Annotated in this window: 743 protein-coding genes, 16 tRNA genes, 7 rRNA genes, 3 pseudogenes, 5 riboswitches and 2 other annotated features (1 of these 776 only partly in view); of the genes and pseudogenes, 632 read left to right on the top strand and 137 right to left on the bottom strand. The window is 43.8% G+C overall.

The window, feature by feature from the left end:
• Positions 1 to 673 precede the first annotated feature (673 nt).
• The 12 genes from rpmH (at position 674) to MKY99_RS30315 (ending at position 12,099) form a co-directional block, all read left to right on the top strand.
• On the top strand, positions 674 to 808 hold the full coding sequence (rpmH, locus tag MKY99_RS30370) for a 50S ribosomal protein L34 (protein ID WP_039295761.1): 135 nt from the start codon (positions 674 to 676) through the stop codon (positions 806 to 808).
• Positions 809 to 1,099: 291 nt separating this feature from the next.
• Positions 1,100 to 1,450, top strand: coding sequence for a ribonuclease P protein component (rnpA, locus tag MKY99_RS30365; protein ID WP_042193070.1), 351 nt, complete (start codon positions 1,100 to 1,102; stop codon positions 1,448 to 1,450).
• 86 nt (positions 1,451 to 1,536) lie between these two features.
• Entirely contained in the window at positions 1,537 to 2,403 is an 867-nt protein-coding gene (locus MKY99_RS30360; protein ID WP_042193068.1) for a YidC/Oxa1 family membrane protein insertase, read from the top strand.
• Positions 2,400 to 3,134 (top strand): RNA-binding cell elongation regulator Jag/EloR, encoded by a 735-nt coding sequence (gene jag, locus MKY99_RS30355; protein WP_042193066.1) that lies wholly within the window; start codon positions 2,400 to 2,402, stop codon positions 3,132 to 3,134. The genes MKY99_RS30360 and jag overlap by 4 nt, the downstream gene beginning before the upstream one ends.
• A 109-nt stretch (positions 3,135 to 3,243) precedes the next feature.
• Entirely contained in the window at positions 3,244 to 4,620 is a 1,377-nt protein-coding gene (gene mnmE / locus MKY99_RS30350) for a tRNA uridine-5-carboxymethylaminomethyl(34) synthesis GTPase MnmE (RefSeq protein WP_339268042.1), read from the top strand.
• 39 nt (positions 4,621 to 4,659) lie between these two features.
• Positions 4,660 to 6,546, top strand: coding sequence for a tRNA uridine-5-carboxymethylaminomethyl(34) synthesis enzyme MnmG (gene mnmG / locus MKY99_RS30345; protein ID WP_339268040.1), 1,887 nt, complete (start codon positions 4,660 to 4,662; stop codon positions 6,544 to 6,546).
• Between the two features lie 3 nt (positions 6,547 to 6,549).
• Positions 6,550 to 7,275 carry a 16S rRNA (guanine(527)-N(7))-methyltransferase RsmG gene (gene rsmG, locus MKY99_RS30340; protein ID WP_339268038.1) on the top strand — a complete coding sequence of 242 codons (726 nt, stop codon included), beginning with the start codon at positions 6,550 to 6,552 and terminating at the stop codon, positions 7,273 to 7,275.
• Between the two features lie 410 nt (positions 7,276 to 7,685).
• Complete coding sequence (noc, locus tag MKY99_RS30335; protein WP_076285062.1) at positions 7,686 to 8,501, top strand: nucleoid occlusion protein; 816 nt, start codon at positions 7,686 to 7,688, stop codon at positions 8,499 to 8,501.
• Between the two features lie 209 nt (positions 8,502 to 8,710).
• Complete coding sequence (locus MKY99_RS30330) at positions 8,711 to 9,472, top strand: AAA family ATPase (protein WP_042131728.1); 762 nt, start codon at positions 8,711 to 8,713, stop codon at positions 9,470 to 9,472.
• Positions 9,465 to 10,307: a ParB/RepB/Spo0J family partition protein gene (locus tag MKY99_RS30325; RefSeq protein ID WP_042193054.1), complete on the top strand. Its 843-nt coding sequence runs from the start codon at positions 9,465 to 9,467 to the stop codon at positions 10,305 to 10,307. The genes MKY99_RS30330 and MKY99_RS30325 overlap by 8 nt, the downstream gene beginning before the upstream one ends.
• Before the next feature lie 110 nt (positions 10,308 to 10,417).
• A complete protein-coding gene (locus MKY99_RS30320) occupies positions 10,418 to 11,578 on the top strand; it encodes an aminotransferase class V-fold PLP-dependent enzyme (protein ID WP_339268036.1) in 1,161 nt (386 codons plus the stop codon).
• A 20-nt stretch (positions 11,579 to 11,598) separates the two neighbouring features.
• Complete coding sequence (locus tag MKY99_RS30315) at positions 11,599 to 12,099, top strand: DUF4446 family protein (protein WP_042193049.1); 501 nt, start codon at positions 11,599 to 11,601, stop codon at positions 12,097 to 12,099.
• Here the strand turns inward: MKY99_RS30315 and yyaC are convergent.
• Positions 12,074 to 12,679 carry a spore protease YyaC gene (gene yyaC, locus MKY99_RS30310; protein WP_042131724.1) on the bottom strand — a complete coding sequence of 202 codons (606 nt, stop codon included), beginning with the start codon at positions 12,677 to 12,679 and terminating at the stop codon, positions 12,074 to 12,076. The two genes, MKY99_RS30315 and yyaC, sit on opposite strands and share 26 nt — an antisense overlap.
• A 118-nt stretch (positions 12,680 to 12,797) precedes the next feature.
• On the opposite strand from yyaC, the gene MKY99_RS30305 reads away from it, so the two are divergent.
• The 4 genes from MKY99_RS30305 to MKY99_RS30290 all read left to right on the top strand — a co-directional run bounded on the left by MKY99_RS30305 (position 12,798) and on the right by MKY99_RS30290 (position 14,439).
• Positions 12,798 to 13,049: a DUF3343 domain-containing protein gene (locus MKY99_RS30305; protein ID WP_339271843.1), complete on the top strand. Its 252-nt coding sequence runs from the start codon at positions 12,798 to 12,800 to the stop codon at positions 13,047 to 13,049.
• Between the two features lie 15 nt (positions 13,050 to 13,064).
• Positions 13,065 to 14,093: a mechanosensitive ion channel domain-containing protein gene (locus MKY99_RS30300; RefSeq protein WP_339268033.1), complete on the top strand. Its 1,029-nt coding sequence runs from the start codon at positions 13,065 to 13,067 to the stop codon at positions 14,091 to 14,093.
• Complete coding sequence (locus tag MKY99_RS30295) at positions 14,093 to 14,305, top strand: DUF951 domain-containing protein (protein WP_042193044.1); 213 nt, start codon at positions 14,093 to 14,095, stop codon at positions 14,303 to 14,305. The genes MKY99_RS30300 and MKY99_RS30295 overlap by 1 nt, the downstream gene beginning before the upstream one ends.
• A 43-nt stretch (positions 14,306 to 14,348) precedes the next feature.
• Positions 14,349 to 14,439 (top strand) — tRNA-Ser (locus MKY99_RS30290).
• 382 nt (positions 14,440 to 14,821) lie between these two features.
• On the opposite strand, the gene MKY99_RS30285 is transcribed toward MKY99_RS30290, so the two are convergent.
• On the bottom strand, positions 14,822 to 15,019 hold the full coding sequence (locus MKY99_RS30285; protein ID WP_042131720.1) for a YjzC family protein: 198 nt from the start codon (positions 15,017 to 15,019) through the stop codon (positions 14,822 to 14,824).
• Between the two features lie 215 nt (positions 15,020 to 15,234).
• Here MKY99_RS30285 and rpsF point away from each other — a divergent pair, with 215 nt between their 5' ends.
• The 21 genes from rpsF (at position 15,235) to MKY99_RS30180 (ending at position 38,865) form a co-directional block, all read left to right on the top strand.
• Positions 15,235 to 15,519 carry a 30S ribosomal protein S6 gene (rpsF, locus tag MKY99_RS30280; protein ID WP_036677776.1) on the top strand — a complete coding sequence of 95 codons (285 nt, stop codon included), beginning with the start codon at positions 15,235 to 15,237 and terminating at the stop codon, positions 15,517 to 15,519.
• A 48-nt stretch (positions 15,520 to 15,567) separates the two neighbouring features.
• Positions 15,568 to 16,074: a single-stranded DNA-binding protein gene (ssb, locus tag MKY99_RS30275; RefSeq protein WP_036677780.1), complete on the top strand. Its 507-nt coding sequence runs from the start codon at positions 15,568 to 15,570 to the stop codon at positions 16,072 to 16,074.
• Between the two features lie 21 nt (positions 16,075 to 16,095).
• Positions 16,096 to 16,368: a 30S ribosomal protein S18 gene (gene rpsR, locus MKY99_RS30270; RefSeq protein WP_036651767.1), complete on the top strand. Its 273-nt coding sequence runs from the start codon at positions 16,096 to 16,098 to the stop codon at positions 16,366 to 16,368.
• A gap of 550 nt (positions 16,369 to 16,918) precedes the next feature.
• Positions 16,919 to 18,874, top strand: a complete 1,956-nt coding sequence (locus MKY99_RS30265) for a DNA mismatch repair protein MutS (protein WP_339268031.1) — start codon at positions 16,919 to 16,921, stop codon at positions 18,872 to 18,874.
• A gap of 191 nt (positions 18,875 to 19,065) precedes the next feature.
• Positions 19,066 to 20,796 (top strand): oligopeptide ABC transporter substrate-binding protein, encoded by a 1,731-nt coding sequence (gene opp4A, locus MKY99_RS30260; RefSeq protein WP_339268030.1) that lies wholly within the window; start codon positions 19,066 to 19,068, stop codon positions 20,794 to 20,796.
• Positions 20,797 to 20,870: 74 nt separating this feature from the next.
• Positions 20,871 to 21,815 (top strand): D-alanyl-D-alanine carboxypeptidase family protein, encoded by a 945-nt coding sequence (locus MKY99_RS30255; protein ID WP_339244147.1) that lies wholly within the window; start codon positions 20,871 to 20,873, stop codon positions 21,813 to 21,815.
• 316 nt (positions 21,816 to 22,131) lie between these two features.
• A complete protein-coding gene (locus tag MKY99_RS30250) occupies positions 22,132 to 23,172 on the top strand; it encodes an LCP family protein (RefSeq protein ID WP_339268028.1) in 1,041 nt (346 codons plus the stop codon).
• Between the two features lie 193 nt (positions 23,173 to 23,365).
• Positions 23,366 to 23,791, top strand: a complete 426-nt coding sequence (locus MKY99_RS30245; RefSeq protein ID WP_042193039.1) for a CBS domain-containing protein — start codon at positions 23,366 to 23,368, stop codon at positions 23,789 to 23,791.
• Between the two features lie 212 nt (positions 23,792 to 24,003).
• Positions 24,004 to 24,306 (top strand): MazG-like family protein, encoded by a 303-nt coding sequence (locus MKY99_RS30240; protein WP_170880353.1) that lies wholly within the window; start codon positions 24,004 to 24,006, stop codon positions 24,304 to 24,306.
• 6 nt (positions 24,307 to 24,312) lie between these two features.
• A complete protein-coding gene (locus MKY99_RS30235; protein WP_076298104.1) occupies positions 24,313 to 25,230 on the top strand; it encodes a DUF2232 domain-containing protein in 918 nt (305 codons plus the stop codon).
• A gap of 11 nt (positions 25,231 to 25,241) precedes the next feature.
• Complete coding sequence (locus MKY99_RS30230) at positions 25,242 to 27,248, top strand: DHH family phosphoesterase (RefSeq protein WP_339244144.1); 2,007 nt, start codon at positions 25,242 to 25,244, stop codon at positions 27,246 to 27,248.
• On the top strand, positions 27,245 to 27,691 hold the full coding sequence (gene rplI / locus MKY99_RS30225; RefSeq protein WP_042193036.1) for a 50S ribosomal protein L9: 447 nt from the start codon (positions 27,245 to 27,247) through the stop codon (positions 27,689 to 27,691). The genes MKY99_RS30230 and rplI overlap by 4 nt, the downstream gene beginning before the upstream one ends.
• A 1-nt stretch (position 27,692) precedes the next feature.
• Positions 27,693 to 29,060 (top strand): replicative DNA helicase, encoded by a 1,368-nt coding sequence (dnaB, locus tag MKY99_RS30220; RefSeq protein ID WP_042131710.1) that lies wholly within the window; start codon positions 27,693 to 27,695, stop codon positions 29,058 to 29,060.
• A gap of 209 nt (positions 29,061 to 29,269) precedes the next feature.
• Entirely contained in the window at positions 29,270 to 30,556 is a 1,287-nt protein-coding gene (locus MKY99_RS30215; protein WP_339268025.1) for an adenylosuccinate synthase, read from the top strand.
• Positions 30,557 to 30,718: 162 nt separating this feature from the next.
• Complete coding sequence (locus MKY99_RS30210; RefSeq protein WP_076285056.1) at positions 30,719 to 31,369, top strand: hypothetical protein; 651 nt, start codon at positions 30,719 to 30,721, stop codon at positions 31,367 to 31,369.
• A 309-nt stretch (positions 31,370 to 31,678) separates the two neighbouring features.
• Positions 31,679 to 33,223 carry a M23 family metallopeptidase gene (locus MKY99_RS30205; RefSeq protein ID WP_339268022.1) on the top strand — a complete coding sequence of 515 codons (1,545 nt, stop codon included), beginning with the start codon at positions 31,679 to 31,681 and terminating at the stop codon, positions 33,221 to 33,223.
• A gap of 189 nt (positions 33,224 to 33,412) precedes the next feature.
• Complete coding sequence (gene yycF / locus MKY99_RS30200; RefSeq protein ID WP_042193032.1) at positions 33,413 to 34,144, top strand: response regulator YycF; 732 nt, start codon at positions 33,413 to 33,415, stop codon at positions 34,142 to 34,144.
• Positions 34,144 to 35,973: a cell wall metabolism sensor histidine kinase WalK gene (gene walK, locus MKY99_RS30195; protein WP_042193031.1), complete on the top strand. Its 1,830-nt coding sequence runs from the start codon at positions 34,144 to 34,146 to the stop codon at positions 35,971 to 35,973. Before yycF ends, walK begins: the two co-directional genes overlap by 1 nt.
• Positions 35,970 to 37,262, top strand: coding sequence for a two-component system activity regulator YycH (gene yycH, locus MKY99_RS30190; protein ID WP_042193030.1), 1,293 nt, complete (start codon positions 35,970 to 35,972; stop codon positions 37,260 to 37,262). Before walK ends, yycH begins: the two co-directional genes overlap by 4 nt.
• A gap of 38 nt (positions 37,263 to 37,300) precedes the next feature.
• Entirely contained in the window at positions 37,301 to 38,041 is a 741-nt protein-coding gene (gene yycI, locus MKY99_RS30185) for a two-component system regulatory protein YycI (protein ID WP_042193029.1), read from the top strand.
• Positions 38,042 to 38,055: 14 nt separating this feature from the next.
• Complete coding sequence (locus tag MKY99_RS30180; protein ID WP_042193028.1) at positions 38,056 to 38,865, top strand: MBL fold metallo-hydrolase; 810 nt, start codon at positions 38,056 to 38,058, stop codon at positions 38,863 to 38,865.
• Here MKY99_RS30180 and MKY99_RS30175 read toward each other — a convergent pair.
• Positions 38,831 to 39,040 (bottom strand): hypothetical protein, encoded by a 210-nt coding sequence (locus tag MKY99_RS30175; protein ID WP_042193027.1) that lies wholly within the window; start codon positions 39,038 to 39,040, stop codon positions 38,831 to 38,833. The two genes, MKY99_RS30180 and MKY99_RS30175, sit on opposite strands and share 35 nt — an antisense overlap.
• 374 nt (positions 39,041 to 39,414) lie before the next feature.
• Here MKY99_RS30175 and MKY99_RS30170 point away from each other — a divergent pair, with 374 nt between their 5' ends.
• The 8 genes from MKY99_RS30170 to MKY99_RS30135 all read left to right on the top strand — a co-directional run bounded on the left by MKY99_RS30170 (position 39,415) and on the right by MKY99_RS30135 (position 48,144).
• Complete coding sequence (locus tag MKY99_RS30170; RefSeq protein ID WP_042193026.1) at positions 39,415 to 40,659, top strand: trypsin-like peptidase domain-containing protein; 1,245 nt, start codon at positions 39,415 to 39,417, stop codon at positions 40,657 to 40,659.
• Between the two features lie 419 nt (positions 40,660 to 41,078).
• Entirely contained in the window at positions 41,079 to 41,279 is a 201-nt protein-coding gene (locus tag MKY99_RS30165; RefSeq protein WP_019914582.1) for a cold-shock protein, read from the top strand.
• Between the two features lie 92 nt (positions 41,280 to 41,371).
• Positions 41,372 to 41,602: a cold-shock protein gene (locus tag MKY99_RS30160; RefSeq protein WP_042131698.1), complete on the top strand. Its 231-nt coding sequence runs from the start codon at positions 41,372 to 41,374 to the stop codon at positions 41,600 to 41,602.
• Positions 41,603 to 41,825: 223 nt separating this feature from the next.
• A complete protein-coding gene (locus tag MKY99_RS30155; protein ID WP_339268018.1) occupies positions 41,826 to 43,220 on the top strand; it encodes a cytochrome ubiquinol oxidase subunit I in 1,395 nt (464 codons plus the stop codon).
• Positions 43,217 to 44,233, top strand: a complete 1,017-nt coding sequence (cydB, locus tag MKY99_RS30150) for a cytochrome d ubiquinol oxidase subunit II (protein ID WP_042193024.1) — start codon at positions 43,217 to 43,219, stop codon at positions 44,231 to 44,233. Before MKY99_RS30155 ends, cydB begins: the two co-directional genes overlap by 4 nt.
• Positions 44,233 to 45,999: a thiol reductant ABC exporter subunit CydD gene (gene cydD, locus MKY99_RS30145; RefSeq protein ID WP_339268016.1), complete on the top strand. Its 1,767-nt coding sequence runs from the start codon at positions 44,233 to 44,235 to the stop codon at positions 45,997 to 45,999. The genes cydB and cydD overlap by 1 nt, the downstream gene beginning before the upstream one ends.
• The gene (gene cydC / locus MKY99_RS30140; RefSeq protein WP_339268014.1) at positions 45,996 to 47,747 is read left to right on the top strand and encodes a thiol reductant ABC exporter subunit CydC; all 1,752 of its coding nucleotides are present in this window, start codon (positions 45,996 to 45,998) and stop codon (positions 47,745 to 47,747) included. The genes cydD and cydC overlap by 4 nt, the downstream gene beginning before the upstream one ends.
• Positions 47,748 to 47,976: 229 nt before the next feature.
• Positions 47,977 to 48,144, top strand: coding sequence for a CxxH/CxxC protein (locus MKY99_RS30135; protein WP_076120603.1), 168 nt, complete (start codon positions 47,977 to 47,979; stop codon positions 48,142 to 48,144).
• Positions 48,145 to 48,243: 99 nt separating this feature from the next.
• On the opposite strand, the gene MKY99_RS30130 is transcribed toward MKY99_RS30135, so the two are convergent.
• Positions 48,244 to 49,656, bottom strand: coding sequence for an MFS transporter (locus tag MKY99_RS30130; protein ID WP_339268013.1), 1,413 nt, complete (start codon positions 49,654 to 49,656; stop codon positions 48,244 to 48,246).
• Positions 49,657 to 49,796: 140 nt separating this feature from the next.
• Between MKY99_RS30130 and MKY99_RS30125 the strand changes: the two genes are divergently transcribed.
• The 5 genes from MKY99_RS30125 (at position 49,797) to MKY99_RS30105 (ending at position 54,217) form a co-directional block, all read left to right on the top strand.
• A complete protein-coding gene (locus MKY99_RS30125; protein WP_076285050.1) occupies positions 49,797 to 50,147 on the top strand; it encodes a helix-turn-helix transcriptional regulator in 351 nt (116 codons plus the stop codon).
• Between the two features lie 123 nt (positions 50,148 to 50,270).
• Entirely contained in the window at positions 50,271 to 50,750 is a 480-nt protein-coding gene (rlmH, locus tag MKY99_RS30120) for a 23S rRNA (pseudouridine(1915)-N(3))-methyltransferase RlmH (RefSeq protein ID WP_042131690.1), read from the top strand.
• A 94-nt stretch (positions 50,751 to 50,844) separates the two neighbouring features.
• Complete coding sequence (locus MKY99_RS30115; protein WP_339268010.1) at positions 50,845 to 52,380, top strand: Eco57I restriction-modification methylase domain-containing protein; 1,536 nt, start codon at positions 50,845 to 50,847, stop codon at positions 52,378 to 52,380.
• Positions 52,381 to 52,416: 36 nt separating this feature from the next.
• The gene (locus tag MKY99_RS30110) at positions 52,417 to 53,529 is read left to right on the top strand and encodes a DUF262 domain-containing protein (RefSeq protein WP_339268008.1); all 1,113 of its coding nucleotides are present in this window, start codon (positions 52,417 to 52,419) and stop codon (positions 53,527 to 53,529) included.
• Positions 53,522 to 54,217, top strand: coding sequence for an MAE_28990/MAE_18760 family HEPN-like nuclease (locus MKY99_RS30105; protein ID WP_339268007.1), 696 nt, complete (start codon positions 53,522 to 53,524; stop codon positions 54,215 to 54,217). The genes MKY99_RS30110 and MKY99_RS30105 overlap by 8 nt, the downstream gene beginning before the upstream one ends.
• A gap of 201 nt (positions 54,218 to 54,418) precedes the next feature.
• On the opposite strand, the gene MKY99_RS30100 is transcribed toward MKY99_RS30105, so the two are convergent.
• Positions 54,419 to 55,330, bottom strand: a complete 912-nt coding sequence (locus tag MKY99_RS30100) for a YafY family protein (protein ID WP_339268006.1) — start codon at positions 55,328 to 55,330, stop codon at positions 54,419 to 54,421.
• Positions 55,331 to 55,430: 100 nt separating this feature from the next.
• Between MKY99_RS30100 and MKY99_RS30095 the strand changes: the two genes are divergently transcribed.
• Positions 55,431 to 56,375, top strand: coding sequence for an alpha/beta hydrolase (locus MKY99_RS30095; protein WP_339268004.1), 945 nt, complete (start codon positions 55,431 to 55,433; stop codon positions 56,373 to 56,375).
• A gap of 717 nt (positions 56,376 to 57,092) precedes the next feature.
• Here MKY99_RS30095 and MKY99_RS30090 read toward each other — a convergent pair.
• From MKY99_RS30090 to MKY99_RS30080, 3 genes are read right to left on the bottom strand one after another with little or no spacing between them, the layout of a single operon-like run.
• Positions 57,093 to 57,332: a hypothetical protein gene (locus MKY99_RS30090; RefSeq protein WP_339268002.1), complete on the bottom strand. Its 240-nt coding sequence runs from the start codon at positions 57,330 to 57,332 to the stop codon at positions 57,093 to 57,095.
• A 5-nt stretch (positions 57,333 to 57,337) separates the two neighbouring features.
• The gene (locus tag MKY99_RS30085; RefSeq protein WP_339268000.1) at positions 57,338 to 57,535 is read right to left on the bottom strand and encodes a hypothetical protein; all 198 of its coding nucleotides are present in this window, start codon (positions 57,533 to 57,535) and stop codon (positions 57,338 to 57,340) included.
• Positions 57,492 to 57,659: a hypothetical protein gene (locus MKY99_RS30080; protein WP_339267998.1), complete on the bottom strand. Its 168-nt coding sequence runs from the start codon at positions 57,657 to 57,659 to the stop codon at positions 57,492 to 57,494. The genes MKY99_RS30085 and MKY99_RS30080 overlap by 44 nt, the downstream gene beginning before the upstream one ends.
• A gap of 63 nt (positions 57,660 to 57,722) precedes the next feature.
• Here MKY99_RS30080 and MKY99_RS30075 point away from each other — a divergent pair, with 63 nt between their 5' ends.
• A complete protein-coding gene (locus MKY99_RS30075) occupies positions 57,723 to 59,966 on the top strand; it encodes a DUF3656 domain-containing protein (RefSeq protein ID WP_339267996.1) in 2,244 nt (747 codons plus the stop codon).
• A 571-nt stretch (positions 59,967 to 60,537) separates the two neighbouring features.
• On the opposite strand, the gene MKY99_RS30070 is transcribed toward MKY99_RS30075, so the two are convergent.
• The 3 genes and pseudogenes from MKY99_RS30070 to adhP all read right to left on the bottom strand — a co-directional run bounded on the left by MKY99_RS30070 (position 60,538) and on the right by adhP (position 62,892).
• Complete coding sequence (locus tag MKY99_RS30070; RefSeq protein WP_339267995.1) at positions 60,538 to 61,008, bottom strand: pyridoxamine 5'-phosphate oxidase family protein; 471 nt, start codon at positions 61,006 to 61,008, stop codon at positions 60,538 to 60,540.
• 203 nt (positions 61,009 to 61,211) lie between these two features.
• A pseudogene (locus MKY99_RS30065) lies at positions 61,212 to 61,722 on the bottom strand (alpha/beta hydrolase).
• Between the two features lie 153 nt (positions 61,723 to 61,875).
• Positions 61,876 to 62,892 (bottom strand): alcohol dehydrogenase AdhP, encoded by a 1,017-nt coding sequence (adhP, locus tag MKY99_RS30060; RefSeq protein ID WP_339267994.1) that lies wholly within the window; start codon positions 62,890 to 62,892, stop codon positions 61,876 to 61,878.
• A gap of 197 nt (positions 62,893 to 63,089) precedes the next feature.
• Positions 63,090 to 63,170: riboswitch (glycine riboswitch) on the top strand.
• A gap of 135 nt (positions 63,171 to 63,305) precedes the next feature.
• Here adhP and MKY99_RS30055 point away from each other — a divergent pair.
• Both MKY99_RS30055 and MKY99_RS30050 read left to right on the top strand, forming a co-directional pair.
• On the top strand, positions 63,306 to 64,664 hold the full coding sequence (locus tag MKY99_RS30055) for an amino acid permease (protein WP_339267992.1): 1,359 nt from the start codon (positions 63,306 to 63,308) through the stop codon (positions 64,662 to 64,664).
• A gap of 138 nt (positions 64,665 to 64,802) precedes the next feature.
• The gene (locus MKY99_RS30050; RefSeq protein ID WP_339271840.1) at positions 64,803 to 65,255 is read left to right on the top strand and encodes a helix-turn-helix transcriptional regulator; all 453 of its coding nucleotides are present in this window, start codon (positions 64,803 to 64,805) and stop codon (positions 65,253 to 65,255) included.
• Positions 65,256 to 65,333: 78 nt separating this feature from the next.
• On the opposite strand, the gene MKY99_RS30045 is transcribed toward MKY99_RS30050, so the two are convergent.
• Positions 65,334 to 66,797: a DHA2 family efflux MFS transporter permease subunit gene (locus MKY99_RS30045; protein WP_339267990.1), complete on the bottom strand. Its 1,464-nt coding sequence runs from the start codon at positions 66,795 to 66,797 to the stop codon at positions 65,334 to 65,336.
• 166 nt (positions 66,798 to 66,963) lie between these two features.
• Here MKY99_RS30045 and MKY99_RS30040 point away from each other — a divergent pair, with 166 nt between their 5' ends.
• Entirely contained in the window at positions 66,964 to 67,518 is a 555-nt protein-coding gene (locus tag MKY99_RS30040) for a TetR-like C-terminal domain-containing protein (protein ID WP_339267989.1), read from the top strand.
• A 172-nt stretch (positions 67,519 to 67,690) separates the two neighbouring features.
• Here the strand turns inward: MKY99_RS30040 and MKY99_RS30035 are convergent, their stop codons facing one another.
• A complete protein-coding gene (locus MKY99_RS30035; protein WP_339267987.1) occupies positions 67,691 to 68,842 on the bottom strand; it encodes a metallophosphoesterase in 1,152 nt (383 codons plus the stop codon).
• 127 nt (positions 68,843 to 68,969) lie between these two features.
• On the opposite strand from MKY99_RS30035, the gene MKY99_RS30030 reads away from it, so the two are divergent.
• The 10 genes from MKY99_RS30030 to MKY99_RS29985 all read left to right on the top strand — a co-directional run bounded on the left by MKY99_RS30030 (position 68,970) and on the right by MKY99_RS29985 (position 84,418).
• On the top strand, positions 68,970 to 71,240 hold the full coding sequence (locus MKY99_RS30030; RefSeq protein WP_339267985.1) for an AraC family transcriptional regulator: 2,271 nt from the start codon (positions 68,970 to 68,972) through the stop codon (positions 71,238 to 71,240).
• A 144-nt stretch (positions 71,241 to 71,384) separates the two neighbouring features.
• Positions 71,385 to 74,147, top strand: a complete 2,763-nt coding sequence (locus MKY99_RS30025; protein WP_339267984.1) for a glycoside hydrolase family 3 N-terminal domain-containing protein — start codon at positions 71,385 to 71,387, stop codon at positions 74,145 to 74,147.
• Between the two features lie 15 nt (positions 74,148 to 74,162).
• Entirely contained in the window at positions 74,163 to 76,511 is a 2,349-nt protein-coding gene (locus MKY99_RS30020) for a glycoside hydrolase family 3 C-terminal domain-containing protein (protein ID WP_339267982.1), read from the top strand.
• 73 nt (positions 76,512 to 76,584) lie between these two features.
• Entirely contained in the window at positions 76,585 to 77,202 is a 618-nt protein-coding gene (locus MKY99_RS30015; protein ID WP_339267981.1) for a hypothetical protein, read from the top strand.
• A gap of 192 nt (positions 77,203 to 77,394) precedes the next feature.
• On the top strand, positions 77,395 to 78,435 hold the full coding sequence (locus MKY99_RS30010; RefSeq protein ID WP_339267979.1) for an alcohol dehydrogenase catalytic domain-containing protein: 1,041 nt from the start codon (positions 77,395 to 77,397) through the stop codon (positions 78,433 to 78,435).
• A 36-nt stretch (positions 78,436 to 78,471) separates the two neighbouring features.
• Positions 78,472 to 80,412, top strand: a complete 1,941-nt coding sequence (locus MKY99_RS30005; RefSeq protein WP_339267978.1) for an alpha-amylase — start codon at positions 78,472 to 78,474, stop codon at positions 80,410 to 80,412.
• A gap of 15 nt (positions 80,413 to 80,427) precedes the next feature.
• Positions 80,428 to 81,564 (top strand): extracellular solute-binding protein, encoded by a 1,137-nt coding sequence (locus tag MKY99_RS30000; protein ID WP_076285030.1) that lies wholly within the window; start codon positions 80,428 to 80,430, stop codon positions 81,562 to 81,564.
• 21 nt (positions 81,565 to 81,585) lie between these two features.
• Positions 81,586 to 82,245 carry a dihydrofolate reductase family protein gene (locus MKY99_RS29995; protein WP_042193005.1) on the top strand — a complete coding sequence of 220 codons (660 nt, stop codon included), beginning with the start codon at positions 81,586 to 81,588 and terminating at the stop codon, positions 82,243 to 82,245.
• Positions 82,246 to 82,319: 74 nt separating this feature from the next.
• The gene (locus MKY99_RS29990) at positions 82,320 to 83,684 is read left to right on the top strand and encodes an MATE family efflux transporter (RefSeq protein WP_339244100.1); all 1,365 of its coding nucleotides are present in this window, start codon (positions 82,320 to 82,322) and stop codon (positions 83,682 to 83,684) included.
• Between the two features lie 194 nt (positions 83,685 to 83,878).
• Entirely contained in the window at positions 83,879 to 84,418 is a 540-nt protein-coding gene (locus MKY99_RS29985; protein WP_339267977.1) for a hypothetical protein, read from the top strand.
• Between the two features lie 12 nt (positions 84,419 to 84,430).
• On the opposite strand, the gene MKY99_RS29980 is transcribed toward MKY99_RS29985, so the two are convergent.
• Together MKY99_RS29980 and MKY99_RS29975 are read right to left on the bottom strand one after the other, a co-directional pair.
• Complete coding sequence (locus MKY99_RS29980; protein WP_339267976.1) at positions 84,431 to 85,855, bottom strand: HAMP domain-containing sensor histidine kinase; 1,425 nt, start codon at positions 85,853 to 85,855, stop codon at positions 84,431 to 84,433.
• Positions 85,852 to 86,541: a response regulator transcription factor gene (locus MKY99_RS29975; protein WP_188114545.1), complete on the bottom strand. Its 690-nt coding sequence runs from the start codon at positions 86,539 to 86,541 to the stop codon at positions 85,852 to 85,854. Before MKY99_RS29975 ends, MKY99_RS29980 begins: the two co-directional genes overlap by 4 nt.
• Positions 86,542 to 86,738: 197 nt before the next feature.
• On the opposite strand from MKY99_RS29975, the gene MKY99_RS29970 reads away from it, so the two are divergent.
• The gene (locus tag MKY99_RS29970) at positions 86,739 to 87,941 is read left to right on the top strand and encodes a macrolide family glycosyltransferase (RefSeq protein ID WP_339267974.1); all 1,203 of its coding nucleotides are present in this window, start codon (positions 86,739 to 86,741) and stop codon (positions 87,939 to 87,941) included.
• Positions 87,942 to 87,996: 55 nt separating this feature from the next.
• Here the strand turns inward: MKY99_RS29970 and MKY99_RS29965 are convergent, their stop codons facing one another.
• Positions 87,997 to 88,755: an SDR family NAD(P)-dependent oxidoreductase gene (locus MKY99_RS29965; RefSeq protein ID WP_339267972.1), complete on the bottom strand. Its 759-nt coding sequence runs from the start codon at positions 88,753 to 88,755 to the stop codon at positions 87,997 to 87,999.
• 138 nt (positions 88,756 to 88,893) lie between these two features.
• On the opposite strand from MKY99_RS29965, the gene MKY99_RS29960 reads away from it, so the two are divergent.
• Positions 88,894 to 89,280 carry a MerR family transcriptional regulator gene (locus MKY99_RS29960; protein ID WP_339267971.1) on the top strand — a complete coding sequence of 129 codons (387 nt, stop codon included), beginning with the start codon at positions 88,894 to 88,896 and terminating at the stop codon, positions 89,278 to 89,280.
• 103 nt (positions 89,281 to 89,383) lie between these two features.
• On the opposite strand, the gene MKY99_RS29955 is transcribed toward MKY99_RS29960, so the two are convergent.
• From MKY99_RS29955 to MKY99_RS29945, 3 genes are read right to left on the bottom strand one after another with little or no spacing between them, the layout of a single operon-like run.
• On the bottom strand, positions 89,384 to 90,289 hold the full coding sequence (locus MKY99_RS29955) for a DUF5643 domain-containing protein (protein WP_339267969.1): 906 nt from the start codon (positions 90,287 to 90,289) through the stop codon (positions 89,384 to 89,386).
• 20 nt (positions 90,290 to 90,309) lie between these two features.
• Positions 90,310 to 91,467 (bottom strand): DUF4179 domain-containing protein, encoded by a 1,158-nt coding sequence (locus MKY99_RS29950; RefSeq protein WP_076285020.1) that lies wholly within the window; start codon positions 91,465 to 91,467, stop codon positions 90,310 to 90,312.
• Positions 91,460 to 92,002, bottom strand: a complete 543-nt coding sequence (locus tag MKY99_RS29945; protein WP_339267966.1) for a sigma-70 family RNA polymerase sigma factor — start codon at positions 92,000 to 92,002, stop codon at positions 91,460 to 91,462. Before MKY99_RS29945 ends, MKY99_RS29950 begins: the two co-directional genes overlap by 8 nt.
• Positions 92,003 to 92,354: 352 nt before the next feature.
• On the opposite strand from MKY99_RS29945, the gene MKY99_RS29940 reads away from it, so the two are divergent.
• Complete coding sequence (locus tag MKY99_RS29940) at positions 92,355 to 96,413, top strand: glycosyl hydrolase 53 family protein (protein WP_339271838.1); 4,059 nt, start codon at positions 92,355 to 92,357, stop codon at positions 96,411 to 96,413.
• A gap of 308 nt (positions 96,414 to 96,721) precedes the next feature.
• The gene (gene helD / locus MKY99_RS29935) at positions 96,722 to 99,145 is read left to right on the top strand and encodes an RNA polymerase recycling motor HelD (protein ID WP_339271836.1); all 2,424 of its coding nucleotides are present in this window, start codon (positions 96,722 to 96,724) and stop codon (positions 99,143 to 99,145) included.
• Here helD and MKY99_RS29930 read toward each other — a convergent pair.
• Positions 99,109 to 99,591, bottom strand: coding sequence for a VOC family protein (locus tag MKY99_RS29930; RefSeq protein WP_339267965.1), 483 nt, complete (start codon positions 99,589 to 99,591; stop codon positions 99,109 to 99,111). The genes helD and MKY99_RS29930 overlap by 37 nt on opposite strands.
• 158 nt (positions 99,592 to 99,749) lie before the next feature.
• Between MKY99_RS29930 and MKY99_RS29925 the strand changes: the two genes are divergently transcribed.
• From MKY99_RS29925 to MKY99_RS29895, 7 genes are all read left to right on the top strand, one after another.
• Positions 99,750 to 100,184, top strand: a complete 435-nt coding sequence (locus MKY99_RS29925) for an Lrp/AsnC family transcriptional regulator (protein ID WP_076285015.1) — start codon at positions 99,750 to 99,752, stop codon at positions 100,182 to 100,184.
• A gap of 100 nt (positions 100,185 to 100,284) precedes the next feature.
• Positions 100,285 to 102,021 (top strand): histidine kinase, encoded by a 1,737-nt coding sequence (locus tag MKY99_RS29920; protein ID WP_339267963.1) that lies wholly within the window; start codon positions 100,285 to 100,287, stop codon positions 102,019 to 102,021.
• Positions 102,022 to 102,032: 11 nt separating this feature from the next.
• Entirely contained in the window at positions 102,033 to 103,607 is a 1,575-nt protein-coding gene (locus MKY99_RS29915; RefSeq protein ID WP_339267962.1) for a response regulator, read from the top strand.
• A gap of 169 nt (positions 103,608 to 103,776) precedes the next feature.
• The gene (locus MKY99_RS29910; RefSeq protein WP_042192982.1) at positions 103,777 to 104,697 is read left to right on the top strand and encodes an ABC transporter permease subunit; all 921 of its coding nucleotides are present in this window, start codon (positions 103,777 to 103,779) and stop codon (positions 104,695 to 104,697) included.
• A gap of 39 nt (positions 104,698 to 104,736) precedes the next feature.
• Complete coding sequence (locus MKY99_RS29905; protein WP_076285013.1) at positions 104,737 to 105,618, top strand: carbohydrate ABC transporter permease; 882 nt, start codon at positions 104,737 to 104,739, stop codon at positions 105,616 to 105,618.
• Between the two features lie 53 nt (positions 105,619 to 105,671).
• On the top strand, positions 105,672 to 107,267 hold the full coding sequence (locus tag MKY99_RS29900) for an ABC transporter substrate-binding protein (protein WP_042192978.1): 1,596 nt from the start codon (positions 105,672 to 105,674) through the stop codon (positions 107,265 to 107,267).
• A 238-nt stretch (positions 107,268 to 107,505) separates the two neighbouring features.
• Positions 107,506 to 108,090, top strand: a complete 585-nt coding sequence (locus tag MKY99_RS29895; protein ID WP_339267960.1) for a Crp/Fnr family transcriptional regulator — start codon at positions 107,506 to 107,508, stop codon at positions 108,088 to 108,090.
• 8 nt (positions 108,091 to 108,098) lie between these two features.
• On the opposite strand, the gene MKY99_RS29890 is transcribed toward MKY99_RS29895, so the two are convergent.
• The 3 genes from MKY99_RS29890 to MKY99_RS29880 all read right to left on the bottom strand — a co-directional run bounded on the left by MKY99_RS29890 (position 108,099) and on the right by MKY99_RS29880 (position 111,154).
• Entirely contained in the window at positions 108,099 to 108,818 is a 720-nt protein-coding gene (locus tag MKY99_RS29890; protein WP_339267958.1) for a DUF4386 domain-containing protein, read from the bottom strand.
• A 106-nt stretch (positions 108,819 to 108,924) separates the two neighbouring features.
• Positions 108,925 to 109,887, bottom strand: a complete 963-nt coding sequence (nudK, locus tag MKY99_RS29885) for a GDP-mannose pyrophosphatase NudK (protein WP_339267956.1) — start codon at positions 109,885 to 109,887, stop codon at positions 108,925 to 108,927.
• Between the two features lies 1 nt (position 109,888).
• Positions 109,889 to 111,154: a MerR family transcriptional regulator gene (locus MKY99_RS29880; protein WP_339267954.1), complete on the bottom strand. Its 1,266-nt coding sequence runs from the start codon at positions 111,152 to 111,154 to the stop codon at positions 109,889 to 109,891.
• 146 nt (positions 111,155 to 111,300) lie between these two features.
• Between MKY99_RS29880 and MKY99_RS29875 the strand changes: the two genes are divergently transcribed.
• The 4 genes and pseudogenes from MKY99_RS29875 (at position 111,301) to MKY99_RS29860 (ending at position 112,868) form a co-directional block, all read left to right on the top strand.
• Positions 111,301 to 111,585, top strand: coding sequence for a small, acid-soluble spore protein, alpha/beta type (locus MKY99_RS29875; protein WP_339267953.1), 285 nt, complete (start codon positions 111,301 to 111,303; stop codon positions 111,583 to 111,585).
• Positions 111,586 to 111,776: 191 nt separating this feature from the next.
• A pseudogene (locus MKY99_RS29870) lies at positions 111,777 to 111,992 on the top strand (YiaA/YiaB family inner membrane protein); the annotation flags it as partial.
• A gap of 24 nt (positions 111,993 to 112,016) precedes the next feature.
• A complete protein-coding gene (locus tag MKY99_RS29865; protein WP_306035596.1) occupies positions 112,017 to 112,253 on the top strand; it encodes a YiaA/YiaB family inner membrane protein in 237 nt (78 codons plus the stop codon).
• Positions 112,254 to 112,280: 27 nt separating this feature from the next.
• Positions 112,281 to 112,868 (top strand): DUF1349 domain-containing protein, encoded by a 588-nt coding sequence (locus tag MKY99_RS29860; RefSeq protein ID WP_339267952.1) that lies wholly within the window; start codon positions 112,281 to 112,283, stop codon positions 112,866 to 112,868.
• 98 nt (positions 112,869 to 112,966) lie between these two features.
• Here MKY99_RS29860 and MKY99_RS29855 read toward each other — a convergent pair whose 3' ends face one another.
• Positions 112,967 to 113,569 carry a TetR/AcrR family transcriptional regulator gene (locus tag MKY99_RS29855; protein ID WP_339267950.1) on the bottom strand — a complete coding sequence of 201 codons (603 nt, stop codon included), beginning with the start codon at positions 113,567 to 113,569 and terminating at the stop codon, positions 112,967 to 112,969.
• Positions 113,570 to 113,705: 136 nt separating this feature from the next.
• Between MKY99_RS29855 and MKY99_RS29850 the strand changes: the two genes are divergently transcribed.
• The 3 genes from MKY99_RS29850 to MKY99_RS29840 all read left to right on the top strand — a co-directional run bounded on the left by MKY99_RS29850 (position 113,706) and on the right by MKY99_RS29840 (position 117,139).
• The gene (locus tag MKY99_RS29850) at positions 113,706 to 114,968 is read left to right on the top strand and encodes an MFS transporter (protein ID WP_339267948.1); all 1,263 of its coding nucleotides are present in this window, start codon (positions 113,706 to 113,708) and stop codon (positions 114,966 to 114,968) included.
• Positions 114,969 to 115,095: 127 nt separating this feature from the next.
• A complete protein-coding gene (locus MKY99_RS29845) occupies positions 115,096 to 115,686 on the top strand; it encodes a spore coat protein (RefSeq protein ID WP_339271834.1) in 591 nt (196 codons plus the stop codon).
• A gap of 142 nt (positions 115,687 to 115,828) precedes the next feature.
• A complete protein-coding gene (locus MKY99_RS29840; RefSeq protein ID WP_339267946.1) occupies positions 115,829 to 117,139 on the top strand; it encodes an amino acid permease in 1,311 nt (436 codons plus the stop codon).
• A gap of 4 nt (positions 117,140 to 117,143) precedes the next feature.
• Here MKY99_RS29840 and MKY99_RS29835 read toward each other — a convergent pair whose 3' ends face one another.
• From MKY99_RS29835 to MKY99_RS29815, 5 genes are all read right to left on the bottom strand, one after another.
• Positions 117,144 to 117,917: a YqcI/YcgG family protein gene (locus tag MKY99_RS29835; RefSeq protein WP_339267944.1), complete on the bottom strand. Its 774-nt coding sequence runs from the start codon at positions 117,915 to 117,917 to the stop codon at positions 117,144 to 117,146.
• Between the two features lie 92 nt (positions 117,918 to 118,009).
• Complete coding sequence (locus tag MKY99_RS29830; protein WP_076285001.1) at positions 118,010 to 118,636, bottom strand: LysE family transporter; 627 nt, start codon at positions 118,634 to 118,636, stop codon at positions 118,010 to 118,012.
• A 92-nt stretch (positions 118,637 to 118,728) separates the two neighbouring features.
• A complete protein-coding gene (locus MKY99_RS29825; RefSeq protein ID WP_339244073.1) occupies positions 118,729 to 119,319 on the bottom strand; it encodes an urea carboxylase-associated family protein in 591 nt (196 codons plus the stop codon).
• Positions 119,320 to 119,467: 148 nt separating this feature from the next.
• Complete coding sequence (locus MKY99_RS29820; RefSeq protein ID WP_339267941.1) at positions 119,468 to 120,856, bottom strand: HAMP domain-containing sensor histidine kinase; 1,389 nt, start codon at positions 120,854 to 120,856, stop codon at positions 119,468 to 119,470.
• A 1-nt stretch (position 120,857) separates the two neighbouring features.
• On the bottom strand, positions 120,858 to 121,568 hold the full coding sequence (locus tag MKY99_RS29815) for a response regulator transcription factor (RefSeq protein WP_339244069.1): 711 nt from the start codon (positions 121,566 to 121,568) through the stop codon (positions 120,858 to 120,860).
• A gap of 176 nt (positions 121,569 to 121,744) precedes the next feature.
• Between MKY99_RS29815 and MKY99_RS29810 the strand changes: the two genes are divergently transcribed.
• The 6 genes from MKY99_RS29810 to MKY99_RS29785 all read left to right on the top strand — a co-directional run bounded on the left by MKY99_RS29810 (position 121,745) and on the right by MKY99_RS29785 (position 128,082).
• Positions 121,745 to 122,611, top strand: coding sequence for a sugar ABC transporter permease (locus MKY99_RS29810; protein ID WP_256716186.1), 867 nt, complete (start codon positions 121,745 to 121,747; stop codon positions 122,609 to 122,611).
• A gap of 14 nt (positions 122,612 to 122,625) precedes the next feature.
• Positions 122,626 to 123,483, top strand: coding sequence for a carbohydrate ABC transporter permease (locus MKY99_RS29805; RefSeq protein WP_339267938.1), 858 nt, complete (start codon positions 122,626 to 122,628; stop codon positions 123,481 to 123,483).
• A 10-nt stretch (positions 123,484 to 123,493) separates the two neighbouring features.
• Positions 123,494 to 124,603 carry an efflux RND transporter periplasmic adaptor subunit gene (locus MKY99_RS29800; protein ID WP_339267936.1) on the top strand — a complete coding sequence of 370 codons (1,110 nt, stop codon included), beginning with the start codon at positions 123,494 to 123,496 and terminating at the stop codon, positions 124,601 to 124,603.
• A gap of 15 nt (positions 124,604 to 124,618) precedes the next feature.
• On the top strand, positions 124,619 to 125,977 hold the full coding sequence (locus MKY99_RS29795) for an extracellular solute-binding protein (protein WP_339267934.1): 1,359 nt from the start codon (positions 124,619 to 124,621) through the stop codon (positions 125,975 to 125,977).
• 147 nt (positions 125,978 to 126,124) lie between these two features.
• Positions 126,125 to 127,036: an HPr(Ser) kinase/phosphatase gene (gene hprK / locus MKY99_RS29790; protein ID WP_076298055.1), complete on the top strand. Its 912-nt coding sequence runs from the start codon at positions 126,125 to 126,127 to the stop codon at positions 127,034 to 127,036.
• Between the two features lie 164 nt (positions 127,037 to 127,200).
• Positions 127,201 to 128,082 carry an SMI1/KNR4 family protein gene (locus MKY99_RS29785; protein WP_042192935.1) on the top strand — a complete coding sequence of 294 codons (882 nt, stop codon included), beginning with the start codon at positions 127,201 to 127,203 and terminating at the stop codon, positions 128,080 to 128,082.
• A gap of 115 nt (positions 128,083 to 128,197) precedes the next feature.
• Here MKY99_RS29785 and MKY99_RS29780 read toward each other — a convergent pair whose 3' ends face one another.
• Positions 128,198 to 128,635: a MarR family transcriptional regulator gene (locus MKY99_RS29780; RefSeq protein WP_076284992.1), complete on the bottom strand. Its 438-nt coding sequence runs from the start codon at positions 128,633 to 128,635 to the stop codon at positions 128,198 to 128,200.
• A 121-nt stretch (positions 128,636 to 128,756) separates the two neighbouring features.
• Between MKY99_RS29780 and MKY99_RS29775 the strand changes: the two genes are divergently transcribed.
• Positions 128,757 to 129,344 (top strand): NAD(P)H-dependent oxidoreductase, encoded by a 588-nt coding sequence (locus MKY99_RS29775; RefSeq protein WP_042192931.1) that lies wholly within the window; start codon positions 128,757 to 128,759, stop codon positions 129,342 to 129,344.
• A 24-nt stretch (positions 129,345 to 129,368) separates the two neighbouring features.
• Here MKY99_RS29775 and MKY99_RS29770 read toward each other — a convergent pair whose 3' ends face one another.
• The 4 genes from MKY99_RS29770 to MKY99_RS29755 form a co-directional block, all read right to left on the bottom strand.
• Positions 129,369 to 129,881 carry a DinB family protein gene (locus MKY99_RS29770; protein WP_339267930.1) on the bottom strand — a complete coding sequence of 171 codons (513 nt, stop codon included), beginning with the start codon at positions 129,879 to 129,881 and terminating at the stop codon, positions 129,369 to 129,371.
• Positions 129,882 to 130,045: 164 nt separating this feature from the next.
• Entirely contained in the window at positions 130,046 to 131,152 is a 1,107-nt protein-coding gene (locus tag MKY99_RS29765) for an undecaprenyldiphospho-muramoylpentapeptide beta-N-acetylglucosaminyltransferase (RefSeq protein WP_339267928.1), read from the bottom strand.
• Positions 131,149 to 132,135 (bottom strand): SDR family NAD(P)-dependent oxidoreductase, encoded by a 987-nt coding sequence (locus MKY99_RS29760; RefSeq protein WP_339267926.1) that lies wholly within the window; start codon positions 132,133 to 132,135, stop codon positions 131,149 to 131,151. The genes MKY99_RS29765 and MKY99_RS29760 overlap by 4 nt, the downstream gene beginning before the upstream one ends.
• Positions 132,136 to 132,275: 140 nt before the next feature.
• Positions 132,276 to 133,841, bottom strand: a complete 1,566-nt coding sequence (locus tag MKY99_RS29755; protein ID WP_339267924.1) for a catalase — start codon at positions 133,839 to 133,841, stop codon at positions 132,276 to 132,278.
• A gap of 199 nt (positions 133,842 to 134,040) precedes the next feature.
• Here MKY99_RS29755 and MKY99_RS29750 point away from each other — a divergent pair, with 199 nt between their 5' ends.
• A complete protein-coding gene (locus MKY99_RS29750) occupies positions 134,041 to 135,453 on the top strand; it encodes an alanine/glycine:cation symporter family protein (RefSeq protein ID WP_339267922.1) in 1,413 nt (470 codons plus the stop codon).
• Between the two features lie 126 nt (positions 135,454 to 135,579).
• Here the strand turns inward: MKY99_RS29750 and MKY99_RS29745 are convergent, their stop codons facing one another.
• Entirely contained in the window at positions 135,580 to 135,981 is a 402-nt protein-coding gene (locus tag MKY99_RS29745) for a Rid family hydrolase (RefSeq protein ID WP_076298049.1), read from the bottom strand.
• A gap of 410 nt (positions 135,982 to 136,391) precedes the next feature.
• On the opposite strand from MKY99_RS29745, the gene MKY99_RS29740 reads away from it, so the two are divergent.
• The 3 genes from MKY99_RS29740 to MKY99_RS29730 all read left to right on the top strand — a co-directional run bounded on the left by MKY99_RS29740 (position 136,392) and on the right by MKY99_RS29730 (position 138,912).
• Entirely contained in the window at positions 136,392 to 136,958 is a 567-nt protein-coding gene (locus MKY99_RS29740; protein WP_042192916.1) for a TetR/AcrR family transcriptional regulator, read from the top strand.
• Positions 136,955 to 137,491, top strand: a complete 537-nt coding sequence (locus MKY99_RS29735; RefSeq protein WP_339267919.1) for a DUF2798 domain-containing protein — start codon at positions 136,955 to 136,957, stop codon at positions 137,489 to 137,491. Before MKY99_RS29740 ends, MKY99_RS29735 begins: the two co-directional genes overlap by 4 nt.
• A 239-nt stretch (positions 137,492 to 137,730) precedes the next feature.
• Positions 137,731 to 138,912, top strand: a complete 1,182-nt coding sequence (locus MKY99_RS29730; RefSeq protein ID WP_339267917.1) for a multidrug effflux MFS transporter — start codon at positions 137,731 to 137,733, stop codon at positions 138,910 to 138,912.
• A gap of 102 nt (positions 138,913 to 139,014) precedes the next feature.
• Here MKY99_RS29730 and MKY99_RS29725 read toward each other — a convergent pair whose 3' ends face one another.
• From MKY99_RS29725 to MKY99_RS29710, 4 genes are all read right to left on the bottom strand, one after another.
• Entirely contained in the window at positions 139,015 to 139,905 is an 891-nt protein-coding gene (locus MKY99_RS29725) for a diacylglycerol kinase family protein (RefSeq protein WP_339267916.1), read from the bottom strand.
• A gap of 135 nt (positions 139,906 to 140,040) precedes the next feature.
• The gene (gene guaC, locus MKY99_RS29720; RefSeq protein WP_042192907.1) at positions 140,041 to 141,024 is read right to left on the bottom strand and encodes a GMP reductase; all 984 of its coding nucleotides are present in this window, start codon (positions 141,022 to 141,024) and stop codon (positions 140,041 to 140,043) included.
• A 242-nt stretch (positions 141,025 to 141,266) separates the two neighbouring features.
• Positions 141,267 to 141,881 carry a LysE/ArgO family amino acid transporter gene (locus tag MKY99_RS29715; protein ID WP_339267914.1) on the bottom strand — a complete coding sequence of 205 codons (615 nt, stop codon included), beginning with the start codon at positions 141,879 to 141,881 and terminating at the stop codon, positions 141,267 to 141,269.
• 82 nt (positions 141,882 to 141,963) lie between these two features.
• Complete coding sequence (locus MKY99_RS29710; protein WP_339267912.1) at positions 141,964 to 142,194, bottom strand: hypothetical protein; 231 nt, start codon at positions 142,192 to 142,194, stop codon at positions 141,964 to 141,966.
• 164 nt (positions 142,195 to 142,358) lie between these two features.
• On the opposite strand from MKY99_RS29710, the gene MKY99_RS29705 reads away from it, so the two are divergent.
• The 8 genes from MKY99_RS29705 (at position 142,359) to MKY99_RS29670 (ending at position 151,481) form a co-directional block, all read left to right on the top strand.
• Positions 142,359 to 143,537: a PQQ-binding-like beta-propeller repeat protein gene (locus MKY99_RS29705; protein ID WP_339267910.1), complete on the top strand. Its 1,179-nt coding sequence runs from the start codon at positions 142,359 to 142,361 to the stop codon at positions 143,535 to 143,537.
• Between the two features lie 187 nt (positions 143,538 to 143,724).
• Positions 143,725 to 145,512 (top strand): hybrid sensor histidine kinase/response regulator transcription factor, encoded by a 1,788-nt coding sequence (locus MKY99_RS29700; protein WP_339267907.1) that lies wholly within the window; start codon positions 143,725 to 143,727, stop codon positions 145,510 to 145,512.
• Between the two features lie 196 nt (positions 145,513 to 145,708).
• The gene (locus MKY99_RS29695) at positions 145,709 to 146,305 is read left to right on the top strand and encodes a sensor domain-containing protein (protein ID WP_339267906.1); all 597 of its coding nucleotides are present in this window, start codon (positions 145,709 to 145,711) and stop codon (positions 146,303 to 146,305) included.
• 26 nt (positions 146,306 to 146,331) lie between these two features.
• A complete protein-coding gene (locus tag MKY99_RS29690; protein ID WP_339267903.1) occupies positions 146,332 to 146,934 on the top strand; it encodes a polysaccharide deacetylase in 603 nt (200 codons plus the stop codon).
• Positions 146,934 to 147,698, top strand: coding sequence for a polysaccharide deacetylase family protein (locus MKY99_RS29685; protein ID WP_339267902.1), 765 nt, complete (start codon positions 146,934 to 146,936; stop codon positions 147,696 to 147,698). Before MKY99_RS29690 ends, MKY99_RS29685 begins: the two co-directional genes overlap by 1 nt.
• 44 nt (positions 147,699 to 147,742) lie before the next feature.
• Positions 147,743 to 149,380, top strand: a complete 1,638-nt coding sequence (locus MKY99_RS29680; protein ID WP_339267900.1) for a methyl-accepting chemotaxis protein — start codon at positions 147,743 to 147,745, stop codon at positions 149,378 to 149,380.
• A 110-nt stretch (positions 149,381 to 149,490) separates the two neighbouring features.
• Positions 149,491 to 150,714, top strand: coding sequence for an amidohydrolase (locus MKY99_RS29675; protein WP_339267898.1), 1,224 nt, complete (start codon positions 149,491 to 149,493; stop codon positions 150,712 to 150,714).
• 20 nt (positions 150,715 to 150,734) lie between these two features.
• Entirely contained in the window at positions 150,735 to 151,481 is a 747-nt protein-coding gene (locus MKY99_RS29670) for a uracil-DNA glycosylase family protein (RefSeq protein WP_339267896.1), read from the top strand.
• A gap of 91 nt (positions 151,482 to 151,572) precedes the next feature.
• Here the strand turns inward: MKY99_RS29670 and MKY99_RS29665 are convergent, their stop codons facing one another.
• Positions 151,573 to 152,487 (bottom strand): phosphatidate cytidylyltransferase, encoded by a 915-nt coding sequence (locus tag MKY99_RS29665; protein ID WP_042192888.1) that lies wholly within the window; start codon positions 152,485 to 152,487, stop codon positions 151,573 to 151,575.
• 95 nt (positions 152,488 to 152,582) lie between these two features.
• Here MKY99_RS29665 and MKY99_RS29660 point away from each other — a divergent pair, with 95 nt between their 5' ends.
• The gene (locus MKY99_RS29660) at positions 152,583 to 153,125 is read left to right on the top strand and encodes a hypothetical protein (RefSeq protein WP_339244026.1); all 543 of its coding nucleotides are present in this window, start codon (positions 152,583 to 152,585) and stop codon (positions 153,123 to 153,125) included.
• Between the two features lie 14 nt (positions 153,126 to 153,139).
• The gene (locus MKY99_RS29655; protein WP_339267894.1) at positions 153,140 to 153,895 is read left to right on the top strand and encodes a class I SAM-dependent methyltransferase; all 756 of its coding nucleotides are present in this window, start codon (positions 153,140 to 153,142) and stop codon (positions 153,893 to 153,895) included.
• Positions 153,896 to 154,103: 208 nt separating this feature from the next.
• Here the strand turns inward: MKY99_RS29655 and MKY99_RS29650 are convergent, their stop codons facing one another.
• A complete protein-coding gene (locus tag MKY99_RS29650; RefSeq protein ID WP_339267892.1) occupies positions 154,104 to 154,670 on the bottom strand; it encodes a TetR/AcrR family transcriptional regulator in 567 nt (188 codons plus the stop codon).
• 365 nt (positions 154,671 to 155,035) lie between these two features.
• On the opposite strand from MKY99_RS29650, the gene MKY99_RS29645 reads away from it, so the two are divergent.
• From MKY99_RS29645 to MKY99_RS29615, 7 genes are all read left to right on the top strand, one after another.
• Positions 155,036 to 155,797, top strand: coding sequence for an SDR family oxidoreductase (locus MKY99_RS29645; protein WP_339267890.1), 762 nt, complete (start codon positions 155,036 to 155,038; stop codon positions 155,795 to 155,797).
• Between the two features lie 120 nt (positions 155,798 to 155,917).
• Complete coding sequence (locus MKY99_RS29640) at positions 155,918 to 156,712, top strand: alpha/beta hydrolase (protein WP_042192872.1); 795 nt, start codon at positions 155,918 to 155,920, stop codon at positions 156,710 to 156,712.
• 40 nt (positions 156,713 to 156,752) lie between these two features.
• On the top strand, positions 156,753 to 157,742 hold the full coding sequence (locus tag MKY99_RS29635; RefSeq protein WP_339267888.1) for a sensor domain-containing diguanylate cyclase: 990 nt from the start codon (positions 156,753 to 156,755) through the stop codon (positions 157,740 to 157,742).
• Positions 157,743 to 157,813: 71 nt separating this feature from the next.
• Positions 157,814 to 158,497 (top strand): response regulator transcription factor, encoded by a 684-nt coding sequence (locus MKY99_RS29630; protein WP_339267886.1) that lies wholly within the window; start codon positions 157,814 to 157,816, stop codon positions 158,495 to 158,497.
• A gap of 1 nt (position 158,498) precedes the next feature.
• Positions 158,499 to 159,467 (top strand): HAMP domain-containing sensor histidine kinase, encoded by a 969-nt coding sequence (locus tag MKY99_RS29625; protein ID WP_339267884.1) that lies wholly within the window; start codon positions 158,499 to 158,501, stop codon positions 159,465 to 159,467.
• 82 nt (positions 159,468 to 159,549) lie between these two features.
• Positions 159,550 to 160,221 (top strand): ABC transporter ATP-binding protein, encoded by a 672-nt coding sequence (locus MKY99_RS29620; RefSeq protein WP_339267882.1) that lies wholly within the window; start codon positions 159,550 to 159,552, stop codon positions 160,219 to 160,221.
• Between the two features lies 1 nt (position 160,222).
• Positions 160,223 to 162,763 carry an FtsX-like permease family protein gene (locus MKY99_RS29615; protein ID WP_339267880.1) on the top strand — a complete coding sequence of 847 codons (2,541 nt, stop codon included), beginning with the start codon at positions 160,223 to 160,225 and terminating at the stop codon, positions 162,761 to 162,763.
• Positions 162,764 to 162,829: 66 nt separating this feature from the next.
• Here the strand turns inward: MKY99_RS29615 and MKY99_RS29610 are convergent, their stop codons facing one another.
• Entirely contained in the window at positions 162,830 to 163,681 is an 852-nt protein-coding gene (locus tag MKY99_RS29610; RefSeq protein ID WP_339267878.1) for a leucine-rich repeat domain-containing protein, read from the bottom strand.
• A gap of 25 nt (positions 163,682 to 163,706) precedes the next feature.
• Here MKY99_RS29610 and MKY99_RS29605 point away from each other — a divergent pair, with 25 nt between their 5' ends.
• From MKY99_RS29605 to MKY99_RS29585, 5 genes are all read left to right on the top strand, one after another.
• The gene (locus tag MKY99_RS29605; protein ID WP_339267876.1) at positions 163,707 to 163,877 is read left to right on the top strand and encodes a hypothetical protein; all 171 of its coding nucleotides are present in this window, start codon (positions 163,707 to 163,709) and stop codon (positions 163,875 to 163,877) included.
• A gap of 49 nt (positions 163,878 to 163,926) precedes the next feature.
• A complete protein-coding gene (locus MKY99_RS29600; RefSeq protein ID WP_339267874.1) occupies positions 163,927 to 164,910 on the top strand; it encodes an EAL domain-containing protein in 984 nt (327 codons plus the stop codon).
• A gap of 109 nt (positions 164,911 to 165,019) precedes the next feature.
• Entirely contained in the window at positions 165,020 to 165,592 is a 573-nt protein-coding gene (locus MKY99_RS29595; RefSeq protein ID WP_231573362.1) for a hypothetical protein, read from the top strand.
• A gap of 157 nt (positions 165,593 to 165,749) precedes the next feature.
• Positions 165,750 to 165,836, top strand: a riboswitch (cyclic di-GMP riboswitch).
• Positions 165,837 to 165,990: 154 nt separating this feature from the next.
• Positions 165,991 to 171,804 carry an NPCBM/NEW2 domain-containing protein gene (locus tag MKY99_RS29590; RefSeq protein WP_339267871.1) on the top strand — a complete coding sequence of 1,938 codons (5,814 nt, stop codon included), beginning with the start codon at positions 165,991 to 165,993 and terminating at the stop codon, positions 171,802 to 171,804.
• 437 nt (positions 171,805 to 172,241) lie between these two features.
• Positions 172,242 to 172,877, top strand: coding sequence for a response regulator transcription factor (locus MKY99_RS29585; RefSeq protein ID WP_339267869.1), 636 nt, complete (start codon positions 172,242 to 172,244; stop codon positions 172,875 to 172,877).
• Positions 172,878 to 172,974: 97 nt separating this feature from the next.
• Here the strand turns inward: MKY99_RS29585 and MKY99_RS29580 are convergent, their stop codons facing one another.
• A complete protein-coding gene (locus tag MKY99_RS29580) occupies positions 172,975 to 174,807 on the bottom strand; it encodes a patatin-like phospholipase family protein (RefSeq protein ID WP_339267867.1) in 1,833 nt (610 codons plus the stop codon).
• Positions 174,808 to 175,037: 230 nt separating this feature from the next.
• On the opposite strand from MKY99_RS29580, the gene MKY99_RS29575 reads away from it, so the two are divergent.
• Positions 175,038 to 180,116: an AAA family ATPase gene (locus MKY99_RS29575; protein WP_339267865.1), complete on the top strand. Its 5,079-nt coding sequence runs from the start codon at positions 175,038 to 175,040 to the stop codon at positions 180,114 to 180,116.
• Positions 180,113 to 180,766 carry a response regulator transcription factor gene (locus tag MKY99_RS29570; protein ID WP_042192856.1) on the top strand — a complete coding sequence of 218 codons (654 nt, stop codon included), beginning with the start codon at positions 180,113 to 180,115 and terminating at the stop codon, positions 180,764 to 180,766. Before MKY99_RS29575 ends, MKY99_RS29570 begins: the two co-directional genes overlap by 4 nt.
• Positions 180,767 to 180,778: 12 nt before the next feature.
• Here MKY99_RS29570 and MKY99_RS29565 read toward each other — a convergent pair whose 3' ends face one another.
• Together MKY99_RS29565 and MKY99_RS29560 are read right to left on the bottom strand one after the other, a co-directional pair.
• Positions 180,779 to 181,084, bottom strand: a complete 306-nt coding sequence (locus tag MKY99_RS29565) for a DUF2752 domain-containing protein (RefSeq protein WP_256716193.1) — start codon at positions 181,082 to 181,084, stop codon at positions 180,779 to 180,781.
• Positions 181,085 to 181,169: 85 nt separating this feature from the next.
• On the bottom strand, positions 181,170 to 181,508 hold the full coding sequence (locus MKY99_RS29560) for a DUF4234 domain-containing protein (RefSeq protein WP_052404459.1): 339 nt from the start codon (positions 181,506 to 181,508) through the stop codon (positions 181,170 to 181,172).
• 218 nt (positions 181,509 to 181,726) lie between these two features.
• On the opposite strand from MKY99_RS29560, the gene MKY99_RS29555 reads away from it, so the two are divergent.
• Positions 181,727 to 182,068: a zinc ribbon domain-containing protein YjdM gene (locus MKY99_RS29555; RefSeq protein WP_042131582.1), complete on the top strand. Its 342-nt coding sequence runs from the start codon at positions 181,727 to 181,729 to the stop codon at positions 182,066 to 182,068.
• A 73-nt stretch (positions 182,069 to 182,141) separates the two neighbouring features.
• Here the strand turns inward: MKY99_RS29555 and MKY99_RS29550 are convergent, their stop codons facing one another.
• Together MKY99_RS29550 and MKY99_RS29545 are read right to left on the bottom strand one after the other, a co-directional pair.
• Positions 182,142 to 183,797: a diguanylate cyclase gene (locus tag MKY99_RS29550; protein WP_339267862.1), complete on the bottom strand. Its 1,656-nt coding sequence runs from the start codon at positions 183,795 to 183,797 to the stop codon at positions 182,142 to 182,144.
• Between the two features lie 48 nt (positions 183,798 to 183,845).
• Positions 183,846 to 185,273, bottom strand: coding sequence for a bifunctional diguanylate cyclase/phosphodiesterase (locus MKY99_RS29545; protein WP_339267860.1), 1,428 nt, complete (start codon positions 185,271 to 185,273; stop codon positions 183,846 to 183,848).
• A gap of 522 nt (positions 185,274 to 185,795) precedes the next feature.
• On the opposite strand from MKY99_RS29545, the gene MKY99_RS29540 reads away from it, so the two are divergent.
• The 10 genes from MKY99_RS29540 (at position 185,796) to hmpA (ending at position 195,047) form a co-directional block, all read left to right on the top strand.
• Complete coding sequence (locus tag MKY99_RS29540; RefSeq protein WP_042192850.1) at positions 185,796 to 186,854, top strand: LLM class flavin-dependent oxidoreductase; 1,059 nt, start codon at positions 185,796 to 185,798, stop codon at positions 186,852 to 186,854.
• 76 nt (positions 186,855 to 186,930) lie between these two features.
• Entirely contained in the window at positions 186,931 to 187,386 is a 456-nt protein-coding gene (locus tag MKY99_RS29535; RefSeq protein WP_339267857.1) for a RidA family protein, read from the top strand.
• 153 nt (positions 187,387 to 187,539) lie between these two features.
• Positions 187,540 to 188,574: a stalk domain-containing protein gene (locus MKY99_RS29530; RefSeq protein WP_339267854.1), complete on the top strand. Its 1,035-nt coding sequence runs from the start codon at positions 187,540 to 187,542 to the stop codon at positions 188,572 to 188,574.
• 67 nt (positions 188,575 to 188,641) lie between these two features.
• Positions 188,642 to 189,322, top strand: coding sequence for a YdeI/OmpD-associated family protein (locus MKY99_RS29525; RefSeq protein WP_339267852.1), 681 nt, complete (start codon positions 188,642 to 188,644; stop codon positions 189,320 to 189,322).
• A 101-nt stretch (positions 189,323 to 189,423) separates the two neighbouring features.
• Positions 189,424 to 190,431, top strand: a complete 1,008-nt coding sequence (locus tag MKY99_RS29520) for a sigma-70 family RNA polymerase sigma factor (RefSeq protein WP_339267850.1) — start codon at positions 189,424 to 189,426, stop codon at positions 190,429 to 190,431.
• A gap of 126 nt (positions 190,432 to 190,557) precedes the next feature.
• Positions 190,558 to 191,253, top strand: a complete 696-nt coding sequence (locus tag MKY99_RS29515; RefSeq protein ID WP_042192843.1) for a response regulator transcription factor — start codon at positions 190,558 to 190,560, stop codon at positions 191,251 to 191,253.
• A 124-nt stretch (positions 191,254 to 191,377) separates the two neighbouring features.
• Positions 191,378 to 192,232: a M15 family metallopeptidase gene (locus MKY99_RS29510; RefSeq protein ID WP_339267847.1), complete on the top strand. Its 855-nt coding sequence runs from the start codon at positions 191,378 to 191,380 to the stop codon at positions 192,230 to 192,232.
• Between the two features lie 29 nt (positions 192,233 to 192,261).
• Positions 192,262 to 192,753 (top strand): VanZ family protein, encoded by a 492-nt coding sequence (locus tag MKY99_RS29505; RefSeq protein WP_052404457.1) that lies wholly within the window; start codon positions 192,262 to 192,264, stop codon positions 192,751 to 192,753.
• A 45-nt stretch (positions 192,754 to 192,798) separates the two neighbouring features.
• Positions 192,799 to 193,635: a YitT family protein gene (locus MKY99_RS29500; protein ID WP_042192837.1), complete on the top strand. Its 837-nt coding sequence runs from the start codon at positions 192,799 to 192,801 to the stop codon at positions 193,633 to 193,635.
• 206 nt (positions 193,636 to 193,841) lie between these two features.
• A complete protein-coding gene (hmpA, locus tag MKY99_RS29495; RefSeq protein WP_339267844.1) occupies positions 193,842 to 195,047 on the top strand; it encodes an NO-inducible flavohemoprotein in 1,206 nt (401 codons plus the stop codon).
• Positions 195,048 to 195,108: 61 nt separating this feature from the next.
• On the opposite strand, the gene MKY99_RS29490 is transcribed toward hmpA, so the two are convergent.
• Together MKY99_RS29490 and MKY99_RS29485 are read right to left on the bottom strand one after the other, a co-directional pair.
• Positions 195,109 to 196,215: a DUF4163 domain-containing protein gene (locus MKY99_RS29490; protein ID WP_339267842.1), complete on the bottom strand. Its 1,107-nt coding sequence runs from the start codon at positions 196,213 to 196,215 to the stop codon at positions 195,109 to 195,111.
• A gap of 182 nt (positions 196,216 to 196,397) precedes the next feature.
• Positions 196,398 to 197,249 carry a metallophosphoesterase gene (locus MKY99_RS29485; RefSeq protein ID WP_339267841.1) on the bottom strand — a complete coding sequence of 284 codons (852 nt, stop codon included), beginning with the start codon at positions 197,247 to 197,249 and terminating at the stop codon, positions 196,398 to 196,400.
• A 106-nt stretch (positions 197,250 to 197,355) separates the two neighbouring features.
• Here MKY99_RS29485 and MKY99_RS29480 point away from each other — a divergent pair, with 106 nt between their 5' ends.
• The 3 genes from MKY99_RS29480 to MKY99_RS29470 all read left to right on the top strand — a co-directional run bounded on the left by MKY99_RS29480 (position 197,356) and on the right by MKY99_RS29470 (position 199,795).
• Entirely contained in the window at positions 197,356 to 198,177 is an 822-nt protein-coding gene (locus tag MKY99_RS29480) for a methyl-accepting chemotaxis protein (protein WP_076284952.1), read from the top strand.
• A gap of 78 nt (positions 198,178 to 198,255) precedes the next feature.
• On the top strand, positions 198,256 to 198,534 hold the full coding sequence (locus MKY99_RS29475; protein ID WP_076284951.1) for a hypothetical protein: 279 nt from the start codon (positions 198,256 to 198,258) through the stop codon (positions 198,532 to 198,534).
• A 148-nt stretch (positions 198,535 to 198,682) separates the two neighbouring features.
• Positions 198,683 to 199,795, top strand: coding sequence for a nitric oxide synthase oxygenase (locus MKY99_RS29470; protein ID WP_339271831.1), 1,113 nt, complete (start codon positions 198,683 to 198,685; stop codon positions 199,793 to 199,795).
• Positions 199,796 to 199,853: 58 nt separating this feature from the next.
• On the opposite strand, the gene MKY99_RS29465 is transcribed toward MKY99_RS29470, so the two are convergent.
• Positions 199,854 to 200,495: a helix-turn-helix domain-containing protein gene (locus MKY99_RS29465; protein WP_081382675.1), complete on the bottom strand. Its 642-nt coding sequence runs from the start codon at positions 200,493 to 200,495 to the stop codon at positions 199,854 to 199,856.
• A gap of 188 nt (positions 200,496 to 200,683) precedes the next feature.
• On the opposite strand from MKY99_RS29465, the gene MKY99_RS29460 reads away from it, so the two are divergent.
• Together MKY99_RS29460 and MKY99_RS29455 are read left to right on the top strand one after the other, a co-directional pair.
• Positions 200,684 to 201,436, top strand: a complete 753-nt coding sequence (locus tag MKY99_RS29460; protein ID WP_076284950.1) for an SDR family NAD(P)-dependent oxidoreductase — start codon at positions 200,684 to 200,686, stop codon at positions 201,434 to 201,436.
• A gap of 508 nt (positions 201,437 to 201,944) precedes the next feature.
• Entirely contained in the window at positions 201,945 to 203,360 is a 1,416-nt protein-coding gene (locus tag MKY99_RS29455) for a hypothetical protein (RefSeq protein WP_339267838.1), read from the top strand.
• A 62-nt stretch (positions 203,361 to 203,422) separates the two neighbouring features.
• Here MKY99_RS29455 and MKY99_RS29450 read toward each other — a convergent pair whose 3' ends face one another.
• A complete protein-coding gene (locus MKY99_RS29450; protein WP_339267836.1) occupies positions 203,423 to 204,913 on the bottom strand; it encodes a peptide MFS transporter in 1,491 nt (496 codons plus the stop codon).
• Between the two features lie 310 nt (positions 204,914 to 205,223).
• Here MKY99_RS29450 and MKY99_RS29445 point away from each other — a divergent pair, with 310 nt between their 5' ends.
• The 6 genes from MKY99_RS29445 (at position 205,224) to MKY99_RS29420 (ending at position 210,287) form a co-directional block, all read left to right on the top strand.
• Entirely contained in the window at positions 205,224 to 205,781 is a 558-nt protein-coding gene (locus MKY99_RS29445; protein ID WP_339267834.1) for a TetR/AcrR family transcriptional regulator, read from the top strand.
• A gap of 98 nt (positions 205,782 to 205,879) precedes the next feature.
• Entirely contained in the window at positions 205,880 to 206,854 is a 975-nt protein-coding gene (locus tag MKY99_RS29440) for an NAD-dependent epimerase/dehydratase family protein (protein ID WP_339267832.1), read from the top strand.
• An 85-nt stretch (positions 206,855 to 206,939) separates the two neighbouring features.
• Positions 206,940 to 207,296 (top strand): nucleotide excision repair endonuclease, encoded by a 357-nt coding sequence (locus MKY99_RS29435; protein ID WP_042192814.1) that lies wholly within the window; start codon positions 206,940 to 206,942, stop codon positions 207,294 to 207,296.
• Positions 207,297 to 207,423: 127 nt separating this feature from the next.
• Complete coding sequence (locus tag MKY99_RS29430) at positions 207,424 to 208,086, top strand: glycosyltransferase (RefSeq protein WP_339267830.1); 663 nt, start codon at positions 207,424 to 207,426, stop codon at positions 208,084 to 208,086.
• Positions 208,087 to 208,263: 177 nt separating this feature from the next.
• On the top strand, positions 208,264 to 208,986 hold the full coding sequence (locus MKY99_RS29425; protein ID WP_042192810.1) for a hypothetical protein: 723 nt from the start codon (positions 208,264 to 208,266) through the stop codon (positions 208,984 to 208,986).
• A gap of 5 nt (positions 208,987 to 208,991) precedes the next feature.
• Positions 208,992 to 210,287: a polysaccharide deacetylase family protein gene (locus MKY99_RS29420; protein ID WP_339267828.1), complete on the top strand. Its 1,296-nt coding sequence runs from the start codon at positions 208,992 to 208,994 to the stop codon at positions 210,285 to 210,287.
• Positions 210,288 to 210,310: 23 nt separating this feature from the next.
• Here MKY99_RS29420 and MKY99_RS29415 read toward each other — a convergent pair whose 3' ends face one another.
• Positions 210,311 to 211,372 carry an endonuclease/exonuclease/phosphatase family protein gene (locus tag MKY99_RS29415; protein WP_339267825.1) on the bottom strand — a complete coding sequence of 354 codons (1,062 nt, stop codon included), beginning with the start codon at positions 211,370 to 211,372 and terminating at the stop codon, positions 210,311 to 210,313.
• A 156-nt stretch (positions 211,373 to 211,528) separates the two neighbouring features.
• Here MKY99_RS29415 and rlmN point away from each other — a divergent pair, with 156 nt between their 5' ends.
• The 4 genes from rlmN to MKY99_RS29395 all read left to right on the top strand — a co-directional run bounded on the left by rlmN (position 211,529) and on the right by MKY99_RS29395 (position 214,742).
• The gene (gene rlmN / locus MKY99_RS29410) at positions 211,529 to 212,599 is read left to right on the top strand and encodes a 23S rRNA (adenine(2503)-C(2))-methyltransferase RlmN (RefSeq protein ID WP_339267823.1); all 1,071 of its coding nucleotides are present in this window, start codon (positions 211,529 to 211,531) and stop codon (positions 212,597 to 212,599) included.
• A gap of 77 nt (positions 212,600 to 212,676) precedes the next feature.
• The gene (locus MKY99_RS29405; protein ID WP_042192802.1) at positions 212,677 to 212,964 is read left to right on the top strand and encodes a DUF6509 family protein; all 288 of its coding nucleotides are present in this window, start codon (positions 212,677 to 212,679) and stop codon (positions 212,962 to 212,964) included.
• A gap of 217 nt (positions 212,965 to 213,181) precedes the next feature.
• Positions 213,182 to 213,661 (top strand): transcription elongation factor GreA, encoded by a 480-nt coding sequence (gene greA / locus MKY99_RS29400; protein ID WP_042131553.1) that lies wholly within the window; start codon positions 213,182 to 213,184, stop codon positions 213,659 to 213,661.
• 151 nt (positions 213,662 to 213,812) lie between these two features.
• The gene (locus MKY99_RS29395; protein ID WP_339267820.1) at positions 213,813 to 214,742 is read left to right on the top strand and encodes an AEC family transporter; all 930 of its coding nucleotides are present in this window, start codon (positions 213,813 to 213,815) and stop codon (positions 214,740 to 214,742) included.
• Between the two features lie 76 nt (positions 214,743 to 214,818).
• On the opposite strand, the gene MKY99_RS29390 is transcribed toward MKY99_RS29395, so the two are convergent.
• From MKY99_RS29390 to rpiA, 4 genes are all read right to left on the bottom strand, one after another.
• Entirely contained in the window at positions 214,819 to 215,661 is an 843-nt protein-coding gene (locus MKY99_RS29390; protein ID WP_339267818.1) for an aldo/keto reductase, read from the bottom strand.
• 57 nt (positions 215,662 to 215,718) lie between these two features.
• Positions 215,719 to 216,927: an MFS transporter gene (locus MKY99_RS29385; protein ID WP_339267816.1), complete on the bottom strand. Its 1,209-nt coding sequence runs from the start codon at positions 216,925 to 216,927 to the stop codon at positions 215,719 to 215,721.
• 235 nt (positions 216,928 to 217,162) lie between these two features.
• Positions 217,163 to 218,131 carry a Gfo/Idh/MocA family oxidoreductase gene (locus tag MKY99_RS29380; RefSeq protein ID WP_339267815.1) on the bottom strand — a complete coding sequence of 323 codons (969 nt, stop codon included), beginning with the start codon at positions 218,129 to 218,131 and terminating at the stop codon, positions 217,163 to 217,165.
• A 33-nt stretch (positions 218,132 to 218,164) separates the two neighbouring features.
• Positions 218,165 to 218,833 (bottom strand): ribose 5-phosphate isomerase A, encoded by a 669-nt coding sequence (gene rpiA / locus MKY99_RS29375; RefSeq protein WP_339271829.1) that lies wholly within the window; start codon positions 218,831 to 218,833, stop codon positions 218,165 to 218,167.
• Positions 218,834 to 218,975: 142 nt separating this feature from the next.
• Here rpiA and MKY99_RS29370 point away from each other — a divergent pair, with 142 nt between their 5' ends.
• From MKY99_RS29370 to MKY99_RS29360, 3 genes are all read left to right on the top strand, one after another.
• On the top strand, positions 218,976 to 219,923 hold the full coding sequence (locus MKY99_RS29370; protein ID WP_339267814.1) for a sugar-binding transcriptional regulator: 948 nt from the start codon (positions 218,976 to 218,978) through the stop codon (positions 219,921 to 219,923).
• A 116-nt stretch (positions 219,924 to 220,039) separates the two neighbouring features.
• A riboswitch (purine riboswitch) is annotated at positions 220,040 to 220,143 on the top strand.
• Positions 220,144 to 220,314: 171 nt separating this feature from the next.
• The gene (locus MKY99_RS29365) at positions 220,315 to 220,929 is read left to right on the top strand and encodes a xanthine phosphoribosyltransferase (protein ID WP_076284939.1); all 615 of its coding nucleotides are present in this window, start codon (positions 220,315 to 220,317) and stop codon (positions 220,927 to 220,929) included.
• On the top strand, positions 220,923 to 222,242 hold the full coding sequence (locus MKY99_RS29360; RefSeq protein WP_042192787.1) for a nucleobase:cation symporter-2 family protein: 1,320 nt from the start codon (positions 220,923 to 220,925) through the stop codon (positions 222,240 to 222,242). The genes MKY99_RS29365 and MKY99_RS29360 overlap by 7 nt, the downstream gene beginning before the upstream one ends.
• A 213-nt stretch (positions 222,243 to 222,455) precedes the next feature.
• Here MKY99_RS29360 and MKY99_RS29355 read toward each other — a convergent pair whose 3' ends face one another.
• The 3 genes from MKY99_RS29355 to MKY99_RS29345 form a co-directional block, all read right to left on the bottom strand.
• Complete coding sequence (locus tag MKY99_RS29355; protein WP_339267812.1) at positions 222,456 to 223,592, bottom strand: glycerate kinase; 1,137 nt, start codon at positions 223,590 to 223,592, stop codon at positions 222,456 to 222,458.
• Positions 223,593 to 223,633: 41 nt separating this feature from the next.
• Positions 223,634 to 224,902 (bottom strand): GntP family permease, encoded by a 1,269-nt coding sequence (locus tag MKY99_RS29350; RefSeq protein WP_339267810.1) that lies wholly within the window; start codon positions 224,900 to 224,902, stop codon positions 223,634 to 223,636.
• Positions 224,903 to 225,063: 161 nt separating this feature from the next.
• Positions 225,064 to 226,230 (bottom strand): sugar diacid recognition domain-containing protein, encoded by a 1,167-nt coding sequence (locus MKY99_RS29345; RefSeq protein ID WP_339267808.1) that lies wholly within the window; start codon positions 226,228 to 226,230, stop codon positions 225,064 to 225,066.
• A gap of 281 nt (positions 226,231 to 226,511) precedes the next feature.
• On the opposite strand from MKY99_RS29345, the gene MKY99_RS29340 reads away from it, so the two are divergent.
• From MKY99_RS29340 to MKY99_RS29250, 19 genes are all read left to right on the top strand, one after another.
• Positions 226,512 to 227,867, top strand: a complete 1,356-nt coding sequence (locus MKY99_RS29340; RefSeq protein ID WP_339267806.1) for an MFS transporter — start codon at positions 226,512 to 226,514, stop codon at positions 227,865 to 227,867.
• 67 nt (positions 227,868 to 227,934) lie between these two features.
• Positions 227,935 to 228,150 carry a hypothetical protein gene (locus tag MKY99_RS29335; RefSeq protein ID WP_042192779.1) on the top strand — a complete coding sequence of 72 codons (216 nt, stop codon included), beginning with the start codon at positions 227,935 to 227,937 and terminating at the stop codon, positions 228,148 to 228,150.
• 27 nt (positions 228,151 to 228,177) lie between these two features.
• The gene (locus MKY99_RS29330) at positions 228,178 to 228,864 is read left to right on the top strand and encodes a hypothetical protein (protein ID WP_042192777.1); all 687 of its coding nucleotides are present in this window, start codon (positions 228,178 to 228,180) and stop codon (positions 228,862 to 228,864) included.
• The gene (locus tag MKY99_RS29325) at positions 228,861 to 230,063 is read left to right on the top strand and encodes a glutathionylspermidine synthase family protein (RefSeq protein ID WP_076284934.1); all 1,203 of its coding nucleotides are present in this window, start codon (positions 228,861 to 228,863) and stop codon (positions 230,061 to 230,063) included. The genes MKY99_RS29330 and MKY99_RS29325 overlap by 4 nt, the downstream gene beginning before the upstream one ends.
• A 39-nt stretch (positions 230,064 to 230,102) precedes the next feature.
• Entirely contained in the window at positions 230,103 to 230,696 is a 594-nt protein-coding gene (locus MKY99_RS29320) for a hypothetical protein (protein WP_179085796.1), read from the top strand.
• Positions 230,693 to 231,085 (top strand): DUF350 domain-containing protein, encoded by a 393-nt coding sequence (locus MKY99_RS29315; protein ID WP_042192771.1) that lies wholly within the window; start codon positions 230,693 to 230,695, stop codon positions 231,083 to 231,085. The genes MKY99_RS29320 and MKY99_RS29315 overlap by 4 nt, the downstream gene beginning before the upstream one ends.
• A 123-nt stretch (positions 231,086 to 231,208) precedes the next feature.
• Positions 231,209 to 232,222: an ion channel gene (locus tag MKY99_RS29310; RefSeq protein ID WP_339267802.1), complete on the top strand. Its 1,014-nt coding sequence runs from the start codon at positions 231,209 to 231,211 to the stop codon at positions 232,220 to 232,222.
• A 138-nt stretch (positions 232,223 to 232,360) separates the two neighbouring features.
• Positions 232,361 to 234,409 (top strand): catalase, encoded by a 2,049-nt coding sequence (locus MKY99_RS29305; protein WP_339267801.1) that lies wholly within the window; start codon positions 232,361 to 232,363, stop codon positions 234,407 to 234,409.
• A gap of 173 nt (positions 234,410 to 234,582) precedes the next feature.
• Positions 234,583 to 235,722: a glycosyl hydrolase family 8 gene (locus MKY99_RS29300; RefSeq protein ID WP_339267799.1), complete on the top strand. Its 1,140-nt coding sequence runs from the start codon at positions 234,583 to 234,585 to the stop codon at positions 235,720 to 235,722.
• Positions 235,723 to 235,753: 31 nt separating this feature from the next.
• A complete protein-coding gene (locus MKY99_RS29295; RefSeq protein WP_339267797.1) occupies positions 235,754 to 237,304 on the top strand; it encodes a hypothetical protein in 1,551 nt (516 codons plus the stop codon).
• Entirely contained in the window at positions 237,301 to 238,866 is a 1,566-nt protein-coding gene (locus MKY99_RS29290; protein WP_339267795.1) for a hypothetical protein, read from the top strand. The genes MKY99_RS29295 and MKY99_RS29290 overlap by 4 nt, the downstream gene beginning before the upstream one ends.
• Before the next feature lie 19 nt (positions 238,867 to 238,885).
• Positions 238,886 to 240,136: a glycosyltransferase family 2 protein gene (locus MKY99_RS29285; protein ID WP_339267793.1), complete on the top strand. Its 1,251-nt coding sequence runs from the start codon at positions 238,886 to 238,888 to the stop codon at positions 240,134 to 240,136.
• Positions 240,137 to 240,188: 52 nt separating this feature from the next.
• A complete protein-coding gene (locus MKY99_RS29280) occupies positions 240,189 to 242,285 on the top strand; it encodes a cellulose biosynthesis cyclic di-GMP-binding regulatory protein BcsB (RefSeq protein WP_339267791.1) in 2,097 nt (698 codons plus the stop codon).
• Positions 242,275 to 243,129: a diguanylate cyclase gene (locus tag MKY99_RS29275; protein ID WP_042192759.1), complete on the top strand. Its 855-nt coding sequence runs from the start codon at positions 242,275 to 242,277 to the stop codon at positions 243,127 to 243,129. Before MKY99_RS29280 ends, MKY99_RS29275 begins: the two co-directional genes overlap by 11 nt.
• A 207-nt stretch (positions 243,130 to 243,336) precedes the next feature.
• Entirely contained in the window at positions 243,337 to 243,585 is a 249-nt protein-coding gene (locus MKY99_RS29270) for a type B 50S ribosomal protein L31 (RefSeq protein WP_042131530.1), read from the top strand.
• 132 nt (positions 243,586 to 243,717) lie between these two features.
• On the top strand, positions 243,718 to 244,239 hold the full coding sequence (locus tag MKY99_RS29265; protein WP_339267789.1) for a YcxB family protein: 522 nt from the start codon (positions 243,718 to 243,720) through the stop codon (positions 244,237 to 244,239).
• 92 nt (positions 244,240 to 244,331) lie between these two features.
• A complete protein-coding gene (locus MKY99_RS29260; RefSeq protein WP_339267787.1) occupies positions 244,332 to 245,906 on the top strand; it encodes a diguanylate cyclase in 1,575 nt (524 codons plus the stop codon).
• A 17-nt stretch (positions 245,907 to 245,923) separates the two neighbouring features.
• Positions 245,924 to 246,631: a DNA alkylation repair protein gene (locus MKY99_RS29255; RefSeq protein ID WP_339271827.1), complete on the top strand. Its 708-nt coding sequence runs from the start codon at positions 245,924 to 245,926 to the stop codon at positions 246,629 to 246,631.
• A 252-nt stretch (positions 246,632 to 246,883) separates the two neighbouring features.
• On the top strand, positions 246,884 to 249,601 hold the full coding sequence (locus MKY99_RS29250) for a CHASE3 domain-containing protein (RefSeq protein WP_339267786.1): 2,718 nt from the start codon (positions 246,884 to 246,886) through the stop codon (positions 249,599 to 249,601).
• Positions 249,602 to 249,709: 108 nt separating this feature from the next.
• On the opposite strand, the gene MKY99_RS29245 is transcribed toward MKY99_RS29250, so the two are convergent.
• Positions 249,710 to 250,750, bottom strand: a complete 1,041-nt coding sequence (locus tag MKY99_RS29245) for a copper amine oxidase N-terminal domain-containing protein (protein ID WP_339243932.1) — start codon at positions 250,748 to 250,750, stop codon at positions 249,710 to 249,712.
• A 158-nt stretch (positions 250,751 to 250,908) separates the two neighbouring features.
• On the opposite strand from MKY99_RS29245, the gene MKY99_RS29240 reads away from it, so the two are divergent.
• Both MKY99_RS29240 and MKY99_RS29235 read left to right on the top strand, forming a co-directional pair.
• Positions 250,909 to 253,476: a DUF2339 domain-containing protein gene (locus MKY99_RS29240; protein WP_339267783.1), complete on the top strand. Its 2,568-nt coding sequence runs from the start codon at positions 250,909 to 250,911 to the stop codon at positions 253,474 to 253,476.
• A gap of 15 nt (positions 253,477 to 253,491) precedes the next feature.
• Entirely contained in the window at positions 253,492 to 254,223 is a 732-nt protein-coding gene (locus MKY99_RS29235) for an HAD family hydrolase (RefSeq protein ID WP_339267782.1), read from the top strand.
• A gap of 86 nt (positions 254,224 to 254,309) precedes the next feature.
• On the opposite strand, the gene gdhA is transcribed toward MKY99_RS29235, so the two are convergent.
• Positions 254,310 to 255,695 (bottom strand): NADP-specific glutamate dehydrogenase, encoded by a 1,386-nt coding sequence (gene gdhA / locus MKY99_RS29230; protein ID WP_339243929.1) that lies wholly within the window; start codon positions 255,693 to 255,695, stop codon positions 254,310 to 254,312.
• A 239-nt stretch (positions 255,696 to 255,934) separates the two neighbouring features.
• Between gdhA and MKY99_RS29225 the strand changes: the two genes are divergently transcribed.
• The 3 genes from MKY99_RS29225 to MKY99_RS29215 all read left to right on the top strand — a co-directional run bounded on the left by MKY99_RS29225 (position 255,935) and on the right by MKY99_RS29215 (position 257,021).
• A complete protein-coding gene (locus MKY99_RS29225) occupies positions 255,935 to 256,213 on the top strand; it encodes a hypothetical protein (protein ID WP_060626091.1) in 279 nt (92 codons plus the stop codon).
• A gap of 258 nt (positions 256,214 to 256,471) precedes the next feature.
• Positions 256,472 to 256,672, top strand: coding sequence for a cold-shock protein (locus MKY99_RS29220; protein WP_019914790.1), 201 nt, complete (start codon positions 256,472 to 256,474; stop codon positions 256,670 to 256,672).
• Between the two features lie 118 nt (positions 256,673 to 256,790).
• Positions 256,791 to 257,021: a cold-shock protein gene (locus MKY99_RS29215; RefSeq protein WP_042131520.1), complete on the top strand. Its 231-nt coding sequence runs from the start codon at positions 256,791 to 256,793 to the stop codon at positions 257,019 to 257,021.
• A gap of 104 nt (positions 257,022 to 257,125) precedes the next feature.
• On the opposite strand, the gene MKY99_RS29210 is transcribed toward MKY99_RS29215, so the two are convergent.
• The 6 genes from MKY99_RS29210 to MKY99_RS29185 all read right to left on the bottom strand — a co-directional run bounded on the left by MKY99_RS29210 (position 257,126) and on the right by MKY99_RS29185 (position 262,735).
• On the bottom strand, positions 257,126 to 257,587 hold the full coding sequence (locus tag MKY99_RS29210; protein ID WP_339267780.1) for a VOC family protein: 462 nt from the start codon (positions 257,585 to 257,587) through the stop codon (positions 257,126 to 257,128).
• 44 nt (positions 257,588 to 257,631) lie between these two features.
• A complete protein-coding gene (locus tag MKY99_RS29205; RefSeq protein ID WP_339267778.1) occupies positions 257,632 to 258,099 on the bottom strand; it encodes a VOC family protein in 468 nt (155 codons plus the stop codon).
• A complete protein-coding gene (locus MKY99_RS29200; protein ID WP_339267777.1) occupies positions 258,096 to 258,659 on the bottom strand; it encodes an NADPH-dependent FMN reductase in 564 nt (187 codons plus the stop codon). Before MKY99_RS29200 ends, MKY99_RS29205 begins: the two co-directional genes overlap by 4 nt.
• A 151-nt stretch (positions 258,660 to 258,810) precedes the next feature.
• A complete protein-coding gene (locus tag MKY99_RS29195) occupies positions 258,811 to 259,503 on the bottom strand; it encodes a response regulator transcription factor (RefSeq protein ID WP_339267775.1) in 693 nt (230 codons plus the stop codon).
• A gap of 16 nt (positions 259,504 to 259,519) precedes the next feature.
• Positions 259,520 to 261,196 carry a GAF domain-containing sensor histidine kinase gene (locus MKY99_RS29190; protein ID WP_339267773.1) on the bottom strand — a complete coding sequence of 559 codons (1,677 nt, stop codon included), beginning with the start codon at positions 261,194 to 261,196 and terminating at the stop codon, positions 259,520 to 259,522.
• Between the two features lie 147 nt (positions 261,197 to 261,343).
• Positions 261,344 to 262,735, bottom strand: coding sequence for an MATE family efflux transporter (locus MKY99_RS29185; RefSeq protein ID WP_339267771.1), 1,392 nt, complete (start codon positions 262,733 to 262,735; stop codon positions 261,344 to 261,346).
• Positions 262,736 to 262,998: 263 nt separating this feature from the next.
• Here MKY99_RS29185 and hxlA point away from each other — a divergent pair, with 263 nt between their 5' ends.
• The 3 genes from hxlA to MKY99_RS29170 all read left to right on the top strand — a co-directional run bounded on the left by hxlA (position 262,999) and on the right by MKY99_RS29170 (position 264,659).
• Positions 262,999 to 263,631 carry a 3-hexulose-6-phosphate synthase gene (gene hxlA, locus MKY99_RS29180; protein WP_042192727.1) on the top strand — a complete coding sequence of 211 codons (633 nt, stop codon included), beginning with the start codon at positions 262,999 to 263,001 and terminating at the stop codon, positions 263,629 to 263,631.
• Positions 263,632 to 263,638: 7 nt separating this feature from the next.
• Positions 263,639 to 264,196: a 6-phospho-3-hexuloisomerase gene (gene hxlB / locus MKY99_RS29175; RefSeq protein WP_339267769.1), complete on the top strand. Its 558-nt coding sequence runs from the start codon at positions 263,639 to 263,641 to the stop codon at positions 264,194 to 264,196.
• 85 nt (positions 264,197 to 264,281) lie between these two features.
• The gene (locus MKY99_RS29170) at positions 264,282 to 264,659 is read left to right on the top strand and encodes a helix-turn-helix domain-containing protein (protein ID WP_036682121.1); all 378 of its coding nucleotides are present in this window, start codon (positions 264,282 to 264,284) and stop codon (positions 264,657 to 264,659) included.
• Between the two features lie 95 nt (positions 264,660 to 264,754).
• Here the strand turns inward: MKY99_RS29170 and pepT are convergent, their stop codons facing one another.
• The 4 genes from pepT to MKY99_RS29150 all read right to left on the bottom strand — a co-directional run bounded on the left by pepT (position 264,755) and on the right by MKY99_RS29150 (position 269,307).
• Positions 264,755 to 265,987 carry a peptidase T gene (gene pepT / locus MKY99_RS29165; protein ID WP_339267767.1) on the bottom strand — a complete coding sequence of 411 codons (1,233 nt, stop codon included), beginning with the start codon at positions 265,985 to 265,987 and terminating at the stop codon, positions 264,755 to 264,757.
• Between the two features lie 96 nt (positions 265,988 to 266,083).
• The gene (locus tag MKY99_RS29160) at positions 266,084 to 266,737 is read right to left on the bottom strand and encodes a class D sortase (RefSeq protein WP_339267765.1); all 654 of its coding nucleotides are present in this window, start codon (positions 266,735 to 266,737) and stop codon (positions 266,084 to 266,086) included.
• Between the two features lie 31 nt (positions 266,738 to 266,768).
• Positions 266,769 to 267,818, bottom strand: coding sequence for a hypothetical protein (locus tag MKY99_RS29155; RefSeq protein ID WP_339267764.1), 1,050 nt, complete (start codon positions 267,816 to 267,818; stop codon positions 266,769 to 266,771).
• Positions 267,819 to 268,293: 475 nt separating this feature from the next.
• A complete protein-coding gene (locus MKY99_RS29150; protein WP_339267762.1) occupies positions 268,294 to 269,307 on the bottom strand; it encodes an LLM class flavin-dependent oxidoreductase in 1,014 nt (337 codons plus the stop codon).
• Between the two features lie 256 nt (positions 269,308 to 269,563).
• Here MKY99_RS29150 and MKY99_RS29145 point away from each other — a divergent pair, with 256 nt between their 5' ends.
• The 5 genes from MKY99_RS29145 (at position 269,564) to pgmB (ending at position 277,721) form a co-directional block, all read left to right on the top strand.
• A complete protein-coding gene (locus MKY99_RS29145) occupies positions 269,564 to 270,568 on the top strand; it encodes a LacI family DNA-binding transcriptional regulator (protein ID WP_339267760.1) in 1,005 nt (334 codons plus the stop codon).
• 332 nt (positions 270,569 to 270,900) lie between these two features.
• Complete coding sequence (locus MKY99_RS29140) at positions 270,901 to 272,325, top strand: ABC transporter substrate-binding protein (protein ID WP_042194681.1); 1,425 nt, start codon at positions 270,901 to 270,903, stop codon at positions 272,323 to 272,325.
• Between the two features lie 136 nt (positions 272,326 to 272,461).
• Positions 272,462 to 273,550, top strand: a complete 1,089-nt coding sequence (locus tag MKY99_RS29135) for a sugar ABC transporter permease (RefSeq protein ID WP_042194677.1) — start codon at positions 272,462 to 272,464, stop codon at positions 273,548 to 273,550.
• Complete coding sequence (locus MKY99_RS29130) at positions 273,550 to 274,641, top strand: carbohydrate ABC transporter permease (RefSeq protein ID WP_094868352.1); 1,092 nt, start codon at positions 273,550 to 273,552, stop codon at positions 274,639 to 274,641. The genes MKY99_RS29135 and MKY99_RS29130 overlap by 1 nt, the downstream gene beginning before the upstream one ends.
• Positions 274,642 to 274,715: 74 nt before the next feature.
• Positions 274,716 to 277,721 carry a beta-phosphoglucomutase gene (gene pgmB / locus MKY99_RS29125; RefSeq protein ID WP_339267757.1) on the top strand — a complete coding sequence of 1,002 codons (3,006 nt, stop codon included), beginning with the start codon at positions 274,716 to 274,718 and terminating at the stop codon, positions 277,719 to 277,721.
• 61 nt (positions 277,722 to 277,782) lie between these two features.
• On the opposite strand, the gene MKY99_RS29120 is transcribed toward pgmB, so the two are convergent.
• The 3 genes from MKY99_RS29120 to MKY99_RS29110 are packed head-to-tail and all read right to left on the bottom strand — an operon-like array spanning position 277,783 to position 281,115.
• On the bottom strand, positions 277,783 to 279,174 hold the full coding sequence (locus MKY99_RS29120; RefSeq protein ID WP_339267755.1) for an aldehyde dehydrogenase: 1,392 nt from the start codon (positions 279,172 to 279,174) through the stop codon (positions 277,783 to 277,785).
• Between the two features lie 31 nt (positions 279,175 to 279,205).
• The gene (locus MKY99_RS29115; RefSeq protein ID WP_339267753.1) at positions 279,206 to 280,180 is read right to left on the bottom strand and encodes an aldo/keto reductase; all 975 of its coding nucleotides are present in this window, start codon (positions 280,178 to 280,180) and stop codon (positions 279,206 to 279,208) included.
• Between the two features lie 2 nt (positions 280,181 to 280,182).
• Positions 280,183 to 281,115, bottom strand: coding sequence for a LysR family transcriptional regulator (locus MKY99_RS29110; protein ID WP_339267751.1), 933 nt, complete (start codon positions 281,113 to 281,115; stop codon positions 280,183 to 280,185).
• A gap of 60 nt (positions 281,116 to 281,175) precedes the next feature.
• Between MKY99_RS29110 and MKY99_RS29105 the strand changes: the two genes are divergently transcribed.
• A complete protein-coding gene (locus MKY99_RS29105) occupies positions 281,176 to 282,063 on the top strand; it encodes a DMT family transporter (protein ID WP_076284906.1) in 888 nt (295 codons plus the stop codon).
• Between the two features lie 114 nt (positions 282,064 to 282,177).
• Here the strand turns inward: MKY99_RS29105 and MKY99_RS29100 are convergent, their stop codons facing one another.
• Complete coding sequence (locus MKY99_RS29100) at positions 282,178 to 283,275, bottom strand: FUSC family protein (protein ID WP_339267748.1); 1,098 nt, start codon at positions 283,273 to 283,275, stop codon at positions 282,178 to 282,180.
• 307 nt (positions 283,276 to 283,582) lie between these two features.
• Here MKY99_RS29100 and MKY99_RS29095 point away from each other — a divergent pair, with 307 nt between their 5' ends.
• From MKY99_RS29095 to MKY99_RS29065, 7 genes are all read left to right on the top strand, one after another.
• Positions 283,583 to 284,692 carry an ABC transporter ATP-binding protein gene (locus tag MKY99_RS29095; RefSeq protein WP_042194671.1) on the top strand — a complete coding sequence of 370 codons (1,110 nt, stop codon included), beginning with the start codon at positions 283,583 to 283,585 and terminating at the stop codon, positions 284,690 to 284,692.
• Positions 284,682 to 285,494: an ABC transporter permease gene (locus tag MKY99_RS29090; RefSeq protein WP_042192705.1), complete on the top strand. Its 813-nt coding sequence runs from the start codon at positions 284,682 to 284,684 to the stop codon at positions 285,492 to 285,494. Before MKY99_RS29095 ends, MKY99_RS29090 begins: the two co-directional genes overlap by 11 nt.
• Complete coding sequence (locus MKY99_RS29085; protein WP_042131492.1) at positions 285,484 to 286,317, top strand: ABC transporter permease; 834 nt, start codon at positions 285,484 to 285,486, stop codon at positions 286,315 to 286,317. Before MKY99_RS29090 ends, MKY99_RS29085 begins: the two co-directional genes overlap by 11 nt.
• Positions 286,314 to 287,387, top strand: a complete 1,074-nt coding sequence (locus tag MKY99_RS29080; RefSeq protein ID WP_076284904.1) for an ABC transporter substrate-binding protein — start codon at positions 286,314 to 286,316, stop codon at positions 287,385 to 287,387. Before MKY99_RS29085 ends, MKY99_RS29080 begins: the two co-directional genes overlap by 4 nt.
• A gap of 209 nt (positions 287,388 to 287,596) precedes the next feature.
• The gene (locus tag MKY99_RS29075; protein WP_339267747.1) at positions 287,597 to 288,271 is read left to right on the top strand and encodes a response regulator transcription factor; all 675 of its coding nucleotides are present in this window, start codon (positions 287,597 to 287,599) and stop codon (positions 288,269 to 288,271) included.
• A complete protein-coding gene (locus tag MKY99_RS29070) occupies positions 288,268 to 289,635 on the top strand; it encodes a HAMP domain-containing sensor histidine kinase (RefSeq protein ID WP_339267745.1) in 1,368 nt (455 codons plus the stop codon). Before MKY99_RS29075 ends, MKY99_RS29070 begins: the two co-directional genes overlap by 4 nt.
• Before the next feature lie 202 nt (positions 289,636 to 289,837).
• Positions 289,838 to 290,818 carry an alpha/beta hydrolase gene (locus MKY99_RS29065; protein ID WP_339267743.1) on the top strand — a complete coding sequence of 327 codons (981 nt, stop codon included), beginning with the start codon at positions 289,838 to 289,840 and terminating at the stop codon, positions 290,816 to 290,818.
• 71 nt (positions 290,819 to 290,889) lie between these two features.
• Here the strand turns inward: MKY99_RS29065 and MKY99_RS29060 are convergent, their stop codons facing one another.
• From MKY99_RS29060 to MKY99_RS29050, 3 genes are all read right to left on the bottom strand, one after another.
• Positions 290,890 to 291,711, bottom strand: coding sequence for a class I SAM-dependent methyltransferase (locus MKY99_RS29060; RefSeq protein ID WP_339267741.1), 822 nt, complete (start codon positions 291,709 to 291,711; stop codon positions 290,890 to 290,892).
• 293 nt (positions 291,712 to 292,004) lie between these two features.
• Positions 292,005 to 292,856: a 1,4-dihydroxy-6-naphthoate synthase gene (locus MKY99_RS29055; RefSeq protein ID WP_042192692.1), complete on the bottom strand. Its 852-nt coding sequence runs from the start codon at positions 292,854 to 292,856 to the stop codon at positions 292,005 to 292,007.
• The gene (locus MKY99_RS29050) at positions 292,856 to 293,518 is read right to left on the bottom strand and encodes a futalosine hydrolase (RefSeq protein ID WP_149645415.1); all 663 of its coding nucleotides are present in this window, start codon (positions 293,516 to 293,518) and stop codon (positions 292,856 to 292,858) included. Before MKY99_RS29050 ends, MKY99_RS29055 begins: the two co-directional genes overlap by 1 nt.
• Positions 293,519 to 293,805: 287 nt before the next feature.
• On the opposite strand from MKY99_RS29050, the gene MKY99_RS29045 reads away from it, so the two are divergent.
• The 7 genes from MKY99_RS29045 to mprF all read left to right on the top strand — a co-directional run bounded on the left by MKY99_RS29045 (position 293,806) and on the right by mprF (position 301,188).
• Positions 293,806 to 294,279, top strand: coding sequence for a MarR family transcriptional regulator (locus MKY99_RS29045; protein WP_076284899.1), 474 nt, complete (start codon positions 293,806 to 293,808; stop codon positions 294,277 to 294,279).
• 140 nt (positions 294,280 to 294,419) lie between these two features.
• Positions 294,420 to 294,821, top strand: coding sequence for a DoxX family protein (locus MKY99_RS29040; RefSeq protein WP_042192683.1), 402 nt, complete (start codon positions 294,420 to 294,422; stop codon positions 294,819 to 294,821).
• 17 nt (positions 294,822 to 294,838) lie between these two features.
• Positions 294,839 to 295,789, top strand: coding sequence for a ring-cleaving dioxygenase (locus MKY99_RS29035; protein WP_339267738.1), 951 nt, complete (start codon positions 294,839 to 294,841; stop codon positions 295,787 to 295,789).
• Positions 295,786 to 296,406 (top strand): alpha/beta hydrolase, encoded by a 621-nt coding sequence (locus tag MKY99_RS29030; protein WP_339267736.1) that lies wholly within the window; start codon positions 295,786 to 295,788, stop codon positions 296,404 to 296,406. Before MKY99_RS29035 ends, MKY99_RS29030 begins: the two co-directional genes overlap by 4 nt.
• Positions 296,407 to 296,560: 154 nt before the next feature.
• Positions 296,561 to 297,793, top strand: a complete 1,233-nt coding sequence (locus tag MKY99_RS29025; RefSeq protein ID WP_076284895.1) for a multidrug effflux MFS transporter — start codon at positions 296,561 to 296,563, stop codon at positions 297,791 to 297,793.
• A gap of 110 nt (positions 297,794 to 297,903) precedes the next feature.
• Positions 297,904 to 298,254 (top strand): FlxA-like family protein, encoded by a 351-nt coding sequence (locus MKY99_RS29020; RefSeq protein WP_339267734.1) that lies wholly within the window; start codon positions 297,904 to 297,906, stop codon positions 298,252 to 298,254.
• Positions 298,255 to 298,536: 282 nt separating this feature from the next.
• Positions 298,537 to 301,188 carry a bifunctional lysylphosphatidylglycerol flippase/synthetase MprF gene (gene mprF, locus MKY99_RS29015; protein WP_339267733.1) on the top strand — a complete coding sequence of 884 codons (2,652 nt, stop codon included), beginning with the start codon at positions 298,537 to 298,539 and terminating at the stop codon, positions 301,186 to 301,188.
• Between the two features lie 537 nt (positions 301,189 to 301,725).
• Here mprF and MKY99_RS29010 read toward each other — a convergent pair.
• Together MKY99_RS29010 and MKY99_RS29005 are read right to left on the bottom strand one after the other, a co-directional pair.
• Positions 301,726 to 303,198, bottom strand: coding sequence for an alpha-amylase (locus MKY99_RS29010; RefSeq protein ID WP_339248695.1), 1,473 nt, complete (start codon positions 303,196 to 303,198; stop codon positions 301,726 to 301,728).
• A gap of 138 nt (positions 303,199 to 303,336) precedes the next feature.
• On the bottom strand, positions 303,337 to 304,929 hold the full coding sequence (locus MKY99_RS29005; RefSeq protein ID WP_339267731.1) for a histidine kinase N-terminal 7TM domain-containing protein: 1,593 nt from the start codon (positions 304,927 to 304,929) through the stop codon (positions 303,337 to 303,339).
• Positions 304,930 to 305,212: 283 nt separating this feature from the next.
• On the opposite strand from MKY99_RS29005, the gene MKY99_RS29000 reads away from it, so the two are divergent.
• From MKY99_RS29000 to MKY99_RS28975, 6 genes are all read left to right on the top strand, one after another.
• Complete coding sequence (locus MKY99_RS29000) at positions 305,213 to 305,995, top strand: ABC transporter ATP-binding protein (protein ID WP_076284892.1); 783 nt, start codon at positions 305,213 to 305,215, stop codon at positions 305,993 to 305,995.
• A 2-nt stretch (positions 305,996 to 305,997) separates the two neighbouring features.
• Positions 305,998 to 306,810 carry an ABC transporter permease gene (locus MKY99_RS28995; protein ID WP_339267729.1) on the top strand — a complete coding sequence of 271 codons (813 nt, stop codon included), beginning with the start codon at positions 305,998 to 306,000 and terminating at the stop codon, positions 306,808 to 306,810.
• On the top strand, positions 306,810 to 307,727 hold the full coding sequence (locus MKY99_RS28990; RefSeq protein WP_339267727.1) for an ABC transporter permease: 918 nt from the start codon (positions 306,810 to 306,812) through the stop codon (positions 307,725 to 307,727). Before MKY99_RS28995 ends, MKY99_RS28990 begins: the two co-directional genes overlap by 1 nt.
• Positions 307,728 to 307,968: 241 nt before the next feature.
• Positions 307,969 to 309,069 (top strand): ABC transporter substrate-binding protein, encoded by a 1,101-nt coding sequence (locus MKY99_RS28985; RefSeq protein WP_339267725.1) that lies wholly within the window; start codon positions 307,969 to 307,971, stop codon positions 309,067 to 309,069.
• Positions 309,070 to 309,173: 104 nt separating this feature from the next.
• Positions 309,174 to 310,637 (top strand): CoA-acylating methylmalonate-semialdehyde dehydrogenase, encoded by a 1,464-nt coding sequence (locus tag MKY99_RS28980; RefSeq protein WP_339267723.1) that lies wholly within the window; start codon positions 309,174 to 309,176, stop codon positions 310,635 to 310,637.
• Between the two features lie 31 nt (positions 310,638 to 310,668).
• Positions 310,669 to 312,027: an aspartate aminotransferase family protein gene (locus tag MKY99_RS28975; RefSeq protein ID WP_339267721.1), complete on the top strand. Its 1,359-nt coding sequence runs from the start codon at positions 310,669 to 310,671 to the stop codon at positions 312,025 to 312,027.
• Here MKY99_RS28975 and MKY99_RS28970 read toward each other — a convergent pair.
• Positions 312,002 to 313,690 (bottom strand): PucR family transcriptional regulator ligand-binding domain-containing protein, encoded by a 1,689-nt coding sequence (locus MKY99_RS28970; protein WP_339267719.1) that lies wholly within the window; start codon positions 313,688 to 313,690, stop codon positions 312,002 to 312,004. The genes MKY99_RS28975 and MKY99_RS28970 overlap by 26 nt on opposite strands.
• A 318-nt stretch (positions 313,691 to 314,008) precedes the next feature.
• On the opposite strand from MKY99_RS28970, the gene MKY99_RS28965 reads away from it, so the two are divergent.
• The 4 genes from MKY99_RS28965 to MKY99_RS28950 are packed head-to-tail and all read left to right on the top strand — an operon-like array spanning position 314,009 to position 318,415.
• Entirely contained in the window at positions 314,009 to 315,400 is a 1,392-nt protein-coding gene (locus MKY99_RS28965; protein ID WP_339267717.1) for an NAD(P)-dependent oxidoreductase, read from the top strand.
• A 44-nt stretch (positions 315,401 to 315,444) separates the two neighbouring features.
• Positions 315,445 to 316,734 (top strand): NAD-dependent dihydropyrimidine dehydrogenase subunit PreA, encoded by a 1,290-nt coding sequence (preA, locus tag MKY99_RS28960; RefSeq protein WP_339267715.1) that lies wholly within the window; start codon positions 315,445 to 315,447, stop codon positions 316,732 to 316,734.
• A 2-nt stretch (positions 316,735 to 316,736) separates the two neighbouring features.
• On the top strand, positions 316,737 to 318,164 hold the full coding sequence (gene hydA / locus MKY99_RS28955) for a dihydropyrimidinase (RefSeq protein WP_339267713.1): 1,428 nt from the start codon (positions 316,737 to 316,739) through the stop codon (positions 318,162 to 318,164).
• Positions 318,164 to 318,415 carry a hypothetical protein gene (locus MKY99_RS28950; RefSeq protein WP_339267711.1) on the top strand — a complete coding sequence of 84 codons (252 nt, stop codon included), beginning with the start codon at positions 318,164 to 318,166 and terminating at the stop codon, positions 318,413 to 318,415. Before hydA ends, MKY99_RS28950 begins: the two co-directional genes overlap by 1 nt.
• A gap of 334 nt (positions 318,416 to 318,749) precedes the next feature.
• Here MKY99_RS28950 and MKY99_RS28945 read toward each other — a convergent pair whose 3' ends face one another.
• Positions 318,750 to 319,253 (bottom strand): GNAT family N-acetyltransferase, encoded by a 504-nt coding sequence (locus MKY99_RS28945; RefSeq protein WP_339243882.1) that lies wholly within the window; start codon positions 319,251 to 319,253, stop codon positions 318,750 to 318,752.
• A 182-nt stretch (positions 319,254 to 319,435) separates the two neighbouring features.
• On the opposite strand from MKY99_RS28945, the gene MKY99_RS28940 reads away from it, so the two are divergent.
• A complete protein-coding gene (locus tag MKY99_RS28940; protein ID WP_042192646.1) occupies positions 319,436 to 320,053 on the top strand; it encodes a TVP38/TMEM64 family protein in 618 nt (205 codons plus the stop codon).
• Between the two features lie 44 nt (positions 320,054 to 320,097).
• A complete protein-coding gene (locus tag MKY99_RS28935) occupies positions 320,098 to 321,012 on the top strand; it encodes an aldo/keto reductase (protein ID WP_339271824.1) in 915 nt (304 codons plus the stop codon).
• An 8-nt stretch (positions 321,013 to 321,020) separates the two neighbouring features.
• Here MKY99_RS28935 and MKY99_RS28930 read toward each other — a convergent pair whose 3' ends face one another.
• Positions 321,021 to 322,532, bottom strand: a complete 1,512-nt coding sequence (locus MKY99_RS28930) for an aminotransferase class V-fold PLP-dependent enzyme (protein WP_339267709.1) — start codon at positions 322,530 to 322,532, stop codon at positions 321,021 to 321,023.
• Between the two features lie 343 nt (positions 322,533 to 322,875).
• Between MKY99_RS28930 and MKY99_RS28925 the strand changes: the two genes are divergently transcribed.
• Positions 322,876 to 325,113, top strand: coding sequence for a stalk domain-containing protein (locus MKY99_RS28925; protein ID WP_339267707.1), 2,238 nt, complete (start codon positions 322,876 to 322,878; stop codon positions 325,111 to 325,113).
• A gap of 77 nt (positions 325,114 to 325,190) precedes the next feature.
• On the opposite strand, the gene MKY99_RS28920 is transcribed toward MKY99_RS28925, so the two are convergent.
• Entirely contained in the window at positions 325,191 to 325,913 is a 723-nt protein-coding gene (locus MKY99_RS28920) for a helix-turn-helix domain-containing protein (protein WP_042192637.1), read from the bottom strand.
• A 188-nt stretch (positions 325,914 to 326,101) separates the two neighbouring features.
• Between MKY99_RS28920 and MKY99_RS28915 the strand changes: the two genes are divergently transcribed.
• From MKY99_RS28915 to MKY99_RS28900, 4 genes are all read left to right on the top strand, one after another.
• A complete protein-coding gene (locus MKY99_RS28915) occupies positions 326,102 to 327,397 on the top strand; it encodes an ABC transporter substrate-binding protein (protein WP_339267705.1) in 1,296 nt (431 codons plus the stop codon).
• An 83-nt stretch (positions 327,398 to 327,480) separates the two neighbouring features.
• Positions 327,481 to 328,359, top strand: coding sequence for a sugar ABC transporter permease (locus MKY99_RS28910; RefSeq protein WP_231573358.1), 879 nt, complete (start codon positions 327,481 to 327,483; stop codon positions 328,357 to 328,359).
• Positions 328,359 to 329,207 carry a carbohydrate ABC transporter permease gene (locus tag MKY99_RS28905; protein WP_076284877.1) on the top strand — a complete coding sequence of 283 codons (849 nt, stop codon included), beginning with the start codon at positions 328,359 to 328,361 and terminating at the stop codon, positions 329,205 to 329,207. Before MKY99_RS28910 ends, MKY99_RS28905 begins: the two co-directional genes overlap by 1 nt.
• Positions 329,208 to 329,229: 22 nt before the next feature.
• Positions 329,230 to 331,506: a glycosyl hydrolase family 65 protein gene (locus tag MKY99_RS28900; protein WP_339267702.1), complete on the top strand. Its 2,277-nt coding sequence runs from the start codon at positions 329,230 to 329,232 to the stop codon at positions 331,504 to 331,506.
• Positions 331,507 to 331,592: 86 nt separating this feature from the next.
• Here MKY99_RS28900 and MKY99_RS28895 read toward each other — a convergent pair whose 3' ends face one another.
• From MKY99_RS28895 to MKY99_RS28885, 3 genes are all read right to left on the bottom strand, one after another.
• Positions 331,593 to 332,069, bottom strand: a complete 477-nt coding sequence (locus MKY99_RS28895) for a DsrE/DsrF/DrsH-like family protein (protein ID WP_042192628.1) — start codon at positions 332,067 to 332,069, stop codon at positions 331,593 to 331,595.
• Positions 332,070 to 332,312: 243 nt separating this feature from the next.
• The gene (locus MKY99_RS28890; protein WP_042192626.1) at positions 332,313 to 332,630 is read right to left on the bottom strand and encodes a hypothetical protein; all 318 of its coding nucleotides are present in this window, start codon (positions 332,628 to 332,630) and stop codon (positions 332,313 to 332,315) included.
• A 54-nt stretch (positions 332,631 to 332,684) separates the two neighbouring features.
• Entirely contained in the window at positions 332,685 to 333,308 is a 624-nt protein-coding gene (locus tag MKY99_RS28885) for an acetate uptake transporter (RefSeq protein ID WP_339267700.1), read from the bottom strand.
• Positions 333,309 to 333,643: 335 nt separating this feature from the next.
• On the opposite strand from MKY99_RS28885, the gene MKY99_RS28880 reads away from it, so the two are divergent.
• The 4 genes from MKY99_RS28880 (at position 333,644) to MKY99_RS28865 (ending at position 337,619) form a co-directional block, all read left to right on the top strand.
• Entirely contained in the window at positions 333,644 to 334,561 is a 918-nt protein-coding gene (locus MKY99_RS28880) for a prenyltransferase (RefSeq protein ID WP_339243873.1), read from the top strand.
• A gap of 133 nt (positions 334,562 to 334,694) precedes the next feature.
• Positions 334,695 to 335,471 (top strand): DUF6081 family protein, encoded by a 777-nt coding sequence (locus MKY99_RS28875; RefSeq protein ID WP_339267698.1) that lies wholly within the window; start codon positions 334,695 to 334,697, stop codon positions 335,469 to 335,471.
• 38 nt (positions 335,472 to 335,509) lie between these two features.
• The gene (menA, locus tag MKY99_RS28870) at positions 335,510 to 336,463 is read left to right on the top strand and encodes a 1,4-dihydroxy-2-naphthoate polyprenyltransferase (protein ID WP_076287081.1); all 954 of its coding nucleotides are present in this window, start codon (positions 335,510 to 335,512) and stop codon (positions 336,461 to 336,463) included.
• A gap of 160 nt (positions 336,464 to 336,623) precedes the next feature.
• Complete coding sequence (locus MKY99_RS28865; RefSeq protein WP_042131449.1) at positions 336,624 to 337,619, top strand: Gfo/Idh/MocA family oxidoreductase; 996 nt, start codon at positions 336,624 to 336,626, stop codon at positions 337,617 to 337,619.
• Positions 337,620 to 337,709: 90 nt separating this feature from the next.
• Here MKY99_RS28865 and MKY99_RS28860 read toward each other — a convergent pair whose 3' ends face one another.
• Positions 337,710 to 339,068, bottom strand: a complete 1,359-nt coding sequence (locus tag MKY99_RS28860; RefSeq protein WP_042194660.1) for a dicarboxylate/amino acid:cation symporter — start codon at positions 339,066 to 339,068, stop codon at positions 337,710 to 337,712.
• Positions 339,069 to 339,480: 412 nt separating this feature from the next.
• Between MKY99_RS28860 and MKY99_RS28855 the strand changes: the two genes are divergently transcribed.
• Positions 339,481 to 340,263 (top strand): hypothetical protein, encoded by a 783-nt coding sequence (locus tag MKY99_RS28855; RefSeq protein ID WP_339267695.1) that lies wholly within the window; start codon positions 339,481 to 339,483, stop codon positions 340,261 to 340,263.
• A 73-nt stretch (positions 340,264 to 340,336) separates the two neighbouring features.
• Positions 340,337 to 344,065 carry an S-layer homology domain-containing protein gene (locus MKY99_RS28850; protein WP_339267694.1) on the top strand — a complete coding sequence of 1,243 codons (3,729 nt, stop codon included), beginning with the start codon at positions 340,337 to 340,339 and terminating at the stop codon, positions 344,063 to 344,065.
• Between the two features lie 60 nt (positions 344,066 to 344,125).
• Here the strand turns inward: MKY99_RS28850 and MKY99_RS28845 are convergent, their stop codons facing one another.
• The gene (locus MKY99_RS28845; protein ID WP_042192608.1) at positions 344,126 to 345,139 is read right to left on the bottom strand and encodes an NAD(P)-dependent alcohol dehydrogenase; all 1,014 of its coding nucleotides are present in this window, start codon (positions 345,137 to 345,139) and stop codon (positions 344,126 to 344,128) included.
• Positions 345,140 to 345,253: 114 nt separating this feature from the next.
• On the opposite strand from MKY99_RS28845, the gene MKY99_RS28840 reads away from it, so the two are divergent.
• The 4 genes from MKY99_RS28840 to MKY99_RS28825 all read left to right on the top strand — a co-directional run bounded on the left by MKY99_RS28840 (position 345,254) and on the right by MKY99_RS28825 (position 350,543).
• The gene (locus tag MKY99_RS28840) at positions 345,254 to 345,646 is read left to right on the top strand and encodes a helix-turn-helix domain-containing protein (RefSeq protein ID WP_339267692.1); all 393 of its coding nucleotides are present in this window, start codon (positions 345,254 to 345,256) and stop codon (positions 345,644 to 345,646) included.
• A 201-nt stretch (positions 345,647 to 345,847) separates the two neighbouring features.
• On the top strand, positions 345,848 to 346,648 hold the full coding sequence (locus MKY99_RS28835; RefSeq protein WP_339267690.1) for an ABC transporter ATP-binding protein: 801 nt from the start codon (positions 345,848 to 345,850) through the stop codon (positions 346,646 to 346,648).
• Positions 346,641 to 348,299, top strand: coding sequence for a hypothetical protein (locus MKY99_RS28830; protein ID WP_339267688.1), 1,659 nt, complete (start codon positions 346,641 to 346,643; stop codon positions 348,297 to 348,299). Before MKY99_RS28835 ends, MKY99_RS28830 begins: the two co-directional genes overlap by 8 nt.
• A gap of 228 nt (positions 348,300 to 348,527) precedes the next feature.
• Positions 348,528 to 350,543 carry an EAL domain-containing protein gene (locus MKY99_RS28825; protein WP_042192600.1) on the top strand — a complete coding sequence of 672 codons (2,016 nt, stop codon included), beginning with the start codon at positions 348,528 to 348,530 and terminating at the stop codon, positions 350,541 to 350,543.
• A gap of 95 nt (positions 350,544 to 350,638) precedes the next feature.
• On the opposite strand, the gene MKY99_RS28820 is transcribed toward MKY99_RS28825, so the two are convergent.
• A complete protein-coding gene (locus MKY99_RS28820) occupies positions 350,639 to 352,333 on the bottom strand; it encodes a methyl-accepting chemotaxis protein (protein WP_339267685.1) in 1,695 nt (564 codons plus the stop codon).
• Positions 352,334 to 352,580: 247 nt separating this feature from the next.
• Here MKY99_RS28820 and MKY99_RS28815 point away from each other — a divergent pair, with 247 nt between their 5' ends.
• Entirely contained in the window at positions 352,581 to 353,012 is a 432-nt protein-coding gene (locus tag MKY99_RS28815) for a MarR family transcriptional regulator (RefSeq protein WP_339267683.1), read from the top strand.
• Positions 353,013 to 353,100: 88 nt separating this feature from the next.
• Here MKY99_RS28815 and MKY99_RS28810 read toward each other — a convergent pair whose 3' ends face one another.
• The gene (locus MKY99_RS28810) at positions 353,101 to 354,960 is read right to left on the bottom strand and encodes an LTA synthase family protein (RefSeq protein ID WP_339267681.1); all 1,860 of its coding nucleotides are present in this window, start codon (positions 354,958 to 354,960) and stop codon (positions 353,101 to 353,103) included.
• A gap of 283 nt (positions 354,961 to 355,243) precedes the next feature.
• On the opposite strand from MKY99_RS28810, the gene MKY99_RS28805 reads away from it, so the two are divergent.
• Both MKY99_RS28805 and MKY99_RS28800 read left to right on the top strand, forming a co-directional pair.
• Positions 355,244 to 357,550 (top strand): helicase C-terminal domain-containing protein, encoded by a 2,307-nt coding sequence (locus tag MKY99_RS28805; RefSeq protein WP_339267679.1) that lies wholly within the window; start codon positions 355,244 to 355,246, stop codon positions 357,548 to 357,550.
• A 53-nt stretch (positions 357,551 to 357,603) separates the two neighbouring features.
• Positions 357,604 to 358,572, top strand: a complete 969-nt coding sequence (locus MKY99_RS28800) for a Gfo/Idh/MocA family oxidoreductase (RefSeq protein WP_042131437.1) — start codon at positions 357,604 to 357,606, stop codon at positions 358,570 to 358,572.
• A gap of 76 nt (positions 358,573 to 358,648) precedes the next feature.
• On the opposite strand, the gene MKY99_RS28795 is transcribed toward MKY99_RS28800, so the two are convergent.
• Positions 358,649 to 359,332, bottom strand: coding sequence for a CidB/LrgB family autolysis modulator (locus tag MKY99_RS28795; protein ID WP_076285611.1), 684 nt, complete (start codon positions 359,330 to 359,332; stop codon positions 358,649 to 358,651).
• Positions 359,326 to 359,700, bottom strand: a complete 375-nt coding sequence (locus MKY99_RS28790) for a CidA/LrgA family holin-like protein (RefSeq protein WP_076285612.1) — start codon at positions 359,698 to 359,700, stop codon at positions 359,326 to 359,328. The genes MKY99_RS28795 and MKY99_RS28790 overlap by 7 nt, the downstream gene beginning before the upstream one ends.
• A 112-nt stretch (positions 359,701 to 359,812) precedes the next feature.
• Between MKY99_RS28790 and MKY99_RS28785 the strand changes: the two genes are divergently transcribed.
• The 8 genes from MKY99_RS28785 to MKY99_RS28750 all read left to right on the top strand — a co-directional run bounded on the left by MKY99_RS28785 (position 359,813) and on the right by MKY99_RS28750 (position 369,574).
• Positions 359,813 to 360,745 carry a LysR family transcriptional regulator gene (locus MKY99_RS28785; protein WP_076285613.1) on the top strand — a complete coding sequence of 311 codons (933 nt, stop codon included), beginning with the start codon at positions 359,813 to 359,815 and terminating at the stop codon, positions 360,743 to 360,745.
• Between the two features lie 112 nt (positions 360,746 to 360,857).
• Positions 360,858 to 361,097, top strand: a complete 240-nt coding sequence (locus MKY99_RS28780) for an aspartyl-phosphate phosphatase Spo0E family protein (protein ID WP_076285614.1) — start codon at positions 360,858 to 360,860, stop codon at positions 361,095 to 361,097.
• Between the two features lie 195 nt (positions 361,098 to 361,292).
• Complete coding sequence (locus MKY99_RS28775) at positions 361,293 to 362,693, top strand: DNA-binding protein (RefSeq protein ID WP_339267676.1); 1,401 nt, start codon at positions 361,293 to 361,295, stop codon at positions 362,691 to 362,693.
• Positions 362,647 to 362,769 (top strand): hypothetical protein, encoded by a 123-nt coding sequence (locus MKY99_RS28770; RefSeq protein ID WP_262495583.1) that lies wholly within the window; start codon positions 362,647 to 362,649, stop codon positions 362,767 to 362,769. The genes MKY99_RS28775 and MKY99_RS28770 overlap by 47 nt, the downstream gene beginning before the upstream one ends.
• 204 nt (positions 362,770 to 362,973) lie before the next feature.
• Positions 362,974 to 363,495, top strand: coding sequence for a MarR family transcriptional regulator (locus tag MKY99_RS28765; RefSeq protein ID WP_081382663.1), 522 nt, complete (start codon positions 362,974 to 362,976; stop codon positions 363,493 to 363,495).
• Complete coding sequence (locus tag MKY99_RS28760) at positions 363,488 to 365,248, top strand: ABC transporter ATP-binding protein (protein WP_042192573.1); 1,761 nt, start codon at positions 363,488 to 363,490, stop codon at positions 365,246 to 365,248. The genes MKY99_RS28765 and MKY99_RS28760 overlap by 8 nt, the downstream gene beginning before the upstream one ends.
• A complete protein-coding gene (locus tag MKY99_RS28755; RefSeq protein WP_339267673.1) occupies positions 365,245 to 367,134 on the top strand; it encodes an ABC transporter ATP-binding protein in 1,890 nt (629 codons plus the stop codon). The genes MKY99_RS28760 and MKY99_RS28755 overlap by 4 nt, the downstream gene beginning before the upstream one ends.
• A 211-nt stretch (positions 367,135 to 367,345) precedes the next feature.
• A complete protein-coding gene (locus MKY99_RS28750) occupies positions 367,346 to 369,574 on the top strand; it encodes an MMPL family transporter (protein ID WP_339267671.1) in 2,229 nt (742 codons plus the stop codon).
• Positions 369,575 to 369,742: 168 nt separating this feature from the next.
• On the opposite strand, the gene MKY99_RS28745 is transcribed toward MKY99_RS28750, so the two are convergent.
• The 3 genes from MKY99_RS28745 to MKY99_RS28735 form a co-directional block, all read right to left on the bottom strand.
• Positions 369,743 to 370,060, bottom strand: coding sequence for an antibiotic biosynthesis monooxygenase (locus tag MKY99_RS28745; protein WP_339267669.1), 318 nt, complete (start codon positions 370,058 to 370,060; stop codon positions 369,743 to 369,745).
• Between the two features lie 755 nt (positions 370,061 to 370,815).
• Positions 370,816 to 371,535 (bottom strand): 3-ketoacyl-ACP reductase, encoded by a 720-nt coding sequence (locus MKY99_RS28740; RefSeq protein ID WP_042192563.1) that lies wholly within the window; start codon positions 371,533 to 371,535, stop codon positions 370,816 to 370,818.
• A gap of 172 nt (positions 371,536 to 371,707) precedes the next feature.
• A complete protein-coding gene (locus tag MKY99_RS28735; RefSeq protein WP_339267667.1) occupies positions 371,708 to 373,255 on the bottom strand; it encodes an FAD-dependent oxidoreductase in 1,548 nt (515 codons plus the stop codon).
• A 157-nt stretch (positions 373,256 to 373,412) separates the two neighbouring features.
• On the opposite strand from MKY99_RS28735, the gene MKY99_RS28730 reads away from it, so the two are divergent.
• The 18 genes from MKY99_RS28730 (at position 373,413) to MKY99_RS28645 (ending at position 395,028) form a co-directional block, all read left to right on the top strand.
• Positions 373,413 to 374,771 (top strand): spore germination protein, encoded by a 1,359-nt coding sequence (locus tag MKY99_RS28730; RefSeq protein WP_339267665.1) that lies wholly within the window; start codon positions 373,413 to 373,415, stop codon positions 374,769 to 374,771.
• The gene (locus MKY99_RS28725; protein ID WP_042194655.1) at positions 374,771 to 375,871 is read left to right on the top strand and encodes a GerAB/ArcD/ProY family transporter; all 1,101 of its coding nucleotides are present in this window, start codon (positions 374,771 to 374,773) and stop codon (positions 375,869 to 375,871) included. Before MKY99_RS28730 ends, MKY99_RS28725 begins: the two co-directional genes overlap by 1 nt.
• The gene (locus tag MKY99_RS28720) at positions 375,868 to 376,965 is read left to right on the top strand and encodes a Ger(x)C family spore germination protein (protein WP_339267664.1); all 1,098 of its coding nucleotides are present in this window, start codon (positions 375,868 to 375,870) and stop codon (positions 376,963 to 376,965) included. The genes MKY99_RS28725 and MKY99_RS28720 overlap by 4 nt, the downstream gene beginning before the upstream one ends.
• A gap of 91 nt (positions 376,966 to 377,056) precedes the next feature.
• Complete coding sequence (locus MKY99_RS28715) at positions 377,057 to 377,452, top strand: transcriptional repressor (protein ID WP_042131422.1); 396 nt, start codon at positions 377,057 to 377,059, stop codon at positions 377,450 to 377,452.
• A gap of 236 nt (positions 377,453 to 377,688) precedes the next feature.
• Complete coding sequence (locus tag MKY99_RS28710) at positions 377,689 to 379,674, top strand: methyl-accepting chemotaxis protein (protein WP_339267662.1); 1,986 nt, start codon at positions 377,689 to 377,691, stop codon at positions 379,672 to 379,674.
• Positions 379,675 to 379,795: 121 nt separating this feature from the next.
• On the top strand, positions 379,796 to 380,608 hold the full coding sequence (locus tag MKY99_RS28705) for a uroporphyrinogen-III synthase (protein ID WP_339267660.1): 813 nt from the start codon (positions 379,796 to 379,798) through the stop codon (positions 380,606 to 380,608).
• Between the two features lie 206 nt (positions 380,609 to 380,814).
• The gene (locus tag MKY99_RS28700; protein ID WP_042192549.1) at positions 380,815 to 381,453 is read left to right on the top strand and encodes a ThuA domain-containing protein; all 639 of its coding nucleotides are present in this window, start codon (positions 380,815 to 380,817) and stop codon (positions 381,451 to 381,453) included.
• A 95-nt stretch (positions 381,454 to 381,548) separates the two neighbouring features.
• Positions 381,549 to 381,896, top strand: coding sequence for a phasin family protein (locus MKY99_RS28695; protein ID WP_042131416.1), 348 nt, complete (start codon positions 381,549 to 381,551; stop codon positions 381,894 to 381,896).
• Entirely contained in the window at positions 381,897 to 383,564 is a 1,668-nt protein-coding gene (locus MKY99_RS28690; RefSeq protein ID WP_339267658.1) for an AarF/ABC1/UbiB kinase family protein, read from the top strand.
• Positions 383,565 to 383,958: 394 nt separating this feature from the next.
• Positions 383,959 to 385,764, top strand: a complete 1,806-nt coding sequence (locus tag MKY99_RS28685) for a DEAD/DEAH box helicase (protein WP_339267656.1) — start codon at positions 383,959 to 383,961, stop codon at positions 385,762 to 385,764.
• Between the two features lie 199 nt (positions 385,765 to 385,963).
• Positions 385,964 to 386,827 (top strand): M15 family metallopeptidase, encoded by an 864-nt coding sequence (locus MKY99_RS28680; RefSeq protein WP_339267654.1) that lies wholly within the window; start codon positions 385,964 to 385,966, stop codon positions 386,825 to 386,827.
• A gap of 147 nt (positions 386,828 to 386,974) precedes the next feature.
• Entirely contained in the window at positions 386,975 to 387,451 is a 477-nt protein-coding gene (locus MKY99_RS28675) for a glutathione peroxidase (protein WP_339267652.1), read from the top strand.
• 250 nt (positions 387,452 to 387,701) lie between these two features.
• Positions 387,702 to 389,336: a formate--tetrahydrofolate ligase gene (locus MKY99_RS28670; protein ID WP_339267650.1), complete on the top strand. Its 1,635-nt coding sequence runs from the start codon at positions 387,702 to 387,704 to the stop codon at positions 389,334 to 389,336.
• A gap of 337 nt (positions 389,337 to 389,673) precedes the next feature.
• Positions 389,674 to 391,038, top strand: coding sequence for an FAD-dependent oxidoreductase (locus MKY99_RS28665; RefSeq protein ID WP_339267648.1), 1,365 nt, complete (start codon positions 389,674 to 389,676; stop codon positions 391,036 to 391,038).
• Positions 391,039 to 391,313: 275 nt separating this feature from the next.
• Positions 391,314 to 392,141 (top strand): formate/nitrite transporter family protein, encoded by an 828-nt coding sequence (locus tag MKY99_RS28660; RefSeq protein ID WP_042131410.1) that lies wholly within the window; start codon positions 391,314 to 391,316, stop codon positions 392,139 to 392,141.
• Between the two features lie 433 nt (positions 392,142 to 392,574).
• On the top strand, positions 392,575 to 393,795 hold the full coding sequence (locus MKY99_RS28655) for an MFS transporter (protein WP_076297928.1): 1,221 nt from the start codon (positions 392,575 to 392,577) through the stop codon (positions 393,793 to 393,795).
• A gap of 77 nt (positions 393,796 to 393,872) precedes the next feature.
• Positions 393,873 to 394,403, top strand: a complete 531-nt coding sequence (locus MKY99_RS28650) for a GNAT family N-acetyltransferase (RefSeq protein WP_339267645.1) — start codon at positions 393,873 to 393,875, stop codon at positions 394,401 to 394,403.
• Entirely contained in the window at positions 394,384 to 395,028 is a 645-nt protein-coding gene (locus MKY99_RS28645; RefSeq protein WP_339267644.1) for an MOSC domain-containing protein, read from the top strand. Before MKY99_RS28650 ends, MKY99_RS28645 begins: the two co-directional genes overlap by 20 nt.
• Before the next feature lie 93 nt (positions 395,029 to 395,121).
• Here MKY99_RS28645 and MKY99_RS28640 read toward each other — a convergent pair whose 3' ends face one another.
• The gene (locus MKY99_RS28640) at positions 395,122 to 395,670 is read right to left on the bottom strand and encodes a GNAT family protein (RefSeq protein ID WP_339267642.1); all 549 of its coding nucleotides are present in this window, start codon (positions 395,668 to 395,670) and stop codon (positions 395,122 to 395,124) included.
• Between the two features lie 230 nt (positions 395,671 to 395,900).
• Here MKY99_RS28640 and MKY99_RS28635 point away from each other — a divergent pair, with 230 nt between their 5' ends.
• Positions 395,901 to 397,607: a glutamine--tRNA ligase/YqeY domain fusion protein gene (locus tag MKY99_RS28635; RefSeq protein WP_339243816.1), complete on the top strand. Its 1,707-nt coding sequence runs from the start codon at positions 395,901 to 395,903 to the stop codon at positions 397,605 to 397,607.
• An 81-nt stretch (positions 397,608 to 397,688) separates the two neighbouring features.
• Here MKY99_RS28635 and MKY99_RS28630 read toward each other — a convergent pair whose 3' ends face one another.
• Positions 397,689 to 398,912 (bottom strand): MFS transporter, encoded by a 1,224-nt coding sequence (locus MKY99_RS28630; protein WP_262495582.1) that lies wholly within the window; start codon positions 398,910 to 398,912, stop codon positions 397,689 to 397,691.
• Between the two features lie 378 nt (positions 398,913 to 399,290).
• On the opposite strand from MKY99_RS28630, the gene MKY99_RS28625 reads away from it, so the two are divergent.
• From MKY99_RS28625 to MKY99_RS28610, 4 genes are all read left to right on the top strand, one after another.
• Entirely contained in the window at positions 399,291 to 401,147 is a 1,857-nt protein-coding gene (locus MKY99_RS28625) for an ABC transporter ATP-binding protein (protein WP_339267641.1), read from the top strand.
• Positions 401,077 to 401,754, top strand: coding sequence for a response regulator transcription factor (locus tag MKY99_RS28620; protein ID WP_076285637.1), 678 nt, complete (start codon positions 401,077 to 401,079; stop codon positions 401,752 to 401,754). Before MKY99_RS28625 ends, MKY99_RS28620 begins: the two co-directional genes overlap by 71 nt.
• Positions 401,751 to 402,803, top strand: coding sequence for a HAMP domain-containing sensor histidine kinase (locus MKY99_RS28615; RefSeq protein ID WP_339267638.1), 1,053 nt, complete (start codon positions 401,751 to 401,753; stop codon positions 402,801 to 402,803). Before MKY99_RS28620 ends, MKY99_RS28615 begins: the two co-directional genes overlap by 4 nt.
• Positions 402,804 to 402,933: 130 nt before the next feature.
• The gene (locus tag MKY99_RS28610) at positions 402,934 to 406,356 is read left to right on the top strand and encodes an S-layer homology domain-containing protein (protein WP_339267636.1); all 3,423 of its coding nucleotides are present in this window, start codon (positions 402,934 to 402,936) and stop codon (positions 406,354 to 406,356) included.
• Positions 406,357 to 406,447: 91 nt separating this feature from the next.
• Here the strand turns inward: MKY99_RS28610 and moaA are convergent, their stop codons facing one another.
• Complete coding sequence (gene moaA, locus MKY99_RS28605; RefSeq protein ID WP_076285640.1) at positions 406,448 to 407,449, bottom strand: GTP 3',8-cyclase MoaA; 1,002 nt, start codon at positions 407,447 to 407,449, stop codon at positions 406,448 to 406,450.
• A 415-nt stretch (positions 407,450 to 407,864) separates the two neighbouring features.
• On the opposite strand from moaA, the gene MKY99_RS28600 reads away from it, so the two are divergent.
• A complete protein-coding gene (locus tag MKY99_RS28600; protein WP_042192508.1) occupies positions 407,865 to 408,557 on the top strand; it encodes a molecular chaperone TorD family protein in 693 nt (230 codons plus the stop codon).
• A gap of 383 nt (positions 408,558 to 408,940) precedes the next feature.
• Here the strand turns inward: MKY99_RS28600 and MKY99_RS28595 are convergent, their stop codons facing one another.
• The 3 genes from MKY99_RS28595 to MKY99_RS28585 all read right to left on the bottom strand — a co-directional run bounded on the left by MKY99_RS28595 (position 408,941) and on the right by MKY99_RS28585 (position 413,324).
• A complete protein-coding gene (locus MKY99_RS28595; RefSeq protein ID WP_339267633.1) occupies positions 408,941 to 409,138 on the bottom strand; it encodes a hypothetical protein in 198 nt (65 codons plus the stop codon).
• A complete protein-coding gene (locus MKY99_RS28590) occupies positions 409,131 to 412,292 on the bottom strand; it encodes an efflux RND transporter permease subunit (protein ID WP_149645356.1) in 3,162 nt (1,053 codons plus the stop codon). The genes MKY99_RS28595 and MKY99_RS28590 overlap by 8 nt, the downstream gene beginning before the upstream one ends.
• Positions 412,293 to 412,406: 114 nt before the next feature.
• Entirely contained in the window at positions 412,407 to 413,324 is a 918-nt protein-coding gene (locus tag MKY99_RS28585; RefSeq protein WP_339267631.1) for a TetR/AcrR family transcriptional regulator, read from the bottom strand.
• A gap of 227 nt (positions 413,325 to 413,551) precedes the next feature.
• Between MKY99_RS28585 and cls the strand changes: the two genes are divergently transcribed.
• Positions 413,552 to 415,060 (top strand): cardiolipin synthase, encoded by a 1,509-nt coding sequence (gene cls / locus MKY99_RS28580; RefSeq protein ID WP_042192502.1) that lies wholly within the window; start codon positions 413,552 to 413,554, stop codon positions 415,058 to 415,060.
• Positions 415,061 to 415,117: 57 nt separating this feature from the next.
• Here cls and MKY99_RS28575 read toward each other — a convergent pair whose 3' ends face one another.
• Positions 415,118 to 416,647 carry a phospholipase D family protein gene (locus MKY99_RS28575; protein WP_339267629.1) on the bottom strand — a complete coding sequence of 510 codons (1,530 nt, stop codon included), beginning with the start codon at positions 416,645 to 416,647 and terminating at the stop codon, positions 415,118 to 415,120.
• A 187-nt stretch (positions 416,648 to 416,834) separates the two neighbouring features.
• Between MKY99_RS28575 and fni the strand changes: the two genes are divergently transcribed.
• The 96 genes from fni (at position 416,835) to MKY99_RS28095 (ending at position 525,317) form a co-directional block, all read left to right on the top strand.
• A complete protein-coding gene (fni, locus tag MKY99_RS28570) occupies positions 416,835 to 417,974 on the top strand; it encodes a type 2 isopentenyl-diphosphate Delta-isomerase (protein WP_339267627.1) in 1,140 nt (379 codons plus the stop codon).
• Positions 417,975 to 418,013: 39 nt separating this feature from the next.
• Complete coding sequence (locus MKY99_RS28565) at positions 418,014 to 418,487, top strand: GNAT family N-acetyltransferase (protein ID WP_231573354.1); 474 nt, start codon at positions 418,014 to 418,016, stop codon at positions 418,485 to 418,487.
• 168 nt (positions 418,488 to 418,655) lie between these two features.
• Positions 418,656 to 420,008: a S41 family peptidase gene (locus MKY99_RS28560; protein ID WP_339267625.1), complete on the top strand. Its 1,353-nt coding sequence runs from the start codon at positions 418,656 to 418,658 to the stop codon at positions 420,006 to 420,008.
• 143 nt (positions 420,009 to 420,151) lie between these two features.
• A complete protein-coding gene (gene ychF, locus MKY99_RS28555) occupies positions 420,152 to 421,252 on the top strand; it encodes a redox-regulated ATPase YchF (protein WP_060625988.1) in 1,101 nt (366 codons plus the stop codon).
• 235 nt (positions 421,253 to 421,487) lie between these two features.
• On the top strand, positions 421,488 to 422,561 hold the full coding sequence (prfA, locus tag MKY99_RS28550) for a peptide chain release factor 1 (RefSeq protein ID WP_042192496.1): 1,074 nt from the start codon (positions 421,488 to 421,490) through the stop codon (positions 422,559 to 422,561).
• Positions 422,554 to 423,552 carry a peptide chain release factor N(5)-glutamine methyltransferase gene (gene prmC, locus MKY99_RS28545; RefSeq protein ID WP_339267622.1) on the top strand — a complete coding sequence of 333 codons (999 nt, stop codon included), beginning with the start codon at positions 422,554 to 422,556 and terminating at the stop codon, positions 423,550 to 423,552. The genes prfA and prmC overlap by 8 nt, the downstream gene beginning before the upstream one ends.
• Before the next feature lie 140 nt (positions 423,553 to 423,692).
• Entirely contained in the window at positions 423,693 to 424,877 is a 1,185-nt protein-coding gene (locus MKY99_RS28540; RefSeq protein WP_076285646.1) for an FtsW/RodA/SpoVE family cell cycle protein, read from the top strand.
• Positions 424,878 to 425,068: 191 nt separating this feature from the next.
• Positions 425,069 to 426,253 carry an FtsW/RodA/SpoVE family cell cycle protein gene (locus MKY99_RS28535; RefSeq protein ID WP_339267620.1) on the top strand — a complete coding sequence of 395 codons (1,185 nt, stop codon included), beginning with the start codon at positions 425,069 to 425,071 and terminating at the stop codon, positions 426,251 to 426,253.
• Positions 426,254 to 426,336: 83 nt separating this feature from the next.
• Positions 426,337 to 427,092 (top strand): stage II sporulation protein R, encoded by a 756-nt coding sequence (spoIIR, locus tag MKY99_RS28530; protein WP_339267618.1) that lies wholly within the window; start codon positions 426,337 to 426,339, stop codon positions 427,090 to 427,092.
• A 207-nt stretch (positions 427,093 to 427,299) separates the two neighbouring features.
• A complete protein-coding gene (locus tag MKY99_RS28525; RefSeq protein WP_339271822.1) occupies positions 427,300 to 428,541 on the top strand; it encodes an L-threonylcarbamoyladenylate synthase in 1,242 nt (413 codons plus the stop codon).
• Positions 428,542 to 428,668: 127 nt separating this feature from the next.
• Complete coding sequence (locus MKY99_RS28520; protein WP_042192488.1) at positions 428,669 to 429,241, top strand: manganese efflux pump; 573 nt, start codon at positions 428,669 to 428,671, stop codon at positions 429,239 to 429,241.
• 47 nt (positions 429,242 to 429,288) lie between these two features.
• On the top strand, positions 429,289 to 429,876 hold the full coding sequence (locus MKY99_RS28515; protein WP_339267616.1) for a low molecular weight protein arginine phosphatase: 588 nt from the start codon (positions 429,289 to 429,291) through the stop codon (positions 429,874 to 429,876).
• A 48-nt stretch (positions 429,877 to 429,924) separates the two neighbouring features.
• Positions 429,925 to 430,007: riboswitch (ZMP/ZTP riboswitch) on the top strand.
• 74 nt (positions 430,008 to 430,081) lie between these two features.
• Positions 430,082 to 430,666, top strand: a complete 585-nt coding sequence (locus tag MKY99_RS28510; RefSeq protein WP_339267614.1) for a TIGR01440 family protein — start codon at positions 430,082 to 430,084, stop codon at positions 430,664 to 430,666.
• Positions 430,667 to 430,779: 113 nt separating this feature from the next.
• Positions 430,780 to 432,027 (top strand): serine hydroxymethyltransferase, encoded by a 1,248-nt coding sequence (gene glyA, locus MKY99_RS28505; protein WP_042192482.1) that lies wholly within the window; start codon positions 430,780 to 430,782, stop codon positions 432,025 to 432,027.
• A 423-nt stretch (positions 432,028 to 432,450) separates the two neighbouring features.
• The gene (gene upp, locus MKY99_RS28500; RefSeq protein WP_042131376.1) at positions 432,451 to 433,080 is read left to right on the top strand and encodes a uracil phosphoribosyltransferase; all 630 of its coding nucleotides are present in this window, start codon (positions 432,451 to 432,453) and stop codon (positions 433,078 to 433,080) included.
• 60 nt (positions 433,081 to 433,140) lie between these two features.
• Complete coding sequence (wecB, locus tag MKY99_RS28495; protein WP_042192480.1) at positions 433,141 to 434,301, top strand: UDP-N-acetylglucosamine 2-epimerase (non-hydrolyzing); 1,161 nt, start codon at positions 433,141 to 433,143, stop codon at positions 434,299 to 434,301.
• A gap of 177 nt (positions 434,302 to 434,478) precedes the next feature.
• Positions 434,479 to 434,712, top strand: a complete 234-nt coding sequence (locus tag MKY99_RS28490) for an AtpZ/AtpI family protein (protein ID WP_042192476.1) — start codon at positions 434,479 to 434,481, stop codon at positions 434,710 to 434,712.
• Positions 434,705 to 435,082, top strand: coding sequence for an ATP synthase subunit I (locus MKY99_RS28485; protein WP_076285650.1), 378 nt, complete (start codon positions 434,705 to 434,707; stop codon positions 435,080 to 435,082). The genes MKY99_RS28490 and MKY99_RS28485 overlap by 8 nt, the downstream gene beginning before the upstream one ends.
• A gap of 29 nt (positions 435,083 to 435,111) precedes the next feature.
• Positions 435,112 to 435,879 (top strand): F0F1 ATP synthase subunit A, encoded by a 768-nt coding sequence (gene atpB, locus MKY99_RS28480; RefSeq protein ID WP_042192471.1) that lies wholly within the window; start codon positions 435,112 to 435,114, stop codon positions 435,877 to 435,879.
• Positions 435,880 to 435,983: 104 nt separating this feature from the next.
• A complete protein-coding gene (atpE, locus tag MKY99_RS28475) occupies positions 435,984 to 436,199 on the top strand; it encodes a F0F1 ATP synthase subunit C (RefSeq protein ID WP_060625974.1) in 216 nt (71 codons plus the stop codon).
• Positions 436,200 to 436,296: 97 nt separating this feature from the next.
• A complete protein-coding gene (atpF, locus tag MKY99_RS28470) occupies positions 436,297 to 436,785 on the top strand; it encodes a F0F1 ATP synthase subunit B (RefSeq protein WP_060625973.1) in 489 nt (162 codons plus the stop codon).
• Positions 436,782 to 437,333, top strand: coding sequence for a F0F1 ATP synthase subunit delta (locus MKY99_RS28465; protein ID WP_042192468.1), 552 nt, complete (start codon positions 436,782 to 436,784; stop codon positions 437,331 to 437,333). The genes atpF and MKY99_RS28465 overlap by 4 nt, the downstream gene beginning before the upstream one ends.
• Before the next feature lie 11 nt (positions 437,334 to 437,344).
• A complete protein-coding gene (gene atpA / locus MKY99_RS28460) occupies positions 437,345 to 438,856 on the top strand; it encodes a F0F1 ATP synthase subunit alpha (protein ID WP_042131369.1) in 1,512 nt (503 codons plus the stop codon).
• Between the two features lie 147 nt (positions 438,857 to 439,003).
• On the top strand, positions 439,004 to 439,873 hold the full coding sequence (gene atpG, locus MKY99_RS28455) for an ATP synthase F1 subunit gamma (RefSeq protein ID WP_042131368.1): 870 nt from the start codon (positions 439,004 to 439,006) through the stop codon (positions 439,871 to 439,873).
• Positions 439,874 to 440,134: 261 nt separating this feature from the next.
• Positions 440,135 to 441,535 (top strand): F0F1 ATP synthase subunit beta, encoded by a 1,401-nt coding sequence (gene atpD, locus MKY99_RS28450; RefSeq protein ID WP_042192466.1) that lies wholly within the window; start codon positions 440,135 to 440,137, stop codon positions 441,533 to 441,535.
• Positions 441,536 to 441,638: 103 nt separating this feature from the next.
• On the top strand, positions 441,639 to 442,055 hold the full coding sequence (locus tag MKY99_RS28445) for a F0F1 ATP synthase subunit epsilon (protein WP_042131365.1): 417 nt from the start codon (positions 441,639 to 441,641) through the stop codon (positions 442,053 to 442,055).
• 196 nt (positions 442,056 to 442,251) lie between these two features.
• Positions 442,252 to 442,509, top strand: a complete 258-nt coding sequence (locus tag MKY99_RS28440; protein WP_339267610.1) for a DUF1146 family protein — start codon at positions 442,252 to 442,254, stop codon at positions 442,507 to 442,509.
• A 200-nt stretch (positions 442,510 to 442,709) separates the two neighbouring features.
• Positions 442,710 to 444,086: a UDP-N-acetylglucosamine 1-carboxyvinyltransferase gene (gene murA, locus MKY99_RS28435; RefSeq protein ID WP_339243784.1), complete on the top strand. Its 1,377-nt coding sequence runs from the start codon at positions 442,710 to 442,712 to the stop codon at positions 444,084 to 444,086.
• 335 nt (positions 444,087 to 444,421) lie between these two features.
• Entirely contained in the window at positions 444,422 to 445,573 is a 1,152-nt protein-coding gene (spoIID, locus tag MKY99_RS28430; RefSeq protein ID WP_339267608.1) for a stage II sporulation protein D, read from the top strand.
• 61 nt (positions 445,574 to 445,634) lie between these two features.
• Positions 445,635 to 446,369 carry a M23 family metallopeptidase gene (locus tag MKY99_RS28425; protein WP_042192459.1) on the top strand — a complete coding sequence of 245 codons (735 nt, stop codon included), beginning with the start codon at positions 445,635 to 445,637 and terminating at the stop codon, positions 446,367 to 446,369.
• Between the two features lie 276 nt (positions 446,370 to 446,645).
• The gene (gene spoIIID / locus MKY99_RS28420; RefSeq protein ID WP_019915029.1) at positions 446,646 to 446,933 is read left to right on the top strand and encodes a sporulation transcriptional regulator SpoIIID; all 288 of its coding nucleotides are present in this window, start codon (positions 446,646 to 446,648) and stop codon (positions 446,931 to 446,933) included.
• Positions 446,934 to 447,062: 129 nt separating this feature from the next.
• On the top strand, positions 447,063 to 448,061 hold the full coding sequence (locus MKY99_RS28415; RefSeq protein WP_042192456.1) for a rod shape-determining protein: 999 nt from the start codon (positions 447,063 to 447,065) through the stop codon (positions 448,059 to 448,061).
• Positions 448,062 to 448,108: 47 nt separating this feature from the next.
• Entirely contained in the window at positions 448,109 to 448,987 is an 879-nt protein-coding gene (locus MKY99_RS28410) for a flagellar hook-basal body protein (RefSeq protein WP_339267605.1), read from the top strand.
• 52 nt (positions 448,988 to 449,039) lie between these two features.
• On the top strand, positions 449,040 to 449,861 hold the full coding sequence (locus MKY99_RS28405; protein ID WP_076285654.1) for a flagellar hook-basal body protein: 822 nt from the start codon (positions 449,040 to 449,042) through the stop codon (positions 449,859 to 449,861).
• A gap of 10 nt (positions 449,862 to 449,871) precedes the next feature.
• Positions 449,872 to 450,108 carry a DNA-directed RNA polymerase subunit beta gene (locus MKY99_RS28400; protein ID WP_339267603.1) on the top strand — a complete coding sequence of 79 codons (237 nt, stop codon included), beginning with the start codon at positions 449,872 to 449,874 and terminating at the stop codon, positions 450,106 to 450,108.
• Positions 450,109 to 450,365: 257 nt separating this feature from the next.
• Entirely contained in the window at positions 450,366 to 450,788 is a 423-nt protein-coding gene (gene fabZ, locus MKY99_RS28395) for a 3-hydroxyacyl-ACP dehydratase FabZ (protein WP_076285655.1), read from the top strand.
• Between the two features lie 47 nt (positions 450,789 to 450,835).
• Positions 450,836 to 452,557 (top strand): phospho-sugar mutase, encoded by a 1,722-nt coding sequence (locus MKY99_RS28390; RefSeq protein WP_339267600.1) that lies wholly within the window; start codon positions 450,836 to 450,838, stop codon positions 452,555 to 452,557.
• Positions 452,558 to 452,691: 134 nt separating this feature from the next.
• A complete protein-coding gene (locus MKY99_RS28385) occupies positions 452,692 to 454,728 on the top strand; it encodes a DUF5693 family protein (protein ID WP_339267598.1) in 2,037 nt (678 codons plus the stop codon).
• Positions 454,704 to 455,840, top strand: a complete 1,137-nt coding sequence (gene csaB / locus MKY99_RS28380) for a polysaccharide pyruvyl transferase CsaB (protein ID WP_339271820.1) — start codon at positions 454,704 to 454,706, stop codon at positions 455,838 to 455,840. Before MKY99_RS28385 ends, csaB begins: the two co-directional genes overlap by 25 nt.
• Positions 455,841 to 455,846: 6 nt before the next feature.
• Complete coding sequence (locus tag MKY99_RS28375; RefSeq protein ID WP_339267596.1) at positions 455,847 to 456,602, top strand: WecB/TagA/CpsF family glycosyltransferase; 756 nt, start codon at positions 455,847 to 455,849, stop codon at positions 456,600 to 456,602.
• Positions 456,603 to 456,718: 116 nt separating this feature from the next.
• On the top strand, positions 456,719 to 457,846 hold the full coding sequence (locus tag MKY99_RS28370; RefSeq protein WP_042131352.1) for an MraY family glycosyltransferase: 1,128 nt from the start codon (positions 456,719 to 456,721) through the stop codon (positions 457,844 to 457,846).
• A 159-nt stretch (positions 457,847 to 458,005) separates the two neighbouring features.
• Positions 458,006 to 461,968, top strand: a complete 3,963-nt coding sequence (locus tag MKY99_RS28365; RefSeq protein ID WP_339267593.1) for an S-layer homology domain-containing protein — start codon at positions 458,006 to 458,008, stop codon at positions 461,966 to 461,968.
• Positions 461,969 to 462,187: 219 nt separating this feature from the next.
• A complete protein-coding gene (locus MKY99_RS28360) occupies positions 462,188 to 462,529 on the top strand; it encodes a hypothetical protein (RefSeq protein WP_042131350.1) in 342 nt (113 codons plus the stop codon).
• 824 nt (positions 462,530 to 463,353) lie between these two features.
• A complete protein-coding gene (locus tag MKY99_RS28355; RefSeq protein ID WP_339267592.1) occupies positions 463,354 to 466,020 on the top strand; it encodes a hypothetical protein in 2,667 nt (888 codons plus the stop codon).
• A gap of 87 nt (positions 466,021 to 466,107) precedes the next feature.
• Positions 466,108 to 466,644 (top strand): hypothetical protein, encoded by a 537-nt coding sequence (locus tag MKY99_RS28350; protein ID WP_076285661.1) that lies wholly within the window; start codon positions 466,108 to 466,110, stop codon positions 466,642 to 466,644.
• Between the two features lie 153 nt (positions 466,645 to 466,797).
• The gene (locus MKY99_RS28345) at positions 466,798 to 467,064 is read left to right on the top strand and encodes an alpha/beta-type small acid-soluble spore protein (RefSeq protein WP_042192433.1); all 267 of its coding nucleotides are present in this window, start codon (positions 466,798 to 466,800) and stop codon (positions 467,062 to 467,064) included.
• Positions 467,065 to 467,408: 344 nt separating this feature from the next.
• Positions 467,409 to 468,611, top strand: coding sequence for a methionine adenosyltransferase (gene metK / locus MKY99_RS28340; protein ID WP_042192431.1), 1,203 nt, complete (start codon positions 467,409 to 467,411; stop codon positions 468,609 to 468,611).
• Positions 468,612 to 468,812: 201 nt separating this feature from the next.
• Positions 468,813 to 472,853 (top strand): Ig-like domain-containing protein, encoded by a 4,041-nt coding sequence (locus MKY99_RS28335; protein WP_339267589.1) that lies wholly within the window; start codon positions 468,813 to 468,815, stop codon positions 472,851 to 472,853.
• A gap of 228 nt (positions 472,854 to 473,081) precedes the next feature.
• Positions 473,082 to 475,814: a stalk domain-containing protein gene (locus MKY99_RS28330; protein ID WP_339267587.1), complete on the top strand. Its 2,733-nt coding sequence runs from the start codon at positions 473,082 to 473,084 to the stop codon at positions 475,812 to 475,814.
• A gap of 57 nt (positions 475,815 to 475,871) precedes the next feature.
• Positions 475,872 to 477,032, top strand: a complete 1,161-nt coding sequence (locus MKY99_RS28325; RefSeq protein WP_042131343.1) for a sensor histidine kinase — start codon at positions 475,872 to 475,874, stop codon at positions 477,030 to 477,032.
• Positions 477,033 to 477,036: 4 nt separating this feature from the next.
• Complete coding sequence (locus MKY99_RS28320; RefSeq protein ID WP_042131342.1) at positions 477,037 to 477,759, top strand: response regulator transcription factor; 723 nt, start codon at positions 477,037 to 477,039, stop codon at positions 477,757 to 477,759.
• A gap of 237 nt (positions 477,760 to 477,996) precedes the next feature.
• Complete coding sequence (locus MKY99_RS28315) at positions 477,997 to 478,443, top strand: glycosyltransferase family A protein (RefSeq protein WP_076285666.1); 447 nt, start codon at positions 477,997 to 477,999, stop codon at positions 478,441 to 478,443.
• A 1,011-nt stretch (positions 478,444 to 479,454) separates the two neighbouring features.
• Positions 479,455 to 480,585, top strand: coding sequence for a helicase-related protein (locus tag MKY99_RS28310; RefSeq protein ID WP_339267584.1), 1,131 nt, complete (start codon positions 479,455 to 479,457; stop codon positions 480,583 to 480,585).
• Complete coding sequence (locus MKY99_RS28305; protein ID WP_339267582.1) at positions 480,582 to 481,400, top strand: ComF family protein; 819 nt, start codon at positions 480,582 to 480,584, stop codon at positions 481,398 to 481,400. Before MKY99_RS28310 ends, MKY99_RS28305 begins: the two co-directional genes overlap by 4 nt.
• A 170-nt stretch (positions 481,401 to 481,570) precedes the next feature.
• Positions 481,571 to 481,981: a TIGR03826 family flagellar region protein gene (locus MKY99_RS28300; protein ID WP_339267580.1), complete on the top strand. Its 411-nt coding sequence runs from the start codon at positions 481,571 to 481,573 to the stop codon at positions 481,979 to 481,981.
• A 102-nt stretch (positions 481,982 to 482,083) separates the two neighbouring features.
• Positions 482,084 to 482,368 (top strand): flagellar biosynthesis anti-sigma factor FlgM, encoded by a 285-nt coding sequence (flgM, locus tag MKY99_RS28295; protein ID WP_339267578.1) that lies wholly within the window; start codon positions 482,084 to 482,086, stop codon positions 482,366 to 482,368.
• Between the two features lie 12 nt (positions 482,369 to 482,380).
• Positions 482,381 to 482,881: a flagellar protein FlgN gene (locus tag MKY99_RS28290; RefSeq protein ID WP_042192416.1), complete on the top strand. Its 501-nt coding sequence runs from the start codon at positions 482,381 to 482,383 to the stop codon at positions 482,879 to 482,881.
• 54 nt (positions 482,882 to 482,935) lie between these two features.
• A complete protein-coding gene (gene flgK / locus MKY99_RS28285) occupies positions 482,936 to 484,519 on the top strand; it encodes a flagellar hook-associated protein FlgK (RefSeq protein WP_339267576.1) in 1,584 nt (527 codons plus the stop codon).
• Between the two features lie 15 nt (positions 484,520 to 484,534).
• On the top strand, positions 484,535 to 485,452 hold the full coding sequence (flgL, locus tag MKY99_RS28280) for a flagellar hook-associated protein FlgL (protein WP_339267574.1): 918 nt from the start codon (positions 484,535 to 484,537) through the stop codon (positions 485,450 to 485,452).
• A 14-nt stretch (positions 485,453 to 485,466) separates the two neighbouring features.
• Positions 485,467 to 486,033, top strand: coding sequence for a DUF6470 family protein (locus MKY99_RS28275; RefSeq protein WP_339267572.1), 567 nt, complete (start codon positions 485,467 to 485,469; stop codon positions 486,031 to 486,033).
• Positions 486,034 to 486,151: 118 nt separating this feature from the next.
• A complete protein-coding gene (locus MKY99_RS28270) occupies positions 486,152 to 486,598 on the top strand; it encodes a flagellar assembly protein FliW (RefSeq protein WP_339267569.1) in 447 nt (148 codons plus the stop codon).
• A 1-nt stretch (position 486,599) separates the two neighbouring features.
• Positions 486,600 to 486,842, top strand: a complete 243-nt coding sequence (csrA, locus tag MKY99_RS28265) for a carbon storage regulator CsrA (protein ID WP_339267568.1) — start codon at positions 486,600 to 486,602, stop codon at positions 486,840 to 486,842.
• 230 nt (positions 486,843 to 487,072) lie between these two features.
• Positions 487,073 to 487,885: a flagellin gene (locus MKY99_RS28260; RefSeq protein ID WP_339267566.1), complete on the top strand. Its 813-nt coding sequence runs from the start codon at positions 487,073 to 487,075 to the stop codon at positions 487,883 to 487,885.
• An 87-nt stretch (positions 487,886 to 487,972) separates the two neighbouring features.
• Complete coding sequence (locus tag MKY99_RS28255) at positions 487,973 to 488,785, top strand: flagellin (RefSeq protein WP_339267564.1); 813 nt, start codon at positions 487,973 to 487,975, stop codon at positions 488,783 to 488,785.
• Between the two features lie 83 nt (positions 488,786 to 488,868).
• The gene (locus MKY99_RS28250) at positions 488,869 to 489,930 is read left to right on the top strand and encodes a glycosyltransferase family 2 protein (protein WP_339267562.1); all 1,062 of its coding nucleotides are present in this window, start codon (positions 488,869 to 488,871) and stop codon (positions 489,928 to 489,930) included.
• A 90-nt stretch (positions 489,931 to 490,020) separates the two neighbouring features.
• A complete protein-coding gene (locus tag MKY99_RS28245) occupies positions 490,021 to 491,922 on the top strand; it encodes a glycosyltransferase family 2 protein (RefSeq protein ID WP_339267560.1) in 1,902 nt (633 codons plus the stop codon).
• A gap of 24 nt (positions 491,923 to 491,946) precedes the next feature.
• Positions 491,947 to 494,040 carry a glycosyltransferase gene (locus tag MKY99_RS28240; RefSeq protein ID WP_339267558.1) on the top strand — a complete coding sequence of 698 codons (2,094 nt, stop codon included), beginning with the start codon at positions 491,947 to 491,949 and terminating at the stop codon, positions 494,038 to 494,040.
• A gap of 11 nt (positions 494,041 to 494,051) precedes the next feature.
• The gene (locus MKY99_RS28235) at positions 494,052 to 494,747 is read left to right on the top strand and encodes a WbqC family protein (protein WP_339267556.1); all 696 of its coding nucleotides are present in this window, start codon (positions 494,052 to 494,054) and stop codon (positions 494,745 to 494,747) included.
• 13 nt (positions 494,748 to 494,760) lie between these two features.
• A complete protein-coding gene (locus tag MKY99_RS28230) occupies positions 494,761 to 495,615 on the top strand; it encodes an NAD(P)-dependent oxidoreductase (protein ID WP_339267554.1) in 855 nt (284 codons plus the stop codon).
• A 113-nt stretch (positions 495,616 to 495,728) separates the two neighbouring features.
• Entirely contained in the window at positions 495,729 to 496,586 is an 858-nt protein-coding gene (locus tag MKY99_RS28225; RefSeq protein ID WP_339267552.1) for an ATP-grasp domain-containing protein, read from the top strand.
• The gene (locus tag MKY99_RS28220) at positions 496,567 to 497,232 is read left to right on the top strand and encodes a metallophosphoesterase family protein (RefSeq protein ID WP_339267550.1); all 666 of its coding nucleotides are present in this window, start codon (positions 496,567 to 496,569) and stop codon (positions 497,230 to 497,232) included. Before MKY99_RS28225 ends, MKY99_RS28220 begins: the two co-directional genes overlap by 20 nt.
• A 26-nt stretch (positions 497,233 to 497,258) precedes the next feature.
• A complete protein-coding gene (locus MKY99_RS28215; protein WP_339267548.1) occupies positions 497,259 to 497,984 on the top strand; it encodes a class I SAM-dependent methyltransferase in 726 nt (241 codons plus the stop codon).
• A 71-nt stretch (positions 497,985 to 498,055) separates the two neighbouring features.
• On the top strand, positions 498,056 to 499,021 hold the full coding sequence (locus MKY99_RS28210) for a glycosylase (RefSeq protein WP_339267547.1): 966 nt from the start codon (positions 498,056 to 498,058) through the stop codon (positions 499,019 to 499,021).
• A gap of 20 nt (positions 499,022 to 499,041) precedes the next feature.
• On the top strand, positions 499,042 to 499,992 hold the full coding sequence (locus MKY99_RS28205; RefSeq protein ID WP_339267545.1) for a hypothetical protein: 951 nt from the start codon (positions 499,042 to 499,044) through the stop codon (positions 499,990 to 499,992).
• 18 nt (positions 499,993 to 500,010) lie between these two features.
• Complete coding sequence (locus MKY99_RS28200; RefSeq protein ID WP_339267543.1) at positions 500,011 to 500,760, top strand: class I SAM-dependent methyltransferase; 750 nt, start codon at positions 500,011 to 500,013, stop codon at positions 500,758 to 500,760.
• Between the two features lie 19 nt (positions 500,761 to 500,779).
• The gene (locus MKY99_RS28195; RefSeq protein WP_339267541.1) at positions 500,780 to 501,877 is read left to right on the top strand and encodes a DegT/DnrJ/EryC1/StrS family aminotransferase; all 1,098 of its coding nucleotides are present in this window, start codon (positions 500,780 to 500,782) and stop codon (positions 501,875 to 501,877) included.
• A 193-nt stretch (positions 501,878 to 502,070) separates the two neighbouring features.
• The gene (locus tag MKY99_RS28190; protein ID WP_339267539.1) at positions 502,071 to 502,454 is read left to right on the top strand and encodes a flagellar protein FlaG; all 384 of its coding nucleotides are present in this window, start codon (positions 502,071 to 502,073) and stop codon (positions 502,452 to 502,454) included.
• A 21-nt stretch (positions 502,455 to 502,475) separates the two neighbouring features.
• Positions 502,476 to 503,969 (top strand): flagellar filament capping protein FliD, encoded by a 1,494-nt coding sequence (gene fliD, locus MKY99_RS28185; RefSeq protein ID WP_339267537.1) that lies wholly within the window; start codon positions 502,476 to 502,478, stop codon positions 503,967 to 503,969.
• A 22-nt stretch (positions 503,970 to 503,991) separates the two neighbouring features.
• Positions 503,992 to 504,381: a flagellar export chaperone FliS gene (gene fliS, locus MKY99_RS28180; protein ID WP_339267535.1), complete on the top strand. Its 390-nt coding sequence runs from the start codon at positions 503,992 to 503,994 to the stop codon at positions 504,379 to 504,381.
• Positions 504,374 to 504,709, top strand: coding sequence for a hypothetical protein (locus tag MKY99_RS28175; RefSeq protein WP_339267533.1), 336 nt, complete (start codon positions 504,374 to 504,376; stop codon positions 504,707 to 504,709). The genes fliS and MKY99_RS28175 overlap by 8 nt, the downstream gene beginning before the upstream one ends.
• Before the next feature lie 234 nt (positions 504,710 to 504,943).
• Complete coding sequence (locus MKY99_RS28170; protein ID WP_019915069.1) at positions 504,944 to 505,141, top strand: cold shock domain-containing protein; 198 nt, start codon at positions 504,944 to 504,946, stop codon at positions 505,139 to 505,141.
• A 387-nt stretch (positions 505,142 to 505,528) separates the two neighbouring features.
• Entirely contained in the window at positions 505,529 to 506,965 is a 1,437-nt protein-coding gene (locus tag MKY99_RS28165; RefSeq protein ID WP_339267531.1) for an S-layer homology domain-containing protein, read from the top strand.
• A gap of 229 nt (positions 506,966 to 507,194) precedes the next feature.
• The gene (gene raiA / locus MKY99_RS28160; RefSeq protein WP_042131328.1) at positions 507,195 to 507,743 is read left to right on the top strand and encodes a ribosome-associated translation inhibitor RaiA; all 549 of its coding nucleotides are present in this window, start codon (positions 507,195 to 507,197) and stop codon (positions 507,741 to 507,743) included.
• A gap of 279 nt (positions 507,744 to 508,022) precedes the next feature.
• Positions 508,023 to 510,530 carry a preprotein translocase subunit SecA gene (secA, locus tag MKY99_RS28155; RefSeq protein WP_076297896.1) on the top strand — a complete coding sequence of 836 codons (2,508 nt, stop codon included), beginning with the start codon at positions 508,023 to 508,025 and terminating at the stop codon, positions 510,528 to 510,530.
• 367 nt (positions 510,531 to 510,897) lie between these two features.
• Positions 510,898 to 512,011, top strand: a protein-coding gene (prfB, locus tag MKY99_RS28150; protein WP_339267529.1) for a peptide chain release factor 2 whose coding sequence is annotated in 2 segments (ribosomal slippage) — positions 510,898 to 510,969 and positions 510,971 to 512,011 — 1,113 coding nt in all. Because the reading frame shifts where the segments join, the coding sequence is not laid out codon by codon here.
• A 152-nt stretch (positions 512,012 to 512,163) separates the two neighbouring features.
• Entirely contained in the window at positions 512,164 to 513,048 is an 885-nt protein-coding gene (locus tag MKY99_RS28145; RefSeq protein WP_042131326.1) for a YitT family protein, read from the top strand.
• Positions 513,049 to 513,229: 181 nt separating this feature from the next.
• Positions 513,230 to 514,279, top strand: a complete 1,050-nt coding sequence (gene argC, locus MKY99_RS28140; RefSeq protein ID WP_218640883.1) for an N-acetyl-gamma-glutamyl-phosphate reductase — start codon at positions 513,230 to 513,232, stop codon at positions 514,277 to 514,279.
• 20 nt (positions 514,280 to 514,299) lie between these two features.
• The gene (gene argJ, locus MKY99_RS28135) at positions 514,300 to 515,532 is read left to right on the top strand and encodes a bifunctional ornithine acetyltransferase/N-acetylglutamate synthase (protein ID WP_339267527.1); all 1,233 of its coding nucleotides are present in this window, start codon (positions 514,300 to 514,302) and stop codon (positions 515,530 to 515,532) included.
• 41 nt (positions 515,533 to 515,573) lie between these two features.
• A complete protein-coding gene (gene argB / locus MKY99_RS28130) occupies positions 515,574 to 516,404 on the top strand; it encodes an acetylglutamate kinase (RefSeq protein WP_339267525.1) in 831 nt (276 codons plus the stop codon).
• 70 nt (positions 516,405 to 516,474) lie between these two features.
• A complete protein-coding gene (locus MKY99_RS28125) occupies positions 516,475 to 517,761 on the top strand; it encodes an acetylornithine transaminase (RefSeq protein WP_339267523.1) in 1,287 nt (428 codons plus the stop codon).
• Positions 517,758 to 518,726, top strand: a complete 969-nt coding sequence (gene argF, locus MKY99_RS28120) for an ornithine carbamoyltransferase (RefSeq protein ID WP_036678521.1) — start codon at positions 517,758 to 517,760, stop codon at positions 518,724 to 518,726. The genes MKY99_RS28125 and argF overlap by 4 nt, the downstream gene beginning before the upstream one ends.
• 311 nt (positions 518,727 to 519,037) lie before the next feature.
• Entirely contained in the window at positions 519,038 to 520,273 is a 1,236-nt protein-coding gene (locus MKY99_RS28115) for an argininosuccinate synthase (RefSeq protein WP_042192353.1), read from the top strand.
• Between the two features lie 94 nt (positions 520,274 to 520,367).
• Positions 520,368 to 521,783 (top strand): argininosuccinate lyase, encoded by a 1,416-nt coding sequence (argH, locus tag MKY99_RS28110; RefSeq protein ID WP_060625918.1) that lies wholly within the window; start codon positions 520,368 to 520,370, stop codon positions 521,781 to 521,783.
• A gap of 146 nt (positions 521,784 to 521,929) precedes the next feature.
• Positions 521,930 to 523,129 carry a phosphoenolpyruvate hydrolase family protein gene (locus MKY99_RS28105; protein WP_339267521.1) on the top strand — a complete coding sequence of 400 codons (1,200 nt, stop codon included), beginning with the start codon at positions 521,930 to 521,932 and terminating at the stop codon, positions 523,127 to 523,129.
• 99 nt (positions 523,130 to 523,228) lie between these two features.
• Positions 523,229 to 524,437 (top strand): Tm-1-like ATP-binding domain-containing protein, encoded by a 1,209-nt coding sequence (locus tag MKY99_RS28100; RefSeq protein ID WP_076285686.1) that lies wholly within the window; start codon positions 523,229 to 523,231, stop codon positions 524,435 to 524,437.
• 43 nt (positions 524,438 to 524,480) lie between these two features.
• Complete coding sequence (locus MKY99_RS28095; RefSeq protein ID WP_339267520.1) at positions 524,481 to 525,317, top strand: phosphoenolpyruvate hydrolase family protein; 837 nt, start codon at positions 524,481 to 524,483, stop codon at positions 525,315 to 525,317.
• 136 nt (positions 525,318 to 525,453) lie between these two features.
• Here MKY99_RS28095 and MKY99_RS28090 read toward each other — a convergent pair whose 3' ends face one another.
• Entirely contained in the window at positions 525,454 to 526,242 is a 789-nt protein-coding gene (locus tag MKY99_RS28090) for an alpha/beta hydrolase family protein (RefSeq protein ID WP_339267518.1), read from the bottom strand.
• 188 nt (positions 526,243 to 526,430) lie between these two features.
• Between MKY99_RS28090 and MKY99_RS28085 the strand changes: the two genes are divergently transcribed.
• The 3 genes from MKY99_RS28085 to MKY99_RS28075 are packed head-to-tail and all read left to right on the top strand — an operon-like array spanning position 526,431 to position 529,316.
• Positions 526,431 to 526,982 carry a type II secretion system protein gene (locus tag MKY99_RS28085; protein ID WP_339267516.1) on the top strand — a complete coding sequence of 184 codons (552 nt, stop codon included), beginning with the start codon at positions 526,431 to 526,433 and terminating at the stop codon, positions 526,980 to 526,982.
• Positions 526,966 to 527,502 carry a prepilin-type N-terminal cleavage/methylation domain-containing protein gene (locus tag MKY99_RS28080; protein ID WP_339267514.1) on the top strand — a complete coding sequence of 179 codons (537 nt, stop codon included), beginning with the start codon at positions 526,966 to 526,968 and terminating at the stop codon, positions 527,500 to 527,502. Before MKY99_RS28085 ends, MKY99_RS28080 begins: the two co-directional genes overlap by 17 nt.
• Before the next feature lie 14 nt (positions 527,503 to 527,516).
• Positions 527,517 to 529,316 (top strand): hypothetical protein, encoded by a 1,800-nt coding sequence (locus tag MKY99_RS28075; RefSeq protein ID WP_339267512.1) that lies wholly within the window; start codon positions 527,517 to 527,519, stop codon positions 529,314 to 529,316.
• 86 nt (positions 529,317 to 529,402) lie between these two features.
• Here MKY99_RS28075 and MKY99_RS28070 read toward each other — a convergent pair whose 3' ends face one another.
• Positions 529,403 to 533,983 (bottom strand): DUF5057 domain-containing protein, encoded by a 4,581-nt coding sequence (locus MKY99_RS28070; RefSeq protein ID WP_339267510.1) that lies wholly within the window; start codon positions 533,981 to 533,983, stop codon positions 529,403 to 529,405.
• 375 nt (positions 533,984 to 534,358) lie between these two features.
• Between MKY99_RS28070 and MKY99_RS28065 the strand changes: the two genes are divergently transcribed.
• The 8 genes from MKY99_RS28065 (at position 534,359) to MKY99_RS28030 (ending at position 542,833) form a co-directional block, all read left to right on the top strand.
• Positions 534,359 to 536,023, top strand: coding sequence for an ATPase, T2SS/T4P/T4SS family (locus MKY99_RS28065; RefSeq protein WP_149645302.1), 1,665 nt, complete (start codon positions 534,359 to 534,361; stop codon positions 536,021 to 536,023).
• Between the two features lie 43 nt (positions 536,024 to 536,066).
• Entirely contained in the window at positions 536,067 to 537,116 is a 1,050-nt protein-coding gene (locus MKY99_RS28060; protein ID WP_339267508.1) for a type IV pilus twitching motility protein PilT, read from the top strand.
• Complete coding sequence (locus tag MKY99_RS28055; RefSeq protein WP_339267506.1) at positions 537,116 to 538,321, top strand: type II secretion system F family protein; 1,206 nt, start codon at positions 537,116 to 537,118, stop codon at positions 538,319 to 538,321. Before MKY99_RS28060 ends, MKY99_RS28055 begins: the two co-directional genes overlap by 1 nt.
• Before the next feature lie 167 nt (positions 538,322 to 538,488).
• The gene (locus tag MKY99_RS28050; RefSeq protein ID WP_042131308.1) at positions 538,489 to 538,968 is read left to right on the top strand and encodes a type II secretion system protein; all 480 of its coding nucleotides are present in this window, start codon (positions 538,489 to 538,491) and stop codon (positions 538,966 to 538,968) included.
• Between the two features lie 88 nt (positions 538,969 to 539,056).
• The gene (locus tag MKY99_RS28045; protein ID WP_339267504.1) at positions 539,057 to 539,806 is read left to right on the top strand and encodes a prepilin peptidase; all 750 of its coding nucleotides are present in this window, start codon (positions 539,057 to 539,059) and stop codon (positions 539,804 to 539,806) included.
• A 14-nt stretch (positions 539,807 to 539,820) separates the two neighbouring features.
• The gene (gene pilM / locus MKY99_RS28040; RefSeq protein ID WP_339267502.1) at positions 539,821 to 541,446 is read left to right on the top strand and encodes a pilus assembly protein PilM; all 1,626 of its coding nucleotides are present in this window, start codon (positions 539,821 to 539,823) and stop codon (positions 541,444 to 541,446) included.
• A complete protein-coding gene (pilO, locus tag MKY99_RS28035) occupies positions 541,430 to 542,035 on the top strand; it encodes a type 4a pilus biogenesis protein PilO (RefSeq protein WP_339267501.1) in 606 nt (201 codons plus the stop codon). Before pilM ends, pilO begins: the two co-directional genes overlap by 17 nt.
• Positions 542,036 to 542,230: 195 nt before the next feature.
• A complete protein-coding gene (locus MKY99_RS28030; RefSeq protein ID WP_339267499.1) occupies positions 542,231 to 542,833 on the top strand; it encodes a DL-endopeptidase inhibitor IseA family protein in 603 nt (200 codons plus the stop codon).
• 45 nt (positions 542,834 to 542,878) lie between these two features.
• Here MKY99_RS28030 and MKY99_RS28025 read toward each other — a convergent pair whose 3' ends face one another.
• Positions 542,879 to 543,280, bottom strand: coding sequence for a CBS domain-containing protein (locus MKY99_RS28025; protein WP_339267497.1), 402 nt, complete (start codon positions 543,278 to 543,280; stop codon positions 542,879 to 542,881).
• 151 nt (positions 543,281 to 543,431) lie between these two features.
• Positions 543,432 to 544,859, bottom strand: coding sequence for a VanW family protein (locus MKY99_RS28020; protein WP_339267495.1), 1,428 nt, complete (start codon positions 544,857 to 544,859; stop codon positions 543,432 to 543,434).
• Positions 544,860 to 545,088: 229 nt separating this feature from the next.
• Here MKY99_RS28020 and ftsE point away from each other — a divergent pair, with 229 nt between their 5' ends.
• The 5 genes from ftsE (at position 545,089) to MKY99_RS27995 (ending at position 551,339) form a co-directional block, all read left to right on the top strand.
• Positions 545,089 to 545,775 carry a cell division ATP-binding protein FtsE gene (gene ftsE, locus MKY99_RS28015; protein WP_042192319.1) on the top strand — a complete coding sequence of 229 codons (687 nt, stop codon included), beginning with the start codon at positions 545,089 to 545,091 and terminating at the stop codon, positions 545,773 to 545,775.
• Positions 545,765 to 546,679 (top strand): permease-like cell division protein FtsX, encoded by a 915-nt coding sequence (gene ftsX, locus MKY99_RS28010; RefSeq protein ID WP_042192317.1) that lies wholly within the window; start codon positions 545,765 to 545,767, stop codon positions 546,677 to 546,679. The genes ftsE and ftsX overlap by 11 nt, the downstream gene beginning before the upstream one ends.
• 30 nt (positions 546,680 to 546,709) lie before the next feature.
• Complete coding sequence (locus MKY99_RS28005) at positions 546,710 to 548,011, top strand: peptidoglycan DD-metalloendopeptidase family protein (RefSeq protein WP_339267493.1); 1,302 nt, start codon at positions 546,710 to 546,712, stop codon at positions 548,009 to 548,011.
• 125 nt (positions 548,012 to 548,136) lie between these two features.
• On the top strand, positions 548,137 to 549,603 hold the full coding sequence (locus tag MKY99_RS28000) for a S41 family peptidase (RefSeq protein WP_042192313.1): 1,467 nt from the start codon (positions 548,137 to 548,139) through the stop codon (positions 549,601 to 549,603).
• Between the two features lie 425 nt (positions 549,604 to 550,028).
• On the top strand, positions 550,029 to 551,339 hold the full coding sequence (locus MKY99_RS27995; RefSeq protein WP_339267492.1) for a PDZ domain-containing protein: 1,311 nt from the start codon (positions 550,029 to 550,031) through the stop codon (positions 551,337 to 551,339).
• A 53-nt stretch (positions 551,340 to 551,392) separates the two neighbouring features.
• On the opposite strand, the gene MKY99_RS27990 is transcribed toward MKY99_RS27995, so the two are convergent.
• Together MKY99_RS27990 and MKY99_RS27985 are read right to left on the bottom strand one after the other, a co-directional pair.
• The gene (locus MKY99_RS27990) at positions 551,393 to 552,046 is read right to left on the bottom strand and encodes a response regulator transcription factor (RefSeq protein WP_339271817.1); all 654 of its coding nucleotides are present in this window, start codon (positions 552,044 to 552,046) and stop codon (positions 551,393 to 551,395) included.
• Positions 552,047 to 552,103: 57 nt separating this feature from the next.
• Positions 552,104 to 553,261 (bottom strand): sensor histidine kinase, encoded by a 1,158-nt coding sequence (locus MKY99_RS27985; RefSeq protein WP_339267490.1) that lies wholly within the window; start codon positions 553,259 to 553,261, stop codon positions 552,104 to 552,106.
• A gap of 166 nt (positions 553,262 to 553,427) precedes the next feature.
• Between MKY99_RS27985 and MKY99_RS27980 the strand changes: the two genes are divergently transcribed.
• The 6 genes from MKY99_RS27980 to MKY99_RS27955 all read left to right on the top strand — a co-directional run bounded on the left by MKY99_RS27980 (position 553,428) and on the right by MKY99_RS27955 (position 561,790).
• The gene (locus MKY99_RS27980) at positions 553,428 to 554,363 is read left to right on the top strand and encodes an ABC transporter ATP-binding protein (RefSeq protein ID WP_339267488.1); all 936 of its coding nucleotides are present in this window, start codon (positions 553,428 to 553,430) and stop codon (positions 554,361 to 554,363) included.
• A gap of 16 nt (positions 554,364 to 554,379) precedes the next feature.
• Positions 554,380 to 555,552 (top strand): ABC transporter permease, encoded by a 1,173-nt coding sequence (locus MKY99_RS27975; RefSeq protein ID WP_042192302.1) that lies wholly within the window; start codon positions 554,380 to 554,382, stop codon positions 555,550 to 555,552.
• Positions 555,545 to 556,705, top strand: a complete 1,161-nt coding sequence (locus MKY99_RS27970) for an ABC transporter permease (protein ID WP_076285708.1) — start codon at positions 555,545 to 555,547, stop codon at positions 556,703 to 556,705. Before MKY99_RS27975 ends, MKY99_RS27970 begins: the two co-directional genes overlap by 8 nt.
• Positions 556,706 to 556,822: 117 nt before the next feature.
• Positions 556,823 to 557,146, top strand: a complete 324-nt coding sequence (locus tag MKY99_RS27965; protein WP_042192298.1) for an L-rhamnose mutarotase — start codon at positions 556,823 to 556,825, stop codon at positions 557,144 to 557,146.
• A gap of 222 nt (positions 557,147 to 557,368) precedes the next feature.
• Complete coding sequence (locus tag MKY99_RS27960) at positions 557,369 to 558,523, top strand: cation:proton antiporter (protein WP_042192295.1); 1,155 nt, start codon at positions 557,369 to 557,371, stop codon at positions 558,521 to 558,523.
• Between the two features lie 252 nt (positions 558,524 to 558,775).
• Positions 558,776 to 561,790, top strand: coding sequence for an efflux RND transporter permease subunit (locus MKY99_RS27955; RefSeq protein ID WP_339267487.1), 3,015 nt, complete (start codon positions 558,776 to 558,778; stop codon positions 561,788 to 561,790).
• 499 nt (positions 561,791 to 562,289) lie between these two features.
• Here the strand turns inward: MKY99_RS27955 and gcvPB are convergent, their stop codons facing one another.
• The 3 genes from gcvPB to gcvT all read right to left on the bottom strand — a co-directional run bounded on the left by gcvPB (position 562,290) and on the right by gcvT (position 566,319).
• Positions 562,290 to 563,750, bottom strand: a complete 1,461-nt coding sequence (gene gcvPB, locus MKY99_RS27950; RefSeq protein ID WP_339267485.1) for an aminomethyl-transferring glycine dehydrogenase subunit GcvPB — start codon at positions 563,748 to 563,750, stop codon at positions 562,290 to 562,292.
• A complete protein-coding gene (gcvPA, locus tag MKY99_RS27945) occupies positions 563,747 to 565,099 on the bottom strand; it encodes an aminomethyl-transferring glycine dehydrogenase subunit GcvPA (RefSeq protein WP_339267483.1) in 1,353 nt (450 codons plus the stop codon). Before gcvPA ends, gcvPB begins: the two co-directional genes overlap by 4 nt.
• Positions 565,100 to 565,206: 107 nt before the next feature.
• Positions 565,207 to 566,319 carry a glycine cleavage system aminomethyltransferase GcvT gene (gene gcvT, locus MKY99_RS27940; protein ID WP_042192287.1) on the bottom strand — a complete coding sequence of 371 codons (1,113 nt, stop codon included), beginning with the start codon at positions 566,317 to 566,319 and terminating at the stop codon, positions 565,207 to 565,209.
• 185 nt (positions 566,320 to 566,504) lie between these two features.
• A riboswitch (glycine riboswitch) is annotated at positions 566,505 to 566,603 on the bottom strand.
• 179 nt (positions 566,604 to 566,782) lie between these two features.
• Here gcvT and gcvH point away from each other — a divergent pair.
• On the top strand, positions 566,783 to 567,175 hold the full coding sequence (gene gcvH, locus MKY99_RS27935) for a glycine cleavage system protein GcvH (RefSeq protein ID WP_076286985.1): 393 nt from the start codon (positions 566,783 to 566,785) through the stop codon (positions 567,173 to 567,175).
• Positions 567,176 to 567,631: 456 nt separating this feature from the next.
• On the opposite strand, the gene MKY99_RS27930 is transcribed toward gcvH, so the two are convergent.
• Together MKY99_RS27930 and MKY99_RS27925 are read right to left on the bottom strand one after the other, a co-directional pair.
• Positions 567,632 to 568,468, bottom strand: a complete 837-nt coding sequence (locus tag MKY99_RS27930) for a flagellar motor protein MotB (RefSeq protein WP_339267482.1) — start codon at positions 568,466 to 568,468, stop codon at positions 567,632 to 567,634.
• Positions 568,465 to 569,247 carry a flagellar motor protein gene (locus MKY99_RS27925; RefSeq protein WP_076286986.1) on the bottom strand — a complete coding sequence of 261 codons (783 nt, stop codon included), beginning with the start codon at positions 569,245 to 569,247 and terminating at the stop codon, positions 568,465 to 568,467. The genes MKY99_RS27930 and MKY99_RS27925 overlap by 4 nt, the downstream gene beginning before the upstream one ends.
• A gap of 277 nt (positions 569,248 to 569,524) precedes the next feature.
• On the opposite strand from MKY99_RS27925, the gene uvrB reads away from it, so the two are divergent.
• From uvrB to MKY99_RS27895, 6 genes are all read left to right on the top strand, one after another.
• Positions 569,525 to 571,516, top strand: coding sequence for an excinuclease ABC subunit UvrB (gene uvrB / locus MKY99_RS27920; RefSeq protein WP_339267480.1), 1,992 nt, complete (start codon positions 569,525 to 569,527; stop codon positions 571,514 to 571,516).
• 433 nt (positions 571,517 to 571,949) lie between these two features.
• A complete protein-coding gene (gene uvrA, locus MKY99_RS27915) occupies positions 571,950 to 574,823 on the top strand; it encodes an excinuclease ABC subunit UvrA (RefSeq protein ID WP_042192277.1) in 2,874 nt (957 codons plus the stop codon).
• Between the two features lie 1,057 nt (positions 574,824 to 575,880).
• The gene (locus tag MKY99_RS27910; protein ID WP_042192275.1) at positions 575,881 to 576,090 is read left to right on the top strand and encodes a hypothetical protein; all 210 of its coding nucleotides are present in this window, start codon (positions 575,881 to 575,883) and stop codon (positions 576,088 to 576,090) included.
• A 131-nt stretch (positions 576,091 to 576,221) separates the two neighbouring features.
• Entirely contained in the window at positions 576,222 to 577,352 is a 1,131-nt protein-coding gene (locus tag MKY99_RS27905; protein WP_339267478.1) for a trypsin-like peptidase domain-containing protein, read from the top strand.
• A 27-nt stretch (positions 577,353 to 577,379) separates the two neighbouring features.
• On the top strand, positions 577,380 to 579,293 hold the full coding sequence (locus tag MKY99_RS27900) for a stalk domain-containing protein (RefSeq protein ID WP_339267476.1): 1,914 nt from the start codon (positions 577,380 to 577,382) through the stop codon (positions 579,291 to 579,293).
• 206 nt (positions 579,294 to 579,499) lie between these two features.
• Positions 579,500 to 582,022 carry a U32 family peptidase gene (locus tag MKY99_RS27895; protein ID WP_339267474.1) on the top strand — a complete coding sequence of 841 codons (2,523 nt, stop codon included), beginning with the start codon at positions 579,500 to 579,502 and terminating at the stop codon, positions 582,020 to 582,022.
• Positions 582,023 to 582,501: 479 nt separating this feature from the next.
• On the opposite strand, the gene rfbC (MKY99_RS27890) is transcribed toward MKY99_RS27895, so the two are convergent.
• On the bottom strand, positions 582,502 to 583,056 hold the full coding sequence (gene rfbC, locus MKY99_RS27890) for a dTDP-4-dehydrorhamnose 3,5-epimerase (protein WP_339267472.1): 555 nt from the start codon (positions 583,054 to 583,056) through the stop codon (positions 582,502 to 582,504).
• 17 nt (positions 583,057 to 583,073) lie between these two features.
• Entirely contained in the window at positions 583,074 to 583,952 is an 879-nt protein-coding gene (rfbA, locus tag MKY99_RS27885) for a glucose-1-phosphate thymidylyltransferase RfbA (protein WP_076286991.1), read from the bottom strand.
• A gap of 996 nt (positions 583,953 to 584,948) precedes the next feature.
• On the opposite strand from rfbA, the gene galU reads away from it, so the two are divergent.
• Positions 584,949 to 585,836 (top strand): UTP--glucose-1-phosphate uridylyltransferase GalU, encoded by an 888-nt coding sequence (gene galU, locus MKY99_RS27880; RefSeq protein WP_339267470.1) that lies wholly within the window; start codon positions 584,949 to 584,951, stop codon positions 585,834 to 585,836.
• Positions 585,837 to 585,907: 71 nt separating this feature from the next.
• Here galU and MKY99_RS27875 read toward each other — a convergent pair whose 3' ends face one another.
• On the bottom strand, positions 585,908 to 588,661 hold the full coding sequence (locus tag MKY99_RS27875; RefSeq protein WP_339267468.1) for an O-antigen ligase family protein: 2,754 nt from the start codon (positions 588,659 to 588,661) through the stop codon (positions 585,908 to 585,910).
• A 198-nt stretch (positions 588,662 to 588,859) separates the two neighbouring features.
• On the opposite strand from MKY99_RS27875, the gene MKY99_RS27870 reads away from it, so the two are divergent.
• The 27 genes and pseudogenes from MKY99_RS27870 to MKY99_RS27740 all read left to right on the top strand — a co-directional run bounded on the left by MKY99_RS27870 (position 588,860) and on the right by MKY99_RS27740 (position 623,789).
• Positions 588,860 to 589,657, top strand: coding sequence for an ABC transporter permease (locus tag MKY99_RS27870; protein WP_076286931.1), 798 nt, complete (start codon positions 588,860 to 588,862; stop codon positions 589,655 to 589,657).
• Between the two features lie 15 nt (positions 589,658 to 589,672).
• The gene (locus MKY99_RS27865; RefSeq protein WP_076286930.1) at positions 589,673 to 590,869 is read left to right on the top strand and encodes an ABC transporter ATP-binding protein; all 1,197 of its coding nucleotides are present in this window, start codon (positions 589,673 to 589,675) and stop codon (positions 590,867 to 590,869) included.
• A 39-nt stretch (positions 590,870 to 590,908) separates the two neighbouring features.
• Positions 590,909 to 594,157 (top strand): glycosyltransferase, encoded by a 3,249-nt coding sequence (locus tag MKY99_RS27860; RefSeq protein ID WP_339267465.1) that lies wholly within the window; start codon positions 590,909 to 590,911, stop codon positions 594,155 to 594,157.
• Between the two features lie 23 nt (positions 594,158 to 594,180).
• On the top strand, positions 594,181 to 594,777 hold the full coding sequence (locus MKY99_RS27855) for a hypothetical protein (protein ID WP_339267463.1): 597 nt from the start codon (positions 594,181 to 594,183) through the stop codon (positions 594,775 to 594,777).
• A gap of 26 nt (positions 594,778 to 594,803) precedes the next feature.
• Positions 594,804 to 596,480: a glycosyltransferase gene (locus tag MKY99_RS27850; RefSeq protein WP_339267461.1), complete on the top strand. Its 1,677-nt coding sequence runs from the start codon at positions 594,804 to 594,806 to the stop codon at positions 596,478 to 596,480.
• Between the two features lie 881 nt (positions 596,481 to 597,361).
• Positions 597,362 to 599,452: a hypothetical protein gene (locus tag MKY99_RS27845; RefSeq protein WP_339267459.1), complete on the top strand. Its 2,091-nt coding sequence runs from the start codon at positions 597,362 to 597,364 to the stop codon at positions 599,450 to 599,452.
• Positions 599,453 to 599,478: 26 nt separating this feature from the next.
• Positions 599,479 to 601,527 carry a hypothetical protein gene (locus MKY99_RS27840; protein WP_339271815.1) on the top strand — a complete coding sequence of 683 codons (2,049 nt, stop codon included), beginning with the start codon at positions 599,479 to 599,481 and terminating at the stop codon, positions 601,525 to 601,527.
• Entirely contained in the window at positions 601,527 to 602,213 is a 687-nt protein-coding gene (locus MKY99_RS27835; protein ID WP_339271813.1) for an HAD-IA family hydrolase, read from the top strand. Before MKY99_RS27840 ends, MKY99_RS27835 begins: the two co-directional genes overlap by 1 nt.
• A 5-nt stretch (positions 602,214 to 602,218) precedes the next feature.
• Positions 602,219 to 603,289 (top strand): class II aldolase/adducin family protein, encoded by a 1,071-nt coding sequence (locus MKY99_RS27830; protein WP_339267458.1) that lies wholly within the window; start codon positions 602,219 to 602,221, stop codon positions 603,287 to 603,289.
• Between the two features lie 6 nt (positions 603,290 to 603,295).
• Positions 603,296 to 604,951: an NTP transferase domain-containing protein gene (locus tag MKY99_RS27825; protein WP_339267457.1), complete on the top strand. Its 1,656-nt coding sequence runs from the start codon at positions 603,296 to 603,298 to the stop codon at positions 604,949 to 604,951.
• Complete coding sequence (locus MKY99_RS27820; protein ID WP_076286920.1) at positions 604,951 to 605,355, top strand: GtrA family protein; 405 nt, start codon at positions 604,951 to 604,953, stop codon at positions 605,353 to 605,355. The genes MKY99_RS27825 and MKY99_RS27820 overlap by 1 nt, the downstream gene beginning before the upstream one ends.
• 1 nt (position 605,356) lies before the next feature.
• Positions 605,357 to 606,043: a glycosyltransferase gene (locus tag MKY99_RS27815; RefSeq protein WP_339267454.1), complete on the top strand. Its 687-nt coding sequence runs from the start codon at positions 605,357 to 605,359 to the stop codon at positions 606,041 to 606,043.
• The gene (locus tag MKY99_RS27810) at positions 606,021 to 606,608 is read left to right on the top strand and encodes a hypothetical protein (RefSeq protein ID WP_076286919.1); all 588 of its coding nucleotides are present in this window, start codon (positions 606,021 to 606,023) and stop codon (positions 606,606 to 606,608) included. Before MKY99_RS27815 ends, MKY99_RS27810 begins: the two co-directional genes overlap by 23 nt.
• 66 nt (positions 606,609 to 606,674) lie before the next feature.
• A pseudogene (gene rfbC, locus MKY99_RS27805) lies at positions 606,675 to 607,190 on the top strand (dTDP-4-dehydrorhamnose 3,5-epimerase); the annotation flags it as partial.
• Positions 607,191 to 607,225: 35 nt separating this feature from the next.
• On the top strand, positions 607,226 to 608,248 hold the full coding sequence (gene rfbB / locus MKY99_RS27800; RefSeq protein ID WP_042192239.1) for a dTDP-glucose 4,6-dehydratase: 1,023 nt from the start codon (positions 607,226 to 607,228) through the stop codon (positions 608,246 to 608,248).
• A gap of 8 nt (positions 608,249 to 608,256) precedes the next feature.
• Complete coding sequence (gene rfbD / locus MKY99_RS27795) at positions 608,257 to 609,120, top strand: dTDP-4-dehydrorhamnose reductase (protein ID WP_339271811.1); 864 nt, start codon at positions 608,257 to 608,259, stop codon at positions 609,118 to 609,120.
• A 118-nt stretch (positions 609,121 to 609,238) separates the two neighbouring features.
• Positions 609,239 to 610,261: a glycosyltransferase family 2 protein gene (locus MKY99_RS27790; RefSeq protein ID WP_339267451.1), complete on the top strand. Its 1,023-nt coding sequence runs from the start codon at positions 609,239 to 609,241 to the stop codon at positions 610,259 to 610,261.
• Between the two features lie 103 nt (positions 610,262 to 610,364).
• Positions 610,365 to 611,315 (top strand): glycosyltransferase family 2 protein, encoded by a 951-nt coding sequence (locus MKY99_RS27785; RefSeq protein ID WP_339267449.1) that lies wholly within the window; start codon positions 610,365 to 610,367, stop codon positions 611,313 to 611,315.
• Complete coding sequence (locus MKY99_RS27780) at positions 611,312 to 612,718, top strand: undecaprenyl-phosphate glucose phosphotransferase (protein WP_339267447.1); 1,407 nt, start codon at positions 611,312 to 611,314, stop codon at positions 612,716 to 612,718. Before MKY99_RS27785 ends, MKY99_RS27780 begins: the two co-directional genes overlap by 4 nt.
• Before the next feature lie 121 nt (positions 612,719 to 612,839).
• Positions 612,840 to 613,706: a phosphatidylinositol-specific phospholipase C/glycerophosphodiester phosphodiesterase family protein gene (locus MKY99_RS27775; RefSeq protein ID WP_339267446.1), complete on the top strand. Its 867-nt coding sequence runs from the start codon at positions 612,840 to 612,842 to the stop codon at positions 613,704 to 613,706.
• Positions 613,707 to 613,877: 171 nt separating this feature from the next.
• Positions 613,878 to 614,588 carry a heptaprenylglyceryl phosphate synthase gene (locus tag MKY99_RS27770; RefSeq protein WP_339271810.1) on the top strand — a complete coding sequence of 237 codons (711 nt, stop codon included), beginning with the start codon at positions 613,878 to 613,880 and terminating at the stop codon, positions 614,586 to 614,588.
• 160 nt (positions 614,589 to 614,748) lie between these two features.
• Positions 614,749 to 617,088, top strand: coding sequence for a DNA helicase PcrA (gene pcrA / locus MKY99_RS27765; protein WP_339267444.1), 2,340 nt, complete (start codon positions 614,749 to 614,751; stop codon positions 617,086 to 617,088).
• A gap of 78 nt (positions 617,089 to 617,166) precedes the next feature.
• On the top strand, positions 617,167 to 619,179 hold the full coding sequence (ligA, locus tag MKY99_RS27760; RefSeq protein ID WP_339267442.1) for an NAD-dependent DNA ligase LigA: 2,013 nt from the start codon (positions 617,167 to 617,169) through the stop codon (positions 619,177 to 619,179).
• Between the two features lie 202 nt (positions 619,180 to 619,381).
• Positions 619,382 to 620,089, top strand: coding sequence for a response regulator transcription factor (locus MKY99_RS27755; RefSeq protein ID WP_339267440.1), 708 nt, complete (start codon positions 619,382 to 619,384; stop codon positions 620,087 to 620,089).
• Positions 620,090 to 620,108: 19 nt separating this feature from the next.
• Positions 620,109 to 621,221: a HAMP domain-containing sensor histidine kinase gene (locus tag MKY99_RS27750; protein ID WP_339267438.1), complete on the top strand. Its 1,113-nt coding sequence runs from the start codon at positions 620,109 to 620,111 to the stop codon at positions 621,219 to 621,221.
• A 64-nt stretch (positions 621,222 to 621,285) separates the two neighbouring features.
• Complete coding sequence (locus MKY99_RS27745; RefSeq protein ID WP_339267437.1) at positions 621,286 to 621,885, top strand: hypothetical protein; 600 nt, start codon at positions 621,286 to 621,288, stop codon at positions 621,883 to 621,885.
• Positions 621,882 to 623,789 carry a PBP1A family penicillin-binding protein gene (locus MKY99_RS27740; RefSeq protein WP_339267436.1) on the top strand — a complete coding sequence of 636 codons (1,908 nt, stop codon included), beginning with the start codon at positions 621,882 to 621,884 and terminating at the stop codon, positions 623,787 to 623,789. The genes MKY99_RS27745 and MKY99_RS27740 overlap by 4 nt, the downstream gene beginning before the upstream one ends.
• A gap of 12 nt (positions 623,790 to 623,801) precedes the next feature.
• On the opposite strand, the gene MKY99_RS27735 is transcribed toward MKY99_RS27740, so the two are convergent.
• Positions 623,802 to 625,058, bottom strand: coding sequence for an MFS transporter (locus tag MKY99_RS27735; protein ID WP_339267434.1), 1,257 nt, complete (start codon positions 625,056 to 625,058; stop codon positions 623,802 to 623,804).
• Between the two features lie 413 nt (positions 625,059 to 625,471).
• Here MKY99_RS27735 and MKY99_RS27730 point away from each other — a divergent pair.
• The 76 genes from MKY99_RS27730 to MKY99_RS27355 all read left to right on the top strand — a co-directional run bounded on the left by MKY99_RS27730 (position 625,472) and on the right by MKY99_RS27355 (position 690,452).
• A 16S ribosomal RNA gene (locus MKY99_RS27730) occupies positions 625,472 to 627,029 on the top strand.
• Between the two features lie 101 nt (positions 627,030 to 627,130).
• Positions 627,131 to 627,206: transfer RNA gene (locus tag MKY99_RS27725), tRNA-Ala, on the top strand.
• 181 nt (positions 627,207 to 627,387) lie between these two features.
• Positions 627,388 to 630,316: ribosomal RNA gene (locus MKY99_RS27720) — 23S ribosomal RNA — on the top strand.
• A 146-nt stretch (positions 630,317 to 630,462) separates the two neighbouring features.
• Positions 630,463 to 630,579 (top strand): 5S ribosomal RNA (gene rrf / locus MKY99_RS27715).
• The 16S, 23S and 5S rRNA genes sit together here with 1 tRNA gene alongside, the layout of an rRNA operon.
• A gap of 420 nt (positions 630,580 to 630,999) precedes the next feature.
• A complete protein-coding gene (locus tag MKY99_RS27710; protein ID WP_339267432.1) occupies positions 631,000 to 632,172 on the top strand; it encodes a GNAT family N-acetyltransferase in 1,173 nt (390 codons plus the stop codon).
• 386 nt (positions 632,173 to 632,558) lie between these two features.
• The gene (locus MKY99_RS27705; RefSeq protein WP_042131251.1) at positions 632,559 to 633,020 is read left to right on the top strand and encodes a CtsR family transcriptional regulator; all 462 of its coding nucleotides are present in this window, start codon (positions 632,559 to 632,561) and stop codon (positions 633,018 to 633,020) included.
• A 30-nt stretch (positions 633,021 to 633,050) separates the two neighbouring features.
• Complete coding sequence (locus MKY99_RS27700; protein ID WP_042192214.1) at positions 633,051 to 633,575, top strand: UvrB/UvrC motif-containing protein; 525 nt, start codon at positions 633,051 to 633,053, stop codon at positions 633,573 to 633,575.
• Between the two features lie 28 nt (positions 633,576 to 633,603).
• A complete protein-coding gene (locus tag MKY99_RS27695) occupies positions 633,604 to 634,668 on the top strand; it encodes a protein arginine kinase (RefSeq protein WP_042131249.1) in 1,065 nt (354 codons plus the stop codon).
• A gap of 35 nt (positions 634,669 to 634,703) precedes the next feature.
• Positions 634,704 to 637,172 carry an ATP-dependent protease ATP-binding subunit ClpC gene (gene clpC / locus MKY99_RS27690; protein ID WP_042131248.1) on the top strand — a complete coding sequence of 823 codons (2,469 nt, stop codon included), beginning with the start codon at positions 634,704 to 634,706 and terminating at the stop codon, positions 637,170 to 637,172.
• 192 nt (positions 637,173 to 637,364) lie between these two features.
• Complete coding sequence (gene radA, locus MKY99_RS27685) at positions 637,365 to 638,732, top strand: DNA repair protein RadA (protein ID WP_042131247.1); 1,368 nt, start codon at positions 637,365 to 637,367, stop codon at positions 638,730 to 638,732.
• 14 nt (positions 638,733 to 638,746) lie between these two features.
• Complete coding sequence (disA, locus tag MKY99_RS27680; RefSeq protein ID WP_042131246.1) at positions 638,747 to 639,823, top strand: DNA integrity scanning diadenylate cyclase DisA; 1,077 nt, start codon at positions 638,747 to 638,749, stop codon at positions 639,821 to 639,823.
• A gap of 64 nt (positions 639,824 to 639,887) precedes the next feature.
• Entirely contained in the window at positions 639,888 to 640,625 is a 738-nt protein-coding gene (gene pssA / locus MKY99_RS27675) for a CDP-diacylglycerol--serine O-phosphatidyltransferase (RefSeq protein WP_042192208.1), read from the top strand.
• Positions 640,626 to 640,804: 179 nt separating this feature from the next.
• Complete coding sequence (locus MKY99_RS27670; RefSeq protein WP_339267430.1) at positions 640,805 to 641,893, top strand: PIN/TRAM domain-containing protein; 1,089 nt, start codon at positions 640,805 to 640,807, stop codon at positions 641,891 to 641,893.
• 95 nt (positions 641,894 to 641,988) lie between these two features.
• Positions 641,989 to 642,687 carry a 2-C-methyl-D-erythritol 4-phosphate cytidylyltransferase gene (gene ispD, locus MKY99_RS27665; RefSeq protein ID WP_042192206.1) on the top strand — a complete coding sequence of 233 codons (699 nt, stop codon included), beginning with the start codon at positions 641,989 to 641,991 and terminating at the stop codon, positions 642,685 to 642,687.
• Complete coding sequence (gene ispF, locus MKY99_RS27660; protein WP_042192203.1) at positions 642,684 to 643,172, top strand: 2-C-methyl-D-erythritol 2,4-cyclodiphosphate synthase; 489 nt, start codon at positions 642,684 to 642,686, stop codon at positions 643,170 to 643,172. Before ispD ends, ispF begins: the two co-directional genes overlap by 4 nt.
• A 53-nt stretch (positions 643,173 to 643,225) precedes the next feature.
• Positions 643,226 to 644,689, top strand: coding sequence for a glutamate--tRNA ligase (gene gltX / locus MKY99_RS27655; RefSeq protein ID WP_339267428.1), 1,464 nt, complete (start codon positions 643,226 to 643,228; stop codon positions 644,687 to 644,689).
• 511 nt (positions 644,690 to 645,200) lie between these two features.
• On the top strand, positions 645,201 to 645,893 hold the full coding sequence (gene cysE, locus MKY99_RS27650; protein WP_042192199.1) for a serine O-acetyltransferase: 693 nt from the start codon (positions 645,201 to 645,203) through the stop codon (positions 645,891 to 645,893).
• A 49-nt stretch (positions 645,894 to 645,942) separates the two neighbouring features.
• The gene (gene cysS, locus MKY99_RS27645; protein WP_042192197.1) at positions 645,943 to 647,352 is read left to right on the top strand and encodes a cysteine--tRNA ligase; all 1,410 of its coding nucleotides are present in this window, start codon (positions 645,943 to 645,945) and stop codon (positions 647,350 to 647,352) included.
• On the top strand, positions 647,349 to 647,783 hold the full coding sequence (locus MKY99_RS27640) for a Mini-ribonuclease 3 (RefSeq protein WP_042192194.1): 435 nt from the start codon (positions 647,349 to 647,351) through the stop codon (positions 647,781 to 647,783). The genes cysS and MKY99_RS27640 overlap by 4 nt, the downstream gene beginning before the upstream one ends.
• Before the next feature lie 37 nt (positions 647,784 to 647,820).
• Positions 647,821 to 648,585: a 23S rRNA (guanosine(2251)-2'-O)-methyltransferase RlmB gene (rlmB, locus tag MKY99_RS27635; RefSeq protein WP_042131237.1), complete on the top strand. Its 765-nt coding sequence runs from the start codon at positions 647,821 to 647,823 to the stop codon at positions 648,583 to 648,585.
• A 2-nt stretch (positions 648,586 to 648,587) separates the two neighbouring features.
• Positions 648,588 to 649,109, top strand: a complete 522-nt coding sequence (locus tag MKY99_RS27630) for an NYN domain-containing protein (RefSeq protein ID WP_076286854.1) — start codon at positions 648,588 to 648,590, stop codon at positions 649,107 to 649,109.
• Positions 649,110 to 649,267: 158 nt separating this feature from the next.
• Positions 649,268 to 649,912: an RNA polymerase sporulation sigma factor SigH gene (sigH, locus tag MKY99_RS27625; protein WP_036680496.1), complete on the top strand. Its 645-nt coding sequence runs from the start codon at positions 649,268 to 649,270 to the stop codon at positions 649,910 to 649,912.
• Between the two features lie 391 nt (positions 649,913 to 650,303).
• Positions 650,304 to 650,453: a 50S ribosomal protein L33 gene (gene rpmG / locus MKY99_RS27620; RefSeq protein ID WP_076099620.1), complete on the top strand. Its 150-nt coding sequence runs from the start codon at positions 650,304 to 650,306 to the stop codon at positions 650,451 to 650,453.
• Positions 650,454 to 650,473: 20 nt separating this feature from the next.
• Positions 650,474 to 650,665 (top strand): preprotein translocase subunit SecE, encoded by a 192-nt coding sequence (gene secE, locus MKY99_RS27615; RefSeq protein ID WP_036680497.1) that lies wholly within the window; start codon positions 650,474 to 650,476, stop codon positions 650,663 to 650,665.
• Positions 650,666 to 650,686: 21 nt separating this feature from the next.
• Positions 650,687 to 651,220: a transcription termination/antitermination protein NusG gene (nusG, locus tag MKY99_RS27610; protein ID WP_036680499.1), complete on the top strand. Its 534-nt coding sequence runs from the start codon at positions 650,687 to 650,689 to the stop codon at positions 651,218 to 651,220.
• A gap of 75 nt (positions 651,221 to 651,295) precedes the next feature.
• Positions 651,296 to 651,721 (top strand): 50S ribosomal protein L11, encoded by a 426-nt coding sequence (gene rplK, locus MKY99_RS27605; protein WP_042131235.1) that lies wholly within the window; start codon positions 651,296 to 651,298, stop codon positions 651,719 to 651,721.
• Positions 651,722 to 651,803: 82 nt separating this feature from the next.
• Positions 651,804 to 652,496, top strand: a complete 693-nt coding sequence (gene rplA, locus MKY99_RS27600) for a 50S ribosomal protein L1 (RefSeq protein ID WP_339267424.1) — start codon at positions 651,804 to 651,806, stop codon at positions 652,494 to 652,496.
• Positions 652,497 to 652,563: 67 nt separating this feature from the next.
• Positions 652,564 to 652,716: a sequence feature (ribosomal protein L10 leader region), on the top strand.
• Between the two features lie 64 nt (positions 652,717 to 652,780).
• Positions 652,781 to 653,284: a 50S ribosomal protein L10 gene (gene rplJ / locus MKY99_RS27595; RefSeq protein WP_042192187.1), complete on the top strand. Its 504-nt coding sequence runs from the start codon at positions 652,781 to 652,783 to the stop codon at positions 653,282 to 653,284.
• Between the two features lie 66 nt (positions 653,285 to 653,350).
• Entirely contained in the window at positions 653,351 to 653,710 is a 360-nt protein-coding gene (gene rplL, locus MKY99_RS27590) for a 50S ribosomal protein L7/L12 (RefSeq protein ID WP_036680508.1), read from the top strand.
• Positions 653,711 to 653,921: 211 nt separating this feature from the next.
• On the top strand, positions 653,922 to 654,521 hold the full coding sequence (locus MKY99_RS27585) for a class I SAM-dependent methyltransferase (RefSeq protein ID WP_339267422.1): 600 nt from the start codon (positions 653,922 to 653,924) through the stop codon (positions 654,519 to 654,521).
• A 423-nt stretch (positions 654,522 to 654,944) separates the two neighbouring features.
• A complete protein-coding gene (rpoB, locus tag MKY99_RS27580; RefSeq protein WP_042131231.1) occupies positions 654,945 to 658,490 on the top strand; it encodes a DNA-directed RNA polymerase subunit beta in 3,546 nt (1,181 codons plus the stop codon).
• Between the two features lie 114 nt (positions 658,491 to 658,604).
• Positions 658,605 to 662,216 (top strand): DNA-directed RNA polymerase subunit beta', encoded by a 3,612-nt coding sequence (rpoC, locus tag MKY99_RS27575; RefSeq protein WP_042192182.1) that lies wholly within the window; start codon positions 658,605 to 658,607, stop codon positions 662,214 to 662,216.
• Positions 662,217 to 662,395: 179 nt separating this feature from the next.
• Complete coding sequence (locus tag MKY99_RS27570; protein WP_042131229.1) at positions 662,396 to 662,647, top strand: ribosomal L7Ae/L30e/S12e/Gadd45 family protein; 252 nt, start codon at positions 662,396 to 662,398, stop codon at positions 662,645 to 662,647.
• A gap of 133 nt (positions 662,648 to 662,780) precedes the next feature.
• On the top strand, positions 662,781 to 663,200 hold the full coding sequence (gene rpsL, locus MKY99_RS27565) for a 30S ribosomal protein S12 (protein WP_036680518.1): 420 nt from the start codon (positions 662,781 to 662,783) through the stop codon (positions 663,198 to 663,200).
• A gap of 44 nt (positions 663,201 to 663,244) precedes the next feature.
• On the top strand, positions 663,245 to 663,715 hold the full coding sequence (rpsG, locus tag MKY99_RS27560) for a 30S ribosomal protein S7 (protein ID WP_036680520.1): 471 nt from the start codon (positions 663,245 to 663,247) through the stop codon (positions 663,713 to 663,715).
• 47 nt (positions 663,716 to 663,762) lie between these two features.
• Positions 663,763 to 665,841: an elongation factor G gene (fusA, locus tag MKY99_RS27555; RefSeq protein ID WP_042192180.1), complete on the top strand. Its 2,079-nt coding sequence runs from the start codon at positions 663,763 to 663,765 to the stop codon at positions 665,839 to 665,841.
• Between the two features lie 109 nt (positions 665,842 to 665,950).
• A complete protein-coding gene (gene tuf, locus MKY99_RS27550; protein ID WP_042192178.1) occupies positions 665,951 to 667,141 on the top strand; it encodes an elongation factor Tu in 1,191 nt (396 codons plus the stop codon).
• Between the two features lie 283 nt (positions 667,142 to 667,424).
• The gene (locus tag MKY99_RS27545; RefSeq protein ID WP_339267418.1) at positions 667,425 to 668,750 is read left to right on the top strand and encodes a globin-coupled sensor protein; all 1,326 of its coding nucleotides are present in this window, start codon (positions 667,425 to 667,427) and stop codon (positions 668,748 to 668,750) included.
• Positions 668,751 to 668,976: 226 nt separating this feature from the next.
• A complete protein-coding gene (rpsJ, locus tag MKY99_RS27540) occupies positions 668,977 to 669,285 on the top strand; it encodes a 30S ribosomal protein S10 (RefSeq protein ID WP_017692074.1) in 309 nt (102 codons plus the stop codon).
• Positions 669,286 to 669,327: 42 nt separating this feature from the next.
• Positions 669,328 to 669,951 (top strand): 50S ribosomal protein L3, encoded by a 624-nt coding sequence (rplC, locus tag MKY99_RS27535; protein WP_076286852.1) that lies wholly within the window; start codon positions 669,328 to 669,330, stop codon positions 669,949 to 669,951.
• Positions 669,952 to 669,976: 25 nt separating this feature from the next.
• The gene (gene rplD / locus MKY99_RS27530; protein ID WP_042192174.1) at positions 669,977 to 670,600 is read left to right on the top strand and encodes a 50S ribosomal protein L4; all 624 of its coding nucleotides are present in this window, start codon (positions 669,977 to 669,979) and stop codon (positions 670,598 to 670,600) included.
• Positions 670,600 to 670,893, top strand: a complete 294-nt coding sequence (gene rplW / locus MKY99_RS27525) for a 50S ribosomal protein L23 (RefSeq protein ID WP_036680537.1) — start codon at positions 670,600 to 670,602, stop codon at positions 670,891 to 670,893. The genes rplD and rplW overlap by 1 nt, the downstream gene beginning before the upstream one ends.
• Positions 670,894 to 670,920: 27 nt before the next feature.
• The gene (gene rplB, locus MKY99_RS27520; protein WP_042192171.1) at positions 670,921 to 671,751 is read left to right on the top strand and encodes a 50S ribosomal protein L2; all 831 of its coding nucleotides are present in this window, start codon (positions 670,921 to 670,923) and stop codon (positions 671,749 to 671,751) included.
• Positions 671,752 to 671,827: 76 nt separating this feature from the next.
• Positions 671,828 to 672,106, top strand: coding sequence for a 30S ribosomal protein S19 (gene rpsS / locus MKY99_RS27515; protein WP_036652940.1), 279 nt, complete (start codon positions 671,828 to 671,830; stop codon positions 672,104 to 672,106).
• Positions 672,107 to 672,139: 33 nt separating this feature from the next.
• A complete protein-coding gene (gene rplV, locus MKY99_RS27510) occupies positions 672,140 to 672,472 on the top strand; it encodes a 50S ribosomal protein L22 (protein ID WP_036680546.1) in 333 nt (110 codons plus the stop codon).
• A 13-nt stretch (positions 672,473 to 672,485) separates the two neighbouring features.
• On the top strand, positions 672,486 to 673,151 hold the full coding sequence (gene rpsC / locus MKY99_RS27505; RefSeq protein WP_042192169.1) for a 30S ribosomal protein S3: 666 nt from the start codon (positions 672,486 to 672,488) through the stop codon (positions 673,149 to 673,151).
• Positions 673,152 to 673,153: 2 nt separating this feature from the next.
• Positions 673,154 to 673,588 (top strand): 50S ribosomal protein L16, encoded by a 435-nt coding sequence (gene rplP, locus MKY99_RS27500; protein ID WP_042131224.1) that lies wholly within the window; start codon positions 673,154 to 673,156, stop codon positions 673,586 to 673,588.
• On the top strand, positions 673,578 to 673,775 hold the full coding sequence (gene rpmC / locus MKY99_RS27495) for a 50S ribosomal protein L29 (protein ID WP_019908232.1): 198 nt from the start codon (positions 673,578 to 673,580) through the stop codon (positions 673,773 to 673,775). The genes rplP and rpmC overlap by 11 nt, the downstream gene beginning before the upstream one ends.
• 43 nt (positions 673,776 to 673,818) lie before the next feature.
• Positions 673,819 to 674,085, top strand: coding sequence for a 30S ribosomal protein S17 (gene rpsQ, locus MKY99_RS27490; RefSeq protein ID WP_042131223.1), 267 nt, complete (start codon positions 673,819 to 673,821; stop codon positions 674,083 to 674,085).
• A 38-nt stretch (positions 674,086 to 674,123) separates the two neighbouring features.
• Entirely contained in the window at positions 674,124 to 674,492 is a 369-nt protein-coding gene (gene rplN, locus MKY99_RS27485; protein ID WP_036680556.1) for a 50S ribosomal protein L14, read from the top strand.
• A gap of 49 nt (positions 674,493 to 674,541) precedes the next feature.
• Positions 674,542 to 674,895 carry a 50S ribosomal protein L24 gene (gene rplX, locus MKY99_RS27480; protein WP_076286851.1) on the top strand — a complete coding sequence of 118 codons (354 nt, stop codon included), beginning with the start codon at positions 674,542 to 674,544 and terminating at the stop codon, positions 674,893 to 674,895.
• Between the two features lie 31 nt (positions 674,896 to 674,926).
• A complete protein-coding gene (rplE, locus tag MKY99_RS27475) occupies positions 674,927 to 675,469 on the top strand; it encodes a 50S ribosomal protein L5 (protein ID WP_042131222.1) in 543 nt (180 codons plus the stop codon).
• A gap of 49 nt (positions 675,470 to 675,518) precedes the next feature.
• Positions 675,519 to 675,704 carry a type Z 30S ribosomal protein S14 gene (locus MKY99_RS27470; protein WP_013312154.1) on the top strand — a complete coding sequence of 62 codons (186 nt, stop codon included), beginning with the start codon at positions 675,519 to 675,521 and terminating at the stop codon, positions 675,702 to 675,704.
• A gap of 32 nt (positions 675,705 to 675,736) precedes the next feature.
• Entirely contained in the window at positions 675,737 to 676,135 is a 399-nt protein-coding gene (gene rpsH / locus MKY99_RS27465; protein WP_036680560.1) for a 30S ribosomal protein S8, read from the top strand.
• Positions 676,136 to 676,165: 30 nt separating this feature from the next.
• Positions 676,166 to 676,708: a 50S ribosomal protein L6 gene (gene rplF, locus MKY99_RS27460; protein WP_042192166.1), complete on the top strand. Its 543-nt coding sequence runs from the start codon at positions 676,166 to 676,168 to the stop codon at positions 676,706 to 676,708.
• An 84-nt stretch (positions 676,709 to 676,792) separates the two neighbouring features.
• Positions 676,793 to 677,161, top strand: a complete 369-nt coding sequence (gene rplR / locus MKY99_RS27455; protein ID WP_042131220.1) for a 50S ribosomal protein L18 — start codon at positions 676,793 to 676,795, stop codon at positions 677,159 to 677,161.
• Positions 677,162 to 677,188: 27 nt separating this feature from the next.
• Positions 677,189 to 677,686: a 30S ribosomal protein S5 gene (gene rpsE / locus MKY99_RS27450; RefSeq protein WP_036652980.1), complete on the top strand. Its 498-nt coding sequence runs from the start codon at positions 677,189 to 677,191 to the stop codon at positions 677,684 to 677,686.
• Between the two features lie 14 nt (positions 677,687 to 677,700).
• On the top strand, positions 677,701 to 677,886 hold the full coding sequence (gene rpmD / locus MKY99_RS27445) for a 50S ribosomal protein L30 (protein WP_036680567.1): 186 nt from the start codon (positions 677,701 to 677,703) through the stop codon (positions 677,884 to 677,886).
• Between the two features lie 40 nt (positions 677,887 to 677,926).
• On the top strand, positions 677,927 to 678,367 hold the full coding sequence (gene rplO / locus MKY99_RS27440; RefSeq protein WP_036680569.1) for a 50S ribosomal protein L15: 441 nt from the start codon (positions 677,927 to 677,929) through the stop codon (positions 678,365 to 678,367).
• Positions 678,367 to 679,665 (top strand): preprotein translocase subunit SecY, encoded by a 1,299-nt coding sequence (secY, locus tag MKY99_RS27435; RefSeq protein ID WP_042131218.1) that lies wholly within the window; start codon positions 678,367 to 678,369, stop codon positions 679,663 to 679,665. The genes rplO and secY overlap by 1 nt, the downstream gene beginning before the upstream one ends.
• Positions 679,666 to 679,761: 96 nt before the next feature.
• Positions 679,762 to 680,406 carry an adenylate kinase gene (locus tag MKY99_RS27430; protein WP_042131217.1) on the top strand — a complete coding sequence of 215 codons (645 nt, stop codon included), beginning with the start codon at positions 679,762 to 679,764 and terminating at the stop codon, positions 680,404 to 680,406.
• 4 nt (positions 680,407 to 680,410) lie between these two features.
• A complete protein-coding gene (map, locus tag MKY99_RS27425) occupies positions 680,411 to 681,163 on the top strand; it encodes a type I methionyl aminopeptidase (protein WP_042192159.1) in 753 nt (250 codons plus the stop codon).
• Positions 681,164 to 681,174: 11 nt separating this feature from the next.
• Positions 681,175 to 681,483: a KOW domain-containing RNA-binding protein gene (locus MKY99_RS27420; protein WP_339243631.1), complete on the top strand. Its 309-nt coding sequence runs from the start codon at positions 681,175 to 681,177 to the stop codon at positions 681,481 to 681,483.
• 2 nt (positions 681,484 to 681,485) lie between these two features.
• Entirely contained in the window at positions 681,486 to 681,701 is a 216-nt protein-coding gene (gene infA / locus MKY99_RS27415) for a translation initiation factor IF-1 (RefSeq protein WP_036652996.1), read from the top strand.
• Between the two features lie 53 nt (positions 681,702 to 681,754).
• Positions 681,755 to 681,868: a 50S ribosomal protein L36 gene (gene rpmJ, locus MKY99_RS27410; protein ID WP_003322638.1), complete on the top strand. Its 114-nt coding sequence runs from the start codon at positions 681,755 to 681,757 to the stop codon at positions 681,866 to 681,868.
• Positions 681,869 to 681,887: 19 nt separating this feature from the next.
• Positions 681,888 to 682,256, top strand: coding sequence for a 30S ribosomal protein S13 (rpsM, locus tag MKY99_RS27405; protein WP_036680583.1), 369 nt, complete (start codon positions 681,888 to 681,890; stop codon positions 682,254 to 682,256).
• 19 nt (positions 682,257 to 682,275) lie between these two features.
• Complete coding sequence (gene rpsK, locus MKY99_RS27400; RefSeq protein ID WP_019908251.1) at positions 682,276 to 682,671, top strand: 30S ribosomal protein S11; 396 nt, start codon at positions 682,276 to 682,278, stop codon at positions 682,669 to 682,671.
• Positions 682,672 to 682,801: 130 nt separating this feature from the next.
• Positions 682,802 to 683,746: a DNA-directed RNA polymerase subunit alpha gene (locus tag MKY99_RS27395; protein ID WP_036680585.1), complete on the top strand. Its 945-nt coding sequence runs from the start codon at positions 682,802 to 682,804 to the stop codon at positions 683,744 to 683,746.
• Positions 683,747 to 683,779: 33 nt separating this feature from the next.
• Positions 683,780 to 684,145 (top strand): 50S ribosomal protein L17, encoded by a 366-nt coding sequence (rplQ, locus tag MKY99_RS27390; RefSeq protein WP_019908254.1) that lies wholly within the window; start codon positions 683,780 to 683,782, stop codon positions 684,143 to 684,145.
• Positions 684,146 to 684,445: 300 nt separating this feature from the next.
• On the top strand, positions 684,446 to 685,240 hold the full coding sequence (gene truA / locus MKY99_RS27385) for a tRNA pseudouridine(38-40) synthase TruA (protein WP_339267413.1): 795 nt from the start codon (positions 684,446 to 684,448) through the stop codon (positions 685,238 to 685,240).
• A 217-nt stretch (positions 685,241 to 685,457) separates the two neighbouring features.
• On the top strand, positions 685,458 to 685,895 hold the full coding sequence (gene rplM, locus MKY99_RS27380) for a 50S ribosomal protein L13 (protein WP_036680589.1): 438 nt from the start codon (positions 685,458 to 685,460) through the stop codon (positions 685,893 to 685,895).
• 20 nt (positions 685,896 to 685,915) lie between these two features.
• The gene (gene rpsI, locus MKY99_RS27375) at positions 685,916 to 686,308 is read left to right on the top strand and encodes a 30S ribosomal protein S9 (RefSeq protein ID WP_025706574.1); all 393 of its coding nucleotides are present in this window, start codon (positions 685,916 to 685,918) and stop codon (positions 686,306 to 686,308) included.
• A 235-nt stretch (positions 686,309 to 686,543) separates the two neighbouring features.
• Positions 686,544 to 687,236, top strand: a complete 693-nt coding sequence (locus MKY99_RS27370; RefSeq protein ID WP_042192155.1) for a phosphoadenylyl-sulfate reductase — start codon at positions 686,544 to 686,546, stop codon at positions 687,234 to 687,236.
• A 37-nt stretch (positions 687,237 to 687,273) separates the two neighbouring features.
• Positions 687,274 to 688,443, top strand: a complete 1,170-nt coding sequence (sat, locus tag MKY99_RS27365) for a sulfate adenylyltransferase (RefSeq protein WP_339267412.1) — start codon at positions 687,274 to 687,276, stop codon at positions 688,441 to 688,443.
• Positions 688,444 to 688,521: 78 nt separating this feature from the next.
• The gene (gene cwlD / locus MKY99_RS27360) at positions 688,522 to 689,262 is read left to right on the top strand and encodes an N-acetylmuramoyl-L-alanine amidase CwlD (protein WP_076286844.1); all 741 of its coding nucleotides are present in this window, start codon (positions 688,522 to 688,524) and stop codon (positions 689,260 to 689,262) included.
• Positions 689,263 to 689,351: 89 nt separating this feature from the next.
• Positions 689,352 to 690,452 carry an Mrp/NBP35 family ATP-binding protein gene (locus MKY99_RS27355; protein WP_339267410.1) on the top strand — a complete coding sequence of 367 codons (1,101 nt, stop codon included), beginning with the start codon at positions 689,352 to 689,354 and terminating at the stop codon, positions 690,450 to 690,452.
• Between the two features lie 58 nt (positions 690,453 to 690,510).
• On the opposite strand, the gene gerD is transcribed toward MKY99_RS27355, so the two are convergent.
• Complete coding sequence (gene gerD, locus MKY99_RS27350) at positions 690,511 to 691,182, bottom strand: spore germination lipoprotein GerD (protein WP_042192146.1); 672 nt, start codon at positions 691,180 to 691,182, stop codon at positions 690,511 to 690,513.
• A 129-nt stretch (positions 691,183 to 691,311) separates the two neighbouring features.
• Here gerD and MKY99_RS27345 point away from each other — a divergent pair, with 129 nt between their 5' ends.
• Complete coding sequence (locus MKY99_RS27345) at positions 691,312 to 691,902, top strand: KinB-signaling pathway activation protein (RefSeq protein WP_042132517.1); 591 nt, start codon at positions 691,312 to 691,314, stop codon at positions 691,900 to 691,902.
• A 344-nt stretch (positions 691,903 to 692,246) separates the two neighbouring features.
• Complete coding sequence (locus MKY99_RS27340) at positions 692,247 to 693,068, top strand: PPK2 family polyphosphate kinase (RefSeq protein WP_042192144.1); 822 nt, start codon at positions 692,247 to 692,249, stop codon at positions 693,066 to 693,068.
• Between the two features lie 50 nt (positions 693,069 to 693,118).
• Here MKY99_RS27340 and pdaB read toward each other — a convergent pair whose 3' ends face one another.
• The gene (gene pdaB / locus MKY99_RS27335) at positions 693,119 to 693,922 is read right to left on the bottom strand and encodes a polysaccharide deacetylase family sporulation protein PdaB (protein ID WP_042192142.1); all 804 of its coding nucleotides are present in this window, start codon (positions 693,920 to 693,922) and stop codon (positions 693,119 to 693,121) included.
• Between the two features lie 108 nt (positions 693,923 to 694,030).
• On the opposite strand from pdaB, the gene MKY99_RS27330 reads away from it, so the two are divergent.
• From MKY99_RS27330 to MKY99_RS27235, 20 genes are all read left to right on the top strand, one after another.
• Entirely contained in the window at positions 694,031 to 694,642 is a 612-nt protein-coding gene (locus tag MKY99_RS27330; protein ID WP_339267407.1) for a stage II sporulation protein M, read from the top strand.
• Positions 694,643 to 694,894: 252 nt separating this feature from the next.
• Positions 694,895 to 695,125 carry a hypothetical protein gene (locus tag MKY99_RS27325; RefSeq protein ID WP_036680631.1) on the top strand — a complete coding sequence of 77 codons (231 nt, stop codon included), beginning with the start codon at positions 694,895 to 694,897 and terminating at the stop codon, positions 695,123 to 695,125.
• Positions 695,126 to 695,483: 358 nt separating this feature from the next.
• Positions 695,484 to 697,041: ribosomal RNA gene (locus MKY99_RS27320) — 16S ribosomal RNA — on the top strand.
• A 124-nt stretch (positions 697,042 to 697,165) separates the two neighbouring features.
• A 5S ribosomal RNA gene (rrf, locus tag MKY99_RS27315) occupies positions 697,166 to 697,282 on the top strand.
• 45 nt (positions 697,283 to 697,327) lie between these two features.
• A tRNA-Ile gene (locus MKY99_RS27310) sits at positions 697,328 to 697,404 on the top strand.
• A 20-nt stretch (positions 697,405 to 697,424) separates the two neighbouring features.
• Positions 697,425 to 697,500: transfer RNA gene (locus tag MKY99_RS27305), tRNA-Ala, on the top strand.
• A 140-nt stretch (positions 697,501 to 697,640) separates the two neighbouring features.
• Positions 697,641 to 700,566: ribosomal RNA gene (locus MKY99_RS27300) — 23S ribosomal RNA — on the top strand.
• A gap of 73 nt (positions 700,567 to 700,639) precedes the next feature.
• Positions 700,640 to 700,756: ribosomal RNA gene (gene rrf / locus MKY99_RS27295) — 5S ribosomal RNA — on the top strand.
• A gap of 6 nt (positions 700,757 to 700,762) precedes the next feature.
• A tRNA-Asn gene (locus MKY99_RS27290) sits at positions 700,763 to 700,838 on the top strand.
• Position 700,839: 1 nt separating this feature from the next.
• Positions 700,840 to 700,915: transfer RNA gene (locus MKY99_RS27285), tRNA-Thr, on the top strand.
• 11 nt (positions 700,916 to 700,926) lie between these two features.
• Positions 700,927 to 701,001 (top strand) — tRNA-Glu (locus MKY99_RS27280).
• Positions 701,002 to 701,041: 40 nt separating this feature from the next.
• Positions 701,042 to 701,117 (top strand) — tRNA-Val (locus MKY99_RS27275).
• Positions 701,118 to 701,160: 43 nt separating this feature from the next.
• A tRNA-Gln gene (locus MKY99_RS27270) sits at positions 701,161 to 701,235 on the top strand.
• Between the two features lie 5 nt (positions 701,236 to 701,240).
• Positions 701,241 to 701,313 (top strand) — tRNA-Lys (locus MKY99_RS27265).
• Positions 701,314 to 701,328: 15 nt separating this feature from the next.
• A tRNA-Leu gene (locus MKY99_RS27260) sits at positions 701,329 to 701,412 on the top strand.
• 6 nt (positions 701,413 to 701,418) lie between these two features.
• Positions 701,419 to 701,493 (top strand) — tRNA-Gly (locus MKY99_RS27255).
• Between the two features lie 8 nt (positions 701,494 to 701,501).
• A tRNA-Arg gene (locus MKY99_RS27250) sits at positions 701,502 to 701,578 on the top strand.
• Between the two features lie 31 nt (positions 701,579 to 701,609).
• Positions 701,610 to 701,683 (top strand) — tRNA-Pro (locus MKY99_RS27245).
• An 11-nt stretch (positions 701,684 to 701,694) separates the two neighbouring features.
• A tRNA-Gly gene (locus MKY99_RS27240) sits at positions 701,695 to 701,768 on the top strand.
• 14 nt (positions 701,769 to 701,782) lie between these two features.
• Positions 701,783 to 701,856: transfer RNA gene (locus tag MKY99_RS27235), tRNA-Pro, on the top strand.
• A gap of 101 nt (positions 701,857 to 701,957) precedes the next feature.
• On the opposite strand, the gene MKY99_RS27230 is transcribed toward MKY99_RS27235, so the two are convergent.
• Entirely contained in the window at positions 701,958 to 702,371 is a 414-nt protein-coding gene (locus tag MKY99_RS27230; RefSeq protein WP_339271807.1) for an ImmA/IrrE family metallo-endopeptidase, read from the bottom strand.
• 31 nt (positions 702,372 to 702,402) lie between these two features.
• Positions 702,403 to 702,831: a helix-turn-helix domain-containing protein gene (locus MKY99_RS27225; RefSeq protein ID WP_339267405.1), complete on the bottom strand. Its 429-nt coding sequence runs from the start codon at positions 702,829 to 702,831 to the stop codon at positions 702,403 to 702,405.
• Between the two features lie 284 nt (positions 702,832 to 703,115).
• Between MKY99_RS27225 and MKY99_RS27220 the strand changes: the two genes are divergently transcribed.
• The 25 genes from MKY99_RS27220 (at position 703,116) to MKY99_RS27100 (ending at position 719,036) form a co-directional block, all read left to right on the top strand.
• The gene (locus tag MKY99_RS27220; protein WP_339267403.1) at positions 703,116 to 703,613 is read left to right on the top strand and encodes an ArpU family phage packaging/lysis transcriptional regulator; all 498 of its coding nucleotides are present in this window, start codon (positions 703,116 to 703,118) and stop codon (positions 703,611 to 703,613) included.
• Positions 703,614 to 704,036: 423 nt separating this feature from the next.
• Positions 704,037 to 704,450 carry a DUF6838 family protein gene (locus tag MKY99_RS27215; RefSeq protein WP_339267401.1) on the top strand — a complete coding sequence of 138 codons (414 nt, stop codon included), beginning with the start codon at positions 704,037 to 704,039 and terminating at the stop codon, positions 704,448 to 704,450.
• On the top strand, positions 704,447 to 704,626 hold the full coding sequence (locus MKY99_RS27210; protein ID WP_339267399.1) for a hypothetical protein: 180 nt from the start codon (positions 704,447 to 704,449) through the stop codon (positions 704,624 to 704,626). Before MKY99_RS27215 ends, MKY99_RS27210 begins: the two co-directional genes overlap by 4 nt.
• Positions 704,626 to 705,948 (top strand): phage tail sheath family protein, encoded by a 1,323-nt coding sequence (locus tag MKY99_RS27205; RefSeq protein ID WP_339267397.1) that lies wholly within the window; start codon positions 704,626 to 704,628, stop codon positions 705,946 to 705,948. Before MKY99_RS27210 ends, MKY99_RS27205 begins: the two co-directional genes overlap by 1 nt.
• Position 705,949: 1 nt before the next feature.
• Entirely contained in the window at positions 705,950 to 706,420 is a 471-nt protein-coding gene (locus tag MKY99_RS27200) for a phage tail tube protein (protein WP_076285579.1), read from the top strand.
• A 113-nt stretch (positions 706,421 to 706,533) separates the two neighbouring features.
• Positions 706,534 to 706,956 carry a phage portal protein gene (locus MKY99_RS27195; RefSeq protein ID WP_042131197.1) on the top strand — a complete coding sequence of 141 codons (423 nt, stop codon included), beginning with the start codon at positions 706,534 to 706,536 and terminating at the stop codon, positions 706,954 to 706,956.
• A gap of 26 nt (positions 706,957 to 706,982) precedes the next feature.
• Positions 706,983 to 707,135 carry a hypothetical protein gene (locus MKY99_RS27190; RefSeq protein WP_179085817.1) on the top strand — a complete coding sequence of 51 codons (153 nt, stop codon included), beginning with the start codon at positions 706,983 to 706,985 and terminating at the stop codon, positions 707,133 to 707,135.
• Between the two features lie 11 nt (positions 707,136 to 707,146).
• On the top strand, positions 707,147 to 709,015 hold the full coding sequence (locus tag MKY99_RS27185) for a hypothetical protein (RefSeq protein WP_339267395.1): 1,869 nt from the start codon (positions 707,147 to 707,149) through the stop codon (positions 709,013 to 709,015).
• A 1-nt stretch (position 709,016) separates the two neighbouring features.
• Positions 709,017 to 709,769, top strand: coding sequence for a LysM peptidoglycan-binding domain-containing protein (locus MKY99_RS27180; RefSeq protein WP_076300990.1), 753 nt, complete (start codon positions 709,017 to 709,019; stop codon positions 709,767 to 709,769).
• A gap of 9 nt (positions 709,770 to 709,778) precedes the next feature.
• Positions 709,779 to 710,741 (top strand): hypothetical protein, encoded by a 963-nt coding sequence (locus tag MKY99_RS27175; RefSeq protein WP_339243621.1) that lies wholly within the window; start codon positions 709,779 to 709,781, stop codon positions 710,739 to 710,741.
• Positions 710,742 to 710,746: 5 nt separating this feature from the next.
• On the top strand, positions 710,747 to 711,043 hold the full coding sequence (locus tag MKY99_RS27170; protein ID WP_076301021.1) for a DUF2577 domain-containing protein: 297 nt from the start codon (positions 710,747 to 710,749) through the stop codon (positions 711,041 to 711,043).
• Positions 711,040 to 711,471 (top strand): DUF2634 domain-containing protein, encoded by a 432-nt coding sequence (locus tag MKY99_RS27165; RefSeq protein ID WP_339267392.1) that lies wholly within the window; start codon positions 711,040 to 711,042, stop codon positions 711,469 to 711,471. The genes MKY99_RS27170 and MKY99_RS27165 overlap by 4 nt, the downstream gene beginning before the upstream one ends.
• Positions 711,464 to 712,522 (top strand): baseplate J/gp47 family protein, encoded by a 1,059-nt coding sequence (locus tag MKY99_RS27160; RefSeq protein WP_339267390.1) that lies wholly within the window; start codon positions 711,464 to 711,466, stop codon positions 712,520 to 712,522. The genes MKY99_RS27165 and MKY99_RS27160 overlap by 8 nt, the downstream gene beginning before the upstream one ends.
• A gap of 1 nt (position 712,523) precedes the next feature.
• Positions 712,524 to 712,937, top strand: coding sequence for a phosphoglucomutase (locus MKY99_RS27155; RefSeq protein WP_076300994.1), 414 nt, complete (start codon positions 712,524 to 712,526; stop codon positions 712,935 to 712,937).
• Position 712,938: 1 nt separating this feature from the next.
• Positions 712,939 to 713,961 carry a DUF2793 domain-containing protein gene (locus tag MKY99_RS27150; RefSeq protein ID WP_339267388.1) on the top strand — a complete coding sequence of 341 codons (1,023 nt, stop codon included), beginning with the start codon at positions 712,939 to 712,941 and terminating at the stop codon, positions 713,959 to 713,961.
• An 11-nt stretch (positions 713,962 to 713,972) separates the two neighbouring features.
• Positions 713,973 to 714,308: a hypothetical protein gene (locus MKY99_RS27145; protein WP_076300996.1), complete on the top strand. Its 336-nt coding sequence runs from the start codon at positions 713,973 to 713,975 to the stop codon at positions 714,306 to 714,308.
• 2 nt (positions 714,309 to 714,310) lie between these two features.
• A complete protein-coding gene (locus MKY99_RS27140; protein ID WP_339267386.1) occupies positions 714,311 to 714,922 on the top strand; it encodes a putative phage tail protein in 612 nt (203 codons plus the stop codon).
• An 11-nt stretch (positions 714,923 to 714,933) separates the two neighbouring features.
• On the top strand, positions 714,934 to 716,418 hold the full coding sequence (locus MKY99_RS27135; protein WP_339267385.1) for a hypothetical protein: 1,485 nt from the start codon (positions 714,934 to 714,936) through the stop codon (positions 716,416 to 716,418).
• 14 nt (positions 716,419 to 716,432) lie between these two features.
• Positions 716,433 to 716,876 (top strand): XkdW family protein, encoded by a 444-nt coding sequence (locus MKY99_RS27130; protein ID WP_339267383.1) that lies wholly within the window; start codon positions 716,433 to 716,435, stop codon positions 716,874 to 716,876.
• A gap of 23 nt (positions 716,877 to 716,899) precedes the next feature.
• Positions 716,900 to 717,118 (top strand): hypothetical protein, encoded by a 219-nt coding sequence (locus MKY99_RS27125; RefSeq protein WP_339267381.1) that lies wholly within the window; start codon positions 716,900 to 716,902, stop codon positions 717,116 to 717,118.
• A gap of 92 nt (positions 717,119 to 717,210) precedes the next feature.
• The gene (locus MKY99_RS27120) at positions 717,211 to 717,492 is read left to right on the top strand and encodes a hypothetical protein (RefSeq protein ID WP_076301001.1); all 282 of its coding nucleotides are present in this window, start codon (positions 717,211 to 717,213) and stop codon (positions 717,490 to 717,492) included.
• 2 nt (positions 717,493 to 717,494) lie between these two features.
• On the top strand, positions 717,495 to 717,695 hold the full coding sequence (locus tag MKY99_RS27115; protein ID WP_036681274.1) for a hypothetical protein: 201 nt from the start codon (positions 717,495 to 717,497) through the stop codon (positions 717,693 to 717,695).
• Positions 717,688 to 718,077, top strand: coding sequence for a hypothetical protein (locus MKY99_RS27110; protein WP_339267378.1), 390 nt, complete (start codon positions 717,688 to 717,690; stop codon positions 718,075 to 718,077). The genes MKY99_RS27115 and MKY99_RS27110 overlap by 8 nt, the downstream gene beginning before the upstream one ends.
• The gene (locus tag MKY99_RS27105) at positions 718,049 to 718,741 is read left to right on the top strand and encodes a M15 family metallopeptidase (RefSeq protein WP_339267376.1); all 693 of its coding nucleotides are present in this window, start codon (positions 718,049 to 718,051) and stop codon (positions 718,739 to 718,741) included. Before MKY99_RS27110 ends, MKY99_RS27105 begins: the two co-directional genes overlap by 29 nt.
• Before the next feature lie 13 nt (positions 718,742 to 718,754).
• Positions 718,755 to 719,036: a holin gene (locus MKY99_RS27100; RefSeq protein ID WP_339267374.1), complete on the top strand. Its 282-nt coding sequence runs from the start codon at positions 718,755 to 718,757 to the stop codon at positions 719,034 to 719,036.
• 103 nt (positions 719,037 to 719,139) lie between these two features.
• Here the strand turns inward: MKY99_RS27100 and MKY99_RS27095 are convergent, their stop codons facing one another.
• The 4 genes from MKY99_RS27095 to MKY99_RS27080 form a co-directional block, all read right to left on the bottom strand.
• The gene (locus MKY99_RS27095) at positions 719,140 to 720,450 is read right to left on the bottom strand and encodes an MBL fold metallo-hydrolase (protein WP_339267372.1); all 1,311 of its coding nucleotides are present in this window, start codon (positions 720,448 to 720,450) and stop codon (positions 719,140 to 719,142) included.
• Positions 720,447 to 722,126: an iron ABC transporter permease gene (locus MKY99_RS27090; protein WP_339267370.1), complete on the bottom strand. Its 1,680-nt coding sequence runs from the start codon at positions 722,124 to 722,126 to the stop codon at positions 720,447 to 720,449. The genes MKY99_RS27095 and MKY99_RS27090 overlap by 4 nt, the downstream gene beginning before the upstream one ends.
• Before the next feature lie 5 nt (positions 722,127 to 722,131).
• Positions 722,132 to 723,211 carry an ABC transporter substrate-binding protein gene (locus MKY99_RS27085; RefSeq protein ID WP_339271806.1) on the bottom strand — a complete coding sequence of 360 codons (1,080 nt, stop codon included), beginning with the start codon at positions 723,209 to 723,211 and terminating at the stop codon, positions 722,132 to 722,134.
• Between the two features lie 86 nt (positions 723,212 to 723,297).
• Entirely contained in the window at positions 723,298 to 724,266 is a 969-nt protein-coding gene (locus tag MKY99_RS27080) for an ABC transporter ATP-binding protein (RefSeq protein WP_339267367.1), read from the bottom strand.
• Positions 724,267 to 724,432: 166 nt separating this feature from the next.
• On the opposite strand from MKY99_RS27080, the gene MKY99_RS27075 reads away from it, so the two are divergent.
• The 33 genes from MKY99_RS27075 to MKY99_RS26915 all read left to right on the top strand — a co-directional run bounded on the left by MKY99_RS27075 (position 724,433) and on the right by MKY99_RS26915 (position 764,456).
• Positions 724,433 to 725,326, top strand: a complete 894-nt coding sequence (locus MKY99_RS27075) for a LysR family transcriptional regulator (RefSeq protein ID WP_042192084.1) — start codon at positions 724,433 to 724,435, stop codon at positions 725,324 to 725,326.
• Positions 725,327 to 725,562: 236 nt separating this feature from the next.
• Positions 725,563 to 728,355 (top strand): phosphoenolpyruvate carboxylase, encoded by a 2,793-nt coding sequence (gene ppc / locus MKY99_RS27070; protein ID WP_339267365.1) that lies wholly within the window; start codon positions 725,563 to 725,565, stop codon positions 728,353 to 728,355.
• Positions 728,356 to 729,506: 1,151 nt separating this feature from the next.
• Positions 729,507 to 730,073: an RNA polymerase sigma factor SigW gene (gene sigW / locus MKY99_RS27065; RefSeq protein ID WP_042192081.1), complete on the top strand. Its 567-nt coding sequence runs from the start codon at positions 729,507 to 729,509 to the stop codon at positions 730,071 to 730,073.
• Between the two features lie 121 nt (positions 730,074 to 730,194).
• On the top strand, positions 730,195 to 730,809 hold the full coding sequence (locus MKY99_RS27060) for a zf-HC2 domain-containing protein (protein WP_042192079.1): 615 nt from the start codon (positions 730,195 to 730,197) through the stop codon (positions 730,807 to 730,809).
• Between the two features lie 218 nt (positions 730,810 to 731,027).
• Complete coding sequence (cdaA, locus tag MKY99_RS27055) at positions 731,028 to 731,858, top strand: diadenylate cyclase CdaA (protein ID WP_042192076.1); 831 nt, start codon at positions 731,028 to 731,030, stop codon at positions 731,856 to 731,858.
• A complete protein-coding gene (locus MKY99_RS27050) occupies positions 731,851 to 733,308 on the top strand; it encodes a CdaR family protein (protein ID WP_339267363.1) in 1,458 nt (485 codons plus the stop codon). The genes cdaA and MKY99_RS27050 overlap by 8 nt, the downstream gene beginning before the upstream one ends.
• A 111-nt stretch (positions 733,309 to 733,419) precedes the next feature.
• Positions 733,420 to 734,760 carry a phosphoglucosamine mutase gene (gene glmM, locus MKY99_RS27045; RefSeq protein WP_042192071.1) on the top strand — a complete coding sequence of 447 codons (1,341 nt, stop codon included), beginning with the start codon at positions 733,420 to 733,422 and terminating at the stop codon, positions 734,758 to 734,760.
• A gap of 638 nt (positions 734,761 to 735,398) precedes the next feature.
• Entirely contained in the window at positions 735,399 to 737,231 is a 1,833-nt protein-coding gene (gene glmS, locus MKY99_RS27040; RefSeq protein ID WP_042192067.1) for a glutamine--fructose-6-phosphate transaminase (isomerizing), read from the top strand.
• A 138-nt stretch (positions 737,232 to 737,369) separates the two neighbouring features.
• Entirely contained in the window at positions 737,370 to 737,600 is a 231-nt protein-coding gene (locus MKY99_RS27035) for a hypothetical protein (protein ID WP_339267361.1), read from the top strand.
• A 521-nt stretch (positions 737,601 to 738,121) separates the two neighbouring features.
• On the top strand, positions 738,122 to 738,676 hold the full coding sequence (locus tag MKY99_RS27030) for an RICIN domain-containing protein (protein ID WP_339267359.1): 555 nt from the start codon (positions 738,122 to 738,124) through the stop codon (positions 738,674 to 738,676).
• 412 nt (positions 738,677 to 739,088) lie between these two features.
• A complete protein-coding gene (locus MKY99_RS27025; RefSeq protein WP_339267357.1) occupies positions 739,089 to 739,874 on the top strand; it encodes a helix-turn-helix domain-containing protein in 786 nt (261 codons plus the stop codon).
• Positions 739,875 to 739,898: 24 nt separating this feature from the next.
• Positions 739,899 to 741,074 (top strand): MFS transporter, encoded by a 1,176-nt coding sequence (locus MKY99_RS27020; protein ID WP_339267355.1) that lies wholly within the window; start codon positions 739,899 to 739,901, stop codon positions 741,072 to 741,074.
• A gap of 264 nt (positions 741,075 to 741,338) precedes the next feature.
• A complete protein-coding gene (locus MKY99_RS27015) occupies positions 741,339 to 741,710 on the top strand; it encodes an iron chaperone (RefSeq protein ID WP_339267353.1) in 372 nt (123 codons plus the stop codon).
• 295 nt (positions 741,711 to 742,005) lie between these two features.
• Positions 742,006 to 743,757, top strand: coding sequence for a sensor histidine kinase (locus MKY99_RS27010; RefSeq protein ID WP_339267351.1), 1,752 nt, complete (start codon positions 742,006 to 742,008; stop codon positions 743,755 to 743,757).
• Positions 743,754 to 744,557 (top strand): response regulator, encoded by an 804-nt coding sequence (locus tag MKY99_RS27005; protein ID WP_339267349.1) that lies wholly within the window; start codon positions 743,754 to 743,756, stop codon positions 744,555 to 744,557. The genes MKY99_RS27010 and MKY99_RS27005 overlap by 4 nt, the downstream gene beginning before the upstream one ends.
• A gap of 66 nt (positions 744,558 to 744,623) precedes the next feature.
• Entirely contained in the window at positions 744,624 to 745,880 is a 1,257-nt protein-coding gene (locus MKY99_RS27000) for an extracellular solute-binding protein (RefSeq protein WP_339267347.1), read from the top strand.
• 202 nt (positions 745,881 to 746,082) lie between these two features.
• Positions 746,083 to 747,489, top strand: coding sequence for a carbohydrate ABC transporter substrate-binding protein (locus tag MKY99_RS26995; RefSeq protein ID WP_339267345.1), 1,407 nt, complete (start codon positions 746,083 to 746,085; stop codon positions 747,487 to 747,489).
• Positions 747,490 to 747,551: 62 nt separating this feature from the next.
• Positions 747,552 to 748,538, top strand: coding sequence for a sugar ABC transporter permease (locus MKY99_RS26990; RefSeq protein WP_339267342.1), 987 nt, complete (start codon positions 747,552 to 747,554; stop codon positions 748,536 to 748,538).
• Positions 748,528 to 749,382: a carbohydrate ABC transporter permease gene (locus tag MKY99_RS26985; protein WP_339267340.1), complete on the top strand. Its 855-nt coding sequence runs from the start codon at positions 748,528 to 748,530 to the stop codon at positions 749,380 to 749,382. Before MKY99_RS26990 ends, MKY99_RS26985 begins: the two co-directional genes overlap by 11 nt.
• 196 nt (positions 749,383 to 749,578) lie before the next feature.
• Complete coding sequence (locus tag MKY99_RS26980) at positions 749,579 to 750,544, top strand: glycoside hydrolase family 43 protein (RefSeq protein ID WP_339267339.1); 966 nt, start codon at positions 749,579 to 749,581, stop codon at positions 750,542 to 750,544.
• Positions 750,545 to 750,691: 147 nt separating this feature from the next.
• Entirely contained in the window at positions 750,692 to 751,732 is a 1,041-nt protein-coding gene (locus MKY99_RS26975) for a DUF5677 domain-containing protein (RefSeq protein WP_339267337.1), read from the top strand.
• A gap of 666 nt (positions 751,733 to 752,398) precedes the next feature.
• On the top strand, positions 752,399 to 753,181 hold the full coding sequence (locus MKY99_RS26970; RefSeq protein WP_339267335.1) for an SHOCT domain-containing protein: 783 nt from the start codon (positions 752,399 to 752,401) through the stop codon (positions 753,179 to 753,181).
• A 181-nt stretch (positions 753,182 to 753,362) separates the two neighbouring features.
• The gene (locus MKY99_RS26965; RefSeq protein ID WP_339267333.1) at positions 753,363 to 753,599 is read left to right on the top strand and encodes a hypothetical protein; all 237 of its coding nucleotides are present in this window, start codon (positions 753,363 to 753,365) and stop codon (positions 753,597 to 753,599) included.
• A 338-nt stretch (positions 753,600 to 753,937) separates the two neighbouring features.
• Positions 753,938 to 754,843, top strand: a complete 906-nt coding sequence (locus tag MKY99_RS26960; protein ID WP_339267331.1) for an NAD(P)/FAD-dependent oxidoreductase — start codon at positions 753,938 to 753,940, stop codon at positions 754,841 to 754,843.
• 104 nt (positions 754,844 to 754,947) lie between these two features.
• Entirely contained in the window at positions 754,948 to 755,448 is a 501-nt protein-coding gene (locus tag MKY99_RS26955) for an isochorismatase family protein (RefSeq protein ID WP_339271804.1), read from the top strand.
• Positions 755,449 to 755,554: 106 nt separating this feature from the next.
• Positions 755,555 to 756,223, top strand: coding sequence for a Type 1 glutamine amidotransferase-like domain-containing protein (locus MKY99_RS26950; protein ID WP_339267329.1), 669 nt, complete (start codon positions 755,555 to 755,557; stop codon positions 756,221 to 756,223).
• A 213-nt stretch (positions 756,224 to 756,436) separates the two neighbouring features.
• The gene (locus MKY99_RS26945; RefSeq protein WP_339267327.1) at positions 756,437 to 756,925 is read left to right on the top strand and encodes a DUF2199 domain-containing protein; all 489 of its coding nucleotides are present in this window, start codon (positions 756,437 to 756,439) and stop codon (positions 756,923 to 756,925) included.
• A gap of 548 nt (positions 756,926 to 757,473) precedes the next feature.
• Positions 757,474 to 758,316, top strand: a complete 843-nt coding sequence (gene yidC, locus MKY99_RS26940; protein WP_339267325.1) for a membrane protein insertase YidC — start codon at positions 757,474 to 757,476, stop codon at positions 758,314 to 758,316.
• A 331-nt stretch (positions 758,317 to 758,647) separates the two neighbouring features.
• Entirely contained in the window at positions 758,648 to 758,806 is a 159-nt protein-coding gene (locus tag MKY99_RS26935) for a DUF6678 family protein (protein WP_339267323.1), read from the top strand.
• Complete coding sequence (locus MKY99_RS26930) at positions 758,803 to 759,207, top strand: GNAT family N-acetyltransferase (protein WP_339267321.1); 405 nt, start codon at positions 758,803 to 758,805, stop codon at positions 759,205 to 759,207. Before MKY99_RS26935 ends, MKY99_RS26930 begins: the two co-directional genes overlap by 4 nt.
• A 70-nt stretch (positions 759,208 to 759,277) precedes the next feature.
• On the top strand, positions 759,278 to 759,706 hold the full coding sequence (locus MKY99_RS26925; RefSeq protein WP_339267319.1) for an SRPBCC domain-containing protein: 429 nt from the start codon (positions 759,278 to 759,280) through the stop codon (positions 759,704 to 759,706).
• Between the two features lie 246 nt (positions 759,707 to 759,952).
• The gene (locus MKY99_RS26920; RefSeq protein WP_042192030.1) at positions 759,953 to 760,450 is read left to right on the top strand and encodes an LURP-one-related family protein; all 498 of its coding nucleotides are present in this window, start codon (positions 759,953 to 759,955) and stop codon (positions 760,448 to 760,450) included.
• A 436-nt stretch (positions 760,451 to 760,886) separates the two neighbouring features.
• Positions 760,887 to 764,456 carry an alpha-amylase family glycosyl hydrolase gene (locus MKY99_RS26915; RefSeq protein WP_339267316.1) on the top strand — a complete coding sequence of 1,190 codons (3,570 nt, stop codon included), beginning with the start codon at positions 760,887 to 760,889 and terminating at the stop codon, positions 764,454 to 764,456.
• An 82-nt stretch (positions 764,457 to 764,538) separates the two neighbouring features.
• On the opposite strand, the gene MKY99_RS26910 is transcribed toward MKY99_RS26915, so the two are convergent.
• Both MKY99_RS26910 and MKY99_RS26905 read right to left on the bottom strand, forming a co-directional pair.
• Complete coding sequence (locus MKY99_RS26910) at positions 764,539 to 765,132, bottom strand: YdeI family protein (protein ID WP_339267314.1); 594 nt, start codon at positions 765,130 to 765,132, stop codon at positions 764,539 to 764,541.
• 188 nt (positions 765,133 to 765,320) lie between these two features.
• Positions 765,321 to 766,241, bottom strand: a complete 921-nt coding sequence (locus MKY99_RS26905; protein ID WP_339267313.1) for a phosphotransferase — start codon at positions 766,239 to 766,241, stop codon at positions 765,321 to 765,323.
• A 202-nt stretch (positions 766,242 to 766,443) separates the two neighbouring features.
• Here MKY99_RS26905 and MKY99_RS26900 point away from each other — a divergent pair, with 202 nt between their 5' ends.
• The 13 genes from MKY99_RS26900 to MKY99_RS26840 all read left to right on the top strand — a co-directional run bounded on the left by MKY99_RS26900 (position 766,444) and on the right by MKY99_RS26840 (position 779,141).
• Complete coding sequence (locus tag MKY99_RS26900) at positions 766,444 to 767,322, top strand: aminoglycoside phosphotransferase family protein (RefSeq protein ID WP_339267311.1); 879 nt, start codon at positions 766,444 to 766,446, stop codon at positions 767,320 to 767,322.
• Positions 767,323 to 767,551: 229 nt separating this feature from the next.
• A complete protein-coding gene (gene ahpC / locus MKY99_RS26895; protein WP_042192019.1) occupies positions 767,552 to 768,115 on the top strand; it encodes an alkyl hydroperoxide reductase subunit C in 564 nt (187 codons plus the stop codon).
• 14 nt (positions 768,116 to 768,129) lie between these two features.
• On the top strand, positions 768,130 to 769,659 hold the full coding sequence (ahpF, locus tag MKY99_RS26890; RefSeq protein ID WP_042192017.1) for an alkyl hydroperoxide reductase subunit F: 1,530 nt from the start codon (positions 768,130 to 768,132) through the stop codon (positions 769,657 to 769,659).
• Between the two features lie 225 nt (positions 769,660 to 769,884).
• Positions 769,885 to 770,706, top strand: a complete 822-nt coding sequence (locus MKY99_RS26885) for a methyl-accepting chemotaxis protein (protein ID WP_339267308.1) — start codon at positions 769,885 to 769,887, stop codon at positions 770,704 to 770,706.
• Between the two features lie 114 nt (positions 770,707 to 770,820).
• On the top strand, positions 770,821 to 771,537 hold the full coding sequence (gene deoD / locus MKY99_RS26880) for a purine-nucleoside phosphorylase (RefSeq protein ID WP_149644832.1): 717 nt from the start codon (positions 770,821 to 770,823) through the stop codon (positions 771,535 to 771,537).
• A 270-nt stretch (positions 771,538 to 771,807) separates the two neighbouring features.
• Complete coding sequence (locus MKY99_RS26875; RefSeq protein ID WP_339271802.1) at positions 771,808 to 772,785, top strand: cation diffusion facilitator family transporter; 978 nt, start codon at positions 771,808 to 771,810, stop codon at positions 772,783 to 772,785.
• A 73-nt stretch (positions 772,786 to 772,858) separates the two neighbouring features.
• The gene (locus MKY99_RS26870; RefSeq protein ID WP_042131123.1) at positions 772,859 to 773,179 is read left to right on the top strand and encodes a metal-sensitive transcriptional regulator; all 321 of its coding nucleotides are present in this window, start codon (positions 772,859 to 772,861) and stop codon (positions 773,177 to 773,179) included.
• A gap of 107 nt (positions 773,180 to 773,286) precedes the next feature.
• Complete coding sequence (locus MKY99_RS26865; protein WP_339267307.1) at positions 773,287 to 773,523, top strand: glutaredoxin family protein; 237 nt, start codon at positions 773,287 to 773,289, stop codon at positions 773,521 to 773,523.
• A gap of 104 nt (positions 773,524 to 773,627) precedes the next feature.
• On the top strand, positions 773,628 to 773,957 hold the full coding sequence (locus MKY99_RS26860; RefSeq protein ID WP_042192011.1) for a four-helix bundle copper-binding protein: 330 nt from the start codon (positions 773,628 to 773,630) through the stop codon (positions 773,955 to 773,957).
• Positions 773,958 to 774,164: 207 nt separating this feature from the next.
• Positions 774,165 to 776,597, top strand: a complete 2,433-nt coding sequence (locus MKY99_RS26855; protein WP_339267306.1) for a heavy metal translocating P-type ATPase — start codon at positions 774,165 to 774,167, stop codon at positions 776,595 to 776,597.
• 32 nt (positions 776,598 to 776,629) lie between these two features.
• Positions 776,630 to 777,253, top strand: coding sequence for a nitrite reductase (locus tag MKY99_RS26850; RefSeq protein ID WP_339267305.1), 624 nt, complete (start codon positions 776,630 to 776,632; stop codon positions 777,251 to 777,253).
• A gap of 238 nt (positions 777,254 to 777,491) precedes the next feature.
• Positions 777,492 to 778,490, top strand: a complete 999-nt coding sequence (locus tag MKY99_RS26845; protein WP_042192005.1) for a globin-coupled sensor protein — start codon at positions 777,492 to 777,494, stop codon at positions 778,488 to 778,490.
• 33 nt (positions 778,491 to 778,523) lie between these two features.
• Positions 778,524 to 779,141, top strand: a complete 618-nt coding sequence (locus tag MKY99_RS26840) for a dihydrofolate reductase family protein (RefSeq protein ID WP_339267304.1) — start codon at positions 778,524 to 778,526, stop codon at positions 779,139 to 779,141.
• 64 nt (positions 779,142 to 779,205) lie between these two features.
• On the opposite strand, the gene MKY99_RS26835 is transcribed toward MKY99_RS26840, so the two are convergent.
• Positions 779,206 to 779,376: a hypothetical protein gene (locus MKY99_RS26835; RefSeq protein WP_156113190.1), complete on the bottom strand. Its 171-nt coding sequence runs from the start codon at positions 779,374 to 779,376 to the stop codon at positions 779,206 to 779,208.
• A gap of 209 nt (positions 779,377 to 779,585) precedes the next feature.
• On the opposite strand from MKY99_RS26835, the gene MKY99_RS26830 reads away from it, so the two are divergent.
• The 11 genes from MKY99_RS26830 (at position 779,586) to arsC (ending at position 788,421) form a co-directional block, all read left to right on the top strand.
• Entirely contained in the window at positions 779,586 to 779,846 is a 261-nt protein-coding gene (locus tag MKY99_RS26830; RefSeq protein ID WP_143759589.1) for a hypothetical protein, read from the top strand.
• Positions 779,824 to 780,480, top strand: coding sequence for a response regulator transcription factor (locus MKY99_RS26825; protein WP_076300947.1), 657 nt, complete (start codon positions 779,824 to 779,826; stop codon positions 780,478 to 780,480). Before MKY99_RS26830 ends, MKY99_RS26825 begins: the two co-directional genes overlap by 23 nt.
• A gap of 62 nt (positions 780,481 to 780,542) precedes the next feature.
• Complete coding sequence (locus MKY99_RS26820) at positions 780,543 to 781,070, top strand: DinB family protein (protein WP_339267301.1); 528 nt, start codon at positions 780,543 to 780,545, stop codon at positions 781,068 to 781,070.
• A gap of 16 nt (positions 781,071 to 781,086) precedes the next feature.
• A complete protein-coding gene (locus MKY99_RS26815; protein ID WP_179085821.1) occupies positions 781,087 to 781,230 on the top strand; it encodes a hypothetical protein in 144 nt (47 codons plus the stop codon).
• Between the two features lie 370 nt (positions 781,231 to 781,600).
• Positions 781,601 to 783,562 (top strand): ATP-binding cassette domain-containing protein, encoded by a 1,962-nt coding sequence (locus MKY99_RS26810; RefSeq protein ID WP_339267298.1) that lies wholly within the window; start codon positions 781,601 to 781,603, stop codon positions 783,560 to 783,562.
• A 27-nt stretch (positions 783,563 to 783,589) separates the two neighbouring features.
• On the top strand, positions 783,590 to 784,258 hold the full coding sequence (locus MKY99_RS26805) for a response regulator transcription factor (protein WP_042191977.1): 669 nt from the start codon (positions 783,590 to 783,592) through the stop codon (positions 784,256 to 784,258).
• On the top strand, positions 784,259 to 785,584 hold the full coding sequence (locus MKY99_RS26800; protein WP_339267296.1) for a HAMP domain-containing sensor histidine kinase: 1,326 nt from the start codon (positions 784,259 to 784,261) through the stop codon (positions 785,582 to 785,584).
• Positions 785,585 to 785,633: 49 nt separating this feature from the next.
• Positions 785,634 to 786,182, top strand: a complete 549-nt coding sequence (locus MKY99_RS26795; RefSeq protein WP_339267294.1) for a GNAT family protein — start codon at positions 785,634 to 785,636, stop codon at positions 786,180 to 786,182.
• An 82-nt stretch (positions 786,183 to 786,264) separates the two neighbouring features.
• Complete coding sequence (locus tag MKY99_RS26790; RefSeq protein ID WP_339267292.1) at positions 786,265 to 786,591, top strand: metalloregulator ArsR/SmtB family transcription factor; 327 nt, start codon at positions 786,265 to 786,267, stop codon at positions 786,589 to 786,591.
• A 100-nt stretch (positions 786,592 to 786,691) separates the two neighbouring features.
• Positions 786,692 to 787,981 carry an arsenic transporter gene (locus MKY99_RS26785; protein ID WP_339267290.1) on the top strand — a complete coding sequence of 430 codons (1,290 nt, stop codon included), beginning with the start codon at positions 786,692 to 786,694 and terminating at the stop codon, positions 787,979 to 787,981.
• A 20-nt stretch (positions 787,982 to 788,001) separates the two neighbouring features.
• Positions 788,002 to 788,421, top strand: a complete 420-nt coding sequence (gene arsC, locus MKY99_RS26780) for an arsenate reductase (thioredoxin) (RefSeq protein WP_339267289.1) — start codon at positions 788,002 to 788,004, stop codon at positions 788,419 to 788,421.
• An 89-nt stretch (positions 788,422 to 788,510) separates the two neighbouring features.
• Here the strand turns inward: arsC and MKY99_RS26775 are convergent, their stop codons facing one another.
• Positions 788,511 to 789,722, bottom strand: coding sequence for an oxalate decarboxylase family bicupin (locus tag MKY99_RS26775; protein ID WP_339267287.1), 1,212 nt, complete (start codon positions 789,720 to 789,722; stop codon positions 788,511 to 788,513).
• Positions 789,723 to 789,891: 169 nt separating this feature from the next.
• On the opposite strand from MKY99_RS26775, the gene MKY99_RS26770 reads away from it, so the two are divergent.
• The 9 genes from MKY99_RS26770 (at position 789,892) to MKY99_RS26730 (ending at position 800,012) form a co-directional block, all read left to right on the top strand.
• Complete coding sequence (locus MKY99_RS26770) at positions 789,892 to 790,746, top strand: copper amine oxidase N-terminal domain-containing protein (protein ID WP_339267285.1); 855 nt, start codon at positions 789,892 to 789,894, stop codon at positions 790,744 to 790,746.
• 49 nt (positions 790,747 to 790,795) lie between these two features.
• Entirely contained in the window at positions 790,796 to 792,352 is a 1,557-nt protein-coding gene (locus tag MKY99_RS26765; protein ID WP_339267283.1) for a tetratricopeptide repeat protein, read from the top strand.
• Between the two features lie 68 nt (positions 792,353 to 792,420).
• Positions 792,421 to 792,681: a binding site (T-box leader), on the top strand.
• Positions 792,682 to 792,861: 180 nt separating this feature from the next.
• A complete protein-coding gene (locus MKY99_RS26760) occupies positions 792,862 to 794,541 on the top strand; it encodes a glutamine--tRNA ligase/YqeY domain fusion protein (RefSeq protein ID WP_339267281.1) in 1,680 nt (559 codons plus the stop codon).
• 74 nt (positions 794,542 to 794,615) lie between these two features.
• Positions 794,616 to 794,822: a DUF2933 domain-containing protein gene (locus tag MKY99_RS26755; RefSeq protein WP_339267279.1), complete on the top strand. Its 207-nt coding sequence runs from the start codon at positions 794,616 to 794,618 to the stop codon at positions 794,820 to 794,822.
• Positions 794,823 to 795,089: 267 nt separating this feature from the next.
• Entirely contained in the window at positions 795,090 to 796,349 is a 1,260-nt protein-coding gene (locus MKY99_RS26750; protein ID WP_042194556.1) for an Nramp family divalent metal transporter, read from the top strand.
• Positions 796,350 to 796,430: 81 nt separating this feature from the next.
• Entirely contained in the window at positions 796,431 to 797,066 is a 636-nt protein-coding gene (locus MKY99_RS26745; RefSeq protein WP_231573348.1) for a TrkA C-terminal domain-containing protein, read from the top strand.
• A gap of 195 nt (positions 797,067 to 797,261) precedes the next feature.
• Positions 797,262 to 798,401 carry an ABC transporter ATP-binding protein gene (locus MKY99_RS26740; protein WP_339267277.1) on the top strand — a complete coding sequence of 380 codons (1,140 nt, stop codon included), beginning with the start codon at positions 797,262 to 797,264 and terminating at the stop codon, positions 798,399 to 798,401.
• Positions 798,398 to 799,054 carry an ABC transporter permease gene (locus MKY99_RS26735; protein ID WP_339267275.1) on the top strand — a complete coding sequence of 219 codons (657 nt, stop codon included), beginning with the start codon at positions 798,398 to 798,400 and terminating at the stop codon, positions 799,052 to 799,054. Before MKY99_RS26740 ends, MKY99_RS26735 begins: the two co-directional genes overlap by 4 nt.
• A gap of 43 nt (positions 799,055 to 799,097) precedes the next feature.
• Positions 799,098 to 800,012, top strand: coding sequence for a glycine betaine ABC transporter substrate-binding protein (locus MKY99_RS26730; protein WP_339267273.1), 915 nt, complete (start codon positions 799,098 to 799,100; stop codon positions 800,010 to 800,012).
• A gap of 67 nt (positions 800,013 to 800,079) precedes the next feature.
• On the opposite strand, the gene MKY99_RS26725 is transcribed toward MKY99_RS26730, so the two are convergent.
• The gene (locus MKY99_RS26725) at positions 800,080 to 801,231 is read right to left on the bottom strand and encodes an N-acetylmuramoyl-L-alanine amidase (RefSeq protein ID WP_339267271.1); all 1,152 of its coding nucleotides are present in this window, start codon (positions 801,229 to 801,231) and stop codon (positions 800,080 to 800,082) included.
• 157 nt (positions 801,232 to 801,388) lie between these two features.
• Between MKY99_RS26725 and MKY99_RS26720 the strand changes: the two genes are divergently transcribed.
• Positions 801,389 to 802,396: a TIR domain-containing protein gene (locus MKY99_RS26720; protein WP_042191948.1), complete on the top strand. Its 1,008-nt coding sequence runs from the start codon at positions 801,389 to 801,391 to the stop codon at positions 802,394 to 802,396.
• The gene (locus MKY99_RS26715) at positions 802,393 to 802,629 is read left to right on the top strand and encodes a hypothetical protein (protein WP_076285512.1); all 237 of its coding nucleotides are present in this window, start codon (positions 802,393 to 802,395) and stop codon (positions 802,627 to 802,629) included. Before MKY99_RS26720 ends, MKY99_RS26715 begins: the two co-directional genes overlap by 4 nt.
• Before the next feature lie 369 nt (positions 802,630 to 802,998).
• Here the strand turns inward: MKY99_RS26715 and MKY99_RS26710 are convergent, their stop codons facing one another.
• The gene (locus tag MKY99_RS26710; RefSeq protein ID WP_339267268.1) at positions 802,999 to 804,084 is read right to left on the bottom strand and encodes an LLM class flavin-dependent oxidoreductase; all 1,086 of its coding nucleotides are present in this window, start codon (positions 804,082 to 804,084) and stop codon (positions 802,999 to 803,001) included.
• Between the two features lie 242 nt (positions 804,085 to 804,326).
• Here MKY99_RS26710 and MKY99_RS26705 point away from each other — a divergent pair, with 242 nt between their 5' ends.
• The 10 genes from MKY99_RS26705 to MKY99_RS26660 all read left to right on the top strand — a co-directional run bounded on the left by MKY99_RS26705 (position 804,327) and on the right by MKY99_RS26660 (position 814,959).
• Entirely contained in the window at positions 804,327 to 805,664 is a 1,338-nt protein-coding gene (locus MKY99_RS26705; RefSeq protein WP_339267266.1) for a PQQ-binding-like beta-propeller repeat protein, read from the top strand.
• Positions 805,665 to 805,830: 166 nt separating this feature from the next.
• Complete coding sequence (locus MKY99_RS26700) at positions 805,831 to 807,114, top strand: ArsB/NhaD family transporter (RefSeq protein WP_339267265.1); 1,284 nt, start codon at positions 805,831 to 805,833, stop codon at positions 807,112 to 807,114.
• Between the two features lie 181 nt (positions 807,115 to 807,295).
• Positions 807,296 to 808,072 carry an ABC transporter ATP-binding protein gene (locus tag MKY99_RS26695; RefSeq protein WP_076300681.1) on the top strand — a complete coding sequence of 259 codons (777 nt, stop codon included), beginning with the start codon at positions 807,296 to 807,298 and terminating at the stop codon, positions 808,070 to 808,072.
• A gap of 104 nt (positions 808,073 to 808,176) precedes the next feature.
• Positions 808,177 to 808,980, top strand: coding sequence for an ABC transporter permease (locus tag MKY99_RS26690; RefSeq protein WP_339267262.1), 804 nt, complete (start codon positions 808,177 to 808,179; stop codon positions 808,978 to 808,980).
• 36 nt (positions 808,981 to 809,016) lie between these two features.
• Positions 809,017 to 809,904 (top strand): ABC transporter permease, encoded by an 888-nt coding sequence (locus tag MKY99_RS26685; RefSeq protein ID WP_052404425.1) that lies wholly within the window; start codon positions 809,017 to 809,019, stop codon positions 809,902 to 809,904.
• A 23-nt stretch (positions 809,905 to 809,927) separates the two neighbouring features.
• The gene (locus MKY99_RS26680; RefSeq protein ID WP_339267259.1) at positions 809,928 to 811,535 is read left to right on the top strand and encodes an FAD-binding protein; all 1,608 of its coding nucleotides are present in this window, start codon (positions 809,928 to 809,930) and stop codon (positions 811,533 to 811,535) included.
• On the top strand, positions 811,532 to 811,864 hold the full coding sequence (locus tag MKY99_RS26675; protein WP_076285505.1) for a ferredoxin family protein: 333 nt from the start codon (positions 811,532 to 811,534) through the stop codon (positions 811,862 to 811,864). The genes MKY99_RS26680 and MKY99_RS26675 overlap by 4 nt, the downstream gene beginning before the upstream one ends.
• Positions 811,865 to 811,912: 48 nt before the next feature.
• Entirely contained in the window at positions 811,913 to 812,971 is a 1,059-nt protein-coding gene (locus MKY99_RS26670; RefSeq protein ID WP_339243516.1) for an ABC transporter substrate-binding protein, read from the top strand.
• A 39-nt stretch (positions 812,972 to 813,010) separates the two neighbouring features.
• A complete protein-coding gene (locus MKY99_RS26665) occupies positions 813,011 to 814,621 on the top strand; it encodes an FAD-binding protein (RefSeq protein WP_339267258.1) in 1,611 nt (536 codons plus the stop codon).
• A complete protein-coding gene (locus tag MKY99_RS26660; RefSeq protein WP_076285502.1) occupies positions 814,618 to 814,959 on the top strand; it encodes a 4Fe-4S binding protein in 342 nt (113 codons plus the stop codon). Before MKY99_RS26665 ends, MKY99_RS26660 begins: the two co-directional genes overlap by 4 nt.
• 205 nt (positions 814,960 to 815,164) lie before the next feature.
• Here the strand turns inward: MKY99_RS26660 and MKY99_RS26655 are convergent, their stop codons facing one another.
• The gene (locus tag MKY99_RS26655) at positions 815,165 to 815,710 is read right to left on the bottom strand and encodes a glutathione peroxidase (protein ID WP_042191922.1); all 546 of its coding nucleotides are present in this window, start codon (positions 815,708 to 815,710) and stop codon (positions 815,165 to 815,167) included.
• Positions 815,711 to 816,390: 680 nt separating this feature from the next.
• Here MKY99_RS26655 and MKY99_RS26650 point away from each other — a divergent pair.
• The 6 genes from MKY99_RS26650 to MKY99_RS26625 all read left to right on the top strand — a co-directional run bounded on the left by MKY99_RS26650 (position 816,391) and on the right by MKY99_RS26625 (position 822,694).
• On the top strand, positions 816,391 to 817,467 hold the full coding sequence (locus tag MKY99_RS26650) for a bifunctional 3-deoxy-7-phosphoheptulonate synthase/chorismate mutase (protein ID WP_076285501.1): 1,077 nt from the start codon (positions 816,391 to 816,393) through the stop codon (positions 817,465 to 817,467).
• 258 nt (positions 817,468 to 817,725) lie between these two features.
• Positions 817,726 to 819,102, top strand: coding sequence for a SulP family inorganic anion transporter (locus MKY99_RS26645; protein ID WP_256716398.1), 1,377 nt, complete (start codon positions 817,726 to 817,728; stop codon positions 819,100 to 819,102).
• Positions 819,103 to 819,290: 188 nt separating this feature from the next.
• Complete coding sequence (locus MKY99_RS26640) at positions 819,291 to 819,773, top strand: Rrf2 family transcriptional regulator (RefSeq protein WP_042191916.1); 483 nt, start codon at positions 819,291 to 819,293, stop codon at positions 819,771 to 819,773.
• Positions 819,774 to 819,794: 21 nt separating this feature from the next.
• Positions 819,795 to 820,793: an LLM class flavin-dependent oxidoreductase gene (locus MKY99_RS26635; protein WP_076285499.1), complete on the top strand. Its 999-nt coding sequence runs from the start codon at positions 819,795 to 819,797 to the stop codon at positions 820,791 to 820,793.
• Positions 820,794 to 820,981: 188 nt separating this feature from the next.
• Positions 820,982 to 821,755, top strand: coding sequence for a hypothetical protein (locus tag MKY99_RS26630; RefSeq protein WP_339267255.1), 774 nt, complete (start codon positions 820,982 to 820,984; stop codon positions 821,753 to 821,755).
• Between the two features lie 105 nt (positions 821,756 to 821,860).
• Positions 821,861 to 822,694 carry a prohibitin family protein gene (locus MKY99_RS26625; RefSeq protein ID WP_042191910.1) on the top strand — a complete coding sequence of 278 codons (834 nt, stop codon included), beginning with the start codon at positions 821,861 to 821,863 and terminating at the stop codon, positions 822,692 to 822,694.
• Positions 822,695 to 822,769: 75 nt separating this feature from the next.
• On the opposite strand, the gene MKY99_RS26620 is transcribed toward MKY99_RS26625, so the two are convergent.
• Complete coding sequence (locus tag MKY99_RS26620) at positions 822,770 to 823,762, bottom strand: 3-oxoacyl-ACP synthase III family protein (protein ID WP_339267253.1); 993 nt, start codon at positions 823,760 to 823,762, stop codon at positions 822,770 to 822,772.
• A gap of 10 nt (positions 823,763 to 823,772) precedes the next feature.
• Positions 823,773 to 824,114, bottom strand: coding sequence for a hypothetical protein (locus MKY99_RS26615; protein WP_042191906.1), 342 nt, complete (start codon positions 824,112 to 824,114; stop codon positions 823,773 to 823,775).
• 322 nt (positions 824,115 to 824,436) lie between these two features.
• Between MKY99_RS26615 and deoC the strand changes: the two genes are divergently transcribed.
• The 6 genes from deoC to MKY99_RS26585 all read left to right on the top strand — a co-directional run bounded on the left by deoC (position 824,437) and on the right by MKY99_RS26585 (position 831,918).
• Positions 824,437 to 825,114, top strand: coding sequence for a deoxyribose-phosphate aldolase (gene deoC / locus MKY99_RS26610; protein ID WP_339267252.1), 678 nt, complete (start codon positions 824,437 to 824,439; stop codon positions 825,112 to 825,114).
• A 312-nt stretch (positions 825,115 to 825,426) separates the two neighbouring features.
• Complete coding sequence (locus MKY99_RS26605) at positions 825,427 to 826,719, top strand: homocysteine synthase (protein ID WP_042131076.1); 1,293 nt, start codon at positions 825,427 to 825,429, stop codon at positions 826,717 to 826,719.
• A 211-nt stretch (positions 826,720 to 826,930) separates the two neighbouring features.
• Positions 826,931 to 828,007, top strand: a complete 1,077-nt coding sequence (locus MKY99_RS26600) for a hypothetical protein (RefSeq protein WP_339267250.1) — start codon at positions 826,931 to 826,933, stop codon at positions 828,005 to 828,007.
• Positions 828,008 to 828,552: 545 nt separating this feature from the next.
• Complete coding sequence (locus tag MKY99_RS26595) at positions 828,553 to 830,517, top strand: heavy metal translocating P-type ATPase (protein ID WP_339267249.1); 1,965 nt, start codon at positions 828,553 to 828,555, stop codon at positions 830,515 to 830,517.
• 156 nt (positions 830,518 to 830,673) lie between these two features.
• A complete protein-coding gene (gene trxB, locus MKY99_RS26590) occupies positions 830,674 to 831,615 on the top strand; it encodes a thioredoxin-disulfide reductase (RefSeq protein ID WP_042191901.1) in 942 nt (313 codons plus the stop codon).
• A gap of 69 nt (positions 831,616 to 831,684) precedes the next feature.
• The gene (locus MKY99_RS26585) at positions 831,685 to 831,918 is read left to right on the top strand and encodes a glutaredoxin family protein (protein ID WP_042191899.1); all 234 of its coding nucleotides are present in this window, start codon (positions 831,685 to 831,687) and stop codon (positions 831,916 to 831,918) included.
• 265 nt (positions 831,919 to 832,183) lie between these two features.
• Here MKY99_RS26585 and MKY99_RS26580 read toward each other — a convergent pair whose 3' ends face one another.
• Together MKY99_RS26580 and MKY99_RS26575 are read right to left on the bottom strand one after the other, a co-directional pair.
• On the bottom strand, positions 832,184 to 832,384 hold the full coding sequence (locus MKY99_RS26580; protein ID WP_042191897.1) for a hypothetical protein: 201 nt from the start codon (positions 832,382 to 832,384) through the stop codon (positions 832,184 to 832,186).
• 215 nt (positions 832,385 to 832,599) lie between these two features.
• The gene (locus MKY99_RS26575; protein ID WP_339267246.1) at positions 832,600 to 833,760 is read right to left on the bottom strand and encodes an ROK family transcriptional regulator; all 1,161 of its coding nucleotides are present in this window, start codon (positions 833,758 to 833,760) and stop codon (positions 832,600 to 832,602) included.
• A gap of 376 nt (positions 833,761 to 834,136) precedes the next feature.
• Here MKY99_RS26575 and xylA point away from each other — a divergent pair, with 376 nt between their 5' ends.
• The 9 genes from xylA to MKY99_RS26530 all read left to right on the top strand — a co-directional run.
• Positions 834,137 to 835,453, top strand: coding sequence for a xylose isomerase (gene xylA / locus MKY99_RS26570; RefSeq protein ID WP_339267244.1), 1,317 nt, complete (start codon positions 834,137 to 834,139; stop codon positions 835,451 to 835,453).
• 336 nt (positions 835,454 to 835,789) lie between these two features.
• Positions 835,790 to 837,286 carry a xylulokinase gene (gene xylB, locus MKY99_RS26565; protein WP_339267242.1) on the top strand — a complete coding sequence of 499 codons (1,497 nt, stop codon included), beginning with the start codon at positions 835,790 to 835,792 and terminating at the stop codon, positions 837,284 to 837,286.
• A gap of 217 nt (positions 837,287 to 837,503) precedes the next feature.
• Positions 837,504 to 839,291, top strand: a complete 1,788-nt coding sequence (locus MKY99_RS26560) for a sensor histidine kinase (protein WP_076285491.1) — start codon at positions 837,504 to 837,506, stop codon at positions 839,289 to 839,291.
• The gene (locus MKY99_RS26555; RefSeq protein WP_076300668.1) at positions 839,288 to 840,829 is read left to right on the top strand and encodes a response regulator transcription factor; all 1,542 of its coding nucleotides are present in this window, start codon (positions 839,288 to 839,290) and stop codon (positions 840,827 to 840,829) included. Before MKY99_RS26560 ends, MKY99_RS26555 begins: the two co-directional genes overlap by 4 nt.
• A gap of 788 nt (positions 840,830 to 841,617) precedes the next feature.
• On the top strand, positions 841,618 to 842,553 hold the full coding sequence (locus MKY99_RS26550) for an ABC transporter permease subunit (protein ID WP_231573511.1): 936 nt from the start codon (positions 841,618 to 841,620) through the stop codon (positions 842,551 to 842,553).
• A 65-nt stretch (positions 842,554 to 842,618) separates the two neighbouring features.
• On the top strand, positions 842,619 to 843,524 hold the full coding sequence (locus MKY99_RS26545; protein ID WP_042131063.1) for a carbohydrate ABC transporter permease: 906 nt from the start codon (positions 842,619 to 842,621) through the stop codon (positions 843,522 to 843,524).
• Positions 843,525 to 843,670: 146 nt separating this feature from the next.
• On the top strand, positions 843,671 to 845,428 hold the full coding sequence (locus tag MKY99_RS26540; protein ID WP_076285489.1) for an ABC transporter substrate-binding protein: 1,758 nt from the start codon (positions 843,671 to 843,673) through the stop codon (positions 845,426 to 845,428).
• Between the two features lie 118 nt (positions 845,429 to 845,546).
• Positions 845,547 to 847,919, top strand: coding sequence for a glycoside hydrolase family 95 protein (locus MKY99_RS26535; RefSeq protein ID WP_339267239.1), 2,373 nt, complete (start codon positions 845,547 to 845,549; stop codon positions 847,917 to 847,919).
• Between the two features lie 140 nt (positions 847,920 to 848,059).
• On the top strand, positions 848,060 to 848,608 hold the beginning of the coding sequence (locus MKY99_RS26530) for a transglutaminase domain-containing protein (protein WP_339243509.1). It continues 591 nt past the right edge of the window; 549 of the gene's 1,140 nt are visible here — the first part of the coding sequence; its start codon is at positions 848,060 to 848,062; its stop codon lies beyond the right edge, outside the window.

The following is an 848,608-nucleotide window of genomic DNA, read 5'->3' as shown; positions in this document are numbered from 1 at the left end:
AGACTGTCACTCCTTTAAATCTTCCAAATGTGGCATCAGCCATGAAGTGGAAATGTCGAAGAAAATAGGTTGGTGCTGATATTTATCCCCAGTAGGCAATATGAAGAGACAAAAAAATATGGATAAATTTGATTTGTTCACAACTTTATCCACAGCTTGTTGATAATTAAGAGAACAAACAAATCTATTCACATTCAAAAGTAATACCATCATAGCAAAACGCCCCTTATTTTTCAATGAGCAGGGCTATTTTATCCACAAATTCAAGCACTTGTGTACAATTATTAGGAACACCACTACATATTGTTGATAATTTGTTTACGGTTCGACACTTTACGCCAAAGCTTCGATAATTTTATACACAGGTTGTGCTCATCTGTGAGTAGTCGACTTTATTTTTTGATCACAGGTGGATAACTGTCATATCTTGTGGATTACTTTTTTTCTAATGGGAGTTGTGGATAAGCGGCTTGAATTAGAGGGAGGGTCTGGAGCCAGCAGTAGGTTGACTTTTGCGCATAAAATATGTTTAAATATATAAAGGTGTTTTCTGTAAGGATATGTCTCGATAATTAAATGATGATTCATGTAGATACTGTCCCTACTATAAGGACGGCTTAGACCGTTTCTGCTTATATGACAGTAATTAAGTTCCTGTAAGGGAGGTGCAATTATGAGACCGACATTTAGACCAAATGTGAGCAAACGCAAGAAGGTTCACGGTTTCCGTAAAAGAATGAGCACGAAAAACGGCCGTAAAGTGCTGGCAGCTCGCCGCTTGAAAGGCAGAAAAGTTTTGAGTGCGTAAGTTAGGCCACTAAGGGACCACTCCGGTGGTCTTTTTTTACTGCTTTTTATTATTATTTGCTCTGCAAACGACTAGGATCTCGCTTAATGCGCTAGCTACACTTTGCGGGGCTATTTAACGTATATACAGAATTATTTTGTGAGAAGTTGAGAATATTTTTCTTTCTATAATATAGAAGGGAAATTTCAGCGTTGTAGTCGCGGTCGTTTATGGCGACATCCAAATGACTATACTATTAGAAGAAAAAAATTCGGAACGATACTTTTAACCGGATTTATGAAGGAGATTCCCGTGCACAAAAAGTTACGATTACGAAACCGTGCCGACTTCAGTCGTGTATATCGCCATGGGAAGTCATTTGCGAATCATCAATTTGTAGTGTATTGGTTTAGCAAAAAAGAGGTAGAGCGATTTAGAGTTGGGGTATCGGTCAGTAAAAAGGTTGGAAACGCGGTTGTCCGTAACCGAATGAGAAGATTGGTGAAGGAAATCGTTCGTCATCATGAACCTGAAATTGCAGGTGGACTCGATATGGTGTTTATCGTAAGAAAAGGAGCGCTTTCCATGGAATACGCAGAGCTCGAAAAAAGCGTGCTGCATGTACTGCGCAAAGCCAAGCTACTCAAGGCTTCCCGCAAATAAAGGACGCATAAGAGGCTTGTTTATTTGTATTCATAATTATGGTATGATTTACGGTGGAATGGAATGTTCAAGAGAGGGGTTTTGAAGTGTCTCTAATGAAGACTAGACGGGGAAAATGGTTTCTCCTCATCACAGTGATGGTGTTGTCGTTAGCTGTTCTGTCGGGATGCGCTCCGTCAGCTGCTGTTACGCACACTACGGAGGATTTAAAGAATGGAGGCTTCTGGCAAAGTAATGTAGTGTATTATTTCGCCATTGCCTTGGACAAGTTTGCTGATTGGTTTAACGGAGAATATGGTTTAGCCGTACTTGTGATGGTTATTATTGTCCGCACGTTGATTCTTCCGCTTACGATTAAACAGGTGAAGAGCTCGCGGGCAATGCAAGCCATTCAACCGGAACTCCAAAAGATCCAGAAAAAATATAAAGACACACCTGAAAAGGTGCAGCAAGAAACGATGCGTTTGTTCCAAGAGAATAAGGTTAATCCAATGGCGGGTTGTTTACCGCTGATCGTACAAATGCCTATCTTTATCGCTCTCTACAACTCGATCTACTATAATCCACATCTACGGGAGCACTCCTTCTTATGGCTGGAGCTAGGTAAGCCGGATCATCTGTTTATCTTACCAGTGCTTGCAGCATTAACAACATTTATACAAACTAGAATGATGACTAAAATGAACCCGATGCAACAACAAGGGCCAATGCAGTTCATGATGATGATCTATCCAGTTCTGATTTTCGTTATGTCCTACAACTTCCCAGCAGCATTGCCGCTATACTGGGTTTACAGTAACATTTATACTATTGTTCAGAACTATTTCTTATATCGCAACAACGATAAACATAAATTGGCAATCGCAAGTGCTGTGAAAAGTACAGATGACTCAACTGCTGTGAAGAGCAAAGGCGGCAGTAAAGCATCGAAGGGAGCCAAAAAGTCAAAATGAGCAAAGTCGTCGCAACAGGGAAAACCATTGAAGAAGCTGTAGAACGGGGACTAACCCAGCTTGGAGTTCAAAAGGACCGGGTAACGGTCAACGTACTTGAGCAGCCATCAAGAGGATTCCTGGGATTGATCGGTGCGAAAGGTGCCAAGGTTGAGTTAACCTTGATAGCCGAAGCCGCACCGGCATCAGCGGCGAGTGCTCCGTCACTGCCTCAGCAGTCAACAAGAGAGAGCAAACAGGAGGCTAACGGCGGTGTGCCACGCCAAGATTCCGGACAACCGGTGGAGGAAGCTTACCAAGAAGCCGTTCATTTCATTGTGGATGTCGCTAAGAGCATGGGGCTCGAAGTGGAAGTCGAAATCGTCCACACTAAGGAATCCACGATTCTGCAGATATCAGGTCCAGATTTGGGACTGTTGATTGGTAGAAGAGGACAAACTCTCGATGCTCTGCAGTATTTGGCTAATATCGTAGCTAATCGTTACTCCGACAGTTTTATACGGCTTGTGCTAGATGCGGAGAACTTCCGTGAGCGGCGTAAAAAAACTCTCGAAGAGCTGGCTGATCGTTTAGCCAGTCGTGTCATTCGGACTCGTAAAGAGGTAGTACTGGAACCGATGTCACCTCAGGAGCGGAAAATTATTCACTCCAGATTACAGGATCATCGGCAAGTGAATACCCTTAGTAAGGGCGAAGAGCCAAATCGCCGCGTCGTTATAACTTTGAAGTAAAGACTATATGATGCAATGACTCCTTGACCAATGTAAGGGGTCATTGCTTTTTTAACAATATAAGACCGTTTATGATCAAAAAAATATAGGTTTTGGGGTGAAAAACAGCATGCTTAGTGACACCATTGCTGCCGTATCGACGGCATTAGGCGAGGGAGGAATTGCTATTATTCGGGTAAGTGGCCCTCAGGCTATTACCCAAGTGGCGCCTTTGTTTCGTAGCCGAGTTCCGTTAACTGAAGCGGAATCGCATACCGTTCATTATGGGCATATCGTTAGTCCGGATAACGGAGAGAAGATGGAAGAAGTACTTGTAACCGTAATGAAGGGCCCACGTTCTTTTACGACCGAGGATGTAGTAGAGATCAGTGCTCATGGGGGTGTAATTTCTGTAAGAAGGGTGATGGATTTACTTCTTCAGCAGGAGATAAGGTTAGCCGAGCCGGGTGAGTTCACCAAGCGTGCTTTCTTGGGTGGACGTATTGATTTATCACAGGCTGAGGCGGTTATTGATCTCATTCGTTCGAAGTCGGATCGTGCGTTTTCTGTGGCTTTAAAGCAGGTTAGTGGATCCTTGTCGGATCGAATTCATGCTTTGCGCCATACACTTATTGAGATGCTGGCCCATATCGAAGTGAATATAGATTATCCAGAGCATGATGTAGAATCCATGACAGCTGAATTTATTAAAGATAAAAGCAGTGAAGTGATGGAAGGAATCACAAAGCTTCTTAAGACTTCTAATGAAGGAAAAATTCTTCGTGAGGGGATAACGACAGCTATAGTTGGTCGTCCCAATGTTGGTAAATCTTCTTTATTAAACGCGTTAGCACGTGATAACAAAGCGATTGTAACAGATATTCCTGGTACAACACGTGATGTCATCGAAGAATATATAACGATAAACAACATTCCGCTTAAGCTGCTTGATACGGCGGGAATTCGTGAAACGATGGACGTAGTGGAGAAGATTGGCGTAGAACGTTCCAAGGCGGCAGTTAGTGATGCGGATCTGATTCTACTTGTGCTAAATGCTAACGAAGAGCTGCATGAGGACGAATTGGCATTGATGGAACAAATCCACGGTAGACAATGCCTAGTGATCATGAATAAAATGGACTTACCGCCCAAACTGGATAAGGATAAGTTGCTCTCGTTCTTTGAGGAGTCCAACATCGTACCGATGTCTGTTCTGGAAGAGGAAGGTCTAGACAAACTTGAAGATGCCATTTCGACACTCTTTTTTGGTGGAAAGCTGGAATCGGGTGACTTGACATATGTAAGTAATGTGAGACATATTGCACTGCTTAAAAAAGCCTATAAATCACTACAGGATGCATACGATGCGGCGGAACAGTATATTCCAATTGATATGATTCAAATTGATGTACGGCTAGCATGGGAACAACTCGGTGAAATTATTGGCGATACGGCAGCGGATTCGTTGTTAGATCAAATATTCTCACAATTTTGTTTAGGAAAATAGGTTTTACATTTTAATATAACATTTAGGGGGAAACAGGACATGAGTTATGATGGAGGCAACTATGACGTAATCGTCATTGGCGCCGGTCATGCCGGTTGCGAAGCAGCTCTAGCGTCAGCACGAATGGGCTGCAGCACGTTGATGATCACAATTAACCTGGATATGGTTGCATTCATGCCCTGCAATCCGTCCATAGGCGGACCTGCCAAAGGACATGTGGTGCGTGAGATTGATGCGCTAGGCGGAGAAATGGGCCGTAATATAGATAAGACTTTTATTCAGCTTCGTATGCTTAACACAGGGAAGGGACCTGCGGTGCATGCATTGCGTGCACAAGCTGATAAGTTCTTGTACCAACATACAATGAAGGAAACGATGGAGAAAACGCCTAATTTGACGCTTCGTCAAGGGATGGTTGAGCGTTTAATCGTTGAGGATGGACGTTGTGCAGGTGTAGTTACGAAGACAGGAACAGAATACCATAGTAAGACAGTTATCCTGACTACAGGTACTTACCTGCGTGGTAAAGTGATCATGGGTGAACTGACATATGAGAGTGGACCTAACAATCAGCAGCCATCAGTGAAGCTGTCTGAGAATTTGCGGGAGCTTGGTTTTGAATTGGTGCGTTTTAAGACAGGTACACCACCACGTGTACATCGCGATACGATCGATTTCTCGAAGACAGAAATTCAACCCGGCGACGATGAGCCTAAATTCTTTTCGTTTGAAACGAAATCATCGAACAATGAACAGCTTCCTTGTTGGTTAACTTATACCTCTGAGGTTACTCATCAGATTATTAATGACAACCTTCATCGTGCGCCGATGTTTACGGGTATTATTGAAGGAACAGGTCCACGTTATTGCCCATCTATTGAAGATAAAGTAGTAAGATTTAGTGATAAATCTAAGCATCAGATCTTTTTAGAGCCAGAAGGAAAAAATACATCGGAATACTATGTACAAGGTCTGTCGACTAGTCTTCCTGAGGATGTACAGCTAGCGATTCTGCGTTCCATCCCTGGTATGGAAAAGGTAGAGATGATGCGTAACGGCTATGCTATTGAATATGATGCAATGGTTCCTACACAGCTATGGCCATCTCTTGAAACTAAACGTCTACCAGGTCTTTTCACTGCTGGACAAATCAATGGTACTTCCGGTTATGAAGAAGCCGCTGGACAAGGTGTAATGGCTGGAATTAATGCAGCGCGCAAAGTGCAAGATAAAGAACCCGTAATCTTAGATCGTTCACAGGGATACATTGGTGTGCTCATTGATGATCTGGTGACTAAAGGCACTAATGAACCTTACCGTCTGCTTACTTCACGTGCAGAATATCGGTTATTGCTTCGCCATGACAATGCAGATCTAAGACTTACACCTATTGGTTACGATATTGGTTTGATCACAAAGGAACGATTTGATAACTTCACGGATAAAAAAGAACGGGTGGAGCGTGAAATTGTTCGTCTGCAAGAGACAAAGGTTAAACCTGTTGAGGTAAATCATGTACTAGCACAATATGAATCGGCACCTATTGTAGACGGCAGCAATTTGCTTGTTCTGATGCGTCGTCCAGAGCTTGTATATAGCTTCGTAGATCAAGTCTCTCCATCACCGGAGCTGCTCGATGCAGAAATGAAGGAACAAGTTGAAATCCAAATTAAATATGCCGGTTATATTGAAAAACAGCTTCAACATGTGGAGCGCCTGCAAAAGATGGAAAAGAAGAAAATTCCAGATGACATTAATTATAATGAAATCCATGGATTAGCGATGGAAGCACGGCAGAAGCTGACTAAGATCCGTCCAATCTCTATCGGGCAGGCCTCTCGGATTGCGGGAGTCACACCTGCCGACATTTCTATTCTCCTCGTATATCTCGAGCATTACAACCGGGTAACCGCGGCGAAAGGATAATCTATGGATAATACGGAAGTTCAATTCACACAGCTTTTACAAGAAAGAGGCATTACACTTACAGCAGAACAATTGGAGCAATTCGATCTTTACTATAAGGAACTCGTATCCTGGAATGAAAAAATGAATCTCACTGGAATAACAGAGCGTGAGCAGGTTTACACGAAACATTTTTATGATTCGATCTCTCTAGCCTTTTTCCTTAATATCAATGAGATAAACAATTTGGCAGATATCGGTTCGGGAGCCGGGTTTCCAGGTATTCCGCTTAAGATTTGTTTTCCACATTTGAAACTTACGATCATTGATTCATTAAGTAAAAGAATCTCTTTTCTGCAGCATGTCTGTACTACGTTGAAATTAACTGATGTGCAATTGATTCATGGGCGTGCGGAGGATATTGCCCGGCAATTCAAGCATCGTGACGCCTATGATTTGGTGACTGCGCGTGCGGTGGCAAGATTATCCTTGTTGAATGAGTTTTGTCTTCCTTTCACACGTAAGGATGGAGTTTTCGCTGCCATGAAGGGAAGCGATCCATCAGAAGAATTAAGTGAGGCGAAGTACAGCTTAAAAGAGCTTCGTGCTCAACTTGGTAAAGTAGAGTCGTTCAGCTTGCCTGTGGAAGAGTCGGCGCGACATATTGTCATTATTCGTAAGACAGGTGCCACTCCTGCTAAGTACCCACGAAAAGCGGGAATTCCTGCCAAAACACCACTTATCAAATAATGTTTCACGTGAAACATTATAGATTGGCAAATATATTTAAGGTCATCTTCTTTTTAGAGGATGACCTTTTTTGAGTGGAATTGCGATAACGATCTTAAATGAACGTTAATTAAAAGATAAACTAATTTGATATGTTTATTAAGCGGCTATCATTATGAAAATGCAGGAAAAATAGGTCTTTACGGAGAATATGATTATGTAGAGAAAAGTGATAGAATAGCATAGTAGACTTTTAATTTTGTATATAACTCCTTCTCTGTACTCTTGTTCGAAAGAAGGAGAGATTATGATGCCTGATAGCTGCAGGCCATTTCATAATATCAGAATGTTTTTTATTGCTGTACGATACGCTTTCCGAGAAGAAGGTCAAGAAGATCGTACTATAACGAAATTAGGTGGTTATGAACGGAATGAAAGAACAATTTACCAAGCTATTTGGATTTACCGAGCGGAGCAGCGGAGAAGAAATTAAACAAATACCAGTTCATGAGGTCATTAGCAGTCCTTACCAACCACGGACGATATTCGATGACGACAAGATCGATGAGTTGTGCCAGACGATTAAAACTCATGGGGTCATTCAACCCATAGTTGTACGCATGCGAGATTCCGTGTACGAGATCATCGCAGGTGAACGACGCTGGCGTGCGGTCAAAAAGCTTGGTTTAGAGACGATTCCAGCCATTGTTCGTGAATTCAATGATTCACAAGCCGCATCTATTGCGCTTATAGAAAACTTACAGCGTGAGGGCTTGACCTCTATTGAGGAAGCTGTTGCTTATCAAAAGTTAATTGATCTTCATCAATTGACGCAAGAAAGCTTAGCACAACGACTAGGTAAAAGTCAGTCTACCATAGCTAATAAAATTCGCTTACTTAATTTACCTGAAGAGGTTAAGACGGCGTTAATGGAGCGTCAGATTTCTGAAAGACATGCACGTTCATTATTATCACTCGATAGTGTGGAGATGCAACTGAAAGTGTTGGCAGAAATCATTTCAAAAGGCTTAAATGTTAAACAAACAGAAGCTCGTATTGCTTTCTACAAACAAGTCTCACAAACTAAAAAATCAAAGCGGGTCTCCTATACCAAGGATGTTCGTCTAGCTCTTAATACAATTCGTCAATCTATTGATATGGTGTCAGGCTCAGGGATGGAAATCAAAACGTCAGAAAATGACCGTGGTGACCATTACGAGATTGTAATCCAAATCCCCAAAAGATAAATTGTTTCAAAAGCTAAAGGCGGCCTTGAGGTGATTGGCCGCCTTTGGTGTGGCTAGAACCGGGATGTGTTGGCCAGGCCTGTAATTTAAAGTTCCAGTATATAATAGTTGTCTATATTCTTCATAAAGTGTGACGCTATCTCAGCGTCAGGAACATTTGTACTTGCGATCTACGAGAAGATTCTTCCTAACTATTCGAGGTGAAATAAGTGTCCAAGATTATTGCCATAGCAAATCAAAAAGGCGGTGTCGGTAAAACAACAACCTCCGTGAACCTAGGTGCCGGTATGGCTACATTAGGAAAAAGAGTGCTTCTAGTTGATATCGATCCTCAAGGTAACACTACTAGCGGCGTTGGCGTCAACAAGGCGGACGTGGCGAATTGTATATATGACATTCTTATAAATGAGGTAAATCCTCTAGAAACCATACTGGAAACTCAAAATGAAGGACTGCATATCATTCCGGCGACCATTCAATTAGCGGGTGCGGAAATCGAGTTAGTATCGACGATTTCCAGAGAGCTAAAGCTAAAAAAGGCGCTGAATGCGGTTAAAAACAATTATGATTATATTATCATCGATTGTCCTCCTTCACTTGGCATTTTAACAATCAATTCCCTTACTGCAGCGGATTCGGTAATCATCCCGATCCAGTGTGAATATTATGCGCTTGAGGGTTTGAGTCAGCTCTTAAACACCGTTCGTCTGGTGCAAAAAAATCTCAACCCGCATCTGAAGATAGAGGGAGTATTATTGACTATGCTTGATGCCCGGACCAATCTGGGAATTCAAGTGATAGAAGAGGTTAAGAAGTATTTCCAAGAAAAAGTATATCGAACGATTATCCCTCGGAATGTCCGGTTAAGTGAAGCGCCGTCACATGGACAATCCATTATTACTTATGATCCTCGCTCTAAAGGAGCGGAAGTGTATTTAGAGTTGGCAAAGGAAGTGATTTCTTATGAGTAAACGATTAGGAAAAGGTCTGGATGCGCTAATTCCATCTTTATCAATTAATGAAGATGACAAGGTAGTTGAGATCCCTTTAGCTCAACTTCGGGCTAATCCATATCAACCGCGCAAAGACTTTAATGAAGAGGCCATTCAAGAACTAGCAGAATCGATCAGACAACATGGCGTGATTCAGCCGATCATTGTTCGTAGCGTATTGAAGGGGTATGAGATCATTGCCGGCGAACGCAGATTCCGTGCCTCGCAGTATTGTGGCAAAGCTACAATTCCAGCAGTCGTTAGAAATCTTAGTGATCAGCAAGTCATGGAGATTGCATTAATCGAGAACTTGCAACGTGAGAACCTAAATGCAATGGAAATTGCAGTGGCTTACCAAGGCTTAATGGATCAGTTTTCACTCACGCAGGAAGAACTCTCGCTTAAGGTAGGAAAGTCCAGATCTCATATCGCCAACTTCCTGAGATTGCTTTCTTTACCTGAAGAAGTAAAAGAATATGTTTCACGTGGAACAATGTCAATGGGGCATGCGCGGGCAATTGTTGCTTTAAAGGATCCAGAAGTAATTAAACAACTGGCCGAACAATGCGTGGAACAACAGTGGAGTGTAAGAGAACTAGAAGAAACAGTGAAGAACTTGGACCGAAAACCTACTAATGGAGTTAAGGTCAAAGTTGTTAAACGTGATCCCTATATTGATAATGTAGAGGAAGTATTGCGTGAACGTTTTAAAACAACGGTGAAAATTAAACAGGGTAAGGAAAAAGGGAAGATTGAACTGAATTACTACAGTGCTCAGGATTTAGAAAGATTGTTGGAATTATTGGGTAACTAAATGGGTATCTATGCCAAGAACATATCCTGAGATATCCTTAATCGGATAATTAGGGGTATGTTTTTTTGAATAAGTTGATTAAAAAAGGGTAATAGACGAGGAGCGAGGTTATGGAAGACTTCGTATATCTGGATCATGCAGCTACTTCGTGGCCGAAACCACCAGAGGTTGCATCTGCGATGATGAATGCTCTGCAGTCAGGAGCAAATGCTGGTAGAGGTAATTACTCGCTAGCGATAGGAAGCGGTCGAGTGTTAGTAAGGACGCGGAGTGTGCTGGCGGGATTGTTCGGTGTATCTAATGCGCAAGATATAGCTTTTACCCATAATACTACGATGAGTTTGAATATGGCGATCAGAGGGACGCTTAAAGCGGGAGATCACGTGATTTCAACGATGACAGAACACAATTCTGTGAGACGGCCGCTGGAATACTTGCGTAAGACACTTGGGATAAAAGTTGACTATCTAAAAGTGGATCGTGAAGGGCAATTGGATTTAAAAGAACTCAAAAATGCTTTCCAGCCGAATACCAAAATGGTGATCTGCAATCACAGCTCCAATTTACTAGGAAGTATACTCCCTATCGGTGATATTGGTGATATCGTTAAATCGCATGGTGCTGTGTTTCTATTGGATGCAGCTCAAAGTGCAGGCTCACTTGATATTGATGTTAAAAAAATGAATATAGACTTATTGGCATTTCCGGGGCATAAAGGGCTGCTTGGACCACAAGGAACTGGCGGACTTTATATATCACCTGATTTGGATCTTGAACCCTTAATGCATGGAGGGACAGGTAGTCAATCTGAAAATAGTGAACAGCCCTCTGTTCGTCCAGATCGGTATGAAGCGGGGACGCAAAATACGGTAGGGATTGCCGGTTTACTAGCAGGTGTTCAAAAGGTACAATCTTTAGGGACGAACGTTATCCATGAGAGTGAATGGACATTAACTCAAAAGCTAATGGAAGGGTTGTCCAACATCCCAGGCATTAGAATATTAGGACCCTCTCTAGGGGCTCCGAGAACTGGCATTGTATCTTTTGTGGTAGATGGAGAAGAATCGGCGAATATTGCTCACCGTCTAGATCGTGATTATAAAATAGCGGTCAGAGCGGGTATGCATTGTACCCCTTTGGCACATAAGGCGGTTGACACGCTAGAGAGTGGTGCTGTTCGGGCGAGTGTAGGTGTAGATACGACAGAGCATAATATAAGCAGAATGCTGGCTGCTATGGATGAGTTATATGGCAATGCCCGCAGCAGATGAATAAAAAGGATGGTCCATTCATGTCTGAATTAAATCAATTAATTAGTGAGCAGTTGCAGTGGTTTGTGTTTGGTTTTACAGTAATTATGTTAGTGCTGATAATCACTGTGATCGCCCAGGGGGCTAAGCTGCGTGCTATGCGGCGTAAATATGAGGCCATGATGGCTGGGAGCGGTGTGGAGGATCTGGAAGGCCTTCTAATTGATCTGAAGAACCAAAGCGACATGCTGGAAGAAGAACAACGTGAGCAAAAAACCGTATTAGAAGCAACTCAAACTAGAATGCGTGGCATGAAGTCCAATATTGCGCTGAAGCGTTATAATGCCTTTGGTGAACGTGGCAATGATCTGAGTTTCTCAGTCGCTATACTGGATGACAACAGTAGTGGTATTGTATTAACCAGTCTTCATAATCGTGAGAATTCTTACATTTACTCTAAACCTATGCAGAATGGCGAATCACAATATGTCTTATCACCTGAAGAAAAAGAAGTAGTTACTCTCGCGTTGCAGCGGACCTAGCATGAAGATTCCATTGCTTTAAGGCAGAATATAGACTCGTAGCTATAATATCAGATAATCGCATAACTAAACTTAATCGCGTGTTCTGTAATACAAAATACTCCATAAAGCCGCCGACATTAACGATTCCTGTCAAATGGATATCACCTACCGGCGGCAATTGTTTATTTACGCCAGCACCTGGTCTCAAAGGCCCTTCAACGACTTGGATGCATCCCACACTAGTAGAGTGACCTAAACAAGCATCTATACCGATGATAAAGGGGTTACTATATCTTTCGTTGATTAGGGATAGAGTTTCCTCAAGGTTAACGGCATGGACAGGCTCCTCAAGAGTTCCATATAAATGAAACAACGGACTATGAAAACGCGACAATGCAGTGCCAACAAGAGGGCCAAGAGAGTCTCCTGTGGATCGGTCCGTACCTACACAAATGACGACAATCTGTGTTTCCGGGCGTGTACGTGCAAAGTGAAACAGTAGCCGGTGAGTAATAGCAGAATAGATATCGGGATCGGTATGTGATATTTTTAAACAGGACGTTTCTTGCGCTGATGTAGCTTTGGATGAAAAATTCATACCATCTTCCTTTCTGAAGCTGATTCTATTTGATGGTATCTAGTATATGGATAGAAGAGGGGTTTTATACTACAGCGGCAAGAGATAGGACGATAAACCTATGGGAGGCGTAACGTATATGCAGGAAGAGATGTTGATCGCGTTTGACTCTACCCAGCAGGCGCTTCGTGCTGAAATGCTGCTTGAGTATTCGGAAATTGAAATTGATATATTTCCAACCCCGAAAGAGATCACGGCAGGATGCGCGATATCGATTCAGTTTTATCAAAGTGCACTGGAAGAGGTACAAAGGATAGTAACGGAACAGAATATCGAAATACGCGGTATCTACGGAAAACACAACGAGAACTACATACTGATTGAGAGGTAGGGAGGACTATACAATATGAATAGGTGGATATTAGAGGCTACTACTCCCGGTGATGCTGTAAAAGAAGCCTTGCGTTTTAAAGATAAGGTATGGAATTGGTTTACCGATGCTGATATGTGGGCCAATGTCTTATTCTCAGGACTACGAATTCTTATTATTTATCTCTTAACTAGGGTTATTATTAAGATTGTTTCTAATATTATTGATCGTTCGCTTGAACGTAAAACCGGCGGCAGAATTCTGTCTAACACACGAAGGTTTACTACGGTAGGGGAATTGATGAAAAATGTAGTAACGGTTATCTGTAATTTTGTGATGATCATGCTCGTTCTTTCAGAGCTCCACTTCGATTTGGCACCCTTGTTGGCCGGAGCGGGTGTGCTTGGTCTTGCAGTAGGTTTTGGAGCGCAAAGCCTGGTGAAGGATGTTATTACAGGGTTCTTTATTATTTTGGAGGACCAATTTGCGGTTGGTGATGTAATTCAGACAGGTACTTATAAAGGGACTGTAGAATTAATCGGATTGCGAACAACAAGACTGTTAAGTGCAACCGGAGAAGTATTTATTATCCCTAATGGACTAATTACGAATGTGACGAACTATTCTCTTTCCAATGCATTGGCTGTAGTTGATGTTCCTGTTAAAATGGAGCGAAGCTTGGAAGCCACGTTAGGATTAATTGGCGAGGCGCTAAAAGGAATAGAAGAACGTAACTCCAATGTGCTTGCTTACCCTAACGTGCTCGGAATACAGTCCATGAGTACCTCGGAATATGTGATTCGTATAGCTGCCAGCTGTGCTCCTAATGCAAGAGATGCAGCGGAGAGACAAATTCAAAACGACATAAAGCAGGCATTAGAGAAACAGAGCATGCTGGAACTGGCTCAAGCTGAAGAAGAAGCAAGTAAGAAGGCAGAGGCAGAGGCGAAGGCTCAAATAGATCTTGCAAAAACAGAACATGCACTAGAAGTTACAGGGTCGGCAAGCACTGGATCAAGACGGCAAATCGCAGCTACACAAGAAGGAGAAGAGGGGGAAGAATAGTGGAACGTAAAGTTTTTCAGCTTGGGGATATAGTGCAAATGAAGAAGCAGCATCCTTGTGGATCTAATGAGATGGAAATCATTCGCATGGGGATGGATATCCGAATTAAATGTACAGGCTGTCAGCATAGTGTTCTGATTCCCCGTGCTAAATTCGAGAAGAATATGAAGAAGGTACTGCGCTCTGCGGAGGAAAATACAGACAATAATTAAGCTTGCAAATGGCATGTCTGCATGATACAATTATTTTTGCTGCGGAGAGGTACCCAAGAGGCCCAAGGGGGCTGACTCGAAATCAGTTAGGCGTGTCAAAGCGTGCGTGGGTTCGAATCCCACCCTCTCCGCCACTTCAGCATATATAACATTTAATGATTCCTTCGTTCCTGTAACGGAGGTTTTTTTGTGTCTATAATAGCCGATAAACAGGATAATATACAACTCAAAAAGAAGGGCCCTTTCGGGTCCTTCTTCAGGAGGCAGTACATCAATGATGTTTGGAATTTCTCTGTTTATAGCGACTAAAGTGATTTAGGCGTTGCTGAGGCTAATGCTTTTTTAAGGCAATAACCCACTACTCTTCCCAGCTTACAATAGATGCTGAATCAGATCTCCTGTGATTGTGTTCGTCTACGACGGCCAACGGAACCACACCTCTCTTTTGTACTGCCTGAGTATAGTATGTGTAATGTCGTTTTTTTTATACACATTTATTTTTTTAATATGCTCGAACTAGTGTACGCGTGCTTTTTCAACCTTTTTCCACTTTCGATTTTTGTTGGTGGTCTCAGGGAAGGTGTCCCCTTTTTCCATTTTAATGTGCTGTGGATTCGAAATCTCAGTATGGAAGCTTCGCGCTTCGCCTACCTCTGTGTACATGCCTGGATTGGGGGCCTTGTCGCCTTCTTCATATTCCGTTTTCTCACCCATCATTATTCCTCCTTTTTTAGTGTAGATGAATTCGTAATTATTGTGCGCAGGTAGTGATTTTTTCATGTAAAAAGAGGGGGAGGAGTTGTCCTGTATTAATATTGCTTGCACTCTGCTGTTCATTTTGGTATATTAATCAGGTGCGAGTCTATGTTTGTGCTCGTTCCTTGCTCCTGACGTGATTAGGGGCCTCAGACCATAAGGAGGTGAAAATTATGCGCAAATATGAAGTGATGTACATTATTCGTCCTGACATTGAACAAGAAGCCGTTCAAGCAGCAGTCGATAAATTCCAAGGCATCATCTCCAATGGCGGGGAAATTACAAAGCACGAAGTGCAAGGTAAACGCCGTCTTGCGTATGAGATCAAGAAATTCCGTGATGGCGTTTATGTTTTGGTTAACTTCAATGCAGAACCTGCAGTAGTTACTGAATTAGAACGTCTTATGAAGATTTCTGACGAAGTTATTCGTTATCTCATTACGAACGACGTTGCTTAAGATCTTGACAAGCTTTGTAATGAATCGCTCTAAAGGAGGGGACCAGAATTGTTGAACCGTATCATTTTGATCGGACGGTTGACCCGTGACCCGGAACTTCGTTATACTCCCGCTGGTGTTGCCGTAACGCAATTTACGCTAGCCGTAGATCGTAACTTTACGGGCCAGAACGGTGAACGTGAGGCAGACTTCATCCCGGTTGTAACCTGGAGACAGCTAGCAGAAACCTGTGCCAATTACTTGCGCAAAGGTCGTCTGACAGCAGTGGAAGGACGCATCCAAGTGCGGAATTATGAGAATAACGAAGGCAAACGTGTATACGTAACTGAAGTTATTGCTGATAATGTTCGTTTCCTGGAATCTTCACAGAGCCGTGAAGGTGGAAATACTTCAAGTGGTGCAAGTAGTATGCCTGAAGAGCCAGCATATGGTGGCGGTGGTAACGCTGGACGCGGAAATAACAACAATAATTTCTCGCGTAACAACAATACTCAAGATCCTTTTTCGGGCGATGGTAAACCGATTGATATATCGGATGATGATTTGCCATTTTAATTAGGAAGGACTGAAAAGAATATGGCTTTTAAACCAAGAGAAGGCGCTGACAACGACAAAAGACCAGCACGTCGTGGTGGACGCAACAAGCGTAAAAAAGTTTGCTTTTTCACTGTGAACAAGATTACTCACATTGATTATAAAGATACCGAACTTCTTAAGAAGTTCATCAGCGAACGTGGAAAGATTTTGCCACGTCGTGTAACAGGTACAAGTGCAAAATACCAACGCGCTCTTACCATTGCTGTAAAACGCTCGCGTCAAATCGCGTTGCTTCCTTACACAACGGAATAGGACGTTTTATAAAAGCAGTCGGGAAACCGGCTGCTTTTTTTGTATGCAGAAAAGGAACCGTTAATAGTAGGGTAAGCATGAAATCGAATTATTTGGGCGTTGAATCGTTTGACGTTGGCACTTTATTATGTTAAATTACAGCTATCCTATAACTAAAGGGGAAATTTTGATGTTGGTGACCGTTCTTAACTAGCAATTTCATAACACTTGATTAGGAAGGCTTTAGCAGGCTCGTCATGAGGCGATTACGTGCTCTATTTGAGTTCGTATTACGCAGCAGTCTGTTGTTCCTTACGGGTGGATGATTTAGTTAAGAACACACGAAGCGTCAAATGGCCTCTTTACGGCTGTTGTTCTCTTTGTAATTAACCGTGCTCTTATTGCACGGTTTTTTTGTTTTTCGGCACCAGTTCTCATTTCGGGGCCTTAGGACGATAGAGGGCATCAGTATAAAAAGAAGGGCAAGGACTGCCATAGTGGCATTCTTTGCCCTTCTTTGCGTTATGGAGAATTAGGTCCAAACCAATAGATACTTGAAGGAGGATTTGCTGTGAATTTACAAAGTCTAAACACGCTGGAATACGAAATCATTAAAACCGAGCTTGGGCGCCACGCAGTATCTTATGTAGGAAAAAAAGCTGTAGAAGAGCTTATGCCAATGACCTACTTGCCGACGATTCAAAGAGCAATGGAGGAAACTTCAGAAGCTAAAGAACTGCTGGAACGAGGATCGAGTGTACCCATTCCTTCATTAGAAGGCATTGAGTGGATCATGTCATTAATGGGGACGGGATATTTGTACAGTGAGCAAGATTTCACTGCGGTTGCTATATTTCTTAAGAGCTGTAGTCAACTGCGCAAATATATGGCCTCTAAAGAACAGAGCGCTCCACGGATTGCTGCATATGCATCCTCGTTAATGGAGTTAAATCACGTGAGGGAGGCTATTGATCGCTGTATCCGTTTTGGTGCGATTGATGATGGAGCAAGTAAGGGGTTAGAGCGAGTTCGTAAACGGATTGTAGTGGCTAAAGAACGTCTTCATAAAAAAATCGACGGAATTATGTCACGCCATCAATCGATTTTGCAGGAGAATATTTATAGTCAGCGAGGTGGACGTTACGTTATCCCCGTAAAACGGGAATATCATAAACAAATAAAAGGATCGGTGCTTGATCAATCCACAAGTGGACAGACGGTATTTATTGAACCAGACGAGATCGCTGCTCTCCAAATTGAGCTTGATTTGCTTTTGGGTGAAGAGGCGCGAGAAGAAGCCGTAATCCTCAGCATGCTGACTAGCTTGGTAGAACAGGAACAGGCTGCCCTGCACCTTAATATTGAGGCTACGGGCACGTATGATTTTATTTTTGCTAAAGCTAAATATGCACGAACACTGGGGGCATCTTCTGTTACGCTGAATGCGAAAGGCTTTCTAAAGATGAATGGAGGCAGGCATCCCATGCTGAAGGGGATGATTCCGATCAATCTGGAGGTTGGTAAGGGGTATGAATCCCTTATCATTACAGGCCCAAATACAGGTGGTAAAACTGTGGTCCTTAAGACACTAGGGCTGCTGACGATCATGGCTCAATCGGGGCTGTTGATTCCGGTCGAGGAGGGTAGCGAATTCACTATTTTTACGGATGTAATCAGTGTAATTGGCGACGGACAAAGTCTGGCACAATCCCTCAGCACATTCTCGGCGCAAATGAAGAGTATTGAGGGAATGCTGAGAGATGCATCTAAAGGGGTGCTGCTGCTCATTGACGAGCTGGCGGCTGGTACGGATCCCGGGGAAGGCATTGCGCTCTCTATCGCGATTCTGGAAGAGCTGAGCCGTAAAGGGGCGAATATTATTGTTACTACACATTTTAATGAGCTAAAAGCCTTTGCAGCCGCAACGACGGGCTTTCAAAATGCGCGAATGGAATTTGATAAAGAAACGCTACAGCCGTTGTATCGATTGACGATTGGAGAAGCGGGGGAAAGTTACGCTCTGCAGATCGCTAAAAAGCTGGGGATACAGGATAACGTTATTAAGAGATCATGGGAAATCGTAGAGGCGCAGCAACAAAGGCTACAGAAAGGCAGCGGAGAGGCATGGGGAAGTTTTTTGAGCAAAGAAGATGGAGAGCAAGAATATGCTGCACTTCCAGAAAAGGAACATGGCAACGCAGAAGAAGAGGCTGCTCCATCTGACCGCAGCAAGGAGAAGCTGATTCAATTTGAAATTGGAGATGCAGTTGTGGTAACGTCACTCGGCCGGACAGGGATCGTATATGAGAAGAGAGATCATTTAGGAATGGTTGGGGTGATGATCCAGAAGCAAAAAATGAAAATTAACCATAAGCGGTTGAAGCCCTATCTTTCAAAAGAAGAGCTATACCCGGAGGAATATGACTTTGATATTATTTTTGAGAGTAAGGATACACGTAAAAAGCGCAAGTTGATGCAGCGTAAACATGTTGAGGGTTTAACGATTACGCACAGAGATGAAGAATAGATTCAATGAAGATCTGTCCACGAGACAGGTCTTTTTTTATAGTTATAACGAAATAAGTGAATTTCAAGCAGGAGTAAAGGCCTAGGGCTTAGAAGTTATTGTAACCACCATAAAACTTTGTTACAGTAAAAATATTTATGTTCCATAACTTAAATGTAGATATACGTTCAACTAGAGAAGGGAAGAAACACATGAATAATAAGAAAATATGCAGGTTGTTGTTAACGCTGCTCGTGATGGCAACTCTATTGTCAGCATGTAGTAGAACAACTTCTAGCAGTAATCCATTATCTTCGCGCCATAATATAGTAGACGATAAGCCACAAGCTGGTGGAGTAGTTACCTACGGATTCTCCTCACCATTTACGGGTTTGTTTGAGCCTGCTTTTTATGAAGGTGAAGATGATTTTCATGTGCTGGAATTTATTACTGAGCCGATGTTTCAGGTAAATGATGAACTAGTGACGGTTCCTAATATCGCCTCTTGGCAGGAATCTGATGATCATAAAGTATTTACCTTTAAAATTAAACCGGGAATCCGTTGGCATAACGGTGATGAATTAACGGTAGAGGATTGGAAATTCGCAATTGAAACTATTGCTAGTCCAGATTATACGGGCTCGCATTATTATAGTGTTGAAATGATTCAGGGTGCAGAAGCCTATCATGAGGGAGAAGCGAAGGGCATATCCGGATTGAAGGTTATAGATCCTTATACTTTGAAAATAACTGTAACTGCTGCACGGGTAAACACCATCGATAGTCTGTGGCCCTATCCGATGAATAAAAAATACTATACTGGAATTGCTGTTAAAGATATGCCTGAAAGTGACCAGATGCGAAAATCTCCTATAGGTATTGGCCCTTTTGAGGTTGAACATATTCAGCCTGGCCAGAGGGTAGAAATGAAACGTTTTGATCAATATTACAAGGGCAAAGCGCTATTGGATGGGATAGTGTATAAGGCATTTGATGATAAGGAAGTGGCTGAACGCTTTAAAACAGGAGAGATTGACATAGAGTCAGCCCCTCGGGATGTTTATGATGATCTAAAAGAACTGGATAATATTAACATTCTGCAAACTGCTGAGCTAGGCTATGAATATATAGGTTTTAAATTCGGGCATTGGGATACGGAAACCGAGACCATCGTAATGGATAACCCTAAATTTGAAGACAAAAGATTACGGCAAGCTATGTATTATGCTTTAGATCGTGAAGGGATCATCAAAGCATATTCCCACGGTTTAGCTGAGCCTGTAGAGACTCCAATATCTAGCACTAGCTGGGCGAAGATCCCTGATACTGAGATTAATGCTTATCTGTATAATCCTACAAAGGCCAAGGAACTGCTGGATGCTGCTGGGTTCTTGGATCTAGACGGTGATGGATTACGGGAAGACCCAAAGGGCCAGAAGCTGATGATCCATTTTGATTCTATGCTAGGCAGTCAAACAGCAGAGCTACGTACTAATGCCATTTTAAGAAATTGGCGTGATGTTGGACTCGATGTACAGCTGAACGGTGGAGCCTTAAAGGAATTCCATGCTTTCTACGACGCAGTGGAAGCCGATGATCCGTCTATCGAACTATTTTATGGAGTATGGGGGCTAGCGAGTGATCCCGATCCAACAGGTCTATGGAGAGAAAATGATCTATGGAACTATCCCCGTTGGTCTTCCGAGCGGAATGAAGAGCTGATTCGTGAAGGCGTAAGTATGAAGGCATACGATATGGATTATCGTAAAGAAATATACTATGAGTGGCAGAAGCTGGTTAATGAAGAGGTGCCTATGATCTTTTTTGCCGAACGAAAAGCGATAGTTCCAGTAAATAAGCGCCTACAGGGCGTTCGCGTGAATTCAATGAGTACGATTATTGACCCTTATAAATGGTGGATTAAGGAAGAGGACGAAAAATAAAATAATAATTTTTTGTGAAAAGTGAAATCAAATTGTAGTTTCATTCGTCATATATAGTATGGAGGATGACGACGATGAAGAGACGGATAGTAGTAGGGGCAATCGCAGCTGTATTAGTCGTTGTCTTAATTGCGGTATGGAGGCCAACTGGGCTTGGTTTTAAACCGAATATTGACGCGGAATCAGCAGTGCTTCTAGATATGGATACCGGAGATATATGGGTGGATATTAATGGTGATGTACCCATGCCACCGGCCAGTGTATCTAAATTAATGACAGAAATGATTGTGCTGGATCAAATCTCCTCTGGAATGATTAGATGGGAGGATAGAGTCCCAATTAGTGCCTATGCAAGTAAAATGGGCGGCACAAGTCTCTCATTGAAGCGGGGAGAATTCTATACTATAAGAGAATTATTCGAAGGAGTCACTATTTATTCTGCCAACGATGCTACTGTTGCATTGGCTGAGTATATGGCTGGTTCAGAAGCCTCTTTTGTGCTCATGATGAACGACAAGGCACATAGTCTAGGCTTATCTTCTCGTACAATATTTACTAATGCAACGGGCCTATCAGGTAAGGATCTTGGTTTCACTGATCCGAATATGCATATCAGCGGTGAGACTATGATGACAGCTCGTGATACCGCTAAATTGGCTGCCGCACTAATCTATCATCATCCGGATATTCTCAATATTTCCAGCCGTACACAAATGCATTTGAAGAATAAGGGGCTATATGTAAGTAATAGCAATTTCATGTTGCCAGCTATGGGTGGCATTTACGCTTATGAGGGTACAGATGGTTTAAAGACTGGACATAATAACCGGGCAGGATACTGTATTGCAGGCTCGGCTCAGCGGGATGGGCATAGGCTTATTGCAGTCGTTATGGGGGCAAAGACTTATGAGAGCCGATTTGAAGGGGCAGCAAAATTATTTGATTACGGATTTTTCCGTGGTTTACAATCCGGAGATCGGGTTAAACATATGATGAATCCGCTCAGAATTAGGAACTAAAGTCGGAGCGCCATACCAGTATTTATTACTTGGTTTGGTGCTTTTTCCCTATTCATGTCGTTATTTGTGGTTTCTTTTTATCCATTTAGTGATTACAATAGAAATATTGTTTTAGTCCACATTATTTTAGAACCGCAAAAAACTTTTTTTTCTATAATTTTGAATGACCTGAATTTCTTGAAAGGGGGGACAATAAGATAATGGAATAAGGGTCAGTTGATCGCCGTGAGAAATAAAGTCATGACTGCCTGATAAAGATTCAGGAAGCATTATATATATGGCAAGCAATTATTCTACAATAAAGAAGGAATCAAAAATGAAGGAATCAAAGATGAAAAAAATAAAGAAAAGATATATCGCCCTCATTGTTCTTGTTGTTATTATAGCGGGAGGCTTTCTGTTTCGTAATTCCCTGGCTGTATTAGCCTTCGACCTCTTTTTGTCTGATCGGGTTGAAACTAAGCTAAAGGAAGAATCTTACCAGCCGCTTAAGGATGATAATAAGGTTAAGCCAGAACCGGTTGTGTACAAGAGCGATCCGTTCTCAATTATGCTCTTAGGTACCGATCAACGTGATAATGAAACGGCACGTTCAGATACCATGATGTACGCTGTTGTTCGGCCTGAGGACTATAAGATCCTGCTCATTTCTATTCCGCGTGATACGTATACGGAAATTATAGGTCATAAGGATAATAAAAAGGATAAGATTACACATGCCTATGCTTTTGGGGGGCAACAGATGGCCAAGGATTCTCTAGAAGCTCTGCTTGGTCATGATATTCAATATTATGCGACAATAAATTTCCAAGGACTCAAGGATGCTGTAGATGCTATTGGAGGCGTTCCGCTGCCGATTAAGAAAGACATTGTGAACAAGGGTAAGGATCATGAAAAGTTTACAATTGAAGCTGGAAAGTCGCTTTATAACGGACAAGAAGCACTGAACTATACGCGTTATCGTGAGGATAGTGACTTTAACCGCACCAAACGCCAACAGGTTTTTATTGATGTTGTAGCGAATAAAATGTTATCGATCAGTCAAATTGGCAACATTCCGAAGTTGCTGGATATTATGGGAGATAATTTCAAAACCGATATAGAGCCTTCGATGATCATTAGTCTAGCCAAAAAATTCATGGGCGGAAAAGGCATGGATATCTCAAGCTTCACAGTTATGGGTGAAGGTAAACGTATGGATGGTATTTACTATGATATCGTTGATGAAGAGGATTTGAGTGAAGCTAAGGCGATGATCGACAACTGGATGAGTGCAGCAACACCTGTAGATCAACTAATTGAGCCGGGAAAAGCAAGTAATGCACTGGAGCCTAAATCAACAGCAGTTACGCAATAATTCTAAAGTGGAGTTCAAACTCATATAATTAATTGCAGCAGCCATTCACATTCTTATGGCTGCTGCTTACTGTCTTCATGCTATAATGTATTGGAACGCTTATTAAGCTGCCACGTATTAATAATTTTGTATGGTAGTAAAAGGAAGTTAAAGAACCGTAATTCCTTCGGAACTCTTTGAGGAGGATCAAGAGATGAATATTGCATTTTTTTTACTTCCGAAACAGGAAGTCGCTTGCGTAACGATCGATTCAACGCTACGCCAAACGTTGGAGAGGATGGAGTATCACCGTTATACTGCTGTCCCTATTCTGAACCGAAATGGAGAATACGCTGGTACGGTTACAGAGGGTGATCTGCTCTGGTATATGAAGGAATCCGAGGGCAAGGTTACTTTCGAGAACGCTTCAAAATTCTTGCTTAAAGATTTGCCGTTGAGGATGAATAACAGACCTGTCTCGATTGATGCGGATATGGAAGATCTGATTAATTTGGCTAAGGTACAGAACTTTGTTCCTGTAGTCGATGATATGAACCGGTTTATTGGCATCGTTCGCCGGAGTCAAGTCATAGAATATTGTGAGAAATTTGTATCAAAACAATCTCAAGAGTCATTATAGCCCAATTTATTCGCGGTAATAGAAGCAATCGGAACAAGGCCTGTATTTCCGGCGATAACGGAAAGCAGGTCTTTTTTAAAAATGAAAGAAGTACTAGTTCATCCCTTGTTTAAGCATACTTAAGGTGCGCGGGGCGCCTTGTGTGACACGGAATTTTTTATGCTATAATGGAGAATAAAGCTTTTTGCCGGAGGTAGAGAGACGTGTCCAATGTGCCGAAGGATCTGGATGTCGCTAAACGCGCCAAGGTAATTGAATGGTTAAAAACAGAAGTGATTGACCAAGTTTCACGGTTATTTAAAGCGTTATGGGAAGGCAGTACTACCCGTGTGGGCGACAGCCTGGCTAGTTTGATTATGAGCTCTTATATTTTGGGCCGCAGACTAGGGATTCCCTATCGTCAATTAGATGACTTGCTACTCGAGAAGCTCAGAAAGCATAAGCAGGAAGGGCATCAACTGGAAGAATGGTATCAAGATATATCTGCTTTAGAAGAACATATGCGTAAGAGGTGAATACTGTTGAAATTTCGCTGGTCATCTGTGGCTTGGAGCGTAGTATATTTACTTTTGCTGCTTAGTTTAACGACTCCACTGCTCATCATCACTACCCTATTTATGATTGTTCCGGCAGTAGTGTTATTCACTACGCTGAACACCAAACAATTCGTTCTACACGTATTGCCGGTGTTGCTGATTGTTGGTCTGATTACACCTATTTATGTGCTGATCGCGGCGTATTTCTTAATACCTGCTCTGGTTATGGGACGTTGGTATAAAAGACATGCTTCAGCAGTATCTACCGTGATTGCAGGTACGGTTACGATTCTTGGAGAATTCCTGTTACTCTTATTACTCGGTACGGCGTTATTTAACTTTGATTTGTCTAACTATGTGAACGATGTGCTGCAGATGGTTAACTCGCCTCTGTCTGATCTTGGTACTGCTAATCCACTGTTTACTGATCTTGGATTTACGACTGAGGATGTAAACAAGCTAAGTCATATGACGGTTCAAATGATCCCAATGACTCTAATCGTAAGCTCTTTTATGATAGCTGTCATTACGCATTCTATTGTTCGTCCGATTCTGAACAGTATGAATTATGCAGTGCCTAAGATGAAGCCTGCTCGTGAATGGAGACTTTCGAGATCGTTTATTTGGTATTATTTGATTGGTGTGGTTCTTCAGCTCTTCTTCTCAGGATCAGAGAATAATTACATCCTCATGATTTCTGCCAATCTACTGCCGTTGCTACGAATTGGCTTTATGATTCAGGCGATTGGATTTTTCTTCTTCCTGGCGCATGAACGCAAATGGAACAAGATGGTTGCCATTCTGCTAGCAATACCGGTCATTTTGCTGCCGCCGCTACGCATTATTGGTATTATTGATCTTGCTTTCCCACTGCGGGAGTATGTGACGAAATCGAAACGATAGGGTGAGAGTTCATGCCTAAATTTCTGCAAAGACGCTGGCACGGCTATCATACCGTATGGGCGTTCATGCTGCTGTTGGCCCTTATTATAATTGTTAGTATTTATAACTGGGCTCTTGGGGTCGTTAGCCTGTTTCTGGCAGGTACATTATGCTTCTATATGCTGAAGACGGAAATTTCGTTCCGCCGTAATCTGGTGGAATATATTAATGGATTAACTTTTCGTATTAAGCGAGTGGAGGGAGAAGCAGTGAGTATGCTGCCCCTCGGAATCATTCTGTTTAGCGAAGATCGAACAGTAGAATGGAATAACCGCTATGCTGGTGATATTTTTGCGCGCAAGTCTTTAGTTGGGGAACCGCTACTGGAATTGCTGCCGGATATGCAGTCTTTTTTTACGACGAATGTATCGGGAAAAAGGGATGTTCACAAAGATGGCGTATTGCATGACACTCGCCTTGAGCTCACTGTGGATGAACGATTTTATCAAGCTGTCATTATTCCAAGTGAACGTATTCTTTACATGTATGATATCACTGAGCTTGTGGTGCTACGTGAACGTTATGAGGATGAGAAGCTGGCGATTGGCATAGTGATGATGGATAATCTAGATGAATCTGCTCAAGGAATGGATGATCAACAGCGTACTTCTCTGATCGCTAAGGTAGCGAGTGAGATCACCGAATGGAGTAAACAGTTTGATGTTTATCTGCGTCGTCTGTCGTCTGAGCGTTATCTAATGCTACTTAATCATCGTAGTCTGCAAGCACTGGAAGAAAGTCGATTCGTTATTCTCGATGAGATTAGGGAAATGACGGCCGACCTTAAAGTGCCTATGACACTGAGTATTGGTATGGCATTTGGAGCGGACTCTGCAAGCGAGCTAGGTGCCTTAGCACAATCAAGTTTGGACATGGCGCTCGGCCGAGGTGGAGATCAGGCTGCTGTAAAAGCAGGTCAGAGGTTGTCTTTCTACGGTGGAAAGAGTAATGCTGCGGAGAAGCGTACACGAGTGCGGGCACGAGTCATTGCGCATGCGCTGCGTGATTTAATGCAGGAGAGCGACCGTGTGCTGATCCTCGGCCACCGCACACCGGATATCGATGCTGTTGGTGCTGCGATTGGCCTTCTGAGAGCCGCACAGATGTATAATGTAGAGGCTAGCATTGTGATGGAGACTCCTAATCCTTCCATAACGAACATGATGGAGCAGATTCGGAAAGATGATGAATTGTTTAAGTCGTTCATCACAACGGAGCAGTCTTTACAAGTGATGACGGAGCATACACTGCTTATTGTTGTAGATACCCATAAGGCATCTATGACAATGGAACCGCGGCTTGTGCAATATGCGAGTAGAATTGTGGTGGTGGATCATCACCGTAGAGGTGAAGAGTTCATCAACGATGCTGTACTTGTCTATTTAGAGCCTTATGCTTCATCGACCTGTGAGCTGGTGACAGAGTTGCTTCAATATATCCATGAGAAGGTAAAGATTAGTCCATTGGATGCTACAATGCTTTTAGCGGGAATTACTGTAGATACGAAGCACTTTGCACTGCATACAGGCTCACGTACATTTGAAGCTGCAGGGTTTCTGCGCCGAAATGGTGCGGATACCGTTCTTATTCAGCGTATGCTGAAGGAGGATTTACAGGAGTATATTTCAAAAGCCGAAATTATCAAACATGCGCGTATGATTTATGATCAAATCGCATTGGTCGTTACGGCACCAGGTATGAAGATTCCACAGCTACTTATCGCTCAGACTGCGGATACATTACTTGGGATGACGAACGTAGTCGCTTCATTTGTCATTAGTGAGCGACCAGACGGCCTGATAAGCATTAGTGCTCGATCACTTGGGCGTATGAATGTACAGGTCGTGATGGAAAAAATGGGTGGTGGTGGGCATCTATCGAACGCCGCGGTACAGCTAGAAGGAACATGTAAAGAAGCAGAAGCCAGACTGCTGCAAGTGCTGGCTGAAATCGAATCGAAAGAGGGTTTATTCGAATGAAGGTCATTTTCATAAAAGATGTTAAGGGTCAAGGTAAAAAAGGTCAGGTTAAAGAGGTATCCGAAGGTTATGCTTCGAACTTCCTATTACCACGTGGATTAGTTCGTCCGGCAACGGAAGGCAATGTGAAGACGCTTGAGAATCAAGCAGCTGCTGAACAACGCCGTAAAGATAACGAAAAAGAAGAAGCTCAGCAACTGGGCAAGAAGATAGATGAGCTTACCCTGACTATGAAAGCAAAAGCAGGTGAAGGCGGCCGTCTATTCGGCGCAATCACGAGCAAACAAATTGCTGAAACGCTAGCTTCCACTCAAAGCATTTCCATCGATAAGCGCAAGATTGAGCTAGGAGAGCCGATTCGTCATTTGGGAGTGTTTCAAGTAAGTATAAAACTACACACTGAAGTAAAGGCTACCCTTAAGGTTCAGGTAACGGAGGAGTAACATGGGTGGAGATCTCTTTTTCGATCGGGTTCCCCCGCAGAATCTTGAGGCGGAGCAAGCGGTAATTGGTGCTGTTCTGTTGCAGGATGAAGCGCTCATTACTGCAATGGAACGGGTGAATACCGAAGACTTCTACGATAAGGCGCATCAAATGATTTTTGAGGCGATGGTGCAGCTCGGAGAAGAGAGCCAGCCGATTGATCTTGTTACGCTTACTTCTAGACTGCAGGACAAGGGAGAGCTCGAAGATATTGGTGGTGTTAGCTACCTAGCTAAGCTGGCGCATGCTGTGCCTACTGCGGCTAACGTAGAATACTACGCGCAGATTATTGAAGAAAAGGCTATGTTACGGCGTTTGATTCGTACAGCGACGCAAATCGTAAGCGAGGGTTACACCGGCGGCGAAGATGTAGCCGATATGCTGAGTGATGCAGAACGGCGAATTCTTGAAATCTCTAACCGGCGCAGCGGCAGTGGATTTATCGCAATCCGTGATGTTTTGATGGAAGTATTTGATAAGGTTGAACTCCTCCATCAGAATAAAGATAAGGGCGGCATGTCAGGTATTCCAACGGGATTTGTGGATTTAGACCATATGACTAATGGATTCCAGCGCAATGATTTGATTATTGTTGCAGCCCGTCCTTCTGTAGGTAAGACAGCATTCGCGCTAAATATTGCTCAGAATGTGGCCGTACGTGCCAAAGAGACGGTTGCCATATTTAGTCTGGAAATGTCTGCGCCGCAGCTAGTACAGCGGATGATTTGTGCCGAAGCTAATCTGGATGCGAATACTATGCGTACCGGTGACTTTAAGAGTGATGATGATTGGTCGAAGCTGACTATGGGCATTCAGTCCCTATCGGAGGCGGAGATTTATATCGATGATACAGCAGGGATTACTGTAACGGATATTCGTGCGAAATGCCGGAGGCTCAAGAAGGAAAAGGGCCTGGGGATGATCGTCATTGACTACTTGCAGCTCATTCAGGGCCGCGGTAAAGGCGGGGAAAACCGTCAACAGGAAGTATCGGATATATCCCGTACATTGAAGCAGATCGCTCGTGAATTGGACGTGCCGGTTATCGCCCTGTCGCAGCTTAGCCGGGGTGTGGAACAACGTCAGGATAAACGACCGATGATGAGTGACTTGCGTGAATCCGGTTCTATCGAGCAGGATGCCGACATTGTTGCGTTCTTGTATCGTGACGACTATTACAATCAGGACACTGAGAAGAAAAATATTATTGAAATTATTATAGCTAAACAGCGTAATGGTCCCGTTGGGACAGTAGAGCTTGTATTCCTCAAAAACTTCAACAAGTTCGTTAACTACGAGCGAGCACATGCAGAACCATTTGCTGGGTAACCTGTCATGTATGATATCCGAACGATTGCACATTTCTTTGTGTAATCGTTCGTTTTATTTGACTTTGAAAAAAACGGCTGTTACACTGAGTATTGTCCTTTAGTGGGTAAATCCGCTTGGAGTCCGGAGGGCTACGTACATAAGAATGACGTACAGGGCCCATATTATGAAAAATAATGGTGCTTGCTAGCACCTACGGAGGAATGAACATGTCAACGGTAGTCGTCGTGGGAACACAATGGGGAGACGAAGGTAAAGGGAAAATCACTGACTTTCTAGCGGAAAGTGCAGATGTGGTTGCCCGTTATCAAGGGGGCAATAATGCCGGTCACACGATTCTGATTGACGGTGAGAAGTTTAAGCTCAGCTTAATCCCTTCTGGTGTATTTTATAAAGAAAAGACTTGTGTAATTGGTAACGGGATGGTTATTAATCCAGCTGCCTTGATCCAAGAAATTAATTATATTCACGAGAACGGCTTTGACACTAAAAACTTAGTGATCAGCGACCGGGCTCATGTTATTATGCCTTATCACATGGTACTGGATGCTCTGGAAGAAGACCGCAAGGGTCCGAACAAGATTGGTACAACACGCAAAGGCATCGGTCCATGTTACATGGATAAGGCTGCACGTAACGGTATCCGTATTGCTGACCTGATGGACGCTGAGGAATTCGAATTGAGACTTCGTCACTTGATGGAAGAGAAGAACCAAGTGATTACTCAAGTATATGGCGCGGAAGCTCTTGATGTTGAAGAGATTCTGACTCAGTACCTGGAATATGCGGAAGTGCTACGTAATTATGTGACAGATACGTCGGTCATTCTTAATGAAGCTATTGATGCAGATCGCAAAGTATTGTTTGAGGGTGCACAAGGGGTAATGCTTGATATCGATCAAGGTACGTATCCGTTTGTTACTTCTTCTAACCCTTCTGCAGGTGGCGTATGCATAGGTTCTGGTGTTGGACCTTCTAAGATTAAACAGGTTATCGGGGTTGCTAAAGCCTACACTACTCGTGTTGGAGATGGCCCGTTCCCTACAGAACTGAACGATAAAACTGGTGATTATATCCGTGAAACAGGTCATGAATATGGAACAGTTACAGGACGTGCTCGCCGTGTAGGTTGGTTTGACAGTGTTGTTGTAAGTCACGCTCGTCGTGTAAGTGGAATCACAGGCTTGTCTCTTAACTCGCTGGATGTGCTGAGTGGACTTGAGACTGTGAAGATCTGCACAGGCTACAAATACCGTGGTGAAGTAATCACGCATTACCCAGCTAGCCTTAAGATGCTGGCAGAGTGCGAAGCGGTATATGAGGAGCTTCCAGGTTGGAGCGAAGATATTACTTCTGCAAAAACATTGGATGATCTACCAGCGAACACACGTAGATATGTTGAACGTGTATCTGAGCTTACAGGGATTCCGATCGCCATCTTCTCAGTAGGCCGTAACCGTGAGCAGACGAATCAAGTAATGCCAATTTATATCTAAATATATTTAGTCATTTATAAGGGACCTCGCGAGAGGTCTCTTTTTTATGTTTACTTTTATGTGTATGTTTCCCGAAGCCGGTTCTAGTCAATACTGGGAGTATAGAAAAACATGGAAAAAATATACCAGATAGACTTGAACATAGGTGAGAGGAGAGAAGAAATGAAGATCGTGAAGCGTGCACTGGGAGTATGTCTAATTGTAGTACTCGCAAGTACACTTTCAATTCTAACTACGGGCGTGGTTGTAAATGCTTATATTCAGTCGGTGCTGGCGAGCTTCGATATTAAAGTGGATAGTCCAGGCCCAGGTTTAGGTGGGATGGTCAAGAGCATTATTGGCATGGATAGCCAATCGGACTCCAATAAAGCGAATAAAGAAGCGACGACAACAGGCAGCGCGGTAAACAAGGATAAAGATAACAGTAAGGATACACCTGAAAAAGGGGAGCCGGTGGAGGAAAAAGTACCCGAGGATGCTTTACCGGTTATGGGCCAAGCCTCAAATGAGTCTTCTACTAACGAAAGCCAGAGTGGAATTTCAGAGGACCAGAAATTGGTAATGACACCTGAGGCAATAGGTGACTTAAAAGATAATCTCCCTTCAGCGGAGAAGGTAAATATATTCAATATCTTGATGTCCAAACTACCGCAGGATGAGATGCAGAAAATCTCCACGGCGATGGAGGATGGTCTAACGGAGGATGAGGTTAAGGAGCTGCAACAAGTCATTGCCAAATATGTTGATCCCGATGAATACGAGAGTATAATGAAAATGCTTACACCAACTACAGAAACTCTACAGCAACCATAGTAATTGTCAATTTCTAGACACAAGAAAAAGGCTAAATTTTCATATTTGCGCAAAAAACCCGCGTATTTCGTGGGTTTTTTTATGTGTACAAAGTTGAAATTTTCCGCTCAGCTATGGTACATTAGACAAGGATGTTCAAAGGGTTAATTTTTTGTAACCAATTGTAACCTTTTTGAGGGTCCATTAGAAGCAGGAAATTAGAACTAGGATAAGTGGAAATATTCATGGTCGTAATCTATATACTCGAGATCGTATAACTAGCTTGGCCGCTCGTCTCGGATGACCGAGCGGACTGAAAGGGAGAGTTTCATGAAGGGATTTAAGTTCATGCGCCGGATGGGGAAACTGCAGGATAGCGACACAGCAGAATCCGGAGCAGATGTTCAGCAGAGCCACAATTTAGATCACGACTCCACACACTTTCATCAAGAAAAAGGAACTCGTAGATTCCGGCACTCTTGGATTTTGGGAGCTGTTGGTTTAGTACTTCTAACCACTGTGTTGATTGGTGCAGAGAAAAAGTATGTAGCAGCCAATACTGAAACCTTCTATCAAGTGTTGGTGAAGGGTAAGGAGATCGGGAAGCTTAACGATCAGGCACAGCTTAATCAGCTGTATGATAAGAAGCAACAGGAATATCAGGACAAGTATCCAGATTCAACGATGGTGCTTCAGACAGAAGGCATTACAATTAAACAGGAGAAAGCGTACAAGCCGGAAGTTGATAGTGAAGCAACGCTTAATAAACTAGATGGAATGCTGAAGGCCTATGCCGTAGGTGTACAATTATTGGTAGATGGCAAGGTGGTTGGCATTGTTAAGGATCAAGAGACCGCAAATGCGGTGCTTGAAGGGGTAAAGAATCATTATGTTCCGCAAACTAAAGTAGCAACGGCTAGTAAGCTCACAAGAACAGCAGCCTCAAGTTCAAGTGCTGCGAAAGCAAAAGCTCCTAACCAAGTGGAGTCAGTCAAAATTAGTGAAGAAGTTGCTATTGTTCCAGTGAAGACAGATCCTAACAAAGTGTTGGATGTGAAGGAAGCGGTCAAAACTCTTACCGAGGGTAAAGAAGCACCACTTCTTTATACCGTTCAAGAGGGCGATACGATTTCGGGGATTGCCAAACGGTTTGAAATTACACAAAAAGAGATCTATAGTAACAACCCGGATGTGAAAGAGCTAACGTTGAAGATTGGAGATACACTGAAGCTGAAGGTACCACAGCCAGATGTTACAGTTGTTACTGTAGAGCAAGTGTCAGAGCAGGTGGTTACTGAGCCTGAAGTGATCGTGCGGAAAAGTGACCAGTTACCAGCAGGCAAAAGTAAGGTCGTTCGTCCAGGACAAACGGGCCTTAAAGAAATGCAGTATCGGTTAACAAAGAAAAACGGAATGGTCGTACAAGAAGAGTGGTTGGGTCAGACCGTTATTAAATCTTCTCTCCCTGAAGTGGTTTATCGGGGTACGAAGGTAGTTGGTGAAGGAACAGGCATGTTCAGTTGGCCAGTAAGCGGAGCAACCCTTACTAGTAGTTTCGGTGAGCGCTGGAGCCGTGCTCATAAGGGTCTAGATATGGTATCTGGCAACCGGAGCATTAAAGCCTCTGATGCCGGAACTGTAATCTTTGCTGGTGTGAAGAGTGGATATGGAAATGTGGTTATCGTGGATCACCGTAACGGATACGAAACCTATTATGGCCACTTAAACAGCATCTCCGTTTCTACGGGACAGCGTTTGGAGCAAGGCGCCAAAATTGGCGTAATGGGCAATACTGGACGCTCTACGGGAACACATCTGCATTTTGAGATTCGGAAGAATGGCACTGCAGTAAATCCAATGAAGTATTTGCGATAATTCATACTTTAACCTCAACTGCTCGATTAAACTCGAGCGGTTTTATTTTTTTTAATAAAGGGATGACGATATAGCTGTTTCTTTTTGTTGGGGAAGCCGATTCCTTATTTCGTAGGATGTGACGGTAAGACAGGTATGTTAAAATAAAGGAATGATCTTTAAGTAGGGATAGGAAGGTGAAGCTGAGACATGCAGATGGGAACGATTCTGGTAGTAGACGATGAACAGCCTATTGCTGATATATTGAAGTTTAATCTAGAAAAAGAAGGCTACGAGGTTATTTGTGCTTTTGATGGTAACAGTGCAGTAGAATTGGCATTGTCCAAAAAGCCTGATCTTATGCTGCTTGATCTTATGCTGCCTGGTAAGGACGGGATGGATGTTTGTCGTGAGGTTCGTTCTGCACATTTGGACATTCCTATCATTATGCTTACTGCTAAAGACGGAGAGATTGATAAGGTGCTTGGTCTAGAGCTTGGTGCGGATGACTATGTGACCAAACCTTTTAGTACACGTGAGCTACTCGCCAGAGTGAAGGCCCAAATGCGGAGACAGCACAAACCGTCACCGCCGGGAATGGCGAATGAACCTGCAGAGACCAGACAGGGTATATACCATTTTGATCTATTTATTGATACAGATATGTATCTGGTTTATAAGGGTGGGGAGCCGCTTGATTTGACCCATCGTGAATATGAGCTGCTCTACTATATGATTAAACATGCGGGTAAGGTGATGACCCGGGAGCATTTACTGCAGGCTGTGTGGGGATTCGAGTATTTCGGCGATGTGCGGACCGTAGACGTGACGATCCGTCGTCTAAGAGAGAAAATTGAGGAGAATCCCAGCAAGCCGGAATATATTTATACTCGGCGCGGACTTGGCTATTTGATGCATAGCCCTAAAAGCGGAGGACTGTGATGAAGTGGTGGTCCTTTTTCCGGACAATTCAGGCCAAGCTTATTATTATTTATGTGCTGCTGATTCTGATAGCTATGCAGTTAATTGGAGTCTATTTTGTCAGCTCGATGAAGAACTCGTTAACGGATAACTTCACGAAGGATCTTAAAGCACGTGCGGAGATGCTGTCCATCCTGACTGCTGATAAATTCGGTAGTGAGGCTGGTACCGTTGACGAGGAAACGGCTGTAGAAAGTCTGCGTGGTATGGTTAATAATCTTTACATTAACGGGGCCGAGATTCAGGTGCTTGATGCCAGCGGCAAAATCATCACCACCTCCGTGCCCTCTCAGAATGACTATGTCGGACAGCGCAACACTCAGACCGTAGTCAATCGCGCCTTGCAGGGGATCAGCGATAATGAAGAATATATTATTGCTGATGATAATGTGCGAAAAAAGGTTGTGGCCAAGCCGGTACTTTCCGGTGACAAGGTAGTAGGTGCAATCTATATTGCTGCTGACATGAAAGATTTATATGCGACCATGGGGAGGATCAACAGTGTATTCATCTCTGGTTTGCTGTTAGCCTTGGGACTGACAGTTGTCCTATGTGTTATTCTTGCACACACCATTACGCAGCCGATTAAAGAAATGACTAGGCATGCAACAGCTGTTGCTGAGGGGCGGTTCAATCGAAAAATGCCCGTGCTCGGCAACGATGAAATTGGACAACTCAGTCAGGCATTCAATTATATGACCGGCAGATTGCGTGAGGCGCTCTCTCAGAATGAGGAAGAGAAAGAGAAGCTTACCTCTATTCTGACGAATATGAGTGACGGTGTGGTAGCCACGGATGAGAATGGTGTAGTCATTCTTATGAACCTTCGAGCAGCACTTATGCTGGGAACAGAAGGTCCGTTGCCGGAAGGTGCGCCACTGGATAAATTGCTAGGTCTTGATTATGAGCAGAGTGGTTCCTTGGCTAAAGGAAATGCCCAGTCTGCAATGCTTCATCTGACACATATGGGTGGAGAAGATTCTAATATCGTGAGAGTTACGTTTACTCCGATTCATCGCCGTGAAGGTGGGATTGCCGGTACTATTGCCGTGCTGCAAGATGTAACTGAGCAAGAGAACCTGGAGGAATCACGCCGAGAGTTCGTCGCGAACGTTTCGCATGAGCTAAGAACACCACTTACAACGATTAAAAGCTATGTGGAGGCACTTGATGATGGAGCGCTTGAGGACCCGCAGTTAGCGGTTCGTTTTGTTGGGGTTATTCGTAACGAAACCGAGCGTATGATTCGTCTGGTTACGGATCTACTGCATCTGTCGCGTCTGGATTCCAAGGAGGCACTTCTCAGAATTCAGCAGACGGATATTACTGAAATGCTAGAGGATGTAGCAGACCGCTTTTCTTTTCAGATTCGGCAGAAGCGGATCGACATTAGTACAAGGGTCCGTAGGGATGTCAGCACAGCATGGCTCGATCGTGATCAAATCGATCAGGTCTTGGGGAATTTGGTCTCCAATGCATTAAAATATACGCCAGAAGGCGGTACGATTGAATTGGAAGCCTTGAAAAGTGAGGATGGAATGCTCTCCATTTCTGTACGTGATTCCGGGATTGGTATACCGAAGAAAGACATCGAGCGGATCTTTGAACGTTTTTATCGGGTGGATAAGGCGCGTTCACGGAATATGGGAGGCACCGGACTTGGCCTTTCCATTGCCCGGGAAATTGTGAAAGCCCATGGAGGCTCTATTTCCCTGCAATCCGAGCTTAATGAAGGCTCTAAGGTAACCTTTACACTACCTCTGAATGCGCAAAGGGGGAGTGAGGCATGAAGGAGAGATTGAAGTCATGGATTCTAGCCTTGCTCGTGCTGGGAAGTCTTGTTGAGAGTTACTATTTGATTTATCGCTTGCCTGGTGCAGACTCAGCGGTACTCTCCGAGAATCTATATGTGAAGACAGACAATATGGGACCGGAGGAAAAGGTTGAGAACCTGCTGTACCCTGATAAAATGATCATCCATATGGGCGATAACAAGCATACGCTTTTTTATCCAGACTCAACGTTCTATAGCTTGATTATGAATCGGTTAAAAGGGCGTGGATTTGAAAGCTTCCAGCGGCACTCGGTACAGGATTATGATTGGGATAAGATTCGAAATGAGAATCCGGGGATTGAGCTTTCGTTCGGATCCGGCATTCCGGTAACGTTACTTCAGCGGGTTATGCAGCTCTCACCTGATTCCCTATTTGAAGGAGAAAGCATTGATCGCATTTGGATCTATAACATTAAGAATGACTCCAAAGCGCATGCCATTTTCTTCAGTACGAGAGGCGACATTATATATGAAGCGGCAAAAGCGGATTTAACTGTGCAAGACGTGCAGCAGCATGTGGATTTCGGCAAGAACTGGACGCCTTACAAGTCCGTAGATGGTGATTATTATGTGCCAGACAGCAAGATTTCTCTGGTTCAGGTTGAGATGCCTTCAGGCATGTATACCATAGAACAAATGCAGAACAATCTTTTCTTCGATGTTGGAAGCACTAGATATATTCGCGAGAAAAATGGCTCGGAGATTTATACGGATAGCAAACGGAGTCTTCAGGTCGATAAGGAACGGAATTGGATGAGCTATAGCGATCCTGCCGCACTTCCAGCCGGAGACAGTACACCTGCCAAGGATGCGCTTGAAGCTGTAGAATTTGTGAACCAACATGGTGGATGGAATGGAACCTATCGTCTTGAAGCCACCGAGGAGGGGAGACAGGAGAGAAAGGTCTCTTTTCAACAATATTATGGTTCCTATCCATATGGCTCCTATCCGATCATGAGTAACTCGCAGCTGCAGTATGGTGTAATTAATCTGGAATTGCAGCAAGGCACCGTATCCTCTTATGAACGCTCGTTAATCTATATTGATGAGAGTAAGGCAGAGAAGAAAATCGTAGAGCTATCTGGAGGCGTGGAGCTAGAGAATCAATTGTCTGCGGTTAGCAAAACTTCGGCAGTGAAGGATTTAACGCCTGCGTATGTACCTGTAGTGAAAGAAGAGAAGCTGCAACTACTTCCAGTCTGGAAGGTTACGCTTATTGACGGCAGCGTTCTTACATTAAATTAATGTACAAGTTGTTCATATAACATTTAGGAGGTAAGGGTATGGATTGGGGAAGAGCCAAAAATGTACTAATTTGCGCCTTTTTAGGTCTAAATCTGCTGCTATGTTATCAGCTGTGGATTGATTTGCGCGATCAGGTTAGTGCCAATCTCGATTTCACTTCCCTGTCCGAAGAAACCCAGGCGGTCATGGAGCAGAAAGGGATTCGTGTGTTGTGTCCCATTCCGGCTTCTACCCCGCAGCTTCCTAATATAACTTATCGATATTCTGCTGAAGAGCAGAATGAACCACCCATTAAATTAGATGTTCCTATAGACAGCAAGCTGATCTATTCTTCCTTCACTGACCTTAGCAAGGCGCTTGAGAGTCAAATACCGGATATCGCAAATTATCGTTTTGATTCTCAAGAAAGTGAAGTTGGGAAGTTCGTGCTTCACCCGCTAGTTCAGAATCAGTGGTCGCTATTCCGAGTTAGGTTAGAGTTGATTAATAGTGATCAGAAGATTGTAGCTTTCCGCTCACCTAAGATTGAGATAGGGGCAAGCAGTAGCGATAAGGAACAGAAGGTACTGCCGGCATCGCAAGCGCTTAGCAGTTTGATTGAAAAATATTTTCCGGCAGACTCCGTAGTAAAGGAGATTGAGCTTGGTTATTATGGTGAGTTGTTCAACTCCGAAAGTCAGGTAGCGTCGCCAATGTGGCGGTTCATGCTGGAGAACGGCAATGCCTATTATGTGGATGCTATAAGTGCGGATATCATTAGTCCGAAGACAACAGATTAGAAGGAGTAAGGAAAATGGGGATTTCATTTACAGTACTGTCCAGTGGTTCTACCGGAAATGTAACGGTGGTTCGGAACGGGGAGACAACACTTATGATTGACGCGGGACTAAGTGCCAAGCGGATCGATGAGCTGTTGGCCATGCGCGAGCTAACGGGTAATGATATAGACGGGATTCTAGTCACACACGAGCATTCCGATCATATTAAAGGACTCGGGGCAATGGCCCGTAAATACGATCTTCCGATTTATGCGAACACCAATACCTGGGGAGCCATCGAAAAAGGCATTGGAAAAATACCCGACTATAACCGAATCATTATGGAGTCGGGACAGCATAGGGATTTTGGTAGTCTGCGTGTAGAATCGTTTGCAATTTCTCATGATGCGGCGGAGCCGGTGGGTTACAATTTTTATGATGGAAAAGAAAAACTGTGTGTAGCTACAGACCTGGGGTATGTTAGCGACAAGGTAAGAGATGCAATTTCAGAGGCCGACGTATTGGTGCTGGAGGCGAATCATGATATTGAAATGCTGAGGATGGGACGTTATCCGTGGAATACGAAACGACGCATACTTGGCGACATGGGTCACCTTTCTAATGAAGCAGCCGGAGCAGCACTAAGTGAAATTCTCACAGGACGGACTAAACGTACCTATTTAGCGCATTTAAGCCGGGATCATAATATGATGGATTTGGCTAAAATGTCGGTACGTTGCGCAATGGAGGATCGGGGCTGTTTCTTTAAAGATAGTGAGTTTAAGCTTTGCGATACGTATTATGACCAACCTACGCCATGGGATAAGTTGAGCCAGTTGTCATAAGCTGATCAAGCTCAGCAGTCTTTCGTTCTAATTCTTGGCGGGAGATCAGGCCTTTATCGATCATCAATTCGATCATAGCACTGAAGGCAAGGGTCATATGGTAGTGTTCATCCTTCAAATCGCCAAGCTTACCGATAAACTCCACCAGATCCATACTTGTGGAAAAAGAATTCATAATTATACCTCCTTATGTAGTAAAAACAGAACTGGAGTTGTAAAAAATTCGCAGGCTTTTTACCTCAGGAAAATCACGAATTGAGGGTTGCCTGTGATACAATTATAGACGTGATAAGCAAACTCTAAATTTATGGAACCTTTCTATTAGTGTAGTCTTTTAAGTTACAAAATATTCCTAGTAGAGAAGATATATTGAAAGATTCTAAAATTCTTTCGATTAACTGAAACTATTGTGTGGTTAATGGATAAAGTGAAACTTTTTAGTGATTGTTGGAGTCTAAAGGATGCAGAGGTATATGCTTGGAACGTGATTGCTAGAGGTTCAGGTTTTAGATACTGTGAACGGTTGGCAATAGAAGGGGGAGATTTTCGGTGGGATTGTTTGATGACGATTTCTATTCAACTAAAGTATCACGGTCCAGAGGGGATGAAGCATCAAAGGGATCATTTGCTAACCGCAAGCATTCTGTGCGAAGATCGCGCAAGGGCTTATCCACTTGGCAAATATCCGCCGTCTGCTCCTTAATCAGTGCTGTGGTGGCAGTGTTTTTATTCAGTATGCTTACTGGACAAATGAGTCACGAAACTGCCCCGAAGTCGGTAGTAACAACTGGGGAGGTTGCCCCAAGCAGAGATCCGTTTGACCGTATCATTCAAGCCGCTGCTACGGTTCGTCCTGCAGTAGTAAGTATTATCAATCATAAAGAAGATAATAAAGAATTGAACATTCTGGATGAGTCAGCATTAGGCTCTGGAGTGATTTATAAAAAGGTAGATAATAAAGCATTTATCATTACTAATAACCATGTCATCGAAGACTCTAGCAATCTTGAGGTCGTAACAGTAGATGGCGAGACACGTAAAGCTACACTCGTTGGAACGGATAAAGTGAGTGACATTGCGGTGCTTTCTATTGATGCCAAGGGTATCAATACAATCGCAGAGCTCGGGGATTCCTCGAAGCTTCGTTTAGGTGAAACGGTCATTGCCATCGGAAACCCGTTGGGACTTGGTGACACATTGACTTCAGGTATTGTCAGCTATACTGAACGGAAGGTTCCCGTATCCTTGAATCAGGACGGCGTATATGATTGGGAGCAAGAGGTCATTCAGACCGATGCAGCAATTAATGAAGGCAATAGCGGCGGGGCGCTTGTAGATCTGGATGGTAAAGTCATCGGTATTAACACGATGAAAATCTCCGATGCAGGTGTAGAAGGGCTGGGTTTTGCTATTCCAGCTAACCATGTGATAGATACCGCTAATGAACTGGCTGAGAAAGGGCGAATTGCCCGTTCCTACTTAGGCGTATATTCGGTAGATTTAAACAATCCTTACATTCCTCTCGCAGAGGACCAACGCAAGGAATTGAACCTACCGAACAATGTTAAGGATGGGGTTGTCGTTCTGGATGCTGTTGGACCTGCACAAGAAGCGGGAATACAGTTCAATGATGTAATTACGAAATTTAATGATGAACCTATTACATCCACGCTTTCCCTTCGCAAGTATTTATATAATCAGACGAAGATTGGTGAGGATCTGAAGATTACCTATTATCGAAATGGGAAAGTCAATCAGACTACAGTAAAACTTCTTGAAAAACCAGAGGAATAATATGCTGGAAGTCGGCATATAATGATATAGCAGTAATGACAAGTAGAGCGGACTACCCCTTCGGTTGAGAAGGTAGAGCTTCCTGAAATAGCGATACTCTGTATCGCTATCGGGGATCTATTTCTTCTAAAGTTTTGATAAATATGGCAATTATAAGCTCATTTAATCAATTTTGGGCTGACTGGCAACCCTTACATTGGAAGGTAATACTTATTAGGGTAGAAACGGATATATACGGATGCCAGCTTGCCTTTGCTAATCAGGTGTGGTAATATGATATCAATCATACATTTAGTCCCTAATTTTCGCATTGAAAAGGGCTGTTATATTCGGTAATACAACCTTTTTCAATGTGTGAATTTTTTCTTTGTTTGAAGATAAAAAGAACATATTAATTTAAATTTGTGGAGGTAACACACATGCAAACAGGTACAGTTAAATGGTTCAACGCAGAAAAAGGATTCGGATTTATCGAAGTTGAAGGCGGAAGCGACGTATTCGTTCACTTCAGCGCAATCACTGGCGACGGCTTCAAAACTTTGGACGAAGGCCAACGCGTTGAATTCAACGTTGTTCAAGGCAACCGTGGACCACAAGCCGAAAACGTTGTAAAACTGTAATAATAGAAGAAACCGTCCCAGCTTGTGAAAGTTGGGACGGTCTTTTTATATCTAGTTAGTCACTATTGACTTACAGGATGGGAGGAACGGCAATGAACTACCGGAAGAAACCTTTGGAAGAAATACCGGAAGAAAATACCGCGATTTGGGCGTGTACCAATGATGGATGCAACGGATGGATGAGGGATAATTTCGCATTTGAACATGCGCCTTCTTGCCGTCTATGTGACTCTCCAATGGTTCGCAGCACGAAGATGCTACCACAATTGCTTAATTCGAATGGCGATCTCAAATCGCTGAAGAAGGGTATTTCCATTACCTAACCAATGCCTTTATGAGTCAAGCTTGTTATAGAACAGTGAACAACTTCAAGACGGTCAAACCGTCTTATTTTTTTTGCTTTTTTTAAGGTAAATTGTGATTTTTGTCACAAATCATTTGAATTTCACCGTTAAAAGCACCCCTTTGTGTGACATTTATCACAAAATGACGTCTAAATTTTTGACACAATATAATTAACGAAAAGGGGAGAAGGAAGGGAAAAATATGGATACAGTAATGCTGTCGCGTATACAATTTGCGTCGACGACAATATTCCACTATTTCTTTGTACCGGTATCAATCGGACTAGCGCTCTTGATTGCGATCATGGAGACCATGTACGTTAGAAAAGGCAATGAAGAGTACAAAAGAATGGCACAGTTCTGGGGAAAGCTGTTTCTCATCAACTTTGCAGTAGGGGTAGTTACAGGTATTTTGCAGGAATTTCAGTTCGGGATGAACTGGTCTGATTATTCACGTTTTGTGGGTGATGTCTTCGGGGCTCCGCTTGCAGTTGAAGCATTGGCAGCCTTTTTTCTGGAGTCTACTTTTATTGGGATCTGGATATTCGGCTGGGACAAAGTGTCCAAAAGAGTGCACTTGTTATCCATCTGGCTGGTAGCATTCGGTACGATGTTATCCGCTTTCTGGATTCTAGCAGCGAACTCCTTTATGCAGCATCCTGTGGGCTTTGCGATAAATAATGGACGGGCAGAAATGAATGATTTCTTCGCGCTCATTACGAACGGACAATTGCTGGTTGAATTCCCGCACACGGTTCTTGCTGCGTATGCAACAGGCGCCTTCCTCGTAACGGGTATTAGTGCGTATAAGATATTGAAGAAACAAGATGTATCTTTCTTTAAGAAATCTTTTCAAATTGCAGCAATCGTAGGTATCATTTCTTCTATTGGTGTAGCCGTGGCAGGCCATGCGCAAGCACAGTATTTGGTTGAAACTCAACCTATGAAGATGGCGGCTTCTGAAGGACTGTGGGGTAAGAGTGGTGACCCAGCGCCTTGGACCGTATGGGCTAACATTGATCCTGACAAGCAGGAAAGTTCTGGAGAATTTCAAATTCCGTATATGCTAAGCTTCCTTTCATACAGTAAATTTTCCGGTGAAGTTAAAGGTATGCTTGAGCTGCAAGCTGAGTATGAGCAAACCTATGGCCCCGGTGACTATATCCCGCCAGTACGTACGACATTCTGGAGTTTCCGGATCATGGTTCTAGCAGGAACATTGATGATTGTACTGGGTATGTACGCAATGTATTTAATGTGGCGCAAAAAGATGGACCGTCCAAACACTTGGTTTATGCGGTTTATGTTATGGGGACTATTGCTTCCTCCAATCGCGAATACAGCGGGTTGGGTCATGACCGAATTCGGGCGTCAGCCATGGACGGTATTCGGACTGATGACAACGGAAGACAGTGTGTCGCCTAATATTACGAGTGGTCAGGTTCTATTCTCTGTTATTTCTTTTACAGCGATTTACGCCATTCTCGGATTAGTTCTTATTGGTTTGTTTATGAAAGTGATTAAAAAAGGTCCTTATGCGATGGATAACGATCACGGGGATTCGCATGATCCATATAACGAGGAGGGCGCCCAATGATGTCTCTTAATGAATTGTGGTTTGTGCTCATTGCAGTTCTGTTTATAGGGTTCTTCTTCCTGGAGGGTTTCGATTTCGGCGTAGGGATGGAAACACAAATTCTCGCTAAGAATGATACAGAGCGCCGAATATTGATTAACTCGATCGGACCCTTCTGGGATGGAAACGAGGTATGGTTAATTACTGCTGCGGGTGCAATGTTTGCGGCTTTCCCTGAGTGGTATGCAACGTTGTTTAGCGGATTTTACATTCCCTTTGTCTTTGCTTTATTAGCTTTGATTGCACGTGGTGTTGCTTTTGAATTTAGAGGTAAACGGGATTCCGTAGCTTGGAAAAAAACTTGGGATGTTTGTATCTTTTTCGGCAGCTTCCTCCCACCGTTCCTCCTTGCTGTGGTGTTCGCCAGCTTCATCAAAGGTTTGCCGATTGATGGGGATATGCAAATGTACGCAGGTTTTACAGATATCGTAAATGTGTATACCGTAGTAGCTGGTGTGACTGTTGTCCTTCTTTGTTTGGTACATGGTCTCATGTTCACAACGTTGCGTACAGTGGGTGATCTACAGGCTCGCGCTCGAAAAATGGCGCAAAGATTGCTTTTGCCACTTGGGGCTCTATTGCTCGCTTTCGTGGTAATGACTTATTATATGACTGATATTTTCGAACAACGTGGTTTAGTTCTTATGATTATAGTAGCGCTGGGAATTATCGCGTTCATATTATCGGGTTATTTCATGACGAAGAAGAAGGATGGCTATGCTTTTGGTATGACAGGAGCGGTAATAGCATTGTCCGTAACTTCCATCTTTGTAGGATTGTTCCCACGTGTTATGATTAGTTCAATCGATCAAGCCTTCAATTTGACAATTACCAATGCGGCTTCGGGACATTACTCTTTAAAGGTAATGACGATTGTGGCGCTGACCATCCTTCCATTCGTATTGGGATATCAAATTTGGAGTTACTTTGTCTTTCATAAACGCGTTCACGAGAAGGAGCATCTTGAATACTAATGGATAAAAATTTGCTTGGGTATAAAGGAGTTAAGCCGGTATTTCTGATCGTTGGCCTCCTTACCCTGGTGCAAAGCATGTCCATACTTCTGCTGGCCAAATGGCTGGCAGAAGTCATCTCTGCGCTATTTGCAGGAGAACCTCTGAAGGAACAATGGGCTACTTCGCTATTGTTCCTTCTTGCATTTCTAGTGCGCCATGCTTGCGCCATGCTGATGAGCCGTATCTCTTACCGCTTTGCGGAAGCAACGGGCAGCAATATGCGGAGGGAAATGATGGATAAGCTCTTCCAGCTTGGACCCAGAATGGTGGGCGGGCGTGGAACCGGGGATCTTGTCACACTTGTGCTGGAAGGCGTAACAAAGTTCCGCACATATTTAGAAGCGATTATCCCTAGAATGGTAGGGATGTCAATTACACCGATTTTGGTGCTTATTTATATCTACAAGATGGATACCGCGAGTGGGATAATTCTAACGATCACTATGCCGATTATTATTGTTTTTATGATCTTGATCGGGATGACGGCTCGCAAGCAGATGGACCGTCAGCTGAAATCTTATCGTACCTTATCTAATCATTTCGTAGACTCCCTCCGTGGGCTAGAAACGCTGAAATTTCTGGGCCGCAGTCGTAGTCATAGCACGAGTATTGCTACCGTCAGCGATCGGTATCGCTCGGCGACGATGCGTACACTGCGAGTAGCCTTTTTGTCTTCGTTCGCGCTGGACTTCTTTACGATGTTATCCGTTGCTTCCGTCGCGGTAAGTCTCGGCCTGCGTCTGGTCAACGATCAGATGACACTGGTTACGGGCTTAACCATTCTGATCTTGGCACCGGAATATTTTTTGCCTGTACGATTGGTAGGTTCCGATTTCCATGCTACTCTCGATGGTAAGGAAGCCGCTGAGGCAATGAAAAGCATTATAGATCAGGATGAAGTGAAAGCTGAAGTAGTAGGTTCTAATGGTGACCAAGCATTGAGATCAGCATCGAAAACACCAGAAGAGATATTCACTTGGCATAAAAATAGCGTACTTACATTAAATGATGTCAGTGTGAAATACGAGGAAGCTGGTCTTTCTTCGCTGGAAGCGGTGAACCTACAATTTAAAGGAGCAAGCAAAATTGGGATTATCGGAGAGAGTGGGGCCGGTAAATCTACACTAGTCGATATCTTGGGTGGTTTCTTACACCCTACTTCAGGAAGTATCACAGTAAACGGTACAACGGTTAGCGCATTAACGGATGAGGCTTGGCGAAAGCAGACCTCGTATATCCCGCAGCGCCCTTATATTTTTAGTGGTACATTGGCTGATAATATTCGCTTCTATTACCCTGAAGCTTCTATGGAAGCTGTGGCTGCAGCTGTGAAAGCTACTGGATTATCAGAGCTGGCGGCAACCCTTCCGAATGGCTTGGATGAGATGATCGGCGGCGGAGGTCGTTCGTTCAGTGGCGGGCAGGAGCAGCGGGTTGCGCTGGCTCGAGCTTTACTCAGCAGTCGTCCGATTATGTTATTGGATGAGCCGACGGCACATCTGGATATTGAGACGGAATATGAGCTTAAGGAGACGATGGTGCCTCTTTTTGAAGGAAAGCTGGTCTTTCTGGCTACACATCGCCTGCACTGGATGCTTGATATGGACATTATTGTAGTAATGAAACAAGGAAAAGTGGCAGAAATCGGTACCCATCAGGAATTGCTTGCCCGCAAGGGTGCGTATTATGAGTTGATTGGGTCGCAATTGGAGGGAATCCATTGAAACGTGAAGGATGGTTTGCTCCGTATGTATCGTCGTATTTTTGGCGTTTTGTGCTTATTATCGTGCTTGGGGCGTTGACGATTTTTACAGCCTCATCATTAATGTATACTTCAGGATTTCTGATCTCAAAAGCGTCTACACCCGTCGAAAATATTCTAATGATTTATGTACCGATTGTAGGTGTGCGTACGTTCGGAACGAGTAGGGCTGTCATTCATTATGTAGAACGTTTAGTTGGGCATGACACGATTTTGCGAATTCTATCTAAGATGCGTGTGCGTCTGTACAATATTTTGGAGCCACAGGCTTTGTTCCTGTCGTCACGCTTCCGCACTGGGGATATTCTCGGGATGCTTGCAGATGACATTGAATATTTGCAAAATGTATATCTGCGCACCGTGTTTCCAAGCATTATTGCTTTGCTGATTTATGGAGCAGCTGTGATTGCACTGGGTACTTTTGATATCGCCTTTGCGCTATTGATGGCTCTGTATATATTGGTGTTAGTAGTGGTGTTGCCGTTCTTATCTCTATTGTTCACACAGAAACGCCAACGTGAAGTGAAAGTAGAGCGTAATCGTCTCTATCAAAAGCTGACTGACGCCGTACTTGGTATGGGTGACTGGGTCATTAGTGGACGACAAAGCCAGTTCGTAGACACTTATGAAGCAGATGAGAGAAAAGTAGCCAAAACCGATGCAGCGCTGCGCAGCTGGGCACGTATTCGTACGTTCATTGGGCAAGCGGTAATTGGGATTGGTGTGCTTTCTATGCTATATTGGGCCGCTGGAGAGTTTGCAGATGGTGCTATTGCGGGTACATTGATTGCGGCGTTCGTATTGGTTGTTTTTCCTGTAGCAGATGCCTTTCTGCCAGTGTCTGAAGCGGTGGAGAAAATCCCGCAGTACCGTAACTCCTTAGAGCGATTGTCTGGTGTAAATGGAACTGAGCAGAACATCGTCTCTGAAAAAGCAACTGTAGTCGATGCTCTACCTCAGGCCATGAAGAGTGCTCACATCAAGCTCGAAAATGTAGGTTACCACTATGGTTCAGAGGCTAACTGGTCGGTTCGCGATCTCAGCCTCGATATTCCACAAGGTAAAAAGATTGCGATCATCGGCCGAAGTGGTGCGGGTAAATCGACGTTATTAAAGGCTATTCAAGGTGTTATTGAACCTTCTGAGGGCTCGGTTATGATTAATGGAATCGCTGCAGATGCCTATGGCGAGCATATTCCTTCTATTATAGCGGTGCTTAATCAGAGTCCACATTTATTCGATACTACGGTAGCTAACAATATTCGTATGGGTGATCCGAAGGCTTCCGAACAAGCCATTAAAGAAGCTGGCGCCTTAGCCAAAATGGATACGTTGATCTCCTCGTTGCCAGATGGATATGATACCTTTGTCCGTGAAGCAGGGCAACGATTCTCTGGTGGAGAGCGTCAGCGGATAGCGTTAGCTCGTATTTTGCTGCAAAATACCCCTGTTGTCATACTCGACGAACCGACTGTAGGGTTGGACCCGCGGACGGAACGTGATCTTTTGAAGACAATGTTCGAAGCCATGAAGGGTAAGTCACTAATTTGGGTAACGCATCATTTGGTCGGTGCGGAGCAGATGGATGAAGTGATTTTTATGGAAAATGGCTCGGTAGAAATGCGTGGAACCCATGCGGAGCTGATGAAAAAAGAACCACGTTATCGCAGATTATATGAGCTGGATCGTCCGGTGGAGTTTCTAGGGTAGGATGGAGAGTTTGAAATAATATTTATAGAAAATAGAGAGAGATAAGTGATGAGATTCCTTTTGCCTTTCGGGGTGGGAGGAATCTTTTTTTGGTGAAGGGCAAGAATATAGACAAGGGATGAACAGATCGCTGGAATGGATAGATAGGAGTTCCATTTTCGTGGGAAGTATGGTAGAACAATAGAAGGAGTATTAGGCCGTAGCGGCACAGAAAGGGATGCTTGGTTGAATGTATGTAGTATGTAAAGAACATGTAGAATTAGCTATTGATTTGTTTGTGGACGAGTATGAAGATGCACCAGATGTAGTGGATTTGAAGGAAACGGAATTCTCTGACTGGGACCCGCCGGCAAAGTGCACCCAATGTGAGAAGAACGCTGAATATTTGGTGGTCTAAAGGACCTTTAAGACTTATAAAAAAACACCTTGCAGTCCCGGAAATGGGCCGCAAGGTGTTTTTGCGTGGAATAATTATAGGTGCATTGGAGGATTAATTTTATGCATCTGCTGCATCTGCCATATTGGTCAGGGAGCTACCTCGGTTGTTCTTGCGGTAGACAATGGCTGAGATGATGGCAAGCATTGCTGCAATAGAGAGTCCCCAGTAGATGTTTGAGTAAGCGGCCCGGAGCGGCAGTCCACGCTGCCATTCCAATGCACTTGCGGCCATAGCTACGCTGAAGGCGCCACTAAAGAATTGCAGTAACTGGAACAGTCCCATCCCGGAGCCGATTTGTGAGGAAGGAAGAATCCGTGAGATTTCATTGGATACACTACTGGACAACGTCGTGAAGGCAAGACTCATAATCATATAGATGAGCATGACGGCAATCCAGGATCGTCCCGCAAAAACAGCGAACAGGACGGTAGCAGTCAGCACAAGCAGTGGAGCGAAACGCAATATCCCCGCATTGCCATAACGGTCGATGATTCGTCCGACGGAACGGGAAACGAAGATTGCGAGCAGCGATCCCGGAAAGATCACAAGCCCGGCATGACTTGCACTGAAGCCAAAGCGATGAGTTAAAATCTGCGGCAGCAGGAACAAGGTGGCGAAGCTGCACAGATAGGAGGCTATTCCGACCACCGCCAGCACGAGATATGAGCGGTTAAGGAATAGCGCGGGCATTACAAATGGGTCGGGCGTGCTGCGGATGCGGCCAACAAATAAAGCGATGGCGACAAGTCCGGCGACCAAGGCCACCCACAGCCCACTAGTCAGGAACAGCAGCAGACCGGTGGTACCCACGCCCAAGAGCAGCCCACCAAGCACATCAAAGGAGCCGCGGGTGGGCACCTCTTTAGGCAACAGGATAAGGAACAATGGCACGAGAAGCAAAATAGCTGCCGTTACAGCGAATAACCAGATCCAGCCGAGATATTCTACGATGGCTCCGCCCGCGACCGGACCAAGGCCTAGGCCGAGTGAAACGGCTGACATAATCGTCGCCATCGCTTTGCCGCGACGGGCTTGCGGGACATAGCGGGTAAATAGAACAAGAGATAAGGACATTACTGCGCCCGCGCCCGACGCCTGTAGAATGCGCACGATAAGCAGAAAGATAAAGTTGGTGCTGAAGAAGCCGGCCACAGCCGCAAAGCCTAGCGTCAACAAGCCTATCACCAGCAGGCGGCGGATCGGCAGAAAATCAGAGAGCCGGCTGTACGTGATTGAGGCAATCGAAAACATAATGGAATACCCGGTAACAATCCAAGAAGCAGATGCAGCTGTAATGCCGAAGGCTTCGGTTACATCAGGCAGTGCCAGATTGAACATGGCTGTATTCATGATGACAAGAACCACAGCGATGCTGAACAGCAGTGTCAGCAGGCCTTCCCGTGGAAGAGTCGCTTCCGGAGCGGAGGCTTCATGATCCGCATTCGCGGAAAGGTTATTTACAGAAGTCATGTGCGAAGCACTCCTTTTATTATTGTTTAATAGTTCGATTACTTACGAACAATTGAAATATAGCATGCGTTGATATAAAATGCAATTAGGAACACCAATATTTTTTCGCATTAAAAGTAGGACAAAGGGGATAATCATCCATGAAAATACTATTTCATCCGGACCGCAAGGACATTCAGCTTGCTTCCGTATTGTATGCGCTCAGCGATCCGATTCGCCTCCATATCGTATCGGATATTCATAGAAATGGAGAACAGGCTTGCAACGGCTTCAACGTTCCGATCGCCAAATCCACCATGTCTCACCATGCCCGTACGCTGCGCGAGTCAGGGGTTGTGTTTACGCGGGTGCAAGGAACCCAGCGTATACTGTCGCTACGGACAGAGGATCTGAGCGCACGTTTCCCAGGATTGCTGGATTCTATATTGAGTGCTTATGAAGCTGGGGAAAAGCCGGATTTTGCAATGGAGGAGCGGGAGGAGAGTAAGTAGGGGATGGATTGTCTGAAGAATAGGACATTTAAGGAATGCGAAAAGGTACTTACTAAAACTACAGGGGACGCCCAGTGCGCGTCCTTTTGCTATTTCAATAGAGGACTATAACAGGAGGCACTTATGCTTATTCAAATTATTGGCGTAGGAAAATTGAAGGAAAAGTACTTGATTAATGGCATCGCGGAGTATGCTAAACGGCTGACACCCTACCTGAAATTTCAGGTGATTGAGGTGGCAGATGAAAAAGCACCCGACTCTCTAAGCGAAGCAGAGGTCGGTATTGTTAAGGCACGCGAGGGGGAACGCATCCTCGCGCACATAAAGAGCGAGGCGCATGTCATTGCGCTCGCGATTGACGGCAAGCTGTGGAGCTCGGAAGAGCTTGCCGCAGAAATTGACCGGCTCGGCACCTATGGGACGAGCCATGTCGTGTTCGTCATCGGAGGGAGCCATGGGCTCTCCGACGAGGTCATGCGCCGCGCGCAGCAGCGCATGAGCTTCGGGCGCATGACGCTGCCCCATCAGCTCATGCGCCTGGTGCTGGTGGAGCAGATTTATCGCGCGGTGAAGATAAATCGGGGGGAACCGTATCATAAGTAGAGCGAAATTGTACTTTGTGAAGTTGAATTTACAAAGACTGAAATGATTAGTGTATAATAAAGTTGGTTCTTTGTTTGTAAGGAGAAGGTAAATTATGCACTTCAAAAATAGTGTTTTTGATAAGAAAAAATTTCTTCAATTAGTTGATAAAATTCGTAGAGATTCCAGTACTTCGATTGAAAATGATAAACAAATAGAGCTAGGACAGTACTTCACCAATTCTAAAATTGCTTGTCTTATGGCATCTATGTTTGATGAAGGTAGAAGTAAAATTAGATTACTCGATGCAGGAGCTGGAGTAGGCTCCTTAAGCGCAGCATTTATTGCAGAAATGTGTTGTTGTGAAGATGGACCTAAAGAGATCTCAATTGTTGCATATGAAAAAGACCCAGTACTTTTACCTTATTTATTTAAAACCAGAGAAATTTGCTACGATGTTTGTAATCGTTTAGGAATAAAGCTGGATTGGGAAATTTTGAATAGAGATTTCATTAAGGAAAGCATAAACCTTTTAGAGAATAGTAAGGTGGAAGACCTAGAAATTCAACGTTTTGATTGTGCGATTTTGAATCCGCCTTATCGTAAAATTCATAGTAGTTCCTTAGAAAGAAAATTTTTGAAAAGAATCTCAGTAGAAACATCTAATCTATACTCTGCCTTTGTAATTTTAACATTACGTCTTTTAAAGAGTGATGGTGAGTTGGTAGCAATTACACCTAGAAGCTTTTGTAACGGTCCATATTTTAAGTCTTTTCGACTAGAAATGTTGAAAGAATCAACATTTTGCCGGATTCATACATTTGATTCAAGAAGGAGTACGTTCAGTGATGATGGAGTACAACAGGAAAATATAATTTTTAAATTAATAAAAAGAGAACCAAAAAATAGTAGTAAAGTATCGATTACGTCTAGTTCTGAAAATACAAATGAAATTGCTAAGTATAGTATACGTTATGATCAATTTGTACATCCCAATGACAAACAGTTGTTTATAAGAATATTAAAAAATGATGCAGGTTATCAAATATCGGATCAAATAGATAAATTAGGAAACACCCTGGAAGATCTGGGGATTTCAGTATCTACGGGTAGAGTAGTAGATTTTAGATCTAAAGATTACCTGCGTAATCAGTCACTACATGGAACAGTGCCATTAATTTACCCTTTTCATTTTGAGGATGGATTTGTAAAGTGGCCTAAACTAAACAGCAAGAAACCAGACTCTATTTTTCAGAATTGTGTTACTGAAAGCCTTCTACTACCTTCTGGTTATTATGTATTAGTTAAGAGGTTTTCTTCAAAAGAAGAACGAAGAAGAGTAGTTGCAGCTATCTATGATCCCGGAAGAGTAATGCTTTCAAAAATAGGATTTGAAAATCATGTGAATTACTTTCATCTTAACGGAAAAGGCCTGACTGAGAGAATAGCTAAAGGATTAACTGTCTTTTTAAATTCTTCATTAATTGACTCATATTTACGTCAATTCAATGGTCATACACAAGTAAATGCAACTGATTTAAGAAATTTGAAATATCCTCGTATAGAACAGTTAGAGGACATAGGTAAAAGAATAGGTACTAAATTACCAGAACAAGATGAAATTGACTCAATGATAAACGAATTATTCTGAAATATTGTAACCATAAACAATTGGGAGGGATAGGAAGTGTCATTACAAGAAGAGATAGATAATAAAGCAAAAGAAATTCAAGCTGATGGATATCCAATGTCAATTGGGGAATTGGCGAATATGTATAAGGATGGCGAATTAAAAGTTAATCCTGAATTTCAAAGGTTTTTTAGATGGTCGGACTCTCAGAAAACTAAATTAATTGAATCAATACTGTTAGGAATACCAATACCACCAATATTTGTTTCTCATGGTGAGAAGGGAATATGGGACGTTATTGATGGGCTTCAGAGACTATCTACAATATTTGAATTTATGGGATTATTAAAATCTCCTGATGATACATTGAAGCCGCCTAGTAAATTATTAGGCACTAAGTTTTTACCGTCTCTAGAGAATAAAGTATGGGATAATTCTGATGATCTTGAAAATTCATTTACTCAAGAGTTAAGAATTGATTTTAAAAGATCTAAACTTGATATTAAAATTATTAAAAAAACCAGTGATAAAGATGCAAAGTACGAACTTTTTCAAAGAATTAACACAGGCGGTTCAAAACTATCGGACCAAGAAATTAGAAATTGTCTATTAATAATGGTTAATAGGGATTTTTATTTGTGGGCAGCAGAACTAGTGAAATATCAGTCTTTTGTTAATTGCATTCCACTCTCAGAAAAACAACAATTAGAACAGTTCAATATGGAAATTTTCATGCGTTATTTAGTTATTAGGCATGCAGATTTAAGCAAAATCAAAGGTAACGAAGATATGGGAGAATATATTTCGGAGGAAATTATTAATATAGCTGAAAACAGATCATTAGATCTACAGAAAGAAGAAGATATATTTCGCAAGACCTTTGATTACCTTGATAGGATTCTCTCAGATGATATTTTTCGAAAGTTTGATCATGAAAAGGGTAAATTTAGGGGTGCCTTTTTGATGCCAGCATTTGAAGTGATAACTACAGGTATAAGTGAAAATATAGATGAAATTAATACAAAGGCCCAAGAGCATACGATTCAAATAATTAAAGACATATATAAATCCCCGCAATATCTAAGTCTTACAACTAGAGGGGGGCCCCGCCCTATCACGAGGTTGAAAGAACTAGCTATTTTAAGCAAGGGAGTATTTATGAATGGCTGAGTACTCACTTGAGAAGTTCCAGTCAAAACTCGATAAAAACATTTCTTGGAGAAAACGTGAGCTTACGATACTTAAAAATAATGTCGATGCAGCAGAGGGAAATTTATTGGTTACCTCAATAAGGTCAGGAATAACATTATTATATGGTCATTGGGAAGGATTTATTAAAACAACTGCTCGAGAATATTTAAAATATTTAAACAGTCAAAATATAAGATGTATTGATATGAATGATAATTTTATTACTCTATCAATGAAGAAAACAATAGTTAACTCAAGGCAATCTAATAAATGTTTATCACATTCTGAAATAATTAGTGAGCTATTATATGAATCCGATAGAATATTTAATGTTGATGAGATGGACAAACTTATTGTAGATACTAATTCAAACTTAACCTATGAAATATTAGAAGATATATTATTCAGTTTGGGTTTGGACAGTGAGGATTTTGAGATGAAGGATAACTTTATAAAGGATAATTTAGTGCTAGAGCGAAACAAAATTGCTCATGGTGAATACGTGTTGATCGTAGACCCAAGAAAAGATAAAAGGGATGAAGAAAAGCGAGCGAAAGAAGAATTTGAAAATCTATATCATGAGATTCTAATACTTATGGAGAAGTTTAAAGAGTTAGTATTTGATGCTGCTTTTAGGAAAAAATATTTAAAGCAGGTTACATGTTAATTGTTAGTTGAAATTATATTAGATAAGGTCATCCAAGTGGGTGACCTTAAGCTTCGCTATTAGAGTGATACGGTGAACCGTATCATAAGTGACGGCGAAAAGTTGAGTTGAGGGTTGAAGCTTCAATGCTAAATCTATTAAGAAGCGCGTTAAGACCTAACTCATGTGGAATTGGTCATATATGTCGAGACGAGACTTTTATCAGGAATAGTTCTCCACCATTTGATATAAATAATTTCGAAAGTCTTCAACATAGGTTTTGGGCTCTACAACTTTTAGATGAGTGCCAAAGCTTGCTAAAAGTTGAAATCCCATATAATTTTGAGGGACATATATGGTTGCTAATAAAAGTCCAGAACCATGGTCTTCAATACTTCGTCGACCATACCTTTCGATAATTTGATCTTTTATGCTAGGCGATATCCATGCCTTAATCGTGACGAATTGCGGTAGATAACTTGCTTCGTGTCCTTGCTCAGACCAATTGTCTCTAGGATGAAACGCGCGTTCATCCATAGTAATATGATCGATCCGGGATAACTTGAATGTTCGAGATCCCTGTCGATGTAAACAGAATCCTTTCAAGTACCAACTCGATTCGCTAAAATGCAGCTCATAGGGCTCAACCATTCTATCCGTTACAGCCCCGTCTTTATCTGTATAATCAAACGAAACCAGCCTTTTCTTTGATATGGATTCTTGACATGTCTTTAAGGTTTCAAGAATCTCGGACCGACCTTCCCAATCATAAAACGACAGTTGAATGGAACGATTCAGAGACAATGGACTAACCATTGCCTCTATTTTTTTTATCGTTCTTTCCACTTCTTCAGTAAGGAGGAGTTGTTCCAATCCGCCGAGCGCAGCCAATATATTCTGTAAATCGGAGCTGCTTAGAAGGCGTTTATCGACCTTGTATTCGTCCATTATGCCGTAGCCGCCTTTGACGCCATTGACAGAGTAGATCGGGATGTTACATAAGCTCAATGTTTCCATATCGCGAAGGATCGTTCTTTTGGAAACATGGAATAGTTGTGAGAATTCCGTTGTAGAAACAATCTCTTTCCTCAGCAATATCATGATAATCGAAATGAGTCTCTCCACTTTGTTCATAATTGCCCTCTTTTTTCTACATGAATTCAGAACGGTGACAATAAGATGTCACCGTTTATCCATTATACTACATGTATCACAAGAAGGAGGTTTTGATTTAATGTTTAATCCAACCGATTTTCCCAAGCCCACCCTTATTTCAGTCAATGGTGTGGAACTCGAAGTGTTTGAAGCAGGCCAAGAAAACGTAGGAAAACCTATTGTACTCTGCCATGGCTGGCCAGAGCATGCCTTTTCTTGGCGCCATCAGATGGCCGCCCTTGCCGCAGCGGGCTACCATGTCATCGTCCCCAACCAGCGGGGTTACAGCAACTCATCCCGTCCGACCGAAGTAACAGACTATGACATTGAACACTTGTCAGGTGATCTCATCGCGCTTCTCGATCACTATGGATACGAGGACGCTACCTTTGTCGGTCATGACTGGGGTGCATTTGTCGTTTGGGGACTGACCTTGTTGCATCCAAACCGCGTCAATAAAGTGATAAATCTAAGCTTGCCTTACCAAGAGCGCGGAGAAAAACCCTGGATCGAGTTCATGGAAGAAATACTTGGCGGCGATTTCTATTTCGTCCACTTCAATCGACAACCAGGCGTCGCGGACGCCGTATTCGAAGACAATACATACAGGTTCCTTCGCAACCTGTACCGGAAGAACGAGCCTCTCAGAGCACCTGAGTCAGGTATGGCGTTGATCAATCTCGCCAGAGCAGAAACACCACTCGGTGAGCCCGTAATGAGCGAAAGCGAGCTGGCCGTTTACGTCTCCGCTTTTGAAACATCAGGATTCACGGGCAGCATAAATTGGTACAGGAACCTTGACCGCAACTGGCGATTATTGGCGAAAGTGAACCCAATCATCCAGCAGCCGACCCTCATGATCTACGGCGACCGGGATGTGGTTGCGAAGTCTGAAAACCTGACAAAGTTCGTACCAAATGTGGAAGTGGTCAATCTGGATTGCGGTCATTGGATCCAGGAAGAAAAGCCGGAAGAAACAAACCAAGCGATTTTGAGATGGCTGGAAAAGCAGAATGCCATCTAGTCCCAAGAGCGTTTCAAGGCTGAGCCTGCCCTACGGCTTGACCGGAGGGTGGAATGAGACGCGGCCACCGTCTTTGAGGTGACTGATTGGGCACCGCAACCCCGGTTGGGCTAGTACGTGTCTTCAATGGTGTGGCGGTCGTGAGCCATGCGGGTGGCGTTCGGTGTGGTCAGCGTGTTGAAGGAGGGCAAGGGGCATGATCAGGTCATGGGTCTGATCTCCGAGTACTTCGTCTCTTGGATAGAAGTGGGCTCGATCCCGCCGCACGCGGTGCACGGCGGTACAATACTTGTATAACAACATTCTTAGCAATCTACCGGCTGACACAGTGCAAGCCGCGATGATGCTGAATAGAGTCGCTTAGCAAGCGAAACATAGAAGGACAATAAGGGCACCCTAAGAGGGTGCTTCTTGATTTCACGCTATTAAAAATACATAGAAAAAACAACAAAAATTTGTAAAATGGTTTAATATGGAAAAAATACAACCTTTTAAATCAAAGTCTAACAACTGAAGTGCCTCAGCTTGACCTGGATCCCCTGGCGAATCTAGAAAAACATGTGAGATGGGCGATGTATCGACACCTGACCATATTCACACACCACCTTACCCCACACTTTAACAAGCCACACAAAGGAGAAAGTCCATCGTAGGTGTTCTCTTTTTCATTACGCATGATATTCTATTGCCTCTCTTGCTACTTGCTGTGCATAGGCTTTACCCGAGCCGATAGATTGGTAATACGCCGCGCATCAAAGTATCAATAAGCTCGATCACTACATCATGCTGTCCAACGCCAACGGTGAAGGCTTCCTTAATCGATTCTTTGAAAGCTGCTCCGTTATCACTATGGCTCAACCGCTTCTGTATTCGCTTTACAGTCTGACGCACATAAATTTGTTCCATCTTATTTTCACCACCGTTTTTTAAATTGTATTGGTCTATTGGCATGCTCAATCAATTCATGGCCTCCATCTGCCGGCATGCTTCACCTCTAGGCCAATTGAATCATAGTAAGCCCGCGTCACATCCTCCATGCGCTGGGTCACAGCATCATACTGCTCCATCGGGATAAACTCAAGAATAGCTATGGTGATGGCCTGTTCGCGCGCTGCCTCATGCACCTTGATCTCTTTCCAGGCCGTAGAGCGTATAGCCACCTGTGCCCCCGTTGAATAGCTTGTGCTTCATCTCAATCGCCTTGATTGCGGTGGCGGGACTGATCACTTCCATCAGTCCAAGCGTCATGAAGCCCTTCTGGATAATCTCCTTCAGCAGCTCCATGTTACGGAGAACGTATCACAAGAACTACAATTTTTTTATTTTATGGGTCATAAGGAGGAAAAAATGACTGAATTACTAGCTCCAGCAGGAAATATGGAAGCTTTAAAAGCTGCAATATCTAATGGTTGTGATGCAGTATACTTAGGAATGCAAAAATTTGGTGCGCGTGCATACTCATCTAATTTTGATTTAGAATCGTTAAAAGAGGCTGTTGCGTATGCGCACCTGAGGAATGTTAAAATCTATGTTGCAATGAATACCATCGTTTTTGAAAACGAAGTTGAAGAGATGAAAGAGCAGATACACGAATTAAATAATATCGGTGTTGATGGCATTATCGTTCAGGACCTGGCTGCTTTCGATTATATCGTTAATAACTTTCTTGATATGGAAGCACATTGTTCAACTCAAATGGGAATAGACGATTTAGACGGAACTTTATTATTTAAAGAACTTGGTGCTAAAAGAGTTGTTCTGTCCCGTGAGGTTGAGATTGAAAAAGTAAAAGAGATCAAAAGGATAGCTGAGATACCTTTAGAAATTTTCGTTCACGGTGCTTTATGTGTATCTTACTCGGGAAACTGTCTAATGTCAGGATTAATCGGCTATCGATGCGCAAATCGCGGAAGATGTGTTGGTTCGTGCCGTAAGGAGTATGAACTAATGGACAAGACATCAGATACATCTTTAGGGAAAAACCATATTCTATCTACTAAGGACTTAAACACAATCGATTATATCCATGATTTAAAAGAAATCGATTCTTTAAAAATAGAGGGTCGAATGAAAGTGCCTACGTATGTTGCTAATGTTGTATCCAAATATCGCATGGCCTTAGATAATAAAATAACCGAAGAAGATAAAGAAAATTTGAAAAAAACATTCAATCGAACATTTACTAAAGGATATTTATTTCGCGAAGATAAGAGGAATATTACAAACATCTTAAGACCTAATAACTTTGGTTATGAAATTGGAACAATTAGCAAGATTGTTAAAGACATGTATGAAATAACACTTACACGTACTTTAAATCAAAACGATACCATCCGAATAAGTCACATCAATGAAGATGTTAATTTAACTGTTGTAAAACTGTACGATAAAGATGGCGAATTAATCAACAAAGCAGATGATGTCTGCTATATCAAAATCAAAGAAAAGGTGTCTAAGGGAGATTTAGTATATAAAACGAAGGATTATTTCTATAGCAAAGAATTAGAATCATCACTGGAAAAAGAATTTAAGCGGTTTAACCTCGATATTAGAGTATATGCATGTCCAGATTCAAAGCTTTTCATAGATGCGGAGGGCTTAGGCTTTAATTATTCATATGAAAGCGAGGAAATACTAGGCGAAGCCATTAATAATCCAACAACAAAAGACCAGGTAATAAAGCAATTTTCAAGATTAAATGATACGATATTCGAACTTAATCATGTGGATTTTGAGGAATGTAATGCATTTATACCAGCTAAACTGTTAAATGCAGCAAGAAGAGATATTGTACTGGGCTTATATGACTTAAAGCTTAACAGCCAAAAGAAAAGAACCAAGGCTTTGAAAGCAAAAGAAAAAATAAGCTTTGCCTCTGAAAAACCATACCTTACGGCCTCTGTAACGACTAGGGAGCAGTACGATGCTTGCGTGAGCTGTGGAATTAAGGAAATCTATTTTAAAAACGTTGTTAGAAGAAATCAGAATGATTATAAGGAAAAAGAAGGGCAGCTACTGATCGGAGGATATGGTGGAATTTATCACTACAGAGAAACTAATCCGTTTGTTACGGACTATTCTCTAAATGTTGTTAATGCTACTAGTTGCTATGAATTATATAAATTAGGTGCAAAACGAGTCACTTTATCTTATGAATTGAATAAGAGCCAAATTGAAGATTTAATGAATGCCTATTATGAAGAAAATGACGGCTATCCTGCACTGGAAATGATTGTATATGGTAAGGTTCCTTTGATGTTTACAAAATATTGTCCGATGAAAAAAATGAATCAATGCAGAATTTGCAAAACGAAGAGCTATGAGTTAAAAGATGAGCACGGAACGTTCCCTATAATTTCCCATAATGATTGTACAACGACTCTCCTTAATGGGAAGACGCTTAATCTTTTAGATGAGCTACAAAACATCAAAGGAATCGAGGCGCTCAGATTAAACTTCACAGTTGAATCAAAAGAGCAGGTTATGAAAGTCATTAATATGGCTTCAGGTAAATTAAATGGCTCAATGAATAATGCTGTCTTTAATCAGGAAACAGAAACAAGAGGACATTTTAATAAAGAGATTTTGTAGGTAGTCAAAGGGATGGTTCTGCTGATATCATGGCGGGAGCGAATCCAACAGCGTCAGCGGTCAGATTATGTTGTACATAAATGCCCGGACGGCAGACTCTGCGATTGGGTATTCCGCGTATAGAGTTTTGCATGTTGGTTAATAGTGGAAATTATTTTTGTATTGCTGACCAGTATATCACTGTCTTCCTTGCTAATCGTTCAGCTTAACATAAAAGAATAAGAAAGAGCCGCCCAGTACTGGGCGGCTCTAAAACTTGCCGCTTCAACCATTACAGTGGAACGTGTCAGAAGTAAGGAAAAGTCTTTTTGAGAGACCGACCCTTTTCAGCAGAAATCCCTTTATCGTTGAATCTACATTGGTTTCTACATTGGTTAGTTGTAGAAATCTTAGGATCGAAGTAGACGATAGACTAGGTCCAAAATATCGAACTTCCAAGTTAAGAAGCTTAGGTACATTATCGATAGATCATTTCTAAATCTCCATTCTCCAGTACAAGTCTTTCAAAACTTCATTCGCCCTTCTCATAACTCTTTTTATATCCTCAAAATATTGAAACCACATAGACCCCTTAACTTGCCGTCTTATTGACAAAATCAATCTCATTTCTGATCCCTTTATGGGCGTCATTCCACAGGCCCTTTGTCAGGCGAATGCGCAGCAGGCATGTGTTAGGGTCTTCGTCGTTATTGGCTTCGTTATACCAATCGGCGAATATTGTGCGCAGCTTTGTCATCATCTCAGCGTTTTTCTCGTCACATACCCAGCCCAGGTTTTCACCGATACCATCGGCCGTAAAGTTTTCGACGATGATACAAACGGCGACTTCGGGGTTTTGGGCGATCTGCTGCATCTTGCCTGAGGTTGCGTAGGTGACGGTGTAGAACGCGCCGTCCTCATAATAGGCGTCCACAATGCGGGAGGCGGGACGGCTTTTGCCATCGGCCCCTGGTTCCAGCGCGATAGTGGACAGAGAGATCAGGCCATCCTTGTTACCCACTTGTTCTTCCAGCAGCTTCATGGCTTCGTCGTACTTGCTCATTATATTACCTCCTAAAGTGTCATAAGGCATACAATATTAAGCTTATCATTGTGAAATCTTAGTGCATGTGAGGAATAATACGATAAATATTAAATCGTTATCATAATCCTCTGTTCGACTTAGGTATGGTTTAACTGAAAAGAGCAAGAAATAAAAAAACACTAAGAATCAACTTAGTGTTTTTCGTTATAGAAAGGAAAGCCTCAATTGTCCTCGAGGATCCACTTGCTTAGCTCTTTGTCAAAGGTTCGAGGTTCTTCAAACATCGGGTTGTGACCACTATGCTCAAAGATCACTTTTTTGACGTGCTTATAGGTTTCATTAACAGAATTCCAAAGTGAAACAGGCGCTACCAAATAATCATACCTGCCTAAACCGATAAATACTGGTTTGTTGAAGTTAGTGAGTGATTGTATAAGATTCAATTCTCCGAATACTTCCCTCCACAGATGATCGATAATTGGCATATTCGTATATACATCTTCCCACATGTAAGCTGCGTCAAATGTATAATCATAAAAGCTTTGGGCTCCCATCCGGCTTCACAAATCCTCTATGATCAAGGAAAATAAACTGAAATGTATCATATAAATCTTCTGAGAATAGTTGAGGATAATAAACACTGCTGCCTATCACCAAAATAGATTTCCCAGTTCCTTTTACACAATAATTCAGTTCAAATCCATCGCTATTTATAGTTTGGTACTTATTCATTTTCATAATCATCCTTTTTTCATTTTTATTTTACACATCACTCCTTCCCTTCACGGATTCCATTACATTCTCCATAGAACGCTCTAACATTCCGATCACCTCAAATTTTGTGGCTTGCAATAAATATTATGGTAGCATACTTTTTATTATTGATCATTTCGTCATATCAAGGACGATTCGACCATTGATTTTGCCTTCTAACATAAGATCGTAGATCTCATTAATATCTTCTAGTTTACGTGTCTCAATAATGGTTTTTATTTTTCCTTCTGCAGCGAATTGTAATGTTTCTTGTAAATCTTTGCGAGTGCCGACAATCGAACCGACCACCTTTGTTCCATTTAATACTGTATCAAAGATTGGGACATCCATGGATTCAGGAGGCAGCCCAACCATCACGCAGGTACCGCCGCGACGAATGGCCCGGTAGGCTTGGTCGAATGCTTTTTTCGCAACTGCTGTACAAACTACACCATGCACTCCACCGATTTCTTTTTGAATCCAGTCTGCGGCATCTTCTTTTAATGCGTTTACGGTTTTGTCTGCGCCAAGCTGTTTGGCAAGCTCCATCTTTTCATCCGACGTGTCGATGGCCACTACGTTCATTCCCATCACCTTTGCATATTGTACACCAAGATGACCCAATCCTCCGACGCCGAAAATGGCTACCCATTCACCTGGCTTTACACCTGATACTTTCAAAGCTTTATAGGTCGTAACGCCAGCGCAAAATAAAGGTGCCGCTTCGATGAAGCTTAAATTATCAGGTACCTTCACTACATAATCGGCAGCTGCCATACAATATTCTGCATATCCACCATCTACGGAATATCCGGAATTTTGCTGATCGAGACAAAGAGTCTCTCTTCCTGTAAGACAATACTCACAATGACCGCAGGCTGAGTATAGCCATGGAATTCCTACTCGGTCTCCTACCTTTAAGTGTGTAACTCCTTCACCTATTTCTTCAATAATTCCAACGCCTTCATGTCCTGGAATAAGAGGGAGTTTCGGTTTGACGGGCCAATCGCCATGAGCAGCATGCAAATCAGTATGACACACTCCGCACGCCTGAATGTGAACAAGGATTTCTTTGTGTCCGGGTTTTGGTTTAGGAACGTCTTGTAGCTCTAACTTTTCTTTGAATTTCTTAACTACAGCGGCTTTCATCAGCATACTCCTTTAGTTTTTTGCTTTTCAAAAAGTAGTATGTTCATGAGGCTAACTTTAAATTCTTGAGACTTTTATCACTGATTAACACTCACATCACAAGTAATATGTTAGAATATCAGAACAGCTTTACTGCGTTACCGCTTTATCAACTTCATAATTCACGAGCTATGATGGCTAAGGATTACACTTTAGCTGGAGCAGCTTCTGGAGAGACTGCGGAAATTCCGCGGCGCCGAAGGGTTCACAATCTCAGGCAAAAGGACAGAAGAGTACTGAATATGTATTTGTCATGCTGATCGCCATCAGTAGGGCGAATATTATTTGATATTCTTACGATCTGGGAGATTGGATGACATCCAATCTCTCTTTTTTTTATTCCAATTTATTGTACTCACAAGGGGGAACTAGGTATGGCACAACCAGAATTAAAGAGAGAGCTGGCTAATCGGCATGTTCAACTTATTGCAATTGGCGGCACCATTGGTACAGGATTATTCTTGGGATCAGGCAAGGCGATAGAGAAGGCAGGCCCATCCATTATGATCACGTATTTAATCGTGGGTATTGCTGTGTTTTTTGTAATGAGAGCACTGGGAGAACTCCTATTATCTAAAGCGGGCTATCAATCGTTTACGGATATTGCTGAAGACTACCTTGGATCACGGGTCGCGTTCATTACTGGTTGGACCTATTGGTTTTGCTGGATCATGACGGCTATGGCTGATGTCATTGCTGTTGGCGTATATGTACAGTACTGGTTTGATATCCCGCAGTGGGTTCCTGCCATCGCCTGTCTAGTCGTGTTATTAGGACTTAATCTATTAACTGTAAAGAGCTTTGGGGAACTCGAATTTTGGTTCGCTTTAATTAAGGTAATTACGATTCTCGCCTTGATTGGTCTTGGGGTCATTTTACTGATCATTGGGTTTAAGACGGATGCAGGATCGGTGACGATACGAAACCTATGGGAGCATGGGGGCTTTTTTCCGAACGGTATATCAGGCTTCTTATTTTCTTTTCAAATGGTTGTATTTGCTTATGTCGGCGTGGAGTTGGTGGGGGTATCGGCAGCGGAAACAGCGGATCCGGAGAAAAATATTCCGTCTGCAATTAATAAAATTCCTTTACGGATTCTATTTTTCTATGTCGGTGCGCTTTTCGTCCTGCTATGCATTAACCCTTGGACGGAGCTCAGCCCGGCAGAGAGTCCTTTTGTAAAAACCTTTACTTTAGTAGGGATTCCAATTGCCGCAGGGATTATTAATTTTGTTGTACTAACTTCAGCGGCTTCCGCTTGTAATAGTGGGATGTTCTCGACCAGCCGAATTCTCTATAATTTGAGTAGAAATAACCAAGCGGCACCTCGTTTGGGCAAACTGAATAAAAACCATGTTCCAGGTAACTCGTTATTCATTTCTACAATTGTTATATCTGTGGGTGCACTTTTGAGTAAACTTATTCCGGAGCAGGCTTTTGGAATCGTGACAACGATTAGCGCCATTTGTTTTATATGGGTGTGGGGCATTGTTCTTATCTGCCATATTAAGTATAAGAAAACCCGGCCAGACTTACAGGCGAAATCCAAATTCAAAGCACCGTTCACACCGGCTATTAATTATATTGTCTTAAGCTTGTTCGCTGGAATACTGATCATTATGCTGTTCGCTGGAGAGACACGGCCGGCTTTATTGTGTACTCCGATCTGGTTTATTTTATTATTCATCTTGTATTCGATTAGAAGTAAAAAGGGGAGAAGTAATCAAGCCTGAGTGAGGTCAACATCAACTAGTGGTATGCCTAGTGTTGATCGCAACTTAGGGTTGCGGGGCTGCAACTAAAGCGTTCTTTACTTCTGCATACGATTAATCCAATATAGGCTTATGAATTGCAGAAAGGTAGTTGCTGCTATGATCTTTGGGGAGAAGTTAAAAGCGGAAAGAAATAAAAAAAGTTGGTCACAAGAAGAACTGGCCGAGAAGCTGTTTGTAAGCCGACAGTCGGTTTCGAAATGGGAGAATGGTCAAAACTACCCAAGCATTGAAATCATTATTAAAATAAGCGATCTTTTTGGGGTAACTATCGATGAGTTACTAAGGAGTGACGAGGAGTTGACCAAAAAGGTGATAGAAGAAGGCAAGAAATTGGCTCACCCGAAATTAAAGTTTCTATTTGATGTCTTCGTAATAGCAGGCATTGTGCTGTTAGTGATTAAACTCTGTGTTCTCTTTCTGAACAAAGTAACGGCGCTAGGGATTACCTTGAATGGCGGGTCATTTTTTTGGAACTTCGGTTCTTTGATTTTAATGGTTGTCGGGGGAATCGGCTCCAGCATTCTGAAAGAAAAATATAAACAAGAGTAAGCCGGTGAGCCGGGAATAGCTATTAATAATGTAAAAGGACAGCTGATCGCTGTCCTTTTTACATTCCACGTTATAAGGTTATTCCTTGTTAACTAGGTTTGCTTTCTTTTCAACCATGATCTTGCTCTTCATCGGCATAAATAATGTTATAACAAACGCGGCCACGGATAAAATCATCATAAAGTAATAGGCGTCACTTGCCCCAAGAATGGATGCAAGGGATTTAAGGATCTCAGGAGTAGTAGAGGGATTGCTCTGCATCACTGTGGCCGCATGACTTGTTGCCTGCACAGTATAAATCGTAATTACGACAGCAGTTCCGATGGCTCCGGCAATTTGGCGAACGGTATTGTTCACTGCTGTACCATGGGTGCCGAGTTGTTTGGGCAGTGCATTTAGTCCAGCCGTATTGAGTGGCATAGTGATGAAGCTTAATCCAATTCGCAGGCCAATGGTACGAATCATTAGATACGTATACGTTGTAGATTCAGATAGATCAGTTACCGCCCACATGGATGGAATAATAAATAGTAAACCAATAATGAACAGTGGTTTAGCACCAAAACGGTCGTATAATTTACCGGTGACGGGTGACATGAACGCATTTACGAGCGCCCCTGGCAGCAATAGTAGTCCTGCATCAAATGCTGTAAAACCACGGCCATTCTGCAGATAAATAGGCAATAAAATCATATCTGCGTACATCATCATCGTGATTAATACGTTAATAAGAGAAGTCATCGTAAAAACTTTATTTTTGAAGACAGACAGGTTCAGCAGTGGATCATCAGACTTGATTTGTCGAAGACAGAATACGGCCGTAACAGCGATCCCGATCCCTAAGGTCAGAATTACTATTACATCGTCCCAGCCTTTACTGCCTGCACTACTGAAGCCGTATAAAATTAAGCCAAATCCAACGGTTGATAAAAGAACACTTACTACATCAAGCTTAGACTTAGACGTCTCGGATACATTCACTAAATACTTGAATGCCAACGCTATAACAATGATGACGAGTGGAATGAGGCCGATAAATAACCAGCGCCAAGAGTGATATTCAACAATAAATCCCGCAAGCGTCGGCCCAATAGCAGGAGCAAATATCATCGCCAGTCCAAGCAGTCCCATAGCACTGCCGCGTTTTTCAACAGGGAAAATAGCGAGCACAACGCTCATCATGAGCGGCATTATAATACCGGCACCTGCAGCTTGGATCATCCGTCCGACTAAGAGTAGACTAAAGCTCGGCGCTGCTGCACAAATGATTGAGCCAATTAATAAAAATGACATGGCACTTAGAAATAATTGACGTGTTGTAAAACGTTTCATTAAATAGGCTGTAATCGGAATCAATATCCCGTTGACCAGCATAAAACCTGTTGAAATCCATTGTACAGTTGTTGCCGTGACATCAAATACATCCATCAGACTACTTAAGGCGACATTTAAAAGCGTCTGATTGAGTGTAGATAAGAAACAACCAAAAATTAGAATGGTTAGTAGGATTGCTTTATTTATTTTCTTAATATCTTCTTGCATGGTGCAGGCCTCTCTTCATTGCTTTTTCGACATAGTGTCGATAAAATAAATCATATCAGCATTTAAACGGTATTCCTATTTGCAATTTTATTGAAAATGTCGACTAATCGACAGAATGGGTAAATTAGTTGATGAAATACTATATAAACGATAATAGAGGGATGAAATGTCCGAACATAAAAGAGTTGATCCACGAGCCATTCGCTCAAAAAAGATGCTGAAAAATGCTGTTTTTTCATTATTAGCCGAGAATGTGGAGATTTCTCAATTGACTGTCCAAAAAATCGCCAACCGTGCTGAGCTGAATCGTGCAACGTTTTATTTGCATTATGAGGATATTAACGATTTATTGCGCCAGATCGTACATGAAATCTTTGATGACCTGTCCATGAAGGTGGAACCGTTATTACAAGTGAAGAGCAGTATCGAGCAGGAGCAGTTGGTCACATTTTTAAGTTATTTTTATGAATACCGGCAGATCTTTGCTGTATTGGTAGAGCACAAAGGCTTCAAAAACCAATTAACCAACCTATTAAAAAATACGATCGAAAAGCGAAGAAACGTGAGAAACATAGATTCCACTAAGGAGGTTGTCTCCCTTGATATTATTGCAGCATCACTATTAGGGATTATTATGTGGTGGATTAAGGATGGCAGCCAATATAGTGCGGAATACATAGCAGGCCAAATTACCTTGATGTATAAAAGAAGGTATTTATAATCGCTAGACTATGCTACAGGAGGATATGGGTAAAAACCGTTGTATGATGTAGAGAGACAAATTTCAAGATAACGGATATTCTCCGCACCAACCTTAGGTAAAACTATAAAAAGCGGTAGTCTAGGTCGGTAATTCTCGTCCAAAGGCTGTCCGCTTTTTTTTATAAATCATTCTATTTAAAATCAACTTTAATTAGTGCTATCTCACTATTCGTTCCAATGCGTAATGGCGGTCCCCAAGTCCCTGCACCTGATGTAACAATAACTTGAGGACTGTCTAAATTCTTCTGATAGTATCCGTAATCTACTGTGAACATAGCATTGGTGATTAGATTTGCAGGGAATACTTGTCCTTGATGCGTATGTCCACTAAGTATCAAATCGACATCATCTCCGTACTGAATCATATTCGTGGGTTGATGATCCATTACGATAACAGGCATAGTTGTATCAATGTTACCCATCACTTCAGAAGTAACTGCTCTAGCATGTCCTTGATCACCAATCGGTGATGAATCTCTCCTGCCAACTACAACGAATTGATTATCAATAACGACATGCTCATCATTTAGAAGTTTAATATTACTCTTATCTATAAAGTTCACAATCTCATCGTATGATCGTCCTGCATCATGATTACCTAAACAAGCATAAACCCCATAGGTGGACTGAATAGTATTTAATAACTCTATTCCTTTGGAAGGATTAGAGAGCGCATAGTAGTTACCATTAAATATATCTCCTGACATCAACACAATATCTGGCTGCATGTTATTAATACGATCAACAACGTCTTCAATAAACTTTACATCATTTACGTAGCCTAAATGTAAGTCGCTGATCAGAACAATATTTAAATGATCTAACGACGTGCTTTTATGTATTTGGATCGGATAAGTAACTTCTTTTATTTGATTCGCATTATAAATCCCATAGGACACCAACCCTATGACTAGAATTAATACTACTGACCTTGTATGAAAAATAACACGTTTTGGCGCAGGGGAGGGGATGATTTTGATCCATTTACTAATAAGTAAGATTACATCGGAAAGGAGTAACAGCAAGAACAAATAGAAGTAGATCCCCATCCAATAGTCCCCGAATTGACCAATAAAATTAACAATACTTGAATCGGTCGTCATAGCTGAAGAGGACAATAGTAAATTAATAATGATTGTTACCGCACACAAGCTGTAGATGACTCCGTATATAATCCCATTAATATTTGAAAATACATGTTGTAACCATTTAAAAATTTTTCTTGCGATGTAATAGTTACTTGCCGCGTACATAGCGAATATAAACAGAAATGCGAATACCATATGATGCACCGTCCTATTTTTTTAGATTTCAGAGAGCAATCGTTTATAATCAATAATTATGAGCAAATGGTCAGGTACTCAGTAACAGTAACATATTTTTTCATGTTGGAAGAGGAGATTGTTGATTTTGAATAAGAAGAGAAATGGATCAGATCAAATCGTACTAGCCGCAATCGAAACGATTGAGGAAGTGGATTTTCTACTTATGACGGAGTTAACGGCATGGTTTGTTCTTTCTGGTTATCTGGAAATTATGCGAAACGGTTCGGATATTTTGATTCGGACAGGCGATATTTTCGTTTTTAATAAAGGTGATATTGTTCGTGTAATTGGCAGTGAAGAGAATGCGACGCTCTCGGTAAAGTTTCTAACCAATGAGTATCAAGAGGAGTTTCCGGCATTTAAGCTTAACATTCCACTATCGATGGTGTACAAAAAAGATGGATATGAGCTTGTGAAGAATTGTATGGCGTACTTGTACGTCGAAAGGATATATCCGGGAGCCGGTTCTGATTATATCATCGAAGGGTATTCGAAACGTTTAATCGGATTGCTGTACCGATATCTTGGGCCAGAAGATGAAAAGAAGCAAGTTCATACTGCTTCGGATAAGGTAAAAGAAATTGTATCATATATCAATGTTAATTATGCGGACAAACTCAGCCTGGATGAGATTGCTGAAAAGTCTTATAGTAGCAAATACTACCTGGCACATTCCTTTAAAAATCAGCTAGGGATTTCAATCGGAAATTACATCAAAGAAGTGCGATTGTTTCATAGCTTACGTATGCTGGAAAATACGAACGAGAAGATTGTCACGATTGCTTTAGCTAACGGCTTTCCCAATGTACGCTCATTTAACGAGGCATTTAAAATAAGGTATGAGCTTTCACCTGCTGAATTTCGTGAACAGCGTCAAATAAGAGCGGTGCAGAATCGTGTCGATGCGGAGCTGTCCCAAGATGTATTAGCCTTACTATCGCCGTATGTACCGTTAGGTGAATTACCGGCTGGCCCATCTATTGCCCCCAATCGCATCGAGGTTCAATTAGATTTGCATAAAACGATCGGCCAGTACTCAAAGGTCAATCATGTTCTTAAAATAAAAGGTAAACTTATGGATAGCCGTTTGCTCGAAGTGCGTCAGCGTCTAGGGGTGAAGTGGGTAGCGGTCAATCGTATTTTTAAAAAAGTGGATATACGGTTGAGTGAAGGGAAGCTGGTCTGTTCATTTAGTGAGTTGGATCGAATATTGCAGCAGATCGTGTCTGTTGGCATGATTCCCTACCTTCAATTTCAATCTATAGATTTGGATGATTGGGAGGAGCGGGGATTTCATAACAATGAATGGTTTCAAACGGTAATGACTGAATTGAATCTCCATCTGCAGCAAAATTATATGACAAGTCAGGATTGGATGTACGAGTTCCGCTGCTTCTATGAAATGAAAAATAGCAGGCAATTGCGTCTGTCGCTAGTGAATGCCATTTCAATTTTTAAAAACTATAAGAACGTGGTTATTCATTTTCCCATCCCGCCAGAAGATGCGGTGTTGCTCGATATGACTTGCCATAATGCCGTTTATTGCATTGATGACTGGACCCGTATGCGCAAAATTCCACTTGAAACTGCACTTAATTATCTATTTGACGAAGACTACATTCGGGTCATTAGTGAGAATACAAACATACAAGATCAGAACCGTATTTTGGATCGAATGCTGATTTACGATCAGGATGATTATCTACACGCCTATTCGGATCTAGCGCAAGCAAATGCAAGCATTTGGCAATATATAAACCTAATGAATCAAAACGAAATTGCAGGTCACTATTTCCCCCCATTATCACTCGATTCAGCGAAGCTGTTTGAGTATTTTCCAGATGAGCTGGCAAGTAAGCTTTCATTACTTACACCGGATGGTCGTTACAAGGACAATTGGTATGCGACAGAGTTTGTGAGTCGCTTGTTTGATGAGATTGTGTTCAAAAACAACTCATGTATCGTGACAAAACAGCAAGATAATTACCGCATTTTAACTGTTTATCCAGAAGAAGAGCAACATCTGTTTATCAATGAAAATAAGGAAAAACTAGAATTAGCTTGGCATAAGGCAAAAAGTCCCTATGTTTTTATAAAGATGGAACTTACAAACCTTGAAGGGACATACCGATTGATCAAGCAACGATTAACTACTGAGCAAGTAGATCAGCGATTAGACCTTGCTGATTTAAGGAAATGCAAAAAGTTGTCTTTCGAAGATATTGCGTATTGGAATGCAATTAATCGACCTTCGAGAAGCGTAGAGCAACTGAAAATAAAGGGAAATCATACACTTGAGTTCGAAGTTCCGCTATTTGGGATTGTTATGATCGACTTAGAAAAAACCAACGATTAATGCTAAATATTGCTCACTCGATTTCTTGATAAATCGAATGAACGCAATATTTAGCTTTTTTTTCGACAAGATCCTGATAGTTAAAATGTAAGCGCTATATTATGATTGTGAAAAAGAAAGACGATACCGGAGGGGGTCGCCGTGGTGGACAATTTTAATACTAAACGCGTTAAAAAAAGTGAAATCGTGCAAAAGGTGAAGGAAGATAAAGCTAAGCTGCGAGCGCGAAAGCAAGAAATTAAAGCGCTACCGGAAGCAGAACGAACAGCAGCGATTGAACAGGACAAACAATTAAGAAAAGAGCAAAAGCAACAAACAAAAATGGAGTTGAAAGCTCTAAGTCGCAAAGATCGTAGAGCGATGAAAAAAGAAGCGAAACGCTACAAGAAAATTAAAAATAGACCAAGACGTTTCACCGGCTGGTCGATCGTAGCGCTTGTTGTCATATTGTTGTTCGTACAATTCGGTGCAACGGCTTCCAGCATCATCGATGCGCTGACAGGAAAACACATTACAGCCGTAACCGATTCACCTGAGGCGCTTGCAGCACGTGAACAAGGTGGGAAAATAGCTGAAGAAATTGCGAATGAAGGCATTGTTCTATTGAAGAATGATGATAAACAGCTGCCTTTGAAAGATAAAAAGGTTAACGTCTTCGGATTAGCTGCATTAGAGCTACGTTATGGCGGCGGAGGATCGGGTGCGGGGGATACTTCCCGTGCGGTTAATTTATTTAAAGGTCTAGAAAATGCAGGTATTTCATACAATACCGAGCTTCATGACTTGTATCAAGAGGTTGGTGCAAAAGCAGGAGTGGGCAGCAAGGCGAGTACTGGAGTCATTCAAGTTGTAAAAGGCATGTTAGGCGGAAACTCTAGCGATGAACCTAAAATCGATTATTTATCGGACGAAGCCATAGCACAAGCGGAATCCTATTCGGAAAATGCAATTATTGTCATTGCTAGTGAGAGTACAGAAGCTAGTGATGCGACCGCTGAGCAGTTGAAATTGACAGCTAATAAACGCGCTTTGATTGAAAAGGTTGCACAGTCATTTGAAAATGTCACAATCGTTATAAATGCGGGGAATGCCTTAGAGCTTGGTTTCGTAAATGAATTTAAATCTATTAAATCTGTCTTGTGGATAGGAACACCTGGCCCTTATGGAGCCAACGCATTAGGAAATATTCTTGCAGGAAATATCAATCCATCAGGCCGTATTACGGATACGTATGTTTATGACAATTCATCGGCTCCAGCAAGTGAGAACTTTGGAGACTACAAATACGATAATTTGAAGTATTCATTCCTCAATTATCAAGAAGGTATCTATGTCGGCTACCGTTTCTATGAAACCTTCTTTTTAAATGATGAAGCAGGCTATCGAGATACCGTGTTATATCCTTACGGACATGGATTAAGCTACACGGATTTCGAGTGGAAGGTTCTGAATCAGTCATTGTCGGTAGACAAGATTGAACTACAAGTCGAAGTGAAAAATGTTGGCGACAGAGCCGGAAAAGATGTTGTTCAAGTATATTATTCAGCTCCGTATATTGCAGGCGGCATTGAAAAATCGGCGATCGAACTGGCCACTTATGCAAAGACGTCTCTGCTGGAAGCAGGTCAATCCGAGGTGCTTACCCTTTCGTTTGCTACCGAAGAGATGGCTTCTTATGATATGAACGTAGAAGAAGCGTATGTACTAGACCAGGGCACCTATTCAATTAAAGTGGCTCGCAATGTCCATGATATCGTGGCAAGCTATGACCTTGAGTTGGCTGACAAGAAGGTTTTCAAACAAGATAAGGATACCGGAACACCTTACGAGAATCGCTTTGAATTAGCAAAAGGTGAAGTTACGTATTTGTCCCGGAATGATTGGGAGAAGACTTACCCTTCAGATGAAAATATTAGTCATAAAGCACCGCAAAATGTGGTCGATGCATTCTCAAAAGAGCCGGAAGCTTCAACGATGGAAATGCCAACGGTTGGCGCTAATAATGGCTTAGTACTGGAGGATTTGAAAGGTTTAGCCTTTGATGATCCGAAATGGAATGAATTCATGGATCAGTTTACATTGGACGAAATGATTGATTATGTAGCAAACGGCGCCTATAGAACGATGGCAGTAGAGCGTTTGGGTGTTCCTAAAACGTTGTTGATGGACGGACCGGCTGGATTTAGTTACTTCTTTAAGCCAATCGAAGCCGCGTCATATCCGTCTGAAATCGTCATTGCAGCAACATGGAACAATGATCTAGCCTATCAAATGGGAGAAGCGGTTGGTAAAGAAGCGCGTGCGTATGGCATTCAAGGCTGGTATGCACCGGGGATGAATATTCACCGTACAGCACAAGGCGGCCGTAACTTTGAATACTTCTCAGAAGATCCTGTGCTTTCAGGAAAAATGGCGGCATCTATGATAAACGGCGCAGAAGACCAAGGCATTATTGCCTTTATGAAGCACTTCGCGCTGAACGATCAAGAAACCAATGCTCGTTCAGGAAATCTGATCTGGGCTAACGAGCAAGCGATTCGCGAAATCTACTTGAAGCCGTTTGAGATTACGGTTAAAGAAAGCAGCCCTCTAGGCGCAATGTCCAGCTTTTCGATCATCGGGACAAAGTGGGCAGGAGCGAATTCCGTCTTGTTAAATGATGTTCTGCGTAAGGAATGGGGCTTTGATGGATTTGTTTCCAGCGATGCAGTCTTTGGGTTTATGAAAGCGCCGGATGCGGTTGTAGCTGGCAATGACCTCATGCTTGATATTATGACACCAAGTAAAAACGAGAAATTATTAAAACAAGCATACAAGAAGGATCCTGCAGGAATCACAAACGGGGTTCGCACAAGTGTTCAGCATGTGTTGTACACGATCCTGCAAACCTACTTATTCGAAAAATAGGCGTAAGCATGCGGGGTGAAGAGATTGAAGTATAGAGCATTAATCGAAAGTATGACCGTAGAAGAAAAGGCATCTTTAATGTCTGGCGCAAACTTTTGGAATACAAAAGCAATCGACCGGGTGAAGATTCCCAGCATTATGCTGACAGATGGACCGCATGGTTTGAGGAAGCAAGGCGGAAAGGCAGACCACTTAGGCTTAAATAAAAGTCTGCCTGCCACTTGTTTTCCGACGGCGGCAACCTTGGCTAATAGCTGGGACAGACAATTGATCTATGAGGTTGGTCAAACGATTGGAAAAGAAGCAGCTAGCGAAAAAGTGAGTGTGTTGCTTGGTCCTGGATTGAACATCAAGCGGAATCCGTTATGCGGACGAAATTTTGAGTATTTTTCCGAGGACCCTTATTTAACGGGAGAATTAGCGAGTGAGATGGTCAAAGGCATTCAGGTGAACGGCATTTCTGCATGTCCTAAACACTTTGCGGTCAATAGCCAAGAACATATGCGAATGACGATTGACGAAGTCGTGGATGAACGCTCGTTAAGAGAATTGTATTTAGAAGGATTTAGACGTGTAGTTGAGAAGGGTCAACCGAAAACCATCATGACCTCTTACAACAAAGTCAACGGCACGTTCGCCAATGAAAATAACGATTTGTTACAGGATATTCTGTACGGTGAATGGGATTTTAATGGCGTAGTCGTTACGGATTGGGGCGGTAATAATGACCGTGTTGCAGGATTGAAAGCAGGCAATCAATTGGAAATGCCTTCAACCAATGGAATTACGGATCAAGAAATCGTGCAAGCCATTAAAAACAATGAGCTAGACGAAGAAGTGCTGGATGACGCCGTCGATCGTCTGCTCGGATTAGTCTTTACTACCCAGCTCAATGATCAAGACACACCGAGCATTGATTATGAGGAGCACCACAATAAAGCGATAGAAGCTGCCAAACGTTCGATTGTGTTATTGAAAAATGACGACAAGATATTACCGCTTAAACACGGCAATAAAGTTGCGATTATTGGTGATTTCGCCAGTAATCCTCGCTACCAGGGTGCTGGAAGTTCGCTTATTAATCCTGCCAAGCTATCCAATGCCTGCAATGTGCTCGGTCAATCTGGCTTATCGATTGTGGGATATGCGAAAGGCTTCAAGCGAATGGGTGGGAAAAATGACCGTCTGCTAAAGGAATCTGTTACGTTAGCTCAGAAAGCAGATACCATTTTGCTGTTCTTGGGGCTGGACGAAGGCAGCGAAGCCGAAGGTGTTGACCGCGTAAACCTTAGCTTACGTGATAACCAGCTCGAACTGCTTCGTTCATTAACAGAAGTCAATTCCAATATTGTGGTGATTCTCGCTGGCGGTGGTGCCATTGAAATGCCGTTTATAAAGAATGTCAAAGCTATCGTTCATACCTATTTATCTGGACAAGGAAGTGCTGAAGCGTTAAAGAGTGTTTTACTTGGAGAGTACAACCCAAGTGGTAAGCTCAGCGAGACATTCCCGATCAAGTATAGTGATGTCTCTTCTGCTCCTTATTATCCAGGTAAGGAGGCAACCGCAGAGCATATCGAAGGCATTTTTATCGGTTACCGTTATTTTGATACCGTAAATAAACCTGTGTTATTTCCGTTTGGTTATGGGCTGTCCTATACAACCTTTGCATATACGGATTTAACGGTTGATCAGCATCAGGTTTCATTTACCATCACCAATACAGGGGCAGTCGCAGGGGAAGAAGTTGCGCAGCTCTACATCCAGAAACAAGATTCATCGATATTTAGAGCCAAACGAGAATTAAAAGGTTTTGAAAAGGTGAGCTTAGAGCCGGGTGAAAGCAAATGTGTCACAATGATTCTGGAGGAACGTGATTTTTCGTATTATAATCCGACGATTCACGATTGGGCGGTCGAGCCTGGCGCTTACGACATTCAAATCGGAAGTTCAATCCAGTCTATTCTTTTGCAGGAACGTGTTATGCTTACGGGCGATTCCGTTTCTTGTGAACATACAAAGGAGCAATTCCCACATTATTTTAGCGGACATGTTCATGAAGTAACGGCAGCGGAATATAAGGGGCTCTTGGGTTATGAACCTCCTTCTCCTTATTGGGATCCAAAGCAGGACTTGGGGTTAAACGACACCATTGCTCAAGCTAAATATAAGAACGCACTTGGAAAAACAATCTATCATATTGTCCTTTTCTTTAACAAGTTTTTTGAAGCAGTCAATAAACCTCTGCTAGCGAATAATGTCTACTTTGTTCTGAATATGCCTTTTCGTCAAATTGACCGTTTTACTGGCGGGAAAATTAGTCGAAAGCAAATCTTGAAGGTATTGAAATGGATAAACCGATAGGAAAATAGTAGCGAGGAAAGGGGATACTACGGTATCTCCTTTTTCTAAGCTTCAAAGGAGAAATAGAAGGCGTATGAGCGAAGTGAATTTCGAGAAAAACACAGGAATGATGGGTGTTTGGAATAAATTCAAGGGACAACATCCGAATATTGCACAATTCATAGTATTTTTTATACTGAGTGCTGGAATGACGGTATTACAACTTGTTCTAATGCCTTTATTTAAACTCATATTTGCACAGACATCATTACTATCTACAAGCTTTCAAGTTTTTCAGTTGGGACATAACTTTGATGGAAGTGCTTATTATATATTCGATTATGCGGCTGGTTCGCTTACATCAGGAGGTGGAGGAGGACTTGGCTATTTTCTTGCCGTTCAAATCACGCTCGGCATTGCACAGATCATTAACTTTTTCGCACAGAGAAGCATTACATTTAAATCAAACAGTAACGTTTGGAAGGCTGCTTTCTGGTATGTATTAGCGTATATTCTTATAACCGTTGGTGCTGCCGCGGCGCAAGGATTTTACAAGGCTCCTATCTATAACTTATTAATTAACACATGGGGAATGGGTTCAATGGGGGAGACAACCGCGGATATTATTACAATGATTATCAATAGTACAATTTCGTTCTTGATATTCTACCCTATTTTTAAAATCATTTTTAAACAGGAGCCTGCAAAATAAGCCTAGTAAAGGCACACCTTTCCTGATTTACGGGGGAGGTGTTTTTTTTATTTAAAGCGTTTATTTATCTGAAAGCTTTATAAAAATGTAAACAATAACATTTTACGACAATATTCACCTTACTTTTACATGGGGGGTATGATATATTCTGGTTGAAAATGGATAATAGGAAAAATGAAAGGAAGAATGCGTATGGAAGCGCTGGTGTGGACATCCAATGATAAGCTAGAGCTCTGCGAATGGGAAGAGCCACAGATTGTAACCCCGGATGAAGTTAAGATTCGGATTGAGATGACAGGCATTTGTGGAACAGATCTAGCGGTCATAACCGGTAAAGAGGAAGGAGTTCCAGGAATCATTCGCGGTCATGAGGCTGTGGGGACCGTAATTGAAATTGGCAGTAATGTTGACCGTGTTAAGGTGGGGGACCGAGTAGTTATCGATCCGAATCAAAGCTGCAATGAATGTTATTTTTGCTTGAAAGAACAGCCGCACTTATGTATAGGTTCCGATGGAAATGGGATGCCTATTGCTGGTTTGAATCGAAATGGGACATTTACTTTTTTTTTCTCAACTGTACAAACGTTTGCACACCCTTTACCTGATCATATGAGCTGGGAGACGGGGGTATTAATCGAGCCGCTTGCCTGTGTGCTGCACAATTTCAAAGAAGCTAATGTCACGGCTGACGATAAGGTGCTCATTCTTGGATCGGGTCCAATGGGGCTGTTAAGTCAAATGGTGAGTAAATCAAAAGCTGCGCTCACGGTAGCGACGGAAATTAATCCCTATCGGTTGGCATTTGCTAGAGAGATCTCGGATTTTGCTCTAACACCATCCCAATTAAATCAAGCTACCGTAGATGAAATCTGCGCGGGACATAAGTTTGATGTGATTATCGATACGGTGGGCACTCAGCTCGAAGTAGCGGAGGAATGGATTGAGCGAGGGGGGCGCATTGTTCCTTTTGGAATTAATGCGAAGTATCGGTACACCTTTTCCCCTACCAGATTCGTACAGCATGCAATCAAAATTATCGCAGCAGGCGAATACCGCTACATGTTCGAGGAAGCTTTGCGGTTTGCCGCTGAGACACCTGAACTGGAGAAATTGGTGACCAGAAAAGTTAAGCTCAATCAGCACGAGGCAGCAATAAACGAGTTGATCGGCTATGAATTGAACTCTTTGAAGGTGGTTGGGAGTGACACCGTAAAGACGGTTTTTGTTCCCTAAACGTAGAACTGCAATCAATGAGAGGTGGATCTGTTAATGAGCAAAGAAAGCAAATTTAGACTTGTTCAGGATTACTTGTCTACACACAAAGATAAAGACGTTGCGCCAATTTGGATTCCTGCTGTGTGGAATGAGTGCAAATATGAGCGTGTTCTTTTCGAAAAAGACGGTGAAATTTGTGTACATCCGTATGATTTTTTGACAGAGCATTTGAAGTATGTAGACAAGCTTTCGTGGAGATATTCGCTCAAGGAACGCACGAATTTAGACGACAGCGCGATCTATTCTTCATTAATTCGTTATTCGACGGCTTGGGATTACAACCATGATGGAACAATTGAATCCGGCACTTTTTTAAGATTCCTTATTCTTCTGCCGCTGTTAAAAAAAATGGGCATCAATATTCTGTATATGCTTCCAGTGAACCAGTACAGCAAGTTGAATCTGAAAGGAGATATCGGGTCACCTTACGCTGTGCAATCGTTATTCCACTTGGATCAGAACCTTCACGACAGCTTGCTGGATGGTATGGAGGAGTTTACGATCCACGATGAGCTCAGCGCTTTGGTAGAAGCTTGTCATTTGCTTGATATTAAGACTGTTGTTGATTTCATTCCCCGTGTAACGGCGAAAAACAGTGCGTTCATTACCGAACATCCTGAATGGGTGTATTGGATCAAAATGCAGGAATTAGAAGGCTTTGCACCGCCATCGATTCCTGAGCTTGGATTCTTTGAGGAGTGTACGCCTGACAAATTGGAGACGGTCTACCACAGCCAGGAAACCGCAGCATTTCTGCGGAAGTTCTCGCCGCCGCCCAATGAACTTCATCCAATCCTTTGGCAGCAGTTAAAAGAGAGGGCTGCTAAAACTGGAGATGAGCTATTAACTTTGGTGGAGCAAGAGATGGGGATAACGACTGCTCCCGCACATTCGGATTGGATTAACGATGTACAGCCGATTTGGACAGACATTACGTTCTTGCGCCTCTACAAGGACTTTTCTCCGCAAGTGAGACATCTTATAAGTTCGGATCAGGCACCATATGTTCTTTTTGATACGATTAAATGCAATGACTACCCGGGTGAGGAGCCGAATCTGGAGCTGTGGGATGTGCTGGAGGAGGCCGTACGGTTTAATCTCGAAAAGTATGGGATTGATGGCTTCCGCATCGATATCGGACATGTACTTCCTATTCCGCTGTTGCCTCGTATTTTTGACACGATTAAAGAGTTGAATCCGAATGCAATCTTGATCAGCGAAGATTTGTTCAATCGTAATCACAAGAAGGCGGCGCGCACCGGCTACAACATTATGCTTGGCAGCGGATGGAATGTCATGACGCAAATCACTAAGGACAATCTCGTTTCATTCTTAGAGGAGCTGCCTGAGTTAAACATTCATGTGTTCGCCTGTGCAGAAACAGCAGATACGCCTCGGATCACGAGCCGTGGCGGTGTTGAGGTGGCTCGGATGATTGCGGTATTTAATCAATTTCTTCCGAATGCAATTCCATACGTGACGACTGGCTATGAAATGAATGAGGAGCAGCCACTCAACTGTGGTCTTGGCGACAACACGAACGGAGAGGAGATTTCCCGCGCTTTTTTTAACGTCATGCAAATTAATTGGACTAATCCTGCACCGATGCTGCCGCTGCTTACGGAGCTGAGTGAATTCAAGAAAGATTGGCCTCAGCTAGTGAAGCCAGAAAACTTTTTCGTGGCTCAATCACCGGAAGGTACAGTTCTGTACGGGTATATGCATGGCGAACAGACGCTGCTCTGCTGCTTTAACTTGAGTGCTGATGTTTCCTGCCAAGTTGATTTGAAGGCTGCGGTACCTGGGCGGTGCCCAATGACCGTGACACTGGATAGTTCCTTAACGGGCAGCATCGCAGGTCAGACGTTTGACAGCTTACTGCTTGCACCAAATCAGGCTTTAGTGCTCGTAAACAATTATAGACAAGTTAGTTAAGGGAGAGAGGCAGCGATGGAAAAGAAGAACAAAGAAATTGTGTTATGGCATGAGTTTGACGGTCCGGGAGATACCTCGATTGAGGTGTTGGAGGGAATTTGCAAGCTGTATACAGAGCGCTTCGGCGTACAAATTACGCCACAAGTGATGAACATTACGGAGTTGACTGCGCGCCTGAACCAAATTAAGGACACCCATCAAGGTCCGCATCTGGCGATGGTTCCTGCGGATATGTCCTCCTACGTTGAGAATGGCCTTTACTCTGAAGTACCGGGCTGGCTATTCGATGATGCACTCACTGAAGGGGCACTTTCAACGATGCAACTGGATGGTGTTCAGTATGGTATCCCGGTATTACGGGGCAATCATCTGGTTGTGTATTACAATCCGGAGATTTACGCCAGTGCGCCGACGACATGGGAAGTGTTCGAAGAGGCAGCAGAGAGGTTGTCCGCTCAAGGCATCATACCGATTGGAGCAGATTTACAGCAGGGTTATTGGTTTATTCCGTTTCTTACAGCTTTCGGTGGTTGGCCTGTTCAGGATGGAAAGCCAAATATCGTAACCCCTGAAATGAAGCGAGCACTTGAGTTCATCCATGACAAGATGGATCAAGGCGTGCTCGTCAGTCTCGACGGTTCCACAGGACTGCTAGAGCAGTTTATTGACGGTAAGATTGGCGCCATTATTTGTGGAGAGTGGATTTATAACCATCTGGACAAGCAGATGAACAATAGACTTGCGGTCTGCCAGCTTCCGGTCATAGAAGGCCAGCAATCGCTATCCATGTCTTCTTCTATCGGCCTGATTTACCCGAATCATTCGTTAACATCGGAGGAGCGGGAAGATATCTTGTCGTTCACGCATTTTATGCTGAGTGATGAGTGCCAAACCATGTGGACGCTGGGTGTACAGCGGATTCCAGCTCAGGAAGAGGTGCTGAACCGTCTAGCTGCCTCTGCTACGCCTAACAAAAAGATGATTATATCGCTGTTGGAGCACGCACGGCCGATGCCGACTTACCCCTTCATGATTCATGTATGGGAGGCGCTAAATGCGGGTCTAACCGAGCTGCCCTTAAGCAATTCTGAACAAGCATTAAAAAAAATAGAACAGACTATCCAAGCATTCTGGGGCGCATATAAAAGCTAAAAAGAGACGGGGAGAAGAAACATGAAAACAACGATATTCAGCCAAATTTCGATTGACGGTAAGCTCACTATGGGAGCTGGTAATTCGAGTAAGGAGCTTTTTTCTTTGTTTTCCAGTGAGGATATGGAATTCATTCATCTATTCCGGGGGAATGTGCAGGGCATTATGGTCGGCAAAAATACAATCCTGACGGACAATCCCTTTCTTACTAATCGGTATGAGGAGAACAAAAATCCAATTCGGATCATTCCGACGACCACCTTGGATATTCCGCTGGATAGCAATGTGCTCTCGGATGAGGGGAGGACGATTATTGTCACAACCGAGAAAGGACGGGATGAATATAAAATCAAGCAGATCCGGGAAAGAGGGAAGGAGTGCCTCATCTGCGGTGAGGATAAAGTCGATTTCGTGGAGCTTGAACGTCAGTTGGAAGACAACTTCGGGATTACCAGCTTGATGGTCGAGGGCGGCGGCTTTTTGAACTGGCATATCTTCGATCAGGACATCGTCGATGAAATTATTCTGATGCAGCTTCCGATCATCATAGGCGGTTCCACGAACATTACTTTAGTGGATGGAGACGGGTATCAGCAATTGTGCTTTGCGAAAAAGTTCAAGGTTGTAGAAATTCAGCCAAAAGATAATTATACGCTCATGCGCTACAAAAAAGTGATATAACCTCACACGAAGTCATAGACTGCGAATGGCTATGGACGCGGTAAAATCGAGAAAATGGGGGTTGTGAATGATCCATGTCAGAGAAAGAGAACTTCTACAAAAGTGTGTATAAAATCGCTGTACCCGTTACGCTTCAAAGCTTACTGATGGCATTGCTCAATTTGACGGATCAGTTGATGGTCGGGCAGCTTGGAGATGTGGCGATTGCCTCGGTGGGAATGTCCACCAAAATATATGGGATCATCGCGGTTGTCTTGGCTGGTCTATCGACGGGTGTGTCTATTTATGCAGCCCAGTTTTGGGGGAACAAAGATTCCAAAAGCGTCTCCCAGGTGCTGGGCCTTGGACTAATCGTCGGCTTCGCGTTCTCGTTCTTATTTTCTGCGGCTGTCTTCATCGATTCGCCGCTTTTCCTGAGCATGTTCACGACAGATGCGAATGTAATAGATAATGGGTATATTTTTCTGCAGATCATGTCGATCGGCTTTGTACCTGTCATGCTCACGATGATGTATTCCGCGATTTTGCGTAGTACGGGCCATGCCAAATGGCCGATGTATGTAAGCTTAATTGCTGTTGTGTTGAATATTATACTGAATTACGTACTTATTTACGGGAACTTCGGCGCTCCAGCGCTTGGTCTGAAGGGCGCAGCTATTGCAACCCTTATTTCCAGGGTAATAGAATGTTTGTTGATCATTGGTGCCGTGTACCGATATCGTTTACCAGGCGCTGTTGGGTTAAAGAACTTGTTCATCATTCCTAGACCGCTCATCCGCAAGTTTTTTGGAACGACGTATCCGCTGCTGCTGACTGAATTGATCTGGGTATTGGGTGAAACGGCATATGCGATCATCTATAGCCGCATGGGGACGATGGAGATGACGGCGATGACCATTACCTTCCCATTGCAAGGGCTTTGCATCGGCTTATTGTCCGGTCTGGCTAGTGCAGCTGGGGTTTTGGTTGGCAACCGTTTGGGCGCGAACGAAACGGATATCGCACTCGATCATGCGAAAAAGTTCATTCGTCTTGGCATTATCATCTCTCTAATTGTCGGGGTTATCATTGCGGCAGGCTCGAAGCTGTATGTCTCCGCATTCAATATCTCCGAGGATGCTAAACAGATGAGCATATATATCGTTATCGTATTCGCTGGATTTCTTTGGGCCAAAGTTTCCAATATGATTATAGCAGGCGGCATTCTAAACAGTGGGGGAGACAGCAAGTTCGTGTTCAGCATGGAATCGACCGCGACATGGCTGATAGGTGTCCCCTCCGGGCTATTGCTATCATACGTCTGGAAGCAGCCTGTCTACCTTGTATATCTCGTCATATCACTTGAGGAGGTTGTCCGTTTTGGCTTCGGTTACGCCCGGATTTACTCCCGGAAGTGGATGAGAAATTTAGTGAACGATTTGGCTGAAAAAGCGATGTAAGGGCTGATTGGATCGCTCAAGGCTCCCGTGTATTCCCGACTAAGGGAAAGTCACGGGAGTCTTTTTGTAACTAATGATATGATTGTCGTATGGGGTGACTTTGAACGGGTGATAATTAATTAAACGAGTCTAGCCAGAAAGGAACTGCTATGCAAGAGACTTCTAGAAACCATAGGTTCAATTATTTTTTTGAAATGATTCTTCACCTCATTTGCGGAGTATCAATTGTTTATTTTGGCCTGAATGGAAATGATGATAAAACATTTCAAGCAGCCCTTATCATTCTAGTCCTGTTACTCTTTAAGGGCTTAATCACAAGGACCAACAGCGAACTGCCTCCCGCACTTCAGTTTTCGGTGCTGGTCTTTATCACAATCACGATGATGCTCGCCAATTTATTCAATTTGTATGGTGTCATCCCTTATTTAGATAAGATTGAACATCTGCTGTCTGGAATTATTTTATTCTTCGTAGGACGATTCATCTTGATCAAGATGGCTAAGCGTAAAGGGCTGGGCGGTCTGCCTTCCAACATCATCATTTGTTTCGCGTTCCTGTTTGCTGTTGCAATGGCTGGAATGTGGGAGATTTATGAGTTTACGGTGGATCATCTCTTTGAGCTTCATTCGCAAAATGGTAGTTTGACCGACACGATGATGGATATGATTTGCGGAACATTGGGCGCTCTCGTCGCCTTCTTCTATTTATTCGTAGAAGCACGCAGAAAAACGTAGCTTTGATCGACGTTAATTTTCATGTTCACTAGGAGACTTCTTAGGAATTCTAATCTGAAAAATGGTTTCCGTCACAGCTTCGTCCAGCAAACGCACGTTGCCATGGTGCAATTCCGCGATTTCCTTGACGATCGAGAGCCCGATGCCAAGTCCCTCGCCTTTTCTTCCACCGTCGGCGCGGTAGAAACGCTCGAAGATACGCTCGCGATCCTCTCGTGCGATCCCTTTACCCCGGTTTTTGACCGTGAGAACCACTTCCTCTTGTTCCTCCGTCAATCCAATTCCCAGATAGTGTCCTTCTTCACCGTAACGAACGGCATTGTCCAGCAAGTTGCGCAAAGCACGTTCGATCAGCGGTGCGTCGATCATAACCTCGATATCCGTATCTTGGATGTCTGCCTCCAACACGATGTTCTTATCGTCCAGGAATAAGAGGTACTCGGCTGCAATCTTTCGCATTAATTCCGACAGGTTATGTGGAGCGAGCTGAAGCCGAAGTAGATGCTCTTCTTGACGGGTAAGGTCGAGTAACTGATCAAGCAGCTTATCCATGTAGCGAGAGCGCTGCAGGATGATTTTGGCCCCGGACTGAAGCTCGTTCTCATTCTTGTACGCACCGGTACGGATCATCTCGGCATAACCCAAAATCATAGTTAACGGCGTTCGCAAATCGTGGGACAGGTCCGATAAGAGCAGTCTTCGCCGATGTTCTAACTGTTCGATTTGGGCAGACTGGCTCTGGATACGCATTGCCATTGAATTGTAGTGTTGGGTCAGCTGAGCGATCTCGTCCCTCGACGTATCTTCCAGCACGATGACATCGCTTCGGATTCCGACTTGGTTCAGCGCGTTGTTCAGTTTTGTAATGCGACGATCGGTGGAAGAGAAGAACCATAAGGAAAGGAGATAGGGAAGCAACAACGCCAGTAACAGAGGTAAAATAAATGTTAGTAAAGCCTTATACGTTCGGAGAAAAAAATATATTTGTCCAGATGTCATGTCTTCGCTGGATAAACTCAATAACATGTAATAGGATCGATAATCATGGGCAACGGAATAAGTAAGAGTGATCGGAGTATTTTCACCCCAAAGATTATTTGGCATATGGTCAACACGGTCGGCTAATTTGCGGAAGTCGTAGGAATTATTCTCGCCGGCGGAATCATACAGCGTCGAACCGTCCTCAGCCAGCCACTCTAGGCGGATCTTGGAATGCGGACGTAGTACTTCTTCCAGAATGGGTTGAACCTCTGGTCCCGAGTAGGCGTCTTGCCGTTCTATAGTCGTAAGTGCTTCTTGTGAGATGGCGTTTAACGTCTTCAGATCATATCCCGGGGTCCAAGTCTTCCCGGTCATTAGGGTAATCGTAATAAACAAGACGATGCTTCCTGCGGCACTGGATAGCATCATCAGCCATAGCTTAGTTCGTCTCTTCATCGTCCGTCACCTGAGAGGCGATAGCCGATGCCGCGAATGGTATGAAGATTAGATTGGGACCCGGGTGCGCTTTCAAGTATTTTTCGGATGCGGCTGATGAAGACGCTGAGGTTGTTGGCGTCATAGTTTTCATGCTGCCAGACTTGTTTGTAGATTTCTCCTTTTGTTAGTACGCGATCAGGATTGAGCATGAACACTTGCAGTAGATGGCATTCGACTGGAGTCAGTCCATGTTGTTGTCCATCATTATGTAGTACATAATTGTCGATATCCAGAATAAGTTTATTCAATTGAATCACATGGGGCCGGTTGGAGGTCTCAGGATGGCGCCTGCGGAAATGGGCCTGTATCCGTGCTAGCAGCTCCATTGGACTGAAGGGCTTGGTCATGTAATCGTCGGCTCCCAGTCCAAGTGCGTCGATTCTGTCTTCCACTTCTCTTCTCGCACTAAGCGCAATGACCAGCGTTTCCGGACGATGTTCCCGCAAGTAGCGTAGAACTTCGAAACCGTTACCGTCGTCCATCATGATGTCCAGAACGATCAGTGAGAAAGGCTGCGCTTGTAGCTGTAAGATCGCCTGCCGCCCAGACTCCGCTTCGGCGATGTCCCATCCGGCGCGTTCCAGATGTAAGCGAATAAGCTCACGAATGTCGGGTTCATCATCGACGATCAGAATCCGGTCCATGTTTTCATCACTCTCCATTTTTTGTTAACTATGATTTCATTATTATAGCAAAATTAGGTAAAATTAGGATCGGAATATCGACTGGGGATTTTGATAAGTAGAAGTTTCTTAGATAAACTTATAATGGGTACATTGAAAAGGACAAAAGAGGGAGCTACATACATCGTAACTTAGGTCATAACTGAGGAGTGGTAGGCATGGCACGTGTCTTATTTATTAATGCTGGATCAGAGGGACATATCAATCCAACGATTGGCGTTGTGCAGGAGCTCATTTCTCTCGGAGAAGAGGTAGTGTACTTCACTATAGAAGCTTTTCGGGAGCATATGGAGGAGACAGGTGCTATAGTACGGACATTGGACGCTCAACAATTTATAAAAGCCTTTATTTCAGGTGGGAGAGATTATCTGCTTGAAAGAGTCAATGGGCTTTTACTTACGGCGGATATCGTTATACCAAGCGTTCTTGAACAGATTAAGGGGGAGCATTTCGATTACATCATCCATGATTCGATGTTTGGTTGTGGACGTTTACTGGCTCAAATTCTTAATCTTCCTGCAATCAACTCTTGTACTTCTTTTGCACAGACAAAGGAATCATTTGATCAAGTCATGGGACGATTCTACACAGAAGCCCCTGCAGAAATAGTAAAAGCTGTAGACGATAGATTTCAAAGTCTGACCATAAAAATAAAGGAACAATATGGTGTGCAGATTCACTCTCCTTACGAAGTGTTCTGTAATCCTGCACCACTTACAATCGTATATACGACAAGGGAGTTTCAACCTTATGGAGAAGCCTTCGACCCATCGTATAAATTCGTTGGTCCTTCCATCTCTTCACGATTAACGCCAGATCATTTTGATTTTTCTGCAATCAAGGGGAAGGACCTAATTTACATTTCAATGGGTACGGTCTTCAACCAAGCAAGTGATTTCTATAAGCTTTGTTTTGAGGCATTCGGGAATACGGAGCATACGATTGTTATGTCCATTGGGAACAAAGTGCAAATCTATGATTTAGGAGAAATTCCTCCCAACTTCATAGTTAAAAACTATGTTCCACAGACGGATATATTACAGTACACAAAAATATTCATTACACATGGTGGAATGAATAGTGCGCATGAAGGACTCTACTATGGGGTTCCGCTAATTGTAATCCCACAAAGTGCGGATCAGCCGATCATTGCGGAGCAAGTGGTCAATATTGGAGCGGGCATTAAATTACAAATGCAAGGATTAACTGCAACCCAACTGCGTGAAGCTGTAGAGCGTGTGCTCACCCTTCCGTCATTCCAAAAAGCTGTTGCAACGACTAAAGATTCCTTTCGGACATCCGGTGGACCTCATCAAGCTGTTGATGAGATTTTCGAATGGAAGTGTCAATATCTTGGTTAGTGTGCATGGCCATCCGTTGAAGGATGGCCATATTTGTTTAACTTTCGAGACAAGCCTATCGCGTACTCTCCACATAATTAAAAATAGCATCTCTCAACTCAAACTCGTACGTCAAACCATTCACAAGTCCCACCACATGATTGCTGTCATACAGATCGAGCATGAAGCCAGCCATTTCCTTTGCGGTATGGAATTTCCGCACAGCGCCGTGATATTCGAAATTCGTGACATCGAAAGCACGTTTCGCGAATTCTGTTTCTGTTGCGGCAGGTGCCAACACTTTAGCCTGCATAGGTGCACCTTGACTCTTCAACTCATGAGATAGTCCTTCAGTAAATGCACTTACATAAAACTTCGTCGCACAGTACGTTATAGCATTGCCCACAATCGTATAACCGCCACCAGATGAAACGTTAATTAATTGCGTGCCATCAATAGTGGAGTAGTCTCGAACGAATAAAGAGGAGAGTATAGTCAACGCTTCTATGTTCAGATGTAGCATTGTAGTTATTTTATTTAAATCTTGCTCGGCCACTGAAGCAAAGTTCCCAAATCCGGCATTGTTGATCCAGGTTTCGATGGAATATCCTTGCAGGCTTTCATACAATGTATAAGCATTCTCGATAACGGATAAGTCAATCGTTTGAATGACAACCTCTACATTAGGATGAATACGAGCGATTTTAGACTGTAATTCCTCTAGCTGTTCCTTTCTGCGGGCCACAAGGATTAAGTTTTTTCCACGAGAAGCAAAAGCTAGGGCAGCTTCATAACCTATCCCTGAACTAGCCCCGGTAATTACAGTATACTTCATGTGATTTCCTCCTATTTCTTCTACGAGAATGTAATTCGATCTTACAGCGATTTGATTATATAGGTTAGAGTTTACTCTAAGGCAAATGTTTTTTATAATCAGGGTGACTTTCAAAATAAAATAGATTAGAGGATTTGCATGTACACGATTAGCGAGGTATCCAACTTATTGGAGATAACCACATATACACTGAGATATTATGAAAAAGAAGGGATCGTTGCTCCGATACGCAATGCCAATGGAGAAAGGGTATATGATGATACTCATCTTGCTTGGCTGCGATTTGTACTGAGGTTGAAACAAACCCAAATGCCCATCTCACAAATCCGGCAATATGCCCAGTTATATTTAGAAGGAGAACATACAAGCCAAGCCCGCTTGAATCTTCTGGAAGATCATAGAAGCTCAGTTCAAGATCAAATCAGACATTTAACAGAGACAGAGAAGATGCTGAACGACAAAATTGCTAATTACAAGGTCTTCATTAGTAAAGGGAATACACTGGATTTGTCTATGGATGATTAGTTGTAAAATTACGCTTCATCCATGAAAAAGGAGATTACCTCAGGCCTCACGGCCAACAGGTAATCCCCTTTTCCTCATACATATGGATCTGTTGCAGCGTTTATTATTTCAGAGGAATTTTGATCACTAGTTGCTTGTTGTAATTTTTAACTACATTACCTTTGGCATCTACTTTATAAGCCCCTGCAGTGCCTTTTTCAAACACCGCTTGATAAGGTCTGATAATGAGATATTCTGCGGCCGGGCGAAGCGCCTCGAACAATAAATCTTCAGAAACAGTATTATGGGTTGTTGCAACAGATTCCCGTGCAATATATTCTAATTCGTTTCCCAGATTATCATAAATATCATATCCTAAAGCCTGTGCTTGGGTAGCAACCCCTTTAACTGCTAAAGCAATGCGCACAGAAGTCTCTCCCACAGCAACACGATTAGTTTTGATTTCAAATTGGTTGTCTTTCTTTAAAGCTGGTAGCTGAATGTTACGCGCTACTCCTGCTTGCTTAAGAGAAAACTTTAGTACATACGGATCTTCGATTCCGTTAAGCTTCACATGGATGCTCAATTCAGAGGAAGCCAGGCTTGCCTTTTGCTGCTCAGTTAGCCATCCGGTCTGCAATACAACAACCGCCTTGTTGGCGTCACCATCACTGATCCAGCGTGGTGATTTAAAATCAATTCCACCTGAATTAGTGAGCTTGGCGTCTACTGCCATAATGGTTCCTTCTGCAAGGTAAGGCTCACCTTTATCGTTCAAGGTTACACCTGCGAGCATTCCTGAGAACAGGGATCCCTCACGGCTCAGATCGATCTTAATATAATTACCGTCAAACTGTGCACTGCCCTTTAAAGTAAGCTGATCGTGTGAATCGGCGACTTTTGTTGTATTCAGGGAAGCTTCAGCGGCGGTTTGAACACTGGCTGCTTGGGTTAAAGCCGGCATTCCCAACGCTCCAAGGCATACAGCAGCACTTAAAATTACAGACAATTTTGTTGTCATTTTCTTCATGATATCATTCTCCTTAGTGTTTATTTAACTAGCACATTTATTTCCAGACCATCGATATAATGCTTCACAGGATTTCCGGAGCTGTCTGTTTTGAATGCGCCACTCTTACTTTTTGGATCCTCGAACTCATAAAGATAGCCACGGATTGTGAGCATATTGGGATGTTTCTCGAAAGGCTCTACAAGCAGATTCAGATCCTGTGATCTATTGGATGAAAGGAGTGCTTTTTGCGATATATTTTCCAATACCAGTCCCTGTTCATCCGTCACTTCAAAGCCCAATGTATTAAAATCTGCGTAATCCCCGTCAGTCTCTTGTTCAATGTTGAGTAACAGGCGCGTGGTTAATGGGCTATATTCCAGCTTTTGCAGCGTCAGACTCCATCCCTCTGCTTGGGCGCGCATATCAGGTACGACAATACTATTTTCTGTAACCTTACGTGCAGGAATCTCCAGAATGTATGGTGTATCTATACCGTTTAAAAGAAGGGTTACAGTCAGTTCAAATTGATCAGGGAAAGGCTTGGTGATCCCCAAATTCGAAGAATCCACCAGTTGAAAAATAGCTGTACTCTGCTCCTTGCCTTCCATCCAGGTTAGAAAAGGAACAGCTTCCCAATGACCATCTGAGAATTCCTCCATTGAAACCCCATCGATCAAAACTTCTGCGGACATTATTGAACCTTTGCCTAGAAAAGGCTTCCCATCCGCTCCAATCGTCACGCCGGTGAGCTTCCCGTCCAGCCCTTCTCCCTCGCGCTTCACTGAGAATGCCAATCGGTTGCCATCAAATACAGCCTCTTCGGCAGACAAGGTGATTCCATCATGCGTATCACTGCTATTCGGTCGGGTAATCAGACCCAGACGCTGAGCAGCTTGCAATCCTATATCATCTGCCCGTTCAAAAATTCCGCCTATCCATGGAAGCTGCTTGAGCGCATTGGCCAACGTTGGCGGATAGACGGCCGTTAGCATAACACTTAGCACTATCGCTGCAGATACAGCAGCTGCGATTTTTGGATATATCCGTTTTTTCTTTTCCTTTTCCACAGGATCCTGAACGATTGTGGCGAGTGATGCATAAATCGAATCCTGCCGCGACCGCAGTAAAGGTGGAAGCTCCTGTATATTAGCCTTTCCTAGCTCCCTGATCTGCTTTTCTAAATTGTTATTATTCATTAGCAAGACCCTCCTCCCGCACAGGATGTATCTGTTTGGACAACAATCTCCGTGCGCGATGAAGTCGTGCCCTGACCGCTCCTTCGGAGATGTCGAGCACATCTGCAATCTGCTTAATGGATAAATCGTCAAAATAAAAAAGCACGATAGCAAGCCGCAGGGATTCGTCCAACTGATTAATGAAGCTTTGCAGGTCTACGTTGCCTGAATCTTCAAAATGCACATAGGAATCGACCGGTTCTTCGGGAATTTCCGCCACAGCTATAGTTCGCTCTCGCATACGAAGTAACTGATTGCATTCATTAATCAGGATGCGTATAACCCAGGTTTTAAAAAACTTAGGCTGCTTAAGGTTGGCCAACCCTTTATACACCTTCAGTGTCGTCTCCTGAAGAGCATCCGCGCAATCTTCATCTTTTAGCAGAATGGTTTTGGCTAATCTGTACAACTGGGATTCCAGTTGCCTAAAAAGACGGGTAAACGCCTCGTGGTCGCCTTTCTGCGCTTTTTTGATATCCAGTTCGTTTTCCAGCAAATGATTGTTCCTCCTTGAGGGCCCTCTGTATGATTAGATGGAGAAGGCATACAAAAAGTTATATTTGGATAAAAAAATCTGAAATCTATTTAATATCATCTATTCCAGAATAATGGAAAATGAAGATTAAAGCCTATAAAGCTTGCTTAAGCATACAAAATGTTATCTTTTCATCCGTTACTAAATATTTTAACTATTGGTATATTGATTTGTAAGTGCTTACATATCTTAGGACGCACACATATGCATCTGAAAATTTAGAATGGAAGGTGATCAGAACGTGAGAGTTAATCAAAAGGGTATCTCTGCATTTTTAGCAGTGTTGTTGCTGCTAAGTTCATTCTCATTCAACATGAGGAGTGCTTTGGCTGCAGATTCGAACAGTTCTTTAATAGTAAATGGCGGTTTCGAGGACAATTTCTGGGAAGATGGATCATGGAGTGTCGATACGTCAGATTGGAATCAAGTAGAAATTAAGCATTTTGCATATGCCGATGATACTTGGCTAAATCCAGATGAAGGAGCTCATGCTTTCAAATATTGGATTAACAAAGTCGCTACTGGAAACCAGACCATCTCGCTTAAGCAGACTATAACGAACCTCCCTGCGGGAAGTTATGAGCTCTCAGTCAAGTCGATGGGCGGTACTGACAATGAAACGGGGAATGTTGAATTGTTTGCGGGAGACGAGAAGGCATCCGCTGTTGCTACCACTGGCTATAATGCTTGGGGAACGCTCACCCTGAAATTTATCTTGAAGCAGGATACCCCGAGTCTTGAGGTTGGTGCGAACATAAGCGGCGCTCCAAGCGCATATGGATTTCTGGACAGCTTTGAGTTGAAACAGTTGAGTACGGATACGACCCAGCCGGTGCCGGCGGATATTTTTGTAAAGAAGGTGGAAGGACTCCAGCCTGATTTTATTAAAGGCGTGGATATCTCCAGTATTATTTCTTTAGAGAATAGCGGAGTCGAGTTTTACAATGAAAACGGAGAAGTGCAGGATATTTTTACAACCGTACATGAAGCCGGGGTTAATTACGTTCGGGTACGGATATGGAATGATCCTTTTGATACAGCTGGAAAAGGTTATGGTGGTGGCAATAATGATCTGGCCACCGCGATTGAAATTGGGAAAAGGGCGACCGCAAACGGCATGAAGCTGCTAGTGGATTTTCATTATTCCGACTTTTGGGCCGATCCGGCCAAGCAGCATACGCCTAAGGCATGGGCCAATCTGAGTTTCGAAGATAAGAAGACTGCACTTTACGAATATACCAAAGTAAGCCTGCAAGCCCTGCTTGATGCAGGTATTGATATTGGTATGGTTCAGGTAGGCAATGAAACGAATGGACAATTCGTTGGTGAATCTAATTGGACGAAGATGAGCCAATTGTTCAATGAGGGAAGCAAAGCCATTCGGGAGATCGATCCTAATATTCTGGTTGCTCTGCATTTTACAAATCCGGAGTCGGCAGGCAGATATGCCACTATAGCTAAGAATTTGCAAGATAACAATGTAGACTATGATGTGTTTGCAAGTTCTTATTATCCATTCTGGCACGGTACATTAAGCAATTTGACATCCGTGTTGAAGCAAGTCGCTGATACTTATGGGAAAAAAGTAATGGTAGCTGAAACCTCTTACGCGTATACCGCAGAAGACGGGGATGGACACGGAAATACAGCGCCGCAAAGCTCAGGTCAAACTTTAAACTACCCTATCAGCGTTCAAGGTCAGGCTAACTCAGTTAGAGACGTGATCGAAGCGGTTGCGAATGTGGGTAACGCGGGAATTGGCGTGTTTTATTGGGAGCCTGCTTGGCTTCCGGTAGGTCCGAAAGACAATCTGGAGCAGAATAAGTTGATATGGGAACAGTACGGTTCCGGTTGGGCATCCAGCTATGCGAAGGAATATGACCCTGATGATGCAGGGGAATGGTATGGCGGAAGTGCCGTTGATAACCAGGCTTTGTTTGATTTTAACGGACATCCGCTTGCCTCGCTGAATGTGTTCAAATATGTGAATACAGGCGCAGTGGCCCCTATTGCTGTAGATGAAATTAAGGATGTTTCGATAACGGCGATTGCTGGGGAGCCAATCCATCTGCCAACAGACGTAAGTGTTACTTACAATGATGGAAGTTCCGGCAAGATGTCAGTGGTTTGGGATCAAGTTGCGCTTGAGCAAGCCATTAGCAAGGGCGCGGGCAGCTATGTGATCGGTGGAACGGTGGAAGGCGGTCAGGTGGTAAAGGCTCTTCTAGTTATTAAAAAAGAGAACTTTATCGTCAACGCAGGCTTTGAAAATAGCGATAGAAGCATGTGGAAAATCACCTATGCTGACGTTAATGCTCCACATACAGACTACCAAAATAAAGTTACAGATGCCAAAACAGGCAACTATTCACTACATTTCTACTCTGCGAAAGCAGTGGATTTTAGAGTAGAGCAGACTATTTCTGGTCTGAAGCCGGGATATTATAATCTTTCGATGTTTATTCAAGGGGGAGATGCTGCCAACCCCAATATGAATCTGTTTGCTGTAACGGATGGTAAGGAAGTAAAAGTAAACACCGGTGTGAAAGGATGGGCACAGTGGAATAATCCTGAGATCCAGGATATTCTCGTTACCGATGGATCCCTTACAATCGGAGCTAATATCAAAGCAGACGGCGGCGCATGGGGATCGATTGATGATTTCTATCTAAGCTTTGTCAAAGGTATTGAGGAACCTGCTATTGTTGATACGGATGCAGAAGTACAAAATATCACTTCTATGACAGCTACGGTTGGAGGAAATATCACTTCGGACGGTGGCGCTAAGGTTACAGAGCGAGGAATCGTATATTCTACTAGTGCCAATCCGACAATTGAGGATGGTAAAGTTATAGCTGAATCAGGTGGAATAGGAGCCTTTTCAGTAAGTCTTGCAGGACTTCAATCTGGAGCTACCTATCATGTACGTGCCTACGCAGTGAATGCAACCGGAGTAAGCTATGGACAAGAGATTACGTTTACAACATTAAGCTCTAGTGCAAGCTTGAATAGCTTGGATTTGAGCGGGATAACATTGGATCAAACAGTGAGCGGAAGTGTATACGACTATACAGCGAGTGTACCGTATTCTTTATCTAACTTCACAGTGACGGCAACGGCCAGCGATGCTGTCTATGGTACCTTGACAGTGAGTACGTACAATAGTGCCAATACACTTGTGGCCGGTCCGATAAGTTTGGCAAGTGGGGCAACAAGCATAGAGCTTCCCCTTGAAGTAGGTAGTAACCGATTGGAGTTATTCGTAATTGCCCAAGATGGCACAGGTACGAGATACACAGCAACAATAACGAGAGCTGCGCAAGATAACGGTTCTGATGGTAATGGAAACGGTGGTAATGATGGTGGTAGTACCTCTAATGTCGTACTTCCGGTTATCTCCTCCAATGGGAAACTGACGCTTCCTGCAGGTCAAGCGGGTGAAGTCAGATTGGATAATGGGCTTGTGATTTCAATTCCAGCTAATGCTTCAGGCAAGCAGTTGGTATTAACGATTGAGAAAGTGCTTGATTCGCAGAATCTTCTCAGCAATCATGAGATTTTCGTAAGCCCGATCTATGAAGTTCTAAAAAACTTCGCGGAGAACTTTAGTAAACCAGTCGCGCTAACCTTTGTGTTCGATTCAGGACAAGTGAAGAGCGGCCAAACTGTAGCGATCTTTTATTATGATGAAGTGAAGAAGAGCTGGGTGAAAGTTAATGGCGGCAAAATAGATGGAAATCGCATTGCTGCAGATGTGGATCACTTTACGAAGTTTGCTGTACTCGTAGTGGATCAAGCGACTGGATTACCGGTAACCAATGTATCTACTGAACCGACGACAGAGGTTCAATTTAGCGATATCTCGGGACATTGGGCACAGGCTAATATTAAGAAAGCGGTGAGCGAAGGGATCGTCAAGGGTTATGCCGACGGAACGTTCAAACCGAATGGTGCGGTGACACGCGCTGAATTTGCGGTGATGCTGATGAATGCGCTGAAGCCAACTGGAAACGGTGTGGAATTGGGCTTCACAGATACAATCCCTGCTTGGGCTGAGAAGTCCATTGCACAAGCCTTAGAGGCGAAGATTATACGCGGCTATGAGGATGTTACCTTCCGTCCGGCAGCGAGCATAACACGTTCGGAGCTAGCAGTTATGATCGCTAGAGCAGCAGGGGTAGATTTAACAACGGCGGCATCAACAGGCTTTGCTGATGATAGCCAAATTCCTGCATGGGCAAAGGATGCGGTTGCAGCCGTGAAGAAATCAGGCATTGTGAGCGGACGTAACGGCAATGTATTTGCACCAAATGAGACCGCAACAAGAGCAGAGGCAGTAACCATCATTATGAATCTGCTGCAAACTAAATAGTAAACCTACTGTAGTAAGAAAAAAGACCGTCCTTAGGACGGTCTTTTTGTCTATTCTCTATGTGCGCCCAAGCTTGGCATTCAAAAAAAGAAGAACCAGCAGAGTCTGCTGGTTCTTCTTACTTATATAAATAATTTGCATGCAAAGAAAGATCGTGATATTATAAAATAATCACTGTTGATTTCACGAATTTACACATAAGTGTAACATCTTATCTACACTATTATAATACCATGTGGATTAACAGTTTGTCAAATTTTAATTTTTGCTTCTTTATAACAAGAATGAAAAGGAGCGTGTTCGTGAAGATGGTAAATGTAATGGATTGGCAGCAAGAACAAGATCGGCTTGATTTGGTTACGGAAAAGCTGCAATCAAGAATCGCAGAACTAGAGCCAGAAGTGACTGGGCTACGTGATCAAGTGGTGGACATTCGGAAGCGGTTTTGGGAAGAAGTCACGGTCAATACGAGCACAGACGAAGATTTCGAAGAGACCTTCTACAGTATAAAGCAGCAAGAAGCGTTGTTGTCGGAGCGGGAGCGCAGCCACCGGCAGCGGGTGCAGCGTTTTAAGAATATGAAACGGCTACTGCCATCTCCCTATTTTGGGCGAATGGATTTTCAAGAAGATGGTTTGGGCTTGAGTGAGAAAATTTATATCGGAGTGGCTTCTTTCGTTGATGCAGACGGTGTGGACTTTCTGGTGTATGACTGGCGAACGCCTATTGCAAGCATGTATTATGATCATTCCCCAGGGCCATCTACTTACGAAACGCCGGGAGGACAGATTACAGGTGAGATGATGCTGAAGCGGCAATATCAGATCCGTTACAGTCAGCTCCAGAACGTGTTCGATACGAGCTTAACGATCGGGGACGAATTGCTTCAGCAGGTGCTTGGCAAAGGCGCAGATTCACAAATGAAGAGCATTGTGGCGACCATCCAGAAGGAACAGAACGCCATCATCCGCAATGACAAAAGCCGTATGCTTATTGTGCAAGGAGCGGCTGGCAGCGGAAAAACGTCCGCAGCGCTGCAACGGGTAGCGTATTTATTATATAAACACCGCGATAGGCTCAAGGCAGATCAGATCGTTCTTTTTTCGCCAAATCCGATGTTTAACAGTTATGTATCGACGGTGCTCCCTGAGCTCGGCGAAGAGAATATGCAGCAAACGACCTTTCAGGAGTACCTTGCCTATTGGCTCGGATCCACGATGAATTTGGAGGACCCCTTCGAGCAGATTGAATATGTACTGACGTCACAATCCTCGCAGGGGTATGAAGCACGGTTAACGGGGATGCAATATAAGGCTTCTGAGGCTTTCCTGCATGCTCTTCAAAGCTACGCGTTATGGTTAGGCAAAGAAGGTATGCTGTTCCACAGTATCCGTTTCCGGGACCGCGAGTTGATTACTGCGGAGCAAATGAAGTCGCAATTTTACAGCTACGACAGCTCTATACGATTGGCTAATCGCGTTGCTTTACTACGTGAATGGCTGCTGCGTGAGCTGACTAAGCTAGAGCGTCAGGAAATGGAAGCGCCCTGGGTTCAAGATGAAGTCGATTACCTCGACAACGATCAATATGCCGAAGCTTACAGTGAGGTGCTTAAGAAGTACCGGCGAGAGGAAGCTGTCTTCGATTTTACAGAGCAGTATCTTGAAATCTATGGCGATTTTCGTACTCAGAAGGACGGGGAAGAGAATGTCTTTGACTTTAGCTCACAGGAAGATGAGTTACTGCGTCGTATGATCGTGAAGGAGCACTTCAAACCGCTAAGACGGGATGCCAAACGGTTGAAATTCATAGATACGATTGGATTATACGAGCAGTTATTTAGGGATGAAGCCACTTATCAGAAAATGACGGGTGAGACCGAAGTGCCTGACCAATGGTCAGAAATTTGTAAGCAGACGAAGGAAAAGTTGAGCCTTATCGAACTGTTTTATGAAGATGAGACCCCATTCTTGTATTTAAAAGAGCTTATCGAGGGTTCTCGTACGAATACAATGGTGCGGCATTTATTTATTGATGAAGGACAGGATTATTCGCCGTTCCAATTCGCGTTTCTCAAGCAATTGTTTCCCCGCGCCAGCATGACAGTACTCGGCGATTTCAGTCAAGCGATATTCCCGCAAGCGACGAATCTGCAAGAGGTAGATTCTCCTTTGATCCGGCTTTATGGTGAAGAGGAAACGAATCTATTTCGTTTAATCCGAAGCTATCGTTCGACTCGCGAGATTGTGGAGTTTACGAAGGCGCTGCTACCTAATGAAGAGATCGTGCCTTTTGACAGGGGCGGCAAGAAGCCGCACCTATTGAAGGCTAGTAATGATGTGGAGCGGGCGGTGCGGATAAAAGAGGATCTTGCGGCGCTTATGGCCGAGGGTCTCGACTCCATCGCCGTTATTACTAAGACTGCTGCGGAAAGCCGCGAAGCCTATGAAGCACTGCTTGCTCAGGGTGGGGAGAATCTGCGGCTTATTACGAAGGAGACACTCACCTTTGAGAAGGGAACGCTAATTATTCCTGCGTATCTTGCTAAGGGCGTAGAGTTCGACGCCGTGCTAATCTACGATGCTTCTACACAGACTTATCATCGGGAGAGCGAACGTAAACTCTTTTATACAGCTTGTACACGCGCGATGCATCGGCTTCTGCTGTACACGACAAGCGATTGGTCTCACTTTATTCAAGCCTTGGATGCATCTTTGTATGAAGTAGTGTAATTAGACATATCAAAATCAACCTCTTCAAGAAATTCGATAACTTCCCCATTGGGGCTGTGAACGATCGCGTTCTTGATCAGAAGAGGCGGTTCACCAAGAGAAAGCGAATCTGGTGCTATAAAAGCCTTTGCTCCATGAGCAAGGGCTTTTTGGTACATTTCATCTACATTATCCACATAGAAGGCGAAATGTAAGAGTGCTCCGTGAGCTATATCCTCTTCAGACAAGGCTTTTTTCCCTTGGGCGGCAATGACTGCATCGTTATCAAAAATCTCTATGCAAGTTCTTTGATCAGGTGAAATAAGCATTGAAGCTTCTTTGATTTGAAAGGAGGGCAGACTCCAATGATGACCTAACTTAAATCCTAAGGCGTCAATGTAAAATGAAATTGTTGCTTTATAATCTTTGGCTTGAATCGCTATATGTGCAAGACCTTTTACGCTCATTATTAATCACTCCTATATCTAATGTACTATTTATTATAGTTGGATTAAAATAGGAGATACATATATAAGATAAGTGTTTTATCCTGACATGGTTATTGAATATAAGGTATTTTAGTTGAATGGGTTTATTTATTAAAAAGAGCTAGGAGGCGCTTGATATGGAACATCTTATGGATGATATTGATAAAAAGATTATGCAATTATTGCAGTACAATGCTCGAATGCCCATTTCACAAATCAGCAAAGAGGTTTCGATGTCACAACCATCCGTTAAAGAAAGAATCATTAAGTTGGAGGAAAGGAACATCATATCGGGGTATCATACAGCTTTTAATTTGCGGGATCTGAACCGGGGTACGACTACTTTTATTCTAATCAAAACAGAACATTGCCAAGAGCTCACCGATTTTTGCAACGATGCTATGGAAGTTACCGATTTGTTCCGCATTAGTGGAGAATATAATTATCTCATTAAGGTACAGACCTCAACGATTGAGGCGCTTGCTGAATTTCAAGATCATCTTATAAAGTTCGGACCTTCCAAATCGCATATCAGCTTGAAAAATATTTTGGAGAACAGAGTGCTACTCTAAAGCGAAGTTTCCAAATACAAGATATAGTAACCGCTTTCTTTTCATTGTAAAATGGGTCAAAATAGCAGTCGTATTGATACGTATATAAGGGAGCATGCGCATGGAGAGGAAACTGTCTAGTAAAAAGTATATTCCATTCACATACAAGATGATGATTCCGTATCTCATTCTTGTATTGCTGACAGATGTGCTGGTTGGCTATATAGCCTATACAATGCTCGTAGAGTCCAGGACTGAAATGGCGGAAACGAATGTCCGGACCGCATTAAAGCAGACGAGGAACAACATCGAATACCAGACAGATGAAATCAAACGTATGACCAACTCGCTGTTTCTAAATACGAATTTTCAAAATGCCCTTCAGTTCAGGGGAGATCCCTTGGAAAATATGCTCAAAATGAGAGATGATATCGTTCCTTATATGAAGGCCCCTCTGCAACTGTATGGGAACAAGCTGAGACTTGCGCTTTTTACGGTCAATGAGACGATGCTTGAAATTACTGGTGATGATATGTCGACACCTATCGGTCGAAGTGATTATTATGTTCTTTCTGATCAGGTGATCGAGAATACGGAGTGGTTTAAGTCGATTGTTGCGAATAATCAAGACAGTTTGTGGCTTCAAGCGGATACCGACCGTGAGCTAGGTAATATTTCATATTTTCGCAAGCTTGTTTCTTCCAAGGCAGCACCTGCGATTATCGGATATATTCGCGTTACGGCGAGGATTGATGAGCTATTTGGTAATTTTGATACTTTTCCGATTGAACAGGGGATTGAACTTCGTCTGTTGGATAGGGCTACAGGAATGACTTTGTATGAACAAGGTGTTGCTGCTGAAGATACGAAACAAGATGATTATTTAATTATTAGTGAAGATATTCCGGTATCAAGCTATGTCATTGAGGCGCGCGTACCTCACTCTTATTTGAACAAAGATGCTAGTAGAATGCGGAAGGTGATTAGTACCGTTTGTTCCATCAGTTTTTTGGTGATGGCTATTATCGGTTTTCTAGTTGCACGTATATCTGGCAAGAAGATCAAGCGGATTGTGTATTTGGTTCGATCTTTTCAGGAGGGTAATTTTTATAAAAGAATCGGATTTCCAGGGAACGATGAATTTGTCTATATCGCTAATAGCTTCAACCAAATGGCGACCAGCATTCAGGGACTTATCCGGAACGTTTATGTGCAGGGCATTCAGAAAAAGCAAGCGGAGCTGGATGTGCTTCAAGCCCAGATCAGTCCGCATTTCTTGTACAATACGCTGTCGACCATCGGCAGTTTGGCCAATTTGGGGGAAGTGGAGAAGGTTACGCAGATGGTACAAGGCCTCTCTAAATTTTATCGGCTCACTTTGAACGATGGGCATGTATATATCTCACTTGAAAATGAGCTGGAGCAGGTGAGGATGTATCTTGAAATCCAAAGAGTAAAGTATGCGGACGCCTTTGAGGTTTATTATGATGTCGATCCGGAAATTTTACAGGTGCCTATTATTAAGCTGATCTTACAGCCGTTTGTGGAGAATATATTCAAGCACGCCTGGTTCGGGGAGACTATTGCGATTCGTATTACTGGAAAGCGGCTGGGTGACCGCATCGAACTCAAGGTCATTGATAACGGGATCGGCATGCGGCCGGAGACACTTCAAAACATGCGATCAAGCGCATATCAACCAGGCAGCTACGGTCTGAGAAACGTGGAGGAACGAATTAAACTGCGATACGGGAGCGATTTCGGCATTCAAATCGGTAGCTATTTTGGAGCGGGAACGACAGTTCAAATTATTTTACCGGTGGAAAATGCAGAGATCAGGGAAGTGATGGGGGAGTGAGGAGTATGGCGATGGAAATCAATGTTCTGCTGGTGGATGATGAAGTAATCGATTTGGAATGGCTTAGACGGCGTGTAGCCGGCAGTGATCATTTGCCTTTGCATAGCGTGAGAACGGCAACAAGCGGGTTTGCCGCTCTAAAAATGATGGAGCAGCACCCTGTTGATATCATTCTCTCTGATATCGGTATGCCGATTATGTCAGGCGTGGAATTTGCACGGAAAGCGAAGGAGATTAACCCAGAGGTCCATATTCTATTTATTAGCGGACATCAGGATTTCAATTATGCCAAGGAAGCGATTCAATTGAACGCATACAGTTATTTGCTTAAGCCTGTGGATGATGACGAGCTGAACGAGACGCTGACCGAACTCTGCACAAAGATTGAGAAAGAGAGGACGCAGCGTACTTCCTTGTCGGAAACGCTGACGCTTGTTAATCAGGAGCTACTGCTGCGTTGGTTTAACGAGGCTGCACCGGGACAGGTTGAAACGCACATTCATAACGTTCTCACGCCATACTTACAAGGTGCATCAGCGGTTGCCATCATTGAGATCGACGACATGGCGCGAAAAATCCAAACCTGGACGGAAGAAGAGCGGAGTTTATGGAGCAGCACTGCCAATCAGTTTATCCGAAAGTTTGCTCAGGATCAAAATTTGGGCATGGTGATTACGACTTATGACTATCACTTTGTGATCCTTGCTGCGGTTCAGGAACAATATTTTACAGCTTTGCTGGAAGAGTTGATTCGGGTGTTCTATCAGGAGTTCTCCTGTTCGATTACGATTGGAAGAGGAATGTACACAACCGACCCGGTCAAGCTACATGATTCCTATCGGCAGGCGCAGGCCGCTCTAAGCATTAAATGGATCGTAGGGAAGAATAGGTTGATCCAAGATGCCTCGGAATGGTCTCCAAAGGAAAAGATGGCTTCGGACTTAGAGGTTATTGTGGATCGTATGCTTAAAGCTATGCTCGACTACGACCTTACTACTATTGATGATTGCTTGCTTCAGCTATTTGCCGGAGACAGCCCAATCTCCCAGAAAAACGACATCTACGATATCATTATCCGGATTACCTCTAAGCTTCATGCTGATCTGCAGCAAATGAATGAGCATTTGTACGAGATTTTGAATTGGGATTCTCATCATCCTTTTGTGCTGTTTCAGTTCGAAACGGTGCATGATATCCTTTCGTGGCTGAGAAGAAGATTCTTTGAACTGTCGGAGCTGCTTTATTTGAAACGCCAAAGGCAAAAGCGCAAGTTAATTGATGAAATCACGGAGTATGTGAAAGAAAGATTAGATCAAAAAATAACGCTAAACGAGGTCGCCGCACATTTCGACTTTACCCCTAACTATCTGGGGCATCTGTTCAAGGTCGAAACCAATAGTCTCTTCAGCGATTTTCTAAGTGAATTGCGTATGAAGCGGGTATGCGAGCTACTCGAGGATCCAACGAAAAAAGTATATGAGATTGCGGAACAAGCCGGATATAAAAATATTATTTATTTCAATAGGCAGTTCAAGCAATATATGGGCATGTCGCCCGGCGAGTACCGGAAGAAAAATAAAATCTGAATCGATTACTTATTGGGGAGGCTCATGTTCTATATGGAACAGGGTCTTCTTTTTTATCGAAATTGTTTATGAATCGTTGAATTAGTATTATGTTTAGTTGTTTCGCTGAATTATCTCACCGCCGCCGTCCTTTTATAATGAGAGATATAGAGAAGAAAGGGGTGCAAAGATGAAAGGGCATACATTTTGGAGCGATTTAAAAAACTATAGGGTTCTGTTGCTGATGCTGGCTCCGGCGGTTGCTTTTTTTCTTTTGTTTGCCTATGTCCCAATGGCGGGCATTATTATTGCCTTCAAGCATTATGATTACGCGGGCGGTATTTTTGGAAGTGCCTGGAACGGGCTCGATAACTTCCGCTTTTTCTTTGAATCAGGAGATGCCTGGCGGGTAACACGGAATACAGCATTGTACAATATTGCATTCATCGTTGTAAATAACTCTTTGCAAATTTTTGCAGCCATTATGTTGTTTGAGGTCGGTGGCAAATGGTTCCGCAAAATTACGCAATCGGCGTTGTTTCTTCCCTACTTTATTTCATGGGTAGTTGTCGGCGCGATTGCCTATAACCTGCTCAATTATGATATTGGTACTGTGAACGCACTCCTTAGAGGACTCGGGCTAGAACCTATTGATATTTACAATACGCCTGCCTACTGGCCGTATATCCTAGTTCTCGTTTCCGCCTGGAAAGGCCTTGGATACGGAACGGTAATGTACTTGGCCGCGATTACGGGCATAGATACTGAACAGTATGAGGCAGCTGAAATCGATGGTGCCAATATTTTTCAGCGGATCCGGAAAGTGACGATTCCAAATCTTTACCCGACGATTATTATTTTGGTGCTGCTGGCGGTCGGGAATATTTTCCGCGGTGATTTCGGGATGTTTTATAACATGATCGGCAATAACGGTTTGTTGTTCTCTTCGACGGACGTTATCGATACTTTCGTGTTCAGATCGCTGATTACTTCGAATGATATCGGCATGTCGGCTGCGGCTGGCGTTTTCCAGTCCGTTCTTGGCTTCGCAACGATCATGACTGTGAACTATGCTGTTCGTAAATACGATAAAGACCGCGCCTTATTCTAACCGCATCAGAGGTACAGTTTTCATAATGGAGGTAACGATATGAAGCAGCTCGATCGTAAAATATTCTCGGGTATTGGATATGTATCCCTAATCTTTCTCGCAATTTTATGTATATTCCCGTTTATACTTGTCGTATCTTCGTCGCTGACGGAAGAGTCAAAAATATTAACAGATGGCTATCAATTTATACCTACGGCCTTCTCAACAGAAGCCTACAGCATTTTGTTTAAGTATCCCGACCAGATGATTCAAGCCTATATGGTGACTATAGGCGTTACTATAATAGGCACACTGTTTGGTTTGTTTCTGACTTCGATGACGGCTTATGCGCTATCCAGAAAAGATTTTAAATGGCGTAATAAATTTTCGTTCTTCTTTTTCTTTACAACTTTATTTAACGGCGGTCTGGTTCCTTGGTATCTGCTTATGGTCAATTACCTCCATATCAAAGATACATTGCTGGCTTTAGTGATTCCGATGATGCTCAACGTCTTCTACATCATTGTTATGAAGTCGTTTATGGGCAGCATTCCGGAAGCAATCGTAGAATCGGCTAAAATTGACGGTGCAGGCGATTTTAAGATCTACGCTCGTCTAATCCTGCCTCTCTCCAAGCCGGCGCTAGCGACTATTGGTTTGTTTCTGGCTCTTGCCTATTGGAACGACTGGTACAATGCCCTTCTATTTATTTCCGATGAGAAGCTGATGCCGCTTCAATATTATTTGTACAAAATGCTTGGCAATATGGATGGCATGCGAAAAGCCATGATGGGTGCAGGAGCAGTCGTAACCACATCGATCCCAAGCGAGAGCTTGAAGATGGCAATGACGGTTGTAGCTACAGGTCCGATTCTGCTCGCTTATCCATTCGTTCAGAGATATTTCGTTCAAGGCTTGACGATTGGCGCTGTGAAAGGATGAACCCGGGGAAATCCGGTTTATCAATATAATTAATACAAGGGGGAAGGCTTGAAATGCTGAGAAAAAATAGATTCATTATGCTCGCACTCGTTTTAACCTTCGTAATGATTTTGAGCGCATGTGGTGGTGGCAACAACAACGCCAATACACCCGCTAAGGCTACCAATAATGCCGCTGAGGTAACAAGTGAGCCTACAGAAACAGCGAGTGCAACGAATGCAGCCGAAACTTCAGATACCATAGACACCTCTAAAGAAGTAAAGTTGAAAATGATCTTCGTTGGGCCTAAACCGATAGACTATGATAGTGTTTTTGCTGAAATTAACAAGAAACTGAAAGAAAAAATTAATGCGACCCTTGAGGGCGAGTTCTTGGACTGGTCTGACTGGGCTCAAAAATATCCACTGAAGCTGGCAGCTAATGAAGATTTTGACCTCATCTATTCGGCAAACTGGGCCGGTTATAATGACCAGGCACTGAAAGGCGGATTTCTAGAATTAACCGATGAGCTAATTACTAAATATATGCCAAAAACTAAGGAAGCTATGTCAGATGTGAGCTGGGATCAGGCAAAAGTAAACGGCAAACTGTACATGGTTCCACAAAACAGAGGGGAATCTGTTGAAAAGCTGATTCTCTATCGTGAAGATTTGCGTAAGAAATACAATCTTCCTGAAATCAACAGCCCGGAAGCATATGCTACCTATTTGAAGACGATAGCTGAGAAGGAAAAAGGAATTACACCTTTCACTCCGGAAACGGGAGACTGGAAGTATCATAATTTGGACCGTGTATTACTGAAGCAGCAAAACGAATGGAATATGTTTGATCTAGATCTTCCATTTGCCTTCAAATTGACCGATGAAACAGGTAAAGTCTTTAACGTCTATGAAACGCAAGAGTTCAAAGATCTACTCGTGTATTACAAAGATCTCGCTGATAACAATGCTTGGTCGAAAAACGTTCTGAACAGTAAAAATGATCATCAGGCGGATTTTAAAGCAGGTAAAACCGCCTCGATTACGCACAATAACGGAACACTTGGAGCACTCATGGCTTTAATGCGCCAAGAAAATTCTCCTTATGAAGTAGCGTTGGCTGATATTAACCAGGGGAAGAAAAAATCAGTGGCGATTTCTACACAAAACGGTACGTCGATTCATGCGACTTCCAAAAATGTAGAACGTTCCTTGATGCTGATCGATCTGATGCAAAACGATAAAGAACTGCACGACCTGATGATGTACGGCATTAGTGGCGTGCACTATGAACCGGTTGGCGACACCAAATATAAAGCACTCGACAAAAATCCGAACTTTACCGGCTTCTCTAATTGGAACTTCAACTCGCCACTCAACCTTGACAATGAAGCATTCCCGCAAGAAGCTAACGATCTGGCTAAGGGCTGGGAAGCTAACGTCTACCACTATGCCCTTGAAACCTTTGTATTCGACAATAGCAAAGTGAAGACGGAAATTGCCAATGTGGGCAATGTAATGCTCCGCTATGCCATTCCGCTTGAGTACGGCGTAATTAAAGATATCGACAAAGGCCTTGCAGATTTGAACAAACAGCTGAAATCAGCTGGCATTGATAAAATCCAAGCTGAGCTGCAAGCGCAAATCGATGCTTTCTTAGCGAACAAGTAAGTTACAGGATAAGGGAGGCCCAACAGTCATGAAATGGCTGTTGGGCCTCCTTGTTTTGGGGATCGTCCGAATATGAGGCTCACTAGTGGACACAGCTATGCGGCGTATGAAGAGTTGAGAGGTTGCATTTGTTTTAGTATTAGCTAGTATAATTAGGAAAGAGACTCCCTCACGGGAGCATAAATAGCTTCAAGCGCATCATAAGCGGGCCATTAGCTTCGGAAGATTGGAGAGAGATATGAAAAACATATTGTATAAGTATATGAGTAAATTTACATCTCTTAACGAAGAGGATCAGCAGGATATTGTTGAAGGTATCCTTATAGAGGAATTTAAAAAGGGGACAGTGCTTCTTAGACAAGGAGATGTTCCCACAAAATGTTTTTTCGTGCTAAAAGGTTGTGTTAGGCAGTACTCGATAGATGAATCGGGAAAAGAAGTTACATCTAATTTCTACACAGAAGAGCAAGCGGCTTCGATTTTTAATCGGCATCAAGAAAGTAAGCCTTCTGCGTACACCTTAACCTGTCTGGAAGATAGCACATTGGTGGTTGGTGAACTTAATGCGGAACAAGACATGCTTCACAAACACTCGCAATTGGAAACGATGATCCGCAAAATGGTAGAGGAAAACTTAGGTGAGGTACAGGATGAATTAACTTCATTTATCGCTTCCAATCCTGGAGAACGTTACAAAGCTTTGTTGCGAAAAAGACCTCACTTACTCACTCGCGTACCTCAGCATCAATTGGCCAGCTATCTGGGGATGACACCAGAGTCATTAAGTAGAATTAAGAAGCGGGTTCATTCCAGTGATAACTAAAAAGAAAGTCATACAGTTTTGTGGAGTTTTCCTCCTCTAAGCAGCAGCCATATCCCAAAGCCTAGTTCTCCTACAATCATAGGAATAGTGAAAACGTAATTTAATATTGTAATGACCCCTTCGTATTGTGGGAGAAATATTTTGCTTAGATGAATGATCATATAACCTATTGAAGCAAGCAGCAATAAGATGCCGATTACTTTAGGGATGATGCCAGATTTTAAAGCCACATAGCCCACAATTAACAGATGCCCGCCAAAAACGACCAATCCCATAGACCAAATCCATTGAAATGCATCCAGAAATAACATCATAAATGCTTGAGTCTGTTCGATTTTTAATGAGGAAAAGTCGATTGTATTTCCCGTGAGCAGCAGCACAACTATCAAGTTAAGTATAGAGACTCCCAATATAGCGGAATAGGTTAGACGAAGCCAGGCGCCGAGTAATGATAGCTTTTGGTTAATCGGTTCTAGAAACACATAAAACGCCCAGGCGACCAGGATGTCAGTAATCATAATGATGATCCAACCCAAAATTTCACCTTTGAAAAGGTTAGTGGATGACACAAGGTTATTGAATGTGACGCTGGCATCGCCCTGAACAACAAGATTCCCATGGACAAAGCCATACGAAAAAAATGAGGCAAGGGTCATGATAATAAGTGAGATTCCAGCAGTTAAAGCGGACTTTCGCTGATTCGATAGATCTTTTTCTGAGATAGCCATAGATAGCCTCCTAAAGGACTTTTTATTTTTATTGTAATTAGGAGTAGTATGGCGGGCATTGACTTAAATCAAGAGTGCATCATCAGACAGAAAAAAATGCTTATTATCACAATAACGGAAGTTCATCCAGCCGTTCGTAAATCAACAATCCTTTCTCTTGCGCAACCTGTACCATTTCATCGGCACCCTGAGATGATCCTCCAACTCGAAGCACGGCATCACAGTAATTAAGCAGGCGAATGGAAGACGGATGAAAAATCCGGTTGAAAACGTCGTCTCCTAGATTAGTGGAACCGGCTGTAGCAATAAGAGGCAAAGCATACCACTCCCCCAGCACTGGCATATGCCCAGCCTCGTAAACTTGAAGAGCAATTTTATTCATGTATTTGACATTTTCCTCGATTAATACTGGATCATCATTGGTTCCAGAACGATACGGGCCAGCGATAAGGATATGCAGCGGTTTTGATTTTACCTTCAAGAGACCTTGGATCTGAGCGTATTGGAGCAGCATTACCGTCTTAGCATCACGAATCTCGCCGCTTTGGACCATGTCAAGCGCTTGAGCAAACGGAAGTTCCACTACTTCAATATTTTCCTGTTCCTCCTCAAGTCCCCCACCAGGACCAGTTGTCATGACGTCACTATACTCAGCTACAAAGAAGTGCAGGGTTTCGGTAACGGATCCTGGTGACATATAGACCTCGCCAACTTTCTGCACTCGGTCGATACGGTACCCCGTCTCTTCCTCCGTTTCCCTCAGAATACTTTCTTCTGGTGTTTCTTTATCGAGTAGCCCCGCGCAGGTTTCGATAAGCATTCCAGTCACATTGCCGTTTAGATAAGTAGGCATTCGGAATTGTCTCGTAAGTACGATGGTTTGTTTGTGTCGATTATAGAGTAGAATGGTCGCTCCGTTGCCTCGGTCATACACTTCACGGGATTGTGTCTCCCATTGTCCATTTTCTTTTTCATACTTGAATGTGATCTTCTTTAAGGTGTACCAGTTATCCGATAGAAGTTCCTCTTTTACGATCCGTACTCTTGGGTTGTAATACTGTGCCTTCATCTCATTTCCTCCCTAGAAAAATCCCGTTTTCTTTAGTCATTTCGAGGGCTCCATTCTCCTGTAGAAGACGATTGACGTGGTTTCGAAATTTGTCTATAGCCGCACCGACAAGCCGCTCCTTTGCGTTCATCGGGGTCGATATCATATATTCAATCAGGGGTTCAGCTTCGTCGACTAACAGACGGTCGTCGTAACGTAGTAACCGAAGATCGGAGAAGCAAGAAGACAGCAGGTCTCCTCCGTTACCCAGATTAAATCGTTTAATAGCTTGATCCAATACATGAAGGTCGGGGTCGAACGAGACCGCCAAGTGTTCAATCTCTTGTAGGTGTTGAGTGCTCATTGTAGAGGTGCATATTATACCCCCTCGCTTTAGTACGCGGTGTATCTCGTGGATCGCTTTAGGGATGTCCGGCACGTGATACAGCATGTTGTTAGCGATAACCACATCGAAATGCTCATCGTGGAAGGGGATTTGTTGCGCGTCAACAGATAAGAGCTTAAACTGTGAACTTTTACTTCCTAAGCGGCAACGTGCTTCTTCTACCATCCCGCTCGAAATATCAGTAAGTGTGATGCGCCAGCTGCTTGGAATTCGTTCGGCGTTTCTTATCCAAAAGGTCCCATCGCCGCCGCCTAACTCTAGGATGTGGGCTCCAGGGTGCACCTCCAGTTGTTCAAAGACCCAATTATGCCAGCCTTGCGGATTTGTACTGAACTTGTCATAAAGATGTATCCGCGTTTGTAAGCGGCTTGCCGTCCGATACTGTTCCCCCCAATCTTGCTTACTCTGCAAGGTTTGAATAACATTTGCTAAGTGGTTCCAATCAGACCGATTGACCGACATTTGCATAGCATCTCGTATTGCATGAACTACATGCTCCGTATGAGTGATTTTTCTTTGTAGAACATCGAGCTGTGCTTGTAACGAATGTCTGATCTCCCCTATGGATAGCGACTCTGCTTCTAAGATGTCTTTTATTTCTTGAAGTGATAGCCCTAAATATTTCAACGTTTGAATTTGCTGCAATTTTTCTAGGTCTTTCATGTTATAAGATCTTATCGATCCCGCATGATGATTTTCTGGAATTAGAAGCCCAATCTGATCGTAATATCGCAATGTCCTGACCGTTATTCCTGTACGCTTTGCAAGCTGCCCTGTCGTTAAATAGTTCTCTTTGTACATCCTTTCCTCACATCCAATCGATTGCTCCAGCGTGTTGTTCTCAGTTAGTATAGCAGGTGACGTAACGTCACCTTCAAGCAAAATTTATGTATAAGAAACAGAGGGCAAGCACCCTGACAGCAGATGGCCTTTCAGAGCCCTCTTGGAAATAATCGGAGCAAATCAACAAGGGTGGAGATTTCGTTTTCCGGGCATGTTACTTAAAACATGTTAGGAGGGGATAAGGGATGTCCAGAAGAAACAGGAAATATGTAGTGCCGGGAGTCAATCGCGGGATGCAAACGTTTAAGGCCGAGGTGATGCGTCGCGAGGGTTATGATGTAGATCCGGAGCGGCCTGATGATGTGAAATATGAAGTCGCAAAAGAACTTGGTATCCCATTGGAACACGGTGAGAATGGACATTTGAGCACAGAATCAGTGGGTCAGATTGGTGGAAAAATTGGTGGATCGATGGTCCGCGAGATGGTTCGTCTCGCACAGCAGCAATTGGTGGATCAGGAAAGGGAGTAGCATTTTTTCTAAATCATAAAGTTGCAGAAAATATAGGAGGCGGCTTTAGTCCTGAATTGCCTGGGACTGAGACCGTTTTCTTTGTGTTTCCCAAAACAACCTAATTAATGGTAGAATTTTACCGATGTTCCACGGTATAGTGAAGAAGGCTATAACACCATTCAATTCTGTATTGGGAGAGGAATCGTCTGATGAATCAGAGGTATCGTAAACGCAACACAGCTGCTTTCACAGGGGTATCGTATTTTGCATTGGCTGCAGGTCTTTTTCTATTCTGTTTGGGGGTGTACAACGACGATTGGGAATTGAACGTGAAAGGGTATTATTTGCTTTGCATGGTGTTAATTACGATTAGCTGTATCGTTGTGCAAAAGGTCGTTAGAGACAATTCAGAGGATAAAGAAATTAAGCTAGAAAATCCGAAACACAGGATGAGAAATACAGGGGCTTTCACAATTATGGCTTTTGCAGGCTTGGTTATTGGGTATGTAATGTTCTTTATTGGTCTGTACAATGCTCCATTTCAATTGAATGTAAAGGGGTATTATATAGCTGTTATTCTGTTGATTTCATATAGCGCCGTTGGCGTTCAGAAAGTGACGAGAGATAACGCGGAGGACAAAGAGATTCTCGCCGAGCAAGATGCCAGAAGGGACATTCAAGGGTAAAGAGGGACCTAGATAAGGAGCAGTGAGATGAACTTTTTAAAAGAAAATCTTTTTTGGCAGTATCCAGTAAACACTTTTTCTATTACAGATGAGAAGATTGAAATTATAACTGAGCCTAATACGGATTTTTGGCAACGCACCTATTATGGGTTCAGGAACGATAATGCACCTGCGTTGCTAATGAAGACGGATGAGAAATACTTTTCTTTTATAGTGAAAACTGATTTTGACAGCGCTCATAGATTTGACCAGTGTGGAGTAATTGTCTATCAGGACAGTGACAATTGGTTCAAGGCATCGATTGAATATGAGAATGAAGAATATCAAAGATTGGGTAGTGTGGTTACGAATCATGGATATTCAGACTGGGCAACAACAGATCTCGACGCAACAATAAAAACAATGTATTACAGATTAAGTCGACGTGGGAGTGACTTCTGCGTTGAAAACTCTTTAGATGGGATTACCTTTAAGCAGATGCGTATTTTTCATTTGTTTGAAGGGAGTGATCATATCAACTTTGGTTTATATGCTTGTAGCCCAGAGGATTCGTCATTTAAAGCAACATTTACAGAAATAGAAATCACAGAATGTCAGTGGTTGGAACATAAATAAAGTTAAGGAACTAAGATTAAGCTAAAGGAGCCTCGTGAGTAATGACGAAGCTCCTTTTTATTTTGAAATCTTTGTATGTTAAAAAAGTTTTGAGTGAACTAACTAGGCTCGCGTAGACACTCTTTTTTTAAATAAGCAGCAAAGCTCTTGATATTCATCCGTATATGCCGATTATTTCCCTCGAGCTTACTCATCATGATGCCGCCTTCCATGATGGAAAGGGAGAAGGTAGCTAGTGCCTCAATATCGAGATCAGGTTTGAATTCACCACTTTGTACACCTTCAGAAATGATTTTCTTTTTGAATTCCAGTGTGCCTATTAGGGCTTGCTGGGCTTTTTCACGTAAGCCTGGATGACTGTCGTCGCTTTCAATAGCCGTGTTGAGCAGCGGGCACCCCCCAATAAAGGGTGGCGCTTCAACTACTTTCTCGTACACATGTAAATAAGCTAATAGCTTGCCAGAGGCCGTTTCTTGCTGACTAATGGCATGAGCTAGTTGGGCCCCCACAATACTACCCGCATAGCTAAAGGCTTCATATGCAATCTCATCCTTACTGGAAAAATGACGATAAATGCCACCTTTCTTAATGCCTGTCAATTCTGTTATATCAGATAAGGATGAGCCCGAATATCCTTTCTGGTTAAACAGTTCAGCGGCTTTAGCTATGATGTAAGTGCGAGTCTTCTCACCCTTTTCCATTGTCATCCTCCGTTCTTGATTGTATATGTACACGTAGTATATCAAATGAAATAATTCTGTTGCAAAGAAAAGCATCTATGCTATTATAAAAGATACCGATCGGTATCTTTTATAATAGACAGGGGTGGAAACCATAATGGAAACGACATGGTTTAAGGAATCCAGGTATGCATGGATTGGATTAGGATCTCTCTGGGTTATTGGATTTATTGGTGCATTGACTCGCTTCAGCTTGTCTTTTTTTCAGGTGCAAATATCGACGGATTTACAGATTAGCAGGGGATTCATCTCAATGGCATGGTCCACCAATTTATTTATCGTAGCCGTATGCGCGCCTTTGGGGGGCTGGCTCGTGGATCGTTATGGCACAAAGAAGATACTAATGTTAAGTGCAATCATGAGTACTTTGGGTACTGGTATTGTCGTGTTAGGCCACCATCCTATTGTCTTTTTTATTGGATACGGTGTTATCTCTGGTTTGGCAGGTATTGGGGCGACGACAAATTATATATTGATGTTTGAATGGTTTCGGCATCATCGGGCTAAAGCAATGGCCTTGCTGGCGAGTGCCTCTTCTGTAGGATTAGCGATTATTACACCCATTTTCGTATCCATGGACTGGCTGACTTGGAAAAACGCCTTTGTGGCTTCTTTTATCCTAGGTGTTTGTGTAACACTTCCCGTAATTTGGTTAGGAATTAAGAGTTCACAACAGAAAAATACGGAGAGAGCTCCTTCGGAGCGTTCAATAGAAGTCGAAGGTCAAGATACATCACCTAGAGTAACTCCACCGTCCAAAAAATTTATTTCTATTCCTATCTTTGTCGTAGTCGCGATTGCGCTGTTCACCTGCGGTATCAATATGGGATCCGTCGAGATGAATTTGGTAGCCATACATCAGTTGGCAGGTGTATCACCAAGCATGATCGCCTTATCTATGAGCATCCTTGGTATTATGGAAATCACGGGGGCACTCATTTGCGGCTATTTTCTGGACCGATACAATAAATTAATGATGATGTCTCTATTGTATGGCATACGTATTATAGGTTTTTCTTTCCTCTTTATGCACTTGGGAAGTTCACCTATTCTTTTTGCTATAGCGTTCGGAATTACCTACTTAAGTGCATTACCAGGTGGAATGCTTGTCATTAATGAGTTTGCAAAGGGTAAAGGAAAACATACCGGTGTTCTACTTCTCATGCACCAGGGCGGCGGTATAGTAGGTGCATTAATCGGAGGCCTGTCCTTCGATTATTTTGGGAATTATCAGAACTTAATTGTAGTTGATGTTATAATCTGTATCCTCGTAACGCTAGGGTACTTCGGATTATTCACGACACATAGAAGGAATCTTCGGATTCAAAATAAGAAGGTTGCAGTAAGTGAGGCACTTTGACTTAGATATGGAGGGATGAAAATATAACTGCGTGCATAATTGGCTACCTGATCCTTCATATTATAGAGGGTACTCATCTAAGAACAAAGGAGAATATACTTTGCAGCAGCAATTACAGTCAGGAAGCATGAAGATGGGTGGACAGCAGCTAGGCCACGGCGCCCACGAAATGTTCGATGTGCACGAGGTATTGTCCTGCCAGATCAATTTACTGGACCAGTTCATGATGTTCAGAACCTTTGTACAGGATCAAGAGCTATTGTCTATCTTGGATCGGCAGTACAATTTCATGCTGGATCAGTACAACTTGACCTGCCAATGCTTTAAAACAGGGCAAAAGCCAAGCCAGGAAACGGCTACCTATCTTATCCCGAATATGACACAGCCGGTTTACGGCCTCCAACCGGCCCCGCCCAAGAAGCCTAACTCGTCACTGGCGGATGTGAAAGATGCGGGCGTCAGCGGGTATATGCTGGGTCTAATCAAATCCCATGCCTCACTGCTGGCTATGTCTTCACCGGAAGTGACGAACCCAGCGCTACGTCGGGTGCTGGCTTCACAGGTGCAGCATTTTATTGAAATGGGATATGAGTTGTTCCTTTATCAGAACAAACATGCCTATTATCAGGTTCCGCAGCTTCAGGTTTCAGTAATACAGCAGATGCTGGATGCCTATGTTCCCGCTGCCGGATCTCCTCAGATGCCCGTAAATAATTAGGGCGCTGACCATTCTAACTGTAGAAGACCCGACTCGCTTGTTGTTGAACAGGAAGTCGGGTCTTCTTTTGCCTGCCTAAGCCTATACCAGAATAAAATAACACCCGATAACGCATAGTAACACCAGACGGAGGGATATACATATGGGTACTCCAACTGGCAAGCTACCTTGGTGGCAGCTTACTTTATTTGGTGTAGGCTGCACGATTGGCACGGGATTCTTTCTTGGTTCCAGCATCGCTATCCGTAAGAGCGGATTATTGGTGTTGGTTATTTTTGTGTTGGCGGCTGTGGCAACTCTGTTCGTCTATGAGGCGCTGGCCCAAATGACTATACAGAATCCTCAAAAGGGCTCTTTTCGTAGTTATGCCAAAGAGGCTTTTGGCCGCTGGGCCGGGTTTGGCATGGGCTGGATCTATTGGTGCTCAGAAATTCTAATACTCGGCAGTACCTTGACTGCTTTGGGCCTGTTTTCGCGGGTCTGGTTTCCGAGTTGGCCGCTTTGGGTTTTTACCGCAATTTATGCTGTACTGGGTCTGCTGGTCATTATTCTAGGTAGCCAGGGGATTAACAAAGCGGAAAATCTATTCGCCATGATCAAAATCGCCGCGGTACTGATGTTCATCGTGGTCGCCGTAGTTGCCCTTTTGAGGGGAAGGGGGAATTGGGATACGGTTCACAGTTCGACAGCATGGTTGAATAAAGGATGGATGGGTGCTTGGAAAGGGTTACTTTATGCGTTCTATGCTTTTGGGGGTATTGAGGTAATGGGCTTTATGGCGATGGACCTACGCGACTCAAAAGAAGCTCCGAAAGCAGGCAGGTTTATGCTGCTGGGCGTGACCCTGCTCTATGTACTGTCGATAGGACTTGCATTATTATTCGTGAGCCCTGAGAAAGTGAGACCTGATCAAAGCTCAATTATTGCTGCACTTGAAGCGATGGGACTACCTATTCTTGTATATGTACTGAACGGGGTAATGATCGTGGCCGGGTTCTCTATTTTAGTGGCTTCATTGTATGCGGTCTCGACTATGCTGGTAACCTTGGCCGAGGATAAAGATGCTCCTTCTTGGCTGGCGGTGACCAAAGGAAAAAGAAAGATGCCGCTCTACGCGCTTGGTATCAATATGCTGGGCCTGTGCGTGACAATTGTACTGAGCTTGTTTCTGCCAAAGCAAATTTTTGAGCATATCACCACGGCGGCCGGTCTAGTTATTTTGTACACATGGCTATTTATCCTTGCCTCTTTCCTTAAGTTATTGAGACCAAAGATGGGCGGTTGGATTAGATCCATGGTCGCTATGGCACTGATCATTACTGCCGTGGCAGGTACACTTTTTGAAAAAGGGGGCCGTCCCGGCTTCTGGTCCAGCCTTCTGATCATCTGTGTCATTGCGTTGATTACCTGGTTTAGGGAGCACCTCTTGAAAAAACGCGCACAAACCTCATAAGCGCTTAAGAGTGAAATTTAATTCCTATTGCTTTGAACTTGTTCTTCATATAAGTATATGGACATTTAGACGGCGCACTTTCGTCATCTCGCAGAAAATATTGCTTCCATTCCAGACTATCCTCCTGCCCATACCATTGAAGGGAAGGATGTGCGGGAACACTATCGTAGTCAGCAAGCTTCTTACGGATCTGCTTCTTCATATTGCGGCCAAATGCGGTAGAATTGTTAATATTCTCAAATACCCAACGCGGCTGAAAGGCAATGACAAAATAAGGGGTATGGCGGCTTCTCCGCAGCTCATGTGCCGGGGTTGCGCAGAACGCGAAATACGGGTGCCCATCAAAGCAGAACTCCCACGAAGGATGGGAGGGATCTGTAGAAATTTCATTCGGCCAAGGCACCGTGTCTACCGCGCTGACGCGGCCCAGAATGGACCAGAACAAATTCTCATATTCCTCAATGGAGAAACCTTCCGCCAAATCTTCCGGAGTTTCAAAAAATAGAACAAGGGAAGCATATTTGCCGGTATCCCGCGAGCATTCCCCATATTGACGAAGTAATTGAGCGACCTCTATTGCAGACTCTTCACTTCGTGGATCAGCTACGAAGCCAAAACGCAAATGATTGGACAGAAACCCCTGACGTCCCGGAATACAGGGATATTTGCCTTCGGGATCTGCAATCATAGATGTAAATTGACGAAAAGCATCCTGCTGCCAGTACGGCAGCTCAGCCAGATGTTCATCCAGCCAGACCTTTGTGTTCAAATGGGCCATCCAAAAACACCCTCCTCGTTAGGTTCAAAACATCCTATGCGAAGGGAGGGAGATGGGTGAAGGCCTAGGAAAGCTCTTGCTGGTTGAACCTATTAGCCAAACAACTGTATAAATGCCTGAGAACCGAAGTAGATGCCAAAACCAAGAAGGCAAATCCCCGCGGCAAGGGAAATGAACCGGAGCATAGAAGGGCCGGTGAACCGATGAAAGAAGCTAGACAGCATCGCCATCACCACATCCCAGAGTAGGATGCCGACAAAAATACCCATGCTGTTCCACAGCACCTGATCGAAATGTTGATTTTCTATGCTTTTGGCCAGAATGGAGCCGTAGATACCTAACCAGAACAGAATGCTGAGTGGGTTCATTAGTGCCATCAAAAAGCCTGAACGGAAGGCGCTAGTGCCGGTCTGTGCACCTCGTGAGGCGGATCCAGGTACGGCATTGATATTTTTTAAGGTGTCAATTCCGGTATAAAGGAGAACGAAGCTGCCGAATGTCCACAGGAAGGTTTTCATAAACGGGGTATTCAGAAAGTGGGCTAGTCCAAAGTAAATGAGTAGCATATACACTAAATCCGCACACATAGCCCCCAGTCCGATCATCCAGGATTGGAAAAATCCCATCCGCGCTCCCCGGTCGAGCTGGGCTGCATTGATGGGACCAATCGGTGCAGATAACGATATTCCGAGTACGATATAGGTTAAAAAGCTATTCATGGTCATCGCTCCTTGAATGAGATGTTAACTTGTACAAGTCATTCTATTCAAGAAGTAGGTAAGTTAGAAGACGAACCTCTTTGCGACATACTCTAAAGGATCTCCACGGCAATCGGTGTACATTTATACCCGTTGCAGACACTTTCGGAGCAGGGACAAGCCGATATGGCAATGATCAGATCCATCTCAGCCCGCAACTCAATATAATCCCCAGCTTTAGAAAGCGGTCGCTCCACGCTGACTTTTCCAGAAGGATCAATGACAGTATTCATAAAAAGATTAAACGGATAATGCTGATCGGGAGCGGGCAGGCCAAACTCCTCCAGCGCCTCATTCAGGTTATTGTAGCAGCTGGCGTGATTCTTTTTGTTATACAGCACCTCATACATCTCGGGACGACAGGCAGAGTTAATGAAATCATGGCGGCCCACAGTATCCTTAATAATAGTAAACAGTGGTCTGTATTGGTTGGAATAGAGGATGTCCCCCGGAAGAACATTCATCTTGCCTAGAGCATCTATCGTTACACCGGGGTCAATCCGTTCATTAGGGCGAACGGCGTTATAAGCAGCGAAATCGGCTACCTGCTCTCCTTCTACATCGGTTACCCGGACAATCTGTCCTTTGTCCAACTTGAAGCCCAATCCCTTGGTTGCTGGAATCAGCCATTGTTGTTCGCTCATCAGTACTCTCCTTCGGGATAGTCATAGTCTGTGAGGGTTAGTATGGCTCTTTGCCAAAAAAGTCATACAAAGTATAGAGCTGTCTGGCGGCATCATAGAAAGAGTTCGTATTCGATTCGATGACAGTCTTTGAGGATCAGAATGACATTTATTTTGAAGGAAAACTCATTCGAAAGATCGCTCCACCATGCTCTCCGTTATGAGCGGATATAGTACCGTCGCACCGTTCAACAATTGCACGTGAAATGGCGAGTCCAAGTCCCGTTTCTCCATTCTTACCTTTAATAAAACGCTGAAATAGCTGAGGCAGTAATTGATCAGGAATACCTTGACCATCATCTATGACATCGATCTGCACTTGTCCATCCTGCTCTGAAATTTCTATATCCACGGCTTGTGATGCATGCCTGATCGCATTACTCATAATATTTAGTACCGCTTGTAATAGTTTTTCCGAATCTCCATGAATATGAAGTTTACTCGGGTTATCCACTTCATACCTTACCTTGATGTCAACTTCCTCATTTATAGCTAATGGACGTATTCGATCGACGGTTTTATCGATTAATTGTTTAACCGACACTTCTTCTTGATCAAAAATACCATCTTCACTTTCAAGCTTGGCTAACAAGATCATCTCTGTGACAATGCCCTTAAGCCGTTCACATTCGCTCGAGATTACATCGAGACCATTGTCAGCACGATCCCCGGTGAAAATACCATCTCGTATTCCCTCTGCATAACCTTGAATCGTCATTAGTGGGGTCTTAAGTTCATGAGAAGCATTCTGGAAAAATTGTCTTTGAGCATGATGGTATTGTTTAAGTTCTCCTGCGAGATGATGGACACTTTGGGCTACCTCACCAATTTCCCCGCCAGTTTGAATGAGCTGCACCTCATCGAATTGGCGTTTTTCAACTTTTTTGAGCTCAAGCTTTAATTTCTCAAGAGGAGTAACGAGACGTTTGGTAATAAATAAACTTAGGCCAAAGGCAATAATGCCCCCAATCACCATAATGAACATCATTCTTGTAAAAAGCTCTGATTGATATGATTTTACTTTGCTTAGCGGTGTAGACAAGACAAGGGTGGCTGCGGTTACAGCACTAGTTGGATCAAGATTCTGTGGATTAGAAGTTAAGGTCTCAACAATATATTTCTCCTGTCCATTTTCCCATAAATCCTGCTGATTGTGACTTGAGTGCTGTTCAATGAGCGGTAGCCATGTCTGTGTCTGCGCTTCAGTCATTGTACTAAATAATATATTACGATTCGGCTCTATGAGTAACGCATCGACGGATCTATTAATTTCTTGAGCCGGCTGTACGATAGCTGCTGCTGACTGAGAAGGTGTTAGGTCTTGAACAGGTAACGAATTGACCAACTCCATCATTGCACTGCCTTGTGATCTTAGCTCTTCTCTTTGATTATTGATTAGTGTGTCCATTAGTAGAGGATAAACGAATGTAGCTGTAAGCACGAGTACGCATACCAGTAATATTCCAAATGATAAATGAAGCTTATAGATTAGTTTCATGTTATGTCTTCACTCCATCCACGCGCATTCGATAACCATAGCCCCAAACGGTTTCAAGAGGCAGGTCTTCCATTTTACGACGAAGTCTTTTGACTAAATCGTCAATTGCCCGATCGCTACCGAAATAGTCATCCCCCCACACTAATGTTAACAACTCATTGCGAGAAAAAGCACGATTCGGTTGCGCTGCTAAGGTATGAAGCAATGAAAATTCCTTCACCGTCATTTCAATTTCTTTAGACCTCCAGTAAACCAGACGACTATCTAATACTAGACGAAGCTCATCGATGATGAGGTCGTTTGATTTAGAAGAGACTATACTCTGTTCTGATCTTTCTGTAAGGGAGTTAAGCCGATGGAATAAACGATTTACTCGTGCGACCAGCTCACGTGGGCTGAAAGGCTTAGTTAAATAATCATCGCTTCCAAGCTCAAGTCCAAGTATCTTATCTACTTCCTCATCACGAGCAGAGATCATAATAATAGGAACTTCGGCTTCCTTACGAATTTGTTTGCAGAATTCATAGCCATTCATACCTGGAAGCATGATGTCTAGAATCCACATATCCGGGCGCTCTGTGTTCCATAACATGAGCGCTTCTTCTGCTGAACCTAACGATAGGGTGCTATAGCCTTCCTTCTGTAAATAATTCTCAACGATATCTCTTATATGACAATCATCTTCAACGATTGCGATTTGATAGTTCTTCATCAACAGACCTCCTGACCAATACATCTTTTATTCTAACAAAGTTGTCCTTTCAAGCGGGCTTTTCCATACTTTTTCCACAATTGCTCCAAATTAATACCGAAGCTGATCTATAGAATAGTTATTTGTACGGTAAACATGTTGCTTGTATGGAACAAGCTCGAAAGGAGGTTGAGGCTGTGAGAATTTCATATTTGGCTCGCAAGGAGATTCTTGTGGCGTTCTGCTTTCTTGCTCCGAGTTTGATCGGGTTTGCGCTATTTTATTTGATTCCGTTTGGTCAAAGTGTTGTATTTTCATTTGAGAATCCAAGTGGTGAGGCAGGGTTATCGTTTGCCAATTATCAGAGCCTATTAGCTAGCTCGTCCTTTCAAAAGGCGGCAGGGAATACATTCTGGTTCACAATAATTGGTGTTCCGATCCTTATTCTGTTGTCACTTGCTCTTGCCATGCTGCTTAACAAACGAGTCTATCTTCGGAATTGGCTGCGTACCTCATATGTATTGCCACTGGTTGTTCCAGTAGCGTCAATTGTGCTCGTATGGCAGATCCTATTCGACTGGAATGGTTTTTTCAATCATGCATTAGAGTGGATTGGAATTGAGCGGATCGATTGGATGAAATCAGAGTGGGCGCAAGGGGTCATTATTTTTATCTATGTATGGAAAAACATTGGCTATAATGTGGTTCTATTCTTGGCTGGACTGCAAAATATCCCAGATCAATATTATGAGATAGCAAACCTGGAAGGTGCAAGCTGGGCTCGTAAGCACCAGATCACCTTGATTTATTTAATACCGACAGGATTTTTAGTGATGCTGATGTCGATTCTGAACTCATTCAAGGTATTTCGGGAAATTTATTTAGTTGCGGGTGACTATCCTCATGACAGTATCTATATGCTTCAGCACTATATGAACAATATGTTCTTATCACTCGATATTCAGAAGCTGTCGGCTGCAGCTTTCTTAATGGTGCTCTGTATTTTAGTCATTGTGTTGATGCTCTTCCGAGTTGAACATAAGTTCCGTTCATTTATGGAGTAAAGGGAGGGGTGTAGATGAACAAGAAACAGATAAGAACACTGCTACTTACTATTATCTTAGCCGTAATCGCGCTGGTAATGCTATTTCCGGTTGTGCTCACAATGGTAAGCTCCTTGATGACGGAGAAGGAAATTATGATGAATTACGGCATGTTAGGTAATACACAGATGAACGATTTTGTGAATTTGAAGCTGATTCCAGATTGGGTTTCGCTGGAGCAATTTTATAAGGTGCTTATTTCAACCTCGCAATTTCTTCGTATGTTCTGGAACTCTGTATTTATGGTGTTTCCAATCATTATAGGCCAGGTCGTGGTGGCAACATTAGCGGCATTTGCATTTGCTAAGCTGCGATTTCCTGGCAGAGAGCCCTTATTTATTGTGTATTTGATAACCATGCTCATGCCGTTTCAGGTCACGCTTGTGCCGAACTATATCATGTCCGATCGGCTAGGGCTGATTAATAGTCCAAGCTCCATTATTTTACCAGGGATATTTGCGGCGTTTGGTGTGTTCCTGCTCAGACAATTTATGCTCCAAATTCCAACGGCATATATGGAAGCAGCCCAAATGGATGGGGCGGGTTATTTTCGATCCTTTATCAGGATTGTCCTGCCTATGGTTAAACCTGGAATGGCAGCGCTTGTTGTTCTGCTGTTTGCAGATTACTGGAATATGGTGGAGCAGCCCCTGATCTTTCTGCAGGATGCCAATTTGCAGCCCTTGTCCATTTTTCTATCTCGTCTACAGGAAGATGCGCTTGGGGTATCCTTTGCGGCTGCGGTCTTGTATATGACGCCTATGATTCTCTTGTTTCTTTTGGCGGAACGGTATTTTATTGAGGGCATAGAGCTTTCTGGAATTAAAGGATAGGGGAAATGAGATGACAAGCACATCTAAGCGACAACGATTAACGGCTGCTTTGTTTGTATTGTTTTTTGCGATATTGGCTGGTTTGACTTTCTTTAGCAGCACACTCGAAACGATGACGCTGCCCAAAGTAGTTACGGAGAAACTTACCTCGAAATCATTAGTTCATCAGGTTAAAGGGAGTGGAGTCTTAACACCTCTAAAGCAGGTGGATTTATTGAATGAGGCTGGCTCTAAAATTGTGAAGGTTCATGTAAAAGAGAATGCTGAGGTTAAGAAGGGTCAAAAGCTCGTGACATTCGACAGCTCAGATCAGGATGATCAGATATACCAAGAGGAAACGGCGCTTAAGAAACAAAAGCTAAATCGGGAGATTCTTGAGGAGGATATGCTCAATGCATTGATAGGTGGTGATGAGCAAGTGATTGCCAAGGCTGAGCGAGCTCTTGAGCTGGATAATATGGATCTTGAACTGGCGCAAAAAAAATTAAATAAGCTGCGTAAAGAAAAAGCGGATAAACAAACGCTGACAGCCCCTTTTGATGGAAAAGTCACAAAGATTACAGCAGAGGATAGTATGAATGCTTCACAAGGGGGGACAATCCTGACCTTAATGGATAGTGGTAAGGGCTTCGAATTTTCATTTGCTGTCGAGTCGGATAATACGGCATTATTCGAGATTGGATCTAAGGTTTCTGTTCGATTGCAGAAAGACAATACACTGGTTAACGGTGTAATTGAAGAGATTAAAGCTGCATCCCAAGAGAGCAGTGAAGAAGATTCATCCGATAAATCGAGTTATCAGGTTGTCGTTTCTGTCTCCGATGATGGTATTAAAGGTGGCGAACAAGTCAGTCTGGATATAAAGAAGGAGTCAAATGAAAAAGGTTATGTGTTACCAAAGAAATGGGTTCACAAAGATACAACAGGGAGCTATGTCTTTGTAGTTGAGAAGAAGAAAAGCTCACTCGGCAATACGTTTATTGCACGCAAGGCTTATATTGTAACGGGTGATTCAACCGAAGATGAGATTGTAGCTGTGAGCGGCTTAAGTCCTGATGATGAGATCATTATTGAATCAAGTGAACCATTACAAGAAGGTAATAGAATCCGAGTATATTGAAGGGGATGAATGAATTTGAATAGAAGATGGGTATTGGCCTTATTAGCAATGATAGTCGTATTATCGGGATGCTCTAGCAGCAGCGTGGGATCAGGTACAGAAGGAACATCTAATGAACAATCAGGTCAGGATGGCAAGAAGATTGAGATTGCGACTATGGCGGTAACTCCTTATTTAGAGGAGGCGGTTAAGCAATACAAAAAAATTCGTCCAGATATACAAATTGATATCAAAGAGTATCTAGCTAGACCCCAAACGAATGAAGATGGAATGAGTCAATCAGGAGAAGCATTCTCAAAGGGCGATGTTGAGAAGTATATACAAACAGTGAGCACACAGATGATGTCTGGCAAAGGGGCGGACATGATCGTAATGAACGATCTACCACAGGACAAATATGTCGCCAAGAACATGCTGACTAATTTCTATGATCTGATGGATAAGGATGCTGACTTTGATCGAAATCAGTACTATCAGAATATTTTTGAGGGCTCCCAAGATGGTAATGGTTTGTATGCAATGCCATTCTCATTTGTCATCGACGCGCTAACTGGGAATACAGAGTTGTTAGAACAAGCTAACATTAAAATCGATGATCAGACATGGACATGGGATGAGTTTAAAGATATTTCCAAGAAGCTTAAGGGAAAAGTTGGTGAGGATTATTTCGCATTTGTTAATCTATTCCCGATTCAAATGTTAGCGGAGTATATAGAAGCTAATTATGATAAGCTCATTGATCAAGGTCAAGCGAATTTCGATTCCGATCTGTTTCGAGATATGATGAAGCAAATCAAATCGATGTATGATGAGGGCGTACTTAGTAATGATTTTACGTACGACTATACCAAAACCTTGTTCAACAATGCTAACCTTTTCGATCCAATAGGAGGTCTGTCCCAAGTCCTTGATCCAAAGCTTAAAATATATCAAAAGCCAACAGTAAATGGAAAATATAGCGGGACGTCATTTAAGTCATATTTCACTTTAGGTATTAACAGCAAATCTAAGGTTCAAGATGAAGCTTGGAACTTTATTAAGTTCATGCTTTCCGAGGAAATGCAATCTTCATCAGTCGTACAAGGGTTTGCGATGCATAAGGGAGCTGTGGAGAAACAGCTTAATGATGCTAAGCAGCAGGCAGTAGCGGGAACACTACCTCTTCTAGAACAGAAGTTTGATACTGAGACTGTAGAAAGCAAAATCCAAGAATTACATCAGCTTCTAGATGGTGCAAGCAGGAATTTATCTAGTGATCATAAGGTCGTTTCAATTGCAATTGAAGAGTTTGATTCATATATGAGTGGTCAGAAATCCGCTGAAGACGTCAGCAAGCTGATTCAAAACCGAGTCAACACTTACATTAACGAGTAAATAGGTCCTATTCGTAAGGCGTTTAATCATTTAACGGTGATTGAACGTCTTTTGTTTATTTTGCAGGAATCATCCCATTTGTCGTTGAATATATCCCGGTAACCGTATTGCGTATTCAAGATACGCAGCCACAGGAGGAGAACAACCTTGAAATCGACTACCGTTCAAAGCCTTACGGAAACGTTTAAGCTGGAAGTGCTCGCAGGTGCTAGCTGCATGGATCGTGAAATTACTCGTTCAAAGACGCATAGACCTGGACTGGAGTTCGTGGGTTACTTTGATTTTTTCCCAACGAAGCGGGTACAAATATTGGGCTGCAAGGAAATCAACTATCTGTTAACCCTAAGCGTTGAAGAGCGTAAGTTACATATTGGTAATATCGTCAAATATCATCCACCATGTTTTATTGTGACGACAGGTCAGCAGGAGATTCCCTATTTAACTCTTTTCTGCGAAGAAGAAGGTATCCCGCTGCTTCGGACGCAGGAAACGACGACAGAGATTATCGCAAAGATTGACACTTATCTGATGAAGGCGCTGGCGCCAGAGCTTTCAATTCATGGGGTATGTGTAAACGTGTCCGGCATAGGCGTTCTACTCAGGGGCAAGTCGGGGATTGGTAAAAGCGAAACCGCGCATACGCTCATTAGAAGAGGCCATCGGTTTGTAGCAGATGATATCGTGGTGCTGAAGAAGCTGGGACCAGCAACTCTTCTCGGCACACATAACGAGACGACCCGCGAGTTCCTAGCGCTGCGCAGTATCGGTCTGATTAACGTTGTGCGCCAGTACGGGCGTAGAGCCTTTCAGGATGAGACGCGAATTGTGCTCGATATCGAGTTGTCTCCTTGGCGAGAGAATTCCTTGAATAATGAGCTCGAACTTGAACCGAAGTTCACAGACTATCTTGGCGTCCAAATTCCGCATATTGAAATCCAGCTTCAGCCCGGCCGCGACGTAGCCGGCCTGATCGAGGCTGCCGCCAACAACTGGTATCTGAAGCAGCTTGGCTATAGCGCCGTAGAAGAGTTTATGCAGAGGATTGAAAACAAGCAATGAGGGGTGCTTATGAATTTGTGTATACGTAACAGACCGCAGAAGAGCTATGTGGTCTGTTTTTTTAACTAAATTTCACCTTTAATGCGTGATTGGCTGGGCATAGGCTATAAATGGTATAATTTCTAATAGGTATTTTGAGTGATCGTTACTAGGAGGTATTAATGATGAGTGATGAGCTATTGGGAAAATTGGATACTTGGCATGAAGAGGATGAATTTCAAGAAATCGTGGATGCAATAACGGAAATTCCTGAAGAGGAAAGAGATTATGTTCTAACTAGTCATTTGGGCAGAGCGCTTAATAATCTCGGGCAATATGAAGAAGCTTTAGAGCAGTATTTGAGCATTGAAGAAGAGGGTGAAGGTGACCCGCTTTGGCATTACCGTATCGGAGTTTCCTATTATTATCTGAAGCGGTACGACGAAGCTTTAAAAGCATTTACAATTGCAGACGAGCTAGAGCCTGATGATGAGGACACCTTGGAGTTTTTGGGATGGATCAAACGAAAATTGGCTAAGAAAGCTACGAAAAAGCCTGTGAATAAACCTGCAAAGAAGCCTGTAGTAGCGATCGACACCACCAACTTTTGGGATGACAGCGAGTATGCGTTCTCAGAATATATCTCTGAATCGCCTACAGATGCATTGATTGCTTCAGTAGAAGAAGAGCTGGTTTTTAAGCTGCCAAAATACTACGTTGAAATGATGAAGCTACATAATGGGGGAATTCCTCATAACACTCGGTACCCAATTCCGGGAACAGAAGAATTTATTACGATTTCAGGGATCCTTGGAATTGGACGAGATAAGAATAAGTCGCTGTGTGGAGCTTCAGGCAGCCGGACTGTGATTGAAAATGGACGTTATCCTGAGGTTGGTGTGGTGATTTGTGATTGTCCTTCTGAGAATGAAGTAATCATGCTGGATTACCGCGAGTTTGGAAATGATGGCGAACCCGAGGTTATCCATGTAGATCGAGATAACAAATACAAGATCACACGCTTGGCTGACAATTTTGAGTCCTTTATCGGTGGACTGGTGAAATAGTGGATTCGGCGATTTAGCTGAATGTGGAGCTGATAAATCAGCCAAATAAACGATCGAAAAAAACAGAGCAGCGGTTCTCCTATAATGGAGGCAGCTGCTCTGTTTTTTAATCTGCTCAATTGTCGCTATTAAACACCTTGGACTGAAGCACATCGAGTGCTCGGTTGATTTCTTCCAGTTCTTCAGTAGAAGAATCCTTGATCCGGTCCAGGAAACGTTCGCCGATCTGCCCAAAAGCTTTGTTCATCATCGCTTGTCCAGCGTCAGACAACCGAATCATTTGCTTACGCCGATCTTCTGCGACATCCAGCTTTTCGCAAAGATTCTTTTCTGTTAATTTCTTGAGCTCACGGCTCGTGTTCGGCATAGAGATATTCTTACAATCACTAATTTGACTGAGAGTAACAGGCTGGCTGACCGCAATATACTCCAGAATACTATATTGAACGGGCGTAATACCTTCCGGTCTAACATCTTTGGTTAAGTCGAATGTTACTTCATGGACTGCCGTCGTAAAGGTCACTAATTTATGAAAAAACGCTTCTTTGTCCATAACGATCACCTCTTAGTGTAAACTTTAACAAAATAATTATCATAATACAATTATCATTTGACAACTAAATAAAGGTTATGATACGATTTTGTTATCAAATGATAATTAAAGAGGTGGACCAATGAACGTTTTAGTCATCTATACTCATCCGAATCATAAAAGTTTAAGTTATGCTTTTCTCAATAAGGTCATTCAAGGAAGTAATGAAAATCGAAAGATCACGAACATCGAGGTGCTTGATCTATATGAGGAGCAATTTGATCCGGTGCTGGTCTTTAACGAAAATAAACGTAGAAGAGACATGCATATCGATCCCAAGTTTGAGAAGTATCGTGAGCAGATTCGTCAGGCCGACAAAATTGTGTTTGTGTATCCGATCTGGTGGGGCCGGCCTCCAGCCATGCTGCTCGGGTATATTGATCAAATGTTTGCCTCTAATTTTGCTTATAGAGAAAAGGGCGGCCTTATCCCCGAAGGGCTGCTGAAAGGGAAGTCCGTGGTTTGTATTTCCAGCATGAAGGGGCCAACCCTTTATCCTTTATATTGGTTAAACAATTCCCATAAGGTGCTGATGAGAAAAGCATTATTTCAATATTGCGGTATGAAAAAAGTGAAGTTTTTCGAGTTTGGGAATATGGAGAGTCCAAAAGGTAAACATGACAAAAAGCTAAATCAGGTCTATCAATATTTCAAAGCTGTGGCTAATTAATTCTCAAAGATAACGGATCGATGATTATTTGGACTCGTTATAAAGATAGGCAACATAATCCTGCAGCACTGAGGTATGGTCCATTTGTCGCAGCATAGTCCCGATATTCCCACGGTGATAGCTGCCATGGTTTACTACGTGGAAGATAGCACCGGAAATGGATGTCTCAAGTGATCCCATCGTTGGATGATCTAACACAACGGTGGGGTCCTTATCTATTTGACTAGCCAACACCATTTTATTTTTGCTGGTTAGCTCACGATAGAGGACATCCATTTCTTCAATATCTTTTATTGCTAACAAGGTCTCTAATTGGGCAGCTGATGCTTTAGCTTCATTCCTAGTTCGCCCTGAAATCAAGTCAAACCAAATATTCTCCACGACATAAATATGCGTCACAACCTTCGCTACCGAAGAAAAACCGCTCTGAATATCCTTATGGTATATGTCTTTAGGCAACTCCTTTAAGCGATGGATGATCGTTTGATTGGCCCATACATTGTAGTCATACATTTCTAACGTCGGATGTTTCTCCATGAGTTTCTCCCCCTAAGATTATAGATGCTTTAATTATACCCATTCCAAAAATGTTCGGTACAATTTAGAGATGTTTATTATAGGATCCTTTGTCCAAAGTAAACCAAAATACAGACGACAGCGATAAAGCAGAGGAGTAACCAATTCGCTAGCTTCATTCCCATCTAAACCGTACCTGCCTTGATCATTGTTAAATCCTCGCCGCTTACTTGTTTGATTAAGTTCATTACCTTAAAGGCTCCTCTGCCGTTCTCATAAGGCTTCATCTTATCTTTGTAAGTAGAGCGGTTCTCGTATAGCGTCATAATCGAATGAACAAAGGTTTGATTAGTCATCTCTTCTTCAAGTAACATTTCAGCGAGTCCAGTTTGTTGAAAATACTGCGCTTGGGCAAGTTGACCAGAGCGGCTCCCACCATTCGTGTGAGGAATTAATAACATTGGCCTTTGCATAGTAAGGAGCTCCATCATAGAGTTTGAGCCTGCACGAGATACGACAACATCAGCCATAGCTAATAAATGCGGCAATTCGCAGCTTGTAACGAATTCATACGATTTGTAGCCTGACATAGAGAGGTGATAATTAACCTTTCCCTCCCCGCAAATATGAACCACTTGAAATTTATCTATCAACTCGGAGAGTACATTTTTCACCATTTGGTTAATGCTATGTGCCCCTTGGCTTCCTCCCATAATGAGAAGAACAGGCTTAACAGAGGTAAATCCGCAAAAGGCAAAACCGCGTTGTTTATCAGCTAATTTGAATTGCTCCTTCAAGATCGGACCGACATGAACGGCTTTGAGGGAAGCAGATTTGGTTACAGTATCCAGAAAATTTGTACATAGATGTGTGGCAAACGGAAGCGAGATTTTATTTGCTAGTCCAAGATTTAGGTCTGGTTCATAAATAATGATAGGTACCTTGTTCAGTTTAGCCCCAATCACAACCGGTACAGAAACAAATCCGCCTTTTGAAAAAATCACACTTGGCTTGATGGTTCGTAGGAGTCGGTAAGATTGAGAGATGCCCTTCATGATTTTGAATATATCGGTCACATTCTTCCAATCGAAGTAGCGTCTCAATTTCCCTGTGGAAATGGGATGATAGGTTACCTCCTCCTTGTAGTCAGACAAAAGCTTGCGCTCAATCCCGTGTTCGGAGCCTATATAATGAACGTCCCAATCCTCTGCTAGACAGTTAGGAATCAACACCAGGTTCCCTGATACATGGCCTGCGGAGCCTCCACCTGTAAATACGATCGAGGTACTCATGCTAGAAACCCACCTTGTTGTAACATTTCTTTTATCGCAGGTTTGCTCATCAACACATGATTGGAATCATAGCTCTGGAAGTCCACAGGCGGGGAAGAGGCATAGGCTTCTTGTAAACCTTCTATAGGAAAAGGAGGGAGAATCACATAATAGTGATCATCCAGATGAATAGAAGAAGCACTCTCGAATTCCGAAATTAGGGCCTCACTTAAGCTTTCACCAGGACGTATCCCCGTTTCTTTGATTTGGATCGTGCTAGTTGATAAGTCGTCAATTAAGACTTGGGCAAGATCCTTAATGCTGCAAGCAGGCATTTTGGTCACAAAGACTTCTCCGCCTCTGCTTTCTTCTGTTGCTTTAAGGAGTAGGGTAATTGCATCATCTATGGTTAAGAAAAAACGAGTCATTCTAGCATCTGTAAGGGAAATGTCTACTCCATCCACAATATTTTGTTTGAAAATAGGCACCACGCTACCCGTTGAGCCAAGTACATTGCCACTTCTCACACATACAAACTGAGTTTTGGTTTGTCTGAGATTGGCATGGACCATTAGCTTTTCACCGAGTGATTTTGTCATTCCGTAGGTGCTCGATGGTTGAGCTGCTTTATCGGTTGAGACATAGACTACTTTTTTTACGCCATGTTTAATAGCGGCTTGAATCACATGCTGAGTTCCGAGTACGTTAGTCTTCATCGCACTGTCCGGTTGTTGTTCACAGATCGGGACATGCTTCAAGGCCGCTAAATGATAGATATAATCTACCTGATGGCAAGCTTGCATCAGTTCTTGCTTATCACGTATATCACCGATGATGAACGTTAGCTTTGGATTATGATGATATTCCTGTTGTAGTTCTACTTGCAGTGACTCATTGCGGGAAAATATTCTAATTTCTTTAGGGTCTCTTTCCAATAACCGTTTCACGAGTTGTCGTCCCCAAGATCCGGTTCCACCGGTAATTAATATGGTTGTATTTTGCACGGTTTGTTCCTCCTATGATCTTAGCTACACAATAATCATAGTGTTCATATGTTACGTGAATATGGCAAAGCGAAAGCTCTCAAAATCAAAAAAAGGTTAAAGAACCCTTATAACAGGTCCCTTAACCCTTCATTTAACTTCTAATAGCCATCGGTTTGTTTACCGGATTGCTCCGCAATTTCCGCGCCCTCTCGATTCTCTGAAGTACCTAGATGCTTGTGGTCGGCTTTGGCTTGAGCAAGACCTTCAGCCACTCGGCGACCGTAGTCTGGATCAGCTTTTGTAAAATGTTCAATCATATTGGTTTGAATCACAGGCGCACATATTTTTAGGGCATCGACCAGGTTATGAATCAATTCATCCCGTTCCCAATCCTCGAACTTGCGATAGGTATCACCAGCTTGCCCGAAGTCATTTGTCCGACTAATTTTGTCGCGAACTAGTCGATCATTATACATCGGTTGATGTTCTTTGCCAGAGGGAGCGGCCTCCTTTAACCCGCCAAGCGAGGAAGGTTCGTAATTCACATGTGGGTTTTGCTCAGGAGCCTTATCCACATGATAAGTCATTTGCCCATCCCGCTGATTCGTCGCTACCCTTGTCTTTGGAGCATTGATCGGTAATTGAATGTAGTTGGCGCCCACCCGGTGCCGCTGAGTATCCGAATAGGAGAACGTCCGGCCTTGCAGCAGCTTGTCATCCGAGAAATCCAGACCGTCTACTAGAACTCCAGTCCCGAAAGCGACCTGTTCGACCTCGACAAAATAATTGTCTGGGTTTCGATCTAGAACCATCTTCCCTACAGGTAAAAATGGAAAACGTTCATGATCCCAAAGCTTAGTAGGATCGAGTGGATCAAAATCGAGCTCAGGATGCTCATCGTCACTTAGGATTTGCACACAAAGCTCCCATTCAGGGTAATCCTTACGCGCAATAGCCTCATATAGATCCTGCGTAGCATGGCTGACGTTTTTGGCTTGTATATCCTCAGCGGCTTGCTGAGTTAGATTCTTGATGCCATGTTTCAGCGGCTCCCAATGGTATTTGATTAAGACGGCTTCGCCGTTTTCATTCACCCATTTATAGGTATTAACACCAGACCCCTGCATCTGCCGATAGTTGGCTGGAATCCCCCAAGGAGAGAACAGGAATGTAATCATATGAGTAGCTTCAGGAGAGTTCGATACAAAATCAAACATCCGCTCCGGGTTTTGCAGATTGGTCACGGGATCTGGCTTGAAAGCATGAACCATGTCAGGAAATTTCAGCGGATCACGGATAAAGAAAATCTTCAGATTGTTGCCGACCAAGTCCCAGTTGCCATCCTCTGTATAGAACTTTGTGGCGAAGCCACGTGGATCACGAAAGGTCTCCGGAGAGTACACGCCATGAACCACTGTTGAAAACCTTACGAATACAGGTGTTTTTTTGCCTGCTTCTTGAAAAAGCTTAGCACGCGTATACTTCGAGACGGGTTCATCGCCTACTTTTCCATAAGCTTCAAAATACCCGTGGGCTCCTGCACCCCTAGCATGCACCACACGTTCCGGAATACGCTCTCGATCAAAATGAGATATTTTCTCGATAAAGTGGTAGTTTTCGAGCGTCGAGGGCCCCCGATTTCCTACCGTTCGTATATTTTGATTATCTGTAATTGGATGACCTTGTCGATCCGTTAAAATCATATCTTCTTTTTCCTTATCCATATGGCAAAGCTCCACCTCTTTTCAGATATGAATAGTATTTTCTACCAGAATTCTGAAAAGTATGCGAAACCCACTGACAAGAGATGTTATGAAAGTTACAATTTTTATTGGCATTTGAAATAATGACTGTTATATTTGAAAATACTATGTGTTATAAGCTTAGCAACTTGGTATCGACAGAATGGAGAGGCGGAATTACATGCAACAATTTTTAGATAGTATGATTAGCGTAACAAATGATTTTTTGTGGTCGAAAATATTGGTGATCCTTCTTATTGCTTGTGGACTTTATTTCACCGTAAGATCGAAATTTGTACAGTTTGGTATGTTCAAAGAAATGTTTCGGGTTCTTAAAGGATCCAATGAAAGGTCAAAAGATAGTATTTCATCCTTCCAGGCCTTCTGCATTAGTATGGCGGCGAGGGTAGGGACAGGTAATATAACGGGAATCGCAATTGCTATTGCCATAGGTGGCCCAGGGGCTATTTTCTGGATGTGGGTGATTGCCATTATTGGATCAGCGTCCGGTTTTATAGAAAGCACTTTGGCACAGGTATATAAAGTGAAGGATAAGACCGGATTTCGCGGTGGGCCTGCCTATTATATGGAGAAAGGCCTGAACAAGCGCTGGATGGGTGCGATATTCGCGGTTCTGATTACATTATCCTTCGGGCTTGTATTTAACGCGGTCCAATCGAATACGGTCACAGTGGCCTTTGAGAATTCATTTGGCACCAATCGGGCCATTCTTGGGCTTGTAATGGCTGCTGCCTTTGCACTGGTTATCTTTGGCGGTGTTAAGCGTATCGCAAGAATGTCCGAATATATTGTAGTGGTAATGGCAGGAATCTACATTGGGGCTGCTCTTATTATTATGCTGATTAATATTACAGAACTCCCAGGAGTTTTCGCACTCATTGTGAAAAGTGCCTTCGGATTTGAACAAGTCGCTGGTGGCTCTCTTGGTGCAGTAATTCTACAGGGTGTGAAGCGTGGTTTGTTCTCTAACGAAGCGGGTATGGGTAGTGCGCCTAATGCTGCGGCAACGGCAACTACGAGTCATCCGGTGAAACAAGGGCTAATGCAAGCGCTAGGCGTACTCACAGATACGTTACTTATTTGTTCGAGTACGGCGTTCATTATCTTGTTGTCTGATGCCTATAAGCAGCCAGGGCTGGACGGAATCAAGCTGACACAAGCCGCATTAAGCGAGCATATTGGTTCGTGGGCATCCGGATCACTAGCGATTATGATTTTTTTGTTTGCTTTCAGCACGTTAATTGGAAATTATTATTACGGTGAAACCAATATAGAATTTTTGAATTCCAACAAAAAGGTATTACTATTCTATAGATACAGTGTTTTGGCGATGATTATTTTTGGTTCCGTAGCAAAGGTTCAATTGGTATGGGATTTGGCCGACTTATTTATGGGCTTCATGGTTATCGTGAATTTGATTGCCATCCTGCTATTATCTAAAGTGGCCTTTGCCGCCTTGAAGGATTATAAAAAGCAGAAACGTGAAGGGAAGGATCCTGTTTTCTATAAAGACAGCATTCCGGGGCTCGAGAACGTTGATGGTTGGGACAATTCTTCAGATATAAAAAGATAGAAATGTATTTGAAGGGCTCAGGAGACTGAGCTCTTTTTGCTGTCAAATTAGAAAAACGAGCCTTTAGAATCGCTTCTAAGGCTCGTTTTGCGTACAGTATTTTAAATTAGTCCTGCTTAATATAGTTTATCCTGCAGCCCAAACATCTAATTCGATTTTCAATTCAGGTAAACCTAATCCTTTAACATAAGCAATGGTCATTGAAGGAGGCGTCATCCCGAATACTTTATTCCAAATTCCATAGAAATGATCCCAATCAATTTCTTCTGTGGCCCAAATGTTGATTTTGATTACGTTATCGGGAGTCAACTTTTGAGAAGAGAGGACTTCTACAATATTACTCATCGTATTTGTTACTTGTTGATTAAAATCTGTAGGGATATTACTGTTTTGATCGATTCCAATTTGACCAGAAAATACATACATTTCAGCGTTTCTGCTTATTTTTGTTACATGACTGTAGTTACCAACGGGTTTCGCAATATTTTCTGGATTATATCTTGTGATCACATGATTATTTAAATTCATTTTTATGAAGTCTCCTTTAAATAGAAGATACATAACGATAGCTAGGTTATATATCTCCACTGTTTTTTAGTTTTAATTTTTGACAGACTTATCCTATCAATCATTAATTCTAGAAAAAAACAGCAGTAGAATACCCAATACCAAAAGATAAATATTTTAGGGATCTCTTTTTCATCAGGTATTCCTCCTTCATATTTAAAGTAAGATAACTTCATCAGAATGATAACATTAATCCATGTGTGACGGCAACTTTGCCTCCTCCGGCACAACATGACTAGGGTCTTTTTTACTGTATTTTATGAAAACTTCAATGCTTTTTTTGAAAAAAGCAAAAAACACTTACATTAACGGATATTATGTTGTTATAATTACAAACAGACCGGTTGGTATGTTAGGGGGGATACGTAATTATGGATACAAAATCACTAATGATTGAGAAGGCGACACTCCTTTTTCAACAAAAAGGTTACAAGAGTGTAGGCGTTAGTGAAATTTTAAAAGCTTGTGATGTTACCAAAGGAGCACTCTATCATCATTTTCCAAATGGAAAAGAAGAGCTATTAATTGCTTGTCTAAAGAGCCTAAAGGAAGCAATCACAATAGATATGGAGGACATTTTCAAAAAGCATTCTTCTACGCAAGAGGCCACGCAATTCATGCTTAATAAGTTAATTCACAACTTGGAAACCGAGGGCAAGCTTACAGGCTATACATTTAGCAGTATTGTCAGTGAAATGGCTACGGTCAGTGAGCCTGTCCGCCAAGCATGTAACTCACTTTATGAGAACATTCAGGCTATTTACTACACGAAGCTTGCAACTGAAGGCTTCTCGAATGAACTAGCTTCTGATATTGCTTTATTAATGACAACCTCGATTGAGGGTGCGATCATGCTGTGTCAAACGCAGCGATCTACCGCACCTTTAAAGACTATTGCGAAACTATTACCGACAATTTTGAAAGGAAGAACATCATGAATCTAGAAACAAGATTACCGAGAAACGGTAAAGAGGGCGCATTATACGGTGCAATTATTTGTACACTAACCGTTCTGTTTATGTCTTCATTAAATATCATTTTAGCGGATGGAGAATTCAATGGGGAAGTTGCCTTATCGATCCTTAAGGTGTTTCCGATCATTTGGGTCATTGTTATGATTTTAGAGCCTGTTGTTATTGGGCGTATCGCAGAAAAGCTGACAGCTAAATTCACACAACCTAGCGATAGCTTCAACGCCAAAATTCTGTTTCGCATTCTTTTCACCGTACTAGGAATGTCATTTGTGATGACCTTTATTGGAGACATTATCGGAAACGGATTAAGTTCTGAAACGTTCAATCACTTCTTAGCGAATTGGCCAAGAAATTTCCTAATCGTACTGATCGCTGAAAGTATAGTGATCCAACCTTTTGCACGATTTGTGATGGTAAAGCTACATGCTTCTCAGGATAAAAAGAATTCCAGCGCCGCTGGTATAACTGTAAATGGATTATCGGAACAAAACTCATAACATAACTATGCTCTCAGGCGAAGCGTTTCGTTTGAGAGCTTTTCTATTACCGTATATAATGATATTTTAGTTGAATCATTGAAACCCTCCTATATAACAAAGAAAACTTAACAATGAAAGGTAATATTGAACATGATGATCTATAGTCGTCTTGCCATAATGATGCCCCCATTTCCCTAGCTAGGCTCATATTCTTGTTGCTGTTCGAGGATATAAGCTTGTAGGAGGGCGAATTTAATATGAAAAAATATGCAGCACCATCTTTACTGCTAATGATTGTTCTTGTGGCTTTTCCGCAAATTAGTGAGACGATCTACACTCCATCGTTGCCGGATATTGCGGTAGCACTTGGGGTCTCTAATAGTTCTGTACAGTTAACATTAAGTATATATTTTATCGGATTTGCTTTAGGTGTTTTGTGTTGGGGTTGGCTCTCTGATTTCATCGGACGGAGACCTGCCATGCTAGGTGGCCTCATTGTATATGGTATTGGAAGCTTGATGTGTTTTTACTCGGAATCCATTACTCTACTTCTGGTCAGCCGTTTCATTCAAGCATTTGGAGCAGCAACTGGCTCTATCATTACGCAAACCATTCTTCGGGAGAGTGTATCCGGGAATAAGCGGCATGCCATGTTTGCCCAAATCTCGGCGGTGATCGCTTTTACTCCAGCAGTAGGGCCGCTTATTGGCGGATGGGTGGATCAAGCTTTTGGTTTTCGAGCGGTTTTCTTTACATTAGTGATGATGAGTGTGTTGTTATTTGTGTATGCTTTTTGGAAGCTGCCAGAAACGACTGATGTTTCCGTGAGAAAAAAGGTGGCTATTCTACCTATCGTTAAAAGAATGCTCTCATTGCCACGTGTACTAGTGTTTGGGTTACTGATCGGGGGCATCAATGGAGTTTTATTTAGCTACTATGCGGAAGCACCCTTTATATTTATTGAACACTTTAACATTTCACCGGGAGTATATGGTTTTCTAGGCATTGTTGTGGCTTTGGCATCGATAGTGGGAGCAATGATGTCCAAGAGATTATTGAGTCTCTATGCCGCAGAAAAAATAATTCACATCGGCTGTTTAGTGATGACCAGTGGGGCTTTGCTATTAACAATCGTAAGCAGCCTTGTCTCGTTGCCGAATATGATGTTGATGGTATGCATTCTAATAACCCTTTTTGTCATGTTAATGGGGGCCGGTATCGCTTTACCTAATTGTCTAAGTCTTGCGCTTGTCAATTTTCAGGATGTTGTGGGAACAGCAGGTGCGATCTTCAGTTTGGGATATTACTTATTAGTTAGTTTGGCGACATGGGGAATGAGCGCCCTGCATAATGGTTCATTACTGACGATGCCCATCTATTTCTTAGGGATTAGCGGCGGAATGTGGTTATTAAGTAAAAAGTTTATTGTATCGGAATAGAATTTACTTCTTAGTTATTTGATTAGAAGGAGATATGGAACGGGGTATCCATAAATGAATGGCAGTCTGGAACTTTTTGAGTTCCGGACTGCTTTTTATTTGTTAGTCTACTTCCGGCACAATGACTTGGATATGACGAGGGAGAACACTTAGCGTAATTGGTAAAATCGGACCTTCTTCACCATCCACATTGGTTTTTACGGCTTCTGGAGAGCTCACAGTCACATTTTGGGCAGTGAAATAGACAACGTCTTTATGATCCTTAAGGCTGCCAAGTAGTAAAGAAATACTGGCTGTAATGGTATTGAGTATACTGAGGTCTTGAATAATAAAACAGTGAAGCAGACCATCGTCAACCGCAGCATCAGGTATCAGATTCTCGAATCCGCCAACGGAGTTGGTTAACACGGCGAGAAAAAGCGGGGAATCGCCTTGCCATGTCTTCTCGTCATAATGAATGACAAGAGGGTGGGGGGAAGTGCTTGTAAGTTGTTTTAGGCCTTCTTTCAAATATGCCAAAGAGCCGAGCTTGGTTTTCTCTTCGATTGAAACGGAGGATAAAGATCCGGCGATTGAACCTACAGCAACAACATTTCCGAATAAGCGGTCATTCAAGCAACCAATATCTACTGTCTTTACGTTAGAGGAAGCAAGGGTTTGAATGGCTATTTCGGGATTCAATGGAATCTGTAACGCGCGGGCAAAATCATTAACCGTTCCTAAAGGGACTACACCTAACTTTGGGTGTTGTTTCTGATTCATAAGACCATTAATGGTCTCGTGAAGCGTGCCATCTCCGCCAATGGAGACGACTAGATCGTAACACTCCTCACAGGCAGTGATACAATAACGAGTTGCATCTAGTTCTTTTGCCGTCTCCTTAATCGTAACCAAGTAGCCTTGATCAGCTAGAACTCTTTCTGCATATCTGACATATTCGCCAGCTTCTTCTTTACCAGATGAGGGGTTAATAATAATCATAGCTTGCCGCATAGGGATTATCCTCTCTTGTTCAATCTAATAGCCTATTAGATGATTACCCCAAAGTGGTATAGCAGAAATCATAACAACCTAAAAAAAGGTGAGCAAGAACGACCTAAGTCGTCTTACTCACCTCTTTTATGTTTGTTAATAGACCTTGTCACCATTAAAAATGGAATTCTTAACGATAACATAGTCGACTTTACGAATAGCTTCTAATTTATTGCCTCCAGCATAAGAAATCGAGGACTGAAGATCTTGCTCCATCTCTCTCAACGTTTCTGCTAAAGCGCCTTTGTGCTCGACAACAATTTTTTTGCCCTCAACATTCTTCTTTTCACCTTTTTGGTATTCAGAAGCGGAGCCGAAGTACTCTTTATACAGCTTTCCATCGATCTCGATGGTATCACCAGGAGATTCTTCATGCCCAGCAAATAGGGAACCGATCATGACCATGGAAGCACCAAATCTAATGGACTTGGCGATATCTCCATGTGTCCGAATGCCTCCGTCAGCGATAATAGGCTTACTTGCAGCCTTGGCACACAAGCGTAGTGCGGCTAATTGCCAGCCACCTGTTCCGAATCCTGTCTTAATCTTCGTGATACATACTTTCCCTGGTCCAATTCCCACTTTAGTAGCGTCGGCCCCAGCGTTCTCTAATTCTCTAACGCCTTCAGGAGTTCCCACGTTTCCAGCAATAACGAAACTAGCAGGTAGATATTGTTTAATATGTTTGATCATTCGAATGACAGCCTCGGAATGACCATGTGCAATATCGATCGTAATGAATTCCGGAATCAACTGTTCGTTAGCTAATTGTTCAACGAAATCGTATTCTTCTTCTTTGACTCCGACACTAATGGATGCGATTAATCCGCGGGTGTGCATGTCCTTGATGAAAGACGTACGCTTCTCCGGCTCAAAACGATGCATAATGTAGAAGTAGCCATTTTGGGCTAAGAAGCTGGCGATCTTCTCATCTATGATGGTTTGCATATTTGCAGGTACCACAGGTAATTTAAAAGTATGACCACCTAAGGTGACTGTTGTATCACACTCAGAACGGCTATTTACGATACATTTTGCAGGAATTAACTGAATATCTTCATAATCGAATACTTTTTTCATTATATACACCTCTAAATGCGAACATTATAGTATTTTGGTTTGATTATTGTTCGTCCACTTTGTAATGTACAGCATTCCGAACAAGAAGTCAAAATTCTAGTACATTATGGTGTAAATTGGACTTAATTATACGACGATTTGGTGTACGGCTTATGACTCTCATATAGTGAACTGAATGTAGGGACAAGAGTATGTATAGATATTAACAAAAGGCCATCCCTATAAGGGATGACCTTTCTTAATTACATTTGAAAAAGCTTGTAAGCAATATACGCTGCAACGACCCAAATGATAATCGCAGAGATCTTATTAATGATCAGCATGATTTTGCCGCTTGAATCTATTTGTCCTACGGTCTTTCCTGCTACAGCAAGCCCAAAGAACCAAATCCAAGAAACAAGGATAGTCGAAACGGCGAATGTAACTTTGTCTATGCCAGTGTAACTAAGGGAGCTGGTGCCGATAACCCCAATTGTATCCATGATCGCGTGTGGATTTAATAAAGAAACGGACATCGCAAATAAGATCTGTTTTTTTGAAGATAGAGGTGCTGCGTCTTGGGATGAAGAGGTAGGTGTGCTTCTCCAGATGGACCATCCCATATACAAAAGGAATACAAGTCCCACAGCAAATAAAGCGGTCTGCAGAACAGGGATGGCAAACACAAGAACGGAAACACCTAACACGGCTAATAAAATAAGAAGGGTGTCACATAAAGCGGCCGTAATAATAACTGGGATGGCTTTTTTAAACTGTGGCTGTGAGGCACCTTGGTTAAATACAAAAACATTTTGTGCGCCAAGTGGAAGAATTAATCCAAAGGCTAAGGCGATCCCGTGAAGTAGTGCGGCTAACATAGTTGTGTCCTCCGGTGATGAGTAATGCGTTATAAAATTTGCTTTTGAATATGGTGCTCCATATGTTCTAGATAGTCTTGAATCAACCATTCAGGACGTATGGATGCTCCTCATATTGAATTTTGATGAATCGTTCAAGATTATTGATCGCGGAGTCACATAGATGTCCTAATATTTCTTTTCGTGACCATTTATGCGGCTGGGGGCGCTCTGTCACTTCTGTTTCTGACATAAGTCTGATTTCTTGAGGTAATTTAATGAGCCATTTGTTTAATTGATCCATTACATTTTGTATCTGGATATTCTCGCCCATTGGTTATCGACCCCTTCATCCATAATTTCTGGCTAAACAATATGTACTATCATACAATTTATGCCTTTATAAAAAAAGATGATTAATATAATCTTGTTGTCCCTAAAAAAAGGTAGTAAAGTAACATGATACATACTATTTATGGAAAGAAAGGTTGATATTTTTTGAAAAAAGGAATATTTACAGGTCTTCTTGCGCTCTTGCTGATTACCGCCAGTACGCTATCTTTTAATGTTGTAGAGGCCGCTGGAACAGTAACGAAATTACCTAGCCCCCAATGGAGTCAGCTGAATGTTGTGGGAGCATTAGAAAGTATAGAAGGGGGTCCCGTGGAGGTTCCATCATTAAATACAGTGTATCTCCACACTAAGGAAGAGCATGCTACCCAAACTAAGGTATGGTTGGTTGATACGCTGAAATCTTATGATACACAGACAGGGAAGCTAAAGTGGTCAGTTAATTTTGCAGACCCGGGCACAGCGATGTTTCGTGAATCGAAAGATTATTTAGTGGCGCCAGATGGAACGGTATACATAACCTTTACAGATAATCTTTCATCTGACGCAACTCAGATCTATGCGGTGGGACCAGACGGAAAACGGAAATGGAAAGTGAATTTGTCTCAGACAGAGGGATACTTATATAGACTTGATAACGGGAGTTTAGTCTTTGCATCCCAAGGTAATTTTGATAACAATGGGAATTATAACGGGTCACTAACTTTAATTAATAAAAGTGGTACCAAAGTAAAAAATATTTCTTATAAAGGAACGGTATTGGCGCAAGGAAATCGTGTCTTAATTCAAACGAATTACGGTGGTGGGAAAGGCTCACGTATCCAGGCACTCGATTCTTCCTTAAATTCAGTGTTTACATATCAAATGCCAGCCGATTCGTACACTGAAGTGTCTTACAATCAGGTGCTTTCCGATGGAACAGTACTAATCCGTACTAATATACCAAAGACAGGGAATCGGTTATTCGGGTTCAACTCTAAAGGTAATCTACTGTGGGGAAGAGATATCGCAGGTGATGCTGTCGTATCCTCACTTGGTGAAGTTTATGGGGTTTATGCCAATGGCAAGCTGTCTCTATATAATGTCAAAGGATTGGTTAAGTCGGTAGCGCTTAAAGATGAGACGGAATTTTTTGTATCGTTGGACCGATTACAGGATGGTAATATTGAGCTTGGCTTCCCGGGTTCCGCCACATATGTTTTAAATCCTAAAACGCTCGCAGTAGATTATACTTTTAAGCTGAAGGATGATTTTAATTTCAACTATGTAGGCAATGGCGTGGGGTATGTAATGACAGACAATGGATTTTCACGAATTAAGTTTTAATTCCAGAAATCGATTAGGATTGATCAAGGGATGCTGCCCCTAAAGGGATGGTATCTTTTTTTCTATTCTGTAATTACACCCCTAGCATAAATGTCATCCCATCTCATGACCTTTTGTAACTAGTAAGGCCTCAGGGGGTTACACTATAATAAGGGTCTAGTCAGCAGAATTTATAGGGGGCAATGTCTTGTTTAATCTGGTCAAACAGTGGTTCTGGTACGATTGGCTCGTCCTCCTGTTTCGGATTTGTTTTTCTACTTCTTTTATAGTTACGATGTGTTACCTCTCGGAGGACTTTACGATTCCTTTCTGGATCGTGTTTGTTTGGGGTGTGATCTCTTTTTCAGTGCCTTGGTTTTGTTTGCAGCTGCATTATAAGTATTATCTGATGGCGGAGATCCTTCTTTCAGGTGGTCTATGCTTATATTTGGCTGCTCTGTTTCCTGATTCGTATGTAACTTTTCTGCCAATTGCTTTTATGATTGCCAGCAATAGTGCACAGAAGTCCTATCGTTGGTCAGCTCCGATCACGGTGATCTTGATTCCAATAATGTTATCTAAATTGTCACAACAAATGGATGCTATATCGATGATTGTGAACTTTGGCTTGGTGTATACGATTGGCTTCGCTTTTCACTTGCTGGTGGTGAATCATAAGCAAAACGGGATTATTAAGAACCAGAATGCTGTCCTGGAGCAGTATATCTCACAAGTCGAGCGTATGACCCTTCTGGAGGAAAGAGATCGATTATCCAAAGATTTGCATGACACTGTAGGGCATTCTTATACTTCAATTCTTATGGGGCTGGAGACTTTACGTACGGAGGTGAATACCTCTGAAGGAGAGCAAAAGATAGATTCCTTATTAAAGCTAACTCGCAATGGCTTGGATGATGTGCGTAAATATTTGCACCATGTGGGCTCTTCGCAGGATTCATTGACGCTTATGCAGTCCCTGCAGAAATTAGTGGATGATTTCCAGACCTTTTCGAAGGTTAAGGTTCGTCTAAGAACGTTCGGAGAGGCTTATACAATATCCAAGCAGGCTAAAATGACCTTATATAGATGTTTGCAAGAGTCGATAACCAACGCTGTTCGTCATGGTCAAGCCAGTGAAATTGTCATCACCCTGCATTACGAGGAGAAGTTAATTCGACTGGAAGTGCAGGATAATGGATTAGGCACTGAAGATTTAAAAGCAGGATTTGGTGTGAACGCGATGAAGGAACGTGCTTCCAACCTGCAAGGCCAAGTGTATCTCTACTCTAAGCCAGGGGAAGGAACCTTAGTGACCTGTAGTTTACCAAGGCTTGAAGAGATACAGGAGGAAATGATTCGCTTATTGCTGGTCGATGATCAACCTTATATTCGGGATAGTCTGCGAATTATTTTAGAGCAGCAGCCCGATTTTGAGATCATTGGGTTAGCTGAGAATGGTGAACAAGCAGTAGGCTTCTGTGAGCAGGAACAGCCTCATGTGGTGCTGATGGACTTAAATATGCCTGACATGGACGGTGCGGAAGCAACGAAGCTTATTAAGCAAAAGTGGCCAGGGGTACGAGTGCTGATCCTGACTACTTTTCAAGAAACGGATTTGGCAGTCGAAGCACTGCAAAACGGGGCAGATGGCTACTTGTTAAAGTCTACTGAACCGCAGGAGCTATTCGAAGGGATACGTCTCGTACATCGGGGTGTGAAGATGATAACACCAGCTATTACGAATGTATTAATTGATCATTATGAGATGCATCCAACTTCTGAAGCGCAGACTGAGCAGAGTAATGAGTATGGGCTGACCCCGCGCGAGCTGGAAATTCTAGAATGCCTGTCAAAGGGCATGCGTTATAAATCCATTGCAGCTAAATTGTATTTGTCTGATGGAACGGTGAGAAATTACGCTTCTACCATCTATGCTAAGCTGGGTGTACGGAATCGCGAAGAGGCTGTTGAGAAAGCCTTTGGCACATTGGAATAACTAAAACCGAATGATCTGAAATTGTAGAGCGAGCACCTTGTTGTCTATTTTCCCTTGTGGGAGTAGGCGAAAGGTGCTTTTTTGTATGAAATAACTGTCATATGACATTATGGCACTGGTCGATTTTACATCAGGAGCTCTAACATAGGATTTACAAAGATGAACAAATTTTTAGTGCAGAGAGGAAGAGGAGAATATGAGTCAAATGATCCGGAAGCATGTGAGGAATTTCTGTTTCTTATTAATTACTTTTGCCACAGGGCTATTTTACTTTTGCTTTTATTTGGTAGGCATCACTTTTGGGGTCGCAATGTCCTTCACCATAGTAGGGATTCCGATCCTTTATTATGTTTTGCGTTCTACCGAAACCTTTTTACAACATGAGCGAATTCGAACGAAAGTCTATACGGATATCTCCGTTCGGACGCTTCCAACTCGATCTCAAGAACAAGGAAACATATGGGAAAAGGTTAAGGCGGAGTTGTCCGATGAGCATAACTGGAGAGCAATTATAGGGTTGATGCTGCAATTTGGAATTGGAATGCTCAGTCTCATATGTGCAACTCTTTTTTATTTGTCCCCTGTTATTCTCTTGTTGTCACCTATCTTGTATTTCATCGATATCTCTTCTATATCGTTATTCGGGATTGAAAATAAAACACTCAACACCTCACTTCTGTTCATGCTGTTAGGCGCGGTATCTCTTTGGATAGGTGCTTATCTTGGCAACAGTTTAGTAAAGATGATCGGCAGGTATACGCGGCGTTTAGTGAAAGATTTTGCTAGAAGATAAACTTTTACACGAAAGAAGGAAGATTAATGGTAGCCTCAGTTTCATTTATAAAATTATTCTCGCAATCTCTTTGGATGATGTGGGAGAATCTATTTGCTATTGTCACCAAATTCCGCAGCCAGTCTGTGTGGAGATACGGGATATGTAAATTGGTCGTGTTAAAGTATCACGGTGAAAGTGTAGTCTGCCAAGATGGACATCAGATTCATCCCGGAGATTGGGTGGGTGAACTTCATCTGGATAATCGTCAGGTAGTGCAGCTTACGCGTACCCTAGGCGCTGATCGGGCTGGAATTCGAACTGCACGTATGCTTCGCGAGGCCATGAAGGAGATTAGTCGTGAACTAGATAGCAATCCAGAACTAAGCAAAGTGCAGGCGCTAACGGGGATTACGCTACTTCACCGGGGGATCATTCATGGAATAGGGTTTGAGCAGCATCCTATCAAGTCCAAATGGCAGCGGCGATGGTTCGGAATCTATCTTCGGTTCTTACTTCGGATGCTGCATCCGGAGGGGAAACATCGCGTTGAGGACAGCACGGAGAAGTTGTCTCCTAAGATGCTCGTGCTTAGTAAGCAGTCTTTGAAAGCGCGGTTTGCTCCTCGAAGGAAAGAGGCGGTTTCCTAATGTGGACGCTCCTTATTTTAGCTATAGATGCGATTATTCTTTATATGATTGTTCCGTTTGTGATTACTCGAATATTGGGATGGGGTGTTGTATCCAGAGGAAATGCCGCGAAGGAAGTTGCCTTTACTTTCGATGACGGACCAGATCCATGCTATACCCCTGAATTATTGGACTTGCTGCATGAACATGACGTTAAAGCAACTTTTTTCGTATTAGGCAAAAGGGCTGAGCAATTCCCGGATTTAATCCAGCGAATGCACCGTGAAGGACATCAGATCGGCATTCATAATTATACACATACGCCTAACTGGATTTACTCTCCATGGACGAATAGACGGAAGCAAGTAGATCGAACAGCTGATATTGTCGAGCGGATTACAGGAGAGCGGCCTATCTTGTATCGACCACCATGGGGGCTCCTTAATTTAGGCGATCTTGTCTTTCTTAGACGTTCTTATCGGGTAGTGTTGTGGTCTGTAATGGTGGGAGACTGGAAGGCGTCTGTTAGCGCAGCCCAAATAAAGCATGACTTATTGAAAAAGATAAAACCCGGTTCTATCATCGTTCTGCACGACAATGGTGATACACCGGGGGCAGATCGAGAAGCACCGCTGAACATGATTACCGGACTGGAAGAGGTCTTAAAGGAGATTTCTAGAAGGGGGCTGAAGAGCCAGCGAGTGGATGAGCTACTGAACAAGGAAGCTAGTCGCATTGGAGAAGCTAGGTCCTGCGTCAAACATCACGGTCAGATTAATCTTTAGCTATGGATGACATGATGTCACTAGATTGGAAGGGAATTCAGACATTGAAGAAGAAAACCGTTCGAACCATCGTTATGACCGTTTCTGTAGTATACATGGTGTTGATTTTTGCAGGTCTATGTATGTACACATTTTCTAAGTTTAATGAAATTCTCAGTCATGAAGTTGAACAAAAGCTTAACTATAAGGTGGAGCTTACTTCTACTAAACTGAATAGTCGATTGTCGAATGATTTTCAGAAGAGCTTGGCTGAAATGAGTGAGGAGGATGCAGGTTATTATTTTGTCATAGATAAAGCTGGTCGATATGTAGCAAGCCAGAACCCTAAGCACGATATAGGTAAAGCTATATTTGATGAACCGGACATACAGTTGCAGAAGGTTGGTCAGGTCATAGCACAATCTACGGGAACTAGTGGTACGGAGGACTCGAAGAATGTTTATGCTTTTACAAGGATCGGCGATACAGATTACAAGCTAGTGCTGGTGATGCCTGTAGAACAGATCTTGGAGCCAATGATGAACAACCAATATTTAATTATTGGCGGTTTTGTTATCGCTTTGATTATTTTTATTGTCTTACTCTTCATTATCTTAACCCGACTTATTGTACGACCGCTGCGAAGAATCAATGAGCATGTAATGGAGCTTGTTGAACACGGAGGCGATCTGACTAAGAAGCTGGACATGAAGCGTAATGATGAGATTGGGATGTTGGCGTATTCCATGAATCAGTTTCTGGATAACATTCGGGCCATCGTCGGGAATGTCACTTCACAGGCCAATCATCTGAATGAAAATGCAGAAATACTTCAAGTTTCAGCAGAGCAGACAAATGAGACATCCAAGCAAATTACCACGATTATTACGGATATGGCTGTGAGGTCGACGGAGCAAGCAGAACATGTGCGGCAAGTACTCACGATGATGGAACGGACAGGGGAAATCTCTGAGGAAATTATTCAGGAAACGGTAAAGACAGTTCACGATTCCAATCATTTAATAAAAGCGGTGCAAACTGGCCAGAGTGCAAACCGGGCATCTGTAGATCACTTGGAAACTATGGTTAGTTCCATTGAGCGTTCAACAGAAACCATTGCACAGCTGAACAGCCGATCCAGCCAAATCGGTGAGATCATTAACGTGATTTCCGAATTGGCTAGTCAGACGAATCTACTCGCGCTAAATGCAGCCATTGAAGCGGCCCGCGCTGGAGAGCAAGGGAAAGGTTTTGCAGTAGTTGCAGGAGAGATCCGTAAGCTTGCTGAAGGTTCCGAAAGAGCAGCCGAGCAGATTGCCGAGCTTGTTGGCGCAATTCAAGCGGATACGAATGCAGCGGTCAAAACGATGGAATCGAGTCAACAAGTGGTCAATCAACAGAATGATTTAGTATTACAAGGGCAACAATCTCTGGAGGAAATCGTTCAGAAGGTTGATCTAACAACCCAAAGCACGCTGCGAATTCAAGGCATATTTGGTGAGCTGTCTACAATGTCACATCAATCATTGAAGGCTCTAGTGCAATCTTCGCAACTCATTGATCAGTCGGCATCGTCCTCACAGGAAGTAGCGGCTTCCACGGAGGAGCAACTTGCGACTATCGATGAGATGACGACCAAACTTAGAGAACTCAGCGAGTTATCTGTATTTTTAAAGTTAGAAGTTGGGATATTTACGATATAGTCTTATGCTAAAAACCTTTCAAACATTTTTTATATAGGAAGGGCTATGGTACCATTTAGGATAAAGTGGTTCGCACCTATATTAAATCGTTGAGAAAAGGATGGGGTAGCATGTTGAATGCTTCTTACTGGTTAACCAATATAAGATTAGAGCAGGGTTATGTTATTGAGGATGGACAAGTGGTTGGTACAGATACGAGGGTTTGTCATATCCGAATTGACGGGGATAACATTTCGGAAGTGGTTGGAGCGGACGTAGAGCTTCAGAGTCATCTACCTAAATATGACTGCAAAGGGTTATTGATGCTTCCTTCCTTTGAGGAGGCACATATCCATTTAGATAAAACATATTTCGCTGGACCATGGAAAGCGGTAAAGCCTGCAGCCGGTGTCTTCGAACGCATTGAGGAAGAGAAGGTATTATTGCCTAAGCTGCTGCCTATGGCGAGACAACAAGCGGAGAGCATCTTGACGCTTATACAGCGTTTCGGTGCCACATATGTGCGTAGTCATTGTAATATTGAGCCTGTCAGCGGTCTGAAGCGTTTAGAGGCAACCCTGCAAGCATTGGATACCTTCTCCGGCAAAATTTCATCTGAAATTGTAGCCTTTCCGCAGCATGGTCTGCTTCGCTCTAATTCTGTTGAATTAGTAAAGCAATCCCTGGCAGAGGGGGCAACCTATGTAGGTGGTGTCGATCCATACTCAGTGGATGGAGATATCGAGAAGTCACTCCAGACCATGGTCGAGCTAGCGGTAATGAATAATGCTGGCATTGATCTTCACTTACATGATGGAAAAGAAGCAGGAAAGCAGACGCTATCGCGTTTGGCTGATCTCACAGAAGAAGCTGGCTTACAGGGCAAGGTGACCGTTAGTCACGCATTCTGGTTCGCAGGTGCATCGCAGCAGGAAGCAGAGGAAATGGCTGCACGGATGGCATCACTTAGTATGGGTATTGCATCCACAGTACCTATTGGAAGAATGATGATGCCACTACCGATGCTGCACAGCCAAGGTGTACAAGTGAAACTGGCAACAGACAGCCTTACGGATCACTGGTCTCCTTTTGGAAATGGAGATCAATTGGAGAAGGCGGGACGGTACGCAGAGTTATATGGGTGTAGTGATGAAGGGTCATTATCGCAATCCCTTAGATTCATAACAGGAGGGATAACGCCTCTTAATCTAAAAGGTGAACAGGTATGGCCAAAAGTAGGAGACACGGCAAGCTTTGTGCTGCTGCATGCCAGCTGCTCGGCCGAAGCAGTAGCAAGAAGAGCGGACCGTCAAGCGGTATGGTTCGAAGGGCGTCTCGTGAGTGGATCATTATAGGGACATGAGAGGTGGATGACATGCTCATCTCTAACCATTTACAACAGTATAAATCAGCGATGCTCTCTCTTCCGAAGGGGACCGTGCTATCGAAAGATGATCTGCAGGTGGATAAGCTTCTAATGAAGCGAAGCGGGAAGCTTGAAATGTACTATGCACCGCACAATGAATACATTAATCCATCTGCAAAGGTGATCATTATCGGACTAACACCCGGTTTTACACAAATGAGAATAGCCATACAAGAAGCAGTCATTGGGTTGAAAGCCGGGCTTTCAGATGAAGAGGTATGCAGAAAAGCAAAAGAAGCGGCGAGATTCGCAGGCTCCATGAGGAGTACGTTAATTCACATGCTAGATACACTTGGGCTTCATCAGTACTTGAACCTTACCTCTTGTGACCAATTGTTTCAGAAGCAGCAAACGAACTTGCATACCACCTCTTTATTGAGGTTTCCTGTGTTCGTAGAGAAGAAAAATTATAATGGGGCACATCCTAAGCTACGTTCAGATCCGTTCCTTAGAGAATGTGCGCTATTGTCGTTAGAGCAGGAGCTGGGCATCCTGAGCCAAGCTTTAATTATTCCTCTAGGAAAAACGGTGGAGGGAATGCTCCAGCTTTTGGTATCTGAGGGTAAGCTCGATGATCACCGCTGTTTATGGGGATTTCCTCATCCTTCTGGAGCGAACGGACATAGATTTAAGCAGTTTGCCAGCCAGCAAGAGGACATGACAAAGACGCTCCAAGATCATTTATGGAACGTCTGAGTGATTGATCTTATCGCAACGATTAATTCTAAGGAGCAAGGCAGTGGAGAACCTATCGGCCAAGCGATCAAAATCGTTGTAGAAAACTAATTTACATGAAATCGAAGAAATAACGGATGACATGGAAAAAGACCGGCGAGGTGTAGGTCAAGCTATCCACACGGCTTAAATAGCTTTCTTTTAAAGCTACAAATTTATCGCCATCACCGATGAGCAAATCTCGCTTCAGCACGGAAACCGTTAAGCTACCCAAGAAGCCGCTCAAACTGATTAGCATGCCTGACAGGAAACCGAAGATCGGGTTGAGCGGCGTCAGGTAGGGATAGATCAAATAGGAGACCCCGGTTGTTACGACAAACGCACAGGCAAAACCTTCCCAGGTCAAATACGGGTTGGCGGTTGGGACCACTTTGCGCTTTCCCATATAAAGGGATGCGAGATAGTGGACCACATCATTCAGCTGTGTCAGCACTACTAGGAATAATACAAGCCCCGCTCCATACTCCGGTGTAGCAAATTGAAAATAAGCTAAGTGACTAAGTCCGAAGACCATCAGCATTAATCCCCACTGGGTTGAACTAACACTACGCAGGAAGCCAACTGTCCCTTTATTAATGAGCCTAGGTAGCGGTAGGAGTAAGAATACATAGACTGGAATAAACACAATGAACATCCCGTACCATTCGATATAAATCCAGTAGAACTGTAGAGGAATGGATAAGTACGCCCACAGAAATAGTCTGCGGTCGGATTTTCGTGACTTTATCATGGAAAAATATTCTTTGAGTGCGAAGAAGGTCAGCACCATGAGTGCCAATAGTGAGACGACTGGATTAAAGAGAGTAGCCAAACAAAAGATAAAAAGCATTCCCCACCAGGTTTTGATGCGGAAGCCGATCCCTGTATAGTCTTTACTGGGCTGTAATTTGCCTATAACTACATACATCAAGTGAATGGCCGATAAGGCCGCAAAAATCAGGATTACCGTTAATAGAGAGCGGTCGATAGCTAATCACCAACTTGTCGTAGAGTAGATTCCATTAATGGGTTCATATGTTATTATGAAGGAAACGTTCAATCTTGATAAGGGGAAAATTGTAAATGGCAGATGATCCATCGATCTTTATCTTGCTTACGAATACCGGAACGCTCTTTACGAAGCTTATTCAAGGCTACACGAGAGCTCCTTATAATCATGCCTCGATCTCCTTTAATCGGGAGCTTTCCGAGTTATATAGCTTTGGCAGAAAGCACCCGAGCAACCCTCTAAACGGAGGATTCGTGAAGGAGGATATTAAGACAGGCACGTTCAGCAAATATCCAAATACGACGTGTGTTCTATATGAACTTCAAGTTACAGCCCGTGAAGTGGAGAAGATGGAGCGGGTACTCAAAGTCTTTATCCGAAGCCGGCAAAAGTATCTCTATAATATTCTCGGCGTGATTGGTATCGCTTTGAAGGAACCTGTTGAATTCAGCAACTCTTATTTCTGCTCACAATTTGTAGCGGAAATTCTGGAGAGGTCCGGCATTAAGCTATGGAACAAGCTGCCTGCGCTCGTAACGCCGGATGATTTTCGGCAAAGCGATCGGCTGAAGCTAATCTATCAAGGCAAATTAAGTGAGTACGAACCTAAAAGCTAAGGGAGAGTATTGGGATGAATAACAAAGAACGGTTCTCAAATCGGGTAGATTCGTATGTGAAATACCGCCCGAGTTATCCTAAAGAAGCCATTGATTATTTATACAATACGATTGGGCTAAAATCGAATTGTGATATTGCGGATATTGGCGCAGGAACAGGAATATTCTCAGCACTGCTTCTGGAGCGCGGGTGTCGCGTGACTGCCGTTGAACCAAATCCGGAAATGCGTACAGCTGCGGAGGAGAAGTTCGCAAAGGATAACCATTTCCGCGCATTGCCTGGGTCTGCCGAGAAGACAGAATTGCCAGACCAGTCTGTAGACTTTATCGTGTGTGCCCAGGCGTTTCACTGGTTTGATAGGGATGCAGCGCAATTGGAATTCAAGCGGATTCTTAAACCGGGTGGAAAGGCAGTTCTGATATGGAATTCTCGGCGTACTTACGGTACCCCATTTCTGGAGGAATATGAGCAGCTCGTGCAAACCTTCGGCACCGACTACATTCAAGTTAATCATAAGAATATTACCCCTGAAATCCTTAGCTCCTTTTTTAAGGCAGGGCAGATGCAAGTAGCGCACTTTAGCAATCAGCAGGTGTTTGATTTCGAGGGATTAAGCGGACGGGCGAGATCATCTTCCTACATTCCGGCCCCCGGAGATCCACGTTACGAGAATATGATGACGGAGCTGAGGAACCTATTTGAACGAAATAAACAGGATGATAAAGTGTTTTTTGAATATGAGACCGAGGTCTATTGGGGCCAAGTATAATAAATGAAATCAGCATATTAAAAAGACTCAAATCCTAGTGATAACAGGGATTGAGTCTTTTTTTACTTTTAGTTACGAAAGATGAACGTAAAAGGTGGTGGATTCGCCGACCGTGCTTTTGGCGTAAATTTTTCCTTTATGAGGTTCAACGCTGTATCTATCTTCAGCATAAATGAGACTGACCGTTCTGGAGGTTGTTAGAAGTAATCTAGTTTCTATTCACTGGGGTGGAACCCAACTCAATCGGTTTATTAGAAGTGTTGATAACTACATTGTGTGAATTAAAAGACAGAATTTGAATCAGCTGCTCTGCCATATGGTTCGCAGTATATTTGAACCCTCCCTTTACCCATTCCATGATTAATCCAAATAGAGCATAGGCCGTATAGCTAGAAAATAATTCGATATTTATATTGTTATTAGTATTATTAACCGCGACTAAGTCCTGCTTGGTTAGCTCCTTTAAGATGTCACAAATCTTATTTTGAAACCCGGGCAGAACATTGGAATTTACAATGATGGTATAAAAATTAGAGTAGGAAACGACATGCTCAAAAATTTTGATGCTAGAGGTAGTAAGCTCACTCAACATGAATTTATCTGTATGGAGATAGGGATCTTTATAAGCCTTAACTAAATCCTCCAGCACATCATCAATCAGCTCATTCAGAAGTTCTTCTTTGGTTTGATAATGCTTATAGAAGGTTCCACGGTTTAAATCGGCTAGGGTAACAATATCGGTTATCGTAATGGTGCGGAAATTCTTTTTTTCCATGAGTAATATCAATGCATTTTTTAGTTCTTTCTTCGATTTACTCGTTCTTCGATTTTTAAGCAACAGAAGACCACCTAACTGTCTATTTTCTATTCCTATTTCAACACAATTCCAAGTTATATATATTTATGAACATTTGATGTCTCATTTGTATATTGATAGTTAAATTGCAGAAGATTAAACTTGAGTAGAATAAATTTTAAGTGATTTAGAGATTTTATAAAATATAAGGAAGTATAAGTTTCACGCTATACTTTATCCTTATATTTCTCGCATATACGCTTACCGTCCCATTAAGGACGCCGAAGGCGTTTTTGCTTGTATTGATACTTACATTATAGATAAACGTAAAGGAGACTTCCAACATGAAACTTCAAGACAGAGTTGCAGTTGTTACCGGAGCAGCCTCGGGTATGGGGAAATCTATCGCAGAGTTGTACGCTAAAGAAGGTGCTAAAGTAATAGTAGCCGATCTTAACCTCGAAGGTGCGGAACAAGTCGCAGCAGGAATCGTTAGTAATGGTGGAGTAGCTAAGGCGTTGAAAGTAAATGTTGCTCTAGTCGAAGATATCAATAACATGATTGATACCGCAGTAAAGGAATATGGAACGCTAGATATACTAGTGAATAATGCGGGTATTATGGACGGCTTTGAGCCAGTTGGTGATATTAATGATGAGAGATGGGATCTTATCTTTGACATCAATACCAAAAGTGTAATGCGGTCCACACGTAAAGCGCTACCTATTTTCCTCGAAAAAGGAAAGGGCGTTATTGTGAATACCGCTTCTACCGGTGGCGTAAGTGGTGCTCATGCTGGAGCAACTTATACTGCCTCCAAACATGCAGTAGTAGGCTTGACGAAAAATACAGCTTTTATGTATGCCAACAAAGGCATTCGTTGTAATGCCATCGCACCAGGAGCTACTGCCACTAACATTAGTGCTTCTATGAAAAATATTAATGAGTTCGGCATGAGCCGCACTCAACTAACACAGGCTGTAATTCCTCGTGTAGGTTCACCTGAAGAAATCGCACAAGTTGCGTTATTCCTGGCTTCAGATGATTCCAGTTTTGTAAACGGAGCAGTCCTCGCTGCCGATGCGGGATGGACTTCAGCATTCTAAAATTAGATATCATAAAAACTCCGCTAGAGATTACTCTAGCGGAGTTTTTTATGCTCTTGATATTTCCAGGTGAACCCTTCAAAATAGAGAGAATGCTAACTATAGAGGGAGTTATATGAAATGAACGATGTTAGGGCGCGGAATCATGTGAAAGTGATTGGAGAAGGAGAAAGAACCATCCTTTTTGCACATGGATTTGGGTGTGACCAGAGCATGTGGCAGTTTATCACGCCTTCTTTTGAGAAGAAATATCGAATCGTTCTATTTGATTATGTAGGTTCAGGTAACTCAGATTTAAGTGCATATACAACAGATAAATATCATACGCTCCACGGCTATGTACAGGATGTATTGGATGTCATCGAAACGTTGGAACTCAAAGATATTATTTTTATAGGTCATTCGATTAGCTCTATGATCGGGATGCTTGCTTCGATTGAGCGGCCGGATTATTTTGATAAAATGATTATGATTGGTCCTTCTTCATGTTATTTAAATGAGGGGGATACTTATTTCGGAGGCTTCGAGAAGAGCGATATTACCGAGCTTCTGGAGATGATGGAGATGAATTTTGCTGGCTGGGCTAGCTTTATGGCACCTCTTGCTATGAACAACCCTGACCCAATGTTAACGAAAGAGCTGGAGCGCAGCTTTATCTCGGCAGATCCTGTTATTGCAAGGGAATTTGCAGAAGTTACGTTCTTTTCAGATCATAGGGAAGATCTACCTAAGGCTACAATCCCTACACTTATTCTACAATGCTCGGATGACAGTATCGTACCTATAGCGGCTGGAGAATATCTACATAAACACTTGAATAATAGCACCTTCCGGTTAATGGAGGCTAAAGGGCATTACCCGCATATAAGCCATCCTGAGGAGACCATCACTTTAATTAATGAATATCTTACGTAAGCTAGATGAGATTATGCTGTGTTGAAAGGATATTTAGATCATGGATGACCGATTAAGATTTGCGCCTTGTGGCTATGTTTCTATTACCCATGAAGGAATAATCAAGGATGTAAATCAGACGTTCTTGGACCGTATGGGGTATAAGCAGGTTGATTTGGTGCATAAGCATTTTGAATCTATCATGTCTACGGCAAACAAGCTTATTTTTCATTCATACTTCTATCCTTTTATCAATCTGAATGGACAGGTGGAAGAGTTATTTATCAATTTGAAGGACAGCAAGGGACAAGCCGTCCCTTACTTGTTAAATGGCAGACGCCTTGAGTGTGAAGGTGTAGAGGTCATTGATTGTATTTTAGTACAGATGGGCAAACGTATTGATTATGAGCTAGAGTTACGATCTGCGAAGAAGCAAATAGAAGAGGCTTATTGGGAAAAAGATCAGGCGCTGGCAAAGCTCAAACAAATTCACCTGGAAATCGAGCAAAAGCAAGCTGAATTGATGGAGATGAATGCCGTTTTAGTAGAATTATCTAATACAGATAAGCTGACTGGGCTGAAGAATAGAAGGTTTCTTCAAGAGAAGCTGGAAGAGCAGATTGTAGGGTATGGCCAAGTTCAAGCAGCATTTTCGCTGTGTATTATAGATATTGATCATTTTAAAAAAGTGAACGACACCTATGGGCATCAGACAGGTGACTATGTACTGGAGAAAATGGCGAGTATCTTGAAACTGCAATCTCGTAAAGAGGATATGGCGGTTAGATATGGCGGTGAGGAATTCATACTTCTTTTACCTAATACAGACATCTCGGAGTCAAAGACTATAGCTGAGAATTTACGGAAATCTATCGCGTATTCAACTTGGGAAATGGGCCGGATTACGGTGAGTATTGGTATAGCTACATTTATTCCAGCCGATTCAGAAACCACCCTTCTGCAAAAAGCTGATCAAGCGCTCTATGCCTCTAAAGAACAGGGGAGAAACCGCGTCACGCATAGCATAGATTTGAATGAAAAGCTTCTTTAACAGGGGGCTTTTTTTTAATACAATAATAGTTATGCTGTGTAATATTGAAGTTATGAAAGGGGGTATGAACCATGCCCAATATCTTAATCGTAGAAGACGACATCGCATTGAATAACGGTATTGTCCTCTCTTTAAGGCAGGAGTCTTTTAGCTTTCTACAAGCCTTCACAATTAAACAAGCCGATCAATTTCTTGTCAGCCATGAAATTGATTTGATTATTTTGGATATTAATCTTCCTGATGGTAATGGTGCTGAATGGTGCGGAGAAATTCGCAAGACTTCCGCTGTTCCCATCTTAATGTTAACTGCTAATGATATGGAGATTGACGTAGTGACGGGGTTTGAGCTAGGTGCGGATGATTATATGACCAAGCCTTTTAGCCTCATGATTCTACGGGCGCGAGTAGCGGCACTTTTGCGCAGAGCGGCTTCGGACAAGGGCGTCACATCCGTCCTGCGGATTGATGATTTCAGCTTTAACTTTGATGAGATGGAATTCACGAATAAAGGACAGCAAGTCGTTCTAAGTAAGACGGAGCAGAAGCTGTTGCGTCTGCTTGTCTTAAATAAGGGGATTACAGTTTCACGTGCTACATTAATTGATAAGATCTGGACGGATGGTACAGAATACGTGGATGAGAACGCATTGTCCGTTACGATTAGCCGCCTGCGCAATAAGTTGGAGGAAGTACCAGCAGCGCCTCGGTATATTCAAACGGTGTATGGAATTGGATATACGTGGGCGGTGAAATAACATGCCAAATGTTTATATGTATGTGATCGTGGCGGTAGTCGTTGCTGCTATTGCTAGTAGCTTGACCGCGTTCATTTATAATCGCAATAACAAAGCTATGTTTAATCAAATAAATTCGATGTTGGATAAGGCCATTAATAATACGTTTGCGGAATCCAGCTATGATGAAACAATGCTGTCTCAAATGGAGACGAAGCTGAATCGATTTCTAATTGCGTCCACCACAGGTGAGCGGGATATTAGTAGGGAGAAAGATCGTATTAAGATGCTAATCTCGGATATATCGCATCAGACGAAGACACCCATTGCTAATATTCTACTGTATGTCCAGCTATTACAAGAGCAAGAGCAAACAGGCAGTCCTACAGCAGATCTGAGTAGCCAGATCGCACAGCAATCGGAGAAATTGAATTTCCTGATCCAAGCGTTGATTAAGACGTCACGAATGGAGGCAGGAATTATCTATGTCAATCCGCAGCCCAATCGAATCAAGGATTTAATCCAATGTACAGTTGCCCAGGTAGAAGAGCAAGCACAACTCAAGCATATAAGTCTCAATATAGAATGTGAAGAGGAGTTAACTGCCATATTTGATCCCAAGTGGACCGAGGAGGCCCTCTTTAATATTGTAGATAATAGCATCAAATACACACCTGAACAGGGTATGATTACGATCTCTACCACAGCATATGAGTTATTCATACGTATGGATATTACAGATACGGGTATCGGTATGGAGGAACATGAGATTAATCTGATTTTTAAACGCTTCTATCGCTCGCCTCAGGTGAGTCAGGTAGAAGGTGTAGGTATAGGACTTTACTTGACAAGAGAGATTATAACGATGCAAAAGGGCTATATCAAAGTGAGCTCTGCTGTTCAAAAAGGTTCCACCTTTTCAATCTTCCTACCGAGAGAGCCTTCTCCCTCCAAATCTTTCAATACTGATAGATTTCCGAAAGAAGCATGAAAGAAGTGGCTGTTATAGTCTATATCGTAGGATGCTAAAGGCATTTACGGTATAGATTTTTTCTTATGGAGGATGATTTCGAATGAAAATATTAGAGACCTGTGATCTGATGAAACATTATGGAAATGAACTGAATAAAGTACGCGCTTTAGATGGTATTAATTTAGCTATAGAGAATGGAGAGTTCGTTGCCATTGTAGGAACCTCGGGCAGTGGTAAATCTACATTGCTACATATGCTAGGAGGTCTGGATCGTCCTACTAGCGGTGAGGTATTAGTCGAAGGGAAGAACATCTTTGATCTAAAAGATGATGAATTGACGATTTTTCGTCGCCGCAAGATCGGGTTTATTTTTCAAAACTATAACTTAGTACCGATATTGAATGTATTTGAGAATATCGTTTTGCCCATTGAACTAGATGGGAATAAGGTAGATCAAGATTTTGTTGGACAAATTGTGACAACGCTAGGACTAGAGAGCAAGCTGTATAGCCTGCCTAATAACCTTTCCGGTGGACAGCAGCAACGGGTAGCCATTGCGAGAGCCCTTGCCACTAAACCAGCAATCATTCTGGCTGATGAACCTACAGGTAATTTGGACAGCAAGACAAGTATGGATGTGCTGGGATTACTTAAGGTAACAAGTAAGCAATTCAATCAAACGATCGTCATGATTACTCATAACGAAGAGATCGCTCAATTGGCGGACCGTGTGATTCGCATCGAGGACGGCAAAATTGTAGGTGGTGAGTAACATGATGAAGGTTTCCAATCGGAAGATTGTATCTCGGCTTGCCTTTGCCAGCTTTAAAGCTAACAAGACTAGAAATCTGATGGCGATTATTGCGATTTCATTAACTACTGTTTTATTTACCACGCTGTTTACGATCGGTATAGGGATGGGAAAGAGCTTTCAGAACCAAACGATGCGACAAAGTGGGGGGAGTGCTCATGGGGCACTTAAGTACATTACAGAAGAGCAGTTCAACGCGATCAAAGATCATCCGCTGATTAAAGAAATTGGTTATAACAAATTCATTACGTATGCTGATAATCCAGAGTTCTTGAAGCGTCCCGTGGAGATGCGGTATGAGGATGAAGCGGATACTAAGCTACGATTCACTGCACCAACGACAGGGCGTATACCACAGCAAGAAGATGAGATTATTACAGATAGCATGACCTTGGATCTGCTCGGAATTCCTCATCTGGTAGGTGAGAAAGTAACGCTGTCCTATACGATTAAAGAAAAGATTTACCATAAGGATTTCGTGTTAAGCGGTTTTTGGGAAAGTGACACAGCTTCCCAAAATGTGGGAACTGCGGTAGTGTCCAAAGCATTTGTAGATACGGTTTTGGCTGATATACCGCTCACCTATAAAACGGATTATGATATGACAGGTACAATCAGTGCAGATATTCTGTTCAGCAATAGCCGAAATATCCAGCAGAAGCTTGAACAAGTAGTTACAGAAAGCGGCTATACCTATCGTTCAGACGATAGTGTAGGTCCCGCGAGCTCCACCGATATTGAGGGTAATCCGAACTGGGCATATCTATCATCAAGTTTTAATTTCGATCCATCAACCCTCATATCTGCCGCTGCAGCAGCGATACTGATTATTATCACAGGATATTTGATCATTTTTAATATCTTTCAAATCTCCGTCATTAAGGATATTAAATTTTATGGATTGCTGAAAACGATTGGAACAACGTCTAAACAGATTAAAAGCATGCTTACTAAGCAAGCACTACTGCTTTCTGTAATCGGTATTCCCTTTGGATTAGTAATTGGATTCGTCATAGGTAAAGCTTGTTTACCAATGATTGTAGGAGTCAGTGAAATTGGGGCCACAGTAGCCGAAGTGTCTCTGAATCCAATTATATTTATTGGAGCGGCATTATTTGCGCTAATCACTATATTTATTAGTACTCGTAAGCCTGGCAAGATAGCAGGTAGTGTTTCCCCTGTGGAGGCGGTACGTTACAGTGAGGTTACCGATCATATCCATAAAACCAGTAAGAAGGGTACCGATGGTGGTAAACTGCATAAAATGGCACGCTCTAATCTCAGCCGCAACAAAAAGCGTACGCTGTTAGTAGTATTGTCACTCTCGCTTAGTCTAGTAGTGCTTAATACTGTATTTACGCTCTCCAAGGGAATGGATATGGATAAGTATCTTTCGAAATTCGCAGATACGGACTTCCTGATCGGTCATGCCAATTATTTTAATCTGAATATGTTTCGTTCTGAAGAAGATGAGTTATCTGAAAGCTTTATTCATGCCGTAAAGTCTCAGCCAGGATTCGAAGAGGGCGGTAAATTATATTACAATTTGAGTGATAGTAAGATTCACTATACTGGCGATAATCGAATCGCTTATACCGGTCATAGTCTTCTTCTTCCTGAAGGCGATGATCAACAGCTTGATTTATATGGGTTAGAGGATTTGCCTTTCTCAAGGCTTGACATTGTGGAAGGAGAACTGGATTTAGACAAGCTTGCGACGGGAAAATATATCATTGAAGGATTACCTGCTGATGATCATGATAATGTTCAATGGGATGTCGACCGCTACAAAATTGGGGAGAAGGTACAGATCACTGTAGATGGTCAAATGCATGAATATGAAGTTCTAGCGAAAGCAAAAACAGACTATTATACGAATACCAATCGCAGGGGAAGCAGCTTTACGATGTACCTGCCTGCAGATGAATTTACTAAGATTGTTGAACGGCCTATAGTTATGACTTATGCATTTAACGTTGAGAAAAACTATGAGCAAGCTATGGATACCTTTCTGAAGAGTTATACGAAAGATACTGAGCCTCTTATGAATTATGACTCTAAGCTGACCTTACTAGATAGCTTTAAAGGACTACAAAGCATGCTTATCAATGTCGGTGGAATGTTATGCCTGATCATTGGTTTGATAGGTATTTTGAATTTCATTAATTCCATGCTGACTAGCCTACTATCCCGTCGACAAGAGTTTGCGATTATGCAAAGTATAGGTATGACGGATAAACAATTACGTAAGATGGTAGTTTTTGAAGGACTATATTATGCAGCTGCGACGATCATTGTTTCGCTTGTTCTCGGTATACTCTTTTCCTATGGAGTTATTGGAGGTGTGGTCGGGAACTTGTGGTTCTTCAGTTATAAGTTCACCATTATCCCTTTACTGATGGCATATCCTGCGCTACTTGTCCTGTCTGTTATTATTCCGTATGTTGCCTTTCGGAGTATAAGTAAGCAAAGTGTTGTGGAACGATTAAGAGATACAGTTTAAGCTTGAACAAAAGGGAACAGATTGGGCGAAAGGTCCAAGTCTGTTCCCTTTTTTTTATCAGTGTGACTATTTATAAACGATACATCCTCTTTGCTCTAATTGCTCTACAATGTCTGTTCCCCTCAAGCTGTGATTCCATCTGAGATCCAGCTTCTCTAATCGATCCAGCTGTAGCAGGGAATCTGGAATCTCCTGCAGATGATTATCTCTTAGGTCAAGCTCTATGAGGCTGCTTAGTTGACCTATTTCCTCAGGCAGCTGATTCAGTTTATTTTTTCTAAGGTTCAGTCTTCTTAGCTTGCTTAGTTTACCAATGGATAAAGGCAGCGCAGCAATTCGATTATCACTTAAATCAAGAATCCGAAGCTCTTCTATAGCACCCAAATGCTCGGGTAAAACGGTCAGTTGATTGCCATACAGATGGAGCTCTCTTAACCCTTTTATTTGTGTGATCGAATCAGGTAGACCTTCTAGCTGATTGTAATATAGCCGCAATTCAATTAGACTGCTCATTTCGCCTATACGGACAGGCAATTGCTTGAGGTGATTATCTGTTACGTTCAGATACTTGAGCTTCTGGAGATTACAAAGCTGCTCCGGCAGCTGTTCGAACTGATTATTGCTTAGATATAGAAAGGAATTCAACCCTTGCAGTCCGCCAATGCTCTCCGGCAGTACTTTTAGTCGATTATGGCCTAAATCCAGCATTTGCAAGTGAACTAAACGACTGATGTTGTCGGGTAACCGTTCGATTTCATTACCCGCATAATTTAGTACTTCTAATTCATCATGAAGGAAGAGCTGATCGGGAATCTCTTTAATGTGGTTGTTGTACATGCTGAGTTCTAGTAGAGGATTACTCTCAAAAATGATCTCTGGCGTTTCGGTAAGTCCTTTTCCGTCAAAATTATATCTCATGAATGGATCTCCTTTATAATTCGTATTGGCATCAAGCCTATGTGACAACGTTACGATAGAATATAACAGGATGATGATTTATTATCAGTATGTTGGCATACAAAACTATGGAATGTTTTTTGATATTCAACATCAGCAGATCACCGTGTTAGACCCGGCGTATTTACTGGAGTATACGGATTTTGATTGTGACTAGTAGTTCCGGGATCTTTTTCAGAGAATCGTTAATTAGAGGGGTTACCAATATGGCTTGTAATCATTGTGCAGTAAGAGAGCTGGATTTTCAAATCAAGGTTCATGGTGAGCTTAATCTTAGGGTTTTACCTGAGGTTATTCATCACTTGAGTAGAAGTAATACGATACATAAGGTAGAAGAAAATGTGATTACGATAAAGGAGGCTGGGGTGCGGGATTTTCTAGATTTCTGTAATGACCATATGGAGTCGGAGCAGTTTGAATTCCGTATAGATGACCAAACATGGAGACCTCTATCCGAATTACCTACTGTACTTGATATGGAGTGGATTGATGAGGTTATAACTAAGGGCTTAGTTACTTGTCACTTCCAACCGATTGTGAACGTACGGGAAGAGATTTTTGCATACGAGCTCCTATCCAGATTTAAAAAAGAAGATGGGTCCCTTATCTATCCTAATGAGATTTTTGCGGCGGCACGGAATCGTGGGCGTTTATATGCTTTAGACCGGTTATGTAGAATGACTGCTGTAAAATATGCTGCACCCTTAAATAAAAAAACGTTTATTAATTTTATCCCAACGTCGATCTACGCGCCAGAGTTCTGCTTAAGATCAACCGTTGAACTGGCCAATCAATTAGGCGTCGATCCCTCTCTTTTTGTCTTTGAAGTTGTTGAGACGGAGAAAGTGGATGATCTCGCTCATTTGAAAGCTATTTTGATATATTACAAGGATCGGGGATTTGAATACGCTTTAGATGATGTTGGCGAGGGCTTCAGCACGATCGAGATGTTATTGGAGCTTAAACCCCATTACATGAAGCTGGATATGAAATATGTGCAGGGTGTGTCCAGCGATCTGAACAAACAGAAAATAGCTAAACAATTTTTACAAAAAGCTTTAGAAATACAATCCGTTCCTTTAGCAGAAGGTGTGGAGTTTAGAGAGGACTTTGAATGGCTTAAGCAGAGTGGTTATCAGTTGTTTCAGGGATATTTATTTGGAAAGCCTGATCCTATTCCCAAACAGTGATCCTAATGAGTATAACTCCGTCTAGAGGATGAGATGAATTTCAGGTCAGAGTCTGAGTACAGCCAACCCCCGGGGTTGTATAATTAAGGTAATTGAGAAGGGGGACGGGATGGATATGAAATGGCATAAGTACATCACACACTGGGCGGATTCTAGAGGGTTAGGTGGACGAGAAATTGATTATCAATGGCCGTCTCCATCATTTCCGGTGGTAAGTATTCGCAGCAATTTGGGTCGCTACTCAGGTCAGGGGTATGGTCACGGAAGCAAGCCACAAGTGAAGACAGCTGTTGGATTAATTGCTATTGGAGATGTGGCTGTAGGCTTGATTTCCATAGGTGCGATAAGCGTAGGGGTTCTATCCGTGGGTGCAATATCACTAGGAATGTGGTTAGCCCTTGGAGCGATAGCAATTAGCTGGCTTGGCTTCGCAGCTGGAGCGATTGCCATTGCAGGAGTGGCTGTAGGCGCGATCGCGATAGCCGAAAAAGCGTTGGGAGCTGTCGCCATAGGTGATACGGCATTTGGGGCGGTAGCCATAGGACGGATTGCTGGGGGAGCAGTAGCTATTGGCCAATGGGCATATGGCCTAATCGCAGTTGGCGAGCATGGCTTCGGGTTAATTCCCATCACGGGCGATGTGTGGAATTGGTTCCGGCGTTTGTTTGGTGCGGGGAGTTAAGTAGACCTCCAGTCCTAAAGTGTCCTCTCTCTTCCGGGATACTCGATAAAGAATATCTATCACGATAGAAAAAGTAATTGCAATTACCTATTCGGATTTCATACCAATTAATCATGCGATCAGATGTAGCGTTATGTTACTCTTTGTAATGTATTCGAAACTTCATAGGCAAACCTATGGAAATGTAGGGACGCAAAGCTATAGGGACTAAGGTTATCATAACTATTGTCAGCCAGCTGCCAAAGAGTGTATTACGCTTTTTGTTAAAGTTTAATAAAAATTAAGTCTTAGTTTTTATGCGACTTTATACGCAATCAAGCTACTCTTTTGGGGTAGTTTTTTTTGTGCCTATTTTTAGGCACGGAAGAGATTCATATTACATCTGGGGGGTAGAAAAGATGAAAAAAATGATTGCGATCGCTACATCAGCAGCCATGTTAGCTAGTTTTTCGAGTGAGGCAGGTTATGCTTTAGCAAGTGATGTAAGCAAGGTAAGTGTAGTGAACACTGTAGTACAAAGCAAGGCTGACCTATTCAGCAATGCGTCAGTTATTCCGTTTGATCTCTACGGCAAGGCTATCCTAAGCGCTTATAATGATGTTTTTAGAATGAATCCTGCGAATATTAAATCCATTACCAATAACGGTGGCAACTACTCAGGTTCACCTATAGCTAAGGCTATTGATGGCGATATGAGTACGCATTGGGAAACGGGCAAACCGAACAGTTCAACGTTCACGAATGAGGTTGTCTTTGTTTTCAATGAGTCCACTGAATTAAATAGAATCGTATACGCTGCAAGACAATCCAGTGCAAAGGGGAAGGGGTTTGCTCAGGAATTTGATATTTATGGCTCAACTACGGATGCAGGCGATTATACGCTAGTATCCTCTGGAGAATATAAAGGCGGAGCAGGTGACGTAGTAGAGATTCAGTTTGCACCCACAGCTTTCAAGAGACTTAAATTTGTCTTCAAAAAAGCTAACCAAGATTGGGCGAGTGCAGCTGAGTTTTCTTTTTACAAAGAAGATACCGTATCCGCTAAAATGAAAAATTTATTTACAGATGATACCTTGAGTCAAGTTAGCACAGCATTTAATACGGTGGAGAAATTAACGGCTTTAGAACAAGAAGTACAGACACATCCACTGTACGCGCAGTTTCAAGCAGATATAGAGAATGCAAAAGTACTTCTGGAGAATCATCAAATAGAGGCAACAGCGGCTAAGGTTTCGAAGCTAAAAGGCTATGGTACAGCATACGAAAATGCCTATAGCGAAGCTTATAGAATGCCCAACTCTAATGTATCAAAAGTAACGGTGAACGGTGGGAGCTATCCAGGTACGAAACCGGAATACATGCTCGATGACCAGCCGAATACACACTGGGAAACGAACAAAAACAATGATGACAGCTTCACGAATGAAGTCGTGTTTGAATTAGCGCAAGCGAAAGTACTAGATAGATTGGCTTTCCTGGCTAGAGATAACCGCAAAGGCTTCCCAGAGGCTTTTGAAATTTATGCATCAGAAACAAGTAAGGGAGAGACCTTCCAACTCGTATCTAGCGGAACCGCGACTAGTACGAATGATTTTCTGGAGTTTAAATTCGAACCTACGAAGTTTAAAAGATTGAAATTCAAGTTCACAAAAGCCAATATCAACAGACCTTTTGCGGCTGAATTTAGATTTTATACAGAAGATAAAGTAAGCGAAGCTGTAAATGGTATTTTCACAGATGGCACGATGAGTGCGGTTGTTCCTGCTTATAATAGCGTCGAAGCAATCAATGAATTAGAAGAAGCGGCAAAAGTACATCCGCTCTATCCAATCCTGAAAGATTCTTTGGATTTAGCTAAGAAGCTAGTGAATGGTGAAGTTCAAACTGAAGGCACCCTCATTGAGGCGGAACAACGTGGAGATATGAAAAAGCATGCGCAGGAAAACCTGAGAATTGGTTTCGGGACGAACAACCAGCCTACAGGTCTCGTTGCAATGCCTGGAGATACAATCAACGTTTATGTGGACGCAGCTTCGAGCGATAAACTACCTTCTTTAGTCTTTTCTCAACAAGAGGCGGCTTGGAATGTTTGGGCTAGAGGTGTGCAATTGCGTCCAGGTAAGAATATTATAACCGTTCCTGAATTTGCTACGAATAGTTATTATGCACATGAAGTGACTAAAGGCGGTACAGTGTATATCGTCAATCCATATACAGCAGAGGAACAAGGTAAAGCACCTATGATCCGGTTCGAGGGGCTTACCAAGATCCCTATGATGACCAAGACTACAGATCCTGAACAATTTAAAGCCTTCTTAACCACCTATAAACAAAAATTAGATGAAGATAAGGCAGCGCATCCGAATGTTCAAGATCGCGAGCTCATCGATGTGGTGGAAATGGTCAGCGATCATGTTATTTTCACAGGAACTGCGACAGAAGCTTATAACAAGTTTATTACGCAAGAAAATGATCCGCTGGGTACCGTAACCGGCTATGATACTTGGATGAAGACGATCTTTGACTTCTATGGCTTGGATGGCAGTAGTGTGATTCATGATGCGAAGCTAATTCGTGAGAACATCCGATTGATGCAGCCTTATGGTGCGATGTATGCAGCGGGAGATCATACAGGGATACAAATTGGGACCGTAGGGACGATGTTAGGTGATTTTAACAAAGTCTATCCAGGATGGGGATTGAATCATGAAATAGGGCATCGCTTGGCGATGGGTGAACGAGAATATGGTGAAGTAACCAATAATATGGTGTCTATGCTGATGTCAGTCTATGCGGACTCGATGGATACTCGTATTCCTTTTGAAAGTGATATTTATAAATATGTAATCGAAGAAAATAAAGTGGTTATGAATCAGCAGGGCTTATTTGCACAGCTCGGTGCCTATTGGCAGTTAGAATTGGCGCATCCGGGTTACTGGACAGAACTGACCAAGCTGTACCGCGAGCGGAAGGTCTCCCTTCCGAACGGCGACAATTCCAAGCAGCAGTATTTGGTGGAGTTCTCCTCTGAAGTGCTGGGGTTAGACCTAAGTAGCTATTTTGCCAGACATGGCTTCACTGTGAATCCTGAAACGAAAGAGAAGTTAGCTAAATACCCAGCACCGAAAAAGCTCTGGTATTTAAACAATTCAGTGGTTCATTATGAGGGAACAGGAATAGCAGATAAGAATGTTGCGATAAAGGTTAATATCACGCCTAACACTACTGCTAAATCGAACACATTAAGCTTCAGTATAGATAAGGATCTTAAAAAAGATTTCTTAGGTTATGAGGTGTATAGAGACGATAAGTTAGTAGGGTTTACTGGGACTGACCAGTTCGTGGACACGAATGTAGATAGCAGCATCAATTATACGTACAAGATCGTTGGTTATGATAAGAAGCTGAGCCCACTGAAGCCGGTACAGGTTAAAGCCTTCAAGCCAGCGCTGTCTGTTGAAGATCAAATTACGTTAAAGCTTAATCAAACTTTTGATCCGATGAACTATGTAAAAGCGACTAACTACCAAGGGAACGATATTACTGCTAATGTCACCCTGAAAGCAAATACCGTTGATGTAACGCAAAAAGGCGACTACGAAGTGGTATATGAAGTGAAGAACGAAGGGGTTACAGAAACCAAAACTACACTGGTTACGGTAACGAGTGACTATGCTTATCTTTCGGATCTTACTGCCAAGTCAGTCGTTGTTGGTTGGGGTGAATTAAAGAAAGACAAAGCCGTTTCTGGTGGAATCATCACCCTTGTTCGACAAGGGTTAGCTGCGACCTATACCAAGGGAATCGGTGTACATGCCAACTCTGAAGTTGTTTATGATATTGAGGGTAAAGGTTATGACTTCTTTGAAAGCTACATCGGGATCGATCAAGCGATGAAAGGAAAGCCATCCTCTGCAACCTTTGAAGTGTATGTAGATGGAGAGAAGAAATTCGCGAGTGAGGTTTTCCGGGCAGGGACAGAGCATGAATTTGTGAAAATACCTGTGACAGGCGCGCGAGAAGTGAAGCTGGTTACCACAGATGCTACAGACGGCAATGCTTCAGATCATACGGTATGGGCGGATGCGAAGTTTACGAATACTTCAAGCAAGCCTACTATCACAGTGCCTGAAGAGACAACGTTTATTGAGCTGAACAGTGACTTTGATGTTTTGACCGGTGTTACAGCCGTTGATAAGGAAGATGGTAACTTGATTGGAGCCGTTGAGGTAAGTCCGAATGGTTTCACTTCAAGCAAAACAGGCACTTACAACGTCGAACTGTCAGTTACAGACCGGGATGGGAATACAGCTGTGCAGACCAGAACAATCGTTGTGTATAGCGCTAGTAAATACTTGAGTGATACAGCTTGGCAGTCGGCAAGAACGGATTATAATGTTGTTCGTAAGGATAAGGCAAGTTCTAACAATCCGATTAAACTACTTGTAAATGGCGTAACCAAAGAGTTCGCTAAGGGTTTAGGAACGCATGCTAACTCTGAGATTGTATATAATCTAGCGGGCGCAAACTATGAATATTTTGAAACGTTTGTAGGGGTTGATAGAAATATCCCGGAGCAAAACAACTCTAGTGTGATCTTCAAAATTTTCGCCGACGGGGTAGAAGTGTATAACAGCGGACTGATGAAATTTGGCACGGAAGCCAAACTAGCTCGAATCCCTGTGAAGGGTGTAAGTGAATTGAAATTGGTATTAGACAATGCAGGCAACGGAAATGCATCAGATCACGGTGATTTCGCTGATGCGAAGTTTATAATTCTGAACAGTACCCCGGAGCTTACCATAGCTAAATCAGTATCTACCAAAGTGGGCCAAGCAATAGCAGTAGGTGCAGACTATTCGGCAACAGATTCAGAAGATGGTGACTTGACGGCACAAGTAAGGGTTACGGGTGAAGATCAAGTTAAATTTAACAGAGCTGGAAAGTATCCGATCACGTACACTGTAACCGATAGTGATGGGAATATGACGACAAAGACTAGAACCATTGCCGTGGTCGATATGACAGACTTTACGTATCTAACGGATTACGACTGGAATTCTACTCAGAACAGCTATACTGCGCCTTTGAAGGATAAATCTATTAGTGCCAATACGCTGAGATTAACCGATGAGAGCAATCAAGTAGTGTCCTACGAGAGAGGGATTGGAGCACACTCTAACTCGACGATTGTATACGATCTAAGCGATAAGAACGCGGACTACTTCACTTCCTATGTGGGTGTAGATCGACAAATGTATGGTACGGTCGGTTCGGTGAGCTTTGAAGTGTTTGTCGATGGAGAGAAGAAATTCGATAGTGGGGTTATGGGCTCCAGAGATCCGCAGAAGTTCATCGAATTGGATATTAACGGAGCTAAAGAGCTGAAATTAGTCGTTACAGACGGCGGAAATGGCAACGGATCTGACCATGCTACATGGGGAGGAACCAAACTACATTTTGCGAATGGAGATCACCTATTCACTGGAGACCTAGAGCAAGCCATTGCAGCGGCAAAAGCAATTTCTCTAGAAGGCTTCACGGCTGAGAGTATTGCGGCATTTACGGCAAGGCTTTCGAGTGCAGAAGCGGCTTTGACTAATCCTTCTGTCACACAAAGTGAAATAGATGCAGCCTCGGCAGCGTTACAACAAGCAATAGAAGGTCTGACCGAAATAGACCTTACGCAAGTCATTACCATTGCGGACAAATATATAAGTGCTTCGATCAAGACTACGTTAGGCGTAACTGGAGAACTAACGCTAGGGGATATGTATAACCTTACAACGTTAACGAGCGAGACAGGAAGAGCTAGATCCTTGGAAGGTCTACAGTATGCTAAGAACCTAGAGACACTTGATATTACTGGAAATGAAATCACTGACTTCTCCCCATTACAAGGGTTAACTAAACTAACGAGCTTATTGGCTGACCCTCAAGTGGTAGAGGTGGGAGGATTAAAGGGACCTGTGGTTGAATGGACCAATCCGGTGAAAGGGCTTGATGGCAGTAAAGTGATCCCTAGTTCGGCAGGGGTCAGAAACACTGGAACATCTAAAGAAATCATGTTTGATATGAATGAATGGGCAGCTAATCCTGATGTGTTCACTATAGACCTATCGAACGAGGAGAAGGGAACTTACATGCTGGGGTTAACTTACCAAGTCGCAGGTAATCTCGTACAATTAATTTCTTTTATTGATAACAATTAAATCCCATAGGCAGAAGAAAACAGGCGAATTGTGGTGTATTCAACCATGATTCGCCTGTTTTTATATTGGGCTTACGTAATATGAGACTCGTATTATGTAAAAAACATCCATTTTGTAATATGACAGAAGTGATGACAACGCTCACTATAACCAGACAAGTCTATTAATTATAATGAATCAGATGGTTCAACTCTTCCAGCCTACGAATGTTCAGCATGAGTAATCGTGTAGACGTATCTATAACGAAAATGTGACAAGCTATAATTCGATGATAAGTACTTTTCCTAATTTTTTATTTGCAGGGGCTATTGGATTTAAGTCGGAATTCCTGCTCAAGATGGAAGGGGCCAAACGGGCAGACGTTAATTGGACGATATCCTAAGTGGACTTGATATAGAGAATTAAGATTGCCATGAGATTTAGAGGGAGGCTTTTCTATGAAAATCGTTATTGTGGATGATCATCCTTTAGTTAGAAGAGGGCTGGCATCTGTCATTTCAATGCAGCCAGGTGTGCAATTCGCTGGTGAAGCTACGAATGGTCAAGAAGCATTTGATGTGATTGAAGCGACAAATCCAGATATTGTTCTCATTGATCTTAAGCTTGTTAATGAATCGGGCTTGGATATCATTAAGACAGCACGTGCTCGCGGCATGGTTAGTAAGTTCATTCTGTTGACTTCCTCTGCGAGCAGGGAGGATTTTTTGAGGGCTGAAGAAGTACTAGTAGATGGATATGTCCTAAAAGAGGCACTGCCGGAGGAGTTACTCTTTGCTATCCATTTGGTGCATAAAGGGAGAAAGTACTATGATCCTGGTCTAATGGAAGAAAAGATGCGTATTAGCGGCAGCAGTCCGACGGATGAATTAACACCGAAAGAGAAGGAAGTACTGATTGAACTTGGACAAGGTGCTTGCAACAGAACGATTGCTACACGTCTATATATCAGTGAATTTACGGTGAAGAAGCATGTCAGCCAGATTTTAGCGAAGCTGCGGGTTAATGATCGGACACAGGCAGCATTGTACGCAAACGCGATAGGGCTAACGAAATATGAAATGTGTTATGAGTAAAAATATAACATTAGCATTAAATACGAGGAGGTGTCTCAGTAGCAGTTCATAGCTCTTGGGACACCTCCTGAATTTTTCTTTTTTGTATGCAATGTATTTAGGAAGCGGCTATTTTTTGGCGGATTTGGGCAATCGCTTCTCTTGTTACCACTTCTCCGGCGGCTATGTAGTCGTCCGCATCCTTAAAGCTGATTTGATTGAAGCCAAGATCGGGACGCAAGATTACATCCGCTAATTGCAGCTCTTCCTTTATCAGCTTTGCGCTCATGATGTCAATCGTATTCATTAAGGAATCTATTAGATGTCTGGCTGCTCCCTTCGTGAAGGATTCAGGGCAAACGTTAACTGCTATTACAATATCAGCTCCCATGCTCCTTACTAGCGCAGCTGGCACAGGATGAACAATGGCTCCATCGGCTAAGTGCTTTCCTTGATAGTTGACAGGTCGCATGGCTACGGGAACGGCTGTACTTGCGGCAATGGTATGTGCAAGCGAACCCGTCCTCATGATATGAGCCTCACCGGTGGAGACGTCTGAAGCTATCGCGCCAAAGGGTATAGGCAGCTCCTCAATTAGACGCTTACCGACATGCTTTTCGATAAAGCTGATAATGGGCGCGTTATGAACAAGGGACCGCATAGGGAAGGTTGGACGCACCAGTTGTCCCCAACTGATCGTAGAAAGAACCTTCATACATTCTTTTACAGACATTCCGGCTGCATAGGCTCCTCCGACCATAGATCCAACGCTTGTTCCTGCGATCATGTCTATGGGAATGCCCTCCTGCTCCAGAATGTTTAACACCCCAAGGTGAGCCATGCCTCTGGCTGCGCCGCTTCCTAACGCCAGACCAATAACTGGGCGGTCTCCTACTTTACGGACTCGGCCGAAGCGGAGATGGTGACTGTAGATCATACGTCCTTCGCTACGAATATAGGCTTCTCTCACGATATTTCGTAATTCCTCTACATTATTGTCTAGGTAAGGGAACAGGGACAGCATGCTCAGGGCATCTTGAGAGAGGATTTCTTGCGCATTGCCCGCTCCTTCTTTTTCTAGAAAGTATTGCGCAAGCAGCGGTATATCTTCAGTTCGCTCACGAAGAGGAGGCACAGGCAAGACCGCTAAGTGGGAAACAATCTTCAAGGGACAAGTGCTAGTCAGGATGATTCGAATCTGTGCAGCTGCCTCCAGCAGCTGTAGTAGCTTCTCAGAAGGACAGGATTCTGCTTCCTCGATGACAATGGTTCCTCCTTTTGCCGCAATAACCTTGGTCTCCCAATCAACAAGGCTCATGTCTGCTACATTTAACACCAGTAGCGGGTATTGACCGTTCGTTGCTCGGTAATGAAGTGCTCTTGCTACATTTACCTTCCCTGTACCGGATTCACCTATCACGACAACATGGACCCGCTCCGTCGACAGATGTTCAATCGATCTGAGAAGTGTGCGCATTTCGGCACTTTCTCCGATCAGTTCACCATAGCGCTCTTGTTCCTCGGATTCATGAAGCTTCATGAAGATCTGACTTTTCGAATGCTCCTCCAGTACACGTTCGTTGGAATTTTGGATTCTCTTGATCATGGATTCGATGATCTGGCTGCGGAACTCGCGATTTTTGTCCATTAACAGCAGCATGCCACTTCTGGATACGGATATTACATGAACGTTATCGATCGCTTCTACATGTGCACTGATGGGGTCTCCGGTAAGACAGGACATTTCCCCGAAGAACTGGCCTTTCGTGAGTATAGCCAATTCTACCTTTATTTCCGTACTAATAAATACTTGTACCTGACCGGATACCAAAATATAAACCCGCTGGCTGACCTCGCCCTTTTGCATGATAAGCTTGCCGGGTTCATAATGCTCTTCTTGCATTTCTGGAGCTAACTGCTGTAATTCTTCATCGGACAGGTGCTCAAGCATAGGGTAGTCTATGTAGGAAAGATGCAATTTGAATCCTCCTTATGTGGGGATGATTGAGTATTTTTTCCTATATTATCACAATGGAATTTTATAGATGTCATATGACAAAATAGATGACAAAGTTAATTACAACATAGGATTCTATGGCGAGATCAGATGATATAATGAGTATAATTGCTTTGCGAGATTGCTTATTCTGTCTACCTAATTGTAACTAGGGAGTGCTGTTCATGTTTGAGTTGCAAGGATACCAAACTTTAGATCTGATAGAGACTACCTCAGATATCAGGCTGTACAGACTCCTACGTCAAGAAGATGGCCTTAGGGTTATTGCCAAGACAACTACAGGCGAGTACCCGGGATCTACTATGGTTGATGCTTTTCGTCATGAGTATGACATGCTTAAGCGACTTAGCGGTCGTGGAGCAATCGAGGCATATAGCCTGGAAATCACACCGGATCGGCCAGTCCTTCTCCTAAAAGATATAGAGGGGAGTACGCTGGATCAGATACTGCGTACACCTGATTCACTGGAGCTTCCAGTGCTGCTTCGGATCGCCATCGCTGTTGCTGATTGTCTTATGCAAATTCATCGAGAAAAAATAACACTAAATGAACTGACCCCCGCTCATCTAATCGTCAATCCAATTACTTTTGAAGTGAAATTTATTGATATACGAATGTGCTCCGCTGAAAATGATACCAGTCCATTGTCACCTTTAAGCGGGCGGCCGGATGCCTTGCTTCCTTATATATCGCCAGAGCAAACGGGTCGAACTGGGTTGAACCCGGACTATCGTTCTGACTTTTATTCGCTTGGAGTCATTATGTATGAATGTCTTTCAGGCAGTCGCCCCTTTGAGCTTCATGATGTTGTTGATATTGTATATCGTCATCTTGCAGATACACCTGAGCCTTTACATCGCAGGTTTCCCACTATCCCTCTATCTGTCTCTGACATTGTTGCTAAATGCATGGAGAAGATGCCCGATGCGAGATATGCCAGCGCCTTTGGAATCAAGTCGGATCTTGAGGAATGTCTAACCCACCTACAACAATACGGGTACATCGAGCCCTTCCTATTAGGAAGCTGGGATATTCCGGAACGCTGGATGGTATCGGAACGATTCTACGGAAGACATTTTGAGAAACTAAGCTTACGAGAAGCACTGAAACGAGCATCACAAGGTGCTGTAAAGACGGTCTGGCTTAGTGGTGAGAGTGGTATCGGTAAAACAACCTTTCTAAAAGAAACGCTTAGAAATTCGATTTCTTTGGATGGTTTTTTCGCCAGAGGCAAATTCGAATCTCTACATACCTCACTCCCTTATGGCATCTGGCATCAAGTTATAGAAGAATTGGTCAGTCAACTGCTGATGGAAACGAAGCTGCAGGTGGAGGTTTGGAAGCTGCGTATTTTACAGGCAGTGGACAGTTACGGGCAATTATTGATCGAACTTGTCCCTAAGCTTGAGCTCTTGATTGGTCCCCAACCTTCCGTGCCTTCGTTGCCGCCGCTGGAAGCTCAGCATCGATTTCAATTAATTATGAGCCGATTTATTCAACTCTTTCCTCATGAAGATCATCCCTTGATCTTGATATTGGACAATCTGCAATGGGCGGATGAAACATCGCTGCAATATCTTACTTCGCTTATAGAGGACACGGCCACGAGTCATCTGCTAATCGTTCTTTCCTATCGTGATCGGGAAATCACGAGGCTGCACCCACTCAGTAAGCTGGAAAAGCATTTGATAGACCGCAACGTAGTGATGAGTAGAATATCTCTACAAGCGCTTGAACTCACCGATTTAAAACAACTGCTACTGGATGTTATGCGTTACGAGGCTGCTGACTTGGACGAGTTAGCGCGGGTACTTCTGCATAAGACAGATGGGAATCCACTATTTATTAAGCAATTCCTTCAGGATTTGATTGATGATCAGCGAGTGGAATTTGACGAGGATCTTCGAAGCTGGAAATGGGACCTCCAGCGCATTACTGAATTGAATGTTCCTGATAATGCAGCAGCCTATCTTTCAAGTAAATTACAGCAATTTCCTGATCAGACGGTGTATGCACTTAGTAGAGCTGCATTAATGGGCAGCATATTTGATGTGGGTACGCTTGCCGAAATTATGGAGATTCCGGTAGAGACATTGACCGAAGCGTTGGAAGTCGCTGTAAATGGACGTGTGCTACAACCTGTTAACGGGGAGGAATATACGCATTTTAAATTCCAGCATAACCGCATTCATCGGGCGGCTTATGCTCTTGTTCCCGAAGAGGTGCGCCCAGAGCTACATTGGAGGATTGGCATGCTATTGCTAGGCCGCAGCTCTCTTAGTGAAGGAACGATTCTATTTGAAGCGGTCCATCATTTCAATCAGGCGCTTACATGGATAGATCGCCCCGAACAGAGGCTTCAACTGGTAGAGCTGAACTTACAGGCAGGGATAAAAGCGAAGCAAACGACTGCACATGAGACAGCCTTACAATATATGCTTCAGGCAACAGCGATACTAGAGGAGCAGAGCTGGGAGGAGCATTATGGGCTAACCTTCCGGGTATTTCGTGAGAGGGCCGAGCTCGAATACTTATGTTCACATTTTGATAAGGCTAATGAATTATTTCATCTGTTAATCCATAAAGCTGCGACAAATACGGATAAGGCTTACATCTACGCGATGAAGGTTCAATTGGAAGCAAGTAATGATAACCATGAAGAGGTTATCTCCTTAGGTCGGCATACATTATCGCTATTGAAAGTGAGCCATCAATTTGATCCTAGCTATGTTCAATTGACGCTTCAATGGTTAAGATTGCGGCGCAGACTACAGAAGGTTTCACTCGAATCGCTTAATCTTTTACCGCCGATGACCGACGAGGCTCGTAGAGTCGCAATGACCACTTTAGATCATACGAGCAATGCCTGCTTCTATGTCAACCGAGATGGGTGGCTCGCTTCTTCCTTCACCATGATTGAATTGACGCTCGATTATGGGATGACTCCGGAGGCTTCCATTGGATTCATAGGCTATGCAATGTTTCAATACTATTACTTCCGTAATGATGAAGAAACATTTAAATGGGCCATGCTGGCGTGCAGCTTATCGGAACCCTATCCGAAAGTGCATATGACAACCTTAGCTGCGTTCGCAATGTGCTACGATAGCTGGCGGCATTATGATCCAACTATGCTCCGTATGTTTACCGAGAAAGCAGGTAAAGTGGGACTGGAATCAGGTGACTTATGGAAAGGCAACCAGAGTGTGCTAATCAACTGTGCCTCCCTTTTGCAATTTGGCCATCCGTTAGGCGATATCTATGATCGGTTAATTGCTCATTCCGGTGATTTGCTGCGCCATAACAACAGTCTTCACTGTAAGCAGGCTATCATAGCTGCAGCTACTCTAGTTCGATTGACAGGTTATCGCTCACTAGATGATCCATTTAACATCGCAGAGATTAGCGAACCTGATTTTGCACAGTCGGTTCATGGAGATACCTTTGATTTTATACAAGAAATGGTCTGGATACACCGATATTTGACAGGTTATGTATTTGGGGAGTACCGCGAAGCCAGTGAGGCATTAGCGAAATCAGCTGCCATTATAAAATCACGTGAAGATGGCTTAGACAGTCCTATGCAGACCGTGTATGAATGTTTAGTCTGGGCTCAGTTGTATGAGGAATATAACGCTGAAGAGCAGCGTGTATACCGGGTAAAAATGCACAGTCGGCTGAAGAAAATGAAAAAGTTTGCTAAGCGTTGCCCGGAAAATTATGAGCATAAATATTTGTTGATGAAGGCTGAGCTGACTCGCCTATCGCGAGATCCACGACAAGCTGAAGCCTTGTATGAGCAGTCTATTGAGGCTGCTCGTATCAATGGCCATATTCACGATTTAGCGATGGCGGCGGAATGCTATGGCAAATATGGACTTCGTCATGGCAAATTACATCTAGCAAGAATCTATATGACTGAGGCCTACGAGGCTTATCTGCAATGGGGCGCAAAGGCTAAAGCGGCTGACCTTGAGCAGCAGCATAGCCATTTGCTGCATATTAAACGGGAGCCCGGGCTCGATCGAGTCGATTCCCTTTCTGTAGTTATGTCTGCTCAAGCTTTATCGGGCGAGATGGAGATGAGTCGATTATTGGCCACGCTGATGCGGATCATGCTCCACAATGCTGGGGCCGAATATGGGGCAGTTATTTTTGATCATGATGGCAAATGGATGGTTGAAGCTTATGGTACCTCAGAAGCTCAGCATATCGAATCTGTTCCTCTCGGGGAAGAGTCAGATCTTGTTCCGGCAGCGATTATAGCCTATGCAGCAAGAACACAGGAGCAGGTTGTATTACATGATGCGCTCAGTGAGGGGATATTTACGCGTAACGTTTACGTTAGGAATAATAGACTGAAATCAGTTCTTTGTCTTCCTATCATGAATCAGAATAAATTGGTTTGCTTGCTCTATTTGGAGAATAACCTATCCCCAGGTGTATTTACGCCAAGTAGGCTCGATGTGCTCAAGCTGCTTGGTTCACAATGCGCAATCTCAATCGCTAACGCCAAGCTGTATTCGGGAATCCAATATCTTAAAAAAAATCTAGAGGACCAAGTTGTAGAAAGAACTCGTAGTCTGGAGCGTTCGATGCGAGAAACATCTGCGGCTTTGGCCGAAGCTACCGTCTTTGAAGAACGCAATCGTATTGCCCAAGAGATTCATGATATTGTTGGGCATACACTTACATCGACGATTCTGCAGATTGAAGCTGGCAAGCGGCTGCTTCAGAAAAAAGATATAGATAGTGGTTTTCAGCGACTGGTTGAAGCACAGGATCTTGTTCGGCATAGCTTGAATGAAATCCGCGGCTCTGTCCATATGCTGAAGGAGGACAAGTATTCGGACCTCACGGTCATGTTGAAGCAACTGATACGCGATACTGAACGTAATGCGGGCGTTGTCGTCCATGCCATTATTTATGATCTGCCGGAGGCCATGTCAACAGCCTATAAAAAGGCCATCTATCATGCTTTGCAGGAGGGCCTAACGAACGGAATCAGACACGGTAAGAGTACGGAGTTTCATTTTAGTCTGGAGTCTGTCGGAGCAAATTTACAGTTTAGGCTCAAAGATCGTGGGTCAGGAGATAGTCATATAGTGATGGGTTTTGGACTCAGGACGATGAAAGAACGGGTGGAGCAACTGGGAGGTAGCTTATCCATCGATTCAGAAATGAATGAGGGCTGTCTACTGGAAATCGATCTGCCAATGCGAAGGGTTGGGAATAGAAAATGAGTAAGATAAAGATTGTAATTGCCGATGATCAATTGTTGACGCGTGAAGGACTTCGTACCATTCTGGATCTGGAGGATGATATGGAAGTGGTTGGCGCTGCCAAGAACGGGGAAGAGGCCTGCGAGATGGTGGAAGCATTCCAACCCGATCTGGTACTGCTTGATGTTCAAATGCCGATCATGAATGGGATCAGTGCACTAAAACGAATCAAGCAGATTCGTCCGGATATATTCATTCTGATTTTAACCACTTTTATAGAGACCGATTATATTGTTGAGGGTATGGCATTTGGAGCAAGCGGCTATATGCTGAAGGATATGGATGCTGATAAAATGATTTCTTCGATCCGTGATACGATATCCGGGCAATTTATTCTGCCAGCTCCGGTAGCAGCCAAATTGGCGACGAGGATGAACAGATTGACGGAGGAGTACGAACATTGGCAAAGATCCAATGTAGATCGTATGAGTCTGACAGAACGGGAAGAGGAGCTGGCGCAGCTCATTATCCGGGGACTTAACAATCGCGAAATTGCCGATACACTGCATATTGCGGAGGGGACAGCCCGTAACTATATTAGTAATCTTTATAGCAAATTAGAGGTGGTTGACCGGGCTCAAGCGATTGTGCGCCTTCAAGCTATTATGTAACCGTAGTTGATGCTAACGAATTACTGTAGGGGCCAAGTAATCAAACATTGGAAAATTTCTCAGTACTCCAAATGTAACGGTTAGGATCAACATCACAGCCATAATTCCATGGCTAAGTGGTTGGATACGTTTCTTTTCAGTAATTAAGTACAACATATACAGAGGCGCTAGAATAAATAGCAACGGGTTAAATCTAAACGCCTGAACGAAGTCGAACTTTAACAAGGATAGAATAACTCTTGTGACTCCACATCCCGGACAATAAAATCCAGTCCATTCATGAAATAGACAAGGTATACCTAGATTGGTTAAAGGCATCCATACAGTGAAATACAGTAAGCCAAGGAGACTTAAGGACACACTCCAAAATAGTTTAGGGTGTGTCCTTCTATGAATCGTAAAATTATACCAATTTGTTAACATCAGATTGCACCAAAGCGTATGTGACAATACCAAAACTAAAGATTGTGAGGATCACGTACAGAGCTGAATTATCGGATACGAGATAGCCGCGTTGTCTTTGAGCTTCTGCAACATGTTTACCGATCTGGTAGGCCCAAACCAGGCTCCATATCCCGCAAGTAATCAATGTTAGAAGAAAATGCTTTCCTCCTGTGAATGTGTAGTCTCCACTTAGCTTTCCAACGTCATTCGTTAGAACAATAAACCAAAATATTCCGTATATTCCACATGTAATTAATGACAGTATAATGGAAAATGCGACACTCCTTTGACTAATCATTGTTCACTCTCCTATGTATTTATATGAAAATTTTACATTATTATCATAGACAATTGTGAAAATATATACAAGATAATATTTAGTGGTTTGTTTTTTAAGAAACGTGGAACAAGCTTACTATCTGGATATAGTGGATTCCTTCATGAATATGAAATATACTTTTAAAGATTAGCCGCAAGACAGCTAGAATTTGAACTACGATTGGAGAAAATGAAACAATGTCTAATTTACCGAACTGCCCGAAATGTAATTCTGAGTACACTTATGAAGATGGAAGTCTACTAGTCTGCCCGGAATGTGCACACGAGTGGACATTAGAATCAGAGTCTGAGAATAGTGAAGATCAAAAGGTTATCAAAGATGCCAATGGCAATGTATTAAACGACGGCGACTCAGTAACTGTAATCAAAGACCTTAAGGTAAAAGGAAGCTCATCTGTTCTGAAGATAGGTACCAAAGTCAAAAACATCCGTTTAGTGGACGGAGATCATGATATTGATTGCAAAATTGATGGGTTTGGGGCTATGAAATTAAAATCCGAATTTGTTAAAAAGATATAAAAGAAAGAATCAGCTTACCTTCGATAGAAGTAGGGCTGATTCTTTCTTTTTTTAGGTAATATTTAAAGGCGTGTCATCTTATGATTTCAACAATTTGGTTTCGTCCTGCATTTTTGGCTTGATATAAAGCTTTGTCCACAGATTCGAATAAATCATTTAGTTGATTGGTCGGGCTTTCTGCATACTGCTCTGCAAAATTATTAATGGACAGTAGTCCCATGCTTACAGTGATGGATACAGAATGAGCAACCTCATCCACATGTACTTTATTGGCCTCTATCATGAATTTGATATGCTCTGCCCAGAGGTTTGCTTGTGTGTGGTTCGTATTTGGTAAATAGACGATAAACTCTTCCCCGCCATAGCGTGCCAGAATATCCGTCTCCCTTAGCGATTGCTTAATGACCTCTACCGTGCTGCAAATTACAACATCGCCGACTAAGTGGCCGTAATTGTCATTCACCGTTTTGAAAAAGTCGATATCCAGTAGAATGATGGCAAAAGGCTGCTTCAATATCATATTTTCTATGATCTCTTGTTCTAAGTACTGTGTTAAGTAATGACGGTTATAACAACCTGTTAAGCTGTCGGTTATGGCCATCTGCTTGAGTTTTTGGTTGGTCTGAGAAAGCTCATTCTGGATTTCAATTAATGCCAGATTACGCTCTTGCAGGATCTCGTTCTGCTGATTAGTCTCAGCAATGAGGCGATGCAGCTCGCTTCTATCCTGAAAGGTGAGAATCCGTCCAACCATGATCTCGCCTACGACAATGGGTTCCGCTGTAATATTGATGTACGCTTGGAGCGAGGTGTAGAATACTTCAACTTCGCTTCTCTCCATGGGCTGTTTAAGATATGTATGTTGAAACAATCGGAAAGCGCTGGCAGTCTGCTCCAGGGGGGTTAGCGCCGATAAGTCGAAGCGATCACCGATCTGTAGGTTGATTTTTGGCAAAAGCGATCGATTGATCTCTACCACAGTCTCGTTATCATCCAGTACAAGAATACCTAGTGTAATTGTGTCAATGATATCCTGATGAGCGATGGTTACGAGATCAAATATTTTATCACGATGGATGGCAATGACGAAAAAGATGGCAGAGATTAGTATCCCCAGAGAGGTCATCCCCGGAATCACCGGCTGAGATTTAAACAGTACCACATTAAGAAAGACATCCAGTAATACAAATACAGTCAGCACCAGCACACCTTTGAGTACATGAGTAACCTGTTTTTTGATCCGCTGTGTGGCGTTCGATAAAAGCGCTGAATAGATGATATACAGAGAAATAATAATAGTGCAGATCAAGAAGAGAATAAACAGCCAAAAAAGCGGACCATAAGATCTTTCAACATATCCACCATGCATTGGCAGTACAAAGCTTTGCTTTGGATTGACGATCACTCCAATTAAGATCAATGCTGCGACAATGTATAGGATCAGCGTTTTCTTTTTTCGGAGGAGATATGATTTTCCAGTGAGAAATATCGTAAAAAGAAGCCATCCAATCGTTAACAGTATCGAGTCAATAAAAGCTAGCTTCACATAAAACAATTGAACATCGGGATCCGCTGTAGTTTTGAGAGCAAATTGACAGAAGGGCCATAACATCATCGTGAAATGGAAAGTCAAGTAAACCTTATGTAAGTTAGTGATTGTTACAGTAACAAATATGTAGATGAATAGAACGAAAAGAACGAAGAATAATGATAAGTCAATCCATGTCATGACATTCAATTCGGTAACACCTTCTTATATAAAAAAATAGGTTCATCTTTATTCATTTAAGCTCGAAACCTTCTCCCACTCGGTTAGCAGCTCTTTTACGCTCTGTGCGGACTGTGGCTTACTGAACAAGTAACCTTGAATTTTATCGCAGCCTTGCTCCTGCAGGTAATCGAGTTGTACAGTTCGCTCCACACCTTCTGCAATAACACACATATTCATGCGTTTACCAATCATAATAATTTGTTCGACAAGAACGGCTTGATGTGTCCCTGTTCGAATGGAATCAATGAAGGACTTGTCTATTTTTAAAGTCGAGATCGGCATATGAGTAAGATAGCTTAAGGAGGAATAACCGGTACCAAAGTCATCCAAGGCAATTTTGATGTTGTGAGCTCTGAGTTCAGTCAGTTTACTACTCACATATTCGTAAGATTCAACCAGAACACTCTCTGTAATCTCTAGCTCTAAGTATTCAGGATCTAGTCCGGAGGCTTGCAAGGTGTCTAGAACTAACTCATTGAAGTCGCTTTGCAGTAGCTGCAGCATTGAAATATTAACAGACATCGTCAGATGTGATAATCCTTGCTCATGAAGACTTTTTAAAAAGGCACAGGCTGTTCTGAGCACCCACGCCCCGAGAGGAATAATGAGGTGGGAATCTTCTGCTATTTTGATAAACTTATCCGGAGGGACCATGCCTAGTATGGGGTTGTTCCAGCGCATAAGAGCCTCTAGTCCCGTCACTCTGTTCTGAGTCAGATCAATCTGGGGTTGATAGAATACCTCTAGCTCATTTTTCTCTAAAGCATTATACAACTGCTTCTCAATGTTCATTCGCTCAGTAAAGGTATCATTGAGCGGTTGATCAAAGACAATAATTTGACCCTTGCCAGCGTCTTTGGCTTTATACATAGCGATGTCTGCGCATTTAAGGAGTTCCATAATATTACTTCCATGTTCGGGGTGAGCACTGATTCCGATGCTTAGGCTAACATGTAGCAGACTGTCATCCATCTCAATCGCATCTTTAAAACCGGCAATAATGTGAGAGGCTACACTAGTTATACACTGACTGTTCTCAATAGAATATAAAAGAACGATGAACTCATCCCCGGCGAAACGATACACTTCCCCACTACTCCCAACCAGGGACACCAATCTCTCACTAACCTTAACAATTAGGCGGTCACCAAATTCATGGCCCATCGTATCATTTACATATTTGAAGTAATCAATGTCGATGAACATTAAGGCTGCAATGTTATTCAGTTCCAAAATGTGAGGCCCATTCTCATAAAAAGCTAATTTGTTGGGCAAGCCGGTTAATAGATCATGATACGCCAGGTAATGCATCCTTTCTTCATTCATGGCTAGCTTCTCTTGATTCTCAATGAGCTGATCATATTGCTGTCTGAGTTCTTCTTCCGTAGCTGTGATTTCCTCATAGGCCGCCTCTAGATTTTCGTGGGCGCTCACCCTATCCCTATAGGCAAGATCCAGTTTCTTCTCGATCCTTTTAATCCGTTTCAGAGTACCTAGAATTAATGCAAAGATAAGTAAAGCTGTTATGAGGATAAAGAACCAGCCTTTAATTATATTAATAAGTCTTATCCACTCCGGATCTCGCGTAAAAGTGGAAACGGCCTTATCTGTTAAAGGGATCCATAAGCACCCAACAATAAAATATATTACGGCGATTTTTAAGGAGCCCCGAACAGGATTGAAGGTTTGTTTGGATATGGAATTTTTGTGTTTATTTCTTTGAAGCATATGTCCCTCCTATATCAAGCATGAGATGCATGAGAGCTACTTGTTTTAGATCATTTCAACATATTTCATCAAAATCCTCTATTTGTCAGTGATGTTCTGCAAATTTTAAGAATGAGTTTTTTGACAAGCTGGAGCTAGGCATTAATGCCTAGCTATGCTTGAACTTAACTTATGTTATAATCAAACAAACAACTCTAAGAGAAAATTATAGTTAAGGGGGAATCGTAAGTGGAAATAGGTATCAGTACGTTCGTAGAAACAACACCGGATGTTCAATCGGGGGAGTTAATAAGTCATGCACAGCGATTGCGCGAGGTAGTAGAGGAGATTGTTCTTGCAGATAAGGTGGGCTTAGATATATTCGGTGTGGGTGAGCATCATCGAAAGGATTATGCCGCATCTTCTCCAGCAGTTTTGCTGGCTGCGGCTGCCTCACAGACGACACGAATTCGGCTGACCAGTGCGGTAACCGTGCTGTCCTCTGCTGATCCAGTACGTGTATTTCAGGATTTTGCAACACTTGATGGAATCTCAAATGGACGGGCAGAAATCATGGCAGGGCGGGGTTCTTTTATCGAATCTTTCCCGCTCTTTGGATACGATTTAAATGACTACGATGAGTTATTCGATGAGAAGCTGGACCTGTTGTTAAAAATAACGGCATCCGAAAAAGTAACCTGGAGTGGAAATCACCGACCAGCCATTAATAATTTGGGGATTTATCCGCGCCCCGTTCAGAATCCTTTGCCCGTATGGATTGGCAGTGGAGGCAATACGGAATCTGTGATTCGTGCTGGCCTGCTCGGGCTACCACTTGTGCTCGCGATTATTGGCGGAAGTCCGTTGCAATTTGCTCCACTGGTGAAGCTCTATAAGAAAGCGGCGGCCCAAGCAGGACATGATGTGTCGAAGCTTCCGGTTGCCTCACACTCGCACGGCTTTATTGCAGAGGATAATCAGCTTGCGGCCGATATGTTCTTCCCCTCTACGCAGGCTAGTATGAATGTGATTGGTCGTGAGCGTGGCTGGGGTCATTATAGTCGTGCGAGCTTTGATGCGGCACGTAGATTTGAAGGTGCCTTGTATGTAGGAGATCCAGACACTGTTGCTGAGAAGATTATTCACCTACGTAAACACGTAGGAATTACACGCTTTATGCTGCATGTACCGCTAGGTACGATGCCTCATAAGGATGTAATGAGAGCCATTGAGCTATTGGGTACTGAAGTAGCGCCAATTGTTCGAGCTGAGATATCGAGATGGGAAGCAGAGGTCGAAGCAAAATAGGATTGACCCTTTCTGGATTAATCAGTATAATCTTACCAATTTATTGAGGTTGTACTGATTGGAGGAGGGAACTGAAGTGGCGGATCGAATCATAGCGGATAGACTTGAGGAATTAGGTATTGTCCTACCTAGTGCTAGTGAACCGGCGGCAAAATATGCTAACTACGTTATTGTTAATGGATTATGTTTTGTATCGGGAAAAGGACCCGCCGGGCATCCCAAAGGCAAGCTGGGACAAGACTTCACCACCGAAGAAGGCTATCATTTTGCACGTCAGGCTGGTATAGAGATCCTTGCCGTCCTTGAGTCAGCTTTAGGTTCCTTGGATAAAGTGAAGAGAGTGGTCAAAATTCAAGGATTTGTGAATGCAGATCCCTTATTCGAAGAACATCATAAAGTGCTCAATGGCTGTTCGGATTTAATGCTGGAGGTATTCGGAGACAAGGGCAGTCATGCTCGTTCGGTATTGGGCGCTGTTTCTGTAAGGGATAATCTTCCGATCATTATCGATTCTATTTTTGAAGTGGATTAAAAAGAGGGCTGTGGCACCGAAAGGTGACCGCAGTCCTCTTTTTTACATGGTTTGAGAAGTAGTTAGACAGCAACCCCAATAATTGTAACAAAACTAATTACCCTTTTTTTAGTAATAACAATTGAACATATTAATCAACGAGGTGACGACATCATGAGGATTCATAAGAAAGCCACACTACTTGTACTACTTACATCTATACTCTATACAGCTCCAGCCCATGCGGCGGTGATGCCTCAGAATCAGGTTACAGGCGTTTTTCTGGATGATCGGCAGCTTGAATTAGAGGTTCAGCCCTTGCTCATAAACGGTACAACGCTTATTCCCATGCGCAAGCTGTTTGAAGAACAGGGAGCAAAGATTTCATGGAACAACAGTACCAAAACAGTGAAGGCCACTAAGGGAACGCTGGTGCTGACTTATCAAATAGGAGATTTAACCGCGAACAAAAATGGACAAGCCTTAAGCTTAACCGTTCCGGGTCAGGTTGTCGGTGGTAATACGATGATGCCGCTGCGTTTTGTCAGCGAGGCTCTAGGCAGCACCGTGAAGTGGGAGGCTAACACTCGGACCGTCCGCATCTATTCAGCGCTGAATTACGATACAACGATTCGTTATGGGGTTAACCTGCGCAGTTCGCCGAATTCATCGGATCAATCAGGTGTCCAGCAAATGTTGTCCGTAGGCGATAAAGTCCATATCGTTAGAGAAGTGGATGCTTTGTGGTTAGAAGTGCGAACGCAAGACAACAAGACGGGGTACATATCTGCTAAACCGAAATATAGCGATTATACTAGTGAGTCGCTCGCTGAGAAGCAGGGAAGCGCGTTGCTTGCTTACGGAGAAAAGTATCTGGGAACCCCTTATGAATTCGGTGCTGCAACGAACCAGACGTCTACCTTTGACTGTTCTTCTTTCGTAGGGCATTTATTTGAGAACGTGTTGTCGGTGGATCTGCCTCGCGCCTCTTATAATCAAGCCAAAGAAGGGAAGGAAGTTGGGATCAACGAACTGCGTAAAGGAGACCTACTGTTCTTTAGTGCACGTGGTCTCGACATTGGTCATGTTGCCATGTATGCGGGAAATAATCAGATATTGCATACGTATTCTAAGGAGCAAGGCGTCCATTATGAAGCCCTGAGTGAGAAATGGAAGAAGCGTTTTGTGACGGCCCGTAGAATGTTTTAGATTGGGTAGCGATTAGGCTATAATGATCACGATGAAGAAGCATCCGAATACATTTGGGGGATGAAGCATGGTGACTAAAACCATCGTAGAAAAGCTGAACTTACAAAAATACAACCAAGTAGCGATATTGAGTAAACCAGAAGGCTCCGATTATTTAGCGGAATTGACGGATTATGATACTTCGCTAAATGGGGCGTATGATCTTATATTTGCCTTTGTACTAGACATGGCGTCGTTACAGGAACTAGTGAACCGTGTGATTGAGCAACAGCATCTTCATAAGAATGGCTATCTCTTTGTGGCGTATCCTAAAAAGGGAAACAAAGTGTATCCGACCTTTATTCATCGTGACGACTTACTAGAGGGTCTGGGCAGTGATGAGAATGGCTACATCGGAACAAGCAATATTAAATTTGCACGCATGGTAGGTTTGGATGATGTCTTTACAGTTGTGGGGTTGAAAGAGGACGCTAAGGGGAAAGGTCAGCTTTCCAATACCCAAAGTCAATCTGTGGATGACTATATTTCTTTCATTCCAAATGTGGAAGAAGATCTGAAAGATACACCGGAGCTTCTAGCCATCTATCAATCGCTTACCCCGGGATACCGCAAAGACTGGGCTCGATATGTCTATAGTGCCAAACAAGAGGCAACAAGAGCTAAGCGTAAAGAGGAAATGAAGAAGATTCTACAGGCTGGTTATAAGAGTCGTGAGCTGTATCGGCAAGCCAGTAGTACTGAACTCTAACTAGACCTTACTTCATTAAAAAGATTATTTAAAGACATAAAGACGGTTTTTGAACTCCTTTTCCGTCTATGTTATGAACTTGATTGTTAAGGAGGCAGATAGTGACTTGTACGGATGCAGAACTGGTAGATAAGGTGTGTAAAGGGGATATGGATGCATTCAGTGGGCTTATCGGCAAATATTCCAACGCAGTATACGGAGTAGCTTACGGTAAATTGGGTGATTTCCACACCGCGCAAGACATTACACAAGAGGTTTTTGTTAAGACCTATCGTTATTTACCCAACTTAAAGGAGCCAGAGAAACTCGCCAGTTGGTTATATGCAGTTACTACACGGGAATGTATGGATTGGTTTAGGGCGAATAAGAAGAAAGCTGCATATGAATTCATGGAGCAAATCGAGGTTTCTCAGTTGGAGACCACTGAAGATCAGCTCCTCCGAAGAGAACTCCAGCAAGATGTGTGGAAGGCATTAAACACCTTATCCGAAGCTAACCGTATAGTCACCATTCTATTCTATATCGACAACTACAAGGTTAGGGAGATCGCTGATTTCCTTGATTTATCTATTGAAGCTGTCGAGAGTAGACTCCGCAGATCAAGAACGATCTTAAAAAGGGAGATGTTGAGTACAGTGAATAACAATCTAAGTGAAAACAAATTGCAGGACGAATTTAAAAAGAGAGTTTTTCAGGATGAAAGAATGCCTGAAACCAACTTTCGTCGTGTGGCCATGGGCCAAAGTGAATTCGATGATATTGATATGCCTAAGACGAACTTTTCTAATGTAAATATGGCGGGTACCAAGTTTGACAATATTAATATGAGCAGTACTACTTTTAACGATATCAATATGCATCTTGTTAAGTTTAATGAAGTCGGATTGTGGGAAATTGAGATTAGCAATAGTGAATTAGGAGAAGCCTATTTCCATGATATTCACTTGTATGGTAAAGGCAATAAGTTTGAACGATGCCAGCTTAATGGCACATCTTTTGTAGAGTGTGATCTTTCGAATGTAGAGATAAAAGACTGCAATCTTTCAGGCGTCACAGTTAATGGCATTTCATTTGAGGCCCTGCTAGAGAGTTATCATAAAAATAAATAATATTACAACAGTTCTATTTATTCATCATAGATTTCATCGAAACCACTTCATCCTAGGAGTGGTTTTTAAGTTTGGGGTATAATGGATGTAGATCATATAGCATAAACCTACAGGGGTGAAATATAGATGAAGCGCATTACGATTTTAATTGCGGATGATGAGGCGGAGATTGCGGATCTGGTGGCTTTGCATTTGCAAAAAGAAGGGTATCATATCATTAAAGTATCCGATGGGCGTGCAGCGGTGCAAGCTATTGAGTCACAAACGATAGATTTGGCGATTCTGGATATTATGATGCCAGGGCTGGATGGCTATGAGGTAACCCGTCACATTCGGGAGCAGCATCATCTGCCGATTATTTTTTTAAGTGCGAAGACTTCTGATCTGGACAAGATCACAGGACTTGTCATGGGCGCAGATGATTATATGACCAAACCGTTCAATCCAATGGAGTTAGTCGCCCGCGTTAATTCTCAACTACGGCGCTCTATACAATTCAGTCAGCCCGCAGCCGTTCTTAAGTCGGTCCTCGAAGTTGGTGGGTTGACGATTTCACCAGATGAACATACCGTCACTCTTTACGGCGAGGTAATAGACCTAACTCCGAAAGAGTTTGATATTTTGCATTTATTGGCGAGCCATCCTAAGCAGGTGTTTAGCGCGGAGAGTATCTTCCAACAGGTATGGGGAGAAGCTTATTATGAGAGTGGCAACACGGTCATGGTGCATATCCGTACCTTGCGCAAAAAGCTTGGTGAAGACATCAATAAGAACAAATTTATTAAGACAATCTGGGGAGTAGGATATACCTTTACTGGGTAAGGCCACTGAGCTCTTATACATTTTAAGAAAAACTTTATATTTGTCCTGCTTTTTCTTTAAAGTGTCTTCGTTATTCTATTCCTATCAAGCATAAACGCCTTAAGGAAATGGGAGGACAATACAGATGAAAAAGTGGGTTTTTTTGGTGATCGTTGTGTTATTTCTTGGTTACGCAGCCGCTCGTTATTTACCGGATACGGGTAATTTAGCTGATAAGAATGATAAGATCCAGAAGGGATCGATTAGAGATAGCGATAGTTTAAAGGTGGTTACGCAAGATCAGGTATATCAAGGGGATTTATTGCTGGTGAACAAACAATATCCGGTACATGAGGACAGCGTGAAGTCTGATATTGTGACCTTATTTGATCAGAAGGATCTGGTTCAGGGCTATGGATTACTAGATACCTCGATTCGGTTGTCTGAAAGTGTAGCACATAAATTCAATAAGATGATCAAGGCCGCTGAGAAGGATGGCGTGAATCATTTTTTAATTAGCAGTGGGTACAGGGACTTTGAGGAGCAAGAGCAATTGTATGCGGAAAAAGGTTCAGATTATGCTCTTCCAGCGCAATATAGCGAACATAATTTAGGATTATCGCTGGACATCGGATCGTCTCAATCGGAAATGAGCAAAGCACCTGAAGGTAAATGGCTGGAAAAGAATGCGTGGAAATACGGCTTTATTCTACGCTATCCGAAAGACAAAACGGAGATTACGGGGATTAAATATGAACCTTGGCACTTCCGTTATGTCGGCTTGCCGCACAGTGCGATCATTCAGGAGAAGGGGATCGTGCTGGAACAATATTTAGATCTTTTGAAGGAAAATAGTGAAATTTCAACGGTTGTAGACGGCAAAACATATACGGTGAACTATTATCCAGTATCAGGATATACAAGTATTAAGATTCCAAAGGAAGGGCAATATAAAACGTCGGGCGATAATATGGATGGCGTAATTGTCACTACATTTTGATGAGTACGAAGCCTAAGAGCGAGTCTACTATGACATTATTGCTGGCAGCCGTATTTATTGTCTATATGTATTTTTTGATCCGAATTATCGTATTTAAAGGCGCACCTTTTAGCTTGCAATCACTTTGGGAACAGGCAGGGCGTATGCTCGAGCATCCCGACAGAATTTTTAAGCGACAGGGCAACTATGTACCCTTTAAAGAGATCTCGCGGGGGATAGAGCATCTGTCACTTTCAGATCCTTTTTCATCACTTAATTTAGTGGGCAATCTTCTGGCGTTTATTCCGTTTGGAGTCTTTGTTCCAATGCTGTTGTCGCAAAAAGTAAGGTTATTTCAAAAGGTCTTCATGCTCTCTTTTGCGCTGAGTCTGAGCTTTGAAGTTACACAATTAGTATTGTATATCGGCACCTTTGACGTGGATGATCTGATCTTAAACACTTGCGGTGGGGTAGTCGGTTACGCCATATATAGAATGCTGGTTTCTTCTGGATTGTTTACAACTATATCGAAGCGGTGTTAGTATTTGTGGATGGTAGATATAGACAGAGGATAGAAGGGGCATGGTATGAAAAAGCGTATTTCGGATATTGTTTCCATCATTGTAGGAGCATTGCTGTTTTCCTTGGCCGTTAACTTGTTTGTGATTCCGAACGAGTTCGGTGAAGGCGGGGTAACGGGACTGACTATGATTACATACTATTTGTATCAGTGGTCACCAGGTATTGTTAGCTTAATTCTTAATGCTTTATTATTGATTGTGGGTTATAAATTTCTGGACAAAACGACGACAGTATACACGATTATTGCGGTGTTTTTTAACTCGTTATTCCTGATTCTTACGAAGAATTGGCATATCGCCAGCGATGAGTTGATCATCAATGCAATATTTGGAGGCATCTTGTCTGGTGTGGGTATCGGAATGATCATACGTGTGGGTGGAACGACCGCAGGGTCAACCATTATCGCCAGAATCCTGCATAAATTTTTGGATTGGAACGTTAGCTACGCTCTTCTTCTAGTCGATTTAGTTGTGGTATTTGCTTCGTATTTCATCATTGGTGTTCAAAGTCTGATGTTTACGATTGTGATGCTCTATGTAGCGACTAAGGTGATGGACTTCATTATTGAGGGAGTGAATCCTAAGAAGGCCGTTACGATTGTATCCAAGGAGCAGGACAAAATTGCTGAACAAGTTAATGGAATCATGGATAGAGGGGTCACAGTCATTTATGGCCGAGGGTATTATACTAAAGAACCCAAAGAGCTGCTCTATATTGTCATTAGCAAACAGGAAGTAACCATGCTTAAGAAAATCGTAAGATCGATTGATAAAGAGGCTTTTATTGCCATTCACGATGTAAGAGATGTGTTCGGAGAAGGCTTTGTGGAGCTGGCAAAATAAGAGTGAAAGTGCTGTCCGGTAGCTACCTGAGCTGCTTGGACAGCTTTTTTTTGGATTGGGCATTCGAATGTGATGGATATCATTGCATTTTCTGTTTATTCACATTTTATTAAATTTTAAAGTGATTCAGCGCACACTCGCTCATTTGCAGCTTCTATATGCTTTTTATAGAGGTATTATCTAATTGCAGGAGAGAGGGTATTCATATGTTAGATCAACAAACGATTGCTATTATAAAATCAACAGTTCCTGTATTACAGGTTCATGGAACAACCATTACTACGACGTTCTATGGCATGTTATTTGAAAACCATCCAGAGCTATTAAATATATTTAATCATGCCAATCAGCGGCAAGGCAGACAGCAGACAGCGCTTGCTAACGCAGTCCTAGCAGCGGCGATGAATATTGATCAACTAGGGAATATCTTACCGGTGGTAAAACAGATTGCAGAGAAGCATCGAGCACTGGGTGTATTACCTGAGCATTATCCGATCGTGGGTGAGACCTTGTTAGCTGCGATTGGACAAGTACTTGGCGATGCGGCAACACCGGAAATTATAGATGCATGGGCCAAAGCCTATGGTGTGATCGCAGATGCTTTCATTGGTGTGGAAGCAGAAAAGTATCGTGAAGCTGCGGAAGCTCCGGGGGGCTGGAGTGGATTCAGAAACTTTATCGTCACTCGGAAGGTTAGTGAAAGTGAGCTTATTACTTCCTTTTACCTGTCTCCTGAGGATGGAGGGGCGATCTCTTCTTATTTCCCGGGTCAGTACATCACGGTTCGTATTCAGCCCGAGGGGGAAGAATATTCCCATATTCGCCACTACAGTTTGTCCAGTGCTCCGGGACAGGCGTATTACCGTATCACTGTTAAACGGGAAGGTGAAGGGATAGATAGACCTGCGGGCGTCGTATCCACTTATCTGCATGATTTCGTCCAAGTGGGCTCTATATTAGAAGTGGGCTCTCCAGCGGGCGATTTCGTACTGGATCAGCGTAGTGACACTCCGGTGGTTCTAATCAGTGGGGGTGTGGGCTTAACCCCAATGGTAAGTATGCTGGAGACAATAATTGCTGCACAGCCAGAACGCGAGGTAACTTATATTCATGCAGCCATCAATGGAAGTTTGCATGCTATGAAAGATAGGGTGGCAGATTTAGCACAATCTCATTCTTCTCTTCGGTCCTATGTATGTTATGAATCTCCAGGAGAAGGCGACAAGTACAATAGATCTGGTTATATTGATCTTTCTTGGCTTCAAGAAATAGCAGATGTGAACTCTGAATTCTATTCCTGTGGGCCGACCCCATTTATGAAGGTCATATATAAGGCGCTCAAGGAATGGCGGGTACCTGATGACAGAATTCATTTTGAATTTTTTGGACCTGCCGGCAGTTTAGAAGAATAATATAGATAACAAAAAGCGCCTTAGCCGATTGGCTGAAGCGCTTTTTGTTTTGCGTTAGTGTTTATTTGAAAGAAGCAAATGGATCGGTGCCTTTAGGCAGTATTGAGCTGAAATTAAAGGTGTAGGTAGGAATTCCAGCTGCATAAGGTGCGATTTCATATTGTTGATAGAAGATAGCTAAGCCACTTTCACTGACGTAGAAGGCTGGTTTATCTGTGAGTCCACCAGTTGACTCCGGAAAAGCAATATCCTTGGTGCTTTCCTTCAACATTTTATCTAGTTTTTGTTTGTAGTTTGGTTCTGCCTTTAGCAGGTCTTTAAGCTCTATCTTCTTACCATCCTTCAGCGAGAAGGTATGTCCCTCGCGCATGGTACCGCCGTGTGCTCCACCGCTGTAACCATATTGATCAACTACAATACTAAGCACGCCTTCACGGTTAAAGGTGACAACATAATTTTGAGAGTAATCATATTTATTCTCTATCGTGCCATCCCTACGGCTAGACTCTTTCTCAGCCTCTGACACGAATAGTTCAGCCTCTTTTTTGAAGGTGGTATTAATCGTGTTTTGTACTTCATCCGTCAGACCGCTGATCTGTGGATATTGTACTTTAATATTAGCATTCTTATTGCTCTTGTCTAAGTTAACAGAGGTGATCTTGATGTCATTCATCACCTTCTTGCTAAGTTCAAGTGATTTCTGAGCTGGATTATATACGCCTTGAACACCTAAATAATCATTTAACAGTTTGAATGGAACATATAAACGGTCATTGATCATCTTCACTTCATGATTTCCGGTCATGCTATAAATGTAATATCCGTTTAAATCGGTACTGACGCCATAGTCAGAGACCTCCATGTTCAGCTTCACCGAGTCACTACCTACACTGTAAGTCTTTGTGGTTGAATTGTATTGAATAGCAAGGCCGAAGGCATCACGCAATACGGTTAAAGGGATCATGGTATTTCCATCTACGATTTTTCCTTGCTGCGTTAAGACTTGGCCTTTATATTTAAGCACCACAGAAGGCTGCTGAACGGCTTGATTGACTGTTTTTGTACCGGTAGTTGCAGCTTGAACAGAATTCCCTCCGATGAGTCCAGTACCTCCAAATAATACTCCAGTAGCTATTACAGCAGACGTCCATTTCATAGTTTTGTTCATGATTTAATTTCTCCTCTCCAATGATGGGCTTATGTAGTTCATTATGATTTTTGATGTTATCTATCACTCCTACAATTATACCTAGGCCCCAAATAGATTTGATTACAAACACGGTTACAGTGTTGTTGCATAGACGTGCAAAAGGTATATACTTTTTAACCATTTATTAATTTTTGACACAATCATGAGGACTTTAAAGTAATTACGGTAAGCTCGGGACGACAATTAAAACGTATAGGCATACGAGTCACTCCAATTCCGCGTGTGGTGTAGACCTGGAGTCGACTATCTGGGAGCTGGTATAATCCGCTTGAATATTTACTGCCGTGCGGCGGGGTATACAAGGCACCTACAAATGGGAGACGCACCTGTCCTCCATGACTATGGCCGGACAATTGCAGATCTATGGGAAGATCACTGTATTCATCGGCAAAATCAGGCTCGTGCGCAAGGAGTAGAGTACATGCCTTATCAGGGATATGGCGTAGCGCCTGATGAATATCTGCTTTGCCGACCCACGGATCATCCACTCCAGCTAGATAAAGCGCCTCCGCATCTTTTTTTAAGACAATATGTTCATTATGAAGTACGTGGAATCCAGATTGCGTTAACCCTTTCGTCACAGCTTTCCTAGTGCCAAAAGCATCGTGGTTACCTAACACAGCATATTGTCCAAACGGTGCCCGCAACTGTGAACAGATGTCCACAGCCTCAGAAATATAATCGACAGAATGATCTAGCAGATCCCCTGTGAAGCAGATCAGATCTGGACTTACATGTTGAGTTTGCTGCACTAACTCTGTTAAGGCTTCGGACTTCGTATATACGCCTAAGTGTAAATCACTGAAATGAACGATACGAAATCTATCGAATGCTGGAGGGAGTAGAGGAAGCTTTATATCTATATGTTTAACTTCAAGCCAGTAGGGCTCAACCCAGTGTGAATAAATGCCGGTCGCACTAGCGGTTCCAAGCAGCCCGAGCGACACTTGAGCACTTTTCTTCAGAAATTGGCGTCTGCTAATAGTATTCATAAACAAATCATACGTGGGGATTGTTACTCTACTATGACAATATTCATTTAATAACCCATTGTGACGATAAAACTACATATACATTTTTTATATGGGAGATGAAGAGATGAGTATTATCGATGCCTTAGTCCTCGCAGCACCTTATTTCAAAAAGATTCACTCGCAGGATATTATGATTGGAATCACGGACAGGGAGATCTTCCATTATTACGCACCAAGTAAAGTTATTGATCTCGGATTGGTTAAGGGTAACCCTATCCCTCCTGAAGATCTGTCGCTTTCAAATGGACTGAAAGGTATAGCAAGCTCTAACCGAATCCCAGCAGAAATTTATGGAGCTCCTGTAATCTCAACATGTGTACCTATCTACGGAACGGATGATGATGTAATCGGGGTTTTTGCCATTGCCTATACACTAGAGAACGAGAATAAGCTTGAAGGATTCACAGATGAGATTAATGAGATAAGCAGTCATCTAATGGAGATGGTGCAGAGCGTAGCTGCCCAATCTCAGGAATTATCAGCTACTTCGCAGCAAATATTAGATAATACGCGTAGAGCCGTAACGGAATCACAAGAAGTGAATAAGGTTGCCGGCTTCATTCGTGAGATTTCTGAGCAGACGAACCTGCTTGGGCTGAATGCGGCAATCGAAGCCGCGCGTGTAGGAGAGCAAGGGGCAGGTTTTGGGGTGGTTGCTACTGAAGTGCGCAAACTGTCCGTTAACACTAAAGAAGCAACCCATAATATTGAAAAATCACTGAGTGATGTTCAAAAGTCCATTAAGCAAATGGAGCAAGAAATTGAAGCGATCTCTGCTTCTTCACACGCACAAGCAGAATTGGTCACTGAATTCAGCGGGGTAATTGAGCGCTTGAATAAGGCCAGCAAAGAAATGACTACTTTCATGCAATCCATCATCCAGTAGGGTGTATGCATAAAGTTACTTATCCTAAACCATGCTAGAAGAGAACAGGCGCATTTCAGAAGGGAGCGAATTTCATTTATGAAACAACCCGATTCCAGTCTGCAAGCGAACGACAATGTAACTCAAGCCAAAAATGCTTTAGGCAAGCTTCATTTCTCTGTCTCTCAGGCGCTTAGTCATCCAACAGAACAGACTTTGGCACAGGCTGAGAACCGTTTGGCGCATACCGAACAGGCGGTAGAGCAAGCTCGTGCCTCGTTAGGTCCCCAAGGTGTGGAGTTGGCTGAAGAACTGCTGGCCGAGGATAAGAGCAGGCTTGCTGCATTGAAGACGCAAGGGAAACGTTCAGAACGCTAGATGTTCCTGCTACAACCCGTGAAGCGAATAAGCTTCACGGGTTGTTCTCATGTGCTATTCCCCTAAGGATGTAGCTTAGGAGTGTGGGTGGTATACTGGAACGAGAGTTCTAGCATGGCTTAGATGGAGGATAAAGGATATGAATGGCATGCACATCGAAGAGTTAACCCGGCAGGCGGAGGCTTTCATTCGACAATGTTACGCTGAACTTGATAAGACTGAAGCTGAGATGGATCAACGCATCCAAGCCGTACGAGAAGAAATTAATCAATCCGGGAGTTACACACATACAAGGGAAGAGCTGGCTCATGGGGCGAGAATGGCTTGGCGAAATAATAGCCGCTGCATTGGCCGCCTCTTTTGGCAATCCATTGAGCTGATGGATGAACGTCTGGCAGAGACCGAGGAGGATATTGCTGAAGCTTTGCTGCGACATCTGGAAAAGGCGAATAATGGAGGACGTATTCGTCCACTTATCACGGTCTTCCGCAGCGGGGAAGCTCCTGATCGGAGAATCCGGATTTGGAACCATCAATTGATTCGTTACGCGGGATATCCTGGTGATGCTGAACATGAACGCGCTGGTGATCCGGCATCGGATGAATTTACGAAAGTGTGCCAACAACTAGGCTGGCAGGGAACAAGGGGCAATTATGATGTATTGCCGCTAGTGATCAGCATAGGTAATGGGCACCCCCATGTATTTCCTATTCCTCAACACCTCATTCAAGAGGTACCGTTAACTCATCCTGAAATTGAACGTTTTGCAGAGCTTCAGCTTCGCTGGTATTCTGTGCCGATCATTTCGGACATGCAGTTGGAGATTGGCGGGATTCTATACCCCGCGGCTCCTTTTAACGGCTGGTACATGGAGACCGAAATTGGCTCACGTAACTTAGGGGATACTGGAAGATATAACACTTTGCCAGCTGTAGCTGATCTGATGGGACTTGACCGCTCCAGTAACACAACGCTTTGGAAGGATCGGGCGCTTCTTGAATTGAATCGTGCAGTACTGCATTCCTTTAAGCAAGCTGGGGTCAGTATCGTTGATCACCATACAGCAGCTGATCAATTTGTGAGATTTCAAGAGCAGGAGCAGGGACATGGACGTCAGGTTTCGGGACGCTGGTCATGGCTGATCCCCCCTATGTCTCCGTCATCTACACCGATTTGGCATGACAGTAAACTGAAAGAATATGATTACAGCCCTCGTTTCCTTTATCAGCGATCACCTGTGGCAACCTGTCCTTTTCAATAGCAATCCAATTTATGATCAAAAAAGCGCCAAGTTCCCCTCATAAGGAAACTGGCGCTTTTTAGGCTTTTAAATGCTCTAGAAAGATTTGTTTAAGAAGCTCAAGCTGCTTGTCGGAGTCTAAATCCGATTCTAGCAGGAGGATGTTTTCTTTCATCGTTAGCTTTCTGGAAAAGAGAGCAAAGCTGTTCATCAGCGTGATTAAGGTCTCTTTCACAGGGAGATCGGCGCGAATAGAACCGTCTTCTACCCCATTTTGAATGATCCTGGAGTACTCATGCCAAATCTTGCGGTTTAATGCATTGAAATCCAGAACGTCCTCAACAGGCTCATTTAAGTGAGAGGCGTAGCTTTCAAAATTGACCATAAAAATAATGCTTAAATGATTTTGATCCTGAATAAAGAAGTCAAATAACATCTCGATCTTTTCGAGACAGGTAAGTGGCAAGTCGGCTACATGCTTAAAGTAATCGAGCATTGGTTCTAGCATTCGGGTGGCCACCGCCACGATGAGCTTTTCTTTTCTGGGAAAATATCGAAACAGCGTCGCAATCCCTATATTTGCTTCGCTTGCGACATCCTGCATCGTCGACTTTTCAATTCCTTTTTGCGAAAATATTCGTTCTGCGGATTCGAGAATCGTATATAATCGCTGCTGTTTACCGTCGGATCGTTCTTTTTCATAGCGTGCTTTAGGATTCATGAGGGATAGACCCTTCCATTTTTTAATTAGGTTCTTTAATTATTAGTATTATATCCACCGTTTATTGGATTAAGCAAGGAGAGGTTGTAGTTATTTCGTAAAAATGATATGATAAATATCACAGTGATAGTGTGACTATCATCACTCGAATTATTATATCACAATACGATTATAGAGGAGACTTAATTATGAATCGTCTAACTAATAAAGTAGCAATTATTACAGGTGCAGGCAGTGGCATGGGTCGTGAAGAAGCCCTTTTATTGTCCAAAGAAGGTGCTACAGTTGTAGCAACTGATATTAACGAAGCTGCTGTACAAGCAGTTGTAAAAGAAATTGAAGCCAATGGTGGACAAGCAGCAGCTTATGCGCATAATGTAGCTTCCGAAGAAGACTGGATCAAAGTTGTAGAAGATGTGATCAGCAAATTTGGGAAAATCGACATCCTGGTAAATAACGCAGGGATCTCGTTCCCAGTTCAATTGCTTGAATCCACTGTTGATCAATGGAACAAAGTAATGAACATTAACGTAAGCAGCGTATTCCTTGGGATGAAACATGTTGTTCCTCAAATGAAGAACAATAAAGGTGGTTCCATCGTCAATATCTCCTCCATCGCAGGTTTGACTGGCAGCAGCGGTGCTGGCGCTTATACAGCTTCTAAAGGTGCCGTTCGTATGCTGAGTAAAGCAGCAGCTGTAGACTTTGGTAAAGATAACATTCGCGTGAACTCTGTTCACCCAGGATTTATCGAAACTCCAATGAGTGCTGAATTTGTAAATGATGAAAGAATGCATAGCTTCTTTATGTCCCAGACTGCATTGCCACGCGTTGGACGTGCTTCTGAAGTAGCTGAAGCTGTATTGTTCCTAGCTTCTGACGAAGCTTCTTATATTACGGGTGTTGAGCTGCCAGTTGATGGCGGAGTCGTGGCTAAATAATAAATTTCTAAATAGGCAACACTAAGAAAGCCGTCTCATGCGTAGATGTTATCTATGCGTGGGGCGGCTTTTTTTACGTAAATGTAAGGATTGATCAAGGGAATAAAACTGCAAAAATACATTTTTTAATGATAAGAGGATGGCAAAAAACATTAATTCCTGCAAAACTGCAGTTTTTCTTGCTCCAGATGAAGCCTTTGAGCCATAAGTATGGATAAAGCTGTATATTTGCAGCTTTCTCATATAGTGAAGCGGATATCCCTACAAAAAGCTGTATTATTGTAGGCTTTCTCTAGTTCAACGAAAGGTATGGATGAATATGAGTAAACAAGCGGCACTTGATATGTCTATCGCACCATTTATTAGTGACGAGGTGATGGATGGATTAGCAAAAGCGTCTCTTTCTATTTAAATCATAAATATTTAAGCGCCCATTTCTACCGAACATTAGCCTACACCCCTGCATAACATATAGCACTTGTAAGCAGGAGAAGGGTGTGGTTCAGAGATGGGCATCCAATTAACAGCGCTCCATTATGTATATTTGGCATTCATCGTGTTCATTATGGCACTTTTGATTAAGCGGCGGGATACAACGATGATCTGTATTGCAGGCATCTTTGTATTAGGCTGGCTCGCGACAGAAACGGTTAGTGGTTCTGTCACAGGCGTATTCAACTCTTTTGTATATGCAACTAAGGAGCTAATGGGTACGATTATGATTATTTCGATCATTGTAGCCATGAGCAGAGTATTAACACGTACCGGAATAAACGAGACGATGGTTGCCCCGCTTACCCGTTTTTTACGTACGCCGTTTATGGCATTTTGGGGCATTGGCTTGATTATGATGGTGACATCATGGTTCTTCTGGCCTTCGCCAGCAGTGGCCCTGATAGGGGTTGTGCTGCTGCCCGTTGCTATTCGCGTAGGATTGCCTGCACTTGGAGCAGCGATTGCGATGAATCTATTCGGTCATGGGATTGCGCTGTCGAGTGATTATATTATTCAAGGTGCACCTAAATTGACGGCAGATGCGGCAGGACTTCCGGTAAGCAGTGTCATGGAAGCGAGCATTCCGCTTGTTATAGTGATGGGTGTAGTCACTACGGTAACAGCTTATTGGATGATGCGACGAGATCAGAAGAATGGTACTTGGCGAGACGGACTTATTTCCGGGAAAAATGCCGCGAATGCGCTAGCTGCAGACAGTGACGCGGTCGAGGGTCAAGCGGTGATTCCTCCCACACTGAAGAAATGGCTGGCGATCGTTATCCCACTCCTGTTTCTAGCTGATGTAGCAGGTATGTTTCTGCTGGATTTACAGGGTGGAGACGCAACGGCCTTAGTTGGCGGGACTGCTGTATTTATCTTGGTTGTAGTAACATTGCTCGCACATCGTAATAAGGGACTGGAGCAAGTCACCTCATATCTAATTGATGGACTCACATTTGGCTTTAAAGTATTTGGTCCAGTGATTCCAATTGCGGCATTCTTCTATTTGGGAGATTCGGCCTTTGCTGACTTGTTTGGCAAAGTCTTACCTGCTGCTTCTCAGGGAATTGTTAATGATCTAGGGGTTGCTCTGGCGCATAATGTACCTCTTAATGGTGCTGTAGGTGCTGTGACCGCTACCATAACAGGGGCCATTACGGGCCTTGATGGTTCAGGGTTCTCGGGAATCTCACTTGCGGGGTCCATCGGAAAATTGTTCGCTGTTGCCACACATTCCGACGCAGCTACTTTAACTGCACTCGGTCAGGTATCTGCCATTTGGGTTGGCGGGGGGACGCTAATCCCATGGGCATTGATTCCAGCCGCCGCTATCTGCGGCGTAAGTCCATTTGAGCTCGCTAGACGCAATGTGAAACCGGTGCTGATTGGGCTGATAGTTACAACGATTGTTGCTATGTTTCTGGTGTAGACTTAGCTTAGAATATTGATTCAAAAAAAGGTTGCCGGGAATATCCCGGCAGCCTTATATATTTATCGTATACCCTTCATAAAATTTTGAATCTTAGAAGAGAACAGGAAGAGAATTAACGCGAGCACAATGGCGACTCCGCCTATGACTCCGAAGTACAGCATTTCGGTATCCGGGGTATAGAATTTCACAATTTGAGCATTAATAGCTTGTGCAGCAGCATTGGACAAGAACCACATACTCATCATCTGAGCGGTAAAGGCAGCTGGTGCCAGTTTGGTTGTTGCTGATAAGCCAACAGGCGACAAGCATAGTTCCCCAATGACGACGATAAAGTAGCTGAGAACCAGCCATAATGGATTCACCAGTGAATTGGCTCCACCGAAGTAAGCCGGTACCAGAATCACTAGGAAGGACAGACCGGCAAACAATAAACCAAGTGAGAACTTTTGTGGAATCGTTGGTTGGCGGTTACCGAGCTTTAACCAAAGCCATGCAAATGCAGGTGCAAGGGCGATAATAAATAGCGGGTTAAGCGATTGGAACCAAGCTGGAGAAATGTGTATGCCTGCAAAGTCCAACTGGGTACGCTTATCAGCAAAGCTTGCTAGAACTGTTGAAGTTTGTTCCTGAATCGCCCAGAACATAATCGAAGCAATAAATAAAGGGATGTACGCGAGAATCCGTGATCGCTCTACAGCTGTTGTTTTGGGACTGCGGTACATCACAATGAAGTACATTGTAGGAATAAGTAGCCCTAACACCCCTACGATTTTAATGAATGTCTCAAAGGTGAGTACTCCAGTAAGAATGCCGACCGTAACTAATACAGCAAGCACAACTAGTCCAATGCCAATCCAAGTAAATAATTTTTTCTTTTGTTCGGCTGGAATCGGGTTGCGTACAATCGTACCTGCCAGACCTAGATTTTTGGTGCGAGTCACTACGTAAACAACTAATCCAATAAACATGCCCACCGCGGCAATCGAGAAACCGAGATGGAAATTATTCATACCTACAGCGCCTACAATCAGTGGAGAGATGAATCCGCCGAGATTAATACCCATATAAAAAATGCTGAAAGCAGCGTCGCGGCGGTTATCTTGTTCGCTGTAGATTTCGCCTACAATACTTGATACATTGGGCTTAAGAAGTCCGGTTCCAAGCACGATCATAATCATCGAAGAAAAGAATAGCGTGGCATTTCCCGGTATCGCCAGTAAAATATGCCCAAACATAATTAGAACGCCGCCGTAAAAGACAGCCTTCGAAGTCCCGAAAATCCGATCCGCAAGCCATCCACCTATAATTCCAGACATATATACGAGTGATCCATAGATAGACATAATCGAAAGGGCCATATCCTCTGGAAATCCGAGCCCGCCTTTGCTTACTTCATAATACATGTAGTAAACAAGGATCGCTCTCATGCCATAATAGGAAAAACGTTCCCAAAATTCAGTAAAGAAGAGTGTGAATAGTCCCTTAGGATGTCCGAAAAATCCGGTTTGCGGGACACTATCTACAATTTTTTGCCTGTTTGTTGCTGACATGAATCAAATCCTCCTAGAAGCTAATTGCTCTTTTCATGAAGTTAACACAACTCTACACTACCTTAATATTTATAATACCCTCATGAGGAAAATCACAACCCTTTGGCGAGAAGGTTCTGAATAACGTCATATTTTTTAGTAATATTTCCAGTGGAAATAGGGAAATAACTTTTACTGTATTTTCTGTACGGATGAAAGTTGTTAAAAATTATAGTTGATTTTAAGTTGCATTATTTAGGAGATGAGCATATACTCTAATCAAGAAAGTGATTGATCAATAACCTAATGGATTAGGTTGCGTAAGGAGATTATGATGACAACAGAATCTAGTTCCGGTCGCAAGAAAGCGGATGAATCGGTTTCCGTAAACCGCCGAGAACAAATCTTGGAGGCAGCGGTTGTTGTATTCGCCGAGAATGGCTACTACCGAGCTACGACAGCACAGGTTGCGGAAAAGGTAGGTATTTCTCAGCCCTATGTGTTTAAGGTGTTCAAGAATAAAGAAGAATTGTTTGTTGCTTCCTTAGAGCGGGCTTTTGAACGGATTATTCGTTCGTTTCAAGGAGTAGAGGCCACAGCAGATCAAGTGTTAAAGGAAAGCATTAAAGTATACGAGTTGTTGATGGAGACACATCCGAATGAGATTATTTTGCAAGTTCAGGGGTTAGGGATTCGCGATGAAGTCATCCGTGAAACGATGCAAAAAGGAATGCTTGAGATCACCAACCTTGTGCACGAGAAGTTTGTCGCCGCTGGGATCGAGCAGCCTGAAGTAGAGGTAAGTACCTTTATGGCCAATGGTATGCTCTGTAATATTTCTATGGCTCTTGGAATGCCAGAGTTGAAGCCGAAACACCGGAAAGAGTAGTAGAGATGAAATTCATTCTAACATCTAAGAGCTCAGGCTCTTAGATTTATGATCGTTAGTTAGTGATTAATCAATAACAATAATAGGAGGGATCATTTATGTTAACAAAAGCGCTTGTGCTTGGTGCAACCGGGGGAACAGGGACGGTAATTATCGCTGAATTATTAAAGAGAGGGATAGAAACGGTGGCCTTTGGGCGATCGATTCCAAAGTTGGAGAAGCTTGCAACGAAGCTGGGTAATCCCGCCGCTCTTAAGCTAATAGCAGGGGACGTATTTAATGCGAAGGACGTATTATCAGCTGCACAGGATGTGGATGTTATTTTTCATAGTGCATCTGTTCCGTATAATGAAATGAGCACACGACTGTTACCTATGGGAGAGGCGGTCATGGAGGCGGCTAATAAGCTGGGGATAAAGGTTGTCGCAGTGGATGGCATTTATCCTTATGGAAGAAGACAGAATGACAAGCCGATCAACGAGGAATATCCGAAGAATCCGCATACAAAAAAAGGTAAAGTGAAACTTGAGTTTGAACAAATGTTTTTTAGCCAGCGTTGGAGTAAAGCACAGCGGCTCATTGTCCGTTTACCGGATTATTATGGACCTACTGCCAATGAGGCTTCCTATTTAGGATCGACTCTGGAGTCCATCGCTGCAGGTAAACCTGCAGTGTTCATCGGAAATATGACCGTTGCCCGTGAGTATGTGTATTTGCCGGATGCTGCTATCATGATTATTGAGCTCGCTAGTAGAGATGAAGCTTATGGTCAGAATTGGAACATTCCCGGGGCAGGCACAATCTCAGGACGAGATATCGTTAGAATAGCGCAAGCAGCAAGCGGCTCCAAAAAGCCTGTTATCTCATTAGGAAAGACTGGACTATCGCTGCTCGGTATATTCGTTCCAGTCATGAAAGAGATTGTTGAGATGCTGTATTTAACCAAAGAGCCTGTGGTCCTAAGCGGTGGTAAATACGAGCGTGTTGTGGGTCCAATTCCCGCTACTCCTTTTGAGCAAGGGATAACAGAGACTGTTCAAGTTCTAATGAGTCGTCAGTCCAAGGCAGAATAAAGAGCCAGGCTCATTGTGAAAGATAGAATAAAAGGCTAACTTATGATACTATTTACTCCTATATAGAAAGAGGACGTGAGCTAAAATGATCAACATAACTATGCCCAATGTGGATGTTAGTATTACTAAACAAATCAACCCGCAGCTAAGCAATATCTACGGATTCACTGATTTCCACCTAATTCCAAGAGATTACGGCGGTATCTTTATGTTCTACAATGACCAAGATGAGTTGTTGTTTGTAGGTAAAGCGAGAAAGCTAAGACCTAGAATCAAAAAACATTTCGAAGACACCGTATCTGATATTAAGCTGCATCGGGACGAGGTCACCAGAATTGATGTAAGTTTAATCGAGAGCCCCGTTCATAGAGAGATCTACGAAACGTATATCATTAATGAGTTGAAGTCTAAATACAATGTAGATAAAGTGATGTTCAGATAAGTTTAAGGAAGAGGCGCCGTCTAATGACGGTGCTTTTTTTTATGTACAAGAAGATAGGAATGAAATAAGAGTATCGGTACACACTATACAAGATTGTTAATAGATGCTTAAAAGGAGATAGGTCATATTGAAGCCTAAGTTTTTGATTGCGAAGTTAGTTTTTGTGTGTATGTTCCTTGTTGTTAGTGTAATGCCTGTAACTGCCGATGCTGCAGCCAAAGAGAAAAAGAGTTCACACAAGCAATGCTTTACGCCCTCTGTAATAGAGCTTAAGGATAATCTTAGGAAACTATGGAGCGACCATGTGATATGGACGAAAAACTACATAGTTAGCGCCTTTGCGAATTCCGAGGACAAAGAGAAGGTACTGGCAAGGTTGCTACAGAATCAGCAGGAGATAGGGAATGTTTATAAGCCGTATTACGGTGAGGCAGTAGGTGATAAGCTAGCTCAATTATTGCGGGAGCATATCCTTATTGCCGGAAAGGTAGTTGCTGCTGCACTAGCAGGTAATCAGTCGGATTTGGAAAAATACAATAAAGAGTGGTATGACAACGCTGACGACATTGCTAAGTTCCTTAGCGCACAGAATCCCAAATATTCGTATGAACAATTGAAGGAGATGCTTCATGAACATTTGGAGCTAATAACGGATGATGTGACAGCTAGAGCTAAAAAGGATTGGGATGCCGAGATCGTCGCTTTCGATAAAGGGCTTGAGCATATGATTATGTTTGGAGATATACTAACCGAAGGTATTGTTAAACAATTCCCCGATAAATTTAATTAAAACCAGAGCACCCGCAAGGGTGCTTTTTTCTTGTTATTGGCAAGAATTTAGGTCTTTTGATCCAATTCAAAAAGTTAGATATAAAGGCTCACTTACAGACAAGACAAGTAAACTATAATAGACTCGTGGGCACTCGACATTTTTTGACATTTTTTTATAATTGAGGTGATAAGATCAATGATTTCTCCCTTTTTTAAAAAGAAAGATTCAGTGGATAAGCAGTCCAAACCGGGTATGGTTCAAAAGGTGCAATTATCAGAAGAGCAGGGCGAGGAAGTAGAGGAACAGATTGCTGGCGAGACTTTAGCAGGAGTGGTTACTACAGGGAAAGCGCCGCTTGATAAAAAATCACTCGATTTGATCTTCTCCGTGGAGCAGATCATTCAGGCCAGACAGCATGCTGAGACGAATATTAATGAACTTCAGGATCGGTTGACTCATTCCAGCAGCCATGTTGAACGTTTGAACCGGGACATGAAGAATCTCAATAAAGTGATTGAGGAAAGAGAGAAGAACGTTCGAGAGCTTGAGCATAAATTGATTGAGAAGAATCTGAAAGTCGATCAAGTGCTGGAAGATTATCGGGAGCTTCAGACTACCCTCACTGCAGAGATTGAAGAATTAAAGAGTACGATTGATCTGGAGCATCAAAAGTATGTAAATCTGATCCAAAAGCATAACGAAGCTCATGCAGAGAAGCTCAAGAAGATGAATGATCTGGAAGAGAAGCTTGGACGGATTGAAACTGAGAACGCGCATTTAAGACAGAAATACGATACGATCCGCCAAGAAAAAGCATATCTCTCCGGTATGATCAGCGATTTTACCAATCGTATGACCGTTCCTTTTGGGAATGGAAGCACACTGGCGGGACGAAATGACGAAAACGGAGATACATAAGATTCATGGCAATGAATGAACCGAGCACTGTTCTAATGATTGAGTTGCTGTCGCTTGAGCATGAACAGGCCGGTTACCAGATTGAAGTAGGTTTAACCCGTGATATTGGGTATGCCAGACGCATGCTAAACATAGACGAATTTACATATGAACAACTAAACGCGCTGGCTCCCTTTTTCGGGGAAAGAATGAGATTGTCATTGTATCCGAAGTGGGATCCATTTCGCAACAGTTATTACAGCACACTGATTATTATGAACCAAACCTTCAGCGAAACCATGTATTTTGCCTGCTCTGAATATTATGTGTCTCAGCTTCTTCAATTAAAGCAAGTGAACGATCCCCATGTACAGGAAGAGATTACTGTTGAAACTACGCCACCCTCTATACCTCCAGCACGCAGGCTAAGAAAGAAGAGCAAAAAACGGGTTGGAAGACTTAGACTGCAGAGTATCATGTTCGCTTGTTTAGTCGTTATATTGTTGTCTCTTCGAATGGGTGGTCAAGATATGGACCGTGCAGAAGGATTGGAAGGTCCCTCACTAGGCGCCAGCGCTGAGGGGATCGAGAAAATAGTCTCTCTACCATTCATTCCTCCTATTGGTAAGATAGAAGCGAGCCCTAGCCAGCAAGAGGAGTCTGAGCCTACGCCAGAACCTTCTAAACCTACACCAGAACCTACAGAGCCTCCTCAAGAACAAACACAGCGGTATGAGGAGATTAAATTAACCGGGAATAAATACACCTATAGCCTGCCGAAGGGTTACGTGGCCTTGTCATTTGATGATGGTCCGTCGAAGTATACGAAAGAAATCGTAGATATTCTAGTAGAACATGAGGTGGCAGCCACCTTTTTATTTGTTGGGAATAAGGTCGCTCATAATGTGGAAGCGGTTAAGTATGCGAATGAACATCAGATGTCGATCGGAAGTCATTCGTGGGATCATAGCAAGATGACCGACAATGGGGCTAACGAGAATCAAAATAATTTGGCGAAGGCTAACCGGGCATTGGAGCAAATCATTCAATCGCCGATTACTGTTTTTCGGCCGCCATATGGTGCGATTAATGATAAGTTAGCAGCCAAAGTGACAGAACAGCAGATGAAAGTATTGTTATGGAATCGTGATTCCGAGGATTGGAGACGCAAGACCTCAGAAGACGTCATTCAATTTGTTCATCATACTGATCCGTCCGGTGCTGTATATCTTTTTCACGAAAAGAAAATTACCGTAGAGGCATTGCCTGCCATCATTCAGTATCTAAAAGGGAAAAACATGAAATTCGTCATTTTTAAATAACATCAATGGTCCATGATTGGGTCTTATCTTAGAATAAGAGTAGCTGTTACAGGGTTATGATCGCTGTGTTCAAAAGATAGGTCATGGCCCTGTACGCCACTTATTGTGATATTCGGTGAAACTAGGAAGCCATCAATTACAGCCCGGAAATTTACACCTTCTGAATAAGCTACATCAAGTGTCCGGACGGACGGCACTTTAGCATCGACAGCCCATTGAAAGCCCTCCGGTTTGAAATCTTCAGGGAACTGCTGCAGCCATTCTGGCCAAGCTTGTGTAGTCTCAAAGGCCTCAGGGGTTGTGCCCGGTAAAGAATGATTCCAGTCTCCGCCTAAGATGAGGTAATTGCCTTTATCATTCTCTCTCTGAATATAAGTAGAAAGATATTCTAATTGCTGCTTGCGAATCGTTCCCCCTTGGTCAAAGGCTGATAAATGAAGGTTGATCAGGATCAGTTCTTTCCCGTTATCGACGGGGAATCTGCTCTCCATAAAGGCGCGGTCAAGTTCAAACAGTTGACGAGGCCAGCTTTCTTTTCCCGGAAGATCATATCTAACGTTACTTGTGCTACCGAATTTAGATAAGGTTAATAAACCGCTATTTACTGAGCCCATCGGATCAAGAACGGGAATCGGTACCCAAGGCACCTTGTAGTTCGTTGCGAATACGTTGCTGTAATCAGAGAAGGTATTCGATAACAAGGAGACCTCATCTATATGGTTGCTACGAGAAGAATCGAGATCTACCTCCTGCAACATAAATAAATCTGAGCCTGAAGTAGTCATTAGAGAGGCTATTGCCTCAAGATTTGTCTTCGTTTGTTCCTCGCTGCTTGAACGTGATTTGGTCCCGCCATCCATAAAGAAATCCTGATCCTTATCCAGCCCAGCATAGCCAATATTAAAGGTTGTTATTGCAAAAGGTTCTCCCTGCTTCATCATTAGTTCCTGATTATGGTTTACCGTTAGTGGAGTAGTCTCCTTCGGCTTATAATCGGCAATGGTAATATACAGTAAAAAGCCACCAAAGATTAGAACGGCAGCTAGAAGGGCAAAACCGATGATTTTTATTGTGGTTGAGCTCATTTGATTCGATCTCTCCTCAGATGTAATTTCATAGAACGGACTTCTAATGGTGTAAACTTCGACGCTTCGCTACAACTCCCCTTGTTTAAATAAAAAAAATTTGAGACAATGAGTAGTGATGGACTGAACTTTAATGTTTTGAAAAGAGGATAACGAATGAATATGGAATCCATTTATGGATTAACTTTTGATCAACTGGCGGCATGGCTGTTAGAACGTGGACATAAAAAATTTCGAGCTACGCAGGTCTGGGATTGGCTTTATCGGAAGCGGATTACAGAATTCTCAGAAATGCTCGATGTAAATAAAGATTGTGTAGAATTATTGGAGCAGCACTATGTGATCCATACGCTGGAAGAACATGTGAAGCAGGAGTCTGCGGATGGGACGATCAAGTTCCTGTTCCGTTTGAAGGATGGCAACCTGATAGAGACGGTGCTCATGAGACAGAAATACGGTTTGTCCGTATGTGTCACTACTCAGGTTGGATGTAATGTCGGCTGCAGCTTTTGCGCTAGTGGACTGTTAGCGAAGAGTCGTGATCTTTCCAGCGGTGAAATTGTAGAGCAGATTATGAAGGTTCAGCAGCATTTGGATGCAGCAAACCTCGAACAAAAGGTTAGTCACGTTGTAGTCATGGGAATTGGCGAACCGTTCGACAACTTTAAGAACCTGCTCAATTTCTTATCGATTATTAAGGACCACAAGGGATTAGCCATCGCAGGAAGAGGTATTACTGTATCGACGAGTGGGCTTGCTAACAAAATCGTAGAATTTGCCGATGCGAATACACAGGTGAACTTGGCAGTATCGCTTCACGCGCCTAATAATGAGCTGCGGACGAAGATTATGAAGATTAACAAGGCCATTCCAATTGAGAAGCTAATGGAGTCCATAGATTATTATTTGGAAAAAACAAATCGCAGAATTACGTTAGAATACATTCTGATGAAGGATGTAAATGACGGCAAGGAGCATGCGCTTGAGCTGACCGAGCTAATCGGCGACCGGCGCCAGCTCGTCAATGTGAACTTGATTCCTTATAATCCAGTCGATGAGCACAGTCAATATCAAAGAAGCGAGCGGGAGACCGTACGAGCCTTTTTTGATACCTTGAAGAAGCAGGGCGTCAGCGTAAGCACTCGTCTGGAGCATGGTGTAGATATTGATGCAGCTTGCGGACAATTGCGAAGCAAGCAGATCAAGAAGTCGAAAGCTCTGGCTTGAGGGACGGGCGACCCCTTCATGCAGCTTTTTGTGATACAATGACGTGGCAGGTATTAGGAAAAGAGGTTGATTGAGCAATGTTGACATTTACAAGCTACAACGTGGAGAATGTTAAAGATCCTTTTGGTATACTAACCGGTAAACGGTATGAATTCGTGGTTCAACTGGATGTTCCAGAAGATGATGAGCTCTATGTAGAGAACGGAGTATCCGCTAGAGCGATTATTAAAGTGGATGAAGATCAAGTTAGCATCGTGAGTTATGATCTACAGGAGACAACAACAGGTCAGTTGCTTGACTTTGATATGGAAGAGGACGAGGAAGCAGCATTACTCCTTTTCTGTAAAGAGCATTTGCCAGAATAATGATGCAGCATTGACATCCTTGCCCAATGTTCAATTGTGGCAGGGATTTTTATTTAAATATAAGAAAGTATAGGTTTTGCACCTATACTTTAATTTTTATATTTCTCGCTTAAACGCTTACCGTCCTTACAAGGACGCCGAAGACGTTTATGCTTGTCGCATGAATGTGAAATATAGGTTAAAATATTAAAAAGCATCCAAAATAGGAGTTGTATACATGTCTAATGAAGAAGTGTTCTTGACCAAAGAAGGATTGGCTCAATTAGAGGAAGAACTGAAGGAATTGAAGGGCCCAGGGCGCAAGGAATTGGCAGCACGGCTCAAATTGGCGATCAGCTATGGAGACTTGAAGGAAAATAGCGAGTACCATTCGGCCAAGGACGACCAATCGTTCATGGAGACTCGTATTATGATTTTGGAGAAAATGCTGACCAAAGCCAAGATCGTAGATGAGAGTCAGATGGATCTGTCAAAGGTTAGTATGGGTTGTATCGTTACCCTGAACGATATCGAATACTCCGAGAAGATTGAATATAGAATTGTAGGGGCTGCTGAAGCAGATGTCCTAAACAACAAGATTTCCTATGAAAGTCCGCTGGGCAAGGAATTGCTGGGTAAAAAAGTCGGGGATATCGTTAGTGTAAACGCACCAATGGGTATCATCAAATATGAATTGCTTGAAATCAAAATGATGTAACACATGATAAAAAGGTCTCAACCCCGTTATAGGGGTTGAGACCTTTTTTAATTATAGGTAATGGCTATTGTGTATATTGATTTCATATCTTAGACGTCTTGCTCTGTTGCGCTTATAGTTTAGAGTAACTTAGAGCAGAGGAGTACTGTTCATGATCCAGAGCGTGTTATCAACGTTGTATCAAGTCATCGTGCCATTATCCATTCCGGTGATCGTCGGTGCACTGCTTGGACGGTTTAAGAATTTGGATACCAAGCCGTTATTGACGCTCTATTTATACTTTTTAACGCCGGCTATTATTCTTAATACACTGGCTACGGCCGAGATTTCTATGGATGATATTTACAAGACGTTCGCTTTTTCGCTGCTAAATCTGTGCTTTTTATGGGCGATTGCAAATATCATCGGAAAGTTATTGAAGCTCGGCCCCTCTGAAGTATCGGGATTGACTCTGGTCTCGACATTTACGAATAGTGTGAATTATGGACTTCCCTTGGTGTTGCTGGCTTTCGGACAGCTTGGGCTCGATAAGGCTTCTGTGTATGTGATTGGGCAGATGATTATCGTGAATACTGTGGGCGTTTATTTTGCGGCTAGATCGCAGTTCTCGGTGAAAAATGCGGTAAAGTCCGTGTTCTCTCTCCCTGCCATCTATGCAGCTATGCTAGCACTTTTTCTTAGAATATTTGACCTGCATTTACCTTCTGAGCTTGCTACAGGGGTCTCCATGGTTGCCGGAGGTTATTCACCAGTCGTACTGGCGATTCTGGGTGCACAGATGGTCAAAGTACGAACCATGTCATCTGAACGTAAGGGTCAGTCTACTTTTTGGACAGGGATGATCATTCGATTAATCTTAGCTCCACTAGTAGCATACCTCGGATTATCTATTCTGCATATTGATGGTATTTTATTCTCTGTGCTGCTGATTCTGGCCTCCATGCCAGTTGCCGTCAACGCGGTGGTATTAGCGGAACGATTTGACGCCTCTCCAGAGCTGGTATCCAAATGTATTTTATGGACGACACTTGCTTCCTTTCTTGTGTTGCCGATCCTTATTGTGCTAGTGCAAGGGGCGTAAAGACAAAAAGGACCCCTCTTTCATTTCTGAAAGATAGGGTCTTTTTTTACTGTTACTTAACCTAGCGGTTAATCTCTTAGAAGTCGAAATTATCAGGGTCAGGACCTACCCGTTGATCTTGGTTCAGAGCGTTGATTAGATTCATATCCTCTTCTGTTAACAGAAAATCAAACACATCTACGTTTTCGATGATCCGGTGCTCTTTAGTAGACTTTGGAATGGTAATAATTCCACGCTGCAGGTCCCAACGGATAATCACTTGAGCTACGGATTTACTGTGTTTAGCTGCAATTTGTTTCAGTACAGGCTGATCCAACAATTGCCCTTGCATTAATGGAGACCAAGCCTCCAGTTGAATTCCTTGTTCCTGGCAGAAGCTAAGCAGTGCTTGCTGACTCAAATAAGGATGGAGCTCCACTTGGTTTACCATCGGCTTAATTTCCGCATCCTTCATCACATCTTCAAGATGATGGATCTGGAAATTGCTGACCCCAATCGCTTTTACGCGTCCCTCTTTATACAAGGTTTCAAGTGCTCTCCAAGTCTCTTTATATTTTCCTTTTACAGGCCAGTGGATAAGATATAGATCAAGGTATTCAAGTCCAAGCTTAGCTAGGCTAGCTTCGTAGGCGGCAATGGTTTCTTCGTAGCCCATATCTGCAGTCCAGACCTTTGAAGTTACGAAGAGATCTTCTCTGGACAGGTTGTTGTCCTGCAAAGCTTCTTTGATCGCTTGACCTACGCCAGTCTCATTCTGATAGATCGCTGCTGTATCGATGCTGCGGTAGCCATGTGCAATAGCAGATTTGACCGCTTGGATCAGCTCAGAGCCTTCTTCGACTTGAAATACACCAAGTCCAAGCCAAGGCATGTTTACCCCGTTGTGTAATGCAGTTGTATCCTGTAGATGTTGAGCCATAATAAAATTACCTCCTGAGATATTTAAAAGTTTATTGGTATGTTAAGGCAAGGCTGATTAAGCAGCCTCAGACTGGAGAAGAGTCTCATCTTTCTTCTCCAGCGCACGACTCCAAGCGGTTAGGAATACAGCGGATAGAACCATTATAGCACCCACCCAAGTGGTATGAATCAGTCCCATATGATCCGTCACAATACCGCCAAGATAGGCGCCAATGGCGATCCCAGCGTTAAAAGCAGCAATATTTAGCGCAGAAGCGACGTCTCTCGCACTCGGAGCATATCGATCTGCAAGTGTAACTACATGTACCTGTAGACCGGGTACGTTCATGAAGGCTAACAATCCCATAAAGAAGATCGTGAGTAATGCAGCCACTTTATAGGGTGCAGTAAAGGTTAAGACGAACAGTACAACAGCTTGTACAGCAAACATGTAGAACAGGGCATTCATAGGTTTACGGTTAGCTACTTTGCCTCCAATGACATTGCCAATGGCAATAGCTATGCCGTATACAAGAAGGATAATGGCAACGGTGCTCTCTTTGAAGCCGCTGATTTCATGAAGAAGTGGAGATAAATAAGTAAAGACTACAAAGGTACCTCCATACCCTAAAGCAGTGATTGCGAAGGCAAGCAGTAACAGTCCGTTCTTCACGAGTTTGACTTGTTCGCGAAGCGGTGTTCGGGTTCCTTTGCGCAGCCCTGTGGCAGGAACCAAGATCAGATTACCGATGAGCGCTATAAGCCCGATGGCAATAATGGCGATGAATGCAGCTCTCCAGCCTAACTGTTGCCCTAGAAAGGTACCCAGTGGCACACCGGTAACAGTAGCTACGGTTAGTCCTGTGAACATGATCGCAATAGCGCTGGCTTTACGATTCTCAGGCACAAGGTCGGCGGCAATGGTCGAAGCAATCGACATGAACAGACCATGCGAAAGGGCAGATATTACTCTAGCTATTAGCAGAATTGTAATACTGTCCGCAGCCGCGGCAAGGCTATTGCCGATAATAAATACAATCATAATGATAAGCAATAATGTTTTGCGCGATATCGCCGTGGTCAGCGACGTTAAGATTGGGGCGCCAAAGGTTACCCCTAAAGCGTACAAAGTAACAGTTAATCCAGCTGTGGTCAGCGGTATATTCAGGTCATCAGCGATTAAAGGCAGCAACCCTACACTGATAAACTCGGTGGTTCCGATCGCAAAGGCGCTAATGGCTAAAGCCAGGAGTGCCAGGGTACTTCTTTTTTGGTTTAACAACATGTCTCTCACTCCTACACTCTGATAATCACCGGCCGGTAAGTGCAATTATGAAGGCATGAGTCATTTAAGTATAGTACGTACTTTAAAGTGCTATAGGTACTAAAAAGTACCTATAAGAAATCACCTAAGAATATTGTCATCCATTCCTAGAAAATTATCCGCAAAAAAGCGTTGGGCTTCCTTCAGTTGAAGGGAATACCAACGCTTTGATGATTGATCTATTGTGTTCAGTATGTTATTCGAAGCTGTATTTGATTCCCCATTGTTCTCTAACATTACTCATAATGTCCATGACATCTAAGGAGAGCTTGAGGGTTTCCTGGTTGCCTTTTGCCGCGATATAGCGCTGCATATCCTCGATTTCGTATTGTAGCGCTTTGGAAGTATCACCGGCTTCGATCGTTTCTAGGGTGCCATCTAAATATTGAATTGTAGCTGTAGAGGCCCGTGGGAAATTGTCTACAGTAATAAAGCCAAGTTCTCCAGCAACGACGCCGCGTTTAGGCATTTTGGAGCGCATAGTAAGGGAGATGATCGCCATTTCATCCGCATCGTTGTTCAGAATGATTCCGGATTGTTCATCGACGCCTGTCTCAAAACGTTTCACTGTCGTTAGAATTTCCTGTGGCTGTTTGGACAGGAAGAATCTTGTGAAGGACAAGGCATACGTCCCAATATCCAGCAGCGCCCCTCCAGCCAAATCTTTGCTGAAGAAACGGTTGTTCACATCATATTCTTTATGGCTGCCAAAGGAGACTTGCACCATTTTGAGGCGTCCGATCTTACCTTCATCCACGATTTTCCGTAGCTTTTTGTACAGTGGCATATGGTAGATGGTCATAGCCTCTGCGACGACTAAGCTTTTTTGTTTAGCAAGCTCGGCGATTTCCTGCAGTTGTTTGCTATTTACGGTGATCGCCTTTTCACAGAGGACATGTTTGTTATTCTGCAAGCTTTCTATGATGTATTCGTAGTGGTTACTATGTGGTGTTGAGATGTAGACGACATCAATTTCTGGATCTTGCAGCATTTCGCTGTAATTGCCATAAGCCTTCTCCGCTCCATATTGGCTCGCGAACGCCTGGGCTTTCTCTAAGGTTCGTGATCCTACCGCATATAAAGTTCCGCCGATGTCATTTAGAGCAGCCGCAAATTCAGTAGCGATACTTCCCGGGCCGATGATTGCCCACTTCAGATTGTTCATGGTTAGCACCTCGCCTGTTTTGATTGTTTGAGCTTACTTAGAGATTACCTTGATTCCATTTGAACCAGCCACAAGTGCTGAGGTAACTTCTTTCGTGAATAGGGAGGTCTCAATGACCCCGTTAATAGCTTTGAGTTCAGTTTGGAGAGCAGTGCTATCCTCTACCTTGTCAAAAAAGACATCCAGCAGCACATTGCCGTGATCACTGACCGTATACCCATCTTTACTTGCGCTTGTTCGAATCTCAGGCTTGCCACCCAGCGATTTCACGGAATGTTGAACATAACTAAGAGCATCCATAAGAATTTCCAATGCTACGGGATGCTTGAAGGTTAGCTTGTTCACAAGTTTAGTTTCATCTACCAGCAATATATAATGATCCGCCATACTAGCAATCAGTTTTTCTTTCGTATGAATGCCGCCACCACTCTTAAGCGCATGCAGTTGCTCATCCACCTCATCACAGCCGTCAAAAGCAACAGCTATTCGGTTAACGGACCAAGTGGGTACAACCTGCAATCCATTTTGGACACAGAGTGAAGCTGTAGTGAAGGAGGGGGTCACTACCTTTAACCGAAGATCTGCTTCTTTAATATTCCCGATTAAATAGGAAATCGTACTACCCCCACCTAAACCAATGGTTGTGTCGTTCTCAATATACTTTAGAGCTTCTACGGCGCAACTTTTCTTTCTAAAGTCCATATTCAAAGCCGATCATCTCCATTAAAAAATTGATAATTTGCACATTTGTGCAATATAATAAAAAATGTGCAAAATAACCGTCTACAGTATAGCTAGGGGTTATGGATTCGTCAAATCCTTGAAAAAAGCGAGGAGTTCTATCATGGATCGAAAAGAAGACAAGAAGCTGCTCATTAAGATTGCACAAATGTACTATGAGCAGAATTTAACGCAAAGTGAAATTTCTAATGAACTTGGCATATATCGCACCACCATAAGTAGGATGCTGAAGAGAGTCCGTGAAGAGGGCATCGTTACAATCACCATCAATTACGATATTGGAGATCATTGTACACTGGAGCAGGAATTGAAAGAACGGTTCGGGCTGAAGGAAGCCATTGTTGTAGAGGTAGATCCAGCCCAGTCCGGGGTGATCAAGCGTAAAGCCATTGGACAGGCTTGTGCAAGATGGCTGGAGCAAGTGGTTCAGCCGAAAGATACGATTGGGTTCTCTTGGGGAAGCAGCTTAGCTGCCGTTGTAGACAATCTGAACCTCGGACAGAGGCCTTTTGTAACCTGTGTTCCTACGGTGGGTGGTCCATCTGGAAAGATGGAGAGCGGATACCATGTCAATAATATCTGCTACCAAGCTGCCTTAAAGTGGGGTGCGCGCTCATTAATGATTGACGTGCCAGCGATCACGGAGCAAAAGGAAACCAGAGATCAACTGATGCGTTCGCAGTATTATCAGACCATTGCGAAGGCATGGGATCGGCTGGATATCGCTATATTCGGCATTGGATCACCGGAAATTAAAGGTGAAGAGGCATGGTGCGGATTTTATGGCGATGCTGTGATTGATGAGCTGGAGGACGGGAAAGTAGCTGGTGATATTTGCTCGCGTTTTTATGATGGCAATGGATTGCCTGTACGCACAGCAATATCGGACCGAACGTTGACCATTGAGCTGGAGCAGATCAGACGAGCGAGGTACGCTATTGGTGTAGCGGAATCGCTGGAGAAGGTTTCGGGGATCTTGGGCGCTCTAAATGGCGGGTATATGAATGTGCTCGTAACGACCGAAGAAACGGCGCAGAAGATCTTGGAGTAACCCCTACTAAATGTAAACAATTGAATTTCGTGAAAATAACCTGAAAATGGTATGCAAAACACTAAAAATTTTGCTTGTAAGCACCAGACAGAGCGTGTAAGATATACAAGGTATTCATATCGAACATTAATAAAACTCATATAATCTTGGGGATATGGCCCATAAGTTTCTACCGGATAACCATCGTAATTATCCGACTATGAGTGAAATAGCGCATCTAGGGTTCCGCTTTCTTCTTTGGAGGAAAGGTCTGGACCGAGCGATGCGGACACTATGTAGTGTTACACCACTAAGGGACAAAAGCCCAGAAGGACAGATTCACTTGAGAGAAACGACTCAAGGGATTTGTCCTTTTTTTGTTTTTTTAATGAAGAGGAGAGATTAGTTCACGATGAAAGTACTTCAAGAGCGCATTAGACAAGAGGGTCTTATTTTATCAGATACGGTACTGAAGGTAGATTCATTTCTGAATCATCAGGTCGATACGGAGCTAGCGCTGCAAATCGGTCAAGAGTTCAAAAAGTTGTTCGGTCATCAACCGATCACTAAGGTGATTACGATTGAAGCTAGTGGGATTCAGTTCGCCATGGCTACTGCGATTGCATTAGGTGTACCGTTTGTTTATGCGAAGAAAAAGAAAGCAGTAACGCTCTCAGAGGCTGTCTACTCAGCGCCTGTACATTCCTTTACTCGCCAAGAGGATTATCTGGTCAGCGTCTCCCAAAAATATCTTGGACCGGATGACAAAGTGCTTATTGTGGATGATTTCCTCGCTACTGGTGCTGCACTTGTGGGACTGGTTGATATCGTAAAAGAGGCAGGAGCAGAGCTCCTTGGCGTCGGTTGTGTCATTGAAAAGAGCTTCCAGGAAGGCCGGAGCCTTCTGGAGAACAGAGGCATAGAAGTCCATGCCTTGGCCCGTATTGCATCTATGTCACCAGGTGAAATTCACTTCATTGATAATGAAAGCTCATTAGAGAAAATCAAGGAGAGTGCGGGATGTTAAGCAAGCAAAAGGTATTTACGTTAGGTCTTCAGCATGTCCTAGCCATGTATGCAGGAGCAGTAATTGTACCGCTGATTGTTGGGGGTGCCTTGAAACTAAATGGGACTCAAATGGCTTACCTCATTGCAGCTGATTTGTTCACTTGCGGATTGGCTACACTGCTGCAAATAATGGGCACCAAGTATTTTGGTAGCAGGCTCCCGGTTATTCTTGGATGTACTTTTACAGCCGTTGGCCCGATTATTGCGATTGCCTCGACACATAATCTGGCGACTGCGTACGGTGCGATCATTATTTCCGGTTTGTTCGTTGTTCTTGCGGCCCCACTTTATGGGAAGCTGCTGAAGTTCTTCCCGACCATTGTAACGGGTTCTGTCGTGACCATTATCGGGTTATCTCTTATTCCAGTAGCCATGAATAACGTTGCTGGCGGAGAAGGCAGCGCTGATTTTGGACAACCCCGCAATTTGCTGCTTGCACTAATTACATTACTTGTCATTTTAGCAGTTAATCGTTTCGCAACTGGATTCCTGCGCTCGATCTCAGTTCTGGTAGGTCTTGTGGTGGGTACAGCGATTGCTTATGGAATGGGTATCGTTAACTTTTCTACGGTAGGTGACGCTTCTTGGGTAAGCATCGCACAACCGTTCTACTTCGGATGGCCTGAGTTCAGTCTTACTGCAATCTTCACTATGATCATCGTTAATATTGTTAGTATGGTGGAGTCTACTGGGGTTTATTTTGCAGTTGGTAAAGTAATTGATCAGAAAGTTGAACAGAAGCAGATCGTAAACGGACTGCGTTCCGAGGGAGTAGCAATTATGCTGGGCGGAATCTTTAATGCTTTCCCATACACTGCTTTTTCTCAAAATGTGGGTTTGATTTCGCTGTCTCGCATTAAGACCCGTAATGTTATTTTTGCCGCTGGCGGGATCATGATTGTACTAGGACTCCTGCCTAAGCTGGCTGCCTTGACGACGATTGTACCGAATGCCGTACTTGGTGGAGCCATGATTGTCATGTTCGGATCGGTTGCCGTTTCCGGGATATCCATTCTATCCGATGTGGATCTCCGTAAGGATGGTAATCTACTGATTGCTGCTTGTAGTATTGCTGTTGGCTTAGGTTCAGCGACACTTCCTGCAATGTTCGCAGAGCTGCCTGAATTTGCCCGAATGCTGCTACAGAACGGTATCGTATCCGGTTCGCTTACAGCGATTGTGCTGAACATTGTCCTCTCCAAGACAAAGGATGATGTGCAGGTAGAGGATAACACCGTACCTGTTCTTGCTAAGGAATCTCAAGTCTCCTAAACTTTATTGGATTGATGAAAAGGCTCAGACTAGGTGAAGTACAAACCTAGACTACCTGCAAAGACGAAATAAAAGATCTGACTCGGCTTCATGCACGGGTCAGATCTTTTTTTAAATATAATAATATATTATTCCACGCTTTAAAAAATCCTTATATTTTCTCTAGAAACGATTAACGTCTTTCATGGACGACAACTTCGTTTCTTCTTATGATTAACGGTTACTATGTTTGATTAATATCCCTATATTACGCGCGGTACGCTCCATGTTGAAGGAAGCATCGGTGAGCGCTTTATCTAACGTACATACTCCAGGCACGATGGAGAAGAACATATCGATACCATGCTCGTACACGGCTTCTACGCCAGTACCGAGGGAACCCGCTAAGGCAATAACAGGTACACCAGCGGCTTGTGCTACTTTGGCAACACCAATCGGTGTTTTACCATAGACGGTTTGGCTATCCATACCCCCTTCGCCTGTGATGACATAATCCGCATCTTTCACTTTATCCGCAAGCTTCATGGCATCGACGACGATGTTCACGCCTCGCTTCAACCTGGCTCCCAGGAAGGCCATTACGCCAGCACCAAGTCCACCTGCTGCACCCGCACCTGCTGTATCATTCACTTCTTTTCCGAGATCGCGCGCAATGATGTTTGCTAAACGTGCAAGATTTGCATCCAATTGCTTCACCATGTCGGGTGTTGCACCTTTTTGCGGACCGAAGATGGCGGATGCCCCGCGCTCACCAGTTAACGGATTGTCTACGTCACATGCGGCTACCACTTGTACACCTTGGAGTCTCGGATCTACATGATCACTATCAATACGGGTAACTTCACTTAGCGATCCTCCACCGTATCCAATCTCCGTTCCATCTTCTCGCAGGAAGCGGAATCCAAGCGCTTGTGCCATGCCTACACCGCCATCGTTGGTTGCACTGCCACCAAGACCCATAATAATAGAACGTACGCCTGCATTCAGCGCATGAACGATAAGCTCTCCTGTACCCTTTGTCGTGGTGATCAACGGATTACGCTCTTCCTTCGGCACAAGTCCAAGTCCAGAAGCAGCTGCCATCTCAATAATCGCGGTCTTTCCATCTCCCATAATGCCATAAAATGCATTCACAGGCTGACCGAGCGGCCCTGTTACGTCACAATGTACAATTCGTCCGCCTGTCGCATCGACGAGTGACTGAACTGTACCTTCGCCGCCATCTGCCATCGGAACTTTAATATATTCTGCATCGGGAAAAGAGGAACGAAGTCCTCGTTCTATGGCCTCACAGGCTTCCATTGCTGTCATACTTTCTTTGAATGAATCTGGTGCCAATACAAACTTCATGCTCTTCACATCCTTTTGTGTTGTTTATGCTTCGACAGTTGTTATAGGAACCATTGGAATACACCGAATACTAATGTCGAAACGATCGCTAGTGTTAGACCAACTGCGGTTTCATAAGGAATCAATTTCAGACGCTCTTTCATCTGCATGTTCACACTGCCACCAGTTGCGTGGAAGAAGCTGCCGTGAGGCATGTGGTCTAATACAGTCGCACCAGAGTGAATCATTGCCCCTGCTCCTAGCGAAGCTACGCCAAGTCCCATGATGGTGGAGCCGAACACAGAGCTTGCTACGGCTGTGCCTGCTGTTGTCGATGCTGTTGCAAGAGACATTAACGCACCACTGATTGGAGCAAGCAAGTATGCCGGTAGGCCAGATGCAGTAAGGCCGTCGATAATAACATCCTTTAGTTGCGAATTTGCAATGATACCAGCTAGTGTACCTGTCCCGATTAACATGACGGCTACACCCGTCATTTTACCAAGACCAAATACAGCGAACTCATTTAACTTCTTAAATCTTCCCATTGCAATGGCGCCTACGATACCTCCTACTGGAAGCGCGATAACTGGATCGATTACGATGCCTGCAATTGGACGAAGGGATAACAAGATAATGGCTACAAGTGGAGCTAGAAAGGCTGTAAAAAAGCTTGGAAGCTGCTCATTCGGATTATTCGTTACCTCAGAAGCTTCTACTTTACTGCCTTTATTATTTAAACGCTTTGCGATGAAGTACGTTACGATAATGCCGAATACGGCTGGGATTATACCTGCTGCCATCAACGAAGTTAATGGAATATGAAATGCATCTGATGCGGCAATCGCATTCGGGTTAGGTGACATGATGTTACCGGCTTTACCGCCGCCGATCATAGCGATCAGAATTGCCAATTTCGATAGCTTCGCACGTTGTGCAATAGCTAATGCAATGGGTGCTACAGTAATAACAGCTACATCCACGAATACGCCGACCGCTGTAAGCACCATTGTTGCTAAGGCTAATGCGAGTAATGCCCTTGTCTCGCCGGCCTTCTGAACCAACGTCTCTGCAATCTTTTTCGCCGCGCCCGATTCAATCAATACACCTGCTAACACACCTGCTGCCAAGATGCGAAGCACGGCAGGAATCATCCCTTTAGCACCATCCATCATCAGCGTAATGGTATCCACCATACTCACGCCGCCGATTAAACCACCTACTAATGCACCAATCATCATGCCGTAGGCTGGCGGTACTTTTTTCAATATTAGAACGATTGCCACAACCAAAGCAGCTAAAGCACCTAAAACGCTTACACTCACTGTCATGAGTTATTCCTCCCCAGTTTTACACAGAGTTGTATATATCGATATGTGGTTTGAGCTCATACCTATACTTTAGCGAATTTTTGTAAGCGTTTCATTAGGCGGAGAAATAAATATTTCGCATCGATTGATGTCTTTTTTTGTGCATATGCACATATATCCTCTTATTCATCACAAGACATAGCAGAATGCTCCAACAAATATAACCAACGCGCACTCATGAGTAGGAACAGCTCCTGATAATTTCTTGGATCTTTCCCTGTGAGCTCGGTTATACGCTGGAGTCGGTAGCGTAGCGTATTCCGATGAATGCGCAGTCGTTCAGCGATATGCTGTTGCTCCCCACTTTCGAAGTAAAATAGATCTAATGTCTGCTGAAGCTCACCACTACGATCCTCCTCCACAAAATGCGCCCATAGCTGCAGCAACTCCTCCGACATCCAATTATGTACACTCGGAACGACCATCGTCTCCAGTTGCAGATCCGTTGCATAATAAACCGGCTCATCCGGATATATTGCATAGCCTGCACGCATCGTATCTTCTGCGGATTGAATGGACTTCATCATCCGTTGAATCCCTGTAAAAGGTTTGCCTACCGCGATACGTAGTGGAGAAATCTCCTTTACATCTAACCAACGTCTTATCTGGTGAATTCCTTCACATATATCCGTATGCGGCTTCCGCTCATGGAGATGCTCCTTGACCAGAACAACTTGTCTGGCATTACGAATGGTAATCAATTGAACAGCCGGGCGTCCTTCTAATACATCAGTTACCCGCTTCATTGTTGCCATTAGATCCTCTTCATTACGATTAATTAATTCAATGATGCATGCGATATGAGGCTTATCCACCTGAAAATGAATCTGCTGTGCTTGATGTCGCAATGTTTGTACGTTCCCCTCATCGCCATTCATCACCGCGAGCAGGAAATTCTCCTTCATTCGTTTGTCCCATTGAGCCTGCTCTAACAGCTTCATATGCTCAAGATACATTTCCGCCGTCATCTTCACCAATTCACCATACTTCGTCACTTCCTTGGGATCACCAGTAATCCCAATAACACCAACAATCTCATTCTCAAACTCAATAACAAGGTTCGTGCCGGGCAATACCCCCTGCAATCTAGCGGCGCTCTCCTGATCAATCTCGAATCTGCCACGACGCTCTATCGCGAGTAATGCACCCTCATGTGATTGCCCTAACCGCTTACCATCTCCAGACCCAATAATTCGTCCTCGCTTGTCCATAACATTGACGTTGTACCCAATCACATGCATCGTACGTCGAACAATTTCCATTGCAACTTCTTTTGTCAAACCCCTCATGGCTACTACCTCCTATTTAGAAATTCTCTATGCGAACTCTTGTGAACACTCTTTTCCTAGTTCATGCGCGATATAATATACCTCTAAGATCTTATCATTATCACAAGCCGAGTCTGATTGAAACACTACAAGTATATATTGCGGAGAATGGAGATCATAATCGAACTGGTATGTGGATTGATGTGGCGCAAGTAATTCCCTCTTCTAATTGCCAACCTCTTTTTATAGGCATAAAATTAGTTGAGCATGTATAGATAAATTAGGACAGGGATGGAGTAGGAATGAATGAGAAAGTAGGAATGAATGATAAAATTGTCATGCCATTATGGACGATGTGCCTCTTTATTGTAGTGATGAACACAACGATGTTTAATGTATCGCTTCCAACCATTATTCAGGATCTCCAAATTTCTGCTGACCTAGGCTCATGGGTCATTTCCAGCTATTCGATTGGATATGCGTTGTCGACGGTTATTTATAGCCGGTTATCCGACTTGGTGCCGATTCGCAAGCTCTTGACCATTGGCTTAATTACGCTTGGGACAGCATCAGTGTTTGGATTGTTCGCACATGACTTTAATATTCTATTGATTACAAGAATCCTACAATCTGCGGGCGCCGGATCTATGGCTGGATTAGGGCTTGTACTCGCCAGTCGCTATGTTCCGATTGAAAGACGCGGTGCTGCTATTGCGATGATCTCGGCGGGTAGTGCAATGGCCTTTGGTTTGGGTCCTATTGTCGGAGGTGTCATCAGCCAGTACTTTGGCTGGAATGGATTGTTCGGCATAACTTGCCTTGTGCTTATCGTGCTGCCGGTATTGCTGCGGTTATTGTCTAAGGAACAGCCACAGCCTGCAAGCTTTGACATCCTGGGGGCGGCGCTGACCGTGGTAAATGCAGCAAGTCTGCTGGTAGCTGTAACTACCCAGTCGCTTGTATGGCTAGCGGTGGGTGTAGTGTCTATTATCGTGCATGCCGTACATCTGAAGAAGGCCAAGGAATCATTCATTAATCCGCAGCTGCTTACCATGCCGGGTTACTTGAAACTGGTTGCCGTAGGCTTTTGTATTCTGGTGCTGAACTTAGGGAACTTGTTCCTGATGCCGCTTGCGCTCGCTAATCTGTTCGATAAATCAGCGCTGATGATTGGTTTGTATATCGCACCGGGAGCGCTATTATCTGCATTTCTGACCCGTTATGTGGGACGTTTTATTGATCGGTACGGTAATATACGCTTCTTAGTGATTGGACATTGTATACTTGCAGCCGTTATGGCTGTGTTTGCCCTGAATCTTTCTGTATCACCTGTAGTACTGCTGCTAGGTTATCTATGCTTCTCTCCCGCTTTCTCAGCTACGATGGCATCCTTAAACAATGAAACTTCTATAGTTCTTCCAAGGACTTGGATTGGTTCTGGTATGGGGCTTTTACAACTGGTTCAATTCTTCGGAGGCTCTTTATCTGTTGCAGTCTGCGGGCTTTTACTGCATGCTCAGCGTGATATCTCCCCTGCAAAAGCATATCAGCATGTATACGGCGTGTTGCTCCTCGTTTGCTTGTGCTCGTTAGGAATTCTTCTTTTATATAGACGTTCTAACGCCAAGAGTAAGGTTGGGCAGTCTATGCACACCTAGAACTGAAACGAAAAGGTAATAAAGACGTATCAGATGCTATAGCAGAACTAAGGAAGGAATGGTAATAATGGACAATGGGATGAATGTAATCTTATTTGAAAAAATGCCGGAAGGCGGGCTGCGAGTCATTGAGGAACGCACGTGGAGCATGAATATGATCGCAGCGTTAGAGCATGTCAATTATATTGTGGTTGGCAGTGTTGAATATGAAACGGTTGAAGGACGGCTGAATGTAGATGAAGGCAAGCTGGAGCTTTTACTTGTTCCGATGCACAACGAATGATTGAGATAAGGGAAGGAGAACCTTACGATGTCTAAAGATGAAAAGGATAAGGAATTAGCGGTATCCAAATTATTCACTTCTGATGGTAAGCCCATTCGAGTATTATCTACTTCGCTAGGCATAGCTTTGTTAGCGAATGCTATGTTTATTCCTGGCGGCGCAGGGGCTAGTGCAAATACTTCTGGAGATGAACCCCAGCTAGTGTCCTGGTCTACCGAAGAGGTTAAAGCCTATTTTGACAAAAATGTGGATTGGAATATTCCATATCCGGAAGGTACACAAGAGGTAGAACAGGAAGGCCAAGGTGTTGTAACCAATAATGGAACGACGGTAGTGAATAACTATGGTGGATATCATTCAGGTTTTGGTTGGGATGACTTGCTGCTATATCACATGCTGTTTAACAGTGGTGGCAATTACTCTTCCAGAGGATGGTCTAAGGACCGTCCAACTTATTATGGAGGCACGAGAACAACTTATAAGCCGCCTACCTATAGCAGTGAGAAATTCCAGAATAAGAAGGTTCCCGGTTCTGTTGTAAAGCCCAAAACATCGACTTCCTCCACAGGCTCTATTACGAGAAGAGGTTCTTCCTCAAAAAATGGAATCGGTGGCACTTCCAGCGGATTAAATTCTTCGAAGAACTCTAAATCTAGCTCAGGCTCGAAGTCCTCTTCGAGATCAGGCTCAAGTAAGAGTGGTTTTGGCGGATGAGTGAGCAGCAGAGTGTATTTGAAATTCTAGATCAGTCTGAGCTTGAAAGAGGTCCACGGGTCAAAGCGTTATATGAACTCGGGTTCACTTGGGCTGATCTTGAGGATGAAGAGTACTGGTTGGATGCAATTGCTCTAATGCACAGGGACACTTATAAGGAGCTTGAAGAAGCCTCATCAAAACTCTGGGCCATTCTCGATAAAGCGGTTCGCTATGTTCATCTAAAGCGCGATTTGTATGAACTGCTTGGGATTCCCCCTGTACTTTGGGAGATGCTTGACGGGTGTCCTATGCCAGAAGAAGGATTCATTAGTCGGTATGCCAGATTTGACTTTGCCATAGCCCATGATGGGACGATTAAGCTGCTCGAACTGAATGCGGATACCCCAACAGGTTATGTGGAAGCCTCGATAGCTACACCATGGATCTGTGAGCAAGCTGGAATGCAGAGTCCAAATCAAGGGATGAAGGCACAAGTTGCGGCAGCTTGGCAGGTAGAACGTCCGGATACCGCAGCTTGTGTGGCTTATGGATCTCATCTTGAAGATTCAGGTACGATAGAAGCATTAGTGAAGCACAGTGGTCTCGATATCCAGTGTGTGGATTGTCTTGATCTGTGGGTCGACAACGGAATTCTCAAGGATGGGGAGGACCGTGTGATCGAGCGGATGTTCGCTCTATATCCTAAAGAGTGGATGGCTGTGGATGAAGGCGGTGATGCCCTCGCCTATGCGGTAGAGCAAGGGAATCTTCAGCTCTTTAATGGTCCTCACAGTATATTGCTCCAATCCAAGGGGCTGGTTGCAGCGGTGTGGGGAATGTATGAGCTGGGCCTGCTATTCGACAAGGAAGAGCGAGAGACGATCTCGCGCTATATTTTGCCTACTTATAATAAGCCTGTATTCTCAGGGAACTTTGTGTCCAAATCTGTTTTTGGTCGTGAAGGGGGTTCGGTGCGCATGTTTGATGATAGCGGTGCGCTAGAGCTTGAAGATGAAGACGGTTATGACAGTAGTCAGCTCTTCCCCACTGTGTATCAAAAAAGAGCAGATTTAGCACGGATAACGACATCAGAGGGTGAATTTCATCTGCTGACAGGCATGTTCGTGATTAACGGGAAGCCTTGTGGTATGCTCGGCCGAGCGGGCGGATTGATTACAGGCAATGCCAGTCATTTTATTGCGTTGGGAGTGAGATAATTGGATAAGAGCAAGAAAGCCCGAATCGGAGTCTTATGTATGATGCTTTTGACGGTACTGTTGCTAAGCGCATGTTCCAGTAATCAGGGCAGTGTATTTGATTCAGGAACAGCTCAAACTTCAGATAGTGTAGCACGGGTACCGTGGGACTACCGGGTGGTAGAGAGTACCGTAGGGGATTTAATTGGGAGTGACATGACGGTTTTGCCGGATAATGAACTGCTCCCGAATGATGGGAATTATGCTACTGGCGATAAAATTTGGACACTTCAGTTCATGGACGCCGAGTTAATCACGGATGCTGATCAGAAGAATGAAGTTCGCCTGTCTTCATGGAGCACGATTAAGTCTTATGCAGATGAAAAAACGGCAGCAGAGGATCTTACCAATCTTAAAGTATCGGTAACCACTGATGTTGATCTTGTAGGAGTATACAAGACTAAGTATAAGGATAAGACAAGAAACTTTGCGGTGCTTGAGCTCCCTTCAGGTAATCGGATTAAGCAGCCGATTGATGATGAACGCTATACCGCATTAGAGAAAAAGAAAACCGCTTCCGTAGTCCTTGAGGAAGTACATGATTTTGCCGACTATGATTCGGCTTATGCGAAATTTCGGGGGTGGGCGAAGTGACGATGGTGGTTAATTTGGTAGTGAGTGTGTTTGTGATTATTCTTTTGCAAGTGTTAGGCATGGTGATCTTTGGTTTGATGACTCCGTTTAAAGATATGGAGGAGCTGAAGAAAGGCAATGTGGCTGTAGCCTTGGCTTTAGGCGGCAAGTTTCTGGCAACGGCTATTATTATTGGCGTAGCGGCATATACGAATACCTCCATTCTGCACATGATCATTTGGTTTGCGGTAGGTTATGTGTGCTTGATAGCGGCTTATTGGATCTTTGAATTGGCAACCCCAACCTTTAAGATTTCAGAGCATCTGGAGAAAGGGAATGTGGCTGTAGGCACTATGCTTTGCTTGGTGTTTATTGGGACTGCATTTGCGATTAGCAGTTTGATTGTTTAGTTCGAGTATGAAATAGGGTTGAGACAAAGGTTGCCCCGATCCATCCATCGAGCGGCAGCCTTATTGAAAATCTAAGAAAGTATAAGTTTTACTTTTAGCTTGATGTGAAGAAGGGGTGGGCAGATGCATCTGTTTCTGAGAATTTCCACCAAGATGATGCGGTTGCGTAAACGGACTATAGGGTTAATTATTCTGATCTTTATAGTTCTTAGTGCGTCGATTGCTTACCTGATTGAGCCGGGTACGTTTCACAGTTGGTTTAATGCATTCTATTGGGTTATGACAACGATGGCGACAGTGGGGTATGGGGATTATTTTGCAGAGACCGTAGTTGGAAAGCTGTTTACCATGTTTCTATATATCTTTGGTATCGGCCTCCTCAGCTTGGTTATTGGTAAGGTCATTGACTCCATTGCGGAGGTGCAGAGAAGGAGAGGAGCGGGAACGTTGAGCTTTCGGGGAAAGGACCATGTGATTCTAATTAATTGGAGTAAGAAAGCACAAGCTGCCGTAGACGAGGTTCTATGCTATTCGCCAAAATGCCACATTGTCATCATTGATGAGACAGGAAGTCATCCTCTGGAGCATATGGATCAAGTTCACTTTATAAGTGGTGATGCCTCCAGTGATGAGATTCTTCTTAAGGCTAACATCCATGAAGCAAGAGCAGCCATTGTGTTCGGGGACACAAGGATTGATGAAGCATCGCTGATCGACGGCAAATCTTTGTTAATTGCCTCTAGCATTGAGCGCATTGCGCCACAAGTACATACGACTGTAGAAATAATGCAAGAGAAGAATATACAGAATTTCAGGCATGTCCAAGTAAACGAGTTCGTTCTTTCGCATGATGCCATCTCCAGACTGGCTGTTCGTTCTGCACTGCAAGAGGGCAACTCTGAGGTGATAACGCAGCTGCTGAGCCGTAAATATGGTGATGATATTTATGAGATTCCAGTGAATACTACGTGGAAGACTTATGGGGATGCATTTCAGAGCCTGCTTCTACAAGGTGCAACCTTATTGGCGGATCGTAGCGATCTAAGTATCAATCGAAAGCTGGATCAGGCTATTCCTAAGGATGCTAGATTGTATGTTGTTTCCGATGAAGAGACGTATCGTAAGATTAAAGATTAGATCAGAATTAGCTGGATCAGGCGGGTTTTCGGGAGCTGAGGCTTCGCGGGAATCCGCCTTTTTTTGTTTGCCAAACTTTCCTAAAGGGTAAGAGATACATGATAATATTTACTTTACCTTTGGAAGGAGCCATTGTTAATGAGTGAACATCAAAAAGTGAACGGAAACAGCAAGAATGAGCAACTGGAACAGTTTCGCAGTAAGGATGAAGGTCACACCTTAACAACGAACCAGGGTTTAAAAGTATCAGAGGACGAGTTCTCCTTAAAAGCGGGTGATCGGGGCCCAACCTTACTGGAAGACTTTCATTTCCGGGAAAAAATGACGCATTTCGATCATGAGCGAATCCCTGAGCGAATCGTGCATGCACGTGGATTTGCTGCTCATGGTGAGTTTGAAGTATATAAATCACTGAAAGAATTTACAAAGGCGAAATTCCTTCAAGATCCCTCCGTGAAGACACCGGTGTTTGTCCGATTCTCGACGGTAGCCGGATCACGGGGATCAGCCGAGACGGTGCGGGATGCCCGCGGATTCTCTACCAAATTCTATACAGAGGAAGGGAATTACGATTTAGTCGGAAATAATATGCCCGTCTTTTTTATCCAGGATGCGATCAAGTTCCCGGATTTAGTACATGCGCTTAAGCCTGAGCCGCACAATGAAATGCCTCAGGCGGCATCAGCCCATGATACCTTCTGGGATTTCATCGCCAATAATCAGGAATCGGCCCATATGGCGATGTGGCTGATGTCCGACCGCGCCATTCCGCGCAGCTTCCGGATGATGGAAGGGTTTGGAGTTCACACCTTCCGTCTGATCAATGAACAGGGGAAAGCGCATTTTGTTAAATTCCATTGGAAACCAGTACTTGGTGTACACTCTTTAGTGTGGGACGAAGCTCAGAAAATATCAGGTGCGGACCCTGACTTTCATCGCCGTGATTTATGGGAATCGATTGAAGCCGGCAACTTTCCGGAATACGAGTTGGGCATTCAGCTTCTAAGTGAAGAAGATGAATTTAAGTTTGATTTTGACGTGCTGGATCCTACAAAGCTATGGCCAGAGGAAGATGTACCTGTACAGATTGTTGGGAAAATGACCTTGAACCGCAACGTGGATAATGTCTTCGCCGAAACGGAGCAGGTAGCTTTCCACCCTGGACATGTGGTTCCAGGCATCGATTTCACCAATGATCCACTGCTTCAGGGCAGATTGTTCTCTTATACGGATACTCAGCTAATTCGGCTTGGCGGTCCTAACTTCCATGAGTTGCCGATCAATAGACCGGTATGTCCTTTCCATAACAATCAGCGTGACGGGTATGGACGGCAGACGATTAATCAGGGTTCAGTGAGCTATCATAATAATTCGCTTGCTAACAATACGCCTGCACCTGCAACAGAGGCTGAAGGTGGTTATGTACATTATCAGGAGAAGGTTGAGGGCCGTAAGGTGCGTAGCCGGAGCAAAAGCTTTGAAGACCATTTTTCACAAGCCAAGCTGTTCTGGAACAGCATGAGTGCTCCAGAAAAAGCGCATATTATTGAAGCCTATTCATTCGAGCTCGGGAAGGTAAAGAGTAAGTCTGTCCGGCAGCAGGTTGTAGATATGCTCGCGAACGTTACGTTAGAGCTTGCTGTGCCTGTAGCAGAAGCTATTGGGGCGACGCCACCGAAAACAGGCGATTCCGAGGTAGCTCAAATCTCCCCGGCACTAAGTCAGGCAAATACGAAGAAGCACCCAAACACACGTAAAATAGGTGTGATTATAGGCGACAGATTTGATGAAGACTTAGTGATGCCTGTTCTGGATACGCTTATGAGAGCCGGGATCCAGCCGGAAATAATCAGTGATAAGCTTGGATTTATTAAAGGCTCGAAGGGGACAGAGCTTGAAGTCATTCATACCTTATCCACGACAGATTCGGTGCTCTTTGATGCAATTTATGCAGCTGGTGGAAATTCGGAACATAAGAAATTCCATAAAGATACAGCGCAATTCCTGAACCAAGCCTATTCTCACTTTAAGCCCATAGCGGTGACTACTGAAAATGCTAAACTACTTGAAACGGCCGAGCATAGAAGCAGTCCGGGTGTAATCATTGGAGATGGCGGAGAGGTGTTCGCTGCCAGCCTTGTCGCGGCAATTACTGCCCATCGTTTTTGGGAACGTATGAATGAATAAATAACTGATACAGAGGGGATATCCCGCTCGCCAAAGGCGTAAGGATATCTCTTTTTTGTCCAAGGATAGATACATAACACTCACAGTTTGATTTAACATTTTGTTGTATATTACCGTTATAGATAATACTAGGCAGTAAGCAGAATAGGAGAATATTAAAAGGAGGTGATCACTTGAGGAAAATAATTATTGCTGCACTAGCGATATTTGCAGGCATTATAGGGTTAACGGCATGCGAAAAAACGGCAGTACCGAATCCGTCCAATAGTGTTCATACTAATTCTCCAGCTCCAGTAGATTCGGAAAATGATACTAAGGTAATCCAGACGCAGGAAGTAACTAACTTAGAGCAGTTTATTACCTCGAAACTCACAGGTGAGTACGGTGTATATACTAATTTTATTGAAACAGATCAGTCGGCGGAAGCGGCGAGTGGACACGAAGTTCTGAGTGAATCGGCATCTCTTCGGATGCTGGCAGCTGTGCGTAGCGGCCAACAAGAGAGATTTGCAGAACAATGGCAACTGGCTAAGCAAACTTTTGATATCAAAAGTGGTTTCAGCTACCGTTACAGTCCTAAACAGCAGAAGCTATACCCCTTGAATGCTGCCGTTGATGATTTGCGTATGATTCAAGCTCTTTATGAGGCGGGGGAGAAGTTCGGCGATAAACATTATACAGCAGAAGCGGATAAATATGGCGAAAGATTTTATGATTATAATGTAAAAGACAGCAAACTTTATGATTTCTACGATATGGAATATTCTTCAACAAACACATTCGTCACTTTGTGTTATATTAATTTGGGCACTTTGCGAAAAATGTCGATTCCTAGCCAATTTAGTAAGAAACTGACGAATGATTTGAACGTAATATTGGAAAACGGATATTTATCGGATGAATTCCCCTTTTATGAGACACGGTTTAATTATGAGAGCGGAAAATATAGTTCGGAAAACATCAATACAGTAGAGTCGCTTTTATCCATTCTAGCCTTAGCTGAGGTGGGCCAGCAGAAAGCCACCAGCATTGATTTTATCAAGCAACAGGTCGAAGCTGGAACGTTGTATGGGCAATATTCGAGAGAAGGTAAGCCGCTGAACGATATCCGCTCCACAGCCATTTATGCCATTACGGCTATGATCGGCGCAGAAATCGGCGATGAATCTCTCCACCATAAAAGCATTGAAAGAATGAACGAGTTCAGAGTAACAGATGTGGATAGCCCACTGTACGGAGGATTCGGTGATGTCGCTAGCGGCCAAGCTTATTCTTTTGACAACCTGATGGCATTACTGGCCTATGTCTATTAACTTAAACTTATTGTATTGAAGGTGAACCTGCATGATGGACAACACGGTGAAAACGCCTCTAAGGCAGGGGATAGCACTTGCTAATTTATCGGTTTCTCCTGCATTTCTTGCTGCATTTGGAGTGCTGCTTATTACCATCATCGCGCTGTTCACAGCTCCGTATGTCGGAGTGGCGGATAACGGTGACTTTTTCCGTAGCATTTATAGTAATGGACTCTATTTCAATCTGCCGGATTATGATAGTCAGTACTTTGGTTATTTTGTGAAGCAATATGGGATCTTTCAATATTTTAATGAGAATGGTGCAATGTTATTTTCCTCTCAGTCCTTATTTATCAAGCTGGCTATAGGACTTAACAAGTTGTTCTTCAGTAGTGAGGTATTCGACATCCGCTTTCAAGCGGCGATTTATACGATTCTATATGTAATCGCAATTTACTTATTAATAGAGGCTATTACATGGAAGATGTCCCGAAAACAGGGATTCATCATTGCAGGTATTGCTATTTTTATATTCGGAGATACCGGTTATACGGCTTATTTTAACTCCTTTTACGGCGAAAGCGTTGTGATGATCACGATGATCTTCATGTTCGCTTCATGGCTGATGTTATATCGAAAAAGATTCAATGACTACGCGATGCTGGCCTTATTCGTAATTAGCACGCTGATCCTGACTACTTCTAAGCAGCAGAATGCGCCAGTGGGTATGATCATTGCTGTTCTGGCATGTTCACTGCTTTGGATTCGTAGAGACAAGATATTTCGGATCCTGACAATGGCGTCTCTTGCTCTGATGCTGTTCGCAGGTGTGTTCACGTATTTGAATATCTCAAATGAGTTCGTAAACATTAACCAGTTCCATGCCATGACCCGAGGGGTGCTGAAGGAATCACCTGATCCAGAAGCCGCTTTAAAAGCGTTAGGGATGGACGAGCAATTCGCCATTCTGAAGAACAGCATTCACTATGAGAAGTACGTGACCATAGACGTGAATTCACCACTTCTCGAGGAGAATTTCTACAGTCGTTATGGATTTGTATCCATCCTTAAATATTATTTAACGAACCCTGACCAGCTTAATTCGATTCTTAATGTAGCTGCTCAAAGTGCATTCTCGATTAAGCCTGCGGCTATGGGGAATTTCGAGCATTCCGTTGGTAAGGAGTTTCGAGCACAGAGTCACTTTTTCACCGGATACAGCCAACTGAAACAAACGCTGGCCCCGCGAACATTCGGGTTCATCTTCCTCTGGATGGTGCTTGTCATCGGTCTCTATATGCCTTCCTTTGTAAAAGCGATCAAGTCCCGTGATTTCAGAGGTATGCAGCGAATGGTATTGATTGTCGCTTCGATTGGCATTGGGCTTTCAGGTATTTTTGTATCGATTATCGGGGCAGGCGATGCCGATATTTCCAAGCATGAGTTCTTATTTACATTATCCTTTGATTTAGTCACTTTTCTGACCCTATCCAGTGTGATCGGGCGTAGAGTTTCTAAAAACAGCAATCGGGTTAAGCAGGTTAACAAGAGCATCCCTTCTAGCCCGTATACAAAGCCTCAAAAGGATGTGAGTGTGTGAGCATCAGAGGAGTTTTAAACGGTATATTGCTGCTGACGTTGACCCTAACAGCCCTTCTGATTCCCGTCACACCTGTCCAATCTGCTGCTTCGCCACAGCAGGTCCTACTACTCTACGACAGCCTCGCTAAGGGGACGACGAAGGAAGGCAACGTGACTGAACTCCAGCGACTGCTGGCGGCCTATTCCATGAAGGTCACACTTAGAAGTCTGGATCAATATGAACAAGGGATGCTGAATCATTACTCTAAAGTGATTATGGTCCGTAATGCAGCGGATATTTTGATTACTAATAAATTTTATGTAGAGGATTGGGAGCATTATCAGGGACAGTATTTGCACATCGGGTACAGTCCTCCAGCCTCGCTGAAAAAGAAACTACAGTTAACCACAGATGTCATGTATGACGCGAATCCAGATCTCCAGATCGGACAGTTCTCGGGAATTTCACTTCAGGTACAGGATATGCTCTATATAGCCGGAAGTCAGGGAACCCAGCCCCTTGGAAAGCTGATCTTCCAGGAGGATAGCCTGCAAGCACCTTATGCTGTGAGTAAAGAGGATGCTGCTTATGTTCCGTATTTTGAACAAGGGAATGTCAGTGCACTGGCGATGGGGTATGTTCTGAAGGATTGGCTTCATATCAACGCAACGCCTAAAGTGTATCTTGCGATCAAAGAGATCTATCCCTTCTCTGATCTGGGATTGCTGACAGAGACTGCGGAGCGGCTGTATCAAGTGGGGATTCCTTTTCTTGCAAGTGTGCGGCCAGTGTTCAGCAATACCGATTATCCGGCAATGCAGCGTTATTTGGTAGCCATCAAAAGAGTGCAATCGAATAATGGCAGCATTCTGGTCAATGCCCCTATTGCGATGCATTCAACGAGTACTAGTAATATGGATCATTCACTTCAGGTGAAGATGAACGCGTTCATTAATCTGCTGGTGCACAACAAGATTGGGCCGCTTGGAATCGGAGCACAAATGCACTGGGCGTATGACAAGGAATATTCGGAGGCGGGGATGGGGTTTTTCGATTCTGTGATACTGTATCCGGATGAAAATGTTGATTATATGGAGCAGAGCGACACCTCCAAGTCCTTTCCATCCTCTTTATATAGTGTGCCGATTGATTTTTTGCAGGATCTGCAAACATCCAATAATGTGATGCCAGAACTGCCGATGGACACGGTAATCACTGTGGATATGCCTAAGGATAAGGAAGAACTTGAGGGAATGCTGAAGATGCTGGAACAATACTGGGTTTCTTTTGCAGATTATAAACAAGAAAGGCATGAGGTTGTTACAGACGTCAATACGATCACTTCATCAGAAGGAGTGATTTCTATTAATGGACAACCCCTGAGTCTGAATTATACGCCAGAAACAGTGAATAGCGATTATCGGTATATAGAAGAGCAGAAGAAGAGCTTTACGACGCTTTTTAATATACAGAATCAGTTCTTTATAGTTGCGATAATGATTTCTCTGTTGCTATTTGGCGGATTAATGATCATCGGATACCGATTGTATAGGAAAAAGTATTTGAAACGAGACAACTAATCGTGATTTGGAGGATCCTATGACGATTTCAGACATACTGATGGTAATTGCAGTGATCTGTATCTGGTCTCTATTGCTGGTGAATGTGACCCTCATTATCGCAGGCTATTTATATTACATTAAATCTGAAAATGAGGACATACCAGAGATAGAGGGCAAATATCCTTTGGTTTCAATTATGGTTCCTGCTCACAATGAGGGGGTAGTAATCTGTAAGACGGTAGAGTCTCTGCTAGCGCTTGATTATCCGGAAGATCGATATGAGATTATTGTGATTAATGATAATTCCTCTGATAACAGTGCTGAACTGCTGGCCGGTATCCAAAACCGAAATCCGGGGCGGCAGCTGATCGTCATTAATACGGATGCGATTACGGGTGGCAAGGGGAAATCGAATGCGCTGAATATAGGCTTCACCCATTGCAAAGGGCAGTTAATTGCGATTTATGATGCAGACAACACTCCTGAAAAAACGGCTTTACGTTATCTGGTCGCTGAGATCATGAATGACTCTAGCCTAGGCGCAGTAATCGGTAAGTTTAGAACCCGTAACCGTAACGCAAGCCTACTTACCCGGTTTATTAATATTGAGACGTTGTCCTTTCAATGGATGGCGCAAGCGGGACGCTGGAAACTGTTCAAGTTATGCACCATTCCCGGCACTAATTTTATTATGCGCAGGTCTATCGTAGAAAGTATCGGTGGCTGGGATGTTAAAGCGATAGCCGAAGATACAGAAATCAGCTTCAGAATATATATGATGGGTTATCGGATCAAGTTCCAGCCGAAATCGGTCACATGGGAGCAAGAGCCACAGACCTTAAAAGTCTGGTTCAAGCAGCGAACGCGCTGGGCTAAGGGCAACATTTATGTCATTGTCAAAAATATCCCTCTGCTGTTCGATAAGTCCGCCGCAAAAGTCCGATTCGATATTCTTTATTTTCTAGCCATTTACTTCTTATTGCTGATGTCGTTAATCACCTCGGATGTGCTGCTCATCCTGCATGCTTTGGGCTATGTACATACTACCATTGCTGGGCTTAGCAATTTCCTCTGGCTGCTCGCCATCATTCTGTTCGTTGTAGGTACTTTCATAACGTTGACGACAGAGAAGGGCGAGATGAGCTTCTCCAATTTATGGATCGTAATGTTGATGTACGTCTCTTATTGTCAGCTGTGGATGGTTGTCGCCGCCTACGGACTATATCTTTATGTCAAAGACCTCATCTTCAAAAGAGAAGCAAAGTGGTATAAGACTGAACGCTATTAATAAAGAACAAAGAAGTAATGTGAGAAATATGTGATCACAGGAGAAACAGAACATGATGATGAAAAAACAAATGGTTATACTGTTAACCTGCCTCTCTCTTTTTCTAATTCAATTGAATGTTGCAGCCGCCGAGGCTCCGCCTCAGGATACTAGATTAACCTACACAACGTCTTTCACAGGAACAGATACTGCGTTAAAGGGTTCGAGTGCCCAGCAGCAATATTTTGAGGTCATGGATTATTGGAATGTGGATGAGATCAGAATTAACCTGCACTTTCAAATTTCGCAAATTACCAAGGAGCAGATTTCTAGCGTTACCTTAACGCTAAATGGCAGCCCATTCTATACATTTAGACCCTCTCTAAAAGATAATGGCGAACAACAGCTGGTTCTTCAGGCACCTAAAGGGTTTCTAAAAAAAGGAACCAATACGCTTGGAATTCAGGGCTATTTGCAGTCGAACTATACAGATGAACAATCTTGTTCTGTCGATTATGATTTTGATAATTGGCTGCATCTGTTTAATACATCCAGTATTAGCGTGATGTATACGCCGAAGCCCTTGACTGGAGGGATTAGTGACTTTAGCGAGCGCTTCTCTGGCGTTGATACCTTAACGAAGAATCATAGTGTGCTGACCGTACCGGATAAAAGCACAGGGGCTGAATTGGAGTCGGCTACTTATGCGCTCTCCGGGCTTGTGAAGGGGAATACATTGGACAATAGAACGATTCCAATGCTTCCTTACCGGTCAGATGCGGTGAAGAATAAAGCTGCGGTTGTACTGGTAGCTATGTATGACCGAGTACCAAGTGGGCTAAAGGCTCAGCTAAGCACCTCTGAAGATTTAAGTACACATGCACTGCTGCAGTTAGTGAATAAGGATACTCAGCCGACACTTGTCGTAACCTCGAAGGATGAGAACTTACTGATTAAAGCAGGCCGTTTTATTGCGAATGAAGAGTTATTGGGTCAAATCAGCAGTGATTTAAAGGTGGTCGATGATGCTACAGAAGTATCTGCACCCCCCCTTTCGATTAGCTCCAATATTACGCTTACAGAGACGGGTGATAAACTCACTGGCGCACGTCATCAGGAGCAGACATACTTTGTTGCACTGCCCTCTAACCGCTCGATTGCAGATTCAGGCAGAATCAGATTGGATTTCCGTTATGCACAGAATTTAGATTTCGACCGTTCATTAGTGACTGTCAGCATCAACAACACACCCATTGGCAGCAAGAAGCTGACCAAAGAGCTGGCGAATGGCGATAAGCTGGACCTTCCAGTTCCCCAAAGCCTGAATATCTCTGGTAATTTCACGGTAACTGTAGCCTTTGATTTGGAGCTGAAGGGAGCCGAATGTACTTTAGATAAGCAACAAATGCCTTGGGCGTATATCAGCAAAGATTCTGTAATGCGTCTTAATACTAAGGATCGTACGGATCTTTTGTTTAATAACTATCCGTATCCGTTTATACGTGACGGGCTTTACAATCAAGTAGCAGTTGTTTTGCCGCAAGAAATGGATGATTATTCATATTTGAGTTTAGCTAATGTATTTAATCTACTGGGAAAATACGCTAGCGGAAATATAGGCAACATTCAGTTCTACACGGATAACATTAGCGCTGATCATTTGAAGAATAATAATGTCATCGCCATAGGCACGTATAAGAATAATAAGATCATCCGAGATCATAATGATAAGCTCTATTTTCAATATAACGGGAACGGAACAGCGATTCGCTCCAATGAGAAGATGAGTATTGAAGATCATTACGGATCTCAAATTGGAACACTGCAGCTGATTGAATCACCATTTGAGGCGGGACGGGGATTGCTTGCTGTTACGGGAGCCCACTCTGAAGAGTACTATTTGGCGTCGAAGTTGATCGCAACAGAGCGGGACAAATGGAAGGTGTTTGGCGATGGGGTAATCGTTGATAAGGACGGTAATGTCAATGCGCACCGTTTCAAGATCATTACTGGAGCAGCAGAGGGTTCCGTGGTTAAAAAAATAGCGGAACGAACGGACGTGCTGAGTTTCATTATCGTAATTGTGCTGGTGCTGACACTGGTGATTCTATCGCTGATCCTGCTGCTTCGTAAACATATGAAGAAACGTGGTGATAAGCGTGAGACGTAATCGCAGCGGTTTAGTTTCAGATATCGCTCTCTTATCGTTCCTGGTGCTTCTTTTTATTTGTATTGTCTTCATTTCAGGGGCACCCGATGATTATATCCAGAATATTATCATTTTAAATGTGGCTTTTATTCTGGCGATTGTTACGTATTTTACAACGGTGACTGCAGGGTTGGTCTTGAACCTGGTGTTTATATTTGCTTACGGCTTCTATACGATGTATCAGACGATATCTTTGGGAGAGACAATTGGACTGAATACTTACTTCTGGCTAATTATGACCCCATTGTTAACAGTGGTACTGTGGATATTTACACTAAGCAATCGTGAGCTGCAGGCTGAGAATCAGCGTTTGGAGAATAAGACTGCCAATATGGCCATCATCGACGAGAACACAGATCTGCGTAACAGTATTTCTTTTCAGAAGGATGCTGCCTTATTTACAGGCATTTCGACTCGATATCAGATTCCACTCACACTGCTTGTAGTGAAAGTGAAATACTGGAATGAGATTAGACGTATTATTCCCGAAGATAAGCTGGCTGAGGCCATTCACGACGTATCTCAGCTCAGTCAGGCCAGCATTCGTACCAATGATGCATTGTATTTACTGGACAAAGATGACGCAACATGGGGCCTTCTGCTGTTCACCGACAACGATGGAGCAAAAATCGTGATCGAGCGGATTAAATTGAAGCTTCAAGAGCTTAATGACACTGAATTTGTCAAAAAGTATAAAGTTAGCCTCGGTCTCAAAATAGGTGCTGTAGAATATCAATCCAGCACTATTGAGAACCCGTTAGATTTTATTGTTCAGGCTAAAAAACAACTGGAGTATGATGTATAAGTCAGTTGAACGTAAGGGAATATAAGGAATATCGGATAGTAGTTGACTTTACATGTCGATTTCACGTATGATGGAGTGGTGGTCTAAATCGTAAGATTTACGAATTTTCCTACGTTTATTAGGTTATACTTATAGATAAACCTACAGATCATTTGGTTAATTTACCATAAAGGCTCCACTAATTTGTTCAGAAGGAGGACGATCAGAATGAGAGAAGGCATACATCCAAAGTACAACAAGGTTATTTTCATGGATGCAAGCGTAGGCTTCAAATTCTTGAGTGCATCTACAAAATCATCCAATGAAACAATGGAATGGGAAGATGGTAACACTTATCCTGTTATCCGCGTGGACGCAAGTTCCGCATCCCACCCATTTTACACTGGTAAACAAAGAGATACAGAACAAGGCGGCCGTGTTGACAAGTTCAAACAACGTCTTGCACAAAAGAAATAAGCATTCATACGGTTTAAAAAGGGACAACCCATTTAGAAGCGATCGCTTCAGGGATGTCCCTTTTTTGTGTTCAGACATGTTAGAATGAAATGGAATTGACAAATTTCGATAGTGGCAGGGGAGCGATTAGTAGTGGGAAATGAAATAAAAGTAGATACCGTCCTTAAGAGTGAGGACGTTCAGGAGTTTAACCTATGGTTCAGCTTGAACAGCCGAATTATACTTAGCTCTTTCAGTGTGGTTGCTTATTTTGTGATTTTGCTGTTAATTACTAAGGATTACAGTACTAAAAATATTTCAATCCTTGCTGTGACTGCTGTGATTCTTGCCGCTGTTTTATGGTATATGACCAAATCAAGTTTGACCAAAAAATCTAAAAAAGCCTTCGCAACAGACAGTTTAGCCCAGCAGCCTCAGAGCTATTCCGTATCAGATGAGGGTATAAAGTACGTATCTGAGGCAGGTTCCGGGCAAGTGAAATGGGAAGAGATACATAAAATAGGTGAAACGATGAACCTGTTCGTGTTTTTTGTGTCTTCTAATCGAGCGCTGATTATTCCTAAACGGTACTTTCAGTCGGTACAAGATAAAGATGCATTTAAGGACTTGGCCAGAAAGTATATGTTCTCCCATCGAGTAAAGTTCAAATCGTAAGATGTACAGATGTGCTGGTATTTGTTGATTCATTTGTAGGATTGATTAGGATATAATGATAGGAGCGACTTGAAAAATAGGAGAAATATGGCATGCCGTGGATTCAAGGATATCCGTATTACTTATTAATGGGCAGTGTTCTAAGCTTTTACATGGGCATCAGCTCCTATCGACATCGAAAGTCGGCAGGAAGACGCTATTTATGGATCTTAATGCTGCTGGTCAGCCTCATATTTATTGCAACGGCGGGAGAGATCATGTCATCCTCTTTTCAGGCTAAGCTGTGGTGGAAGAATATGCAGCAGGCTCCGCTTTTTTTAAGTGCGTTATTTACTTATGCTGTCGTTAAAGAATATGTGTCTCCTTCCGCGGAACGCCTACCTGTAAAACTTGCTATTTTCTCGATTCCAATTGCTTTGGACGTACTGCTTATTTTTACGGATACCTATCATCATCTAATGCGTAGTGAAGTGGGCATGGCCACTGTTGCAGGTGTTAGTGGAATTACTGTAAAGCCTACGCTTCTTAGCATGGCTTTTATTGCTTATGATCAGCTATTTGGTCTATATGCGGTCTGCTTGCTAGCTGTTTCCTTAATGAATAGACCGAGAGCTTTTTTGCGACGTGCGTTCTTACTATTTGTCGGGTTACTTGTTCCGGTCGTTTCTGTTTTTTTACTTCCCTTGTTGAAGATCACGCTTACAGGCTTTACGGCCTTCACTTATCTACCCGCAATTATAGCGGCTTATTTGTGTTTATTCGTTGACACCAAATCTACGATCTATCCTTTAACTAAAATTAAAATCCTGGAGCATATGAAAGACGGCGTAGTTTTGACAGACCGGAATGATAGTATTATTGGTATAAATGAGGCTGCAACCTCCATTTTGTTTGAGATTACCGGGATATCGAATGAGACCTGGATGGGGAAAAATATTGATCTTTTTATGAGGCATCACAAGAACATTGGCGCTCATTATAGTCAAAGGACCGAAGGGCAGTTTGAGATTGTATGTACTGGAATAAGAGAGGTTTGTTATGGGGTTTCCTTGATAGCGACTGAACATCAGGCAACAGAGAACAAGGGGATGCTAATTGTTTTTAGTGACCATAGTGAAAAGAAGCGGTATGAACGTGAATTGGTCTATCAAGCAACGGTAGATGATTTGACGGGACTATATAATCGTAGACATTTTATGCAAATGGTGCAAAATCAAGCGATTCCGGACGGACTAGGACTGGCACTGCTGTTATTTGATATCGATGATTTTAAGTTAATTAATGATACCTATGGTCATTTAGCAGGAGATCAGGCATTAGTTGATTTCTCGAATAAAATACTTCAGGTGTACCAAAACAAAGGCATTGCCGGAAGAGTCGGGGGCGAGGAGTTTGCTGTATGCTTTTTTGCTGAGGATAAACGTGCAGCCTTGATGGAAGCAGAGGATTTTCGCACAACGATGAGTGATTATAAAATAATTTTGAACGAACACAATAGCATTCAGCTTACCGCTAGCATCGGAATTTCTTTTACAGAGCGCAGAGAGGTGACTTTCGAAGATTTGTATCGGGAAGCGGATGAAGCGTTATATCGTTCCAAGAATTCGGGCAAGAATAGAGTAACACTAGGTCGTGAACCCATTTTAAGAGAAGTGATGAAGGGATAAGAGGTGTTCTAATGAATCTGACAATTAATGAAGTGATGAGTAAGCTTGAAGAGATGGGGACAGAGCAAACGAAGCGTACCTTCGTACGACATGGTGCTAAGGAGCCTTTATTCGGAGTAAAGGTAGGCGATTTGAAGAAGCTGGTTAAGAATGTGAAGAAGGACCAGAGTCTAGTTCGGGCTTTGTATCAGACGGGTAATTATGATGCGATGTATTTGGCAGGACTCACGGTTGATCCTAAGAGTCTTACGAAAGAAGAGCTTCAGGGCTGGGTGTCAAAGGCTTACTGTTATGCTTTAGCGGAATATACGGTAGCGTCTGTCGCTGCAGAGAGCCCACACGCGTTGGAGCTTGCCAGAGAGTGGATTCGTTCCTCAGATGAAATGGTGGCCACCTGTGGCTGGAGTACTTATGGGAATTACATTTCAGTTACGCCGGATGATCTGCTAGACATCGCTGAGATCAGAAAGCTACTACAGCAAATACAATCTACCATTCATCAGGAACGGAATCGAGTTCGTTACACGATGAATATGTTTGTAATTATCGCCGCCAGCAGCGTAACCGAACTGCATGATGAGGCAACGCAGATTGCTGCAAGCATTGGAAAGGTTCAGGTACAAATGGGACAAACCGCATGTAAAGTACCGCTGGCAGTAGATTATATTGCCAAGGTTGAGCAGGCAGGAAAGCTTGGTGTGAAGAAGAAGACCTGTATTTGTTAATGGAGACAGTATAACATCGCCTTCAAGTTAGTCACTCTATTTCCCCCTCATATTCTATTGAGGAGTGAGTAAACTTGGAGTTTTTTTATGGTCAAATACACAGGTGTTTCAACGGTGCTCAAAAATGTTTAAGTTACCAGCAGTAAAAATTCACATAGAAAACTTAGTGGAGCAGTGAAGAAGGAGCAAAGAGCCATTATTATAAGGAATTAGGTAAGGAGTTAGGCTTAGAAGACAGGACGGAGGCACTTTGTGAAAAAACATCGATTTACTTTGCAGTATAAAATACTATCTATAACAATTTTTATCGTGATCTGTCTATTAGGATTCGTGATGGTTATGCATGATAGAATCAATGCGCTGCAGCGGGAAAGTAGCTTTATTTCCCATCAGGACCGAGAGATAACTAGTTTGGCTAATCAGATCGAGAAGAACATTCTAGATATGGAAACGGGACAACGAGGTTATATTATCACCGGCGATGATAAGTATCTGGAGCCCTATAATTTGGGGAAAACTCAATGGAAGGCGAATTATGATGAGCTCTCCGTGCTTACTGCTAATGATTCCATGCAACTTCAGCGTCTGATGGGCATTGAAAATAATATCCAGCAGTGGATCAAGCAGTCCGGGGATTATGTGATAGAGTTGAAAAAAGAGGGACAGGAAGCTGAAATCTTACGATATTTCCATTCGGATGATGGCAAAGATCAAATGGACCGAATTCGTAGCCAGATCAGTACTTACCGCGAGACGATGAATGAGAATACTAATGATTTGATAGCTGGACAGGCAGATCAGAATAAATTGCTGCTGGAGCTCCTTTATATTGTTTGGGCGATTATTGCTGTTACCTCAGTGATCGCCTCGTGGATCATTTCACATGCCATCGTTAGTACGATTCGTAAGGTTACTCATACGATTACTGGATTAGATTCCGCTAATGATATGAAGAGAAGAGTGGAGATTACCACGAATGATGAAATCAGGGATCTCAGTGTCGCTACGAATCATCTGATAGACACGCAACAAGAGCGAATATGGATTCAGGATCATGCTAATGATTTGCTGTCAAGGTATCAGGGCATCACACGAGTCTCACAACTGGGCGATATCTTTTTAGGTAAAACTGCAGAAGTTATTGATTATCCATATGGTGCCTTATATATACGGACGCAAGATCATGATCGAGACATGTTAAATAGAACTTCTACTTTTGCTGGAAACAGCGACATAACAGATCATGGGACATTCCAAATTGGAGAAGGTTTGGTTGGTCAATGTGCTAAAGAGGCACGTTTGATTCACATACAGGATCTTCCAGATGAGTATATCAACATTCAGTCCGGGCTGGGCGTTTCCGCACCGAAATTCCTTATATTACTTCCAGTTTGTTTTTCGGGTGAGGTAGTTGCTGTGGTGGAAATTGCCTCCTTTTCTCCACTTACTGAGCCGCAGATTAAATTCTTGGAGTCTATTTCAAATGCATTTGGTGCTGCAATTAACAGTACCATCAGCAGTATGAGAATTGATCAACTTTTGGAGCAATCCCAACGCTTAAACGAAGAACTTCAAGTGTATACTGAAGAACTACAAACCCAGTCTGAGGAGCTGCAAATCCAGACAGAGTCGCTACATGCGACGAATAGAAAGCTGGAAGATAAGAATCTCTTAGCTGAACAAAAGTCATTTGAGGCTGAAAAAGCTCGAATAGAGCTTGCTCAATCTGCAGAATTATTGCGGCAAAGCTCGCAGTATAAATCGGAGTTCTTGGCGAATATGTCTCATGAACTCCGAACTCCGCTTAACGGCATATTGTTACTCTCCGAATTTCTCATGGAGAATCAGTCAGGGTCCTTAAGTGAGGAGGATATTGAATTCTCCCAAGCCATTCATTCTTCTGGGCAAGATCTGCTGGCGCTGATTAACGATATTTTAGATTTGTCCAAGGTTGAGGCAGGGAAGCTGAATATTGAAGTTGAAGCGATAAATCTAACGGAGATCCCGGAGGCAATGCTTCAGAGCTTCAGTCACCTGTCTCGAAAAAAAGAGATTCCTTTGCATATACAACTGGGGGAGGACTTACCTCCGCTATTTTATTCGGATGCTCAAAGGGTACGGCAAATTATTATAAATCTGCTGTCCAATGCGTTTAAGTTTACAGCTAATGGTTCAGTAACTCTTGAAATACGTTTGGCGACTACAGACGAACTACGGAGTTTGGCACATTTGGAACCAGGGTTATTTATTGCTTTCACCATCAAAGATACTGGAATTGGGATTCCTTTTGAGAAGCAGGCTATTATTTTCGAAGCTTTTCAACAGGCGAATGGAAATACAGAACGTCAATACGGTGGAACTGGGCTTGGGTTATCCATATCCAGAGAACTGGCAACACTGCTCGGCGGTAGGATTACAGTGGAGAGTCAAGAAGGAATAGGTAGTGTCTTTACGGTGTATTTGCCAATGAAGCTTCAGGACCCTAGCCTTGAAGAAACCGCTGGGATAGCAGATCTTAATCATGAGGAAGAAAGTTCGGTTGCTCTTCCCGCAGCAACCAGTGAGAACATAAGCAGCGACTTCACCTCTTTAAATCATAAGCATGTTCTAATTGTGGATGATGATGAGCGGAATCTGTTCGCGTTATCTAACACGCTAAGGAAGCGTGGACTGCAAGTAACTACAGCTGCGGATGGAGAGAGAGGCATACATGCGCTGGAGCAATCTGCATCCATAGACATCGTTCTTATGGATATTATGATGCCGGTAATGAACGGATTTGAAGCTATCGCTCGAATCAGAGAAATGCCGGCAAGGAATAAAATTCCAATTATAGCGCTGACCGCGAAGGCGATGAAGGAAGATAAGGCGAAAATCTTACAAGCGGGTGCAACAGATTATCTTAGTAAGCCAATTAACTTAGAACGTTTATTAGCATTGATGCAATTAATCCTAAATAGTGATTCATAAGGTGATAGATTCTAGAAAAATCAAACAGCGCGCGCCAATGGAGTACTGGCGCGCGCTGTTTAGTTTGTACGAGCTGTCGATTGGACAGCTCTAGGGTTGTTGATAATGTTATTGTTGAACGGAATCTACTACGACTTTAGCAGCTGTGCCGATTGGTGGCAGGCTCTTAGTCAGCATAGGGCTGTAGAATCCTATAACTTTTGCGCCTTTTACAAGCTCGCTGCTGTTTACAGCTTTGCCATCGGTATTAATTAGCGCGGTATCTTTACTAATACGAAGTACTACTTCTTGTTGTGACTGTTCGTTCAGGCCACTGCCTTTAACGGTGATGCTGATGTTTCCTTCATCGTCTTTTTTAACTTCTTCAATGGTACCTGCAGTACCCAAAAGATCATTTTGTTTCTGCTCATCTAGAACAGTGATCTTGTAAGTTGGAGTTTGCGGCGGCAGGCTCATGGTCATGATCATGGAATGCTCTGCTTTTACGGTCATACCGATATGAAGATCTTTTAGAGCAAGCTTAGTACCGTCTGCCATTTCGATAGTCGTATCTTCACCTACATTCAGTACGATGCCATCTGTGCCTACACCCTGGATCTGAACGGATTGGTATTTGCCCTCATTATTGACAGCTGTAATCACGCCAGTCTTGGTCATATGCTCTTCCTGATTAGCAGCAGTGATCACGATGGAATCTCCCTTCACTGTCATGTTGTGATGGATGATTTCACTTACAAAGGAAGCTGGAACGTACAAAATGGAGTCAACCAATTGTGGTGCAGTTCCAAGCGTAGTATTCATTTTGTTAATGCTATAGCGATCTTCTCCGGCTTTCACTGTAGTGAAGACAGCACCATTGATAAGATCAACGGATTTAGTTTGTCCATTCCAAGTTAATTCAAAGCCAAGTGCTTCAGTAACCGAACGAAGTGGCACCATAGGCTCTTTGCCATTTGTAGTTTGGAAGCCTGTTTCTTTCAGAGCGGAACCGTTGATTTCAATCGCAAATGTTTTTTGGTTAGCGCTAACGGTAGTTTGAGCAGCATCATTTTTGGCAGAAGTTGTTGTTGGTGCGGCATAGGCTGCTCCTGTTGATAGTGCTAGGGACAAAGTTAAAAGAACTGTACTTGTTTTTAAAATGTTGTTCATAGTTGTGAGCTCCTTTTTAAGTTCATTTGTTAGTGTTGTTATTATCTAGACGGGACATCCCTCAAATATGTTGCAGTTTTTTGCATAAAAAAGAGTAAGAGATCCTTCCGTTTGTAGTAAAATGGAAATATTAACAATCGCTCACATTAGGAGGCGCTATGGAGTCATTCAAAGATCGACTTAGATTCATGAAGGTCCAGCAGGACGGGCTTATTAAGGAATATGAAGCTCTGATCGCGGAATATGAAAGTCACGATCTGGTCAACGAGAATGAACACTTAAAGAAGCAATATGAGAAACATAAGCTTGCTTTAGTGGAGTTAAAGACTCAGGTGGGGAAGCTTCAAGAAGAGAATACAGAGCTAAAAGTTACGCTAACGGAACAAATTTTAGATGAGAAGCTTGGCATTCTTAGTCTGTCCAGACAGAAGCTGCAGACTTATTTTGCCTCTAAAAGCCTTGCCCATACGGACCGGCTGACGGATTTTGAGATGGACACAAAGCGTCATATTCAGCGGTTGTACCAAACAGCCGCGAGGCAGCTCGGTGAGGATAAAGCGGAGTTATCCAGTCGACTTGGAGCATTATCGGTGGAGTTAAATGAGCGTGTACTAGCGCAGCGACAAAGACTGAGGGAATCCGAAATTGCTCTGAACTCCAGAATGGATAACGGATTACATGATTTTGCCTCAGAAGAGATCAGTGAAGAAGTATTGGAGCGTCGAAGAAAACAAAATCAGATCGAAATGAAAATTGGACTAGGCTGGATTAACAAGCTTGGGATCTTGTTGCTGATCTTGGCCGTGGGAGCGGCATTCAGATACTCCTATTCCAATTGGTTCACCGGTTATATGAAGGGAGGAGCCTTTTTCCTACTGGGTTTACTGATGTTAGGGGGCGGGGAGTGGCTATACCGGAAAGGAAAAGGGACGTTCGCTTTAGGGCTACTTGGCGGCGGGATTTCAGTGCTGTACGGCTCTATTTTCTATAGCTATTTTTTACTGGATATTATCAGTATTTATGTAGGGCTGTCCTTATCCGTGCTCGTCACATTGACTGCGGTGCTCCTGTCTTTAAGGTATGAATCACGAAGTATTTGTGCGTTGGGTTTAATCGGAGGGTACCTACCGCTATATTCTTATCTTGGGGCTTTCGGGCTTTCAGGCAACGCAGTTTATGTGGCAATGGGCTACTTATTTCTTCTGAATTTATTCATTCTACTAATTTCCTTCCGCAAACGCTGGAACGTGGTCAATTACATCAGCTACTTATTTAATACACCCTCCATGCTGATATTAATAGCGTTATCGGATAGCAACGGAATGAATATGATTTATGCGGTGCTGACTTTTGCGATGTATTTGGGCATTACGTTATGGTACCCGTTCAAGTATCGCTCCAAGTTGTCTTGGTGGGATTTCTCTCTACTGGGATGCAACACGTTTATTAGCTGTCTTACCTTGTATCTTCTATTTCTGGATGCAGGGCTCAAGGATTACAATGGTGCGCTGGCGCTGCTCTTCTGTCTGCTGTATCTAGGGCTTGGACGAGGGCTTGAAAAACTGATGCCACAAGAAAAAGAAAGCATGCTGCTGTTCTACGCTACTTCGCTGACCTTTGGTATTCTGATGATTCCGTTCCAATTTGGAGCGGCTTGGTGGTCCATTGGCTGGTTGGTTGAAGGCGTTGTGCTTACCTTGTTTGGTAATCTGAATCGGTTTAAAGGGATGGAAAGGGCAGGCTGGGGGATTTTAACGCTTTGCCTTGCGGTGTTCTTCGGATTAAATGTACCAATGCAGCTCAGTATAGCCAATGAATGGTTGAATTCCGCTGACGTCTATTTTCCGTTAAAATATGTCTTTATTACCGCAGGAATGCTGATTATCGCCGTATGGTACGCCGTTCAGCATAACCGCAAGGATGCCCTGCAGCGCAGTGAGCCTTACGAAATTACCTTAGCCCTGTGGTTTAAATACGCGGCATTATTGAATTTCTGGATCTATGGTTTGTATGAATCGAGAAGACTGTATCGTCTGGCTGTACCGGAGGATTTCTCGCATAGAACCTTCTATAATTTGCTGCTGTCCGCTCTGTTAACTATTGTTCTGGCCTATGTTTTACCAAAGGTGAAGGTGCTTTATGACACGATTGTTAAGTATTTTGTAAGACTTCTCTTTGGGATCGGCTACGCTATTTGTTTTGTGATTACAGTAGGCTTGCCAAGCCTGCAGAATGAGCTTGCACGTAATACCGGGGCTGATTATATCGTACTGGGTATACTCATTATCTTCAATATTTTTGTGTGGTTTAGTGGACGTGATCTGCTGATCACCTTGCTCAAACGTGAGTATAAAAGTATGGAGATCTATCCTGTTTTCATGGGAGTGTATCTACTCGGAATCATCACCGCTTTTCTAGGGGTACAGCTGCAATTAAGCGATGCGGGATTAATATTTAGTCTTGTGTATCTGTTGATAGCAGTTCTGTTCATCATGTACGGCTTCCGTAAAAGATATGTGTATATCCGGCGCTTCGGCCTTGGATTAACGCTTCTGGCGACAGGTAAGCTGCTGCTATACGATCTGGGACTACTGAATACCGGAAGTAAAATTATCGCTTATGCCAGCTTTGGGATTTGCCTGCTCGGGATCTCCTATCTCTATCAAAAGGTGTCAAACAAAATGGAGGAGGGGCAGGCAGCGACGGAGAATGTGACTAAGGGGTAACTTACAATGTGATTCATGGGAAGGAAGACGGGGATGTATCAGACTTATATTTTCGATCTGTACGGTACACTGATTGATATTGAGACAGATGAGGAGCAATCTCAGGTATGGGAAAGGTTAGCTCTCCATTTCGGATATCTGGGACTCTCTATATCAGGTGGTGAACTGCAAGAACGGTTTTTGCGGGATCGGGATCTTCAACTTGGTGAAGCCGCACGGAACTGCGAGTATCCGGATTTCGTAATGGAGGAAGTGTTTCGGTCTGTGGTCCGTCAATTAGGTGGAGAACCGGATCAAGCGTGGTTATATGAAACCGTGAGGTGGCTACGGACGTTATCAATGGTCCATATCTCTCTATATGAGGGTGTGACTGAAATTCTACAAACGTTAAGAGAACGTGGCAAAAAAGTATTCTTGCTCTCCAACGGGCAGAAGACATTTATTGAGGCAGAGTTAACTATGCTCGGAATCATACATCTATTTGATGGCATTGCGATCTCTTCGGAAGCAGGGGTGAGCAAGCCTGATCCGCTATTTTATCGCTATTTAGTTGAAAGGTATGGAGCGGATTTGAGCTCAGCCATTATGATTGGAAATGATCCTCGTACGGATATTGAGGGGGCTCTGAAGGCAGGGATTGATTCCTGTTACATTCACACGGCTTCTTCACCGTCCGATATGGTTGTGAAGAGTACGTATTCTATATGGGATGGTGGTTTGCGGCAAATCCCAGGTTGGAACTCATAGTTGAATTAAAAAGTCCCCGTCCCCGGCTTCTTACTCACCGGTTACGGGGACTTCGTATGATCACAACGTCGTTTGTTTATGCTTGATTAGATTACGCCTTCAGCCAACATAGCATCGGCTACTTTCTTGAATCCAGCGATGTTCGCTCCTGCAACGAGGTTGCCGGACTGTCCATACTGCTCGGATGCATCTACAGACTGTTGATAGATGGAAACCATGATCTCATGCAGCTTCGTATCAACTTCTTCAAAGCTCCAGGACATACGCATGCTGTTTTGGGCCATTTCAAGCGCAGATACAGCTACGCCGCCAGCATTAGCAGCTTTGGCAGGTGCGAATAACACGCCAGCTTCTTGGAACTGGTGAATAGCTTCAAGGGTGGATGGCATGTTGGCGCCTTCGCCTACTGCTTTAACACCATTCTCAATCAGTTTCAATGCCATGGCTTCATCAATCTCATTCTGAGTAGCACTCGGAAGGGCGATATCACAAGGAATAGTCCAAATTTGCGTGGAATCTTCGGTATACACAGCGTTAGGGTGTTCATTCACATATTCACTTATCCGTTTTCTTTCGACTTCTTTCAGGCGGCGGACAGTTTCGAGGTTAATGCCGTTTTCGTCATAGATATATCCAGCGGAGTCACTACAAGCTACGACTGTTGCACCTAGCTGTACAGCTTTTTCAATCGCATAGATCGCTACGTTACCAGAACCGGAAACAACAACGCGACTTCCTTCAAAGGAAAGGCCTTTTGCTTTCAGCATCTCGTTTACGAAATAAACTGTACCGTAACCAGTAGCTTCTGTCCGAGCCTGACTACCGCCGTAACCAATACCTTTACCAGTCAATACGCCAGCCGGATATCCTCCGCGGATCCGCTTGTATTGTCCGTACATGTAGCCGATCTCACGACCACCTACACCGATATCTCCTGCAGGAACGTCTTGGTCAGGACCGATGTAATTTTGCAATTCAGTCATGAAGCTTTGTGCAAAACGCATGATTTCGCCTTCGGATTTTCCTTTAGGATCAAAGTCGGATCCGCCTTTACCTCCGCCGATGTGTTGGCCGGTAAGAGCGTTTTTGAAGATTTGCTCGAAGCCGAGGAATTTGATAATACTAGCATTAACGGAAGGGTGAAAACGAAGTCCACCTTTGTAAGGTCCAATGGCACTGCTGAACTGTACACGATATCCACGGTTAACTCTGACCTTGCCTTGATCATCTGTCCAAGGAACACGGAACATAATCAAACGTTCTGGCTCAACCAATCTTTCCAGAATGGCATTTTCCTGATACTTAGGTTCAGCAGCCAGGATTGGAAGCAAAGATTCAAGGATTTCCTTTACAGCCTGATGGAATTCGGGCTCGAAAGGATTACGCGCAACAACCTGTGCGTATACGTCTTCGATATAACGATGTGCCTTGTTGCTGTTTGTGTCTAATTGCTGGGAAGATACAGAGCTCATGAATTCAACCGCCTTTTCTAGTATTCAATTTGGTCCAACACTTTTTTTATATTTTGGCACAAGTCAATGTTCCTCACAACTGTTTTTATTAAATAACTTACCTGAAGTGGAATGTTGTAGAGCCTGTGATAGCAAGAAAAGTGTGAACAAACCGCGGTATACTTCGCGTAATGACGCGTTAAAGCGTGAAATATGCTACAATGGAGATGTAATAATTGTAGGGAGATGAAATTTGAAAAATGAGTGACAAATTAAACGAGCAGGAATTAGTAACCGTATTATCTGCCAAAACCAAAGTAGATCCTAAATTAATTCGTTTAGTATTGAAGCATGAACAGACCTTTATCAATAATGCCAAGGCCAATGCCAAAGGCGAGGTAGACATCGACAATGATGATCTGGTTGACTATGTTGTTGCCCAGCGTGATGTGAAGCTGGATGAAATCACAGTGGAGACGATTCTTGATGCGGAGATGGATTACTTAATGGATAAAGGGCTGGCAGGATACATCGATTAACCCTTGTGCATTTCCGGTTCTAAAGCCTTTAATATAAAAGGATATAGAGCCGGAATGAAAAAAGTAGGCATTTACATTGCATTCAATGATTTAGTGTGGTACAATGAAGTTAATCATAAATTTAACCCTTAATTCACATATTGTAAAAGGTTATCATTTGTGCGTATGAGTCCTTTTCCAATGTGTGAATTTTTATTTGTTCGTACACTACGTAGGAATAAAAGGACATGTGTTAAATAAAATATTGGAGGTAATATCATGCAAACAGGTACAGTTAAATGGTTTAATGCAGACAAAGGATTTGGTTTTATCGAGGTTGAAGGTGGAAGCGACGTATTCGTACACTTCTCCGCAATCACAGGCGACGGATTTAAATCTTTGGACGAAGGCCAACGCGTTGAGTTCAACGTAACTCAAGGCGCTCGTGGACCACAAGCCGAAAACGTTGTAAAACTGTAATTCGAAAATTAGGCTGCCCTTAACACAAGTTGAGGGCAGCTTTTTTATTTTTCATCTTATGAATCTGCCCCTAATAGGGTGGCGAAATCGTCTCGATTCGATCCAAGGAGGGGTACTTATGTATTTTCGTAAAAAAGCACTGGAGGATCTTCCGCAGGAAGACACAGCCATTTGGTCTTGTACCAAGGAAGGTTGCACCGGTTGGATGCGCGATAACTTTGCATTTCAGTACGTACCTACCTGCTGGCAATGTAACTCTCCCATGACGAGAAGTATGAAGATACTGCCAATGCTTGTGAACACGAATTCAGATATGAAGGCTATGAAGAAAGGCATCACGATTAAGTAACAGCCTTTACTAAAACCATGCAAGAGATGGTTAAATAGAAGCAGCTAACATACTCAAACAGCTGGACCCTTGATGGTGGGCGGCTGTTTTTTGTTTGAGTATTTTTATTTATGGTCGAGCAATTTCTCCCACTCGGTTAAGATAATGTTCTCTGAGAGATGCTTCAAATGCTCAGGAACCTCTACATGGCACATCAATTCCAGGCTGTTGCCGTCCGGGTCGTTGAAGTACACAGAAGCATTCCCTTGATAAGCTCGAATAAAAGGCTCAACGGAAGCTCGATTACGGAACGGAACAGCCTCTACCCCAATGGATTGCAGCCATTGCAATGATTGCTTCAGATCCTCATAAGTTACGCGGAAGGCAATATGCCGTAAAGATGGGTGGTATGGCGTTGCTACTTCCTTTCCTTCCCAAATGCCGATCCAACTCCGACCTTCCTCCATCCAGAAGAATGCAGTTTCCTCATCCCGCCAGGCCATTTTTAATCCCAATTTCTCATAAAATTCGATAGATACCTCAAGATTACTTACAGGTAAATGTGCTTCGTATAGTCCTTTTATCATATTCTCGTCTCCTCGTGCAGGCTTAGCCTGAATTCTTTCAATAACTACCAGGTTCTTCCATGTATTAGTTCCCATTCTTTCCAAGGTATCATTCCTAGCTCAGGCCTGGGCGGATCAGGCAGTACAGATAGGAACTCTAAGGAATGACCATCTGGATCACTGAAATACACGGATACGGCTGGCATCCAGCCAAATACATACAATTGTCCCTTATCATCATCGAGGAAGTTGGAGGCTTCAATCCCCTTGGCCTTCAGGTAGGATACTGACTGCTTCAAATCCTCAAGCGTTACTTGGAAAGCAAAGTGCTGATGCACAACCTCGGAAGGTGCCTTCTCCCAAATCCCCAGCATGGCCTGATTACGATCTTCTCCAATCCAGTAAAATCGCCGCTTGCGGCCTTCAGTATTCTCCGAATGTGCTAAGGGTAGTCCCAGAGCATGTTCATAGAAATGAGCAGATTGTTCAAGGTTAGTCACGTTCAGATGGGTTTCAAACAGTCCTTTGATCATAGGGCGGCACCTGCCGGGCTATTGATTTTGCGAGCTAAATTTAGGAATGATTCTAAGACTAGGCGAATTCGATCTTCAATTTCTTGACCGCCCTCGTACCCGTCGTATTCGACCTCGAACCGCTTGCGCTGCATCCCGCCGATGGAGATCCAGTCTGGCGTATTAATCCCATGTAGATTGCGTACAACCGCCTGCAATTGAAGTAATGAGCTTACACCTACAGCTCCACCTGCAGAGCTAGCGGACAATACCGCTTTGCCGTTGAAGTGCGTCTGGCCTAGATGGTCGAGAGCATTTTTCATCACGCCGCTCATGGAACCGTGGTATTCCGGGGTAATCAGGATGATTGCGTTCGCAGTTAGCATCTCTTGATGGAGGGCGCTTAGATGCTCATGCTCCGCGTAAGACTCATCTGGTGAATAAAAGGGCAGTGGGCGTTTATGGAGATTAAACAGGGTGACTTGTTCGCCTTGCTGATTAATAAAATGTGCGGCATGCTCTGCCAACTTTGTGCTGGTCGCTTCTTTTCGATTGCTGCCTGTCAGGATCATGACTTTCATCTGTATCCACTCCTATAAGGTCGATTGCTATAAACCAATGATAGCTGAATCGACATTTGTTGACGTCAGCACATGGAATGAACCTGCATAATAAAAACGCTCAGCAATTGTGCTGAGCGTCTAAGACTATAGTTGTAGATGAGCTGTGGCACTATGAGTTGTAGCCGCTTTTCAATGCAAAAATGGCAGCTTGAGTCCGATCCGATAAGTTCAGCTTTCCCAGTACATGACTGACATGTGTCTTAACAGTCTTCTCGGTGATGACCAGCTTACTGGCAATCTCTTTGTTGCTCATACCTAGTGCAATGAGGTCTAACACTTCCTGCTCTCGTGGAGTAAGAAGCTCAGATCCGGTGATTGTAACCGATGTAGTACTGGATCCATTCAGATCTGAGTTGCTAACATTCAGTTGTTCTGGTGTAGAAGCTGCCATTAGATCCATCAGTTGACTGGCAGCTGCGGAATGCAGCTCAACTTGACCACTGTGTACCTTGCGGATGGCGACTACCAGCGCTTCTGGTTCTATGTCTTTTAGCAAATATCCTTTGATCCCTACGCGGATAGCAGGGAGTACATGATCCTGATCTGAAAAGGAGGTCAACACAATGATTTTGACCTGTGGATGGGAGATCCGTAGCTGTTTAGCCGTCTCGATGCCGTCCATAACGGGCATGTGCAAATCCATTAATATGATATCCGGCTGGAGCTCAGCCGTTCTCTCTAGTGCCTCGCGGCCGTTCGACGCTTCTCCGATAACCTTGATGTCCGGTTGTGTCGAGAGAAACACTTGTAGACCTCGACGAACCATTGCATGATCGTCAACCAGTAATAAACCTATTGTCATTTGTGATCACCCGACTTCATGTGGATTGGAGGGGCAAAGGGATGGTTACTTCAACCGTTGTGCCTTGGTGCTCCTCACTGTGGATCTGAATATGGCCGTAGAGCGCCTCAGCTCTTTCCTTCATAATATGCAGGCCGAGAGATTCATTGGTGTCTGTGTTACAGCGTCGTTTGGCACCGCCCTTGCCCTGATCGGCAATGCTAAGTATCACCTCGGTAGCGTTCAAAAGTAGAGATACTTTAGCTTTAGAAGCTCCGGAGTGCTTACGTACATTATTAAGTGCTTCTTGACCAATGCGCAGCAGTCCTTCTTCCACATTGCGGGGAAGTTCGAGTACACCGCTGCGCTCTGTCTGTATCAACAGCCCTAGTTGCTGACCATGAGCCTGCAGCGCGGTCAATAACCCGGCTTCCAGTCCTGCAGGACGAAGCTGCATGATTAAAGCACGCATTTCTTTGAGTGCAGATTGAGAGAGCTCTTGAATATCGCGGACAGCCTCAGCAGCCGGATGGGAGGTATGCTCTTGCTGCAGCATGCTTTCTACACCTTTGGCCGTCATCGAGAGGGAGAACAGAATCTGGTTCACCGAGTCGTGGAGGTCACGGGCCAGTCGATTCCGCTCGTCCAGACGCGCGATTTCGCGGCGCTTCTCTCCGAGCTGTACACTTTCCAGTGTAGCTGAAATATGCTCGGCAATCGCTTCGAGTACTTCTCCGTCTGCGGTTGCGGAGGCGAGTGCTTTAGGCGAGGTGATGAGTAGAATGGCTGAACCATGTGCAGTAATCTGCCGAAAGGGGACGGCAAGCATTACAACTCGCTCTATAACAGGCTGTTCCGAACAGCATGAGTTCGTAATTTCCTGTTCTTCGTCAGAGGTTAATGTTGCGAAGCGCTGTCCTTTTGCAATATCCCTTAGACGATTCTTAAAGGAATCCGAGAGCTCAAAAGGAGCTAATTCAGGTGTTATATTAGCTGCATGAGCGGCTGCATGTACTTCGAATTTGCCCGCGTGTTGTCCAATGATCGCTGCAAAAGGCCAATCGAAATATTGACCAATCAGGGCGGTGGTTTTCTCCACCAGAATGCTTGGGGAGATGCATTCACTAGCCGTTATATTCAAAGCAGCGCTGAACTCCCCTAATTTGGCGTACAGATTGGCACGACGCTGCTCGGTGCTATATAACTGCATGCGTTCAATGGCACTGCCAATTTGCAGGGCCACGGATTGTAGCAGAGCCAGCTCACTGTTGGGGTAATGTGCTTTGCCTGGTGCAGCTACATTCATAAGCCCTAAGTAGCGTTCGCCTGAATGCAATGGGATAGTGGCGTGGTGGGTGATCCCCAACGTATCGCCCCAGTTATATTGCCTGGCATTACTCAGCCGCTTGCAGTTTAGAATGTTAACGGCATGCTCTAGCCGTCCGTCCCATAGGCGGTCTAAGCACCAGCAGCTTCCACACTGCATCGGCTGTTTATTGTTCCGTTGCAGCGCTGGCGGTAAACCTTGATCTGCGGCGAATTCATACTCCATATTCTCTTCGCTCAGGAAGATCCAGCCTGCCGTATTTCCTGTTAGATCTAACAGCTTACCCATAACTGTATCGAGCATCGGTTTGAGCTCATTGGAACTGTTTAAGGTCTCCGCAATCGTCTTGAGCGTCAATAACTCGTGGATTCCGGTTTCTTCCGGCATGAGGTTCTCCCCTTTAGATTAATTAGGTTCTATCTATTGTAACGTAGAATGCTTCATTCATTCTAATATTTATGTAATCATGAAGCGACAAAAAAGGTGGACCCTTAAGATCTGGTATGACCTTAGAGAACCACCTAAATAAATTCGTTAATTTACAGCTGCAGGGGTAGTGGAAGGCACGCTGTATTCTACATCATCGTGCTGAATCAGTCCATGTTTCTCCCAAGCTCGACTCTTCCAGCGGAAATACATAATGACAGCTCTTGTCCACTCATCAGCCGCAGTGGCAATCCACACACCGGCTAATCCTAGGTTAAGCTGGAATACCAGAAAATAGCCAAGGGGTAAGCTCATGCAGACCATGGAGATCAGTCCCATATATACTGGGAACTTCGCATCGCCCGAGGCGCGTAGTGAGTTAATGATGACCAAATTAGTTGTGCGCCCGGTCTCTAGGAAGAAACTAAGCAGTATAACCTGAGCACCCATCAGAATAATGTTCTCGTTGTCTGTGAAGAGGCCGAATAGTGGTACCCGGAAGACGATCACAAGAGCATCTATTACTACTGTGACCAGAAGTGCCCACTTCACACTGGTGAATACACGCGTATAGGCCTCCTTGGGGCGCCTAGCTCCCACCAGATGTCCTACGATAATGGAGGTTCCCATGGAGACGGCTACACTGAATAAATAAATATAATTGGAAATGTTGAGCGCGTATTGACGAGTGGCCATAGCCTCGGCGCCCAGGTAGGTAATATACAGCGTGAATACGAGCTGACAAGATTGATAAATAATCGATTCAAACGCGGACGGGATGCCGATTTTGAGAATTTGCTGCACATATTTTTTGGAAAGATGAATGTAGTAGGTTAACTTCACCCGTACCTCCATCACTCTGTAGAGCAGTAAGAAGAAAATAATAAGACAGATAAACCGACTGACAACCGTTGAGATAGCTGCACCTTCGACACCTAACGCTGGAAGTCCAAAATGACCATAGATGAGTAAGTAGTTACCCACCACGTGAATGATGTTCATCAGCAAGGATACGACCATCGTCTGTTTAGTGAAACCGTGCGTACGGATTGTGGTCGCCAGAGCATTGATTAATGCTTGGAGAAAAATACCGCCCCCGACAATATGAATATAGGATTTAGCGTAAACGAGAATATCCCCTTTTACATTCAGGGCAGTTAGTAAAGTTCCTCCGAATATCAGTAAAAACGTACTTAGGATAACTCCTACTAACAGGTTTAGAGTAATGGCATTGCCGGTCACTTGAGCGGCTTCCAGAGGTTTTTTGGAACCGAGGTATTGGGAGACTACAATCGCTGCGCCGTTACCAATTACACTGAGAACTAAAATAGCCATCGCGATAATCTGATTCGCTGCGCCAACACCCGATACGGCATCGTCCGATACGGAGCTGATCATAAAAGTATCCACACTGCCCATGAGCATAAATAGGAACAGTTCCAGGAATATCGGCCAAGTTAGTTTTACAAGGTTAAATTCTTGGTGATTATTGTGCTTCATTGTACACCTTCTTACATCATGATTAAATTGCTGTTATTCCATAAACAAACTGTAATGTTAGCACAGCTTTCATGAAAATGCAGTACTTTTACAAAAATATGACAAAAGGTTGTTAATGTCTGCAAAGATAAAGCTGGCAGCAGTACATTAGTATCCTCCAGGTAACTACATCACAATAAAGTGCCTACTTCCCTTAAAGGATGTAAGGATCTACAATTTGTACATGACTTACTAAAATATATTAACAAGGAGTGCAAATAAATATGAAATTGCAATTAGCATTGGATCTAGTGGATATTGCGGGAGCGAAAGAGATTGTCTCAGAGGTTGCTGAATATATAGATATCGTTGAAATTGGAACACCTATCGTTATTAATGAAGGCTTGCATGCGGTGAAAGCAATAAAGGAAGCTTTTCCTGCTTTGACAGTATTGGCTGATTTGAAAATCATGGATGCTGGCGGATATGAAGTGATGAAGGCGGTAGAGGCTGGTGCTGATATCGTTACTGTGCTTGGGGTATCTGATGATGCTACCATTCGGGGTGCGGTGGAGGAAGCTAAGAAGACGAATAGACAGATTCTGGTTGACCTGATCAATGTAAAAGATATTAAGTCAAGAGCGGCTGAAGTAGACGCACTTGGCGTAGACTATGTCTGCGTACACTCTGGATATGACCATCAGGCGGAAGGGAAAAATTCTTTTGCAGATTTGAATGCAATTAAAAGTGTAGTTAAACAGGCTAAAACCGCTATCGCTGGGGGGATCAAGCTAAGTACGCTTCCGGAAGTTATCGCAGCGAATCCTGATCTTGTTATCGTTGGCGGAGGCATTACGGGTGAGGCTGATCAAAAGGCCGCAGCGGCAGAGATGAAACGTCTAGTTAACCAGGCTTAAGATTACAATGGACACATTGAAATATGCGCAGCAAATTATAGAGGAGCTTCAGCGCTCCATTTCTCAGCTTGATCAGCAAGAGGCTGAACGAATGGCTGAACTGCTTCTTCAGTCGAATAAGGTATTTGTGGCCGGGGCTGGTAGATCAGGATTGATGGGGCGTGCTTTTGCAATGCGACTCATGCATGTCGGTAAAGAAGCGTACGTCGTGGGAGAAACGGTAACTCCGGGTATTGAGCCTGGTGATGTGCTTGTGCTCGGTTCGGGTTCAGGAGAGACGAAGGGGCTGATCTCTATGGCAGAGAAGGCCAAAGGAGTAGGTGCAGAGGTTATTGCCGTTACGATTGCGCCGGACTCGACCGTCGGACGTTTAGCGAGCTATGTAGTGAAGCTGCCGGGATCTACAAAAGATCAGACCAGCGGAGGCTACAGCACGATTCAGCCAATGGCTTCTTTATTCGAACAGACGATGTTAGTCTTTTACGATGCAGTGATTCTGCGGATGATGGAGAAGACGGGGCAGACGACTAAGCAGATGTTCGGCAAGCATGCTAATTTAGAGTGAGAGTACAGAAACGAATGCCTTCCTAGTAAGGAGGTTATTCGTTTTTGTGTTAGTATGACAACAGGAGAGAGGAGGCGCTTTAGTTATGGCAACCGAGATTAAAGATCGCATCAACTTGAAGGAAATTAACTGCGAGAAGGAACTGACGCTTGCGGTGATTGGAGGCAAATGGAAGCTGATAATCCTGTGGCATCTTGGGCTTGAAGGGACAAAGCGGTTCAGTGAGCTGAAGAAGTTAATTCCTCATATCACGCAAAAAATGTTGACCAATCAGCTTCGAGAGCTTGAAGAAGATCAGTTGGTTCTTCGGAAAGTGTATGCCGAGGTTCCTCCAAAAGTTGAGTATTCTCTGACTTCATATGGACAGAGTCTGCTTCCCGTCCTTCGATTGATGTATGATTGGGGTAAGAATTACGGGGAAAACGTGATCTGGAAAGACACGCCGCCGGAAGAAAGATGCTAATCGAATAGACTTTGAACATTAATAATCCCTGAGAGGTCTGAATCGACCTTTTCAGGGATTTTTTGTATTCAATATGGAGTGACGTGAATTACGATTTAGGCTTTTTGTTCGAACAGCTTGGCGATCTCGACGATTACGTTTACCGCTTTTTCCATGTTGTCAGTAGAGGCGTATTCGAATTTACCGTGGAAATTTTCGCCCCCCGTGAAAATATTAGGTGTAGGTAAACCCATGTAGGAAAGCTGTGAGCCATCTGTTCCCCCGCGAATCGGGCGGATGATCGGTGTGATGTTCAGATTCTCCATCGCCTCATGGGCAATATCGACAATATGACGCACCGGTTCGATTTTTTCGCGCATGTTGTAATATTGGTCTTTCATTTCAAGCACGATGTTCTCTTCACCATGGATGCTCTTGAATTCATCTACGATGGCAGAAAGAAAGGCTTTACGTGCCTCGAATTTCTCACGGTCGAAGTCACGAATGATATATTGAAGCTTGCTGAATTCCGGTGTGCCTTCTATGGAGCTAAGGTGGTAGAAGCCATCATAACCGTCTGTGAATTCTGGAGCTTCCTCAGCAGGGAGTCTAAGGTGGAGCGCCATAGCGATTTTTGCGGAATGAATCATTTTTCCTTTGGCAGTACCAGGATGTACATTGACGCCGTAAACCGAGATTTTGGCTGATGCAGCATTAAAGCTTTCATACTCTAGTTCACCGAGTGGGCCTCCGTCCACAGTGTAAGCATAGGAAGCATTAAAAGCAGCTACATCAAATTTATGAGGTCCGCGGCCGATTTCTTCGTCCGGTGTGAAGGCAACTCTAATCTTGCCATGTTTGATTTCTGGATGCTGAAGAAGGTAATTCATAGCTGTCATAATCTCGGCAATACCGGCTTTATTGTCTGCGCCAAGCAGGGTGGTACCATCGGTTGTAATTAATGTATGGCCTTTATATTCTGCCAGCTCTGGGAAGCTCGCTTTAGACAATACAACATTTAATTCTTTGTTCAGAAGAATATCTTTGCCATCGTAGTTCTCCAAGATCTGTGGCTTTACATTTGTTCCTGTGAAATCAGTTGCTGTATCGAGATGTGCCAAAAAACCAATGGTCGGAACATCCTTCTCCGTATTGGCTGGGAGTGTAGCCATGACATACCCATGCTCGTCCACCTGCACTTCATCCATGCCGATCTCCTTGAGCTCATCGACCAGCTTGTGGGCCAGCACCATCTGCCCCGGAGTGGACGGACAAGTTTCATTATCCTCGTTCGATTGGGTATCCATTTGAGCATACGAAATAAACCGTTCTACAACCTCTTTTTTCACTGTGGGTCATCTCCTCATTACTGTTGTATCTATATAGTATCACTTTCCATATCCGGTCTCATCCCTGAGGAGGAAGATTAAGAGTTAAGATTAGCTTTAATGAGGCAATATTTCTTGCTTCACTAGCTTCGCTGAAAGTAAATACCGGTCCGGTGCTGACCCCACGTATGAAAAAGGATAACAGGTGATCAAGGTTAGAATAGCCTTATCGCTTGGTTTTATTGCGCCGCGTTCAGTCCCGTCTACAATCGTGCTGCCTGTCACTTCATAGGTGAACGTACCGTCCATGCTTTCCAGTTCGATTAGATCTCCTGCGACAAGTTCTCCTAGATTGCGGAATACGGTATCACGGTGTCCAGCAAGCACGCTATTACCGATGGCGCCGATGGCTGCGCTACCTATATAGTGTCCAGCTCCTTTTTTTAATTCAGGGCTTTCCGTACCCTCCAGAATAGCCACCTTCTTATTTAAGGTGGGGAAGCGGATTTCTCCAATCAATTCACCCTCTTTATAGGAGGGGGAAGAAGATGGTGGTTCTTTTGGAGAACTGACCATTCCCTTGGGGAGAGGGTTCTCTTCATTTGAAAGGGGGCGGGCGATGGCTTCCTCCCTCTTTTTTGCCCAATCATTCAGGGCCTGCTTGGCCTCGATGGGTGCTTTGACGACTTGAACGATCGAATAAATCAGCACAACTAAAGAGAGTATGAAGATTAGCTTCACGGTTAATAAGACACCATTACGCTTCTTCATACTCTCTCCTCCAGACTTAAATTACTAAACGTTATTCTTTCTTCGATTTCAATCTGCGCATGATGATCACGCTGAGTACCGCAATAGCTAAGCTGGCAAGAATTAAGTTATACCAAGGCTCGGCGGTATTTGGAAGCTCGTTGCCTGCCTCTGGTGCTCCCAAAGGAATGTCGCCGTCAGGTAAGGCTACCTCATCGCTTGGCTGAGGTGTTGCACTGGTGGTTTGACTACCAGCACCTGGTGACGCTGCAGGTGTAGGCTCATTACTGCTTCCGCCCATTGGAATCGGTTCTTCAGTAACGCTTATTTCATCGACTGCAGGCGGTGAAGCCGTAGGTGAAAGCGATGGTGTTGCTGTTGCTGTTGGTGGCACTGACTGACCTGGTGTTACGACAGCTGTAGGTGAAGCTGTAGTCGTTGGTGAATCTGTAGGTGTTGTGGTTGGTGCAACCGTAGGTGTCGGTGAAGCTTCAGGTGTAGCTGCTGGTGTTTCTGTAGGTGTTTCAGTAGGTTCAGTTGTTGCTGTTGCCGTTGCTGTAGGTGATGGATCAGGTGTAGGTGCAACCGTCGCTGTTGGCGTAGGCGTTGAAGTAGGCTCGGTGGTTGGACCTGGTTCTCCGGAAGCGGAGAATTCAAAAGCTACGGTTGTGGCCTTCCCTTGATATTCGTTGCCGGCTTCCCATGGGAAGGTTACATCCATTTGAATTACACTCTTCTCTCCTCCAGCAAGTGAACCGATGGTTACTCTGCCAGCAGCCTCACTCATCACTCCCGAATAGATGATTACTCCCTCTTTTTCGAGTGTCATTTGGAGAATATTGTACAACTCTACGTCTCCAGAGATGAATTTAAAGTCCACAAAGTAATCAAAGCCTTCTGTGCCATCATTAATAATCGTGTACTCTGAGCTCATTTCGTCACCGGGCTTCATATTGTTCATGGTGGCTGTGCTCGTGGTATGAGAATTCACAGTAAGCTTAATGGTATCCTGAGCGCTTACCCCTCCAGCGTGCCATATTACTCCTACCAGAATAATCAGAACGTAAGCAGCTATGAAGACTGAATGGTATTTCTTCTTCACTTTCTTTGCTCCTTTCTCCTGAGCCCATTGTAGCTGTTGAAAAACAAAATCTGCGGGCTTCCGGCAAAATCCTCCGTTTTAAACGATTATTCCATTCTACATTGTCGAAATAAGTGGTATTGTAAAGTACCACTCTTTCATTTGTGGGCGGAATCTTACTGAATGAACGGAGAAAGAGGGCATAGCCAAAATACAAATCGTTCGTTATAGCGAATATATAAAGTATAATCAAAATGATATCCAAAGAAAAATGATGTATTACAACTAATTAGATCATATTTGCTTAAATAATAAGTATATGGTCTATTTATCTGTTGATTTCTCTCTATATCTCTTTATTTTTATGTTTTTTAATATCTTAGTAGTGTTTTATTAAGAACGGTTTCGAAAACAAAACAAAAAAGGCAAGACGCATATCTGAAACGGGAGAATTCCCGATACTCAGATAACGTCCTGCCTTGTTAAGACTGCAATCTTACAGTTCTTTCATAGCCTCAGCTACAATTTCATAGGAACGAAGACGAGCTTCATGATCATAAATCCCTGCGGAGATAATCAATTCATCTGCTTGTGTCTCTTTCAGAATGTCTTGAAGTCGTTCTTTAATCGCTGCTTTATCGCCAGAGAAAGAATAACGCTGCTTATCGAGCATGATTGCTTTTTCTTGTACCGTCCATAGCCCATCCATACTCTCAACGGGTGGTTGTAACTTGCCTGTACGCCCGCGGATGATATTGAGGAACTGCTGCTGCTGCGAGGTAGCTAGCTTTCTTGCCTCATCTACGGTATCGGCTGCTGTAACCCCTAGTCCGACCATAACATAAGGTTTGTCTAGTACTTCTGATGGACGGAAATTACTGTGGTATATGTGCAGCGCCTGAAGTAAATACTCAGGTGCAAAATGGCTGGCAAAGGCAAAAGGCAACCCTAGCTTGGCTGCTAGCTCAGCACTAAAGCCGCTGGAGCCTAAGAGCCAGATGGGAACATTTAAGCCTTCCCCAGGAACCGCGCGTACTCCAGCTGGGCGCGATCCTGCTCCTGCAGGGTCGAAGTAAGCTCTTAGCTCACTTAGCTGCTCAGGGAATTCACTGCCATCGCTTCCGAGCCCGCGACGCAGCGCACGGGAAGCTGGTTGATCAGATCCGGGTGCTCTGCCCAGTCCAAGATCGATCCGTCCCGGATATAGAGATTCGAGAGTCCCGAACTGTTCGGCAATAACAAGTGGTGCGTGGTTGGATAGCATAATGCCACCAGAGCCAACACGTATGCTTTGGGTGCCACCAGCAATATGTCCGATCAAGAGTGAGGTAGCAGAGCTGGCAACTCCGATCATATTATGATGTTCAGCGAACCAATACCGATGATAGCCCCACTTCTCAGCGTTCCGAGCTAAATCTAGAGAGTTATGAAAAGAGTCTGCCGCGGTCCCTCCTTCCACAATAGAAGCCAGGTCCAGTACGGAGAATCGAATGTCACGAGGTTGTTTCAATGTTATCCCTCCTATAATAAATGCTCTATGCTCATAGAGCAGTATTTGTAGCTACGAATATCGCTACTCGGATAGTATACCATGTAATAAAACTATATACACACTTTAAGTAAGTTGTTTATCTTCCAAGTGAAGAAAGAGGAGGAGAAGATGAATTTTTTAAAATAATGTAAGCGCTTCAAAAATTATATTGTTATTTCCAATCGGGCTTGCTATAATCACATCGAAAAGTTCCCTAAAAAAGGAAGTTATCATTATGAAGCCAACCATAAGAGATGTTGCCAGAATGGCCGAGGTGTCGATTAGCACAGTGTCACGTGTTATGAATGCACCGAATTCGGTAGTGGAGAGCAAACGGAATCGAGTGATGGAGGCTGTAGAACGATTGCGGTATCAACCTAATTCATTTGCACGTGGTTTGATTTACAAGAAGTCCTTTACACTGGGCCTGCTTATTCCGGATATTGAGAACCTGTATTTCGCAGGGGTGATTCGGGGGATGCAGGATGCTTGCATCAAGCTTGGGTATAGTCTAATGATCTGCAATACGGACCGCGACAAAGAACGACTACTGTCCTATATTGATAACTTCCATGAGAAGCAGGTGGATGGGATTGTATTCGCCAGTGATTTTCTTTACCCTGAGTATCATGACAAATTGGTCGGTTGTAGAATTCCATTTGTGCTAGTGTCGTCACATTCCGATGAGTTCGACATTCCAAGTGTGGAGGTGGATGATGAAGCGGCTGCCTATGATGCGGTAAAGTTCCTGATTGATTTAGGTCATAAAGATATTGGTATGATTGGTTTTAACCATGATAATTCGGTATCAGGACCACCACGCTATGAAGGGTTTGTAAGAGCACTAACAGAGTCAGGGTTACAGCAGAATATTGTGAAGAGTAAATATGCCAGTCACCGGTTTGAACATGCTTATCAAGCTGCGCATGAACTATTTACAGATTACCCTGAACTAACTGCTATTTTCTGTGTGGCTGATGAATTCGCGATGGGGACGATTTCTTATCTGAAGGATCGTAATATTCTTGTTCCGGGTCAGGTATCCGTGATTGGGTTTGATAATCTAAGGATGTCGGGTATGTTCATCCCGAAGCTAACTACGATTGCACAGCCAATTTACGAGTTAGGGTATCGTGCGGCCGAGAAGCTGCATGAATTGCTTACAACTGGTGAAGTGCAGGTATTGAATGAGAAGATGGAGCATAAGCTGATTGTGCGGGAATCTACACGAGAAAAATAGGGGTAGTTCACTTTTGTACCACCCTCTGAAAAGCTTTTCAGAATTCAGCGCTCGTCTTAAGCAACATTTGAATATTTGCTTAGACAATAAAAATAATTTTTACCAAAACATTTCAAATACAGATTGGAAACGCTTACTTCATGTGATACTATAACAAATGTAAGCGCTACAATTAATTGGAATTTGTGATTGGATTCTTTTTTAGTATAGATCCTTAGATTCTGAAAAGCTTTGCAAGGAGGTGATCTGCTACAAGCTGCTTATACATGCCAGGGTACCGGATGATTGAGTCAGAAGCAATCTCTAAAACCATTAAAGGGGATGTACAAAAGATGAAGAAAACCTCAGGACGTAAAAAGTCATTGGCTTTAGTACTGTGTTTATCCTTCACTATGATGCTGAGTGCATGCGGCGGAGGCAATAACAACAATGCAGCGCCTACAGATCCACCTGCAGCGACTACCAGCCCAACAGCAGATAACACTGAGAAAGCTACAACTGCTCCTAGCACCGAGCCATCGGGATCTCCGCTAGAGCTAGCCATGAAGGGCGACTATAAAGGAACTAAAGTAACGATGTTCGGCCCCTTCGTAGATGCTGACCAAGTGAAATTTGAGAATAGTATTAAAGAGTTTGAAGAGAAGACAGGAATTGATATTCAATACGAGGGCTCAAAAGAGTTCGAAGCTACGATAAACATTCGAGTAGACGGTGGAAATGCTCCGGATATCGCTGATTTCCCGCAGCCGGGACTGCTAGCCTCGATTGCTAAGACTGGCAAGGTTATCGATTTAACTAACGTGCTGGATCAAGCCAAATTGACGGCTAATTACAACAAGAGCTGGCTTGATATGTCTAATATGGACGGGAAAGACGGCAAGATCATGGCGGGGATCTGGAACCGCAGTAACGTAAAGAGCTTGGTCTGGTATCCAAAAAAGCAATTTGATGAAGCGGGCTACAAGGTTCCTGAGACATGGGATGAGATGATGGCTCTGACGGAACAAATTGCGAAAGATGGTGATCCTGCTTGGGCTATTGGAATCGAGAGTGGTGCTGCAACAGGCTGGCCGGCAACAGACTGGGTAGAAAACATAATGCTGCGCACAACTACACCTGAGAACTACGATAAATGGGTAAAAGGTGAGCTGCCATTTACCTCTCCAGAAGTGAAGAATGCAGTTGAAACCATGTCGAAAATTTGGCTCAACAAGGATTATGTCTATGGTGGTGCAAAATCCATCGTGACGACATCGTTCGGGGATGCCCCAGCACCAATGTTCAATAATCCTCCTAAAGCATGGTTTAATATGCTCGGCAACTTTATTACAAGCTTCTTCCCTGAAACCGCAAAGGTTGATGTAGATTATGATTGGTTCTACCTGCCGCCTATTGATCCTCAATATGGTAAACCAGTGCTAGTTGCTGGCGATATTTACGCGATGTTCAACGATCGTCCTGAAGTTCGTGCAGTTATGGAATTCTTTACTACAGGAGAATCCATTAAGACCTGGGTGCAATCGGGCGGCGTAATTGCTCCAATGAATGATGCTTCCCTGGATTGGTATACCTCAGAATCCGATCGCCGGATGGCGAAGCTGGTTCAGGATGCTTCCACGCTGCGCTTTGATGGCTCTGACCTGATGCCGGGCAAAGTGGGCGCAGGTACCTTCTGGAAGGGGATGACCGACTACGTAAGTGGTACTGCGACGCTGGATCAGGCGTTGGAACAAATCCAGTCTGGCTGGAACAACTAACCTAATATTGAAAGCACACAGTTAAAAGAGGGGCAGCGAGATTTGAAGGTTCTCTGCCCCTCTTTTTGTTTTCCAAAGCGTGAGTATAGGAGGAGCTGGAGCTAATATGGGTGGACAATCACAACTACAACCACAAATGAAGCCACAATTAAAAGCCAAGCAGACGGTAAGCCTTAGGGCGGTATTGCTGTCTCTTTTAGTATTAATAGCCAATGTTGTTGTTAATGGCTCGATCTTTTTATTCTTTCGGGATTCAACGCTAAACCCGCTACTAACGGCGGTTCTGGCTGTTCTATGGGGGGTTCTGGGTGTTTATCTGATCTATTACACACTTACCTGGGCAGTCGAGCAATATCCTGATTACGTACGCCGAAAGGTATTGCCTTATATTTTTATTGGTCCGGCAGTGATTATATTGGGGTGGCTATTGGTGCTGCCTGCGCTGCGGACGCTGTATTTAAGCTTTTTCAATGCTTCTTCAGAGAAATTTGTAGGTCTCAGCAACTATGCAGCGATCTTTAGCGACCATCTAATGGCGACGGCACTGCGTAACAACTTACTTTGGGTATTCGTTGGTACACTGGCATGTGTAGCTTTTGGGCTCTTGATTGCAATTCTTGCCGACAGAAGCAGCTATGAGAAGCTAGCTAAATCGATCATTTTTATGCCGATGGCTATTTCTTTTGTAGCCGCAGGCGTTATTTGGAAGTTTGTATATTACTATCAACCCGGCGATGAACAAATTGGACTTTTGAACGCCATCGTTACTTATTTTGGGGGAGAACCACAGGCATGGACGAGTATGCTTCAGCCGTGGAATAACTTTTTCCTCATCATCATTCTGATCTGGATGCAGACCGGATTTGCGATGGTGATATTCTCGGCAGCTATTAAGGGAGTTCCTGACGACATATTGGAAGCTGCACGAGTGGATGGTGCTAATGAGGTGAAGATCTTCTTTGGAATCATGATCCCCTACATTTCAGCAACCATTCTGACTGTGACAACGACCATTATCGTCTTTACATTGAAAATATTTGACGTCGTCATGGTGATGACAGGAGGTCAATACGATACAGAGGTAGTGGCTACACAGTTTTACCGCCAATTCTTTATGTACCGGAATTTCGGTTACGGCTCCACGCTGGCTATTGTTCTGCTGATCGCGGTGTTGCCTGTGATCATAATCAATCTACGTCAGTTCCGTAAGCAAGGGGGATTCTAATGGCCGGGAAAAAGAAGAGAAAAGGCAGCAAGACGATTGTTAATATCGTGCTGGGTGTGATTTGTTTCATTTGGTTGCTTCCGACCCTTGGGCTGTTCATTTCCTCCTTCCGTCCGGCTGCCGATATTCTGCAGACTGGATGGTGGAAAGCTTTCCCCCATCAGGAGTGGAAGGCTGGAGAGACCCTTCAGCTATCGAAGGATGTGGATCTGCGGGAGCCGATCGAGGTAAACGGTAAAACCTATACCGATGAGCAGCTGAAGGCAGGCGTGAAGGCCGATGGCAGTCGTTTGATGTGGGAGAACCGCAGAGCGCGTACCATAAATCAACAGGAACAAGGCTGGAAAATGACACCGGATCTCACATTGGATAACTACAATAACGTGCTCTCGGGCAAGGAATACAAGCTCAAACAAGCTGATGGCAGTGAAACGGTGCAAAAGGGTACCGGATTGTCGCAGGCCTTCTGGAATACACTGACGATTGCTGTTCCGGCGACGGTCATTCCGGTGTTGATCGCTTCTTTTGCCGCCTATGCTTTTGCTTGGCTACGTTTTCCTGGACGCCGCACGCTTTTTGTCATCATTATCGCAATGCTCGTTATTCCAATACAAGTGGCACTTATTCCAGTGCTTAAAGATTATACGGCTCTTGGACTGAACGGAAGTTACTTGGGCATTTGGCTGGCGCATACGGCCTTTGGATTACCGCTGGTTACCTACTTTATGTATAACTTTATCAGTCAGCTTCCTAAGGATTTGTTTGAGTCAGCTTTTATGGATGGGGCGAGCCATTTTACTATTTTCAGTAGGCTGATTCTACCGTTATCTGTGCCCGCACTGGCTTCTATCGGAATCTTTCAATTCCTATGGGTGTGGAATGACTATTTAGTCTCGCTGATTTTTATCGGCAATCAACCGTCAGTGCAGGTCATGTCGATGAAGATCGCCGACTTAGTAGGCTCACGAGGCAACGACTGGCATTTACTCACCTCGGCTGCATTTATCTCCATGCTGATGCCGCTCGCGATTTTTTTCCTGCTGCAAAAGTATTTCGTCAGAGGGCTTATGGGTGGATCAATAAAAGGTTGATTTGAACATTGCAGGAATTATAAGGATAAAGTATAGCTAATTGAATAAAACTGTGTCAGGAGGAGCATAGAGAGATGAAGATGAAACCATACGTACATCCGGCTGCGGTGTATCCTTACCGGGAGTGGAGTCTTGATGAGGAGACTTATGATGAAGAGAACAATCAAAGAAGCGAAAGTGTATTTGCTCTGGGTAATGGATACATTGGCATGCGCGGTAATTTCGAGGAAGGCTACCATGGCCACTCGGGCTCATCTGTAATAGGGAACTACTTGAATGGATTTTTTGATTCCGAGCCTATTGTGTATCCAGAGGGAGCTTATGGGTATCCTTCCCGCAACCAAGCTATGCTGAACGTGACGGACGCCAAGATTATTAAACTCAGCATTGAAGGTCATACCTTTCAGTTGAACAGTGGGCAAGTGCACCGTTATGAACGGAAGCTGGATATGCGAAATGGGATCTTGCATCGGCAGGTAGAATGGGAATCTCCTGCCGGACACAGGGTACAGCTGAACATTCGTCGGATGGTGGCCATGCAGCATAAACATTTAGCGGCCATAGATTACGAGGTCAAGGCATTGAATTTTGAGGGAACCCTAACGTTTACTTCATCCATCGATGGTGGGATCCAAAGGCCGGAGGTCACGGATGACCCCCGGCTGGGATCAGGGAGTAAGGAACCCAATTTACTGCTAGTCGAAACCGGTCATGAGCTCGAGCAGTCCTTTTTGTGGATGAAGCAGAGGACGCGGCATACTGGGTTTGCTCTTTTAACAGGGATAAGTCACAGTCTGAATTGTAGCTCTAGATATGAAAGGCTCGTGCAGCTAGAAGATCAGCGATTGTCCATGCAATGGGTTGTTCCAGTGATAATGGGGGAAAGGATCTCCCTGACCAAGTACATTTCGTATCACACTTCTAAGGATTATGCAGAAGACGAGCTGTTAGGCAGGTGCTTAGAAGTGCAACACTTGGCGGAGAACTGTGGGTTTGAAGCGCTAGTTCATGAACAACGGGCTTTTCTGGATCAATTCTGGGCACATACCGATGTGGAGATTCAGGGCGATCTTGCGCTTCAACAGGGTATCCGTTTTAATGCTTTTCAATTGCTGCAATCCGTAGGACGTGACGGGGTTACGAACATCGGGGCCAAGGGCCTGACGGGTGAAGGATACGAAGGTCACTATTTCTGGGATACTGAGATGTATATGATACCCTTCTTTACATTTACACAGCCGGAGATTAGCCGGAAGCTACTCGAGTTTCGTTATGCTACGTTAGATAAGGCACGGGAACGGGCAGCAGTCATGTCTCAGAAGGGAGCACTGTATCCTTGGCGCACCATAGACGGGGCTGAGAACTCTTCCTATTTTCCGGCAGGAACAGCACAAATGCATATTAACGCGGATATTTCCTATGCCATTAAACAGTATGTCCGGGCAACTGGCGATTATGAGTTTCTGGTCCTGGAGGGGGCGGAAATGATATTCGAGACCTCCCGCTTTTGGGTGGATCTGGGTCATTTTAATCCGGCCAGAGAGGGTGCGTTCTGTATTGACGCAGTAACAGGTCCCGATGAGTATACAGCTATCGTTAACAATAATGCATACACTAATCTTATGGTACGGGATCAACTCTATTATGCATATGAGATAGCCAGACTGTTAGGAAAGCAGTATCCGGAGGATTTTGAACGTCTGAAGGGCAAGATTGGTCTGACTGAGGAAGAGCCTGGTGATTGGCTGGTCGCCGCAGAAAAAATGTATGTCCCTTTTGATGAGGAGCTTGGCATCTATGCTCAGGATGATACGTTTCTGACTAAGAAGAAGTGGGACTTTGAACATACGCCAGCGGATAAATATCCACTTCTGCTTCATTACCATCCGTTGGTGATTTACCGTCATCAGGTGCTCAAACAGGCAGATCTGGTGATGGCCATGTTTCTGTTAGGTGATCAGTTCAGCTTGGCGGACAAGATCCGCAATTACAATTATTATGAGCCGCTAACGACACATGATTCTTCTTTGTCACCGTGCATTCACAGTATTATTTCTGCTGAGATTGGTGATTTAGCGGGGGCGTACGCCTATTTTGACCGCACGGTACGGATGGATTTAGATGATATTAACCGCAATGTGAAGGACGGGCTGCATACTGCTGCTATGGCAGGATCTTGGCTGTCGATTGTGAATGGGTTTGGTGGGATGCGCTTATGTGGCGGTATGCTGTCCTTTAATCCTGCCTTGCCAGCACAATGGGACAGCTATCGGTTTAAAATAACAAGCGGTGGGCACTTATTGGATATTTATGTTGATAGTAAGGTAGTGATTTATACACTACTGACAGGTGAAGAGATTGAAATTCTACATAAAGGGAGCCTTGTGCAGTTAACTGTAAAGAAGCCGGTGACCCTTTCAAATGTGAAGCAGCTTGAAGCTGTTATTTTCGAGCTGGACGGGATTATTACCGATTCTAGTGAGTATCATTATCTGGCCTGGAAAGCCTTAGCCGATGAGCTGGCGATTTCTTTTGATAGAGAGAAGCATGTACGTCTGAAGGGCCATAGTCGAATGGAATGTTTAGAGATTCTACTGGAGGGAAGCGGTCTGAATTTACCCCAACCGGTAAAAGGAATGCTCTGCAACAAAAAGAACGAAAAGTATAAACAGCTGATTCAACAAATGACACCGGATGATTTGCACCCGGGTATCCATAGTCTTCTGACCGATTTGAAGAAAAAGCGAATCCCTGTCGGACTGGCTTCCGTTAATGAGAATGCAATGCTGATTCTTGAACGATTGAAGATCGGGCGCTTGTTTCAGGCGATTGCTGACCCTAAAAACATCCGTATGGGCAAGCCAGATCCGGAAATTTATTTACAGGTTACCGAGATGCTGGGCATATCACCTGACTGCTGCGTAGCTATCGAAGATACAGCGGAGGGGATAGCTGCCATCAAAGCCGCTGGTATGAGGTCCGTTGGAGCCGGAAGTCCATCCTTGAAAGAGAGTGCTGAGCTATGGTTCCCTTCTACCGCGGAGTTACATGTAGAGGAATTGGTACAGCTGTTCAAATAATGAAAAGTGGTTCCTCTGAAAAGTATCAAGCCTCCCGGTCATGGGAGGCTTGCTGCTTTGTCTATTTTAATACTTTTCGTACTAGCTTGATCTTATTCCCATAGGGTGGGTACACAATCCCGAGGTCGATTCGTGTGCCTCTCTTAACGATGCTTTTGCGGTGGGAAAAGACTTCAAAGCTGTGCTTCCCGTGATAGCCGCCGATTCCAGAGTTGCCTACCCCACCAAACGGCAAGCTAGCGTTCGCCACATGCGAGATCGTATCATTGATGCAGCCTCCTCCGAAAGAGACTTGGGAAAGCACCTCTTGTTCAACATTTTTATCCCCTGTGAACAGGTAAAGCGCAAGTGGTTTTGGATGCTCGTTAATACTCCGGATAGCTTCATCCAATTGATGATATTCCAATATGGGTAGGATCGGACCGAAGATCTCATCTTCCATAGAAGCGTCAGTCCAAGCCGCAGGATAGATTAGTGTAGGTTCAATATAACGTTCTTCTGAAATGACGGTTCCGCCCATAACCACCTTTTCTCGATCTCGTTCAATGAGACTGGCGAGTCTTTGCAGCTGGCGCTCATTTACGATCCGGCCATAATCTGTATTCGGCTGCGCATTTTGACCGTAGAATTCAGTAATCTGATGTTTGATTTTGGTGATCAATTCATTAGCAATGTCCTTATGAACGAGCAAATAATCGGGGGCGATACAGGTTTGACCGGCATTTAATAATTTTCCCCATACGATTCGCTTCGCTGCAACATCAAGATTGGCTGATGTGTCGACAATGACCGGACTTTTCCCGCCAAGCTCTAAGGTTACAGGCACTAGATTCTTCGCAGCGGCTTCCATCACGATTTTGCCGACCGGAACACTGCCCGTGAAGAAAATATAATCAAACCTGGCATGGATCAGCAGATTGGTGGTCTCTTTCTCCCCCTGAACTACGCGAATATACTGGGGTTCGAAGGTCTCCTGAATGAGCTGCTCTATAACAGCCGTAATGGCTGGTGTGCTCTCCGATGGCTTGAGGACAGCGCAGTTTCCAGCGGCAATGGCGCCTATAAGCGGTTCGATCAGCAACTGAAATGGATAATTAAAAGGACCTATAATGAGCGCGGTACCGTAAGGTTCACTTAAGATATAACTCTTCGCAGGAAATAAATGCAGCGGTGATCTAACCTTTACGGGCTTCGCCCAACGTTTGAGATGCTTCATCATGTAACCTAGGCTGTCCAAGGTGAAGCCAATCTCTGTGGCATAAGCCTCGAACTCACTTTTTCCTAAATCCTGTTGTAAGGCAGTGATAATACGACTCTCGTATCGTTTAATACTGTCTTTAAGTTTCTGAAGCTGACTAAGCCGAAAGGCAACCTCTTTAGTTGCGCCACGATTAAAAAAGTCCTTATGCTCTTCAAGCATCGCTTGAATGCTAGCCGTTGTATGTGTTGTCATAATACTCCCCTCCTTCATTGTAATAGCTAGATTATGGGAGCCGATAAAAAGCGAAAGGCTCGCCAAAGCGGAAGGAATCACTTGCCTCATCCAGCTTGCTCACTGTTTCTTCGTTAAGCTGAATGGAGGTACTATGCAAATTCTGTTCCAGCTGCTCCACGCGTGTAGCCCCAACAATAACTGTCGAGACGGCAGGATGATTCATGAGCCAAGCTAAGGAAAGTGCAGTAGAAGAGGCTCCCAGTTCTTCAGCGATCTGCCCCACTTTGTTCCCCAGTTCGATCCGTTCATGATTCAGGAATCTTTTGAAATTAGGATCGGTATCTGCTCTGGACCCTGAAGGTGCGGAACTGTTTGAATTATATTTGCCTGTGAGAATTCCGCCCGCCAGTGGAAAATAAGGAATAATCCCTACACCTTGATCAAGACAAAGGGAGAGAAGCTCATTCTCCGGGGTCCGATCTGCTAAGGAATAGCTACACTGAATTGAAATATATTTGGCGAAGCTCCGTGCCTCACTAATTCCAATCGCCTTCATTAATTGCCATGCTGTATAGTTGGAAGCCCCGATATAGCGTACTTTGCCCGAAGATACCATATCGTCCAGGGTCCGTAACGTCTCTTCGAGTGGCGTATTGGGATCGAAGGTGTGAATCTGGTATAGATCGACATAGTCCGTTTTTAGGCGGCGAAGACTATCTTCTAATTCCTGCATCAAATGGTGCCTCGAGGAGCCGCTTCCGTTAGGTCCGTCATGCTTAACTAAGCCTGCTTTAGTGGCGAGAACGGCCTCATGTCTTCTACTTTCCAAGGCCAAACCGATGATTCGCTCAGATTCGGAGCCGGCGTAAATATTAGCGGTATCGATAAAGTTAATGCCATGATCCAGCGCAGTATGTACGATCTGAATGGAGGTATCTTGATCTGCCCTTTTACCAAAAGCGTTTGTGCCCAGTCCCAATGCGGATACTTGTAGTCCGCTATTTCCAAGTCTTTTAAAGTTCATCTTCAGCACTCCTCATCATCCATTTTTTTAGGCTTAGTAAAAAGATCCAGAGCTGTGTCGATGAACATCTTTACAGCAATGGAAGTGTCGGTAAGCGAGCTGACTGCGATATGTATATCTCTGTAGGCGTCAGGCTGCAGTTCACGGGTTACTACATTTGGAGGTAAAGATAACAAAGATAACTCAGACATCACACCCACAGCCAGCCCCTCTTGAACCATATTAAGAGCTGTTGCATAGTTATTAACCACATATTTCACATTCAGATAGCTGCTGCTTCTGCGGAATAAATCTACCACCGGTGGTTCATAACCTGCTTTACAGATCAGCATAGGCTCACCCGCTAACTCTCTCACACCTATGACAGACCGTTTACGCAAAGGATGGTCATCTCTAATTACGGCATACAGCTTTTCTCTATATAGTGGGATGGTTTCGAACGCCTCGCAAGGAGCGAGTAATAAGCCAACATCAATTTCTTTGGATTCCAGCCATTCTCTGACTTCGGCGATAGAGCCCTCCTGCAGGCTAATCGTGATATTCGGATATCTTTCAGTGATAGAGCTAATAATCTTCGGTAAAAAATAGGCAGAAGCCACAGGAAAAGCCCCAATTCGAATGCTTCCCTTCTCAAGTCCCCTCTCGGCGGAAATCTCCTGATTGACCTTATCAAAGCCCATTAGAATTTCACGAAAAATAACAAGGATACGCTTGCCGATGTCAGTAAGCATTAGACCGTTCCGTCGATCTCGAAGTAATAGCTTTACATCCAGTTCGGCTTCTAGAGAGGAAATTGCTCGACTGACAGCAGGTTGAGTCATATTCAGTTCTACACCAGCCTTGGTAAAACTACCGCTCTCCGCGATTTTGACGAACAAACGAATCTGAGTATTGTTCATAACAAATATGATATGCCCCTTATGAGTATTATTCATTTCATTTATATTCTTAATTATTGTATCATTTGTGATGAATCTACACCAAGGAGTGAATACATGAATCAGCAGAAGAAAAGCATCATCCTTCTTATATTTTTGGTGATTGTATGGGGCATAAATTGGCCTATATCCAAAATCGCCTTAGACTACGCTCCGCCCTTATTATTTGCAGGTATCCGAACCGTCATCGGCGGATTCATTCTGATTCTAATTGCACTTCCTAAGATGAAGGAGCTTCGCTTCAAGCAGCTATGGCCGATCTATCTGACCTCGGCTATATTAAGTATCGTGTTTTATTATGGATTTCAGACAATTGGCTTGCAGTATGTACCCGCAGGATTATTCTCGTCCATTGTATTTCTGCAGCCGGTATTGCTGGGCATTTTTTCATGGCTGTGGTTAGGAGAGAGTATGTACGGGCTCAAAATGGCAGGTCTGTTGCTAGGGTTCATCGGAGTAGGCTCCCTCAGTATTGGAGGACTTAACGGAAGCATCTCTATATGGGGAATTGTGCTTGCTTTAGCCAGTGCTTTGAGCTGGGCATTAGGAACGGTATATATGAAACGAAATGCTGTGCGCGTGGATATGCTATGGATGACCGCTATGCAAATAACGATCGGTGGTATCATTTTGCTGCTTTCGGGATCTGCTACAGAGAAGTGGTCGGATATCACCTGGAGTGGAACGTTTATAGCCGATACACTGTTTATTGCAGTCTTTGTGATTGCTTTAGGCTGGCTGATCTATTTCAAGCTGATTAACGAGGGAGAGGCAGGGAAGGTCGGATCATTCACTTTTTTGATTCCACTGATCTCGATAGGTACTAGCGTAGTCTTTTTAAATGAGCAGATTACTTTGAATCTTGTGATTGGTCTATTGCTTATTGTTAGCAGCATTGTTCTGGTGAATGTGAGGATAGGACGTGCCGCGAAGCAGTCGGTTTAGTTAATTTATGTGGTGATTGTAGTAATCAAGGTTGTAAGAGGGCATATTGATGAATAGGCAAGCATAAACGCCTTCGGCATCCTTATATTTGAACAAAAGGGACACTCCCGAAGCTTATAGCTTCTGGGAGAGTCCCTTTTTAATAAAACGTAAAGCGCGTGCGACTTCAGCTGTTGAGGGCCGAGTGGCTACAACATAAGTAGCAGATTTAGCCCGCTCTACTTCCTCCAACACCCGGTTTAAGTGACTGAAGACCGCACCAAGATCACGAATGCTTGATAGCGAACAATTCCCTTGTAGTTCAGAGAAACTTGCCAGTTGCAGGTCTCGAGCGCGTTGTATGCAATCGGCAAGAGAACGTTGGCATTCCGCGTCTGATAACGTTCTGGTTCCATAAAGAGCAATGCAATCTGCGGTTGATTCCAGCACATCCTTCATCCAGTCCGAAGAGGCGTGATGCGCTGGCAGAAGACGAATATCGTCGGCGATTTCTTTGACGTAGGAATGAATGCTTTTTAGATGTGAGGTAGCCTGTATGAGTCCCTTCAGTTCACCACGGCACTGATAATGTGTGAGGGTATAGAACATTTCTTTTTGTTCCCGGCTGCTATTCGACAGGAGTTTACCTGCTTCCTCCAGCAAATCGTCTTTCGGAGAATCACGTCTTACGCCTACGAGATCTTTTAATGCATCCGCAAGTAGAAGACTTCCTTCGAATGCCAATGCTTTTACCTTGACGAACCTGTTCGGCGGCACGATAATCATATTGATGGCCAGAGCGATCAGCACACCAATGAACGTTTCCCCTATTCTCCAAAGCACGTAGTCATTCTGGTAAAAGGTAAGAGCTAGAACGGAAGTAACACCCACCTGTGAGACAGCTTGAATGTTCATCTTACAGGCCGTAGCGATGCCAATCCCGATGAGTAGAATGAGCAGGATAGAAAGCCCACCTACATCAAAAAACTGGCCAACAATTAGGCTAACGATCCCGCCAAGAATAATGCCGATCAGGCGGTAGATTCCTTTTTCTAGCGATGCTTTAACACTGGCTTGGGTGATGAGGATAGCCGCAAGGGGTGCAAAGTATAAATATTGGCTACCATATATGCTGTGTACGGCGACCCATGAAAGTGAAGCGGCCAGCGTAATTCGTATCATGTAAAGTGAGAAACCATATTTTTCAAGGCGGTCTTGTAACCCCTCGTTCATTATCATTCATCTTCTTTCGGAAAAAAATGAAAAAACTGTCTGGTCTTTCAGTTCGTTTTCATTATAACACCTTAAAAAAGGCCTGGAGGACTGGATATTTTACAAAGTTGTTAAGTTTACGCATTCCTTATCCATGTAAGCTATCGCATATAATGGTACAATCTAATATGCTATATCTATTGGAGTGTCGAATGAGAGGAGGAATTGTCGCTTATTAGCGCTGAGCATGCCCATTCGATTGTTCTCCGCGAGATGCGGGTAAAATAGTATTGTGATACTTTAGGCAGGGAGGTTGTTAGCTATAGCTATTCAGGAAGGCACCATTATTTCATTTGAAGAGGTTACCAAGCAATATGACGACGAAGATCCGGTGTTAAAAGGAGTCAGCTTTGAGATAGAGCGCGGCAAATTCTATACACTACTTGGTCCATCAGGCTGTGGTAAAACGACTATTCTACGATTGATCGCTGGGTTCGCAGAGCCAACAAGCGGTTCTATCTATTTAAATGGTAAAGTGATCAACCACATTCCAGCCAATGAGCGGCAGGTCAATACGGTCTTTCAGGATTACGCATTGTTTCCACACCTGAACGTATTCGAGAATGTGGCTTTCGGACTGCGCATTAAGAAGCTTAAGAAAGACGTCATCACGAAGAAGGTGCAGGAAGCGCTAAGTTTCGTTAACCTTGTGGGCTACGAGCAGCGTGCCATTAACGAAATGTCCGGTGGTCAACGTCAGCGCGTGGCTATTGCTCGTGCGATTGTGAATGAGCCGCAGGTTCTTTTGCTGGACGAGCCGCTATCTGCGCTCGATCTGAAGCTGCGAACAGAGATGCAGTACATACTGCGTGAAATGCAGCAACGACTTGGCATTACCTTTATTTTTGTTACACATGACCAGGAAGAGGCACTCGCGATGTCCGACTGGATTTTTGTCATGAACAAAGGAAAAATCGAACAAAGCGGAACACCTAATGATATCTATGATGAGCCAATTAACCGTTTCGTGGCTGATTTTATTGGCGAGTCCAACATTGTTCCGGGTGTTATGATTGAAGACTATCTGGTGGAGTTTAATGGGCGCCGCTTTGAATGTTTTGATGCTGGTCTTAAACCAAACGAATCTGTGGAGATTGTTATACGCCCCGAGGATTTGGAAATTTCAACGCTGGAACAGGGTAAGCTACGTGTGCGAGTGGATTCCCAGTTGTTCCGGGGTGTCCATTATGAAATCAGTTGTTATGATGAATCCGGACATGAATGGCTTGTGCATTCTACACGTAAGGCGACTGTAGGTAGTGAAATTGGCCTTTATTTTGATCCGGAAGCGATTCATGTTATGCGTTTTGGTGAAACGGAGGAAGAGTTCGACAAACGTCTGGAAGCTTACGGCGAGGTGGAGAGTCATGAAGAATAAGGGCAGATCGTATTATCTCATCCCTTATTACCTGTGGATCGCCTTGTTTGTAATCGCACCAGTGCTGCTTGTCATCTATTATTCTCTATTTGATCTGGATGGGCATCTTACGCTAGATAACTACGTGAACTTCTTTACACCTGTGTACTTAAAAATGACGCTGACCTCATTCTGGTATGCGTTTTTGATTACAGCATTCTCTTTGCTGGTCGCTTATCCGGCGGCATATCTGTTGACGAGAACGAAGCATAAGCAGCTATGGTTATTGCTGATTATTTTACCGACATGGATTAATTTACTGCTGAAAACTTACGCTTTTATCGGCATATTTGGTACGTTCGGACCAATCAACAATTTCTTTGATCTGCTTGGAATCGGAGAACAGCAAATTTTGTTTACGGGCTTCAGCTTTGTATTTGTATCTGTGTATATCTTTATCCCATTCATGATCTTGCCGATCTACAGCGCTTTGGAGGATCTTAATTTATCCTTGCTGGATGCGGCACGTGATCTGGGTGCTTCAGGCTGGACGACGTTCCGGCGCGTTATTTTTCCATTGACCATTTCGGGTGTACGTTCCGGATGTATGGCGGTATTCATACCAGCGCTGTCCCTGTTTATGATTACTCGTCTGATTGCAGGCAACAGGGTCATTACACTCGGCACTGCGATTGAGCAGCATTTTCTGGTCACACAGGACTGGGGCATGGGCTCCACGGTCGCAGTGTTTCTGATTGCTATTATGGCGCTGTTTATGATTATTACCGGCGGATCGCGGAAAGGGGTGCGGAATGAGAAATAAAAACGGTTTCTCCAATCTGTACCTAGTGCTAGTGTTTGCTGTTCTGTATGCGCCAATCTTCTATCTGATGTACTATTCGTTCAACAGCGGGGGGACGATGCACAAGTTCGAGGGCTTTACGCTGGATTACTACCGTGAGGTCCTTCAGGATACACGTCTGATTATCATCATGATTAACACGCTTGTAATCGCGCTTCTGTCCTCGGCTATCGCCACGCTTATCGCTATTATTGGTGCATTGGCCATTAAGAGTGTACAGAACCGCCGTGCTAAAAACACCTTGTTATCTTTGAACAACGTGTTGATCGTTAGTCCGGATGTCATTATCGGTGCATCGTTCCTGATCCTGTTCACCATTGCAGGCATCAAGCTTGGCTTCGTGTCCGTCCTGCTTTCGCATGTCGCGTTCAGTGTACCGATTGCCGTGTTGATGATTCTGCCGCATTTACAGGATATGAGTCCTTCACTGACGGATGCCGCACGTGACCTCGGCGCAAGCCGCAAGGATGTTCTAACTAAGGTTATTCTGCCGATTATCAAACCGGGGATCTTTAGTGGATTCTTCATGGCACTTACGTATTCACTGGATGACTTTGCAGTTACGTTCTTCGTAACGGGTAATGGTTATTCGACGCTATCGGTTGAGATTTATTCCAGAGCTCGGCAAGGGGTGTCGTTATCCATTAATGCGCTATCGACACTGATCTTCCTGTTCACGATACTGCTCGTTGTCGGTTATTACTTCCTGACTCTTAAGAAGAACCGGCAGAATACCTCGGAAGCTGTGGCGGAGCCAGTGGCGGAAGCGGGGGTGCCTAGATGAAACAGCTGGTAAATGCTTTTTTGGCGATCATGATCACGGCATTTGCTCTAATGTACTTGGGCTCCTGGATGAACTCGAGAGAGGGCTATTCCGGAGGGAATACACTGACTATCTATAACTGGGGCGACTATGTCGATCCTGATCTGTTGAAGGAATTTGAAAAAGAGACCGGATTAACGGTCATTTACCAAACCTTTGACTCTAATGAAGCTATGCTAACCAAAGTGGAGCAGGGTGGAACTACTTTTGATGTCGTAATTCCTTCGGATTACGCCATTGCTAAGATGAAAGAAGAAAATTTGCTCATACCGCTGGATCATAGCAAGGTTCCGAATCTAAAGAATATTGATCCGCGGTTTATGGACCTTTCCTTCGATCCTGGCAACAAGTATTCCGTGCCTTACTTCTGGGGAACCGTCGGGATTATCTTCAATCCGGAGATGACCAAAGGGATGGACTTTACCAGCTGGGATTCCCTCTGGGACAGCAGGCTGAAGAACAACATTTTCTTGGTGGATGGAGCACGGGAAGTGATGGGTATGGCTTTGAACAGCCTGCACTATTCCGTTAATGACCGGGATGAGGCTCACCTGCAAGAAGCGCTGACCAAGCTGAATAGGCTGTCTCCTAACGTTAAGGCGATTGTCGGAGATGAGATCAAGATGCTGCTTGCCAATGAAGAGGCTGCGGTCGGGATTGTGTGGTCCGGTGATGCTTCTGAGATCATGGATGAGAATGATAAACTGGATTATGTAGTGCCTGAGGAAGGCTCGAACAAGTGGTTTGATAACATGGTCATTCCACGAACTGCGGATAATGTGGATGGAGCGCATAAGTTCATTAACTTCATGCTTCGCCCAGATGTAGCGGCTAAGAATGCAGAATACGTAGGTTATTCCACACCTAACATCCCTGCGCTGGAGCTACTTCCGAAGGAAACTTCCGAGGATACCCGTTTCTACCCGCCTGCTGAGATTACGGATCGGCTTGAGGTATATGATAATCTTGGCAAACGGATGCTTGCTCATTACAATGAGCTCTTCCTGAAGTTTAAGATGAATAAAAAGTAAGTCGTTTGGAGGTAAAGTCAAACGACTTCAAGAGCGTCTACATGCGGATTACCGTGTTAGACGCTCTTTTTTGAAAGATAAGAAAGTATAAGTTTTGCGCTTTCGTGAAACGATCATCACCCTTTAAATGATGCCGAAGGCGTTCCTTCTTGGCTGGAAGTATATTGTAGTATAATGGCTAGGATGGATAACAGGAAAAGAGGGTACGAATGCCTACTATACTAGTTGCTGACGACGACGCGAACATTCGCGAACTCGTCTGTTTATTTCTACGTAACGACGGATTTGACACAGCCGAAGCTGCAGACGGTAAAGAAGCGTTAGCCGTTTATGCCTCAAAGCAGGTTGATCTTGTTGTACTCGATATCATGATGCCGGTTATGGATGGGTGGACGTTATGTAAAGAGCTCCGAAAAGCCAATCCGGATCTTCCCTTACTTATGCTAACTGCGAGAGGTGAAACCTGGGAGAAGGTGAAGGGCTTCGAACTGGGGACAGACGATTATTTGACGAAGCCATTCGATCCGCTGGAGTTGACGGTTCGTGTTAGATCCTTATTGAAGCGATACAAGATTGGTTCCACTCAGACGATCCAGTTCGGCAACGTCGTCCTTGATCGGCAAACCTACAAGGTGATGAGAGGAACAGAGTCATTCACGTTGCCACTCAAGGAGTTCGAATTGCTGTATAAGCTCGCTGGAACACCCGGACAAGTCTATACGCGGGAGCAGTTAATCGATCAGATTTGGGGGATTGATTACGCTGGAGACGATCGAACGATAGATGTGCATATCAAACGTCTGCGCGAACGGTTCGCGTCTACACCTGATTTTCGCATTGAGACGGTCCGTGGACTTGGCTACCGGCTTGAGGTATATGAATGATCAAATCGTTATATACACGTGTTGTTCTGACCTTTCTAGTCTCCGTGATCGGAGGCACACTGATTTCTCTATTTGTGACAACCTGGGTATTTCAAGATAAATTAAACGAAAACCTGCGAATTCCCTTACTTCGCTTTGGTCAGGACATCGCCCGGATATACGAAACCTTACCATCACGTGAAGCGGATGTTCTTATAAGTGGAATGAAGCAGCTTGATTCCTACCATATTCGAATTTACGATGAGAATGGTCAGTTTGAGTCTTACGGAGTGCTTAATGGAGAGAGCCCTGTTACCGTGACTAGGGAGCAACTGAAGAAAGTATTGGCTGGTGAAGCTGTTCAAGTTAAACCGAGTATAGGTTCTTCCAACCTCTTAGGACTACCTTTGAAAACTGAAATGGGAACGAAGGCGATGTTTGTGGAGCCGATTGTGCCTCCAACTTTGTCTTCTACGAGGAATCTGCTATTTAATTTTTTGGCGTATTCGTTAATAACGGGAAGCGTATTGATACTGGTCGCTTCTATGTTCTTAGTGAGACCGATCAAAAGGCTTACAAAGGCAACTAGGCGTATAGCAACTGGGGATTTTAATGTCGAATTGAATATTAAGCAGATGGGTGAGCTAGGTACCTTGGCTAATAGCTTCGAGGAAATGATGCACGATCTGCAGCACCTTGAGCAAATGCGCAGGGAGTTCGTAACGAATGTGTCTCACGAGGTTCAGTCTCCGCTTACCTCGATATCTGGTTATGCTATTGCGCTCAAGAAAGTAGCCCTCACAGAGGATGAACGGAATCGTTATCTCGACATTATTATTGCTGAAGCGGAGCGGATGTCCAAGATGAGCGATAGTTTGTTAAAGCTGAGCTTGCTTGAATCGCAATCCCAACAACTGCGGCTTATCACGTTCAGTCTTGACGAACAGATCAGACGTGTAATCGTGGCGATACAGCCCCAATGGTCGGCACGCAACATTAGTTTTGAACTTGATTTGAAATCAGTAATCGTATGGGCAGACCATGATCTGTTAAGTCAGGTGTGGACGAATCTCCTTGGAAATAGCATCAAGTTCTCCAAGGATGACAGTGTGATTAACGTCAGCATCAAACAAGATTTGGACAATGTAATCGTCCGAATATCCGACACTGGCATTGGTATTTCTCCCGAGGACCAAGAACGTATATTTGAACGATTCTTCAAGGCAGATCGTTCCCACAGTCGCAAGTATGGCGGTAGCGGAATGGGACTGGCGATTGTCAAACAGATCGTCTCGCTTCATCAAGGTGACATTCGAGTGGAAAGTGAACCTGGAACCGGAACGACTTTCATCGTGACTTTACCTATCACAACACCGACAGCTTAAAGTTGATTGCAAGGGCAAGGGCTATTCTTCATGCTCCGGCGTTACATGCAAACCTCCTTGCGTGTGATACCGGAGTTTTTTTTCACCTGTTCATATTCCGTTCATGTTGTCGTCATTAGGAGTACATCTTCTTTGGTTAAGCTCTCATTAGCGCAAACGTTAGGGCGACTTTAGAAACAGATTAGAACAGGAGAAGATGAGGGTGACACAAACAGATGTAATAAAAACGGAGAATGTAAAGAAGAAACATAAAGTACGTAACTTGTTGCTAAAAATATTAGGAGCAATAGTAATTTTGATCGTGCTTTTTCTAGCCGTTGTTTATACAGTTAATGTGATTAGCAACAAAACAGATCAGAAAAAAATACATCAATATGGTCAGTTAGTTCCTGTTGACGGAAAAAGTATGAATGTTTTGATCCAAGGACAAGGGGAGCAGACTATTGTGCTTATCCCGGGCTTTGGAACTGGAGCGCCAGCACTTGATTTTAAGCCGTTGATTGATGAGTTATCACCATTTTACAAAGTGGTCGCGGTTGAGCCGTTTGGTTATGGATTAAGTGATGAGACCGATAAGGAACGAACTACAGCGAATATCATAAGTGAGGTTCATGAAGCCGTACAGAATCTAAACATTGACCAATATATTCTAATGGGTCACTCCATTGGAGGTATTTACGGATTGGAATATGCGAAGAAATATCCAAACGAAGTGAGTGCATTTGTAGGGGTTGATAGTAGTGTTCCTGAGCAAGGCGGTATGGATGTTAAATTCCCGATAAAAAAATTAAAGCTGCTCAAAGACTCAGGTATCATTAGATTGGGATTGCAATTAAGCGGTGACCCTTATGATGGACTGCCATTTGATGATGAGACCAAAAAACAAATGAAATTGATATCGCTCAAAAATATGAATAATTCCACTACCTTAAATGAAATGGAACATATATATCCTAACTTTGTCGCAGCCAGAGGGTTGAAGTTCGACAAGAACCTTCCCATTATATTCTTTATACAAGCGAATAATACAACCGTGAAAGATTGGATTCCTCTGCATGAAGGGCAAGTTAAGGAATCTGTGCATGGAAAAGTGATGACATTCGAAGGCGGACATTATTTACACCATTCCAGATCTAAGGAAATCGTTGAGAACCTAAATTTGTTCATGGAAGAAGTCAAATAAAATAAGAAAACGCTCCGACCTTCCTTCTAAATAAGGAAATCGGGGCGTTCTTTGCGCTTAAGGGGTGGAGATTATTTGATGCCGATTCTCATTCGGTAGCTGATCAGTACCTCTAAGGTGCGTCCTTGAAAATGGTGTTCAACCACTGAGGTGTAGTCGGCAATATCTTGCTCAAGCAAGGTGGCGTCGAGTTTCATTATCGTTTGTACGCCTCCCTGACTTAGGGTTAAGCCAATATAACGCTGCGCATCGCAGAGCTCTAGATTATGAAATACGATTTCTCTTGCAAAAGAGAAGGCCCCACTAGCCTTCATCCGTGACAAATGCCCTTCTTTATCCCATTTATGTGCTCTCTCCGTATCAGGTAAGAGTGAAGCAAGCAATTCTTCTGTTTTGGAAATCAGTTGATTGTAACGTTCTTCAACATTCTGTTGAAGGGCTAAAGGCCAGTCGCAATCGTAGGCGGCGAAGACACCACCTGTTCTCAAGACCCGGGAGATTTCTCGAAGTGTGCTTTCAGGATCCATCCAGTGGAATGACTGTGAGCAGGTCACTATGTCTACGCTGTCCGCTGCAAGTGGAAGCTGGTTAGAATAACCTTGTACAAAAGTGATGGATTGAGGATCTTCTATCCGGCTTAATTTATCGATTGCTTTTCCCAGCATATCTGGATTCGGTTCAATGCCAATTATGTTGTCCGCGACATCCTTCCACAGAAAAGTAGACAAGCCCGTGCCGCAGCCTATATCTGCGACGACTGAAGGTGTGCTGCCTAAGTAGTCGGTCAGCAGCTTGATGATCATGGCAGGAGCTTCAGGACGGTAGCGGTCATAGTCCTCTTGAAAGCCGAGAAATCGATCGATGTTTTGTTTGCTATTGTTTTCAGGTATCATGTGATCCTCCTTCATAGAACCTATTTATAGATCTATTGTATAGCCATCGCTTCGCCATGCCAAATAATGGATCGAAGCAATCGCGGGGAATGTTACTCAGAACAAGCATAAATGCCTTCGGCGTCCTTATAAGGACGGCAAGTGTTTAAGCGAGAAATATAAGACATAAAGTATGGTGTGAAACTTATACTTTCTTATATTTTAAACAAAAATCCCCGGAGAACACCTTATGGTGTACCGGGGATTGTGGGTTATGTCTAGTTTTAAAGTGCGCTAAGAACGTCTAGCAAATGCTACCGAAGTAATGCAGGATCGATGGCAGGTACAAGTCCTTCTGCTGCAGCACGATTTAGTAAGGAGGTGATTGCAGCGTAGCCGTCATCGCCTAGATTCATCGAGAAGTCGTTCACATAGAGATCAATGTGTGATTTAGCCACTTCTGGAGCCAGCTCTTGAGCGTGGCTAAGCACATAATCTCTAGAATCGGTAGGATGATCCCACGCATATTGTAGAGAGCTGCGAATCCAGCCAGTGATGGCATCGGCATCCAGATCGCGGCGAGCAATGATCGCGCCGAGTGGAATCGGCAGTCCGGTATCGCTTTCCCACCAGCTGCCCAGGTCAGTCAGCATATTAAGACCATATGATGCGTAAGTAAAACGGGCTTCGTGAATTACCAGTCCAGCGTCGATATGTCCATCGCGTACGGCAGGCATGATCTCATCGAAAGGCATGACGACGATTTCGCCAATCCCTCCCGTTATATGCTGTGCTGCCCATAATCTGAAGAGCAGATAAGCGGTAGAACGTTCGCTAGGTACGGCAATTCGGCGTCCAGCTAGCTTCTCGGGACGTTTAATCGCGGTTGGGCCACTTGCTGTAAGAAGCAACGGCCCGCAGCCACGACCCAGTGCGCCGCCGCATGGCAGCAATTTGTAGCGCTCAAGAACCCAAGGTAGAGCGGCATAGGAGATTTTAAGGACTTCAGGTCCCTCTCCATTAGCAGCAAGCGTGTTGGTAATATCAATGTCGGCATAGGTTACATTAAGTTGTGGTGCATTCGGGACAAGCCCGTGTGCCCAGGCATGGAATACAAAGGTATCGTTAGGGCAAGGGGAAAAAGCGATATTAAGCTCAGTTGTCATTACAGCACCTCCAATAGTATAGCGGCTGCCGCCGTTAATGCTTCCATTGCATCGCCGATCTTCCAGGCGGCCCGGTCGCGGGGACCGACCGGGTTCGAGATGGCGCGGAGCTCCAGTACCGGGAGCCCCAGCGCCTCAGCGGCCACGGCAACTCCGTGGCCTTCCATCGCTTCCGCGACGGCACCGGGATGCCGCGCGATGAGGGCGGCGGCCGTCTCCGCGGTGCCGGTCGCCGTCGAGACCGTAAGCACGGTCCCCGTGCTTACGGTCAGTCCGGCCGCTGCCAGCGCGGCCGAAACTGCCTGTACCGTGCCGCGGTCAGCCGGCACGGACACGCTGCCGAAGCCAAGCTCGGCAGCGCTGCGAAAGCCTTCCGGCGTCTCGGCCCCGAGGTCGGCGGCAATCATCTCGCTGGCAACGACCAGCGAGCCTAAAGGTGCCACCCCCGGGAATCCGCCGCCGATCCCGGCGCTGATTACGCAGCCGTAAGATCCGGCTGCGAGTGCTGCGGCGGTTCCCGCCGCCGCTGCTGCCGTACCTGCGCCGGCAGCAATCACATGGAACCTGTCGCTGCCTTGTAGGCCGCGCAGGACCGCGTCTCGCTCAGCAGCTACGGCTGTTACGATCAGCACGCGCCGCGCACCAGCTTGTTCCTCCACCATCAGGTTGCCTCCTTTGAGAGATGTGAAATCGCTTACTAAATAGTCATTCGTAAAGACAAGAATACGCCGTTTTAAGGGTCAGGTCAAACTTAGAGTGATTTTCATCACGCTCTTAAAAAGTCGTAGAAAGAACATTAACAGCTCGTTAAGCACCTTATGTTATCTTTTTGGAGTGGCGAGGTTGACAAAGGTAGCGTGAGGAAGTATAGTTATCTTAACTTAAAGATATTTAATGTAAAGACATATACTTTATATTGAACAACATCGCTGTCAAACTGGAGGTGGGAATGATGAGTAATACCGAAGAGAATGTTCGTAATACAGAGAATACTACGGAGATGGATCAGGCGTCTTCTTTAAAGTTATTTGTTGTATTATCTAAGGCTTACAGAAGCTTGATGGATCAAGCTGTGAAGGATATGAAGAGTTATGGGCTGGCATCTGCCGAGTTCATGGTGCTTGAGGTGCTGTATCACCGGACCCGTATTCCACTACAACAGATCGGGGAGAAGATTCTCGTTACGAGTGGAAGCATTACCTATAATATCGACAAGCTGGAGAAGAAAGGTCTGCTGAAACGTGTGCCGTGTAGTGAGGACAGACGCGTGACCTATGCGGAGATTACGGATGCAGGGCGTGAGCTGTTCGATAAGATTTTCCCGCGTCATGTGGCTTCGATTCATGATTTGATGCGTGGACTGGATAAGGATGAGAAGGGTCAGGCGATTGAATTACTGAAGAAGCTAGGCAAAGGTGTGTAGGAGCGCTGAAATATCGCATCAAGGGCGTTTTTATAAGGTCGGAAGCAGTTCGCTGCTTCTTGCCACTGAAAGATAAAAATTTTTATCATATATCTTAATGTTAAGATAATTAAATCAAAGAAAATTGGAGTGGATTAACAATGATAAGTGTAGGAATATTATTGATGAGATTAGTGATCGGGATTGCGTTTATAGGGCATGGTGCCCAAAAGTTGTTTGGATGGTTTGGTGGTTACGGCCCGAAGGGTACAGGTGGCTGGATGGAATCCATCGGTATTAAACCGGGGGTTACTATGGCGGTATTAGCAGGACTAATGGAGCTGGTAGGCGGATTCATGTTCGCGGCAGGCCTTCTGACGCCTGTTGCAGCGGTGTTGATTGTTGCGACAATGCTGGGGGCTATCATTAAGGTTCACGCTCCAAATGGCTTCTGGTCTACTTCGAACGGAATTGAGTTTCCGCTTACGGTACTGGTAGTCGCTGCAGGTATAGCACTTACAGGGCCAGGTTCGATTTCTCTGGATGCATTGATTTTTAACTAAGAAGGGGGTTTATCATTATGACACTTCAAACTGCAGGAATCCATCATATTACCGCTTTTGTTGGAGATGCTCAGCGTAACGTTGACTTCTACGCCGGTATTCTAGGACTACGGCTTGTGAAGAAGACGATTAATTTTGACGCTCCGGAAGTTTATCATTTATATTTTGGGAATGAAGTAGGTGCTCCGGGAACGATTATTACCTTTTTTCCTTCACCTACCGGGCGTAAAGGCAGAATTGGCAGTGGGCAAGTTGGCGTAACGACTTACGCAGTGCCAGTGGGCTCTCTGACATTCTGGGAACAGCGTCTTACGGCATATCAAATTCCGGTTACTCTTAAGCAGAGAATCTCGGAATCTTATCTATCCTTTGCTGATTATGATGGTTTGCGCATTGAACTTGTGGAACGTGAGGAAGGGCCGCTTAGCAAGTGGTCTTTCGGTGGAGTTCCCACGGGGCATGCTATCAAAGGGTTCGGCGGTGCTGTGCTCTACAGTAACAATCCGTCGCAAACTGCAGAAACGCTTGTCCATACAATGGGAATGAAGCATATCGCTGATGGAGACGGGTATAGCCGTTATAGAACTACTGGTGATTTGGGTAATATTATTGATCTGAAGACAACACCGGTTCCGCAAGGAGCAGGAGGTACAGGCACCGTTCACCATATCGCTTGGCGTGCACAAGATGACGCTGAGCAGCAGGAATGGGGGATTCATGTGCAGAGTCATGGACATCATCCGACACCGGTTCAAGACCGCCAATACTTTAATGCGATTTATTTCCGTGAAAGAGGTGGAATCCTGTTCGAGATTGCTACGGACCCTCCGGGCTTTGCTCGTGATGAAGCGGTGGATGCGCTGGGTGAAAAGCTGATGCTGCCATCTTGGTATGAACCGCATCGTGCGGCTATCGAAGAAAATTTAAGTCCTTTTCAAATAAGAGAAATTGAGGTGAAGCAGGGATGATTCATGTATTCCATAAAGGTAAAGATGTAACGAAACCCACGCTTGTATTATTTCACGGTACTGGAGGCAATGAGCAGGACTTGCTGCCGCTTGCCGGGTTGTTATCTCCTGATTCATCGGTGCTAGGCATCAGAGGGAATGTGCTGGAGAATGGTATGCCGCGGTTCTTCCGACGGTTAGCTGAAGGGGTATTCGATGAAGCAGATCTAATCTTCCGTACTCACGAGATCAAGCAGTTTCTGGATGAAGCCGCAGCGCAATACGGCTTCGATGCCAACAATCTGGTAGCCGTGGGTTACTCTAATGGTGCGAACATTGCGGGTAGCCTGCTGTTCCATTATAAGGATGTTTTCCGCGCTGCAATTCTACTTCATCCGATGGTACCGTTTCGGAATATTACGCTTCCTTCGCTGGAAGGAGTATCTATCTTCATTGGAGCAGGCACAAACGATCCGCTTATCACTTCTTCGGAGACTGAGGATTTGGAGATTATTTTACAGAATGCAGGCGCAGAGGTTACAACACACTGGGGGAACCAAGGTCATCGTCTGAGTGTTGCTGAGGCTGAAGCCGCTAGAGATTGGTTGCAAATGCGCAGCACATCTACAAATGCATAAAACAATCAGAATAACCGCCGAATGGCGGTTATTCTTGTTATACAGGCACCTATAACCCTCCATAAAAGGATTGATCAATTCACTTCCTTTACGTTAGTATGAAGAATACAAAAAAAGGCCCAAGGGTTGCTTTAGAAAGGTTGAAGTAAGGATTATGATTGGAATTCAAAATGGTAATAAGCTTGCCGCAGATGGACCCTCTCGGAAGCAGAGATTACAGCTGGCTGTGATTCTCGGCTCCATTACAACAATCGGCCCGTTGTCGATTGATATGTATTTGCCGGCACTGCCTACGCTTGTCGCGGATTTCGGTACGACCGCTGCTTTAGTGCAGCTTAGTCTGACCTTCTTTTTGCTGGGGCTTGCTTCAGGTCAGTTGGTCGCTGGACCGCTGAGTGATGTATATGGCCGCCGTCGTCCGCTGCTTATAGGTATGTTCATCTACGCCGTTTCCTCAGTGCTATGTGCTTTTAGTCCTTCGATTGGACTGCTGATCGTTTTGCGGTTTATTCAAGGTCTTGCTGGTTCAGTGGGGGTGGTTGTCTCTAGAGCGGCTGTTCGTGATTTATATAGTGGCTCTGAACTCACGAAGTTCTTCTCACTATTGATGATTGTGAATGGTCTCGGACCGATATTAGCTCCAGTTATTGGGGGCCAGCTGTTAAGGGTGACTACATGGCAAGGGATATTCCTCGTATTATTTGCTGCCGGAATTATTTTTTGTTTAACTATTTTATTGCGCTTGCCGGAGACGCTGCCGAAGGAGCGACGCTCTAAGAGTGGACTGAAGGGTACACTGCTTACCTTCCGGGTATTGCTGGGCAACCGTAAGTTTATGGGTTATGCCTTGTCTCAAGGTTTCGTTACGGCATCTATGTTCGCGTATATCTCAGGTTCTTCATTTGTATTGCAAAATATTTTTGCGGTTACCCCGCAGGTATATAGTCTGATCTTTGCAGTGAATGGGATTGGGATTATTATTACTGGCCAAATTGCCGGTAGACTTGCTGGAAAGGTAAGTGAGACTAAGTTGTTACTTAGTGGACTATTGCTATGTACGATGGGGGGCATCTTGCTACTGCTGACGGTTCTAGTAGGAGGAGGATTGATTCCTATTCTAATCTGTCTATTTGCGGTTGTCTCCAGTGTAGGGATTGTCGGAGCGACCAGCTTCTCACTGGCGATGCAAGATCAAGGTGAAACTGCAGGCAGTGCCTCGGCATTAATCGGATTAATCCCCCTATTGCTAGGTAGCTGTGTAGCGCCACTTGTGGGTCTTGGGGGCGTTGAGTCTGCACTTCCGATGGCGATTGTGATGGCATGTACGGGAATTCTCTCGATTCTATCTTATGTGCTGCTTGTTAGACGAGGAAAAGCAAGCTCCTAGCAGTCTATCATTGTAACCTGGCAGTAGTACTTTCAGCAAACTTTCAGCGGGTCTTAACGTTCCTTACTTGCAAAAGGATTATATTGGAGGTAAGGAAGGGAGGGATAACCATGAGTATATCGGCAGTCTCAGGTTCCACATCGTATACTACCTCGACATCTAGCACTACAGATACCAGTACGCTTGAGAAACAAAAAGCGAAACTGGAAGCAGAACTGGACAAGATTAATGCCAGCTCAGACGATGACAAGACCAAGGAAACGAAAACGAAGCAAATTGAGCAACAGATTAAGACTATCGAGGCACAAATCTCACAGAAGTCTCAGAGCAGTGCTTCCTCCGCTAGCAGTGTTGTAGAGGCACCTGCCAAACCTGCGAACAATACGCTTGCTGCAGCAAGTCCGCAAGAGATAGCTACCGCAACAACGGATAGTAAAGGCGGATTTGATATTCGAGTATAAACGCTAGTTAAACCCGTGCTACATAACAGAGAGGACATCCTTTGCCGTGAGGGATGTCCTTTTTGTTGTGCAATTTTATGTGTAAACTACAGTCTCAATGTTCTTTAGCTAAATAGAATTTCATTAACATTCTTTAACTATTGCAGGGATTAGGGCTGTGCTGGCAGTCTAATGTAGTAGGTGTTGATTATCATGGGTTTTTTATTCCAATAATTGTTATAATGAAATGGTTGTAAAAATTGTCTAGCACAACGTGTGTCGGCGGTAAGGGTAGGTGGCCTAATGCAATCAAAACAACAAACATTAGAAAGATTCAAAATTGTAAGGCTGTTCTTATCCATCTATCGGATTCGGGCGGTGAGAGCTCTCTTTCCAGTAGCTATCATAGCGCTGGTGTATTGGGAGGGGCAGCATGAGCTGAAGCAGGTTCATTTAGGACTTATTATGCGTGAGCTAAGAAGAGTGCCTACATCTGCCGTTTTGCAAATGATCGGATTTGCACTTCTCGCAGTAGCTGTAATGAGTGCTTATGATTATTTGATACGAGCACATTTTCGTTTAAAAGTAGGGCTGTGGGACACCTTCCGTTATGCTTGGATAGCTAATACATTTAATAATTTAATTGGTTTTGCAGGTCTGGCTGGAGTGGGTTTAAGGACGTTGATGTACAAAAAAAGCGGAGTGTCAACTTCCGTCCTAACGCCGGCAATCGTATTTCTGTCACCGCTCATGATTACCGGGTTATCTTTACTTTCTTGGGCTAATATTTTTGGTTTACTCCCGGCAACGGCATTGCTGGAAGAGCATCATTGGTTAGTATTTGCGGTATGGGGGATGGCGCTTTATTTGCCGTTTTTTGTGTTTGTACAGCGCTCTGCTCTTTATGCAAAGTGGATTAACCGGGGACAAGGTAGAACACCCTGGCTTACAGTAGTTTCCTCTGTGGGTGCCTCCTTTCTAGAATGGAGTTTTGCTGGCGTAACGTTTTGGACAATCAGTAGTCATCTCTTGCACGAGGTGCATTTTCCAGTTATATTCGGCATCTTTACGATTGCTGCTATCGCAGGCATCTTGAGTATGGCGCCTGGTGGTATCGGTGCTTTTGACCTTATTGCATTGCTGGGTCTTACGCAGCTTGGATTTAAAAGTGATCAGGCCATGGCAGTGCTTGTTATTTTTAGATTGTTCTATTATCTCATTCCATGGCTGATCGGATTGGTGCTGGCGGCACTGGAATTTGGTCTACAGGGAAAAAAGGGTCAAGATCGTTCAGCTCCAGGGTTCGAACCCGCTCTTAACATTTGGCAGAGGATTTGGGGTTGGCCGGGTCAGTATACCTTTCTGAGCGATCTTGGTGTGTGGGCTCTAGGCAAGCTTGTACTAGCTAGCGGGCTTATTCTCTTACTATCAACAGCTACGCCCGGATTGTTGTACAGACTGAAGATTACAGAGGAAATATTGTCATTCTCGATCATGCAGCTCTCACATCATTTATCTGTACTTATTGGCTTTATGCTCATTTTGTTGTCGAGAGGCATTACATTACGGGTTCGTAGCGCGTACATCTGGACCAGCATTTTATTATTTTCCGGGTCTGTGTTTGCGGTGGCTAAAGGCTTTGATTATGAAGAGGCGCTGTTTCTGCTCTTCGTTGCACTCATTCTGTGGATCTCCAGATCTCGGTTCTACCGGATCAGTGCTCCCGTAAGCAGACAGAGTACGATTTGGTGGCTTGCGCTTACTTCAGTAATTGCCCTAAGCTATTATCTATTGGGCAGCCATGTTCATCGTGGATTTCTAAAGCATCTCCCGCCCGGTGTAGAGCCAGAGTGGCTACAGCGGCATAGTCATGTTGCTTTTACAGCCGTAGGGGGACTAGCTTTCTCTTGGATCATTCTTACTTTGCTGATCACCCTTAGACCCCATCGTAAACCGGAGGAGTTATTCGGAAATTTTGATATGGCAAGGCTGAAAAACTTCCTAGGTGAAGTTCAAGGCAACGCCTTAACTCATATGTTGTTTTTGGGTGATAAAAGCTTCTTCTGGGCGCAAGAAGGCAAGGTGTTGCTCGCTTTCGCTAGGGTTAGGGATAAGCTTGTAGTCCTTGGTGATCCATTGGGAGAGAGAAGTCTCATGAATGAGGCAATCAGTGAATTTAGACAAGCTGCAGATAAGTACGGTCTGGTCGTAGTTTTTTATCAGGCCACACCTGATTTCTTATCGATCTATCATGAGCAGGGATATCGCTTTTTTAAGCTAGGGGAAGAGGCACTAGTAACGCTCGATACCTTTACGCTCAGTGGCAAAAAGAACAGTGATTTGCGAAGCGTATGCAACCGTTTTGAACGGGAAGGCTATGCCTTCGAAGTTGTAGAAGCACCGCACGCTGAAGAATTGCTACGAGAGCTGCGATCCGTTTCAAACGAATGGTTGAATGGGCGCACCGAAAAAGGGTATTCGCTGGGTTGGTTTAACGAGGTCTATCTACAGCTGGCTCCAATCGTGCTCCTGCGGAATGCCCAAGGGACGATACTGGCATTTGCTTCTATTGCAAATGGGTATGATCAGGGTATGACCTTATCGATTGATTTGATGCGCCATCGAAAGAATGTGCCAAACGGAACGATGGATTATTTATTTGTTCGTTTGCTAGAATGGGCGAAATCTAAGAGATATCATCGATTCAATCTAGGTAATGCCCCGCTGTCCAGTGTGGGTGAGAATGCTGGGGCCTTGAAAGAGGAGAAGCTGGCCCATCTCGTATTTAAAAGAGGGGGGCATTGGTACGGCTTTGTCGGACTTCGCCGCTATAAAGAAAAATTCAGCCCGGAGTGGGAACCACGTTACTTGGCTTATCCGGCTTCTATAGCATTGCCGATCTTAACACTTGATCTGGTGAGGTTAGTATCCCGCCATCCAAGGGCGGAGGAATAGAGTGAGACGTGCGTGGAGTCTCTATGTACATTGGCCTAACTAAAGAAGAGGGTGCCGTCTCAAAGTAGTTTTAGCTACTTGGGTACGACCCTTTTTTGCGTTGAAGGTTAATTGAAGTTTCAAATGATGGTTTGAGTAAAACACCAATACAACAATTAGGGAATTTCTCCCTGAAATTCTAAGATTACTGGTAATTAGATTTATAATTAGGGAAAATATCCCTAAAATTCATCTGATTTGGTGGGAAATCAAGGCATTACCCTAATTTTTAGGGAGGAATTCCCTAATTTCGTTGATTATAAGCGAATATCGAATATTTTTAGGGAGCTTTTCCCTAATTACTGTTAAACTCACTCCGTCCACCGCCCATCCCCGCTGCATATCCTCATCATCGTCTGCCATCATTACCCATCTGAAAAGGTTTAATGGTTAAGTGAGATCTTTACTTGGACTATTCCATAAAATAGATGAAGCTGCCCCGTAAGCAGCATTCACTACTTTCGAGAGCAGCCTCATCTATTTTGAGTAACATAACCCTTATTTTTCGTCGGCTTTTTCATCAGGCAGAGCCCAGACAGATACGCTGCCACCGTTGACCGGGAAGGTCGCCCAGCCATCTTTTTCAATCGTTATAGTCGCCTTGTGATTATGAGTGAAATCTACCCATGCTTCACCCGCGCGTTGTTCCCCTACGAACATTCTTTTCTGACCGTTCTCACCATTACTAATCACAACCGCACAGCCGGAGCGTTCGATGTCTTTCACGCCGAGTCGTGTCCAGCCAATCGTGTTAGGATGATCGAAATAATCCTTCTGCTCACCATAGGCTTTGTGATAGCGGGTATATAGCAGCGGGTCAATCGCCTCTTTTTTGCCTGCGACAGGTGTAGGTCCCTCGATCCCATAATAATCTCCATAAAAGACCACAGGATATCCGTCGCGTCGCAGTAGGATAAGTGCATAAGCACTTTGCTTAAACCAATCATCTACCCAAGATTCCAGAGCTTCATGGGGTTGAGAATCATGATTGTCAACGAACGTTACAGCATTGGTAGGATGGGTCTGCACCAGTGTGTCGTCGAGGATTTTGGTTAAATCAAAGTTTCTACCCCCCAAGGAAGCTGAATGCAGCTTGTAGTGAAGGGAGACATCGAAGAGGTCGATCTTATAATCGACGGTATTTAGAAATTGTCGGCAGGATTCTAAATCCGAATTCCAGAACTCGCCCACGATATAGAAATCCTTCTCACATTTATTAAACATTTCTACCGCGAATTGTTTCACAAACTCATGGTTGATATGCTTGATGGCATCTAAGCGAAAGCCGCTGCAGTGGAGCGTGTCCACCAGCCATTTTCCCCATTGGATCATTTCTTTTTTGACTTCTGGATGACTGTAATCAATATTTGCGAACATTAGATAATCGTAGTTGCCGAACTCGTCGTCAACATTCTGGTTCCATGTTTTATTCTCGCCTGTGATACGGAATACACCTGTTCGCCCCGATTTGGCGTCAAAGTCAGTGCCGTTAAAATGATTGTGATTCCATTTAAAGGAAGAGTGTTCATCACCGCGGCCGGGGAAGGTGAATTTAGTCCAGCCCTCAATCTCGAAAGGCTTGGAGATTTCTTTCATCCGGTCATTAGGGTCGACCTCGATCACCTGGAAGACTTCCTTTTCATCCGCTCCTGCTTTGTGATTCATGACCAAATCAACGTACACGGCAATGCCGTTTTTTTGACATTCCGAAATGGCTTCAATCAGTGCTTGTTTGGTGCCATATTTGGTGCGTACCGTACCTTTTTGGTCATATTCGCCCAGATCGTATAGATCATACACGCCATAGCCTGTATCGTCGGCGGAGACGGCCTTTGTCACAGGAGGTACCCAAACAGAATCAATGCCTACGGCTTTTAGTGCGGAAGCTGTTTCTTTCAGGCGATCCCAGTGTTTCCCATCCGCAGCGACATGCCATTCAAAAAATTGCATCATTGTATGGTTCCTCATTATTTCTTGCGCCTCCATATCCATAAAGCGAATTTTTTCTACACTCTGATTAGATTTTCAGATAACTCTTATTAAACGTAAAAACAGACTATGAAAAATAAGGCAGGCTGATGAATGCGCTGGGAGGGACAAAGATGCGATTTATATAGGCTTGAAAAGTGTAATTTCTGATCTCTGGGAGAGGTGGACAGCATTGCGTCCGTTTCGTTTGGAACTGTACAGAGCATGGTCAGCCTCTGACAGTAGCTCTTCTAGAGTGGCTTTAGGACTTAGGGCTTCTACTACTCCGAAGCTGGCAGTCACGTTAATGGACCCGATGAGCGTATACAAGATACTTTGTTCAATATCTGCGCGGATAGTTTCGCAGAGTTGTGCGGCTTGCTTCAGCGACGTATCTGGCAAACAGATCACAAATTCCTCACCGCCATAACGTCCGAAGATGTCACCCTCCCGGATATGTCTGTTGCATACCTCGACAATGTGCTGAAGGGCTTGATCTCCATATTGATGTCCGAATCGATCATTAATGCTTTTGAAGAAGTCCACATCCAGCAAAATAATCGATAGTGAACTCCGATTGCTCGCGGCCTGAACAAGAAGCCCTCGGCTCAGCTCCAAAAAATAGGTACGGTTATAAATCCCCGTCAGACTATCCATCGTAGCCAACTGACGCAGCTTATCTTGAAGCAGTATTCGTTCAGTTACGTCAATCAGCATGATCATTTGTCCTGCTAAGTATCCCCCTTGTTTCTGTACGGGAGAGGACCGAATTTGGTAGTAACAAATCTCGTCTCCTTTGATCCAAGCAACTTCCCGTTCTTCGCGTAGCAGTGGCTCTGTATCCATAACATAGGACAAGGCATCTTTGCCGGCATTAAGAAACAGTTGAGCCAGCGGTTTACCAATCGCCGAGGAATTAAGTCCTTCTATCATATCCGCGGCTGCGCGATTGTAATCGACGAGCATGTCCGAACGATCGGTGACAAGCACCCCATCTCGCATGCTTTCGAACAGATTCTCACGGGCGATAGGCGCAGCTGTTAGCATACCTCTTGATAGGATAGCCCAGATATATAGGGTGGAAGTGATACTCATAATGATGGGAACGGGATCCATCCCGTAGGGAGTCAGGCCCATTAAATATAAAAAAGAGCCTAACGTTGGAAGGCTTAGTCCAATTAGAATGGTAACGATTTGTCTCCGGTATACCCGTTTCATCCGGTTCCACTGCCATAACATAAGGCAGATAGCTGCCAGTAGACAACCAAAAGTAAAGCTGCCGTGAACGATATACCAAGGTCCCATCACTACATCAACGAGTGGGGAGGGCGTATTGTCTCGCAAATAAATGGATTTATAGAAGAGGTGGTGGTAATCATTGGTCCACACCATCAGTGTTGTGATGAACGGTATTATATATAGCGCTGCTCGCATGCCCTTTTTAATTAGACTCTCCAGCCCTACGAAATGCATCACCATAATAAGGCTGGCGGGCGCTATAAAAGGCATCCCCAGGTACTCTACTTTAATCCAAAAACTCATTTCCTCCAGTGTTTTCCCCGACAGTTCTAGTGCAAAGCCGAAGGTATAAATCGCGGAAGTGAAGGAGCTTATAACAAAGGCTCTAATTCCTAAGAAATCCGTTTTTTTATAGTAGGCGAAAAGGGCTAGTAAAACGCTCAGGACACCAGATATAGCCACAATAACAATATAATTCGAAATTACAGATCCCATGGGTCTATTGTCTCCTAATGAGGAAAGATATGGATAAATATTACCACAAATCTACAAATATTTAAAAATCACTTCATTTGAAACTTGAATAAATGTCCCCCTAGACAAAATGACGTGATTTAGCGGGAGCTATTTTACTAATTGTCTAATGAGAGTCCAGCGAGCAGCGTGTAACATGTTAGTTAATACTACACAACAGAAGATTTTAACTCGACACACTCTCTAATGAGTCAGATTAATTAACATTAATTGCATAGCTTATTTTGATAAGGGGGGACTGAGGATGTCATTACTCGCGACAAATATTCCTGAAATTCAGCTGGAAAATGTTGAAATGCGCTATAGGGCAGAAGCTGCGGAAGTGCTTGCACTGCATCAGGTGAGTCTTGATATTGCAAAGGGGGAGTTCGTCTCACTGCTCGGACCTTCAGGATGTGGCAAAACAACGCTTTTGAGACTGATGGCCGATCTCATCGCGCCAACGGGCGGGAACATTGTAGTCGCTGGAAAAAGTGCTAAAGAGGCAAGGCTGGCGCAGAAATATGGCATTGTTTTTCAAAGTCCTGTGCTGTATGACTGGCGGAAGGTGAAGCATAACATCACATTGCCGCTGGAACTGATGGGAGTTAAAAAGTCGATCCGTGAAGAGAGGGCGCTGGAGCTTCTTGATCTAGTGGGCTTGCAGAGCTTCGCGGATAAATACCCTTGGCAACTTAGTGGGGGGATGCAGCAAAGAGTAGCGATTGCCAGAGCGCTATCGATGGAGCCGGAAATTCTACTGATGGATGAACCGTTCTCTGCACTGGATGAGTTTACACGTGAGCGTCTGAACGAAGAACTGTTATCTGTCTGGAGCAAGGTGCAGAACACGATTGTCTTCGTAACACATAGTATTCCTGAGTCGATATTCCTCTCTGACCGGGTGTTTGTTCTTTCCCCGCATCCAGGTCGCTTATCCGCTGTGGTTGAAATTCCTCTGCCACGTCCGCGAACGGCGGAAATGAGAAACAGCCCAGAGTTTTTCGAACTGATCGCAAGTATTCGCGACAGCTTTGAAGGGGTGTAGGGATGAAAGGGGGCAGTATCTTTGTACGGGGTCGCCTGCTGCCGTTGTTTGTCTGGATATTTGGTTTGCTGCTAGTTTGGGAAGGAACCTCCTGGATGCTGCTCCATGTAGTGGAGACACCGTTAGCTCAGTCCAAGTTGCCCTACGTTCATGAGGTGCTATCCACGCTGTGGAAGTATAGTGGCACGCTTCTGAAGGAGGGGGCTGCCACCTTTGGCAATGCTGGTGTTGGCTTCCTGATTGGTGCGGTGGCTGGTGCTTCGCTGGCGGTGCTAATGAGCTTGTCGAAGACGATAGAACGGTTAACTTTTCCTTACGCTATCGCCTCGCAGATGATTCCGATCCTGGGGCTGGCGCCGATCATTTATGGGATTGTGAGAGATGAGCAGACTTCACGGATTATTATTTCGGGTTATATTACATTCTTCCCAGTGGCTCTCAATATGCTGCGTGGCTTGCGAAGTGTAGATCCTTCCGCGCTGGAATTAATGTATTCTTACGCAGCGAAGCCGTGGGCAGTCTATTGGAAACTCAGATTTCCAGCGGCCCTGCCGGGTTTGTTCGGAGGGCTTAAGATTGCTGCTCCGCTCGCAGTGACTGGTGCTATCCTGGTAGAGCTCATGGGTGCGCAGCACGGGATTGGCGTAATCATGCTGCGTAATCTCTACTACGGCAGCTCTCATACCTACATGTTCTGGTCTACGGTGATTGTCGGCGCTTTGTTGGGGATTGTAAGTTACTGGTTGATCAGTCTGATAGAACGTTTGGTGGCGCCGTGGCAGCCTGAATTTCGACCGAAAGGAGGTAGCCGCTAATGGAAACCAACTCCGTTCGGGAGGCTTCATTTATAGGCTCTAGTGGTAAAGAAATGGCTCAGCCGGCGCTAACGGCTACACAAAAGAATGCTGTAGCCGTTCCGAAACCTGCGGAAGCTACCGCGAGTCGAGGCGGCTCACGAATGCTGAAGAGGATATTTAGCGCAGGGGTGCTGCTACCTGTATTGGCGGGGGTGTTGTTTCTTGGGCTATGGGAGTTCGAATTCTTTCATAAGATCTTTGATCTGAAGAAATATCAGCTGCCGTTGCCCACAGCAATTGCCACGACCATGAGGGATAATTTCAGCATGTTGCTATCCTATACCGGATACACCCTTACTGAGGCTGTGCTGGGAATGTTGGTTGGTTCTGCTATCGGATTTCTGATCGCTTTAGCTGCTACGGCGTGGCCGCGTTGGGGAAGTGGAAGTTTAACTTTGGTTGCTGCTCTAAATGCTGTGCCCATCGTCGCCCTCGCGCCCATTATGAATCTGTGGTTTGGAGATGGGATAGGCTCACGAATTACCATAGTAACAGCAACTACAATGGCAGCGATGGCGATCAACGCCTATAAAGGCATGGCGACGATTGATCCATTGGCGCTGGCTCTGATGCATTCCTACGCGGCAGGTAAGCCGGCAGTGTTTCGTTATCTGCGGATTCGCAATAGCCTGCCCTATGTATTTACAGCACTGAAGATCAACGCGACGGCGAGTATGATTGGCGCGATTGTCGGCGAATTCTTCTTTTCCTCAAAAGGGCTTGGGTACCTGCTCTCCAATTCCATTAAAGTTGCCAAAATGCCACTGGGCTGGTCCTGTATTGTGCTGGCTGCAATTGCCGGCGTGCTCTTCTACCTAGTGGTTGAGCGGCTTGAGAAAGTGTTCATCAAGTGGCATCCTTCGCAACGTAAATGAGCTCTATAACATCATTACATCCGGTCCTAGTGGGAAGGGAAAAGAGAAACCGCCCACGGCTGTATGCATACAACGCACCACGATGATTGTCCATACTGTGCTGCTTGAAATATAAGGATTTATAAGTTTCACACTATACATCATCCTTATATTTCTCGCTTAAATGCTTATCGTCCTTATAAGGACGACGAAGGCGTTTACGCTTGTTACAAACAAAATTACGATAGGGGGAGTTCGATTGATGAATGGGAAAAAACGCAAATTTCGTGGTGGTTTGTTGGCGATCGTGATGATGTTAAGTGTTTCTTTAATGGCGGGTTGCGGGGGCAACAATAATAACTCGGCAGCCGAAGCTACGACTGCCCCTGAAGCTTCTACAGCTCCTGAGGCAAGTGCTACGGCTGAACCAGCGGCTGATCCAGTTACAGTGAAGCTGCAATTAAAATGGGTGCCACAGGCACAATTTGCTGGATATTTTGTAGCGCAGGATAAAGGATATTACAAGGAAGAAGGATTGAATGTAGAGATTTTGCCGGGAGGTCCGGATATTGTTCCGGAACAGCAAGTAGCAGGTGGCTCCGCAGATATCGGTGTGGGTTGGGTAGCCAGCTTGCTGCCGAGTCTTGAAGAGGGAATGCCGCTGGTGCAGATCGCGCAAATCTATCAAAAGAGCGGATTGGTCCTGGTCTCCAAAAAATCGGCGGGCATCAACTCAGCCGCTGATCTTAAGGGTAAAAAAGTCGGCAACTGGATGGGTGGCAACGAATTTGAACTATTAGCGTTATTCGATAAATATAAGTTCGATCCGAATAAGGATCTAAGTTTTACGAAGCAAGGGTTCACGATGGATCAGTTCTTGGGCGATCAGATCGATGCGGCCTCAGCGATGACTTATAACGAGTACCAAGTGGTGTTGGAGTCAGGTATTAAGGCTGAGGATCTGAACGTCATCGACATGAATACAGAAGGCGTTGCGATGCTTGAGGATAACTTGTTCGCGAATAAGGAATGGCTTGCGGAGAATAAAGAGACTGCAGCAAAGTTTGTACGTGCCTCCCTGAAGGGCTGGAAAGCTGCAATTGCTGATCCTGCAGCTGCCGTGGACAGTGTGATGAAGCAAGCGGAAGACGGCAGTACGACGAAGGAACATCAGCTGACAATGATGACCGAGGTTGCCAAGCTGATTCTGCCTGAGGGCTTTGATAGTGCGAAGATGGGATATACCGATGCAGCGGCGTTCCAGCAAACGGCTGATATTTCGCAAAAGTTCGGTGTTATTAAAGAGCCTGCTAAGGTAGATGAGGCTTATACGAACGAAATCGTAGAAATGGCAGCAAAATAACCAACTGAGCTTAATGTTATAGTGGATGGCCGCCTGATCTGGCGGTCATCTATTATAATCAGCAGTCCATCAGTGCATCTGAAACAGAGAAAGAGGTGCGAGCTATGTCTCTCCTAGTAACGCAGGGTGAAAGAGTTAAGAATTATGTGAATGGAGCTTGGGTAGAATCGTCGTCTGGGCGAGATGAAGAGGTATATAATCCGGCGACGGGTGAAGTGATTGCTTATGTGCCCATTTCCAGTAAGGAAGAGCTGAGTGCGGCGGTAGAAGCGGCTGCTGTGGCATTTCAAGCGTGGAAAAGGGTCGCTGTGCCGCGTCGCGCCCGCTACTTTTTTCAATATCAACAGCTGCTGGTAAAGCATTGGCATGAGCTGGCCCTGCTGATTACGCTGGAGAATGGAAAAAGTCTGGAAGAGGCACAAGGTGAGGTGCAGCGTGGAATTGAGTGTGTGGAGTTTGCCGCAGGCATCCCCACGTTGATGATGGGCAGCCAGCTTCCGGATATTGCTACCGGAATTGAATCCGGAATGTACCGCTATCCATTGGGGGTTATCGGGGGGATTGCCCCGTTTAATTTTCCGATGATGGTTCCTTGCTGGATGTTTCCGCTCGCCATTGCTTGCGGGAATACCTTTGTGCTGAAGCCTTCTGAGCGTACGCCTCTGCTGGTCAATCGGTTAGCTGAATTATTTGCTGAAGCGGGCTTTCCACCAGGTGTGCTGAATGTGGTTCATGGAGCGCATGAGGTGGTGAACGGGCTGCTGGAGCATGATGAAGTGAAGGCGATTTCGTTCGTCGGTTCGCAGCCGGTTGCGGAATATGTATATAAGGCGGGGACGGCGCAGGGGAAGCGGGTTCAGGCATTGGCAGGCGCTAAGAATCACTCGATTGTGTTACCTGATGCGGAGCTGGATAATGCGGTGAAGAATATAATTGCCGCTGCGTTTGGCTCAGCGGGTGAGCGGTGTATGGCTTGCTCGGTTGTAGTGGTTCATGAGGATATTGCTGACGAGCTAGTGAGTCGTCTGGCTGCGGCTGCAGATGAGCTTAAGATTGGTAATGGTGCTGATGACGGGGTGTTTTTGGGTCCAGTAATTCGCCAGTCGAATAAGGATCGGACTCTTTATTACATTGAGACTGGTGAAGCTGAACAAGCCGAGTTAGTGAGAGATGGGCGGAAAGATGCTGCTGTGGGCGGTGTGGGTTATTTTATCGGACCGACGATATTTGATCATGTACAGCCGGGAATGACCCTCTGGAAGGATGAGATTTTTGCACCGGTGTTGTCTGTGATCCGTGTGAAGAGTTTAAGTGAAGCGATTGCGGTAACGAATCAGTCTCCATTCGCGAATGGGGCGTGCATTTACACAGATAGCGCTAAAGCGATCCGCGAGTTCCGGGAAGAGATTGATGCAGGGATGTTGGGTGTGAATCTGGGTGTGCCTGCGCCCATGGCCTTTTTCCCCTTCTCGGGTTATAAGAAATCATTCTATGGAGACCTGCATGCCAATGGGCGTGATGGGGTGGAGTTCTATACGCGTAAAAAGATGATCACTGCCCGTTATTAGAGAAAATGAGCTGCTGAGAGGAGAAAATGTTATGCAGAGTCTGGGGAATGATAGTGAGCTTGCGGTGAAGAAGGATCAGAAATATTTATGGCACAACATTACACCTTATAGTGAAAAGAATCCGCCTATGATTGCCGCCTCGGCAAGTGGGTCGTGGATTACAGATATACAGGGCAATCGATTTTTGGACGGGATGTCTGGCCTGTGGTGTGTAAATGTGGGATACGGGCGCAAGGAGCTGGCGGAAGCTGCTTACAATCAATTGCTGACCCTGCCATATTTTCCTCTGACACAAAGTCATCTCCCGGCGATTGCGCTGGCGGAGAAGCTGAATGAGTGGCTCGGAGACGATTATGTGATCTTTTTTTCCAATAGTGGATCGGAAGCCAATGAGGCTGCTTTCAAAATGGCCCGCCAGTACCAGCAGCAAATCGGCCAGCATTATCGCCATAAATTCATTGCCCGTTATCGTGGGTACCATGGCAGTTCACTTGGGGCATTATCTGCAACGGGCCAGGCCCAGCGCAAATATAAATATGAACCGTTGGCGGGTGGTTTTCTGCATGTAGCTCCCCCGGACAGCTATCGCCGCCCGGTCGGGATGACTGTGGAAGAATTCAACCTCCAGTGTGCACAGTCCATAGAGGATATGATCATCTGGGAAGGCGTGGAGACGGTAGCTGCGGTGATTATGGAGCCTGTAATTACGGGTGGTGGGGTCATTGTACCGCATCAGGTTTATTTAGATCGGGTGCAGGAAATCTGCCGTAAGCACGGTGTGTTGCTCATTATGGATGAGGTGATTTGTGGATTCGGACGTTCTGGACGTAAGTTTGGTCATCACAACTTTAATGTGAAGCCTGACATCGTAACGATGGCTAAGGGACTGACTAGCGCTTATCTTCCTTTATCCGCGACTGCTGTTCGTAAGGATATCTATAAGGTATTTAAGGACAATAGCGATGATTATGGCTATTTCCGCCATGTGAATACTTTTGGTGGCAATCCTGCTTCTTGTGCGCTGGCGCTGCGTAATCTGGAGATTATCGAGCAGGAGAAGCTGGTGGAACGTGCGGATCTTTTAGGTAAAAGAATAAATACAGAATTTACTGAGCTGCTTGATCACAAGCTTGTGGGTGATGTTCGCAGCTTTGGTTTAGTGACAGGCATCGAGCTGGTTGATGATAAGGTTAGCAAAAAGCCAGTTGATCTGAGTATTGTGAAAGGGATTATTGCCGAATGTAAGTCCAAGGGGCTTATCATCGGCAAAAATGGCGATACCGTAGCTGGGTTCAACAATGTGCTTACCTTCGCCCCGCCGTTATCCTCCACGGATGAAGATATAGAATTTATTATCGATACTTTTAAATCTGTGCTGAACGGGGAATAGGCAAAGTGATTTTGTCTGGATATAGAAATTGGTAAGCGCGCAGGGCGACTTGAATGGAGATCCGATTCTCTGGCTGCATGAAGTCTTCACCCAGTAGCTCTGTTATTTTGTCCAGACGATAATAAAGGGACTGTCTGACAATGAATAAGTTTCGAGCGGCAATTTGTTTGGAACCATCATGATCCAGATAAACGCGAAGGGTAAGCAGCAGCTCGCTGCCTTTGGTTTGGTCGTGGTCGATTAGCGGGCCGAGATAACTGCGAATGAAGTTCTGCAACGTTTTTCCGTCATTTAAGCTCAACAGCAACTGGAATACACCCAGCTCTTCATAGAAGAGCAGTGACTTCTGGTAACAGGAGTATAACGACAATGCCTGTAGGGCTTCCTGATAACCGGAATAGGCTCGTTTTAGGCGCTTATGCGATTTGCTGACTCCAATGACGAGCTGCAAATCCTTGAGCTTCTCATCGGAGCGGATGTTCTGCAGGGCTTCAAGTGCTTGTTGAAGTCGCATTTTTCCAGGCATTTTCGATTGGATATCGAGGGCGATGACGGTGAGGCGATTGTTCTTAAGGGTGATCAGCGGACGTAAAGAATATTTCTCAAAGATGGAACGCAGGATGAGCGAAAGGTGGAAGGTAATGGACTCCCATTCGTTCTCCGAGCTGTTCCATTTTACATCTCTGGGGTTCTTGATCTCTATAAGGCATACACGGTAAGGGAGCTCGTTGACCACGTTGAAATTGGAGCCGATCAGGCCCTTTAAGCGGTTATCATCTTCGATGCGGCCATTGATCAGCTCGTCGACCCATAGATTTTCTGAAAAAAGCTTACGCTCCTCCATATACCGCGTCCGCAGCAGCTCTTGTGCAATGGACAAAGAGGCGGAATCCAGCAGCAGACAGTCGAACTCCTGTGGTTTGTGATTGCATACCATCAGAATGTAAGCCCAGGTCTGATCCAGCGCACCTACAGGCTTGATTGCAATCGTCTTCTGTCCATATTCTCGGGTGTAGGGGGCAACGTCAGGTTGAATTCCTTCCAGCTCGTCGCCGAAGGCGGTGAAAAAATTCAGCAATGGAGCCTGCTCTTCCGGCGGAAGTGCCGGGAAAAATAAGGGTTTGCCTTGCAGCTGCATATAGACTATTTGTGTGCGGGTACTTTTGCACAATAATTGCAGCACTTTCAGCGTTCCTTGTGAAGTTAAGGTCAGGCGGTGGAATTCACGTGAGATTTTTTCAAGTTCTTGGAGCATCCGGTGATGCCGGTTAATGATAATCGAGTGAAGATCCAACGTGATATCTACGAAACGAACCGTGCGGGTGAAGATGATTAGCGGAAAGTCATGCCTGTCGGCTAAGTCGATCATCTCTTGCGGGATGGTGCTGAAATACGTACCTAACTCAATACATAGGCAAGCTGCATTTTTGTCGATCAGGTTCTGCATAAACTCCAAGGAGGAAGGGAGATCGACACTTGCACCAATCCCCGTAGTCAAAATCATTTCTTCGCCATGAATCAGAGTCTCGAAGTTGGCACTTTCCAGTACATGCACCCAGCGAATGGCACGGCTTAGGCCGCTTTTCCCGCCGATCACCTCGGCTTCTGCGAATAGTGGTCTTTTTAAAGCGTCACGAATGGTTAATACAAGCTCCCAGTCCATAGTTACTCCCCCTCGATCTTCTGCGCTCTGGCCTTCGGCTAACGCCCTGTTATTCTCAGCCTATTCTCACACGTAAAAAATACAGTTTTGAAATTAGACAAAGTGTCTAATGCAACGAAAATTCGAAATGACTATAGTTTGATTAACGGATGTCAGTATATATAACCTAATTAGGAAGAACGTTGAGAGATAATTTCTGTTAATGCTTATATTACTACAATAAATTAAAGATGGAAGCAAAATATTCAGACAAAACTTGAAATAATGTTATATTATATAACACAAATATGAAAAATTACCCATAAGGAGGGACTAGTGATGGAGCATTCATCTCCGTTAACAGCATTTACACCTGATATGTTCATGCGCAATTTCGCCGAGGCTGAGCCGCCTCTGACCCATAAGGGTGCCCTGGATGAGTCCAATCGCTGTCTATATTGCTACGATGCCCCCTGTATAAAAGCATGTCCGACCAGCATTAATATTCCCTCCTTTATCAAACGGATCGCTACTGACAATTTGAAAGGCTCGGCACAGACGATTATGGATTCCAATCCTGTAGGTGCCAGCTGTGCTCGTGTTTGTCCTACAGATGAGCTGTGTGAAGGAGCCTGTGTGTTAAATGATGCCTCGGCGCCGATCCAAATCGGACTGCTGCAGCGTTATGCAACAGATTGGGCGATGAACAGCGGAGTTCAATTATTTAAGGCTGGCACCCTTAATGGGAAAAAGGTAGCCGTAATCGGTGGTGGTCCTGCGGGATTGTCTGCGGCTAGGGAGCTCGCCCGTGAAGGTTTTGCTGTTGTGATCTACGAAGCAAAGGCGTTAGCGGGTGGGCTGGATACACATGGGATTGTATCGTTTCGGCTCCCGCAGTCTGTATCTCTTTGGGAAGTAGAGCAGGTAGAGAAGCTGGGTGTGGAAATACGTACAGGTGTAAAAGTCGGAGTGGATGTTTCTGTAGATGAGCTGAAGTCGAACTATGATGCCATCGTTTTGGCAGCGGGTATGGGTTATGTGCCTCCGATAGGGATTGAAGGTGAAAAATTGGCTGGCGTATACGACGCCATTGCACTCGTAGAATCCACTAAGACTGGCATTCCTTTGCTAGAGCTGATGGGTCAGCGGGTCGCTGTCATTGGTGCGGGTAATACAGCTATTGATGCAGCTACATGCTCAGTGCGGCTGGGGGCCTCAAATGTAAAAATGGTCTACCGCCGGACCCGCGAAGAGATGACGGCTTATGAGTTTGAATATGAATTTGCGAAGCAGGAAGGTGTGGAGTTCAACTGGCTTATCTTACCGAAACGTATCGTGGGTGATGAGTTTGGGAACGTAACCGGACTGGAATGTGTGCAGATGAAGCTGACAGAGGAGCTGGGCAAAGATGGACGTCCAGTACCTATGCCGATCGAGGGTTCTGAGTTCTTGATTCCTGTAGATGCGGTTGTAATAGCTATTGGTCAAAAGCGTCGCCTAGATCTAATAGATTCCTTAGGCCTTGTGCATGACCGTGGGGTTGTAAAGGTGGATGAAGCCACCTGTCAAACCTCCGATCCGCAAATTTATGCCGCTGGCGATATCATATTTGGTTCAGGCAAAGGCGAGGCCATGGTTGTATCCGCGGCCCAGCAGGGAAAAGATGCGGCCCATGCGATTGTTAAACAATTCTCAGGTCAGCAGGATGCCGTTATTAGATCTGCGGGTTGAGCGTAGAGATCAAATTGGATTTTACATGACAGGAGGGAACATCAATGGCAGATTTAAGTATTAATCTCGCAGGAATCAAATCACCGAATCCGTTCTGGCTGGCCTCTGCGCCCCCTACGAATACAGGCTATCAAGTGCAGCGGGCCTTTGAAGAAGGTTGGGGTGGTGCGGTGTGGAAGACGCTCGGTGATCCGATCATTAATACCTCATCGCGTTTTGCGGCAGTAAATTTCAATGGGCAACGGGTTGCGGGCTTTAACAATATTGAACTGATCACCGACCGTCCGCTTGAAGTTAATCTGAAGGAAATTTATGAAACGAAGAAAAGATTTCCGAATCATGCGATTATAGCCTCCCTGATGGTAGAACCAACGCAGCATAAATGGCATGAGATTGTTAAGCGGGTAGAGGATGTGGGTGTAGACGGTCTGGAGCTTAACTTTGGCTGTCCGCACGGGATGGCTGAGCGTGGAATGGGTGCTGCTTCCGGGCAGCAGCCTGATCTGGTGCAGGCACAGACCACCTGGGTAAAAGAAGTTGCGACGACCCCAGTGATTGTGAAGCTGACGCCCAACATTACGGATATCACCGTCGTTGCCCGCCATGCGGTTAAGGGTGGAGCGGACGCGATTAGTATGATCAACACGATCAACAGTCTTGCTGGTGTAGATATTCATAGCTGGAACACAATTCCGAATGTTGGGGGTCAGGGTGCGCATGGCGGTTACTGCGGGCCGGCTGTGAAACCAATTGCGCTTAGTATGGTGGCCGAGTGTGCCCGTGACCGGGGAGTTGGCATTCCTATCTCCGGTATTGGAGGGATATCAACCTGGCAGGATGTTGTTGAATTCATGTTGATGGGTGCTACGGGCATTCAAGTATGTACAGCGGTCATGCATCATGGCTTCCGGATTGTGGAGGAAATGATCGATGGCCTGAACAACTATTTGGATGACAAAGGTTTGGCTTCCGTAACAGAGTTAATCGGCAAATCGGTATCCAGATACTCCAACTGGGGTGATCTGGATCTCAACTATAAGGTCGTTGCCCGTATTAATGAGAACAACTGCATCAACTGTAATAAATGCCATATTGCCTGCGAAGATGCTTCACATCAATGTATTGATATGTTAACTAATGCAGATGGGAAAGCTATTCTACAGGTCCGCGAGGAAGATTGTGTAGGTTGTAATCTTTGTTCTATTGTCTGTCCAGCAGACGGCGCGATTGATATGGTTCCAGTGGATACCGGGGCAGCCCCACTGACTTGGAACCAGCGGCAGAAAGTGATCGGCAGTTTGAATGGCACCTATTCGGAAGTGGAGGTGGTGTAAGGATGAAAAAGATTATTAAAAATGGCATCATCGTTACCGCAGCAGATACTTATACAGGCGATGTGGCGATTGAAAACGGGGTTATTACGGAGATTGGCCTTCATTTGGATGTCCCTGGTGCGGAAATTATTGATGCCTCGGGGTGTTATGTTTTTCCTGGAGGCATTGATCCTCATACGCATCTGGATATGCCTTTTGGCGGCACGGTTACAGCCGATGATTTCGAGACGGGAACCATTGCGGCTGCATATGGCGGAACGACCACAGTCATTGATTTTTGCTTAACCACCAAAGGGCAACCGCTACAGCAAGCCGTAGATACATGGCATCATAAGTCGCAGGATAAAGCGGTGATTGATTACAGCTTCCACCTTATGGTCTCAGAATTAAACGATAAAGTACTGGGTGAGCTTCCGGAGATAATTGAGAATGAAGGCATTACCTCGCTCAAAGTATTTATGGCTTATAAGAATACTTTTCAGGCGGATGACGGCACTCTTTTTAAGACCCTCCAAGCTGCGAAAAAAGAAGGTGCACTCGTTATGGTGCATGCGGAGAATGGAGATGTCATTGAATATCTTGTAGAGCAGGCTTTGGCCGCAGGCAATACCGACCCGATCTTTCATGCGCTGACCCGCCCACCGGAGCTGGAGGGTGAAGCTACGGGACGCGCAGCTTATCTAACCGAACTGACAGATTCTCAGCTGTATGTTGTACACGTGACCTGTGCGGAAGCTGCTTGGAAGATTGCTGAAGCGCGTAAAAAGGGACTGCGCGTCTACGGCGAGACTTGTCCACAGTATTTAGTGCTGGATCAAACGGCGCTGGAAAAGCCTAATTTCGAAGGTGCTAAATACGTTTGGTCTCCGCCCCTGCGTGAGCAGTGGAATCAGGATGTTTTGTGGGATGCGCTATGGAGCGGCAGCTTGCAGACGATTGGCTCTGACCAGTGCTCGTTTGATTTCAAAGGACAAAAGGATCTGGGGCTAGGCGATTTCTCCAAAATCCCGAACGGTGGGCCGACCATTGAGGACCGGTTTACAATTCTATATTCGGAAGGTGTGCAGAAAGGCCGGATCTCATTGAACAAATTCGTAGACATTATTGCTACCTCTAGCGCCAAGCTGTTTGGCTTGTATCCGCAAAAAGGCACGGTCGCGGTAGGCAGTGACGCTGACTTGGTTATTTTTGATCCGGCTGTAGAAAGAATACTCTCCGCAGAAACACATCATATGAACGTCGATTATAATGCGTTTGAGGGCTTTGAAGTAAAGGGAGAGCCTGTTTCCGTCCTCAGTCGAGGCGAGTTTGTGATTCGAGACAAGCAATTTGTTGGTAAACCGGGGTCGGGAAAATATTTAAAGCGCAAGCGTTTTGCAGCGGAGGTTCCTCTTCCTTCCAAGACGGAAATTAGCGGAGGTGTAGTCTAATGTCTGCTTTTGCGGAATATGCCAAAGAACAGCAGGAGATTGATGGGCTGCTTTTTAAAGGATATACGATTGCCAGCATCCAAGAGGGTTTAGACGGTGCCCGAATAAAATTTGTCAGAGGGGAGCCGGCTAAAAGCTCGGTAGAGCTGTTACTGCTGACAGCGGATGCCCGTAAGTACGTGACAACCCTTGTGGTTGCGGAGCTGAGGGCGGAAGGTGAGCAGGTGGGTTGTTACAGTGGAGAGGTTTGAAGTGAGGGGATTTGAAGCTGAGTAGTGAGCCTGCGCAGGATAGGGGGCCTACTGCTCGGCTTTTTATTGTGCGCATGAAAGGGGCGTGGAGATAACTTCCCTGAAAATAGCCGATTATCATCGCGGAATACACTTTTTAGGGAAATCCTCCCTAAAAAGTAGCTGATAATGGTCCCGAATAGACGTTTTAGGGAAATCCTCCCTAAAAATCCCTGAAATACGCCGATTTTGCTCAAATTCGCTAAATATTAGGGAGGTTTTCCCTGATTTGCAGTTATAGGCACCTGAAAGACCAAAAATCAGGGAGGATTTCCCTAATCTATTGCTGTCGCTGCTACTCACGCTCCATATACTCATGCCGTAATATGGACATGATATGCAGAGATTCAAAGTGTTCTCCTACTTTTATACAGTCACGTAGAGTACCTTCCAGTGTAAAGCCACAGCTTTCATAGACATGGCGCGCCCTGTGGTTATGGTCTCTAACATCTAACCATAGGCGATGTGATTCAGTATGGCGAAAGATCCAGTCGGTCACGAGACAAAGCGACAGCTTACCATACCCAAACCCCTTGGAATGGATGACGATTCTTTTAATACAAACGGTAAGATGAGTGTCTTGAAGTCCTGTAATGATGATATAACCGACTCTTTTTCCTGAACTATCCCAAATTGTAAGATGTAGAATATCTGGGTCTTGGAGGGCTGCAGCGTGTTCCGCTTTAGTCCATTGACCAATATAGATGCGGTTTAGTTCACTTTGTTCGATGGCTAGAACGAACGCTAAATCCTGTACGGTGGTACGTTGTAAATCCAAGGCTTCTGAATGGATGATCATAACCATGCGCCCCTGTCTCATATGTATTTTCTATCTATGGTAACTGACAGTCTACTCGCTGTCATTCATGTAGTTCTAGCTTGTTCTCTTTATATTGGAACAGCTGTAGGAATGCTCGCAACTTCGTGTATAATTGAGACCAGGTGTTAAGAATTCCAATCGGATGAGGAGATCAGCTGGTTATGTACTTTCTTGATATTATGTCTTGGCTGACAGAGGATAATCTGCGGCATCTGCTTGAACAATATCGTTCGTTTGGGCCCTTTCCGGGCATTGCGTTAACGTTTTTGAAATCATTTATACCACCACTACCAACTATTGCGATCGTCGGATTAAACGGGGCTGTATATGGTTTATGGTTAGGTTTTTTGTATTCTTGGATCGGCTTGGTTGCGGGCTGTGTGACAACATTTTGGATTATTCGCAAAGTAGCTTCGCATCGGTATCTGCGAAAATGGGCAGAACGGCCAAAGGTAGCCAAAAGTATGACATGGGTGCGGCAAAGCGGATTCAGTTATGTATTTCTGCTTAGTATATTCCCGGTTGGCCCCTTCGTTGTAATTAATATGGCTGCTGGTCTTGCTGGTATGAGGTTTCGTTCATACCTCCTTGCGCTCACTGTGGGCAAAGCGATCATGGTATTCGCAGTTTCATATATTGGAAATGATCTGGAACGATTTATCCGCCAGCCGTGGGAGATCATCTATGTCTTGGTGTTTATTGGATTGTCACTATGGGGAGTTAAAGCCATCGAGGCGCGGTTCGCTAGAACGGTGGAAGATGGAAACAAGGCCGCTTAGTACTGTGAATGGACTATTTTAATAGAACAAAGGAGGAAATGATGATGAAATATCGTAAACTTGGCAGTACAGGGATGAATGTATCGGTGATCGGATTGGGTACTTGGCAGTTCGGTGGAGAGTGGGGCAAGGATTTCACTCAAGCAGAAGTCGATGCCATGCTAGATGAGGCTGGAGAGCTCGGTATTAACCTGATTGATACGGCAGAATGTTATGGAGATCACTTGTCAGAGAAGTTCATCGGGGGTTATCTGGCTCGCCGGAAACGTGAGGACTGGATTGTAGCTACGAAATTCGGTCATCATTTTCAGGGACATTTGCAGCGGGAACAGTTATGGCGTGCTGAGGATGTGCTGAAGCAACTGGATGATTCCCTGCGTGCACTTCAGACTGAGTACATCGACCTCTATCAATTCCATTCCGGAACGGATGAGCAATTCGATAATGACAAGCTGTGGAGCATGCTCGACAGACAGAAGCAGGCAGGGAAAATCCGTCATTTAGGCGTCTCGATAAGTGCATCAGGCTCAGGTGTACATCAGACCTCTGCAGCAGCGGATGTGCAAGCAGAGGCCATACAAGTAGTATATAATCGGCTGGATCGTCAACCTGAGGAAGAGATTCTTCCACTCTGCATCGAGCATAAATTAGGTGTGTTGGCGCGTGTTCCGTTAGCGAGTGGTTATTTAAGCGGCAAGTACAAGCCGGATGCGGTATTTGGTCAGGGTGATGTGCGTGCTAACCATAAAGAGGATGTAAGGCAAAAACAGCTGCGCGCTGTAGCTGAAATTGCTGCCAATGAAGTCCCTTCTGGACTCGATATGGCGCAGTGGGCTTTGGCGTGGTGCCTTCAGCATCCCGCAGTAACCAGTGTAATTCCAGGTTGTAAAAATGTAGAACAAGTTATCTCCAACGCTAGTGCTGCCGATCTGGACATGGTGAAGGACATTACACAATAAGCTGGGAACTACACCGAAAAAAGCGCTTTGACCTTCGCCTCTGCGGGATCCTCATTGTAGATATGGGTCCAACTGTTCGTAGAAGCATCATAAAAATAGTCCTGTTTCCATTGTTGGAAATGGATCACGATATTTCGTACAGCGGATACAATTCTCTCTACCTCCTGATTCCTCATAATGGGGTGTAGAGAGATGCGGATCCAACCCGGTCTAAGCGACTGGTCTCCTACAGTAATTGCCTCAGCGATCTGAGCAGATTGCGCCCACCCTAATTCAAGTAAGTAATGCCCATAAGGACCTGCACAAGAGCAACCACCCCGGGCTTGTATACCAAAGCGATCATTCAGTAGTTGAACTGCAAGATTATAATGAATATCACGTAGTGTAAAAGAGACAATGCCATGACGTTCTGTATGATGTCCAGCTAGCAGCGAGCATTCGGGTATGCTACGGAGTCCGTTCATTAATTGCTGGCATAGCTCGTGCTCTCTAATCACCATATATTGACCGTTTCCATTCATCTGTTCCTTCAGCTTCACGCAAAGTGCCGTCCGAAAAGCTTGCAGAAACCCCGGTGTTCCCCCGTCTTCCCGCATCTCTATTTCGTTGGTGTAGCGCCGTCCTCCCCAAGGATTGACCCAAGCCACTGTACCTCCACCCGGTTCGTCAGGAATACGTCCATTACTTAGAGCCTCATCAAAAATTAGAACGCCATTCGTGCCCGGTCCACCCAGAAATTTATGCGGAGAAAAAAAGATTGCATCCAGCTTCTCCAGCGGTGAGACAGGATGCATATCGATAGGCTCATAGGGTGCACTGGCGGCAAAATCTACAAAACATAGGCCTCCGTGGCGGTGCATAATCGCGGCAAGCTTCTGGTAGGGAGTCTGAATTCCGGTCACATTGGAGCAAGCCGTAAATGAACCGATTTTCCAGCGGCGATGCTGATACAATTTCAACTGGGCTTCAAGCTGCTGAAGATCTATATTTCCGTTTTCTCCGGGAGGAACAGTCACAACATCACCAATCCCCTCCTGCCAGGGAAGGATATTGGAATGATGCTCCATATGGCTGGTGAAGATCACAGGACGTTCCTCCATCGAATGGGAGCTATAGTCCTGAATCCACTCAGGGAGTCTTAAGCCCATGATACGCTGCAGCTTGTTTACGGCTCCTGTTGTTCCATTTCCGCAGAAGAGCAGGATGTCCTGAGGGCCAGCATTTACATGCTTTTTAATAATTTGTCGCGCTTCATTATAAGCCAGTGTCATGGTTAAACCGGTCGTGTTGGAGTCTGTATGTGGATTACTAACATATGGACCGAAGGCTTCCTGCAGCTTCCGTTCAATCGGTTCATATAAGCGTCCGCTTGCGGTCCAATCGGCATACAGCAGTGGCTGTCTACCATAGGGTGTGGTGATCTGATGCCGAGTTCCAATGGTGTGCTCACGAAAAATCTCGAAATGGTTTTGTAGTGAAGCGGGCGTCTCTGCAGAAGAGGCGTGGATGATGTTTAGCACGGATTTCCCTCCAGCCCGTACGCCGATAGTGGTAAGGTCATAGTTTATTTTCGGCGTGCCAGTAGTTTCTATGGCATTAGTATATGCTTGCTTGGAGAATTGGGTTAAAGCCTAGGTGGAGTTTATAGGAAAAACAAATAAAGGAGATAGAGGTGAATGGTGTAATTAATATACAACATTGTTTTTTATTTACTTATAATGAAACTTTTTGAGATCTACTGCGTCAAATAATACGATTTGAAATAATGAATGTACCATGAAGTAAAAGCACTGTCTCGTTATATAAGAGGAAGGTAAAGTTAGGGGCCACTTATATTCACAAATGGAGCAGAGGAGTCAAATCATGCATTTAAAAAAACTATCATTAGTTGTACTATTGGCCGTATCTCAGACTGCTGCGGCAGTGCCCGTTTTTGCTGAAGCTGGAAATATTACCTCCAGTAACACCAGTGGAGTAAGAGTGGCTACTACATCTGTTGCGGAATTAATTCCAGAAGCTACTGATCCATTGCCATCATTGACACGTCCGGTAGCAGAAGGGGCAACAGCAACACCAACACCAACACCAACAGCGACAGTAACGCCAATTACAGGGGTAACAACCGATTCTACTTTAACAACGTTACCATCCCCCACACCGAGTCCAAGTCTTACACTTATACCTGCGACCACTACACCACCGATTACAACTGATGTAGTTAATGCAGGGGCTAGCAATCAGCTTGTACTTATGATGAATAGTAACAAAATGTATCAGAATGGCATTGAATATTTGGCTAATCAGCCAATGGCAGTGAAGAATGGCGTTTCCTACGTTTCGATTAGAGCTATGGTTGAACGTGTAGGTGTGAAATACATTTACGATTATAAGACGAAAGAGACTATTGTTACTAAAGGCAGCGACGTTATGCGGTTCAAGACAGACAGTAAGATTTATTCCGTAAATGGTAAAAATGTGACAATGAAAGGTCCAGCATATCAATTCAAAGGAACCTTTATGATTCCATTGACGTCCATTACTGGGGCGCTGGGCATTCCGTATACCGTGGATAATGTGCAAAAACGAGTCATTCTTTCGCTAAATTTGAAGCCTAAAGCTTCTTTTACAGTACCGGCTATAATTTATGCTGGTGATCCAGTGAATTTCCTGACTTCTAGCTCTTCACCGATTGGTTCAGCCATAGTTGAAGAGAAGTGGGAAGGGAAGCAGGATATCTATGATACACCTGGGCAATATGTAGTATCCTACTCTGTTAGGGATGCTAATGGACAATGGAGTGATCCTTACTCCACGACGATCACGATTCTAAAACCGAATACACCGCCGGTTGCAAATTTTACGACCGATAAGAATTCCTACAAAATGGGTGAGATGATCACTTATACGGATATGAGCACCGACCCAGACGGAGATACAATTAAAACAACGACCTGGACAAATAAAGCGGAAGCTTTCTTCACGCCTGGTCCTGCAACAGTTTCTATTCAAGTAGAAGATTCACATGGCGCAATCAGCACTTTTGAAAAAGTCATTAATATTACGGGTGAAGTCTTGTACAGTAAGGAAGATTTCTATAGATTGTTCGCTTCTCCGGGTAGTGTATTTGATATTGACGGATCAAATGTTACAAACTGGAAGAAGGTAGCTTATACGCTCACTTCTGAGCCTTATAATCTTATTCGCGCTAACAGTCCAGAAACCATAAATATGGAAGGGATTACTTATCGTGAAACATCGTTCGGTGGAACCCGCTTTTTGATTCACCACAAGAATAATATGAATACTAAAATGAAGGTATATGTGATAGCTAAGAACAACAATCTATCCCCTACGACGATCACAACAGAATATTTAGGAGTTGGAGGCCCACATCCCTTTCCGGAAGCTACGGGTAAACTCTCAGTGCAACGTTACTGGGAATCCATGCAAACGAAAAAAGATTACAAGACAACGGTCCTGCAACCTGGTGAAAGCGTCTCTATCCTGTCTGATCTGAATAATATTGCAATAAAACCGAGCGAAATCGTTTCACTCCAAGCGGACTTATATAGTGATTATCCTATTGAATACAATGTTATGATGATTGATGCGAATAAAGATCCGTTAACCACACTTCCTATGCTTCCAATACTGGATCGTGATGGTGTGCATAACCGAGGGACTTATGCTGATTCTACACGTATCATGACTGTTACGGATGAAGTAGGGAGAACACCTGCGAGACTTCTCATCGGTGATAATTCAAGTGATTTGAATTTGATGGGCACCGACCCTATGTCAGGAACTGGTGCATCCAATGCAGGCAACTTCGGAGTACTATACAAAATCAAATTTGAACATGTTGCTCCAAATTCATTAATTACCTTTAACCCGCGTGGTGGTAATTATATGGGACCTGTTATGGTGAATGGTCAAATTGTTCAAATGCCAAGTACCGGCAGTATTACAAATGCAAACTTGAATAGTGTGGTTTATCGTACAGGTGATGAAGGGGGCTCTGTTGAGATATTGTTCACTGCAGCATCTGGTAGTAATTTGCCGGTTAACTTCCTGATTACACCGCAACCACCGAAGAGATAGTTATGCAAAGTAATCATTAGGGGGACCAAAAGGCGAGATTCCATTCAGCTATGAATGAGAATTCGCCTTTTTGCTTGTCATTTCATGTGATCTTTTCGATACTCCCTTGCGGTCATGCCTAGATGCGTCTTGCAGTAGGTAGAGAAGTAGGCAGAGGAAGCGAAGCCGAAGATATCACTAATATCCTGAAGCGCCATATTTGTATGGATCAGGAAGTTCTTGATCGCATCCATTCTTTCTTTATGGATGAAGTTGAGGACAGTGCTCCCTGTTTCTTGTTTGAATAGCGTTGCGAGGTAATTCGGATGCAACTGCACGATTTCCGCAACTCGCTCTAGCGTAGGCTTCTCTTCAATGTGCTTTTTAATATAGGCGATGGTCTTATTAATGATGGGTCCATACGAATACGAACGATGGGTTGAGATGACACTAATAAAGCTATTTAGCATGAGGTATTCAATCTCAACGGTCTTCACGATCGAGTCGCTCTCATCAATTAAGTTGATGTAATGGTCACTGAGAATGAACGCGGACTCGGAATCGACTCCCGCCTCAATGATCGCACGCGTAAAAATGGTGCAGCTAGCGACTAGAGAATATTTCAACGACTGCAAAGGCTTCGGTGACAGGTTGGCTCGTTCCAGCAAGTTGATTTCATTCAATATTTTAACGGCACCTTCACGATCAATGCGTTGGATTGCATAGACGAGCTTCTTTTCGTGCTCATAGGAAGGGTGCATATAGTTTTGATAGCGATTCTTCGCCATATTGCGTTCGAGGACAGCAGTAATGTCTAGCATGGATAATCTCCTTTAGGCTACCTGTTTAAGGGAGGATTTTACAATATAATCCGTATTTATAAATCGAAACTAATGTTAAGAATTTATAATTAAGTGTTATATTATCGTGTAATATCAGTTTTGTAAAGGCTTTCAATTTTAGAAATACAAATAAAAATTATGAAATCTTCAGAAGAGGGGTATTGCAGATGAAGAAAAAAGTAGGGGCAGCATTATTATCTGTAGCTATGTTATCCACGTTAGTCGCTTGTGGAGCAAAAAGTGATGATGGGGCAAACAAGGCAAATAGCGCAGACACAACGTCTAAAGGAACTGGTAAAAAAGCGGTTATTACAATCATTCAGAATAAAGTAGAAATCCAAAGTGCACTAGAGGATGCAGTGAAAGAATTCAATAAAACTCAAGATAAATATGAAGTACAAGCATTAGGAGCAGCAGGTGACAACCTGATGACGGTGCTCCAGACACAATTCAGCTCCGCACCTGAAAAAGCACCAACCATTTTCACAACAGCATCTGGCTCAGAGTTTCAAAAATATCTTCCATATATGGCACCCTTGGATGATATGAAAGCGGCTAGCAAAATTGTTGAAGGACAAGATACAGCAGCGCGTAATGATGGTAAATTATATGGCTTGCCAGTTGCGCTTGAAGGCTTCGGACTTATCTATAATAAGGATATGTTCAAGGAAGCAGGCGTGAATGCGGATGATATTAAGACATGGGATGACCTTGTTGCAGCAAGCACGAAGCTAGAGCAAGTGAAAGGCGTGAAGAAGGCCATAGCGTATGCACAAGAGTCTTACTTCCGTTTCATGCATCCATTTAACTGGCCATTTGCATTAATGAAAGATACATCGGGTACGATTGCTAAGATTAATGCTGGCGAATTGAAGCTTCAAGATATTCCTGAATTGAAAGAGTACGTTGCTGATCTGGACAAGATCAAAGACCATACGAACTTGAGTAAAGATACGTATGATGAACAAGTTGCAGGCTTCGCGGCAGGACAATATGCGATGATTCACCAAGGAAACTGGGCACAAGGTCTCTTGAACGATTATGATGTGAAATTTGAATACGGTTTCTTGCCAGTACCTTTCGAAGGTAATCAAGGTATTGCGGTAGGTAACAGTAACTTCTTCCGCGTGAACAAGCATGCATCGGAAGATCAACAAGCGGGTGCGAAGGCGTTCTTGGATTGGTTGCTAACAGATCCAGCGGGTCAGCACTATGTAACGGATGAGTTTAACTTTATCCCTGTGTACTCCGGTTTTGATACTAGCAAAATGGATCCGTTATCCCAAGAAGTGAACCGTTATGCAAGTGAAAGCAAGACAGTGAAATGGGTATTCGATCAATTCCCAGCGGGAGCAGATCAAGAGTTTGCGAACCAAATGGAAAAATACTATGCAGGAAAATTAACGGGCGAGGGCTTGTTAGAAGCACTTCAGAATGTTTGGATGACTGCGGTTAAAAAATAATCGTATGGCTATGGAGGCTGCTTCTCGAATATTCGTTAAGCGGCCTCTTCCTGTTTTGTAGAAATGGATAAGAGGTGAAACCATTGAAGAAAAGTGTAAAGAGAAATTTAATAGCCGCAGCTTTTATTGTTCCATCATTATTCATCTTTATAAATGTAGTCATCATTCCATTCGTTATGGGGATTGTGTACTCTTTTACAGATTGGGATGGGTTTAAATTTGCAGGTTCTAACTTTGTAGGCTTCGATAATTATGTACGGGTGTTTCAAGATTCAGATTTTCTTACATCCTTCGGCCTGACATTTAAATATGCCGTATGCATGATTATTCTCGTTAACGTTATCGGACTTTCACTCGCGATGCTGGTGACTTCCAAAATTAAGTCGCGTAATCTTTTACGCTCAATATACTTCCTGCCGAACTTGATCGGTGGTCTGATCCTAGGTTTCATCTGGAAGTTCGTATTCACGAAATTCTTCGTACAGGTTGGAGAAGTAATGGGGAATAGCTCGATCTTCTTCAATTGGTTGGATGATCCGACGGCTTCCTTCTGGGCGCTGGTCTTCGTAGGAACATGGCAAATGGCCGGCTACGTCATGATCATCTACATCGCAGCTATTCAAGGTGTTTCGGATGAGGTGCTGGAGGCAGCTGATATGGATGGCGCAGGCGGATGGATGCGATTCCGCAAAATTATGTTCCCACTCATTATGCCAGCCTTCACGATCAGCTTGTTCTTGACGCTGTCGAACGCATTCAAACAATATGATACCAATATCTCACTAACGAACGGTGGTCCTTACGGTACAACCGAGCTTGTTGCAATGAATATCTTTAAAACCGCGTTTAGTATGAATCAATATGCGCTCGCGCAATCCAAGGCGATTATTTTCTTCCTCGTCATCTTAGTTGTGACGGTTACGCAGGTCGTTATCTCGAAGAAAAGGGAGGTTGAACAATAATGAAACGTCGCAATAAATCAACTTCAATATTGCTTGAAGTTATAGCTTGGGTTAGTGGACTTCTTATGCTGTTGCCTATGTATATTATGTTTGTGAATTCGTTCAAAGGACGTGCCGAGATATTCACCGATACGTTCGGCCTGCCGAAATCCTTTTCCTTCGAGTACTATGCTGCGGCAATGGACAAAATGAACTTTTTGTCAGCATTTAAAAACTCGCTCTTAGTGAGTGTCATTAGTATTGGGCTTATTATTATCTTCTCAGCGATGACATCTTGGATGCTTGTTCGCATGAAGAATAAATTGTCCAATGGCATTCTCCTCTTATTCGTAGGTACGATGCTCATCCCGTTTCAATCGGTGATGATTCCGCTAATGCAATATTTAAACAAATGGGATATCCCATCACTTAATTTCTCTATGATTAATACACATTATGGCCTAATTTTCATGTATATCGGATTTGGGCTAAGTATGTCGGTCTTCCTTTATCATGGTTTTATTAAAGGGGTACCGATTGCTCTTGAAGAAGCGGCGATGATAGAGGGCTGTAATACGTGGCAGACATTCTGGAAGGTTGTATTCCCAATGCTTACGCCAATTACGATGACTGTAGGAATCTTGAATCTATTGTGGATTTGGAATGACTATTTACTTCCATCCTTGACCTTAACAAGCCCAGCGCTTCGTACCATTCCATTGTCAACCTTCTTCTTCTTTGGAGAATTTACAATTCAGTGGAACCTTGCAATGGCAGGACTTGTCGTATCGATTATTCCGGTTATTATCTTTTATCTGTTCGCACAGAAATACATTATTAAAGGCGTTATGGCAGGTGCTGTGAAATAAAATTGGATGAGGGGGCCTTCATATGAAGTCGGGCTGGATTATTGAGAATCATAGGGATATGCAAGACCTCGGCGTTAGTGAGAGTATTTTTAATGTGGCTAATGGTTATGTAGGTGTTCGAGGTAATTTTGAAGAAGGTTACGAAGGTGACGAGCCAACGGTTCGTGGAACATATATAAATGCATTTTATGATATTACACCGATGCTATATGGGGAGAGCGCGTATGGCTTTCCCGATACACAACAGAAACTTGTGAATGTGATGGATGTACAGGATGTGACCATTCATATCGGGGAGGAGAAGTTCAGTCTTTTCACAGGAACGGTCGTATCTGGGCGGCGTTATCTCGATATGCGCGAAGGTAAGTACGTACGGCTCGTGCACTGGATATCACCACAAGGTAAAGAGGTCGAAATTTCATTCACACGCATGGCGTCATTGACAACACTCGAATTGTTCACGATAGATATTGAGGTAACTCGTATCAATTGTCAGGATGAAGTGACGATTACCTCTGGCGTGAATGGCGATGTGAGTAACTATACGAATGCGAAGGACCCTCGTGTTGCATCGGGTCATGCCAAGCTATTGGATATGAAGAATATCGAGGTGTTCGACGAGACCTCCTTACAAATCGTGCTTGAGACAAATACATCGAAGCTACAAGTGGCGGCAACAACAGTTCATCAGACAACGCCTGCGGTGAACGGTGAACTGATCAAGGGTGAGAAAAGTGTAATGGTGCGGTATGCGTTCCCAGCCGGTAAGGATATTGTTCAATTCACAAAATTCAACGTATTTACAGATACACGTCGACACGAAGATCCAGCTGCTCACGGACGTGAGTTGATGGCTTTGGTATTAACGCAAGGGATTCAAGCGGCTTACATGGCACAAGAAGTATATTTACAACATTTTTGGGAAATTGCAAATATCGAGATCCAAGGTGATGAGGTACTTGAGCAAGGTCTTCGATATAATGTATATCAGTTGCTGCAATCTGTGGGCAAAGATAAATACAGTAACATCGCAGCCAAAGGCTTAAGCGGTGAGGGCTACGAGGGACATTATTTCTGGGATACCGAAATCTATATCCTGCCGTTCTTCATCCTCTGTCAGCCAGAGCTGGCGAAGCAGTTGCTTCGTTACCGTTATACGATTCTAGGCGAAGCGAAGAAGCGTGCGCTAGAGCTAGGCCACAAGAAGGGGGCCGCTTACGCATGGCGTACCATTACAGGGGAAGAGTGCTCGGGGTACTTCCCAGCTGGTACGGCACAGTATCATATTAATGGTGATATTGCTTATACGTATATTCAATATTTTCTCGCGACAGGCGATAAAGATTTCATTGCGGAATTCGGTGCGGAAGTCGTATTTGAAACTGCAAGAACTTGGATGGAGCTAGGTCATTATCATGAAGGTCTATTCAAGATTGATGATGTAACAGGTCCGGATGAGTATACGGCCATCGTAAACAATAACTATTACACGAATGTACTTGCAAAATATAATCTAGAGTGGGCTGCATCGTGGTATAAACAGCTGGCAGAAACTCATCCTGCGGCATGGGAAGCTTTGCGTAGTCGCATTGGCTTAACAGCAGATGAGATTGCAGCATTTGAAGAAGCAGCTGCGAAGATGTATCTGCCTTTCGATGAGAATTTGAACATTCATGCACAAGATGATTCTTTCTTAGCGAAGAAGGTGTGGGATTTCGAGAACACACCGGAAGAAAAACACCCACTGCTGCTTCACTATCACCCGCTACACATCTATCGTCATCAGGTGTTGAAGCAGGCCGATACGGTGCTGGCGCATTTCTTGCTCGAGGATGGCATTTCAACCGATGTCTTGCGGAACTCCTACGATTATTACGAGAAGCTGACAACTCATGATTCGTCCTTATCCTGCGCGATCTATAGCATCATGGCTTCGAAGTTAGGTTACTCGGACAAGGCGTACGATTATTTCATTGAAACGGCACGAATGGATTTGGATAACACTCATGGCAACACGAAAGACGGATTGCATATGGCGAACATGGGTGGTACATGGATGTCGATCGTCTATGGCTTCTCGGGTGTAAGGATCAAGGATGATCATTTGGCATTGAACCCGACATTGCCGAAGCAATGGAAGGGATACACCTTCACGATGCGTTACCGTCAAGCGACGATTACCGTGGAAGTGAACCATTTGAAGACGCAATTAATCGTGGATGCACAAGAGCTGATTCATATCAAAGTAATGGAGAAGAGCTTCAAGATTCCAATGGGCAAGACAATCATCACGGTATAATTTATATCCTTTCAATTGAAATCCGAAGCGGCATGAGAAATTCCCCATGTCGCTTTATGTTTTCTTATATTAATTAATTTTAACCGCTAAATGAACAGCTGAACATCACTCTCCAAAGCATCTCTTAAATACGCCGCAGCATCGATAATCTCGACCTCTGGCAGCAGTTCTTCTGTTTTAAAGCCCATGATTTCGACGGAGAGCTTACAGGCATAGAACTTGATGTTTTTTTTACGAGCTCCTTTAAGAAAATGAATCAGCTTCGGCGCGCCTTGCTCCTCCATCATCTCCTCTAGCATCATCCGGCCCAGCCCGCTGAAATTCAAATGGGAGAGTGGCAGCTGCCCAGGGCCCTTTGGCGTAATGACATCCATCAGCTTCTCATAAATACTTTTATCCTCTAGCGTCATCTTCTCCGGATCACGCACCAGAAACAAACCCCAGAAAGAGAAAAACATCGTAACCTCTACATCAATATCTCTCGCGGCATTCGCTAGGATCAATCCCGCCATGGCTTTGTCGTATTCTCCGCTGAACATCAGAAGATTTATTTTTTTACTCACCTGCATAGTCCTCCCGTTACTTATATTGAATTATAAGAAAGTATAAGTTTCACGGTATACGTTATCCTTATAATTCTCGCATAAACGCTTAAACGTCCTTAAGAGGACGCCGAAGGCGTTTTAGCTTGGAATGTCATTAGTATGGTTATGGAGGGGAGAAGTATGCGAAGGGACCTTCCGAATTCACAAAAAAAAGCCCCCTTACGGGAGCTTCATCACCTTTATTTTGTTACCTAGCTTCTACTAATGTACTTCAGAATCTTTGGATTCTGGATCTAAGGTGCTGCGGATGTCATGGTAACGGGCGGAAAGCCAAATGCTTCCGGTAAATAATACGATGAGTCCAAGAACGATAGAAAATCGCCAGTCGCCTGCTTTGAAGTTCAGCTGAAGTACCGTTAGTACAAGCGAAACCTGGGTCCAGACCAGTGTTCTTTTGCGAAAAGCCGCAATATCTCCAGACATCTTTGGGATATTCCGAATGATCCAATAGGCAATAACTGCGAGAATAAGCGCAAATATAGCGGTTACGGCTAATTCAGAAGAGGATAGGACATGCATGGTCTCAGGCATCCTTTCGGCTTGCAAAAGTTAGGATTCAAAAAAGGTGAATTACTATTTCTTGAAAATACCTAGCGGAGCTCCGATCGGTAAGAAAGTGCGTCCGAAATGAGCGTTTAGCACAGAAGCGCCACATCCGTATAAGGATACGATACCAATTCCAAGTTCGGCACAAGCAGCAAGCTTATGAAAGAATTCTGGAGCGATACCAAAGGAATCGAAGGTTAGTCCAATAAAAAGGAAATCTATCAATACAAAAATGATAAGCAAAACTCTACTAGCCTCAACCGCGCCAATGGTCATAAAGATTGTAAAGATCAAGTAACCCAGAAATACAAATCCGAGCTGCTTAGGATCTACAGCCTCTGCAAGCGTTGGGCCGAATACGCCGAGCTTGATCAGCCAGCTGCTAGCCATGCCGAACCAAAAGAAAGCGTAGGCGCCAAAGGCGGTCATACCAAAGGTGTTGTTGTGCTTAGCATCTTGAATTGCGGCAAATAGTTGAGCAAATGCTCCGAGGAAGATAGCCCAAGGAATGACGTAGCTAAGTCCTGTTGTAAACTCAAGCTTCTGTGAAGAAGCAACCAATGTGACAATAGCCAGTCCGAATAGCCCGATGGCGCTAGGGTCTGCGGTGACGATTTTGACAGATTGGGTGTTAGGGGATTGCGCTGACATGACAGTAAAAGCCTCCATTATTATATATAGTTTTACGCTCTTAAAAACAGCACTCAAGGAGCGCTGTTCATAGGCTTGCCTATCATATCATATTGGTATGTGCTTGCCTATAAAACAGCGCTCATTTTTTGTTGTAAAAGGGTGGCCTTATGTCCAATAAGAGGTTATTTACATTTTTAGCTTCAACGAAGAAACCTTTTAGCCAAACAAACCGAGGTATTATGTCAAGATTAGACATTATATGCAGTGATAATCTTCACAATCTGTTGAAAATTGATGTATAATAGTCAGTGATAATTATTATCAAGTCATAATGAAAAGGCGGTAAGCTTGAAGTGAGCAAATGGACATTATTTACGAAGGCGACCCGGTTTTGGAGTTTTTCAGTTATGCTTATCCCGATTGTTTTAGGTACAGTTGGGGCATATGTATGGGAAAGGGCATTCCATCCGGTCTTATTTATTCTAACCTTAATAGGAGCGATTTCAGCGCATCTGTTTTCCAATATGGTGAATGATCTGTGGGATTATCGCAACGGAACAGATACAGAGGCGAAGAATTCCGCTGGTGAAATCAGCACAAACTCCGGGCTACTGACAGGTGGAATCCTCTCGGAGTCTTTTTATGCAAAGATGACCTGGAGTATGTTGGCGATTGCCCTCATCTGTGGTGGAGTCCTAAGTATATATAGCGGTTGGAATATCCTCTGGTTTGTACTTGTAGGTGCTTTAATCGCTTATTTCTATGTAGCCCCACCCCTGCGGTATGGCTATCGCGGTAAGGGATATAGTGAGATGGCTATCTTTATAGCTTTTGGGATCATGCCTGTGTTAGGTTCCTTTTTCGTACAAACCGGTCATTTTAGCATGAAGCCTGTCATCCTTTCATTGCCGGTTGGATTCTTGACTACATTGCTATTGTTTAATCATCATTTCTTACATTGGAAGGCGGACGAGCAGGCTGGAAAACTTACGCTTGTTGTAGTATGGGGTGAACAGAAGGCGCTTGTCTTCTCGCGTGTGCTTCTCTTCACCGGTTATGCTTCTGTGGTGATCTGTGTGCTGATGGGCGTACTTCCAGTTTATGCACTATTGGCTTTGGTTACGGCCTTCTGGCCAATTCGTATTTATCGTGGACTGAAGCCACATAATGCTTCACCAGCCTATATCCCGCTCATGGGTGCTTCACAAAAAGCCTCCGTTCGTTGCGGAGTAGTGATGGCAGCAACCTTACTAATTCAAGGATTATTCTGAAAATATAAGAATATATAGGTTTCACGCTATACATTATCCTTATATTTCTCGCATAAACGCTTACCGTCCATTAGGGACGCTGAAGGCGTTTTTGCTTGTACTAATAATTACCATACAGAAGGAGTGAGCTTTCATGGAAAAGAAGGACAAGGAACTGTTGAAGGAAGAACAAAATGTTAAAGGCAATCAAATGGTGCTTGGAGATTTCCACTCCATTTTAGAAGAAGGAAAGGTCTGGAAGACAGGTGGATTTACACTGCCTGATGGGTCCTTTTGGGCTTATCGTGAACCGGAAGCAGTAGTTATTGTTCGTAATGATACGCTGTATGTGCGCGCGAAATTGTCCCGCGAGAACCATCAAGTACAAATTCTAGACAATGCTAAGCATATGTATTACTCCGCGGAGCCAGTGGTAATTCCTGAGGCTGGAGAGATTAGCTTTGAGCTGCAAATTCGTAGCCGTACACAAGGAACAGCACCTGGAGATTTGTACGATGGTTATGTATCGCTGAACTTGCTTGATTTTACGACAGGTGCGGCGCTAGACTTTTTTGCGGGAAATGATAAATATGCTAGTGTATATGGTATTTTGCCGTTCCCGGGGGTACAAGTACCAGAGAGCAAAGGAACGAAATATTTCTGCATCTTTAAAGAAGATACGGATTTCAAACCACGTGAATTTAATACCTACCGCATAACGTACCACCGTGGCAACGATGAGGCTGTATTCTATTTGAATGGCAAAGAAGTGCGCCGTGAGAAAAATATTCCGATTAAATTCAACAACTTTACAGTCGCGCTTGGAATTATGACAGAGAAGGATCTGAGTCCTGAAGGCAGTGTGTCTGTGCATGGACAAACAGTTATTGCAGAATGGTCCCCAGTGAAGATTACAACGACTGAACAGTAATACCTTGCAGGCTCAATTGATAAATAAGGGTGTATAGTGTGAATATTAAAAGCTTTCTAAGATTTGTGGAGCTGCCGACAAAAGTAGCCAGTATGATCCCCTTTCTGATGGGAACGCTGTATGCCCTGTATCGGTTTGAGGATTTTTATGTGTTGCGTTTTGGTCTGATGTTCGTTTCCTTGCTTAGCTTTGATATGGCAACGACGGCGATTAACAACTATTACGATTTCAAAAAAGCTTCCAAAACTCACGGCTATGGCTATGAGACGCATAATGCGATTGTGCATTTTAAGCTAAAAGAGAGCACCGTCGTGGCGACGATTGTTATTTTGCTAGCTCTGGCTGCAGGGGGCGGGATTGCGCTTGTTACGCAGACGGGTTTACTGGTCTTTTTGCTGGGTGGGCTGTCGTTCTTGATAGGGATCCTTTATTCGTTCGGGCCGATCCCGATTTCGCGGATGCCGTTAGGTGAGTTGTTCTCGGGTTTGTTTATGGGCTTTGTCATTATTTTTATTTCTGCCTATATTCATACGGACGAGCATGTGGTATCGCTGTTGCTTCAGAACGGTTGGGTCAGCTTGAATATCAATATTGTGGAAGTGCTGTACCTGTTCTGGTTCTCTGTTCCTGCCATTCTAGGGATTGCAGGGATTATGCTCGCAAATAATATTTGTGATATTGATGAAGATGTGGAGAACCGCAGGTACACGCTTCCGGTCTACATTGGCCGACGTAATGCGCTTGTGCTGTTTAAATATCTATACTATGTCTCTTATCTGGATCTTGTAGTGCTGCTGATCTTGGGGATAAACCCTATTCTTGTCTTGGCGATTCTACTTACACTGATCCCATTGCACCGAAATATCGATTTGTTCAAACAGAAGCAGGAGAAGGCGAGTACCTTTATTCTTGCCGTCAAAAATTTCGTGTTGATGAATGCGGCCCGTATTGCTGTGCTTGGTGCGGCTGTGCTGTTAAACATGATAATGTAATTTTTCCACTGGATTAAAAAGCAGTATCTATCGGAGTCGAATCTCCTTTGGGTGCTGCTTTTTGCGCTCTGACTGTACTTTTCTATTAGTGATGAGTTTCATTCTATGATAAGGTGTCTTAAAGTATAGTAACTAATCCAAGGGAAGAGGTGTAGCCATTATGGTACAAAAACTTCGGTGGGGAATCATAGGCTGTGCGCAGATTGCGACCGGCTCAGTGATGCCAGCTATCATGAATTCAGATTCGGGAGTGATTACAGCGGTAGCGAGTCGTGGCTTGGAAAAAAGCAGCGCTGTAGCCGCAGAGTTCGGAATAGAGAAAGCATATGGCAGTTATGAAGAGTTACTTGCGGATAAAGAAATCGATGCGGTGTATGTTCCGCTCCCTAATCATCTTCATCGAGAATGGGTGATCCGTGCGGCAGAAGCAGGTAAGCATGTGTTATGTGAGAAACCGATCGCACTGAACAGTGCAGAGGCTGCAGAGATGGTGAAAGCATGCAACGATGCAGGCGTCCACTTAGCAGAAGCATACATGTATCGGCATCATCCACGGATTGCTGAACTCCAGGACATTATCGCTAGCGGTGAAATCGGAGAATTACGCTCGATTCGAGGTACATTTACTTACAATGATGCTACAGACACTTCAAATATTCGTTTTAAATCGGCTTGGGGTGGCGGCTCGCTTTATGATGTTGGCTGTTATCCTTTAAGTGCGGCACGACTGTTATTTGGGACGGAGCCGGAAGCTGTGACCGTGCATGCGAAGTTCTCCCCTGAGCATGATAATGTAGATATGATGGCTTCAGGGCTGGTAGAGTTTCCAAATGGTTTAAGTTTGATCTTTGATTGCGGAATGTGGGCATATAACCGCCAGCTCTTAGAGATTCTTGGGACCGAGGGACGAATTGAGGTGCCTATGCCTTTCAACGCTAGAGACGAGGATGCGGAATTCTTTGTGTACACTGGTGATGAGGTGAGACGGGTCGATGCCACAGGGGCTAATCCATACATACGGCAGGTGGATGATTTTGCAGCCGCTGTGTTCACAGGTAAGAGACTCATTGCACCGGAGGATCCGGTGCTAAGTATGCGGCTGGTTGAAACCTGCCTTGCTTCAGCTAAACAACGGCAAAGAATTAGCATGCTGTAATAGCTGAATCTAATATGAATCTACAAAAAAACCTCCGGCTTGCTGCTATAAGCAGCTGCCGGAGGTTTTTTTTGCTTGCATGTTCGGATCTTAAACTGTGCTCAAGAGTATATCATCTTCGTCATCATTGCTATTAAAGGCTTCGCGGTCAAATTCACCTTCTGAATTCGCGACCAACAACGCGGTTACAGCTGTTCCTGTTGCATTTACAGCAGTACGACCCATATCGATGAGCGCTTCTACACCTGCAACGATAGCGATTCCTTCAAGCGGCAGGCCAAGAGCGGTTAAGACTACCGTAGTGGAGATTACGGCTGGTCCAGGTACGCCAGCTACACCAATCGAAGAGATAATACTTACTAAGACCAGCGTAATGTAGTCAGTCCAGTTCAGATCAATACCGAATACTTGGGCGGTAAACACAGCCACAATCGCCGGCCAAATGCCACCGCACGCATTAAAGTTGACCGATGCTCCTAACGGCGCAATAAAGCTCGCGATCCGCGGGGAGACATGAAGGCGCTTTGTAATCACTTCAAGATTGACAGGAAGTGTTGCGTAGCTGCTTCTAGTCGTGAAGGCAACGGTAATGGTTGGATAGATTTTGCGGAAGAAACGGATTGGATTCACCTTCGCTACTAATAGAACCAACCCGCCAAAGATAAGAACAAAATGAATAATCATTGCGACATATGAGGTAATGATTACGCTGCCCAGTTCCTGCAACGTTTCCCAGCCATAACGTGCGGTAATTCCTGCAATCAGTGCGAAGACACCGTAAGGCGTCAAGCGAATAATGAATTTCACGACCTGATGCAGTATCAGTGTCAGGGATTCAATAAGATCACGTACAGGTTTCACGGCTTCCGGTTTCTTGGAGCCAATTTTGATTATAGCTACTGCTAGGAAGATAGCAAAAATGAGCAGAGGCACAACCTTACCCGTAGCTGCTTCATTCACAGGGTTAGATGGCACAAGATCCAGAATAACCTGTGAGAAGGTCGGAATTTCCCGGGCGGCGAAATCTGCAGGTACATCCTGTTGTATCCCTTGACCAGGATTGAACAGCAGCGCAACCGATAGGCCGATAATAGAAGCGATACCCGTCGTTCCGAGGAACCAGGCGAAGGTTTTGATCCCTATTTTGCGCAGATACTCCAGATTAGTTAAGGAAGAAATACTGTTTAATACGAGTATGAATACTAAAGGGATGACGAGCATGCGAATCAAGCTGACATAAATGCTGCCGAATGTACTGATAGCTTTGGTCTCTAAATCGAAGTATTGAAAGAATATTCCGGCAATAAGTCCGATGCCAAGTCCGATGAGTACCCGAGTACCAAATCCAATGCGTTTACGTGCCAGTAGAAACAAAATTGCAAAAACAAATATGGAAGCTACAAATCCATACCAGTTCGTTTCGATGGCGGATAACAAGTTGTTATCTATGTTCACTACCTATACCCCCTTAAACCTAGTTTTTTAATGTGATTAATCCTATTGAGATCAATCTATATAGAATTTATAGTAAAGTCAATGTAATAATATGTTAAAAATAATCAATCCCGATAAAAACCATGTGAAAAATAAAAATTGATTGACAAGGCGCATCGCCATGAATAATATGGAACTTAATTACAAGCCAATTGGAATCGACTGGACAGCCGGAGATTCAACGAAAGACGCGTGTTTTGCGTCTCGTTGAGTCTCTTTTTTTTATTTTAGAGAAAGGAGAATTTAGGGGTTAAAGGTACAACGATGAAGTTAAGAAGCATGGATCTACTGGACAGCCAGAGATTCAACAGGTACGTAATACGTGCCGTGTTGGGTCTTATTTTATTTGAAAAGGATGGTACACATTATGAAAAAACTTACGATATCTTTGGTTGCTGCAACTGTTGTCTTTTCCGCACTGACGTATGCCGCAGTATCCGCTAATAAAAAGACAGCAGAGGCAGCACCCATTGAAGCAAGCAGTAATACAGCAGTATCCGTTTCAGCAGCAGCGGCACCTGTAGCTACTTCTGCAGCCGAAGTCGTTGTTCAGGCAGAAGCCACTCCGGCTCCTGTTACAGTAACGGTTCAGCCGGAATCTTCAGCTCCAGCAGTGGAGACTGTCTCCGCAAAAGCGACTGCTGCCCCAGACGCAACCGTTGATTCTGCGGAGAAAACTGTTGCCTCAGCAGCTCCAGCGGTGGGTGAAACTCAGCCTAAGGTGACCGCAGCTCCAGCCGCGGAGACCGCTAAGGTAGCTACAACTACAACCACGGTAGCTGCGACTGTCAAAACGCAAACTCAAGCAGCTACACCGGTTCCAACGGCTGCGCCTACGGCAGCTCCCAAAGCAATCGTAACTGCCAAAGCAGCTCAACCGACATCTGCTCCTGTCGTATCTGCTCAGCCTAAGGCCACTGCGGCTCCTGTAGTAACAGCAACGGAAGCACCTTCGAAATCGAAATCCATTACTTTCTCCACAACTGAGGTGGTTAAAGCGACAGCCGCTCCGGTCGTTGAGTCTGCCCAACCGAAGACATCGTCTTCTGCACCTGCATCATCCACGGTCAGCGCACCAGCAGCTGCTCCAGCGGAAACGGTTCAGGCACCCGCACCGGCACCAGCCGCTGAGGAAGAGGTTTGTCCTTGATGAGCGGCAGGCTCATTCAGGATTCCTTTCAGCCCATACATCACATAAACCTATTTAAGGCGAGGTGCACATAATGATACGACCATTAACCTTTAAAAAAATTCTAACGCTGCTGTTGGCAGCCTCCCTGCTAATTCTGCCTACTCAGGCAGGAAGAGCTTATGCAAATCCGGATAACGCAGAGGCGCTAACTTCTTCTGGCTCAAGTAGTGGTGTAAGCCACTTTGATTATTTCAGTCATGTCTATGACCGTCTGAATGATCCTAATCATGTATTTAAAACGGCAACCTATGAGGATATCGTTCACCTTTTTGAGAGTGAGGGCACTTACGCTGTTCTGGTTGGCGGCGCTTGGAGCGAGAATACACAGGCCGATATCGGCTTTATCAATGAAGTAGCTAAAGAATATGGCATCTCTACGATTTATAACTTTGATACTAAGCTGGACGGTGACACGCTCCAGATTGCAGACAGCAATAATAAATTTGCTTACAAATACGTTGACCTGGTAAACAAATATTTAAAGAATTTGAATCTGTCCTCGAAGGATATTCCAGAACGCAATGTTAGCTATACCAATAAAAACGGGGATGTCGTAACTGCTAATAAGATCGAATCTCCATTTCTCTTGGTATACAACAAGGATCACAAGGATGCACAAGGAAATATCGCTCCTGTTGTATCCTATCTGGATAAAAGCTACTCGTGGAATGAGTTCCTGACGAACGGAACACTTGATGCTACGAAGGTTAATACGTATAAAGCATCAGTAAGAGAGGTACTTAGTGCCGCTTCTGGGTATAACACGATCGATGAATCTGCTTATATCAAGGCGGCGTTTAACAAGAACTACGAGGGCGAAAATGAGGGCAAACCTACGATCTTCAACGAATCGGACGGTACGCTCGTGTATGAACATGTGACCTATCATCAGCTGAAGCAAATTTTGGCGAGTGATGGCAACTATGTGATTTTGTTAGGTGGATCATGGTGCCCTAACACGCAAGCGGTTATCAAATATATTAATGAGTATGCCAAAAAGCATAACCTCGATAAGGTCTACTTCTTCGATACGAAGCTCGACTCTGGGGTGACGGTTGCTGAACCAAGCAATAACAGCGGCACCAAGGGCAATGCCAATCCGCACAATAATAATGAGCTTCAGATTAGAACAACCAATCACCCATATGCGAAGTTGTATGTTGATCTGGTCCGTACTTATCTGACTAATATCAAGACCGAGAACAATACAGCAGCCAAACCATCTGTGATTAGTTATGTGAATGAGCTTGGAGATACTGTGATTGGAGATAGACTTCAGGTTCCATATCTGTTCACGTACAACAAGGATAACAAAGGTGCAGACGGCACTAATGCACCTATTCTAGGGCATATTGAGCTTATGTACAGCTGGACGAACATCCAACCGGATTACGTGCAGGCGAATTACCCTGTCGGAGCCAGATACACTAACACTACCACAGCTCTGGATAAGCTATTCTCTAAACTGGAAGCTGTACCGACTGGACTTACGGGTGTAGCACCAACCGCAGCAGACAGTAAGGATGGGCAAATCTTGGGCACAAGTTCAGCCTTGGAATATAAGCTGGCTGGAGATACGGCATATACGCCAATATCAGGATCAGCGATTACAGGGCTTGCGCCTGGTATTTATAAGGTAAGATATGCGGCTACATCAGGATATCAAGGTCCAACGAATGCAGCGGGACCAACGATCATTTCTTATAATGCTGGAGAAGACGTAAGTGTGGAGGTGCCTGCTTATATCCATCAACAAGCAGCTCCAACAGGTCTATTAGGGGTAGCTCCTACTTCTGAAGCTAACGATGATGGGCAAATTACGGGCTCAGCTGAAGGGCAGGAGTATAAGGGTGTTGGAGAAGCTGATTATAAGCCTGTAACAGGCGTAGCCATCACAGGTCTTACTCCGGGCTTTTATAATGTGAGATTTGCGGCAAAAGAAGGATACAGCGTAGGTAAAGATGCTACTGTTGAAGTTCCGGCCTATGGCGAGCAAGCAGCTCCTGTAGGGCTAGTGGGGGTGGCACCGACTACTGCAGCCAATAATGATGGCAAAATCACAGGGACTACGAAAGCGTTGGAGTATAAGCTATCAACAGTTACCGATTATGTCTACGCAACAGATGTAGAGATCGTTGGACTGGTACCGGGGACGTATCAGGTAAGATACGCAGCCAAAGAAGGATTTAATGCAGGCAGAGCAGCAGATGTGATTGTTCCAGTATTCACTGCAGAGCAAGCAGCGCCATCCGGTTTACAGGGGGTAGCACCTACCTCTACTGCGAACAATGATGGGAAAATTACAGGAACCACAACAGCCTTAGAATATAAGCTGTCCAGTGTGACTAATTATGTGTATGCACCAGATAAAGAGATTACAGGTCTAATACCAGGTACGTATCAAGTTCGATACGCAGCGAAAGAAGGTTATAAGGCGAGTCCAGTAACTAATATTATTGTCCCTGCTTATGTATCTATTTCAGACCCAGGAACAAGCGGGCCTGGCGGCAGCAATCCTGCGCCGAGCACGACCACACCAACACCAACAGCAAGCCCTCAACTGGTTGCTACAACAACAACCGGTAACACTGTGAATTTATCATCAACAGCAGCAACCAAAACGGATAAAACCACAGGAGTAACCACAGCAACAATCACGAAGGAAGCGGCTACCGAGCTTGTGAATCTTGCTAAAAAGGCAGAAGCGGATGGGAAGAAAGCCGTACTTGAAATTAAAGTAGCAGCTACTTCTGAAACCCAAACAGCCGAGCTTACGCTACCGAGAAGCATAATCAACGAGTTGGTCTCTGGTACAAAGGCCGAGATTACCATTCATTATGAGAATGTAGGTACGATTACGCTTGATGCCAAATCTTTGGCAAGTATTAGCGCAGCCTCGGATGCAGGGGACATTGTCATAACCATCGCTAAGGTTTCGTTAACGGCGGAAGGTAAGGCCGTTCTCGGGGATAGACCGGTTTATGATTTGTCGGTAAAAGCAGGTCAGAGTACCCTTTCCACCTTTGGTGGGGGCAGTGTCCATATCAGTGTGCCATATACACTGCAAGCAGGAGAACAGAAAGATGCGGTCATCGTATACCATATCAATACCAACGGAAGCTTGGAGAATGTACGCGGCAATTATAACGCTGCCAAGGGAACCGTAGATTTTGTTACCACACATTTCTCCCAATATATTATTGGATATAACAAGGTGAGCTTTGCGGATGTTTCAGAGACATCGTGGTATAGCAGTGCAGTAGGTTATCTTGCGGCACGCAGTATCACATCCGGTACGGATGCAGAGCATTACAGTCCGAATGCTGCAATAACTAGAGGGCAATTCATAGTCTTGCTCTTGAATGCTTATGGCATCACACCCGACGCTACCGCAACTGATAATTTTGCGGATGCGGGCAATACGTATTACACGAACTATCTCGCGACTGCTAAGCGCCTTGGGGTAGCCACGGGTTCTGGAGATAATCAATTCCAGCCAGAGGTTCAGATCACTAGACAGGAGCTATTTACACTCTTGTATCGCTCACTTGTAGCGCTAGGTGAACTGCCATCCGAGAAGAAGGCTGTAGCTCTTTCTGATTTTGGTGATGCAGGGGATATTGCTGGCTATGCACAGGAAGCCCTTCAGGCGCTGGTGGAAAGAGGTGTAGTAACCGGAGCGAATAGCAAGCTGAGTCCTAAAGAAGTTACTACAAGAGCGCAAGCGGCACAGGTCATTTATAATTTATTATCGAAATGATTGGCGGTAGCTGAATATAACAGTAGAACCCCCCTGCTTTTTTACAGGGGGGTTCTACTGTTAAAACTTAATGCAGATTTTTCCGAAGTGTGTACCCTTAGCCAAGTATTGCAATGCTTCAACAGATTGTTCAAATGGAAATACAGCGTCAATGATAGGGCGAAGTCCATTTTGTTCAACCGCACGGTTCATCGTCTCAAACATGTCACGGCTTCCGACATTGATGGCTTGAAGGCGTGCTTTTCTCAGAATTGCAGGGATGATTTCAAAGCCCTCGACTTGGAAGCCCGACAGACCGCCTACCAGACTGATCCTTCCACCCACCCGCAGCGCCACGATTGACTTATTTAATGTGGATGATCCACCGAGATCAACAATATGGTCTGCCCCGCGTCCCCCTGTCAGCTCAAGAACAGCCTTATCCCATTCAGGAGTCTTTAAATAATTGATACCAAAATCCGCTCCCAATCCCTTTGCACGCTTAAGCTTCTCATCGCTGCTTGATGTGATGATCACCTGTGCACCGTGAAGCTTGGCAAATTGAAGCGCGAATAGTGAAACTCCACCCGTTCCTTGTATCACTACAGTCTCTCCAGCCTTCACCTTTCCTTCTTCAACAATAGCATGCCAGGCTGTAACACCAGCACAAGGAAGTGTTGCCGCTTCTTCATCAGTTAATAGATCTGGAACACGAACCAATCCCTCCTCGGGAAGCACAACATATTCTGCAAGCAACCCATCAAGCGGACTTCCAAGTGAGCTCACCCAATTTTCTTGTGTAGGTTCTCCCGAAACCCAACTTTGAGTAAAAATACCGCTTACCCGGTCACCAATCTTAAATCTGGACGTATGCTCACCTAAGGCGACAACTTCACCAACACCGTCCGATACTGGAATTAATGGAGCGTTCAAAATCGGGTTATAAAAACCATCAATGACACCTAAATCTCTAGCGTTAAGGGAAACTGCCCGCATTTTTATACGAACTTCACCAGAACCAGGATTAGGAATTGGACGTTCGGCTACCTTCAGTTGATCGAGGCCAAATTCACTTTGGATTTCGTATACTTTCATGAGCAATCTCTCCTTCTTGAAGTGCATAGACATACAATAATCCATAAATTACACTTAAGTAAGGAGGCACTTTATAGTGTCCAGGGAACCAAAAAGTGCATGGGAGGACTTTATATGAACAATCCATTTTCGACGAATGCCGTAGAGCCTGATATCTCGTTATCGATTTGTGGGTACAGTAAGGTCCTTGATATTATCTCTAATAAATGGACAGCTTTGGTCATCTATGCCATGGAAGATGGAATCATTCGTTACAGTGATATCAGAAGACGAATCGAAGGCATCTCTAAAAAAATGCTAACTCAAACTTTGCGGCAACTGGAACGAGATGGGTTGGTAAAGCGTGAGATTACACCTTCAGTTCCACCCATCGTAGAGTATTCTCTAACACCCCTAGGGGTATCTTTACTTGAGCCTATGAGAGCGTTAAATCGGTGGACGAGTCAAAATTATGTATGGGTTGAAAAGGCCAGAGCTTCATATGATCAAGTGGATCAAACAGAATAATTTGTGTGGGATAGATCTCTACACTCTAAGGGGGAACCAATGGTTCTCCCTTTTGTGCTGAACAGGGCATTAGCATTCATAGATATAAGATTAGTGAGTTAAATTATGGAGCGGGATTCAGTTGAATGATACAATTATTGTAATTTTATGAAATAGTAATTTTTAACATCGTCAATTAGTCGCTAGAGAGGGGATTAGGATATGGGCCTTGCTGATGATCCAGTCATTGCGATTTCTGGTTTATGGATGAACTACACGGACCGAATGGTGCTAAAGGGCATTGACCTTAAGGTATACAGAGGACAAATTATTGGCTATATCGGCCCTAACGGGGCAGGAAAGAGTACAACTGTTAAGATTATGCTCGGTCTGGTAGAAGGCTACAACGGCAAAGTAGAGATTTTCGGTAGGGATATTGCTGATGGAGATGTTTCTTACAAAAAAAGAATAGGTTATGTGCCGGAGGTAGCCGAATTATATGATAGCCTCACCGCTAGGGAATATCTAACTTTTGTAGGTGAGCTGTATGGCATGAAGCGTAGTGATGTGGATTCCAAAGCTGGAAAATTAATGGCCTTGCTAGGTCTTGAGAAAGCTTATGATTCGCGAATCGCAACCTTCTCCAAAGGGATGAAACAAAAGGTACTGCTGATCTCCAGCATGCTTCATGATCCCGATATTCTGTTCCTAGATGAACCGTTGAGCGGTCTGGATGCCAATAGCGTAATGGTGGTAAAGGAGATTTTTGCATCTTTGGCGGCACGGGGCAAGACCATTTTCTATTCTTCACACATCATGGATGTAGTTGAGAAGATCAGTAGCCGGATTGTTTTGATCGATGGTGGTGATATCGTGGCGGATGGGAGCTTTGCTGAGCTAAGAGAGAAAGGCCGCGAAGGGTCGCTTGAGGATATTTTTAATAAACTAACTGGATTTGATAAATACCGTGATATTGCTGGGGAATTTGTTGCGGTCATGCAAGAGGGATATTCTCATGACTGATTTCTATGTGCTGAAGCTTCTGGATAAGCTGCGAGGTGGGTTTAGCCGAATCGGAGTTGATTATGATGTGATGCGGAGTATTCTGCAGGTCAAACTGACGATGGACGGAAGAAGAACACCGACAGTGCTCGCTGGAATGCAGAAGAAGGAGGAGAAGAAAGAGGGCTCGCCGCTGCGGGTGCAATGGATTTATTTACTTTTTGGCGTCATGTTAATTCCTCTTATGATGTTAACGGGGAACTATATGCTGCAGATGAGTCTAGTGTTTGGTGTAGTGATGTTTATGATTACGACCACACTGATCTCTGATTTCTCTTCCGTGATGCTTGATCTTCGGGACAAAAACATACTGGCTTCAAAGCCAGTGAACCGCCGTACCTTGAACATGGCGAAGAGCATCCACATTCTCATTTATTTATTTTCAGTGACGCTGACCTTGACCGGACCTTCGCTGATTTTGTGCCTGTTCAAACAGGGAGTACTATTTTTTCTAATATATGCTGTTGAGATCATTCTGATGGACTGCTTTATCCTCGTCATTACGGCGCTGCTTTATTTATTGATTATGAAGTTTTTCGACGGGGAGAAGCTCAAAGATATTATTAATTATGTACAGATCATTTTGACTATAGGGATTACAGTAGGGTATCAGCTCGTTGTTAGACTGTTCGATATTGCTGAATTGAGCCTCTCTTTTAAGCCGGCATGGTGGCAGTATTTGATTTCTCCGATTTGGTTCGCGGCTCCATTTGAGATGTTGATTGGCGGGGCGAGAGATACACACTTCGTGGTGCTTTCAGTGCTAGCTTTAGTAATTCCGGTTCTGCTGATTGTGGCTTATATTAAGCTGATGCCTTTATTCGAAAAGAGCTTACAGAAGCTTTCAGAGCAAGGGAACGTTGGCAAAAGTAACGCCCAAATGGTGGACTGGTTGTCGAAAGTAACTTGTAAGAACCCGGTAGAGGGCATGTTTTTTCGTTTTAGCTGGTCAATGATGAAGAATGAGCGTGACTTCAAGTTAAAGGTATATCCGGCAATCGGTTATTCCATTGTCTTCCCGTTCATTTTTATATTTGGGATATTTTGGGATGGTAATGCATCGTCTATCAAGGATTCGAACACATACCTGATGATTTATTTCGGTGCGACGTTACTTCAGACGGTTGTTCTAATGCTAAGATACTCTGCGGGTTATAAAGGCTCTTGGATTTATAAGCTGATTCCTCTGCCAAACACCGCACCCATCTATCGTGGAATGCTTAAGGCAGCGATAGTTCGCCTGCTATTACCTTTATTCGCTATAGAAGCGATAGTGTATCTTTGGTTGTTTGGGCTGCGGATTGTGCCAGACTTGGTAGTCGTGCTGTTTGCAATGCTGATCTATGCGGTCATTTGTTTCCGTTCTTATCCTCCGGTACTACCTTTCTCAGAACGATATGAGGCAGCTAAACAGAAGGATTACACCGCAAACTCCTTTGGGTTGTTATTTTTGCTGATGGGGATGGCAGGTATTCATTATCTCTTCACTTTGTTTACGGGTGGAGTTTATATCTACCTGTTGGTTCTGGTAGTTTTGAATCTATGGATATGGCGAATTACCTTTCCAAAAAATGTATCATCAACAGGTCGTGGTTCAAGTTTTCCGGGTTGAGTGATTGTGTCAAGTATGGACATTTTTCGCGTAATAAAAAAGGGTATAAATTCCAGTATTTACTTAGACAATCTTCTGAATACAGAGTAGAATACATCTAAAGTTTCTTTTTATGGATAACCTATAATCTTTACGCACTCTTCCATATCTGATATTCGTGTACTGATTTTTTACTTGAGAAATACGCTGAGCGATTACGGGATTCAAAACCGGTGAAGAGGTTAACTAATGGATAAAATGGGAATCCACTTTAATGTTTGGATTGTTTTACTATCATTTGTGCTAGCGGCGACAGTTACTTATTCTGCACTAAATCTGATTTCGCAAGTTTCGCGTTCTACTGGCAAAATCCGACGTCTGTGGTTGATCTCGGGAGCTTGTGTGTTAGGCTGCGGTATATGGGCAATACATTATGTTGGGATAATGGCGAATCGCTTTCCGGCGGAGGTCAATTATTATCCAGGCAGATCTATAATATCACTATTAGTTGGTGTGTTATTCTGCTATTTGGCATTCCGGATCACATCTGTTCCTCAGTTAAAGATATGGAATTTAGTAGTAGGTGGTATTCTCTTGGGAAGCGGCTTTTCGGCTATGCATTATATCGGAATGTCTTCTATGAAGATTGCGACGAGGATTCATTATGATATATGGATTCAAGCCGTTGCTGTAATTCTGGTTTTGGTTTCGTCTTATATCGGATTATTGATGTTTCAAAAGTTTAAAGAATGCGCAGGGTTTCAGCGATGGAAGCTATACTCGGCGTTGTTTATCGGATTTTCAGTTACCGGATTGCATTACACAAGTGTAAAGGCTTGTCATTTTGAATATAACAACTTACCTGGAAGCAAACCTTTTTTTGTAGAGACTGATGTTATACTGTTAATGGCATTTTCGCTGGCAGCGCTACTTATGCTCGCAGTTTCTGCTGGCGCCGTATTTCTGGATCGCCATGTGCTTGAACGAATGGCTTATCAAGATCCGCTAACAGAGCTGCCGAATCGACATGGACTAGAACGCTATTTTAAAGATGAATTTTTTGAAAGCAGATCTGGTGCTGTTTTTATTGTAGATCTAGATCGCTTTAAGTCGATTAATGATACGCTGGGACATGATATAGGTGATATGTTACTACAGGAGGTCGCTGTTAGATTAATTCGTTCTGTAGGGGATAAAGGAAAGATCTTCCGTTTAGGCGGTGACGAATTCCTGATTGCTCTTCCAGATTGCACGCTGGAGGGTGCGCAGGAAGAAGCAGGGCATATTATGCATGAACTTAAGGAATTCTATCGTATTCAGGGCAATGAGCTATATGTTACTGCAAGTGTTGGAATCAGTATGACTCCTATGCATGGGACTGATCGCTCAGCGCTAATGAAGGCTGCGGATACGGCTCTTTATACCTCTAAGGATTCAGGTAAGAATAAATGCAGTGTGTTCGACCAGGAAGTAAATCGCCATCAGTTACGGCGGATGTCGCTAGAGAAGGATCTTCGAAAAGCTTTGGCTCGTTCTGAGTTTATGGTTGTGTATCAGCCGAAATGGGATTCATATATGAATGTTACGGTGGGTCTTGAAGCGCTGCTGCGCTGGAGACACCCAGAGCATGGGATCATTTCGCCAGCGGAATTCATTCCTATTGCAGAGGAGACTGGACTGATCGTTCCGATTACCTATTGGATGCTACATGATGTGTGTAGCCAGAACAGGTTCTGGCATAAGGAAGAGATAGCTAACGTACCGGTCTCTATTAATATGTCCGCACGGATGTTTGAGGATGGGAGTCTATACGATGTTGTAGCGGAAGCACTCACATGTGCAGAATTAGAGCCACACTTTCTCGAACTGGAGATTACAGAGTCCATTGCGATGCATAACATGAAAGAGACGGTTGCACAGCTGTCTAGACTTCGATTGCTTGGGGTAAGAGTATCGCTGGATGACTTTGGGACAGGCTTCTCCTCCCTTGGTAATTTGGATGAAATCCCAGTGAACACACTCAAGATTGACCAAGTATTTATTCGTAACAGCAAGATGCACTCCAAGAAAGCTATTATCAGCAATATTATTGCGATTGCGACTCATCTTAATATGGAAGTCGTGGCAGAAGGTGTGGAGACACCAGAGCAGATTGAATTGCTGAAATCACTGGGTTGTAGAGTCATGCAGGGTTATTATTACGGTCGGCCGATGCCTGTACATGAGCTGGGTGAGTGGTTTATAGCGAATACGGCAGCGTCGTGATCTCAATACATAGAAGAGGGGCTAGCGACCAAGCAGAATTTCTCTGCTTGGTCGCTAGCCCCTTTAAGTTTAAGAACTTACATGAATAAGAAGAATTATACTTTGAAACGTTCAATTAGAATCTGTAGCTTCTCAGCTAGCGAGGACAGGAAACCTGCAGCTGACTCCACTTCTTCCATGGCTGCAAGCTGCTCTTGTGAGGAGGCGGATAATGTTTCCGCACCGCTTGCTGTCTGATTAGCGACGTCTACAATATTCTGTAGAGTAGTAACGAGACCATCGGAGATGGAGGCTAGCTCGCGGACTGTTCCGGAAATCTGCTGACTTTGTGAAGCCATCCCAGAGACAGACATCTCAATCTCGGAGAAGGATTGACCTGCCGTTACGATTAATTCCCGGCCTTGATCCATCTCTTCTGTAGAGCGCTTCATGGTTTCTCCTGCTTGGTCCATCTGATTTACGATGATGCTTACGAGTTGTCCGATTTGAGCAGCAGATTGGGCGGATCGCTCGGCAAGCTTGCGTACGGATTGTGCAACTACCGCAAAGCCTCTTCCCTCTTCTCCGGCTCTTGCAGCTTCAATGGCTGCATTCAGCGACAGCAAATTGGTTTCTTCTGCGATGCTCGCAATCGTGCCCACAATATTCTCAATTTCCTTGGAGTAGCCACCCAAGGTCTCAATAATGACAGCTAAATCAGTGATGCTGTCACTGACGATGCTCATCTGTTGTGTAGTAGAGTCCATTGCTTCTCGACCTGTGCGAGCCTTTTCGGCGTTACTGGTAGCATTATTCATTGCATTATCAGCATTTCCTGCAATCTCTGTAATGAAGTGTGACAAGTCTTGTACAGATCTATATCCACCCTCCAAATTTTGCAATTGTGTATTAGCTCCATCGGCAAGTTCAATCGAAACGTTGACACTGTACTCACCAGCACGGTTAGTTTCCTGTGCACTGGCAGAGAGCTCTTCGGATGAAGACGCCACCTGCATGGAGGTTTCATTAACTTCGGTAATGAGCATGCGCAAGCTCTGCGTCATGCCGTTGAAATTTCGAGCTAGTGTACCAATCTCATCCTTGCTGTTGAATGAAATAGGATCATGAGTAAGATCACCCTGTGCAACAAGATTTACGCCTCTGGATAGCTTTGTTAGTGGACTTACCATTCGGCGGATTAAGAGATATGCTGCCACAATAGCAATAACTAGAATGGAAGTTCCGATAATAAAAGGCTGAACAATGATGTCTCGGGTCCGTTCTTGAATTAATGGGCCATCGAAGTTAATAGCCATTAGAGCAACTATAGGCTTGGACGGATCATGATCCTGATAGATGGGGCCGTAACCCGTCTTAAGTGAGGTACCTTCGTATGTATAAACCTTGGAGTAAGCGGAATGCTTAGATTTAGTGATCAATTGCTTCTCTTCATCTGAGAAATAAAAAGTGTCGCCTGCTTTATAACCTCTTGCTTTGAAGCTTGAATCTGCGGCGAGGATCTTTCCGTCTAGCGATAAAATGAACGCCTCTTTAAAAATAGCCTTATGTGCCACAATCCAACCGATCCGGTCTTCGACAGCCTCCAATTTGCTTTGATCTCCTGCAATTAACGCGGTAATATCTGATGGGTCAATCAGCCCGGTTGTAATATTGGCACATCCTACCAATTCGATACCTGCTGCTTCATCTACTTGCTTATACGCAGTACGGTATCCGAAGAACCCGATGGATGATCCAACAAGAAGTAACACGATGAACATCATCCAAGTTAATTTAGTTGCCAATTTCATTCTTTGCACCAACCTTGACAAAATATGTTTTCGGAGACAATCGCTCTCACTGCTACGATTATAGCGTATCGTTAAGCCTATGACCTTACATAGAATATAGTATTTTTGTGTCGGATATTGTAAAATGGTGGAAAAAATATGGAAATAAACGTGATTATGAAATCTTTAGTAGACAAAAGCATTGAATCCTGACCAGTTCTAGTGGTACGCTTGTGTTATTAAAAACGGATTGGGAGTTGAAACAAGGATGCCGCATCAATTAGATCCGTTAATAGAGCGTCTTGGATTATCCATGTGGAGAGTACAGCGTAAGATCATGTCTCAAAGGACTTTGCATAAAGAACTCGGACTTACCGTACCTCAGATGGGTCTGTTAAATATAGTAGCGAAAGAGAAAAAGTCGCGGGTGGTACAACTGGCGGAGTCTATGGAGGTCAAATCCAGTGCCATTACCGTGATGCTCGATCGCCTGGAAGCGCTGGGTTTTATTAAGCGTGAGACGGATGGATCGGACCGGAGAGCGGTTGTGGTGACGATCACCGAGCAAGGTCAGCAAATACTTGAAGAAGGACATTTCCGTTCAAAACAGCTGCTTGCTGAGCATTTATCTATACTGAAGCCGGATGAGCTGCAAAAGTTTGCGGAGTACTACCGTATGATCGAGGATCAGGAACGGTAAATCTCTAGCTTTAGCTTATAGATACAGAAAGAAGGCCACCTTCTCCGGAGAGAAGGTGGCCTTCTTTGAAATATAATAATGATAAGTTCTAAGGTTCAATTGGTTTGTCTGGCAGCTGCGTAATGTAACTATGGGAAAGCTGTAGAAGTCTCAATGCTCGGTTGTATTCATCCTCAGTAGCAGCCGGTGCTTTTCCATTATAAATAGGGTATTGGGTATTATCTTCAAAGCTGTTACCCGGAATAAGCAGTCCTGAGCTGGAAATGAAAGATCCAGAAGGTAAATAATATCTTTCTGGCAGCAAATTATAAGTCTGACTGAGTAGATCTTGACCGAAAACTAGGTTATTCTCTAATGAAATTCCAAGAAGACCAGCAGCAGTTGGCATAATATCCACTTCGCCACCGACTTGCTCTAAGGTCTGTGATGCTGTGCTGTCTCCTGCATGAATGAGCAGAGGAATGTTTAACATATCCGCATAGGAATATTCATGACCATAAATTTCAGTCATTAATTGCTTATCATCATGATCGAGAGAATAAATAGGCAGTCCCATATGGTCTCCATAAATCATGATCACGCTGTTATCCCATACGCCATTCGCTTTAAGCTCTTCTACGAAATGTCCGAAGGCATCATCCGCATAGTTCTGGGAACGGATATAGTCACCCACAAAAGTACCTTCGTAACGCTCTGGTAGCTTCATGCGGTATTTTTCCTCAGGAATTGTGAATGGATGATGCGCTGACATCGAAATGATCTGAGCGTAGAAGGGTTGACCCTCGTTGCTCATTTCTTTCAGTTTGTCAGCAGTTTTACTATAGAGCGTATCATCAGAAGCACCAAAGAAGAAAACATCATCTTCACCAAAGAATGAGCGATCATAATAATGATCGAAGCCCAGTGAGTCATACAGCTCACCACGGTTCCAGAACTCTACGACATTGGTGTGGAAGGTTGCGGTCTGATACCCATTGTCTTTAAGCAAGCGTGGCAGACTTGGGAGCACCTTATCCACATAGGACATCGTTGCCGCACCACGTGGAGGGATGTAGGCGGATGTGTTCACTACGAATTCTGCATCCGACGTATTCCCTTGACCTACCATTTGATAGAAATTAGGGAAGTAAAGACTATCCTTCATTACCTTGTTCAGGTTCGGTGTAATCTCTTGCCCGTCTAGCTCAAGACCCAGCAAGAAGTTCTGGAAGGATTCCAATTGAATGATAATAAGATTTTTGCCTTTAGCCGTGCCATGAAGTGGAGAACTAACCGCAGTATTAATCCCCTTCACATTGTTGATGGCATCTTGTGTAATGTCACTTGATTGCACAAGCTCTGGTTCTTCTTTTGCAAAGATCGTATAGGCTTCGTAGTTAAGAATACCCATCTCCTGAGCTTTCTTAATTTCGTTCATACTAGCCTTATTAGGCAAAATGTTAAACAAGCATAAACCAAGTGAGACTGCGAATAGAACACTATATTTTATTTTTCCGTTACGACGGTTGATATTCTCTTTTTTATAGACACGGCCTTTCTTATTAAAGAAGAAATAGCCTCCTAGGACAATTATATCTGTAAAGATTAATAGGTAGTAAGGATCCATAAGTGAGAATACGCTGTTGCTGACAGCTGTGACTTGATTCACCTGTTCTGCGGCATGGTAAGTTACAATGACACCATAATATTTAAAATACATAATGGCTGCGAAAAAGATGGCTGTTACTAATAAATTGACTGTCATGTAATATCCAAGCTTTCGTTTGGAGGCGAACCGCTCAATAATACAGAAGAGCGCCCAGGCAAAAGGGATTTCTGTCAGTAATGATTTCCAAGGCAGCACATCATCAAAAATGACTCCCCAAGCCAGAAATGCTTTTAGGATAAAAAGTATTGTGAAAAACACAAAAGGTTTAATGATCCAACGTTTAATATTAAAGGATGACACAGCTTCCCCCTCTTTCTACATGATAAAACGCCATTTCTCAAACAGGACGAAACAGCACCAAGACAAAATGACTCCATAGTAATAAAATTTATTATGCAGGGCTAGCAGAAGAAAGTCAAAAACCGAAAGCGTAAGTATAAGCTTTGTGGAGTGCGTAAAGTTAAACACGCATAGGTGAAAGATGATGTTTATGCTATCCCATGGGGTTATACAGTGATTAAAGGACCGAAATAGACATTGGGAACAAAAAGGATATATGGATAATTAAAGGAGGTGAGAAAAGTTGGATCATACTGTAACCCTATCCGTTAGAACTCTCGTCGAGTATGTTTTTCGCAGCGGTAGTATTGAGCCTGGATTTCATGGTACTTCCTCTATGGTTGAAGGAACACGAATTCATCAGAAAATCCAAAAGCAATATAAGGAAGGTGACCTCAAGGAGGTCTATCTGAAAACAGAGATCCCTTATGGTAGCATACTCTATATTGTAGATGGGCGCTGTGATGGACTGCTTGTTTCGGAGGATGGGAGCCTAATCGTCGAAGAAATCAAATCAACCTCCGGACTGCTGGATATGCTGGAAGAGGGACATGAGGTTCATTGGGCTCAGGCGCTGATGTACGCATATATGGTATCGCTGGAGCAGGAGCTTTCTTCTATTCAAGTAAAGCTTACCTATGTCCACCGGGCTACTGATGAGCAAAAAAGCTTGTACCGAACGTTGTCTTTAGATGAACTGATCTCATTTGCTAATGATACCGTAGCCAGATATGCTCCGTACGCTGAGATGATGGTTCGTCATGATGCTAAGAAAGAGCAGAGCCTTCGAGAGTTACAATTCCCGTTTCCTTCTTATCGAAAGGGACAACGGCATTTTGCCGGAGCGGTGTACAAATCCATTGTAGAAAAGGTCAGTCTGTTCGCTCAGGCGCCCACAGGCATCGGAAAAACAATGTCGACGCTGTTCCCGGTCCTTAAAGCAATGGGCGAAGGACAAGCTAAAGGATTGTTCTATTTAACGGCTAAGACGGTTACCCGTTTTGCCGCGCAGGAAGCAATCTCGTTACTGCTGACGCAGGGACTTCAGCTGCATGTCATCACACTTACTGCTAAAGAGAAGACCTGTTTTCATGATGAAGGGATTTGCGGTAAGGATTCCTGTCCCTATGCGGAAGGCTATTATGATCGGATTAATGATGCGGTAATGGATCTGTTAGAGTATGAGACACTGATGAGCAGAGACACCCTAGCACTGTATGCTCACAAACATAAAGTGTGCCCGTTTGAGTTCTCGCTGGATGCAGCCTATGCCTGTGATGCGGTGATCTGCGATTACAATTATATATATGATCCTCGGATCAGCCTGAAACGGCTAACAGAGGAGAGAAAGAGAGAAACGGTGCTTCTGGTAGATGAAGCACATAATCTGGTAGACCGGGGACGAGAGATGTTCTCTGCCTCTTTGCTGAAGGCCCCCTTTCTAGAAATCCAGCGTCAGTACAAGGAAGTAAACCGTAATTTGAGTACTGCAGCTAAATCGGTGAATGCTTTTTTCATCTCCCTTCGCAAAATTTGTAATGAAGAGGGGCAAGGGCAGTGGGCTTCGTTCCCGGAGGAGCTGCCAGCCTTGCTTGAGATATTTTCTTTGGAGGCAGAACAGGAACTTATTCACCCGAGTGCCAGCATTGTTCCTCAGAATGGAGAAGGAGAGAATGTTCTTCTGGATACCTATTTTGCAGTTCAAGGGATGCTTCGCACCTTTAAGACCTATGATGAACGCTACATAACCTATGCTGAGGTTCGGCGCGGCGATGTGTACTTGAAGTTATTTAATTTGGATCCATCGCATTTACTCCGACAAATGTCTAAGAGCTTTCGAAGTCAGATTCTGTTCTCTGCTACGCTTTCTCCATCATCGTATTATCGGGATATGATTGGTGCGGTGGAGGAAGATTACAGTTTAACGGTCTCATCTCCTTTTCAGAAGGAGCAGTGGGAGGTGACCGTGCTGCCTGTCTCCACACGTTATCATGACCGGGAAGCTTCTCTCATCCCGTTAACTCAGGCATTGAATCAAATGGTTTCAAAGAAGGGCAATTATCTGGTTTTTTTTCCTTCATATCTCTATTTACAAAACGTATATCAGGCCTTTACGGAGAATTACCCCGAAGTATGGACTTTGATGCAGGATACAGGCATGAGTGAGCAGGCTAGAGAAAATTTTTTAGCAGCATTTAGTCCAGATAATGACGAGACACTGTTAGGATTTGCTGTACTCGGAGGGATCTTTTCGGAAGGTGTAGATCTGCCAGGAGACCGTCTTAACGGGGTAATGGTTGTTGGTGTTGGCCTACCGCAGCTTGGTCTTGAGCGTAATTTACTGCGTCAGTATTTTAATGCCCGAGGTAAAAACGGCTTTGATTATGCTTATGTCTACCCGGGAATGTGCAAGGTATTGCAAGCTGGAGGCAGACTGATTCGAAGTGAAACAGATACAGGCATTATTGTGCTTGCGGATGATCGCTTTTTGCAGAGTCCTTATATGCATTTGCTTCCCGAAGAATGGAGAGATTATCTTATCCGCTCATAAGAGCGTATAATCTATGAAAAGGTATTCATAATCAATCGGCAGGAGGAAAAAGAATGACATTAAAAGTGGGTATTGTGGGTACGGGTTGGTTCTCTAAGGTACATGCTGATTTACTGGCAGAGATGGATGATGTCCGTTTGCAGGCGGTCTGCGGAAGCAGTAAGGCTAAAGGCGAAGATATGGCACGTCCATACGATGCTGCTGGATATGGTGATATTACGGAAATGCTGGATGCTGAGAAGCTCGATGCTGTTTATATTTGTGTGCCTCCACAATCTCATGGTGCGATCGAACGATCATTAATCAAGAGAGATATTCCCTTTTTTATAGAAAAACCGCTTAGTATGACTACTGAAATTCCCGCAAGCCTACTTCAGGATATCAAAGAACATAATTTGTTAACCTCGGTAGGATATCATTTCCGCTATCAGGAGAACATTAAACGTCTGAAAGAAACTTTGCGTGGTGACAAGGTCGGTATGATTATGGGGCAATGGATGGGCGGCATGCCAGGCGTAGCTTGGTGGCGTGATCAGAAGCAATCCGGAGGACAATTCACAGAGCAGACTACACATATCGTCGATTTAGTGCGCTATCTAGCGGGAGAAGTAAAGGAAGTCTACGGTATGTTCGGAAACCGGATTATGCATGAACAGCATGAAGGTGTGAGCGTTGCAGATGTAGGCACCGTATCCCTGAAACTTGAAAATGGAATTATTGCTAATATTTCAAATACATGCGTTTTACCTGATGAGGTGGGAAGTGTAGGTCTTAGCTTCTATAATGATCGGGGACTTTTGGACTGGAACCCGGATCGTCTCTTGGAAGTGCGAAGCGGCAATAGTACCGAATTTGAGAATACAGGAAACCCATATTTAGTAGAAAGTGAAGCCTTCATACATGCTGTACGGACGGGGGATCGCTCGCGCATTTTATGCGACTATGAGGATGGATACAAAACCCTAAAAGTCACCTGTGCAGCCTACGATTCAGCGCAAAGCGGATTGCCCGTTAAGTTCTAGGGTTTGATTCATAGAAAAAGGACATGCTACTTTAGATGTACTAAAGAGACATGCCCTTGGCCCAAGCTGGGTTAGCCTAGTGGAGGAATATCGCGAGCAAAGCTGGCGCCACACCTATAGATAACAGCGCGGACAGAATCATCGCAATACTGGAGATGGTTCCGGTCAGTGAACTAAGCTCGAAGGCTTTAGATGTTCCTGTACCATGTGCAGCGGTTCCCAGCGATACACCGCGCGCAATTTCATTCTCAATGCGGAAGATGCGAAGTACAGTAGGGCCCATCATTGTACCCAGTATCCCGGTAATAATGACGAAGACTGCCGTAATACTTGGTACACCGCCGATACTTTGCGAGATGCTCATAGCGATCGGTGTAGTTACCGAACGTGGGACCAGACTAGCTGCCAGATCGCCGCTAACATGCAGCCATTTGGCGAGCAGAATGGAAGAGATCACCGCAACTATCGTCCCTGACAGCACGCCTGCCGCAATTTCGGCGGCGTGCTTTTTGAGTACCTTGAAGTTCTTATGCAAAGGGATGGCAAAGGCCATGGTTGCTGGTTGCAGCAAATTCGTCAGCCATTTTCCTCCCGCATTGTATGAGTCATAAGTAATGCCTGTTATAAGCAGAAAGATGATCATAATCACTGGTGTGATGATTAATGGAGAGGTGTAGACTTTACCAGTAGAAGCATAGATACGTTTCGCGAGTAAATACACCGCGACCGTGAGAGCAAAGAATAACAGAGCGTTTAACATGATCCTTTCCGCTCCTTCGCTTTATAAATTCTACTGGTAAGTAATCCTGAACTAGCCATCACAACAAATGTGCCTAAGACGACAACGGCAAGAATGCGTAATCCATCCGTTTCCAGAATATTAGCGTATTTCATTACACCTATAGCAGATGGAATGAAGAACAGCAGGAGCTCGGCGAGTAGCCAAGAAGCACCAACTTCTACCCAATTCAGACGAATGACACCGAACTCAAGCAGGAGAAACAATATAATCATTCCGAGTATGCTTCCGGGAATAGGGATATGCAATAATGGGGTCACAGCATTGATAAGTAAAGAGAATAACATAAGTCCCGCTACCTGCAGCAAGCCTATAACAATCTTTTTCATAAGGCTTCGCTCCTTTCATGATAATGAAAGTTTACATCAATTGTTTTCATAGGTAAAATGAATAGATCGAATAAATGACATTCCTTTTGTCTATGGATTAGGGGGCGCATAAATGGATATCCGACAATTAGAATATTTCGTTCAAGCGGCACGAATGAAAAGCTTTACCAGAGCTGCTGAATCATTATATATAACACAGCCCACGATCAGTAAAATGATTCGGAATATGGAGGTCGAACTGGAGGCGGACTTGTTCTATCGTGAAGGGAAGAGTGTAAGGCTTACAGACGCAGGGGAAATTTTGTTCACCAAAGCGCAAAATATCGTGGAGTCTTTCGCTAGCCTGTCTTCCGAACTGGATAACTTACGAAATCTGGAGCAGGGCCACATCCGCATCGGCCTGCCTCCAATGGTAGGAGCGAGCTTTTTTCCATCGGTGATTGGTCAATTTCATAAACGTTATCCGCAGGTTACGATTCGTCTTCATGAGGATGGGGCCAAAAAAGTGGAGGAAGATGTAGAAACGGGACTGCTGGACATTGGAATGGTCGTATTGCCTGTAGATACAGCCAAACTTCATTGTTTTACCTTTGTTGAAGAGAAGCTGAATCTTATTTTGCCTATGGGACATCGGCTGGCCGAGGCAGAGCTTGTTCCGCTAAGTGAGCTGGCAGAAGAGGAGTTCGTGCTATTTCGAGAGGATTTCACGCTGCACGATCGGATTATTACGGAATGTGTAAAAGCTGGATTTCAGCCGAAGGTTATATATGAGAGTTCACAATGGGATTTAATCAGCAAGATGGTAGCCGCAGGAATGGGAATCGCATTATTGCCGGAAACCATTTGCCGTGACATGGATCGCTCACGATTGGTAGTCATTCCCTTGACAGAACCGGTAATTCCTTGGCAGATCGCTATGGCTTGGCGTAGAGACCGTTATTTATCATTCGCAGCACGTGAATGGATTTCTTTTGCAAAGGGACTATTGAGAGAACAGTATCCAAATGAGCTTCCCTATGAGCCTATAGAACATCCGAATAAATAGCTATTTTATTTTTTGTGGATGTTCTGCAAATTTTTCTTTTTTTTTGAAAATATGTTTTTTGGTATCATGGATTATGATAGGAAGAGATGTTGATAGAGAGAAGGAGAGAGTTGTGACACTATATCAAGGTTCTTCCGAGAAAGCTTATAGAAGAGACTACAGAGAAGATGAGCTGTTTGTGACTATAGAGAGCCTTAGATGCGAATTGCTGGAAGTCGCGGAGCAACGGAGTCTTAGTGACCATGCTGTCCTAGAGCTAAGCGAGCGATTGGACGGTTATATTTTGCTGGCACAACATAAGATGATGGAGAACTTGCGCAGTCGCAAGGCAAGTGCAACAGCTTGCTGCTGAAGCTCAAAAGCCGCTATTACAATAAATTAAACTCGATACATCCATAGAATTACACTATTACAAAGATCCAACCGATAAAGAGGAGAGAAATACGCTCCTCTTTTTGTCGTACAATCTATAAGTTGTACAATCCATAACTTTCACCTATAATGTCAATTAATAGGATCTTTTCAAGTCAAACTTTGGGGGTGCCGAGTGGAGGGAAAGTTAACAACTATACGCTCAGAAATTGAGAAAAATCTGTCCCGCTCCGGCCATAATCTCGCCTCATTTTCAAAAATATGTGGCCTGAATCGTGGAAGTCTCAGTGCAATTTTGCACGGGAATCCGCCGAAGCCTATGTCCCTGGGACAAATAGATGCAATCATTAAAGCTTTTGGATTTCCTGACGGTTGGTTGTATCCTTTATATATTGATGAATGCTTTAATGAGGAGAAGGTCTCACGCCGCAGGGTGGAGCCTTTTTTAATACGTTGCGCTGAACTAGGCAAGCAGCAATGTATTGATGAAACATTAAGCAAGTTATTGGAATATCCTAAATCGCTAGATATCGTTTATTCGATAGCTGAAAAATTGTTTAATAAAGGTAAAATAGATGAATCCATGTTTTTCTATAAAATTGTAGCAGAGAATGAGTCCGACAGTTACTCAGAGAGATTGGCTATCAGTCATTATCGTATTTTTAGAGCAATCTTATCAATTGTCGATTCAGATGAGAAGTTGCATGCAGTTATTACATTTGAACCTTTCAGGAATCGACTGCCAGAAAATATGCAGTTAGATGGTCTACTTACTCTAACGCAGTTGAGCTTTGATCTTCGTCGATGGATTAAAATGGAGTCGTTCGCTGATGAACTAAGAACGTTGGCCAATGCTGTTTATCGTGACCAATTACGAAAAAGTCAGGATAGAAGAAAGGAAGTTCTTCATACTGAACGTCCGCTTGTTGTTTATTATGGACATGGATATCTACTTAAAGCAATCTCACTTACCAAGCAGGGTAAATATGAGGAAGCTAAGAAGTATACTGCAGGCTATGCAGACCTTAGTTGGTTTGAAATGATTAACGAAGAAGGTCGTCAGGCTGTAGAGCAATTCCGGTTATTCGCAATTGGTAATGGATTCACGATAGAGATGTTGATGGGCAATGTGGATGTCTTGTCTAACTATACGGATTTTTTGGCAGATCACCCGGGCGAAATCTTGGCAGGACTTATTACCATTATGGATGCGGCTAATCGATATGGGTTCTCTGCTGATAATATACTTACACGATTCTCACGAGAAATGTTGAGATTTGAAGGGTTTCAGGAGCCGAATAACGTGGACCGTGTATTCCGTTTGTACTATCAAGTAGCGATCTATCAAATAAATAGGAAACGTTATGTTACAGGCGTGGATTATCTTGTGAAGTCTCTCGAGTTATCTATTAAGCAGAATAATGGAAAAGACTTTATTAATTGTATAACTTTATTTGAAATGAGTAGAGATTATGCTAATACTGCTCAACAGGAGAAATATAGAGAATTAGTAAAGGGGGTGAGAAAAAATGAAAAAATCACTATTGATGATGGTAAGCGTGTTAGCATTGTTTAGCTTCATCATTATCGGACCTGTAGGCTCTGGAAGCAATGGAGGCATTACAACGTACGAGCATGGAGCTTGGTTCTAAGAATACAGAAATCTATTCAGTATTCTTATAATACAGAGTAATACATATACGAAATTGGACTCCCTTGCCATTGTGCTGGGGAGTTTTCTTTTTCGTAATAATTGATACCGTATTCAAAATTTGACAAAGCGTTGCACCGAAAATATAATTAGGTAGCCTAAATAATACAGTGTTTAATAATTAGCTGACCTAACTAAATTAGAGGTGAAAGAAATTGGGATAAACGGAGGAAATACAGAAAATACTGAAAATTCAGTCGCACACGAGCTTTTTGCGGCGATGAAACGGCTGCATAAAGGCCAATGGCAAAAGGGTGTTGAAGGCCATAAGCCGAGTGAGATGACTTTAATGATATGCATTGAAAAATGGAATCATTCTGATGATGAGGGTCTAAAGATATCTGAAATCAGCCGACTACTCGGATTCACACCTCCAACTATTACGCAGTTGATTAATAGTCTTGAGGCGAAACAGATGGTGGAAAGACACGCAGATCCTTCGGACCGAAGAGTCGTACGCGTGAAATTGACGGAGAGTGGAAAAAAACTCACACGAAGAGCAGAGCAATACAGAGACGCAATGCTGGATGAGCTCGTACGTTACTTAGGTGAAAAAGAGACTAAGCAGCTCACAGAACTGTTGCTGAAAGTACATGCATTCGTTGAGGATAATCCACCACCTAATTGGGATAGGCTACAAATGAACGGAGATGAGAAGCTTGATTAAATTATTTAAACAACTGAAGCCATTTCGAGTAGCTATTGGTGCTGTATTAATTCTTGTGTTCTTGCAGTCCATGGGCGACTTATACCTCCCTACGCTGATGTCCGACATTGTCGACAAAGGTATTGTTCAGGGAGACCGTACTTATATTTGGAAAATAGGTAGCTTCATGCTTTTAGTAGCAGGGGGCGGGGCCTTATGTTCAGTCATTGCCAGCTATTTATCAGCAAAAGTGGCAGCAGGATTCGGTAAACTTACCCGTGCTCGTGTATTTAATCATGTAGAGAATTTTACACTGCATGAATTCGATAAGCTTGGTACCGCCTCTTTAATTACCCGTACAACGAATGATATTACGCAGGTACAGACTGTACTTACTATGATGCTGCGTATGATGATCGGTGCACCGATGATGATGATTGGTGGTATCATCATGGCGGTATCTGAAGATGCGAAATTATCATTGATCTTTGTAGTAGTTATTCCGGTACTCGTTGGCGCAATTTTCTTTATCGGGATGAAGGGATTACCACTGTTTAAAGCGATACAGATCAAGCTGGATAAATTAAATCTGGTTCTACGTGAACATTTGACGGGTATCCGTGTTATCCGTTCATTTAATCGGATTGATCATGAGAATAAACGCTTCTCCGAGGCTAACCGTGATCTGACAGACACGGCGATCAAAGTAAATAAAATCATGGCCGGTTTGATGCCGCTTATGATGATTGTTATGAACTTTTCCATGATCGCAATTCTTTACTTTGGTGGGATTCGAATTGGCGATGGCGATTTGCAAGTCGGCTCACTGATGGCATTTATTCAATATGCGATGCAAATCATGTTCTCCCTGATTATGGTGTCGATGATGTTCGTGCTGATTCCTCGTGCTTCAGCTTCAGCCTTGCGTATCAATGAAGTGCTTGATATGCGGCCGGAATTCACAGATCCATCAGAGAGTGAATTACAAACAACGGCTCAAGCAACTAAAAAAGACGGCCGTGATCATATGCGTGGTTTTGTTGAATTCGATAATGTCTCCTTTTCTTATCCTGGCGCGGAACAACCTGCACTTTCGAAAATTAGCTTCAGTGCTCGCCCAGGTGAAGTTACTGCGATTATCGGGGGTACTGGTTCAGGTAAATCTACGCTGCTTAGCTTGATTCCAAGGTTCTATGATGTTAACGAAGGTGCTGTACGTGTTAACGGAGTAGATGTGCGTGAGATGACTCAGGAAGAGCTACGGAGCAAAATTGGTTACATCCCTCAAAAAGCGGTATTGTTCTCAGGTACGATTAACGAAAACATTCGCTACGGTAAAGAGGATGCTACCGATGAAGAAATCATTCATGCAGCCAAGGTAGCTCAGGCCTACGATTTCGTGTCAGCAATGAAAGATGGATTTGATTCGGAAATTGCTCAAGGCGGTAGTAATGTCTCTGGTGGTCAGAAACAGCGGCTGTCCATTGCACGTGCGCTTGTGAGAAAACCTCAAGTTTATCTGTTCGACGACAGCTTCTCTGCACTTGATTTCAAAACAGATGCCAAGCTTCGTGCGGCACTCAAAGATGAAACCACGGAATCCACTGTTCTAATCGTAGCTCAACGGGTTAGTACCGTTATGGATGCCGACCGGATTATTGTTATTGATGAGGGTGAAATCGCCGGAATGGGCACTCACCGTGAACTGCTCGCGAGCAGTGATGTGTACCGCGAGATCGTATCCTCGCAGCTGTCAGAGGAGGAAATAGCATGAGCGAACAAAACAATAAACCTGCTGCTCCGCGCGCCCATAAAGGTCCTGGACCTGGTGGCGGCCCTGGCATGCGGATGCCTGCAGAAAAGGCTAAAGACTTCAAGGGTACACTTCGTCGTCTGATTAAGTATTTAAGACCTCGTATGGTTCAATTGATTATCGTTCTTGTAATGGCAATTGCCAGTACTGTATTCAGTATCTTCAGTCCTAAGGTTATGGGTAAAGCAACAACTAAACTATTCGAAGGTGCTTACGGTAAATTAATGGGTGTTGAGGGAGCTTCCATTGATTTTGGATATATTAATGATATCCTGATCATACTTGCGGGTCTGTATTTGCTTAGTGCTCTATTTAGCTATATTCAGCAGTACGTAATGGCTGGCGTAGCTCAGAAGGTCGTCTACGACATGCGTGAGCAGATCAACAGCAAGCTGGAACGTTTGCCTTTGAAATATTTTGATTCCCGTACCCACGGGGAAATTCTAAGCCGTGCTACGAATGATGTGGATAACATCAGTACTACACTGCAGCAGAGCTTAACTCAATTAATTACTTCTATTGTCACCATTATCGGTGTCATCGTAATGATGCTTACCATCAGCCCATGGCTGACTTTGATTACGATTGTTACATTGCCACTCAGCTTCGTTGTGATTATGGCTATCTCCAAGCGCTCGCAGACTTATTTTGTCGGACAGCAGAAGTCACTCGGTCAGTTGAATGGTCATGTAGAAGAAATGTATACAGGTCACCGGATTATTAAAGCATTTGGTCGTGAACCGCAGTCCCTTAAGGATTTCGATGAAATTAACGATAAGCTTTACGATTCTGGCTGGCGTGCCCAATTCATGTCGGGTATGATTATGCCGCTCATGATGTTTATCGGTAACTTGGGTTATGTAATGATTTGTGTAGTCGGCGGTATCTTTGTTACTAAAAAAATGATCGATGTCGGGGATATTCAAGCTTTTATTCAGTACTCCCGTCAGTTCACCCAGCCGATTGCACAAACGGCTAATATTGCGAATATTATTCAATCCACTATTGCTTCCGCAGAACGTGTATTTGAACTTCTGGATGAAGAAGAGGAAGTTAAGGAAGTTAATACTACACTTGCGAAGCTTGATGAAGGTACTCCGGAAGGTTCCGTTGAGTTCCGCCATGTGAAATTCGGATATAAAGAAGATGCGATTCTGATTGAGGACATGAATATTGAGGTTAGTCCAGGTCAGACCATAGCGATTGTTGGTCCTACTGGTGCTGGTAAAACCACTCTGATTAACCTGTTGATGCGCTTCTACGAGCTTAATGATGGGGAAATTATCATTGATGGCGTCAATATTACCAACATGAGACGGAGTGACCTGCGCAGCAAATTTGGTATGGTGCTTCAGGATACCTGGCTGTTCAATGGTACGATCCGCGATAACATTGCTTATGGACGTGAAGGTGCCTCAGAAGCTGATGTGGTACGTGCTGCCAAGGCTGCTCATGCCGATCACTTTATCCGCACACTTCCGCTTGGCTATGATACGGTGTTAAATGAAGAGGCTTCTAATATTTCTCAAGGACAGAAGCAGCTGATTACGATTGCGCGTGCGATTCTGGCCGATCCATCGATCCTCATTCTTGATGAAGCAACGAGCAGTGTCGATACACGGACAGAATTGTTGATTCAAAAAGCAATGAAAGCATTGATGCAAAACAGAACCAGCTTCGTAATTGCTCACCGTCTTTCGACGATTCGAGATGCCGACCTTATCCTTGTTATGAATCAAGGTAGTGTAATCGAGAAGGGCAACCATGAGGAACTGCTTGCACAAGGCGGATTCTATGCTGATCTTTACAACAGTCAGTTCTCCGAAGGAGATTTGGACGTAGGCTAAATTGAAGTGAAAGAAAAAGTATAGCAATCCATAAACCCCTCTTTTCACATGTTGCTGATTTTATATGTGAAGAGAGGGGTATTTTATATGTGATGAGGTGTTTTGATTTTTCAGAAAAATAAAAAAAGTTTGATTAAAAATTAAAGCATATATATGATAGAATTAAAAATGACCCGCGGCTCATTTTTAAGGCGGGAAGGTAAAAGAGAGGATGAAGGGAATGTCAGGCTACGGTAAATGGGTGGCAGGAAAAAAGACGAAGTGGGTTACTCTTCTCGTATGGATAGTACTGGTAGGTGCACTTACCCTGTTATGGCCTGCAGTGAATTCTCAGGTTGCTAACAATGCGCCTAACCTCCCAGATGATGCACAATCGGTACAGGCAGCAGCTATTGCAGAACAAGAATTCCCTAGTGGAAGTGGAGTGCCTGCGCTGCTCGTATGGCATAGGGAAGGCGGGCTTTCACAAGATGATTTAGTACATATCACTGCTGTGTACAAGAAGTTGGAGCAGCAACCGTTACCCCATCAGAATTTTGTTCCTCCATTAGGACAGCTGCCGCCACAGGCACTACAAGCCTCGTTATCTGAGGATCTTAGTACGCTGGTAACCCCAGTGCTTTTTGATAAAACGGCAGATAGTGATCAGCTCGGCGAAGCTGTGACAGAAATGAAGAAGATCATAAACACGGAGACGGGTGGAGACCCCTCCGCTGCTAAGGTAGATGACAAAGAGCTGAGTTTACGTGTTACGGGTCCGGTGGGTATCTCTATTGATGCTACTGGCCTGTTCCAGAACGCAGACGTTTCCTTGCTAATTGCTACGGTTATGCTTGTGCTGGTGTTTTTATTGGTGATTTATCGTTCGCCTATCTTGGCATTTATTCCGCTTATTGCTGTTGGATTCGCTTATGGTGTAACTAGCCCGATTCTTGGGAAAATGGCGCAAGAAGGCTGGATCACCGTAGACTCGCAGGCAGTTTCCATCATGACGGTCCTGTTGTTCGGTGCGGGTACGGACTATTGTTTGTTCCTGATTTCGCGATTCCGTCAGCTTCTGAAGATAGAGCAAAGCAAAAGTCGTGCTCTGCTTCGTTCCATTACCGATTCTTCAGGAGCTATCGCTATGAGTGGTTTCACCGTTGTGCTTGCACTGTTCGCGTTATTACTGGCCAAGTATGGAGCTTACCATCGGTTTGCCATCCCATTCAGCGTGTCGATTTTCATTATGGGGATTGCTAGCTTAACGCTTGTACCAGCACTGTTGGCGATCTTCGGACGGACCTCGTTCTTCCCATTCATTCCGCGCACGCCGCAAATGGAGGTTGAACGGGCTAAGGCTAAAGGAAAACCAGCTCCAGAACCCAAAGTCTCCCATAAAAAAGGGATTGGCGGATTTGTAGTTTCCAGGCCTTGGGCTATCGTAGGAGTGACTATCATCGGACTGGGGATTCTGGCTTCATTCTCTAGTGGAATCAAGTTTACGTATGATATCCTCTCTTCTTTTCCTAAAAATATGGAGTCCCGCGAAGGGTTCGACCTCATCGGTAAGCAGTTTTCTCCGGGAGAACTAGCACCCGCTAAACTGATTATTGATACTAAGGGGCAAGCGAGTGGAGAGGATCTTAAAGTCATTCTCGGAGGGCTCACGTATGTAGACACGGTTTCCGATCCGCAGCAGGGCGCTGTGAACAAGGATATTCTGGGTTATGATATCGAATTTAAGAACAATCCTTATTCACTTGAAGCGATGGGGCATATTCCAGCCCTTCTAGCAACAGCAGAGCAAGCGCTGATTGATGTAGGGGTAGAGAATCCTTCAGATCATGTGTGGGTAAGTGGTCAGACAGCGACGCAGTATGATACCAAAAAAATCGGAGATCGTGACACCGATCTGATTATTCCTGTTGTTATTGGATTGATCACGTTGCTGTTGTTGATATATCTGCGTTCGATAGTGGCGACTATTTATCTGGTCGGAACGGTCATTCTCTCCTTCTTCTCTGCACTTGGCTTAGGCTGGATTATCATTCACTATGTGATGGGGGCAGATGCCATTCAGGGAGCGATTCCGCTCTATTCCTTTGTATTCCTAGTGGCGCTTGGAGAAGATTACAACATCTTTATGATCTCGAATATTTGGAAAAAACGTAAGACCATGCCGCTTAAGCAGGCCATCGCGGAAGGCGTGAATGAGACCAGCTCGGTAATTACCTCTGCGGGCCTCATTCTGGCAGGTACTTTTGCTGTATTAGCTAGCTTACCGATTCAGGTGCTTGTGCAATTTGGTATCATCACCGCTCTAGGTATTCTACTTGATACCTTCGTAGTACGTCCGTTCCTTGTGCCCGCTATTACGACACTTTTTGGTCGATGGGCATTCTGGCCGGGGAAACATCAAGAGGTGGAGGAAGCTCTGCCTCGTGGTAGTGAGCAATAAGCGACACACTGTAAAATAAACAGGGATGTCTCAAAGCCATATTGGCTTAGGGCATCCCTGTTTTTATTGTCGTGGCGGTCGTACTTCTGTTAATTGTATGACCGGTCTATATCACATAGACGCAAGTTATGCGAATAGCTTGCGGGACTAGTTGTCCAATCTCTACACTTAATTGCTAGTGCCGGGTGTTCGGCTGATCATCAGCTTATATTTGTCGATCGAAGCACCAAGAATGGCTTCATTTCCACCAGCACCGCGGTGTGATTGACGGAAGGATTCACTGGATGTCCAGCCTTTAAATGCCTCCTCATTCTCCCACATGGTACAGATTTTTAATTCCTCAACACCTTCTTTGGCACTTCCTTGCCAAACCTCCATGCGGACGAATCCTGGCATATCCTGTACACTATTATTTCCTCCGAAACGTTGAGCGATGGCTTCACCATGACCTTCTTTAACTTTAATGGTATTTGTTACTACTAGCATATTAGGTAAACCTCCGTTCAGTAGTGTGATATCCATACATAAACATTAGGCTGAATAAATAATTGCACTTTATACACTTAAAAGTTCTGGTTCGTTAGAAACGAAGACGATAAGTGTATTCTCTGCAACTAAATTAGATGAATCTGGCGAATGGTCGAGAATTGCCTGCTTTTAGTTGCACAGAGTGCAATTAAAGTGTGAAGGATCCTCTAATTACGCTGAATAGATGTACAAAGTGCAACTATTGCTACTCGAACGCCTAGTAGTGACTAGAGCTCGATGTAACGGCCCTTAACTACAATTACTTATCGTAACTATAAGTACCAATCACAACTATAAGAAGAATATAAGCACCACAATATTATTATTACTAACAATTAAATAAGTACCTAAACCCCAGTTGCCTACTCTGGTGATGAAAGTGAAGTTTGATTGCAAAATGTGCAACAGAATAGCCAGGAACTAGTCTACAAAAGGTATTCTGTTGCACTCTGTACAATTGAATTAAGGTTAAATCGCCTAAAGTAGTGTTTTTCCCCAGTTTGATTGCACAAAGTGCAATCAAACCAAGTTTTAGCCGCCACCAGAGACATTCTATTGCACAAAGTGCAATCAGAGCATCGAGAGGAGTTAGAGCCTGAGGGATTATCGATCACAAATTGCAACAAAACAATCCAAGCTTCTTCCTCCTACATCCAGCCGCATTCTCCTGAACAAGTGCAATCAGAGCATGGCGTAGAACCAGCTGCTCGTTTTTATTGCGGATTGGTGGTCCAGAGTCCAGCTGTTTTTAGGAAGACACGATCCGGCAGCTTCAAGGCTGTTAAAGCCAATTCAGCTACATCCTCAGGCTGCATCATGCGGTCTTCGTCACCGATCTTAAGTCCAGCGTTTGAAGCTAATCCGGTGTTAACAGTGCTTGGAGTCAAGGCTACGACGCGGATGTTGTGCTTACGTACCTCTTGTGCGAGAGCTTCGGTCATGCCCATCAGTGCGAACTTGGATGCGCAGTAAGCCGAGCCTGTCGCGAAACCGCGTTCTCCAGCGGTAGAAGAGATATTGATGATATTTCCACCATTTTTCTCAATCATAGCTGGCAGTGCAGCGCGAGTTACATAATACGTACCGTAAAGATTGACTTGGATATGACTTTCCCAATCGGCAGGGTCCATTTCTACTAAAGTGCCGAATTTTGCAATTCCGGCATTGTTGATTAATGCGTCAAATGTTCCTAGCTCGTTTTGCAGGTAAGCAACCGCACGTTCAGCTTCTTCGCGTACAGCAATATCTGCTACGGCGACGCTGACTTTCACGTCGTATACTTCCATTAAGGCTGATTTTAACGCTTCGAGATCGCCTGAAGTTCTGGAGATCAGGCCCAAATTAGCACCTTCCTTAGCTAGTGCCATGGCTAAGGCTTTGCCGATCCCTTTGCCTGCACCAGTAATCACAACACTCTTTCCTCTCAAATCCATCTCTAACGTCACGCTCCTTTAAACATTTTTGAAGCTAATGCTTCGTTCATGTCCTATTATACCTGAATGCTATAGAGCATTCACAATCGCCGAAGGAAACGATTTGAAAATTTCCATATATAGCGATGTTATTTTCCATGAATCCATCATTTGTTTCCTCGAATGAAATGATTTATTCGTAAAGCTTCGTCAGCGGCACGGATGCGGGTCCCTCTAAGACTTCTCCATCATAGGAGAAACGGGAGCCGTGGCAAGGGCAATCCCAAGAACGGTCGCCGTCGTTCCATTCGCATTCACAGCCCATATGTGTACAGGTTCTGTCTACCAGATGAAGCGTCCCTTCCGGATCCTTATAAGCTCCCACACGTTTACCGTCATGGAAGACAACAGCCCCTTCGTCTGCCTTCAAATCACTTGTCTTTTTATGGACGATTTCTACTTTGCCCGCTACAAGCTCTTTTGCCACATTGGCATTTTGGACGAAGAAGCTTTTTAGGCTGGCGCCAGCTTTGAAGCGGGATGGATCGTATAGCTCTGTGTATGGATTATCCTTACGCTGAATCTGATCGGAGATAATTTGAGCGGATAAGGTACCGCTTGTCATGCCCCATTTTCCGAATCCGGTAGCGATATAAATCTCTTTATTCTCCGAAATCTTGCCGATGTAGGGGACCTTGTCCAGCGTAATTAAATCCTGTGCTGACCAGCGGTAAGGGATCGATTTGATGCCCAGCAAGTGGCCTGCGAACAGCTCCAGATTCTCATAATGACCTATCGTGCAAATGCCTTGGCCCGTCTTATGATTCTCACCCCCGACGATAACCAGATTCTGGCCTTCCCACTCCACTGCACGCAGAGAACGGGTTGGTTCGCTGGCGCTTAAATACATTCCACCCTCAAAATCCGTTTCAGGCTGGATCGCCAGACAGTAGGAACGTTCAGCATGCAGTCGCGAGAAATATAACGCACCTCCGTCGTAGAAGGGGAAATGAGAAGCTGACACAGCGTAACGGCAGGTGATACGGAAGTCATTCTTTTCCGTAAAAAGCGTAAGCGTATCGTTCTTCTCCACCTTGTCCGCCATCATCGTATGCTCATAGATCATGCCACCTTTTTCCACGATAACCTTCAATAAGGCCTTCAGATATTGCAGGGGGTGAAAGCGAGCTTGTCCTGGTAATTTAATCGCACCGCTCGCCATCAGAGGGATAGAGACGTTATCCAGCCATTCACCGGGCAGGCCTAATTGTTCATAGGCTTGATACTCTTCTTCCAACTGTTTAAGCGTTTTATGATCTTCAGCATCTGCGTATAAATAGGCCGCTTCACGTTTCATGCCACAAGACACTTCCAGTTCCTCAGCCGTATTTAAGATCCAATTCATAGCCTCATTGTTCGATTGATAATAGAGCCGCGCATTCTCCGCCCCAAAATGTTTCAGCAAATGATGATAGATTAATCCGTGCTGAGTGGAGATCTTGGCGCTTGTAAAACCCGTAGTACCGCTGAGGATTTCCCCTGCTTCCAAGAGTGCGACTTTGTATCCGGCTTTGCTTAAGAGATAGGCTGTTGTAATCCCTGTAATACCGCCGCCCACCACAGCGACATCTGTCGAAATATCTTCATTCAGCTTTGGAAAGGTCGGTAAATCTGTAGTGTCACGCCATATTGATTCTGGAAATTGCGGAAGACCTTGCGTTATTTTACGGTGTGGATCCATCTTATTATCCCTCCATCTGTACAATGCTCATTTCATTTATTACCACAGTCCCGTTAAAAGAAACTCTGTATTCATATGTGCAGTGCATGAATTCAGAGAAATAGTGCCAAAATAAGGTGGCATCCGGGAAGCGCAGGATAAATAGGAGGGATGATCCATGTCAGTTCAACAGGATAAGCACAATGTTTCTCTGGAATGGATCAAGGGTGAGTTGGACGGATTTGCCGATTTAATTGATAGAACGCTCGTTGCACCTTTTGGGCAGATCAACTTAATTTATATTAAAAGCGTTACAGATTCGCAGACGCTCAGTCGCCATGTGATTACGCCGTTCTATGAGATGGGGGATACTAACGCTTACCTTGATTACATTACGACGTATCCGGGCACGGAAGAGGAGACTACGAAGGAAATGGCGATCGATCTTTTGCTTAGTGGCTACGTTCTTCTTAGCATAAATGATGTGATTTGTTTTTTTGACGCGATGAGTACAGAGAGCAGTGGTGTTAGTGAAACGTCTGCAGAAAGCATTTCACAGGGACCTTCAGATGCACTAACGGAGGATATTGCGGTTAATCTGAACATGATTCGCCGTCGCTATCAATCCACTAATCTCAAAATGGAAACCATGATCATCGGTGATGTCTCCAAAACAAAAGTGGCCATCCTATACGACATCAGTCGTGTTGATCATAATGTATTAGCGGAATTAAGGGAGAAGATGAATACCCTAAAGGTTGATATTTTACAGGCTACGGGAGAACTTGAGAAGTTTATAAGCAGTGATAAATTGAGAATACTCCCTAAGTCTATTATTACTGAAAGACCTGATAGAGTTGTGTTTAATTTGTCTGAAGGAAAAGTAGCGATACTCCTGGATACAACGGGATATGCGATAGTGTTGCCCTCCATATTTAACGATTTTTTTACATCCATGGATGATAAGATCCAATTTCCTATTGTGGGCCGTTTCTTAAAGCTACTCCGAATTATCGGTGTGTGCATGACGTTATGGCTGCCTGCGATCTATGTAACACTTACCTCGTATAACCCAGAGATTATTCGTGTGCAGGTTGCACTACTCATTTCGGGTAGTCGCGCGACCGTGCCTTATCCATCTTTTGTGGAAGTGCTCTTAATGCTTATGATGATGGAATTTCTGACCGAGGCGAGTTTACGGCTGCCCAAAGCGATTGGTCCTACGGCCACGACGGTCGGAGGTCTAATCTTAGGTCAGGCAGCTACGGCGGCAGGGCTTGTAGGTAATATTATGATTATATTGGTCTCTGCCGTTGCGATATCCAATTTTCTGATTCCTCTGAATATGATGAGCTTGTCAATACGCGTGCTGAAGTACATTTTTCTTATAGCTGCCGCTGTTCTAGGAATGGTTGGTGTAGTGGTCTGTGTTGTGGGATTCGCGATGTATTTATGCAATCAGCGTAGCTTTGGACAACCTTATTTCAGATTGTTTTTTCTTGATAACCTTGGTAAGAAGAAGGGCGGGGAACATTGATGGCCAAAAGCCGTTATTTCTACTGTCTTTTTCTGATGAACAGCTTGATCAACATCATTAATTTTGTTCCTAGGGAACTAATAGACAGACGCTTTGACGGTGCTTTGTTCTCCATACTAATTGCAACGGTCCTTGGCACTTTGTTTGTCTATATATTTACTGTATTGATTGCTAAATTTCCTGGAAAGGGGTTTCCGGAAATATTTACCCCTCTTCTTCCTAAGCTGCTAGTCAAACCCTTACTAGTGTTTTTTGCGGGGTTATGGTGTGTGGCTGGGGGGGTTACCTTGCTTTCCTTTGTAGATATTACACTGCGATATGTCAGTCCGAATTCAAGCCCATATACTGTCGTGATCGGCTTTCTGATATTGGTCTGCATCTGCTGTCGCTTTGATTCACTATCACTTTTGTATGGTCTTGAAATCATTCTTTTCGTTACATTACCGTTAATTGTCTATGGCATCGTAAAGGCGTTGACCAATCCGGACTTCAATTGGGATTCTGTTCTGCAGATTACTACATACATCTGGCATAAGCCGGATTTGATGAGTCTTTCGGCAGCTACCTTTTCTTTTAGTGGTTATATTAATCTAGCCATATTTAATCGGGTATTTCATGGGCTAAAGCTAAAGCATGTTTGGATTTTAGGGGTGGAAGGACTTCTCGTACTTCTCGTAACCTTTTTGGTCCCTATCGGTTATTTCGGTACTGTTGCGATTGAGAGACATGTATATACGTGGTTCTCGACGGCAGACAGTATCCGGATAGAATCCTTTATTATTGAACGGATGTTGTTTATTTTTTATTTTGCCTACATGACTTTATCTCTGGTGAGTGTAATTGTTCATTGGCATGTAGGGTTAGGGTTATTCAAAGGTGCTATTTCATCTACGAAAAAAAAATCCCAGAAGGCAGAGCAGTGGAAAGAGTGGCTCATCCTGTGCTTGTTTAGCGGACTGGTCCTCTCCTTAATTTGGATGGATCAATATCAGCTCAACGTGTTGGGCATTTGGTTTCTACAGATCCGCTGGTTTGGTGAGATGTTCTTAATCGCTCTGCTGTTTTATTGTTATCGCAAAGTAAGGAGGCAGAGGTTGTGAGAAAAGCACTTAGTGCAATAGGAATTGTATTACTGCTACTCCTTGCCGGCTGTGACTTCAAAGAAATTGATTTACGGATATTCGTCCTTGCGATCGGTGTTGACCCTGGTGAAGAAGAAGGGGCTTTCAAGATCAGTTTGAAACTTGCTATCCCTCAGGGGGATGTTACCAAGATTGATGAGAAGATGCAGATATTAACCGAAGAGTCCCCAAGTATTTCAGAAGCGCTGCGTAGAATGAAATCCAGAGTGGAGAAGGAGCTTGATTATTCCCATTGTAAATCGATTATTTTGGGGGAAGGGATCGCACGCAGAGATATTCAGCATGTTATGGATTGGGCGGTGCGGCGCAGAGATGTCCAGCTTATTGTAAATTTTGCAGTCGGGCGTCCGGAGGCACTTCAAGTGCTGCAGGTACGACCCGAATCGGAGCGTATCCCATCGAATTCTCTTATTCTGGCGATGAGTGGTCAGGGAACGGAATCTCCATTTATTGCTAGTGTGTATTCCTTTCAGCTGATGAGAAATATTTATGAGAAGGGTATTGATCCGATTTTGCCGATTATCGAGGCCAAAGGGAAGAGCGAGTTCTTAATTGATAAAATCGCCCTACTGGATAGCGAGAAAATCAAGATGGTGCTTACACCGAACGAAACCCGGCTATACAATCTGCTGTCGCGCTCCAACTTACGGACCAATTTGCCAGCCCATATTGAGGGGGTCATGTATCAGTATTACACAGAGAGATCATCCTCGGACTACAAGATACTAAATACGAAGAGCGGAAAAGCTACTATTCGATACCATATTAAGATTAAAGGGATCCTCGAAGAGAGTAGCAGCCCGGATTTGGTGACACATAGCAAGTTGAAAAAAATTCAGGCAGCTGGCGAGAAAGAATTGGAAGATGATATCTTAGCATTACTGAAAAAAATTCATACGAGCGGTTTGGATCCTTTTGGGTGGGGGCTGCACTATGGAGCTAGACATTTTAATAATGATACCGAAATGGAAGTGTGGAAGGGGCTCTATGCCGGGCTCGATTTTCAGGTCAAAGCTGATGTTAACATCAAATATTCAGGATTGATTAAGTAACTGAGAAAGTAATGAGTGGATAAAAGTGGGATTGACGTTCTTACCTTCACGATTTATACTTGATCTAAAAACAAGTTAGAGGATGATAGCAATGAAAAGTCTAAATTTGACTTCCCAACGTCAAGCCGTTTACGATATCGTCCTTAATTCACATGACCATCCCACTGCTGCGGAAGTAATGAACCGGCTAGTAGAACAAGGTCATAGCTTAGCATACGGTACTGTATATAACTCTCTTCGTTATCTTTCAGATAAACAAATGATTCGTGAGCTTAAGCTTGGTGAGGCTGCCAGCAGATATGATGCCCGCATGGATGATCATCAGCATATCATTTGCGAGGTTTGCGGTGCGGTTGATGAGGTAATGAACCAAGTTCCACGAGACTGGATGAACACAGTGGCCAAGGATACAGGTTATACCATTGGTCATGCTCATGTGGTATTCGGAGGCGTCTGCCCGAACTGCAAGAATAAGAACGTGAACTAGGATGAAAGAACCGGAGCCTTTTGCTACGGTAATGATAAGAAATAGGCTTATTTGAGTAGATCGCTCTCTTTGAGGCGGTCTTTTTGTTGCGTTTATATGACAATTTTTAAGAATGATGAGAAAAATGAAGAAAGATAGGAGGAAAATCGGTTCCAAAGGAGGATATATAATTATATAGTAAGTCTGGTAAATAAGTCCTTCTTTAAGACTCGAAGAGAGAGAGTGTGATGACATCTATGAACAAAAAAGCAGGTATGAGTATCCGAGCCAAATTAATTCTGACATACCTATTAGTTCTACTGTTGCCCAGTATCATTATCGGTTGGCGAACCTATCAATCTGCTAGCCATGAAGTGGAAGATCAACTGGTGAACAATGCTACCGAAAGTGTTGAGGCAGTAGATGCAATCATCAACTCGAATATTCAATCGAAAATAGATGCTATTTCTTATTTTGCTGCTGAGTTCACCGCTGAGGGGACCAACAGTGAGGCAAATGGAGAGACGGTAGCTTCTATGAAGGACAGATTAAAGGAATATGCTGTGCTACATCCTGATGTGCTAGATATTTATGTTAGTACAAGCAGAGGGCGATCGATCCATGCTTCGGAAGCCAAGCTGCCCGAAGGCTATGATCCCAGGCAGGAAAGTGCCTATATTAATTCTCTGAAGCACGGGAAAGGTGTTGTGATTTCTCCGGCCTTTCAAACTGTGAATCAGGAAACGGCGATCGCGATATCAACGGTCCTGAAGAGCGGTGACGGGGTAATAACCCTGAATCTCAATCTATCTGCATTAGGAGAATTGACCGCGACCAAGGTGGGCAAGGAAGGATATATTATTATCCTGGATAACAGCAAGAAATATCTTGTTCATCCAACAGAGGCTATTGGACTGGAGTCATCCGATGACTTTATAAAGAAAATGTTCGAGGAAGATCAAGGTACTTTTGATTATGTCTACAAGGGTACGCACAAAAAGATGACGTTTATGGTAAATGAGCTTACGGGCTGGAGAATCGGAGGCACGATAAGCATAGATGAAGTGACTTCAGTAACGAGTGGAATCCGCAATACAGCGCTGCTTGTAATTGTAGCTTCCGTTCTGCTTGCATTGATCGTAATCTATTTTAATATTCAATCTATCTTGAAGCCTCTGATCCGTTTGCGGAAAGCAACTGCCGTGATAGCCAAAGGGGATCTGTCCGAAGACATGGGGGCTTTCCGCAAAGATGAAATTGGCATGCTAGCCGAGAACTTTCAATTAATGGTGCTCAGCCTGCGCGAGATGATCATAGGTGTGCAGGAGATGACGAGTAATGTCTCCTCTTCAGCCGAAGAGCTGACTGCCAGTGCGGAGCAGAATGCCCAAACGATCGAACAAATGACGATAGCGATTCAGGAGGTAGCGGCAGGGACGGAACGGCAGGTGATCGGTGTACGCAAAGGAATGGAAAGTACAGCGGCGACGACAAGCGAAGTGGATCATATTTCCGTATATATGGAGCAGGTGTCTGCGATGATGGACAAGACTTCACTCTCTGCTTCGGAAGGAAATGATTCCGTCATCAGCGTGGTGGATAAGATCAATGGTATCGATAGAACGGTGGGAGAGCTTGGCAGTGTAATCGACAAGCTGAACGAAAGAACCGGTCAAATTGAGGGCATTGTCGGCGTAATCACAGGGATTGCCCGTCAGACCAATCTGTTAGCTCTCAATGCTTCTATTGAGGCGGCCAGAGCTGGAGAGCATGGCCGTGGATTTGCCGTTGTCGCTGCTGAAGTGCGTAAGCTGGCAGAGGAATCAGAGAGATCAGCGCATTTGATTGCAGAGCAGATTACCGCCATTAATAGTGAGATGACGCTGGTGACTCATACGATGGAGGACACAAAGCAGCGCGTAACCGAAGGGATAGAGGCCGTGGATACTTCCGGACGTTCCTTCTCCCGTATCCGTAGAGCGGTCAAGAGTGCCGCAGAGAAGATTGAGGCAATGGGTGGGGCTGTACAGACCTTATTGGTGGAATCAGATCACATGGAGAAGGCTATAGGAGAGATTCGTGGCATCTCTGAAGAAGCGGCTGTGAATACAGAGACCATCGCGACGGCAGCGCAAGAGCAGCTCGCTTCTGTTGAAGAGATGGCGTCTTCGTCTACCGACCTTAGCCGTCTTGCGGAGGAACTGCAAAAGCTTGTGAGTAGCTTTAAAATACACTCTTCCTAGTAATAATATATATTTCATATAGGAAAACGATGCTTTTATCTTCCCTTTTGCAGCCCTTTGCAAGTATACTGATAAACAATAATGTTGGGTTAGGCAACGGAGAGAGGAGAGATAATAGTACATGGCAGAGCAACTGAAAGGGTTCACGGTCGCCTTGGCGGGCCCGCGCAAATCGGAAGAGATGGCCAAGTTGGTGCAAAATATGGGGGGGACGGCGTTATGTCGACCTGCTCAAGGTACTGTCTTTCTTGATGATGAGGCATTGGAGGAAGGATTGAATTCATGGATCAGCCATCCACCTTATTTGGTGATCCTTACCACAGGCATGGGACTGGATGCTCTCTTCCAAACGGCTGAACGCCTTAATATCGCTGAGCGTTTCTTAGAGGTCCTTTCTGGTTCTATTATTGCTGCACGGGGTTATAAGACAGTGAATGCTTTGAAAAAAAGAGGACTTACGCCGGAGGTTCGTGACGACGACGGAAGTACGATCGGATTGATTCGTGGGCTTCAATCTCTGGATTTGCAGGGCAAGGAGGTCGTACTGCAGCTGCACGGCGATCCAGCTCCTCGTATGCTCACATGGCTGCAGGAGGCTGGGGCGAATACCCGCCAAGTGCTGCCGTATCGTCATACTCTACCAGAACCGGGTGAGCTTGAAAGATTGCTTACAGAAATCATAGAAGGTAAGATTGATGCCGTGGCTTTTACAAGTGCGCCACAATTTCGTTTCCTCTCTCAATTTGCTCGGGAACAGGGCAAGCTGGAGGAGATGCTGAGGTCTTTCGAGGATAAAGTGCTTGCTGTTTCTGTAGGGCGTATTACCTCTGAGGCTCTAAAAGAAGAGGGCCTACAACGTATCATCATGCCTGAGCATGAACGGATGGGAAGCATGATTGTAGAGTTGGGCAAATATGTGGCGGCGAATCGCTAGACCACAGTGTGCGGAAGCTTTACAAGATTTACGTTACTATTCAGAAGCATTCCCGCCGGATTCAATGGGTGGGGATGCTTTTTTACCCGGAAGAGGATGCCTTAAGAGTAGTAAACCTGCCATCTGCATGGACATTCGCAGCAGTTTTCCTTAGAATATAGGCAACATGTGATGAATAATAACAATGAATAAGGAGGAGGATCCCCATGGACAAAAGAAAATGTCTGTTACTTGGTGATTATACCCATCCCCGTTTCCATCCACTTCAAGGAGTGGACCAACAAATTAGCGAGATCTTAAATGATTTATTAACCGTTCAGTGTTCAGAAAATAAAAAAATGATGCGCATTGAGCATTTAGGAAGTTATGACTTATGCATTGCCTACAACGAATTATGGAATGAAACTGTATCTCCTCAGCAAACCGCTGGCCTACTCAGCTATGTGAGCGGTGGTGGAGGACTGATTGTTCTTCATACAGGTGCTTCATTGACGAAGCGTAACGAACTAGCTCAGCTGATCGGTGGACGCTTTAATGGTCACACCGCTTACGAGCCAATGAATTTTAAGGTGCTAGAGCATGACATTACTGAGGGTGTTGAAGACTTCCAGCTGGATGAGGAGCCTTATCATTTCGAATTTGATCCGTTCACAGATCGGACTATTCTTCTTCAGTATGAATCGGAGGGGCAATGGCTTCCAGCTGCATGGTGCCACAGCTATGGTTTAGGACGAGTAGTGTTCCTTATGCCGGGGCATCATGAGCCATCCTTCCGCCATCCAGCACTACGTAAACTGATCTTGCAGGCAGCTACTTGGGCTGCGCGTATTCCGGTAAGTAACTAAGGGATATTGCGTTTTTTTGAAATACGCACACAGTGAGGTATACTTTAATCATCAACTCCGTTTGTAACGAAACGGAATCTTTGGGAGGAAGTACTATGAGTGATTTGTTTAAAAAAGCGATCTCTTTAGGAGTGGGCCTCACCATTGTTAGTAAGGAAAAAGTAGAAAAGGTTGTTGAGGAACTAGTGAAGCGTGGGGAGCTTGCTCCTTCGGAGTCTAAGGCCCTTGTTGACCGTCTGATTGAACGCGGTGAGGAAGAGCGAGGTATGCTCAAGTCTGTTGTACAAGAACAAGTACAACGCGTGTTGAAGGAAATGAAGGTTCCTGTACAAAGTGATATTGACGAGCTGGAAGGCCGAATTGCTGTGTTGGAGCGTCGATTGGCCGAGCTGGAGGGCATTTCCCATCTAGAAGGAACATCGGCGGAAACGCGTACGGACTAAATGGCAGTACGTATCAGACATGCCGGACGATACCGGTCCATTGCCATGGCGCTTATGCACCATGGTTTTGGCTATATGGTGGAGGAGCTGGGGCTCTATCATTTATTATCCCTTCCACGCCGTCTTGTAACGCAAGAAGCTCATACAAGCCTTACGCTCGGGGAGCGGATTCGGCTCGTATTGGAGGATTTGGGCCCAACCTTTATTAAGCTTGGACAACTCGCCAGTACACGTTCGGATCTGCTGCCTGATTCTATTATTCAAGAATTGGTAAAACTACAGGATAATGTGCCCCCGTTCCCTGTGGAGCGCGTGCGCACGATTGTGGAGCATGAACTCGATCAACGGATGGATGAAATCTTTAATTCCTTTGAGGATACTCCTCTTGCGGCTGCGTCGATCGGTCAAGTGCATAGAGCTGTTCTTCACAGTGGGCAGGTCGTGGCTGTTAAAGTTCAGCGCCCTGGCATACTGCGAACGATGAGTAGGGATTTGGAAATTCTCAAAGATCTGAGCGCCCTTGCTGAGAAGCAGCTAGGCTGGGCGAGGCAATATCAGTTGTCCCGTATGGTAGAGGAATTCTCGAAATCTCTGCTTGGTGAGCTGGATTACGGCCAAGAAGGACGCAATGCAGAGAAAATTGCTCAACAGATGGATTATGACGGAGTATACATCCCGGATATTTATTGGGACTATACGTCTGTACGAGTGCTGACGATGGAATATGTGGTAGGGATTACGCTAAGTCGTCGCGAGGAACTACTGAGTAGCGGCGTTAAGCTTAAGGTTATTGCTCAGCAGCTCGTGGAAATGATGCTAAGACAAATTTTCATTCATGGCTTTTTTCATGCAGATCCGCATCCAGGGAATGTTATGAGAATGGCTGATGGGAAGCTGGCTTTGATTGATTTTGGCATGATGGGGCGGCTGAACGAAGAGATGAAAGAGCAGCTGTCTGCGCTTGTCATCGCACTAATGCGCAAGAATACGGATGCGATGGTCCGGGCAATTTTGCGTCTCGGCGTCATCCCTGAGGATGCTGATCGAGCGGCATTGCATAATGATATGGATCGACTTCGCGAAGAGTATTATGATGTTCCGTTTAGTAAGATGAGCATAGGTAAAGCGCTAAATGATCTGTTTGGCATTGCTCGCAAGCATCGATTAGTCCTTCCCCCGGATCTAACGATGCTTGGTAAGACGATGCTGACGCTTGAGGGTGTCATTAGCAACTTGGATCCAACGATTAGCATTTTAGAGATGGCAGAGCCTTTTGGACGGGAACTTGTGAAGCAACGATTTAGTGGCCCCCGATTGCAGCGCAAGTTCCTTGGAGGCGTAGCCGATTTAACGGAGAGTCTTCTAGAGCTTCCTGGGCAGGCAAGGCAGCTATCCGCGCTAATTAGTAAGGGAAAGCTAAAGGTAGAGATTGCGGCACCTGAGCTGGAGCATTTGGAGCGAAAGCTGGATCGGGTTGGGAACCGCTTAGCGTTTAGTATTGTGATGCTTGCGTTCAGTATCATCATGGTTGGACTCATTATTGGAACTGCGATGCGCGGTCAGCCTTCAGTGTTATGGAATTTCCCTACAGTGGAGATTGGAGGCGTAGTAGCGCTTCTGATGTTCTTATGGTTGATCTTTGCGATTTTTAAATCGGGAAGGTTCTAACCTACAACTACAGGATAGAATAATTATTATTCTGCAGTTTCACACAAATGCCGTTCTATCAAGTACAATATAAAAGATAACTTTCTAAGCTTAACTTTACTTCTATTGTATAAAGTGGAATGGAACGCAAATGGAGTGCCGTCTAAACGTCCGGTGGATCGCTGCTGCCCAGAAACCGAACTTTGACCGCACTCTTTTAACGGGTCAAGGGATACATGGGACGGAAGAATGCCGGTGACGGGGTTCTTCCGCTTTTGTTTGAATATAGCTGAATCGGAAGCATACGCCCCCAAAAGGACAGTCAAGTAGGGGCTGCCTGAATAGGGCTTTGGAAGACGGAAGTTAAGTAAGAGATGTAATCAAATTTAACTGAGAAAATAGTGAGGTGGAGAATTTGCCGGGATTTAAAGAATTAGGTGTTTCAGAATTACTGTGTACATTGCTTCAAGGTCAAGGCATCGTTAAGCCTACACCAGTGCAACAGGAAGCAATACCGCCATTGGTGCAGGGTCTGGATGTAATTGCAAGAGCGAAGACAGGTACAGGGAAGACATTGGCTTTCTTGCTGCCAATTATGGACAAGATCCACACGGAGCGAGCTTATCCGCAGGCGCTAATTATGGCTCCAACACGTGAGTTGGCTTTGCAGATTACAGAAGAGGCACGTAAGCTGGCGCGTCATACGGATATTAAAATCTTGGCCGTTTATGGTGGTCAGGATGTTGAGAAGCAGCTGCGTAAGCTCGAAGGTGGCAGACATCTTATTATCGGTACACCGGGCAGACTGCTAGATCATATGCGCCGGGAGACGCTCGATCTTAGTGGCGTTAAGATGCTCGTTCTGGACGAAGCGGATCAAATGCTGCATATGGGATTCTTGGAGGATGTAGAGACCATTATTACGGCTGTTCCTTATCGCCGTCAAACGATGTTGTTCTCTGCGACGATGCCAGATCCGATTAAACGTCTCGCAGCTAATTACATGAAAGAGCCTCTGGATATCATTATTAAGAGTGGTTCTCCGATTCCGCTGGATAATATCAAACAGCAAGTCGTGGAAGTCTCGGATCGTAATAAAGAAGAGGCACTCAAAACATTGATTGAACGGGATCGTCCTTACTTGGCTATTATTTTCTGCCGGACCAAACGTCGGGTGTCCAAGCTGAACGAAGCACTCCAAGCAGCAGGTTATGATTGTGATGAGCTGCACGGTGATTTGTCTCAAGGTAAACGCGAAGGTGTAATGAAGAGATTCCGTGATGCGAAGCTGCAGCTTCTTGTAGCCACAGATGTAGCGGCTCGGGGGCTGGATGTCGAAGGTATCACTCATATCTTTAACTACGATATGCCACTTGATGTGGATAGCTATATTCACCGGATCGGCCGGACAGGCCGTGCCGGAGGCAAAGGGCTAGCAATTACGTTCACTTCTCCACGTGAGCAAGATGGACTAGACCTGATCGAGCATGGCATTTCGCAGCGTCTGGATCGCCGCCGTTACGACAAGGATGAATTCGGCGTTGGCGAATTCGTTGCAGTACAAGGCGGCGGACGCCACGGCGGTCGTCAAAGCGGCGGCGCTGAGGCAGCGCGCACGGGCCGCGGACCGAAGACCGGCGGCTCTGGCCGCGGCGGTGCTCCGCGCGGCGAAGGCGGAGCGCGGCAAGGTGGCCGCGGCCGCGGTAAGGAAGCAGGCGGCTGGGGCGCGCCTGCAGAAGGTCGCCGCGGTGGTCGTTCTGATGCGGCGGCTGGCAAGCGCGGCGGCAGCGGCTTTGATGCTGCCGCACCTAAGGGCGGCGGCAAGGCTGCCGGCGTAGTACGAGTAGGCGGCGGCTATGGCGCCTTCGCCTCCAGAGGCGATGCGCCAGCTAGCGGCAACGCAGCAACACCTAGCAGCGCCGGTTCGCGCGGTGCGAACCGGAAGGGCGGCCCAAGCACTGGCTACAGCGAGAACGTAGCCAGAGGTGCAGACGGCGGCGCTTACGTTGGCGGCACACCACGAGGCGGCTTAGGCAGCGGCTATGGTACAGGTCCGTCTAGAGGCGGCGGCAAAGGTGGTAAAGGTAGCAAAGGCGGCTATAGCGGTGCCAAGGGTGGCGCTGGTAAAGGCGGCCGCAACAGCGGAAATACGGGTTCCTCACGGGGTGGACGTGGTAGCTCCGGCGGCTTTAAAAGCGGCGGCAGAGGCACATCCAGATAATGTGAGTGGAATTTCATAACTAAAACTTGTTACCATAGAAGTTAGCGGACAAGCTAACTCCCTATGGTAACTTTATTTTGTAGGCACAATTATCCGAGCGATATTTGTCTAAAAAAGGATCTTAGTGTAACATTTTTGAAGGAAAGCTTGTCTAATAGATAAATAGAGTGTTTCGACTTCGAGGAGGAAGATCTTGCAGATGTCAAAAAAATTAAAAATAATAATCTTGTTAATTGTCGTTATTGCTGTTGGGTGGGGGATTGGGAAATATACGACGCCTTCTCCTTCTGCTTCAGATAGTAGCGGTTCCAATATAAATGTGCAGGATGATCTTCAAGCTGAGCCTGGTGAAGATGGAAATAGCACCGAAGAGGGCATAACAGACCCAGTGGTAGCTAACCCATCTAATACAACGGATCCCTCTGATCCGTCCGAACCGGATAGTAACGGTAAGGGAAATAGCACTGATGATTCTTTTAAAGAGCCTGACAGCATAGCTGTGATGGTGAATAAGGAGTATGGACTGCCGGAGAACTATAAGCCAACGGATCTAGTCTACCCGGAAGTGCGTTTTACATTTAAAGAGAAAATCGAGAAGCGTATGATGCGTAAGGAAGCTGCCGAAGCATTAGAGAAACTGTTCGCAGGCGCAGAGGAAGACGGGATTTACTTGGCTGGCGTTTCGGCCTACCGTTCTAAGGAAACCCAAACAAGGCTGTTCAATCGTTATGTTGAGAAAGACGGAGAAGAACTGGCTCGTACTTACAGTGCCGTGCCTGGCTATAGCGAGCATCAGACAGGGCTTGCTATCGATGTCTCAGGAAGTGACGGGAAATGTGCTGCGGAGAGCTGTTTTGGTGGAACGAAGGAGGCGGAGTGGCTAGCGCAGCATGCAACCGAATATGGTTATATCATCCGCTTTCCAGAAGGAAAGCAGGATATTACAGGATATAAGTATGAGCCTTGGCATATCCGTTATGTGGGCAAGGATATAGCTACTTATATTGCGGATAAAGGGATTACGCTGGAAGAATATTATGATGTCGTACCCGTATCCAAATAACAAAGTGATAGAGAGCAGTCCTAAGAAATACATAGGACTGCTTTTTTTATCTTAGTGTTTACAGAAAGTGTCGATAAGTTGCATTCTGTTACAATTCGGGTAAGATACGTAGTGTAGTCTAAGTACATGGAAGGAAGGGGAATTAGGATGTCGATCTACAATTTTTCTGGCGTTACACCTTCGGGTAAAGAAGTGTCATTTACAGAGTATGAAGGTAAGGTAGTGCTGATTGCCAATACGGCTAGTAAATGCGGACTTACACCGCAGTATGGGGATCTCCAGAAGCTATACGAGCAGTATAGGGATCAGGGACTTGTAGTATTAGGGTTCCCCTGCAACCAATTTGCGGGTCAGGAGCCGGGTACAAGTGAAGAGGCAGAAGAATTCTGTCAGATTAATTATGGCGTTACATTTCCTGTGTTTGCCAAAGTGGATGTGAATGGACCGGATGCCAGCCCTCTTTTCAATTATTTAAAAGAGCAGCAGCCGGGTACTGGCGACAGCAGTGATATCAGCTGGAATTTCACGAAGTTTCTTATTGATCGTGGCGGTAATGTAGTAGCTCGTGTGGAGCCAAAGGAATCGCCAGAAACGATGACAGAACAGATTGAGTCCTTACTGTAGATCATTTAGGGACTGATGAATTGTTATTTTACAAGTATCCTTTCGACCTCGGTCTTTGGCCGGGCCTCGACGGGATTTTCTTTTTTTACATAGGAATATAGAATAGGCGCCTTAAATTTTGTTGTGATAAATTATACTTGACGCTTTACAGAGACCATGTATTCTTTGAAGAGAATGTAATGCCCATGCAAAATATGCATAAAGCGTGGAATACAGCAGGATAATAACGGCAGGAGGGTTCAATACAAGCATGAAGTTAATTACAGAGGTAGCAGCACAAGCGGGAATTGGCGAAGAGCATCTGGAACTATACGGCAAATATAAAAGTAAACTTTCACCGTCCTTATGGGAAGACATGAAGAACAAACCAGATGGCAAGCTGGTATTAGTCACTGCGGTGAATCCAACCCCTGCTGGCGAAGGGAAGACCTTAACAACCATTGGGCTGGCACAGGCATTGAACGCAGCAGGAGTAAAGACCGTGGCTGCCTTGCGGGAACCATCCCTCGGACCATGCTTAGGCATGAAAGGCGGTGCCACGGGCGGCGGCAAGTCACAGATCATTCCGGCAGATGAGATTAATTTGCACTTTACGGGTGATATTCATGCGGTGACTTCTGCACATAATTTATTGTCTGCGATGATTGACAATCATATCTTCCAAGGTAATGAGCTGGGTCTTGATCCGCAGCGTATCGTTTGGAAACGCGTGATGGATATGAATGATCGCAGTCTGCGGAATATTGTGACAGGGCTCGGAGATGGAAATGGAGCCGTGCGGGAAAGTGGATTTCAGATTACAACAGCTTCTGAGATTATGGCTGTATTATGCCTATGCGATAATCTGAGTGATCTCAAAAAGCGTCTGAACCGTATTTTGATTGGGTATGACCAAGAGGGACAGCCTGTAACGGCCGAGCAAATAGGGGCAGTTGAAGCGATGACAGCGCTGCTGAAGGAAGCAGTTAAGCCTAATCTGGTGCAGACTTTGGAGGGCACTCCTGTTATTGTACACGGTGGTCCATTTGCGAATATCGCCCATGGCTGCAGTAGTGTTATTGGTACTCGTTATGCACTCAAGCTGGGAGATGTTGTGGTTACGGAAGCAGGCTTCGGAGCGGATCTTGGTGCAGAGAAATTCATGGATATCAAATGCCGGCAAGCGGGTCTAACCCCTTCAGCGGCAGTGCTTGTCGTGACGGTGAAATCCTTGAAATATAACGGTGGTGTACCTAAGAATGAGCTCCAAACGGAGAACCGGACGGCGCTGCGCTCTGGATTGTCTAATTTGGAGCGTCATGTAGAGAATCTCGGCAAATTTGGGGTGCCTGTTCTTGTTGCCATTAATCATTTTGAAGGCGATAGCCCAGAAGAGATTAATGACGTTGTGGAGGCTTGTCGCCGATTGAACGTTCCTGCGGCAATATCCAAGGTATGGGCAGAAGGTAGTGCGGGCGGACAAGAGTTGGCTTCGGAATTAAAGAAACTTCTGGATCATAGCGACACTGAACGTTTTGCTCCTTTGTATGAGAATGAACTCGACATCTCTTCCAAAATCACCAAGATTGTTCGCGAAATTTACCGTGGTGCGGAGGTTAACTTTTCCCCTGCGGCCAAACGCAGCCTAGCGGTGATTGAGCGTCTTGGGTTAAATAATCTTCAAGTATGTATGGCGAAGACCCCTTATTCCTTCTCAGATCAGCCTAGATTGCTTGGCGCTCCAGAAGGTTTCACGGTAGGTATCCGTGATATTACCCTTTCGCTTGGTGCAGGGTTTGCTGTAGTGATTACGGGCAATATCGTTACGATGCCAGGTCTACCGGCTAAGCCAGCTGCTGAGGCACTATGGATGGATGAGGATGGCGTGATTCACGGTTTGGTGTAGATACAGTTTATTATCAGGCTTTTCCCTGTTGGTTTAGGGGAAAGCCTTTTTTTGCGCGTTATAAGAAAGTATATCCTGAGGGGGCAGAACATAATGTCCTACGCCCATGGCAAAGCTAACGAGGTCGCAATCGGCAGCAGTGACGGAAAATGCTTAAAATTGTGAACAATCTGAGAATATAGGCGAAAAGACTTGTAATGTGATAAATATCACAATATAATCAGTTTATAAAGTGAAATAAATCACAATTAACTCATCGGTGATCAGATATCTAATTTGGTCAGTCAAGCAATTCGAATATATAACCAGGTTGTCCATTTGAAGGAGGAAGAAAATAATGAAAGTAGCTGTCATTGGATGTACCCATGCCGGAACTGCCGCAATTGTAAATACTGCCAAGCTTCACCCGGAAGCCGAGATTACGGTTTATGAGCGTAATGATAATATTTCTTTCTTATCTTGTGGAATTGCTTTATACGTAGGTGGAGTGGTCAAGGACCCGCACGGGCTGTTCTATTCTTCCCCTGAGAAGCTTGCTGAGCTTGGTGTAAAGACCAACATGCGTCATGAAGTGACCGTTGTGGATACGAAGTCCAAAACATTGCGTGTTCGCAATTTGGTAACCGGACAGGAGTTTGACGATACCTACGATAAGCTGATTATGACTACGGGATCATGGCCGATTGTACCGAAGCTCGAAGGGATTGAGCTGGAAGGCGTCTTGCTTTGCAAGAACTATGATCATTCCAATACCATTATAGAAAAAGCTAAACAAGCGAATAAAATCACAGTCGTAGGCGCTGGATATATCGGCGTTGAGTTGGTGGAAGCCTTCCAAATGAACGGAAAGCAAGTTACGCTGATTGATGGTGAAGATCGTATTTTGAATAAATATTTGGACCCAGAGTTTACTGCGCCGATCGAACAATCCTTTAAGGATCATGGTATTAAATTAGCGCTGAATGAGAAGGTAAGTTCTTTTGCTGGTGAAGGTGGTAAAGTTACCAAGGTTATCACAAGCGAAAGGGAGCATGAGGCGGATCTTGTAATTCTCTGCATCGGCTTCCGTCCGAATACTGAGCTGTTAAAAGGTCAAGTGGATATGCTGCCAAATGGCGCAATTCTGGTCAATGATTATATGCAGACTAGTTGCCCAGATGTGTATGCCGCTGGTGACAGCTGCGCGATTCATTACAACCCTACAGGTAAGCACGCTTATATTCCACTGGCAACCAATGCCGTACGGATGGGCACTTTGGTCGCACGTAACTTAGTGAAAGAGACGATTCCTTATATGGGTACTCAAGGGACTTCGGGCATTAAGATTTTTGAAGATAATATCGCTGCTACCGGTCTTACTGAAGAAGGGGCTAAGGCTGAAGGAATGGACGTAGAAACTACCATGATTATTGACAACTACCGTCCAGAATTTATGCCAACCTTCGAGCAGGTGCAATTAAAAGTGGTATTTGATCGCGCCACACGCCGCATTCTCGGAGCGCAAATCTTGTCCAAGACGGATTTGACGCAATCGATCAACACAGTATCTGTATGTATTCAAAATAAAATGACAATCGATCAGCTTGCCTTTATCGATTTCTTCTTCCAACCTCATTACAACAAGCCTTGGAACTTCCTGAATACAGTAGGACTCGAATCGCTACCGGCATCAGTACCAAGCAAAGAGGCAGTAACCGTATAATTTAATTGCCTGTGAACAATAAAGTTGGGTAAACCGGAGCCATATATGGCCCCGGTTTTTTGTGATTGATGCTGGTACTATTTACCTTTAAAATAATATGGAGCCTATTCTTACAATTGTAATTATGGATGCGCTTCGTTAAAATTGACATGTCAGTGAAAAGTTTCACTTAGTTTTTCATTAAGTGATAATTATCACGTTAATGTGTTTTATGACACGCTACAATGGTCGTAAAGGAACAAATTTTAAGTAAATAGATGAAGGGGATAGGAATCATGGCTTATAATAAACCGCAGCAGATTGCCGCAGTCACGGTCGAGAACGGCATAAAAAAGGCGCACAATCCTTTAAGCACCGTACTAATTCTGGGCTTTCTGGGAGGAGCGTTTATCGCGCTCGGATTTTTACTGGATATTCGCGTCATTGCTGGCGCACCACATGAATGGGGATCCATCGCTAACTTTATTGGGGCAGCTGTCTTCCCTGTCGGATTGATTCTAGTACTGCTTGCAGGGGGAGAATTGCTGACAGGCAATATGATGGCTGTGCCACTTGCTTTTATGGCGAAAAAGATATCCTTCTGGGAAGTGATTAAGAATCTCGTATTGATTACCCTGAGCAATCTAGCGGGAGCTTTGTTTGTAGCTTACTTTTTCGGTCACGTGGTTGGTTTAACCTCTGACGGTGTGTATTTGGAAAAATTAGTGGAGATGGCAGGACATAAGCTTGAGGCAGACTTCTTGCCGGCATTTGTTTCCGGTATCGGTTGTAACTGGCTTGTAGCTTTGGCGGTATGGCTCTCCTATGGAGCAGATAACTTCAGTGGCAAAATCCTCGGTATCTGGTTCCCAACGATGGCTTTTGTAGCTATCGGCTTCCAGCACGTTGTAGCCAACATGTTCTTAATTCCGGCAGCTATTTTTGAAGGTTATTTTTCATGGGGAGAGTACTTCAACAATTTTGTTCCGGTATGGCTAGGAAACTTGACGGGCGGTGCGATCTTTGTTGCGGCAGCTTATTGGATGGCTTACCTGCGCAAAGAGCCTGCATCTATTCAGTCCGTGGACAGCATGTCCGGCAGCGGTGTAAAAAAACACGCCTAAACCTATCTTATAGAGCACTCCTTAGAATAGTTGAGGGGTGCTTTTTGCTGTATAGACAAATAAAATCCGCCGTGATGTATCCGAGCTCGGGGGAACGAATTCGGATGCACAGCGAATTTTAAAAGGGGGAGTGTTTCTAGGCTCTATTACCCCGACTTTGTAATAACGAAACACTTCATTATTGTTTAGTCTACTTTACGGACGACAGCGGCAACTATAAAATATAAATAGATAATAGAAATAGGGAGGAATGCGGACGTGAAAGGTGCTACTTTTTTCTCAGCTACGGCAGAAGTTAGTCCTAAATAAGAGGTGAAGTATACTCAGACTTTATCACGATAGCACGTCAATGCGTCTGCTTGCCCTGAACCCTGTTTTGGGATAATACTGGATGGAATAATGACACATATATTACAGGGGATGTACACTACTTATGAAGTTTTTACAGAATTATCCTAAAGAAGTTAAGATATTTTTAATTGCTAGTCTTATTAATGCAACGGGTAGTGCACTGATGTGGCCATTGGTTACAATGTATGTTTTTGATGAGCTTGGACGCAGCATGTCGGATGCTGGATTAGTGATTCTTATTCAATCAGTTGGAGGAATTGTGGGTCAACTACTCGGGGGCTCACTCTATCATAAGGTAGGCGTTAACCGGCTGATTGTTGGAGCGCTGGGCATGAATGCACTTGCTCTGTTCACTTTGCCGGCAGCAAGTAACAACTGGACGTTATTTATGGTCGCGATGGGACTGGTAGGGCTCTTTAATTCACTGTCCTTACCTGCGATTCAGGCATTTATCGGCTTTCGTTTTACGAAGCAGCGCGGAGAGTTGTTTAATGTTATTTATGTCGCTAATAATATTGGTGTAGCACTGGGTACGGCGTTAAGTGGTTTTTTGGCCGATATTTCTTATATGCTCAGCTTTGTGATGAACGGCGTAACTTCAGCGGTATTTGCGGTATTCTTTTTTGTATATCTCAAGAAAGTCGGAGGAGATTCTCCACAGGAGGTCGCAGAACACCAGAAGGCTGGTCCTGACAAACAATCTACCTGGAAGCTAATGGGGCATACACGAATTTATCTTTATATGGGTATTGCCTCGATGTTCCTACTATTAGGGAACTCTATCTGGAATACAGGGGTATCTCCGTTCATTATTTCTGAGGGCTGGCCTAAGAAGACTTATGGTTTTCTCTGGACGCTTAACGGAATTCTCATTTTTGCAGCTCAGCCGCTCGTAACAGTAATTAAACGCTGGTTCGCATCTACCTCAACGGCGCAAATGACAGTAAGTGCTCTATTTTATTTGGGTGGGTATGCTGTTCTTTTATGGATGCCGACTTATTCAGGTCTAGTGCTTGGGATGGTACTCGCTACGCTTGGGGAAATGCTGATATCTCCGGCCATGCCTTCCTTTATTTCGGATCATGCAGGTCGCAGTGCTCCTTTCTATTTAGGGCTAAGTGGAGGCATGGGGGCAGTCGGCAGGGTGATTGGACCATACTTAATGGGTAGGTTATACGATAGTGGAGGTTTAGCGCCTACCGCATGGTTGGCATGTGCGATGGCACTGCTGTCCGTAGGATTCTTTATCGTTCATGCGTATATCAACCGCCGAGGAAATTCATTGGAGCGGTCAATAGGATAGTTGAGAGTTGAGCATAGTGGATTCAAATGATCTACTGTGAATTCTATAGAGGTGCAAGGCAAGGGGTGTACATCTTTATGAAACTTAGCAACAGGGATAGGTTTATAATAAGGTTCTCAGAGATTAAAGACGTGCGGGAACTGATTCATCTGGATCATATGATCTGGACGGAGAACACTAGCCCGGGGCCATTAATGTGGCGTTCCCAAGAGGATTATCTACTGAATGCTCCCCCGGGTTCGCAGCTAGTAGCACTAAAGGATGACAAGCTATGCGGATATGTTGGGTTTGGCTGCCCTAGTCGAATGGAGAGTAACAGGCATGTGTGCGAGGTCAATATTGCTGTTCATCCGGATTATCAACGTTTAGGTATTGGCCGGCAGCTCATAGAGGCTATTAAGGAACACGCCGCAGATAACGCCATTCGTAAGCTGCGTCTACGCGTATTATCCTGTAATGAATCAGCGCTTTCTTTTTATCGTAAATGCGGGTTTGTGGAAGAGGGACGTCTGCGGGAGGAGTTTTATCTTGGCGGTCGATATGTGGATGAAATCTTTATGTGCTGCATGCTGACAGGAGGAGAAGGATATGGAGATCATCTCGCTTAATGTGGGGCGGCCGGTAACAGTGGATTATCGGGGGAAACCTTTGGAGACTGGGATTTATAAAATGCCTGTAGAAGGATCAGTTCAGCTACATATGAGCGGATTTGATGGAGACGGGCAAGCAGACCTTAAACATCACGGGGGACCTGACAAGGCAGTTTGTGCCTACCCCATCGAGCATTATCCCTACTGGGAGCAGCAGCTTGGGAAGAAACTGGAATACTCTGCCTTCGGGGAAAATATAACAACTGCCGGCTTATTAGAGACAGATGTGTGCATTGGCGATGTGTACGAAATAGGTACCACTGTGCTGCAGGTCAGCCAGCCACGTTATCCTTGCTTCAAAATCTCACAAAAGCATGGCCCGGCAGATCTCCCGGCCCAAGTGCTGGATACTAGATATAGCGGATTTTACTTGCGTGTGCTTCGTGAAGGAAAGATCTCAACCGGAGATGCGATTGTCAAAAAAGAAAGTGGAGCTGGCGGTGCGTCCGTGGCGCATGTACTACATTTAATGCAAGTGGGGCTGCAAGAGGAAGCTGCACTGGCAGCTCTTGCGGAGCTAGGAACTCTCTCCGCCGTAGTGCGGAACAAGTTTCGAAAACAGCTGGGTCTGCCGGAGAGTTAAACACTATCTACAAACCAAAATAAGCCTGGAGGCGTGTGCCTTCCAGGCTTATTTCTATTTATGAGCTTATATGTGTTGCTTGCTTAGCCTAACTTAGCCGAGCAGCTGCCATTCACTACGTAATAAACCGTATACGGCATGGTTGACGTAGCCGTCAGGCAGTTTCTCTGACTGTCTAATCACACCCTCAAGGACAAAACCAAGCCGTTCCGGGATCGCCCGGCTGGAAACATTTCCGGTCGCGCAGCGAATTTCTACACGCTGCAGCTCCATTTCCAGTAGTGCATAGTCTACTAGCACCCGACAGGCACTGGTCATATACCCTTTACCTTCATATCCTTCACCCAGCCAGTAGCCGATCCCAACAGATCGGTTATGCCAGTCAATCTGGTGATACCCAATAACACCGGCGAGCTCACCGCGAACCCATAGTCCAGCGGTAAAAGCACCATTGTCAGTGCTTTGTTTAACCGCATTTTTGATGAAATTTAGAGTGTGGTCCTGTTCCGTAACGGCATCCACCCAAGGGAGCCATTGTCGTAGTCGTTCCCGTGAGTGCTCTACTAACGCGAACATGTGCCGAGCGTGCTCTGGCATTAGCGGCTTTAACATCAGCTCTTCATCGATGACATAATTAAACAAGCGGTTGCCTCCTTTTTGGCACAAGGCCTTATGTATGATTATGGATTATTTCTTATGATTATCATGCTACTCTATCGCCCTGACAGAAGTCAAAAGGTCTAAAGACACTAAAAAATGATCCGTGCCTTGTGCCCCCTTTTATTGAACAATCTACGCTTAACGGGTATATTAGTAGGAAACATGTTTATACAAGAAGTAGTGTAACACTACAGAATGAAAGGTTGATAGCTGTGGAGAACCGTAGCACCCCCTCCAATTTTATTAAGAATGTTATTACCGAAGACCTCCGTACCGGTAAAGTAAAGGAAGTTATCACACGCTTTCCGCCGGAGCCGAACGGTTATTTACATATCGGACATGCCAAGGCGATCTGGATTAACTTTACACTGGCGGACGAGTTCGGTGGCAAGACTAACCTAAGATTTGACGACACGAATCCGGCTAAAGAGGATACGGAATATGTAAACTCGATTCAGGAAGATGTAAAGTGGCTCGGTTATGAATGGGAAGAGCTGCGTTTTGCATCTGATTATTTTGAGGAAATGTACAAACGTGCCGAATTATTAATTACAAAGGGCAAAGCCTATGTCGATGACCTCAGTGCGGATGAAATTCGTCAATTGCGTGGAACGCTGACGGAACCAGGAAAGAACAGTCCGCATCGTGATCGTAGTATCGAAGAGAATTTGGATCTGTTCCGGCGTATGCGTGCAGGCGAATTCAAGGACGGTGAGAAGGTTCTTCGCGCCAAGATTGACATGGCGTCACCGAACATTAACCTCCGTGATCCTGTAATTTATCGGATTACACATGCACATCACCATAATACAGGCGATAAATGGTGTATCTACCCGATGTATACCTTCGCTCATCCGTTAGAAGATGCTATTGAGGGGATTACTCACTCCCTTTGCTCGCTCGAATTTGAAGATCAACGTCCATTCTACGATTGGGTTGTAGCTGAATGTGAGATGCCAGCTGTCCCTCATCAATATGAATTTGGTCGTCTGAATCTGGCTCAAACGATGACTAGTAAGCGTAAGCTGAAGCTGCTTGTAGACGAAGGACATGTGGATGGTTGGGATGATCCACGGATGCCTACGATTTCTGGTCTACGCCGTAGAGGATATACGCCGGAAGCGATTCGTAAATTCGTGTATGAAGCGGGTATCTCTAAGAGTCAGGGTCTGGTGGACCTGCAAATGCTGGAGCACTTTATCCGTGAGGATCTTAAGCTAACTGTACCGCGTACTATGGCTGTGTTACGACCGCTTAAGGTTGTTATCACCAATTATCCTGAAGGTCAAACAGAATGGCTTGAAGCGGAGAATAATACAGAGAATGAGGAAATGGGCGTACGTCAAATTCCGTTCTCGCGTGAAATTTATGTTGAGCGTGATGACTTTATGGAGAATCCGCCGAACAAATATTTCCGGTTGTTCCCTGGTAATGAAGTACGTCTGAAGCATGCTTATTTCATCAAATGTAATGAGGTTATTAAGGATGAGAATGGCGAGGTAGTGGAGCTGCATTGTACGTATGATCCAGAAACGAAGAGTGGAAGTGGATTTACAGGCCGCAAGGTAAAAGGTACGTTGCACTGGGTTGAAGCTAGCCAAGCGGTTCCTGCGGAATTCCGTCTATACGAGCCTCTGATTTCTGCTGAAGATGCGGATGAGGCTGTGGAGGTTGAAGGTTTGGATTCCTCGGTAGAGAAATCGGAGCCTAGCTTCTTAGATCAGCTTAATCCTAAGTCTATAGAAATTCTGCAAGGGTTTGTTGAACCTGCGCTTAAGGATAGCGTGGCTCAGGATAAATTCCAGTTCTTCCGTCATGGCTATTTTAATGTGGATAGCAAATATTCAGCGCCTGGACATCTCGTATTCAATCTTATCGTTTCACTGAAGAGTTCATTTCAGCCTCCTAAACAAGGCTAAACAGATAAATTAATCAAGGTAACAACAAAAAGCAGGCTCAAACGTCCCGAATAGGTACGTTTGAGCCTGCTTTTTGTTGAATTATAATGCTTCGATGTCGAAGATCTCTTCATCTTCCTCTGAAGGGGGGCGATACCCACCACGGCTAACAAAGAGCCACATGAAACCAAAGCCAAGCGTTCCAATAAGCGTCAAAAATACACCCGTCTGATACATGCTTTGTGCACCCAGATACTGATACATCCAACCTCCGAGAATACCTCCAATGAAACCGGATATCCCACTCCAGCTTAGGGTGTAGAGCGCTTGTCCGGAAGAGCGATAAGGCCGTGGAATCAGGAGCATCGTCAATTGGGTACCTACATAGAAAAAGCCGCCGAACGTTATGCAGTGTAAAATTTGAATGAACACCACTTGAAGGGCAGTAGTCGCATCAGCCATAAACCACCAACGCAGAACGAACAAACCACTGACCAATGCAAGCCAGCCGAGCAAAACAGAAATTTTACGTTTCAGGAACCGGTCACAGAGAACGAATACGCCCACCTCCAAAATGGAGGAGAGGAATACGGCAAGACCGATCATTTTTTTAGAGCCGCCCAGATCCGTAATATACAAGGATATAAATGTGGTGTTCATAGTGTTTGGAATGGATACCAGAATACCAAACAATAAAAAACACAAGAAAAAAGGATTGAAAATCAACTTACTTAAGCCCTTATACGGCATCGGAGCTCTCATAATGGTATGGTTAATTTTAGGCAATACAAGAACGGATAGGATTGATGCACCTAGTAACGCTGTAAGCAGATAGGTCAAGATGGATACATCAGCCCAATCCAGGATAAAGCCGGCGACAATCGCAATCACTGCCCACCCTATTGAACCCCAAAGCCGGAAAGAACGGAAGCGCTGATTAGTTCCGTCAATATAGCTGAGAATCATCGTGTTGCTTTGAGCAAATAGTGGTCCTTGGAAGAAATAGAACAAAATAATGGCGTTGTAGATCGTTTCATATGTATTTGCTCGAAACATAAACTGTGAGAACACTAGCGTTCCGAATAACATTAGCAAAACGATACGCCGTATATTCTGAGAACGGTCTGTTAAGAACGCCCAAAATGGATTTGCAAATATGGATACTAGCGCTCCCATAGAGAATAAGACACCAATCTCTAATTTGTTCATCCCTACATCCAGCAGGTATAGTTGAAAGAAGCTGGTGAAGAGGACCATGGTTCCATATACAAAAAAATTGAACCATTTTAAAGACGTGATAGAAGATGGAATAACGCCTTTTCGCAAATGGTTCACTCCTTTCTCACTAAATATCTTGCATGGAGTAGAGTGGCCAATAGTAGGCCCTTCTATCACTGTAACACGTGTTGAAAAGGGATACAAACACCCTTTTTTACTTTTTTACATTATTTTGGGTTTTATTTATGTTTGAGACGATAAGCGACAAAAAATGCGTGAACGCGTGCGTAGAAGGTACAAACGCTAAGTGTAACGGGCGTTATTTTGGCCTATGACTATTCCCGCAGGATGGGAAATGTCAAGGCAGTATTGTCTGATCGGCGCGTTTAACTTCAGTTTACAATCTGCAGATAGGATGGGTGTAAGGCGAGAAAGATATTACTATGCTTTTCTCGTAGAGCTATTTAGAAAAGGGGAGTCATTGTAATGAAGAAATCCGAATCCAAGCGAAAGATGGCGCTGAAGCCGTTTTTAACGCTACTAAGAGAAACTAAGCCTTCATACGGCTTATTGGCTATAGCCATTGCGTTAAGCATGATATCGACATTGGTCAGTCTGGTCATCCCGATGTTTACTAAGAACTTGGTGGATGGCTTCTCTTTGGCCTCCGTGAGCAAGCTGCAGATTGCGGGTATAGCAGCTGCATTTATTGCGCAGACCATTGCGGGAGGGATCTCTATCTATCTGCTCAATTATGCAGGTCAGAAGATGGTTGCGGGTCTGCGGGACCGACTGTGGCGTAAATTTCTAGTTCTGCCTGTGGCTTATTATAATGACAACCGAACGGGAGAAAGTGTCAGCCGCATGACAAATGATACAGGGATCATCAAAACGCTGATTTCTGAACATCTAGCCAGCTTATTTACCGGAGTGATCTCCATTGTAGGTTCGATCTCAGTTCTGCTATTTTTAAATTGGAAAATGACACTTGTTCTATTCACTGTTCTTCCACTTTCTGCGTTGATACTAGTACCACTTGGGCGGCAGATGTACAAAATTTCCAAAGGAATGCAAGATGAGACAGCTTCTTTTACTGCTACACTTAGTGGTGTTTTATCTGAGATCCGTCTGGTCAAATCCTCAGGCGCAGAGAAAAAAGAGTACGAGGCAGGCAAGACTGGAATTATGAACCTGCTTTCCTTTGGTATTCGTGAAGGCAAGATTAGCGCGATGATCAGTCCACTCGTCTCCTTTGTTTTTATGATGCTGCTTGTGGTCATTATCGGTTATGGTGGGATGCAGGTATCTTCCGGTGTCTTGACGGCTGGAGAACTGGTCGCCTTTATTCTTTATCTTATTCAGATTATTATGCCACTTACTCAACTGACTACGTTCTTCACACAGATTCAGAAGGCTAAGGGTGCCTCAGAGCGTATTATTGAGACCTTGGCAGCAGAAGAGGAAGTATATGAGGGACAGGAAGAGGCAAATGGCACAGAAGGTCCGATCTCAGTAGAGGGATTAAGCTTTGGATATAAAAATGGTGAGAAGGTATTGAATGATGTAAGCTTCCAGATGCTTCCTGGTCAGGTGACGGCTATTGTCGGACCGAGCGGGGGCGGTAAGACCACGTTGTTCTCGTTGCTAGAACGTTTTTACGAGCCTCAGTCAGGTCTGATAAAGCTGGGTGACAAGCCAGTGTCTACATTCTCATTGCGTTCATGGCGGAAGCTTATAGGGTATGTCTCGCAGGAAAGTCCACTGTTGGCGGGTACGATTGCTGAGAATTTAACCTATGGATTGGATCGTGACGTTAGCAGGGAGGAGATGCACGCAGCAGCAGCAATGGCTTATGCAGATGGTTTTATTGATGCACTTCCTGAAGGATATAATACGGATGTCGGCGAAAGAGGCGTGAAGCTGTCTGGTGGACAGCGGCAACGGATTGCTATTGCTAGAGCACTGCTGCGGAACCCGAAGATTCTTATGCTTGATGAAGCCACTTCCAGTCTGGATAGCCAATCAGAAGCCGTGGTGCAGAAGGCACTGTCCAATCTGATGAAGGGTCGGACTACGATTGTAATTGCGCACCGTTTGGCTACGGTTGTAAATGCAGAGCAGATTATTTTTATGGAAAAAGGTCAAATTACCGGAAAGGGAAGTCATGAGGAACTACTGGAAAACCATGAGCTGTATCGTGAGTTTGCCACCCAGCAGCTACAGATGAATAACCCCGAGGTTCAGGACATTGAAGAGGAGGCTCCAGTGCTACATGACAAAAATACTAGTAGTGGACGACGATCCGCACATCCGCGAATTGGTAGAAGTATTTCTGAGAGCTGAAGGAATGGATGAGATCTATGGAGCTTCCGATGGACTGGAGGCTCTTCAGATTCTGGAAGGTAATAACATAGATTTAGCTATTATTGATGTGATGATGCCCAACATGGACGGCTGGGAGCTATGCCGGCGGATGCGCCAGAACTATGATTTCCCGATTTTAATGCTGACAGCCAAAGGGGAAACCTCACAAATTGTAAAAGGCTTTGAGCTGGGTAGTGATGATTATTTGGTCAAGCCATTTGAGCCGGTTGTACTTATTGCGAGAGTAAAGGCGCTGCTTAAACGATATCAGATTTCTGCCGCGCAAAGTGTGACCGTAGGCCGATTGCGTATGAATCGCAAAACCTACGAGGTGTCCTCAGAGTATGGGGAAATTACCTTGCCGCTTAAGGAATTTGAGCTGTTGTTTAAGCTGGGCAGCTATCCGGGGCAAACATTGACAAGAGACAGGCTGATCGAAGAAATTTGGGGTTATGATTTTGAAGGGAATGAGCGGACACTCGATGTGCATATCAACCGTTTGCGTGAACGGTTCAATCAGGATAACTATGGATTCGTTATTCGTACGATCCGTGGTCTAGGGTATCGGTTGGAGGGGCATGCATGAACTTGTTTAAAGATATTGTGAAGCATGTTTTGATGTTTATTCTCTTTCTTGCTGCAGCTGCGCTTTGCTGGACTGCGGCTTATTTTCTAATGAACCAAGTGAATGCTGCATATGGCTGGCCTTCCTCGAAGTATGTTTTGCAATTGGTCACCTTTCTAGTTGGCTTTGTGATTTTACTGCTGGTCTTTTTCTTATTTTCTATTTTCTTTCGTGGCTGGGAACGTGTCTTTTATAAATCGGTTATTGAAGGAATTCGCCGTATTTCCAAGGGAGACTTTGATGTTGTACTTGAACAAAATAGGGAATACCGTGAATTCGGCGAAATTGTAGAGAGTATTAACGAAATGGCTAGTGAGCTGAGTCAGATGGAGACCATGCGCCAGGATTTTATCTCCAATGTATCACATGAAATTCAATCCCCGCTAACCTCCATTCGAGGGTTTGCGCTTGCGCTGCAGGACGAAACCTTAAGTATGGAGAGTAAGAGGCACTATATTGATATTATTGTGGCTGAGAGTACCCGCGTATCTGGGCTCAGTGATAATTTATTGAAGCTATCAGCGCTCGAATCGGGTAATTTTCCGTTTGAAAATCAGGTTTATCGTCTGGAAAAACAGCTTATAGATACAATTCTGGCTTCTGAGCCACAGTGGCTGGAGAAAAATATTGAGGTAGAGGCCGAACTGGAAGAAGTGAATGTAACTGCGGTAAAAGATTTAATGACCCAGGTCTGGACCAATCTTCTTCATAACAGCATTAAATTCACTCCCGAGAATGGATGTATTCATATCAAGCTTCGAACGATAGATGAGCGGGTAGAGGTGGAGATTCAAGATAGTGGGATTGGTATCTCTGAAGAAGACTTACCTCGCATCTTTGATCGCTTCTATAAGGCAGACAAAGCTAGAACAGCGAGCGGGGGCGGTAGTGGCCTGGGCCTATCACTGGTTAAGAAGATCGTTGAGCTGCATAAAGGTAAAGTAACCGTGGCCAGCCGACCGGGTGAAGGAACGGCTTTTGTAGTGAGCTTGCCAATGCCAAAGAAATAAATCGGCATTGTTTATGAAAATATGAATATTTACATAAACATGCAACAAAATCCGACATGTCTTTACAATTTTCTACTATTCTAAATATAGAATCTACGAAAATCCAAAAGACATCGGAGGATTAATCATTTTGAAGAAGAGCAAAATTCGCGTTTTTCTAACTAGTTCGCTTGCCGTATTATTGTTAGCACCCAACTTTTCATTACAGACAGTTTATGGTGCTTCAGGAGAATCAGCGCCTGATATCACGTCTACTGCTTCTGAACATTCAGGGAAATGGATGACAGGTGAATACCATGCACATACGTTTGAATCGAACGATGCTCAGGAGTCATTGAAAAGTGTGCTCGATGCTGCATTTGAACAAAATGGTTTTGACTGGATGGCACTGGCTGATCACCTTCGGGTATCTGACCGGGATGACGAAGGGGTGAATCTCCCTGGCGGCTCCATTCCGATGTCTCAAGGTATTGTGGATTATCAGAATGAGAAAATTAAGAAGTTACAGGTAGAAGGCAAATATGCTGGGAAAATTATTTTTTCAGGCTTTGAGTGGGATATGCCCCAATACGATCATGCTGCAGTTGGGATTGTTACAGATCATCCAGGGTCCGCAGAAGCTTTGAAGGCTATTAATCAATTTGAATATTTATTTACTAATCGTGATGTAAGTATGTTCGATCCGGCAGATGTGGCTAAGTGGAGTGCGGCGGATACGAGAGCTTTTTCTACAAAAGAAGATACTCGCACAGCTATGAAATGGCTCAGTAGTCATTATCCAGATAGCTATGTACTGATCAATCACCCCTCCAGAAAAAATGGTACAAGCTCGGAGCTTAAAATAGAGGATATCCGTGACTTTAACAATATCAATCCGAATCTTGTCTTCGGCTTTGAAGGTATGCTGGGCAATCAGATGGCGAGTGATCGGGGAGAGACGCCTGAGACTTACGGAGGTACAGACGTCAAGGTTGCACAGCTTGGAGGAATGTGGGACGCACTGCTGGGTGAGGGCCGCAGATTTTGGAATTTTGCTAACTCTGATTTTCATTTCAAAACAAAAAATGATCAATTTTCCAGCGGTTACTGGCCTGGTGAATATTCCAAGAACTATACCTGGGTGGATGGCTCCGATATTAACGCTGTCGTAGATGGCATGCGGTCAGGGAAATCCTTCTCTGTTTTTGGGGATCTCATCAACGCATTAGAGTTTAACGTGTCTGGAGATGGACAAGAGGAAGAAATGGGTGGCGAACTGGACGTAAAACAAGGGGACGACCTAGAGCTTACGATCCGTTTCAAAAGTCCACAGCAAAATAATAATGGCGACGCCGTTAAGGTAGACCACGTAGATTTGATCTCCGGTGAAGTCCATGGCAAGGTTGATCCAGGTACACCTGATTACACCAAAGCGACTAACGATACAACAAAAGTGTTGAAACGCTTCACAAGCGAGGACTGGACTACAGATTCCGAAGGCTACAATGTCATTGAGTATAAGGTAGAGGCAGCGGACAAGGATCGTTATTTCCGGTTAAGAGGGACTAACCTTGGAACTGATGTTGCGGGAGAAACGGTTAACGGTGAACCGCAGATTGATCCAAAAAATAATACCGTCGATAACCTGACTCGTTTCGAAGAAATCAACGCCCGTAATTATAGTGATATGTGGTTTTATTCCAATCCGATTTTTGTGGATGTGGAGTCGTACAGCGATCAGCAAGCAGTTAACGATACTATGACTGCATTAGATCTAGGAGATACAAGCGCAGTAACTTCTGATCTAACGTTGCCTACCGAAGGCAAACACGGGACAAGTATTGTGTGGAAAAGCTCCAATCCGGTTCTAATGACGAATGAAGGTAAAATCATCTACCAACCTAAGAAGGATACGAAGCTGACCTTAACAGCTACAATTCAGCGGGGATTGGCTACGGAAACGAAGACTTTTGAAGTAACGCTAAGCGGAGATGATAGTATCACCCCATTGGCGCTTCATAGCACATTAAAGACTGAGAACGGACAAGCTTATTTAAGTGGTGACTGGACGAATCAGAGTGTTTCGGTAAGCGTGTATGCTAGCGTATATATTCCTGGTGCGGATGTATCCATTCAATTAGCGACTGATGTAAACGGAAATTTCCTGCCCTATGAAAGTGGGAAAGTGGTTGAGATTTTGAAAGAAGGCCAACATCAACTGCAATTCAAGGCAACGGATTCTTTAGAAAATAAGACAACATTGCCGCTTGCTGTGAATATCGATCGTACAGCACCTGTGATTACCCTGAAGGGGGATAGCCGTCTTAGTCTGACCCAAGGGGATGACTTCAAGGACCCGGGCGCAGACGTTACTGACAAGGTTGGGATTGCAGGCTCTATCCTGGTGACAGGAACAGTGGATGTTCAGACTCCAGGAACCTATACACTGAAGTACAATGCGACAGATTTGGCTGGCAATGCAGCTACTGAGATTGTACGCACAGTAGTTGTAACTGCGGGCACTAGCAGTGGAGAGGGGAATAATAACGGAGGAGGCAACGGACTAGTTGCAACTCCAGCTCCTACCGCGGCGCCATCTCCTACAGAGCAGCCTTCTACAACTCTGCGTGTGGAATTGGAGGTAAAAGCACAGCAGGGAGGAACGGGCACACTTAAAGACGTGGGCAGCTTTACGATTCCGGCTGGAGCGTTGTCTGGTAACAGCGAAATTGCCTTTTCGGTTATTGCTGCTGATGAGACACCAGCAATGGGCGCTCTTCAGGCTGTGAGTGCAGCAGTAGAGCTTACTAGTGACAAGGCAGGCATGCTCAATAAGCCTGTGGAACTGTCCCTCAATTACGATGCGGCCAAGATTACATCGGGGCATAAAGCAGCTATCTACTATTACAACGAGCAGCTTAAAAAGTGGATTTATGTTGGTGGTCAGAGTCAAACGGGTGGAACTATAACTGCAAGCTTAAATCAGCTTGCCAAATATGCTGTGTTTAATTATCAGGCCCCATCGATTACTGATTTGAATACACATTGGTCCACGGCGTTTATAGACCGTCTAATCGGTATGGGCGTCATGAAAGGGTACGAGGATCATACCTTCCGTCCGAATGAGGATGTTACTCGGACACAGTTCGCTTCTATGATTGTACGGGCGCTTGGTTTGCAATCAACAGGTAGCACAGTGAAATTCGCGGATCAAAGTGCAATTCCAGCTTGGGCTGCAGATGATGTAGCAGCGGCGGTAAATGCCGGAATCCTTCGTGGATATGATGTGAACGGCAAAATGTTCTTCGAGCCTTCAGAAAAGATTACCCGTGCCGAAATGTCAGTTATGCTCGCGAATGCTTTGAAGGCTACTGCCCATAAGCAAACGGATAAAGAGGGGGACTTCGCGGATCTTACCTCCATTCCACAATGGGCACAGGCATCTGTAAAAGCGGGTGTTGAAGCGGGTATTTTGGGTGGATTCGAGGATAACACATTCAGACCTGAGAACAATGCTACAAGAGCGGAGGCAGCAACGACGCTTTACAAGCTGCTCGAGGCTCTATATCTATAATAGTGGATGGTGAAGTCTATCCTTTAATCTCTAAATGAAACGCCGCTTTTCCCAGATGGCTTGGGGAAAGCGGCGTTTTTAATGAGACGGACTAGCCTCCAATTTGAGACATACGCCGAGCCGTCGGCGTGTGGCTTTGTGCTTTTTTCTCCAAGGCTAATGCCATTTCGTGGTTATGTGGCTTGTTACCCAGAGCTTTGCGGAATAAGGCCTGCACTGCTGCGGGATCGCTTATTAGGGGGCGGACATTGTACTCATCTTCCCAATACAGACAAGCTTTGATATGGCCATCTGCTGTTAGTCTTAGTCGATTGCAGTTATCGCAAAAGTGATCGCTTACGGGATGGATTAATCCGAACGTTCCTTGCGCTCCAATAACCCGCCGATTCTGGGAAGGGCCATTACCAGATGGCATCTCAGCTTCCTCGGTTTCCCAACCAGCTGCAGTACAAGCTTCTATTACAGTTTCCAGCGGCAGATAGGATTGGCGCCAAGAATCAGTAGCACTTCCGATGGGCATATATTCAATAAAACGTACATTTAGTGGACTGTTCAACGTAAGGGAGATGAAGTCTTTGATCTCGTCATCATTAATCCCTTTCATCAATACAACGTTAAGCTTGATCGGCTCCAGCCCGGCAGCTTGTGCTGCCTCGATCCCCTTTAGTACCTTGGAGACCTCACCGCCGCGTGTAATCATAGAGAAGCGATCTTGCCGTAAAGAGTCCAGACTGATATTCACCCGTGACAACCCGGCTTCTTTTAGCAGTGCTGCTTTAGCTGGAAGCATTAATCCGTTCGTAGTCAGTGAAATATCATCGATCCCCGGAATGGCGGATATCATAGTTACTAGCTTCTCCAGGTCTTTGCGTACAAGAGGTTCTCCACCTGTTAGCCGTACCTTGCGTAATCCAAGTGGTGCTAGCGATTCCACAACTGCGGTGATTTCCTCATAGCTCAGAATCTCGTCCTGCGGCTGGAATTCCATCCCTTCCGCTGGCATACAATAAATGCAACGCAGGTTGCAGCGGTCGGTAACCGAAATGCGGATGTAGTCATGTAAACGTCCAAAAGGGTCCGTCAGCGGCTCCATAGCGTTGCTCCCTTCATTTGTTGGTGTTTTGAATGCTTCCCGTCTTAAGAGGAGGCGAAGGTGTTTATACTTGTTTAGAATTTTAAAGATCGCTCGCGGGTACGTCAATGAGCAAACTATTGAACGGGTTAAACTCCCCCTATTTGAATAAGGAGGGTTGTGATTTAATTGCATAATAATGGACAAACTAAATAGAATGACGAAGCCGAAATAGACTTGCGAAAATGTGACAAAAGTACGACAAATGAAGTGATTAGTCATAGAATGCTCACGGAAAGCGTTTTTAATATCCGATATAATCTAGGTGCGGATTACTTTTACGTTCACTTTTGCGAAAACAGAAAGGATACCGGAAATTGCACGTCGATCATGTGACGGTGTGTGACCGGGAAACCCAATGAGGAGGATTTGCAAAATGACTATGCAAACTGTTCCATCGCTCGCCGTGCCGGAGGCATTTAGCCATTGGTTGGAAAGTCGGGGATTAATATATCAGCTTTTAGTGGATTTTTTGGGTAGAAAACCATCACTCTCACTTGTGGCTCAGTGGAGCCGCAATCGCAAGATGAGTGTTGCTGCAGAGATGACGGAAGGCGGACGGGAACTGAAGCGCTATCTGAGTCAGGAACCGAATAAGCTCCCCCATATATGTGAGAAAGAGACCCAAGAATATAAACGGCTTATGCACGAACAGACAGTAAGCTCTTTTAAATTACGTGAAGCTGCTATTCTGGGTCGTTCTGAAGATTTCTGCAACGTGCTTGCTGATGTGTATACTTCCGCAGGAATTGTATTTAACAAATGTAATGGTGAAGCTGATGATCATATTGCTATTGAGCTGGAATTTATGGCAGTAATGCATGAGCGGATGTTGTACAATAGCTTCTCAATTAGAAGTGCTATGGATCTACTTGATATTCAGGTAGCCTTTTTGGAAGATCATTTACTGCAATGGACTCCACAGTTCTGTGAGAAGTTAAATGCAGCAACGAATAGTACGTTGTATTTGGGGCTTTCCCATATGCTCGCTGAGTTTCTACCCCTTGATCTGCAGATGCTGCGTTCCTGGAGAGCTTCGCTGGAGAGCAGTGCAACAGCAATGGTATAACAACACTATAATGCAGAGCCCGGCCTATAAATTAGGTCGGGTTTTTCTTGCTGTGGAAGTGTAAATAGTGATGTAATTGAAGCTCTAAGTGGAGCGATGAAATGAAGATCTGAGTGAAGTCCCAAATGACGATCCAAGTGAAGCTCTAGAAGAATAATTAGGGAATTTCTCCCTAAAACTCTGAAATTATTGGTCATAAGACATGTAATTAGGGAAAACCTCCCTATAATTCACCTGATTTGGCGCTAAATCAGGTGAATTAGCTATTTTTTAGGGAGGAATTCCCTAATTTCGTACATTTAGAGTGATTATCGGAAATTTTTAGGGAGTTTTTCCCTAATTAGTTTAGACCTACTGTCCACCGCACAACTACCCATCGCAAATCATGCACCGCCTACCGCACAACCGCCTATCGTCAATCCCCCGCCCGTCCAACCACTCATCTCCCACCTACAAAAGTCTACTGGGTTACTTTGCCCATTCCATAAAAAAGAAGCTGCCCCAAAAGTAGTATTCACTACTTTGGAGACAGCTTCTTCATTTAGCAGGTGTACTTGATATGCATCAAGTGTTCTAGTCAATTACCTTTTTACTGCGGAATTTCATCAGGAATTCATACACGACTGGCACTACTACAAGTGTCAGCAGTGTGGAGCTGATCAAGCCGCCGATAACGGTAACGCCTAGCCCTTTGGAGATGATCCCTGCACTGTTTTCAAGGCCTGTAACCAGTGGCAGCAAAGCACCAATCGTTGCAAGTGCAGTCATCAGGATTGGACGTAAACGTGTGCCGCCTGCTTCAAGCAAGGCTTGACGTGTGGTCATTCCTTCTTTTTCCTTATGAATAACGCGGTCGATGAGGACAATGGCATTCGTGACTACGATACCAATCAACATCAGCGCACCCATGAGGGAGGAGACGTTTAAGGTTTCCCCAGCGATCAGAAGGGCTACGAGTACCCCGATAATGGTGAAAGGAAGTGAGAACAGGATAGCAAATGGAGCTAATCCACCGCCAAACGTAACCACAAGCACGAAGTATACGATGGCAATAGCAGCCGCCATAGCAATACCTAATTGACCAAATGTGTCATTGATCTGCTCGGTTACACCACCGAAGCTAACCGTCACGCCATCTGGTAATTCCATAGCATCTATTTTTTCCTTCACGAGGTTTGAAGCACTATTGACGTCACTTGAAATAATCTCGGCAGTGACATCCACCTTCATCTTACCGTCCATCCGAGTAATCGAGTCAGGGGAAGAGCCGTTTTCAATTTTAGCGACTTGCCCGATTGGCACGGAAATGCCTAGTGGTGAAGTCAATGTAGCCTCTTCCATTTCTTTAATGCTCTTATACGTTTCTTTATCAGTTTCGATATAGACTTTGTAGTTCTTGCCGTCCATTTCTACTTCTGTGAGTACTGGACGTGTACCTGCAGGAGCAAGCTTCATCGCAATTTGTCCCGCTGTAAGTCCAAGGGAGCTAAGCTTTTCTTGATCCGCTACAATCGTATATTGATCGTAAGCTTCTTTGAGACTTGTTTCGCCATCCTTGAAATTAGTGGTGTCAGCCTGTACGATCTTGGCGATCTCATCCGCTACCGGCTTAATTTGATCTAGTTCGTCTCCGAATACATTCACGGTTAACGTGCTTCCACCCATACCTCCGCTCATCATCGCGGACATATCGCCCCACACACCATCTGGGACTTCTGCGGTTAAACCTTCGATCAACTTCTCTTTTACATTTTCGAAATCAGGAGTATTACTATCGTAAACGATGAAAAAGAGTCCTGAGTTGCTGGATCCGCCCATACCCATCGGGCCTCCGCCACCAATGGAATATTGCATTTTATCTACATGCTGCTGCGCTAAAATATATTTCTCAGCTTTCAGGCCTTGTTCTTGAACTTCTTCAGTTCTTTGTCCAGCCTTCGGTGAGTAGGTTAGCATAACCGTTTTATCCTCTTGGGAAGGCATAAAGCTAACGCCGATAGGCTTGATCAGGAACAAGCTGCCCGCCAGGAGCAGAACCGCTACTCCGAAAGTAACGAGTTTATGGGAAAGACACCAGTTCAGAATCTTTTGGTAACCGGCAGACATTCTGTCTGGTTTCTCACTATGCGTCTTCTTACCTTTCAATCCGTTGCGGAACAGGGAGTGTGCCATTGCAGGAACCAGGGTAATCGCAACTACCAACGAAGCGAGCAGGGCGAAGACCATAGTTAAAGCGAAAGGCAAGAACAGCTCTCCAACCATACCACTTACTAGAGCAAGCGGTAAGAATACCGCGATGGTTACAATCGTAGAGGACATGATTGGTACGAACATTTCACGAGTGGCTGCACTGATTAATTCCCGGCCTTTTAGCTTCTCGCCAGATAACGAGAGTCGCCGGTATATGTTCTCTATGACTACAATCGAGTCATCGACTACCCGTCCGATGGCAACGGTCATCGCACCAAGGGTCATCATATTAAGCGTAATGTCCATTTGACGCAGACATAACACTGCGATCAGCAATGATAAAGGAATAGAGATGATAGAAATGATTGTCGAACGAATATTCCGCAGGAAGACCAAAATGATAATTACTGCGAAAAGGGCGCCAAATACAGCTTTTGACAACATTGTATTTACGGAGTCCTCAATCGGCTTACCTTGGTCAAGCAGAACTGTAAGGTCAATGCCTTTATATTGTGCTTTTAATTCTTCAGTTTTGTCCTTAACACCATTTACGACATCAACAGTGTTGGCATCGTTGGCTTTGACAATCTGGATACCGATCGATTCTTTACCATTCGTACGGGAGATCGATTCAGAATTACCAACAACCTCAATTGTAGCAAGCTCTCCCAGCTTCACGGTTGGCAATCCCATATTTGCAGCTCCGCCAGCAGCGCCTGCACCAGCAGCACTTCCAGCACCTGCATCGGCAGCGCCAGCTCCAGGAGCCCCAGCGCCAGCAGCGCTCGCTGCACCAGTTGGCATAACTGGAATGGTCACATTTTTAAGATCTTCAACGGTGGTGATGTTGCCATCCACAACCACTGCCTTTTGAGCTTTGTCCATCTCGAACAGTCCTAGTGGAACACGGAGGGAAGAGCCTTGAATGATCCCTTTAACCGTATCTTCAGTCAGTCCGTATTGCTTGAGCTTCTCTTGATTGAACTTAAGCGAAACTTCTTTAACGTATTGTCCAGAGATTTGAATAGAAGCAACACCCTCAACATCTTCAAGGGCAGGGCGAATATCGTTCTCGGCAATACGGGTTAGTTCCTCGAGATCTTCTGAATCTCCATTCGATAAACTAAGGGAGACGACAGGCATTGAGCTAAGGCTAAAACGGGAAATGGAAGGCTTTTGCACATTGTCTGGCAATGAGACCTCATTCAGCGCTTCGCGAACAGCTGCTGTAGCATTATCCAGATTCGTTCCATAATCAAACTCGATTTGGATACTGGAGGCATTCTCCAGAGAAGTGGAGGTGATTGTCTTTACACCATCCACATTGCGTAGCTTTTGCTCCAACGGTTTACTGACATCATTAACGACGCCTTCTGGTGCAGCCCCCGGATAAATAGTTGTTACGCTAAGATAGGGTATACTAATATTAGGTAAGGTTTCTTGCTTCATTGTCAGTCCGCTATACAAACCGGCAAATACAATAATTATCGTCAGAAGCCAAATGGCAAATTTGTTCCTGAGCGAGAAATTAATTAAGCTTTTCATAAGTGTTGTTTCTGCTCCTCTCGGGCCTTTTCTTTACGAAATAGGGCGCCATTTTGAAAATTTATAATACTCGCTATCCATGTTCTTCTCTCTCACGAACTCTTTATAGAGCAATTAACGAAATAAGCATGAATGATTTGAAAAAGAAGTAACCAGCTTTCTCAATTCTTCCAATGGTGTAGTGAGCTCTGAGCAGGATTGGAGGTTGGACAACATCCCCTGTATGATTGCTTTGCGTGGGTGTGGTAAGAGAACTTCGCCTTCTAGAATGTTGAGTGATTCCAGCAAATCGGCTGACTCTTCCGGTTCTATACTATCTAATTTACTAACCACAGTCTTCATGTCCTTAATGATCTGCAGTGGATTCTTGCGCTTACTCTCCTCATTCTCCTCCATCCAGCTTGCAAGAATGGTAGAGTTGATGAGAGGAGCCTGCTTACTTTTAAGAAGACCAGCTACAATAATATCTAGTAGATTCATTAGATGATCAGCCATAACGGCAAGGGACAAGTGGGTATCCTGACGAAAAATAACCGCAATATATGACTTGATTAGTCCATGACCTACAATACATAAATCTCCGGTATAGGGAATGATGTCTTTTCCATAAAGGGTCTCCATCTTCACCTGAAACCAGCGCAAGAAGGAAGCGTTGTTTCTACGCAGCCATTCCGGTACTTCAGTATCAAATCCTTTTCCGGCAACTTCCTGAATTTGACGCTGTAAGAACTCACGTAATTCGTACACATGACTCAGTAGAATTTCTATTTGATTCCTAAGCTTCTCACGCGGTGTTCTTTGGGTTTCTTGTTCTTCACGTAATAAGGGATCACGAATCATTCGGTAACAATAGAGAAAAATACTGCGTTCCAGTTCTTCTTTGGATTTGAATACTAGATACAAGCTTCCCTTCGAAATTCCGCATAATTCGGCGATCTCTTGCATGGATGTGGAAGAGGAGCCTTTCACAGCGAATAATTGCATGGCGATCTTAATAATCTGTTCCTGCTTGTCCACAGTTTTATCGCTCATTGGGGGGATAACCTCCTTTCTGACTACCCAGTTCTATAATTGACTAATCGGTCAAAATAATTATATTCGATCCATCTTGTCATTACAAATTTCAGAACAGAAGGGTTACAGTTTTGTTGTAAATAGATTTTTACACAGTAATTGTCTAGGAAGATATAGGTTCTTCATGTAATATATAAAATGTGTCATTTTAGTGTTTCTTTTATGAATAAGAAGGTAGGTACAATATGAGAAGAGGACTTCAATCTATAATTATTATTGGGGCTTTCATAGCATTTTATTATTTTGGTTTTGGTATTTTTGGGAGTACTGCTGGAACAATTATTAGTATTTTCTCCACACTGACAGTCGTTTCAATTAGCTTAGCTATTTTTATGGAGAACCGTAATCCTTCTACTACGATGTCATGGATTCTTTTGCTTGCGTTGATCCCGGTGCTCGGTTTGGTCTTTTATTTTCTATTTGGACAGAATGTATTTAAACGTCGTAAATATGATAAAAAAGCACAAAGAGATCTTATGGCCTATGAGCGGATTGAGAATGACGCTTTGCGTACGCATCAAGATTGGTCGGTCTTTGACCCCTCGCGTCAAAAACTACTATTATTATCCAAGACTCTAGCGCGTACTCCTATTTCCTTTGCTTCAGAGACGCGCATCCTTACCAATGGTGAAGAGACGTTTGGAACATTACTGCTAGAGCTGCGACAAGCGAAGCACCACATACATATGGAGTATTACATCTTCCGTGCAGATCACATTGGAACGCGTATTCAACAGATTTTGATCGCAAAGGCGCGTGCGGGTGTATCTGTCCGATTTATGTATGATGCTGTGGGGAGTTTTCAGCTTTCTAAAGCTTTTTTGAAAGAGTTGGTTGATGCTGGAGTACAAGTGGCATCGTACGGTAATTCCACCTCCTTTTTCTCTAGCCGGGTTAATTACCGGAATCACCGAAAAATCGTCGTCATCGACGGTGATGTCGGGTTCATGGGTGGACTGAATGTGGGGGATGAATATTTAAGCCGCAGCAAAACTTATGGATTCTGGCGTGACACCCATATGTTAGTTAGAGGTGAAGCGGTACGGACGATGCAAATCATCTTCTTGCAAGATTGGATGCATACTACGGGTGAAAAAATACTGGAGCAGGATTATCTCACGCCACAGCTACACTTTATGACAGGTGACGGAGCAGTACAGATCATTGCGAGTGGACCGGATAACGAACGTCGTGCACTCAAAAATATATTTTTCTCCATGATCACCTCAGCTGAGAAATCAGTTTGGATTGCCAGCCCTTATTTCATTCCGGATGAGGATATCCTGACTGCGATACGTGTAGCGGCTATATCTGGTTTAGATGTTCGCTTGTTATTCCCTGCTAAGCCAGATAAATGGATTCCGTTTCTGGCTTCGCATTCTTATTTCCCGGCATTGCTGGAGGCTGGAGTGAAGATTTATGAATACGAGAAGGGCTTTATACACTCTAAGCTGTTAATCGTGGATGGTGAAATAGCGACTATTGGTACAGCAAACATGGACATGCGGAGCTTCCATCTTAACTTTGAGGTAAACGCATTGCTTCTTCAGACAGAGAGCGTTACACGAATTGTTGCTGATTTTGAACGGGATTTATTGTCCACCACTCAGATTGTGCATGAGACCTTTATGAATAAACGCATGGTGGTACGTATACTGGAGTCTGCCGCCAGATTAATGTCTCCACTGCTATAACTTCATTACAGATTAAACCACCGCGAAGGGTGCTGCCTTCTCTGCGGTGGTTTTTGTTTAAAAAGTAGTAAAGCCCAGGTTAGTCTGCAGCCGGAACAGGATGTACTTGAACCAGGTCACATCGCTCTGATAGGCCTCAAAAGGTAAAGTGAACGTATGACCCTCGTTATTCCATAACCGATAAAAGTAGGCTTCCATATCTTTGAACAGAGGCTGATCTCGCTTCATAGAAATCCACAGATCATTCTCCAGATTGTAGTCATCTAGATTGCGTGTGGTGAAATTGGTGGAACCGCCAAGAACGATGGAGCTGCCGGTTTGTTTGGCGATAAAGAGCAGCTTTGGATGATATTGCTCTTTGGTTGTATTGTACCAACGAATAGAGATTTCGCCATTCGTGCGTTTATTCAGATCCATGGCAACTGGACGGTTGGGGATCCCGATTTTATCGCGCCCGAAGGCGTTCTGATTTGGATCCAGGATTAGGTTTACCTTAGCCCCGCGTGATGTAGCCTCTACCAACGCATCCAGAATGGCATCATCAGCAAGATAAAACATCCCCATCCATACGGTATCCCCCTTCCGGGCGGACCTAATGCCTTGCAGCGCATATTTGTATACCTTTCCTTCTGTTAAATAGCGAACTTCTAGAGATTCCGCTGATGGTAGGTTCTTTTCTTGGGTAAGATTGGGCTTATGAAGTAGCAATGGACCTGCATCTGAAAGATTGGCTGCCGCCTGCTCGGTCTGGAGAATATCGGCAATAATTGGACCTTGTACCTCCAAAGCAATATTGGAGTGGTAGGCGCTGGCATCGTGAACATTTCCAGAGGAAATTAGTGCAGTGTTCTCACTGACAATTACTTTGCGATGGTTCGCCTTCACATTCAGCAGCTTCAGATAAGATCGAGCGGTAATATCCGGTCCACCACTGGCCATAAGATTGGGGATAAGGCCCTTACCAGATTGTCCGAACCATTGAATGAAGGTGCGCCAGACGGCTGAATAGGCAGGTGTAGAATCCCGCAGCGAATTAACATCGGTCATGATGACTCGGATCCCCACGGCCTTCATTTCTTCCAGAAGATGATTGGGCGCTGAGTTGTAATTGGTATTGACCTCATCGGTGATGAAGACAATCTCCATTTCGGGATAGGTTTGCTTTTGTGAGATTAATTTATCTGTCAGCATTCGACTGACTGGAGGGAATGACTGATCTTCATGGGTATAATCATTGAACAGGAACAGGTCGATGACTAAGAACTCCCTTGACTCCTCGATGATATGTAGCATTCTCGGAAGAATTTCACTCTCCTGCTTACCTGTGTCCGTACCGTCTGGATAGGTTAGGTCATGCCAGAAGGATACATTGTTCACTTTGTATATGGGACTTTCATAGGAAATCCCAACGGGTAGAGGTTTATGTGTCTGGTATATCATGACGCCGATTAACCAGAGAATTAGAATGACGCAAGCCCATATCACTCGTTTGCGGCGTCGTGAAGAGGTGCGTTTCTTTGGAGCAAAAGCATGGGTTCTATCTTGTATCACTTGGGGCTGAACGGGTTGTTCACGATCTGATCTCATCGGAAGTTCCTCCTGAAAGTATTGCAGAGCACTTCCTTTATAATTATTATGCTCTGGCGTGTACCAACCTATTAACACCTAGTGGGTAGAAATGAAGCATCCCTCGTATTTCACTCACTTCATATTGTAAATTCATCTGAAGGGATATGTTATAATAAGTGCAGTTTAGGAATAGGAGGAACGGAGCATGAATCATACGCCAGAAGAGGCCGGACCATATGATGCGAATAGGCAGTCTGGCGCGGATCATGGCAATGACCTACCGACTGTAGAGGTTTCAGATAAGAAGTCTTTATTGCCTGCATCAAGGACAGGTGAACGCAAAATAGAGCATGTACGCCTTTGTCTAAATGAAGAAGTTGGTGGCGTTGGTGTGACAACGGGGTTTGAACATTACCGATTTCGGCATAATGCTCTTCCAGAGCTGAATTTCGATGATATATCATTGCAGACTACGTTCCTGGAACGTGAACTTCGTACACCACTGCTGATCAGCTCGATGACAGGCGGCAGTGCTGCTACAGGAGCCATCAATGCCCGACTAGCAGAGGCAGCGCAGCGTCGTGGATGGGCGCTGGGGGTTGGTTCTGTGCGAGCGGCGGTGGAGCGCTCTGAGCTAACCGAAACCTTTTATGTACGGGACAAAGCACCTGATATACCGGTTATCGCTAATATTGGCGCCGTACAGCTGTCCTATGGTTTCGGGATTGAGGAGTGTCGCCGCGCTGTGGATATTGCTGGTGCCGATTTTCTTGTACTGCATCTCAATGGTCTTCAAGAGGTCTTTCAACCGGAAGGGAATACTGGCTTTGCTTCTTTACTATCGGAGATAGCAAAAGTATGCCGTGCACTTGAGGTTCCTGTAGGTGTAAAAGAAGTCGGCTGGGGCATTGACGGTGATACAGCAGAACATCTTTATAATGCAGGGGTAGCTTTTGTTGATGTAGCGGGTGCAGGTGGAACATCCTGGAGTCAGGTCGAGAAGTTTCGGAGTAGAGACCCTATACGGCGCGCAGCGGCTGAAGCTTTCGCAGACTGGGGCACTCCAACCGCAGATTGCATTGCAGAGGTACGTGCTGTCTCCCCGAAGGGGGCATTGATTGGCAGCGGCGGCTTGAAGCATGGTGTGGATGCGGCGAAGGCATTGGCCCTCGGTGCTGATTTAGCAGGCTTTGGACGCAATCTTTTAGGACCGGCAGTAGATTCTGAAGAGGCGCTAGATGCTGCACTGGCTCAGGTAGAGCTGGAGCTTAAAATAGCAATGTTCGGCATCGGAGCTCCCGATTTAGCAACTTTACGTGGGACTTCCCGTTTAATACGTAAATAAAAGTATATGGTAAATATAGAAGTGAGGAAGTGAAAAAAGATGATGATTAAATTGGTTCATATGGATGAGTCTGCTTTTCAATTTTTCTTAGGTCAAGCTACTCGTGATTACGCTGAAGATAAGATTAAAGCCGGCGCTTGGGACCCTGAAATCGCGATGAAGCTGTCTGAGGAAGCTATAACACAGTCTTTACCTAAAGGGTTGAGCACAGATGGCGCTTATCTATATTCTATAGTAGAAATAAGTAGTGATATCCAGGTAGGATACATCTGGTTTAATGTAAGTGAAGGCCGCAGCGGCCGAGAAGCTTTCATTTATGATTTCTATGTTTTTGAACCGTATCAGAGTAAAGGCTATGGCAAGCAGGCTATGGTCGCACTCGATGAAGAAGCTCGTGAGATGAACGTCACCAAAATCGGGTTACATGTCTTCGGTCAGAACAATCGTGCATTTGAGCTCTACAAAAAAATGGGATATACCGTAACTGACATTACGATGTCTAAAGATTTGTAATACTTAACGTGGAGACCTCGAAGGAGGTCTTTTTTGTGTTGTTCTAAGAAAACAAATGTAAATAATTGTGATAAATATATTTGAATTAGGAGGAATAGAAAAATATGATTATTAAATAAATTCCTGAAAATGGATTCAGCTATATGGAATATTGGAAGGGGGATTAAGGTGAGACCAAGGTTTGTATTACCAGCGGCTTTAACTGTAGCTGCAATACTGTTACTGGTTAGTTGCAACCGTGGGGATTCGCCAGGGAAAAAGCAATCTGCGTCGGGGCAAGTTCAGGCAAGTCCGGTTGCGCCGGTAGCCTCTTCAAAGGTAGCGGAAGAACAGCTAGAAGCGGCGTTGTCTCCATTGACAGTGGAACAAAGATTAGAGGATTTTGATTATATGTGGAAGATTATTGAGGAGAACTACCCTTTCCTAGAGGTAAATAAGCGTCTAAATGGAGAGGATTGGCTTGCGAACAAAGAGGAGTACCGTAATGAAATTGCAGCAGTGAAGGCAGATGATGAGTTTTATAAACGAATGAAATTCGTACTTAGCAGGTTAAATAATGGGCATACGAATTTTTTATCTAAGGAAGAATATCCATGGTTTCTAAACGCCTATGTTCAGGCAGGTTTTGGTTATGAGCCTTGGATCAACGTGTTTCAACAGCCAAATGTGTTGGCTCGTTACAACCAGAAACCTTTAGCGGAGCAGCAAAGCTCTGATGGCATCGTTAACGATATGAATAGTGGTGAGGCATGGAGTCAGACAGGAAAGACTTCCGGGAATGTAAAAAAGGTTATTATAGAGCCAGAGCAAATAGCGTATCTAGGCATGCGAAGCTTTGCTGGAAGTCTCTTGGAGATGGATAGTTCGGAGATTCGTGATTTTTTAATAGAAGTTAAAGATTATAAGACACTAATTCTAGATATCCGCGGAAATGGCGGAGGAAACAGCGATTACTGGAGAGCTCATATTGCTCCTCTGCTGATTAATAAACCTATCGAATACAATACATACTTACTTTATACAAGAGGCAACTATGCTGAGACCTTTATGCAGGCACGTCAGATCACAAGGGGGCAGCAGCCTATTACCAACATCAAAGACGAACAGTTGCCTAATTTACCATCGGAAGCATTAAAAATGTTCAAGACATATAGTAAAAATACAGATGTAGTAATCCCTCAAGAATCCGTTGGTTTTAAAGGAAAGATCTATTTGCTGGTAGATAGCTCTGTGTATTCAGCGTCGGAAGGTTTTGCAGCATTTGCAAAAGGCACCGGGTTTGCGACGGTTGTTGGTGGCAGAACAGGTGGGGACGGACTAGGGATGGATCCACTTGTCGTTGCATTGCCTAATAGCGGTTATGTATTCAGATTTTCCTTTGAGATGGGACTTAACTCTGATGGAAGCTGCAACGAGGAAGTGAAGACAGTCCCTGATGTGGAGGTTGATCCAGATACTTCTAAGCCCCTATTGGATCAGCCGGCGGTGCAAAAAGTATTGGAACTTGCCAAATCCTATTGAAATGGGTTCGCTTGGATAAGGCTGGATTGACACAACTGTAAGACATCCGGTGTTGCTGGAGAATATGTTCTAATATATAATGGTTTAGATCGTATTACTTATTCGGATGATCAATTTAGCTGAAAATAGGAGTTGTCATATAAATGGCTTTGAAAGCGGGAATCGTCGGTCTTCCTAACGTAGGAAAATCCACATTGTTTAATGCAATAACGCAAGCGGGAGCAGAATCCGCAAACTACCCTTTTTGCACGATTGACCCTAACGTTGGTGTCGTTGAAGTTCCGGACGAACGTCTTGATAAACTGACTGAGCTGGTACAACCTAACAAGACTGTACCTACTGCTTTTGAATTTGTTGATATCGCTGGTCTTGTGCGCGGTGCGAGTAAAGGTGAGGGACTAGGCAACAAGTTCCTAGCTCATATTCGCGAAGTAGACGCTATCGTTCATGTCGTTCGTTGTTTTGAAGATGAGAACGTTACCCACGTGGATGGAAAAGTAAATCCGATCAGCGACATTCAGACCATTAATTTGGAACTGATTCTTGCTGACATTGAGAGCATTGAGAAGCGGATTGAGCGTTCCCGTAAGAACATCAAAGGCGGCGACAAGAAATACGCTCAAGAAGTTGAACTGCTTGAACGCGTCAAAGAAGTGCTCTACGAAGATAAACCTGCACGTAGTATAGAATTGTCCGATGACGAGAAGGTTATTATCCGTGATCTTCATTTGTTAACATTGAAGCCTGTGCTGTATGCAGCGAATGTAAGTGAAGAAGAAGTAGCAAGTGCTGAGAATAATCCTTATGTGCAGCAAGTACGTGAATTTGCAGCAACTGAAGGTGCTGAAGTTGTTCCGATCAGTGCTAAAGTAGAAGCTGAAATTGCCGAGCTTGAGGGCGAAGATAAAGCGATGTTCCTAGAAGAACTTGGGCTAGAAGAATCTGGTCTGAACCGCTTGATCAAAGCGGCTTACAAACTTCTAGGCTTGTATACGTATTTCACGGCAGGCGTTCAGGAAGTTCGTGCGTGGACCATTCGTAAGGGAACTAAAGCACCCGGAGCTGCTGGTGTAATTCATACAGATTTTGAACGTGGATTTATCCGTGCTGAGGTAGTGGCTTACGCAGATCTTTTGGCAGCAGGCTCAATGAATGGTGCCAAAGAACGTGGTCAACTGCGTCTAGAAGGTAAAGAGTATTTGGTGCAGGACGGCGACGTTATGCATTTCCGTTTCAACGTTTAAGAGGACTGAAGCATACTAATGATAAGAGGGTCATCTCAGTCGGTAGAGGGTATCTACTGCTGGGATGATCCTTTTTTTAAAATATAAGACATTTATTAAGGGATTTACGCGTACAGAACTGTAGCCATTTCACAATATCTTTGGTATAATATAAAGTCGTATATCTAATTTTATGACATATGTTTTAATCGCTTTATTTGCGAATTTGAAATTGAACTAGGAGAGGTGAATTCCCTTGTTGGACCGATTGCAATCCCTGGCGGACCGCTATGAGAAGCTCAGTGAACTGCTTTGTGATCCGGATGTTGCAAACGACAGTAAGAAACTGAGGGATTATTCCAAAGAACAATCAGACCTACAGCCTGCATTTGAGGCGTATACTGAATATAAGAGTGTAATGGAAGAGCTTGAAGCTGCTAAGCAGATGCAAGGCGAAAAGCTTGATGATGAGATGAAGGAAATGGTCAAGATGGAAATTGACGACCTTTCCAAACGTCAGGTAGAGCTGGAAGAGCAAATCCGTGTATTGCTACTGCCTAAAGACCCGAATGATGATAAGAACGTAATCGTCGAAATTCGTGGTGCAGCGGGTGGAGATGAAGCTGCATTGTTTGCTTCCGACCTTTATCGGATGTACACCCGGTTTGCAGATTCACAAGGCTGGCGCGTGGAGCTAATGGATGTCAACGCGAGCGATCTTGGTGGATTTAAAGAGGTAATCTTCCTTATTAACGGCCGCGGTGCATACAGTAAGTTGAAATACGAAAGTGGTGCGCATCGCGTACAACGTATCCCAGCGACTGAATCCGGTGGACGTATTCATACCTCTACTTCTACAGTATCGGTGATGCCGGAAGCTGAAGCATTTGAGATTGAAATCCATGATAAAGATATTCGTGTGGATACCTTCTGTTCAAGTGGTGCAGGCGGACAGTCTGTAAATACGACCAAGTCTGCAGTACGTGTAACCCATGTACCTACGGGCATCGTTGCTACCTGTCAGGACGGTAAGTCACAGAACTCCAATAAGGAAAAGGCGCTTCAAGTGCTTCGTGCCCGTATCTCCGATATGAAGCGGCAGGAAGAAGAAGCAAAGTATGCTGGTGAACGGAAGAGCAAAGTAGGTACGGGTGATCGTAGTGAGCGTATCCGGACGTATAACTTCCCGCAGAGCCGGGTTACAGATCATCGCATTGGCTTGACACTGCACCGTCTGGAGCAGGTTATGAACGGAGAAATCACTGAAATTATTTCGGCTCTTTCAATTGCTGAACAAGCTGATTTGATGGATAGTATGGACAATGGATAATAATGCTTTGAACGATGGCGTATTTGTCATGTCGGAAGTGAAAAGCATCCGGGAAGCCTTTGCGGAGGCTTCTTCTTTTTTGAGCCAGAGCGGTTGTAATGAACCGCAGCGCAGTGCGCAGTTACTGCTTGAGCATGCGCTTGGCTTATCCGGAGCGGCGTATTATATGGCGCTGGCGGATCCTTTTCCAGCTGCGATCAAGGAAGCGTGGGAGGCGGGAGTTACCCGCCGTAGTAAGGGTGAGCCGGTGCAATATATCATCGGCGAGCAAGAGTTCTACGGGCGTCCTTTTGAAGTGACGCCAGATGTGCTTATTCCACGGCCGGAGACGGAGCTGCTCGTCGAGGCGATTTTGCGGTACGGCGCGGAGCTTTGGCCGGACGGCACGGTTGCGCCGAGTGAAGCGGCGCAGGAAGAAGGCGCTGCTTCGTTAGCAGCAGCGCAAGATCGTGCGGGCGGCGCGGAAGGTGGACGCGCCGTACGGCCGCTGACCGCCGTCGATATCGGCGCCGGCAGCGGAGCGATTTCCGTCACGCTGGCGGCGGAAGCGCCGGCGTGGCGGGTCTGCGCCGGCGATATTTCGCCGGCGGCCCTAGCTGTGGCGAAGCGCAATGCGATGCGCTCCGGCACAGCCGTGGACTTTCGGCTCGGCGATCTGCTCGAGCCGTTCGCGGGGATGGAGACGGATATTCTCGTCTCCAACCCGCCGTACATTCCCGGCGAGGATATCGCCGGGCTGCAGCGTGAGGTGCGCGACCATGAGCCGCGCACTGCGCTGGATGGCGGAGCGGACGGGCTGGACCCGTACCGCCGCATGATGGAGCAGCTGGCGCTGCTCCCGGCACCGCCGCGCCTGATCGGCTTTGAACTCGGCTTCGGACAAGCCGAGCAGGTAGCCTCGCTACTTGAAGCGGCGGGTCATTGGAAAGAGATCATCACCATTAATGATCTAGCTGGAATTCCACGTCATGTGCTAGGTGTAGCACGATAATACTGCATGCTGTGCAGGGGACTCCTGTTGATCGGGGAGTGAAATTGTATTTTCAACCCGACTTCCTTTACAATAGAATTTAACCGGACTTCTTGGTGAACCATAAAAGAAAGCCCAGATTTAGAGTAGGGAGGCAGAACGTGCTTCAGAAGATTAAAAAAATTGATGGTGCTATCGTAGTCGTTCTGTTATTGCTCATGACTGTCAGCATCTTCGCCATATATAGTGTGACTCATGGAAGAGAAAAGCTGGACGGACATCATATCCGTATGATGATGTATTATGCAATTGGCTTTATTGCTTTTATTGGAATGACCTTTTTAGATTACAGAATTTTAGTGAAATACGCGTTATATATTTATTTGTTTGGGATAGGTATCCTGGTCCTCGTCAGCTTTTTGGGCGAGACCAAGAATAATGCCCAAGGCTGGTTGTCCCTCCCTGGAGGACTGAGCCTTCAGCCTGCCGAGCTATTCAAGCTAATATTAATTCTATTTCTGGCAGCGATGCTTGTTCGTAAGAATAAGAGTAAACTCTTGTTTTGGCGGGATGTTGTGCCGCTCGGCCTATTAACCTTATTTCCGTTTCTTATTGTCCTTACACAGAATGACCTTGGGAATGCCTTGTCTTACATCGTGATTCTTGCAGGTCTGTTGTGGATTGGAAATATTAAGTACACTCACGCATTAATCGCGCTGGTGATTGTAGCAAGCTCTGCGATTGCCGGAATTATGAGTTATATCCATTATCATGACGAAATTAAAACGTTTCTTAACGATATTGGCCGTTCGCACTGGATTGAACGTTTCGACCCATGGCTTGTTCCGGATAAAGCGACAGCGAAAGCTCTTTATCATACCAAAAACGCCAAGCTCGCGATTGCCTCAGGTGGGATGAGTGGAGAAGGCTATATGAACGGTAGCTCTGTTCAGACGGATCGGGTGCCTTATACGTATTCAGACTCTATCTTTGTGCAGATTGCCGAGGAATTTGGTTTTGTCGGTTCTGCATTTGTGCTGCTACTGTATTTTATCCTGATTCACCGAATGATTCTGATTGCGCTGGAAGCCAGAGATCGAGCAGGTCCATTTCTGATCGTCGGCATTGTCGCGATGATGCTGTATCAGATTTTTGAGAATATTGGTGCGTTTATTGGTCTGATGCCTTTGACAGGTATCACATTGCCATTCATCAGCTTCGGAGGTACCTCCCTGCTTATTAACATGGCCAGCATTGGGCTGGTAATGAGCGTGCGTCTGCATGGTCGAGATGTAGAGGAAGATTTGCCTAAGCCTACTCCTTATGCAGCCGCCAAACAGGTTTAATCACTAAATCAAAAGATAACCGTCAGAAACTCATCTTTTAAGGATGGGAACTGGCGGTTTTTTATTTTGGGATGTGAATCTCTGATATCGGGTGTATTACATAAATTTGGAATTGTGGCCTTGAATGCTCTACAATAGAAAGGAGAGACTTTCCTCAGGTGAGGGTGGTTAATAGAGTAAGGGGTTTGCGTATGCTTAAAAAGCTCAAGAAGATCGATAGCGTGATTCTTATTGTTCTAGTTATGCTGATGGTGATTAGTATTCTTTCGATATACAGCGTGACTAATGGTAGATTAGTTCAGAAACTAGATGGGTTCCATCTACAAATGCTTAAATACTACATTGTAGGGTTTGTAGCGTTTTTTGTGCTTACCTTCGTGGACTATAGGATATTTGTTAAATATGCTCTTTATATTTACATCTTGGGTATTGGTCTCCTAGTGTCGGTTAGTTTTTTTGGTAAGGTAAAGAACGGTGCGCAATTAGGGCTAGAGATAGGTGGACTTAGCTTTCAACCTGCGGAGCTTTTTAAGTTGATATTGATTCTTTTACTCGCGTCCATACTGGTCCGTAAACAAGGAGCCACGCTAACCTTCTGGAAGGGAGTCGTTCCGCTGGCGCTTCTTACATTGCTCCCTTTTGCCATAGTTATTGTACAGAATGATCTCGGAAATGCGCTAAGCTACATCGTAATATTAATCGGTCTTCTATGGATCGGGAATATCAAAATTTCACATGCACTCATCGGATTACTAATCGTTGGCGGATTGGGTCTTGCAGGAATTCTGAGCTATATTCACTATCATGATGAAGCGGTATATTTTTTTGAGGAGACCCTTGGCAGGAAGCATTTAGTGGATCGTTTTGATCCTTGGCTCGTACCTGATTTGGCGTCAGATGATGCAAGCTATCACACGAAAAATGCTAAAGTGGCTATTGCCTCCGGAGGGATGAGTGGCGAGGGGTACATGCAAGGAAGCTCTGTGCAGAGTAACCGTGTTCCATATACCTATTCGGATGCCATATTCGTACAGGTTGCGGAGGAGTTTGGGTTTGTGGGTTCAGCGCTGCTGCTGTTGCTCTTTTTTATTCTTCTTCATCGGATGATACTGATTGCTCTAGAGAGTAGGGAGCGTAGTGGTCCGTTTTTGATTATTGGAATTACGGCAATGCTGCTATATCAAATCTTAGAGAATATTGGAGCTTTTATCGGCCTAATGCCGCTTACGGGAATTACACTTCCGTTCATCAGTTATGGAGGCACATCTCTTTTAATTAATATGGCCTGTATGGGGATTGTAATGAGTGTGCATCTTTATGGTCGGGATGTTGAGGAGGATTTGCAGTTGCCTAAGGCGCTTCCTGTAAAATTATAGATTTAATAGATTCATAGGTTTGCAGTCTCTCATCTCTGGACATACTACTAGCATGAGAGTTAAGAGGAGAGGGGCTGCGACAAATGAACGATAATCATATGGATAAAAGAGATTCCTTACGTGTAACTTTTAAGTATACTGCCATTTTAATTTGTTTTTTTATGATCGTTATCATGGCCTGGGAAGGTCAAAAAACCGATGCAGCAGTAGCCGAAGTATCGATTCCACAGGATTCTATCCGGCTGCGTATTCTGGCGAATTCGGACGGAACACAAGATCAACTAGTGAAGCGGCAAATCCGCGATACAATTGTAGAGCAAATGAACCAGTGGGTAACTGCACTTGAGGACCCACAGAGTTTAGAGCAGGCGCGCGCTTTAATTAGAACTCATCTACCAGAGCTTAATGCACTAGTTGGATCGGAGCTAGAGAAACGTGGCATTCAATATTCTTATAAAGTTGAGCTGGGTGTAGTTCCTTTTCCGACCAAATTGTACGGTGGAACAGTCTATCCGGCCGGAGAATACGAGGCTGTTCGGGTAACGCTGGGTGAGGGAAAAGGGCAAAATTGGTGGTGCGTACTGTTTCCGCCGTTGTGCTTTATCGATGCGGGTTCTGGAGATGCGGCGGCACCTGCTGCTAACAAAGAGGCGAAGACCGTTTCGGCTGCCGGGGCAGATAGCGGAGTTAAGGCGCAACCAGCAGTAGGAACAGCTGTACAAGCAGATTCTTCGGCGAAGGATGTTGCGGCAGCGGATTCCGCAGAGCCAGAGGTACGGTTCTTCGTTTGGGAACTGCTGCAAAACCTTTGGAACTGGATTAGCGGATTATGGTCGTAATGCTGATGTTAGCCCTTTGGTTTTGTGGAAATGGTCTATAGTTTTGAATCTAGATATGTTACTATTTCATAAGCAGATCGACTGCGGCGCCTTCATTGGGGCCGCTTTTTGGTAAGATTAGAGTTAATGAACCTCCAGAGTATTTATCCTAAGATTGCAAGAAAAGCTATTGTTCAATATATATCCTGTAGAAAGCCTGTGATGAGAATGAATGAACCACACGACCCTTTATTCGCCGTTCAGCGGCGGAGTGGAAATAGAAATGAGACTGTATATTGGGAACTGGATTTGCTGGAAGATGCAGCTTCGGATTCCGGTGTACTTCAGTCAAGTGAGGAGAATAAGTTAGCCATCGTGGAGGCGGCAGCCATGCTTCGTGAAGGTGGAACGGTCGCTTTTCCAACCGAAACGGTCTATGGACTTGGAGCGGATGCACGAAATACTGCGGCAGTTGAGGCTGTTTTTGCGGCAAAAGGGCGACCGTCTGACAATCCCCTTATCGTGCATATTGCCGATCCAGGTGCTCTGGACGAGCTGGTTACAGAAGTGCATCCTACGGCTGCGGTATTGATGGATGCTTATTGGCCTGGACCGCTGACAGTTGTGCTTCCTGTTCGTGAGGGTGTTTTGTCACCCTGTGTAACGGCAGGACTGGACACGGTAGGTGTTCGTATGCCTGATCATCCGGTAGCTTTGGCGCTGATCAGTGCAGCGGGCTGTCCCGTTGCGGCACCTAGTGCTAACCGTTCCGGTCGTCCGAGTCCGACCTTAGCTTCACATGTGATGGAAGACTTGGCCGGATACATTGGTGGTGTACTTGATGGCGGCGCCGCCGGAGTTGGACTGGAGTCAACTGTGGTGCAGGTGCAGCCTGATGGAAAGGTTGCCGTGCTTCGCCCTGGTGGGATTACTTTGGAGCAGCTAGCTGCTGTAGTGGGAGCAGAAGCTATTGCTGCTGAGCCGGCTGTGGTTAAAGAATTTGGAGCTTCCGCAGCAGCGGAAGCTCCAGTAGCCACTGCACCGAAGGAGCGCCACGGTGCAGAAACTGTTTCCGCCAGCTTGGCGCCACGCGCGCCGGGCATGAAGTACACGCACTACGCGCCGCGCGGCTGGCTCGGTGTGGTGAGCGGATCTTCTCCGCAACGTGTTGCGGATGAAGCCGCGAGTCTACTTCAGGCGGCACAGCTGAACGGCGAAGTAACGGGCTTACTCCTCTTCGAGGAGCATAAGCCCCTCTATCCCGCCGATCCTGCCGCCTGCGTTCTTTCCCTCGGCTCGTTATCCTCGCCGGAGGAAGGGGCGCGCTCCCTATATGCCGCGCTGCGGCGCTTCGATGAAGCGGGAGCGACTTACATCTTGGCCGAGGCTTGTCCGTATACGGGCCTCGGCGTAGCTATTATGAACCGGCTTATGAAGGCAGCCGGTGGTTCCGTCATTGATGCCGGATAGCCACGGCGACCTTTCTATCCAGCTATAGTATAGGTTCTTCGAATCTGAAATCTCCTATGAAGTCATGATTACCCCCTTGTCCGCATATCGTTGTTGTACAAGATATTTCGGACTTGGGGGGTTAAGCATGGGCATAGGAGATGTATATGCCGGTTGGGGGCAGACAGTTACTATTGCTATAATGGCGATTGCATTAGGGATGGATGCCTTTTCGCTCGGAGTAGGGATCGGGATGAAAGGGATTCGTCTGCTGCATATTCTGCAAATGAGTGTGCTCATTGCTTTTTTTCATATGCTGATGCCTCTTCTAGGTTTATTGACTGGAAGTTATGTCGGACATTTGCTAGGTCAAGTAACAACTTATGCCGCAGGAGGGCTACTTGTGCTGTTAGGCGGACATATGGTGTATAACTCCTTTCGTCCGGAAGTGGTAGGTACGCGAGCTATGAATCACCGAACCTTATGGGGAATGCTGCTTCTATCACTCAGTGTTAGTGTGGATTCTTTTTCCGTTGGGGTATCCTTAGGGATGTTTGTGAATGGTGTACTTCTGACTATACTAGCTTTTGGTGCCTGTGGAGGTCTGATGTCAATTATCGGCCTGCTTCTTGGGCGGCATGTCAGTCGTGGACTCGGGGAATATGGGGAAGCACTGGGCGGGGCTATTTTATTGGGGTTTGGCTTGCTATTCATCTTTTGATACAATAACGGCATTACAATATTTTAATTTCATGGGGGTGCAAAAGCATGCTGCATATTTTATTCGTCTGCACCGGTAATACATGCCGTAGTCCTATGGCTGAGGGGCTTTTACGAAAGCTTGCGAAGGAACGTGGAATCGACCTGGAAGTGCGGTCTGCAGGTGTATCTGCCATTTCTGGTACTTCTATATCGAGACATGCTGCAGCTATTTTGCAGGAAGAAGGCATTCATGATCATTTAGAGTCGTCGAAATTAACAGGGCAATCCGTCGCTTGGGCCGATCTTGTACTTACCTTAACCAGTGGACATAAGCAACATTTGCTACAGTATTTTCCGGATGCTGTAACAAAAACATATACATTGAAGGAATACGTGCATAACGAAGAAGCTGTGACTGAGGATATTAAAGAATTGGACAGCCTTTATGCAGATGCTGAGTTAAACATAGCTCTAGGTGGTGAACCCAACGCAACGGATCTACAACGAATGATTGAAATCCGCCAGCGTATCCCAAGCTTTGATATTTCTGATCCATTCGGGGGTACGCGTGAAGATTATGAGCTTACTGCTGCTGAGATTCGCACTTCGTTGTTTAGTTTATTAGATAAACTGGAATCCTTACGCCATTTGTAAATGGTTGATTTTCAGTCGGCTTTGCTTTAAGATGAAAGTACAACTAATCGGTTCCGATGTAACTGGCGACAAATGTGGATCAAACCACGATGGAGCATCGGAATAAACGGCCGGTCGCCTGGGCAAAAGAGCAAATCCGCAGCTACCTGCGGACTGCTCTTTTTTGTTTAAATGACGCTTGTTTGAAGCTTGAGGAGGTAGGGTGATGGACAAAGTTGTGGAGTTATCTTTAACTGAAGCTACTGTCACTGTGTTAAGGGAGTTGGCGGAAGCTGGTAACCTTGGATCTGGTAAAATTGTTGTCCTAGGAGTTAGCACAAGTGAGGTCGCTGGTGTCCGTATTGGAACCGGTGGTGCGCTTGAAGTCGCACAGCAACTGCTTGAAGGGGCTCGTTTGGTCGCAGCGGAAAAAGGATTTCATCTCGTTTATCAGTGCTGTGAGCATCTGAATCGTGCGCTTGTAATGGAACGCTCTTTGCTAGAGTCGCTTGGGCTAAGTGAAGTTTCAGCTGTACCTATACCGGGTGCTGGCGGTTCGATGGCTGCGGCTGCCTATCGCTCTATGAAAGATCCTGTTCTGGCGGAAACGTTAGAAGCACATGCTGGCTTAGACATTGGTGAGACTCTTATAGGTATGCATTTGCGCCGCGTGGCAGTTCCTTTTCGGCCGACCTTGCGGTACATTGGAGCAGCTAGAGTGAACGCGGCATGGGCCAGACCTCCGCTTATTGGCGGCGAACGTGCGGTTTACCGTACTCTTGAACAGAGTGATTCACAGGTTTGTGATTGATGGACTTAGATTTATGTTTTTGCAGAAACGTAGACCTAAAGCTTTTTCGTGGCGGGCAAATCGTTTCTATTTAAATACAACATATCTACACACACTAGGGAGGAAATAAGAACATGGAACAATTACGTAAGAGTGACCCGGCAGTACTGGAAGCAATGGAACTGGAACTGAAACGTCAGCGTGCCAACATTGAGCTTATTGCCTCAGAGAATATCGTTAGCGAAGCCGTAATGGAAGCCATGGGCTCAGTGCTTACGAACAAATATGCAGAAGGCTATCCAGGCAAACGGTATTATGGTGGCTGTGAAGATGTGGATATCGTTGAGAATCTGGCTCGTGATCGTGCAAAAGAATTGTTCGGTGCGGAACATGTCAACGTACAGCCTCACTCTGGAGCACAAGCGAATATGGCTGTATATCTCGCTGCACTTAACCCGGGCGACACGGTTCTTGGCATGAACTTGGCGCATGGCGGACATTTAACGCATGGTAGTCCAGTAAATGCTTCTGGATTACTCTATAACTTCGTAGCTTATGGTGTACAAGAAGATACTTTCCTAATTGATTATGACGAAGTACGCAAAGCAGCCTTCAAGCACCGTCCTAAGTTGATTGTTGCTGGTGCAAGTGCGTATCCGCGCATTATTGATTTCGAAAAACTTGGTGCTATCGCCAATGATGTCGGCGCGTTGTTTATGGTAGATATGGCCCATATCGCAGGTCTTGTTGCTGCTGGTCTTCATCCGAGCCCGGTTCCTCATGCTCATTTCGTTACAACTACAACACATAAGACTTTACGCGGTCCCCGCGGAGGTATGATTATGTGCAGACAGCCATGGGCAGCTGCTATCGATAAAGCCGTATTCCCTGGTTCCCAAGGTGGACCGCTGATGCATGTCATTGCGTCAAAAGCAGTCGCATTCGGTGAAGCTTTGCTGCCATCCTTTAAGACCTATGCTGAGAATGTAGTGAAGAATGCAAATGTTCTTGCAGAAACACTGATTAGCGAAGGGGTTAACATTGTATCCGGTGGTACAGATAACCACTTGATGTTGCTTGATACACGCAACCTGAACATTACCGGAAAAGATGCGGAAAAAGTACTAGATTCCATCGGAATCACTGTGAATAAAAACGCAATTCCATTTGATCCTACAAGTCCTTTCGTAACAAGCGGTATTCGTATTGGTACACCTGCGGTTACTTCCCGTGGTATGGACGAGCAAGCTATGGTGGTTATTGGCCGCATTATAGCTAATGTTCTGAAGAATCCGAAGGATGAAGTGAAATTAGCTGAGGCAGCTCGTCAAGTTGCTGATTTGACGGATCAGTACCCACTTTATCCAGAACTGAAGTACTAGTTCTTATTCTCGTATTCACTAATAAATTCACCTCCACCGAGTCCTGATTTTAGGGTTTGGTGGAGGTTTTTTGTTGTTTATTGTTCACAATATTATCTGGGTAAATTGATGGAAAATCATGAAATCAATCATGAAAGTTCATGGAACTTTCATAAACAATAGTGAAAAAAATGTGAATAGTATGAAAAATGCAAATTTGCACAACCTAATCTAGGTTTTATTCCTGAAAAGGCAACGGAATTACCAATCCTTACCTTTATAAGCGAAGGAAAACACAAGGGTAGGGGTTCAATATGGGTACATGTGCCTTTCTAGGTGAAATGCGGCGATGGGAATGCTATAATAGACAGGATTTAGCCATAGAGAAGCAAAAACGCTTTCTAGGGTTATAGACACGACTTACAATTACCGGAGGGACAGGAAATGGGAAAATTGGTGATTTGCGATCATCCTTTAATTCAACACAAACTAACATTTATTCGCGACGTAAGAACAAACACGAAGGATTTCAGAGAGCATGTTGACGAAGTTGCCACATTGATGGCTTATGAGATAACACGTGATATTCCTCTAGAAACCATTACAGTACAAACACCGGTCACTGAAACGGAAAGTAAAGTGATTTCTGGAAGAATGCTTGGGCTTATCCCTATTCTTCGTGCTGGTCTGGGTATGCTTGAGGGCGTTCTGAAGCTTCTTCCTGCTGCTAAAGTAGGACATGTTGGCTTATTCCGTGATCCGGACACGCTTCAACCGGTTGAGTATTACATCAAGCTTCCTACAGATGTACAGGAACGTGAACTGATCGTAATTGATCCAATGCTAGCTACGGGGGGATCTGCGATTGCTGCTATTACCTCGCTGAAGAAGCGTGGCTGTACACAAATTAAAATGATGAACCTGATTGCAGCTCCAGAAGGTGTTGCTGCCGTTCAAGAGGCTCACCCAGATGTCGATATTTATGTAGCTGCGCTTGATGATCATTTGAATGAGCATGGATATATCGTTCCGGGACTTGGCGATGCTGGAGATCGTTTGTACGGAACTAAGTAAATAGTAATTCGTAATAGGATATAAGAAATTTGTTTATTTTTTGATGAGAGGGTAGGGGTTATGTCCAAAATTAAAGTGATGACTATTTTCGGAGTGCGCCCCGAGGCGATCAAGATGGCTCCTCTAGTTCTTGAACTGAAGAAGCATCCTGAGCACATCGAGTCAATTGTATGTGTAACAGCACAGCACAGGGAGTTGCTCGATCAAGTGTTGGAAGTGTTCAATATTACTCCTGATTACGATCTGGATGTGATGAAGGACCGTCAGACGCTTAATGAGATTACTATTCGAGTGCTCGAAGGCCTGGAACCTGTACTCAGAGAGGTTAAACCTGATCTCGTATTGGTGCACGGGGACACATTAACGACGTTCCTTGCAAGCTATGCCTCTTTCCTGCAGCAAATTCAGGTTGGGCACGTAGAAGCAGGACTTCGGACATGGAACAAATTGTCTCCGTATCCTGAAGAAATGAACCGTCAGCTTACAGGCGTATTAGCAGACCTGCATTTCGCTCCAACGGATTGGTCAGCTAGTAATCTGAGACATGAGAACAAAAAAGAATCAAGTATTTATATCACAGGCAACACTGTAACCGATGTGTTTCAATATACCGTACAGCCTGATTACCGGCATCCTGTTTTGGATTTTGCTTCAGGAAAAAAACTTATTTTGATGACTGCTCACCGTAGAGAATCGCAAGGTGAACCGCATCGGAATATCTTCCGAGCTGTCAAAAGAATCGCTGATGAATTCGAAGATGTAGCCATTGTTTATCCTGTGCATCCGAGTCCTGCCGTTAAGGAACCTGCACATGAAATTTTGGGTGGACATCCAAGAATTAAGCTGATTGATCCGCTGGATGTCGTGGATTTGCATAATTTTTATCCGCATACCCACTTGATATTGACCGATTCTGGCGGTTTACAAGAGGAAGCTCCTTCATACGGAGTACCAGTACTTGTGCTTCGTGATACGACGGAGCGTCCTGAAGGGATAGACGCTGGAACGCTAGAACTTGTGGGCACGGACGAGGAGAAGGTGTATGCACGGACACATGCTCTTTTGACTGATAATGAGCTCTATCAGTCGATGAGTCGGGCCGCCAACCCGTACGGAGATGGCAAAGCCTCCCAACGAATTGTCAATGCGATTTTGCACCATTTTGGTGTAAATAAGGAGCGTCCTGAAGAGTTTCACAGAATGTTCACAAAAAATAAATAATTTCATTTAAAGTAATATCTGATCTGATTAAAATCAACATACAGTGAAACTGTACGGTTTATATGGTTTTGGAACATTTTGCTGTGATTATTTTCATGTTTTCAAGGGTTTTTGGGCAATGTTCAATGAATTGACAAAGACTCCAGAAATTCAGTAAAATTAGTTGGGATTGTAGCCATGAAAGAACAAAATAGCAGGGACAGCTTGTTACAGACCGCGCTTATCATTGGAAGTGCAGGCACTATACTCGCCGCTTACATTGTTATTGGTTTTTTTGCGGCAAGGTGGCTGAAAGACTTGATGGAGGGACCTAAATATTGGCTCGCTATTGGCACTATAACCGGAATGATTCTGGGAATTGTGAACGTCGTCCTGTTAATTAAAAAATTTTTGGGGGAGCAGAATGGATAATATGACTCCCATGATCAATACCGTCACTAGAGTTACGCTCGTCCTTATGGCAGGACTCTTAATGGGCTGGGCGCTTCATCATGAGACCAGGGATTTTACACTGGGCATGACTCTGGGTCTGGTGGCGGGATTGGTAAACTTTCGTTATCTGGCCGTCAAGGTTCGACGGGTAACGCAGTCGATTGCGAGCAACGAAGGGAATGCCTTCAGCCTCGGTTTTGTTACACGGATTAGCTTCGCAATTTTGGTCACCATGTTCGCGGTCAAGATTGAGCATTTCTCCCTGGTAGCAACTATTTCAGGCGTATTCATTCCTCAGCTTCTCGCCATTCCTGCGGGGATATATCTGAGTGTGAAGAACAAACTTTAACCAGATTAAAGAGAAAGGGGGATGATACTATGCATGAGATGCCGAAAATCTTTGTCGGGGGAATACCGATAGATATATCAGCCGTATTGATGCTTCTGATCAGTTGTACAGTAGTATTTGTACTGGTGATGCTGTCGGTTCGTAAGCTTTCGGTTGAAAATCCATCTAAGCTTCAGAATTTTATGGAATGGGTTGTAGAATTTGTAGAGGGTGTCATAAGCAGTGCCATGGACCTGAAGAAAGGAAAACCTTACATATCTTTGGGGCTAACGTTGATTCTGTTTATCTTTGTTTCCAACCTTCTTGGATTGCCCTTCTCAGTTGTAACTGAAGCACATGGACCTGTAACCGTGTTTGGCCATGTGATTGAAGCAACCAGGAACTTGGCGCATGGTGATCATGTTGAGATCTTATGGTACAAGTCGCCGACTGCTGACATTAATATCACTGCAGGATTGGCAATTATTGTGTTTATACTGATGAACTTCCTGGGCATTAAGCTCAATGGCAAGCATTATTTCAAACACTATATTGAGCCGTTTCCAATCTTTTTGCCACTGAACATTATCGAGAACTTGGCAAAACCAGTAGCTCTGGCAATTCGTCTATTTGCTAACATCTTTGCCGGAGAAGTACTGATTACAGTCATTTTGAAACTGGGGATTCTCAGTATTCCTTTCCTGGCTGTATGGCAAGGCTTCAGTATTTTCGTCGGGGCACTACAGGCGTTTATCTTTACGATACTGACGATGGTTTATATCGCACAGATGACGATTCACGAAGAAGAAGCACATTAATGAACTGCTGCGAAGGGAACGGTTATCGTCTGATTTTCTTTCGCGGGAGATATCTTATATCATTAAACACAATATGAACCAAAATTAAAGGAGGATATTTACAAATGGAATATTTAGCAGCAGCAATAGCGGTTGGTTTGGGTGCACTTGGTGCAGGTCTTGGTAATGGTATGATCGTTAGTAGAACAGTTGAGTCCATCGCTCGTCAACCAGAAGCTCGTAATGCGCTTCAAACAACAATGTTTATCGGTGTAGGTATCGTCGAAGTTATTCCGTTGGCAGCAACAGTTATCGCATTCCTAATCATGTTTTCATCTTAATAAACCGTATTTACGGTTTGGCGGGGACGGCCGATGCCATCCGCGCCTTACTTTTGTATACGTCCGCATGACGCGGTAATGGAAGGGAGTGACCTCAGTGGAAATTGTTTGGACAAACATCTTATTTTCAATTGTAGCCTTTGGGATTCTATATTTCTTGCTCAGTAAGTATGCGTTCAGCAAACTGTTCGCAGTTATGGAGAAACGCCGTGAGCTGGTAATGCAGCAAATGGATGAAGCTGCGAAGACTAGAGAGCAAGCGGTCGCGTATGTGGAAGAGCAGAAGCAGGCGCTGAACAGTGCACGCCAGGAAGCTCAACAGATTATTCAACAATCGCAAATTACTAGTAATCAACAGGTAGAACAAGCTTTGGCGCAAGCTAAAGTTGAAGCTGCACGCGTCAAAGAAGAGGCCGTGCGCGATATCGAGAACGAGAAGAATAAAGCAGTGGAAGAGTTGCGCAGCGAAATTGGAACGGCATCTGTTCGTATTGCTTCTAAACTTCTTAAGAAAGAAGTTAGTGCTAGCAGTGAGCAGGAGCAGCTTGTGAACCAATACCTCAATGAGGTAGGAGGCCGATCATGAGCCGCGATACGGTAGTTGCCAAGCGCTACGCTAAAGCATTGTACAGTGCAGCGGTAGAGAAGGGGATTACCCTTGAAGTAGAAGAACAGCTCAAGGCAGTGGTCGAAGTTTTACATTTAGACCAAGAGGTACAGCGGTTTATTCTTGCACCACGTATCTCGGAGTCCGACAAGCTGAAAGTGCTGCGCACAGCACTTCAAGATAAGCTCTCTCCTATTGTAATGAACATTGTAGAACTGTTAGTAGAGCGAGGCAGAACCGATATTTTTGCCGAACTGCTGGATACGTATATTAAGATTGAAGGAGACGCTCTTGGCATTGGTGATGCTAAGGTATACTCCGTTTATTCTTTAAGTGAAGAAGAACAAGCGGCTGTAGCTGCAGAATTCGGCCAGCTAGTAAACCGTAAAATTCGGGTTACGAATGTGGTCGATCCAAGCCTGCTGGGAGGACTGAAGGTTTATATCGGCGATACGCTGTATGACGGAAGTCTTTCTAGTAAATTGGAACGTCTCGAGAAATCCTTTAATGATAAGCATAGAAGATAGGGGTGAGGATATTGGGCATCAGACCTGAAGAGATCAGCACTTTGATCAAAAGTCAAATTGAGCAATATAAAGCCGATATCGAAGTTGCCGAAGTGGGCACCGTCATTCAAGTCGGAGACGGTATCGCTCGTGTCTACGGTCTGGAAAACGCAATGGCAGGCGAGTTGCTAGAGTTCTCCAACGGTGTAGTGGGCATGGCGCTCAATCTGGAAGAAAGCAACGTCGGTGTTGTAATTCTGGGTGAGTACAAGGAAATTCGTGAAGGCGATCAAGTAAAACGTACTGGACAAATCATGCAAGTTCCAGTTGGAGAGGCCCTTCTGGGTCGTGTTGTTAACGCACTCGGTATGCCGCTTGACGGTAAAGGCCCAATTCAAACGACGGAGTTCCGTCCGGTTGAGAATAATGCTCCTGGTGTTATCGACCGTAAATCGGTTCATGAGCCAATGCAAACTGGTCTTAAAGCGATTGATGCGATGGTACCAATTGGTCGTGGACAACGCGAACTTATCATTGGTGACCGTCAAACAGGTAAGACTGCAATCGCAATCGATGCGATTATCAACCAAAAAGGCAACGGAATGAAATGTATTTATGTTGCCATTGGACAAAAACAATCCACAGTAGCACAGGTTGTAGAAACTCTCCGCCGTCATGGCGCGTTGGAATATACAATCGTTGTAACTGCTTCGGCTTCAGAGCCATCCCCACTGTTGTATATTGCTCCATACGCAGGTTGCGCAATGGGCGAGTACTTTATGTACAAGGGCGAACACGTATTGATCATTTATGATGACCTTTCAAAACAAGCTTCGGCTTATCGCGAATTGTCCTTGCTGCTTCGTCGTCCACCGGGTCGTGAAGCGTTCCCTGGTGACGTGTTCTACTTGCACTCTCGTCTTTTGGAACGTGCGGCTAAGCTTAGTGATGAGCTTGGTGGTGGTTCATTAACCGCGCTTCCGTTCATCGAAACACAAGCATCTGACGTATCGGCTTATATTCCTACGAACGTAATCTCGATTACAGATGGTCAAATCTTCCTTGAATCCGATCTGTTCTACTCTGGTCAACGTCCGGCGATCAACGTCGGTATCTCCGTTTCCCGTGTAGGGGGCTCCGCTCAGATTAAAGCGATGAAGAAGGTAGCTGGCTCGCTCCGTTTGGATCTTGCTCAATATCGTGAACTTCAAGCTTTCTCACAGTTTGGCTCAGATCTTGATAAATCTACGCTTGCTCGTCTGAATCGCGGAGCACGTATGATGGAAGTTCTGAAACAGGGTGTAAATCAGCCGTTGTCTGTTGAGCACCAAGTGCTTAGCTTGTACACAGCTGTAAAGGGATACTTGGATGATATACCTGTTAAAGACGTAAAACGTTTTGAAAAGGAATTCCTTGCTTACATGGACAGCAGTGCTGCTGAAGTTGCTCAATCCATCAGAGATACCAAGGATTTGACAGCAGATAACGAAGCCGCTCTTAAAGCAGCGATTGATAAATTTAAAAGAGGCTTTGCTACTAGCTAATCGTACCTAAACGAATCTTACTAAGTGAGCTTTGGCTCTGCCGAAGCTCAGGCTATTACTTATAAAGTAGGCTTTGAATTCGTCAAAGCTAAGAAGATGCTTACGAAGTTAGCTTTGACTTCGTCAAAGCTTTAAGGTGGTGAAATCATGGCAAGAAGCATGCGTGATATTAAACGTCAAATTAAGAGTGTTCAAAACACAAGACAGATCACAAAAGCGATGGAAATGGTAGCCGCCTCCAAGCTGAGAAAAGCCCAGGAGAAGGCAATTGCCGCCCGTCCTTATGCTGAGAAGCTGAAAGAGGTTGTATCGAGCATTGCTGCCGGTACAGAAGGTGTTCAGCATCCCATGCTGGTCAGTCGCCCTGTGAAAAAAACTGGTTATCTTATCGTGACCTCTGATAGAGGGCTTGCGGGAGGATACAACGCTAATATTTTACGTAAGGTGACGATGCTCATCGCGGAACGACATAAATCTAAAGATGAGTACGCCTTGTTCGTTATCGGTCGTAAAGGCCGTGACTTCTTACGCCGCCGTGAATATCCGATTGTACAGGAAGTTACTGAGCTATCGGATGCGCCGAAATTTGCTGACATTAAGTCTATTGCTAATTCGGCAGTACAACAGTTTGTAGATGGTACGTATGATGAGTTGTACGTTTGCTACAACCAATTCGTCAATGCGATTACCCAGATCCCAACCGTTGATCGACTGTTGCCTATGGAAGGCGTAGGAAATCATGAGCATCATGAAGCGACTGCAAATTACGAATATGAACCTTCACCAGAAGGCGTACTCGAAGTACTACTTCCGAAATACGCCGAAACTTTGATTTATAGCGCAATTCTGGATGGCAAGGCCAGTGAGCTGGGTGCGAAAATGACAGCGATGGGCAGTGCAACAAAGAACGCGTCGAAAATGATCGGAGAACTTACCCTTACGTACAACCGTGCCCGTCAGGCGGCAATTACGCAGGAAATTACCGAGATCGTGGCCGGAGCGAACGCTCAGTCTTAAAAATACAAGAACAGTTAAGCAACGTGCTTGACTTGCCTTGTATTTTACGAGAAACAGTGCCGCATGGAGCGATACATAGTATCGCCCGCTTCTGGAGTATGGCTCCTTAAGAACGGCACTGCAGTTCTTCTTAAAATATAAGAAAGTATAGGTTTTACACTATACAAAATGCTTATATTTCTACGAGAAACGGTTGTCATCTTTATAAGACGACAGCGTCGTTTCTTCTTGATGTAACAGCTTTCGAGGAGGGAAATGAAGATGAACAAAGGACGCGTTGTAAGCATTATGGGTCCGGTTGTCGATATTGAATTTGAACGCGGCCAATTGCCCGAGATATTCAACGCTATCAAAATTGAAACCGTCTTGGACAATGGTCGCCAGATTAACCTAACACTTGAGGTTTCCAATCACTTGGGAGACAATTTGGTACGTTGTATCGCGATGTCTTCTACAGATGGTCTGGTTCGCGGACTGGATGCGATTGACCAAGGTGGTCCTATTTCGGTTCCTGTAGGGGAAGCGACATTAGGCCGGGTATTTAACGTACTTGGAAATCCAATTGATAACGCTGGTGAAGTTGTTGCTGAAATAAAGAACCCGATTCACCGTTTGGCTCCGACATTTGATGAATTGTCGACACAAGCCGAAATTTTGGAAACGGGTATTAAAGTTATCGACTTGCTTGCACCTTACGCTAAAGGCGGTAAAGTTGGTCTGTTCGGCGGTGCCGGTGTAGGTAAAACAGTAACGATTCAAGAATTGATTAATAACATTGCCCAAGAACACGGCGGTATTTCCGTATTCGCGGGTGTGGGTGAACGTACTCGTGAAGGTAATGACCTTTATCACGAAATGACGGACTCCGGCGTTATTAAGAAAACAGCAATGGTGTTCGGACAAATGAATGAGCCCCCAGGCGCGCGTCTGCGCGTAGCTTTGACCGGTCTTACTATGGCGGAATATTTCCGTGATGTAGAAGGTCGCGATACGCTGCTCTTTATCGATAATATATTCCGCTTTACCCAAGCGGGTTCCGAAGTATCCGCTCTTCTCGGACGTATGCCGTCCGCGGTAGGTTACCAACCAACCCTGGCTACTGAAATGGGTCAGTTGCAAGAGCGTATCACTTCTACCAAAAAAGGCTCCGTTACTTCCATTCAAGCAATCTACGTACCAGCGGATGACTACACTGACCCTGCTCCGGCAACGGCGTTTGCTCACTTGGATGCAACAACTAACCTTGAGCGTAAGATTTCCGAGAAGGGGATTTTTCCAGCGGTTGATCCACTGGCTTCCAGCTCGCGTCTGCTAGCTCCGGAAATTGTTGGTGAAGAGCATTACAATGTGGCACAAGGTGTTAAACAATTGCTGCAACGTTATACCGAACTTCAAGACATCATTGCCATCTTGGGTATGGATGAATTGAGTGAGGATGATAAGGTTATCGTAGCTCGTGCTCGTAAAGTTGAGCGGTTCCTGTCACAGCCTTTCCACGTAGCTGAACAGTTTACCGGCTTCAAGGGTAAATACGTGCCAATCAAAGAAACTGTACGTAGCTTTAAGGAAATCCTGGATGGTAAGCATGATGATCTTCCAGAAGCAGCGTTCCTTTTTGTGGGTACAATCGAAGAAGCGGTTGAAAAAGCGAAATCGATGTAACACTGAGCTTAGTGAATGCTTTCGAAGCGGGCTTTACTTCGTAAAGCTAAGTGTATGCTTTCGATGAGAGCTTTACTTCGTAAAGCTTTAAGGAGGAATGGAAGTGAATACCTTTTTGTTGGAAATTGTCACGCCGGAGCATCTCGTCTATTCTAAACAAGTGAATAGCTTGACAGTACGGGGAGTCGAAGGCGAGTTGGGTATTTTGCCGGGACACATTCCGCTTGTGACTCCACTTCAGGTTGCTCCGTTATCCGTCAAATCGGACGGTGTTACGATCTCCATCGCCGTTCATGGCGGTTTCGTTGAAGTGCATAAGGACAAAGTAACAGTGCTGGCCGAAAGTGCTGAGCTGCCAACGGATATTGATGTTGAACGCGCCGAGGCTGCTAGAGAACGCGCTCAGCGCCGTCTCCAGACTCGTAGCAAACAAGATGATATCGATCACCGCCGTGCGGAGTTGGCGCTGCAACGCGCTGTTACACGGATTAAAGTGTCCACTGGTAAAGGACAACAGTAGGATATAAGCGGTCAAGCTCTAAGCTTGACTGCTTTTTTTGTTATAGTAATCTATGTAGTAAAGGTTAAGATTTCTTCATTTTTTTGGATATTGGCATTGAATTGTTTAAAAATTTGTAAAAGTACTGGATTCTTTTGCCCTGCGCAAGTATGATATAAGAGTCGATTTCCGAGTAATACGAACACGGAGGGTTAGCATGGGGGATTTATTGTCCAATGGATGGTCTAGTGCCGCTGGAACCAGCAGCATGATCTCAATGATTGTTTCTTTGCTCAGTGTTGTATTATCTTGGTGGGCATTGCAGAACCTTAAGCTGGATTTGGTCATAAGATATCCAAAGAGTCCTCAAGGAAGGCTGCTGCACTTGCTTCTGGCTATTGTACTAGGTCGTTTTGTTGCAGGATTCTTTCTGGATTACCTTAGCTGGAGTGGGATGATCCGCTATATGTTTTAGGAATATGTAGTTTGGTTATAAGTGTCATAGGTCGCAATGGTCAAAAAGTGTCGAATAATAAGGTTTTATTATGTCAACACTGAACTTTAAGGAACATGCCCGGCTGAATGGGCGTATTGATGGAGTATGCGAATTTTTTTGCAATTACTTTTAATCTAAAAAATAATTTAAGAAATAATGGACGCGGAGGGAAACCGAAAATGAGCAAATTTATCGTCCGCGGTGGCAACAGATTGACCGGGAGCGTGAAAGTTAGCGGCGCAAAAAATTCCGTATTACCGATCATAGCCGCCTCTCTATTGGCAGAAGAAGGAGTAAGCGTCATTGTGGACGCACCTCCGCTTGATGATGTAATGACGATTTCAAAAATGTTGGAATCTCTGGGTGCAGGGGTTACATATCAAAACGATATTATCCAGGTGGATGCTACAAACATCACTTCCTGTGAAGCACCTTATGAATGGGTACGGAAAATGCGGGCATCTTTTTTAGTCATGGGTCCTCTGTTATCACGGCTTGGTCATACAAGAATTTCTTTGCCTGGTGGCTGCGCCATAGGCACACGACCGATTGATCAGCATTTGAAAGGATTTGAAGCGCTTGGTGCAGAGATTAGTCTCGGCCAGGGCTACATTGAAGCGAAAAGTAACGGTCGGCTGCGCGGAGCCAAAGTGTATTTGGATGTAGCTAGCGTGGGTGCGACCGAAAATATAATGATGGCAGCGGCACTCGCCGAAGGTGTGACCGTGATTGAGAATGCGGCTAAGGAGCCTGAAATTGTCGACCTGGCCAATTATTTGAATGGTATGGGCGGAATCGTTCGCGGTGCGGGTACAGGTGTTATCCGTATTGAAGGCGTAGAACGTCTGCATGGCGTTAAACATCATGTGATTCCTGACCGTATTGAAGCTGGTACCTATATGGCTGCCGCAGCAATTACAGGTGGGGACGTATATGTGGAAGGCGCAATCGCTGATCACTTGGGACCTGTTATTGCTAAGATGGAAGAGATGGGTGTGACCATTATTCCTGATGAGAATGGGGTTCGTGTAATTAGTGACAAACCTCTTAAAGCTGTTGATTTGAAGACTTTGCCGTATCCAGGCTTTCCAACGGATATGCAGTCACAAATGATGGCATTATTGCTGCGCTCTGAAGGAACTAGTGTCGTTACAGAAACTGTATTCGAGAACCGGTTCATGCATGTGGATGAATTCCACAACATGAATGCTGAGATTAAGATCGAAGGCCGCTCAGCAATCGTTACAGGTAATGCGCAATTGGTCGGAGCCAAGGTTTGTGCTACGGATTTACGTGCGGGAGCTGCGCTTATTTTGGCAGGTCTTGTTGCTGAAGGCACTACTGAGGTAAGCGGAACTCATCATATCGACCGTGGATATGTACATTTGGCTGAGAAGCTGTCTGGACTAGGTGCGGAAATATGGCGTATCTCCATGGAAGACACAGCCGCGCAAACGGTAAAGGACGAAACTCTCAAATCAGAAGTAGCCAAGAGCGAATCAAGCAAAAGCGATGAGGTTAAACCTCGCTTTCAGGTTCAAGCAACTTGGGTATAATATCAGTCATTAAGTGAGAACAGGCTGCAGTGATGCGGCCTGTTCTTTTTTTAAATATAAGAGTTTATATGTTCTACGCTATAAAATATCCTTATATTTCTCGCATAAACGCTTACCGTCCTTATAGGGACAGCGAAGGCGTTTTTGCTTGTATTATTAGAAAGTAAATCTGAATCCTCATCTAATGAGGATTTTTTTTCGTTTGTGATTTTTTAACGCGGGGCATAGTGATAGATACGAGAAAGCTAGTCTCTTTCTCTCAAATATTGTTCTAGTAGTTGCTGTAAATTCATATCTATAAGAATCAACAGTGACTCACGGAAGGAGCCATAGAGATGAAAGATTTCCGCTACTTGCGACGTAATAAGTCAACGCGCTGGCACTCGCGTCCCCTTGCTCCCCGGCTCAGGCGCCTCAGTCCCGCCGCCTGGCTCGCAGCGCCTATCCTGGCGGCGCTGCTGATTCCACTGGCGGTTGTCCCGCTGCACCGGGGACAACCGGCGCCTCCGGCCTTGCCGACGGTAACGGCCTCACCAGCCGCACCAGCGGGGCCGGAGGCGGCTGCGCAGGAAGCGCCGCAGCCGAAGGTCTCCGTTTATTTGTCGCGTAGCGGACAAATAGAGACGTTGCCGCTGGAGGAATACGTCAGCGGCGTGCTTGCGGCCGAGATGCCGGCCAGCTTTGAGCTTGAAGCGCTCAAAGCGCAGGCCGTAGCGGCCCGCACCTTTATCCTTCGCCGCCTGCTGGCTGGCGACAGAAGCGGCGTCCCCGTTCCGGGGGCGGATGTAACAGATACGGTAAGCCATCAGGCTTACGTATCTAAGGACACGCTGGAACGGAAGTGGAAGCTCGGCGGAAGAAGCGCCGACCTCGCAAAGCTTCAGCGCGCGGTCCTTGAGACGCGCGGTGTCATTATGACCTATAAAGGGCAGCCGATTACGGCCTCCTTTTTCGCCTCCAGTGGAGGATATACCGAGAACTCGGAAGAATACTGGAATGCAGCGATTCCCTATCTGCGCAGTGTTACTAGTCCTTGGGAGAAAGAGATTACCCCAAACTATGCGGTGACATCTACATTCACCATCTCGGAAATACTTACTAGACTCGGGCTAAACGACAGAGTAATTCCTGCTTCAAAAAATACTACCCAATCAGGCATGACAAAAAATATCTCTACTTCCTCTGAATTGCCGGTAGAAGTGTTGTCTCTCACCACTGGACATCGGGTTAAGGAAATCTCTATTGGAGGTACTATTTTTACTGGAAGAGAAGTGCGAGAGAAGCTAGGGTTACGTTCCAGCCAATTCAGTTGGGGGCGAAAAGGGAATAAAATCTATATAACTACCTTCGGAAATGGGCATGGTGTGGGAATGAGTCAGTGGGGAGCTAATGGGATGGCGAAGGAAGGCGGAACGGCTACTCAAATTCTCAAACACTATTACAGTGGTATTTCTTTTACGCGAATCTCAACTCTTCTGAAAAAATAACTTGAAAGATACGTATAAAAGATAGAAGCCCGGTAACACTGGTTACTGAGGTGATAACCATATGAATGAACAAGACAAAAACAAAACAAACCATGATGAATCTCTCAAAAAATCGCAGGGAGATTCAGGTGCTAAACCTTCTTCATGGAGTAAGATGTTATCTAAACGTTGGGTGTTCCCAGCAGTCTACACGGCGGCAGCGGCAATTATACTAACTTTGGTGTGGGTCTATCAGGATGCCGGCCAAAAACCGCTGGACACCGCCGCCACATCACAGCAAGTAGGAGCTTCGACTAACGAAGCTGGTACTGCAAACAGTAATCCAGATGCCCTTGAAGTTCTTGCTTCAGCGGAAAGCTTGGTTTGGCCAGTAGCCAATCCAGGTGAAGTAGAAGTGGTCAAACCGTATTATGATGAGAATGGTACAGAGGACAATCACGTTGCCGCAATGGTGCAGTATAACGACAAATTTATTCCTAATGTCGGTATCGATCTTGCCCGTGAAGACAACAATACGTTCGACGTCAAAGCAGCGCTTAGCGGTGAAGTTACTAGAGTGGACGATGTTGCAGTGTTAGGTAAGGTCATTGAGATTACCCATCAAGGTAATATGAAGACCGTCTACCAAAGTCTTGGCGAAACGAAAGTTAAACAAGGCGATGTTGTGAAGCAAGGAGATACGCTTGCAACCGCAGGTCGCAGTGAAATCGAGAAGGACCTTGGCAATCATGTACACTTTGAAGTGTATAAGGATGGCAAAGTAGTTAATCCATCTGAGTTACTGCCAGGTCGATAAGAATATTTACTGCAGGGGGCTAACGCCCCCTGTTATGCTTGTATGTAAATAAGGCTCTTCGTAAGCAGCGTGCTTATAAAGAGCCTTATTTTTCTATGAGAAACGGTTATTGTCTTTAAAGGACTAATGACATTTCGCCTTGCTAATAACAAGGCTTCTTGGGTTGTCCATTAAATAAAATGAGCCCTCATAGGCTTGTCATGTCTTGAAAGCGCGAATATATAAGCCCGCCCCTCATATAATGTACCAAACTATCCACAGTTGGGAGGCGGGAGCGTGCACGATTACATCAAGGAACGTACGATCAAAATCGGACGCTGCATCGTGGAAACCAGGCATACGGTCCGGACCATAGCCAAGGAATTTGGCGTTTCAAAGAGCACGGTGCACAAAGACTTGACGGAGCGTCTGCCAGAGATCAACCCTGATCTGGCCGATCAGGTGAAGCACATTCTTGAATATCACAAATCCATCCGACATCTTCGGGGGGGAGAAGCCACAAAAATTAAATATAAAAAAACGACGGGGAAAAAACGTGAGGTTGCTGTAGCATCAAAGCCATAAGATTTTCGGAAATTTAAGGAAATATTCAGCTTTAAAACATTGTGTAGTTCCCCTAAAGTATGTTATTTTTAAATTTAGTACTAACTGCTGTTTTTTCAATTAAAATAACACTTTGGGGGCTCTTTCATTATGTTTAGCAAGGATATCGGAATCGACCTCGGCACGGCCAATGTGCTCATACATGTTAAGGGAAGGGGAGTCGTTCTGGATGAACCTTCCGTGGTCACACTTGAAAGTGATACGAAGAGAGTCCTTGCGGTGGGAGAACAGGCGCGTCGCATGGTTGGACGTACACCCGGAAATATAACAACTATCCGTCCTTTACGGGATGGTGTCATTGCAGATTTTGAAGTTACGGAAATGATGCTGAAGTATTTTATCGACCGTGTTGGCGGTCGCACCTGGTATTCACGGCCTCGCATTCTGATATGCGCCCCTACAAATATTACATCTGTGGAACAAAAGTCCATTCGGGAAGCGGCAGAACGTAGCGGGGCTAAGGAAGTATTTATGGAAGAAGAGCCAAAGGCCGCTGCGATTGGAGCGGGAATGGATATTTATCAGCCAAGTGGAAACATGGTCGTCGATATCGGTGGCGGAACGACGGATGTAGCCGTACTTTCTATGGGCGACGTCGTTACCGCTTCTTCGATTAAAGTCGCTGGAGACAAGTTCGATGAGGCCATTTTAAGATATATTAAACAAAAGTATAAATTGTTGATCGGTGAACGGACAGCAGAGGATATTAAGGTTACTATTGGTACGGTTCGACCTGGTTTGATGAAGTCCGAAATGGATATTCGTGGCCGGGACATGGTAAGCGGACTTCCCCAAACGCTCACTATTACGGCGGCTGAGGTAAAGGAAGCATTATGGGATCCGGTTTCTTCCATTGTGGCTGCAGCTAAATCGGTACTGGAGCGTACACCACCAGAATTGTCTGCGGACATCATTGACCGGGGTGTGGTTCTTACTGGTGGAGGTGCTTTGCTTAACGGATTGGACGAGCTACTCTCAGAAGAATTACATGTACCTGTTTGGGTAGCGGAAGACCCTATGCACTGTGTGGTAAAAGGAACAGGAATTATGCTGGACAATTTGGACAAGGTCGTTAAGAAAAAGTTCTAAGCAGCCGATATAAAAGGTAGCATTAGATTCGGAAGGAGACTACCTTCATGATAAGAGGTTTATATACGGCCGCTGCAGGTATGGTTGCGCAGCAACGTAGACACGATACGGCAACACAGAACATCGCTAACTTAAATACAACGGGATATAAGCAGGTTGACAGTGTTAATCATGCTTTTCCGGATGTCTTGATCTCGGCTATGATTAATGGCAATACCACGCCGGTGGGGCGCCTTAACACGGGAGTTTTTGCAGAACAGTCAATATCCCAATATTTACAGGGTGATTTAAGGGAGAGCGGCAAGTCTATGGATTTTGCTTTATCTACAGATTTGCAAGTCGCCGACCCTGTGACGGGTCAAAATATAGCCTTTGATGGTTCAGGGAAATATGTAAGTCCTGAGGGTGAGGTTATTTACCGTCCACAGGCTTTCTTTACCGTTCAGGATGCTGAGGGCAATAACTTATTTACCCGAAATGGAAGCTTCACAGTAAATGCGTCTACGGGAGAAGTGTTGAGCAGTGGAGGCTTCAAGGTTCTGGATTCCACTGGCAAGCCACTTGTCTTGACAGGAAATCAGGACACCCTTAAAGTGGACGGGCAGGGTAATGTACTAAATCCAGTAACAGGACTTCCGACAGGGACCAAGATTGGTGTGAGTGTAGTTACAAAGCCGCAGGAGCTTGTGCGTGATGGTAAAGGTGTGTTTCACGCTGATGATATAGCGGCGGCGGACATTCGTTACTCCAATGCAACTGATAACTTACAGGTGCGTCAAGGGTATTTAGAGGGCTCCAATGTTGACCCTACTCAGGTTACTGTTGATTTGAATGCCGCATACCGGGCATATGAAGCGAACCAAAAGATCGTCCAATACTATGATAGCAGCTTGCAGAAGGCTGTAACTGAAGTCGGCAGGGTATAAGTGCTGCTTATGAAATGGGTTTTACAGGTACAGCTTATAGGAGGTTTGATCTATGAATAACTCAACGATTAGTGCAGCAGTCTCCATGTCGAGCCTTCAGCAGCGGCTTGATATTATAGCGGATAATCTAGCCAATATGGATACAAATGGTTATAAGAGCAAGAAAGGTTCCTTTGAGGATGTGCTGACTCGTGTGCAGCAGCAATCGGATGACTATGATCAGCCGGGCCGCGCTACACCTCTAGGCTTTAATATCGGTTTTGGGACTTATGTGCCTTCGATTACGACTAATTGGGAAGAAGGCCCCCTTAAAGAAACAGGTAATCCAACCGATTTGGCGCTTCAGGGTAATGGGCTGTTTGGAGTTCAGGTCAATGGAACTACAGCTTATACAAGACAAGGTGACTTTCACTTTACGCCTGACACCACTGATGCAACGAAAATGGTCCTTGTAGATAATACGGGGAATCCGGTACTGAATACAGCAGGTAATCCTTTAACGGTCCCTGTGGGCGTGAATGCAGCTATCGATGAATCCGGTCGTGTATTAACGAAACAGTCAGAGAATGGACCTGTTCGGGTAGCAGGTACTATAATGATTGTAGAACCTAAGACACAGAATGCTTTAAAGGCAGTGGACGGGAATTTCTATATGCTTGCCGATGGAGTTACAGCACAGCAGGCTTTTGTACAAAGAGCGGCAGGTGAGGCGTCTGGAATTGGAGTACGCTCAGGGTGGCTGGAGCAGTCAAATGTCGATATGACCACAGAAATGACAGAAATGATGCAGATTCAACGTACGTATCAACTCGCAGCTCGGGCGCTTTCTTCCAGTGATCAGATGCTAGGTCTGGCCAATAACATGCGCGGGTAGAGGTGAAGGAATGGAACGTCAGAAAAAGGTGAAGTCGGAAGACAAACCAGAAGACAAGAAAGAGCCGAAGCGGCGAGGATTATCAAAATGGACACTCATCCAGTGGATTCTTATTCCTTTGCTTCTCATAGCTGCACTTGCAGGCGGACTGGTTGTCGGTTACGTTGTCCTTGGCAAAAAAGAGTTTAGCGATGTTCTACAATGGAGCACATGGAAACATGTCTATGATTTGGTTTTTGCTCCATAATTTAAGATGATAACGACTCCCTTCTTGCTTAAGGGAGTTTTCTTTTTTATACGGATAAATGTATAATGGTGGGGGGCCTCGGGCAGCAAAAAGGGCCCTCTCCGCCATGCTATCGCATCCGGTGGAGAAAGCCCCTTATCTCAACCTCCACTTCTGCAGGTGGTGAAGGATATATATAGTTTTTACCGAAGCTGCCTAAATTTATGCAGTTCGGCGAAGAATAAATGAAGTAACATCCGAAAGGAGTTTTGTTAATAATGCTGGATATCAACCAAATTCAAGAAATCATCCCCCATCGGCCTCCATTTCTGCTGGTGGACAAGATCACTGAGATTGAAATGGGTAAACGGGCTGTTGGCATTAAAAATGTAACGATCAACGAACCTTTCTTCGTAGGTCATTTTCCAGGTTATCCGGTAATGCCGGGCGTACTGATTACAGAAGCTCTTGCACAAGTTGGTGCGGTTGCTATTTTAGGGGTAGAAGCGAATCGCGGTCGGATTGGCTTTTTAGCCGGGCTCGATGGATTCCGTTTCCGTGGTCAAGTCGTACCGGGAGATACGCTCACTCTTGAAGTGGAGATTACTCGCCTTAAGGGCAGTATTGGAAAAGGACAAGCTACTGCGTCGGTTGAGGGGAAAGTTGTTGCCTCTGGGGAAATTATGTTTGCGCTCAGCTAATATTAATTAGCGAATATATATTATACATGGAGAAGGAGAGATTCTAAATGACTCAATTAAGCCCAAAAGCGGCAGAAATCTTATCTCGCTGGCTGGAGAACGCATCTGTTGATGAGTCTACGAAGGCGGAGCTGCGCGCTCTGGAGAACGAGCCACAGGAGCTCGAGGAACGATTTTATAGAGATCTAGAATTCGGTACAGGTGGTCTACGCGGTGTAATTGGTGCAGGTAGTAATCGTATCAATCGTTATACGGTAGGTAGAGCTACACAAGGTTTCGCTAAATATATTCTGGAGACGCATACTGGAGAGGGAAGACCTTCTGTTGTTATCGCTCATGACTCCCGTCGTTTCTCGCCTGAATTCACACTTGAGGCTGCTCTTGTATTGGCTGCTAATGGCATTGAGGCTCATTTATTTACTTCTCTGCGCTCAACACCCCAATTGTCGTTCAGCGTGCGCCATTTGAAGGCAACGGGCGGGATTGTTATTACTGCAAGTCATAATCCGCCTGAATATAACGGGTATAAGGTTTATAATTCTGAAGGTGGACAGCTTGTCCCTGACGAAGCCGAAAAGGTCATTTCTTACATATTAGGGGTTGACACTTTTGATGGTGTGAAGCGGATTTCCCAAGAAGAAGCGGAGCGTCAAGGTCTGCTGCACTGGCTTGGTGAGAAGGATGACGAAGCGTTTACCGATACTGTCGCTGCGGTTAGTCTTGCAAGTGAAGAGATCGCCTCTACGCTTGGAAAAGACTTCAAAATCGTATACACCCCGCTACATGGTACTGGTAACCTGCCAGTCCGCCATGTGCTTGAGAAAATAGGTTTCACACAGGTGCATGTTGTACCTGAGCAAGAACAACCAGATTCCGAATTTTCCACTGTAAAATCACCGAACCCAGAAGAACGCGAAGCCTTTACACTGGCTATGAAGCTGGGTGAAGAGTTGAATGCAGACCTCTTAATTGGAACGGATCCCGATGCAGACCGTATGGGGGCAGTGGTTCGTGATAATGAAGGTAAATTTGTTGTTTTGTCGGGCAATCAATCTGGAGCTTTGATGATTCATTATTATTTGAGCCGTTTACAGGAACAAGGTAAGTTGCCTAGCAATGGTGCAGTTGTGAAGACTATCGTGACGAGCGAGATGGGGGCTGCTGTAGCCTCTCATTATGGTGCAACTGTATTTAATACGCTAACGGGATTCAAATATATTGGGGAAAAAATGACTCAATTCGAACAATCCGGAGATTACACATATCTTTTCGGTTATGAAGAAAGCTATGGTTATCTTGCAGGTAACTATGCTCGTGATAAGGACGCCGTTCTTGCGGCTATGTTGATCGCTGAAGCAGGTGCTTATTACAAAGCTCAAGGCAAAACATTATATGATGTTCTTCAGGAATTGTATGAGCAGTTCGGATACTTCTTGGAAAGCCTGGAGTCCCGTACATTGAAGGGTAAGGATGGCGTTGCGCAAATTCAAGGTATCATGAATGATTGGCGTACGAATGCACCACAAGAAATTGCGGGATCTGCCGTTACAGAGGTGCTGGATTATTCGCTAGGCTTGAATGGTCTGCCGAAGGAAAATGTACTGAAGTATTTGTTGGCTGACGGTTCATGGTTCTGCCTGCGTCCTTCCGGTACCGAGCCGAAAATTAAAGTTTATTTTGCGGTTGTGGGTGAATCCTTGCAGAATGCTGAGGATAAGGTAGCTACACTATCCAAGCAGGTTATGGCTCGTGTTGACGGGGAACAATAAAATAAGAATATAGATTGCGCTCTATATTGTGAAATTATATTTTTTACGTAGAAACGGGTACCGTCTCTAAAAGGATGACGATCCGTTTCTACTTTTGTAAAAAGAGTTTTGAAGTGAAAGAGGAGGTACTTTTGGTGCAGCAAAAATGGCAACGTTGGAATATTTCTTCCCGAAAGTGGCTGTGGATCATAGTTGTGGTTGGCGTTTTAGCTGCCTTGCCAGTTGTCTATGACCGTCTGCAGACGGAGAAGTCTTCCAAGACAGTGGAATTTGTATTTGATTACCGTGATTTAGTTGAAGTAGCAAGCTATCGTGCAAATCCGCAGGATTATATTTCCGAACAGTTAGATCGTCTAAAAGATGCTGGTGTTCAGAGTATGGCGATTTACGAAAGCACGCTGGAAGATTATCGGAAGGCACGTCGTCTAATGATGTGGGGTGCGGCTGATATCGCTAATCTTACGGATACAATCATTCCGGTGAATGAGAACTATACTTATGTTCTTTTTACTAATCCTGATTACTACCAGGCCCTGGCGCCTGTCATTAAAGAGGCATTCGGTAATCTTGGGATTACTTCGAAGGAATGGAGTTTCCGCGGACAACAAGGTCTTATTATTGAGACTCCAATAGAAGATGCTACACTGAAGCCACTTCAGCCGGATCCATTTACACTGGAGATGCTGCATGACAAAGGGTTCACCATTGTACCGCGTCTTGTGGATTCTTTGACTTATAATAAAGCAACAGTTAAGAAGCTGTTAGATCGTTATGAAGAATTGGGTGTAAAACGAATCCTATTCGAGGGAGAGTCCGTTAAAGGGTTTAATGACGATGCCGATACGGCTAGTATCACTGACTTTGCAAATCTCCTTAAGGAACGTGGAATCGGAATTGCAGCAATTGAAAATATTAAGAAACAGCAGAAGGGTTTTAACAAGCTTGCTTATTTGCTGGACTATAACGTAACACGGTTATACTCTCTTAGCGAAGGGGACTCTGCCTTAGATCCAAAAGTGATCTCAGATCGTTTCGCGCTGGCAACAAAGGATCGCAATATCCGCATGATTTATTTAAATACAATTCCTTCACGGAATACAGCTAAGGCACAGATTACAGATACGCTAGACAACCTTGTCACGAGTCTGAGTGATCCTGGTGGTGCCGTTGAGCAGATCAAAGACAATGGGTTTAAGTTAGGACAAGCTACGGCTTTTGAGGTTGTAGATTCGTCTTATCAGCGTTACTTCAAGCTAGTTGCGGTAGTTGGCGCAGTCTCATTAGTAGCGCTGCTGATTTCTTACTTTATTCCATGGCTTACGATCCCGGCATGGGTGCTAGGATTACTGGGAAGTGCAGGCCTGCTGGTCTTGAAACCAGAGCTATTTGAGCAGGCACTGGCGCTAGCGGCTGCGATAAGTGCACCAACCCTGGCGGTTGTACTTGCCATTCGTAAGGTTAATGAAATGGGACCTCCGCTACGGAACAATACCCTTACCTATAAGGCTATGAGCCCGCAACGTCGGTTTACGCATAGTCTGGTGCTTTATTTGAAGACGTCATTAATTTCTTTGAGCGCTGTGCCATTCGTGATCGCACTGCTCAACAACATAACCTACAGCCTAGTGCTGGACCAGTTCCGTGGTGTTAGTCTGCTCCATATGGCGCCTATCGGCCTTGTAGCACTTTATGTACTCCTCTATCGCGGAGAGTTTGTCTTTAACAAGACAGGTAAGCTGCTGCGTACACCAATCACATTAGCTATGGTTCTTGCCGCTATGGTTCTTGGGGTCGTAGGTATGTATTATTTAAGCCGTACTGGAAATGGTGGTAACGTAACACCTCTAGAAATGGCCTTCCGTACATTCCTAGAGAATACGGTTGGTGTCCGGCCGCGTAATAAAGAGTTTTTGCTCGCACATCCGTTATTAATTCTTGGTGCATTTCTGGCCTTTAGATATCGGAATGCAGCATTTATCATGATCATTGCCGTAATTGGTCAGCTCTCCATGGTGGATACCTTTGCACATATTCATTCACCTGTTCTGATCTCGCTGGTTCGTGGATTGCTCGGTCTTGGACTCGGACTGATCATTGGTGTAATTGCCGTAATCGTATGGCAGATTGCAGAAGGGTGTTGGAAACGATGGTCGCCACTCCTAAAAAGATAGTTATCTCTGGTTACTATGGTTTCCGTAACAGTGGAGATGAGGCGGTGTTGCAGTCCATTCTAATTGAACTGCAGAAACAGTCTCAAGCTTTGGGTATATCCATTGAGCCTATAGTGCTGTCCATTGATCCTGAGTGGACGAGCGCCACATACGGAGTGGAATCCGTGCACCGGATGAAGCTTGTTGAAGTCCGTCAAGCGATTTATGAGAGCGCTGGTCTGATCAGCGGTGGGGGCAGCTTGCTGCAGGATGTCACAGGTAGCAAGAGTATTCCTTACTATTTAGGTATTATCAAGCTTGCGCAGTGGATGGGGAGACCAACCTTTATCTATGCTCAAGGTATCGGGCCAGTGAATCGCAAGCTTTTTCACCCTTTAATCAAATCCGTGTTTCGTAAATGTACTTATATATCTGTGCGGGATGAACAATCCCGCGAGCTTCTCCTATCTATGGGACTGGAACAGAAAAAGATAGAGGTTGTTCCCGACCCGGTTATGGGCTTGTCTTTGCCAGAGGACACGGATGCTACTACACAATCTTCAGAATTATCTGATTCACTTCCGGTGATTGGGATATCGGTACGTTTTTGGGAGCAAGACCGCAGAGAACTGGAGGCTCTTGCACAAGGCTTGATTAAGGCCAACCGTGAGGTTCCGTTACATTTGCGATTCCTCCCTTTTCACACCCCTTCGGACAATGAGGCTTCACGTTATATGATGGAGAAGCTGAAGGGAATCATAATCGAGCATGGTGGGCAGATCAGTATATGTGAGGATGCTATTCACCCGCAGCACATGCTACGGGAAGTGGGACAATGCGATGTTCTGATCGGCATGCGACTTCATAGCTTGATTTACGCGGCTGGAAGACGTGTTCCACTGATTGGTATTTCTTATGATCCAAAGATCGATCATTTTCTGGACAGAATCCAGTGCTATCCTGTTGGAGCAACGAACACACTTGATGCTGAACATGTTGCTGCCGAGATTGTTCATCTTTTGAACACAGGACAGGAATGGAGAGCGGCACGGGAAGATGTCATTTCCAAGTTGATTCAAGAAGCAGAGGCACCAGCTCGGCAAATCGTAGAATATTTTCACCATAAAGGATGATCTAAAGTGAAAGCAGAAAGCGCGGTACCTACAGTTCCTATTTTTGGAATTAGAGTCTCGAAAGTTGATATGGCAACAACAGTTGCCTATTTGACGGAGGCTGTTCATACCCGTATCCCGCATCAAGTGATTACAGCTAATCCAATTATGGTTATGGCTGCACTGGAAGATCCAGCTTATATGGATATTATGAAATCGGCTGAATTGGTTGTCCCCGATGGGACAGGCGTTGTATGGGCTGCTAATTATTGTAATGAGCCGGTATCAGAACGGGTAGCAGGTTATGATCTGTTACATGAATTGATGCGGCAGGGTGAAAGATATAGTTGGAAGGTATATCTTCTAGGTTCTACGCCTGAAGTGATTCGGGAAACCGCTGAAAGGTTACAATTGCAATATCCGGGTGTTATCATTGCAGGATATCACGACGGTTATTTTGGTCCGGATGCAGATGAAGAAATTGTGGCTGGAATTGTTAAGGCTAATCCTGACTTATTATTTGTTGCCAGAGGTGCGGATAGTCAGGAACCTTGGATTGCTAAATATAAGTCCAAACTGGGCGTTCCGATCATGATGGGGGTCGGCGGCAGCTTTGATGTGATCTCTGGGAAGAGCAAAAGAGCGCCAATAGCCTTCCAAAAAATGAGAATAGAATGGTTGTACCGTCTCCTAAAAGAACCTACACGGTACAAACGAATGCTTGCACTGCCGAAATTCGCATTAAAAGTGGTGCGTGAGAAAGATAAAGTAACAAAAGTCTAGCAAAATGCCGATATTCACCTAGAAAATGAGATAAATAGCCTAAATAAAGGATTGGAATTTGTTTTTGTAACAGCGTATAATTCAATGCGGTAGAGAAATGGGGGTCGACTGATCAAATGTTAATCATATACATCGCTGGATTTATCGTATGCATGGGACTCGCACTTGGCCTCACACCTTTGGTGAAGAAATTCGCCATTAAGATTGGTGCAACAGATGTGCCGAATGCTCGTAAAGTGCACACGAAAATTATGCCCCGCCTTGGCGGATTAGCTATTTTTCTAGCGTTTGTGTTAGGCCTGCTTGCCGTATTGCCGATTATTCCATACGAGTTCACTCCGCGGGAGGTCAACTTCATCAAAGCGCTGCTATGTGGTGGCGGACTGATTGTACTTATCGGTGCACTCGATGACCGATTCGAATTATCAGCAAAAGTGAAGCTACTGGGCCAAATTATCGCAGCCTGTATCGTTGTTTTCGGCTTTGGTATTACTGTAGATTTTGTGAATATTCCATTTAACAATACGTATTCCTCACTGGAGAGCTGGATTGCTATCCCGCTTACGATTTTCTGGATTGTCGGTGTTACCAATGCCGTTAATCTGATCGACGGGCTGGACGGGCTTGCGGCTGGTGTATCAGGAATTGCAATTGCTACGATTGCGGCAATGGCTTTCGTGATGGGAAACACCATGGTGGCAATGCTGTGTTTGTTGCTTCTGGGTAGCATCATCGGATTCCTGTTCTTTAACTTCCATCCTGCTAAGATTTTCATGGGTGATACGGGTTCGCTGTTCTTAGGCTTTTGCTTGGCATTACTTGCTTTGCTAGGATTTAAACAGATTGCAGTGGTTTCGTTTATTACACCTTTGCTTATTATCGGTGTACCATTGTCGGACACGTTCTTTGCGATCGTGCGCCGTAAGCTGCAAAAGAAACCAATCTTCGCACCAGATAAAGGTCACTTGCATCACTGTCTACGCGAGCTTGGCTTTAGCCACCGCCAGACTGTACTTATTATTTATGGTATTGCTGCGTTTTTCGGTATTCTAGCTGTCATTCAATCATCTGCAGCTCTTTATGAAGCGAACTGGGTTACGTTCGTGGTCATCTGTATCATGCTCTTCTTCCTGCAAATCGGTGCTGAAATCACTGGTTTGATCGGGAAGACTAAACGGCCGCTGATTGATTTCTTTTTAAGAATGCGTATGAAGGCTGATCCGGAAAGAGGCTCTAAGTCCTAAGTGACTAAGCAATTATTCTAAAATTTTCTATAAATAACAAAACTCATCCGATTTCGGATGAGTTTTTTGTTATTTTCCCTAAAAATATCACTACTTATGACCGATAAAGAACAAAGTGAAGGTTTACGAGAACTTATACTCAAAGGAGAGATATAACACATGCAACGCTTTAAGAGACCGTTCGTTTGGCTGATGCTGGCGGCTTTGATCGTTTCTATGTTCCCAGGTAAATACACGCCGATAGCGGCAGCGGCTACCACGACATACTTCAGTCCGGATGATCTCACGCTGAGAAATACAATTGAGCTGAAACAGGAGATTGTGCCGGATACCGATCCGAATGCCGTATATAATATTTCAAGACAAACCGTTTATAAGACAAGCAATCCGAATTTTTCGATTACCGGTACGTATGCACAGGTAACGACTTCTACAATGAAAGTCACTGTACAGCAATTGACTCAAAGTGGTAGTAAATGGGTTACAGATGCTACCCACTCGACTACCGGCGCAGTAACCACTGATACTACAAATCCTACTAACCGTTTTATTGCTAGTGGGCTCACATTGTTTACAGGATACAATAAGATTACTTTTTCTGGGATGCAAGGTACTTTAGAGCGCTCAGAATCATTTTATGTTCTTTATGATAAGGTTCCTTATATCTCCTCTCTACAAGTTCTTGGAGGTGGACCTTCCGCGATTAATTTGAATGAGGGAACTAAGGTTGTTGTTCCTAATCAACAGATTACGCTACAAGGTAATGTGACCAATGCAACTCGAGTTGGCGTTTCATTGAATGGAGGATCATCACTGCAAACCTCGCTACTTGAGGATGGTACATTTTTCACTCCAGCATTAACGCTTAAATCAGGGGAAAACACTTTGGAGATCGTTGTGCAGAATGCAGCGGACTCGATTACAATAAAACGCTCAATTTATTACTTTAATACAAACAGACCTTTTACTGACTTGCAGATCTATCATGGTGATGGGTCGAACTTTAAAGCTCATAACATTCTTGATAATGTTCCTACACTGACTGCTTCAGATACTACTGCTAATATCATTGGACAAGTTCTTTTACCTTATAGCGCAAGTGATAAATCCTTTGAAGCTGATCATACTGTCAAGATTAATGATCAGGTTGTTCCAGTTAAAGTGTTGAAATCATACACGATTTCGGCAGATGGTGTTTATGTACCAGTGGAAGGTAATGCTGGAGATCAGAAGGAAATAGTTATTCCGGGTCCAGATGGTGTGACTCCTCAATACCGACTGGTTTCTTTCATAACTACATCGCCATTTACCCTTACTTCGGGATCTGGCAACGTGGTACTGTCCATTAAATATGGTTCTTACGAGACTTCAACCAAAGAAAGTTATAAATATCTGAAAGATGAGACTGTGATTACAGATATGTTTTATCTTTCAGGATATAAAGAAGCTACAAGTGTTGATATTTCTTCCGTTTCCAAACTAGCGTTGAATGGATCTCAGGTTGAAAAACCTGATTTCTATGTTTTGGTGAAAACGAATGTTGCCCCAAAAGCAGGAGCGATATTGCAGGGTTCTTACCTACCACTGGGTGCTTCGCTAGTCCTGACGGAACAGCCTAATGTCACAGGTTTAAAAGCTAATGAAAAGGTGTATAAAGTTGAGGGCTTCTCTAATGGCCAGCAAAAAGTAAAATTTCAATTTTCGGGGTCTCAATCTTTTTATAATGCCGATATCGCCTATGTTTCTAAGAACTATATCTATGTAGCTAATTTGAATGATGGACAGACCTATACTTTTAATTCTGCTACTAGCTCTAATAGTATGACTATTTCTGGTGAATATATTGGATTTGAAAGCATCGGAAATCCTCAATTTTTTATTAATGGTATATCGAACGATAAAATAAAAACAGATGCACATAAAAATGGATATGAGTTTAATGTAACGCTGACGAATCCGAAGTTTTCTTTTGATTTACCTATTTCTTCCTCGGGTCCACTAGTTTATGGTGAGAACAAGATTGTGTTTGTTGGAACCTCGATGGATAAGGCAAATAATAAAAGGGAAGTTCGAAAAGAACTGCGAATTTATATTATCGATACGAATGTCTCTAATTTGTCACAGTTTCATCCGGCTATATCTAAGGGACGGGTCGATTTTACCCATGATTTAGTGAAGGATTACACTGATAAAGAGCTTAATGACATTCTTGGATTGACTTCTGAGTTCATTTATAAGGATGAAAAATTTGTTACCAGTCAAACTAAATATGATTTGGTGTTAAGAGGCGGGGCGGCTACTAAGCTTAACTTGTACCAAGGATCAGACCTGTTCCTTTCTTTTGGTAGTGAAGTTTTGACTGGAAATGCTTCTGGACACAGGAAGCTAAATGAATTCACCTATAATAATCAAAAATACTATTATGATTTCTCCGGTAACAGCACGGAATTTATGCTTCGAATTCGTGATATCCCAGCAGAAACTGCTGGAAGCATTGTATATAATCTTGAATTAATCAATGACACAGGTGCACGGACGAATCAGCGTCTGGAAGTTGTTCGTGAAGTTTCTCCCTATCGCGTACTGTCCCCGGTGGCAACCGTAGGTGAACAGATCGTTGTTAACAAAAACTTTGTTCGTTTTGATATTGAAGCTGAAGGTGCTACAAAAATCATTATTGATAAATACGAAGCAGAAAAGCGCACCGATCTGCCGAATCGTTTCACACTGGACTATGTAGGCTTAAAAGCAGATAAAGCGACAACGATTAAAATTCAAATTGTTCGCGCTGATTCTACTCTCAGTGATACGATAAGCGTGTATTATGCGAGTGCCGTTCAAGTAGATACGCAGTATATGGCTGAGAAAGTTGCAACAAAGTATAGTGCGTTTAATAAGGGACTAGAGCTGAGTTTCCCTAAAGGTACACTTATGAAAGGCTATACTACCTCAGGTGCAGCTAAGTACTATCCAGATACAAAACTATTGTTCGGTATTGCTGATCCATTGGATGGTGTTGTTGAACGTAAAAATGATTATGGCAATACTATTAACGTCGATGCTGATGCACGGACTCCAGGTGGCTTGAGTACGTTGTTGATCCCTTCAGATCTTGTATTACGTTTTAACTCAACAGTAGAAACTAATAACTTCTCACGTGTATCCGATATTTATTGGCTTAGCGGAGGTTTGGGAGAAAGAGGTACAAAAGGTACTGCTCTTTATAAACCGGCTACTAACGGGATTGCTCCATACTCAATAGAAGGTAATTTCACACAAATTGAAGCTGAACGCAAAATTGTACCATCCCAGCGAGGTGATCTTACACTAACCTTTAATCCAAATATTGTTGATGAGGTTGGTTCCACAATCACTGTATTCCGTTACACGGACTCAGGACAATGGGAGAATATTGGTGGAGAAGTGGACACAAAGAAACACACAATCACGGTGCCATTTGATCAATTTGGGTATTACACTGTAATGAAGCTTCGTCGTGGATATAACGATATTACCAATCACCCATGGGCAAGAAATATCTTGAATGGTCTTTATTCTAAAGGCATTATGAAGAATTTGCGTTTTGACCAATTTGGTGCTGATAATACAACAACACGTGGAGAATTCGCTACGTTGTTAGTGAAGGGCTTGAGCCTTCCATTGAATTATAATAATAATCAGCAGACGTTCTTCGATATTGTACCTGAAGCAGTTTCTACAACTTGGGACTTCAAACATATTGAGACAGCAGCAAGAGCTGGTATTATTACTGGATTAAGCGATGGTTTCTTTGGTCCGGATCAACCTGTTACGCGAGAACAGGCGGCTGTGATGATCGCTCGGGCACTTAAGCTAAAAATGTCTACAAATGACAATAAGTTGTTAACCAGTCTATCTAAATCTTTTGTAGACACCGGTAATATGGACTTTTACTCTCGGCCAGCTATTGAGGCAGTTTCCAAGGCTAAGATCATGGAAGGCAGCGCAGTGACGATTACAGGGCAAAAGAAGCCAGTATATAATTTTAATCCAAAAGGTAAGCTTACACGTGCAGAGGCTGGTAAGATTGCTGTAGAACTGCTCAAAAAGAGCACAAGTATTTTCCCGAAAACTTTTAATTAAAGAGTTAGGATTAAAAAAACGGCCAATTTCGCAAGAAATATCTGCGGATTGGTCGTTCTTCATTCCATTTAAATGGTTAATCCCAACCAATTTTACAGTTGTATAATAGTCAACTTAGAGAAAAGTGTAAACTTACCAGAGACATATATTTTGTATTCTGCTTCGATTTACGTTACAATAACGTAGAAAATATTATTTTCTGAAAGGTGAAAGCCAACCATGAAACCGATTTTAGCAAAAGCACAGTTGGATTACATGAAAGCCAAGAATATGTTTGAGAATAGAGCAAAAGTGTTAGAAAAGGAAATTGCGGCTAAGCGGGCACTACAGGAGATTACACAGGAGGTTATGGAGGAGCTTGTGCAGGCTACAGGATTCCATGATTCATACAACGAGCTTGTTGTGGCTGAGAATGCCCTGATTGAATGGTCTCATACTACAATCAAACATGAGAAGAGCTACCGCGAGAATCGCGCAGCTATTGATGCAATGTACGACAATGTAAACTCAAGTCCTGAAAAGCGTCAGGAATTGATCCAGTTATCTATGAAGATTCGTTAGACCCTACTGTAATAGAAGCAAGCGCCGGCAACGGCGCTTTTTTGTTGCGTTCAGCATGATGCTATCTATAGAGCGGATCTCTGAATGGTGACGGTAAGTAGTAGCCATTAGCTTACGAATCATCAAAGCATTGAACCAGGAGGCGAACAAAGAAAGAACATGTTTTGATCGAAGCTATAAGCGAAGTTTTTTTAGGTTATAGCTTTAGGAGCCGAAGATCAGAAGGGGAGCCGCTATATAATCAGTCTACGGTGAATGTGAGTAATCAGGTCTTTCCGCCCCTTTATACTCAAATTTTGTAGGAATGTTTAAATAAATGGCACTAGTGTTAATGATACTTAGTAAATATTGCATAATGACGTTTAGAAAACGACTATGGTATACTATTTTCCGTGGCAACCCAAGATTAACAATAGTTAGTAGAACATACATATGTATCTTCTATTGGGATTGTACCGGGAAACAAAAAAAAGAAAAGAATTTTTTTGAGAAACCGCAACTTTTCCAAATCTTCTGCGTTTAAGGTGTAGAGTCATTTACACAGGCAGTTGAAATTAACCGGTGGTAAAGCGAATTTAACAAAATGGAAAAATTAGCTTTACGTGACTTGAGGCACATTGTATAATACTTAGGTATAATTAGGAATCTAGTATTGTCATGTCCTGATCATTGTTTACCAGTTTCTGTGATACCCGTCACAGACATTATTTATACTTAATTTGCTCAACTCTGGAAAGGGGGTGCATCGGCTAATGAGTGACACGAGCTACTCAACTAAAGAAAAATCTCAGTTTATGAACGTCCAAGGAGGAGAAAAAAAGGTTATGAAGAAAATTTTATCCGTAGCATTATCTACAGCAATGGCATTCTCGATGTTTGCCTCTGTAGCGTTTGGTGACGCAGCAGCAACTCCGCAACAAAAATTTGACGCTTTGGCAGCAAAAGGTATTCTCAATGGGTACCCAGATGGTCAAGCTCACCTTGAAAAAGATCTTACTCGCGCTGAATTCGCGAAGATCGTTACTAAATTGTTCGATCTTACTGAAGTAACTAACAAATTGTCTTACAAAGACAAAGGTTACAACGCTAAGAACTGGGCAGTTCCTTACATCGAAGCTGTTACTGCAGCTAACTTGATGCAAGGTAAAGATACTGTTAAAGGTATCTTCGACTACAACGGTAAAGTAACAGTTGAAGAAGTAGCGGCTGTATTGTTCCGCGCTTTGAAACTTGAAACTCCAGCAACATCTGACAACAGTGCATCTGCATGGGCTAAAGGCTATGCTCAAGCAGTAATCGATGCTGGTCTGATTGCTAAAGACACTAACTTCAAAGCTAACGCTAGCCGTTCTTTGGTAGTTGAAACAGCTTATGCAGTTGATCAATTGAAAGCAGCTCCTACTGTAGCTTCTGCTGAAGCAGTAAGCCCAACTAGCGTAGTTGTAACTTTCTCTGACAAAACTACTACTACTGTAACTTTGACTACTGCACTTGTAGAAGGCGTTGAAACTTCAATTTCCTTCAAACACAACAATCACGACTACACTACTAAAGTAACTTTGGCAGCTCCTAAGGTTCTATCCGTAGAAGCTCCAAACGCTAAACAAGTTGTTGTTAAATTCAACCGTGTAATTAGCGCTGATTCTGTGATTGAAGATGGTAAATTGCTTGCTGACACTGTTAAGGTAGTACCTGTAAGCGGAACTGCTGTAACTGTTGTTGGTTCAGCTGCAAGCTTGAATGAAGCTGGTACCGAGTTGACAATCACTCTTGACAAAGTTGATACTGACTACTTGAAGGGTCAATACACAGTAGTAGTAAGTGACAGCGTTCTGACATCAGCTGGAACTAAAGTTGCTACTTACACTACATTGTTGACAGTTGCTGATACAGTAGCTCCTACAGTTAAGGCTATTAATGCCGTAGCTAAAGATTCTACTAAAGAAGTATTCGTACAATTCAGCGAGCCAGTAAAACAATATAGCTTTAATGCTACTGTTAACGGTTCTGCTGTATCTGTATCCAAAGAATCCGCTGATACATTTAAATTGACTACAAATACTGCACTGAAAACTGGTACAGCTAATGATGTAGTGCTTAACAAAGTTACTGACTTTGCTGGTAACGTTGCAAGCTCGCTTAAAACAAGTGTAACTGTAGTAGCTGATACTGCTGCTCCTACGATCGTTAGCGTTACTCCTGAGAGTGATCAATATGTAAAAGTTAAATTCAACAAAAAGGTTAACGCTGCATCCTTCAAGGGTAATGTTTCCTTGTTGAAAGCTGACGGCGATAAAGTTGGTAACATGAGCGTTGTTACAACTGACGATAGCGACACAATTAAACTGCAAGTACCTAGTGGTTTCAATTTCCCATCATCCGGAACTTTCACTGGTACACTTTCATTTGCAGCAGCAGTTCGTGATACTTTGGGTAACACTCTTGGATCTACTGTGACTCAAGCAGTTACTTTTGTTAAAGACACTACTAAACCAACTGTAGTATCTGCTACTTATGGTACTAGTGGTCTTGTACTGACTTTCAGCGAAGATGTAGTACTTGCAACTGGATCTGTTAGCATCATTGATGAATCCACTGGTGCTGTTACTGGTCCAGCGATTACTCAAGCTGATATGACTGTAAAAGGTGCAAAAGTAACCGTTAAGACTAACAGTACTTTGAGCGGAGACTACACAGTTCGTTTGACTGCTGGCTTGGTGAAGGATAAAGCAAGAACAGCTAATGTTTCTGACGCAGCAACTGTTGCTCTTACAGCTGAAAAAATCAATACCAACGATGACAAGAGACCTACTGTTACTTCTGTAGTGTACACAGCTGCTTCTTCAGAAGCTGGATACCACCAATTTACAGTAACAGCTACTGATAACATTGGTTTGAATGTAGCTTCGCTTCGTGATTCTAGCAGCTATGTCCTGAACGGTGCTGCTCTACCTTCTGGTTCTTACGCTGTTATTGATCCAACTACGGTTGTAGGTACTGCTACTAAACCAACTTCTGCTCAAGTGAAAGTATTCATTCCAGTAGGCGGAATTACAGAAACTAAAGATTACACATTCAAAGTTGTTGGTATCTCTGATGCAGCTGGTAACGGAATGGAAAGTACTTCTTCGGCTTCGGTAGTTCATGAGCTTAAGAACACAACTGCTCCTAAATTGACTGAAGCAGCTATTAACAGCAACTCTGCTTACTTGACATTGACATTCTCAGGTAACATTAAGACTGTTGATAAAAATGACTTCGATGTTGTTGTAGGTGTGGATGGTAAGGATACAGTGAAAGCAGTTGTAGAAGCAACTGTTGGTACTGGTAGCGAAGAAGGTAAAGTATTGTTGAAACTCACTGCTTATGGTAAAGAAATCACTGATTTGAACACTGTTGATTCCTTGACTGTTGAAATTAAAGACGGTGCTAATTCTGCTGATAAATTTGGTCTTAAAATTGTTAAAGGTAACAAACAAACTGTAAGATAATTAGCTTCCTTTCGAAGCAAGAATAGCCTCTTCGGAGGCTATTCTTTTTTTATAGGCATTTATCCCCACTCATGAGGAGGAACTTCATTGAAATCGGTATGGAAAGTAACAACAGCTGCTGTATTGCTGGCTGGTGGTGTATGGGCTGGGTCACTGTTGAATGTTACTGCTGAAGGTGCAGGTGTTGGTTCACAGCCTGGAACAGCAGATGACCCTGTGGTTACCAAAAGCTATGTTGATCAGCAAATTCAGAAAGCACTTACAGGTGGTACAGGTACAGCTCCAGTAGCTACAGCTACTCCGAGTCCTAGCTCAGCTCCAACAGCTACAACAAACCCGACTACTAGCAGTAATGAATCCGTAATTGTCGATGTGAAACCAGGACAAACCTTAATTGCTTCCGCAGGCGCTGAATTTATCGTTCGTGCGGGTAAAGCGGTTATCTATTCTCAGGATGCAAATGGTGTTGCTGATTTAACGGATGGTAAAGACCTTGCCAATGGAGTAGCTGCACCGACTAACCATTTATTATCTTTCCCTCGTGATGGTCGTGGTATTACTGTGCAATCAGGACAAACTCTTGGCCTTGTTGTCATGGTTCGTGGTGGATATACACTAAAATAATTTGTAATAGTATATATTCATAATGCCCGTAAAAGTACTTAATCATACCTTCAAACTGATTTCCAAAGTTACAAATCATTGGCGCGATTGAAGAGTAGCTGTTGGACGCACAATATTCCTGTAATCTTACAAATTCACAGGAGGTGCTGTAACATGGCACGTAACAATCGCACAGTGGTACCGGAAAGTCGGGCAATGCTGAAGCAAATGCAATATGAAATTGCAGCTGAATTTGGTTTATATGGAGCGCATTATGGAGGCGGAGCAGACACAGAGTTTGCTTCTGAATTAGGAGCAATCGGAGGTAGTGGTTCTGGCCGTCGCCAGTATCTTGGACATCTTAGCTCAAGAGATAATGGCTCTGTTGGCGGAGAAATCACGAAGAGACTCATTAAGCAAGCCGAACAGTCTCTTCTTTAATAATATCAGGGGTGAAATAATTCTTATTAATCCTATCTGATATTTCTTTTTAATACTGTGGATTCAATATTTATACTGTGTTGGAGGGGCTTCGGAGTAATTGACACCACCTCCCAAATAAGATAATATGACTTTTGAGGAAAGCCTTAGACCTTTTCCATATGGGAAAGGTTCATTTTTTTGAAGAGTTTAGTGAATATAAACATGAAATACTGCAATCATCCTTCATAAAAAGAACAGGCCCCTGAGTTTCTTTGTTTTATATTTTTTTTATTAATTTGGCCTGTGATTATTAAGGAACTCCTTATACAGTGTCAGACTAACCATAAGGGAGGTTGTTATACTTGTCTATTAAAGGGCGTCATTTGTTTACTTCCGAGTCCGTGACGGAAGGGCATCCGGATAAAATCTGTGACCAGATTTCCGATGCGGTATTGGATGCATTTTTAGCTAATGATCCAAATGCTCGTGTAGCCTGCGAAGTAGCAGTAGCAACTGGTCTTGTTTTGGTGATCGGGGAAATCAGTACCAAATCTGAGTATGTAGATATTCCTGCCATCGTACGCAATACCATTAAAGAAATTGGCTACACACGTGCAAAATATGGTTTCGATTATAATACTTGTGCAGTATTGAGCTCACTTAATGAGCAGTCAGCTGATATTGCTCAAGGTGTAAACTCTGCTCTCGAGCACCGTGATCCAGCACAATTGGCTGAAGAAACGGCAAATATTGGCGCGGGTGATCAAGGCTTAATGTTCGGTTTTGCTACGAATGAGACACCAGAACTGATGCCGTTACCGATCGCTTTATCTCACCGTATTGCTCGTCGCTTATCTGAAGTTCGTAAGAACGGAACCTTGGAATATTTGCGTCCTGACGGGAAGACACAAGTTACGATCGAATATCAAGATGAGAAGCCTGTACGCGTGGATGCTATCGTAGTATCTACACAGCATGCGGAAGAAATTTCTCTTGAACAAATTCAGGCAGATATTAAAGAGCATGTAATTATGCCGGTTGTTCCTGCGGAACTGCTCGATGCTGAAACTAAGTATTTTATTAACCCAACAGGACGATTTGTGATTGGTGGTCCTCAAGGGGATGCCGGTCTAACTGGACGGAAGATTATCGTTGATACGTATGGCGGATATGCTCGTCATGGCGGCGGCGCATTCTCTGGTAAGGATCCAACTAAAGTGGACCGTTCTGCGGCTTATGCTGCTCGTTATGTGGCGAAGAATCTTGTTGCTGCGGGTCTAGCTGATAAATGTGAGATCCAGCTTGCTTATGCCATTGGTGTGGCTACTCCTGTCTCGATTAATGTGGATACATACGGAACAGGTAAGATCAGTGAGGAAAAGATGGTTCAACTGATCAGCAACAACTTTGATCTTCGCCCTGCGGGTATTATCTCCATGCTTGATTTGCGTAAACCAATCTATAGACAGACTGCAGCATACGGCCATTTTGGACGGACTGATGTTGATCTTCCTTGGGAACGCGTAGATAAAGCTGAATTACTCAGAGGTCAGGCAGGATTGTAGTTAATTATATGTTCTTATAATACGTTAAGCCCGCAAGTTGGCACTTAGTGTCAGCTCTGCGGGCTATTTTTATGTAATGGGCAGAATTAGAATTGATTCTAATCATAGAGAAGTAGACTACTAAACTTTGTAAGCCCTTTAACCGAAATATAAGAATATACATAAAGACGTTAGTATGGTTTGAGAGGAGTCTATCACGGCATGAAAAGAAAAATTTCAATATGGACGGCAATTTTTCTAGCAGGAGAACTGGTACTTGGAGCAGGGTATCCTTCTATCGGAATTGGAATATCGGCAGTACATGCTGCAGCGGAATTTGGCATTAGTGTGTCGCCAGCACCTGGAGCAACCTATGTAAATATCGGGTCATCTCTTAAATTAAGCTTTGATCGTCAAGTAAACCCACAGGCTGGAGAAATTACCATCACGGGTCAGGGTGATAGTACACCTTTTGTGACGATTCCTATTGGTAGTTATGGTTTAATTGGTAGTTCAAAAGACTACGAGCTTAAATTAGGGCCAAACCAACAATTCACTCCGAATAAGGCATACAAGGTCACAATTCCCAAAGGATTGTTCAAAGATAACGAGGGTAATGAATCAGGACTTACTTCATGGGCATTTACCACCGCTCCTGAGAGTAATACGGCTATCACGGCAGGCAACTTTTCACCGGCTAGTAATGCAAGAGTAGATGCCGGGAGTTTAAAGGAACTTAGTCTGACACTAAATAAGCAGCTGTTAAAAGGTGGGGGCAATATCCGAATCCTGTCCTCAGCAGATAATACAACCGTGCAAGAGTTCAGAATAAAGGATGATGACACTAGAGTTAACGTTCTGACTGATGCTAACTCTACTACAGTTAAATTAACGTTGGAGAAAGCATTGGCGGCCGGAGGGAATTACTATGTTCTTATTGATGCGTACGCTTTTAAGGATGTTGATAATAGAACGTTCTCTGGTATTTCTAGCGGCAATGTATGGAGTTTCTCTACAAAAGGTGTAGCTGAAATTCCAATGACTCCATCCCCGGCTAACGGTGCAGGCGGTATATCTACCACAGGAGCGCTACAGCTCACTTTTGACCGTCCTATGATGCCTGCATCAGGTGTAATTACGGTGTCTCCAGGGGCAGCTAACGATGCTAGAACAAGATGGCTTAATGTGAACTCCCCGGCCGTTACTGGAGGAAGCAGCAGAACCATAACATTGAATCCAGCATCCACAGCCTCACCGCTGCTAAACGGCACACAATATACAGTTACGATCCCCCAGGGTGCTTTTTATGATCAAGATGGAAATGTATTTCCTGCCTCGGGCCCGTACACTTGGACCTTCACAACGGTATCTTTGACTGGACTTGGCGTAAGTGCTTTGAATCCATCTGATCGAAGTGAATCTATTGCTAACAACAGATCCTTTTCGATCGCGTTTAATCGGGATGTGAATTACAACAGTGCAGTGGCCAATGGTGTGGCTCTATATAAAAGCGGAGGATCTCAGGTGCCGGTTAACGTTACCCGGAGTACCACTACAGCTAAAGAATTTATAATCACACCTTCTGTAGTGTTAGATAGTGATTCAACTTATTACATTGATATCGCTAAAGGGGCTTTTGTAGACGCAAGTGATGCTAACGTTTTATATGACGGGTTAAGTGGTAAAAATTCATGGAGCTTCAAGACCTTGTCTCTGGATAAAACAGCTCCACAGCTCACATCAGCACAGCTTGAGAATAACCGAACCATTCGTCTGAAATATAATGAGTCTCTCAATTCATCCATAGCGCTGTTAACCTCAAGCTTTGGAGTTACGGTAAACGACGAGAATCGAGCGATTGAAAGTGTTTATATTCAGGGAGACAGTGCCTACTTGGTGCTGAGTACAGGAGTAGCAGTTGGGCAGATTGTAAAGGTCAGCTATAATGGCGGACTGCGGACGATTCAGGATCCAAGCGGAAATGCAGCGAGCACTTTTAGCTCTAAACAGATCACGAACTCCATTGAGTCCTCCATGCCGACACCTAAAGATGGGAGAATCACGGGAAGATCCGTAGTATTAAATTTTAACGATACACTAAAGCCGGTTTCTTATTACGCTCATAACCAGTTCCTAGTGACAGCAGATGGAAGCTCACTTGGGGTCAACTCGATCAGTTCCAGTGGCAATACAGTATATTTAACATTGGGAAGTGAAGCATCGAATGGACAGAACGTTCGGGTGTCCTACTATGCAGGTTCGTATCCTTTGCTAAATTCTTATGGACAAAATATTGCGGACTTTACTGATTTCAATATCCGTAACAGTAACGATACGATTGCCCCAGTGTTTCAAAGTGCAACCGGAGGCGGCACTAAAATCATTTTGAATTATAATGAAGGCTTATCTACAACCAATCTCCCACTGAATAGCCAATTCTCTGTGTTAGTGGGCAGCACGCCTAATTATGTGACTAATGTATCGGTCAGCGGCACTCAGGTCACTTTGACGCTTCAGACAGCGCTCGCGGTTAATCAGAATGTGACTATATCTTATGTGCCGGGTTCTGCCGGGATAAGTGATTTGAATGGGAATCGGGCAGCGTATATTAACCTACAGCCTGTATCCATTTCAGAGAACAGTGGCACTACTATTCCAGAGATTAATTCAGCGACCGTTTCAGGTGACGAGTTAACAGTTACTTTTGCAAAGAATATGCAGGCATCCGGTTCCCTCTACGCGAATCAGTTTGGAGTTCGAGCAGATGGAAGCAGCTTGGGAGTGCAATCCTACTATCTCTCAGGTAATATTCTAAAAATAACGTTATCCTCGGTTGTAAAGACCGGTCAAAAAGTGGACCTATCCTATATGTCTGGTACCGGTACGATTAAGGATTTGAGTGGGAATACTCTTTCCTCATTCTCAGCTTTATCAGTTCAGAATCTAACTGGCGTGACCACTGGATCTGGAAATCGTCCATCCTACCTAGGAACACTTGCAACGAGTGAGTTTGGAAAAGAGTATGCACTATTAAAGAGCGATTCCTCGCAAATTGTGGATGACCGTTCTGTATATAATCAATCTGTAAAAAGATATACTTTAAACGCAGATCGAATAGCTGCCAGTTATGAATATCTGTATAAGATGAATAATGATGTATTGGCTTTTGAGGTTCCTTCCACGGAGCAAGCAGCTTTTGTAACTGCTCCGCTAAAACCATTACTAGACGCGGTGAACCGTAATAAAAATACTAAGTTCATGATTCGTCATGGAGACAACCTATTTAGCGTAGGGCTCGATGATATTGATATGAATGGGCTGGCGAGCAGCCTAATCTCGGACAGTAAAAATATCTCGCTCGTGTTCCGCTTGGATAAAGTTCCAGCAGGTACATTTACACCTTTTGAGCAAAAGCTACAGACGACGGGTATGCGAACTATTACTAGTCTTATGGATGTCCGGGTGACGGCGATTGTTAGCGGTAATTATTCGAATGCCAAGGCACTGACTGTACCAGGAGAATATACCGTACGTACTACTTCTTCATTAAATAGCGCGCAGACATCTGCGGCCAGATTGGACCTTTCCTACTACGATGCGGCTTATCTACCTACAAAGGTCAGTACGGTCGGTAACTATACAGTTATCCGTGCTCGTACCGCTGGTAATCAGATTTTAGGGACTTTCTTGTCCACCAGAGCCTTCACGGATATGGGTAAGCATTGGAGTAATGCAATCGTAGCTGAGCTTAACGCAAAGAATATTATTGATAGCAGCTACGGTAGTGCGTTTAATCCGGAGAAAAAAATTACCCGTGCTGAGTTTGCTATAATGCTCAGTCGAGGTCTAGGCTTGCTAGGAGATCGTGAGACCGCACAACGTTTCCGGGATGTGCAGCCTTCTACACAAACTGGAGACTACATTGGCGCAGCGGCTAAAGCTGGAATTATTACAGGGAACACGGATGGTACTTTCCGTCCGAATGATAATATAACACGCGAGCAGATGGCGATCATGATGATCCGTGCGATGGAATATACCAATCATCCTATTACACTAAGCGGTACTTCTGCCTCAACACTTGCAAGATTCAAGGATAAGGTAAAGATTCAGAATCAAAGTGCGGAGTTCGTCGCAAAGGCAGTGCAATCAGGGATTATTTTGGGCATGACAGTAAGTGAATTTGGGCCCCAAGGCAATGCCACCCGTGCTCAAGCTGCCGTGATGTTACAACGGATGCTGAAACAGGCTGATTACTTGTAAACAACTCTTATAGATAACCAAACAATTGGTAAAGCCCGGCAATTATGCCGGGCTTTTTTTGTCGTCTAATTATGACAGTATTGACTCTATAAAGCTTGAAATCTCTCAATTTCGCAACTTTTTGGCTTATTTTCAGTCTATTAAAAGAGTACTAGAAAAATAGGAACCAGTTTCCAGACATTGATATGGACTGATAGAGTACAAAAGAGATGGGAGAGTTACGTTGAAATGAATGAAGTTTTCATGGAGAAGAAGAGTAGCGAGGTTGCACGGGGAATAAGATTATCTTCCACTAAAAAGTGGATTGCTGCTTCATTGGCTGGTGTGTTATGGATTATGCCGGTAATCGGCAGTGAAGGTATGATGCTGTTTGGTCAGGGATCTGCACCAATCGCAGCTGCAGCCACAGCTCCTTTTAAAGTAAGTAAGCTGGGAGAAGAAGTGATTACTTCGGGCGCCATTATGATGAAATATAAATATACTACTACACGTTCTGGGGCGAGTGCTTCTGGGCTTGCGGACGTCATTCGTGTGGATCTTAACAATCCATATGTTTCTTTAGATGTGATGACTGGTAAAGGCGGAAACCTGACTACTCGGCAAAGTACTGGCGGGATGGCCAAGGAAACAGGAGCCGTTGCCGCAGTAAATGGCGATTATTTTAATACAGGTGGAGAGGGTGCTCCGATCGGTGGACAAGTATCAGGTGGAGTACTGGTGTCTACCCCTTCACAATTGGATGGAATGTATGCCTTTGCAGTGACAAAAGACCGCAAACCTATTATTGACGAGTACAGCTTCGAGGGGATGGTAACCGCGCCAGATGGCGCACAGTTTGAGATCTCCGGTATCAATAAAGGCGCTTATAGCCCTGAAGGCGGAAGCTCGACTTATAGTCATGCTAATGCTATGTATATCTACACAGATGTATGGACTGCACTCGACCGCCCTAAAAATAGCTCTACCACTCCAACAGAGGTACTTGTTGAGAATGGTGTAGTTACTCAAATTTCAGAAAATGCTGCACTCCCTATGGCGGTTCCAAAGGGAGCTTATATTTTGCGGGCACATGGCTTAGCCGCACGATATGTTACTGCCCATTTGACGGTAGGACAACCTGTAACAAGTGTGTACTCTCTGAAATCTAAGACTACACAGCAATCGCTAGATCCTGCGAATCTGCAAACAATGATCGGCGGACATACAATTCTGGTAAATAACGGAAAAGCAGCAACGTTCTCTCGTTCTACTAGCAGCATTGGAGGCTATCGTGCTCGTACGGCTTTAGGATATTCCCAAGACGGACGTTATGTATATATCATAGCTACTGAGAAAAATGGCAATAGTTCAGGGATGTCTCTAACCGAATTGCAATCATTTATGACCAATATCGGAGTCTGGAAAGGTCTTAATCTCGATGGAGGCGGCTCTACAACGATGGTAGACCGGCCCCTCGGTGAAACCTCTACTACACTCACTTTTAATACAGAGTATGGCACAGAGCAACGCAGCATCGTTAACGGGCTTGGTGTCTACACTAACGCCCCGCAAGGTGAAGTGAAAGGGATCAAAATTAGCGGAAGTTCCACACTACTGGTTGGACAAAAGGCAACGTATTCTTTAAAAGGTTATGACACGTACTACAACCCTATTGATGTAGCAGCAGGTAATCCTACTTGGGTATCAAGCGGTGGAAGCGCAACGGTAAGTGCAGGTGAAGTAACGGCAGTGAAGCCAGGTACCGTTACCTTAACGGCTAAAAGCGGTGCCGCAAGCGCCTCTACAACAGTTACAGTTCTGGGTGGCAATGATCTATCCAGTATGAGTGTAGGTACAGCTACAGCGCCACTGACAGCCGGAACTACTGTGTCTGTCCCTGTTACAGCGTCAACGAAGAGTGGGACAACTATCAATGTTCCGGATTCAGCACTGAAGTGGGAGTTTGTAGGCTTTAAAGGAGCCGTGAAAGATGGCAAGCTTACTGTAAACGCCGTTGATGCAGGGGTTACTACAGGTTATGCTATTGCCCGTTATGATGGATTTAGTGCAGTGGTTGTATTATCAACAGCAGCAGCTACAACATGGGAAGATTTCGAGAAGGTAAGCTATCCAATCGACTTTACTACCAATGTTCCAGCGGTACAGGGTACTGCAACGATAGTGGATGGAACGGCTGAAAGAGTAGGCTCCAAGGTGCTGTCACTCAGTTATGATATGACGGCTGGAAGCGGGAAAATGTATGCTTATGCTCAGCTGAATGGTACAAGCGGAAAAACAGTTCCAGCGCTTGCAACTTCAATGTCGGTTGATGTGATGGGCGATATGAGCTTGAATTGGCTGCGTGCTGAATTTGTAGACAACAGTGGAGCTACAGCTTATGTGGATCTTGCGAAGATCATCGATTGGAATGGTTGGAAGAACATTAACATTGACTTGTCAGGCTCAGGCATTAAATTCCCAGCAACGCTGAAGAGACTCTATGTAGTCAACGTAGAGGAAGGCCAGGATGAACGGGCGAAGACGGGTACAGTTGCCTTTGATAATATCACCTTTACAATGCCTTCACTTTCCAGTGATGCAGGCTTACCAAAAGGGACAGCTTCTATGAGCATTGGCTCGAAGGCAATGACCGTAAACGGAAATAAGAAAGCTATTGATGTAGCTCCAATTGTAAAAGACGGCAGTACTTATGTGCCGATTCGGTATGTCCTTGATGCTTTCGGAGGCAGCGCTACTTGGGATCAGGTGAATAAGAAGATCATGGTATTACGCGGGGCCAAGGCACTGGATCTTACCGTAAATAAAAAAGAATATCTGCTGAACGGTAAACGTCAGAGTGCTGAAGTAGCACCAATCATTTTACAAGGTAGGACTTTAGTACCGTTAAGACTAGTTTCTGAACAGCTAGGATTAACTGTAAAATGGGAACAGAAAACGAAGACCGTAACTATCGAATCGTGATATGTTAATATAAAGGAAAACCTTTAAAACGATTCGATAGAAAAGGGGCAAGCATCCGTGGAATTTCAAGCCGATGCGATTGATCGCGTCATTAAAAATACCATCGACGTGATGGAGAGCAGCAAGTATCAGATTTTTGAAATATTGCAGGTTGCGCGTGATGAACTTGCTGCACTCAACAAAGAACTGCAGCGGGTCATGGACGAAACGGATGAAACATTGAAAAAAGTAGACAAGCTGGAGCTGCAGTATCACCGCTCCAGAATCCGGCTGACAGAGGTCAGCCGGGACTTTGTCCGCTACTCGGAGAAGGATATCCGTATTGCCTATGAGAAGGCTACGGAGCTACAGCTCGAACTCATGATGACGCGTGAGCGAGAGGTCTATCTTCGATCAAGACGTGATGAATTACAAATGCGAGTGCGCAGTGTCGAAAATTCTGTAGAGCGCGCAGAGTCAATTGGTTCACAAATGAGCGTAGTGCTCGAATATTTGTCGGGAGAACTAGGTCAGGTGACGAGAATTGTCGAATCTGCGAAGAACAGACAGATGATAGGACTCAAGATAATCCTGGCTCAAGAGGAAGAACGGAAGAGAATTGCCCGGGAAATTCATGATGGTCCTGCTCAAATGCTGGCGAATCTAGTCCTTAGGACGGAAATTGTAGAAAGAATGCTGGTAAAGCAGGAATTTGGGTTGGTGCAGGACGAAGTAATAGATTTGAAAGGACAGGTTCGATACAGCCTGGAAGAAATGCGTAAGGTCATCTTTAATTTACGACCGATGGCTCTCGATGATTTGGGATTAATTCCGACTTTGCGGAAATATGTGCATGATTTTGAGGAGAAGACGAAGCTGAGGACGACCTTGGAAACCAGAGGTCAGGAACATCGACTATCTTCAGCCATGGAGGCAGCGGTATACCGATTGGTCCAGGAAGCTTTGTCTAATGCAGCTAAACATGCCTACCCGAGTTTCGTATTGGTAGAGATTACTTACCAAGCGCAGTTAATTAAGATTGTGATTAAGGATAATGGATTAGGTTTTAATGTGCAGAAATTAAAAAATCCGCAGGGCAATCGTGAAAGCTTCGGGCTAGTAGGTATGCGGGAACGTGTAGAGCTGCTTGAAGGCAGAATGGAAATCATATCAGCCGAGAATCAGGGGACAACAATCGTGATCCACATTCCGACGAACGTGGAGAAAGGGAAGGAGTAATGTGATGGAGAACTTAAACTCTACTAAAACGCCCATTAAAGTTCTTTTGGCGGATGATCATCAGCTTTTTCGTGAAGGGCTGAAACGTATTTTGAATATGGAGGAGGATATCGAAGTCATCGGTGAATGTGGTGACGGTATCCAGGTATTAGAGTTCTGTAACGGAACTAAACCAGACATCGTACTGATGGATATTAATATGCCTATTGAGAATGGCGTGGAGGCCACTCAAAAACTGAGGGAAATGTTCCCGGAGGTTAAGGTAATTATTTTATCGATTCATGATGATGAGAGTTATGTGTTTGAAACCCTTCGTAAGGGTGCCAATGGTTATTTATTGAAGGATATGGAGGCTGAATCCCTTATTAATGCGATCCGTTCGGTCTGTGAGGGACACGCTTTTATTCATCCAAAGGTTACCGGGAAGCTAATCAATCAATTGCGGCGCATGACTTACCTTAATGAGACTGGAGTAGCTGCTGATACGGTAGTGAAGGAAGCTGGTGTTAAGTTTGTGGCCGGTGACAACAATCCTCTTACACGTCGTGAAGCAGAAGTACTGCGGCTGATGGCGGAAGGTAAAAGTAACAAAATGATCGGTGAGTATTTGTTTATTAGTGAAAAAACGGTCAAAAACCATGTTAGTAGTATTTTGCAAAAAATGGAAGTTGATGATCGTACGCAAGCAGTAATCAACTCAATCAAATATGGTTGGGTAACTTTATAAAAATTTTTACAGATTTACGGTACATATAGGAATGAAATCAAGGAGAGCACAGCTTGTTCCTTTAAAATATAAGAAAGTATAAGTTTCACACCATACTTTATGTCTTATATTTCTCGCTTAAACGCTTACCGTCCTTGCAAGGACGCCGAAGGCGTTTATGCTTGATAGGAACTCTGGGCAGTCACCGACCTTTTAAAGCCGGCATATAGTGTTGGTATACAGAGGAGGTGCATCTCCATGGTAGCCCAGTTGATATGGATTGCGGCTGTTTATGTATCCGCTGCAGTGATTATTCATATGCTGCATAATCGGCAGAAGGTGCGGCAGACACCGCAGTCCGTGAAATGGATTCATTATATTTTGATTACCCGCAATCATGCATCTGTTGTGGAATGGTACATTCGGGCGCTGACATTTCAAGCATTTTTAACCGGAAAACGATTTCGAGTAACGTTCATGGATGATGGCTCGAGCGATGGAACCCTTGGAATTGTTTCCAGGCTGGCTGATAGTGGCTGCTCTATCGATCTTGCAACATCTATGTACACTTTTCAGGTGAGTGAAGAAGAGTTGCAGCAACAAGGGATTGTGGTAGACTTGCGGTTGTCAGGGCAGTCTGTTTCGTTGCCTTTTATGGGGATGGCAGGAAGTAGGGGATGCGAATCAAAGCGCGACAGATTTTAAGTGAATATGTGAGTAACGGGTGAAGCACACTCTCCAAGAAATGGAGGAGTGTGCTTTTTGCGTTAGAGGCTGGGAAAGTGGTGTGGGCAAGAGTGATTAATGTGAGACTTAAAGGAGGCCGATTTTATGCGAGCTGCTGTATATGCCTTGGAATGTAGGGGGATCTGGAGTGTTCGGATTTCTTTAGATCTTACAGTAGATAGATGGTGGTGGTCTGGCGCTGGGCTGGAGAGTCAAGGTAGAGGCTTAGTAACGGAGGATAAGCTGGTTTTATTATCTCCTGCGCTGCCGCTGGGGTGGGCGGTGAAGTTGCGCGATCGTTTTAAACAAAGAGACGGGATGAGGAACTGGGGGGCTAAGGAGTGGAGTCAATACGTGAGCGGTGTCCTCGAGCCTGAGTTGAAGGAGGAAAGGGAAGCAGGAGGGAAAGGCGAGGAAGAGTTGCTTAGTGAGAGGGTGTCGCTATGGCGACTTTCTGGGCAAAGAGAGATATTTATAGAACAGTCTAGGGAGAACAATGATTGCAGAAGTTACAGTAGAGGAAATGATCTCGATTATGCTGTACTGGAATCGGAGGCAGAACAACTATCGTGGGCTGTGGCCGGCCGTTCTTTACTGCAGCCGGAAATAGAAACGCTGCTGGCAGAGAGGTTGCCAGAGCTGACAGGTCGTTGGCGCCAGGCGGCACAACTGGCGCATTTGCAGGGGCGGCTTACGTTTGCCGCCGCCGTTGGTAGTCACGCCCCGGCTGCGCATGGGGCGTGGGCCCGCCAGCTCCCTGTGGGCGCTGGCGCTCTGGCGCGTGCGGCGGCTAAGCTGCCGCACGTATTGTGGCGCGGCGCTGTCGCCCGCCGCGCGGTCTCGCGCTGCCTGCGCTGCGGCAGCGCCCCAACCGGCCGCACGGCATGCGCCGCGTGCGGCCTTATGGGCTGCGCCTATTGCGAGGCCTGCCTCGCACTTGGGCGCAGCCGGGCTTGCGCGCTGCTGCTGCGCAGCGCAGCGCTTCCGGCCGTGCGGTGCACGGCCGCCCTTGACCCCACCGCAGCCGCAGGCCGGTGGGGACTGAGCCCAGCGCAGGCGGGAGCCGCTGGCGCTGCGCTGGGTTTTCTGGCGGAGCGGCGTGAGCGCTCCGCCAATTCGTGCCCAGAGCGGTTTCTGCTCTGGGCGGTGACGGGAGCCGGGAAGACGGAGATGATCTTCCCGCTCCTAGAGGCCGTGCTCGCCGCCGGTGGGCGGGCGCTCGTAGCGACGCCGCGACGCGACGTCGTACTCGAGCTCGCTCCGCGGCTCGCGAAGGCTTTCCCGGCGGAGACTCTCGCCGTGCTTTACGGCGGCAGCGCAGAACGCTGGGTGAGTGGTCGCTTAACGCTCGCGACCACCCATCAGCTGCTGCGCTTCCATCGAGGCTTTGATCTCGTAATCATTGACGAGCTGGACGCATTTCCCTATCACAATGATCCTATGCTGGCTTATGCCGCTGAACAAGCCTGTAAGGTAGATGGCTCTTTTATCTACTTATCAGCTACTCCACCACAAGAAATGCAGCGGTTGGTCCGGTTAGGCAGACTTCCACATGCCAGAGTACCTGTTCGCTTCCATGGTCATCCCTTGCCTGTGCCACAGCATCTGACCATGACATCCGTTCAAACATGCCTAAAGCGTGGGATGTTACCTAGATCTCTCATACATACGCTTCGTAAGTCGCTCGAGCGCGAGGCGCAAATCTTTTGTTTTGTGTCGCGTATTGCACATATTGAAGGATTACTGGTTCTGCTTCGTCGGAGCTTTCCCCGCGTAGTTATCGAGGGTACTTCCTCCAAAGATTCCTTCCGGGCAGAGAAGGTAACTGCTTTTCGCGACCGGGCTATCTCCCTATTAGTAACGACTACGATTCTGGAACGAGGAGTTACAGTCCCACGCAGCGATGTATTTATTTTGGATGCGGATAGCGATCTTTTTGACGAAGCCTCCTTGGTTCAGATGGCTGGACGTGCCGGGCGATCTAAGGATGATCCTGCTGGGCGTGTTGTATTTGCCTCTCTCCAATGGACCCGATCACAGCGAGGAGCGATCTCCCAAATCCGTACTATGAACATCATCGCTCGCCGCAAAGGATACATTAGCAAGGAGGCGCCGAGATGAGCTCTCTGTTCTCATGGTTAACCAAATCTCGGGCACTCTTGTCCCCTTCCGTAACTCCATGCTTAACCTGCGGCAAGCGTAATCCAGGATCCTCACAATTTCCTGGAGTTTGCAGGAATTGCGTAGAATCCATTCCTTGGATACGTTCCCCACGCTGCTTGAAATGTGGTCGGCATGTGGGCTGTCCTGACTGTACCCGCAGTAGTGAACCGTCTCCGATTATTTGTAATCGAAGTGCAGTGGCTTACACTAGTGTTATGCGAGAATGGTTGGGTCAGTATAAATATCGCGGGAATGAACGGTATGCCCCTTTACTTGGCCTCATGCTGGATAGAGCCTATCTAACACTGAAAAAAGAGAAGCAGAGCGCTCTTTTATCCCGAAAACCATCCATCATCCATCGTTCTTGGTCTGCTGATTTGTTAGTGCCAGTGCCTGTCAGTGATTTCCGGCTTATGGAGCGAGGATTTAATCAAGCGGAAAGATTGGCTGATGTACTATCTAGATGTAGGAAGATTCCACAGCTTCCGCTGCTGATCCGTACACACCATACGGGAAAACAGAGCTTTAAGAGCCGAGCGGAGCGACTGGCGGATATGAAGCACGCTTTTGCAGAAAATCTGGCAGTAACAACACAATTTGCGGATTGGTTAAATAGGGAGGTACCTCTAAATCGTCCTGTTCGGATTATTATTGTTGATGATATTTATACGACGGGCAGTACCATTCGTGCGTGCGCTGAGATCATACAACAAGTGGGTTCAGATTATGGTTATGCGGTAGAGGTGTATAGCTTAACTTGGGCACGTTCTTAAGTGGGAACAAGATGCATGATTGTGAACACCTCCATTCACTTTTTGAAGATAAACATACACCTAGTAGCGTTTCTTCTGTCCCATAGACGAATTCCCTGCAATCATGTAATCTAGGAGCATAAGAATATTATGCATTGTACAGAATGTACGGAGAGGAGCGGCTGCTTGTTATGAATCTAGACAATTGTCCAAGGTGCGGCCGGTTGTTTGTTAAGAATCTTATGGGTTTGTGCCAGCCCTGCATCAAAGAGCTGGAGCATGAATATGAGATCTGCGTGGATTATTTGCGGGAGAACAAAGGAACCAACATTCAAGAGTTGTCCGATGCTACAGGAATTTCGATTAAGGAGATCACCCGCTTTATTCGAGAGGGCCGGATATCTATAGCTAATGCTCCTAATATGATGTATCCCTGCGAGGTGTGTGGAACGCTGATTCGCGATGGGCATATGTGTGATAGTTGTCGTACTCGGCTCAGGAAGGATCTCTCCAATGCCGCAAAGGAAAGTGCTGCTGAGGATTCTACCAAAAAGACAACAGACGGTGCATATCGTGCCATAGACAAGTTGCGTGACCTATAAAATCTGCAAAAAAACGTTTGCAGCTATAAAGAATGTTTCAGTCTACGCCGATAAACTTAGTAAAGATTATCGGCTTTTTTATATTAGAAGGAAGGTGAAGTTATGAAAATTAACGAGACCGGACGAATTAACGCGATGAATCCGTATCAACGCAGCGCGGATGCGCAAAGGCAGGAACAAATGAAGAAAAGTTCACGCAAGGATGAGGTTTCGATCTCTGATGAAGCAATTCAGCTCTTGCAAGCACAGAATTCTAGTAATGATGCTGAACGTGCACTTAAGATCGACAGTTTGAAGCAACAGGTCTCCGCAGGTACCTATCAAGTAGATGCAGCTAAGCTAGCAGAGAAACTCGCCCCTTACTTTAAGCAATCCTCCGAGAATTAGGTGAAACCATCCATGGCATTGACGACATTAATAGAACTATTGGAGCGGCTGGACGAAGTGCATAACCAAATGCTGGAGCTGGCCGCTGAGAAAAAACAGACGATTATGGACAACAAGGTGGATGCCTTAATCGACATCCTGAACCGTGAGTCCAAGCTAATGAAGCTGATTGGGCAGCTCGAGGAACAGCGAATCGCGGCAGCGTATACCGTTCTACAAGGCGTAGGTATTCGTTCCAACCTGAACCTGAACCTAACTGAGCTGTCCAGACTTATATTTGACCCTGAAGACAAGGCACGACTGCTGCATATTCAGCAGAAGCTTTCTGGCACTTTGCACCGCTTGAAAGAAGCAAATGAGCTAAATCAGAAGCTGATAGAGCAGTCGCTTACTTTTATAGATTATTCTTTGGATCTGCTGGTCGGAAGACCGAATCAGGATATCACATATCATCGTCCGTCCGATAAGGGCAATGGCGTAAATCGGTCGGGGATTTTTGATGCACGAGGCTAGAATTGTACTGATGAAGTGTTCTGCTGGAGCAGAACATAAGGAGGAGTAAGAAGCATGACATCCACATTTCACTCGATAGAGACGGCGAGACGCAGCCTTTTTACTCAGACCGCAGCTCTTAATACGACTGGACACAATATCGCAAATGCGAATACCGAGGGTTATACTCGTCAACGTGTAAATATGAAGGCTGCTTTACCTATTGAAGCGTACGGATTTAATAAATCTACCGTTCCTGGTCAAATGGGTACAGGGGTGGAATTCTCATCTATCGATCGGATTCGGGAAATGTTTCTGGATGATCAGTACCGTGGTGAGAATTCTGCATTTGGTAACTGGAAACTTCAAGCAGATACTCTCTCTAAACTAGAAGCGATTGTTAACGAACCATCGGATACAGGTATTCGTACAGTTCTAGATAACTTCTGGAAATCATGGTCTGACCTTAGTAAGAACCCTGAGGATCCTACTGCTCGTAAGATTGTAGTACAAACTGCACAATCTTTGACTGATGCCATGAATTATATGAGCACGCAATTAGATAATCTTGATCGGGATCTAACTACTAATATTGACGTAAAGGCAAAAGAGGCTCAGGGCTACCTGACCGCTATCGCAGACTTGAATAAATCGATCTATAAGATCGAAGGTATGGGCGATCAGGCCAATGATTTACGCGATCAACGCGATCTGATGGCGGACAAGCTATCTAAGATTGCTAATATTACCGTTGTGGAAACAGAAGCTGGTTATAACGTTTCACTGGGTGGACAGCCACTGGTAGAGGGTGGAGAAGTTACTGCAACCGTAGATAGTGCATTTCTTAATAATGCTTATGCCGCTGGAACGTTGAAGGGCGGCGAGGCTTACGGAATGATTTTCTCCAAAAATACTTATGTTACTGACTACAAGAAACAACTTAACGATATGGCTAGTACGATTGCTACTGGTGACGTTGAAATTACTATACCGGCAGGTTCCAATCTTCCTGAGGGTACCATGTTAACTAATGATGCTAAGATTACTCAAGCGGATGGTACTGTAGTTACTTTGGCCGCTGGTCAGGCAATGCCTAAGGGAGCAACGATGTATGAGGATGCTAAAACTATTGTTAAAGGCCTGAACGGACTTCACAAGTTAGGTTATGCGATGGATGGAAGCTCTGGTCGTGATTTCTTTGTAACCTCTGGTGACGCTGGAACGATCAAGTTGAATCCGGAAATTGCTGCAGATGTTAGCTTATTCGCAACTTCACTACGTACAACTGTTGATGCAGCTGGCAACACACAGGTCGTTAAAGGAAATAACACCCTGGCGCTCTTGCTGACAAACCTGAAGGATAGTAAATTCACTACGCCGGACGGTAAAGTTAGCAATACTGTGGGTGGGCTTCTAGGTTCTATGGTTGGCCAATTGGGTATTCAATCGCAGGAGGCAGCGCGTCAAACAGACAACTCAGATTATCTGGTAGAGCAGGTTAACTCCCGTCGTCAATCTGTCAGTGGTGTATCGCTGGATGAAGAAATGTCGAATATGCTCGTGTTCCAGCATGCTTATAGTGCCGCTGCGCGTTTTATGACTACTTTTGATGAACTGCTCGACAAATTGATTAATTCCACCGGCACAGTCGGCAGATAAAAGGAGATATAGCGTATGTTGAGAGTAACCTCTAACATGATGAATTCACAGCTTTTGCTTAACCTAAACCGCAATGCACGTACAATGAACGACACACAATTACAGCTTGCAAGCGGACAAAAAATCAACAAGCCTTCCGATGATCCGGTAGGGATTACGTATTCCCTGCGCTATCGCGCTGAGCTTTCTTCTAACGAGCAATATACCAAGAATGTAGATAGCGCTCTTTCATGGCTAGATTATAATGATACCGTCCTAGGTCAAGCTGGGGATGTTGTTCAAAAGATTCGTGAATTGTCTGTACAGGCTGCGACAGGGACTAACCCGCAGTCTGCGCTCGATAGTATCAATGAAGAATTGATGCAATTAAAAGAGCAACTTGTGGATATTGGAAACAGTACGCTAAATGGAAAGTATATCTTTAATGGCGAGCAATATAACACCAAACCTTATGATTTTGCCAAAGGGGCAGATGGTACTTATGATGTATCTAAGCCGATTACTACGGACACCGGGCAGATTCAGTTTATTGTAGGTGAAGATGTGCGCATGCCGATTAGTATGGGTGGCAATGATGTATTCGGTAAAACTGGGGATGCAGATAATCTGTTTACTATTATTAATAATATATCAGATGCTCTGAAATCGGGTAATACTTCTGCAATATCCAATCAACTAGATACTATTGACTCAAGGATGAATACTATTTTATCCGCTCGATCTGAAGTTGGAGCAAAAACCAATCGTGTAGAATTGATGCAGGAACGGTTAAGTGATTTAAATATCAACCTGACAGATCTTCAAGCTAAGACTGAAGATGCTGATTATGAGGGCTTGATCATGCAATCGAAGATTCAGGAGAATATTTATAACGCGTCCTTGTCAGTTGGGGCCAAGATTATATCTACAACTCTCGTGGACTTTATCAGATAATAGAGGTGGTTATCGTGCTACAGCCGCTACTACAAATACGTCAGACGGCTGCTTTGATTGGGATGGATGCAGATTCAGGAAACTTATCCATTACCCAACCCAAAGCAGAGGTGAATATAACAACCACTTCAGGGGAGCTTGCGGTTCAATCTTTTCGTCCAGAGTTTACAATAGACCAATCTAGAGCTTGGGCGGCTTTTACCGGGGGCAGTATGTCTGACATGAACAAGCGTATTTATTCAGGCATCCAGCAGTTATACCTTCAGGGCATTGCAAGGAAGGTAGAGCAGGGAAATCAAATGGCCCAGTTTTTTAAACCAGGCAATACGATTGCTGAAGTATATGGCACAGACACCGAGCCAAATTCTTTTCCTGAGACTAGAGGTCCAGCATCATACGATAATGTGGATATTCATTTCGAAACAAGAGATCCAAGAATTGAATTTCGCCCTGCGACGGTCAGTATTCAAGTTGAAACACATCGTCCGGAAATCGAGTACACTCGTGGTAAGTTAAATATATATATGCAGCAGTACGCGTCCATACAGTTTATTCCGCCGAAAGTGAATGTTCAATTGTAGTAGCTCTTAAGCTATAGATGTGCTTGAAAGAGCCCTCTATAGCTTTTCTGTTATTTATTGAAATATGTAAATTAGAAGACTAGTCTATACGAAGCAATACTTTTAAGGAGTGATCGATTTGATTATAGAGACATTATCCTGGGGCACATTGGAAGTAAATGATGAGCAGATATATTATTTCTCAAAGGGGATTCCTGGGTTCGATGATGAGACTGATTTTGCACTGATATCTATGGAGGATACATCCTTCTGGTATTTACAATCGGTTAAGGAGAGAGAATTATCATTTTTACTGGGCGATCCCTTTTTATTTTATCCATCCTATGAATTCGAACTTCCTGATATTGAGGCTGAGGAATTGAGAATCCAATCGAATGTACTAATTCGCTGTATCATTACGCTGAAGGATCAGATTGAACAATCTACAATTAATCTACTGGCTCCCATCGTATTAAATCCTGATGCGAAGACTGGGAAACAGATCGTATTGCATAGTGCTCCCTACCATACAAAACATTACTTGTTACAGGAGAAGTTGATTGTAGACGGAAAGGATGGTGGATAATATGCTCGTACTTTCTCGTAAAAAAGGAGAGTCCGTTGTTATACAAGATCAAATAGAGGTGACGGTATTAAGTGTAGAAGGTGATACGGTGAAGCTTGGTATCACAGCCCCAAAACATGTTGATATATTCCGAAAAGAGATTTATTTATCTATTCAGGAGGCCAATCGCGAATCAGTCGCGACTGCGCCATCTGACCTTAACGTACTTATTGATCGGCTAAGGGGAATCCAAGATAGCATTTAAATCCTACACAAAGGACTGAGGAATCGGGAAACTGTATGATGTGCAGACCCGATTTTTTATTATAGGTTAAAGTTATAAAAAATTTATTGATTATTACTAAATTACTCTAAACAGATCATGGCAAGTTGTCGATATATAGTTTAGACGCTGAACCCGCAGGGCGGCCGACCTTAACGGTTTAGCGTTACCACATGGATGTGGAACCAACATATTTCAAGGAGGAAATTCAAATGATTATTAACCACAATATCGCGGCGCTGAACACTCACCGTCAACTTTCTATTAACACTAGCAACACTAGCAAGAACATCGAGAAACTCTCTTCCGGATTACGTATTAACCGTGCTGGCGACGATGCAGCAGGTCTGGCTATTTCCGAGAAAATGCGCGGTCAAATCCGTGGTCTTGATCAAGCATCCCGTAATGCTCAAGATGGTATCTCCATGATTCAAACTGCTGAGGGTGCGCTTAATGAAACTCACTCCATTCTTCAACGTATGCGTGAACTTTCCGTTCAATCTTCAAATGATACTAACGTAACAGCTGACCGTGCTGCAATTAATGAAGAGTATCAAGCATTGGCAAAAGAAATTACTCGTATCTCAACTGATACAGAGTTCAATACTCAAAAACTATGGGATGGCACCACAACGGCTGTAGATTTCCAAATAGGCGCTAATAAATCGCAAACGATCAGTTATACTTTCTCTAAAGCTGATGCTACTACATTGATGGGCGCTGTAGGTGATTTGACAGATAAGGCAAAATCTCAGATAGAACTTGTAGCTGTAGACAAAGCGATTGCATCAGTGTCGACAGAACGTTCGAAACTGGGTGCTGTACAAAACCGTTTGGAGCATACAATTAATAACTTGAATACTTCCTCCGAGAACTTGACTGCAGCTGAATCCCGTGTTCGTGACGTAGATATGGCTAAAGAAATGATGGCGCAAACAAAGAATAGTATTCTTTCCCAAGCTGCACAAGCTATGCTTGCACAAGCGAATCAACAGCCACAAGGCGTTCTTCAATTGCTTCGTTAATCTAAAGTTGAGCTAAGATGATTTAGTCATTTATATGTATACACCTACCACATGGATGTGGGGGTTAAATTCAGGGAGGAAATTATAATGATTATTAACCATAATATCGCGGCATTGAATACTCATCGCCAGCTATCAATCAATACAGGCAACACTAGCAAGAACATCGAGAAACTGTCTTCCGGCTTACGCATTAACCGTGCTGGTGACGATGCCGCTGGTTTGGCAATCTCTGAGAAAATGCGTGGTCAAATCCGCGGTCTTGATCAAGCATCCCGTAATGCTCAAGATGGTATCTCCATGATTCAAACTGCTGAAGGTGCATTGAATGAAACTCACTCCATTCTTCAACGTATGCGTGAACTTTCCGTTCAATCCTCAAATGATACTAACGTAACAGCAGACCGTGCTGCAATTGATGAAGAGTATCAAGCATTGGCACTTGAAATCACTCGGATATCTAATGACACGGAATTTAATACTCAAAAGCTTTGGGATGGAACTACAACAGCAGTCGATTTCCAAGTGGGTGCTAATACCAACCAAAAGATCTCTTATACTTTTGGTGACATGGATGCAGCAGCATTAATGACCACTGTAGGTGATTTGAAGACTAAAGCTAATTCACAAACGGCTCTTGGAGCAGTGGATTCCGCTATTGCCAAAGTTTCTACGGAACGTTCGAAACTGGGTGCGGTACAAAACCGTCTTGAGCACACCATTAATAACTTGAATACATCTTCCGAGAATTTGACTGCAGCCGAATCTCGTGTTCGCGATGTGGATATGGCTAAAGAAATGATGTCGCAAACGAAGAATAGCATTCTTTCCCAAGCTGCACAAGCTATGCTTGCGCAAGCGAATCAACAACCACAAGGCGTTCTTCAACTGCTTCGTTAATTTTTTAGACTGTTTTAGAAAGGACCTTAGTTTAACTAGGGTCTTTTTATTTTGTGATTTATTAACAATTGGAGGAATTGTTCATGCTAACTTTAGCAATGATTGTAAAAAACGAATCGGAGAAGCTCGGAAGATGCCTTGAGAGTGTGAGGTCAATCGTAGATGAGATAGTTGTTGTTGATACTGGATCTGTAGATGATACCAAAAAAATAGCAAGTGCTTATGGAGCTCGAGTGTTTGATTTTCAATGGGTGGATGACTTCTCAGCTGCAAGAAATTTTGCGTTGAAACAGTGTGAAGGAGATTGGATTTTAGTACTGGATGCTGATGATCGTATCATTAAAGCTTCACGGAAAGAAATTGATGATTTTATCAATAATAATAATTCATTGGGACGAATTAGAATTACTAATAGTTTTGATTATGATGGGGAGTTAAGAGAGTCAGAAGCGAATGTCACTAGATTATTTCCAAAGGGGTCATTTTACACAGGTAAAATCCATGAGCAGATCGTGTCCAATCTTCCAAGGGAAAATGTGCCGATCTATGTATATCATGATGGATACTACAAGTCTGATAAGTACAAACGAAATATAAAAATGCTTGAATTTGAGCTGGATAAATATCCTGATGATAATTATCTTCTGTATCAACTAGGTAAGGAGTACAGAATAATAAAGGATTTTATTAAAGCTGAGGCCTACCTATCAAGATGTTATAGTGGAATTACTGATATAGACGGGTACAAGCCACAATTAATAATCGAGCGTTTGTATACAATGTTAGGGGTGGGTAATTTCGAAGAGGGACGTGCACTGATAGAAAGGGAGGCTAGGCTGTTAAGCGATTTTCCAGACTTCTATTTCGTCAGTGGTTTGTTTTACATGGAACTGGTTTTTAGTGATATTAATAAATATATGAGGTGTTTTCCGTTAATTGAGGAATCTTATCTAAAATGTTTAGCTATAGGAGACACCAATAAATATGAGAGTGTAAAAGGCACAGGTACTTTTTTAGCGGCCTATAATTTAGCGGTATTCTATGAAACTACAGGTGATTTGAATAGGGCCAGGAAGTATTACGAGTTATCTGCCCAATATAATTATAAGTTGGCCCGTAAACGTTTTGAACTTCTAGGTGGTTAATAAGCTGATTTTATTTTCTTTACTTATCAGGTATTTGATTACGACCGATAATAATAGTATAAATTATTATCCCTAGACTGAGAGGTAATTATGAACAAAACAGTATCTTTATGCATGATTGTGAAGAACGAGGAGAAAACACTTGCCCGATGTCTGGATAGTGTCGTTGGTAAGGTTGAGGAAATTATTATTGTAGATACTGGTTCAGAGGACAATACAATAGAAATTGCAAAGCGATATACCTCTAACATCTATAATTTTGAGTGGACAGGAAGTTTTGCTGAAGCAAGAAACTTCAGTATTCGGCAGTCTTCTTGCGACTATATTCTGGTAATGGATGCAGATGAATACCTTGATGAAGACTCAGATATCCATAAGGCATGTGTTACCGGATTCGATTATTATGTTTTGAAAATTAAAAATTATCTATCATTCGATCAAACATTTGTTCATTATAACGTAAGGTTATTCGTAAATAATGAAAACCTCTACTTTGAAAATCAACTTCATGAGCATTTAAATATATTTGATGAGAGATTTAAATTTGTGGGTGATGATGTAGATTTACTTCTTCATCATACCGGTTATAGTAATGAAACCATAGAAGAAAAGGATAAGCTGCAACGGAATCTTCCCATCATGATTAAGGAAGTTGAAGAAAATCCTAGCGCTTTTAATTTGTTTAATATGGGCAAATTATATTTAAGTCTTGGTCAATACGATAAAGCAGTTCATTATTTTAAGCTAGCTTATCCATTAAGCAAAGATAGCCTGTTTTTGCCCGATCTATTAACGTTATTCGCCTCCACCTTAGGTAAACTTAATAAGCAAGAAGATGGTTTGAGTATTATTAATGAAGCTGTTCTATTGTATAGTGCTGATTCTGAAATGCGTTATACTCAGGGGCAACTATTTATGGAGGTTGGGTATCTTAAAGATGCAGAACTAGCGTTTCATAAGTGCCTGCTGATGGGAGATCAGGGGGAAGGGGCCATGGTTTATGAAGGTTCAGGAGGCTATAGAGCGAGATTTATGTTGGCTGAAGTATATGAGCAGCAAAGAAGGTTGGCTGAGAGCTATGAGTTAGTAATCAAAGTTCTTGAGGAGAAGAAAACACATACACCTGCACTCACAAAATACTTTGAGATTGTTACTAAAGCAAACATACCTGCGGATGATGTGCATCGAAATTTAGAGATTATCTATAATATTGAGAATATTAATGACTTACGCATTCTGATTGATACACTTTATTCGCTACGACACCCGCTGTTAAATGAATATATGATGAAATATAAAATTCAAACGCAACCATTTATTTACGCTGTAGCATCGCAGTATGACAAAAAATATGAGTTAGCAAGTAAACAGTGGTCCAGTATTTCACAGCTACCCGATGAAGTTGGAGGAGATATACTTTTACTAGCTATAATTCTTCAAGATACTTCTCTTTTTCATAGAGTACAATCACAGCTAAACGTGAGTAAAAAGGAAAGCGAGACCCTATTTAGATTGATTAATAGAGAAGACTATTCTAATGTTCGTTTAACCTCTCACTTGGAGAAATTGCTTCTAGAAATTTCACGTCATCTTGTTACATTACAGGAATTCGAAATTTTCCAAGTTGTGTTAAATCTCATTCTAAAGGGTTCCATAAAAGCGAAATACAATATATGTCTCTTATTGGCGGAGTATAGCTTTGTTGAGGTAGCTATTGATATATTAAGTGAATTATATGTGGAGTATCCAAAGGATACAAAGATAATATCTCTGTTAGGTGAATTATGTCTTCAAAGTGATTATCTTGAAGATGCAGATTTATTATTTACTAATTTAAAGCACTTGAAACCTGATTATAATACTTACGAACGCTGTTATCGATTGTATGAGAAATCCAAAAATGTTGGGGCGATGAATTCCATCATAAAAGAAATAGAACAAAAATATCCTTTAGTTTCTTGGACAGATGCTTTACTGTCAAATTCAATATAGTATACACATTGAAAGGAGATTTTAATGAAAGATCATATATTAGTACAAATAGAAGAGTGCATAAATAATAACGATATAGATTCTGCTTCAGCACTAATAGTGGCGAATGAAGCGGAATATAAATATAATTCATTATTTTGGAATTTAAAAGGTGTGTTGTGTTTCCATGTAGCTTTAATTGAAGAAGCCGTATCTTGCTTTAATCAGGCGTTACTATTAGATGGTGATAATATGGATGCTAAAAAAAATTTAGAGTTTTCCATGACTCAACAGCATGAGTTAAATTTAGAGTCAATCAAAAAAATCGTTAAAATTCTTGACGATATAATTGTAAGAGTGAAATATTGCATAAACAACATTCGTATGGGCGATCTGGATTTATGTGTTTCATCTCTTAAGACTATAAGAATAGAAATAGAGCCCTATCGTGAAGAAATCTCACGATTAAAGACAATAATTCAATCTCGGTTTATGTTAAATGTATTTGATAATATTTTGTTATGTATTGACGATTGCCTTAATGATTATAAATACAGTGATGGAAAAAGCATAGCAACATTATTTGAGTTTACGCTTTATTCTTTGTTGAAGGAGTTAAGAGAAGAAATTTTTTATTTTGGTTTAATTTATCCTGATACTAATAAAATGGAGATCTATTATCAATCTGATTTTGCCACAGCAAATGCAAATGAGTACGCGAAAGCTTCATTACAAACTGGAAAGAATAAATATCCTGTTTCTATATTGGTTACTGCGTATAATAAGCTCGAATACACCAAACAATGTGTAGATTCAATATTGAGATATACTCAAGGGATTGATTATGAGCTTATATTAGTTAATGATGGTTCTATTGATGGTACTCGAGAGTATTTTGAAAGTGTAGCTTACGCGAATAAAAAAGTTATTAGTTTTCACAAGAACACTGGCGCTATGATCGCTTACTTTATAGGAGTAAGAGCAGTAGAAGGTAAAGTTTTAGCTGCAGTTTCTAATGATGTAATAGTAACTGAATGCTGGCTGGAGAACCTTCTAACCTGTTTAGAATCAGATCCATCTATTGGGATGGTTGTTCCAACTACGAATAATATTTCAAATAATCAAACAATTCCTGTTCCATATACACAAATAGAAGAAATGCAGGCGTTTGCTAGTAGATATAATGAATCGAACCCAAGCAAATGGAATGAGCGAGAAAGGCTCTGCCCATTTTTACATGTAGTTCCAATGAGTGTATTTGGTAAGGGGATTTGTCATGATCGATTATTTTACTATGGCGAATTTTGTGATGATGATATTTCATTACAATTGCGTCTGAATGGTTATAGGCTTATTTTAGCTAAAGATACATTCTGCCATCACTTTGGGAGTGTTTCTTTAGGGGAAGCACAGCGGAAAAGTAATTCACTACAAATCAGTAGAGAATTGTTCAAACAAAAGAACAAGGTCGATGCTTGGTACGAGATCAATAATCATACATCTCATTTAGTTGCAAATATAAAATTTATGAAGGATAAACCTACAAGTATATTGTGTATTGATCCTGGGTTTGGAGTTCTACCTTATTCAATTAAAAATAAATGTAATGAAAATGGAATTAAGAACGTTACGCTCTATAATTTCTCAACAGATAAGCATTTCTCAGTTATCTCCTCTGGATTATTTGAAAACTTTAGTACATCTGAAACTACAAATGATTTAACATCCATATATGAAGGGCAGGGATTTGAATACATTTTATTATGCAAGCCTCTAGAGGAGTATGAGAATGTGGAGTTACTTTTTAAAAATATAAATAAGCTTATATCTCGAGGTGGCGAACTTCGTTTTTTAATGAGCAATCTGTACAGTGCTAACAATATAGCTCAACTGCTCTCACTTCAGGGTAATCTATTTGGTGATAAGGCATTTATAAAATTCGCATCATATGTCGCTGTTGAAAAACTACTTTCGCATGCAGGTTTTAATTCTATTAACAAATTTGCGGTATCTTATCAAGATAATCAAACTGTTATTGATTCAGTAAAAAAAATGTCTTCTTGTTTAAATATTGAGCTTAGTGGAGCACAAGAAGTTCTATGTGGTTCTGATGCATTATTATTTATTGTTGAGTCTTAATCGGAGGGCTTATGAAATTAGCTATTATGCAACCTTACTTTTCCCCGTATATTGGATATTTTCAACTTATCAACTCTGTTGATACATTTATTATATATGATAATATCCAATATACAAAAAAAGGATGGATTAATAGGAATCGTTTTTTACTTGATGGAAAGGAAGCACTTTTCTCAATTTCATTAAAAAAAGATTCTGATTATCTAGATGTTAGAGATCGACTAATATCCTCAGAGTTTAATAGAAAAAAGTTGCTCAATAAAATCTATATGGCTTATAAAAAATCTTGTAGTTTTGAAGATGTATTTCCTCTTTTTGAAAAAATAATCTCAAATAATGAGATGAATTTATTTGAGTACATTTATTTCTCAATCATTGAAATATGTAGTTACCTAAATATTGAAACTAAAATCGTTAAATCATCAGATATAGATATTAATCATTCCCTTAAGTCTCAAGATAAAGTTATCTCGCTTTGTAGAAAGATGGAGGCAACGACCTATCTTAACCCTATAGGTGGGCAATCACTCTATTCAAAAGAATACTTTAAGGAATGTGGAATTTCATTGAATTTTATAAAATCTAATCCAGTAATATACAAGCAGTTTAATGATGTGTTTGTCCCTTGGCTATCGATTTTGGATGTGATGATGTTCAATGAAAGAGATGCTGTAAGGGAAATGATAAATGAATATGATTTGATATAAATAAGGAGTAGTAATGAAGAAAATAGTTATTATAGGGGGGAATGCCTCCTTATCTAAATATTTAATTCCTAAATTATCAGAAACTCATCATGTTATTACTATGGGGAGGACAAATTGTGATGTGTATTGTGATTTATCAGATAACTTAGGATCATTCGAAATTCCTGAAAATACTGATATTGTGATACATGTTGCTGCATGTGCAGAAAGTAATACGGATGAGGAACTCATTAACACTGAGAATATTAATGCATTAGGAGCATTAAAAGCTTGCATGACTGCTTCTAAGGCAAATGTAAAACACTTTGTTCTTATATCATCCATCTACACAGCACTGGATATAAACTCTTCCTATTACAGTATTTATTCATTATCAAAAAAACACGCAGAAGAGCTATCGACTCTCTACTGTAAATCGCGAGAATTACCATTAACGATTATACGTCCATCTCAAATTTATGACGCTAAGGGAGACTTCCGCAAAAATCAACCACTACTATATTTTATGGCTGATCAAGCAGAAGAAGGCAAGGATATTGCGATATACGGAAGTAATGATGCGTTAAGAAATTATATACATGTAGAAGACTTAGTGGAGATTATCAGAATTGTTATTGAGTTAAGGTATCTAGGTGAATATTGTTGTACAAACCCCACAAACAATAAATTGAGTGAGATTGCATATGCTGCCTTTGAAGCATTCAATTATAGAGGAAATGTAATATTTCAAAAGGATAAGAACGATATAAACGATAATATTTTTATTAATGATACATCATTGTATCAGAGTATCGGGTTTTATCCACGGATCAATATCAATGATGGTATGAAACGGTTAAGTGATTATAGAAAGAAGGAAGCATTATAAAAACAATACTTGTTTCTGGAGCTAGTGGAATCGTTGGATATGGAATTTTGCGATCATTACGAGAAAGTGGAAGAAAGTACAAGCTAATAAGTACTACAATTTATGAGGACTCAGTGGCAGAGGCATTTAGCGATATATTTGAATTGGCCCCCAAGACTAGTGATAGTAACTATATTCCTTGGCTTTGTCAGATCATAAAAAAACATAATGTGGATCTGATTATTCCAGGGATAGAAGCTGATATGTATAAGTGGTCTGAAATGTATAGTGTAATTAGTCAGACCAATGTGAAAATTTTATTGAATAATGAAGAACTTATAAAAATTTGCGGGGATAAGTGGTGTTTTTTTGAAAAATTAAATGATAATAATCCACAATTAGTAATTCAATCTCGTATTAGTGGTAGTTTTGAGGAGCTTGTCTATCAATATGGTCTGCCTTTTCTTTTAAAACCACGACAGGGATATGCTTCTAAAGGGATTGTAAAGATTTATTCGAAAGAAATGTTCATGGAGCATGAAAAGGATTTTGGGCATAAACTCATGGCACAGCCTATTGTAGGAAATGATGATGAAGAATATACAATATCAGCATTTTTCAACGATGAATCTGAACTTTGCTGTTATATGGCGTTGAGAAGGAAATTATCACAAGAAGGTTATACGGATAAGGCTCAAGTTGTTAGTTTATCGGGATGTGAGGAAGCCCTTAGAAATCTTGCTGATATTTTCAAACCAGTAGGACCGACCAATTTTCAGTTTAGAAGACATCATGGCGATCTGAAATTGCTTGAAATAAATCCTAGGATATCTTCATCGACTTCAATTCGAACGGCATTTGGATATAATGAATCCTTAATGAGTATAAATTATTTTTTGAACGGTGAAACACCTATTCAGCCTGCAATAAAATCAGGGACTGCTATCAGATATGTAGAGGAGTGTGTTTTTTTTGATAGGGATAATTTCTGATATTCATGGAAATTATGTTGCTTTGCAAAAAGTTCTTGAAGAGTTAGATGATATGGATATAAAGGAAATATATTGTCTGGGAGATGTTGTTGGCTATTACTCTCAGGTTAATGAGGTTTGCGATGAACTTCGTGCAAGAAATGTACAATGTGTAATGGGAAACCATGACTGGTACATGGTTGCGAAAAGTTTCTGTCCACGTTCAAAAAGTGTTAATGATTGTTTGCGATATCAAAGGAAGATTATCACTGAAGATAATTTAAGATGGCTTTCAACCTTTCCGTTTTATAGGGACTTTGATAATCTTCGTATGGTGCACGGGGGGTGGAGTAATCCTATTGATGAGTATCTGGAATTATCAGAAGATTATTTTAACAATGTGGAAGGTACTGTTTTCGTATCTGGACATAATCATGTTCAAACTATTAAATGTTTTGGAGATAAAACATACTGTAATCCTGGATCAGTTGGGCAACCAAGAGACGGGGATCCTAGAGCAGCGTTTGCAACCTGGGATGGAGAACTCTTTCATCTTCATAGGGTCACTTATGATATTGAGACTGTAGGGACTTTAATGGAGGATGCAGGATTTAATGGATACTACTATGGATGTCTTAGAGTTGGAGCGAAAAATCTCTGTTATTAAAACTACCGATATCGGGGGCGAAATGTATGAATGAGGAAATAGAGATGCTTGAAAGAATTAGTGATTTTTATAAAAATGGCGACCTTATGGATGAGATACTTGTGGATCGAGAAGTTAGCTTAATTAAGAAAATTGTTCTGAATAACAATGGGAGAGCACTTGAAATTGGTTGTGGAAACGGATATTCTACAGAACGTTTAATTAACCTATTTGATAAATATTCTGTACTTGAACCATCAAGAAAAAATTTGGAACTTATGAAAAAAAAGCTTGAAACAGAGGTCGAGACGTTTAACTGCTTACTAGAAGATTTTCAGACAGATAAAAGCTTTGACCATATCTTATTTCTTAATGTCCTAGAACATGTCGCTGATCCTATAGTGTCTTTGAAGAAAATTGAAACATTATTATCAGACGAGGGAAGGGTATTTATTTCTGTACCAAACTGTATGAGTCTTAACAGAAGAGCAGGATTTGAGATGGGATTATTAGAAAGTTACGACAAATTTGCACCAAAAGACTACGAACTTGGTCATAGAAGGCTGTATACCGTCGAAATGTTGGAGGAACATCTTGAACTTTCAAATTTGGAATTAGAAACGATTAAGGGGATATATCTAAAACCTCTTGCTGAAGCTCAAATGGTCGAGCTTGGATTAGATGCAGTAAAAGCCTTTTATTCATTGGGAGAGGACGTCCCACAATATTGCGCTAACCTTTTCGTAGTAGCTAAAAGAAAAGCGAAATATTAGTGTTCTTGAAATTTGTCATTAAGTTTCATGGTCCTTCGGTACTTAGGGTTAGCTAAAATGGAGGTTTAAGAATGTTTGAATGGAACAAACTTGGAAGGATATTTAATCCGCTGGATATAAAAGATAAGTATTGGATCAACGAATTTGCTCAAGCACCTTCGGTATTAATTTTTGATGAATTTATTAGGGTATATTTTAGTTGTAGACCAAAGCCAGATGCTAATGGTCAATACATCAGTTATTCTGCCTTTGTCGATTTGAATAGAAATAATTTGTTTGAAGTTGTAAATATAAGTGAAGATCCTGTACTGAAATTAGGAGGGGTGGGAACTTTCGATGAATTCGGTACCTATCCAATATCAGTAATAGAGTATCGCGAGAAAGTTTATGCTTATTATGCTGGTCATACGAGGTGTGAGTCAGTGCCGTTTAATACTGCTATTGGGATAGCGGTAAGCGATAACAATGGCGAGACATTTGATAAGTTAGGAGCTGGGCCTGTTTTATCCTATTCACCTGATGAGCCTTTTGTATTGAGTGGACCTAAAATCAGAAGATTTAACGACACTTGGTATATGTGGTATATCTCAGGATTGAAATGGATAAAGACAGAGAGTAAGCCTGAGGTTATTTATAAAATTAGAATGGCGTATTCTAGTGATGGACTGAACTGGACAAAGATAAATAGGAATATTATAGAGGACGAAATAGGAGAAGATGAGACTCAAGCGAGCCCTGATGTTTTTTTTAGTAGTGGTAAATATCATATGTTTTTTTGTTTTAAACACGCTACTGATTTCAGATTAAATAGAGAAAGAAGTTATAGAATAGGCTATGCCTGGTCGAACGATATGATCAATTGGAATAGAGATGATTCAAAAGCAGGTATTGATGTTTCTGATGATGGATGGGATTCGGAGATGGTTGCGTATCCTCATGTTTTTGAGCTTGATAATAAGATATATATGCTTTATCTTGGCAATCAAGTTGGTAGATATGGATTTGGAATAGCTCAGCTCGAAGGAAGACTCGTCTAGTCTTAGAAAGGGTGTTCATCATGGAATGGAGCAAAATGGGTAAAATATTTGACCCAACACAGTATAAACTGATCAATGATTGTTCTGAATTTGCACAATCTCCGCAGGCACTAGTTTTTGAGGATTATGTGAGGATCTATTTTTCGTCAAGAAAAAAATCAGATAACGGAAAATTTATAAGTTATATTCACTTTATTGATATGGATAAAGAATTTAAAGAAGTCATAAACATTTCAAAGGAAACAGTCATTGAGCTGGGTGAATTGGGCTGTTTTGATGAACACGGTATATTTCCAATGAATGTTTTAAGATTTGATAACAAAATATATGCGTATACAAGTGGCTGGACACGAAGAGTCTCTGTTCCTGCAGATTCCGGAATTGGTTTAGCAATCAGTTATGATGAAGGCGCTTCTTTTGAAAAAATAGGAAATGGTCCGGTAATGACTTCATCTTTATATGAACCGTTTTTAGTGGCTGACCCTTTTGTTTTGGTGATCGGAGATATCTTTCATATGTGGTATATTTATGGAACAGAATGGAGTGCTCCCGTAAATGAAATGTCTGTAGAGCGCACTTATAAGATTGGTCACGCTACTTCTTTAGATGGTGTTAACTGGAAGAAAGAAGGGAAGCAGATCATTACCGATAAATATTCGGATGAATGTCAGGCTCTCCCTACCATTATACATTTCAAAGAACAATATCACATGTTTTTCTGCTATAGACAATCTTTTGATTTTAGAAATAATAAGGATAGAGGTTATAGAATCGGTTACGCATACTCAGATGATCTGAGTAATTGGATAAGAGATGACTCTAAGGTAGGTATTGATGTGACAGAAGGTAGCTGGGATTCTGACATGATGTGCTATCCTAATGTCTTTAATTGTGATGGGAAAATATATATGCTATATAATGGAAATCAATTTGGTCGCTATGGATTTGGTCTGGCTCAATTGGTGGAATAATAGAAAAGTGGTGTAAGAATGAATATAAAAAGAGACTATAATGAAGAATCGAAAGATTTAGTAAATGGTAAATATGCATATAGTTTTGATTATGACGTAATGCACCCATACATGCTTAGGTCCTTTGAACCGTTTATAAATGTAGGCAATTGCCTTGAACTTGGGAGCTATAAAGGTGATTTTACGAAGAGGCTACTGCCTTACTTTGAGGAAATCACTTGTGTTGAAGCCTCAGATGAAGCTATAGAAGTAGCAAGAAAGACCTTAGAAAAAAAGGTTAGTTTTGTGAACTCCCTTTTTGAAGAAGCTATACTCCCTACTAAATATGATAATGTTATCTTAACTCATGTTCTAGAACATATTGATGATCCTGTTGCATTACTTCATAAAGTGAACACCGAATGGCTGACAGATAAAGGACGATTCTTTGTAGTTTGTCCTAACGCGAATGCTCCATCACGTCAAATTGCTGTGAAAATGGGACTCATTAGCCACAATAGTGCAGTGACAGATGCTGAAGCAACACATGGACATAGAATAACCTATTCGTTAGATACATTAGAACGAGATATTCGTCTATCGGGTTTGAGAATTATTCACCGTACGGGGATTTTCTTTAAAGCACTTGCTAATTTTCAATGGGATCAGTTACTAAAAACAGATATTATATCTAAGGAATATCTAGATGGTTGCTATGAACTAGGCCAACAATATCCTGATCTCTGTTCGAGCATTTTATTTATATGTGAAAAAGGCGACGATAACTAATCATTAATTGAGGTGCTCTATGCCAATTAACGTAACTAAATCCTCATTACCGCCTTTTGAAGAGTATATAGATGAGATTAGATCTATATGGGAAACAAAGTGGCTTACAAATATGGGCGAGAAGCATAGTCAATTTGAGAAAGAATTAGAAGCATATTTAGGCGTACCCCATGTTTCTCTTTTTACAAATGGTCATTTGGCACTTGAGATGGCTTTTGAAGTGCTAAGATTAACTGGAGAAGTAATCACGACACCTTTTACATTTGTCTCAACAACTCACGCTATCACACGGAAAGGTTTAACTCCAGTGTTTTGTGATATATCTCCCAAGGATTATACAATGGATGTTACGAAAATAGAATCTCTGATTACGGAGAAGACGACTGCAATTGTACCAGTCCATGTCTACGGAAATGTGTGTGATGTTTATGAGATTGATAGAATTGCAAAGAAATATAACTTAAAAGTTATTTATGATGCAGCTCATGCTTTTGGAGTTTCTCTTAATGGTCAAGGCATTGGAGGTTTTGGTGATATGTCGATGTTTAGTTTTCATGCCACTAAGGTCTTTAATTCCATTGAAGGAGGAGCTATAACTTTCGCTAATGAACAATATAAAAGCCAGCTCTATCAGATTAAAAATTTTGGCATTACTTCTCCAGAAAGTGTTATCTTTGCTGGAGGTAATGGGAAAATGAATGAGTTCTCTGCTGCAATGGGAATTTGTAATATTCGATATATTAATGAGAACATAAAAAAAAGAGAAGAAATAGTTGAACGGTATAAAGATTGGCTCCTTGATGTTCCGGGGATAGAACTACTGCAGGCACAGGAGGGAGTAGTTTCAAATTATGCTTATCTCCCTGTTCTGTTTAAAGAAAGTGAATTTGGAAAAACTCGTGATGAAGTGCATGCTGCTCTTGAAAAGGAACAAATAATAGCACGTAAGTATTTCTATCCGCTCACTAATTCCTTTGAGTGTTATAACGGAAGATTCAGTTCTAATGAAACACCTGTTGCACAATTCGTTGCTGACAGAATTCTTACTCTGCCACTCTACGCAGAATTAGAACTTCAAGATGTAGATAGGATATGCAGTATTGTACTAGAAAAATAGTTCTTAGAAAAAGTGGACTAGTAAATTTGGTCCGTTTTTTTTACTTTTTTATATATCTTTGAAAAATATCCCGTTTAAGGATTTTCATATAAATACTACTGGAAGTCAGGCGGTTATTCTAAAAATAACTATAATAAGTTTGGTTATATGCCGATATATAAACTAAATACTAGTTTTCGTGGAGGTTTTGATAATGGATGTCCAGTTTTCTCTATCAGCCAAATCGATAGACCGGACTAACAGTAATCTGAATTACGAGACTACTAATAAGAAAGATAACAACGAGAGAACGAAAGCAAATAGTGCCTCGGATCTGATTACTATGGAAAGACAAGGGGCCAAAATTCCAATAGGTGAAGAACAACTCCTTCGGAGTATTGCCCGCGCTGTTAAAGCGTTAGAGGGGCCAACAACTTCCTTGGAAATAAGCATTCATGAGAAAACTCACGCCCTAATGGTAAAAGTTATGAATAAAGAAACCGGTGAATTGATTCGTGAGGTCCCCCCCGAAAAAACGCTTGATTTGGTAGCCAGTATGATGGAGATAGCAGGAATTCTAATTGATGAACGTGTATAGAGAGGAGCTGTATGAAAAGCTATGAGAGTAAGTGGATTTTCTTCTGGAATAGATGTTGACAAAATTGTCAAAGACATGATGACAGCAAAACGGCAACCGCTAGATAAACTTAATCAACAGAAAACAATATTGGGATGGCAGAGGGACAGCTATCGAGAATTTAATGCTAAGCTAGTTGATTTAAAGATGAATAAATTAATTAAATGGAATACTTCTTCCCAAATGAATGCTCAGAAAGCAATAGTTTCAGGAAATACATCTGCAGTTCGGGCGGAGGCTACTGCGCTTGCTAATGGTGTTGAAATGTCGGTTAGTGTGGAGAAGGTTGCATCTAAGTCATCCTTAGATTCAACTACTAAACTTACGGCGTCTACTGGCACAGGTAAAGCTACACTTAATACTCTACTAAGTGACCTGGTTAGTAGTGCAACTTCTCCTCTTAAGTTGGTTGTTGACGGGGGAGAGACAATTACCTTTACATCAGAGGATACCATTTCAACAGCTATGGCTAGAATTAATAACAGTTCGGCAAACGTAACTGCGGTTTTCGATGAAGTTAGTGGAAAGTTGTCGATTAAGGCCAACAAATATGGTACTGACAATGTTATTGAAAATGATAAGTTGAGTGGTTCCTTTTTAGACTTAATGAAGATGGATCGGAACGACGCTAGTTCATACCATGGTGCAGCTGATGCATTAATTAAAGTGAAAACATCCGGAGTGGAAGAAGAATATACTTCAACCTCTAACACGCTAACAATAAATGGGGTAGAACTTACACTCCTAGCTAAAAGCGATATTACTGGTGGTGTCTCAACGATTTCTACTCAGACAAGCCCTGATAAGTCTATTGAAACCATCAAAGCATTTGTCGAAACATACAATGACCTTATAAGCTTAATGGCAAATAAAATAGGGGAGGAAAAGTATAGAGCTTATACTCCTTTGACGGATGAACAGAAGGCTGCTATGACGGATAAGGATATTGAGTTGTGGGAGGAGAAAGCAAAGAGTGGCTTGCTTAAAAATGACTCTATTCTATCAACGGCCATTTCGGATCTTCGCTCTGCAATAACATCAAAACTAGGCGATCTTAGTTCGATTGGGATAACTACAGGGCAATATTTTGAAAATGGTAAATTATACGTAGCTGAAGATAAACTTAAACAAGCTATATTAACTAATCCGCAAAAGGTGAATGATTTATTCCGAGGTTCAGCGATTGATACAACTGGCGGGATATACGGTGCGGTATCTAATGCAGCGGATAAGGCTTTGGATAAAATTGTGTTAAAGGCAGGTACATCAAAATATTCTACAGATGTAAAAAGTGTATATAAAACTGAAAGTGTTATGGGGCGATTGTTGAAAGATTATAACACACGAATTAGTAATTTACAGGATCGATTAAACGATTTGGAAACCAGATATTACAAACAATTCACTGCCATGGAAACGGCGATGAATAAATATAACTCTCAGTCCTCAAGTTTAACTAGTCTGTTATCGAGTTAATATGAAGTAAAGGGTGACATAAATGATAAATTCTCCTTATGAAAAATACCGTCAATCATCGGTAAAAACATCGACCCCCTCACAGTTACTAATAATGTTGTTTGATGGAGCGATTAGATTTGTAAGGGCGGGTATGGAGGGCATTGATACAGTTGATTTTCAAAAGACAAACATTAATTTGGGCAAGGCCCAGGCGATTGTTAGTGAATTGATGTCGACACTGGACCCGACCTATGACATATCCAAGAGCTTGTATGATCTATATGAATATATAAATCATTTGTTGATTCAGGCAAATGTGAAGAAAGACAAGGTACCTGCAGAAGAGGCGTTACAGTATTTGACTGAGTTTCGCGTAACTTGGTTGGAGGCGTCAAAGCTGGCACCAGCACACGAGAAGGCACATGGATAATTGTATCTTAGAATTAAATAAGATTACTCAAGATATTATTAATAGACTAGAAAATTGTTCATATGAAGAATTAGATGATTTCGTCGAACAACGTCAAATTTTGATAGATCAGCTCGAACAAGAAATAAGAAAACAGTCGATTGGTGAAGTCCAGCAGAATCAGATACTAGAGTTGCTGAAGGCCGATCCTATGATAATCCAAAGAATGCAACAACTTAAGAATGAGGCAGCGAATTGGCTTCAACAGAGAGAACAGGCCAAAGCACAGCGCAGTGCCTACGAGGCCGCCTACACCCCAGACAGCTTTCTTATGGATCGCAAAAAATAATTTTATCGGTGTTTCACTATAGGAGTAGACGGGTATTAAATACCGTCTGCTCTTTTTTTGATCCTTACGCCGCAGCTATTTCTTGATTATGGTAAATTAAACGTCCTATTTTACGTGGTAAATTATTGCATGTAAACATTTACTTTTCCAATTGACAATGAAGAAGTTACGGTGGTATAGTCGATTTGTGAGCAAGACTCACGTTCATCTGATGACGAAGGGAATGTTTAATCAATGGAAGGTAAAGTAAAATGGTTTAACGCAGAAAAAGGTTATGGTTTTATCGAGACTGCAGACGGTGGCGACGTATTCGTACACTTTTCCGCGATTCAAACAGATGGTTTCAAAACTTTGGATGAAGGCCAATCCGTAGAGTTCGATATCGTTGAAGGTGCACGCGGACCACAAGCAGCTAACGTAATCAAATTATAATCATACGGCTAAGCCGACCTACATATAAGTAGATGGTTAGCAATTTAGACAGCGCTAGCAAGGATCTTGGGATTTCTCCCAAGGTCCTTTTTTTGTGTGCTTGGGGCCCCCGCAAAGTACCTGAGTATACATCGAAGTAAAGCTCCACTTTGTGGGGATAATTTGTGCTCTCAAAAGCCTCTATCAAGGCTGTTAATAGAAAGAAAATAGCGTACTTTGTAAATTTATAATATGGAAAATGTTAGAACTCTTCGAAATGTGGGTAATAGGTATACGTTGAGCTGTTTATCTTACCTCGACGCACACTATGTTAGCCTAGGCCAATACTTCCAAGAAGAGATTCATATAGCCTACGCTATCAAAACTTTTAGGAGGATGATTAGCAGGATGAAAAAGAAGTTGCGCGGTCTTATGACCGGAGTTTTAGGAGTTAGTATGTTATTAGGATCTCTTGGCAGCGTATCTGCCGCCTCCGTACCTAAGGATATTCAAGGTCACTGGGCCCAAGCTCAGCTACAGGAATGGCTAGATAGTGGATACCTTGGAGGATACCCAGACGGTACAGTTAAACCAAACAAGGCAATTACACGTGGAGAGTATGTGACTCTGGTAAATCGCCTGTTCGGTTTTAAAGAAAAAGCCACTGTAAGCTTTAAAGATATGAAAAGCACAAACTGGAACTACAGTGAAGTGGCTAAAGCCGTGGAAGCTGGCTATATCGGAGGATACGAGGACAATACGTTCCGTCCTAATAGTCCGCTCACAAGACAAGAGGCAGCAGTAATGGCTGCGAAATTACTTAAATTGAGCACCAATAGCACTACTAGCAAATTTAAAGACAACGCACAAATTGCAGCATGGGCAAAAGGTGCAGTAGCCGCTGCAGCGGATAAGAAGATTATTAACGGTTATCCGGATGGAACCTTCGGTCCTAAGAGATCGTTAACACGTGCAGAGGCTGTAGGTATCATCAACACCTCAGTCATCTATTACCCAGGTAGCGGCACAGGTGGTGGAGTAGTTCCTACCCCAACGCCAACGGCTACTCCGACACCAACCGCTACGCCAACGCCAACAGCTACTCCAGGTGGTAGTACAGGTGGTGGATCTGGCGGCGGTAACGGTGGTGACGGAAATGTCACAACACCAACCGTAAGTGGGGCAACCTATGGTAACGTTGGTTCGGTAACAGCCGATGTATACCTGACATCTTCCGTAACTGGCTCAGTGTACTATGTTGTAGCTCCTTATACTGCTAACGTAAGTGCACCGAGTGCATTGCAGGTAGAAAAAGGACAGATCAGCAATGGAACTGCAAGCGAACAACATGGTAGTGTTGCAACTGTAGCCAACACAACGGTTACATTCTCGGTTTACGGATTGAATCCTGGGACGGAATATGCAACATATATCGTAGCAGCGGATGCATCTGGCAATCTGTCTACTGTAACAACAGTTCGATTAACTACTGCTCAGGCAACAGCAAACTCGATTACGCTTTTTGAACCAGGACAAGTAGGTACAGTTACAGCAGATGTGTATGTTAAATATGGCGTGACTGGTGGCACTCCAACACCGGTAAGATATGTAGTATTGCCGGCAAATGAAAAAGCACCTAGCGCAACACAAATTTCTTTAGGGCAGAATAGTGCGGGTACAGCATTGACTGCTCCATGGACGAACACACTTACGTTCGCTCCTGGTGTAAAATATACGCATACATTGACTGGATTGACAGCCAATACTGCCTATAAGGTATACGTTATTAAAGGAACAGGTACACAATTGTCACCTGTAGAAATCATTCAAATTCATACCAAGTAACTTAATCTTATACTGTCTCAGTTTGGGAATATAAGAATGGAATTCGTACTATAATAACGTCAGGTTTACTCTTGGTCCGGTGAGGCGAATAGTTGCTCTTACCGGACTTGTTTTATTTGTGAACACTACGACAATATTTGTTATCTAATTGTAAGGGCTGTAAGGAATTACTTTTTACTTAGCCTTAACAATTTGGTATAATGAAGGTGTAACTAAAGGAGGAGTGGCCATGCAATTCACCATTCGAGGTCAACAAATTGACGTGACCGACGCTTTGAGAGAGTATGTTGATAAGAAGCTCAGCAAACTTGAGAAGTATTTCGAAGCACCCCCTACCTCTGAAGGGTCTGTGACGCTTGGCGTAGTTCGCGGCCTTCATACGGTGGAAGTAACCATTCCGCTTGCTGGCGTGACGCTTCGTGCGGAAGATCGCAGCGATGACATGTATGCTTCCATAGATGCCGTTGTGGACAAGCTAGAACGTCAAATTCGCAAACACAAAACGAAGATCAATCGTAAGTTCCGTCAAGAGGGACTGAAGACGCTGTTTGTGGATGGAGCTAGTACCGCTGTTGCTGTAGAAGAACAAGATTATGATGATTTAGAAGTTGTGCGGAACAAACGCTTTACAATGAAACCGATGGATGTAGAAGAAGCGATTCTTCAAATGAACATGGTAGGACATAATTTCTTTGTGTTTTCCAATATCGACACCTCGGAAGTAAGCGTAGTTTACAAACGTGATGATGGTAAATATGGACTGATTGAACAGGGCTAAGATACAATGATGCCAGTTATGCTCTAAGTATAAAGGGCCTCGAGAGTTAGTCAGAACCTAAGAAATTTAAACCGAGCCCCTATTCGCTTTCAGCGAATAGGGCTCTTGTGCGTATAAGCGACTATATTTGAAAAATGTGGCTGATACACCTTGTATTGCGGCATCTCTTACAAACTGTTACAATTTATGAAGCAGCGGAATCGAATTTATAAATGGCCCTTTCAATTTTGTTAGGATGGGCTCGGTTCCACCATCTGTGTTGCATGAAAGGGGTTAACCATGCTAGGACTTGTAAAGAAAATATTCGGAGACACCAACGATCGTGACGTTAAACGTCTCATGAAGACAGTCGATGTAATTAATGGATTGGAACCGGAATTTGTAAAGCTATCTGATGAACAGTTACAAGCTAAGACAGCAGAATTCCGTGCCCGTATTGAAAAAGGCGAAACTTTGGAAGAAATTCTTCCTGAGGCATTTGCAACCGTACGTGAAGCTTCCAAGCGGACACTTGGTATGCGGCATTTTGATGTGCAGTTAATTGGTGGTATGGCTCTGCATGAAGGCCGAATCTCCGAGATGAAAACTGGTGAAGGTAAGACACTAGTAGGTACATTGCCAGTGTATTTGAATGCTTTGCTAGGTAAAGGCGTACACGTAGTAACGGTTAATGACTATTTGGCTCAGCGCGACAGCGCACAAATGGCACAAATCTATAACTTCCTGGGCATGACGGTTGGGGTTAACCTAAGCGGTATGGACCATGCTGATAAACAAGCTGCTTATGCCTGCGATATTACGTATGGCACAAACAACGAATTTGGTTTTGATTATTTGCGTGACAACATGGTGCTTTATAAAGAGCAAATGGTTCAGCGCCCTCTGTATTTCTGTATTATTGATGAAGTGGACTCTATTCTTATTGATGAAGCACGTACACCTCTTATTATTTCCGGACAAGCTGAGAAGTCTACAGAATTGTATTTTTCAGCAGACCGTTTCGTGAAAAAGCTTAAGGCTGAAGAAGACTACACAGTTGATATTAAGGTGAAGTCTGTAGCCTTGACTGAAAAAGGTGTGGCTACTGCTGAGCGCGCTTTTGGTATTGAGAACTTGTATGATCACAGTCATGTGACCTTGAATCACCATATCGTCCAAGCCCTGAAAGCAAACGTAATTATGCGTCGTGACGTAGATTACGTTGTAAACGAGGGTGAGGTCGTTATTGTCGATGAATTCACAGGACGTTTAATGTCAGGACGTCGCTATAGCGATGGATTGCACCAAGCGATTGAAGCGAAGGAAGAAATTGAAGTACAGAATGAAAGTATGACTCTTGCAACGATCACATTCCAGAACTACTTCCGTATGTATCGTAAACTCGGTGGTATGACAGGTACAGCGAAGACTGAGGAAGAGGAGTTCAAGAAGATTTATGGTCTTGAAGTTCTTCAAGTCCCTACGAACAAACCAAATCAGCGTGTAGATATGCCAGATGTGGTCTACAAGAGTGAGAATGGTAAGTTCAAGGCTGTCGTGGAAGAAATTGTAGAACGTCACAAAAAGAACCAGCCTGTACTGGTCGGTACAGTGTCGATCGAGAATTCAGAGCTCGTTTCTGAAATGCTGAAGCGCAAAGGTGTTAGACACCAAGTGCTTAACGCGAAGCATCACGCTGCGGAAGCAGAAATCATTACCCATGCAGGTCAGCCAGGTACAGTTACGATTGCTACCAACATGGCTGGACGTGGTACGGACATCGTTCTGGGTGAAGGTGTGACAGATCTTGGAGGTCTGCATATCATTGGTACAGAGCGTCATGAATCGCGCCGGATTGATAACCAGCTGCGCGGTCGTGCGGGTCGTCAAGGTGACCCTGGTTCTACACAATTCTACTTGTCGCTTGGCGATGAGCTCATGAAGCGTTTTGGTGCTGACAACGTTCTGACTATGATGGATCGTCTCGGATTCGAGGAAGATCAGCCGATTGAGAGCCGCATGATCACGCGTGCTGTAGAATCTGCTCAGAAACGTGTTGAAGGTAATAACTTTGATATCCGTAAAGTCGTATTGCAATATGATGACGTGATGAATCAACAGCGTGAAATTATTTATAAACAACGCCGTGAGATTCTGGAGTCCGATAATATTAAAGATATCGTGCTTGAAATGATCAAGCCTGTAATTGAGCGTATCGTTCTAGCACACTGTAGCGATGATATTCCTGAGAACTGGGAACTGCAAGAAGTTGCTGATTACGTAAACAGCAAGCTGCTTGAAGAAGGTGCTTTGACCCGTGATATTCTATGGGGCAAGGAAGCAGAGGAAATCATCGAGTTCATTTTCGAACGTGTGCTTGAGAAATATGCTGCACGTGAAGAACGTCTGGGTTCAGAACTCGTACGTGAATTCGAGAAGGTAATCGTGCTTCGTTCCGTAGATAGCAAATGGATGGATCATATTGATGCAATGGATCAATTGCGTCAAGGGATTCACTTGCGTGCTTACGGTGGTACGGATCCACTTCGCGAATATCAATTCGAAGGCTTTGAGATGTTTAATACTATGACTGCTACGATTCAAGAAGAAGTAGCTACTTATATTATGAAGGCTCACATCGAGGCGAATCAGGAACGTCAATCCGTTATTGATGAAGACAAGATCTCTACAAACAGCGAACCTGTTGAGAAACGTCCGGTTCATGTTGAGGCTGTGACTGGCCGTAATGATCTTTGCCCTTGCGGAAGCGGTAAGAAGTACAAGAATTGCCACGGTCAAAACGCATAAGACAAACGTTTAGTAGCGCTCATATTCAGGTGTTGAAGATGTAAGTCTTTAACCCTGATCTCTATGGGTATACTAACCATAAAGAGCGGCTGGGCCCGGGGGTATCCCCCGTTTACGGCCCAGTCGCTTTTTTGGATCTTTAGCACTTGAGTGAATTTGGAATGGAGAGAAGGTTTGGAACTGTAGAAACGGAGTGTTCGCCTTTGTTTCGAGATTCCAACCGCGATGCGGTTATCTATTCAAGGAATCTGGAAACAACAGCGATCGGAAGTCCAATCCTTCTCGGAATGGCTGAACATTCACTCATTCACTAACTATCCAATAGAGCGAAGACCGTAACAACCCATTTTGAAAGGTGAAGTGACCTATGATAGAACCAAATGTAAAGCAGGATCTGCGTGAAATAGGCAAGAAACTAACTGACCTTAGGGGGTCTCTTTGACTTAGATCTTAAGCAAGAGATGATTTCTAACTTTGAAGAGAAAATGGCGGCTCCAGGATTCTGGGATAATAGTGAGCAAGCGCAGAGTGTAATCGCTGAGATGAACGCTGTGAAATCTTCCGTAGATCAATACGAGAAGCTTCAACAGGAATACGATGATGCTGCGATGATGGCAGAGCTTGCGGATGAAGAGGGCGATGAGGATCTGGCAACAGAAATCGGAGAGACGATCCGCAGCCTAGGCGGTAAAGTGGATGAATTCGAGCTGCAATTGCTGCTTAACCAACCGTACGACAAGTTAAATGCTATTCTTGAGCTTCATCCGGGTGCAGGCGGAACAGAATCCCAAGACTGGGGACAGATGTTGCTGCGTATGTACACACGTTGGGCTGAGAAACGTGGATTTAAGGTTGAAGTGCTTGATTATTTACCGGGTGATGAAGCAGGGATTAAGAGTGTTACACTGCTCATCAAGGGTTTCAACGTCTACGGATATTTGAAAGCCGAAAAGGGTGTACACCGACTGGTGCGGATATCCCCGTTTGACTCTTCTGGCAGACGGCACACCTCTTTTGTGTCCTGTGATGTCGTTCCGGAAATTACGGATGATGTTGAAGTTGAGATCCGCACCGAGGATCTTAAGATCGATACGTATCGCGCGAGTGGTGCCGGTGGACAGCATATCAATACCACGGACTCTGCGGTACGGATTACTCACTTGCCGTCGGGCGTAGTGGTAACCTGCCAGAACGAACGTTCACAGATCAAGAACCGGGAACAAGCCATGAAAATGCTGCGTTCCAAGCTCTATGAACGCAAGCTGCAAGAGCAGCAGCAGCAATTGGATGAGATTCGCGGCGAGCAATCCGAAATCGCTTGGGGCAGTCAGATTCGTTCCTATGTATTCCATCCGTATAACATGGTCAAGGATCATCGTACTTCCGTGGAAACGGGTAATGTGGGTGCAGTAATGGACGGAGACCTGGACGCATTCATTGATGGGTACTTGCGTAGCCAGATCAAGGTTGAGGCGGATTAAGGGATTTTTTCGGGAATATAGGAAAGTATAAGGTTACTCCATACTTTATCTTTATATTTTTTTTAGGGGAAACGGATACCATTCTTTGATATGAATGGAATAGCCGTTTCTTCTTACGTAGAGCAAGATGACACTTTAAGGAGCGCCATGAAATGCAAAAAATCAATTCTCGTAATAAACCCCCGCTGATTCCGCTGAATGGACCCGTCCGTCATGTGGTGGATACAACGCTTATTCTGATCGGTTCGCTAATCACGGCACTGGGGTTTAATCTTTTTTTTCTGCCTAATCATATAGCTTCTGGTGGTGTATCGGGTCTTTCAGTATTGGCTGAAGCTTGGTTTGGGGCTGAACCGGCATTTACGCAATGGGCACTTAATATCCCACTGTTTGTGCTCGGAGTAATCTTCCTGGGTAAACAATACGGCGTTCGCTCGTTGCTCGGGAGCTTTGTGTTGCCGCTATTTATCTTGTTGACAAAAGATTTGCCTACACCGACAACCAATCCACTTTTAGCCTCCATTTATGGCGGTATCTGTGTGGGGGTGGGACTTGGCGTTGTGTTCCGCGGACGGGGCTCAACAGGTGGACTTACGATTTTGGCGCAGATCATTCAAAAGATATCTGGTCTTAGCTTCTCGGTTTCCGTTGTGTTGCTGGACGGGACGGTTATTGTGCTGGCTGCATTTATACTCGGCATGGAGCAAGCGCTGTATGCGCTGATCGGATTGTTTGTTACAGGTAAGGCCATTAATGCAATAGAGGTAGGCTTCCGTTATACGAAGGTTGCTTATATTATCTCGGACAAAACAGATGAAATATCTGCGGCGATATTAAATGATCTGGATCGTGGTCTGACAAAGCTGGACGCACATGGCGGGTACACTGGCGATGCACGTACTGTTCTGATGGTTGTGGTAGGTCAGAATGAAGTATCAAGGCTAAAGGCGATTGTCCAATCCGTAGATACAAGTGCATTTGTTATTATTACCGAAGCACATGAAGTGTTAGGCGAAGGATTTAAAAGAGAAGCGTAATCTCTCCTACAGGGGAGGTGACGCTTCTCTTTTTTTCTAAATGAGGTTATATTTAGGATGAATAAAGTTCACATATTATGTTGTATTTATATTAATAGGGATGTATAATAATACATATTTCTAAGACGGTATGCATTATATTAAATAATATATTCATGATAAGCAGGAAGTGGGGATGACAGTGGAAGGCAAGCTGAGGGCGGCGATTGTTGGATCAACGGGTTATGGAGGCGTAGAGCTGATTCGGTTACTACAAAGTCATCCTAAAGTAGAGATTACTTCGGTAATTTCCTCATCTAGTGCAGGGGATGCGATAGAGGAAGGGTTTCCTCATTTGACGGGCATTATTGACCGAAGGCTGGATGGCGTTGATCCGGCGCAGATGGCTGAGCGGGCGGATGTGGTTTTTACGGCTACGCCGTCTGGTGTAAGTGCAAAGCTGGTGCCGCAGCTGCTGGAAGTTGGACTTAAGGTCGTAGATCTATCCGGTGATTTCCGATTGAAGGATGGCGCAGAGTATGAGCACTGGTACAAACATACAGCTCCTGCTGATGAGTACCTGGAACAAGCTGTGTACGGACTTTGCGAGGTGTTCGGAGAGCGTGTGGCTGGGGTTGATTTTATATCTAATCCAGGTTGTTATCCTACGGCTACACTTCTTGGACTAATTCCTGCGATTCAGGCAGGCTGGATTAAGCATGACAGTATTATTATTGATGCCAAATCCGGGGTTACCGGAGCAGGACGCGGAACGAGCCTGATGGTGCATTATGCAGAGATAAACGAGAACTTAAAAACTTATAAAATAAATAAACATCAACATATACCAGAAATCGAGCAGACGCTCACGGAGATTGCTGGAGAAAAGGTAACCGTAACGTTCACCACACATCTCGTGCCTATGAGCCGAGGTATTATGAGTACGATGTATGCAGGAATGACGGGCAATTATACGGAGCAGGATTTTGTGAATTTATATCGTGAATATTATGCGGGCAGACCTTATGTGCGGGTGCGCGATGTAGGTGTGATTCCAGCGACAAAAGAAGTTAGCGGCTCTAATTATTGTGATATCGGATTTGCGACAGATGCCCGTACAGGGCGGGTGACCATAGTCTCCGTCATTGATAACGTTGTAAAAGGTGCGGCAGGTCAGGCAATACAGAACCTTAATTTGATGATGGGATGGGAGGAAACCCTTGGCCTCGGCTACACACCTGTGTATCCATAAGGATCAGCGGTACAAATAACATGAGCGAGATTGAATTATTTACTACCTTGGAAGGCGGAAGCATTACTTCGCCTAAAGGATTTAAGTCCGGAGGACTGCACTGTGGATTGAAAAAAACAGACCGCAACGATCTCGGAGTGATTCTTTGTGAGGTTCCAGCTACGGCTGCTGCCGTGTATACGACAAATGTTTTTCAGGCGGCTCCTCTGAAGGTGACGCGGGAAAGTCTTGTGAACGGAACGTTGCGAGCGGTAGTCGTGAACAGCGGGAATGCTAATGCCTGCACAGGTGAACAAGGCGAGGCCGATGCTTATGAGATGCGCGCTGCTGCGGCTCAACATTTGGGTGTGGAGGTTAATGATGTTGCTGTTGCCTCGACTGGTGTGATCGGTGAGCTGCTGAAGATGGATTGCGTACGTAGCGGTATTGCTGCAATACCAGAAAAGCTTGACGGTGAGGCTGCTGGAGCGGAAGAATTCTGTCAGGCCATACTTACAACTGATTTAGTTAAAAAAGAGGTTGCCGTGAAGGTGCTTGTTGGCGGTGTAGAAGTTATTATTGCTGGAGCCGCGAAGGGCTCCGGGATGATTCATCCTAACATGGCTACGATGCTTGGTTTTATGACTACAGATGCTGATATTTCAGCGGAGGATTTACACAGTCTACTTCGTTCTGCTACGAACGTTACTTTTAATATGATTACAGTGGATGGAGATACTAGCACCAATGATATGTTAGTGTCGATGGCCAGTGGGCTTGCGGGTAATGAAAAGCTGACCCGATTGCATCCGGATTGGGATGCTTTTGCCGCTGGATTCACGTATGTCTGCCAGACGCTTGCGAAAGCGATAGCTCGTGATGGAGAGGGTGCGACTCACCTGATTGAGGTTCAAGTGAATGGTGCTGTTCATGGCGAAGCTGCTGCAGCGATTGCCAAGACAGTGGTGGGCTCTAGTCTAGTGAAATCTGCTATTTTTGGAGCGGATGCGAACTGGGGACGGATTATTGCTGCGGTTGGACGCGCGGGTGTTCCAGTATCTCCGGAGCGTGTGAACATTTCGTTAGGTGATATCGAGGTGCTACTGCATTCGAAGCCGGTTGCTTTTGATGAGGAGAAGGCTTTGGCCTATTTGCAAAAAAGTGAAACTGTGCTGATCACTGTAGATTTACATGATGGAACCGGAAAAGCTACAGCTTGGGGCTGTGACCTAACTTACGATTATGTGCGTATTAACGCTGCATACCGTACCTAATTTGTGGCGGCTTAAGCCCACAAGGGAAGGATACCGAACTTATGATGCTAAATAGCGAGCTTGAACTTATAGATGCATTAGATGGTTGTGGATTGTTTGTGATGAAATGCGGCGGCAGTACGCTGGCTGCTCTTCCTGATTCTTTTTTCGAAGATTTACGAGATTTGCAGCAGGAAGGCATTCAGCCTGTAATTGTTCATGGCGGAGGGCCAGCCATTTCAGAGAATCTAGCAAAGCTGGGCATTGAAATCAGCTTCGTGAACGGTCTGCGAGTAACCACCGAGGCAGTACTAGATGTCGTAGAGATGACGCTGGCAGGGAGTATCAACAAGGCGATTGTAAGGCGAATTCAAGGAAGTGGCGGCCTAGCTCTAGGGCTATCCGGCATCGATGGAAATATGATTACTGCTAGACCCGTAGCTAATAGCGCTGAAGTAGGTTTGGTAGGAGAGGTAACGGAAGTGAAAGCTGAGATTGTAACTGGTATTGTTGGTATGGGATATATTCCTGTCATTGCACCTATCGGTGTAGATGCTGCAGGTCAGCGCTACAATATTAACGCAGATACAGCAGCAGGGGCAGTCGCTTCTTATGTAGAGTCTCCCCAAATGATCGTAGTTACAGATGTGCCTGGCATTATGAGTACGGTGGAGGGTCGAAAGGTTGTGCTTCCATCCGTTACCGTACAGGAAATCGAAGCTTTAATTGAAAGTGGAGAAATCTACGGCGGCATGATCCCAAAAGTACGGGCAGCTATCGATTGCATTCAAGGCAGCGTTTCAGAGGTTATTATTGTGGATGGAAAAGAACCGCGGGTGCTTAGCCGAGTACTACAAGGTGAAGCGATAGGCACACGTATTATTCGTTCGTAGAATCATAGATGAATATCAATTAGAGGTGCAGCCTGGTACACAGGAGCACAAGGTGGGAGAGTGACTTAGAATGAGCAAGCTTACACAAGCGGAATTGGATTCGCAAGCAGGGGCACAGCAGACCGATACAGTAGGATCAGGTACACCGGATGTTGCAGCAGGCAAGCTGAGCGCGGTATTCCCTTCTTACGCCAGATATGATCTTAGCTTAGTTAAAGGCAAGGGCACCTGGGTATGGGATGATAAGGGCAATAAGTATCTTGATTTCACAAGTGGATTGGCTGTGACCAGTCTAGGTCATGCTCCTGAAAAAGTCGGTGCTAAGCTGAAGGAACAGATCGATACCCTCTGGCATGTCTCGAACCTGTTCCATATTCCTGGACAGGACAAAGTTGCAAACCTTTTGACAGAGAATAGCTGCGCTGATCAAGTGTTTTTCTGCAATAGTGGGGCAGAAGCGAATGAGGCTGCTATTAAGCTGGCTCGTCGTTACCACCAGAAGATTAAAGGTGAGGATCGTTATGAGGTTATCACATTTGAACAATCCTTCCATGGACGTACACTAGCCACACTGACAGCTACAGGTCAGCAAAAGGTAAAAGAAGGCTTCCTGCCGCTTCCAACAGGCTTCAAGACTGTGCCCTTGCATGATCTCCCGGCGTTGGAAGCTGCTATTGGTGATCATACCGCTGCTATCATGCTGGAGATGGTGCTTGCAGAGGGTGGCGTGCTAGAGGTAGAACCAGAGTTCTTGAACGCTGTAGTAGCCTTGTGCAAGAAACACGGATTGCTTCTGATTGTAGATGAGGTACAGACAGGTATGGGACGTACAGGCAAGTTGTTCGCTCATCAGCATTATGGAATTGAACCAGATATTTTCACTTTGGCTAAAGGGATTGCTAGTGGGTTCCCAGCGGGCTTAATGCTTGGCAAAGGATATTTGCGTGAAGCATTCTCACCTGGCAGCCATGCGTCCACCTTCGGAGGAACACCGCTTGCAACAGCGGTTATGGCAGCGACGATTGAGACGATGCTGGAGGATGAGCTTCCACAACGAGCTGAAGAAATGGGTAAGTACCTGACGGGTCTTTTGAAAGAGAAGCTGGCGGACTGTTCTTTTGTGAAGGATATCCGTGGTAAAGGACTGTTGATCGGGATTGAATGTCAATCACCAGTGGGCGATATTGTTTTAGCTGGACAAAAGAAAGGCCTGTTGTTCGTGACAGCGGGTCCTAATGTCCTTCGCTTACTGCCTAATCTATATGTAAGTAAAGAGGAGATCGACCAAGCGGTAGACATCGTCTCCGAACTCATTCATACTTATGCTAAACAAGCAAACGGGGAGGTAAGCTCATGAGTCAGGGCGTACAGAGTAACAAGCACACCATTGCGCAGCAACTGAAAGGCCGTGATTTACTGGAGCTGAACGATTACAGCCCGGAGGAAATTACGTATCTGATTGATTCGGCGATTGAACTGAAGAAGAAGCAGAAAAATGGCGAAGAATTTCAGCCGCTGAAGGGGAAAACGATTGGTCTTATTTTTGAAAAATCCTCTACTCGTACGCGCGTGTCGTTTGAAGTTGGAATGTATCAGCTGGGAGGGCATGCCCTTTTCTTGAGCAAAAATGACATTCAGCTTGGACGCGGTGAAACGGTTGGCGATACAGCACAAGTAATGTCACGTTACCTCGACGGAATTATGATCCGTACCTTCGGCCATGACAAAGTAGAGGATCTGGCTCGTTATGCTTCTATTCCAGTAATCAACGGTCTGAGCGACCTGGCACATCCTTGCCAAGTGCTGGCGGATTACCAAACCATTTATGAACACAAAGGGAAACTTAAAGGCCTGAAGCTGGCTTACATCGGCGATGGAAACAATATGGCACATTCCCTGATGATTGGTGGCGCTAAGCTGGGTGTGGATGTATCTATCGCTGGACCGGAAGGCTATGAGCCGGATGCAGCGGTTGTAGCAGAAGCTCGTGAGATCGCTAAAGAAACAGGGGCCAAGATTGTGGTAACTCGCAGCCCGCAAGAAGCTGTGCAAGACGCTGACGTTATCTATACCGATGTGTGGGCGAGCATGGGCTTCGAAGAGGAGCAAAAGGCGCGTGAAGCGGCATTCAAGGACTATCAGGTCAATGAGGAGCTTGTAAAAGGCGCGAAGAGCGATTATCTCTTCCTGCACTGCCTGCCGGCCCACCGTGAGGAAGAGGTTAGCACAGGCGTGATTGACGGCCCTAACTCGGTCATCTTTGATCAGGCTGAGAACCGCCTGCATGCGCAAAAAGCTTTAATGGCTGCGTTGATGAGTTAAGGAATCATAGATAATTAGGATTGAACTTATATTGGTCTAAGATTATATAAAATACTATATAAGATGAACTTAATAAGTAGCGTTGGAATTCCGGTGCGGAGCAATGAAGTGAAAGTTTGGAACTGTAGGAGCGTTAGCATTCGCCTTTATAATCAGATTTCATCTGCGAAGGCAGACTACAATCATAGAAATCTGATTATAACAGCGACCGGAAGTCCAAACATTTCACGTAGTTGCGCTTTATCACCGGAGTTCTATAAGCGCATTTAAGCGAATCTTATACCCCCCACACGAAAGGAAGTTGCCACACCATGGCTAAAGAAAAAATTGTACTCGCCTATTCCGGCGGACTAGATACATCCGTTATTTTGAAATGGCTTAAAGAAACTTATGATGCTGAGATCATCGCCTTCACAGCCGATATCGGCCAAAAAGAAGAGCTCGACGGTTTGGAAGAAAAAGCACTAGCTACTGGTGCATCGAAAGTATACATCGACGACCTGCGCGATGAATTCGCTAGCGATTTCATCTACCCTATGTTCCAATCCGGCGCGCTTTACGAAGGCCAATACTTGCTCGGAACTAGTATTGCTCGTCCGCTAATCGCTAAGCGTATGGTGGATATCGCCATCGCTGAAGGCGCTACGGCTATCGCGCATGGCGCGACAGGTAAAGGTAACGACCAAGTGCGTTTTGAACTTGGCGTAGCTGCTCTTGCACCAAACATTAAGGTGATTGCACCTTGGCGTTTGGAAGAGTTCCGCAATCAATTCCCGGGTCGTGCGGAAATGATCGCTTATGCGGAAGCTAATGATATTCCGGTACAAGCCTCTGCGGCGAAGCCGTATTCGATGGACCGTAACCTGCTGCACATCAGCTATGAGAGCGGCGTATTGGAAGATCCTTGGTTCGATCCAAGTGCACCTGAGAACAAAGGAATGTTCCTACTGAGCAACGCTCCAGAGGATGCTCCGGATGAAGCGGAATATTTGGAACTCGATTTCGTTAAGGGAGACTGCGTAGCGCTGAATGGTGAGTCCTTAAACCCACTTCAAGTGATGGAGAAATTGAACGAGCTAGGCGGTAAACACGGTATCGGACGTGTGGATATGGTTGAGAACCGTTTTGTCGGCATGAAGAGCCGTGGTGTGTATGAGACTCCGGGTGGAACAATCCTGTTCGTCGCTCATCGCAAAATGGAGTCCATCACGATGGACCGTGAAGTGATGAACCTGCGTGACAGCCTGATCACTCGTTACAGCACTTTGGTGTATAACGGTTTCTGGTTCGCTCCAGAGCGTATCGCACTGCAAGCTCTTGTAACACAGAGCCAACAAAATGTAACGGGTACTGTTCGTCTTAAACTGTACAAAGGCAACATCATCGGCGCTGGAGTGAAGAGCCCAGTCAGCCTGTACAATCCTGAGATTGCAACGATGGAAGCTGATCCTACACAAGCTTATGATCAAGGGGATGCAACTGGCTTTATCCACTTGAACGCATTGCGCCTTAAGGTTTCTACAGGTGTAAATGGAGCTTCGAAATAGAACGATAACATAAACTTAAACGGGCAACCCCGAAGGCCGTTCCTCCCGTCAGGATAGGAGCGGCCCTCTGGCGTCCAAGAGGAGGAAACTACAGGTGAGCAAGCTTTGGGGCGGACGGTTTACTAAAGGAACAAACAAGCTGGTGGAGGAATATACGGCTTCCATTGGATTTGATAAGGCTTTGGCCAAAGAGGATGTGCAAGGCAGTCTGGCGCATGTCACAATGCTGGGCAAATGCGGAATCCTTCCACAAGAAGATGTGGAGACGATTAAGCAAGGTCTGAACAAAGTATTGGACAAGGTTAACGCTGGAGAAGTTGTTTTCTCCGTTGCGGATGAAGATATCCATATGAATATTGAAAAACATCTGATCGAGGAAATCGGTCCGGTTGGGGGTAAACTGCACACTGGACGCAGCCGTAACGATCAGGTGGCAACCGATATGCACCTTTACCTACGGGGCCGTGTAGTTGAGCTAGTTAGCTTGCTGCATGAATTGCAGGAAGCTTTGATCGAGCAGGCCAAAGATAATGTAGAGACAATTATCCCTGGTTATACGCATTTGCAGCGGGCACAACCGATCCTCTTTGCTCACCACTTGTTGGCTTACGTCTCGATGTTCCGCCGCGATGCAGAACGTCTGACAGACAGCTACAAACGCATTAACGTGCTGCCACTTGGAGCAGGGGCGCTTGCAGGAACCACCTTCCCGATCGACCGCCATTTTGTGGCGGAGCAATTGGGCTTTGACAGTGTTTACGAGAACAGTCTGGATGCTGTCAGCGACCGCGATTTCATCGTTGAGTTTCTGGCAAATGCTGCGCTTGTTATGACACATCTATCCAGACTCAGTGAGGAACTGGTGCTGTGGAGCAGCACAGAGTTCAGTTTCGTGGAGCTGGATGATGCTTTCTGCACAGGCAGCAGCATTATGCCACAGAAGAAGAACCCGGACGTACCAGAACTGGTACGGGGCAAAACAGGCCGCGTTTACGGAAACCTGATTGGCTTGCTGACCGTACTGAAATCTCTACCACTCGCGTACAACAAGGATATGCAGGAAGACAAAGAAGGCATGTTCGATACCGTTACTACACTGACTGGTGCACTGCAATTGTTCGCGCCGATGATCTCCACCATGAAGGTGAACAAGGGACGTATGCGTGAAGCCGTGAACACGGACTTCTCGAATGCAACCGATATCGCCGACTTCTTGGTAGGCAAAGGTCTTCCTTTCCGCCAAGCACATGAAGTAATCGGAAAAACAGTGCTCTACTGCATTAACGAAGGCAAGTTCCTGCTGGATCTGACGCTGGAAGAGTTCAAGCAATTCTCACCGCTGTTCGACGAGAATATCTATGCTGTTCTTCAACCGGAAGCTGTGGTTAACGCTCGTAACGTTTATGGCGGCACAGCCACCGTTCAGGTGAAAGCTGCAATCGAACGCGCGGAGCAGGCACTGCATGAAGCTAATGAATGGGTTGTAAAACACGGTGACGCTATATTGTAAACCGTATCAATACCGAATCTCGCCTCAGACTTTTATAGGTCGCAGGCGGGATTTTTTTTATCTAAAAGGGCTCTAAGTACAACATAACTGGATTCACAGTGTTCTTTACGGTTATCCTTAGATTAGGGATAGGAGGGTGCGTAAGTATGAGTAGAGAGCAAATCCTAGACGAGCTTAGATCGCAATTAAAACTAGGGAATCATATTATTGGAGTAGCCACAGGTGCGGGAATAACGGCAAAGTATGCGAAGCAGGGTGGAGCAGACTTCCTCCTGATGTTAAATTCGGGTAAATTCCGCCAGATGGGGAGGAGCTCTCTCGCTGGGATTTTGCCTTTTTGTAATAGCAATGATATGGTGATGGACTTTGCATCTAGAGAGATCATACCGTTGGTCAGAGATATCCCTATTATTTTTGGCCTCAATGCAACTGATCCGACAAAAGATATGGAGACCTATATCAGTGAAATAAAGAATAAGGGATTTTCCGGGATAAATAATTACCCCACGGTTGGATTAATAGATGGTCAATTTGGAGAAGCGCTCGAAGATGAGGGGAATGGTTATCTACTCGAAGTAGAAGCTATAAGAATAGCACACGAAAAAGATTTGTTTACCATTGCTTTTGTATTTGACGAAATCCAAGCCGCTCAGATGATCGAGGCAGGAGCAGATATTATTTGTGCACATTTAGGCTTAACCGAAGGGGGATTATTAGGAGCCAAAAAAGTATTCTCTCTGGAAGCTGCCAAGGCTAAGGCGGACAAAATTTTTAATACATGCAATGCGCTAAAGCCAGATTTAATTAAATTGGTGTATGGTGGTCCCGTGAAAACGCCAATTGATGTGCAGTATATGTACAGTAATAATCAAAATTTGATGGGGTATATCGGGGGCTCTGCTTTTGAAAGAATTCCCTCGGAGAAGTCCATTACGAATATAACCAAAGCTTTTAAAGTGTCGGGGACGCTGGATGAAGATGATTTTATGGTCAAAATGTTAGACGGCATCACAAAGCACTATGATTATGTTGAATTTGTAAAAGAATACGTAGCTCAAAATTATATGAATGAGATCTTGTTTGCAGATTTAGCTAAGGTGGCCCATGTATCCCGAAGTTACTTAAGTAGTTTGTTTACCAAAAAAGTAGGCTGCAGCTTTCAAACGTATCTCGTACAATTTCGGATGGATAAGGCGGCAGAAATATTACATAGAGACCATATCCAGTTATCTGAGCTAGCGCCATTAGTTGGGTACCAAGACTATGCGCAGTTTAGCAAAATGTTTAAGAAGTATAAAGGGTTTTCTCCAAAACAATATAAATCTAACATAAACACAAAAACATAAGACATAAAAGCGTTTTCATTAATAAACCAAAGAAGTATGATTAACTCATAAGTTGATCATACTTTTTTGTTGTAGATATTTGAAGAGGAGGTTGAAGAAATGAAGACGATTGCCATTGCCGGAACTTTTGACACCAAGGGTGAAGAATATCTCTACATTAAAAATTTGCTGGAAAGCTTGGAGCTAGGTACGTTTACGATTCATACGGGGGTGTTTGAACCCACCTTTACACCGGATATCTCTAACCGAGAAGTAGCAGCAGCTGCGGGTGTAAGTATAGATGAGCTCGTTGCCAAGAAAGATAGAGCACTAGCAACAGAGTTATTAGCCAAAGGTATGGAAAAATTAGTACCTGAATTATATAAGCAAGGCAAATTTGATGGAATTATCTCCTTTGGGGGCACTGGAGGAACTTCACTTGTAACCCCTGGTATGCGGGCATTACCTATTGGTGTACCTAAAGTGATGGTTTCGACCGTAGCTTCAGGGAATACTGCTCCATATGTAGGCACTAGTGATATTGTCATGATGCCATCGGTTGTAGATGTTGCTGGTCTGAACTCCATTTCAACAAAGATTTTTACCAATGCAGCCTTCGCCATCGCCGGTATGCTTAAATTTGAGAATAAACAAGTGATAGAGAAAAAACCATTAGTAGCTACAACAATGTTTGGGGTAACAACCCCCTGTGTAACGGCAGCTCGTAACTATCTTGAAGCTAGAGGATATGAAGTGCTTGTATTCCATGCAACAGGTGTAGGTGGCCAGTCCATGGAAGCACTAATCGAGGCTGGTTTTATTGAAGGTGTATTGGATCTGACCACAACAGAATGGGCGGACGAAATTATTGGTGGTGTGCTAAATGCCGGACCTCATCGGTTAGAGGCTGCTGGTAAACATCATATTCCACAGGTTGTGTCGGTAGGTGCGCTTGATATGTGTAACTTTGGCCCTTATGATACGGTACCCGAGAAATTTGCTGGACATAAGTTCTATAAGCATAACCCTACAGTTACTCTGATGAGAACAACAGTAGAAGAGAATGAAGCCATCGGCAAAAAGCTTGTCGAGAAATTAAATATGGCCAAAGAGAAAACGGTGCTAATGTTGCCGCTTAAAGGGATATCCGGCATTGATGTTGTAGGGGAAGCTTTTTATGGCGTAGAGGAAGATCAAATGTTATTTGATACCTTGAGAAATGGTGTGAACAGAAATGTTGTCGAGGTTATCGAAATGGATTGTGCCATTAATGATGTAGAGTTTGCAGAAGCAGCAGCGCAGAAGCTAATAGATCTCATGAGCAAATAAGGCTTTTATAAGATAAATAAATATTTAAATGGAGGCGTTACACATGAACAAAAATACAAGAACTGAAATCATGGCGAAGTTTAGAGAAGAAGTGGCAAATGGAAAGATTCTTTTAGGCGTGGGAGCCGGCACTGGAATTACTGCAAAAAGCAGTGAAGCTGGCGGAGCAGATATGCTGATTGTTTATAATTCAGGAAGATACAGAATGGCAGGTCGTGGATCACTCGCGGGGTTATTATCTTATGGAGATGCCAACCAAATCGTAGTCGAGATGGGCACTGAGGTATTACCTGTTGTGAAAAATACTCCCGTATTAGCAGGCGTATGCGGAACGGATCCTTTTAGAGTGATGGAGGTTTATTTAAAACAACTTAAAGAACAAGGTTTCAGCGGCGTGCAAAACTTCCCAACCGTTGGTTTGATCGATGGCGTATTCAGACAGAACCTGGAAGAGACAGGAATGGGATATGGTTTAGAAGTAGATATGATTAGAGCAGCACATGAATTGGATATGCTCACAACGCCTTATGTGTTTGATCCTGAACAAGCTAAAGCTATGGCAGAAGCAGGAGCAGATATTTTGGTGGCGCATATGGGATTGACTACCAAAGGTACAATTGGAGCTAAGACAGCTCTGACATTGGACGATTGTGTAGAAAGAATTGAAGCGATTATTAAAGCGGGGAAAGCAGTAAATCCAGATATTATGGTGATTTGTCACGGTGGACCGATTGCAGAGCCGGAAGATGCGGCGTATGTAATTGAACGTACAGAAGGTATAGACGGATTCTTTGGTGCCTCGAGTATTGAAAGATTTGCTGCTGAAAAAGGAATTAAAGATCAGACAGTCCTATTTAAAAATATCACCAAACAAGCATAATTGCCTTCGGCGTCCTTATAAGGACGGTAAGCCATTAAGCGAGAAATAAAAGAACCCTCCGGAGAGGGCAATCTGAGTAGTATAGAATTAAGGTGTAGCTTATAGCTGCACCTTTTTTGTTGTCTATTAGAAGAAGCTAATTATTACTCAACGGCAGCCAAGCCAATATATCGCGTATCTTGGCATCCCAATAGCCCCATTCATGTGTGCCCGGACCTTCCTCGTAGGTGAAATCAAGGGAGGTTGCTCGGCATGCATCGCGGAATTTCAAGTTATCTGTGTACAGGAAATCTTCTGTGCCACAGCATTGATACAGCGCTGGTTTCGGTCCTGTGGAGCGGTTCACTTCCTCAAGCAGCCATAGCAGGTCTTCGGGCGTTCCGGCGATATCTTCTGTTCCGAAGATCATTTCGTATTCTTTGCTTTTGACGGTAGGATTTTCCCCGTTCATAAAATTATGCGCCATATCAAGTGCTCCTGATAGACTTGCTGCAGCCGCAAAAGCTTCCGGTTTCCGTAGTCCCAGCTTGATCGCCCCGTAACCACCCATCGATAGTCCAGCTACAAAGTTCTCCTCACGTTTATCTGACAATGGGAAAAACGAGCGCGCAAGCATTGGCAACTCTTCACTAATAAAGGTCCAATAACGGCCTCCAACCGCCATATCCGTGTAGAAACTGCGATGTACATTCGGCATAACTACAGCTATTCCCATCTCTGCTACATATCGTTCTATAGAAGTCCGGCGAAGCCAGATCGAATCATCGTCTGACAAACCGTGCAGCAAATACAACGTAGGGTGTAGTTCTCCCCTGGTTACGTTGCTCATACCGATTTGTGTGGTTGTTTTTTGCGGCAAAATTACAGTCATTGAGGTATTCAATCCTAGTACTTCCGAATAAAATTTACACTCTATTAAAGCCATTTCATCCATCCCCTCTCTTTTCAAATGATAGCACAGAGCAAAAGTGAGAGATATTGTAGAAATATCTGAATTATAAGGATTTTGAGGATTGCTGTAGCTGGATATGAGAGAATATAATGGAAGTAGAAAATTAAGGAAAAAACGTGCAAATATGAAAGCATTCTCGTAGGCGGGAGGAAGAAAGTAGGATGAAATCAGGCCTAAAGCAGGAAAAAGGATTTACATTGATCGAAGTGCTGGCCGCTATTGTGATCTTGTCGATAGTTTCACTGGTACTTACGTCTTACTTTACAAACGCCATGAGTTACTCTAAATCGAACCAGAACAAGACGATTATGATCAATCTGGCGCGGAACGCGCTGTTTTATGTGGAGAAGCAGGATTTTGAGAAGATGAAGGAATACTTTAAATCAGAAGAGAACAATTCGCTAGAAGCATCCAAATGTCAAAAGGTTATTGATGCAGACGATTCTGTGAAATGTGACGACTATAGACAACTCGTTGAAGATACTACCATCTTAAATCAGGTTTTAAACCCTTCAATTAATGGGGTGAACTATCGAATCGATATTGAGTACCAGCGTGAGTTACATAAAGAGATTTTAAGTGATTTGGATAAAAAGGGTATGGCAGCATATCTATTGCCGGTATTGGTAAAAGTCAGCAGAGTGGATTCTTCTAATGGACCTCAGACCCAATCTGTTGTGGAGGGATATATTACTGATGAGAAAATTCGTTAAGCTTTTCCGCAGAGAAGGTGGCTTTTCATTAGTAGAGTTGATTGTGGCGTTATCATTATTTACGGTGGTTGCTGGAATTATTTCAGGGATCACGATGTTAGGCTTACGCAGCTATCATAAAATATCAATTGAAAACTCTCTACGGGATGAAGGCGATTTGTTGATGTCATCCATTATTACGGAGTTATATACATTTGCACCCGAGAAAGTTACCTCGGCGATCACCCAAAATGGCGAAGAGACGGATAGCTACATTACATTAGAACGGCAAGACGGTATGAAGTCGCGAATTCAGATTGCCAATGGAGTTCTTACGATAGCTAACCCCGATGTAATTAATCCTCCAGAGGACGCAAGAACTACAATTCATTCCAAGTTAGCAGAAGGATCCAAAATTATTTTAGAGTGTCAGAACGCCGTTCCGTGTGACAGTGGTCTGATATCGATAGATTTATCACTAGTTCAGAGCTACAACGGAAGGGACTACCCATTGGAGTTGAAAAGCAAATTCGGATTCTAGGAGGAGTAGGAGGGATGAGGAATAACGAAAAAGGATCAGCTCTAGTACTAGTTATGTTTGTTGCTCTTCTACTTACAATACTCGGACTAGCTGTGCTCGGGGCGACGGTGGGCGGGGCACAACGAACGGAGACCAGAGAGAATGATGTGCAAAGTTTACACCTGGCGCAGAAGGGGCTGGATGAAGCGGTCGCTTACATACAGACGAAGCTGGATGGACGAAAGGATATTGATCCTGATCATATGGAGGATGAGATTAAAAATATTGTTAATGAGGTGAGCACCAAAATTGTTGGCGTCAGCAATGACGTAAGTACAGAGTTATCTGGAGCTGGCGGTACGATCAAAAGCATCACCTATGAGAAGCAGGATAAGCAAAAATACTATGTCAATATTGAAGCACAAGCCACAGTTAATGGCGTCATCAGACAGCTGAGACAAAAGATTGTCATTGATACCTATCCTGATTTTCTTAAATATGCTTTTGGATCGGAAAAAGTATTAACATTAAACGGAGCGCCTGGTCTCCATGGCAATATATATGCGGGTAAAGAGTTACACATCAGTGATACGGCCGTATATACATACAAGGGAGTGAAAGATCTAAAAGAAAGGACTCAATATCCTAGAGTGGAATTATTGAAAGACCAAACTATAGCCACTTCTACCGAGCCTCAACCTGAAGTGCATGTGCAATCCCTTGAAAGTATCAAATATTCTGGAAATGGAGTTATTGATGCAGCTGTGAATAAGAATAATGCCTCAAGCATTCTTCCTACTATTTTGGGTATTCATGAAGAACAGGTGTTTATCAAACCGCAGAAAAAGTTCATTCAGATCAATGTGTTGGGATCCTTTCTTGATAAAGTGGAGGAAGCGACAGGGTTGACTGGGAAAAAGTCTGAACTTGAGCAAGCTATTAAGGATAATCAACTGGGGAATTATTTAAGCACAACAACATTAGATAGACTACCCGATGAGAATCCACCCTACACTGAGCCAGTACTTAAAGATAATCCAACAGAAGAAGAAAAGGATAATTACAAACTAGAGTACAGCGAATACTTAGAACAATTGAGAATGTATCAGAACTCCTTGTTGGATAAGGATTTGAATAATTCTACGATTTATAACGGTAATCTGCTTATCGATGGAATTGATTACAAACAGTTGAAGTTTAGTGATGAAGCTAAAACAGGTAATCCTTCCAACAAGCCCAAATGGCTTATTGTTAATGGTGATCTGGAGGTAAATAACTATAGCCCAGATATAACTAAATTTTTGGAGATTCAAGCTAATATTCTAGTTACAGGTAATGTTACTATTAAAGGTCAGGTGAAATTCAACTCTACTATGTTTGTTTTAGGGGAAACGAAAGTCGAGGACGCCGTGATCCAAGGCTTAAGTAGTAAGGAGTTAGTCCTTATATCTCAAGGAGATGTGCTCATTAATCGAATTGACACTTTTACGAATCCACCTAAGAAAAAGGATGAGCAGGATTCATTTTATATGAAAGCTTTTTTTTACACGGATAGTGATGCTAACTTGTACGGAGTGGGGTCAATCTTTTGGTTAAACGGAGGTTTTTTCGCTAAAGGGGATCTTACAGTAAACGCAGTACTAGGAGGCGTGACTGAGCCCTTAGATCCGGCACTCGGCTTTACTTTCGAAAATCAGGATACGGATCGATATAATTCGGGTCACCGTTTTAAGATCCAATATAATCAGGATGTTTTTACTCATCAGCAGTCTAGCCTCCCGCGTGTACAGCAGGTGAATGTAACCGTGGGGCCTCTGGAACTTGTAAGTCATTAAGACTAGTTGAAAAAAGGGTATCCTTAAGCGATTGCTTAGGGATACCCTTTTTTTGTTGGATGTTTCTTGTTGTTTAAATGTAAAGTTTAGTAACGATCGTCATTCTGAGGTGCCACAACCTTAACCGTAATATCTGCTTTTACTGTTGTACCTGTGCTTCCGATATAAGTCACTGTGATGAGTGTGGATCCCTTTTTAACGCCTGTAACAGTTCCCCTGGTATTAATATTGGTTCCATTATTGACGCTGGCAATTGCAGAATTGTCGCTTACCCAACTCAAGTTATCTTTGATTTGATCTATTGAGATGGAGGTTGGGAATGCCCATAAAATATCGGTTAACTGGAAAGTATGGCCTACCTCTAAAGTAATGGACTGATCCCGGAATCTTAATCCAGTTAAATCAACGATATTAACCATGTGTGTTGAAGTGATTTTTTGGAATGAAACCTTAATCAGCAGTCCTTCTTTAGCGGTATTACCAGCCGTCAATTTAGCGGTTGACCCGTCACTAGAAGGCGTAAGTGTAGCCATCTTGTTATCCGTTGATTGCACGAAATCCCAGATTAGCGTTGATGGATCGGAATCAGCAGGATTCCTAATTGCTTTTAGATCAATTTGCCCCCCTACCATTACCGTTATTGGACCTTCAATCGACAGTGACTTTAGCGGGTTAGTGATTACAATTGTCTTATCTGCAGTGATTGGATTACGATTACTAGAATTTACAGTGAGTTTCACCAAGTAAGTTCCTGACTGTGTAGCACTGAATACCTTTTTGGTATCATCACTTGGGTAGTCTGGATTGGTATTAATGACAGCATTGCTTGCTCCAGAGGCGACATTGGTGACCGACCAGGTATAGGTAATATTGGCCTCTGGTCCTTGATTATTTAGGTTGCCTTTCACATAGATAGCACTTAAAGGAATAGAATCGTTAATTTCACCAGTCCCATCTCCATCAATCGTTAAGGATCGTGGAGTTCGCTCAGCTACCGTTATGGTTGCTGTAGCCTGTTTGCCGCTACCATCTAGTGCAGCCACATGAACAGTTGCTGTGCCTTTGGCGAGGCCTGTGATGTAACCACTGCTTGAATCCAACTGTACATAATTAGTATCGGTAGTTGTCCACAGAAACGCCAGATCAGGGATATCAGAAGGAATGACTGTCGGAATTAAACGCATTCCTTCTCCGACATAGATGGTTCTGCTTTCTAATTGTAGAGCCTTAATTTTATATTCGGCTGTAAAGGTTAAGGTCTCAAACGAAATCGTAGTACGCGATAAATTAGCTGATGAAGGATCTGTTGGTGTTGGGACAGGTAGCGGATAGATCTCCGCTGGTAGGTTACCGATAAAAGGGAAATGGTATAAAGTGGCACTACTCATATTCATTGAAGCTCCAATGATTGTTCCATACACCTGACCTCCATCAAAGTTAATGTTAGATCGTGGTGCCAGAATGGTTCCGTATACGTCGGCTTGGGAAATCCGCAAAGGCTTGGTGCCTGAGAAATTGAATAGCACACGACTACCGTTATTCCCGAGGGGGAAATGAAGGAATGGTTGGTCTGTACCATCTTCTTTTACGTTGACAATTATCGTTGATCCTTGCGGAACTTTAAGCTCGGAGCTGTTAAGCGTATTTAATACTGAAGTGGAAATATTAACAATATTGATAGATGAGCTACCTGTTACCGTAAGTTTTCCATATTCATGAGTCGTTGAAGTATTGGAAGGCATCTTAGCAATAGCATCAGAGAGTCCAAGGAGATGACTCTCATGCTTGTTGAAATTGAGAAGTTCACCGTATGTGATAGTACCATTTTGAATAGAACCAGGTCGTTGGTCTTTAACGGTGCCCTTAACCAATATGTTTCCGTAAACCGTACCTTCAGGAAGAGAAACATCTCCGCCCGTGACAATACCGTATGGAACTTTGTCTTTGAATTGTTCATTTACTGTAATACCAGCGTTGTTGAAGTTGACTGTGCCCCCGGAAGCTAATGGTCCCTTAATAGTTCCTCCACGAAGTGAGGTTGTCTGAAGGATAAATGCGTTGTATTCACCTGTGATTCCCAGAGGTGGTAATGTGGCATGGATATCGACATAACTAAGCTTGGAGTCATTTAAAGTATAGGTTTGGGTCTGAGTCGGTTTAACTGTGATTTGGAACGTTATAGGTTGCTCAGAGTCTGGTTTATAGATTTGGGCGCCGTTCACCGTTTTTAATGAATAGGTTATGTTATTTAGATTGCGTGTCAATCTAAACCCACTGGTTGCATTTCCAGTGACGATCGTACCGGCTGGTAGTTCTCCTGAAATCTCCAGGTTAGGTGGAAGATTCTCGGTGAATACAATATCCGATATTAATTGTGTGTTAGAGGTCTGGTTGACCGTGCCTACTTTATCAAAAGGTACAGATTTTGGGGTGATGGAATAACTAAGAGTGACCGGTTCTCCCTTTTCTACTTTACCATTCACAACATTCTGAGAGAGAGAGCGTGTTACACTCAAATTGGTGTTCGACGGCAGGACATTTACTCTGATAGTTTTACTTGAGAGAGCTCCATTTTGGTCCCATGCGTTAATTTCGATATCGAGTGCGCCCCCATTTGGAAGCGGATTTTTAACCGTTCTATATATACTTTGCCCTGATTTAATGCTCGTTTTACTCATTTCAATGTCGGTAAAATACGTGCTCCCATTTTTAAAGCGAATTTCAGTTGTCAGATCACGATCGTTAAAGTCCAGATCAGTGACTGTATAGTCGACAAGTATTGTGTTTTGATAAGAAGGAATCGATGAGCCATTAGTCGGTGTATGCACCGTAATCTCAGGAGCATGATTCGCACCAATAAAAGCGCGATACATAGTATTAACGAACAATTTTTGTTCCCAAACTGGGAAATTTCTTAGATTGGCGGGAATATCACTTACTCCAAAAAAATGACCTGTACCCGAGTAGGTAATATTGCCTTTGGAATATGTGTAATATTGATTCCAACTATCCTCGGTATCACGTTGGTATTGATTATATTCACCATTTGGTTTTATCTTCGTACCTGACGCTTCGCTTTGAATGTTATACCATGATACTACTTCGGGATCTTCCAGATTAAGCGTGAAGTACTGGTTATGTGTTGGTGCAATTTGTGGTGTGGAGATATCGATTTGCTGGTTGCTGTCGTCCCGCTTGCTTAGATAAAAAGGATATTGCATCAAAAGCCCGTCATTCACCGGCTTAACCTTGGTGGAAAGATTGATGGCATTATGGCCTAAGTTGGTCTCCGGATTCATCTGACCGGTAATCCCCATGAAATTATTGATCCAGTTCTTTTTATTTGCATCTAAATTAATGATGGTATCGTGAGTGAACAAGGCGCTTTGCTTGAAGGTACCAGTGAATTGTGTAATCGCGTTGGTTGCATTAGTGTTTAAGTTGGATTTCTTATAGTATTCGTCGACAAAACCAAAGATGAGCATGTCATAGGTGCCGTTTAATCCGTAGCTTTGTGTTGCAGCATATTTTTCATTCACATATGTGTTAAATTGGGTCATAGTATTGACCACAATATTAAGCTGATAATCAGCCGTACTCAAAAAAGACGGGTTCATATTACTAGTGTTCAGGAGGCTGCTTTCCGTTAGAGTGTCAGGCATAACCTGAAGAATATTTACGATGGTCTTCTCTCCGCGATAACGAATTACCCCGCTGTCAAAATCCTTTAATTGCGATTTATGATAATCATTGATTTCTAGCTTCCAATAGAGTAAGCCGGAGTATGTTTTTGGCAAAGTGTATTCGATAGTTCCGCTGGATGTATTAAGCTCTGTTTCAGCAACGACCTGCTTTTCTCCCATTTTGATGGACTTATCAAGACCGATATATAGTTTGACTGAGAGCGGAGAGCTTTGTAAATTAGGTGCGTTAGTGATATTGAAATTAAAAGAAAGCTTCTCCCCAGGAACATAGATTTTGCTGTTAGTTGCATTAGGGTCATAGTTGGGAATTCTGTTCGTAATTTGAAGGCGGGGACGTTGCTTTAGATCATTTATGTACGTAGAGTTTTGTCTTTTTAAATCGGTAAAGATATTTGCGAGTCCAGCATCATCCACAAATTTAACTTTTGGGTTGGATGAGGAAAGACGGTAACTGTTAAAAGAGCTGTACAGTATACCTTGTTCTGCTTGTGGTTTTTTATCTTTGTCATTAAAGGGTTGGCTATGCAAGAAAACATATAATCCTTTATTAATAAATTCCTTCGTAATTTGATCTGCCTTCAGATGAGTGATATCGTTTTTCATATTTTTGGTGTCCAGTGCCTTAGCTCTATTTTCCTCCGAGGCTGGTTGCTGATTACTCACTTGTGCAGGATTGTAAGTCCCCTTCCCAATATAAATCGCATCATATCTTCCATCCAAATCATCCCGCAGCGCCACAAAGCGCTTCATACTCATGGTATCCACTGTGAAGTTAGATAATCCTGCTTTTAGAGATGTTAACTCGCTGCTTCCACTATCCGTAATTTCAAGCATCCGTATTTGGTAATCATTTGAACTAGCTTCGACATTCGTGAAGTGATTTTTGAGTGGCAGAACAAGCAGAAGGAGAAGCAAGATCGTTACTGTAAAAAGATAGATCCTTTTGTTACTGGCAAATTTCATGTTCATCTCTCCCTGATTGTTAACTATTGGTAGATATGGTCGAATTGTATGTTGTATATGCTAGTTTCCGACAGCTTTTTCAGCTGAATTCGTTGTAAAATTATCCAATCTATGTTATATACATTCTAGGACATTCAGCATTGATAGACAACATAAATCTATTGAAATATACCTATAAATTTATTACTAAAGTCCCAAGTATATTGAAAAATACGCTAGTTTGACAAAAATGATGAATCCGTAATTATGGAAAAAATAATTTTCATATTTTGTAGAAATAGAACTGGTAATTTATCTTTGGTTATTCCTAGTATTATCCATTATTGAGGTCAGTGTAAAAGTATAACCAATAACGGCATACGGAGCTGAACGGACATGGCCATCGCGAAAAAGAGACTTGGCGATTTGCTGGTAGAAAATAATATTATTTCGCAGGAACAGCTGCTTGAAGCGCTTGCGGAACAGCGTAAGAGCAAGCGTAAGCTTGGCGATCTGCTGATCTCTCAAGGCTATATCACGGAGCAGCAGCTGATTGAAGTGCTTGAATTCCAGCTCGGTATTCCGCATGTCAGTTTATTTAAATACCAGATTGATCCTGCGATCACACAGATTATTCCTGAAAGTATGGCTAAGCGTTATCAAGTACTTCCCTTCTTAAAAGAAGGAGGTAAGCTGATGGTTGCGATGGCCGATCCGTTGGATTATTTTGCGATAGAAGATTTACGAATGAGTACAGGGTTCCGAATCGAACCTGCTATTTCCACTAGGGATGAGCTGCAGCGGGCGATTGCACGTCATTACGGCATGCGTGATTCTATGAATCAGATGCTAGTAGAGCTCCCGACACAGGAAGAAATAGAAGAGACAGAGATTACAGATGAGGATTCTCCTATCGTACGTTTGGTCAATCAGATGATTCAGCAGGCTGTTGCTCTGCGGGCATCTGATATACATATGGATCCAGGTGAGAATAATCTAACGATCCGCTACCGTATTGACGGAACCTTACGAACAGAGCGGATTATTCCTAAGCAGATGCAGGGCTTTATCACCGCTCGTCTGAAAATAATGGCCCGACTGAATATCGCTGAACGGCGTTTGCCACAAGACGGCCGAATCAAAATGCAGTTTGATTACAAAATGGTAGATATTCGTGTGTCCTCATTGCCGACGATGCACGGAGAGAAAATTGTACTGCGGTTGCTAGACTTAAGCACAGGTGTCAAATCTGTAGATGCTCTGGGATTCAGTGAGGGGAATGCGGAAGCTTTTAAGGAAATGATCGCTCGTCCTTATGGAATTCTGCTAATCACTGGACCTACTGGTAGTGGAAAAACAACGACTTTATATTCAGCGCTGAATCAACTCAATGTAGAAAGTGCAAATATTATCACGGTTGAAGATCCAGTGGAATATCAGCTTGAAGGTGTAAATCAGGTACACGTAAACTCGGCTATTGGGCTAACCTTTGCTGCTGGGCTGCGTTCGATTCTTCGACAAGATCCGAATATTGTAATGGTCGGTGAAATACGGGATGCGGAAACTGCTGAAATTGCGGTTCGCGCCTCATTAACGGGTCATCTAGTGTTGTCTACTTTACATACAAACGATGCGATTAGCTCCGTCTCTCGCTTGCGAGATATGGGAGTAGAGCCTTATTTAATTGCCTCCTCACTAATTGGTGTGGTAGCTCAGCGGCTCGTTCGCAAAATCTGTACCGACTGCAAAGAAACCTACAAACCGTCTGAGCAGGAAGCGATTATGCTACGTAGCTTGGGGTTGCCAGCGGATGAACTACATCGTGGTCGAGGTTGCGGTAGCTGTAGCAGTTCTGGTTATCGTGGTCGAATAGCGATTCATGAGGTACTCAGCATTGACGATCACTTGCGGCAGCTTATTACAAACACTGCTTCAGTAGAGGAAATGCGTGTCGCAGGTAAAGCGCGTGGACTTGTTCAACTGATGGATGATGGCTTACTCAAAGTTAGTCAAGGGATTACAACGCTTCAAGAAGTAATGCGCGAGACGGTCTCACATTAGGGTCTATTAGGTTCTTTTCATTTTAAAATAGGGGGAGCAGCCGATGCCAACGTATACGCGGGATATTAGACAGCTTTTGCAGACGGCTTACTCCTCCAAAGCTTCCGACTTACATATCTCTGTAGGCTCGCCTCCGGTGATACGTATGGATGGAACACTTCACCCACTTGAGGGTGCACCAGTAACAGCCGATGAAGCTGCAGAAATGGCAGAAGCGCTGCTTGGCAGTGAACGAAACGAAGTGTTTCGGAATGCAGGTGAGGTGGATTTCTCTTATCCGCTGGATGGCGGCGTAAGATTTCGGGTGAATGTCTATCGTCAGCGGGGCGAGATTAGTATCGCTGCCCGGGCGATTGCTGCAGAGATTCCGAGTCTAGAACAGCTGTCGATGCCTCCGATTTTGTCCGCTTTGTCACTCAAACCACAAGGTTTGATTCTAGTTACAGGCCCTACGGGCAGCGGTAAATCCTCTACGTTAGCAGCTATGCTGAATTACATTAACAAGACCGAAAGCAAGCATATTGTGACACTTGAAGATCCTATAGAATTTCTGCATAGTCATGGAACCTGTTTAGTGGATCAACGTGAAGTGGGCAGCGACACAGCTAGCTTTGCGAGCGGACTACGTGCCGCGTTACGTCAGGATCCGGACGTTATTCTCGTTGGAGAGATGCGGGATCTGGAGACCATTACAGCAGCAGTTACTGCCGCGGAGACAGGTCATCTTGTGATGGCAACCTTACATACAACAGACGCACCACAGACAATTGATCGAATTATTGACGCTTTTCCGGGTCATCAGCAGGGGCAGATTCGTTCACAGCTAGCCTCAGTATTACTGGCAGTTGTCAGTCAGCGCTTGTTTCCAAGAGTTGGAGGACGGGGGCGGATATGTGCAACAGAGATCTTAGTGAATACACCTGCCGTAGCCAATCTCATTCGTACCGAAAAGACACATCAGATTAAAAATGTGATGCAAACCGGACGCTCGCAAGGCATGCATACGTTGGACATGAGTATCCGTGAGTATTTATCACAGGGGTTCATTGAACCAGCAGCAGCTAAGTCGTTTATGGCGGAGGTGAGTAGCTGATGCCTCTTTTTGAATATCAAGTAAAGACAACCGCAGGCAAGTCCATTAAAGGAAAGCTAACCGCAACAGATAAGCCTACGGCAATGGAGGAGTTACGCAAGCGGGGCCTTACGGTATTCTCGCTGATCGAACGCAAAACAACGATTCTCTCAATGGATATTTATATCGGTAATCCGGTTAAGCCACTTCATTTCATCATTTATTGTAGACAGTTTGCCACGCTTATGCGTGCTGGAGTGTCGATTGTAGATGCAACGCGTATTTTGGCAGAGCAGACTGAGAGCAAACCGCTCCGTAAAGCACTTGTGGAAGTGAATTCAAGCCTGATGCGCGGAATCTCGTTCTCACAAGCTGTTCAGGATCATAAAAAAATCTTCCCGCAGCTATTCGTCAGCATGATCCGTGCCGGTGAGGAATCCGGTGATATTGAGGGGACGCTCGACAGACTGGCCATGTTTTTTGAGAAGCAGCATTCCACGACGGAGAAAATCAAATCTGCGCTCACTTACCCGATTACCGTCGGGGTTATGGCGATTGGAGCGGTTATATACCTCCTATGGGCGATAGTTCCGCAGTTTGTAACGATGTTCGAATCGATGAATGCAGAGCTTCCGGCGATTACGAAGATGGTATTGGCGCTTAGCAAAAGCATTCAAGGTCAATGGTATTTCTGGATACTCGGCGTTCTTCTCCTAGTGATAGCTTTTCAGATTACCAAACGCACGGAAAAGGGAGCCTATGCGCTGGATTATGCCAAGCTGAAGATTCCGGTGTTCGGTAAGCTGAATCAAAAAGGCTCGATTGCTCAGTTTACGCGTACTTTTTCATCTCTATATGCCAGCTCAGTTCCGATTCTGCAATCCTTGGTGATTGTAGAAGAGGTAGCAGGAAATAGGGTCATTGGGGGATTTATCCGAAGTGCAGGTGATTCGCTGAGACAAGGAAATCCACTATCTGAACCGTTGAAAAAAGCATGGGTCTTCCCGCCGCTAGTAACACAGATGATTGCGATTGGTGAAGAGACGGGGGCGCTCGACACGATGTTGTCTAAGGTAGCTGATTTCTATGAGATGGACGTAGAAAATACCGTCGATCGTCTGAAGTCACTGCTTGAACCGCTGTTGATTGCTTTTCTAGCAGGTATTGTAGGTGTGATTGTGGCCGCTATTATGCTGCCGATGTTCAGTCTGTACGGCAATATGTGAACCTTGCGGTTCCTTGAAGATATTGAGAGGGGTGACGCCGGGGAGGCGGGGCAGGGTTGCAGATCCATTGCTAGCGCTGGACAAGGAAGGACGAGCATTATAGCGGGATTCACTGAAATAAAAGATATAGGCTGTATCATCACACACCACTTAGAGGGGGAAATAAAATGTTAGCACAAGCCATTAAGAGAAGATTGAGCAAAGAGGAAAATCAAAAGGGGTTTACGCTAATCGAGTTATTGGCAGTTATCGTTATTTTGGGGATTATTGCGGTTATTGCGATACCTTTGATTGGGAACATAATCTCTGATGCTAAAGAGGATTCGGACATTGCTACTGCTCGTCAAATCTATGATGCTTCAAGATTATATATCGTTGGTGTAAAAGATGGTCAATTCAGTAATTCTACATCTGCAGTAAATGTAACTATAGCAGATATGCAAACTGCAGGTTATTTAGATAATAAATTGAGCCTTCCAAGTACTAAAGCTACAATCACATCAGGAACAGTTTACTATACGGATAAGGGTCAACTGGATTATATAGTGATTGCACCGAAACCTAAAGGATCGTCAGATGTTACGGCAGGGAGTACTACTGAAGGTAAATTTTCAGCGGAACAGGTATTGAAATCAAAGACAAAGTAATAGTACTACAAAACTTATACTTAGACTACTAAGGAATCGGACTTCCCGATTCCTTTTTTAAAATCCAGAAAGCCAACAGAGGACATCCATGACGATATTCATCGCAAGTTACATCACCTTACTGGGCCTGATTCTAGGCTCCTTCTATAACGTTGTGGCACTGCGGGTGCCAGCAAAGGAATCTCTGCTCAACCCGCCTTCCCATTGCCCGAACTGCAATACGCGGCTAAAGGGGCGGGATTTGTTTCCGGTGATAAGCTACCTGCTGTCAGGAGGTAAGTGTCGTTACTGCGGCACAAGGGTGTCGCCTTTATATCCGCTCGGAGAAGCTGCAACGGGTTTGCTTTTTCTATGGGTGTACTTGCAGTTTGGGCTGACAGGTAAGGGAATCCTCGGGTTCGTGTTTGTGAGTTTAGCGGTTATTGTGACGGTTGCGGATTTGAAGTACATGCTGATTCCGAACAGGGTATTGCTATTCTTTTTGCCGATACTGCTTATTCTTGTATTGCTCTATCCAGAGGGGCCGTTATGGCATCACTTGCTGGGAACTGTGCTTGGGGGAGGGGCTCTTATCCCCTTTGTTCTGTTTGGAGGGATGGGTGCCGGGGATGTGAAGCTATTTGCGCTGCTGGGCTTGGTGATTGGATTTCCGAATGTGATTTTGGCTTTTCTAATGGCTTGTCTGCTTGGAAGTGTGGTCGGAGGACTGCTGATGCTGCTCGGAATCATCAAACGCAAACAACCGGTTCCTTTTGGACCATGGTTAGCAATAGGGGCTTTAATTAGTTACGGATATGGTTCAGACATCATTGGCGCGTATCTCTCGCTCATCGGATAGGAGGACATCGACATATGCTTGGATTAGGCCCTAAAGTGGCCGGACTTTCAATTGAAGCTACCGGAATTCGTTATATTAGTTTTAAGAATAAACAGTCATGGGAAGTTCGCAAAAAACGGTATCTCCCGCTCCTTCCAGGCATGATCATAGAGAATCAGGTGGCGGATAGCGAGGCGCTTTATGATCGGGTTAGGCAGTGGGTGAGGAAGGAAGGGTTAAGGGGCAGCAAGGTTTCCTTGTCGATTCCACCTTCGCAGATCATTATCCGCAAAATGAGTATCCCAAGTACCAACGATAAGCAGGTTGAACAGCTCGTAAAGCTCGAAGTGGAGACGGGGCTGCATTTGCCATTTGAAAATCCTGTTTACGACTATGTGACGCTCGAAGTGGATGAGGAACATAGCCATTTGCTCGTATTTGCCGCTCCGCGGAAATCGATACAGGATTATGTAGAGATTTTGGAGCGTGCGGGTTTACGAATAAGCAGTGTTGAAATTTCGGCAACCGCCTTGGCGCGAAGTATAGCAACTGCACATGGGGAAAGCTTTGCGGAAACGATGTTGATTAATCTAGAGCCATCCGTCATGGACGTTTATATGTTCAGAAACGGGAATCCGGTGTTCATTCGTACGATTAACTTGCTTGATCTGCATAAAGGTCGAAATGTTGCGGCATTGGAATTTATGGCAGACAGTGAAGTTTTGGCAGAAACAGCAGTTGCTGTGGAAGAGCAATTATCACCGGAACAAATGGTGGAGATCACTGCGGAAATCTCGCGGATGCTCAGCTTCTACCAATATAGCTTGCACGATGGCTCAACTCGTATCAAAAACTTAGTTATAACAGGTGTCCCATCCATTCGCAAACAGCTAGACCTAGAGCTTCAGCAGTCGCTGGCAGAACTCGAGATTACACCGAAAAGCCTAGACCAGATGGGTAAAGCTGCTGTATCTGATCTTGAGTTAAATGATTACCGAGTAGCGGCCGGGGCAGCTCTAAAAAGCATGATCAGCGTGGACACAATTGACCTACTGCCAAGAGAAGATCGGGAGACGTTATTATTCCCCTATGTGACCATGGGTCTTGTGGCGATCTGGCTGGTGGGAACGATTGGGACGGGGATTTATTTTTCGGCTAATAAGGGTCAAATCTCTAATGGTAAAGAGGAGCTGCAAGGCTTGCAGGATCGCAGTTTAATGCTGCAGGTAGAGCTTGGGAAGCTTAAAAACAGTGGACCTGGGCAGTTAGATCGGAAGACGGCAATCGCAGAGATTCAGAACAATAAGGTGATTGCTGTTCCCATACTAGATGAATTAGTCGAAGGGTTGCCACCGGGTTCTCTGCTCCGTGACATTAACTACACCTACCTGACATCGATTGACCTGACTGTAAATGTACCTACTATGGTAGATGCCTCTAACTATTTAAGACAACTGCGTCAGATGTCCTTTATAGTGGATGCTTCTATTTCGAAGCTGACCGAAGGGACTGTGGATCAGAGTGCGGGGCCAACGAATGCAGCCACTTCCTTAAATATGTATACAGCCATTTATAAAGTAAACTTATTAGCAAATAATCAACAGACAAATGGAACGGATGCAAGCCAAGAGGAGGTGAACAGCGATGGAACAGTTCAATAAGTATCGCTCTCCAATCGTACTGGGTGTATTGATTTTGTTCTTGATGCTGTTTGCCTTTTATATGCTGGGTGTTCAACCGACAAATAAAGAAATATCTGCACAGAACGCCGAGATCGGACAGCTGGAAAAAGAAGCAGAGATTCTTCAAACTAAAATTAATGAACTAAAAAGCAGCGCTACTTCTTTAGATTCCGAACAACAGGAACTTCTGGCAGCACTCCCGAAAGGCGATGACAGCGAAGGCTTGATTGATGATCTACGAGCGGTTGGGATGTCCTCACAGGCACGCTTAAAGGATGTCAGCTTTATTTTGGATGAGGCTAATCCGATTCAGCAAATGACTGGTTCGGCTGAAGTGCTGTTCCCGACGGTCAAACAAGTTAAAATGACTGCTGTAGTAGAGGGCACCTATACAAGCATACGGCAGTGGATGGATGAGCTACAAATGCTGGCGCGTATCGTGAATGTAGACTCGTTTAATTTCCAGCAATCCTATGAAGAGCGATCAAAGGATAGTCCTGAAAGTATCTTGACTGCTAACGTAGCTTTCACAGCTTATTATGAGGTTGTTACTCCATCTTCGAATTAGATCTCTAACCGTTGTAATAACACTATTTCACGACTCCACTTTTCCTGTAAATCAGGAGGGTGGATTTTTTTCTTTACTATAAAATATAAATGCGTATTCATTCCTCTGTTTATTGGGTATTTTAGCTTGCGGGGTGCATAAGCTGGAACAGTGGCTATCGCCTGTATTTTTCAGATCAAAAAGGAGGAATTCCGAATGAACAAAAAGTGGATGATTGGTTCGTTGGCCCTTTCCATAGGCCTGATCTCAGCAAGTGGAGGAGCTATGGCAGCTTCACCGTCAGCAGGAAGTACGGCAATCAAGAAGGTGGCTGTGTCTGCGCCTGGGAAAGAGGGCCCTGCTACCATCAATAATTTGACGGTGAAAAGTATCATACCGCTGGTAGTCCATGCAAGAGCTCTTTATTTCTATAGTAATCGAGGCGGAAACATCTTCCCGATAGAAACCTTCACGTATAAAGCGCAGGAGTACCGTTATCTTTCCAGTGACATTGGCACAAAGACGAAGCTGATGAATTACATAAAAAAAGCCTACACTCACAATGCAGCGGCATATTATGTGCAGACTCAATTTTTGGAGTATAACGGAAGAATGTCGCAGGTTAATGCAGATGTAGGCAATTTATTAATGTATGAAAAAGCCACCGCCCGCATGCTCTCCAAAACTGCGACAACCGCTGAATTTGAACTGACTGTTCCTTATCCAGATGCGCAGCAAAGTAGTGAGTCGGTGTATGTGAAGCTGAAGAAAGTGGAGGGATACTGGAGAATCGACACGTCACCGGATATTCTTTTTTGAGGAAATGGGTAGGCAGGAGAGGAATGAAAAGGGGAAGGGCTACAACTAACAGCGCTTCAGGTCAGAGATATAAACAACACCTGCGAATTTGCCTTTACGGGTAATAATGACACAGTCATTCTTCATAGGTTCTGGGCGATTCATTGCAGTAGCTAATACGGTCTCAAGTGGAGTGGAGATGTCATAGACCAGTGGTGTCTTGTTCATAAGCTTCATGGCAGGTTCTTTGTAGAACAGATCTACTCCTGATCTTCCCGTGGCTTTTAAAAAGAAACGGTCGCACATTAACAATCCAAGCGGTTCATTCGTGGCGTTACAGACGACGATGCATTTGGATTCTGGGTGCTGGAACATTACGCGAAGGGCTTCTCTGCAAGTACGTGAGGCAAAAATAGCAGGTGCACTGCGGACAATATTAGAGAGATCATTTACAAGAGCTGTTGACATGGTGTTCATCCTTTCTGATTATAGATCTATTTCTAATGTACCCCCGAATCGTAAATTTTAAAGGCGAGAAAGGTCATCTACAGGTAAAATAGATTCACAAGCTAAAACGGTCAGAACCTCACAAGGTCTGACCGTTTTTTTTGTAGGTAATCTATTCACTTCGAACGCCATCCTCTACCAACTGCTTTCTAGGTGCTTCTGGAATAACAGATTTACTTACGCCTCCACGATTGATGGCGATTAACCGTTTTTGTGCGTAATACACGTCACGGGATAATTTCTTTACCTCAGTGGATTTACCGTCAACAATCCGGGTGCTGTAAGTCTCAACAACATATCCGGTCTTCCCATTTTGTATAACGCGTGAGCCTCCACGGGGGAGGGAAGGGTCGTTTACGTACTTGTCGACTGGAGGCAGCACCTCTACGATTTGTGAGTGGACCTTATATGTAACATTTTTCGGAAAAGTACCGAAGAGCTTGATCGATAGTGATCGACCTTGCACAGCAGCTTTAATGACTAGATATTTGCCAGTCGTATTGCGAAAACGGAAGTTGATATAGCCTTCAGCAAAGGTGGCATCCTGGCCTTTGGGTAGATAGTTGACCGGCAAGGAGTGATTGCGGCGCTCCACAATCTCCAGTCCGGTGCGCAAAGCGGCATTGTACAGCGTACTGGAAACTTGGCAGATTCCGCCGCCGACGCCGGCTTGTAGCTTACCGTTCACAATGACTGGTGCTTCGCGGAAGCCGTATTCTATTTTTGCTTTTTCAATAGCTTTGCCATAGTCAAAAACGGCTCCAGGTGGGAGCACGGTTCCGTTCACAGCTTTGGCTGCTGATTCGACGTTGTAGATTCGTCCAGGTCCACTTGCTCCGAGAGAGGTGCTGAATTGCATGATTTTTCGCTCAATGCCTTGCTCCTTTAGAGCGTTTAGAGTGATGTCCGGTTGTAATATGGTTAATGGAACTTCCAAAGTAATCCCCTTCTCTTGCAGCGAGAGTAGACGACTAAAACGAGTGGGGGCAGCGGCCCATAGTGAGGTCACCATTCCTGTCCAGTCCACCTCAAGGGAAGTCTTCTCAGGCGTATACACTACACGATCATCCCCGGTAATTCGCCGCGTAGCATCTACTGGATCTCCGAAGGATTCTCTCTCCCAAGCGGGACTTAGGATGGTCTGTAATTGAGCAATATCCAGATGGGCTTCAAGACTCCAATTCTGGGGGAAGCTGTAGCGGGCTTTTACACGATCCCATAGCCGCCCCTCCGTAAGATATTGTAGACCTTGCTCAAAAGCAGCGGCTTCATAGGCCATTCCAGCTTGTTTAAGCTTGAGGGTAAGCTCAGAATTCCCTTCGACCTGCAACACAAGGGGGATAGATTCAAGGGCCTGTAGCTTTTTCTCCAGTTCGGAACGTACCTCTGAGATATTCAGCCCGCCCACCTCCCATCCGGCAAGGGTTGTACCTTTTGGAAGCGTGTTTTTATGACCATATAGTTGAAGTCCCCCATAGATTAATGAGCCGATAAGGATGAGTGCAATGACTATTATGAGGGTAAGATGGATTTTTTTCATGAATAATCTCCTTCCTGGATGGCTTCTGCGAGCGGCACAGTAGGTGCTTTTTATATGTATATGTACAGACATTACAAAACTTTCGAATAGTGGGGCAGTTACGGGGTACTCAATCGGTTACAGATTTGTTACAATAGATACATTGCGGAAATATTGAAGTTTATGGAAACTTAAGCTGTACCCTGTCGATTCACACAAGTGGAAAATGTCATAATTGGGAAGTGAGAAAATGATTGAAATGCAAGATGTATGGAAGACGTACCCTAACGGAACTCACGCACTGCAAGGAGTTTCAGTAAAAATTGACCGCAATGAATTTGTGTATGTTGTCGGTCCATCCGGCGCGGGTAAATCTACTTTTATGAAATTGATTTATAGAGAAGAAGTGCCAACTAAAGGTCAAATTTCTGTGGGAGGCTTTAACATAGGGAAGCTTAAACAACGTAAAATCCCATATGTGCGTCGTAATATCGGCGTAGTGTTTCAAGACTTTCGGTTATTACCAAGGATGACAGCGTATGAGAATATCGCTTTTGCCATGGAAGTTATTGAAGCCCCGAAGAAGGTCATCAAGAAACGTGTGAATGAAGTTCTCGATCTGGTTGGACTCAAAAATAAAGCAAATCGTGAGCCCTCACAGCTCTCAGGTGGAGAACAGCAGCGTATTGCAATTGCTCGGGCTATCGTTAATAACCCATCTGTTATTATTGCGGACGAGCCTACAGGTAACTTGGACCCTGAGACTTCATGGGGCATTATGCAGCTGCTGGACGAAATTAATTTTCGTGGAACAACAATTGTAATGGCTACCCATAATAGAGATATCGTGAATAAAATGCGCAAGCGGGTGCTTGCGATTGAGAACGGAAACATTGTGAGAGACCAGGCGAGAGGGGAATATGGCTATGAGTTTTAAGACTTTCTTGCGACACTTGCGGGAAGGCTTCAAAAGCGTATTCCGTAATGGCTGGATGTCGATTGCTTCGATCACTTCCATCGTCGTCTCTCTTTTTGTCCTGGGTGTATTTATTCTTCTTGTTCTTAATGTGAATGCTGTAGCGGATGAGGCAGACAGCCAGGTACAGATTAATGTGCATTTGGCATTAAATGTAGATCAGAAGTTGCGTGAGACTTTGCAGACTGAAATTGGCAATATGCCGGAGGTCAGCAAGATTACGTTCATCTCCAAGGATCAAGGACTTAAAGATCTCCGTGCAGATATGGGTGAGGATGCGGCTGAGCTTCTGGAAGGGTTCGATGAAGACAATAACCCTCTCCCAGATACGCTTAAGGTAGAAGTTGTCGAACCTACTACGGTATCGTTTGTGGCTGAGAAGATTGAAGCACTCAACAAGACACATACTGATCAGCCCATTTACAAAGTGAAATATGGCAAGGGCTCGATAGAAACCTTGTTCAAAATAACACGCGCTGTACGAAACATTGGTTTTATTTTTGTAGCAGGTCTGGGGCTCATGTCTATGTTCCTCATCTCTAATACGATTCGGGTTACGATACTTGCTCGTCGTAAGGAGATTGGCATTATGAAGCTCGTAGGCGCGACAAATTATTTTATTCGCTGGCCTTTCTTTATAGAAGGGGCATTGATCGGTCTGATCGGATCGCTCATTACCTCTGTTGTCTTGTATTTGGGTTACAGCACTTTGGAATCGACCGTACAGGGAGATCCTATGCTCCAATTGCAGCTAATTCCGTTCGATAATATTTGGATGCTGGTCGTCGGTGTACTAGTTGGACTAGGCGTGCTGATCGGCGTCTGGGGAAGCACGGTTTCTATTCGTAGGTTCTTGAAAGTTTAATATTAAAAAGTGAAGGATGGGGAGTGCAAGTTGAAGAAGATTGCTGCCGGACTAGCCGTAATGTTACTAGCTGTCACTATATTCCAGCCCTCTGATGGATATGCCAAAAAAACAAGTGTTGCCGAAATCGATAAGCAGCTAAAGCAGCTGCAAAAAGAGGTGCAGGAAGCTAAGGCGCAGCAGGAGAAAGCGGCGTCCCAAACGCAGGAAGCACAGCATTATAAGAATAAGACGAATCTCAATCTGCAGTATGTCTTACAGCAAGTGGATCAAGTTAAGGGCAAAATGACCGAAATCTCTACCCAAATTTCCGATACAGAACAATCTCTGAATGTTACGGCAACGGAATTGGATAAAGCAGAAGCGCGAGTCGCCTCTAGAGAGGAAGTCTTAGGATCCCGTGTTCGATTAATGTATACCGATGGTGCGGTTTCTTACTTGGATGTTTTGCTCTCCTCGACAAGCTTCGCTGATTTTCTAGATCGCGCGGATTCACTTAAGATGATTGTGGATCAGGACCAGGAGCTGTTAGTTCAACATAAGTTGGACAAGCAGACGGTGATAGAGAAGAAACAAGAGCTTGAAGGGCAATATGCCCAAGCCAAGCAGCTGTATACTTCTTTGGAACAACAGAGAAGTCTGCTGAAGGAGAAAGAAGCTGAGAAACAGGAGCTTATCGCTTTCTATGATAAGCAAATTCAAGAAAGTGATGATTTAAGTGAAGAGCAGAATGAAAAGCTAGTCAAACTGGCAAGCGAACGCTCTGCGCTGGAAACGCAAAAGGATAAGATTAAGGCAGAGGAAGCGGCTCGCAGAGCAGCAGCGGCTAAGGCGGAAGCGGCTCGTAGAGCTGCGGCGGCTGCCAAGAAGGCTGCAGCTGCCAAAGCAAGCAGCAGTTCAAGCTCCAGCTCTAGTGATACGGGATACTCAGGTGGAGATGGGCCGTTTCTACTTCCTGTAGGATCGGCAAGAATCTCATCCCCATATGGACCACGGACACATCCAATTACGGGTGAGAAGGGGAAAGTACACACCGGCGTCGATTTTGCGGTTCCACAAGGAACCAATATTCATGCGGCGGATTCCGGAACGGTTATCTTGGCTGAATGGTGGAGCGGTTACGGGTATTGTGTAATTATTGATCATGGAGGCGGAGTTTGGACGCTCTACGGACATATACGTAAAGGCGGTCTTAGAGTTAGTGCCGGGGATAAAGTCAATCGCGGAGATGTGGTTGCAGAATCTGGTTCCACAGGTAATTCAACGGGGCCCCACCTTCACTTCGAAGTACGGATTGACGGTAAGATTGTAAATCCTATGCCTTATCTCTAATTTTTAACGAACTTATAACTCATATTATTTGATTGTACGGCATATACTGGAAGAGATACCGTACCTTTCAGGACGGACTTAGGATGTTGTTTACAAGATGGACAAGAAGGGACGGTGGGAACATCATGTTAAAAAAAAGCACCGCGGCGTTTATGATTATCGCCGCCCTGCTATGCGGTAGTTTAGTAACCTTGGGCGTGACGGGTTATACTCATGTCTTTGGACAAGCTGCAGGACAAGGATTAGCCTCTGCGTTGCAGGTTGCAGGTCTACAGCAGAAGGAATCCCAGAAGCTTGGGACTGCGCTTAGTTTGATTGAGAGCAATTACTACGAGACGGTAGACCGGGAGAAGCTGATAGATGGTGCTGTCAACGGTATGATGGAAGCGCTAGGCGATCCCTATTCCAACTATATGGGTAAAGAAACAGCTGAGAAATTCGAAGAAAGCATTGAAGGTTCCTTTTCAGGTATCGGTGCGGAGGTCTCTTCGGATAATGGTAAGGTAGTCGTGGTCTCCCCAATCAAGGGTTCACCTGCTGAAAAAGCAGGAATTCAGGCTAAGGATGTCATTTTGTCCGTTAACGGAGAATCGCTAGAAGGCATGGATCTAAATGCTGCTGTTGCGAAGATTCGTGGCCCTAAGGGCAGTAAGGCTACTTTGAAAATACAACGTTCTGGCTCTGTAGAGCCTCTAGAGTTCGCTCTTACTCGGGATGATGTGAAGCTTGAGACGGTATACTCAACTATGGAAAAAGACGGTGTAGGGGTAATCGAGGTCACTCAGTTCTCCCTAAATACTGCAGAACGATTCAAGGAAGAGCTTGGAAAGCTAGAGAAGCAAGGCATGAAGGGATTGGTCATTGATGTCCGTAATGATCCAGGCGGTGTCCTCCCGATTGTTATTGAGATGGCTGAAGAGTTCATTCCAGCTGGTAAAAACATAGTTCAAATAGAATACAAAGATAAAAAACGCGAAGTTAGCACCTCCAAGGGATCTAGCAAGGCTTATCCAGTGGTAGTGCTAATGAATAAAGGTAGCGCGAGCGCCTCGGAAATATTGGCGGGTGCCTTGCAGCAGTCAGCGGGAGCCAAGCTAATAGGTGATAATTCATTTGGTAAAGGCACGGTGCAGACAAGCTTTGACAAACAGCTTGGAGATGGCAGCTTACTGAAGGTTACCATTGCTAAATGGCTTACACCGGACGGCACATGGATCCACGGCAAGGGAATTAAACCGGATATCGCGGTAGCGCAGCCGGATTACTTCTCAGTGGCTCCGATTAACAAGAGCGTGACGCTGCAATATAACATGAACAACGGTGATGTAAAGAGTGCACAGACGATGCTGGATGGCTTAGGCTACAAGCCTGGTCGCAAAGATGGCTATTTCGATACTGGTACTAAGAATGCAGTGAAGAAATTCCAGAGTGAAGCGAAACTTCAAGTCACAGGGATGATTGATGCCAAGACCGCGGAGGCGCTGGAGGTGGCACTGATCAAAGTGATCCAGGACCCTGCCAACGACAACCAACGGAATAGAGGGATTGCTGAGATTCAGAAGGAAATTAAGGCGGCAGCGTCGAAAAAGTAAGAAGGCTGAATTCAGCCTTCTTTTTTTCTAGATATATTTAATCGTTCAAGGGTATAGCGCACACGGTGTAGCTCAAAGCTGCTGATGGTTGACTAATTAGTAAGGATAACCGCCGAATAAACCTGCAATAATACATTTATTTTATGGTACGAGAATGGCCGAAACAATAATTCCTGCGAATCTGCAGTAATACTTGCTCCATGAGGAGCTTTCGAGCTATAAGTGAGGTTATTCCTGTACATTTGCAGTATTCGCGCTTAATGAAGAGGATATCTGTACAAAATGCTGCACTTTTACAGGCTTTCTATAGTCTAGCCAAAGTGAATGGTATGAATGAATAAGAGGGATGAACATTTTCACTCTGGTATGTGAACAGGGGTTCATGAAAGTTTTTTGGTAGAGTAGGAAGGAGTGTGACGAACAGTTTGAATGTGATTCAGGAATGGTTAGGAAGCTTGGGCACTGCGTTCTTACACTTATTGATCCAGCCATATTACTATATTGCTATTATATTTATTGCGTTGTATTACCGTCGGCAGGTGGCATTAGAACGTAAGCTAATTCATGTGAAGTTACATAGCTGGGGTCAAGAAACGTGGCGAACGGTGTGGAGCGGGCTGGTGATGGGACTAGTAGTTTCTATTGCAGCCATATTGTTAGGGGTATCCTTATCAGGTACAGCTGTGGCCTGCATTTGGGTAGTTAGTATTCTGTTGTCGCTATTGCGAGTGCGGTATTTGTGCTTCGCTTATTCTATAGGTCTGCTAGGTGTGATTCAATTTATACTGTCTTTCTTTCCGGATGCCTTACATGGCGGAACGGTCGGGAATATTACAACAGCCATACGGGAGATGGATATTCCCGCATTGCTAGTGCTAGCTGCGCTACTACACATGGCGGAGGCGCTGCTGGCCCGCTGGCAAGGGGCGAAGCTTGCGACGCCCCTTTTCTTGAAGGGCAAGCGCGGCATGGTTGTCGGCGGCTATCAGCTGCAGGCTTTCTGGCCGCTACCGCTGTTCCTGCTGATCCCTGCGGGGGCAGGAACGGAGCTGCCATGGCAGCCGCTGCTGGGCGGTGGGCTTGGCATTGTCTCTTTGCCCGTCATCATCGGCTTCAGCGAGATGACGCAGGGCATGCTGCCCGGGCGCAAGGCCGCCCGCACTTCAGGACGGCTGCTGATGTACAGCATCGTCCTGCTCGGCTTAAGCCTGCTTGCCGCTTGGTGGAGCCCGCTGACCCTGCTCGCGGCGCTCGCAGCGATGGTGCTGCACGAAGGGTTAAGCTGGTACAGCGCTCTGGAAGAGCGCAGCATCAGCCCCATCTTCGTGCATCCACCGCGCGGCCGCAAGGTGCTGGCCGTGCTGCCGGGCAGTCCCGGGCAGGAGCTGGGCATCCTGCCCGGCGAGATTTTACTGAAGGTCAATGGGGTCCTGTTGACCGATGCCGCGCAGCTACATGAGGCGCTGCGCATGAATCCAGCGTTCTGCAAGCTGGAGGTGCAGAACCGTGAAGGGGAGAGCAAATACCTTCAGAGCCCGATCTACGACGGGGACCATCATCAGCTCGGCATCATTCTGGTACCGGAGACAGATGGCGCGGTTACTGCGGAGGCGAAGCCTTCCAGCATCTTCAGCATCATCGCGATGAAGACAGGTACTCGCAGCCGGCATCTTCCGAACGGCCGACTCAAACGGAACAAAGCTACTGAAGCCAAGAAGGAATCAGCGGAAGGATAACTAAAGGCAAGCCCGGACTCTGGAAATAGAGTCCGGGCTTTTTTGTAGAACTCCTATCCCCGTCCACCCTTCAAATAGAAAATAGCGATTTGCGTACGATCTCGCAGCTCTAATTTACTTAGAATATCCGTTATGTAATTTTTGACCGTACCCTCGCTAAGAAATAGCTGTCCGGCGATTTCTTTGTTGGTATGCCCCTCAGCGATAGAAGCGACAACGGCCAGTTCCATTTTGGTCAGTCCGAAAGATTCCAGTGGCTGTACCTGTAGAGATTCAGGACGGGTCGCGGGCTGTAGAAAGGTGGTTAGTTTACGCGCGATATCAGGGTGGATTAGCATGTTGCCTTCATTAACTGTTTTGACACCTTGTATGATACGGTCAGGCGGTATGTTTTTGAGCAAATATCCACTGGCACCGTTCCGCAGCGCCTCAATGATATACTCATCGTCATCGAAGGTAGTTAGCATCAGTATCGAAACCTGAGGAAAAGCCTGCTTAATTTTCTCTGTCCCTTCAACACCACCGCAGCCTGGCATCCGAATATCCATCAGAATCACATCCGCCATATCTCCCGCTTGGAGCAAATTCAAAGCCTCGTTTCCGTCACTTGCAGCTCCGATCACTTCAATATCGGGGTCCATCCCTATCAGTACTTGCAGACTTTGACGAATAAAAGGATCGTCATCTACAATCATCACCTTAATCATTAGCGTAGCTCCTTCTTCATAATATAGATTTCTTTTTTGCTTCAAGTCCTACGTTGCCTATACAATCTCTCCCTGCTTATAAATGGGCAACCGCGTAACAATGGTGAATTGAGGCTCCTGCCGCCATTCCAAGGTTCCGCCGATCAGATGTGTTCGTTCGAACATTCCTTTCATCCCGACCCCTCCACTTTCCGGCAGTTTGGTTAGTTTATTGCCTTCGGGAAGCGTCCCGTTGTTGCTGACCTCCATCGTAACTCCAGTATCACTAAAGTCGACTTTAATCGAAATTGCAGTTGCATTTCCGTGACGAAGGGCATTGGTTATGGCTTCTCGGGCGTTCTTATACAAGATCACCTGAATACTAGGATATAGCGGGTAAGGTATCCCATGCACTTGGTATGAGGTCTCGATTCCCGTATCGCGGCCGATCTCTTCTAGCAGACGGTCTAACGCATAAGCTCCCTCTAATTGTGGCGTATAGTTGATACGCTTCACTGCAGAGCGCATATCGTCCATGCTGGCTGACAATTGATCTCGAATGAGCTCCATCATCTGCATTCCGCTTTCAGGGGAGGTGGGTAAGGTGAGTAGCGCGGCTTCCATCATCATTTTAATGCGGATGAGGCGGTGGCCGATATCATCATGGAGCTGGCGGGAGATGCGAACCCGTTCTTTGGACTGGGCTGCATCTTCTATTTGGGCGTTAAACTCCAGCAGTCGGTTGCGGGCTTCATCCAGCTCGAAATGCTTTTTTCGCAGCTCATCGTAAAGATTGAGGGTGTTCTCACGGCCCCGACCCGCCCTCTGTAACAATTCGTTGAGATAGGAGATGAGCAGAAAAGTAATGTTGATGAATGTGATTATAAGCTTTGGAGAATCCCAGAGCGCTATGTTCAAGGTAATCAGATGCACAACCGTAAACACGAGAGGTACTGCTTGGGGCTGAAGTCTAGAATAATAAAGTAATGCTGAAATGGCCGGGAAAATCATTATGCTGCCGTACTGGTAACATAACCAGGCAGTGAACAGTATTTCCACAATGCTTATTAAGGCATGAAAGGAACGGGGTAGCTTTGGCACCATGACCACAAGGAATAGAAGCATCAGAATATGCAACGTGAAGATTCCATAGTCGGCATATGGGTAGATGTAAATGCTAATACAAGCAGGAATTATGATGAGTAGGTATCGCAATAGGGTCAGTTCTCTAGTCACACCTAAGACATCCTTTATAGAGTTTCTTCTAATCTTAGCATATTCGCCTACTTCTTCAGGAGATGACTTAAGTCACCTTCAAAAGATGACCTTTCGTACCTCCGTGGTCAATCCCTTTAAGCTAAAATTGTAAATATAGAAGCGCAAAGACAGGAGCGATGAAAAGATGGCAATCGCCGTATTAACCGATGTGGTGAAACGATATGATGGTAAATTAACAGTAGATCATGTGAACATGACGATAGAAGAAGGAGAAATCTTTGGCTTGCTAGGCCCGAACGGAGCGGGTAAAAGTACAACGATCAGTATGATCTGTGGCTTGCTTAAGATTGACGGGGGAGACATTGTTATCGACGGTCTGCCCGTGTCCTCGAAATCACTTGAGGTGAAGAAAAGAATTGGTTTGGTTCCACAGGAATTAGCCTTATACGACACGATGACAGCGGCGGATAACGTTACCTTTTTCGGAAGATTGTATGGTTTGCGTGGCAAGCTCTTGAAGGAACGGGTAGATGAGGCTCTTGCGTTTACAGGCCTTAGCGATCGTGCTAAAGAGAAACCCTCAACCTTTTCCGGAGGGATGAAAAGACGTCTGAATATTGCCTGTGCTATTATGCATCGTCCCAAGCTGATTATTATGGATGAACCTACGGTGGGGATTGATCCGCAATCTCGTAATCATATTCTTGAATCGGTTAAGGAGCTCAATCGACTCGGTTCAACGATTATTTATACCAGTCACTATATGGAGGAGGTTGCGGCCATTTGCGATCGAGTAGCCATTATGGATAAAGGGCATATCATTGCTTGCGGCACGGAAAAAGAACTGCGAGAACGCGTTGCCAAGGAAGAAAAAATCGTCATTAAAGCTGCTAATATCACACCGGAGCTTGTTCAGGAGCTGACGCTTCACCCTAGAATTAGACGCGTAGAAGCAAAGGATGAAGTAGTCGAGCTGTATCTGCCTTCTTCACAAGGGGAGCTACAGGACATCCTTTTTATTTTTGCCAAGCATAAGGGGATTATCGGCTCGCTAAATATTGAAGAACCTGATCTGGAGACGTTGTTTCTAAGCTTGACCGGAAGGACCTTAAGAGATTAAAGGGGGGATTATTCTGATGAATACTTGGACGATTATGATCTATGAGCTGCGAAGACTATTTAGCTCACGTTCTATGATATTAAATATGTTTTTGTTGCCCCTGTTATTGATCTTTCTCTTAGGTGCTTCGCTCTCCGGTGTCGTTGGTGACAAAGGCTCCACTACTATTGATGTTGTGCGAGTGGCTGTTGTTAATCTTTCTGGCGAGGGCTATGAGAGCTCGGCGATGATGGATAGCTTTTTGAAGTCAACAGAGCTTAAGGATATCATTACTCCGGTTATGGTGGATAGTCGAGAGGCGGCAGAAAGCGGTCTGCGAACAGGAAAATATGGTTATGCGGTTGTTGTTCCTCCAGGCTTTGATAGTAAGGTACAGAGCGGTGAAGCCGCACAGCTGGAATTTATACTGGGCCAAAAAAGTACAGATAACAGGGTGGCAGGGACGGTCTTCGATAATTTTCTGAGGAATCTTAATTATAAACAGTCTGTGGCGATGACACTGGGTCCAGAAGCTTTGAACGTTATGGCACCTAGTTCCACCAGTAATGAGCCTTCCGTAAAGCTTGGAGAACTGAGCGAGGGAGGATATTCATATACTTCTTCCCAGTTCTATGCGGTATCCATGATGCTGATGTTTTTGCTGTATAGCGGCTTGACGGTATGTACTTCTCTTTTTAATGAAAAAGAAAATCATACCCTTTTCCGGATAAATTCAATGCCAGTCAAAGGCTCAGAACTGTTTATTGGCAAAATGCTTGGTGTGGGTGTTGTAAGTATAGTACAGTGCGCAGCGATTATTATTCTGACGAATGTGCTGTTCGGTGTGAATTGGGGAAATCGCCCGGGCTTGTTACTCCTATTTTGCCTGCTGATGATTGTGGCTTCGATGACCTTATCTATCGTTATTTCTATGTTCAGCAAGACTGGAGCAAGCGCAAGAAGTGTGGTTACGGTACTCACTGTAAGCATGACCTTCATTAGCGGGGGAATGGCACCACTTCCAGAATCGTGGGTGAACTCTATAGGGGCGTTTACGATTAATCATTGGGCAATGCAGGCTATTCTGAAAATGATGTTACATGCCGATGTATCGCAAATCATGCCGAATTTGGGAGTGTTATCGCTGATCTGCCTAGTGTTGTTCAGTGCAGCGGCTATTTCGTACCGGAAGGTGGGTTATCATGGATAAAATCTTAACGATTGCCTGGAACATGGTGAAACGAACCATTGGTACTAGGAAGGGAGTGCTCATCTATATTCTGCTTCCTTGTATTGTACTTGCAGGTATTGTTTCCGTTACTGGAACGATGGGGGAGAATCCTGCCGTTGTGCTGTACTCTAATATGGATAACGGGGCTGCAGGTAAGCATTTGCTCACTGAACTAAAGAATTCCGGAGAATATAAATTTGTAGAAAAGACTGACGAGACTGCTTTAAGAGAAGGCGTAGTCGATCAGAATGGAGAAGCTGGGATTCTAATTCCAGCAGGCTTCACTTCGGCACTACTTGCTGGAGAAGAACCACAAATTAGTGTGTATGAGCTGAAGACGAATGAAACTTCCGTTATGATTAAATTAAAAGCGAGCACAATTGCTGATGAAATGAGGAGTACGGCCGCGATCATAGGGGCAGTTAATAACGGATCTAAGGACGTTGACGCACAGTTTACTACGGTTATGCAAAGAGCGGAACAGCACAGTATTGGCAGCATTCGAACTGATTATAATCTATATCCTCGGGAGGGATTGGGAGTCGTTACGGGCTTAACGCTAATGTTTCTCATGAGCCTGGTCACGAGCTCTGTGTCTCTGATTATGGATGATCGGAAAGGCCGGACGATGATGCGAATGTTCAGTGCTCCGGTTCGTTCTTACGAGATTGCTATTGGTAATTTTCTGGGTAGCTTCATGGTCGGACTGATTCAGATCGTCGTAGTGCTCGCCTTAGGTCGCTGGGTGCTGCACTATGATTATGAAGTTCCAATCTATCTATATTTCCTTGTTCTTGCGGCATTTATGCTGGTGTCTATGGGGATCGCGAGTACAGTGGCAGGATTAATTCGTAATCCTAATAATGCTGGTATGCTGAATTCCCTTATTATCACACCGACTTGTATGCTTGGCGGCTGCTTTTGGCCTTTATCCATTATGCCGGACTATATGCAGAAGGCGGCTAACTTTGTTCCGCAAAAATGGGCCATCCAAGCGGTCGACATTGCTGCAACCGGTGGGGGCTGGAATGAGTTGTGGTTACCCTTTGCCATCTTAGGTCTTATGGCTGCTGTGCTACTGGCGATTGGTTCTGCCATTCTCCGCCCAAGTGAAGCGGGAATTAATGCTTAGAAAGCATAAGACTAGATATTCATAGCTTGGGCTGTTACCTTCAGGTACAATAATAGGTATCAAATGTATTTGATTCTTATTATGTGCAATAGAGGACATTTCTAGGAGGATGAACAGATGAGCAGCAATAAATTGGCTTGGACATGGCGGGTGAAGGAAGAATGTCTGGAAGAGTATGTAGCGATGCATTTAAATCCTTGGCCAGAAGTTTTGGAGGAGCACAGTAAAGCTGGTATTTCTAACTACTCTATCTTTCAGAATGGTAATCAATTTTTTTATTGCTTTGAATGTGAGGATACGGAAGCGGCTTTCGATTACATTGCTAAAAGTGACGCCTGCAACCGATGGAATGCCATTACTTCAAAGATGGTTGAAGGGTCATTTGATTTCAATGATGAGGTGCCAATGTTGCCTTTACGTGAAGTGTTCTATCTAAAATAGTGAAGCTGATTCTTTATTAACTAAAATTTGCATAAGGTAAAATATCGGCGTATTTTGTTTACAGTCTTTTATATTACGGTTATAATATATTTAATATTGTTTAATTGAATAATTTTTTGTTTTTTGGAGGAGCCTGTCAACAAGGGCTCCTCTTTGTCTTTTTTTGGCTTGGAGATGTCCCTAGTTGGCAGTTCTTATATACAACAAGGGAGTGGATGAAACATGGAGTTTGTTCTATATCTTATGCTGATTATACTATTCACCAAGCTAGCTGGTGATTTATCTGTACGACTGGGACAACCGTCGGTACTGGGTAAGCTAATTGTCGGTATCATACTGGGTCCTGCGGTACTGGGTTGGATTCAAAATGGAGAGTTTATTCATTATTTTTCGGAGATCGGTGTTCTATTGTTAATGTTTATAGCAGGGCTTGAGACTGATCTGGATCAACTGCGCAAGAACTGGAAGTCAGCTTTCGCAGTAGCCGTCGGAGGTATTATTTTACCTTTTCTAGGTGGATTCGCCATCGGAGAAATGTTTGGTTTTGCTTATCATAATGCTATGTTTATGGGTGTCATTCTTAGTGCAACTTCGGTCAGCATATCGGTTCAGGTACTGAAGGATATGAATAAGTTGAATACACGTGAAGGTTCTACCATTCTGGGAGCCGCTGTAGTCGATGATATTCTGGTTGTTATTTTGCTCGCTGTATTAATGAGCTTTTTCGGCACAGGAGAATCAGTGTCCATTGGTCTTTTAATTACGAAAAAAGTGTTGTTCTTCGCTGTAGCGCTTGTTGTGGGTTGGTTCGTTGTGCCGCGGGTTATGAAATGGATGGCTCCGTTAAAGGTGACAGAGGCTGTTATCGCAGCGGCGCTAATGATTTGCTTTGCGTTCGCGTATTTTGCTGAAATTATGGGGATGGCAGGCATCATCGGTGCTTTTGCAGCTGGGATTGCTATTTCACAAACCTCCTTTAAGCACACTGTGGAATCTAAGCTTGAGCCTATCGCCTATTCGATTTTTGTTCCGGTCTTCTTTGTCAGTATCGGACTTAATGTTTCCTTTGAAGGGGTTGGCAGTCAACTAGGATTCGTCCTCTTGTTGACGGTGATTGCCATTCTGACCAAGTTGTTTGGTGGCGGTCTGGGGGCGCGTCTTACAGGATTTAATAACCATTCATCGCTTATTATTGGTTCAGGGATGATTTCGCGGGGTGAGGTTGCATTGATCATCGCGGCAACAGGTTTGCAAAGCGGATTGTTGCAGCAGCAGTATTTTACTTCCGTAATTATTGTTGTCATTGTAACTACACTTGTAACACCACCACTCTTAAAATATATGTTCCGCGATCCAGTGCGCGCTAAACAAAAATAATAATCATAGCAAAAGGGTGTCTCGAAAGCCATTTTACATGGCTTTTGGGGTGCTCTTTTTTTGTTTGCTCTAATTCCCTATCCTTCGGAAGGAGAAAGCCCCCCGTCTTAAGACTGAGTATAAAACCAGCCGTAGGGCTGTTTTGACTTCGACCAAAAATGTCTAAACTAAATCTCGGGATGGAAAATAATACATAATGGGGCAGTCATAAGAGGAGTACCAGAAATATACGGGGTGGAAGGGGAAACGATAATGAAATGGTTAACCAAATGGTCGTTCGGTAACAAGGCGGCGGTAGGGCTTTTAGTAGTAATGGCGCTTGTAGTGGGAGGGCTGAGCTACACTTCGCTACCAATGGAATTTATGCCAGAGGCAGATAATCCACAAGTGACTGTAACGGTGCTCGGTCCGGGTCAGGATGCCCATGCGATGGAGACGAAGGTTACGAAGCCGATTGAGGCTGGGGCCGCTTTTGTAAAGGGAAAGAAAGAAATACTGTCCACTTCCGGAGACGGATACGCACAGGTGAATATTTTTTATGACTCAAAAACAAATATGAAGGATGCTGCTGGGGAGGTGCAAAAGGTTGTAGATTCGTTGCAGTTCCCTGAAGGGGTGATGGCTCCTTTTGTACTTCAACTGAATACTTCCATGATTCCCGTGTCACAGGTCACCCTTTCGTTTGACGAAGGTCTGACTAAAGAAAACCTTAAGCTTGCGGAAGAAACGATCATTCCAGAGATGCAACAAGCAGAAGGTGTAGCCAACGTCGCCTTATATGGGAAAGTAACTCCGCAAGTGCGGGTGAAGCTAGATCCAAAATTAATGGCTGAGAAAGGAATTACGACACCTCAGGTACTAGGGTTACTTCAGGGACGTAATGTATCGGCATCCCTTGGGGAGCAGACGATTGGTGGTCAGACAGGTAACGTTAATGTGGTTTCTACAATTGATAGTATCGATACTCTAAAAAAGCTACCCGTATCCTCGGGTGTTAAGCTACAGGATATTGCTGTCATCGAATTGAAGGAAGATCAAGAGAGCGTTAGCCGCTCGAATGGGAAAGATGTTCTTTTCGCCATAGTAACCAAAGAAGCTAATGCGAATGCAGTAAGTGTCGGAGATCATATACAGGATACCGTAGCACATATTAACAAAACCATTCCAAATGCAGAGGCAGTGGTCGTATTCAGCACATCAGATATGGTGGTTACCTCCGTGAACAGTATGATGCGTGAAGTATTGCTGGGCGCATTGTTCGCGACGATCGTAATTTTACTGTTCCTACGCAACCTGCGGGCAACACTGATTACGGCGGTTTCTATTCCGCTTTCACTAGCGGTTACCTTATATCTGCTTGATATATCCGGCATAAGTCTGAATATTATCACGCTCGGAGGTGTGGCCGTTGCGGTCGGTCGCTTGGTTGATGATAGTATCGTAGTGATTGAGAACATTTACCGTAGGCTGCAAAAAGAATCCTTCTCCCGTGAAATGATTATAAGCGCAACTGGGGAAGTGGCTAGAGCGATTACTTCATCTACGATTGCAACGGTAGCGGTATTTCTGCCGATGGGTCTTCTGCGTGGTAGTTTACAGGCGTTCCTACTTCCGTTTGCCTTAACGGTCACGTATTCACTGTTAACTTCACTCGTTGTAGCTTTGACGGTGGTTCCGCTGTTAAGCTCATGGCTGCTGAGAAGAACTTCAATGAAAGAACACGAGCCGTCTAAATGGTTCACCCGATTCCTCGATTGGAATTTGCGCCGGAAATGGATAACTTTATCGCTAGGTCTTCTCCTTCTGATTGGCTCCATCGCTGCTTACATGACTATGCCAAAAGGCGCGCTTGATGCTTCAGATGCCAGCTATGTCTCTGTTCAGTTGAATTATCCGAAGGATGTTCCTGTCAAAGAGATTTTAGAAAAAGGAAAGCAGTTAGAGCAAGATTTGATGAAACAGCCTGAAGCGGAAACGGTGATCATGCAATCAGGGAACAGTGCAGATGCGGCCCAGTGGGGATCCGTCAGCTCGGAGACCTTAGTGGACTATACCGTTGTGATGAAAAAAGGTGCGGATGCGCAAGGCTTCATCGATCATGTCCGTGATGTGAAGGATTCCTACGCTGGGGCAACACTTGTTGCTAATCAAATGAGTATGATGGGTTCAAGCTCCACTAGCGAATATATTGATATCGTGGGTGATAATCTTACAGATATTACTGCTGTTGCAGCAGAAGTTACGAATAAGTTGAAGACTGTGGAGGGTATTCAGAAGGTCAGTAGCAATATGGAGGATACTAAACCTGTCTTTACATTTAAGGTAGATCCAGCACAGACGAATGCACAAGAAATTACCATGCAATTGTCGGCTATGCTGAATCCGATCCCTATGGGGCAAATCGAACTGGACGGTACACCTGCAGGAGTAGTGTTAGATCCTATAGCTGAGCCAAAGTCGGAGCAAGATTTAAAAGCAATGACGCTCATGACTGCTGAAGGTCCAAAGCCGTTGTCTCAACTAGCAACCTATGAGGTTCGGAATGAACCAGCACTGTTGTTCCATAAAGATGGGAAGCCATATGCGAGAATTACAGCGGAAGTGGATCCGAAGAAGGTGTCTGAAATCGGAGCGGATATTAAAAAGCAAACCGATAGTCTTACCCTTCCAAAGGGTGTGACTCTATTTGCAGGCGGAGCCTCGGTTGATCAGTCAGAGGATTTCGCTGACCTTGGTATGACAGCGCTGATCTCCATCGGGTTGGTGTATCTGATCATGGTCCTCACCTTCAAAACCCTTCGTGCTCCGCTGGCAATCATGTTCTCCTTGCCATTGGCTGCGATTGGGGCAATTGTTGGACTGATCGTATCCGGCGTAACACCTGACTTCACTGCCCTGTTCGGGGCTCTGATGCTAATTGGTATCGTCGTCACGAATGCGATTGTGCTTATCGACCGTATTAAGCAGAATGAAACGCATATGGGTATTCGCGAAGCCATTCTGGAAGCGGCAGGAATACGGATGCGCCCGATTCTGATGACGGCAATTGCTACCATTTGCGCCATGACTCCACTGCTGTTCGGCCATGCCGAGATGGGCAGTATCGTCTCGCAAAGCTTGGCGATTGTGGTCATCGGTGGCTTGACCGCGGCAACGCTGCTTACACTGGTTGTGGTTCCAGCGATTTACGAGCTGTTCTACTTCCGTAAATCGGCTAAGGAGCGCAAAGGCGTGGCGAAAGTAGAAACTCCGACGCATGGTGCGTAATATCAAAAAGTTATAGTGATAAACAACTAAAAAAGGCCCTTCTCAGACATTTTTAATGATGCTGGGAAGGGCCTTATTATTTTGAAAATGAGAATTTACTTGCGTATTTGGACAATGCGAGAGATCTAAGTTTTGATTTTATAAATAATGATTTTTATAACGATATACAATGCATTTAGCATAATTAATATGAAAGGGATGATAGAGAATATTCTATGGGACGAAGACAAGGCGGATAACATAAATAATGCGAGGAGCAAATAGGGAAGGGACAATAAATATTTTCTGTGGAATACATTATGGACAAATTCAAATTTCACAAGGAATACATTCCTTTCTAATGGGAAAACGCTACCCTCGAAATTAGGATATCATAACTCCAGATTTTTGCGAAGGTGCAGGCCGAGTAGATCATAGTGTTGATTTTTATTTACATGCAAAAACGCAGGCGACGATACTTGGTGTCGTGGCCTGCGTTTTTAATACTACTCATTAGCTGTTAACCGCAAGAACAATTCAATACCGGCTTACGCGCAGCCTGTGTCTCATCCAATCGGCTAATTTCTGTGGTATGAGGTGCGTTGATTACGATTTCCGGTGTCTCCTGCGCTTCTTTTACGATCTGGATCATCGTATTAATGAAGCCGTCGAGCGTTTCTTTACTTTCCGTTTCCGTCGGCTCGATCATCATACATTCCTCAACAGTCAGAGGGAAGTACACGGTTGGCGGATGGTAGCCGAAGTCGAGTAATCGTTTAGCAACGTCTAAGGTACGTACACCATACTGCTTGAGGTTTTTGCCAGACATTACGAATTCATGCTTACATACGCCCGGATATGGGATTTCAAAATATGGCGCCAGACGGTGCATCATATAGTTCGCATTCAGCACGGCATTTTCGGATACCTCACGCAGTCCGTCTGGGCCATAGGTGCGGATATAGGCGTAGGCACGGACCAGAATACCAAAATTGCCGTAAAAAGCTTTCACGCGTCCAATGGATTCAGGTCCGCCGAAGTCGAGTGAGAAGCTATTATCTTCGTTTTTTACCACAGTTGGTTGTGGTAGGAACGGAATCAGGATGGATTTTACGCCGACAGGTCCGGCTCCTGGGCCACCACCGCCGTGCGGGGTGCTCATTGTCTTATGCAGGTTCAGATGCACAACATCAAAGCCCATGTCGCCAGGGCGGGTAATGCCCATAATGGCATTGGAGTTCGCTCCATCGTAATAGAGTAAGCCGCCTGCTTCGTGCACGATTTCGGCGATCTCAACGATTTGGGTTTCGAACAAGCCGAGCGTGCTTGGATTGGTCAGCATTAATGCGGCAGTATCGCTACCGACTGCTGCCCGCAGTGCTTCAAGATCAACCATCCCTTTATCTGTGGATGGGATCGTGATCGTTTCAAGTCCAGCTGCTGAAGCACTAGCAGGATTGGTGCCGTGTGAGGAATCCGGTACGATAACCTTCGTGCGGGTCTCGCCGCAGCTTTCATGGTAGGCGCGGATCATCATGAGACCGGTCCATTCACCATGAGCACCTGCGGCAGGCTGTAAAGATACAGCATCCATGCCGGTTAGTGCGGATAAGTCATTTTGCAGGGTATACATTAATTCCAGTGCACCTTGAATGCTTTCTTCTGGCTGGTAAGGGTGGATCTTAGCTAGGCCTACGATGCGGGCAACATCTTCGTTAATCTTCGGATTGTATTTCATCGTACATGAACCGAGTGGATAGAAGCCGTTATCTACACCAAAGTTACGGCGTGACAAGGAAGTGTAGTGGCGAATGACATCCACTTCCGATACTTCTGGAAGCATGACGGGTTCGCTACGGAGTAAACCTGATGGAATCAGAGCTTCCAAGGTTTCTTCCTGCGGCACATCGCATATTGGTAAGGAATAGGCCGAACGGCCGGGACGGCTTAATTCAAAAATTAGACTTTGCTCCGGTTTCATAAACAGCCCTCCAGTGCGCTAGTGAATTGGTCGATTTCGTTTTTGCTTCTTTTTTCCGTAACGGCTACCAGCATATGTCCAGCAAGTTCAGGATAATCACGGCCCAGATCATAACCGCCTAGATAACCTTCCTTCAGCAGCTTCGAATTAATTGCACTTACGCTGCTTCCTTCCGGAAGCTTCACGACAAACTCGTTAAAGAATGGGGAGGAAAAGGTAAGTCCAGCCCCTGTGAGTTCGCTTAGTTTATTAGCGGCGTAATGGCTTTTACGAATGTTCAGCTCGCCTACTTCACGCATCCCTTCTTTACCCATTACGGACAGGTAGACGGATGCGCAGAGTGCGAGCAGCGCCTGATTGGAGCAAATATTCGATGTCGCTTTTTCACGACGGATGTGCTGTTCACGAGCTTGGAGTGTCAGAACGAAGCCGCGATTACCGTTACGGTCAACAGTTTGACCAACGATACGACCTGGCATGCGGCGCATTAAATGCTCTGCTACAGCGAAGAATCCACAGGTTGGACCGCCGAGGGAAGCGGTAATACCGAGTGGCTGAGCGTCACCGACTACGATGTCGGCTCCGAGCTTACCTGGTGTTTCTAGTACGCCAAGAGCGATCGGATTTGCACTGACGACGAACAACCCTTTAACAGCATGGATCAGCGGCTCAACCGAGCTAAGATCTTCGATGCTGCCAAAGAAGTTAGGCGATTGCATCAGTACTGCAGCCGTATCACCATCAATGGCCTCAGCAAGCTTAGCCTGATCGGTAACACCGTCTCTATAGTCAATCTCCACTACCTCAAGACCCCAAGCATTAGCTGATGTGCGTAACACTTGGCGCGCTTCAGGATGAACGGTGCGGGAAACAATTAATTTTTTGCGTTTGGTAGCACCAGCTGCGAGGACGGCTGCTTCGGATAATGCGGTTGCGCCATCATACATACTGGCATTGGCAACTTTCATACCGGTTAGTTCGCAAATGTAGGATTGGAATTCGAAGATCGCTTGCAGTTCGCCTTGGCTGATCTCCGGTTGATAAGGGGTGTAAGCAGTGTAGAATTCTGAACGGGAAATGACATGGTTGATCACCACAGGGATGTGATGGTCGTATAATCCGGCGCCGAGGAAGCTGGCGTGTGAATCGAAGTCAGCATTTCGGTCAGCGAGACCTTTCATGTGACGTAGCAGGGCGTACTCATCGAGTGGTTCAGACATCGGCATAGTGCCTTGATAACGGACGGCTTCAGGAATATCGGAGAACAGCTCATCTATGGACTGAATCCCGACGGCTTCCATCATCTCTACGCGGTCCTGTGCTGTCATGGGCAGATAACGGTGCTTCATTAAGGTTTCACTCCTTGGCTTTTTTTAAAATATAAGAAAGTACAATTTTCACGTTATACTTTATCCTTCTATTTCTCGCTTAAAAGTTCACCGTCCTAGTATGGACGCTAAAGGCGTTTATACTTGTAAAAAGGGGCCTTAATCACGACAGCCTTAAGCTGCTTGCCACGTATCTCTACGAAAACCTCTGTGCCTATTTCACTGTAAGCTGTATCAAGTAAAGCTAATCCCAGGTTTCGTTTCAGCGTTGGAGATTGGGTTCCGGTTGTGACCTCTCCGATTTTGATGCCGTCCGCATAGACTGGGTAATGGGAGCGTGGAATGCCTCGATCAATCATTTCTAGACCGACAAGACGGCGGGGAAGACCGGCTTCTTTTTGCTGTATCAACGCATCGCGTCCGATGAAGTCCGCTTTGTCCAGCTTCACGAAGAACTGTACTCCAGCTTCAAGAGGCGTGATGTCAGCCGACAGCTCCTGACCGTACAATGGCAATTTTGCCTCGAAACGAAGCGTATCCCGTGCGCCCAGTCCAGCAGGTGTTAATCCGTGAGGAGAGCCAGCTGCGAGAAGGCCGTTCCATAACGTTGCTGCCCCATCCAGCGGAGCGTAAATTTCGAAGCCATCTTCACCGGTATAACCCGTACGGGAGATCAGTACTTCTACACCGCAGACGGTTGCGCGTTCGATGAAGTGGAAAGGCTTGAGCGTTGAGATCGGTGCATCAGTAACTTCTGCGAGTATGGTCTCTGCCAGCGGACCTTGCAAGGCGAGCAAAAGCGTCTCGTCAGAGACATTAGTGAGTGTGACTTCACCGAATTCAGAGGTCAGATGTTCTTGCAGCCACTGGAAGTCCTTATCGATGTTGGAGGCATTTACGACAAGCATATAACGACCTTCACTTAGTCGATACACGAGTAAATCGTCGACCACCCCGCCGTTTGGATAACAGAGCAGCGTATATTGTGCCGCACCATCGGTAAGGCGGCTGACATCGTTGGTCGTCATTTTTTGTAAAAAGGCTTCAGCGCCACTTCCGATCACCATGAATTCACCCATATGCGATACATCGAACAGTCCAGCCTGCTGGCGAACAGCCTCATGCTCCTTCACGATGCCTGTAAACTGTACTGGCAGCTCCCAGCCGCCAAAATCAATGCACCTGGACTCCGCATAAGCGGAATAGAGATCATAAAAAGGTGTTCTTTTCAAAGCATCCATGTCGTCACTCCCCTAGTCTGATTACATACGAAAAAAAGGACAGGCAGAAGCAATCATGCATAAATGCACTAATCGCTTTCTGCTCTGTCCTTTGTACCTGAGAGTTACCCTGCGTAACTAACATGCAAGTTTCCCCGTTGGTGACCTGACGCACTCAGCCTCGCGTCTGATGCTCTCCAGAGGTACGTCCGACAAAGGTCCTTTTGCCTGAGAGATTCACCCCTGTTAGGGCTTACTCCTTCGGCGCCGTCTTCAAGTGAGACAGTCTCTCCCTATGCCATCATCCGCAACTGTATTTGTTTCTTATGTCTCCATTAAACGGGTATAGGAGGGCGCTGTCAACAAGAAAAAGTCAAAAAAACGACAAATTTATTTTACTTTTAGTAATATTGACATTATGCTCCGCGATCACTTAGGCTATAACTAAATTTAGAATTCCAATTTGGAAATGAGGCGGCTTGAAATGAGTGAAGTTTTAGATAACCTTCTTTACAGCGAAGAGCATGAGTGGGCACAGCAAGTGGAAGGACGCGTAGTACGTGTTGGGATTACGGATCATGCTCAGCATTTGTTAGGCGATATCGTATTTGTGGAATTTCCTGAAGTGGGTTCGGCCATTTCAGCTGGCGACAGCGTAGGCAGTATCGAATCCGTTAAGACCGTATCGGAACTCTATTCACCCGTCTCTGGGAAGGTTACCAAGATTAATGATGGTTTAGAAGCTAGTCCAGAGCTAATTAATGATAAGCCGTATGGTGAAGGTTGGATTTTTGAAATTGAAGTGGACGGAGAGTATGCTGATGCTGTAAAAGGACTGCTAGATGCAGCTGGATATCGTGCATTGGTAGGGGAGTAATTCTAATTTTTTTCTGAATATTAATTTCACCGAATGTGATATTTATAGCAGCAAGTTTCCGTTTTTGGGGACTTGCTGTTTGGTGTTTTTATATAGATAGTGGTGGTGATTTTTGAGTTAAATCCTGGGACTCTTTAGAATTATGGGATTTTATTTAAAAGCGAATCTACTGATTGTGGAATTAGGGAAAACCTCCCTTATTTTAGACGAGTATAGCGTGACACTAAGGGGTTTAGGGAATTCCTCCCTAAAGTTTCAGTGAAAAGCGCTATTTCTGACTAAATAGGGTATTAATCAGGGAGGAATTCCCTAATTCTGCGCCTGGACAAGGGAATAGGCAGATAATCAGGGAGTATTTCCGTAATAAATAGTGGCAAGCCCATTTTGGTATGTTGATAAGCAGATTCGCTCCCGCACAGGCCTAGTTACTGTAACTAGCTCTGAGTAAAACATTTTTTATGCACCCTCTTGAAGTTGACGAAGCACAATGATCTCTACACGGCGGTTCTTTTGCTGACCTGCTGCAGATGTATTATCCGCGGTGGGCTGGGTATCAGCATAACCAGCGTATTGAAAATTATCAGGATTCAATCCCTCCCGATCTAAGAAAAAGCGAAGCACTGACAGCGCACGAGCACCAGACAGCTCCCAGTTATCGTTAAATTGAGAAGCCGAAGATACTGGCGTATTGTCGGTATGTCCTTCAATGCTGATCTTTGCGCCGATATCGCTGAATAAGCCAGATAACTGCTGAAGAGCAGGCAGGGCTGGAGACTTCAGGTCTGCCTTACCTATATCGAAGAGAAAACGGTCACTGAGTGTGATTTCTATCCCCTGCGGTTTGTCGGCAACAAAAATTTGTTCTCCGAGATTATTTTCCTCTACATAGTTCGTAATCACACCCATTAATTCAGCAAGTTTAGCCTCTTGTTCTCGAAAAGCAAGTTCACGTGCCGAAGGTGTTTCGTTCTCCGTTTGTTCAGCAGATCCATCATTCGGTCTCGCAGTTGCAGCTGCATTCCCATTCCCGTCTGTACTTTCCGGTTTGTTCTCAGTTGATTTCCCAGCATCTAAAATGCCGTTCCCACCCTCAAGGACAGTGCTGCCAGATTTGAAGGTCTCGGATAACGAGCCTGTCACGATGTTATATTTGTCAGTATCCAGGCTGCTCATCGCATACAATATAACGAAAAAAATAAGTAAAAGTGTAATTAGATCAGCATAAGTAATCATCCAACGGTCGCGGCTTTCCCGAGTCTCTACACGCCGCTTGCGCCGGTCTCTTTGTCTCATAGAAGACCTCTAGTTTCCGCACGGTCATTCGTGTCCGTGTCTGAGATGAATGAGTTCAGTTTTTTACGCACCAGCAAGGGGTGATCCCCGTTCTGCAAAGAAAGAATGCCGACGAGCAGCATTTCCATACTATGTAGCTGGCTTTGACTGCGGGATTTGATTTTGGAAGCGATGGGTAAAAATATTAAATTAGCGATGGCAACACCGTACAATGTTGCGGTAAATGCCACTGCGATAGATGTGCCCAGATTTGACGGATCTGTAAGGTTGCCAAGTACACGGATGAGCCCCATCACCGTCCCGATAATTCCCATCGTTGGTGCATATCCACCTGCAGCTTCAAAAATCTTAGCATAGTTCTCATGCTTCAATTCTTTAGCATCCATTTCTAATTCAAGGATCTGTCTTACCTGCTCAGGATCAGTGCCGTCGACAATAAGAAGTAGACCTTCACGTGTAAAAGGGTCCGGATGTTCTTCAGCTTGTTTTTCTAACATTAGAACGCCGCCGCGACGGGCCACGGTTGCCATTGCAATAAGTTCTTCTGCTTTTTCTACATCACGATCAGGGTTGCTACCGAAAGCCATGCGTAATGCTGTTGGAATGGAGCGCAGCTTAGATGCCGGGAAACTGATCATAACGGCGGCAAACGTACCCCCGAACACAATCAAAGCTGCATTAAGCTGCAGCAGTCCTGAGAGGCTTCCGCCTTCCCAGAGATAGCCGCCGATTAACGCAGCCAGTCCAGCCAATAGGCCGATTATTGAGGTAATATCCATGCTTCAAGCTCCTAACATTTCTATGTATTATGGTTTGCAACGATCTAGGCAACACTGTATAATGAACGGGAACACATATTCTTATCTTCCATATTTTTTAATTATAAGAAAGTATAAGTTTCACGTTATACTTTAATCCTTATAATTCTCGCACAAACGCTTAACGTCTTTTAGAGACGCCAAAGGCGTTTTAGCTTGCCATCGTATGGAGAGAGAACATTCAGACAACAATTATAATATATTAATCTAGTTTAGACGATAGAGGGGAGACGGGCAAATGAGTGATATTGTCGTCAGTACAAAGACTTTTGAATTGGAGTCCGAGTATACACCCCAGGGCGATCAGCCTCATGCCATAGAGGAATTACTACAAGGCATCCGGCAGGGCAAGAAGCACCAGACGCTGCTGGGCGCGACGGGTACGGGTAAGACGTTTACCGTTGCACAAGTTATTTCCAAATTAAACCGCCCGACGTTAGTTATTGCGCACAACAAGACTTTGGCTGCCCAACTGGCGAGTGAGTTTAAGGAGTTTTTTCCGCATAATTCGGTAGACTATTTCGTCAGCTACTACGACTATTACCAACCAGAGGCGTATATTCCCTCCTCCGATACTTATATCGAGAAAGACTCCAGTATTAATGAAGAGATTGATAAATTGCGCCACTCCGCAACGAGCTCCTTGTTCGAACGGCGTGACGTTATTATTGTGGCGAGTGTGTCTTGTATTTACGGCCTCGGTTCGCCGATGGAATACGGAAGCTTGCTTTTGTCATTGCGGGTAGGGATGGAGAAGCCTCGAAATGAGATTTTGAGCAGGCTAGTGGATATCCAGTACCAGCGTAATGATATCAATTTTGTACGCGGAACCTTCCGTGTACGTGGTGATGTGGTTGAGATTTTCCCGGCATCTCAAGGAGAGCATGCCATTCGGGTCGAATTGTTCGGTGACGAAATTGAGCGAATCACTGAGATTGATGTACTGACGGGTGAACTGATCGGGGAACGCGATCATGTCGCTATTTTTCCGGCGTCTCACTTTGTTACCAAGGAAGAAACGATGCGGGTGGCACTGGTCAACATTGAAAAAGAGCTGGAAGACCGCTTAACGGTTCTTCGTGACGCAGGAAAGCTTCTTGAAGCTCAGCGTTTGGAACAACGGACACGTTATGATATTGAGATGATGAAAGAAGTGGGCTTCTGTTCTGGGATTGAGAACTATTCCGGACCGCTCACCTTCCGTGAACCAGGGGCAACACCGTATACATTAATGGATTATTTTCCGGATGATATGCTGATCGTTATTGACGAGTCCCATGTAACGCTTCCGCAGATTCGGGCGATGTATAACGGTGACCGGGCGCGTAAGACGGTACTGGTAGAGCATGGTTTTCGTTTGCCGTCTGCGCTGGATAACCGTCCACTCCAGTTCGAGGAATTCGAAGAAAAGGTGAAGCAGATCGTATATGTTTCAGCGACACCTGGACCCTATGAAATGGAGCACTGCGACACCATGGTGCAGCAGATTATCCGGCCTACAGGTCTTTTGGATCCGATCATTGAGGTGCGTCCTACAGAGGGACAAATCGATGACTTGATTAGTGAAATTCGTGATCGGGTGGAACGAGACGAACGCGTACTCGTCACAACGTTGACGAAGAAGATGTCAGAGGATCTGACGGATTACTTTAAGGAAATTGGGATTAAGGTTCGTTATATGCACTCTGATATCAAAACGCTGGAGCGGATGGCGATCTTACGTGATCTTCGACTTGGTACATTCCATGTTTTGGTAGGGATTAACCTGCTAAGAGAAGGTCTCGACCTCCCGGAAGTATCGCTGGTCGCTATTCTCGATGCGGATAAAGAGGGCTTCCTTCGTTCCGAACGCTCCCTAATTCAGACGATTGGTCGTGCGGCCCGTAACTCCGAGGGTCGTGTAATCATGTACGGTGATCGAATCACTGATTCGATGGAGAAGGCGATGAGCGAAACGTCGCGTCGTCGCGCCATCCAGATCGCCCATAATGAGAAACACGGCATTACCCCAACCACCATTAATAAAAAGGTGCGTGACATCATTGAGGCAACGAAGGTTGCCGAGTCTAAAGCGGATTACCTCACGGGTGTTGGTGGCAAGATGAATAAGAAAGAGAAACAAAGCCTAATCCAGCGTCTGGAAGCGGAGATGAAGGACGCTGCGAAGAACCTGCAATTCGAACGCGCGGCAGAGCTGCGTGACGCATTGTTGGAGCTTCGGGCCGAGTAATAAACCTTAAATGCATCACCGATATTTAAAATAAGTAATTGAACGGTGCTGTCCTGGCCGTTCTTTTTGAATAAATAGATGGACGCGCATCCCGCAGGGACAGTGCTATGCAATGATTTTGGCACTTACGCGTATCCCATAGGGACAGCGTTCCGCAACGCTATAGCAGTTGCGGTAATCTCGCACTTTCCGCTCTTAGCTAGTGTGCGCCTAACGTCCAAGCGGCCCCGTAGGGATAAGCGCTCCGAACGCCGTAGTCACTAAGTTCCGTCCCCCCCCCCAACCTCCTTCGCCAAAAAATGCGGGTGTCCAGAGGGTGCAACCCTTGGGGCCCTCCCTTGGAAGGGAGGGTTTGGGAGGGATCGAAAACGCTTTTAATAAAGCTCTGAAATCGTTAAAGCTTTGATATTTGATTCATTAAGGAGAGGTTCCGTTGGCGAACGATAATATTGTAATTAAAGGCGCGAGAGCGCACAATCTCAAAAACATCGATGTGACGATTCCACGTGACCGTTTCGTCGTGCTGACGGGGCTGAGCGGCTCGGGTAAGTCTTCGCTTGCATTTGATACGATTTATGCTGAAGGACAGCGGCGTTATGTTGAATCTTTGTCAGCTTATGCTCGTCAGTTCTTGGGACAAATGGAGAAGCCGGATGTGGATTCGATAGACGGATTATCCCCGGCAATCTCTATTGATCAGAAGACAACAAGTCGCAACCCGCGTTCCACAGTTGGTACGGTTACTGAGATCTATGACTATCTCCGGTTGCTTTTTGCTCGGATCGGTCACCCTCATTGTCCAGAGCATGGAATTGAGATTACTTCCCAGACCGTTGAACAAATGGTAGACCGGATTATGCAGTATCCAGAGAAGACTCGTTTGCAAATCCTAGCGCCTATTATTTCAGGACGTAAAGGTGAACACAAAGGACTCTTCACAGATATTTCTAAGCAAGGGTTCGTACGTGTGCGTGTGGACGGTGAGCTAAGAGATCTGTCTGAGGATATTGAACTTGAGAAGAATAAAAAGCACACCATAGAAGTTGTTGTAGACCGGATCGTCGTTAAAGACGATGTGGAGACCCGGCTGACGGATTCACTGGAGACGGCACTTAAACTTTCGGGCGGTAAAATTCTTGTGGATATCATCGGTCAGGAAGAGCTTCTGTTCAGCTCTAATTTTGCTTGTCCGATTTGTGGTTTTAGTATTGAAGAGCTGGCACCACGTATGTTCTCCTTCAACAGTCCGTTTGGAGCCTGCACAGAGTGCGATGGACTTGGAATGAAGATGGTGGTCGATCCAGATCTGCTTATTCCTGATGCTGAGAAATCCATTGAAGAAGGTGCTTTTTTAGCTTGGACTGGAAGTACTTCTAATTACTATCCGCAATTTCTGAAGTCCGTGTGTGAGCATTTTAATATTCCACAGAACGTTCCAGTGAGCAGCTTAACACCTGATCATATGAATAAACTACTGCATGGTACAGGTAGTGAGAAGGTTCGCTTCAAATATGAGAATGATTTTGGACAAAAGAAAGATGCGATGGTTGCTTTTGAAGGGATTATTCCGAATCTGGAGCGTCGTTACCGGGAGACCGCATCTGACGGTATTCGTGAATTTATCGAAGGATTTATGAGTGCTAAGCCTTGTCATGTATGTAAAGGCAAACGTCTGAAGAAAGAAATTTTGGCGGTTACGATCAACGAACAAAATATTTCGGATATTACCGATCTCTCGATTGGTGATTGTCAGCATTGGTTTGAAGAAATAAAACTAAGTGAGAAAGAGACAGCTATCGCGAATCTCATTCTTAAGGAAATCTGCAATCGTCTGGGGTTCCTGGTGAATGTAGGATTGGACTATTTGACACTTAGCCGCGCAGCAGGCTCGCTATCTGGTGGTGAAGCACAGCGTATCCGGTTGGCCACTCAGATCGGTTCCAGTTTGATGGGTGTACTGTACATTCTGGATGAGCCAAGTATTGGTCTGCATCAACGGGATAATGATCGCCTGATCTCTACGCTTGCTCATATGCGTGACCTAGGCAATACGTTGATTGTTGTAGAGCATGACGAAGATACGATGATGGCAGCGGACTATATTATTGATATCGGACCGGGTGCGGGTATTCATGGTGGACAAGTTATGGCGCAAGGAACACCGGAAGAGATTATGAAAGATCCGAATTCCTTAACCGGTGAATATTTAAGCGGTCGTAAGTTTATTCCAGTTACCGCTAAGCGTCGTGCTACCGATGATCGTTGGATAGAAATTCGTGGCGCTAAAGAGAATAACCTGAAAAATGTGAATGTGAAGATTCCATTGGGTGTATTTACGGCGGTGACTGGTGTGTCGGGCTCCGGTAAATCTTCACTTATTAACGAAATTCTGTACAAGAGCTTGGCACGGCAGCTGAATAAGGCTGTGAAGGTGCGTCCGGGTCAGCACAAAGAAATTCGTGGCTTGGAAAATCTCGATAAGGTTATTGAAATCGACCAATCGCCAATTGGGCGTACACCACGCTCTAACCCAGCAACCTATACTGGCGTATTTGACGACATTCGTGATCTGTTCTCGAAGACGAATGAGGCAAAGGTACGGGGGTTCCAAAAGGGACGCTTTAGCTTTAACGTAAAAGGCGGACGCTGTGAAGCTTGCCGTGGGGACGGAATTATCAAGATTGAGATGCACTTCTTGCCTGACGTATACGTTCCTTGCGAGGTATGTAAAGGTAAACGTTATAACCGGGAAACACTAGAAGTGAAATATAAAGGGAAAAACATTTCCGACGTGCTGGAGATGACTGTAGAGGATGCTACAGAGTTCTTCGTGAATATCCCTCGTATTCACCGTAAAATGCAAACGCTGATGGATGTGGGTCTTGGCTACATTAAGATTGGTCAGCCAGGTACAACATTATCCGGTGGTGAAGCGCAGCGTGTGAAGTTGGCTTCTGAGCTATACCGTCGTAGTACAGGCAAGACACTCTATATTTTGGATGAGCCTACAACAGGTCTGCATGTGGACGACATTGGTCGTTTACTAGAAGTATTGCACCGCTTGGTGGATTCCGGAGAATCGGTTCTTGTCATTGAGCATAATCTGGACGTTATTAAGACTGCTGATTATATCATCGATATGGGACCAGAAGGCGGCAGTGGCGGCGGAACCGTACTGGCAACAGGAACACCAGAGAAGATCATTACTGTTACGGAGTCTTACACAGGTAAGTATCTGAAGCCAGTTCTGATTCGTGATACGGAGCGTACTGAAGCGCTTATGCTTGAGACGGCGGAAACTACCTAAGCTAAAAATGCTGGATAGTATAACTAATAAATAATAAAGGTCGCGGCAATTTGCCGTGGCCTTTATTGTTTATTGTCCAAAATTATTATTTTGGGAAAACAATTGATCGGTACAATTGCTGGTAGTCACCTGTAAATTAGAGCTCACTAGCAACTTTAAGCTCATAGGCAATTTCAAAATCAAAATCAAATCATCTATCAGTTCGGGTTATTTGCATGTAGTCAAAATCTTCGTTGGAGTGTTGCTTGATTGTTCGTGTGAGTTACGTATTTTGATTATCCGATCTGATATGAGTTTCTAGTAAAAGTATTACGGCTCCTTTAAAAAGAAAACTAAATAGTAGAAGAGATAGGCATATGTAGGGCGTGTCCGTCGTAAGATTGAATGAGGAGCATGCTTTTGCTGTATGTTCGCTTAATGGTTAAAAGAATAACAGCAGGCTCAATGGTTCTTTGAAAAATAAATAACAAACGGCTATATTGCTAGCTCTATCAAATGCTTGTGATACTAGATTAGGGAAAACCTCCCTAATAATCTGATGTTTTGCAGCTTTTAAGCTCAAATCAGGGAAAACCTCCCTATTTATCGAGGCGATTCATCCATAATGAGGGTTCTCTCGTGTTTATTAGGGAGGAATTCCCTAAAAACCTCAAATTGAAGTGATAAACGGCTAATTTCAGGGAGGATTTCCCTAATCCTTAAAAGTATAGACTCTAGTACCAGATTATTAATTCTAAATTCTAACCCCTAACCTCAAAATTACAAATTGACTAGTAAGATACTAACTCCCGGCAGAGATGCTAAATAACTTCCTTAGTTACATTCACAAAGATCGACCATTACCCGTTAGGTCTCATCATTTTCGCCGGAAAACACCAAACGTCAATGAACAAAATCATTAATATATCCGATTTTGCAGCAATAAAATATTTTTTTTGCGACAAATACATAATTTTTCTACAAAACCTATTGCATCGCCCAAATGGTAGCGATAACATAGAAGAGGATATGGGGAATACTGGATCTTGCTTGACAACATTTTTGAGGAGGTAAGGTAATGCTACTTGCAGAAGTTGCCGCGCAAGGACCGTCTAAATTTCATACCTTTGATGTTTTTATGATTTTATTCACTATCCTAATTTTGGTTGGAGTCGTTCGGTTACTGAGAGCTCCCCAAAAGAACAAGTTCGCCATTGCTTTCGGAGCGGTTAGTTTGTTGGTCTTTATAATCTCTGACTATGCCATGGTGATGCATTGGTTAAGTTAACGGAAGAATTAAATTGAACAGCTTTGCACCAAAAGACTCCTTTAACGCCGTGGGCGCATTGAAGGTGTCTTTTTTCAAATTATATAATGTAAAATTTATCCATTTAAAGAGAGAGGGTCTGGTGAAGGTTGATGAGGACTGTGGAGAAGCTGGTGAAGAAAGGAATGGGCTTGCTGCTGTGCGGTGTGTTGCTGTCAGGAGTATGGAGTGAGTCGGTTTATGCGTTGGGTGATACGACTAAGACGGTTAGCGCGGCGACCACAAGCCAGAGAGACAAAATCAAAAATTCAACAGCAGCGGAAGACCCCGTACCAGGGATTATTAAAAGTATCACCCCCTCCGTAGTGGGCATTATCGGCAAAGACGATAGTGGGGGGACTAGCGGACCGGATGATCGATACAATCTGACGCATGGTTCTGGCATTATTGTGAAATCGAATGGATGGATTGTAACCAATGCACATGTCATCAAGGATCTGCAGAATGCTTTGGTAGTGACGTCGGACTCCAAAACCTACAGCATTAAAGAAACATATCTAGATGAAGTTAGTGATCTGGCCCTGATCAAAATCAATGCCACCTCCCTTAAACCTGCAAAGTTTATTCCATCGACCGGCAAAACCGTTGTTGGTGAGAAGGTAGTGGCTGTCGGAACACCGATTAGCTTTTCTCTAAGGAATTCAGCGACCGTAGGGGTTATAAGTGGCCTTAACCGCGAAGTAGCTGCGGCTTATCGTCTGATCCAAAGTGACACAGCGATTAATCCCGGGAATAGCGGGGGCCCGCTAGTGAATATGAAGGGCGAAGTGCTGGGAATAAACAGTCTGAAATACTCAGCGGTGGGCGTGGAGAATATGGGCTTCTCTATTCCGTCGGATACCGTGCAGTATATTATGAACCAGCTTTTTAAATACGGTGAAGTAAAACACCCGAGTCTTGGATTGGAGTTAGAGCCGAGTTGGTCCTCGATTGTGGGCTTGCCAACGCTCGATCCCCTGACTGTAACTAAAGTGATTTCTGCTGAAGCACGCAAGGCGGGTGTTGCCGAAGACGACGTCTTGTACAGCATTGACGGCCACCGTGTGGTCTCACTAGTTGATATTAATGAATTGTTTAAAAGCTATTCTCCAGGTACAACGGTACGACTGGTTATGCAAAGTGATGGGGATATCGTCATCCGTAAGCTGGTGCTCACTCAGGGTGATCCCCTATTAAGTGAAGAGGGTGCAGGAGCAGATGGAGACGAGCATATGGAAGAGTGATCAGGAAACTCGAGAGGGGGACGGTAAATGGGCTTTAAAGTTTTAAAACAAGGATTGTGTGCGATGCTGGCCTTATTATTGCTATTTTCTATATTACCGATACCAACCGTACGGGCAGCAGAAACAGACAAGCTGCAGCTGAGTATTAAAGTTGGCAGTACTTCTGCTACGGTGAATGGCAAGAAGGTGACTATCGAGCGGCCTTATATGGAGAACGGAACGGTTATGGTACCGCTCGGGGTTTTTAAAAAGACATTTGGCAGCACGGTTTCCTTAGAAGGAAATGATGTAGTGAAAGTAACGTACGGCTCTCATACAGGGTTAATGACGATTGGTAGTATTAGTGCCTGGAAGGATGCGACTAAAGTTAAACTCACCTCCGCGCCTCGGATGGTTTCAGGTGTGTTGATGGTGCCGCTGCGTTTTGTGGCGAGTGTACTGGGTGCAACCCTCTCCCAGGGTAACGGTGGTGAGCTGATCATTACCTTAGCTCCTGCTGACAATGAAGGCGATGTGCCAGTGGATACTGGTATTGATAGCGATGTGGGGAAGACGCAAATTGGGAACAGCTATTATCGATGGACACTAAATTATCCGTCTGGACTGATTGCTGGAAATAGCGGTGGTGATGAGAGTGTGGCTACCTTCTCCAGTGCGGACAATCTTTATTATTTGGAGATTCATGCAAGTGATCAGGCGGTTTCAGTGGATGCAGATGGGCTTCTTGAGCAACTAGTTCGGGAAGTCGAGTTAGGCAGTGAGCTGATATTAGACCGGGAGTCGTTCCCGAAAGCCTCTGTACCTTATGCACGATTGGTCAGTAAAGATTCTAGCGGAGCACTCTGGGAAAACAGGCTGATCTATGCTGAAGGTAGACTTTACGAGATTTATTTGACGGATGAAAAAGCCACTAATTATAAAGATTTAGCCAAATATGCGGGGTTACTGAGCTCTTTTCGGCCCTCTTTTGACACTAAGGATAACAAAATTCGTGATCTCTCTACCGTAAAGAATGGCTTAAGTGAAGCCTATAATGAGGACTATGGTATCTCACTACAGGTTCCTGCCGCTTGGATTAAGGATGACCAGCATTTTTATTATGAAAGCAAACAAGGAAGTCATTTGAGTGTGGCGATTACATCGGCACCTGCTGGTTCTACACTAGAGAGCTGGGCTGAAGAGTTGAAGACAAAAACGCAGGAGAACTTTGTAGCGGACGCATATGTTGTTAAAGGTAGCATGAAGTCTGAAATCTCCGGCGTACATGCACAAATAAGTGAGACACAGCTGAATTTCGGCAACGGTTGGACGACAGAATATCAGGCAATCGTACTCAAGAATGGGTACCGTTACTATTTTGAATATGTGACACCTCCTGGACAAGAAGAGGATAAGGCCAAATTCAAAGCTATTATATCCTCCATTGATATTGATTTTGATCTGTTGAAGGAGAACTTCGGGCGACTCGCTAGCGATGACTATAAGACAATCAAGAATAAAACGATAACCAAAGTATCTAAAAGATACGGCTATGCCATCGACATTCCACGTTTATGGACACCCGATCAAGATGTATTCGAGACACAGTTGGTAGAGTATCGGTTCATCGGAGGACGTTTCCAGATTAACTCGAAACCTGAAAGCTCAGTCGATTATGCGGTGAATATGCTCAAAGATTCTTATCAGAATAAAAATAATGATCCTAAAGGTCCTCGCATTGAAAGTATAGTGGAGTCTACCTTTGTTGGTGTTCCTGCTACGATCCTTACTGTGCATCAAATCAAGAATGGTGTTCCTGTCCGCAGTAAGCACGTTGTTTTTGGTAAAAATGAGGTGGTCTACACGATTACTGTTACGCTGAATGATGCCAATGCTACTGCAGAACAGCAAGCTTTGTTAGATAAAACGCTGCAGTCGTTTCGGTTTACGGGGAATGAGTAGTTTAGAGGTGATTGGAGTTCATGACTAACTAATAGTAGAGTGTAATTCAATTAGATGAGAACGTCCTTGTAGCCAAAATGGCATGGGGCGTTCTTTTCTTTATATAAATGTTGGTAAACACATGGCGCTGAGATGTGATATTTGATACAATTATCAAGTTAATCAACTAGAAATGACCCGCCACATGGCGGTTTGGGAGGATATAAATGAAAGAGCAACAAATACGCAGAGAAGACGTGGAGCTATTGGCACCTGCAGGTGACTGGGACTGCATGCGTGCGGCCGTAGCGAACGGAGCGGATGCTATCTTTTTTGGCGTAGAGAAGTTTAATGCACGGGCGAGAGCGAACAACTTTCGCATGGACGAGCTGACGGAAATTATGGCGTTTTTGCATAGCTATGGTGTGAAGGGTTTCCTGACCTTTAATATACTGGTTTTTGAAAATGAATTGTCCGATGCAAAAGAACTGATTGACGCTTGTGTAGATGCTGGCGTGGATGCAGTGATTGTTCAGGATTTAGGTTTGGTCAAAATGATTCGTGAAATCTCACCAGACTTCCCGATTCATGGATCGACACAGATGACGATTACTTCCCCGGAGGCGGTCGAGTTCACTAAGCCTTTCAGTTTGGAACGTGTGGTACTCGGTCGTGAGAACAATCTGAAGCAAATTAAGACGATTGGGGAACAAGCCCGTCTGCCGATGGAAGTATTCGTGCACGGAGCCTTATGTGTCTCTTATTCGGGTCAATGTCTAACTTCGGAAATGTGGGGCGGACGTTCCGCCAACCGCGGAGAATGCGCTCAAGCTTGCCGTCTGCCTTATGATCTGATGGTAGATGGAGAAGTTAAACCTATGGGCGATGTAACTTATTTGCTCTCCCCTAAGGATTTGGCAGCCATAGATCTTATGCCTGAGCTGATCGAGGCGGGCGTAACTTCTTTCAAAATCGAAGGGCGCCTCAAGAGTCCAGAATACGTTGCGAATGTAGTTAGTAAGTACCGTAAAGCAATTGATCGGTATTTTGATGGCGATATGTCCAAACCATCGAAGGAAGAAGTTCGTGAACTGCAACAAAGCTTCTCCCGCGGTTTCACGCATGGTTTCTTAGACGGAACGAACAATAAAAAGCTCGTAGACGGCACTTTTCCGAAAAGCCGTGGTGTATATCTCGGAACGGTTGAACAAATTCTTCGTGATGGCGTTGTCTGCCGTATTCATGCACCGCTTAAGCGGGGAGACGGAATCGTGTTTGATGCAGGGGATCCGACGAAAAAAGAAGAAGGCGGACGCGTTTACGACCTTCGTCGTAAAGGTGTGAAGCTCGAAGGTGAAGCCGGAGAAGGCTGGATCATCGACATCGTAGCCGGTCGTAATGATGTGGATCTGCGTCGTCTAAATGTCGGTGACCGCATTTGGAAGACGAATGACCCTGCGTTAGACAAGGCGCTGCGCCAGACTTATGAGACAGAGAAGCCGTACCGGGTATTCCCGGTACATGTGCGAGTGCAGGGCTGTGTCGGCGAGAAGCTGACCACCTGGTGGACGGACGTTCAGAAGAACGTTACCGTCCGTGTGGACTCGGAGCTCGCGCTGGAAACAGCGCAAAAGCGTCCGATGGATACTGCGCTGCTGGAAGAACAATTCGGCCGCCTGGGCGGGACCGTGTTCCAGCTTGACGCGTTAGAGTCGCATCTGCAAGGCGACGTCATCGTCCCTATGCGCGAGCTGAACAGCATCCGCCGCCAAGCGGTGGAGCTGCTTGCGGGCGAGCGCCCGAAACCGCCCGTGTACGTGAAACGGGCGATCGAGGTCTACGGCGACGCTACCCGCAGGGGCGTCGCTCCGCAGCGCGCTGGTGAAGCGGAGCTCACCGCGCTGTGCCGCAGCCTGCCGCAGGTGCAGGCTGCGCTCGAGGCCGGCGTGAGAAACATCTACGCCGACTTCGAGTTTATCAAGCAGTTCCCGGCAGCGGTAGATGCGGTACGGGCTGCAGGGGCCAGCATCGCGCTGGCCACACCGCGCATTCATATGCCGGGCGAGAACGGCTACCACGCCAATATTCTGCGCCTGCAGCCTGATGCCGTGTTAGTACGCAATACCGGTGCGCTGTATTATTATCTGCGCCGCCGCCAAGAGCAGCCTGATGCCGTGCATCCACGCCTGATCGGCGATTTCTCATTGAATATTGCCAATCATAAGGCAGTGGATCTGTTCCTTGAGGCAGGCTGTGACATGGTAACACCATCCTATGACTTGAACATTCAACAGATGGTCGACCTGCTTGAACATAGTGATACCTCTCGTATGGAGATCGTAATCCATCAGCATTTGCCGATGTTCCACACAGAGCACTGTGTATACTGTACCTTCATGAGTGAAGGCACAGACTTTACGAACTGTGGTCGTCCATGTGAAGAACATCGCGCTTCTTTGCAAGACCGTATTGGAATGTCACATCCAGTTCGTGTGGATGAAGGCTGCCGTAATACCGTCTATAATGCAGTTGAGCAGTCCGGTGCGGAGTATTTGAATAATTTCCGTGATCTAGGCGTATCCTCGTACCGCGTGGAGTTCCTGGAAGAGACACCAGAGCAAGTGGCTGAGGTAATTAGCCTATACAGCCGCGCACTGCGTGGTGAGATCTCTGGTACGCAGGTATGGAAGAGCTTGAAGGCTACCAACCAGTTGGGGGTTACACGGGGACAATTGGTTAACGCGAAGTAATATAGGAAGAATGAAGAGCACTTCTTAGAATAGACGTTGGAAGAACCCATGGGTGAATCCGATTAATTCTAGGAGGTGCATTTTTTATGTCTTTATTTAATCCTTTCCTTTCCGGGCAGAACTCGATCAAGGACCAGAATTAAATCGTTTACGGTTGGAACTGAATGCTTTGAAAGGTGTTTGCAAATTTAGATTCGGGAGGGTCTTCTCTCATCTTATAGTTAAAATTATAATCGAGGTATTGACGAGGGACAAAGAAGAATTGATGATTATATACGATTTTACAACGAAGACAGAGTATAACGAAGACTAAAGATGCTAACTCCTATTGAGTATAGTATTCAATTTATATCCTGAGCATTTTTTCCGAAATCTACTAAATGGGGCTTGACTAAACGGTGTACAATCTCTTTTAGATTACTCACAAATGAAAGCACGTCCCAGACTGCTGATTGACAGCTCAGGACGTGCTTAAAAGGTTAGTAGACAAAATTATGTTTGGATTCTTTTAATAGTGGAGCCTTTTCATCCTTCACCGAAAGAACAGGTTGAATATGCATCGGCCATTCAATTCCAATTTCGGGATCATTCCATAGGATGCCGCCATCGCATTCCGGAGCATACAGTTCATCGCATTTGTACTGAACTTCCACGTCATCCGTCAGGGTCATAAATCCATGAGCGAAGCCTTTGGGAATCAGTAATTGCTTCTTGTTATCAGCGGTCAGCTCGATGCCAAACCATTTGCCATACGAAGGACTACCGTGTCGAATATCCACGGCAACGTCAAAGATTGCCCCTTTAGTACAGCGGACAAGTTTGGATTGCGCTTTGGGATTGATTTGATAATGAAGTCCGCGCAGTGTGCCCTTGGTAGCTGAGAAGGACTGATTGTCCTGCACAAAATCCAATTTCAGCCCTTGTTCCTGAAATTTTGCTTCACTGAAGGTTTCCATAAACCATCCTCGATGGTCCCCAAAGACAGCAGGTTCTACAATTAGAACGCCTTCCAGTTCTGTTGGTGTGAATTTCATGGTTCATTCTCCGCTCTTTAATATTTTATTTTGCCGGTGGCCACTTTAATCAGATATTGTCCATATCCAGTCTTACTTAGCTTCTGTCCGCATTCCAGCAGGTGTTCTTTGGTAATCCATCCGTTAATATATGCAATTTCTTCTGGAGCGGAAATCTTTATGCCTTGATGGTCCTCAATTGTTCTGACGAAATTGGTCGCATCGACCAAACTTTGATGTGTACCGGTATCGAGCCAAGTAAAACCTCGGCCCAGTAAGGCAACGTCCAATTCTCCCATTTTCAAGTAAGCTTCATTAATCGAGGTGATCTCAAGCTCACCCCGAATGGAGGGCTTTACTTCCTTTGCCAGAGATACTACGCGATTGTCATAAAAATATAGACCAGTAATCGCATAGTTGGATTTGGGATGTTCCGGTTTTTCTTCCACACTAAGCACTTTACCGGTACTATCAAATTCAACTACGCCAAATCGCTCTGGATCAAGTACATGATATCCGAACACGGTTGCACCGCGTTCTTTTTCAGCTGCCTGTTTAAGAAGTTTGGTAATCCCGTTTCCGTAATAAATGTTATCTCCAAGGACCATGGCGACAGAATCGTTTCCGATAAATTCTTCGCCTAAAATAAATGCTTGGGCCAACCCGTCAGGGCTTGGTTGAACAATGTACTGCAGCGAAATTCCAAATTGAGAACCATCGCCGAGCAAATTTTCAAAACGAGGGGTATCCTCAGCTGTCGAAATAACTAGAATGTCCTTAATGCCAGCCAACATTAGCGTGGATAAAGGGTAGTAGATCATGGGTTTGTCATAAATTGGAAGTAATTGCTTACTGGTTACCATTGTAAGCGGATAGAGGCGCGTGCCACTTCCTCCCGCAAGAATAATGCCTTTCATAAATGGAATCAGCTCTCCTTAACTACATATAAATTATGGGAATAGTGTGAACATTTGCGTGATTGATCTATTCTATACTATTCTATTTTACGCATGATGGCCTTAATTTGTCTATTAAAGTGAAAAGGGAAGCTGAACCATTGTTTAATAATAAAAAGTGATAGGCTTTGCCAAAGCCTGTTATATTTCCGGCGATTCGCTGTGATGTTTTAAAAATCTAATAAGCTAAAGATATATCAAAGACCCGCCAAACAGTGGTTTGGGAGGATATAGATAAATAAGCAAGGATTACACAGAGAAGTGTAGAGTTGCTAGTTCCAGCCGGTGAATGGGATGTATATGTGGAGGAGTAACTAACGGTGTAGATGTCATTCTTCGTTGGCAAGAAGGTTAATACCGAGGCAGGGGAATGACTTACGCATGGACGACTGATGGAGATAATGGCATTTCTGAGCAGTTACGAGAAAAAGAGCTTCTGACCTTTAATATATTTGTCTTTGAAAATGAGTTGCACGACGCTGATGGCTGATCAATTTCTTTGTAGATGCGGTTATCGTGCAAAACTTGGATGGTAAAATTGTTCCGCTAGATTTCACCGGATTTTCTTGCTTTATGGTTCAACGCAAATGACGGCCACTTCAAGGTGGTCGAATTCAAAACCCATTTGGGATTGAGGGTGTCGTACTCGATCATGAAAACAATCCGAAGCAGATTGGTACGTTCGGTGAGCGATGCTTTGCCTTTTTTTATTGAAACGATCTCGTCTTCTTTGTTACTTGCATATACTAGATAATATAGTGAGTGTTAGAAAAGTGTTTGAACTTGCGATGAATGCTTTATACTTCCTTCTTCCCGGGTTTGATTGGAATTGATATACAAATATAACAAACTCTCTGACATTAGTCCGCTATAACTGCTATAATTGAAGGAAATATGTAATTTTACTATACAGGAGTATTTTAGATGGAAGAGTAACCGACAGAAGGAGTTAATGAGATGAAGATCCGTAAAGCCATTATCCCCGCTGCAGGTCTTGGTACCCGTTTTTTGCCTGCAACTAAAGCAATGCCTAAAGAAATGTTACCGATAGTAGATAAACCGACGATCCAATATATTGTCGAAGAAGCAGTTGCTTCCGGAATCGAGGATATTATTATCGTGACGGGTAAAGGTAAACGTGCGATTGAAGACCACTTTGATAATTCTTTTGAACTGGAATTTAACTTAGCTGAGAAACAGAAGTGGGAACTTCTTGAATCCGTTCGTAAATCCTCCGAGATGGCTGATATCCATTACATTCGCCAAAAAGAACCAAGAGGTCTCGGTCACGCGATTTGGTGTGCGCGTAAATTCATTGGAAATGAGCCATTTGCTGTTCTGCTAGGTGATGATATTGTTGAGTCGGAGAAACCCTGTCTCAAACAGATGATGGAAGTATATGAACAGTACAAATCCTCTATTGTGGGTGTCCAACCTGTGCCTTGGGAAGAAGTTTCCCGCTATGGATTGGTGGATGGAACTGAGTTGGCTGAGCGGGTCTATAAGGCCAATCGCCTTGTAGAGAAGCCGAAGAGAGAAGATGCTCCTTCTAATCTAGCGATTCTAGGACGATATATCCTGACTCCACGCATCTTTGATATGCTTGGTGAGCAGCAGGTGGGTGTAGGTGGAGAAATTCAGCTAACGGATGCCATCTCCCGCTTAAGTGAAGTGGAGCGGATTATTGCTTATGACTTTGAAGGCAAACGTCATGATGTTGGTGAGAAGATGGGCTTCATTCAGACCACCATTCATTATGCACTTCAGCATGAAGAGCTTAAAGATGATTTACTTCGTTATATGAAAGAGCTTATAGATAGCGAAGTTGCTAAGGCAGGGCATTAAATAGAACTCATATCATTGAAAAAAGCGTGCCCTGTAATTACAGCGGCACGCTTTTTTGATTTCTTTCTGTTTTAGAATTGTGAATTTGCGATGGCCTCGATTTGTGCTGCTTCCGCAGGATCAGCTGCGATCAGTGAATTGTATATCGCCTGATCTTCGCCACCAGTTTTCGTCAATGCAGCAAGGTACCAACGGGCAATTTCACGATTCGTTGCATCTGCGAAATCTTGGCTTATGGCTGGTTTCAAGATGGAGACTGCATTTTGTAGCTGTCCAGACATATAATGCATTTTCCCTACCTTCAGTTTCACATCTGGAGCAAGAGTCTTGGAAAGTTCATTATCCGCAAGTACATGATTGTAGGCCAAAAGCCCAACGGCAAAGCCAGCTTTCATATTTTCTAATCTATCTTCATTATCTTGTTGTGCGTAAGCCGCTTGTCCTAAATCAAAAGAACGGCTGATGAGTGAACTGTACCAATCAATATTCCATGGAGTTTCACTATTCATAATATCCGTGTAATTAGCATCTGAACTAAGCTTCAGAGTTGTCTTTGCTGCATCTTCTTGCCCAGATAATAGCTGCATTTTTCCGACGTTCAAAGCCATTGCTGGTGTTACTGTGAAAGGACGCCCTTGCAATTGTTCTGGTGGAAGAGTCTTCAAATGTTCTATACCAGTGAGAACATGATTATATGCTTCTTGAGCTTCATTGAAATACGCTTGTTTTTTTGTCTCATCCTTTTGGTTAAGGGCTTGCTGACCTAATGCAAAGGAACGGCTGATGAGAGTATCATACCAACTAATATCCCAGTTGAATTTATCAGCATTATCATGGTAAACACCGTATGCAAGATCATTTTGACCTTTTAGGTCATAATAGGTTACTAACTGAGTTAAAATATTTTTGTTGTATGGTTCATTCTCCAGTGCTCGAGTAAGTACACTATAAGCCTCATTTAGAAATTGTTCATCCTGATTCTGCTTAAAAACCTGTAGATCTAACGAGGATAGGTATAAGACTGATTCTGGATGACCTGGACGTGTTTTTAAAGCCTCAGCTAATGGTTTCTTAATTTCCTCGTAAGAATTACTAACCCCGATTAGATTTTTACCCTTTAGGGCTGCATTACTGGAACCGATATAGCTAATCGAGAGGAATATCAAGAATACAGTTCCCACTGTGAGAACAGCAGAATATCCAAGCCGCAAACCAGTTTTATTCCAACTTTTACGTAGCTGTTTGCTATCCATTACAACTGCCATGCCCGCCAGTCCAAGGAAGACGAGTATCCCCATGAAGGCATAACTCATATTGAAATCTAGTAGGCTGTGCACAAGAATAGATAGAGCAATAATTAGATAAAAGAAACCATTCTCAAAATCATTTCTATCCCGTTTCACATACCCACGAATGTATTTATAGAAAATATACAAAATGAATCCCATAAATACGATAAAACCAAGGATCCCAACCTCAATCAAGTATTGTAAAAAGAAGTTATGCACTTGGCGGCTGGTGTAAGGGTTGTTCTGATAGTGCTCATATAATGAGGACCATCCACCACCACCAGCACCAAGAATCGGGTAATCCTTAACTACCTTCATGGCATCTTTATAAAAAGTAATCCGTTCAAGTACGCTATGTTGTTGGAAATTAATGTTCTCAAGACGAGTTGCCATATTGCTAGGTAAGATATTTTTTACGCTTGTACCTATTAGTAGGAAAGCTACAATTCCGACGAGTGCAACAGAACCAAGTGGAATCCATAGACCTGTTAGTTTACGTGACGACCAATTACTGAGTTTTTTCTCCAGCCAAGGGGCGAAAAAACGCTGAATGACCCAAGATAGGCCTGCCACAACTACTGAAGCTCCAATTAGGTATCCCCAGCCCTTCAAGGCGCCGGAAGAAGTGAAATTTGTATTTAGCTCTAGTCCTAGGTTAGTCACTGGAGTCGTAATGACCAACGAAGCAATACCAGCAACGCCAAGATGAAGAATCCAAAGGATTTGCTGTGCAGGTTTCAGGAATAGCAGCAGCAATATAAATACGACAGGTAGCAGTACAAGACCACCACGAGATAATGTTAATAAAATTGATACAATGATAGGAACTAACATAAAGCTGTGTGTTAACGTTCCGTACCATTTTTTAGAGCGAATAAGAGCGAATATAGCTACAAATAGAAAGGCCATCAAGAATGCTGCGTAGGTATTTGCATATTGAAAGATGGAAGTCAGACGAAGTCCGTTAGAGTCTGTCATTACTGCATCTAAGTAGATATTATTTCTTACGGTGTTTGAGAACCAACCCACTAGAGCTCCCGCTAGTTTATTGCTACCTAGCCAATTTAAAAGTCCAAACCACACTATGAAATAAGCAATTGCTAGTATGGCGTTTTGAATGACAACATTTACTTGCTTTTGCTTCAAGAGATAAAAGGCTATAATGAAGACTGCAACATACATACTCTGAATAAACAACATATTCATCGCCATATAATGCGAAACTGCGACAAACAATGATAGAGCATAAGTCAGAGGCAGTAATATTGAAGCTGTAGCCACTAAGTCCCTCTGTTCATCTAGTTTGAATTTTTTGTAGTATAAGCCAACACAGACTAGCAACAAAAGTCCACTTACTAGTGCTGACACATATATAGGCTTCTCGAAGTCTAACTGCTGTCCGTTAAATAATCCCACTTGAAATGGGGCCCAACATAAAAATAAAATAAAAGCAACAACCAAGGCCCATATCGGACTTGCTGTCTTTTCAACATTTCTCGACTGAGCGGCGTTTTTACCGTATACTGGTTTCGACACGTTATAATCTCCTTTTCCTGTAGGTACGACAATATTTTAGCATATTGACAATAGATATAGAAATGGAATAGGGTTACAATTCGGATTTTTTTAATATGAAATAGCTTTTATGGTTAAGTCACACTACTTAGAATTTGATAGTCTTTTAACTATATCTTATATTTTGCTTATCATTAGTGATATAAAAAGGAGTTTGAAATGAAAGCTATAACATTGCTTAAGGAATTTAATAAATCTAGAGATTTAATTTTTAAGTTGGCTAAAAATGATTTTTGGACAAAATATGCTAGCTCCCAGTTAGGCATATTTTGGGCATTTGTTTCACCTTTATTGACAGTGTTGGTATACTGGTTTGTTTTTCAAATCGGATTCAGAGTAGTACCAATTGAGAATGTGCCCTATCTATTGTGGTTGTTATGTGGACTGGTCCCTTGGTTTTTCTTTTCTGAAGCGCTAATAAATTCCACAAATAGTTTGCTGGAGTACAGTTATCTTGTTAAAAAAGTAGTATTTAAAATAAGTATTTTACCGATGATTAAAATTATTTCTTCACTTTTTATACACCTCTTTTTCTTAGTGTTCATTGAGTATGCTTTTGTGTTTTATGGGTTTATTCCTACTGTTTATAATATACAAATATTATATTATTTGTTTTGCATCATTGCTCTACTTGTATCTCTATCGTATTTGACTTCTTCTATTGTGGTTTTCTTTCGTGATTTAAGTCAACTAATTTCGATTATCATGCAATTCGGGGTATGGCTAACACCGATAATGTGGCAACCCAATATGTTCCCAGAGAAATACCAAAATTTCTTAAAAATAAATCCTCTCTACTATATTGTTGAGGGATATAGGGATTCATTGTTTAATAATGTTTGGTTTTGGCAGAAGCCAAAGCAAACTATTTTATTTTGGAGTATTTGTCTTGTTTGCTTTGCTCTTGGGAGTATAGTATTCAAAAAACTAAAACCGCATTTTTCAGATGTTTTATAGAGGAGATATTTCAAAATGAATGACTGGGCAGTGAAGGTTAATAATATTACTAAAAACTATAAATTGTATTCAAAACCCTTTGATAGACTCAAAGAGGCTCTTCACCCGTTTAAGAAAAAATTCCATAATGATTTCTGTGCTCTAAGTGATATTTCATTTAAAATTAATAAAGGTGAAATTGTAGGTATACTTGGAACAAATGGATCTGGTAAATCAACAATTTTGAAAATTATTACGGGGTTACTTAACCCTACAAAAGGCACAGTTGAAGTAAGTGGGAAAATATCTGCTCTACTTGAATTGGGTGCAGGATTTAATCATGAATATACTGGACTGGAAAATGTGTATTTAAATGGAACGATGATGGGTTTCACCAAAGAAGAGATGGACTTGAAGATAGAAGAGATATTGTCATTTGCTGATATCGGAGAGTTTATTCATCAGCCGGTTAAAACATACTCTAGTGGTATGTTTGCTCGCTTAGCTTTCGCTGTAGCTATAAACATAGAACCAGATATATTAATAGTAGATGAGGCTTTAGCTGTTGGAGATATGTATTTCCAAGAGAAATGCTATGAGAAGATGAAAGAAATGGTGAATAGTGGGGCGACTATTTTATTCGTTAGTCATAGCTTGCCTGCCATAAGGAATTTTTGCCAACGGGCAATTTGGATCGAAAGAGGGATTTTACGGGATCAAGGAAGAGCAGATCTTATATGTGATAGATATAAAGAATATATTGAACAAAAAGATATGGAAATTATGAGAGTTCCGATTAATGAGCTTGATGTGGCTAAAAAGTATAAAAATAAAATATATCTTGAAAAAATCTCGCTTAATAAGAAAAATTACACAACAGGCGAAGATATAGTTATTAATTTAAAGGTGAGCTTTAAAGAAGATAACTTAAAGTATGGAGTTGGATTAATTGTTTATAACAATAAAGGTGATTTGGTCACTTTATTTAATACTGTAAGAGACGATTTAGAGCTTAATGAACCTTTTGAAGAATTTACTTTGAAAATAGACAATAATGATTTTTTGGCAGGGAAATACTATGTCTCTGTTCATATCTCGGATGAAATGGTCATGTATCCTTATGATAGAAACGATTATATAGATGAGTTTGAAATTACCGATAAAAAGAATCATATGGGAATGCCTATTTCAGAGGGCTTTTTTAGATGTAAACATGAGTGGATCATTAAATGATTCATTAGCTTAAAAGTATTATTATGGGGTGAAATCATAATGAGTATAATAAAAAAAAGAGTATTACTTTCTGTACAAGCATTAGTTGATATAGCGGGATCAGAATTAAACGTACTTAGCATTGCTAAAGAATTTACAAAAATGGGATATGAAGTGGAAATTGCAACTTTCCGTTACGAAGATCCGATTAAAAGCATTATATATAAACATAACTTTAATGTGAAGAACATCAGTGTTGAGAAGTTGGATCATTCTGAATATGATTTAATATGGGCTCACCATTTCCCAACAATATATAATATTTTAATAGAAAAAAATATAAGGGCTAATAAAATTATTTTTAGTAGTTTATCTCCGTTTGAACCCTTAGAAGTGCCCCCGCTATTTGTGAATGATTTGAATCTCTGTCTAGCCAATAGTTACGAAACGAAGGATCAGCTAATTAGAGAAAATGTTGAAAGTGATCTCATCTATGTTTTTCCAAATTATGCTCCTAGCGAATTCTTAGAACAAAGTTATAAACAACGAGAGAATTTGAAAAAAATATGTATTATCTCAAATCATGTTGCCGATGAACTTCTAGCAGCAAAGCAATTGCTTAATTCTAACAGTATTGAAGTAGATATTTTTGGATTAAATCATATTCAAGAAGTTGTAACACCATCTTTATTATTAAATTATGATGCAGTAATTAGCATAGGTAAAACCATTCAATTTGCTTTAGTGATGGGAATGCCTGTTTATTGTTATGATATTCACGGCGGACCGGGCTGGTTGAATGATGAAAATTATAGTACTGCAAAATTCTTCAATTTTTCAGGCAGAGGGTTTAACAGACATTTAAGTCCTAATGATATAGTGCAGGAACTTATGGAAGGCTTTGGTTCTGCTGTTGAATTTTTCAGTAAAATAAAAGAATCTGCTAAAGATGAGTTTGATTTGACGAAAAACTTGCAGGATCTAATCACTAAAATTGATTCGATGGATTCAATAAGTTGTGATGATATTTATAGAAAATCGAAGTTGAATAAAAGAGCCAATAAAGCATTTATTAGAGAATATGAATATAAAAATTACTATAGACAAAGAACCCTTGAAATCGAAGTTGATAATAAAAAATTGGAAGAAGTAAATGAAACGCTTAATACTGAGATTGTTAAGCTACTTGGGCAAATAGATGAGGTAAAGAAAAGAAATGAGTTTGATTTAGAATTCATAAATGAAAGTTTAAACAAGAGTATTCAAGAAGGCATTAAGACTAAAAATGAGAACCTTTTGCTCAAACTAGAACTAGATAAATTAAAAGAGGAAAATGATAAATTACATTCTGAGATTCTTCAAAAAGAAAAAAATTGTATCTATCTCTCTGAACTTACTGAAGAAAAAAATAAATTATTATTAAATATGCAAAACACAAAATTGTGGAGAATAGGCGAGCTTCTTAGGAAAAATAAAAACAGATTAAAAAAGGGCTTAAAGGATCCTAAAATAATAGTAAGAAAACTCAGAAGAAAGGGAGACGATTTCTCAACAAAGATAAAGGTTTTACTGCCGGAAACAAGGAATGACAGTGATCTGCCATTAGTTTCAGTAGTTATTCCTATTTATGATAGAACTGATGTTCTGAAACAAAGCATAAATTCTATATTGAATCAAACATATCAAAATATAGAGATTTTGTTAGTTTGTGATGGTTCCCCTCAGAATACTGTAGACATTGTGAAATCTTATGAAAGTAATCCGAAAGTAAGAACTTTTTTCTTTTTAAATAATAGTGGAAATGCAGTGCGGGGAAGAAATAAAGCCATTAAAGAAGCAAATGGAGAGTACTTAGCTTTTCAAGATAGTGATGATGTTGCTGAATCTGATAGGATACAGGTTTCTCTTGATTATGCTAAGAAATATGAGGCTGATGTAATATACGGAGGTTGGAGAGCTTTATTAGATGGAAGCAGAGATGTTGGGCTAGATAATCAACAAGAGGTCTTTAGTCCCGATTGCGACTATAATATGTTAAAGGAAATCTGTGTCCCGTGTCAGAGTACAGTAATGGTGAAAATAAGTGCTTTAAGATTTGTTGGAGGGCTTAAGCCAATAATGAGATATCGCGAAGATCATGAATTGTGGCTTAGACTTGCATATCATGGATACAAATTCAAATCTGTTCCCAAGGTCTTAACAAATTTAAGGTTGCATGCGAATAACCTAGAATTATCATTTAAGGACGATGATAATCACTGGCGAGATCTTACGTTGGAGGAGCACACTATTATACGTCCTTTAAAACCTAAAATAGCATATCTTGTAGCGGGTTGTGGTATTTCAGGAGGTTTAGCTGTTATTTTAAATCATTTAAACGGACTCTTAAATAGAGGGTTCGACGTAATGATTATTACTGAAGACAAGTGTGAGTCTATTGAGTGGTTTCCTAATCAAAAGGTGCCAATAATTCAGATAGATAAAGTGCCAGATAATCTTGATGTGGTTGTAGCTACATATTGGACAACTGCATATACTTTGGAAAATATTCCAGCGGTTCAAAAATACTACTTTGTGCAATCAGATGAAAGTAAATTTTTTGAAAGCAATTCAAAGGAATCCATAGCTGCGAGAGAAACATATTTAAAAGATTATAAATTTATAACGATGGCTAAATGGTTGAAAGAATGGTTGAAATTAGAATATGGAAAGGAATCTGTTTATATTCCTAATGGTGTGGATTTCAGCATTATGAATGCTGTTGTTCCATTAGTAGAGAAGAAGGGCAGATTAAGAGTTTTATTAGAAGGGCCTATAGATGCACCTTTTAAATGTATGAAAGAAGCATTTGAAGTAGTTAAAGATTTGGATTGTGAAGTTTGGTGTATAAGTACTGCGGGTAAACCGGATCCTTCTTGGAGATGTGATCGGTTTTTTGACAGCGTACCTATGGATAAAATGAAGCATATATATTCTAGTTGTGATGTTTTATTGAAGATGAGTTCTGTAGAAAGCTTTTGTTTACCAGCGTTGGAAATGATGGCTTGTGGTGGTACAGTTGTGCTGAATCGATTTAAAGGTTTAGAGGAATTTGTAGTGGATGGCCATAATGGCTTAGTTGTGGATTTAGGTGATATCGAAGGGGCGAAGAGAGCTATGAACATGTTGATTGAGAATCCCGAATTGAGGGAAGAACTCTCAGCGAATGCTCGTGAGACTGCAGAACAATGGGGTTGGGAACGAAGTTTTGATTTATTAGAAGAAATGTACTATCCTTCACTGTTTGAGAAAAAGGGACCTGTGATATGAAAAAATATATTATATTAGTGATTATGTCCTTAATTATCGCTAATTTGTTTATTTATGCCACTACTTCATATGCTCCTATTGCTGATAAATACCGTTATTCTACTATGAAGTTAGGGGAGAACCTTAATGAAAATTTTGGTGAGATCACCTCTGAAGTAGAGATTAATCAAAGCTTCGTAGCAAAGTATAACAATCTCTCAGGATTGGCTATTTTCGTTTCTACGTTCAACAGAAGTAACACAGGTGAAACGACGGTTAATATTTTAGATGAGAAAAGCAATGTGTTAAGAACTGTTGAGTTAGAGAATTCTGATTTGAATGATAATGAATACACTGAAATAAAATTCACTCCAATTGAAGGGACGAAGAATAAAGTATTATTTATAAATGTTTCCTCAGGATCTGCAGTTGGGAACAATGCAATTACAATGTGGAAAGATTTTAGGCAATCTCCCAACACTAAACTTTCTGTAAATAATGAATTTGTGGATGGTACTTTGGTTGGTAATACGATATATGAAAATAAAATTGATATGTCGTCAAGAATCATAATTAATTTTGTAGTGTTCCTTCTCAATTTCTTAACTTTGGGATTATTTCGTTTTCTGAGGAAAAGATAGGAGGCCCTATTATAAAAAATTTAACATTGAAGTTGCTAGGTTCAATTAAGGAGTATGGATGGATTGATTTTTCATATCGGTTAATTGAGAAAATGCAAGGAGCATTCAATAGAGATGAAATAACATATTCTAATGAAAATGTGGAATTAAAATATGTAGATATCGTTCATAAACCTTTAATCAGTATTGTTGTTCCTGTATATAATACACCCAAAGTTTTTCTTATAGAAATGATAGAATCAGTCCTAAATCAGACCTATGATAACTTGCAATTATGCATTTTAAATGGAGGAAGTACTAGTGACGAGGTTCATACGATAATAAGTAAATATGCGTTAAAAGATAGTAGAATAACATATTCAAAACAAGAGTGTAATGAGGGAATTGCCAAAAATACAAATAAAGCAATCCGGTTAGCTAAGGGTGACTATGTTGCTTTACTGGATCATGATGATTTATTAACCAGTGATGCTTTGATGGAATGCGTAAAGGTAATTAATGAATCTAACCCAGATGTTATTTACTCAGATGAAGATAAAGTGACTAGTGATGGGAAAAAATTTTTACAACCTCATCATAAGCCTAATTGGTCTCCAGACACTTTAAGAAGTTACAACTATATTTGTCATTTTTTAGTGATGAGAAGAACGGTTTTGGAGAAGGTTAATCTTTTTCGTGAAGGAGTAGATGGTAGTCAGGATTATGATTTGATATTGCGCTTAAGCAACGTAACGCAATCAATTGAGCATATTCCAAAGATATTATATCATTGGAGAATTAGCGCAAGCTCAACAGCAGGGAATTCATTGAATAAAAAGTATACATTTGATGCAGGTAGAAAAGCTCTAGAAAATTACTTTGAAGATCTTGATACGAATGTCTCTGTCTCAAAAGGAGCATTTCCTGGATCTTATAGTATTGAATATAATAATCTATGGATTAATAGTAACGTTACTATTATTGCAATAGGTGAATGGGAAGATGAAGAAACAATAATTAAATATTATAAAGAACTCAAAGAATCAATCCAATGGACTAATTATAGTTTATTCATAATTAACAAGGGACGATTATTGAGTGATTTTAAAAAAACACATGAAATAAAAAACCTAAAGATTATAAATACAAAAAACTATATAAGACAAATTGATCTTCTGGCTAAGGAGGTTAAGGATGAATTTATTTTTATAGTTGATTCTAATGTTAAAATATTAAATAAAAATTGGATAAACATCATGCTGAGTCATGCTAATAATGATGAGACAGTGATCATTGGACCGAAACTGATTACAAAAAGAAAGATATATAGTTTTGGAATTGCTTTGACAAAAAACAAAATTCTTGATTTTCATAAGAATAAACACAGAAGATTTTTTGGTTATTTCGGTAGAGCTAGAATAAGTCAAAATGTATCGGCAGTAAGTCCAAAGTTAATTATGTTTAGAAAATCTTTCTTCGATTCTGTAGACGGTTTTGATCTTAAATATGAAGGTCTCATATCTATAATTGATTTTTGTGTTAAAGCTAGTAAAGCAAATAAATATATAAAACTGATCCCTTTTGAATTAGGTGAAATGAAATATTACGACAAAATTCAAAATAGAGAATTCACTGAAATTGATTTGAAAGTTTTTTTCGAAAAACATAGTAGCTTTCTCATGGAGGATGACCCATTTTTCTCAATTAAAAAAATAAAGTTTTGATTAATTTCAGATGAAGGACATGATGAAAGGTGTAATCTTGGCAGGAGGTACAGGCTCATGCCTGTACCCTTTAATGAAAGTGAACAATAAACATCTTTTTCCGTAGATAAATACCCAATGTTTTTTCATACCGTTTATAAATTAAAGAAAGCTAATGTAACAGGCATACTCATCATCACTGTTAAAGAGTATACGGGAGATGTATTTAATTTATATGTCACAGCCGTGAAAAGTGCGCCTGCTTTACTTCCAAAGTACAAGATGAAGCAGGCGGAATTGCACTGGTTTTGAACTTGGCGGGGCAATTTGTCGGATGAGATCAAATGATCGTTATCCTTGGAGATAATGTAATCTCAGATGATTTTGTCCCTTACGCAAGTGATTTACGAGTTTGAAAAATTGTTGCGATAATTTTGTTACAAGAAGGTTCTGAACTTAAGTGTTTTGGCGTGCCTAAAATAGATGAAAATCAAATTGTTCGGAGTTTGGAATATTGAAACTTTAATAAATAGAGAGTAGTGAATTTTAAAACCTATCAATAAAGCCACCTAATCACTTTGAGGACTTACAGACTAAGCATTATACAATAAACTTAGCGGTAATCAATATGAGAGTTGAAGCACAGCAAGTTCGATGAAATATGACGTCTGCTCAATCTTCTGTCGCGAAGTGTCCAAAATTAGAGGCCTGCCTGCTATATATAGAATCTCGTAATAGTGAACTTTGTATAATCTGATGTGATTTTAACAAGGGGTGTGTATATGGCTTATTTGCATAAGCTAAAAAGGAGTAAAGCATTACTCCTTTTTATTGTGTTTATTGGAATAATGATCGTGTTTTTAATTGGTAGTAGTCGGAATGTTTTTACATCAAAGATATTTATGCAGAATCAATTAACGGAATTAGAATTAACAGGGGAACTGACTTCCGCTAGAGTAATTCAACAGGATATCATTATTCCGGAGGGCTACACACAACAATTTGTTGAATTTAACATTTTTTTTGCAACCTATCAGAGAAGTAATACCTCTCAGTTAGAGATATCCTTGATCCAAGACGAAACTGAACAAGTCGTTAGTTTAGATGCTAGTTCATTAAAAGATAATTCATTTAAAAAGATAAGATTTGATGATAAAAATTTTAAGGCGGGGAATGCCATTCTCCTAATATCCCCCAAGGGAGCAACGAACGGTAACGCTGTCACAGTGGCACTAACTAAAGATGCTTCACAGGGGACGGTTATAGTTGATGGTACTGAACATAAAGAATACGGATTGTTACATCAAGAGATTTATAGTGGCACAGAATGGACTCTATTATTTCTCTTTTTATTCACCTGCCTTTATATACTTATCTGTTTTAAAATCATGAATATAAAAAGTTCTACAGTGAATTATTATTTTTTAATAAGTATTATGTTAATCATTATTATTACCATATATCGCTTCCCATCATTAACTATCTGGAATCAACCATGGGCTGAAGCTGCGACGAATTTTTATATGGGAGCATCAAACAATGGATGGATTACAAACCTCAAACAACTAGATGCAGGCTATCTTCCGTTATTAACTAGATTAATTACATTAGTAGTAGTTAAGGTGTTTCATGCGGGGATTTACTTTCCAATTATAACTCAATCAATCGCAGTATTTTTTATTGCCATATTCGCTTCTAGTATTAGTCTGCGTTATTTCAAGGGACTAATTTCTTCTGATTTCTTACGATTTATCGTAGGTTTAGTACTTGGCTTGGGTCTATTTCATGATTATGAACTCTATACTTTTATTAATTTCTCCTATTTAGGAGTAATACCTTGTTTATTTATTATGTTTTTGAATATAGAAAAGGTTGGTAAATTTAAATTCGTCGTTTTAAATATCTTCTTTTTCCTTGTGTTGTCGTCAAAAGCTTATTTTATAGTATTTGCGCCGTTTTATGGAGTTATTCTAATTTATAATTTAATGAAAAAAAACCATAAATCTTCAATCTTTTATTTAACTTCCTGTATCTCTATGTTAATGCAACTTATTGTGGTAATAACTAATAGATCTACTTGGACTGCCCAATCAGAATCTGTTGATAAAGGTATACTTGATATGGCGATTCAAGGTAGCGTTCTTTATATAAAGAACTTATATCATATTTTTTTCAAGTTAGCTTTTTTTCAAAGTAGCTTAGTTACATATTATACACTTACAATTTGTCTGATAGTTTTGACAGTAGTTGCGATTTACTATAGTAGAAAATTACTTAGTAAAAAAGTTATATATTTTATTGTTAGTACCCAGCTTCTAGCAATGATGTCAGTTGTAATGTCCTTGACTGTTCCATATATCAAAGACTCGGCTGTTTGGAATATACAGTTTAATGTACCGTACAACAGGCATTTTATATTCAGTAATATATTTGTGTTTCTAGGTATTTTTATTTGGTTAATTAATTTATTTGAATCTAAAAGAAAGCAGTTCATTATAGGGGTATTAATTGTTTTAACTTATAGTTTTAGTGGTTTCAATGCCAAGGATATATATGAATATGAGAATTATTCATTTTCAAATTGGCAGGATAATTATGGACAATTTGAAAATGGGGGATGTTTAGCAGTTAATCCGTATCCTTGGATCATATGTAATCCAGATACAGATTTTTACCCCCCTCTAGAAATCAACGATTCCATAGGGACTCATGAAATTGATGTAAACAATTTAGTGCCAGGAAGTAATACACGGAAGGTAAGTGGATTATTACTAGACAAATCTAATCCGTGGAATAGAAAGATCAAAGTTATTGCCTATGACAGCGAAGGCGGTGTAATTGGCGAGACGATTGAAACGTCTGATTCAACTGATCGCTATGGGTATTATAAATTTGATAAGCTCTTAAATATAGACCACATTAAGTTTTATGATGAGAATAATTCTGAAGTTGTACTATTCAACCCTAAAGTAATCTTCTTTGGGAAAATATAAAACACTGAATAAGAGGTATAAAGGTGATGCACTTTAAAAAGTATAACTGGTTCTTAATCATTCTATTTTTAAAAATAATAGTTATGATATTATTCTCTTCAGGGTACCAAGATGAGTTATTCAAACCATTTGTTGAATATTTCACAACATATCTGAATAATCCATGGGAGCATTTCTATGAGATTAATTATTTTGATAACCCATTTCCATATCCACCATTAATGTTATATATATTATCGTTATTTTATTTTCCAGGAGCACATCTAGATTTGCCGTTGATAGTGGATAATTTTTTAATGAAACTTCCCGGGCTATTATCTGATGTATTTATCTATGCTCTTCTTGTTAAACTATATCCATTAAAGAAGGATAAAGTACTATTGTATTATTTTGCATCACCCATTGTTTTCTATGCCTTTTATATACATTCACAACTAGATCTGTTACCTACTGCAGTACTTTTTTTCTCTTTATATCTATTAATTAAGGAGCATTGGAAATCATCAGCTATCGTATTCGGATTTGCTATCGCCATTAAATTCCATGTCATTGCAGCTCTTCCATTAGTTCTTATTTATTTATTTCATTATCGCAAAAAGGTTACATACGTATCATATTATCTAGGTGCTACTATACTAGTCTTCCTAATTATTTGTGCCCCATTTATTGGGGCTGAAGCGTTCCGAGAATACGTGTTAAAAAACAAGGAGCAGAGTCAAATATTTGCTATTTATTTTGCATTTGGGAACTTAAAGTTGTACTTAGCTCCGTTGGCTGTATTTTCGATATACCTAAGGTTTATGGTCTATAAGAAGATCAATCCTCAGTTATTATTTAGCTTTGTCGGCTTACTATTTTCGGTCTTCATTTTGTTGGTTCCACCTATGCCGGCATGGTACATATGGATCATTCCCTATATTTCTATTTATTTCATTAATCAAGTAGAAACTAATACTAAATATACTTTGTTATTAAATCTAGTGTTATCGGTAACCTATTTAGTTTATTTTATGGTATACCATCATTCTGCTTTGAATGACATAACATTTTATGGTCAATCTATAAATTTAAAATCTGATATAGACTCTTGGGGGAATTTGAGTTTCACTTTACTTGAAGGAAGCTTACTAGCATCGATTTACTTTTCATATCGATACGGTTTGAAAAACAATGATATTTATAAATATAAAAACTCACCGTTGCTTATAGGTATTGGTGGGGATAGTGGTTCAGGAAAAAGCATATTACTTGATGATATTTACAAGTTACTTCATGATAAAGATATTTTATTGATTGAAGGTGACGGTGATCACAAATGGGAACGTGGTAATGAGAATTGGAAACAGCTAACACATTTAAATCCTAAAGCTAATTACCTTCATCGGCAATCTGAAGATATAATGGCATTAAAACGTGGTGAATCTATTGAACGTGTTGAATATGATCATGGTACAGGTGGGTTTACGAATCCTCGAAAAGTAAAATCGAAAGACTATGTCATTGTTAGTGGACTTCATCCATTTTATCTTCCAAAAATGCGTAAAGCTTTAGATCTGAAGATTTACTTAGAAACTGAAGAAAATTTAAGAAGACATTGGAAAGTACTTCGTGATACAAAAAAAAGAGGATATTCGAAAGAAAAAGTTATTCAAAGTATTGAGGAACGTATGGTAGATGCCCAAAAGTATATCTGGCCGCAAAAACAATTTGCCGATCTCGTAATCTGTTATTTTACAGAGGAATTACTAGAAGTGGGGAATGTTGACTGTGTACCAAATCTGAAATTAAAATTAACTGTTGATTCCAATTTAAATATGGAAGATTTATTGGATGAATTATCAATTCAGAACATCGCTGTTGAACATGACTATTCTGAAGATTTGAAGTCTCAATTTTTCATTATTGATCAAGAGGAGAGGGAAATTGACTTTAAAAGTATAGCGGATAAAATCATTCAAAATAGAGAGGAAATTATATTAGATGTATCCATTTGGCACTCTGATTACAGAGGTATAGTTCAGTTGTTAATTTTATTGATGATCAGTGAAAAGTTGAAGGAGGAACGTCGTTCTTGATGGATTTCAAAGGAGTTTTACTAGATCTTGATGATACATTGTATGATTATAAATCTGTTAACAAGATTGCTTTGGCATATACATTTGATCAGGTTTCTAAGTCGCAACATGTAAGCATTGAAGAAGTATCTAAAGTGTTTTCTATTGCTCGGAGTCAAATAAATACAGAGTTAAATACAACCGCATCTTCTCATAATCGATTATTATACTTCCAGCGTATGTACGAAATATGGGGTGTACACCCAGTGAAATTCTCATTAGAGACATATGAATATTATTGGTCTACACTACTAGATCACATTCAGGTTAATGATTTTGTATATGATTTTTTGGATTCTATTAGAGATAAAAAAATCTGTATATTGACTGATCTGACAGCTCATATCCAGCACCGTAAACTTAAAAAGTTGAATCTAGAACCCTATATTGATTATTTAGTCACTAGCGAAGAAGCCGGTAGAGAGAAGCCCCATCCTTATATGTTTATGCTGGCAGCTCAAAAGATGGATTTAAAGACCACTGAATTATGTATGATCGGTGATAATTATAAAAAAGACATCCTTGGAGCACAACAATTGAATATAGAAGCTTTTTGGTATAATCCATTATTAAAAGATGTGGAACTGTCCGAAAACATTCATTCATTTAAATCATTTGATGAATTAGTATTTGTAAATAGGAGGTAAATAGAATGAAAGACTTATTGGAATTCGTGAAGATGTCAAAGTATGCTGGTGAGCGGTTTGACTTGACTCAAGCAGGTGGAGGTAATTCCTCAGTTAAATTGGATAATGGGCAAATGCTAATTAAAGCATCTGGATTCTTGTTATCTGACGTGGAGCAAGATCGAGGATTTGCTACACTGGATCATCTTAAGATAGTAGCAGCTCTAAGTGATCCTGCTTTTGAAGAAATAGTTGAAAAACGTCAGAGAGAAGAGTACGCTGCTCAATTAGTGAGCAATGCGTTGTGTAGTCCTTTATCGAGACCGTCAATTGAAACTTTTTTACACTCACTTCTATATAAGTTCACGCTTCATACACACCCCATTGTAGTTAATATGATTACTTGTCAGAAAGAATGGAATTCGAAGTTACATGCCTTATTTGGTGATCGGGCTCTATATGTTCCTTATGAGACACCAGGGATTGAGTTGGCTCTATCTATGTTTAATGAACTTCAAAACTATAGATTAAAGAATAAAAAGGACCCAGGAATAGTATTTTTGCAAAATCACGGACTTATTATTAGCGGCGATCATATGGAAGAGGTATGTGAGCTAAATGAAGAAGTTTTATCAATATTAGAGAGAAATGAGAATGTGAATTTTTCGCATTATAAATATACTAATCAAATTTCAAAATTAATAAATGGTGTTGGTAATACGCAATATATAGCATATTTAAGTGAGGATACAATCGTTACTAAGTTATCTGAAAATAGAGCTAATTTAGAAATAAGCCCTTTTTGTCCGGATGGGTATGTATTCTGTGGTGTAAGAGTACTGTTTCTGCAGACATTGGACTCCCAATGTGTTTATGATTATTTTGAACAAAATCTTGAGCTTCCGAAGGTAATTATTTATAACTCCATGGTATTCTTTATTGCTAATAACATACGAAAAGCTAAAGAAATTGAAGAAGTATTTAAGTTCCACCTCATTATTGTGAACTCCGTGAAAGAGAGAGTAAACAGTCTTGAAATCGATGAAATTCGTTATCTGGGAAATTGGGAAGCAGAAAAATATAGACAAAAACTATAGAAGCAGGTGAATGAAGTGCAAATTATTATCCCTATGTCAGGAATAGGTAAGAGATTTATTGATGCTGGTTATTCAGAGCCAAAGCCATTAATTGAGGTTGATGGCATCCCAATTATTGAACATGTAGTCAATATGTTTCCGGGAGAATCGAACTTTACTTTTATATGTAATTCAAATCATCTAACAACTACCAATATGAGAGCTATATTAGAGCGTATCGCACCTGCGGCGAAAATAATTGAAATTGAACCACATAAAAAAGGACCTGTATATGCGGTTACGCAAATCTTTAATCTTCTAAATGATGAGGAAGAAGTTATTGTTAACTATTGTGATTTTAGTGTGTTTTGGAATTATGCTGATTTCCTAAACCATACTCGTAATAGGAAAGCAGATGGAGCTATTCCTGCATATAAGGGTTTTCATCCACATATGTTAGGGTCCACAAACTATGCATTTATGCGTGATGAAGAACAATGGATGCTCGAAATTAAGGAAAAAGAACCTTTCACAAATAATCGCATGGAGGAATACGCCTCAGTTGGTACATATTATTTTAGATGTGGATCATACGTCAAAAAGTATTTTCAGGCATTATTAGATGAAGATGTTAATTTGAATGGTGAGTATTACGTTAGTTTGGTGTACAATTTGCTAAACCGTGATGGTCTGCGCACTTCAATTTACAATGTTCAGCATATGTTGCAATGGGGTACTCCACAAGACGTACAAGAGTATAAAGCATGGTCTAATTATTTCAGAAATATAATAGAGTCAAATGAAGAGGATAAAACTGTTCCGCATTCAACGTTATTAATGCCGTTAGCTGGAGCAGGAAGCCGATTTGTAAAAGAAGGATATGAGGACCCCAAACCTTTAATTGAAGTATCTGGAAAACCGATGATTATTCAGGCTTCCCAGAGCTTGCCTAAGACAGGCAAACAAGTATTTCTTTGTCAAAAATCTCATTTAGATGCCTATCCTTTGGAAGAGGAACTTAAAATGGTATATCCAGACGCCACTATAGTTACTGTAGAGTCTCTAACTGAAGGGCAAGCTTGTACTTGTGAACTGGGACTTAAGTATATTGATTCAGAGGATTCACTGTTAATTGGCGCCTGCGACAATGGAATGATCTGGAATCAAGATGGTTTTCAAACATTAATTAAAGATCCTAATGTAGATGTTGTTGTATTCAGTTTTAGACATCATGTTTCGAGTGAACGTTATCCTCAGATGTATGGATGGATAGATATTGAGGAAGACCAGACTATTAAACATGTTCATGTAAAAAGCCCAATAAGTGATGATCCTTATAATGATCATGCAGTTGTGGGTAGTTTCTATTTTAAAAACGTTAAAATTTTCAAGGAATCACTTGATCAACTGTATACGAAAAACATTCGTATTAATAATGAGTTTTACGTAGATAGTTTGATAAATGAAGCAATAGATTTAGGATACAATGCGAAAGTATTCGAGTTGGATCAATATGTTGGGTGGGGTACACCTAATGATCTAAGAACCTATGAATACTGGCAGAGTTTCTTTCACAAGTGGGAATGGCACCCTTATACACTAGATCAAGAAGTCACTTTAGATAAAGATGCTCTTCCAGGACTTGAAATTAAATACACTACTTTTAAACAGGAAAATGAATAATGACATTAAAGAAGCAATTAATGCGTTTTGGTGTTACGGGTTGTTCAGCAGTATTAACCGATAGTTTTATCTACTATCTTTTATTAAATATATGGTCAACGTCCATTTCTAAGGGAATGTCCTTTCTTTGCGGTGCTGGAATTTCATTTTTGCTAAATAAATTGTGGACTTTTGAAGCTACTCAAAATACTTCATCTCATATATGGAAGTTTAGTGTTCTGTATTTAGGTACTCTATCAATAAATATATTAATGAATAAGTTAACTTTGAGTCTATTTCCATCAATGTATATGATAGCTTTTTTAGTAGCGACAGGCACAAGTATGTTACTGAATTTTATCGGTCAGAAATGGTGGGTGTTCAAAAATGATAAAGTTGTCGGTGATCATTCCTTGTTACAATGAAGTGAAGAATATTAGTTTAATTTTGGAGAAGTTCGAAAAAGTAATTCAAAGGCCGGACATTGAAGTAATATTGGTCAACAACGGTTCAAGTGATGGTAGTAAGGAACTTATGGAGAGATTAATAAATGATTATCCATTTGCAAGAATTGTTCATGTGGAGATTAATCAAGGCTATGGTTTTGGAATAATCTCAGGTTTAAAAGAGGCTAAAGGTGAATATCTCGGATGGACACATGCTGATATGCAAACTGATCCTTATGATGTTATTAGAGCTCTAACTATTATAGAGGAAAAGGGAAGCCCATCTAATATTTATGTCAAAGGTGATCGGAAGAAAAGGCCATTCTTTGATCAATTGTTTACTACAGCTATGAGTGTCTTTGAAACTATATATCTTCAAGAACGATTGTATGATATCAATGCGCAGCCTAATATATTTCACTCTTCATATTTTGCATCATGGGATTCACCACCTTATGATTTCTCGCTTGACTTGTATTCGTTATACATGGCACGAAAACAGAATATAGATATAATTCGGTTTAAGGTTGTATTTCCTGAACGATTGAATGGAGAATCGAGTTGGAATACAGGTATGGGTGCAAAGTATAAATTCATTAAAAGAACTTTGAATTTCAGTAAAAAGCTTAAAGGGGATTTGAAAAATGTACATCGCTCATCGTATTAATACGGTTGCAGAGTTAAAAAATATTCCGACCCAATACGGTGTAGAAATTGATATTCGCGATTTGGGTGAACGCTTGGTACTACATCATGATCCCTACGTAGACGGAGAGAATTTAGAGGATTTCTTGCGAGATTATCAACATGGAACTTTAATTTTAAATGTAAAAAGTGAAAGAATTGAACATCGAGTATTAGAATTAGTGCGAAAATATAAAATAAAGGATTATTTCTTTCTGGATAGTACCTTTCCGATGATCTATCTTCTCAGTAATCAGAGGGAGACGAATATCGCACTGCGTTTCTCGGAATACGAAGGATTAGATACCCTTTTATCTATGAAGGGGAAAGTGAAATGGGTATGGGTTGATTGCTTTACGAAATTACCTATTAATAAAGAGAACTATTCTAAATTGAAGGAGTGGGGATATAAATTGTGTCTAGTATCTCCCGAACTTCAAGGCAGGGATCAAGACATTGAAGAATACAAACAATATCTTCAAGATAATGATATTAAATTTGATAAAATTTGTACCAAGATATACAATGTTGAACGTTGGGGGAATTAATAACTTTAACCGTGTTGTTGGTGATTTCGAATTGAAGTGTAGTCTTAATAGTGGGGAGTAACTAGCCTACTAGAACCGGTAGTCCACGGCGACAACCGTGGATTTTTCATGGAAAGCTACAACGAAAAAATCATGCATAAGCTTAGTGTTAACTATCAGTTTATCCAAGATAACCAATCCCTCTCCGCAGAGGTTGGGGTATTACGTGACTTGCATTACCAACTGAATCCCAAAGCTCAAACGAAATTGATCCGTGTTCTAACTGGAGCTATTTATGATGTAATCGTAGATATTCGTCGTAATTCTCCTACATTTGGTCAATGGGTCGGAGTAATACTTAGCGAATATAACAAACGCCAACTGCTTGTACCTAAAGGCTTCGCGCATGGCTTCTGCACGTTGGTCCCTAATACCCAAGTGTTATACAAGGTGGACGAATATTATTCCCCTGAGAATGATCGCGGCATATTATGGAATGATCCAGCGTTAGGTATTGATTGGCCGACTTCTAGTCCGATATTATCGGATAAAGATCAACGTCATCCTGTACTGATGGACGCGGAACTTAACTTCGAATTATAAACATAACATTTCATTGAACAAAAGGTGGGCTATAAATGAAACTGCTAGTTACCGGTGGAGCCGGATTTATCGGCAGCAACTTTGTATTATACATGCTGCAACAACATCCTGATTATCAAATCGTTAACGTAGACGCGTTGACATATGCAGGTAATTTGGAGAATTTGAAGTCAATTGAAAATCATCCGAACCACAAGTTCGTAAAAGCAGACATTACAGATGTACAGGCAATGGATGCTTTGTTTAGCCAAGGTGTTGATGTAGTGGTAAATTTCGCGGCTGAATCGCATGTGGATCGGAGTATTTTGGAGCCAGAAGTGTTTGTGAAGACGAACGTGCTTGGAACACAAGTACTTTTGGATGCGGCGAAAAAATACAGTGTTACTAAATTCGTTCAGGTTTCTACGGATGAGGTATACGGATCACTTGGAGCAACCGGTTTGTTTACTGAAGAAACTCCTTTGACTCCGAACAGTCCATATTCGGCAAGTAAAGCTGGTGGCGACTTGCTTGTACGTGCATACCATGAGACATTCGGACTGCCAGTGAACATTACCCGCTGCTCGAACAATTATGGCCCGTACCAATTCCCTGAGAAGCTTATTCCGCTTATGATCTCCCGCGCACTTGCGGATCAAGCGTTGCCTGTATATGGCGATGGGATGAATATCCGTGACTGGTTGTATGTTGAGGATCACTGCAGCGCGATTGATTTGGTTATCCACAAGGGCGTGAACGGTGAAGTATACAACATTGGTGGCAATAACGAACGTACAAATGTGCATATCGTGAACACAGTATTGCAGGAACTTGGCAAACCTGATTCACTGATTACTTATGTTCAAGACCGTCCGGGTCATGATCGCCGCTATGGAATTGATCCTACCAAGATTATGAACGAACTGGGTTGGAAGCCGAAACATACGTTTGAAACAGGTATTAAAGAAACCATCCAATGGTATCTCAATAACCGCGAATGGTGGACTCGCATTCAATCTGGGGAATACCAGAAGTACGCTGAATTACAATATGGCGATCGTTTGGGAGAATCTCTATAATGGCTCAACTGAAGGTACTTGTTACAGGCGCGGCCGGACAACTAGGCCAGGACGTAGTTTTACTACTCCAGCATCAAGGTCACCAAGTAATGGGCTGCGACCGTCAGGAGATGGATATCACCGATCTGGATCAGTGTATCCAGGTTATTGGTGAGTTTGGACCGGATGCTGTCATTCATTGTGCTGCGCATACAGCAGTAGATGCGGCAGAAAGTGACATCGATGCAGCTTATTTAATTAATGCAACGGGCAGTCGAAATGTAGCGCTAGCTTCTGAAAAAGCTGGAGCTAAGCTGGTGTACATTAGTACGGATTACGTATTTGATGGTTTGGGAGTACAGCCTTACCATGAGTATGATAATACAGAACCTAAGAGTATATATGGTAAATCGAAACGTGCGGGTGAAGTGTTAGTTCAATCCCTTTCCTCTAAGTATTTCATCGTACGCACATCATGGGTGTACGGTAAATACGGGAATAACTTTGTCAAAACAATGCTGAAGCTTGGTCAAGAAAAGCCACTGCTTCAAGTCGTAGATGACCAAAAAGGTTCGCCTACCTATACAGTTGATTTAGCTCGATTTTTGTTAGAGCTTATCCAAACTGAGAAGTATGGTGTATACCATGCGTCAAATAGCGACTCATGTACTTGGTTTGAATTTACACAGGCGATCTTTGCAGAGGCTGAGGATATTTTGGGTTTGAAATTCACCGCAAAGCTTGAACCTTGTGCTACGGAACAGTTCCCAAGACCTGCACCGCGTCCTCGGAATTCGGTGATGGAGCATCTGTCGATACGTACGAATGGATTTGAGGATATTCGACCTTGGCGTGAGGGCCTGAGAGATTTCCTCTTAGAGCTAAAAGAATAAGATAGTAGCAATTGAAACTCCCAAATCGGTTATAACGATACGGGAGTTTTTTGTATTCTTTCGTTATAATAAGAAGGGAATGTGTAGTTAACAAGAAATTACAAAGTCGAGGATACTCATGAATAACAAAACAGTAAGTGTACATATCGTCACCTATAATAGTGCTGACGACATCATAGATTGTATAGAGGCAGTAATGGCACAGGACTATTTGGTCAAAAAAATTGTCGTAGTGGACAACGCTTCAACTGATGGTTCGGCGGATAAGGTCAGAACGTTCTATCACCAGTTTAACTCGGACTCACCCGCTGCATTCTTGGTGGGGCATGAAGCTATTAACTCCGCAAGGGAGATAAAGCAATATCCAACAATTGACCTTCTGGAGAATGAGCTTAACACAGGCTTCGCCCCAGCCCACAATCAAGCGATTGCCGTTACGGAAACAGATTACGTGCTCGTCCTTAACCCTGACCTTACGCTGGCTCCAGACTATATCTCCAGACTAATCACACTGATGGAGGGGAATCCGTTAATCGGTAGCGCGACAGGAAAGCTTTTGCTAAAGGCAGATCATGGGCTAGTAGATAGCACAGGTCTTCGTATGAACAGAGCACGGCGTGCGTTTGATCGCGGTGCGGGTGAGCCAGCTGACCAATGGACACAATCGGGTCTTGTATTCGGTGTATCTGGAGCGGCTGCGATGTATTCTCGACGGATGATCAACGACATAAGTGTTGATAGTGAGTTCTTTGATGCAGACTTTTTTGCTTATAAGGAAGATGTGGATGTGGCTTGGAGGGCGGAGTTATTCGGCTGGCGGGGATATTATGATGCTGAGGCGATCGGGTATCACGAACGTGGCTGGAAAACGTCTGGTCGTAACACGAAGCCGTTGTTCATCCGACGAATATCTTACATTAACCGCTACAAAATGATCTACAAGAATGAACCGACTCGAACTATGCTAAAGACAATCTTCATTTCTCTCCCCTATGAAATTGCAGCTCATGGTTATATGCTTCTGAGAGAGCCACAGTTAATTACAGCGTGGAAGTCCTTTTTCACTCAGCTCCCTGCGCTAAAAAAGAAGCGGGAGTATATACAAGCTGCGATAAAAGAGAGAAAGAAACACGAAATCTAAACCACATCTGTAAAAACCTCCCTGAAACGTCACCTCCTCTCAGGGAGGTTTTATGTTATAATTATTGTCGGTAGATTACTATATTTGTCAGGAGCGTTACGCAGTGAATGTAGATGTAAGTATACTTATTGTTAATTACAACACGTGTCGCCTGACGATGGATTGTCTCAGGTCGGTGTATGACTCGGAAACGAACTATTCCTATGAGATTATTTTAATAGACAACAATTCCAATGATGATTCGGTAGAGAAGATTAGTAGAGAGTTTCCAGGTGTAATGTTGATCGCAAATAACGACAATGTCGGTTTTGCTCGTGCTAATAATCAGGGGATGGAAGCTTCATCCGGACGGTATGTGCTGCTACTTAACTCAGATACGGTAGTACGTAAGGATACGCTGGAGACAATGATCTCCTTTATGGACGGTCGACCCGATGTTGGGGCGTCAGGATGTAAGATTATTTTGCCGGATGGTTCGCTGGATAAAGCGTGCAAGCGTGGATTCCCTACACCGTCTGCTTCTTTCTATTATGCTTTTGGCTTCAGTAAGCTTTTTCCGGATCGTCCGAGGTTTAACGGTTACCAGTTAGGCTATCTGGACCCTGATCTTGATTACCCGATTGATTGTCTTGTTGGTGCGTTTATGCTGCTGCGGCGGGAGACGATTGATCAGGTGGGTGGATTGGATGAAGAGTTCTTCATGTACGGAGAAGATTTAGATTGGTGTTATCGTATTAAAGAGGCTGGTTGGGAGATTTATTATTATCCGAAGACTTCTATCGTACATCTTAAAGGCGGCAGCGCTAGACGCAGACCTTTCAAAATCGTATACGAGTTTCACCGCGCAATGATTTTATTTCATCGTAAGCATTATAGTAAGAAGTACAACAGTATGATAAATGGAACGGTATATGCCGGTGTAGGTGTGAAGTTTGCACTTTCACTTTTGCGGAATGCCTTAACTTCTCCTAAAACGGTCTCATCACCTGCTCAGAGTCTTAACGCTAACGAAACAGGTGCACGTAACGAAAAGAATACTGAGGTGAATTTATGATTCGGCGTAATCAGAAATTTTTGACACAGCTCTATATGGTTGCTGATTTTATTGTCATCCAACTCTCTTTTTTAGCCGCTTGGTGGCTTAAGTTTAAAAGTGGATGGATGGAGTTTGAAAATCCGCTGCCTGTAGAGTCGTACGCTTACTGGAGTATGATTTATGGCGGAGTTGCAGTGTTAATCGGTATATTATTGTCACTGTATTTGCCTAAGCGTAAGAAACGTTTTGTCGATGAATTTATTAAGATTTTCCAAGTGCATATTATGAGCATTTTTATCTTGCTTGGTCTGATGTTCTTCGTGAAAGAAATCGATATCTCCCGTACCTACCTTGCTATTTATATGGGATTTAACGTTCTTTCTATTATGCTGTACCGATATGTGTTGAAGAAGACGCTTAAATCTTTCCGCGAAAAGGGCTTTAACCGACAGTTCGTACTTATCATCGGTGCAGGTACGCTAGGCAAAAGATTCTACAATAATCTAGAGCAATACCCCGAGCTTGGATATGAAGCGATTGGTTTCCTGGATGACTATCATACTTGGGATGGAATTGAAGAGCAACGATATAAACCGATTCTTGGAACAGTCGACCAGTTGTCTGGAATGCTAGAGATGCTGCCTGTGGATGAGGTTATACTTGCGCTGCCACTTGATGCCCATTCGAAGTATCCTTCAATTATTGCGGCCTGTGAAAAAGCAGGTGTACGCACATTGATTATCCCTGACTTTTTCGACTACTTACCAGCCCGCCCTTACTTTGATAACTTTGCAGGCATGCCAATGATTAATGTTCGTGATATTCCACTAGATATGACGGGTAATAAGATGGCAAAACGTTTGTTTGATATTGTGTTCTCCTTGTTCGCAATTATTATGATCTCTCCAGTGATGCTTATCGTGGCTCTTGGTGTTCGACTGACCTCTCCGGGACCGATTATATTCCGGCAGGAACGTGTGGGACTGAACCGTCGTAATTTTATGATGTATAAGTTCCGCTCCATGAAGATGCAGCAGGATGGTGAAGAGGATACAGGCTGGAGTACGCGGGAAGATCCTCGTAGAACAAGATTCGGGACCTTTATCCGTAAGACAAGTCTAGATGAGCTTCCACAATTTTTTAATGTGTTGCTGGGACATATGAGTGTGGTGGGACCTCGACCAGAACGCCCATATTATGTGGAACAGTTCCGTGATGAAATTCCGAAGTATATGGTTAAGCACCATGTACGACCTGGAATCACAGGCTGGGCACAGAGCAATGGACTTCGCGGTGACACTTCCATCGAGGAGCGGATCAAACACGATATTTTCTATATCGAGAACTGGTCTTTACTGTTTGACATTCGAATTATTTTCAAAACGATTCGCAACGGCTTCGTCAACAAAAATGCTTATTGATTCCTGCACTTATTTTGGATTTATTAAACTTTTATACGATCCCCGTTTCTACCTATGGTAGAGCGGGGTATTGTTTATCTATTGTTTTATAATCTAAACTTCGCAAAGGAAACTATCAACTATGGATAAGAAAAAGATTGTTGCTACCGTAATTGTAATTGGAGCTCTTATCATTTTACTTGTAATCGCTTTTAGTAATGAAGATGAACAGCCTGCAAGCGGCTTTGAAGCTCACAAGGTCATAGCACATGCCATGGGTGGCATTAACGGTCATACGTACACCAATGCTTTTGAAGCATTTGTTGCTAATTATGCACAGGGAACTCGCGTATTTGAAGTAGACTTGTTATTATCGGCTGATGATCAGCTAGTAGGTAGGCATGAGTGGTCAGGCAACATGAGTAAGCTTTTAGGTCAGTTGGATGTTCTTCCTGCTAATAAACAAGGGGTAGTACTAGATTATAAGGAATTCATGGACAGCCCAATCCTGAATATATACTCCCCGATCGATGTCGAGAAGTTGCTTGATCTGATGCAGCATTATCCAGATGCTTATATCGTGACCGATACGAAAGAAATCAAACCCGAACTTATAAATAAACAATTTACATTGTTGGTAGAAGCGGCGCAGCGCCGGGATCCAGCCATATTAGATCGGATTGTTCCCCAAATATATAATCAGTCGATGCTTGATGAGATCAATAAGGTGTATTCTTTTCCAGAATTGCTTTACACTCTGTACCAATCCAAGGATACGGATGTACAAGTTATTGAGTTTGTTAATAAAACAGGTGTGGATATTACCATGCCAGTTGGCCGAGCCACCAAGAGCTTTGTTAAAAAGCTGAAGAAGGCTGGCGCTCGTGTATATGTTCATACAGTAAATGAAGAAGCTGAAATTAGGGAGCTGGCCCGTATGGGCGTGGATGGTTTTTACACTGATTTTGTACCCGAAGAGGATTTGATTAATATCTCAGGTGTACGTTGAAATCTTAGACTACTTATTACCATTAAAAAATACGAAAAAATGTTCGCATTTTTGTTCGCTTTAAATTGACACACCTGCTGTGCTGGCATAGACTAGATCTATATCTTTTTCGGCGGCAGGAGTGTCTTTGTCTTGCCCAAATGACTATTAAGGATGATTCTCATGAAATCAGTGCAGCAAATGATCAAACCTTGGCGGCATGTGTTTAAGCTAGACCCTGACCGGATGATTTCGGATGAGGATTTGGCGGCCGTTTGCTTATCTGGCACGGATGCCATACTGATAGGGGGCTCTACAGGAGTAACCTATGAGAATACAGTGGATCTCTTATCAAGAGTAAGAGGGTTTGAGTTGCCCTGTGCACTCGAGGTATCCGAACTTGAAGCTGCTGTGCCCGGATTTGACCTTTATATGATTCCTATGGTGCTTAATACTCCTGATCCAGCCTGGATTGTAGGCCATCATCGCCGAGCTATTGAACGCTATGGATTTATGATTCCATGGGATTCGCTTCTAACGGAAGGTTATATTGTGCTGAATAGTGACTCTTCCGTTGCACGGATTACAGGGGCTGAGACGGCCATTGATGCTGAAGAAGCGGCTGCTTATGCTCAGGTTGCGGACAGGCTGATGTCACTGCCGATTGTTTATCTTGAATACAGCGGTAGGTTCGGGGATATGGAGACTGTGCGGACAGTACGCGAAATGGTGGATCACGCTCAACTTTTTTATGGTGGGGGCATTACTTGTGAGGCGGAAGCCGAGCAGGCAGCAGCTCTATGTGATACAGTAGTGGTCGGCAATATTATTTATAGTGATGTACAGCAGGCACTGCTAACAGTTGTGGCTGTAAAAAAGACAGTACAAGAGAAATTCGATTAAATTATAAGAAAGTATAAGTTTCACGTTATACATTATCCTTATATTTTTCGCATAAACACTTACCGTCCTTATAAGGACGCCAAAGGCGTTTATGCTTAGTGGTTATTTTTAGGACTACTTATGATTGGTGATTTTATATTTAGAAAGGAGCATGTTACACATGCAACTTATTAGCATACAAGACGCAGTAAGTCGACTGAATCCTCCACAAAGACAGGCTGTCGAAACTACTGAAGGACCACTTTTGATAATGGCTGGTGCGGGCAGTGGGAAGACTAGAGTGTTGACTCATAGAATTGCCTGGCTGATTGCCAATCGAAAGGCGCCGCCTTGGGCGATTTTGGCGATTACGTTTACGAATAAAGCCGCGCGGGAAATGCAGGAACGTGTATCTAAACTTGTCGGACCTGAGGGAAGAGATATCTGGGTATCCACCTTTCACTCTATGTGTGTTCGGATTTTGCGGAAGGATATCGAGCGGATTGGTTTTACCTCCAACTTCTCCATTCTGGACTCTACAGATCAGTTATCCGTAATACGTAACTGTATGAAGGAACTGAATATTGATACGAAGAAATTCGAACCAAAAGCTGTGCAGGCTATCATTAGCGCATCCAAGAATGAGCTGATCACTCCGGCGCAGTATGAGCAGAAGGTTGGCGATTATTTTGAAGGCTTAGTTGCAAAGGTATATAAGATGTATCAAAGGCGTCTAAGAAGCAATAACTCGCTTGATTTTGATGATTTGATTATGAAGACTATCGAACTGTTTAAGGAAGTTCCCGAGGTCCTTGATTTCTACCAAAAGAAATTCAAATACATCCACGTGGATGAGTATCAGGATACGAACAGAGCGCAGTATATGTTGTGCCGTATGCTCGCTGACAGCCACCACCGGATTTGTGTGGTAGGGGATAGTGACCAGTCGATTTATCGCTGGCGCGGAGCGGATATTACGAACATTCTTAATTTTGAAGAGGACTATCCAGAAGCGAAGACCATTCTTCTAGAGCAGAACTACCGTTCAACTGCTAATATCTTGAATGCAGCCAATGGTGTGATCGCACTCAATAGTGGACGTAAGCCGAAGAAGCTGTGGACCGATTCCGAGGAAGGCGCCAAGATTAAGGTATACCGGGCGGACTCCGAGCATGATGAAGGTTACTTTGTAACCGGAGAAATCAGCAAAAATGTGAAACAGGGTCAAGCCTACCAGAATCATGCGATACTGTATCGTACGAATGCCCAGTCACGGGTAATCGAGGAAATTCTAATTAAATCTGATATTCCGTATCAAATCGTAGGCGGGATTAAGTTCTATGATCGTAAAGAAATCAAAGATCTGCTCGCTTATTTACGCCTGTTGTCTAACCCTGATGATGATATCAGCCTGACGCGTATTATTAATGTACCTAAGCGGGGATTAGGGGATACAACGGTTGGTAAGCTGGCAGCTGCGGCTGGTGAGCGTGGTGTTTCTATTTTCCGCGTACTGCAAACTGTAGATGATTTGGGCTTTGCCGGACGGACGCGGAATATGCTAGTAGAGTTCTACGATATGATTGAAGCCCTGCACCGTATGGTGGAGTTCTTGTCCGTAACAGAACTGACGGAAAAAATACTGGAGATGTCGCAGTACCGTTTGGAGCTGCAAAATGAAAATACTCTCGAATCTCGCTCACGACTAGAGAATATCGATGAGTTCTTGTCCGTGACGATGGAGTTTGAAAAGAATAACGAGGACAAGTCGCTTGTCTCCTTCCTCACGGATCTTGCACTTATCGCAGATATTGATAGTGTGAATGATGATGAAGAGGACCGTAGTGACGCTGTAGTCCTGATGACGATGCACAGCGCCAAAGGTCTGGAGTTCCCAACGGTATTTATCGTCGGGATGGAAGAAGGTGTGTTCCCGCACAGCCGAGCCTTCCAAGACAACGATGAGCTCGAAGAGGAACGCCGGCTTGCGTATGTAGGGATCACCCGCGCCGAGAAACAATTGTTTCTCTCTTGCGCGCGGATGCGTACGCTCTTTGGGCGGACGACGGCGAATCAGCCGTCCCGCTTCATTGAAGAGATTCCGGAGGAGTTGAAGGAGGATACCGCGAAGACACAGGACCGCTTCCAACGTGGAGGCTCGGAGGTAGGCGGTGCTTATGGCGGACGCGGCTTCAGTGGCGGCAGTCGTGGGAACTTCGGCGGTCGAGGTGGAGCCGCTAGTGCGGCGCCGATTGGCAGCGGAAGCACAGCGTCCGCAGCGACAAGTAAGAGTAGCGTGACCGTAACCTCCGGAGGCGCACAGCGCGCTACTGGAGCAGGGGCTGCAGCAGCTGGCGAATACAAAGCGGGTGATAAGGTTTCGCATGGCAAATGGGGCACTGGCACCGTTGTAGCTGTGAAGGGCACCGGGAATGATACGGAGCTGCAGATTGCTTTTCCAGCACCGGTGGGTGTAAAACGGCTGCTTGCAGGGTTTGCACCGATTACCAGGGTGGAATAATAGTAGAAAACGATTAACGAACGGATATTTAGACCACGCTAACCATTAGGAAACTTATTGACGGAGGGATGTACCTGCATGGATGCTATGCATGTGATGGAAGAGCTTGTTGCGGAGTTAAATAATTATAATTACCACTATTACACGCTGGATGCTCCGCTAGTCAGCGATAAGGAATACGATGTTTTATACGACAAGCTTGTAGCACTGGAGGCTGAGAGTGGCTTCGTACTACCGGATTCACCTACACAACGTGTAGGTGGAGAGCTGCTTAAGGGCTTCACGCCGCATCGGCATCTGGCTCCGCTTTGGAGTCTCGATAAAGCACAGAATATTGAACAGCTGCGGAGCTGGAATACGCGGGTACTTCGCTTAGTGAATGAGTACAATCTTAAGAACCCAGGCAACCCTCTACCTGATCCTTGTTATGCAGTAGAACTGAAGTTTGATGGCTTGACGCTGAATCTAACCTATCGGAATGGTGTTCTCGAACAGGCATCGACGCGTGGTAATGGTGTCATTGGGGAAGGAATACTTGCTCAGGTGAAGACCATTAAGTCTGTTCCATTAACGATTCCTTTTAAAGAAGGGGTCATTGAAGTACAGGGCGAAGGGATTATGAATCTATCTGTGCTCGCTGATTATAATACCCGGGCTGCAGAGCCACTTAAGAATGCGCGTAATGCGGCGGCAGGAGCACTGCGCAATCTAAACCCGAAGACTACTGCAGAACGTCGTTTGAATGCATATTTCTATAATGTAGGTTTTGGCGAAGGTGTAGAGTTCGCCGATCATCAGGAGATGATGGATTTTCTACGGAATAACAAATTCAAAGTAAATCCTTATCTGACTTACTGTAATGATTTCGATGATGTGACTGAGCAGCTTGCCGGAATCGAGGAGAGTCGTTCAAGTCTTGATTACCTCATTGATGGAGCGGTGATCAAGGTGACGGATTTCCGTATTCGTGAAGTTCTTGGTTACACTGACAAGTTCCCCCGCTGGGCAGTGGCTTATAAATTTGAAGCTGAAGAAACAACGACCGTGCTTGAGTCTGTTAGCTGGAATGTAGGACGTACAGGTAAAGTGACTCCTTTAGCTCGTGTTGAAGCCGTAGAGCTTGCTGGAGTTACCGTGCAGAATTGCACATTAAATAATGTGGGCGATATTGAGCGCAAAAACTTGAAATTTGCTTTAGGCTCACGAGTGTTTATTCGGCGTTCTAATGATGTTATCCCGGAAATTCTCGGCAAGGTAACAGAAGAGAATGACGGAGGAGAAATTATTTTCCCTGAGGATTGCCCGGCGTGCGGATTTCCGCTAGAAATGCGTGGTGCGCATCTTTTCTGTAATAATAAGCTGAACTGTAGACCGCAAATTATTAGTCGGATCACTCATTTCGCTTCGCGTGATGCGATGGATATTGAGACGTTTAGTGAGAAGACAGCAGGTCAGCTCTACGACGAGCTTAATGTTCATGACTCTGCGGATCTGTATGAATTGTCCTTTGAGCAGCTTGTACAGCTGAACCGTTTCGGAGAGAAAAAAGCACAGAATTTGCTGCAAGCGTTAGAGGATAGCAAAGGGCGCGATCTCGCCTCATTCCTCTTTGCGTTAGGAATCCCTAACACAGGTAAAGCAACAACTAAGATGCTGGCTGATCATTTCCGCGATCTGGATGCTGTGATGCAGGCTAAAGCTGAGGAACTTGCCGAGTTACCGGACATTGGCGGGATTGTCGCCGAGAGCATTGTTAACTTCTTCGCAGATCCTGTAGTCGTGGCGAATGTTGCTCGGTTGCGGGCGCTTGGGGTTGAAGCAAAAGCTCCTGAGGCCACACGTCCTGTTAGCACGGATTCCTTCTTTAGCGGAAAAACGGTAGTGTTGACCGGTTCATTACAAAAGCTTACACGTGACGAAGCCGCCGAACGTCTGGAAGCACTCGGAGCGAAGGTGTCTGGAAGTGTATCTAAGAAGACGGATTTGGTTATTGCCGGCGAGAAGGCAGGTAGTAAACTGGCCAAAGCACAACAGCTGGGCATTCAGGTCATTGAGGATGAGGATGAGCTGATTCGACTGCTGGAGATGTAAGCATAATTTTACTAAGTCCTAAAAGGGTACCAGTTCCATTTCGTTTAAGTACGAGTGGAGCGGGTACCCTTTTTTTGCGTAACCTATTTATTGTTGTTCGATTTTAAGTACATGTATCTATTTTCGAGGAAAAACGTTCGATGGATCTGCTAATATAGAAGCTAAAGATAATTATTACTATATTTGAAAGGAAACCCCTCCTGTGAAGAGAGAAACGATTTTGTTAGTAGATGATGAGAAGGAAATTGTAGAGCTGTTATCGATATACCTCTGTAATGAGGGCTATCGCCTGCTTAAAGCTTATGATGGGATGGAGGCACTGGCGTGTCTGCAGAAGGAAGAAGTGGATCTAATCATTCTTGATGTCATGATGCCTAAGATGGATGGATTAGCTGCATGTATGAAGATCCGTGAAGATCGGAAGATGCCGATTATTATCCTTTCAGCCAAAAATACGGATATGGACAAAATCTCAGGACTTAGCATAGGAGCGGACGACTACGTGGGCAAGCCGTTTAATCCTTTGGAGATTGTGGCACGAGTTAAGTCACAGCTGCGTCGTTATCACGCTTTCAATAAAGATAGTAGTAGCCTAGGGAGTGACAGCAAACTTAGCTTTGAAGATTTAACTATAGATACGTCTAAGCATGAGGTACATATAGACCAGCAGAAGATTAAGCTGACCCCGCGGGAATTTTCTATTTTAGAGCTTTTGGCAAGGCACCAAGGTCAAGTGCTCAGCTTAGAGCAGATATACGATAAGGTGTGGAACGAACCATTTTTAGATGGGGGTAATACTGTTATGGTACATATTCGTAACCTCCGCGACAAAATCGAAGTGGATTCGAAGCGCCCCCGTTATATCCAAACCGTCTGGGGAGTTGGCTATAAATTAGATGGACCTTCCTGAAAGGATTAGGTGAGGTTTCTTGAATTCAAAATATATAACTACGATTCGTTGGAAGTTTATATACGCCTTTTTACTCAGTGTGCTTTCCGGTGGATTACTGCTGTTTGCAGGTTACCAGCTCGTTAATTTCATGATCTATCTGAATCCAGTGTCAGAGTCGGCTCCCTATTCACGTATCTTACGCTGGATCATTAATCATATTGGCTCTATGCCACTGCTGACCGCCGCTGGTATTATCAGCTTTTTACTGTTCTTTTTTATCTATACTCGTAAAGTAGTACTGTATCTGGAGGAGATCACCAAAGGAATTCGGGAAATCACAAGCTCCGGGATGTCGCACCGAATTGAAGTCAAAACCACGGACGAGCTGGGAGTGCTGGCTGAGAATATTAATGAAATGGCTGAACGTTTGCAGCACTCCATGGAAGAGGAACGTAAAGCAGTGAATGCAAAAAATGACTTGATCACAGGTGTCTCCCACGATTTACGAACCCCCCTTACCTCTGTCCTCGGTTTTCTGGAATATATCGAGCAAGATCGATGCCAGGAAGAAGTAGAAATACGATATTACGTGAGCATAGCCTACAACAAATCCCTTGTGCTGCGTAAACTGATCGACGATCTTTTTGAATATACACGCGTAAATAGTGGGGAATACCCTCTGGTTATGGAGCGATTAGATTTAAAAGCATTTATACGGCAGCTAGCGGAGGAGTCAGTTCCCGAACTAACAAAGGCTGAAATGACCTATGAGATCGATGACCAAGCTGGTGAGTTGTGGATAGAGGCATCCCCTAAAGAATTAGTTCGTGCTTATGAAAATTTGATTACGAACGCGATCCGTTACGGTAGAAGCGGCGGGAAAGTGGAGATTGGTTTCAGTAAAAGGGGAAATGAAGCGGTTGTCCGCATTAGCAACTTTGGAGAGATGATTGCAGAGAGCGATATTCCGTTTATTTTTGAACGATTCTATCGAGCAGAGAAGTCTCGTTCACAGCATACAGGCGGTTCAGGCCTAGGTCTTGCCATTTCCAAAAGTATCGTCGAACGCCACAATGGCGTTATTTATGTAGAAAGCTCCCCGCTTCGGACGGATTTTATCACCTATTTCCCATTCTTCATAGAATCTTAAGAAAACTCTTGGCGGGTTCTTAAGATTTGGAAGATATCCTTGTGAGCACAAGGAGGGAATGACTATGCACAAACTTCGGACGGTTCGCATCCATTATCTTTATATTTTTATAGGGAGTGCTCTTTTGAGTGCTGCCTTTCTTTTTGCTGTCCAGCGGGCTGTTGCTTTGCTGTATTCTCATTATTCAGGGAAGTCAGGCGTCTTTTTTGTTCGTCTTATCCATTGGACCATTAATCATATTGGAACAATCCCTAGCGTCATAATTCTATTTGTTCTATTCTTCAGTGGGTTGTTTATTCTCCGTTCACAGAAAATTGCCGATGATTTGCACACGGTACTGATTGGAAGCTCAGAGTTAGCAGACAAGGGAGTAACAACAGAAATTAAGGTCCTCTCTGGAGGAGAATTAGGCCAAATCGCCGCTAACCTGAATCGCATGCAAAGAATTGAAGTTCCGAATAGAGGCGTAGCAACAGAAACGATGCAGGACACACCAGTTGTAGCTTTATTGATAAGAACTCGGGCAATTCTCCGTGCTCTCCGTGAGGTAGAGGAGGCTGACAACACGGATGATGGGATGGAAGCCCAAGCACTTCTTGAAGCAGCGAGTGTTGAAGCCCGTAGTATGGAGCGGTTCTTAGAGAACCTGATTATAGAATCATGAATGCCGTTACCGAAAAAAAACAAAGTGTAGCCCATTCAGGCAAGGATGGCAGATGGATCGTGCGTACCCGGATACTCCGTCTAGGGTATTTATTATTTGATGGGAGTATCATTGGAATAGTAATAGCGCTCGTGGGTTTGCTTTACGTATTTCAATACGGCGGGCAAGTGGTTAAACAGCAAGAGAATAAACTTCAGCTGCCGGAATCGAGCATCATTAAGACCTCGGACGGGACGACATTACGAATGATCCCTTTACCGGGCTCGGGGTATAGACATTCAGCGGAGCTGGAGGAAATGCCTGCATTATTGATAAATACGTTTTTAGCGGTGGAGGACCGACGCTTTTATAGCCACCAGGGATTAGATTATAAAGGGATTTCTCGCGCTTTTCTAAATAATATTGTGGATATGGATCTCTCTGAGGGCGGGAGTAGTATTACTCAGCAGCTAGCTCGCAATCTTTATTTGAACAGGAACAAGAATGTCATACGTAAGCTAAACGAAGCATCCATTGCTCTTGCATTGGAGAGGCAGTTATCAAAACGAGAGATTCTAGGGCTTTACCTCAATCAAATTTACATGGGGCGTGGACAATATGGAGTAAAGGCAGCTGCGGAGCGTTACTTCGGCGTATCCGATTTGAAAAAACTAGAAATATGGCAAATCGCCACCTTGGCGGGAATCCCTAAAGGACCGTCTATTTATAATCCGGTAGACAATAGTACATTATCCAAAACAAGAAGGAATCTCGTTCTACAGATTATGTTAGAGCAAGGACTGATTACTAAAGAACAAATGCTTGAGGCCAGAGATAAAAAGTATCAACCTCCCGCTGCGAACAAAGTAGAAGTCATTGGTGTGCATTATGTGGACGCTACGCTTAAGGAGGCGGCTCAGATCACTGGGAAGTCTGTGGAGGAGCTTCGAACGGGTGGTTACACTATCGTTACAGGGTTGAACATTAAAGCACAGCAGGCGCTAGAGCAGGCTTTTCTAAAGGGTTCTTCTTTCCCGCCTGACGGAAAAGATCAGCAGGTAGAAGCAGCTATGACCATAATGGATCATCGTACAGGTGAAGTGGTGGCACTAATTGGTGGGCGTGAACAAGATGAGGGGAGCTTGAATAGAGCTACAATTGATGCGCGGCAGCCAGGCTCCAGCTTCAAGCCGATCATTGATTATGGACCCGCGCTAGAGAGCGGGAAGTTTAGCCCGTATAGCATACTTTCTGATCGCAAATACGCTTATGGAAACTATGTACCTGAGAATTTGAACGGTGTGTATCAAGGTCAAATCACAATGAGTAGAGCGCTGCAAAAATCCGTGAATGCGCCAGCTGTTTGGCTTTTGAAGCAGGTTGGAATCTCTTCTGCACGGCAATTCGCAGCCAAATTAGGAATTGTACTGACAGAGGAGGATAACCATTTATCAATAGCTTTAGGAGGGCTTCATAATGGGGTATCGCCACTTAAAATGACACAAGCCTATGGTGTCTTTGCTAATGGAGGTAAATTCAATGAGGCTCATATGGTACGCACGATAATGGATTCAAAAGGGAAGGTTGTGTATTCACATCTCTCCGAATCACGGCAGGTAATATCGCAACGAACCGCAGAGGCAATGACGATGATGCTACGTAATGTTGTCAATGAAGGAACGGGCAAAAAAGCGCAAATGAACAGGCCTGTAGCGGGGAAAACCGGAACAACCCAATTGGATCTGCCAGGTGTAAGCAAGAAAGCTAACCGGGATTTGTGGTTTGTTGGTTATACTTCGGAATGGACAGCTGCAGTGTGGATGGGGTTTGATCGTACAAATAAGGATAATTATATGACAGAGGGCAGCGGGAAGGCTGCCGCTCTATTTTCTACAGTCATGAGTAAGGCGTTAAGTGGTTACTGATGTTACTGATGTTTATTGAGCGGCCCATTCTTCTAGTTTCTCGTCTCTAGGAAGCAGGAGAGCAAGGAAACCCAAAAGAGGTAGGAATCCACAAGCTATAAATACTTTTGAAATTCCAATGCTGTCAATCAGATTGCCGAGTACCAAGGAGCCAATTCCTCCGAGCCCAAAAGCAAGACCAGTGATTAACCCTGAAACTGTTCCGATATTGCCTGGATAAAGCATCTGAGCATAGATTACAGTAACAGAGAAGCTGGACAAAAGGATGAAGCCGCCAATCAGTAAGAGTATAGCTGCCCACATTTGGTTCACGAAGGGTAGAGCCAGTGCGAAGGGCACTGTTCCGACCATAGAGAGAAGAATGAGATTACGCCGTCCGAAGCGGTCTGCCAGTGGGCCTCCAAAGAATGTACCGACAGCTCCAGCTGCCAGATACATGAAAATATAGATTTGGGCCTTATCAAGCGTCATTTGATATTTGTCCATTAAATAGAAAGCGTAGTAACTGCCGATAGAAGCGCCGTACCAAGATCTTACAAAGACTAGGAAAACGAGGATGATTGTTGCCGTTCGAATACTTTTGCGTCGGGCAGGATCGATTGCACGAGCTGTTGATTTTTTATGAAACGTATATCCCGCATCCAGCATCTCTCGATACCAGCGAGCGACATAGGTCTGGACGGCAATTCCGGCAGCCGCAACGATAGTGAAGCCAAGAGCGCCGATCTGCCCAAAGGGAATGAATATCCATTTCGTGAGCATTGGTCCTAAAGATTGTCCAGCATTGCCGCCGACTTGAAAAATAGATTGCGAAAGACCTTTCCGCTGACCGGCAGCCATATGAGCAACACGCATGCCTTCGGGATGAAAGGTAGCAGATCCGAAACCGATTAGCATGACGGAAAACAATACAAGGATATAGTTGTTGGCAAAAGCCAATAAAAGTACGCCTAAAAATGTGCTGCACATGCCTAATGGTAACAATATAGGACGTGGCTTACGATCAGCCGCATACCCAATGACTGGTTGGATAACGGAGGACGTCATGTTTAAGGCAAAGGAGATCCACCCGATCTGAGCGAAGGAGAGCATTAAGTTATCTTTGAGAATAGGAAAGATTGCAGGGATGACTGCCTGAATAGAATCGTTAAATAAATGAACAAAGCTGACAGCCAGCAAAATCTTATAGATTGTTGCTTGCTGCAGATTACGCTGCTCCTTGTCCTTGGTGTTTGTTTGGGTCGCAGCACTAGATGGATTGTTTTTCATTTAGACTCCTCTCGTACGTATCAATAGAAGTTAATATATGGGATTACGATAAATTCTATTTAGCCATAAATTAAGGATTATTGGAATCAATTTGTGTTGGTTTGTGCTAGTTTGAAAGTATTTATTCGTAGATTATTTTTATTTCAAAAAAAGCTTGCAAACATAAGAACAGCATGGTATATTATCTCTTGTGCTTATGACGCATCGAACAAATGAAACACAAACGATGAAAAAAATAAGTTGACAAGAAATACAACAACATGATATACTCTAATTCCTGTGCAAGAGACATTTGATGTCGAAATGCCGGGAGCAAGTTCTTTGAAAACTGAACAAATGGAACGCGTTAATTTTTAAAAGATTCATTTAATGAATCGTCAGTTTCAAAATGAGCATATCGCTCTTTTCAATACTAATTGGAGAGTTTGATCCTGGCTCAGGACGAACGCTGGCGGCGTGCCTAATACATGCAAGTCGAGCGGAGTTACTTTGAAAGCTTGCTTTCAAAGTAACTTAGCGGCGGACGGGTGAGTAACACGTAGGCAACCTGCCCCTTAGACTGGGATAACTACCGGAAACGGTAGCTAATACCGGATAATTTCTTTTTTCTCCTGAAGAAAGAATGAAAGACGGAGCAATCTGTCACTGAGGGATGGGCCTGCGGCGCATTAGCTAGTTGGTGGGGTAACGGCCCACCAAGGCGACGATGCGTAGCCGACCTGAGAGGGTGAACGGCCACACTGGGACTGAGACACGGCCCAGACTCCTACGGGAGGCAGCAGTAGGGAATCTTCCGCAATGGACGAAAGTCTGACGGAGCAACGCCGCGTGAGTGATGAAGGTTTTCGGATCGTAAAGCTCTGTTGCCAGGGAAGAACGTCCGGTAGAGTAACTGCTATCGGAGTGACGGTACCTGAGAAGAAAGCCCCGGCTAACTACGTGCCAGCAGCCGCGGTAATACGTAGGGGGCAAGCGTTGTCCGGAATTATTGGGCGTAAAGCGCGCGCAGGCGGTCATTTAAGTCTGGTGTTTAAACCTTGGGCTCAACCTGAGGTCGCACTGGAAACTGGGTGACTTGAGTACAGAAGAGGAAAGTGGAATTCCACGTGTAGCGGTGAAATGCGTAGATATGTGGAGGAACACCAGTGGCGAAGGCGACTTTCTGGGCTGTAACTGACGCTGAGGCGCGAAAGCGTGGGGAGCAAACAGGATTAGATACCCTGGTAGTCCACGCCGTAAACGATGAGTGCTAGGTGTTAGGGGTTTCGATACCCTTGGTGCCGAAGTTAACACAGTAAGCACTCCGCCTGGGGAGTACGGTCGCAAGACTGAAACTCAAAGGAATTGACGGGGACCCGCACAAGCAGTGGAGTATGTGGTTTAATTCGAAGCAACGCGAAGAACCTTACCAGGTCTTGACATCCCTCTGAATCCACTAGAGATAGTGGCGGCCTTCGGGACAGAGGAGACAGGTGGTGCATGGTTGTCGTCAGCTCGTGTCGTGAGATGTTGGGTTAAGTCCCGCAACGAGCGCAACCCTTAACTTTAGTTGCCAGCAAGTAATGTTGGGCACTCTAGAGTGACTGCCGGTGACAAACCGGAGGAAGGTGGGGATGACGTCAAATCATCATGCCCCTTATGACCTGGGCTACACACGTACTACAATGGCCGGTACAACGGGAAGCGAAACCGCGAGGTGAAGCCAATCCCATCAAAGCCGGTCTCAGTTCGGATTGCAGGCTGCAACTCGCCTGCATGAAGTCGGAATTGCTAGTAATCGCGGATCAGCATGCCGCGGTGAATACGTTCCCGGGTCTTGTACACACCGCCCGTCACACCACGAGAGTTTACAACACCCGAAGTCGGTGGGGTAACCCGCAAGGGAGCCAGCCGCCGAAGGTGGGGTAGATGATTGGGGTGAAGTCGTAACAAGGTAGCCGTATCGGAAGGTGCGGCTGGATCACCTCCTTTCTATGGAGAATCGTCTTCTGCAATGAAGACATTCAAATCGGAAGTTAAACTTCCGAAATCATTTAACGCGTATCCATTTGTTCGGTTTTGATGGAATTTGCGGGGCCATAGCTCAGCTGGGAGAGCGCCTGCCTTGCAAGCAGGAGGTCAGCGGTTCGATCCCGCTTGGCTCCACCAACAAACTTCATCTATTTGTTATGTCTAGAATATTTTTAAACTTGATCCTTGAAAACTGGATACCGAAACGAATTTGCGTTTTAGAACATCTTTTAGCTAAAACTTGTGTAAACAAGTACGTTAGTTATTAGCTGGAAGCGAAGATTTTCAATTGTGCGAACAAACGAAACATCGGAGCGAAGGTTAAGCTAATAAGAGCACACGGAGGATGCCTAGGCGCCAGGAGCCGACGAAGGACGTGGCGAACAACGAAACTGCCTCGGGGAGCTGTAAGCAAGCTTTGATCCGGGGGTGTCCGAATGGGGAAACCCAGCTGTGGTAATTCGCAGTTACTCATCTCTGAACACATAGGAGATGTAGAGGCAGACCAGGGGAACTGAAACATCTAAGTACCCTGAGGAAGAGAAAACAATAGTGATTCCGTCAGTAGCGGCGAGCGAACGCGGAACAGCCTAAACCTAAGAGCTTGCTCTTAGGGGTTGTGGGACGTCTCACATGGAGTTACAAAGGAATATGGTAGGTGAAGAGGTCTGGAAAGGCCCGCGATAGAGGTAAAAGCCCTGTAACCTAAACTGTGTTCTCTCCGAGACGGATCCCGAGTAGTGCGGGGCACGTGAAACCCCGTATGAATCCAGCAGGACCATCTGCTAAGGCTAAATACTACCTGGCGACCGATAGTGAAACAGTACCGTGAGGGAAAGGTGAAAAGCACCCCGGAAGGGGAGTGAAATAGAACCTGAAACCGTGTGCTTACAAAAAGTCAGAGCCCGATCTATGGGTGATGGCGTGCCTTTTGTAGAATGAACCGGCGAGTTACGTTTAACATGCAAGGTTAAGTCGAGAAGACGGAGCCGCAGCGAAAGCGAGTCTGAATAGGGCGATTGAGTATGTGGACGTAGACCCGAAACCGTGTGATCTACCCCTGTCCAGGGTGAAGGTGCGGTAACACGCACTGGAGGCCCGAACCCACGCATGTTGAAAAATGCGGGGATGAGGTGGGGGTAGCGGAGAAATTCCAATCGAACTCGGAGATAGCTGGTTCTCCCCGAAATAGCTTTAGGGCTAGCCTCGGTATAAGAGTAGTGGAGGTAGAGCACTGATTGGGTGCGGGGTCCGCAAGGATTACCAAGCTCAGTCAAACTCCGAATGCCATATACTTATTGCCGGGAGTCAGACAGTGAGTGCTAAGATCCATTGTCAAAAGGGAAACAGCCCAGACCATCAGCTAAGGTCCCCAAGTGTGTGTTAAGTGGGAAAGGATGTGGAGTTGCACAGACAACCAGGATGTTGGCTTAGAAGCAGCCACCATTGAAAGAGTGCGTAATAGCTCACTGGTCGAGTGACTCTGCGCCGAAAATGTAACGGGGCTAAACACACCACCGAAGCTATGGCTAGATACGTATGTATCTGGGGTAGGGGAGCGTTGTATGTGGGTTGAAGGTGTACCGTAAGGAGCGCTGGACAGCATACAAGTGAGAATGCCGGTATGAGTAACGAAAAGATCAGTGAGAATCTGATCCGCCGAAAGCCCAAGGTTTCCTGAGGAAGGCTCGTCCGCTCAGGGTAAGTCGGGACCTAAGGCGAGGCCGAAAGGCGTAGTCGAAGGACAACAGTTTGAAATTACTGTACCACCGTAATCCGCTATGAGCGATGGGGTGACGCAGGAGGGTAGTGACGCGGACTGATGGATATGTCCGTCTAAGCAGTGAGGCTGATGTGTAGGCAAATCCGCACATCGTTAAGGCTGGGCTGTGATGGGGAGCGAAAATTACAGTAGCGAAGGTCATGATCTCACACTGCCAAGAAAAGCCTCTAGCCAGGAGAAGGTGCCCGTACCGCAAACCGACACAGGTAGGCGAGAAGAGAATTCTAAGGCGCGCGGAAGAACTCTCGTTAAGGAACTCGGCAAAATGACCCCGTAACTTCGGGAGAAGGGGTGCCCCGGTAGTGTGAATAGCACGAGGGGGCCGCAGTGAAAAGGCCCAAGCGACTGTTTAGCAAAAACACAGGTCTGTGCGAAGCCGCAAGGCGAAGTATACGGGCTGACGCCTGCCCGGTGCTGGAAGGTTAAGGGGAGTGGTTAGGGGTAACCCGAAGCTATGAACCGAAGCCCCAGTAAACGGCGGCCGTAACTATAACGGTCCTAAGGTAGCGAAATTCCTTGTCAGGTAAATTCTGACCCGCACGAATGGCGTAACGACTTGGGCGCTGTCTCAACGAGAGATCCGGTGAAATTTTAATACCTGTGAAGATGCAGGTTACCCGCGACAAGACGGAAAGACCCCATGGAGCTTTACTGCAGCTTGATATTGAATTTGGGTACGATCTGTACAGGATAGGTGGGAGCCGTAGAAATCGGAGCGCAAGCTTCGGTGGAGGCGCCGTTGGGATACCACCCTGATCGTATCTAGGTTCTAACCTAGTACCCTTACCGGGTACGGGGACCGTGTCAGGCGGGCAGTTTGACTGGGGCGGTCGCCTCCTAAAGAGTAACGGAGGCGTTCCAAGGTTCCCTCAGAATGGTTGGAAATCATTCGAAGAGTGCAAAGGCATAAGGGAGCTTGACTGCGAGACCTACAAGTCGAGCAGGGACGAAAGTCGGACTTAGTGATCCGGTGGTACCGCATGGAAGGGCCATCGCTCAACGGATAAAAGCTACCCTGGGGATAACAGGCTTATCTCCCCCAAGAGTCCACATCGACGGGGAGGTTTGGCACCTCGATGTCGGCTCATCGCATCCTGGGGCTGAAGTAGGTCCCAAGGGTTGGGCTGTTCGCCCATTAAAGCGGTACGCGAGCTGGGTTCAGAACGTCGTGAGACAGTTCGGTCCCTATCTGTCGTGGGCGCAGGAAATTTGAGAGGAGCTGTCCTTAGTACGAGAGGACCGGGATGGACGTACCGCTGGTGCACCAGTTGTTTCGCCAGAAGCATGGCTGGGTAGCTACGTACGGACGGGATAAGCGCTGAAAGCATCTAAGCGTGAAGCCCCCCTCAAGATGAGATTTCCCAATTAGTAAGACCCCTTGAAGACGACGAGGTAGATAGGTTGGAGGTGGAAGTGCAGTAATGCATGGAGCTGACCAATACTAATCGGTCGAGGGCTTATCCTATACTTAAGACGCAAATTCAATTCGGATTCAGTTTTCAGGAATCAAGTTCTAAACCATATGGTCCTAGTGGCTGTATGTTGATGAATTTGTTGTCAGCATTTGGCGATGCTGAGACCTGAATAATGCATTTGTACCGCAAATGCCCGTTTGGTGGCGATAGCGGAGGGGTTCCACGCGTACCCATCCCGAACACGACCGTTAAGCCCTCCAGCGCCGATGGTACTTGGACCGAAGGGTCCTGGGAGAGTAGGACGTTGCCAAGCACAATTAGACCACTGTTGAGTAATCGACAGTGGCTTTTTTGCGTCTATTATAGGCTGTGGAAAACTTGTGGATAAACATTTGGATTTGCAGAAAAGTTACGCACATGTGGATAGATGATTGAAAGAGAAATAATCTCTAAATAGTGTGGATTTAATGCATATTTATATGGATCTGTCAACAGAAAACCTAAGTAATACACGGGTTGCTGTGGATATAACCGGGATTATGTGGATAGAGCTATTGATAAGTGGATAACTATTTTAACTTGGATGTGACAAGATTTCAAGACTATTTTTAAAACTGCATAGAGCTGTGGATAACTAAAAATAAAGTTATAAATAATGCAATAGATTAGCGTACAATTGACGCTCTTGTTATACTTATCCTAAAAGTAATTTTATAAAGGATGAGGTGAGTTTGTGGTAATAAGACAGTTACGTTCAGAAGAATTCGATGCAAGCATGAACTTGTCAGAATATGCTTTTCAGTACAAGCTTCCTAGTGAAAAAAGGGCAAGTGCTAAGGAAAGATTCAAGGCTGAACAGGTATGGGGTGCTTTTGAGGACGGAACATTGGAAGCTAAATTGACGATTATACCTTTCCAAGTCTACATACAGGGCAGAGTGGTACCTATGGGTGGTATAGCAGGAGTGGCTACATGGCCCGAGAACCGCAGACAAGGACATGTGGCAAATCTTTTGTCTCATGCGCTGCATACGATGAATGAGGCAGGTCAAACGCTCTCTTTTCTACACCCGTTCTTGATTCCGTTTTATCGTAAATTTGGCTGGGAGGTTTATTGTGAATATAAGAAATACTCTATTCCAGTAGCGAAGTTTCCCAAAAAGGTTGAAGTTGAGGGCAAGGTTAAACGGGACATCAAAGATATCGAAGTATTGGATAGCCTATACAATCGATTCGCTGTCAGTTATAACGGGACACTCAAGCGCGATTTGGACTGGTGGGAGAACTCTGTTCTAGATGATGAAGGAAAGAGTGCAGTATTTTACTCCAAGAGTGGTGAACCAGAGGGATATGTGCTGTATAAGGTAGAGAACAGAGAACTGGTCATTGATGAATTTGTTTTTTTGAATGAACAAGCTCGGCAGGGGCTGTGGACATTTCTTGCGAACCATGATTCGATGGTGACCGGTGCATCCTTAAAGCTGGTGCCTTCGGATGACATGTTACCTTTCTTGCTGCCAGATCCACGTATAGGACAAGAGAATTATCCTTATTTTATGGGGCGGATTGTTAATGCCAAGTCATTCATTGAAACTTACGCCTTCAGAGGAAATAGTAGTCAAAAGAAGCATCTAATATATATCGAAGATAAGTATGCACCTTGGAATCATGGGTTATGGGCATGGAATATCTCTAATGAGGGCTCGGCTACTTTGATAAGAGTAGAAGGGGAACGGGCGGAAGCAGACTTGAGCTGTGATATAGGTACTTTGACGGCCTTGATGCTTGGATACAAACGACCAACTGAGATGGCTCGTTATGGAAGTGTCTCTGGCCACGCAGCAGCACTGGAATGGTTTGAAGAAATTATTCCACAAGCACAGACAGCTTTATTTGATCATTTTTAAAATATAAGAAAGTATAAGTTTGATGCTATACATTATCCTTATATTTCTCGCATAAACGCTTATCGTCCTAATAAGGATACCGAAGGCGTTTATACTTGACAAAAATCAGGCTCTCCCCTTCGAAAGAAGTTGGGAGAGTTCTTTATTTCCGAATACATTCGCTGAAAAAAGTGAAAAATAAGAGAATCCACTTGGAATTAGCACAGAATATGTTATAATATTAAAAAGTCAAAGAAAGTCAAAGTCAACGAAGCTTAATGACAGCGATCCGATCCTCTGAACACGTGGGATTATCCACAAATGTTTAAGTTCAATTAAAGACCATTGTCATTATGAATGCAAGTTGCAATCGGTATTATTAAGATTTAAGCACTGGAGGATGAGTGATGCGCAATATCTCTGATATTATCGAACAATATCTGAAGAATATTTTGCATGAAAGTCCCGAAGGTACGGTGGAAATCCAGCGAAATGACCTGGCGGACCAGTTCTCATGCGTACCGTCACAGATCAATTATGTCATCAGTACACGCTTTACTCTAGAAAAAGGTTATGTGGTGGAAAGTAAGCGTGGTGGTGGGGGATATATTCGTATTCAACGTTTTGAATTACCGCCTAACGTGGCACTGCATGCCCATTTAAACCATACTATAGGTGGCGGGATTGATCAGAACGCTGCTGAAGGGCTGATTTATCAGCTGGAGGAAGCTGGTTTTCTAAGTAAGCGTGAAGCGTGCCTTATGCGCGCTGCTGTTTCTCGGGAATGCCTAACGGTTAAGATTCCATACCGGGATGAGATTCGTGCCAAGATTATGAAGGCGATGTTAATCTCTTTGTTAGGCAAATAATTGTCAACCATAAGGGAGGGGCTTTCGCTTATGCAATGCCAGGAATGTGGCGTCAAGCCGGCAACACTCCACTTCACTAAGATCGTGAATGGAGAGAAGACGGAGTTTCATATTTGCGAGAGCTGTGCACGGGAGAAGGGTGAACTCATTCCCGGAACGGCTGGAGGATTCTCCATCCACAGTCTGCTCTCAGGTCTGCTTGATCTTGAAGGTGCCGGCAAGGAGAAGTCCGCTGCAACGAAGACAACGCAGAGTCTGCAATGTGAGAATTGTGGGATGACGTACTCCCAGTTTAGCAAATTAGGCCGTTTTGGCTGTAGCTCCTGTTATGAATATTTTAACAGCGCACTGGACCCGCTTTTTAAGCGAGTGCATGGCAGTACTTCACATGTAGGTAAGATTCCGAAACGTGCAGGAGCTCAGATTGTGTTTAGACGCCAAATTGATGAACTCAAGCAGGAATTACAGCAAAGTATTACACAAGAAGAATTCGAGAAAGCAGCGGAGCTGCGAGATCAGATTCGTAAACTTGAAAAAGAAATAGCACAAGAGTAAAGTCTTTGATATATAGGGGGGATATGACATGTCAAGTCTCCGATTTACTGAACAAGCGCTTAGTGATTGGATGCGTTCTGGAGGTAGTCATTCCGAGATTGTAATTAGCAGTCGTATGCGTATTGCCCGTAATCTAGAGCATCTTCCGTTCCCAATGCTGGCTTCCTTAGAGCAATCGGAAGAAGTATTAGAGCTACTGGCTCCTGTGTTTCATGAGGAAGCAGCTGCAGATTTCGGATCTTTTCAACTCCTAAAGCTTGATGAAGTGAATGAACTGGACAAAAAGGTACTGGTAGAGAAGCATCTAATCAGTCCTAACTTGGCTAATGATTCGCGCAGTGCGGCTGTCTTATTAAATGAAGATGAGTCGGTCAGTATCATGATTAACGAAGAGGACCATCTGCGAATCCAATGTCTGTTTCCTGGTCTTCAGGTCAGAGAAGCATGGGAACGTGCGACGGCGATCGATGACATATTCGAGGCAGCTGTTAATTACGCTTTTGATGATAAAAGAGGATATTTGACTAGTTGTCCCACCAATGTTGGTACGGGGCTTCGTGCCTCGGTAATGCTGCATCTACCAGCGCTTGTAATGACTCATCAGATTAATCGCATCTTGTCTGCAGTGAACCAAGTGGGATTGACTGTAAGAGGAATTTACGGTGAGGGTAGCGAAGCAGTAGGGAACATCTTTCAAATTTCTAATCAAATCACCCTCGGTCAAACGGAAAGTGAAATTATAGAGAACCTTCACAGTGTAGTTACCCAGATTATTGAGCATGAGCGAAATGCACGTGAACGGTTGCTTGTTGATTCCGCCCTGAGAATAACAGACCGAGTGAAGCGTTCTTACGGAATTTTATGTTATGCAGCTCTTATGGAGCTTAAAGAATCTGCTCAACGCCTATCTGATGTGAGACTTGGGGTTGACCTTGGCATTCTGGAAGGTCTTTCGATTTCAGTGCTTAATGAACTTAACGTTAAGACACAGCCAGGATTTCTGCAAAAGATGTTCGGCGATGAGCTGAACGCTACTGAACGAGATATGTATCGGGCAAAACTGCTCCGAGAAACACTGGGAACACAACATTAATATAGATATTTATTATTCATGGAGGTGCAGGAGATATGATGTTTGGAAGATTTACGGAACGCGCACAAAAAGTGCTAGCGCTGGCGCAGGAAGAAGCTGTTCGTTTAGGACACAACAATATTGGTACAGAACATATTTTGCTCGGACTTATTCGTGAAGGAGACGGCATTGCTGCTAAGGCATTAATAGCTTTAGGGCTAGGTCTTGAAAAAATCCAGGACGAAGTGGAGACACTGATTGGCAGAGGTCAAGAACAGCCTACGAACATTGCTTATACTCCTCGCGCTAAAAAAGTGATTGAGCTGTCGATGGACGAAGCCCGCAAATTGGGTCATACGTATGTTGGCACTGAGCATATTTTGCTTGGACTTATCCGTGAAGGGGAAGGTGTCGCGGCTCGTGTGCTTAATAACCTCGGCATCAGCTTGAACAAAGCTCGTCAACAAGTTCTTCAGCTCCTGGGAAGCAGCGAGGCTGCCTCTAGTCATAGCGGGACTCCGGCTAACGTCAGCACACCGACCCTGGATGGTCTTGCGCGCGATTTGACCGCTTATGCTAAGGAAGGTAATCTAGACCCAGTTATCGGCCGTAGTAAGGAAATTGAACGTGTTATTCAGGTACTGAGTCGTCGGACTAAGAATAACCCGGTACTGATCGGTGAACCTGGTGTTGGTAAAACAGCCATCGCTGAAGGACTTGCACAAAAGATTATCAATAATGAAATCCCAGAAACACTTCGCGACAAACGCGTCATGACTCTCGACATGGGCTCAGTAGTGGCTGGAACAAAATATCGCGGTGAGTTTGAAGACCGCCTCAAGAAAATTATGGATGAGATTCGTCAAGCAGGTAATATCGTGCTCTTTATCGATGAGCTTCATACGCTGATCGGTGCTGGTGGCGCGGAAGGTGCGATTGACGCATCTAACATTCTGAAACCGGCGTTAGCCCGTGGAGAACTTCAGTGCATTGGTGCAACTACGCTTGACGAATATCGTAAATATATTGAAAAAGATGCAGCATTGGAGCGTCGTTTCCAACCGATTACGGTGGATCAGCCATCTCCAGAAGAAGCGGTCCAAATTCTGTTCGGACTTCGCGATCGTTATGAAGCGCATCACCGTGTGAAGATTACGGATGAAGCTATAGTGGAAGCAGTGAAGTTGTCCGATCGTTACATCCCGGATCGTTTCCTGCCAGATAAAGCGATTGACCTTATCGATGAAGCAGGATCTAAAGTAAGGCTTCACTCTTACACCATCCCGCCAAATCTGAAGGAACTTGAGATGCGCTTGGATGATATCCGTAAAGAGAAGGATTCCGCAGTGCAGAGTCAAGAGTTTGAAAAAGCGGCAGCCTTGCGTGATACAGAGCAAAAAATCCGTGAAGAGCTTGATACGACTAAGAATCAATGGAAAGAAAAACAGGGTCGCACGGATTCAGAGGTTACACCTGAAGACATCGCACAGGTTGTAGCTAGCTGGACGGGTATACCTGTAAGCAAGCTGAAGGAAGAGGAGACCGACCGTCTACTTAACATGGAGGCTTTACTGCATGAACGAGTGATCGGTCAGGATGAAGCTGTTAAGGCAGTTAGCCGGGCACTACGCCGTGCGCGTGCGGGTCTTAAAGATCCGAAACGTCCAATGGGTTCCTTTATCTTCCTCGGTCCTACTGGTGTAGGTAAAACTGAGTTGGCTCGTGCATTGGCTGAAGCCATGTTCGGCGATGAGAATGCGGTCATTCGTATTGATATGTCGGAATACATGGAGAAGCACTCCACGTCCCGCTTAGTCGGAGCCCCTCCTGGATATGTAGGCTATGAAGAAGGTGGCCAATTAACCGAGAAGGTACGCCGTAAACCTTATTCTGTAGTGCTGCTTGATGAAATTGAAAAAGCGCACCCAGAAGTATTCAATATTCTGCTGCAAGTTCTTGAAGACGGTCGTTTAACTGACTCTAAAGGACGGGTAGTCGATTTCCGTAATACATTAATTATTCTGACTTCTAACGTAGGCGCACAAGCGATCAAGAAGAATTCGACACTTGGATTCACAGCTGTGCAAGATGCTGGAGCAGAATACGGTAATATGAAGGGCAAGGTTATGGAAGAGCTTAAGAAGAGCTTCCGTCCTGAGTTCTTGAACCGGATTGACGAAATCATCGTCTTCCATTCCCTCGATGAGAAGCATATTGCTGAAATCGTTACATTGATGTCTGATGAGCTGCGCAAGCGGCTGCGTGAATATGATGTTGATTTCGTGCTCACGGATGCGGCGAAAGCTTTCCTGGCTAAGGAAGGTTACGACCCAGCCTTTGGTGCACGTCCATTGCGTCGTGCGATTCAGAAGCATATTGAAGACCGTCTTTCCGAGGAATTGTTGAGAGGAAATATCCAAAAGGGTGATTCGCTCAACATTGATGAAGTTGGCGGAGAACTTGTAGTGAATAAAGTGGATGCTCCTGTAGCGCCATTGCTTGAAAAAGAAGTAGAATCCGAATAAAAAAACGGAATAAAAAAAGCTTCCGCTCCTCAGTTTATAGAGGGGCGGAAGCTTTTTTAATATAAATTTATCACTTAAAAATATACATTTAGTACAAATTCCGAATGACCTTTCGTTAAAGGGGCAGAAATGGTAAACTTTCATTAGAAGAAAATATCCGCAATTTAAAAGTTCGGACCGTAAGGAGAACAAATGGCTAAACCAAAAACTAAATTTTTTTGCACCGATTGTGGATACGAATCGCCAAAATGGTTCGGAAAATGTCCCGGGTGCCAAGCTTGGAACTCCATGGTGGAGGAAACGGAAAGCGTAGTCAAAACACAGGGAATGAATGCCCCTATTTTTCATAGTAAAGAAAAGGCACAATCGATCATAAGTATAGAAAGTGACAAGGAACCGCGCATACTGACAGGTATAGGTGAGCTTAACCGTGTTCTCGGTGGGGGGATCGTACCAGGATCGCTGGTACTAGTAGGGGGAGACCCAGGAATCGGTAAATCTACGCTCTTATTACAGACGTCGCATGCTCTGACAACTCAGGGATTGCGAGTGCTGTACATTTCGGGCGAAGAATCGGTAAGGCAAACAAAACTACGTGCGGATCGCCTCGGTGCGTTGTCAGCTGAGCTATATGTACTATGTGAGACGAATATGGAAAGCATAGAAGAAGCGATTGAACAAATTCAGCCGCAATTTCTTGTTATCGATTCGATTCAGACTGTATTTATGCCAGAAGTAACTAGTGCGCCAGGCAGTGTGACCCAGGTTCGGGAATGTACGACAAGATTTATGCGTATCGCTAAGATTCGGGGAATTGCTACAGTTCTCGTTGGGCATGTCACCAAGGAAGGCGCTATTGCAGGCCCACGGATGCTTGAACATATGGTGGATTGTGTGCTGTATTTTGAGGGAGAGCGGCATCATACGTATAGACTCCTGCGGGCTGTAAAGAACCGCTTCGGTTCAACGAATGAAATCGGCATTTTCGAAATGGGTGAAGTGGGTCTAACAGAAGTAGAAAATCCATCGGAGCTCTTCTTATCTGAGCGTCCACTCGGTGTAGCCGGATCTACAGTCGTGGCTAGTATGGAAGGGACTAGACCGGTGCTTGTTGAGCTTCAGGCTCTTATCGCTGCCACTCATTTCCCCTCCCCACGCCGGGTGTGCACAGGTATGGATCACCAGCGGATGGCACTCATTATCGCTGTACTTGAGAAGCGGATGGGCATGTTCCTGCAAAATCAGGATGCATACCTTAATGTTGCTGGAGGAGTGAAGCTGGATGAACCGGCGATTGATTTAGCAGTAGCTGTTAGTATCGCTTCCAGCTTTCGTGATATTTCAACAAAACCTTACGATGTTTTCTTCGGTGAAGTAGGACTTACAGGTGAAGTAAGAGGTGTTTCACGCGCGGAAATGCGTGTGAAGGAGGCCGCGAAGCTAGGCTTCCGGCGGGTGATCATGCCAGAGAAAAGTTTGAAGGGCTGGAAGCACCCGCAAGATATCCAGATTATTGGCGTCAGTACCGTAGCAGATGCACTATCGGTCGCGTTAGATTAGGGGGCACAGGGATTATGAAAGAATATAACCAATTAGAGAATATGAATGATCTGCTCAGACTGGCGGCACCGGGGACACCCTTTCGGGAAGGTCTTGAGAATGTGCTGCGCGCTAAGACGGGAGCACTAATCGTCGTTGGGTATAGTCCTGAGGTGATGGAGGTAGTGGATGGAGGATTCTCCATTAACTGCGATTTTTCACCCAATTATTTATATGAGCTCGCCAAAATGGACGGTGCCATTATTCTTAGTGAGGATTTGAAACGAATTTTGTATGCAAATACACAGCTAATTCCGGATTCGTCCATCTCTTCAATCGAGACAGGCATTCGTCACCGGACCGCCGAGCGCGTAGCGAAGCAAACAGGTAAACTGGTTGTTTCTATTTCACAGCGCCGCAATATCATTACCCTGTATCAAGGTTCCATTCGGTATGCGTTAAAAGAAATCGGAGCTATTTTGGCTAAAGCTAATCAAGCGATTCAGACCCTCGAAAAGTACAAAGCGGTTCTTACACAAGGACTGACGAATTTGTCTGCTTCGGAGTATGAGGGAATCGTCACCGTAGCTGAAGTGGTCGGAGTGATTCAGCGGGTAGAGATGGTTCTACGCATAAAAATGGAGATCAAACGATATATAAATGAACTAGGCAATGAAGGACGCTTAATCAGCATGCAGATGGAAGAACTGGTTGGAAATACAGAGGAAGAAGCATGGCTCCTATACAGAGACTATGCTAAGGAAGAGCAAGAAGATAAAATTCGTGAAATTATTGCCGGTCTCAAACGTATTAGTGATGATGACCTAATGGATGACAACCATATTGCTCGATTGCTGGGCTACTCTTCTACGGCAATTTCTTCCGAAGAGGTGGTTACTCCGCGTGGATATCGTCTGCTCAATAAGATTCCGCGGCTTCCAAATGTGATCATTCATAATCTGGTGGAGCGGTTTGAAATGCTGCCTAATTTGATGTCTGCAAGCATAGCTGAACTGGATGAAGTGGACGGAATTGGGGAGGTGCGGGCTCGTAATATTCAGGATGGGCTCAAACGTTTACAGAAGCAAGTTCTTATTGACAGGCAAATGTAAATAACATACAATCACGTAATATTGGAGCTGTTTAAGGCCAATGTGAGAAAATTGAGGTGAAGAAATGATACAAAAATCAATTCCGAGTCTTTTTACCATAGGTAACTTGATGCTCGGAATGTTTGGTATCATGATGGCGTTTGACGGTAAAGTTAGCATGGCCGCTATCATGGTTATTATTGCTATGCTGTTAGACGGATTGGATGGCCGAGTTGCTCGTGCACTTAAATGTGAGAGTGAATTTGGTAAGGAACTGGACTCTTTGTCTGATGTCGTTTCTTTTGGAGTAGCACCGGCTGTTATTATGTACGTCTCAAGCCTGCATGATTTAAATTCTGCATTAGCCTGGACAGTAACTGCAATTTTCCCGGTGTTTGGTGCATTGCGCCTAGCTCGCTTTAATGTTCATCCAGGGGTTCCTGGTTATTTCATCGGATTGCCAATTCCTGCTGCTGGTGGTGTACTTGCCACATTAGCTCTTTTTAATAAAGATGTTTCTGCTCCATTTATGATCGTGGCTACATTGCTCTTATCATATTTGATGGTCAGCACTGTTAAATATCCTAATTTTAAGAAGGTTGGATTACCTAAAAAAGTGGTTGTCGGAGCGCCAGTAGTCATTGTTGTTGCCGTGGCTGTTGCTGTTGTGTTCCCTGAACAAATTGCTAAGCTAATCTTCGTCTTACTTGGGATTTACGCGTTATATGGTTTTAAACAAAACATCGATCGATTGACAGCCAGACGCCGTCACCGTCGTAGAAGACGTTCTGAAGATAAAGTGTATCACTCGAAGAACGGTTAAAGCAGTCTTGTAGTAAGGTTGAACTAATATAATTATAGCTAGAGGCTTTGTCGTCCTTAGGGGATGGCAAAGCCTTTTTGCAATTCCAGCGCTACCCCAAGTTTATCGTCTTGAAAATTGGAACATACTGGTGAGGTATAGATCATTCAAGGATGAATAAAAAGGAGGTGCGTTAGGTTATGTGGAAAAAAGTGATATTGTCTTTTGCTTTAATATGTGGTGCTTGGTCTGGTTTTTCGCTATACCATGCGCTTGAAAAAGGATTCCCCAAGGGGATGGAAAAGCTGAGTGAAAGTTTACCTGTAGAAGGAAGCATTTTATTTACGGTGCTGGGTGCCATTATTTTTTTGTTTGCGGGGTCTTTATGCGCGGAATGGGGAGGTTCAAAACTGCGGGAGGCGGTTCTGTACTGTTCGCGTATACCAATGAATGAATTGGCTGCAGGTGCAGCTGGGCTTACAGGAGGGCTTTTGCTATCTCTTCTGTTATATCCTGCTATGATTTGGCTTGGAAAAGCTGGGCAGTTGCTTCAGGTACCCGTTACGTTAGCTTTTGGATATATGGGGCTGCGGATCGGTCTGGAGAAAAAAGAGGAACTAGCTGCACTTTGGACAACTGGACGCTGGGGGCAAGCGGCTGAACCGGAAGGTCGTGGCCTGGAGGAGCATAAAATCCTCGATACAAGCGTTATTATTGATGGTCGGATCGCCGACATTTGCAAAACTGGATTTATTGAGGGAACGATTGTCATACCGGAATTCGTACTTGAGGAGCTCCAGCATATCGCAGATTCTTCCGATCTACTGAAACGTAATCGCGGACGGCGGGGACTTGATATTCTCAATAAAATCCAAAAAGAGCTCGATGTGAAGGTATTAATCTACGAGGGAGATTTTGAAGAAATCTCTGAGGTGGATAGTAAGCTGGTGAAGTTAGCGAAGGTACTGCGAGGTAAAGTAGTTACCAATGACTTTAACTTGAATAAGGTTTGCGAATTACAAGGAGTCTCAGTCCTGAATATTAATGATCTTGCGAATGCCGTGAAGCCCGTAGTGTTGCCTGGTGAGGAAATCGTAGTTCAGGTCATTAAGGATGGCAAAGAGCATGGACAAGGCGTAGCCTATTTAGACGATGGAACAATGATCGTTGTGGAAGGCGGACGGGAATATATCGGAACTACGATGGAGGTTCTCGTCACGAGTGTGCTTCAAACTTCAGCTGGACGGATGATATTTGCGAAGCCAAAGCTCTTGGAAAAAGCACAATAAGCGTAGATAAAGTACACGGCAAATGTCCTATGGGTTGGAAATGCCCGCCAAACACGTTATGATGGGAATATACGTGAAAGACAGGAGCCTGAGTAATGTCAAACAGTGTGGGCGTCGTCATTGTGGCGGCAGGCAGAGGAACGCGAATGGGGACTGTAGAGAGCAAGCAATATCTGTTACTGCAGGGGAAACCAATCATCGTTCATACGCTGGAAGTATTTCAGCAGCACGAATTGATTTCTGAAATCGTGCTCGTAACCGGTAAGGAAGATATTGAGCGCTGCCGGGAATGGATACAGCTCTATAAGCTGGACAAGGTTAAGGCTATAGTACCTGGTGGATCTGAGCGTCAGCATTCCGTACATAAAGGATTGTTGAAACTTACGACACAGTGGGTAATGGTACATGATGGTGTTCGTCCGTTTGTGCAGCCGAATGAAATTGAGGCATGTTATGAGCGAGCGAAGCAGATCGGTGCTTCAGTTCTTGCTGTACCAGTCAAAGATACGATCAAACAGGTAGATAACGAAGGCAAAGTACTGTCTACGCCGGATCGGCGAAGTCTGTGGGCGATTCAAACCCCGCAGACTTTTCGTCTTTCTGAATTGCTGGATGCCTATGCGGCCGCGGAGCGGGATGGATTTCTAGGTACTGATGATTCCAGCTTGGCAGAGCGTGCTGGTATTCCGGTTTCTGTGGTAGAGGGAAGCTACAGAAATATTAAGATTACGACGCCAGATGATTTGGATTTTGCAGAATTCACAGAAAGAAACAGGGGAGAGGGACAATCATGATCGCTGTAGGACAAGGGTTTGATGTACATCAACTGGTTGAGGGAAGGCCTTGTATTATTGGAGGCGTTACAATTCCTTATGAAAAAGGATTAGTAGGACATTCCGATGCCGATGTGCTGCTGCACGCAGTAAGTGACGCGATTCTAGGCGCACTAGGACTTGGTGATATTGGCAGACATTTTCCGGACACAGATCCAGCGTTTAAGGACGCGGATAGCTTGAAATTATTAGAACAAGTTTGGGCACTTGCTAGCGAGCGAGGTTATAAGCTTGGAAATATCGATTCAACGATTATTGCCCAAAAACCAAAGATGGCGCCATACATTCCACAAATGACGGAGATTATCGCTCGTGCGCTTCACGCGGACCCGTCCAAGGTGAACGTTAAAGCTACGACTACTGAACAGCTTGGTTTTGCCGGTCGTGGTGAAGGAATTGCCGCACAATCTATTGTCTGTCTACTCCAAGATGTGATATCATCTTGAGATGGTCTAAGTAGCAAATCTAAGTTTTAACCATATGAAGCGGAGGGAATATAATGACGGATCAAGTCCGGGTGCGTTACGCACCGAGCCCTACGGGACATTTACATATAGGTAACGCCAGAACGGCGCTGTTTAACTATCTGTTCGCCCGTAATAAAGGCGGTAAATTCATTATCAGAATTGAAGATACAGACGTGAAGCGCAATGTCGCAGGCGGCGAAGAGAGCCAGCTTAAGTATTTGAAATGGCTAGGCATGGATTGGGATGAGAGTGTTGATGTTGGCGGAGAGTACGGACCTTACCGCCAGACTGAACGTCTTGACCTATATCGTGTATATTGGCAGGATTTGCTGGACAAAGGTTTAGCTTACCGCTGCTACTGCACAGAGGAAGAACTGGAAGCAGAACGTGAAGAACAGACTGCACGTGGAGAAACCCCTCGTTATTCCGGCAAACACCGTGATTTGACGGAAGAACAACGCCTTGCCTTTGAAGCTGAGGGACGAGTAGCTAGCATTCGCTTCCGTGTACCAGAAGATCGTACGTACACGTTCGATGATATCGTAAAAGGTACTATTTCTTTTGATACGAAAGAAATGGGTGATTTTGTTATCGTGAAGAAGGACGGAATTCCGACCTATAACTTTGCGGTAGCTGTTGATGATTATTTGATGGCTATCACCCATGTACTACGTGGGGAAGATCATATTTCCAACACACCACGTCAGCTAATGATCTATGAGGCTCTTGGTTGGAAACCCCCAATATTTGGTCATATGACACTGATTGTCGGTGACAACCATAAGAAGCTTAGCAAGCGGGATCAATCTGTAATTACATTTATTGAGCAATATGATGAATTGGGTTACTTGCCTGAGGCTTTGGTTAACTTCATTTCTCTACTGGGCTGGTCGCCAGAGGGAGAAGAGGAGATCTTCAGTAAAGAAGAACTTATTTCTATTTTTGATGCGGACCGTTTGTCCAAAAGTCCGGCTGTATTCGATAAGCACAAGCTGGCGCATCTAAATAATCACTATATTAAGCATGCTGATCCTAAACGGATCTCGGCATTAGCGATTCCACATCTGCAAAAAGCGGGGAAAATACCGGCTGAGCTGAATGATGAGCAGCAGGCATGGGCAGAAAGCCTTGTAGCACTGTATCAAGAGCAGATGAACTCTGCCTCCGATATCGTAGAGCTATCTGAACTATTCTTCCGCAGCCATCTGGAGTTAGAAACAGAAGCGGCGCAGGTTCTGGCGGAAAGCCAAGTGCCTGAAGTCTTGTCTGCTTTCCTAGCTAAGGTTGAAGCTTGTCAGGATTTCAGTGCTAGTAATATGGCTGTACTGATTAAGGAAGTGCAGAAAGAAACAGGGCACAAAGGCAAAGCGCTCTTTATGCCGATACGTGTGGCTTTGACCGGACAAACGCACGGACGTGATCTTAATATAACGATTGCTTTGCTCGGCCAAAACCGTGTCATCGAACGTTTGAAATCACAAATTAAAGGAGCTTAAGGTAGTATTACTTATCATTAAGCCTCTTGTCAGTCCCTTATCTTTTACGCTAAGATAGAACCATATGATAATAGCTGTGATCAGGAGAAGTACGTCCATAAAGGCAATTGCCAGAGAGAATAACCGAGAAAGGGATACCCTTTCGGGCTGGGAGTTATTCATTTGTCCGGGGCAGAACATGCGCCTGTGAGCTGCACGGTTGAACGATCCTAAAGGCTCGTTAGATCGCGCCGGGTACATCGCCGTTAATGATGCCAAGTGGAACGAAGGAACTCTGCCGATGGTAACAACAGCAGTCTGTTTGATTCGTTCAAGCAGAGTGGAACCGCGGTTAAACGTCTCTGCAGCTTTATGCTGCAGGGGCTTTTTTTGTTTCAGGGTATCTTTTCTAATATAACAAACCAAGCAAACACCCACAGCATATGTATGATAAGAATGATGGATTGGAGACAATACCTTCCTTGTGTACCTGTAAACAGGAGATGGGGGAGTCAAGAAGAGAGGAACCGTGATGTTTAAGCATATTAAGTCGGACATTCGGGCGGTATTTGATAACGATCCCGCTGCCCGCAGCTGGTTCGAGGTTGTCTTCACATATGCAGGGTTGCACGCCATTTGGGGTCACCGGATTGCCCATTCTTTTTTCAAACGCCGCTGGTATACAATGGCCCGTATGGTCTCACAGTTTAGTAGATTTATGACCGGTGTTGAAATCCATCCCGGAGCTGTCATCGGAAATAGGCTGTTTATCGACCATGGTATGGGGATTGTTATTGGGGAAACCTGTGAAATCGGTGATGATGTTATTATCTATCAAGGTGTTACACTTGGGGGGACAGGGAAAGAAAAAGGTAAGCGCCATCCCACAGTTGGCAACAATGTAGTTATTGGTTCTGGTGCGAAGGTATTAGGATCGTTTCGTATCGGCGACAATTCAAATATAGGTTCGAATGCGGTTGTGCTGCGTGAAGTTCCAAATAACAGTACAGTAGTAGGAAATCCGGGCCGTGTAGTAAAACGTAACGGTGAACGTGTATCCGATCGCTTGGATCATACCAAGATGCCAGACCCGCTTGTAGATTCACTTCGCTTTCTGCAAAAAGAGATCGAAGAGATCAGAGAGAAGCTTGGCGAAGAAGATAAGCAAAAGACCGCGCAGCGGCTAGTTGAAACTCAGCAGTACATTGGTGATTACGAAATTTAAGCATATCCGGTACTTAAGGAATCGGGACAACAGAAAGGGTTGGAATAGGATGGCTTTACAAATTTACAACACAATGACACGCAGCAAGGAGCAGTTTGTGCCCCAAGAGTCGGGCAAAGTGAAAATGTATGTATGTGGTCCAACCGTTTATGGATATATGCATATCGGAAATGCTAGACCTATTATTGTCTTTGATATGGTCCGAAATTATTTGGAGCAACTCGGCAATGAGGTACGGTATGTTACGAACTTCACAGATGTAGATGATAAACTCATACGCAAAGCAGAAGAAATGAACACTTCAGTAGCAGAGGTTGCTGAGATCTTTATTAATGCTTATCGTGAGGATCTTGAAGGGCTTGGAGTAAAACCGGCAACATTGAATCCGCGGGTAACAGAAAGCATGGAGCTGATCATTGGATTCATTAAAGAGCTCGAGGAAAAAGGGTATGCCTACGAGAGTGGTGGCGATGTATACTACCGTACTTCCAAATTTGAAGACTATGGTAAGCTGTCCCGTCAGAATCTAGATGAATTACAATTTGGTATTCGCGTGGAGGTAGACTCACGGAAAGAGAAACCTGAGGACTTTGTGCTGTGGAAAGCAGCAAAACCAGGTGAAGTGTACTGGCAGAGCCCGTGGGGAAATGGACGCCCGGGCTGGCATATTGAATGCTCGGCCATGGCAAGAGAGTTCTTGGGGGATACGATGGACATCCACGGGGGTGGACAAGATTTGCAGTTCCCGCATCATGAATGCGAATGCGCTCAGACAGAAGCTCTGACGGGTAAGCCACTCTCTAATTATTGGATGCATAATGGATTTATCAACATCGGTGATGAAAAAATGTCGAAATCATTGGGTAACGGTTGGCTTGTGAAAGATATCCGTGGGCAATTTAAAGCTGGGACTATTCGTTATTTCATGCTATCGACCCATTATCGTAATCCGTTGAACTTCTCGGTGGATTCAATGACTTCAGCTGAAAAGAGCGTAGAACGTATCTCACTTGCAGAAAGTAACGTTAAGCATCGTCTTGAACTTGCTGCTGAAGGTGCTCAGGGTGAGGTCAGCTTAGAGATTAATGATAAGTTATCTGCTATTGTGGCCAATTTTCATGCTAGAATGCAGGATGACTTTAATACCCCTGATGCGATTACCGCTATGTTTGATTGGGTGAGTCTTGCAAACCATACCCTTGCGAATAGTGAAGCAGCCCCTGCTGATTTTGCTGCGCTCTTGCAAGCTTTTGGGGAAATGAATGCTGTGCTGCGTTTGACACCTGAGCATGAGGAAGAAGAGATCGCGAGTGAAGAAGTTGAACGATTGATCGCGGAGCGGGTTGAAGCGCGTAAAAATAAGAATTGGAGCCGGTCCGATGAGATTCGTGATGAATTAGGTCGCTTGGGCATATTGCTTGAGGATACTCCGCAAGGAATGCGGTGGCGGCGGAAATGAGTGAGGAACGCAAGTTTCAGAACGGGTGGTTTCCTTACGAGCCTTCCAAACCTGCGCGACTCCTCTCGCCAATTGTGCTTGCCTATGTAGGAGATGCCATTTACGAAGTGTCAGTTCGCCAGTATCTAGTATCTCTTCCGAATTTGCGCCCAAACCATTTGCATCGCTCCGCTACAGGACTTGTATCCGCTAAGGCGCAGAGTGCAATTCTTGGATTTTTGGAGCCAAGTCTCACAGAAGAGGAAAAAGATGTCGCCCGTCAGGGGAGAAATGCTAAATCGGGAAGTATTCCTAAGAATGCAGATGTGCTTGAATACCGTCATGCTACTGCTTTTGAGTGTCTGATAGGTTACTTATACTACACAGGTCAACAGGAGAGAATACAAGAAATTGTGAATAGTGGCATACAGTTTATGTTGAAACAGCCGTGATAAGGCTTTTGCGAAATAGAGAATAGGAGAAGTGAACATGGAAGAAGATTTGAAGACAGAAGAGGAAATATTGGCTGGGAAGCATTCAGTGCTTGAGGCGCTTCGTGCGGGTCGTACATTAAATAAAATATGGATTGCAGAAACGGCTCAGAAGCATCTGACCGCACCAATCGTCGCTGAAGCACGTAAAGCGGGGATTGTCATTCAGCATGTGGACAAGCGTAAGCTGGATCAGCTTGCTCCTGGAGTTCAACATCAGGGGGTAGTTGCTCAAGCCGCGCCTTTTGCCTATGTCGAGGTAGATGATCTGCTGGCTGCAGCTGAAGCCAAAGGAGAGCCTGCATTCTTGATTTTGCTGGATGAGATTGAAGATCCTCATAACCTAGGGTCCATTCTGCGGACAGCAGATTGTACTGGAGTGCATGGAGTAATCGTACCTAAACGTCGTTCGGCTCAGATTACTGCTACCGTCTCCAAAACATCGGCGGGTGCCGTGGAATATGTTCCGGTTGCGCGGGTGACTAACCTAGGTCAGACCATTGATCGTCTGAAAGAGCAGGGAGTCTGGGTAGTAGGTACGGATGTGGATACAGATCAGAATCTGTTTGGATCCAATATTTTCACAGGACCGGTAGCTGTTGTAATCGGTAATGAGAATAAAGGGATGGGACGCCTGATTCGTGAAAAATGTGATGTATTACTTAAGCTGCCGATGGCCGGAAAGATCAATTCATTAAATGCCTCTGTCGCCGCAGGAGTCATTATGTATGAAGTGGTACGCCTTCGGCAACAGCAGGGATAACTATGGCCGACTGGCGCGATGTGCTGCTTGTGGACGGGTATAATATGATCGGTGGCTGGCCGGAACTAGCGGCACTGTCCCAGATTGGTATGCAGGAAGCACGCGACCGCTTGATGGATTTGCTGGCTGATTACCAGGCTTACTCAGGACGACGAGTTATTGCTGTGTTTGATGCATACCGCGTTCCAGGATTGGGTCGGTCATTTGTCCAGGGCAAAGTCCAGGTGTTTTTCACCAAGGAAAAAGAAACCGCAGATGAATGCATCGAGCGATTGGTTGGAGAATTTAGCAACCGACGTCGGCAGATCTATGTTGCAACAAGTGACTTTGTGGAGCAACATATTATTTTCGCCCAAGGTGCACTGCGGATTTCTGCAAGAGAATTGCACCTAGAAATTGAAGAGAACCAGAAACAAGTGAAAAAAGCTATCGAACCGGGAAGTATCAGTTCTACACGTCATTCTTTGGAAGACAAACTGCCTCCTGATGTGCGGAGTAAACTGGAAAATTGGCGTAGGCAGTGACAAGAGGAAAGATTTAGGTAATATTTTTATTCCATTTTATGCTATTCCAGATTGTTTTTGGACAAATCCGGTTGACGGTGTAAGGTAACATAATATATACTGATCCTATATTTCGCGAAGTAACGATGTGTCTTGCGTTGCAGCCGGGGGGATTCTTGGTGAGTGTCGACCTCAAGGAAATAATGCTATCCGAGTATGATTTCATAAGTGATGAAGATATTGTCGAGGCTTTCCGTGGTGGCGACAGTGGCGCATTGGAACACTTAATTAATAAATACCGTAATTTTGTACGTGCTAAAGCCCGCTCTTATTTCTTGATCGGGGCAGATCGTGAAGATATTGTTCAAGAAGGAATGATTGGTCTATATAAGGCTATTCGTGACTTTAAAGGTGACAAGCTCTCTTCATTCAAGGCTTTTGCTGAGCTCTGCATAACACGTCAGATTATAACTGCTATTAAGACGGCCACGCGTCAGAAGCATATTCCGCTCAATTCTTATGTTTCGTTGGATAAGCCCATTTATGATGAAGATTCCGACCGGACGCTTATGGATGTCATTTGTGGAACTCAGGTACTAGATCCAGAAGAGCTAATTATCAATCAAGAAGAATTCATTGGACTTGAAGATAAGATGGCGGAGATTTTAAGTGACCTAGAGCGTAAGGTTCTGATGTTGTATTTAGACGGACGATCTTATCAGGAAATTGCTGAAGATCTGAAGCGGCATGTGAAATCTATTGACAACGCTTTACAACGAGTAAAGCGGAAATTAGAAAGATATCTAGAAGTGCGTGACAATTAATGATATAATGAACACAAGAGGGCTCGTACATCGAGTTCTTTTTTTTAGTCTCATGAAATTGCTTAGATAGAATTAGGAGCTAACACCATAAATTTCTATTTGAGTCGATTTTAGTTGTTGCCGTTGAGGGTAGGTTTATACACAGTCGGAATGCCCCATAATGATAAGGAAGACAGCGAAGTGTGAGGAAGAGATAGACCCAAGGACAGGGTACGGCCATATGACTATAACACCCGAAATTACCCAGTGCAGAACGGAATTCTTTCGTTGACACAGACCTTGACATTATGCTAAAGTGTTTTAGGTAGGCCTAAATTCGCGGCTTTTTTTAGGATCAATATTTACGTCTTCTAATTGTAATGTTAGAAGGACGTCTCGGGAGGTGCACATCATGCGGGTAATTATCACTTTGGCTTGTACAAGTTGCAAACAAAGAAACTATGCGACTACCAAAAACAAGCGAAATCACCCCGACCGCATGGAGATGAAGAAATTTTGCAAGTATTGTAACTCGCAAACTCCTCATCGCGAAACCAGATAGTCTGTGGAGGTGTAGTCGGCATGAAACGTAGTTTCAAGTCTATGTTTTCCTTTTTCACTGAGAGCTGGAGTGAACTCAAAAAAGTTCGCTGGCCAAGTCGTAAAGAATTGACCAACTATACATTGATCGTTCTCGGTACAATTGTAGTTGTCGCTATTTACTTCTGGGTTCTGGACATCGGTATTTCCGCTGTGATTGAAGCGATTATTTAGAGAGGTCCCAGGTGGCTTGATATGGAAAAAAGATGGTATGTCGTTCATACCTATTCTGGGTATGAGAATAAGGTCAAAGCCAATTTGGAAAAGCGCGTTGAGTCCATGGGCATGGAAGACAAAATATTCCGCGTTCTTGTTCCTATGGAAGAAGAAATCGTAAACAAAGACGGTAAGAAAAAAACCGTTATGCGTAAAGTTTACCCGGGTTATGTTTTGGTGGAAATGGTTCAGACTGATGATTCCTGGTATGTTGTCCGCAATACTCCGGGCGTTACTGGATTTGTTGGTTCGACAGGCTCAGGGTCTAAACCAACAGCTTTGCTTCCGGAAGAGGTAGAACAAATTCTGAAGCATATGGGCATGGTTGAACCTAAAGCGAAGATTGATTTCGAAATCAAGGAATCCGTACGTATTATGGTTGGTCCGTTTGCGAATTTTGTGGGATCCGTGGAAGAAATTTTGGCTGACAAGAGCAAGATCAAAGTGCATGTGAACATGTTTGGACGGGAAACCCCGCTAGAGTTGGATTTCACTCAAGTGGAGAAAATATAACATAAGCTAAGGGTTTCTTGTGGGAGAGCGCCAATGGCGTTCGAAGACCACTATTTTTGCAAGGAGGTGTCACTCATGGCTAAAAAAGTTATTAAAATGGTGAAACTGCAGATTCCTGCAGGGAAAGCGAATCCAGCGCCTCCAGTAGGTCCGGCGTTAGGTCAAGCAGGTGTCAACATCATGGCATTCTGTAAGGAATTTAATGCTCGTACTGCCGACCAGGCTGGCTTGATCATTCCGGTTGAAATTACAGTATTTGAAGACCGTTCCTTTACGTTCATCACTAAAACCCCTCCGGCTGCTGTTCTGCTTCGCATCGCTGCTAAAGTAGAAAAAGGATCCGGCGAACCAAACAAGAAAAAAGTAGCAAAAATCGGCCGCGCTGCGGTTCGTGAAATTGCTGAAACAAAAATGCCAGACCTTAACGCTGCATCTGTAGAAGCTGCAATGCGTATGGTTGAAGGTACTGCTCGCAGTATGGGTATCACAATCGAAGACTAGTAGTTTTCGAAGAATCGGTCATTCGTGACCCGCAAGTATGTGGGAGGAATTTCCGCTAACACCACAAAGGAGGAACATTTTCATGGCTAAACATGGTAAGAAATACCAAGAAGCTGCTAAGCTGATCAACAGCGAAGCAACTTACGAGCCTTCAGAAGCTGTAGAGCTTGTGAAAAAGGCAGCGACTGCAAAATTCGACGAAACCGTTGAAGCGGCAGTTCGTCTGGGTGTAGACCCGCGTAAACAAGACCAAGCAGTTCGTGGTGTTGTTGTCCTGCCTCACGGCACTGGTAAAACACAACGCGTGCTTGTATTTGCAAAAGGTGAAAAAGCGAAAGAGGCAGAAGCTGCTGGCGCGGATTTTGTTGGTGATCAAGACATGATCAACAAAATTCAACAAGGCTGGTTTGAATTTGATGTCTGCGTAGCTACACCTGATATGATGAGTGAAGTCGGTAAACTGGGTCGTCTGCTTGGTGGTAAAGGTCTTATGCCTAACCCTAAAGCTGGCACAGTTACATTCGATGTTTCCAAGGCTGTGCAAGAAATCAAAGCCGGTAAAATCGAATATCGTCTTGACAAAGCAGGTCAAATTCACGCGCCAATCGGCAAAGTGTCCTTTGATGCTACACAATTGAACGATAACCTTAAAGCTCTTATCGACGCTTTGAACCGTGCGAAACCAGCTGCTGCTAAAGGTGTATACCTTAAAGGCATCTCGATTTCTTCCACAATGGGTCCTAGCGCTCGTGTGAACACAACCGTCTTCAGATAAATAAGGGTTGACTCTTTGGGTCGATTTTGATAATCTATAACAGTTGTGAAACTTAAGGTATCAATCTTAACCTTGAATATGCTTACCGTAGACAGTAGGTGCCTTAGTGCTTAATTCCCTACCGAGGTGTTGTGATAGAAACAAGAAGTAACGAGCTCGCTCGTATAACTTTCGTTTTATCAAGCCTTCGTGATTCTGCGGAGGCTTTTCTAATGCCTGCGTAGGAGCGGTGATACTTTCCTTGGAAAGGACGCCGACACATAAATTTTCAGGAGGTGTATACATTGGCAAATGCAAAAGTAATTCAAGCAAAACAGGATGCGGTTGACGTTGTTACTGCGAAACTGCAAAACAGTCTTTCAACTGTTGTAGCGGACTATCGTGGATTGAACGTTTCCCAAGTGACTGAACTGCGTAAGCAACTTCGTGAAGCTGGCGTTGAGTTTCAAGTCCTGAAGAACACATTGCTACGTCGCGCAACTGCTGCGGCTGAGTTGACTGAGTTGGATGAAGTTTTGACTGGTCCAACAGCTATCGCATTCAGCACAACTGATGCAGTAGCTCCAGCTAAAATTTTGAACGATTTCGCCAAGAAAAACGACGCTTTGAAATTGAAAGGCGGCGTAGTAGAAGGACGTGTCATCGACGCGGACCAATTGAAAGCACTGGCTGAGCTTCCATCCCGCGATGGTTTGCTGTCCATGCTGCTTAGCGTACTTCAAGCTCCAATGCGCAACTTCGCGCTTGCAGTTAAAGCTGTTGCTGAAAAAGAAGAACAAAGCGCGTAAGCCTTTGGCTCTTGCAGCATAAATCAATACCACAAACAAATTTAAATTATAAATGGAGGTTCAATCATGAGTAAAGAAGCAATCTTGGAAGCAATTAAAGGCATGAGCGTATTGGAACTGAACGACCTGGTTAAAGCAATTGAAGAAGAATTCGGCGTAACAGCAGCAGCTCCAGTAGCAGCTGGCGGTGCGGTAGCAGCAGTAGCTGAAGAGCAATCCGAATTTGACGTAATTTTGACAGGCGCTGGCGCTTCCAAAATCAACGTTATCAAAATCGTTCGCGAAATCACAGGCCTTGGCTTGAAAGAAGCTAAAGACCTTGTAGACAACGCACCAAAAGCAATCAAAGAAAAAGTAAGCAAAGACGAAGCCGAAGCTACTAAAGCAAAATTGGAAGAAGCAGGCGCAGCTGTAGAAGTGAAGTAATTCCTTCTATACTGAAAACCCCTTGAACTTGTTCAAGGGGTTTATTTTATAAAAATATAAGAAAGTATAAGTTTCACATTATACTTTATCTTTATATTTCTCGCTTGAACGCTTACCGTCCTTATAAGGACATCAGAGGCGTTTATGCTTGATAGAGTTAGTAGGGTTGTGTGAATACAAACTATTAACATAAAGGAAAGGGAGGATAGAGATGTCGCAACATTATTATTCGCAGCAACCGGAAGTGCGTCATGACAGACGTACCATCGACACCTTTCTAAGAGGCAAAAGCTTTCGTTTCACAAGTGATGCGGGTGTGTTCTCTAAAGGAGACATCGATTACGGTAGTCGAGTTCTCATTGAAGCTATGGATATTCCGGACGGTTCAGCAGTGCTTGATGTGGGTTGCGGATATGGACCGATAGGCATAAGTGCAGCATACCTAGCCCCCAAAGGGCAAGTTACGATGATTGATATTAATAGTCGTGCGGTAGAACTTGCGCGTGAAAATGCCCAGCACAATGGAATCCGGAATGTTACGGTAATGGAAAGCGATGTGCTCGGCGCATTGAATGAACAACAAAAGTTCGATGTGATTCTTACCAATCCTCCGATACGTGCAGGAAAAGCTGTAGTGCATCAGATTTTTGAAGAAGCTTATGAGCATTTAAATGAGGGTGGATTTCTGTGGATTGTCATTCAGAAGAAGCAGGGCGCTCCATCAGCGGTAGCTAAACTTGAAAGCTTGTTCTCAAATGTAGAAGAAGTGGGCAAAGATAAAGGTTATCGTATTATTAAAGCTCAAAAATAAAAATCAATAGGTTATTGACATGTGATAGTGATAATGGTATTATTATAAAATGTCAGTATTAAGATAGGCTCCATGTCTTTAGTTTGCTGAAAATGTCAAGCGATATATTGTCGCCGGCTAGCGCAAGCCGCACGGCAAGTTTTTTGCGAATTGGTTCTCTATGCTCTGGCGTAGCGAGTGTTACGCGGTAATAGATAATAGCGCATAAACTGTTGCTTGGTGACGTATAATATGTACGTTTTGGGCAAATCTACTGGATAAGGAGTATTTTGGTCATGGATAAGTGCGCTCTTTTTTCGAAGATTTCGATAAGGGCTTTTCTTTTATTTATGACTGAATCCTTGTAGTATGGTTCCATTATACGGTTCCAAACAAGGGTTCGCAATCAATTTTTAAGTGAGTAGACATGAGGGGTGAGTAAAGTTGGCAGGACATCTTGTTCAGTATGGTCGACGCACTCGGCGGAGCTATGCGAGAATTAACGAGGTACTCGAGGTCCCGAACCTGATCGAGATCCAACAAAAATCTTATGATTGGTTTTTGGAGGAAGGATTGCGGGAAATGTTTCAGGACATCTCGCCGATCCAGGATTTCACAGGTAATTTGGTACTAGAGTTCATTGATTACAGCCTGGGTGAACCAAAATATACGGTTGACGACGCTAAAGAGCGGGACGTGACGTATGCGGCTCCTCTGCGTGTAAAGGTGCGGCTCATTAATAAGGAGACCGGTGAGGTCAAAGAGCAGGAAGTGTTCATGGGAGATTTCCCGCTGATGACGGAGACCGGCACTTTTATTATTAACGGTGCGGAACGGGTTATTGTCAGCCAGTTGGTTCGCTCTCCAAGCGTCTATTTCAGCACAAAAGTGGATAAGAACGGCAAAAAAACCTACACCGCCACAGTAATCCCGAACCGCGGAGCCTGGTTGGAACTTGAGACCGACGCTAAGGATATTATGTATGTTCGTATCGATCGGACTCGTAAAATTCCTGTTACCGTACTTTTGCGTGCTCTCGGTTTCGGTAGTGATGCCGAAATTCTGGAATTGCTTGGCAATGATGAATATATTCGCAATACGCTGGATAAAGACAACACGGACTCCACGGAGAAGGCGCTTATTGAAATTTATGAGCGTTTGCGTCCGGGCGAACCGCCGACACTAGACAATGCCAAAAGTTTGCTGGTCGCGCGTTTCTTTGATCCAAAACGCTACGACCTAGCTAATGTAGGCCGTTACAAAATCAATAAAAAGCTACACATTAAGAACCGTCTTTTCAATCAACGTCTTGCTCAGCCTTTGGTTGACGAAGCTACAGGAGAAATCCTGGCTGAGTCCGGTCAAATGGTCGATCGCAGACTGCTTGATGAATTGATTCCTTACTTCGAAAAGAATGTTGCCTTTAAGAACTACCGTGTTACTGGTGGAGTTATGGACAGCGAAGATATTCCTCTTCAAACAATTGACGTATTCTCGCCAATTGAAGAAGGTCGGGTTATTAAGCTGATCGCTAACGGCAACATCGATAAGTCTGTTAAGCACATTACTCAAGCTGATATTATATCCTCGATCAGCTACTTTATTAATTTGCTTCACGGAATTGGTAATACCGATGATATCGACCATCTGGGTAACCGTCGTCTGCGTTCTGTGGGTGAACTTCTGCAGAATCAGTTCCGTATCGGTTTGTCCCGTATGGAGCGCGTTGTGCGTGAAAGAATGTCGATTCAGGATGCTAATGCAATTACGCCTCAAGCTCTGATCAATATTCGTCCGGTTATCGCGTCCATTAAAGAGTTCTTCGGTAGCTCCCAGCTGTCTCAGTTTATGGACCAGACGAACCCACTTGCGGAACTTACGCATAAACGTCGTCTGTCTGCACTCGGACCCGGTGGTTTGACACGTGAACGCGCGGGCTTTGAAGTTCGTGACGTCCATCACAGTCACTACGGCCGGATGTGTCCAATTGAAACACCGGAAGGTCCGAACATTGGATTGATCAACTCCTTGTCCACCTTTGCTCGTATCAACGAATACGGCTTTATTGAAGCTCCGTATCGTTGGGTAGATCCAAAGACAGGTAAGGTAACTGAACAAATCGATTATCTGACTGCTGATGAGGAAGATAATTATGTAGTTGCTCAGGCTAATGTATTGATCGATGAAGATGGCTCCTTTAAGGAAGACATGGTAATCGTTCGTTACAATAAAGACTCTGACAACATTACAACAATGCCAAGTAATCGTGTAGATTACATGGACGTTTCGCCTAAACAGGTCGTATCCGTCGCTACGGCGCTCATTCCGTTCCTTGAGAACGATGACTCCAACCGCGCTCTGATGGGATCTAACATGCAGCGTCAAGCCGTTCCACTTCTAATTCCTAAAGCTCCGCTCGTCGGAACAGGGATGGAACATAAATCCGCTAAGGATTCTGGCGTGTGTGTTGTTTCTAAATATGACGGTATTATCGAACGCTCTTCAGCTAATGAAATTTGGCTGCGCCGGGTTGAAACTGTCGAAGGCAAAGAAGTTAAAGGCGATATCGTTAAATATAAATTACACAAGTTTATGCGTTCTAACCAAGGTACCTGTATTAACCAACGTCCTCTAGCTAAAAGAGGGGATATTGTTAAGAAGGGTGACATCCTGGCGGACGGTCCTTCTACAGAAATGGGCGAACTTGCTCTTGGTCGTAACGTAGTCGTTGCGTTCATGACTTGGGAAGGTTACAACTACGAGGATGCGATCCTGTTAAGTGAAAAGCTAGTTAAGGAAGATGTATACACTTCGATTCATATCGAGGAATACGAATCCGAAGCTCGTGACACTAAACTGGGACCTGAAGAAATCACACGTGATATTCCAAACGTGGGCGAAGAAGCTCTGCGCAATCTTGATGAGCGTGGAATTATCCGCATCGGTGCGGAAATCAGTGCTGGTGACATTCTAGTTGGTAAGGTTACTCCTAAGGGTGTAACTGAATTGACTGCAGAAGAGCGTCTCCTACACGCTATCTTTGGTGAGAAGGCTCGTGAAGTACGGGATACCTCTTTACGTGTTCCTCACGGTAGTGATGGTATTATCGTTGACGTTAAAGTATTTACACGTGAGAACGGCGATGAGCTGCCTCCTGGCGTAAATCAATTGGTTCGTGTGTACATCGCTCAGAAACGTAAGATTTCTGAAGGTGACAAAATGGCCGGACGTCACGGTAACAAGGGTGTCGTTGCTCGTATCCTGCCAGAAGAAGATATGCCGTTCCTTCCGGACGGTACGCCGGTACAGGTTGTTCTTAACCCTCTAGGCGTTCCTTCTCGTATGAACATCGGACAGGTGCTTGAGGTCCATATTGGTATGGCCGCATTGCGTCTGGGAATTCACATTGCAACGCCGGTATTCGACGGAGCACGTGAGTACGACGTATTTGATACGATGGAAGAAGCTGGCATGCAGCGTAATGGTAAGACTGTATTGTACGATGGTCGTACAGGTGAACGCTTCGAACGTGAAGTTACTGTCGGCGTCATGCATATGATCAAACTAGCGCACATGGTTGATGATAAGATTCACGCCCGTTCAACAGGACCTTACTCACTAGTTACGCAACAGCCACTGGGTGGTAAAGCTCAGTTTGGTGGACAGCGTTTCGGGGAGATGGAAGTGTGGGCGCTTGAAGCTTACGGTGCTGCATATACATTGCAAGAAATTTTGACTGTAAAATCCGATGACGTGGTTGGTCGCGTGAAGACGTACGAATCCATTGTCAAAGGTGAAAATGTACCGGAACCAGGTGTTCCTGAGTCGTTCAAGGTATTGATCAAAGAACTGCAGTCCCTGGGTATGGATGTTAAGATTCTTAGTGGTGACGAGCAGGAAATTGAAATGAGAGAATTGGACGATGAGGACGAGACGTCAGGCGACAAGCTGAGCCTGAATTTAGAAGGCGCAGAAGTCGGAGTAGAATAATCACGTTGGAGCTTTTGAGTTCCATTTTATAAAGGACCGCGCCCTCTTTTGATGTAACAGTCAGAGGAGGGCAAAGCGGTACTAAATCAGGATTAGGTTAAGGAGGGTTGCTCCTTGTTGGACGTTAACAATTTTGAATTTATGAAAATCGGACTCGCTTCTCCGGAGAAGATTCGTTCATGGTCCCGCGGAGAAGTTAAGAAACCGGAAACCATTAACTATCGAACATTGAAACCGGAAAAAGAGGGTCTTTTCTGTGAGCGTATCTTTGGACCTCAAAAAGACTGGGAATGTCATTGCGGTAAATACAAACGTGTCCGTTATAAGGGCGTAGTCTGCGACCGTTGTGGCGTTGAAGTTACTCGTGCTAAAGTTCGTCGTGAACGTATGGGTCACATTGAATTGGCTGCTCCGGTATCTCATATCTGGTACTTCAAAGGTATCCCAAGCCGTATGGGTTTGGCACTAGATATGTCTCCAAGATCACTTGAAGAGATTATCTACTTTGCTTCGTATGTTGTAACTGATCCAGGTGAAACACCGCTGGAAAAGAAACAACTTCTATCCGAGAAAGAATATCGTAGCTACCGTGAAAAATACGGTTACGGATTCCAAGCGGGCATGGGTGCTGAAGCTGTTAAGAAGCTTCTTCAAGACATCGACATCGAAAAAGAGCTGGAATTCCTCAAAGAAGAACTGCGTACGGCCCAAGGCCAACGTCGTAACCGGGCGATTAAACGTCTGGAAGTCATTGAAGCATTCCGTAACTCAGGCAACAAACCTGATTGGATGATCATGGATGTTCTTCCGGTTATTCCTCCGGAGCTTCGTCCGATGGTTCAATTGGATGGTGGCCGTTTTGCTACGTCTGATTTGAACGATCTTTATCGTCGTGTTATTAACCGGAACAACCGTCTGAAAAGACTGTTGGATCTTGGTGCGCCTGACATTATCGTGCAGAACGAGAAACGGATGCTACAGGAAGCTGTCGATGCTCTCATCGATAACGGCCGTAGAGGACGTCCGGTAACGGGTCCTGGTAACCGTCCATTGAAATCTCTCAGCCACATGCTGAAAGGTAAACAAGGACGTTTCCGTCAGAACTTGCTCGGTAAACGGGTTGACTACTCTGGTCGTTCCGTTATCGTTGTAGGACCGTACCTCAAGATGTATCAGTGCGGACTTCCTAAGAAAATGGCGCTAGAATTGTTCAAGCCTTTTGTCATGAAGGAATTGGTTAATAAGGGCCTAGCCCACAACATAAAGAGCGCAAAACGTAAAGTTGAGCGTGTAAGTCCTGAAGTATGGGATGTACTTGAAGAAGTAATCAGAGAGCACCCAGTACTTCTAAACCGCGCACCAACACTTCACCGTCTCGGTATCCAAGCTTTTGAACCGATTTTGGTGGAAGGTCATGCTATTCGTCTTCACCCACTCGTATGTACGGCTTATAACGCCGACTTTGACGGTGACCAAATGGCGGTGCACGTTCCTCTGTCAGCAGAAGCTCAAGCGGAAGCACGTATTCTCATGCTTGCATCCGGTAATATCTTGAACCCTAAAGACGGAAAACCGGTTGTAACACCTTCCCAGGATATGGTCCTTGGTACTTTCTACCTGACCATGGACAATAAGGAAGAAAAAGGATCAGGTATGATTCTGCGTACCGTAAATGAAGCTGTATCAGCTTACCAGCGCGGAACTGCAGGTCTTCATGCTCGTGTAGCTATTCCAGTTAAAGCACTGGGTAAGACTTGCTTTACGGAAAAACAACAAGGCGCAATGTTGATTACTACGATCGGTAAGATTATCTTTAATGAAATTTACCCAAGTAGTTTCCCTTATATCAATGAAGCGACTAAGACTAACTTGCTGCATGGCACGCCAGAGAAATACTTTATCTATGAAAAAGGCGCAGATATTCGCGAGCTGATTGAATCCGCTCCTGAAGCCAGCGCTGTAGGTAAAGAATATCTGGGTCTGATTATCGCACGTTGTTTTGAAACTTATCATACAACCAAAACCTCTATGATTTTGGATAAAATTAAACAACTCGGCTTTACTTACTCCACACGTTCCGGTGTTACCGTTGCTGTGTCGGATGTTATCGTGCCTGAGGAGAAAGTTACGATTCTGAAAGAGTCCGAAGCTAAGGTAGATGTGGTTGCTAACCAATATCGCCGTGGTCTGATCACTAATGACGAACGGTACGACCGCGTTATTGAGATCTGGTCGAAGACGAAGGATGATCTTACGAACATCCTGCTTAAATCGATGGACCGTTTCAACTCAATCATGCTCATGGTTGACTCCAAAGCGCGGGGTAACAAATCGCAGATCACTCAGCTGGGTGGTATGCGTGGTCTGATGGCAACACCTTCGGGTCGGATTTTCGAATTGCCAATTAAAGCGAACTTCCGTGAAGGTCTTACGGTCTTGGAGTACTTTATCTCCACTCACGGAGCGCGTAAAGGTCTTGCCGATACCGCACTTCGTACTGCTGACTCCGGTTACTTGACTCGTCGTCTCGTTGACGTAGCTCAGGACGTTATCGTCCGTGAGGAAGATTGTGGAACGGATAAAGGATTTACAGTTAGTCGTATTCAGGATGGTAAAGAGGTTATTGAGGATCTGTATGACCGTATTGAAGGTCGTTACTGCTTCGAGACTGTTCGTCATCCGGAAACAGGCGAAATCATTGTTCACCGCAACGATTTGATTGACTCCGATAAAGCGGAAGCAATCGTAGACGCTGGTGTAACTAAGCTACAAATCCGCTCTGTACTAAGCTGCCGTGCTCGTCATGGTGTTTGTAAGAAATGTTACGGTCGTAACTTGGCAACTGGTAAACACGTTGAGATCGGTGAAGCGGTTGGTATTATCGCTGCACAATCTATCGGTGAACCAGGAACCCAGCTTACAATGCGTACGTTCCATACCGGCGGTGTTGCCGGTGATGATATCACGCAAGGTTTGCCGCGTATTCAAGAGTTGTTTGAAGCCCGTAATCCTAAAGGTCAGGCTACAATCAGTGAGATCGATGGTGTAATCAAGGAAATCCGTGAAACTAAAGATCGTCGTGAAATCGAGGTTCAAGGTGAAGCAGAATCCAAGACTTATTCCATTACTTATGGTTCACGTCTACGTGTCAGCGAAGGCCAAGAAATTGAAGCCGGCGATGAGTTGACAGACGGTTCGATTGACCCTAAAGAAATGCTGCGAATCAAAGGGATCCGTGGGGTACAAAACTACATTCTGCAAGAAGTTCAGCGTGTATATCGTAACCAGGGCGTTGAGATCAATGATAAGCACATTGAAGTTATGATCAAACAAATGCTTCGGAAGATCCGTATCATTGATGCAGGTGACACAAGTCTGTTACCAGGCGCTTTTGCGGATATTCATGAATATGAAGCTGCTAACAAGGAAGCCATCTTGTCAGGTAAAGAGCCTGCAGTTGCTAAACCGGTCTTACTCGGTATTACCAAGGCATCTCTTGAGACAGATTCCTTCTTATCCGCTGCATCTTTCCAAGAAACTACTCGTGTCTTAACAGACGCTGCTATCAAAGGCAAAGTAGATAAGTTGCTTGGACTCAAAGAAAATGTTATTATCGGTAAGTTGATTCCTGCAGGTACTGGTATGAATCGTTACCGTAATGTTAAGCTAAGTGATCCAAATGCAGAAAGCGCGCTTGAATCTTTAGAGCCGGTTCCTGCTGAATAAATTAGCAAACATGGTAGTGAACTCGTGTCATACCTATTCATAGGTGTGACACGAATATCTGCCGTGTATAATATTCATAAAAATTATTGCTGAATTTCTTGACACCATCTATTGATAATGCTAAAATGTCTAAGGTGCGTGAGTAGCCATGTTATCCTTGTTCATTGGAGGTAATGATTATGACTGATGATAGAGGACTACAGGATGCTCAGGTCAAGATCGGTACCAAACAAACCGTCAAGGCGGTAGAGTTGGGCCAAGCTGCAGAAGTCTATGTGGCAGAGGACGGAGATCAAAGGCTTACTTCCAGGATAGTTATGCTTTGTAACAAACAAGGTGTTAAAATCACATACGTGGATACGATGCTGAATTTGGGCAAGGCCTGCGGAATAGAAGTTGGCGCTGCGATGGCAGCCGTCTTAAAACAATAGCTACGGAAATGTTTTTGTACTGGGGTGAACTCCAGCGGCAAGAACTTTTCATTTGTCTTTTTATGAACCGCCTGGGTCTGTGGGCTTAGAGTTCTTAAATCGGCTATCATTTCAGGAAGGGGGTGGCAACAACATGCCAACAATTAACCAATTGGTTCGTAAAGGCCGTCAAGCCAAAATCGAAAAATCTAAATCTCCCGCTCTTCAAAAAGGGTATAACGCCCTCAAGCGTGAGGCTACAAATTTGAGCGCTCCGCAAAAACGCGGTGTGTGCACTCGTGTTGGTACTATGACTCCACGTAAACCAAACTCAGCGCTTCGTAAATATGCCCGTGTTCGTTTGACGAACCGTCTCGAGGTAACAGCTTATATCCCGGGTATCGGACATAACTTACAAGAGCACAGTGTTGTATTACTTCGCGGAGGTAAAGTAAAGGACCTTGCAGGGGTTCGTTACCATATCGTTCGTGGTGCATTGGATACAGCAGGTGTAGCTAACCGGATGCAAGCTCGTTCTAAATACGGTGCTAAACGTCCTAAAGCTAAGAAATAAGAAAAAATTCTAGAATAATAAACATTTAAGAAAGGGGGATATCCATGCCACGCAAAGGTCCAGTTACTAAGAGAGACGTATTGCCAGATCCGTTGTATAATAGCAAGTTGGTTACTCGTTTGATTAACCGCATTATGCTGGGTGGTAAAAGAGGTGTCGCTCAAAGCATTCTGTACAATTCATTCAAGTTGATTGAAGAACGTACGGGTAAAGATCCGATGGAAGTTTTCGAAGCTGCCATCAAGAATATCATGCCGGTTTTGGAAGTCAAAGCTCGTCGTGTCGGTGGTGCTAACTATCAAGTACCTATCGAGGTTAAACCAGAGAGACGTACTGCTCTGGGATTACGTTGGCTCGTAAACTACTCTCGCAACCGCGGTGAGAAGACGATGGAAGAGCGTTTGGCGGCTGAGATCATCGACGCTTCCAACAACACAGGCGCTTCTGTTAAGAAACGCGAAGATACACACAAAATGGCTGAAGCAAACAAAGCGTTCGCTCACTACCGTTGGTAGGATTAAAGTCATTCAAATAACTTATATTTTGAAGGGAGATCCATTTCATGGCTAGAGAGTTCTCCTTAAAAAATACACGTAATATCGGGATCATGGCGCATATTGATGCTGGTAAAACAACTACCACAGAGCGGATTCTTTTCTATACAGGCCGTACGCACAAAATCGGTGAAGTTCACGAGGGTGCTGCTACGATGGACTGGATGGAGCAAGAACAAGAGCGCGGAATCACGATTACGTCCGCTGCTACGACTGCTGCGTGGAAAGGTCACCGCATCAATATCATTGATACCCCAGGACACGTTGACTTCACTGTTGAAGTTGAACGTTCCCTGCGTGTATTGGATGGGGCAGTAGGTGTATTTAGTGCAAAAGAGGGCGTTGAGCCTCAGTCTGAAACCGTATGGAGACAGGCTGACCGTTATAACGTTCCACGTATTGCATATGTGAACAAAATGGACATTATCGGTGCGGATTTCCTTAACGTAATCGAAACTATGCGTGATCGCCTTCAAGCCAATGCAGTTGCTATTCAATTGCCAATTGGTGCAGAAAGTGATTTCACTGGTATTATCGACCTCGTTGAGCAAAAAGCACACATGTTCAGAGATGATCTAGGCCAAAACATCGAAGTAACGGATATTCCGGAAGAATATTTGGCCAAAGTTGAGGAGCTGCGTCTCGAGTTGATCGAGAAAGTTGCTGAACTTGATGAAGATCTGACTATGAAGTACCTGGAAGGCGAAGAAATTACAGTTCCGGAAATTAAAGCTGCACTGCGCAAAGGCGTAGTTGAAGTTAAATTGTTCCCTGTAATTGTTGGATCCTCCTACCGTAACAAAGGGATTCAGCTTATGCTGGATGCTGTTGTTGATTACTTGCCATCTCCTCTTGACGTTCCAGCTATCACTGGACATCTTGATGATGGAACTGAAGCAGTTCGTCATTCTTCGGATGAAGAACCGTTTGCAGCTTTGGCATTTAAAATCATGACTGACCCTTATGTAGGTAAACTTACGTTCTTCCGTGTATACTCTGGTATTCTAGAGTCCGGATCTTACGTAGTTAATGCTACTAAGAACAAGCGTGAACGTATTGGTCGTATCCTTCAAATGCATGCTAACAGCCGTCAAGAGATTTCCATCGTGTATTCTGGCGACATCGCTGCAGCAGTTGGTTTGAAAGACACTAGTACAGGTGATACACTGTGTGATGAGAAGCATCCAGTAATTCTGGAATCAATGAACTTCCCTGATCCAGTTATCGAAATCGCTGTTGAACCAAAAACAAAAGCTGACCAAGATAAATTGGGCGTTGCTCTCGGTAAGTTGACTGAAGAGGATCCAACTCTTCGTGCTCATACTGATGAAGAAACAGGCCAAACTATCCTGGCTGGTATGGGTGAACTTCACTTGGACATCATCATCGACCGTATGCGTCGTGAGTTCAAAGTAGAAACCAATGTGGGTAAACCACAGGTTGCTTACCGCGAAACGTTCAAGGCACCTGCTCGCGTCGAAGGTAAATTTGTACGCCAATCTGGTGGTCGTGGTCAATACGGTCACGTGTGGGTTGAATTTGAACCCCTCGAGCCAGGTACTGGTAGCAAATTCGAAAGTAAAGTTGTCGGTGGCTCGGTTCCTAGAGAGTACATCGCTCCTGCACTTGCGGGTATCGAAGAACAAATGAAAAACGGCGTACTTGCAGGCTTCCCGCTTGTAGACGTTAAAGCTACCATCGTTGATGGTTCTTACCATGATGTCGATTCCAACGAAATGGCATTTAAAATTGCCGGCTCGATGGCGCTTAAAGCAGCTAAAGACAAGTGTAAACCTGTCCTGCTTGAGCCAATCATGAAAGTAGAAGTAACTGTTCCTGAGGAATATATGGGTGATGTTATGGGTATGCTGAACTCCCGCCGTGGCCGTATCGAAGGTATGGATTCCCGTGGTGGAGCGCAAATTATCCGTGCTAAGGTGCCTCTTTCCGAAATGTTCGGATACTCTACAACTCTTCGTTCTGGTACTCAAGGACGTGGCGTATTCTCAATGGAGCTTTCTCACTATGAAGAAGTTCCTAAATCCATTGCGGAAGAGATCGCTGCTAAGAACAAAGGCGGAGAATAATTACTAGTTTTAACTTGCCGTCCGAGTATAATTACTCAGTCATCTAAGATAAACATATATGCGGGCGGCTCAAATATAAGGAACCCCACATTAAGGAGGAACTGTTCAAATGGCAAAGGCAAAGTTTGAACGTAACAAACCGCACGTTAACATCGGTACTATTGGTCACGTCGACCATGGTAAAACGACTCTGACTGCTGCAATCACTACTGTATTGTCCAAAACTTACGGTGGCGCAGCTATCGCATTCGATCAAATCGACAAAGCTCCTGAAGAGCGCGAACGTGGTATCACAATTTCCACTTCCCACGTTGAATATGAAACTCCTAACCGTCACTACGCTCACGTAGACTGCCCTGGTCACGCCGACTATGTTAAAAACATGATCACAGGCGCAGCGCAAATGGACGGAGCTATCCTGGTTGTATCCGCAGCTGATGGCCCTATGCCACAAACTCGCGAGCACATCCTGTTGTCCCGTCAAGTAGGTGTTCCATACATCGTTGTTTTCTTGAACAAATGCGACATGGTTGAAGACGAAGAGTTGTTGGAATTGGTTGAAATGGAAGTTCGTGACTTGCTGAGCGAGTATGACTTCCCAGGCGACGACACTCCAATCATTCGTGGTTCTGCTCGTGAAGCTCTTCAAAACCCAGAAGGCGAATATGCTAAGAAGATTGTTGAAATGTTCGAAACAATCGACGAGTACATTCCACTTCCAGAGCGTCAAACTGACAAACCATTCTTGATGCCTGTCGAAGATGTATTCTCCATCACTGGCCGCGGTACTGTGGCAACTGGTCGCGTAGAACGCGGAACAGTTAAAGTCGGAGAAGAAATCGAAATCGTTGGTATTCACGAAGAAACTAAGAAATCCGTAGTTACGGGCGTAGAAATGTTCCGTAAATTGCTGGATTCCGCTCAAGCGGGCGACAACATCGGAGCTTTGCTTCGTGGTGTAGACCGTACTATGATCGAGCGTGGCCAAGTATTGGCTAAACCGAACTCTGTTAAACCACACACTGAGTTCACTGCTCAAATCTACGTTTTGACTAAAGAAGAAGGCGGACGTCACAAACCATTCTTCACTGGTTACCGTCCACAGTTCTACTTCCGTACAACTGACGTAACTGGCATCATCAACTTGCCAGAAGGTACTGAAATGGTTATGCCTGGTGACAACATCACTGTAACTGTTGCTTTGATCTCCCCTATCGCTATTGAAGAAGGTACTAAATTCTCCATTCGCGAAGGTGGACGCACAGTTGGAGCAGGTAGCGTAGCTTCCATCCAAAAATAAATTCGTTTCTATCTGCGGGTAGACTCTGAATCATAGTGCCCCGGATTCTTCTTGCGGAGAATCCGGGGCTTTTTGTTATTTAATAGGATAAACCATCTTAATTTCGACAATATACGATAAAATAAATATGAAATTTCGAATATTTCTACAAAATTCAACAAAATTCAACGATAAATTGTTTACAATTTTAATAATCATAGAGTAAAATGAAAGGAAGGTAATATTGTAAAAAATTAGTAATTAAGGGGAGAGTGATAACATGGGAAAATGTCCTTTTTCATTCATGCATGCTATAACATCACGTAATAATAATGAGGATTCTCACACCCCTAATTTAATAGAAAATAAACACCAGATTAAGCGTACTGAAGATTTTTTTCATACTCTTGAGGGTTATGACGAACTCAATGAGCAAATGAGAATGATTGATCTATCTGAATCAGATTTGAACTTATTACGTAGGGTGAAGCCTAGCGTTGAAAAGAATATAGACTATATCATTGATCAATTTTATAATTCGGTATTAGGTGTGGATAAACTAGAAGCCATTATATTGGAGCATAGTAGTATCGAGAGGTTGAAAACAACACTCCGCGAGCATATCATTGAAATTTTTGATGGCAAAGTTGATGAAGAATACATAGCAAAGCGAATGAAGATTGCTAATATTCATAAAAGAGTAGGACTTGAGCCTAAATGGTACTTATCTGCTTTTCAAAATCTTCAGAACGTTTTTATACAAGTTATCTATAATGAGACACATGATGACAATACGCGTCTACATGTAGTTAAGACCGTAACTAAGCTGCTTAACCTTGAACAACAACTTGTCCTAGAGGAATACGAGAAGGAGAACGTCAAAGAGAAGGAACAGCAATACCTTTTGGTTAAAAATGAATTAAAGCAGAAAATTGCTGAATTCAGCAGCGAATTAATAGATTTTAGTATCGATACAAATGCCGCTGTGAAGCAGCTAGTAGCCAGTAGCAATGAAGTGAGTAGAACATTCCAACGTACAGCTACATCCGCTGTAGAGTCGCAGGGGTTGGCTACAGATGGACATGAGCATTTGGATAGCTTAACAGGACAGATTAATCTTATTTATCAAAGTACTAGTGAAATGGAACATTCAGTCCACGAATTAAGCAATTCCTCTAAACAAATTCAAAAAATCGTAAACTCAGTTAAAGATATTGCAGATCAAACTAAAATTCTTTCACTTAATGCAACGATAGAAGCCGCTAGAGCCGGAGTGCATGGTAGAGGGTTTAGTGTAGTTGCTCAAGAAGTTAGTCGGTTGGCAGAGGATACGAAGAATACTGTAATTCAGATCGTAGAGCTGACTTATAAATCGGGAAGTCTCACACAACAGGTCGTTGAGGAGATACGTAAGGTACAAGAGCTAACCAAAAGTGGGAAACATCAATCCGTTGAGACTAGTCTTTTGTTTTCCGAAATTGTAGAGGCGATGAGGAGTAGCACACAAGAGATTGTTATAGTAGAAGAAGAAATAAGAACATTGATTCAGACAATAGAGGGAATTGGGTCAGCAACAGCACAGACTGCGGAGTCAGCTGAGATTTTTAAGTCTGCCACTGCGAATCTTTAACCTATATAATAGTAATAAAGCAACGCATGAAAAAAATATGCGTTGTTTTGTTATTTTAGCTTGCAATACTGCTGCCTATTATATATAATAATAAATGTTGTTCTGAGACGTTGCGATGATGTGAGAGGTTACTGACACACCCGGCCCCTTTGCCATGAGGTCGACGTCAGAAAATTTTCACGGAGTATGTCCGATAATAAATTGGGCGATAGAAGGAGGGACTAAAATGGCAAAGCAAAAAATTCGTATTCGCTTGAAAGCATACGACCACAGAATTCTTGATCAATCCGCAGAGAAAATCGTTGAAACTGCAAAACGTTCGGGTGCTGGTGTATCTGGACCGATTCCGTTGCCAACTGAGAAGCAAATCATTACTATTCTCCGTGCGGTACACAAGTACAAGGATTCCCGTGAACAGTTTGAACAACGGACTCACAAACGTTTGATCGATATTGTGAACCCAACACCACAAACTGTGGATGCCTTGATGCGCTTGGATCTACCGTCCGGTGTAGATATCGAAATCAAATTGTAATTCTATTTTTAGCAACTTAGGAAAAGAAAAGAGGTGTCAACATTGAAAGGTATCTTAGGAAAAAAACTCGGTATGACTCAAGTGTTTACTCCAGAAGGTAACGTAATTCCTGTTACTGTTATCGAAGCAGGCCCTTGTGTAGTACTGCAAAAGAAAGACCTGAATATCGACGGATATGAAGCAGTGCAATTGGGCTTTTCTGATAAAAAAGAAAGTCGCTCCAATAAGCCTGAACAAGGTCACGCCAAAAAGGCAAATGCAACACCTAAGCGCTACGTTCGTGAAATTCGCGGTGTTGACCTCGGGTCTCTCGAGGTTGGACAAGAACTGAAGGCTGATATTTTTGCTGAGGGCGAATTTGTTGACGTAACTGGCACATCTAAAGGTAAAGGTTTCCAAGGTAACATCAAACGTTGGGGACAAAGCCGCGGACCAATGGCACACGGATCGCGTTACCACAGAAGACCGGGTTCCATGGGTTCTATCCAAGCTAACCGTGTTCCGAAGGGCAAACGCCTCCCAGGACATATGGGTCACACGACTATCACGGTTCAAAAGCTTGAAATCATCAAGGTTGACGTTGAACGTAACGTATTGCTGGTTAAAGGCGCTATCCCAGGTCCTAAAAACAGCTTCGTGAAAGTTAAACAAACCGTTAAGAAATAATTACCTAAGAAAGGAGGAACATGAAATGCCAAAAGTAACACTTTTTAATATTAGTGGCAACGAAGTTGGTGAAGTAGAACTGAGCGATACAGTATTCGGTATTGAACCGAATGAGCACGTTCTACACGAAGCTGCGCTTATGCAAAGAGCTTCCCTTCGTCGTGGTACACACAAAGTAAAAGGACGTTCTGAAGTTCGTGGCGGTGGACGTAAGCCTTGGAAACAAAAAGGTACAGGTCGCGCTCGTCAAGGATCCATTCGTTCTCCACAATGGAAAGGCGGCGGCGTTGTCTTCGGACCAACACCACGTAGCTATTCCTGGAAATTGCCTAAGAAGGTTCGTCGTTTGGCGATCAAATCCGCTTTGTCCTCGAAAGTACTCGAGAATGACATTATCGTATTGGATAGCTTGACAATGAATGCTCCGAAGACGAAAGAATTCGCAGCAATCTTGAACAACCTGAAAGTGGAACGCAAAGCTTTGATCGTAGCTACTAGCTATGATGATAACGTAGCACTTTCCGCTCGTAACATCCCTGGGGTGAAATTCGTAGCGGCTGACGGCATTAATGTTCTTGACGTACTGACGTACGACAAACTGATCATCACTAAAGAAGCAGTTCTGAAGGTAGAGGAGGTGTTCGCGTAATGAAAGATCCTCGTGATATTATCAAACGTCCGGTGATTACGGAACGTACTTCCGACTACATGAGCGAAATGAAATACGCTTTTGAAGTGGATATCCGTGCTAACAAAACCGAAATCAAAAAAGCTGTCGAGGCTATTTTCAAAGTAAAAGTAACTAATGTGAACACAATGCGCGTGCCTGGCAAACTGAAACGTTATGGTAAATATTCTGGTTACACTCCAGAGTGGAAAAAAGCCATCGTTAAGCTTAGCCCGGACAGCAAACCGCTTGAATTTTTTGAAGCGGTAGAATAATACTCTTAAAGTAAGGAGGAAACTATAGTGCCAATCAAAAAGTACAAACCGACCTCTCCGGCAAGACGCCATATGTCTGTGTCTACGTTTGAAGAAATCACAACAAACCAGCCAGAGAAATCGTTGCTTTCTCCGCTGTTCAAACATGCGGGACGCAACAACCAAGGTAAAATTACGGTTCGTCACCATGGCGGCGGACACAAACGTAAATACCGTATTATCGACTTCAAACGGACTAAAGACGGCATACCAGGTAGCGTTGCTACAATCGAGTATGACCCGAACCGTACATCTAATATTGCTTTGATCCACTATGCTGATGGAGAGAAACGTTATATCATCGCTCCTAAAGGCCTAAAAGTTGGGGATAAAGTAGAGTCCGGCCCAACAGCCGACATCAAAATTGGTAACAGTCTTGCACTGGAGAACATCCCAGTGGGTACAGTTATCCACAACATTGAGTTAAAACCAGGTAAAGGCGGACAATTGGTTCGTGCTGCTGGTACAGAAGCTCAATTGCTTGGTAAAGAAGAAAAATACTGTTCCGTTCGTTTGTCATCCGGTGAGGTTCGTAAGATCCTTAGCGTATGCCGTGCAACTATCGGTTCCGTAGGTAACGAAGATCATGAATTGATCAAAATCGGTAAAGCTGGACGTAGTCGCTGGCTGGGCCGTCGCCCTGAAGTACGCGGTGTAGTAATGAACCCGAACGATCACCCACACGGTGGTGGTGAAGGCCGCGCTCCAATCGGACGTAAATCGCCTATGTCTCCATGGGGTAAACCAACCCTTGGTTACAAAACGCGTAAGAAAAACAAGGCATCTGATAAATATATCGTTCGCCGCCGCACAAAATAAGACGCTTCTGGCAAGTTAATAAAGCGCGAAGCGTCGATTCGCGGTTTGAAGAACCGGATGAAGGGAGGATTCACACATGGGTCGCAGTTTAAAGAAGGGGCCGTTTATCGATGGCTACCTGCTTAAAAAAGTTGAGGAACTGAACGAGGCTGAAAAAAAGGTTGTAGTTAAAACTTGGTCCCGTCGCTCAACCATTTTCCCTCAGTTTATCGGACATACGTTTGGTGTATATGACGGCCGTAAACACGTGCCTGTATACGTAACAGAAGATATGGTAGGTCACAAGTTGGGCGAGTTCGCGCCAACACGTACTTACAAAGGCCACGCGGGTGACGATAAGAAAACAAGAAGATAATAATAAGGTCTCTGTTTGAAAGGAGGTTAAACAATGGAAGCAAAAGCACATGCAAGATCGGTGCGGATTTCCGCTCGTAAAGCGAAACTGGTTGTTGACTTGATTCGTGGTAAGCAAGTGGGGGAAGCAATTGCTATTCTTCGCCACACTCCGAAATCCGCTTCTCCGGTCGTTGAGAAGTTGCTTAATTCGGCAATTGCGAATGCTGAGCATAACTATTCTTTGGACGTGAACAGTTTGTTCGTTAGCGAGGTTTTCGTTAACCAAGGACCTACTATGAAACGTTTCCGTCCGCGCGCCATGGGCCGCGCAAGTCGGATCAATAAACGCACGAGCCACATTACACTGGTGGTATCTGAGAAATAAGGAGGGATAACACGTGGGTCAAAAGGTAAATCCAATCGGACTCCGAATCGGGATCATTCGCGATTGGGAATCTAAATGGTATGCAGGAAAAGATTTCGGTACTCTTCTAATGGAAGACGTCAAAATCCGGGAATACCTTAAAGGTAAGTTGAAGGATTCCGCTGTTTCCCATATCGAGATCGAAAGAGCGGCTAACCGCGTGAACGTTACAATTCACACTGCTAAACCAGGTATGGTTATTGGTAAGGGCGGAGCAGAAGTAGAAGTACTTCGCAGCGCAGTTACAGCAATCGCTGGTGGCAAAAAAGTACACATCAACATCAATGAAATCAAGCACCCTGAATTGGATGCAATTCTTGTAGCTGAGAGCATTGCTCAACAATTGGAACGTCGTGTATCGTTCCGTCGTGCACTCAAACAAGCGATTCAAAGAACAATGCGTTCTGGCGCAAAAGGGATTAAAACTCAAGTAGGCGGACGTCTTGGCGGAGCTGAGATTGCTCGTTCAGAAGGTTATAGCGAAGGAACAGTTCCACTTCATACGCTTCGTGCCGATATCGATTACGGAACGGCTGAAGCACATACAACTTACGGTCTTATCGGCGTAAAAGTATGGATCTACCGTGGAGAAGTTCTTCCCCCAGCTAAGAAACAAGCTGCTCAGGAAGGAGGCAACTAATCATGTTGGTACCAAAACGCGTAAAACACCGCAAGCAACAACGCGGACACATGAAGGGTATGGCAAAGGGTGGTACTGAATTGAACTTCGGCGAATTCGGCCTGGTTGCAATGGAACCATCTTGGATCACTAACCGTCAGATCGAAGCTGCTCGTATCGCAATGACACGTTATATCAAACGTGGCGGTCAAGTTTGGATCAAGATTTTCCCAGATAAGCCTATTACTCAAAAGCCTCTCGAGGTTCGTATGGGTAGTGGTAAAGGTAACGTTGAAAAATGGGTAGCCGTAGTTAAACCGGGCAAGATTATGTTCGAACTCGGAGGCGTGTCGGAAGAAATCGCTCGTGAAGCGATGCGTCTTGCCGCTCACAAGCTGCCTGTTAAGACTAAGTTTGTGAAACGTGAAGAATTGGGTGGTGAAGCAAATGAAAGCTAATGAACTTCGCAACTTAACCACTGCTGAGATTGAACAAAAGATCGCTGGATTCAAAGAGGAACTTTTTAATCTCCGTTTCCAATTGGCAACTGGCCAACTGGACAACCCGACTCGGATTCGTGACGTGCGTAAGGAAATAGCTCGTGCTAAAACCGTAATCCATCAAAGAGTGCTTGGGATTAGTTAAGTGAGACGGATCTCAGATCCGTATTCAGGAAGGAGGCTAACTAATGAGCGAAGAACGTAATGCACGTAAAGTGCTAATCGGTAAAGTGGTCAGTGATAAAATGGATAAAACCATCGTAGTCGCTGTTGAAACCTATAAGAAGCATAACTTGTACCACAAACGCATCAAGTCTACGAAGAAATTCAAAGCACATGATGAGGAAAACGTTGCGAAAATTGGCGATACCGTAAAAGTCATGGAAACTCGTCCGTTGTCCAAGGACAAACGTTGGAGACTAGTTGAAGTGGTTGAAAAAGCGGTTATCATCTAAGATAATCAAAAGAGTTTTTCCGGAAGGAGGAAATTATAATGATTCAACCATTTACACGCTTGCATGTGGCTGACAACTCTGGTGCGAAGGAACTGATGTGTATCCGCGTACTGGGTGGTACTGGACGCCGTACAGCAGCAATCGGTGATTTGATCGTTTGTTCCGTTAAACAAGCAACACCAGGCGGCGTTGTCAAAAAAGGTGATGTTGTTAGAGCGGTAGTTGTTCGTACGAAACGTTCCGTTCGTCGTAAAGATGGATCTTACATCGCATTCGACGAAAATGCAGCTGTTGTTGTTAAAGACGACAGAAGCCCTCGTGGAACACGTATCTTTGGACCAGTTGCTCGCGAACTTCGCGATAAAGACTACATGAAGATCGTTTCCTTGGCACCGGAAGTAATCTAATAAACACGAGCACCAATAAGTTGAAGGTTAGTTATAGGAGGTGTAATAAATGCCTAGAGTGAAAAAAGTTCTGGAATCCCATAACAATAAACTGCACGTGAAGAAAGATGATGTGGTGCTTGTGATTAGTGGTAAAGACAAAGGCAAAAAAGGCCGTGTCATCGCTGCTTATCCTCGTGAAAACCGCGTTCTGGTAGAAGGCGTCAATATGGTGAAAAAACACCAAAAGCCGAACCAGCTGAATCCACAGGGTGGAATTATTGAGCAGGAAGCTTCGATTCATGTGTCCAACGTAATGCACATCGATCCGAAGTCCGGCAAAGTAACACGTATCGGTTACAAAGTATTGGACAACGGTAAAAAAGTTCGGATTGCTAAAAGATCCGGAGAGATTATCGACTAATCTAGCCCTTAAGAAAGGAGGTTAAATCTTCATGGCAGCAAGAATGAAAGAACGTTATCTCAACGAAATAACACCTGCTTTGATGCAGAAGTTTAACTATACAACTGTTATGCAAGTGCCTAAGATCGAGAAGGTTGTCATCAACATGGGTGTGGGTGACGCTGTTCAAAACTCCAAAGTACTTGATGCTGCAGTTAATGACATGCAGTTGATCGCTGGTCAAAAACCAGTAATCACTAAAGCTAAAAAATCCATCGCTGGTTTCAAACTACGCGAAAATATGCCGATTGGGGTTAAAGTAACACTGCGCGGCGAGCGTATGTATTACTTCTTGGACAAATTGTTCAACGTAACGCTTCCACGCGTACGTGACTTCCGTGGTGTTTCCACTAAAGCCTTTGACGGCCGTGGTAACTACACACTTGGTCTTAAAGAACAATTGATCTTCCCCGAGATCGAATATGACAAAGTGGATAAAGTCCGCGGTATGGACATCGTTATTGTAACGACTGCTAAGACGGACGAGGAATCCCGCGAGCTGCTGGGTCAGCTGGGAATGCCTTTCGCAAAATAAAGTCGGTTAATCCATTTTCTCCGAAAATGTTTAGGAGGTGTCAGGCTAAGTGGCAAAAACTTCGATGAAAGTTAAACAACAACGTACGCCTAAGTTTAAAGTACGTGCATATACACGTTGCGAACGTTGTGGTCGTCCACATTCGGTACTGCAAAAGTTCAAAATTTGCAGAATTTGTTTCCGTGAATTAGCTTATAAAGGCCAGATCCCTGGCGTGAAAAAAGCAAGTTGGTAAGAAGTTTATAAACGGGAAGGAGGTTTACACACATGACTATGTCTGATCCTATTGCAGATATGCTTACTCGTATTCGTAACGCTAACATTGTGCGTCACGAAACGGTAGAAATGCCTGCTTCTACTATGAAGAAACAAATCGCTGACATTTTGAAGCGTGAAGGTTTCATCCGCGATGCGGAATTCGTTGAAGATAGCAAACAAGGGATTATCCGTATCTTCTTGAAATACGGCCCTAACCAAGAGCGTGTTATTTCTGGTTTGAAAAGAATCAGTAAACCAGGCCTTCGCGTATACACGAAGAGCAATGAAGTGCCTCGTGTACTCGGTGGTCTAGGAATCGCGATTATCTCCACATCTAAGGGAGTTATGACCGACAAAGAAGCTCGTCAATCAAAATCTGGCGGAGAAGTTGTCTGCTACATTTGGTAATAAACGTCACAAGATAAGGAGGTGCAACACATGTCTCGTATTGGTCGTAAACCAATCGCAGTACCTAGCGGTGTAGATGTCACTTTGGACAACGCCGTTATTACAGTAAAAGGTCCAAAAGGTTCTTTGACTCGTGAGCTTCATAAAGACATGAAGGTTACAGTTGAAAATAACGAAATTACCGTTGTTCGTCCGTCGGATAACAAATTGCATCGTTCACTTCACGGCACAACCCGCTCCGTTGTCAACAACATGGTAGCAGGCGTGACTGAAGGTTTCTCGAAATCTCTGGAATTGGTTGGGGTCGGATATCGTGCAAGCAAATCCGGAGATAAAGTCGTTCTGAACGTTGGTTACTCCCACCCGGTTGAAATTACACCGGAAGCAGGTATTGAGTTTGAAGTTCCTGCGAACACGAAGATCATCGTTAAAGGTATCGATAAAGAACGCGTTGGCGCATATGCTGCTAAAATTCGTTCCGTTCGTGAGCCAGAACCGTATAAAGGTAAAGGTATCAAATATGAAGGCGAGCGTATCATCCGCAAAGAAGGTAAAGCTGGTAAGAAGAAATAACCAGTTTGAACTTAATTGTAAGATACCCCGTGCATCTTAAAGTGAAGCTGTTTACGGCAAACTGAAGGGAGTGAAAGGGAAGTCATGATTACAAAAGAAGATAAAAACAAGGCTCGTCTCAAAAGACACCTACGTGTTCGTAAGAAGATCCAGGGAACTACTGAGCGTCCACGTTTGAACGTATTCCGTTCTTCAAAACACATCTACGCTCAACTGATCGATGATGTTAAAGGGGTTACTATCGTATCCGCTTCTACACTTGATAAAGAACTGAGCGCTAACATCGGTAATGGCGGCAGCGTTGAAGCTGCAGCGAAAGTTGGCCAATTGGTCGCTGAGCGTGCTAAAGAAAAAGGATATGCAGTGGTCGTATTCGACCGCGGAGGTTACTTGTACCATGGACGAATTCAAGCATTGGCTGACGCAGCTCGTGAAGCTGGTCTTGAATTCTAGAATAATTCTTAAAAGGAGGTTAACGACTTGCGTGTAGATCCGAACAGTTTAGAACTGACAGAAAGAGTTGTACACATTAACCGTGTAGCAAAAGTTGTAAAAGGCGGACGCCGTTTCAGCTTTAGTGCACTCGTTGTTGTGGGCGATGGCAATGGCTACGTCGGTGCTGGTATCGGTAAAGCCGGCGAAGTTCCGGATGCCATCCGTAAAGGCATTGAAGACGCCAAGAAAAACCTGATTCACATTCCAATCGTAGGAACTTCGATTCCCCATCTCGTTACTGGCCACTTCGGCGCAGGACGCGTGTTGCTGAAACCAGCATCAGAGGGTACTGGCGTTATCGCTGGCGGTCCAGTTCGTGCGGTATTGGAATTGGCAGGCGTTGGCGACATTTTGACAAAATCACTGGGTTCTTCGAATTCCATGAACATGGTCAATGCAACTTTGGAGGGACTTTCCCGTCTGAAACGCATTGAAGAGGTCGCGAAACTTCGCGGCAAATCTGTCGAAGAATTGCGCGGTTAAGGAGGGGAACGTCAATGGCAAAATTGCAAATTACCCTCGTACGTAGTGTAATCGGACGTCCAGAAACACAACGTGTTACTGTTAAGACGCTCGGCCTACGTAAACTCAACACGACAGTGGTTCACAATGACAGTCCTGCAATTCGCGGAATGATCAACAAAGTGAGTCACTTGCTATCTGTAACTGAAATTGAAGGCTAATCGCCTCGCATAAATTAACAAACATAAGGAGGTGCAAACGATGAAGTTACATGAACTTGCTCCAGCTCCTGGTTCCCGCAAAGAACGCAATCGCGTTGGTCGTGGACCAAGTAGCGGAAATGGTAAAACTTCCGGTCGCGGTCACAAAGGTCAAAACTCACGTTCTGGCGGTGGTGTTCGTCCGGGCTTCGAGGGTGGACAAAATCCGCTCTATCGTCGTCTGCCTAAACGTGGTTTTGTCAATCCTACCCGTAAAGAGTATGCGATTGTGAACCTTGAAGATCTGAATAGCTTTGCAGAAGGAACAGAAGTGACTCCACAGTTGTTGCTTGAAACTGGTGTTGTCAAGAATTCCAAAAGCGGCATTAAGATCCTCGGCAATGGTGAGTTAACCGTTAAATTGACTGTACAAGCAAATAAGTTCTCTCAATCTGCGGTAGAGAAAATCGAGGCTGCCGGCGGTAAAACCGAGGTGATCTAATGTTCAAGACGCTTAAGAATATCTGGCATGTGGAAGATTTGCGCAAAAAGATCCTGTTTACCTTGTTCATTCTGATTATCTACCGTATCGGTTCGTTTGTACCGGTTCCTGGTGTGAACAAAGATGTACTGGAAACAGCAAATCAAAGCGGTGACGCTTTGATGGGACTTTTGAACACCTTCTCGGGCGGAGCGCTCAAAAACTTCTCGATATTTGCGATCAGTATTTATCCGTACATTACAGCATCCATCATCGTGCAATTGCTGTCGATGGATGTTGTTCCTAAGTTTGCTGAATGGGCTAAACAAGGGGAGCACGGTAAAAAACAACTAGCGCAAATCACTCGTTATGGTACTGTGATTTTGGCCCTGATCCAAGGTTTTGCTACGTCGATAGGGTTTAACCGGATTTATGGAACTCAAATGATGCCGAATGCGACATTTGCTGACTACTTACTGGTTGCCATTATCTTGACGGCTGGTACTTCTTTCCTGATGTGGCTTGGTGAACAGATTACCGAAAAGGGAATCGGGAACGGGATTTCGATCCTGATTTTTGCGGGAATCGTCGCCGCCATCCCGGGATATATCACGAGTACGGCTAACTCAAGCTTTATTCAGCCGGATCAAGTGTTCCTGAATATTCTTAAAGTCGTTATTGTGCTGATTGTGATTGTAGCGATTATTACAGCAGTTATCTTCGTACAGCAAGGTATTCGGAAGATTCCTGTTCAATACGCTAAACGCGTAGTCGGCAACAAAATGTACGGTGGACAGAATACGCACATTCCGCTGAAAATTAATGCGGCTGGTGTAATTCCGGTTATCTTCGCCGTATCACTGCTTCAGTTCCCAGTTGTTCTCTCCAGTTTCTGGTCAACACATGCCTGGGCTCAATGGATTGCCAAGTATTTGGCAACTGATGCACCACTTGGTATGCTTCTGTATGTAGTGATGATCATCGGGTTCACGTTCTTCTATACGTTCGTGCAGATGAATCCTCAGCAGATGGCTGATAACATGAAGAAGAATGGTGGTTACATTCCAGGTATCCGTCCTGGTAAAGCTACTGAGAAATATTTGACTAGAGTAATGTCTCGTCTGACTATGTCCGGCGCATTGTTCCTGGCTTTGATCTCTGTATTGCCGATGTTCTTCGGTGCTTTATCTGGATTGCCTAAAGAAGTTCGAATTGGTGGTACTTCACTGCTAATCGTAATCGGTGTGGCATTGGATACTATGAAGCAGATCGAGAGCCAATTGATCAAACGCCATTACAAAGGCTTCATCAATAAATAGGCGATAGGTTCCGGTGAAGCGTAATTTTTTATTCTTCCCGGCACCTATTGTGCTGTTTCTTGCTTGGTGGCGAACTTTTGGGGGGAGAGAGAAATCGTGAACATTTTATTCATGGGCCCTCCTGGGGCAGGCAAGGGAACACAAGCGGCTGAGATCATAAAAGAGTTTGGCATTCCGCATATTTCGACAGGAGATGCTTTCCGTTTGGCAATCAAACAAGAGACTCCAGTCGGATTGAAGGCTAAATCATTTATTGATCAAGGTTTGCTTGTACCAGATGATGTGACCATTGGGATAGTTGAAGAACGGCTGCAGCAGTCCGATTGCGAAAAAGGATTTCTATTGGATGGTTTTCCAAGAACTCTTTCGCAAGCGGAAGCGCTGGATGAAATTCTAAGCCGTTTGAATACTTCTTTGGATCATGTCATCAACTTGAATGTTGACCGTGGACTGTTGATGGCGCGTCTTACTGGACGTCGTATCTGCACAGTTTGCGGAGCATCCTACCATTTAATCTTCAACCCGCCGAAGCAAGATGGCATTTGCGACATTGATGGCGGTGAATTGTATCAACGTCCGGATGACAACGAAGAAAGTGTAGGCAAGCGTCTGGATGAGTATGATAATAAGACAGCGCCGCTGCTTGCGTTTTATGATAATAAAGGTCTTTTGCGTCAGGTAAATGGGGAAAACGAAATCAATGTCGTTTCTTCTGAAATCGTATCTTTATTGCGGGGTTAATGTAATGATCATTTGTAAATCCGAACAGGAACTTGCCTTTATGAGGGAAGCTGGTCGAATTGTTGCCGAGAGTCACCGTCTTATTGCTGAGGCCATTGAGCCTGGCATTACAACGGGCGATCTCGACAGAATCGCCGATCAATACATTCGCAGTCAAGGTGCTGTGCCGTCTTTCAAAGGCTACAACGGTTTTCCTGCCAGCATTTGCGCTTCAGTCAACGAACAATTAGTGCATGGATTTCCAGGTAAACGCAAACTGATCGAAGGCGATATTGTAACGCTGGATATCGGTGCAGAGTACCGCGGTTATCACGGTGATTCCGCCTGGACCTACGGTGTGGGCAGCATTTCCGAAGAGGCTCAGCGTTTGCTGGACGTTACGGAAGGCTCCTTGTACGCGGGACTGGCGTTAGTTAAGCCGGATGTGCGCTTGTTTACAATCTCCCATGCTATCCAGCAATATATCGAAGAGGCTGGTTTCTCAGTCGTACGTGAGTATGTTGGTCATGGTATTGGGGCAAAACTGCATGAAGAACCGCAAATTCCGAATTATGGCATTGCGGACCGCGGACCACGTCTGAAACCGGGTATGGTACTCGCGATTGAGCCGATGGTAAACGTAGGAAAGAGACATGTCAGAACGCTGGAAGATAACTGGACTGTCGTTACGGTGGATGGCTCCCTATGTGCTCACTTTGAGCATACAGTAGCAGTTACTCCGGACGGCATGGAAATTTTCACAAAACTGAATGCGTAGGTGATCTCCACTTGAATACTGTGAGCAGCCCGCAGGTTGGTCAATTAGTGAGAATTCTCAAAGGCAAAGATGCCGGAGAGGCAGCCGTTGTTATCGCAGTTGTTGATAGCAGATTTGTATACATTGCAGATGGAGACAAACGTAAGTTTGATGGGCCAAAGAAGAAGAATATTCTTCATCTTGAGCTCATACCCTTCATCAGCAGTGAGGTTGTGAACAGTTTGGAAGAAACTGGGCGGGTAACAAACGGAAAGCTGCGTTACGCAGTGACGAAGTATGCTGGCCCAACCGGAATAAGTGCTTATGAGAAAGGAGACTAACTGTGGCTAAGGAAGATGTCATTGAAGTAGAAGGTACTGTCCTTGAACCGTTGCCAAATGCAACGTTTAAGGTTGAGCTTGAGAACGGTCATCAAATACTTGCCCATGTATCCGGTAAATTGCGGATGCACTTTATCCGTATTTTGACCGGAGACAAAGTGGTCGTGCAGTTATCGCCTTATGATTTATCAAAAGGTCGTATAACTTACCGTAAATAGATGGGAACTACGAAAAAAGTTTTGCTTCGCAAAACTTTGAGGAGGTAATTAACATGAAGGTAAGACCTTCTGTAAAGCCCATTTGCGAGAAATGTAAAGTAATCCGCCGCAAAGGGACTGTTATGGTGATTTGCGAAAATCCGAAACACAAACAAAAACAAGGTTAAGAAGGGGGTGTAGCGTAAAATGGCTCGTATAGCTGGAGTGGATTTGCCACGTGACAAACGCGTTGAGATCGCCTTGACTTATATTTTCGGAATCGGTAAAACGACTTCTCAGAAAATTCTTAATGAAACAGGCATTAGCGCTAATACACGTGTCCGTGATTTGACGGAAGATGAAGTCAGCAAACTGCGTGAAACGATCGACAAAACGGTTAAGGTTGAAGGTGACCTGCGTCGTGAAATTTCCTTGAATATTAAACGTCTTACTGAGATCGGCTGTTACCGCGGTGTTCGTCACCGTCGTGGATTGCCTGTTCGCGGTCAACGTACTAAAACCAATGCCCGTACCCGGAAAGGCCCGCGTCGTACGGTAGCAAACAAGAAGAAATAATAAGGGGGGATAAGAGACAATGGCTAAACCGAAAAAAGTCGTACGTACCAAACGTCGCGACCGTAAAAATATCGAATCCGGCGTGGCACATATTCGTTCCACGTTCAATAACACCATCGTTACCATCACAGATCCTCACGGAAATGCAATTTCCTGGGCAAGCTCCGGCGGCCAAGGATTTAAAGGTTCCCGTAAGTCGACTCCATTCGCAGCGCAAATGGCAGCTGAATCAGCAGCTAAAGCAGCTATGGAGCACGGCATGAAGTCGGTTGAGGTTATGGTTAAAGGACCGGGCGCGGGCCGCGAAGCAGCCATCCGTTCCCTTCAAGCTGCAGGGCTTGAAGTTAACCTTATTAAAGACGTAACTCCGGTTCCTCACAATGGATGCCGTCCGCCGAAACGTCGTCGCGTATAGTGAAATCAGTATTGTAAATGTGGTATAATTCTGACACATCTGCTAATAATAGGTGTTTAGGCATACTACATGATGCACCTGATGGGGTGACAGTTTCATATAGGAGCGACGTTGAAGGAGGGGTAAACTCGTGATAGAAATCGAAAAGCCGAAGATTGAGACCGTAGAAGCTAATGATGAAGGTACCTATGGGAAATTCGTAGTTGAACCGTTGGAACGTGGGTATGGCACGACTCTGGGGAATTCACTTCGCCGGATATTGCTTTCTTCGCTTCCAGGAGCCGCAGTGACTTCGGTCCAAATTGACGGCGTTCTGCATGAGTTCTCGACCGTTCCAGGCGTAATGGAAGATGTGACGGAGATCATTCTGAACCTTAAAGCCTTGTCCCTGAAGATTCATTCAGACGAGGAAAAAGTGTTTGAGATTGATGCCGAAGGGGAAGGCATCGTTACCGCAGGTGATATCCGTGCGGACAGCGATGTTGAGATCCTCAACCCGGATCTTCACATTGCAACGCTGGGACCTGGTGCGAGACTTCACATGCGTATTTTTGCAGGCCGTGGTCGCGGCTACGTCCAAGCGGACCGGAACAAACGCGACGATCAGCCAATTGGCGTTATCCCGGTTGACTCCATCTACACTCCTATTTCACGCGTTAACTACGGCATAGACAATACACGTGTTGGTCAAGTGACCAACTACGACAAATTGACGCTTGAAATTTGGACAGATGGCAGTATTAGACCGGAAGAGGCTGTAAGCCTCGGAGCCAAAATTTTGAACGAGCACCTCGTATTGTTCGTAGGTCTTACGGACGAAGCGAAAGACGCCGAAATTATGGTTGAAAAAGAAGAAGACAAAAAAGAAAAAGTGCTAGAGATGACAATCGAAGAGCTTGATCTTTCTGTCCGCTCCTACAACTGCCTCAAACGTGCTGGTATTAATACCGTACAAGAGCTTACCACGAAGACTGAAGAAGATATGATGAAGGTGCGTAACCTTGGTCGTAAATCTTTGGAAGAAGTTCAGGAGAAGCTTGAGGAACTTGGTTTGGGACTCCGTACAGAAGAATAGCTACAGATTGCTACAGTAAAGGAGGGAAAACACATGGCATACCAAAAATTGGGCCGTGATTCCAGTGCGCGTAAAGCGTTATTTCGCGACATGGTAACGGATCTATTTTTATACGAGCGCATCCAAACAACGGAAGCTAAAGCGAAAGAAGTTCGTTCTATCGCTGAAAAGTTGATCACTAAAGCTAAAAAAGGCGATCTTCATGCTCGTCGTCAAGTAGCTGCATTTGTTCGCCGCGAGACTGTTGATGGTGAACAAGATGCAATTCAAAAATTGTTCTCTGACATTGCTCCTCGTTACACAGAGCGTCCAGGTGGATACACTCGTATCCTGAAACTCGGACCTCGTCGTGGGGACGCTGCGCCTATGGTTTATCTTGAATTGGTAGACCGCGCGTAGTATCACAAGTATTGATTTCCGATGCTTCCCTTTCATCCGGCCCTCTTTGGAGTAAAGATGGGGGAAATATCAGCGTTATTGTGCTGCAGAGGCGCAAGACTCTGCTGTACTAATAACCGTGGGAATCACCTTGGTTCAATTGAAGGAGCTCCCGCAGGGGCTCTTTTTTTTGAAGTAATGGAGTGAAGTGTTAATGGATGCCGTCCTTCTGGGGACGGCAAAGCCATTTCTTCCTCTTGAATAAGATCAGACAGTGCTTCGATCGACGTTTCTGCTGAACGGTTTAAAAAGGAGAACGGAATGCGTAATCTATTGATGAAGGTCAATTATGACGGAACAAATTATGATGGCTTTCAGACCCAGCCTCAGGGCAATACGATTCAAGATCGGCTGGAGCAAGCGATACTCCATCTGACAGGTGAGGAGCTTAAGATTACTGCTTCTGGTCGCACAGATGCCGGAGTACACGCCTACGGTCAGCCTTTTAACTTTACGACCTCCTCTCGAATCCCACTTGAACGTTGGTGTCTGGCGCTTAATGCCCGGCTGCCACAAGATATCGTGGTTACTGAGGCTAGGGAAGTACCGCTAACGTTTCACTCTCGTAGAGGAGCTAAGCGTAAAACTTACCGATACACGATTAACGGCAACAGGTTTCCAGACCCGTTTCAACGGCGCTGGCAGCTTCATCATCCGGTGAGGTTGGACATTCCTGCGATGCAGCAAGGCTTAACGCATATTTTAGGGACACATGACTTCACTTCGTTTGCTTCACGGAGGTCTACTAAGGCCTCTCATGTACGAACGATCTTTGAAGCTCATATGGAAGTAGACCGCAGCATGTGCCGACCCTCTTCATTAGATCAGGGAGTGATCCAAACTTATATAACGGGTAGTGGATTTCTTCAGCATATGGTTCGCATTATTATGGGGACTTTGATCCATGTGGGGGAAGGTAAAATAGATGCTGATCATGTTGCTGAGATATTGGCGGCATGTGATCGTTCTGCTGCTGGTCCAACAGCTATGGGCAAGGGGTTGGCTTTGTGGAGTGTAGAATATGACGAGACTGAAAGTGAATCTTTTTTTCTATAAATTTCTTCCTGAATAATAGGCTGAATGTTTAAAAATCACTTGCACTTGTTATGTTTATACTGTAATATAAAAGTTGTGTTTTCTTGATGGCTATCCCACAGCCCCGATCAAGGAAATGCCAAAAAAATGCTTTGCTTAACTCACATAATTGTAATTCAATGAGAAACAAGATATACGAAACAGAAGATTTTCGTACGAGAACAAGGAGGAAACATTCATGCGTACCACCTATATGGCGAAGCCGAACGAAGTTGAACGCAATTGGCACATTATTGATGCCGAAGGCAAGACACTCGGTCGTTTGGCCAGCGAAGCCGCTGCTTTGATCCGTGGCAAACACAAACCGCAATTCACTCCACACGTTGATACAGGAGATTTCGTTATCGTAATCAACGCTGAGAAGATTCACTTGACCGGTAAGAAATTGCAAAACAAGAAATACTACCGTCACTCGATGCACCCAGGTGGCTTGAAAGTTACTAATGCTGAAACTTTGCTGAATACTAAACCAGAACGCGTAATTGAATTCGCTGTTCATGGTATGATTCCTAAGACTCGTCAAGGGGACCACATGAAGCTGAGATTGAAAGTATATGCAGGCGCCGAGCATCCACATGCAGCACAAAAACCTGAAGTTTACGAACTTCGCGGATAAGAATAGAGGAGGACAGTTTCATGGCACAAGTACAATACTATGGGACAGGTCGTCGTAAACATTCGGTAGCACGTGTTCGCCTTGTACCGGGTGAAGGACGCATTGTCATTAACAAACGTGAGATGGACGAATATTTCGGTGTGGAAACACTGAAAATGATCGTAAAACAACCTTTGAACCTGACTGAAACACTAGGCAATTACGATGTAATCGTTCTTGCACATGGTGGCGGCATTTCCGGTCAAGCTGGAGCAATTCGTCACGGTATCTCCCGTGCATTGCTTAAAGTTGACCCTGAATATCGCGGTGCGCTTAAGAAAGCGGGCTTCCTGACTCGTGACCCACGTATGAAGGAACGTAAGAAATACGGCTTGAAGGCTGCACGTCGTGCGCCTCAGTTCTCGAAACGTTAATATTTATCAAGAATTCAACCCTTGGCCTTTACGGTCGAGGGTTTTATTTTTTTTAGGGACCCCTTTCGAACAAGAAATGGGCTTTTTTTGCATTCACTTACTAATTCTGAGGGTTGAAACTCATTGACTTCCTCAGTAAAAGTTATATACTATTTCATATAGAAATAGTTGGTTTTATTACTTCTTTTACCTCATTTATTCATACGATTAATATTTTGGATGGAGGAATACCTTAATGAACCTGCTCGAGAAAGAAGATTTGATCAGAATAAAGGCCGAAGAATTAGAGAGTGCTTCACCCGAGGATATTATCCGCTGGGCTGTAGAAACATTTCCTAACATTACTTTTGCCTGCAGCTTTGGTGCCGAAGATGTAGTGCTTGTTGATATGCTTCACAAAGTTAGTCCATCTACTGATGTCTTTTATCTCGATACAGATTATCATTTTAAGGAAACCTACGAAACCAGAGATTTGATGGCAGACAAATACGGATTAGAGTTTGTACGAGTGTCTCCGCAACTCACCACGCAGGAGCAAGCACTTCAATACGGTGATGCGCTATGGACGGTTGACCCAAATCAATGCTGTGGTATTCGTAAAGTTGAACCATTGACTCGTATATTATCTCAATATGAGGCATGGATTACTGGAATTCGTCGCGATCAAGCGCCTACCCGTGCAAATGCTAAAAAGGTAGAGTATGATTATAAATTTGGTTTAGTGAAGTTTAATCCTATTGCGGATTGGACGTCAGAAGATGTATGGAACTATATTCGTGAAAATGACGTAATCTATAACCCTCTACATGACCGTAACTATCCAAGTATTGGCTGTGAGCAATGTACACGTCAGGTTATGCCAGGTGAAGATCCGCGTGCTGGCCGTTGGTCTGGATCAGAGAAGACAGAGTGCGGATTGCACAAGTAAGACATATTCCTGTGGGAACATAGAAGGAGAGACTAAGATGACTTCAATACGTCCGCATGGCGGAGCTTTGGTTAACCGTGTAGTAGAGGGTACTGAAAGAGAAGAATTGCTAAATCTCGCACGTGACAGCAAGGCGATTGCCTTGAATACCTGGACTTTATCTGATTTGGATCTTATAGCTGTAGGTGCATTTTCGCCATTAACTGGCTTTTTAAATGAGCAAGACTATCATTCAGTAGTAAAAAGCATGCGTTTAGCAGATGGAACAGTGTGGAGCATTCCAATAACACTGGCTGTAGAAGATGATGTGGCTGCCAGTTTATCAATTGGGGATAAAGTTTCTTTAATCGGTGAAGACGATGGCGAGATTTACGGTTTATTGGATATTGAGAGTATTTATACTGTAGATCAAACGATTGAAGCACAAAATGTCTTCAAGACAACAGATCCTGAACATCCTGGTGTGAGTAAGCTGTTGGCTCGTCCTGCAACTTATGTTGGAGGGCCGATTACAGTCTTGAACCGCCCACAGCCAGAGAAGTTCGGTGAATTTTATTTTGATCCTGCGGATACGCGGAAGATATTTGCTGAAAAGGGCTGGAGAACGGTTGTAGGCTTCCAAACACGCAATCCGGTCCACCGAGCTCACGAGTACATTCAAAAGTGCGCTATGGAGGTTGTAGACGCTCTATTCCTAAATCCACTTGTTGGTGAGACGAAGTCAGATGATGTACCGGCAAATGTACGGATGAAGAGCTATCTGGCGCTTTTGGAGAACTATTATCCTGAGGATCGTACCTTCCTTGGTGTTTTTCCGGCGGCAATGCGTTATGCAGGCCCTAGAGAAGCAATTTTCCATGCAATGGTTCGCAAAAATTACGGCTGTACCCATTTCATCGTCGGTCGTGACCATGCTGGGGTAGGTGATTATTATGGCACTTATGAAGCACAGGAAATTTTCTCGAATTTTAGTGCTGAAGAACTTGATATTACTCCATTATTTTTTGAACATAGCTTCTTCTGTAAAAAATGCGGGAATATGGCATCCAGTAAAACTTGCCCTCATCCTAGTGATGATCACATGACATTGTCGGGTACGAAGGTACGTGCTTTGCTCCGTGATGGCCAATGTCCTCCGCCAGAATTTACACGGCCTGAGGTTGCGCAGATTCTGATTGAAGGTATGACTCAAGAAGTCACAGCTTAATCATTAACAGCTAGTACTATTTGACCTTCTTGTCCCATATAGATGAGTATTATCTATCGGGACGAGGGGGTCTTTGTTATGTCTGGCCGAAAGCAGAGTAAAGTCTCGGTCTGGATTTCATGGAGCAGTATCAAAAAAAGTATGCTTGGCGTGATACTGCTAGCTATAATGATCGGAATTATCGCGTATGACATGCCTACCGCTAAAACACTAAATTATTGGAGTCTGCCCTTGTCAGGAAAAGTTATTGCTCTCGATGCGGGGCATGGTGGAGCTGATGGAGGAGCGGTTAGCCGGGAAGGGCTAATTGAGAAAGATATTAATCTCGCGGTATCGCTTTATTTGCGTGATTATCTGCAGCAGGCAGGGGCTATTGTAGTAATGACTCGTGAAGGTGATTATGATTTGGCTCAGGAAGGTACTAAGGGCTATTCTAAGCGTAAGACAGAAGATCTTAAACAAAGAGTAAGAAGTATCGAAGAAAAAGGCGCAGACCTTTTTATAAGCGTTCACATGAACAGTGTCCCTTCCAATCGTTGGAGTGGAGCACAGACCTTTTACTACCCCAATCACAAGGATAATAAAGCTATAGCGGAGTTTGTGCAGAGTGAGCTGAAGACTACGCTGGAGAATACGGATCGTGTGGCAAAGACAGTGAATACTGTATATCTGTTAAAAGCATTGAAAATACCAGCCGTGCTTGTTGAAGTCGGCTTCTTGTCACACCCCCAGGAATCAGCTCTACTCGGAAATGATGTCTATCAGCGGAAGGTAGCGACTAGCATTTATCGGGGAATTCTTCGGTACGCCTCCGAGTAGTCAGGACTACTCATCGGGAGACTGGTAATGCTATAATAGACAAAAACTCCGGAGAAATCTCAACCGGAAAGGAAACAGAGGTGCTTTCCATGCTGACTAAGGAACAAATTCAGGAAATACTGCAGCCATTAACAGACTCTGAAACTGGAAAAAGCCTTGTGGAACTACAGCTGATTCGTGACATTATGATTAAAGAAGACCGTATTTCTTTATCTATCGTATGTTTGAATCCTGAAGAGCAAAGTCGCATGGATCTAGAACAACAGGTTCGTGAATTGCTTGAAGCGGGTGGGGTTTCTAATGTACATATCCGGCTTCGTGATGCAACCGATTATGAACGTGCTATACTTCGCGGAGAGAGCGTAGAGGATTTCGATGAACCTGGGAAACTTAAAGGACATGCAGCAGGCCTTGATGACCATGAATTAATTAGCGAGAGCTCTGGCGTGAACTTTATCGCCGTGGCCAGCGGCAAAGGTGGAGTTGGTAAGTCAACCGTAACGGTGAATTTGGCCGTAGCCCTTGCAAGAAAAGGGAAAAAAGTTGGTCTTATCGATGCTGATATTTATGGTTTCAGTATTCCCGATATGATGGGGATCGAAGAGGGACCAGTTGTAGAAGAGGGAACGATTATTCCTGTGGAACGTTTTGGAGTGAAGGTCATGTCTATGGGCTTCTTTATTCGTGAGAATAGTCCAGTTATTTGGCGGGGACCTATGCTGGGTAAAATGCTTCGCCAGTTCTTCAATGATGTTGGTTGGGGTGAACTTGATTATATGCTGCTTGATCTTCCCCCAGGTACTGGTGATGTGGCACTTGACGTGCATCAGATGCTACCTCACAGCAAAGAGATTATAGTTACGACACCTCACGCTACCGCAGCGTTTGTGGCGGCTAGAGCGGGCTCTATGGCTCTACAGACAGATCATGAGATTATTGGAGTCATTGAGAATATGGCTTATTATGAGTGCACTGACTGTGGTAAGAAAGATTATATCTTTGGCAGAGGCGGAGGAGCGAGGCTTGCCGAGACGCTTCATACGGAGCTGCTTGCACAAATACCGCTAGGTGCACCGGACAACCATATTTCCGAACCGGATTTCTCACCTTCTGTATACAAAGAAGAGACACCATCAGGACAATTATTTGCAGAAATTGCTGATAAACTTATTGCCAAATATGAGCACTAACTCTTGTGCATAAAAAAGAGGCCTTCCCACACGTATTAGTGGGATAAGGCCTTTTTTTTTAAGAACTTGAATCATCGCCGCTGCCGCCGCCACTGCTTTCCTGTTTGTCGCCACCTTCGCTACCCTTTTCTTTTTTCTCTTTTGGTTCAAGTTCTTCTTGTACGACTTTTTTAAGTAAATTCAATACTTCCATACGAAATAATGGAGTTTGCATGGATTCCTGCATGGTCTTCATGGATTGTTTACGGTAATCAGGTGTTTTAGTGAGATTTAAAAACATTGTCATCATTTCTGGAGACTTCATAATTTCTTCGACTGATTTCTGATAAGTGGGATCCTTAATTAGCTGTAGGTGTAGTTCCTTGCTTTGTGATTGAATGGCTTTAGCAAAATCGCCTGCGAATTTGGGATCAGTCATTATCTTCTCGATTTCCTTCTGATATTCCGGTGCAGTGAGAGTATTTTTAACAGCGAGCTTGATCTCCTCTGTTGTTTGAAGTGGCATCATCTTCATGCTCATTCCACTGGTACCGCTAGAGCTGGAGCTTGATAATGATTCCTCAACCGCTTTTTTACCCTCATCGCTTTTCAATATATCTAAAACCATGGTCTTCGTTTCTTTATAACTGCCTTGTCCGGAAGAAGAACTGCTCTGCTCACTTCCGCAAGCCGTTAAGGCCATAACAAAGCTCAATGCCAAACCCACAGATCCGATAAATCTCCATTTCATTGGCGCTGCCCTCCTTTATAGGATTCTCTAGATGTATTATGCCGAATTAGATCACATTTATGTTGTGGGTGTAATGGTGTTTTGTCGGTATCCTTGGTAAAATAAATCTGACAAGAGGAGGTGAATTGGCTGAGTATAAAAAAATGGTTTCATTTATTTTGGACTACCCTCCTTATAGGAGCGGGTGGGGCTGTAATCGCTGGTCTGGCACTACAATTCGTAAATGGTAAAATTGATTTCAAAAGTGTCGGGGATTTCTTTTTATACCCGCTGATTCTGCTTGGCTACGGTATGCTTGTAAGCGTTTATTCGCAACTTGGTTTTTTTGCCTATTTGATTTTGAATTATATGGGCAACGGCGTTTTTCCACAAAAGGTTTGGAAATACATACAACTAGTGCTTTCTGTGCTCGCATTGCTTGAACTGATTTTTTTGCGTACCGTCGTTGGTGGGGAAAGAAATGTTATGTCTGATCTAATATTAGGAATCGTTATTTTGCTAGCAGCTATTATTGTGTCTTATTTCAAAGTAAAAAGTACAAACATCTCAGCTTTGATTCCAACCCTCTTTTTTATGACAGCTATTTCAATTGTGGAAGTTATTGGCGTGCTCCGTATAGGTGTTGATAGTGCGACGGTATTTATTGTTGTTCCGCTTATCGCTTGTAATGCATTCCAAATTTTGATGCTACACCGTATTCTGAAGCCGGCAGCCGGATAATGAATGGGGAAGGCACTAAACAAAGAACCCCGTGCTCTGATCTCAGAAGACGGGGTTTTTTGCTCTAACTGTATCTTAACGATTAAAATCTGATTGTAGAGGTTAATCTTAAAGAACGATACGCTCACAGAACTAAGCGTATGCTTTCGAAGTAAGTTTTGTACGAAGCATCCCGATGATGTATATGCTTTACAAAACTTAGTAGATGCTTCCGAAGTGAGTTTTGTACGAAGTAACACAAGTGTAGTAACGCTCACAAAACTAAGCGTATGCTTTCGAAGTAAGTTTTGTACGAAGCGTCCCGATGATGCATATGCTTTACAAAACTTTCAGGAGGGGAATATATGGACATCAAGCGCTATATGATAAAAGACACAAAAGAAATCCGGCTTAACAAGCTGGATCCGGACGACACAGGTGTTTTTAAATCCAAAAAAGAAGTAGAAGCCAAAACAGAAGAGCTTAAAGCACGTTTGGCAGAGCTCCAAGATATTTTGTTTGCTCAGAAAAAGCATTCGCTGCTTGTTATTCTGCAAGGAATGGATTCCAGCGGTAAGGATGGCACGGTTAAGCATATTTTTTCAGGCATTAATCCACAAGGATTTATAGTGACCAGCTTCAAGAAACCATCTCTAGAGGAAGAGGCTCATGATTTTCTATGGAGGGTTCATCAGAAGACACCCCCTAAGGGATATATCTCTGCATTTAACCGCTCGCATTATGAAGATGTATTGGTACCACGGGTACACGGAGGGTTAAAAAAGGATGACTTGAAGCGTCGCTTTCGTTACATACGGCAGTTCGAGGAAATGCTGGTGGAAGAGGGGACGACAATTATCAAGCTTTTTCTGCATATTTCTAAAGAGAAGCAGCTGAAGAAGATTAAGGAACGGCTTGAAGATCCCAAAAAACATTGGAAATTCGATGCAAGTGATCTCCAGGAGCGGGAGTATTGGGATGATTACCAAGAAGCATATGAAGATGTCTTCAAGGAATCTAGCATAGATAAAGCACCCTGGTACTGGATACCCGCCAATCATCAATGGTACCGCAACTATTTGACCTTATCCATCGTTGTAAAGACACTGGAGAGTCTGGATCTGAGCTATCCGAAGCTGAATACCCCCACACCTGACATATCGGAACTCATTTCTCCACGTCATTAATCCTTTGGACAGATCAACATCCATTACGGCACCAGAGATTGAATATGTTTTTACAGCCCAGCTGCGTCCTCAATGGCATTACTCAGTGAAGCTGAGTCGCGTACTTCTTTACCTTCGGTGTTGCTTTGACTAATCAGCTCAGAGACGGTAACGAATTCATAACCTTGTCTGCGGAGCTCGTCGATAATGAGTGGAAGTGCTTCATGTGTTTGTTTACAGGAATCACTGGCATGTAGAAGGACGATATCACCTGGATGCGCTTTTGTCGTTACACGCTTCACGATATTGTCTACGCCGATGTTCTTCCAGTCCAGGGAGTCTGTATCCCATTGAATGACCTTGTAGCCGAGATCGCTGGCAACCTGAAGGACTCTTTTGTCAAAATCACCATTAGGCATACGAATCAAATTAGGTTCAGTGCCGGTTAATTCGGTAAGTACGGTGTGAGCCGTTGAGATCTGTGTACGAATTTCTTCGTTGCTAAGTGTGCTGTAATTGACGTGTTTATGACCATGACTTCCAATTTCAAAACCTGCATTCTTGATGTTAGTTACAATGTCTGGGTGAGTCTTACTCCATGGAGACGATAGGAAGAAGGTGGCTTTGTCCACTTTCTTGTCTTCAAGTACCTTCAAAATTGGTTCGGGTCTTTTCTCCCCCCAGCTAATATCGAAGGTCAGGGCAATCAGCTTCTTCTCTGTTGGTACACTGTAGATCGCGGAAGGTCCGGATTCAGAAAAAACGGTTATGTTTCCCCTCTCGACATAGACAACTCCAGCAGCAAGAAGCACAGCGGCGAAGATATAGATGAATCGTTTAATCTTTTTGCCGCTGAATACATAAAAAGAATTCATAATGACAGCGCTCCTCTCCCATGCGAAATGCTTGTTTGTTCTAAATGTATGCTCGTACCGCAAGGTTATGACCTAAGAAACAGAGATCACAATTTCAGGAGGGTATTTATGTTGTCGTTCTTCACGTTTATTAAAGATCTAAAAACGATCCGGAAGGCTTTATTGCTATCCTGTCTGCTGTTCGCAGTAGGAGCGGTTATAGGGTGGGTAGCTACTAGCAGTCTGGAAAAGCTATTGGTTCAGCAATTAGAGGGGCTCAGTGAAATCAGTGGCAACCTTAGAGATTCTTCTAATCCGCAATGGAGCTTCTTTGTATTTATATTTTTGAATAACAGCATCAAGGGTGTTCTTATCATATTTTTAGGAGGGTTGTTCGGTATACTGCCAACCATATTCTTATTTATTAACGGAGCGGTTATCGGCTATCTGATTCATTTATCAGCACTGCAAGGACAGGATTTATTCGAACTAATAGTAAAAGGACTGCTGCCACATGGGATTATAGAGATTCCAGCAATCATTATTGCTTGTGCATTTGGACTTCAGTTCGGCGGGAAAGTAGTTGCAAGCCTGTTTAGCTCATCCACTAAAAAAGTGAACAGAGGTGTTGAGTGGTCTTCGTTCATGCGTCAAACACTTACGGCATCTATTTGGACAATAATCCTGTTATTTGTTGCAGCCATCATTGAAAGCACAATAACTTTTTCTCTTTTATCATAAAACTTCCGAGAATGGAGCATAACAGTAAAGCTATTCATCCAAGGATTGCCTAAAGGTCAGAAGTATATAATCGTGACGAAACCATAAAGGGAATTTTTAATAATTATGGTTATAAAAAGAGTACTCCGGTTAATCTAGTGTAAGAGGATCTTAAGGCAGCTTTCTCCATGAGATGGACTAACTAATTATGTACAAGGGGTTTTTGGTTTTAGTGAATGTGTTACTTGCAACTTCATGAAGGAGGCCAAGCATATGTTGGGAATGTTGTTCAACGAAAAAGAATGCAAGGAACTGGATTATGTTTTGCGGAAAGAACTTGATGAGATGCTGTTAGATTTGAGCGATCAGCGCTTGGACCAAAATATCAGGCATGCCATCGCCAATAGATATAAGACTGTATTTCGTATGTATGCTCGTTTTGCTCCTCAGAAAGAGCTTTCCAAGTATGCATGGGGTGGACGTTCTTCTCAGTATAAACACTAAGGATAAGCAGTAAATGCAAGAGTCTTATATGAATTTAAGATTTTTTAATAAAATAGCTTGACTAAAAAGGAGTGCTCGTGATAAATTATATCTCGCGCTCCTTTTGCTTGTGTAAAAGGGAAGCGGAAGGCAAGAAAAGTTGAAAAAAACTTTTTCAAAAAAAAGACTTGCCAAACAACGAAACACTGTGATATATTATAAAGGTCGCCGCTGACAAACAACGACGACGAAATGAGAGACATTGATCTTTGAAAACTGAACAACGAGTGAGTAGGAAATCACGAAAGTGAAATCCAAAATTAGAGAATTAATTTTCTCGTCAGATGTTTCAAAATGAGCATATCGCTCTTTTCAATACTAATTGGAGAGTTTGATCCTGGCTCAGGACGAACGCTGGCGGCGTGCCTAATACATGCAAGTCGAGCGGAGTTACTTTGAAAGCTTGCTTTCAAAGTAACTTAGCGGCGGACGGGTGAGTAACACGTAGGCAACCTGCCCCTTAGACTGGGATAACTACCGGAAACGGTAGCTAATACCGGATAATTTCTTTTTTCTCCTGAAGAAAGAATGAAAGACGGAGCAATCTGTCACTGAGGGATGGGCCTGCGGCGCATTAGCTAGTTGGTGGGGTAACGGCCCACCAAGGCGACGATGCGTAGCCGACCTGAGAGGGTGAACGGCCACACTGGGACTGAGACACGGCCCAGACTCCTACGGGAGGCAGCAGTAGGGAATCTTCCGCAATGGACGAAAGTCTGACGGAGCAACGCCGCGTGAGTGATGAAGGTTTTCGGATCGTAAAGCTCTGTTGCCAGGGAAGAACGTCCGGTAGAGTAACTGCTATCGGAGTGACGGTACCTGAGAAGAAAGCCCCGGCTAACTACGTGCCAGCAGCCGCGGTAATACGTAGGGGGCAAGCGTTGTCCGGAATTATTGGGCGTAAAGCGCGCGCAGGCGGTCATTTAAGTCTGGTGTTTAAACCTTGGGCTCAACCTGAGGTCGCACTGGAAACTGGGTGACTTGAGTACAGAAGAGGAAAGTGGAATTCCACGTGTAGCGGTGAAATGCGTAGATATGTGGAGGAACACCAGTGGCGAAGGCGACTTTCTGGGCTGTAACTGACGCTGAGGCGCGAAAGCGTGGGGAGCAAACAGGATTAGATACCCTGGTAGTCCACGCCGTAAACGATGAGTGCTAGGTGTTAGGGGTTTCGATACCCTTGGTGCCGAAGTTAACACAGTAAGCACTCCGCCTGGGGAGTACGGTCGCAAGACTGAAACTCAAAGGAATTGACGGGGACCCGCACAAGCAGTGGAGTATGTGGTTTAATTCGAAGCAACGCGAAGAACCTTACCAGGTCTTGACATCCCTCTGAATCCACTAGAGATAGTGGCGGCCTTCGGGACAGAGGAGACAGGTGGTGCATGGTTGTCGTCAGCTCGTGTCGTGAGATGTTGGGTTAAGTCCCGCAACGAGCGCAACCCTTAACTTTAGTTGCCAGCAAGTAATGTTGGGCACTCTAGAGTGACTGCCGGTGACAAACCGGAGGAAGGTGGGGATGACGTCAAATCATCATGCCCCTTATGACCTGGGCTACACACGTACTACAATGGCCGGTACAACGGGAAGCGAAGCCGCGAGGTGAAGCCAATCCCATCAAAGCCGGTCTCAGTTCGGATTGCAGGCTGCAACTCGCCTGCATGAAGTCGGAATTGCTAGTAATCGCGGATCAGCATGCCGCGGTGAATACGTTCCCGGGTCTTGTACACACCGCCCGTCACACCACGAGAGTTTACAACACCCGAAGTCGGTGGGGTAACCCGCAAGGGAGCCAGCCGCCGAAGGTGGGGTAGATGATTGGGGTGAAGTCGTAACAAGGTAGCCGTATCGGAAGGTGCGGCTGGATCACCTCCTTTCTATGGAGAATCGTCTTCTGCAATGAAGACATTCAAATCGGAAGTTAAACTTCCACAATAGAACCTTCGGGTTCGAACACTCACTCGTGTTCAGTTTTGAAAGAGTAAGTCTCTTTCATATACGTTTGGTGGCGATAGCGGAGGGGTTCCACACGTACCCATCCCGAACACGACCGTTAAGCCCTCCAGCGCCGATGGTACTTGGACCGAAGGGTCCTGGGAGAGTAGGACGCCGCCAAGCGGACAACCATTCTTTGGTTGATTCACAATGTTATATATGTTATATGGGCTTTTAGCTCAGTTGGTTAGAGCGCACCTCTGATAAGGGTGAGGTCGGTGGTTCGAGTCCACCAAGGCCCACCATATAACTTTATATCTTTTATGGGGCCATAGCTCAGCTGGGAGAGCGCCTGCCTTGCAAGCAGGAGGTCAGCGGTTCGATCCCGCTTGGCTCCACCATAATTTTTAATTCAATACCTTCTTTAAACATTGATCCTTGAAAACTGGATACCGAAACGAATTTGCGTTTTAGAACATCTTTTAGCAACTTGTGCAAACAAGTAAATGTTATTAGTGAGATTTTTCTTAGGAAAAATCGAGGTTAAGCTAATAAGAGCACACGGAGGATGCCTAGGCGCCAGGAGCCGACGAAGGACGTGGCGAACAACGAAACTGCCTCGGGGAGCTGTAAGCAAGCTTTGATCCGGGGGTGTCCGAATGGGGAAACCCAGCTGTGGTAATTCGCAGTTACTCATCTCTGAACACATAGGAGATGTAGAGGCAGACCAGGGGAACTGAAACATCTAAGTACCCTGAGGAAGAGAAAACAATAGTGATTCCGTCAGTAGCGGCGAGCGAACGCGGAACAGCCTAAACCTAAGAGCTTGCTCTTAGGGGTTGTGGGACGTCTCACATGGAGTTACAAAGGAATATGGTAGGTGAAGAGGTCTGGAAAGGCCCGCGATAGAGGTAAAAGCCCTGTAGCCTAAACTGTGTTCTCTCCGAGACGGATCCCGAGTAGTGCGGGGCACGTGAAACCCCGTATGAATCCAGCAGGACCATCTGCTAAGGCTAAATACTACCTGGCGACCGATAGTGAAACAGTACCGTGAGGGAAAGGTGAAAAGCACCCCGGAAGGGGAGTGAAATAGAACCTGAAACCGTGTGCTTACAAAAAGTCAGAGCCCTATTAATGGGTGATGGCGTGCCTTTTGTAGAATGAACCGGCGAGTTACGTTTAACATGCAAGGTTAAGTCGAGAAGACGGAGCCGCAGCGAAAGCGAGTCTGAATAGGGCGACTCAGTATGTGGACGTAGACCCGAAACCGTGTGATCTACCCCTGTCCAGGGTGAAGGTGCGGTAACACGCACTGGAGGCCCGAACCCACGCATGTTGAAAAATGCGGGGATGAGGTGGGGGTAGCGGAGAAATTCCAATCGAACTCGGAGATAGCTGGTTCTCCCCGAAATAGCTTTAGGGCTAGCCTCGGTATAAGAGTAGTGGAGGTAGAGCACTGATTGGGTGCGGGGTCCGCAAGGATTACCAAGCTCAGTCAAACTCCGAATGCCATATACTTATTGCCGGGAGTCAGACAGTGAGTGCTAAGATCCATTGTCAAAAGGGAAACAGCCCAGACCATCAGCTAAGGTCCCCAAGTGTGTGTTAAGTGGGAAAGGATGTGGAGTTGCACAGACAACCAGGATGTTGGCTTAGAAGCAGCCACCATTGAAAGAGTGCGTAATAGCTCACTGGTCGAGTGACTCTGCGCCGAAAATGTAACGGGGCTAAACACACCACCGAAGCTATGGCTAGATACGTATGTATCTGGGGTAGGGGAGCGTTGTATGTGGGTTGAAGGTGTACCGTAAGGAGCGCTGGACAGCATACAAGTGAGAATGCCGGTATGAGTAACGAAAAGATCAGTGAGAATCTGATCCGCCGAAAGCCCAAGGTTTCCTGAGGAAGGCTCGTCCGCTCAGGGTAAGTCGGGACCTAAGGCGAGGCCGAAAGGCGTAGTCGAAGGACAACAGTTTGAAATTACTGTACCACCGTAATCCGCTATGAGCGATGGGGTGACGCAGGAGGGTAGTGACGCGGACTGATGGATATGTCCGTCTAAGCAGTGAGGCTGATGTGTAGGCAAATCCGCACATCGTTAAGGCTGGGCTGTGATGGGGAGCGAAAATTACAGTAGCGAAGGTCATGATCTCACACTGCCAAGAAAAGCCTCTAGCCAGGAAAAGGTGCCCGTACCGCAAACCGACACAGGTAGGCGAGAAGAGAATTCTAAGGCGCGCGGAAGAACTCTCGTTAAGGAACTCGGCAAAATGACCCCGTAACTTCGGGAGAAGGGGTGCCCCGGTAGTGTGAATAGCACGAGGGGCCGCAGTGAAAAGGCCCAAGCGACTGTTTAGCAAAAACACAGGTCTGTGCGAAGCCGCAAGGCGAAGTATACGGGCTGACGCCTGCCCGGTGCTGGAAGGTTAAGGGGAGTGGTTAGGGGTAACCCGAAGCTATGAACCGAAGCCCCAGTAAACGGCGGCCGTAACTATAACGGTCCTAAGGTAGCGAAATTCCTTGTCAGGTAAATTCTGACCCGCACGAATGGCGTAACGACTTGGGCGCTGTCTCAACGAGAGATCCGGTGAAATTTTAATACCTGTGAAGATGCAGGTTACCCGCGACAAGACGGAAAGACCCCATGGAGCTTTACTGCAGCTTGATATTGAATTTGGGTACGATCTGTACAGGATAGGTGGGAGCCGTAGAAATCGGAGCGCAAGCTTCGGTGGAGGCGCCGTTGGGATACCACCCTGATCGTATCTAGGTTCTAACCTAGTACCCTTACCGGGTACGGGGACCGTGTCAGGCGGGCAGTTTGACTGGGGCGGTCGCCTCCTAAAGAGTAACGGAGGCGTTCCAAGGTTCCCTCAGAATGGTTGGAAATCATTCGAAGAGTGCAAAGGCATAAGGGAGCTTGACTGCGAGACCTACAAGTCGAGCAGGGACGAAAGTCGGACTTAGTGATCCGGTGGTACCGCATGGAAGGGCCATCGCTCAACGGATAAAAGCTACCCTGGGGATAACAGGCTTATCTCCCCCAAGAGTCCACATCGACGGGGAGGTTTGGCACCTCGATGTCGGCTCATCGCATCCTGGGGCTGAAGTAGGTCCCAAGGGTTGGGCTGTTCGCCCATTAAAGCGGTACGCGAGCTGGGTTCAGAACGTCGTGAGACAGTTCGGTCCCTATCTGTCGTGGGCGCAGGAAATTTGAGAGGAGCTGTCCTTAGTACGAGAGGACCGGGATGGACGTACCGCTGGTGCACCAGTTGTTTCGCCAGAAGCATGGCTGGGTAGCTACGTACGGACGGGATAAGCGCTGAAAGCATCTAAGCGTGAAGCCCCTCAAGATGAGATTTCCCAATTAGTAAGACCCCTTGAAGACGACGAGGTAGATAGGTTGGAGGTGGAAGTGCAGTAATGCATGGAGCTGACCAATACTAATCGGTCGAGGGCTTATCCTATACTTAAAACGCAAATTCAATTCGGATTCAGTTTTCAGGCATCAAGCCTGAGCATTTACGCTGTAAATGCCCGTTTGGTGGCGATAGCGGAGGGGTTCCACGCGTACCCATCCCGAACACGACCGTTAAGCCCTCCAGCGCCGATGGTACTTGGACCGAAGGGTCCTGGGAGAGTAGGACGTTGCCAAGCGGATATTCCCTGATAGCTCAGTTGGTAGAGCACTCGACTGTTAATCGAGTTGTCACAGGTTCGAGTCCTGTTCGGGGAGCCATGCTCTCATAGCTCAGCAGGTAGAGTGCTTCCATGGTAAGGAAGAGGTCACCGGTTCGAATCCGGTTGAGAGCTCCACAGATTTGCAAGGCCCGTTGGTCAAGGGGTTAAGACACCTCCCTTTCACGGAGGTAACATGGGTTCGAATCCCATACGGGTCACCAACTTTTACTTGTACTTACCCTTAGAGGGTCCCATAGATATGGAGGCTTAGCTCAGCTGGGAGAGCATCTGCCTTACAAGCAGAGGGTCGGGGGTTCGATCCCCTCAGCCTCCACCATAATCTTCCTGAGAGATTATGGGCAACATAGAGGTACCATCAATGGGGATTAGCCAAGTGGTAAGGCAACGGACTTTGACTCCGTCACTCATAGGTTCGAATCCTATATCCCCAGCCAAGTGCGAGCCATTAGCTCAGTTGGTAGAGCACCTGACTTTTAATCAGGGTGTCGAAGGTTCGAGTCCTTCATGGCTCACTTTTATTATTACATGCGCGTGTGGCGGAATGGCAGACGCACCAGACTTAGGATCTGGCGTTTCACGACGTGGGGGTTCAAGTCCCTTCACGCGCACCACTTATTGCGGACGTGGCTCAGCGGTAGAGCATCGCCTTGCCAAGGCGAGGGTCGCGGGTTCGATTCCCGTCGTCCGCTCCATAATTTTTGCGCCCTTAGCTCAGCTGGATAGAGCGTTTGACTACGAATCAAAAGGCCGGGAGTTCGAATCTCTCAGGGCGCGCCATTTTTTTTATTAAGCAATTATAGTATTTTAACGGGATGTAGCTCAGCTTGGTAGAGCACCTGGTTTGGGACCAGGGGGTCGCATGTTCAAATCGTGTCATCCCGATTTTCACCTTTGCGGGTGTAGTTCAATGGTAGAACTTCAGCCTTCCAAGCTGATAGCGTGGGTTCGATTCCCATCACCCGCTCCATAATTTTATAGTAACGGGATGTAGCTCAGCTTGGTAGAGCACCTGGTTTGGGACCAGGGGGTCGCATGTTCAAATCGTGTCATCCCGATACTCAGCTTAATTGCTCTTAGAAAGCTCTTACTTCGGTAAGAGCTTTTTTTGTTATGTATAGAATTAAAACACGCATAAATTCATATATCATATGTTCTATCATTCTTCCAAAAGAAACTGTACTTCTGGCGGAATGCCAATCCGTAGATAATAACTTTTACAGGATTCTTCTTGCTCAGGATTACTGCCTATGGATAGTAGCTTTACAGCAAAGACGTTAGCTTGACGCTCAAGCTTGCCAGGAGAGAAGTAAGAGCTTTCTTCTAGGAAAAAGCGGTTAATCCCCTTATGAAGACGATCATGTCCTAATTCATGCGCACAAACGAAGCGCTGCCACTCAATTGGCAACTCATTATGAATGACGATAAATCTTCTTCTTAGTTTTCGGTAATATAATCCCTTTGTGCCTGTCCCAAGGTTCATGAAGCGAATATGAATACCTAGCGCTGAGGCCAGCTCGAACGGACAGTTGGTTTTATATTTTTTAATCAGATTATTGATCAGTTCATCCATATTCTTCACCTGCAGCATGTTAGTGTAGTTATTAAGTGTTGTTGGATTTCTTTCTCTTGTTCATCTGTTTGGCTTCCCAGAATAAGCCGGTCAGTACATCTTTTATCCTCTGTTTGTCATCCTTGTCTAGTGGAATCCCATCAAACATCAGCTCTCCATCATCCTCCAGCATTTTACGGAAGTCACGTTTATCCTTGCTTGTAGCCCACTCTGGGACAATCTCTTCGGTTGGAAGAGTCTGTTCCTGCAAATACCCCGCTTGATCCATTAGCTCCTCGTACGGGACTCCTGTAGCCTCTGCTATTTTGCGTAATGTAGTTGGCTTAGGAACTCCTCTTAGACCATTTTCAATCCGTGAAATCTGTGATCCGCTAATACCTGCTGCTGCTGCCAATTGATTAATAGTGAGTCCCTTAGTTTCGCGAAGTTGCTTCATATAATCCCCAAAATCCTGTTTCATCTCAACCACTCCTTATAGACTGAAGCTTATGTAATTAATATAAGCCATTTTTGCCAATTGGTAAACAACAAAGCGTATATTATTGCCAAAAGGCAAGATAATGGAGGGAAAGCTATCCTTTTTCGCCCAAAACAGACTCAAACGGGGTTTTACGAGATTGGTAGAGAAGTGGTATATTATAGAAAAATACGAACAGAATACGAACACTTTTATATTTTAGCACATTGCTTAGGAAACTTCCGCAATTTAATCTCATTCTGTTAAAACCTAAAGGAGTGCATAAAATGATGAACATATCTGCTTTACCGGAGCTAGACCGTCGCCGAACCCAGGTCGCTATAGAGAGCATGTTGGAGAAATATCGCATTTTTAAGACCGTTACATTTGAGGCTAAGGAAGCCAGTACTACTTATTCGTATACAGAAAGATTTCATGGTCCTACGAATACTGTTACTGATCAGACTGCTGCGATAGCTTCTTATAATGTGGATATACCGGCTGCTAGGAGGGCTTTTTGCTCGGCGATAGACTCTGTGGTAGAAAGACTGGATACGAGGGAACAGCAATTAGTAAGAGAGCGTTATATGAAAAGAGACGAAACGTACGATTATACGATTTACAATCATGTGTTTGATCCACCGGTGAGTAAGGACACTTACGTGAAGATACGTTCGAAGGCTTTTTATAAGATGGCTTTGGCTTTAACGGATCTCGGTCTACTGTCCCTTAACACTTTAATAACAGCACCTAGAGTGAAGAAAGAGAAGATTAGTATTACTTAAGAGATATAGACGGTTACTAAAGACTGTGTCGTCCGAGCGGATGATGCGGTCTTTTTTTATGATTTTATGTTCCTCCGAAAAACCGCTCTATACCATCCCAAAGCTAGCTTAAACCTCGTCGGTATACCGTCTCTGCAAGGCAAATAGGGGTGTATATTTATAACATGGCAAATGAAGCAAAAAGAACACCGCAAGAGCATGAATGCTCTGCTAATAGTTCAACCCTAGTGGTGATGAGAACAAATCTAGCGGTGAAAGATTCTTTTGGCATTGGCCTAGTGTAGAAGGGTATTATCCAACATCGGATAGTATCCTTTTTGTTCTTAATTTTAGTAGAGGGGGTGTCTTCTTAATGTTAATGCAATTGAAGGTTAACACCATCAAAGATCGGCGATCCGCCGCAGATCAGAAAGGAATGGAGTGATGTCGGTACAACAATTACGAGAACACATTACGAGTGCGCTGGAGAGGTACTTTCCAGATGTGCCTGTATATGTGGAGGGGGAGAAACCTCAGACGGCATATTTTTATCCCGGACTGATCTCAGCGACACTGGATCGGCAGCGGGAAGGCAGGTATTTGGCGGTCTATCGCTTCGGTATCCGTTATGAACAAGGAAGTTTACTAGAAGCCGAGAGAATGGCTGATAAGCTAAGCGAGGCAATGGCAGGGATGGAGCAAGAAGGTGGTTCTTTTCGTGTAGTTAGGCAGGCCTGGGAAGCTGGGGCTGTGGGACATGGACCGCTTTTTACGACGGACTATATGGTGTATTTGCAAAGTGAGAAGCCTGACCTCATTAAGATGGGACATATGATAGGAGGAGAAAGACTGAAATGAGCACAAAGGTGAGTAATGGAGAACGTTTTGGTAAAGAGCAGATTGTGAATTCATCGCTTTTTACGGTTAAGGAAAAGGATGTGCTGAACGTTATTTTGCAGGATGACAAAAGTTATACGATCGAAGAAGCGAAGCAATCTATGGGATTGTTTATTAATAAGGAGGTTTTGAACTAATGGCAGGCGGAACATGGACAACTCAAAATAAGGTACGCCCCGGGGTGTACGTAAATGTAGCATCGAATCAAGGTGCCATCGGCAAAATGGGAGAACGCGGAATTACTGCTTTGGCACTTGCCTTATCTTGGGGAGAACTCGGAGTGATCATGAAGATTACCCCGCAGGACGACGTGAATAAGCTGCTAGGTTATGGTTTGGAACATCTAACATTGCTGCCAGTACGCGAAGCGCTGAAACATGCGGGAACATTACTGCTCTATCGATTGAATGAAGGGGTTAAAGCGGCGGTCACTAACAATGGTCTACAGGTTACGGCTAAATACGGCGGTGTACGCGGAAACGATCTTTCTGTTGTTATTGAAAAGAATATTGAGAATAATGCTCTTTTTGATGTAAAGACACTGCTGAATGGAACTGAACTGAATAAACAAACGGTTGGAACGGCTGAAGAGTTGGTCGCTAACGATTATGTACAATTCCAGAAAAATGGTGCAGAAGGCTTGAAGCTAACCGCAGGGATGCCGCTTATTGGCGGAGCTAATGGTACGGTGACAAATGGTGCGCATAGCGATTTCTTGTCTGCTCTTGAGGTGCTTGAGTTCCAAACGGTTGGACTAGTATCACAGGATAGTACGCTTAAGGCGCTGTATAGCTCTTGGGTGAGAAGACTGCGGGATACGGAAGGTAAGAAAGTGCAGGCTGTACTATCGGATTATGCTACTGCGGGTCATGAGGGTGTGATCAGCGTGAAGAATGGGGTAGTACTGAGTGACGGAACTAGGATTGATAACAACAATGCTGTTGCTTGGGTGGCCGGTGCTACGGCTGCTGCTGAGGTGAATCAATCACTGACTTATCAGGGATATGACGACTCCGTTGACGCTGATGTGCGGCTTAGCCATTCTGAGACGACTGCAGCTTTGCTGCGAGGTGAATTGCTCTTTACTTACAGTGGAGGGCGAGCTGTGGTGGAGCAAGATATTAACACGTTTACGGCATTTTCTCCGGATAAAGGCAAAGCGTTCTCCAAAAATCGTGTGCTACGCGTGCTGGATGGGATTGCGAATGATCTGAAGCGTATTTTTGAGAACTACTACATTGGTAAGGTAGCGAATAATGAAGATGGACGGGCTCTGTTCTGGTCACAATGTGCGACTTATATGAATGATCTGCAGGATATGGGTGCGATTGAGGGCTTTAACGCGCAGACAGATGTTGTCGTTGTGGCTGGTGCGGATAGTGATAGTATCGTGCTGGATGTGGCTGTGAAACCGGTAGATTCCGTAGAAAAAGTATATATGAAAGTGAAGGTGGTTTAAGATGGCATTTTTAAAAGCTAGTGATACGATTTCCGGCCAGGAGGGCCGTGCGTATGCCGTGATTGGTACGCAAGCTGAAGAGATGTTCTATGTGAAGACGCTTGAAGCTACGGTAGAAAAAACAAAGGCAGAGGTGAAGACTCTAGGCCGCCGTGGTGTTCAGCATAAAGCGACTGGATGGTCGGGCAGCGGTTCGATGACGATTTTTTATATGACTAGCCGTTTCCGCCAGATGATGCTCGATTATATGAATACAGGTGTCGATCAATATTTCGATATTGAGGTTACGAATGAAGACCCATCGTCCAGTGTGGGAGCACAACGCATTATTTTAAAAGGCGTGAACCTTGATAGTGTCATCATGGCTTCTCTTGATACAGAATCAGATGCGCTGGAAGAAGAAGTGAGCTTTACCTTTGAAGACGTGCAGATTGTGCAAGCATTTGGCGCTCCCGCCGGCTCCGGAAAATAATAAAGACAACTAGATAGGAGCAAGTAAGGCCCGGGCGTGCAGGTGAGCGGCGGGTCTCTTCTCTGTCTAGTTAGTAGTACTAGAAGAAACTAAATCATTTTAGGAGGAAGACAATGAGTGAATTAAGTTTGTTTTTTGCGCAAAATGTAGCATGTGACACGACCGAGGAGTTTGTAGTATCGCAGCGGTTTAAGGATAAGGAAGGAAACGCAGTTGCCTGGAAGCTACGCAGTATGAACGAGGATGAGAATCAGGAATGCCGTAAAGCAGCTACTCGTAAGGTCAAAGGTAAGAACGGAGTGTATACCTCCGAGATTGAACCGAATGATTATATGGCTAAGCTTATGACCTCAAGTGTGGTGCATCCAGATCTGAAAAATGCTGAGCTACAACGTTCTTATGGTGTTCTTGGTGCCGAAACGCTGCTGCGTAAAATGCTGCTTCCAGGTGAATTTGCGGCACTGGGTGAACGGGTACAGGCCTTGAATGGCTTCGGTACAGATATGAACGAGCTGGTGGATGAAGTAAAAAACTAATCAACGAGGGCGACAGCGAAGCCAACTTGGCTTACTACGCCCTCCACGAGCTGCATATTTTACCGCATGAGCTGATGAAGCTGTCTTCGCGCGAACGTGCCGCAATCTATGCGATGATTTCTGTTCGGGTGGAGAAGGAGAAGCGGGATCAGGCACGGAGTAAGGCGAGGAAGAGATAGGGGGTGAATGAATGAAAATAGAAGCATCTAAAGCTATAATGCTACCGATGAAATCCCTGGGAATTTGGAAGAGTGTTAATAAACAATGTGTTCGTGTAAACAGTAATCTGGATATCGTTAATCGTCTACTCAAGGGAATGCAAGTAGTTGTTAAGCGGTCAAGTGATGAAATGAGCCGTTCTCTTAATCAAGTTAACCAGTCTTTACAGGACATCAACGATACACTACTTGAGGGCTTTAAACGGCTCCCTCCTAAGGTTGTAGTTTCCAGGGATATAGTTATTGAGCAAAGCCAACAAGCGGGGCAATCTCAACAGCTAGCTCTTCTATTGGGTAAAAAGGAAGAAGAAAAAGCGAAGAAGGTAAATTGGTGGAAGGGATTAAAAGCAAAAGAGAAAAAGAAAGAAGAAGAGAAAAAGCCTGAAGTTAAGGCCGATCCAACCCCCAAGCCCAAAATCAATCTGAGCAAGGAACCACCAGTTCCACCATCCCCACCATCTCCTGACTCGAAAATTATGAAATTTCTCAAGACAGCAGATGTGGTGAAACCATTTAACGCGGTTAAGTCTTTGGGGGAGAAAGCTGTAAAAGCTGCGGCAGAACCAGAAGATATCGCCAACTGGAATAAGCTGAATGAGAATACAGACGCTGCGCTTGGAAAAATCGGTGAGAAAGCAATGGGAGCCTTGAGGCCAGTGATGGATACCTTGAACACGGCGCTAACTTCAGGCCAATTGTTGCCGATTATAGATGCCATGGCTAATGGATTTCTCTTCATTGCTAATGTGATTAGCATGGTAGTTGATGGAATATTATGGTTGGTTGGAGTAGTGCAGGAGAACTGGGCTTGGATTGAACCTTTCCTAATAGCGATAGCTACCGTCTATTTAGCAGCAATAATTGTTCAGGTGTATCTACTTGCAGCAGCATGGATGGTAGCCAACTGGCCTATTCTAGTAGTAATAGCCGTTATTGGAGCTCTTATTTTAATTTTTCAGTTATTAGGTGTTTCAGCGGGGGATGTCGTTGGAGCTATAGCTGGGGCATTTGGGTGGTTAGGGGTCCATATACAGAATATTATAATATATTTGCAAAATATATTTATAAGTTTTAAAGATTTTCTTCAGAACTTGTTTATAGATCCTGTTTATGCGATTAAGAAGCTCATTTACGACTTAGCAGTTAACTTCTTGGATCTTATGTATCAGATGGCAATTGGCGCTGAAAACTTTGCAGGTGGATTTATGAAGGTAGTAGCACAAGCTATTAATGCAATGCTACCAAGTGTTAAGAAACTACTGGATTTGTTGAGCAAAATACCAGGATTAGAAGGATTAGCTAATATAAAAATAGATTATTTAAATCCTGAAGAACCCCATGCTGTGAGCGGAATGATTAAAAATTTGAAGGGACAATTGGTTGCCCCAACCAGTGATAAGGCTGTGAAAAACTCTGAGAAGAAAGATTATTTAGAATATGCGGATACAGTTAATGCTTACGCTCAAAAGGGGAAGGATTTCGCTGGGAAATTTAGTGATTTGGGAAGGAAAGCAGAAAAGATAACGGAAGAGGCAAAAGGGCAATCAAAAATCTCACAAACAGAAATCTTTGCCAACCAGAGCAACAATCTAAACACCGTAAACCGCGTGAAAGAACTCGACTCCATCAACGACACTGTAGACATCTCTAGCGATGATCTGAAAATGCTGAGGGAGCTGGCGGAGATTCAGGCGATCCAGAATTTTGTGCAGCTGACGCCGACGGTGCAGGTAACAACTGGAAATATCAACAATGCTGGAGACATTGATACGATTATCAACAAGATCGGGCAAAAGCTGAACGAAGAGTTTGTCTCTACAGCGCAGGGGGTGTATACGTAACGTGGAAGAGTACGGGATTTTTCTTGGTTTTAATAATCAGGCGGAAGCATTCCGGCTACCAGTCAACCCGGAGACCTTAGAGATCAAAGAGAGCGGGGATGGAAAAAGCTATACCATTATAGATTTGGGTGAAATCAATACGATTGCTTATCCGAAGCTTACGGAGATTACAATTGAAAGTATTTTTCCGGCACAAAAATATCCGTTCGTATTGGTGCAAGAGGACGGGTTGAAGAGACCTTTTGAATATGTGGAGCTGATTAAGAAGTGGATGACTAGTCGCAGACCTATTCGTTTTGTATTCTCTGGGGTGAGTTATGCTGATGACTTGAAAAAAGCTGATGGGAAGCTAAACAACCCTCAGAAATGGTTAAAGGAATCATCGACTAGTGAGGATAAATCCATAGAAATTGATTTCGGTGTGAACATGGCTATGAGTATTGAAGGTTTCTCTTGGAAGCTCAGTGCGGGTACATCAGGGGATATTGAATATTCTTTATCTCTCAAAAAGTATGTATTCTATCAAGCGGTAGCAGTTAAGGTTGTCAAAGATGAAGTGAAGGTAGAACAGAAGCGGGCTAATGAAAAGCCCAAACCTAAAACGTATATCATGAAATCTAAAGACAATCTATGGAAAATCGCTAAAGAAATTCTTGGAGATGGCAAAAGGTGTGGAGAAATCCAGAAACTTAATGGCATTAAAGATAGTGAGCTGAGGAAGCTTCCAATCGGTAAGGTCATTAAGCTACCGTAGGAGGCTGTTATGGAGCTACTTGTAAAGAATAAGGAAGGACATTTATGGGATATTTCAGGTATCGTCTCCGATATTACATGGAAAACTGCTCGTTCAGGCAAACCATCAACGCTAGAGTTAACACTTGTGGACAGTGGTATCTATCAGCATCCCAAGTTTAGCATCAGCAACGGTGATATTATTCAGTTCAGCAAAGATAATGTGGATGTATTCTACGGGTTTGTGTTCAGCATTGATACAGGCTCGGATCAGGAGATTAAGCTGACTGCTTATGATCAGATTCGTTATTTACTAGGCAATGGTAGTTATGTTTTGCAGGATGTCACGGCTAGCGATGTTATTACTAAAATAACCAAGGACTACGGCCTGAAGACAGGTGTGCTGGAGAATACAGAATACCGAATTCCCTCATTAATTGAAGATGACAAAAAGCTGCTGGACATCATTATGGGAGCGATCGGCAGTGAGCTTCAGTATAAGGGGCGGCTGATGGCTTTTTACGATGACTTTGGTAAGCTGACGCTTCGTAAACCGGAGTCTATGCTGCTTAATCTGGTGCTGGGAGCGGGGCAGTATCTGTACGACTATTCGCTCAAAAAAAGTATTGATGATGATACGTACAACACCATTTTTCTATACAAGGATAACGAGAAGTCTGGTAAGCGTGATTTCTTTCCGGTTAGCGATAAGGATAATGTGAAACGCTGGGGTATCCTGCACTTGTATCAGAAGGCCGATGACAAAGCGAATGCTGCACAAATTCAGGAGAAGGCAAATAATCTGCTAAAAATGCACAACCGTGAAAAGCTTAGTCTCTCCGTACAGGCGATTGGTGATATGCGCGTAAGGGCTGGTAATTTCATTTATGTCCTGCTTGATGAATTCAAGACTCAGGTGTTTCTGGTGGATCAATGTAGTCATAAGATTTCCGGTGGGGAGCATACGATGTCCCTCGATATAAAGGTGGTATAGAAATGATGTTGGATATTATAAAAAAAGCAAGCTTAGGAGCCGTGGGAAATACAAATCCCGTGGCTTTTTCTTATGGGACAGTAACGGAGGCAGCTCCTTTGCAGATCCAGGTGGATCAACGTTTTATTTTATCGGGGAATGCGCTAGTGCTGCCTGAATCGGTAATGGAATGTAAAGTCGAGCTAGAGGGTAGAGAAGTGGTAGTGCGTCGAGGGCTTGCCTCTGGTGATCGGGTTCTGATGGTTCGGATGCAGGGTGGACAAAGCTATATTGTTCTGGATCGGCTGGTGAGTCCGATATGATTCCTGCGATTGGAAAAGCTGGACCGATAACTGCGCTTCTTGAAGGCGAGGTCAACCTTGAGCGTGGGGAAAGCCCCAGTCTAACCTACCGAATGGATTGGGACAGAAAAAGGATCACTGGCCAAGCGGATGGACTTGAGGCAGTGCAGCAGGCAGCAGCCAAAATTCTGCGAACCGATAGATTTGAACATCTGATTTACAGTTCGGATTACGGAACAGAGTGGCAGCTGGTTCTGGGTAAGGATCGGCTGTTAGTCAGAGCTGAAATCAGACGTGTCATTAGTGAGGCCTTACTTCAGGATGAACGAATCCTTAGCTTAGAAAATATTGAGGTTTCTTTTACCGGAGAAAACTTAACTTTTGACTGCAAGGTGGTCACACGTTACGGAAATTTTCAGCTGAGAAAGGAGTGGAATGAGGATGTATGAGGATCAGACGTATGAGGCTCTTTTAGAGCGGATGCTGGACCGGGTTCCGTCAGGTCTGGATAAACGCGAGGGCAGCATTATTTATGACGCGCTCGCTCCGGCAGCAGCAGAGCTGGCGCAAATGTACATTGAGCTGGATGTGAACAATAATCTGTATTTTGCAGATACGGCGACCGGAGAGTACTTGGAGCGAAGTATATCCTGGTCAGGAATTGTTAGGCGAGAAGCGAGCAAAGCGCAACTGAAGGGGATTTTTTATAAAGCGGATGGAGGATTTGTAGATGTCCCTCTCGGAAGCCGCTTTTCACTCGATATGCTGAATTATATGGCTGTGGAGAAGCTATCTCCTGGAGTGTATCGCTTGGAGAGTGAAACAGCTGGAGAAGAAGGAAACCGATATTTTGGCTCTTTGCTGCCGGTGGATTATATTTCAGACCTCGCGCGCGGAGAAATAGCTTCCCTTCTGATCCCTGGAGAGAACGCCGAAAGTGATGAATCGCTACGTCAGCGTTATTTGGATTCAGCCAGACGCCCAGCTACTAGCGGCAATAAATATCACTATATGGAGTGGGCTATGCAGGTTGTGGGGGTGGGAGGTGCACGTGTTTTTCCGTTATGGAACGGTCCTAAGACGGTGAAGGTGATTGTTGTGGATGCCGAGAAACTTCCTGCTTCTGAGCTACTGGTGACTAAGGTTCAGCATTACATTGATCCGGTCTCTGGAGCGGGTGAGGGGCAAGCACCCGTAGGTGCAGTTGTAACAGTAGCGTCGGCGAAAGGCAAAAGTATTAGTGTAAGCGCAAAAGTTACCCTCGCTTCAGGTTATGCGCTGCAAGCTGTAAATGATGAATTCAAGGGGATTCTTGAGAGTTATCGCAAGGAGAAGGCTTTTTCAGCAACCTATATTAGCCAGTCAGTAATCGGTGCACTATTGCTAGCTACTGAGGGAGTCGCGGATTACAGTGAACTGAAGCTGAACGGTGGAGCGGGCAACGTAATGTTGAACGAAGAAGAAATACCTTTGTTCGGCAACGTTTTACTGGAGGTGTAGCATGGGTTACCCGGAGAAAGTTGATATTTTTCAAGAAAAGCTTAATAAAAAAGCAAATGGTGGCAGCTATGTTATTGAAGAGAGATTACCGCTTGTAAATGGCATGTATAGTGGTGCGCTTGCGCATGACAACATCAATAATCAGACCATCGCGGTGTACACAGGGTCACAGTATTCCGGGATCGAGCTACGTAATTTTACGGTGTCTTTTCCGGATGAAGCGCCATGGCGGCGGTTGATTAAGATTTTTGCCGATGTGCCCGAGGTTTATGTGACTTACGAAACCCCCGGGGATACAGTTGAAGCGGATGATATTAATGGTTTGCAGGTAAGTATTACCGCTGTTCAAACTGAAATAGAACGGTATAAGAACAAGGGTCAGATTGACGGAGGATCATTCAGAAGAGAGGTGTAAAATGGCACAGACTATACAAATAAAGCGGGGAACAAAGGCTGAGCTAACGAGTTATGGCGTGTTGAAGGCGGGTGAGCTTGGTTTTTGCAGTGATACTAAGGAAGTTTATATTGGTGACGGCACGTCTAATTCCACGGTCGGAAGGGCGTTGTCCGGGCCAGAAGCTTCGCGTCCGGTTGCAGGAGCCGTTGGCCGTTTGTATTACGTGACTACGGGTACGAATAGCGGATATTTGTATTTTGATGATGGGGCAGCTTGGCGGCGGGTGAACGCGCAGAAGCTTAGCGATCTGACAGGTACAATTGATGATATCGCTGATGGAGCAACCTACGCGAAGGTGCTTAAAGCGGATATTAGTGCGGGACATATCAATAAAGTATCAGATGGCACGAATGTAAAGACTGCCGCTGAGATCAAGACTCACATTGACGATGTGACCAAGCACCGGACGATCAATGATGCCGGGACTACGATTACAGATTTGTGGTCAGCGCAAAAGATTAAAAATGAAATTGAGTTGGCCAAGCATAACATCGAACCGCAAGCATCGGTAAAAGATCAGAACCTGCTGGCTCCACCTGCCAGTCCGGTTGAGGGTGACCGATACATTATTCCAGCGGGAGCAACCGGGGCATGGGCGGGAAAAACGAATCAAATCGTGGAGTACCAATCTGCTGTTTGGGTATTTTATGTTCCTGCCGTAGGCTGGACCGCTTACGTCGATGATGAGCAAAAGATCTATAGCTGGAATGGCAGCGCATGGGTACGCACGGGTGGTGCGCTACAGACCATTACAGCTGGGAACGGGCTGATTGGTGGTGGTCAGGCCGATGCTGTGACACTGAATATTGGTGCAGGCAATGGAATCACGGTTACTGCAGACGCGATTGCGGTTACGGCTGGAAAAGGGATCACCGTAGATGGATCCGGTGTAGCTGTAAGTGTGGATGGAAGTAGCATCATTTATGATGCTGCGAATGGCAATAAACTTACCGTAGCCAGTATTGATGGCGGAACTTTCTAGGGGGCTGGACAATGGCTTTAAAGACATTGATACAAATACGCCGCGGATTGGAAAGTGCGATTGGAGCACTGGCTATTGGTGAGCTTGGCTATTGTACAGACAGTGGCAAGCTGTACATTGGTTCTGCTGCTGGTAATGTCTTACTGGTAGCCGCGCAGAGTACCGGGGATATGCTGAAAAGCATTTACGATACGAATAACAATGGCAAGGTGGATTTTGCGCAACAAGCGGATAGTGTAGCTTGGGCGGGGGTAGCGGGTAAACCAGCGGTATTCCCTCCGGCGGCGCATACACATGATTATTTGCCCAAAGGGCCCCTAACCTGGAATCAACTGAAGGGGGTGTGAGGATGAGTTACGGCAGCTCTTTATACAGCGAATTGCAATATTCCGCAGATAAAGATTCGAGTCATCCGGATGAAGTCGAGGCGCCTGATCTAATGCAGTATTTGTCGGATTATTATAAGGATGTTCGTGAAATGGAGAAGCTTCAGGAGACCATCGGGCTAGAAATTGGTGGACTGAAGGTGGGCACTATAGATGTACTGGATCAGGCGTTTATTGAAACGGCAACGGTAAGTCTTGGACGTTGGGAGGCTGAGCTTGGACTAAATATTGATTCATCCAAGTCATATGCCACACGCCGAGAGATGATTAAGGCGAAACTGCGTGGAAACGGGACGACAACGCCGGAGATGATCCAGCGGACGGCGTCCGCTTTTTCAGGTGGTGTGGTTGAAGTTAAGGAAGTGCCCAATGAGTATCGTTTTGAGATTCATTTTGTGAGTACGTTGGGCATTCCTCCCAATATGGCAGGGTTGATTCAAATCATCGAAGAGATTAAACCTGCGCATTTGGCTTATGAATTTGTGTTCAGCTATACCTGGTGGGACTCTGTTAAGGCTTTGACCTGGGAGAGTGCCCACAGTAAAACATGGAACGAATTAAGAACTTATAGATAGGAGAGTGACACATGCAAACCACAGGAAATTTGGGCTTAAAGAAGCCCGAGGGAACAGATATCGTTGATATTGCCGATCTGAACGGGAATATGGATATCTTGGATAATGCTGTTAATGGCAAGGTTGATAAAGTTACTGGCAAACAGCTGTCTACCAACGATTACACCGCTGCAGAGAAAACAAAGCTAGCGGGCATTGCTACAGGAGCGAATAATTATGTGCATCCTAATCACACGGGGGATGTTACTAGTAATGGTGATGGAGTTACGGCTATTGCAGCTGGAGTGATTGTAAATGCAGACGTTAATTCTGCGGCTGGGATTGATGCTTCGAAGATTGGGACTGGCGTGGTCTCGAACGCAGAGTTTGGGTATTTGGATGGGGTGACTAGTGGGATTCAGGGGCAGTTGAATGGTAAGGCGCCGTTGGTTACTACGCCGCAGCAAACGACCGCTGATATTACTTACTATGTGCGGACCGATGGGAATGACAATAATACTGGATTGGTGAATACGGCGGGTGGGGCGTTTAGGACTATAGGGAAGGCTGTTAGCGTGATACCTCAGATTGTTAATCACGTAGTTAGCATAAAAGTTGCTATTGGTACATATCCAGAAATGGTGTACCTCGCAGGAAAAGCTGGACAAGGCACTATCTATTTAACAGCTACAGGCGCTGTTAATATTAATAACTGTTATGTAGAATTTTGCCAACGAGTTGAAGTTATTGGATTCACGGCTACTTCAACATCAGATCACGCATTTGTAGCTCAATTTGGAATCTCTGCGGTTTTCAAGAATTGTAGTGTATCAACGTCAACAACAGTTTCTGGAGGATTTATAGTAAATGCCCAGAAAGCTATTATTGAATCATGTACTACCTCAAACCGAGGAACAGCTATTGCTGCTGGCTTTGGAGCAACAGTAATTTCGAATAATAACACAGGAGCAGGCAGTGTTTACGGACTTGTGTCAGCTGGTGGAGCTTGTCTGACTTATACAGGGGCTATTCCAATTGGAAACTCGCCATTCGGTTCATACGATGGGGGAACGATAGTGAGAGGGTTTGTTATTAATACATGGGGTGACAATACACATGGACAAAGACCACACGCACGTGTAGTTCTTTCAAGCAATCAAAATCTGACAGCTGGTATTTGGACAAAAATGGCTTTCTCACATGAGATTGTTGATCAGATGGGAAATTATGATACTGTTAATAACAGATTTACAGCGTCGACCGCGGGTTTGTATGAAATTAACGTAGCTACATTGTTTACTACTGGTGGTCTTATCTGTGAGTTATATATTTTTGCAAATGGTAATGGACTAAGGCCATTAGACTATAAATACCAAAATGCATATCCGACTGGATGTGGAGGAGATTCTACAATTTATTTAAATGCCGGCGATTATGTAGAAATATTTGCTAGATCGTCTGGAGTAGATACTCTTTCTAAGGATTATAGTTTTTTTGAAATTACAAGAGTGGCATAAAGGGAGGAATAGCTATGAACAAATATCAAGCGATTATGTATTTATATCCTGAAGCTGATCCACTTCGGGATTTTACCGTTCGAGATGACGGGGGAACGCCTCGATATCTTAAAGATCTACCCATGAAGCAGTATCTGCGGGATTCAGCAGCTGAGAAAAAGCCCTCCGAATGGGTAGAGGGCATTGATTATGTATTACTCCCACAGCCGTTGGATGAATTGGTTGAAGGTACTGACTATGTGGTAGAGGAAAAAGGCCCATACATCGCCGCCTGGAACCTAGACGCACCACAACCAACAGAAGCAGAACTCGAAGCTGCATGGGAAGCCTACCTAGTAGCCGAAGCCAACAAGCCGCCAGAGTTAAGCGAGGTTGAGCAACTACGCACAGAGAATACAGCTTTGCAGAATCGGCTACAAGACGTCGAAGTCATTATGGCTGAATTACTCAGCATATAACCGAAAGGAGTTGAGTTGTAATCATGACTATGGATTCACTAACAGCCGCTAAAATCCGCTTGATGACCAATGCCTGCATCACTCGTTATGATCGTAAGGAAGGTCCGATAGAGGATATCATTTCTTCCTATAACATGCAGCCGGATAATGATATTTTGGTTAAGGATCAGATTATCCAGAAACGATCAGATATTCATTTTGCTGAAAATAATACGACCGAGCAAGCAGCATCAGCTAAGTAACTAGCACGCCCACACAGGAGCGTGTTTTTTTGTGCCCTCGGTGGTGCCGGGGGCTATCTTGCATCAACATTATTACAGAAAGGAGCGGACGAATGAAAGAGGGGGATATTGCGCAATTGGAGAAGCTGCTGCCGCTGGCGGATAAGTATGGGCTGGCTTATATTGTTGCGTTTATTTTGATGATTGTGCTCATGGTATTATTGCGTGCGATTGTCAAAGGGAACCTTGTACCGCGAGAACTGCTGGATCGTGCAGAGGAGGATCGGGATCGTCTGCAAGCGATTCTGGACAAGGAGCGCTCGGAGTTTATGCAGCCGACACTGGACGTCTTAAAGAAACTGAAGATTGACCATACGGAAGACAGGGGGAGTTAGAAATGCTGTCACAATGGATTCGGCGGCTGCTTCTCCCCCGGCATGTTGATAAAGAGATGGAGCTCCGCAGAGCCTCTACCAGCGTTACGCTGACCATAAGTCATTATAAAAATGTCTCGCAGGAAATTCAGGAGGAGATTGATCGTAACCGATTCGCCAAATATTTAGTTTATGATCGAGGGGATCATGATGCACATGATTGATTTTTTATTATTGGTGCTATATAGCACTGCTGCAGCCTGTGGAATATACATCATTTATCGCCACAGACAATATTTTTACGAACGATTCAAAAAAGGTGTGGTCAGCGTGTTTATGCTGGCTATGCTTTTTTTCTTAATGGCCTATACATTCAATATGTTAATCATTCTACTATTCCGTTTGGTAGCTCTACTAGGAGCGGACTCGGCAGCACGGCTAATTTGGCTGAACTATAGCTGGGCTATTGCTCAATTCGGAACAACAGTCGGCATTATTATATTGGCTTTAATGACACGTTCCGGGAAATATGACCAATTTATTTATCTGAAAAAGATAGAAAGAAAAGAGGATCATCATGCTGACACTAACGCAGGTAAAAAATAAATCAGCCTCGCGCCTAACCAACCTACACCCCGTAGTCCGTTCCGCTGCTACTGCGCTAATCGAGCGCTGTCACAAACTCAACATCCCCATTCTCATTACGCAGGGACTTCGCACAATAGCCGAGCAAGATGCTCTCTATGCACAAGGTCGCACCAAGCCTGGAGCGATTGTCACCAATGCGCGTGGCGGGTATAGCTACCACAATTTTGGACTAGCCGTAGATTTTGCTCTTTTGCTGCCGAATGGATCGAGTGTGTCATGGGATATGCGCCGGGACGGCAATAATAACCAGATCGCAGATTGGCAGGAGGTTGTAAAAGAGGCCAAGGCACTTGGATTCGAATGGGGAGGCGATTGGACGAGCTTTAAGGACTATCCACATTTTCAGATGGTGTTTGGGCTAACACTCACACAGTTACGAGCAGGGGCAAAGCCCTCAATATCCGCAGTGGAGGCCGCGTACAAGATCATCAATCGGAAGGAGGAAGAAGAATTGAAGAGTGATATTATTGCCGTCGTAAAGGTTAACGGGGTTAAGGTTGCAGATGGAGTGCTTGAAAAAGGCATCACCTACGTTCCCGTTCGTATTATTGCAGAAGCGCTAGGTGCACAGGTGGGTTATGATTCCGCCACTCGAACGGTTGAGATTACAAGTACTCACTAAGGAGGTATCTATCATGGAAACTAGAGAGATTTTAGATGATGTTATGGCGTTTGCCTCAATATTAGCTGTATTCGTACTGGCACTTGTTCAATTGGTCAAAAATAGTATCAATATCCCGCGTAATGCAGTCCCTGTCATCGGACTATTGATAGGCTTGCTCATCGGAGCGGCAGCGTATCCTTTTACCGATCTGGATATCGTTCTTCGCCTTTGGGCTGGGGGGCTGGCTGGTTTATCTGCGACGGGGTTGTTTGAGCTAGCTTTTAAGGATCGCCCGGGGACGACGAAAGAGTAAATGGATAATAGGTTCAAATTATAAAAAAAGGGCTGTTCCAAAACGTCTGAATAGACCTAAGGAAGAGCCCCATTGTTTTTTTACGAGATTACATAGTTATTTTTCAGAACGAAAGCGTACTTCCAGGCAGCAAAGAGTACAGCCCTGCAAACCCTTCTCCTTCTAATATAGAAGTGACATGATCAATATGCGATTTGGGAGCATGAACGAGCACCGACCGGCGGCTGGGAACCGTTTGGAGCATTTCTCGAATATCCGGTAAGCCTTGGTGGACTTTATAGCGAATGAGTGAGATTGTACATCTCATGTCGCTAGATTCTTCTACCATAGAATGTTTAACGAGACGGTGCCCGAAACTGCCTGCCGCCAAATGTCCCGTGAAAATCACATGGTTCTTAGGAGAAGCCGAGAGCTGATGAAAATACTCTTGTGCTTTTGCCGACTGCATCATTCCGTCATTGGTAAACACGATTGAGCTCTTGAGATTCAACAGTGCCTTTGCACGTTCCTCTGGATCAGATACAATACACAAGTTCTTTCTATTAAAAAGCATATCAACGCGCTGAATAGCGCCCTCTTTCAGCCATTCGGTCTTATCGCTCAAACCTCTTAAAGGTGCTACGAGCTCTTCTTCGACGATCAGCTGATCATCTGGGAAACACTCGCTTGCCCATACGATCAATTCCTGGCTTCTGCCATGGATAGGCACCGGAAGGAGGATTGACCCCCCTTTTTGCAGAGTGTTACAGATCGCAGACTCTAACTGCTGTAACTTTATAAGCTGCTCATCAGGATCCGCGCCGTAGGCGGCATCGATAATGGATAGATCGACGACATCTTTAGATCCGGCTTCCATAATCGTTGGTGAATCTGCCATGAGCAGCAGCGACTCCTTCGTATAATCCCCTGAGAAAAATACGATTGTTCCGTCCCATTCGAGGATCAGCCAAACCGAACCTGCTAAATGTCCGCTTCGCCCCCATTGTACACGAAGATTAGGTGCAATCCTCAGCCAAGTCTGAGGGGGGATATGCTCCTCCAAATACATGAACTGGATAGATTGCTTATCTATTTCTTCATAAGGTAATGATGCGGACTGAGCAGTCACGTATTTATCCCATGCTTCGAAATAATCGGGAAGCTGTTTAACGGTAGCTTTCGTTGTCCATACCTTACCTGAATATCCGTACTTATATAGTAGAGGAAGTGCTATGGAATGATCCTCATGCGCATGGGACAGAAACACTGCCTGCAAATGTGGGATGATGTCTGTATCAAGCAGGGGGTATTCACCTGGACCTTCTTTTTTGACACCACAATCGAGTAGAATACCAGATTGCCCATCTTTGTCCTGCAAAAGATAGGAGGAACGGCCATGCTCTCCGGCCCCTCCCCAAATCGTTAGTGTGCTCATCGTTGTCTCCGCTTTCTATCTGGGCTTAAATATTCTAAGACTAGTAGTAATATAGTGGTAACGCCTACAGAGATTACTGCCATGGCCATCCCCATCGCTACAGCACCTTGTTCAAACTGGGCAAAAATATAGGTCGCCGATGTCTGCATGGAAGGTGGAAGAATGAGTAAGGAGGCTACCAGTTCCCGGTTGGAAATGGTGAAGGTCATCATCCAGCCAGCCACCATCCCCGGTAGAATGAGTGGAAGCAGGATACGGCGGAACACATAAAGCTTGCTTCCTCCGAATACTTGTCCCGCTTGCATAAGGGAAGAATCGATCTGCCCATAGCTCGCTTTTACATACTGAACAGTATAAGGGATGAATAGTACAACGTAGGTAAGCACAACCATCCAGTAGGTGTTATAGAGCGGAATAGGCATCCAGCGGGCATTCCATAGCAGGATTAGCCCTACTACAATTACAATTCCAGGAACTGTATTGGGAAGTAGGCTGAATAGATCTGTAATTTTCTGCTTGAATGTAGCTCCTTTTCCTACAGTTAAGGCAAACCAAGTCCCAAGAATAACCGCGATACTGGAAGCAACGATGGCTAATGTGAAGCTATTTAATAAGGCCTCAAGACCTTGAGAACCCGGTGACAGCAGCTCTGCATAATGTTTTAAGGTTAAATTGCTCCAAGATACTCCTTCCCCTCGTAGCTTCAATAATGAGGCAGTTATGATTGAGAAATAAGGAATGCCGATAGATGCTAGAAATAATAGAACAACATACCCCCAACTAAGAACCCCTACGATTCCCGTGCTTTTATAACGTTTGGTGCGAGTCCCTTTTCCACCAATTAGGCGATAAGAGAAGCGACTGCTAATTAGAGTCTGGATGTACCACATGACGAGACAAACCCCGAGCAGCAAGGAAGCTAGTGAAGTAGCCTTTCCAAAATCTATTGGCCAACTAGAGATATACTTATGGATCTCAGAGGTCAAAACGTAAAAGCCGATCCTACGACCAAAGGTCGCAGGGGTACCAAATTCGGCAATCGTTTTGACGAAGATGAGAAGAGCTCCAAGCCCATAGCTGGATAATAGCAAGGGAATGATTACTCTTTTAAATCTGTAAAAGAACGGAGCACCATGAACAGAGGCTGCTTCCTCCAGATTGCCTCCGATCTGCAAAAGCGCATTACGCAGCAGTAAATACAGGAAGGGGAATAAATGCAGGCTCATGATCAGCACCATCCCTCCATAACTAAAGAAATACGGGGTCAGCACGGAGGAAGCGGGCAGAAACTGTTCCATATACCCACCCGTTTGCATAAATAACATCCAACCCATTGAACCAATGTATGGTGGAGTCATAAACGGGATAAGCAGCACAACATCCAGCCAGTTATGATGCCCTAAGTCCGTTTTAGCCATAATCCAGGCCAGAGGTAGTGCAAATAGCGTAGTTAGTAGAATAACGCTTACCCCGAGCCCGATAGAATTCAGCAGTACCTCAACCAGGTCATGACTACTCATAATGGTTCGTAGTGGCGCGGCTATATCCAACTGCTCATTCGGATAGATACTGGTCCAAAAAATGAGCAGGAGTGGCAGCAGTACAAGCACTGTCAGTATAAATAAAGCAAGTCCGCCGCTCACCCATTTAAATGAGCGTAAAGAGTTATTATTCATTACGCTTATTTAAAAATTTGTGTGAAGGTCGAGGAAACTTCATCGCTATGCTCGTTCATCCATTCCCATTTCACATCAAATGTCTTAATTTCATCGAGATTTGCACGATTCTCTGCTTTCACATCGGTTCTGCCTGGCAATAAGTAGGCTTTAGCAACTAGCGCTTGAGCTTCATCAGATAGAAGATAGTCGATAAAAGCCTTGGCATTATCTACATTCGGACTTGTCTTAATAATCGCAGCCGGGCGAGGGCTGATCACTGTTCCTTCAGAAGGGTAGACGATATCTACAGGCTCTCCATCAGCTTTTGCCTTATAAGCCATATAATCTACACCTGAGGCAACGACGGATTTAGCACCGGTAATAACCGGATCAAGTGCCTCCTGGTTGGCGCCCGCCATCGCTACACCATTGCTTTTGTATTGTTTGAAAAGCTCCCAACCGCTGTCCCCTTTAGCGCTTAAATATCCAGTTACGAAATCTAGAGCCGAGCCAGATAGCGAAGGATCTGGAATATTGACGGTTCCTTTCCACTCCGCTTTAGTGAGATCATCCCATGAAGTCGGAGGTGTGCTTACTTTTTTAGTATTGTAGACAATCCCTAGTGCGGATGCGCTATAGCTAAAATAATTGCCATCTGCTGTGTCTGACCAATCACTAACGAGCTTATCTGCATTAACCGCCTCTTTATATGGAAGCAATAAACCATCATTCTTCATCCCTTGCATGGACGGAAGGGAGGCGAGAACAACAACATCGACTACTGGATTGGACTCTTCTGCTTCCATACGGGCTAATATTTTTCCAGTAGTGCCTTGGAACATTTCCACCTTCACACCGGTTTTGGCTTCAAAGCCGTCTTTAATTTTATTGGCTAGACCTTCAGGACCTGCGCTGTAGACGACAAGACTGCCACTCAGAGCTTTCTCTGTGGGTTGTGGTGCTTCAGTTTGAGCTGTAGTGTTAGCGGTTGAAGTCGGATTGCTTGCGTTAGCAGCAGGAGTGTTAGTAGAGCTACAGCCGGCTAGACTCGCTCCGATTATAGTTGTTAGAAGAAGTGTGCTAAGTCCTTTAGTGTTATTCATTGATTTCAATGTGAATGCCTCCCTAATATTTTTTGCATCTTGCTGCATGGAACAGCATCATACGAGCTATTCCATGCAGTGGACGCTTAATTCAGATGATGGATCTGGTGCTCTGAAGCGTAGACCTGGATCGTTTCTCCAACAGGTAGACGTTGATCATGATAAGCGGTCCAAGTAGTTCGGTTCTCCATGTCCAGAATGACCTCATAGCGATCACCCATATAGCTCACATGTCGAATCGTCCCCGTAAAAGGGAGAGAGGAAGCATTCTCCTGAGACCAACGTAAATGTTCCGGACGAAGCATTTGCTTATCGGGAACGATCCAGTTGGATTTTCCAATAAAATGAGCTACAAAAGGATGATTGGGTTTCTGATAAATCTCCTCAGGAGAACCTGTTTGTAAAATAGTTCCACCTTGCATCACGACCACTTCATCTGACATAGACATCGCCTCGGTTTGATCATGGGTGACATATAGAGCAGTAATACCCATGTTCCTCACCAAGGAGGTTAACTCCAGCCTCATTTCATCTCGCAAGACTGCATCCAGTGCACTTAACGGCTCGTCGAACAATACGAGTTGGGGTCTAGTAACTACAGCTCTGGCAAAAGCAACCCGTTGCTGTTGTCCACCGGACAGCTGATGGGGAAAGCGTAGCTCGAGTCCTTCCAGCTTTACGGATCGAAGGGCTTGCTGAACCCTAATCCGTAAATCCTTTTTCTGCTTAGAGGCACGAAGTCCGAAGGCGACATTCTCGAAGACAGTTAAATGCGGCCAGAGCGCGAAATCTTGAAAGACCATGCCAAAGTTGCGGCTATGGATGGGTCGACTAATTTTTTTGCTGCCTGAGAAAATAAACTCGTCATCCATTAGGATTTCTCCAGCATCCGGTGTTTCTAGCCCAGCAATCAGACGGAGTAGTGTCGTCTTTCCACAACCTGAAGGACCGAGTAATGTCGTAAAGCTTCCAGCGGGAATCTTCAGATCTGCAGCCTTCAAGGCATGCACATCTCCGAATTTCTTTTCCAATCTGTGGATTGTAATTTCCTTCATCTCTATCTACCTGCCTGTTCTTAAGCTTGTTCTTAGTGTAAAGGTAAAGAATTCCCGCTATATTTGCTGAATGTAACTGTGATATTAACTTTTTTGCCGATTTATTTTAACATTCATAGAATTCTTCTATGTTACCGTTTAGTGAATAGGCGAGGAGTGGATGATAATGAACCTTAATTTAATCAAGCTGGAAATCGTAGAACTGTTAAATAAACATAAGAAAATAACTACAGTAGCCGATAAACTCGGACTGAAGCAGCCCACCGTTACGTACCATTTGAAGAATTTAGAGCAGCAATTGGGGGAGAAGTTATTTGAATCCAGAATGGATAAAATGATTCTTACGGAGAGTGGAAAAGCGTTTCTTCATTATGCGACTAAGATCAATGCACTAGCTGCAGAAGCGGAGCGGGTTGTAAAAGAGTTCAGTCAGGCGGGGCGGGGAACGCTTAAGATTGGTGCCAGTTACGTTCCAGCTACTTATATTCTTCCGAAAATATTGGGGCTGTTTGGAGAACAACATCCGGGGATTACGATCTCTTTATCGGTTAAGCCTTCCCCTGTAATCAAAGAAATGCTGGCTAGCCATGAGATTGACCTTGGTATTTTGTCTACAGAATCTTTTTATCTACCAGATCTGCATACTCAAGCCTTGTGTGAGGACGAGCTCGTGCTTGTTTTTTCGCCATCTCATGAATTTGCCTCATTTTCTAATCTAAATCCGGCTATGATTGCTTCAGCGAGTTTTATATTACATGACAAGGAATCGAGTACACGCCAACTGACGGATAAATGGTTTGAGCGTGAGGGGAATGAACCGAGGACCTATATTCTACTGGATTCACTGGAGGCCATAAAGCAATCGCTTATGAGTGGAAAGTACGTTTCGTTTATATCGCGTCTTGCTGTGGAGGATGAGGTAGCCAGAGGAAGATTGCTAATGCGCACCATTCCAGATTATAATTTTCAAAGACATATTTATTATTCGTATAACCGCGATCGTCATTATTCTCCTCTTATTGGCCTGTTCATCGATCAGATTCGAACGCTCCGTATTTAAATACACATAATGAAGGTATGCTAGAGCCATTATATATAAGAAAGAATACATAAAATATAAGGACTGTATAAATTGAGAAATTGGTGTATAATCTTAGATACTGTGTCGCTTTACAGCGCAAAATAGTTGGAGATTTTCACACAGTTTTATTGTATGATATGAGGAAAGCTTTAATAGGCGATTTTTAGACAGACAATAATTAACACATTGATCCGGAAGAGAATGGGGGGAGCAGCATGACCGAACTTACGACTACCGTCAGCAAAAGCAACTCTAACAATCTGCTGCGACGGGACGTACGGTTCTTGGGGAACATTTTAGGAGAGGTCTTGGTTCACCAAGGCGGTAACGAACTACTAGAGATCGTGGAGAAAATTCGCGAAACCAGTAAATCGCTGCGCTCACTATTTTTACCTGAACTGCACAGTGAATTTAAGGAGTTAATCAATTCTTTGGATCCAGAGAACCGTCATCAGGTAATAAGAGCGTTCGCTATTTATTTTCAGCTCGTGAATATTGCCGAACAGAACCATCGGATTCGCCGCAAACGTGACTATGAACGTTCAGCTGGGGAGACAGTCCAACCCGGTTCTATAGAAAGCGCGATTAAAGAGCTTCGTGAACGTGATTTCTCTCATGAGGAAGTTAACGAGATTATTGCAGGATTATCTCTGGAACTTGTAATGACGGCACATCCGACGGAAGCTATGCGCCGTGCTATTCTCGATATTCATAAGCGGATATCTGATGATGTTATGGGTCTGGATAACCCTACCTTAACCTTCCGGGAGCGTGAACAGCTCCGTGAGAAGCTATTAAATGAAGTGATTACGCTATGGCAAACGGATGAACTGCGTGACCGTAAGCCTACCGTACTCGATGAAGTACGTAATGGGATGTACTATTTCCATGAGACGATCTTCCATGTATTGCCCGATGTTTATCAAGAACTTGAACGTTGTCTCAGTAAATACTACCCAGGGCAGAATTGGCATGTACCAACCTACTTACGTTTTGGCTCATGGATTGGTGGAGACCGTGACGGTAACCCTTCGGTAACTTCTACAGTTACTTCACAGACTTTGCGCATGCAGCGTAAGCTGGCGATTCGGGAATATCAACGGATTATGCGTGAACTCATGAAATATCTAAGCTTTAGCACAAGTATTGTTAAGGTGACGCCTGAGCTAGTAGAATCCATTGAAGCTGATCGTGAGATCATTAATCTTGGCAAGATGGAAGAATGGCGCAATGATAATGAACCTTACCGTATTAAGCTTAGCTATATGATCTCCAAGACACAAAATGTTCTGGATGATGAGAAAAAAGATACTCTTGAGCGTTATTCTACACCTGAAGAGTTTATCGATGATTTGAACGTGATTGACCGCAGCTTACGGCATCACTATGCCGATTATGTGGCCGACACTTATATTAAGAAATTGATCCGTCAAGTGGAGCTGTTTGGTTTCCATACGGCGACACTTGATGTGCGTCAGCACAGTCAAGAACATGAGAATGCTATGACTGAAATTCTGGCGAAAATGAACATTACGCCGGATTACTCCAAACTGTCTGAAGATGAGAAGATTGAACTACTGGAGAAGCTGTTGAATGATCCACGTCCAATCACTTCTTCTTATCAGACGTATAGCGAGGGTACAGAGGAATGTCTTGCAGTGTACCGGACGATCTTCGCTTCGCAAGAAGAGTACGGCAAACAATGTATCACTAGTTATCTGATCAGTATGGCAGAAGCGGCAAGCGATATTCTGGAGGTTATGGTCTTCTCCAAAGAGGTAGGACTATTCCGCAAAGATAATGACGGTACAGTCGTATGTACGCTGCAAGCTGTGCCACTTTTTGAAACGATTGATGATTTACATGAAGCACCACAAATTATGAATAGATTGCTCAGCATGCCTATCTACCGCGATGCAGTAAGAGCAATGAATGATTTGCAGGAAATCATGCTTGGATATTCAGATAGTAACAAAGATGGCGGCGTGGTTACTGCTAACTATGAACTGCGTGTTGCTCTGAAAGAGATTACAGCTACAGCTGATAAGTTCGGAATCAAGCTGAAGTTCTTCCACGGTCGTGGTGGAGCGCTCGGCCGTGGCGGCATGCCGCTTAACCGCAGCATTCTGGCTCAGCCAGCCTCGACGATTGGCGGCGGCATTAAGATCACCGAGCAAGGAGAAGTGATCTCCTCCCGTTATTCGATGCAAGGGATTGCTTACCGCAGTCTAGAACAAGCGACATCTGCGCTTGTGACAGCAGCGATCAATGCGAGAATTCCACAAGCGGATTTATATGAAGAGAAGTGGGAAGAAATTGTTGCCCGTATCTCTGAAGTTTCGCTTCACAAATATCAGGATTTGATATTCCGTGATCCGGACTTCCTGACTTACTTCAAAGAATCTACACCTCTGCCTGAGGTTGGAGAGCTTAATATTGGTTCACGCCCTTCCAAACGGAAGAACAGTGACCGCTTTGAAGACTTGCGTGCAATTCCGTGGGTATTTGCGTGGACACAAAGCCGTTATTTGCTTCCAGCGTGGTATGCTGCTGGAACCGGACTGCAGAGTTTCTATGAGGGTAAGGAAGAGAATCTGAAGATTATGCAGCATATGTATGAGAACTTCTCATTCTTTACTACACTGATAGATACGCTGCAAATGGCTATCTCAAAAGCGGACTTGAACATTGCTAAGGAATACGCCAGCATGGGTAAGAACGAGGAAGCGCGTCAACGGATCTTCGGCCAGATTGAAGATGAATTCAAACTGACCTCAGAGTTGATCCTGAAGATTACTGGTCAGCAGGATATCTTGGATAACGTCCCTGTGATTCAGGAGTCGATTAGACTCCGCAATCCTTACGTTGACCCACTTAGCTACCTGCAGGTTCAGTTGCTATCCGAGCTTAGAGCGCTCCGTGAAATTGACGGAGACGATAGCGAATTGCTTCGCGAAGTATTGCTTACCATCAATGGCATTGCCGCTGGTCTTCGGAATACCGGCTGATATAGTCTTAACACAAAAAGTCCGCCCTTTATCGGGGCGGACTTTTTGTGCTTGTATAGGAAATTACGCAGTATCCGGCAGATTCTAAAAGATTACTTTCATGGATTCATGGAAATGCACGGTCATCATCTGACCAAAAGTCTTTATAGAAGCATTCTAGACCGAGTAAAAAGCTATGCGCGGTGGCAAACGCGTTATGGACTTTGCCAGAAATGAGTGCAAAGGACGCACGAAAGGAGCGCCGAGCTCGTGTTTATTTGCTTCTTTATAGGAGTTACTATCTGCTCGCACACATAAACATTTTTAAGTTTCATATTTCTCTGCTTCAGGGTCAAAATGCTGAATTAAAGGGGATTATTACCTGTAAATCGGTATTTCAAGCTCATTTCGATAAAATATAGGGAATTGTTCCCTTTATATCAGCTGAACTTGGTGTAATTAATTGAATTTGGCCAATATACAGGGAGAAATTCCTTATAACTTGGTCATAAAACAGCTGTTACCTAAGTTATAGGGAGGTTTTCCCTATAACTTGTTCCATCAAAATGAAACCCTAAACCTACACTGGAGTTCTTACTCGCCAAATCACCGAAAACCCTGCGGAAAGTATAACAATGTCTGCTCCATATGCGACAAATTTAAACTAACAGAAGCCTATTCAACCGACGGGATGATTTTGTTGCTTAATACGAGCTACTTTGCTCATAAACTAAATATTGTGCTGCGAAGTGATTCCTTTGTCCTGAAAAATATTGTGGTGCTTTGCCCAATATTGATCTTTCAGGCCCTACCCAAGTAACCGAGATGTAAGCGAAGGTAAATAGTGTGGCACTTATTATTCAGGTGATGGAGTAGCGTAGAGAATGTTTGGAACTGTAGGAGCGTTAGCGATCGCCTTTATTGTCAGATTTCTACCGCAAGTAGCGGTTTTAAATCAGGAAATCTGACAATAACAGCGACCGGAAGTCCAAATATTTCTCGAAGCTGCACTTAATCACCTATACCAAGTTGTCCAGTTTTTAACTCAGTTTACAGAGAAGGTTACAATACAATCCTTGATTTTTACACAAACTTGAATTACGATTTAATTGCTTGTACCGTGGATATTTGAAAATAAATACCAAGGGCGGCAAGTCTGGGGGAGTTAACAGGTGGAGAATTTGGAAGGCAGATTGACAAAGCTCGCCTTAAAAGGCGACCAAAGGGCATTTGCCGAGCTTGTGGAACTATATAAAGACAAAATATATCATTTGGCGTACCGGATGCTGAACAATCGCCATGAGGCGGAGGATATAGTTCAGGAGACCTTTTTGCGTGTGTATAGAAACTTGGATCGGTATGATGATAAACAGAAGTTCTCTACCTGGATTTATCGGATTGGAACGAACCTCTGTATTGATAGATTACGCAAACGGAAACCAACCTATTCGCTCGATGCAGATATGAACGATCAGGAGGGCCTTGACGGCTATTCGTTGATTCCAAGTGATAATGTAACACCTGAGACCGAATTACTGCTCTCTGAGACGCAGGGGCTAATCTATGAGGCTATTGACAGTCTGCCTGTGAAATACAGGTCTGTGATGATTCTTAGATACCTGCAGGATTTGTCACTTCAGGAAATAAGTGATGTGCTCGACATGCCTGTAACCACGATTAAGACGCGTGTACACCGAGGTCGTGAATTTTTACGTAAAAAATTAGGCCCGAAAATGTAAAAATAGATTTTTTTTATGAAACATCTTTGGGAGAGCGACGTATGTAAGTTAAGCAAGTCTTATGTGTCCTGACCCTTTGTCTTAGGATAATTAAATAGCACTCATGAAAGGATTGGCTCCTATGGAATGCAAACTGGCCGTCTCTATGATGCACGACTACTTGGATGACGACTTGCCCGATCAGCAGCAGAGGGAGTTGAAGGAGCATCTTCTATCCTGTCCAGATTGCCGTGCAAAGTTTAAAGAATTAGAACAGACAGATATGTTGATGTTCTCCCTAATGCATCAGAATCCTGTTGCCTCAGATGATCTTGTGAGCCGGATAATGAGTTCATTGCCAAAGACCAAGAAAGAAAATGCTTTTGTTACCTGGATCAAGAGACACCCTGCACTTACAGCGGCATCTCTGTTTCTTGTCGTAATGCTGATGAGTTCCGTAACTTTTTGGAGTCCAGATAGACAACTTGTAGTTAGAGGTGCAGATCTGGATCAAGTGGTTATCAAAGGGGATACTGTAATCGTACCTTCCGGCAAGATTATTACCGGTGACCTTACCATAGAGAATGGTAAAGCACAGGTATATGGGGAAGTGAACGGCAACGTAACAGTCATTGACGGTTCTCTGTATCAGGCTTCAACAGCTCATATTTCTGGGCAAGTCAAAAGCATAGACCAAGCGGTAAGTTGGCTCTGGTATAAAGTGACGAACATGTTCTCTGAAGTTGCCTACCGTTAAAGAAAGCGACAGTGGTTACCTTGAGCTGGAATATTATTTTGCGCCTCTTTTTCCGGAAAGATGGCGCTTTTTTGTTGCCTAAATTTAGAAAAATTAGAAAATGGGTGAGGGGCTAAACTTGCAACTGGAGCCCGAACGTTATAACCTAGATATTGATACAGATCTAACAGACATTTTACATAAACCCAGCTAATATGAAATGACGGGGGTTTTAGGCAATGAGTTATTTTACAGACTTAACATGGAAAGATTCCATTAAAGATATTATTGATATACTGATCGTCAGCTACATTATTTATAAAGTGCTTAATATGGTCCGCGGAACTCGAGCGATTCAGCTGCTGAAGGGGATTCTGGTCCTGGTTTTGATTTGGGCTGTGAGTACCATGCTAGACCTCTATACGCTCAAATGGCTAATGAATCAAATGTTCACATTCGGGGTGCTGGCGGTCTTTATCATCTTTCAGCCGGAACTACGAAGGGGACTGGAGCAGCTTGGACGAGGTAAATTTTTCGGACGGGCTGGGGAAAGTGATGAAGAACTCAGTAAATTAATTGGCGAAGTGATTAAAGCCGTAAATTATTTATCACATAGAAAAATAGGGGCATTAATCGTATTCGAGCGAGAGACAGGCCTTAATGAATATACGGAATCGGGTATCGCCATGCGTTCTTTAGTCAGCTCTGAGTTGCTGATTAACATCTTTATACCTAACACCCCTCTGCATGACGGAGCCCTTATTATGCAGGGGAATCAGATCGCCGCAGCTGCATGTTATTTACCTTTGTCCGAGAACCCTTTTATTAGCAAGGAACTGGGGACAAGACATCGCGCGGCTATCGGGATTAGTGAGGTTGCGGACTCTGTGTCTGTCATTGTCTCGGAGGAGACAGGACAGATTTCTCTGGCCATCAATGGTCAAATTGTAAGGGACATTAAGGAAGAATCAATGATTTCGAAGCTCCATCAAGAGCTGAGTGTAAGTTCATCGCTGAAGGAGAAAGGTTCAACTTTCTGGAAACGGAAGGGGGACAAAAATCATGGATAAGTGGATGAACAATAACAATTTCAATAAGATTCTAGCCCTTGCATTTGGGATCATACTGTTTACTATGGTTCGTATCGACACTGCGCCTGTTGGACAGACCACGGTCGATACTAAATCGAAGATTATTGAGAATGTAAAGATCGAAGAGATCGGTCTAGATAAAGATAAATTTGTACTGGAATACAAGGATGTAGATAGTGTGAGTATGGAGGTTAAGGGGAAGAACTCGGATATCTCTTTTCAGTTCTCGGACGACTATAAAGTGACCCTTGATCTAAGTAAGGTTGAGCCTGGAGATAATACGTTGCCACTCTCATATTCATTACCTAGAGGTGTAACTCTTGTCAGAATGACTCCTAAAGAGGTCAACGTACATGTAGAGCTGCGAAATACAAAATCTTTTCCCATAACATTGGTTACCAAGGGAGAACCAGCAGCGGGGTATCAATTAGGTACCCCAGTTTTGCAGCCTACGGATACTGTTGAGGTTACGCTGCCAGATAATGAGTTAAGCAAAGTGGTGAAGGTACAAGGCACTATTGAGCTAAATGGCGAGAACGAAACCTTTAAAGAGAAGAAATTGAAGCTGCATGCTTATGATAATGAAGGAAAAGAAGTGAAGGATGCCGTCATTGAGCCGGCTACCGTTTCGGTGGAATTGCCAATTACCTTGCCTTTTAAGAGCTTACCGCTGGATATCGGCTTTACCGGACAACTTCCGGGTTCTCTCGTCTTATCAAATGTAACGCCTGAGCTGGAATCAGTCGTGGTATATGGTCAAGCCAATGCGTTAGCTACATTATCTACCTATGAAGCAAGTGTCGATCTTAGCGCTATAGATTCTGCAGGAACGAAGCAGCTGAAGGTAGAACTGAAACCTCCGGCAGGAACTGAGAAAGTAATGCCTGAAACCGTGAACGTTTCATTAACGATCTCAGAAATTGCTGAACGGACGGTTGAAGCGGTACCCATCAAGTTACAGGGTGTCGGTGATGAGTTTGAAGGAAGTATTGTTAATCCAACAAGTAAGGATATAGCCCTTACCTTAACAGGTGCACCTACTTTGCTAAATCAACTAAATAAAGACGATATAGGTGTTGTGGCTGATGTGACTGGCCTGACTGCCGGGACTCACGAGGTTTCTTTACGGGTATCACTGCCTAAATTCATCGCACTGGCTAATTCAAGTGTGCCTCTTACGGTAACTGTACAGTTGCTGTCACCTGCAACGCCGGTGCCTACGCCTCATCCAGACACGGGTAGTGTAACTACTCCTGAGCCAAGCTCTGAACCTGTTATAGGCGATGAGGAGGCCACTGAGAAGCCTACCCATAGCGGAGAAGTTGGAGCTACAGCGACGCCTGTCCCCACGGATAGCAGTCCAGAGAATAATGGCACAGCTAACACAAGTACGAATTCCGAGAATCCTGTAGGTACAGGGGGAACGTAACCTTTTATTGAAATACGTCTTTTAGGATATGTCCCAAAGGTACACCAAAATAGTATTCAAATCATAGGATAGAACATTAAGCTAATGTAGCGTATTCAAAGGAGAAAAATAATGGGGAAGTATTTTGGAACTGACGGTGTGCGGGGAGTAGCAAACCGTGAATTAACTGCAGAAATGGCTTATAGCATTGGTCGCTGTGGAGGATATGTACTAGCGGGTAACGTGCATAAACCAAAGGTTGTCATTGGGATGGATACACGTATTTCCGGACCTTTGCTCGAATCGGCTCTTATTGCTGGTTTGCTGTCTATTGGGGCAGATGTAATCCGTATAGGTGTAGTGAGTACACCTGCTGTTGCCTATATTACGAGATTATTAAAGGCAGATGCAGGGGTCATGATTTCGGCATCACATAATCCGGTTGAAGATAATGGCATTAAGTTCTTTGGCGGAGATGGTTTCAAGCTTACGGATGAAACTGAGCTGCGTATTGAAGAACTAATGGATGCTGAAGTTGATGAATTGCCTCGTCCTATCGGCTCTGGTTTAGGTATGGTTACGGTTGATAATGACGCCAAGTACCTCTATCTGGAGTATTTGAAGACAACCATTTCTCAAGATTTCAAGGGAATTAAGGTTGTACTCGACTGTGCTCATGGCGCAGCGTATGAACTTGCACCAAGATTGTTCAGAGAGCTGGGCGCTGAGGTTATTTCTATTGGTGCTGAGCCTGATGGATTGAATATTAATGCTGGATTTGGTTCGACACATCCAGAGACTTTGCGTGAGGAAGTATTACGTCATGGAGCGGATTTGGGACTTGCTTTTGACGGAGATGCTGACCGATTGATTGCGATCGACAATAAAGGCGATGAAGTGGACGGAGACTTTATTCTCTGTATTTGTGGGGACGCAATGAATCGTGCTGGTAAGTTGAAGGATAGCACAATCGTATCAACGGTTATGAGTAATATCGGATTCTACAAGGCTACCGAGAAATTATCCCTGAACACTGCTAAAACAGCTGTAGGCGACCGGTATGTGATGGAAGAAATGCGCCGTGGTGGTTTTAATCTAGGTGGAGAACAGTCTGGACATGTTATCTTCCTTGATTATAATACAACAGGTGATGGTATTCTGACGGCTATCCAACTGGTAGATACGCTTAAAGCTTCTGGTAAGCAACTTAGCGAGGTTAAGAGCATGATGACGAAATACCCGCAGGTGCTGGTCAATGTTCGTGTACAAGATAAGACCAATTATCCTAACAACCAGGCTATCGAAGCAGCTATCGCTGAAGTAGAAGGCAAGCTAGGCGACAATGGCCGTGTGCTTGTACGTCCATCGGGTACGGAGTCTCTAATACGTGTCATGGCAGAAGGCCCTGATAAGGCAGATCTAGATCTTTATGTGAATCAAATTGTAGAAGTTGTTCAACGCGAATTGGTATAATTCATTACCATACCTATATAGCCGGTGTAGAGAGCGAGAACGATTCGGACTCGTTACACCGGTGTTTATTATTTTTGGATGGATCGTCTGAACAGGGATTTGTGAAATTTAGGTTGGTGCAGCATTGCCAAAGTAATGTAAGGTGCATATAATAGATTAAGTGTCATTCTAGAAGGAAAGCGGGGATTGTGAGGTTTGCAATAGCAAGCGCCAGAGCTTGGTCGAGCGCGGGGGAGAAGGGAAAGCTGCTACATGGTTATGTAGACAAGGCTTGAACGGATCACGGCAGACGTAAGCTGACGAGGTGGAGGTGTTCGAAATGTTCGGCGGGGACCTCCCGGTGATGCACCAGAGCCGTAAATGGAGACGGAAAATGGAAGGGCGACCTTTCACACAACGTTTTCATGGGTGCATAAGAAAAATAAAATTCATGTGTGCGCGCATCGTAAAGAAACACGTTGGTTCTGCCACGGCAGAGAAGAAGGCTGTGCATTTCATGAACATAAGATGTAAGTGACAGTTTATTTTGTTGATCCAAAAATACAACAGAATATTTGCTTTTTCTCAAAAACATGCCGCACGGCACGTTTCTTTCCTTATGCCGCCACATTACGATAACTCGGACGGGGGAAATAATAATGTGTGGTATTGTAGGATATATTGGTAATCAGAATTCGCAGGGGATCTTGGTTGAAGGATTGAAGAAGCTGGAGTATCGGGGATATGATTCTGCTGGTATTGCTGTATTCACTGGGGAAGGACTGCAAGTAGTGAAAGCACAAGGCCGTTTGGCGAATCTGCAGTCGAAGCTGGAAGGCAGCCCACTGGCAGGTAGCGCAGGTATCGGACACACACGCTGGGCAACTCACGGTAAACCATCCGATGAGAATTCCCATCCACATACGGATAACAGCATGAAGTTCTCGGTCGTTCATAACGGTATTGTCGAAAACTATCTGGATCTGAAAGAAGAGCTGATCGCTGGCGGATGCCACTTTGTCTCCGAAACAGATACAGAAGTTATTTCACACCTGATTGCTCGCGAATATGATGGAGATATCGTGAAAGCTGTGCAAAAAGCGATTACCTTCATGCGCGGTGCTTTTGCATTAGGCGTCCTGACTGAATATGAACCAGATAAATTGGTGGCTGTGCGTCAAGCAAGCCCGCTCATTATCGGTCTTGGCGAAGGAGAAAACTTTATCGGGTCAGATATTCCTGCACTGCTTGAATATACCCGTAACGTATATATTTTGAACGACGGCGAAATGGCAGTCTTGACAAGAGATGCTGTCGAACTGATGACGATTGAAGGAAACTTTATTTCTCGGGAAATGATTACTGTCGATTGGGATGCAGTTACCGCAGAAAAAGGCGGCTACGAGCATTTCATGTTGAAAGAAATCCACGAGCAGCCTAAGGCTTACCGCGACACTATGCGTGGTCGTATTAATGCTGAAGGCAACAAGGTTGTTTTGCCAGAGTTGAACATCACAGAAGAACAAATCAAGAACATCCGTAACATCCAAGTTGTTGCTTGCGGAACGGCATACAACGCTGGTGTGGTAGGACGTACTATGATCGAATCTTTGGTTCGTATTCCAGTAGAGAATGACATTGCTTCGGAATATCGTTACCGTTCACCAATCGTGACCCCGGAAACTTTGGTTATCGTTGTCAGCCAATCCGGTGAGACTGCAGATACATTGGCAGCTCTTCGTGAAGCGCAAGCTAACGGTGCACATGTTCTGGCAATCACAAACGTAGTGGGCAGCTCTATTGCTCGCGAAGCGAATGATGTGTTGGTAACCTTGGCAGGTCCAGAAATTGCAGTAGCCTCGACCAAAGCCTACACTTCACAATTGGTCGCTTTCGGATTGTTTGCTCTTTACTTGGCTGAAGTTCGCGGTACACAAACTGAAGCTCAAGTGGCTAAGATTCTAGCAGCTATGCAAGCTCTACCAGAACAAGTGGAAGAGATCCTGGCTCAAAAAGAAGCGATCAAAGGTTATGCAGAACAAATTTCTGAGCACAAGAACCTGTTCTTCATCGGCCGCGGCGTAGACTATGCAGTTGCTCAAGAAGGTTCCTTGAAGCTAAAAGAAATTTCTTATATTCACTCCGAAGCTTATGCTGCAGGTGAATTGAAACACGGTACATTGGCTCTGATTGAGGAAGGCGTTCCGGTTATTGCCCTGGCAACTCAGGAAGCTGTGCTTGAGAAGACCGTCAGCAACATCAAAGAAGTGAAAGCTCGCGGCGCAGACGTGCTTGCGATCACTCACCAAGAGCATTTGACTGACCTGCTTAGATCAGTGGATCAAGTGTTTGTAATTCCTAAGACATTACCAATGCTCACAGCAGCGTTGTCCGTAGTACCTCTGCAATTATTGTCTTATTATGCTTCTCTTGCGCTGGGTCATGATGTGGATAAACCACGTAACTTGGCGAAGAGTGTTACTGTGGAGTAGGAATTGTTGGGAATGATGATGTAATGTCTGGTGAAAAAAAGTTAGGAACCAGTAAATAAAGTTTAGAACCGCTAAAGTCAGTCCCGATGATGCTCATGATATCATCGGGATTTTTCTATATAGGGAGTTATTAAACTATTGGAGATAGAATTAAAAAAGGGTGAATTTAAGCCAGCCTTAGATATTTTATTGGAAATAAATAATAAACCTAGCTTGGATTTATATTGGTTGTTATATGGTGAGAAACAAACAACGAGACAGAAAAATAACGCTGAAGGGAAATTTAATATAAAAGAAACTGACATGATTGAGAATTTTGATAAGCTGAATTTAGATGATCAGGACGAAATAATTGAATTTTTTAAATGAAAGTAAGCCGTTACATATAGATAGGAATAAAGTTTTTGATTAGTGAATAAGAGGATTAGACTAACTGCAGTCGCCACAAGGGCTCAAGCAAGTGCTATTCCGTTAAGGAGAAGTGACTCACCGGAGCAAAATCAAAATCCTCGACTCGACAACCTTGCCGTCATTGCAACTCAGCTCCAGCGCCGCCAGCGGATACATTCCGACATGTACCATTTCAACATTGTTCTCTAGCTTAACATGTTAACCTAGAGGATTTAAATTGACATCTATTTTGTAAACAATGTATAATTAAGGAATATTTACCTATATTTTAATTAATTTCTTCTAGATCTATTTCTATGAACCTCATTGCGAGCGCTCGCCTTCAAACAATAGAAATAGAACCCCATCATGAGATTTGATGAAACGGGTATTAATTACTTCTTAACAAAGGAGGCGACATTCTAATCTTCTATAATGGCAGTTTGATTGGGAGAAGTTGAAATCTGACTAAATGAAAATTAAAGGAGTGGACTTATCTTATGAAACGGTTATTCAAGAGTAAATGGTTGATAGCAATTCTGGCACTTGTATTTATTGGATCCGCAGCACCTGCTGTATTTACTCAGACGACGCATGCTGCCGGCACGCCGAACCCTCATGTCATTATAAATGTAAATAGCAATAAAACATTGGGAGTCAGTGGATGGGATAAACAAGCGGATGGGGCGCTTATCATACAATGGAACTTTAATTGGAATTCCATTGTTAATGATCAAAAATGGTATTTCGAAGCTCTAGGAGATGGCTATTATCACATCAGAAACGTAGAAAGCGGAGATTTACTGGAAGTCAGCGAATCGTCTACATCCGATGGTGCTAATGTGATTCAATGGCCGGATAATGGAGGATGGAACCAACAATGGAAAGTTGTTCCAACAAATCAAGATAGAGGTGACTCGTCGTATATTATCAACCGAGGCAGCGGCAAGTATTTGGACATGTCGGGACAATCGACATCCGATGGAGGACAGGCTGTCCAGTGGGATTTTAATGGCGGCGCCAATCAGCGCTGGTTCATTCCGCCTGCATCGTAACACATATGAAGCTAATGCCGCGCCGTTTCTACACTTAGAAACGGCGTGGTTTTTTAGATAGAGAAATTCAAGTTGACACATAAATGCAATCACTAGCGTTGCATAGTTCTAGATTGACGTTGCTTCATAAGCTATAGGGAAGGATAGATTAATAAATACCGAGAGGATGCCGTGATAAGTGGCATCCTTTTGTTTCGCCAAAGGACAGTTTGGCTATAGCTAGTGCTACAATTGGCATGAGGGAAATTTCTTGAATAAGTGAGTTGTTAAAATGAGCAAAACGAAAGTAATGGCATACTTCAGCAATTTTAGGGAGGATATTCCATTAAATTATAAAAGCATTCTCATCCTTGACTTTCCCCTGCACGGGAAACTGTATACTCACATTATGTTATAGATTGGAGAGGATATTTTGTTCAAAATCAGTGTATTTTCCAGGCTAAGCAAAGTCTCCTTAAAAACACTGCGCTATTATGACCAGATTGGCATACTAAAGCCGAGAAAGGTGGATCACGATACTTGCTATCGTTACTATTCCGCAGATCAGCTACTAGAGCTCAACCGAATCTTAATCTATAAGGAATTGGGTTTTACATTGCCCCAAATTAAACAGCTGCTCCAGGAAGATATTACATTGGAGAATATTCAAGGGATGTTTAAGCTGAAAAGAAGCGAAATACAGCAAATCATCGATACGGAACAAGCCAAACTCGTCAGGATTGAGGAGCGTATGCAGCTTATAGAAAAAGAGGGGCAATTCGAAACGGGTCAAGAAATCAGAGTCAAAGCAGAGGGTGCTCAATTGTTTCTTTATCAGAAAGCATGCGGGAAAGAAGAGGACATTCCGGATTTGCTTCGTCAATTAATTCAAGGTCCTCAGGTTGTTTTGTGGAAAGAAGTCGAAGGAAAAGAGGATGAGTTTGAGTTTGAAGTCGGGTATTTTTTAACTTGTGAGCTGCGATCATTTCCAGAACCATTTCAGCTACGGACTCTTCCTCCTGAACCGATGATGGCAACAATGGCTTTCCACTCAAATTCTAATTTTGAATGTGCGGCCTGTGTTCATTTAGCGAAATGGATTGAGAAAAATAACTATCAAATCAAGGAAAACGAATCGGGTAGGGAACTATATTTACCGTTATCTCCAGAACGAGATGCACAATTCATAGAAATACAAATTCCCATTATAAATAGATAACTGAAGAAGGTGGAGTGGGGGAAATTGAAAAATAAACGGATCATTTATATTCTGGCACTGGCTGTTTTTCTGATTGGAACCATTGAATATATTATTACGGGAGTTATTGAGATGATCGCTGTGGACTTGGGAGTATCTACTTCAGAAGTTGGATTATTGGTGACTGTGTTTGCTCTCTCCGCAGCCATTGTCACTCCGGTTTTGATTGCATTAACGATCAATGCAGATCGCAAGAAACTACTAATGACCACCCTTGGTGTGTTTATTGCCAGCAACGGACTTATGTTTGTAGATCTTGCTTATGAAACAGTACTATGGATACGTATTATCCAAGGGGCTAGCGGAGGAATCGCTACTGTTGTAGCCATGGCAATAGCGACACGACTCGTTGAAAGAGAAAAAAGGGGCAATGCCATCGGTATCATTTTGATGGGGCTTAGCAGTTCGCTAGTGCTCGGTGTTCCTGTGGGCACATTTTTTAGTGAGATGTTTGGATGGAGAGTGCTATTTGTTTTAATTGGATTATTAAGTGTTCTTCCATTACTTATCATCTATAAAAAGGTTCCGGCAATCAAAGAAGAAGAAAAGGTTACCCTCAGAATGCAGCTCTCTATTTTACGAAATCCAACCATTCTGATGGCCTTGACTATTACGTTATTTTATGTCGGCGGCTATTCTACACTGTTTACTTATATTACTCCTTTCTTGCAAGCCACGTCCTCTCTTTCCATGACCGAAATTAGCGGTGTTCTGTTCCTGGCGGGCATTTGCAGCTTTGTCGGATCAAGGCTGGGCGGACAATTGGCAGATGCAAAAGGAGCGAAATTCACCATTTGTCTCGGACTCCTGTTACAAGGGGCAACTCTTCTTTTATTCGCTCTAGCCGGTGTCAATCTCTTGGTATTAATCTTGGTTTTAATGATTTTTATGTTAGCAACGTGGAGTATTTCCCCGGCCCAGCAACTATATCTGGTTACTCTGGCACCTAGAAATCCGGACATTGCCCTTAGTGTAAATACTTCGTTCATCCAATTTGGTTTTGCACTGGGATCTGGATTAGGCGGGCTAGTCATCAGTCGTACAACTGTCCTATATTTGAATTGGTTGGGCTTTGCCGCTGTAAGCATAGCTTTACTTCTTGCCATCTTACTATTTAAAAAAATGAGCAGTAGGACTGGAACTCCTATTGTTACTAGATAAATACGAAATGGACTGAACTAGGGTGAAACTAAAATGATATTCCGTCTTATTGAAGTGAGACAATCATGTATTCCTCATCTCTTAGAGTGAGCAATGATGTTTCTATTTTCCACCCTAAATGTTGTATAAGACAGTATAACTCTTAAGTCATAACGTTATAAAAAGTTGCACCCTATCACCCCGTTGGATATGATTATCTAACGGGGTGTTTTTTTTGTAACTACGCCTGGACAAAAGGCGATTCTGAGGTTAGGAGTGATCGACATGGAGGTTTTTGCAGACTATTTAGCGCAAATTGATAACCCAAAGCATCGGGAGCGAATGGAAGAGGTGTTGGCTTGGGTAACTAAGAAATTCACAGATTTAAAACCAAAAATTGCGTGGAATCAGCCTATGTTCACTGATCACGACACCTATATTATTGGCTTTAGCGTATCCAAACAACATATGGCTGTTGCGCCTGAAATCGCAGGGATTAATCATTTCTCTGATGCAATTGTACAGGCAGGCTATGATCACACCAAGCAGTTGTTACGGATCCGGTGGGATAGCCCGGTTGATTTCTCATTACTTGAGGAAATGATCGAGTTTAACATTATGGATAAGGCAGATTGTTCAACTTTTTGGCGAAAATAAAAAATTAGTTAGCCTCGATGATGAATACATCATCGGGATTTTTTTAATTAGGAGTAAGACACTCCTACATAAAAGGTTGCTAGAAATGGAGCTAATGACCTCGCCTGTCGGTATGGGGGGCGAAAATATTAGTTCTTTTTGTCGAATCCATAATTCTTTCTTAGCGGATCATTAGCAAACATGCTAATATAATGACTGAAAAGGTTGAAAGCCCTTACTTTTTTACGCATAGGGGCGATCATCTCATGTTCACATGATAAAGAGGGGAAGAGACTGCATGCGGCGGATACTGTCGATGTTAAAGTTAAATACGCTGCGAAATCAAATGTTGCTCGGTTTCCTCGCCGTCATGCTCATCATTCTGACGTTCGTTGGAGGGATTACGTTCCATTCAGTCTCGACGCTACTCAAGAATAATGCGGAGAAGCATATTCAGCAAACCGCGATTCAGGCTAACGGCCGTTTGGAAAGCGTTCTCGAACAGATTAATTCTCTGACGACGCTGGTCTCGACTAACGATTATATCCAGCAACTTCTTTTACGCGATATAGAGGGTCATCCCGCTACCTTTACGGAACGGCAAGCACTGCCATCTATTATCAATCTGGTCCAAATCTACACGGACGGCATCAAATCTGTTGAGCTTTATAATAAAGACGGAGTGAGGCTGTATCCTCTCGACGGCAGCACCCTTAGAGATAAGGTACCCGAAGATTGGATCGAAATGGCGACGAGAAAGGAAGGTAGTCTCGTTTGGTTCGGTATTGATCCGCTCGATCCTACATCGCTTGTGGCGATTCGACAGATCAGCCTTATTGATCGGCATTTCACAACTGGAGGCTATTTACTCATTCGCTCAGACCGAGACAAGTTTGCACTTAAAGACTCTTTATCCGGGGAAGGGGACGGAGAAACAGTATTACTCCTCGCTCCTGATGGGCAGTTTATTACGTCTAACGATGACAGTATTTCACAAAAGACAGCAGCAAAGCTGGTGGAGGAATCTGACGATCAGAATGTTTCCATCGGCAAACGGTCCTTTATCGTTGTCAAACAGCGGTCTTCCGTGACAGGATGGACGCTACTCATCTTAACCCCGGTTAACGTCATCACCAAGGGGATTTCGGTCTTGCGGACGACCATTGTCGTATCGGCCTTGATGGGTACCTTACTGTTCACCTTGCTTTCGTTTTTCCTGTCTATACTTATTACCAGGCCTGTGTTCAGGTTGATCAAAGCTATGAGAAGTACCCGTCTAGGCATCCTGAAGCCTATCGAAAACGTATCGTCCACTATGGAAATCCAGGAACTGAATTATTCCTATAACAAAATGGTTGATAATATCAACGAGCTGATCCAGTTAGTTTATGAGAAGGAGTTATCCCGGAGTCATACGGAGTTGAAGGCACTTCAAGCGCAGATTAATCCGCATTTTTTGTTCAATACCCTAGATGTTCTGTACTGGTCACTGTTGGATAGGGATGAAGATCAACTGGCAGAGTATGTTGTTGCCATGTCTGATTTATTCCGCTATACGATCACCGGCTCGAGTAAAGGGGGATGGGTGAAGTTACAGGATGAGCTGGAGCATGTAAAGCGATATTTGCTTATTATGAAGATGCGATTTGAAGATCGCTTGGAGTGGGAAATTGAGGCTCCTTTTGAATTTTCGAATGTGGAGTTACCCCGACTGTTGCTGCAGCCCCTTGTAGAGAATGCCGTATTGCATGGGGTCGAGAGCAAGATTGAACCGGGATGGATAAAGCTAACGGTTGCTGGAGATGAAGAATGGGTCACCATTACGGTGGAAGATGACGGGATGGGAATGGACGAGGAGATGCTGCGCTCTCTTGTGGAAGGGCTGGATAGCGGAAAGGTATCTTCTTCAAAAGATTCCGGTGTCGGAATCGCTAATGTGCATAGAAGGCTTCAACTATTTTTTTCGAGAGAGAATGAGCAGGGTGCGGCAATGACCATCGATAGCCAAAAAGGTCAAGGCACCCGTATAAACATCAAAATTCCTGTTCGAGGAGACAAAATGCCATGAGAAGCCGAACAATTCTTATTGTCGACGATGAACCGAGATCTAGAGAAGGAATGAAGAAAATACTAGAGGTGTGGGCAGCCGGTCATTATGAAATCCTTACGGCAAGTAATGGGATCTCGGCTATTGGAATTTTGGAGGAAATACCGGTGGAGCTCATGATATCGGATATCCGCATGCCGGGAATCAGTGGTCTTTCTTTAGTTAGCCAAATAAGGGATAAAAAAATACAGCGTCAGCCATCCGTTATTCTCATCTCCGGTCATGCCGAGTTCGAGTATGCTCAGCAAGCGATTCAGTTGTCCGTAGTTGAATATTTGCTCAAGCCAGCCAGTCGGGAAAAGCTAATCGCGTCTGTGGAGAATGCCCTGAAGGCAGGGGAGGAGCAGGAACATATCGGCTTCATGCGGAAGATGGCTGATCCACAATTAATGGCCATAAGAGATGAAGATGCCGCATTAAGCGATCCGGTCCGTCAGGCGATAGACTATGTGGAAATGCATATAGAAGAGGCGATCAGCCTGCAGGAAGTAGCCGGACTTGTTCATCTGAACGGGAGCTATTTCAGTTCTCTTTTCAAGGAGCAATGCCAAATGAATTTCAGCGAATATGTCGCCCGTAGAAAATTGCAGAAAGCGAAGGAATTACTGTTGAAAACGAATCTGCCTATAGCGGAAATTGCCAGCCTTACGGGTTACCAGACGGTTAAATATTTCAACAAGCTGTTCAAGGAATACGAAAGAATGAGTCCAGGGCAGTATCGTTCTTCCATGAGGAATGGTATAGAAGCGAACATCCAATGACGGCTCGGCAAGGGGGGAATATCTACGAAGAGGATCGGATTATCCATCACCCTTTTCTTAACATTGTTGTTGATAACAACAGCTTGCAATGGGGATAAGGGGAATAGCAGCAAGAGCGACGGCGAGAAAATCACTTTAAAAATGATGCATCTATGGCCGGATAGCAATAACTCCGCGCAAAACAAAATGGTAAAAGAAATCATCAGAGAATTTGAAGAAGCTAATCCGAATATCACCATCAAGACAGAAGTTCTTGAAAATGAGCAGTATAAAAGCAAACTGAAGGTACTTGCCGCTTCCAACGATCTACCGGACATCGGATTCACATGGGCAGCAGGCTTTATGGATCCTTATGTTAGGGGAGATAAATTTGCAGCCGTGGACGATCTTTTACAGGATGAGTTGAAAGGAAAATTCGTAGCTGGTACGACGGAGGGGTACTCCTTTGATGGGAAGACGTATGCCCTTCCTGTCGAACTAAATATAGTTCCGGTCTACTATAATAAAGAAATATTTTCAGAATTTAATCTGCAGCCGCCCCAAACCTTGGATGATCTCAAAGCGATCATTCGAACACTGAATAACAATGGCATAACACCGGTTACTCTTGGAGGCAAGGACGGTTGGCCGGCTTCCTTCTGGTACATGTATCTAGCTGATCGTATTGGGGGACCTAACCTGATGGATAAAGCTGTTGCGGATCAGGACTTCACAGATCCTTCCTTGCTAGAGGCTGCAAGACAAGTGCAAGAGTTGGTAAACCTGAACACATTCATTAAAGGTTACAACGGATTATCCAATGATGAAGCCAAGGTACAGTTCATGAACGGAAAGTCAGCCATGTTCGTTACTGGGACTTGGGAGCTGCCAGATTTCACGACCACAACAAATATAGCCCAAGAATTTAAAGTCAACATCGGTTATTTCAAGTTCCCGACAGTTGAAGGCGGCAAAGGCAACGTGGATGATTGGGTCGGTGGTCCGGGCACTGGACTATTCGTTTCCAAAAATTCTAAGCATCCTCTGGAGGCCAAAGAATTCGTCAGCTTTTTCGTTCAAAAGTGGGGAGAGCATTCTGTTGTCAATGCAGGCGTAATCCCGGCTACCAAAGTAGATACTGCGGCCATCAAGCTACCGCAAATGTTCATTGATCTATTAAACGAGTTAAATAAGGCTAATAAAGTAACTCTTTATCTGGATACACAAATGAAGCCAGTCGCATCTACTATACACATGAATCAGATTCAGGCATTGTTTGGTGAAGCCGTCACACCAGAAGAATTCATCAAGAAACAGGATGATGCGCTAAAAGCGGATAAGTAATGATCAGAAATATAAACAGATCATGGAGACACCAAGGGAAAGATCCCTTGATGTCTCTTTTTTTGCGCTCTATAGAACTGAATCTAAAAATAGTGGAAGTTTTCCTAAAGAGGGTGTCCTTATGCTTAAGGATTGCAGGCTCTATAATTATGTATGCGGTTACAAAAAACCGAAGTAATAATACAAAAGGGGAGGCAAAGATATGAAAAGTATGAAACGTAGTTTAGTGGGGATCTCTACATTGCTCGTGATGTCATCCGCTCTCGCAGCATGTGGTGGGAACTCAAATTCCAACTCATCTAGCCCAAGTTCAGCGCCTGCACCAGCAGCCAATACTACCGAAGCTCCAGCAAAAGGAACAGGTGAGAAAGTCACTATCAATCTTTGGAGCTTTACGGACGAAATTCCTAACATGACTAAGAAGTATATGGAACTCCATCCCGACGCAAATGTAGAGTTCAAAACTACAGTTATCGCAACCACTGACGGAGCTTATCAGCCTGCTCTTGATCAGGCTCTGACAGCTGGAGGCAAAGATGCCCCTGACATTTTTGCAGCTGAATCAGCATTCGTGCTCAAGTATACACAAGGCGACGCCTCAAGCTATGCAGCTAACTATTCTGATATAGGCCTTGATGACCAAATGGTTAAGGACGCTGGCATCGCCCAATACTCGGTTGACATCGGTAGTCTAGACGGTAAATTGAAAGCCCTCGGCTATCAAGCAACTGGCGGCGCTTTTATCTATCGCCGCTCCATTGCGAAGGAAGTTTTTGGAACAGATGATCCAGCCACCATCAAAAATGAAATTGGACCAGGCTGGGATAAATTCTACGATGCAGCTGCGAAGCTGAAAGCTAAAGGATACGGCATCGTTTCCGGTGACGGAGATATCTGGCATCCAATCGAGAACAGCTCGGACAAGGGCTGGATTGTTGATGGTAAGCTTCATATCGATCCGAAGCGTGAAGAGTTCCTAGATCTCTCTAAAAAGCTGAAAGACAATGGCTATCATAACGATACGACAGACTGGACGGAAGCATGGTATGCGGATATGTCCGGTACCGGCGCCCAACCGATCTTTGGTTTCTTCGGTCCTGCTTGGCTCATCAACTACGTGATGAACGGTCAAGTAAAAGAAACGAATGGCGACTGGGCTGTTTCCGAACCACCAACAGGCTTCTTCTGGGGTGGCACTTGGCTGCTTGCCAACAAAGACGTCACCAAGGACGATGCCAAGAAACAGGCTGTTGCGGACTTTGTGAAGTGGGTTACACTCGACACCTCCGAAACGGGACTCCAATATTACTGGGCTAACGGTACCATGAAGGAAGGCGAGCAAGGTACCAAGGACAGCGTTGCATCCTCTGTTGTTATGTCGAAGTCAAACGGTGAAGTTCCACTGCTCGGTGGTCAGAACATGTTCGACGTATTTGTACCGGCCAATGCAAACGCTTCAGGTAAGAACTTGACCCAGTACGACGAAACAATCAACAAGCTCTGGCGTGATCAAGTACGTGAATACACTGCGGGTAACAAGGACCGTGCCAAAGCGATCGAAACCTTTAAGCAACAAGTCAAAGACCAACTTGGCATTGAAAGCGAATAAGAAGGATTCGGAGGGGCGGGGGAGTAATCCCGCCCCTTCATATCAACTAAAGAGGTGAGAGCATGCGCCGCAAAAATGTAAACTATTCGAAATACGGTTATATTTTTACCTTCCCGTTTGTCCTTGCATTTCTGATTTTCTCACTGTATCCCATTTTATATACCGCAGTCATTGGATTCACCGATATGAAAGGAATAATACCCAAACCAATCCATATTCTTGATAATCCTTTTCAAAACTTCAAAGATCTTCTCTTTGATAATCCCTCGTTCCGGAAGTCTTTGTTCAATACTGGATTACTCTGGATTACTAACTTCGTTCCCCAGATGCTTCTCGCGCTCTTGCTAACGGCATGGTTCACGAATAAGCGTCTCAACATAAAGGGGCAAGGCTTGTTCAAGATTCTGCTGTATATGCCTAATATCATCACTGCTAGTACGATTGCCGTGTTGTTCAGCACTTTATTCGCCTATCCGATGGGTCCTGTAAACAGTTTGTTTCAAATGTTGGGATGGACAGACGCTCCAGTCTTCTTCCTGCAGGATAAGACGACAGCACGGGGCATTGTCGCGTTCATCCAGTTCTGGATGTGGTACGGCAATACCATGATCGTCCTGATCGCTGGCGTTATGGGTATAAATCCTGCGCTCTTCGAGTCCGCATCGATTGACGGGGCCAACGGGTTTCAAACCTTCTTCCGCATCACACTGCCGAGTCTGCGTACGATATTGCTGTTCACATTGATTACATCGATGGTGGGTGGTTTGACCATGTTCGATATTCCGCAATTATTCCTTGCAGGCGGACCGGACGATTCTACGCTTACCACGTCCATGTTTATCTATGGGCAAGCATTCAAGGGCAGCTATATGTACAATCGTGCTGCAGCAGCGAGCATGATCATGTTCTTGATTTCGGCGATATTGGCTGGAATCCTGTTCTATGTGATGCGTGACCGCGATGCGTCAAGACTTAAAAAAATAGAAAAGCAAAAGTATAGAAAAGCTGCTATAGCAGCCCGTGAGGGAGGCGTAACACATGGCAAATAATCAGAAAAGCGGAACCGTTAACCGAAAGATAAATAAGACGATTATCTATGTGGTTTGCATCTCTTTGGCGGTACTCAGTATTCTGCCGTTTTGGATCATGTTTGTAAATGCCACGCGCTCTACACCGGAAATCCAAAGTGGTCTTTCACTGCTTCCTTCGAGCCACATGATGAGCAATCTGCGAGTATTGCTCGATAAGAGCTTTGATCCGCTTCAAGGGTTCATGAATTCATTCATTATCGCCAGTTCTGCAACCCTCTGCACAGTCTATTTCTCGTCCTTGGCGGCCTATGGGCTCGTAACCTACAGCTGGAAGCTACGGGGGCCATTCTTTACCTTTATCATGTGCGTGATGATGATTCCTTCCCAGGCAAGCGCTATCGGATTCTATCAGTTCATGTATAAGTTACATTGGACCAACAATTTTCTTCCGCTGATTCTACCAGCGATTGCTGCACCGGCGGTAGTGTTCTTTATGCGCCAATACCTTCTTGCAACTCTGTCGATAGAGATCGTGGAAGCTGCGCGCGTAGATGGATCTGGAGAGTTCTTTACATTCAACCGGATCATCTTACCGCTGATGATGCCAGCAGTAGCAACACAAGCTATCTTTGCCTTCGTAGCCAATTGGAACAACCTGTTCATGCCGCTGATATTACTAACGCAGAAGGAGAAATACACCATGCCGATCATGGTAAGCTTGCTCCGAGGTGATATCTACAAGATGGAGTTCGGCTCGATTTATATGGGATTAGCATTGACAGCTTTACCGCTGTTTGTGGTTTACTTCCTGTTATCCAGATACATTATTGCGGGCGTAGCGCTCGGAGGCGTCAAAGAATAACCCCGGCAAGCCGGCTTCGAATAATACAGCCCCATGGAACGAATCAATTCCAATCTAGGCCTGTTGATTAGCTAAATTAGTCTACTCATGTTCTGATATTTCTCGCAGAAACGGAACCGTCCCTATAAGGACGGTAAAATCCATTTCTGCTTGGCTAATCAACAGGCGTAATCTCAATCAGGAGGAGAGTCCTATTATGGCAACAAAAAATGAACCGTTAGTTACCCATCTCTATACAGCCGATCCCTCCGCTCATGTATTTGAGGGCAAGCTGTATATTTACCCATCCCATGATATTGACCATGATGGACCTACGAATGATAATGGTGACCAATATGCGATGGAGGATTATCATGTGTTTTCCTTGGAAGATCCTACATCGCCCTGTGTAGATCACGGAGAGGCGCTTCATCTTCGGGATGTGCCTTGGGCTTCGAAGCAAATGTGGGCGCCCGATGCCGCGTACCGGCAGGGGACATATTATTTGTTTTTCCCGGCCCGGGACATGGAGGGTATTTTCCGTATCGGAGTGGCTACGTCAACTTCTCCGTCTGGTCCTTTCCAGGCTCAAGAAAGCTATATCGAAGGGAGCTTCAGCATCGATCCCGCCGTATTCGTGGACGAGGATGAAAGAGCCTACATGTATTTTGGCGGCTTATGGGGCGGACAATTAGAAAAGTGGCAAGACGGTATTTTTCAACAAGATGCGGTAGAAAAGGGCTCAGAGGAACCGGCTTACGGTCCTTGGGTGGGCGAGCTGAGTGAAGACATGCTGTCATTCAAATCTGACCCTCAGGAGATCTCCATTATTGATGAAGAAGGGAACTCAATCCTTGCGGGTGATGAAGACAGGAGATACTTCGAGGGTCCATGGATGCACAAGTATAAAGGGAAATACTATCTCTCGTACTCTACTGGCACAACCCATAAGATCGTCTACGCGGTGAGTGATAAGCCTTGCGGACCTTTTGTTTTTCAAGGAACGATCCTGAATCCAGTCGTTGGCTGGACGACTCATCATTCTATCGTGGAATTTAACGAGAAATGGTATTTGTTCTATCATGACGCATCGCTGTCTGGCGGCGTGGACCATAAACGCAGTATGAAATTTACGGAGCTCCATTATGAAGAAGACGGCAGAATCCGGACGGTAGAGCTCTGATTGGACGGATAGTAATCAATTTAAATGGAAAGTAAAACGAAATAGGATTTGAAAAAGCAGCGGAAGACAAATCACTTAATGAGTGATTTGTCTTCTTTAATTACAAAACTCAGCACCTAATATTCAATATTTTGGAAGGTTAATGGAATGATAGGAACGAATTTATACACATTAGTTCCTTATGATGTGCTGGATCATGCAGAAAATAAAGATTTGATTGTTGAAACACCTACTTCAGATGTACCCGCAGAAAGGAAATTCAAAATGCAATTAAAAAACAAAAAGACAAGACGAATTATTGCACGTACCTTAAAAAAACATTCAAGGGTTTTCGAAGAGTATGATCGGGAGAATAATCTATTTCCTGTGAATCTCAGTGATATTGATTATTTATTGAAAGATATCAAAGATGTAAAGAAAGAGGCTAATGATGAAATAAAACTTAGATTTGACGAGGAAATTCCATTGGCGAGTCTTGGGGTGTTGTTAACTGGGTATTTTTCTTTATCCATACAACAAATGGATTCCTTCGATGAATGTCTAGATACTGAGATAACTCCAAAACCAACTTATGTGATTGGCAATCTTTTAGTACAAATATCAAATCATGCACTTGCAATTATTAATCTAGTGGAGAACGGGCTTGATAATTCAGGAAGAGTAATATTAAGAACTATTGATGAATTGGTGTATCTTACAATTTATTTATGCTCTGATTTAAACCTAATTAAAGTATATAGTGATCTTAGTAATCCAAATGAGGTATGGTATAGACACTTTAGAACTGAAAAGATTAACAAAGCAATATCAAATATTGAAGAGACTTTTGGATTTCCAGATGAATTTATTGCTGAACAAAAAAAACGAAGGAATGATTTTTTTAAATTTTACTCTGAATATACACATAGTTCATTTGGAGCAACTATGGTTGGTTCGTATTCTGGAAGTTTTGATGATGATGAAACAATTTATCCAAACCTATTTGGTAGAGCATCAAAAGCATCTATAGGAACATTACGAAATCTTTGTGATCTTCTTTTTTATTTTAACTTAGCAATTTTTAACTTGCTAAGTTCTAAATATCAAGTAAAGACTTCAGTATCAAATCAATTATGGAGGATAACTACATCTCTTTTAGAATGTTATAAAACGGTTTATCTCGAATATAAGGAAAGGAATTGTACGTAATTCGAGCTAATTATTTAATGTAAGGGGTTTAATAAAGATATTTAAGCGGGAATTGGTAAACAAGCTGATTATGTATTTATATTATCGACGCTCCAAGATCACCATGCAAAATATCTGAGAAAGCTTACTCGGTTGACACATTCAGATAGCAAAGTTTGAGGAGTCATACCTACGCTCGTATATCCGGTTGAATCATGAATGCCAAACGTTATATGGAACTTTTAGGAAGTTTGATTAGTGAGTACGGACAGGTAGTGCAGTGATTATAAGAACAGAAGAGAAGAATGCTATGACAATTATAATTTGTTTGAACCAGGTTCTTGGCTAATATGGTTATTTAATACAGTAATCGATCTTTTAGAATAATACAGTCTAAAATATTTAAGTGTATCAGATTTAGGCTCTAGGCTTGGGGGGATAGCATCCCCATAGCTGAATCAATGAGGAATAGAAATGTGGAAGTAGTTGCGTTTATTTATTGGAGATCGCTATTGAAAAGTCGTAGAATTTTAGTCGGAAATTTGGGGCGAACAAGTTAGCGAGCGAGTCAGGGGATTACCTCTGCGTGGCTAAGTTTACGACTCGGCGCAAAAGGCTCCTTAAACCTCTCGTTTTTGTGGAAATACAATCGGTAGATGAAATTATCAAGATAAGGAGAATTGAAAAATGATTGGATTTGTTTTAACAATAACACTTTTAGTGCTACCCTTTTCCATCCTATTCAAAAAGAAAATATGGAAAGATAGTTTTTTAATAATTCTATGGATTGTACCTGCGCTTACATTTCAAGTGATAGTTTTTATATTGGGGTTAATATTAAATGGTGAATATCTGTTGGCTGTTCCTTGGCGGTTATACTCTATACTATTCTTACTTTCAATAATCATTCTATTGCAATTTATTTATGTAGTTTGCTTCATTTGCATAGACCTAACTAAAATAAGTATCAACAAAAAGTGGAATAGGTTGAGTGTTAGAAAGAGAATAACATATCTGACTATTGTAACAATATTACTAATAGTAGTGCCTCATCTCTTATTTTCTCTTGTTTATTTGATTTCTTATGGGATTTATGACTTTGATCAATTAATGAAGGGTAAACTTGATTATTTCGATTTCTTTTATTTTTCATTTGCAACGTACTATTCTTTACCGCTTAAAAATGGTGGCTATCTGAGCAACATTCAGCAATTATTCTCAGATCAGCATTGGTTAAGATCTGTCCATGTTATACATATAATCGTTTCTAAACTAATGGAGTTTATTTTGATTGGATACTTTGTTTCGAAGACAAATGATGTAATTATGAGTGTTTCTAATAGGAAGTCTAACAAAAAAAATACTTCAATATCTCAAGAAATTAGAGGATTGCATCAACTAAGGGTTAACGGAATTATAACTCCAAAAGAATTTGATGATAAAAAGAAGGACTTGCTCGAGAACTCATAGTTCTAAACTATATTAATATCGTGGCTTTATGGCTGTTGGGCTTGCTTAAGACATTTGAATCTGGGTTAGATTCACAAATCCTGAACCAGACGAAGACGCATAGTAAATCTCACGGGATCGTAATGCGTAACGTTAGATAGACTTATTACTAGATCTTTTAAAAAGAAAGCAGAGGTGTTTTATGAGCAAATACGGAGAAGCGGCTGTGAAAACAGTTCAATACATAAAAGAAAATAAATTAGAAAGTCCCAAAATAGCTTGGGAGATTATTGCTAAAGAGATCTTCGGGGAAGGGACTGCATCACAAAAGAAGGGCTGTCCAAGAACAATGTTTCTAGGATTATGTGAGACAGGAATTGTAACAGGTATACCTGATGGAGCTTATACAACATCACAAAAAACAAAGAATACGGCTTGAAAGCCTTAGAATTTATTAGGAAGAACCCAGATTTAATACAGGATAAGACAACCCTATGGCTAAAAACGATAGGACATGAAAAAAAGGTACATAACTCACAGATGGATGTAGTAATAGAACTTTGGAAGAGTCAAATGATTGAATAATTTAGTGGAAATTTAAAAGAGAGGGGAAGATTGTATGAAATAAACCCTTGCCTTTTAAATGTATTGAAGTTATTATGGATTCGTAAAGTCTATAATAAATGGGTGGGATTTGCTCTTTTTTTGGGAATATTACAGATAACATAAGTCTTTAATATCTTTAATTTTAATTGAAAAGCGAAAGGGAGAATTAGTATGACTCATGATTGTGTAATTATCGGTGGAGGACCGGCAGGTCTAAATGCTGCTCTGGTGCTAGGCAGGGCAAGGAAAAGTGTGGTTGTTATTGATGAAGGACGCGCACGTAATAGGGTTACTCGAGAAACGCATGGCTTTCTTACTAGAGATTCTATAAGTCCAAGCGAATTTAGGAGGATTGCGAAGGAGCAGATTAGTGCCTATCCATCCGTTACTTTTGCGGAAGATACCGCCATATCGATTACGGGAACCGATGGCGATTTTCAAATTACGACGGTTCAAGGTCAGACCTATAAAAGTAAAAAGGTGCTCTTCGCCATAGGGATGAAGGACCTCCCGATGGATATTAAGGGACTCTCAGACGTATATGGTAAAAGCGCCTTTATCTGCCCCTATTGTGATGGATGGGAACTAAGAGATCAGCCTCTTGTCGTAATTGTTAAGGGAGCCGATGCAACGCATATGGCCCAAGTGTTATCTGGTTGGACGAAAAAGATTACCATATGTACTAATGGATCTGATGACTTGACGGATGCACAACGCGAAGAGCTAAATCAACATAACATTCCTGTCTATGACTCACCGATTCAGTCGATCGAATCTGACAATGGCATGGTGCAGCAAGTTGTGTTGAAGGATGGTACTAGCATCGGATGTACGGGGATATTTTTTAGGCCGAAGCTCATGATCGGGTCGGGTTTGCCACAAGCCATTGGTTGTGAACTCACAGAAACAGGAGCAGTCATCATCGATAATCTCGGTAAAACGAACGTTCCAGGCGTTTATAGTGCCGGTGATGCAGCAACACATCTTCATCAAGCCATTATTGCCGCTTCTATGGGCTCCTTAGCTGGGGTCGGCATTAACAACGAACTAAATGAAGAGGAATGGCGTAACATATGATGTTATTGTACAAAATAGTCTAATTCATTTATTCCCTTGAGCTGAATCTTCATCCAGATTAGTATAGAAACTAGCTATATTTATTCTGAGAGGGGTAGTTCAAAATAAAAATTGGATTTCTAATTGTTGATATGCAAAACCTTTTCTTACACGATCATATGGAGAAGTTAAATGTAAGTGAGGCTTGTGAATACATTAATCATGTGTCTGGGTTACTTCGTGCGAAGGACCAAATCGTCATCCATATACAAGACATGGAAGGGGCGAATGCGGATACGGATCCAGAAGCAAGAAATAGTATACCGGAAATTACAGTAGCACCGACAGATATCCAGATGGCAAAAGAATATTCTAATGCTTTTTGGAAAACGGATTTGGAACAACTGTTACGTGAACATGGTGTTGAATTCATCATCGTTGCGGGATTCGCCGCAGAACATTGTGTAACCTTTACTATTAACGGTGCACAAGAAAGAGGCTTTCAAGCAGCCCTTTTACAGAAGGCAATCCTTAGCACACGGCCTGATGCTATTACCTCGATTTACCGTGATCGGCATATGATCTCTTACCCGGTGATCGAGTTTTTAATGGAGACCATTGCTTGAGATTCTACTAACAGAAGCTATTGTTTATAATTGGAGTTACGTATTAGATTACTAATATGTAACTCCATTTTATAATTGTAAAAAATACATATGGAGGTAATTAAGTTTGAGTACTCACTACTATCTCAGTTGGTTTAATAATTTTTTTCCAGAGAAGCTGGTCCATTGTTTGCATGAGGATATACAAGACAGAAAATCGCTTGTTATGATTAGCGCTGAACCGTCTGGTTATACAGGTGAGCAAATTAACATTGATGATATTTCTGAATGTACATGGTTAAATCAGGCTAACATTATTTTTGATGAATATCATTTCATTGATTATCGCATGCAGAAGGAAGAGGCCCAGCGATTAATTCACAACGCTTCTGTCATTTTTTTATGCGGTGGAGATCCTGTTTTGCAAAACGATTTTTTGGCGGATTATGAATTATCAAATGTTATTAAGAACAGCAATGCCGTTATAATGGGTGCCAGCGCCGGTGCGATAAACATGGCTGCAAAATGGTTATGCTTGAAAAACACTGGCAATGAAGTTGAAACAAGTACTATTTATGATGGTATTGGCTTTGATCATTTTGCCTATGAATCTCATTCTAAACGCGACTACGCTACGTTTGTTCAAGGTTACCTGTTCCCCTTGTCTGAAGAGATTGATGTTTATGCGGCAGAACAGGAGAGTGCAATGCGTGTAAAGGACGGCAAAATAGAAATAATGGGTCCTGTATATTTAATTTCCCACTCAAAGATTCAGAAATTGGTTGAGACGCTCTAATTAGGCTTACAGCGAATCATCTTAGGTTATTAATATCTCCAGGACTTATTGTTGGGCAGAAATGATAAATTTTAGACCGCCTTCAATGGCGGTCTTTCTATGTCCGGCAGATGCTAGCTGTTCATTTTATTGAACTAACGGGCAGGATAACTCAGTAATTTCGCGAATAAGACGTTATAAGAAATCACCAAGAAACTATAAGGAGCAGAAAACATGAAATGCCCTCACTGTAACAACGAATTAAATGAACTTCCTTTATGTTACGGAAGTGAAGCACCATATTATTTTTACACTGTACCAGAAGAGAAAAGAACAGAATTAATTAGAGATTTTTGTGTAATTGATGAACAGCATTTCTTTATTAGAGGACATATTGAAATACCAGTAATTGATAGTAAAGAGAAATTTATATGGAGTGTTTGGGTTTCTCTTAGTGAAGAGAACTTTTTGAAATCTAATGAATTATTGCACGTAGAAGGAAGGGAAACTGAAGAACCTTATTTTGGTTGGTTATCGACTGAACTTTCAATATATCCAATAACTACATTATCGTTAAAGACAATGGTACATACACAAGAAGTTGGTGCTGTTCCGTTAATAGAATTAGAACAAACGAATCATCCACTTGCAGTTGAACAAAGAGAAGGAATTACAATGGAGAGAGTTAAAGAAATTGCTCATTTAATAAATCATAGTCTGTAAGAGAAGGATTTGAAAGTTGCTCTCCTTGGTCTGCTAAGGATTTTTCGGTGAGGCGTAATCAGCAGACAACCCCGCAAGGCTAAATCCATTGGACTCGGTGCGTAATGTCGATTAAGCTAGCGGGGCACATTAGTGGAATAGTGGTTGCTTCGGCAGCCATTTTTTATTTGTTCAACTAACGGGCAGGTTAGTGAAACCACACAGTTTTCTCTAACGTATAATCATTATTCAAATTTTTCCAATATGGCTCATACAGAGGTGAACTTGGCTGGAGCATTTTTATGACTTGGTTCAATTGGCGTTCTCGATCGCTCTCATCTATTCCTTAGTGTCAATTCCATTCACCTATTTTTCTACACAAGAGATACACTGGGGTTATGAAATTGCTCCAGCCGGTTTAACTTGGTTTGTAGCTGTCAGACTTTCACAACCGAGCAGCATTCAGCGGTGGATAGTACGTACCGCCAGACGAAGAGAAGCACCTAATGAAGAAGACCATAGTCCTTCCCCACATTGATATTCCATACTTTCAATTAGGGAGGACAACGATGAAAAAGATTTTGTTGCTTCAAAAATGGGCTAAGCCCATTCTCGTCATGATGATTGGAGTTATTCCGATCATTGTGCTCAGCGGGTGTTCGACAGCATCCCAATCAAACTCGATTAATGCCGATTCAGCAGGGATATTTAACCACTTTTTTATTTATCCATTTTCGATCTTGATCAAATTCTTCGCGAATGCATTTCACGGAAACTACGGATTATCGATCGTGCTGATGACTTTCATCATCAGACTCGCGATCATGCCGCTCATGATGAATCAAACCAAGAAACAAATGGACATGAAAGAAAAGATGGCCGTCCTCCAGCCGGAGTTAACTGCACTTAAGGAGAAGTATAAGAACGACGTCAGTGCGGATGCAAAAAAACAACAGCAAGTCGAGATGATGCAGCTCTACCAGAAGCATCAATTTAATCCCTTAAATATGGGGTGTTTACCGATGCTTCTCCAATGGCCGATCACCCTTGCATTTTACTACGCCATTCGTCGTACCCCAGAGATTGCAGCGGACGATTTTCTGTGGTTTAGCTTGGGGAAAACAGATATGATTTTGCCGCTTATTGCCGCTGTGGTGTATTACGTTCAGTTCCGCGTGTCTCAATCCGTTTCAGCGCAGTATCAGCAAAATCAAAATAACCAAATGGCTTTCATCGGATTGTTGTCACCGATCATGATGGGTGTATTTTCTTTTCAGATGCCCGCCGCGTTACCATTATATTGGGCAGTTGGCGGTATATTCATTATCGTGCAAACGATCATACTCAATAAAATGTACACGAAGCCAAATGTAGCGAGTAAAAACTTACCCACCGGTGTAGAAGATTTATAAAATTGAACCAGGTCATAAAACAATACTAAATACAAGGCATCTGAGGCGCGACCTCAGATGCTCTGTTTTTTATGTTGGCGGCTCGTTAACGGGGAACATAGTTCAACATAATGAGAAAAATGAAAGGGCCATCCCACAAAAGGATGACCCTAAAACTTACCGTTACAGACAGCGCGGAGAACCGTATCATAAATAACGATTAAGCTAATGGGAAATTATAGCTCAATAACACCAGAACGAAGCTGCCGACTTGAATCGGCAGCTTTGTTCTGCTAACGGGCAGTTTTGTACAAGAGAAAATGATAAGCTGGAATAAACACTTGCAGTACTGATGGGAGAAAAAGGTGAATATATGGATTCAAATGAACTAAACCCTTTAATGAACAACACAAAATGGGAAGAAATAAGACAAGCAATGCTCAACTATGCTCTTCCAACCAAATGGAGGACTAAAGACATTGATACTGGCAGAAAGGAAGGTATAGGGTGAGTATTTATTACGCTTCAAGCAAAGAGGATATCACTAAGGATGCACTCCAAGAGTTATTTCTTTCGGTAGAATGGGAGTCTGGCAAGTACTCAAACGAGCTTTTACAAGCAATCGGAGGGTCTCATTCAATTGTTACCGCTTGGGAAGGAGGAAAGCTTGTCGGTTTAATAAATGCTTTGTCAGATGGTGTTTTAACGGTATATTTTCATTATATGCTTATTAATCCGAGTTATCAGAGTATAGGTATAGGTAAGGAAATGATGAATATAATGCTTGATAGATATAAAGGGTGTAAAACAAAAGTATTAATTTCTTATCCTCATGCAGTGGATTTCTATAATAAATTTGGCTTTAATACAGAGGATGGAGCTACACCAATGTTTATCTCAGAGTTGATATAATTGATGGTATAATTTTCGTATACAAATAATTACATAAATTAGATCCTTATAAAAAAGGGGAATGAGCAATATGGCAAATATCGAGCACTTGCAGACCGTGAATGTTCCAGCTTCAAAGGTATATGAAGCATTAACCACTGCAAAAGGACTTTCAGAAATATGGACAAATGAACTAATAGTCAATGATCAGATCGGTTGTATAAATGAGTTTCGATTCGGCGGAAAAGGCTTAACAAAGATGCGAGTTGATGAGCTTGTTCCCGATAAAAAGATTTTGTGGCAGTGTGTTGATTCAGATCCAGAATGGATAGGTACGACAATTTCTTTTGATATGAAGGAAAAAAACGGGAAAACTTCAATCATTTTTCGTCAGATGAATTGGGAGGAAGTGACCTCATTTTATCGCGTATGTAATTATAACTGGGCTATTTTTTTGTACAGTCTTAAACAGTATTGCGAAGAAGGCGAGGGTCTTCCGTATCATAAACGGAAGTTTTAGAACCATTGAAAACACGGATGGGTGACTAAAGTACATGATCCCGAGAACTGATTTCGAAAGTACTGGGTAAGTACGAAGAAGTTGTCACCCAAGTTTTTACAATCATTCGGTTCAACTAATGGGAAACTATAGTTCAATAATGAGAGGGTTAACGAAAGGTAGTTCATGGTTAGGTGGCTATCACTATTAATATCTATGATGAAATCTGCGCTTTAATAATATGCTTATATCGAAGGAGGTATTGGAATGAAGCAACTTTATATAAAGCAGAAGGTATTCAGTCTAAGTGGTAAATTTACGGTAAAGAATCAGCAGGAGCAGGATGTCTATTATGTAGAGGGCAGTTTTATGCAAATACCAAAGACGTTCTCCATTATGAATACAACAAGAGATGAAGTCGCACTTATTACGAAGAAGGTATTTAGTTTTTTACCGAAGTTTTTTGTTGAGGTCAATGGCCGAGAGGTGTTAACGATTAAGAAGGAGTTTTCTTTCTTTAAAGCACGCTATACGATTGATGCGGCTGACATTGAGGTACATGGTAACTGGTGGGACATGGATTTTCAGGTCTTGCAGCATGGTGTAGTCATAGGTAAAGTGAATAAGGAGTGGTTCACTTGGGGTGATAGCTACAAGGTTCAAATACTAAATGAGGAGATGGAGGCAATCATAATTGCGTTCGTTGTTGCAATTGATTGTGTAAAAGCTGACCAAGCAACTGCTTCCTCATCAGCGACGATTTAATTTAGGGACATACAAAATAATATATTTAAGGAATTAATATTTCATAAAATCATACTAGAATAGTTACGAAAGTATAGAGCCTAGTTCTATAAATAGCGGTAATTTAAGATTTTAATATGCCTTGAACAACTGATGAATGAAAACGATTGAACTTTGTATTTAAACTCTTAAATTTTTATGTTTTTAGCCTAAAAGATGCATTGACCCGGAAAAGGTTGGAGCCTATAATCATAAACAGGGAAAATTCATTAGATATGGAGCTATCTGTAACCTGAGGATTTCTCAATAGTTCTATTTGTAAACGCATACAATGAGGTTTTTCCATATTTTCTATGAAGGAGGAGATTGGATAAGTTAGATTGTTTCTTTTTTTCTCATTTTTGCAAACGTTTGCACAACGTAATTTGCACTTAAAATTAATGAGGAGGTTATTTAATTGGTACGAAAACAATCTAGGCGGTTTGTTTCTTGGTTGATCATTTTTTCGCTAATCTTTAGTTTATTCGGTTTATCGGGCGGGGCTTCAGCCAGCAACACTGATTATACAGTCTCCTATACGAACACCACAGCATCTTCTGTGACACTGCATTGGACTACGAATAATTGGACGAATACTACGGACACAGTCATGTCTAAAAGTGGGACCACGTTTACGGCCAACCTCAATGTGCAGGAGGGCGCAACACTCATTTATTGTTATCACATCACAGCCCCGACGGATAGCTGGGACAGCAACGGAGGGAAGAACTGGACGGTAGTTATTCCGGTTGCTGGGAAGTATGAAGCTGAGAGCGCAGCCTTGTCAGGTGGCGCAAAAATAAATACGAATCACACCGGATATACCGGCACCGGTTTTGTTGATGGATACACAACCACAGGAGCAACCACCACCTTCAATGTTCATTCTTCCGCTGCAGGCGCCTATAATGCCACGCTTCGCTACGCCAATGCGACTGGCAGTGCCAAGCAAGTTTCCATTTATGTGAATGGAGCAAAGGTAAAGCAGACCACTTTAGCGAACTTGGCAAACTGGGATGCATGGGGGGACCAAACAGAAACGCTCTCCTTACAGGCAGGAAATAATACGATCGCTTACAAATATGACTCGGATGATACTGGGAATATCAATATCGACTATCTAACTATTTCAGCCACAGCAACGCCAACGCCTACCGCAACACCAACACCAACACCAACAGTGACGCCTACGCCAACACCAACCGTAACACCAACGCCAACAGTGACGCCTACACCAACACCAACCGTAACACCAACGCCAACAGTGACGCCTACACCAACACCAACCGTAACGCCAACACCAATAGTGACTCCTACACCAACACCAACCGTAACACCTACACCAACGCCAACTTCGGCTGGCTTAACGGTTCATTTTAAGAAACCAGCAAACTGGAGCTCAACGATCCGAATCCATTACTGGAAGCTGAGTCCGACAACAGTTCCAACAAGCGGAGCTTGGCCAGGAATTCTGATGAAATCGGACGGAAACGACTGGTACAGCTATACTATTGCCAACGCCACCGGCACAAGCCTTATCTTTAATGATGGCAACGGCAAACAGACCGCCGACTTATCCCGCAGTATAAAAGAGGGCTGGTATTCCTCGGATAATGTGTGGTATGACGCTAATCCAGAAATTCCGAAGATCCCCGTGATTTCAGTCTCTCCTACGCCGAAGACATATGATTCTGCCCAAACTGTGAAGCTCTCCAGTATCAATACTGGCGATAAAATCTACTATACGACAGACGGGTCGACACCAACGACATCTTCTACCTTATACACGGCTCCAATCCAAGTAGCTTCTACTACGACTATCAAGGCTTTTGGTGTTAACTCCTTAGGTCAAGCAGGCAGTGTAGGCACTTTTGCTTATGCCATTGACCTAAATCTCGACCTGCATGCCCCAACGATAACCGCGAATTTACCTGTTGGGAATTCAAGCTCTGCGGTTACCGTCTCTTTTAATATAAAAGATAACAAAGCAGCAACGACCACCGCATATTACACAGATAATGGGACGGAACCAACTACCAGTTCAAATCTCTATATCTCGGGCAATGCTTTAACTGCTCTGGCTGGACCGTCCATTCTTATTAATAAGACGACGACACTGAAATTCCTGGTGGTTGATGGTGCCGGAAATGAAACGAAACAGAGCTTTGTCTATACGATTGGAAATAAAGGCGATTTCCGCGAAGACACCATTTATTTCGTAATTACTTCACGATTCTATGATGGTGATCCGAGTAACAATGTACATTCATGGGAGGATGCTAAAGCAGGAAATCCGGATTCAGACCCAGCTTGGAGAGGTGACTTTAAGGGACTGATTCAAAAGCTCGATTACATCAAAGCGCTCGGATTCAGTGCTATTTGGATTACGCCAGTGGTGCAGAATGCCAGCGGGTATGATTATCATGGCTACCATGCGATTAACTTTTCCAAAGTAGATCCAAGATATGAGTCAGCGGGAGCCTCTTATCAGGAATTGATTAATGCAGCTCATGCCAAAGGGATAAAGGTTATTCAGGATGTTGTTGTGAATCATACTGGTAATTTTGGGGAAGAGAATCTGTTGCCTATGTTCAAAAAAGATCCGACTGCAGCGGACACCGTAAATAACATGCTTAAAATTACGGATAAACTGCCAGCTAACTATGATACGATGACCCCTGATCAGCAATATCAGGCCAGACTCGCAATCATGAAAAATGCGGAAACCAACAATAACATGTATCATACCGAAAAAAGTCTTTCCTGGGAATCTTACACCGTACAGACAGGACAGATTGCAGGAGACGCTGTGGACTTGAATACGGAAAATCCTGTAGTGAATCAGTATCTAATTGACAGCTATAATCAGTATATTGATATGGGTGTTGATGCTTTCCGGGTCGATACTGTGAAGCATGTAAGTCGGTATATTTTTAACAAATACTTTGTTCCTGCTTGGAAAACAAGAGGGGGCTCAAACTTCTTTGTCTTTGGTGAAGTGGCTACTCGGTACAGAGATGTATGGAATAGTGGAATTCCGGCAATATCGACTCCATTCTATACATGGAAAAGCTCGAAAGCCTATCCGGGTGATGGACAAAATGACTACGCTTCCAACAAGCTGTCAGTGGAACAAGAGTGGGCAGATAACTCTACTACAGCAGGGCAGCCAACCTCGAACAATGCTTTTTTAATAGGCAATAATTATCACGCGCCTGACTATTCGATGAAATCGGGTATGGATGTTATTGATTTCCCGATGCATTGGGCATTCAAGACTGCACAGGAAGCATTCAGTATGAAGAGCGGTGATCAATATTATAACGATGCTACTTGGAATGTAACTTATGTTGACTCTCATGACTATGCACCTGACCAAGCCCCAGAGAATCAACGATTTGCAGGGACACAAGACACTTGGGCTGAGAATCTCTCGCTGATGTTCACTTTCCGGGGAATACCTGCGATCTATTACGGTTCTGAAATCGAGTTTAAAAAAGGATCAGTCATCGATGTAGGCCCGAATGCACCACTTAGCTCAACAGGGCGTGCTTACTTTGGAGATCAAATTGAGGGTAGCGTTACTGTTCAGGACTACGGTAAGTATACAAATGCTACTGGCACACTTGCCGATTCATTAAACTATCCTTTGGCAAAACATATTAGACAACTCAATTTAATCAGAAGAGCTGTTCCAGCCTTGCAAAAAGGCCAGTATTCCACAGAAAATGTATCCGGTGATTTGGCATTTAAAAGAAGATATACCGATAGCGCTAAAGGTATTGATAGCTTTGCGTTAGTTACGATCTCAGGAAATGCGACATTTACCGGAATTCCGAACGGAACTTACGTGGATGCGGTGACTGGCGATACCAAAAACGTTACTAACGGTACAATCACTCTGGTATGCTCTGGAAAAGGAAACGCTAGAGTGTATGTATTGAACGGTAGCGGTGGAATTGGAGTAACCGGAACCTACCTGAAGTAGTATAAAGTCTTTTAGTAAAAAGAGAAGAAGCAACCTCAGTTCGGATTGTTCACCGATTTAAGGTTGCTTCTTCATATACAACTTAATCATTTAATCCTTTTCCATCCAGAATTTGCGGCATCCATTTTTCAACCCTAGATACTCGAGTTTTGGATTGCTTGGGTTCAGAAAAATGATGAAGGTATGCTCTTTGCCGCCCGGGCGTCAAGGCTTCAAAAGCATTTTTCAAGGCAGGCATTTCATCAAGTTTAGTTTGAAATTCATCAGGAATGATGAAATCTGTATTCTTTTTGAATTCCACTTCCAAACCAGCTTTTTCAACCTCGATGGCTTCATAAATATATTCTTTTATGATGCTTTCTTTTTCAAGGATTTCTTGAACATTGGTGAACCGGATCTGGCGTGCAGCTTGTACATTCTCCGTTTGTTGAATCAGAATTCCATGGGTATCCTTTAATAAGACACCTTTATGAAATAGCAGTGCAATATATTCTTTAAATCCATGGATTAAGACTATGTTTTTGTTCTCAAACGTGTAACAAGGATGCATCCATTTAAAGTCTTCGGTCAGCTCACAGTCAAGAACGATATTTCTCAACGTCTCGTATTCTTCCTGCCACTGTTTTACTTTCCTTAGAAATCCGTCCACCTTAGGATTCGTTTTACTATTAGTCATTAAGGAACACCCTTCTTCCTCGTAATCATATTAAGATCTCAACTTGCTTAGCTTGTCCCTTTTGTGGCTGATCTAATTGCATAGTTTGCATACAGACACTAGTAAAGCTAACATAATATTAGATGTCTCTTATGGAAATGGCTAGTAAAACTTATGTTAGCGAGGTATTTATGAACCGAATAGAAGTATCAATGTTTAATGCAAACTTCCTGCCACTTCATAAGCCAGTGATATTGTTGATCGCAAAATTCTTTAGATATACATTGTAATCCTTGGCACTGTACTATTCTTGAGATAATTTGAAAATGTCTGATCGCAATAAAATCGAAAATCGTAAGAATCTCTTGGTCGCTCAGTGTACGTATTTTACTATATCCTTTATAAAAGCGTTCGTATAAACGTAAGGTTTGATCATACATCGATTCATGAAATTCATTAAAATGGGTATCATCACACATATATGCAACATCCATACTCGGATAATCACCTGAAGCGTCGTCAAAGTCAAAGAGAACATATTCGCCATGCTCGTTTCTGATCATATTTCCCGTATGAAGGTCACCGTGAGAAAAGTTTTTTGGGAGCCTAGTGATGCGTTCCCATAATTCATTACCGTATTGATTAAGTTCTAGAATTTTTTCTGGATCAAAATGGAGTTCTTTCATATTGGAGATATAGCCATCGATGTAATCGACTTTCGTCCTGTTAATAAGTTTATTGGGATATAGTTTCATTAGGTTATGGAGTTCTGCAATCTGATTTCCGATACTCTCGGCCTCAAGCTTAACCTCGGGCATTGCGCCTTCGACATAATCGTATAATATACCTACGCAGCTACCAAACTGATTACTAAGCATAATATGGCTATCATTTTCGACAGTTCTAACCACAGATACTGCTGGATATGAATTTGCTTTTAAATAATCTAAGATCTGAACCGTCTGCAAGGCGTCATCCGATTTAAAGTTACGGTATATTTTAAACATATACTTTTGTTCTTGATTCTGTAAGTAATATACTTTACCGATCATTTCTCGATGAAGTTCGATATTCTCTATATTTATTTGATAGGCTCGCTTGATTTCACCGATAAGACTATCAACTTTCATAAGCTGAATTCTCCTTTGAGTAGAACTTGGGCTATATAAATTATCTTTACTGTATATCCAATATGTAAATACTAACGATAGCTTATGTCACAAACAAATATACGGAAGTATTTTACAATAATGACAGCGAAGTTGAATATGGGCTGTTCAGCGATATTTTTTATGATAGGTGACAAATAACTTTTGTTTGGAGAGATAAACATTGAATACAATTACCGTAGATTTAGTTGCAAGATTAATTAATGAACAATTTCCCGCGTGGTCCGATTTAGAGATTAGACCAGTAAAATTCAGCGGGAATGATAATCGAACGTTTCATTTAGGTGAGCATATGAGTGTGAGGTTGCCAAGTGCTGCAGCTTATGCTCCACAAGTAGAGAAAGAGCAACGATGGTTGCCCATATTAAGTAAAGAACTCACGTTACCTATTCAAATACCATTAGTCAAAGGGGAGCCTAACGAAGAATATCCATTGCCGTGGTCTATCAATAAGTGGGTAGAGGGTGAGACATTAACGCACCAAAATATTAATGATCTTAACCAGTTTGCAAGAGATTTGGGAGCATTTTTAATTGAATTACAATCTATTGATGCTAGTAGGGGGCCTTTAGCAGGAGAACATAATTTCTATAGAGGTGGATCTTTAGCGGTATATGATGAAGAGTCTAGACATGCGATTGAGCATAATAAAGATATTTTTAAAGAAGATCTATTGAGAGAAATCTGGGAATTAGCATTAGATTCTAAATGGAATTCCAAGCCGGTTTGGGTTCATGGAGATATTGCGCCAGGGAATTTACTAGTCAAAGATGGAAAGCTGTGTGCAGTCATTGATTTCGGAATCTTGGGTGTAGGCGATCCTGCTTGTGATGCGGCAATGGCATGGACCTTTTTTGATGAGGATAGTAGAAAGGTATTCAAGGGTGTATTACAGATGGATGAAGAGACTTGGAATAGAGCAAGAGGATGGGCTTTATGGAAAGCATTAATCACATATAATGGAAATCGATATTCTAACCCAAAGGTAGCGAGAGAATCTTTAAATATTATCAATTTAATAGCAGATGACTTCGAATTGTAGAAATTGCCCTACATAAAACATGTAAACTAACCCATACTAGTTCATAAGTATGATAATTTATGAACATTTAGCGACTGACAACGATTATCATATTAGAATTATTATAAATAACTTGACAGGCCTTAATTTGGTTAATTATAATAATTACAAATAGTATTCAGATATGTGATGTTTGCAGATTTGAATATTGTATCCACAAAAAATAAAACTTAAAGGAGATTTAAATAATATGTCACTTATCGGAACAGAAGTCCTACCATTCAAAGCAAGCGCATTTCAAGATGGGAAATTCATCGATGTATCAGAAGAAAACTTTAAAGGTAAATGGAGTGTAGTTTGCTTCTACCCAGCTGACTTTACATTCGTATGCCCAACTGAACTTGAAGATCTGCAAAACCAATATGAAACCCTAAAACAATTGGGTGTTGAAGTATATTCCGTTTCCACAGATACTCACTTTACACATAAAGCATGGCATGAAAGCTCTGCAGCTATTGGCAAGGTAAAATACATTATGATCGGCGATCCTTCTCATGTGATTTCCCGTAACTTTGATGTTCTGATCGAAGCTGACGGTCTTGCTGATCGTGGTACATTCATCATTGATCCAGACGGTATTATCCAAACCGTTGAAATTAATGCTGGTGGTATTGGTCGCGATGCTAGTGCACTTGTTAACAAAATCAAAGCAGCACAATATGTACGCAATCATCCAGGTGAAGTTTGCCCAGCGAAATGGTCCGAAGGTGCAGAAACTCTTAAACCAAGTCTCGATCTTGTAGGTAAGATTTAAGGAGCGAAAGCTAAATGAAATTAGATCAAGAAATAAAAGCTCAACTAGCTCAATACCTAGAACTCTTGGAAGGCGACGTAGTACTGAAAATCAGTGCAGGCTCTGACGAAGCATCTCAAGAGATGGAAGCGCTGGTTGATGAAATTGCCAAAATGTCAGCTAGGATAACGGTAGAAAAAACCGAACTGCCTAGAACCCCAAGCTTTAGCGTAAATCGTGTGGGTGAAGATACGGGCGTAACCTTTGCTGGAACTCCGCTAGGACATGAGTTTACTTCATTAGTGTTGGCTCTATTGCAAGTTAGCGGAAGAGCGCCTAAGGTTGAGCAAAGTGTTATTGATCAGATCAAAAGCATTAATGGCGAATATAAGTTTGAAACTTATGTCAGCCTAAGCTGTCACAATTGCCCTGATGTTGTACAAGCACTAAACCTAATGAGTATATTCAATCCTGGGATTACCCATACGATGATTGACGGCGGAGTGTTCAAAGAAGAGGTAGAACGCAAAGAAATTATGTCTGTTCCAAGCGTTTACCTTAACGGTGAATTTTTCGAAAGTGGTCGTATGACGGTTGAAGAAATTCTAGCTAAAATGGGTAGTACTGTAGACGCATCAGAGTTTGACAATAAAGCTCCTTATGATGTTCTTGTTGTTGGCGGTGGCCCAGCAGGTGCAAGTGCAGCAATTTACGCAGCGCGTAAAGGAATTCGCACAGGAATTGTCGCTGAACGCTTAGGCGGACAGGTTAACGACACACTTGGCATTGAGAACTTTATCAGTGTAAATTACATTGAAGGTCCTCAGCTAGTGGCTAAACTCGAAGAGCAAGTGAAAGAGTATGGCATTGATGTGATGAAGTTACAACGTGCCACACGTTTAGATAAGAATGATTTAATTGAAGTTGAACTCGAGAACGGTGCTGTTCTAAAGAGTAAGACGGTCATTCTGTCGACAGGTGCTCGTTGGCGCAATATGGGTGTGCCTGGTGAAGCTGAATTCAAGAATAAAGGCGTAGCCTACTGCCCACACTGCGATGGTCCTTTGTTTGCAGGCAAAGATGTTGCCGTTGTCGGCGGCGGTAATTCAGGGATTGAGGCAGCAATTGATCTAGCGGGTATAGTGAAGCATGTAACGGTTCTGGAATTTGCTCCAGAGCTCAAAGCAGATGCTGTACTGCAAGATCGTCTCTACAGCCTACCTAACGTTACTGTGCTTAAGAACGTGCAAACGAAAGAAATTACCGGAACTGATAAGGTAGATGGTATTTCTTATATCGATCGTGCGACAGAAGAAACTCACCATATTGAATTACAGGGTGTATTTGTACAGATCGGTTTGGTTCCGAACACAGATTGGTTAGGTGACATGGTTGAACGTACTCGCGTTGGCGAGATCGTTGTAGATAGCCATGGTGCTACAAATGTACCAGGAGTATTTGCTGCTGGCGATTGCACTAATAGTGCTTATAAACAAATCATCATTTCGATGGGATCCGGTGCAACTGCAGCTTTAGGTGCATTTGATTATCTGATCCGCAACTAATCGATACTGTTAATAAAAGCAAGTAACCCAAAGCCCTCACTTTTCACAAAGTGGGGGCTTTTTTGGATGTTATCCGTATGATGTGGGAGAAAAAAGGGGATTTGTAAACTTTTTTGGAGGATTTTATGAGAATATCTCGAATACATATTTCAAATATGAATCAAACAAAATTAAGAATTTAGCACGGTTGGAGAAACCTTTTGCTGGAATGGAGACTATATTTCTGTGATTAATAATATTGAATCTTTAGACAAATTTATCGCGATTATACCTATAATAAAATTATCTATTCCGGCTGATTTATCCATAGCCATATGTGATTTGGAACGGTTTGTTGCTTATTTTCCTGGCGATACCATTAATTTAAACATTACCGAAGGACAGCTTTTAAACAAAGAAGAACCGCTTTACATAGCTATCCGAGAGAATCAAGAATTAAAGTCCGATGTTCCGGCCAACTTCTATGGATTTGAGTTTACGGGTACAGCGACACCTCTTCATGATCAAAACGGTCAGGTCATTGGCGGGATTGCAGTTCAGATTCGTAGACAAAGTGAATTAAAGGCTATTGTAGAACAAATCTCAGAATCACTGACCCAAGCTAATGAGCAAATCAATAATATTTCGTATGGATCCAATTCACTTGCGGATTACTCTCAGCAACTACTTATTCAATCCCAACAAGCTGGTAGAGATGTGGAGAATACTACAGAGGTCCTATCGATTATTAAAAAGGTTGCTGACCAAACTAATTTACTCGGGCTGAATGCAGCAATAGAAGCAGCTCATGCAGGTGAGAAGGGAAGAGGGTTTGAAGTCGTAGCTAAGGAGATTCGGAAATTTTCACGGGAAACCGTTTCTTCAACTCAAAACATAAATGAAACCATGTTACAGATTAAGGGGATTACGAACCAAATGGCTAATTCGATAGAGAAGATAGCGGCGATCGGACAAGAACAGGCTGCATCTGTTCAGCATACTTCTGCATTTATTGAGGAAATAAAAATAATGTCCCAAAAGCTTAACGAGTTTGCGAATAAATTGTAGCAAGAGAATCAGTTCTTTTTTTGTTGAAACAAAAGAATATTTTAAACGTATATTTAAATTCATGGATGGTATAGTAAGATAGTAGTTGAGTAACAAACTTAGGAGGAATAAATTATGTCAACGCCGCACAATGCAGCACAAAATGGTGAAATCGCCAAAACAGTATTAATGCCAGGAGATCCGTTAAGAGCGAAGTATATCGCAGAAACCTATTTGGAGAACCCAACCCAATTTAATACGGTACGGAATATGTTTGGATATACAGGCACTTACAAAGGTAAAGAAGTGTCAGTAATGGGTTCGGGAATGGGAATGCCAAGTATCGGTATTTATTCTTATGAACTATACAAAAATTATGGTGTGGAAAACATCATTCGCATCGGTAGTGCAGGTGCCTACACAGATAAATTGAATTTATTTGATGTGGTACTGGCGGATAGTGCGTGGAGTGAATCTACATACGCCTATGTGCAAAGTGGTGTAGAAGGAGACGTGCAGCTGCCAAGTAAAGAATTGAACGAAGTCATTGAAGAAGCGGCTAAACGTATTAACAAGCCACTTTTGACGGCTAGAATTCATTCAAGCGATGTATTCTATCATGAAGATAACGTGCCAGGCCACAATGAATTTTACAATGAACATGGCTGTGTATGTGTAGAAATGGAGAGCTATGCATTGTTCCATAATGCGAAAGTATTAGGTAAACAAGCAGCATGTATTCTTACTATTTCAGATTCATTAGTTACTCATGCAGTAACCACGGCAGAAGAAAGACAAAATTCTTTCAACAGCATGATGGAAGTTGCATTAGAAGCAGCGATTTCTCTTTAAGATTAAGAAGTGAAAGATAAACTAAAACATCTTTATACAGAAATTGTATAGAGGTGTTTTTTTGTGTTTTCAAGACTAAAGAGGATATACCCTTAGGTTCGTTATTGACAAGAAGAAAAATCCAGATCATAATAACATATGAGCACTTGTTCATATGTTATTATGATCTGGAGCTTTTGAATACCACTGCGCGCGCATACAAATACTATCTTGCTGAAGGTAAATAGGAGGTAAATCATGAAGGACAAGAAGAATAATCACAATCATCAGATGGAGCACGTAGACGGGCAACACTCCGATCACGATCACAGCGATCACAATCACTCCCATGCAGGACATGATCATTCCCATGGGCCTCACGGTCATCATCATTTTGATCCTAGCGGAAACAAAAAAGGACTAATGATTGCATTAATAATTACAGTAGGAATTATGTTTTTGGAGTTTTTTGGCGGACTGATCACTAACAGCTTAGCGCTGCTATCGGACAGTGGGCATATGCTAAACGATGCAAGCTCCTTAGCATTAAGTCTAGTGGCGGTCTGGTTTGCAACTAAACCTGCATCTCCCAATAAAACATATGGATTTCATCGGTTTGAAATTCTAGCGGCACTATTGAATGGGGTCACCTTATTTGTAGTTGCTGGTTTTATCATCGTGGAGGCTTATGGCCGATTCTTCGAGCCGCCTACGGTTGCAAGTGGTTCTATGATGCTGATCGCATGTATAGGTCTTTTAGCCAATGTTGCTAGTGCTTGGTCTCTTATGAGAAAAGGGGATGTAAAGAATAACATTAACCTTCGCAGCGCTTATCTTCATGTGCTTGGCGATGCTTTAGGCTCGGTGGGGGCTATTATTGCAGGTTTAGTTATGATGATTTTTGGCTGGTATATTGCTGACCCGATTATAAGCGTACTAGTTGCTCTATTAATTCTTAGAGGCGCTTGGGGAATCATCAAACATACCGTTCATGTTCTTATGGAAGGTACACCGATTACAGTGAATCCATCTGAGGTAAAGGCAGTTCTAGAAAGTATCGAGGGCGTTATAAATGTTCATGATCTTCATGTTTGGACAATTACCTCGGGTCTTGATTCCCTAAGCTGCCATCTCTTAATCAAAGATCAGGAAGATGATCAACGTATTTTGCAGCAAGCCATTCAGTTAATAGCGGAACGCTTCAAAATCCAGCATACTACTATTCAAATTGAGACATCGGTGATATCCCATGAAGTGATGAAAGTCTAATTATATTTTATATTTTGAATAGATTAGGGGGGCTATAGTATAATAAAACTATATGGAAAGGAGTGATTGGTGCATGGAAGATCATACGCACGAGCACGAATCATGTAGCACGGGTGAACGAAAAAGTCATCACTCTGAGAAGACTAAAAAGAACCTGGTTAGCCGACTCAATAGAATTGAAGGACAAGTAAGAGGGCTAAAGGGATTAATTGAGAAGGACACCTATTGTGATGATGTGCTGCATCAAATCTCTTCGGTCCAATCTGCTTTGAACGGCGTAGGAAAGCTTTTGTTAGAACATCATATGAAGAGCTGTGTCGTGGAACGAATTCAAGATGGTGAAAATGAAGTGTTAGATGAGTTATTAATTACCATCAATAAATTAATTAAATAATTGATAATAGAAAGGATTCGTTGGAATCCTTTTTTATTTAGATTCATATATAGTATAGGGGGGTATACTAATGTTGTTAGAAAATATACTGAAGGAGGACGACCCATATGAACGTAGAGGTATTTACAACACCGACTTGTGAGGATTGCAGAAATTTTAAAAAGTTCTTAAGTGAGCATCATATTCCATTTACTGAATTTAATATTGCAGATCATCCTGACCATGCAGATACGTTATTAAATCGAACTGGAAAAAGATTGGTTCCCACCATTTTCATTAACAATCAGGTATTCTTCGGATTTGTGTTCAATCGTCAAGAAATTGAGAAACAGCTGCATGTCTAATGCTCAGTTCGGACAATTTCTCTGAGCATGATAAGTTAGCTCACGATTGGGTATATATAGAGTAGGGGACTATACTAAATTACATCTTGAGAGGAGCTTTTATGATGTCACATCAAAACTACAAAGCGTGTATTGAAGAATGTTTAAAATGTATGGTGGCTTGTAATCACTGTTACTCATCTTGCTTGGAGGAAGATCATGTTGGAATGATGAAGGAGTGCATTCGCCTGGATCGTGAATGTGCAGAAATATGCGGATTCACTGCACATGCCCTGTCGATGAACAGTAAATATGCCAAGGCCTTATGTTTAGCTTGTGCAGAGGCTTGTGAAGCCTGTGGCAACGAATGCAAAAAACATGACCATGATCATTGCCAGCAATGTGCAGAAGCATGTTTTGCCTGTGCGAAAATTTGCCGAGAAATGGCTGCTTAACTCAGTAGGACTCTCTTCAGAGAGGACGGATTCATGAAGGAGTTTTCTCAGAAACAGGATTTCTGTTACTGAGAAAACTCCTTTTTAAGTGCTTTGGTGTATAGCTTGTCGCTTGACAAAATATAGGGTAGGGGGGTATACTAGCGTCAAGAAGATGATGATACAAACAATGGAAATCATCACAAAAGTGAAAGAGGTGTTTATATAATGACTACTGCTGCGGCGGGACAATCGCAAACTTCATTACAAATCACAGGGATGACTTGTGCTGCTTGTGCGAACCGCATTGAAAAAGGCTTGAATAAATTAGAAGGTGTAAGTGAAGCCAACGTAAACTTTGCAATGGAAAGGGCTACAGTGACTTATGATCCGAACATAGTGGACGTAAGTAAGATGGAAGCAAGTATTCAGAAGCTAGGGTATAGCACGGCTAAAGAAGCTGTAGATTTACAGCTTGTAGGTATGACATGCGCTGCTTGTGCATTGAAAATTGAAAAGACTCTGAATAAACTGCCTGGCGTAAGCACTGCCAGTGTGAACTTTGCGATGGAAACAGCACATGTCGAATATAATCCCGTTGAAGTTTCTGTATCTGACATGCAGAAGCGGGTGGAGAAGCTTGGATACAAGGCTGTTCCCAAACAAGAGCAAGGTGACCCAGCGGAACAGCGACAACAAGATTTATCCAAGCAAAAGCGTAAGCTGCTGATCTCCGCGATTCTATCGTTTCCACTGTTGTGGGCGATGGTGAGCCACTTTTCCTTCACTTCGTGGATATGGCTGCCTGATCTTTTTATGAATCCATGGTTCCAATTGATTTTGGCAACACCAGTTCAATTTTATATTGGTAAACAGTTTTACATCGGTGCTTATAAAGCACTTCGTAACGGCAGTGCGAACATGGATGTTCTAGTTTCACTTGGGACCTCAGCGGCCTTTTTTTACAGCCTTTATTTAACCATAGTTTGGGCTGTCGATGGTGGGAGCACGCATCATGGACCAGAAATGTATTATGAAACGAGTGCAGTATTGATTACTCTGGTTCTAATGGGGAAATTGTTCGAATCCTTGGCAAAAGGACGGACCTCAGAAGCTATTAAATCCTTGATGGGACTGCAAGCCAAGACAGCTTTAGTTGTCCGCGACGGTGAAGAATTAAGCATTCCGGTAGAGGAAGTTATTACTGGTGATATAGTACTTGTTCGTCCAGGGAATAAAGTACCTGTAGATGGTGAAGTTCTGGAAGGGATCTCTTCAGTAGATGAATCCATGCTGACCGGAGAAAGCCTCCCTGTTGAAAAGAAAGCCGGAGATTCCGTCATTGGAGCGACGATTAATAAAAACGGTATGCTTCGAATTAAGGCAACAAAAGTAGGTAAGGAAACTGCTCTTGCGCAGATCATCAAAGTGGTAGAAGAAGCGCAAGGTTCAAAAGCTCCTATTCAACGGGTTGCTGACGTCATCTCCGGTATCTTTGTTCCTATCGTTGTTGGGATTGCCGTTATTGCATTTTTAGTGTGGTACTTCATCGTAACACCGGGTGATTTTGCAGGAGCTTTGGAAAAAGCAATCGCTATTCTGGTTATCGCTTGTCCTTGTGCTTTGGGTCTGGCTACGCCAACCTCCATTATGGCTGGTTCCGGACGTGCAGCTGAACTGGGAATCCTGTTCAAAGGCGGAGAGCATTTAGAGCAAACACATAAAATTGATACGATTATCTTGGATAAAACAGGCACAGTAACAAAGGGCAAACCTGAGCTTACCGATATTTTGGTCGAAGGCAACGAGACAGAATTTCTTAGACTGGTGGGTGCAGCCGAGAAGAATTCAGAACATCCACTTGCAGAAGCTATTGTCGCAGGCATCTTGGAAAGAAATATTGAATTGCCAGGGACAGAATCTTTTGAAGCTATACCGGGTTTTGGGGTCAAAGCTGTCGTGGAAGGCAAAGAGCTGTTAATTGGTACTCGGCGTCTCATGGACAAATACGGTGTAGAGGCAAGTCATGCTTATAACATCATGTCTACTTTAGAAGAATCCGGTAAAACAGCAATGCTTGTTGCTATAAATAAAGGGTACGTGGGTATGGTAGCTGTTGCGGACACCATTAAAGAAACCTCTCAGGCTGCTGTCAGTCGGTTGAAAGGAATGGGCATCCAGGTCATCATGATTACCGGAGATAACGAACGTACGGCAAAGGCGATCGCAGCTCAAGTTGGCATTGACCATGTACGCGCTGAAGTGCTTCCAGAAGGAAAAGCGGAGGAAGTGAAAAAATTACAAGCGCAAGGAAAGATAGTAGCCATGGTCGGCGATGGTATTAACGATGCTCCAGCTCTAGCTACTGCAGATATTGGGATGGCAATCGGTACGGGTACGGATGTGGCTATGGAAGCTGCAGATGTTACTTTAATGCGAGGCGATCTATCCAGTATTCCTGATGCCATCTACATGAGCCGTAAAACGATGACTAATATTAAACAAAATCTATTCTGGGCGCTTGGATACAACTCCCTTGGGATTCCAATCGCAGCACTTGGTTTCTTGGCTCCATGGGTAGCGGGTGCAGCAATGGCGCTCAGTTCGGTTTCCGTTGTACTTAACGCGCTTCGTCTACAACGTGTGAAGATCCGTAACTAAATCGCTTGAGGAATGGAGACGGAGATAAGGATATGGGAGAGATAACGAAAATCGCAGTTGCGCCTCCAATTCAAGTGGGAGGAAGCCTGTTCACACCAGAGCAGCTTGCTACAATTGGAGCTATTGTAGGGACAAATGCAAGAATTGAAATGACATCTTTTAAACAGCTATATTTGGAGGTACCTCTGGAACATCGTGAAGAGATTGTGGAACAACTTGAGCGTACGGGCTTGGAAGTATATCCAGCGGGTTTTGTCACGAAAAGCCTGATTGCTTGTAATTTTTGTAAAGGGGCTGAGGAAGCAGGTCTGGCAGTTGCACAGAAATTAAATCAGTCTATCGCAGGGATTGAAACACCTATGCCACTGAAGATTGGTTATGCGGGCTGTGCACTCGGAACCAGCGAGCCTCTGTTGAAAGACATTAGCGTTGTGAAAATGCGTAATACCTATGAGATTTTTGTGGGTGGAGAACCAAAAGGGCTTAAGACTTCAATCGCTCAATCCCTTAGATCAGGGCTAAGTGAAGATCAACTTATTCCAGTGATTCTGTCATTGATTAACTACTATAAGGCCAACGCCAAAGGGAAAGAGAAATTCAGAAAGTTCATTGACCGGGTGACGATAGAATTGCTGCAACAAGTTGTTGCTGTGTAGGATAAGGTTTTAATTTTAAGAGGGGCTTCCTTTATAGGAGCTCCTCTTTTTAGTGTGATCTAAGAATAATGCTACGAAATGCAAAGTTTGTAAAATTAATAAACTATTTAAGTAAATAAAGTGTTAAAATTTATAAAAATAATACCTTTATTATCAAGATAAATAGATGCCATAGGGGATGGCATGGAAGATGCGATGATCATTATATAAACAGAATGAGAGGGAAGTTGACCAAATTATGATCAATCTTAGTTCAGAGCGACAACAGCAAGTTAGCTATATTGGGATTACTGAGGCTGATTTAAATGTATTGAAAAGTAAGGAAAAAGAATTCAAGCAAATCGTAAGCTCCCTTGTAGATGAATTGTATAAGCAGATGATAGAGGAACCTGAGCTCCTCCACATCATTGAACAGCACAGTACGCTTGATCGATTGAAGGAAACGCAGCAGTGGTATTTTTTATCCATGGCATCGGGTGTGATTGATGAAGCATTTATTGAAAGACGACTGCTTATAGGTAAAATTCACTCGCGTATTGGTCTGACAACAAATTGGTATTTGGGCACTTACATATTATATTTGGATCTCGCTACAGCTTATTTTGAACGGATATTACCGACTGATTGGAAACCCGTCATTCATGCATTAACCAAGATGTTTAATCTGGATTCACAGTTGGTTCTGGAAGCCTACGAAGTCGATGAAAAAGCAAAAATAGAAAATTTATTAGAAAAGCAAAACCACTTGCTTACAGGTGTTAGTTCTGCGGTTCAAGAATTAGTATCCTTAATGGTTCAACTGAAAGATAGCAGTGAATCCATCGAGGAATTAGCTAGTAAGAATGCTGATTATCAAGAGAAAACACATCAAACTGTGTTATATCTTGACAAAGAGGTAGAGTCTATTCATCAAGTGGGTACAATGATTAGGGAGGTTGCTGATCATACGCATCTTTTGGGCTTAAACGCAGCCATTGAAGCGGCAAGAGCAGGGGAGTACGGTAGAGGCTTTGAAGTCGTCGCGAATGAAGTACGCAAGTTAGCTCGTCGCTCAAAAGATTCAATAGGAACGATTGATGAGAAGCTGAATAATATCAACTCCACACTGTCCAAGGTGAAAAAAGAATCGGAACACAATTCCATGTATTCTAGAGATCAGGTGAAGGGCTCTCAAGAACTGGCCTCCTTCGTGAATCTGATTGAAAAAGTGACCGTCGAGTTAGAAAACTTGAAATAATCAAGCATGTCCTCATATTGCGGATCGAATGTTATGTATTCATTTCTGGTACAAGGAGCGATGAGTGTGCCTGTAGATCATCATGAACAAGATGCAGAAAATTCATCTAGAAAGATTGTGGCAGGTTTATTCATATCGCTGGATGGAGTGGTAGACTCACTTGAAGCCTCACCTAAGAAGTGGGGGAGCAATGAAATGAATGAGACGATTGCTGCCGGTGTTGCACAGGCGGATACTGTACTGCTTGGACCACGTACTTACAAGATGTTAGCCCAGTTCTGGCAGCATCAGAGTGACAATCTACCCATGGCAAGATTCCTGAACCATTCTGACAAATATCTGGTCTCCAGTACGATTACGGAGGACATGCTCGAATGGCAACCTGCGAGCCTGATCAAGGGCAAGCTCTTCGAGGAGATAATGAAGCTAAAGCAACGGCCTGGAAAGAACATTCAGATCCCTGGTAGTCCGAGATTAGTCAGATCCCTATTACAAAATGGATTGTTAGATGAGCTTAGGCTTAATATCTGTCCCGTAGTCATTGGCTCTGGAATGCGTCTTTTTGACGAGATCACGAATCAAGTCCCACTTCATCTTGTGGACTCAAAAACTTACAGCAACGGTGTAGTAGGCTTAACGTATCGCATATAATCTTTGAAATGAAACACTCCTTCAGAATATTCTGAGGAGTGTTTTTTTTGTTTAGCAGTGCGGTTTAGACGTCGGTTTTGGAAACACCATTTAAGCTGGGAACATAATCGGCAGCTTTATCAATGTTTACCATCTGAGCCGCTTCATTAAAGTTATTGTTATTCTGTGCATTGTTTTTCTTACTTGGTTGATGTTTGCCTGGTTCACCTTTGGGACTGGCGTTATTTTTTGGCATGACATTCACCTCCATATTCTCCCCATAGTATGAGAAGGTAGTTTGAATTTTATGCCAGACAAGGAGGTGATGGGGGGCACGCGTTGTTTATAGATGAAGGAATATCATGCATAAAAGTATATTATTCCCTATTGAAATCATTTAAAATGGTAGAGAATACATGGCTCGAATTACAAATATGTATAATTTTGTTCTTCCGGGAGATTCAAATGAGAGTGAAACCCGTTATTTTTTCATATCAGGGCTACTTTGCAGTTTTTGCTTTCTTATCATTCATTTTGTGGGGATCATCATATCAGCATATGGGCTTGTCTGGCATCAAAGAACGTGTAGCGAGTTTAGAAGGAAAATGTACGTTTAACTCGGAGAAGGGTAAAGGGTTGGAGGTTATTATTTATTTACCGACAACGACTTTTGTGGAGAAGAAAAATAGAGGAGGCGATGACGATGATACGTATCTTGTTGGTTGATGATCATCCTTCAGTTGGAGAAGGAACCAAGAATATGATTGAGCAGGATGCTGATATGGAGGTAACCTTTGTTTTGTCAGCGATGGAAGCTTTCGATATGCTGGAGCAGCAAGGATTTGATGTGATATTATGCGATCTTAATATGCCTACAATTAGCGGACTCGAATTCACCAAAAGAGCCGTTCAGCGTGATCCCGAATCTAAAGTGGTGATTTATACCGGATATGAAATCAGTGCGCATTATAACCTGTTGATGGAGTCAGGGGTTACAGGATTTATCTCTAAGACAGCTTCCAGAGAACAGCTGTTAAATACCATTCGTTGCGCACTAAGAAATGAGGCTGTCATTCCAGTTTCTTTGCTAAAGCAGCTGCGCAGAAGTGATATCAAGATATCCAATAACCGGGATAATCAGCTCATTGAAGAAGTATCTATTAATCAAAAGGAACAAGAAATACTCCAGGAAGTTGCCAGTGGAAAAAGTAACAAAGACATAGCCAGCAAGCTCTTAATGTCACAAAGGACAGTGGAGTATAATCTGACGAGAATCTTCGAGAAGCTGAGTGTACATTCGAGATCAGAAGCTATCGTAGAGGGAAAACGGCTGGGACTTGTTAGAACGGAGCAATTTTGAGCTGGACAAATACATAGTCTTGTAAATTTACAAATTCGAAGATATGAAGGAGAGATCTCATAATGATCGATATGGAACAAATATATCTAATTACGGATATCCCAGGTTATACGCCGGAAATTAGTCGTCTTTTATCCATGATGAACTATGCCAGACACACAACACTACAAGCCGTTGCAGGTCTAACAGTGGAACAACTAGACTATTTATTGGACTCAGAGAGCAACTCCATTGGAGCGTTATTATCACACTACGCTGCGGTAGAATATGCGTATCAAGTGGCAACGTTTGAGGGAAGAGATTTGTCTGAGGAAGAATTAACAATATGGGGGCCAGCGTTAAGCTTAGGAGACGAAGGGCGAGCGATGATTAAAGGGAATGATCTTAACTATTATTTAGACCGTTTAAATGAAGTAAGAGAAAGAACGTATGCATTGTTCGCAACCGTTGATGATGACTGGTTATATACAGAAGAGGAATTCTGGCATAACAAACAGGCGAACTACTATTTCATGTGGTTTCATGTATTCGAAGATGAAATTAATCACAGAGGCCAAATTAGATTGATACGAAAAAGAGCGCTAGCTTAAAGAAAGGGGAACATAAATGGAGTTCATAGAGAAGAGTATTAAGCCTTTATTTAACAAGTATCCGTTGCTCTCGAAATTTATCTTAGCAGTGCTAATCTTTGATATCGTCTATTACACAGGTAAAGAAGTTGGGCGAATTGCCTATTATATGACTCACTAAATCTTTATAAAATGTGCCTAACAGAAAAAGGCGAATTCGACTCCATGCTGAGTGAGAATTCGCCTTTTTCTATGACTTGACCTAAAAATAAACGGAGGAGAGTTACGAAGGGGCAATTTGGAACTGTAGGAGCGGTAGCGACCGCCTTTGTCTCCGAATTTCATCCGCTAACAGCGGTACAATTCAGGAAATTTGGAGACAACAGCGGCCGGAAGTCCAAAAGTTCCCCGTAGTTACCACTTCCTCCTTAAATGTATTGTCTCAAGATGAGGAGGTATTCCAGTTCATTATCAGTTCACACAAATTTGTTAGGATTGGAAACATCAAAGGCAGAGAAAAAGAGCGTGACCCAGGAGAGGAAGAGATCGGAATGAACATATTAGAGGTTAAGAATGTTAAAAAATCGTATACTTTGTATGGTAAGGAAAAGGTTCCAGTACTCCATGATGTGAATTTAAGCTTTGAGACAGGTGAATTTGTCTCCATACTCGGTGAGTCTGGTTGCGGTAAGTCCACACTAATGAATATTATTGGTGGAATGGACTCTGATTATGAGGGCGATGTCCTTGTTCGCGGGAAGAACCTAAGCAAGATGACCGAAAAGGAAATGGATGATTATCGTAAGAATAACATCGGCTTCGTATTTCAAAACTTCAATCTGATTCCACACTTATCAGTCTTGGAAAATGTTACGGTTGCGATGCAAATGACGAATACAAGCGAGAAAGAACGTAATAAGCGTGCTATAGAGATTTTGACTGAGGTAGGATTAAAGGATCATCTGAAAAAACGTCCGAATCAACTGTCCGGTGGACAGAAGCAACGGGTATCCATTGCACGTGCATTGTCGAATAATCCAGACATTATTTTGGCAGATGAACCTACGGGTGCGCTGGATAAAGATACAGGTGATCAAATCTTAGTTTTGTTGGACAGCATAGCGAAAAGAGGAATCTTGGTCATTACCGTGACCCACTCGCAAAAAGTAGCTGATTACGGTAGCCGTATCGTTAAGCTTGAAGAGGGATTGGTGAAAGACGATATTCATTTGAAGGAACGTTCCATGGCTACCTACGATGGGGGAGATGGTTCGGCCAGAAATCTCAGCTTAATGGCTTCTTTCAAAATGGCCCTTCAAAATATGAAGCTTAATGCCAAACGTAATGTATTGGTAGCTTTGGGTGGATCAATAGGTATTTTAAGTGTACTCTTGATGCTTTCCTTAGGAAATGGGATCACTAGCTATATTAATAATGAAATTAATTCAAGTATGGACCCTTTGCTGGTAGATATCACTAAGCCAAATCCAGAAGCCAAAGACATGAAGGGCCCAGAAGCGATGATGTTACCCGGCGTTACGTTTACAAAGGCCGATGTTGAGACGATTCGTAACCTTCCAAATGTAGATCATGTAGAGACCATAACAACCATTACAGGCAAATCTACCACGGTTTTTGGGGAACAAACGAGTAGTCTTACACAATTAACCACCTTAAACGATACGTTTGATAAAGCGACGATTAAAGCAGGGGCTTTACCGAAGGAAAATGAAGTATTATTACCAACGAAAATAGCGAGTCAATTAAGTGGAAATGACCAACCGAATGCTATGGTAGGGAAGTCTATTCATCTGTATATTAATGAAATGGATGCTCAACATAAACCGATAACGTTGGAAAAAGAAATCACGGTCTCTGGTGTTTATGAAGCCACTGATCCAAGAGCGCAAATGTCACCAACAGGATATATTCCAACACAGACACTGGAGCAAATGTATACTGATAAAGGGATTACCATTGGCCCGATTCAGGTTAATGCTTTTGCAACGGATATGAAATATGTGAATGATATTAATAAAGCGGCTGTTGATGCGGGTTTCTCGGGCTCTCAAACGGCATCAATCATGGAGCGTATCACGACTTATGTGGATATGGCTACGATCGTTCTATCTGGTATTGCAGGGATTTCGCTCATCGTATCAGGGATTATGATATTGGTTGTACTTTACATTAGTGTAGTGGAACGGACGAAAGAAATTGGGATCCTTCGTGCGATTGGAGCAAGAAAGAAAGATATCAAGCGAATATTCTTTTCCGAATCCGCATTATTGGGTATATTTAGTGGTGTCTTCGCAATAATCTTTGCAGCTATCATTAGCTTTGGTTTAAATATACTTTTGGAAAATGCTTTTGGCGTAAAGCTTATTAACTTATCTGGATCTTATATCGTATTCGGATTAGTTGTAAGTACAGGGATTAGTATTGTCGCTGGTTTGATGCCTTCATCGAAGGCTGCCAAGCTCGATCCAATGGAATCTCTGCGATACGAATAAATACAATGTTGGAAAGGAAATTGATGTATGAGCACAATTCTAGTGGTTGATGATGATTCCCATATTCGCAAATTAATACGATTATATCTTGAAAAAGATCAGTTTTCCGTAGTGGAAGCGGAAGATGGTCAAATAGCATTAGACATTCTAGCGCATACAAAAATAGATTTAGCGATTGTGGATGTGATGATGCCTCATATCGATGGTATTGAACTGACAGAAGATATTCGATCTTATATTGATATGCCGATCCTAATGGTTACAGCCAAAGGAGAGTCTAAGGATAAAGTCAGAGGATTTAATGCGGGGTCAGACGATTATTTAGTAAAGCCGTTTGATCCCATTGAATTGGTACTGCGTGTGAAATCTTTATTAAAGAGATATCATGTAACCCCTTCGAATGTTATTCAATTAGGGGGAGTGACGATTGATCTAGGGAATTTAACAGTCGCTAATGCCGATCAAATGGTTGAATTGAAAAAGAAGGAATGTGAATTGCTATTTGCTTTGGCGGGTTCGCCAAGGCAAATATTCACCCGCACTCAGCTAATAGAGAATATATGGGGAATGGATTATGAAGGCGATGAGCGGACGGTTGATGTGCATATCAAACGCTTGAGAGAACGTCTTGAACCCATCCCTCAGTTCATCATTTCTACAGTAAGAGGACTTGGTTATCGTCTGGAGCTAGCCTAGATGGTGAGGAAAAGCCTGCGTCTTCGAATCGTCGTTACGTTCATTGGTATTGTTTTAGTCAGTTTAATTATTTCCTTTTTTCTTTTTATGCAGTTTTCAGAAAAAAATAATACACCAAACCATATGTTTATTAATATTGCTAAAGATATAGCAAAGGTGACAAATTTAATAGATGATCCGGAAAAAGTAAACGCATTTGCAGATCTGCTTAATCGATTTGGTATAGATATAGCTGTTGTTAATGAGCCAAGTGAATCTGTTTTTTCTTTAGACAAGGAGAAAGTTGCTATCTTATTCAATTCCAACACAACCGATGCGGTCTTTCTAACGGGTAGGGGTGGACTTGCTATCGTAGGGGTTCCTAAGATAGATGATGGAAAAGGTGCTTTCATTATTAAGATTGATTTTTCATCGACTGTAAGAGGCTTGAGAATTACGCTTCTGTTTACACTATTAGCTGTACTAATCATCGGAAGCTTGCTTATCTTGTTCATGTCCAGGTATATTGTGAAGCCTATTAAGAAGCTAACTGTTGCAGCGAAGGAAATGGCGTCAGGTAATTTATCTGTCCGATTGACTTATCGTAATAAAGATGAATTTGGTGAACTGATGGAGAGCTTTAATCGTATGGCAAGTGAGCTGCAGAAAATGGACTCAGTTCGTGATGATTTTGTCAGCAATGTTTCTCATGAAATGCAGTCACCACTTACATCGATTAGAGGATTTACAAGAGCGCTGCAAGACGGTGTCATTCCATTAGAAGAGCAAAAAGAGCATCTGGATATTATCTATGAGGAAACCTTACGCCTATCTAGGCTTAGTGATAATCTGCTCCGATTAGCCTCACTCGATTCGGAACATCATCCGGTTAATCCCACCACATTCCAATTAGACGAACAATTAAGAAGAACAATCGTATTAGCGGAACCACAGTGGGCACGGAAAGATATTATGATTGAATTGGATTTATTGCCTTGCGAGATCACGGTGGATAAAGATTTATTTGATCAGGTCTGGCAGAACTTAATAAATAATGCTATAAAATATACGGGGCAAGACGGTACCATTCATGTTGAAATTGAGATGAACGCGCAATTTGTGAAGGTATATATCAAAGATTCTGGTAAAGGCATTCCTGAGGAAGCACTTCCGCTTATTTTTGATCGATTTTATATGGTGGAGAAAGCGCGTAGCAGCGCTCTTAAAGGGAATGGACTTGGACTTTCCATTGTAATGAAGATTCTGAAAATACATGATTGTAATATTGATGTGGAGAGTAAAGTTGGAGAAGGAACCCAGTTTGTTGTAACGATTCCTAGAACCTAAACCACATGAATAGTTAATGGGCTAAATCTAAAGGCAAACTTTGAGGGGGATGATGATGCAAGATCTAAATCCTATCTATTTACGCGAATTGAAGCATACGGACTGGAAAGCTGTTCATTCGTATTGTTCACAGGATCGTGTGTGCCGTTTTCAAGCCTGGGGTCCAAATACTGCTGATCAAACTCGTTCATTTGTGAGCCAGGCACTAGATGACTCTCAAAAAGTTCCCAGAACTCGGTTCGCGCAAGCCATAGTTGCAGTAGGAACTGAAAATTTGATCGGCATGGTTGAATTAAATATTAGAAGCCATACGGACAGAAGCGGTGAAATCGGCTATATTGTCCATCCTGATGTCTGGGGACAGGGAGTCGCTACAGCAGCAGCCGGACTAATGTTGAAGTTTGGTTTTGAAGAACTGCATCTACATCGAATATACGCGACCTGTGACCCTCGAAATAGTGGATCATCCAAGGTGCTCACCAAGATTGGCATGACCTATGAAGGCAGATTAAGAGATGCTTTACTCATAAAAGATGGCTGGCGAGATTCTTTAGTGTTTAGTGTATTGGAGCAAGAAAGGGATAAGGAAGTGCGCTAAAATAAAGTCTTGCTTCTAAATGTCTAGTTCATTAAAATATAAGTATTCGCTTATATAAGTGTTGGAAGGAGGAGAAGTAGGGATGCAGTCACTGACGGATATTGCAGATGATTTGAAGCTCTTAGGAGATAAGACGCGACTGGCCATGCTTTCACTTTTGAAAGAACGGGAATGGTGCGTGTGTGAATTCCTTGATATTTTTGATATATCCCAGCCGGCGATTAGTCAGCATTTACGGAAATTGAAGAATCGAGGGATCGTGAAAGAAAGCAAACGAGGGCAGTGGGTGCATTATTCATTAAATGTCGAGGATAAACCACATCTTAAGGCTGTTCTTCAACAAATGCCCAGCTCAGCCGAGATATTGGCTAGTTTGAATAAAGAAGTTAAAGCACCGTGCTGCGACTAAAATATAGTTGTAGTTTTTTTAAAGTGTATATAACTATATAGTTATATGGTGATATAGGATTTATTAGGATTTATTCGTAGATTATAGGAGTGTTGAGAAAGTGGTCATGCTAGCCATACTTATTTTTATGGTAACTTTAATTTTTGTAATCTGGCAGCCTCGAAATTTATCGATTGGATGGTCAGCCTGCGGCGGAGCGATCATTGCTTTACTAGCTGGGGTAGTTAGCTTTAATGATGTTCTGGATGTAACACAAATGGTGTGGAATGCGACGTTGGCGTTTGTTGCAATCATCTTAATTTCCTTAATTTTAGACAGTATTGGATTTTTTGAATGGGCAGCGTTACATATGGCGCGAGCAGCACGGGGGAACGGAACACGAATGTTTGTCTATGTCATCGTTCTTGGTGCGTTGGTTTCTGCCTTTTTTGCAAATGATGGAGCGGCGCTAATACTTACCCCTATTGTACTTGCTATGGTAAGAGCGCTGAATTTTGATGAGAAAAAAGTATTTCCATTCATTATTGCTAGCGGCTTTATTGCGGACACCACCTCATTGCCGCTTGTGGTTAGCAATCTTGTGAATATCGTATCGGCTGACTTTTTTGGAATTACCTTTATGGAGTATGCGGGGAAAATGATTGTACCTACGCTATTCTCATTGATAGCGAGTATCGTGGTGCTTTATTTCTTTTTTCGCAAAAGTATTCCGAAGCGATTTAATGATTCCGAACTAAAAGATCCGCAAGAGGCTATTAAAGATAAGAAGATGTTCCGTCTATCATGGATTGTACTGGCTATTCTTTTAATAGGGTATTTCGTTAGTGGATTCTTGAAGATTCCGGTATCAGTGGTTGTGGGAATCATTGCAATTTTGTTCATGCTCCTCGCGAGAAGAAGCCCTTCCGTCAAGGTGAAACAAGTGCTTACAGGAGCACCTTGGGCGATTGTGTTCTTCTCCATTGGAATGTATGTCGTGGTATATGGACTTCGGAATGCGGGTCTAACTGATCTACTCGCTAAGGCGATAGGAATGATTGCTGATCAGGGTCTATTCGCTGCAACTATGGGTATGGGGTTCATTGCTGCATTGATCTCATCATTGATGAATAATCTGCCTACTGTAATGATTGACGCACTCGCAATTGATGCAACGCATACAACCGGAGTTATAAAAGAGGCATTAATATATGCGAATGTTATAGGTTCAGACTTAGGGCCTAAAATCACCCCGATTGGCTCACTAGCAACGCTGCTGTGGCTCCATGTGCTTTCGGCTAAAGGTGTGAAGATATCCTGGGGAACGTATTTTAAAACGGGCATTATATTAACTATCCCAACGTTGTTTATTACACTTTTAGGTCTTTATCTGTGGTTGTTGATTACTTAATTTGAAAAGGGGAAGATCAGATGGACAAGAAAACGATTTATTTTTTATGTACAGGAAACTCTTGCCGGAGTCAGATGGCTGAGGGCTGGGCGAAGCAATATTTAGGGGGAGAATGGAACGTGTACAGCGCTGGAATTGAAGCCCATGGTCTAAATCCAAAAGCTGTACAAGCTATGAGCGAAGTAGGCATAGATATCTCTGGACAGACCTCGGATATGATTGATTCTAATCTGCTGAATAATGCTGATTTAGTCATTACGTTATGTGGGGACGCTGCGGATAAATGTCCAATGACGCCTCCGAAGGTCAAACGGGAACACTGGGGCTTCGATGATCCGGCAAAAGCGCAAGGGACCGATGAAGAGAAGTGGGCAGTGTTCCAGCGTGTGCGTGACCAGATTGAGGAAAGAATCAAACGATTTGCGGAGACCGGCGAATAGTTACCAGGTGAAGCATCCTATTCTTTTAAAAATATAAGAAAGTATAAGTTTCACACTATACCTTATCCTTATATTTCTCGCAAAAACGCTTACCGTCCTTTAGGAACGCCGGAGGCGTTTTTGCTTGGCTTAGGATATTTCACAACGGGCCATTTCACTTTCCTTAAGGCGTTCATAACCTCTGGTCCAACGTTCAGGTTACTTTGAACCAATTCATGGGGAGTGAGAGCCATCCATTGATTCAGAGAAACGTCGGCAAAACGATCGCTTTTGAACATTTCAAGGAACCATAAGGAGTCATCGCCTGTATTCTGAATATAATGTCCAAACGCAAAAGGAACATATCCTACATCGCCTGCTCTGTAATTGAAGGTACGTGCTACACCATTTCCAGCGAATACGGTCATGCGTCCTTTTCCGGCAAGATAATACTGCCATTCATCGTTATTTGGATGCCAGTGCAGTTCCCGCATTCCTCCGGGTTCAATTTCTACCAATGCAGCAGCGACGGTTTTGGAGATTGGAAAGTTACTGGAATCGACAATTCTGACGCTCCCGCCCGGAGTCTTCAGCGGAGGTTGAGCCAATAAAGAATGTTTAAAGGTTTGTGGGATCTCTCCGTATGGAGATTCTACCTTTTGACTTTGCAATGAACCCGGAACCTGATCCTGATAAATATAGACCTGTTCGGTGGGAATAGAGTCAAATGCAGCGGCAGGCACCCCAAAGTTAGCCGAAAGAACTTCTTTAGGAGTATGGGCAAACCAATCGGAAATGGACAAGGTGTTTAGATCAGAGAAACTTCCATCGTCGAATACAAGCAGAAACTCACAGCCTTCTTCAAGACCTTGTATAGAGTGGGGAATACCTGGCGGAAAATACCATAGATCACCTGGCCCCACATCTGCTATGAAGTTTCGACCATTTTGATCTACGGCAGTAATTCGAGCTCGACCTAGCAGCATATAAGACCATTCCGCTTGCTGATGCCAATGGAGTTCACGTACTCCACCGGGGGTTAGGCTCATGTTGACGCCAGCTAGTGTCGTGGCAATGGGGAGGTCTCTGACCGTCACCTCTCTCGACCAGCCACCATGATTAAGCTGCATATGTGCATCGGAGAAAGAGAATTTTAAATTGGGGACGAGACCGGCATCGGTCACGGGAGGGACAAACATGTCGGGATTCTCCAAATCCCGCATTATATCACGTGGTCCTTTATCTAATCCCCCTGCGCCATCGCTTCGAATGGGCTGAGGGATATTTGTCTTTCTTGGCGAATCCTGTCCATCTGCAGTCATCCATCGCACTCCTTTCATGATTCTAAATAACTCAATGAAAATATATGCGGAATCCTGTCTTATATGATGAATAACAAAAGTGGAACAAGTTGACATGCGCAAGGGGATCATTGATTATTACTAATAGAGGCTTTGTTTTAGACGGAGTAGAGAGGGAGAGGGGTTTGAGATGAATCACATTAAGGAGTCCTTACAACGATTAGGGAGAATAAGAGCTTATGTCATAGGTCTGTTGGTAATTATGTTCGCCGCGGGTTCCGCGGTTACACCTACATCGGTGTCGGCGGCTGTTCAGTTAGGGACTCAGGTAATGCCACTGTCATATGGGGGGTATTACGTCCTTTTTCCAGGTAAACTCGCTCCTTATTTTAAATCAGGTAAATTAATGGTGCCGATTCGGGCTTTCTCGAGTGCGATTGGTGCAGATTTGCTCTATGACGCATTAACGAACAGCGTTACGATTTCACTACTGGATCGCTCTGTAGGGAAGATTAAAGCAGGGCAGCTAGAGGCAGAATTTAATGGGGAGACAGAAGATTCGTTAGGGATCGCCCCAGAGATCAAGGACGGAATCCTGTTTGTTCCAGCATCCCCTATTCTAGAGGGGTTAAAGACATTTCGCTGGGAAACTCAGTTCAATAACGTGAATAAATTGACCCTTGGCATTGGCGCCAGAAAAGGGGAGGAATGGGCAAAGCCTGAGGCGGATCGAGCGCTTGCCCCTTACCCAGTGGAAACAACAGCACATCCATATCCTTTATATCCATTTAAGCTAACACAGACTCAATCTGGGAAAGAATACAGACTAACCTTAGGCGTGCAAAATACCTCTGGTTTTGTTATCCCTAAAGGGAATGCGGAACTGGAGCTGGTGAGTGTGGACAGTAAAGGGAACTCTTACTACCAAACGTTAAAAGGACCTGACTCTTTAACCTCCAAGGCGGCATTATTATCATTTTCCGTTTCCATTCCTACAGAGGCTGAATACGTCATTTTCAGATCACGTACATTGAGAGCGGAATAAGTATCATAGGTGTTCTAACAAGATATACAGAGAGCAGGTTAAGAAATAGATGACAGGTAACGAAGGGCAGCACTATCGATTCAGTGAAGCACCCATTTGGGAGTTGCAGCGGGCTTATTATGAAGAACAGGGATTAAAGGCTTGGAATAATGATCAGGTTCCGCAGTATATTACGAGTAATCCTATGATTGCGACAGCATATGCGGAAATGATCTTCGGATTCCTGCAAGATCGGGCTGGACAAGGACATCTCTCTGAGACAGTCACTATACTGGAATTGGGAGCGGGAGCGGGTCGGTTAGCGTTCCATATCCTTAAGAAGCTATGCGAAATCATAGATTATGCGGGGACTCCACTTCCTCCTTTTCGTTATGTGATGAGTGATTTACCCGTTAAAAATATAACCAGCTGGCAGCAGCACCCAAGCTTACTTCCATTCGTAGAGCAGGGTATACTGGATTTCGCACGATTTGATGCTGTACAGGATACTGAACTGTATTTAGTACAGGCTAAGCTCAGCATCAAACCTGGTGATTTACAGCAGCCGCTGCTGCTTGTGGCGAATTATTTTTTTGACAGTATCCCGCAGGAATTAATTTATGTGGATGAAGGTAAAATATTTGAATGTGAGGTGTCGATTCAGTATTCAGAGTCTGCAGGATCTGACAACCCCTCTGATGTACTCGGTACAATCATCCCACAGTATCATTATGTTCGAGCGGCTAATTACGAAGTAGAAACCTACCCCTATCACGATGTTATAAAGCTCTATCAGCAGAAGCTGGAGGATTCCCATATTCTGTTTCCTGTTGTGGGGCTTACTTGTTTGGAGCGGCTAGCTAAGTTGTCTATAGAAGGGTTCGTACTCCTTACAGCGGATAAGGGAGATCACCGAATAGAGAATTGGGAATTTGCGGAACCACCTTTACTGATTCATCACGGTAGCTTCTCCTTAACGGCGAATTATCATGCAATTCAGTATATGTTGGAGCAAAAAGGAGCACACTCCTTATTTACCACTCATCATTACAAAAACTTGAATATCGGATGCATTCTTATGCTGGACGCGCCGATGAGCTATACGAACACTCGGTTAGGTTACAAGCGGTTTATAGAGCGTTTTGGCCCGGATGATTTCTTCAGTATGAAGGAATGGATGGATCAGCAATTAGATACAATGGGTCTCCAGCAGATTTTGGCTTTTTGGCGCTTAGGTGGGTATGATGCAGAATGGTTTATCCATAGTGCTGAACAGATTTCGGAGCTGCTGCCGGATGCCAGTGATGAAGAAATGCTGGATCTTCAGCAGGGAATACGATTAATGTGGACAGGTTACTATCCGATGGAACAGAGCTATGACCTATCACTGGATGCTGGGTTACTGCTGTATGAAATGGATAAGTTCGAGGAGGCGTTAGCCTACTTAGAACGGTCTATGCATGCCAATTCGGAAGAACCATTAGCCTCGGTGCTTTATAGTATGGCGATTTGTAATTATGAGCTTGGAGCTGAAGGGGCTGCACTGGATTACGCGCGTAGAGCTTTGGCTGTAGAGCCTGATAATGAAGTAGTGTTGGAACTGATAACGGCTCTGAGCGAGGATTAAATTGTAAGAAGACAGAAGTACAGCACCATTTACACAGGACCATCAATTTGGTATCCTATACAAAATAATTAAACGCGATGACGAGAAGAGTAAATAAAATCATTCCTTCACAGAGAGCCCTGGATGATGAGAACAGGGTATGGGCGATATTATTGAAACAAGCCTCTGAGCGGCATATCGGAACCGATCGACGGGGATGGTATGACGGGAGCTCCTGTTATAGAGCTAGAGTATAACCAATGCGTAAGATGCATTGCCGTACTTGATGAGATTAATATGGCGACATATTAATGAACCTGGGGTGGTACCGCGAGAATTTCGTCCCCAAGACCATAAGTCTTGGAGGTGAGGTTCTTTTTTATTTAAATATAAGAAAGTATAAGTTTCACACTATACTTTATCCTTATATTTCTCGCTTAAACACTTACCGTCCTTATAGGACGCCGAAGGCGTTTATGCTTGTGCAGAATAATCAGGCGGATATCACTTATAAACAGGAGGTAATACCAATGAACAAGGAACCGGAAGTATTAGCAGAGAGTTACATCGACAGATTGATTCAAGAAGAGCTGGAAGCTGGAACTTACAGTAGAGATATTTGCACGAGATTCCCACCGGAGCCTAATGGGTATTTGCATATTGGCAGTGCGTATGCTATTCACACGAACTATACGACTGCGAAAAAGTATGGCGGGAAGTTCCATTTGCGGTTCGATGACACCAATCCTTTAAAAGAGGATCTGGAGTATGTAAATGCTATTTGCGAAGATATGTTATGGATGGGCTACCCGCCAGACCATACTTTCTACGGATCAGACTATTCGGAAAAAATATATAATAGCGCGGTAAAGTTAATCCAAAAAGGAAAAGCCTACGTCTGCGATTTATCACCTGAAGAGGTGTCAGCTTATAGAGGAACGCTTACGGAGCCGGGAAAGAACAGCCCTTATCGGGAGCGTTCTGTGGAAGAGAATTTGAAGTTATTCACGGAGATGAGGAATGGAGCCTATCCGACGGGAGCCAGAGTATTACGGGCTAAAATAGATATGAGCTCACCTAATATCAACTTGCGTGATCCAGTGATTTACAGAATCATTCATGCAGAGCATTATAGAACAGGCAACGATTGGTTCATCTATCCGATGTATGATTTTGCCCATCCTATACAAGATGCGATCGAAGGGATTACGCATTCCCTATGTTCTATTGAGTTTAAGGATCATCGACCACTGTATGAGTGGGTACTGAATGAACTGGATACCCCTGAGGCTCCAAAGCAAAGGGAGTTCGGACGCGTAAATATCACCGGCGTCGTTACTAGCAAACGGTATATTAGACAACTGGTTACAGGACATTATGTGGATGGCTGGGATGATCCAAGACTTCCAACGCTTCGCGGACTGCGGAGAAGAGGTTTTACGCCGGAGAGTATTCGGAATTTTGTGAAGGAAATTGGTTTTGTTAGAAATAGCACCATTGTAGATATTGCCATGTTAGAATATTCGCTTAGACAAGATTTGAAGGCGAAGGCAACTAGCGTGATGGCTGTTCTAAAGCCTCTAAAGGTGGTTATTACTAACTACCCTGAGAATCAAAGCGAATGGCTGAAGATTGAGAATAACAGTGAGGATAAGACGCTAGGGGAAAGGGAAGTTCCTTTTTCACGGACGCTTTATATTGAACAAGAGGATTTTATGGAGGAGCCACCCAAAGGTTATCACAGACTGACTATAGGGAATGAGGTTAGGTTAAAGGGCGCCTACTTCATTAAGTGCAATGAGGTGCTCAAGGACGAAGCAACTGGAGAAGTTATAGAGCTTCGCTGCACCTATGATCCGAGAACGAAGAGTGGAAGTGGATTTAATGAACGGAAGGTTAAAGCGACTATCCACTGGGTATCGGCAGAGCACGCGACCAAGGCGGAAGTTCATCTATATGAGCGGTTGCTAAAAAATAACGACGGTCCTAAAGAAGAGGATGAGCGCTGGGACGCGTATCTTAATCCAGATTCCCTAACCATTCTGAAGGATTGTTTGTTGGAGCCTTCCATGGCGAGTGCACTTCCAGAAGATAAATTTCAATTCATCCGGCATGGATTCTTCTGTGTGGATAAGAAATATACCACAGCAGATAAGCTGGTACTGAACCGAATTGTGCCGCTGAAGGATACATGGAAGAAAAATTCGTAATTCACAGCACATCCTTTCTCCACAACTTTTCTTTATGATATAGAGGTCATAATGAAATTGTAGGAGGTAATGTTATGAATTGGTCTTGGTTAATCACATTGATCTGTCCTTTGATGATGTTATTTATGATGTTCGGACTGGGTGGGAAACATGGACACGGGCACGGGCATGGGTCGAGAAAGCAAGCGTCGCCTGATTATCAGGAGCTTCAGAAAGAATTGAATGAGCTGAAAATGCAGAATGAACAAATGAGAAGAGATATTCAAAGTCTTACACTATAAGCTTTTCGGAGTAATTGGCTTAAGCTGGGCGAAGATCGGGTAATTTCTGATCATCGTCCAGCTTTTTTTGTTCTTGGTCGTAGGTGGACAAGCATATGAAAATTTCTAATGAAACATATTTACATTTTTCAGAAATGAGCATATACTTTAAATATAAGTTGCACAGAGGAAACTTTCGTGTATATAGACAACTTTTTTTGGGCAAGAGGAGGAATGGACATGTTGGAACAAACTTTAATAGAAAAACCACATATAGAACAACCGCATATGAGACAACATAAAAACTCCATTTCGGCGCAAGCCGTACTTAATGGGGAGACCAAAGGAATTAAAAGATTACTTCCTTTCTTAGGTCCAGCGTTTATCGCTGCGGTTGCTTATCTGGATCCGGGTAATTTTGCCACCAACATTACGGCAGGTTCAAAATACGGCTATCTTTTATTATGGGTGATTGTAGCCTCGAATTTAATGGCCGTTCTTATTCAGGCGTTATCTGCCAAGCTTGGTATTGCTACAGGAAAGAATCTGCCGGAGATCGCTCATGATCGTTTTCCGAAGAGTGTATCGATCTTCTTATGGATTCAAAGTGAACTGGTGATTATAGCTACGGATCTGGCGGAGTTTATCGGGGCAGCATTGGGGCTTTATTTATTATTTGATATTCCCATGCTGCCGGCAGCACTCATTACTGCGGTCGGTTCATTTGCTATTCTAGAGCTTCAGCGCCGGGGTTACCGTTCCCTTGAGGCAGGAATTGCTGCAATGATCCTTATAGTTGTATTAGCCTTTGCTTTTCAAGTGATTGTAGCTAAGCCAGATATGGGAGCTGTTGCTGTAGGCATGTTTACACCTAAGTTTGAAGGGGTAGACAGTATTCTCTTGGCAGCAGGGATTCTAGGCGCAACCGTGATGCCACATGCCATTTATCTACATTCATCACTTACACAGAACCGTATTGTCGGAGTAAATGAAGCGGAGAAGAAACAAATCTTTAAACTGGAATTCATAGATATTATTATTGCGATGATTATTGCAGGGGCAGTGAATCTGGCGATGGTTATTGTCTCAGCCGCATTATTTTTTAAAAATGGTATCGTGGTTGAGGATTTGGATGTTGCGTTTCAGCAATTTAGTCACTTAGCTGGACCCGTAACGGCCATCTCCTTTGGCTTAGGACTACTCATCGCAGGACTATCGAGCTCTTCTGTAGGAACTATGGCTGGCGATGTGGTAATGCAAGGCTTCATCAACAAAAGAATTAACCTGTACTTACGCCGTGCGATTACGATTATTCCACCTTTGGCTATCATTGGTTTTGGTGTAAATCCAACGAAAGCACTCGTTATCAGCCAGGTGATCTTGTCCTTTGGGATTGCCTTTGCTCTGGTACCACTGGTTATGTTTACAAGCAATCGTCAGATTATGGGCGGGTTAGTGAATCGTAAGATGACAGCTGCTCTCGGCTGGCTTATCTCTGGTCTTGTTGTATCGTTAAATTTATTTTTGGTATATCAAATATTTGGATAAGGCAGGACATCTTTATTTGGTGAGTGAAAAAAGGTATACTTGAGCATGTTTATAATTCACGCCAGAGTAAGGAGATCGACAATGTCCATGCAAGAAATATCCGGTTATAAGTCTATAGCCCTTGATATTGCACAAAGAATTGTAAGCGGGGAATTTCCCGTACAGAGTAAGCTATCCGGGCGTTCTCTATTGGCAGGGCAATATCATGTTTCTCCAGAAACGATTCGTAAGGCTATGGGATTATTGAAGGATGAGAATATAGTGTTTGTTTCGCAAGGAAAAGAGATTATTGTCATCTCTGATCAAAAGGCGTATGAGTATATTACCAGGAATAACTATCTGAAATCAGCTTATTCGTTGAAACAGGATCTAGAGCAATTGTTGCTTGAAAAGAAGAAGCTCGACGGCAAGTTCGAGAGGGTACTAACTGGAATTATCGAGGCATCAGACCGGATGAAGAATTTAAAGCCGTACCACCCGGAAGAAATTACAATCCATGAGGAATCACATGTGGTTGGCAAAACCATTGGAGCATTACAATTTTGGCAGAATACAGGTGCTACGATTATAGCGCTTCGCCGGGGTGCGAACGTAACAATCTCCCCAGGTCCACATGTCATACTCAGAGAAAATGATGTACTTGTAGCAGTTGGTGATGAGAAAATGTACCAAAGAACAGAGCAATTTATTAATAAAAATGCAGAGAATCATTTATAATAATAGATCAAAAAAAAGGCTATCCAGCGGGGTTTATCACTGGATAGCTTTTTTTATAATTACAATATTACATTTATTTACAAACAACTTATTATAATAATGTAGGTTGTCAGTTTGGGAGTTGTTTGTTATAGTTTAACTTACAGAGTCGCCCGGTGAGATGATCTGACGATAGAAATAAGAAGGAGAGACCCTATGCTGAAATTTGAAAAAGTAGGTAAGAAATACCCGAATGGTTATGAAGCAGTTAAGAATATTAGCTTTGAAATTGAAGCTGGTGAAATACTAGTATTGATCGGTCCGAGCGGTTGCGGAAAGACAACAACGATGAAAATGATAAATCGTCTTGTTCCGCATACTTCAGGCCATATTTATATCCACGGCAAAGATATCACCAAGGAGAACCCCGTAACCCTCCGCAAGAACATCGGTTATGTTATTCAACAAGCTGGTTTGTTCCCGCACTACACCATAGAAGATAATGTAGGCTTGATTCCCGACCTAAAGGGCTGGGATGTGAAGAAGAAAAAAGAACGGGTGCTCGAAATGCTCCGCCTAGTCGGACTTGATCCGGCCATATTTGCCAAACGTTATCCGAAACAATTATCAGGTGGGCAGCAGCAGCGTGTAGGTGTAGCCCGTGCATTGGCTGCTGATCCCGAGATTATATTGATGGATGAACCGTTTGGTGCTTTGGACCCTATTACCCGTGAGCAGCTGCAGGATGAACTGCTGCGCATGCAACAAGAAGTGAAGAAGACAATAGTATTTGTAACACATGATATGGATGAAGCACTGAAGCTTGGAGATAAAATCGCTATTCTTAAAGATGGTGAAATCGTTCAACTAGATACACCTTATGAGCTGCTCAGCCGGCCTGCTAATGATTTCGTAGAATCATTTATCGGCAAAAACCGTATTTACCAAAACCCTGAGTATATCCCCGTAACAGAAGTTATGCGCGACAATCCATCTACATCTCTTCCCGGGCGCACGCTGGGTAAAGCTCTTACCTTTATGCGTCAACGCAAAATGGATACATTACTGGTTGGAAACGAGAAAGGTAAGCTGCTTGGCATAGTCTCCGCTTATGATGTTACCGCCAAAATGGAACAAAGCCTTACTATCGAGGAAATTATGACACCACCTGGGGTGGTGCTGCAGGATACAGCAACAGCAAGAGACGCATTATCATTGATTACGGAAGCTCCATACGGCATTATTCCGATTGTAACCGCTGAGGGGAACATTGCCGGGATTGTTACAAGAGGTAGTCTTCTGACGGCGTTTGCAGCACAATGGGGAGGCGCGAAAGAGGAGGAAGTGTCTGTATGAGAGATCAATCGTTATGGCAACAACTCATATATCAATTAGATTTACGTAGGGATGATTTGGTTCATTCTATGGGAGTGCATATGCAACTTGTGCTCTTGTCCATGTTATTTGCAATTATTGTTGGCATTGCGCTTGGAATCATGATTACACGGGTTAAACCACTGAAAGGGATTACGCTTGGTGCTGCGGGGATTCTTCAGACAATACCTAGTCTGGCGATGCTCGGATTTATGATTCCTCTATTTGGCATAGGGATGAAGACGGCAGTTGTAGCTTTGTTTCTGTATTCACTGCTGCCAATCATCCGCAACACCTACACGGGAATTACTGATGTGGATCCGTCTATAGTGGAAGCGGCCCGGGGAATGGGAATGAAGAGCTGGCAAATTCTATTCAGGGTTCAACTCCCTTTAGCTTTAAGTGTAATTATGGCGGGGATCCGTACTGCTGCAGTTATAAATGTCGGGACAGCAACACTGGCAGCCTTTATCGGTGCTGGCGGATTGGGTGAATTTATTTTCTTAGGTATTCAACGGAACATCGAAGCTCTAACCTTACTTGGCGCTATTCCGGCCGCGATTCTTGCACTCGTGCTGGATTATCTACTCGGATTGCTTGAAAGATTAACGACTCCAAAGGGATTGAAAGTATAACTAAAACTCTAGTCTTGAAAGAATATAAAAGGGGAGATTATATATGAAAATTCCAAAATTGATGACAGGCGTTCTAACTACAGTATTAATGGGGACGTTACTTGCTGGGTGTGGTGGCGGGGATAATAACGCTGCTGCGGGTAACAGTGGAGAAATCACGATTGGCTCCAAAAACTTCACGGAGAATGTTCTACTCGCTCATATGATGGCAGATTTGATAGAAGATAAAACAGATATTAAAGTGAAGCGTCAGATGAACTTGGGAGGCTCTAATGTAGCTTGGAGTGCGCTTGAGAATAATAATATCCAGCTATATCCGGATTACACCGGAACCATTGTAGCCAATTACTATCAAGAGGAGACGGGAAACTCTGAGGAATCGTTGGCAAAAACCAGAGAACTGCTTGAAAAAGATGGACTGGCCTTTCTGGATCCATTCGGCATAAATAATACCTATACTTTAGCTGTTAGTCGTGAAACGGCTGAGAAGTACAATCTAAAGACTTTCAGCGATTTGGCCAAAGTATCTGGAAATATGGTTCTTGGCGTAGAGTTCGAGTTCTTGGATCGTGAGGACGGATACCCCGGTATCCAAAAACTCTACGGAATGGATTTCAAGCAGAGCAAAGGAATGGACCATGGTATCATGTACCGTTCGATTGACGATGGGGAAACAGATGTAACCAATGCATACGCGACGGATGCACAAATTAAAGTACATGATCTGGTGATTCTGCAGGATGATAAGGAATTCTTCCCACCTTATGATGCAGGACCGATTATTCGTCAGGAAACGTTAGATAAATACCCTGAATTGAAAGGCGTCTTAAATCAATTGAACGGACAAATCAGTGACGAAGAAATGCAGCAATTGAACGCAGAAGTTGATGTGGATGCGCTCAAGGAAGAGGATGTAGCTCGTAATTTCCTGATCAAAAAGGGATTAATAGAAGGCTAAATATGAAATATAAACTAAAGCAGGCTAGGGAATTTCCTAGCCTGCTTCTTATTACTTATAGGTCTGTCTAGTTTCTGAAGTAGTCTGCCAATCCTTCGGCGATAGCCTTGGCTGCTTTTTTCTGATAGGAGGATTTACGGACAATTGACTCATCTGTAGGGTTGGTAAGAAATCCGAGTTCAACTAAGGTAGCTGGAGTTCGATTCTCCCTTAGGATGTGATAATCACCAAAGGATAGCCCATTGCTCTTTAGACCGATGCCTTGTCCCAGCCGGGTTTCAATCGCCCGTGCCAGCTTTAGATCATCGGATTCGGAGTAAAAGAAGGTTAGTGTCCCAGATACTTTTTTCGGAGAGGAATTATAATGAATGCTTACAAATGCATTTGCACGCAGGTCCTCACTCATCTGAACACGCCGTGCGAGCGTAGGCTTCTGATCCTCCCGGGTACGTGTCATCTCAACCCGTGCACCTTTAGCTAAAAGGGCATCGCGGAGATAAATTGCAGTTTGCAGATTCAAATCCTTCTCCATGGTGTTATATGTAGTGCCGAGCATTCCCGGATCACTGCCGCCATGACCGGGATCTACGACGATTAATTTTCCTCGTAAATTTCCTGTGTGCGAAATGCTGCTTGTAGTGCTTGTGCTTCTTGGCGTGGTTCCAGATCGGATGTATTGTGCTGCGACCCAACCGATGTCACCGCTAGCTGTTCGAATTCGTGCCCAATCGTTCTGACGAAGGAGGAGGATAGCTGTATCCTTAGCTTTTAAAGAACCGAGTACCTTATATTGTGTGCCTGGACCGCTTCGTACGCGTAGTGAATCTGCCGTAACTGTAACCTTTGTGGTACTACTCAAGGTGCTGGTTGAGGTGGAAGAAGTAGTGCTGGGTTTGGAAGCTACCGATGATCCAGAAGCGCCAGATTGCTTGGAGCTATTGTTCACCTTTTTAAGGTAATAGCCGGCTACCCAGCCAGAGGTGTTCCCCGTCTTAACCTTCAACCACCCGTGTTGTTCATCGGTCACAGTTACTTTTGCTCCGTTCTTAATAGATCCTACAACAGTTGCATTCTTTGCCGGCTCACTGCGTACATTTAAAGAGTTCGCGTATACCTGAGCGGTATAACTAACTGCTGCCGTTTTAGCTTCAGCAGGCTGTGACGCTGTTATACCCATAAGGCTTGCTGCAAGCAATGTGACACCTATCATTTTTTTCATAGTATCCTCGCTTTTTCAAAGTAGTCGTAATTTTTTACCCACTTTACGAGGTTTAGAATAATATTTTTTGAGAAATTTATGAGAACTTGGCCTCTTTTCCGGTGGTCTAAAGACTTGTATAATTATTACATATTGGGAAGGATGAAGGAGCACTGCCGTGACTAAACCAAAGCTATTCATTGGATCTTCCAGAGAATCCATACGTTATGCAAGAGCGATTCATGAGCAGCTGAAGAGGGATGCTGAAGTACATCCTTGGTATGCCAATGCCTTTCGAGCGAATGAATACACGATGGAGGCACTGGAGAGAAATTTGGATGAGAGCGATTTTGCCGTATTTGTGTTCTCGCCAGATGATGTCGCCAAAATACGCGGTAAATTTTATTATGTGACTCGTGATAATACGGGGTTTGAAATGGGTTTGTTTTGGGCCAGATTACGGCGTAATCGCGTCTTTTGCTTAGTGCCGGATCAGGTGACTGCCCGCGACGATTTAATCCCTGGACAGAATGTTGAAGAATATCATCTGTTGTCCGATTTATCGGGAATTACAGCTTTAGAGTATGAGATGCACCATGATAATCCTACGGCTGCTGTGGATGTGAGCTGTGGTAAGATTATTGATAGTGTCCAGGGGTTTGGAAAATTCCGTGACCCGGTGAAAGATTTAGAGCAGCTAAAGATGGAATTAAGGCGCAAAGAAAGTATCCTTCATTTTTTTTGGCAATATAATAGTAATGTGACCATCTCTGAGGATGGAGAGAAGTATCACGCACTCAGTGAGGCGATCCGCAATTCTTTCTTACCTCCGAAGCATTGTCGTGTGATCGGTGCTGCGATTTGGCAGGCTCAAGAGAAAGAACAGCTTGTTCAGGTGGGAGGAAATGTCGGACGTGGGCACTCCTATTCCTTGACTGTTACGAAAGGGAATGAGAAGCAGCCTAGTGTGGTAGATGCATTTTTATCGAGCAAATGGACTTTTTTTCAACGCACGGAAGTTGCGGAGGTATATATCCTATGCTATCCTCTAGGTAAGAAGTATGTTCTTTCCGTACACTTTTCAGGGAGTGATGGATTATCTGCGGATGATCTTAAGGCGGTAGTTGCGAATAACCAGGATTTATTCCGTACCATCAATCATTTAGTAGGGGAGGATTCAGCATGAAGCGAATAAAGGGTATTAACAACTTATCGGGTGCTGTTCTCCGCTCTGCAAGTGGTGGAAGCAGGAGTGCAGAAGATAATAAGAATACCACAAGCAAAACAGGGTCGAGCCATTCCGCTCAGCAACCAGCTTCAGCTCAAATTTATACTGCGCCTTCTTTAGATGGTGGAGACGATGAATATAAGAAGCTTATTAGCGGGAAGGTAGACAACAATAAACCATCCTTTGCGTGATGAGCATAAGTGCTGTCTCAAAAGTAGTGAATCTACTTAGGGGGCAGCTTCTTTTTTTGAGAGTAATTAGGGAAAAGCTCCCTGAAAATAGCTGATAATTACTCTAAATGAGTGAAATCAGGGAATTCCTCCCTAAAAATAAGGGCAATATCTATATTTAGCACCGAATCAGGTTAATTATAGGGAGGTATTCCCTAATTGTTAGTCTATTGAGTAGAAATTTCCGATTTTCAGGGAGATATTCCCTAATTCTTGAGCAGAGCATCCGGTTCACTTCTTACAGCAAGACACAATGTTGCAACAGCACAAAAAGCACTTCTCCACGAGCGGGAGAAGTGCTTTTTTATTAACTGGTACAGCCCCTCAGTTCTATCGGCTATTCTTCTTGGCAATTTCGCGTCGTACGACAGGGGCGACCTCAGTTGCCAATAGTTCAATAGCTTTGGCTACCTTGGCGTAAGGAAGGCCGCCGATGTCGAGCTGAGTCATAAAGCGGCTATGGCCGAACAGCTCATGCTGATAGAGGATTTTTTCAATAATTTGCTGCGGGCTACCTACAGCCATTGTGTTATCAGCAGATACATATTGCCCAAAGTCGTCACGAGATACACTGTATTCTTGACCAGGTTTTGGGCTGATGGAATTACGATAACTATAGTAGTATGGGTAATATTCATCGAGCGCTTGCTGTGAAGTTTCGGCAATGTAGCCGTGGCTAGTAATCGCAATCTTTAAAGATTCAGGGGCATGACCCGCCTGAATTCCAGCGCGTCGATAAGTTGCAGCAAGCTCTTGGAAAGGTTCTGGACTACCGCTAAGAATGGCGATGGCCATTCCAGTCCCAAGTACCCCAGCTTTTTCCGCGCTTTCAGGAGAACCACCTACACCTATCCATACAGGAAGGCTTTGCTGAAGAGGGCGTGGTGCAATCTCAGAATCCTTCAAGGATGAGCGGAAGGAACCCTCCCAGTTCATAATTTCATGCTTATTAAGCTCGAGAAGCAGATTAATATTCTCGGCGAATAGTCGATGATAGTCTTCAAGTTCGTACCCAAAGAGCGGAAAAGATTCCACAAAAGCACCACGTCCAGCAATAATCTCTGCACGGCCATCTGATAGTAAATCAAGTGTGGCGAAATCCTCGAATACGCGCACGGGATCAATGGTGCTTAATACAGTAGTGGCGCTCGTCAACTTGATTCTGTGGGTAACCTGGGAGATGGCTGCCAGCACGACTGGAACCGAAGAAATCGCAAAATCAAGACGATGATGCTCACCTACACCGAATACATCAAGCCCCGCCTCATCCGCCAGCTTGGCCGCAGCTACAACTTCGTCGAGTCGTTGTTTCGGGCTGATCTTATTCCCGGTATGACAATCAGCTACAATGTCTCCTAAGGTGTAGATACCGAATTCAAAATCGGATGCTGGTGCTGTGGTTACCTCGTTACTCATGATTACAAACCCCTTGTTATTCATATATTTGATAAAGCTTGTTCGTTTATAGAAGAATGTGATTATTATAACACAATAACTTACAAATTGTAAGTTTATGAGTAAATGTTTTGATTTCTGCTCTTTAGGATGTCAAAATGAGGAATAATAATCCATGTTCTTACATCCTGCTCGTCATTAGTATTATATTTTATTTTGAGAATCTATCCAATTGAGGCATTTATATGAGGAGGCGTGTGGTGGTGAGAGGAACATTATTGAAGTCATATCTTCGTACTGCGATTATTGGTTTAGGGGTATTGCTTATGGTAAACCCGGTACAAGCTGCTGCGGCTGATTCGCACACCTCCTTTATAGGCTCGAATTTAGATGATTATTATGTAAATTTATCTGCTGCGAAGGTTGAGTGGTCCACTACGATGGATTTGCCAACGCTAGGAGATATACCGACGGACTACATTATGGGCAAGGGCGTTGTTGCAGTTGGTGCGGGCAAAGCTTTTATCCTACAAAAGGGTCAGCTTTTAGCCATTAACGCCCAGACGGGGAAAGTGGTGTGGAAATACGGCTCCAAATTAAAGGCACCGTTACTTTACCAAGATGGTGTGGCTTATGTGACTTCAGAAGCGGGCACAATCTATGCAGTCAACGCGGCTACTGGAAAAAATAAATGGAGTTCATCGGCAAACAGTAAAGGCATCAGCCAATTAGTTATTGATAAAGATCAGCTTTTTACTGCCAATGGTGATATTCAAGCCTACAATCTGAAGGATGGGAAACTGCAGTGGCGTGATAATTTTGGTGAAAAGCTGTATGAACCGTTCATGGTTGAGGGAAACCTGATATTAGCTCAAAACTCAGAATCCGGAGCGTATACGTATGACATTCTACATGCCTTTGATCGAACAACGGGTAAAGAGCTTTGGAATAACAGAGATCATTATTTTCCGATTACTGAGATTAATGGAACGCTTATAACACAACGGAAGACTACCTTATTCGACGCTCTTCCTCTTACTACACTCGACAGTTTGGATGTTAAGACAGGTAAAGTAGTGAAGACGGTAGTTTATAACCCTGCTAATATTGACCCAAATGATCCCGAAGCACCAAAGGGCGGCATTGCTTGGAGTGACGGTGACAGAATTTTTATAACAGGATATAAAGGTGTCTACAGCTATCCAGTCAATGCTGATCCTGCTACCGTAACACGCGATAATTATTCTTACGAATCCATCGGAGCTAAGTTATCCTACGCCGCTGGTCCTTATGATGGAAGAATTCTTTTTAGTAATGAACAGAGCATTTATGGTGTTAAAATGGCGAATAAATCAGCGGTTCAGTACAGTGGAATTAGCAATCCGATTGCCCGCTTTGATCTGCTCGGACATGGTATGTATGTGGCCCAGACTGACGGCAAATTAATCGCGATAGATTTGATTTCCGCAAAACCGGTTGTGCAGCTCAAAACATCAGGTAGAGTGTTCGGCCCAACCTTGCTGGAAAGCGGTATGATTATTGTGCAGAGCAAAGGTATTTTGACCGCTTTCAAGGAGCCTAAGGTTTTGAAAATGAAATAATCGGCTCTATAAAAAACGGCTCTTCGATAAATAATCGGGAGAGTCGTTTTTTATGGATTAATCCACAATTCCAGTGCGAAAAATACAAATCTATTTTATGATAAATAGGTTATATAATGAGTAGGTTATACATTAACGAAATTAAAGAGAAGGACCGGGGGATATTATGGAACAGCAAGCGATTTGGGCGATAGGTATTTTTCTACTGATTTATGGACTGATTATTTCTGAGAAAATTCACCGTACAATCTTAGCGATGTTAGGCGCTATTGTTATGGTAGCGATGGGTATTGTGGATCAGGAGACGGCACTGCATCATATTGATTTTAATACCCTTGGACTACTTGTAGGGATGATGATGATTGTAGGGATTACTGCAGAGACAGGACTTTTTAAATATGCGGCAGTGAAATCAGCAAAGCTGGCGAAAGGGAAGCCGAGAAGAATCCTGATTGCTTTGTTTGTTGTTACTGCTGTGGCTTCTGCTTTCTTGGATAATGTTACAACAGTGCTACTTATGGTGCCTGTTACCTTCAGTATTACAAGGCAACTGCGTATAAATCCGCTGCCTTTTTTGATGTCACAAATTATTGCATCGAATGTCGGTGGGACGGCAACATTGATCGGAGATCCACCGAATATTATGATCGGCAGTGCTGTGAAAGAGCTGACGTTTATGTCCTTTATCAGCAATCTAACACCTGTGATTATCATCATTATGTTAGCGTATATCCCGCTTTTACTACTGATGTTTGGTAAGCAAATTAAATCCACTCCGGAATTGCAGCAAAGTATCATGAACATGGACGAGAAGGCAATGATTACGGATCATAAGCTGCTGCGAAAATGCCTTATCGTACTTGGATTTACGATTATAGGCTTCTTTTTACATCAGGCGCTACATTTGGAGTCTGCTACGGTTGCCTTAGCGGGGGCTTTTTTACTGCTCTTATTAACTGGAGGAGAACACATGCTGGAAAAAGCTTTTCACAGCGTGGAGTGGATTACGATCTTCTTTTTTATCGGACTGTTTGTTTTGGTATCAGGACTCGTCGAGACAGGTGTCATCGCGGAGCTGGCTGCCAAAGCGATAGATTTAACGGGTGGGGATGTGCTCATGAGCTCGATGATGATCTTATGGGTCAGTGCAATTGCTTCTGCGTTTCTTGATAATATTCCTTTTGTAGCAACAATGATTCCTTTGATACAGGAGATGGGGCAGATGGGGATCACCAATCTGGAGCCCCTTTGGTGGAGTTTAGCCTTGGGTGCTTGCTTGGGTGGCAATGGTACATTGATCGGTGCCAGTGCTAATCTGATCGTTGCTGGTCTAGCTGGAAAAGAGGGCTATCCGATTACATTCATGAAGTATTTGAAGGTGGGTTTCCCTTTAATGCTGCTGTCCATTGTGATCTCAAGCATATATTTATATTTAAGGTATCTGATGTAAACAAGTGTGTCTGAAAAAAGTTTTATTGTTGACAGCTTTTCAAATGGATGATATTTTAAATATTATAATTCCAATTGATTTACTTTGAATAAAAATTACCGACTGTTCCTACAGAGGTATTGCGAATGTAAAAGCGCAATACCTCTGTTTTTTTGTATACAGAATTTAAGGAGGGGTCACGATGGGAGAAGCGTTGCTGTCGATTTCAAATCTAAATAAACGTTTTGAGTCTACCGGAGGTCATGTTCAGGCACTGTATAATGTTGATCTCCATGTGCAAGAGGGTGAATTCATTACGGTCATCGGGCCCAGTGGCTGTGGCAAAAGCACGCTGCTGCGCATCGTGGCCGGTTTGGACAGTGGATATACGGGGAGCGTTACCTTAGGAGGGACGGAGATTGGGGGTCCCGGAATCGATAAGGGATTTATTTTTCAAGAGCATCGTCTCTTTCCTTGGCTCACCGTAGAGAAGAATATTGCTTCTGATTTGCCGCTAGGCAACAAAGAAATTAGACGTAAGGTCGATGAGTTGATTGATCTCGTCAAGTTAAATGGGTTTGAGAAATCCTATCCCCGGGAGTTATCGGGAGGGATGGCCCAACGGGTGGCGATAGCCCGTGCGCTACTGCGAAATCCCAAAATCCTGCTGCTGGATGAACCGTTTGGTGCACTGGATGCGTTCACTAGAGCGCATATGCAGACGGTGTTACTGGACATTTGGCGGGCCAACAAAACAACCATGATTTTTGTAACGCATGATATTGATGAGGCTGTATTTCTAGGTAATCGGGTAGTGATTTTAGAACCTCGCCCCGGGAAAATACGTAAGATTGTCCCGGTTGATTTGCCGTATCCACGTAAAAAAACAACGTCTTCCTTTCAAGAGCTACGCCTGAAGGTGCTGAATTATTTTGAAAAAGTCGATGAGCTTGAGCTTATTGACGGGGCAGGAATATAAATATGTCGACCATACCAATGGAGACCTCCGAAAGTGTTCAATATTCGAGGGTCTCTTTTTGTTATTTAAAGAGATTGTAAAGCTAAAAAAGGTGGGTGCAGAGCATGACAAACCGGGCTATAGCCGTAAGAACTTCCGGACGCCCCGGAAAGGTAACAACATTTGGACTGGGCCTTCTGCTGCCGGGCACTGTGCTAATTCTGTGGCAGACCCTTGGACACTATGGAATGATCTCAGAGATGCTGTTCCCGACGCCGTATACCATTGCAGAATCATTTGTAACTTTGGCTGCTTCAGGGGATTTATGGCCGAACTTTAGGATCAGCTTGGTCAGAGCTCTTTCCGGATTCCTGCTCGGTGGTGGACTTGGTCTGCTATTAGGCATTCTCGTAGGTCTGTTCCGCAGATCAGAGAAATTGCTAGATCCATCCCTGCAAATGATTCGCATGATACCAAGCTTGGCTGTAGTGCCGCTATTCATTTTATGGTTCGGGATCGGTGAGGAGTCTAAAGTACTGTTGATTGCTAAAGGAGCATTTTTTCCGCTTTATATTAATACGTTCATGGGTATTCGCGGCGTGGATAACAAGCTGTTCGAAGTATCTCGAGTGCTTGGATTCAGCCGGTTAAAGCAGGTTGTAAGACTAGTACTTCCAGCCGCATTGCCGAATATTATTCTCGGAGTGCGCCTTTCCTTGGGGCTCTCTTGGTTAGGTTTGGTAGTCGCAGAGCTGATTGCTTCCACTTCAGGCATTGGGTATATGATGTCGGACGCGCGTCAATTCGCGGATACACCTGTGGTGTTCGTGGGAATTATTATTTTTGCCATTGCAGGACTGGTGAGTGATTCTATTGTTCGCTACATTGAACGTCGGCTGCTGAGATGGCAGGACAGCTATCGCGGATAAACAGAAAACGCGCAAGAAACGAAAGGGGGATGCGCCATGAGCGATGGAGCAGAAGCTATTTTGAATAACACTACAAGAGCAAGAGAATCGCTAGATAGCAGTGATATTGCCCCTTTATCGACTAAGACATTGGAGAAATCGGCGGTACCTATAGCATGGAAATCTCTACTGTCAGATTGGGGAACGGGCGCTATCATTCCGGTGGTGACAATAGTACTTTGGCAGCTGGCAGGAAGCACCGGACTGATCTCCGCGCAGTTTCTGCCGACTCCATTGTCGATCGCCAGAGCTTTTACAGGGCTATTGGTGACTGGAGAGTTAACTCATCATCTAGGTGTCAGTATGGGGAGGGCGGGAGTTGGATTTCTTATCGGAGGTGTTCTAGGCCTTTTATTCGGAGTACTGACTGGCTTGTTTCGCAGTGTGGAATATGTGCTCGATCCTAGTGTACAGGTCCTTAGGCTTGTTCCTCATCTAGCTATAGCACCGCTAATTATTTTGTGGTTCGGCTTTGGGGAGATGTCCAAAGTAGTGATCATTCTGACAGGGTCATTCTTTCCGCTCTATATTAATACGTTTATGGGCATCCGCAATGTGGACAATAAGCTGTTTGAGGTGTCCCGGGTGTTAGGATTTAGCCCTTATCAGAGGCTGCGCAGGCTGATATTACCGGCAGCATTACCCGGGATTTTGTTAGGATTGCGACTGTCATTGGCTGTAGCATGGATCGGTCTTGTTGTAGCTGAACTCATTGGATCACAATCCGGCATTGGATTCCTGATCAATGAGGCGAAGCAGAACTCTAATACAGAGGTTGTGTTTGTAGGCATTATTATCTTTGCTATTGTCGGCAAGCTAATCGATTCTTTGTTCCGAATCATTGAACGCAAGTGCCTGTTCTGGCGCGATAGTTACGAAGGGTAAATCATTTGAGGAGGTCTTGAGCTATGAGTGGATCGATACAAAAAGGGTCGTTGAATTTGGTGGCGGATGTGCTTGTTATAGGCGGAGGCCCTGCAGGAACATGGGCAGCCCTTACGGCCTCAGCGAAGGGGGCGAAAGTTGTTCTTGCAGATAAAGGCTACTGCGGTTCGAGCGGTGCAACGGCCCCCTCAGGAACAGGAGTCTGGTATGTGAAGCCGGATGAGAAGCTCCGGGAGGAGGCCAAAGCAAGTCGTTATACATTGGGCGGTCAGTTGGCTGAATCCCGCTGGATGGACCGAGTGCTAGACCGTACCTATGCCAATATGAACAAACTTGGCGTTTCAGGATATCCATTCCCTGTAGATGAGCAGGGTAACCAGTATCGTAAGAGTCTTCAGGGACCGGAATATATGAAATTAATGCGTAAGCTGGTGAAAAAAGCGGGCGTTAAAATTCTAGATCATAGTCCAGCCATGGAGCTCCTAGCGGATGAGCATGGCGTAGCTGGAGCGGCTGGAGTCCATACGCAGAGTGGTGACACCTGGACTGTTCAGGCAGGAGCGGTTGTCATTGCAACTGGTGGGTGTGCTTTTCTAAGTAAGGCTCTCGGCTGTAACGTGTTGACCGGAGATGGCTATCTATTTGCAGCTGAGGCTGGGGCGAACTTGTCCGGCATGGAATTCTCCAATGCCTATGCTATCTGCCCTACGTTCTCCTCTGTAACCAAGACAGCATATTACAACTATGCCAGCTTTTATTATGAGGATGGAAGCATTGTGGAAGGGGCGGGTTCCAAGAAAGGGCGTTCAGTTATCGCTCGGAATCTGCTAGCAGGCAATCAGGTGTATGCCAAGCTGGATGGAGCGCCCGAGGATTTAAGACCGCTGCTGCGGGTGGCGCAGACGAATTTTTTCTTGCCCTTTGATCGACAAGGGATCGATCCTTTCAAGGATGCTTTTCCGGTTACGCTTCGTCTCGAAGGAACGGTTCGTGGGACGGGTGGTATTCATATCACGGACGAAAGCTGTGGCACAGGTGTTCCCGGACTTTATGCGGCAGGAGATGCAGCTACCCGTGAGCTAATTTGCGGGGGATTTACTGGTGGTGGCAGCCATAATGCGGCTTGGGCTATGTCATCCGGCAGTTTTGCAGGAGAAGGGGCAGCTGTCTATGCGCAGAGACTTGGCTCGAATGCAGCGTACCGTAATCCAGTCGGCTTATCATCTTCTCCACTAGTTCATCAAGAAGTGAAGCCTGGAGTATCAGCTCATACGTCAGAGGTTGTGTCTGCTGTGCAGGCTGAAGTGAAGCCGTATGACATTAATTTATTCCGTACGGATAAAGGGCTGAACTCTTCATTAGGTCGTCTGGATGAATTGTGGAAAGATCAGCGTAGCCGTGAGATTCAGCGAACACCTGAAGGGGTTAAAGCGCGTGAAGCTGAAGCCATGACTGCAACCGCCCGCTGGATGTACAATTCCGCGCTTGCCCGTACGGAGACGAGGGGCATGCATAAGCGTGAAGATTTTAAGGGAACGGATCAAGAACAGCATCATCGCTTAATTAGCGGTGGATTGGATCAGGTATGGGTGAAGACAGAAGCCGTGGCCAAGGAGGGTGTTCTATCATGATTGAGGTGATCAGCGCTGCCAGATGTGTAGAGTGCAACCAATGTGTATCGGTCTGCCCGACCAATGTCTTCGAACGGGTAGAGGATGGCATTCCTGTTATTGCCCGGCAGAGCGATTGCCAGACTTGCTTTATGTGTGAGCTGTATTGTCCTGTGGATGCTCTCTACGTTGCGCCAGATTCAGAGAAAGTGATTGGGGTGACAGAGGCAGGGCTAGAGGAGCAGGGATTACTTGGTGGTTATCGTGAAAAGGTAGGCTGGGGCAAAGGCAGACAACCGGTAGCAAGTCATGACTTTATGTACAAATTGGCGTCGAGGGCAGGGTTCTGACCTTGATTAAGATTAAGATAAATAACATAAATCTAGGGGGAGAAAGAAATGAAACCAGCGTACAGAGAGATTCAAGGGAAACGTTCTAAAAGGATACGATTTGCACTTTTAACTACGATTATGATGGTTATGCTGGTTCTTCAGGCTTGCGGAAATAACGCTGGAGGAAATGGAGCATCTGCATCCGGCGGCTCTAGTACAGAGAAATCTGGAGGCAAAGCCGAAAGTAACGTTCCAGCGGTACTGAACTTTGGTTTTATAGGCTCTAATAAGCTGAATGTGCCAGGTGGCGCGGAGGGCTGGGGCTTTTATAAAGGGATCATTCAAGAAGAGTTGAAGAAATATGGCATTACTGAAGTGAAGCTTACGGGCTTTCCAAACGGCCCTGATCAGACAGAATCCTTAATTAGTGGTCGATTAGATATCGGCAGCCTTGGGGATACACCTGCTATTATTGCTTATGCTTCTGGCGCCAAGACACGTCTGATTTCACAATCCTCAGCCAACACTATCGGTTATCTAATCGGTAAGAAGGATGGACCAAAGACGGTGAAGGATCTGCAAGGGAAGACTATTGCCATTCAAAAAGGCTCTTTCATGCACCGCTATGTGGTTGGGTTACTTCAGGAGGAAGGCGTAACTGACTATAAACTCGTGCATATGCTCATTCCGGATGCTACCGCAGCTTTGGCCCGTGGAGATGTAGATGCTACGACTAATTTGGGTGTACCTGCGCTGAAGTTAATTGACCAAGGTTACACTCACTTAGACGATGCTTCGAAGCATCCGAACTTGCTCGGCACTAGTGCAACTGTCGTGTCCGAGGACTATCTGGCGAAATTCCCTGACTTTCCGAAGGCGTGGAACGAAGCCCGTGAGAAAGCCTTGGCGGATTTGAAACAACACGAGGATGAATATTATCAATTTTTGGCTGAAATCGGAGATACAACGCCAGAGCTGGCGAAGCAAGTAAATCCAATTAGTGATATCAAAGATACCGCGTTCACTGACGAAGGAACCAAGCTACTGGAGGGTACCAAGAACTTCCTTGTCGAAGAAAAATTAGCGAAAAAAGACTTCAATATTAGCGATTGGCAGCTGAAGTAACAATTGCTTGGAAAGCGCAAATGCTTGGGAGGAAAAGATATGTCGCAGCTTAAGAAGGAAATGACAGTGGATGTGCTCGTGCTTGGCGGAGGACCCGCAGGAGCTTGGGCGGCATGGAGTGCAGCATCGCAAGGTGCAAAGGTAGTCTTGGCCGATAAGGGCTACTTGGGCACAAGCGGCGCCACTGCTCCGGGCGGTACAACGCTGCTCGTTATCCCTCCAATTGCCGAGCTGCGTGAGCAGGCGGTTCAATCCAGACTAAAAGCTGGTGGATATCTGTCGGAGAATGCTTGGATTCACCGCGTGCTGGATCAGGTAGAGCAGAATCTGGCTCTAGTCGAGCAGTGGGGTTATCCTTTTCCGAAGGATGATGAAGGTAACTCACTGCGTACACATCTGCATGGACCAGAGTACATGCGGATTATGCGAAGAGTTGTCCGCAAAGCGGGGGTCACGATCCTCGATCAGTCGCCAGCGCTAGAGCTTCTTCATGATGAACATGGGGTTGGCGGGGCACGTGGGATTAACCGTCTGACAGGGGAGTCTTGGGAAGTGAAGGCCAATGCCGTTGTGATGGCAACCGGAGGCTGTGCTTTTCTCAGCAAAGGTCTTGGCTGCAACGTACTGACAGGAGAAGGGCTGTTGATGTCCGCTGAGGTGGGAGCCGATTTGTCAGGCATGGAATTCAGCCGCCAATACGCTCCGAGCTTTGCAGATGGAACTGTAACACGTGGCCGTATGCTAGCTTGGGCAACGCTTTATGATGCGGACGGTCATCCGCTGCATAAAGGGGATCGGACCTTTGGCAGCATCCCTGAAATGATGCTCAAGGGGCCGGTTTATGCTTCGCTCGATCTGGCAGATACAGCGGAGAAACAGGATTTTCTGCGAAAAGCGCATCCGATTTTCTTTATGCCGCTGGAGCGTGCGGGAATTGATGCGTTTAAGCAGAAATTCCCGCTCACCCTGCGCTATGAGGGCACGATGCGCGGCACTGGGGGTCTGCGCTTGAGCGGCACAGACTGCCGGACGACCGTGCCCGGACTCTATGCGGCCGGAGATGCCGCATCTCGCGAGAAAGTGACCGGCGCCATCTCCGGCGGCGGGGCTTATAACGCTTCCTGGGCCATATGCAGCGGAAGCTGGGCAGGCCAGGGAGCCGCGCAGCATGCGCGCTCCAGCCGAGGGCAGGCGAACAGCCGCAACCTGACCGCAGCGGGACGCTACGGTCTGGCGGCTGGCACCGACACCTCGGAAACGCTGGAGGTGAAGCCGCTAGTCGCGGCGATCCAGCGTGAAATCTTACCGCTGCAGATTAATTATTTCCGCAGCGAGCCGGGCATTTCTTCAGCCTTGAAGCGGCTGAATGCCTTGATGCCCTTGTTGAACGGGCGCGTTCCCGCCACCGTACAGGGCATCGTGCAAGCACGCGAAGCCGCGGCTATGCTCGCGGTCGGCAGATGGATGTACACCGCCGCGCTGGCCCGGAAGGAGACGCGCGGCCTGCAAAAGCTCGCGGAATATCCGGAGCTTGATCCGCGTCAAACCCACCGGCTGATTGTATCCGGTATAGAGCAAATAAGCATCGGTACCGAGGCTGTGCCCCATGCTCATGAACTGAATCTACTAAAGGAGGGGCAGGCGATATGATCGAACTAATCAGCGTGGAACGCTGCGTGGGTTGTAAACTGTGTACGAAAGTATGTCCGACAAACGTATTCGAAATGCAGGGGAAGATTCCGGTTATTGCGCGTCAGGAAGATTGCCAGACTTGTTTTATGTGTGAAGCTTATTGCCCTGTAGATGCACTTTATGTAGCACCACAGGCAGATCAGCTTATCGGTGTAAATGAGGAGGCGCTAATCCAGACAGGGTTGCTAGGGAGCTGGCGGGCTGAGATCGGCTGGGGACCGGGCGCTAACGGCTCAATGGCTGAAAGGGATACCACCCCTTATTTTGAAGTGTTTACCGAGCAGTACCGTACGTGAAAAAGCCGCCCAGAGTTGGAGTCTGGGCGGCTTTTTGTTGTATAGAAATTCAATCTATGTAGGCCTTTGTTCCGGGATTTCCACCGCGAAGAGCGGTTTCAATCAAGAAATCTGGGGACAACAGCGGCCGGAAGTCCAATTATTCACCGCAGTGACTACTGTGCTTTAAGTTGATATCATTAGTTCGGTATATATCTAAAAAAAACTATAGCAGTGCTTCGATCGCTGGCTCAATATCCAGCGGATCCACAGTAGATTCGAATCTTGTAATTACATTGCCTTCGCGATCAATTAGAAATTTAGTAAAGTTCCATTTGATTTCGTCATTGTTCAGTGCTTCCGGATCTTTGCTCTCAAGCATGCTTTGAAGCAGCTTTCCTGAAGAATGGTTCATGTCGAAGCCTTCAAATCCAGCCTGCTCAGTAAGGTGAGTGAAGAGGGGATGTTTATTTTCGCCCTTTACTTCAACCTTCTCAAAGAGAGGGAACGTAACGCCGTAATTGATTTGGCAAAATACATTCACTTCTTCATTGCTGCCAGGTTCCTGCTCCCCGAACTGATTGGAAGGGAAACCGAGAATTTGGAAGCCGCGATCTTCGTATCGCTCATAGAGCTTTTGCAGGTCGGAGTATTGGTGGGTAAACCCACACTTACTTGCTGTATTCACAATCAAAAGTACTTTACCTTTGTATTCCTCTAGTTCGATCTCTTTTCCTCGAATACTGCGTGCTGTATATGGATAAATGCTCATGCTGCTACATCCCTTCAGTTATGTATTGTCAACGCTAAAGCTGCCAGTGAATAAGAACAGGAAATATTTTTAATGATTTAATTGTAAACAATCAAAATATCGCTGTCAACTTCATACATAGAAAGGGATTGGAACCTTTTAAGCAGTGGCAGAATAGTATGGGTATGGGTTATTTCATACTTCAAAGCCTATTCTAGCGAGTTGTTATAAGAATAATTGTATCTCATATGATTTTATTGCGTTAAAGCTACTCAGCGTTCCATTATTATCTTGCATCGGAAACATTTTTTGATTAAGATAGCAGAAACCAGCGCAAAAGACGCGCTGACATAAATAAGACTATGACGAAGAGAGTAAGCATTATAGCGGATCTTAACAGGGAAGGCGTGCCGGAGACTGAGAGCACCCTCATGAGACGATTAATGCCGAAGTTCACTTCCGAGTCGGCCCCTGAAGTAGTTTGTCACAGGTCGTGACAGGTATGAGTAGGGAGGCCCGCGCCCCGCGTTACCGGGTTTAAGATAGAGTTAATCTTTAGTCGAGGGAATCCGATTTTCTATTCCTTTGTGCTAGTTTAAGGGTTAATTCTAAATAAGGGTGGTACCACGGCTCCTCGTCCCTTGCGACGGGGGGCCTTTTTGCGTTTCAAATTATAAATAAGAAGAGGGAGTGGAAGGGTAATGAGTAACGTAGAATTGGATGTTCTTAGAGGTCGTCTGGATGAAATTAATGGGCAATTGCTGGAGCTGATCTCCGAGCGGGCTAAAATTGTGCAGGAGATTGGAGTAGTTAAAGAAAAGCAAGGTGTGCCTAAATTCGATCCAGAACGTGAAAAGAAAATGCTTGATCAGCTCGTAGCGAGCAACAAAGGACCTTTCACTAACGGAACCATCCGCAGCCTCTTCAAACAAATTTTTTCAGCATCTCTGGACTTACAATCCGATGAACATAAAAAAACTTTACTAGTAGCGCGTAAGAGTCACAAAGAAGACACTGTGATTGTTCTGCCGGGAGATGTTACTGTTGGCGGTCCTTCTTCACTGATGGTAGCTGGTCCTTGCTCTGTGGAAAGTGAACTACAGACCCGCACCGTAGCTGCAGCACTGCAAAAAGCTGGTGTACGTGTTATGCGTGGAGGTGCCTTCAAGCCGCGGACTTCTCCTTATGATTTCCAAGGTCTAGGTATGGACGGCCTAAGAATATTACGTGAAGCAGCAAATGATTATGGTCTGCTGACCATCAGTGAAATTGTAGATCCAAGACATATTGAAGAGTCCTTAGATTATGTAGATATCATCCAGATCGGTGCTCGGAACATGCATAATTTCGAGCTGCTAAAAGCGGTCGGAGAAGTCAATAAGCCTGTGCTGCTGAAACGCGGATTGGCTGCTACGCTCGATGAATTCATACATGCAGCGGAATACATCATGTCTCGTGGTAATACACAAATCATGTTGATTGAACGCGGAATTCGTACGTATGAAAAAGCGACCCGCAACACGCTCGATATCTCAGCAGTGCCTATTCTTAAGCAGGAATGCCATCTGCCAGTATTGGTCGATGTTACTCACTCCACAGGACGCAAAGATATTCTTATCCCTTGTGCAAAAGCTGCACTCGCAGCCGGAGCCGATGGTATTATGGTCGAGGTCCATCCTGATCCTGCAACTGCGTTGTCCGATGCCGCGCAGCAGCTGAATATTGATGAGTTCAACAACTTCTTTAATGAAGTGAAAGCTTCCGGACTATACCGGTAATCTAGAAATATAGAATTTGAATGATATTTTAAGGATTGGCTAGAAAATGAGGTGTATAAGCGCTTACAAGTCTAACTAATCTTTTTGTGAAGGTGAAGGTGGGTCGAGTACAATAAGCAACATTAGCGTTGCACCGGCCCCGGGTCTTTTTGAAAAGGCCTATATACCTTATTAGTCACAGGAGGAAATTAGATTTTGAAGCAGCTTACCTTAAATAATGGGTGGTTTTCTAACACTCGAACCGATATTTTATCGGGGATGACCGTAGCCGTTGCACTGATTCCTGAAGCGATCGCTTTTTCGATCTTGGCGGGAGTAAGTCCGATGGTTGGTTTATATGCCTCTTTTTGTATTGCAATTGTAACCGCACTTGCCGGAGGCAGACCCGGAATGATCTCGGCGGCTACAGGGGCTATGGCCCTATTAGTCGGAAGTCTCGTACTAGAGCATGGAATAGAGTATCTGTTCGCGGCAACTGTACTGGCTGGTGTGTTTCAGATATTGATGGGGATGCTAAAGCTGGGCCGATTCATCACTTTTTTGCCACAGCCGGTCATGACGGGGTTTGTCAACGCGCTGGCGATACTGATTTTCATGGCGCAGCTTACCCATTTTAAGGGACAAGGCTGGGTGATGTATGGACTGGTAGCTCTGACATTGCTTATTATCTATACGGTTCCTCGGTTTACCAAAGCCGTACCCTCAGCGCTTGTAGCGATTGTTATCGTTTCTATTCTTAGCATCGCTCTTCATCTGGACGTAAGAACCGTAGGGGATATGGGGAATATTACAGCAACTTTGCCACTATTCCATTTACCGCAGATTCCGTTCACGCTGGATACGCTGCTTATTATTTTGCCATATTCACTCTCGCTGGCCGTAGTTGGGCTATTGGAATCACTGATGACTGCCACCTTAATAGACGATATTACGGGCACAGGTAGTGATAAGAACAGAGAGGCGAAGGGACAGGGGCTGGCGAATGTAGTCACTGGTTTTTTCGGAGGGATGGCAGGCTGTGCGATGATTGGCCAGTCAATGGTTAACATGAAGTCAGGAGGACGCACGCGTCTGTCCACGTTTGTATCAGGGATCTTTTTATTGTTCCTCATTATCGTACTTGGCGATGTGGTTAAGCAGATTCCGATGGGCGCGCTCGTTGGCGTAATGATAATGGTCTGTATCAGCACCTTTGAATGGGGCTCGCTTAAATCTCTAACCCGTGTTCCGCTTAGCGATGCGTTGGTTATGATTGTGACGGTGGTCACCGTGGTGGCTACAGACAATCTTTCTATTGGCGTTTTGTTTGGGGTTCTGCTAAGTGCTTTAACGTTTGCTTGGAAAATAGCTTCGATCCGCCTAACAGTTCAGGAAGCTGCCTCTTCCAAAACATATGCGGTTACCGGCCAGCTGTTCTTCGGCACGACAAGCCACTTCATTCATGAATTCGCCTACGATAGCGATCCCGATCATATTATTATCGATTTTTCACATTCCCATGTGTGGGACCAATCCGCAGTTCATGCCATAGCGAAGACGATGAGCAAATACGCCGAGCGTGGCAAAAAAGTCACCATTACCGGACTTAATGATCAGAGCTCACAGCTGGTTCAGCGGGTGGGACTATCCATATGAAAAAGATTGCGCTATATGCGCGATCTTTTTTTTATAGCAGATATTAACTGTAAGAGAAGACGAGCAGGGTTTTACTTTTGGTGCAAACTGATATAAAGTATAAAGTGGATAATGTTTATCCGCTTTATACGCGGGTGGTATAGTCTACAGTTTATATTAAGCAATTTATGTAGATCGAGGTGCTGTACATGCATATGAAAACAGGGGTAGAACAGTCAGTGTATGCACTGGTTCTGCTTAACATGCTGCCGGACAAAGCGGTGTTGTCTGGAGAAGCGATTAGCCAGCAGCTCGGAGCATCGGCGACCTATTTTCAGAAACTGTTAAGAAAGCTGGTAACCGCAGACATCATCACGTCTGTTCCCGGCATTAAAGGTGGCTTTAAATTAAAGAAGAGACCTGAAGATATTCGTGTATATGACGTTTACCTTGCGGTGGAAGGACAGCAGTCGCTGTATTCATCCAATGGTATTCTGGTAGACATGTTGGATTTAGAAAAAGAAGATAGCTGCTGCCTGTTAACCAATCTGATGGAAGAAGCTGAATCCTCTTGGAAAGCTGTATTAAAGCGGGAGACTATTGCTTCGTTGTCGGAGGAAATGCGTGGTGAACGCTTTAAAGATAAGATTGCAGCCTTAGAGGAATGGATCAGCAATAAAATGGTCATCTGACCAAAGAAGGGATGTATTCGCATGAGATTAAGCGTATTGGATCAGGCACCCGTGACAAGTGGTAACACAGCGGAAGGTGCTCTGAATAAAGCAGAAGAACTAGCTATTTTAGCAGATGAGTTGGGATATAGCAGAATGTGGATGGCTGAGCACCATGGCGGAAATACATTTGCTAGCTCAGCTCCGGAAGTAACGGCAGCCCGTTTAGCCGCTAAGACCAACCGTATTCGAATCGGCACCGGCGGTGTAATGATGATGCATTATTCTCCACTTAAGCTGGCGGAAGTATTTAAAACGTTAAGTGCTTTTTCCCCGGGGAGAATTGATTTCGGTGTGGGACGAGCTCCTGGTGGCGATACAAGTGCCATGTACGCTCTGTCTGAAGGCCGCGAGTTAATGCTGCATAACATGTATGATAAGCTTGGCATTACTATGCAGCTGCTTAGTGATCAGATTCCGGAAAATGAGTTGTATGCCAAAAATCTTGCCGCTCCAACGAAGGTGGCGCTCCCTGAGGTATGGTTGTTAGGCTCGAGCGGCAACAGTGCGCGAAAAGCAGCACAGATGGGAGTCGGATACTCCTTTGCGCAATTTTTTAATGGTGCGATGAGTAATGAGATTTTGGATCAATATCGGAATAACTACCAGCCTTCTATCTTCATGGACAAACCTGAGATTAGTGTATCCTATATGGTAACCACAGCAGAAACGAAGGAAGAAGCTGAGTATGAGGCATTACCGCAGGATATTTTTCGGTTGATGATGAGCAAGGGCAGAATTACTCAGGTGCTGACACCAGAAGAAGCTCAGAACATATCGTTATCGGAAATTGACCGGATGTCAATCAAGGAAAGCCGTAAGATTCATTTGGTTGGTGCGGTTAAAGACATCGCCGCACGCTTGCAAGAAGAACAAGCTCAATATGGTTTCCAGGAAGCGATGATATGCAGCATTCCGCATTCGCAGGAGAAACGTCTAGAGGTTTACCGACTACTGGCGCTTGAACTGCTAGGTTCTTGATACTTTCCACTCAAACCCGCATTTGATGCGGGTTTTTTGTATGCCCATTTAGCCTTTTGATCGACGCATGCCCTCAAAAGACAATAAATTAACCCTCCCGCCCCCTAAAAGTAACAATTGAAATTCTAACTTCATCTATGATTAATGAAAGATTTAATTTTAAAAAGAGGATAGGAAGTGAATAGGAGATGTTTCCTTTACATAAATCCGTTACGCTGACAGTTTTGCTTCTAATGAATCTGCTGGCAGGTTGCCAACATCAGGTTGACCCATCCCCCCTTCAATCGGCTAACGATTACCACACATCAAGACCGAAGCCAACAGACACCTCTGCTAACCTCATGAAGCTGGAGTGGATGCTGGTGGATACAATCCCCGTAGTCTCTCAACTAAGTGCTCCACCTACAGGCGCTACTTTGATTACAGAGAAGAAGCTGGATAATTTCGGAGGAGTCAAAGTGAAGGTGTATACGATGGCTAGTGACGAAGACTATGTGTATGCCAACATTTCTACTTCCAAAGGACAATACAGTCTAGGGGCGATAGGAACTTATAATTATCGTCAGCCGGAGGATATCAAGGTAGAAGTGGTGCGGATTTTTAGCGAAAAGGTGCTGAAAATCACCGGTGGACTAGGAGCAAATAACTCGCTCACTAACTATTATTTAATCGACGAGAGTGGTAACCCCTCGGGATTGCTGCAGATAGATACCGGACATTCCAAAGAGCTGGATGTTGATGGGGATGGATCTATTGAGGGTGTAGCCGCGCATAGAAATCCAATGAGTGCCTACATTTACCGCTGGAATGTTGATCATGCTGAGGTAAGTTACGTTAATGATGCTTTAAGGGCGGACTCCGTAGTGCTAACGGATGAAGGAATATATGAAGCTTTTAATATCGGGGACAAGCAGAGCAAAAGATTCCGATTGACCCTAGAAGGACTGATCCCAGAGCGGTAATGCCATGACTACTGCTGCTGAAATACTTCCTGCGACCAATTCCCTCGAACCTCCGTATAGACGATTAAGCTTAAATGATTATCCATAATCTAGGAGGGGTATTGGATGAATATGCAAATGAATCCGAAATTGAAACAGCTGCGACCGGGGAAAATAGTTAGCGGTGTTGCAGCGGTGCTCATTGTATTGTTGATTGGCGCGAACTCTTTTGTATCTGTGGAATATGGGCATGTAGGTTTGTACAAAACCTTTGGTAAATTAAATGACAATACGTTGTCACCTGGTATTCATTTTAAAGTTCCGTTTATTCAGACGGTGATTCAAGTCAATACGCAGGTAACGAAAGCGGAGACCGATACTTCAGCCTCTTCAAAAGATCTTCAGCCCGTATCCACACATGTAGCGGTGAACTATTCCGTAAATAAGGCTTCTGCCTTTAATCTGATGAACAATATCGGAGGTAATTTTGATAATGTAATTATCAATCCGGCCATTCAAGAAATCGTTAAAGAAGTGACAGCCAAATATCCAGCAGAGGATTTGATTACACGCCGTGATGTAGTGTCGAGTGAGATCAGTGAGCACTTAACCGCTAGGCTGGCAAAATATGATCTGATCGTCAACGATATTAACATTGTTAACTTTAAATTCTCTGAGGCGTTTAACCAGTCGATTGAAGCGAAGCAGGTCGCCCAGCAGCAGGCGCTGAAGGCCGAAAATGATCTCCGGCGGATTGAAATCGAAGCGAAGCAAAAGATCGCACAAGCTCAAGCCGAAGCCGAATCTTTAAGACTTAAGAAGCAGGAGGTTACACCTGAGCTGGTGCAGCTGAAGCAAATAGAGGTTCAGGAGAAAGCGCTGGAAAAATGGAACGGCGTACTGCCATCTGTAACAGGGGGAGCCACTCCATTTGTGGATGTTCAATCCCTGACTAAATAATTCATTATTAGATTTCTGATTTGTTTCCTCTGATGAGAAAGCCCTACTTCTATAGAAGTAGGGCTTTTTATGCTATTAATATTGATAAAGCATTGTAGGAATTTGCCAACCAGCACCAACCGACCAGAAGAAGACATAGTCGCCACGTTTGATTCGTCCGTCTTCGACTCCGCGTTGAAAGGCGATAAAAGGACTGCTTGTAGCTGTATACCCGAACTCGTCACCTACATAGATGAATTTCTCATCAGTAAGTCCAAGACCCTCTTGGATGAGCTCGATATTTTTGAGAGAGAATTGTGAAAGGCAGAAGGCAGATATATCATCTGTAGTCAGGCCGTTTCTTGAGAGAAGCTCTTTCATGTCTGCAACCGCCGCATTTACACAAACTGTACCGTCAAAGGGTGTCCAGCGTATCCGAATTTGCTCAGGTGTAATGTCTTCGTGATAAATATTCGATAAACCGCAAGCAGGGAACATAATATTCTCAGATCCCTCAGAATCAGTGTAACAAAGGGAGTCAATGAAGCCTGATTGCTCGCTACTTCGTTCCAGAATGACAGCTGCTGCGGCATCCCCGAAGTTAGGGTAAGTAATTTCATCATCCGTATTGCAGTGCACTGAGCTATAGTCGCTTCCCACGACGAGTGCGTACCGGATACTAGAATTAGCTTGCATATAACGACTTGTCTGCTCTACAGCAGACACCATTCCTGCACAGTTGGCATTGGAATCTTGCGTAATGGTCCGATGTTTACCTTGTAGCATGCGGTGCAGCAGGAGTGCGTTGGTAGGATAGGTATATTCCGGTGTCTGTGAAGCGAACATGATCATATCCATATCTTCACCTTGTAAATTGGCTTCTTGTAGCGCTTTTTGGGCGGCCTTGAGTCCCATCGTTAGGGCATTTTCATCCTTATCGTTTACGATGTATCTCCGGTCACGACCCATGACTTCTAGGAATCGCTTAATGTCCTTGCCCATACTCTGGAAATGCTCCAGATAATAATCATTAGATACGACATGTTCCGGATGGTAATAAGCGGCTTGGCGGATGGTTATATGTCCCAAATGAAACCTCCTATGCTTCAATAATTTCGTAATTTTCTAATTTCGTTGCCCGGGCTACTCGGCTTAGCTGCATTTTTAGGACAGGGCTTTTGGCAATAATGAAGGTTACTTTTTTAAATCCTGATTCTTTATACAGTATGTAGCATTGCTCAAGCATAGGAAGAGTGTCGGGCGAGGATACGTTTAATGTCTTGCAATCTAAAATGATCTCATATTGTGCTGGGTCAAATGTACTTACGATTTGGTTGTACTCCTGAATGAAGCGCCCGGCGTCCTCCGGTGACATAGAACCTTCTACTTGTACATTCAGTTTTTGGGCTGCAGCGTTTGAGGTGAAATTAAAGTTTCCCATTTTAAATCGATCTCCTCCTAAATATGATGAAAGAAAAATTTAAATAAATAGGCTAAAAAACCCATTTATATAGATATTATCGTATTTTTTAATGGGAAAGTTTAGGGGGATTATCCTTTATATTTTAAAAAATACAAGAAGGTATAAAATTAACTTGAAAAGATAATTTAGTAAATAATGACCTTCTCTAAGTGTATTTATATGAGTTAATCGAGGTTAGGGTGGGTCTGATCGTCCAGTCGACTTTGCAAAGCAGAGTTCTATTGGTATGATTACAGAGATGAAAAAAATTCACTATCCAAATCATGGAGGAATGACAAAAATGAGCGAAATTACATTATCGCGGATCATTGATCATACACTGCTTAAAGCTGATGCACGGAAAGAAGATATCGTTAAATTGGCAGAGGAAGCAAAAGCATATAAGTTTGCTTCAGTCTGCGTAAACCCTGCTTGGGTAGCTACTGCCCATGAAGTGTTGAAGGATACGCCTGAGGTTAAAGTCTGCACAGTTATCGGCTTCCCGCTCGGATCCTCGACAACAGAGACCAAAGCATTTGAGACTACCAATGCTATCGCTAATGGTGCAGGTGAAGTGGATATGGTCATCAACATCGGAGCGCTGAAAGATGGTGACAATGAGTTGGTTAAACGTGATATTGCAGCAGTTGTAGACGCAGCTCGCGGCAAAGCACTGACTAAGGTCATTATCGAGACCTGTTTATTAACGGAAGAAGAAAAGGTTCGTGCCTGCAAGCTTTCTGTTGAAGCTGGAGCAGACTTCGTAAAAACATCCACAGGATTCTCTACAGGTGGGGCAACGAAGGAAGATATCGCGCTGATGCGTGCAACGGTTGGACCTAATGTGGGTGTGAAGGCTTCCGGTGGTGTTCGTAGTGCAGAAGATGCACATGTAATGGTACAAGCTGGTGCAAGCCGTATTGGTACCAGCGGCGGTGTAGCGATTGCTAAGGGTGAAACAAGTCAAAGCAATTACTAAAAGAAGATAAGTAAAATGGTAGCGGTGAGATGAGGTGGATAAGCTTTATCCGCCGCTATTCTATTTTTTATTGCGTAGACGTTCTGTGTCAGGTACATATGGTTATACACGTTTCTTCGGCTTAAAAATTTTTATTGAAAGCGTTATCTGATATTCATCGGACATGCTTTCCTTCGAATAAATCAAAATATAATAATTCGCACCGGAATAATGAGATTTTTTTCTTTTCAAATGATGTCGTTTATGAGAGAATGGGTACAATTATTATTTGTTAAAGATTTCTATTCTTATTTATAAAGGGAGGAAATACCTATGTCAGAAGACCGTAAGCTGTCATTTGAAACTTTGACTGTTCATGCAGGCCAGGAAATTGATCCAACTACTTTCGCACGTGCTGTACCGCTTTATCAGACCACGTCTTATGGATTCCGTGATGCTGATCATGCAGCGGATCTGTTTGCGCTTAAAGAATTCGGTAATATTTACACTCGGCTGATGAATCCGACTACAGATGTATTTGAACAGCGTTTGGCAGCACTAGAAGGTGGAGCAGGTGCACTTGCTACAGCTTCCGGGGCAGCGGCTATTTCTTTCTCCATTCTAAATATTGCGGGCGCTGGGGATGAAATTGTATCTGCGGCAAGCCTATACGGTGGAACTTATAATCTTTTTTCTACAACGCTGCCTAAGCTTGGTATTAAGGTGCATTTTGTGGATTCGGATAATCCAGAGAACTTCCGTGCTGCGATTAATGATAAAACCAAAGCTTTGTATGCAGAAACTATTGGTAACCCACAGGGGAATGTACTAGATATTGAAGCCGTTGCAGCAATCGCACACGAACATGGAATTCCTCTTATTGTGGATAATACGTTCCCAAGCCCATATTTACTGCGTCCGATTGAGCATGGAGCTGACATCGTTGTTCATTCGGCAACTAAATTCATCGGCGGGCATGGTACATCTATCGGTGGAATTATTGTAGACGGTGGTAAGTTCGATTGGAAGGCAAGCGGTAAGTTCCCAGGACTTACAGAGCCTGATCCAAGTTATCATGGCGTTGTTTATACGGAAGCTGTTGGACCGATTGCTTATATTATCAAAGCCCGCGTTCAATTACTTCGCGATTTAGGTGCTTCTATTTCACCATTTAACTCTTGGATGCTGTTGCAAGGGCTCGAGACACTTCATTTGCGGATGGAACGTCACAGCCAGAATGCACTAAAGGTTGCGCAATATTTGGAGGCACACGCAGATGTAGAATGGGTAAGTTATTCTGGACTTCCTACTCATCCATCTCATGAATTAGCGCAAAAGTATTTACCTAAAGGTCAAGGCGCGATCCTTACCTTCGGTATTAAAGGTGGAAGTGCTGCGGGACGCAAGCTGATTGAAAATGTGAAGCTGTTCTCGCATTTGGCGAATGTCGGTGACTCCAAGTCATTGATTATCCACCCTGCAAGCACAACACATGCACAGCTGTCGGATGAAGAGCAAACCACAGCAGGAGTAACTCCGGAATTGCTCCGCTTATCGATTGGTACGGAATCTATTGATGATATTATTTATGATCTGGAACAGGCCATTGCCGCCAGTCAACAATAGAACAACGAAGTTCAAGGAAGGCATCTGCTGCTATGCGGCAATGCCTTTTTTTTGTGATTTAATAAGGCTAATTATTCATATGATTTGGCAACGCTTGCATATTTCATGGGAGGTTCCCGTATTTATAAGTGTGGTAATAAGATGTCGGTGGCTTGATGTTTATTTACTAGGCGTACCGGCAGCAATCCAAAGATAAAGGGTGGGTGCGAAGATGAAGGGTGAACGTCAGCAGGATGGTTTTCGGAGTAGTGAAGAGCGCCCGTTCAAGTTCATGTATAAGGCCGGTGATCGGGCTGTTGGGATGGAAATGAGCCAAGCCGGATCCGTTGCCTCCGCTGCCGCAGAATTTATCACCGGAGTAGAGCAGAAGGATGTCTTAGAACCTTTGAACCGTTCTTATTTTAAGCGCCCTGGAGAACAGTCGGCTTTCTTAGTGCTGCGTGAAGGACGAGAAGAACGTGAAGAGCGCCCTACTACAAGAGAAGGAACAAGATCCGTTCAAGCTGGACCTTGTCTGATACGAAGTGAGGAATGGCTGCTTGAACCTGAATTGTTCTGTCTTTATGAGAACTGGTTATCCAGTGAAGATGAGCTGCAGGCTAATCGAATGCTGCAGCGGATTTATTATCGATTGCAGGCAGCGACCACAGCGCTGCTGGAATCGCCGGATGGTGAATGGGCAGCGCTCACCCTGCTGCATCCAGAGGAGCTTGCGGCGCAGCCCACAAAGCTCACCGCGCTTCAGGACGCGCAGCTCGAAGCGCTTTTTACTGCGGTGGCGGAGAGCCAGCGGCAAGGCGGCGATTGCCGCCTTGACCTGCTGGTCGCCTACACCGCAAGCGGAGCCGAATTCGCCGCAAAGCGCGAATTCATCGAGGTCGTGGCCGATCAGACACTCGGCCACGCTTATGCGGCGGCGTGCCGCATCGGGGCGCTGATCGCGCCCGATGTGGAGCCCTCCGCCGCCGCGGAAATCGCGCGCATCGCCGATTTCCTAGTGCTCGACGGCGCGGCGAGCGAGCTCGCGCCGGAAGGGGCCGCCGCAGAGGGCTTCACCCTGTCGGCGGGCGAGATCCTTGCCGCCGTGCGGAGCGTGAAGCCGGCGGCGGTAGTTCTCGCCGCGGGGACTCCGGCGGCGTCGGCTTTGGCCGATCTTTATCAGATCGGCCTCAGCGGGATCTTTTGCAGCGCAGGTCAGCGGACCGAAGCGCTGCTTAGAGCAGCCTGTCTGATCTGGATCGCCAGGCAGCAGGAGACACTGGATACTGCCGCCGGTGGAAGGCAGTAAGACAACAACGAAGCGGCTGTCACATAAGCCGCTTTCTCTTCTAAATAAGACGATACGTTTCATTTAGAATCGATAAAAAGACAAAAGAGCAGTGATTCTGCCGTTATTGGAGAATCACTGCTCTTCGTTATTGAATGATCACTGTAATTTATGGTTGGGAGCTCTTCTTCAACAGAGCTTTTAGATAAAATTCGCCACTAAACGGGCAGCTAACATATATTCTGAAATAAATGGCGGTTAGCTGAATAGATAGGCTTTACTTTTTAATTCCTGGTGGTATGATTAAAATATAAGTTGCACTAAGGAAATATAGTTGTACTATTGCAACAATGATTATCATTCTCACTACCTATAGTTTTCAATCATGCTGTCCCGGCTAAGCCGGGGCAGCATGTGTCATTTTAGGGGTCTTAATAATGGCTCTCATTCTCACTTGGCAGAAGTAAAACTCCACAAAACAAAGCGCATGCTCACGAAGCAAGTTTTGTTGCGAAGTAGAGTCAATGAAGTAAAACTCCACAAAACTTTAAAGGACGGCGATTATTATGCAAGCAACATCAAAACATTTACCCAAGCAGTCATCTATCTCTGGCAGCATGAAGAAGCCAGGCGCTCCAAAGCGCCGGTTCGATCCGCGTGCCATGCTCAGCAATTCTGAAATGCAGGCTGCTCTGGGCAGCGGACTGCTTATGCTTTTTGCTTGGTCAGTTGGTGGATGGTCAGAAATTCTTTCCATAGCGCTCTATGTCATTTCTTATACGATTGGTGGCTGGAACAAGGCAAAGGAAGGCGTAGAAACGCTCGTCAAAGAACGAGATCTCGATGTGAATCTATTAATGATTGCAGCCGCACTAGGCGCAGCTTCCATTGGATACTGGAATGAAGGTGCTATGCTTATTTTCATATTTGCACTCAGTGGAGCATTAGAGAGTTATACGATGGAACGTAGTAAAAAGGATATTTCCTCGCTGATGGCACTCAAACCGGCTACGGCTATGCGCATTGAAAAAGGAAGTATGAATGAGGTTAATATTGACCAGTTGGTGATCGGAGATCTGCTGCTTGTGCGCCCGGGAGATTTAATTCCGGCAGACGGCAAGGTATATCGGGGGGAATCGGCAGTAGATCAGGCTTCCATTACGGGAGAATCGGTTCCTGTAGAGAAATGTGCCGGTAGCGAGGTTTTTGCAGGCACTGTTAATGGAGAAGGCCCCCTTTATATTGAGGTAACGAAAGCAGCTGAGAACACCCTTTTTGCTAAAATCATCAAAATGGTAGAAGAGGCAGAGACGGAAGTTCCTAACTCCCAGCGTTTTATTAAAAGACTAGAAGCCATCTATGCACGGGTTGTCGTAGCCTCGACAGTGGCACTGATTATCCTTCCACCGTTTTTGCTGGACTGGAGCTGGAGCGCAACCTTCTATAAAGCGATGGTCTTTCTAGTAGTAGCATCACCTTGCGCTTTGGTCTCTTCCATTATGCCAGCGATGCTGTCAGCCATCTCCAAAAGTGCGCGAAAAGGGGTTCTGTTTAAAGGCGGGGTCCATCTGGAAAATATGGCACGCACAACGGTTGTGGCATTCGATAAGACAGGGACGCTTACAGAGGGAACTCCTCAGGTAACTGATTTTATTGCAGGTGAAGGCTACAGTCGGCAAGAGTTGCTAACGGTTAGCGCATCCATTGAGCATATGTCCCGTCATCCACTGGCGGAAGCGATTGTGCGTAAAGCAGAAGAGGAAGGTTTAGTGCTACAGGGAGTAGAAGACAGTAAAACCATCACAGGTTGGGGAATTGAAGGTCAAATCGACGGACATCTCTGGAGAATCGGAAAGTCTAATTTGCTCGATGAGCTGACTCCATCTGCTATGAATCCTGAACTAGAGCATTGGAAACTTAAGCGGCAGCAGTTGGCTGAAGAAGGGAAGACCGTCTCCATCATTCTGGACGGTGAGCAAATTGCCGGAATGATTGCTTTACAGGATACGGTTCGCCCACAAGCAGAAGCCGCAGTGCGTAAGCTGCAGGAGCTCGGGATTAAAGTGGCAATGCTTACCGGTGACCGTGACGCTACAGCTCAGGTTATTGCAGGTACTACTGGAGTGGATATGGTATTTGCCGATCTATTACCGGAGGATAAAGTAAAGCATATCAAAGCACTACGTGAAAAGTATGGTCACGTTGTTATGGTAGGTGATGGTGTGAATGATGCACCAGCTTTGGCGACAGCAACCGTAGGCATGGGGATGGGCATGAAAGGAAGCGGCGCAGCACTTGAAATAGCCGATGTAGTGCTTATGAATGATAATATAGAAGAGATCGCTTCAACGATATCATTGGCGCGTCGTTCGCAGCGTATTGTGAAGCAAAATATGATTTTTGCTGTGACTGTGATTGCAGTGCTTATGATCAGCAACTTTGTGCAAGGGATCGCACTTCCTTTTGGCGTGATAGGGCATGAAGGCAGTACGATATTAGTGATTCTAAATGGACTAAGATTATTGAGATAATATTTTTTGAAATTAAATTGTTCACAAAATAGTTTCGGAACTTGGGAGTCTGGCATATTGACATATTTGCTTTCAGTTATCATAATTAACACTACATTATAATTATTTTAAATAAGAAGCGACGTCAATGCCGTTTAGCTCAAGGAGGACATAGATATGTATAAATCAATAATTGTTGGTACTGGACCGGCAGGATTAACCGCCGCTATCTATTTGGCTCGTGCCAATTTGAACCCACTAGTCATCGAAGGACCTCAACCCGGTGGACAATTAACCACAACTACAGAAGTGGAGAATTTCCCTGGATTTCCTGAAGGAATCATGGGCCCTGACTTGATGGATAATATGCGTAAACAAGCTGAACGTTTTGGTGCAGAATTCCGTACGGGCTGGGTGAACAGTGTAGAACTTGGAGAGCGCCCTTTTAAGCTGAATGTTGAAGGAATGGGTGTTCTTACTACAGATACATTGATCATTTCCACAGGCGCTACAGCGAAATACCTCGGTATCCCAGGGGAGCAAGATAACGTAGGACGCGGTGTGAGCACCTGCGCTACCTGTGACGGATTTTTCTTCCGTAATAAAGAGATCGTGGTTGTTGGTGGCGGAGATTCCGCACTTGAGGAAGCGGGTTTCTTGACTCGTTTTGCTTCCAAAGTGACTTTGGTACACCGTCGTGGAGAATTGCGTGCTTCGAAGATCATGCAGGATCGTGTACGCGCTAATGTTAAAGTAGATTGGAACTTGAACCGTACTCCTCTGGAAGTGACTTCGAGCGAAAGAGGCGTCAATGGACTAAAAGTGCTTAACAATGAGACTGGTGAAGAAGAAATCATCGAAGCAAGCGGCGTGTTTGTTGCGATTGGCCACCACCCTAATACCTCTTTCTTAGGTGGACAGATCACAACCAATGCGGATGGCTATATCATGACGAACCCAGGCACTTCCGAAACTAATATCCCAGGTGTGTTCGCATGTGGTGATGTACAGGATACTCGTTACAGACAAGCGATTACTGCAGCAGGTAGTGGATGTATGGCAGCTATGGATGCTGAGAAATATATCGAAAGCTTGGAGCACAGTGCAGTTATTCTATAATTTGGTTTGAAAAACCCTCAATGCTACAATTGATATCATCACTGTATATCTTTTATAGGAGGTCATACCATGGAGAATGTAATTGTATATACCTCAACAAATTGCCCGCATTGCCGTCAGGTGAAGAGCTTTTTAAGCGAAAAAGGCGTATCCTACGAAGAACGCAATGTCGAGCAGAACGATGATTTTGCTCAGCAAGTATGGGACATGGGAGTGAGGGCTATTCCTGTAACTGTAATCGGTGAGCATAAAATTGTTGGCATGAACAAAACTCAGTTCGACAAAGCACTCGCGACTGTTTGAAAATATAAGAATTTATATGCTGCACAACTATAATATTCTTATATTTCTACGAGGAGCCGATGTCGTCTTAATAGGACGATAAAGTCGTTTCTTCTTGTTAAATAAGATTTCCATAAGGAAATTGTAATGGGCCGCTTCCGATTAGGAGGCGGTCTTTTTTGAAATATAAGAAAGTATAAAATACCTGCGAGCTTTAGCATACAAAAAATAGTCTGACGCATCTGTGCGCAGACTATTTTTATGAAAGTAGATCTAGAAGTAGAGTTTAGGTTTGAGTGAAAGATGTAATGAGCTGAAATAGTACGTATACAGCAGCGCCGCTGCCAATAAGAATAAATCCTGATTTCTTTTTAGCTTGAAAAAAACGGAGCACGCCGAGGCTGATCAAAGGGGCAATAATGAGCAGAAAAAGCAACACAGTGATGAACATCTGTGCCGAGATATCAGACGTATCAACATAGGTCATGGACTCGCTCTCCATTTCAAAAAAGGGGTTGTAGTGATAAATGTCACACTAGCTTGACCTTTATTATATAGGATTTCTGTTCTTTTTACTGCACTTTTGATTCACTCAAATGCGTCAATTTTACGTCAATTATTTCAAAATATAAGAATGTATATGTTCCACGCTATAAATTATTCTGATATTTCTCACATAAACGCTTCGCTTACCGTTATGGATTATAGGGTCACCCGAATATCGCCCAGGAAATGCATAACAGCAGAGAAACCTGCGCCGATCATCGTTCCACGGCTGCCGAGCTTAGAGAATGTAATTTCGAGTTGCTGCTTATGGTAAGGGAGAGTACGCTCAGCTACAACCCGGCGCAGCGGTTCGCCTAGCCATTCTTCAGCCTCAGACAATGCCCCACCGATCACAATAAGCTCTGGATTGAAGCTATTGATTAGATTGGTCACCCCGATACCGAGATATTCACCCATCGTTGAGAAGTGATGCAGGGCGTCTTCTTGCCCGCTGGCTGCATAGCGAACCAGCTCTGGCGTAGTATGGGCAGGGAGGGAGAGATCGGGATTATCATAAGTTTTCTCAGAGGCATATAACTCCCAACAGCCACGACTCCCGCAACTGCAAGGCTTGCCTTGGGCTTCAATCGTCATATGTCCGGTTTCGCCGGCATATCCTCTAGCACCCTTGTATAGTTCTCCACCAATAATAATTCCAGATCCGATCCCTGATCCCGCACTGATGTAAAGGAGATGCCTTACCTCTCGTGCCGCTCCAAAGTTGAGTTCACCCTGTGCACCCGCGTTCGCTTCGTTATCAATGGTGACAGGAACGGAAAATTCAGCTTCGAGTATCGCTCGCAGCTCGACCATTTCCCAGCCAAGGTTGGGAGCGAAGAGTACAACACCATTTTCATCCACCATCCCGGGGACACCTACTCCGATGCCGACGATGCCGTAAGGGGATTCTGGAGCGTTGATAATCAAGCCTGAGATAAGTTTTTTCATTTGTTCCAGAACGTAAGGGAAATCATGGTTTTCTAAAGAAAAATCGCTTTCGTAAAGAATGCCCCCGCTCAGATCACATAAGACCGCTGTTAGCTGCTTTACCCGTAATTCTATGCCGATTACACTACCAGCCATCGTGTTAAAATGCAGCATTAACGGTTTGCGGCCACCACTTGATTCCCCAGGTCCGACTTCAGTTACCAATTCTTGCGTGCACAGCTCGGCTACCAAATTGGACACAGTAGCTTTATTCAGTCCGGTCATCTCTGAGACCTTCGCGCGCGAGAGTGGAGAGTGTCTTCGAATGGTATGTAGTACAATCGATTTATTTATTTTTTTGACCAGCGCTTGGTCTCCAGTAACCTTCACAAATCACACATCCTTCTTAAATTATAAGAAAGTATAAGCTTCACGGTATACTTTCTCCTTATAATTCTCGCATAAACGCTTACCGTCCTTAAAAGGACGCTAAAGGCGTTTTAGCTTGGCATAGTTCCCATTTGTTGCATGCCACTTAGTCTAGAGTGATGTGCTGCAAATTGCAATACGTAGCGTCCAGAGGAAATTTTCCAACAGGGATCTCCTATATTTGGGAAGAGGAGAGAGGAGGCTAGACAGGGGCCCAAAAAATGGACAAAAAAAACTTATCAAAACTTTGTTTAACCAATATACAAAGTCCGAAAGATGTGTTAAGATGATCCTGTAAACGCTTGCGGGCGAAGCATAAATTGAGGAGGATTACACAATGGCTTATTTTGAGACAGTGAACAAAATCTCTTACGAGGGAAGCCGTTCCACCAACCCTTTCGCATTTAAATTTTACAATCCTAAAGAAGTCGTAGCCGGCAAAACTATGGAAGAACATCTGAAATTTGCAATGGCTTATTGGCATACATTAACTGCTGGCGGTTCTGATCCGTTTGGCGCTGAAACAGCAATTCGCAGCTGGAACAAATTGAACGGTCTGGACAAAGCTAAGGCTCGCGCTGAAGCAGCATTTGAATTTATGGACAAGATGGATCTGCCTTACTTCTGCTTCCATGATGTAGATATCGCACCTGAAGGCGCATCTTTGCGTGAATTCTACAGCAACATCGACACCATCGTTGATATCCTTGAACAAGGCATGAAGACTTCCGGCAAGAAATTGCTGTGGAATACAGCTAATATGTTCACTAACCCACGTTACATGCACGGTGCAGGTTCTACACCTAACGCTGATGTTTTCGCACATGCAGCAGCACAAGTGAAGAAAGGTCTGGAAGTTGGTAAACGTCTGGGTGCTAGCAACTATGTATTCTGGGGCGGTCGTGAGGGTTACGAAGAATTGCTGAATACAGATATGGGTCTTGAACAAGACAATATTGCTCGTCTGTTCAGCATGGCTGTAGATTACGCTAAGGAAATCGGCTTTGACGGTCAATTCCTGATCGAGCCTAAACCAAAAGAGCCTACGAAACATCAATATGATTTCGATGCAGCAACAACGATCTCTTTCTTACAAAAATACAACCTCGACAAGCACTTCAAGCTGAACATTGAAGCTAACCATGCTACGCTTGCAGGTCATACTTTTGAACATGAGCTTCGTGTAGCTCGTATCAACGGCATGCTCGGATCGCTTGATGCTAACCAAGGTGATACATTGCTCGGATGGGATACAGATGAATTCCCAGTTAACATCTACGATGCAACACTTACACTGTATGAAGTACTCAAGAATGATGGTCTTGGCAAAGGCGGAATCAACTTTGACTCTAAAGTACGTCGTCCTTCCTTTGAGCCTGAGGATCTGTTCCTAGCACATATCGCTGGTATGGATACTTATGCAAAAGGCTTGAAAGTAGCTGCTAAATTGATCGAAGATCGCGTATTCGAAGATTTCGTTGAAAAACGTTACAGCAGCTTCAATGAAGGCGTTGGTGCGGACATCGTATCCGGCAAAGCAACTTTGGCTTCCTTGGCTGAATATGCTTTGAACAATGAGAACCCACGTCCTAACCAATCCGGACGCCAAGAATACTTGAGAGCTACCCTTAACCAATACATCTTGGCTGAGTAGTCTTTACAGGGAGCTTGAAGCTTAGGCTTTGAATCCAGTTTGAACAAATGCAACGGGGGTTGCTGAAGAGAGCATTCTTCGGCAGCCCCCTTTTTGTACAAAGATATTCTAGAAATGCTCATAAATCTAAGTGGATGCTTACGAAGCGAGTTTTATTCGAAGTAGTTCAACGTAGTAAGCGCTCATAAAACTAAGTGGATGCTTACGAAGTAAGTTTTACTCGAAGTAATTCAATGAAGCCTATGCTCATAAAACTAAGCAGTATGCTTACGAAGTAAGTTTTATTGCGAAGAGAATCAAGTAGCTAAGCTCCATAAAACTTTTAGGAGGTCAAAAATGAAATACGTTATAGGTGTAGATTTGGGCACTAGCGCAGTGAAGACTGTTCTAGTGGACCCACAGGGCAAGGTGGCTTTTGAGCATTCCGAGTCCTACCCGCTAAGCAGACCGCAGCCGAACTGGAGCGAACAAAATCCTGAGGACTGGGTAAAAGGCACGCTGGTCAGTCTTCGTCGTCTGATTGAAGTATCGGGCATAGACCCATCACAAGTTGATGGTCTTAGCTTCTCCGGGCAAATGCACGGATTGGTACTAGTGGATAAGGAAGGGCAAGTGCTTCGTCCGGCCATTCTTTGGAATGATACTCGTACTACTGCACAGTGCAGAAGAATTGAGAAGACGCTCGGAGCAAAGCTTATTGAGGTTGCTAGAAACCGTGCGCTGGAAGGCTTCACACTTCCTAAAATTCTATGGGTACAAGAGAATGAACCTGAGGTATTATCACAAGCGCATCAGTTCCTGTTGCCAAAAGACTATGTCCGTCTCCGGTTGACCGGTGATTATGCGATGGATTATTCCGATGCTGCAGGAACGCTTCTATTAGATGTAGGTTCTAAAACGTGGAGTGCTGAAATTGCTGAAGCTTTTGAACTGCCGCTTTCCCTTTGTCCTAGACTGGTAGAGTCCTTTGAACAGACAGGAACGTTATTGCCGGATATTGCGGAAGCATCAGGTCTTTTATCATCAACAAAGGTATTTGCTGGTGGTGCGGATAATGCATGTGGAGCACTTGGAGCAGGTGTCCTTGGTGAAGGTCGGACGATGTGCAGTATTGGTACATCTGGTGTAGTTCTTTCCTATGAGAGCAACAAAGATTTAAATCTCGAAGGCAAAGTCCATTTCTTCAACCATGGTGAAAAAGATGCCTACTATATCATGGGCGTTACTCTAGCGGCTGGTCATAGCCTTACATGGTTCAAAGAAACCTTTGCGGCAGACAAAAGCTTTGATGAATTGCTAAGTGGAGTAGCTTCCATTCCAGCGGGTAGCGGCGGACTGCTCTTTACACCTTATATCGTAGGGGAACGTACACCTCATCCAGATGCGAATATTCGCGGAAGCTTTATTGGTATGGATTCAGGGCATACGTTGACTCACTTTACACGTTCTGTATTAGAAGGCATTACCTTTTCGCTACGTGAATCTATTGAGATTGTACGTGATTCAGGCAAAGAGATTACAGAAATCATTGCGATCGGTGGCGGGGCTAAAAATGAGGCATGGCTCCAGATGCAAGCAGATATTTTCAATGCATCCATCGTGAAGCTTGAAAGTGAGCAGGGTCCGGCTATGGGAGCAGCGATGTTGGCAGCTTACGGTAGCGGCTGGTTCACTTCTCTTAGTGCATGTGCAGAAGCTTTCATCCGTCCTGCGGATGTGTATAAACCAGATCCGAAGCAAGCGGCGATCTATGACGGTTTATTTAACCTCTATCAGGAAGTCTACGATCAGACCCGTGAACTGAATAACAAGCTGGCAGCGTACCGCCAATAATTAAGGACGCCGAAGGGTTTATGCTTGATATGTCTGATAAAAAAGGTCTTTCGCATATGGCGAAGGACCTTTTTATGACCATCTCGTTTATTGATCTAAGGATAGGCTGTATTCGAAGTTGTTGCCGTTCCTATTTTTCTTCTGTAAAGTATGGGGTATCTCCAGGGCAGCGTTAAACTCTGCATGAGATAGTGAAGGTTTCGGGGGGCGGAAGGCCATGTTCCAATGGATTGTTAAGCTGTTGAATGACATCAAAATCCGCAATAAGCTGTTGCTTGCTTTTTTACTTACTACGTTACTTCCGGTATTACTGGTAGGCGGTTATCTTACGTTTGAGATGAGGACCATGGCGTTTCAGAGCGCACTGGAACAAGCTTCAATCAACGTAGATCGGGTAAAGAAAAGAACAGAAGAAGTCATCGGTGTATCTCAAGATATCGCATATCGCTTGAGCAATGATGCACGGTTGAAGAGACTTGCCATACGTCAGTATGTTAGCACTTACGATGTGGTGGAAGCTTACCGCGATTACTCGGATATGCGTGAGTATCTAAGGTTGTATAAAGATATATCCAACATTCGCTTATACACTGACAACGCTACGCTGCTTAACAACTGGGAGCTGATCAATCCATCACCTGAGATTAAAGAGAGCCAGTGGTATCAGAGAGCACAGCGGTACGATAGTCTTGTCGGTTGGGAATATATCGAAGATGAGCGTGATAAGCGGAATTATTTAAGTCTTGTCCGCAAAATCGAGCTGGAGGGCTCCAGTAAGATCGGTGTACTCGTTATTAATGTGAACAGTCAGCAGCTTGCATCCATTCTAAGCCAGGAATCTTTTGATACCATGATCGTCGATGATCAAGACAATATCATTGCAGCGAACCGGAAAGATCGGACAGGTAAAAAGCTGGTGGATGTTTCTTTTGACACGAAGCTCTTGGGTCAGGGAAGTGGAAGCTATGAAGCAGTAGTAGATGGTGAAGCTTCCAAAATTGTGATCGAGGAGCTTAAACCACAAGCCAGCCGAAATGCACTACGAATTATATCTGTTTTTTCGATTGAAAGTATAGTTAAAGAACCCAATCAAGTGATTAAGCTTTCGATTACTGTGGTTGCGATAAGTGTTCTATTGGCCTTTTTAATTATATATAGCTTCTCCTCTTTGTTTTCACGACGATTGCTGCATTTAAGCAGACATATTAACCGAGTCAGTACTGGGGATTTTGATACGACATTAAAGATTGATGGCAAGGATGAAATCGCCCTGTTAGCTCGTCAATTCAATTCCATGGTACGCAGCATTAATGATTTGATGTATGAGGTACAGGAATCCAATGCACAGAATAGTCTGCTGGAACAGAAACAAAATGATATACGATTCAAAATGCTGGCCAGCCAGATTAACCCGCATTTCTTATTCAATGCACTAGAAGCGATTCGGATGGAAGCTCACATGAAGGGGCAAGTGGAAATTGCCCGTGTGGTACGTCTTCTAGGTAAAATGATGCGCAGTAACCTGGAGGTAGGCCGAAGTAAAATTTTGCTTAGTCAGGAATTAGAAGTGGTACGTTGTTACTTGGATATTCAGCAATTCCGTTATGAGGAGAGGTTGAAATATCAATTTACTGTAGACCCTGCCGTTGAATCTCTTTATATGCCCCCGCTTCTTATTCAGCCACTTGTTGAGAACGCAGTAATCCACGGACTGGATAATAAGATGGAAGGTGCATTTGTGACGGTGGAAGTTGTACAAGTTGGGGATCATGCTAAATTTACGATTACAGATAACGGAGTAGGAATATCTCCAATTCAGCTGGAGGAATTACTGAACACGCTTGAGCGTAAGGAAGAGCGTGAAGGTGAGCGAATTGGACTTCGTAATGTACATGACCGGCTAAAACTATCCTACGGCGCAGAATATGGGCTAACGATTGAAAGTAGACCTAATGTAGGAACGGTTATTTTCTTCTGCATACCAATGGAGGACAACAATCTATGATAAAAGTGATGATTGTCGATGATGAGCCGAAGCTACGGGAAGGACTTCGAAGTCTGATCCCATGGGAGAAGCTCGGTTATACGGTGGTAGCTACAGCAGCTAATGGCTTGCAAGCACTTGAAAAGTATCATACCTTCTACCCGGAGCTGATCGTTGCTGATATTCGTATGCCTGGAATGGATGGTCTGGAAATGATTAGTGAGCTTCGTAAAGAAGGCTCAGAAAGTCATGTACTCATTTTGAGTGGACATGCTGATTTTGAATATGCTAAGCGGGCGATTGGATATCGGATCGACGGCTATTTGCTGAAGCCAGTGGATGAGGATGAAATGATCGTATGTCTGGAACAGCTACATGAAACGATCGAGCAGGAGCAGCGGTTCAGTGACTGGAATGAGGAGGAGCCCGCTCGCAATAGGGAAACTTTACTCCGAGCGCTTCTACAGCCAACCTCAGAGGAAGAACTGGAGGAGGACCTTAGCAGACATGTGGATGCGCTAGGACTCGATCAGGGAAATTATGAAGTCATTCTCATTGAGTTAAGAAAAACAGCTGGTGCAAATGATGAGGATCTCCGGGGAATCAAAACAGTAATGGAACAGCATTTTAGTAATCATCCTAATGCATCATTCTTTACATTGTCACAGTATTTGGGCATTCTCATGAAGGATCCGGACCAGAGCGCGAGCAAGCGGGAAGAATTATATAAGGGATTATCTGCAGTGATAGAACCAAAGGGTTACGACTTCATTGCAGTAGCGGGGGGAGTAGTACCTCGACCTGAAATGGTGGGAGAATCGTTTAATTCAGCACGTGAGCTGTTAAGACGTTCCTTCTTCTTCAAGAAGGGGATCATCATCAGTACAGATCCTTCAGGATTTCTGATGGAGATGAAGGAGAAGACTGAAGAGGATCAGGAGACTGAGAGTCGTCTGCTGCTTGCAGTAGAAACCGGAAGTCTGAGCGCGATTCGACCGATAGTGCTAACTATCTGTGCTGAACTTGTATCTGCGGGCAGCGACGAATTGCGAATTAAAGAGACCTTTGTGAGACTCCTTAGTACTGTCCTGGCCCGTCTGGAGCCTACGTATCCGGAAATTCGCACCTATGCAGCAGAGCATTCCCCTCCAATAGGGGAGCTTTATCAAAGTTATTATTTGTCTGATTTGCAGGATCAGGCTGTCTCATTTCTCGAAGAAATTGCGGGTCAGATGACCAGTGGGCGTGGAAATGAAATTAAGAAGATCACAGAAATAATCAACCGTCGCTACAATGAGAACCTAAAGCTGGAGACCTTATCCGAGTTATTCTGCTACAACAGCGCTTATCTCGGTAAAATGTTCAAGAACACCACAGGAGAATACTTCAATACGTACGTGGACAAAGTGCGGATTGAGAAGGCTAAGGAATTTCTGACGCAAGGGATGAAAGTATACGAGGTGGCCGAGAAGGTAGGGTATATGAACCCCGATTATTTCAACGCTAAGTTCCGTAAATATGTAGGAATCTCACCAACTTCTTATCGTAAAAGCATCTAAGGATGGTGTGGTATTCTTGTCTTGTCTGTTATACCCGTGGCTGAGTTCAGGTGGTTTTCTGAACTTCAGTCCACGGGTCTTTTTTTGTTTTCCCTACTCCCACCAATTGTACGTGGTGAAGTATTAATGTAGTTAAATAGACACCTGCTTAAGCTTATGCGGGTGAAGGGTTAATGCAGTTTCTTTTGATTTTCGGTTCAATAAAATCTGCTGGGAAAGGAGTTAAGAGGAATTTTTGAAACTGTAGAAGCATTGAAAGCTTCTAATTTTAAATTGGTGACTGGTAGAAGAACGAAGAGGAATATTTGGAACTGTAGAAGCGGAGCGTTCGCCCGAAAGCTTTTCGTAGAAAAGCTAGCTTCGAAAGCATATGCTATCCTCGGATTTCTACCGCGAGAAGCGGTTCAAATCAGGAAATCTGAGGATAACAGCGATCGGAAGTCCAAATATTCCGCGTAGTGGCTGGTTACCAGAAGCCTAGTTAGAAATTTCGAAGAACCAGCGATCAAAAGTTCGAACATTCCTCGTAGTGACTAATATACAGCAAGCAAAGTGTTTTTAGGAGTCCAATCGAAAGAATAATGCAGACGCCAGCAGCATTAGCCCCCCCTGTGTCGATGAGCCGAAATGAGAATTCACCCCGGACAAAAATCTCTAATTTTCACCTGATTTTAAGTCGAATTTATAGGGTACTGCAATCGCTTACAAAGTTTTAGAATTAAGGCATAGAGAGGAGGGGCTTTATGAAAGCGGACACAGTAACTGCTCAAATCCCGCCGGACACCCGAATGCGCAACAAAAAGCCTGCTTCAGGAGGACGGTTTTGGAGAAGCTTTAAGAATCAAAAGTATTTGTGGCTGATGTCGATACCTTTTGTAATCTGGGCATTCGTCTTCAGTTATCTCCCATTATGGGGCTGGACGATGGCTTTTCAAAAGTACAAGCCCGCACGTGGCTTTTTTGAACAAGAATGGGTAGGTTTTGAACACTTTAAGACATTGTTCAGTGACTCGCAATTCCTTCTGGCGCTGCGTAATACGCTGGCGATGAGTGGAATGGGCTTGGTCGCAGGCTTTATCTTTCCGATAACGTTTGCAATATTGCTCAATGAATTGCGTCTTGGATTTTTTAAACGTTTTGCTCAGACCGTCTCGTATTTGCCTCACTTTGTATCATGGGTGGTTGCAGCGGGAATTGTAACTAAAATGTTATCTAGCGAAAATGGTCTTGTAAACGATCTCTTGTTAACAATTGGATTTATAGATTCACCTATCCAGTTCATGGCTCAGGGCCATCTCTTCTGGGGAATCGTTACTTTATCAGATGTGTGGAAAGAAACCGGATGGAATGCGATCATCTACCTTGCAGCCATCTCGGGTATTGGACCTGAACTGTACGAAGCGGCCCGAGTAGACGGTGCCAGCAGGCTCCGCCAGGTATGGCATATTACCCTTCCAGGTATTCGGCCTACCATTACAGTGCTACTCATTATGTCGATTGGTAATTTGCTGAATATCGGCTTTGAGAAACAATTCTTGCTTGGAAACAACCTCGTTACCGACTATTCTCAAGTGCTGGATCTGTATTCTCTGAAATATGGACTTGGCATGGCGAGATATTCCTACGGTACCGCGATCAATATATTCAACTCAGTGATCAGTGTAATCCTGCTGTTTACGATTAATGGAATCTTCAAACGTACAACTAAAGAGAGCCTTCTGTAACACAGAAGGCCCTTCTAACAATCGTGGCAGCAAAATTGCCCTTTTCTTGAAAGGAGAGCGTTACAGTGGGAAATACAGCTATCACCGGAAAGTCGTGGTCAGACCGGATCTTTGACTTCATTGTATACTTTGTAATACTGTTCGTGGTTGTAATCACGATCTATCCGTTTCTGAACGTGCTTGCGATCTCGCTGAATGATTCAGTGGATAGTGTGCGCGGCGGTATCACCATCTATCCTCGGGAATTTACCTGGGACAATTACTTGAAAATCTTCAGTTTCTCAGGGCTGATCACCGGGTTTAAAATATCCGCTTTGCGGACAGTCGTCGGTACTTTGTTCGGTCTGATCAGTGCCTCGATGCTAGCATTTACGATCAGCCGTCCTGATTTTGCAGGCCGCAAGTTCGTCTCCACATTCTTGGCGATGACCATGTATATCTCTGGAGGAATGATTCCAATATACATGCTAATCAAGGATCTCCATATGATGAACAGCTTTGCAGTCTATGTATTACCTGGACTGGTTAGTGCCTTTAACGTCTTCGTCATCCGCTCCTTCATTGACGGACTGCCGTATGCACTGCAGGAATCGGCGAAGCTGGATGGAGCGAATGATTTTACCATTTACTGGCGTGTCATCCTGCCGCTGATGAAGCCGGCTCTAGCAACAATCGCGTTGTTCCTAGCGGTAGGTCAATGGAATGCATGGTTTGATACGTATTTGTATAATGGTTCAAGCCCTCATCTGACGACATTGCAATATGAACTGATGAAGGTTCTGCAGAGTACAACCAGTGGTAATGGTGGCGATTATCGCTCCAACATTGCTTCTCTAGCTTCGAATCAGGTCTCGCCAGAGTCTATCAAGATGGCGATTACGATTGTCGTAACCGTGCCAATTTTGTTGGTATATCCGTTCATTCAGAAGTACTTTGTTCAAGGTATGACACTTGGCGCAGTGAAGAGCTAATTACAGCTAATAGGGGAGCATAGTCTCCCCTAAGCTTTAAGAGTGTTTTGTATCCGTTTTCTTTTCTTGTGGGAAGTTTTGGGATAAGTATTAACAGGATTTATCTGTGATACGATAGATAAACAATTTTAAGGAGGGTTTATGTAATGGGGAATAATAGAAAAATAAAAGCTAAAGCAACTGCACTTACACTTACTTCTATTATGATGCTCGGCATGCTCGCAGGTTGTGGTGGAAACAACGGCAATAACGCAGCTGGAGATGCAGCTGGAAATGCAACAAATAAGGGGAATGCGGCTAATTCAGCCAATGCGGTTGAGGATACTTCTCCGCTCACGATGACTTTCTTCAGTGCTGACCCTAACCCGAACTGGACAGGCATGCAAGATGAAGTAGGCAAAGTGATTACGGAAAAAACGGGAGTTACCTTGAATGCTGAATACGCGGTTGGTGACCCTGCTCAGAAAGTAGCGTTGATCGCAGCAAGCGGTGATTATCCGGATCTGATCAGTGCCAAGACCGACGTAAGCAAGCTGGTGGATGCAGGCGCAATGCTTGATCTGACAGATCTAATTGAAAAATATGCTCCGAACATCAAAAAAGTATTAGGCGAAGAAGGCATGAAACGCTCACGCTATAGTGACGATGACCACGCGATCTATGCTATCCCTACGTATGCAGGTGTGGATAACAAATACTTTGATGCTGGCGGCGGATTTGAACTACAGCACCGTGCTGTTAAAGAAGCGGGATATCCTGCAATTAAAACTGTCCAAGATTATGAGAACGTAATCAAGGCTTACCTGGAAAAACATCCAACCGATGAAAATGGTAACAAAAACATCGGTCTGACCCTAAATGCAGATGATTGGTACATGTACATTACAGTAACTAACCCAGCATTCACTACTACAGGCTCTCCTGATGATGGAGAATATGCAATTGATATCGACACACAAGAAGTAACTTATCACTTCCGTCGTCCTGCTGAGAAAGAATATTTCCGCTGGCTCAACCATATGAACGATATCGGATTGCTTGACCCGGAAAGCTTCGTTCAAAAGTATGATCAGTACAAAGCTAAAATCGCTACCGGCCGTGTTATTGGTTTGATCGACCAAGACTGGGGTTATGGCGATGGAGAAAGAGCATTGAAAGCTGAAGGTAAGCTGGATCAAGGATACGGACACTATCCAGTAACCCTGTCTGAAGAGTACAAAGAAACTTCCTTCTGGCCTACAGGCTTTATGGGTGGTAACGGCATTGGGATCAGTGTAGATGCTAAAGATCCGGTACGTGCAATTAAATTCTTGGACTACTTAGCTTCCGATGAAGGTCAAGTATTGGTTAACTGGGGTATCGAAGGCAAGCATTACAACGTAGTTGACGGCAAACGCGTCATTCCTGAAGATGTGAACAACCGTAAATATAATGACACTACCAATTTCCAAAAAGAAACAGGACTTGGCAATGTCGGATCAAACTACGCTCTGCTTAGCGCTCACTATGGTGACGGCGTATTGGATCCAACTGGAAACTACTATACAACTCGTTTCCCTGAGCAAGTAACTGTAGGCTACAATGCAGTTGAAAAAGAAACACTTGCTGCTTATAAAGCAACAACTTGGAAAGACCTCTTCCCAAATGAAGATGAATTCAAAGTTAAACCTTGGGGCGCGGCATGGAACATCACGATTCCTGGGGATAGCGAAATTGTTGTTCTCGACAACAAGCTGAAGGATATCAGTTGGAAACGGATTCCTGAAGCCATCTTGTCCAAACCAGCTGATTTCGACAAAGTTTGGGATGCTTACATGGCTGAACTGGATAAAGCTGGTGTGACGAAAGCTGAAGACTTACGTGAAGAGCTGGTTAAACAACGCGTGAAACTTTGGAATGAGTAATTATTCCTGAAACACGGCTAATAAAATAAAAGCATGAAGATGGCGGGAAGTCCGAACGAAAGTCCGGGCTTCCCGCCGATTTCTTTTCATCTGTAATTACAGGATAGGAGGAATATACGTGGGAGAAAGTAAGAACACTGGGGTGCATGATCTCTGGTATAAGCAGCCGGCGGCTGAATGGGAAGAGGCACTGCCCGTGGGTAACGGCCGTTTGGGCGGTATGATCTTTGGTGGAACAGAAGAAGAACTAATTCAACTAAATGAAGACACCTTGTGGTCGGGATTTCCGCGGGATACAGCTAATTATGAGGCGCTGCGCCATTTGACTCCGGCCAAACAATTAGTGGCAGAGGGGAAATACAAGGAAGCGGAAGCACTGGTAGATTCCAAAATGTTAGGCAGACGGACTGAATCCTATCAACCGCTCGGAGACTTGCGAATGAAGTTCAATCTTGGTGGTCCTGTAGAGGATTATCAGAGGGGGCTTGATTTGGATCAAGCGCTTGCTACGGTATCCTATACTGCTGGGGATGTAAGGATTGTGCGCGAAGTTTTGGCCAGTAGACCAGATGAACTTATTGTCATGCATATCCGTGCAGAGGGGAAAGAGGGGCTGGGTATTTTGCCGGATTTCTCAGTGGCTCTGACTTCGCCGCATCCTTTCCGACTAGAGATCACTTCGGATGGCGTGCTGATGATGACCAGTCGTGCTCCATCGCATGTGGCTGATAATTATGTAGGAGATCATCCGCGTGCCGTATTATACGAAGAGGGGCTTGGCATAAGTTTTGCCGCTGCAATGGAGATCCGTACAGATGGCGGCAAATGTAATGCTGAGAACGGCATGTTGTCGGTTTCAGGTGCGCGCTCCATTACGATCCGCCTAGCTGCCGCAACCGATTTTGTCGGGTATGACCGGATGCCAGGAAGCGGCGGTAAGCTGCCTTCGGAGTTGTGCCTAGAGCAATTGGCTTTGTCCTCTAATGGATATGCAGAGCTGAAGCAGCGCCATCTAGAGGATCATCAGTCCTTGTTCCGCCGCGTGGAGTTGACGCTTGCACCCTCGTCCTCCCGGATAGAGCTTCCCACGGATGAGCGACTAGTACGGTATCAGGAGGGGCAGGCAGATTCTGCGCTAGAAGCGCTGCTGTTCCAGTATGGCCGCTACCTGATGATTGCTGGCTCACGACCGGGGACGCAAGCTCTGAATTTGCAAGGGATCTGGAATCCCTATCTTCAGCCGCCATGGAACAGCAATTATACGACTAATATAAACACTGAAATGAATTATTGGCCAGCCGAGTTATGCGGGTTGGGTGAATGCCATGAACCTCTAATCGATTTTATTACGGAGCTTAGTATGGCTGGCAGCCGTACAGCAAATATTCATTATGGCGCACGTGGCTGGACGGTGCATCATAATACAGATTTGTGGCGTATGACGTCTCCGTCAGACGGCAAGGCGATGTGGGCATTTTGGCCAATGGGAGGCGTTTGGCTCTCTCGCCAATTGTGGGAGCGTTACGCTTTCCGTCCAGATGAGGAATATTTGCGCAACACAGCTTATCCTTTGTTAAAGGGAGCCGCGTTATTTTGTCTGGATTGGCTGGTAGAACTGCCTGATGGAAGCTGGACAACGGGTCTGTCTACCTCACCGGAGAATGTATTCTTGACTGCTGATGGCACGCCATGCAGTGTTTCAGCTGGCTCAGCTATGGATTTATCGCTGATCGCTGAGCTGTTCAAGCATTGCATTCAGGCTGCTGAGATTTTGAATACCGATGCCCAGCTGAGGCAGGAGCTACGCCAGAAACAGGAACGACTCGCTCATCCTGGGATTGCACCGGACGGACGTATTCGTGAATGGAACGAGGATTTTGCTGAACAAGAGCCTGGGCACCGCCATGTCTCTCATTTGTATGATTTATATCCCGGGAATGTAATTAGTCCTTCCTCCACACCAGAGCTAGCAGAGGCGGCAGCGTTATCGCTTAAGAAGCGCTTGGAAGGGGGGGGCGGACACACGGGCTGGAGTGCAGCCTGGCTACTTAATCTATATGCGCGTTTGAAGGATGGAGAGAGTGCGTATAGCTGTTTACGTCGTATTTTGCAGGATTCAAGTCTGCCGAATTTATTCGGTAATCACCCTCCATTTCAGATTGACGGTAACTTCGGAACTACTGCCGGAGTTGCTGAGATGCTCTTGCAGAGTCATCAGGAAGGGCTTGAATTATTACCCGCTCTTCCAGAAGAGTGGTCTGAAGGAAGTGTGAAAGGCTTGGTAGCCCGAGGCGGCTTTATCACAAATATAGAATGGCGTGAGGGACGCATAACGAAGGCGGAACTGACCTCGACGCATGGACAAATATGCAGAATTTACAGTCACCAGCCTTTGCTCATTCAAAGTCCCGATGGTTCACGAATAGGGATAGAGATGGAATTTGAAACCGTTATAGGAGAGACCTATATCATTACACCGCAAAGCGAATAAAACACATCGTTCTAGCATATAGGCTGTTCTCAGAGTAGAATTATTCTACAGGGAGCAGTCTTTTTTTGCCTAAACGCTCATTATCTATTAAATGGTAGGGTTCATTACAAGTCTATAGGAGCCGGAGGAACGGAATATATATGTGGAAAAAACGCTTCACATTAGTAAAGATCATTCTGGGAGGAGTGATTATATTCGCTGCTATTCCACCGATGATTTATTGGGGCTGGGGTCATGCTTATGCGGCTTCGAGTTCACCCACCCTTCGTTCTGTAAATGAAGTAGCGCAGAAGCTAACGGGTGCAATGAACAACCGCAGGGAGACCATTACTTTTACTTATGAGAGCAAAGCTTCAAATTTGAAAACGAAAATACAAGCGGCTCTGGATCAAGCGATGGCTAGTGACCCTTATTTGTATTACATTATAGACAGCTACGGATATACTTATCGAGGAAGCGCAAGCTCTGTAAAAGTTACGGTGGAAGTGAAATATTTGGAGACGCTGGAGCAGACGGCTTTTGTAAACAAAGAAGTGAAGGCTGCGCTGAAGAAGATCATAACGCCGGGCATGAACAATCATCAGAAGGTGAAGGCTATCCACGATTGGGTTGTGCTTCATCTGAAGTATGACACTTCGTATCGTAAATATACGGCTTATGAAGGATTGAAGAGTGGCAGCGCCGTTTGC

The organism is Paenibacillus sp. FSL R5-0470 (assembly GCF_037975205.1).
In the GTDB taxonomy this organism is placed as follows: domain Bacteria; phylum Bacillota; class Bacilli; order Paenibacillales; family Paenibacillaceae; genus Paenibacillus_AQ.
Note: the sequence above shows the minus strand (reverse complement) of the source record. Positions and strands in the feature narration are given on the sequence as shown.

Bases quoted from the DNA above. Each gene is read 5' to 3' on its own strand.
- argF (WP_036678521.1), top strand. From the start codon at position 517,758: ATGAGTCAGGGCGTACAGAGTAACAAGCACACCATTGCGCAGCAACTG.
- MKY99_RS29745 (WP_076298049.1), bottom strand. From the start codon at position 135,981: ATGAATTTAAATAATCATGTGATCACAAGATATAATCCAGAAAATATT.
- MKY99_RS27075 (WP_042192084.1), top strand. From the start codon at position 724,433: ATGAACCTTAATTTAATCAAGCTGGAAATCGTAGAACTGTTAAATAAA.
- MKY99_RS29740 (WP_042192916.1), top strand. From the start codon at position 136,392: ATGGATACAAAATCACTAATGATTGAGAAGGCGACACTCCTTTTTCAA.
- MKY99_RS26755 (WP_339267279.1), top strand. From the start codon at position 794,616: ATGAATTGGTCTTGGTTAATCACATTGATCTGTCCTTTGATGATGTTA.
- MKY99_RS29670 (WP_339267896.1), top strand. From the start codon at position 150,735: ATGCTCATCTCTAACCATTTACAACAGTATAAATCAGCGATGCTCTCT.
- MKY99_RS27570 (WP_042131229.1), top strand. From the start codon at position 662,396: ATGACTGATGATAGAGGACTACAGGATGCTCAGGTCAAGATCGGTACC.
- MKY99_RS30015 (WP_339267981.1), top strand. From the start codon at position 76,585: ATGAGCGAAGTGAATTTCGAGAAAAACACAGGAATGATGGGTGTTTGG.
- MKY99_RS28105 (WP_339267521.1), top strand. From the start codon at position 521,930: ATGAGTAGAGAGCAAATCCTAGACGAGCTTAGATCGCAATTAAAACTA.
- MKY99_RS29445 (WP_339267834.1), top strand. From the start codon at position 205,224: ATGATGACAACAGAATCTAGTTCCGGTCGCAAGAAAGCGGATGAATCG.
- MKY99_RS28320 (WP_042131342.1), top strand. From the start codon at position 477,037: ATGGAGAACTTAAACTCTACTAAAACGCCCATTAAAGTTCTTTTGGCG.
- MKY99_RS29440 (WP_339267832.1), top strand. From the start codon at position 205,880: ATGTTAACAAAAGCGCTTGTGCTTGGTGCAACCGGGGGAACAGGGACG.
- MKY99_RS26770 (WP_339267285.1), top strand. From the start codon at position 789,892: ATGAATCACATTAAGGAGTCCTTACAACGATTAGGGAGAATAAGAGCT.
- MKY99_RS28290 (WP_042192416.1), top strand. From the start codon at position 482,381: ATGGCATTGACGACATTAATAGAACTATTGGAGCGGCTGGACGAAGTG.
- MKY99_RS28145 (WP_042131326.1), top strand. From the start codon at position 512,164: ATGCAAAAAATCAATTCTCGTAATAAACCCCCGCTGATTCCGCTGAAT.
- MKY99_RS29270 (WP_042131530.1), top strand. From the start codon at position 243,337: ATGAGAGAAGGCATACATCCAAAGTACAACAAGGTTATTTTCATGGAT.
- MKY99_RS28945 (WP_339243882.1), bottom strand. From the start codon at position 319,253: ATGATCATCCATTCAGAAGCCTTGGATTTACAACGTACCACCGTACAG.
- ligA (WP_339267442.1), top strand. From the start codon at position 617,167: ATGGATGCTATGCATGTGATGGAAGAGCTTGTTGCGGAGTTAAATAAT.
- rplF (WP_042192166.1), top strand. From the start codon at position 676,166: ATGTCTCGTATTGGTCGTAAACCAATCGCAGTACCTAGCGGTGTAGAT.
- MKY99_RS30075 (WP_339267996.1), top strand. From the start codon at position 57,723: ATGACTGAATTACTAGCTCCAGCAGGAAATATGGAAGCTTTAAAAGCT.
- MKY99_RS27200 (WP_076285579.1), top strand. From the start codon at position 705,950: ATGGCATTTTTAAAAGCTAGTGATACGATTTCCGGCCAGGAGGGCCGT.
- MKY99_RS29575 (WP_339267865.1), top strand. From the start codon at position 175,038: ATGTTTGAGTTGCAAGGATACCAAACTTTAGATCTGATAGAGACTACC.
- MKY99_RS26970 (WP_339267335.1), top strand. From the start codon at position 752,399: ATGATTGGATTTGTTTTAACAATAACACTTTTAGTGCTACCCTTTTCC.
- MKY99_RS29560 (WP_052404459.1), bottom strand. From the start codon at position 181,508: ATGATTAGTCAAAGGAGTGTCGCATTTTCCATTATACTGTCATTAATT.
- MKY99_RS28510 (WP_339267614.1), top strand. From the start codon at position 430,082: ATGGACAAAGTTGTGGAGTTATCTTTAACTGAAGCTACTGTCACTGTG.
- MKY99_RS29450 (WP_339267836.1), bottom strand. From the start codon at position 204,913: ATGTCAGCAACAAACAGGCAAAAAATTGTAGATAGTGTCCCGCAAACC.
- MKY99_RS29135 (WP_042194677.1), top strand. From the start codon at position 272,462: ATGAAGCCACAATTAAAAGCCAAGCAGACGGTAAGCCTTAGGGCGGTA.
- MKY99_RS27195 (WP_042131197.1), top strand. From the start codon at position 706,534: ATGAGTGAATTAAGTTTGTTTTTTGCGCAAAATGTAGCATGTGACACG.
- MKY99_RS27905 (WP_339267478.1), top strand. From the start codon at position 576,222: ATGAGGACTGTGGAGAAGCTGGTGAAGAAAGGAATGGGCTTGCTGCTG.
- MKY99_RS28615 (WP_339267638.1), top strand. From the start codon at position 401,751: ATGAACTTGTTTAAAGATATTGTGAAGCATGTTTTGATGTTTATTCTC.
- MKY99_RS30070 (WP_339267995.1), bottom strand. From the start codon at position 61,008: ATGAGCAAGTACGACGAAGCCATGAAGCTGCTGGAAGAACAAGTGGGT.
- rpmH (WP_039295761.1), top strand. From the start codon at position 674: ATGAGACCGACATTTAGACCAAATGTGAGCAAACGCAAGAAGGTTCAC.
- MKY99_RS27050 (WP_339267363.1), top strand. From the start codon at position 731,851: ATGGATAAGTGGATGAACAATAACAATTTCAATAAGATTCTAGCCCTT.
- MKY99_RS28940 (WP_042192646.1), top strand. From the start codon at position 319,436: ATGTACTTTCTTGATATTATGTCTTGGCTGACAGAGGATAATCTGCGG.
- MKY99_RS29995 (WP_042193005.1), top strand. From the start codon at position 81,586: ATGAAAACAACGATATTCAGCCAAATTTCGATTGACGGTAAGCTCACT.
- MKY99_RS29630 (WP_339267886.1), top strand. From the start codon at position 157,814: ATGCCCAATATCTTAATCGTAGAAGACGACATCGCATTGAATAACGGT.
- MKY99_RS26710 (WP_339267268.1), bottom strand. From the start codon at position 804,084: ATGAGTAACGAGGTAACCACAGCACCAGCATCCGATTTTGAATTCGGT.
- MKY99_RS26750 (WP_042194556.1), top strand. From the start codon at position 795,090: ATGAGACAACATAAAAACTCCATTTCGGCGCAAGCCGTACTTAATGGG.
- MKY99_RS26870 (WP_042131123.1), top strand. From the start codon at position 772,859: ATGGAAGATCATACGCACGAGCACGAATCATGTAGCACGGGTGAACGA.
- rpsR (WP_036651767.1), top strand. From the start codon at position 16,096: ATGGCTTTTAAACCAAGAGAAGGCGCTGACAACGACAAAAGACCAGCA.
- guaC (WP_042192907.1), bottom strand. From the start codon at position 141,024: ATGAAAAAAGTATTCGATTATGAAGATATTCAGTTAATTCCTGCAAAA.
- pilM (WP_339267502.1), top strand. From the start codon at position 539,821: ATGCTTGGATTAGGCCCTAAAGTGGCCGGACTTTCAATTGAAGCTACC.
- MKY99_RS28735 (WP_339267667.1), bottom strand. From the start codon at position 373,255: ATGGATCCACACCGTAAAATAACGCAAGGTCTTCCGCAATTTCCAGAA.
- MKY99_RS27845 (WP_339267459.1), top strand. From the start codon at position 597,362: ATGCAGAATCAATTAACGGAATTAGAATTAACAGGGGAACTGACTTCC.
- cysS (WP_042192197.1), top strand. From the start codon at position 645,943: ATGGCTTTACAAATTTACAACACAATGACACGCAGCAAGGAGCAGTTT.
- MKY99_RS29805 (WP_339267938.1), top strand. From the start codon at position 122,626: ATGAACAAGAAACAGATAAGAACACTGCTACTTACTATTATCTTAGCC.
- MKY99_RS27670 (WP_339267430.1), top strand. From the start codon at position 640,805: ATGTGGAAAAAAGTGATATTGTCTTTTGCTTTAATATGTGGTGCTTGG.
- rfbB (WP_042192239.1), top strand. From the start codon at position 607,226: ATGAAACTGCTAGTTACCGGTGGAGCCGGATTTATCGGCAGCAACTTT.
- MKY99_RS28255 (WP_339267564.1), top strand. From the start codon at position 487,973: ATGATTATTAACCATAATATCGCGGCATTGAATACTCATCGCCAGCTA.
- MKY99_RS29390 (WP_339267818.1), bottom strand. From the start codon at position 215,661: ATGGCTCAACATCTACAGGATACAACTGCATTACACAACGGGGTAAAC.
- noc (WP_076285062.1), top strand. From the start codon at position 7,686: ATGAAAGAACAATTTACCAAGCTATTTGGATTTACCGAGCGGAGCAGC.
- arsC (WP_339267289.1), top strand. From the start codon at position 788,002: ATGGACAAGAAAACGATTTATTTTTTATGTACAGGAAACTCTTGCCGG.
- MKY99_RS26540 (WP_076285489.1), top strand. From the start codon at position 843,671: ATGGGGAATAATAGAAAAATAAAAGCTAAAGCAACTGCACTTACACTT.
- MKY99_RS29515 (WP_042192843.1), top strand. From the start codon at position 190,558: ATGAAGCGCATTACGATTTTAATTGCGGATGATGAGGCGGAGATTGCG.
- MKY99_RS29905 (WP_076285013.1), top strand. From the start codon at position 104,737: ATGAAGCAGCTCGATCGTAAAATATTCTCGGGTATTGGATATGTATCC.
- MKY99_RS26635 (WP_076285499.1), top strand. From the start codon at position 819,795: ATGAGATTAAGCGTATTGGATCAGGCACCCGTGACAAGTGGTAACACA.
- MKY99_RS30250 (WP_339268028.1), top strand. From the start codon at position 22,132: ATGAAGGAATCAAAGATGAAAAAAATAAAGAAAAGATATATCGCCCTC.
- MKY99_RS26645 (WP_256716398.1), top strand. From the start codon at position 817,726: ATGACCGTAGCCGTTGCACTGATTCCTGAAGCGATCGCTTTTTCGATC.
- MKY99_RS26625 (WP_042191910.1), top strand. From the start codon at position 821,861: ATGAATATGCAAATGAATCCGAAATTGAAACAGCTGCGACCGGGGAAA.
- rplO (WP_036680569.1), top strand. From the start codon at position 677,927: ATGAAGTTACATGAACTTGCTCCAGCTCCTGGTTCCCGCAAAGAACGC.
- MKY99_RS29140 (WP_042194681.1), top strand. From the start codon at position 270,901: ATGAAGAAAACCTCAGGACGTAAAAAGTCATTGGCTTTAGTACTGTGT.
- MKY99_RS28405 (WP_076285654.1), top strand. From the start codon at position 449,040: ATGAATAACTCAACGATTAGTGCAGCAGTCTCCATGTCGAGCCTTCAG.
- MKY99_RS29800 (WP_339267936.1), top strand. From the start codon at position 123,494: ATGACAAGCACATCTAAGCGACAACGATTAACGGCTGCTTTGTTTGTA.
- MKY99_RS28125 (WP_339267523.1), top strand. From the start codon at position 516,475: ATGAGCAAGCTTACACAAGCGGAATTGGATTCGCAAGCAGGGGCACAG.
- MKY99_RS29915 (WP_339267962.1), top strand. From the start codon at position 102,033: ATGGAAATCAATGTTCTGCTGGTGGATGATGAAGTAATCGATTTGGAA.
- MKY99_RS27210 (WP_339267399.1), top strand. From the start codon at position 704,447: ATGAGCACAAAGGTGAGTAATGGAGAACGTTTTGGTAAAGAGCAGATT.
- MKY99_RS29045 (WP_076284899.1), top strand. From the start codon at position 293,806: ATGATGAGTAATACCGAAGAGAATGTTCGTAATACAGAGAATACTACG.
- MKY99_RS26725 (WP_339267271.1), bottom strand. From the start codon at position 801,231: ATGAAAAAAATGATAGGTGTCACATTGCTTGCAGCAAGCCTTATGGGT.
- MKY99_RS29105 (WP_076284906.1), top strand. From the start codon at position 281,176: ATGAATCAGCAGAAGAAAAGCATCATCCTTCTTATATTTTTGGTGATT.
- MKY99_RS29330 (WP_042192777.1), top strand. From the start codon at position 228,178: ATGTCTAAAGATGAAAAGGATAAGGAATTAGCGGTATCCAAATTATTC.
- MKY99_RS30130 (WP_339268013.1), bottom strand. From the start codon at position 49,656: ATGACTTCTGTAAATAACCTTTCCGCGAATGCGGATCATGAAGCCTCC.
- cysE (WP_042192199.1), top strand. From the start codon at position 645,201: ATGTTTAAGCATATTAAGTCGGACATTCGGGCGGTATTTGATAACGAT.
- MKY99_RS28710 (WP_339267662.1), top strand. From the start codon at position 377,689: ATGAACAAAAAAGCAGGTATGAGTATCCGAGCCAAATTAATTCTGACA.
- MKY99_RS29640 (WP_042192872.1), top strand. From the start codon at position 155,918: ATGAACGATGTTAGGGCGCGGAATCATGTGAAAGTGATTGGAGAAGGA.
- MKY99_RS26985 (WP_339267340.1), top strand. From the start codon at position 748,528: ATGGCAAATAATCAGAAAAGCGGAACCGTTAACCGAAAGATAAATAAG.
- MKY99_RS29550 (WP_339267862.1), bottom strand. From the start codon at position 183,797: ATGACATGGATTGACTTATCATTATTCTTCGTTCTTTTCGTTCTATTC.
- MKY99_RS29195 (WP_339267775.1), bottom strand. From the start codon at position 259,503: ATGACAATAGGTTTATTACTGGTTGACGATCATGCAATGGTTCGTCGA.
- MKY99_RS28515 (WP_339267616.1), top strand. From the start codon at position 429,289: ATGCTGCATATTTTATTCGTCTGCACCGGTAATACATGCCGTAGTCCT.
- secE (WP_036680497.1), top strand. From the start codon at position 650,474: ATGAAACGTAGTTTCAAGTCTATGTTTTCCTTTTTCACTGAGAGCTGG.
- yycF (WP_042193032.1), top strand. From the start codon at position 33,413: ATGCAGATGGGAACGATTCTGGTAGTAGACGATGAACAGCCTATTGCT.
- atpB (WP_042192471.1), top strand. From the start codon at position 435,112: ATGCATGAGATGCCGAAAATCTTTGTCGGGGGAATACCGATAGATATA.
- MKY99_RS28365 (WP_339267593.1), top strand. From the start codon at position 458,006: ATGCAACGCTTTAAGAGACCGTTCGTTTGGCTGATGCTGGCGGCTTTG.
- MKY99_RS30055 (WP_339267992.1), top strand. From the start codon at position 63,306: ATGGCACAACCAGAATTAAAGAGAGAGCTGGCTAATCGGCATGTTCAA.
- MKY99_RS29590 (WP_339267871.1), top strand. From the start codon at position 165,991: ATGAAAAAAATGATTGCGATCGCTACATCAGCAGCCATGTTAGCTAGT.
- MKY99_RS29395 (WP_339267820.1), top strand. From the start codon at position 213,813: ATGATCCAGAGCGTGTTATCAACGTTGTATCAAGTCATCGTGCCATTA.
- MKY99_RS29320 (WP_179085796.1), top strand. From the start codon at position 230,103: ATGATGCTTTTGACGGTACTGTTGCTAAGCGCATGTTCCAGTAATCAG.
- rpsQ (WP_042131223.1), top strand. From the start codon at position 673,819: ATGAGCGAAGAACGTAATGCACGTAAAGTGCTAATCGGTAAAGTGGTC.
- MKY99_RS27165 (WP_339267392.1), top strand. From the start codon at position 711,040: ATGATTCCTGCGATTGGAAAAGCTGGACCGATAACTGCGCTTCTTGAA.
- MKY99_RS30315 (WP_042193049.1), top strand. From the start codon at position 11,599: ATGTCTGAATTAAATCAATTAATTAGTGAGCAGTTGCAGTGGTTTGTG.
- MKY99_RS28080 (WP_339267514.1), top strand. From the start codon at position 526,966: ATGAGAAAATTCGTTAAGCTTTTCCGCAGAGAAGGTGGCTTTTCATTA.
- MKY99_RS28235 (WP_339267556.1), top strand. From the start codon at position 494,052: ATGAAATTAGCTATTATGCAACCTTACTTTTCCCCGTATATTGGATAT.
- glyA (WP_042192482.1), top strand. From the start codon at position 430,780: ATGGAACAATTACGTAAGAGTGACCCGGCAGTACTGGAAGCAATGGAA.
- MKY99_RS30300 (WP_339268033.1), top strand. From the start codon at position 13,065: ATGAATAGGTGGATATTAGAGGCTACTACTCCCGGTGATGCTGTAAAA.
- preA (WP_339267715.1), top strand. From the start codon at position 315,445: ATGGCAGATTTAAGTATTAATCTCGCAGGAATCAAATCACCGAATCCG.
- MKY99_RS30050 (WP_339271840.1), top strand. From the start codon at position 64,803: ATGATCTTTGGGGAGAAGTTAAAAGCGGAAAGAAATAAAAAAAGTTGG.
- MKY99_RS29005 (WP_339267731.1), bottom strand. From the start codon at position 304,929: ATGGGATCTGTAATTTCGAATTATATTGTTATTGTGGCTATATCTGGT.
- MKY99_RS29690 (WP_339267903.1), top strand. From the start codon at position 146,332: ATGGTAGCCTCAGTTTCATTTATAAAATTATTCTCGCAATCTCTTTGG.
- MKY99_RS29855 (WP_339267950.1), bottom strand. From the start codon at position 113,569: ATGGAAAAGGGTGAGAAGACTCGCACTTACATCATAGCTAAAGCCGCT.
- MKY99_RS29675 (WP_339267898.1), top strand. From the start codon at position 149,491: ATGTTGAATGCTTCTTACTGGTTAACCAATATAAGATTAGAGCAGGGT.
- MKY99_RS29405 (WP_042192802.1), top strand. From the start codon at position 212,677: ATGTTGACATTTACAAGCTACAACGTGGAGAATGTTAAAGATCCTTTT.
- MKY99_RS29510 (WP_339267847.1), top strand. From the start codon at position 191,378: ATGAAAAAGTGGGTTTTTTTGGTGATCGTTGTGTTATTTCTTGGTTAC.
- MKY99_RS28680 (WP_339267654.1), top strand. From the start codon at position 385,964: ATGTCAAAAAAATTAAAAATAATAATCTTGTTAATTGTCGTTATTGCT.
- MKY99_RS28525 (WP_339271822.1), top strand. From the start codon at position 427,300: ATGAATGAACCACACGACCCTTTATTCGCCGTTCAGCGGCGGAGTGGA.
- truA (WP_339267413.1), top strand. From the start codon at position 684,446: ATGCGTAATCTATTGATGAAGGTCAATTATGACGGAACAAATTATGAT.
- MKY99_RS26935 (WP_339267323.1), top strand. From the start codon at position 758,648: ATGGGAGAAAAAGGTGAATATATGGATTCAAATGAACTAAACCCTTTA.
- MKY99_RS30205 (WP_339268022.1), top strand. From the start codon at position 31,679: ATGAAGGGATTTAAGTTCATGCGCCGGATGGGGAAACTGCAGGATAGC.
- MKY99_RS27185 (WP_339267395.1), top strand. From the start codon at position 707,147: ATGAAAATAGAAGCATCTAAAGCTATAATGCTACCGATGAAATCCCTG.
- mnmG (WP_339268040.1), top strand. From the start codon at position 4,660: ATGAGTTATGATGGAGGCAACTATGACGTAATCGTCATTGGCGCCGGT.
- MKY99_RS29360 (WP_042192787.1), top strand. From the start codon at position 220,923: ATGTTAAGCAAGCAAAAGGTATTTACGTTAGGTCTTCAGCATGTCCTA.
- MKY99_RS29920 (WP_339267963.1), top strand. From the start codon at position 100,285: ATGGAGAGGAAACTGTCTAGTAAAAAGTATATTCCATTCACATACAAG.
- MKY99_RS29305 (WP_339267801.1), top strand. From the start codon at position 232,361: ATGAGTGAACATCAAAAAGTGAACGGAAACAGCAAGAATGAGCAACTG.
- MKY99_RS30100 (WP_339268006.1), bottom strand. From the start codon at position 55,330: ATGAACAAAGTGGAGAGACTCATTTCGATTATCATGATATTGCTGAGG.
- MKY99_RS27355 (WP_339267410.1), top strand. From the start codon at position 689,352: ATGCTGACTAAGGAACAAATTCAGGAAATACTGCAGCCATTAACAGAC.
- MKY99_RS27135 (WP_339267385.1), top strand. From the start codon at position 714,934: ATGCAAACCACAGGAAATTTGGGCTTAAAGAAGCCCGAGGGAACAGAT.
- rpiA (WP_339271829.1), bottom strand. From the start codon at position 218,833: ATGGACTTTAGAAAGAAAAGTTGCGCCGTAGAAGCTCTAAAGTATATT.
- prmC (WP_339267622.1), top strand. From the start codon at position 422,554: ATGGATAATAATGCTTTGAACGATGGCGTATTTGTCATGTCGGAAGTG.
- MKY99_RS28590 (WP_149645356.1), bottom strand. From the start codon at position 412,292: ATGAAAAGCTTAATTAATTTCTCGCTCAGGAACAAATTTGCCATTTGG.
- MKY99_RS29950 (WP_076285020.1), bottom strand. From the start codon at position 91,467: ATGAATAATAACAATTTAGAAAAGCAGATCAGGGAGCTAGGAAAGGCT.
- MKY99_RS28855 (WP_339267695.1), top strand. From the start codon at position 339,481: ATGAAAAAACTTACGATATCTTTGGTTGCTGCAACTGTTGTCTTTTCC.
- MKY99_RS28915 (WP_339267705.1), top strand. From the start codon at position 326,102: ATGAAGAAAAAAGTAGGGGCAGCATTATTATCTGTAGCTATGTTATCC.
- MKY99_RS27120 (WP_076301001.1), top strand. From the start codon at position 717,211: ATGAAAGAGGGGGATATTGCGCAATTGGAGAAGCTGCTGCCGCTGGCG.
- MKY99_RS29660 (WP_339244026.1), top strand. From the start codon at position 152,583: ATGGCAGATGATCCATCGATCTTTATCTTGCTTACGAATACCGGAACG.
- MKY99_RS29975 (WP_188114545.1), bottom strand. From the start codon at position 86,541: ATGGACCGGATTCTGATCGTCGATGATGAACCCGACATTCGTGAGCTT.
- MKY99_RS29595 (WP_231573362.1), top strand. From the start codon at position 165,020: ATGGATATGAAATGGCATAAGTACATCACACACTGGGCGGATTCTAGA.
- MKY99_RS28785 (WP_076285613.1), top strand. From the start codon at position 359,813: ATGGATATCCGACAATTAGAATATTTCGTTCAAGCGGCACGAATGAAA.
- MKY99_RS29200 (WP_339267777.1), bottom strand. From the start codon at position 258,659: ATGAAAGTCATGATCCTGACAGGCAGCAATCGAAAAGAAGCGACCAGC.
- MKY99_RS28890 (WP_042192626.1), bottom strand. From the start codon at position 332,630: ATGCATGTCCTATCCTCTTCTGAATTAGCCGTAACCGCTATATTTGCG.
- rpsF (WP_036677776.1), top strand. From the start codon at position 15,235: ATGCGCAAATATGAAGTGATGTACATTATTCGTCCTGACATTGAACAA.
- MKY99_RS28725 (WP_042194655.1), top strand. From the start codon at position 374,771: ATGGCCAAAAGCCGTTATTTCTACTGTCTTTTTCTGATGAACAGCTTG.
- MKY99_RS29845 (WP_339271834.1), top strand. From the start codon at position 115,096: ATGAAGATGGGTGGACAGCAGCTAGGCCACGGCGCCCACGAAATGTTC.
- MKY99_RS27860 (WP_339267465.1), top strand. From the start codon at position 590,909: ATGAGTATAATAAAAAAAAGAGTATTACTTTCTGTACAAGCATTAGTT.
- MKY99_RS30325 (WP_042193054.1), top strand. From the start codon at position 9,465: ATGAGTAAACGATTAGGAAAAGGTCTGGATGCGCTAATTCCATCTTTA.
- MKY99_RS29735 (WP_339267919.1), top strand. From the start codon at position 136,955: ATGAATCTAGAAACAAGATTACCGAGAAACGGTAAAGAGGGCGCATTA.
- MKY99_RS29035 (WP_339267738.1), top strand. From the start codon at position 294,839: ATGACACTTCAAACTGCAGGAATCCATCATATTACCGCTTTTGTTGGA.
- MKY99_RS28030 (WP_339267499.1), top strand. From the start codon at position 542,231: ATGAACAAAAAGTGGATGATTGGTTCGTTGGCCCTTTCCATAGGCCTG.
- MKY99_RS30305 (WP_339271843.1), top strand. From the start codon at position 12,798: ATGCAGGAAGAGATGTTGATCGCGTTTGACTCTACCCAGCAGGCGCTT.
- MKY99_RS28825 (WP_042192600.1), top strand. From the start codon at position 348,528: ATGGATAAAATGGGAATCCACTTTAATGTTTGGATTGTTTTACTATCA.
- MKY99_RS29420 (WP_339267828.1), top strand. From the start codon at position 208,992: ATGGCAATGAATGAACCGAGCACTGTTCTAATGATTGAGTTGCTGTCG.
- MKY99_RS28745 (WP_339267669.1), bottom strand. From the start codon at position 370,060: ATGCTAGTAGTAACAAATACCATTAAAGTTAAAGAAGGTCATGGTGAA.
- MKY99_RS29980 (WP_339267976.1), bottom strand. From the start codon at position 85,855: ATGAAGAGACGAACTAAGCTATGGCTGATGATGCTATCCAGTGCCGCA.
- MKY99_RS27015 (WP_339267353.1), top strand. From the start codon at position 741,339: ATGGAGGTTTTTGCAGACTATTTAGCGCAAATTGATAACCCAAAGCAT.
- MKY99_RS27740 (WP_339267436.1), top strand. From the start codon at position 621,882: ATGAATGCCGTTACCGAAAAAAAACAAAGTGTAGCCCATTCAGGCAAG.
- csaB (WP_339271820.1), top strand. From the start codon at position 454,704: ATGGTCGCCACTCCTAAAAAGATAGTTATCTCTGGTTACTATGGTTTC.
- MKY99_RS26945 (WP_339267327.1), top strand. From the start codon at position 756,437: ATGAAATGCCCTCACTGTAACAACGAATTAAATGAACTTCCTTTATGT.
- MKY99_RS29000 (WP_076284892.1), top strand. From the start codon at position 305,213: ATGTCATTACTCGCGACAAATATTCCTGAAATTCAGCTGGAAAATGTT.
- MKY99_RS29080 (WP_076284904.1), top strand. From the start codon at position 286,314: ATGAAACAGCTGGTAAATGCTTTTTTGGCGATCATGATCACGGCATTT.
- clpC (WP_042131248.1), top strand. From the start codon at position 634,704: ATGATGTTTGGAAGATTTACGGAACGCGCACAAAAAGTGCTAGCGCTG.
- MKY99_RS29025 (WP_076284895.1), top strand. From the start codon at position 296,561: ATGATTGGAATTCAAAATGGTAATAAGCTTGCCGCAGATGGACCCTCT.
- MKY99_RS28465 (WP_042192468.1), top strand. From the start codon at position 436,782: ATGAGCCGCGATACGGTAGTTGCCAAGCGCTACGCTAAAGCATTGTAC.
- MKY99_RS29460 (WP_076284950.1), top strand. From the start codon at position 200,684: ATGAATCGTCTAACTAATAAAGTAGCAATTATTACAGGTGCAGGCAGT.
- MKY99_RS28625 (WP_339267641.1), top strand. From the start codon at position 399,291: ATGAAGAAATCCGAATCCAAGCGAAAGATGGCGCTGAAGCCGTTTTTA.
- flgK (WP_339267576.1), top strand. From the start codon at position 482,936: ATGACATCCACATTTCACTCGATAGAGACGGCGAGACGCAGCCTTTTT.
- MKY99_RS28490 (WP_042192476.1), top strand. From the start codon at position 434,479: ATGAAAGAACAAAATAGCAGGGACAGCTTGTTACAGACCGCGCTTATC.
- MKY99_RS27170 (WP_076301021.1), top strand. From the start codon at position 710,747: ATGTTGGATATTATAAAAAAAGCAAGCTTAGGAGCCGTGGGAAATACA.
- MKY99_RS29755 (WP_339267924.1), bottom strand. From the start codon at position 133,841: ATGGATAAGGAAAAAGAAGATATGATTTTAACGGATCGACAAGGTCAT.
- MKY99_RS26550 (WP_231573511.1), top strand. From the start codon at position 841,618: ATGCGCAACAAAAAGCCTGCTTCAGGAGGACGGTTTTGGAGAAGCTTT.
- gcvT (WP_042192287.1), bottom strand. From the start codon at position 566,319: ATGGATGCTTTGAAAAGAACACCTTTTTATGATCTCTATTCCGCTTAT.
- MKY99_RS29585 (WP_339267869.1), top strand. From the start codon at position 172,242: ATGAAAATCGTTATTGTGGATGATCATCCTTTAGTTAGAAGAGGGCTG.
- MKY99_RS28715 (WP_042131422.1), top strand. From the start codon at position 377,057: ATGAAAAGTCTAAATTTGACTTCCCAACGTCAAGCCGTTTACGATATC.
- MKY99_RS28565 (WP_231573354.1), top strand. From the start codon at position 418,014: ATGATGATTAAATTGGTTCATATGGATGAGTCTGCTTTTCAATTTTTC.
- MKY99_RS29185 (WP_339267771.1), bottom strand. From the start codon at position 262,735: ATGAAGCACAATAATCACCAAGAATTTAACCTTGTAAAACTAACTTGG.
- mprF (WP_339267733.1), top strand. From the start codon at position 298,537: ATGCAATCAAAACAACAAACATTAGAAAGATTCAAAATTGTAAGGCTG.
- MKY99_RS27105 (WP_339267376.1), top strand. From the start codon at position 718,049: ATGCTGACACTAACGCAGGTAAAAAATAAATCAGCCTCGCGCCTAACC.
- gltX (WP_339267428.1), top strand. From the start codon at position 643,226: ATGACGGATCAAGTCCGGGTGCGTTACGCACCGAGCCCTACGGGACAT.
- MKY99_RS27205 (WP_339267397.1), top strand. From the start codon at position 704,626: ATGGCAGGCGGAACATGGACAACTCAAAATAAGGTACGCCCCGGGGTG.
- MKY99_RS26795 (WP_339267294.1), top strand. From the start codon at position 785,634: ATGATGATGCAAGATCTAAATCCTATCTATTTACGCGAATTGAAGCAT.
- MKY99_RS30155 (WP_339268018.1), top strand. From the start codon at position 41,826: ATGGATACAGTAATGCTGTCGCGTATACAATTTGCGTCGACGACAATA.
- MKY99_RS26615 (WP_042191906.1), bottom strand. From the start codon at position 824,114: ATGGGAAACTTTAATTTCACCTCAAACGCTGCAGCCCAAAAACTGAAT.
- MKY99_RS28885 (WP_339267700.1), bottom strand. From the start codon at position 333,308: ATGTCAGCGCAATCCCCTAACACCCAATCTGTCAAAATCGTCACCGCA.
- disA (WP_042131246.1), top strand. From the start codon at position 638,747: ATGAAAGAATATAACCAATTAGAGAATATGAATGATCTGCTCAGACTG.
- MKY99_RS26680 (WP_339267259.1), top strand. From the start codon at position 809,928: ATGAGTGGATCGATACAAAAAGGGTCGTTGAATTTGGTGGCGGATGTG.
- argB (WP_339267525.1), top strand. From the start codon at position 515,574: ATGATGCTAAATAGCGAGCTTGAACTTATAGATGCATTAGATGGTTGT.
- map (WP_042192159.1), top strand. From the start codon at position 680,411: ATGATCATTTGTAAATCCGAACAGGAACTTGCCTTTATGAGGGAAGCT.
- atpD (WP_042192466.1), top strand. From the start codon at position 440,135: ATGAACAAAGGACGCGTTGTAAGCATTATGGGTCCGGTTGTCGATATT.
- MKY99_RS30105 (WP_339268007.1), top strand. From the start codon at position 53,522: ATGGCTGAGTACTCACTTGAGAAGTTCCAGTCAAAACTCGATAAAAAC.
- MKY99_RS26820 (WP_339267301.1), top strand. From the start codon at position 780,543: ATGATCGATATGGAACAAATATATCTAATTACGGATATCCCAGGTTAT.
- uvrB (WP_339267480.1), top strand. From the start codon at position 569,525: ATGAGTGATATTGTCGTCAGTACAAAGACTTTTGAATTGGAGTCCGAG.
- MKY99_RS27080 (WP_339267367.1), bottom strand. From the start codon at position 724,266: ATGAAGGAAATTACAATCCACAGATTGGAAAAGAAATTCGGAGATGTG.
- hxlB (WP_339267769.1), top strand. From the start codon at position 263,639: ATGGACACATTGAAATATGCGCAGCAAATTATAGAGGAGCTTCAGCGC.
- MKY99_RS27700 (WP_042192214.1), top strand. From the start codon at position 633,051: ATGCAATGCCAGGAATGTGGCGTCAAGCCGGCAACACTCCACTTCACT.
- MKY99_RS29340 (WP_339267806.1), top strand. From the start codon at position 226,512: ATGAATGAGAAAGTAGGAATGAATGATAAAATTGTCATGCCATTATGG.
- MKY99_RS28485 (WP_076285650.1), top strand. From the start codon at position 434,705: ATGGATAATATGACTCCCATGATCAATACCGTCACTAGAGTTACGCTC.
- MKY99_RS29295 (WP_339267797.1), top strand. From the start codon at position 235,754: ATGATGGACAACACGGTGAAAACGCCTCTAAGGCAGGGGATAGCACTT.
- MKY99_RS30285 (WP_042131720.1), bottom strand. From the start codon at position 15,019: ATGGGTGAGAAAACGGAATATGAAGAAGGCGACAAGGCCCCCAATCCA.
- cydB (WP_042193024.1), top strand. From the start codon at position 43,217: ATGATGTCTCTTAATGAATTGTGGTTTGTGCTCATTGCAGTTCTGTTT.
- MKY99_RS29580 (WP_339267867.1), bottom strand. From the start codon at position 174,807: ATGCTTGAGCACCTGTCCGATGAAGAATTACAGCAGTTAGCTCCAGAA.
- MKY99_RS29830 (WP_076285001.1), bottom strand. From the start codon at position 118,636: ATGAATAGCTTTTTAACCTATATCGTACTCGGAATATCGTTATCTGCA.
- MKY99_RS28830 (WP_339267688.1), top strand. From the start codon at position 346,641: ATGACTGATTTCTATGTGCTGAAGCTTCTGGATAAGCTGCGAGGTGGG.
- MKY99_RS29770 (WP_339267930.1), bottom strand. From the start codon at position 129,881: ATGGAGAAACATCCGACGTTAGAAATGTATGACTACAATGTATGGGCC.
- MKY99_RS28390 (WP_339267600.1), top strand. From the start codon at position 450,836: ATGACTCAATTAAGCCCAAAAGCGGCAGAAATCTTATCTCGCTGGCTG.
- MKY99_RS28025 (WP_339267497.1), bottom strand. From the start codon at position 543,280: ATGTCAACAGCTCTTGTAAATGATCTCTCTAATATTGTCCGCAGTGCA.
- MKY99_RS28990 (WP_339267727.1), top strand. From the start codon at position 306,810: ATGGAAACCAACTCCGTTCGGGAGGCTTCATTTATAGGCTCTAGTGGT.
- MKY99_RS30080 (WP_339267998.1), bottom strand. From the start codon at position 57,659: ATGGAGCTGCTGAAGGAGATTATCCAGAAGGGCTTCATGACGCTTGGA.
- rplL (WP_036680508.1), top strand. From the start codon at position 653,351: ATGAGTAAAGAAGCAATCTTGGAAGCAATTAAAGGCATGAGCGTATTG.
- MKY99_RS29385 (WP_339267816.1), bottom strand. From the start codon at position 216,927: ATGTTGTTAAACCAAAAAAGAAGTACCCTGGCACTCCTGGCTTTAGCC.
- MKY99_RS28425 (WP_042192459.1), top strand. From the start codon at position 445,635: ATGAATGAACAAGACAAAAACAAAACAAACCATGATGAATCTCTCAAA.
- MKY99_RS27695 (WP_042131249.1), top strand. From the start codon at position 633,604: ATGTCAAGTCTCCGATTTACTGAACAAGCGCTTAGTGATTGGATGCGT.
- hxlA (WP_042192727.1), top strand. From the start codon at position 262,999: ATGAAATTGCAATTAGCATTGGATCTAGTGGATATTGCGGGAGCGAAA.
- MKY99_RS28045 (WP_339267504.1), top strand. From the start codon at position 539,057: ATGACGATATTCATCGCAAGTTACATCACCTTACTGGGCCTGATTCTA.
- MKY99_RS29940 (WP_339271838.1), top strand. From the start codon at position 92,355: ATGAGGAGTGCTTTGGCTGCAGATTCGAACAGTTCTTTAATAGTAAAT.
- MKY99_RS28705 (WP_339267660.1), top strand. From the start codon at position 379,796: ATGGCAGAGCAACTGAAAGGGTTCACGGTCGCCTTGGCGGGCCCGCGC.
- MKY99_RS29990 (WP_339244100.1), top strand. From the start codon at position 82,320: ATGTCAGAGAAAGAGAACTTCTACAAAAGTGTGTATAAAATCGCTGTA.
- MKY99_RS29865 (WP_306035596.1), top strand. From the start codon at position 112,017: ATGAGAAATACAGGGGCTTTCACAATTATGGCTTTTGCAGGCTTGGTT.
- flgL (WP_339267574.1), top strand. From the start codon at position 484,535: ATGTTGAGAGTAACCTCTAACATGATGAATTCACAGCTTTTGCTTAAC.
- MKY99_RS26830 (WP_143759589.1), top strand. From the start codon at position 779,586: ATGAGAGTGAAACCCGTTATTTTTTCATATCAGGGCTACTTTGCAGTT.
- MKY99_RS27910 (WP_042192275.1), top strand. From the start codon at position 575,881: ATGCTACTTGCAGAAGTTGCCGCGCAAGGACCGTCTAAATTTCATACC.
- MKY99_RS26920 (WP_042192030.1), top strand. From the start codon at position 759,953: ATGAAGCAACTTTATATAAAGCAGAAGGTATTCAGTCTAAGTGGTAAA.
- MKY99_RS29695 (WP_339267906.1), top strand. From the start codon at position 145,709: ATGAGTCAAATGATCCGGAAGCATGTGAGGAATTTCTGTTTCTTATTA.
- MKY99_RS29610 (WP_339267878.1), bottom strand. From the start codon at position 163,681: ATGAGATATAATTTTGACGGAAAAGGACTTACCGAAACGCCAGAGATC.
- MKY99_RS29620 (WP_339267882.1), top strand. From the start codon at position 159,550: ATGAAAATATTAGAGACCTGTGATCTGATGAAACATTATGGAAATGAA.
- MKY99_RS28620 (WP_076285637.1), top strand. From the start codon at position 401,077: ATGACAAAAATACTAGTAGTGGACGACGATCCGCACATCCGCGAATTG.
- fni (WP_339267627.1), top strand. From the start codon at position 416,835: ATGAATCATACGCCAGAAGAGGCCGGACCATATGATGCGAATAGGCAG.
- MKY99_RS29485 (WP_339267841.1), bottom strand. From the start codon at position 197,249: ATGAATACTATTAGCAGACGCCAATTTCTGAAGAAAAGTGCTCAAGTG.
- MKY99_RS29415 (WP_339267825.1), bottom strand. From the start codon at position 211,372: ATGAGCTCAACCACAATAAAAATCATCGGTTTTGCCCTTCTAGCTGCC.
- MKY99_RS28975 (WP_339267721.1), top strand. From the start codon at position 310,669: ATGCAGAGTCTGGGGAATGATAGTGAGCTTGCGGTGAAGAAGGATCAG.
- MKY99_RS29615 (WP_339267880.1), top strand. From the start codon at position 160,223: ATGATGAAGGTTTCCAATCGGAAGATTGTATCTCGGCTTGCCTTTGCC.
- MKY99_RS27810 (WP_076286919.1), top strand. From the start codon at position 606,021: ATGTACATCGCTCATCGTATTAATACGGTTGCAGAGTTAAAAAATATT.
- MKY99_RS29785 (WP_042192935.1), top strand. From the start codon at position 127,201: ATGAGTGATGAGCTATTGGGAAAATTGGATACTTGGCATGAAGAGGAT.
- MKY99_RS28360 (WP_042131350.1), top strand. From the start codon at position 462,188: ATGAAACCGATTTTAGCAAAAGCACAGTTGGATTACATGAAAGCCAAG.
- MKY99_RS29815 (WP_339244069.1), bottom strand. From the start codon at position 121,568: ATGAAGAACTATCAAATCGCAATCGTTGAAGATGATTGTCATATAAGA.
- MKY99_RS28835 (WP_339267690.1), top strand. From the start codon at position 345,848: ATGGGCCTTGCTGATGATCCAGTCATTGCGATTTCTGGTTTATGGATG.
- pdaB (WP_042192142.1), bottom strand. From the start codon at position 693,922: ATGAATTCTTTTTATGTATTCAGCGGCAAAAAGATTAAACGATTCATC.
- MKY99_RS29875 (WP_339267953.1), top strand. From the start codon at position 111,301: ATGTCCAGAAGAAACAGGAAATATGTAGTGCCGGGAGTCAATCGCGGG.
- MKY99_RS28645 (WP_339267644.1), top strand. From the start codon at position 394,384: ATGGAGATCATCTCGCTTAATGTGGGGCGGCCGGTAACAGTGGATTAT.
- MKY99_RS27010 (WP_339267351.1), top strand. From the start codon at position 742,006: ATGTTAAAGTTAAATACGCTGCGAAATCAAATGTTGCTCGGTTTCCTC.
- MKY99_RS27960 (WP_042192295.1), top strand. From the start codon at position 557,369: ATGGAGTTTGTTCTATATCTTATGCTGATTATACTATTCACCAAGCTA.
- MKY99_RS28840 (WP_339267692.1), top strand. From the start codon at position 345,254: ATGAACAATCCATTTTCGACGAATGCCGTAGAGCCTGATATCTCGTTA.
- MKY99_RS29055 (WP_042192692.1), bottom strand. From the start codon at position 292,856: ATGACAACTGAGCTTAATATCGCTTTTTCCCCTTGCCCTAACGATACC.
- upp (WP_042131376.1), top strand. From the start codon at position 432,451: ATGGGAAAATTGGTGATTTGCGATCATCCTTTAATTCAACACAAACTA.
- MKY99_RS29840 (WP_339267946.1), top strand. From the start codon at position 115,829: ATGGGTACTCCAACTGGCAAGCTACCTTGGTGGCAGCTTACTTTATTT.
- MKY99_RS28175 (WP_339267533.1), top strand. From the start codon at position 504,374: ATGGATAATTGTATCTTAGAATTAAATAAGATTACTCAAGATATTATT.
- MKY99_RS26715 (WP_076285512.1), top strand. From the start codon at position 802,393: ATGAAGCGAATAAAGGGTATTAACAACTTATCGGGTGCTGTTCTCCGC.
- MKY99_RS27340 (WP_042192144.1), top strand. From the start codon at position 692,247: ATGGACATCAAGCGCTATATGATAAAAGACACAAAAGAAATCCGGCTT.
- MKY99_RS29730 (WP_339267917.1), top strand. From the start codon at position 137,731: ATGAAAAAATATGCAGCACCATCTTTACTGCTAATGATTGTTCTTGTG.
- xylA (WP_339267244.1), top strand. From the start codon at position 834,137: ATGGCTTATTTTGAGACAGTGAACAAAATCTCTTACGAGGGAAGCCGT.
- MKY99_RS29490 (WP_339267842.1), bottom strand. From the start codon at position 196,215: ATGAACAAAACTATGAAATGGACGTCTGCTGTAATAGCTACTGGAGTA.
- MKY99_RS26580 (WP_042191897.1), bottom strand. From the start codon at position 832,384: ATGACCTATGTTGATACGTCTGATATCTCGGCACAGATGTTCATCACT.
- MKY99_RS27780 (WP_339267447.1), top strand. From the start codon at position 611,312: ATGATTCGGCGTAATCAGAAATTTTTGACACAGCTCTATATGGTTGCT.
- MKY99_RS30115 (WP_339268010.1), top strand. From the start codon at position 50,845: ATGCACTTCAAAAATAGTGTTTTTGATAAGAAAAAATTTCTTCAATTA.
- MKY99_RS28820 (WP_339267685.1), bottom strand. From the start codon at position 352,333: ATGAAATTGGCAACTAAATTAACTTGGATGATGTTCATCGTGTTACTT.
- MKY99_RS27215 (WP_339267401.1), top strand. From the start codon at position 704,037: ATGTCGGTACAACAATTACGAGAACACATTACGAGTGCGCTGGAGAGG.
- MKY99_RS28400 (WP_339267603.1), top strand. From the start codon at position 449,872: ATGGAACGTCAGAAAAAGGTGAAGTCGGAAGACAAACCAGAAGACAAG.
- gerD (WP_042192146.1), bottom strand. From the start codon at position 691,182: ATGAAATGGAGATTTATCGGATCTGTGGGTTTGGCATTGAGCTTTGTT.
- trxB (WP_042191901.1), top strand. From the start codon at position 830,674: ATGTATAAATCAATAATTGTTGGTACTGGACCGGCAGGATTAACCGCC.
- MKY99_RS28900 (WP_339267702.1), top strand. From the start codon at position 329,230: ATGAAGTCGGGCTGGATTATTGAGAATCATAGGGATATGCAAGACCTC.
- MKY99_RS26800 (WP_339267296.1), top strand. From the start codon at position 784,259: ATGGTGAGGAAAAGCCTGCGTCTTCGAATCGTCGTTACGTTCATTGGT.
- MKY99_RS28305 (WP_339267582.1), top strand. From the start codon at position 480,582: ATGAGCTCTCTGTTCTCATGGTTAACCAAATCTCGGGCACTCTTGTCC.
- MKY99_RS29895 (WP_339267960.1), top strand. From the start codon at position 107,506: ATGAAAAACATATTGTATAAGTATATGAGTAAATTTACATCTCTTAAC.
- MKY99_RS28535 (WP_339267620.1), top strand. From the start codon at position 425,069: ATGCTTAAAAAGCTCAAGAAGATCGATAGCGTGATTCTTATTGTTCTA.
- MKY99_RS27970 (WP_076285708.1), top strand. From the start codon at position 555,545: ATGGATAAAATCTTAACGATTGCCTGGAACATGGTGAAACGAACCATT.
- MKY99_RS28690 (WP_339267658.1), top strand. From the start codon at position 381,897: ATGGCAGTACGTATCAGACATGCCGGACGATACCGGTCCATTGCCATG.
- rpsG (WP_036680520.1), top strand. From the start codon at position 663,245: ATGCCACGCAAAGGTCCAGTTACTAAGAGAGACGTATTGCCAGATCCG.
- MKY99_RS26655 (WP_042191922.1), bottom strand. From the start codon at position 815,710: ATGAGCATTTATCCATATACAGCACGCAGTATTCGAGGAAAAGAGATC.
- MKY99_RS26740 (WP_339267277.1), top strand. From the start codon at position 797,262: ATGCTGAAATTTGAAAAAGTAGGTAAGAAATACCCGAATGGTTATGAA.
- MKY99_RS28970 (WP_339267719.1), bottom strand. From the start codon at position 313,690: ATGGACTGGGAGCTTGTATTAACCATTCGTGACGCTTTAAAAAGACCA.
- nusG (WP_036680499.1), top strand. From the start codon at position 650,687: ATGGAAAAAAGATGGTATGTCGTTCATACCTATTCTGGGTATGAGAAT.
- MKY99_RS26925 (WP_339267319.1), top strand. From the start codon at position 759,278: ATGGCAAATATCGAGCACTTGCAGACCGTGAATGTTCCAGCTTCAAAG.
- MKY99_RS27870 (WP_076286931.1), top strand. From the start codon at position 588,860: ATGAAAGCTATAACATTGCTTAAGGAATTTAATAAATCTAGAGATTTA.
- rplM (WP_036680589.1), top strand. From the start codon at position 685,458: ATGCGTACCACCTATATGGCGAAGCCGAACGAAGTTGAACGCAATTGG.
- MKY99_RS28085 (WP_339267516.1), top strand. From the start codon at position 526,431: ATGAAATCAGGCCTAAAGCAGGAAAAAGGATTTACATTGATCGAAGTG.
- MKY99_RS28195 (WP_339267541.1), top strand. From the start codon at position 500,780: ATGCCAATTAACGTAACTAAATCCTCATTACCGCCTTTTGAAGAGTAT.
- MKY99_RS26850 (WP_339267305.1), top strand. From the start codon at position 776,630: ATGGGAGAGATAACGAAAATCGCAGTTGCGCCTCCAATTCAAGTGGGA.
- MKY99_RS26855 (WP_339267306.1), top strand. From the start codon at position 774,165: ATGACTACTGCTGCGGCGGGACAATCGCAAACTTCATTACAAATCACA.
- cwlD (WP_076286844.1), top strand. From the start codon at position 688,522: ATGTCTGGCCGAAAGCAGAGTAAAGTCTCGGTCTGGATTTCATGGAGC.
- rpmC (WP_019908232.1), top strand. From the start codon at position 673,578: ATGAAAGCTAATGAACTTCGCAACTTAACCACTGCTGAGATTGAACAA.
- MKY99_RS27095 (WP_339267372.1), bottom strand. From the start codon at position 720,450: ATGAGCACACTAACGATTTGGGGAGGGGCCGGAGAGCATGGCCGTTCC.
- yycH (WP_042193030.1), top strand. From the start codon at position 35,970: ATGAAGGAGAGATTGAAGTCATGGATTCTAGCCTTGCTCGTGCTGGGA.
- MKY99_RS28345 (WP_042192433.1), top strand. From the start codon at position 466,798: ATGGCACGTAACAATCGCACAGTGGTACCGGAAAGTCGGGCAATGCTG.
- MKY99_RS30040 (WP_339267989.1), top strand. From the start codon at position 66,964: ATGTCCGAACATAAAAGAGTTGATCCACGAGCCATTCGCTCAAAAAAG.
- MKY99_RS26690 (WP_339267262.1), top strand. From the start codon at position 808,177: ATGACAAACCGGGCTATAGCCGTAAGAACTTCCGGACGCCCCGGAAAG.
- MKY99_RS29470 (WP_339271831.1), top strand. From the start codon at position 198,683: ATGCACATCGAAGAGTTAACCCGGCAGGCGGAGGCTTTCATTCGACAA.
- gdhA (WP_339243929.1), bottom strand. From the start codon at position 255,695: ATGAGCTCTGTATCTTCCCAGCAATTAGACACAAACAGCAACAAGGCA.
- MKY99_RS26865 (WP_339267307.1), top strand. From the start codon at position 773,287: ATGAACGTAGAGGTATTTACAACACCGACTTGTGAGGATTGCAGAAAT.
- MKY99_RS27830 (WP_339267458.1), top strand. From the start codon at position 602,219: ATGAAAGACTTATTGGAATTCGTGAAGATGTCAAAGTATGCTGGTGAG.
- MKY99_RS29625 (WP_339267884.1), top strand. From the start codon at position 158,499: ATGCCAAATGTTTATATGTATGTGATCGTGGCGGTAGTCGTTGCTGCT.
- MKY99_RS29835 (WP_339267944.1), bottom strand. From the start codon at position 117,917: ATGGCCCATTTGAACACAAAGGTCTGGCTGGATGAACATCTGGCTGAG.
- MKY99_RS28090 (WP_339267518.1), bottom strand. From the start codon at position 526,242: ATGGCTTTAATAGAGTGTAAATTTTATTCGGAAGTACTAGGATTGAAT.
- MKY99_RS28980 (WP_339267723.1), top strand. From the start codon at position 309,174: ATGTCTCTCCTAGTAACGCAGGGTGAAAGAGTTAAGAATTATGTGAAT.
- MKY99_RS26875 (WP_339271802.1), top strand. From the start codon at position 771,808: ATGGAGCACGTAGACGGGCAACACTCCGATCACGATCACAGCGATCAC.
- MKY99_RS30095 (WP_339268004.1), top strand. From the start codon at position 55,431: ATGTTTAATCCAACCGATTTTCCCAAGCCCACCCTTATTTCAGTCAAT.
- MKY99_RS28755 (WP_339267673.1), top strand. From the start codon at position 365,245: ATGAGCGAACAAAACAATAAACCTGCTGCTCCGCGCGCCCATAAAGGT.
- MKY99_RS27735 (WP_339267434.1), bottom strand. From the start codon at position 625,058: ATGAAAAACAATCCATCTAGTGCTGCGACCCAAACAAACACCAAGGAC.
- MKY99_RS28905 (WP_076284877.1), top strand. From the start codon at position 328,359: ATGAAACGTCGCAATAAATCAACTTCAATATTGCTTGAAGTTATAGCT.
- MKY99_RS29285 (WP_339267793.1), top strand. From the start codon at position 238,886: ATGACGATTTCAGACATACTGATGGTAATTGCAGTGATCTGTATCTGG.
- atpE (WP_060625974.1), top strand. From the start codon at position 435,984: ATGGAATATTTAGCAGCAGCAATAGCGGTTGGTTTGGGTGCACTTGGT.
- MKY99_RS28355 (WP_339267592.1), top strand. From the start codon at position 463,354: ATGAAGAAAATTTTATCCGTAGCATTATCTACAGCAATGGCATTCTCG.
- MKY99_RS26605 (WP_042131076.1), top strand. From the start codon at position 825,427: ATGTCAGAAGACCGTAAGCTGTCATTTGAAACTTTGACTGTTCATGCA.
- MKY99_RS28070 (WP_339267510.1), bottom strand. From the start codon at position 533,983: ATGAAATTTGCCAGTAACAAAAGGATCTATCTTTTTACAGTAACGATC.
- MKY99_RS29325 (WP_076284934.1), top strand. From the start codon at position 228,861: ATGAGTGAGCAGCAGAGTGTATTTGAAATTCTAGATCAGTCTGAGCTT.
- fliD (WP_339267537.1), top strand. From the start codon at position 502,476: ATGAGAGTAAGTGGATTTTCTTCTGGAATAGATGTTGACAAAATTGTC.
- MKY99_RS27980 (WP_339267488.1), top strand. From the start codon at position 553,428: ATGGCAATCGCCGTATTAACCGATGTGGTGAAACGATATGATGGTAAA.
- MKY99_RS26685 (WP_052404425.1), top strand. From the start codon at position 809,017: ATGAGCGATGGAGCAGAAGCTATTTTGAATAACACTACAAGAGCAAGA.
- MKY99_RS28850 (WP_339267694.1), top strand. From the start codon at position 340,337: ATGATACGACCATTAACCTTTAAAAAAATTCTAACGCTGCTGTTGGCA.
- MKY99_RS29565 (WP_256716193.1), bottom strand. From the start codon at position 181,084: ATGCCTTTAACCAATCTAGGTATACCTTGTCTATTTCATGAATGGACT.
- MKY99_RS29220 (WP_019914790.1), top strand. From the start codon at position 256,472: ATGCAAACAGGTACAGTTAAATGGTTTAATGCAGACAAAGGATTTGGT.
- galU (WP_339267470.1), top strand. From the start codon at position 584,949: ATGAAGATCCGTAAAGCCATTATCCCCGCTGCAGGTCTTGGTACCCGT.
- MKY99_RS29600 (WP_339267874.1), top strand. From the start codon at position 163,927: ATGGCTTGTAATCATTGTGCAGTAAGAGAGCTGGATTTTCAAATCAAG.
- fusA (WP_042192180.1), top strand. From the start codon at position 663,763: ATGGCTAGAGAGTTCTCCTTAAAAAATACACGTAATATCGGGATCATG.
- pssA (WP_042192208.1), top strand. From the start codon at position 639,888: ATGATACAAAAATCAATTCCGAGTCTTTTTACCATAGGTAACTTGATG.
- MKY99_RS28000 (WP_042192313.1), top strand. From the start codon at position 548,137: ATGTTAAAAAAAAGCACCGCGGCGTTTATGATTATCGCCGCCCTGCTA.
- MKY99_RS28695 (WP_042131416.1), top strand. From the start codon at position 381,549: ATGAGTGATTTGTTTAAAAAAGCGATCTCTTTAGGAGTGGGCCTCACC.
- MKY99_RS26825 (WP_076300947.1), top strand. From the start codon at position 779,824: ATGATACGTATCTTGTTGGTTGATGATCATCCTTCAGTTGGAGAAGGA.
- MKY99_RS29070 (WP_339267745.1), top strand. From the start codon at position 288,268: ATGATCAAATCGTTATATACACGTGTTGTTCTGACCTTTCTAGTCTCC.
- MKY99_RS26835 (WP_156113190.1), bottom strand. From the start codon at position 779,376: ATGCCAAAAAATAACGCCAGTCCCAAAGGTGAACCAGGCAAACATCAA.
- MKY99_RS28575 (WP_339267629.1), bottom strand. From the start codon at position 416,647: ATGAGATCAGATCGTGAACAACCCGTTCAGCCCCAAGTGATACAAGAT.
- MKY99_RS29555 (WP_042131582.1), top strand. From the start codon at position 181,727: ATGTCTAATTTACCGAACTGCCCGAAATGTAATTCTGAGTACACTTAT.
- MKY99_RS27820 (WP_076286920.1), top strand. From the start codon at position 604,951: ATGACATTAAAGAAGCAATTAATGCGTTTTGGTGTTACGGGTTGTTCA.
- MKY99_RS27140 (WP_339267386.1), top strand. From the start codon at position 714,311: ATGAGTTACGGCAGCTCTTTATACAGCGAATTGCAATATTCCGCAGAT.
- MKY99_RS29425 (WP_042192810.1), top strand. From the start codon at position 208,264: ATGATTTCTCCCTTTTTTAAAAAGAAAGATTCAGTGGATAAGCAGTCC.
- MKY99_RS28415 (WP_042192456.1), top strand. From the start codon at position 447,063: ATGTTTAGCAAGGATATCGGAATCGACCTCGGCACGGCCAATGTGCTC.
- MKY99_RS29635 (WP_339267888.1), top strand. From the start codon at position 156,753: ATGGATGACCGATTAAGATTTGCGCCTTGTGGCTATGTTTCTATTACC.
- MKY99_RS28795 (WP_076285611.1), bottom strand. From the start codon at position 359,332: ATGTTAAACGCTCTGTTATTCTTTGCTCTCACGGTCGCGGTGTATTTA.
- rsmG (WP_339268038.1), top strand. From the start codon at position 6,550: ATGGATAATACGGAAGTTCAATTCACACAGCTTTTACAAGAAAGAGGC.
- rpmG (WP_076099620.1), top strand. From the start codon at position 650,304: ATGCGGGTAATTATCACTTTGGCTTGTACAAGTTGCAAACAAAGAAAC.
- ispD (WP_042192206.1), top strand. From the start codon at position 641,989: ATGTCAAACAGTGTGGGCGTCGTCATTGTGGCGGCAGGCAGAGGAACG.
- MKY99_RS29120 (WP_339267755.1), bottom strand. From the start codon at position 279,174: ATGACAACACATACAACGGCTAGCATTCAAGCGATGCTTGAAGAGCAT.
- MKY99_RS26595 (WP_339267249.1), top strand. From the start codon at position 828,553: ATGCAAGCAACATCAAAACATTTACCCAAGCAGTCATCTATCTCTGGC.
- MKY99_RS26560 (WP_076285491.1), top strand. From the start codon at position 837,504: ATGTTCCAATGGATTGTTAAGCTGTTGAATGACATCAAAATCCGCAAT.
- MKY99_RS28935 (WP_339271824.1), top strand. From the start codon at position 320,098: ATGAAATATCGTAAACTTGGCAGTACAGGGATGAATGTATCGGTGATC.
- rpsM (WP_036680583.1), top strand. From the start codon at position 681,888: ATGGCTCGTATAGCTGGAGTGGATTTGCCACGTGACAAACGCGTTGAG.
- MKY99_RS29245 (WP_339243932.1), bottom strand. From the start codon at position 250,750: ATGAACAACATTTTAAAAACAAGTACAGTTCTTTTAACTTTGTCCCTA.
- MKY99_RS27990 (WP_339271817.1), bottom strand. From the start codon at position 552,046: ATGATTAAGGTGATGATTGTAGATGACGATCCTTTTATTCGTCAAAGT.
- MKY99_RS29040 (WP_042192683.1), top strand. From the start codon at position 294,420: ATGATAAGTGTAGGAATATTATTGATGAGATTAGTGATCGGGATTGCG.
- MKY99_RS29355 (WP_339267812.1), bottom strand. From the start codon at position 223,592: ATGAAGTTTGTATTGGCACCAGATTCATTCAAAGAAAGTATGACAGCA.
- fabZ (WP_076285655.1), top strand. From the start codon at position 450,366: ATGCTGGATATCAACCAAATTCAAGAAATCATCCCCCATCGGCCTCCA.
- gcvH (WP_076286985.1), top strand. From the start codon at position 566,783: ATGAGTGAAGTTTTAGATAACCTTCTTTACAGCGAAGAGCATGAGTGG.
- MKY99_RS29380 (WP_339267815.1), bottom strand. From the start codon at position 218,131: ATGAACAATCTGAAGTGGGCAATCATCGGCCCGGGAAGTATCGCTACT.
- hmpA (WP_339267844.1), top strand. From the start codon at position 193,842: ATGTTAGATCAACAAACGATTGCTATTATAAAATCAACAGTTCCTGTA.
- gcvPA (WP_339267483.1), bottom strand. From the start codon at position 565,099: ATGAAGCACCGTTATCTGCCCATGACAGCACAGGACCGCGTAGAGATG.
- MKY99_RS29860 (WP_339267952.1), top strand. From the start codon at position 112,281: ATGAACTTTTTAAAAGAAAATCTTTTTTGGCAGTATCCAGTAAACACT.
- MKY99_RS29965 (WP_339267972.1), bottom strand. From the start codon at position 88,755: ATGAAGTATACTGTAATTACCGGGGCTAGTTCAGGGATAGGTTATGAA.
- MKY99_RS26600 (WP_339267250.1), top strand. From the start codon at position 826,931: ATGAAGGGTGAACGTCAGCAGGATGGTTTTCGGAGTAGTGAAGAGCGC.
- MKY99_RS26700 (WP_339267265.1), top strand. From the start codon at position 805,831: ATGGAACAGCAAGCGATTTGGGCGATAGGTATTTTTCTACTGATTTAT.
- rpsI (WP_025706574.1), top strand. From the start codon at position 685,916: ATGGCACAAGTACAATACTATGGGACAGGTCGTCGTAAACATTCGGTA.
- MKY99_RS28240 (WP_339267558.1), top strand. From the start codon at position 491,947: ATGAAAGATCATATATTAGTACAAATAGAAGAGTGCATAAATAATAAC.
- moaA (WP_076285640.1), bottom strand. From the start codon at position 407,449: ATGGAGCCGCTGACGGACCCTTTTGGACGTTTACATGACTACATCCGC.
- MKY99_RS28985 (WP_339267725.1), top strand. From the start codon at position 307,969: ATGAATGGGAAAAAACGCAAATTTCGTGGTGGTTTGTTGGCGATCGTG.
- MKY99_RS28520 (WP_042192488.1), top strand. From the start codon at position 428,669: ATGGGCATAGGAGATGTATATGCCGGTTGGGGGCAGACAGTTACTATT.
- MKY99_RS28075 (WP_339267512.1), top strand. From the start codon at position 527,517: ATGAGGAATAACGAAAAAGGATCAGCTCTAGTACTAGTTATGTTTGTT.
- MKY99_RS29780 (WP_076284992.1), bottom strand. From the start codon at position 128,635: ATGGACAAAGAAGCGTTTTTTCATAAATTAGTGACCTTTACGACGGCA.
- MKY99_RS29280 (WP_339267791.1), top strand. From the start codon at position 240,189: ATGATGATGAAAAAACAAATGGTTATACTGTTAACCTGCCTCTCTCTT.
- MKY99_RS28440 (WP_339267610.1), top strand. From the start codon at position 442,252: ATGGGGGATTTATTGTCCAATGGATGGTCTAGTGCCGCTGGAACCAGC.
- MKY99_RS28370 (WP_042131352.1), top strand. From the start codon at position 456,719: ATGTTAATCATATACATCGCTGGATTTATCGTATGCATGGGACTCGCA.
- MKY99_RS27865 (WP_076286930.1), top strand. From the start codon at position 589,673: ATGAATGACTGGGCAGTGAAGGTTAATAATATTACTAAAAACTATAAA.
- MKY99_RS29910 (WP_042192982.1), top strand. From the start codon at position 103,777: ATGAAAGGGCATACATTTTGGAGCGATTTAAAAAACTATAGGGTTCTG.
- jag (WP_042193066.1), top strand. From the start codon at position 2,400: ATGAGCAAAGTCGTCGCAACAGGGAAAACCATTGAAGAAGCTGTAGAA.
- MKY99_RS29215 (WP_042131520.1), top strand. From the start codon at position 256,791: ATGTATTTTCGTAAAAAAGCACTGGAGGATCTTCCGCAGGAAGACACA.
- yidC (WP_339267325.1), top strand. From the start codon at position 757,474: ATGAAAAAGATTTTGTTGCTTCAAAAATGGGCTAAGCCCATTCTCGTC.
- MKY99_RS27005 (WP_339267349.1), top strand. From the start codon at position 743,754: ATGAGAAGCCGAACAATTCTTATTGTCGACGATGAACCGAGATCTAGA.
- MKY99_RS29030 (WP_339267736.1), top strand. From the start codon at position 295,786: ATGATTCATGTATTCCATAAAGGTAAAGATGTAACGAAACCCACGCTT.
- MKY99_RS28750 (WP_339267671.1), top strand. From the start codon at position 367,346: ATGAAGGGAATGTCAGGCTACGGTAAATGGGTGGCAGGAAAAAAGACG.
- MKY99_RS28845 (WP_042192608.1), bottom strand. From the start codon at position 345,139: ATGAAAGTATACGAAATCCAAAGTGAATTTGGCCTCGATCAACTGAAG.
- MKY99_RS28925 (WP_339267707.1), top strand. From the start codon at position 322,876: ATGCATTTAAAAAAACTATCATTAGTTGTACTATTGGCCGTATCTCAG.
- MKY99_RS30165 (WP_019914582.1), top strand. From the start codon at position 41,079: ATGCAAACAGGTACAGTTAAATGGTTCAACGCAGAAAAAGGATTCGGA.
- cls (WP_042192502.1), top strand. From the start codon at position 413,552: ATGAGAAGAGGACTTCAATCTATAATTATTATTGGGGCTTTCATAGCA.
- MKY99_RS28655 (WP_076297928.1), top strand. From the start codon at position 392,575: ATGAAGTTTTTACAGAATTATCCTAAAGAAGTTAAGATATTTTTAATT.
- MKY99_RS29960 (WP_339267971.1), top strand. From the start codon at position 88,894: ATGTACACGATTAGCGAGGTATCCAACTTATTGGAGATAACCACATAT.
- MKY99_RS28740 (WP_042192563.1), bottom strand. From the start codon at position 371,535: ATGGATTTGAGAGGAAAGAGTGTTGTGATTACTGGTGCAGGCAAAGGG.
- MKY99_RS26840 (WP_339267304.1), top strand. From the start codon at position 778,524: ATGTATTCATTTCTGGTACAAGGAGCGATGAGTGTGCCTGTAGATCAT.
- hydA (WP_339267713.1), top strand. From the start codon at position 316,737: ATGAAAAAGATTATTAAAAATGGCATCATCGTTACCGCAGCAGATACT.
- MKY99_RS28585 (WP_339267631.1), bottom strand. From the start codon at position 413,324: ATGAGCGATAAAACTGTGGACAAGCAGGAACAGATTATTAAGATCGCC.
- MKY99_RS29235 (WP_339267782.1), top strand. From the start codon at position 253,492: ATGGGAAGGAAGACGGGGATGTATCAGACTTATATTTTCGATCTGTAC.
- MKY99_RS26810 (WP_339267298.1), top strand. From the start codon at position 781,601: ATGAACATATTAGAGGTTAAGAATGTTAAAAAATCGTATACTTTGTAT.
- MKY99_RS28245 (WP_339267560.1), top strand. From the start codon at position 490,021: ATGAACAAAACAGTATCTTTATGCATGATTGTGAAGAACGAGGAGAAA.
- MKY99_RS29775 (WP_042192931.1), top strand. From the start codon at position 128,757: ATGAACGTTTTAGTCATCTATACTCATCCGAATCATAAAAGTTTAAGT.
- MKY99_RS27900 (WP_339267476.1), top strand. From the start codon at position 577,380: ATGGGCTTTAAAGTTTTAAAACAAGGATTGTGTGCGATGCTGGCCTTA.
- nudK (WP_339267956.1), bottom strand. From the start codon at position 109,887: ATGAAGGCACAGTATTACAACCCAAGAGTACGGATCGTAAAAGAGGAA.
- MKY99_RS28205 (WP_339267545.1), top strand. From the start codon at position 499,042: ATGGAATGGAGCAAAATGGGTAAAATATTTGACCCAACACAGTATAAA.
- raiA (WP_042131328.1), top strand. From the start codon at position 507,195: ATGCAATTCACCATTCGAGGTCAACAAATTGACGTGACCGACGCTTTG.
- argJ (WP_339267527.1), top strand. From the start codon at position 514,300: ATGAGCGAGATTGAATTATTTACTACCTTGGAAGGCGGAAGCATTACT.
- rplI (WP_042193036.1), top strand. From the start codon at position 27,245: ATGAAGGTCATTTTCATAAAAGATGTTAAGGGTCAAGGTAAAAAAGGT.
- murA (WP_339243784.1), top strand. From the start codon at position 442,710: ATGAGCAAATTTATCGTCCGCGGTGGCAACAGATTGACCGGGAGCGTG.
- MKY99_RS28920 (WP_042192637.1), bottom strand. From the start codon at position 325,913: ATGCTAGACATTACTGCTGTCCTCGAACGCAATATGGCGAAGAATCGC.
- MKY99_RS29050 (WP_149645415.1), bottom strand. From the start codon at position 293,518: ATGGTGGAGGAACAAGCTGGTGCGCGGCGCGTGCTGATCGTAACAGCC.
- MKY99_RS28210 (WP_339267547.1), top strand. From the start codon at position 498,056: ATGTTTGAATGGAACAAACTTGGAAGGATATTTAATCCGCTGGATATA.
- MKY99_RS28660 (WP_042131410.1), top strand. From the start codon at position 391,314: ATGGCTTATAATAAACCGCAGCAGATTGCCGCAGTCACGGTCGAGAAC.
- rplW (WP_036680537.1), top strand. From the start codon at position 670,600: ATGAAAGATCCTCGTGATATTATCAAACGTCCGGTGATTACGGAACGT.
- MKY99_RS28095 (WP_339267520.1), top strand. From the start codon at position 524,481: ATGAACAAAAATACAAGAACTGAAATCATGGCGAAGTTTAGAGAAGAA.
- MKY99_RS30010 (WP_339267979.1), top strand. From the start codon at position 77,395: ATGGAAGCGCTGGTGTGGACATCCAATGATAAGCTAGAGCTCTGCGAA.
- MKY99_RS29900 (WP_042192978.1), top strand. From the start codon at position 105,672: ATGCTGAGAAAAAATAGATTCATTATGCTCGCACTCGTTTTAACCTTC.
- MKY99_RS29710 (WP_339267912.1), bottom strand. From the start codon at position 142,194: ATGGGCGAGAATATCCAGATACAAAATGTAATGGATCAATTAAACAAA.
- MKY99_RS30135 (WP_076120603.1), top strand. From the start codon at position 47,977: ATGTATGTAGTATGTAAAGAACATGTAGAATTAGCTATTGATTTGTTT.
- greA (WP_042131553.1), top strand. From the start codon at position 213,182: ATGTCTAATGAAGAAGTGTTCTTGACCAAAGAAGGATTGGCTCAATTA.
- MKY99_RS30215 (WP_339268025.1), top strand. From the start codon at position 29,270: ATGTCAACGGTAGTCGTCGTGGGAACACAATGGGGAGACGAAGGTAAA.
- MKY99_RS28700 (WP_042192549.1), top strand. From the start codon at position 380,815: ATGGACAAAAGAAAATGTCTGTTACTTGGTGATTATACCCATCCCCGT.
- MKY99_RS29765 (WP_339267928.1), bottom strand. From the start codon at position 131,152: ATGAGTACCTCGATCGTATTTACAGGTGGAGGCTCCGCAGGCCATGTA.
- MKY99_RS26995 (WP_339267345.1), top strand. From the start codon at position 746,083: ATGAAAAGTATGAAACGTAGTTTAGTGGGGATCTCTACATTGCTCGTG.
- rpsL (WP_036680518.1), top strand. From the start codon at position 662,781: ATGCCAACAATTAACCAATTGGTTCGTAAAGGCCGTCAAGCCAAAATC.
- MKY99_RS26845 (WP_042192005.1), top strand. From the start codon at position 777,492: ATGATCAATCTTAGTTCAGAGCGACAACAGCAAGTTAGCTATATTGGG.
- MKY99_RS29890 (WP_339267958.1), bottom strand. From the start codon at position 108,818: ATGGCTATCTCAGAAAAAGATCTATCGAATCAGCGAAAGTCCGCTTTA.
- atpG (WP_042131368.1), top strand. From the start codon at position 439,004: ATGGCAAGAAGCATGCGTGATATTAAACGTCAAATTAAGAGTGTTCAA.
- rfbC (WP_339267472.1), bottom strand. From the start codon at position 583,056: ATGAAATTCACACCAACAGAACTGGAAGGCGTTCTAATTGTAGAACCT.
- MKY99_RS30045 (WP_339267990.1), bottom strand. From the start codon at position 66,797: ATGCAAGAAGATATTAAGAAAATAAATAAAGCAATCCTACTAACCATT.
- rplA (WP_339267424.1), top strand. From the start codon at position 651,804: ATGGCTAAACATGGTAAGAAATACCAAGAAGCTGCTAAGCTGATCAAC.
- MKY99_RS28800 (WP_042131437.1), top strand. From the start codon at position 357,604: ATGACATTAAAAGTGGGTATTGTGGGTACGGGTTGGTTCTCTAAGGTA.
- MKY99_RS27955 (WP_339267487.1), top strand. From the start codon at position 558,776: ATGAAATGGTTAACCAAATGGTCGTTCGGTAACAAGGCGGCGGTAGGG.
- MKY99_RS28260 (WP_339267566.1), top strand. From the start codon at position 487,073: ATGATTATTAACCACAATATCGCGGCGCTGAACACTCACCGTCAACTT.
- MKY99_RS29570 (WP_042192856.1), top strand. From the start codon at position 180,113: ATGAGTAAGATAAAGATTGTAATTGCCGATGATCAATTGTTGACGCGT.
- rpsH (WP_036680560.1), top strand. From the start codon at position 675,737: ATGACTATGTCTGATCCTATTGCAGATATGCTTACTCGTATTCGTAAC.
- MKY99_RS30160 (WP_042131698.1), top strand. From the start codon at position 41,372: ATGAACTACCGGAAGAAACCTTTGGAAGAAATACCGGAAGAAAATACC.
- MKY99_RS29350 (WP_339267810.1), bottom strand. From the start codon at position 224,902: ATGACAGTGAGTGTAAGCGTTTTAGGTGCTTTAGCTGCTTTGGTTGTG.
- MKY99_RS29655 (WP_339267894.1), top strand. From the start codon at position 153,140: ATGAATAACAAAGAACGGTTCTCAAATCGGGTAGATTCGTATGTGAAA.
- MKY99_RS28330 (WP_339267587.1), top strand. From the start codon at position 473,082: ATGAATGAAGTTTTCATGGAGAAGAAGAGTAGCGAGGTTGCACGGGGA.
- radA (WP_042131247.1), top strand. From the start codon at position 637,365: ATGGCTAAACCAAAAACTAAATTTTTTTGCACCGATTGTGGATACGAA.
- MKY99_RS29500 (WP_042192837.1), top strand. From the start codon at position 192,799: ATGAAAAAGCGTATTTCGGATATTGTTTCCATCATTGTAGGAGCATTG.
- MKY99_RS28300 (WP_339267580.1), top strand. From the start codon at position 481,571: ATGAATCTAGACAATTGTCCAAGGTGCGGCCGGTTGTTTGTTAAGAAT.
- MKY99_RS26730 (WP_339267273.1), top strand. From the start codon at position 799,098: ATGAAAATTCCAAAATTGATGACAGGCGTTCTAACTACAGTATTAATG.
- MKY99_RS27925 (WP_076286986.1), bottom strand. From the start codon at position 569,247: ATGGATATTACCTCAATAATCGGCCTATTGGCTGGACTGGCTGCGTTA.
- MKY99_RS28675 (WP_339267652.1), top strand. From the start codon at position 386,975: ATGTCGATCTACAATTTTTCTGGCGTTACACCTTCGGGTAAAGAAGTG.
- MKY99_RS28055 (WP_339267506.1), top strand. From the start codon at position 537,116: ATGCCTCTTTTTGAATATCAAGTAAAGACAACCGCAGGCAAGTCCATT.
- dnaB (WP_042131710.1), top strand. From the start codon at position 27,693: ATGGGTGGAGATCTCTTTTTCGATCGGGTTCCCCCGCAGAATCTTGAG.
- MKY99_RS29650 (WP_339267892.1), bottom strand. From the start codon at position 154,670: ATGGAAAAAAAGAATTTCCGCACCATTACGATAACCGATATTGTTACC.
- MKY99_RS27965 (WP_042192298.1), top strand. From the start codon at position 556,823: ATGAGCAGCAATAAATTGGCTTGGACATGGCGGGTGAAGGAAGAATGT.
- MKY99_RS29525 (WP_339267852.1), top strand. From the start codon at position 188,642: ATGGTGACTAAAACCATCGTAGAAAAGCTGAACTTACAAAAATACAAC.
- MKY99_RS28790 (WP_076285612.1), bottom strand. From the start codon at position 359,700: ATGAAAAAGATTGTTATAGGCTTGCTGCAGGTAGCGGGACTTATGTTA.
- MKY99_RS28600 (WP_042192508.1), top strand. From the start codon at position 407,865: ATGACTATGCAAACTGTTCCATCGCTCGCCGTGCCGGAGGCATTTAGC.
- tuf (WP_042192178.1), top strand. From the start codon at position 665,951: ATGGCAAAGGCAAAGTTTGAACGTAACAAACCGCACGTTAACATCGGT.
- MKY99_RS26980 (WP_339267339.1), top strand. From the start codon at position 749,579: ATGGCAACAAAAAATGAACCGTTAGTTACCCATCTCTATACAGCCGAT.
- MKY99_RS28875 (WP_339267698.1), top strand. From the start codon at position 334,695: ATGGAAAAGAAGGACAAGGAACTGTTGAAGGAAGAACAAAATGTTAAA.
- MKY99_RS27100 (WP_339267374.1), top strand. From the start codon at position 718,755: ATGGAAACTAGAGAGATTTTAGATGATGTTATGGCGTTTGCCTCAATA.
- MKY99_RS26675 (WP_076285505.1), top strand. From the start codon at position 811,532: ATGATTGAGGTGATCAGCGCTGCCAGATGTGTAGAGTGCAACCAATGT.
- MKY99_RS29465 (WP_081382675.1), bottom strand. From the start codon at position 200,495: ATGAATCCTAAAGCACGCTATGAAAAAGAACGATCCGACGGTAAACAG.
- MKY99_RS29750 (WP_339267922.1), top strand. From the start codon at position 134,041: ATGCAACAATTTTTAGATAGTATGATTAGCGTAACAAATGATTTTTTG.
- pgmB (WP_339267757.1), top strand. From the start codon at position 274,716: ATGAAGATGAAACCATACGTACATCCGGCTGCGGTGTATCCTTACCGG.
- MKY99_RS30005 (WP_339267978.1), top strand. From the start codon at position 78,472: ATGAGCAAAGAAAGCAAATTTAGACTTGTTCAGGATTACTTGTCTACA.
- MKY99_RS28190 (WP_339267539.1), top strand. From the start codon at position 502,071: ATGGATGTCCAGTTTTCTCTATCAGCCAAATCGATAGACCGGACTAAC.
- ftsX (WP_042192317.1), top strand. From the start codon at position 545,765: ATGAGTTTTAAGACTTTCTTGCGACACTTGCGGGAAGGCTTCAAAAGC.
- MKY99_RS29160 (WP_339267765.1), bottom strand. From the start codon at position 266,737: ATGAAGAAGCGTAATGGTGTCTTATTAACCGTGAAGCTAATCTTCATA.
- MKY99_RS27220 (WP_339267403.1), top strand. From the start codon at position 703,116: ATGATGAACATATCTGCTTTACCGGAGCTAGACCGTCGCCGAACCCAG.
- MKY99_RS28230 (WP_339267554.1), top strand. From the start codon at position 494,761: ATGAAGAAAATAGTTATTATAGGGGGGAATGCCTCCTTATCTAAATAT.
- MKY99_RS29110 (WP_339267751.1), bottom strand. From the start codon at position 281,115: ATGAATAATACTCATAAGGGGCATATCATATTTGTTATGAACAATACT.
- MKY99_RS27230 (WP_339271807.1), bottom strand. From the start codon at position 702,371: ATGGATGAACTGATCAATAATCTGATTAAAAAATATAAAACCAACTGT.
- MKY99_RS26650 (WP_076285501.1), top strand. From the start codon at position 816,391: ATGAGTAACGTAGAATTGGATGTTCTTAGAGGTCGTCTGGATGAAATT.
- MKY99_RS29190 (WP_339267773.1), bottom strand. From the start codon at position 261,196: ATGCCGGAAGAAACCGGAATCCACGAGTTATTGACGCTCAAGACGATT.
- MKY99_RS29240 (WP_339267783.1), top strand. From the start codon at position 250,909: ATGGAGTCATTCAAAGATCGACTTAGATTCATGAAGGTCCAGCAGGAC.
- MKY99_RS26760 (WP_339267281.1), top strand. From the start codon at position 792,862: ATGAACAAGGAACCGGAAGTATTAGCAGAGAGTTACATCGACAGATTG.
- MKY99_RS26860 (WP_042192011.1), top strand. From the start codon at position 773,628: ATGTCACATCAAAACTACAAAGCGTGTATTGAAGAATGTTTAAAATGT.
- MKY99_RS26640 (WP_042191916.1), top strand. From the start codon at position 819,291: ATGCATATGAAAACAGGGGTAGAACAGTCAGTGTATGCACTGGTTCTG.
- pcrA (WP_339267444.1), top strand. From the start codon at position 614,749: ATGCAACTTATTAGCATACAAGACGCAGTAAGTCGACTGAATCCTCCA.
- sat (WP_339267412.1), top strand. From the start codon at position 687,274: ATGACTTCAATACGTCCGCATGGCGGAGCTTTGGTTAACCGTGTAGTA.
- MKY99_RS26585 (WP_042191899.1), top strand. From the start codon at position 831,685: ATGGAGAATGTAATTGTATATACCTCAACAAATTGCCCGCATTGCCGT.
- rpsK (WP_019908251.1), top strand. From the start codon at position 682,276: ATGGCTAAACCGAAAAAAGTCGTACGTACCAAACGTCGCGACCGTAAA.
- MKY99_RS27930 (WP_339267482.1), bottom strand. From the start codon at position 568,468: ATGAGACAAAGAGACCGGCGCAAGCGGCGTGTAGAGACTCGGGAAAGC.
- MKY99_RS27790 (WP_339267451.1), top strand. From the start codon at position 609,239: ATGAATAACAAAACAGTAAGTGTACATATCGTCACCTATAATAGTGCT.
- MKY99_RS27545 (WP_339267418.1), top strand. From the start codon at position 667,425: ATGCATGCTATAACATCACGTAATAATAATGAGGATTCTCACACCCCT.
- MKY99_RS27060 (WP_042192079.1), top strand. From the start codon at position 730,195: ATGGAATGCAAACTGGCCGTCTCTATGATGCACGACTACTTGGATGAC.
- MKY99_RS29365 (WP_076284939.1), top strand. From the start codon at position 220,315: ATGAAAGTACTTCAAGAGCGCATTAGACAAGAGGGTCTTATTTTATCA.
- MKY99_RS29060 (WP_339267741.1), bottom strand. From the start codon at position 291,711: ATGATACCTGAAAACAATAGCAAACAAAACATCGATCGATTTCTCGGC.
- MKY99_RS29955 (WP_339267969.1), bottom strand. From the start codon at position 90,289: ATGAAGAAAATGACAACAAAATTGTCTGTAATTTTAAGTGCTGCTGTA.
- rlmN (WP_339267823.1), top strand. From the start codon at position 211,529: ATGAATATGGAATCCATTTATGGATTAACTTTTGATCAACTGGCGGCA.
- MKY99_RS30000 (WP_076285030.1), top strand. From the start codon at position 80,428: ATGGAAAAGAAGAACAAAGAAATTGTGTTATGGCATGAGTTTGACGGT.
- MKY99_RS28410 (WP_339267605.1), top strand. From the start codon at position 448,109: ATGATAAGAGGTTTATATACGGCCGCTGCAGGTATGGTTGCGCAGCAA.
- MKY99_RS27160 (WP_339267390.1), top strand. From the start codon at position 711,464: ATGTATGAGGATCAGACGTATGAGGCTCTTTTAGAGCGGATGCTGGAC.
- MKY99_RS28170 (WP_019915069.1), top strand. From the start codon at position 504,944: ATGGAAGGTAAAGTAAAATGGTTTAACGCAGAAAAAGGTTATGGTTTT.
- secA (WP_076297896.1), top strand. From the start codon at position 508,023: ATGCTAGGACTTGTAAAGAAAATATTCGGAGACACCAACGATCGTGAC.
- MKY99_RS29505 (WP_052404457.1), top strand. From the start codon at position 192,262: ATGACATTATTGCTGGCAGCCGTATTTATTGTCTATATGTATTTTTTG.
- MKY99_RS29260 (WP_339267787.1), top strand. From the start codon at position 244,332: ATGCCGTGGATTCAAGGATATCCGTATTACTTATTAATGGGCAGTGTT.
- MKY99_RS26910 (WP_339267314.1), bottom strand. From the start codon at position 765,132: ATGACTAATAGTAAAACGAATCCTAAGGTGGACGGATTTCTAAGGAAA.
- MKY99_RS30320 (WP_339268036.1), top strand. From the start codon at position 10,418: ATGGAAGACTTCGTATATCTGGATCATGCAGCTACTTCGTGGCCGAAA.
- MKY99_RS29100 (WP_339267748.1), bottom strand. From the start codon at position 283,275: ATGAACGAGGGGTTACAAGACCGCCTTGAAAAATATGGTTTCTCACTT.
- MKY99_RS28215 (WP_339267548.1), top strand. From the start codon at position 497,259: ATGAATGAGGAAATAGAGATGCTTGAAAGAATTAGTGATTTTTATAAA.
- secY (WP_042131218.1), top strand. From the start codon at position 678,367: ATGTTCAAGACGCTTAAGAATATCTGGCATGTGGAAGATTTGCGCAAA.
- MKY99_RS27030 (WP_339267359.1), top strand. From the start codon at position 738,122: ATGAAACGGTTATTCAAGAGTAAATGGTTGATAGCAATTCTGGCACTT.
- MKY99_RS27325 (WP_036680631.1), top strand. From the start codon at position 694,895: ATGTTGGGAATGTTGTTCAACGAAAAAGAATGCAAGGAACTGGATTAT.
- rplR (WP_042131220.1), top strand. From the start codon at position 676,793: ATGATTACAAAAGAAGATAAAAACAAGGCTCGTCTCAAAAGACACCTA.
- rplK (WP_042131235.1), top strand. From the start codon at position 651,296: ATGGCTAAAAAAGTTATTAAAATGGTGAAACTGCAGATTCCTGCAGGG.
- MKY99_RS29335 (WP_042192779.1), top strand. From the start codon at position 227,935: ATGGACAATGGGATGAATGTAATCTTATTTGAAAAAATGCCGGAAGGC.
- csrA (WP_339267568.1), top strand. From the start codon at position 486,600: ATGCTCGTACTTTCTCGTAAAAAAGGAGAGTCCGTTGTTATACAAGAT.
- MKY99_RS29645 (WP_339267890.1), top strand. From the start codon at position 155,036: ATGAAACTTCAAGACAGAGTTGCAGTTGTTACCGGAGCAGCCTCGGGT.
- MKY99_RS28665 (WP_339267648.1), top strand. From the start codon at position 389,674: ATGAAAGTAGCTGTCATTGGATGTACCCATGCCGGAACTGCCGCAATT.
- MKY99_RS26555 (WP_076300668.1), top strand. From the start codon at position 839,288: ATGATAAAAGTGATGATTGTCGATGATGAGCCGAAGCTACGGGAAGGA.
- rplQ (WP_019908254.1), top strand. From the start codon at position 683,780: ATGGCATACCAAAAATTGGGCCGTGATTCCAGTGCGCGTAAAGCGTTA.
- MKY99_RS29225 (WP_060626091.1), top strand. From the start codon at position 255,935: ATGAGTGACAAATTAAACGAGCAGGAATTAGTAACCGTATTATCTGCC.
- deoC (WP_339267252.1), top strand. From the start codon at position 824,437: ATGAGCGAAATTACATTATCGCGGATCATTGATCATACACTGCTTAAA.
- gcvPB (WP_339267485.1), bottom strand. From the start codon at position 563,750: ATGAAACCGGAGCAAAGTCTAATTTTTGAATTAAGCCGTCCCGGCCGT.
- MKY99_RS30230 (WP_339244144.1), top strand. From the start codon at position 25,242: ATGCCTAAATTTCTGCAAAGACGCTGGCACGGCTATCATACCGTATGG.
- MKY99_RS27175 (WP_339243621.1), top strand. From the start codon at position 709,779: ATGGAGCTACTTGTAAAGAATAAGGAAGGACATTTATGGGATATTTCA.
- pilO (WP_339267501.1), top strand. From the start codon at position 541,430: ATGGAACAGTTCAATAAGTATCGCTCTCCAATCGTACTGGGTGTATTG.
- MKY99_RS28865 (WP_042131449.1), top strand. From the start codon at position 336,624: ATGGTACAAAAACTTCGGTGGGGAATCATAGGCTGTGCGCAGATTGCG.
- MKY99_RS28950 (WP_339267711.1), top strand. From the start codon at position 318,164: ATGTCTGCTTTTGCGGAATATGCCAAAGAACAGCAGGAGATTGATGGG.
- MKY99_RS29370 (WP_339267814.1), top strand. From the start codon at position 218,976: ATGGATCGAAAAGAAGACAAGAAGCTGCTCATTAAGATTGCACAAATG.
- deoD (WP_149644832.1), top strand. From the start codon at position 770,821: ATGTCAACGCCGCACAATGCAGCACAAAATGGTGAAATCGCCAAAACA.
- MKY99_RS27775 (WP_339267446.1), top strand. From the start codon at position 612,840: ATGGATAAGAAAAAGATTGTTGCTACCGTAATTGTAATTGGAGCTCTT.
- MKY99_RS29725 (WP_339267916.1), bottom strand. From the start codon at position 139,905: ATGCGGCAAGCTATGATTATTATTAACCCCTCATCTGGTAAAGAAGAA.
- MKY99_RS27225 (WP_339267405.1), bottom strand. From the start codon at position 702,831: ATGAAACAGGATTTTGGGGATTATATGAAGCAACTTCGCGAAACTAAG.
- MKY99_RS30175 (WP_042193027.1), bottom strand. From the start codon at position 39,040: ATGAATTCTTTTTCCACAAGTATGGATCTGGTGGAGTTTATCGGTAAG.
- MKY99_RS28250 (WP_339267562.1), top strand. From the start codon at position 488,869: ATGCTAACTTTAGCAATGATTGTAAAAAACGAATCGGAGAAGCTCGGA.
- MKY99_RS27640 (WP_042192194.1), top strand. From the start codon at position 647,349: ATGAGTGAGGAACGCAAGTTTCAGAACGGGTGGTTTCCTTACGAGCCT.
- MKY99_RS29455 (WP_339267838.1), top strand. From the start codon at position 201,945: ATGGGCATCCAATTAACAGCGCTCCATTATGTATATTTGGCATTCATC.
- MKY99_RS26815 (WP_179085821.1), top strand. From the start codon at position 781,087: ATGGAGTTCATAGAGAAGAGTATTAAGCCTTTATTTAACAAGTATCCG.
- rplX (WP_076286851.1), top strand. From the start codon at position 674,542: ATGCCTAGAGTGAAAAAAGTTCTGGAATCCCATAACAATAAACTGCAC.
- MKY99_RS29085 (WP_042131492.1), top strand. From the start codon at position 285,484: ATGAGAAATAAAAACGGTTTCTCCAATCTGTACCTAGTGCTAGTGTTT.
- MKY99_RS28050 (WP_042131308.1), top strand. From the start codon at position 538,489: ATGTTAGCACAAGCCATTAAGAGAAGATTGAGCAAAGAGGAAAATCAA.
- MKY99_RS29210 (WP_339267780.1), bottom strand. From the start codon at position 257,587: ATGATAAAAGGACTATACGAAGCACATTTACCTGTAAGTAATCTTGAG.
- MKY99_RS27840 (WP_339271815.1), top strand. From the start codon at position 599,479: ATGCACTTTAAAAAGTATAACTGGTTCTTAATCATTCTATTTTTAAAA.
- MKY99_RS28315 (WP_076285666.1), top strand. From the start codon at position 477,997: ATGGTAGCCCAGTTGATATGGATTGCGGCTGTTTATGTATCCGCTGCA.
- MKY99_RS29130 (WP_094868352.1), top strand. From the start codon at position 273,550: ATGGCCGGGAAAAAGAAGAGAAAAGGCAGCAAGACGATTGTTAATATC.
- MKY99_RS29345 (WP_339267808.1), bottom strand. From the start codon at position 226,230: ATGAGGGGTTTGACAAAAGAAGTTGCAATGGAAATTGTTCGACGTACG.
- MKY99_RS27975 (WP_042192302.1), top strand. From the start codon at position 554,380: ATGAATACTTGGACGATTATGATCTATGAGCTGCGAAGACTATTTAGC.
- MKY99_RS27705 (WP_042131251.1), top strand. From the start codon at position 632,559: ATGCGCAATATCTCTGATATTATCGAACAATATCTGAAGAATATTTTG.
- wecB (WP_042192480.1), top strand. From the start codon at position 433,141: ATGTCCAAAATTAAAGTGATGACTATTTTCGGAGTGCGCCCCGAGGCG.
- MKY99_RS28065 (WP_149645302.1), top strand. From the start codon at position 534,359: ATGGCCATCGCGAAAAAGAGACTTGGCGATTTGCTGGTAGAAAATAAT.
- MKY99_RS29205 (WP_339267778.1), bottom strand. From the start codon at position 258,099: ATGATCAAAGGACTGTTTGAAACCCATCTGAACGTGACTAACCTTGAA.
- flgM (WP_339267578.1), top strand. From the start codon at position 482,084: ATGAAAATTAACGAGACCGGACGAATTAACGCGATGAATCCGTATCAA.
- ispF (WP_042192203.1), top strand. From the start codon at position 642,684: ATGATCGCTGTAGGACAAGGGTTTGATGTACATCAACTGGTTGAGGGA.
- MKY99_RS30245 (WP_042193039.1), top strand. From the start codon at position 23,366: ATGAATATTGCATTTTTTTTACTTCCGAAACAGGAAGTCGCTTGCGTA.
- rlmB (WP_042131237.1), top strand. From the start codon at position 647,821: ATGGAAGAAGATTTGAAGACAGAAGAGGAAATATTGGCTGGGAAGCAT.
- MKY99_RS29090 (WP_042192705.1), top strand. From the start codon at position 284,682: ATGAAGAATAAGGGCAGATCGTATTATCTCATCCCTTATTACCTGTGG.
- MKY99_RS26965 (WP_339267333.1), top strand. From the start codon at position 753,363: ATGAGCAAATACGGAGAAGCGGCTGTGAAAACAGTTCAATACATAAAA.
- MKY99_RS26790 (WP_339267292.1), top strand. From the start codon at position 786,265: ATGCAGTCACTGACGGATATTGCAGATGATTTGAAGCTCTTAGGAGAT.
- MKY99_RS27125 (WP_339267381.1), top strand. From the start codon at position 716,900: ATGACTATGGATTCACTAACAGCCGCTAAAATCCGCTTGATGACCAAT.
- mnmE (WP_339268042.1), top strand. From the start codon at position 3,244: ATGCTTAGTGACACCATTGCTGCCGTATCGACGGCATTAGGCGAGGGA.
- ychF (WP_060625988.1), top strand. From the start codon at position 420,152: ATGGCTTTGAAAGCGGGAATCGTCGGTCTTCCTAACGTAGGAAAATCC.
- MKY99_RS29310 (WP_339267802.1), top strand. From the start codon at position 231,209: ATGCATCTGTTTCTGAGAATTTCCACCAAGATGATGCGGTTGCGTAAA.
- rlmH (WP_042131690.1), top strand. From the start codon at position 50,271: ATGCTTATTCAAATTATTGGCGTAGGAAAATTGAAGGAAAAGTACTTG.
- xylB (WP_339267242.1), top strand. From the start codon at position 835,790: ATGAAATACGTTATAGGTGTAGATTTGGGCACTAGCGCAGTGAAGACT.
- MKY99_RS29530 (WP_339267854.1), top strand. From the start codon at position 187,540: ATGAGGATTCATAAGAAAGCCACACTACTTGTACTACTTACATCTATA.
- MKY99_RS27085 (WP_339271806.1), bottom strand. From the start codon at position 723,211: ATGAATAACACTAAAGGACTTAGCACACTTCTTCTAACAACTATAATC.
- rpsJ (WP_017692074.1), top strand. From the start codon at position 668,977: ATGGCAAAGCAAAAAATTCGTATTCGCTTGAAAGCATACGACCACAGA.
- MKY99_RS30035 (WP_339267987.1), bottom strand. From the start codon at position 68,842: ATGGTATTCGCATTTCTGTTTATATTCGCTATGTACGCGGCAAGTAAC.
- MKY99_RS26630 (WP_339267255.1), top strand. From the start codon at position 820,982: ATGTTTCCTTTACATAAATCCGTTACGCTGACAGTTTTGCTTCTAATG.
- MKY99_RS29145 (WP_339267760.1), top strand. From the start codon at position 269,564: ATGAAGCCAACCATAAGAGATGTTGCCAGAATGGCCGAGGTGTCGATT.
- MKY99_RS29170 (WP_036682121.1), top strand. From the start codon at position 264,282: ATGGCAACCGAGATTAAAGATCGCATCAACTTGAAGGAAATTAACTGC.
- MKY99_RS26990 (WP_339267342.1), top strand. From the start codon at position 747,552: ATGCGCCGCAAAAATGTAAACTATTCGAAATACGGTTATATTTTTACC.
- MKY99_RS28115 (WP_042192353.1), top strand. From the start codon at position 519,038: ATGGCTAAAGAAAAAATTGTACTCGCCTATTCCGGCGGACTAGATACA.
- MKY99_RS27115 (WP_036681274.1), top strand. From the start codon at position 717,495: ATGCTGTCACAATGGATTCGGCGGCTGCTTCTCCCCCGGCATGTTGAT.
- rpmJ (WP_003322638.1), top strand. From the start codon at position 681,755: ATGAAGGTAAGACCTTCTGTAAAGCCCATTTGCGAGAAATGTAAAGTA.
- MKY99_RS26670 (WP_339243516.1), top strand. From the start codon at position 811,913: ATGAAACCAGCGTACAGAGAGATTCAAGGGAAACGTTCTAAAAGGATA.
- MKY99_RS29970 (WP_339267974.1), top strand. From the start codon at position 86,739: ATGGCACGTGTCTTATTTATTAATGCTGGATCAGAGGGACATATCAAT.
- MKY99_RS28020 (WP_339267495.1), bottom strand. From the start codon at position 544,859: ATGAAAAAAATCCATCTTACCCTCATAATAGTCATTGCACTCATCCTT.
- MKY99_RS28060 (WP_339267508.1), top strand. From the start codon at position 536,067: ATGCCAACGTATACGCGGGATATTAGACAGCTTTTGCAGACGGCTTAC.
- MKY99_RS26805 (WP_042191977.1), top strand. From the start codon at position 783,590: ATGAGCACAATTCTAGTGGTTGATGATGATTCCCATATTCGCAAATTA.
- MKY99_RS28650 (WP_339267645.1), top strand. From the start codon at position 393,873: ATGAAACTTAGCAACAGGGATAGGTTTATAATAAGGTTCTCAGAGATT.
- MKY99_RS29715 (WP_339267914.1), bottom strand. From the start codon at position 141,881: ATGTTAGCCGCACTACTTCACGGGATCGCCTTAGCCTTTGGATTAATT.
- adhP (WP_339267994.1), bottom strand. From the start codon at position 62,892: ATGAAAGCCGCTGTAGTTAAGAAATTCAAAGAAAAGTTAGAGCTACAA.
- MKY99_RS26975 (WP_339267337.1), top strand. From the start codon at position 750,692: ATGATAGGAACGAATTTATACACATTAGTTCCTTATGATGTGCTGGAT.
- MKY99_RS29435 (WP_042192814.1), top strand. From the start codon at position 206,940: ATGATCAACATAACTATGCCCAATGTGGATGTTAGTATTACTAAACAA.
- MKY99_RS29925 (WP_076285015.1), top strand. From the start codon at position 99,750: ATGGAACATCTTATGGATGATATTGATAAAAAGATTATGCAATTATTG.
- spoIID (WP_339267608.1), top strand. From the start codon at position 444,422: ATGAAAGATTTCCGCTACTTGCGACGTAATAAGTCAACGCGCTGGCAC.
- MKY99_RS27895 (WP_339267474.1), top strand. From the start codon at position 579,500: ATGAAAGAGCAACAAATACGCAGAGAAGACGTGGAGCTATTGGCACCT.
- MKY99_RS27370 (WP_042192155.1), top strand. From the start codon at position 686,544: ATGAACCTGCTCGAGAAAGAAGATTTGATCAGAATAAAGGCCGAAGAA.
- MKY99_RS30255 (WP_339244147.1), top strand. From the start codon at position 20,871: ATGAAGAGACGGATAGTAGTAGGGGCAATCGCAGCTGTATTAGTCGTT.
- MKY99_RS26660 (WP_076285502.1), top strand. From the start codon at position 814,618: ATGATCGAACTAATCAGCGTGGAACGCTGCGTGGGTTGTAAACTGTGT.
- MKY99_RS27090 (WP_339267370.1), bottom strand. From the start codon at position 722,126: ATGAATAATAACTCTTTACGCTCATTTAAATGGGTGAGCGGCGGACTT.
- MKY99_RS28670 (WP_339267650.1), top strand. From the start codon at position 387,702: ATGAAGTTAATTACAGAGGTAGCAGCACAAGCGGGAATTGGCGAAGAG.
- MKY99_RS29075 (WP_339267747.1), top strand. From the start codon at position 287,597: ATGCCTACTATACTAGTTGCTGACGACGACGCGAACATTCGCGAACTC.
- MKY99_RS29685 (WP_339267902.1), top strand. From the start codon at position 146,934: ATGTGGACGCTCCTTATTTTAGCTATAGATGCGATTATTCTTTATATG.
- MKY99_RS27330 (WP_339267407.1), top strand. From the start codon at position 694,031: ATGTTGTCGTTCTTCACGTTTATTAAAGATCTAAAAACGATCCGGAAG.
- MKY99_RS29480 (WP_076284952.1), top strand. From the start codon at position 197,356: ATGAGTATTATCGATGCCTTAGTCCTCGCAGCACCTTATTTCAAAAAG.
- MKY99_RS27110 (WP_339267378.1), top strand. From the start codon at position 717,688: ATGATTGATTTTTTATTATTGGTGCTATATAGCACTGCTGCAGCCTGT.
- glmM (WP_042192071.1), top strand. From the start codon at position 733,420: ATGGGGAAGTATTTTGGAACTGACGGTGTGCGGGGAGTAGCAAACCGT.
- MKY99_RS27150 (WP_339267388.1), top strand. From the start codon at position 712,939: ATGGCACAGACTATACAAATAAAGCGGGGAACAAAGGCTGAGCTAACG.
- MKY99_RS27155 (WP_076300994.1), top strand. From the start codon at position 712,524: ATGGGTTACCCGGAGAAAGTTGATATTTTTCAAGAAAAGCTTAATAAA.
- fliS (WP_339267535.1), top strand. From the start codon at position 503,992: ATGATAAATTCTCCTTATGAAAAATACCGTCAATCATCGGTAAAAACA.
- MKY99_RS28995 (WP_339267729.1), top strand. From the start codon at position 305,998: ATGAAAGGGGGCAGTATCTTTGTACGGGGTCGCCTGCTGCCGTTGTTT.
- MKY99_RS29985 (WP_339267977.1), top strand. From the start codon at position 83,879: ATGATTCTTCACCTCATTTGCGGAGTATCAATTGTTTATTTTGGCCTG.
- MKY99_RS27630 (WP_076286854.1), top strand. From the start codon at position 648,588: ATGGCCGACTGGCGCGATGTGCTGCTTGTGGACGGGTATAATATGATC.
- cdaA (WP_042192076.1), top strand. From the start codon at position 731,028: ATGAGTTATTTTACAGACTTAACATGGAAAGATTCCATTAAAGATATT.
- MKY99_RS29020 (WP_339267734.1), top strand. From the start codon at position 297,904: ATGAGTATATCGGCAGTCTCAGGTTCCACATCGTATACTACCTCGACA.
- MKY99_RS27855 (WP_339267463.1), top strand. From the start codon at position 594,181: ATGTCCTTAATTATCGCTAATTTGTTTATTTATGCCACTACTTCATAT.
- spoIIR (WP_339267618.1), top strand. From the start codon at position 426,337: ATGAACGATAATCATATGGATAAAAGAGATTCCTTACGTGTAACTTTT.
- MKY99_RS26735 (WP_339267275.1), top strand. From the start codon at position 798,398: ATGAGAGATCAATCGTTATGGCAACAACTCATATATCAATTAGATTTA.
- MKY99_RS28100 (WP_076285686.1), top strand. From the start codon at position 523,229: ATGAAGACGATTGCCATTGCCGGAACTTTTGACACCAAGGGTGAAGAA.
- MKY99_RS28165 (WP_339267531.1), top strand. From the start codon at position 505,529: ATGAAAAAGAAGTTGCGCGGTCTTATGACCGGAGTTTTAGGAGTTAGT.
- MKY99_RS26765 (WP_339267283.1), top strand. From the start codon at position 790,796: ATGACAGGTAACGAAGGGCAGCACTATCGATTCAGTGAAGCACCCATT.
- MKY99_RS28335 (WP_339267589.1), top strand. From the start codon at position 468,813: ATGAAAAGAAAAATTTCAATATGGACGGCAATTTTTCTAGCAGGAGAA.
- rplV (WP_036680546.1), top strand. From the start codon at position 672,140: ATGGAAGCAAAAGCACATGCAAGATCGGTGCGGATTTCCGCTCGTAAA.
- ppc (WP_339267365.1), top strand. From the start codon at position 725,563: ATGACCGAACTTACGACTACCGTCAGCAAAAGCAACTCTAACAATCTG.
- yycI (WP_042193029.1), top strand. From the start codon at position 37,301: ATGGATTGGGGAAGAGCCAAAAATGTACTAATTTGCGCCTTTTTAGGT.
- helD (WP_339271836.1), top strand. From the start codon at position 96,722: ATGGTAAATGTAATGGATTGGCAGCAAGAACAAGATCGGCTTGATTTG.
- rfbA (WP_076286991.1), bottom strand. From the start codon at position 583,952: ATGAAAGGCATTATTCTTGCGGGAGGAAGTGGCACGCGCCTCTATCCG.
- yyaC (WP_042131724.1), bottom strand. From the start codon at position 12,679: ATGAATTTTTCATCCAAAGCTACATCAGCGCAAGAAACGTCCTGTTTA.
- MKY99_RS27835 (WP_339271813.1), top strand. From the start codon at position 601,527: ATGGATTTCAAAGGAGTTTTACTAGATCTTGATGATACATTGTATGAT.
- rplN (WP_036680556.1), top strand. From the start codon at position 674,124: ATGATTCAACCATTTACACGCTTGCATGTGGCTGACAACTCTGGTGCG.
- MKY99_RS28730 (WP_339267665.1), top strand. From the start codon at position 373,413: ATGTCAGTTCAACAGGATAAGCACAATGTTTCTCTGGAATGGATCAAG.
- MKY99_RS26905 (WP_339267313.1), bottom strand. From the start codon at position 766,241: ATGAAAGTTGATAGTCTTATCGGTGAAATCAAGCGAGCCTATCAAATA.
- walK (WP_042193031.1), top strand. From the start codon at position 34,144: ATGAAGTGGTGGTCCTTTTTCCGGACAATTCAGGCCAAGCTTATTATT.
- MKY99_RS28965 (WP_339267717.1), top strand. From the start codon at position 314,009: ATGGAGCATTCATCTCCGTTAACAGCATTTACACCTGATATGTTCATG.
- MKY99_RS29825 (WP_339244073.1), bottom strand. From the start codon at position 119,319: ATGAGCGAACAACAATGGCTGATTCCAGCAACCAAGGGATTGGGCTTC.
- MKY99_RS30125 (WP_076285050.1), top strand. From the start codon at position 49,797: ATGAAAATACTATTTCATCCGGACCGCAAGGACATTCAGCTTGCTTCC.
- ahpC (WP_042192019.1), top strand. From the start codon at position 767,552: ATGTCACTTATCGGAACAGAAGTCCTACCATTCAAAGCAAGCGCATTT.
- MKY99_RS27130 (WP_339267383.1), top strand. From the start codon at position 716,433: ATGAACAAATATCAAGCGATTATGTATTTATATCCTGAAGCTGATCCA.
- MKY99_RS28200 (WP_339267543.1), top strand. From the start codon at position 500,011: ATGAATATAAAAAGAGACTATAATGAAGAATCGAAAGATTTAGTAAAT.
- MKY99_RS26775 (WP_339267287.1), bottom strand. From the start codon at position 789,722: ATGACTGCAGATGGACAGGATTCGCCAAGAAAGACAAATATCCCTCAG.
- opp4A (WP_339268030.1), top strand. From the start codon at position 19,066: ATGAATAATAAGAAAATATGCAGGTTGTTGTTAACGCTGCTCGTGATG.
- MKY99_RS27745 (WP_339267437.1), top strand. From the start codon at position 621,286: ATGCACAAACTTCGGACGGTTCGCATCCATTATCTTTATATTTTTATA.
- MKY99_RS26960 (WP_339267331.1), top strand. From the start codon at position 753,938: ATGACTCATGATTGTGTAATTATCGGTGGAGGACCGGCAGGTCTAAAT.
- MKY99_RS26665 (WP_339267258.1), top strand. From the start codon at position 813,011: ATGTCGCAGCTTAAGAAGGAAATGACAGTGGATGTGCTCGTGCTTGGC.
- MKY99_RS29850 (WP_339267948.1), top strand. From the start codon at position 113,706: ATGGAAACGACATGGTTTAAGGAATCCAGGTATGCATGGATTGGATTA.
- MKY99_RS29475 (WP_076284951.1), top strand. From the start codon at position 198,256: ATGAAACAACCCGATTCCAGTCTGCAAGCGAACGACAATGTAACTCAA.
- rpsS (WP_036652940.1), top strand. From the start codon at position 671,828: ATGGGTCGCAGTTTAAAGAAGGGGCCGTTTATCGATGGCTACCTGCTT.
- MKY99_RS27585 (WP_339267422.1), top strand. From the start codon at position 653,922: ATGTCGCAACATTATTATTCGCAGCAACCGGAAGTGCGTCATGACAGA.
- rplP (WP_042131224.1), top strand. From the start codon at position 673,154: ATGTTGGTACCAAAACGCGTAAAACACCGCAAGCAACAACGCGGACAC.
- MKY99_RS28815 (WP_339267683.1), top strand. From the start codon at position 352,581: ATGCCGCATCAATTAGATCCGTTAATAGAGCGTCTTGGATTATCCATG.
- MKY99_RS29820 (WP_339267941.1), bottom strand. From the start codon at position 120,856: ATGAAACTAATCTATAAGCTTCATTTATCATTTGGAATATTACTGGTA.
- glmS (WP_042192067.1), top strand. From the start codon at position 735,399: ATGTGTGGTATTGTAGGATATATTGGTAATCAGAATTCGCAGGGGATC.
- rpmD (WP_036680567.1), top strand. From the start codon at position 677,701: ATGGCAAAATTGCAAATTACCCTCGTACGTAGTGTAATCGGACGTCCA.
- rplD (WP_042192174.1), top strand. From the start codon at position 669,977: ATGCCAAAAGTAACACTTTTTAATATTAGTGGCAACGAAGTTGGTGAA.
- ftsE (WP_042192319.1), top strand. From the start codon at position 545,089: ATGATTGAAATGCAAGATGTATGGAAGACGTACCCTAACGGAACTCAC.
- MKY99_RS30210 (WP_076285056.1), top strand. From the start codon at position 30,719: ATGAAGATCGTGAAGCGTGCACTGGGAGTATGTCTAATTGTAGTACTC.
- MKY99_RS29930 (WP_339267965.1), bottom strand. From the start codon at position 99,591: ATGAGCGTAAAAGGTCTTGCACATATAGCGATTCAAGCCAAAGATTAT.
- MKY99_RS29115 (WP_339267753.1), bottom strand. From the start codon at position 280,180: ATGAACTTTAAAAGACTTGGAAATAGCGGACTACAAGTATCCGCATTG.
- rplE (WP_042131222.1), top strand. From the start codon at position 674,927: ATGGCAGCAAGAATGAAAGAACGTTATCTCAACGAAATAACACCTGCT.
- MKY99_RS27145 (WP_076300996.1), top strand. From the start codon at position 713,973: ATGGCTTTAAAGACATTGATACAAATACGCCGCGGATTGGAAAGTGCG.
- MKY99_RS30180 (WP_042193028.1), top strand. From the start codon at position 38,056: ATGGGGATTTCATTTACAGTACTGTCCAGTGGTTCTACCGGAAATGTA.
- cydD (WP_339268016.1), top strand. From the start codon at position 44,233: ATGGATAAAAATTTGCTTGGGTATAAAGGAGTTAAGCCGGTATTTCTG.
- MKY99_RS26745 (WP_231573348.1), top strand. From the start codon at position 796,431: ATGTCCATGCAAGAAATATCCGGTTATAAGTCTATAGCCCTTGATATT.
- MKY99_RS26695 (WP_076300681.1), top strand. From the start codon at position 807,296: ATGGGAGAAGCGTTGCTGTCGATTTCAAATCTAAATAAACGTTTTGAG.
- MKY99_RS28770 (WP_262495583.1), top strand. From the start codon at position 362,647: ATGAAAAAATCACTATTGATGATGGTAAGCGTGTTAGCATTGTTTAGC.
- ahpF (WP_042192017.1), top strand. From the start codon at position 768,130: ATGAAATTAGATCAAGAAATAAAAGCTCAACTAGCTCAATACCTAGAA.